At 39.7% G+C, this 913,803-nt stretch carries 871 protein-coding genes, 16 tRNA genes, 7 pseudogenes and 2 riboswitches (1 of these 896 running past the window's edge); of the genes and pseudogenes, 487 read left to right on the forward strand and 407 right to left on the reverse strand.

Annotated elements, in window-relative coordinates; translation table 11 throughout:
* On the forward strand, nt 1-317 hold the 3' end of the coding sequence (locus ACOKFD_RS14860; RefSeq protein ID WP_422858626.1) for an N-acetylmuramoyl-L-alanine amidase family protein. It extends 325 nt beyond the left edge of the window; the window shows 317 of its 642 coding nt (coding positions 326-642); the start codon falls outside the window, past its left edge; its stop codon occupies nt 315-317.
* A 94-nt stretch (nt 318-411) separates the two neighbouring features.
* On the opposite strand, the gene ACOKFD_RS14865 is transcribed toward ACOKFD_RS14860, so the two are convergent.
* The 6 genes from ACOKFD_RS14865 to ACOKFD_RS14890 form a co-directional block, all read right to left on the reverse strand.
* Nucleotides 412-1,488, reverse strand: a complete 1,077-nt coding sequence (locus ACOKFD_RS14865) for a hypothetical protein (RefSeq protein ID WP_422858627.1) — start codon at nt 1,486-1,488, stop codon at nt 412-414.
* Entirely contained in the window at nt 1,475-2,290 is an 816-nt protein-coding gene (locus ACOKFD_RS14870) for a DUF6602 domain-containing protein (RefSeq protein ID WP_422858628.1), read from the reverse strand. The genes ACOKFD_RS14865 and ACOKFD_RS14870 overlap by 14 nt, the downstream gene beginning before the upstream one ends.
* 1 nt (nt 2,291) lies before the next feature.
* On the reverse strand, nt 2,292-2,759 hold the full coding sequence (locus ACOKFD_RS14875; protein ID WP_422858629.1) for a Mov34/MPN/PAD-1 family protein: 468 nt from the start codon (nt 2,757-2,759) through the stop codon (nt 2,292-2,294).
* Nucleotides 2,756-4,423, reverse strand: coding sequence for a ThiF family adenylyltransferase (locus tag ACOKFD_RS14880; RefSeq protein WP_422858630.1), 1,668 nt, complete (start codon nt 4,421-4,423; stop codon nt 2,756-2,758). The genes ACOKFD_RS14875 and ACOKFD_RS14880 overlap by 4 nt, the downstream gene beginning before the upstream one ends.
* On the reverse strand, nt 4,423-5,385 hold the full coding sequence (locus tag ACOKFD_RS14885; RefSeq protein WP_422858631.1) for a nucleotidyltransferase: 963 nt from the start codon (nt 5,383-5,385) through the stop codon (nt 4,423-4,425). The genes ACOKFD_RS14880 and ACOKFD_RS14885 overlap by 1 nt, the downstream gene beginning before the upstream one ends.
* Nucleotides 5,386-5,498: 113 nt before the next feature.
* A complete protein-coding gene (locus tag ACOKFD_RS14890; RefSeq protein WP_422858632.1) occupies nt 5,499-5,624 on the reverse strand; it encodes a hypothetical protein in 126 nt (41 codons plus the stop codon).
* A gap of 142 nt (nt 5,625-5,766) precedes the next feature.
* On the opposite strand from ACOKFD_RS14890, the gene ACOKFD_RS14895 reads away from it, so the two are divergent.
* From ACOKFD_RS14895 to ACOKFD_RS14905, 3 genes are read left to right on the forward strand one after another with little or no spacing between them, the layout of a single operon-like run.
* On the forward strand, nt 5,767-6,453 hold the full coding sequence (locus ACOKFD_RS14895; RefSeq protein WP_422858633.1) for an RNA polymerase subunit sigma: 687 nt from the start codon (nt 5,767-5,769) through the stop codon (nt 6,451-6,453).
* Nucleotides 6,440-6,784, forward strand: a complete 345-nt coding sequence (locus ACOKFD_RS14900; RefSeq protein WP_422858634.1) for a hypothetical protein — start codon at nt 6,440-6,442, stop codon at nt 6,782-6,784. Before ACOKFD_RS14895 ends, ACOKFD_RS14900 begins: the two co-directional genes overlap by 14 nt.
* Nucleotides 6,771-7,559 carry an ImmA/IrrE family metallo-endopeptidase gene (locus ACOKFD_RS14905; protein ID WP_422858635.1) on the forward strand — a complete coding sequence of 263 codons (789 nt, stop codon included), beginning with the start codon at nt 6,771-6,773 and terminating at the stop codon, nt 7,557-7,559. The genes ACOKFD_RS14900 and ACOKFD_RS14905 overlap by 14 nt, the downstream gene beginning before the upstream one ends.
* 8 nt (nt 7,560-7,567) lie before the next feature.
* Here ACOKFD_RS14905 and ACOKFD_RS14910 read toward each other — a convergent pair whose 3' ends face one another.
* The 19 genes from ACOKFD_RS14910 to ACOKFD_RS15000 form a co-directional block, all read right to left on the reverse strand.
* Nucleotides 7,568-8,230 carry an ATPase gene (locus ACOKFD_RS14910; protein WP_422858636.1) on the reverse strand — a complete coding sequence of 221 codons (663 nt, stop codon included), beginning with the start codon at nt 8,228-8,230 and terminating at the stop codon, nt 7,568-7,570.
* Nucleotides 8,214-8,957, reverse strand: a complete 744-nt coding sequence (locus tag ACOKFD_RS14915; RefSeq protein WP_422858637.1) for a hypothetical protein — start codon at nt 8,955-8,957, stop codon at nt 8,214-8,216. Before ACOKFD_RS14915 ends, ACOKFD_RS14910 begins: the two co-directional genes overlap by 17 nt.
* Before the next feature lie 4 nt (nt 8,958-8,961).
* Nucleotides 8,962-9,246, reverse strand: coding sequence for a helix-turn-helix domain-containing protein (locus tag ACOKFD_RS14920; protein ID WP_422858638.1), 285 nt, complete (start codon nt 9,244-9,246; stop codon nt 8,962-8,964).
* Nucleotides 9,247-9,510: 264 nt separating this feature from the next.
* Nucleotides 9,511-10,380, reverse strand: a complete 870-nt coding sequence (locus ACOKFD_RS14925) for an RteC domain-containing protein (protein WP_422858639.1) — start codon at nt 10,378-10,380, stop codon at nt 9,511-9,513.
* An 84-nt stretch (nt 10,381-10,464) separates the two neighbouring features.
* Nucleotides 10,465-12,675, reverse strand: coding sequence for a DUF5916 domain-containing protein (locus ACOKFD_RS14930; RefSeq protein WP_422858640.1), 2,211 nt, complete (start codon nt 12,673-12,675; stop codon nt 10,465-10,467).
* Nucleotides 12,676-12,746: 71 nt separating this feature from the next.
* On the reverse strand, nt 12,747-13,733 hold the full coding sequence (locus tag ACOKFD_RS14935; RefSeq protein ID WP_422858641.1) for a polysaccharide deacetylase family protein: 987 nt from the start codon (nt 13,731-13,733) through the stop codon (nt 12,747-12,749).
* Between the two features lie 4 nt (nt 13,734-13,737).
* Nucleotides 13,738-14,217: a hypothetical protein gene (locus tag ACOKFD_RS14940; protein ID WP_422858642.1), complete on the reverse strand. Its 480-nt coding sequence runs from the start codon at nt 14,215-14,217 to the stop codon at nt 13,738-13,740.
* Nucleotides 14,217-14,642 carry a hypothetical protein gene (locus tag ACOKFD_RS14945; protein ID WP_422858643.1) on the reverse strand — a complete coding sequence of 142 codons (426 nt, stop codon included), beginning with the start codon at nt 14,640-14,642 and terminating at the stop codon, nt 14,217-14,219. Before ACOKFD_RS14945 ends, ACOKFD_RS14940 begins: the two co-directional genes overlap by 1 nt.
* 70 nt (nt 14,643-14,712) lie before the next feature.
* A complete protein-coding gene (locus tag ACOKFD_RS14950) occupies nt 14,713-15,558 on the reverse strand; it encodes a helix-turn-helix transcriptional regulator (protein WP_422858644.1) in 846 nt (281 codons plus the stop codon).
* Between the two features lie 21 nt (nt 15,559-15,579).
* Nucleotides 15,580-16,557, reverse strand: a complete 978-nt coding sequence (locus ACOKFD_RS14955; RefSeq protein ID WP_422858645.1) for an NAD(P)-dependent alcohol dehydrogenase — start codon at nt 16,555-16,557, stop codon at nt 15,580-15,582.
* A gap of 4 nt (nt 16,558-16,561) precedes the next feature.
* On the reverse strand, nt 16,562-16,969 hold the full coding sequence (locus ACOKFD_RS14960; RefSeq protein ID WP_422858646.1) for a DUF6326 family protein: 408 nt from the start codon (nt 16,967-16,969) through the stop codon (nt 16,562-16,564).
* Nucleotides 16,970-17,032: 63 nt separating this feature from the next.
* The gene (locus tag ACOKFD_RS14965) at nt 17,033-17,887 is read right to left on the reverse strand and encodes a helix-turn-helix transcriptional regulator (protein WP_422858647.1); all 855 of its coding nucleotides are present in this window, start codon (nt 17,885-17,887) and stop codon (nt 17,033-17,035) included.
* Between the two features lie 12 nt (nt 17,888-17,899).
* The gene (locus ACOKFD_RS14970) at nt 17,900-18,490 is read right to left on the reverse strand and encodes a dihydrofolate reductase family protein (RefSeq protein WP_422858648.1); all 591 of its coding nucleotides are present in this window, start codon (nt 18,488-18,490) and stop codon (nt 17,900-17,902) included.
* A gap of 1 nt (nt 18,491) precedes the next feature.
* On the reverse strand, nt 18,492-19,292 hold the full coding sequence (locus tag ACOKFD_RS14975; RefSeq protein ID WP_422858649.1) for a nuclear transport factor 2 family protein: 801 nt from the start codon (nt 19,290-19,292) through the stop codon (nt 18,492-18,494).
* Nucleotides 19,289-19,987 (reverse strand): hypothetical protein, encoded by a 699-nt coding sequence (locus ACOKFD_RS14980; RefSeq protein WP_422858650.1) that lies wholly within the window; start codon nt 19,985-19,987, stop codon nt 19,289-19,291. Before ACOKFD_RS14980 ends, ACOKFD_RS14975 begins: the two co-directional genes overlap by 4 nt.
* A gap of 2 nt (nt 19,988-19,989) precedes the next feature.
* A complete protein-coding gene (locus ACOKFD_RS14985) occupies nt 19,990-20,949 on the reverse strand; it encodes a DUF4892 domain-containing protein (protein WP_422858651.1) in 960 nt (319 codons plus the stop codon).
* 257 nt (nt 20,950-21,206) lie between these two features.
* Entirely contained in the window at nt 21,207-21,566 is a 360-nt protein-coding gene (locus ACOKFD_RS14990; RefSeq protein WP_422858652.1) for a YciI family protein, read from the reverse strand.
* 11 nt (nt 21,567-21,577) lie between these two features.
* Nucleotides 21,578-22,003, reverse strand: a complete 426-nt coding sequence (locus ACOKFD_RS14995) for a YciI family protein (protein WP_422858653.1) — start codon at nt 22,001-22,003, stop codon at nt 21,578-21,580.
* Between the two features lie 37 nt (nt 22,004-22,040).
* Complete coding sequence (locus tag ACOKFD_RS15000) at nt 22,041-23,303, reverse strand: RNA polymerase sigma factor (protein WP_422858654.1); 1,263 nt, start codon at nt 23,301-23,303, stop codon at nt 22,041-22,043.
* Nucleotides 23,304-23,453: 150 nt separating this feature from the next.
* Here ACOKFD_RS15000 and ACOKFD_RS15005 point away from each other — a divergent pair, with 150 nt between their 5' ends.
* The 15 genes from ACOKFD_RS15005 (at nt 23,454) to ACOKFD_RS15075 (ending at nt 34,511) form a co-directional block, all read left to right on the forward strand.
* The gene (locus tag ACOKFD_RS15005; RefSeq protein ID WP_422858655.1) at nt 23,454-23,774 is read left to right on the forward strand and encodes an ArsR/SmtB family transcription factor; all 321 of its coding nucleotides are present in this window, start codon (nt 23,454-23,456) and stop codon (nt 23,772-23,774) included.
* A 2-nt stretch (nt 23,775-23,776) separates the two neighbouring features.
* Nucleotides 23,777-24,238: an SRPBCC family protein gene (locus tag ACOKFD_RS15010; protein WP_422858656.1), complete on the forward strand. Its 462-nt coding sequence runs from the start codon at nt 23,777-23,779 to the stop codon at nt 24,236-24,238.
* A gap of 12 nt (nt 24,239-24,250) precedes the next feature.
* Nucleotides 24,251-24,631, forward strand: coding sequence for a DoxX family protein (locus ACOKFD_RS15015; protein WP_422858657.1), 381 nt, complete (start codon nt 24,251-24,253; stop codon nt 24,629-24,631).
* A gap of 108 nt (nt 24,632-24,739) precedes the next feature.
* Complete coding sequence (locus ACOKFD_RS15020; protein ID WP_422858658.1) at nt 24,740-25,180, forward strand: hypothetical protein; 441 nt, start codon at nt 24,740-24,742, stop codon at nt 25,178-25,180.
* 242 nt (nt 25,181-25,422) lie between these two features.
* Nucleotides 25,423-26,034, forward strand: a complete 612-nt coding sequence (locus ACOKFD_RS15025; RefSeq protein WP_422858659.1) for a leucine-rich repeat domain-containing protein — start codon at nt 25,423-25,425, stop codon at nt 26,032-26,034.
* Between the two features lie 38 nt (nt 26,035-26,072).
* Nucleotides 26,073-26,387 carry a DUF1905 domain-containing protein gene (locus ACOKFD_RS15030; protein ID WP_422858660.1) on the forward strand — a complete coding sequence of 105 codons (315 nt, stop codon included), beginning with the start codon at nt 26,073-26,075 and terminating at the stop codon, nt 26,385-26,387.
* Entirely contained in the window at nt 26,356-27,324 is a 969-nt protein-coding gene (locus ACOKFD_RS15035; protein WP_422858661.1) for a hypothetical protein, read from the forward strand. The genes ACOKFD_RS15030 and ACOKFD_RS15035 overlap by 32 nt, the downstream gene beginning before the upstream one ends.
* Before the next feature lie 349 nt (nt 27,325-27,673).
* Nucleotides 27,674-28,054 carry a VOC family protein gene (locus ACOKFD_RS15040; RefSeq protein ID WP_422858662.1) on the forward strand — a complete coding sequence of 127 codons (381 nt, stop codon included), beginning with the start codon at nt 27,674-27,676 and terminating at the stop codon, nt 28,052-28,054.
* A 13-nt stretch (nt 28,055-28,067) separates the two neighbouring features.
* Nucleotides 28,068-28,937, forward strand: coding sequence for a hypothetical protein (locus ACOKFD_RS15045; RefSeq protein ID WP_422858663.1), 870 nt, complete (start codon nt 28,068-28,070; stop codon nt 28,935-28,937).
* Between the two features lie 140 nt (nt 28,938-29,077).
* A complete protein-coding gene (locus ACOKFD_RS15050; RefSeq protein ID WP_422858664.1) occupies nt 29,078-30,907 on the forward strand; it encodes a serine hydrolase domain-containing protein in 1,830 nt (609 codons plus the stop codon).
* 186 nt (nt 30,908-31,093) lie between these two features.
* Complete coding sequence (locus ACOKFD_RS15055; RefSeq protein WP_422858665.1) at nt 31,094-31,531, forward strand: GyrI-like domain-containing protein; 438 nt, start codon at nt 31,094-31,096, stop codon at nt 31,529-31,531.
* A gap of 189 nt (nt 31,532-31,720) precedes the next feature.
* Nucleotides 31,721-32,035, forward strand: a complete 315-nt coding sequence (locus ACOKFD_RS15060) for a DUF1905 domain-containing protein (RefSeq protein WP_422858666.1) — start codon at nt 31,721-31,723, stop codon at nt 32,033-32,035.
* Nucleotides 32,036-32,101: 66 nt separating this feature from the next.
* Nucleotides 32,102-32,833 carry a LytTR family transcriptional regulator DNA-binding domain-containing protein gene (locus ACOKFD_RS15065; RefSeq protein ID WP_422858667.1) on the forward strand — a complete coding sequence of 244 codons (732 nt, stop codon included), beginning with the start codon at nt 32,102-32,104 and terminating at the stop codon, nt 32,831-32,833.
* A 99-nt stretch (nt 32,834-32,932) separates the two neighbouring features.
* Nucleotides 32,933-33,583 carry a hypothetical protein gene (locus tag ACOKFD_RS15070; protein WP_422858668.1) on the forward strand — a complete coding sequence of 217 codons (651 nt, stop codon included), beginning with the start codon at nt 32,933-32,935 and terminating at the stop codon, nt 33,581-33,583.
* 67 nt (nt 33,584-33,650) lie between these two features.
* Entirely contained in the window at nt 33,651-34,511 is an 861-nt protein-coding gene (locus ACOKFD_RS15075) for a helix-turn-helix transcriptional regulator (RefSeq protein ID WP_422858669.1), read from the forward strand.
* A 46-nt stretch (nt 34,512-34,557) separates the two neighbouring features.
* On the opposite strand, the gene ACOKFD_RS15080 is transcribed toward ACOKFD_RS15075, so the two are convergent.
* From ACOKFD_RS15080 to ACOKFD_RS15090, 3 genes are read right to left on the reverse strand one after another with little or no spacing between them, the layout of a single operon-like run.
* Entirely contained in the window at nt 34,558-34,980 is a 423-nt protein-coding gene (locus tag ACOKFD_RS15080) for a hypothetical protein (RefSeq protein ID WP_422858670.1), read from the reverse strand.
* A 3-nt stretch (nt 34,981-34,983) separates the two neighbouring features.
* The gene (locus ACOKFD_RS15085; RefSeq protein WP_422858671.1) at nt 34,984-35,361 is read right to left on the reverse strand and encodes a nuclear transport factor 2 family protein; all 378 of its coding nucleotides are present in this window, start codon (nt 35,359-35,361) and stop codon (nt 34,984-34,986) included.
* Nucleotides 35,362-35,399: 38 nt separating this feature from the next.
* Complete coding sequence (locus ACOKFD_RS15090; protein ID WP_422858672.1) at nt 35,400-36,224, reverse strand: RNA polymerase sigma factor; 825 nt, start codon at nt 36,222-36,224, stop codon at nt 35,400-35,402.
* A 179-nt stretch (nt 36,225-36,403) separates the two neighbouring features.
* Here ACOKFD_RS15090 and ACOKFD_RS15095 point away from each other — a divergent pair, with 179 nt between their 5' ends.
* From ACOKFD_RS15095 to ACOKFD_RS15140, 10 genes are all read left to right on the forward strand, one after another.
* Nucleotides 36,404-36,874 carry a DUF3237 domain-containing protein gene (locus ACOKFD_RS15095; protein WP_422858673.1) on the forward strand — a complete coding sequence of 157 codons (471 nt, stop codon included), beginning with the start codon at nt 36,404-36,406 and terminating at the stop codon, nt 36,872-36,874.
* 23 nt (nt 36,875-36,897) lie between these two features.
* Nucleotides 36,898-37,842 carry an SDR family NAD(P)-dependent oxidoreductase gene (locus ACOKFD_RS15100; RefSeq protein WP_422858674.1) on the forward strand — a complete coding sequence of 315 codons (945 nt, stop codon included), beginning with the start codon at nt 36,898-36,900 and terminating at the stop codon, nt 37,840-37,842.
* Between the two features lie 143 nt (nt 37,843-37,985).
* Nucleotides 37,986-38,519, forward strand: a complete 534-nt coding sequence (locus tag ACOKFD_RS15105; protein WP_422858675.1) for a GNAT family N-acetyltransferase — start codon at nt 37,986-37,988, stop codon at nt 38,517-38,519.
* A 272-nt stretch (nt 38,520-38,791) separates the two neighbouring features.
* A complete protein-coding gene (locus tag ACOKFD_RS15110) occupies nt 38,792-39,595 on the forward strand; it encodes a DJ-1/PfpI family protein (RefSeq protein WP_422858676.1) in 804 nt (267 codons plus the stop codon).
* 57 nt (nt 39,596-39,652) lie between these two features.
* On the forward strand, nt 39,653-40,570 hold the full coding sequence (locus ACOKFD_RS15115; RefSeq protein WP_422858677.1) for a hypothetical protein: 918 nt from the start codon (nt 39,653-39,655) through the stop codon (nt 40,568-40,570).
* 19 nt (nt 40,571-40,589) lie between these two features.
* Nucleotides 40,590-41,480: a hypothetical protein gene (locus tag ACOKFD_RS15120; RefSeq protein WP_422858678.1), complete on the forward strand. Its 891-nt coding sequence runs from the start codon at nt 40,590-40,592 to the stop codon at nt 41,478-41,480.
* Nucleotides 41,481-41,565: 85 nt separating this feature from the next.
* Nucleotides 41,566-43,308: a CocE/NonD family hydrolase gene (locus ACOKFD_RS15125; RefSeq protein WP_422858679.1), complete on the forward strand. Its 1,743-nt coding sequence runs from the start codon at nt 41,566-41,568 to the stop codon at nt 43,306-43,308.
* 170 nt (nt 43,309-43,478) lie between these two features.
* Complete coding sequence (locus ACOKFD_RS15130; protein ID WP_422858680.1) at nt 43,479-43,736, forward strand: hypothetical protein; 258 nt, start codon at nt 43,479-43,481, stop codon at nt 43,734-43,736.
* Nucleotides 43,737-43,965: 229 nt separating this feature from the next.
* On the forward strand, nt 43,966-44,418 hold the full coding sequence (locus ACOKFD_RS15135) for a MarR family winged helix-turn-helix transcriptional regulator (protein ID WP_422858681.1): 453 nt from the start codon (nt 43,966-43,968) through the stop codon (nt 44,416-44,418).
* A 73-nt stretch (nt 44,419-44,491) separates the two neighbouring features.
* Nucleotides 44,492-45,328 (forward strand): alpha/beta fold hydrolase, encoded by an 837-nt coding sequence (locus tag ACOKFD_RS15140; RefSeq protein WP_422858682.1) that lies wholly within the window; start codon nt 44,492-44,494, stop codon nt 45,326-45,328.
* A 71-nt stretch (nt 45,329-45,399) separates the two neighbouring features.
* On the opposite strand, the gene ACOKFD_RS15145 is transcribed toward ACOKFD_RS15140, so the two are convergent.
* Nucleotides 45,400-46,845, reverse strand: coding sequence for a PLP-dependent aminotransferase family protein (locus tag ACOKFD_RS15145; protein WP_422858683.1), 1,446 nt, complete (start codon nt 46,843-46,845; stop codon nt 45,400-45,402).
* A 131-nt stretch (nt 46,846-46,976) separates the two neighbouring features.
* On the opposite strand from ACOKFD_RS15145, the gene ACOKFD_RS15150 reads away from it, so the two are divergent.
* The 4 genes from ACOKFD_RS15150 to ACOKFD_RS15165 all read left to right on the forward strand — a co-directional run bounded on the left by ACOKFD_RS15150 (nt 46,977) and on the right by ACOKFD_RS15165 (nt 49,902).
* Nucleotides 46,977-48,383 carry a pyridoxal phosphate-dependent decarboxylase family protein gene (locus ACOKFD_RS15150; protein ID WP_422858684.1) on the forward strand — a complete coding sequence of 469 codons (1,407 nt, stop codon included), beginning with the start codon at nt 46,977-46,979 and terminating at the stop codon, nt 48,381-48,383.
* 29 nt (nt 48,384-48,412) lie between these two features.
* A complete protein-coding gene (locus ACOKFD_RS15155) occupies nt 48,413-48,850 on the forward strand; it encodes a PaaI family thioesterase (protein ID WP_422858685.1) in 438 nt (145 codons plus the stop codon).
* 235 nt (nt 48,851-49,085) lie between these two features.
* The gene (locus tag ACOKFD_RS15160; protein ID WP_422858686.1) at nt 49,086-49,445 is read left to right on the forward strand and encodes a nuclear transport factor 2 family protein; all 360 of its coding nucleotides are present in this window, start codon (nt 49,086-49,088) and stop codon (nt 49,443-49,445) included.
* Between the two features lie 22 nt (nt 49,446-49,467).
* On the forward strand, nt 49,468-49,902 hold the full coding sequence (locus ACOKFD_RS15165) for an OsmC family protein (RefSeq protein WP_422858687.1): 435 nt from the start codon (nt 49,468-49,470) through the stop codon (nt 49,900-49,902).
* Nucleotides 49,903-50,205: 303 nt separating this feature from the next.
* On the opposite strand, the gene ACOKFD_RS15170 is transcribed toward ACOKFD_RS15165, so the two are convergent.
* Nucleotides 50,206-50,793, reverse strand: coding sequence for an NAD(P)H-dependent oxidoreductase (locus tag ACOKFD_RS15170; RefSeq protein ID WP_422858688.1), 588 nt, complete (start codon nt 50,791-50,793; stop codon nt 50,206-50,208).
* Nucleotides 50,794-50,886: 93 nt separating this feature from the next.
* Between ACOKFD_RS15170 and ACOKFD_RS15175 the strand changes: the two genes are divergently transcribed.
* From ACOKFD_RS15175 to ACOKFD_RS15185, 3 genes are all read left to right on the forward strand, one after another.
* Complete coding sequence (locus ACOKFD_RS15175; RefSeq protein WP_422858689.1) at nt 50,887-51,786, forward strand: LysR family transcriptional regulator; 900 nt, start codon at nt 50,887-50,889, stop codon at nt 51,784-51,786.
* A 77-nt stretch (nt 51,787-51,863) separates the two neighbouring features.
* A complete protein-coding gene (locus ACOKFD_RS15180; RefSeq protein ID WP_422858690.1) occupies nt 51,864-52,433 on the forward strand; it encodes a Crp/Fnr family transcriptional regulator in 570 nt (189 codons plus the stop codon).
* 101 nt (nt 52,434-52,534) lie between these two features.
* Complete coding sequence (locus ACOKFD_RS15185) at nt 52,535-53,410, forward strand: alpha/beta fold hydrolase (RefSeq protein ID WP_422858691.1); 876 nt, start codon at nt 52,535-52,537, stop codon at nt 53,408-53,410.
* Nucleotides 53,411-53,691: 281 nt separating this feature from the next.
* Here ACOKFD_RS15185 and ACOKFD_RS15190 read toward each other — a convergent pair whose 3' ends face one another.
* From ACOKFD_RS15190 to ACOKFD_RS15200, 3 genes are read right to left on the reverse strand one after another with little or no spacing between them, the layout of a single operon-like run.
* Nucleotides 53,692-56,367, reverse strand: coding sequence for a M1 family aminopeptidase (locus ACOKFD_RS15190; RefSeq protein ID WP_422858692.1), 2,676 nt, complete (start codon nt 56,365-56,367; stop codon nt 53,692-53,694).
* Complete coding sequence (locus ACOKFD_RS15195) at nt 56,342-56,989, reverse strand: ABC transporter permease (protein WP_422858693.1); 648 nt, start codon at nt 56,987-56,989, stop codon at nt 56,342-56,344. Before ACOKFD_RS15195 ends, ACOKFD_RS15190 begins: the two co-directional genes overlap by 26 nt.
* Before the next feature lie 9 nt (nt 56,990-56,998).
* A complete protein-coding gene (locus ACOKFD_RS15200) occupies nt 56,999-57,865 on the reverse strand; it encodes an ABC transporter ATP-binding protein (RefSeq protein WP_422858694.1) in 867 nt (288 codons plus the stop codon).
* A gap of 247 nt (nt 57,866-58,112) precedes the next feature.
* Here ACOKFD_RS15200 and ACOKFD_RS15205 point away from each other — a divergent pair, with 247 nt between their 5' ends.
* Nucleotides 58,113-58,862 (forward strand): sensor histidine kinase, encoded by a 750-nt coding sequence (locus tag ACOKFD_RS15205; RefSeq protein WP_422858695.1) that lies wholly within the window; start codon nt 58,113-58,115, stop codon nt 58,860-58,862.
* On the forward strand, nt 58,859-59,551 hold the full coding sequence (locus ACOKFD_RS15210) for a LytR/AlgR family response regulator transcription factor (protein ID WP_422858696.1): 693 nt from the start codon (nt 58,859-58,861) through the stop codon (nt 59,549-59,551). Before ACOKFD_RS15205 ends, ACOKFD_RS15210 begins: the two co-directional genes overlap by 4 nt.
* Before the next feature lie 30 nt (nt 59,552-59,581).
* Here the strand turns inward: ACOKFD_RS15210 and ACOKFD_RS15215 are convergent, their stop codons facing one another.
* The 4 genes from ACOKFD_RS15215 to ACOKFD_RS15230 are packed head-to-tail and all read right to left on the reverse strand — an operon-like array spanning nt 59,582 to nt 61,682.
* Nucleotides 59,582-60,049 (reverse strand): SRPBCC domain-containing protein, encoded by a 468-nt coding sequence (locus tag ACOKFD_RS15215; RefSeq protein ID WP_422858697.1) that lies wholly within the window; start codon nt 60,047-60,049, stop codon nt 59,582-59,584.
* 36 nt (nt 60,050-60,085) lie between these two features.
* Nucleotides 60,086-60,385: a DUF1330 domain-containing protein gene (locus ACOKFD_RS15220; protein WP_422858698.1), complete on the reverse strand. Its 300-nt coding sequence runs from the start codon at nt 60,383-60,385 to the stop codon at nt 60,086-60,088.
* Nucleotides 60,386-60,395: 10 nt separating this feature from the next.
* Complete coding sequence (locus ACOKFD_RS15225) at nt 60,396-61,178, reverse strand: SDR family NAD(P)-dependent oxidoreductase (protein ID WP_422858699.1); 783 nt, start codon at nt 61,176-61,178, stop codon at nt 60,396-60,398.
* Nucleotides 61,179-61,193: 15 nt separating this feature from the next.
* Nucleotides 61,194-61,682: a hypothetical protein gene (locus tag ACOKFD_RS15230; RefSeq protein ID WP_106144310.1), complete on the reverse strand. Its 489-nt coding sequence runs from the start codon at nt 61,680-61,682 to the stop codon at nt 61,194-61,196.
* A 114-nt stretch (nt 61,683-61,796) separates the two neighbouring features.
* Here ACOKFD_RS15230 and ACOKFD_RS15235 point away from each other — a divergent pair, with 114 nt between their 5' ends.
* On the forward strand, nt 61,797-62,243 hold the full coding sequence (locus ACOKFD_RS15235) for a winged helix-turn-helix transcriptional regulator (protein ID WP_422858700.1): 447 nt from the start codon (nt 61,797-61,799) through the stop codon (nt 62,241-62,243).
* 58 nt (nt 62,244-62,301) lie between these two features.
* Here ACOKFD_RS15235 and ACOKFD_RS15240 read toward each other — a convergent pair whose 3' ends face one another.
* Nucleotides 62,302-62,724, reverse strand: a complete 423-nt coding sequence (locus ACOKFD_RS15240; RefSeq protein WP_422858701.1) for a winged helix-turn-helix transcriptional regulator — start codon at nt 62,722-62,724, stop codon at nt 62,302-62,304.
* A gap of 342 nt (nt 62,725-63,066) precedes the next feature.
* Between ACOKFD_RS15240 and ACOKFD_RS15245 the strand changes: the two genes are divergently transcribed.
* Together ACOKFD_RS15245 and ACOKFD_RS15250 are read left to right on the forward strand one after the other, a co-directional pair.
* Nucleotides 63,067-63,648 carry a Crp/Fnr family transcriptional regulator gene (locus ACOKFD_RS15245; protein WP_422858702.1) on the forward strand — a complete coding sequence of 194 codons (582 nt, stop codon included), beginning with the start codon at nt 63,067-63,069 and terminating at the stop codon, nt 63,646-63,648.
* Nucleotides 63,649-63,712: 64 nt separating this feature from the next.
* The gene (locus tag ACOKFD_RS15250; RefSeq protein ID WP_422858703.1) at nt 63,713-64,591 is read left to right on the forward strand and encodes an enoyl-CoA hydratase/isomerase family protein; all 879 of its coding nucleotides are present in this window, start codon (nt 63,713-63,715) and stop codon (nt 64,589-64,591) included.
* Between the two features lie 52 nt (nt 64,592-64,643).
* On the opposite strand, the gene ACOKFD_RS15255 is transcribed toward ACOKFD_RS15250, so the two are convergent.
* Nucleotides 64,644-65,846 carry an MFS transporter gene (locus tag ACOKFD_RS15255; RefSeq protein ID WP_422858704.1) on the reverse strand — a complete coding sequence of 401 codons (1,203 nt, stop codon included), beginning with the start codon at nt 65,844-65,846 and terminating at the stop codon, nt 64,644-64,646.
* Here ACOKFD_RS15255 and ACOKFD_RS15260 point away from each other — a divergent pair.
* Nucleotides 65,776-66,441, forward strand: coding sequence for a Crp/Fnr family transcriptional regulator (locus ACOKFD_RS15260; protein WP_422858705.1), 666 nt, complete (start codon nt 65,776-65,778; stop codon nt 66,439-66,441). The two genes, ACOKFD_RS15255 and ACOKFD_RS15260, sit on opposite strands and share 71 nt — an antisense overlap.
* 51 nt (nt 66,442-66,492) lie before the next feature.
* Here ACOKFD_RS15260 and ACOKFD_RS15265 read toward each other — a convergent pair whose 3' ends face one another.
* A complete protein-coding gene (locus ACOKFD_RS15265; RefSeq protein ID WP_422858706.1) occupies nt 66,493-67,119 on the reverse strand; it encodes a hypothetical protein in 627 nt (208 codons plus the stop codon).
* 115 nt (nt 67,120-67,234) lie between these two features.
* Nucleotides 67,235-68,287, reverse strand: coding sequence for a hypothetical protein (locus ACOKFD_RS15270; RefSeq protein WP_422858707.1), 1,053 nt, complete (start codon nt 68,285-68,287; stop codon nt 67,235-67,237).
* A gap of 308 nt (nt 68,288-68,595) precedes the next feature.
* Between ACOKFD_RS15270 and ACOKFD_RS15275 the strand changes: the two genes are divergently transcribed.
* Nucleotides 68,596-69,867: a serine hydrolase domain-containing protein gene (locus ACOKFD_RS15275; RefSeq protein ID WP_422858708.1), complete on the forward strand. Its 1,272-nt coding sequence runs from the start codon at nt 68,596-68,598 to the stop codon at nt 69,865-69,867.
* 109 nt (nt 69,868-69,976) lie between these two features.
* Here ACOKFD_RS15275 and ACOKFD_RS15280 read toward each other — a convergent pair whose 3' ends face one another.
* Both ACOKFD_RS15280 and ACOKFD_RS15285 read right to left on the reverse strand, forming a co-directional pair.
* Nucleotides 69,977-71,191 carry a phage integrase SAM-like domain-containing protein gene (locus ACOKFD_RS15280; protein ID WP_422858709.1) on the reverse strand — a complete coding sequence of 405 codons (1,215 nt, stop codon included), beginning with the start codon at nt 71,189-71,191 and terminating at the stop codon, nt 69,977-69,979.
* Between the two features lie 250 nt (nt 71,192-71,441).
* Nucleotides 71,442-72,290, reverse strand: a complete 849-nt coding sequence (locus tag ACOKFD_RS15285; RefSeq protein WP_422858710.1) for a hypothetical protein — start codon at nt 72,288-72,290, stop codon at nt 71,442-71,444.
* A 246-nt stretch (nt 72,291-72,536) separates the two neighbouring features.
* Between ACOKFD_RS15285 and ACOKFD_RS15290 the strand changes: the two genes are divergently transcribed.
* From ACOKFD_RS15290 to ACOKFD_RS15300, 3 genes are read left to right on the forward strand one after another with little or no spacing between them, the layout of a single operon-like run.
* Nucleotides 72,537-81,398, forward strand: a complete 8,862-nt coding sequence (locus ACOKFD_RS15290; protein ID WP_422858711.1) for a PKD domain-containing protein — start codon at nt 72,537-72,539, stop codon at nt 81,396-81,398.
* Nucleotides 81,399-81,435: 37 nt separating this feature from the next.
* Nucleotides 81,436-82,356 (forward strand): PorP/SprF family type IX secretion system membrane protein, encoded by a 921-nt coding sequence (locus ACOKFD_RS15295; protein WP_422858712.1) that lies wholly within the window; start codon nt 81,436-81,438, stop codon nt 82,354-82,356.
* Between the two features lies 1 nt (nt 82,357).
* Nucleotides 82,358-84,307 (forward strand): OmpA family protein, encoded by a 1,950-nt coding sequence (locus ACOKFD_RS15300; protein WP_422858713.1) that lies wholly within the window; start codon nt 82,358-82,360, stop codon nt 84,305-84,307.
* Between the two features lie 89 nt (nt 84,308-84,396).
* Here the strand turns inward: ACOKFD_RS15300 and ACOKFD_RS15305 are convergent, their stop codons facing one another.
* Together ACOKFD_RS15305 and ACOKFD_RS15310 are read right to left on the reverse strand one after the other, a co-directional pair.
* Complete coding sequence (locus ACOKFD_RS15305; RefSeq protein WP_422858714.1) at nt 84,397-85,245, reverse strand: DUF4249 family protein; 849 nt, start codon at nt 85,243-85,245, stop codon at nt 84,397-84,399.
* Nucleotides 85,246-85,248: 3 nt separating this feature from the next.
* On the reverse strand, nt 85,249-87,654 hold the full coding sequence (locus ACOKFD_RS15310) for a TonB-dependent receptor (protein ID WP_422858715.1): 2,406 nt from the start codon (nt 87,652-87,654) through the stop codon (nt 85,249-85,251).
* Nucleotides 87,655-87,920: 266 nt separating this feature from the next.
* Between ACOKFD_RS15310 and ACOKFD_RS15315 the strand changes: the two are divergent.
* The 8 genes and pseudogenes from ACOKFD_RS15315 to ACOKFD_RS15350 form a co-directional block, all read left to right on the forward strand.
* Nucleotides 87,921-88,373, forward strand: a pseudogene (locus tag ACOKFD_RS15315) (RNA polymerase sigma factor); the annotation flags it as partial.
* A 45-nt stretch (nt 88,374-88,418) separates the two neighbouring features.
* Entirely contained in the window at nt 88,419-88,913 is a 495-nt protein-coding gene (locus ACOKFD_RS15320) for a hypothetical protein (RefSeq protein WP_422858716.1), read from the forward strand.
* On the forward strand, nt 88,897-89,982 hold the full coding sequence (locus ACOKFD_RS15325; protein ID WP_298995111.1) for a hypothetical protein: 1,086 nt from the start codon (nt 88,897-88,899) through the stop codon (nt 89,980-89,982). The genes ACOKFD_RS15320 and ACOKFD_RS15325 overlap by 17 nt, the downstream gene beginning before the upstream one ends.
* A 73-nt stretch (nt 89,983-90,055) precedes the next feature.
* Nucleotides 90,056-90,727, forward strand: coding sequence for a hypothetical protein (locus tag ACOKFD_RS15330; RefSeq protein ID WP_422858717.1), 672 nt, complete (start codon nt 90,056-90,058; stop codon nt 90,725-90,727).
* Nucleotides 90,724-90,864 carry a hypothetical protein gene (locus ACOKFD_RS15335; protein ID WP_422858718.1) on the forward strand — a complete coding sequence of 47 codons (141 nt, stop codon included), beginning with the start codon at nt 90,724-90,726 and terminating at the stop codon, nt 90,862-90,864. Before ACOKFD_RS15330 ends, ACOKFD_RS15335 begins: the two co-directional genes overlap by 4 nt.
* Nucleotides 90,865-90,886: 22 nt before the next feature.
* The gene (locus tag ACOKFD_RS15340) at nt 90,887-91,717 is read left to right on the forward strand and encodes a GIN domain-containing protein (protein ID WP_422858719.1); all 831 of its coding nucleotides are present in this window, start codon (nt 90,887-90,889) and stop codon (nt 91,715-91,717) included.
* A gap of 44 nt (nt 91,718-91,761) precedes the next feature.
* Nucleotides 91,762-92,355, forward strand: coding sequence for a precorrin-2 dehydrogenase/sirohydrochlorin ferrochelatase family protein (locus ACOKFD_RS15345; protein WP_422858720.1), 594 nt, complete (start codon nt 91,762-91,764; stop codon nt 92,353-92,355).
* Between the two features lie 136 nt (nt 92,356-92,491).
* Nucleotides 92,492-92,956, forward strand: coding sequence for a hypothetical protein (locus ACOKFD_RS15350; protein WP_422858721.1), 465 nt, complete (start codon nt 92,492-92,494; stop codon nt 92,954-92,956).
* Between the two features lie 21 nt (nt 92,957-92,977).
* Here the strand turns inward: ACOKFD_RS15350 and ACOKFD_RS15355 are convergent, their stop codons facing one another.
* From ACOKFD_RS15355 to ACOKFD_RS15385, 7 genes are all read right to left on the reverse strand, one after another.
* A complete protein-coding gene (locus ACOKFD_RS15355; protein ID WP_422858722.1) occupies nt 92,978-93,730 on the reverse strand; it encodes a LytR/AlgR family response regulator transcription factor in 753 nt (250 codons plus the stop codon).
* Nucleotides 93,731-95,010: 1,280 nt separating this feature from the next.
* Nucleotides 95,011-95,694: a hypothetical protein gene (locus tag ACOKFD_RS15360; protein WP_422858723.1), complete on the reverse strand. Its 684-nt coding sequence runs from the start codon at nt 95,692-95,694 to the stop codon at nt 95,011-95,013.
* 235 nt (nt 95,695-95,929) lie between these two features.
* Nucleotides 95,930-96,322 carry a hypothetical protein gene (locus tag ACOKFD_RS15365; RefSeq protein WP_422858724.1) on the reverse strand — a complete coding sequence of 131 codons (393 nt, stop codon included), beginning with the start codon at nt 96,320-96,322 and terminating at the stop codon, nt 95,930-95,932.
* Between the two features lie 198 nt (nt 96,323-96,520).
* Nucleotides 96,521-97,513, reverse strand: a complete 993-nt coding sequence (locus tag ACOKFD_RS15370; protein WP_422858725.1) for a dienelactone hydrolase family protein — start codon at nt 97,511-97,513, stop codon at nt 96,521-96,523.
* A gap of 20 nt (nt 97,514-97,533) precedes the next feature.
* Nucleotides 97,534-98,478 carry a PorP/SprF family type IX secretion system membrane protein gene (locus ACOKFD_RS15375; protein WP_422858726.1) on the reverse strand — a complete coding sequence of 315 codons (945 nt, stop codon included), beginning with the start codon at nt 98,476-98,478 and terminating at the stop codon, nt 97,534-97,536.
* An 11-nt stretch (nt 98,479-98,489) separates the two neighbouring features.
* Nucleotides 98,490-105,512 (reverse strand): T9SS type B sorting domain-containing protein, encoded by a 7,023-nt coding sequence (locus ACOKFD_RS15380; RefSeq protein ID WP_422858727.1) that lies wholly within the window; start codon nt 105,510-105,512, stop codon nt 98,490-98,492.
* A 403-nt stretch (nt 105,513-105,915) separates the two neighbouring features.
* Nucleotides 105,916-108,081, reverse strand: coding sequence for a DUF5723 family protein (locus tag ACOKFD_RS15385; protein WP_422858728.1), 2,166 nt, complete (start codon nt 108,079-108,081; stop codon nt 105,916-105,918).
* Nucleotides 108,082-108,661: 580 nt separating this feature from the next.
* Between ACOKFD_RS15385 and ACOKFD_RS15390 the strand changes: the two genes are divergently transcribed.
* A complete protein-coding gene (locus tag ACOKFD_RS15390; RefSeq protein WP_422858729.1) occupies nt 108,662-110,509 on the forward strand; it encodes a CBS domain-containing protein in 1,848 nt (615 codons plus the stop codon).
* Nucleotides 110,509-111,708 (forward strand): succinylglutamate desuccinylase/aspartoacylase family protein, encoded by a 1,200-nt coding sequence (locus tag ACOKFD_RS15395; protein ID WP_422858730.1) that lies wholly within the window; start codon nt 110,509-110,511, stop codon nt 111,706-111,708. The genes ACOKFD_RS15390 and ACOKFD_RS15395 overlap by 1 nt, the downstream gene beginning before the upstream one ends.
* Before the next feature lie 6 nt (nt 111,709-111,714).
* Here ACOKFD_RS15395 and ACOKFD_RS15400 read toward each other — a convergent pair whose 3' ends face one another.
* Nucleotides 111,715-112,455, reverse strand: a complete 741-nt coding sequence (locus ACOKFD_RS15400) for an HAD family hydrolase (RefSeq protein WP_422858731.1) — start codon at nt 112,453-112,455, stop codon at nt 111,715-111,717.
* 136 nt (nt 112,456-112,591) lie between these two features.
* On the opposite strand from ACOKFD_RS15400, the gene rpiA reads away from it, so the two are divergent.
* The gene (gene rpiA, locus ACOKFD_RS15405) at nt 112,592-113,272 is read left to right on the forward strand and encodes a ribose-5-phosphate isomerase RpiA (protein WP_422858732.1); all 681 of its coding nucleotides are present in this window, start codon (nt 112,592-112,594) and stop codon (nt 113,270-113,272) included.
* Between the two features lie 13 nt (nt 113,273-113,285).
* Here the strand turns inward: rpiA and ACOKFD_RS15410 are convergent, their stop codons facing one another.
* The 3 genes from ACOKFD_RS15410 to ACOKFD_RS15420 are packed head-to-tail and all read right to left on the reverse strand — an operon-like array spanning nt 113,286 to nt 116,962.
* Nucleotides 113,286-114,149, reverse strand: coding sequence for an MORN repeat-containing protein (locus tag ACOKFD_RS15410; RefSeq protein WP_422858733.1), 864 nt, complete (start codon nt 114,147-114,149; stop codon nt 113,286-113,288).
* Between the two features lie 30 nt (nt 114,150-114,179).
* Nucleotides 114,180-115,007: a DUF2490 domain-containing protein gene (locus ACOKFD_RS15415; protein WP_422858734.1), complete on the reverse strand. Its 828-nt coding sequence runs from the start codon at nt 115,005-115,007 to the stop codon at nt 114,180-114,182.
* Nucleotides 115,004-116,962, reverse strand: coding sequence for a hypothetical protein (locus ACOKFD_RS15420; RefSeq protein WP_422858735.1), 1,959 nt, complete (start codon nt 116,960-116,962; stop codon nt 115,004-115,006). Before ACOKFD_RS15420 ends, ACOKFD_RS15415 begins: the two co-directional genes overlap by 4 nt.
* Before the next feature lie 226 nt (nt 116,963-117,188).
* Here ACOKFD_RS15420 and ggt point away from each other — a divergent pair, with 226 nt between their 5' ends.
* The 4 genes from ggt to ACOKFD_RS15440 all read left to right on the forward strand — a co-directional run bounded on the left by ggt (nt 117,189) and on the right by ACOKFD_RS15440 (nt 121,391).
* A complete protein-coding gene (gene ggt / locus ACOKFD_RS15425; protein WP_422858736.1) occupies nt 117,189-118,892 on the forward strand; it encodes a gamma-glutamyltransferase in 1,704 nt (567 codons plus the stop codon).
* Nucleotides 118,893-118,996: 104 nt separating this feature from the next.
* On the forward strand, nt 118,997-120,277 hold the full coding sequence (locus tag ACOKFD_RS15430) for a dipeptidase (protein ID WP_422858737.1): 1,281 nt from the start codon (nt 118,997-118,999) through the stop codon (nt 120,275-120,277).
* An 18-nt stretch (nt 120,278-120,295) separates the two neighbouring features.
* On the forward strand, nt 120,296-120,805 hold the full coding sequence (locus ACOKFD_RS15435; protein WP_422858738.1) for a DUF6702 family protein: 510 nt from the start codon (nt 120,296-120,298) through the stop codon (nt 120,803-120,805).
* A 1-nt stretch (nt 120,806) separates the two neighbouring features.
* Complete coding sequence (locus tag ACOKFD_RS15440; RefSeq protein ID WP_298995067.1) at nt 120,807-121,391, forward strand: HupE/UreJ family protein; 585 nt, start codon at nt 120,807-120,809, stop codon at nt 121,389-121,391.
* Nucleotides 121,392-121,454: 63 nt separating this feature from the next.
* Here ACOKFD_RS15440 and ACOKFD_RS15445 read toward each other — a convergent pair whose 3' ends face one another.
* Genes ACOKFD_RS15445 through ACOKFD_RS15470 form a run of 6 tightly spaced genes read right to left on the reverse strand, consistent with a single transcriptional unit; the run spans nt 121,455 to nt 126,548 of the window.
* Complete coding sequence (locus ACOKFD_RS15445; RefSeq protein ID WP_422858739.1) at nt 121,455-123,320, reverse strand: hypothetical protein; 1,866 nt, start codon at nt 123,318-123,320, stop codon at nt 121,455-121,457.
* A gap of 28 nt (nt 123,321-123,348) precedes the next feature.
* Nucleotides 123,349-123,753, reverse strand: a complete 405-nt coding sequence (locus tag ACOKFD_RS15450; RefSeq protein ID WP_298995063.1) for a transcriptional repressor — start codon at nt 123,751-123,753, stop codon at nt 123,349-123,351.
* Between the two features lie 10 nt (nt 123,754-123,763).
* The gene (locus tag ACOKFD_RS15455) at nt 123,764-124,153 is read right to left on the reverse strand and encodes a hypothetical protein (protein WP_422858740.1); all 390 of its coding nucleotides are present in this window, start codon (nt 124,151-124,153) and stop codon (nt 123,764-123,766) included.
* Between the two features lie 52 nt (nt 124,154-124,205).
* Nucleotides 124,206-124,646, reverse strand: coding sequence for a hypothetical protein (locus ACOKFD_RS15460; protein WP_422858741.1), 441 nt, complete (start codon nt 124,644-124,646; stop codon nt 124,206-124,208).
* Nucleotides 124,639-125,925 carry an ABC transporter permease gene (locus ACOKFD_RS15465; protein ID WP_422858742.1) on the reverse strand — a complete coding sequence of 429 codons (1,287 nt, stop codon included), beginning with the start codon at nt 125,923-125,925 and terminating at the stop codon, nt 124,639-124,641. The genes ACOKFD_RS15460 and ACOKFD_RS15465 overlap by 8 nt, the downstream gene beginning before the upstream one ends.
* Complete coding sequence (locus ACOKFD_RS15470) at nt 125,922-126,548, reverse strand: ATP-binding cassette domain-containing protein (RefSeq protein ID WP_298995049.1); 627 nt, start codon at nt 126,546-126,548, stop codon at nt 125,922-125,924. Before ACOKFD_RS15470 ends, ACOKFD_RS15465 begins: the two co-directional genes overlap by 4 nt.
* Nucleotides 126,549-126,675: 127 nt before the next feature.
* On the opposite strand from ACOKFD_RS15470, the gene ACOKFD_RS15475 reads away from it, so the two are divergent.
* Nucleotides 126,676-127,083: a MerC domain-containing protein gene (locus ACOKFD_RS15475; protein ID WP_422858743.1), complete on the forward strand. Its 408-nt coding sequence runs from the start codon at nt 126,676-126,678 to the stop codon at nt 127,081-127,083.
* A gap of 17 nt (nt 127,084-127,100) precedes the next feature.
* A complete protein-coding gene (gene folE, locus ACOKFD_RS15480; protein ID WP_422858744.1) occupies nt 127,101-127,766 on the forward strand; it encodes a GTP cyclohydrolase I FolE in 666 nt (221 codons plus the stop codon).
* 25 nt (nt 127,767-127,791) lie between these two features.
* Here folE and ACOKFD_RS15485 read toward each other — a convergent pair whose 3' ends face one another.
* Both ACOKFD_RS15485 and ACOKFD_RS15490 read right to left on the reverse strand, forming a co-directional pair.
* Nucleotides 127,792-129,135 carry an alkaline phosphatase D family protein gene (locus ACOKFD_RS15485; RefSeq protein WP_422858745.1) on the reverse strand — a complete coding sequence of 448 codons (1,344 nt, stop codon included), beginning with the start codon at nt 129,133-129,135 and terminating at the stop codon, nt 127,792-127,794.
* A gap of 164 nt (nt 129,136-129,299) precedes the next feature.
* Nucleotides 129,300-130,508, reverse strand: a complete 1,209-nt coding sequence (locus tag ACOKFD_RS15490) for an FG-GAP repeat domain-containing protein (RefSeq protein WP_422858746.1) — start codon at nt 130,506-130,508, stop codon at nt 129,300-129,302.
* Between the two features lie 471 nt (nt 130,509-130,979).
* On the opposite strand from ACOKFD_RS15490, the gene ACOKFD_RS15495 reads away from it, so the two are divergent.
* From ACOKFD_RS15495 to ACOKFD_RS15555, 13 genes are all read left to right on the forward strand, one after another.
* Complete coding sequence (locus tag ACOKFD_RS15495) at nt 130,980-131,939, forward strand: hypothetical protein (RefSeq protein WP_298995035.1); 960 nt, start codon at nt 130,980-130,982, stop codon at nt 131,937-131,939.
* Between the two features lie 25 nt (nt 131,940-131,964).
* Complete coding sequence (locus ACOKFD_RS15500; RefSeq protein WP_422858747.1) at nt 131,965-133,560, forward strand: nickel-dependent hydrogenase large subunit; 1,596 nt, start codon at nt 131,965-131,967, stop codon at nt 133,558-133,560.
* Nucleotides 133,561-133,658: 98 nt separating this feature from the next.
* Complete coding sequence (locus ACOKFD_RS15505; protein ID WP_422858748.1) at nt 133,659-134,141, forward strand: hydrogenase maturation protease; 483 nt, start codon at nt 133,659-133,661, stop codon at nt 134,139-134,141.
* Nucleotides 134,138-134,455, forward strand: a complete 318-nt coding sequence (locus ACOKFD_RS15510; protein WP_422858749.1) for a hypothetical protein — start codon at nt 134,138-134,140, stop codon at nt 134,453-134,455. Before ACOKFD_RS15505 ends, ACOKFD_RS15510 begins: the two co-directional genes overlap by 4 nt.
* Complete coding sequence (locus ACOKFD_RS15515; RefSeq protein WP_298995025.1) at nt 134,452-134,718, forward strand: hypothetical protein; 267 nt, start codon at nt 134,452-134,454, stop codon at nt 134,716-134,718. Before ACOKFD_RS15510 ends, ACOKFD_RS15515 begins: the two co-directional genes overlap by 4 nt.
* Complete coding sequence (locus tag ACOKFD_RS15520) at nt 134,693-136,168, forward strand: hypothetical protein (RefSeq protein ID WP_422858750.1); 1,476 nt, start codon at nt 134,693-134,695, stop codon at nt 136,166-136,168. The genes ACOKFD_RS15515 and ACOKFD_RS15520 overlap by 26 nt, the downstream gene beginning before the upstream one ends.
* Before the next feature lie 4 nt (nt 136,169-136,172).
* On the forward strand, nt 136,173-136,520 hold the full coding sequence (locus tag ACOKFD_RS15525) for a hydrogenase maturation nickel metallochaperone HypA (protein WP_298995019.1): 348 nt from the start codon (nt 136,173-136,175) through the stop codon (nt 136,518-136,520).
* Nucleotides 136,521-136,523: 3 nt separating this feature from the next.
* Nucleotides 136,524-137,222 carry a hydrogenase nickel incorporation protein HypB gene (hypB, locus tag ACOKFD_RS15530; protein ID WP_422858751.1) on the forward strand — a complete coding sequence of 233 codons (699 nt, stop codon included), beginning with the start codon at nt 136,524-136,526 and terminating at the stop codon, nt 137,220-137,222.
* A 5-nt stretch (nt 137,223-137,227) separates the two neighbouring features.
* A complete protein-coding gene (gene hypF, locus ACOKFD_RS15535; protein WP_422858752.1) occupies nt 137,228-139,483 on the forward strand; it encodes a carbamoyltransferase HypF in 2,256 nt (751 codons plus the stop codon).
* Nucleotides 139,484-139,486: 3 nt separating this feature from the next.
* Nucleotides 139,487-139,762: a HypC/HybG/HupF family hydrogenase formation chaperone gene (locus ACOKFD_RS15540; RefSeq protein ID WP_422858753.1), complete on the forward strand. Its 276-nt coding sequence runs from the start codon at nt 139,487-139,489 to the stop codon at nt 139,760-139,762.
* 11 nt (nt 139,763-139,773) lie between these two features.
* The gene (gene hypD / locus ACOKFD_RS15545; RefSeq protein ID WP_422858754.1) at nt 139,774-140,868 is read left to right on the forward strand and encodes a hydrogenase formation protein HypD; all 1,095 of its coding nucleotides are present in this window, start codon (nt 139,774-139,776) and stop codon (nt 140,866-140,868) included.
* 9 nt (nt 140,869-140,877) lie between these two features.
* On the forward strand, nt 140,878-141,939 hold the full coding sequence (gene hypE, locus ACOKFD_RS15550) for a hydrogenase expression/formation protein HypE (protein ID WP_422858755.1): 1,062 nt from the start codon (nt 140,878-140,880) through the stop codon (nt 141,937-141,939).
* A 1-nt stretch (nt 141,940) separates the two neighbouring features.
* Complete coding sequence (locus tag ACOKFD_RS15555) at nt 141,941-143,035, forward strand: hypothetical protein (protein ID WP_422858756.1); 1,095 nt, start codon at nt 141,941-141,943, stop codon at nt 143,033-143,035.
* Here the strand turns inward: ACOKFD_RS15555 and ACOKFD_RS15560 are convergent.
* On the reverse strand, nt 143,032-143,739 hold the full coding sequence (locus ACOKFD_RS15560) for a sulfite exporter TauE/SafE family protein (protein WP_422858757.1): 708 nt from the start codon (nt 143,737-143,739) through the stop codon (nt 143,032-143,034). The two genes, ACOKFD_RS15555 and ACOKFD_RS15560, sit on opposite strands and share 4 nt — an antisense overlap.
* 388 nt (nt 143,740-144,127) lie before the next feature.
* Between ACOKFD_RS15560 and ACOKFD_RS15565 the strand changes: the two genes are divergently transcribed.
* Together ACOKFD_RS15565 and ACOKFD_RS15570 are read left to right on the forward strand one after the other, a co-directional pair.
* Complete coding sequence (locus ACOKFD_RS15565) at nt 144,128-144,463, forward strand: hypothetical protein (protein WP_422858758.1); 336 nt, start codon at nt 144,128-144,130, stop codon at nt 144,461-144,463.
* 40 nt (nt 144,464-144,503) lie between these two features.
* Nucleotides 144,504-145,043, forward strand: a complete 540-nt coding sequence (locus ACOKFD_RS15570; protein WP_422858759.1) for a hypothetical protein — start codon at nt 144,504-144,506, stop codon at nt 145,041-145,043.
* Between the two features lie 123 nt (nt 145,044-145,166).
* On the opposite strand, the gene ACOKFD_RS15575 is transcribed toward ACOKFD_RS15570, so the two are convergent.
* The 43 genes from ACOKFD_RS15575 to ACOKFD_RS15785 form a co-directional block, all read right to left on the reverse strand.
* Nucleotides 145,167-145,490 (reverse strand): hypothetical protein, encoded by a 324-nt coding sequence (locus ACOKFD_RS15575; protein WP_422858760.1) that lies wholly within the window; start codon nt 145,488-145,490, stop codon nt 145,167-145,169.
* A complete protein-coding gene (locus ACOKFD_RS15580; protein WP_422858761.1) occupies nt 145,487-145,846 on the reverse strand; it encodes a hypothetical protein in 360 nt (119 codons plus the stop codon). The genes ACOKFD_RS15575 and ACOKFD_RS15580 overlap by 4 nt, the downstream gene beginning before the upstream one ends.
* Nucleotides 145,843-146,415 (reverse strand): hypothetical protein, encoded by a 573-nt coding sequence (locus tag ACOKFD_RS15585; protein ID WP_422858762.1) that lies wholly within the window; start codon nt 146,413-146,415, stop codon nt 145,843-145,845. Before ACOKFD_RS15585 ends, ACOKFD_RS15580 begins: the two co-directional genes overlap by 4 nt.
* Nucleotides 146,416-146,492: 77 nt before the next feature.
* Nucleotides 146,493-146,768, reverse strand: a complete 276-nt coding sequence (locus tag ACOKFD_RS15590) for a hypothetical protein (protein WP_422858763.1) — start codon at nt 146,766-146,768, stop codon at nt 146,493-146,495.
* Between the two features lies 1 nt (nt 146,769).
* Entirely contained in the window at nt 146,770-148,956 is a 2,187-nt protein-coding gene (locus ACOKFD_RS15595) for a thrombospondin type 3 repeat-containing protein (protein ID WP_422858764.1), read from the reverse strand.
* Nucleotides 148,957-150,978 (reverse strand): hypothetical protein, encoded by a 2,022-nt coding sequence (locus tag ACOKFD_RS15600; protein WP_422858765.1) that lies wholly within the window; start codon nt 150,976-150,978, stop codon nt 148,957-148,959.
* Nucleotides 150,962-151,135, reverse strand: coding sequence for a hypothetical protein (locus ACOKFD_RS15605; RefSeq protein ID WP_422858766.1), 174 nt, complete (start codon nt 151,133-151,135; stop codon nt 150,962-150,964). Before ACOKFD_RS15605 ends, ACOKFD_RS15600 begins: the two co-directional genes overlap by 17 nt.
* Nucleotides 151,132-151,458: a hypothetical protein gene (locus tag ACOKFD_RS15610; RefSeq protein WP_422858767.1), complete on the reverse strand. Its 327-nt coding sequence runs from the start codon at nt 151,456-151,458 to the stop codon at nt 151,132-151,134. The genes ACOKFD_RS15605 and ACOKFD_RS15610 overlap by 4 nt, the downstream gene beginning before the upstream one ends.
* Before the next feature lie 12 nt (nt 151,459-151,470).
* Nucleotides 151,471-151,686, reverse strand: coding sequence for a hypothetical protein (locus ACOKFD_RS15615; RefSeq protein ID WP_422858768.1), 216 nt, complete (start codon nt 151,684-151,686; stop codon nt 151,471-151,473).
* Nucleotides 151,674-154,454: a PKD domain-containing protein gene (locus tag ACOKFD_RS15620; RefSeq protein ID WP_422858769.1), complete on the reverse strand. Its 2,781-nt coding sequence runs from the start codon at nt 154,452-154,454 to the stop codon at nt 151,674-151,676. Before ACOKFD_RS15620 ends, ACOKFD_RS15615 begins: the two co-directional genes overlap by 13 nt.
* Nucleotides 154,454-156,673 carry a hypothetical protein gene (locus ACOKFD_RS15625; RefSeq protein WP_422858770.1) on the reverse strand — a complete coding sequence of 740 codons (2,220 nt, stop codon included), beginning with the start codon at nt 156,671-156,673 and terminating at the stop codon, nt 154,454-154,456. Before ACOKFD_RS15625 ends, ACOKFD_RS15620 begins: the two co-directional genes overlap by 1 nt.
* 100 nt (nt 156,674-156,773) lie before the next feature.
* Nucleotides 156,774-156,846: transfer RNA gene (locus tag ACOKFD_RS15630), tRNA-Arg, on the reverse strand.
* The gene (locus ACOKFD_RS15635; RefSeq protein ID WP_422858771.1) at nt 156,829-157,149 is read right to left on the reverse strand and encodes a hypothetical protein; all 321 of its coding nucleotides are present in this window, start codon (nt 157,147-157,149) and stop codon (nt 156,829-156,831) included. The genes ACOKFD_RS15630 and ACOKFD_RS15635 overlap by 18 nt, the downstream gene beginning before the upstream one ends.
* A 29-nt stretch (nt 157,150-157,178) precedes the next feature.
* The gene (locus ACOKFD_RS15640; RefSeq protein ID WP_422858772.1) at nt 157,179-157,589 is read right to left on the reverse strand and encodes a hypothetical protein; all 411 of its coding nucleotides are present in this window, start codon (nt 157,587-157,589) and stop codon (nt 157,179-157,181) included.
* Nucleotides 157,589-158,035, reverse strand: coding sequence for a hypothetical protein (locus tag ACOKFD_RS15645; protein ID WP_422858773.1), 447 nt, complete (start codon nt 158,033-158,035; stop codon nt 157,589-157,591). Before ACOKFD_RS15645 ends, ACOKFD_RS15640 begins: the two co-directional genes overlap by 1 nt.
* A gap of 4 nt (nt 158,036-158,039) precedes the next feature.
* Complete coding sequence (locus ACOKFD_RS15650; RefSeq protein WP_422858774.1) at nt 158,040-158,390, reverse strand: hypothetical protein; 351 nt, start codon at nt 158,388-158,390, stop codon at nt 158,040-158,042.
* Nucleotides 158,387-158,848 (reverse strand): HK97 gp10 family phage protein, encoded by a 462-nt coding sequence (locus tag ACOKFD_RS15655; protein ID WP_422858775.1) that lies wholly within the window; start codon nt 158,846-158,848, stop codon nt 158,387-158,389. Before ACOKFD_RS15655 ends, ACOKFD_RS15650 begins: the two co-directional genes overlap by 4 nt.
* A complete protein-coding gene (locus ACOKFD_RS15660; RefSeq protein ID WP_422858776.1) occupies nt 158,835-159,191 on the reverse strand; it encodes a hypothetical protein in 357 nt (118 codons plus the stop codon). Before ACOKFD_RS15660 ends, ACOKFD_RS15655 begins: the two co-directional genes overlap by 14 nt.
* Nucleotides 159,182-159,733 (reverse strand): head-tail connector protein, encoded by a 552-nt coding sequence (locus ACOKFD_RS15665; RefSeq protein ID WP_422858777.1) that lies wholly within the window; start codon nt 159,731-159,733, stop codon nt 159,182-159,184. Before ACOKFD_RS15665 ends, ACOKFD_RS15660 begins: the two co-directional genes overlap by 10 nt.
* A gap of 14 nt (nt 159,734-159,747) precedes the next feature.
* The gene (locus ACOKFD_RS15670; protein ID WP_422858778.1) at nt 159,748-160,110 is read right to left on the reverse strand and encodes a hypothetical protein; all 363 of its coding nucleotides are present in this window, start codon (nt 160,108-160,110) and stop codon (nt 159,748-159,750) included.
* A 19-nt stretch (nt 160,111-160,129) separates the two neighbouring features.
* Nucleotides 160,130-161,461 carry a phage major capsid protein gene (locus ACOKFD_RS15675; RefSeq protein ID WP_422858779.1) on the reverse strand — a complete coding sequence of 444 codons (1,332 nt, stop codon included), beginning with the start codon at nt 161,459-161,461 and terminating at the stop codon, nt 160,130-160,132.
* Nucleotide 161,462: 1 nt separating this feature from the next.
* On the reverse strand, nt 161,463-162,095 hold the full coding sequence (locus ACOKFD_RS15680; protein WP_422858780.1) for an HK97 family phage prohead protease: 633 nt from the start codon (nt 162,093-162,095) through the stop codon (nt 161,463-161,465).
* Nucleotides 162,088-163,299, reverse strand: coding sequence for a phage portal protein (locus ACOKFD_RS15685; protein WP_422858781.1), 1,212 nt, complete (start codon nt 163,297-163,299; stop codon nt 162,088-162,090). The genes ACOKFD_RS15680 and ACOKFD_RS15685 overlap by 8 nt, the downstream gene beginning before the upstream one ends.
* A 71-nt stretch (nt 163,300-163,370) precedes the next feature.
* Complete coding sequence (locus ACOKFD_RS15690; RefSeq protein WP_422858782.1) at nt 163,371-163,565, reverse strand: hypothetical protein; 195 nt, start codon at nt 163,563-163,565, stop codon at nt 163,371-163,373.
* Complete coding sequence (locus ACOKFD_RS15695; protein WP_422858783.1) at nt 163,562-163,798, reverse strand: hypothetical protein; 237 nt, start codon at nt 163,796-163,798, stop codon at nt 163,562-163,564. Before ACOKFD_RS15695 ends, ACOKFD_RS15690 begins: the two co-directional genes overlap by 4 nt.
* Nucleotides 163,791-165,521, reverse strand: a complete 1,731-nt coding sequence (locus tag ACOKFD_RS15700) for a terminase large subunit (RefSeq protein WP_422858784.1) — start codon at nt 165,519-165,521, stop codon at nt 163,791-163,793. Before ACOKFD_RS15700 ends, ACOKFD_RS15695 begins: the two co-directional genes overlap by 8 nt.
* A complete protein-coding gene (locus tag ACOKFD_RS15705; RefSeq protein ID WP_422861027.1) occupies nt 165,522-165,887 on the reverse strand; it encodes a P27 family phage terminase small subunit in 366 nt (121 codons plus the stop codon). It abuts the gene before it with no gap.
* Nucleotides 165,826-165,960: a hypothetical protein gene (locus tag ACOKFD_RS15710; protein ID WP_422858785.1), complete on the reverse strand. Its 135-nt coding sequence runs from the start codon at nt 165,958-165,960 to the stop codon at nt 165,826-165,828. The genes ACOKFD_RS15705 and ACOKFD_RS15710 overlap by 62 nt, the downstream gene beginning before the upstream one ends.
* A gap of 80 nt (nt 165,961-166,040) precedes the next feature.
* Nucleotides 166,041-166,358: a hypothetical protein gene (locus ACOKFD_RS15715; RefSeq protein WP_422858786.1), complete on the reverse strand. Its 318-nt coding sequence runs from the start codon at nt 166,356-166,358 to the stop codon at nt 166,041-166,043.
* Nucleotides 166,359-166,465: 107 nt separating this feature from the next.
* Nucleotides 166,466-166,879 carry a hypothetical protein gene (locus ACOKFD_RS15720; protein ID WP_422858787.1) on the reverse strand — a complete coding sequence of 138 codons (414 nt, stop codon included), beginning with the start codon at nt 166,877-166,879 and terminating at the stop codon, nt 166,466-166,468.
* Between the two features lies 1 nt (nt 166,880).
* Complete coding sequence (locus ACOKFD_RS15725) at nt 166,881-167,348, reverse strand: hypothetical protein (RefSeq protein ID WP_422858788.1); 468 nt, start codon at nt 167,346-167,348, stop codon at nt 166,881-166,883.
* 257 nt (nt 167,349-167,605) lie between these two features.
* On the reverse strand, nt 167,606-168,286 hold the full coding sequence (locus ACOKFD_RS15730; RefSeq protein ID WP_422858789.1) for a DNA methyltransferase: 681 nt from the start codon (nt 168,284-168,286) through the stop codon (nt 167,606-167,608).
* Nucleotides 168,287-168,289: 3 nt separating this feature from the next.
* Nucleotides 168,290-168,508, reverse strand: coding sequence for a hypothetical protein (locus ACOKFD_RS15735; protein WP_422858790.1), 219 nt, complete (start codon nt 168,506-168,508; stop codon nt 168,290-168,292).
* Nucleotides 168,505-168,837, reverse strand: coding sequence for a hypothetical protein (locus ACOKFD_RS15740; protein ID WP_422858791.1), 333 nt, complete (start codon nt 168,835-168,837; stop codon nt 168,505-168,507). The genes ACOKFD_RS15735 and ACOKFD_RS15740 overlap by 4 nt, the downstream gene beginning before the upstream one ends.
* Entirely contained in the window at nt 168,827-170,284 is a 1,458-nt protein-coding gene (locus ACOKFD_RS15745; RefSeq protein WP_422858792.1) for a replicative DNA helicase, read from the reverse strand. Before ACOKFD_RS15745 ends, ACOKFD_RS15740 begins: the two co-directional genes overlap by 11 nt.
* Nucleotides 170,281-170,688: a hypothetical protein gene (locus ACOKFD_RS15750; protein ID WP_422861043.1), complete on the reverse strand. Its 408-nt coding sequence runs from the start codon at nt 170,686-170,688 to the stop codon at nt 170,281-170,283. Before ACOKFD_RS15750 ends, ACOKFD_RS15745 begins: the two co-directional genes overlap by 4 nt.
* Nucleotides 170,588-170,950 (reverse strand): helix-turn-helix domain-containing protein, encoded by a 363-nt coding sequence (locus tag ACOKFD_RS15755; protein ID WP_422858793.1) that lies wholly within the window; start codon nt 170,948-170,950, stop codon nt 170,588-170,590. The genes ACOKFD_RS15750 and ACOKFD_RS15755 overlap by 101 nt, the downstream gene beginning before the upstream one ends.
* Complete coding sequence (locus tag ACOKFD_RS15760) at nt 170,947-171,114, reverse strand: hypothetical protein (RefSeq protein WP_422858794.1); 168 nt, start codon at nt 171,112-171,114, stop codon at nt 170,947-170,949. Before ACOKFD_RS15760 ends, ACOKFD_RS15755 begins: the two co-directional genes overlap by 4 nt.
* A 3-nt stretch (nt 171,115-171,117) precedes the next feature.
* The gene (locus ACOKFD_RS15765; protein ID WP_422858795.1) at nt 171,118-172,635 is read right to left on the reverse strand and encodes a hypothetical protein; all 1,518 of its coding nucleotides are present in this window, start codon (nt 172,633-172,635) and stop codon (nt 171,118-171,120) included.
* Between the two features lie 21 nt (nt 172,636-172,656).
* Nucleotides 172,657-173,169 carry a hypothetical protein gene (locus ACOKFD_RS15770; RefSeq protein WP_422858796.1) on the reverse strand — a complete coding sequence of 171 codons (513 nt, stop codon included), beginning with the start codon at nt 173,167-173,169 and terminating at the stop codon, nt 172,657-172,659.
* 452 nt (nt 173,170-173,621) lie between these two features.
* Nucleotides 173,622-173,864 carry a hypothetical protein gene (locus ACOKFD_RS15775; RefSeq protein ID WP_422858797.1) on the reverse strand — a complete coding sequence of 81 codons (243 nt, stop codon included), beginning with the start codon at nt 173,862-173,864 and terminating at the stop codon, nt 173,622-173,624.
* A gap of 1 nt (nt 173,865) precedes the next feature.
* Nucleotides 173,866-174,027 carry a hypothetical protein gene (locus tag ACOKFD_RS15780; protein ID WP_422858798.1) on the reverse strand — a complete coding sequence of 54 codons (162 nt, stop codon included), beginning with the start codon at nt 174,025-174,027 and terminating at the stop codon, nt 173,866-173,868.
* The gene (locus ACOKFD_RS15785; RefSeq protein WP_422858799.1) at nt 174,020-174,319 is read right to left on the reverse strand and encodes a hypothetical protein; all 300 of its coding nucleotides are present in this window, start codon (nt 174,317-174,319) and stop codon (nt 174,020-174,022) included. Before ACOKFD_RS15785 ends, ACOKFD_RS15780 begins: the two co-directional genes overlap by 8 nt.
* 123 nt (nt 174,320-174,442) lie before the next feature.
* Between ACOKFD_RS15785 and ACOKFD_RS15790 the strand changes: the two genes are divergently transcribed.
* Entirely contained in the window at nt 174,443-174,793 is a 351-nt protein-coding gene (locus ACOKFD_RS15790; protein WP_422858800.1) for a helix-turn-helix domain-containing protein, read from the forward strand.
* Here the strand turns inward: ACOKFD_RS15790 and ACOKFD_RS15795 are convergent.
* On the reverse strand, nt 174,782-174,973 hold the full coding sequence (locus ACOKFD_RS15795; protein ID WP_422858801.1) for a hypothetical protein: 192 nt from the start codon (nt 174,971-174,973) through the stop codon (nt 174,782-174,784). The genes ACOKFD_RS15790 and ACOKFD_RS15795 overlap by 12 nt on opposite strands.
* The gene (locus ACOKFD_RS15800; RefSeq protein WP_422858802.1) at nt 174,966-175,535 is read right to left on the reverse strand and encodes a hypothetical protein; all 570 of its coding nucleotides are present in this window, start codon (nt 175,533-175,535) and stop codon (nt 174,966-174,968) included. Before ACOKFD_RS15800 ends, ACOKFD_RS15795 begins: the two co-directional genes overlap by 8 nt.
* Nucleotides 175,536-175,833: 298 nt before the next feature.
* Between ACOKFD_RS15800 and ACOKFD_RS15805 the strand changes: the two genes are divergently transcribed.
* Nucleotides 175,834-176,379 (forward strand): hypothetical protein, encoded by a 546-nt coding sequence (locus tag ACOKFD_RS15805; RefSeq protein WP_422858803.1) that lies wholly within the window; start codon nt 175,834-175,836, stop codon nt 176,377-176,379.
* 6 nt (nt 176,380-176,385) lie between these two features.
* On the opposite strand, the gene ACOKFD_RS15810 is transcribed toward ACOKFD_RS15805, so the two are convergent.
* The 9 genes and pseudogenes from ACOKFD_RS15810 to ACOKFD_RS15850 all read right to left on the reverse strand — a co-directional run bounded on the left by ACOKFD_RS15810 (nt 176,386) and on the right by ACOKFD_RS15850 (nt 189,299).
* A complete protein-coding gene (locus ACOKFD_RS15810) occupies nt 176,386-176,631 on the reverse strand; it encodes a hypothetical protein (protein ID WP_422858804.1) in 246 nt (81 codons plus the stop codon).
* Nucleotides 176,632-177,004: 373 nt separating this feature from the next.
* Complete coding sequence (locus ACOKFD_RS15815; protein WP_422858805.1) at nt 177,005-178,138, reverse strand: hypothetical protein; 1,134 nt, start codon at nt 178,136-178,138, stop codon at nt 177,005-177,007.
* 131 nt (nt 178,139-178,269) lie between these two features.
* Nucleotides 178,270-178,343 (reverse strand) — tRNA-Asp (locus tag ACOKFD_RS15820).
* A 131-nt stretch (nt 178,344-178,474) separates the two neighbouring features.
* Nucleotides 178,475-179,404 carry a DUF58 domain-containing protein gene (locus tag ACOKFD_RS15825; RefSeq protein WP_422858806.1) on the reverse strand — a complete coding sequence of 310 codons (930 nt, stop codon included), beginning with the start codon at nt 179,402-179,404 and terminating at the stop codon, nt 178,475-178,477.
* A gap of 86 nt (nt 179,405-179,490) precedes the next feature.
* A complete protein-coding gene (trxA, locus tag ACOKFD_RS15830; protein WP_298994826.1) occupies nt 179,491-179,808 on the reverse strand; it encodes a thioredoxin in 318 nt (105 codons plus the stop codon).
* Nucleotides 179,809-179,923: 115 nt separating this feature from the next.
* Complete coding sequence (locus ACOKFD_RS15835; protein ID WP_422858807.1) at nt 179,924-181,129, reverse strand: multiheme c-type cytochrome; 1,206 nt, start codon at nt 181,127-181,129, stop codon at nt 179,924-179,926.
* A gap of 12 nt (nt 181,130-181,141) precedes the next feature.
* A pseudogene (dnaE, locus tag ACOKFD_RS15840) lies at nt 181,142-185,528 on the reverse strand (DNA polymerase III subunit alpha).
* A 248-nt stretch (nt 185,529-185,776) separates the two neighbouring features.
* Nucleotides 185,777-187,063 (reverse strand): HlyD family secretion protein, encoded by a 1,287-nt coding sequence (locus ACOKFD_RS15845; RefSeq protein ID WP_422858808.1) that lies wholly within the window; start codon nt 187,061-187,063, stop codon nt 185,777-185,779.
* Between the two features lie 31 nt (nt 187,064-187,094).
* Nucleotides 187,095-189,299, reverse strand: a complete 2,205-nt coding sequence (locus tag ACOKFD_RS15850; protein ID WP_422858809.1) for a peptidase domain-containing ABC transporter — start codon at nt 189,297-189,299, stop codon at nt 187,095-187,097.
* 311 nt (nt 189,300-189,610) lie between these two features.
* On the opposite strand from ACOKFD_RS15850, the gene ACOKFD_RS15855 reads away from it, so the two are divergent.
* Together ACOKFD_RS15855 and rimM are read left to right on the forward strand one after the other, a co-directional pair.
* Nucleotides 189,611-190,186 (forward strand): 30S ribosomal protein S16, encoded by a 576-nt coding sequence (locus ACOKFD_RS15855; RefSeq protein WP_422858810.1) that lies wholly within the window; start codon nt 189,611-189,613, stop codon nt 190,184-190,186.
* Between the two features lie 11 nt (nt 190,187-190,197).
* Entirely contained in the window at nt 190,198-190,722 is a 525-nt protein-coding gene (gene rimM / locus ACOKFD_RS15860; RefSeq protein ID WP_422858811.1) for a ribosome maturation factor RimM, read from the forward strand.
* 63 nt (nt 190,723-190,785) lie between these two features.
* Here rimM and ACOKFD_RS15865 read toward each other — a convergent pair whose 3' ends face one another.
* Nucleotides 190,786-191,358, reverse strand: coding sequence for a hypothetical protein (locus ACOKFD_RS15865; RefSeq protein ID WP_422858812.1), 573 nt, complete (start codon nt 191,356-191,358; stop codon nt 190,786-190,788).
* Between the two features lie 236 nt (nt 191,359-191,594).
* On the opposite strand from ACOKFD_RS15865, the gene ACOKFD_RS15870 reads away from it, so the two are divergent.
* The 3 genes from ACOKFD_RS15870 (at nt 191,595) to ACOKFD_RS15880 (ending at nt 194,847) form a co-directional block, all read left to right on the forward strand.
* Entirely contained in the window at nt 191,595-192,254 is a 660-nt protein-coding gene (locus tag ACOKFD_RS15870) for a tRNA1(Val) (adenine(37)-N6)-methyltransferase (protein ID WP_422858813.1), read from the forward strand.
* A gap of 59 nt (nt 192,255-192,313) precedes the next feature.
* The gene (locus tag ACOKFD_RS15875) at nt 192,314-193,492 is read left to right on the forward strand and encodes an acyl-CoA dehydrogenase family protein (RefSeq protein WP_422858814.1); all 1,179 of its coding nucleotides are present in this window, start codon (nt 192,314-192,316) and stop codon (nt 193,490-193,492) included.
* An 80-nt stretch (nt 193,493-193,572) separates the two neighbouring features.
* The gene (locus ACOKFD_RS15880; RefSeq protein ID WP_422858815.1) at nt 193,573-194,847 is read left to right on the forward strand and encodes an aminotransferase class V-fold PLP-dependent enzyme; all 1,275 of its coding nucleotides are present in this window, start codon (nt 193,573-193,575) and stop codon (nt 194,845-194,847) included.
* A 2-nt stretch (nt 194,848-194,849) separates the two neighbouring features.
* Here the strand turns inward: ACOKFD_RS15880 and ACOKFD_RS15885 are convergent, their stop codons facing one another.
* The 3 genes from ACOKFD_RS15885 to dinB form a co-directional block, all read right to left on the reverse strand.
* The gene (locus tag ACOKFD_RS15885; RefSeq protein ID WP_422858816.1) at nt 194,850-197,159 is read right to left on the reverse strand and encodes an FdhF/YdeP family oxidoreductase; all 2,310 of its coding nucleotides are present in this window, start codon (nt 197,157-197,159) and stop codon (nt 194,850-194,852) included.
* Between the two features lie 51 nt (nt 197,160-197,210).
* Nucleotides 197,211-200,228, reverse strand: coding sequence for a DNA polymerase III subunit alpha (locus tag ACOKFD_RS15890; RefSeq protein WP_422858817.1), 3,018 nt, complete (start codon nt 200,226-200,228; stop codon nt 197,211-197,213).
* An 80-nt stretch (nt 200,229-200,308) separates the two neighbouring features.
* Nucleotides 200,309-201,523: a DNA polymerase IV gene (gene dinB / locus ACOKFD_RS15895; RefSeq protein WP_422858818.1), complete on the reverse strand. Its 1,215-nt coding sequence runs from the start codon at nt 201,521-201,523 to the stop codon at nt 200,309-200,311.
* Between the two features lie 212 nt (nt 201,524-201,735).
* On the opposite strand from dinB, the gene ACOKFD_RS15900 reads away from it, so the two are divergent.
* On the forward strand, nt 201,736-202,293 hold the full coding sequence (locus ACOKFD_RS15900; protein WP_422858819.1) for a nitroreductase family protein: 558 nt from the start codon (nt 201,736-201,738) through the stop codon (nt 202,291-202,293).
* On the opposite strand, the gene ACOKFD_RS15905 is transcribed toward ACOKFD_RS15900, so the two are convergent.
* Nucleotides 202,290-202,802, reverse strand: a complete 513-nt coding sequence (locus tag ACOKFD_RS15905; RefSeq protein WP_422858820.1) for a DUF456 domain-containing protein — start codon at nt 202,800-202,802, stop codon at nt 202,290-202,292. The genes ACOKFD_RS15900 and ACOKFD_RS15905 overlap by 4 nt on opposite strands.
* A 96-nt stretch (nt 202,803-202,898) precedes the next feature.
* On the opposite strand from ACOKFD_RS15905, the gene ACOKFD_RS15910 reads away from it, so the two are divergent.
* From ACOKFD_RS15910 to ACOKFD_RS16070, 33 genes are all read left to right on the forward strand, one after another.
* On the forward strand, nt 202,899-203,393 hold the full coding sequence (locus tag ACOKFD_RS15910; protein WP_422858821.1) for a hypothetical protein: 495 nt from the start codon (nt 202,899-202,901) through the stop codon (nt 203,391-203,393).
* A gap of 4 nt (nt 203,394-203,397) precedes the next feature.
* Nucleotides 203,398-203,955: a crossover junction endodeoxyribonuclease RuvC gene (ruvC, locus tag ACOKFD_RS15915; RefSeq protein WP_422858822.1), complete on the forward strand. Its 558-nt coding sequence runs from the start codon at nt 203,398-203,400 to the stop codon at nt 203,953-203,955.
* Between the two features lie 49 nt (nt 203,956-204,004).
* Nucleotides 204,005-204,361: a four helix bundle protein gene (locus ACOKFD_RS15920; RefSeq protein WP_422858823.1), complete on the forward strand. Its 357-nt coding sequence runs from the start codon at nt 204,005-204,007 to the stop codon at nt 204,359-204,361.
* 49 nt (nt 204,362-204,410) lie between these two features.
* The gene (gene hemW / locus ACOKFD_RS15925) at nt 204,411-205,547 is read left to right on the forward strand and encodes a radical SAM family heme chaperone HemW (RefSeq protein WP_422858824.1); all 1,137 of its coding nucleotides are present in this window, start codon (nt 204,411-204,413) and stop codon (nt 205,545-205,547) included.
* Nucleotides 205,544-206,290 carry a cyclase family protein gene (locus ACOKFD_RS15930; protein ID WP_422858825.1) on the forward strand — a complete coding sequence of 249 codons (747 nt, stop codon included), beginning with the start codon at nt 205,544-205,546 and terminating at the stop codon, nt 206,288-206,290. The genes hemW and ACOKFD_RS15930 overlap by 4 nt, the downstream gene beginning before the upstream one ends.
* A 2-nt stretch (nt 206,291-206,292) precedes the next feature.
* Nucleotides 206,293-206,655 (forward strand): DUF4260 domain-containing protein, encoded by a 363-nt coding sequence (locus ACOKFD_RS15935; RefSeq protein WP_422858826.1) that lies wholly within the window; start codon nt 206,293-206,295, stop codon nt 206,653-206,655.
* Nucleotides 206,648-207,283, forward strand: a complete 636-nt coding sequence (locus ACOKFD_RS15940) for a DUF4230 domain-containing protein (protein WP_422858827.1) — start codon at nt 206,648-206,650, stop codon at nt 207,281-207,283. The genes ACOKFD_RS15935 and ACOKFD_RS15940 overlap by 8 nt, the downstream gene beginning before the upstream one ends.
* Nucleotides 207,280-207,681 carry a Dabb family protein gene (locus ACOKFD_RS15945; RefSeq protein ID WP_422858828.1) on the forward strand — a complete coding sequence of 134 codons (402 nt, stop codon included), beginning with the start codon at nt 207,280-207,282 and terminating at the stop codon, nt 207,679-207,681. The genes ACOKFD_RS15940 and ACOKFD_RS15945 overlap by 4 nt, the downstream gene beginning before the upstream one ends.
* Nucleotides 207,681-208,040: an MmcQ/YjbR family DNA-binding protein gene (locus ACOKFD_RS15950; RefSeq protein WP_422858829.1), complete on the forward strand. Its 360-nt coding sequence runs from the start codon at nt 207,681-207,683 to the stop codon at nt 208,038-208,040. Before ACOKFD_RS15945 ends, ACOKFD_RS15950 begins: the two co-directional genes overlap by 1 nt.
* Before the next feature lie 110 nt (nt 208,041-208,150).
* Nucleotides 208,151-208,549: a response regulator gene (locus ACOKFD_RS15955; protein WP_298994731.1), complete on the forward strand. Its 399-nt coding sequence runs from the start codon at nt 208,151-208,153 to the stop codon at nt 208,547-208,549.
* Between the two features lie 77 nt (nt 208,550-208,626).
* On the forward strand, nt 208,627-209,169 hold the full coding sequence (locus tag ACOKFD_RS15960) for a heme NO-binding domain-containing protein (RefSeq protein ID WP_422858830.1): 543 nt from the start codon (nt 208,627-208,629) through the stop codon (nt 209,167-209,169).
* A complete protein-coding gene (locus tag ACOKFD_RS15965; RefSeq protein WP_422858831.1) occupies nt 209,162-211,546 on the forward strand; it encodes a PAS domain S-box protein in 2,385 nt (794 codons plus the stop codon). Before ACOKFD_RS15960 ends, ACOKFD_RS15965 begins: the two co-directional genes overlap by 8 nt.
* On the forward strand, nt 211,543-212,670 hold the full coding sequence (locus ACOKFD_RS15970) for an FIST signal transduction protein (RefSeq protein ID WP_422858832.1): 1,128 nt from the start codon (nt 211,543-211,545) through the stop codon (nt 212,668-212,670). The genes ACOKFD_RS15965 and ACOKFD_RS15970 overlap by 4 nt, the downstream gene beginning before the upstream one ends.
* Nucleotides 212,671-213,738 (forward strand): sensor histidine kinase, encoded by a 1,068-nt coding sequence (locus ACOKFD_RS15975; RefSeq protein ID WP_422858833.1) that lies wholly within the window; start codon nt 212,671-212,673, stop codon nt 213,736-213,738.
* Nucleotides 213,719-214,039 carry an Hpt domain-containing protein gene (locus tag ACOKFD_RS15980; RefSeq protein ID WP_422858834.1) on the forward strand — a complete coding sequence of 107 codons (321 nt, stop codon included), beginning with the start codon at nt 213,719-213,721 and terminating at the stop codon, nt 214,037-214,039. Before ACOKFD_RS15975 ends, ACOKFD_RS15980 begins: the two co-directional genes overlap by 20 nt.
* 1 nt (nt 214,040) lies before the next feature.
* Nucleotides 214,041-214,742 (forward strand): LytR/AlgR family response regulator transcription factor, encoded by a 702-nt coding sequence (locus ACOKFD_RS15985; RefSeq protein ID WP_422858835.1) that lies wholly within the window; start codon nt 214,041-214,043, stop codon nt 214,740-214,742.
* A gap of 106 nt (nt 214,743-214,848) precedes the next feature.
* On the forward strand, nt 214,849-215,151 hold the full coding sequence (locus tag ACOKFD_RS15990; RefSeq protein WP_422858836.1) for an STAS domain-containing protein: 303 nt from the start codon (nt 214,849-214,851) through the stop codon (nt 215,149-215,151).
* 17 nt (nt 215,152-215,168) lie between these two features.
* Nucleotides 215,169-216,014: a glycosyltransferase family 2 protein gene (locus ACOKFD_RS15995; RefSeq protein WP_422858837.1), complete on the forward strand. Its 846-nt coding sequence runs from the start codon at nt 215,169-215,171 to the stop codon at nt 216,012-216,014.
* A gap of 254 nt (nt 216,015-216,268) precedes the next feature.
* On the forward strand, nt 216,269-216,634 hold the full coding sequence (locus tag ACOKFD_RS16000; protein WP_106144454.1) for a response regulator transcription factor: 366 nt from the start codon (nt 216,269-216,271) through the stop codon (nt 216,632-216,634).
* A 12-nt stretch (nt 216,635-216,646) separates the two neighbouring features.
* On the forward strand, nt 216,647-217,846 hold the full coding sequence (locus tag ACOKFD_RS16005; protein ID WP_422858838.1) for a sugar transferase: 1,200 nt from the start codon (nt 216,647-216,649) through the stop codon (nt 217,844-217,846).
* Nucleotides 217,846-218,583, forward strand: coding sequence for a TolC family protein (locus ACOKFD_RS16010; protein WP_422858839.1), 738 nt, complete (start codon nt 217,846-217,848; stop codon nt 218,581-218,583). Before ACOKFD_RS16005 ends, ACOKFD_RS16010 begins: the two co-directional genes overlap by 1 nt.
* Nucleotides 218,584-218,585: 2 nt before the next feature.
* The gene (locus ACOKFD_RS16015; RefSeq protein WP_422858840.1) at nt 218,586-220,817 is read left to right on the forward strand and encodes a GumC family protein; all 2,232 of its coding nucleotides are present in this window, start codon (nt 218,586-218,588) and stop codon (nt 220,815-220,817) included.
* Nucleotides 220,817-222,160, forward strand: a complete 1,344-nt coding sequence (locus ACOKFD_RS16020) for an oligosaccharide flippase family protein (protein WP_422858841.1) — start codon at nt 220,817-220,819, stop codon at nt 222,158-222,160. Before ACOKFD_RS16015 ends, ACOKFD_RS16020 begins: the two co-directional genes overlap by 1 nt.
* Entirely contained in the window at nt 222,160-223,632 is a 1,473-nt protein-coding gene (locus ACOKFD_RS16025; protein ID WP_422858842.1) for a hypothetical protein, read from the forward strand. Before ACOKFD_RS16020 ends, ACOKFD_RS16025 begins: the two co-directional genes overlap by 1 nt.
* 10 nt (nt 223,633-223,642) lie before the next feature.
* A complete protein-coding gene (locus ACOKFD_RS16030) occupies nt 223,643-224,524 on the forward strand; it encodes a glycosyltransferase family 2 protein (protein ID WP_422858843.1) in 882 nt (293 codons plus the stop codon).
* A gap of 177 nt (nt 224,525-224,701) precedes the next feature.
* Complete coding sequence (locus ACOKFD_RS16035) at nt 224,702-226,660, forward strand: LruC domain-containing protein (protein WP_422858844.1); 1,959 nt, start codon at nt 224,702-224,704, stop codon at nt 226,658-226,660.
* 37 nt (nt 226,661-226,697) lie between these two features.
* Nucleotides 226,698-228,050 (forward strand): UDP-glucose dehydrogenase family protein, encoded by a 1,353-nt coding sequence (locus tag ACOKFD_RS16040; RefSeq protein ID WP_298994664.1) that lies wholly within the window; start codon nt 226,698-226,700, stop codon nt 228,048-228,050.
* Between the two features lie 9 nt (nt 228,051-228,059).
* The gene (locus tag ACOKFD_RS16045) at nt 228,060-229,028 is read left to right on the forward strand and encodes a UDP-glucuronic acid decarboxylase family protein (protein WP_422858845.1); all 969 of its coding nucleotides are present in this window, start codon (nt 228,060-228,062) and stop codon (nt 229,026-229,028) included.
* A 13-nt stretch (nt 229,029-229,041) separates the two neighbouring features.
* Nucleotides 229,042-230,250 carry a glycosyltransferase gene (locus ACOKFD_RS16050; RefSeq protein ID WP_422858846.1) on the forward strand — a complete coding sequence of 403 codons (1,209 nt, stop codon included), beginning with the start codon at nt 229,042-229,044 and terminating at the stop codon, nt 230,248-230,250.
* A 1-nt stretch (nt 230,251) separates the two neighbouring features.
* Nucleotides 230,252-231,415, forward strand: a complete 1,164-nt coding sequence (locus tag ACOKFD_RS16055) for a glycosyltransferase family 4 protein (RefSeq protein ID WP_422858847.1) — start codon at nt 230,252-230,254, stop codon at nt 231,413-231,415.
* Nucleotides 231,412-232,605: a glycosyltransferase gene (locus ACOKFD_RS16060; protein WP_422858848.1), complete on the forward strand. Its 1,194-nt coding sequence runs from the start codon at nt 231,412-231,414 to the stop codon at nt 232,603-232,605. Before ACOKFD_RS16055 ends, ACOKFD_RS16060 begins: the two co-directional genes overlap by 4 nt.
* A gap of 11 nt (nt 232,606-232,616) precedes the next feature.
* Nucleotides 232,617-233,255, forward strand: a complete 639-nt coding sequence (locus ACOKFD_RS16065) for an acyltransferase (protein ID WP_422858849.1) — start codon at nt 232,617-232,619, stop codon at nt 233,253-233,255.
* Between the two features lie 15 nt (nt 233,256-233,270).
* Nucleotides 233,271-234,482 (forward strand): glycosyltransferase, encoded by a 1,212-nt coding sequence (locus tag ACOKFD_RS16070; protein ID WP_422858850.1) that lies wholly within the window; start codon nt 233,271-233,273, stop codon nt 234,480-234,482.
* Here ACOKFD_RS16070 and ACOKFD_RS16075 read toward each other — a convergent pair.
* A complete protein-coding gene (locus ACOKFD_RS16075; RefSeq protein WP_422858851.1) occupies nt 234,479-235,618 on the reverse strand; it encodes a hybrid sensor histidine kinase/response regulator in 1,140 nt (379 codons plus the stop codon). The genes ACOKFD_RS16070 and ACOKFD_RS16075 overlap by 4 nt on opposite strands.
* 221 nt (nt 235,619-235,839) lie before the next feature.
* Between ACOKFD_RS16075 and rfbB the strand changes: the two genes are divergently transcribed.
* From rfbB to rfbD, 4 genes are all read left to right on the forward strand, one after another.
* A complete protein-coding gene (gene rfbB, locus ACOKFD_RS16080) occupies nt 235,840-236,877 on the forward strand; it encodes a dTDP-glucose 4,6-dehydratase (RefSeq protein WP_422858852.1) in 1,038 nt (345 codons plus the stop codon).
* A gap of 27 nt (nt 236,878-236,904) precedes the next feature.
* Entirely contained in the window at nt 236,905-237,765 is an 861-nt protein-coding gene (gene rfbA / locus ACOKFD_RS16085) for a glucose-1-phosphate thymidylyltransferase RfbA (protein WP_422858853.1), read from the forward strand.
* Between the two features lie 4 nt (nt 237,766-237,769).
* Entirely contained in the window at nt 237,770-238,318 is a 549-nt protein-coding gene (gene rfbC / locus ACOKFD_RS16090) for a dTDP-4-dehydrorhamnose 3,5-epimerase (RefSeq protein ID WP_422858854.1), read from the forward strand.
* 124 nt (nt 238,319-238,442) lie between these two features.
* Nucleotides 238,443-239,309 (forward strand): dTDP-4-dehydrorhamnose reductase, encoded by an 867-nt coding sequence (gene rfbD / locus ACOKFD_RS16095; protein WP_422858855.1) that lies wholly within the window; start codon nt 238,443-238,445, stop codon nt 239,307-239,309.
* 711 nt (nt 239,310-240,020) lie between these two features.
* Here the strand turns inward: rfbD and ACOKFD_RS16100 are convergent.
* The 6 genes from ACOKFD_RS16100 to ACOKFD_RS16125 all read right to left on the reverse strand — a co-directional run bounded on the left by ACOKFD_RS16100 (nt 240,021) and on the right by ACOKFD_RS16125 (nt 247,125).
* Nucleotides 240,021-241,415, reverse strand: a complete 1,395-nt coding sequence (locus ACOKFD_RS16100; RefSeq protein ID WP_422858856.1) for a serine hydrolase domain-containing protein — start codon at nt 241,413-241,415, stop codon at nt 240,021-240,023.
* A 61-nt stretch (nt 241,416-241,476) separates the two neighbouring features.
* A complete protein-coding gene (locus ACOKFD_RS16105) occupies nt 241,477-242,268 on the reverse strand; it encodes an AraC family transcriptional regulator (protein ID WP_422858857.1) in 792 nt (263 codons plus the stop codon).
* Between the two features lie 204 nt (nt 242,269-242,472).
* A complete protein-coding gene (locus ACOKFD_RS16110; protein ID WP_422858858.1) occupies nt 242,473-243,573 on the reverse strand; it encodes a DUF4407 domain-containing protein in 1,101 nt (366 codons plus the stop codon).
* Nucleotides 243,574-243,768: 195 nt separating this feature from the next.
* Nucleotides 243,769-245,247, reverse strand: coding sequence for a M56 family metallopeptidase (locus tag ACOKFD_RS16115; RefSeq protein ID WP_422858859.1), 1,479 nt, complete (start codon nt 245,245-245,247; stop codon nt 243,769-243,771).
* A gap of 1 nt (nt 245,248) precedes the next feature.
* On the reverse strand, nt 245,249-245,617 hold the full coding sequence (locus ACOKFD_RS16120) for a BlaI/MecI/CopY family transcriptional regulator (protein ID WP_422858860.1): 369 nt from the start codon (nt 245,615-245,617) through the stop codon (nt 245,249-245,251).
* A 119-nt stretch (nt 245,618-245,736) separates the two neighbouring features.
* Nucleotides 245,737-247,125 carry a dipeptidase gene (locus ACOKFD_RS16125; protein WP_422858861.1) on the reverse strand — a complete coding sequence of 463 codons (1,389 nt, stop codon included), beginning with the start codon at nt 247,123-247,125 and terminating at the stop codon, nt 245,737-245,739.
* Nucleotides 247,126-247,295: 170 nt separating this feature from the next.
* On the opposite strand from ACOKFD_RS16125, the gene ACOKFD_RS16130 reads away from it, so the two are divergent.
* Nucleotides 247,296-247,377: transfer RNA gene (locus tag ACOKFD_RS16130), tRNA-Leu, on the forward strand.
* 299 nt (nt 247,378-247,676) lie between these two features.
* Here the strand turns inward: ACOKFD_RS16130 and ACOKFD_RS16135 are convergent.
* The 5 genes from ACOKFD_RS16135 to ACOKFD_RS16155 are packed head-to-tail and all read right to left on the reverse strand — an operon-like array spanning nt 247,677 to nt 249,618.
* On the reverse strand, nt 247,677-247,961 hold the full coding sequence (locus tag ACOKFD_RS16135; protein ID WP_422861028.1) for a zinc-binding dehydrogenase: 285 nt from the start codon (nt 247,959-247,961) through the stop codon (nt 247,677-247,679).
* On the reverse strand, nt 247,924-248,067 hold the full coding sequence (locus ACOKFD_RS16140; protein ID WP_422858862.1) for an SRPBCC family protein: 144 nt from the start codon (nt 248,065-248,067) through the stop codon (nt 247,924-247,926). The genes ACOKFD_RS16135 and ACOKFD_RS16140 overlap by 38 nt, the downstream gene beginning before the upstream one ends.
* A 52-nt stretch (nt 248,068-248,119) precedes the next feature.
* Nucleotides 248,120-248,536, reverse strand: a complete 417-nt coding sequence (locus ACOKFD_RS16145; RefSeq protein WP_422858863.1) for an SRPBCC family protein — start codon at nt 248,534-248,536, stop codon at nt 248,120-248,122.
* Nucleotides 248,537-248,594: 58 nt separating this feature from the next.
* On the reverse strand, nt 248,595-249,032 hold the full coding sequence (locus tag ACOKFD_RS16150; protein ID WP_422858864.1) for a DinB family protein: 438 nt from the start codon (nt 249,030-249,032) through the stop codon (nt 248,595-248,597).
* Between the two features lie 4 nt (nt 249,033-249,036).
* Nucleotides 249,037-249,618, reverse strand: coding sequence for a TetR/AcrR family transcriptional regulator (locus ACOKFD_RS16155; protein WP_422858865.1), 582 nt, complete (start codon nt 249,616-249,618; stop codon nt 249,037-249,039).
* Between the two features lie 85 nt (nt 249,619-249,703).
* Between ACOKFD_RS16155 and ACOKFD_RS16160 the strand changes: the two genes are divergently transcribed.
* Nucleotides 249,704-250,609 carry a helix-turn-helix domain-containing protein gene (locus tag ACOKFD_RS16160; protein WP_422858866.1) on the forward strand — a complete coding sequence of 302 codons (906 nt, stop codon included), beginning with the start codon at nt 249,704-249,706 and terminating at the stop codon, nt 250,607-250,609.
* A gap of 86 nt (nt 250,610-250,695) precedes the next feature.
* Nucleotides 250,696-251,463: an SDR family NAD(P)-dependent oxidoreductase gene (locus ACOKFD_RS16165; protein ID WP_422858867.1), complete on the forward strand. Its 768-nt coding sequence runs from the start codon at nt 250,696-250,698 to the stop codon at nt 251,461-251,463.
* Nucleotides 251,464-251,550: 87 nt separating this feature from the next.
* Here ACOKFD_RS16165 and ACOKFD_RS16170 read toward each other — a convergent pair whose 3' ends face one another.
* The 5 genes from ACOKFD_RS16170 to ACOKFD_RS16190 all read right to left on the reverse strand — a co-directional run bounded on the left by ACOKFD_RS16170 (nt 251,551) and on the right by ACOKFD_RS16190 (nt 254,669).
* A complete protein-coding gene (locus tag ACOKFD_RS16170; protein WP_422858868.1) occupies nt 251,551-251,904 on the reverse strand; it encodes a SnoaL-like domain-containing protein in 354 nt (117 codons plus the stop codon).
* A gap of 59 nt (nt 251,905-251,963) precedes the next feature.
* Nucleotides 251,964-252,584, reverse strand: coding sequence for an SRPBCC family protein (locus tag ACOKFD_RS16175; RefSeq protein WP_422858869.1), 621 nt, complete (start codon nt 252,582-252,584; stop codon nt 251,964-251,966).
* 29 nt (nt 252,585-252,613) lie between these two features.
* Nucleotides 252,614-253,117 (reverse strand): SRPBCC family protein, encoded by a 504-nt coding sequence (locus tag ACOKFD_RS16180; RefSeq protein WP_422858870.1) that lies wholly within the window; start codon nt 253,115-253,117, stop codon nt 252,614-252,616.
* Between the two features lie 152 nt (nt 253,118-253,269).
* Nucleotides 253,270-253,791, reverse strand: a complete 522-nt coding sequence (locus ACOKFD_RS16185; protein WP_422858871.1) for a DinB family protein — start codon at nt 253,789-253,791, stop codon at nt 253,270-253,272.
* Nucleotides 253,791-254,669 carry an RNA polymerase sigma factor gene (locus ACOKFD_RS16190; protein WP_422858872.1) on the reverse strand — a complete coding sequence of 293 codons (879 nt, stop codon included), beginning with the start codon at nt 254,667-254,669 and terminating at the stop codon, nt 253,791-253,793. Before ACOKFD_RS16190 ends, ACOKFD_RS16185 begins: the two co-directional genes overlap by 1 nt.
* A 133-nt stretch (nt 254,670-254,802) precedes the next feature.
* Between ACOKFD_RS16190 and ACOKFD_RS16195 the strand changes: the two genes are divergently transcribed.
* The 3 genes from ACOKFD_RS16195 to ACOKFD_RS16205 all read left to right on the forward strand — a co-directional run bounded on the left by ACOKFD_RS16195 (nt 254,803) and on the right by ACOKFD_RS16205 (nt 256,731).
* Nucleotides 254,803-255,312, forward strand: coding sequence for an SRPBCC family protein (locus ACOKFD_RS16195; protein ID WP_422858873.1), 510 nt, complete (start codon nt 254,803-254,805; stop codon nt 255,310-255,312).
* 67 nt (nt 255,313-255,379) lie between these two features.
* Nucleotides 255,380-256,108: an alpha/beta hydrolase gene (locus ACOKFD_RS16200; protein ID WP_422858874.1), complete on the forward strand. Its 729-nt coding sequence runs from the start codon at nt 255,380-255,382 to the stop codon at nt 256,106-256,108.
* A gap of 11 nt (nt 256,109-256,119) precedes the next feature.
* Nucleotides 256,120-256,731: a DinB family protein gene (locus ACOKFD_RS16205; protein WP_422858875.1), complete on the forward strand. Its 612-nt coding sequence runs from the start codon at nt 256,120-256,122 to the stop codon at nt 256,729-256,731.
* Here ACOKFD_RS16205 and ACOKFD_RS16210 read toward each other — a convergent pair.
* The 4 genes from ACOKFD_RS16210 to ACOKFD_RS16225 form a co-directional block, all read right to left on the reverse strand.
* Nucleotides 256,726-257,571, reverse strand: coding sequence for a helix-turn-helix domain-containing protein (locus ACOKFD_RS16210; protein ID WP_422858876.1), 846 nt, complete (start codon nt 257,569-257,571; stop codon nt 256,726-256,728). The genes ACOKFD_RS16205 and ACOKFD_RS16210 overlap by 6 nt on opposite strands.
* A gap of 12 nt (nt 257,572-257,583) precedes the next feature.
* Nucleotides 257,584-258,753 (reverse strand): SRPBCC family protein, encoded by a 1,170-nt coding sequence (locus ACOKFD_RS16215; protein ID WP_422858877.1) that lies wholly within the window; start codon nt 258,751-258,753, stop codon nt 257,584-257,586.
* An 18-nt stretch (nt 258,754-258,771) separates the two neighbouring features.
* Complete coding sequence (locus ACOKFD_RS16220) at nt 258,772-259,305, reverse strand: SRPBCC family protein (RefSeq protein WP_422858878.1); 534 nt, start codon at nt 259,303-259,305, stop codon at nt 258,772-258,774.
* A gap of 91 nt (nt 259,306-259,396) precedes the next feature.
* Nucleotides 259,397-260,437, reverse strand: coding sequence for a DUF2652 domain-containing protein (locus ACOKFD_RS16225; protein ID WP_422858879.1), 1,041 nt, complete (start codon nt 260,435-260,437; stop codon nt 259,397-259,399).
* A gap of 136 nt (nt 260,438-260,573) precedes the next feature.
* On the opposite strand from ACOKFD_RS16225, the gene ACOKFD_RS16230 reads away from it, so the two are divergent.
* From ACOKFD_RS16230 to ACOKFD_RS16265, 8 genes are all read left to right on the forward strand, one after another.
* Nucleotides 260,574-261,167 (forward strand): TetR/AcrR family transcriptional regulator, encoded by a 594-nt coding sequence (locus ACOKFD_RS16230; RefSeq protein WP_422858880.1) that lies wholly within the window; start codon nt 260,574-260,576, stop codon nt 261,165-261,167.
* A gap of 186 nt (nt 261,168-261,353) precedes the next feature.
* Nucleotides 261,354-263,600: an efflux RND transporter permease subunit gene (locus ACOKFD_RS16235; protein WP_422858881.1), complete on the forward strand. Its 2,247-nt coding sequence runs from the start codon at nt 261,354-261,356 to the stop codon at nt 263,598-263,600.
* Nucleotides 263,601-263,610: 10 nt separating this feature from the next.
* The gene (locus tag ACOKFD_RS16240; RefSeq protein WP_422858882.1) at nt 263,611-264,384 is read left to right on the forward strand and encodes an outer membrane lipoprotein-sorting protein; all 774 of its coding nucleotides are present in this window, start codon (nt 263,611-263,613) and stop codon (nt 264,382-264,384) included.
* A 177-nt stretch (nt 264,385-264,561) separates the two neighbouring features.
* Entirely contained in the window at nt 264,562-265,761 is a 1,200-nt protein-coding gene (locus ACOKFD_RS16245) for a hypothetical protein (protein ID WP_422858883.1), read from the forward strand.
* Nucleotides 265,762-265,780: 19 nt separating this feature from the next.
* Complete coding sequence (locus ACOKFD_RS16250; RefSeq protein WP_422858884.1) at nt 265,781-266,668, forward strand: hypothetical protein; 888 nt, start codon at nt 265,781-265,783, stop codon at nt 266,666-266,668.
* A gap of 361 nt (nt 266,669-267,029) precedes the next feature.
* Nucleotides 267,030-267,114: transfer RNA gene (locus ACOKFD_RS16255), tRNA-Leu, on the forward strand.
* A gap of 206 nt (nt 267,115-267,320) precedes the next feature.
* A complete protein-coding gene (locus ACOKFD_RS16260) occupies nt 267,321-267,929 on the forward strand; it encodes a hypothetical protein (RefSeq protein WP_422858885.1) in 609 nt (202 codons plus the stop codon).
* On the forward strand, nt 267,926-268,666 hold the full coding sequence (locus ACOKFD_RS16265; protein ID WP_422858886.1) for a hypothetical protein: 741 nt from the start codon (nt 267,926-267,928) through the stop codon (nt 268,664-268,666). The genes ACOKFD_RS16260 and ACOKFD_RS16265 overlap by 4 nt, the downstream gene beginning before the upstream one ends.
* A 48-nt stretch (nt 268,667-268,714) precedes the next feature.
* Here the strand turns inward: ACOKFD_RS16265 and ACOKFD_RS16270 are convergent, their stop codons facing one another.
* Together ACOKFD_RS16270 and ACOKFD_RS16275 are read right to left on the reverse strand one after the other, a co-directional pair.
* Complete coding sequence (locus ACOKFD_RS16270; RefSeq protein WP_422858887.1) at nt 268,715-270,394, reverse strand: hypothetical protein; 1,680 nt, start codon at nt 270,392-270,394, stop codon at nt 268,715-268,717.
* A 415-nt stretch (nt 270,395-270,809) separates the two neighbouring features.
* Nucleotides 270,810-271,400: a hypothetical protein gene (locus ACOKFD_RS16275; RefSeq protein WP_422858888.1), complete on the reverse strand. Its 591-nt coding sequence runs from the start codon at nt 271,398-271,400 to the stop codon at nt 270,810-270,812.
* Between the two features lie 193 nt (nt 271,401-271,593).
* Here ACOKFD_RS16275 and ACOKFD_RS16280 point away from each other — a divergent pair, with 193 nt between their 5' ends.
* Nucleotides 271,594-271,995 carry a hypothetical protein gene (locus ACOKFD_RS16280; RefSeq protein ID WP_422858889.1) on the forward strand — a complete coding sequence of 134 codons (402 nt, stop codon included), beginning with the start codon at nt 271,594-271,596 and terminating at the stop codon, nt 271,993-271,995.
* Between the two features lie 43 nt (nt 271,996-272,038).
* Here the strand turns inward: ACOKFD_RS16280 and ACOKFD_RS16285 are convergent, their stop codons facing one another.
* The 11 genes from ACOKFD_RS16285 to ACOKFD_RS16335 all read right to left on the reverse strand — a co-directional run bounded on the left by ACOKFD_RS16285 (nt 272,039) and on the right by ACOKFD_RS16335 (nt 278,437).
* Nucleotides 272,039-272,323: a hypothetical protein gene (locus ACOKFD_RS16285; protein WP_422858890.1), complete on the reverse strand. Its 285-nt coding sequence runs from the start codon at nt 272,321-272,323 to the stop codon at nt 272,039-272,041.
* A gap of 466 nt (nt 272,324-272,789) precedes the next feature.
* Nucleotides 272,790-273,146: a hypothetical protein gene (locus tag ACOKFD_RS16290; RefSeq protein WP_422858891.1), complete on the reverse strand. Its 357-nt coding sequence runs from the start codon at nt 273,144-273,146 to the stop codon at nt 272,790-272,792.
* Between the two features lie 62 nt (nt 273,147-273,208).
* Nucleotides 273,209-273,883, reverse strand: a complete 675-nt coding sequence (locus tag ACOKFD_RS16295) for a helix-turn-helix domain-containing protein (protein ID WP_422858892.1) — start codon at nt 273,881-273,883, stop codon at nt 273,209-273,211.
* A gap of 1 nt (nt 273,884) precedes the next feature.
* Nucleotides 273,885-274,775: a hypothetical protein gene (locus tag ACOKFD_RS16300; protein WP_422858893.1), complete on the reverse strand. Its 891-nt coding sequence runs from the start codon at nt 274,773-274,775 to the stop codon at nt 273,885-273,887.
* Nucleotides 274,776-274,930: 155 nt separating this feature from the next.
* On the reverse strand, nt 274,931-275,314 hold the full coding sequence (locus tag ACOKFD_RS16305; RefSeq protein WP_422858894.1) for a hypothetical protein: 384 nt from the start codon (nt 275,312-275,314) through the stop codon (nt 274,931-274,933).
* 4 nt (nt 275,315-275,318) lie between these two features.
* Nucleotides 275,319-275,591, reverse strand: a complete 273-nt coding sequence (locus ACOKFD_RS16310) for a helix-turn-helix domain-containing protein (RefSeq protein WP_422858895.1) — start codon at nt 275,589-275,591, stop codon at nt 275,319-275,321.
* Nucleotides 275,592-275,888: 297 nt separating this feature from the next.
* Nucleotides 275,889-276,398, reverse strand: coding sequence for a hypothetical protein (locus tag ACOKFD_RS16315; protein WP_422858896.1), 510 nt, complete (start codon nt 276,396-276,398; stop codon nt 275,889-275,891).
* A gap of 66 nt (nt 276,399-276,464) precedes the next feature.
* Nucleotides 276,465-276,746 carry a hypothetical protein gene (locus tag ACOKFD_RS16320; protein WP_422858897.1) on the reverse strand — a complete coding sequence of 94 codons (282 nt, stop codon included), beginning with the start codon at nt 276,744-276,746 and terminating at the stop codon, nt 276,465-276,467.
* Nucleotides 276,747-276,751: 5 nt separating this feature from the next.
* Nucleotides 276,752-276,970 (reverse strand): hypothetical protein, encoded by a 219-nt coding sequence (locus ACOKFD_RS16325; protein WP_422858898.1) that lies wholly within the window; start codon nt 276,968-276,970, stop codon nt 276,752-276,754.
* 4 nt (nt 276,971-276,974) lie between these two features.
* Nucleotides 276,975-277,106 (reverse strand): hypothetical protein, encoded by a 132-nt coding sequence (locus tag ACOKFD_RS16330; protein WP_422858899.1) that lies wholly within the window; start codon nt 277,104-277,106, stop codon nt 276,975-276,977.
* 11 nt (nt 277,107-277,117) lie between these two features.
* Nucleotides 277,118-278,437, reverse strand: a complete 1,320-nt coding sequence (locus ACOKFD_RS16335) for a phage integrase SAM-like domain-containing protein (protein ID WP_422858900.1) — start codon at nt 278,435-278,437, stop codon at nt 277,118-277,120.
* Nucleotides 278,438-278,841: 404 nt separating this feature from the next.
* Here ACOKFD_RS16335 and ACOKFD_RS16340 point away from each other — a divergent pair, with 404 nt between their 5' ends.
* From ACOKFD_RS16340 to ACOKFD_RS16365, 6 genes are all read left to right on the forward strand, one after another.
* Nucleotides 278,842-279,159, forward strand: coding sequence for a DUF3325 family protein (locus ACOKFD_RS16340; RefSeq protein ID WP_422858901.1), 318 nt, complete (start codon nt 278,842-278,844; stop codon nt 279,157-279,159).
* A gap of 1 nt (nt 279,160) precedes the next feature.
* The gene (locus ACOKFD_RS16345) at nt 279,161-279,442 is read left to right on the forward strand and encodes a hypothetical protein (RefSeq protein WP_422858902.1); all 282 of its coding nucleotides are present in this window, start codon (nt 279,161-279,163) and stop codon (nt 279,440-279,442) included.
* A 9-nt stretch (nt 279,443-279,451) separates the two neighbouring features.
* Complete coding sequence (locus tag ACOKFD_RS16350) at nt 279,452-281,119, forward strand: PepSY-associated TM helix domain-containing protein (RefSeq protein WP_422858903.1); 1,668 nt, start codon at nt 279,452-279,454, stop codon at nt 281,117-281,119.
* A gap of 111 nt (nt 281,120-281,230) precedes the next feature.
* Entirely contained in the window at nt 281,231-283,597 is a 2,367-nt protein-coding gene (locus ACOKFD_RS16355; protein WP_422858904.1) for a TonB-dependent receptor, read from the forward strand.
* 4 nt (nt 283,598-283,601) lie between these two features.
* On the forward strand, nt 283,602-284,969 hold the full coding sequence (locus tag ACOKFD_RS16360) for a hypothetical protein (protein WP_422858905.1): 1,368 nt from the start codon (nt 283,602-283,604) through the stop codon (nt 284,967-284,969).
* A gap of 199 nt (nt 284,970-285,168) precedes the next feature.
* Nucleotides 285,169-286,029, forward strand: coding sequence for a hypothetical protein (locus ACOKFD_RS16365; RefSeq protein ID WP_422858906.1), 861 nt, complete (start codon nt 285,169-285,171; stop codon nt 286,027-286,029).
* Nucleotides 286,030-286,052: 23 nt separating this feature from the next.
* Here the strand turns inward: ACOKFD_RS16365 and ACOKFD_RS16370 are convergent, their stop codons facing one another.
* The 4 genes from ACOKFD_RS16370 to ACOKFD_RS16385 form a co-directional block, all read right to left on the reverse strand.
* Entirely contained in the window at nt 286,053-286,988 is a 936-nt protein-coding gene (locus ACOKFD_RS16370) for a pyridoxal-phosphate dependent enzyme (protein WP_422858907.1), read from the reverse strand.
* Nucleotides 286,989-287,059: 71 nt separating this feature from the next.
* On the reverse strand, nt 287,060-287,959 hold the full coding sequence (locus ACOKFD_RS16375) for a universal stress protein (protein ID WP_422858908.1): 900 nt from the start codon (nt 287,957-287,959) through the stop codon (nt 287,060-287,062).
* Between the two features lie 75 nt (nt 287,960-288,034).
* A complete protein-coding gene (locus tag ACOKFD_RS16380; RefSeq protein ID WP_422858909.1) occupies nt 288,035-288,727 on the reverse strand; it encodes a Crp/Fnr family transcriptional regulator in 693 nt (230 codons plus the stop codon).
* Between the two features lie 68 nt (nt 288,728-288,795).
* Nucleotides 288,796-289,479 carry a Crp/Fnr family transcriptional regulator gene (locus ACOKFD_RS16385; RefSeq protein ID WP_422858910.1) on the reverse strand — a complete coding sequence of 228 codons (684 nt, stop codon included), beginning with the start codon at nt 289,477-289,479 and terminating at the stop codon, nt 288,796-288,798.
* A 99-nt stretch (nt 289,480-289,578) separates the two neighbouring features.
* On the opposite strand from ACOKFD_RS16385, the gene ACOKFD_RS16390 reads away from it, so the two are divergent.
* The 9 genes and pseudogenes from ACOKFD_RS16390 (at nt 289,579) to ACOKFD_RS16430 (ending at nt 299,490) form a co-directional block, all read left to right on the forward strand.
* Complete coding sequence (locus ACOKFD_RS16390; RefSeq protein ID WP_422858911.1) at nt 289,579-291,951, forward strand: heavy metal translocating P-type ATPase; 2,373 nt, start codon at nt 289,579-289,581, stop codon at nt 291,949-291,951.
* Between the two features lie 70 nt (nt 291,952-292,021).
* Entirely contained in the window at nt 292,022-292,234 is a 213-nt protein-coding gene (gene ccoS, locus ACOKFD_RS16395; protein ID WP_422858912.1) for a cbb3-type cytochrome oxidase assembly protein CcoS, read from the forward strand.
* A 2-nt stretch (nt 292,235-292,236) separates the two neighbouring features.
* Entirely contained in the window at nt 292,237-294,438 is a 2,202-nt protein-coding gene (gene ccoN / locus ACOKFD_RS16400; protein WP_422858913.1) for a cytochrome-c oxidase, cbb3-type subunit I, read from the forward strand.
* Nucleotides 294,439-294,440: 2 nt separating this feature from the next.
* On the forward strand, nt 294,441-294,626 hold the full coding sequence (locus ACOKFD_RS16405) for a CcoQ/FixQ family Cbb3-type cytochrome c oxidase assembly chaperone (RefSeq protein ID WP_298994597.1): 186 nt from the start codon (nt 294,441-294,443) through the stop codon (nt 294,624-294,626).
* A 4-nt stretch (nt 294,627-294,630) separates the two neighbouring features.
* Nucleotides 294,631-295,572 carry a cbb3-type cytochrome c oxidase N-terminal domain-containing protein gene (locus tag ACOKFD_RS16410; protein WP_422858914.1) on the forward strand — a complete coding sequence of 314 codons (942 nt, stop codon included), beginning with the start codon at nt 294,631-294,633 and terminating at the stop codon, nt 295,570-295,572.
* 48 nt (nt 295,573-295,620) lie between these two features.
* A pseudogene (ccoG, locus tag ACOKFD_RS16415) lies at nt 295,621-297,031 on the forward strand (cytochrome c oxidase accessory protein CcoG).
* A gap of 11 nt (nt 297,032-297,042) precedes the next feature.
* Nucleotides 297,043-297,489, forward strand: a complete 447-nt coding sequence (locus ACOKFD_RS16420; protein ID WP_422858915.1) for a FixH family protein — start codon at nt 297,043-297,045, stop codon at nt 297,487-297,489.
* 3 nt (nt 297,490-297,492) lie between these two features.
* Nucleotides 297,493-298,203, forward strand: a complete 711-nt coding sequence (locus ACOKFD_RS16425) for a sulfite exporter TauE/SafE family protein (RefSeq protein ID WP_422861029.1) — start codon at nt 297,493-297,495, stop codon at nt 298,201-298,203.
* Between the two features lie 12 nt (nt 298,204-298,215).
* Entirely contained in the window at nt 298,216-299,490 is a 1,275-nt protein-coding gene (locus tag ACOKFD_RS16430) for an acetyl-CoA hydrolase/transferase C-terminal domain-containing protein (protein WP_298994587.1), read from the forward strand.
* Nucleotides 299,491-299,575: 85 nt separating this feature from the next.
* Here the strand turns inward: ACOKFD_RS16430 and ACOKFD_RS16435 are convergent, their stop codons facing one another.
* The 4 genes from ACOKFD_RS16435 to ACOKFD_RS16450 all read right to left on the reverse strand — a co-directional run bounded on the left by ACOKFD_RS16435 (nt 299,576) and on the right by ACOKFD_RS16450 (nt 303,648).
* The gene (locus ACOKFD_RS16435) at nt 299,576-300,397 is read right to left on the reverse strand and encodes a universal stress protein (protein WP_422858916.1); all 822 of its coding nucleotides are present in this window, start codon (nt 300,395-300,397) and stop codon (nt 299,576-299,578) included.
* 17 nt (nt 300,398-300,414) lie between these two features.
* Nucleotides 300,415-301,773 carry an oxygen-independent coproporphyrinogen III oxidase gene (gene hemN, locus ACOKFD_RS16440; RefSeq protein ID WP_422858917.1) on the reverse strand — a complete coding sequence of 453 codons (1,359 nt, stop codon included), beginning with the start codon at nt 301,771-301,773 and terminating at the stop codon, nt 300,415-300,417.
* 77 nt (nt 301,774-301,850) lie between these two features.
* Nucleotides 301,851-302,576, reverse strand: a complete 726-nt coding sequence (locus ACOKFD_RS16445; RefSeq protein WP_422858918.1) for an energy transducer TonB — start codon at nt 302,574-302,576, stop codon at nt 301,851-301,853.
* Between the two features lie 112 nt (nt 302,577-302,688).
* Nucleotides 302,689-303,648, reverse strand: a complete 960-nt coding sequence (locus ACOKFD_RS16450) for an ROK family protein (protein ID WP_422858919.1) — start codon at nt 303,646-303,648, stop codon at nt 302,689-302,691.
* Nucleotides 303,649-303,834: 186 nt separating this feature from the next.
* On the opposite strand from ACOKFD_RS16450, the gene ACOKFD_RS16455 reads away from it, so the two are divergent.
* The 6 genes from ACOKFD_RS16455 (at nt 303,835) to ACOKFD_RS16480 (ending at nt 310,489) form a co-directional block, all read left to right on the forward strand.
* Nucleotides 303,835-304,626, forward strand: coding sequence for a universal stress protein (locus ACOKFD_RS16455; RefSeq protein WP_422858920.1), 792 nt, complete (start codon nt 303,835-303,837; stop codon nt 304,624-304,626).
* Nucleotides 304,627-304,645: 19 nt separating this feature from the next.
* On the forward strand, nt 304,646-306,481 hold the full coding sequence (locus ACOKFD_RS16460) for an SLC13 family permease (protein WP_422858921.1): 1,836 nt from the start codon (nt 304,646-304,648) through the stop codon (nt 306,479-306,481).
* Nucleotides 306,482-306,498: 17 nt separating this feature from the next.
* Nucleotides 306,499-308,127 (forward strand): phosphoenolpyruvate carboxykinase (ATP), encoded by a 1,629-nt coding sequence (gene pckA, locus ACOKFD_RS16465; RefSeq protein WP_422858922.1) that lies wholly within the window; start codon nt 306,499-306,501, stop codon nt 308,125-308,127.
* A 24-nt stretch (nt 308,128-308,151) separates the two neighbouring features.
* Nucleotides 308,152-309,456 (forward strand): ATP-dependent 6-phosphofructokinase, encoded by a 1,305-nt coding sequence (locus ACOKFD_RS16470; protein ID WP_422858923.1) that lies wholly within the window; start codon nt 308,152-308,154, stop codon nt 309,454-309,456.
* Between the two features lie 76 nt (nt 309,457-309,532).
* On the forward strand, nt 309,533-309,832 hold the full coding sequence (locus ACOKFD_RS16475) for an HPF/RaiA family ribosome-associated protein (protein WP_298994567.1): 300 nt from the start codon (nt 309,533-309,535) through the stop codon (nt 309,830-309,832).
* Nucleotides 309,833-309,862: 30 nt separating this feature from the next.
* The gene (locus ACOKFD_RS16480) at nt 309,863-310,489 is read left to right on the forward strand and encodes a hypothetical protein (protein WP_422858924.1); all 627 of its coding nucleotides are present in this window, start codon (nt 309,863-309,865) and stop codon (nt 310,487-310,489) included.
* A 250-nt stretch (nt 310,490-310,739) separates the two neighbouring features.
* On the opposite strand, the gene ACOKFD_RS16485 is transcribed toward ACOKFD_RS16480, so the two are convergent.
* On the reverse strand, nt 310,740-312,062 hold the full coding sequence (locus ACOKFD_RS16485) for a sugar porter family MFS transporter (RefSeq protein ID WP_422858925.1): 1,323 nt from the start codon (nt 312,060-312,062) through the stop codon (nt 310,740-310,742).
* 35 nt (nt 312,063-312,097) lie between these two features.
* Complete coding sequence (locus ACOKFD_RS16490) at nt 312,098-313,372, reverse strand: 3-deoxy-D-manno-octulosonic acid transferase (RefSeq protein ID WP_422858926.1); 1,275 nt, start codon at nt 313,370-313,372, stop codon at nt 312,098-312,100.
* Nucleotides 313,373-313,422: 50 nt separating this feature from the next.
* On the opposite strand from ACOKFD_RS16490, the gene ACOKFD_RS16495 reads away from it, so the two are divergent.
* The 8 genes from ACOKFD_RS16495 (at nt 313,423) to ACOKFD_RS16530 (ending at nt 322,121) form a co-directional block, all read left to right on the forward strand.
* On the forward strand, nt 313,423-314,577 hold the full coding sequence (locus ACOKFD_RS16495) for a DegT/DnrJ/EryC1/StrS family aminotransferase (RefSeq protein WP_422858927.1): 1,155 nt from the start codon (nt 313,423-313,425) through the stop codon (nt 314,575-314,577).
* A 2-nt stretch (nt 314,578-314,579) separates the two neighbouring features.
* Nucleotides 314,580-315,596, forward strand: coding sequence for a UDP-glucose 4-epimerase GalE (galE, locus tag ACOKFD_RS16500; protein ID WP_422858928.1), 1,017 nt, complete (start codon nt 314,580-314,582; stop codon nt 315,594-315,596).
* A 109-nt stretch (nt 315,597-315,705) separates the two neighbouring features.
* Complete coding sequence (locus ACOKFD_RS16505; protein WP_422858929.1) at nt 315,706-316,065, forward strand: hypothetical protein; 360 nt, start codon at nt 315,706-315,708, stop codon at nt 316,063-316,065.
* 93 nt (nt 316,066-316,158) lie between these two features.
* Nucleotides 316,159-318,954, forward strand: coding sequence for a 2-oxoglutarate dehydrogenase E1 component (locus tag ACOKFD_RS16510; RefSeq protein WP_422858930.1), 2,796 nt, complete (start codon nt 316,159-316,161; stop codon nt 318,952-318,954).
* Between the two features lie 25 nt (nt 318,955-318,979).
* On the forward strand, nt 318,980-320,209 hold the full coding sequence (odhB, locus tag ACOKFD_RS16515) for a 2-oxoglutarate dehydrogenase complex dihydrolipoyllysine-residue succinyltransferase (RefSeq protein WP_422858931.1): 1,230 nt from the start codon (nt 318,980-318,982) through the stop codon (nt 320,207-320,209).
* A gap of 167 nt (nt 320,210-320,376) precedes the next feature.
* Nucleotides 320,377-320,760: a DUF2846 domain-containing protein gene (locus tag ACOKFD_RS16520; RefSeq protein WP_422858932.1), complete on the forward strand. Its 384-nt coding sequence runs from the start codon at nt 320,377-320,379 to the stop codon at nt 320,758-320,760.
* Between the two features lie 54 nt (nt 320,761-320,814).
* Nucleotides 320,815-321,342, forward strand: coding sequence for an RNA polymerase sigma factor (locus ACOKFD_RS16525; protein WP_422858933.1), 528 nt, complete (start codon nt 320,815-320,817; stop codon nt 321,340-321,342).
* Nucleotides 321,330-322,121 carry a hypothetical protein gene (locus ACOKFD_RS16530; protein WP_422858934.1) on the forward strand — a complete coding sequence of 264 codons (792 nt, stop codon included), beginning with the start codon at nt 321,330-321,332 and terminating at the stop codon, nt 322,119-322,121. Before ACOKFD_RS16525 ends, ACOKFD_RS16530 begins: the two co-directional genes overlap by 13 nt.
* A 19-nt stretch (nt 322,122-322,140) precedes the next feature.
* Here ACOKFD_RS16530 and ACOKFD_RS16535 read toward each other — a convergent pair whose 3' ends face one another.
* Nucleotides 322,141-322,581, reverse strand: coding sequence for a retropepsin-like aspartic protease (locus ACOKFD_RS16535; protein ID WP_422858935.1), 441 nt, complete (start codon nt 322,579-322,581; stop codon nt 322,141-322,143).
* A 56-nt stretch (nt 322,582-322,637) separates the two neighbouring features.
* Here ACOKFD_RS16535 and ACOKFD_RS16540 point away from each other — a divergent pair, with 56 nt between their 5' ends.
* The 8 genes from ACOKFD_RS16540 to ACOKFD_RS16575 all read left to right on the forward strand — a co-directional run bounded on the left by ACOKFD_RS16540 (nt 322,638) and on the right by ACOKFD_RS16575 (nt 327,785).
* Nucleotides 322,638-323,405: a TatD family hydrolase gene (locus tag ACOKFD_RS16540; RefSeq protein ID WP_422858936.1), complete on the forward strand. Its 768-nt coding sequence runs from the start codon at nt 322,638-322,640 to the stop codon at nt 323,403-323,405.
* 4 nt (nt 323,406-323,409) lie between these two features.
* Nucleotides 323,410-324,447, forward strand: coding sequence for an asparaginase (locus ACOKFD_RS16545; RefSeq protein WP_422858937.1), 1,038 nt, complete (start codon nt 323,410-323,412; stop codon nt 324,445-324,447).
* A gap of 61 nt (nt 324,448-324,508) precedes the next feature.
* Nucleotides 324,509-324,599: transfer RNA gene (locus ACOKFD_RS16550), tRNA-Ser, on the forward strand.
* A gap of 74 nt (nt 324,600-324,673) precedes the next feature.
* Nucleotides 324,674-325,402: a MotA/TolQ/ExbB proton channel family protein gene (locus ACOKFD_RS16555; RefSeq protein ID WP_298994532.1), complete on the forward strand. Its 729-nt coding sequence runs from the start codon at nt 324,674-324,676 to the stop codon at nt 325,400-325,402.
* Nucleotides 325,403-325,429: 27 nt separating this feature from the next.
* Nucleotides 325,430-325,867, forward strand: coding sequence for a hypothetical protein (locus ACOKFD_RS16560; RefSeq protein ID WP_422858938.1), 438 nt, complete (start codon nt 325,430-325,432; stop codon nt 325,865-325,867).
* A gap of 12 nt (nt 325,868-325,879) precedes the next feature.
* Nucleotides 325,880-326,485, forward strand: a complete 606-nt coding sequence (locus tag ACOKFD_RS16565; protein ID WP_422858939.1) for an ExbD/TolR family protein — start codon at nt 325,880-325,882, stop codon at nt 326,483-326,485.
* A gap of 13 nt (nt 326,486-326,498) precedes the next feature.
* Nucleotides 326,499-326,981: an ExbD/TolR family protein gene (locus ACOKFD_RS16570; protein ID WP_298994524.1), complete on the forward strand. Its 483-nt coding sequence runs from the start codon at nt 326,499-326,501 to the stop codon at nt 326,979-326,981.
* A gap of 81 nt (nt 326,982-327,062) precedes the next feature.
* Nucleotides 327,063-327,785 (forward strand): porin family protein, encoded by a 723-nt coding sequence (locus ACOKFD_RS16575; protein WP_422858940.1) that lies wholly within the window; start codon nt 327,063-327,065, stop codon nt 327,783-327,785.
* Here ACOKFD_RS16575 and ACOKFD_RS16580 read toward each other — a convergent pair.
* The 6 genes from ACOKFD_RS16580 to pyrH form a co-directional block, all read right to left on the reverse strand.
* Nucleotides 327,780-328,385 (reverse strand): hypothetical protein, encoded by a 606-nt coding sequence (locus ACOKFD_RS16580; RefSeq protein WP_298994519.1) that lies wholly within the window; start codon nt 328,383-328,385, stop codon nt 327,780-327,782. The two genes, ACOKFD_RS16575 and ACOKFD_RS16580, sit on opposite strands and share 6 nt — an antisense overlap.
* Nucleotides 328,385-329,842 carry an RNA polymerase factor sigma-54 gene (rpoN, locus tag ACOKFD_RS16585; protein WP_422858941.1) on the reverse strand — a complete coding sequence of 486 codons (1,458 nt, stop codon included), beginning with the start codon at nt 329,840-329,842 and terminating at the stop codon, nt 328,385-328,387. The genes ACOKFD_RS16580 and rpoN overlap by 1 nt, the downstream gene beginning before the upstream one ends.
* Nucleotides 329,843-329,884: 42 nt before the next feature.
* Nucleotides 329,885-331,318, reverse strand: coding sequence for an asparagine--tRNA ligase (gene asnS, locus ACOKFD_RS16590; protein ID WP_422858942.1), 1,434 nt, complete (start codon nt 331,316-331,318; stop codon nt 329,885-329,887).
* Nucleotides 331,319-331,403: 85 nt separating this feature from the next.
* Nucleotides 331,404-333,803 carry an efflux RND transporter permease subunit gene (locus ACOKFD_RS16595; RefSeq protein WP_422858943.1) on the reverse strand — a complete coding sequence of 800 codons (2,400 nt, stop codon included), beginning with the start codon at nt 333,801-333,803 and terminating at the stop codon, nt 331,404-331,406.
* 76 nt (nt 333,804-333,879) lie between these two features.
* Nucleotides 333,880-334,434: a ribosome recycling factor gene (frr, locus tag ACOKFD_RS16600; RefSeq protein ID WP_422858944.1), complete on the reverse strand. Its 555-nt coding sequence runs from the start codon at nt 334,432-334,434 to the stop codon at nt 333,880-333,882.
* Nucleotides 334,435-334,476: 42 nt separating this feature from the next.
* The gene (pyrH, locus tag ACOKFD_RS16605) at nt 334,477-335,184 is read right to left on the reverse strand and encodes a UMP kinase (protein ID WP_298994506.1); all 708 of its coding nucleotides are present in this window, start codon (nt 335,182-335,184) and stop codon (nt 334,477-334,479) included.
* Nucleotides 335,185-335,374: 190 nt separating this feature from the next.
* Between pyrH and ACOKFD_RS16610 the strand changes: the two genes are divergently transcribed.
* The 4 genes from ACOKFD_RS16610 (at nt 335,375) to ACOKFD_RS16625 (ending at nt 338,467) form a co-directional block, all read left to right on the forward strand.
* Nucleotides 335,375-335,902 carry an RNA polymerase sigma factor gene (locus tag ACOKFD_RS16610; RefSeq protein ID WP_422858945.1) on the forward strand — a complete coding sequence of 176 codons (528 nt, stop codon included), beginning with the start codon at nt 335,375-335,377 and terminating at the stop codon, nt 335,900-335,902.
* A 2-nt stretch (nt 335,903-335,904) separates the two neighbouring features.
* Complete coding sequence (locus tag ACOKFD_RS16615; RefSeq protein WP_422858946.1) at nt 335,905-336,696, forward strand: hypothetical protein; 792 nt, start codon at nt 335,905-335,907, stop codon at nt 336,694-336,696.
* A 66-nt stretch (nt 336,697-336,762) separates the two neighbouring features.
* Nucleotides 336,763-337,629 carry a DUF4097 family beta strand repeat-containing protein gene (locus ACOKFD_RS16620; RefSeq protein ID WP_422858947.1) on the forward strand — a complete coding sequence of 289 codons (867 nt, stop codon included), beginning with the start codon at nt 336,763-336,765 and terminating at the stop codon, nt 337,627-337,629.
* Between the two features lie 4 nt (nt 337,630-337,633).
* On the forward strand, nt 337,634-338,467 hold the full coding sequence (locus ACOKFD_RS16625) for a DUF4097 family beta strand repeat-containing protein (RefSeq protein WP_422858948.1): 834 nt from the start codon (nt 337,634-337,636) through the stop codon (nt 338,465-338,467).
* 69 nt (nt 338,468-338,536) lie between these two features.
* On the opposite strand, the gene tsf is transcribed toward ACOKFD_RS16625, so the two are convergent.
* From tsf to rplM, 4 genes are all read right to left on the reverse strand, one after another.
* Nucleotides 338,537-339,361, reverse strand: a complete 825-nt coding sequence (gene tsf, locus ACOKFD_RS16630; RefSeq protein ID WP_422858949.1) for a translation elongation factor Ts — start codon at nt 339,359-339,361, stop codon at nt 338,537-338,539.
* 73 nt (nt 339,362-339,434) lie between these two features.
* A complete protein-coding gene (gene rpsB / locus ACOKFD_RS16635; protein ID WP_298994490.1) occupies nt 339,435-340,574 on the reverse strand; it encodes a 30S ribosomal protein S2 in 1,140 nt (379 codons plus the stop codon).
* A gap of 207 nt (nt 340,575-340,781) precedes the next feature.
* Nucleotides 340,782-341,168, reverse strand: a complete 387-nt coding sequence (rpsI, locus tag ACOKFD_RS16640) for a 30S ribosomal protein S9 (protein ID WP_298994487.1) — start codon at nt 341,166-341,168, stop codon at nt 340,782-340,784.
* Entirely contained in the window at nt 341,168-341,623 is a 456-nt protein-coding gene (gene rplM, locus ACOKFD_RS16645; protein WP_422858950.1) for a 50S ribosomal protein L13, read from the reverse strand. The genes rpsI and rplM overlap by 1 nt, the downstream gene beginning before the upstream one ends.
* 238 nt (nt 341,624-341,861) lie before the next feature.
* Between rplM and ACOKFD_RS16650 the strand changes: the two genes are divergently transcribed.
* A complete protein-coding gene (locus ACOKFD_RS16650; RefSeq protein ID WP_422858951.1) occupies nt 341,862-344,513 on the forward strand; it encodes a DUF5916 domain-containing protein in 2,652 nt (883 codons plus the stop codon).
* A gap of 70 nt (nt 344,514-344,583) precedes the next feature.
* Nucleotides 344,584-345,081 carry a hypothetical protein gene (locus tag ACOKFD_RS16655; protein WP_422858952.1) on the forward strand — a complete coding sequence of 166 codons (498 nt, stop codon included), beginning with the start codon at nt 344,584-344,586 and terminating at the stop codon, nt 345,079-345,081.
* A gap of 133 nt (nt 345,082-345,214) precedes the next feature.
* Here the strand turns inward: ACOKFD_RS16655 and hisC are convergent, their stop codons facing one another.
* From hisC to hppD, 5 genes are all read right to left on the reverse strand, one after another.
* Entirely contained in the window at nt 345,215-346,330 is a 1,116-nt protein-coding gene (gene hisC, locus ACOKFD_RS16660; protein ID WP_422858953.1) for a histidinol-phosphate transaminase, read from the reverse strand.
* 1 nt (nt 346,331) lies between these two features.
* Nucleotides 346,332-347,231, reverse strand: a complete 900-nt coding sequence (locus ACOKFD_RS16665) for a flavin reductase family protein (protein ID WP_422858954.1) — start codon at nt 347,229-347,231, stop codon at nt 346,332-346,334.
* 89 nt (nt 347,232-347,320) lie between these two features.
* On the reverse strand, nt 347,321-348,541 hold the full coding sequence (fahA, locus tag ACOKFD_RS16670) for a fumarylacetoacetase (RefSeq protein ID WP_422858955.1): 1,221 nt from the start codon (nt 348,539-348,541) through the stop codon (nt 347,321-347,323).
* Nucleotides 348,542-348,624: 83 nt separating this feature from the next.
* On the reverse strand, nt 348,625-349,782 hold the full coding sequence (locus tag ACOKFD_RS16675) for a homogentisate 1,2-dioxygenase (protein WP_422858956.1): 1,158 nt from the start codon (nt 349,780-349,782) through the stop codon (nt 348,625-348,627).
* A gap of 15 nt (nt 349,783-349,797) precedes the next feature.
* The gene (gene hppD / locus ACOKFD_RS16680; protein WP_422858957.1) at nt 349,798-350,931 is read right to left on the reverse strand and encodes a 4-hydroxyphenylpyruvate dioxygenase; all 1,134 of its coding nucleotides are present in this window, start codon (nt 350,929-350,931) and stop codon (nt 349,798-349,800) included.
* A 102-nt stretch (nt 350,932-351,033) separates the two neighbouring features.
* On the opposite strand from hppD, the gene ACOKFD_RS16685 reads away from it, so the two are divergent.
* Together ACOKFD_RS16685 and ACOKFD_RS16690 are read left to right on the forward strand one after the other, a co-directional pair.
* Nucleotides 351,034-351,480: a MarR family winged helix-turn-helix transcriptional regulator gene (locus ACOKFD_RS16685; protein WP_422858958.1), complete on the forward strand. Its 447-nt coding sequence runs from the start codon at nt 351,034-351,036 to the stop codon at nt 351,478-351,480.
* 154 nt (nt 351,481-351,634) lie between these two features.
* Nucleotides 351,635-351,790 (forward strand): hypothetical protein, encoded by a 156-nt coding sequence (locus ACOKFD_RS16690; protein WP_422858959.1) that lies wholly within the window; start codon nt 351,635-351,637, stop codon nt 351,788-351,790.
* 51 nt (nt 351,791-351,841) lie between these two features.
* Here ACOKFD_RS16690 and ACOKFD_RS16695 read toward each other — a convergent pair whose 3' ends face one another.
* From ACOKFD_RS16695 to ACOKFD_RS16705, 3 genes are all read right to left on the reverse strand, one after another.
* Nucleotides 351,842-352,210 (reverse strand): nuclear transport factor 2 family protein, encoded by a 369-nt coding sequence (locus tag ACOKFD_RS16695; protein ID WP_422858960.1) that lies wholly within the window; start codon nt 352,208-352,210, stop codon nt 351,842-351,844.
* A gap of 98 nt (nt 352,211-352,308) precedes the next feature.
* Nucleotides 352,309-355,155 carry a DNA polymerase I gene (polA, locus tag ACOKFD_RS16700; protein ID WP_422858961.1) on the reverse strand — a complete coding sequence of 949 codons (2,847 nt, stop codon included), beginning with the start codon at nt 355,153-355,155 and terminating at the stop codon, nt 352,309-352,311.
* 71 nt (nt 355,156-355,226) lie between these two features.
* The gene (locus ACOKFD_RS16705; protein ID WP_422858962.1) at nt 355,227-356,525 is read right to left on the reverse strand and encodes a hypothetical protein; all 1,299 of its coding nucleotides are present in this window, start codon (nt 356,523-356,525) and stop codon (nt 355,227-355,229) included.
* 346 nt (nt 356,526-356,871) lie between these two features.
* Between ACOKFD_RS16705 and ACOKFD_RS16710 the strand changes: the two genes are divergently transcribed.
* Together ACOKFD_RS16710 and ACOKFD_RS16715 are read left to right on the forward strand one after the other, a co-directional pair.
* Nucleotides 356,872-358,104 carry a metallophosphoesterase gene (locus ACOKFD_RS16710; RefSeq protein WP_422858963.1) on the forward strand — a complete coding sequence of 411 codons (1,233 nt, stop codon included), beginning with the start codon at nt 356,872-356,874 and terminating at the stop codon, nt 358,102-358,104.
* Between the two features lie 91 nt (nt 358,105-358,195).
* On the forward strand, nt 358,196-358,492 hold the full coding sequence (locus ACOKFD_RS16715; RefSeq protein WP_298994449.1) for a thioredoxin family protein: 297 nt from the start codon (nt 358,196-358,198) through the stop codon (nt 358,490-358,492).
* Nucleotides 358,493-358,544: 52 nt separating this feature from the next.
* Here ACOKFD_RS16715 and ACOKFD_RS16720 read toward each other — a convergent pair whose 3' ends face one another.
* Nucleotides 358,545-359,189, reverse strand: a complete 645-nt coding sequence (locus tag ACOKFD_RS16720) for a peroxiredoxin-like family protein (protein WP_422858964.1) — start codon at nt 359,187-359,189, stop codon at nt 358,545-358,547.
* Nucleotides 359,190-359,282: 93 nt separating this feature from the next.
* Nucleotides 359,283-362,615, reverse strand: coding sequence for a protein O-mannosyl-transferase family (locus ACOKFD_RS16725; protein ID WP_422858965.1), 3,333 nt, complete (start codon nt 362,613-362,615; stop codon nt 359,283-359,285).
* Nucleotides 362,616-362,785: 170 nt separating this feature from the next.
* Between ACOKFD_RS16725 and ACOKFD_RS16730 the strand changes: the two genes are divergently transcribed.
* The 5 genes from ACOKFD_RS16730 (at nt 362,786) to infB (ending at nt 368,607) form a co-directional block, all read left to right on the forward strand.
* Nucleotides 362,786-362,857, forward strand: a tRNA-Gln gene (locus tag ACOKFD_RS16730).
* A gap of 321 nt (nt 362,858-363,178) precedes the next feature.
* Nucleotides 363,179-364,048, forward strand: coding sequence for a M57 family metalloprotease (locus ACOKFD_RS16735; protein ID WP_422858966.1), 870 nt, complete (start codon nt 363,179-363,181; stop codon nt 364,046-364,048).
* A gap of 92 nt (nt 364,049-364,140) precedes the next feature.
* Nucleotides 364,141-364,602 (forward strand): ribosome assembly cofactor RimP, encoded by a 462-nt coding sequence (gene rimP / locus ACOKFD_RS16740; RefSeq protein WP_422858967.1) that lies wholly within the window; start codon nt 364,141-364,143, stop codon nt 364,600-364,602.
* Nucleotides 364,603-364,615: 13 nt separating this feature from the next.
* On the forward strand, nt 364,616-365,848 hold the full coding sequence (gene nusA / locus ACOKFD_RS16745) for a transcription termination factor NusA (RefSeq protein ID WP_298994437.1): 1,233 nt from the start codon (nt 364,616-364,618) through the stop codon (nt 365,846-365,848).
* 44 nt (nt 365,849-365,892) lie between these two features.
* Entirely contained in the window at nt 365,893-368,607 is a 2,715-nt protein-coding gene (infB, locus tag ACOKFD_RS16750; protein ID WP_422858968.1) for a translation initiation factor IF-2, read from the forward strand.
* Between the two features lie 33 nt (nt 368,608-368,640).
* Here infB and ACOKFD_RS16755 read toward each other — a convergent pair whose 3' ends face one another.
* Nucleotides 368,641-369,009 (reverse strand): SPOR domain-containing protein, encoded by a 369-nt coding sequence (locus ACOKFD_RS16755; RefSeq protein ID WP_422858969.1) that lies wholly within the window; start codon nt 369,007-369,009, stop codon nt 368,641-368,643.
* A 237-nt stretch (nt 369,010-369,246) separates the two neighbouring features.
* Between ACOKFD_RS16755 and ACOKFD_RS16760 the strand changes: the two genes are divergently transcribed.
* The 9 genes from ACOKFD_RS16760 (at nt 369,247) to ACOKFD_RS16800 (ending at nt 381,953) form a co-directional block, all read left to right on the forward strand.
* Entirely contained in the window at nt 369,247-370,608 is a 1,362-nt protein-coding gene (locus tag ACOKFD_RS16760) for a c-type cytochrome (protein WP_422858970.1), read from the forward strand.
* 30 nt (nt 370,609-370,638) lie between these two features.
* A complete protein-coding gene (locus ACOKFD_RS16765; RefSeq protein WP_422858971.1) occupies nt 370,639-373,767 on the forward strand; it encodes a TAT-variant-translocated molybdopterin oxidoreductase in 3,129 nt (1,042 codons plus the stop codon).
* Between the two features lie 33 nt (nt 373,768-373,800).
* Nucleotides 373,801-375,543 (forward strand): NrfD/PsrC family molybdoenzyme membrane anchor subunit, encoded by a 1,743-nt coding sequence (gene nrfD / locus ACOKFD_RS16770; protein ID WP_298994426.1) that lies wholly within the window; start codon nt 373,801-373,803, stop codon nt 375,541-375,543.
* Nucleotides 375,544-375,545: 2 nt separating this feature from the next.
* Nucleotides 375,546-376,070 carry a DUF3341 domain-containing protein gene (locus ACOKFD_RS16775; RefSeq protein ID WP_298994424.1) on the forward strand — a complete coding sequence of 175 codons (525 nt, stop codon included), beginning with the start codon at nt 375,546-375,548 and terminating at the stop codon, nt 376,068-376,070.
* Nucleotides 376,071-376,074: 4 nt separating this feature from the next.
* Complete coding sequence (locus ACOKFD_RS16780; RefSeq protein WP_422861030.1) at nt 376,075-376,647, forward strand: c-type cytochrome; 573 nt, start codon at nt 376,075-376,077, stop codon at nt 376,645-376,647.
* A gap of 14 nt (nt 376,648-376,661) precedes the next feature.
* Complete coding sequence (locus ACOKFD_RS16785) at nt 376,662-378,029, forward strand: quinol:cytochrome C oxidoreductase (RefSeq protein ID WP_298994420.1); 1,368 nt, start codon at nt 376,662-376,664, stop codon at nt 378,027-378,029.
* Nucleotides 378,030-378,056: 27 nt separating this feature from the next.
* A complete protein-coding gene (locus ACOKFD_RS16790; RefSeq protein WP_298994419.1) occupies nt 378,057-379,121 on the forward strand; it encodes a cytochrome c oxidase subunit II in 1,065 nt (354 codons plus the stop codon).
* A 52-nt stretch (nt 379,122-379,173) separates the two neighbouring features.
* Nucleotides 379,174-381,006, forward strand: coding sequence for a cbb3-type cytochrome c oxidase subunit I (locus ACOKFD_RS16795; RefSeq protein WP_298994417.1), 1,833 nt, complete (start codon nt 379,174-379,176; stop codon nt 381,004-381,006).
* Nucleotides 381,007-381,128: 122 nt separating this feature from the next.
* Nucleotides 381,129-381,953 carry a GIN domain-containing protein gene (locus ACOKFD_RS16800; RefSeq protein WP_422858972.1) on the forward strand — a complete coding sequence of 275 codons (825 nt, stop codon included), beginning with the start codon at nt 381,129-381,131 and terminating at the stop codon, nt 381,951-381,953.
* Between the two features lie 4 nt (nt 381,954-381,957).
* Here ACOKFD_RS16800 and ACOKFD_RS16805 read toward each other — a convergent pair whose 3' ends face one another.
* Nucleotides 381,958-384,222, reverse strand: a complete 2,265-nt coding sequence (locus ACOKFD_RS16805) for an acyl-CoA dehydrogenase (protein WP_422858973.1) — start codon at nt 384,220-384,222, stop codon at nt 381,958-381,960.
* A 149-nt stretch (nt 384,223-384,371) separates the two neighbouring features.
* On the opposite strand from ACOKFD_RS16805, the gene ruvB reads away from it, so the two are divergent.
* The 20 genes from ruvB to ACOKFD_RS16905 all read left to right on the forward strand — a co-directional run bounded on the left by ruvB (nt 384,372) and on the right by ACOKFD_RS16905 (nt 414,143).
* On the forward strand, nt 384,372-385,397 hold the full coding sequence (gene ruvB, locus ACOKFD_RS16810) for a Holliday junction branch migration DNA helicase RuvB (protein ID WP_422858974.1): 1,026 nt from the start codon (nt 384,372-384,374) through the stop codon (nt 385,395-385,397).
* Complete coding sequence (locus tag ACOKFD_RS16815; RefSeq protein ID WP_422858975.1) at nt 385,394-386,719, forward strand: cytochrome P450; 1,326 nt, start codon at nt 385,394-385,396, stop codon at nt 386,717-386,719. The genes ruvB and ACOKFD_RS16815 overlap by 4 nt, the downstream gene beginning before the upstream one ends.
* Nucleotides 386,720-387,637 (forward strand): tRNA epoxyqueuosine(34) reductase QueG, encoded by a 918-nt coding sequence (gene queG / locus ACOKFD_RS16820; RefSeq protein ID WP_422858976.1) that lies wholly within the window; start codon nt 386,720-386,722, stop codon nt 387,635-387,637.
* 145 nt (nt 387,638-387,782) lie between these two features.
* Nucleotides 387,783-389,096, forward strand: a complete 1,314-nt coding sequence (locus ACOKFD_RS16825; protein ID WP_298994400.1) for an MFS transporter — start codon at nt 387,783-387,785, stop codon at nt 389,094-389,096.
* A gap of 98 nt (nt 389,097-389,194) precedes the next feature.
* The gene (locus ACOKFD_RS16830; RefSeq protein ID WP_422858977.1) at nt 389,195-391,492 is read left to right on the forward strand and encodes an NADP-dependent malic enzyme; all 2,298 of its coding nucleotides are present in this window, start codon (nt 389,195-389,197) and stop codon (nt 391,490-391,492) included.
* 23 nt (nt 391,493-391,515) lie between these two features.
* On the forward strand, nt 391,516-392,097 hold the full coding sequence (gene ruvA, locus ACOKFD_RS16835) for a Holliday junction branch migration protein RuvA (protein WP_422858978.1): 582 nt from the start codon (nt 391,516-391,518) through the stop codon (nt 392,095-392,097).
* Nucleotides 392,098-392,183: 86 nt separating this feature from the next.
* The gene (gene sprA, locus ACOKFD_RS16840; protein WP_422858979.1) at nt 392,184-399,251 is read left to right on the forward strand and encodes a cell surface protein SprA; all 7,068 of its coding nucleotides are present in this window, start codon (nt 392,184-392,186) and stop codon (nt 399,249-399,251) included.
* 101 nt (nt 399,252-399,352) lie between these two features.
* Nucleotides 399,353-399,733: a glycine cleavage system protein GcvH gene (gene gcvH / locus ACOKFD_RS16845; RefSeq protein ID WP_298994384.1), complete on the forward strand. Its 381-nt coding sequence runs from the start codon at nt 399,353-399,355 to the stop codon at nt 399,731-399,733.
* On the forward strand, nt 399,726-400,127 hold the full coding sequence (locus tag ACOKFD_RS16850; protein WP_422858980.1) for a VanZ family protein: 402 nt from the start codon (nt 399,726-399,728) through the stop codon (nt 400,125-400,127). Before gcvH ends, ACOKFD_RS16850 begins: the two co-directional genes overlap by 8 nt.
* A gap of 52 nt (nt 400,128-400,179) precedes the next feature.
* Nucleotides 400,180-400,884: an energy transducer TonB gene (locus ACOKFD_RS16855; protein ID WP_422858981.1), complete on the forward strand. Its 705-nt coding sequence runs from the start codon at nt 400,180-400,182 to the stop codon at nt 400,882-400,884.
* Between the two features lie 223 nt (nt 400,885-401,107).
* Nucleotides 401,108-401,818, forward strand: coding sequence for a hypothetical protein (locus ACOKFD_RS16860; RefSeq protein WP_422858982.1), 711 nt, complete (start codon nt 401,108-401,110; stop codon nt 401,816-401,818).
* A 1-nt stretch (nt 401,819) separates the two neighbouring features.
* Complete coding sequence (locus ACOKFD_RS16865) at nt 401,820-402,749, forward strand: hypothetical protein (RefSeq protein WP_422858983.1); 930 nt, start codon at nt 401,820-401,822, stop codon at nt 402,747-402,749.
* Nucleotides 402,750-402,755: 6 nt separating this feature from the next.
* Nucleotides 402,756-403,604, forward strand: a complete 849-nt coding sequence (locus tag ACOKFD_RS16870; protein ID WP_422858984.1) for a hypothetical protein — start codon at nt 402,756-402,758, stop codon at nt 403,602-403,604.
* The gene (locus ACOKFD_RS16875) at nt 403,601-404,434 is read left to right on the forward strand and encodes a hypothetical protein (RefSeq protein ID WP_422858985.1); all 834 of its coding nucleotides are present in this window, start codon (nt 403,601-403,603) and stop codon (nt 404,432-404,434) included. Before ACOKFD_RS16870 ends, ACOKFD_RS16875 begins: the two co-directional genes overlap by 4 nt.
* A gap of 22 nt (nt 404,435-404,456) precedes the next feature.
* Nucleotides 404,457-404,681 carry a hypothetical protein gene (locus ACOKFD_RS16880; RefSeq protein ID WP_422858986.1) on the forward strand — a complete coding sequence of 75 codons (225 nt, stop codon included), beginning with the start codon at nt 404,457-404,459 and terminating at the stop codon, nt 404,679-404,681.
* Nucleotides 404,678-405,625 carry a hypothetical protein gene (locus ACOKFD_RS16885; protein ID WP_422858987.1) on the forward strand — a complete coding sequence of 316 codons (948 nt, stop codon included), beginning with the start codon at nt 404,678-404,680 and terminating at the stop codon, nt 405,623-405,625. The genes ACOKFD_RS16880 and ACOKFD_RS16885 overlap by 4 nt, the downstream gene beginning before the upstream one ends.
* Entirely contained in the window at nt 405,622-406,431 is an 810-nt protein-coding gene (locus ACOKFD_RS16890; protein ID WP_422858988.1) for a hypothetical protein, read from the forward strand. Before ACOKFD_RS16885 ends, ACOKFD_RS16890 begins: the two co-directional genes overlap by 4 nt.
* A 4-nt stretch (nt 406,432-406,435) precedes the next feature.
* Nucleotides 406,436-406,921, forward strand: coding sequence for a T9SS type A sorting domain-containing protein (locus ACOKFD_RS16895; RefSeq protein WP_422858989.1), 486 nt, complete (start codon nt 406,436-406,438; stop codon nt 406,919-406,921).
* A 3-nt stretch (nt 406,922-406,924) separates the two neighbouring features.
* Nucleotides 406,925-413,530, forward strand: coding sequence for an RHS repeat-associated core domain-containing protein (locus ACOKFD_RS16900; RefSeq protein ID WP_422858990.1), 6,606 nt, complete (start codon nt 406,925-406,927; stop codon nt 413,528-413,530).
* A gap of 7 nt (nt 413,531-413,537) precedes the next feature.
* The gene (locus ACOKFD_RS16905) at nt 413,538-414,143 is read left to right on the forward strand and encodes a hypothetical protein (RefSeq protein ID WP_422858991.1); all 606 of its coding nucleotides are present in this window, start codon (nt 413,538-413,540) and stop codon (nt 414,141-414,143) included.
* Between the two features lie 103 nt (nt 414,144-414,246).
* On the opposite strand, the gene ACOKFD_RS16910 is transcribed toward ACOKFD_RS16905, so the two are convergent.
* Nucleotides 414,247-414,663 (reverse strand): hypothetical protein, encoded by a 417-nt coding sequence (locus ACOKFD_RS16910; protein WP_422858992.1) that lies wholly within the window; start codon nt 414,661-414,663, stop codon nt 414,247-414,249.
* A gap of 152 nt (nt 414,664-414,815) precedes the next feature.
* Between ACOKFD_RS16910 and ACOKFD_RS16915 the strand changes: the two genes are divergently transcribed.
* Both ACOKFD_RS16915 and ACOKFD_RS16920 read left to right on the forward strand, forming a co-directional pair.
* Nucleotides 414,816-415,019, forward strand: coding sequence for a helix-turn-helix domain-containing protein (locus ACOKFD_RS16915; RefSeq protein WP_422858993.1), 204 nt, complete (start codon nt 414,816-414,818; stop codon nt 415,017-415,019).
* Nucleotides 415,020-415,051: 32 nt separating this feature from the next.
* Nucleotides 415,052-415,399 (forward strand): hypothetical protein, encoded by a 348-nt coding sequence (locus tag ACOKFD_RS16920; RefSeq protein WP_422858994.1) that lies wholly within the window; start codon nt 415,052-415,054, stop codon nt 415,397-415,399.
* Nucleotides 415,400-415,494: 95 nt separating this feature from the next.
* On the opposite strand, the gene ACOKFD_RS16925 is transcribed toward ACOKFD_RS16920, so the two are convergent.
* On the reverse strand, nt 415,495-415,866 hold the full coding sequence (locus ACOKFD_RS16925) for a SnoaL-like domain-containing protein (RefSeq protein ID WP_422858995.1): 372 nt from the start codon (nt 415,864-415,866) through the stop codon (nt 415,495-415,497).
* A 364-nt stretch (nt 415,867-416,230) separates the two neighbouring features.
* Here ACOKFD_RS16925 and cyoE point away from each other — a divergent pair, with 364 nt between their 5' ends.
* The 17 genes from cyoE (at nt 416,231) to tsaB (ending at nt 431,672) form a co-directional block, all read left to right on the forward strand.
* Nucleotides 416,231-417,133, forward strand: coding sequence for a heme o synthase (gene cyoE / locus ACOKFD_RS16930; RefSeq protein ID WP_422858996.1), 903 nt, complete (start codon nt 416,231-416,233; stop codon nt 417,131-417,133).
* Between the two features lie 4 nt (nt 417,134-417,137).
* Nucleotides 417,138-417,719: a cytochrome c oxidase subunit 3 gene (locus ACOKFD_RS16935; RefSeq protein ID WP_422858997.1), complete on the forward strand. Its 582-nt coding sequence runs from the start codon at nt 417,138-417,140 to the stop codon at nt 417,717-417,719.
* 92 nt (nt 417,720-417,811) lie between these two features.
* Nucleotides 417,812-418,786 carry a cytochrome c oxidase subunit 3 gene (locus ACOKFD_RS16940; RefSeq protein ID WP_422858998.1) on the forward strand — a complete coding sequence of 325 codons (975 nt, stop codon included), beginning with the start codon at nt 417,812-417,814 and terminating at the stop codon, nt 418,784-418,786.
* Nucleotides 418,787-418,827: 41 nt separating this feature from the next.
* Entirely contained in the window at nt 418,828-419,211 is a 384-nt protein-coding gene (locus ACOKFD_RS16945; protein ID WP_422858999.1) for a cytochrome C oxidase subunit IV family protein, read from the forward strand.
* 69 nt (nt 419,212-419,280) lie between these two features.
* Nucleotides 419,281-419,913: a hypothetical protein gene (locus tag ACOKFD_RS16950; protein WP_298994360.1), complete on the forward strand. Its 633-nt coding sequence runs from the start codon at nt 419,281-419,283 to the stop codon at nt 419,911-419,913.
* A complete protein-coding gene (locus tag ACOKFD_RS16955; protein ID WP_422859000.1) occupies nt 419,894-420,640 on the forward strand; it encodes an SCO family protein in 747 nt (248 codons plus the stop codon). Before ACOKFD_RS16950 ends, ACOKFD_RS16955 begins: the two co-directional genes overlap by 20 nt.
* Nucleotides 420,640-421,173, forward strand: a complete 534-nt coding sequence (locus ACOKFD_RS16960) for a DUF420 domain-containing protein (RefSeq protein ID WP_298997586.1) — start codon at nt 420,640-420,642, stop codon at nt 421,171-421,173. The genes ACOKFD_RS16955 and ACOKFD_RS16960 overlap by 1 nt, the downstream gene beginning before the upstream one ends.
* 2 nt (nt 421,174-421,175) lie before the next feature.
* Complete coding sequence (locus tag ACOKFD_RS16965) at nt 421,176-421,391, forward strand: hypothetical protein (RefSeq protein ID WP_422859001.1); 216 nt, start codon at nt 421,176-421,178, stop codon at nt 421,389-421,391.
* Nucleotides 421,392-421,505: 114 nt separating this feature from the next.
* Nucleotides 421,506-422,750: an ABC transporter permease gene (locus ACOKFD_RS16970; protein WP_298994355.1), complete on the forward strand. Its 1,245-nt coding sequence runs from the start codon at nt 421,506-421,508 to the stop codon at nt 422,748-422,750.
* A gap of 23 nt (nt 422,751-422,773) precedes the next feature.
* A complete protein-coding gene (locus ACOKFD_RS16975; protein WP_298994353.1) occupies nt 422,774-424,036 on the forward strand; it encodes an ABC transporter permease in 1,263 nt (420 codons plus the stop codon).
* A gap of 30 nt (nt 424,037-424,066) precedes the next feature.
* Nucleotides 424,067-425,179 carry an efflux RND transporter periplasmic adaptor subunit gene (locus ACOKFD_RS16980; RefSeq protein WP_422859002.1) on the forward strand — a complete coding sequence of 371 codons (1,113 nt, stop codon included), beginning with the start codon at nt 424,067-424,069 and terminating at the stop codon, nt 425,177-425,179.
* A 98-nt stretch (nt 425,180-425,277) separates the two neighbouring features.
* Nucleotides 425,278-425,979 carry an ABC transporter ATP-binding protein gene (locus ACOKFD_RS16985; protein ID WP_422859003.1) on the forward strand — a complete coding sequence of 234 codons (702 nt, stop codon included), beginning with the start codon at nt 425,278-425,280 and terminating at the stop codon, nt 425,977-425,979.
* Complete coding sequence (locus ACOKFD_RS16990; RefSeq protein WP_298994348.1) at nt 425,972-427,201, forward strand: ABC transporter permease; 1,230 nt, start codon at nt 425,972-425,974, stop codon at nt 427,199-427,201. Before ACOKFD_RS16985 ends, ACOKFD_RS16990 begins: the two co-directional genes overlap by 8 nt.
* 2 nt (nt 427,202-427,203) lie before the next feature.
* Nucleotides 427,204-428,460, forward strand: a complete 1,257-nt coding sequence (locus tag ACOKFD_RS16995) for an ABC transporter permease (RefSeq protein WP_298994346.1) — start codon at nt 427,204-427,206, stop codon at nt 428,458-428,460.
* A 28-nt stretch (nt 428,461-428,488) separates the two neighbouring features.
* A complete protein-coding gene (locus ACOKFD_RS17000; RefSeq protein WP_422859004.1) occupies nt 428,489-429,601 on the forward strand; it encodes an efflux RND transporter periplasmic adaptor subunit in 1,113 nt (370 codons plus the stop codon).
* A 40-nt stretch (nt 429,602-429,641) separates the two neighbouring features.
* A complete protein-coding gene (locus ACOKFD_RS17005; RefSeq protein WP_422859005.1) occupies nt 429,642-430,982 on the forward strand; it encodes a TolC family protein in 1,341 nt (446 codons plus the stop codon).
* A 15-nt stretch (nt 430,983-430,997) separates the two neighbouring features.
* On the forward strand, nt 430,998-431,672 hold the full coding sequence (gene tsaB, locus ACOKFD_RS17010; RefSeq protein ID WP_422859006.1) for a tRNA (adenosine(37)-N6)-threonylcarbamoyltransferase complex dimerization subunit type 1 TsaB: 675 nt from the start codon (nt 430,998-431,000) through the stop codon (nt 431,670-431,672).
* Here tsaB and ACOKFD_RS17015 read toward each other — a convergent pair.
* The 4 genes from ACOKFD_RS17015 to ACOKFD_RS17030 form a co-directional block, all read right to left on the reverse strand.
* The gene (locus tag ACOKFD_RS17015) at nt 431,669-432,496 is read right to left on the reverse strand and encodes a mechanosensitive ion channel family protein (RefSeq protein WP_422859007.1); all 828 of its coding nucleotides are present in this window, start codon (nt 432,494-432,496) and stop codon (nt 431,669-431,671) included. The genes tsaB and ACOKFD_RS17015 overlap by 4 nt on opposite strands.
* A 66-nt stretch (nt 432,497-432,562) precedes the next feature.
* Nucleotides 432,563-434,668 (reverse strand): thioredoxin domain-containing protein, encoded by a 2,106-nt coding sequence (locus ACOKFD_RS17020; protein ID WP_422859008.1) that lies wholly within the window; start codon nt 434,666-434,668, stop codon nt 432,563-432,565.
* A gap of 69 nt (nt 434,669-434,737) precedes the next feature.
* The gene (locus ACOKFD_RS17025; RefSeq protein WP_298994330.1) at nt 434,738-434,938 is read right to left on the reverse strand and encodes a dodecin family protein; all 201 of its coding nucleotides are present in this window, start codon (nt 434,936-434,938) and stop codon (nt 434,738-434,740) included.
* A 70-nt stretch (nt 434,939-435,008) separates the two neighbouring features.
* Entirely contained in the window at nt 435,009-435,905 is an 897-nt protein-coding gene (locus ACOKFD_RS17030; protein WP_422859009.1) for a NifU family protein, read from the reverse strand.
* Between the two features lie 126 nt (nt 435,906-436,031).
* Here ACOKFD_RS17030 and ACOKFD_RS17035 point away from each other — a divergent pair, with 126 nt between their 5' ends.
* Complete coding sequence (locus tag ACOKFD_RS17035) at nt 436,032-437,063, forward strand: PorP/SprF family type IX secretion system membrane protein (protein WP_298994325.1); 1,032 nt, start codon at nt 436,032-436,034, stop codon at nt 437,061-437,063.
* A 52-nt stretch (nt 437,064-437,115) separates the two neighbouring features.
* Here ACOKFD_RS17035 and ACOKFD_RS17040 read toward each other — a convergent pair whose 3' ends face one another.
* Both ACOKFD_RS17040 and ACOKFD_RS17045 read right to left on the reverse strand, forming a co-directional pair.
* A complete protein-coding gene (locus ACOKFD_RS17040; RefSeq protein WP_422859010.1) occupies nt 437,116-438,285 on the reverse strand; it encodes a VWA domain-containing protein in 1,170 nt (389 codons plus the stop codon).
* Nucleotides 438,286-438,299: 14 nt separating this feature from the next.
* Entirely contained in the window at nt 438,300-439,148 is an 849-nt protein-coding gene (locus ACOKFD_RS17045; RefSeq protein WP_422859011.1) for a DUF4349 domain-containing protein, read from the reverse strand.
* A gap of 206 nt (nt 439,149-439,354) precedes the next feature.
* Here ACOKFD_RS17045 and ACOKFD_RS17050 point away from each other — a divergent pair, with 206 nt between their 5' ends.
* The 7 genes from ACOKFD_RS17050 (at nt 439,355) to ACOKFD_RS17080 (ending at nt 450,338) form a co-directional block, all read left to right on the forward strand.
* Nucleotides 439,355-441,559: a tetratricopeptide repeat-containing sensor histidine kinase gene (locus tag ACOKFD_RS17050; RefSeq protein WP_422859012.1), complete on the forward strand. Its 2,205-nt coding sequence runs from the start codon at nt 439,355-439,357 to the stop codon at nt 441,557-441,559.
* Nucleotides 441,556-442,290, forward strand: coding sequence for a LytR/AlgR family response regulator transcription factor (locus ACOKFD_RS17055; protein WP_422859013.1), 735 nt, complete (start codon nt 441,556-441,558; stop codon nt 442,288-442,290). Before ACOKFD_RS17050 ends, ACOKFD_RS17055 begins: the two co-directional genes overlap by 4 nt.
* A 5-nt stretch (nt 442,291-442,295) precedes the next feature.
* Nucleotides 442,296-442,808, forward strand: a complete 513-nt coding sequence (locus ACOKFD_RS17060) for a gamma carbonic anhydrase family protein (RefSeq protein WP_298994312.1) — start codon at nt 442,296-442,298, stop codon at nt 442,806-442,808.
* A gap of 46 nt (nt 442,809-442,854) precedes the next feature.
* Nucleotides 442,855-443,736 carry an ACP S-malonyltransferase gene (gene fabD, locus ACOKFD_RS17065; protein ID WP_422859014.1) on the forward strand — a complete coding sequence of 294 codons (882 nt, stop codon included), beginning with the start codon at nt 442,855-442,857 and terminating at the stop codon, nt 443,734-443,736.
* A 162-nt stretch (nt 443,737-443,898) separates the two neighbouring features.
* Nucleotides 443,899-447,399 carry a Calx-beta domain-containing protein gene (locus ACOKFD_RS17070; protein ID WP_422859015.1) on the forward strand — a complete coding sequence of 1,167 codons (3,501 nt, stop codon included), beginning with the start codon at nt 443,899-443,901 and terminating at the stop codon, nt 447,397-447,399.
* A 13-nt stretch (nt 447,400-447,412) separates the two neighbouring features.
* On the forward strand, nt 447,413-448,384 hold the full coding sequence (locus ACOKFD_RS17075) for a PorP/SprF family type IX secretion system membrane protein (RefSeq protein WP_422859016.1): 972 nt from the start codon (nt 447,413-447,415) through the stop codon (nt 448,382-448,384).
* 1 nt (nt 448,385) lies between these two features.
* Complete coding sequence (locus tag ACOKFD_RS17080; protein ID WP_422859017.1) at nt 448,386-450,338, forward strand: OmpA family protein; 1,953 nt, start codon at nt 448,386-448,388, stop codon at nt 450,336-450,338.
* On the opposite strand, the gene ACOKFD_RS17085 is transcribed toward ACOKFD_RS17080, so the two are convergent.
* On the reverse strand, nt 450,339-451,592 hold the full coding sequence (locus ACOKFD_RS17085; protein WP_422861031.1) for an NRAMP family divalent metal transporter: 1,254 nt from the start codon (nt 451,590-451,592) through the stop codon (nt 450,339-450,341).
* Between the two features lie 169 nt (nt 451,593-451,761).
* On the opposite strand from ACOKFD_RS17085, the gene ACOKFD_RS17090 reads away from it, so the two are divergent.
* The gene (locus ACOKFD_RS17090; protein WP_422859018.1) at nt 451,762-452,688 is read left to right on the forward strand and encodes an alpha/beta hydrolase; all 927 of its coding nucleotides are present in this window, start codon (nt 451,762-451,764) and stop codon (nt 452,686-452,688) included.
* 57 nt (nt 452,689-452,745) lie between these two features.
* Here ACOKFD_RS17090 and ACOKFD_RS17095 read toward each other — a convergent pair whose 3' ends face one another.
* From ACOKFD_RS17095 to mutS, 7 genes are all read right to left on the reverse strand, one after another.
* Entirely contained in the window at nt 452,746-453,480 is a 735-nt protein-coding gene (locus ACOKFD_RS17095; RefSeq protein ID WP_422859019.1) for a collagen-like triple helix repeat-containing protein, read from the reverse strand.
* Between the two features lie 32 nt (nt 453,481-453,512).
* Nucleotides 453,513-454,223, reverse strand: coding sequence for a collagen-like triple helix repeat-containing protein (locus ACOKFD_RS17100; RefSeq protein ID WP_422859020.1), 711 nt, complete (start codon nt 454,221-454,223; stop codon nt 453,513-453,515).
* Nucleotides 454,224-454,787: 564 nt separating this feature from the next.
* Complete coding sequence (locus ACOKFD_RS17105; RefSeq protein ID WP_422859021.1) at nt 454,788-455,285, reverse strand: hypothetical protein; 498 nt, start codon at nt 455,283-455,285, stop codon at nt 454,788-454,790.
* 101 nt (nt 455,286-455,386) lie between these two features.
* Nucleotides 455,387-455,962: a Crp/Fnr family transcriptional regulator gene (locus ACOKFD_RS17110; protein ID WP_422859022.1), complete on the reverse strand. Its 576-nt coding sequence runs from the start codon at nt 455,960-455,962 to the stop codon at nt 455,387-455,389.
* A 228-nt stretch (nt 455,963-456,190) separates the two neighbouring features.
* A tRNA-Leu gene (locus ACOKFD_RS17115) sits at nt 456,191-456,275 on the reverse strand.
* Between the two features lie 38 nt (nt 456,276-456,313).
* Nucleotides 456,314-456,386: transfer RNA gene (locus ACOKFD_RS17120), tRNA-Gly, on the reverse strand.
* A 73-nt stretch (nt 456,387-456,459) separates the two neighbouring features.
* Entirely contained in the window at nt 456,460-459,045 is a 2,586-nt protein-coding gene (gene mutS, locus ACOKFD_RS17125; RefSeq protein WP_422859023.1) for a DNA mismatch repair protein MutS, read from the reverse strand.
* Between the two features lie 151 nt (nt 459,046-459,196).
* Between mutS and ACOKFD_RS17130 the strand changes: the two genes are divergently transcribed.
* On the forward strand, nt 459,197-459,739 hold the full coding sequence (locus ACOKFD_RS17130; RefSeq protein WP_422859024.1) for an RNA methyltransferase: 543 nt from the start codon (nt 459,197-459,199) through the stop codon (nt 459,737-459,739).
* A gap of 103 nt (nt 459,740-459,842) precedes the next feature.
* Here ACOKFD_RS17130 and folK read toward each other — a convergent pair whose 3' ends face one another.
* Nucleotides 459,843-460,988 (reverse strand): 2-amino-4-hydroxy-6-hydroxymethyldihydropteridine diphosphokinase, encoded by a 1,146-nt coding sequence (folK, locus tag ACOKFD_RS17135; protein ID WP_422859025.1) that lies wholly within the window; start codon nt 460,986-460,988, stop codon nt 459,843-459,845.
* Between the two features lie 70 nt (nt 460,989-461,058).
* Between folK and sppA the strand changes: the two genes are divergently transcribed.
* The 3 genes from sppA to ACOKFD_RS17150 are packed head-to-tail and all read left to right on the forward strand — an operon-like array spanning nt 461,059 to nt 466,238.
* The gene (sppA, locus tag ACOKFD_RS17140; RefSeq protein ID WP_422859026.1) at nt 461,059-462,819 is read left to right on the forward strand and encodes a signal peptide peptidase SppA; all 1,761 of its coding nucleotides are present in this window, start codon (nt 461,059-461,061) and stop codon (nt 462,817-462,819) included.
* A 3-nt stretch (nt 462,820-462,822) separates the two neighbouring features.
* Entirely contained in the window at nt 462,823-463,530 is a 708-nt protein-coding gene (locus tag ACOKFD_RS17145; protein WP_299000643.1) for a queuosine precursor transporter, read from the forward strand.
* A 38-nt stretch (nt 463,531-463,568) separates the two neighbouring features.
* The gene (locus ACOKFD_RS17150) at nt 463,569-466,238 is read left to right on the forward strand and encodes an AsmA-like C-terminal region-containing protein (protein ID WP_422859027.1); all 2,670 of its coding nucleotides are present in this window, start codon (nt 463,569-463,571) and stop codon (nt 466,236-466,238) included.
* Between the two features lies 1 nt (nt 466,239).
* Here ACOKFD_RS17150 and ACOKFD_RS17155 read toward each other — a convergent pair whose 3' ends face one another.
* Nucleotides 466,240-467,034 carry a DUF2797 domain-containing protein gene (locus tag ACOKFD_RS17155; RefSeq protein WP_422859028.1) on the reverse strand — a complete coding sequence of 265 codons (795 nt, stop codon included), beginning with the start codon at nt 467,032-467,034 and terminating at the stop codon, nt 466,240-466,242.
* Between the two features lie 97 nt (nt 467,035-467,131).
* Here ACOKFD_RS17155 and ACOKFD_RS17160 point away from each other — a divergent pair, with 97 nt between their 5' ends.
* Nucleotides 467,132-468,640 carry a GH3 auxin-responsive promoter family protein gene (locus ACOKFD_RS17160; RefSeq protein ID WP_422859029.1) on the forward strand — a complete coding sequence of 503 codons (1,509 nt, stop codon included), beginning with the start codon at nt 467,132-467,134 and terminating at the stop codon, nt 468,638-468,640.
* 70 nt (nt 468,641-468,710) lie between these two features.
* The gene (locus ACOKFD_RS17165; protein ID WP_422859030.1) at nt 468,711-469,253 is read left to right on the forward strand and encodes a hypothetical protein; all 543 of its coding nucleotides are present in this window, start codon (nt 468,711-468,713) and stop codon (nt 469,251-469,253) included.
* Nucleotides 469,254-469,258: 5 nt separating this feature from the next.
* Here the strand turns inward: ACOKFD_RS17165 and clpX are convergent, their stop codons facing one another.
* From clpX to ACOKFD_RS17200, 7 genes are all read right to left on the reverse strand, one after another.
* A complete protein-coding gene (clpX, locus tag ACOKFD_RS17170; protein WP_299000631.1) occupies nt 469,259-470,494 on the reverse strand; it encodes an ATP-dependent Clp protease ATP-binding subunit ClpX in 1,236 nt (411 codons plus the stop codon).
* 88 nt (nt 470,495-470,582) lie between these two features.
* Complete coding sequence (clpP, locus tag ACOKFD_RS17175) at nt 470,583-471,260, reverse strand: ATP-dependent Clp endopeptidase proteolytic subunit ClpP (protein ID WP_422859031.1); 678 nt, start codon at nt 471,258-471,260, stop codon at nt 470,583-470,585.
* Between the two features lie 91 nt (nt 471,261-471,351).
* Nucleotides 471,352-472,674: a trigger factor gene (tig, locus tag ACOKFD_RS17180; RefSeq protein WP_422859032.1), complete on the reverse strand. Its 1,323-nt coding sequence runs from the start codon at nt 472,672-472,674 to the stop codon at nt 471,352-471,354.
* A 93-nt stretch (nt 472,675-472,767) separates the two neighbouring features.
* On the reverse strand, nt 472,768-473,121 hold the full coding sequence (locus ACOKFD_RS17185) for a phage holin family protein (protein ID WP_422859033.1): 354 nt from the start codon (nt 473,119-473,121) through the stop codon (nt 472,768-472,770).
* Nucleotides 473,122-473,189: 68 nt separating this feature from the next.
* Nucleotides 473,190-474,797: an SGNH/GDSL hydrolase family protein gene (locus ACOKFD_RS17190; protein WP_422859034.1), complete on the reverse strand. Its 1,608-nt coding sequence runs from the start codon at nt 474,795-474,797 to the stop codon at nt 473,190-473,192.
* A gap of 133 nt (nt 474,798-474,930) precedes the next feature.
* Nucleotides 474,931-475,701 carry an alpha/beta fold hydrolase gene (locus ACOKFD_RS17195; protein ID WP_299000616.1) on the reverse strand — a complete coding sequence of 257 codons (771 nt, stop codon included), beginning with the start codon at nt 475,699-475,701 and terminating at the stop codon, nt 474,931-474,933.
* Nucleotides 475,701-476,417, reverse strand: a complete 717-nt coding sequence (locus tag ACOKFD_RS17200) for a pyridoxine 5'-phosphate synthase (protein WP_422859035.1) — start codon at nt 476,415-476,417, stop codon at nt 475,701-475,703. The genes ACOKFD_RS17195 and ACOKFD_RS17200 overlap by 1 nt, the downstream gene beginning before the upstream one ends.
* Before the next feature lie 85 nt (nt 476,418-476,502).
* Between ACOKFD_RS17200 and ACOKFD_RS17205 the strand changes: the two genes are divergently transcribed.
* The 8 genes from ACOKFD_RS17205 (at nt 476,503) to murI (ending at nt 484,572) form a co-directional block, all read left to right on the forward strand.
* Nucleotides 476,503-477,159, forward strand: a complete 657-nt coding sequence (locus tag ACOKFD_RS17205) for a CBS domain-containing protein (RefSeq protein ID WP_299000613.1) — start codon at nt 476,503-476,505, stop codon at nt 477,157-477,159.
* A 1-nt stretch (nt 477,160) separates the two neighbouring features.
* Nucleotides 477,161-478,042 (forward strand): NAD kinase, encoded by an 882-nt coding sequence (locus ACOKFD_RS17210; RefSeq protein ID WP_422859036.1) that lies wholly within the window; start codon nt 477,161-477,163, stop codon nt 478,040-478,042.
* A gap of 134 nt (nt 478,043-478,176) precedes the next feature.
* Nucleotides 478,177-478,836, forward strand: coding sequence for a DUF6089 family protein (locus tag ACOKFD_RS17215; protein WP_422859037.1), 660 nt, complete (start codon nt 478,177-478,179; stop codon nt 478,834-478,836).
* The gene (locus tag ACOKFD_RS17220) at nt 478,837-479,577 is read left to right on the forward strand and encodes an isoprenyl transferase (RefSeq protein ID WP_299000607.1); all 741 of its coding nucleotides are present in this window, start codon (nt 478,837-478,839) and stop codon (nt 479,575-479,577) included.
* Nucleotides 479,549-482,218 (forward strand): BamA/OMP85 family outer membrane protein, encoded by a 2,670-nt coding sequence (locus ACOKFD_RS17225; protein ID WP_422859038.1) that lies wholly within the window; start codon nt 479,549-479,551, stop codon nt 482,216-482,218. Before ACOKFD_RS17220 ends, ACOKFD_RS17225 begins: the two co-directional genes overlap by 29 nt.
* Nucleotides 482,219-482,316: 98 nt before the next feature.
* Nucleotides 482,317-483,153 carry an OmpH family outer membrane protein gene (locus tag ACOKFD_RS17230; RefSeq protein ID WP_422859039.1) on the forward strand — a complete coding sequence of 279 codons (837 nt, stop codon included), beginning with the start codon at nt 482,317-482,319 and terminating at the stop codon, nt 483,151-483,153.
* Between the two features lie 42 nt (nt 483,154-483,195).
* The gene (locus ACOKFD_RS17235) at nt 483,196-483,705 is read left to right on the forward strand and encodes an OmpH family outer membrane protein (RefSeq protein ID WP_299000602.1); all 510 of its coding nucleotides are present in this window, start codon (nt 483,196-483,198) and stop codon (nt 483,703-483,705) included.
* An 87-nt stretch (nt 483,706-483,792) separates the two neighbouring features.
* Complete coding sequence (gene murI, locus ACOKFD_RS17240) at nt 483,793-484,572, forward strand: glutamate racemase (RefSeq protein ID WP_422859040.1); 780 nt, start codon at nt 483,793-483,795, stop codon at nt 484,570-484,572.
* Nucleotide 484,573: 1 nt separating this feature from the next.
* On the opposite strand, the gene ACOKFD_RS17245 is transcribed toward murI, so the two are convergent.
* Nucleotides 484,574-485,065, reverse strand: a complete 492-nt coding sequence (locus ACOKFD_RS17245; RefSeq protein WP_422859041.1) for a dihydrofolate reductase — start codon at nt 485,063-485,065, stop codon at nt 484,574-484,576.
* Nucleotides 485,065-485,454 (reverse strand): 2TM domain-containing protein, encoded by a 390-nt coding sequence (locus ACOKFD_RS17250; protein ID WP_299000677.1) that lies wholly within the window; start codon nt 485,452-485,454, stop codon nt 485,065-485,067. Before ACOKFD_RS17250 ends, ACOKFD_RS17245 begins: the two co-directional genes overlap by 1 nt.
* A 37-nt stretch (nt 485,455-485,491) precedes the next feature.
* On the opposite strand from ACOKFD_RS17250, the gene ACOKFD_RS17255 reads away from it, so the two are divergent.
* Entirely contained in the window at nt 485,492-486,592 is a 1,101-nt protein-coding gene (locus ACOKFD_RS17255; RefSeq protein ID WP_422859042.1) for an aminotransferase class V-fold PLP-dependent enzyme, read from the forward strand.
* Between the two features lie 158 nt (nt 486,593-486,750).
* A complete protein-coding gene (locus ACOKFD_RS17260; protein WP_299000598.1) occupies nt 486,751-487,047 on the forward strand; it encodes an isoamylase early set domain-containing protein in 297 nt (98 codons plus the stop codon).
* A 26-nt stretch (nt 487,048-487,073) separates the two neighbouring features.
* Here ACOKFD_RS17260 and ACOKFD_RS17265 read toward each other — a convergent pair whose 3' ends face one another.
* Genes ACOKFD_RS17265 through ACOKFD_RS17285 form a run of 5 tightly spaced genes read right to left on the reverse strand, consistent with a single transcriptional unit; the run spans nt 487,074 to nt 491,758 of the window.
* On the reverse strand, nt 487,074-487,355 hold the full coding sequence (locus ACOKFD_RS17265; protein WP_299000597.1) for a DUF427 domain-containing protein: 282 nt from the start codon (nt 487,353-487,355) through the stop codon (nt 487,074-487,076).
* Nucleotides 487,356-487,358: 3 nt separating this feature from the next.
* A complete protein-coding gene (locus tag ACOKFD_RS17270; protein WP_422859043.1) occupies nt 487,359-488,327 on the reverse strand; it encodes an L-histidine N(alpha)-methyltransferase in 969 nt (322 codons plus the stop codon).
* 15 nt (nt 488,328-488,342) lie between these two features.
* The gene (egtB, locus tag ACOKFD_RS17275; protein ID WP_422859044.1) at nt 488,343-489,503 is read right to left on the reverse strand and encodes an ergothioneine biosynthesis protein EgtB; all 1,161 of its coding nucleotides are present in this window, start codon (nt 489,501-489,503) and stop codon (nt 488,343-488,345) included.
* A 38-nt stretch (nt 489,504-489,541) separates the two neighbouring features.
* On the reverse strand, nt 489,542-491,035 hold the full coding sequence (locus ACOKFD_RS17280; protein WP_422859045.1) for a sensor histidine kinase: 1,494 nt from the start codon (nt 491,033-491,035) through the stop codon (nt 489,542-489,544).
* 9 nt (nt 491,036-491,044) lie between these two features.
* Nucleotides 491,045-491,758 (reverse strand): response regulator transcription factor, encoded by a 714-nt coding sequence (locus ACOKFD_RS17285; RefSeq protein ID WP_422859046.1) that lies wholly within the window; start codon nt 491,756-491,758, stop codon nt 491,045-491,047.
* A gap of 227 nt (nt 491,759-491,985) precedes the next feature.
* Here ACOKFD_RS17285 and ACOKFD_RS17290 point away from each other — a divergent pair, with 227 nt between their 5' ends.
* From ACOKFD_RS17290 to ACOKFD_RS17300, 3 genes are all read left to right on the forward strand, one after another.
* Nucleotides 491,986-493,410: a hypothetical protein gene (locus ACOKFD_RS17290; RefSeq protein WP_422859047.1), complete on the forward strand. Its 1,425-nt coding sequence runs from the start codon at nt 491,986-491,988 to the stop codon at nt 493,408-493,410.
* Between the two features lie 172 nt (nt 493,411-493,582).
* Entirely contained in the window at nt 493,583-496,129 is a 2,547-nt protein-coding gene (locus tag ACOKFD_RS17295; protein WP_422859048.1) for a TonB-dependent receptor, read from the forward strand.
* 87 nt (nt 496,130-496,216) lie between these two features.
* Nucleotides 496,217-496,411: a hypothetical protein gene (locus tag ACOKFD_RS17300; protein ID WP_422859049.1), complete on the forward strand. Its 195-nt coding sequence runs from the start codon at nt 496,217-496,219 to the stop codon at nt 496,409-496,411.
* Nucleotides 496,412-496,439: 28 nt separating this feature from the next.
* Here the strand turns inward: ACOKFD_RS17300 and ACOKFD_RS17305 are convergent, their stop codons facing one another.
* The 16 genes from ACOKFD_RS17305 to ACOKFD_RS17380 all read right to left on the reverse strand — a co-directional run bounded on the left by ACOKFD_RS17305 (nt 496,440) and on the right by ACOKFD_RS17380 (nt 509,730).
* Complete coding sequence (locus tag ACOKFD_RS17305) at nt 496,440-497,072, reverse strand: hypothetical protein (protein WP_422859050.1); 633 nt, start codon at nt 497,070-497,072, stop codon at nt 496,440-496,442.
* A gap of 93 nt (nt 497,073-497,165) precedes the next feature.
* A complete protein-coding gene (locus ACOKFD_RS17310; RefSeq protein ID WP_422859051.1) occupies nt 497,166-497,816 on the reverse strand; it encodes a lysostaphin resistance A-like protein in 651 nt (216 codons plus the stop codon).
* Nucleotides 497,817-497,929: 113 nt separating this feature from the next.
* Entirely contained in the window at nt 497,930-498,757 is an 828-nt protein-coding gene (locus tag ACOKFD_RS17315) for a LytR/AlgR family response regulator transcription factor (RefSeq protein ID WP_422859052.1), read from the reverse strand.
* An 87-nt stretch (nt 498,758-498,844) separates the two neighbouring features.
* Nucleotides 498,845-499,465, reverse strand: coding sequence for a MarR family winged helix-turn-helix transcriptional regulator (locus ACOKFD_RS17320; RefSeq protein WP_422859053.1), 621 nt, complete (start codon nt 499,463-499,465; stop codon nt 498,845-498,847).
* 49 nt (nt 499,466-499,514) lie between these two features.
* Nucleotides 499,515-499,778: a DUF2024 family protein gene (locus ACOKFD_RS17325; protein ID WP_422859054.1), complete on the reverse strand. Its 264-nt coding sequence runs from the start codon at nt 499,776-499,778 to the stop codon at nt 499,515-499,517.
* A gap of 1 nt (nt 499,779) precedes the next feature.
* On the reverse strand, nt 499,780-500,505 hold the full coding sequence (locus tag ACOKFD_RS17330; RefSeq protein WP_422859055.1) for a hypothetical protein: 726 nt from the start codon (nt 500,503-500,505) through the stop codon (nt 499,780-499,782).
* A gap of 62 nt (nt 500,506-500,567) precedes the next feature.
* On the reverse strand, nt 500,568-500,801 hold the full coding sequence (locus ACOKFD_RS17335) for a thioredoxin family protein (RefSeq protein ID WP_422859056.1): 234 nt from the start codon (nt 500,799-500,801) through the stop codon (nt 500,568-500,570).
* 104 nt (nt 500,802-500,905) lie between these two features.
* Nucleotides 500,906-501,877, reverse strand: a complete 972-nt coding sequence (locus ACOKFD_RS17340; RefSeq protein ID WP_422859057.1) for an alpha/beta hydrolase — start codon at nt 501,875-501,877, stop codon at nt 500,906-500,908.
* Nucleotides 501,864-502,436, reverse strand: coding sequence for a DUF998 domain-containing protein (locus ACOKFD_RS17345; RefSeq protein ID WP_422859058.1), 573 nt, complete (start codon nt 502,434-502,436; stop codon nt 501,864-501,866). The genes ACOKFD_RS17340 and ACOKFD_RS17345 overlap by 14 nt, the downstream gene beginning before the upstream one ends.
* 6 nt (nt 502,437-502,442) lie before the next feature.
* Nucleotides 502,443-503,504 (reverse strand): serine hydrolase domain-containing protein, encoded by a 1,062-nt coding sequence (locus ACOKFD_RS17350; protein ID WP_422859059.1) that lies wholly within the window; start codon nt 503,502-503,504, stop codon nt 502,443-502,445.
* A gap of 144 nt (nt 503,505-503,648) precedes the next feature.
* Nucleotides 503,649-504,782 carry a helix-turn-helix domain-containing protein gene (locus tag ACOKFD_RS17355; protein WP_422859060.1) on the reverse strand — a complete coding sequence of 378 codons (1,134 nt, stop codon included), beginning with the start codon at nt 504,780-504,782 and terminating at the stop codon, nt 503,649-503,651.
* A gap of 39 nt (nt 504,783-504,821) precedes the next feature.
* The gene (locus tag ACOKFD_RS17360; RefSeq protein ID WP_422859061.1) at nt 504,822-505,646 is read right to left on the reverse strand and encodes a thymidylate synthase; all 825 of its coding nucleotides are present in this window, start codon (nt 505,644-505,646) and stop codon (nt 504,822-504,824) included.
* Between the two features lie 162 nt (nt 505,647-505,808).
* Nucleotides 505,809-507,272, reverse strand: a complete 1,464-nt coding sequence (locus ACOKFD_RS17365) for a NupC/NupG family nucleoside CNT transporter (RefSeq protein ID WP_422859062.1) — start codon at nt 507,270-507,272, stop codon at nt 505,809-505,811.
* A 10-nt stretch (nt 507,273-507,282) separates the two neighbouring features.
* Nucleotides 507,283-507,912 carry a bifunctional nuclease domain-containing protein gene (locus ACOKFD_RS17370; RefSeq protein WP_422859063.1) on the reverse strand — a complete coding sequence of 210 codons (630 nt, stop codon included), beginning with the start codon at nt 507,910-507,912 and terminating at the stop codon, nt 507,283-507,285.
* A gap of 90 nt (nt 507,913-508,002) precedes the next feature.
* Nucleotides 508,003-508,971 carry an electron transfer flavoprotein subunit alpha/FixB family protein gene (locus tag ACOKFD_RS17375; protein WP_422859064.1) on the reverse strand — a complete coding sequence of 323 codons (969 nt, stop codon included), beginning with the start codon at nt 508,969-508,971 and terminating at the stop codon, nt 508,003-508,005.
* A 12-nt stretch (nt 508,972-508,983) separates the two neighbouring features.
* Complete coding sequence (locus ACOKFD_RS17380; protein WP_422859065.1) at nt 508,984-509,730, reverse strand: electron transfer flavoprotein subunit beta/FixA family protein; 747 nt, start codon at nt 509,728-509,730, stop codon at nt 508,984-508,986.
* A 175-nt stretch (nt 509,731-509,905) separates the two neighbouring features.
* Here ACOKFD_RS17380 and ACOKFD_RS17385 point away from each other — a divergent pair, with 175 nt between their 5' ends.
* The 4 genes from ACOKFD_RS17385 to ACOKFD_RS17400 all read left to right on the forward strand — a co-directional run bounded on the left by ACOKFD_RS17385 (nt 509,906) and on the right by ACOKFD_RS17400 (nt 516,655).
* On the forward strand, nt 509,906-510,883 hold the full coding sequence (locus ACOKFD_RS17385) for a pyruvate dehydrogenase complex E1 component subunit beta (RefSeq protein WP_422859066.1): 978 nt from the start codon (nt 509,906-509,908) through the stop codon (nt 510,881-510,883).
* A 172-nt stretch (nt 510,884-511,055) separates the two neighbouring features.
* On the forward strand, nt 511,056-513,551 hold the full coding sequence (locus ACOKFD_RS17390) for a DUF5686 family protein (protein ID WP_422859067.1): 2,496 nt from the start codon (nt 511,056-511,058) through the stop codon (nt 513,549-513,551).
* Between the two features lie 68 nt (nt 513,552-513,619).
* A complete protein-coding gene (locus ACOKFD_RS17395) occupies nt 513,620-514,144 on the forward strand; it encodes an inorganic diphosphatase (RefSeq protein WP_299000533.1) in 525 nt (174 codons plus the stop codon).
* A 114-nt stretch (nt 514,145-514,258) separates the two neighbouring features.
* Nucleotides 514,259-516,655 (forward strand): sodium-translocating pyrophosphatase, encoded by a 2,397-nt coding sequence (locus ACOKFD_RS17400; protein WP_422859068.1) that lies wholly within the window; start codon nt 514,259-514,261, stop codon nt 516,653-516,655.
* Between the two features lie 93 nt (nt 516,656-516,748).
* On the opposite strand, the gene ACOKFD_RS17405 is transcribed toward ACOKFD_RS17400, so the two are convergent.
* The 5 genes from ACOKFD_RS17405 to ACOKFD_RS17425 form a co-directional block, all read right to left on the reverse strand.
* Nucleotides 516,749-517,453 (reverse strand): energy transducer TonB, encoded by a 705-nt coding sequence (locus tag ACOKFD_RS17405; RefSeq protein WP_422859069.1) that lies wholly within the window; start codon nt 517,451-517,453, stop codon nt 516,749-516,751.
* A 125-nt stretch (nt 517,454-517,578) separates the two neighbouring features.
* Entirely contained in the window at nt 517,579-518,010 is a 432-nt protein-coding gene (locus ACOKFD_RS17410; protein ID WP_422859070.1) for a hypothetical protein, read from the reverse strand.
* 197 nt (nt 518,011-518,207) lie between these two features.
* Nucleotides 518,208-518,822 (reverse strand): deoxynucleoside kinase, encoded by a 615-nt coding sequence (locus ACOKFD_RS17415; protein WP_299000524.1) that lies wholly within the window; start codon nt 518,820-518,822, stop codon nt 518,208-518,210.
* Nucleotides 518,823-518,920: 98 nt separating this feature from the next.
* Entirely contained in the window at nt 518,921-519,598 is a 678-nt protein-coding gene (locus ACOKFD_RS17420; protein ID WP_422859071.1) for a response regulator transcription factor, read from the reverse strand.
* The gene (locus tag ACOKFD_RS17425; RefSeq protein ID WP_422859072.1) at nt 519,595-521,052 is read right to left on the reverse strand and encodes a sensor histidine kinase; all 1,458 of its coding nucleotides are present in this window, start codon (nt 521,050-521,052) and stop codon (nt 519,595-519,597) included. Before ACOKFD_RS17425 ends, ACOKFD_RS17420 begins: the two co-directional genes overlap by 4 nt.
* Before the next feature lie 119 nt (nt 521,053-521,171).
* Between ACOKFD_RS17425 and ACOKFD_RS17430 the strand changes: the two genes are divergently transcribed.
* The 24 genes from ACOKFD_RS17430 (at nt 521,172) to ACOKFD_RS17545 (ending at nt 554,111) form a co-directional block, all read left to right on the forward strand.
* Nucleotides 521,172-522,071 (forward strand): GLPGLI family protein, encoded by a 900-nt coding sequence (locus ACOKFD_RS17430; protein ID WP_422859073.1) that lies wholly within the window; start codon nt 521,172-521,174, stop codon nt 522,069-522,071.
* A 78-nt stretch (nt 522,072-522,149) separates the two neighbouring features.
* Nucleotides 522,150-524,765, forward strand: a complete 2,616-nt coding sequence (locus ACOKFD_RS17435; protein WP_422859074.1) for a carboxypeptidase-like regulatory domain-containing protein — start codon at nt 522,150-522,152, stop codon at nt 524,763-524,765.
* Between the two features lie 171 nt (nt 524,766-524,936).
* Nucleotides 524,937-526,193 (forward strand): methionine adenosyltransferase, encoded by a 1,257-nt coding sequence (gene metK / locus ACOKFD_RS17440; RefSeq protein WP_422859075.1) that lies wholly within the window; start codon nt 524,937-524,939, stop codon nt 526,191-526,193.
* Between the two features lie 72 nt (nt 526,194-526,265).
* Nucleotides 526,266-528,197, forward strand: coding sequence for a CocE/NonD family hydrolase (locus ACOKFD_RS17445; protein ID WP_422859076.1), 1,932 nt, complete (start codon nt 526,266-526,268; stop codon nt 528,195-528,197).
* Nucleotides 528,194-528,865, forward strand: a complete 672-nt coding sequence (locus ACOKFD_RS17450) for a class I SAM-dependent methyltransferase (RefSeq protein WP_422859077.1) — start codon at nt 528,194-528,196, stop codon at nt 528,863-528,865. Before ACOKFD_RS17445 ends, ACOKFD_RS17450 begins: the two co-directional genes overlap by 4 nt.
* Nucleotides 528,866-529,027: 162 nt before the next feature.
* Nucleotides 529,028-529,148: riboswitch (SAM riboswitch) on the forward strand.
* A gap of 144 nt (nt 529,149-529,292) precedes the next feature.
* Complete coding sequence (locus tag ACOKFD_RS17455; RefSeq protein ID WP_422859078.1) at nt 529,293-530,579, forward strand: O-acetylhomoserine aminocarboxypropyltransferase/cysteine synthase family protein; 1,287 nt, start codon at nt 529,293-529,295, stop codon at nt 530,577-530,579.
* 10 nt (nt 530,580-530,589) lie between these two features.
* Nucleotides 530,590-533,976 carry a bifunctional aspartate kinase/homoserine dehydrogenase I gene (gene thrA, locus ACOKFD_RS17460; RefSeq protein WP_422859079.1) on the forward strand — a complete coding sequence of 1,129 codons (3,387 nt, stop codon included), beginning with the start codon at nt 530,590-530,592 and terminating at the stop codon, nt 533,974-533,976.
* Nucleotides 533,977-533,978: 2 nt separating this feature from the next.
* A complete protein-coding gene (locus tag ACOKFD_RS17465) occupies nt 533,979-535,145 on the forward strand; it encodes a trans-sulfuration enzyme family protein (RefSeq protein ID WP_422859080.1) in 1,167 nt (388 codons plus the stop codon).
* Between the two features lie 46 nt (nt 535,146-535,191).
* Nucleotides 535,192-535,602 carry an RrF2 family transcriptional regulator gene (locus ACOKFD_RS17470; protein ID WP_422859081.1) on the forward strand — a complete coding sequence of 137 codons (411 nt, stop codon included), beginning with the start codon at nt 535,192-535,194 and terminating at the stop codon, nt 535,600-535,602.
* 175 nt (nt 535,603-535,777) lie between these two features.
* Nucleotides 535,778-536,041, forward strand: a complete 264-nt coding sequence (locus ACOKFD_RS17475) for a DUF2061 domain-containing protein (protein WP_299000496.1) — start codon at nt 535,778-535,780, stop codon at nt 536,039-536,041.
* Nucleotides 536,042-536,052: 11 nt separating this feature from the next.
* On the forward strand, nt 536,053-536,676 hold the full coding sequence (locus tag ACOKFD_RS17480) for a phosphoadenosine phosphosulfate reductase family protein (RefSeq protein ID WP_422859082.1): 624 nt from the start codon (nt 536,053-536,055) through the stop codon (nt 536,674-536,676).
* 59 nt (nt 536,677-536,735) lie between these two features.
* Nucleotides 536,736-537,635 (forward strand): sulfate adenylyltransferase subunit CysD, encoded by a 900-nt coding sequence (gene cysD / locus ACOKFD_RS17485; RefSeq protein WP_422861032.1) that lies wholly within the window; start codon nt 536,736-536,738, stop codon nt 537,633-537,635.
* A gap of 18 nt (nt 537,636-537,653) precedes the next feature.
* A complete protein-coding gene (locus ACOKFD_RS17490; RefSeq protein WP_422859083.1) occupies nt 537,654-538,901 on the forward strand; it encodes a sulfate adenylyltransferase subunit 1 in 1,248 nt (415 codons plus the stop codon).
* Nucleotides 538,902-538,979: 78 nt separating this feature from the next.
* A complete protein-coding gene (locus ACOKFD_RS17495) occupies nt 538,980-541,070 on the forward strand; it encodes a HEPN domain-containing protein (RefSeq protein ID WP_422859084.1) in 2,091 nt (696 codons plus the stop codon).
* Between the two features lies 1 nt (nt 541,071).
* Nucleotides 541,072-541,878 carry a uroporphyrinogen-III C-methyltransferase gene (gene cobA / locus ACOKFD_RS17500; protein WP_422859085.1) on the forward strand — a complete coding sequence of 269 codons (807 nt, stop codon included), beginning with the start codon at nt 541,072-541,074 and terminating at the stop codon, nt 541,876-541,878.
* Between the two features lie 9 nt (nt 541,879-541,887).
* The gene (locus ACOKFD_RS17505) at nt 541,888-542,949 is read left to right on the forward strand and encodes an NAD(P)/FAD-dependent oxidoreductase (protein ID WP_422859086.1); all 1,062 of its coding nucleotides are present in this window, start codon (nt 541,888-541,890) and stop codon (nt 542,947-542,949) included.
* 128 nt (nt 542,950-543,077) lie between these two features.
* Nucleotides 543,078-543,182, forward strand: a riboswitch (SAM riboswitch).
* Nucleotides 543,183-543,248: 66 nt separating this feature from the next.
* Entirely contained in the window at nt 543,249-544,250 is a 1,002-nt protein-coding gene (locus tag ACOKFD_RS17510; protein ID WP_422859087.1) for a homocysteine S-methyltransferase family protein, read from the forward strand.
* An 18-nt stretch (nt 544,251-544,268) separates the two neighbouring features.
* Nucleotides 544,269-546,950 carry a methionine synthase gene (gene metH / locus ACOKFD_RS17515; RefSeq protein ID WP_422859088.1) on the forward strand — a complete coding sequence of 894 codons (2,682 nt, stop codon included), beginning with the start codon at nt 544,269-544,271 and terminating at the stop codon, nt 546,948-546,950.
* Nucleotides 546,951-546,954: 4 nt separating this feature from the next.
* Nucleotides 546,955-547,908, forward strand: coding sequence for a methylenetetrahydrofolate reductase [NAD(P)H] (gene metF / locus ACOKFD_RS17520; RefSeq protein WP_422859089.1), 954 nt, complete (start codon nt 546,955-546,957; stop codon nt 547,906-547,908).
* Nucleotides 547,909-547,927: 19 nt separating this feature from the next.
* Nucleotides 547,928-549,031: an acyloxyacyl hydrolase gene (locus ACOKFD_RS17525; protein ID WP_422859090.1), complete on the forward strand. Its 1,104-nt coding sequence runs from the start codon at nt 547,928-547,930 to the stop codon at nt 549,029-549,031.
* 27 nt (nt 549,032-549,058) lie between these two features.
* Complete coding sequence (locus ACOKFD_RS17530; RefSeq protein ID WP_422859091.1) at nt 549,059-549,859, forward strand: head GIN domain-containing protein; 801 nt, start codon at nt 549,059-549,061, stop codon at nt 549,857-549,859.
* A 5-nt stretch (nt 549,860-549,864) separates the two neighbouring features.
* On the forward strand, nt 549,865-550,947 hold the full coding sequence (locus tag ACOKFD_RS17535; protein WP_422859092.1) for a serine hydrolase domain-containing protein: 1,083 nt from the start codon (nt 549,865-549,867) through the stop codon (nt 550,945-550,947).
* A gap of 50 nt (nt 550,948-550,997) precedes the next feature.
* Nucleotides 550,998-551,717 (forward strand): response regulator transcription factor, encoded by a 720-nt coding sequence (locus ACOKFD_RS17540; protein WP_422859093.1) that lies wholly within the window; start codon nt 550,998-551,000, stop codon nt 551,715-551,717.
* Nucleotides 551,718-551,777: 60 nt separating this feature from the next.
* The gene (locus tag ACOKFD_RS17545; RefSeq protein ID WP_422859094.1) at nt 551,778-554,111 is read left to right on the forward strand and encodes a TonB-dependent receptor domain-containing protein; all 2,334 of its coding nucleotides are present in this window, start codon (nt 551,778-551,780) and stop codon (nt 554,109-554,111) included.
* A gap of 8 nt (nt 554,112-554,119) precedes the next feature.
* Here the strand turns inward: ACOKFD_RS17545 and ACOKFD_RS17550 are convergent, their stop codons facing one another.
* Both ACOKFD_RS17550 and gldA read right to left on the reverse strand, forming a co-directional pair.
* The gene (locus ACOKFD_RS17550; protein ID WP_422859095.1) at nt 554,120-555,559 is read right to left on the reverse strand and encodes a pyridoxal phosphate-dependent decarboxylase family protein; all 1,440 of its coding nucleotides are present in this window, start codon (nt 555,557-555,559) and stop codon (nt 554,120-554,122) included.
* Nucleotides 555,560-555,640: 81 nt separating this feature from the next.
* Nucleotides 555,641-556,534: a gliding motility-associated ABC transporter ATP-binding subunit GldA gene (gene gldA / locus ACOKFD_RS17555; RefSeq protein WP_422859096.1), complete on the reverse strand. Its 894-nt coding sequence runs from the start codon at nt 556,532-556,534 to the stop codon at nt 555,641-555,643.
* A 363-nt stretch (nt 556,535-556,897) separates the two neighbouring features.
* Here gldA and ACOKFD_RS17560 point away from each other — a divergent pair, with 363 nt between their 5' ends.
* The 5 genes from ACOKFD_RS17560 (at nt 556,898) to ACOKFD_RS17580 (ending at nt 561,604) form a co-directional block, all read left to right on the forward strand.
* Nucleotides 556,898-557,728: a prephenate dehydratase gene (locus tag ACOKFD_RS17560; protein ID WP_422859097.1), complete on the forward strand. Its 831-nt coding sequence runs from the start codon at nt 556,898-556,900 to the stop codon at nt 557,726-557,728.
* The gene (locus tag ACOKFD_RS17565; RefSeq protein ID WP_422859098.1) at nt 557,725-558,867 is read left to right on the forward strand and encodes a pyridoxal phosphate-dependent aminotransferase; all 1,143 of its coding nucleotides are present in this window, start codon (nt 557,725-557,727) and stop codon (nt 558,865-558,867) included. Before ACOKFD_RS17560 ends, ACOKFD_RS17565 begins: the two co-directional genes overlap by 4 nt.
* A gap of 2 nt (nt 558,868-558,869) precedes the next feature.
* Nucleotides 558,870-559,730 carry a prephenate dehydrogenase gene (locus tag ACOKFD_RS17570; RefSeq protein ID WP_422859099.1) on the forward strand — a complete coding sequence of 287 codons (861 nt, stop codon included), beginning with the start codon at nt 558,870-558,872 and terminating at the stop codon, nt 559,728-559,730.
* A gap of 8 nt (nt 559,731-559,738) precedes the next feature.
* The gene (locus ACOKFD_RS17575) at nt 559,739-560,821 is read left to right on the forward strand and encodes a chorismate mutase (protein WP_422859100.1); all 1,083 of its coding nucleotides are present in this window, start codon (nt 559,739-559,741) and stop codon (nt 560,819-560,821) included.
* A gap of 108 nt (nt 560,822-560,929) precedes the next feature.
* Nucleotides 560,930-561,604 (forward strand): head GIN domain-containing protein, encoded by a 675-nt coding sequence (locus ACOKFD_RS17580; RefSeq protein ID WP_422859101.1) that lies wholly within the window; start codon nt 560,930-560,932, stop codon nt 561,602-561,604.
* A 55-nt stretch (nt 561,605-561,659) separates the two neighbouring features.
* Here ACOKFD_RS17580 and ACOKFD_RS17585 read toward each other — a convergent pair whose 3' ends face one another.
* Complete coding sequence (locus tag ACOKFD_RS17585) at nt 561,660-562,100, reverse strand: hypothetical protein (protein WP_422859102.1); 441 nt, start codon at nt 562,098-562,100, stop codon at nt 561,660-561,662.
* 97 nt (nt 562,101-562,197) lie between these two features.
* Here ACOKFD_RS17585 and rsgA point away from each other — a divergent pair, with 97 nt between their 5' ends.
* From rsgA to rlmN, 8 genes and pseudogenes are all read left to right on the forward strand, one after another.
* Nucleotides 562,198-563,145 (forward strand): ribosome small subunit-dependent GTPase A, encoded by a 948-nt coding sequence (gene rsgA, locus ACOKFD_RS17590; protein ID WP_422859103.1) that lies wholly within the window; start codon nt 562,198-562,200, stop codon nt 563,143-563,145.
* Between the two features lie 2 nt (nt 563,146-563,147).
* Nucleotides 563,148-563,600 carry a D-aminoacyl-tRNA deacylase gene (gene dtd, locus ACOKFD_RS17595; protein WP_422859104.1) on the forward strand — a complete coding sequence of 151 codons (453 nt, stop codon included), beginning with the start codon at nt 563,148-563,150 and terminating at the stop codon, nt 563,598-563,600.
* 78 nt (nt 563,601-563,678) lie between these two features.
* Complete coding sequence (locus ACOKFD_RS17600; protein ID WP_422859105.1) at nt 563,679-565,601, forward strand: DUF3857 domain-containing protein; 1,923 nt, start codon at nt 563,679-563,681, stop codon at nt 565,599-565,601.
* A 15-nt stretch (nt 565,602-565,616) separates the two neighbouring features.
* Entirely contained in the window at nt 565,617-567,629 is a 2,013-nt protein-coding gene (locus tag ACOKFD_RS17605; RefSeq protein ID WP_422859106.1) for a DUF3858 domain-containing protein, read from the forward strand.
* 2 nt (nt 567,630-567,631) lie between these two features.
* Nucleotides 567,632-567,958, forward strand: coding sequence for a nucleotide pyrophosphohydrolase (locus ACOKFD_RS17610; protein WP_422859107.1), 327 nt, complete (start codon nt 567,632-567,634; stop codon nt 567,956-567,958).
* 66 nt (nt 567,959-568,024) lie between these two features.
* Nucleotides 568,025-569,254: a 3-phosphoshikimate 1-carboxyvinyltransferase gene (aroA, locus tag ACOKFD_RS17615; protein ID WP_422859108.1), complete on the forward strand. Its 1,230-nt coding sequence runs from the start codon at nt 568,025-568,027 to the stop codon at nt 569,252-569,254.
* A gap of 85 nt (nt 569,255-569,339) precedes the next feature.
* A pseudogene (gene queA / locus ACOKFD_RS17620) lies at nt 569,340-570,390 on the forward strand (tRNA preQ1(34) S-adenosylmethionine ribosyltransferase-isomerase QueA).
* 77 nt (nt 570,391-570,467) lie between these two features.
* Complete coding sequence (rlmN, locus tag ACOKFD_RS17625) at nt 570,468-571,508, forward strand: 23S rRNA (adenine(2503)-C(2))-methyltransferase RlmN (protein WP_422859109.1); 1,041 nt, start codon at nt 570,468-570,470, stop codon at nt 571,506-571,508.
* A 3-nt stretch (nt 571,509-571,511) separates the two neighbouring features.
* Here the strand turns inward: rlmN and ACOKFD_RS17630 are convergent, their stop codons facing one another.
* On the reverse strand, nt 571,512-572,006 hold the full coding sequence (locus ACOKFD_RS17630; protein WP_422859110.1) for a DOMON domain-containing protein: 495 nt from the start codon (nt 572,004-572,006) through the stop codon (nt 571,512-571,514).
* A 99-nt stretch (nt 572,007-572,105) separates the two neighbouring features.
* Here ACOKFD_RS17630 and ACOKFD_RS17635 point away from each other — a divergent pair, with 99 nt between their 5' ends.
* The 4 genes from ACOKFD_RS17635 to ACOKFD_RS17650 all read left to right on the forward strand — a co-directional run bounded on the left by ACOKFD_RS17635 (nt 572,106) and on the right by ACOKFD_RS17650 (nt 575,655).
* The gene (locus ACOKFD_RS17635) at nt 572,106-573,083 is read left to right on the forward strand and encodes a polyprenyl synthetase family protein (protein ID WP_422859111.1); all 978 of its coding nucleotides are present in this window, start codon (nt 572,106-572,108) and stop codon (nt 573,081-573,083) included.
* A 121-nt stretch (nt 573,084-573,204) separates the two neighbouring features.
* Nucleotides 573,205-573,765, forward strand: coding sequence for an RNA polymerase sigma factor (locus ACOKFD_RS17640; RefSeq protein WP_422861033.1), 561 nt, complete (start codon nt 573,205-573,207; stop codon nt 573,763-573,765).
* 10 nt (nt 573,766-573,775) lie between these two features.
* Nucleotides 573,776-574,507 carry a hypothetical protein gene (locus ACOKFD_RS17645; RefSeq protein WP_422859112.1) on the forward strand — a complete coding sequence of 244 codons (732 nt, stop codon included), beginning with the start codon at nt 573,776-573,778 and terminating at the stop codon, nt 574,505-574,507.
* Nucleotides 574,508-574,584: 77 nt separating this feature from the next.
* The gene (locus ACOKFD_RS17650; protein WP_422859113.1) at nt 574,585-575,655 is read left to right on the forward strand and encodes a hypothetical protein; all 1,071 of its coding nucleotides are present in this window, start codon (nt 574,585-574,587) and stop codon (nt 575,653-575,655) included.
* A 72-nt stretch (nt 575,656-575,727) separates the two neighbouring features.
* Here ACOKFD_RS17650 and ACOKFD_RS17655 read toward each other — a convergent pair whose 3' ends face one another.
* Nucleotides 575,728-575,967 carry a zinc-ribbon domain-containing protein gene (locus ACOKFD_RS17655; protein ID WP_422859114.1) on the reverse strand — a complete coding sequence of 80 codons (240 nt, stop codon included), beginning with the start codon at nt 575,965-575,967 and terminating at the stop codon, nt 575,728-575,730.
* A gap of 24 nt (nt 575,968-575,991) precedes the next feature.
* Nucleotides 575,992-576,522 (reverse strand): DUF4442 domain-containing protein, encoded by a 531-nt coding sequence (locus ACOKFD_RS17660; protein ID WP_422859115.1) that lies wholly within the window; start codon nt 576,520-576,522, stop codon nt 575,992-575,994.
* Between the two features lie 142 nt (nt 576,523-576,664).
* Between ACOKFD_RS17660 and dnaG the strand changes: the two genes are divergently transcribed.
* The gene (gene dnaG, locus ACOKFD_RS17665) at nt 576,665-578,638 is read left to right on the forward strand and encodes a DNA primase (protein ID WP_422859116.1); all 1,974 of its coding nucleotides are present in this window, start codon (nt 576,665-576,667) and stop codon (nt 578,636-578,638) included.
* 54 nt (nt 578,639-578,692) lie between these two features.
* Here dnaG and ACOKFD_RS17670 read toward each other — a convergent pair whose 3' ends face one another.
* Both ACOKFD_RS17670 and nadE read right to left on the reverse strand, forming a co-directional pair.
* On the reverse strand, nt 578,693-579,322 hold the full coding sequence (locus ACOKFD_RS17670; RefSeq protein WP_422859117.1) for a response regulator: 630 nt from the start codon (nt 579,320-579,322) through the stop codon (nt 578,693-578,695).
* Between the two features lie 162 nt (nt 579,323-579,484).
* Nucleotides 579,485-580,273, reverse strand: a complete 789-nt coding sequence (gene nadE / locus ACOKFD_RS17675; RefSeq protein ID WP_422859118.1) for an NAD(+) synthase — start codon at nt 580,271-580,273, stop codon at nt 579,485-579,487.
* A gap of 30 nt (nt 580,274-580,303) precedes the next feature.
* Here nadE and gldB point away from each other — a divergent pair, with 30 nt between their 5' ends.
* Nucleotides 580,304-581,332 (forward strand): gliding motility lipoprotein GldB, encoded by a 1,029-nt coding sequence (gldB, locus tag ACOKFD_RS17680; protein ID WP_422859119.1) that lies wholly within the window; start codon nt 580,304-580,306, stop codon nt 581,330-581,332.
* Nucleotides 581,333-581,668 carry a gliding motility protein GldC gene (gene gldC / locus ACOKFD_RS17685; protein WP_422859120.1) on the forward strand — a complete coding sequence of 112 codons (336 nt, stop codon included), beginning with the start codon at nt 581,333-581,335 and terminating at the stop codon, nt 581,666-581,668.
* Nucleotides 581,669-581,689: 21 nt separating this feature from the next.
* On the opposite strand, the gene ACOKFD_RS17690 is transcribed toward gldC, so the two are convergent.
* Together ACOKFD_RS17690 and ACOKFD_RS17695 are read right to left on the reverse strand one after the other, a co-directional pair.
* A complete protein-coding gene (locus ACOKFD_RS17690; protein ID WP_422859121.1) occupies nt 581,690-582,235 on the reverse strand; it encodes a hypothetical protein in 546 nt (181 codons plus the stop codon).
* Between the two features lie 170 nt (nt 582,236-582,405).
* On the reverse strand, nt 582,406-582,711 hold the full coding sequence (locus ACOKFD_RS17695; protein ID WP_299000412.1) for an antibiotic biosynthesis monooxygenase: 306 nt from the start codon (nt 582,709-582,711) through the stop codon (nt 582,406-582,408).
* A gap of 152 nt (nt 582,712-582,863) precedes the next feature.
* On the opposite strand from ACOKFD_RS17695, the gene ACOKFD_RS17700 reads away from it, so the two are divergent.
* Complete coding sequence (locus tag ACOKFD_RS17700) at nt 582,864-583,163, forward strand: GTPase (protein WP_422859122.1); 300 nt, start codon at nt 582,864-582,866, stop codon at nt 583,161-583,163.
* A gap of 4 nt (nt 583,164-583,167) precedes the next feature.
* Here the strand turns inward: ACOKFD_RS17700 and ACOKFD_RS17705 are convergent, their stop codons facing one another.
* The 3 genes from ACOKFD_RS17705 to ACOKFD_RS17715 form a co-directional block, all read right to left on the reverse strand.
* Nucleotides 583,168-584,601 (reverse strand): serine hydrolase, encoded by a 1,434-nt coding sequence (locus ACOKFD_RS17705; RefSeq protein WP_422859123.1) that lies wholly within the window; start codon nt 584,599-584,601, stop codon nt 583,168-583,170.
* An 85-nt stretch (nt 584,602-584,686) separates the two neighbouring features.
* The gene (yihA, locus tag ACOKFD_RS17710; RefSeq protein WP_422859124.1) at nt 584,687-585,304 is read right to left on the reverse strand and encodes a ribosome biogenesis GTP-binding protein YihA/YsxC; all 618 of its coding nucleotides are present in this window, start codon (nt 585,302-585,304) and stop codon (nt 584,687-584,689) included.
* A gap of 2 nt (nt 585,305-585,306) precedes the next feature.
* Nucleotides 585,307-586,071 (reverse strand): alpha/beta fold hydrolase, encoded by a 765-nt coding sequence (locus ACOKFD_RS17715; protein WP_422859125.1) that lies wholly within the window; start codon nt 586,069-586,071, stop codon nt 585,307-585,309.
* Between the two features lie 257 nt (nt 586,072-586,328).
* Between ACOKFD_RS17715 and ACOKFD_RS17720 the strand changes: the two genes are divergently transcribed.
* From ACOKFD_RS17720 to ACOKFD_RS17840, 25 genes are all read left to right on the forward strand, one after another.
* Nucleotides 586,329-586,784 (forward strand): division/cell wall cluster transcriptional repressor MraZ, encoded by a 456-nt coding sequence (locus tag ACOKFD_RS17720; protein ID WP_299000403.1) that lies wholly within the window; start codon nt 586,329-586,331, stop codon nt 586,782-586,784.
* A complete protein-coding gene (rsmH, locus tag ACOKFD_RS17725; protein WP_422859126.1) occupies nt 586,777-587,679 on the forward strand; it encodes a 16S rRNA (cytosine(1402)-N(4))-methyltransferase RsmH in 903 nt (300 codons plus the stop codon). The genes ACOKFD_RS17720 and rsmH overlap by 8 nt, the downstream gene beginning before the upstream one ends.
* Nucleotides 587,680-587,711: 32 nt before the next feature.
* Nucleotides 587,712-588,029, forward strand: a complete 318-nt coding sequence (locus ACOKFD_RS17730; protein WP_299000400.1) for an FtsL-like putative cell division protein — start codon at nt 587,712-587,714, stop codon at nt 588,027-588,029.
* Entirely contained in the window at nt 588,030-590,039 is a 2,010-nt protein-coding gene (locus tag ACOKFD_RS17735) for a penicillin-binding protein (RefSeq protein ID WP_422859127.1), read from the forward strand.
* Complete coding sequence (locus ACOKFD_RS17740) at nt 590,036-591,499, forward strand: UDP-N-acetylmuramoyl-L-alanyl-D-glutamate--2,6-diaminopimelate ligase (protein ID WP_422859128.1); 1,464 nt, start codon at nt 590,036-590,038, stop codon at nt 591,497-591,499. Before ACOKFD_RS17735 ends, ACOKFD_RS17740 begins: the two co-directional genes overlap by 4 nt.
* Nucleotides 591,500-591,503: 4 nt before the next feature.
* The gene (mraY, locus tag ACOKFD_RS17745) at nt 591,504-592,724 is read left to right on the forward strand and encodes a phospho-N-acetylmuramoyl-pentapeptide-transferase (RefSeq protein WP_422859129.1); all 1,221 of its coding nucleotides are present in this window, start codon (nt 591,504-591,506) and stop codon (nt 592,722-592,724) included.
* On the forward strand, nt 592,725-594,059 hold the full coding sequence (murD, locus tag ACOKFD_RS17750) for a UDP-N-acetylmuramoyl-L-alanine--D-glutamate ligase (RefSeq protein ID WP_422859130.1): 1,335 nt from the start codon (nt 592,725-592,727) through the stop codon (nt 594,057-594,059).
* Nucleotide 594,060: 1 nt separating this feature from the next.
* Nucleotides 594,061-595,266 (forward strand): FtsW/RodA/SpoVE family cell cycle protein, encoded by a 1,206-nt coding sequence (locus ACOKFD_RS17755; RefSeq protein ID WP_422859131.1) that lies wholly within the window; start codon nt 594,061-594,063, stop codon nt 595,264-595,266.
* The gene (murG, locus tag ACOKFD_RS17760) at nt 595,253-596,341 is read left to right on the forward strand and encodes an undecaprenyldiphospho-muramoylpentapeptide beta-N-acetylglucosaminyltransferase (RefSeq protein WP_422859132.1); all 1,089 of its coding nucleotides are present in this window, start codon (nt 595,253-595,255) and stop codon (nt 596,339-596,341) included. Before ACOKFD_RS17755 ends, murG begins: the two co-directional genes overlap by 14 nt.
* The gene (murC, locus tag ACOKFD_RS17765; RefSeq protein ID WP_422859133.1) at nt 596,338-597,690 is read left to right on the forward strand and encodes a UDP-N-acetylmuramate--L-alanine ligase; all 1,353 of its coding nucleotides are present in this window, start codon (nt 596,338-596,340) and stop codon (nt 597,688-597,690) included. The genes murG and murC overlap by 4 nt, the downstream gene beginning before the upstream one ends.
* Nucleotides 597,680-598,399 carry a cell division protein FtsQ/DivIB gene (locus ACOKFD_RS17770; protein WP_422859134.1) on the forward strand — a complete coding sequence of 240 codons (720 nt, stop codon included), beginning with the start codon at nt 597,680-597,682 and terminating at the stop codon, nt 598,397-598,399. The genes murC and ACOKFD_RS17770 overlap by 11 nt, the downstream gene beginning before the upstream one ends.
* 3 nt (nt 598,400-598,402) lie before the next feature.
* Nucleotides 598,403-599,728, forward strand: a complete 1,326-nt coding sequence (ftsA, locus tag ACOKFD_RS17775) for a cell division protein FtsA (RefSeq protein WP_299000385.1) — start codon at nt 598,403-598,405, stop codon at nt 599,726-599,728.
* Between the two features lie 43 nt (nt 599,729-599,771).
* Complete coding sequence (gene ftsZ, locus ACOKFD_RS17780; RefSeq protein WP_422859135.1) at nt 599,772-601,727, forward strand: cell division protein FtsZ; 1,956 nt, start codon at nt 599,772-599,774, stop codon at nt 601,725-601,727.
* Between the two features lie 102 nt (nt 601,728-601,829).
* A complete protein-coding gene (locus ACOKFD_RS17785; RefSeq protein ID WP_422859136.1) occupies nt 601,830-602,282 on the forward strand; it encodes a GatB/YqeY domain-containing protein in 453 nt (150 codons plus the stop codon).
* Between the two features lie 157 nt (nt 602,283-602,439).
* The gene (locus ACOKFD_RS17790) at nt 602,440-602,619 is read left to right on the forward strand and encodes a GIY-YIG nuclease family protein (protein WP_422861034.1); all 180 of its coding nucleotides are present in this window, start codon (nt 602,440-602,442) and stop codon (nt 602,617-602,619) included.
* A tRNA-Arg gene (locus tag ACOKFD_RS17795) sits at nt 602,597-602,670 on the forward strand. Before ACOKFD_RS17790 ends, ACOKFD_RS17795 begins: the two co-directional genes overlap by 23 nt.
* Before the next feature lie 220 nt (nt 602,671-602,890).
* Complete coding sequence (locus ACOKFD_RS17800; RefSeq protein ID WP_422859137.1) at nt 602,891-603,715, forward strand: LytTR family transcriptional regulator DNA-binding domain-containing protein; 825 nt, start codon at nt 602,891-602,893, stop codon at nt 603,713-603,715.
* 178 nt (nt 603,716-603,893) lie between these two features.
* Nucleotides 603,894-605,168, forward strand: a complete 1,275-nt coding sequence (locus tag ACOKFD_RS17805; RefSeq protein WP_422859138.1) for a M20 metallopeptidase family protein — start codon at nt 603,894-603,896, stop codon at nt 605,166-605,168.
* A 52-nt stretch (nt 605,169-605,220) separates the two neighbouring features.
* Nucleotides 605,221-606,885 carry a hypothetical protein gene (locus ACOKFD_RS17810; RefSeq protein ID WP_422859139.1) on the forward strand — a complete coding sequence of 555 codons (1,665 nt, stop codon included), beginning with the start codon at nt 605,221-605,223 and terminating at the stop codon, nt 606,883-606,885.
* 100 nt (nt 606,886-606,985) lie between these two features.
* Nucleotides 606,986-607,450, forward strand: a complete 465-nt coding sequence (locus tag ACOKFD_RS17815; RefSeq protein ID WP_422859140.1) for a VOC family protein — start codon at nt 606,986-606,988, stop codon at nt 607,448-607,450.
* Nucleotides 607,451-607,462: 12 nt separating this feature from the next.
* Nucleotides 607,463-608,044 (forward strand): GNAT family N-acetyltransferase, encoded by a 582-nt coding sequence (locus tag ACOKFD_RS17820; protein WP_422859141.1) that lies wholly within the window; start codon nt 607,463-607,465, stop codon nt 608,042-608,044.
* Between the two features lie 139 nt (nt 608,045-608,183).
* Complete coding sequence (locus ACOKFD_RS17825) at nt 608,184-609,947, forward strand: tetratricopeptide repeat protein (RefSeq protein WP_422859142.1); 1,764 nt, start codon at nt 608,184-608,186, stop codon at nt 609,945-609,947.
* 169 nt (nt 609,948-610,116) lie between these two features.
* A complete protein-coding gene (locus tag ACOKFD_RS17830; RefSeq protein WP_422859143.1) occupies nt 610,117-610,887 on the forward strand; it encodes a methyltransferase family protein in 771 nt (256 codons plus the stop codon).
* A 60-nt stretch (nt 610,888-610,947) separates the two neighbouring features.
* Nucleotides 610,948-611,088 carry a hypothetical protein gene (locus tag ACOKFD_RS17835; RefSeq protein ID WP_422859144.1) on the forward strand — a complete coding sequence of 47 codons (141 nt, stop codon included), beginning with the start codon at nt 610,948-610,950 and terminating at the stop codon, nt 611,086-611,088.
* A 266-nt stretch (nt 611,089-611,354) separates the two neighbouring features.
* Nucleotides 611,355-612,476: a glycoside hydrolase family 26 protein gene (locus ACOKFD_RS17840; protein WP_422859145.1), complete on the forward strand. Its 1,122-nt coding sequence runs from the start codon at nt 611,355-611,357 to the stop codon at nt 612,474-612,476.
* 7 nt (nt 612,477-612,483) lie between these two features.
* Here ACOKFD_RS17840 and ACOKFD_RS17845 read toward each other — a convergent pair whose 3' ends face one another.
* The 10 genes from ACOKFD_RS17845 to ACOKFD_RS17890 form a co-directional block, all read right to left on the reverse strand.
* Nucleotides 612,484-613,386 carry a DUF5777 family beta-barrel protein gene (locus ACOKFD_RS17845; protein ID WP_422859146.1) on the reverse strand — a complete coding sequence of 301 codons (903 nt, stop codon included), beginning with the start codon at nt 613,384-613,386 and terminating at the stop codon, nt 612,484-612,486.
* Nucleotides 613,376-613,927: a YceI family protein gene (locus ACOKFD_RS17850; RefSeq protein ID WP_422859147.1), complete on the reverse strand. Its 552-nt coding sequence runs from the start codon at nt 613,925-613,927 to the stop codon at nt 613,376-613,378. The genes ACOKFD_RS17845 and ACOKFD_RS17850 overlap by 11 nt, the downstream gene beginning before the upstream one ends.
* Nucleotides 613,920-614,357, reverse strand: coding sequence for an OB-fold protein (locus ACOKFD_RS17855; RefSeq protein ID WP_422859148.1), 438 nt, complete (start codon nt 614,355-614,357; stop codon nt 613,920-613,922). The genes ACOKFD_RS17850 and ACOKFD_RS17855 overlap by 8 nt, the downstream gene beginning before the upstream one ends.
* 126 nt (nt 614,358-614,483) lie before the next feature.
* Nucleotides 614,484-614,657: a hypothetical protein gene (locus ACOKFD_RS17860; RefSeq protein ID WP_422859149.1), complete on the reverse strand. Its 174-nt coding sequence runs from the start codon at nt 614,655-614,657 to the stop codon at nt 614,484-614,486.
* Between the two features lie 37 nt (nt 614,658-614,694).
* The gene (locus tag ACOKFD_RS17865) at nt 614,695-616,758 is read right to left on the reverse strand and encodes a hypothetical protein (protein ID WP_422859150.1); all 2,064 of its coding nucleotides are present in this window, start codon (nt 616,756-616,758) and stop codon (nt 614,695-614,697) included.
* 148 nt (nt 616,759-616,906) lie between these two features.
* The gene (locus ACOKFD_RS17870; RefSeq protein WP_422859151.1) at nt 616,907-617,203 is read right to left on the reverse strand and encodes a hypothetical protein; all 297 of its coding nucleotides are present in this window, start codon (nt 617,201-617,203) and stop codon (nt 616,907-616,909) included.
* 12 nt (nt 617,204-617,215) lie between these two features.
* A complete protein-coding gene (locus ACOKFD_RS17875; RefSeq protein WP_422859152.1) occupies nt 617,216-618,061 on the reverse strand; it encodes a DUF5777 family beta-barrel protein in 846 nt (281 codons plus the stop codon).
* Between the two features lie 11 nt (nt 618,062-618,072).
* Nucleotides 618,073-618,480: an OB-fold protein gene (locus ACOKFD_RS17880; RefSeq protein WP_422859153.1), complete on the reverse strand. Its 408-nt coding sequence runs from the start codon at nt 618,478-618,480 to the stop codon at nt 618,073-618,075.
* Nucleotides 618,477-619,040, reverse strand: a complete 564-nt coding sequence (locus ACOKFD_RS17885; RefSeq protein ID WP_422859154.1) for a YceI family protein — start codon at nt 619,038-619,040, stop codon at nt 618,477-618,479. The genes ACOKFD_RS17880 and ACOKFD_RS17885 overlap by 4 nt, the downstream gene beginning before the upstream one ends.
* Before the next feature lie 26 nt (nt 619,041-619,066).
* Nucleotides 619,067-619,453: a hypothetical protein gene (locus tag ACOKFD_RS17890; protein WP_299000348.1), complete on the reverse strand. Its 387-nt coding sequence runs from the start codon at nt 619,451-619,453 to the stop codon at nt 619,067-619,069.
* Nucleotides 619,454-619,655: 202 nt separating this feature from the next.
* On the opposite strand from ACOKFD_RS17890, the gene ACOKFD_RS17895 reads away from it, so the two are divergent.
* The gene (locus tag ACOKFD_RS17895; protein ID WP_422859155.1) at nt 619,656-620,771 is read left to right on the forward strand and encodes a LytR/AlgR family response regulator transcription factor; all 1,116 of its coding nucleotides are present in this window, start codon (nt 619,656-619,658) and stop codon (nt 620,769-620,771) included.
* A gap of 5 nt (nt 620,772-620,776) precedes the next feature.
* On the opposite strand, the gene ACOKFD_RS17900 is transcribed toward ACOKFD_RS17895, so the two are convergent.
* Genes ACOKFD_RS17900 through ACOKFD_RS17915 form a run of 4 tightly spaced genes read right to left on the reverse strand, consistent with a single transcriptional unit; the run spans nt 620,777 to nt 623,088 of the window.
* The gene (locus ACOKFD_RS17900; protein WP_422859156.1) at nt 620,777-621,442 is read right to left on the reverse strand and encodes an SCO family protein; all 666 of its coding nucleotides are present in this window, start codon (nt 621,440-621,442) and stop codon (nt 620,777-620,779) included.
* Complete coding sequence (locus tag ACOKFD_RS17905) at nt 621,423-622,052, reverse strand: toxin-antitoxin system YwqK family antitoxin (RefSeq protein WP_422859157.1); 630 nt, start codon at nt 622,050-622,052, stop codon at nt 621,423-621,425. The genes ACOKFD_RS17900 and ACOKFD_RS17905 overlap by 20 nt, the downstream gene beginning before the upstream one ends.
* Nucleotides 622,003-622,770 (reverse strand): YHYH protein, encoded by a 768-nt coding sequence (locus tag ACOKFD_RS17910; protein ID WP_422859158.1) that lies wholly within the window; start codon nt 622,768-622,770, stop codon nt 622,003-622,005. The genes ACOKFD_RS17905 and ACOKFD_RS17910 overlap by 50 nt, the downstream gene beginning before the upstream one ends.
* Nucleotides 622,771-622,788: 18 nt before the next feature.
* The gene (locus ACOKFD_RS17915) at nt 622,789-623,088 is read right to left on the reverse strand and encodes an EF-hand domain-containing protein (protein WP_422859159.1); all 300 of its coding nucleotides are present in this window, start codon (nt 623,086-623,088) and stop codon (nt 622,789-622,791) included.
* 93 nt (nt 623,089-623,181) lie between these two features.
* Between ACOKFD_RS17915 and ACOKFD_RS17920 the strand changes: the two genes are divergently transcribed.
* The 18 genes from ACOKFD_RS17920 to ACOKFD_RS18005 all read left to right on the forward strand — a co-directional run bounded on the left by ACOKFD_RS17920 (nt 623,182) and on the right by ACOKFD_RS18005 (nt 636,158).
* Nucleotides 623,182-623,784, forward strand: coding sequence for an RNA polymerase sigma factor (locus tag ACOKFD_RS17920; RefSeq protein WP_422859160.1), 603 nt, complete (start codon nt 623,182-623,184; stop codon nt 623,782-623,784).
* A 53-nt stretch (nt 623,785-623,837) separates the two neighbouring features.
* Entirely contained in the window at nt 623,838-624,155 is a 318-nt protein-coding gene (locus ACOKFD_RS17925) for a hypothetical protein (RefSeq protein ID WP_422859161.1), read from the forward strand.
* Between the two features lie 6 nt (nt 624,156-624,161).
* Nucleotides 624,162-624,626 carry a Spy/CpxP family protein refolding chaperone gene (locus ACOKFD_RS17930; RefSeq protein ID WP_422859162.1) on the forward strand — a complete coding sequence of 155 codons (465 nt, stop codon included), beginning with the start codon at nt 624,162-624,164 and terminating at the stop codon, nt 624,624-624,626.
* A gap of 169 nt (nt 624,627-624,795) precedes the next feature.
* Nucleotides 624,796-626,409: a glutamate synthase-related protein gene (locus ACOKFD_RS17935; protein ID WP_422859163.1), complete on the forward strand. Its 1,614-nt coding sequence runs from the start codon at nt 624,796-624,798 to the stop codon at nt 626,407-626,409.
* Between the two features lie 101 nt (nt 626,410-626,510).
* On the forward strand, nt 626,511-627,053 hold the full coding sequence (locus ACOKFD_RS17940) for an outer membrane beta-barrel protein (RefSeq protein ID WP_422859164.1): 543 nt from the start codon (nt 626,511-626,513) through the stop codon (nt 627,051-627,053).
* An 8-nt stretch (nt 627,054-627,061) separates the two neighbouring features.
* Nucleotides 627,062-629,014: a thiamine pyrophosphate-binding protein gene (locus ACOKFD_RS17945; RefSeq protein WP_422859165.1), complete on the forward strand. Its 1,953-nt coding sequence runs from the start codon at nt 627,062-627,064 to the stop codon at nt 629,012-629,014.
* Between the two features lies 1 nt (nt 629,015).
* Nucleotides 629,016-629,225 carry a hypothetical protein gene (locus ACOKFD_RS17950; protein ID WP_422859166.1) on the forward strand — a complete coding sequence of 70 codons (210 nt, stop codon included), beginning with the start codon at nt 629,016-629,018 and terminating at the stop codon, nt 629,223-629,225.
* A 3-nt stretch (nt 629,226-629,228) separates the two neighbouring features.
* Nucleotides 629,229-629,636 carry a hypothetical protein gene (locus ACOKFD_RS17955; RefSeq protein ID WP_422859167.1) on the forward strand — a complete coding sequence of 136 codons (408 nt, stop codon included), beginning with the start codon at nt 629,229-629,231 and terminating at the stop codon, nt 629,634-629,636.
* Nucleotides 629,636-630,667 carry a Rieske 2Fe-2S domain-containing protein gene (locus tag ACOKFD_RS17960; RefSeq protein ID WP_422859168.1) on the forward strand — a complete coding sequence of 344 codons (1,032 nt, stop codon included), beginning with the start codon at nt 629,636-629,638 and terminating at the stop codon, nt 630,665-630,667. The genes ACOKFD_RS17955 and ACOKFD_RS17960 overlap by 1 nt, the downstream gene beginning before the upstream one ends.
* A 1-nt stretch (nt 630,668) precedes the next feature.
* A complete protein-coding gene (locus tag ACOKFD_RS17965) occupies nt 630,669-631,067 on the forward strand; it encodes a hypothetical protein (RefSeq protein WP_422859169.1) in 399 nt (132 codons plus the stop codon).
* Nucleotides 631,030-631,461 carry a hypothetical protein gene (locus ACOKFD_RS17970; RefSeq protein WP_422859170.1) on the forward strand — a complete coding sequence of 144 codons (432 nt, stop codon included), beginning with the start codon at nt 631,030-631,032 and terminating at the stop codon, nt 631,459-631,461. The genes ACOKFD_RS17965 and ACOKFD_RS17970 overlap by 38 nt, the downstream gene beginning before the upstream one ends.
* Nucleotide 631,462: 1 nt before the next feature.
* Nucleotides 631,463-631,912, forward strand: a complete 450-nt coding sequence (locus ACOKFD_RS17975; protein ID WP_422859171.1) for a YHS domain-containing (seleno)protein — start codon at nt 631,463-631,465, stop codon at nt 631,910-631,912.
* A gap of 55 nt (nt 631,913-631,967) precedes the next feature.
* A complete protein-coding gene (locus ACOKFD_RS17980; protein WP_422859172.1) occupies nt 631,968-632,621 on the forward strand; it encodes a LysE family transporter in 654 nt (217 codons plus the stop codon).
* 6 nt (nt 632,622-632,627) lie between these two features.
* Nucleotides 632,628-633,113 carry a DinB family protein gene (locus tag ACOKFD_RS17985; protein ID WP_422859173.1) on the forward strand — a complete coding sequence of 162 codons (486 nt, stop codon included), beginning with the start codon at nt 632,628-632,630 and terminating at the stop codon, nt 633,111-633,113.
* Nucleotides 633,101-633,823 (forward strand): NRDE family protein, encoded by a 723-nt coding sequence (locus ACOKFD_RS17990; protein WP_422859174.1) that lies wholly within the window; start codon nt 633,101-633,103, stop codon nt 633,821-633,823. Before ACOKFD_RS17985 ends, ACOKFD_RS17990 begins: the two co-directional genes overlap by 13 nt.
* 1 nt (nt 633,824) lies before the next feature.
* Entirely contained in the window at nt 633,825-634,868 is a 1,044-nt protein-coding gene (locus ACOKFD_RS17995; RefSeq protein ID WP_422859175.1) for a D-alanine--D-alanine ligase, read from the forward strand.
* 1 nt (nt 634,869) lies between these two features.
* Nucleotides 634,870-635,442, forward strand: coding sequence for a hypothetical protein (locus tag ACOKFD_RS18000; protein WP_422859176.1), 573 nt, complete (start codon nt 634,870-634,872; stop codon nt 635,440-635,442).
* 11 nt (nt 635,443-635,453) lie between these two features.
* Nucleotides 635,454-636,158: a hypothetical protein gene (locus ACOKFD_RS18005; protein ID WP_422859177.1), complete on the forward strand. Its 705-nt coding sequence runs from the start codon at nt 635,454-635,456 to the stop codon at nt 636,156-636,158.
* 16 nt (nt 636,159-636,174) lie between these two features.
* On the opposite strand, the gene ACOKFD_RS18010 is transcribed toward ACOKFD_RS18005, so the two are convergent.
* The 7 genes from ACOKFD_RS18010 to ACOKFD_RS18040 all read right to left on the reverse strand — a co-directional run bounded on the left by ACOKFD_RS18010 (nt 636,175) and on the right by ACOKFD_RS18040 (nt 642,525).
* Nucleotides 636,175-636,924, reverse strand: a complete 750-nt coding sequence (locus ACOKFD_RS18010; protein ID WP_422859178.1) for a hypothetical protein — start codon at nt 636,922-636,924, stop codon at nt 636,175-636,177.
* A 58-nt stretch (nt 636,925-636,982) separates the two neighbouring features.
* Nucleotides 636,983-637,966, reverse strand: coding sequence for a YpdA family putative bacillithiol disulfide reductase (locus ACOKFD_RS18015; protein ID WP_422861035.1), 984 nt, complete (start codon nt 637,964-637,966; stop codon nt 636,983-636,985).
* Entirely contained in the window at nt 637,966-638,625 is a 660-nt protein-coding gene (gene rpe, locus ACOKFD_RS18020; protein ID WP_422859179.1) for a ribulose-phosphate 3-epimerase, read from the reverse strand. The genes ACOKFD_RS18015 and rpe overlap by 1 nt, the downstream gene beginning before the upstream one ends.
* A gap of 65 nt (nt 638,626-638,690) precedes the next feature.
* The gene (locus tag ACOKFD_RS18025) at nt 638,691-640,445 is read right to left on the reverse strand and encodes a serine hydrolase domain-containing protein (protein ID WP_422859180.1); all 1,755 of its coding nucleotides are present in this window, start codon (nt 640,443-640,445) and stop codon (nt 638,691-638,693) included.
* Entirely contained in the window at nt 640,442-640,861 is a 420-nt protein-coding gene (locus tag ACOKFD_RS18030) for a nuclear transport factor 2 family protein (protein WP_422859181.1), read from the reverse strand. Before ACOKFD_RS18030 ends, ACOKFD_RS18025 begins: the two co-directional genes overlap by 4 nt.
* Complete coding sequence (locus ACOKFD_RS18035) at nt 640,858-641,658, reverse strand: type 1 glutamine amidotransferase domain-containing protein (RefSeq protein ID WP_422859182.1); 801 nt, start codon at nt 641,656-641,658, stop codon at nt 640,858-640,860. Before ACOKFD_RS18035 ends, ACOKFD_RS18030 begins: the two co-directional genes overlap by 4 nt.
* A 96-nt stretch (nt 641,659-641,754) precedes the next feature.
* Nucleotides 641,755-642,525: a helix-turn-helix domain-containing protein gene (locus tag ACOKFD_RS18040; protein ID WP_422859183.1), complete on the reverse strand. Its 771-nt coding sequence runs from the start codon at nt 642,523-642,525 to the stop codon at nt 641,755-641,757.
* 788 nt (nt 642,526-643,313) lie between these two features.
* Between ACOKFD_RS18040 and ACOKFD_RS18045 the strand changes: the two genes are divergently transcribed.
* The 3 genes from ACOKFD_RS18045 (at nt 643,314) to ACOKFD_RS18055 (ending at nt 645,560) form a co-directional block, all read left to right on the forward strand.
* A complete protein-coding gene (locus ACOKFD_RS18045) occupies nt 643,314-643,967 on the forward strand; it encodes an SMI1/KNR4 family protein (protein ID WP_422859184.1) in 654 nt (217 codons plus the stop codon).
* Nucleotides 643,968-644,005: 38 nt separating this feature from the next.
* The gene (locus ACOKFD_RS18050) at nt 644,006-644,953 is read left to right on the forward strand and encodes a hypothetical protein (protein WP_422859185.1); all 948 of its coding nucleotides are present in this window, start codon (nt 644,006-644,008) and stop codon (nt 644,951-644,953) included.
* A gap of 109 nt (nt 644,954-645,062) precedes the next feature.
* Nucleotides 645,063-645,560 carry a conjugal transfer protein TraO gene (locus ACOKFD_RS18055; RefSeq protein ID WP_422859186.1) on the forward strand — a complete coding sequence of 166 codons (498 nt, stop codon included), beginning with the start codon at nt 645,063-645,065 and terminating at the stop codon, nt 645,558-645,560.
* 183 nt (nt 645,561-645,743) lie between these two features.
* Here ACOKFD_RS18055 and ACOKFD_RS18060 read toward each other — a convergent pair whose 3' ends face one another.
* From ACOKFD_RS18060 to rpsO, 3 genes are all read right to left on the reverse strand, one after another.
* The gene (locus tag ACOKFD_RS18060) at nt 645,744-646,607 is read right to left on the reverse strand and encodes a sigma-70 family RNA polymerase sigma factor (RefSeq protein ID WP_422859187.1); all 864 of its coding nucleotides are present in this window, start codon (nt 646,605-646,607) and stop codon (nt 645,744-645,746) included.
* 163 nt (nt 646,608-646,770) lie between these two features.
* On the reverse strand, nt 646,771-648,993 hold the full coding sequence (locus ACOKFD_RS18065) for a polyribonucleotide nucleotidyltransferase (RefSeq protein WP_422859188.1): 2,223 nt from the start codon (nt 648,991-648,993) through the stop codon (nt 646,771-646,773).
* A gap of 198 nt (nt 648,994-649,191) precedes the next feature.
* The gene (rpsO, locus tag ACOKFD_RS18070) at nt 649,192-649,461 is read right to left on the reverse strand and encodes a 30S ribosomal protein S15 (RefSeq protein ID WP_422859189.1); all 270 of its coding nucleotides are present in this window, start codon (nt 649,459-649,461) and stop codon (nt 649,192-649,194) included.
* Nucleotides 649,462-649,614: 153 nt separating this feature from the next.
* Between rpsO and ACOKFD_RS18075 the strand changes: the two genes are divergently transcribed.
* On the forward strand, nt 649,615-650,496 hold the full coding sequence (locus ACOKFD_RS18075) for a hypothetical protein (RefSeq protein ID WP_422859190.1): 882 nt from the start codon (nt 649,615-649,617) through the stop codon (nt 650,494-650,496).
* Between the two features lie 135 nt (nt 650,497-650,631).
* Nucleotides 650,632-651,384, forward strand: coding sequence for a hypothetical protein (locus tag ACOKFD_RS18080; protein ID WP_422859191.1), 753 nt, complete (start codon nt 650,632-650,634; stop codon nt 651,382-651,384).
* A 28-nt stretch (nt 651,385-651,412) separates the two neighbouring features.
* On the opposite strand, the gene ACOKFD_RS18085 is transcribed toward ACOKFD_RS18080, so the two are convergent.
* From ACOKFD_RS18085 to ACOKFD_RS18100, 4 genes are read right to left on the reverse strand one after another with little or no spacing between them, the layout of a single operon-like run.
* On the reverse strand, nt 651,413-651,910 hold the full coding sequence (locus tag ACOKFD_RS18085; protein WP_422859192.1) for a hypothetical protein: 498 nt from the start codon (nt 651,908-651,910) through the stop codon (nt 651,413-651,415).
* 4 nt (nt 651,911-651,914) lie between these two features.
* Nucleotides 651,915-652,775 (reverse strand): acetyl-CoA carboxylase, carboxyltransferase subunit beta, encoded by an 861-nt coding sequence (accD, locus tag ACOKFD_RS18090; RefSeq protein WP_299000290.1) that lies wholly within the window; start codon nt 652,773-652,775, stop codon nt 651,915-651,917.
* A gap of 31 nt (nt 652,776-652,806) precedes the next feature.
* A complete protein-coding gene (gene fbaA / locus ACOKFD_RS18095; RefSeq protein ID WP_422859193.1) occupies nt 652,807-653,874 on the reverse strand; it encodes a class II fructose-bisphosphate aldolase in 1,068 nt (355 codons plus the stop codon).
* A gap of 54 nt (nt 653,875-653,928) precedes the next feature.
* Nucleotides 653,929-656,514, reverse strand: coding sequence for a BamA/TamA family outer membrane protein (locus tag ACOKFD_RS18100; protein ID WP_422859194.1), 2,586 nt, complete (start codon nt 656,512-656,514; stop codon nt 653,929-653,931).
* A 23-nt stretch (nt 656,515-656,537) separates the two neighbouring features.
* On the opposite strand from ACOKFD_RS18100, the gene ACOKFD_RS18105 reads away from it, so the two are divergent.
* Nucleotides 656,538-657,263, forward strand: coding sequence for a TrmH family RNA methyltransferase (locus ACOKFD_RS18105; protein WP_422859195.1), 726 nt, complete (start codon nt 656,538-656,540; stop codon nt 657,261-657,263).
* Between the two features lie 15 nt (nt 657,264-657,278).
* Here the strand turns inward: ACOKFD_RS18105 and ACOKFD_RS18110 are convergent, their stop codons facing one another.
* Together ACOKFD_RS18110 and ubiE are read right to left on the reverse strand one after the other, a co-directional pair.
* Nucleotides 657,279-657,977, reverse strand: a complete 699-nt coding sequence (locus ACOKFD_RS18110) for a porin family protein (RefSeq protein ID WP_422859196.1) — start codon at nt 657,975-657,977, stop codon at nt 657,279-657,281.
* Nucleotides 657,978-657,981: 4 nt separating this feature from the next.
* Nucleotides 657,982-658,710: a bifunctional demethylmenaquinone methyltransferase/2-methoxy-6-polyprenyl-1,4-benzoquinol methylase UbiE gene (gene ubiE, locus ACOKFD_RS18115; RefSeq protein WP_422859197.1), complete on the reverse strand. Its 729-nt coding sequence runs from the start codon at nt 658,708-658,710 to the stop codon at nt 657,982-657,984.
* 192 nt (nt 658,711-658,902) lie between these two features.
* Here ubiE and trkA point away from each other — a divergent pair, with 192 nt between their 5' ends.
* Both trkA and ACOKFD_RS18125 read left to right on the forward strand, forming a co-directional pair.
* Nucleotides 658,903-660,252: a Trk system potassium transporter TrkA gene (gene trkA, locus ACOKFD_RS18120; protein ID WP_422859198.1), complete on the forward strand. Its 1,350-nt coding sequence runs from the start codon at nt 658,903-658,905 to the stop codon at nt 660,250-660,252.
* Entirely contained in the window at nt 660,252-661,742 is a 1,491-nt protein-coding gene (locus tag ACOKFD_RS18125) for a TrkH family potassium uptake protein (RefSeq protein ID WP_422859199.1), read from the forward strand. The genes trkA and ACOKFD_RS18125 overlap by 1 nt, the downstream gene beginning before the upstream one ends.
* 14 nt (nt 661,743-661,756) lie before the next feature.
* Here ACOKFD_RS18125 and ACOKFD_RS18130 read toward each other — a convergent pair whose 3' ends face one another.
* Nucleotides 661,757-662,944 (reverse strand): pyridoxal phosphate-dependent aminotransferase, encoded by a 1,188-nt coding sequence (locus tag ACOKFD_RS18130; RefSeq protein ID WP_422859200.1) that lies wholly within the window; start codon nt 662,942-662,944, stop codon nt 661,757-661,759.
* Nucleotides 662,945-662,958: 14 nt separating this feature from the next.
* Nucleotides 662,959-664,062, reverse strand: a complete 1,104-nt coding sequence (locus tag ACOKFD_RS18135; RefSeq protein ID WP_299000276.1) for an acyl-CoA desaturase — start codon at nt 664,060-664,062, stop codon at nt 662,959-662,961.
* 113 nt (nt 664,063-664,175) lie between these two features.
* Between ACOKFD_RS18135 and rsmG the strand changes: the two genes are divergently transcribed.
* Nucleotides 664,176-664,811: a 16S rRNA (guanine(527)-N(7))-methyltransferase RsmG gene (rsmG, locus tag ACOKFD_RS18140; RefSeq protein ID WP_422859201.1), complete on the forward strand. Its 636-nt coding sequence runs from the start codon at nt 664,176-664,178 to the stop codon at nt 664,809-664,811.
* Nucleotides 664,812-664,862: 51 nt separating this feature from the next.
* Here the strand turns inward: rsmG and ACOKFD_RS18145 are convergent, their stop codons facing one another.
* The 8 genes from ACOKFD_RS18145 to ACOKFD_RS18180 all read right to left on the reverse strand — a co-directional run bounded on the left by ACOKFD_RS18145 (nt 664,863) and on the right by ACOKFD_RS18180 (nt 672,853).
* The gene (locus tag ACOKFD_RS18145; RefSeq protein WP_422859202.1) at nt 664,863-665,384 is read right to left on the reverse strand and encodes a DinB family protein; all 522 of its coding nucleotides are present in this window, start codon (nt 665,382-665,384) and stop codon (nt 664,863-664,865) included.
* Between the two features lie 116 nt (nt 665,385-665,500).
* A complete protein-coding gene (locus ACOKFD_RS18150; RefSeq protein ID WP_422859203.1) occupies nt 665,501-666,139 on the reverse strand; it encodes a DUF4377 domain-containing protein in 639 nt (212 codons plus the stop codon).
* 61 nt (nt 666,140-666,200) lie between these two features.
* Nucleotides 666,201-667,238: a DJ-1/PfpI family protein gene (locus tag ACOKFD_RS18155; protein ID WP_422859204.1), complete on the reverse strand. Its 1,038-nt coding sequence runs from the start codon at nt 667,236-667,238 to the stop codon at nt 666,201-666,203.
* 78 nt (nt 667,239-667,316) lie between these two features.
* The gene (locus ACOKFD_RS18160; protein WP_422859205.1) at nt 667,317-668,267 is read right to left on the reverse strand and encodes a GlxA family transcriptional regulator; all 951 of its coding nucleotides are present in this window, start codon (nt 668,265-668,267) and stop codon (nt 667,317-667,319) included.
* Between the two features lie 12 nt (nt 668,268-668,279).
* Entirely contained in the window at nt 668,280-669,908 is a 1,629-nt protein-coding gene (gene pruA, locus ACOKFD_RS18165) for an L-glutamate gamma-semialdehyde dehydrogenase (RefSeq protein WP_422859206.1), read from the reverse strand.
* Nucleotides 669,909-669,981: 73 nt separating this feature from the next.
* Entirely contained in the window at nt 669,982-670,368 is a 387-nt protein-coding gene (gene apaG / locus ACOKFD_RS18170) for a Co2+/Mg2+ efflux protein ApaG (protein ID WP_422859207.1), read from the reverse strand.
* 8 nt (nt 670,369-670,376) lie between these two features.
* Nucleotides 670,377-671,456 carry a DUF3667 domain-containing protein gene (locus ACOKFD_RS18175; protein WP_422859208.1) on the reverse strand — a complete coding sequence of 360 codons (1,080 nt, stop codon included), beginning with the start codon at nt 671,454-671,456 and terminating at the stop codon, nt 670,377-670,379.
* A gap of 152 nt (nt 671,457-671,608) precedes the next feature.
* Entirely contained in the window at nt 671,609-672,853 is a 1,245-nt protein-coding gene (locus ACOKFD_RS18180) for a type IX secretion system plug protein domain-containing protein (protein ID WP_422859209.1), read from the reverse strand.
* A gap of 149 nt (nt 672,854-673,002) precedes the next feature.
* On the opposite strand from ACOKFD_RS18180, the gene ACOKFD_RS18185 reads away from it, so the two are divergent.
* The 7 genes from ACOKFD_RS18185 (at nt 673,003) to ACOKFD_RS18215 (ending at nt 680,026) form a co-directional block, all read left to right on the forward strand.
* Nucleotides 673,003-674,355, forward strand: coding sequence for a Na(+)-translocating NADH-quinone reductase subunit A (locus ACOKFD_RS18185; protein ID WP_422859210.1), 1,353 nt, complete (start codon nt 673,003-673,005; stop codon nt 674,353-674,355).
* 3 nt (nt 674,356-674,358) lie between these two features.
* Nucleotides 674,359-675,612 carry an NADH:ubiquinone reductase (Na(+)-transporting) subunit B gene (locus ACOKFD_RS18190; RefSeq protein ID WP_299000254.1) on the forward strand — a complete coding sequence of 418 codons (1,254 nt, stop codon included), beginning with the start codon at nt 674,359-674,361 and terminating at the stop codon, nt 675,610-675,612.
* Nucleotides 675,613-675,614: 2 nt separating this feature from the next.
* Nucleotides 675,615-676,364, forward strand: coding sequence for a Na(+)-translocating NADH-quinone reductase subunit C (locus tag ACOKFD_RS18195; protein ID WP_422859211.1), 750 nt, complete (start codon nt 675,615-675,617; stop codon nt 676,362-676,364).
* A gap of 2 nt (nt 676,365-676,366) precedes the next feature.
* Nucleotides 676,367-677,014 (forward strand): NADH:ubiquinone reductase (Na(+)-transporting) subunit D, encoded by a 648-nt coding sequence (locus ACOKFD_RS18200; protein ID WP_299000250.1) that lies wholly within the window; start codon nt 676,367-676,369, stop codon nt 677,012-677,014.
* 11 nt (nt 677,015-677,025) lie between these two features.
* The gene (nqrE, locus tag ACOKFD_RS18205) at nt 677,026-677,769 is read left to right on the forward strand and encodes an NADH:ubiquinone reductase (Na(+)-transporting) subunit E (protein ID WP_299000248.1); all 744 of its coding nucleotides are present in this window, start codon (nt 677,026-677,028) and stop codon (nt 677,767-677,769) included.
* Nucleotides 677,770-677,771: 2 nt separating this feature from the next.
* The gene (nqrF, locus tag ACOKFD_RS18210) at nt 677,772-679,079 is read left to right on the forward strand and encodes an NADH:ubiquinone reductase (Na(+)-transporting) subunit F (RefSeq protein ID WP_299000246.1); all 1,308 of its coding nucleotides are present in this window, start codon (nt 677,772-677,774) and stop codon (nt 679,077-679,079) included.
* Between the two features lie 86 nt (nt 679,080-679,165).
* Complete coding sequence (locus ACOKFD_RS18215) at nt 679,166-680,026, forward strand: DUF4846 domain-containing protein (protein ID WP_422859212.1); 861 nt, start codon at nt 679,166-679,168, stop codon at nt 680,024-680,026.
* 61 nt (nt 680,027-680,087) lie between these two features.
* Here ACOKFD_RS18215 and ACOKFD_RS18220 read toward each other — a convergent pair whose 3' ends face one another.
* Nucleotides 680,088-681,221: a S41 family peptidase gene (locus ACOKFD_RS18220; RefSeq protein WP_422859213.1), complete on the reverse strand. Its 1,134-nt coding sequence runs from the start codon at nt 681,219-681,221 to the stop codon at nt 680,088-680,090.
* Nucleotides 681,222-681,439: 218 nt separating this feature from the next.
* Between ACOKFD_RS18220 and ACOKFD_RS18225 the strand changes: the two genes are divergently transcribed.
* The 3 genes from ACOKFD_RS18225 to ACOKFD_RS18235 all read left to right on the forward strand — a co-directional run bounded on the left by ACOKFD_RS18225 (nt 681,440) and on the right by ACOKFD_RS18235 (nt 684,039).
* On the forward strand, nt 681,440-682,585 hold the full coding sequence (locus tag ACOKFD_RS18225) for a helix-turn-helix domain-containing protein (protein WP_422859214.1): 1,146 nt from the start codon (nt 681,440-681,442) through the stop codon (nt 682,583-682,585).
* 82 nt (nt 682,586-682,667) lie between these two features.
* Nucleotides 682,668-683,030 carry a Na(+)-translocating NADH-quinone reductase subunit F gene (locus tag ACOKFD_RS18230; protein ID WP_422859215.1) on the forward strand — a complete coding sequence of 121 codons (363 nt, stop codon included), beginning with the start codon at nt 682,668-682,670 and terminating at the stop codon, nt 683,028-683,030.
* 1 nt (nt 683,031) lies between these two features.
* Nucleotides 683,032-684,039: an FAD:protein FMN transferase gene (locus ACOKFD_RS18235; RefSeq protein ID WP_422859216.1), complete on the forward strand. Its 1,008-nt coding sequence runs from the start codon at nt 683,032-683,034 to the stop codon at nt 684,037-684,039.
* Here ACOKFD_RS18235 and ACOKFD_RS18240 read toward each other — a convergent pair.
* The 3 genes and pseudogenes from ACOKFD_RS18240 to gpmI form a co-directional block, all read right to left on the reverse strand.
* Nucleotides 684,032-684,808 carry a class I SAM-dependent methyltransferase gene (locus ACOKFD_RS18240; RefSeq protein ID WP_422859217.1) on the reverse strand — a complete coding sequence of 259 codons (777 nt, stop codon included), beginning with the start codon at nt 684,806-684,808 and terminating at the stop codon, nt 684,032-684,034. The genes ACOKFD_RS18235 and ACOKFD_RS18240 overlap by 8 nt on opposite strands.
* Nucleotides 684,809-684,851: 43 nt before the next feature.
* Nucleotides 684,852-685,670, reverse strand: a complete 819-nt coding sequence (map, locus tag ACOKFD_RS18245) for a type I methionyl aminopeptidase (RefSeq protein WP_422859218.1) — start codon at nt 685,668-685,670, stop codon at nt 684,852-684,854.
* Nucleotides 685,671-685,742: 72 nt separating this feature from the next.
* Nucleotides 685,743-687,264: pseudogene (gene gpmI / locus ACOKFD_RS18250) on the reverse strand (2,3-bisphosphoglycerate-independent phosphoglycerate mutase).
* A 209-nt stretch (nt 687,265-687,473) separates the two neighbouring features.
* Between gpmI and ACOKFD_RS18255 the strand changes: the two are divergent.
* Entirely contained in the window at nt 687,474-687,860 is a 387-nt protein-coding gene (locus ACOKFD_RS18255; RefSeq protein WP_422859219.1) for an ankyrin repeat domain-containing protein, read from the forward strand.
* A gap of 91 nt (nt 687,861-687,951) precedes the next feature.
* Here ACOKFD_RS18255 and ACOKFD_RS18260 read toward each other — a convergent pair whose 3' ends face one another.
* The 8 genes from ACOKFD_RS18260 to ACOKFD_RS18295 form a co-directional block, all read right to left on the reverse strand.
* Nucleotides 687,952-688,119 carry a DUF6747 family protein gene (locus ACOKFD_RS18260; protein WP_299000231.1) on the reverse strand — a complete coding sequence of 56 codons (168 nt, stop codon included), beginning with the start codon at nt 688,117-688,119 and terminating at the stop codon, nt 687,952-687,954.
* 116 nt (nt 688,120-688,235) lie between these two features.
* A complete protein-coding gene (locus ACOKFD_RS18265; RefSeq protein ID WP_299000229.1) occupies nt 688,236-689,000 on the reverse strand; it encodes a M48 family metalloprotease in 765 nt (254 codons plus the stop codon).
* Between the two features lie 40 nt (nt 689,001-689,040).
* Nucleotides 689,041-689,778: a M15 family metallopeptidase gene (locus tag ACOKFD_RS18270; protein WP_422859220.1), complete on the reverse strand. Its 738-nt coding sequence runs from the start codon at nt 689,776-689,778 to the stop codon at nt 689,041-689,043.
* Between the two features lie 72 nt (nt 689,779-689,850).
* Nucleotides 689,851-691,035: a gliding motility-associated C-terminal domain-containing protein gene (locus ACOKFD_RS18275; protein ID WP_422859221.1), complete on the reverse strand. Its 1,185-nt coding sequence runs from the start codon at nt 691,033-691,035 to the stop codon at nt 689,851-689,853.
* Complete coding sequence (locus ACOKFD_RS18280; protein ID WP_422859222.1) at nt 691,036-691,689, reverse strand: hypothetical protein; 654 nt, start codon at nt 691,687-691,689, stop codon at nt 691,036-691,038.
* A gap of 3 nt (nt 691,690-691,692) precedes the next feature.
* Nucleotides 691,693-695,184: a beta strand repeat-containing protein gene (locus ACOKFD_RS18285; protein ID WP_422859223.1), complete on the reverse strand. Its 3,492-nt coding sequence runs from the start codon at nt 695,182-695,184 to the stop codon at nt 691,693-691,695.
* Between the two features lie 175 nt (nt 695,185-695,359).
* A complete protein-coding gene (locus tag ACOKFD_RS18290; protein ID WP_422859224.1) occupies nt 695,360-696,526 on the reverse strand; it encodes a gliding motility-associated C-terminal domain-containing protein in 1,167 nt (388 codons plus the stop codon).
* On the reverse strand, nt 696,527-698,734 hold the full coding sequence (locus ACOKFD_RS18295) for a hypothetical protein (protein WP_422859225.1): 2,208 nt from the start codon (nt 698,732-698,734) through the stop codon (nt 696,527-696,529).
* A 213-nt stretch (nt 698,735-698,947) separates the two neighbouring features.
* Between ACOKFD_RS18295 and ACOKFD_RS18300 the strand changes: the two genes are divergently transcribed.
* The 7 genes from ACOKFD_RS18300 (at nt 698,948) to ACOKFD_RS18330 (ending at nt 705,137) form a co-directional block, all read left to right on the forward strand.
* Nucleotides 698,948-699,688 carry a carboxypeptidase-like regulatory domain-containing protein gene (locus ACOKFD_RS18300; RefSeq protein ID WP_422859226.1) on the forward strand — a complete coding sequence of 247 codons (741 nt, stop codon included), beginning with the start codon at nt 698,948-698,950 and terminating at the stop codon, nt 699,686-699,688.
* On the forward strand, nt 699,678-700,472 hold the full coding sequence (locus ACOKFD_RS18305) for a hypothetical protein (RefSeq protein ID WP_422859227.1): 795 nt from the start codon (nt 699,678-699,680) through the stop codon (nt 700,470-700,472). Before ACOKFD_RS18300 ends, ACOKFD_RS18305 begins: the two co-directional genes overlap by 11 nt.
* A complete protein-coding gene (locus ACOKFD_RS18310; protein ID WP_422859228.1) occupies nt 700,469-701,281 on the forward strand; it encodes a carboxypeptidase-like regulatory domain-containing protein in 813 nt (270 codons plus the stop codon). Before ACOKFD_RS18305 ends, ACOKFD_RS18310 begins: the two co-directional genes overlap by 4 nt.
* A gap of 43 nt (nt 701,282-701,324) precedes the next feature.
* The gene (locus tag ACOKFD_RS18315) at nt 701,325-701,837 is read left to right on the forward strand and encodes a DUF6702 family protein (protein ID WP_422859229.1); all 513 of its coding nucleotides are present in this window, start codon (nt 701,325-701,327) and stop codon (nt 701,835-701,837) included.
* A gap of 62 nt (nt 701,838-701,899) precedes the next feature.
* Nucleotides 701,900-704,221, forward strand: coding sequence for a M1 family metallopeptidase (locus ACOKFD_RS18320; protein ID WP_422859230.1), 2,322 nt, complete (start codon nt 701,900-701,902; stop codon nt 704,219-704,221).
* Between the two features lie 84 nt (nt 704,222-704,305).
* Nucleotides 704,306-704,578, forward strand: coding sequence for a Sec-independent protein translocase subunit TatA/TatB (locus ACOKFD_RS18325; protein ID WP_422859231.1), 273 nt, complete (start codon nt 704,306-704,308; stop codon nt 704,576-704,578).
* Nucleotides 704,579-704,582: 4 nt separating this feature from the next.
* On the forward strand, nt 704,583-705,137 hold the full coding sequence (locus ACOKFD_RS18330; protein ID WP_422859232.1) for a phosphatase PAP2 family protein: 555 nt from the start codon (nt 704,583-704,585) through the stop codon (nt 705,135-705,137).
* Here the strand turns inward: ACOKFD_RS18330 and ACOKFD_RS18335 are convergent.
* A pseudogene (locus ACOKFD_RS18335) lies at nt 705,120-705,762 on the reverse strand (O-methyltransferase). The gene ACOKFD_RS18330 and the pseudogene ACOKFD_RS18335 overlap by 18 nt on opposite strands.
* 68 nt (nt 705,763-705,830) lie before the next feature.
* Between ACOKFD_RS18335 and ACOKFD_RS18340 the strand changes: the two are divergent.
* On the forward strand, nt 705,831-706,313 hold the full coding sequence (locus ACOKFD_RS18340) for a GNAT family N-acetyltransferase (RefSeq protein WP_422859233.1): 483 nt from the start codon (nt 705,831-705,833) through the stop codon (nt 706,311-706,313).
* A 29-nt stretch (nt 706,314-706,342) separates the two neighbouring features.
* Nucleotides 706,343-707,611 (forward strand): kynureninase, encoded by a 1,269-nt coding sequence (gene kynU, locus ACOKFD_RS18345; RefSeq protein WP_422861036.1) that lies wholly within the window; start codon nt 706,343-706,345, stop codon nt 707,609-707,611.
* Here kynU and ACOKFD_RS18350 read toward each other — a convergent pair.
* Nucleotides 707,600-708,466 carry an AraC family transcriptional regulator gene (locus ACOKFD_RS18350; protein ID WP_422859234.1) on the reverse strand — a complete coding sequence of 289 codons (867 nt, stop codon included), beginning with the start codon at nt 708,464-708,466 and terminating at the stop codon, nt 707,600-707,602. The genes kynU and ACOKFD_RS18350 overlap by 12 nt on opposite strands.
* Before the next feature lie 147 nt (nt 708,467-708,613).
* On the opposite strand from ACOKFD_RS18350, the gene ACOKFD_RS18355 reads away from it, so the two are divergent.
* Nucleotides 708,614-709,435 (forward strand): aldo/keto reductase, encoded by an 822-nt coding sequence (locus ACOKFD_RS18355; RefSeq protein ID WP_422859235.1) that lies wholly within the window; start codon nt 708,614-708,616, stop codon nt 709,433-709,435.
* Nucleotides 709,436-709,440: 5 nt separating this feature from the next.
* Nucleotides 709,441-710,592 (forward strand): MFS transporter, encoded by a 1,152-nt coding sequence (locus ACOKFD_RS18360; RefSeq protein WP_422859236.1) that lies wholly within the window; start codon nt 709,441-709,443, stop codon nt 710,590-710,592.
* Here ACOKFD_RS18360 and ACOKFD_RS18365 read toward each other — a convergent pair.
* Together ACOKFD_RS18365 and ACOKFD_RS18370 are read right to left on the reverse strand one after the other, a co-directional pair.
* Nucleotides 710,589-711,758: a hypothetical protein gene (locus tag ACOKFD_RS18365; RefSeq protein WP_422859237.1), complete on the reverse strand. Its 1,170-nt coding sequence runs from the start codon at nt 711,756-711,758 to the stop codon at nt 710,589-710,591. The genes ACOKFD_RS18360 and ACOKFD_RS18365 overlap by 4 nt on opposite strands.
* Complete coding sequence (locus ACOKFD_RS18370; protein ID WP_422859238.1) at nt 711,755-712,438, reverse strand: hypothetical protein; 684 nt, start codon at nt 712,436-712,438, stop codon at nt 711,755-711,757. The genes ACOKFD_RS18365 and ACOKFD_RS18370 overlap by 4 nt, the downstream gene beginning before the upstream one ends.
* A gap of 89 nt (nt 712,439-712,527) precedes the next feature.
* Here ACOKFD_RS18370 and ACOKFD_RS18375 point away from each other — a divergent pair, with 89 nt between their 5' ends.
* From ACOKFD_RS18375 to ACOKFD_RS18390, 4 genes are all read left to right on the forward strand, one after another.
* A complete protein-coding gene (locus ACOKFD_RS18375; protein ID WP_422859239.1) occupies nt 712,528-713,157 on the forward strand; it encodes an RNA polymerase sigma factor in 630 nt (209 codons plus the stop codon).
* The gene (locus ACOKFD_RS18380) at nt 713,158-713,346 is read left to right on the forward strand and encodes a hypothetical protein (RefSeq protein WP_106147776.1); all 189 of its coding nucleotides are present in this window, start codon (nt 713,158-713,160) and stop codon (nt 713,344-713,346) included.
* Nucleotides 713,347-713,368: 22 nt separating this feature from the next.
* Complete coding sequence (locus ACOKFD_RS18385) at nt 713,369-714,196, forward strand: mechanosensitive ion channel family protein (RefSeq protein ID WP_422859240.1); 828 nt, start codon at nt 713,369-713,371, stop codon at nt 714,194-714,196.
* 83 nt (nt 714,197-714,279) lie between these two features.
* On the forward strand, nt 714,280-714,828 hold the full coding sequence (locus ACOKFD_RS18390; protein WP_299000728.1) for an ATP-dependent Clp protease proteolytic subunit: 549 nt from the start codon (nt 714,280-714,282) through the stop codon (nt 714,826-714,828).
* Nucleotides 714,829-714,966: 138 nt separating this feature from the next.
* Here ACOKFD_RS18390 and ACOKFD_RS18395 read toward each other — a convergent pair whose 3' ends face one another.
* Genes ACOKFD_RS18395 through ACOKFD_RS18410 form a run of 4 tightly spaced genes read right to left on the reverse strand, consistent with a single transcriptional unit; the run spans nt 714,967 to nt 718,569 of the window.
* Nucleotides 714,967-716,499, reverse strand: a complete 1,533-nt coding sequence (locus ACOKFD_RS18395; protein ID WP_422859241.1) for a cryptochrome/photolyase family protein — start codon at nt 716,497-716,499, stop codon at nt 714,967-714,969.
* A gap of 4 nt (nt 716,500-716,503) precedes the next feature.
* Nucleotides 716,504-717,799, reverse strand: a complete 1,296-nt coding sequence (locus ACOKFD_RS18400) for a DASH family cryptochrome (RefSeq protein ID WP_422859242.1) — start codon at nt 717,797-717,799, stop codon at nt 716,504-716,506.
* 1 nt (nt 717,800) lies between these two features.
* Nucleotides 717,801-717,935 carry a DUF2256 domain-containing protein gene (locus tag ACOKFD_RS18405; protein WP_422859243.1) on the reverse strand — a complete coding sequence of 45 codons (135 nt, stop codon included), beginning with the start codon at nt 717,933-717,935 and terminating at the stop codon, nt 717,801-717,803.
* The gene (locus ACOKFD_RS18410) at nt 717,904-718,569 is read right to left on the reverse strand and encodes a flavin reductase family protein (protein ID WP_422859244.1); all 666 of its coding nucleotides are present in this window, start codon (nt 718,567-718,569) and stop codon (nt 717,904-717,906) included. Before ACOKFD_RS18410 ends, ACOKFD_RS18405 begins: the two co-directional genes overlap by 32 nt.
* A 131-nt stretch (nt 718,570-718,700) precedes the next feature.
* Here ACOKFD_RS18410 and ACOKFD_RS18415 point away from each other — a divergent pair, with 131 nt between their 5' ends.
* A complete protein-coding gene (locus ACOKFD_RS18415; protein ID WP_422859245.1) occupies nt 718,701-720,050 on the forward strand; it encodes an FAD-dependent oxidoreductase in 1,350 nt (449 codons plus the stop codon).
* On the opposite strand, the gene ACOKFD_RS18420 is transcribed toward ACOKFD_RS18415, so the two are convergent.
* The 3 genes from ACOKFD_RS18420 to ACOKFD_RS18430 all read right to left on the reverse strand — a co-directional run bounded on the left by ACOKFD_RS18420 (nt 720,044) and on the right by ACOKFD_RS18430 (nt 722,377).
* Nucleotides 720,044-720,430: a DUF4174 domain-containing protein gene (locus ACOKFD_RS18420; protein ID WP_422859246.1), complete on the reverse strand. Its 387-nt coding sequence runs from the start codon at nt 720,428-720,430 to the stop codon at nt 720,044-720,046. The genes ACOKFD_RS18415 and ACOKFD_RS18420 overlap by 7 nt on opposite strands.
* A gap of 66 nt (nt 720,431-720,496) precedes the next feature.
* Nucleotides 720,497-721,279, reverse strand: a complete 783-nt coding sequence (locus tag ACOKFD_RS18425; RefSeq protein WP_299000746.1) for a C4-type zinc ribbon domain-containing protein — start codon at nt 721,277-721,279, stop codon at nt 720,497-720,499.
* A 3-nt stretch (nt 721,280-721,282) separates the two neighbouring features.
* Nucleotides 721,283-722,377: a Nif3-like dinuclear metal center hexameric protein gene (locus tag ACOKFD_RS18430; RefSeq protein WP_422859247.1), complete on the reverse strand. Its 1,095-nt coding sequence runs from the start codon at nt 722,375-722,377 to the stop codon at nt 721,283-721,285.
* A 14-nt stretch (nt 722,378-722,391) separates the two neighbouring features.
* Here ACOKFD_RS18430 and lpxK point away from each other — a divergent pair, with 14 nt between their 5' ends.
* Nucleotides 722,392-723,417 (forward strand): tetraacyldisaccharide 4'-kinase, encoded by a 1,026-nt coding sequence (gene lpxK / locus ACOKFD_RS18435; protein WP_422859248.1) that lies wholly within the window; start codon nt 722,392-722,394, stop codon nt 723,415-723,417.
* Here lpxK and ACOKFD_RS18440 read toward each other — a convergent pair.
* The 9 genes from ACOKFD_RS18440 to ACOKFD_RS18480 all read right to left on the reverse strand — a co-directional run bounded on the left by ACOKFD_RS18440 (nt 723,414) and on the right by ACOKFD_RS18480 (nt 732,212).
* A complete protein-coding gene (locus ACOKFD_RS18440) occupies nt 723,414-725,555 on the reverse strand; it encodes a response regulator (protein WP_422859249.1) in 2,142 nt (713 codons plus the stop codon). The genes lpxK and ACOKFD_RS18440 overlap by 4 nt on opposite strands.
* Nucleotides 725,556-725,632: 77 nt before the next feature.
* Nucleotides 725,633-726,643: a type I glyceraldehyde-3-phosphate dehydrogenase gene (gene gap / locus ACOKFD_RS18445; RefSeq protein WP_422859250.1), complete on the reverse strand. Its 1,011-nt coding sequence runs from the start codon at nt 726,641-726,643 to the stop codon at nt 725,633-725,635.
* A 24-nt stretch (nt 726,644-726,667) separates the two neighbouring features.
* Nucleotides 726,668-727,543, reverse strand: coding sequence for a lipoyl synthase (lipA, locus tag ACOKFD_RS18450; RefSeq protein ID WP_422859251.1), 876 nt, complete (start codon nt 727,541-727,543; stop codon nt 726,668-726,670).
* A gap of 62 nt (nt 727,544-727,605) precedes the next feature.
* Nucleotides 727,606-728,163: a sigma-70 family RNA polymerase sigma factor gene (locus ACOKFD_RS18455; protein WP_299000762.1), complete on the reverse strand. Its 558-nt coding sequence runs from the start codon at nt 728,161-728,163 to the stop codon at nt 727,606-727,608.
* A 38-nt stretch (nt 728,164-728,201) separates the two neighbouring features.
* The gene (locus ACOKFD_RS18460; RefSeq protein ID WP_299000763.1) at nt 728,202-728,408 is read right to left on the reverse strand and encodes a membrane or secreted protein; all 207 of its coding nucleotides are present in this window, start codon (nt 728,406-728,408) and stop codon (nt 728,202-728,204) included.
* A 76-nt stretch (nt 728,409-728,484) separates the two neighbouring features.
* Nucleotides 728,485-729,243: an anti-sigma factor gene (locus ACOKFD_RS18465; RefSeq protein WP_299000764.1), complete on the reverse strand. Its 759-nt coding sequence runs from the start codon at nt 729,241-729,243 to the stop codon at nt 728,485-728,487.
* Nucleotides 729,240-729,806 carry a sigma-70 family RNA polymerase sigma factor gene (locus ACOKFD_RS18470; protein WP_299000766.1) on the reverse strand — a complete coding sequence of 189 codons (567 nt, stop codon included), beginning with the start codon at nt 729,804-729,806 and terminating at the stop codon, nt 729,240-729,242. Before ACOKFD_RS18470 ends, ACOKFD_RS18465 begins: the two co-directional genes overlap by 4 nt.
* Before the next feature lie 199 nt (nt 729,807-730,005).
* Nucleotides 730,006-731,022 (reverse strand): UDP-N-acetylmuramate dehydrogenase, encoded by a 1,017-nt coding sequence (murB, locus tag ACOKFD_RS18475; RefSeq protein WP_422859252.1) that lies wholly within the window; start codon nt 731,020-731,022, stop codon nt 730,006-730,008.
* Nucleotides 731,019-732,212, reverse strand: coding sequence for a pyridoxal phosphate-dependent aminotransferase (locus tag ACOKFD_RS18480; RefSeq protein WP_422859253.1), 1,194 nt, complete (start codon nt 732,210-732,212; stop codon nt 731,019-731,021). Before ACOKFD_RS18480 ends, murB begins: the two co-directional genes overlap by 4 nt.
* A gap of 150 nt (nt 732,213-732,362) precedes the next feature.
* On the opposite strand from ACOKFD_RS18480, the gene ACOKFD_RS18485 reads away from it, so the two are divergent.
* Nucleotides 732,363-733,694, forward strand: a complete 1,332-nt coding sequence (locus ACOKFD_RS18485) for an aspartyl protease family protein (RefSeq protein WP_422859254.1) — start codon at nt 732,363-732,365, stop codon at nt 733,692-733,694.
* Nucleotides 733,695-733,745: 51 nt separating this feature from the next.
* Here the strand turns inward: ACOKFD_RS18485 and ACOKFD_RS18490 are convergent, their stop codons facing one another.
* The gene (locus tag ACOKFD_RS18490) at nt 733,746-734,135 is read right to left on the reverse strand and encodes a DUF1573 domain-containing protein (RefSeq protein ID WP_422859255.1); all 390 of its coding nucleotides are present in this window, start codon (nt 734,133-734,135) and stop codon (nt 733,746-733,748) included.
* 192 nt (nt 734,136-734,327) lie between these two features.
* Here ACOKFD_RS18490 and ACOKFD_RS18495 point away from each other — a divergent pair, with 192 nt between their 5' ends.
* From ACOKFD_RS18495 to ACOKFD_RS18520, 6 genes are all read left to right on the forward strand, one after another.
* Nucleotides 734,328-736,952: a valine--tRNA ligase gene (locus tag ACOKFD_RS18495; protein WP_422859256.1), complete on the forward strand. Its 2,625-nt coding sequence runs from the start codon at nt 734,328-734,330 to the stop codon at nt 736,950-736,952.
* Nucleotides 736,953-736,992: 40 nt separating this feature from the next.
* A complete protein-coding gene (locus ACOKFD_RS18500) occupies nt 736,993-738,390 on the forward strand; it encodes a Gfo/Idh/MocA family protein (protein ID WP_422859257.1) in 1,398 nt (465 codons plus the stop codon).
* Between the two features lie 17 nt (nt 738,391-738,407).
* A complete protein-coding gene (locus tag ACOKFD_RS18505; RefSeq protein ID WP_422859258.1) occupies nt 738,408-739,463 on the forward strand; it encodes a mevalonate kinase family protein in 1,056 nt (351 codons plus the stop codon).
* Nucleotides 739,464-740,309, forward strand: a complete 846-nt coding sequence (locus ACOKFD_RS18510) for a sugar phosphate nucleotidyltransferase (RefSeq protein WP_422859259.1) — start codon at nt 739,464-739,466, stop codon at nt 740,307-740,309.
* Between the two features lie 87 nt (nt 740,310-740,396).
* On the forward strand, nt 740,397-741,281 hold the full coding sequence (locus ACOKFD_RS18515; RefSeq protein WP_422859260.1) for a dienelactone hydrolase family protein: 885 nt from the start codon (nt 740,397-740,399) through the stop codon (nt 741,279-741,281).
* Between the two features lie 102 nt (nt 741,282-741,383).
* A complete protein-coding gene (locus tag ACOKFD_RS18520) occupies nt 741,384-742,655 on the forward strand; it encodes a sterol desaturase family protein (RefSeq protein ID WP_422859261.1) in 1,272 nt (423 codons plus the stop codon).
* A gap of 15 nt (nt 742,656-742,670) precedes the next feature.
* Here ACOKFD_RS18520 and ACOKFD_RS18525 read toward each other — a convergent pair whose 3' ends face one another.
* From ACOKFD_RS18525 to rsfS, 6 genes are read right to left on the reverse strand one after another with little or no spacing between them, the layout of a single operon-like run.
* On the reverse strand, nt 742,671-742,946 hold the full coding sequence (locus tag ACOKFD_RS18525; protein WP_299000926.1) for an acyl-CoA-binding domain-containing protein: 276 nt from the start codon (nt 742,944-742,946) through the stop codon (nt 742,671-742,673).
* Entirely contained in the window at nt 742,939-743,604 is a 666-nt protein-coding gene (locus ACOKFD_RS18530; RefSeq protein ID WP_299000786.1) for a phosphatidylserine decarboxylase family protein, read from the reverse strand. Before ACOKFD_RS18530 ends, ACOKFD_RS18525 begins: the two co-directional genes overlap by 8 nt.
* Nucleotides 743,594-744,397: a phosphatidate cytidylyltransferase gene (locus ACOKFD_RS18535; RefSeq protein ID WP_422859262.1), complete on the reverse strand. Its 804-nt coding sequence runs from the start codon at nt 744,395-744,397 to the stop codon at nt 743,594-743,596. Before ACOKFD_RS18535 ends, ACOKFD_RS18530 begins: the two co-directional genes overlap by 11 nt.
* Nucleotides 744,398-744,402: 5 nt before the next feature.
* Nucleotides 744,403-745,011 carry an LUD domain-containing protein gene (locus tag ACOKFD_RS18540; RefSeq protein ID WP_299000789.1) on the reverse strand — a complete coding sequence of 203 codons (609 nt, stop codon included), beginning with the start codon at nt 745,009-745,011 and terminating at the stop codon, nt 744,403-744,405.
* Nucleotides 745,012-745,064: 53 nt separating this feature from the next.
* Nucleotides 745,065-747,005 carry an ATP-dependent zinc metalloprotease FtsH gene (gene ftsH / locus ACOKFD_RS18545; protein WP_422859263.1) on the reverse strand — a complete coding sequence of 647 codons (1,941 nt, stop codon included), beginning with the start codon at nt 747,003-747,005 and terminating at the stop codon, nt 745,065-745,067.
* A gap of 4 nt (nt 747,006-747,009) precedes the next feature.
* Nucleotides 747,010-747,387 carry a ribosome silencing factor gene (gene rsfS / locus ACOKFD_RS18550; RefSeq protein ID WP_106147839.1) on the reverse strand — a complete coding sequence of 126 codons (378 nt, stop codon included), beginning with the start codon at nt 747,385-747,387 and terminating at the stop codon, nt 747,010-747,012.
* Between the two features lie 81 nt (nt 747,388-747,468).
* Here rsfS and ACOKFD_RS18555 point away from each other — a divergent pair, with 81 nt between their 5' ends.
* Nucleotides 747,469-748,212 (forward strand): biotin--[acetyl-CoA-carboxylase] ligase, encoded by a 744-nt coding sequence (locus ACOKFD_RS18555; RefSeq protein WP_422859264.1) that lies wholly within the window; start codon nt 747,469-747,471, stop codon nt 748,210-748,212.
* Here the strand turns inward: ACOKFD_RS18555 and ACOKFD_RS18560 are convergent.
* A complete protein-coding gene (locus ACOKFD_RS18560; protein ID WP_422859265.1) occupies nt 748,209-748,604 on the reverse strand; it encodes an SRPBCC family protein in 396 nt (131 codons plus the stop codon). The two genes, ACOKFD_RS18555 and ACOKFD_RS18560, sit on opposite strands and share 4 nt — an antisense overlap.
* 6 nt (nt 748,605-748,610) lie before the next feature.
* Nucleotides 748,611-749,252 (reverse strand): orotate phosphoribosyltransferase, encoded by a 642-nt coding sequence (gene pyrE, locus ACOKFD_RS18565; RefSeq protein ID WP_422859266.1) that lies wholly within the window; start codon nt 749,250-749,252, stop codon nt 748,611-748,613.
* Nucleotides 749,253-749,259: 7 nt separating this feature from the next.
* Between pyrE and ACOKFD_RS18570 the strand changes: the two genes are divergently transcribed.
* Nucleotides 749,260-749,862 carry an NUDIX domain-containing protein gene (locus ACOKFD_RS18570; RefSeq protein WP_299000801.1) on the forward strand — a complete coding sequence of 201 codons (603 nt, stop codon included), beginning with the start codon at nt 749,260-749,262 and terminating at the stop codon, nt 749,860-749,862.
* On the opposite strand, the gene ACOKFD_RS18575 is transcribed toward ACOKFD_RS18570, so the two are convergent.
* The 5 genes from ACOKFD_RS18575 to ACOKFD_RS18595 all read right to left on the reverse strand — a co-directional run bounded on the left by ACOKFD_RS18575 (nt 749,853) and on the right by ACOKFD_RS18595 (nt 755,600).
* Entirely contained in the window at nt 749,853-751,568 is a 1,716-nt protein-coding gene (locus ACOKFD_RS18575) for a M14 family metallopeptidase (RefSeq protein WP_422859267.1), read from the reverse strand. The two genes, ACOKFD_RS18570 and ACOKFD_RS18575, sit on opposite strands and share 10 nt — an antisense overlap.
* Nucleotides 751,569-751,697: 129 nt before the next feature.
* A complete protein-coding gene (locus tag ACOKFD_RS18580) occupies nt 751,698-752,111 on the reverse strand; it encodes a response regulator (protein ID WP_422859268.1) in 414 nt (137 codons plus the stop codon).
* On the reverse strand, nt 752,095-753,939 hold the full coding sequence (locus tag ACOKFD_RS18585) for a PAS domain-containing protein (RefSeq protein ID WP_422859269.1): 1,845 nt from the start codon (nt 753,937-753,939) through the stop codon (nt 752,095-752,097). Before ACOKFD_RS18585 ends, ACOKFD_RS18580 begins: the two co-directional genes overlap by 17 nt.
* A gap of 177 nt (nt 753,940-754,116) precedes the next feature.
* On the reverse strand, nt 754,117-754,575 hold the full coding sequence (gene coaD, locus ACOKFD_RS18590) for a pantetheine-phosphate adenylyltransferase (protein WP_422859270.1): 459 nt from the start codon (nt 754,573-754,575) through the stop codon (nt 754,117-754,119).
* A 29-nt stretch (nt 754,576-754,604) separates the two neighbouring features.
* Nucleotides 754,605-755,600, reverse strand: coding sequence for a D-alanine--D-alanine ligase (locus ACOKFD_RS18595; RefSeq protein ID WP_422859271.1), 996 nt, complete (start codon nt 755,598-755,600; stop codon nt 754,605-754,607).
* A gap of 78 nt (nt 755,601-755,678) precedes the next feature.
* On the opposite strand from ACOKFD_RS18595, the gene ACOKFD_RS18600 reads away from it, so the two are divergent.
* From ACOKFD_RS18600 to ACOKFD_RS18620, 5 genes are all read left to right on the forward strand, one after another.
* The gene (locus tag ACOKFD_RS18600; RefSeq protein ID WP_299000815.1) at nt 755,679-756,266 is read left to right on the forward strand and encodes a PASTA domain-containing protein; all 588 of its coding nucleotides are present in this window, start codon (nt 755,679-755,681) and stop codon (nt 756,264-756,266) included.
* 1 nt (nt 756,267) lies between these two features.
* The gene (locus ACOKFD_RS18605; protein WP_422861037.1) at nt 756,268-757,293 is read left to right on the forward strand and encodes an RluA family pseudouridine synthase; all 1,026 of its coding nucleotides are present in this window, start codon (nt 756,268-756,270) and stop codon (nt 757,291-757,293) included.
* A gap of 92 nt (nt 757,294-757,385) precedes the next feature.
* Nucleotides 757,386-758,147 (forward strand): peroxide stress protein YaaA, encoded by a 762-nt coding sequence (gene yaaA / locus ACOKFD_RS18610; protein ID WP_422859272.1) that lies wholly within the window; start codon nt 757,386-757,388, stop codon nt 758,145-758,147.
* Nucleotides 758,148-758,164: 17 nt separating this feature from the next.
* Nucleotides 758,165-758,845 (forward strand): uracil-DNA glycosylase family protein, encoded by a 681-nt coding sequence (locus tag ACOKFD_RS18615; protein WP_422859273.1) that lies wholly within the window; start codon nt 758,165-758,167, stop codon nt 758,843-758,845.
* 118 nt (nt 758,846-758,963) lie between these two features.
* A complete protein-coding gene (locus ACOKFD_RS18620; protein ID WP_422859274.1) occupies nt 758,964-761,528 on the forward strand; it encodes a phosphoenolpyruvate carboxylase in 2,565 nt (854 codons plus the stop codon).
* 13 nt (nt 761,529-761,541) lie between these two features.
* On the opposite strand, the gene ACOKFD_RS18625 is transcribed toward ACOKFD_RS18620, so the two are convergent.
* Nucleotides 761,542-763,050: a M20/M25/M40 family metallo-hydrolase gene (locus ACOKFD_RS18625; RefSeq protein WP_422859275.1), complete on the reverse strand. Its 1,509-nt coding sequence runs from the start codon at nt 763,048-763,050 to the stop codon at nt 761,542-761,544.
* A 67-nt stretch (nt 763,051-763,117) separates the two neighbouring features.
* Between ACOKFD_RS18625 and ACOKFD_RS18630 the strand changes: the two genes are divergently transcribed.
* The gene (locus ACOKFD_RS18630) at nt 763,118-764,431 is read left to right on the forward strand and encodes a sensor histidine kinase (RefSeq protein ID WP_422859276.1); all 1,314 of its coding nucleotides are present in this window, start codon (nt 763,118-763,120) and stop codon (nt 764,429-764,431) included.
* Here ACOKFD_RS18630 and trpA read toward each other — a convergent pair.
* The 12 genes from trpA to ACOKFD_RS18690 form a co-directional block, all read right to left on the reverse strand.
* Entirely contained in the window at nt 764,428-765,198 is a 771-nt protein-coding gene (trpA, locus tag ACOKFD_RS18635; protein WP_422859277.1) for a tryptophan synthase subunit alpha, read from the reverse strand. The two genes, ACOKFD_RS18630 and trpA, sit on opposite strands and share 4 nt — an antisense overlap.
* 38 nt (nt 765,199-765,236) lie before the next feature.
* A complete protein-coding gene (locus tag ACOKFD_RS18640) occupies nt 765,237-765,539 on the reverse strand; it encodes a GIY-YIG nuclease family protein (RefSeq protein ID WP_422861038.1) in 303 nt (100 codons plus the stop codon).
* A 37-nt stretch (nt 765,540-765,576) separates the two neighbouring features.
* Nucleotides 765,577-766,758, reverse strand: coding sequence for a tryptophan synthase subunit beta (trpB, locus tag ACOKFD_RS18645; RefSeq protein ID WP_422859278.1), 1,182 nt, complete (start codon nt 766,756-766,758; stop codon nt 765,577-765,579).
* On the reverse strand, nt 766,742-767,422 hold the full coding sequence (locus ACOKFD_RS18650) for a phosphoribosylanthranilate isomerase (protein WP_422859279.1): 681 nt from the start codon (nt 767,420-767,422) through the stop codon (nt 766,742-766,744). The genes trpB and ACOKFD_RS18650 overlap by 17 nt, the downstream gene beginning before the upstream one ends.
* An 84-nt stretch (nt 767,423-767,506) precedes the next feature.
* Nucleotides 767,507-768,298 (reverse strand): indole-3-glycerol phosphate synthase TrpC, encoded by a 792-nt coding sequence (trpC, locus tag ACOKFD_RS18655; RefSeq protein WP_422859280.1) that lies wholly within the window; start codon nt 768,296-768,298, stop codon nt 767,507-767,509.
* Between the two features lie 83 nt (nt 768,299-768,381).
* Entirely contained in the window at nt 768,382-769,377 is a 996-nt protein-coding gene (gene trpD, locus ACOKFD_RS18660; protein WP_422859281.1) for an anthranilate phosphoribosyltransferase, read from the reverse strand.
* A gap of 101 nt (nt 769,378-769,478) precedes the next feature.
* On the reverse strand, nt 769,479-770,045 hold the full coding sequence (locus ACOKFD_RS18665; protein ID WP_422859282.1) for an anthranilate synthase component II: 567 nt from the start codon (nt 770,043-770,045) through the stop codon (nt 769,479-769,481).
* Between the two features lie 3 nt (nt 770,046-770,048).
* A complete protein-coding gene (locus ACOKFD_RS18670) occupies nt 770,049-771,446 on the reverse strand; it encodes an anthranilate synthase component I family protein (RefSeq protein WP_422859283.1) in 1,398 nt (465 codons plus the stop codon).
* A 210-nt stretch (nt 771,447-771,656) separates the two neighbouring features.
* On the reverse strand, nt 771,657-773,471 hold the full coding sequence (locus tag ACOKFD_RS18675; RefSeq protein ID WP_422859284.1) for an Ig-like domain-containing protein: 1,815 nt from the start codon (nt 773,469-773,471) through the stop codon (nt 771,657-771,659).
* Between the two features lie 202 nt (nt 773,472-773,673).
* A complete protein-coding gene (locus ACOKFD_RS18680; protein ID WP_422859285.1) occupies nt 773,674-774,246 on the reverse strand; it encodes a YceI family protein in 573 nt (190 codons plus the stop codon).
* A gap of 25 nt (nt 774,247-774,271) precedes the next feature.
* On the reverse strand, nt 774,272-774,904 hold the full coding sequence (locus ACOKFD_RS18685; protein WP_422859286.1) for an NAD(P)H-dependent oxidoreductase: 633 nt from the start codon (nt 774,902-774,904) through the stop codon (nt 774,272-774,274).
* Nucleotides 774,905-774,906: 2 nt separating this feature from the next.
* The gene (locus tag ACOKFD_RS18690; RefSeq protein ID WP_299000859.1) at nt 774,907-775,353 is read right to left on the reverse strand and encodes a MarR family transcriptional regulator; all 447 of its coding nucleotides are present in this window, start codon (nt 775,351-775,353) and stop codon (nt 774,907-774,909) included.
* A gap of 134 nt (nt 775,354-775,487) precedes the next feature.
* Here ACOKFD_RS18690 and ACOKFD_RS18695 point away from each other — a divergent pair, with 134 nt between their 5' ends.
* The 3 genes from ACOKFD_RS18695 (at nt 775,488) to ACOKFD_RS18705 (ending at nt 777,059) form a co-directional block, all read left to right on the forward strand.
* Nucleotides 775,488-776,048 carry a TlpA disulfide reductase family protein gene (locus tag ACOKFD_RS18695; RefSeq protein WP_422859287.1) on the forward strand — a complete coding sequence of 187 codons (561 nt, stop codon included), beginning with the start codon at nt 775,488-775,490 and terminating at the stop codon, nt 776,046-776,048.
* Between the two features lie 7 nt (nt 776,049-776,055).
* Nucleotides 776,056-776,670 carry a thioredoxin family protein gene (locus ACOKFD_RS18700; protein ID WP_422859288.1) on the forward strand — a complete coding sequence of 205 codons (615 nt, stop codon included), beginning with the start codon at nt 776,056-776,058 and terminating at the stop codon, nt 776,668-776,670.
* A 74-nt stretch (nt 776,671-776,744) separates the two neighbouring features.
* Nucleotides 776,745-777,059, forward strand: a complete 315-nt coding sequence (locus ACOKFD_RS18705) for a rhodanese-like domain-containing protein (protein WP_299000865.1) — start codon at nt 776,745-776,747, stop codon at nt 777,057-777,059.
* Between the two features lie 36 nt (nt 777,060-777,095).
* Here ACOKFD_RS18705 and ACOKFD_RS18710 read toward each other — a convergent pair whose 3' ends face one another.
* From ACOKFD_RS18710 to ACOKFD_RS18730, 5 genes are all read right to left on the reverse strand, one after another.
* Nucleotides 777,096-778,610 (reverse strand): glutamate racemase, encoded by a 1,515-nt coding sequence (locus tag ACOKFD_RS18710; protein WP_422859289.1) that lies wholly within the window; start codon nt 778,608-778,610, stop codon nt 777,096-777,098.
* 45 nt (nt 778,611-778,655) lie between these two features.
* Nucleotides 778,656-780,242: an N-acyl-D-amino-acid deacylase family protein gene (locus ACOKFD_RS18715; protein ID WP_422859290.1), complete on the reverse strand. Its 1,587-nt coding sequence runs from the start codon at nt 780,240-780,242 to the stop codon at nt 778,656-778,658.
* 71 nt (nt 780,243-780,313) lie between these two features.
* The gene (locus tag ACOKFD_RS18720) at nt 780,314-781,744 is read right to left on the reverse strand and encodes a SusD/RagB family nutrient-binding outer membrane lipoprotein (RefSeq protein ID WP_422859291.1); all 1,431 of its coding nucleotides are present in this window, start codon (nt 781,742-781,744) and stop codon (nt 780,314-780,316) included.
* Between the two features lie 5 nt (nt 781,745-781,749).
* Nucleotides 781,750-784,971 (reverse strand): SusC/RagA family TonB-linked outer membrane protein, encoded by a 3,222-nt coding sequence (locus tag ACOKFD_RS18725; protein ID WP_422859292.1) that lies wholly within the window; start codon nt 784,969-784,971, stop codon nt 781,750-781,752.
* Nucleotides 784,972-785,054: 83 nt separating this feature from the next.
* Nucleotides 785,055-786,326: a M14 family metallopeptidase gene (locus tag ACOKFD_RS18730; protein WP_422859293.1), complete on the reverse strand. Its 1,272-nt coding sequence runs from the start codon at nt 786,324-786,326 to the stop codon at nt 785,055-785,057.
* A 289-nt stretch (nt 786,327-786,615) separates the two neighbouring features.
* Between ACOKFD_RS18730 and ACOKFD_RS18735 the strand changes: the two genes are divergently transcribed.
* The 24 genes from ACOKFD_RS18735 (at nt 786,616) to ACOKFD_RS18850 (ending at nt 808,466) form a co-directional block, all read left to right on the forward strand.
* Entirely contained in the window at nt 786,616-787,902 is a 1,287-nt protein-coding gene (locus tag ACOKFD_RS18735; protein WP_422859294.1) for a DUF2851 family protein, read from the forward strand.
* 2 nt (nt 787,903-787,904) lie between these two features.
* Nucleotides 787,905-788,132 carry a PspC domain-containing protein gene (locus ACOKFD_RS18740; RefSeq protein ID WP_106147895.1) on the forward strand — a complete coding sequence of 76 codons (228 nt, stop codon included), beginning with the start codon at nt 787,905-787,907 and terminating at the stop codon, nt 788,130-788,132.
* Nucleotides 788,133-788,135: 3 nt separating this feature from the next.
* Entirely contained in the window at nt 788,136-789,143 is a 1,008-nt protein-coding gene (locus tag ACOKFD_RS18745; protein ID WP_422859295.1) for a potassium channel family protein, read from the forward strand.
* An 87-nt stretch (nt 789,144-789,230) separates the two neighbouring features.
* On the forward strand, nt 789,231-790,844 hold the full coding sequence (locus ACOKFD_RS18750; protein WP_422859296.1) for an alanine/glycine:cation symporter family protein: 1,614 nt from the start codon (nt 789,231-789,233) through the stop codon (nt 790,842-790,844).
* An 11-nt stretch (nt 790,845-790,855) separates the two neighbouring features.
* On the forward strand, nt 790,856-791,746 hold the full coding sequence (locus tag ACOKFD_RS18755) for a ComEA family DNA-binding protein (protein WP_422859297.1): 891 nt from the start codon (nt 790,856-790,858) through the stop codon (nt 791,744-791,746).
* Between the two features lie 8 nt (nt 791,747-791,754).
* The gene (locus ACOKFD_RS18760; protein WP_422859298.1) at nt 791,755-792,927 is read left to right on the forward strand and encodes an acyl-CoA dehydrogenase family protein; all 1,173 of its coding nucleotides are present in this window, start codon (nt 791,755-791,757) and stop codon (nt 792,925-792,927) included.
* 82 nt (nt 792,928-793,009) lie between these two features.
* Entirely contained in the window at nt 793,010-793,204 is a 195-nt protein-coding gene (rpsU, locus tag ACOKFD_RS18765; RefSeq protein ID WP_299000894.1) for a 30S ribosomal protein S21, read from the forward strand.
* Nucleotides 793,205-793,295: 91 nt separating this feature from the next.
* Nucleotides 793,296-794,186, forward strand: coding sequence for a tyrosine-type recombinase/integrase (locus ACOKFD_RS18770; protein ID WP_422859299.1), 891 nt, complete (start codon nt 793,296-793,298; stop codon nt 794,184-794,186).
* A gap of 59 nt (nt 794,187-794,245) precedes the next feature.
* On the forward strand, nt 794,246-794,548 hold the full coding sequence (hpf, locus tag ACOKFD_RS18775; protein ID WP_106147908.1) for a ribosome hibernation-promoting factor, HPF/YfiA family: 303 nt from the start codon (nt 794,246-794,248) through the stop codon (nt 794,546-794,548).
* A 100-nt stretch (nt 794,549-794,648) separates the two neighbouring features.
* Nucleotides 794,649-794,722 (forward strand) — tRNA-Thr (locus ACOKFD_RS18780).
* A 22-nt stretch (nt 794,723-794,744) separates the two neighbouring features.
* Nucleotides 794,745-794,827, forward strand: a tRNA-Tyr gene (locus ACOKFD_RS18785).
* Between the two features lie 78 nt (nt 794,828-794,905).
* A tRNA-Gly gene (locus tag ACOKFD_RS18790) sits at nt 794,906-794,978 on the forward strand.
* A gap of 171 nt (nt 794,979-795,149) precedes the next feature.
* Nucleotides 795,150-795,221: transfer RNA gene (locus ACOKFD_RS18795), tRNA-Thr, on the forward strand.
* Between the two features lie 48 nt (nt 795,222-795,269).
* Nucleotides 795,270-796,457, forward strand: coding sequence for an elongation factor Tu (gene tuf, locus ACOKFD_RS18800; protein WP_299000900.1), 1,188 nt, complete (start codon nt 795,270-795,272; stop codon nt 796,455-796,457).
* Nucleotides 796,458-796,527: 70 nt separating this feature from the next.
* Nucleotides 796,528-796,600, forward strand: a tRNA-Trp gene (locus ACOKFD_RS18805).
* A 22-nt stretch (nt 796,601-796,622) separates the two neighbouring features.
* Nucleotides 796,623-796,811: a preprotein translocase subunit SecE gene (secE, locus tag ACOKFD_RS18810; protein ID WP_422859300.1), complete on the forward strand. Its 189-nt coding sequence runs from the start codon at nt 796,623-796,625 to the stop codon at nt 796,809-796,811.
* Nucleotides 796,812-796,817: 6 nt separating this feature from the next.
* A complete protein-coding gene (gene nusG / locus ACOKFD_RS18815; RefSeq protein ID WP_422859301.1) occupies nt 796,818-797,369 on the forward strand; it encodes a transcription termination/antitermination protein NusG in 552 nt (183 codons plus the stop codon).
* 66 nt (nt 797,370-797,435) lie between these two features.
* Complete coding sequence (gene rplK, locus ACOKFD_RS18820; RefSeq protein ID WP_073181477.1) at nt 797,436-797,873, forward strand: 50S ribosomal protein L11; 438 nt, start codon at nt 797,436-797,438, stop codon at nt 797,871-797,873.
* 18 nt (nt 797,874-797,891) lie between these two features.
* Nucleotides 797,892-798,581, forward strand: coding sequence for a 50S ribosomal protein L1 (gene rplA / locus ACOKFD_RS18825; protein WP_299000907.1), 690 nt, complete (start codon nt 797,892-797,894; stop codon nt 798,579-798,581).
* 25 nt (nt 798,582-798,606) lie between these two features.
* A complete protein-coding gene (gene rplJ / locus ACOKFD_RS18830; protein ID WP_422859302.1) occupies nt 798,607-799,122 on the forward strand; it encodes a 50S ribosomal protein L10 in 516 nt (171 codons plus the stop codon).
* 53 nt (nt 799,123-799,175) lie between these two features.
* The gene (gene rplL, locus ACOKFD_RS18835) at nt 799,176-799,559 is read left to right on the forward strand and encodes a 50S ribosomal protein L7/L12 (RefSeq protein WP_297915391.1); all 384 of its coding nucleotides are present in this window, start codon (nt 799,176-799,178) and stop codon (nt 799,557-799,559) included.
* A 127-nt stretch (nt 799,560-799,686) separates the two neighbouring features.
* The gene (rpoB, locus tag ACOKFD_RS18840) at nt 799,687-803,496 is read left to right on the forward strand and encodes a DNA-directed RNA polymerase subunit beta (protein WP_422859303.1); all 3,810 of its coding nucleotides are present in this window, start codon (nt 799,687-799,689) and stop codon (nt 803,494-803,496) included.
* Nucleotides 803,497-803,540: 44 nt separating this feature from the next.
* Nucleotides 803,541-807,839, forward strand: coding sequence for a DNA-directed RNA polymerase subunit beta' (gene rpoC, locus ACOKFD_RS18845; protein WP_422859304.1), 4,299 nt, complete (start codon nt 803,541-803,543; stop codon nt 807,837-807,839).
* 309 nt (nt 807,840-808,148) lie between these two features.
* Nucleotides 808,149-808,466, forward strand: a complete 318-nt coding sequence (locus tag ACOKFD_RS18850; RefSeq protein ID WP_422859305.1) for a DUF3467 domain-containing protein — start codon at nt 808,149-808,151, stop codon at nt 808,464-808,466.
* A 50-nt stretch (nt 808,467-808,516) separates the two neighbouring features.
* Here ACOKFD_RS18850 and ACOKFD_RS18855 read toward each other — a convergent pair whose 3' ends face one another.
* Nucleotides 808,517-808,912: a hypothetical protein gene (locus ACOKFD_RS18855; RefSeq protein WP_422859306.1), complete on the reverse strand. Its 396-nt coding sequence runs from the start codon at nt 808,910-808,912 to the stop codon at nt 808,517-808,519.
* A 129-nt stretch (nt 808,913-809,041) separates the two neighbouring features.
* On the reverse strand, nt 809,042-810,637 hold the full coding sequence (locus tag ACOKFD_RS18860; protein ID WP_422859307.1) for a peptide chain release factor 3: 1,596 nt from the start codon (nt 810,635-810,637) through the stop codon (nt 809,042-809,044).
* A gap of 388 nt (nt 810,638-811,025) precedes the next feature.
* On the opposite strand from ACOKFD_RS18860, the gene ACOKFD_RS18865 reads away from it, so the two are divergent.
* The 12 genes from ACOKFD_RS18865 to ACOKFD_RS18920 all read left to right on the forward strand — a co-directional run bounded on the left by ACOKFD_RS18865 (nt 811,026) and on the right by ACOKFD_RS18920 (nt 838,221).
* Entirely contained in the window at nt 811,026-815,441 is a 4,416-nt protein-coding gene (locus ACOKFD_RS18865) for a gliding motility-associated C-terminal domain-containing protein (RefSeq protein WP_422859308.1), read from the forward strand.
* A 15-nt stretch (nt 815,442-815,456) separates the two neighbouring features.
* Nucleotides 815,457-816,407 (forward strand): PorP/SprF family type IX secretion system membrane protein, encoded by a 951-nt coding sequence (locus ACOKFD_RS18870; protein WP_422859309.1) that lies wholly within the window; start codon nt 815,457-815,459, stop codon nt 816,405-816,407.
* A gap of 9 nt (nt 816,408-816,416) precedes the next feature.
* Nucleotides 816,417-818,369 carry an OmpA family protein gene (locus tag ACOKFD_RS18875; RefSeq protein ID WP_422859310.1) on the forward strand — a complete coding sequence of 651 codons (1,953 nt, stop codon included), beginning with the start codon at nt 816,417-816,419 and terminating at the stop codon, nt 818,367-818,369.
* 221 nt (nt 818,370-818,590) lie between these two features.
* On the forward strand, nt 818,591-820,795 hold the full coding sequence (locus ACOKFD_RS18880; RefSeq protein ID WP_422859311.1) for a proprotein convertase P-domain-containing protein: 2,205 nt from the start codon (nt 818,591-818,593) through the stop codon (nt 820,793-820,795).
* A 1,075-nt stretch (nt 820,796-821,870) separates the two neighbouring features.
* Nucleotides 821,871-824,078 (forward strand): HYR domain-containing protein, encoded by a 2,208-nt coding sequence (locus tag ACOKFD_RS18885; RefSeq protein WP_422861039.1) that lies wholly within the window; start codon nt 821,871-821,873, stop codon nt 824,076-824,078.
* A gap of 396 nt (nt 824,079-824,474) precedes the next feature.
* Nucleotides 824,475-832,946, forward strand: coding sequence for a hypothetical protein (locus ACOKFD_RS18890; RefSeq protein ID WP_422859312.1), 8,472 nt, complete (start codon nt 824,475-824,477; stop codon nt 832,944-832,946).
* Nucleotides 832,947-833,030: 84 nt separating this feature from the next.
* On the forward strand, nt 833,031-834,992 hold the full coding sequence (locus ACOKFD_RS18895) for an Ig-like domain-containing protein (RefSeq protein ID WP_422861040.1): 1,962 nt from the start codon (nt 833,031-833,033) through the stop codon (nt 834,990-834,992).
* Between the two features lie 4 nt (nt 834,993-834,996).
* On the forward strand, nt 834,997-835,950 hold the full coding sequence (locus ACOKFD_RS18900) for a PorP/SprF family type IX secretion system membrane protein (RefSeq protein WP_422859313.1): 954 nt from the start codon (nt 834,997-834,999) through the stop codon (nt 835,948-835,950).
* A gap of 69 nt (nt 835,951-836,019) precedes the next feature.
* Nucleotides 836,020-836,559 carry an isopentenyl-diphosphate Delta-isomerase gene (gene idi / locus ACOKFD_RS18905; RefSeq protein WP_422859314.1) on the forward strand — a complete coding sequence of 180 codons (540 nt, stop codon included), beginning with the start codon at nt 836,020-836,022 and terminating at the stop codon, nt 836,557-836,559.
* On the forward strand, nt 836,553-836,957 hold the full coding sequence (locus ACOKFD_RS18910; RefSeq protein WP_299000936.1) for a 6-carboxytetrahydropterin synthase: 405 nt from the start codon (nt 836,553-836,555) through the stop codon (nt 836,955-836,957). Before idi ends, ACOKFD_RS18910 begins: the two co-directional genes overlap by 7 nt.
* A gap of 4 nt (nt 836,958-836,961) precedes the next feature.
* Entirely contained in the window at nt 836,962-837,924 is a 963-nt protein-coding gene (locus ACOKFD_RS18915; protein ID WP_422861041.1) for a type I phosphomannose isomerase catalytic subunit, read from the forward strand.
* Nucleotides 837,925-837,948: 24 nt separating this feature from the next.
* A complete protein-coding gene (locus tag ACOKFD_RS18920) occupies nt 837,949-838,221 on the forward strand; it encodes a hypothetical protein (RefSeq protein WP_422859315.1) in 273 nt (90 codons plus the stop codon).
* Between the two features lies 1 nt (nt 838,222).
* Here ACOKFD_RS18920 and ACOKFD_RS18925 read toward each other — a convergent pair whose 3' ends face one another.
* The 6 genes from ACOKFD_RS18925 to ACOKFD_RS18950 all read right to left on the reverse strand — a co-directional run bounded on the left by ACOKFD_RS18925 (nt 838,223) and on the right by ACOKFD_RS18950 (nt 844,458).
* Complete coding sequence (locus ACOKFD_RS18925) at nt 838,223-838,918, reverse strand: DUF4369 domain-containing protein (protein ID WP_422859316.1); 696 nt, start codon at nt 838,916-838,918, stop codon at nt 838,223-838,225.
* A gap of 65 nt (nt 838,919-838,983) precedes the next feature.
* On the reverse strand, nt 838,984-840,246 hold the full coding sequence (locus tag ACOKFD_RS18930; RefSeq protein WP_422859317.1) for a DUF819 domain-containing protein: 1,263 nt from the start codon (nt 840,244-840,246) through the stop codon (nt 838,984-838,986).
* A 39-nt stretch (nt 840,247-840,285) separates the two neighbouring features.
* Nucleotides 840,286-842,484, reverse strand: coding sequence for a DUF5916 domain-containing protein (locus tag ACOKFD_RS18935; RefSeq protein ID WP_422859318.1), 2,199 nt, complete (start codon nt 842,482-842,484; stop codon nt 840,286-840,288).
* Between the two features lie 205 nt (nt 842,485-842,689).
* On the reverse strand, nt 842,690-842,968 hold the full coding sequence (locus tag ACOKFD_RS18940; RefSeq protein WP_299000947.1) for a TIGR03643 family protein: 279 nt from the start codon (nt 842,966-842,968) through the stop codon (nt 842,690-842,692).
* Nucleotides 842,969-842,986: 18 nt separating this feature from the next.
* Nucleotides 842,987-843,547, reverse strand: a complete 561-nt coding sequence (locus ACOKFD_RS18945; RefSeq protein WP_422859319.1) for an alpha-ketoglutarate-dependent dioxygenase AlkB family protein — start codon at nt 843,545-843,547, stop codon at nt 842,987-842,989.
* A gap of 38 nt (nt 843,548-843,585) precedes the next feature.
* Nucleotides 843,586-844,458: an AraC family transcriptional regulator gene (locus ACOKFD_RS18950; protein ID WP_422861042.1), complete on the reverse strand. Its 873-nt coding sequence runs from the start codon at nt 844,456-844,458 to the stop codon at nt 843,586-843,588.
* Between the two features lie 208 nt (nt 844,459-844,666).
* Between ACOKFD_RS18950 and ACOKFD_RS18955 the strand changes: the two genes are divergently transcribed.
* On the forward strand, nt 844,667-845,047 hold the full coding sequence (locus tag ACOKFD_RS18955; protein WP_422859320.1) for a hypothetical protein: 381 nt from the start codon (nt 844,667-844,669) through the stop codon (nt 845,045-845,047).
* Nucleotides 845,048-845,091: 44 nt separating this feature from the next.
* Here ACOKFD_RS18955 and ACOKFD_RS18960 read toward each other — a convergent pair whose 3' ends face one another.
* From ACOKFD_RS18960 to htpG, 6 genes are all read right to left on the reverse strand, one after another.
* Nucleotides 845,092-845,727, reverse strand: a complete 636-nt coding sequence (locus tag ACOKFD_RS18960; protein WP_422859321.1) for an MOSC domain-containing protein — start codon at nt 845,725-845,727, stop codon at nt 845,092-845,094.
* 41 nt (nt 845,728-845,768) lie between these two features.
* Entirely contained in the window at nt 845,769-846,179 is a 411-nt protein-coding gene (locus ACOKFD_RS18965) for a hypothetical protein (protein WP_299000965.1), read from the reverse strand.
* 2 nt (nt 846,180-846,181) lie between these two features.
* Complete coding sequence (locus tag ACOKFD_RS18970) at nt 846,182-846,370, reverse strand: hypothetical protein (RefSeq protein WP_299000968.1); 189 nt, start codon at nt 846,368-846,370, stop codon at nt 846,182-846,184.
* Between the two features lie 190 nt (nt 846,371-846,560).
* Nucleotides 846,561-847,664 (reverse strand): helix-turn-helix domain-containing protein, encoded by a 1,104-nt coding sequence (locus tag ACOKFD_RS18975; RefSeq protein ID WP_422859322.1) that lies wholly within the window; start codon nt 847,662-847,664, stop codon nt 846,561-846,563.
* 114 nt (nt 847,665-847,778) lie between these two features.
* Nucleotides 847,779-849,128 (reverse strand): hypothetical protein, encoded by a 1,350-nt coding sequence (locus tag ACOKFD_RS18980; RefSeq protein ID WP_422859323.1) that lies wholly within the window; start codon nt 849,126-849,128, stop codon nt 847,779-847,781.
* A 93-nt stretch (nt 849,129-849,221) separates the two neighbouring features.
* Nucleotides 849,222-851,108, reverse strand: coding sequence for a molecular chaperone HtpG (gene htpG / locus ACOKFD_RS18985; protein ID WP_422859324.1), 1,887 nt, complete (start codon nt 851,106-851,108; stop codon nt 849,222-849,224).
* Between the two features lie 329 nt (nt 851,109-851,437).
* Here htpG and ACOKFD_RS18990 point away from each other — a divergent pair, with 329 nt between their 5' ends.
* Nucleotides 851,438-852,094, forward strand: a complete 657-nt coding sequence (locus ACOKFD_RS18990; RefSeq protein ID WP_422859325.1) for a TetR/AcrR family transcriptional regulator — start codon at nt 851,438-851,440, stop codon at nt 852,092-852,094.
* Between the two features lie 3 nt (nt 852,095-852,097).
* Nucleotides 852,098-853,408, forward strand: a complete 1,311-nt coding sequence (locus tag ACOKFD_RS18995) for an ABC1 kinase family protein (RefSeq protein ID WP_422859326.1) — start codon at nt 852,098-852,100, stop codon at nt 853,406-853,408.
* Nucleotides 853,409-853,412: 4 nt separating this feature from the next.
* Here the strand turns inward: ACOKFD_RS18995 and ACOKFD_RS19000 are convergent, their stop codons facing one another.
* Nucleotides 853,413-855,866, reverse strand: coding sequence for a prolyl oligopeptidase family serine peptidase (locus tag ACOKFD_RS19000; RefSeq protein WP_422859327.1), 2,454 nt, complete (start codon nt 855,864-855,866; stop codon nt 853,413-853,415).
* Nucleotides 855,867-856,102: 236 nt separating this feature from the next.
* On the opposite strand from ACOKFD_RS19000, the gene ACOKFD_RS19005 reads away from it, so the two are divergent.
* Both ACOKFD_RS19005 and ACOKFD_RS19010 read left to right on the forward strand, forming a co-directional pair.
* Entirely contained in the window at nt 856,103-857,110 is a 1,008-nt protein-coding gene (locus tag ACOKFD_RS19005) for a beta-ketoacyl-ACP synthase III (protein WP_299000984.1), read from the forward strand.
* The gene (locus ACOKFD_RS19010; RefSeq protein ID WP_422859328.1) at nt 857,111-857,653 is read left to right on the forward strand and encodes a pyridoxamine 5'-phosphate oxidase family protein; all 543 of its coding nucleotides are present in this window, start codon (nt 857,111-857,113) and stop codon (nt 857,651-857,653) included. It abuts the gene before it with no gap.
* A 96-nt stretch (nt 857,654-857,749) separates the two neighbouring features.
* On the opposite strand, the gene ACOKFD_RS19015 is transcribed toward ACOKFD_RS19010, so the two are convergent.
* Nucleotides 857,750-860,209: a TonB-dependent receptor domain-containing protein gene (locus ACOKFD_RS19015; RefSeq protein WP_422859329.1), complete on the reverse strand. Its 2,460-nt coding sequence runs from the start codon at nt 860,207-860,209 to the stop codon at nt 857,750-857,752.
* A gap of 349 nt (nt 860,210-860,558) precedes the next feature.
* Here ACOKFD_RS19015 and ACOKFD_RS19020 point away from each other — a divergent pair, with 349 nt between their 5' ends.
* Complete coding sequence (locus ACOKFD_RS19020; RefSeq protein ID WP_422859330.1) at nt 860,559-860,918, forward strand: CoA-binding protein; 360 nt, start codon at nt 860,559-860,561, stop codon at nt 860,916-860,918.
* On the opposite strand, the gene ACOKFD_RS19025 is transcribed toward ACOKFD_RS19020, so the two are convergent.
* Nucleotides 860,895-862,376, reverse strand: a complete 1,482-nt coding sequence (locus ACOKFD_RS19025; protein WP_422859331.1) for a sodium:solute symporter — start codon at nt 862,374-862,376, stop codon at nt 860,895-860,897. The genes ACOKFD_RS19020 and ACOKFD_RS19025 overlap by 24 nt on opposite strands.
* 77 nt (nt 862,377-862,453) lie before the next feature.
* Here ACOKFD_RS19025 and recR point away from each other — a divergent pair, with 77 nt between their 5' ends.
* From recR to ACOKFD_RS19085, 12 genes are all read left to right on the forward strand, one after another.
* Entirely contained in the window at nt 862,454-863,074 is a 621-nt protein-coding gene (gene recR, locus ACOKFD_RS19030) for a recombination mediator RecR (protein WP_422859332.1), read from the forward strand.
* A 93-nt stretch (nt 863,075-863,167) separates the two neighbouring features.
* Complete coding sequence (locus tag ACOKFD_RS19035) at nt 863,168-864,469, forward strand: dihydrolipoamide acetyltransferase family protein (protein WP_422859333.1); 1,302 nt, start codon at nt 863,168-863,170, stop codon at nt 864,467-864,469.
* Nucleotides 864,470-864,533: 64 nt separating this feature from the next.
* Nucleotides 864,534-865,316 (forward strand): alpha/beta hydrolase-fold protein, encoded by a 783-nt coding sequence (locus ACOKFD_RS19040; RefSeq protein WP_422859334.1) that lies wholly within the window; start codon nt 864,534-864,536, stop codon nt 865,314-865,316.
* 9 nt (nt 865,317-865,325) lie between these two features.
* Nucleotides 865,326-866,102, forward strand: coding sequence for an exonuclease domain-containing protein (locus ACOKFD_RS19045; protein ID WP_422859335.1), 777 nt, complete (start codon nt 865,326-865,328; stop codon nt 866,100-866,102).
* A 17-nt stretch (nt 866,103-866,119) separates the two neighbouring features.
* On the forward strand, nt 866,120-866,731 hold the full coding sequence (locus tag ACOKFD_RS19050; RefSeq protein WP_422859336.1) for a fumarylacetoacetate hydrolase family protein: 612 nt from the start codon (nt 866,120-866,122) through the stop codon (nt 866,729-866,731).
* Complete coding sequence (locus ACOKFD_RS19055; RefSeq protein WP_299001003.1) at nt 866,731-867,069, forward strand: Hpt domain-containing protein; 339 nt, start codon at nt 866,731-866,733, stop codon at nt 867,067-867,069. The genes ACOKFD_RS19050 and ACOKFD_RS19055 overlap by 1 nt, the downstream gene beginning before the upstream one ends.
* Nucleotides 867,070-868,317 (forward strand): competence/damage-inducible protein A, encoded by a 1,248-nt coding sequence (locus tag ACOKFD_RS19060; protein WP_422859337.1) that lies wholly within the window; start codon nt 867,070-867,072, stop codon nt 868,315-868,317.
* A 74-nt stretch (nt 868,318-868,391) separates the two neighbouring features.
* Nucleotides 868,392-868,619: a 50S ribosomal protein L28 gene (gene rpmB, locus ACOKFD_RS19065; protein ID WP_106148000.1), complete on the forward strand. Its 228-nt coding sequence runs from the start codon at nt 868,392-868,394 to the stop codon at nt 868,617-868,619.
* A gap of 12 nt (nt 868,620-868,631) precedes the next feature.
* Nucleotides 868,632-868,814, forward strand: a complete 183-nt coding sequence (gene rpmG / locus ACOKFD_RS19070; protein WP_106148002.1) for a 50S ribosomal protein L33 — start codon at nt 868,632-868,634, stop codon at nt 868,812-868,814.
* 8 nt (nt 868,815-868,822) lie between these two features.
* Nucleotides 868,823-868,975, forward strand: a complete 153-nt coding sequence (locus ACOKFD_RS19075; RefSeq protein WP_090299557.1) for a DUF4295 domain-containing protein — start codon at nt 868,823-868,825, stop codon at nt 868,973-868,975.
* Nucleotides 868,976-869,119: 144 nt separating this feature from the next.
* Nucleotides 869,120-870,076 carry a signal recognition particle-docking protein FtsY gene (gene ftsY / locus ACOKFD_RS19080; protein ID WP_422859338.1) on the forward strand — a complete coding sequence of 319 codons (957 nt, stop codon included), beginning with the start codon at nt 869,120-869,122 and terminating at the stop codon, nt 870,074-870,076.
* Nucleotides 870,077-870,214: 138 nt separating this feature from the next.
* A complete protein-coding gene (locus ACOKFD_RS19085; RefSeq protein ID WP_422859339.1) occupies nt 870,215-871,915 on the forward strand; it encodes an amidase family protein in 1,701 nt (566 codons plus the stop codon).
* A 1-nt stretch (nt 871,916) separates the two neighbouring features.
* On the opposite strand, the gene ACOKFD_RS19090 is transcribed toward ACOKFD_RS19085, so the two are convergent.
* On the reverse strand, nt 871,917-873,011 hold the full coding sequence (locus tag ACOKFD_RS19090; RefSeq protein WP_422859340.1) for a serine hydrolase domain-containing protein: 1,095 nt from the start codon (nt 873,009-873,011) through the stop codon (nt 871,917-871,919).
* 122 nt (nt 873,012-873,133) lie between these two features.
* Here ACOKFD_RS19090 and rimO point away from each other — a divergent pair, with 122 nt between their 5' ends.
* The 3 genes from rimO to ACOKFD_RS19105 all read left to right on the forward strand — a co-directional run bounded on the left by rimO (nt 873,134) and on the right by ACOKFD_RS19105 (nt 876,640).
* Complete coding sequence (rimO, locus tag ACOKFD_RS19095; RefSeq protein ID WP_422859341.1) at nt 873,134-874,441, forward strand: 30S ribosomal protein S12 methylthiotransferase RimO; 1,308 nt, start codon at nt 873,134-873,136, stop codon at nt 874,439-874,441.
* Between the two features lie 98 nt (nt 874,442-874,539).
* Nucleotides 874,540-875,034 carry a DoxX family membrane protein gene (locus ACOKFD_RS19100; RefSeq protein WP_422859342.1) on the forward strand — a complete coding sequence of 165 codons (495 nt, stop codon included), beginning with the start codon at nt 874,540-874,542 and terminating at the stop codon, nt 875,032-875,034.
* Nucleotides 875,021-876,640: a Gfo/Idh/MocA family protein gene (locus ACOKFD_RS19105; RefSeq protein WP_422859343.1), complete on the forward strand. Its 1,620-nt coding sequence runs from the start codon at nt 875,021-875,023 to the stop codon at nt 876,638-876,640. Before ACOKFD_RS19100 ends, ACOKFD_RS19105 begins: the two co-directional genes overlap by 14 nt.
* A 17-nt stretch (nt 876,641-876,657) precedes the next feature.
* Here ACOKFD_RS19105 and ACOKFD_RS19110 read toward each other — a convergent pair whose 3' ends face one another.
* Nucleotides 876,658-877,410 (reverse strand): anti-sigma factor domain-containing protein, encoded by a 753-nt coding sequence (locus tag ACOKFD_RS19110; protein WP_422859344.1) that lies wholly within the window; start codon nt 877,408-877,410, stop codon nt 876,658-876,660.
* Nucleotides 877,410-877,973, reverse strand: a complete 564-nt coding sequence (locus ACOKFD_RS19115; RefSeq protein WP_422859345.1) for an RNA polymerase sigma factor — start codon at nt 877,971-877,973, stop codon at nt 877,410-877,412. The genes ACOKFD_RS19110 and ACOKFD_RS19115 overlap by 1 nt, the downstream gene beginning before the upstream one ends.
* Nucleotides 877,974-878,088: 115 nt before the next feature.
* On the opposite strand from ACOKFD_RS19115, the gene ACOKFD_RS19120 reads away from it, so the two are divergent.
* Nucleotides 878,089-878,607: a fasciclin domain-containing protein gene (locus tag ACOKFD_RS19120; RefSeq protein ID WP_422859346.1), complete on the forward strand. Its 519-nt coding sequence runs from the start codon at nt 878,089-878,091 to the stop codon at nt 878,605-878,607.
* Nucleotides 878,608-878,654: 47 nt separating this feature from the next.
* Here the strand turns inward: ACOKFD_RS19120 and ACOKFD_RS19125 are convergent, their stop codons facing one another.
* The 4 genes from ACOKFD_RS19125 to ACOKFD_RS19140 form a co-directional block, all read right to left on the reverse strand.
* Nucleotides 878,655-879,167, reverse strand: a complete 513-nt coding sequence (locus ACOKFD_RS19125) for an SRPBCC family protein (protein ID WP_422859347.1) — start codon at nt 879,165-879,167, stop codon at nt 878,655-878,657.
* A complete protein-coding gene (locus ACOKFD_RS19130; protein ID WP_422859348.1) occupies nt 879,164-880,300 on the reverse strand; it encodes a serine hydrolase in 1,137 nt (378 codons plus the stop codon). Before ACOKFD_RS19130 ends, ACOKFD_RS19125 begins: the two co-directional genes overlap by 4 nt.
* 11 nt (nt 880,301-880,311) lie before the next feature.
* The gene (locus ACOKFD_RS19135) at nt 880,312-880,569 is read right to left on the reverse strand and encodes a hypothetical protein (protein ID WP_422859349.1); all 258 of its coding nucleotides are present in this window, start codon (nt 880,567-880,569) and stop codon (nt 880,312-880,314) included.
* 62 nt (nt 880,570-880,631) lie between these two features.
* Nucleotides 880,632-881,024, reverse strand: a complete 393-nt coding sequence (locus ACOKFD_RS19140; RefSeq protein ID WP_422859350.1) for an SRPBCC family protein — start codon at nt 881,022-881,024, stop codon at nt 880,632-880,634.
* 112 nt (nt 881,025-881,136) lie between these two features.
* On the opposite strand from ACOKFD_RS19140, the gene ACOKFD_RS19145 reads away from it, so the two are divergent.
* The 7 genes from ACOKFD_RS19145 to ACOKFD_RS19175 all read left to right on the forward strand — a co-directional run bounded on the left by ACOKFD_RS19145 (nt 881,137) and on the right by ACOKFD_RS19175 (nt 888,678).
* Nucleotides 881,137-882,015 (forward strand): peptidyl-prolyl cis-trans isomerase, encoded by an 879-nt coding sequence (locus ACOKFD_RS19145; protein ID WP_299001048.1) that lies wholly within the window; start codon nt 881,137-881,139, stop codon nt 882,013-882,015.
* Nucleotides 882,002-883,408 carry a peptidylprolyl isomerase gene (locus ACOKFD_RS19150; protein WP_422859351.1) on the forward strand — a complete coding sequence of 469 codons (1,407 nt, stop codon included), beginning with the start codon at nt 882,002-882,004 and terminating at the stop codon, nt 883,406-883,408. The genes ACOKFD_RS19145 and ACOKFD_RS19150 overlap by 14 nt, the downstream gene beginning before the upstream one ends.
* 4 nt (nt 883,409-883,412) lie before the next feature.
* Nucleotides 883,413-884,366 (forward strand): AAA family ATPase, encoded by a 954-nt coding sequence (locus ACOKFD_RS19155; protein WP_422859352.1) that lies wholly within the window; start codon nt 883,413-883,415, stop codon nt 884,364-884,366.
* 103 nt (nt 884,367-884,469) lie between these two features.
* Entirely contained in the window at nt 884,470-886,740 is a 2,271-nt protein-coding gene (locus tag ACOKFD_RS19160) for an aconitate hydratase (RefSeq protein ID WP_422859353.1), read from the forward strand.
* A 77-nt stretch (nt 886,741-886,817) separates the two neighbouring features.
* Entirely contained in the window at nt 886,818-887,378 is a 561-nt protein-coding gene (locus ACOKFD_RS19165; RefSeq protein WP_422859354.1) for a TlpA family protein disulfide reductase, read from the forward strand.
* Nucleotides 887,379-887,380: 2 nt separating this feature from the next.
* Entirely contained in the window at nt 887,381-887,941 is a 561-nt protein-coding gene (locus ACOKFD_RS19170) for a TlpA family protein disulfide reductase (protein WP_422859355.1), read from the forward strand.
* A gap of 2 nt (nt 887,942-887,943) precedes the next feature.
* Entirely contained in the window at nt 887,944-888,678 is a 735-nt protein-coding gene (locus ACOKFD_RS19175) for a DUF3291 domain-containing protein (protein WP_422859356.1), read from the forward strand.
* Here ACOKFD_RS19175 and ACOKFD_RS19180 read toward each other — a convergent pair.
* The 8 genes from ACOKFD_RS19180 to ACOKFD_RS19215 form a co-directional block, all read right to left on the reverse strand.
* On the reverse strand, nt 888,640-889,278 hold the full coding sequence (locus ACOKFD_RS19180; RefSeq protein ID WP_422859357.1) for a carotenoid biosynthesis protein: 639 nt from the start codon (nt 889,276-889,278) through the stop codon (nt 888,640-888,642). The two genes, ACOKFD_RS19175 and ACOKFD_RS19180, sit on opposite strands and share 39 nt — an antisense overlap.
* Nucleotides 889,275-890,735, reverse strand: a complete 1,461-nt coding sequence (crtD, locus tag ACOKFD_RS19185; RefSeq protein ID WP_422859358.1) for a 1-hydroxycarotenoid 3,4-desaturase CrtD — start codon at nt 890,733-890,735, stop codon at nt 889,275-889,277. The genes ACOKFD_RS19180 and crtD overlap by 4 nt, the downstream gene beginning before the upstream one ends.
* Nucleotides 890,735-891,184 carry a beta-carotene hydroxylase gene (locus ACOKFD_RS19190; protein ID WP_422859359.1) on the reverse strand — a complete coding sequence of 150 codons (450 nt, stop codon included), beginning with the start codon at nt 891,182-891,184 and terminating at the stop codon, nt 890,735-890,737. The genes crtD and ACOKFD_RS19190 overlap by 1 nt, the downstream gene beginning before the upstream one ends.
* Nucleotides 891,185-892,024: a phytoene/squalene synthase family protein gene (locus ACOKFD_RS19195; protein ID WP_422859360.1), complete on the reverse strand. Its 840-nt coding sequence runs from the start codon at nt 892,022-892,024 to the stop codon at nt 891,185-891,187.
* Nucleotides 892,025-892,028: 4 nt separating this feature from the next.
* The gene (locus ACOKFD_RS19200; protein ID WP_422859361.1) at nt 892,029-893,483 is read right to left on the reverse strand and encodes a phytoene desaturase family protein; all 1,455 of its coding nucleotides are present in this window, start codon (nt 893,481-893,483) and stop codon (nt 892,029-892,031) included.
* Between the two features lie 9 nt (nt 893,484-893,492).
* Complete coding sequence (locus ACOKFD_RS19205) at nt 893,493-894,392, reverse strand: MerR family transcriptional regulator (protein WP_299001074.1); 900 nt, start codon at nt 894,390-894,392, stop codon at nt 893,493-893,495.
* 143 nt (nt 894,393-894,535) lie between these two features.
* Nucleotides 894,536-894,619 (reverse strand) — tRNA-Leu (locus tag ACOKFD_RS19210).
* A gap of 54 nt (nt 894,620-894,673) precedes the next feature.
* Nucleotides 894,674-894,746: transfer RNA gene (locus ACOKFD_RS19215), tRNA-Lys, on the reverse strand.
* Nucleotides 894,747-894,861: 115 nt separating this feature from the next.
* On the opposite strand from ACOKFD_RS19215, the gene ACOKFD_RS19220 reads away from it, so the two are divergent.
* Entirely contained in the window at nt 894,862-895,377 is a 516-nt protein-coding gene (locus ACOKFD_RS19220) for a shikimate kinase (RefSeq protein WP_422859362.1), read from the forward strand.
* Here the strand turns inward: ACOKFD_RS19220 and ACOKFD_RS19225 are convergent.
* Nucleotides 895,369-895,866, reverse strand: a complete 498-nt coding sequence (locus ACOKFD_RS19225) for a phosphoribosyltransferase family protein (RefSeq protein ID WP_299001077.1) — start codon at nt 895,864-895,866, stop codon at nt 895,369-895,371. The genes ACOKFD_RS19220 and ACOKFD_RS19225 overlap by 9 nt on opposite strands.
* 22 nt (nt 895,867-895,888) lie before the next feature.
* Nucleotides 895,889-896,272 (reverse strand): RNA-binding S4 domain-containing protein, encoded by a 384-nt coding sequence (locus ACOKFD_RS19230; RefSeq protein ID WP_422859363.1) that lies wholly within the window; start codon nt 896,270-896,272, stop codon nt 895,889-895,891.
* A 76-nt stretch (nt 896,273-896,348) separates the two neighbouring features.
* Between ACOKFD_RS19230 and ACOKFD_RS19235 the strand changes: the two genes are divergently transcribed.
* Nucleotides 896,349-897,356, forward strand: a complete 1,008-nt coding sequence (locus ACOKFD_RS19235; RefSeq protein WP_422859364.1) for an FKBP-type peptidyl-prolyl cis-trans isomerase — start codon at nt 896,349-896,351, stop codon at nt 897,354-897,356.
* Nucleotides 897,357-897,384: 28 nt separating this feature from the next.
* On the opposite strand, the gene ACOKFD_RS19240 is transcribed toward ACOKFD_RS19235, so the two are convergent.
* From ACOKFD_RS19240 to ACOKFD_RS19255, 4 genes are read right to left on the reverse strand one after another with little or no spacing between them, the layout of a single operon-like run.
* Nucleotides 897,385-898,014, reverse strand: a complete 630-nt coding sequence (locus tag ACOKFD_RS19240) for an outer membrane beta-barrel protein (protein WP_422859365.1) — start codon at nt 898,012-898,014, stop codon at nt 897,385-897,387.
* Nucleotides 898,015-898,062: 48 nt separating this feature from the next.
* Nucleotides 898,063-899,016: a transketolase family protein gene (locus tag ACOKFD_RS19245; protein WP_422859366.1), complete on the reverse strand. Its 954-nt coding sequence runs from the start codon at nt 899,014-899,016 to the stop codon at nt 898,063-898,065.
* A gap of 9 nt (nt 899,017-899,025) precedes the next feature.
* Nucleotides 899,026-899,712 (reverse strand): hypothetical protein, encoded by a 687-nt coding sequence (locus ACOKFD_RS19250; protein WP_422859367.1) that lies wholly within the window; start codon nt 899,710-899,712, stop codon nt 899,026-899,028.
* 9 nt (nt 899,713-899,721) lie between these two features.
* Entirely contained in the window at nt 899,722-900,567 is an 846-nt protein-coding gene (locus ACOKFD_RS19255) for a transketolase (RefSeq protein WP_422859368.1), read from the reverse strand.
* A 155-nt stretch (nt 900,568-900,722) separates the two neighbouring features.
* On the opposite strand from ACOKFD_RS19255, the gene tgt reads away from it, so the two are divergent.
* From tgt to ACOKFD_RS19280, 5 genes and pseudogenes are all read left to right on the forward strand, one after another.
* A complete protein-coding gene (gene tgt / locus ACOKFD_RS19260) occupies nt 900,723-901,853 on the forward strand; it encodes a tRNA guanosine(34) transglycosylase Tgt (protein ID WP_422859369.1) in 1,131 nt (376 codons plus the stop codon).
* Nucleotides 901,853-902,935: an LptF/LptG family permease gene (locus ACOKFD_RS19265; RefSeq protein WP_299001096.1), complete on the forward strand. Its 1,083-nt coding sequence runs from the start codon at nt 901,853-901,855 to the stop codon at nt 902,933-902,935. Before tgt ends, ACOKFD_RS19265 begins: the two co-directional genes overlap by 1 nt.
* 101 nt (nt 902,936-903,036) lie before the next feature.
* Nucleotides 903,037-903,990 (forward strand): acetyl-CoA carboxylase carboxyltransferase subunit alpha, encoded by a 954-nt coding sequence (locus ACOKFD_RS19270; RefSeq protein ID WP_299001098.1) that lies wholly within the window; start codon nt 903,037-903,039, stop codon nt 903,988-903,990.
* A 169-nt stretch (nt 903,991-904,159) separates the two neighbouring features.
* Entirely contained in the window at nt 904,160-905,707 is a 1,548-nt protein-coding gene (gene dnaB / locus ACOKFD_RS19275; protein WP_299001101.1) for a replicative DNA helicase, read from the forward strand.
* A gap of 97 nt (nt 905,708-905,804) precedes the next feature.
* A pseudogene (locus ACOKFD_RS19280) lies at nt 905,805-906,995 on the forward strand (asparagine synthetase B).
* A gap of 14 nt (nt 906,996-907,009) precedes the next feature.
* Here ACOKFD_RS19280 and ACOKFD_RS19285 read toward each other — a convergent pair.
* The 4 genes from ACOKFD_RS19285 to ACOKFD_RS19300 all read right to left on the reverse strand — a co-directional run bounded on the left by ACOKFD_RS19285 (nt 907,010) and on the right by ACOKFD_RS19300 (nt 909,769).
* Nucleotides 907,010-907,507: a hypothetical protein gene (locus ACOKFD_RS19285; protein ID WP_422859370.1), complete on the reverse strand. Its 498-nt coding sequence runs from the start codon at nt 907,505-907,507 to the stop codon at nt 907,010-907,012.
* Between the two features lie 182 nt (nt 907,508-907,689).
* The gene (locus tag ACOKFD_RS19290) at nt 907,690-908,376 is read right to left on the reverse strand and encodes a hypothetical protein (protein WP_422859371.1); all 687 of its coding nucleotides are present in this window, start codon (nt 908,374-908,376) and stop codon (nt 907,690-907,692) included.
* A gap of 125 nt (nt 908,377-908,501) precedes the next feature.
* Complete coding sequence (locus tag ACOKFD_RS19295) at nt 908,502-908,981, reverse strand: cupin domain-containing protein (protein WP_422859372.1); 480 nt, start codon at nt 908,979-908,981, stop codon at nt 908,502-908,504.
* Nucleotides 908,978-909,769: an HAD family hydrolase gene (locus ACOKFD_RS19300; protein ID WP_422859373.1), complete on the reverse strand. Its 792-nt coding sequence runs from the start codon at nt 909,767-909,769 to the stop codon at nt 908,978-908,980. Before ACOKFD_RS19300 ends, ACOKFD_RS19295 begins: the two co-directional genes overlap by 4 nt.
* A gap of 71 nt (nt 909,770-909,840) precedes the next feature.
* Here ACOKFD_RS19300 and ACOKFD_RS19305 point away from each other — a divergent pair, with 71 nt between their 5' ends.
* A complete protein-coding gene (locus ACOKFD_RS19305) occupies nt 909,841-910,263 on the forward strand; it encodes a secondary thiamine-phosphate synthase enzyme YjbQ (protein WP_422859374.1) in 423 nt (140 codons plus the stop codon).
* A 50-nt stretch (nt 910,264-910,313) separates the two neighbouring features.
* Here ACOKFD_RS19305 and rplT read toward each other — a convergent pair whose 3' ends face one another.
* The 4 genes from rplT to thrS form a co-directional block, all read right to left on the reverse strand.
* The gene (gene rplT, locus ACOKFD_RS19310; protein ID WP_299001118.1) at nt 910,314-910,658 is read right to left on the reverse strand and encodes a 50S ribosomal protein L20; all 345 of its coding nucleotides are present in this window, start codon (nt 910,656-910,658) and stop codon (nt 910,314-910,316) included.
* Between the two features lie 89 nt (nt 910,659-910,747).
* Nucleotides 910,748-910,945, reverse strand: coding sequence for a 50S ribosomal protein L35 (gene rpmI / locus ACOKFD_RS19315; RefSeq protein ID WP_046744547.1), 198 nt, complete (start codon nt 910,943-910,945; stop codon nt 910,748-910,750).
* Nucleotides 910,946-911,021: 76 nt separating this feature from the next.
* Nucleotides 911,022-911,570 (reverse strand): translation initiation factor IF-3, encoded by a 549-nt coding sequence (gene infC / locus ACOKFD_RS19320; RefSeq protein ID WP_299001124.1) that lies wholly within the window; start codon nt 911,568-911,570, stop codon nt 911,022-911,024.
* Nucleotides 911,571-911,607: 37 nt separating this feature from the next.
* Nucleotides 911,608-913,548 (reverse strand): threonine--tRNA ligase, encoded by a 1,941-nt coding sequence (gene thrS, locus ACOKFD_RS19325; protein ID WP_422859375.1) that lies wholly within the window; start codon nt 913,546-913,548, stop codon nt 911,608-911,610.
* Between the last annotated feature and the right edge of the window lie 255 nt (nt 913,549-913,803).

The following is a 913,803-nucleotide window of genomic DNA, read 5'->3' on the forward strand; positions in this document are numbered from 1 at the left end:
ATCATTCTAATAATTCTGATGCAAGAGGTGTGGAAGTGTTTGTGGCCCATCAAGATTCCAAGTTTTCAGATGAATCAGTTTGGCTTGCCTTTCAGTTACAATCTAATCTCAACGAGAAGTTGGGCTTTGAGAGTAGGGGCGTAAAGTTTGCCAATTTTCAAGTGCTTCGGGAAACAGTGGATTCAATGCCTTCGATGCTTTTGGAATTTGGGTTTTTGAGTAATGGGGATGAAGCTCGCCATCTTTCTGAGGAAGAAAATGTCTTAGCGATTGCGCTGTCTATTTTAAGTGGGTTAAACTCCAAAAAACTAAAGTGATGAAAAATTTTTATGTTGAGCTTATAAAAAACTTAAAGGAAATTGTAATTGCATTGTATCAGTTCATTATCAAGCTCAAATAGAGACAATATTATTACAATGACTTTTCTGGAAAATACTCAAGAACATAGTCCTTATCTTCTTGAATTAAAACAAGTACTTTATCAAGTGCTTTATAAATTCTCTCTTTTTCTTGAGCCGTAATTGTATCCGAAAGAGAAACCCACGGGTTGTCAGGTGATTTTAGTTTGATAGTTTTTATATTATCTCTTATATATTTTAGAGTCATTATTAACTTATCGTTCAATCCTCTTGGGATATTACCTCTATCGAATGCCTTTTTTGTTAGCTCTTTTATTAAAAATGATTTCAGAGGTAATTCTTCTTTAGCTCTTAAAACTTTAATTAGTCCTATGACATCTTTTTTGTGTTCTTCATAATTGCCGAAGTCTCTCTGTTTATAGGGGTTCATTTTTATTTTTTTACTACCATCAACGAGTTTAGGATTCTTGAATAAATTATAATCATTCTTACCACGAATAAAATCAGTTCTCAATGCAGGTACAATGTCTATCGTTTCTCTGTATCCATCAATGTTAAAAGTCAAACCGATTGATACCTTCTGTTCACGGACTTTTAACAAATCATCATCTTTGAACTCATATTTGAAAAAATCATGGATTGCATCGAACATTTCACGTTCGTTGTGAAAACTTGTCTTTTTGAATTTTACAAGAATATCCAAATCTGACAACCCGCTTAATGCCGTGCCTTGCTCTACAGAGCCTTGATAGCTGGCTCTTCCCAACAAATCTGAATCAAACTTTCGATTTATTGCATTTCTAATTTTCTTTCCTTTTAATAGTACAAGAGAATCTATTTCATCCGGTTGATAAGACTTTAAAACTGACCCCAGATAACTTATTTCATCGGCATTATTTAAAATCTCTTTTTTGGTACGAAAAACTGTAGAAAAGAATTTAATTAATTTAAAACTCGCGATTCCAATAATGGCGCCTATGGCACCAGCTATTACTAAAGATTGAAAATCGAAGTTCTTATTGGGATTGAGCTGTTTTCCCTTGTTTTGCTCAGAAATATTGATAATCATTCCTAAAATACCACCAACTAGAGCACCTGTTTCGATTGTTTCTTTATCAGATTTCTTCATCTAATTTTTCTCCTATTTTATTCAAATAAACTTTTAAATCAATTGCGGGTACAGTTCCAATTGCTTGCTGTAGATATCTAGTTAGCTGTAAAAAAAATGTAATCAAGGAATTTTCTGATTTGCTAAAACGAATTTCCTTGACACTTCTGTTTTCATAGTATTCTACAAATTTGTCGTTGCCTAGCTCTTTAATCTCTTTATTGGGTTCATAGTCAACGACAAAAGAGCCATAATCTGCTATACACCCCAAGTCAATACCTTTTAAGCCTGTATGCTTTCTAAGATGAGATTTTATTGTGGTATTATTGGAATGGGTAAATGTATTTGTGCTTGCTAGAATACCTCCCACAATTTTTGTCAATGGTCGCGGGTCATACCTTCTTCCAGAATTAATCATATTAGTGCTAGTTCTTTTTAGCTTTCTCACACTTTCGATTTTTTCTGCTGCGTATTCAATGTAAGTTTTCTCTGCAACGTTTCCTTGAATATCTGGCTTTACCTCAAAGACTGCATAAACACCTTCGGCTGGTATATAATGAAATCCGTTTTGTGAAAAAATAAAAGGTGTGTACCAATTATCATAGATTACGATATCCATTTGATGACTTGTGTATCCATCAGAATCAATAACTATGGCTTTATCTACACTATACCTATTCGGCAGGTACTTTTGCAACCACTCTATCCAAGCATTTTCCAATGCGTCTCCTTTCGAACCTGGATGCAAAATAAAGTCTCTATTCGTATTCAGTTGGGTTGTCATTTGATTCTGAAGACCAGAAAACAATGACTTTAGGTCCATTTTATTCATATTTTAGAAGTTTTTTATTGTCATATAGGTACAGGGTGAAATCTTCCACTTTTGACTGATTAACGCTCAAAATTAGTAGCACAGGGTTTTTGATATTAACGGTTCTGCAATCAACAATCTCTATCATTGAATTCAAATCTGTATTGCTGTAATGAGTTGAGCCGTCAGGATGAGTGTGCCACTCACCAACATAATATTGACTGGGGTTTGAGTGGTAGATTCTTTTGAGATATTCAACCAAGCCCGTTATACTTCTTTCAAAACTATTTCGTTCGCCTTTGTACTTTTTGGGCAGGATTGTATCTCTTACATTTAATGTCTTAAAATCTTCTGTGTATTCTCCAATTAAAATTCCTCCAAATTCTTTGGGGTATGATTTGGTTCCATAAACTCCAATTTCCTGAAGTAGGTGGTCCGGAAACACCACTTTTACATTTTTATGTTGGTTGAAAAATATCAATATTGCTTTAGTTTTAATTGATAGCCGTCTTCAATATCGCTAGATATTACAAAGTTGTTCCTCTTCGATTTTTCTTCGAAAATTAGGTTTATCTGTTTTAAGGCATATTGAACTAGAGAGCTGATGTCATTATATGACGCTTTAAATGTAGGGCTCCAGCAACCTGTGGGATTGTACAAATCTTTAATATCATTTTCTAGTACTTTCGAAAACTGATTTGTTACAAAGTTGTAAATGTTAGGATAAAATGCACATACCAAATCCTTAGAGTGGTTTGTGACAGAAAGATTTATCAATTCATTATTCAAAGACAGAGAATTTAAAATGTACATTAAATCGTTATCCGTTGAACAATCAAAAATGATATCATATGAATTCAAGAAGTCCTCCAGCTCTTTTTTTGCTTTTGGCTCATCAAATAAAGCTTTTGAGACTATTTCAAAATATGTTTGATTAATGTGGTTTATGTGAACAAATGGTGAAACGTGATAAAGATGATTGCTTAGCTCTTCGACTTTATGTGATACTCCTGGCAAAAACTCATATTCTGAGCGACATATATTTTCAGGTTCTTTTCTATCATAATCCGTTAAATCAATTTTCTTGCACCCACATCTTACTAATGTTTTAGCAACAATACTCCCAATTGCACCTAATCCAATTATTAAAATCTTTTTATCAGCTATTGCATCGGTAAACTTACCTCTCCCAAAAAAATATTTATAAGATGCATTTCTAGTAAGCGCCCACTTGGCTTCTTGCTCTAATAAACAACTGTACCATTTTTGATTTTCCTTGACTCCAGCGATTGGGAAGTTTCCGATTTCAATCATCGCTGCTTGCCAATGAATTTCGGTGTCTGAAATTTTATACCCCAAGTAAAGTGGTATATATTGTCCTTTTCTCTTCTTCTTGAGATATTCTTTCTCGCAATTATGAAGAAACTTTAAAAATTCATCGCTTAGTAATTCTGAAAAGTCTAGCCAGTCTGTGAGTATAAATCTTTTGTGCTTTGCAGGCGCTTCTTCCAAGAAGACGAAAATTCCGTGACTGTAATTTTCACTTTTTTTATAAGCCTCATTCCATTTACAGAAGGCAAGGTTGTCTCCAAAAGCATTTACAAAACCTTGGGTTATGTAGTTGTTTATTTTTGTTTCGCGGTACTTTCCCGTTGATAGGAATGTTAAGTTTACAAAGCCATATTCCCCTTTTGAAAATTTGTAGTCAACTTCAGTAAATGAAAATGCATATATTTCATTGTTAACAGTAGATTCTGGAACTATCAGATGTTCATAATGGTTGTCATTATCTTTATTCAGATAATATTTTATAATCCAGTTTTTAAGGGACTCAAAATCTATTAGTAACTTCTTCTCAATAATAGGACTACTTGATGTATGAATGCATATCACTCCATCTCCCATAACGTGATTATACTCCAATAAATCAGCATTGAAGAATTTTATCGTTTCTGATTCGTGACTTTTAAAAGGGTACTGTGGGTAAATTGCAACATTGAATTCTAGTGGTGAATCTAGACCTTCAAGGTTTATAGATATAACACCTTCGATATTAGTGTCATTTTCAGAAAATGCCTCCACAATTGAAACATACGGAATGGTCTCAATGGTTTTTTCAACTCTTTTGATTCTGCTTTGTTTCATTAACCAAATCGCTGATTTTGAGTTGGAATCGAAAAGGTACTAGCTCCTTCTTTTACACCATAACCACCTTTATTCTCGTCTTCTTCCTCTTCAAAGGCCTCATTGATCGGAAAATATACTTTTAAGTTATCTTCATTCTCGTCGATTCTATCAAGCATATTATTCATTTTGTTGGATAGATTTTCCTTTTGCCAAGACTCAAGCGTATCGGCAACATCATTGCCACTATTTCCTGGGTCCTTAAGCGAAAAATCATCTTTGGTTATGTTATCCCTTATGTATTTCATTACAGCTTTTAATTTTTCCCATAGATTTCCGATGATGTTTTCTTTTTCAAAAGCCTTAATGGTGATAAGTTCAAACAGAAAAGATTTATAATCCTCATTATTTGAAGACTTCCATATTTTTAAGAGCCTTATTATTTTCCTTTCATTTTCCTTATTTTTAATATGGTCTATTTGGGCCTTGATATTGGTTTGGAGGTAAGTCTTTTCAGAAATAAGACCATATTTAGAATTTACATATAGATTCAGTTTATAGTCGTCATAATACTGGTCTTTGTTTAATTCTCGCCCAGGTACAATATCGACACTTACAACATCGCCATCTTCATCGGCAAAAAACTCAATACCAATTGATACCTTTTGTTTTCTGACGGTAGCTTCAGAAGAATATTTTTCGTACAGAAAATCAAAAATATCCTCGAACATTTCTTCGAGGGTAGAAAAAGAATCTTTTTTAAAAGGAATTGCGACGTCCAAATCGAACTTTGTATTTATCGCCGTATGCTTGGCGTAAGAACCAGAGTTTAACGGGCTATATATGTCAATTCCATACTTGCCTTCAATTGCTTCCTTTATCTCTTTTCTTTTTTCTCTATACTTATCCAGTAGAGATGAAATATGTGACATTTTGTGGGTGTCTAATACTTCGGCCAGGTAATTACTTTTATCCAAACTCATAATTTTTTAACATTTTATTTGCAATTATTGCACCAATCAGATTTGAGCATATATTATGACAAATTGACTGACTTTTTAAATTCTCTCCATTCAGAGCTGTGGAGTTCCGCTCGTTACTTTCCTTTACTGTCTTTGCGATTGCTTCTGATGTGCTCTTTGACAGTAATGGTCTTGCCACCTACTTTTCTCTTGTGTTCAGGAATTCTGTTGAATTTTTTACCTGATACATCTTTTGCCACAGTATTTAATTTTAGTAGGGATTTTCTTTATATTTGGCAATCCCTTGGTTATTAATCCCCAATTTTTTAATGTTAATATTTAGGTTGTGGTGGGTGCCTCACACTCATATACCTTATAGGATATATCCGTTTTGGTATATAAATGAAAACAGAAACTAATAAAGACATAGATTTTGAAAATTTGCCGAGCGATGAACTGCTCGATTATATTTCTTTTAAGGATGAATATCCTAAAGAGGCACAGGAAGCTTTCGTACAATTCTGTTTTAGATTTGAGAAAGATTTGAAGCGTAAGTCTGAGATTTATTGCAACAAGTATGGGTATAATGAGGTGGTGGCTCTTGAGATAGCGCATTGTACATTTGCCAGGGTTTGGAAGTATCCCACTTTTGATAAGAACAAATCCAAGGCAAAAGATTTGGATAAGGGCATACTCATTTGGATGTATCCAATTTTATACACCCAAATAATAAAATATGGCGAGCGGAACACTTGTGCAGAACCTATTGAAGAAGAAGATTTAAGTCTAGTTACAAATGCTGACGAATTATTAGCAAAGTTTGAAATGCCTGACGATGCTGAGGCAAAAAGAGTGGTTGTTGCGAAACTTAAAACCATAGAAAGGGCACTTACACAATTATCTGAAAAACATCGAATCATTTATTTTACGTACCGAGCTTATCGGAAGCAAGGCAAAAAAGTACCCAGAACCATTACGAAGCTACTTAGGGAAAAGCTCTCGTTGACCCAAAAATCCGTGAATACTTATTACGGAGATGCACATAAACACGTTACGAACTATTTAGATATTTTGAATGGCCAAGCCTAAGAAAATAGAACTTATAGAAATTGAACAGTTGGATAGTTGGTTAAGTTCAACCGGGTTTCTTTATCCTGGAAATGAAATTGAACTGGACAGGTTTAACAAGTTATACGAAGATTACGATTATAAATTGGATGATAAATCCATCAATCCAATTGCCATCATCAACAATACGTTCTATAGAGAGCCAAAAGTTATTACAATGTTTGAAGAAGATGTAGTTGGGGAAGTTGAAAGCCTTAAGATGGTTGCACGAAAGGGTAAAGAAGATTTGCCTCCGCATATCATTGATAAAATGCGAAGAAAACACAACCAAGACTCAAGTGATTCAGAATAGACCAAGCATAAAGGAACTTGCAGAAAGTATTGCTTTGGAATATAAAGAAAAAATTACTCCACTTAACAGCATATTGGATGATGAAGGATTAGCCGTGTTTTATGACAGCTATGGGAAGAATACCTTCGATGGAATGACTTTCTATGATAACGGGAAATTTTTTATTCACTTAAATACTGATTTAGGAAACAGGCCAGATTCCGCAAGGGGAAGGTTTACCTTGGCCCACGAGCTTGGACATTATTACATAGATTCTCATAGAATTGGTTTGAAAAAAGGACTTTTAGAACCACATCCATCTAGAACCAACCAAAAGCAATTTAATCAAATTGAAAGGGAAGCAGATTTTTTTGCTTCCTGTTTATTGATGCCAGAAGAAAGGTTCTTGAAAGATATTTATCGCAAACCCTTCAGTATTGGGCTAATAGATTATTTAAAGGATGAGTATAAAGTTAGCCGGACTGCCTGCGCATTTAGGTTTGCTGATATTGGAAATCACGATATTATGATTGTCTATGGTGAAAATGGTCAGGTCAAGTGGAAACATTGTAGTGAATATTTTCCCTATAAATATCTGCTTTATGAGAACAAGGTGGCACCAAATAGTGTTATGGGCGAGTATTTTGAAAATATAACAGATAGTCTTTTCAAAAAGGAAGAAATTTGGGCCGTTGATATTTTCAACTACGTTAAAGATGATGATGTTCAAAGAAAGTTTTTTGAACATTGTATTACTTATAAAGGAAAAGCCCTAAGCATTATTTGGGAAGAATAGTTAATCTTTTACTTCCTCTTATCCCCAGCCCGCTTATCAAAGGCCACCAGATTGAATAGTTCTCGCATACGGCTACGAACACGGTTGCCATATCGTTCTTCCAGTTCTGCAGCATTAAGATTGGTGGTGGCGTGGGTCTTGATTTTACGTTTGGTATTTAGGTAGAGCTCGTAGCGAGATAATAGCACTTCACCCATTACGTTTAAGTCCTTTCCGTAAAAACGGCCTGCGGGTTCGACGCCCAAGTCATCAAAACAATAAAACTTGGTGTTACCATATTCCTCAACTGTTTTAAATCCTAAGTGGTTAAAACTAAAGGTCACGTTCCGGCATGGAATCATTTCATATGGTCTTTGTAAAGGGACGATATAGCGCAATAACTTCATCAAACTGGTCTTACCACAACCCACGGGTCCCGAAAGTAAAATGCCTTTGTCTATGTCAATTTCATATTTCTCACAGTTTTCCTTATCACGAATAAAGTAGGAACAAAGTTTGAGCAGAATATCCTTGTCTTCATCATAAATCCTAAACTTTTTGCCAAACAACAGCTTGCCTTTGGCATTCAGATAAATCAAGATTTTAGGGAAATCGTAAACAATATTTTTTCCATCAAACTTGCCCAGTGAATATTCCACGCCGCCTTCGGTGATTTTAGAGGGGTTGTCCATAGTCTTTGCTTTTAGTGGTTCGCAAGTTGTCCTTGATTTGGGACGATTCATTTTTGTTTTCTTTCTCAAACAATTCAGTTCTATCTATCCAGTTGATGGCCACAGCACGCCAATCTCGAATTGGTTCGGCATCACCTGTTTGCCAATTTCGGTCGGCATAGTGCTGGTAGAACTTTTCAGCTTCAGCATTATCAAAATTCTTTTCCTCAAAAAAATCAATAACAGCCTGACAGTCCTTTGGCTGTTTTATAAAGTTTTCCTGTTTGGTATTGTTTGTATTAGATACCAATGCTTGTCCATTGGTGGGACGGTGCTGGTACACAGCCTGTCCGTTTTTGGGATGGTGGTGTCCCTCAAGCGGTACACCTCTGGGATAGTGCTGTTCCGCAAGCTGTTCCAATACGGGATTGTAGTGTCCCGTAGCTGGTTCATCACTTGTACCAATAATGGACATCTTAATTTTACTGCCTTTATACGGATTATTGGATGGAAAGTAGGATAGGTACAGCCACGAATCTAAATCAACAATGCACCGATGATAAGTAGATTTAGAACCAATCTTCGCCACGCGCATCAGCTCCCGGCGGTTGACATAGAATTCATCTGCAAAGCGGCTACTGTTCCATTCCTGAAACAGCGCCATATACAAACTGATATGGGTAGGATTTAGGCGGTCATCAAAATAGAACGTTTCAAAAGCCGCATTAAGTAGCTTTATGTAGTTCATCTTTTCAGGAATTTAGACCATGGTGTACACGGTTGGCTTCCATTACTTTTTGAATTTCCTCGGCATCGTAGTAGATGATTCCACCTACTTTGGTGTAGGGCAAAGTACCATTGATACGAAGGTTTTGAAGTGTACCTGGACTTACTTGAAGCAAATCCATCACTTCAGAAGATTTTAGATATTTCTTCAACCTTCCTTTGGATTGTTTGGCAAGCAGATTTTTGATATCATCGAGCAATTCCATTTTGAATTCCCGAAGGTCATCTGTAGTGATAATTGATGTCGGCATAATAGAACGATTTAAAAGATAGGGACTATCGCCTTGCTTTCAAAGAATTCTGATAGCCCCTGACCTGATTTGACTTTCGTTCTACAAATTTGAAGTCGATTACTGGGTTTTGTTCACAAGACGCACCCAAGCTGGGTGAGTTTTAACATTCATAATTATCATAATAGTTTGAATTGATTTGTTCGGTATTTGGAGGCGAAGTACTTTAAAATTTGTAATAATTTGAGTCCTCAAGTATGACACCCAACTTGGGGACATCTTGGGTTATTTTTCTCCCTCCTGAATCCTACTTTCCAAGGAGTTTTTTAGAACATCAATAAATTTGGTTTGGCCTGTTTTTCGAGACTTTAGCTCAAGAAAAGTTCTATAATAGTCCCCTAGTTCGACATTGAAAATTTTTTCAAATGTGAGCGCAATTTCTTTTAGGTCTGCTGTTCCGCTATTTATTGCACCACAACTTTGCAAAGCATAGATCAGTTCGATTAAATCGGTCTTACTACTAGTCCAGAATAGCTTTGTATTTAGATTTGTGTAAAGGGAGGTATTGTTTTCCATATATTGGTTGTTCTCAATTTTGTCTATTTCTTTTTTTAAATGGACGATTAACATATCATAAGCCATAATGGTGGCTACAACACTATCATGGCTGGTCGAAAATTCCTCATCGGTGAAGAAGTGATAAGAATCTATGGCCAATCTTATATCTGCCATACCCCGCACGAAATACTGCTTGTCAAAAGCTGTGGAGTTTCTTCTGTAATAATGATAGAACTCTAGGTTGTCATTGAAAAATAGTTGCAATCGGCTAATATGTTCGTTAAGGTATTTCACCTGGGATTTTCTACTTCCTCTGGGTTTCTTGCTCTCTACATTAAAAAGTTTTACATAGTATATCAGCTTACTATAAACCTGTGGTTTGATGTGTTTAAAAAATTGAATCTCTTCTTTTTCATCTATGAAACCTTTTTGCAAAATCTCGGTTCTTAAATCATGCAAGGCTTGTTTTACCACTCGGATTGCATTTTCAGAAATCAACAATTCATCTTTGTTGTCTACTTCCAAATGCTCAAGTTGTTTTTCAAGCTCATTCAATATGTTTTCAAACCTTTGCAAAACCAATCCATTGATGTACATTAATTTCAGGAATTTATCGGTCTATGGCTTGTTGTATTGGCTCTTGAACTTAACTGAAAAGCTCATTTAAATCATCTTCGATAATTAAAATTGCTTTAGAAAAGTAATCTTGCTGATAAACTGCGTATTCCTCTGCATCGGGTCGAAAATATCTGTTTGGGTATCATTAAAGACCAAGTAAATAAAGGACAGTGGCATGTACTCCCAACTGAACCTTACATTCCATCTGCCCTGTTCGTTAAAACTATTGTATTGGTAAAATGTGGATAGCTGAACCCTTGGGTTAAGTGCCAGGCGCATACTTCCCGTATATAAATCTGCATCTAAATTTTCATTGTCAATTCCAATCCCATTGAGATTATTCCTTTCATAATCCGCGGTAAAAGAAATATGCGGTAAGGGTGCGTACCTTAGGCCCAAATTCAAGGTGTTTCGGGTTCCGTTATAAAAGTCTCCGAATTCAAAACGTGCAGAGCCCGACAATTTCTTTGATTGGTCAGAGTTGTAACGCACCAAATAACGCGTGTAGCTATAATTATCTTGCTCAATTTGTAACCCTAATGGAGCAAAATCAAAATTGATATTCTGCCATGTAGGGGTAAACGAAATCTCTAAAAAACTGTTATCTCTAAACCAAGTGTACACGGGAAAGATATAAAGACTGGACTGTTGGAAATTACCAAAATCTTCAAAGTCATGATAGTAGTAAAAGTATGCACCAGGATCCCAACGACGAATAAAAGGGAGCCACTTTGGACGTAGAATAGCATAGGCCCCAGGAGTATGGTACATTACGTCTTTTTGAAATACAAAACCCATGTCTGGCGTGTAATTCTGGCTTACAAAGGCATTGGTGTATCGCAGAAAATATTTATTGGTCCTTTTGCTTATTCCGATACGTCCGGCAAATCCAGTTTGGGATACTTCACTATCCAATGATGTTGACAATAGGTAGGAGAAGGTTGTTTCACTTTTTGGTCGAATAAGTCCGTCAATGGAAATGGTGGTGTTGTTTCGGTTGCCGATGGCCAAATCTGTGGAAGAATCATCCAAACGATAGGTCACCATGGCCCCAATATTGTTCTCTTTACCATAATTTTGAGTATATCTAGCCACCCCAAAGGTGCTTCCCGGGCTATTATCGGTTTCTCTCTGCCGAACGGCCAATGCCGCAATCGTTCGATTTTCATTTCTATCTGTGTAACGTGCTCCTGCATCCAGAGGAGCTGGAGCTGCATTAAAGGTGTTTTCCAAGCCAATGGTACGGCTAAAAAATGGTCTTACTTGGGAGTTGCCCGAACCTGCCCAAATACCGGAATTTTCCAAAAAGAACTGCCTACGTTCAGGGAAGAATATGTTGAAACGCTCTAAGTTGTTTACGGCTCTGTCCACATCGGCCTGGGCAAAATCAGTATTAATGGTCAGGTCTAAAACAGCGTTGGGGTTCATGGCCCACTTTACATCGCCACCTATCTTGGGTTCATTAAGTTTAGTGGTAAGCATATCGCCTGTTCTGTTTTCATCGTACTGATATAAGGCGTAGGGCTCGATTCTGATATTTGCTGATGGTGGAGGCACTTCCAACCCTATAAGTTTGGCGGCATATACCATCCTATTTTCTGAAAAGGACTGGGGAATTGCCGGAAATACTATTTTTTCAAAGTCCTTTCGGGCCAAACGATAAAAGGTAATACCCCATTCTACTTCCTTTCCTGCAATGGGTTTGTCGTAACGAATAGACTTAAATGGAATGGCAAATTCGGCGTAGTAACCTTCTTTGGTACGGTTGGTTCTTACACTCCATAAAGCATTCCAATCCGTATCGGTACTATTTCCATTGAAATTTTGTAGATCCAATTGGTTTCCATGTGGTGTTGTCTGAAAGGATGCTGCATACTGCTTGGTGTTTTGGGCATCAATTTGAATTCCAAAGACGTCGTTTTCCGTTCTATTGAAATCACGTCTGAGGTCCTGCATTCGTACACCTTTTTTGCCCATAGTGTCTGTGGCAAAAACTCCAAAATATAGGTTCTTATCATCAAAAAGTACCTTGACTGTGGTTTTGTTTTTAATCAGCCCACCTTGAACAGGTTCAACCCTAAAAAAGTCTGTGATAGCTTCTGCTTTTTGCCAATCCTCTTCATTTAACTTGCCATCTACATTTATTTTAGTTGAAGTTCTGAAAGCTTTTATTTCAACTGGATTTTCTGGTGGTGGAAAGTTGTCCGTTATTTTCTCCTGCGCTACTGAAACTGTTTGAGCAGTTAGAAAAATAATTAATATGCATATTCTCATGTAAGTTTTAAACTGGCATTTCAATTAAACTGCCATCTTGTATTTTTTGGTTAAACATTCAATCTTTTGAGTTAAAGCCCTAGTTTCCCCATTTTTGGTTTTTCATAGCGACTATCCTCTGCGGGATACCTTAATTTTTCTTCATAGATGCCCGTTTCTTTGGCCATGGCCCAAATCAAACTTTCCCCGGCTGGGGTTATGTCAGGAACATAATTGTATACTTCATCCGTAAAAGCTCTTCTACTATCAACCAGTTCCCATCCCTCATCTTTGAACCTTTGAATTAGATCCGGGAGAAAAAGCGCACTGGTAAGGTTGTGGTGGAGTAACAAGGTATGGTCAATATGCCTCCCAGTTAGCTCAAAAGAAAGTTGTTCGTAATAGGTTGCGCGCTCTAAAATATGCTGCAAATAGAATTCCTTGTACTTAGCAGTTTTAGGGCTGTTGATTCCTTCTTCATCAATACACTTTATCAACTCCGAATTCACATACCAATCTGACGCATCTATGGTAACATGACCGTTTTTATATCCGTGTTTCTTTAGAATTTCTCGAAATCCCAAAACCTTTTCTTCGGTACTGCCCTCTTTCAGGTAAGGGAATCGGAATAGCTTTGAAAAAGTACTGTACTTTGAGATTACAGAGTCGGTTTTTAAAAGTTCTTCTTCGAAATCGGCAACTGTTTTCTTGTCACTATTGAAATAGGGATGCGTAAATGTATGGTTGGCTATTTGGTGCCCTTTGTTTGACCAACTCTCCAACAAAGAGATTCCCTTTTCATCAAGTTTGTTTGAACCAGTAGCAAAGAAGGTCGAATTGAGTTCAGCCTCATCTAAGGCATCCAAGATCATTTGATTCCACTCTTCAAACTCAAAAGTGGCAAGGTCGGTGGTAATGCCATCGTCAAAAGTGAAACTCACTTTCGGTTTGCTTTTTGGGTTGTTGATTTTATCTGTAGTCCCATTTGTAGTTGCGACGGTTTCTTTGGAATCATGCTTCATAGTTTGATTGCAACTTGCCAAAAGCATTGACGAGACCATTAACAATTTTATCTTCATAGTGCTACTTTTTGACAAACCATTTAATAGGATAACCGAAAAGTTGGGGTTCGTAATTAATAACGGTGTCATTTACCTTGTTCGCCATCATGCTGCTCCGCAAGCCATTGGTGCTCAATATCCAATGGGTTTCATTGGCTATAGGTATGATGGACAGTGTATCGCTCTTAAGGTTGGGTCGTTGTGCCCAAAAGGGCTCTAACATTGCAAACACTTCGGTTTCATTGGCTACGGTCAAAAACCGGACGTCAATCGTATGTTCAACTGAGGTTTTGCCCATACTTTCCCAACCTATTCGAACAGGATACCCCTTTCTTACCAATTCAATGAGATTATCTTTTGAGCCATAGGAAATCTGACCATTCTTATCGGTTTCAAAAATCAATTGCCATTCGTCATTTCGTTTTTGGGAGCAGCCTATTTGGATAATGATAAAAACTGCAAGAATTGACTTTATGTAGCTATTGCTTGTACTAAGACGCATTAAGTATCAGGATTAAACCTAAACAGATTCTTTAGAAAAGTATGGTAGACGTACTTCCAAGGAATGATAAGCACATCGAGGATAATGGCCGTAATACAAACTGTTAAAAAACCTTCAGCAGATTCTGTGACCAATTCATTCCTTTCCATCGGTAGATAAACTCCCAATATCCATACTGCCTTGTAAAACAACTGTAACAAGAGTAATGGAACCATTTTTAAGGGATAACGTAATCCTAATGCCATTAACGTAGCGTAAGCCACCCAAAAGCTGTAGACAATTCCATCAATCGTTTCTAAAGGGGTTTCTGGAGCAATTACTTCTGCCCAAGCTTGATACCCGACACCAATAAATGTCAGGAGGTACAATCCTTTCATTAAGTACTTCCGGATTTTGGAAACATTTTCTTTTTGTGCTTTTCCCATCGAGATAGTTTAAGCTTTCAAGATGCAAAACAGCACAACAACTCACTTGTCAAATTGGGTCAAACAATTGCTATGAACCAAAAAGTTCGATTTGGGCATTTTCATAGGTATCGCTTGGGTTGTACCCAAACTTCTTTTTGAATTCTTTACTGAAATGGGCCAAATCCTCAAACCCCAATTCTAAATACATCTCAGCAGCCTTTTTTTGGCGAAACTGCATTTCGCATCTAGCATAATGTAATCGTTGGTCCTTTATCCATTGATGTGGTGAAAGCCCCATTTCTTTAACAAGGGTTCTGTAGAACCCCGATGTACTCACCCCATATTTTTGTGCCAACTCTTCAAGCGTAATATTTGTCGTAAGGTTCCTGAAAAGAAAGGATGCAAGGCGATGTTTTGAACTAGAAAAGTAATCTCTGATGAATTTTTCATGATTCATTTGTACGTTACTAAGTACTACTTTCCTTAGGGCATCGACTTTTTGAGTATCAACCTTCTTGCCCTTGGAGAATTCATTTGAAAGTTTTTCAAAGAGTTCACTTAAAGACTTGGTCTTAAACTTAAGTGGGGCAGTTTCCTTAAATGGTGCGGAGTCCTTTTCCGGTTTAAAGCGATCTGTACCCAGTTCAGGAAAAACAAAAGCAAGTGCCTCGAAAATATCGGAGTTTCTATCGAGAATACGTTTGGCTTTGAAATCGGAATATTGCAACAATAAAATACACTCGCCAGTATGGTAGGTTTGTGATATGCTGCCATTATCCAACTTTAATTGGCCTTGTCGGACAAAGAGTAATATACTGGTCTCATTCAACGTTGAGTAAGGTTCCGTATTCACGGTCAGGAAACGCGCTGCAACAGGAATTCCTGAATATCGTATCAATTGAAATAGTCTTGGTTTGCTTTCTTTTACGGACACTTTTTGCTTAATTTAACAAGGCTAGAAGTTATGTATTTTCACAACTACATTACCTTTTTTTTGCCCTTTGTCCACATATTGATGTGCCTTCACAATATCATCTAGCGGAAAGATCCTATCAATCACCACGTTCAATTGTTCACTTTTCACCAATTCGACCAAATATTTCAAATCTTCATTTGATTGGGAGAAGTCTTTTGCCATGATGAGATTCATCTTCTTTTTGAGTTTTGACACCATCATTCCCAAACTTGCTATGGGTTTTGATATGTTGATATAAGTACCTCCTTGTTTTATGGTGTTTTCTGCAATCGAAAATGAACATTTGTCCACGGCCTGAAAGAATAGATCATAGCTCTGCAGGTCCTCATGCCAGTTTTTGGTTGTATAGTCAATGGCAAAATCAGCACCCAAATCATGGGTCATTTTAAAGTTTTTTGCGCTGCAAACTGCTGTAACTTCAAGCCCTTTAAGCTTTGCTAGTTGAATGGCATATACGCCCACGCTTCCCGAGGCTCCATAAATCAAAATCTTTTGACCAGGTTCAACTTGAGCTAAATCTAAATAATATAAGGCTGTTTTAGCACCGATTGGAATTGCGGCTGCTTCTAACCAACTGATGTTTGAAGGTTTTTTTACAATTGGGCCGTTTTCATTGACACATAGGTATTCACCATATCCGCCAAATTTTGGCAATGAGGCACCTAGCACTTCGTCGCCAGGCTTAAAACGACTTCCTCTTTTTCCACAAGCAGTCACTACACCAGCAAATTCGGCTCCTAATATTTGCTGCTTTGGTTTTGTGATTCCCATCATCAATCGGGCCGGTAACCACATAAGCATAGGCACCTTAAAACTCCTAACCCTGTAATCGGCGGCAGCTACCGTACTGGTCATTACCTCGACCAAAATTTCCTCTTCATTGGGGACAGGTGCCGCCACTTCTTGAATCTTCAAGACTTCTGGTGGACCATATTTTGAGCAAATTGCTGCTTTCATTTGATTAATTCGGATAGGGGTAGGCTTTGTTAGATTCCCATTTAAAAGCTGTCCAAATTATAAAGATTGAGGCAGCGATTTCAAAGAAGAGAAAAAAGAAATCATCCGTATCAGCAGTTTGAATATTGAATATCAAAAATGCCAAGATGATAATACCAGATACCAGATTGAAAATACGGTTGAGTTTTTTCTTCAACACCAAGGAAAGGACTACCATTGCTATAGGGATTTCTGCCAGCACACCGCCAAATAGCATAAGGCCCTCTGTTATTTTCACCCCATTGACATGACCGGTCAATGCTTCTTCCAAAAAATCCTTTGAAGCGAATTCGTGCAGATCACGAAAAATCAGGTTCATTAAAATAAAAATCCAAAGTACGGACAGTTTGGTTCTAATATCAATTGAATTCATGTTGTCACTTCTTTTTACAACAAAGATCAAGCAATTAAGGTGTGCTAATCTATTTCAGAAGCCCTATTGTTTGACTGTAAGGTCCAATCTGAACTTGGAAGGTGGCACCCCATATTTGGATTTGAAGCTTCTTGAAAGGTGTTCCAAACTACTAAATCCACAATCGTAACCTATATTGGTGATTGAATCGTCTGATGAGGAAAGTAATTGAGCGACGCGCTCCAATCTTTTATCTATAATATAAGCACCTGGAGTTGTTCTATAAACTCTTTTAAACTCTCGTTTGAATGAGGATAGGCTTTTATTGGTCAAAACCGCAAGGCTTTGGATGGAAAGGGGGGTAAAGAGATAGGCATCTACCGTTTCCTTAAAAGTGAAAATACGGTCCGAGAACAGACTGTTGATTATCAATTGTATTTCTGGCGAACTTTCCGATTGAAGCAACAGCAATATCAACTCCTGAACTTTAAGGCATAAAATATCTTCAGTTATAGCCTCTTGGTTTTTAAAGATATTTCCGATGCCTTCAAAAAATCCTACGATTAGATTGGTGGCCGCTTGTTGAACAGTAAATTTCGTAACAGGTTGTTCCAACTCGTTCCATAGTTTTGGTTTGGAGTTTTTGTAAATCTTTTGAAGTTGTTCTTGATGAAAATGAGCAATGATAGCACTCATTTTACCGGGCTCTTGTTTCGCTATCATGTGTCCAACTGTTCTACCACACACTGAAACGATAACGTTGCCAGGTGTTGCGTCCACACCCTCTTGAACGAAAAGACTTTGCCCATTACCTTCTGAGATATAGGCAACGCATGCTTCGGAAGGTAGGGGCACATCTGTTTCGTTGGGCGTGGTTAAAACCACCCATGAAAAAATAGGCTTTCCGAATAATTCAATGTCTTTATGTTCTAGAATCATACTTGTCTAGCTTCACACTTGGCGTTTAGATTTATAAATATTCATTACTACACCATTCCCACATTTTTCTGATTTGATTAACTCTAAATTCAGCGGTAATGGATTATTATTGAAAAGACGTTTGCCCTTACCTAGAACCACAGGAAACGTCCAAATCCTGAACTCGTCAATTAGATTTTGCTTTAATAGTTCTTGGATTAATTCCCAGCTTCCGTGAACTTGAAGAAGAGGTCCTTCATCTTCTTTAAGTTTTTTAAGTTCTTCTTTGATATTACCTTTTAGGTAGATTGTGTTCTTCCACAATGGCTTATCCAATGTAGAACTGACCACGTATTTTGAGGCATTGTTGAGTTTTTTAGCAACCGGATTTTCTTCTGCGGTATTTGGAAAGTGAGAAGCAAAAATATCATAGGTCTTTCGGCCTAACAATAAATCATAAGGCTCTGCCATTGCCTCTTTCATCACTTGTCGCATCACTTCATCCCAATATGGATTCGCCCAACCACCCTTTGTAAAATCATTGGATTTATCTTCCTCGGGACTACTTGGAGCTTGCATTACCCCATCTAGGGATTGAAATGTCAAAATGGCTAATTTTCTCATATCAGTAATTGTTGGTTGTAAAGGATTTATGGATGATACGCCATTCACCCTTTATCTTCAATAGAAGAAGGTAGTCCATAACCCTTCGATTACGTTCAGGCATCCTAACTTCTACTTTCGCGTATGCGGCCGTATCTTCAAAATCTATCCCAACGACTTTTCCAATTCGATTGTTTTTTTTGCCTTCAGTGAAGTTTTTTAGGTAGTTTTCACCAGTCAGGATTGTTATTTTGTCATCCTTGATATAATATAGATGGAAGCCCTCTTTAAATGCACTCTCAATTCTTGAGATATCACCTTTTGCAGTACCTTCGATATAGCTCAGCAAGGTTTCATTAAGTTTCGGTAAATTATTTATTTCATCGTCGGGTAACTCCTCATCAATATCAATGGACTTTAAATCGATGATTTTATGGACTATTTTCCAGCCTTCATTTTCCTTCAGAAGTAAGAGATAGTCCGTTGCCACTTGCTTGCTGTCTGGAAAGTACACTTCGATTTTTCCAATTGCGGTGTCATGCTCTTGGTCTATACTGATGATTTTGGCTATTCTGTTATACGTCTTTCCGTTTTCTACACGAGCTATATAATCACTACCCTTAATAGTTCGTAACGTATCTGCCGCAATCAAAAAAAGGTTGAAGTCATCGTGAAAAGTCTTTCTTAGCAAATCTTGGTTGCCAATCGCTGTACCTTCTATGTATTGATTTAAGGTTGATTTTATAGATTCGATTTCTGACTGGCCATTTAGACGCACGACCAAAAGACTGAATAGAATTATGAACGCTAGATGGTTTTTCATAGGCTCTTTTTTATTTGGACAATTGATAAAATGTGCAGAAAGACAGCGACTGGCATCAAAAATCCAGCAATAAGGACATAAGGGTATGTCAACATATCCATTGGTAGCATGGGTTCGGATTTACCCCAAAGCTCTGGCTTGTATATCGAAGTCATGAACAAGAAGATAATACTGGCTATTATGGCCAACCCTAAATAATTCCACAGAAGAACGGTCTTTCTTGGGAGTATTTTCTTGGTATATACCAAGAAAGCGATAATGGGTGCGGTAGCCGCAAAAACCATATCTACATTGTATCCTTCTATGGTGACCAAAGGATGAAGGATACCTTTTGCAACGGAGAGTACAAACAATGTTTCTACCAAGACCCTAAATGTTTGGAAATAGATTATCCGGCTTGGGGGTATGGCTTGAATCCAATCTTTGTTTTTATTTCGATGGAGAAATACCCCAATGAAAATAAATGATGGTAGAATAAAGAACATGGCAAATCTAGGCGGAAAATCGTAAGACTTTAAGATGCCTGAGGAGGCTACAAGAAAAATAAAGGCTTGCCAAAAAAACAACGCTGTTACAAGTAAGGTCATATCCTTACTCTTGTTCAGACTGGTGCGCTGAATAGCTGTCTTTCCTATCCAAATCAAAAAGATAACTGTTGCTATTGTTAGTCCTATATATCCAAGTTTTAGTCCCATAGTTATTTCAATACAATTTCAACACGACGATTTAGTTTTCTGCCTTCATCATTAGCATTTGTGGCGACAGGTGAAAGCATAGCTACTCCTTTCGCTTCCAAACGACTTTTTGAAATGCCATGTTTTTTAATTAATTCTTGCATTACTGTCTCGGCCCGACCTTCAGAAAGTGCCAAGTTGTTCTGAAAACTGCCCACATTATCTGTATGCCCAACGATATATATAGAAACTTTGGAATGCTGATTTAAGTAATTGGCAATTATGCCAATGGCTTCAGATGATTCTGGTAGTAAAGTTGTCTTGTTGAAGCCAAAGAGAATATTGTAAAAGACAACACTGCCTTTTTCTTTAAATCTATTCTCCATGTCTTTTATGGTAATCAATCCTTGCGCCATTTTTTTAGATTCGATGATGTCCAATCGATATGTGCTGGCATAATCTGTAAACCCACTCATCACGACTACAGTAGTTGTTTGATTTGACACTTCTTTTTCCGCAATCAAATAGGTGGCGCCATTTTTTCGATAGGTATTCCCGCTTTTCGCCAATTTTGGAAGTTTTTTGGCTTGATACAGTGAGTAGACAACAGAGGAGAAAGAGCCTGGCGTGGGATTGCAATTTGCTTGATAACAGGAGTACAGTATATTGAACCCTTTTCCTTTTAGGGCGTCTTCGTAATTTTTATGGAGTTCTAACTGTGATTTTCCTTTTGGTAATTCATAGTCAATTGAAGTAATGGCGCCTTCAATATTTTTTGATTTTCCTTTAGGAAAGGTGTTATCGAGAGCAATAGTATAGCGGTCATATTCTTTTTCCGCAAACCCAATTATCCAAGAATCCGGAAAGCGGGAAATTAACTCTGAGTCCTTTGAATTAGGGATATCTTTTTGGGCGATTGTTGGATTTAAAAAACCAATCGCGAAGAAGAAGTAGATAATTTTTTTAAGATACTTTGATTGCATAGTAGGATTTGTTTTCTGTTTTTATGATTTTACAATAAAGTGATTGTAAATTACAACTGGTTGCAATAATAAATAATTTATTCATGCAGTACAAATTTTGAATTGACTATTCCAATCGGCAAAAGGAAATCAAATTCTTTTTTAGGCTGTGCGTTATATTGATTTAAATGCATAAAGAGCAGGTGTTTAATCAAGCCTGTTAATACTAAGCCCAAAAAACTTGTGGGTTTCGATTAGTGTTAACAGGCCCTATGTAACTAGTTTATTCCTTGGACCTTCATTATTGGTCTTACTTCAATTTTCCAATTTCCATCTTCAAATCTAGGGTCAGCTTTTGCAATGCGGATGGCTTCCTGTAAATCGTCAGCCATCAAATGATAATACCCTGAAATGACTTCTTTTGTTTCATTGTATGGACCATCTACAATGCTCCCATTTTTTAGTGAAACAACAGCTCCCTTATTTTCCAAAGGTTGTGCACTTTTCATTTTACCACTCTTCATCAATTCTTGAATGTAAGCGCCTACTTTTTCTACATGTTTTTGTTGTTCTTCAGGAGAAAGATTAGCAATAGGGTTGTCTTCCTCGCTTCTAATAAATAACATAAATTCCTTCATAACTGTTTTTTTTAATTGATTCCACTTACTTGTTTAATTGGGCGCACCTCTAGTTTCCACCCATTTTCTTCGAACCTTGGGTCAGCTTTTGCAATGGCAATCGCTTCTTCCAAGTTTTTGGCTTTAACCACATAATAGCCTGCTATTGCTTGATTGGCTATAGTGAGTTTTTTTTGATTGACCTTTCCATCTTTTGCACTAATAAGTTCACCTTCCATTGCCAATGGCTGGGCATCAATAAGTTTCCCAGACTTTGCCAGGTCGCCTATGTACGCTCCCACTTTTTGAATGTGTTCTTTTTGATGTTGAGCGCTCATCTCGGTCATTTGATTCTTATCCGAATGGACGAGGAACATAAACTTGGCACTTTCCGTTTCTTGCGCCATGCTGGTCAGTGTTCCAGCTAATAGGCACATTAGTAATACTGTTTTTCTCATAATTGTTTTATGTAATGATTCTATACTCATACAACCATTAAGAATTCGAAATCAGGACGAGTGTTTCCCATTTTTTTTTGAGAAATTCTTTATCTATTTCATTAGATGCCAAGGCTATGGCTTCTTTATAATGCTTTATTGCTTTTTTTTCATCTTTTTCATCCCCATAGAGCGCGGCTAGCGTGGCATGGTAAAGGTGATTTCTATAGGAAAGAAAATTATCTTTAAGTAACTCAAGCTCAAAAAGGGCTTGCTGATTTCCATGTACATTTGACACTGCGATAGCACGATTTAGTCGGACAATGGGGGAATCTTCAAGTTCTAAAAGCGTATCATACAGTCTTAAGATTTCCTTCCAATTGGTTTTGTTGTACGAAGGTGCCACACAATGGTTCGCAGAAATGGTAGCCAAAATGAGGTATTTCGATACTTTTTTATACTTAATTGACCAATCGAGGTATTGTAATCCTTTATATCGCATGGACTTATCCCATAGATTACGGTCTTGTTGCGATAGTTCGATGATAGTATTTTCGGAATTCATACGAGCTTGGAAACGGCTCGCGTTTAAAAACATTAGGGCCAGTAGCGCATAGATCTCAGTCTTATTTTCAATGGACTTGGAATTTGCCAAAAGCTCACAGAGGCGCACCGCTTCAAGACATAAATCATACCGTATTTGCATGTTTTTTTGGGAAGATTTATAGCCTTCATTAAACAGAAGGTAAATAGCTTGTAGAATAGTGTCTATGTACTTTTCCAATTCATCCAAGTTGTCTAGGTCCAAGCTAGACTCCCTAATTTTTTTTCGACCTCTAACAAGTCTTTTATTAATGGTTTCGGTATTGGTGAAAAAAGCATTTGCAATTTCCTTGACACTAAAACCGCACAAGATTTTCAATATCAAGGCCAGTCTGTTGTCCTCTGAAAGTTCAGCGTGACAGCAGGCCATCATCATTTTTAGTTGGCTATCATTTATTTCGCCTTCGGAAAAATCAATGCTATCTGTTTTTCTGACATCTCCCATTTCCAGCTCTATCCTAGATTTGATTTTTTGTAGGTTATTGGAACGTGCGACAGTGTTGATTGCTAGATTTTTTGCTGTTGTATACAACCATGCCTCAGGGTTGTTGGGAATTCCATCAAAAGTCCAATGTTGTAGTGCTCGGTAAAGTGTCTCTTGCACAATATCTTCCGCAGTATGGACTTTTTCAATACCAAGATAACCAGTGATTACGGAAATCATTTTTCCATATTCATTTCTAAAGCAGTGTGCTATGAGTTGGTTCGGTTTCTTCATGCTACTCGTTAAAGTTAAATTTCAAGTTGCTTAATCACTTGTCAATTTCGGTCAGCAAGTTGACTGAAAGGTCCAATATTCAAAATTGCTAAAAAAAAATTGCGCAACCAAACGATTTCATATATATTTGCTATCAAACGGTTGCGTATTATGAGAAGAGATGTTTTTCAAGCGATTGCAGACCCAGTACGTCGGGAAATTATAACCTTGCTTGCCAAAGAGGAGTTGACGGTCAATGCTGTTTCCGACAAGTTTGACGTAAGTAGACAAGCGATATCAAAACACATAAAAATCCTGAAGGAATGCGGAATAATTTCAATAAGTCAGAAAGGGAGAAACCGCTATTGCCTCATCAAACCTAAAAGTCTTATACCTGCATTTATGTGGATTGAACAATACAGAAAACTATGGGAGGAAAAATTGGATTCCTTCGAGAATTACCTAAACGAATTACAATCTAAAAAACAATAATAATGAACAATTCAAATGATTTAACCAATCGAACACTAACCCTAGAAAGAATCTTTAATGCACCAATTGATTTGGTCTGGGAAGCTTGGACTCAACCTGAACATGTCGCTAAATGGTGGGCTCCTCAGGGTATGGACCTCGAAGTGATTGAACATGATTTTTCAGTAGGTGGAAAGTGGAAATACGCCATGCCAATGCCTGATGGCAATAAATTTATATCAGAAGGAGTCTATTCCGAGATAGTTCCACAAAAAAAGATAGTCACTACCGCAGATTTTAAGCCCATGACGGAAGGTGTTGAATTGCATATCCAATTCGAAAAGGACGGTAATCAAACCAAGTTTACCTTTAGTGTAATTCATGAGACCGAGGAATATTGCAAGCAACAGGAAGAGATGGGTTTCTATAATGGCTGGGGTTCGGCTTTTGAAAGGCTTGACAAAATGCTCAATGACTTAACTTAAAAGTTGATTGTTATGAAAAAAAGAATTCCCTTCTACATGGTTACAGGATTGTTGACTTTAATGGTCTTGGCAACCATTGCCAATAGCTTTTTTAATCCAGAATTTGCTAATCGGTTTTCCGATATTGGTTATCCAACCTATTTAATTATCCCCCTAATGGTTACCAAGGCCATAGGTTTATTAGCACTTTGGCTCAGTAAGAATGCTCGAATTCTTGAATGGACGTATTCTGGTTTTTGCTTTCTCTTTCTTTTGGCTTTTTTGGCAGAGGTGAATGCTTCGAGTCCAGATTATTTTTCGCCGGTGATTGCTTTGCTGCTGCTTATTTTATCCTATCGTTTTAAACAACAAAGGAATGGTAAACGTGAAATTACCCTTGAGAGCAACTCTTGAACGTAGACCATAAATTATTGAACTTTTTTATCAAGCTTTTAAAGATTGGTTTAATGAAATTGCCAAAAATTAAATTGTGAAGTTTCATTAATCTAAAAACAAAAAGCTATGATAAAGTATTTTAAAGTAACCTCGATTTTTTTACTGGGTGTTTTTTCAATTCTTCTGATATCATGTAACAATAATGATGATGACCTTGACCCTGATGCTAGTTGTGAAGATGTCATATGCACGCTAGAATTGAGAAGAATGACCGTGACCGTTCGAGATGAAAACGAGAATCCCGTGGCTTTGGATTCATTTGAAGTGGTCAATATTAAAGATGGTTCAAATATAACAATAGCCGTAAGCCCGTCTGAGTTTGAAGGAGCGCGAGAGTTTGGGCAGTATCCTTTGATAGAAGATGGGGTTTTAGGTAAAAACCAAGTCGAGCAAATACAATTTAGGGGTTTTATTGATGGCCAAGAAGTCGTTAGCAGTGATTATGAGGTCAGTACCGACTGTTGTCATATTGGTTTAGTTCTTGGGAGTTTGCTGATTACGCTTTGATTTTCAATTCAATCATTAAAGGACTATTGCTGGAATCCAATTTTCTCACTTTCGGGTTGTTTATCATATTATGTAGGTAAAACGGTCTCCAAGTAGAAATCGCACGAATAATTGCAATCAATAGCAGCTATTTTGAAAAGCAACCTGATGTAATAAGCCGATGATATAATTACTAGAAAGTGAAGTAACAATATGTTACACGAAAGATAAACCAACTATGTGTGTAACAAACATTAAAATTTATGAATCACAAAGAGTATGCTTCCATTAACGAGGCTTTAAAATATAAAGACGAAGTCAATGTATTAAGTTTGGCCAATCAAAATTTAAGTGCAATACCAGAAGAAGTAAGGAAATTACGCAATTTGGAATATCTTGATTTAAATGACAATCATATTGAAGAAATTCCTGACTGGATAAACGATTTAACCAATTTGGGTACTTTGTATTTGAGAAATAATAAGCTCAATAGTTTACCTGAGTCCTTGGAAGGTTTAAAAGAATTAGGCATTCTTGATTTATCACGAAACAATTTAACGCAATTACCAGATTCCTTGAGAAGTCTTGAAAAACTCTTTGAGCTACACCTAAATCACAACAAGATAACAGCATTGCCTGACAGTATGGGGCAACTCATTAATCTTGATAAAATGGACCTTTCAGAAAACCAAATCACCCACATTCCAGAGTCTTGGAGAAACCTTCAAATGAATTACTTAGACCTTTATAATAATAACATTCCAAAAGATATATGGTTTGATATTGAAGATATATTACGAGCATGTGATGTAAATTTTGATGAGGAAAAAAACTTTTACGATTCTGACTTTGATTTGGATGATGACGGCGAATAAATTGGAAGATAAATGATTCGTGTATCTGATAAATGGTAATGGAAAAAAGCGATTTGAAAGGAAGGATAAAGTACCATTTTTCGGGAAAATTATGGAAAGATGGTCAGGGGGGAGGTTGGTGCTTTGTGACCGTGCCAAGAGATATATCAGAAGAAATAAGGGAAAATTTCCAATGGCAAGAAGAAGGGTGGGGTCGAATGAAGGCAGTGGTCCTCGTTGATGGATTTCAATGGAACACATCAATTTGGTTTGATAAAAAGAAAAATAGATACCTACTTCCCATGAAGGCGGATATCAGAAAATCGGCCCATCTTAAACCAGATGATACAATTAATGTGGATTTTTTTATATAATCAGTTGGCCGTAATTAAGACGAATAGAACATTGAAAAAACAAATACTTAAATTCACTATTCTGGTATTTGCCATATCTATCAGTAATTGCAAAACGGATAAATCGAACACAAAAGAAAATTTATATTTTGGACAAAAACCACCGAGTTTAATCCCTGAAATTTTTGCTCCTGGCATTATTTCAATAAATGGAAGATATGAACATGGTATTTCATTTTCTCCAGATTTAGAAGAATTATATTTTGGAGCTAATTATGAAGACCAAGATCCTAGTATATATTTCTCAAAACTCGAAGGGAAAAAATGGACCCATCCTAAAAAAGCAAACTTTACGAAGGGTGAAAAAGTGGGTGAAATGCATCCATTTGTAAATCCTAATGGTACAATAATTCATTTTGCCGCTCATGACGCCTTTACACTACCTCACCATAAAGAATCAGTTAAAACTTGGTATGTAAAACGATTAGGGAATTCTTGGAGCGAAGCAAAACAACTAGATTCACCTATAAATGACGATTTTGTTTTTTATTCTAATGAGGCAAAAAACGGAGACCTTTATTATACGAATTTGTCAAAACGGAAAATGTATTATGCACCTAAAATAAATGACAAATATCCAGAAGTACATGAAGTTGGAACTGGAGGTTCCCACGGTTATATTTCTCCTTCTCAAGATTACTTAGTGGTAAATGCCCGAAATAAAGAGGATGACCAAAGAAAGAGTGATATATATGTCTATTTTAAGAAAAAAAAAGGTGGATGGTCAAAAGCAATTAACCTTGGAAGTGAAGTAAATTCTAATTTCGCCGAAACATGCCCTAGTATCACTCCAGATGGTAAATATTTATTTTTTGGCAGATATAACGAAAAACGAGAGTTGTCAAACCTTTATTGGGTGAGTACAGAGATTATAGAAAAACTACGACCAAACCAATAAAATACAACTACCGCCAACACGGTGTATAAAACATAGCTAAAAAGCGCTAAACCTAAAGGTTTGTGATTATTTACGAAGACCGCCAAATTTAAAAATTTGGCTTTTAGAATAGAAAAATTAAAAACAAAACATAAAAATTCGGCTTTGTGTTAACCCGAAAAGTTAGTGTCTTTTTGTACGCTACGTTCCATACACAAGACCGTTAGCGGTTATTTAAGAGGAGTCTCATAAACGAATACTTAGACAAGAATGAACCAAACCAAAACCATATTTAGGGTAATTACTTTTGGACTTTTGATTCAACCACTTACTTCTTGTGAAAACAATCCAAAAACAACAATCAAACAAGATGACAAAAAAATCAAACCCTGTTGTATATTTTGAAATTCCAGTGACTGAATTAGATAGAGCAGTAAAATTTTATAGGGCAGTCTTCGACTTTAATTTTACGAAGGAGGTAATTGACCATAATGAAATGGCTCTGTTTCCTTTTTTTGAAATTGGTTCGGGAATTTCTGGTGCATTGGCAAAAGGCGAAACCTATAAACCAACGAAAGACGGAGTGGTTATCTACTTCAATACGATGGATATTGATAGTACCCTACGTCTTATCATTGACAATGGAGGGAAAATATTATATCAGAAAACCTCAATTGGAGAATTGGGAACTGTTGCAGAATTTAAAGATAGTGAGGGAAATAGAATCGCTCTACATCAACAGAATGAATAAAAAACACTGAAGATTGAAAAAAAACGCACTTAAAATTTCTTTACTGCTATTTGTACTATTTTTAAGTAATTGCAAGGAGGATAAATCGAACACAAAAAAGAATGATTCATCTAACGAAGAAAAGGTATATCTAGGTCTAAAACCTCCAGGTTTGACTCCCAAGCTTTTTGCACCTGACATTGTCTCAACGGAAGCGCACCTTGAAAGTGTTGTTATGTTTTCACCCGATATGAAAGAGCTCACTTTCACAAGACAAGGTGGAGAATATAAAAAGACCGAATTGTTTGCTATGCAATACCAAAACAACCACTGGAGCAAGCCAACTATCTTAGCTGTCGATGATATCAATGCCCATCGAGAGCGATTCAAGCCCAGTTTGTTAGAGATAAAAAGTCAAGAACCCTTTAAAGGCATTCCCATTATTGGCTTTACAGTCTCATCTTCAGGAACTATTTATTTTTATGTTTTGGACTTTAATGATGGTAGTGGCCATATGGGTTATTCCCGTTTCATAAACGGGAAATACAAAACCCCTCAAAAAATGAATGAGAGTATTAATTCGTCAGGAAAATATATTGCCCATCCCTTTGTTTCACCAGACGAATCGTACATATTATGGGATGCTGAGCAAGAGGGTGAAACGACTCCCGATATTTTTATCAGTTTTCGTCAGCCTGATGGTTCTTGGGGACCTGCAATTGATTTGGGAAATCAGATTAATACCCCTGCCTATGAGCAGTACGTAAAAGTGACACCTGATGGGAAATACCTATTTTTTTGGAGGGGAGATAGAAAGGTCAATGAAAATGGAAGTGTCCATTGGGAGGGAAATCCATACTGGGTGGATGCCAAAATTATTGAGGAACTCAGACTTCAACAATAATCTTATAAGGAATTGAAAGCTAGAAAACAACTACCGTCAACATTGGTTATAAATAATTACTATTTCCGCTTCTCGTTTGCAAAAGTCCTTGTTAACACAAGCAACTGTCGATAGCCGAGACCGTTATCTAATATGCTTACATGAAAATTCAATTGCTGATATGTACTTTTATTCTCACATCTTTTTTGACCTATTCACAGGAAACGGAATGCCATTGTAAAGAACAAGAAAGAACTTCTTTGGAAGAAGAATTGAAAAAGGCCGCTGCAAGCGAAAATTTGATTGGTGCTGTATGGTCAACTATTAATGGTGATAGTGTTACCACTGGAGCAATAGGCTTAAAGAATGCAGCTACAAAAGAAATATTAGAAAAGAAAGACAGAGTATTAATTGGCTCAATTACCAAAACCTTAATTGCAACAGGGGTTCTTCGTTTAACAAGTCAAGGAAAGTTAGACATTGACGCTCCTGTACACAAAATTTTACCCAATGTTCTTTTTGATAACCCTTGGAGAGAAAATAATCCAGTTACTACAAGGGATTTATTAAATCACACATCTGGAATTGAGGATGCCAGATTTTGGCAAGTATTTAGCACTAAGCCTATAGCTACCACGCCATTAGAATATATTTTTTCTAAAAACCGCTCTGTATTAAAAGTGAGAACCATCCCTGGAACTCGATTTTCGTATTCCAATATGGGGTATACCCTTTTAGGTCTAATTATTAAAAAAATCACTAAAGAACCATACGAAACCTATTTGGACAAAAACCTTCTTGTTCCTTTGGGTATGAACAACAGTACTTTTCAATTTACGACCCAAAAAGGAGAGAATGCTGACAAACAATTGGCAATGGGGCATTTTGATGATGGAACAACAAAAGAAAACATTCCAATGTTTTTACGTCCAGCTGGGCAATTTACAACAACCTCAAAGGACATGGCACTACTTGCAAAATTCCTAATGAGCGATGGTGCTATTAATGAAAAACCTTTTATTGATAAAGAACTTTTAAATCAAATGGGAAATCCTGTATCAACGGAATCCAATAAAAATGGCTTGACTACAGGATATCAATTTGGACTTAGCTACAGAGACAGATATGGTGTTGTAGGGAAGTTTCACCGCGGAAATACAATTGGTCATAGAGCAACATTTTATTTGTTTCCTGAGCAAAAAAAAGGATTTTTTATCAGTTTTAATACCGATAGCGAAACAGCAAATTACGAAAAGTTTAATTCGATTTTTATTGATCACTTAGGAATCGAGAAACCTCAAAAGCTAAAAATAAAAAACAACTTGCCCTCAAATATCGATGGGTTTAGTGGCTATTATAAAATGAATCCCGTTCGATTCGAAATGTTTGCCTACTTAGATTTACTTTTCAGTTCAATAAAATTGAATCAAGAGAATGATAAGTTGATTGTTCAATCTATTCAAAATGAAACTTACACCCTGTTACCTGTTGGGGGTTATCTATTCAGAAAAGAAGATAGAGTGAATCCCTCTCATGTTTTGTTCAAAAACGGAAATATAACAGCTGTGAGCGATGGTCTTGTAACCTACGAAAAGATTAACCCATTCTATTTATACGCAATGTGGTTAAATCTTATTCTTGGACTGTGCGGTTTGGTTATTATTTTAATCCGAGGGTGCTATCTGTTTTTTCAAAAGAAACTTTTTAATCGCGATCAGGTTGCAACTTTACCGTTCTTATCTGTTTTAGGACTTTTAATTCCTATACCTTTTCTTTTAAATCAATCATTCCTAAACTTGGGAGATGTAACCTTTGCAAATGTTTTGTTAGCTATCATGACTGGTTTTTTGCCTTTGGCTATGATTATCAGCATAAGAAAAATATTGAGAAATAAAACTTTGACAATAGATGCAATTGGAATTTTATTTACACTTCAATGGACAATTGTCTTATTCTACTGGAATTTAATACCTTTTAGATTATGGTCTTAGAAAAGGCAGTTTGTAGCAATGTGTATAAGCAATAGCGGTTTAAGTGATGAAACGAAAGTATAAATATAGTACAAAGGTCAGTGCAAAACCGAAAGACTTGTGGGTAGAAACCCCCTAACCCATACACTAGACCATTGTACGTCCGCGTAAACTAAGGTTCCGAATAAATTAAACTAAGAACAAAATATGAATGATTTTAAAATTATAGGTATCTCAACGGAAACAACAAATGAGTCAATGGCTGATATTGAAAGACTTTGGGGAAAGTTTTGGGGAGAAAATGTTACAGACAAAATCTCAAACAAAACAAGTAACGAATTTTATGCTGTTTATACCGACTATGAAAGTGATTATACAGGCAAATATACCTTAATCATTGGGTTTCCTGTTACTACATTAGAAAATGTTCCCGATGGTTTTTTAGGAAGGGAAATTTCCGTTGGCAGAAGTATAAAATACACTTCAAAAGGAAAAATGCCCGACGCTATAATGAAAACTTGGAAAGAAATATGGCAAGATACCCAATTGAAGAGAGCATATCGCGCAGATGTAACTGTTCATGGAAAAAAATACTTTGATGGAGACAATGCAGAAGTAGAAACCTATATCTCAATTTCTGAATGATTAAAAATATTAGAATGTCCTTGTACTTCAAAACGGAAAACAATACAATTACGGGAATGGATTTCAGGGATAAATTTTTAAAAAGGATAGAGTAACCTTTGTATTGTGTAATTTTCCTTCATTCTTATTTAACGGAATATTTAGTGAATAAATCAAAAAATACATGATTAATGTATCTAATACATGTAAATGGAAAAGAGCGAATTGAAAGGAAAAATAAAGTACCATTTTTCGGGAAAATTATGGAAAGATGGTCAAGGGGGAGGTTGGTGCTTTGTGACCGTGCCGGAAAACATGTCAAAAGAAATAAGGGAAAATTTCCAATGGCAAGAAGAAGGATGGGGACGTATGAAGACGGTGGCCCTCGTTAATGGAATTCAATGGAACACATCAATTTGGTTTGATAAAAAGAAAAATAGATATCTACTTCCTATGAGGGCGGATATCAGAAAATCGGCTCATCTTAAACTGGATGATACTATTAACGTGGATCTTTTTATATAATGATTAGGTTTGGGATATGTGGTATGCCATTAAGAAACTAACAAGTTAGGAACGTACTAAAACAAAATGAACAAACTAAATCCTTCGATTAAATATCACTTAGGTATAGGAGCTTTTGTTAGCCTCTGGATTTTTGTTTTTTGCTTTTTCATAAGACCATTTGATGATGGAACGGTTTTTCAATGGGGTCAGATAAGTTTTTGTTTTGGTCTTATTGTCTTTTTGTGCTATGCTATAGTAGCAATACTGCAAAAAGCCATTTATCAAAAAAAAGTACAATGGACAGTGGGTTATGAACTATTGATTTTGTTTCTATTTAATCTACTATACTCAATATTTTCCTATGTTTTTTATAAAGGCCCTGTTCTCAATGGAACGTATAATTTTATAGAATTCTCAACTAAAATTATTCTTAAATCTTCATTAATACTGACGCCGATAATCATATTGGCTAGAACATTTTTGATAAAGCTAATACCAGATAAAGAAGATACTATTATAATCAAAGGAGAAAGTAAACTAGATACTTTGAAAATTCACAAATCTGATCTAATCTGCATAAAAAGTTCGCAAAACTATGTTGAAATTTTTTTTCTAATGGACGATCAACTTAATTTAAAAGTTATCCGCGCTTCCCTTAAAAAAATTCAAAAGGATTTCGAATTTTTAGTTCAAGTACACCGCTCATATTTAATCAATCCAACACATTTTAAATTCTGGAAAAATCAAAATACTGTTGCGCTTACCCAAATTGAAGTTCCAGTTTCCAAAAGTTACAGAAATAAATTTTTTCTTTAGTGATTTTCGTCCCAAAAAAGCGGTGTCTTATACCAAAAAGCTTTTCTCCTTCCTTATAGTTGTCTATAGGTTTAATTTCGGCACATAAATGATAAAACCATGAATTACAAACGAAGTTTAAGAGTGCATAATAAACGGTTAACAGGATTTTTTCTCCCTATATTTTATGTACTATTTATATCCTGCGGAGAAAATTCTAAAAATCCACCAAGTGAATTGATTAAAAAAATCAATGCTGTTCAACAACAGGTGATGGCACAGGGAAACATTACAGAAGAAGAGGAACTAGCAATGTCAAATTTATGTAGTATTATGTCACAAGATGACGGTTTGGCAAATTTTAATTCGGATGATAGAATCATATTGGATGATGCAGAAATTGCACCTGTTTATAAGGGCTGTGAGAATCTTTCAAAAGACGGAATAAGAGAGTGTTTTAATACTAAAGTGGTAACATATATAAAGGGTGAATTTAACTTGAATGTATCCAAAGATTTGAATCTTTCAGAACCGAAGCAGGTTGAGGCTTTTTTCATAATCAATGAAGATGGAAATTCAACTGGTATAAAAGTCAGGGATTCAGAGCTAACCGTTCAGGCAGAAATCTTAAGAGTTCTCAGAAAGATGCCTATAATGAAACCTGCCATTCAGAATGGAAAAAGTGTTTCTGTGTTATGTTCCATACTAGTGAAATATGGAAATGATATCGAAGTTGATGTCGTTTACATCCCTGAAATACCAAATGATTAAAAGTTGAATTACTAAAAACAACCACATATAAAAGTCAAAGTATTTATAACGCTAACTTTAGTTGAGAATGAACATTATCAATCTACCTGACATCATCCTAGACGATAACAATACCAAGGAAAACTCGGTATTCTTTTATTACCATATAGGGCATCAAGAGTTTTTCAAATCAAAGATTTCGTTTCGTCAACATTGCATCGCTTTTTTACTGTCAGGTAAAAAAAGAGTACTACATCAAGACCAAGAGCTTGTTTATGATAATAGTTCTTTTTTGTTGTTTAAAAGAGGGAACTACGTGTCCAATGAAATCGCCACCGACGGTAATCCATATCACAGCATTCTATTGTTTTTTGATGATGCCGCACTTCGAAAGTTTCGCTTTAGACATCAAGATTTGGTCTTCAAAAATCAAGTCGATTTTCCTAAAGGAGATATAGCGTTGCCAAAGACATCCTATATCAAGAATTATCTAGAAAGCCTGAAGCAACTGTTGTTTTCTGAGCGGTTCTCAGATACCATGAATCACTTAAAATTTGAAGAGGTAATGCTCCATCTTTCGGAGCTGTATGGTTGGGATTTCATAGAGTTCTTTATCTCTGATTTAGCTCCCTCGCGAGACTCATCATTTCGCAAAATCATTGAGGCCAATGTTCGACGAAACACCTCAATTGAAGAGTTGGCCTTTCTTTGTCACATGAGCCAGTCAACCTTTAAGCGGTATTTCCGTAAGATTTATAATGCCACACCCGGTACCTGGCTTCAAGAAAGAAGGTTGGATTATGCGGCCTATTTGCTAAAAGTCAAAGGTAGGGCTGCCTCCGAAATCTTTGAGGATGTTGGCTATTCAAGTCTCTCTAGTTTTATGCATTCCTTCAAACGAAAATTTGGGGTGACACCGCGGCACTATCAAACCCACAACACCGATTAAATTACTTGTTTTCTTCCTAGCCAAAAGGGTCAATAGAGATGGGATTTTAGCTTATAGGATTGTGGTGCCTAAATCTACTGTACATAGTTCCTAATAGAATACCAAAAAGACAGAATTGAATTAATCCTACGGTCCCCTCTACGGCAATCCAACTAACAATATCAGGCACTTTATATTTTCCCGCTTCGGTAAATGCCGGATAGCTTACGAAAAGTAAAGCCATTAAAAAACCATAGGTCAACCCATTCTTCCAACTTGGATGTTCTTTACAAAAGAATGTGTACATATAGGTTAAAACACCGCCCTGCAAAATCATGGTCAAAAAACCGAGGGGGAAAATAACTTCGTCATTAGGCCGCATATGGGGAACCCGGGCATAGTGCTCGGTGTTGATTACAAAATGGGAAAGGGCCTGTACTGCAAAACTGATAATGATAAATACGATTGTTCCAGAAATAATTCTTTTCATAGCCTATTGATTTGCAGACATTTCTTTTCTGAACTCCTCTGCATCATAAAACACTTTTACGGATTGTATTTTTCCATCAGCAATACGATACCACTCGCTCATATCTAATGTTATCACTTTTCCAGAGGGCATAGATACATTAAACTCAACTTGGGTAATGACCCAATCTTCATTGGAAACAATTTCTTTCAATGTGCTGCCTTTTATCATAGGCGCAAAAGACATGTTTAGCTCAATAAAGTCTTTTTTGCCTTTTACTTGAGCTGCTGGGCCAATAAATTGAACATCGTTAGATATAACCTCTTGCCAAGAGTCTGTACCTGATTTTAAACCTTCATCAAATTTTTTGAATACTTCTAATGTTGTAGCTGAATTTGCCATTTTTACTTGTTTTAATGGATAACTACGCTTTAGACAAATTAGAAGACCTTTTCGGACGGGTTTTTTAAAATATTTTTCTTTTTGCCTTCGGCTGTCCAAGTTTCCAGTGATTTCAACATAAACATATTCATTAAGGTATTGGGTGAATTCAGCGGATCTATGCTCTGGGTCAGTTTCATTCGAACATTGAGAAGATGTTCTTGGTTGTTGGACTCCTCATACTTTAAATACTTATTTCTGGCTTTTTCAATATGTTCTTTTTGCTTATGGTTCAATATACTCGTGAGCGTAGTGCATTGGGTGCAATGTCCTTTTTTATTGACCAAGGCGCATCTTTCATCGAATATCCTGTTCATATGTTTTCTGGCATTGGCGATGGCATGTTTCACCTTACCTTCCGTAAGTTGGGTGATTTCCAGAATCTCAGAAATTTTAAATTGATATACCTCTTTCAGCCATAGGCAAACTTGTTGCTCTAGAACAAGCGTTTTTACAATACAGTTAAAACAATAGGCAATGTGTTCCTTGGTCTCATACTGTTTGTCTGGAGTGGTCTGAAATACCTGTTCGAATTTATCCCAATACTCACTTGGTGGACGATTGATTTCTGCACCGTAGTCTTGTGCACGTTCATCCCATCTTTTTTGCCTCGCTAAATGATTTTTCGCGGTATTGTAGGCAATGCTAAATACCCAAGTTTTAAAGGACGAATCTTTTTTAAATGAATCTATGTTGTCATGTACCTTTAAATAAGTGGTTTGCATGACATCCTCCACGTCCTGAAGACTGGTAAGTAAACGAAACAAAAATGACCTTAATTGGTCTCTGAACAGCAAAAATTCTGATAGGTGATCTTCACTCATTTAAGTCTTATTTTAAAATTTAAAGGCAATTTTTAATCAATAAAGATTTAGGGCAAGCTAACAATGAATGGCAACATTCTAGAAAATTGCACCATTATCGACAGTCTATGGACGTATGGTTCAACTTGACGGCACCTACAATATTGAAATTTGTAGTCAAGATAAAAATTTCAAGTGTTATGCGTTCACTCTACGTTCTTCTTTTCATGGTAAGCCTTCAAATGGTAGCATCACAAGAATTAAATTATGAATTGCTGTTTGAAGTAGAGGCCCAGTTGAAAACACCTATAGAGATAGGCAAGTTGCCAATGGGAGAGCGTACCATATTCCCATTTGATAAGGGAACGTTCAAAGGGCCAAAAATGAAAGGCACTATCGGTGCAAGTGGTGCAGATTGGTCGTTAAAAATAAACGAGACTACTTCTATTTTAGACATTAGGGGACTTTACACTTTGGATAGCGGGGAGCATATCTACGTTCAGGCCAAAGGCTATTTACATTTCAATCAGGATGGCACTTATTACTTACGCTCGACCCCTATCTTCGAAACAACGGCTAAAGGTTTTGAATGGCTAAATCACATAGTGTCTGTTGGAGTGGGCGAACTCTCAAAGACAGGTGTAAAGTTTCGAATTTATGCAATTAAATAACTCTTTAACATCACTATAAAATCATGGGAAAGAAAAGTGTTTCAAGAAGAAAAATGATAAAGACTGCAGGGCTTTCTTTTGGGGCACTGTCCCTAAGTGGTTTTTCAAAGACCATACCTACACTAGAAAGTAATTTGATAAACGATGGGAGCATGAAAGGTAAAGTAGCTTTTATTACCGGTGGTGCCAGGGGTATTGGGTTGGCCATTGCCAAAGAACTGGCTGGTCAAGGGGTACATTGTGCGCTTTACGATATTGCTGAAAACATTTCAAGTGTAAGATATGATTTGGCTACGGAAACAGATTTGAAGGAGGCCAAGAAAACCATCGAAGGGTACGGTGTTAAGTGCCTCTCCTTTAAAGGTGATGTTAGGAATTTTGAGAGCTTGCAGAAAGCCATCAGTTCCACCATAGCAGAATTAGGGGGTCTACATTTTGTAATAGCCAATGCAGGGGTAACCCGAAATGGAAATTTGGCTTCGCATACCATCTCAGATGTTAAAGACCTTTTAGAAGTGAATATTGCTGGAATTATTAATACCATAAATGCTACCTCACAGCAATTGATTGACCAAAAATTTGGTCGAATCGTTTCTTTAAGTTCCATCGCAGGCAAACGTGGTTATGCCTCATTTCCGGTCTACGGTGCTACTAAATGGGCTGTTATTGGTTTGACCAAGAGTATGGCTGCAGAAATGGGGCAATACGGAATAACTTCTAATAGTATTTGTCCGGGGTTTGTGGATACCGCATTATTGCGTAATGAGCATATGCTGAGTATGTTTGGCGATACGGATAACATGGTCAATGAACAGCGGTTCAGAGGGTTTGCCAAAAGCACCAATAAGTTGCCATTGGATTTTCTTCAACCAGCCGAGATTGCCCGAATGGTGTCTTTTCTTTGTAGTGAGAATGCCAATCATATTACCGGTGAAACCTTTGTGGTCGATGCAGGTAACACGCTATAATTTCGACTCTTCAAAATAGTATAAAGCAACTTGGACTTATGTATCAAGTTAATGATGGATGCCTTCCCTAATTTTCGGACATCATCAATGCTCGTAAACTGTTTCAGTATAAATAACAAAATGGTTGCTCTAAGATTAAACTGATGAAGGAGGAACACACTAAATATAAAATTCGAAAAGCAAGAAGCGAGGAGTTTAATGTAATTGGTGCACTTCTAGTCGAAGTATATTCTAATTTAAGTGGTTTTCCCAAGCTTGAAGAACAGCCAGAGTATTACAAGATGCTTGAAAATGTTGGTGCGTTAACCAAAAACCCGAACATCAAGATATTTGTTGCAGTTTCCGAACAAAATAAAATTGGCGGAGCAGTTGTCTATTTCCATGATATGAAAGACTACGGTTCTGGAGGAACCGCTACTAAAGAAAAAAATGCTTGCGGTTTTAGACTGTTGGGTGTTGACGTAAGTGTAAGGGGCTTGGGTTTAGGTAAAAAACTAACTGAATTTTGTATCAACAAAGGGAAAGTCGACAATCGTGAAACAATGGTTATCCATTCTACCCAATCTATGGAATTGGCATGGGGCATGTATGAAAGATTAGGTTTTCAAAGAGCTCCTGATTTAGATTTTATGCAGGAAGACCTACCAGTTTATGGTTTTAGATTAAAACTTAAATAAAAACTGACTAAAATTGTTATGTACACATTCGTTGAGATATGTGCAAACCATTTCACTTCTGGAACCATCGTGGTCGATGCGGTAAACACCCTATAATTTCAATTCTTCAAAATAGCATAAAGCAACTTGAACTTATCAATCAAGTCAATTGCTTGTGGTATTCATACTTTTCTAAAATAATAAGGATATGGTGAATATGCTTTATGGCGTGTTCTGCAACATTTGACTATTCAATAAGTCATTGAAATACTTAAAATTTATCAATCTAAAAAATGAAAACAAAATCAATCTCATTATTCAGGTTTCTTGTGATTTTATGCTCGGCAATCGCTTTCACAAGCAATGTAACAGCACAAGTAGATACCCCTACTGTATATCAATGTGCACCATGCGGTTGTGATTCAGATGGCAAACACTTTTCTGAGCCTGGTAATTGTAAAAGCTGTGGTATGAGGTTAGAAAAAGTGACAGAACTTAGAAAAGCCTTAGAAAAATTGGATGAGCCTCTTAATGTGGCCATTTTGATTTATCATCATGCACAAGTATTGGATTATACTGCACCTTATGATATATTTTTTGCAGGTGGCGAAAATTTTAATGTCTACACAGTCGCTGAAACCTCAGAAAAGGTCATTACAATGCCAAATTTTAGTGTCAATCCAGAGTATACTGTTGACAATGCCCCAAAACCTGACATCTTAGTCATTCCAGGGGGGATGTGGAACGTATTAGGAAATAAAACTAAAGAATGGATTAAACAAAGTGCCAAAGATGCAGAATATGTTTTGTCTGTCTGTACAGGTGCTTTTATTCTTGCCGATTTAGGAATGCTGGATAATTTGGAGGCAACAACGCATAGTGCGGGAGTAGATTTATTGGAAAAAAATTACCCCAACATAAAAAAAGTGCAACGTGACGTGCGATTTGTTGATAATGGTAAAATCATTACATCTGCAGGGGTAACCGCGGGAATGGATGCCTCTTTACATCTTATATCAAAAGTACTTGGGAATGATTGGGTGGATGCAATTGAGAGAAATTTAGAGTATGATTTTTTAAATGCTGAACGAAAATAAGTTTATTGCCAATCGTCATCTTTCAAAGCATAAAACGATGTAGTCAATTTTGATAATATGAAGTATATAACCACACTATCTATTTTAACTTTTCTATTGGTCTCTTGCCAAAGTGGCAAAACATCCAATCTTACACTATTGAGTGAACGCATCCCTGCGGATGAACCCTTGGTTTTTGGGGAAGGAATTGTTTCAACCGATAATAAAGAGTTCTCGATTACCTTCAATCCTCAGATGGATGAAATGTTCTTTACCCGTAGAAGACCCGAAGCAAAAAATGAGATTTACACCATGAAATTGGTCAACGGGAAGTGGTCGGCACCGGAATTGGCATTTTTTGCTACAAATACAGGATGGGATTTTGAGCCCCATATCAACCCTAAAGGAGACAAGCTCTATTTTGGAAGCACAAGACCTCTTAACGATACCATCAAAGCATCAGGAATGCATCAGTGGGTTAGTGAGAAAAACGGAAATGGCTGGGGCCAACCTAAACCGTTGGGAGCGCCATTCGTAAATAGGTTTGTCATGTATCCTTCAGCAACGGATAATGAAACGCTATATTTTACCTCAAGGGAAGAGGGTGTTGACCGTGAAGATTCCAGTATTTTCTTTTCGATAAAAGAAGGAGATGAGTATGCCTCCGTTAAAAACATGGCCGAGATGATGACCCTTCCCGGGAAGTGGATTGCGCACCCGTACATAGCACCTGATGAAAGTTATTTGATATTTGATAGCCAAAAAGATTCGGAATCCGATGACTGCGACCTATACATTGCATTCAATGAAAGTGGTACATGGACAGAACCTTATAATTTGGGTCCTAAAATTAATACGGATCAATGTGAGATGTGTGCCAGCGTTTCACCGGATGGAAATTATCTGTTCTTTCACAGAGGGGGCCAGGGAACCGGGGATATGTATTGGGTCGATTTTCTTCAACTAAAAAAGGAAGTAAAAAAGAGTGGGAAGTAGCTCGTACATAATTGGATTCATGAAAATTGTAACAATCAAAAAAATATATTTTGCTTCCTTGTTTTTAGGGGCCTTGTTTCTTACATCTTGCCAGACCAAAAAACGGAATGCAACAAGTGAGGACTCATCCAGTATCAATAGCCCGTATCTTGGTCAAAAGCCACCTGGTCTAAACCCAGAAGTTTTCGCTCCGGGTCTAGTTTCAACCGAACACCGTGACCTCAGTGGTTTCTTCACCCCCGATATGCGAGAATTCTATTTTACCAGAAAAGACCTTGAGAATGGAAAATGGTCGTTAATCGTTTTCAAATATGAAAATAAGCAATGGCATGAATCTGTTGTAGGCCCCAGAGTGGGGAGACCCATCATTGCACCAGATGGCAAGACCATCCATTTGGGGAAAGATTATATGGAGCGTACTGCTACGAGTTGGTCTGAGGTAAAAAGCCTTGGCCCTATGTTTGACCGCGAAGACTGGGGTATTATGCGTTTATCTTCATCGTTCGATGGCACCTATGTTTTTGACGATTATAAAAACAACGATGTCATTCGTATATCGGCTCTCAAAGATGGCAAGCGCGAACAACCAAGACTTCTTGGAAAAGAAATCAACGCTGGAAAATATACTGCTCACCCCTTTATCGCACCAGATGGGTCCTATTTAATTTGGGATAGTGAAAGAGAAGGTGGCTATGGTGACTCAGACCTGTATATCAGTTTTAGAAGGGCTGACGGTTCATGGGGTACTGCCATTAATCTAGGAGATAAAATAAATACCGGCTTTGGAGAGAGTGGAGGGTATGTAACACCAGACGGAAAGTATTTTTTTTATAATTCAGGAAGCATAGAAAACAAGAATATATTTTGGGTGGATGCTGAGGTTATTGAAAAGCTAAGGTCCCAGAAATAAAGAAAAATCGCTTTGCAATGCTGCAATGTGTAAACTCAAAATGCAACATCTAGATAAATTAAGGGTCTTTGCAAGAAACAAACAGATGAAAATTCTACTGAATTTATGCATCATTTTGCTTTTAGGATGCAACTCATCAAATAAAAGTAAAAACAATGTTCAAGAAACGGTTTTAAATAATGGCTACCTAATAGAGGATGTTTTAATAGAAACCAGGGATGGAGGAAAAATATCTGCCATTATATGTAGAAAGAAAGAAATCACTGAACCCCAAACCGTGATTCTACAAAGTACTATTTATGTAAGGGACACAGGTCGTGATCTGAAAACCATCAAAGAATCTGTAGACAGGGGTTATATAGGAGTTATTGCCTATGCAAGAGGGAAACGTTTAAGCCCCAATGAAATATGGCCTTATGAAAATGATGCTAACGACACATTTGACGTTATTCACTGGATTAACGAACAAGAATGGTGTGATGGTCGTGTTGGTATGTTTGGGGGCAGTTATAATGGATTTACCCAATGGGCTTCACTAAAGAACCCTCATCCTGCTCTGAAAACAATTGTCCCCTATGTGGCAAGCCGACCTGGTATGGGTTTACCTATGGAAAACAATATTTTCATTAATCCGAATTATGAGTGGGCATTTTATGTGGGGAACAACAAATATCTGGATACCGTAGCAGGAAATGACAGACAACGTTATAGAAATCTTATGTTTAAATGGTGGGAATCTGGCGCGGCCTATAAGCAAATGGATAGCTTGGACGGCATTCCCAACAAATGGTTTCAACGTTGGGTAAGTCATCCATCCTTTGATGAATATTGGCAAAAAATGGCCCCATACAAAGAGGATTTTTCCAGAATTGACATACCCATACTTTCAATTGATGGGTACTACAATGATTCACAAAATTCGGGACTTTACTATTTGAGAGAGCATTACAAATACAATCCCAATGCCGAACACTATTTAGTAATAGGACCATACAGCCATTTTGGGGCACAACGAACCGGTGCAGAAGAAATAAATGGCTACCAAGTAGATGGAGACGCATTGATAAATACTAACGAAATCACTTATCAATGGTTTGATTACATATTTAAAAATGGTGAAAAACCGGAAAAGTTAAAGGACAAGATAAACTATCAAGTAATGGGTGCAAATGAATGGAGGAGTGCATCTTCAATTGCCCATATGAGCAACAGAAACTTGAAATTTTATTTAACTGATCAAAGGCAAAAGGATATCTATACTATGAGTAGGGAGAAACCCTCAGTAAGTGGCTTTTTATCCCAAACAGTAGATTTTGCTGATAGAGAGATTGGAAATAACGACTATTATCCAAACCCCATTATCAGGGAAGAAATGGATTTGAGCAATGGCTTTAACTTTATTAGTGAGCCTTTAGAAAGTTCAGTTATGGTCAATGGTTCATTTTTGGGCGAATTGGATGTTAGCATTAATAAAAAGGACTTTGATTTTGGAGTTACACTATATGAGGTAATGCCAGATGGAAGACTTTTCCATTTATCTTATATCGTTGGAAGGGCAAGTTATGCCCATGACATTACCACTAGAGAATTACTTGAGCCTGGGCAAAGGGAGAAAATTCCTTTTTCCAATACGCATTTGGTCAGTAAAAAAATAAGCAAGGGTAGCCGTCTGCTCATCTATGTCAATGTCAATAAAAATGCATTTTCTGAACTTAATTATGGAACAGGAAAGACCATAAGTGAAGAAAGTATAAATGACGTTGATGGCCCGTTGAAGATAAAATGGTACAATGATAGTTTTGTGGAAATACCTATCTGGAAAAATTAAATTAACTTCCAGATATGAAACTGCGCTTTAAAAAATTGGAGGAAAATTATGGAATAAAACCAATACAATACCTAAGGGTTTTGTGCGGTAGCCCCAGCGACTACACATACCAGTTAAATCAATTAAGCTTAGAATCTTATATTTTACATATAAATAGATATAAATTTTAAATGATTGACTTAAAGACCTTCCTAAACCAAATACATCAAGTAGATGACGACATTCTTGATAAATACTTAGAGCACTGGCAAGAATACCACTTGCCCAAAAAGACGACAATGACGGCCCCTGGAGAAAGTGAAGAAAGTTTTAGAAATGAATTAATCAAAGTTGACAACTATTGGCCACTAAGTCTTTGGATATCAACTACTCGACAAAACCCATTCAAGGACATTTTTAAGATGTCTTTACCCATATTGGGCAAATAGCAAGGCTTCAAAGGTTTGTTGAAAACCCAATACCTAGGGAAGACTATTCACGAAGTAATATACAAACTGAACTAAATGAGTAAGACTATTTACAGTAAGGTATCAAGTAAAATTCTGGTCTCACTCTTCTAGTCAGTCAATTATTTTGGAAAATTCCCTTTCTACTTGGTTTTAATGAGCATTAATGTAAATTAATTTGCATATACATATATATTTGTATCTTTGGGCAATGGCAGAAAGAAAGACCCCCTTGTTCGATGAAATTAGTCCTAAGCATTGCCTGAACTCCAAATTTCGGAGGTTACACAAAATCGTGGACGGGATATATCAGAGAGAATTATCAGAGTTTGGACTCAAGGGCAGTATGTTGGATATTCTTTTCATTATTGGTAAGAGCTCTAAGTTTAATCAAAAAGATATCGCACGGCTATTGGTTATAGACCAGTCCACCGCGAGTAGGGATATTAGGAAGCTAGAGGAAAAGGGTTGGTTGACAGTAAGACCAAGTGATGTAGATTCGAGAACCAAAGATATTCTAATAACACAAGAAGGATTGAATATACTTGAAAAAATTGCCCCGATATGGGAGGATGTACAAAACAAAATGATGGAACACTTGGGAAATTTCAACATCCAGACGATAGATTCTACATTGAACGCAGTTCAAAACTTTAAAGAATAGTTTTTTTAATTAAATACATGTATATACATATAAATACATATAAATACATATAAATACATATAAATTATCTGATATGAGACAAGTAGCAATTAGTCAAGTAAAGTTTATTGAAGTCAATGGTTATCAAATTGCACACCGAATTATTGGAAAGGGAACCCCCCCCCTTATTCTATTTAACCGCTTTCGAGGAACCATTAACGACTGGGATCCAAGCTTCATCTCTGTACTCTCAAAAAAGAACAAAGTAATCGTCTTTGATAATCTTGGAGTAGGAAGTACAATAGGTCAAAGTTCGAACACCATTGAAGGAATGGCGGAGGTAGCTAAGGGCTTTATTGACAAGTTGGGCCTGAAAAGTGTCAATGTGCTCGGATGGAGCATGGGAGGACTTGTCGCCCAAGTATTTTTGCTGCACTATCCTGATTTGGTAAAGAAAGCCATTTTGATAGGTACGGGTCCAGGTGGCAGCGATAAAACCGAATATCCTACCGAAAAGTTTCTAAATGTCGCGACAAAAGTCTACGATATGAAACCAGAAGATCATCAGACAGTATTTTTTACGGATGATTCAAGTGGATATGACCATACCCTAAAATCCCTTTCCAGAATTGAAAAATATAAAGACCAAGTACCGCTTACGAAGCCTGAAACATGGGTCCCCCAAGGCGAAGCCACCAAGGGTTTCTTTTTAAGCGACAAGGACTATTTCAACAAAATAAAAGAAATTAACCAACCGGTATTGGTTGCAGGCGCAAAGGAAGATATATCGTTTTCGGACAATAACTCTTTCCTACTTTTCAAACAGATTCCCAACAGCCAATTGGTTTTGTATTCAAATGCCGCACATGCTTTTCATCATCAAATGCCAAATCAGTTTGGTCAGGTAGTTGTAGATTTTTTAAAAGATTAATCGCAAACAAGCTTTCTTGTCATTTCTGTACATGGGCTAACTAAAATTAATCGCCCATTTAAGTTGACACCCTAAGATGGTGCTAAGGGTGTCAACTTTTCCTTATACATCTTTGTCACTATTTTACCTATTGTAATTAAGGATTTTTGCACCTCAGGGGTCCAGTTCAACCCATAGGAAATTCTAAAGCAATTACGATATTGGTTTCTTAAGGAGAAAAGTCGGCCAGGTGCTATTCTAATCCCATGGCCTAAACACTTCTGAAATAAGACATTGGTATCAATGCCTTCTTTTAGCTCAATCCATAGTACAAACCCACCTTTAGGAGCTGAGACTTTAATATCTCGTGGAAAGTGTTTTTTGATATACTCAAGATATCCCAGAAGATTTTTTTCCAAAGATTTTCTCAGATAATTTAAGTATCTGTCATATCTTCCAGTTTCGAGTATTCTGGCGACAATCTTATGTGTTAAACTGTTCGAGGTAATGTTGTGGTATGCTTTGAGTCTAGCTATTTCTTTTGTATACCTTGCCCCTACTACATAACCCACTCTGTATCCAGGTGCTAGGGTTTTGGAGAAGGAGCTGCACAAGATTACACGATTTTCCGTATCGTAAGATTTGCATGTCTTTGGCCGATTTTTTTCAAAAAATACATCTCCATACAAATCCTGTTCAACTAAAATGATGTCATACTCATTGGCCAATTTCACCAACTTTTTTTTATTCTGATCAGGCATACAGAAACCCAAGGGAGCACCGAAATTACTTACGGTTATTATTGCTGTTACATTTTGGTCGTGTAAAATATTTTCTAAGTCTGATAGAATTAGGCCATGTGAACTATGGGTGTTGGCTTCAATCACATTTAACCCCAAACTACTCAATAATTGAAGTACCCCAAAAAACATGGGGCTTTCTACGATTACCGTATCCCCAGGTTTAGAAATTGCCATGAGACTGAAGGTTAGAGCGTTCATACATCCACTAGTGGTAATGATTTCATCCAAATTGAAATTACTTCCAGCGAGCAGGGATCTCTGGGCAATTAATCTTCTTAAATCGGGATTTCCATAAATCGGTTCATACTTGGTTTCTGCATCAGCACTTTGGTGCATTACTTCAATTACGGCCTTTTTGATTTTATTTATAGGCAGCAGTTCCTTTGCGGGTACGCCAATAGAAAAATCAATTTCATTAGGCGATAAGGTTGGAGTCAAATATACCTGATCGATTAGGTTCTCAACCTCTTCAAGGTCAATCTTGCCAACGGGCTTGGTTATTATAGGAGTTTGGTCAAAAAGGGTATGGTCGTAAGTAACATAATATCCACTTTTCTCTTTGCTCTTAATCAAGCCCTTTGCTATCAAGTAATCCATTGATTTTAAAATGGTGCTGATACTCAGTCCACTTGATTTATGTAGTTCACGTAGCGAGGGTAATTTCTCTCCGGTGTTTAGAATCTTTTCCTTTATTTGAGATTCTAGAACATTGGCAAACTCCGTGTATTTTGTCATGATAATAGCAATCTGTATATATATTTATTACAAATATATGAACTGTTATGTATTTTATTGATTGTTCTGTATCTATTTTGAGTATGTGTTATAGTTAATTTTACTTTTAATCTATATCACAAGCACAACTAATGGGAAATGACACCACAACCCTACAGCAAACCATGTTCGCTGAAATTTCTGAAGAACAAATATTCAAACAAGCTTATGCCTATTCCCTAGATTATCTCAAGGATGTGTTTGAAAGACATGTGTTTCCAAAAGAGGACGCATTAAATCTTCTGGACAATTTTAGGGAGCCGATGCCAAAAGATGGTGTCAGTGCAGCTGAGACAATCTTCACAATCCATCAGTATGGAAATCCAAATACGGTTTCCCAATTAGGAGGAAGATATTTTGGTTATGTCAATGGAGGTGCGTTGCCTGTTACCCTTGCAGCCAAGCAGCTTGCTACATTCTATGACCAGAATAGTGCCATGAAGGTAATGTCTCCATTTGCTGCAACCTTAGAAGAAGTTGTAACAGAATGGTTAATTGAACTTTTTAATCTACCTAGAAATACGGTTGCCGGATTTATAAGTGGCACTGCTACGGCTAATTTATGCGGACTTGCGGCTGCGCGGCACCGAATACTGACGAATTTGGGGTGGGACTTGAGGAAAAAAGGCCTAAATGGAGCTCCTAGGCTTCGTGTTGTCACCGGAAAAGAAATTCATGCGGCGGTTCTAAAGGCGTTAAGTATTTTGGGCATAGGTTTGAATACAATAGAATGGGTGCCAGTTGATTCCCAAGGTCGCATCAGGATCGAGGACATGCCAGAGATTGACAGTTCTACAATTATCATTCTTCAAGCGGGAAACGTGAACAGTGGTTCTTTCGATGATTTTGATAAAGTATGTGATATCGCCAGAGGCAAGGATGCCTGGGTACATATTGACGGTGCTTTTGGGTTATGGGCGAAAGCAACAACAAAACTGAAAGATTTGGCCAAGGGAATGGAAAAGGCAAATTCATGGTCCGTTGACGCACATAAGACCCTAAACGTTCCCTATGATTCTGGAATAACATTGTGCAGTGATCCCGAGGCGCTAGGTTCAGCACTAACCATGTTAGGGGCATACATCTCTAGTGGAAATGAAAGAGAGGGACTATACTTCACCCCGGAAATGTCAAGAAGAGCACGCATTATAGAACTCTGGGCCGCATTAAAATATTTAGGGAAAACCGGTGTTGAAAATCTTGTTACTGGCCTAAACGAAAGAGCTTTACAATTTAGTCATGAGATTGCAGAGATTGATGGTTTTCATGTGCTCAATGAGGTGTTTTTCAATCAAGTAATTGTTTGCGGAGAGACTGATGTCATTACTGAGAAGGTATTGGCAAAAGTTCAGGAATCAAGAGAATGTTGGGCCGGTAGTTCTATATGGAAAGGAAGAAAAGTGATTAGGGTCAGTGTTTGTTCATGGGCAACCACAGGCAAGGATATCACGTTGAGCGTTCAATCTTTCAAAAAGGCTTTGCACGCTGTTACAATGTAACCCGCTTCTTTCAATAATCAATTATAATTATGTCCGATCAGCATTACAAAAAGTTAGAAAGAATGTATCTCAAGGCTAAAATCAACACTAGTCTCTATGATACGACTACAATTAATATTTCCGAGGGAAAATCAAGGATTACCCTTCACATTTCTGAAAAGTACTATCATGCCCTTGATGCTGTTCATGGAAGTGTGTATTTTAAGCTTCTGGATGACGCGGCATTTTTTGCTGTCAATTCGATGGTAACAGATAATTTTGTCTTGACCACTTCATTCAATTTAAATCTCATACGGCCAGTGCAAGTAGGGAAGCTCACTTGTGAAGGAAAGATAAAATATCAATCCAAAAATACTTTTGTAGCAGAATCAATACTGTACAATTCTTTCGGTAAAGAAGTAGGCTTTGGAACAGGAAACTTTGTCAAGAGCAAAATGGCCTTGAGTCCAGAAATAGGCTACCTCTAGAAAGGGACACTTTCATATTTGAAAGTTGAGTGTTCCGACTTGAAAATCAAAAGTTAGTCTTTTCATTTTCCCAATATACCTCTATTGTAATATTTTAATTTCTATATCTGTTATGCGCTAATTATAAATAATTGTATTTGTTATTATTTATCGATGGCCCTAGGTTTACAAAGGCATAAATAGATAAACTCTCAATGTTGCCAAGAGTAAATATTAATTTTTTAAAACCTTAATTATGGGACAGTTGATTGACAAAGACCAATTTGCAGTAGAATGGGTCGAAGCATGGAATTCTCACGATCTTGATAGAATTCTTTCACATTATAGTGATGACATAGAGATTACTACGCCAATGATCAGACTTGCGGGTGGAGGAAAATCAGATTCTTTAAAGGGCAAGGAGGTCGTAAGAGCATATTGGGCCAAAGCTCTTGAAAAGATTCCTGATTTGAAGTTCGAGTTAATTGATTCTACACTTGGCGTTGATTCTATTGGGCTCTATTATCACTCTGTAATGAACAAAAGGGCGATAGAAGTGATGTCTATAAACGAAGAAGGCCTTATCGAAAAAATGTCAGCACTATATACTGATTAAGAACAAAATACCTAGACATATTATGAAGAGAATCGGAACAGCACTATGGAAAAAGGATGGTTTGACAGGATCAGGGAAGTTAAATACTAAAAGTGGGGCTTTAAAGGATATCCCTTATTCCTTTAAAACTAGATTTGAAAACCCAGATGGTTTGATTGGAACAAACCCAGAAGAACTTTTGGCTGCTGCCCATGCAGGCTGCTTTACAATGGCTTTGAGTTTTATTTTGGGGGAGCATGGTCATACCCCAGATGAGTTATTTACAGAGGTCACAGTCCAATTGGACAATGTCAATGGTAATTTTGAAGTAACCTCTATTTTGATGAATCTAACGGCTCAGATAGAAGGTGTTTCGAAGAGTGAATTTGACGATTTAGCTAATGTTGCCAAAGAGAATTGTCCAATATCGAAACTTATATCAGCGGACAAGGTCAAGTTAAGTGCAAAGCTATTCTAGCTTTCCTTGTAAGTTGATATCAGGGCATTCGAGTATAAAGAATCTTGTATATAACTTGCTTGTTCTAATGAAATAATAACATAGAAGAATCGAAGTTTTTACAAGCATTTTTCTTGGCTACATACCCCTTAAGAGTCTTGCAAGCGGGTTCTTAAGGGTGTTTCCGTACCAATTCAAAACCACCCCAGAAATCAAAACAATTTCGTATAATCAATAATTTTTAAAACCTTAGAAGTAACAAGTTTTGTTGGTTTGAGCTTTACATAATTGGTAAGGATGTTTCCATATAATAAAGAATATCCCCTAAAAATTTTGGCTCAAAAAAAGTTGGTATTCTTCCAACATCGCTTTCGTATCGGCATTTTTTTCAACGTCATGAAAATGAAGTGAACTGTGCATATTCATTCCTAAATATCTGTTCATGGCATGAAATCCCGACATTGGACCATCGTCAACACCAGTTTCATTGAAGAATTCGTTTGGGAGGCTAAATGCACCTTGAGGGGCGTTCCAACTAGTAGTTAGAATGTAGTGCTTATTCTGCAACAATCCTCCAGTACCATAATTCATTTCTGGATTATCATGACTTCTTCCATCGCTAGTCCAAATACCATTTGCATGACCAGCAGTCAAGACTTCATCCAAGTACTTCTTAAAATTAAAAGGTAGTGAAAACCACCAAATTGGAGTGTGATAAATGATAATATCAGACGCTACAAACTTTTTTACTTCCGCTTTAATATTGTAATTAAGGTTGATTTCTGTGGTATGTACTCGATACTTATCTGTGTCGATAAAATAGCTTTTGGAAATACTGAATAGTGATTTATTGAAAGTTCCTTTTGCAGTTGGGAATTGGTGCCATCCGTTTATGATAAATACATTCTTCATTTGTAATGGAATAATTTTGGTACCAAAATTATATTTCAAAATACTATTATTAAAATAATGAATACTATACTCTAATATCAGTATATTTATTATATGATAAATTTTGAATGGTATAGAACTTTCAAAACAGTATATGAGGAAGGAAACTTGACAAGAGCTTCAGAAGTCTTGTTTTCATCCCAACCTGGGGTAAGCTTACACATAAGCAATTTAGAAGGGTATGTCGGGTATAAATTGTTCGAGAGAACATCTCGAAAAATGGTTCCTACGGATCGTGCCACCATATTGTATAATTATATCATCGACGCCATTAAAAAGTTGGAACACACGGAACGTCATTTTAGAATTAGCAGAACCAATAAGCGGAAAACACTAAGTATAGGAATGTGTTCGGAGGTTTTTCAATTCTTTTTTGAACCGCAAATTGGTACTCTCGATTTTGACATAATCGCCCATTTTGGGGAATATCCAAAAATGATAAAGGAGCTGGGCGATGGTATCTTGGATTTGGTCATAACGCCTGAAAAAGTGGAAAGCCCTTATATTTCCTATACTCCGCTTTTTAAGGAAGAAATCTTACTGGTTGCTAGCAATATGACCGATACAACGTTGCTCGAACAATATATTGAAGACAATGATTGGCAATCTTTTGAGCAAGAGCTTAAAAATCAAATATGGTATGGCTCGAATAACGTTTTGGGGTACTCAAAAAAGTTCTGGTATCAGAATTTCAAAAAGAAACAATTTTACAAGCCGAACTACCTAGTGCCCAATATAATTTCTATCATTCGCTGTTTGAAGGGAAATGAAGGAATTGCACTGGTTCCAGATTTTTTGTCTGCTGAAGCATTGCAAAAAGAAGAACTGAAAATGCTTTGGGAAGGTAAGCAACCGCTTCACAACAAATTTTATTTTGCCACTAAAGAGCCTACTGACCTTAACAAACAAATAAATCAGATAAAAACGATTGCCATAGCGAATTATGCTTTATAACCGTATAGTTTTGGACAAACATGACAATAACTGACTAACTCGACACTTTATATTACCACACCAGATTTTACGTAAATATGATTGACTTAAAGACTTTCTTGAATCAAATACATCAAGTAGATGATGACATTCTTGATAAATACTTAGAGCATTGGCAAGAATACCACTTGCCCAAAAAGACGACAATGACAGCTCCTGGAGAAACAGAGAAGTATTGGTATTTTGTCACCAAAGGCGTTCAAAAATCGTTTTACTTAACAGGTGACAAAACGCATGTTATCGCTTTTACCTATAATCCATCATTTAGCGGTATTCCAGAATCTTTCTTTCAGCAAATGCCTTCAAAGTACTATTTGGAAACGATAACCGATAGTAGTTTTTTACGTATTCCATTCCAAAAGCATCAAGAACTAATGCAGGAATACAGACCGATTGAAACCCTTTTTCGAGTCGCCATTGAAAAGATTCTTTTCGGCTTGCTTGATAGGTATTATGAGCTGATGGCGCTCGATATCGAAACACGATTTAAGAACTTTACCGCAAGAAGCCCACATCTGCTGCAAATGGTAGCTCAAAAAGATTTGGCTTCATACTTACGGATTGACCCTACCAACTTCAGTAAATTGATGAATTCTGTGCGAATATGATTCTTGGTAAGTACCAAGAATTACGTGAATAGGTTTGTTGAATTTTGTTTCATCAGTAATAAAATTCTAAGATGAAATATTTAATTCTAAACCTATTTTTCATGAGTACATTGAGCATATCTGCGCAAAATTGGGTCGACACCGAACTTTATCCATTTCAAAGTAAACACGTTCAACTTCCTTCGGGAAAGATGCACTATATAGATGAAGGAAAAGGGGATGTGCTGTTATTTGTTCACGGAACCCCGACCTGGTCTTTTTTATATAGGGATTTTGTTAAGGAGCTATCAAAATCTTATCGCTGTATTGCGATTGACCATTTGGGTTTTGGTTTATCAGAGAAACCTGTTGGGTTTGAAGGAACACCTCAAAACCACTCTAAAAATTTAACCGCATTTATCACGGAACTTAATCTTAAGAATATCACTTTGGTTGTACACGATTTTGGTGGTTCAATAGGCTTAGGGGCAGCGTTGCAACAGCCTGACCGCATCAAGAATGTGGTTCTTTTTAATAGCTGGTTATGGTCCACAAAAGAAGACCCAATGGCCAAGGAAATAGACGGTCTTTTAAATAGTGAAGCTGGAAAGCAGTATTACCTTGAACAAAATTACTCGGTACAGGTCTTGCTTAAACAAGCATTCATTGACCAATCAAAATTGACTGATGAGGTACACCAACAGTATTTAAATCCTTTCCCGGATAGTGAATCAAGAAAGGCTTTGCTAACCATTGGAAAAGGATTTGTGGGAGCTTCGGATTGGTATCAAAGCCTTTGGGAAAAGTTGGACATTCTTGAAGATAAGAAATGGCTTATCTTATGGGGAACAAAAGACCCATTTTTGAATACAAGTTATCTTGATAAATGGAAATCGAAATTACCCAGCGCAAAAATCAAAGAGTTTGACAGTGGCCATTTTGTACAAGAAGAGAAAACGGCAGAAGCAATTGTGGCAATGAAACATTTTCTTGACTAGTTGATTTCTGACGTAAAAAAGAGCCCCACTTCGGGGCTTTTCTCTTCACTTTTGATGCTCCACTAGATTCGGTGCTCCTTTTTCCAGTTTCCAAATATTGTTAAAGACTATTGATAACGAAAAAGTCCATTTTGTATCATAAATTTCATGATAGTCGATTTTTGAGATCAATCCTTAAATTCAAATTTCACCTCACTTTTCACGTACCCTTCTTTTATTCCCAAGTAAAAATGGTTTGAATGAATATATTTCCGTTGGGTATTTACAAAACTTAGCCAAATCTAATTTTCATCCCATTTCATATCGTTTGTTGTTTCAAAAATTTGGTAAATTACCTTATGTATATCTTTTGGGCTATCTTCCTTTAAATAATCCAGTAAATCTTTTGAAGTAGTATAACGGTCTGTTACTGTTTTCAATTTGCCATCATGACTGCGCCAATCTTCTACAAATCGCTTTAAAGCCTGGTTTACCTTCTCCTCGCCAATCAATTCTTGCAAGGTGTACATGGCAATGGCCCCTTTATTGTAATACACAAAGTCTTCATTTTCTACAAGGGCCAAGGAGGGTTCTGAAGTCGCTTTTTTTCTATTATCCCGGTACAGCTCTTCTTGCAATTCCAAAAATTGCTCAACCTTGTCATCAGGGTAATTTTCTTTCAATACCATAAGTGCCCCGTATTGGGCCAAGGATTCCAAAACAAAGTTCTGTCCCTGAACATTGGCGGCTTCCACCTGCATGCCAAACCATTGGTGTGCCACTTCATGGGCGGTGATATAAAACGCCATATCCACATCGGTTTCATCGTCCACATTCAAAACAAAGCCCAAAGCTTCAGAAAAGGGAATGGTATTGGGAAGCGACTGTGCAAAGTCCGCATATCGTGGAAACTCCATGATTCGCAATTGTGGATAGGGGTAGGGCCCAAAATATCGGCTGTAATAATCTAAAGACGCCTTCATCCCATGCATCATTCGGTCTAAATTATAGGCATGTTCCCTGTGATGGTAAATCTCCAAATCCACAGCTTTCGCTCCTATTTTTTTTGAGGCCGTCCAAGTATCTTTTTCCACCTCATATATAGCTGACACCACGGGATAAAAATTAATGATGGGTTGATCGCTAACGTACTGAAAATAATTGCGGTTGTTTTTTGACCATTTCGCCCTTAATTCACCTGCCGTTATTGCGGTTTGATTTTGGGTGGTGCCAATAGTGACCTCCAAGGTAACCCCATGGGAGTCACTCCCAGAGCGTGCATTGACCAATTCCCTGGGATCCTCAATCTTAGCCTTGCTTGGTCTTGGTGGCAGCCCAAAGTCCCTACGTTCATCCGCGGTACTCAACTCATACTTTTTATTATAGCCCAAAGTTGGGAATAGGGTATTATCAAAAAATGTACCATTGTGCACCAAATCGGTATCCGAACCCCCTTCTTCAAAACCTTTTGGCAAGAAGGATTGTTGAAACTCCATGGTTAGGGTAGCTTGGGGTGCCAGGGGTTGGGATAGATGGTATATCAAATAATCGAACTCCTTGTACCTATCGTCCCGTTTTACCCCACCTTCAAATACAACATCTTTTAGCACCACATGGGAAGCTATTCGTTTTTGAACATGAATTTCATGTATGGGAGCATCCGTTGTGTTTTCCAACACATACGAGCCATGCACTTCATAGCTTCTTGTTTCGGGATAAAGCTCAATGTTCAGCTTAACATCTGTAATCTTAGGTTGTGAAAAATACTCCAAAGGTTTTAGTGTTTTTTCATAAGCTGCCCTAAATGATTGCTCTTGAGATGCCGTCCAGTAGGTATTCAACACATTGGTATTGTAAAAAATATAGCCGCCCATCGCTATGAAAACCAAAAGCAACGAAAGTCCCAGGTATACCTTTTGTGGTGTCATTTGATATCCTACCTGTTTTAGGCGTTTCTTTAAGGAACTGTCCATACCCCTTCTCAGTAACGAAGCGGTTAGTAATAAAAGGAGTACCCCAAACACCAACCAGTATCCTTTAATCCATAGATAGGGCTCTAAAAAGTGCCCATACCCATTCATTTCTGAATAGGTCCCCAATGGTTTCCCGCCAAACTTGTAAAGGCTATGGTTGAATCCAAAAAATTCCGAACCGGTATTGATGATAAAGAAACCTAGGGTACAAATAATACCCATGAACTTGTTCTTACTAACGGATTGAAAGAAAAAGGCAACAAAGGTGTACAGCATTAAGAAGGGTAGTATTTCTAGAAAGAACCCTGCAAAATATATTTCGAAATCAAATTGATAATACCCCTTGGCGATTTGGAAAAATACTCCGGCCACAATTAAGCTTAGCATTAAGACTACATAAATGCCCACAAGTGCCACGTACTTACTAGCTATCGTAACAAAGCTGCTAATTGGCGTGGCATCACTTAGCACGTACTGCTTGATGTCGCGCTCTTTCCAAATTAATTCCCCGGAATAGAAAAGTAGAATAATCATAAAAAAATAAAGGGACATCTCTTGCAGTTCTGCAATGATAAAATATGTGGCAGGGTAGCTATCCACCCGATATACCGTGCCTAAGTTGACAGAATTGATGGTAATAATGACCATTCCACAAATCACAATTGCCCAAAACGAAGTTTCCTTTAAAAGGGAAAGTCCATAAAACCTTGAAAGTTCAACAAGCTGTAAGCATTTGGACTTAAAGCCGTTGCCTTTGGCTACCTTGGGAATGGAGACATCACTGGGTTGGGGTTCAACCGCAACTGCTGTTTGATCGTTCCGTTTCCTTTTGGATTTTTTGGCCAGGGTACTGAAGGAGAATTTATGATATCCAAAGACCAGCATGACCACTCCCAATACTACCCAAAAGAGTTTATTATGCAGCAGAATCCCACTTAAGGTAATTCCTAAACTGTTGCGATCCAAAAGCGTCCAGTCCTTAGTAAACTGGGTTAGCGTAGTCAATGAAAAAGATATCTAAAATCCCTTGCACATATTCATTGGTAATGGCCTTTGTAAGCAAGAAAAGGACAAATAGTACAATTCCCTGGGTGTAGACCACCAATAATTTTTTACTCAACATTCCCGTCACAAAAAAGGCGCAAGCACCAAAAAATAGGGACGGTAACACCACAACAAAAAACGTTTGAAGGTAGGTAAACACACTAAAAGCCAATAGCTGCTCTTCTTTGTGCCAGGGCATCTGTTCTCCCAACATCATCCCCAAAGGCAAACCACTAAAAATGAAAATCAAAATTGTAAAAGACCCTAAAAACCTACCCCATATATACGCTTGTTTTGTAATGGGATTTACAAACAACAAGGGTTCGGTGCCATATTGATAATCTCGCAAAACGGGAACCCCCATAATCATTGAAGCCATAATCATAAAAATGCCGGTAATGGCCCCCATGGTTTTTGCAATAACCAAAGGCGCATTCTTTTTCATGAGTCCAATTTCCACACCTTGAAAAATAAAATCGACCCCAACGATGGAGAACAGCAATAAAAACCCAAAAAACACATAGGTTTCCAGGCGTCCTACCCTATACTTAAGCTCAAATTTGAATATCTGAAACCACATCATGCTATAATTTTAAAGGTTAACCTTAGAGAAATACACATCTTCTAAACTTGCATCCACAGAGGTAAATCCATCCCTTGGAGGAATATCGCTCACAATATGGATCATGGGTTTGCCCAAAAATCTTTTTTCATGGATCACATCATATTCTGCCCTGTACTCAGAAAGCTCCAATCGATTTATCGTTTTTTGGTAAATCTTTCCCTTCAATCCGTCAATAAGTTGCAAGGGGTTTCCTTTTAACACCACTTCCCCTTTATTGATTATGGCCATTTGGGTACATAACTCCTTTACATCATCAACAATATGCGTTGATAGCACCACAATGGTGTTTTCGGCGGTTTCACTTAAAAGGTTGTAGAACCGATTACGTTCTTTGGGATCCAAACCCGCTGTGGGTTCATCCACAATCAACAATTTTGGATCGTTAAGCAAAGCTTGAGCGATACCAAAACGTTGTTTCATTCCCCCAGAAAACCCACCTAGGTGTTGTTTTCGCACCTCGTATAAGTTGGTTTTGTGAAGTAGGACACTGACGATATCCCTCCGTTCAGATTTAATGGTAATGCCCTTTAAAACAGCCAGATGGTTCAGCAAGACCTCAGCGGACATTCTAGGATACACCCCAAACTCTTGTGGCAAATACCCCAGCACCCCTCGGATCGCATGTTTGTCGGTCCGGATATTTAAATCCCCCAATCTTACCTCCCCGTGGTCTGGATCCTGCAAGGTGGCCACAGTTCGCATTAATGTGGATTTTCCGGCTCCATTGGGTCCCAAAAGCCCGTACATTCCCTTTGGTATTTCTAGAGAAACATCGCGTAGGGCCCTAACACCGTTATCATACGTTTTGCCCAAATGCTCAATGACAAGTTTCATAACTGTTCGTTTAATGATTGTTGGTCCAAACCTACATATGGACCTCCATCGCCAAAAACAAATGGGGTGTATGTGATGAAAGCCGTGACGTTCGCCTTTTAAAGCGTGACAAAAAATGTTTGCCCCTGTTTTAGAGGCGTTCCCATACCGTTTTGGGCCGTTTGTCAAGGAATTTGTCCGTAGCCCCAAATTCCAGTATTATTGGGAGATGTATTTTAAAATACCATACCATAAAACCCTCTTTTCCATGCGTACTCTACGAATCGTACTGGTAGTGTTAGGACTAATCATCGTCTTATTCAATGACACCTTAGGGAAACTGGAAGGATTTCTGGAATTTCTTTTGCTATACTTCATCGCGGTATGCATTGCCATTTTTCATTGGGTATTTGTCAATATCAAATTGATCATTACCTTAAAAAAGGAAAAGGCCAAAACAGAGTTGATGCATTTGCAATCCCAAGTTAATCCGCACTTCTTCTTTAATATGCTGAACAACCTTTATGGGTTGGTAGACCAAGACAGTGAAAAGGCCAAAAGGCTTATTTTAAAACTGTCCGATATGATGCGTTACAGCATTTACGAGGGACAAAAATTATACGTGACCTTAGGAGAAGAAATCGACTTTATCCAAAATTATATTGAACTGCATAAAATGCGTTACCACAAGGAAATTGCCATTCATACGGATATCAAAGTGGAAAATGAAGATGTAAAAATTGCCCCTCTTCTTTTTATTATTTTGGTCGAAAATACCTTTAAGCATGGTGTGGAAAAGTTACGTAACCATGCCTTTGTGAATATTGCGATAACATCGGAACAAAATGAGGTTGTCCTAAAAATTGAAAACAATTTTGAAGAGGAAGAAAAAAGCGAAAACGGTATTGGTTTAAATAACCTAAAAAGAAGATTGGAGTTGGTATATCCTAACAACCATGAGTTAATATTTTCGGTACAAAAGGATACCTATACTGCCAAACTGAAATTAGACGTATGAGGATTAACTATATCATAGTGGATGATGAGTCCATAGCAAACGACATTGTAAAGGGATATTGCGATGCCCTACCCAATCTTAACCTTGTACAACAGTGTTACGATGCCATAGAGGCCATGGAATGCTTACGGACCCAAAAAGTTGACCTTATGTTCTTGGACCTCAATATGCCCAAACTTAAAGGGTTTGAATTTTTGAAAACCCTTCAAAATCCACCCAAAATAATCGTGACCACGGCGTACCAAGAACATGCCTTGGAGGGATACGAACTTAACATTGTGGACTATTTGTTGAAACCCTTCAGCTTTGAGCGCTTTGTAAAAGCCATGAACAAAATTGGGGATAAGGAAGAAACCACCACAACAGCATCTATTAAAGTTAAAGAGGACAGTCTCTTTTTACGTTCCAACAAAAAAATCGTCCAAATAAAAACGGGGAGTATCCTATTTGTAGAGGCGATCGGAAATTACGTCAAGGTAGTTACGAGGGACAAGGAAATCCAGGTCCGGGAAAAAATATCCCACATTCTAAAGACACTTCCGGAAAATGAGTTTATGCAGGTTCATAAATCCTTCGTTGTTTCCAAAAAGCATATTGATGAAATTGAAGGAAACCGAATCATGATAGGGGATTTTATCATCCCTGTTGGAAAAACGTACAAGATTAATATCAATAAACTATTCCCCTGATTGACGTTTCATTCGCGAAAATAAAATAGTCTAACTCTTGCCTTGACGCTCCACTAGATTCGGAGCTCCTTTTCCAGTTTCCAAATATTGCTTCAAACTGTTGGCAAAGAAATGAGTCCACCCAGCATCGCACATCTGGTAGCAATTGAGCTCTGGTGTCAAGCCTTTATGCTTAAGGAATAGCTCGACTTCATCATTTCCTAAATCCTTGAACTCAAATATGACTTCACTGTTTAACCACTCATCGTTTATTCCGTTCAAGTCCCTACTGGTATGGTTTGCATAGATGCATTTCCAATGTACCTCGTTGAACTTATTTAACTTGGTTATGGTGAATCGCCATTTTGTATTATTTTCAAAATAGATTGAAAATTTATTGCCAATCTGGTTAGCTTGATCTGTATCTACATTTCCCCACCATTGGTTGATTTCTTGGGTGACGGCCGTAAAGGCTTTTTCTTTTGTTGTTTTTACTTTGATTGTTTTTTGATAGTCCATTAGTAATAATTTTTGATTTTAATTGATTTATCATTTCTAACGGGTTGCCTTGTATTCCAGGGCACAGAGAACCCAACCTTGTGTTGTTCTTTCATAAAGTTCCCTATATTCAGCGTAGTCTTTTGAATTAAAGAAATCCAAAGCATTTTGATTGGAACTAAATTCTATTACCACTATCACCTCTAAAGGTTTTCCGTGTAAAGTTTGTGCTTTTGGTGTAGCCACTAAAAATTTGCCATTATGTTTCTCTAAGATTTCATTGATTACCTTCACTGGCGGTATATAGTTCTCCTTATCCGTGACTTCGTAATTTTCTATTAGGTATCCTTTTTCCATGGTTTCATTTTTATTCCAGAATATGTCCGCCAGAATGGTTGAGCATGGTACCGGTCATATACCCTGCAAGGTCTGAAGCTGCAAGAACGATGACTTCTGCTGTTTCCATAGTGGTTGGCAAACGCTTTAAAGCGGTCTTTTGCTGTTCGATGAATCCTTGCATTTCATCCCGACCCATACCCATATTGGCACCCATAGTGGTATAGGTGTAATCAATGGTCGGCGAATCGGGCATGGCTTCGGAGCGTACTCCAATGACACGAACACCTTCTGCGCCCCATTCGGTTGCAAGGCTCTTTACCAAACCTTCAGTTGCTGCGTGTGAAGCGGTGAGCGCAGCACTCCAAGGGGAACCAACTTTTGCCAAAGTTGAAGTGATAAAAATGATGACACCACTTTTTTGTTTTGCCATCAATGGATGTGCTGCTTTTGCCGTTACAAATTGATTGGCTGTAGTCGTTTTTAAAGGAATCAAAAATTGTTCTAGAGAAACGTCCATTGCAGGTTTGCCGTGGTTGTATTCCGCTGGGTTGGAAGCACTTAGATTGATAACAATGTCAACATAAATATTTTCCTGGTTGAACCATGAAAAATAAGCTTTGACTTCCTCTTCGTTTAAGGTATCCACCTTTCTGATTTCACCCAGGTCAGATAATTCAATACCTTCAACATTGATATCTGAGAGATATAAGTTTGCCCCGCTTTCTTTGAAAGCTTTTGCTACCTGTTTCCCCAAAGCACCCTTCGCTCCAAATATGAGTGCATTTTTATCTTGTAATAATTGATTTTTCATTTTTAGTCCTTTGTTTTAATTATACTGCATGGCCTCATAGCCAAAGATTTTTCTTAGTAGTCCCATTTGACCTATTGAATACGATTCCCTATGGATTATAAAAGTGATGGTATTTAGCAGATTTGATTTACCAAGTAAGGGTGTATCAAAGGGCTGGTCGCTCAGAAGGTCTTCTTTGGTTAAAGACAGCAACTTTTCCCTTAAAATTGGGGTTATGCGAAGCCATTCTTCTCTTATTGGCACCAAATCAGGGTAGGTAATGTGATTTTGAATAGGTCTTTGGTTTTTAAAGATCTCATCAAATTTGCTCTGTTCTCTAAGCCCAATGCTCTTCCCAAGCTGGTATCTAACAGAAACGAGATTTCCTGCCAACCAGGCAATGTGGTTTGTATCCAAGGTTACTCTTCTTTGCGCATCACTCGGTCTGATGTCTTCTAAACAATTTTGATAAAGTTTAGTGTGAAAATCATATTGCTCCAATAAGCGCACAATTGATAAGTCCATTCTCAAATTTTTAATCCTCGGATAAATTTGTATTTTTGACTGGTTGCAAAAAGCAACTGGACAAATATATAAAACCAATTTTGTTTTGCAACTACTTTTGAAAAAAAATTAGATATGCGGGAATGTAAATCCTTTTGTCCCATTACCCAGGCACTTGAGGTCTTTGGTGATAGATGGACGCTTATTGTTGTGAGGGATATAATGTTTGTGGGAAAGCGTTATTTCAGGGAATTGTTGGATTCAAATGAGAAAATAGCCAGTAACATTCTAGCGGATAGATTAAGTAAATTAGAGGAATTCGGAATCTTATTTAAAACAAATGACGAGAGTCATAAGCAAAAGCTCCTGTATACCTTGACACCAAAAGGCATAGATTTGATGCCCACCATGCTAACAATTACCGAATGGAGTTTCAAATACCGCAAGGTGACCGAGGATGAAAGTGACTATGTTCGCTATTTGATTGAGGGTGGTAAGGAATTACAGATAAAAATGCAAAAGGAACTTTTGAACGAGTACAATAGAGTTAGAAAATTTGACAACGAATTAACTGAATTATGATTTTACTATTGGCCTTTTGAGTGATAAGTATTGAAGTGACTAGTATATAGTTTTTGCGCTAATCCAAATGCTCATGTCGAAGTTGTTCCATTATCTGTTCAATTGCCTTTTGCCCTCCATCTAGAATTGCTTGTGCCTTGGCCCTGTCAATATCCTCAACAGGTTTATACTTCAAGCTCCATCGCGCGTTTTCCATAAGAATGGGGAATAGGTCAATCCCTCTTTCCGTAAGTAAATAAATGATTTTCTGTTTGTGATCGGGATCCTGCTTTTTGTGAATGATGCCCTCTTCCTCAAGCATCTGAAGTCTATTGGTGAGAATATTGGATGCAATCTTTTCTTTGGACTGTAGAAATTCGCGGAAGTACTTCTTACCACTAATCATCATGTCCCGAATGATGAGGAGGGTCCATTTATCCCCGAATACCTCCAAAGCCAGATATTGAGGACAGTTTGACTTGTATTTCTTCTCTTTTGCCAATTGAAAAGCTAGTTCAAAATTTGCATAACAAAAATAAATAAATATTATTGCAACTAGTTGTGTTTGGCAATTACTTTATTAAGCAATAATGAATATAGAAAATAAAACGTCATCGGGTTACAGCAAGAATAACCTAGGAACGTATCCACATCTATCCGTTTATTGATGAATTTTATGGCATCGAAAAGGAAGGAGAATCGCACTACAATTTAATGAGGGCCGAACTAAAGAAGTTTTAAATTGAGTGAAGAAATGTCTCAATTTAGATGCTATTTTAAATAACAGCACCTTTGTAGACCATAATTTAAACAATATTGTTTTTAAAAAAGTTCAATAACCTTCATGACCATACCTCCATCAAAAAACAACACTAAGAAGTACCAAAGTGCTTCAGAAATACTAAAAGCAAAGGTTGAGGAGCACATATTGAGTTCTGGGCTTACCCCTATTGAGCTAAAGCGGAATGACTTTCTGATTAAAAAGGGACAAATAGCCTGGGATATGCACATAGTCAAATCTGGAGCTTTAAAGATTTTTGTAAGCACTAGAAAAGATGATATCATACTGCGTCTGGGATATAATGGTTCATGGATGACATCTTTTCCATCCTTCTTAACAGGCGAGCCATCCAAGTTTAATATTCAGGCCATTAAAAGGACATCGCTACTACGGATAAGCAGGATGGATTTTTTTGATTTTATTAATTCCTCTGAGGAAACCAAAAATCTGTGGTTGAAGATGTTGGAAGAATTTGCCGTTCAACAATTGGATCGGGAGATAGACGTCCTCACCCGATCTCCATATGAGCGATATAAAAGGCTTCTTGAAAGGAGTCCACATATATTTCAGGAAATCCCCAACAAGTACCTTGCATCTTACCTTCGAATGTCTCCTGAAACTCTAAGTAGATTAAAAAAACGTTGACTTCAATCAATCTTTTTGACATTGAAAGTTGAGAGTTTTGTAAACTCATAAAAACATAACTTCAATGCAAAACACAAAAAATAATAATCAAGATTCTTCAGTACTATTAAACACTGAATTCAAAAGTTTAAAGGTCGAAATAAACAAAGGCGTTGCATTTGTAACTTTTCATCATGGCGAAATCAATGTTTTAGATATGGTTTCGGTAATGGAACTTGTTCAACTAGCACAACTTCTTGAAGAAGATCCCAATATTAAGGTAATCGTATTTCAAAGTAGTAACCCCGATTATTTTCTTTCTCATGCAGATTTTAAACTTTTACAGGAATTTAGAGACCAAGGTGCTTATGATACTGATGAAATGCCTTTATATTCTGGATTATTGGAAAAATTTAGAACGATGCCAAAAGCGACAATTGCCAAAATTCAAGGACGAGCCAGAGGAGGTGGAGCAGAATTTGCGATGGCCATGGATATGAGTTTTGGAGAAATCGGGAAGGCATTTTTATCCCAAATGGAGGTGATTATAGGCATTCTGCCAGGAGGTGGTTCGGCACAATATTTAGCTAGAAAGATAGGACGTTCCCGAGCTATGGAAATTTGCTTGGGTGGTGGAGATTTTTCGGCTTTGGAAGCTGAAAAGTATGGATATATCAATAGAGCATTGCCTTCAACTGAAATTGACTCTTTCGTGGATGAATTAGCTTACAGAATAGCTTCATATCCGGCGCAAGCTATAGCCTTGAACAAAGCAGCGGTAAATCTTTTTGAAGAAGGGCGGTCCAATGAATTTATTACTTCCAACGCATGGTTTGCCGAATTGGTAAAAGCCAAGGATTTCGATAAAAGGGTTAAGAGCTTTTTTACACAGGGCGGACAAACTAGAAATGGTGAAATGGAAAACTGGAGTGAATGGGCGCCTAAGTTGACGGACAAAAATTAGCTAAATAAAATCTTCTAGTATCAAATTTTGATAGGAACAAAGCCTGCCTTTACTAGATAGATTTTAGGGTATTTCTTAACCATGCGCAGTAGGCTATTGTGAAGAGGGCCAGTATGGCACTCCAGATGAAAATTATTGGGATGTTTTTAATTTCATCATGAAAATACCAACCTGAAACTAGTGCACCAAGACCTATACCGACCTCTAATGCTATAAACATGGTTGAAATTGCTCTGCCCTTAGCATCGGGAGAGCTTAAATCTATGGTCCATGCACTTAAGGATGGTGTAAGAGTTCCCATGGCGGCACCGTATATGAGTGCTCCAATAAATAAACCATAAGCTGTGTGGAAAAAACCTATGATGGACATAGCGATAGCTAAAAGTATCAGACCCCAATTCAGAACTTTTAATCGTCCATGAATATCGGATAGTTTTCCGGAGAATAAACGAATTATTATTGATGATAAGGTAAAGAAAATAAAAAAAGCTCCCTTGTTGCCAATAGATAAATAATCGCTCCAGTCGGGCACGATGGTAAGAACGACACCAAATTGCATGTAAACTAAAAAAGTAACCATTGCGGGCTTAAATACCCTTATGTCAAAGATATCTTTCGGTTTTAGGTAAAGGCTCTTAAATTTAAAAGAATTTGAAATACTCTTTGTTTCTCGAATTCCTAGAATATGAATTATTGAAAGTAGTGCCATTGTTACAGATGAATAGAACAACAGATTATAACTACTATTCAGCTTTATAAAACTTCCAAGGGCCGGTCCGAGGGCAAGGCCGGTGACAAAAAATATACTTTGAATTCCCATGGCTTCACCCATTCTTTCCTTAGGACTTATATCAGAAACGTAAGCAGCATATCCTGTTGGGCTAAATCCAGTTGAAAAGCCATGGAAAAAACGTAAAACAAAGAAGCTCAATACTGTTCCCATAATTGGGTATAGCAGCCCACAAATGATACAGACCATTGCACCAATGAAAATTACAGGCTTTCGGCCAATGGTGTCGGTCAGCCTGCCGCTAAAAGGTCTTGAGACACCAGCAGTAAGAGTAAACAATGAGATTATAAGACCCTTGTATTCAGCACCCCCAAGTTCACTTAAATAGGAAGGAAGTTCAGAAATCAACATGTTATAGCTTGCTGAAAAAAAAAGCGAGCTGAAACAAATAAGAATGAACTCAGTTTTGAAAATGGTTGATGACATCACTCTAAATATTAACTTTATGCAAAGAAATGATGGCATTAATTTCAAAGCTAGGACATATGTCCCGTATCCAATGATCAGAACAAATATTGAACTTAAAGAGTATATAATTGATGTAACAAAGGACAAGAATTCAGACTTTGTAAGAATTGGTTATACAGCCTCGGATAAAGTCATTGAACAAGGTTCTAGAGTGAAAAACATTTATATCATGATTGAAGGATTGATAAAGTGTTTTTTAATAGAAGAGAGTGGAAAGGAATTTGTGCAAGAGTTTTTCGGTACTGGTGAGCTCTTCGGTGAGCTAGAAATCGTTAATGGTAGCACTAGTCTTTGTGCGGTGGAAGCCATCACAGATATTGAGGTTTTTAAAATTAAACACGAAAAGTTTTTAAAATTGATAGAAAAGGATAAGAAGCTAAACAGGCTTTATATAAATGCATTGACTTCTAAGATTTATTATAAAGGGACTCGGCATTCTTACAATCAACTGCATACACTCGAGGAGAAATTAAGTAGTTTGTCTCAATTTGATGAAAATGCAAGGTCCAAAATACATAAGCAAGACCTTGCCAGCTACTTCGGAGTTTCCATAAGAAGCTTAAATCGGGCACTTAGGAAATTAAATGGGTAAGTAGATAGCACGTGTAGCCAATAAATACTTTTTTCATATGATTGCTTCATGTTATTGTTTGAAGGATTCATTTAGTATCTCAAATTCATCATATGAGGCTTTAGCAGTGTTGAGAAATTCCATTACTTTTTTTGATGCAAAAGCTCTTAATTTCCTTGTGTTTCTTTTTTTAGTGTAGAGTTTGATTTTTATAGCTTTTCTATCTTGGTATTTGAAGGAAGAAGGCTCGGGCAGATAAATATCAGGCCTGTAATAATTCCATGTCGCATAAACCTTGGAAATTACACTTAATGGAATTCTTTGGCCAGATTTGCTGGCTACCCACGCTTGACTTATTTCTTCAATTGATTTTTCCCGAATTGAATCAATTTTTTTATCAACTGCTTCTATCGCTAGGTCATAGCGAGTGATAGCCATGGTGTCTATTTGGAAAGTTAAATATGATTTTTTTATAGGCCTACCTACGATTTGCAGGTTATCAACCAAGTCTGATTTCAGAAATTCCGTGGTTATCGAATCATAGTTTTTTTGAGAATAAAAGAAGTCACTATAAACAATGACATTAACCTCTTTTGCGATTTTTTGTGTACCGCATGCATTGAGAATTGTTGCGGCAAGTACCAGCCGCACAATTCGGATCAAGGGACCTGTCGATAATCCATAGAAAATACAGTTCACAACAATTCAATTAGTAAATGCTATCAGTTGGCCAAACTAGTCAGAATAACGACGCTTTCTTGGATATCTAAAATCGTTTAAAAAAACGCCATCGACTTGTCAAATAAGGTCAATATCATTGATTGAGCCCAATGATATCTAGAGGTATTTCCATTATCATGAACGGAAGAGAAGGAGGCTTACCTGAAAAAAATCTGTTTGCTTGAGAATTTGTGGTATATAATTTACCGTCAAAAAGTGCAACGGTAGATGGCTCCAATAGTATAGATTCTGCCTTGGTTCCGGTACTGATGACCTGAATGGTAGCTTTTGTTAGATTATTGGACATGGAGATTCTGAGTAATTTTCCATTTCCGCTAACCCCTACGAGTGTACTATCATTCACAAAGGCAAGCCCGTCGATTCCATTTATTTTAAAATCTTCAACACTGTCGTTACAATCAATTTCTGATATATCACCGTTTTTTGTATTCACCTTAAACAATGTTGCCAAGGCACCCTCATAACCGGTCTTGTACGTCGCAACAATAAGATTTTCCCCATTAGCACTAACGTCAAGCCCATTCAGGATGTAAAATTTTCCATCCGGTGCCTTCGGGAAATCCTCCCATACCTCTATTTCTGAGAAGTCATCTGATACTTTTATTATTGCAGTACTGGCTAAGTTGGTAACATAGGCATTTCCCTTCGAATCCGTAACCACATCACCAAACAGAGGATTGAAATCTGGGCTGAAATCTTTCTTCTCAATACTACGTATCAATTTGCCCGAATCTGTATTCAATATGCTTAGTTTCGGTTCTCCAGATTGATTTTGAAAAAAAGCCCCAAGATTATTGCTACATACCCATAGCCTATTGTTCGGGTCATCTACCGCCATCCCCAAAATATTGTCAGACACAACTGAGTTACTTGGCTTTAATAAATACTTAGTGTTTCCATGAAGGGTTTTCTGAATACCCTTTCCATTGATGCTTCCTGTATAAATAGTGCCATTTTCCGTATCGATACAGATACCTTCTGGATATATGTCATTTCCCAACAATTCAAAAGACTTTATTCCTTGCAAAGATTTTTGAGCGGTAATTATTGAAGGTTTACAACTTACTATCACTATGGTCAGGAGAACACTTATGGCTCTTATCTTGTCTTTATAGTTGATTCTCATTGGTTTTCTGGATTAATTAACTACTCAATATTAGATGTTCCGCACCCCAATAAGAGGTTATGAAAGGTCAATAACTGTAGAAATTCGTTCAAAGTGTATTAAATCTTACGGTCAAGTATTGTAGTTAGTACAGAATATCTGATTTTGGGAAAGTGAAAAGTGGTGTGGAAGACGAACGGTCAAGGATAAACCAATGACCGTTTCTGAGTACCTATTATAGTGGATTTCCGTTGGGGTTTTTGCCTTAATAAGGGAATCCTTTAGGAACAAGGTAGTAACTATATAAATCAATGAAATAACTTCAAACTATGAAAAGTAAAGAGAAAAAAGTATCAGAAAAGAATTTCATTCCAAGGGTTTTAAGCCTTTTGGTTTTTGTCCTTTCATTTATCTCTGGTTATTGCCAATCGGGCAATATTGAGCTTTCAGGCGATTCTCAGATTGGGGTTTCAACAGAAAGGTTTAAGCGATATGACCGTTTCCTAAAAGATGAAATATCGAATGGGAGAATACCTGGAGCTGTTTCCTTTGTGATGAGAAAAGATGAAATCATTCACAATGAGGCTTTTGGTTTCAGTGATATCTCCAATAAATCCCCAATGGATATTGATAATATTTTTTTCATACAGTCCATGACCAAACCCATCATTTCTGCGGGTATAATGATGCTCTATGAAGAAGGCCACTTTCTATTGACTGACCCTGTATCGAAATACCTTGAAGGTTTTAAAGCCCTTCGGGTGATTAAAGATATGGAAGAAGGCATTGACGGCGAATCCGAACCTTGGGAAGGAGAAATCACTATTGCACAATTGCTTACCCATACTGCTGGCTTTTCCCATGGTTTAGGTGCCAGTAAGTATGACCAACAGCTTAGGGCTGAGCTTTTTGAAAAAGAATATGCCAACATAGAAGAAAAAGTTTCCCATTTTTTGACCATTCCTTTGGCCAATGAACCGGCAACCCAATGGCGCTATAGTGCTGCAACTGATGTGTTATCAGTTCTTATCGAAAAGTTTTCGGGAATGAGTACAGAGCGATTCTTGACTGAACGGATATTCGTTCCCTTGGGGATGGACGATACGGGCTATAACCTACCAAAATCCAAATTCAAACGGATTGTTCAATTGCATACGTATAATCAAGAAAATAAGCTAACTAAATCAGATTTTCAGCCCAGCCCAAATGATAATAAGGTGTTCACAGGGGTAAATGGTCTTTTTTCCACAACCAGTGACTACATGAAGTTCTGTCAGATGCTTTTCAATGGGGGTGAGTTTCAAGGGAAACGATTACTAAGCGGAAAAACAGTGGAACTGATGGCCATGAATCATCTGCGGAATATGGAAATTGCACCAGGTAGAGGATTTGGCCTTGGCTTTGGAGTTGTGGAAGATGTGACCCAGAGCGGGATAGTAGGGTTAAAAGGTCAATTTTATTGGGGAGGCGCATTTTGCACCTACTTTCTTATTGACCCGGAAGAGGAGTTAATTTCTATTTTGATGACCCAGGTTTGGCCGTATAGCGAATATTATGCAAATAAAATGAGGCAATTTGTATATCAAGCAATTGATGATTGACTTAATTATCGATAGATTTATTTCTGAGGTTATGGATACAAATCATGTTATGATTTTAAACAGTATAGAACATTGACTTTACTGTGGTCTTAATGCAATTAGCTTAAGGTTAAAAATTAACCACGTTTTCCAATGCCTCATCCGTGTCCTTATGAATAAAGTTGGCTTGATAATTTATGGTTGTTGTTATTGACGAATGCCTATAAAGCTTTTGAAGCATTTTAATGGGAATTTTATCTTCAGAAATGTTTCCGAAACTATGGCGAGCAATATGCATAGTTACCTTTTTTGTAATCTCAGCTTTTTCAGCTACTTGTTCTAAGTATTTGTTGAATTTTTTAGTGGCTGTCTTTACTTTGTTATAAACGTCTTTGGGGTTTTTGAAATCAGCTTTTTTCATTTCGGGAAAGACAAAATCATCATCATGATTCTTGCTTTTTGAGTATTGGTCCAAAATGCTATACGCTTTATTTGGAATTTTTAAAGAAAGAAGTTTTGAGTTTTTATCCATTCTGTAATGAAGTCTACCATCATAAATATCGCTCCACCTAATCTTTAATACATCAGCCACCCTTATACCGGCAAAGTAGAAGCTGAAAAGCCAGACATTTCTGGAGTGAACCTGATTTTCGTTAAGTTCCTCAACTGTTTCTAGGGCAATTACCTCTTCCTTTTCCAGACCGACCTTTTCAGCTTCCGGAAATTTAATTCGAATTTTATCAGAACCAAAGGGATATAACTTCTTGTCTACAATACCCAATTTTATAGCTCTGTTGTAAAGAGTTCTGACTACCACAAAGTTATTGATAACAGACCTTTCGGATACGTTTCTTTTATTTCTGAGATAACTCCTAAATCTTCTAAGAAACTGTTCATCAATTTCTTGAAAAGTAAGCTGTTTATTCTTTGAAAAACTCAAGACATGGTTAACACGAGCTTTATCCGCAGATAGACGAGCTATTTTATTGTCGGCTTCCAATTCGTTTAAAAATTCCTCAGCCACTTCAAAAAAAGAAGTTGATAGTGAAGATTTATAGAGCTTCTGTTTAATTTGAGTAGCGGATAAGTCTTTCTTGTCGGATTGTAAATCTATAAGTGCTTTGTTGGCTTCAGAGAGCTTTGTTGCTAGCAAACTATTCAGTCTTTTATGATTTGGATGAGATTTTCTTACCCTAATATTTTTTTCATCCCAATCCTTCAGTTCTATATAGTGACCTATATAATGATAATTGGAACGACGATTTTTTGTTATCCTTATAGCAAGTGGATATAGCCCTTCTTTATTCGATTTTTTTCTGAGAACTATTTTCGCGTTTGAGGCCATATGCAGATATTTTTACAATATAAAATTAATCAATTTAGGTACAACATAGGTACAACAAATTTAAATTTTAAAGCATATCAAATAACATCTTAAATCATTAAACAATTTATAAACAGTTAATTATAAATGAAGTTAGTGGTTTTTAGGTATAAATTCACTGGATTCAAAATCCAGTTCTTTCGAGAGTGTGGGTTCGATTCCCACCCAAGGTACAAAAAGCCTCAACTTTCATCAAAGTGATTGTTGAGGTTTATTTTTTTACACTGATCAAAACTGCCTCACAACTTCTTAAGTAGGAATTCAAGGTCATAGTTTCTGATTTTTTATCACTCGTTATCTCTACAGAAACGGTATTGGGAGATACTTCTCCTAAGTTATGGGCATATAATAAAAAGTCATTTGGTTTTTCTGAATTCAACTCAATATCAAATTCTTGATGGTCATTGGTCAACAGATGTTTGGATAGCACAAGATCTCCATTAAGGTATATGGAAACAATGTCACCATCCTCTTCCTGGTGGTCCCACACTTTAACCTTTAAGCGTTCACTGTCAAAGGTGAGGTTTTTTACATAAGAGATTCGCCGACCTTCAAACTCTTTCGGAAGTGGAGGATTAGAAATAGGTTGCTTTCGTGTGTTCCTCTTTTGAGGCTTGGCAGGAGTTGAGTTGCTTTTGGCCAATTCAAACTGTTTTTTCCGCAAATCGGACTCCTTATTCCTTATTGAAAAAAATGGACTGGCGTATTTTGCGATTTGTTCTTTATTGTTTGGAAACAGTTCAATGGCCATTACCTGATAATTGTCACCAGAACCCACATTTTTGGCAAGCTTGATTCCTTGGGCACCACCGCTATTTTTGAACCTACCCAATTCTTGGACCACGGTTTTATTTCGTAACAAAAAGAAACGAATGGATTTGGAAGTATCTATGTTTTGAGTCTTCCATTGTAATTCGGCTGGCTCCTTGGTTTCCCAAACAGTGGAACTTATTGGAAAAGTTATGGTAATCGCAGATTTGTCCTGGGCATAACTTGCTACGAAACCAAGGACGAAAACAAACCAGGAAATTCTAATAGTTGATTTACCAAATGCTTTCATTTTAACCCATTTAATATTGCTTAAAGACTGTATTCAAGTGCCATAATATGAATTTTTTTTAAGAAATATACGGTTTATGACGGTTCTTGTTGATTATTTCTTCCACATAGTTTTATCAAACATACCCATCGATTAATCGACCATTCACAACAAATGATCGATGAAATACAACATATATTCTAATTAGTTAATATTTCCTACTACGTTAGATTATTCTTACATTTAAGGAACCTCATCTTTTTGAACATGAACATATTGCTGACCAACCTTAAAAAGGGAAGTGTTTCATTTCTTTTAAGCACCTCCTTTTTCCTCCTTTTTTGCCAAAGTTCATATGCCCAAAACTGTTCAGTAAATGCCGGTATTCCGGAGACAATTTGCGAAAACATCGGCACGTTCAATCTGTCAGGTTCTGTTGCAGGTTTGGTTCAAAGTGGACCTGTATGGTCTCAAGTAGGTGGCCCTTCGGTAATTATTGATGACCCTTCTAATGTCAATACATCAGTTTCAGGTTTGGTGGGAGGCAATACGTATATTTTTCGATTGAGCACCGTATGTACAGACAATTCTACACAATTTCAAGATGTAGAAATTACAGTTCAGCCGATTACCGCGGCAGATGCGGGAGATAATATCGAATCTTGTCCAGACAGCTCAGGAACACTTACCACAAATGCCAACACTCCACTCAATGCAGGTGAGACCGCCCAGTGGAGCATCATAGGTCCCAACAATGCTGGAGTTTCCATAGCTACACCAAACAATCCCAATACCGCTTTGACCTTATCAGAAACCAATGCGGGTGTAACAACTTTACAATGGACCATTACAGGACCGGATTATGCACCCGGAGAATTTTGTGAATCGATTTCAACCATTACTGTTACAAATTATGGAGGAGAAGCGGTCGTAGATGCCGGCCCCACTCAAAATCTGGATAATTGTTACACGGTGACCCAATCAACAAGTCTGGCGGGTAGTTTTGGCGGAAACAATATCAATGGACAAGTGGGCACATGGTCGTTTGTAAGCGGACCAAGTACTCCAATTATTGCTAATGTAAATAGCAACAACACCAATATCTCCAATCTTATTGAGGGATCTTATGTTTTTAGATGGTCAGTTGCCGGGCCATGTGTCAATGGAAGTGATACGGTTACCATTAATGTTGATCCGGCAACCCAGGATATTTCCACAGCAAGCATTCAAGAAGATAACATTAGATTTTGTGATTCTGGAATAACTACTGCTACTTTAATAGGATCACAACCCCAATTTACTGGTGAAACGGTTCAGTGGATACAAACTGAAGGACCGGTAGCCAGTATTTTGAATCCGAACAGTAGTACTACCCAGATAACAGGTCTGGATGGAAGCAGTACATATCGGTTTTCTTATACCATTACAAATGCAATAACCGGATGCGATGACACAGATACCGCTGTTGTTAGGTATTCTACCAATCCCGTTTCGATAACGGCAAACGGCGGAACTGACATAATAGCTGCCTGCGGATTAACCAGTGTGGATATCCCTTTTACAACTACAGGTAACGGCACCAATACTTTTAGTATAGTTAGCGGACCTTCGGGTTCTACATTGGTTGACCCCAATACGTTTAGCGGGACTGGCAGTTCTCCAGTGAATATAAATTTCGATGTTGAGGGAACCTATACAGTGCTTTTTAGAAGAGCTTTGAACGGCACGATTCAAACGGGTTGCGATGTGGCCACGGATGCCATCAACGTGACAATATCTCTTAATCCTACTGCTGCTAATGCAGGAACAAATCAAACTTTGTTCTGTGATATTACCACTACAGATATTACTGGTAATGCTGTTACTACTGGAAGTTCTTTATGGTCTCAGGTAAGTGGCCCAAATCAAGCTACGGTAGCAGATCCTTTTGCTCAAACAACCAACATTTCAAATTTAATACCAGGGACCTATGTTTTTCAATATGCAGTGACAGGAGGTAACAGCTGTGCACCAGCTGCCGAAGCGACGGTTGAGATTGCGGTTTCCTCAAACACCCCGATTGCAGCCAATGCAGGTTTGGACCAAACCATATGTTTTGGTGCGCCAACAGTATTGAATGCCGATGATCCTCCAACTACTAACTTAGTAGGTACTTGGAGCGTTGATACGGCGCCAGCCGGAGCAACTATTCTTTTTGATGATGTCAATGACCCCAATACTATAGTCTCAGGATTTGACGACCCTAATGAAACCTATATTTTGCGCTGGACAATTGAGAACCCAGGTGATAACACATGCCCTCCCCCTGGCTCAAGCACGGTAACGATTACTACAAATGCTACAGCTGGGCCTACACTTGCTGATGCCGGACCTGACCAATGTTTGTCTACGGGAACAGGAGTTGTCACGTTGGCTGCAAATCAACCCGCTGCGGATGAAATTGGAACATGGACTTCAAATCCTGCTACAGGAATCACTTTTGATGACCCCAATCAATTCGATACTGATGTGACCATTAATACGGAACAAAGTTATATTCTTACATGGACGATTTCGAAAATTGCTCCAGGATGTCAATCCACAACGGATGACGTAGAGATTACTGTGGGCCCAGATGCAGTTGCCAATGCAGGCCCAGATCAAGCAGATTGTAACGATACGTTCAACATGGATGCCTCTGCCTCTGTTGGTAGCAGTGGTTCTTGGGCTCAAATTTCAGGCCCCGGAGGTGTAACAATTAATGATATTTCAAACCCTACCACACAGATCACATTTACGTTTTCAGGGCAATATATTTTTGAATGGACAGCAACCAACGGTTCCTGTTCGTCAGACACCGATACGGTTATTTTAGATGTTGGAATTCCTCCAACTACATCCACAGTGACTAGTCCTACGGAAACCATTTGCTCTGCGACTTCAGTCACTTTGGACGGTAATCCTTTTGATAGCAATGTGGAAACAGGCTTTTGGACGTTGCTCTCTGGAGCTCCAAACACTCCTACTTTTTCCAATGTAAATGCGCCTAATGCGACTGTATCAGGTCTTGTTTCAGGCACTTATGTATTCAGATGGACCATAGCCGGGGATATTAACTGTCCTGTGACGTTTGCAGATAAAACAGTAGACGTTTTCGTGCCTGCGGATGCGGGACCGGATTTAGACCTTTGTGAGGTAAGTAACTTTCTGTTGGAGGCTACTTTTGGCTCTACGGGAACATGGACCCAAATTTCAACTACTGGACCCAATGCCGTAATTACACAAAACCCTGTGGATAGTAATGTCGCGGAAGTAAGCATTACTCCAGGAAACACCTATGTTTTTCGATTTACAACAAATTATCCTGGAGCTTCAGGATGTGGCAATACTTTTGACGAAGTAACAGTAACCTCAAGTACGGCTCCCTCTGTTCCTCCAGATGCTGGTCTAAATCAAATTTTATGTCGAGGAGATTTAGTGGTTGCAGACCAAACCACTTTGGCAGGTAATGCCCCTCCAGTAGATGTGGATACGGCAGAATGGAGAATATCGGAACAACCTGCGGGAAGTGTAGCGGTAATAGATAGCCCAAATGATCCAGCCAGCACACTTTCTGGATTATCGGTTGCCGGGGTGTATATCTTAGAATGGAATTTTGCTTCTGGCAACTGTTCTACCACATCAGATGTAGTAAGGATTGAGGTTTTTGATATCCCATCGACTGCAGATGCTGGGTCAGACCAAACCAATGCATGTCAACTAGAAGCTCAATTGGATGCAGTTGTTCCAACATCTGGAATTGGGACTTGGACGCTGACCAATACCCCAGTAGGTGAAACTTTGACTATTGACAATCCAAATTCACCCACCTCAACAATTTCAGGTGTGACCGCTCCGGGAACCTATGAATTGACATGGACTGTAGGGTATGATGCAGTGACTTTCCCCAATGCCCCTTCTGCTTGTGACCCAACCTTAGACACCGTTGAAGTAACGTTTACGGCAATCCCTCCATCTGCTGCGGATGCTGGGCCAGACCAAGAACTATGTGCGGCTACACAAGTAACTATGAATGCAGCTGTTATTGCTATTGGAACAGGAACATGGACTCAGACTGCTGGTCCAGGTTTTGGTGGAGCGCCTGGTGTAGCACCTAATATTGTGGATGACTCCAACCCAGCAACCGTAATTGACGGCTTACAGGCCGGAACTTATGAATTTACATGGACTGTTGTCAATGGAGGATGTTCATTAGAGGATACGATTGAAGTAATAAATTATGAAGACCCTGGAGCTGCAGATGCCGGTCCAGACCAAACCTTGAATCAATTTACTTCGGTGATTCTAGACGCAGTTCCTCCAGCGGCCGGGATAGGAACTTGGACACAAGTTTCAGGTCCAACAACTGTTGGTTTTGTTGATGAAAACAATCCAAATACCGAAGTTTTCGGAGCGACTTCAGGAACCTATGAATTTCAATGGGAGGTTTCCAACGGAATATGCCCAGTAGATAATGATATTGTACAAGTATCACTATTGGGTGTAGATTTAGAGTTGACGAAAACCGTTACACCGACCTCCGCAAACCCAGGAGATACGGTAACATTCACCATTGATGTGTTTAATAATGATGCTTCTACCGCTTCCGATGCAACGGGGGTTACGGTTAGGGACGTTATTCCCTCCGGCTTTTCTCTAGTTCCGGGAACGGTCAACAACGGCGGTGTTTTCAATTTGGGGGATTTATCTCTGACATGGTCAAATCTATCAATAACCAATGGCTCTACTTTAAGCCTTACGTTTGACGCTACCGTTAATCCCACTGGGAATTATAACAATACCGCTGAAATCACAGCCAACGATATTTTTGACATAGACTCTACGGTTGACAATGGATTGGAAGCAGAAGATGACCAAGATTCGGCTCAGCTTACTTTAAATTCAGCAGACTTAAGCCTATCAAAAGATTTAGGCACTGGTTCAAGTACCACTCCTAATGTTGGGGATATTCTGACTTTTGAGTTAACAGTAAATAATACCGGTCCCGATTCAGCAACAAACATTACAATTCAAGATATAGTCCCTTCTGGTTTTAACATTGGAGCTATCAATAATGGAGGAATTGCTACTGGAAATACCATAAATTGGAATATTGCAAACTTGGCTGTGGGTTCAATAACAGTTTCTTATCAGGTTATCGTAAATGAGCCTACAGGTACTGTGAATGAATACCGAAATACTTCTCAAATAACAGCGGTTGATCAATTGGACCCCAATAGTAGTCCGGCAAACGATGATGGAGACCAAGATGAGGATGATGAAGATTTCTTTGAAATTAACCCCCAAGTTGTCGATTTAGAGTTGGAATTGATAGCAAGCAATCCGAATCCAGATGTTGGGGACGTGGTAACATTTAGCATAAACCTTAGCAACTTGGGTGCGGATGATGCTTCTGGAGTTTCCGTCGCAGATTTGGTTCCTCCGGGGTATGGAAGTATTACAGGTATAAGCAATGGCGGTACTTTCAGCTTTGCTACTAACACCATTTCTTGGACGAATCTTAATGTGCCAGTTGGTACAAACACAACTACACTCACTTTTAATGCTACTGTTTTGACCCCTACCGGAGCTGCAAACGAATTCACTCACATAGCTCAAGTAACTGCATCTGACCAATTTGATAGTGACAGTAGTCCAAATAATGATGATGGTGATCAAAGCGAGGATGATGAGGATGTCATCACCGCAGCGCCTCAGCAGTCGGACTTGTCTTTGACCAAAATTGTGGTGGACAATGATCTTACCCCTAACGTGGGCGAAGAAATCAGTTTTGAAATAACAGTAACCAATAGTGGTCCGGACGATGCTACCAATGTTCAGGTGGTTGACCAACTGCTTTCAGGGTTTGATTTTGTACTCTACAGCGCTACAGCAGGTGTGTATGATGAAACAACTGGAATTTGGCAGGTAGGCACAGTGGCCAACGGAACTTCAGAAACTTTGATTATTGATGTATTGGTCAATGCTTCTGGCCTTTATACGAATACCTCGCAGGTTATCGCTTCAGATGGTTTCGATATCGATTCGACACCAAGTAATGGTGTGTCCTCAGAGGATGATCAAGACGATATAGTTGTAAACCCAGTTTCGGTTGTTGACCTTTCATTAACGAAAACGGTTGATGATATTAATCCTAATGTGAACACCAATGTGGTTTTCACAATCACTGTTACCAATGATGGCCCAAGTGATGCAACCAACGTTTTGGTAACTGATCAATTACCCTCTGGATTTACCTATGTTTCAGACGATGGCGCAGGCACCTATATAAACACAACCGGAGTCTGGACTGTTGGAAACCTTGCTAGCGGTACCAGCACTTTACTGAATATCACAGCAACCGTAAATACTACAGGTGTGTACACCAATATCGCTGAAATTACGGCGCAAGATCAGGTCGATTCCGATTCTACGCCTAATAATGGAATCTTAATGGAGGATGATCAGGATGAAAGTACAGTGAATCCAGTTCAGATAGTAGATGTGTCGGTGACCAAAACTGCAGATGATTTGACTCCCAATGTGGGTGATCCAATTGTTTTTACAGTATCGGTGACCAATGATGGCCCAAGTGATGCAACCAATGTTGTAGTTACTGATTTCTTAGCCTCTGGGTACGATTTTGTAAGTGCTGTGCCAACCATAGGAGTTTATGAACCGTTGAATGGTTCTTGGACGGTGGGTAATCTTGCCGATGGAGTAACGGAAACTATTGTCATTACTGCCAATGTGCTCACTAGTGGAGATTATACCAATACCGCTGAGTTGACAGATTTAAACGAAATGGATATTGATTCGCAGCCCGCGAACAACGATGACACAGAAGATGATCAACAAACCATAAATCCTGTTCCCGTTTTGGTATCTGATTTGGTATTGCGAAAATCTGTGGATAATCTAAGCCCCTTTGTGGGTGAAGAGGTGGTCTTCAACATTAGTATCAGCAATGATGGACCAAGCGACGTAAGTGGAGTTGAGGTTCTAGATCTTCTTCCTTCAGGATACACCTATGTTTCCAACTCAAGAACTGCTGGGGTGTACAATCCCGTAAGCGGTATTTGGGAACTGAATGGAGGTATTCCGAATGGAACTACCGAGACTTTAAATATTACGGCCTTGGTAAATCCAACAGGAGACTATTTTAACGTTGCTGAGGTTTTTGCTTCTGATAATCTTGATCCTAACTCTACACCGAACAACAACGTAATTGGTGAAGATGACCAAGATATTGCAGGAACAACTCCCTTGCCTTCAGCAGATTTAAGTTTACAAAAAACTGTAGACAATGAGTTTCCTGATGTTTTGGAGAATATAGTTTTTACTTTGACCCTTACCAATGATGGACCAAGTGATGCCACGGGTGTACAAGTTTCAGATGTATTGCCCTCTGGATATACTTATGTCTCGGATGATTCAGGAGGGAGCTATAACTCCACCACAGGTGAATGGAATATCGGAACCGTAATCGGTGGTGGTATATCCATCTTGAACATAACTGCTCAGGTAAACCCCACAGGGAACTATTTAAACGTTGCAGAAGTAGTTTCAGTAATTGAACGAGATCCAGATTCTTTTCCAGGAAACAATGTACTTTCTGAAGATGATCAAGATGAGCAATCAACCTCTCCGCGAATATTGACCGATGTTTCTGTTTCAAAAACGGTCAATGACCTAACACCCTCTGTGGGTGATCAGATAGTATTTACAATTACCGTAAACAATGCAGGTCCCAATGATGCCACTAATTTGGTTATTGAAGATATTTTAGCTTCTGGGTATGCATTTGTGTCGGCGACTCCATCCGTAGGAAGTTACGATAATCTTACAGGGGCATGGGCTTTGGCCAGTTTAACAAATGGTACTAGTGAGACCCTGCAGATAACAGCAACGGTACTACAAAGTGGTGATTATGCAAACACTGCCGAGCTTATTGCTATGGATACGTTTGATCCCGATTCCACTCCAGATAACAATCTAGTCTCAGAAGATGATCAAGATACTGTTGTTCCCATACCTAATGGACAGGCAGATCTATCGCTTACCAAAGATGTCAATAACCAAACACCCAATGTTGGGGATGTGGTTGAATTTACATTGAATTTAACCAACAGTGGAGCAAGTGATGCCTCTGGAGTAGTTGTAACGGACTTACTTGCCGAAGGATTTACCTATCAATCTGCAGTGGCAACAGCTGGTATTTATCAACCTTCTTCAGGATTATGGTCTATTAATGGATCAATACCCAATGGTACTACGGAGACGCTAATAATCTTTGCGGTTGTCAACTCGCCTACAGGAAATACTGGAGAATATTTGAACGTGGCCGAAATCACTTCAAGTGATTTTGCTGACCCAGATAGTAATCCAAATACTAGCTTGGACCAGGACGATTTGAATGATGGCATTCCAGATGATGATGAAGATACTGTTCAGGTGACTCCACAAACTGTAGATATTGCGCTCTCTAAAACCGTGGACAATGGAACACCAACGATTGGAGATGAAGTTACGTTTACAATTACTTTAGTAAACCAAGGAAACTCTACGGCAACCAATATTGGCATTGAAGAAGCACTTCCTTTAGGGTATCAATTGATTTCTTCACAAGCGGGAGTTGGAATTTATGATGAATCTTCCGGATTTTGGGAGATTCCTCAGCTGGCCCCATCCGAAGTGGTGAACCTAGTTTTGACTGTGGAAGTCTTGGATGAGGATGACTATCTCAACGTTGTAAGCTTATCATTTGTGGATCAATTCGATATAGATGAAGGAAACAATAGGGCCGAGGCCTTTGTTGAGCCTTCTTGCTTGACAGTATACAATGAGTTTTCACCCAATGGCGATGGTGTCAACGAGACTTTTACCATAGACTGTATCTCTAGATATCCAAACAATGTGCTTAAAGTATATAACCGATGGGGCAACATTGTATTTGAACAGCGTTCCTATAATAATGATTGGGATGGTACGTCCAATGGTCGGGCCACGGTCCAAAAAGGCCAGCAACTACCTGTGGGAACATATTACTACATACTTGATTTAGGAAATGGTTCGGCACCAAGAACCGATTGGTTATACATAAATAGATGATGCAATGGGTTTCGGAAAAATGTACAACAAGCAAAAAATGACAAAGAGTTTTCAAAATATATGCCTTTTCCTACTCACTCTTGGTACTTTGGGAGTGTACGCTCAGCAAGACCCTCAGTTTACGCAATATATGTACAATACATTAAGTGTAAACCCAGCTTACGCGGGGTCAAGGGGTCATTTAACGGCACTTTTGATGCATCGTTCGCAATGGGTTGGCATAAATGGGGCTCCTACTACTCAGGTATTGGCTGTTGATGGACCAATGGGAAACAATGTAGGTTTGGGATTGGTACTTTCGCATGATGCTTTGGGTCCATCTTCAGAAGCTTTTGTAGATGGAAACTTCTCCTATACCATCAGGTTGGATGATGACAATCGTAAGTTATCGTTTGGACTGAAAGCAGGAGGAAGACTTTTCAATGTGGATTTTAATGAAGGAACCATTCAGAATCCTGATGTGGCCTTTCAAAACAATATTGAAAACAAGTTTTTTCCAACAGTGGGAGCAGGGGTATATTATCATACAACATCATCCTATTTGGGACTCGCCGTTCCCAACTTTTTTTCTGAAGAACATTATGATGGTGCGGAGCAAGAAATTGCAACGGAAAGACTGCACTATTTTTTAATTGGAGGAAAAATTATTGATTTAACTCCTGACATTAAGTTTAAACCTGCCTTTTTTGTGAAGTGGGTTCCAGGAGCACCAGTTATTGCTGATATTTCAGCCAATGCCTTGCTTAAGGAGACTTTTAACTTGGGTGTTGCCTACAGATGGGATGATTCTTTCTCAGCACTGTTGGGAGTTCAGATTTCACCAGATTTAAGTCTGGGTTATGCGTATGACTTAACTACTTCGGATTTGGGTGACTTCACAAGTGGAACACACGAAGTTTTTCTTCGATATGAGTTCAAGACTGTGGAAAAGCGACTTAAATCTCCAAGATTCTATTAATATGAAAGTATCTAAAGACATACTGTTTCTTACGTGTATTTTGATGGTTCTTGGTGCCAAGGGCCAGCTGAAGTATAATGATGCGGACACTAATTTTGAAAATCTTCTTTATGTGAGGGCAGCAAAACAATATGAAAGTTTGGCAAGCAAAGGAGATGATTCGCAACATGTGCTGCAACGACTTGCGGATTCCTATTATTTCAACACCGACATGGAAAATGCAGTAAAATGGTACGGGCTTTTATTTTCCAAATATGAAAATGTGCTGGAACCGAAATATGCATTTCGCTATGTACACGCACTGAAAGGAGTAGGAAATTACAGATTGGCCAAAGCCATAATGAAGATTTATACCAAAAAACTGGATACTTCTGAATTCACAGTAGAGCAATTAAAAGACAATGATGAGAAATTGGATGAATTGCTTAATCGACAACCGCAGTTTTATATTTCAAATCTGGCTATAAATACTCCAGTAGCAGATTTCGGTCCCGCTTACTATAAGGATAAGATTGTGTTTTCATCAAGTAGGGATTCATTAAGATACGAAACCCGTGTTTATGAATGGAACCAACAACCCTATCTAGATTTCTTTATGGCAGATACGGTCGATTTAGGTTCGGATTTGGCAGAGGTAATTCCATTTTCTCCAATCTTGAACACACGATACCACGAAGCTGTCGCCAGTTTTATCCCCGAGGGAAACATCTTGTATTTTACCAGAAACAATTATACGCAAAGTGAATTGGGTAGGGACGAAGAAGGAACCAATCACCTAAAAATGTATAAGTCCGAGCTCAGAGGGGGGGAATGGACGGAAGCAGAAGAAGTACCTTTCAACAGCGAAAACTATTCAGTGGGGCAACCCGCTTTAAGCCCAGATGGACGCTTTCTATACTTTGTTTCTGACATGCCCGGAAGTATTGGGGGGACAGATATTTTTGTGGTCGAAATTGATAGGGATGGCAATTACTCAAAACCCAAAAATTTAGGGCCAACAATCAACACCAGCGGACGGGAGATGTTCCCTTTCGTTACTGAAGAAAAAATCTATTTTGCATCTGATGGCCATCTAGGACTGGGAGGACTTGATGTATTTGAAAGTGAATTGGAAAATGAAACTTTTCAGAATCCCAAGAATTTAGGGCAGCCTATAAATAGCAATCGGGATGATTTTGGCTTCATTGTACGAGAGGAAACCAACAGAGGGTATTTTTCATCGAATCGTGAAGGAGGAAAAGGTGATGACGATATTTATTCATTTCAACGTTTGGAAGAAATCTGTGTTCAAACGGTAAAAGGCAGTGTGGTACGTAAATCCAATGCGCAACCAGTGGTAAATACTCAAGTGGAGCTTTTTGCGTTGGACGGAACCTCTTTAGCGAAGACAACAACAGACCCGTATGGCGCTTTTGGTTTTGATGTGATTTTGGATTGTGAAATTAGCTACACCTTAAAAATCAGCAAAGAAGGGTTTATCCCAAACGAGGAGAACTTCAGTACTACCAGCGAAACGGATTATGTCAATACCGTTCCTATGGAAATAGAAAAGGAGCTTAATAAATTGATCGTCAATGAAAATGGCGTTCTAAAAATCAAGATTGACAATATTTATTTTGATTTGAACAAAGCCGATATTCGACCCGATGCCGCTCAAGAGTTGAACAAGATTGTTGAGGTAATGAAGGAATATCCTAAAATGGTCATCAAGATAGAGGCTCACACAGATTCAAGAGGAAGTGATAGGTACAACGAGAAACTATCTGACCGAAGAGCTAAATCTACCGGCAATTACATTATCTCCCAGGGAATTGAGGCGAACCGTATTGAAAGTGCCATTGGTTATGGAGAAAAACTACTCTTAAATGGCTGCGGTAATGGGGTAAGATGTTCAAATGAAGAACATGATGTGAATAGAAGGTCTGAGTTTATTATTATCAAGCTAGATTAGTTGCCAGAATTTACCACTACTTTTTATACTAATAGAAATGCCGAGTCCCATGGGAACCCGGCATCTCACAAGCAAAAAACCAACCTAAACTAGTCTTCAACAAAAGTGTAACTGGTTTTGTCCACCTCGGTTAAACGGAAATATCCAAATGCGTAATTCTCAGGATTTGTTTCATTAATACAATTCCCTCTTACAGCAACGGGAGTTGCCTCAAACAGGCCTACACCACCTAACTGTGAAATAAGAATTTTGATGTAATCATAGTAATCCCTTGAGATACCATACATCTCTATGTCAACAATATCGCCGGGCATAAATGGTAGAATGTTTTGGTCCTCGTCTTCATCGATTTCGTACCACCAGTCAATCTCATTGCCATTAACAAATTCGTCTTCGGCCACCTCCAATTCTGGTAATAAATCTCCACGGCGCTGGAATCTAAATAGATAGTTATTGCCCTCCTCCATGGGATCCGTGAATACAACATGCACTTCCAATTCCTCATCATCAAACCCATCAATACGATCTTGGAAGACACGGGTGATTTCTGTTACCGGGGTCATGGTTTCTGTGGCACGATATATTTCTCCGTTATATTCAATTTGTAATGTATAGGATTGTCCCAAAACAGGTACGAAACTTGTGGTCTGGTATTCCCCATTGTTCTGATCTTCAAAAACAAATTCTTCGTTGCTGGAATCGTTTGTAACCGTTACCGAAGCACCAACTACATCTGTTGTGGAGGTGGTATCAAAGAAAGGAGTGGAAGTTCGTAGTCTAATGCTCTGAACATTTCCCGTGGTGCCTTTTTCCCAATCCAAAGAGGCTTCCACTACCAATCGGATAGGTCCATCCTGAACTTCTACATCCACTACATCTGTACAAGAACAGGACATTGCTATAATAACTATTGAAATGATTTTTAGTATGGTTTTCATGTGTTAGAATTTAAAGTTGTAGGTAATTGATGGTACTATGCCGAAAATTGCAGTCCGGGTTGCTTCATTGGCACCTGTTTCCAAATTTTGGCCAAATGAAATGGCAGCTGCATTTCTTCGGTTATATAAGTTATAGACGCTTAGAACCCATTCCCCTTTAAAGCGTTTGCTTCTATATTTTTTTGGAACGTAATTGACCGATACATCCATTCGATGGTACGCAGGTAAGCGGTCTGAATTTCTGGCAGCGTAACTGGCAATTGACAGGTCTTCGTACTGATACTGTCCATTGGGATAGGTTACAGGTCTGCCGGTTTGAAATACCAAGTTTGTCCCAAAACTCCATGAATCATTTAATCGGTACGCCCCGGATATGGAGATATCATGTGTCCTGTCAAAAAACGTGTTGTACCAATCACCATTATTGATTCCAGGTCCCCCTGCAATTCCTCCTGGGGTGCGCTGCTCCGATTTTGAGAGCGTATAGGCTATCCACCCGGTAAAATCACCTTCGTTCTTTCGTAATAAAACCTCTAGTCCATAGGCCCGCATTTCCCCATTTAAGATTTCAGTTTCTATGGTATTCTGACCAATAAGCTCTGACCCATCAATGTAATCAATGCGATTATCCACTGTTTTGTAGTATGTCTCTACTTCCAAAGAGTAGCGCTTATCCATAAAATTTCGGAAGTAGCCTAAAGCATACTGATTGGATAACTGGGGTTCTATAAAAGGGCCACTGGGTGTCCATACATCCAATGGGGTAACGGATGACGTATTGCTCAATAGATGAATGTATTGTGCTGCCCTTGAAAATCCTGCTTTTAGGGAAGAGTCTTCATCAAGTAAATACGCCAATGATACTCTAGGTTCAAAGTTGCCAAAGCTCTTTATGGTTTCGCTTTTGGAGAAATCAGTTTCCCCAATGGCCACTCCACGCTGATAAATGCCCAAAGTGGGATTATAAACAACGGGCTGTCCGTTGGCATACTGAGTTATAGGCTGCCCGCCCAATCTGGAAAAAGCACTATACCTAAGACCATATTGTGCGGTCAACTTATCCGTGAGTTTATGTTCCGCACTTACATAAACCCCACTTTCAAATGCCCTTTTTTGGTCTAAAGTAAGGGGGTTTACTGGCGAAGTTGGCGCTGTTGGCTGCACCTGTCCCGGGTCAAAATCATAATAAATTCCATTTACACCAAAATCCAACGAAAAGCGATCACTTAAATAATATTTAAGATCGTATTTCAGATTATAATTGGTTATAGAGGAAACCCACTCAAATTCATCTTGGTCAAAGTTTAGATCATAGTCATACCTACTGGCAATAAGAGATAAATTCGAAAATAACTTATCATTGAAAATATGGTTCCACCGTAAGTTTCCGGAAGCATTGCCATAGCTGTTTTCAAAGTTGTTGCTGAAATTAAAGGCATCACGACCAAAGTACCCCGATAGGAACAATTTATTGTTTCGATTGATGCTATAATTCGTTTTTAAGTTCAAGTCGTAGAACGAAACACTATTGTCCTCGCCAGCGGCCTTCAAAATCAAATCGACATAAGACCTTCTTCCTGCTACCAAGAAAGAACCTCTATCCCCAAAAATGGGTCCTTCTGCAGTAAGTCTACTGGAGATTAATCCAATTCCCCCCGTAAGTGCGAAGTTTTTACTGTTTCCGTCTTTTTGACGAATATCCAGTACCGAGGATACTCGACCCCCAAAGCGTGCTGGAATCCCCCCTTTATACAGTTTCATGTCTTTAATTGCGTCTGCATTGAAGACCGAAAAGAAACCGAACATGTGGGAAGTATTATAGATGATTGCTTCGTCCAACAAGACCAAATTTTGATCCTGAGCTCCTCCACGCACATGAAAACCACCGGTTCCTTCACCATTATTGGTTACCCCTGGTAGCATCTGTAACGATTTGAGGATGTCTATTTCACCCAGTACAACGGGCATCTTTTTTACGGTACCCACATTCATTTTTACCACGCTCATTTCTGGCTTACGAAGGATAGCCCTTTCGGGTTCTTCGGCCGTCACCACTACTTCATCCAGTTCTGTGGAAAACTCTACTATTTCCACATCTTGATTAATGTCCTGGTTTAAGTTGATGGTAATGTTTACATCAGTATACCCTATGTAGGAAATATTCAAAACGTATTCGCCTTCAGGAGCAGTGATGGAATAGAATCCGTACTCATTGGTTATTCCTCCGATTGTTGTACCGGTAAGAAACACCGAAGCACCAAATAGGGTTTCCCCGTTGCTTCCGTCGGTAATTGTGCCACTAATTGTATGGCTGGTTTGGGCGGTTGCCAGTGCACAACCCATAAAGTAGATCCACAAAAGCCAAACTATGGTTTTGCTAATCGGGTCTAAAGATTTTTTGCTGTTCATTTTTTTTGATGATTTATGGTTGCAAATAATTTTCACAGCTAGAGACAGAAGAGAAAAGTGAGGGTTGCATCGTTTAGAATTCTTTTTTGAAAAATCATTTTTTTGAAAATTATATTCAATAGAATGCAACCCTTTACTTTTGATATTGTCTTTAACACAGCAAGCATCAACCTAAACTTTTGGAAACCGACGTCCGTTTTACACATCAAAACTTGGTAGAAGAATGCAAGAAGGGCATTCCCGGTTCGCAGTATGAGCTCTATTCGCTTTATGTGGATGCCATGTACAATGTGGGATATCGTTTTTTAGGAAACAAGGAGGATGCAGAGGATATCATTCAAGACAGTTTTGTTGATGCATTTAGAAACCTTGAAAGGTTTAAGTACGAAAGCAGTTTTGGGGCGTGGCTCAAACGCATCGTAATCAATAAGAGTATTAACCATCTAAGGGCAAAAAGAATTGCTGTGGTGCCTATGGAAGTGCATGAGTTTCATTTGGCAGAGGATGAACCAGTTGAAGTTGATAAAATGGATATCCAAAAGGTAAAAAAGGGTATTGCCAAACTACCTGATGGTTATAAACAAATCATTAACCTTTATTTAATAGAAGGGTATGACCATGTGGAGATTGGAGAGATTTTGAATATATCGACAAGTACATCAAAATCCCAATATCATAGGGCGAAGAAAAAATTAGTTGAAATCATAAGCGAATTGTAATGGACAATTTTGAAAAACATATACGAGACAATGCAGGCCAGTTTGATGAGCACAAAGCAGATCGATGCGAAACTCTGGGCCAATATCTCGACAGAGCTCCAGAAAGAGGAACCAAAGGTAATTCCGCTCTGGAGAAGACCGGCTTTCCGAGTTGCTGCAAGCGTAGTTCTTTTATTTGGTCTTGCTGGAATAATCTTTTTGTCTTCATTAGGAGTGAACTCCAATGAAACCCAATACGTTTCCAAAGAGTTGATGGATATTGATATGCACTATCAAAATCTGGTGTCCTATCAGGTGGAATTGGTCCGAAAGAACCCTAACCTTACCGAAGAGGATAAAGTTGAGTTTTTGTCTTTCATGGATGAGTTGGATTTGGAATACGAGGCACTTCGCGAAGAGATGGGAAGCAACTTGGACAACGAACAGGTATTGGAAGCCATAGTTGCCAACTATAAAAAGCGAATAGAGCTTATTGAAAATTTATTGAGACAGATTAACGATTCTAAAAAAGTGGATAAAGAGTATGGATACACATTATAAAATAGCATTTTGGATGGTTTTCATGCTGTTTTCAGCATACTTGGGAACTGCGCAGGAAAGGGTATCCAAAACCGTAGAAAGGAGTTTTGAACTTTCCAATGCCGGAGAACTTCAGATAGAGAACAAATATGGAAACATAGATGTTACTGGATGGGAACAGGATAAGGTGGCCATTAAGGTCTCCATACGTGTGAACCATAGAAAAAAGGATAATGCCCAAAGTCTACTAAGTCGAATCAATCCCGAGTTTAAATCAGGTTCCAATTATGTGGGCGTGGTTTCCAAGATTAGAAAAAAGAACACGGGCTGGTTTGCCGATTTTTTTAATAAGACAAACCCAGTGGATTTTGACCGCAGCCATGTGCAGATAGATTATGAAGTATTTATGCCTTCCAAAGCAGAACTCCGCGTAACCAATAGATTTGGTGATGTTATAATAGAAGGATGGAGTGGACCTCTGAATGCCTTAGTGGAACACGGGGATTTGTGGGTAACGGAAAACCTCAATAAGGCGGATGTGATCTTAAAATTTGGAAAAGTCCGAACGCAAGATTTGGAATATGCTAGTTTGTATCTTAAAAATGGAGAGTTGGAAATGGAAAACTCCAATAGTCTTCGCCTGAATAGTAGTGGAACCGATATGGACATTACTTCAGTGAAGACCCTGGAAATCTATTCAAACAAAGATGACATTGCCATAGCTGAGATTGGTTCAGTATACGGTACCCTAAAGTTCAGTACCCTAAATATTCAACGTTTGATGAAGGAAGTTAATTTGGATACCAAGATTGCTGATTTTCGGATAACCCAGTTCATTGAACCCCAATCAGAGATATCATTTGAGCAAGAATCTTCCGAAATAACCTTAAATGTATCTGGCTTTTCCCATCGGTTTAGAGCTACTTTGGAGCAAGGTGTAGTTCGTTTACCCAAAAGTTTTGAGAATGTAAACTCTAAAGTATTAGACAAGGGTAGAAGACTTCGAGAAATTGAGGCAACCTATGGCGAAGATAATGCAGGACTCATATCTATAAATGGAATCAAAGGAATTGTAACAATAAATGATTAAAAGAGTCAAAAGAAATGCAACCTTTTAAAAGTTGGGTTGTCTTTAGAAAAAATCAATCAATACACTAAGCAAAATGAACAATCAAAAAACAACAATTCCACTTTTAATCTTTCTGCTTTTTGGGCTTTTTACAAAGGCTCAAGACGATGATGAGAAATATATCACTTTTAATGACCGAAGGAATGTGGTGCATGGTGTTTATCTGGGTATTGCCATGGGGTATGGTGAAATTGAAGGAGAAGATACCTACGTGGGCAGCTTTAAGATAGCCTATGTGGCCAACCGGCAATTTGAAGTAGGGTTTTTGGCAAAGGGATTGTACTCCCGTCAAGATATCTTCAATCCACGGTCCGGAGAAAACGATGATTTGGTAGGAGGCTATGCCGGTTTTCACTTGGAACCCATTCTTTTTGGAAGATCCAGGGTGAGTCTATCATTTCCACTTTTTATTGGAGGTGGGGCCGTGGGGTATGTAAGTCGTGATGATATTGACAATGATGTAGACATTGATATTGATGACGATGATGTTGATGCTGTGTTTGTGTTGGAACCGGGGGTAAGTGCACTCTTTAATATATCAAGATTTGTACAGATTGAAGCTGGTGTAAAATACCGTTTCTCTAGTGAAATCGAGTTAACGGACAGTCCTATTGACCGCATAAATGGATTTACCAGTCAGGTGGGTATCAAGTTGGGAATCTTCAATATGGGAAGAAACCGATATAAGAAAACTTTGGACCAATGAAAGAGGAAAGAAGTTTGGGAAGTATCCCAATTGTTGCCATACGGGTATTTTCTGAAAACAATCAAGTATTTAAACAACAAGGTGCCGGAGATTGGCAGGTTGTTCCATTTGAATGGACTTCGGTAATCTTCAGATAAACAATCCTAAAAACAAAACAAGATGAAATTAATTAAAACCAATTGGATTTGGGTAGTAGCCCTTTTGGCTATATCCTGCTCCACAGAAACTGTAAGGGTCTCGGATGAGGTATCTACCCGTAACTATGATTTTAACGAAATTACCGCTTTAGAGGTAGCCACGGACTTTAAGGCATACATTAACTTTTCGGATGCAGAACAGAGCATCCGTATAGAAGCAAATAGCAATCTGTTTGATAAGATAGATGTCTTTGAACGGAATGGAAAGTTAACGGTTAAAGTAAAGAACAATGTGAATATCAAAGGAAAAGAAACCTTGAATCTATTTATCAATGCAAAGAGCATAACTGAGTTTAAAGCTTCTTCTGACGCTTCAATTTTTCTGGATGCTCCTTTAAACGCATCTTCAACATCAATTCAACTCAGTTCTGACGCCTATTTTGATGGGGATGTGACCACAGATGATTTTGAACTGAGTGCTTCATCAGATAGTAAAGCTACCCTCTATCTTGACGCTAAAAATGCTCGTATGGATTTTTCCTCTGGCGCTCAATTGGATGGTGAGGTTGCAATTGATGAAGTTAATGTCAAGTTATCTTCTGATAGTGAAATGGATGTAATGGGCACTATCACAAAATTAGATGCAACGCTTTCATCGGATAGTAGAATGGAAAATTATGCTTTGCAGGTAGAAAATTTAAAAATCATACTTACCTCAGATAGTGAAGCGTACCTTACGGTTTCAAACACCATAGATGTAACAGCAAATTCTGACAGCAAACTTTTCTATAAGGGAGAGGCTGAGATAATCAGACAAGATTTGTCGAGTGATGGGAAGGTTATAAAAAAATAGCATTTCTTTCTATCTTGGCATGGCTTAAGAAAAGTAAGGATGATATGGAAGAACGAAATGAGTTATATCCGGTTTTTTTGAAAGTTTCCAACCTGAACGTACTCATTGTAGGTGGAGGTAATGTGGGTTTGGAAAAACTATCTTTCTTATTAAAATCAAGCCCTGGGGCGAAAGTGCAAATGATTGCGCCTGAATATTTGGAAGCTACTCTTAATTTGGCTAAAAACCATCAGGTGGAAATTACTCATGATGTATATAACAAGAGTTATTTAGAAGGCAAGCATATGGTACTAGCCTGTACGGACAAAGTAGAAGTAAACGAAGAAGTATATCGTGATTGCAGGGAACGAAGTTTACTGGTCAATGTGGCGGACAACCCACCGTTTTGTGACTTTTATATGGGAGGTATAGTTACCAAGGGCAATGTGAAGATTGCTATATCTACAAACGGTAAATCACCAACCACCGCCAAACGGTTGAGGCAATTTTTTGAAGATGTGCTGCCGGAACGAATAGACGATTTAGTTAAAAACCTTAATGAGTACCGTAAAACCCTCAAGGGAGATTTTGAAGAAAAAGTTGAAGCCCTAAATGAGTTTACTAAAGGACTTGTTGAGAAGAAAGACGGCCGGGAATAGCGCTGCCCTTGTTGCGTTAAAAAAGTTATAAAGTAGTTTGTAGAACAGATTCCAATTTCAAAAAGGTATATTTTTAGTTTTACCATAAGTTTCCCCTTTGTATTTATTATTTAATTTCAATTCAAAACAATTTGTGATGAAATCTGTTGTTATAAAAATGTTTTTGGGGATATTGTTTTTTCCATCTTTTTTACTGGCTCAATCAGTAGATAATCTTATGAGGTTGAAGGAATATATTGACAATGGTCAGTTAGTGATTTATACAGAGTCGTCCGTGGCGCTTGATTCAAGTTCCAGTGCTATCACTTATGTAGATTTTTGTGAAGATGGTACGTACTATTATGATTACGAAGGGTCTTTTAATGTAAAGGGAACCCAAAATACAAGTAATAGAAATAATCGGGCCAGCGGTGCTGGGGTGGCCAAAAACTCTGGAAGTTGGCAGGTCTTGGAGTATCAGAATGCTTTTTATCTAGAGGTAACAGATGCTTTTGGCCAGAAAACGTATTATCCAATAAACATTCAAAATTTAGCTGCAGGTAAATGGAAACAGGGAAACACAACCTATGTTTTTGCCCCAAAGAAGGGGAGGTGTTTGTAGGCCTAAAAGTTTATAACTACGTTAAAGTCTTTTCATTGAATCCAAGAGGTCCTCTTTCTTTCTCGGGGAGATACTTACATGCATGTCATTGCTCATTATTATGTAGCCTCCATCTGATTTAATATATTTTTTTACCTCTTTTAGATTTATCAAGTAACTGTTGTGAACCCGCATAAATTGATGGTCGGATAAGAGATTTTCATACTCTTTGAGGTGTTTGCTTACCAAAAGACTGCTTCCATCTTTTAGGGTAAATGAAGTATATGAACCGTCTGCCTTACATAAGATAATATCTCGAATGAGGATGAACTCCATACCTGCAGTTGTGGCTAAACATATCTTTTCCTGTTTTTGCGCCCCTTCTCCTAGATTAAGCATTAGGGTTTCAATCTGTTGTCTGTAAATGCTGGTATCCATTCTACTCCTTGCTTTGTCCACAGCTTCTTTTAACTCTTCCAGGTCAATGGGCTTCAAGAGATAATCCAATGAACTAAACTTGATTGCCTTTAGCGCATATTTTTCAAAAGCTGTCGTAAAAATCACTTCAAAGTCTGGATGTTCAATCTGATTGAGAATATCAAAACCTTCGCCAGGTTGCAGCTCAATATCTAGAAAAACTACATCGGGACTAAATATAGAAAGTACCTTGACCGCTTCAGGCACAGAAGCAGCTGTTGCAAGTACTTTTACATCTTCACAGAATTCCTCCAAAAGTGTTTTTAAAGTTTCCCTACTGTGTTTTTCATCTTCTACTATTATTACTTTTAATACCATGGTGTGATGTTATGCTGCTAATGTTTTAATGCTTGTCTTGGTTTTATGGCATTTCTTTTATTTACTGAAATCCTGATATGTTTATTTATGGCTTAAGAACAGCTTGGTTTCTGGAGGCTCTAGCAAACAAAACAAATGGTTAAGAGTTTTATTCCTAGTACTTAAAAAGATACAACTTTTAGATTGACTTGGGTATTTATGATTAAATCATTTTTTTAACAATACTAAATGAAAAAAATATAAACTAGGTCTTTAAAACGTTTTGTCAAATCCTAAAATGGGTTATTTCTATAGTTTTTTGTGGATTTTCTTGAAAGAACATAATAAAGTATGCACTGACATCTAACTTCTGAAGAAAGGCTTATACTTTTAAAAAGAAACCTACCGCTTTTTTCTTTTGTATATGGGCCTTACGCAGCATAACCCCATACTCGTCTTAGGCTCGGTCCAAAAGTGTTTGCGGTAGGTATTTTATATGTTAATGGATTTGGTAATCAAGTCCAACCTTTTATCTTACTCTTTATTGTAATATTGAATTCTGATTATACTTTTTTAAGTATTCCTAGAGTGTCATTTATTGACCGTTTGTTAAAAATTAGCCTTTTGCTAGTACTTTTTCTTCTCCGATTGATAGTTCATGAAATTCCATTCTAAAAAGACTTTTAGGTTTACGTTTCAAAAGTAGACACTCTCTGTTCATTGTTTTGGTAAGAGTTGACGGTTTACCGTTTCCATTTGATGAATACAGGGTTAGAATTCATGACTTATAAATTGATTGGGGAGTGTTTAAGTTAGATGATACAAGCAGACTAAAAAAAAGGCCACTGCTATCTCCATTGACACCACACCAAGAAACGGGACAGGAGAAAAATACAGCGGCCCAACCTATACTTATTAAGTTCTTAATTGGAACTATCTTCATTCTATTGTTTAGGGAGGTCGATTAGCCTAGATGACCTCAGATTGTGACTTATTGTTTAAAAAAGTCAGTGCTAATTTCTTTTTTTCTTTAGACTAATGAGGTTGAAATTGACGGTTGTATGTTTTCAATTGATGAATGACATTTAACAATCCAAAATGACAGATTTTTATAATACTATCTTCTATTTCTCATGTAGTATAAAAGATTTTGGGTTCGGTAGTTCTAAGTTTTCAAACGCAACAATCATTTTATTAACCTGTTGTTGAAGGGTTGAAATAACCCATGCGAATACATGAAAAAAACGGAATCCAAAAATAGGATTCCGTCTTTGGAGGAAAATTTGAAACATGAAAGTTTTCTATATTATCAAAGCTGAATATTTGGGATTTTCTTTAGAAGTTCCGAGTTCCGAAGAAGTATCTAGTACCGGTTGATTTTTGGGTAATGGAGATATTCGATTTCTATGATAACCCTTAAAATCAATTTCACAGAAATTACTCAAATATTCCAAAGTTTCTTCATAATCGTGAATGTTTATCCCTTTGGTTTTTAAAATGTAATGAAGGGGATACTTTTTCTGACTATAAATCGAGTTGCTTTTAAGATGAAAGTTATCAGATTTAACAATCAGCATTTTCAATGATTTAAGGTGGCACATAGGAGCGTTATAATTGGACACGCCATCTTTAATACATTTAAATGTTAGATATACTTTTCCTATGTTTTTGAAGACATTGGCTGTGTATCCCAATGTTTCATTGTTTACAGGAAGTTTAAGGCATGTTTCTTCCGTTTCTAGATAAAACAAAACTGTAGTGTCATATAAAACATCTTGAGTCAATTCAGGAATTTCAAGAGTGCAAGACCATCCCAAAGGTCTGTCTCTTAAATCGAAAGTGAAAAGTTTGATATGCTCTAACATTAAGCGTTTATCGTCTTTTTTGGAGTAGCGAATACTGGAGGATCTATTGTAAAGGAAAATAGGATAAGCTATTATTATCGTAGCACAAATAAGGGTCCATATTATTATTGTAAGTTGCATTTTTCTTTATTTTAGAGTGGTAAAGCATCTTTAATTCCAAATAAAGTAACCTATAATTGTTGGTTCCCTACTATGGAAATGTGTGGAACAGCCTTCTTAATTGATGAATAAAGTATTTAGGATGAAATGCATTTTTTTTCGATGAATCACGTACCCTTTTAACACTAGTTTCGCTCTTTATACTGATGATGCAAATAACATAAGACATATAGCTATGTTTATTAGCGTTGGGTTTCTAATCCGGGATTCCCATTTTTTTAATTTCCTCTAAATGATTCAACTGACCGATTACGTTTTTCACATCGTAGTCAACTATTTTTCTAGTACTGTAACTTCTTTTTATATGGTCTATATAAGTATGAATCTCCAAAGTATAGTACTTTTCCATTTTAAAAATAGGATCATTCAAGATCTCATTTTGTCCTATATGGTTTTTCTCTCCGAATGCTCTTGCCCTATAAACAGTCTTGCATTCAACATTTTCTCCGTTTATCCATTCAACCGTCACTTCAACAAAATCATCTTTTTGTTCTTTGAATTTGTAGGTTGCGTTTTTGGAAATATTGCCTACCTCGTATTCAGATTTTACTAAATCTAAAATCCATTTTTCTAAAAAATTATTTTTCATAGTGGTTCCGTATTAAATATTTAGTTGAGACCAAATTCCTGGTCTCAGTTTTGATTCAAATTCTTGAGATTGATTTGTTCCTTCCTGGATTTGAAGGTTGATAATATGGAACATTGCCCTTGTGGAGGATGATGTGCGAAGACAGCTTTGTAAAGGGCTTTTAGCCGTCCTTGTTATTTCTTTTGGTCATAAGATTACTTAGTTTGACCATAGTTCTTTAAACCATTCAATTGTTCTTTTTCTGGCCAAAATACTTTCAGGAAGACCATCAAAATCAAATCCATGATCAACACCTTCGTAATAATATGATTCTACGGGGGCTCCTTTTGTTTTTAGCATATCCACAAAGCAGAGAGTATTTTCGGTTAAAGGATCATTGGATGGAATTTGAAATAGCATTGGAGCATAGGGATAGAATACATTTCCATCGGTATTTGAACCACAAGGATGTTTGCCAAAATAGTTATAGCCAACAGAGCCGCCATAGTAGAAAACAGCTCCTGAAAATCCATTTTTTGGTTTTTTTTGGGGAGGTAACACCCCATTGGATAAGGTATATTCTTTTCCATTTTGACTTTGTGTCCACTCAAAATCAACAGGAACCCTATCTGTGTCCAGCATTGAAGCTGCAACAGCACTACCTCCATCAGAAAAGCCTAAAAGAGCAATTTTCTCAGGAGTTACCACCGGACTTCCATCATCATAATTCAAGTTTTGAAGCAAGGATAACACTGCATTTGCATCCTTGGGTCTTTCAAATTGGGCGCTTATCTTAAAATTATCAGGAAGCTCTCTCCATTTTCCAGTTCTGGTAGTAACACCTCTTCCTGAATAACTATCAACAAAGGCACCAACTATACAATTTTCAGCTAGAATGTTTTGCCATTCTTTAAATTGTCCAGACATGGTTTCAGAATTTGGGTCTCTATTGGTCCACATACCATCAGAACCATGCATTACGACAACAGCAGGCATAACCTGGCCTTGGCACCCTTCTGGGATTGATAAATAAACCGGAATTTCGTAGTTGTCGATTTGTATTCTAAGTATGGTTTCGGAAGTATTGGCAGAAACAATTTGGGTTTCTTCTGAAGAACCCAAATCATTTTTGGTATCGTCACTACAGCCAAGAAATCCAAGAACTGTTGTAAGTGTTAATCTGAAAGCTATTTTTTTGCAAGCTATATTCATATCTAATTTGTGTTTATTTTTTAATAAGTACATGTACAATTTGATATACCTTGAAATAGGTCTATACCCAAGGTAACTACGTGCGTCCCACTTGAATATCCGAGCAACTCATTGAGAATTACTTGATAGGAGTATCCAAAGTAGAAGCTTCCTTTTTTAAGTCCAAGAATTGGTGCTACATAAAGAGGTTGTGCCACTTGGTCATTTAAAAAGCGATAAGTTATTCCGGCGTAGTAATAATCTATGAAGTCATATAGACGAAACTTCATATTTAGGTCAGTTACCGAACGGCCATCACTTTCAAAGTATTGGAAAAAAACAGAGGGTTCCATTTCAAAATCTGAACGCCTTGTTTTTCTGATTTTATAACCGGAGTACAGAAAATAGTTTCTTAAAATATTAGGTTCAAAAAGAAAATTAAACTTTTCAAAATCCTTATTCAGAATATTCGCTACGTTTAAACTTAGATAAAAGTTTCCCTTTCTATAAAGGGTACCCAAATCAAAATTCGGATTACTGGATGCCCTATCGTCGGTTATTGCTAAATCATTGTTTTCTTGAAAATTTTCAATGTCAATTCTAAATTGATTCAAATTGAAAGAAAGGGCCATTGAGAAATAATGATTATCGTATTGATCGATGGTCAAATGATGGGCAAATGAAATCCTGCTTCCTCTCTGTTTGGTTTCACCATTTGAATCATTATATAGCAAGAGTCCTATTCCAGACCGATTTCCCAAACGTACATCTGCAGAAAATGATTGGGTGTCAGGTGCATCTGGAATACCAATCCATTGACTCAATCCATTCATACGTACTTTTACGTAATTCCCAATTCCAGCATAGGCAGGTGACATTAGAAAAGGATTATCAGAAAGATATTGCGATAATTGGGGTATTGTCAATTCTTGACCTTTTAAGGTTATACTGCAAAAAATGGTTAGTAAGAACACTATTTTTTTCATTGTCTCTTGGATTATCTGTATAGGGTAAAATGTCCTACAAATTCACGTCCACTACCATCATTCAATTGTATTACATACCAGTAATCTCCAGAGGGTAGCGGTTTTGACTCATACATTCCATCCCAACCTTCGTTTAATGCTCCCATTATCTTTATTTTTCTGCCATACCTATCAAAAATGAATGTTTCAATATCTGGATAGGGAAAAATATTTCGTGGTCTCCAAAAATCGTTTTGACCATCATTGTTTGGCGTGAAGAAGTTGGGTATTTCGATATCGGTAAAATTCAAAGTGATGGTTTCTATAGTTTCACAACCATTTCCATCCAACACACGAACTACAAATGTTCCACTCCTATCAATAGAAAACACATTGTTGGAAGTTCCGGATTGGTTTTCAAAGAAGTAAGTATAAGGTGGAGCCCCACCAGAAACATTGGCAGTTATTTCATTCATATTTGAATTGATTAAATTGAGTTCAACTGGAGTTGTTTCTACAATCGTAAAAGGAATGATTGTTAAACAACCATTGGTATGTAAAATTGATAAGAAATGATTTCCAACAGTAATATTCTCAAACTCAGGAGTAAGCACAAAATCATTCAATTCAGTTGAATCAAGTGCATATAAAACATTTGGACTTATTGATGGATTAGCAAGACTGACCATGATGGAATTATTGAGAAATCCTGATTCACAAGAGTATACAGGCTCTATTAAGGCGTCAAGATTAGGTCCCCCAGGAAGAATGTCAAATTCTGTCATAGTTTGACATCCATTGCTGTCAATAATACTGAATGAATAATTTCCTGGGTCTAATTCATTAATTGTAAAAGTTTCATTTTGAAATATCTCAACTTGCCCAGAACTCATTTGAATATTGTATGGTCCTACACCATTTTCTACTGTTATTTCAACAAACCCATCTCCGCTTTCCCAACAGGATTCATGGCTTATATCAAGTGATATGGACAATGAGTTTATGGTGATGTCAAAGCTGTTGTCCACGGCCGGGCAGGACCCGTTTGCAGGACTGAAGACGTAGAGGGTGGTGGATGCGTTTATGATGTCGCCCGGCGAGAGCGCGCTTCCCCCTCCGTTGGGGGCATTGAAATAATTGCCTTCGGAAAGGGGGGGCAGTTGGTAGGGTCCACAGTTGACCACATTCGCCAGAGCGTCAGCCAGGGGCTGGTCGGTGACGGTAACCGTGACGGTTGCCTGTGCTGCTGCGCATGGCGCTACGGCAGCGAATGAGTATGTGAAATCGTAGGTTCCCGGAGCGAGCCCGGACAGGTCCACGTTGGCGGGGTCTGTCAGGTCAGCTCCCGTTGCGTCGTCATCGGCCCAGTTGCCCCCGGAGTCGGGTGTTCCGTTGAGTGCGGCCTGGAGGTCGGTCGCCGCGCCGCCCGTTGTACAGATGGCTATGGCCCCGTCGCTCCCTGCATCGGGCTGGTCGGTGACGGTAACCGTGACGGTTGCCTGTGCTGCTGCGCATGGCGCTACGGCAGCGAATGAGTATGTGAAATCGTAGGTTCCCGGAGCGAGCCCGGACAGGTCCACGTTGGCGGGGTCTGTCAGGTCAGCTCCCGTTGCGTCGTCATCGGCCCAGTTGCCCCCGGAGTCGGGTGTTCCGTTGAGTGCGGCCTGGAGGTCGGTCGCCGCGCCGCCCGTTGTACAGATGGCTATGGCCCCGTCGCTCCCTGCATCGGGCTGGTCGGTGACGGTAACCGTGACGGTTGCCTGTGCTGCTGCGCATGGCGCTACGGCAGCGAATGAGTATGTGAAATCGTAGGTTCCCGGAGCGAGCCCGGACAGGTCCACGTTGGCGGGGTCTGTCAGGTCAGCTCCCGTTGCGTCGTCATCGGCCCAGTTGCCCCCGGAGTCGGGTGTTCCGTTGAGTGCGGCCTGGAGGTCGGTCGCCGCGCCGCCCGTTGTACAGATGGCTATGGCCCCGTCGCTCCCTGCATCGGGCTGGTCGGTGACGGTAACCGTGACGGTTGCCTGTGCTGCTGCGCATGGCGCTACGGCAGCGAATGAGTATGTGAAATCGTAGGTTCCCGGAGCGAGCCCGGACAGGTCCACGTTGGCGGGGTCTGTCAGGTCAGCTCCCGTTGCGTCGTCATCGGCCCAGTTGCCCCCGGAGTCGGGTGTTCCGTTGAGTGCGGCCTGGAGGTCGGTCGCCGCGCCGCCCGTTGTACAGATGGCTATGGCCCCGTCGCTCCCTGCATCGGGCTGGTCGGTGACGGTAACCGTGACGGTTGCCTGTGCTGCTGCGCATGGCGCTACGGCAGCGAATGAGTATGTGAAATCGTAGGTTCCCGGAGCGAGCCCGGACAGGTCCACGTTGGCGGGGTCTGTCAGGTCAGCTCCCGTTGCGTCGTCATCGGCCCAGTTGCCCCCGGAGTCGGGTGTTCCGTTGAGTGCGGCCTGGAGGTCGGTCGCCGCGCCGCCCGTTGTACAGATGGCTATGGCCCCGTCGCTCCCTGCATCGGGCTGGTCGGTGACGGTAACCGTGACGGTTGCCTGTGCTGCTGCGCATGGCGCTACGGCAGCGAATGAGTATGTGAAATCGTAGGTTCCCGGAGCGAGCCCGGACAGGTCCACGTTGGCGGGGTCTGTCAGGTCAGCTCCCGTTGCGTCGTCATCGGCCCAGTTGCCCCCGGAGTCGGGTGTTCCGTTGAGTGCGGCCTGGAGGTCGGTCGCCGCGCCGCCCGTTGTACAGATGGCTATGGCCCCGTCGCTCCCTGCATCGGGCTGGTCGGTGACGGTAACCGTGACGGTTGCCTGTGCTGCTGCGCATGGCGCTACGGCAGCGAATGAGTATGTGAAATCGTAGGTTCCCGGAGCGAGCCCGGACAGGTCCACGTTGGCGGGGTCTGTCAGGTCAGCTCCCGTTGCGTCGTCATCGGCCCAGTTGCCCCCGGAGTCGGGTGTTCCGTTGAGTGCGGCCTGGAGGTCGGTCGCCGCGCCGCCCGTTGTACAGATGGCTATGGCCCCGTCGCTCCCTGCATCGGGCTGGTCGGTGACGGTAACCGTGACGGTTGCCTGTGCTGCTGCGCATGGCGCTACGGCAGCGAATGAGTATGTGAAATCGTAGGTTCCCGGAGCGAGCCCGGACAGGTCCACGTTGGCGGGGTCTGTCAGGTCAGCTCCCGTTGCGTCGTCATCGGCCCAGTTGCCCCCGGAGTCGGGTGTTCCGTTGAGTGCGGCCTGGAGGTCGGTCGCCGCGCCGCCCGTTGTACAGATGGCTATGGCCCCGTCGCTCCCTGCATCGGGCTGGTCGGTGACGGTAACCGTGACGGTTGCCTGTGCTGCTGCGCATGGCGCTACGGCAGCGAATGAGTATGTGAAATCGTAGGTTCCCGGAGCGAGCCCGGACAGGTCCACGTTGGCGGGGTCTGTCAGGTCAGCTCCCGTTGCGTCGTCATCGGCCCAGTTGCCCCCGGAGTCGGGTGTTCCGTTGAGTGCGGCCTGGAGGTCGGTCGCCGCGCCGCCCGTTGTACAGATGGCTATGGCCCCGTCGCTCCCTGCATCGGGCTGGTCGGTGACGGTAACCGTGACGGTTGCCTGTGCTGCTGCGCATGGCGCTACGGCAGCGAATGAGTATGTGAAATCGTAGGTTCCCGGAGCGAGCCCGGACAGGTCCACGTTGGCGGGGTCTGTCAGGTCAGCTCCCGTTGCGTCGTCATCGGCCCAGTTGCCCCCGGAGTCGGGTGTTCCGTTGAGTGCGGCCTGGAGGTCGGTCGCCGCGCCGCCCGTTGTACAGATGGCTATGGCCCCGTCGCTCCCTGCATCGGGCTGGTCGGTGACGGTAACCGTGACGGTTGCCTGTGCTGCTGCGCATGGCGCTACGGCAGCGAATGAGTATGTGAAATCGTAGGTTCCCGGAGCGAGCCCGGACAGGTCCACGTTGGCGGGGTCTGTCAGGTCAGCTCCCGTTGCGTCGTCATCGGCCCAGTTGCCCCCGGAGTCGGGTGTTCCGTTGAGTGCGGCCTGGAGGTCGGTCGCCGCGCCGCCCGTTGTACAGATGGCTATGGCCCCGTCGCTCCCTGCATCGGGCTGGTCGGTGACGGTAACCGTGACGGTTGCCTGTGCTGCTGCGCATGGCGCTACGGCAGCGAATGAGTATGTGAAATCGTAGGTTCCCGGAGCGAGCCCGGACAGGTCCACGTTGGCGGGGTCTGTCAGGTCAGCTCCCGTTGCGTCGTCATCGGCCCAGTTGCCCCCGGAGTCGGGTGTTCCGTTGAGTGCGGCCTGGAGGTCGGTCGCCGCGCCGCCCGTTGTACAGATGGCTATGGCCCCGTCGCTCCCTGCATCGGGCTGGTCGGTGACGGTAACCGTGACGGTTGCCTGTGCTGCTGCGCATGGCGCTACGGCAGCGAATGAGTATGTGAAATCGTAGGTTCCCGGAGCGAGCCCGGACAGGTCCACGTTGGCGGGGTCTGTCAGGTCAGCTCCCGTTGCGTCGTCATCGGCCCAGTTGCCCCCGGAGTCGGGTGTTCCGTTGAGTGCGGCCTGGAGGTCGGTCGCCGCGCCGCCCGTTGTACAGATGGCTATGGCCCCGTCGCTCCCTGCATCGGGCTGGTCGGTGACGGTAACCGTGACGGTTGCCTGTGCTGCTGCGCATGGCGCTACGGCAGCGAATGAGTATGTGAAATCGTAGGTTCCCGGAGCGAGCCCGGACAGGTCCACGTTGGCGGGGTCTGTCAGGTCAGCTCCCGTTGCGTCGTCATCGGCCCAGTTGCCCCCGGAGTCGGGTGTTCCGTTGAGTGCGGCCTGGAGGTCGGTCGCCGCGCCGCCCGTTGTACAGATGGCTATGGCCCCGTCGCTCCCTGCATCGGGCTGGTCGGTGACGGTAACCGTGACGGTTGCCTGTGCTGCTGCGCATGGCGCTACGGCAGCGAATGAGTATGTGAAATCGTAGGTTCCCGGAGCGAGCCCGGACAGGTCCACGTTGGCGGGGTCTGTCAGGTCAGCTCCCGTTGCGTCGTCATCGGCCCAGTTGCCCCCGGAGTCGGGTGTTCCGTTGAGTGCGGCCTGGAGGTCGGTCGCCGCGCCGCCCGTTGTACAGATGGCTATGGCCCCGTCGCTCCCTGCATCGGGCTGTGGATAGACATTTATTGTTTGAGTGACATCCGTACTATTGCCTGAAGTATCAGTGATTCTGTAAGTACGTGCAATTATTTCAGGATTTGTTCCTCCCAATGAAAAATCGCCTACATGTACTACAGATAGAACTGCACAATTGTCATCTTCATCAGTCACTACTAAGGGATCAGGTGCAGGTAAAGTTCCGCAAACATCTATTGTTGGAGGATTACTTGCAGTTGGTGTTTCAAAGTCTCCAAAACCAATGGTGAAAACATCCAAATGTTCTAGATCAACATTATCAAAAAAGGCATCTGACCCTGCTACGCTTGAGGCTGTTACATAGTCAATCATTCCTGTAGTAAAATCTCCATCTCCATCTCGATCTATCATCAGTTGGATGCCACATGCATCATTAGTTAGAATGTCGGAACCTGAAAGATCTACCCGTATGCTTACTCCTGAAATAGGTGTGACTCCTGTAGAAACTGTTTTTTGAACTTTCCATTCTCGTGAAATTCTTAAGGTAATATCACCTGAGGGAGGTAGTTCTACATTCGTGGAACTTAAACTTGCACGATTATTGCCCCAGATTAGGTAATTATGACGGTAAGAGAAAAGTGATATACCAAAGGTTGCATTTTCAATTTCAGGTCTTGTTTGATTTAAATTGTCAACTGAGAAGTTAGAATCGGTGGACATGGAGACAATAGCCTCATCATTTTCGCTTTTGGCAATACGTTGATGTAGATTGTATCTTAGGTCAGGAGAAGCACCATTGTTATCTCGATATCTATCTCTTGCCAGTCCTGCAATATCAAATCGGTATGCAGGATTTATAGCAGGGTCCCAGATTAGCGTTCCGTCGGCAGCAAGATATTGGTATCCTTGGTTGCCCACAATACTTCCCAATGAACCTGCACTATTAAGAGTTATACCATATTTAATAGCCAAGTAACTTTCAGCACGCTGTATTGAATTTGTATCTAATGGACCATCAGCAACTAAAACCTCTGCGATAAAACCAGTCAAATTCCTATTGGAATCGTTACTATTAAAGTGTTTTCCTAAGCGGTTGAACAAATAAAGGTCATTTTCCGCTAGACCATGATTTCTTATTTCAAAGATGTCCGGTAGACCGTTTACTCTTGTTGCCAGGATTTCTTCTTCTGTACCCAAGGGTTCTACAACATCTCTGGTAAAAACACCAACTGTTGGACGATTCATAAGATTTATTCCACCACTCTCAAAAAAGTCACCCCCATTCCAAGTCCTGCCTACTGAAAACCGATCACCAGTTGCAATTCCCAATGAAAGATTGGTTGTAGTGCTATGATGGGTATCTATATCTCCTCCGTAGAGAAGCCGTTGGGTTTCTGCTGAGCTACCTAAACCACGAGCTCTAAACACAACGAAAATGGTTAACTCTCCCCTAGAGATAGGACGGGTATGCAGGGCTTCTCCGTCTCCACTTCCATCAAATTCCAAGGCAGGATTAAAATTCATATTATTTCTGCGCAAAGTAGGTATACCCGGTACGGTACCAATTGGGTTGAGAAAGGGTGGAGCTCCAAAGGAATGTTGAAAACCTGGATTAATGGCAGCGTTCCAAGGATTTGGATAATGCGCTGGGTCTGAAGGATGCTGGACTGCATCTTGTTTATTTGTTGGTCCTGGAAAATCAACAAGGTCGTACCAAGTCGTTACAGGGGTTCCATCTGCTGGGGCAAATGGTGTGTATAATTGTAGTTGACCATCTGGTGAAGGAGTATTTATGGCCCTATCTGCACTATACCAAGTATCTACCTCAATCTGCCCAAAGGATTGTTGGTTGACCAGTAGAAGTAGGATAGCCAGTAAGGGTTGGTAAAAACGAATGAATTTGTTAACTAAAAATTCTTTTTCAGCTTTAGGTTTAGTGAATAGGAAAAGTAAAAGTTTGGTCATAGGCTAAAGATTTGGGGTTTGGATATTACTCTTCTAAAGAGATATCCATTATAAAAGAAGGAAAAGAGTTTCGGATATTGTTTTATGAATTCATCAATAGCTGTTGAGAATTGACGAATGCATTGGCTGAGGCAATAAAGAATTTTATACTTCCTTCAACTACAATATTTTAACAGGAATATTAGCTCAAAACCATAAGAGAGACAAAATCTAAAAAACCATCAAGTATTTTGCTCGATGGTTTATGTTGTGATCGAAACCCAGATAAAACAGTTTGCTAATGACCACATTTGATGTTTGGTTGATTTAGATTAAACTGCCTAAGCATTGCTTAGGCAGTTTTGCTAAAAGTCTCATGAAGAATGTTGGTAGCTAATCCAATTAAAGCAATGAGAACAGATAGCTATTTTGTCAAGTTGATTTCTACTCTTCGATTTTGTTTTCTTCCACTACGTGTTGAATTACTGGCAATAGGTTTTTCCTCCCCAAAACCAATTGCTTTTAGTCTATTGCTAGCGATACCTTTATCAATTAAGAAAGTACGAACGGAATTAGCTCTTGCTTCAGACAGTTTTTGATTACTGGAACTACTTCCTACACTATCTGTATGGCCTTCTACTGTAAAAATAGCCGATGGATACTCGTTTAGTATTTGTATGATATCCACTATAGTGGCAACGGACTCTGTCCTGATAGTTGCTTTTCCAGTATCAAAAAGAATGGTTCTGGCATAATCGTTCAACTGCTTTTGAACTTCTTCTGTGACTTCTGGACATCCATTGTTTTTTTTTGTTCCAAAAACTGTTGGGCATTTATCATCTAAGTCAACTAGTGAATCCCCATCAGTATCTGGACACCCTTTGTTCTCTATTTTACCTGCAATTTCGGGACATCTATCTTCTCGATTCCTAATCCCATCATTATCTTTATCTGGACATCCATAGAGTTCTGGTTTGCCAAATACATTTGGACAATCATCGTCTTTATCCAAGACACCATCTTTGTCTGTATCTTTCCAAGGACAACCATTGTTTTCTTCTGGACCTTTGGTGTCTGGGCAGTCATCGTCTTTATCTAACACACCGTCTTCGTCCCTATCTTCCCAAGGGCATCCATTATTTTCTATTGGCCCTGCTATTTTGGGGCAGTTATCTGACTTATCTTCAATTCCATCATTGTCTTTATCTCTTAGTGCTTTCTGATATATCGGAACTTTAAGACCTGCATATAAGTCAAGAGATTTTGTATCATTTCCGATTAAAGAGCTAAGTATTGACCCTGAGCCTATGTATAGGGGTCCGGCCCTTAGGCCAGCTCCCCATAAAAAACCTATATCTTCAACTATGCGTAAAGGAGAATAAACGCTTATCCATTTGCTTTCTAAGCGAGGGGAGAGGGATACTTCATTTAAGATACGGTTTGAGTTAAGCTTATTTGCTTTGATCAGAGACAAATCTGTATTAAGGTTTAAGTAAAACAATGAATTGATGTTCCAGTCAACATTTGCATGAAGCGCAGAAGGTAAATTGGAATCCACAGGGCTGTTTTGTGAACTAATCAAGTCGAAATTGTTTCTGATAGCCTCTTCTAAATCCTGTCCATCAAAATTATCGATGCTTTGGGTCGTATTCAAATCGTATACTTCATTAAAACCGTCACGATTATTGATTTTTGATATGTCTGTCACTGATGCCCCGAACTTCAATTTGTATTTATTAACCCCTCTATTGGCAACGGATTTTCCATTTCTTATCAATTTATCGGTATTTTCGTTTTCTGGTCTCCATTCATAGACCAAACCTAAATCAAACCCGAAGCCATTTGCATTACCTGATTCGAGAAAATTATCAAAGTCAACACCGGTGTTGAAATCATATTCTCCATAGGTCAACTGGCCAGAAGTGGTAATTGAACGGGTATTGGCATCATAGTCCAGTGTTATATCTTGTCCTTGTATGTATGCATTTTGTACGCCCACGAGATATTTTAGGGTGATTCCCCCTTTTAAAAAGTGTTCTTCTTTATCAAGTAAGGTTCTAGCGTATGTGAATCCGAACTCAGTCCAAACATTTATTGCACCCGAAATATCTCCTTCATTAATAAAGAAGTTTTCGTCTTCATTAAAGCCACCTTCCTTATCTATAATTTCTCCGTTCACATCGTATAAATTGAAAAATGTGCGAGCTCTCGAATATAAGGCTATAGAGTTTTTTTCATTTAAACTTAACATGAAGGAGGGGCCTAGTATATCAAGGTTATTTGCTAAAAAATTGTTTTGATTGGGTGTTTTATTGGCTTCATCAAAGACGACATCAATATCATCAAATGCATCACTTAGATTTACCCCTATATAATCATTTCCGAAGAAAGCACTGATTCCTATAAGATTAATGTCCAACTTCATTCTTGAGTCAGCAATGTTTGCTGGATTGGAAAGTACTCCATGGACTCCATTGTAATTGTCCGTTAAGTACCCAACATAGGATTGGGAATTGGCAATGCCACAATACAAAAGAATAATGTGGAGAAGCAATTTTTTAAAATTCGTAGTTCTTGGTTTAAAAATCATGATCCTTGGTTTAAGATTGTTTATTGATATAGTCTTGACAGACTTAAAAACGTAGCAAATAGAAGACAAATAGGGTTTGCTGGATGGGTCAAATCCATGTAACAAGGTTTTCAATTGATGGATTGGTTGTTTGGCTTAACCGTGTGGTTTTGAAATTGAGAAATCGAGCAGTAACTCTAGTTGGTTTTTTTTAGTTTGATAGGACTCTAAACAAAAAACCATTGTCACCAAGGAATTTTTATTCCTTGGTGCAATGGAAACCTCAACTAAACTAAACACTTTTTTGACCAAACAATCCAAAAGTGCATTACTAACTACTAGTCTTTTAATTGATTGACAAAAACCAAAATCGAGACGTAATTGCTGTACAAATGTAAAACGACGACTTGCTTAATTTTGATTCAAATTAACGGATGCAGGTTTTCACTTTACGGATACAGGAGATGAACTAGTGGCTAGATAAATTACCTGTATCATTGGTATTAGAAAGTACTTGGCTAAGTTCCAACCACTGGGGCTGATAATTGTCATGTTTTCATCAGTATTGGATGGTTAGCTTTGTTTGTCAAGTAGTTATACCATGGGTGAAATGATAAAACAGCGCTCTCAGAATACCACGGAGCGAATGGCTTTTGCGCAACACCTTATCGATGACATAAAGGCTCTGGGGTTGCTCTTAGAAAATGGAAGTTTTGAAGATAATGTAGTACGTATAGGGGCCGAACAGGAGCTTTGTCTTATTGATGAGGAATATAGGCCATATGGTGTGAATCTAAAATTACTTGACGCTATTGATGATGACCATTTTACCACAGAATTGGCTAATTATAATATTGAAATAAATCTGGACCCTTTTGAACTCAAAGGGAACTGTTTTAGCTTGGTAGAGGACCAGCTGCGAAATTTGTTGCAAAAAGCTGCTGAAAAGGCGGATGGTATGGGAGCCAATCTGCTATTGGCAGGCATTTTACCAACCATTGGAAAAAAAGAGGTAGGGTTGGACTACCTAACTCCAATACCCAGATATTTTGCCTTGAACGATATGCTCAAAGCGTATAAGGGAGGGGATTTCAACTTGAAGATTCGAGGGGTGGACGAGTTGTTTTTAAAACATGATTCGGTAATGTTTGAAGCCTGCAATACAAGCTTTCAACTCCATCTGCAAATACCCACACACGATTTTATCTCGAGCTATAATTGGGCCCAGGCCATTGCCGGCCCGGTACTTTCGGTATGTTGTAATTCGCCCATGCTCATGGGCCGGGAACTTTGGAAAGAAACCCGTATTGCTCTTTTTCAGCAGAGTCTGGATACCCGAAAAACAGCGTATGCCCTTAAAAATCAGACACCCAGAGTAGGATTTGGTGATGACTGGGAAACCGGTAGCGTTGCGGAGATTTTCAAGAAAGATATTTCTAAACATAGAATTCTATTGACGAAACATATTGAGGAAAATTCCTTGGATATAGTTAAAAGTGGAGGAGTTCCTAAGCTGCCAGCCCTATGCTTGCACAATGGTACAGTCTACCGATGGAACAGACCTTGTTATGGTGTAGGAGGTGGAAAGCCACATCTTCGAATAGAGAATCGATATATACCTTCAGGCCCATCGGTATTGGATGAAATGGCAAACTTTGCATTTTGGGTGGGATTGATGAAAGGGAGGCCAAAGTCCTTTGACGATATGCCTTCCCAGATGGATTTTAAATCAGCCAAGACCAATTTTATAAAGGCGGCCCGTACAGGTAAGGAAACACTTTTTTCTTGGTGTGGAGAAGCTTACAGTGCCAAAAAATTGGTTTTGAACAAATTACTTCCCATAGCGTACAAAGGATTGCATAGATGTGGGATTGATGATCAGGATGTCGAACGGCTTTTGGGCATAATTGAAGCCAGAACCAACGGAAGGACTGGCGAACAATGGCAAGTGACCAATATAAGAGAACTGAAAAAAAGATACAGAACAGATAAGTCTTTGGTTTTGTTGACAAAGCATATGGTGGAGAACCAATCGAAAAACCTTCCTATTCACCTTTGGAAAGATATTGACTTGCAAGAAATCAAGAGAAAACCAAAACTGGTCAAAGAAATCATGACCTCTCATGTGCTAAAACTCTATGAGGATGATTATGTAAGTATGGCCATGGCCATTATGGAATGGAATCAAATCCATCACATTCCAGTTGAAAATGATCAAGGCGAATTGGTTGGACTTCTTACATGGAGTTATCTGGAATCTTTGGACAAATCAATTGATTTCGAAAAAACAACCGTTGCAGATGTTATGATAACTAAGATAGTATCAGTAGCTCCGGATGAAAAGATTGAAAGTGCCAGCGCTATCCTAGAAAAGCATGAAATAGGTTGCCTTCCCATTGTTCTAGATAAAACTATCGTTGGAATTCTAAGTAAATCTGATTTAGTTTGATGACCCAGCATTCCAATTCTTATACTTCCATCACAGAAAATGTACATCGTGTTATTGGCCATTTAAAGGGAGCCAAAGATGGTCCAACGGTCGTGTTTTTTGGAGGAATCCATGGAAATGAACCTGCCGGAGTAATTGCTTTAAGACAGGTGTTTGAAAAACTGCAAGGAAGCAAGGAATCTCTTTCCGGTGAATTTATTGGAGTAACAGGGAATCTAAAAGCCCTGAAAGAAGGCGTTCGTTTTATTGATGAGGATCTGAATAGAATTTGGCTTCCAAATCAATTGGGGGCACAAAAAGAAACTTCTAGAACCTTAAACGCCGAAGAGGAAGAAATGGTCGAACTTCATTCCCTTATTGAGCAAATTATTAATGGGTTGAGCCCACCCTTTTATTTTATTGATTTGCATACAACTTCTGGGGAAACGGAACCTTTTATAGTGATGAACGATAGCTTGCTAAACCGAAGTTTTACCTCAAATTACCCTTTGCCTGTAATATTGGGTATTGAAGAATACCTTACTGGTGCTTTGTTAAGTCATATAAACGAAATGGGACATGTTGCCTTCGGTTTTGAAAGTGGACAACACTCTGATGAAAAGGCCATTGTGAGCGCTTTTCACTTTATTGAATATACACTTGGGCTTGTAGGTTTTACTCCTATGGAGAAAGTTGAACTTAAAGGAATAAAAGCAAAGCTTCAACAGTATACTGAAGCGCCCCAACGCTTTTTTGAGATTTATTATCAGCACTTAATCCAAAAGGGAGCCTCTTTCAAAATGCTTCCCGGGTTTGTTAATTTTCAATCTGTACCCAAAGGCATGTCAATTGCAATGAACGGAAATGGACTAATAAAAACGGATAAAAGAAGACAGATTTTTATGCCCCTATATCAAGACAAGGGATATGAGGGCTTCTATTTTATAAGAAGAATCCCTCTGTTTTATCTTTGGCTGTCCAAATACCTGAGGAAACTTAAAGTTGACGGATGGTTATCCCACTTACCTGGGGTGCGTTGGGCTTCATCAAAGAAGGAAACTTTGGTTTTGGATAAAAGAATCGCCCGTTTTTTTGCGAAGTCTTTCTTCCATTTATTGGGGTACAGGGCTCGGGAAATGGATGAAACTCATCTACTGCTTAAAAATAGGGAGCGAAATTCCAAGACTGCTTTTTACAAGAATGCGCCTTGGCGCAAGTAAAACATCTTAATCTTCCATACGAAGACTCCTAATAAAACTAAATACTCTAGATTCCAATTCTTGAAGCTCATCCACGATGAACTTGGGTTCCAAAAGATTACAATCATGAACCGACTTTCTGGTAATATCATTGGTAACTGCAAAAACGGACATGTCAGCATTTTGGGCAGCCTTTATGCCATTGGCCGAATCTTCAATTACCAGACATTCTTCGGATTTTAATCCTAGAATATTTTTTGCTTTGTTATAAATGTCGGGTTCTGGTTTTCCTTGTTCGACATCATCTCGAGTGAGCACTAAATTGAATTTGTCAAAAATACCCATGGTTTGGGTGACTTTTTTGGCTTCCGGAAGATGGGACATTGTTGCGAGGACTAGGGTATATTCTTCGGCATACAATCTATGGAACAAACCAAGGGTAAATGAACAGAAATGATTGGACAAGAGTTCAGTGTCATCAAGGATTTTCCTGTATATCTTCAATCTTCTTTCAATCAGTTTTTCGTGAACAATCGAAAGGTTTTTTGTCTCTAGGTGATTGGTCAATTCATTACGGTAATGGTTTGTTAGCCCACTGACTACCTCTAGTCGTGATAAACCTACAAATTGGTAGAAAACATCCAAAACGTGTTCTTTTTCCACTTCGTTTTGAGTCAGTTCATTAATCGCTATGGCATACGAACTAGCTTTTAATACCTCTGTCTGGATTAGGGTTCCATCCAAATCAAAAATTACTGCCTTGATCATATCAGCATTGGCTTTTATAGGATTAGAAGCAAGCTAAGGGTTTCAAGTGGGAAAAAGAAACAGAGGGCAACTTCATAACAAAATGATAAGCTCCGGATACCATATTTCAATACTTTTAGAAAAAGAAAGATTTTGTATGCAAAAAAATGAAAAGCAATTAGCTGCTGAAGCATCGATCGAATTTGTGAAAGATGGAATGGTTGTTGGGCTGGGAACCGGCTCCACGGCAGAGTTCATGATTCGTCAGCTTGGTGAAAAAGTTGCGAATGGTCTTTCAGTTATTGGCGTGCCATCTTCAGAAAGGACGGCAAATATGGCTCAAGTACTGGGCATTCCTTTGACCACATTGGATAAAGTAGATAAGCTTGATATTTATATTGATGGTGCAGACGAGATAGATACCCAATTCAACATGATAAAAGGAGGAGGGGGAGCTTTACTACGTGAAAAAATCTTGGCCTACAATTCAAAATTCAATGTAATCATCGTTGATTCCAGTAAAAAAGTTGATAGTTTAGGGAAGTTCAGATTGCCTTTGGAAGTAATTCCTTTGGCTCAAAAAAAGATTATAGAGCAGTTAAAACAACTTGGACTTAACCCAGTTTTAAGAAAAGAGAACAATTTGGAATATAGAACAGATGAGAACAATTTCATTTTAGATTTGGATATATCTGGCTATCACAATCTTAAAGAATTAAATTCAAAACTTTTGGAAATACCCGGTGTGGTTGAAACTGGGCTTTTTATCAATTTTGTAAATGTATTGGTGTTAGGAAAGGATGGAGGGGTTGAGGTGACCCATGTAGATAGAAACTGAAATAAAAACAGTTCTATTTACGACGCCTATTGGGCTCTTGAACAAGCTCATCATCTTCCCAAATCCCACTGGCTACTATGTCTCCTTTTTTGCCATAGAAAACGCCTTCTCCGAAGCGTTCATCAGCTTTCCAATGGCCTACATATTTTTCTCCATTTGGCCAGTAGTAGGTACCTTGCCCATCCCGTTTGTCATTAATGTAGGTTCCTTCATAGGATTGCCCATCAGGCCAATAAAACGTGCCCTCTCCATGTCTTTGGTTATTTTTCCATTGCCCCTCATAACGACTTCCGGTGCTAAGCAGCGCTACTCCCATACCATTGGCCTTTTTGTCTTTCACGTCTCCAACATAGTGAACAACACTGCCTTTGCTGGTTACGAAGGTTAAGTACTGTCCGTTGGCCTTTTTTCTCAATTGCTTTTTAAGTCTGGATACTTGTGCACGCATTTTTTCAACAGCAAATGTCAAGGAGTCAATCGAGTTGATTTCATTGGAACTTAGTTCCTTGACCATAATAGAGGTGGTATCCAATACAGCTATACTATTGGAATCAGTCTCATTTTTTTGAGTTTGAAGGGCCAAAAAAGTCTTGGCAAAAGCCATTCGCATTTCTAAAGCTGCCCCATCACTCTCTGTTCTAGGTTCTTGTCCTTCACTATAAGATTCAATTGCGTCGTTGTAATTTCCTCGAATCAATAAAGAATCACCTTGAAGCAGTGCCTCGTGCATGGCCAAACGTGAAAATAGATCTTGTTTGGTTTGTTGATTGGCCTCAAGTTCTTGTTTTAATGTTCTGGAGTTGGACCAAAAATATAGTGCCAACGCTGCAAAAAAGAGCGCTAAAGCGTAGGTTAGTAGAGGGCGTATTTTTTTCATGATATCTATCAACTATATTGATGTACGAGATTAATCATCAAAATGGATGGATGGTAGCTTATTTTTAACTTTTCTGAAATCTGGAGAGAAATACAGATGAATGCGAAATGTCCAATTCTGCTTGTAAATTCCGCCGTTTTCCAAAGTCTGTCCAGTTGAATACATTAAACCGGCGGCAACTGTCAATCTGGGTTGAATAATGTACCCCAGAGTGGTGGTCAATCGTAAATCTTCCATGGGGCTTGCCACAACTGCCTTTCCACTTTGCATGATAAGCTCTGCCTCTGGAGAAACATAGAAAGTACCGGGTTCAAACTTATAGTTGTTCAATGGCACTTTGGCCCTGAGCATATACCGCCATCGATTTCGGAAAATATATTCACTGTTCTCAGCAAAACCTTGAGTCCATCTATGCTCTATCCGTATCCTATGATAAAACATGGTACTTCCCAATGGCATGGCATACTGATATTGGTGCCAAATACGCCACTCCGGAACCACACTCCGGTCCTCAGAAGATTCATCAGTATTGAAATTAACACGTAAGACACCACCAAGACTTACATTAAAACTTTTTGAATAAATGTAGCCAATAGCGTGTCTATTGTAAATCTGACCAATTTGTCCAATGTAAGGGGTGTTTTCAGTTTCTTCAAACCGAAAATGGGTCTGGGCATCCCAGAAAAGTCTTTTCGAAATCCGAATGTTACCATAGGTATTGAACCATACCCTGCCAACAGGTTCTTTGAATTCTGCTTCCTCCGGAAGTATATTTTCCTCTTGTGCGTGTCCTACAGATAAACCAAACAGCAGAAATATACATGCTGTAACACTGCCAAATACAATATGCTTTTTCAACGTTCGGCAGTTTTAATGTTGGACATTATTCCCAATAACTCCAAAACGGATTCTGGGTCTTGCTCTTTTCTAAGTTTCCGTTCCAATTTCTTGGTAGGCTCATCACGAAGTTCAAGAAGACGTGTTTGGATATCATTGATTAATTGGAGTATGTTGGGAGCCTCTTCGCACACCGTAGGGGAGTCTACAAGGTCTAGGACATAGGGAATGAGTATGTTTTTGTGAGCGGCCGTAATTCGTTTTTTAACGTCTTCGTCCATTATTGTGGCGGTAAAAGGATTCCAGAATGCATCCTGATATGCTTCTTTGATAATACGCTCCTGCTCTGGTAATTTTGATACTGCTGATGCCAATTCACCTAGATTTTGAAGGCAGGTCAATACATTTTGACCATAATCCAATTTTTCATCAGACTCTGGCATTTCAGCATAAGTTTTCAAAGTAGTTTCTTTTGTTGCCAAAATTCCATTCAAAGCTCTTTGTATACCCAGTCTATCCGTAGCCAACAAAGTGTCAATATTGTTTTCCAAAAGCTGAGTTTCCTTAACAAGCAGTTCGTCAAGAGTTAAAAATTGCTGTTGTTTCTTTGCCTTTTTAAGCCACTCGGACATGCTCTCCGAAATACTGTCAAGACTACTTTCTACATACTTGGCCATGTTTTGAACATTGGCCATGTTCATTGCCTGAGCTTCATACTCTGGAAAAGACTCCAAGTCCCAAAAAGCGTTCGAACCCGCTTGGTTGGACATTTGTATCTTTTTTTTGGGTAACCCATTAGGCCAGATTTGACGGGTTAAGGTTGTTCTAGGTAAAAACTCAATGGTCTGTTGGTCATAATAGGAAATGAAAGCCCCCAGAGGCTCCAAGAAATTACTTTGCAATCTTTTTACCACATTGTAATAGTAGTTTGCTTCGGTATTGGAACGAACCAAAAGTTCCAACTGGGGATTGCCCAGAAGGGTTTTGCTTGTTTTTGAAGCGGAACGATAAGTTTCAACTATTTCCCTTATTTGTTTCGTTTCCAAACTATCTAAAGAATAGAAGGGCAAACGGACTTTAAAGCTGGGCATGAATTGAGATTTTCCCAAATCATTGAAAAAGGCATTAATGCTTTGATAGTGCTGAGCATTTTGGCGCAAAAGCCGGTACATGCCCATGTTTTCTGAATTTAAATCGGCTTGTTGCTCTTTGATGTACCACTTTACGATTTTTAAATACCGTTCATCAAGTACTTCCGATTTATAGGATTGGGCAGATGTATCAAAAATCTCCAAAGTCATATTTCCGTTTGGAGAGATTTTTTCAATTTTTTCCAAAAGTCCATTATCAAAATGCCAGTTTTCAGAAGATTCGCTGGAAACATCAGAATATACTGCCCAGAGGTCGTGGGCAAAACCGTCACGAAGAAAACGCCCGACCAGGGTAATTGAATCATTTTCAATTTGAAAGCTTTTTTGAGGAACTCCCTGCTCAAAAGTTATTTTGCTTTTGAAAAGCTCTTCACTGACCTCTGAATTTTCAACTCTTGAAATTTTATAAACCCAATCCCCATCTGGTTTGCCAGCGGTAAGATTACCTAAAGCGTCATGTTGAATACCGCTTGCATTCACCCGGTATTGGTATCCTACTACTTGACTGGATCGGTTTGAAATGAACTCACCAAACTGAAACTTCCAAAAACCCTCTGGATATCCCTCGTTAAAGGCTCCAGAGATGGAAAAAAAACTGTCTTTTTCCTGTAAAAGGGCATTTAGATTGGCTTTGTACATGAGAAAGCTTCCTACGGGAATTGAATCGCCTTCGACTACCTCAAACGGATACTCAGCGGTTCCTGTAAAACGTCCTGCACTCAATTCTCCAGAAAAGAGTTGGGTTTGCGATTCTCCGTTGATGGAGTAAAAGAAAAATAAAATACCGAGAATTATGTGCCTAATTCCTTGGTTGAAATATTTCATGTGTTCTATACTTTTTTCCTTCCAAACTCCGAGTAGGCAGGATTGAAAAACATACGTCTTACATACGTGCAAAAAGGCACTTCGGCCTATGTCCAATAAAAAAATATTGGTTTTTTATCATAAGGGGAATATATGTACTATACCTCTCAACCAGCCAAGTAGATGGGAGATACTTTTTTTGGGTTGAGGTTTCTAACTGATTTTCGTACTTTACGGAGCCTAAAAAATGATGATGAAAAACCTTTTCTACTACCTGTTTTCCTTTTTTCTTTTCATTCAGTATTCCATAGCGCAAGACCGCATTACCGGTGAACCTTTTGCTACTCGTTCCGAAGTTTTAGGACAGAATGGAATGGTGGCAACAAGTCATCCACTGGCAACCCAGATTGGGCTCGATGTTCTCAAAGATGGCGGTAATGCTATTGATGCCGCAATTGCTGCAAATGCTGCTTTAGGACTTATGGAACCTACGGGATGTGGCATAGGGGGAGATTTATTTGCCATTGTTTGGGATGGGAAAACGAAAAAGTTGTATGGTCTCAACGCTAGTGGGCGGTCACCACAGAAACTCACTTTAGAGTATTTTGAAAAAGAGGGAATGACCAAGATTCCATCACACGGCCCCCTACCAGTTAGTGTACCGGGTGCAGTAGATGGATGGTTTGAACTCCACGGAAAGTTTGGGTCAAAACCTATGTCAGAGATTCTCGCTCCAGCCATAGATTATGCCGAAAAGGGCTTTCCTTTGACCGAACTTATTGCTTGGTACATGCAACGTACCATTCCTTTTTTTGAATCTAAAGACTTTCCAAATATTAAGGACACTTACAAGTCCCAAAACGGAGGTAAACTCCCAAATGAAGGGGAAATCTATAAAAATCCCTATTTGGCAAGTACCTATCGAAAAATTGCCGAAGGCGGCCGAGATGCTTTTTATAAAGGCGATATTGCCAAAACCATTGGTAAGTTTATTAAAGAACAGGGAGGCTTTTTGTCTGCTAAAGACCTTGCGGCGCATAAATCGGAATGGGTAGAACCCGTTTCTGTAAATTACAGAGGTTACGATGTTTGGGAACTTCCTCCAAACGGCCAAGGAATTGCTGCACTACAGATGCTTCAAATATTGGAAGGTTACGATTTTTCCAACATTGATTTCGGGAGCACAGAACATCTTCATTTATTTACTGAATCCAAGAAATTGGCTTTTGAAGATAGAGCAAAATACTACGCAGATATGGATTTCTTTGACGTACCCGTAGAGGAATTGCTATCAGATAACTATGCCGAAAACAGAAGGGGAAAAATTGGTGAACGTGCAGGAACTTATTCGGCAGGAGAAATCTCCGCGGGGGAAACTATCTATATGACCGTGGCGGACAATGAGGGTACCATGATATCATTGATTCAAAGTAACTATCGTGGAATGGGTTCTGGTATGGCACCTCCCAAACTAGGTTTCATGCTACAGGATAGAGGTGAATTGTTCAGTCTTAAACGTGGACAAGCCAATACCTTCGAACCTGGAAAACGACCCTTTCACACTATTATTCCAGCGTTTATGACGAAGGATGGTAAACCGTTTGTGAGCTTTGGGGTAATGGGAGGAGATTTTCAACCCATGGGTCATACCCAAATTGTGATGAATCTCATTGATTTTGGTATGAACCTGCAGGAGGCGGGTGATGCCCCGCGTTGGGATCATACTGGAGGCGCCAGTCCTATGGGCAGCACTATGGAAGATACAGGACTTATACGAACTGAATCTGGAATTCCTTATTCAACCATTAGGGGATTGATGGATAAAGGCCATCGTATGGGAACAGCGAGAGGGATATATGGAGGGTACCAGGCCATTCTTTGGGATGACGAAAACAAGGTGTATCATGGAGCTTCAGAAAGCCGGAAGGATGGGCAAGCCGCAGGATATTAATCGTTAACTAGTTTAGAATACCTCAAAGAATCAAGGGGAAACCGTTTTTCTTAGTATGTTTATAGTATCTTATTCAATTATACCAAATAGTTAAATTTCAAATCATGTTTACAAAACACCAAACCTTCTTTACATTATTCACAATTGCTTTATTAATTTTTAGTTGTAAACAGAAACCTGCCGAGGAAGCTACTGGAACTGATACGGAAGAAGAGTTGGTTGCTAGAGCACTTGATATCCATAAACGAGTGCTTACGTTGGACACTCATGCAGATACGCCTCTACGTATGATTGAACCGGGCTTTGATATGGCTGAAAGACACGACCCAAATGAAACGGGTTCAAAGGTCGATTATCCAAGGATGAAGGAAGGGGATTTGGACGCTATTTTCTTTGCTGCCTTTGTAGCCCAGGATATCCGTGATGATGATGGTAACACAAGGGCAAAGGCACTGTGCCTGCAAATGATTGATTCAGTTGTGGCTTCCACGGAAAGAAACTCAGATGTAGTGGGCTTGGCTTTAAATCCTGATGATGCCTACGCTTTGGAAAAAGAAGGAAAGAGGGCCATTTATATTGGTATTGAAAATGGCTATCCCATAGGAAATGATATTTCCAATGTGGAAGAATACTTTAACAAAGGAGTACGATATATCACCTTGGTACATTCCTCAAACAACGATTTGGCCGATTCGGCAACGGATCCCGAGGGAACGGAGTATGGAGGTATAAGTGAATTTGGCTCCAAAGTGGTGGATGAGATGAACAGATTAGGCATTATGGTAGACGTTTCCCATGGTAACGATAGTGTTTTTTATGATGCGATTAAGATGTCCAAAGCACCTATAATCGCAAGTCATTCCAACGCCAGAGCAGTAACAAATCACAGACGGAATATGACCGATGAAATGTTGAAGTTAATGGCAGAAAATGGAGGTGTTGTACAATTGACCATGTTGGCGGATTACCTTAGGGAAGCTCCTCCAAATGTTGAAAGAGACTCGGCAGTTGCTGCTTTACGAGCTAGTATGAAGCCTATTAGCGAAATGGCTCAAGATGAACGAAAAGCTATGCGCAAATCTTTTCAGGAACTTAACGAGAAATTTCCAAATCCTCCAGCAACGGTAAAACATGTTGCTGACCACATAGACCACATTATCAAAGTGGCAGGAATTGATCATGTCGGTATTGGATGTGATTTTGATGGCGGTGGGGGAATTGAGGGAGTCTTCGATGCCAGTGAGGTAATGAATATTACCATAGAATTGGTTAGACGTGGATATACCGAAGAACAGATTGCAAAGATTTGGGGAGGAAACCTGATTCGTGTATTCAAAGAGGTCCAAGCGGTTGCCGAACAGATACAGGCTGGAGAATCATCTTAAACCAAAGGTTGTCCAATAGTGTTTAGACTGTTCTTTCTTTTTATTGCGCTGGGGGCCTCTATTCAAACAGTTGCACATCCTTTACGACTATCTTTGTGCGAGATAGAATATGCTTCCAATAAGCAACTTTTGACCATTAACTTGAAGCTATTTCTGACCGATGTCAATGAAGCCCTTGTTTTTGACCCCAATAGTAAAGAATTGGCTTTTTGTCAACCCAATGAATCCGATAAGGCGAACAAGCTTTTGCTGGACTATTTAAATCAGTTTTTTTACGTTAAGGCAAATAGGGAGGTAGTAGATTTAAAAATTAAGCGCAAAAAACTTAGTGGAGAAGGGGAGAATACCGCACTTTGGGTTTATTTTGAAATCAAACAATCCTCACTCTTGAAAACTTTGGAAGTCAAAAATGCTGTTTTTACGGATTTGTTTTTTGATCAGAACAATATAGTTTATGTTCATGTTAATGGAGAATCCAAAAGCATGATGCTGAATAAAAAAACACCGGTTCATCAATTGAAATACTGATATGCATCCATTTGAATTTTACTTGAAATTGGGTTTTGAGCATATCGCCGACCTTGCCGGTTATGATCATATACTTTTCTTGGTGGTGCTCTGTGCTGTTTATCGCATTGAACAGTGGCGTAAAATCCTCATTTTGGTGACTGCCTTCACTATTGGACATAGTGTAACTTTGGTTTTGGTCTCTTTAGATATATTTTCCATTCCTTCTAAGTTCATCAAATTCCTTATCCCGCTGACCATTTTTTTGACTGCACTTCATAACGTACTCGGAGGGAACCAAATGGAAAAGTCGTTAAAAATGAAACGAAATTATGCTATGGCCTTGTTCTTTGGCTTAATTCATGGTATGGACTTTTCCAATTATTTTAAAGCACTTATTATGGACCCTTCGGACATAGTAATCCCGCTATTGGGCTTTAATATTGGAATAGAATTGGGGCAATTGTTGATTGTCTTTTTTATAGTAGGTATCGCCTTTTTATTCCTTAACATTTTAAGAGTGAAACATAGGGAGTGGAATCTTTTTATTTCCGGAGCTGCTGCAGGATTGTCTCTGATATCTATGCTGGACAATAAGTTTTGGTAGACATGCCATTATAATCCAATACCTATAGGGTAACGATAAGAGTTTCTTTATAATACCTATCAATTAACGTAGTACAATTTCATCAATAAGATTCAAGGTATCTGGATTCACCACCTTCATTTTTACCGTTTTACCATCTACATAAAACAGACATACCGCATTTTCTACACTAAAAGCTTTGGTGTGTTCGCTCCAGGGTAATACTTCTTGTGCATAATACGGTGCTCCTGCAGCCCCATTGTTAATTTGGTAGATGGATCTAGACACGTTCAATTTTTCATGAGGATAATCCTCGGGGTAAATTGTAACCTCCTCAGTTAACTTCAACCTATTGTAATTGTGTTCATCTCCGGTTAAAATAGCAAGTACCTTTTTGCTTTTGTTTATTAGGATGTTGAGGTATTGGTCGCGTCTTTCAATAATTCCTTTTTCCAACGGTTTCCCTGCTACAAAAGGTCTTTTTTCGTTATTGCCACTATACCACATATCATCTCGACTATGGCCTCCATTGGGAAAAGCAGGTGTATGTTGGGTCACGAAAATATGGTCAATGGTATCATCCTTTTCTAGAGAAAGAATGGTATTTTCCAACCACTCCAGTTGATTATCCATAATATAACCATGTAGACCCCCTGAAGTAATAGTATTTCTTGAAAGACTTGGCGCATACCAGTAATCACTGTTCAATACCACTATGGCCACATTGTCGTATCTGTAATGGAAAACATTTTCAGAGTATGAAGGGAAATCAATGGTTTGTGGAGACGGGTCATATGTACTTCCATCTTCACTTTTTAAGGTGGATATAGGGTTTACGAAAGCTTGGGCAAAAGAAGCTTCGGCAGATTCTGTATCGTAGGGAAATTTGTCAACAAAACCTTTACTTCTTCCTGTACTATCTCGGAATATATGTCCCAAGGCTTCATGATTTCCCATACCTACTTGAAATGGCATATAATGCCAAAAAGGCTCCACAGCTTTCTTCCAATTGGTATACTGCACCTGGGTTTCAGCATTGGTTTGCAGGTATCCGTTAATCAAATCTCCGCTAAATTGCATGAAAGCAGCATCATTCGCATATGCAACTGCGGCAATTTTCTTCATTATGTAGGCATTGGCTCCATAAATCTTGCGCTCACCTCCCCCTGAAGCATGCCTGCTATCGCTTGTGTAGGCAAATACGAATGGAGTTTTGCTTCCTGGTTTTGGGGCCGTTTTTAAATGGTACTGCTGCGTGAAGTTTTCGTATTTGATTGAGTACTCATATTGAGTGTTGGGTTTAAGTTTGGATACTGCAATCTCATGATGTGTTGCAGAGGGACTGGTAATGGATTCTTCGTTGATCTTTAAGGTTACTTCTATAGGCTGTGTGGTGTTGAACCAAATAGTGGCGCTGGTATCAGTCAACATATTAATAAAGGGACCTTCATAGATGGAAGGGGCCAGTGAAAAGGGCCCTGCGCCAGTAAGGGAAACCTCCCCGTCATACACCACCATTCCTTTTTCATCTGCAAGGCGATAACCTATAGAAAGTATCTGATTCTCCTGCCAGTCAACAAAATCATAGGGATAACGAAAATCCCGTTTAATATTGATATCGGCCTTACCAGATTCCAATGTTTTTACAAATCGGAAAACTGGTAGTGGGTGCGGTGCTTTTCCATATGGGATAAGCCCATAGGTAATGGTGCCTTCAAAATTCCCAAAATCCATGGTAACCCCTTCTTCGGTTCCTTTAAGATTCCCAAACAATTGCTCAAGACTGTAACGTGCTTTACCTTTTGATGCATAGTACTTCTCACCGTTATCTTCTAGGAAGAGTCCATTTTCATCATTCTTGATATTGCTATGACTCTTTGGTACTACAATGTTTTGGGCAAAAATCATATTCGTCAATACCAGCGCAAGGAAATTGATGTATTTCTTCATAGTTTGTTTTAATCGTTTTGTGTGGTTGTTAGCATTTTGAGCAAACGCCTTTTATTATCGTTTGGATGTTTTTGGTTTTAAATCCTTTTGGCACGTTTAATTGAGGAGGAGCGGATACCTCCATACAATACACCGTTTCACAAGTCTCACAGACAAAATGGGCATGGTCTTGACCTTCCTTGGGCAATTCTCCAAACGCGTATTTGGATATTCCTGAATGGTCATTTATTCTATGAATAATACCTGCTTGTTCAAAAGAAGTCAAGTTACGATACAGTGTGGATTTATCAATTTCACTTTTTAAGGCTAGTTGTAAATCGCTATAGGATTGTGCATGTTTCAACTGCAAAAAGTGATGGAGCAAGGCCATCCGGACTTTTGTTTTTTTCAAGCCCTTTTCTTTCAAAATCTGTCCGAAGTTGCTGTTTTCCATTAACAAATCCTTATTTGAAACTTACCGCATTCGCATTTTCAATACGATAGTAGGCAGTATTTGGGTCATTCCCGTTCAAGTTAAATGTTCCCTCAACCGAAATCAGTGCATCCATAGAGAAAGAAATCTTTTTGTCGAACTGTAAATCTACAATAGACTCTGGTCCTCCATTTCCGCAAAAGAAACAAGATGCCATTGGGTTTTTGGATAATAGGTATATAGACTGTTTTCCATCCAAAACCAGTAAGTATCCTGTTATGCTAACCTTTTTTCCTTCCAAAGCTCTGAGTTTTGCTGAAAACGTTGCTTTTTCAAAACCTGGGATGAGCGCGTTGGGGGAGTGCGATTCCCAGAAAATACCATCAGATAGGTCGTCCCATGTCAAAATAGCTTGGGACATACCCTCTGCCATTGATAGAAAGAACAATATGTACAAAAAAAGGCGCATCATTTTAATTTGCCAAACGGCCCGTCGCTTCAGTTAAAATATAGTTGCAATGGTCTACATCGTTGGCATTTAGTTCAAGAGTTCCTGTAACAATGACGATTTGGTCTGTTCTAAAAGGGGGTTTTTCCTTAAAACTAACTTCAATTATGGTTTCCGGACCCGAACCTCCACAAAAGAAGCAGGAGGCCATTGGATTTTGAGATATCAGAAATATGTCTCCACTACCTGAAATATCTAAAAAATAGCCTTTGATACTGACCTGTTTACCCTTGTAAGACATTATTTTTTCACCAAATGTGGGCATCAAAAAATGAACCCCATACTTTTCGTTGAACTGTGATTGAAAATTCACATCGGCAAAATCTGTCCAGGTAAGTTGTTTCTGTGCCATACCGGAAAAACCGATGAAAATCAGCATAAAGAAAAACAAGAGGTATTTATTCATTAGATAAAGTTTTTGCTACGTTTAATTTAAAAATTGAAATGGAAGCCATTAAAGCGGCAATGATTGCCAGTACCAAAATAGTAACCATTAGTAAAATCTCAATCATTTCTGGACGGTTTATTTGAAATGTGTACCCATATGTGGCACTCATGTATCCGGATAAAATCCAGATGCCCAGGCGTCCTAAAATCCATCCAGCCACAAATCCAATAAGTGCCAAAAATACACCTTCCAATAGAGCCAATCCAAGGAGTTGTCTTGTATGGAAACCGTATGTCCTTAAAAGTGCAAGCTCTTGCCTTCTTTCCCGAATGGTCTTTAAAAGGCTTATAAAGATACTCAATCCTGAAACCAATAAAATGGCCAGGGCAATTCCATTTATTGTAGTGGCCCCTGAACCCAACAATCCCATTAGGCGTTGTATTTCAAAACCGGGAAGCGCAGCTTGCACGGAAGTGTTCTCGTTGATGAATCTGGGGAGCTGGACCATTCCCAGAGGGCTTTTAAATTTAACCAAGAGAGAGGTTATCTCTAAATTTTTATCTTCTTCATGCTTATCCTCTTCGCCATCTTCATGTTCGTGTTCGTGCCCATTTTGGTCTCCATGTTCCTCATGGGAATCATCATGATGTTCCTCGCTAGACTCATCATGCTCTGCATCTTCATGACTGTGGGCCTCCCAAACACTTTCCAAATTTGAAATCAATAGTTGATCAACAACCGATCCGGTGGGCTTGAGAATTCCAATTACTTCGTAAGGATGATCATCATGTCCGTCTCCGCCACCCACTAAACCATGTGAACTGGTAAAAGTGTCTCCTAGTTTCAGATTTAACCTGGTACTTACTCCGTGGCCTGCAACCACTTCAAAGGATTTTTGGAAAAGTCGTCCTTCTTGTAGTTCTGCGTTGTACCTCTCAAGGTATTCCAATTCTGTGCCCAGTAATCTGTATCCTTTGTAGTTGTCTCCATAAGAAACCGGGATGGTTTTTTCTACAAAAGGATGCTTGCGCAGCATGTCAATGTCCTTTAGTTTTATATTTCCAGTAGGTACATCTATGTGAAGTACGGATGACAAGACTAGCTGTAAAGGGCTTCCTTTGGCTCCTACTACCATATCGAAGGGAGCAATGTTCTTGTTCAATTGACCGCTCAATTGCTTGTTTAATTGTAGAACAAAGGTTACCAAAGATACGCTCAATGATAGGAGCAATAGGCTCAATAACAAATTGAGCGGTTTGGAAATCATGTTTCTATATGCCAAATACCCTAGATTCATAGCTCAACTCGATTTTGAAAGTGAGACATTACACGGAGATCGTGTGTGATGATTACCAAACTACTTTTGCAAATCTCAGCTTCTTCCTTGAGTAGGTTGATAACCTTGACACAGTTCACGTCATCTAGATTAGAAGTGGGTTCATCTGCCAATATTATTTTAGGTCTGTGGATTAAACCAAGTGCAATGGAGAGACGTTGCTGTTGTCCTTGGCTCAATTCAGTGACCTTTTTGTTGAGATGTTCGGAAAGTCCTAGTCTTTCGGTGAGCTTATGTCTTCTATCTTTGTCAATGGGGTTTTTGAGAATACTCTGTCGAAGGACAAGATTGTCCTGCACATTAAGGGATTTAATAAAATGATATTGTTGGAAGATAAGCCCAATTTGTTCACCCCTGAATTTGTCCAGTTCTCTTCGTGACAATGAGTCCAGTTCTTTTCCAGCGATGGCTACGTTACCTTTCACGGGAGGCAATAGTCCGGCCATTAAGTATAAAAGTGTGGTCTTGCCTATGCCTGAAGGGCCTATTATGAGCAAATGTTGCCCTAGGGGAAGGTCGATATCTGGAAAAACCATTTCTTGTTCATCCCCATAGGCATATGTGAGACTTGATGTTTTAACCATTAGTTCGTTTTGACAAAAATAAACATAAATGCAACTTGGTTGCATTTGAAAATAAGCACTAACTTTGCCAAAAATCTGATTTTGTTTTTGTATGCTCTAAAAGAGCATGTTAAAAATGTTATAATTAATGACGTTAGCACAAGTATCACTTAAATCTGATTGGATTGGAATTCTTGCCAGCGGGCTTTGTTTGGCTCATTGTTTGGCAACTCCTTTCCTTTTTATGGCGCATGCAAGTATAGGCGTTCACGGGGAGGCGCATCCATCTTGGTGGGGCACTTTGGATATCGTTTTCTTAGTTCTTTCTTTTTTTGCGGTGTATTGGTCCATCCGTAAAACCAGTCAAAGCTGGATAAAGTTTGGCTTTGGTATTATTTGGATGCTCTTGGCGCTAATTGTGCTGAATGAGAAATTTGAGATACTTCATTTGCCCGAGGCGGTCATTTATCCACCTACCGTAGGATTAATATTCCTTCATTTCTATAATCGTCGGTATTGTCAGTGCAAAGACGAGACTTGTTGCGCTGACAGTTAAACTTCAACTTTATATTTATGGAAAAATCCCAAATAGAACTCTTAGGAGACAACCATATCGCCACATCTGTAAAAACCCCTATGCGGGCGGACGCCTTTGAACGTTCGGATGAGGAAAAAATAGAGAATATTCAATCTCATTTTTACAAAATCATGGAAGAGTTGGGTCTCAACCTTACTGACGAAAGTTTATCCGGTACTCCCTATCGATTTGCAAAGATGTACGTAAAGGAATTGTTCTATGGGTTAAATCCCATAAACAAGCCAAAAATATCCACGTTTTCCAATACCTACGGTTATCAACGTATGCTCGTGGAACAGGATATTACCATAGATTCTTCATGTGAACATCATTTTTTGCCCATAGTAGGGAAAGCACATATTGCCTATATTCCAAAAGACAAAGTGGTGGGTCTGTCCAAAATCAATCGTTTGGTGGACTATTACTCGCATCGCCCACAAGTGCAGGAACGACTTTGTCTTCAAATTCTAATCGACCTACAGGATACGCTTGAGACCGAAGATGTGATAGTGATGGTTCATGCAAAGCATCTCTGTGTTTCTTCACGAGGAATAAAGGATAAGGAGAGCTTTACCACAACTCTTGAGTATGGCGGGAAGTTCAAGGATGACAAACTTCGGCACGAATTCTACGGGCTTTTAGAAAACAACTTCAAAGAGTAAAACTTTCATCAGATAAAAAATGCATTTATCTGCCTTTTGATTTATATTTTAAATCTTGGGCTTTGATGTCTTTGACCCATAGTTCTTTGCCATCTTTATCCAATATTTTAATGGTAAGAACCCGATTAGTGCGAGGACCACTGACATTAAGAATTCCGAAGTTATGTTGCCCTACTACGGTTCCTTCCAACTTGTATTTATTCAGTTCTTCTTTATTATTATTGGAGCCTGCCGTCAAAGAGGAACAGGTCAAATCGTAAATGGGATAGACCTCCGCACTTTCCTGCATTTTGCTCAAAACGGTATGGTGTCTGTCTCCATCCAGAAAAACAACTCCTTCAATTTTGGCCTCCCTTATCTTATCGAGTAGATATCTTCTTTCCTTTGGAAAAGTGGCGTAGTTCTCGTAATCAGCTTCGGTACTAAGCACCTGCCCGCCAATGGCAACAAACTTAAAAGGAGCATTACTGGAGGCCAAGGCGTTGATTAGCCAGTCAATCTGTGCTTTGCCCAGGATTTCACGCTCTCCGGTAAAATTGTTATTTGATGTTCTGTAGTAACGGTTATCTAACAAGAAGAATTGTAAATCCGCCCATTGGAAAGTACCAGTTATTCCTCCTTTGTCAATGGCGTCATAATTAGGATTGCCCCAAAAGAGCTTAAAGATTTCTGCTGTTGTTTTCTTTTCCCAAAAACTACTGTCCGCATTGTTTGGCCCAAAATCATGGTCGTCCCAAATGGCATAATGGTGTGTTGAAGCAAGAAGCGCTTGGAGTTGTGGTAATGAACGGGTATGGGTGTACCGATGCAAGATTCCCGTTCTTGAATTCCAATCAGGTTCTCTTAAATAGGTATTATCTCCCAACCAGAGCATAAAGTCGGGCCTCTTCTGATGAATGGACTCAAATATTTCAAACTCGCTACCATAAGGTTTACCGGGCCTATCAAAATATTCATCATTCACATAGTTGCAACTTCCAATGGCAAAACTCACTTCGGGCGGGTCTGTTCTCCACTGCCACAGTGTTTGTGATTGGAATTCCATAGGGTAATCCTTTTGAATCTTATTACCATTCACAAATAACTCATAGTTGTATTTTTTTCCGGGCATAATTTGATTTGCCACCAACTTGGCAACAAAACCATTTTTAGATTCGGTTGTTTGTGTTTCGGTCTTGAAACGTTCACTAGGGTTTGTCTTCTCAAAATATTCAAAATGCACTTGGGCAGATGAGGTTGTTTGAACCCAAAGAAGTGCTTCGCGCATGGTGGAGTATCCTACCATAGGACCAGATTGAACCAAGTCTTGTGCAAGAATGAAATGAATATTGGTCAGTAGTAATAGAATAAAAAGCAATCTGTTTTTCATTACAAAAGAATTTTTGCAGTTGGTAAAATGATAAGGAAAACAAAAATAAAGGTATTCTGCCACTCAATGTTTTGATAAGTTGAAGAAAGTATTAGTATTTGATTTGTTGAAATCAACTTTCATGAAGAATTGTGCTTAAGCTGCTTCGATTTATAATTAATATTTCATCGCTTCTTACCGAAAAGCAGAAAGTCTTGTGAACCGCGATTACTTAGAAAAAGGTCTTTTACTCCGTCCCCATTAAAATCCACATAATCGATATCAAAACCTCTTCCTCCAATTCCTTCAGGGATAATTGTCGCCGTAGCATCTGTAAACAAGCCTTTGCCATTGTTCAAATAAACACTAAAGGGCGTGATGCCGCCAAATCGAGGTCCGTTGGTGTTGCCGGTCATAATATCTTCATCGCCGTCATTGTCAATGTCCAAAAATGCAACACCAAAACAGCGGTTGTCATCTTTGGGCAGATGGGTTTTAGTGATATCTGAAAAAAAGCCTTTGCCATCGTTCAGAAGTAATCTGTTTTGTCGTAAGGCATTCTCAACAAAGGCCTGTACATTACCATATAAAATATCCAAGTCCCCATCTCCGTCAATATCCGCAACGTCCACTTCACGAGTTTCTTCGGGCTCTGTTCGGTATGGCAATCTATCCAAAGACTGGTCTTTAAAAAAGCCTTTCCCAGTATTAATCATTATACGATTCGCGCCTTCGTTCCCTACCAATAAATCTTTATCACCATCATTATCAATATCGGCCAAGGTAAGGTCTTGGGTTACATCTATAAATTCATCAAATCTCTGTGAGGTTTCATCTTTAAAATATCCTTTTCCATCATTGATTAAAACATTGTTTTGCCCATTGTTGCCAATCAGCACATCTATATGGCCATCGCTATTGATGTCAAAAACGATAACTGAATTGGATGTCCCTGCTACAGGAATTCTGCTGCCTTCATCAGAAAAAGTACCATCTCCATTGTTCAAATAAAACTCATTGGTTTTATCATCCTCACTTACCACTATAATGTCCAAATCCCCATCTGAATCAAAATCCGCGATGTCAATATCCTCACTGTCATGATCTACCTGTGGTATGCGAAGCGTACTTTCATTTGTAAACTTTCCCTTTCCATCATTTATGAGTAGGATATTGGGCCTATGTTCATTGGCAATTAAAATGTCCAAATCCCCGTCCGAGTCCAAATCTGCAATTCCTGCATCCATTGAAAGTAATTGCAAATCCTCATAGGGCAAATGTGTCTGGGTTGCATCTACATACCTATAAGTTGATGGATTGGAATTGACCTTGTTTTGACCAAAGTTGATTTGCGAACTCCCTATTAGGAGATATAGTAAGATTATCTTTTTCATGTATTGATTTTATAGGTGCTTAAGCATTTCATTGGCCGAGAGGGTTTATTGAGTACGAAATAGATCTTATATATCCAGCTAGATTACTGAAAACGCTTTACGAGCATACTAGTATTCAAATTTATACTATAAAATCAGTTTTTGGATTTGTAAAACATAGATACATTTTTAGAAAAGAGGATATTTTAAGGCAAAGGACTGTTTTGTGGGGTGTCGAATTGGAATAACATTGCTGATATATAGTCAACTTAAACTTAAAAAAGTCAGCATTTCAGAAACTGTTCAATAGAACATTAAATTGACTGATTCTAAATAACTTTCAACTCTTTGAATTCTCTTAGTTATTTGCCATATTACTAATAAATTAACAAAATTTGACTTTCTGTGTAATGGAAATTCAAAAAATATTAAACAAAATTCAATTTTGTTTAAGAATTTCCGAAGGTCGCCAAACATCTTAACTAATACATTATGGCAAACGTTTTATGGTTACAAGGGGGTGCATGTAGTGGCAACACCATGTCCTTTTTGAATGCCGAAGAACCTACCGTGGTAGAATTGATTACCGATTTCGGACTCAATATTCTTTGGCATCCAACAACTGGTCTCCAAATAGGGGATCAAGTGCAAGACTTATTAAAGGATATCTTGGATGGTAAAGTCCAGATGGATATTCTTGTCTATGAAGGTTCTTTGATCCAAGGACCTAACGGTACAGGAACTATGAACTTTTTTGCAGACCGACCCATGATGGATTGGATTAAGGAACTCTCTGAAGTGGCAGGCTATGTGGTCGCCATTGGAGATTGTGCCACTTGGGGAGGTATCCCTGCGGTACCCCCAAATCCAAGTGAATCCACAGGGTTGCAATTCCATAAAAAAGCCAAAGGTGGTTTTTTGGGGGCAGATTACGTTTCCAAAGGTGGATTGCCTGTCATTAACGTTCCTGGATGCCCTGCACACCCAGACTGGATTACCCAGATTTTGGTGGCCATAGCCGTAGGAAGAATTGGAGATGTGTTGATTGATGAATATCATAGACCAAAAACCTTCTTTACGAACTTTGTGCAAGACGGTTGTACCAATGTGACCAATTTTGCCCAAAAGGTTGACGGTGGATTCGGTAGGCGAGGTGGATGCCTCTTTTATGAAGTAGGTTGTAGAGGACCAATGACTCGAGCAAGTTGTAACAACATTTTATGGAATAGACAATCCAGTAAAACACGCGCCAACCATCCCTGTTTGGGTTGCACCGAACCTGGTTTTCCGCATAATGACCTTCAAAAAGGAAGTGTTTTTAAAACCATGAAGTATTTAGGTTTCTTGCCTAAGGAAGTTCCAACAGGGAGAACAAAATTGGCCTATTATATGGAAGCAGGATTCCAAAAAGTAATGCCGAAGAACAATCGGATAATGGAGACCTCAAAATAATTGACAACTAACTAGAAAAGATAAAATGGCTGTTAAAGAATTGAATATATCTCCCGTAGGTAGAGTAGAGGGAGATTTGGATGTAAAAGTGTACATCGATGAAGGAAAAGTGACCAAAGCCCATACCCAGGCGGCTATGTTCCGTGGGTTTGAAAAAATTATGGCTGGGAAAGACCCACAGTCTGGATTGATAGTAACACCTAGAATTTGTGGTATCTGTGGTGGTTCTCACTTATATTGTGCCTCTTCTGCCTTGGATACGGCCTGGGGAACACAACTTTCTCCCAATGCTTTATTGCTGAGAGCGATTGGACAGGCAACCGAAACCATTCAAAGTATTCCTAGATGGTTTTATGCCATTTTCGCTACCGATATGGCGAATAAAAAGTTTGCAAACAAACCCTTATATAAAGAAGTGGTTAAACGCTGGTCTGCCTATGTGGGCGAGACTTTTCAAACTGGATTGACCGCGAGTGGACTTCCCGTTCAGGTGTATGCACTTTTTGGAGGACAGTGGCCTCATTCCAGCTATATGGTACCTGGAGGTGTGATGTGTGCGCCTACACTTAAGGATATTACCAGGGCCTATGCCATAATGACCCAATTCAAAAACGATTGGTTAGAGCCTGTTTGGTTGGGTTGTACCATAGAAAGATATATGGAAATCAAGTCGTGGGAGGATATGCTGGCTTGGTTAGAAGAAAGTGATTCCCATAAGAATAGTGACTTGGGATTATATATAAGAGCGGGACTCGAGTTCGGTTTGGATAAGTTTGGTAAAGGTGTTGAGAAATTTTTGGCCTTTGGAACCTATCTGCACAAAGACATGTACAACAATCCTACGATTGAAGGACGAAATAAGGCTTTGATTAGCCCAAGTGGATTCTTCGATGGGGAGAATTGGCATGAGTTTGACCACATGAAGGTCAGCGAGCATGTGAAGCACTCTTGGTTCGGTGACCAAGAAGATGGATTACACCCTTGGGATGAACCGATTCCAACGCCTGTTAAGTCCCAGCCTTTGCATCATTCTGATTTTGATGGAAAATATAGTTGGTCAAAAGCACCGCGATACGATGGCTATGCCGCTGAAGCTGGCCCTATGGCGCGCTGCATTATGGCGGGTAACCCAGCGAATCATGAACATCAAATTAGAGACCCATTCTTTATTGATGCCTATCGAAAGCTAGGCGGGGCAAGTGTCTTCACGCGAGTTTTAGCTCGAGTTCATGAGGCACCACGTATTTATCAATTGATAAATGAATGGCTAGGCCAAATTGATTTGGATGGTGAATTCTATAACAAACCCATTGAGAAAGATGGTAAAGGATTCGGTGCTACGGAGGCTGCAAGAGGTGCTCTAGCGCATTGGATAGAGGTCAAAGATGGCGTCATCAAAAACTATCAAGTAATGGCACCTACCACATGGAACGTAGGTCCAAATGACGGAAATGATAACCCGGGACCGATTGAAGCTGCTTTAGAAGGAACAGATATTGAAGACGTGAAAGATCCAGTGGAGGTAGGCATGGTGGCCCGCTCCTTTGATTCCTGCTTGGTGTGTACCGTACACGCCCATGATGAAAAAAGCGGCGTTGAACTTTCAAAATTCAAGATTTAGAAAAAGAGAAGTTAAACAAAACAACAATAATTTGAGACCTGTTGGGCCTTTAGCTGTCCGGCAGGTCTCACTTTTCAAAAACCAAAAAGAAGAAGGAAATGATGAAAACGGCCATAATGGGTTTTGGAAATCCGGTTAGAAGTGATGATGCTATCGGTATCTATGTGATTGAAGAACTTCGTAAAAGCATTGAAAACACTGAAGAAGTAAGCCTTTTTGATATGGGTACCGCAGCTTTCGAGGTGCTTTTTGGTTTAAAGGGTCATGATAAAATCATTTTGGTAGATGCGGTAATCAACACCAATGAGCCCATAGGTACTTTGTTTAAGGTTCCTGCAGAAGAAGTGTTGCGAGCTCCGGAGGAAGATCCCATGGTATTTTTACATGGGATGAAATGGGATCAGGCACTTTCATATGCCAAAAAAATTATGGGTGAGGCCTATCCCGAGGACATTAGTGTGTATCTCATCGCCATAGACAATACCAAATTGGAAGTAGACCTTAGTCGTACAGTAAAAGAAGCTGGCGACAAAGTAGTCAATCATATTTTGGAGGAACTCAAAGCAGTAAACGTATTATGAATTCTGATGTCGTTTTACGATCATCCCATGTGCTTTTACGTGCACAACTGGTCCAAAAGGTTTTCCAGCAAATTCACTATGCATATGTGACCTACGTGGTTGAAAAGAAACATTTACTGGTCACTCCAGTCAGTAGTCAGTGGTTTGTGAAAATGTACGAGCCTACCCAGTTTCTACTAAAAGATAGAAACTTAAAAGGCGACAAGGTTTTGGCAGTGCGTGAAATATTTATTGATAATGACTTGGATAGTTCTGACCGGGAGTTGGACTACGAATGGATTGAAAAAACCAATCTTTTGAAAATTTCGGTATGAAGAATGCCAAAAAAGATGATGATGCTTGGTTGCAAGATGCCGAAGTGCAGACACGAATTGTGGAAGAAAGAGGAAGATGGGTGGTATCCTTGGTTTTTATTGATACCAAAAACCCTTCAAGAGTTTTGGTCAATGAGATTGCAGATTACCGGTCAAAACGGCTGGCAGAAATCCATGCCTTGAATATGCAGCAAACGGCAGCAAAAGATTCAAGGGGAACACAAAGAGTAAATAAAGATGATTACAATATTAACAACAACTGAACACGAATTCCTCATTAAGGAAATCATTAATTCGGTCGACCGTTTAAACGAATTGGTTCAGGTCTCGGTTGGGGATGCTCCATTACAAAAAGGCGATAAACTTATCCATATTAAGGGGACCAAAATATATTTAACCATTGATTGGTTCGATACCGAGCCACCCTATCTTTTTCCATTGGTGGATTTGAACGAGAATAATTTACTTGCCTTACTATTTTATAAAATTGGAAACGAGCAACAAGCCTTTCAGTACATTTCTGAATCAAATACCTTATACAAACATTTGTTGTTGACCACCAAACTCAAGTTTGGTTATGAAATCGAATTAGAAGAGCTATCTGATTTGAGTGCGCATAACAAAGCTATTCTTCATCATTACGGAAACCTTTCTCCAAGAATCAGTTTTAATGAGCTGCGAGAACTTTACGCAAGTGCTCTGCAACAGGCGAGTAGCAAGGATGTAAAAAGCTATACGGCCAAACACTACCTTAATCTATTGTTGGATGCCCAAATGTTCGAAGATGCCATAGATGCTAGCAAAACCTTTCTTGAGGAATCGGAATCCAAGGCTGCAAAAATAGCTTTAAGCATTCAATGGTGCACTGCTAACTATAAAAGCTTGCAATTGCCTTATAATTCAGATTCGCTTAAAACCATCTTGGCAAAACAAGAAGATTGCATCCAATATCTGCTGTCTCAAACATTGGATTTGAATGCGGCCTTATTGGCGATGGAAGCCTGTGATATAGCTAATTTCCTGGGAGATTTCCCTTTGGCTAAAGAACACATCAACACGGCGATTAAAACCTTCAAAAATGAAGAGGCTACTGAATTTCTCGGTGAAGCAGGCCTAAAAAAAGCACACTTACTCTACCATTGGTCAAAAAACGGAAGTCCACAATATTATAAAGCCGCAATCAATGCTTTTCAAGATACCTTGAAAGTATTTAAAAAAGATACGTATCCAGATTACTTCGCGGAAATTCAGCATTCCCTTGCATTAATTTATTCTGAGATTCCTGCACCACCAGATGAAAAACCAATGTGGACTGCTTTCTGTGCTTCAGCTTTTAAGGAAGCCTTGGAGTTTTATGGTAAGCAAACACATCCCTATGAGCATGCCATGGTTTGTCACAATTATGCTACGGCCTTAATGGATTTTCCACCTGCAAAACTTCACAACAACCATGATAAAGCCTATGACCTTTTTGAAGAAGCCTTGCAAATCAGAACAGCAGAGAAGTATCCCATGGAACGTGCCTTGACCCTGTTAAATCAATTGGAACTAGGGTGGTTAATGCACAATCAAGATGAAAAGCAAGAGGAAAAAAGACTTGAATCGATGAGAAATAAGGCTAAAGAAATTGAATATTTAGTGAAAGATAAGAACCTCTTAAACAGAGCGAAGGAACAACTGGAAAAATTGGAACAATTAAAGACGATAATTTAAGTGTATGCACGAGACATCTATAGTAAATAGCATTATGAAAACCTTGGAAATGGAGTTTGAAAAGGAGAAATTGGATAAGATGAAGTCCATTCACCTAAAGGTGGGTATTCTTTCAAATATTGAACCGAGATTGCTTCATAATGCCTATAGCGCGTATCACATGTCCCATCCAGAATACAGTGGTGTTGCACTAAATATTGAATCCACTGAACTCAAGATTCAGTGTGAAGTTTGTAATCATATCACCCAGGTGAAAAACTACAGGTTTCTGTGTGAAAACTGCGAACGACCGAGTAAAAATGTCATCCAGGGCGAGGAATTGTTAATACATAAAGTAGAATTTGAAGATTAAATCATGATAGAAAAGTCACCAAAAACCGCTAGAGGTTCCGTACAGTGTGAAAACACCAACATACATTTATTAAAAGCCAATGATTTTGTGGCGGATATAATCCGCAAAGAAGTCGCAAAAACCAAAACTCTTTTGATTAACGTGACCTCTTCCCCAGGAAGTGGTAAGACTACTTTGATGCAGAAGACTGCTGAAAAGTTGAAAGATAAAATCAACATGGCCGTGATGGTTGGAGACTTGGAAACCGAGCGTGATGCTGAACGCATTCGAGAGACGGGAATTCACGCCCTTCAAATCGTTACAGGTGGAATATGTCATTTGGAAGCCCAGATGGTGCATCAAGTACTGGATAAGTTTGATTTGGAAAACTTGGACCTATTATTCATTGAGAATGTTGGGAATTTGGTTTGCCCAGCATCCTTCGACTTGGGTGAAGATTACCGAGTGACCTTATTGGCTACTACTGAAGGTGATGACAAACCTAAAAAGTATCCCAAAATGTTCTTGACCACGGATTTGATGCTGGTCTCCAAGTCAGATTTGTTGCCTTATCTGCCCTTTACATTGGAAGCGGTAACAAAAGATGCTCTAGAAGTAAATCATGAACTGGAAGTTATTCAGATTTCTTCTTTGACCGATGAAGGCATTGATGAATGGTGTGATTGGTTATTGGAAAAAATAAACGATAAGAAAGGCTTTTAAGCCGAATGCTTAAAACCTTCAAAATACAGGTAGGAGGCCAAGTTCAAGGAGTCGGGTTTCGCCCCTTTGTATTTAAATTGGCCATAAAGCACCAATTGAAAGGCACGGTAAGTAATAACGCCAAAGGCGTGTTGATTTATGTAAATGGAACGAGCTCAGCGCTAATGAATTTTATGGAGGACATTTTAGAAAAAGCACCGGATGCTGCCATCATCCAAGGTCATTCTATGGATGAAATCGAACCCATGGAATTTGAGAACTTTTCTATTGTTCTCTCTCAAAGTACCACTAAAATAGGGATACCCCTTACTGCAGACTTTGCCATTTGTAATTCGTGTAAAAGCGAAATTCAAGACCCTGGCAATCGAAGATATTGGTATGCCTTTACTACCTGCACCCAATGTGGTCCGAGGTATGCTATTACACAAAAATTTCCTTTTGAAAGGGCGCATACCGCAATGAGCCAGTTCACCATGTGTGAAAGCTGTGTAACCGAATATGAAAACCCTAAGGATTCCAGATTTCATTCCCAAACCAATAGTTGTCCTGATTGTGGGATTATGTTACATCTGGTAAGGAACTCTGGAGAACAGATAGTTGTAGAAGAAGGGAAAACGATACTCGGTAAAGCAGCAGACTTTCTTAAAGAAGGCGCCATTGTTGCTCTAAAGAATACTAGTGGTTATTTGTTATGTGTGGATGCTGCGAACAATGAAGCGGTCAAACGGTTACGACAACGAAAACAACGCCCGACAAAACCATTTGCCTTGCTGTATCCTACCATGGAAAAAATCCATGAGGACTTTGAGGTATCCAGCCATGAACAAAAAGCTTTGGAATCAAGAGTCTGTCCTATTGTGCTTCTGGATAGCAAGAAACACGTAAAAGAGAACCTTGCCGAAGCTATAGCACCGGGATTAAATCGCTTTGGAGTGATGTTGCCATCGAGTGCCTTGTTGACATTATTGTCGGCAGAAGCGGAAATCTCCTTGGTAGCTACCAGCGGTAACATTCATGGTTCACCTATACTTTCCTCGGAAAAAGAGGCTAAAGAAAAGTTAAGTTCTGTAGCAGACTACTTCTTGAACCATAACTTGGAAATTGTTTTTCCTCAAGATGATTCGGTATTGCATTTCGTTGATAAGCAGCGAATTTTGTTACGCCGTTCTAGGGGATTAGCTCCCAATCTGATGGGTTATACTCCAAAAACAAATAAGAAGGTATTGGCTATGGGAGCACATTTAAAAAGCACCTTGGCCTTTACTCCTAATGGACATACTTACGTAAGTCCCTATTTTGGAAATTTAGATTCTTACAAGGTGCTCCAAAGATATGCCGATACCCTTCAACGGTATACCCAGCTATTTGAAGAATTACCGGAAGTTGTCTTGGTAGATAAACATCCCTCATACCAAAGCACAATTTTAGGAAACGAATTGGCTAAGAATTGGAAGGTTCCCGTGGTTGAGGTGCAACACCATAAAGCGCATTTTGCAAGTGTTTTGGCAGAGCATGATTTATTTGAAAACAAAAAATCTGTTCTTGGAGTAATCTGGGATGGGACCGGTCTCGGTGACGACGATATGATTTGGGGTGGAGAGTTTTTTGTGTATCAGAATCGTCAAATGGAACGGAAGGCGCATTTTGAATACTTTGATTCGTTAGCTGGGGATAAAATGGCCAAGGAACCCCGACTATCATTGTTTAGTTTGGTTAATTCGGAAGCTGAGGTGGAAGACAAGTTTTCAAAAGCTGAAATTAAGATTTACCAAAAACTGAAGGAGAACTCAAAACTCAAAACATCATCTGTTGGCAGATTTTTTGATGCGGTTGCTTCTTTGTTGGATGTATTGGATGTTTCTACCTATGAAGGCGAAGCTGCTTTAAGGCTAGAGAATTTAGCCCGGCAGTATAAAGGGGAATGTATCGATTTGCTAAAGAACCAATCCTTTGAAAAGGTTCCTTCAAAAATGATTTTGGAACATTTGATAGCACTAAAAACAGAAGGAGAATCTAAAGCTAAGTTAGCTGCTAGTTTTATGTATACGCTGGCAAGGGTCGTGATTAAAATGGCGAAGACTCTTGAAATATCTACAATTGCCTGTAGCGGAGGGGTATTTCAAAATAGGTTTTTAGTAAAGGCCTTGCGGGATATGGCAAGAAATAACGGTTTTACGCTTTACTTCAATCAAGAGGTATCTAGCAATGATGAAAATATAGCATTGGGCCAATTGGCCTATTATCAAAACATAAAAGAATAAGTTATGTGTTTAGCGATTCCAGGAAAAATAAAAAGTATTGAGACCATACATAACGGTCTGGTACGCATGGCGAAGGTTTCCTTTGGGGGAATTACCAAAGAGGCCAGTTTAGAGATGCTCCCAGATGCCCAAGTGGACGATTACGTGTTGGTTCACGTAGGAGTGGCCATAAGTAAAGTAGACGAAGAGGAAGCCAAAAAAACCTTCAGCTATTTGGAAGAAATAGGAGAGCTGGGTGAATTGGAAGATGTGGACGAGTATTTACCCACTAAAGAATAAAACCAACAGTTATGAAGTATCTATCAGAATATAGGGACCCTGAGCTTGCAAAAAAATATTTGGAGGAAATCAAGAATACGGTTTCTAGACCTTGGTCCATTATGGAAGTTTGTGGGGGGCAAACCCATAGTTTGGTTAAAAACGGAATCATTGAAATGTTACCTAAGGAGGTTACCATGATTCACGGTCCGGGTTGCCCTGTTTGTGTTACCCCTTTAAACCTAATTGATAAAGCGGTTCATTTGGCACTGGAAAAAGGGGTTATTCTCTGCTCATTTGGTGACATGCTTCGCGTGCCCGGTTCCGAGAAAAGCCTGTTGGAGGCAAAAGCGGAAGGTGCAGATATTCGTATCCTGTATTCACCTTTGGAAGCTGTAAAAATCGCAGAAGACCATCCGGAAAAGGAGGTCGTATTTTTTGCCGTGGGTTTTGAAACTACAGCTCCCGCCAATGCACTTTCTGTCATTCATGCCCATCGTAAAGGGCTGAAAAACTATTCCATATTAGCTTCACATGTGCTTGTTCCACCCGCAATTAAAGCAGTCATTGATGACGAAGAAAGTCGAATCGATGGATTTTTGGCTGCAGGTCATGTATGTACCATTATGGGGAATGCGGAATATCATCCGCTTTCCGCAAAATATAAGGTTCCCATTGTGGTAACCGGTTTTGAACCCTTGGATGTGCTTCAGGGTATTTTAATGGTGATTCGCCAATTGGAACAAAGCCAATCGGAAGTAGAGAATCAGTACGCACGTATTGTTCGTGAAGAAGGCAATGTTGAGGCACAAAAAGTGATTCATGAAGTGTTTGAAATACAAAACCAAATGTGGCGCGGAATAGGGGAGATTCCTAGGAGTGGTTATGGTGTGAAAGAAAAGTATGCAACTTTTGATGCCACTAAAAAATATGAAGTTAATATTGAAGAGGCTCCAGAAAATCCAGAATGCATATCGGGTCAAATTATGAAGGGTATCAAGAAACCTTTTGAGTGTGCCCAATTTGGTAAAAAATGTAAACCTTCCAATCCGTTGGGTGCTCCCATGGTAAGCAGTGAGGGTGCTTGTGCCGCATATTATCATTTTTCGGGGATGGTCGAAGCTTAACGATATTGAATGTCAAAAGAGAAAAAAATACGCATGCAGTTGCAATGTCCTATGCTCAAATTGGATTTTGATGTCATCACCTTAGGCCATGGCAGTGGAGGGTTACTCACCAATAAATTGTTGGATAGTGGAGTGTTTGACCTATTATCAAATCCCATTTTAGACGCTCGTCATGATGGTGCATTTCTAGAGCTTGAGGGTAAGACCGCATTTTCTACGGATAGTTTTTTGGTATCTCCTATCTTCTTTCCAGGAGGTAATATTGGTGAATTGGCGGTAAACGGTACGGTGAACGATTTAGCAATGTGTGGGGCGATTCCAAAATATCTGTCTCTGAGTTTTATTATTGAAGAAGGACTAAAGGTCTCAGAATTTTGGGAAGTTTTGGTAGCCATAAAGTTCGCTTGCGAAAAAGCAGGAGTAGATGTGGTAACCGGAGATACCAAAGTGGTTGAAAAAGGGAAGGGAGATAAAATCTTTATCAATACCTCCGGTATTGGGAAAGTTCATGCCAAAGCAAATATCTCGGCTAGTAATATCAAAAAAGGAGATAAAATCATTATAAGTGGACAAGTGGCTACCCACGGTATGGCGATTATGTCCGTTCGGGAAGGACTTGAATTCGATTCTGAAATACAGAGTGATACGGCCAATTTAAATCATACCATAATTAGTCTGTTGGACCAATTTGAGGAGAGCATTCATCTGCTAACAGACCCGACTCGCGGAGGTGTGGCCACCGTGTTAAAGGAAACAGCGCAATCCACTGATTTGGGTATTGATATTTTCCAAAAGGATATCCCCATCGATGATCAGGTGGCCAGTGCTTGCGAATTATTGGGGCTTGACCCACTTTATGTGGCCAATGAAGGTCTTTTCATTGCTTTTGTGGCAGAAGAAGTTGCAGAGGACTTCTTGTCAGAATTGCAAGAAGACGGGAATGGATTGCACGCAAAAATAATAGGCACGGTTACAGAAGAACATCCTAGACAGGTCATTTTGGAAAGCGCCATTGGTGGAAAACGGGTGGTCAGTATGCTGCCTGGGGAACAATTACCACGAATCTGTTAGTATGGATTTTTCTACACTTGGCACTCAGGTATCCAATCCTTATATTTTCAAAGGCTCTGAACAAAAACCTTTTTTGGCACCTAGAGGGGTGCACTTGGTCAATAATATGCTCTTTGTTTCTGATACTGGCCAAAATCGTGTATTTATTTGGAAAAAATTACCGGACACATTACATCAAGAACCCAATGTGGTTTTAGGGCAACAAGATGTGAAAGGTTCTGGAAGAAATGCAGGAGGTGCTGTAACAGCTCAAAGTTTACATTATCCTTCTGGAATTTGGAGTGATGGACAATGCCTAATTGTCGCAGATGCGTGGAATCATCGAGTTTTGATTTGGCATCAACTGCCCACCAAGCATGGACAAGCCGCAGATGTGGTTTTAGGGCAACCCAATTTTGACTCAAATGAGGTAAACGTCAAAGGTATTTCAAAAAACCCTATATCAAAAAGCTTGCATTGGCCTTACGGTGTTTTTTCGGATGGGAAACAACTCTGGGTGGCTGATACGGGAAATCGGAGAATCCTCTATTATAAAACCATTCCTTTAGAAAATTATGCTGCCGCTGACAAGGTTATCGGAAAACCTGATTTTTCCACTCGAGATTATGAAAACAACCAGCCTATCTGGCCGTATTCTATTAAAATCAATGCTGATGGTGTTTTGGCTGTGGCAGATACACAGTTTTATAGAACATTGATATGGAGCAATTGGGAAAAAGCGTTCAATACGTCAGCGGATATCATTATTGGCCAACCTGACTTTGACGCATGTGGGCAAAATCAATTTGGACTTTTTCCCGATGCCCATACTTTAAATTGGACCTACGATGTCTGCTTTTATAAAAAAGGGTTATTGGTCAACGATACTGGAAATAGCAGGCTTCTCTATTTTGAAAAAATCCCTGAAACAAACAATAAAACCGCGGATGCTGTTATCGGTAAGCGTGATTTTAAAACCGGAAGCGAAAACAAGGATACCATTGTAGGTACTAATAGTTCATTGTACTGGCCTTTTTCCATTTGTACTCAAGATGATAAACTGGTCATTGGTGATACGGGAAATCATCGTTTGGCGATTATGGACCTGTTGCTTTAAAGACTCAAATAGAGCCAATATACACCTACGATTATAGCAAATAATCCTCCAGCAATTCGAATACTCTGGAATGTATTTGGGCTTTGTAGTTTTTTTGAGCTATTCGATATTGTTCCTAGGATGTAAGCATAAACCACCATGGCCAATACGGTTCCCAAGGCGAATCCAAGAATATAGAGTATTCCTTCAAATTGATTTTCAAAACCTAATACGGGGAGCAATAGTAAAAAGTGCGCTATCCCTGCCAACCCATGTAAAACCCCAATGACAAATGAAGACCAGCTATTTTGTTCTAATGATTTGGAGTGTATATGCTCATGTTCTAGGGTATTATCATCATGATTATGATCATGCACATGGATATACGGTTTTTCACCACCGTGGATATGCGGGTGTTTATGGCCTTTTCCTTTGAAGAAAATTCTAAAAATAGCCCATATTCCAACTCCAATAAGCACAACGCCTACAAGTTGTTCGCTATACTCGGATATCAATTCTACCGGAATAACTTCTTTAAAGGCTAAAAATAGCAGTCCGATGACCAACATTCCAGTTAGATGTCCAAAGCCCCAAAACAAACCAATGCGCCATACCCTTTTTCGGGTTTCGATGGCCAAAGGGGTAATTGCAGCGAGATGGTCTGGTCCGGATACCACATGAAGCACTGAGGCTAAAATTCCAGCAAAAAGGGATTGCACAATCATTGTTACAATATATCAACAATCAATGACATATTCTGCATTCACTGCACTGGTTTCTAATGCTCTTTGTATAATGTGTTTACTAGGTTTTGATTGGTTCCGGACGGTTAACACAACGTAGATAATTTTGGTAGCATAATTATTGGAAACATATATGGAGACAGGCATTATTAGAAATAAAAAAAGCTCCGAAATTTCGGAGCTTTCTGCGGTCTGGACGGGACTCGAACCCGCGACCCCCTGCGTGACAGGCAAATTAAAAATCACTATAAAATATTGATAGTCAGTTATTTACAATGAAATTAAACAAATTGTGCATTAATGGTGCCTAATATTTGTTTAATAAAACACATCTTGAGTTTTGAATTCTCAAAATACTTAATTTTAACCCATGTTCAAAAAAGACCCAAGAGAATTCGACATCCAAGGCCGGCAAATCATCAGGGGAATGGCCATCAATGAGTATGTTCCCAATAAAGTATTGCCCTATTTAAGAAAAGGTGCCCAAGACCAAGGATTGGTCTGGCAAAAGGTGATTCAGGATTGTGTTCTGTACATAGATGACAAAAAAGGCTGCAGCATAATGCACAACGTTGAAAAGTGGCCATTCTCGGGGACTTTGCTACTTACCTATAATCTCTGTCCAAATTGTGGTCACCGCACATCTTATCCTAAGAAGTGGTTGAACCTAGAGCATACCCTTGGCGATATGAAATATTGTCATTGATTTTTCCTACATTTAAGATTCGGTTCAAATATTCTCAAATATGGATTTAAATGCCCTTTTCATAGGTATTGTAGCTTCAATTTTAGCATTACTGATTGTAGAATTTTTTAAAAAGTATGTAGGGTTTAAGATAAGAGCTTGGTATATTCCACTTGCTCTGTTGTTAGGTTTTGTTTCTCGACCAATTTTATTGGGCTTACTTAAAAATAAGGGTCGTGAGTCCGTATCATTTCAGCATTTTGAATACAACACAATTGAAATGGACGGCAAGGATTTCAATACATGTACTTTTTTAAACTGTAAAATGATTGTTAGAGGGGAAGAGGAATTCTCACTAATTAACAATACGTTCGATGGTGAAAACTTTTTTTATTACAAAGATGCCGCAAGCAGAACCCTTGGATCAATTAAATATTTATGGGCTTCAGGTAATACAGGGTTTAGATATCAAGCTCTTGGAGTCATGCATCTACTCGCCAACCGTGATAGAGTTTTCGTAATAACAAAAAAAGGTGATACAATAACCTTGGAGAAATTAAGAGCGCAAATAGAAAGACTACAGCCAGACCAATCCCTATAAACAAAGAAACAGGATCCAATTCATTTAATAGGCATAATCCAAAAATGCATGTAGCAAGAAGCAACCAGGCAATCAAGTATTCTAGTTTGAAAAAAGGGTTGGGTTTCATCTTTTGAAGTTTTTTCATTTTAGCCATCTTTTCAGTCTTTTACGTTGATTCTCAGTTAACTTTGAAAGGTCAATCCCCAAACATGTGTCCCTTACCATCACCTGCTTATTGTTGGGGTCCATCACTATCCTGATACTATCGGACTTTTTGATTTTGTCAATCTTGATTTCGTTGGTAATCTCATTGGTGGCCTTTTCAATAGCCTTGTCCAATGTAGGCTTCATCTGTTCCAAATTGCTTTTATTGGTGTTAAGGGTAAGTAAATGTCCCATGTAACCTCCGGCAAAGGAACTTACCACGGCAATTATCAATCCAAGCGCAAACAATCTCCAGTTCATTTTTTTTTCATTTCAAAGTGAGGTGTATCCACAAATCCATCTTCCTTATCATTACCATTAAAATCCCCTCCCCATCGATTGTCCGTGTGAAGGCTTTCCCAATAATCTCCCAAAGGTTTAATTGTGTCAAAATCATACGTCAATTGGCCATCTACAAAGAAGTTGAAGTCAACCGCCAATCTGTCCAAATGCCTACTGTTAAGTGTTTGGCTAAGACCTTCGGATTTCAAACGTCTCTGCTCTTCCAATGACCTCCAAGCGTGGCCAAAAGTTAAGCCTATGCCTATGCTTTCAGCATGTAGGATAAGGCAACCAATGTTCTTTGTAAATATTCTTTGTCTTTCGCTTAATCTCATAGTTCCAATTGTATTCCATAGATATAAGTACCGGAAGGTTTGTCAACACGCCATTTAGCATATTTACCCACCTTTTTGTTTCCATCTCTATCTATATAGTTTTCAAAAAATTCCTCTACCTTGCCTGATTCAAATACTTTCCTGTCATTCAACTGATATTGCTCTCCGATATCCCCGATTACCTCATTATCATTTTTGGTAAAATATCCAGAAGGTTCCATACCGTAAATTTCCTCATAAGCCCTATTGAACTTTACCATTCTAAAATCATCCGTATGGGCATCATAGATTTTATACCAAAACGGTAATCTTATATCATCCATCTGATAATTGTCCATGGACAATCTTAATAGAACATTATTGTATGTTTCGTTCAACTTGGTTACAGTCATGCTTTTTTCGTCCAAACCTTTGTGAAGTAGGTCTTTTTGTTCCTCTGCCACCAAATAGCGCTGTCTATAATCAAATGCTTTATAAGTGGTAAGTCCAAAACTGATACCCAACCCTATCTTTCTTATATTCTTATGAATAAACAGAATCCATTTTGGAATTTTGGGCAACATCGTCATCAAGCATCGGTTTTAAGGAAAATAAAAAACATGAACAATGCTATGGAAATGATTAATAAGGCCATATGGTTATTTTATTAATTAAGTCCAACTTTTTTAAGCATCCATGCGCCTATTTTGTTTGCTATTATCCCAAAATATTGACTTCCCCAAACCAGAAAAAAGCCAATGCCTATCATTTGCCAATCCGCACTGTCTAACCCCAGCTTGTCAATGTCTGTATTGATATAACTAATTGTTATTGGGATAAATGGCAAAAAGAAAATTAAAACTCCAGGTGTCCTGAAAAGAAGTATCCAAATCCTTTCCGACCTGGTCTTTTTCTCTTCAAATGCTTTTTCAAGTTGTGTCATACTATTCAATTATTTTAATAAGGTTCGACTTCAATCTTTTGGGTTGCACAACCACCGGAGCAGCATTTACCGTAACGTTCATGTCATCGGTAAAGCTTCCGTCATTCGTTGTTATCGTAAGTGTCGCTGTTCCAGTTCCCACAATACCTCCAGAATTATTTACAACTGAAGTATTGGAAGACGTTAGCGTAAATGTTTTATCGCTTGGGTTTATTGGCTGGAATGTATATTGAAGGTCAAGGAAACCGCCTACATTGACGGTTTGGTTATCATTGTTCCAAACAATTCCCGTGACAGGAATCGATGAACCGTTAGGGCCAGAAGTCAATAAATCCACACCGTTAGCAAAATCTTCAATATTGGGATACCCGTTTCCATCAATGTCGCTGTCATGGTCCATAACATTGGGGTCGGTTCCATTAGCAATCTCCCAATCATTGGGCAGTCCGTCGCCATCAGTATCATAACCAGGAGGACGCTCTTCGTAGGTATACGTGATTTCTACTCTTTCTGATATGGGAGGGTTCGGTATGTCCAAATCCAGTTCAATCCCGTTTACCCATTCCTCATGCTTATAATGTTGGCGATAGAATGCGGAACCATCCGAGTTAAGCCCTTTGGAGTTTCCGACATTCCTGTTTACAATTAAATCGGTATAAGCATCTTGAGCGGATTGAATTGTAATTGGCGCGCCCAATAGCTGAGGAGCCGTTGTCAATTTGTAGTCCAAGGGATAAGGATCATTTTTTAACCTGTCAGAATAAATTCCGGTCCCATCCCTGAACCATTGGTGCATCAATGAAAACTGGTCCGGTGTCGATGGGGTGATATAACCATTTGACATCTCATTCCCTTCGAAATAAACAAAAGGCAGCCTGTCAATATCCGGTTGGATACGGTTAAGCCTTTCCTCTATTGGATAGAACTGGAGCCAAAAACGGGTTCCATGACCTAGCTTGTAGTAATTGTTCTGAACGTTATTGATTCCCCCATAGGTGTAGTTGTTCAAACGCCAGAACCAGTCATACACAATATTCATGATAATCTCATAAATAGCATCACCAATTGTATTTGGAAATCGGTTATCTATTCCGTTTGTCGCATTTTTTGACCAAGTGAAGTTTAAAAGGTTTGCATTGATTTTATTATACCTGCCGCCTGTGCCGCCCAAATGGCTACCCGTCGAGTGTCCAGGATCGCCAAAGGCCATAAAGTTATAGGTGATATTGGAACGTCCATTGAGCATATCGCCGACCTGTGCCTGTGGAGAAATGGTCTCATCATTGCCCCAATACATATTGATATGGTCAATGATATAACTATGGGAGTCAAAAAGGGAAATAACGTCAACGCTCCCAGGAGCTACAGGATTGCCCTGTGAATCAGTCTGTCCACCGATAAAGTCCAAGTATCTGAAGATGAAATTTCTGGCAACATTAAATTGACTGGTCCCATCTATGAACATCGTAGCCCCTACAATTTGCTCGGCCGAAACACAGAACCCATCACCTGGGGCCGTCTGCCCCAAAACGGTGATATTGGAAACATTGCCCCCCCAAATAATTGGACTCTCAAGTACACATTTACCGGCCACATCAAAAACAACATACCTCTCTATTGGGTCATTTACCGGACCATTCCGAGAAAAGGCGGCCCTATATGAACCTGGACCGGAATCATTTGTATTGGTAACGTGAACTACTTCGGAACCGACAGCCCTTCCGCCTGTGATATATGCAGCGGTGCCAAAAGCCGTAGGGTAGGCCCTTAAAGGTTCGGTGTCATGGATATATCCCGTCGCTGTGGGATAAAGAGGGTCGATATCATAATCCGAAGTATCATTTATGGTAATGATTATCTGCTCATCACCAGTGGGAGCGGTCGCAAAGGTTAGCGGTATGGTCACATTGGCGTAGTGCTGTTTAATTATAGCCGTTCCGGTAAAACTTGAACTTCCACCGGTTTCAATCAGATTGTCGGCACCTGGACCCGAAATGGTATAGCTAACAGGTAAATCAATATCATAATCTTGCCCGTCAGCTGGATCTGTGGAAGGAATGTCAACGAACAATCTGAACGCTCCAGACTTCCCGCTAAATATTACATCTTCGGGAAAGTTCACCCCCACCAACTTCTGTGAAGCCAATGTAAGGGGCAGTAAAAACAATATGAAAAGTAATCTCTTCATTTATCTTGCCTTGATTTCGTTGGATATATTGGTCATTTCAGTAGGTGTCAATGCCTTGCCCCAAAAACCATAGACCTTTGTAGTAAAATCTCCCAAAAACCCTGTAAGCGTATTGCTTGAGGTTCCCCTTCTAGCTCCTAAAAGGACATCCACATTTTCAGTATTTGTCCCAACTGTAGTGGAACTGATAAGACTACCGTCCACGTAAAGTTCCTGCGCGGTTGTGGTCACTCTCAAAAAGACTACTTCGTCCTCTGGGAATGTTGAATCTGTATTATCATGGTCAAAGCCTATGTCACCTACGTTGGTGAAGTAATCATCACTTCCCACTCCTGTATGACCGTAAAAGCCATATTGGGCATTACTGGGCGCAAGTTTCGCGATATAGTAACCTTGTGTACCTGCATTTTCACCAAGAACTACCATCAATGTAAATTCGTCCGTTCCGGGAGTGTAATCAAGCTCCGTAGGCCGTCCAAGGTTGATGAAAGCCCCAGAAGCCGTAAAATCAAATTCTGGGTCGCCGTTTGCATTGACATTGACAGTCATGTTTGTCGGAACTATACCGGTTACGGTTCCTGTTTCATCCACAACGGTGGTTATTGCAGTCCCGTCCGAATCCCCATCGTATTGCAAGGCATCTATCCAAGCATCTAGTTCAGCTATATCGGCGCTTGGTACTATATCCGAAACAGGTGGAACATAGGCCACAAGATTAGAAGGTTTTAAAAGGTCAGCTTCGGTAGCTGAGTAAACTCTTAGTGTTGCTGACTCTCCCCTCCCTGAGTTTGTTTGGTAGCTTCCCCCAGTAGTGGTAATGGCTGACATATCAAAGGCAACCGAGCCGCTTCCTTGGACAATGAAACTAACAAAATCAAATACCGTCAAATCGCTGGGAACGGTGCATATAATTTGGGAGTCACTGACTATGTTTATTATCCCAGCTTGTATATCAGCATCAGAAAGGGTAAAATTTGCGGTTTTGTTGATTCCGCTGGTAGAGACTGTTATGGCATCAAGCTGGCCCTTGTTGACGGCATCACTGGGAGCGACACCATCAGCTAAGTTTGATATGTTCAGCCCATTGGCATCATTTCCTTCAGCAAGCACTGCAGATAAAGGGTCTGGAAAACCACTACCTGCCAATTCATCTTCAAAGGCCAAAGCTCTAAAAGATGTGCCGTCATGGTACTTTAACCTGTTTTCGGATTCATCGGCATAAAATCTTCCTTCAATAGCTGGAATATCAAAATCAGTAGGTTGTAAACTAAAAAAAGCAGTATTTCCAGAAGTGCTTACACTGGATAGCCCAAACATACTGTTGTTATTACTGTTTATCTGGACCCCGGAAAACTTAAGGAGTTTTCCCGTTGATCCATCAAAAAGGGCAATTTGATTGCTGGTTGAACTTGCCGGCCCAACCACATCACCGCCCCCAGAACCGATCGCTGTCGAGTTAATTACATAAGGGTCCCCACTGGTTCCAGTTCCAGATACGGTAATATTCGTTCCAGCATTGACAATGGTTTCATCACCGTCCTGCAGATAATTTTCGTCCGCATAGAATTTTGGAAAAAGTGCATTGGGTCCGATTGCATCGATTTCGGCGGATGTTAAGCCAAAAAGCGTTGCACTGTTGTCCGTAAGGGCTATGGACACGGTATTACTTGGCGTACCTCCCGAAATAGCTATATGGGGCGTGGGAATTCCTACACTGCTATTGGCCACCCTCAGAAAAGTGGAGGCATTGTTCTCCGCCAAAATCTGGAAGGAGTTTGTGGCAAAGGCCCCGTCAAATAAAGAACCGTTGACCACTTGCTGTAGATTGTCCCACGCACCGTTCCGTCTAATGTACAGGTTCTGGTCTGTCCCAAAGTACATGGAACCATTGGTCCAAGTGGAACCGGTAGGGGCAGAGGCCCGTTCCCTTAACTGCAGTACATTGAACTTTTCACCGCTCTGTCCGTATGAGGCCGCCGAGAACAGTATCAGGGCCGTTAAAATTCTAATCGTTGCTTTCATCTCGTATTATTCCCGTTTTGATTATTCCTTTTCTGTCCTTCAAAAGCACCTGGGTGCCGTTGCGCTCGCTCGTGACCATGTTCTTGGTCCTTTTGATCAAGTATAGGTTGAGCCCTAAACTGATAGCGAGTCCGATTGAAATGATAGTGTCCATCATCGGTTTCTGTCTTTTGTTATAAAAAATTTTGTTTCATCGTCTATATCGGTCGGCCAAGTAAAACCGCCCAACAGTACAATTCCCTCTACCCATCGGGTCTTTGTGCCGATGTTCTCCCATCCCTTTACCTCGTCGTCCACACGGTACTCATCAAAACCAAGGTTCAAGGGATCATAGGACCTTCTGGATACCATCGTGTCGTTAAGGACAAAGTTTCTACTGAAGACCTCCTTCATATTTTCGTTGGTCTTTCCGGCCCAGGTACGGGCATCGTCACCGTTTCCATCGTTTGGTTGACTTCTGTCTATCTCTCTATATCCCATATCTGTCCTATTTTAAAGTATTGTACTATCCGCCGTAAAGACCGTACTGTCCGCAGTAAAGGTCTCACGCGCGCCATCTGCTCTGTATCGTGTGCTATCCGCAGTGACATTTGTCATGTCCGCGGTCATTATCATGGTGCCGTCCGTCACATCACCCTTGTTGATGTTGTTCCCGCCCTTGGCCTTGAATATGTTGCCCAAATTGAGCCTGTGCCTTATGCTTGCCATGATGGATAATCGTAATGCGCTTCCCTACCAACAGGGTAGCCGTTGAACACTCCGGCCCCGTTCTGGACCTCTATATTTGTTATCTCGTACTCTGCCTTAAAATCCAGTTGGTTGTTCACCAGTGCGTTCAAAGTGGCAAAGGCCGTTATCTCGAACCGTACATCGTCGTCCCTAAAAAATCCAAACTCAAAATCACCCTCCAACTTTTTAATGGCTCTGTTTTCGGACACCACATTTTGCAAGAATTTTACCCCGTTTTTAAAGACCGAAAAAACACAGGTTATGGTATAGGCCGCTCCGGGAGGTATCTGCAAAATCTCCACATTGAAATCCCCCTTTACGGTTATGGCCAGGTCATCTGCCAGGGCAGGGGAGAAGGAAAGGTCGGATTGGGTGAACCCGAAAGCCTCACCGTTCACTGGATTGTCCCTGGTATTGAGCGTATCCGTAAGCACTAGGTTATAGGATTGCTCTTCTAGGATGGTCACTTCATCTGAAGCGGTAGCACCGTCATCATCGGTGACCGTTACACGTAAGGTGACAGGAAGCTCTGAAAGGTTGGTCAATCCTGATGTCTGTGGAAATATGGTAGGCTTTAGGGTATCCCCATTGGTTATGATGACACCGGAACCGGAAACCAGTTCCCATTGTACAGCCGCTATAAAACCGTCAGGGTCAAAAGCTATGGCTTCCAATTGTACACCTGCAAGACCGATAAAATCTACTTTTACGTCATCACCGGCGTTTACTATTGGAATTTTGTTCCCGGTACCAATGGTGGTTATTTCGTTTTCATAGACTGCACGCACCATGGAACCTGTACTTTTTCCTGTATCAAGGCTCCATTCGACATTTGTGAGAAAATAGAACTGGGCAAGGACATAACTGAACGATATAAGGTCGTTTAGCTTGTAAGCCGATTCAGAGGTAAAATCGATTCTTTCAAATGGAACCTCGAACATTCTTCTAAGCACTTTTGCAGCTGCAACACCATATCTGTCCCTTTCCACTTGGTACACGGTATCGGACCATTCTTCCCAATAATCCCTGTCCTCCGTCACATCATCGACCTTGAACCTTCTTACCTCCAAGCTTCCATCTGTTATGCCCGAAGGTGCCTCCACGGCCATTTCCTCACCTTCAAATAGATTGTAGTGTACCTTGAGCCCGTCGACTTTTTGCCCACCGTCGTAGACCGAACCAATGTTATCGGCAATAAGATTTGCATCAAACAAAGAGAATACCAGATAATTTACCCCTTGGAAAACCCTACTATATAGAATGTTTACATCAATGGAATTAAAATCAGCTCCCTTTTCATTAAGTTTCTGTAAACGGAACGCTTTACTGAAGCCGGTCGCATCATCAGATATAGTGAGTTCAAGTTCCTTCTCCGTGCTGTATTCTTCATTGATTATGTTCTCAAAGATTTCCTGCTCTTGAAAACCAATTCTTTCCAATCGTATTTCCTCAAGGGTAATGAATTGTGGGAAGGTTCCATCTTCCAGGGTGCCATCAAAAAAGGGCCTGGCCACAAAAAGGTCCAAAAGCCCGTTATTGGGAATGTTAAGATCAAAACTGAACTCCAATGTATCGTCATCAAAGTTTCTTACGGTACTGTAAAGGGTCTCCCCATTAAGGTCAAATGTTAGCTTAAAACCATTGGGAACGATGTTCCCATCATCCAACCTAGCGGAAACGGGAGATTTCAATGATATTGAAAACAACATCTTATCACCTTGCTTTACATACACTTTTCTCAATAGTGATGCAAACTGTGGGCTGTTAAAATTGACCCCTGCCAAGACCGGAAATGTCACTTTATAGTTCGGGGCCAATGCTTTTGGATAATACACGTTGTTGCCGTACCAATGCGTTGGAAAAATATCTCCCTCTACACCCTGGCCAATGGACCAACCATCGTTCTTTTCATCACCAATGGTATCGGGAAGAGCCTGTTTTTCCCTTTTGTGCAGTGCGCGCACTGTTTTATATGGAGCGATAGTGGAAACAAACGGGGTTCCCTGAGGGTTGAATCTTTTTATCAACCTGGGCTTTTTAACCCTTTCCTCGAACACGCCCAAATAGGTGAACCTATCATAGGCCACAGATGATTGGTGCAACTGGTTCAATCCTTCTATATACCAGAAATTATCACATTGGAATATTCGGCAAAGCATATCGTTGCCAAGTGTGTCCAATATTTCGTAGGCACTGAGGATTTCGTCATTGTCCGTGAAGTAATTTCCTGGAATGTATATATCGGAGTAATTGTCCCTTCTAATGTTCTTTATTGCCGGCGACATCATCATAGAGAGTTCAAGACCGGTCAACCTCAGACATTTTGAAAAGATTTCCACAACGGAAAACTCCGTCTCCGAATAAAATGTATCCTCAAGATATTTGCCCTTTAACCTGCCCAAGGCATCGGTGGCCTCTAGGTCAACATAGAAAGTGTTGTTCGTGTAAGGCTCTCCGTAACTCTCGGGCAAAAGAAAACCTGTCCATATTGTAACATCTGTATCCGTCTCGGAAAGCCTGACCTTATAACGTGTCTCACCCGATGTAAAAAGATGGGAGAACATGGAATCCTTGTACTTAGATATATGGGCCTCAAGGGTAAAGAAGAAACTACTACCGATTATTACACGGTCATCCTTTGAATCACTACCGTTCCATTTCAATCTTATGGACGAGTATCGGGCCCTTTCAAGCTCCACGATATGGTCGTCCACCCAGGTATCTATTATGTCGACCGTGTAACCCATTATGTACGCCTATCGATTTTTTTACCGTTACGCTCCAACATCAACCGAACCGTGTCGCCCTCAAGGACAAAATCACCACCGATTATTACCGGTTCGTTCACCAGGGCGTTTGCAAGGTTTCTCTGTTGCGCGATATTTAGGATAAGCTCTCCGGAGTTTACACCGGCAACCAACCTGTCACCAAAAAATGAATTGCCCGGAACTATGCCCCCGTCCGCAAACTTTGGAATGGCCGCAAAGGCCGAAAGCACGCCACTTACAGCGGTGGCAATGAATGCAGGTTGCGAAAAAATGGCTCCAGGTCCGGTGGCAAGCGCGGATTGGGTCGCACCTGAAATGGCGTTTGCTATTGAGTTGCTCAAAAGAATGCTAATCAATTGGGCAACTGTCTGTGCCAAGTTTTTGACAAATCCCTCAAACCCAGATTCGGCCAGACCAAGACTGCCCACTAGATTGGCCGAAAAGTCCTGAAAGACACCTGATATCGATCTGGCGACCTCAAAGGATACCTCCCTGATATTTTCCAATCTTTGCAGAAAGGAGTCTACATCTTCATCAGAAATACCAAACACGGATTCGTTATCAGTACCCTCCAAGGATATACCATCCAGCTTTATCTGAAACGAACGTACGGCCGCATCTTCCAAGGCCCTGTCAACGTTTCCTCCAAGCTCGGCTATCAATGCATCAATTTCCGCAGGGTCGAACACTTCTATATCTTCCAGGGATATGCCCAATGGGTTTACAGGATCATCTGTGGTTCTTTTTTTCTCTTGGTCAAGGATTGTGTCTGAATTGGCAATGATATCAAGGAGCAATTGCTTTTCTTCCTCTAACCTTTCCAGTTTTTTATCGGAAAGAAAATTTCCGACTTCCAGCGCATTGTTTGCCGCCTGTACGGCCTCGGTGTAGCTTTTTCCGCGTTCCTGTTGTATCTGTATAAATTCAGCCCTTCGCCTTTCCGCTTCCCCAATTTCTCTGGCACGTCCAAGCTGTTCCTCTATAATTTTTGTCTGGATTTCCTCAAGCTTGGACTGGGCCGCTTTTACGGTTGCATTTTCAAGTATAACCTTGGTGTACTCTTCAACCGATTCCCTTGCCTTATCAGTGTTTATGGTTTCCAAGGTAAGGTTCCCAAGGTATTCCGGTGAAATTTTATTGAGTTCACGAATTGCCTTTAATCGTTCTTCCTTGGAAACACGTTCAGATTTGGCTATGGATACCAATGATTGTACCTGTCCTATTTCTTTGGCAGTGTTCTTTTCCGCTATCTTGTTTACATCATTTAGGTCTTCGGTTATTTGCTGGGTTTCCTTTAGAATTTTGTTATAAATTCCAAACCCAACAGCTGCAGCTGCCACAGCGGTCGCTATTGCTCCAAAAGGATTTGATGCTACGGCCAGTGTAAGGGCACGAATTGCACCTGTAATGGCAGCAATAGATGTTGTAAGACTACCGGCCAACAAAATCAATGGACCGATTGATGCGGCAAAGCCGGCAAACGCTAAAATCTGTGCTTTGGTCTCCGGACTGAGTTCCCTGAAAACCTTGATAAGTTGGTTGCCCCTATCTATCAATGGTCTTAGCCCCTCAATTATTATCTCACCGAAATCCGCCAATAAAAGTTTGAGGTTATCACGGATAGTACTGAGCGCACCCCTAAAGGTCTGGGCCTGTTTTTCTATACTGCCCGCAAATGTTGTGTTGCCTATTTGTTGTAGAAACTCTTGGATTTCCTCGGCATTTTTTCGAACGGTGGTGGTTATTCCCTGAAAAGTGAACCTTACATTTTCACCTTCCTGTCTGGATTTTATGCCAAATTCCTTTAACCTCTCAAATTCGTTTACGGAGGCATCGGCAACCGCTTCAATGAACTGGTTCAAATCCTTACCAAGTGCCGCCGCGGTGTTTCCATAGGATTCTAGGGAGGCTATACTCGGATCAAGGCCAAGGTTCTTCAGTTTTACAAAACCATCGGCAACCTGTTCCAATTGAAAAGGAGTGTTCGAGGTAAATTCAATGATTTCGGAAAAAGCGGATTTTGCGGCCGCCTCATTGCCCTGGAAAACGGTCAATAGTTTGGCATCCAACACCTCTAAGTCAGAAGCGGATTTTACAGCTTGGGCGGCTACACCCGCCAAAGGGGCGGTTACGGATAGGGTCAGGTTCTTACCTACCTTTTCAACATTCTTGCCCAACTTGCTGAGCCTTCTCTCCACATTTTGCATCTGTGATGAGAATGGTTTCAAATCGGTACCAAACCGTATGGTTATGTCAGCAAATGTGGCCCTTCAGCAATTATTTTAAATTTAACTTAAGTAGCGATGGCAGGACTCGAACCTGCGACCTCTAGAAAAGGATTCTAGCGGGCTGCCTACTGCCCCACATCGCGATTTTTCTGTGCATCTATTTTTGCCCAAATTTTATTTGCTTCTTCATGTTTTCTTTTTTTATCCTCCTTACTTAGTTTCGTGAGCTCCCCGTCCCATGGAAACTTTAGCAGTTCACGCGGGCTAATGGGCTTTTTCTTATCCATGTAGGGCATGATTCCGATATGCGCGTGTATTCGCATCCGTTCCCATTTTTGGTTTTCTTGGAACATGAACCCATTGATTTTGTTAAAGAGCGTTCGCGGTCGCATTTCGTAGAGCTCATTTTCACCCATCATCATACGTCCAAGGGCAAGCTCTTCCATATCGTCCCAATCTAAGGTTTTGCCTGTGCCTATTTCCGGGTCTTTGGGGCCACCTGCTTTCCCTGGCTACCTTCTGTCCCTTTGATATCCTTGGGAGGCCTGGGCATATCCTCCATGAACTGGATAAAAACGGTCTTTAGGATTTCCACATCTTCAAGCATTGCTTGACCCACATCATCTTTATCCAATTCAACATCTGGGTTTTTGCTGTACACCCCTGCAATGATGACATTGATTAGACCATCACTGATTTCCCAAGGAATATCTTCATTACCTTTCTTTTCGGCTTTTTGAAGCTCAACCAGGTACCCGGAGACAATCCTTACCGTATCATCATATCCCTTTGTCCCAAGAATCCCACTTAAAAAGCGAACTGCACCATATTTGTACCCAATGGGATACTCAACCCCATTGAGCGTTATCTTCCTTGATTTTTCCATTAGCTGGCCGGCGGAGTTGTTGATATAGCGGTTTTGGCAAGTCCACCGGAACCGGTAATGCTCAATGAAAGTGTCCCGTCCTCATCAACGGCCCAAGCTGAATCCATTTGCGTTATGATGCTTTCGCCCTTTAGATAAAACTCGGCATCCCCTTCATCTGGCACGAACTCGGTTTCCACCAGGGTGTCGGAATCATCATCGTATAGGTCGTACAGGTCCCAATAACTCAATTTGTCCGCTTCGTCACCCGCATAGGTCATCAAGGAATTCAGGGAGGCGGTCCATCCCTTTTCTCCTTTGGTAAATTCCCCCGCAGGTTGATCTTTGTTTGCCGCTCTTTGGTTTGTTGCCCTTGTCAAGGAAAGGGAACAATCAATAGCGGTGAATATTTTGCCATTTCCCAACGTCAACCTAAGGTTGCCGCTCATTACCACTGGTGTAGCCATCTTTTTAGTTTTTTATGTTAAACGTTCTTATTATTACGGCCTTTCGGCTTTCCTCATCGGTATATCCAGATGCTGCACGAATGCTTTTGACCCTTCTTCCTTGATACATTGCGGTCTTTACAAATCCATCCACATCAGAGGCCTCTTCAAGGGAATTACCGTAGCTATGGACGCGCACATCGTAATCAGCGGGCAAATCCTTGCTCCTGGGTGAATTCTCAGTTATGGAAAAGGTCACGAACGGAAGGGATGCTTCTTCATCTTCCAATTCCCACGCCTGTTGTCCACCTATCAAATTCTGTAAATCTGAATTTGAGTTCAAAAGACTGTTTACTCTTTGCGCTATGGATTTCATCTGCTCAGTTTTTCAATTTGTTTTTGGACATAGGCCGACACCTTTTCCTCACTCTGTTTTACGACTCCGCTTTCCACTTGTGAAAGAGTCCTATCCCTTGCTTCAGGGACAACACTGTTGAGACCTTTTCGACTTCCCCTTTGTCGGCTACCGGGTCTTGAACCCTTTGGGATTACCATAAACCTGTAATAGGCATCGTTCCTCCCACGCTTACCCGGCACGACATTAATTACAGGGTTGCCGCCGGACCTTCTTACCGAAACGGTCTTTATGGCCACTGATCTTGAAAGGGTCCCAATGTTCACTGGAAGGTTTCTTTCATAGGCCTTTTGAATAGGCTTGGCCAATTGCCTCTGAATCTTCAAAAGCTCGGTCCTTTTTACTCTATCCGGCAACAACTTGATTTTCTTGTTCAAGTCCTCAAAACCATCAACCTTAAAAAAATCAAGACTCGCCATATTTTGTACATTTCATTCTAATCTGTCTGCCTCTTGAATCCACTAGTTCAAATGGAGCGGATACCTCCCATTCGCCATCGTAGTCACGAATTATCAAACGACTTGATTTCCCCAAAAACATGGTATCGTTTCTAAAGGTGAAAACACTTATTCCAACTCCTATCAACTGCCCTTCGATTTCTTGGGAACCCATGCCATCGTTTCTATGGGCATATCGAAACCCCAAACTTGTTGGAGCCCCCTTTTTTTTCTCTCCACTGGTGGATGTAATGGTGTTCTTTTCCAATATCTCTACTCTTCGGTTAAAGTCACCTGCTTTTAACAAAGCCCCTTTCACCCCCATACTTTTAAAGTTTTTAAAGCGTTATAAAAGGTCCTCATGTAACTGTTTGGAATGTCCTCGCGGTACATTTCCTTAAAAGAGAACATCAAGAGCACGGCACTTTTTGCAACATCCGGCATCTCTGCGTTTTTGTAACCTGCAGTACACTCCAAGGTTATCGGAAATGCATTGTTGGGTTCCAATTCTGGATACTCGTCAAGTTTGAACAAAAGTTGCCCTGTGTTCTTATCGAACCTATATGATGAACTTGGGAGGGTCTGTTCCGAACCAAGCTCATCATAGTATTTGACATCCGTAAACTCTTGGATTGGACCTATCGGAATGATGATCATATCCTGCCAACCCGAGTAGGATATAAGGGCCTGTTTTTCCAGTAATGGCGAATCAATGTACCTTTCCGCCTCCATTATGGAAGCATCCAAAAAGACCTGCAACAAGGAATCCTCGTCCCCGGATTCGATTTTGCTGTTCTGTTTGGCCAGTGCCAGGCTTACCACCTCTGCACCGTTGACTTTTGGTCCATATGAAATATTGTACGCCATATCTTGGTCAGCCCTTAAACCTCTTTCCCGTAACCGTCCTCACAGATTTCTTCGGCCTGTTTCCCCTCCAAATTGACGTACTCGCCAACTGTATGGCTCAAAAGGTATTTACCGGCAAGGGACTTCAGGACCTTAATGGTCTTTTGCCCTTGTTTTTTCTTTTTCTTTACGGCTGCGATCACCTTTTTTTCCTCCGCTTCTACCTTTTCCTGTGCAATTTCCTCCGCAGATTTCTCTTTCTTTTTGGAACTTGCCTCCTCGGCCTTTTCAATGGCTGCTTTTAATTCCTCTACAGTAAGCTCCTTTCCGTCCTTTTGGATTTCAATCTTCAGCCCTTTGGCCTTTTCCTGTAACTCTTTTAAATTTTCAGTACTCATGTTTTCTAAGGATTAAAGATTATGCAATTGTAATTTTCTTATTGACCGCGAATGCTTTTGGATTGCTCGCCATGATATCACGGTGAACGTTGACGATCAATCGAACCTCATTGCTGTCCGCACGGGTGTTTTCATCCGCCTTTATGTTGATACCTCCCCAAAAACCGGCTTCCACGGATTTAAAATCACCATAGATATACGGATACTCCGTATCGGAATTCAACACGGGCATTAATGTTGTCTTTTTTGTGGGCATTCCATACAGCTGGTTTTGCTTGTCCATCAAGAAAAGTCCACTACCACTATCGATCGGAATTGATTTGGCGATTGCCGCAGCTTTTTTGTGGACCAACCACATCAACCCGTCCTCGGTCGCATTTTCCTCATCTACCTCGCCTTCTATCTGTAATACCTTTGCCAGGGTCAAAGCTCCGGCGGTACCAGGGAAATCAAATGCCAATGCATCGTTCAACAGCCCCAATGTGTTCGGAGCCACACCATCCCCGTTGATAAGGTCGCTCATAAGTCTACGGCTAAGGGCTTCGTTTGTTCTACGCCCAAGAACACCCATGATATTGATGCTGGACTGCGCCAACAATTGGTTGGAGATATACACCATCATCCCTGTACGTTTGGGCTTGAGTACCCTTTTGGACATTTGGGCCTTTTGTGCCGTAAGGCCTTGTGTTTCTGTTACGTTTTCAAAGGCAAAATCAGCCACGGAATGTAGTGGATAGTCCCCTACAAGATCATACATGGGAACAATCCCAAGTTCCTCAATGGAAAGTCTGTCCACGAAAGCGGGAAGTACACGGCCGGCATCCTCCTGGACTGTGGAGCCCCCAAAGTTTCCACTATCCTCGGTAACGGTCTGGGCATCTGCACGGTTGACCCCTTTAGCACCCTTGAACGCCATACGTGCCGGAATATTGAAGCCTTTTCTGCTTACGTTTGTGATACCTGAGTTTCTAAGTTCTTCGAGCCCAATATCATTGACCTCTCTTTCGGCACCGTCCATAGGGCTCCGCTCCACAAGGTTCTCCAACATGCGCTTTACATCAAATCGCTCTTGGATTTCTTCTTTTTCCCTTTCTTCTCCATTGCCAAGTTGGGTTTCGACGGGAGTTGCCTCAGCAGCTGCCGCCTGTCGTAGGTTTTCCTCATAGGCCTTGGCATCTTCAAGATCGGACCTTAACTGTTCAATCTCGGATTGGAGCGTTCGGAATTTTTCGGTCTCGTCCTCGTTAAGTGCACGTTTGACACCTTTGTCGTCTTTTGCACCTTCAACAATTGCCCTTTGAGCTTTGATTTTGGCTTGAAGGTCCCTTTGGATTTCAATTGATTTTCTCATTTTAAATCGAATTTTCGTTAATAATTAATTGAGCTTCAAACCTGCTCATAGGTTCTATTTTAGAGTCATCATCGACTTCTACGGCACGTTGGCCGGTATCTTCTTTTTGTTCCTTCTTTGGAACTGCGGTACGGAGTTCAACCAATGATTTTTCGTTTCTTGCAACGGTGTCCGGATTACTGGGAACCGTCACTATGGACCAGGCCAATAAATCCATTCTGGTGAAGTATAGTACCTCTGGATTTTCCCCATCATCAAAGTTGCCCCAGTGATATTCATGGACATCAGCACGAATCGAAGCACCTCTAAGTATGTTGTTCTTTACCTTTCTAAAGACTTTTTCGGCCACTTCGTTGTCCTCTGCATCCTCAAACCTGATGGTGGCAATGAGTTGGTCATTTTCGACACGGACCTCGGAGATTCCTATCACCATATCAGGGTCCTCGCTCCAATCACGGTGCTGATAGGTGACCACGGGATTTTTCGCATATCTTCCCAGGTCCCATCCATCCGCTTTGAACACTGTGCCATAGGTATCCTCCTTTTCAGTGCTTATCACAAATTCAGCGGTACGGTTCTCTTCATTGAAACTGTCGGCCCTGAACTGACCGAACCTTATCTGTTGTTTATCCATCACTCAGTTCTTTTTGGATTTGTTTTTCGTTCAACATATTGGACATTTGAAGGAATTCGTCACCGCCTTTGTATGGGTTCAATCCTTCTTTTTTACGGACCTCATTTGGAGACATGGCTTTTATGTACACCATATCCTTATAGTATTGTGCCCTTGCCTTTGGGTCGGCCTGAAGTATGTATTGGTAATCCGCGTTGCTTCGGATCCCATTTGATTTTTCTTTGTTAGCGAAAAGCTTGTTGTCAATTTCCTCCATGATGGGCTGGGCCAAGGGCATGATACAGGACATCAGGTATTCAATGGACATCTGTACTAGGAAATTGTATCCTCCCTCACCTTTTTTGTGGAGCTTGTGCAGCGGAATGTTGAGCCATCGGGCAATATCATCCACACCTTCGGCCTTGGTTTCGATAAATTGGGTCTCTTGTGGGGAAAGGGCTATTCTCTTATAGCTCATCCCTTCATCAAAAACAGCCAAACGGTGTTTGTCCGCTGAGTTCAATCGTTGGTTGAATATTTTGGCAATATTGTCCTTTCCCTTTTTGTTAAGGCTTTTTTCAGTCTCCAAAACCCCATAGGATAGACCCCTATCACCAAAGGCATTTGATCCAAATTGGTCGGCACTGAGCGAAATGGCCATATTATCGGCCGCAAACTGAATGACACCTATTCCGGTTATACCGTTCCAACTGAATCCCGGCACATGGAATATCTCGTCCGAAAAATACATGTTCTTTTCACCTGATATTTGGTACCACAATTGGTTGTTCAAACGGTACACTGTCACATCCTCTGGATGTAGCAGTTGAAGTTCACGTACATTACCGGCACCGTCCCGTATGATTTTGGCATATCCGTTGCCCTTTATCAATTGTGATACGGCGAGCGTTTTCCAAAAATTGAACGCGGACATACATTGATTGGGCCTTCTAAATATGACCTGGTTGACCGGATGGTCCTTCAAGTAACTAACACCTTTGTCGGTTTCCTCGAATACCTGGAGAGGTAAATAGCCAATGGTGTCGGATATGTTCTTTATTCCGCACCAGAAACCGGATACCTTTAAGCTGGAATTATGGTTTATCTTCTTTCCGGCAGCCGTTGCCGCGCCCCCTCCAAATAGGGAGAACAAAGGCCATGTGTTAGAACTGACCGAGCGGGTCTGGTTTACCAAAGAAGCTATTGATGTGTCGAAAAGATTCACCCCAATTGATTTGTTTGGGGTAAAACTAAAACAGCTGAAAAGTTAAATTATGTAAGAAAGATACATTTCTTCTATTGGGACTGTTTTTTTGCAAAGGTCCAGAAGATGGTTCCTCCAAGTCCCAAGGTCATGAAAATGACAACAAGCACCAAAAACTGTCTGACCCAATGGGCCATGAACCAAGGAATGGTAAGCAGTGAGCTCTGCAAAAAACATAGAAAAAATGTTCCCAAAATAATGGATAGGTATGATAATGTGGTCTTCATTGATTTATTTCTTGTTTGTTGAGTTGGTACCTAAAGCTGTTGTAACTACTATATCTAAATTCACCCACTAAGTCAAAGTATCTGTCATTAAGGGCATTGAAACATTCAATATTGGTCCTGTGATAGGGTAAGGACTTAAAATACAGTTCAAAGAAACCTTTACGGGTAACGGCCTTTAGGAGAAAACGGTAGTTTTCGGATTGCTCCTGAATCTGTTTTTGGTATTCATTCATTTTCTGTAGGTTCAAGATATTCCTCGATATCCATGTCATTGTATTTGCTCTCATTGGTTTCTTCTCCTGTCAGACTGCCGCCCAGGGCCATGATGGATCCCACGATACCGTCAACACGTTTGTTCCCCATATGGCTACGCCCTTTGTGTACCTTGATGTTCTCATTTGCATCCTCATAGATAACACAACCGGAGAGCATCCATTTAAGAATTATATTTCCATCATGTTTTATCTTGCCATCATAGACCAGTTTTTCAAATTGTTTCGTAGGAAAACTGATGTTGGCAATACTCTGTGAAAATTCACTTACCTCAAACCCCTTTTCCATTAGGTTGTTCATTACCTGGCTTGCATTCCATTTGTCAAATTCGATACATAAGGTTGAAAGCTCGTGGTAGTTTTTCGCCAGATTGTCCTCTAGCACATCATAATCAACAGTGTCACCGGGAGTCGCTATCAAGAGACCTTTATCCATCCATGCGCGGTATGGCACCCGGTCCTCTTTACTTCGCCTTTCAATGGTTGCCAATGGACAGAAGAAAAACGGCAAAAGATAACGGTTGCCCTTATCATCGGGCTCGCTCAGATGTATCTCTGCAGTGAGATCGGTCGTACTGCTCAAATCCACGGCCGCATAGCTGCCATACTTTTTGAACTTTTCAATGGGAATTGAATCGACCTTATTTTTGTCCCATATTTCTTGCGGTATCCAGATTGTGGGCGCATCGACCCATTTGTTCAAGTGCTTGGTCTTAAAATTTGGTGCTTTGCTCGGTTGGTTCTGTGCTTTGATAAACTCCTTCCTCAGGGACTCTATATCAAGTCCCTGGCCCAATAACGGATTTGCTTTGTACCAATTGCTTTCATCCTCCCAATCATCATCATTGTCCAGGTCGTGGATCATTATCCATAGGTGGTCATCTTTTTTGATACCGTCCAAAACCTCGATACAGGTATCTTCATAGGCCTTACATACACTTGCAATATTGGTCCCGGCCGTGGTGATGTGCCAGGTTATCGGTTGGACCCTTTGTACACTGGATGACTCTAAGTTTTCTTTCACACCATCGGTGGCGTGGGCATGGTATTCGTCGATAATGCTAAGATAACTATTGATACCGTCCTGTGTCTTGGAATCCCCGCCCAAAGGCTTTAGAACGCTATTTGTATTTGTGTTCAAAATTTCCTTCTGTTTGCAATAAAACCTCAGTTTTTTCATAGCTGGATTTGCATGTGGACTTTCGATGAAGCTCTTTGCTGCGTTCCAACAAATTTTTGCCTGTTCCTCCTTTGTCGCCCCAACATAGACCTCGGCTTCCGGTTCCATTTCAAAACTCATCATGAAAAGTGAGAGGCCGGCCATCTCAGCGGATTTACCGTTTTTTTTTGCCCGTTTATCATAAACTGTACTTATCCTTCTTTTTCCATCCTTATCAACCCAACCAAATACGTTGTACAGGGTGAATTGTTGGAAAGGCGCCAAGTGAAAGGGTTGCCCGGCAAGTTTGCCCTTGGTGTGGTTCAACAGTAAAGGAAAAAAACGGATTATGGCCATTCCTTTTTGATGGTCTATAGAATAGCCGTCCTCTTTAGCGGTATCGATCCATTTAAAAAATCGTTCACAGGCCTGGACGACCCTTTTTCCCGCAGGAACCGTTCCATCCAATACACTATGTGCATATTGAAAGGGAACGGATGACCTCATTTCCTGCGTTATATCCATTTAAGCGCCCTTTAGTTTGTTTGCAAGTTCATTGAACAATTTGGTCTGGTTTGAATCTCCGGTGTTCTTTAGGTTTTTATCAGCTGAAGGTTCAAGCCCAAATTGCTTGAAACAATCGAAAAGCCTTTTTATCGCGGCGTTCTGTTGGTTGAGCCAAGTACTGTTTTGGGTTACGTTGTTGCTAAAAGTCTGAAAGTATCCCGAACCCTCTTCATTGCGGTCCGCCTCTCTGATTTTTCTACAGGTGAATTCCCATAGTGCCATGGATTCCGCATAGACCTCAAGGGCTGGGAGATAGGTGCCTTTAAGACGTTTGATTTTGATTAAGATCCCGGGCCATTGATTTATAATGTTCCTTGGCCCTATCGGTAAGGTACACAGGGGGTTTGGGAACTTCGCTCAAACACTCACTTGCCTTATTGATTCCTACAATTTCCATAACCTATTGTTTTACTTTACCCCCCCCCCTCAAAAAATACCCCTGAGTAAAAATCTGATTGGGTGGCGATGTTTATATGTTTAAATCTCAGGTGTTTTCACCCCATACCCCTCCGGAAATGTTCCGTTTATATAATAATGCGCCTGGGACAGAATTACATCTCTATAATTATCTGCCAAGTAAAACTCATCAGCCCCTAGTCGTTTCAATTCCCTAATAGCCCTGTCTCTTGTTCGTGTTGATGAAAACGATAGCATTCCGCTATCAGCTTTTATGTAATTTTCAATCTCCATATAGCTAACATCATACTTGTTTACAATCTGTCTTTCATGCCAATTGTTCCAGATGAGTTTCAATTCAGCACCTATCGATTTAACATTTAATAATTCATGCAACATATTCGGTATATGAGCTCTACAACGATAGTGGGTCGTGCATTCCCATTTTAAATTTTCAACTGTTCTGTGAGTATAAACGATATAACATTTTGGTTTAAATCTTCCCATTATTTCGAGGTTAATAGTTTAATCCAATTCTTCAATTCATTAAGACCACTTACCTCGTGCCTGGCAATGATGCGACCTTCATCAGCATTCATTCTAATTTCAACCTTATGAGTTTCACAATCCCAAACAGCCGATATCTTTTTGTAAAGCTTCTTCTCACACCAAAACCAATCATATCCGTACTCAGAAATGAATACATTATCATTGCTGTTTTTGCGGATAAATCCCAAGTCGATGACATCCTTGTATCTAATCTCGGATTCTTCCTTCTTCTTACCATTCACTGTTTCATACTCGGTTAGCAATTGGGTGAGCTCCACTTCTTTCGTACCATCCATCCAATTGATGTAGAACTTTTCGTATCCTTCTTTAATGATACCTTTTGATTTAAGAAAATCTTTTGCTTTTTCCATTTTATTTTTGTCTACCAATAATTACATCCTTTATAAAGTCATACTCCAAGGCAAGGCCAAGACCGAGATAACTTTCGGTCCTTTTTCTTCCACCCATCCTGAAACTATTATCAAAGTCCAATATCAAATCGAGACCGTCACTTATGTTGATTCCATTTCTAAAGTGGACTACAGGATAGGAGTCCTTTTCCTCTTGGTTGAATGCCCAGCCCGTTCCCAGAACCATTTTAAAATCACCATCAATTATCCTATGGGTCACCCTGAACTCCCAACTTCTGAAATTTCTTGCCAAGACCTTGGTCGCCCTGTAGTTGAACCCAACCCCAAACTTTCCAACTTCTTGGTTATAGCCTACGTTCCAGTAATAGGGCATTGTCCCATCCTCTCTTTGGGAAATTTCCGTGATACCCACCCCTAAATGAATCTGGGCGGTTGCCATAATCGGTAGTATGTATATTAGTATTTTCATCTTTTTGTTTTTACTATTTCAATAATTTTTTGCCTTGATTCCCCGTTGGTTATAATAGTGATATCAGAGGTCTCGAAAACATCTTTAATTCTTCCATCAGACAGGTAAATCACTACTTTGAACTTTTTGTTCATAGTTCAAGCTTCAACTGCTCGACCGGTTTGGAATGAACATGTTTCCAACCGCATTTTTTACATAGGTACCAATGGCCCAGTATTAATTTTGTCCTATCGGGTTTACAACAGTTATGGTTCATCCTATAGGCTTTCATTGAGCATTATTTTAGTTTGGCTCATGTAAAGCCCTAGTTTCTTTATTCCGGATTCATAATAATGCGGTTCTAGTTCACAACCGGTTAACTCCAGGCTCCATCCATTGATTCTGTTTATATGATCAACAGCTAGAGCAATGCTCATGCTTCCCAAATTCGTATCAAGAATCTTATCTTCCCGGGAGCAATATTCACTTATCACCCATTCATATAAGGACCATGGTTTTTGATGTGGATGCCATTTGCTTACCTTTTCACATTTTTTGCAACCATCCCAAAGAAAATCAGCAATACGCATCACTTTTTTGTATGAGGTCCAAGCCAGTTCAGCTTCACTCATAAAGGTTTTTGCAGCCTTTCTTTTTTTGTTCCAAACAATCCACGAATTAGTTGGTTCCAGAAACTCTGTGAAGTAGTTTCCTCCCCAAATGATTTGGTTCTTGCTGACCCTTTTTAGTTCTTCAAAGAATTCAAAGGAAGGTGCCTCTGTATTTTGATAAGTGTGCAACTTTCCATTTTGGAAGAACCGATCTTTTCTATTTTTACTCCAAGAATCCCCAATACCATATGGAGGGTCTACAATGGCAACATCAAAATGGTTGTCCTGGTATCTTGACATCAGTGCCATGTTGTCCTCGTTGCTGATATGTAGAAAATCAGGTAGCATTTTTCAGTTTATATATCCGGTAACTTTCAAGTTCTCGGGACGGCACAATAATTTCTTATCTCCACAATAAACCCTTACCTTTCCATTCACTAATCCTTCATTGGAGAATGTGCGCCCAACAAGACCATTTTTGGTAACAACCAAAGTGCCCGCGTTCCTGTCAAAGCCTCCCATTAATCTCTGGGCGCATTCAAATTCCCAAGCAATTGCTTCTTCTGTCATTTCTTCTTTGTTTTGTTCCAATGTGCCTGTTTGCCCGACTTAACGTTATGGCATTTGTGGCACATCGATTCAAGTTCATTATCAGCATAAGGGTCCATTCCATTGTCCAATAGATATTGGAGGCCCTTAACATGGTCCACCACTTCAGCGGGACCCACCCTGTTCTGTCTTTCACACTCTTTGCAGAACGGGTTCTTTTCCCGAAAGAGCTTTGATTTCTTCCTCCACCGTGTGGAGTTGTAGAAATCGTAGTTATCGTTGTTCCTGCGCGCAAAGGGTTTCCTTTCCTCTCGCCAGGGCCTTTTCTTCTGTTTCGGTCTATTCGGCATCGAACACGGTTTTATCATCATTGCCAAATGCTTCATCGACACCCATTTTCGGGATATCGAACCCATCGTTTTCCGGTTCGCCGGTCCATTCTCCAGGATTCACATATTTTGTCTTGTTGGCAATGTACTTGAGGGGAATATTGCCCAATCCACCGTTCCTGTTCTTTGCCACGATAAGCACCGCGTTCTCATCGTTCTCAAGCTGCAGGTCGTTCCATAGGTCGGGAGCGGAATCCCTGTTGTGCCCATAATACTCGGGGCGGTACAATAGCCCGATCACATCGGCGGCCTCTTCCACGCCGCTCGAATTCTTCAAATGGTGCTTTGACGGAACGCTGTACCTTGCCTTTTTGACCTCACGGTTCAATTGGCTCAGAGCAATGACAGGGATGTCGAGTTCCTTCGCAAGGTTCTTCAGTTCCCTGGCCGCCATCCCGGTCAGCTTAAAATCGTCCTCGTCACCTGCGAACATCTGTATGAAGTCAGCTATGAATAGCTTGATGTCGTGCCTTCGTTTCATCTGCCTTGCCTTGCGCTTCATTTCTGCAACGGTAAGGCTGGGACGGTCGTCTATGTATATCGGAAGGTTCCTCATACGGTCCACCACCTTGCTGAGCCTTACAAAATATTCGTCCTTCTCAAATCCGGTCTGGGTAAGCTGTCTCATGTGGAACTGGCTCTCCACGGCCACGCCCCTGATGGCAAGCTGCATGGTGCTCATCTCCATGGAGGCCATTCCGACCGCATTGCCCTCTTTGGCCGATGCAAGGATGTGGGTCATTGCAAGTGCAGTTTTTCCCATGCCACTGTCCGCACCGATGATGATAAGGTCAGTTGGCTGCCACCCGTTGAAATGCTTGTTGATGTTGGTAAGGCCCGTGTCCACACCGGTCAGTTCGCCCTGGTTGTTGGTGAGCCTTTCGACCCGCCTCGGTACTTCCTCGATGGCCATGTTCCAGTCGATGGAGCTTCCGCCACGCTCATAGATACCGCTCAGGGAATCGAAGAGCACGGTCACCTCGTCAAGGGCCTCGAAAACATCCTTTCCCTCTTCGTAGCCTTTTTCAATGGCCTCGTTACCGATGCTTATCAGTTGCCTCTTGATGAACTTTTGCAACAGCACATAGGAATGGTACTCGATATGGGCGGAACCCGCTACTTTTTGGGTCAGTTCTACGAGGGCAAAATCACCGCCGACCGCTTCCAGTTTGCCGTTTGCCCTCAATGTCTGTGAGACCGTCAAAAGGTCCACTGGGGAGTTTTCACTGTCCAGTTGTTGGATGGCAATGAACACCTGTCGGTGTTTTTCACTATAGAACACCTCTGGGCTCTTTATCACCTCAAGACATCCGTCCACCCCTTTTTGGTCCAACATCATGGCACCCAGTACGGCCTTTTCAAGGTCAATGGCCTGTGGTGGTATCTTTCCTCTTTCCGTTCCGCTCATGCCAATCGTTTTCCGACCTTTTGCGAAACGCTCTGTTCCAAGGGTCCGTTATCCTTCTTTTTCCTGTTCTGGAAATCCAGCCAGTTACGTGTCCACTTTCTCAGGCGCGCAAAGAGCTTTCTTCCGAACTTTATCTCTTCGAGTTCCACGGTGTCGTCAAAATCCGCAAAGAACTTTTCGGGGTTTTCGACCATGTTGCCGTTCTGCATCCAGAACGCCTCAAGTTCACTTTGATAGTTTTGGAAAAGGAACCAGCTTGCGCGCGTGTCTCTCTCCTGTCTATCTAAATGTCTATCTAATACCTTATATAGGGGGGTTCGGTATACCGAAGGGGGGGTTCGGTATACCGAAGGGTCCGTTCGCTCCACCGAAGGGGGGTTCGCTATACCGAAGGGGGTAATCATGGTTATGACACGCTGTGGGGCACCGTCCCTTTTTTCCGTGCTTACCTCGATTCAGTCCCCTGCTTTTCAGGTCGTTTATCAGTTCGCTCACATAGCTCTTGCTTATACCGAACATTTCCGAAAAATGTTGGTTGTTGGCAAAGCACCCAAGGTTGCCGTCAAGGCTGTTTATCTCCATCAGGATGAGCTTTGCATTGCCCTTTATTTCCTTGTTCAGCCAAATCTCGCGAGGGATGAAGACCCCTTTGAAGTCCCGTTTCATATATCGCTCTGGTTTAAGTTGACCCCCAAGGAGTTGAGGGTCTGTTCAAGCTCCATTTTTTCGGTCGCTATGATGGCGAACGCGTCCAGGATATCGGACTTGCTCATCTTCATCTTTTCGGCCTTCCATTCAGGCCCGAACAAGGGGTGTTTGTTGTCCATCATGTTCTATATTTCTGATTTGGTATTGACGATCGGTTTCAACAACATTTCCTGCCATTTGAGGGCGTTGAGAAAATCGTTGTGTATCCGTTCATATTCCTTGGGATACAGCTTTGGATCGGTCGAAATGTAATCCCTGTTTTCAAAGAAGGATTTCCACAGTTCAGGGGTCTTAATCTCACATCCGATCTTTATCCGCTTTTCGGAAATCCCGACTTTCCATTGAGAATCGTGGTCAATGTAGATGAACTGGCCCACCGAGAGGTTTTCGGGCAGCTGTGTAATCTGTGTCCCGCGAAGGTCCAGGTCGCCGCCCACCGATAGGTTTTCGGGCAGCTGTGTAATCTGTGTCCCGCGAAGGTACAGGTAGCCGCCCACCGAGAGGTTTTCGGGCAGCTGTGTAATCTGTGTCCCGCGAAGGTACAGGTAGCCGCCCACCGAGAGGTTTTCGGGCAGCTGTGTAATCTGTGTCCCGCGAAGGTCCAGGTCGCCGCCCACCGATAGGTTTTCGGGCAGCTGTGTAATCTGTGTCCCGCGAAGGTACAGGTAGCCGCCCACCGAGAGGTTTTCGGGCAGCTGTGTTATGGGTGTCCCCTCAAGGTCCAGGTCGCCGCCCACCGATAGGTTTTCGGGCAGCTGTGTAATCTGTGTCCCGCGAAGGTACAGGGAGCCGCCCACCGAGAGGTTTTCGGGCAGCTGTGTTATGGGTGTCCCCTCAAGGTCCAGGGAGCCGCCCACCGAGAGGTTTTCGGGCAGCTGTGTAATCTGTGTCCCGCGAAGGTACAGGGAGCCGCCCACCGAGAGGTTTTCGGGCAGCTGTGTAATCGGTGTCCCGCGAAGGTACAGGGAGCCGCCCACCGAGAGGTTTTCGGGCAGCTGTGTTATGGGTGTCCCGCGAAGGTACAGGGAGCCGCCCACCGATAGGTTTTCGGGCAGCTGTGTTATGGGTGTCCCCTCAAGGTCCAGGGAGCCGCCCACCGATAGGTTTTCGGGCAGCTGTGTTATGGGTGTCCCCTCAAGGTCCAGGGAGCCGCCCACCGATAGGTTTTCGGGCAGTTGAGTTATCCCGGTCCCGCGAAGGTACAGGTCGCCGCCCACCGATAGGTTTTCGGGCAGCTGTGTTATGGGTGTCCCCTCAAGGTCCAGGGAGCCGCCCACCGATAGGTTTTCGGGCAGCTGTGTAATCGGTGTCCCGCGAAGGTCCAGGTAGCCGCCCACCGATAGGTTTTCGGGCAGTTGAGTTATGGGTGTCCCCTCAAGGTACAGGTCGCCGCCCACCGATAGGTTTTCGGGCAGCTGTGTAATCTGTGTCCCGCGAAGGTACAGGTCGCCGCCCACCGATAGGTTTTCGGGCAGCTGTGTTATGGGTGTCCCCTCAAGGTCCAGGGAGCCGCCCACCGATAGGTTTTCGGGCAGCTGTGTAATCGGTGTCCCGCGAAGGTCCAGGTAGCCGCCCACCGATAGGATACCGTCTTTTTCGGAATGTTCCATTCCAATTTCTTCCAAATACTTTTTTAGTTCCATAAGTACAGTGTTTTGCAGTTATCAATATTTAAAATGTGTCCAGTGTATTATTCTTCCCTTATAGCGTTCAGGAAACCATTTAAGGAAACTGTATACATCCGGAAAACCATCGTTCTCGGCCAATTTTTCCATTTCGGCTAACCCTAGAATCCGGCCATCCACGCGGAAATAAGGTTCACAACATGCCACCTCACAACCAAGTTCATCATTACATATCTCAAATTCCTGGACCGAGATACAGGGCACCGGCGGTGCCACTTCCATCATGTTGGGCTTTCGGGTGTTGACGTAAAAGTGAACGGTCGTTCCGGATTTCCATCTCTTGTGCCTGTCCTCCCTTATCGAATGGATCTTAGGTCTACATGAATCAGGGATGGGACGTAGTGAGAAGAAATCCTCTATGTATCCACGTCCTTCCCAGTCCCACCAATAGCCCATCGGTATCGATTTGGCTATCTTATGTATAAACTTTGTTTCAGACCCTCCCAGTTTTGGTATACAAGGAGGCCAATGCAATTTGAATCCCAGTATCATAATCTTTAAAATGTCTTTCCACAGATGCCGCACTTCACGGCAGGATTTCCCAAAACCGCGCGCTCGTCACAAGGGGTATGGACACAGTAGTGTTTCAGGTTTTCCGATATCACCTTGTCCTGGTCGTCCCTTGTCTTTCCGATCTTGCAGAATTGTCTCAAATCCATTTTTCGCGCTTTAAAAAAGGGGCGGCCCATGGCGGTACCGCCCCTTCCAACCTAAACAACTAACTAAACACTTCCGTTTGTACGGAATTACCATCAAGCTCATTTCTGACCTCGAGGACACTTGAAAGTTCCATTTCGAGGTTCCTTACCTTTTTTCTCCGGTAGGTGAACCGGTGCTTGTTCATGCACACCCAGGGCACAGTGCGCTCGCAGATGGCCGCCACCTTTTTGGTGGGGAGCCATATATCGGCGTTGCGCAATATGTACATGGGTGTCGCCAATTCGTTATGCCCTTAGGTTTTGTACCAGTTCGTCCGCCCATAGGGAGAACTGCGGTGTAAAGTATTTTGCGGGGTAGTAGATCGGCTCTTCCTGCTCCATGAAGCTCAACAGCTGGTGCCCGTCCTTCATCACAATGTCCTGCACGGTCACTATGTCGTTCTTTTTTGGCGGGTCGAAATTGTCTATCCCGTTTCCGTTCAACCATTTTTCCCTGGTACACTGAAGTTTTTGTCCCACTTTGTACATATCATTGTTGTTTTGGTTTTCTTAGATTGTTTCCGAACACCAGCAGCCACATAAACATGGAGATGGCAAATACCGCCATGGAGTAATATGCATCCCCCAAGTGCCTTAGGTAGAATGCGAAAAGGATTCCCAGTGCCGGCTGTATGTAGTCCGGTCTATTCATGTTTGAGCTTTTCGATTACCGTTTCCACATCACAGTTGATGTCCTTCAATTGATCAAGAACAAACTCGGCATCTACGTTGATTTGAAGGTCCTTGGTCCGGATGTTCCACCAGGCCAATAGCTTTTTCTTCCCCTGCTCATCGTTGTACTTTTCAAGGTATTGGCGCATGATACTTGAGAAAGCACCGAACGTCTCAAAGCCCGTTTTGATGAACTTGCTCTTTAGGTCCAATGCAACGGCCATAAGCCATATATCATGGTTTTCCGTCCGTATTGTTACCTCTTTTTTCATATATTTACCTCGGTATGACAAATGGTTTGTCATGAACATTTGAATCAAAAATATGTCAAATATTTTACATTTACGTAAAATATTATACCAAAATAGAAAAAATTAACAATATCACGACCAATATTGGACGCAAAAGAATTTAACGAGTTGTTAAGTAAATCTCAATTGGGCAAGCAAGAAGCGGCCACTTTATTGGGCGTTAGTAGAGCTACTATAAATAATTGGGAAAACGGTAAGGATATACCAAGTACGAAAATTGACTTTATAAGGAAGAATTTGTCAAAAGACCCAAGAATTATTAGGTTGTGGTTATCGAAGTCAGAGGGTTTATCAGTAGATTTTTTACTAGATTTTGTAGTCAGGAATTTCGATGAGTTTTTAGAGAAACAAGACTTTAGAGATAAAGTCTACAGTCAAGCATATACAATGGCCACAGAGATAATAAACAAGAAAATAAAAGAATCAGAAAAATGATCGGATTCCCGATTCAAGGGCACGGGCAAAAGCCAACTCAAATTCGAGTTTTTTAGATTTTAACTCCTTTTTATTTTTCTCAATTAGTAAATCATATAGCTCTTTATCCAGTTCCCTTAAGGCTTCCTCAGATAAAAATCCCTTTTCAAAAAGTTCCTTATTTCTTTCTTTTTTACTCATTCAATTTATCCAAGGTAGGTTCAACCACATCATTGCTCCACTTATCAGTGTCTTTTACATAATTTGGAGCTTTAAGAATTAAAACATTTGCTAACATTCGAATTTTAGCAATGTTTTTATTTCTTGAAGTTTTAATGAAATTTGATAGCTTGTAAACAACAAATATTGCTACCCCAGAAGTAACAATACTAAAAAGTAATTCCTGGATTTTATTTGCCTTAGTAGGCGCTAAGAAAACCCAAGAAACAAAGAAAAATCCGACAAATGCAATAGCATAACTTAACAGCAAGAAATATCGCTTCGCAGGTTCATACATATAATTTGTAGCGTAGGCTAAAATGATTGAAAAAGAAAGGTAGCTTAACTCTACACCCATAGCATAAAGAAAAGAGGACAAAAATGGGAAACCCACAAAATTGCCCTCCATATCATTTTCACCAGCAAAAGGTATATACAAAAACCTACTCAGGAGAATAAAGCCGGCAAAAATACTAACCGTTGCCGTTGCCCCCAGGCGGTATAATTTTGTCCTTGTCCGGCGAAAAAACTTCAATTTCTTCATCTACTGTTTCAGTTTCACAACTTACAAATGTTGCAGCAGCAATAAGCATTATCACTGACAAAAAAAACTTTTTCATAATTTAAAGGATTTAAGATTAATACTACATTAATCTACCTCTAAATCATACATTTAAACTGCTTGGGGAGAACAACTTATCCAATAGTTATTAAACTTAATTGGACCTGAAATATAAGTTGTTTTTGAGACTTCTCATTATAGTAAAACCTTAAAAAAACTATGGTTTTTCCGTAATTTTAAAAATCTTAAAAAACCTTAATTTTAAGATAAACAATAACTTATGAAAAAACCAATAGCGCGACTATTATTCGTAACAGTATTGCTACTATCTAATTTTGTTCTTTCACAAGAACACTCTTTCTTAATTAAAGATGGAGGCTTAACCTGGCAAAAGATTTACAAACAAAACCTTTCAGTTCAACAGATTGAAAAAGCAATTCGTCTTAGCGGCAAGTTTGAAGATTTAGCTACATCAGAGAATCAAATCATCTGTTCTTTAAAACCATTAAATTTGGATTTTAAGTCCTTGGGTAAAAGTTCTGCGTTTACTTCGATATATGTCCAACAAATGTTTTTAACAGCACTATTGGTTGTTGATATTAAAGAAGGTAGACATAGAGTTACATTTAAGAATCTTGAAATGACCCCAAAGGAAGATACGGCTTTATGGTCCACCAGCGATATTGAACCATTAAGTTTCTACGCCCTACGCAAGCAAAGAACTGAATACAAAAAATATTTTCTTAAAAATGATGTTTCTATATTCGAGTATAATTTTACCATACTAACCAATTTTAAACCTACTGATTCAGATGATGATTGGTAGTAGTGCTCATGGGCGTATGGTAACATCTAAATTAACCCCAATTATGTAAAGTGTGCTCAATATTGATACTACCACAGATACCACTAAAATCCATACAATCTTGTTAAGATTGGAATTGCTTTGCTTTACCGATTTTAGTATTTGCTTTTGAAAAAGTAGGTTTTCAATTGCTAACTCCTTTTCAGATAGCTTTTGATGCTTTTTGTAGCCGTTAGCCATACCTGAATCCTTATCCTTTGAATTATCCTCCATTTTGTTGAAATTGATTCACACTAAATTATCGATTACTTTTTAAAGTTCTACTATTTAGGACTTTTTTTAGACATGGATAAATTTACTTCTTACCAAAAAAAAAGCCCCTCGGGCAAAGGGGCTTAGGTGTTTGAATGCGGTTAGCCAAAAAGTTACACAAGCCATTGGACTAATTCGCAAAATTTGGTATAAAACAGGTTTTGTTTATACATATTTTTCCAGGAACGGAAACGACATAAACACAATACAAAAGTAATGTTTTTAGGATGTTCTTTAACGATTGGCTAAGTAGTTATTAAAAAAGTTAATAACAAAAAATAAATATAAAAACCAATGTATCAATAAGTTATGTTGAATTTTGTACAATAACATTTTACAGGCCTACTATTATTCTATGTGCTTTGTCCTGTACATCCAAAGGAAAATCATTCGTATAGAGACTTGTTACCGTCCTTCTTTTATGGCCAACAATCTGGGCCGTTATCCTTTCATCGATAAGTTCCTGTTGCGCTGTATCAATGAAAGTATACCTGGCACTTTTGGGGTGCATCACGGAACCAAGCTCCAGCTGCTCACTTATTTTAATAAGCCCCCTTCTAAAGTTCCGGATAAAGCTATCATAGTTTCCGGTTTTATGGATAGGTACCAGGTAGGGTTTGCAATCGAACATTTCCAAAATCTCCAATGCCTGGGGAACAATAATGTTGTTACACGACATCTTTGAACCTCCCTTGTTCCTATTGAAGATTACCCTTCCGTTCTGGATATTTTCATCATACCGGAGCTTCGCCAAAACCTCCGGGTCAATTCCGCCGAAATAGAACATCAAAAGCCAATAGTATCTTATTTTGGAAAAGCTCGCTATCTCACCTTTATCGCTCAATTCTGCAGAGGCAAATTTTCTAAGGTCCTCCTTTGTCGATATCCTTTTGATTTTTGCAGGGATGGATATCCTATGTCCCTTGAACGGGTTCTTTTCATCACTGTTCTTGTTCCAAAGTGCGCGGAGGCTCCGGATATAGCTGTCCACTCCCGATGGGTCCCTGGGCTTGGCCAGTTCCGATTTGATATACCTGGCAACTTTATCGAATGTAATTTCACTGAAAGTTGCTTTTGGATAATATTTATCAAAGCTCCGGAGCGCACTGAGCTTTGTTCCCTCGTAACCTTCAGGGAATTGGCTTTTGCAGGATTCAAGAAAAATAGGGGAGGTGCCGCTATTGAAAAGTTTTTCCTTGAAGTTCTCAACGGTAAGGCCATTTTTCAAACGGTTGGCCAATAGCTCGTTCATCCTTATCTTTAGGTCGAGAAGAAAATCATTGAGTTGATAATATTGGGGATGGTTGCTCTTTGGTGCGGACCGGCTCATGTTCCATTCGGACGGTCTTGAATGGTAGCCGATACGTATCCGCTTCTGTTTATAGTTGCCGGTAACCTCCAGGACGATGGGAAAACCATTCTTGGTCTCACTGCTCTTACGCTCGTCCAAATGAATCCTGGCCCTCATAAAAATGCATTTATTCTGCCTAAATAATTTAATAAAAGATAGGCATTTAATTAAATATGCTCCAAATGACGGTAAAAAGTAAAGGGTATAAAAACAAGAAAACCCCAGTGTTTACCGGGGTTTAAAGGGAGCGGTCTGGACGGGACTCGAACCCGCGACCCCCTGCGTGACAGGCAGGTATTCTAACCAACTGAACTACCAGACCAATGATTTTATCTTCTACAGACTCTGACAACAGTCAGATTCAAATCTTGTTCAAATGCCTTTTGCAAAGCGAGTGCAAATATACACTCTCATTCGTATCCAACAAAAAAAACTTTCAAAATTAGGAAAACACTATGCAAACTTTTGTCGCTCAATCATAAACGTATTGAGAACTTGGGAAAACTCTGCATTAACATCTACACCTACATATTTTATTTTGTATTGGGCACATTTAAGCTTAAGCTCGTTTTGGTATTCCATTATTTTTTTCTGATATCCTGTTTTAATGTTATCAGCATATAAATCAATATGTTGTCCACTCTCTACATCCACATAGCGTTTTGGTGTGTTTTCAAAATTGAAGTCAACCTCATGTATATGGTCCAAAAGATGAAAAAGCACTACTGCATGCTTATTGTATTTTAAATGTCGAAGCGCTTCAAACAGTTGGTCTTGTTCTGTTTCATTTTGAAACATATCCGAGAACAGAAAAATTAAGCTCCTTCGGTGGATTTTTTCTGCAATCTGATGCAGGTAAGAATAGGTTTTAGTGGTTTTGGAACCACTATTTTGTTTGACCACAGCATTCAGTTGAGAGTAAAGCATCTGAAAATGTCGCTCGCTACTTTTCTCCGATGCATGGAAGCTATATGTGTCTGAGTAAATACTGAGTCCTACCGCATCTCGTTGCCGTTTTAGCAATTGCATTAAAGCTGCAATGGCCAATACTCCAAAACCAATTTTGTTTAAATTTTCAACTCCTAGTTTTTTTACTTCTGGATAATACATGGATGCCGAATTATCCAAAATCATATGGCATCTTAGGTTAGTCTCATCTTCGTAACGTTTGGAGAAGAGTTTATCTGTTTTGGCAAAGAGTTTCCAATCTACATGTTTTGTACTCTCCCCTGGATTATAAATTTTATGTTCGGCAAATTCTGCAGAAAAACCGTGAAAAGGACTTTTATGGATACCGCTTATAAATCCCTCCACAATCTGGTTGGCCAGAAGCTCCAGATTCTGGAATAATTGTGCTTTAGAAAGTTCAGACCTTACATCCATAGTATAATAATTAGACCCAATATAAAACAAAAAAAGGCTTGGCATTCGCCAAACCTTTCATAAAATAATATTATTGAATCTAAAGACTAAAGAACTGCTTCAATAGCGTCAGTATATGCTTTTTTAGGTGATACACCTACTTGTCTGTTTACAATTTCCCCATCTTTAAAGACAAGAACGGTAGGAATGTTTCTTACACCATATTTTGCTGCAAATTGTTGATTGGCGTCAACATCAACCTTACCAACAACTGCCTTACCTTCGTATTCGTTGCTTACTTCGTCAATAATTGGACCTACCATTCTACATGGACCGCACCATGCTGCCCAAAAATCCACTACTACTGGTTTATTGCTTTTAAGTACTACGTCTTCAAAAGTTGCATCTGTTATTTCTAGTGCCATTGTGTTTTATTTAATATTCGCAAAGTTAGTCAAATAATGCCCATATTCCTTACTTGGACAATATTCCTTTTGCCTATACCACCATTGTCTGGTTCTATAGTTTATGTTTTGATTCTTAGGGGTATATGTCAATCAAATGTGTTCTAACCTGCACCGCGGTTTTAAAACTGTCCAGCTGCATAACCATAGTGGATGAGGGGAACAAAGGCATGTGGCAGGAAATGCAGTTGTCTCTTTGTAAGTTCATAGTTACTTCTTCTGCCTTGCATATAATTTTTGGCGAAGTATGGCACCCAATACATTTTTGATTGAAGGATTTTGTATTTCCCCTTTCATTTTTATGAGGATTGTGGCAGGTAACGCAGTCCATCGTTCCATTTTTTTGGAAACAAGTGCTACGGGTCAATAATTCGTACTGGTTTCCATGTACGTCCAATGGAGTGTTGGAATCATTTTTTTCAGGGGTTGAAAATTCAATAAGGTTATCTCCAACCAAAAAGCTAAATGGAGGTTGAATGGGCTTCCTTCCACCTGAATGACATAGCGCGCAGGCATCCAAACGCTGTTGTTTGGATAGTGACGCATGCTTTACCATATATTTGGAAGCTTTGCTGTCCGGATTTTTTTGATGATACCCTACGTGCTTTGCAGATGGTCCGTGGCAACGTTCGCAATCAATTCCATATATTTTTTGATTTTTGTCAAATTGATTTCCAAATCCATCGGTACTTGTGGTTTTTGCGTAGGTGGCATGACATTCGATACATCTGGCAATTGCAGGTCTGGGAGACCGTATTTCTTCCAATCCAGGACTTCGGGTCCAACTATTGGTAGGAGTGAAGTACGAACTGTGTATTTGAAAAAGCTCATCATCTTCCCAGCTTAAAAAGGATTGTCCTTTAGTACCAGAGCCAATTACCACATCCATTTTTAGATTGAAGAGTTCAAGTTGATTATGGACAAAGTTCGCTTTTTGATAGAATCCAGAATCGGTCTCTATCATTGTGAATTGAACACGATTGTTAATGATGTGTGTATTGTGGCCTACTTCAAAACTTCCTTTTATCGTTGTGGAATCAGCTAAAGCTGAAGTATTGAAATGAGCAGTTTTTATATGGCTGCCATAAATATCTGAATGGCACGGAATACAGGAAGTGGAGCCTGCAAAAGCTTTTCCATTTTTATGTATGGCAACGGGTTCAATATCATAATAATCCGAAGCTAGGTTAGGATTCTTGCATTGGTGAGTCAAAAAGAAAATCAGAAGCAATAGTGCACCGGCAACGTATTTTTTTAATGGAAATGCTCGATGCGAAATCACACAAATTAAAATTTAATTCAACTTGTAATGTACTTCCTGTTCTTCTAAGACATTCAACAGCTCACTTGAAATCTGTACGGTCTGTTTTCTGCTGGATAAATTCAATTTTATTTCTTCCTGCATTTCATATATGACAAAGTTCAATGGCTGTTTCCCTTTGTAGGATATAAGGGTATCCTTCAATTCTTTGATACGCTTTTCTTGAAGCCGGTCTATGTCGAGTTTTATGGTCAGCTTTTTTGCATACGCCTCCATAACATCTTGAAGCTGTTTAAAATCATTGAACTGCATTCGTGGGTCACCTTTTTTTCCGGTTTCTCGATTCACCCAGCCTTCTCGAATAAAGATTTTGAGATGAACGAAGGAGTTAATCATCAGAAAGTGTCTGAATTTTAAATACTCCTCCCCAAAAATTCTAAATTCGAAAGATTCTGTATAATCTTCGAGGGTGAAAGCAGCCCAGCCTTTTCCATTTTTGGAAATCCTGTGTTGTACATCAGTAATGACCCCAGCTACGCTCAATTCACGGTTCACATAATCTTCCAGTTGATTGAAGGCAGAGACCGCACTATTGCAAAAAGCGGTAATCTCTTTTTTGAAATCATCCAAAGGATGTCCCGAAATGTAAATACCAACTACTTCTTTTTCCCTTCGGAGCTTTTCCATAGTGCCCCAATCATCGCAGGGAGGGACTACAGGTTCTGGAATTTGCACTTCACTAGCTTCTCCAAATAAGCTTACCTGTGATGAATTCTGGTTCTCTTGATACTTTGCCCCATACTTTACAGCTTTTTCCAAAAAAGATATGCCATCTCCATCATGATGAAAGTATTGCGCACGGTGGGTATCTCCAAAAGAATCAAACCCTCCTGCCAAAGCTAAATTTTCAAAAGACTTTTTGTTGGCTGCGCGAAGGTCCACCCGCTTGGCTAAATCAAATACGGAACGGAAGGGTCCATTCTCTTTGCGGTCTTCCACAATGGTCTCCACAGCAGACCGTCCAACCCCTTTAATGGCACCCATTCCAAATCGAATGGCGTTGTTTCTGTTTACAGCAAACTTGTAATAAGATTCGTTGACATCAGGTCCCAGCACTTCCAATCCCATCCGTTTGCATTCTTCCATAAAGAAAGTGACTTGCTTGATGTCGTTCATGTTGTTTGAAAGCACGGCTGCCATATATTCAGCAGGGTAGTGGGCTTTTAAATATGCGGTTTGATAGGCGATAAAGGCATAGCAGGTGGAATGACTTTTATTGAATGCATAGGAAGCAAAGGCTTCCCAATCCTTCCAAATTTTTTCCAAAACATCTCTGGGATGACCATTCTTTTCACCACCATCTAAAAATTGAGGCTTCAATTTTTGGAGTAAGGCAAAAATCTTTTTCCCCATGGCTTTTCTGAGTACGTCCGCATCACCTTTGGAAAAACCTGCAATTTTTTGGGATAAACGCATTACCTGCTCTTGATACACGGTGATACCATAGGTGTCCTTAAGGTACTCTTCCATCTCCGGGAGGTCATAGGTAATCTCTTCCTCTCCATGTTTTCTTGCAATAAAACTTGGAATGTATTCCATGGGTCCAGGGCGGTATAATGCATTCATGGCAATGAGGTCGTCAAAAACCGTAGGTTTCAGGTTTTTCATGTGCTTCTGCATCCCGGGGGATTCGTATTGGAATATACCTACAGTATCTCCCCGTTGGAAAAGCTCATAGGTTTTTTCGTCATCCAAAGGAAAATCATCTGGAATAAGTTCTACTCCAGTTCTTGCCTTGACAATTTTGACAGTATCCTTAATAAGAGTTAAGGTTTTCAGACCCAAAAAGTCCATTTTTAACAGACCGGCATCTTCAACAACTGAGTTGTCAAACTGGGTGACATATAAATCCGAATCCTTGGCGGTGGCTACCGGTACGAAGTTGGTAATATCATCCGGAGTAATAATCACTCCACAGGCATGGATTCCTGTATTTCGTAGTGAACCTTCAAGAACACGTGCCATGTTTACTGTTTGCCCCTCTAAGATAATCTTGCTCGGAAATGTTCAAGAGTTCATGCACTTTATCCAACTCATCCGAACGGAATTTCTTTTTGAGGTCGGACTCCTCCATGCCAAAAATTTTATGGAGTTTCCCCATGGTCGGAATCAATTTGGCAATACGGTCCGCATCGTTCAGTGGCAGGTCCAAAACACGTGCCGTATCCCGGATTGAAGATTTGGCGGCCATAGTTCCGTATGTAATTATTTGTGCTACTTGATTGGCACCGTACTTATCGATAACATAGTCCATTACTTTCCCACGCCCTTCGTCATCAAAATCAATATCAATATCAGGCATGGACACCCTGTCAGGGTTTAGGAATCGCTCAAAAAGGAGATCATATTTAAGAGGGTCTATGTTGGTGATACCAAGACAATAGGCAACCACGGAACCTGCTGCTGAACCTCTTCCCGGTCCAACGGAAACGCCCATATTTCGAGCTTCTCTAATAAAGTCCTCAACAATTAGAAAGTAACCTGGATACCCAGAATTTTCTATAGTCTGCAATTCAAAATCAATACGCTCTGTAATTTCATCTGTGATTTCACCATATCGATTTTCAGCACCTTGATATGTGATATGTCTCAAATACGCATTTTCACCACGCTTTCCGCCATCAGTCTTGTCTTCTTCAACTTTGAATTTCTCTGGAATGTCAAACTTTGGAAGCAATACATCCCGGGCCAACTCAAAGGGCTCTATTTTATCAATGATTTCTTGAATGTTGAGAATAGCATCCGGTAAATCATTGAAGAGCGTTTTCATCTCTTCTGAAGATTTGAAATAATATTCTTGATTGGGCAATCCATAGCGATATCCACGGCCTCGCCCGATGGGAGTAGCCTGTTTTTCCCCGTCTTTTACACATAATAAAATATCATGCGCTTCAGCATCCTTTTTATCGCAATAGTAAGTATTGTTGGACGCAATCATTTTCACGCCGTGTTTTCTGGACAATTGAACCAAACTTTGATTCACACGGTCTTCATCCTCTTGGTTATGACGCATAACCTCAATGTATAGGTCATCTCCAAATTGGGATTTCCACCAAAGTAATGCTTCCTCTGCTTGTTTTTCGCCAACGTTCAAAAGTTTGTTAGGTACTTCACCATATAAGTTCCCGGTTAGGGCAATTATATCTTCTTTGTATTGCTCAATGATTTTTCTGTCAATTCTTGGAACGTAGTAGAATCCATCTGTGTAGGCAATGGAGGACATTTTGGCCAAATTATGATACCCTTTTTTGTTTTTGGCCAAGAGTACAATTTGATATCCGTAGTCCTTAACGTTTTTATTGGTATGGTCTTCACACACAAAGAACTCGCAACCCAGTATTGGGGTGATTTCTTGTTTACTTGGTATTTCGCCTTGCTCTTCTAGCTGCTTATTTTCTTCTTTAACTGCTTTGTTGTGATTTTTCACCTCTTTCACAAAGTGAAAAGCGCCCATCATATTGGCATGGTCAGTCAGGGCCACAGCAGGCATCCCATGGTTTGCTGCGGCCTTGACCAGACCCTTAATATTCATTGTGGATTGAAGTACCGAAAACTGTGAGTGATTATGAAGGTGTGCAAAGGGAGCATCCGCCAAACTCTCCGCATTGGTAGTAATTTCTTCTTCGGATATTTCGCCGGTGGCTTTGTCCCAAAGTGCATCTGCAATCTTTTTGGAAGCTGCCTTAAGGTTGATGTGTTTGAGCCCGATAAGCTCAATCTCCTTTGGATTTGTCTCGGAGAATTGTTCAAAATAGTTGGGCTGAACATCCAGTTCTTTGATGGAATAGTGTTGTTTTCGAACCAGTTCCAAGAAACATCGGGTAGTAGCTTCAACATCTGCAGTAGCATTATGCGCTTCCGCAAAAGGCTCGCCAAAAAGGAACTCGTGAAGTTCTGTCAAGGTAGGCAGCTTGAACTTTCCACCTCTACCTCCAGGAATCTTACAGAGTTCTGCGGTAGCCTCCGTACAGGTATCCAATACCGGTAAGTCCATTAGATTATTTGAAATACCTAGCCTATGAAATTCGCATCCCATGATGTTGATATCGAAATCTACATTTTGTCCGACAACAAATTTTGCCTTCGAAAGTGCTTCACTAAATAGCTCTAAAGCCTCACTTAAGGTAATACCGTCTTGTTCCGCCAATGCCGTGGAAATACCATGAATTTGTTCTGCCTCATAGGGAATATTGAAACCATCGGGACGTACCAACATGTCTTTATGTTCCACCAAGTTGCCCATGTCATCATGCAATTGCCAAGCGACCTGAATGCAACGTGGCCAATTGTCTGTGTTGGTAATGGGTGCATCCCAACGTTTGGGAAGTCCTGTGGTTTCGGTATCAAAGATTAGGTACATATAGTCTTTTCTTGTCAGTTATAGTGCAGTTGAGTTCTGCGCTAAGGCAATAGATAAAATTAGACAAGATGTATGATTTTAGAAAATAGAGTTTTGAAGAGTTATGAACGAAAAAAGTCAGGCTTTGTTTGACTTTTGAATCTTTAAAAAGAGGCCCTCATTTAAATGCTAATCTAATGCTCTACAACTTCTTTAATTGTATGGAACCTAAAATGCTTCAATTGCTAAAATCTAATGACATTAACATGCTATCTAACAAAGATTTCACGCAATTTGTAGAATATGCGCTCTAAAACAGATAATTCTTCTACCACTATTTCCGCAGTACCCTGCATTTCTTGTTTAAAACTGATTTTTTTATCAGAAGATGTGGTTAAGCCGTTAATGTTAATGTAGAGTGTGTAGAGAGTCTGTTCCCCTTGTTTGGGTACTTCGGAAATGCTAAAAATTTCACCCGTTAAACTACCCCATTCTTCAAAAGGGTAGTTATCCAATTTCACTATCACTTTTTGCCCTGTTTTAACCTTTCCGGAGTTTCTTACAGGCAATGTAACCCTTCCAATAATACCTTCGGTTTCTTTAGGGACCACGGTGAACAATACTTCCCCAATCTCCACATTCTGGTATTGGTCCCAGATATCAAATACGGTCACAACACCATCAATGGGGCTAGTAATTAAATATTGTTGTTCCCAAGAATCTAAGGTTGTTATCAAATTCTGTTTAGCATTCTCTAACTCTTGGGTATTGGTATTTTCAAATTCTGTGCCTTGTATATTGGTTTTTGTCAATAAGTTATTGAAGTTGGCAATGGCAATCTGCGTATTGGAAATATTGGTTAAAAAACCTTCGTATTGTTGTTGATCTGCAAGATAGGCCCTTGAGGCCTCTTCGTATTCTGCTTTTGAAATAACTCCTTTATCAAATAGTTCTTTGTTTCTTTCAAAATTGTTCTTGGATAAGGCTAAATCTTGTTCAAATAAGTTTAACTGTCTTCTTTGATTATATAGAAACTGTTGTTGCTCACGGAGCTGTTTTCTTATTAAGGCAGATTCCTTACTGTTTGGTGCAAGTGTATTGTACAAAATGAAACTCTGATAGGCAGTAAGAAAGTTTCCGTAAGCAATTTGTATTTCACCAAGGTTAAGAGAAGAAGGAAACACTTTTTTTAAACTGTCTAGTGTTAGGAAGACATTTTTGTGCCTATTCAAATGTCTTTTAAGGTAAATTACGTCATCAAAACGGGCAGTATTTTCAATCTCTGCTAAAACATGCCCTTTGCTTACTAGTTGATTCGCATTTACCAACACTTTTGTTAACCTTCCTGAAGCTCTTGCTTTTAAGTAAACCGGAGGGTTCTTGCTTGTAATTACAATATTTGCCGGAATAATGTCATTATAACTTATAACAGCTGACCCAACCAACAATAGAAGTATGATGACAAAAACCAACGAGGTGCCCCATTGTATCATCCAACCTGGAGTTTTCCCAAGAACTTCTTTTACTTGATCTGATCGTAGATCTAGTAAATCCATTTCACGATTTTTGGGGCTGCGTTTTTTCATTTTATTGCCCTAGTTCCAATTGGTTTTTTACCAGTGAGTAATACAATCCTTTTTTTGAGGTCAATTCTCTGTGATTTCCTTGCTCAACAATTTTGCCCCGTTCCAAAACTATTATTTGATCCGCATTTTTTACGGTACTCAAACGGTGTGCAACTACAACCACAGTTTTTCCTTTATAAAAGGATTCCAGTTTTTCCATGATCTCTTTCTCATTATTGGCATCCAAGGCACTGGTGGCTTCATCAAAAAAGATATAATTTGGATTTTTATATACGGCTCGTGCAATCAAAATGCGTTGTTTTTGACCTCCACTTATGTTGATGCCTGAACCCCCAATTTTTGTATTGAACCCAGATGGAAGTTGTTCAATGAATTCTGAAATGTTGGCTACGTCAACCGCATGCAAAAGTCTTTTACGATCTATAATACCCTCCGAATCAGACTCTGTAATATTTCTCGCAATAGTATCCCCAAACAAAAAGCCATCCTGCATGACAGAACCACAGTTTTTTCGCCAGAATGTAGTCCCCAGATTTTTCAAGTTTATGTTTCCCACTTGTATTGTTCCAGAAGCGGGCTCGTAGAACTTCAATAATAGTTTTATCAAAGTAGTTTTTCCGCTTCCGCTTGCCCCAACTATTGCTGTAATTTTGCCTTGTGGAATCTTGATGGAAATATCGTTCAACACTTTTGGAGAGTCCCTGCCACCATACTGGAAGGTCAAATTGTTCAAGAAGACACTTCGATTTTCAGGAAGTTCCTTAATGGGTTCCAAACTTTCATCTTCCTCATCATCTTTTCCATGTATTTCGGCAAGTCTTTCTAAGCTTATTTTGGCATCTTGTCCGGTTTGTATGAAGGTGATAAAGTTGTTAATAGGTAAGTTCAATTGTCCAATGATATACTGCACTGAGAGCATCATGCCCAAAGTGAGGCTCCCATCAATTACCGCTTTTGCAGCAACAAAAGTGATTAAGATGTTTTTTAACTCATTGAAAAATCGACCACCTACATTTTGGGTTTGGGTCAAGGCTAGACTTTTTAAGGATACTTTAAAGAGTTTAACCTGTATGGCTTCCCATTCCCATCGTCTTCGTCTCTCGGAGCCATTTAGTTTAATCTCTTGCATTCCTGAAATAAGTTGATATATGCTGCTCTGGTTATCTGCTGCTTGATCGAATCTTTTATAATCCAATTCCGCACGTTTTTTCAAGAACAGAACTGTCCAGCCTATATAGATTGTGGAGCCAATAAAAAAAATGCCGAAAATCGCCCAATCATAATAAGCCAGTACTACACCAAAAACAAGAATGTTGAACGCCGAAAAAATAGTATCCAATGTTGTGCCTGATAAAAACTGTTGTATTCTTTCATGGTCATATATTCTTTGTATAATATCTCCTGTATTCTTGGAGTCAAAAAAAGCAATGGGCAAACGCATCAATTTTATTAGAAAATCAGAAAGAAGGTTAATGTTGATACGACTTGTGATGTGCAATAGAATCCAACTTCGGATTACTTCCACGGAGGTCTGCGATACGAATAAGGTGAGTTGGGCAATCAAAATCAAATAAATAAAATTGATATTCTGATAATTGATTCCATAGTCAACAATGGATTGCGTCAAAAATGGAAAAATCAATTGTAGAATGCTTCCCGCAAAAAGTCCCAAGAAAAGTTGAATGATGTATTTTTTATATGGTTTGAAATACCACGAAAGAAACTTAAACCCATATTTTTTGGTCTCTTCTTCCCCAAATTCATAAAACCTAGGGGTTGTTTCAAAAAGCAATAAATACCCTTCCGAACTTTCATCCGCCCCATTGCCTATCCATGCTTGGATAAACTCGTCTTTGGAATAATCAACAAGACCATGAGCGGGATCTGCTACAAATACACGATCTTTTATGATTTTATATATGATTACAAAATGTCGCTGCCTCCAATGGGCAATACATGGGAGCGGAACCTCTTCGTAAAGCGTTTTGAAATCGACACTAACCGCCAATGTATGAAAGCCAATGCTTTCAGCAGCTTCTGCTATTCCACCAATGGATACTCCCTCACGGGTAATGTTTGATTTTTTTCTTAAAAAATCTACAGAGTAGGATCGTCCGTAATGTTTCGAAATCATTCGCAGACAGGTAGGACCACAGTCCATTTGATCAAGTTGTTTGTAAAAAGGAAATGACCCTACACGAAACATAATGGAAAATACGATTTGGAAAGTATAATATTACATTTAATATAGAATTTTACTGATTTTTTAACAGTATTAATCCAGCTATTTTTGTTTTGTAGTACTTTTTAAGGGTTAAGAGGAATTTTATTTCGGGTTTTCTATATGGGTTTTATTGACTTTTCTTGGCATGGGAAGTTTTTTCAACAGATTGTATTTCTTTAAGTTATAGATATAGGTAGATTCTATTAAAAAAACTATATTTGCACCCGCTTTAAAGAAAAGCGATTTTGAAAGAATTAATAATCGGGGTCGGGCACCCTACAAATTAATGTGATATGCCAGTAAAGATTAGACTTCAAAGACACGGTAAAAAAGGTAAACCATTCTATTGGGTAGTTGCCGCCGATTCAAGATCAAAAAGAGACGGTAAATTTTTGGAAAAGTTGGGAACGTATAATCCCAATACCAATCCTGCAACCATCAATTTGGATGTTGATAGCTCGGTAAAATGGTTGCAAAACGGTGCACAACCAACAGATACAGCGCGTGCCATTCTTTCCTATAAAGGAGTAATGTTGAAAAACCACTTGTTAGGTGGTGTGCGTAAAGGTGCATTGACCGAGGAGCAAGTTGAAGAAAAGTTCAACGCTTGGTTGGAAGAGAAGGAAAAAGGTATTCAAGCCAAAGTAGATGGTTTGGACAAGGCTAAATTTGATGCCAAAGCCAAAGCTTTGGAAGCAGAAAAAGAATTTAGTGATAAAAGGGCTGCAGCGGCATTACCAGAAGTAGAGGAAGAGGTTGTTGAAGAGGTTGCAGAGGAAGCTGAAGCTGCCAAAGCTGAGGCTGTCGTTGAGGAAACTGCTCCTGCTGAGGAAGCTCCAGCTACTGAAGCGTCTGCCGAAGAAGAATAAAAAAGATACTGATGCGCAAGGAGGATTGTTTCTACCTGGGCAAAATTGTATCAAAATATAGTTTTAAGGGTGAGGTATTGGTCAAATTAGATACTGATGAACCTGAAATCTACGAAAACATGGAATCAGTCTTTGTTTCATTGGGAAACAATCTGGTTCCATTTTTTATTGACCGATGCCGACTGCACAAATCCACCTTGCTTCGGATTGATTTTGAGGAAGTAAAAGATGAGTCAGCTGCGGATAAAATATTGGGTTCAGAGCTATTTCTCCCTTTACAAGTGCTCCCACCTCTTTCTGGGAATAAATTCTACTTTCATGAGGTAATTGGTTTTCGTTTAATGGATGAGGAGCATGGAGATATTGGTGTCATTAAAGCGGTAAATGATAGTGCTTCCCAAGAGCTTTTTGAAGTGGAGAAAGATGGAAAAGAGCTTTTAATTCCCATAAATGATGACATCATCACAAAAGTGGACAGGGAATCAAAGGTCATTCATGTCAAAACTCCTGAGGGTTTGGTGGATTTATATCTTTAGGAATAAAAAAAGGGAAACCAATTTGGTTTCCCCTGTTCGCTTATTATATTTTGAATTGTGGAATTATTTCTTCCATTTTCCTCCACCTACGTAAAATCCTAAAGAGATTCCAAAGTAGGAGTTTTTCGATTTTAAGCCTTCGCCGAACTCAGTTTTACCTATCAAGTTATAAGTTGCTGCAACCCTAAACTTGCCAACTTCAAAACCAGCTCTCACAAGTCCTCCAAATTTACCGTCAACTTCAAACTCTATACTAGCCTCTTGATCACTTATTTCAGAATTGGCCAAGGAATGATACCCAGCGCCTGCGCCCAAAAAAGGTGCAAAAGAAGAGTTTCCATTGTTAAAGTAATAATCAAAAGTGGCAGAATAGGATGAGTTGGTTCCAATTTCGGCTTCAGCAGAGATACCATCAGCAGATAAGTTTTTAGCCATGGCTGCACCTTCAAACCGAATACCGATACTCATATTGTCTGCAATATTATATTTGGGTTCAAGAGCAATAAGTACTCCTCCACCTCCGTCAGGAATGGCGTATCCCAAATCAAGGCCTACTCTAAATTTGTTTTGCTCTTGGGCATGAGTGAACTGCACAATTCCCATGACGGCAATTGCCATAAAAAAGATTTTCTTCATAATAAATGTTTAAAATTTGGTTTTGTAAATGACTTACAAGCTATGAGTGGCGAAAGTATGGAGCGCCATAAGTTTAAGATTGTATTATCTTATCAATAGGTCATATGAATTGATGAAACGAGGAATTGAATTGACCGATTCTTTTATTGATAAACTCCTTTAAGTTTCGGTAGTATCTTTGTCCTATGGAACCATTCAAATTCAAACAATTTACCGTTAACCAAGATAAATGCGCCATGAAGGTAGGAACGGATGGTGTGCTATTGGGCGCATGGACTTCTTTAGAAGATCCTCCCAATAGTATATTGGATATTGGTGCAGGTACGGGAGTAGTTGCCCTGCAAATGGCGCAGCGCTCAGCAGCTGAGTTGGTTGACGCCATTGAATTGGATGAGAACGCCTATGAGCAGTGTGTAGAGAATTTTGAGCAATCTCCTTGGTCAGATAGATTGTTTTGTTATCACGCTGGCTTGGACGAGTTTGTGGACGAGATGGACGAAAAGTATGATTTAATCATTTCCAATCCGCCTTTTTATGAAGAACAGGTTTCCAGTGGGGATGTTTCGAGAGATGCTGCTCGTCAAAATCAATCCTTACCTTTTGAAGAATTATTGGAAGCCGTTAGCCAATTACTGGAAAATAATGGCTCATTTTCGGTAATAGTACCTTTTAAGGCTGAAGCTTCATTTATTGATTTGGCTTTCAGTTTTGGTCTTTTTCCACATCGCATAACAAGAGTTCGTGGAAATACATCAAGTGAGATTAAGCGTAGTATGATACAACTTGGATTTGCCCAGGTGACTCCAAAAGAAACTGAATTGGTGATTGAGAAATCTCGACATCAATACACTCAGGACTATGTTGAGTTGACCAAAGACTTCTATCTAAAAATGTAATTGACACATCTTGTAGTATAGTATTTCCTTCCTACCTTTGGTCAAAACAGATTTTTTGCATGAAGCCGGATTTATTTGAAGCCCCCGATTACTATAATCTAGACGATTTACTTTCCGAAGAACACAAACTGGTTCGCGATGCTGCTAGGCAGTGGGTGAAGCGAGATGTTTCGCCCATTATTGAAGAGTACGCCCAAAAAGCGGAATTTCCCAAACAGATTATTGGTGGGCTTGCAGAAATCGGAGCTTTTGGACCTTATATTCCGTCAGCGTATGGCGGGGCAGGACTGGACCAAATCAGCTATGGGTTGATTATGCAAGAAATTGAAAGAGGCGATAGTGGAGTGCGCTCTACGGCATCTGTACAATCTTCTTTGGTCATGTATCCTATTTTTGCCTACGGAACCGAAGAACAACGCAAAAAATATTTGCCCAAGTTGGCTTCTGGAGAGTGGATGGGCTGTTTTGGATTAACTGAACCCAATCATGGTTCCAATCCTGGAGGCATGGAAACCAAATACAAGGATATGGGTGACCATTACCTGCTGAACGGCGCCAAACTCTGGATTTCAAATTCCCCCTTTGCTGATGTTGCCGTAGTTTGGGCCAAAAACGAAGAAGGTCGTATCCATGGACTGATTGTGGAACGTGGTATGGAAGGTTTTTCCACACCGGAAACCCATAATAAATGGTCCTTACGTGCTTCGGCAACCGGAGAACTGATTTTTGACAATGTAAAGGTTCCGAAAGAAAATCTACTTCCGAATAAAACAGGGCTTGGAGCTCCATTAGGTTGTTTGGATTCTGCCCGCTATGGAATTGCTTGGGGAGCTATTGGGGCTGCTATGGATTGTTATGACACCGCATTGCGCTATGCAAAAGAGCGAATCCAATTTGGGAAGCCTATTGCAGCGACACAATTGCAGCAGAAAAAATTGGCTGAAATGATTACTGAAATCACTAAAGCGCAATTATTGGCATTTCGTTTGGGACAATTGAAGAATGAGGGCAGGGCAACTACGGCACAAATTTCTATGGCCAAACGAAACAATGTAGATATGGCCATAAAAATTGCTCGAGAAGCTCGCCAAGTATTGGGCGGAATGGGAATTACTGGAGAGTATAGCATTATGCGCCACATGATGAACCTCGAGAGTGTGATTACCTATGAAGGTACCCATGACATCCACCTTTTGATAACCGGAGCCGATATTACGGGTCACCCTGCGTTTAAGTAGTTGATTGTTTTTGGAAACCATAGTGCTATAGAATTGTCACTTTTGTTTTCTATGCATATCTTCCCTAATAAATTCAATACATGGACGCCAATTCTAGGAGAAAATTCCTAAAACGAATGGGACAAGGGGCTTTGGGCTCTTTTACGTTACCTGCCTTTGGAAACACACTGCAAACCCATTGGGAAACTATTGGTCTTCATGAAGGCTCAAAAGATTCTGAGGAGTTCTGGCAGTTGGTAAAATCACAGTTCAATTTGGCAGAGGGGCTCCATTATTTTAATAATGCATCACTAGGCGCATCGTCAACCCATATACAACAGGCAACCCATCATTTTAGAAGTCTTTTGGATGGTTTTCCCTCTAGATACATGTGGGGTGGTTGGGAAGACGAAAAAGAGGAAGTTCGAAAAAAAGTAGCTGATTTGTTTTCTGTTTCTTCCGAAGAAATCGCCTTGATTCACAACACTACGGAGGGTATGAACTTAATTGCCCGTAGTTTTGACCTTAAGCCAGGTGACGAGGTGATATTGGCCAATCATGAACATGCTAGTGGTACTATTCCGTGGGAGGTATGGCAAGAAACGAAAGGCATTAAACTGATACGACCAGAACTTCCCATCCTACCTCGATCCGTATCAGATGTAGTAAAAGTCTATCAAAATTCCATCACACCAAGGACCAAAATAATTTCCATGTGTCATATTGTAAACACCAATGGAATGATTTTGCCAGTCAAAGAAGTTTCAAAAATAGCTCGTGAAAAAGGTATTTTGGTGGGTGTGGATGGGGCACAATCTGCGGGGATGTTTACTATTGATTTAAAGGAATTGGATTGTGATTTCTACACGGCGAGCTCTCATAAATGGTTGTTCTCACCAAAAGGAGTTGGGATTTTTTACGCCAAAAAAGAAAGTCAAGAATATCTAAAACCTTTGATGGTGGCCCGAGGGCATAAAGACAAAAGCATACGCAGATTGGAGAACTACAATACTCGAAATCTTGCAGAGGTTTTAGGACTGGGAGCATCGATAGACTTTCATAACACCATCGGTGCAACGCGAATTCATGAGCGTACATATGAGTTAAAAAAATACTTTCGTTCAAAAATCGAGAAAGATGAGAGATTCTCTATAAAAAGTCCAGCTTTAGACGAACTTTCAGCAGCAATCCAAGTCGTTGAGGTCAATGGGAAAGATGTAAAAACCGTGAAGGAAGAACTTTGGAGCAAACATGGTATTGATTGCCGTCCCATGTCAAGCCATAATTTAAATGCGCTACGTCTCTCCTTTGCCATTTACATAACCAAAAAAGATATTGATTATCTTGTGGATGCACTGCAAGAATTGGCTGGATGACCTCAAACTAGCGCCTTTTCAATAGTAACTTTTATCGATTTGCTTATAGGTGTCTGACTCCTATTTGCAAAGTGATTGTGTGGAACTAGCAGATTGGTTTCAGGGTAATAAGCGGCTAAATTCCCTTTGGGAATATCATAAGGAATTACTTTAAAATAGGTTGCTTTTCGTTCCTTCCCATCATAAGTACTTTTAAGATGAACCACATCGTGCTTTTGCAGTCCTTTGGATTTCATGTCGGATTCGTTCATGAACAATACTCTACGTTCATTGTAAACTCCACGATACCGATCATCCATTCCATAAATGGTCGTGTTGAATTGGTCATGGGAACGAATGGTCATCAACATCAGTTCATTGGATTCTATATCATGCTTAGGCAGCTGGTTGATGGTAAGTTGAGCCCTTCCATTGGGTAGATGACTAAAATCCAATTCCCTAACATTATTGGGCAGATAATATCCAGAACCTTTGGATTTGTTCTCAGTATCATCAAATCCCTTGGCGATTTTGTCAATGTACTCTCGAATCAATGCATAATCATTCCCCAATTCCTTCCAAGGAACTGAATGCGAACCCTTGAAATAAGTATCAGCTATCTCTGCAATAATCTTTGGCTCACTTTGGATATTTCCTTTAGTAGGTTCAAAAAGTCCTTTAGACCAACGCACTTTTCCCATACTGTTTTCGGTGGTGATGAACTGCTCTTTGCCTTTTTGTTCGTCTTTTTCCGAGCGTCCCAAAGTGGGTAGAATCAATGCAGTTTTTCCAGTGACCAAATGAGAACGATTTAATTTGGTGCTAATCTGAACGGTTAATTCACAGTTTTGGATGGCTTCAGCGGTGTATTGGGTATCTGAAGCGGCCATCAAGAAGTTACCGCCTAAGCAAACGAAAACCCTTGCCTTTTCCTCATGCATGGCCTGTATGGTCTCAACCGTATTGTAACCAACCTTAGTTGGTGCTTTAAAACCGAAGTGTTTTTCAATCCGCTCATTCAAAGTAGGATTTACATAATGATGAATACCTACACTTCTATCACCTTGAACATTACTGTGCCCACGAACAGGGCAAGTTCCTGCATTGGGTTTTCCAATGGCTCCTTTTAGAAGAAGTAGGTTCACAAACTCCCGAATGTTTTCCACTCCGTTCTTATGTTGGGTCAGACCCATGGCCCAGCACACAATGATTTTCGATTTTTTGGACAATAGCTCTACTGTAGAATTGATTAATTGTTCATCCACTCCACATTGTTCCAAAAGTAGGTTTTCATCATAGTTGTTGAGGTCGGCAATAAGATTCTCAAAGCCCTCCGTGTACTTTTCTACAAATGCATGGTCAAAAATTTGCCCTTGATTTTCTAAATCTAGATGAAGTAATTTCTTTAGCAATAGCTTAATCAAAGCAATGTCTTGGTTGATATTTACCTGCAAATGGATATCAGCCAAAGCTACTCCGTTGCCCAACCAGCCTTTTATTTTTTGTGGATTTTTGAAATTGACCAATCCAGCTTCCTTCAACGGATTTATGCTGATGATTTTTCCTCCATTTTTCTTGCAGGTTTCTAGAGCAGATAACATTCTCGGGTGGTTTGTACCCGGATTTTGCCCAGCAACAATGACTACTTCAGCATGATAAAAGTCTTCCAATTTTACTGACCCTTTTCCTATGCCCAGGGTTTCACTTAGCGCCACGCCACTGCTTTCATGGCACATATTGGAACAATCGGGCATATTATTGGTGCCCAATGCACGGGCAAACATACCATATAGAAAGGCAGCTTCATTGCTCGAACGCCCGGAGGTATAAAATATAGCTTCGTCAGGAGATTTCATGTTATGAAATTCATTGGCCATCAATTGATAGGCTTCTTCCCATGAAATAGGTTCGTAATGTAGGTTGTTCGGGCGGAGGACCAAGGGTTCAGTAAGTCTTCCGTGCTTATTTAATTCAAAATCTGATAACAAGGAAAGTTTTTCAACCGAGTATTTTTGAAAGAAGTCGGCTCCAACGTTTTGGTGGGTCACTTCATCCGCCAATGCCTTGGCGCCGTTTTCACAGTATTCTACACCAGCTTTTGGTTTTTCTGGGTCGGGCCATGCACAACTAGGGCAATCAAACCCGTTTTTTTGATTCATTTTCAAGAGTCCCCTTAACCCTTTTGAAACTCCCATTTCTTTGAAGGTGTGTTGCAAGGCATGTTGCACTGAGGGGGAACCTCCCGCATACCCTAAGGGTTCTTTGAATTCTCCTTTTTCAGAAAATGATAGAGGGCCTGTTAATGAAACATTGCGACGGAACTTGGATGACATGTTCGAATTTTCTAATGAAATATGATATAGTGAAAATACGCATTATCGATATCATTCCTTAAGCTCGCTGTTTGATTTTGTGTTAAACAGCTTTTTGCTGGTCTTCATATCGGCATAGCGGGGGTCTGGTATATAATCCTCTTTCTTCATTTTTATTACTTCAATGCTCAGAAATCCAAACTCTTCCACGACTTTACCATAAAAACGATAGATTCCCTTCCCCCTGAAATAATATTTGGCTGCCACAGGAGGGAAGAGTACAGTATCAAATACTTCCCCATGCTGATCTACCAGAGTAGCAAAGTGCATCCGCTTTCCAGTGTGCGTGCTTGTATTTTTTACAGTCACCAAATAGCCGTAAATGTCGATGTGTTTGTTCAGATAGTGTTGCAAATCACGTTGCCCGTTGGAGTTTTTAGGAGGCTGTGCCAACAAATCGAAAGGACTGCACAAACAAAACCCCAAAAGCTCCAATTGCTCAAAAGCGGTTTCCAAACTCGTTGTATTCAGTTGGGGAATCTGAAATTTTCGATGCTTAGGTGGAAATAATTTAGGATGCTCCAGACGGTCATTTTTGGATAGCATCAAATGGGTTTTCCACAGCAGTTCATGTTTGTTGACACCTGTAAATCGAAAAGCATCAATGCGAATCAGAATGGAAAGTTGTTCCACAGAAATAAAAACCCGGTCCAAAAAATCTTCCAGTGAACCGAAGTTCCCATTATGGAATCGTTCAAGGATGATGCGTTCCATGACCCGTTTTTCCAAATCACGCAGATACATCATGCCCAAATAAATATGCTTCCCTTCAATCCGATTTATAGCCATACTATTATTGATACAAGGGGGATGTATTGTAGCTCCCAACATTCGGGCATCATGGATATAGAATTCGGAGCGATAAAAACCACCACCGTTGTTGAGCACGGCCACCATATATTCCAAGGGGAAGTAGGCTCTGAGAAACAAGCTCTGATAGCTTTCCACAGCATAGGAGGCCGAATGGCCCTTAGCAAAAGCATAGCCTGCAAAACTGGCCACTTGGTTCCAAATCTCAAAAATCAAGGTGTCGGGATACTCTTTTTTTCTGCAGTTGGAAATGAATTTGTCCTTTACCTTCTGGAATTCTTCACGGGAACGAAATTTTCCGCTCATCCCCCGACGTAGCACATCGGCTTCCCCTAAATCTAAATCAGCAAAATGGTGGGCTACTTTGATGACATCTTCTTGATACACCATTACGCCATAGGTGTCGGGCATAATATCCAACATCACAGGATGTGCTTTTTCTTCGGCACGACCTTCGTTTCGATGTCTTAAAATGTATTCCCGCATCATGCCACTTTTGGCGACCCCCGGACGAATGATGGAACTCGCCGCAACCAATCCGAGGTAATTGTCGACTTCCAATTTTTTGAGTAACATCCGCATTGCAGGGGATTCCACATAAAAACATCCCATGCACTGTGCCGTTTTGATGAGATTGTTAATTAATATGTCCCTTTTAAAGCCCTTGATGTTATGGATATCAATCTGTTCAAATTTTTCAGGTTGATTGTAGGCGACTATCTCTAAAGCTTCTTTGATTTTACCCAATCCTCTTTGTCCCAAAATGTCAAATTTGTATAGCCCCACATCTTCAGCAATCACCATGTCGTACTGTGTGGTAGGGAATCCTTTTGGGGGAAGATGTGTGGCAGAAAACCAATGCAATGGTTTTTCACTGATGAGAATACCACCTGCATGAATGCTTAAATAATTGGGTTTTCCTTTGAGGAGTCTACCATATTTAAGAACAAGTTTGGAGACCTCATCCAGTTTTGAAGGGTTGTAGCGTCCCTCAATCAAAACATCAATTTCTTGTGGAGGAAGTCCAAATACCTTTCCCAATTCACGGATAACACCTCGCTCTTTAAAAGTGACATAGGTGCCCAAAAGTGCTACATGATTAAATCGGTCAAAAATATATTGGGTCATGGTAGGACGGTCTTTCCAAGAAAAATCAATATCAAAATCGGGGGGATTGGCACGATATAGATTAATGAAGCGCTCAAAATAGAGGTCCAACTCCATGGGGTCTACGTCGGTAATTCGCAGCAAGTAGGCCACAATACTGTTGGCGCCGCTCCCTCTACCGATATAATAAAAACCCCTGCGGTGCGCTTCTGAAACAATGTCCCAGTTGATTAGGAAATAGGAAACGAATCCCATTTTTTTGATGAGTTCCAGCTCTTTTTTTAAGCGGCTCTTTATGGGAGGACTCATTTTTTCGTAGCGATAGGGAAGTCCTTCGTAGCATAGTTTTTCTATCAATTTTTCATCTTCTTCAATACTGCCTGTGTAGCTTTTCAAGTTCTGGGGCTTTCGTCCTTTTGAAAAGTCAAAATGGATGCTGCATTGATTCAATAGGCGTTCTGTATTTTCCAAAATGAAGGGGTATTCGGAAAAAGCAGTTGCCAAATTTTGAATGGGATACATTTTTTCATCTTCCTCTGCTTCCTCTTCTTTTGCAAGTTTGCTCAACAGTACGTTGTTGTCAATGGCTCGCAACAAGCGATGGGCATTGAAATCTTGTTTGTTTCTAAAGGTAACTGGTTGTTGTACCACCAGCTTATCCTTGAACTCCATCAATCCAGAGAAAGGAAGTTTTCGAAGATTGTTTAGGGAAATACCGATGAATTCATTGTCCTCAAAATCTTGAAATTCATTCAAAAGGACTTGTTCAAAAGGATATATCACAAAGGCTTCTTTGAAAATGGGGGCTTTTGTAGGAATCTTTAATTCATGGTGGAGGTGATGGGATAAAAAATCATTGAGTTCCAAATAGCCTTTGTTATTTTTGGCGATTCCCACAAAACAGGGTTGTACACCATTCCTAAAATCGATACCAAGTATGGGGCAAACGTTAAATTCGGGAGCCTTTCGAACAAAATTCAGACAAGCGGAGGTGTTATTGATATCCGTAAGCACCAATTGGGTCACATGGTTTTGTTGGGCCAATTGTAACAATTCAATTTCGGAGAAAGTTCCGAAACGCATGCTGTAATATGTGTGACAGTTTAGATACAATGATTAATTGCCAATTATCAGTTTTCAATTAGTTTTATTCATTGCCCATTGCCCATTGCCCATTGCCCATTGCCCATTGCTCATTGTTTACGGTGTGCCAAAACCACCGGGGGCAACCCATTAAAAGGATTGTGCATTCTGCCAATGGTTTTTGCTCCCATAGTCGATGCCCTAAAAACACTTCGGTCGCCAAAACGCTTTCGCACATAATCCATGGCTTGGTAAAGATTCAGGGTTTCTTCGGTATCCTCGAATAGGTTGATTTGATAATTTCCCGATACAAGGTGGCTAAACCGAATACCGACCAAGCGCACCAACATTCTTTTATTGTACAGACTTTGAAACAATTCCAGAATCTTGGAGATAAGTACATGGTCTGCACTGGTATAGGGAATTCGTAATTGCTTGGAATAGGTATTGAAATCCGAATACCTAATCTTCACTGCAATGCAAGCGGTGAGCTTATCACCTCGACGAAGCTGGTAGGCCAAGTTCTCTGTCATTGCAATCAATATGCCTTTGAGTTTGTTTACATCAATGGTATCCCTATCAAAAGTACGTTCGGTGGATATGGACTTACGGTCGTGGAAGGGAATGACCGGAGTATGGTCTATGCCATTGGCACGTTTCCATATTACAGCTCCGTTGGCCCCTAAAACCCTTTGCATGATATCCATGGGCATTTCTTGTATGGTTTGCACCTTGCGTATGCCCAAGTTTCTGAGTGTTTGATAGGTTTTATCCCCCACCATGGGAATTTTTTTAATGGATAGTGGGGCTAGAAAAGGTTTTTCGCGGCCAAAATCTATCTTGAGCTGGTTATTGGGTTTGGCCTCATTGGTCGCGACTTTGGACACCACTTTATTGACAGATAGTCCAAATGAGATGGGCAGTCCGGTTTCATGAATGATTCTTTTTCGCATTTCCGAAGCATATCGATAGCACCCAAAAAAGCGGTCCATTCCGGATAAATCAGCATAAAACTCATCAATACTCGATTTTTCAAAAAGCGGAACATGCTCTTTGATGATTTCAGTCACCACATCGGAATACTTACTATAAGTACCTGCGTTACCACGTATGACTACGGCCTCTGGACAAAGTTCTTTGGCCATTTTCATGGGCATTCCAGAGTGTATGCCAAACCCCCGTGTTTCGTAACTACAGGCAGCCACTACGCCGCGGTCGCTAGTGCCGCCCACCAATAGGGGCTTATTTTTAAGCTCCGTATTGATAATACGTTCCACGGACACATAAAATGTATCCAAATCCAAATGTAGAATGGTCTTTTTCATTGTTTAGTTGAAGGGAAGCAATATAGGAATTATTCCATAATTATGGATATAATCCATTAAATATAAAACGGATTTACGGTGAAGCGTCGTTTTTCAAAAAACCTTTATATCTTTGAACCGTTGTGTTGTGATGCATCTATTGATGCAGATCATTGAAAGGCTTTCCTTATGGGAGGCTTTTTTTGTTAGTACCTTTGTGTAAAAGATTATCCATGGACATTTTTGAACTCATCCAGAAGCGAAGAAGCATATTTCCAGTTCAGTATAACGATACACCAATTGAAAAAGAAACCATAGCCAAGATTTTAGAAGCTGCCAATTGGGCACCTACCCACAGAAAGACCGAACCTTGGAGGTTTAAGGTACTGCAAGGTGAGAAAAAGAAAGCTTTGGGTGTTTTTCTTTCCGAAAAATATCAAGAGGTCGATTCTAAACCCAAGCAAATAAAAATAAAAAAGCTTCAAGAGAATCCAGCTCGCTCCGCAGCGGTAATTGCTATTTGTATGCAGCGAGACCCGGACGAGAGCCTGCCAGAATGGGAAGAATTGGCAGCTACGGCCATGGCAGTACAAAATATGTGGTTATGCTGCACGGAATTGGGGATTGGATCCTATTGGAGTTCCCCTAGCTTGATTAAGTACATGGGGGAGTTTTTTAATTTGAACGAAGGTGAAAGATGTCTCGGATTTTTCTATATGGGCCACTATGATGAAACAATTGATTCATCACCTAGGAAGCCAATTGAAGAAAAAGTGGAGTGGTTCGACTAGGAGAAGGTAAAAATCTCTCCGGAATATTCAACCGCTTTCCAGATAAAGAGTCCAAAATAAATTACCGCAATCAGGAACTTTAGAAAAGTGCCGGTCAAAAACCCAATAAAAGAACCAAACGCCGCTTTTAAAGCTGTTTTGTTATCAGATTTGTTGGAAAGTTCGCCTACAAGGGCCCCAACAAAAGGCCAAATGATAATCCCAAAAGGCCCTAGGATTGGAAAAAATATAGCTATAAGTAATCCAATAATACTGCCCCACATTCCAGCTTTGCTGCCTCCAAATTTTTTGGTGCCTGCCGCTGGAATGACATAGTCCAAAACGGTTACCGTTAATGCTATTACTAGAGTGATGCTTAGTAACCACCAATCGTCAGGAACTGCCTTGGTAAGATACAAAAGCAAAAGCCCTACCCAACTCAACGGCGGGCCTGGAAGAACAGGCAAAAAGCTGCCGAGAATTCCAATCAGCATCAAAACAAAACCAAGAACCAGTAAAACAATATCCATCTTTAGGGTTTATTGGATAAGACAAAGTTAGGGTCAAAATGTTACATTAACTATCAATACTAAATTGTAGAATAAATATTTAAAATTGTAATTTCGATGAAATTTGAAAGGCACATGCGGAAGTTGATATGGATATCATTTTTGGGGTTGTTTGCTGCCTGCGAACTGTTTGTTTCCAAAGAGGAAGCCACCCAAAAGTTGGTTCAAGAAGAGCTTTTGCAAATAGATTGGGACGATGTAGATCAATATCCCCTTTTCGATGCCTGTAGAGAGGACCTTTCCAAACCCGAACAACGCGCCTGTTTTGAGGATACGATGATAACCCAATTGGGCAAAGCTTTGGAAGATTTAGAGTTTGAAGTTGAAAATGATTTAAACGATACGGTATTAATTGACTTTCTGATTGATGAACATGGATTCATCACCATTCAAAATGTAGAGGAAAAAGCTAGTGTTCTGAATGAAATCGAAAATTTTAACTCGGAAGTTACCCAAAGATTAAATGATTTGACAACAGTAGCTCCAGCTATAAAAAGAGGCATCCCGGTCAGCGTACGTTTTAGGTTGCCAATTGTACTTAACACCCAATGAACCATTGAGCAAGGAAAAAATCATTTTGGGGATTGACCCTGGTACTACGGTCATGGGGTTTGGCATTATCAAGGTCATCAACAAACAAATGCATTTTGTGCAGATGAACGAGTTGATGCTGAGGAAGTACGATGACCCATACATAAAGCTGAAGCTAATTTTTGAGAGAACCATAGAGTTAATAGATACGTTCCATCCTGATGAGATTGCCATTGAAGCCCCTTTTTATGGGAAAAATGTACAATCCATGCTAAAGTTAGGAAGGGCCCAAGGCGTAGCTATGGCTGCTGGTCTCTCTAGACAGATTCCCATTACCGAATACATGCCCAAAAAAATAAAAATGGCTATCACTGGAAATGGAAACGCCAGTAAGGAGCAGGTAGCCAAAATGCTCCAGGGACTTTTGAAGCTAAAAACCTTGCCTAAAAATTTGGACAGTACTGATGGATTGGCCGCTGCAGTTTGTCATTTTTACAATGAGGGAAGGGTTGAGGTTGGAAAACACTATACGGGATGGGCCGCTTTTGTGAAGCAAAACGAAAATAAGATCAATAAACAGTAAGCAATAAATGTATAACGATTAGTCCTAAATCAAATCTAACCTACTTAAAATGAATAAAGACAATCCTCTTTTGTGCAAATCTTATGACTTTGCACTAAAAATTATTCAACTCTACAAAAAGCTTAATAAAGAAAAAAGAGAATATATTTTATCTAAACAATTGTTACGTTCAGGTACTTCTATAGGCGCAAATATTTCAGAAGCTAATGGGGCTATTTCTAAAGCAGATTTTTCGGCGAAGATTTCAATTTCTTATAAAGAAAGTTTGGAAACAAAATATTGGCTCTCTCTTTTAAAAGATAGCAATTATCTAGATTTTGAAGAAGCTAATCGGCTAATTGAAAATGCAGATGAACTTTCAAAAATTATGTTTTCTATTCTAAAGACCACTCGAATAGGAAAATAACTAGTATTAATTCTTAATTGTACATTGCATATTGCTAATTGACCATTGAGTGAGCGGTATCTATATCCATATTCCCTTTTGTAAGCAAGCATGCCACTATTGTGATTTTCATTTTTCCACACAATTGAAAGTAAAGGAAAATATGCTGAATGCTCTTGCTCGTGAGTTGGAATTACGAAAGGAGGAATTGGGTGAAGAAACAATCGAGACAATTTATTTTGGCGGAGGAACACCTTCACTCTTGTCCGCCGACAAACTTAATGACTTAATACATTCTGTTTATAAGCATTTCGAAGTGATAGATAATCCTGAAATCACTTTGGAGGCCAATCCAGATGATTTATCAAAATCAGTTTTGAAGGATTTGGCAGAAAGTCCGATTAATCGCTTAAGTATAGGAATCCAATCTTTTTTTGAGGAAGATTTAAAGCTGATGAACAGAGCTCACAATGCCACACAAGCTATCGAATGCCTTGTGGAGGCAAAGAAATATTTCAACAATATGTCCATTGACTTGATTTATGGAATTCCAGGAATGGACGATAAGCGTTGGAAGGAAAACATTCAAAAAGCTTTGGATTTGGAATTACCACATATATCATCTTATGCTTTGACTGTTGAGCCCAAAACAGCTTTAAAGAAATTCATAGAAAAGGGGTTGGTTCCTAATGTGGACGATGAACAGGCAGAAGAACAATTTCATATTCTTTTAGAAACATTGGAGGGCGAAGGTTATGTCAATTATGAAATATCCAACTTTGGCAAGCTGGATTATTTCTCCAAAAACAATTCTTCCTATTGGCAGGGAAAATCGTATTTGGGAATTGGGCCCTCGGCTCATTCCTTTAATGGGACCACACGAAGCTGGAACATTAGAAACAATATCAAGTACATTAAAGCCATCGAAGAAAACAAATTGCCCATTGAAAGAGAAGAACTTTCGGTAACGGACCAATACAATGAATATGTAATGACGGGTCTGAGAACTATATGGGGTGTTTCTCTTGAAAAAGTTGAACGTGATTTTGGAAAACAACACTTGGAATACCTTCAGATGCAGTCTGATAAATATATTAATGAGCACTTTTTATATCTAGATGGAGAAAGGATGTTGGTTACCAAAAAAGGGAAGTTTTTGGCCGATGGAATTGCTTCGGACCTATTTATGGTTAATTTGGTAACATGATTGCCACAATTACACAAGGCTCTACCCAGTATCAAATCGATTTAGCAAATCCTATTGACATTTCCATTCCGCTTGTTGGCGGTAAGGACAATGTAAATGCATGGTATTTGGAACCACCAGTGATTGAACCGGTCAAAACTGAGGGATTCATTGGAAAAGTTGCTGAAGGTGGGAATGTCAACTTCAATATGGTATATTTTAATCCGCATTCGCATGTGACCCATACCGAGTGTTCGGGTCATATTACCAAAGAGGTGTATTCCGTGAACCAGCAATTGAACAAATACTTTTTTTTCGCCAAGTTGATAACTGTGGCTCCTGAAAAAAGGGGAGACGATTTTGTGATTTCCGAAAAGCAATTGGAATATGCCTTGAGCCATGGTAAAACTGAAGCCTTGGCCATTAGAACTATTCCAAATATGACATCCAAAAAAGCCAAGGATTATTCCGATACAAATCCACCGTATTTCTCTGAAAAGGCTATCCGTTTTTTGGTAAATCATGGAGTAAAACACCTTCTGGTGGACCTTCCTTCGGTGGATAAAGAGAGGGATGGAGGACAGCTTGCATCACACAAGGCATTTTGGAACATCGGAACGAAGGAACGTTCAGATGCTACAATAACCGAGTTGATTTATGTACCAAATACTGTTAAAGATGGAATGTATGCGCTTAATTTACAAGTAGCACCTTTTGAGAATGATGCAGCTCCGAGTAGGCCTGTTCTATATAAAATTTTGTAGACATGAAAATTGTATTGAAACTAGAAGAGTTTATGATGTTCCTTCTCGGGTTCTTTCTTTTCATGCAAATGGATTTGCCTTGGTGGTGGTTCTTTGCTTTGTTATTGGCACCAGATATTGGAATGCTTGGTTATATTTTTGGAATTAAAGTAGGCGCGTTTACCTATAACATTTTTCATCATAGAGGATTGGCCATACTTCTATATTTTATTGGAGTGAGCTATTTATACGTTCCAGAAACGGAACTCGTGGGAATTATTTTATTTTCACATATCGCAATGGACAGGATGTTCGGTTATGGCCTTAAGTATGAAAAAGGATTTAAGTTTACCCATCTTGGGGAAATAGGAAAAAAGCATGGATAGTCTTTTTGATTCAATTTTAGGATTAATTCTTGGGGGTGTCTTGGTGTACTGGTTGTTTTCTTTGTTCCGAAAAAAACAGAACAAGGAGCTTACTGAAAAGCAATCCACAGTTTTGTTGGATAAGATTAAAAGTGTTTGCAAATTGGTTTCTGTAGAAGGTGATTTTGCTGAAATCTATCATTACGAAAATACCAAGGAAGGGTTTATGAGTTTGCTCAGCAGTAAGAAAAAAGCGCTTGTTGTTGTAAAGGCAAAAGCTCATATAGGCTACGACCTCAAAAAGTTGAAACTATCCGCCAACAATGAGAAGAAGAAAATTATATTGAACGATTTTCCAGAACCCGAAGTATTGTCGATAGAACCAGACCTTCAATTCTACGATATTAAAAATGGACTCTTTAATAGCTTTTCACCAGATGACCTTACCAAGCTGAATGTGGAGGCGAAAGAGCATATTAAACAAAAGATACCGGATAGCGGTTTAATGGACACTGCTAAGAAAGAAGTCTTGCAAGCCGTGCTTGTGGTGGAGAAAATTGTGGAGACTATAGGTTGGACATTGGATTATTCGGCATTGGAAATTACAACTGATGATATACAACTATTAAAAGAACAAGAGACACCATGAAGACAAGAATCATTATACTCCTTTTTCTGGGCTTTCTTTGCAATGAGACTTTTTCTCAAAACAAAGAGGATTTGAAAACCTTTGACCCCGCATTTGCCCATACCGTATATTTTTGGTTTAAAAACCCAGATGACGCCGATGGGAGGACTAAATTTGAAGCTTCCTTGAAGAAATTTTTAAGAGATTCTAAATTTGCAAAAACCAATTTTATAGGTGTGCCTCCAAAATCCACTAGGGAAGTAGTGGATGATTCGTTTACGTATTCACTTATTGTAACGTTTGATTCTGCAGAATCTCAAGAAGGATATCAGAAGGAAGATGCGCACTTGCTATTCATTGAAGAATGCAAGGATTTATGGGACAAAGTTGTGGTCTATGATTCATATGGTCTCAAGTAATGAATGTAGAATTGTTTAGAAGCTATTGTTTAAATAAAAAGGGAGTTACAGAAGAGTTTCCTTTTGATGAATCTACTTTGGTCTTTAAAGTGATGGGCAAGATGTTTGCCTTGGTTGCTTTGGAAAGGCTTCCGCCCCAATGCAACTTAAAATGCGACCCAGATAGGGCCTTGGAATTACGAGAGGAATATGATGGGTTTATTATTCCAGGGTATCACATGAGCAAAAAACATTGGAATACTTTATTGCTGGATAGTCTTCCTCCAAATTTAATTATTGAACTTATAGACCATTCTTATGACCTTGTGGTTTCCAAACTTCCCAAAACAATTCGGGAACAAATGCAGAACCTGACCTAATAACTCATCGAAGGGTTTCTACCATTCGTCGATAGTTTTATTTGGGTTAACCTTTTTGTAGTCTTTTTCTTAACTTTATTTCAAACATTTGTAACCTAAAGAAAAGTACCATGAATGTTCTGTTCATAGAAGACGACATGATCGAGACCATGAAAATGCAAAGGGCTATCTCTAAGTTTCAATCCAAGCATAAGATAATTGAAGCTAAAAATGGCGAAGAAGCCCTGGATATTTTAAAGCAAGGTAATATCCCAGATATTATTTTGTTGGATTTGAACATGCCACGTATGAGCGGAATTGAATTCCTTTCTATTTTAAAAGCGGATGAAAAGTTGAAATACTTGCCCACTATAATATTAAGCACGTCCGAAAATCGGGTCGATTTATTAAAATGCTTCGAGATTGGTATAGCAGGCTACATAATCAAGCCACTGAAATATGAAGACTACGAAGCAAAACTAAAACGTGTTTTTGAGTACTGGGAAATCAGTGAATTGATCAAAGCCTAACAAAAAACCGCATTTCACAACATTCTTTTTAGACTAAGTAGTCCAATTCCTACTTTTAAATCATAATATTCTTTATTATGAAAGGAATTGTATTTACCGAGTTTTTGGAAATGGTGGAATCCACTTTTGGTTTACATGTAGTGGATACCATTATAGAAAACAGTGACCTTCCCTCAAGTGGGGCCTATACCTCGGTGGGCACTTATGATTTTAATGAGATGGTGGCCTTGCTGACAGAATTGAGCAAAGAGACCGATATTTCAATAAACGATTTATTGTATTCTTTTGGGCATTATCTCTTTACAGGTTTGGCTCAAGCCCACCCTGAAGTGGTTTCCAGTTACAAAACCCCACTGGCCCTTCTTTGCTGTATTGAGGACCACATCCATATTCATGTTAAAAAACTGTATCCAGATGCGGAGTTGCCTCAGTTCAAAATCCTTTCCAAAACAGATAGCACGCTAGAAATGATTTACAGTTCTTCACGAGGACTTTATGCCCTTGCACATGGACTCATTGTGAAGACTTTTGAACACTTTGAAAAAATGGTAAAAGTAGAATACAAATTACTTAATGAAAACGGAACAGAGGTCAAATTTGCAATTGTCCAAAATGGATAGAAACGAAGCTTCCATGCTTAAAAGGGCTGTTGAAAGAGAGAGAAAAGCTCGTAAGGCAGCAGAAAACCTTTTGGAACAAAAAGCAAAGGAACTCTATGATGCCTCCCTTCATTTAAGGGAAGCCAATGGGCGCTTGGAAACATTATTAAATAAGCAACAGGGCAATTCCATAAACAGTGATTTTATAAACATCATTGACCCTTATGTGGTTATGGGATTGGACACCAAGGTCATTAATATGAATACTTCTGCCAAGGAGTTTCTAGGTTTTGATCATACAGAGAAGGAGGCCTATCTTTCAGGTTTGGTGCACAAAGACTACTTGGAATATACCGCAGAATCTTTTCAAACCCTACTTCAAGTTGGGGTTTTAAAGAACTACTCCGCAAGAATTTCTGTAAAAGATGGCAAAGAGAAACATGTAACAATCAATGCCAGTCTCATTTATGATAAAGAAGGAAAACCAATAGCTGCCCAAGGAGTAATAAGGGACATTACTCAAGAAATGGAGATAAAAAAAATGCTTCATCAGCAAAAAAAGCAGCAAGATATTATTGTTGAAAATTCACCCTTAGGCATCTTGCTTATAGTCAAAAACAAAATTGTAAAAGCAAACCGCTCTTTCATTGAGCTTTTGGAATATTCCGAGAAAGAGTTAATCAACAAGACTTTAGACCAAATTTCCTCATTGGAGGATAGTAATCTGTATGAGAATCTTACCCAGAACAATAATGGCGAAGACCTAAAGAAATTTGCTATCATCCGAAAGTTCTCTAAGAAAAGTGGAGGAAAACTATTTGGTAAAACCTCAATAAGTTCTATTGTCGATGAAAATGGAGAGGTTACCTATAGCGTAGCCATGATTGAGGATATTACCCAAGAAAAGAAATCGGAGCAGAAACTAAAGGCCTCGGAAGAAAGATTGGCCATACTAATAAAGAATTTACAAACAGGAATCTTGTTAGAGGATGAGAATCGAAAGATTGTTTTGGCCAATCAAAAATTCTGTGATCTTTTTGGAATTCCCGTAGCCCCTGAAAAATTAAAAGGGGTGGACAGCAAAAAATCAATTCATAAATACAAGCATCTGTTTTCAGAATCTGAAATGGCAATCCGACGTATTGACTATGTTTTGGACAAGAAGGAAGTGGTCACTTCGGATGAGATGGAACTTTTGGATGGAAGGACCTTTGAACGAGACTTCATTCCTCTGTTTAGTAATGGTGAATATCAAGGTCATCTTTGGAGTTATCACGATGTTACCCTACGAAAAAATTATCGAAAAAATCTCGAAGCCCAAAAGGAAAAGTATGGTAGCATAATTGCCAACATGAACCTAGGACTCATAGAAGTAGATGATGATGATAATATTTTGATGGCGAATCAAAGTTTCTGCGACATGGTAGGATACACGCCCATGGAACTCATGGGTAAAAATGCGGTTGAAGTGGTGAACATGGTTGAAGAAGACCGTGAAAAACTGAAGATTCATAATAGAAAAAGGAAGCAAGGTATATCGGACTCTTACGAAGTAGGAGTGCTGACCAAGACCGGAGAGAAACGTTTTTGGTTGATAAGCGGCGCGCCAAAGTATGATGACTTTGGTAATGTGATTGGGTCTATTGGGATTCACTTGGACATCACCGAACAAAAAAACCTCGAGCTTCAAAAAGAAAGCCTTTTGGAAGAATTGGAAGCCAGTAATAAAGGACTTCAAGAATATGCACATATTGTCTCCCATGACCTAAAATCTCCCTTGCGTAGCGTAAGCGCCCTGGCAACTTGGCTTTATGAAGATTATAAGGACAAATTGGATGAAACTGGCAGCTATAATCTAAAAATGATGCAGGAGAAAATAGAGGGTATGGATAAGCTGATTACTGGGATTCTTAAATATTCTACGGTCAATAATGATGTGTTTGACAATACTGACGTGGATGTCAATGAGGTCATCAAAGAAATATCTGAGATAATCTATATTCCTGAAAACGTCACCATCAATATTGCCCAAAAATTACCCATAATCAAGGCTGACAGAACCAAAGTTCACCAGTTGTTTCAAAACTTTTTGAGCAACGCAGCAGTAAACATAGACAAACCGAAAGGCATCATCGAGATTGATTGTAAAGAGACGGATACACACTGGGAATTTAGTGTAAAGGATAATGGTGTGGGTATTCCTGAAGAATATCATGAGAAAATATTCCAGATTTTCCAATCCATAGGAAATCATGAACGCTCTACGGGCATTGGTCTTTCCATAGTTAAAAAAATAATAGATAGGTATGATGGTAAAGTGTGGCTCGATAGTGAGATTGGAAAGGGAACCACATTCTACTTCACCTTGGCAAAAAATCCAAAAAATCACAAAAAATGAAAATACAACAGGCCATAAAAACAGCTGATTCCGGTTGGCGTTTTACCCAAAAAGAGGAGGTCAATTCTCCTTTGGTTCTGATATTTGGCGACCGTAGCATGTTGGAAGATGAAAATATATATGAAGAGGTGAGGCAAATGTACCCCAACGGAAATTTAGTATTTGGATCCACCTCTGGTGAGATTCTTTCTACTAACGTTTATGAAAATAGCATAACCCTAACGGCCATTGAATTTGAGAAGACAACCTTTGAAGTGGTCAATAAGAATGTTTCGGATTATACCGGCATTCAAGAGATGGGAGAATCAATAACTGAGCAATTTGACAAAGAAAAACTTCAACACATGTTTGTGGTTTCAGATGGAAGTTTTGTCAATGGAAGTGGACTGATCAAGGGATTGGAAAATTCAAAAGACTTTCAAGCTTCAATTACTGGAGGACTTTGTGGAGACGGTGCACGTTTTGAAAAAACTTTGGCTTCATACAATGAAAATCCAAAACAAGGAGAAGTTATTGCCGTCGGCTTTTATGGTTCGGATTTAGAAGTTTCCTATGCCAACTATGGAGGGTGGACCCCTTTTGGTCCAGAACGGATAATCACAAAATCTGAAGGGAATATACTTTATGAGATTGATGGCAAACCTGCACTGGATTTATACAAAAAATATCTAGGTGATAAGGCCGAACAATTGCCACAAGCAGCGCTTCTGTATCCATTGACCGTGCAGGATAAACCAGGTTCAGAACCTTTGGTACGGACAATACTCACCATAGATGAAGAAAAAAATTCCATGGTTTTGGCGGGAGATGTTCCGGTAAATTCAAAGGTTCAGCTCATGATGTCCACTGTAGATGACATAGCACAAGGTGCAGCAAAAGCAGCATGTATGGCCATGAAGCAACGAAAAAAAGAACCCGAGTTGGCGCTTTTGGTCAGTTGCGTGGGAAGAAAGTTGGTAATGGACCAGCGAACCGAAGAGGAAATTGAAGAAGTCGCTGAGGTAATCGGACCGGACGCTAAGATTGCCGGATTTTATTCATATGGAGAAATGGCACCCTTTACCGGAAGCAACCAATGCCAGTTGCACAACCAAACCATGACGTTAACATTATTGAGCGAATAAATGCACTCTTTGTTAAAAAGACAAATACGAAAACACCTACCTGAGGATTTAAAGGAGAATCCTGCCTTGGATGCACTTTTCAATGCAATTAGCAATTCGTATTCCAATTTTGACGAAAAAATTACCATGATTCAACGGGCTACTTCGTTGAGCTCACTTGAGCTTTTTGAAGCAAACGAACGGTTGAACAAAGAAGCGGAAACCCAAAGAAAAGTATTAAAATCATTGAGCAAGGCCGTTGCAGATGTACAACACCAAAATGGTAGCGACAGTGCTACGAGTTTTGACCCGTTAAAGCTAGTTGAGGATATAGAGGAACAAGCACAAAAGCTGGTTACTATTACTGCGGAAAAAGATGTGTTACTGCAAAATCTGGAGCAGCAAAATGAATCGCTGAACAACTATGCCCATATGGTATCCCACGATTTAAAATCACCTATCCGTAATGTACATTCATTGGTGAGTTGGGTTTTTGAAGAAGGCAAAGAGCAGTTCAATACACAGAGTCATGCCAATGTGGATCTCATATTTCAGAACCTAACCAAAATGGATAGCCTCATTGACGGTATTCTTAAACATTCAACCATTGATTCCCTCCAAGAACAACCAGTCTTGGTGGATTTATATGAGCTGGTCGAAGAAATTGAGGATACCATTTATGTTCCGGCATCCGTGCACATCAAGAAGAGCAGAATGCTTCCCAGACTTTACACGGGGAAGTACCGAATGGAACAACTGTTCAAAAATGTAATTACAAATGCGGTGGCCGCGGTAGAAGAAAACAAGTCGGGTCTTATTGTTGTTGATGTGAAGGAAGAAAAGGGAAAATGGATGTTCAGCATTACGGATAACGGTAAAGGAATACCGGAACACCTGCAGGCAGGGATTTTTGACATGTTCCGAAAATTGGAAAATAACTCTGATGCTACGGGTATAGGGTTGGCTTTGGTAAAGAAAATCATTAACTATTATAAAGGAGATATATGGTTGTCCTCTGAAGAAGGCAGTGGAACAACATTTTTCTTCACAATCAATAAAGACTTAGACTATGGAACACCCAAATCTTGATTATATCAAAGAAATTTCTGGAGGGAACGAAGAGTTTGAAAAAAAGTTCTTGAACATCATTCAGACAGAATTCCCAAAAGAAAGAGATGAGTACATGGAGAACTTAGAATCACAAAACCTGGACGAGTCTGCGAAAATTGTGCATAAAATAAAGCACAAACTTGGAATTTTAGGACTTCAAGAAGGGTATAGACTGGCAATAAAATATGAGGAAGACCTAAAGTATGGGGATACCAAATTACAAGGCCAATTCCATGAGATTTTAAATACAGTAGAACAATTTGTATCAAAAATTGCATAAGATGAGAAGCATAATTGTTGATGACGAAGCAAGTGCCAGAGCCATTGTCAAAGAGCTTTGCAAAACCATACCGGAAATGGAGGTAAGGGCGGAGTTTCCCAATGCGGTGGAGGCCCTAAAGTTTCTTAAGGACAATCAAGTGGATTTGATTTTTTTGGATATTCATATGCCAAAACTAACAGGCATTGATTTTATAGAAACACTTCAAAATCCACCAAAGATTGTCTTGACAACCTCGGATAAAGACTTTGCCATAGAAGCATATGAATATCCTTTTATAGTGGACTACTTGGTGAAGCCTATAAGCCCAGAACGGTTTCAAAAATGTGCCGTCAAATTGAATTCTGCTTTCAATGGGGGTGCTTCAAATTTGTTGAAAGAAGAGGATGTCGAAGATGACCTTTACATAAATATTGACCGAAGGTTGATCAAGCTAAAATTCAGTGATATTCTTTTGATTGAGGCAAAAGGAGATTATATTGAGATTCAAACCTTGGGGAAACGATATAGGGTGCATTCCACTTTAAAGAAAATCAAGGATAAACTTCCAGAATCTCGATTTCTTCAAATTCATCGTTCGTTCATCATCAACTTTACTCAAATAATTGATATACAAGATAATAGTGTGTTAATTGAAAAGAGTGTAATTCCCATTAGCCGATCTAATCGCCCAGAATTGATGCAACGTTTGAATTTGTTATAAAAAGAAAGAAAAATACTACAATATATATAAATGTATACGTTAGTATAGTTAGACACATCATGAAAATGTTAAAACAGGATTCGTAACCATTTAATTGTTTTGACATATGCCATTGGAAATAAAGGAAAATCGAGGAGTTTATAAGATTTTAGGAGAAGTTACCGCTCAGCACGTTGGTACTTTGCAAGCTTATTTTGATTCCATTTTGGAAACTAATGATAGCTTCATGGTAAATCTGGAAAACGTGACCGTATTGGATTCTTCTGCGGCTCATTTTTTTGAAAAACTCTATCGAAAATCCGCGGAATTGAACAAAGTAGTTGCCTTAATTGGAAGACAGAACGAAAATGTTCTGGAAACCATGAATACTACAAAGACCAATTACATTTTGAGCCCGGACAGGGTGTAACCAAATTTTCCTTGGCCATGAAGGTTACTGATTACCAACCCTATTTTGAAACTACACCAAAACAACTTAGCGATATTGATTTTGAGCGGTTAACTACATATTTTCAGCTTTTGGATAAAGTCGAAAAACCAGTTGTGAGTTTATTGGTGCCAATCTACAGGGCTAAGGAAACCCTTTTGGGGCACATAATGTCCCTTTCCAATCTAAAGACCATTATTCCTTACGAGGTGGTTTTTGTTGAAAACAATGCCGACGAGGTTTCTTTGCAAATCTTGAGGGAATTGGGAGCGAAAATAGTGAGTCAGCCACAACAAGGAATAACCCATGCCCGGCAAAAAGGTTTAGAAGAAGCCCGTGGTCAGATTGTATGCAGCATGGATCCCGATACCATTTATGATCCCTACTACATTGACAAAATGGTTTTGCCTTTTTTTCAAGAGAAGGAATTGGTATTATGTTATTCGGTATCCAAAAGTTATGAAAACGATTTCCAGCTTTCCACTCGGATGAAGATTCGTAATCGTCTTAAAGTGATTTACTTCAGATGGAAGATTTCACGAGGGTTCATTCATAAAATCAAACATATACGTGCAGTCGGGATGGCAATTAAAAAAGAAGCTATAGCTGGCATCGGTTACGATACCGACTTAAGGGCTGTTTCGGGTTGCGATGATGGCATGTTGGCTATACATCTTTATACCAAAGGGACATTTAAGTATGTTCCAATTGATATTTATACGGCACTACCACCTAAAAGGGAACCTGGGAAACCTTTCCCATTTTGTAATGAAAGGTTTTATGACTTCAACAGACCCATACACGAAACTTTTCAAGAGCTGGAGATTTCAGATTCCACACTTTAAGTTATAGTTAAAAAACATACTTTCTTTCCTTATTTATAAGGCTCAGATTCTATTGAATATGAACTGATCTTCTAAGGCAAAGCAGCTGTTTGCTTGCATGTGTTATTGACCGATTAGCATGCAAATACCAACACCTCCGATATATTGCCACTTACAACATGCTCGCTTGATTTGACAACATTGAATTATTATAAAGTAATATTTATCCTACTTTCACACGTATTAAAGACTACGTAATTAAAATAGTAGGAATCATGAAAATTTTAGTAGTAGACGATAAGCAATCACTGAGTGAATTGGTATCACAATTTTTGGGACAATCCTATAATGTAACCACCACGGAAGATGGCTTGGCTGCATTGAGCTGGATGCAAGATGGTAATATTCCGGATTTGATAATAACCGACTTGGAAATGCCAAACATGGATGGTTTTGAACTCATCAGAAAGGTAAAGGAAAGCGGATATTTTTCCAATATTCCCATAATCGTTTTGAGCTGTAGAGACAGTAGCTCTGATCGTATTCAGTGTTTAAAATTAGGTGCCGACGATTACTTGGTCAAACCCTTCAATCCAGAAGAACTCTTGATTAGGGTAGAGAAGTTGTTGGTAAGAACATAAGAACAGAATACCATGGAAATTGTATCCGATAAAAAAGTCCAACTTCTGTATGTCGGCAATAATGTCAATATGGCCAATCAATTTTCGGCCTATACCCAAAAAGTGGATTTTCATGTTGTTGATAATGCATTACAAGCCGTGAAATGGCTGGAAGAAAATCAGGGTGTGGATGCCATTCTTTGTGAAAAGTACATACCAGGTCAGACGGGAATTGAGTTTCACAAAACCCTTAGAAAACGCTTTGCAAACAATACATCCATTCCGTTTATTTTGGTCGCCAAGGAAAGGGGCAAAGAAGACTTATCGGAAGCTGTAAAAAATGGGATAGATGACTTTTATGTGCAACCCATTTCTGTTGAAAACATAATCGATAGGGTTCAATTTCTAAAGGAACTCAAAGCCAATTTAAAGCGAGAAAAAATTGCTCCTTCCAAAGGAAATCTTGAAGAATATAAAATAGGTTTTTGGAAACGGACATTTGATATTCTGGTTGCTGGGACTGTATTGCTAATAGCTTCCCCATTTCTCATTTTAGTGATATTGGCGATTCGATTGGAATCCAAAGGAAAGGTCTACTACATATCAAAGAGAGTAGGTACCGGCTATAAAATATTTGACTTTTACAAGCTTCGTTCCATGTATCCGGATGCGGATAAAAGACTCAAGGAATTTGAACATCTTAACCAATATGTTCACGATGAAGAGGAGGAACATTTGGATGCAGCTCCCGAACCAATTGAGCAAAGCTCTGTATCTGGAACAATGCTCATTGGTGACGATACTGAAGTAGAGGAAGTACAGCACAATACTAAAAAAAGGGAAAATGCAAAGAGCGCTTTTGTAAAATTTGACAACGATCCGAGAATAACTAAAGTGGGGCATATTATTAGAAAATTGAGCATTGACGAACTACCTCAATTGATTAATGTATTAAAAGGGGATATGTCCATTGTTGGCAATCGGCCCTTACCGCTTTATGAGGCCGAAATGTTGACTACTGATGAGTGGACGGATAGATTCAACGGCCCTGCGGGGATAACCGGTCTTTGGCAGGTTGAAGCTAGGGGCAGAAGCTCAAAAATGTCCCCAGAGGAAAGAAAACAGTTGGATATAAAATATGTAGAATACGCAAACAGCAAGTACGCCTTCATACTGGATATGTGGATAGTACTACGAACGTTTAAGGCTGTTTTTCAAAAAGAAAACGTGTAATGCGAAAGATTTGGGGCGTTTTACTGTGTTTTTTGATGGTTTCTACTGCGGAAGCACAGGCAATTAATGAGTTTATAGAGAAGGGTCTGGAGGAAAACGACATTAGCAAAAAACTACCTCCTTTGGATACCTTAATTGCTATGGCAAGGGATTATTCCCCCTTCATCAAGGTTACAGAATCTGAACAACAATATCGTGATGGTGTGGTATCTGCAGAGCAAAGAGCCTGGTTGGACTACATCAACCTAGAGGCAGGATACAACTACGGAATCTTTGATAACCTGAGCAATTCACAGATTGCTGGTGACCCCCAAAGTCAAGCCTTGTTTTCAACAGAGCAAAGCCGATATAATGTGGGAGTCTCTTTACGTCTCCCGCTTTCCGCAATAATCAATAGAAGAGCCAATATTTTAAGTGCCAAAGGCGAAGCTGAAAAAGCTCGTTTTGAAACCCAAGTGGCTGAAGTGGAACTTGAACAGAAGGTAGCGGAATTGTATAACGACCTTATAAAACATCATCGCATGTTCTTTATATCTGGGAACATTGTGGACAATTTCAGGGTACAATCCATAAGAGCCGAGAAGGATTTTGCCAATGGAGTTATCAATGTTACCGAATACACAAGACTCCAGCAAATGATGAATCAAGCCACTATGAACTTTGAACTCCAGCGTTCTGAATTTGTGGGTTCGGTAATGGCCTTGCAAAACATTATTGGAGCAGAATTGAATATTTAAGAATGAAGTTTAACCTGTTATTTTTTGTCCGTTTACTGCTTCGGCACATAGGCTTGCTTATTGCGGTGCCTATACTTTTGGCTTCCATGGTTTTTTATCTTACCAGAGATGAGCCCAAAGTGTTTAATTCCAAAGCTCGGATATATACAGGAATAGCTACGGGTTCCAATATAGAATTGGAGAATACCAAAATAGACTTTAGAGCCACAAACACGGCTTACGATAACCTTTTGAATCTCATAAAGGCCAGGACTACAATTGAAATTGTCGGGTTGAAATTGTTCACCCAGCACATGACCTTGGACAGTGCGGATGTAAAAATCATTTCCAGGAAAAAGTATCAGGACTTGATGAGTATTGTTCCGAATGAGGTAAAAGAGTTGGTAGTTAAGGGGGATGCTGCAAAGACTTATGAGAATTTTTTAGAGCTAAAGGAATCCGACCATACCAACTTTATCTATAAGCTTATCAATCTAGATCATCCTGATTATAGTATAGAAAAAATCTTGGGGCGTATTGGCCTTCGGCGTATATCCAACAGTGATTTTGTGGATATCGATTTTGAATCGGAAGATCCGGCCATTTGTCAAAACACCCTTTTGATTCTTTGTGAAACATTTGTAAGGCTCAATGCAGATATCAAAGCCAATCAATCAGATGCCGTGGTTCGTTATTTTGAGGGACAGTTGAACAACTCCACTTCAAGCTTAAGAGGCGCAGAGGACGAATTGCTCAATTTTAATCGCACTCATAACATCATCAACTACTACGAACAGACCAAACATATTGCTGCGGAGAAGGAGGAATTTGAAATCAAGTATTTTGAAGTACTTCGAAAATATCATGCATCTAAAGCAGTGCTGGAAACATTGGAATCCAAATTGGAGACCCATGAGCTTCGAAGATTATCCAGTCAAAGTATTATGAAACTCCGCAAGGAGCTCTCCAATTTAAACTTTGACGTTTCCATGAAGACTCTCGGATTGGAAAAGGATTCTGTTCAAATCGAAAAAGATGCCAAAGAAGTCTCCCAAAAAATGCAGCGAATCAAAGAATTGGAGCAAAAATTAGCTTCTAACATCGATACGCTTTATAAAACAGATTATGATACAAAGAGTATTGCCTCAACAAGCATCCTTTCAGATTGGTTACAAAACACCATTGATTATGAAGGTTACGATGCACAGTTAAAGGTGATGGAGCAAAAAAGAGAGGAATTTGTAAAGTTGTACCAGAAATTCTCTCCCTTGGGTGCCACAATGAAACGACTCGAACGTAAAATTGATATTGCGGAAAGAGAATATTTGAGTTTGCTTCACAGTCTGGGGCTTGCCAAATTGAGACAACAAAATGTGGAATTGAAATCAAATATTAAACTTACAGAAGTTCCATTTTATCCTATTAGCCCTAAACCCAGTAAACGGATGCTCTTGGTTATCGTAGCGGGGTTGGCAGGTTTTATTTTAGTGGCGGCAACCATTCTGGTTTTGGAGTTGCTGGATGGCAATATTAACACAGCAACAAGGGCAGAGGATAAAATTGGTTTGAAAGTATCCTCCATTTTTCCGGTAATTGGAAAATCAAGCTCAAAAATAGACTACGGATACCTAAAGAATAAGGCAGTAAACGCAATTTCTAGAAACATTATCCTAAATCGTTTTAAGAAAGACAAAGAAAGTGAACCTGTTGTCAACATGCTCTTTTCAACCCAAGAAACCGAAGGAAAAACCTTTATCTGTAAGCACTTGCTGGATAAATTATCTGAGCTGGATTATAAAGTACTGCACATCACTTATGACGATGAAGATTTGGAACTGCAATCGAATAATTATCAAAAATTGGTATATCCAATTAGTGACCAGTTGTACAAAATTTCAAACGTAAGAGAGTTCGATATATCGGGAAGAATTGAAGATTTCAGTGTTTTCGATTTTATCCTGCTAGAGATTCCAGGAATAATCAGAAACCCATTTCCGGTGAAATTGGCCTCTACAATGGATTATACTTTTTTGGTCACAAGAGCCAACAGAGCTTGGAGCGAGGCAGATATCAATGCATTGGAATTGTTCAATGAAGCCACAACCGGTCCAGAACCAACTATTATCCTAAATGGGGTGAAAGTACTCGAGATGGAAACCGTAGTTGGGGACTTGCCAAAGAAAAGAACCTTGATCCGAAGATGGATTAAGAAAGCGGTACAGTTTAGATTTTTCACTAAAACCTCGGTTGCCTAATGTTGCAGAAAATTAAACATATAGGTAAGGAGAAGAATTTGTCCTCATTAATGGCCAATGTAAGCGTGGCTTTTTTAGGATTGCTGAGCTTTATGTTGTTAACGCGCCAACTTCCCAAAGAGCTTTTTGGAGAATGGGTATTGTTTATCACTTTGGCCACTTTTGTGGATTTACTAAGATTTGGACTTACCCGTACTTCATCGGTTAGATTACTTTCTGGAGCCAACGGGAACCAAAAGAAAACCATTTTAGGGTCATCCTTTAAGATTAATCTCATATTGCTAGGTGCACTTACGTTACTCTGTTGGTTATTGTACGGACTAGTCATACTAACCAATCTTCAAATCAATAATGGCTACGAGCTGTTTTTAATATACTATCCATTTTTGGCCCTATCCAACTTAAGCTGGAACAATGCCATGTCACTATTCCAAGCAGAGCAAAACTTCAAAAGGATGATGTGGGTTCGATTATCCAACGTGGGATTGTTTTGTTTGTTTTTGGTGCTGAACCAATGGTGGCTGGCATGGGGACTGGAAGCCATTATTTGGATAAATATTGCGGTAAACGCCTTTTCCGGAATTTGGTGCTCCTTAAAAAACTGGGACGGTTTGACCTATTTGGTCAATGCCAAAAGAAAGATTGAAAAAGAGCTTGTAAATTTTGGAAAGTACTCTATGGGTACCTTAATAAGTTCAAGCTTGTTAAAGAGCTCGGATACTTTCATTATTGGTATGAGCCCCATATTGGGTTCAGCAGGTATAGCCATGTATGCCATTCCATTAAAATTGACAGATTTACTGGGGATACCGCTTCATAGTTTCACAATGACCGCTTATCCTAGAATGGCAAAAAAAGCGGTTGAGAACGATGTGCTAGGAGCCAAAAAAATCTTCTATTCCTATGTGGGCATTGTTACACTTTTGTTTTTTCCAGTAGCATTAATTGGTTTTGTTTTCGCAGAACAAATGGTTCTATTCCTTGGAGGGAAAGAATACTTAGATGCACTGCCCTTACTGACATTGGTTTTTAGGGTGTTTACGGTTTATATTATGCTGCTGCCCATAGATAGATTTACGGGAGTGTTATTGGACAGCATCAATAAACCCAAACTGAACCTGTACAAGGTACTGGTGATGACTTTTTCTAATATCCTATTGAACATATTGGCTGTTTTTGTATTTGAAAGCCTCGTAGCGGTTGCAGTTGGGACTGTGCTTTTCACAATTATGGGTATGATTATGGGCTTCTACTATTTAAAAAAAGAAATTCAGGTTGAAAGCCGTCAAATTTTTTCTGAGAGCCTGGTGTTTTTGAAGAACCTTAAAACACATTTGGGCTAATGAATCCATTTGAAAAGACACATGGTTCTGATTACCTGAGAAAACCTCTACCTATTCTATTGATTTTGTCCATTGCCATTACAGCAGGACATTTAACGGCTACAAAAGGTCTAGTTGCTGGCTTAGCCATTATTGTACTGCCTTTTGCGGCTCTTTACATGGGTGCACTTTTTGTAAACCCTCGTATCGGAATCATCACCATCTTGATTTTCAACTTTTTTGTGTTGGGAATCGGGCGGTACATTCCTATGACCTGGGGCCTTTTAATGGACGGACTCATGGTATTGATGTACCTAGCTTTGTTCTTTAAAGCATTTCGGATAAAAGTTCCCTGGCAAAAAGCAAATTCGCAGTTGACCCTTTTGGTTACGATTTGGTTTGGGTATGCTGTTCTACAAATTGTTAATCCTGAAGCCGTTAGTGTTGCAGCTTGGTTTTATGCCATGCGAGGTTTAGCCCTATATCAATGGTTATTCGTTCCCTTGGTTTTTATCCTGTTCAACAAAGAAAAAGACCTACACCTATTCTTTGTCATTTGGGGAGTACTATCCGTTTTGGCAACCATGAAGGGGATGCAACAATTGATTTTCGGGGTAGACTCCTATGAACAAGCATGGTTGGATGCTGGAGGTGATGTTACTCATATCCTTTTTGGAAAGCTTCGTATTTTTTCATTTTATTCCGATGCCGGTCAATTTGGAGCCTCCCAGGGACATACCGGTGTGGTTTTCGGGGTCTTGGCCCTGTTTGCCAAAAACCGAAAATTTCAAATCTTTTGTGGGATTGTGGCCATGGCCGGTTTGTTGGGAATGATGATTTCCGGAACCCGAGGAGCTATAGCCGTTCCTGCCATGGGAGGTGTTATGTTCATTTTGGTGAGAAAGCATATCCCAAGTATAATATTAGGTGTAGTTGCCGGGATAAGTGTTTTCGTCTTTTTCAAATACACGACCATTGGTAACGATAATGACCAAATCCGTAGAATGCGAACTGCGTTTGATTCCAACGATGCTTCATTGGAGATGCGGCGAATCAATCAGGCAAAGCTTAAGGGGTATTTGGCAACTAGACCTCTGGGGGGAGGAATTGGTTCCACAGGAAACTGGGGAAAACGCTTTTCTCCGAATACATTTTTGGCCAATACTGCTACGGACAGTTGGTTCGTGGCAGTCTGGGCAGATACAGGAATTGTGGGTCTTTATTTACATCTTTTCATTCTTTTCTTTATTCTGATAACCGGAGCATACAATTGTATGTTCAAAATACGGGATGATTGGTTGAAAGGAAGAATCACGGCACTTGTCTGTGGTATGGCCGGCATCATGTTGGCTTCTTACGGAAATGGAGTCTTTGGACAATTCCCCACCTGTATTCTAATGTACACAGGAATGGTGTTCATTTTCATTTCACCAAAATTGGATAAGAAAATCAGGGAAGAAAAAGAAGCTCAATTAGAGTTGCAGGCGGCGTAAAACTTAACTTATGGAACCATTAGTATCAATTATCACTATAAATTACAATGAATCTGATGTAACCTTGGATTTATTAGAATCGGCAAGAAATCTGACGTATCCCAACTACGAAATAATTGTAGTTGACAATGCATCCCCCAATGATAATCCAGATATTATTAAGGAAAAGTATCCTGAAATCAGACTTATAAAAAGCCCAGAAAATCTTGGCTTTGCAGGAGGTAACAATTTAGGTGTAAAGGAGGCTAAAGGAGAGTATTTGTTGTTTATTAATAATGATACCATTGTACCTCCGGATTTCATTCAGCCTTTGGTGGAAACCCTTCAAAGTGACGAAAAAATTGGGATGGTGAGTCCAAAAATAAAATTCCATTGGGACCCCACCTTGATTCAATATGCAGGGTATACCCCCATGAACAAGTGGACTATCCGAAACAATAGTATTGGCTACCATCAAAAAGATAATGGAGATTTTGATGAACCTAAAGAAACCCAATCCATTCACGGAGCGGCTATGATGGTTCCAAAAAAAGTTGTGGATGAAGTAGGGATGATGACGGAAATTTACTTTTTATATTATGAAGAACATGATTGGGCTGAAATGGTAAAAAGAGCCGGCTACAAAATCTACTACCAACCAAAAACCCACATTCTGCATAAGGAATCTGTGTCCACAGGAAAATTCAGTCCGTTGAAGACCTATTACATTTCCCGAAATCGGATTCTTTTTGCTAGACGAAACTTTAAACCCTTGTCTTTGGGGGTAAGTCTACTTTTCCAATGTCTTGTCTCTATTCCCAAAAACACACTTCAGTTTTTGATCAAACGGGAATTTGCTCATTTAAACGCTTTTTGGAGGGCTATTACCTGGAATTTGAGGAATAAAGCTTAGATTTAAAGTCCAATTGAATGACTTCGTTTTCCCGATAAAATGTATCTTTATTTGGATGAATATGCAATTTGTCCGTTGCTAAGTGGCTTTTTTACAACAGCATATATCCACTTTACAACAATTACTTTTCTTATATAAAATGTAGGATAATATTTACAAAAATATTAAACCTACAAAATGTTTCAACCCCTTAGAATAGCACTGATTTTTGTTCTGGTGCTTACATTTTTTAGCTGTGTCAGCGAAAACGACCTAGACCCTCCTATTGATGATCCGGTCACTGTTGACCCAAATGGACCACTAGCTGGATTAAATGTTTCTGCAAGTTTTGACTACACCACTAGTGATGAGATAAATGTCTCACTTGATGTTCCCGAGTTTTTGAGCAAAGCCGTTTTCACCCTTTACAGTAAAACAGCTACACAAGATAGTATCCCTTTTGGTCGTGCTACTTTTGATTCTGAAGGACATTTTGAACAAGATTTTGTATTGACCGCTCAAGCGGATAGTGTTATCCTGGTTTCTGATTATATAGGATTGACCAAGGATATTCACTTGGCCATTCAGAACAATGCAGTTTCTTTTGACTATAGACCCCTATACGATAGAAGTGGAGCAGCAAGTAAAGTGGCACATACAACCTTCGCTGCAAGCAAAGGAAAACGTAGCCTAACTTCTAAGGTTGACTATACGTATTTAAGTAGTTACAATGGCTTGGGAGTTCCAGATGATATGGAGCTGCCCGATGTGATCCAACAAAACCTATTGGATGATGTAAATGCCTCATTGCCGGAACGAAGTAGGGTCCCTATTGCCAATCCACAATTCTTAGCTAATGAAAGTGAGACCAGTATGGTGTTGACAGATTTAGCCGATGTTTGGGTGACCTTCGTTTCTGAAGGAGCTGGATTTAGAAATGCCATAGGCTACTATTCGTATCCCATTGGTCAAAAACCGGCTACGGTAGATGATATCGCCGCCCATAATATAATTTTCCCCAACGTATCGATGGTGGGTTCATCGGGAGGGTTGGTCCCTGGAGATAGAGTCTATCTCGGTAGATTTCCTCCTAATACTGTGGTCTCTTGGTTTATTGTGGCCAATGGATGGAATGGGTCCGATGTGGGTGATGGAAGAAACATCTTTTACTCTGACCCGAGCTTTAATCCTGAAAATGGCAGTTTGAGCAATCACATGGTGCAACTCTATGACAGTGCTCGTGAAATCAACTTTTTGGCTTTTGAGGATTTGCGAAGAGATGCAGGCTCAGATGACAATTTCAATGATGCGGTCTTCTATGCTAGGGCTAACCCTGTAGAATCCATTGAGTTGACCAATGTAGTTGCATTGATTCCTGCAAATGATTCAGATGGAGATGGCGTTAATGACGAATTGGATGATTTTCCATTTGATGTCAACCAGGCCTTCAACAACTTTTCACCTAGTGAAAACTTAACTGGAGTTTTGGCCTATGAGGATCTGTGGCCCAGCCAAGGGGATTATGACTTTAATGACTTGGTGGTTTCGTACTTCTATAATTTGATTACCAATGCTTCAAACGAAATAACCCGAATTGAAGGAACCTATACAGTTGACAATATTGGTGGAGCCCAACCTAACGGTTTTGCGCTATTCCTTCCCATTGACCCCAGTTTGGTAAACGATGTGCAAGGTCAAGTAATCAATGCGGATTACATCAACTTAAATGCCAACGGAACGGAGTCTGGCACTGCCTCCGATGAGACGGTCATTTTCATAGCGGGAAATACAATTGAGATGCAAGGAAGTACCATCAATATTGGTATTGATTTCAACACACCCGTAAGCTATACAGACTTGGGCTTGGTTCCTTTCAATCCATTTTTAATCTCTAATGGTGATAGGTCTAGGGAAATTCACTTGCCTGATTTTCCACCCACCAGCAAAGCCGCTTTGTTGAGCAGCTCGGACGATGATAGCGACCCTAGCAGCGAACGATATTATAAAACCGCGACCAATTTACCTTGGGCACTGAACATCTTTGATGAATTTGTAGCTCCAGCTGAATCAATTCCCATAACCATTGAATATCCAAGATTTGTGAATTGGGCAAATTCTGGCGGCACCCAAGATTTAGATTGGTACTCAAGACAATAAAATAATCAACTATTAAACACAAAATTAAATCTATATCATGAACATTACAGTAGTAGGAACAGGCTATGTTGGATTGGTAACAGGAACTTGTTTCGCCGAGACCGGAATCAATGTCACTTGTGTGGATATTGACAAAAAGAAAATTGAAAAGTTGAGAAGGGGCGAAGTCCCAATTTATGAACCTGGTCTGGATGTTCTTTTGGAACGAAATATTGACAAAGGGAGAATCTCTTTCACTACCAGTCTGCAAAAAGGCATTCAAGAATGTGACGCTGTTTTTATTGCTGTGGGAACACCTCCAGATGAAGATGGAAGCGCAGATTTAAAATATGTATTGGGCGTGGCTCGAGAAATCGGTCAGCACATGGAAGATTACAAAGTGGTAATTACCAAAAGCACGGTTCCAGTAGGTACTTCTTTTAAGGTAAAAGCCGCAGTAGAGGAAGAATTGCAGGCCAGAAATGTGCGCATTCCTTTTGATGTAGCCTCAAATCCAGAATTCCTTAAGGAAGGAAGTGCAGTGGATGATTTTCTAAAACCAGATAGAATTGTTGTTGGAGTAGAGAGTAAAAGAGCAGAAAAAGTAATGAAACGCTTATACAAGCCATTCTTGATGAACGGGCATCCGCTTTTGTTCATGGACATTTTCTCTTCGGAGATGACCAAGTACGCCGCGAACTCCATGCTGGCGACCAAAATCAGTTTTATGAACGATATCGCCAATTTATGCGAATTGGTAGGTGCCAATGTGGATTTGGTTCGAAAGGGAATTGGTTCTGACACCAGAATTGGAAATAAGTTCATTTATCCGGGCACTGGATACGGTGGGAGTTGTTTTCCAAAAGATGTGCAGGCTTTGGTTCGCACAGCAGATGAATATGGGCACTCTCTAGAAGTGTTAAAGGCGGTTGAAGCAGTGAATTACAGACAAAAAACCACCTTGGTGGAAAAGATAAAACGTCACTTTGGTAATGACCTCAAAGGAAAGCAGTTCGGAATGTGGGGACTCTCGTTTAAACCAAAAACGGATGATATGCGTGAAGCTCCATCTCTGGTCATCATTGAAGAACTTAAAGCGTTAGGTGCCACCATACGAGCTTATGACCCAGTTGCGATGGAAGAAGCAGAAAGAATTCTGGGAGATAAGATTGAATATGCCAAAGATGAGTACGATGCCATTATTGATGCAGATGCTTTGATTTTGGTTACTGAGTGGTCCGAGTTCCGTATGCCCAACTTCAGGATTTTAGAAAAACTGATGAACCAAAAAATCATTTTTGATGGAAGAAATGTGTATGACCCTGAAGAAATGGAAGAATTGGAATTTACATACTATAGTATTGGAAGAGAACCAGTGCAAAGTAGTGAAAAACAAACCGTAGACCTTTAAATCAAAAAAATGAAAAGAATATTAGTTACCGGGGGTGCCGGTTTTGTAGGATCTCATTTATGCGAGCGTTTGCTTAACGAAGGAAACGAAGTCATTAGCATGGACAATTACTTTACCGGAAGGAAAAGTAAAATAGTTCATTTGATGGACAATCCTTACTTTGAAATCATAAGGCATGATGTGACCCTTCCCTACTTTTTAGAAGTAGATGAGATATACAATCTGGCCTGTCCAGCTTCTCCGGTGCATTACCAACATAATCCTATAAAAACTGTCAAAACATCGGTTTTGGGAGCCATTAATATGTTGGGATTGGCCAAAAGGATAAAAGCAAAAATCCTACAGGCTTCTACAAGCGAAGTATACGGAGACCCAGAAATACATCCACAACCTGAAGACTATTGGGGGCATGTGAATCCCATTGGGATACGCTCCTGTTATGACGAAGGGAAACGATGTGCGGAATCCTTGTTCGTCAACTATCACACATCCAATAACGTGCTGGTAAAAATTGTTCGAATTTTCAACACCTATGGTCCACGGATGGAACCAGATGATGGACGGGTAGTGTCTAATTTCATCATGCAGGCACTTCAAGGCAAGGATATCACGGTTTTTGGTGATGGAACTCAGACCCGGAGTTTTCAATATGTAGACGACCTTGTGGATGGTATGATTAAAATGATGGGCACCGAAGATGATTTCATTGGTCCGGTTAACATAGGAAACCCGGGGGAATTCACGATGTTGGAATTGGCACAGAATATTATTGACTTGACAAATTCAAAATCAAGGATTATCTATTTGCCTTTACCTTCGGATGATCCCATGCAGCGCAAGCCTGATATCTCATTGGCACAGGAAAAACTGGAAGGTTGGGAACCACGTGTGGATTTGCGCACTGGGCTCACCAAAACCATAGCATATTTCGACAACCTGCTTCAGGAAAAATCCATAAAGGAACTACTTGAAAGTTAAGCTTAGAAAATAAATGGAAGTAATCAAACTTATCGTTAATGGAATTGAAATCCTGCTGATTGGGTATTTTGGTTTTGCTTCCATTTATGTTTTTGTCTTTGGTTTTGCAGGACTTTTTAAGCCCAAGGAAAAAGAGACTATTTTTCAGAAACAACGAAAATTTGCAGTGCTCATTCCCGGATATAAGGAAGACGCTGTCATTGTTGATGTGGCAGAACAAGCCCTCAAACAAACCTACCCGACTGACTTATATGAAGTCATCATCATAGCAGATTCTTTTCAAGAATCTACCTTGTCCGAACTTAGGAAATTGCCTTTACGAGTCGTTGAGGTTTCTTTTGAAAAGAGTACCAAATCCAAGGCATTGAACAAGGCCATGGAGGTTATAGGCGATGATTACGATGTAGCTTTGATTTTGGATGCAGACAACATTATGAAACGAGAGTTTCTTGTAAAAATCAATGAATCTTTCAATCAGGGGTACAAAGTAGTTCAAGGACATCGCATAGCAAAAAATACCAATACCTCATTCGCCATTTTGGATGCGGTAAGTGAAGAGGTCAACAACCATATTTTTAGAAAAGGACATCGAGTCTTGGGCTTTTCCTCAGCACTGATTGGTTCAGGAATGGCCTTTGACTATTTTTTCTTCAAGAAAATGATGGCCCAAGTGAAAGCCGTTGGCGGTTTTGATAAGGAATTGGAGCTTGAGCTGTTGAAAAAGCGAATCAAAATCGAATATCTTCATGAAGCTTTGGTGCTGGATGAAAAAGTCCAGAAATCAGAGGTCTTCGCCAACCAAAGAAAACGGTGGCTTTCGGCACAATTCATCTATTTCCGAAGATATGTGTGGGATGGTCTTAAAGAACTTATTGTCAAAGGCAATCTAGATTTCTTGGATAAAGTATATCAGATGGTGTCACCACCACGGGTGTTATTGCTCGGGTTAGTGGTTGTTTTTTCACTGCTCTACTTACTTCATAGTTTATGGCCTGATTCTTCTGTTTTGATGATTTCCCCATTTTTGTGGTACGGTACTTTGTTGCTTACCATTTTCGCTTTTGCCTTTTCAGTTCCAAAAAAATACTATAACGGAAAGACCCTTCAAGCAATTTTGACATTACCGAAGGCATTTTTTCTCATGTTCCTTTCCTTGTTCAAATTGAAAGGAGCCAATAAAAAATTCATCCATACAGAACATGGAACCATCAACACCCCATAAAATGAAAATTGGTATTGAAGGACAGCGATTATATCGCAAGAAAAAACACGGGATGGACATGGTGGCTTTGGAGCTTATCAAAAGTCTTCAAAGGATAGATACGCATAATGACTATGTCATTTTCGTCCGCCCTGATTTTGATAACACCTGTATTCCAAAAGCTCCCAATTTTAAAATCGTGGAGTTGGATTCTAAGTTTGGCTACCCCGGATGGGAACAAATTGCTTTACCCAAAGCTGCCTATGCAGAAGGGTGTGACGTTCTGCATTGCACCAGTAATACGGGCCCTCTTTTTTCCAAAGTTCCTTTAATAACTACCCTACATGATATTATTTATTTGGAGAGCATAAGTCTTTTCAAAAAAGAAGGGACATGGTACCAAAAACTGGGGAATATGTACAGAAGGTATTGTGTGCCCCCAGTTATAAAAAGAAGTAAGAAGGTCATTACAGTTTCCAATTATGAAAAGGAACGGATAAACAATCATTTTGGCTTTACGGATGATAGGTTGACAGCAATATATAATGGAGTTGGAGGTCATTTTAAAAAAGTGACGGATGTATCCAAGCTAAATACCATTAAAGAAAAATATCAGCTACCAGAAAAGTTCTTTTTCTTTTTAGGGAATACAGACCCAAAAAAGAATACCAAAGGGGTTTTAAAAGCTTTCGCTGACTTTAATAGGCAATATCCTAGCCAATACAAGTTGGTAATGTTGGATTATGATGAAGTAGAGTTTGATAAATTGCTCCACGCCTTGAATGTAAGTGAAATAAAGGATTTGGTTAATTTAACAGGCTATGTTCAAAACATGGATTTACCTGCAATTATTAGCCAATCTACTGCCTTCCTGTATCCTTCACTCCGTGAAAGTTTTGGCATACCAATTTTGGAAGGAATGGCATGTGGGGTTCCAGTGATCACATCAAATACATCCTCAATGCCCGAAGTAGCTGGAGAGGATGCTGCATTGATTGTAGACCCCTTTGATTCGAAACAAATAACAGGGGCTCTTGTCACTTTGGTCGAAGACAATGCCTTAGCTCATCTTTTGGCTGAAAAAGGAATTGAACGTGCGAAAAACTTCTCTTGGGAAGCAATGGCCAAAAACGTATTAGAGCTCTACAGAGATGTACACAAAGAACTTAAACATGAACTAGTATGATCAAGGGCAGAGATATTGTAGTTGTTGGGATTCAGGCCTGGGATATTGAAATTGGTAGTAACTGTAAGAACATTGCACTCGAGTTTGCAAAGCACAATCGCGTGTTGTATGTAAATCCGCCTTTGGATAGGGCAACACTTAAAAGAGAAAGAGAATCGGATAAAATCCAAAAAAGACTCCGCATAAAAAATGGAGAGGAAAAGGGTTTGGTTGAGATTGAGGACAGCCTTTGGAACTTATATCCAAAATCCATGACTGAATCCATCAATTGGATACCCTTTCATGGATTGTTCAAAATACTGAACAGGAGAAATTCCAAAATTTTTGCCAGGGATATAAAGGAAGCCATGCAAGAACTTGAGTTCAAGGATATCCTCATATTTAACGACAGCTCCATGTTTCTGGGATTGCATCTTCAGGAGTTTTTGAACCCGGAAAGTTATACCTATTACATGAGGGATTACCTAATTAAAGTACCCTATTGGCAGAAGCATGGTGAGCGCATCGAACCTCAAATCATAAAAAAAGCGGATGCTGTAGTCAACAACTCAACCCTCTACACGGAGTATGGGCTAGAACATAATAGGAATAGCTATATGGTAGGACAAGGTTGCGATGTTTCCTTGTTCAATGATGAAGAAAATGAAATTGAAATCCCACAGGAATTTGTTGGAATTCCGCGACCTATTTTAGGGTACATAGGATATTTAACCAGCATGCGGCTTGATTTAGATTTATTGGAACACATTGCCCACGCTAAAAAGGAATGGAGCATAGTGCTGGTTGGCCCAGAGGATGATGACTTTAGAAATTCCAAACTCCATGAATTGGACAATGTTTTCTTTTTGGGCAGGAAAGATGCTTCTCAATTACCCGCTTACGTGAAAGGATTTGATGTTGCGATGAACCCTCAAGTGGTCAACGATTGGACCATTGGAAACTATCCAAGAAAAATCGATGAATACCTGGCGATGGGGAAACCCACCTTGGCTACCAAGACCAAGGCGATGGAGATGTTTGAAGAACATGTTTACCTAGGGGAAACTAAGGAGGATTATTTGGAATTGGCGCAAAAAGCGTTGAATGAAAACTCTAAAGAACGAATTCAAGCACGAATCACTTTTGCGAAGAGCCATACATGGGAGAATAACGTGAAGGCCATCTACGAGGCCATTAAGAAATCAGCCTAAAACCAAAACATATGGGATTGGTCAATAAAATTAAGGAGAATCAAAAGATTAAGTCATTTACCTATTGGCTTATTGTACCTAAAAATCAAGCAAGACCCCGAAGATGGGTCAAGTGGTTTCTGAATCCATTTTATCACAAAAAAGGAAGAGGAGCTACCATCTGTCGCCGAACCCGAATGGATGTTTTGCCATGGAGCACCTTTGAACTTGGAACAGACTCTACCATAGAGGATTTTGCCACCATAAATAATGGGGTGGGAGCTGTGAAAATTGGGGATAGAACCAGAATAGGGTTGGGAAATACATTGATTGGACCAGTTACCATAGGTAATGATGTGCGTTTGGCGCAAAATATTGTTCTATCTGGATTGAATCATGATTATGAGGATGTATCCAAGCCCATTCACGCCCAAGGCGTATCTACTGCACCTATTTTTGTGGAAGATGAAACGTGGATTGGTGCCAATACCGTAGTGGTAGCTGGGGTAACTATTGGCAAGCACAGCATTGTTGCAGGAGGAAGTGTGGTTACCAAGGATGTGCCACCCTATTCCGTAGTGGTCGGAAATCCGGCACACGTGGTAAAAACCTATAATCCCGATTCCGGTGAATGGGAAAGAGTGATCAAAAAGAATTTAGTGGCCGTTTAGGATAATTAATTTTACATGGAGTTTTTAGCATACTTTTTTTGGATTGCCCTATTTATAATTTTCTATTCGTATTTGGGCTATGGTATTTTACTATTTGGTATTATAAAACTAAGAAGGTTACTAGGTCTTGGTAAACCCTTCACTGGAAATGAAGCGTATGAACCCGAAGTGACACTATTTGTAAGTGCCTATAATGAAAAGGATTTTTTGGAGCGAAAGGTTCAAAATTCAAGAAGTTTGGATTATCCTGAAGACAAAGTGACTCAAATTTGGGTGACGGATGGCTCTAATGATGGTACTCCAGATTTATTAAGAAAATATGCAGGCGTACAGGTGTATCATTCTGATGAGCGTGCAGGAAAAATAGCAGCAATGAATAGAGGGATGACTTTTGTGAACACCCCGATTGTCATTTTTTCAGATGCAAATACCGATTTAGGTAAAAATTCTATTCAGGAAATTGTTAAACTGTTCAGAAATCCAAAGGTAGGATGTGTTTCCGGTGAAAAACGCATTTATTCCAAAGATGTAGACAGTGCTGCCGGTGCAGGTGAAGGTTTATATTGGAAATATGAGTCCCAACTTAAAAAATGGGATGCTGAACTATATTCGGTTGTGGGCGCAGCTGGTGAACTTTTTGCTATAAGAACCAAACTTTGGCAGGAAGTGGAACGGGATACATTGTTAGATGATTTTATGATTTCTCTTCGAGTCGCCATGAAAGGACATACCATTCAATACAATCCAGAAGCCTATGCAATCGAATCAGCTTCGGCCGATGTGAAGGAAGAATTGAAACGAAAAATTCGGATTTCTGCAGGTGGAATCCAATCGGTAATTAGATTGAGGTCCCTTTTGAACTTCTTCAAATATGGCACGCTATCGTTTCAGTATATTTCACATCGTGTGTTACGATGGACATTGACACCTCTGCTTCTTTTATTAATAATTCCTGCCAATTTCGTTTTGGCAAAAAATGAAGGCCTTTTTGACTTTGGAATCTACAGTTTTCTATTTTGGTGCCAAGTGGCTTTCTATATTGCGGCCTTGGTAGGCTGGTTTTTGGAAAATAGACAGATTCGATTGAAGGTTTTATTTATTCCTTACTATTTTTTCATCATGAACCTATCCGTTTACTTAGGTTTTGGAAGATATATAAAGGGAAACCAATCTGTGAATTGGGAAAGGGCCAAAAGGGGAGGAGTAAACCCACAAGCTACAAGTTAGGCCATCTCCGTTTCGGTATAAAGTGGGATATCAAAATAAAAGGTACTTCCCTTGCCCACATCACTTTTGATTTTTAAATCACCTCCATTTTTATGGACAAAGCTCTGACATAGCACCAACCCCAAACCTGTACCAGGTTCCTTTTCGGTACCTAATTTGCTAAAGTGTTCGTTAGGGTTTAGAATCTTTTGAATGTCCTCTTTGGAAATCCCATTACCGTTGTCTTGAACTTCTAAGACCACACTATCGTTTTCCAATCTTGAATTGATACGGATAGCTCCTTCAACCGGAGTAAATTTAATAGCATTGGATAATAGGTTGCGCAAAACCGTTTTTATCATATTGTTGTCAGCAAAGGCAAAAGTGCCTTCTGGAACATTATTGGAAAGCTCTATTTTCTTGTGTTCGCTGCCTAGTTTTAAAAGCCTAAGTGTTTGTTCCACCAAATCATGCACATCAAGTTTCTCTGGAATCATTTGAATTTGATCACTTTCAGATTTGGCCCAGCCCAATAAATTTTGGAGAAGATTGAGGGCTTCGTCCATGGTTTTTAAAAGCCCAAAAACGGTTTCATCCAAAAAAGCATCGCCTTTTGGGTCAATAATTCCTCGCATAATGAAATCCATCTTAAGCTTAGCTGCACTCAATGGAGAACGTAGATCATGCCCAATAATGGAAAACATTCGGTCCTTTAGTTCATTGGATTGCTGGAGATTTTGGGCCTGCTCCTCAATTTTTTTCCGAGCCCGCATTAATTCAATATGTGTTCGTATACGGGCAATGAGCTCCTGCTCGTTAAAAGGTTTGGTCACATAATCTACGCCTCCTACTTCAAAACCTTTCACCTTGTCTTTTACGTTAACCTTACCTGTAAGGAAAATAATCGGGATGTTACGGTATTCTCTAAATTCCTTGATTTTTTCGCATAACTCAAAACCTTCAATTCTGGGCATAATGACATCCAATAAAATAAGGTCAGGCTTACGTTCCTTTAGAAGTTCAAAAAAGTAATCATCATCGCTGGTTCCTACAAACTCATATTGATTTCGTTCCAGTATGAACCTGAGCAATTCTAAGTTGAGCTGTTCATCATCTACGGCTAGGATATAGGGTTTTTTGGGATTTTCAGAATCCATATAACTACTAAAGGTGCTACACTAAATTAGGAAAAAGTTTTCTTTTACATAAGAATTAACCTTTACTCTGATGTTGGAAAGGTTAATAAAGTTGGCGGGTTTACCCATTAAACCTATCTTCAAGGTGTTCTACCAACAAAAAACAGGCATTCACAACAATAATTGAGTGACAATAAAAAGTAGGATTATATTTACGAATAAAGTAATATAAAGTCTAAAGAATGACAAATATTTTGGTAACGGGAGGAGCTGGTTTTATAGGTTCCAATTTTGTTCCCTACTATTTGAATACACGGCCCGATGATCACATCATAAATATAGATGCGCTCACCTATGCCGGAAATCTTGAAAACCTTAAGGAAATTGAAGGGCACTCCCGATATACCTTTATTAAAGGTGATATTTGTGATAGAAAATTGGTGGAGAAACTATTTGAACGGTATAATATCAAGGCCGTCATTCACTTCGCCGCAGAATCTCATGTAGATAACTCTATTACGAATCCTGACGCTTTTATGCAGACCAACATCATTGGTACATTCAATTTGATTGATGTTGCCAAAAAGCATTGGATGGTTGGTCCAGGAGTTTACAAGGAAGCTTACAAGAATTCGAGATTCCATCATGTTTCTACGGATGAAGTCTATGGGACTTTGGGTAAAGAAGGTTTGTTCCATGAGACTACACCTTATGCACCGAACAGCCCCTATAGCGCTTCAAAAGCTTCATCAGATTTTATTGTGCGCAGTTACCATCATACTTATGGTATGAATGTAGTGACCACCAATTGTTCCAACAATTATGGTCCAAAACAGCATGATGAAAAATTGATACCCACCATTATCAGAAAGGCACTGGCCGGAGAATCTATCCCAATTTATGGAGATGGTTCCAATATTCGCGACTGGCTTTACGTTCTAGACCATTGTAAGGGCATTGCTTTGGCCTATGAAAAAGGAGTTTCTGGAGAGACCTATAACATTGGCGGAAGGAATGAGCGAAACAATGTTTATATAGCTCAAACAGTCTGTGAGATTTTGGATAAGAAACACCCAAAGGCCAATGGTTCTTCATATAAGGAATCAATTTCCTTTGTAAAGGATAGAGCAGGGCATGATTTCAGATATGCCATTGATGCCTCAAAAATTGAGGATGAATTGGAATGGGAAGCAGACGAGAATTTTGAAACAGGAATAGAGAAAACCATAGATTGGTACTTGGAAAGGTTCATCAAAAAAGACACAAAAAGTTTGGCTTAAAAACCATAACAAAGAAATAAGCAAAAAATGAAAGGAATAATATTGGCTGGAGGTTCGGGAACCAGATTGCACCCCATTACTTTGGCGGTAAGCAAGCAGTTGGTCCCTGTGTACGACAAACCCATGATCTATTACCCATTGTCTACATTGATAGAATCCGGGATATGGGAAATATTGATTATATCAACTCCACACGACTTGCCTCTTTTTGAACGCTTGTTAGGTGATGGAAGAAAATATGGATGTCGATTTGAGTATGCGGTTCAAGAAGAACCCAACGGATTGGCCGAAGCTTTTCTCATTGGAGAGGAGTTTATTGGAGATGATAAAGTTGCCTTGATTTTGGGAGATAACATCTTTTATGGAACAGGATTGGAAACCTTGTTGCAATCCAATAACAATCCCGACGGAGGAATTGTTTATGCGTATCATGTAAATGATCCGGAGCGGTATGGAGTGGTAGATTTTGATGATGAGGGGAATGTTATTTCCATTGAGGAAAAACCAAAGCAGCCTAAATCAAATTATGCTGTTCCAGGTATTTATTTTTACGACAATGATGTAGTGGAAATTGCTAAGAATATTAAACCCAGCGCACGAGGGGAATTGGAGATTACCGATGTGAACAGGGAGTACCTTAAGCGAGGAAAACTTAAAGTAAGTATAATGGATAGGGGAACCGCGTGGTTGGATACGGGTACGTTTCAATCCCTAATGCAAGCATCCCAATTTGTACAGGTCATTGAAGAACGACAAGGGCTTAAAATAGGAGCCATTGAATCTTCAGCCTATAAAATGGGATTCATCACCAAAAACCAGTTTAAAGCATTAACGGAGCCTTTCCTCAAAAGCGGATACAGTACCCGCCTTTTGGAAGTTTTGACCTAATACTATGCAAGTACAGAAGACAGAAATAGGGGGATGTTATATTATAGAACCCAAAATATTTGAGGATAAAAGGGGATACTTTTTCGAAAGCTTCAGCCAAAGCAAGTTTGAACAACTTACGGGAATAACATCTCAATTTGTACAGGACAATGAGTCCTTTTCAACAAAAGGGGTGCTGCGTGGATTGCACTTTCAAAAAGGAGAATATGCCCAAGCAAAATTGGTTCGCGTAGTGGATGGCGAAGTTTTGGATGTCGCGGTGGATATTCGCCCGGAGTCTAAAACCTTTGGCAAGGTAGTTACCACACTACTTTCTTCAAAAAACAAAAAACAGATGTATGTTCCAAGGGGTTGTGCCCACGGATTTGTAACTTTGAGTGATACAGCTACTTTTTTCTATAAGTGCGACAACTATTATAATGCAGCTTCCGAAGGAGGTATTTTATACAACGATCCTATATTTAATATTGATTGGATTTTGGATGAAGAGGATTTGATCATTTCAGAAAAAGACAAGCTTTTACCTGTTTTTAAAGAAGCAGTTCCCCGTTAATAAGGATTGATTAAAATTGACGTCAAAGTCACCCTGAATTCATTTCAGGGTCTCATTTGAATTTTATGGGATACTGAAACAAGTTCAGCATGACAAAAAAAGTGTGTTTGATTAAACTAAGAACATGAAAATATTGGTTACCGGAGCTTCCGGTCAGTTAGGTAGCACTTTGAAGGCCATGGCCTCCAAAAAACATACTGAAGGGTTAAATTTTACATTTAAATCTTCTTCTGAGTTGGACATTACTGATTTTGAAGCAGTTCGTGAGGAATTGCTTTCTTCCAACTATGCGTATTGCATCAATTGTGCGGCCTATACCCATGTGGACAAGGCGGAATCTGAAAAAGACTTGGCGTATCAAATCAATGTAAGTGGTGCACGAACTCTGGCCTTGAATTGCAATGAGAGCAAAACCGTACTTATTCATATTTCCACGGATTTTGTCTTTGATGGTTTTTTAAACACACCTTATGTAGAGGAAGACATTGCCAGACCTATTGGGTTCTATGGGGATACCAAGTTCAAAGGAGAACGAGCTATTATCAACAATCTAGATGAATACTTCATTATACGAACCTCATGGTTGTATTCCGAATTTGGGCATAACTTCATGAAGACCATGCTCCGATTGGGAAATGAAAAAAAAGAGCTGTCCGTAGTATATGATCAAATAGGCACACCCACCTACGCCCGTGATTTGGCAAATGTACTGCTGAAAATAATCAAGGCACATAGCATTGACTATGGGGTGTATCATTACAGCAATGAAGGTGTTGCCAGTTGGTATGATTTTGCCAAGGCCATTTTTGATTTTGAAAAAGTTTCGATAAAGTTATCTCCCATTCGTTCCGAAGAATATCCTACACCCGCTGAACGACCAAAGTTCAGTGTAATGGATAAGGGAAAAATCAAGAAAACCTTCAATTTGGAAATTCCTCACTGGAAGGACAGTTTAAAAGTCGCTTTAACCGAAAAATCTAAGGTAAACTAACGATAAACGGTAAAAACTTCTATTTTCAAGCCATTATCTTTCGGTTCATTGAACGAACAAGACCGTATTTCCGTCTACACTTAAAAGGTTTTTGTCCACTTTTAGAATTCTTCTTTTCAAGTTGATCCTACTTTTGATTCACCATCAAACCTATGATTAACTACTTAATTAAAAGAAATGAAGAAAAAGAAGAAAGTATATTTCGGTTTTGCATTGCTCGACAAACAAAACACATCGTATCAATTTTGCGATATTATTATGGATAGGGAGGAGATGATAATCAATCTCCATACCCCCATAATATTGCAATAACAAAAGTTAGATAGTGTTGCCTTAAACTTTAGGGAAACCCTATAATCCCTTTATCAGGAATTTAAGGAATCATTTTACTATTCCCACTGGAAAGATAGTCTAGAAGTTGCTTTAAAGGTTCATACGAAATTGATATTTGACGTATTGTTTCCTTTAAGGACCCTCAAAAGGTTTTAGACTTTTTGGATATCTATACTATTTGGTTGTGGTTAGATATAAACTCTTAAAAAAGGGCTAGCACTTATCGATCTTGTATATGAAATGTAGTGCAGTAAATAAATACTTAATCTTCGGATAAACAAAAGCCAAATTTAAAAATTTAGCGGACTTGCAAATATTTCTTAGCTTACAGTAATTAACTATTTGAAAATGAGTTATATGCCTTATTGTCAGCACTTTTTATTCCACTTTCTCAAACGCATTTACATTCCCTAAAGACATATATTTAATTTCTCCGTTTCCGTTTTGTAAAAATCCCATAATCCTTTTTCCATCGTAACTTTTGAACAATAATGTTTCTACTTGATAAAATTTTCTACCAAAGCCCGAAAGCGTATTGTCATCATTTGCTGTAAGTTCATAAATCGGTTGTTGGTCACTATCTGGACAAATATAGCAGAAGGACATCCATTTATAATTTCCTGTAAATTTAGATATATCACTATTCATCCTTTTAGGATTGGAATCGACATCAGCCTTATTGCCAAAATGATCTAAAACTTGAGATACAACTTTACCTCTCAAATTTGTATTCTCGTGATGATGAACGACGAAAATACCTAGATTAATTTCGGGTACTAAAGTTATAAATGAGCTATATCCTAACATATCTCCTCCGTGATTATATGCTTTAAGTCCAAATTGATTTTTTTCATAAAAACCGTTCGCAAAGCCGTGAACTGCGGGATTTACAGAGAGTTGTTGAGTTTGCATCGACAAAGCTGTTTCTGTGTTCAGAATTTTGACTTCGTTTAATTTGCCGAGATTAAGATGCATTTGCAAATACTTTCCCATATCTGCGGTAGTACTATTAATTGAGGAAGCAGGATAAGTATGATACCATTCCCAAGGTTGAGGAACGTTGATACCATTTTCATATTCATAACCTATTGATAAATTGTTGTCCCGATTCTTAGGCAATTCTATGCTCGTCAATGACATACCGAGCGGTTCCCAAATGTTCTTTTTCATATAGTCCTCAAGGGTAAGTCCGCTAATATCCTCTACCAACAATCCAGCGAGTGCAATTCCGAAAGTAGAGTATGCCGAAACAATTCCGGGTTTCCTCAATCTTATCAATTTACCGTCAAGAAAAGCTTCCAACGGCATATGTTGGGCTTGTTTAAAAACTCTTCTTCCTTTTAATTCATCAAATCCAGCACTATGTGTCAATAGATGAGATGCAGTAATAGGTTCGTTATCCTTAGCTGGAACTTTTACTGATTTTAAATACAGGTTGACATCTTGATGTATGTCAATCAGGTTTTTATCTTTGAGTTGAAGTAAAGCCGTTGCGGTGAACGTTTTTGTTATTGAGCCAATTCTGAAAATGGTAGAATCAGGATTGACAGATTTAGCATTTTTGCCTAAAGTTGCATATCCGTATCCTTTTTTTAGTAAGGTTTTTCCATCTTTTACGATGATAAACGATGCTCCTGGAATATGCTCCGACTCCATTGTATTTAAAATCAAAGAATCGAGTTTGCTCTCCAAAAAACTAATATCATATTCTTTTTTTTGTGAGAATGCAATGGTAGTTATCAGTGCTAAAAGTATTGAAAGATAAATTTTCATATGCTCGGTTTTAAAAACAAAGATGAAGATTTATAGTTCGTATCTATTGTAAAATATTGCACTAAACTGAGAAGAAGGCATTTTGGTACTCTAATGGATTAACTCCAATGAATCGCTTAAAGTTTTTATAGAAATGTGAGTTGTCGTAAAACCCACAGTCGATAGCAACATTGAATATTGGTTTTCCATTTTTCAACATCTCTTTGCTTTGCTCAATTTTTTTTAGAAGGATGAAGTTATTAGGGGTTAATCCTGTTTCTTGCTTAAACAGTCGAATGAATTTATACTTATTTATTCCAAATTGTGATGCCGTTTTGCCCAACGAAAAAGTATCAAAAGATGTGTTGTTGATAAAACTTTGAAAAAGTTGTTTTGTGCCATAATTAATTTCTTTTTGGTATGAATATTTTGAAATTATCGAGGTCAACGCTGATTTAAGTTTCTTTTCAAGCTGAACATAGCTGTTATTGAAGTTGTGTGATAAAAAATAAAGTTTACTAAATATGTTTTGGTCATAGATGATGTTGTCCTTGAAAAACACATCTTGACCGTTGTTTAGTTTCTTAACTACGTCTGGCGAGATGTAGAATGTGAAAAATGAATTCCCAATAATGTTGTCGCAAGGTGTAGCGTGAACCTCTTTGGAATTAGTAATACAAATTGTTCCAACAGGTGCTTTTAAATGTTTATCGGCAAGTTTCGTATTAAAAGTATTTTTTAAAATTAGTGAAATGTTGAATGTGTCGTGAGCGTGAAATGGGAAATCAAATGTATAAGACTTTGCATTTAGCAATTCCAGTCCGTCAAGAACGGGAAGTCGATGGTATTCATTTATATCAGTTTCAGTTTTCAATTTTTACTATTAGGCGTAATGTCGATTTAAATTGCTGGTAACAATTAGGATATGCTTCGTTTTAATGAGCTATATCGTACGATACGTGAAGTTCGGGAATTTCAGTGAAAAATGCCAACCCAAGTTCAAGGGAACAAGTTTTGGATTGACCGTTAAGTTAAGAATATATTGATTTGTGAAATTAGTAGGTAAATCCAGAGGACATTAAAGCCCCTTTATCTGAACTTTATGGAATGAATCGGCCTGCAAACGCAATAACTCTTCGGCTTTCTCTTTTTTGTAGCGGTAGAGCTCCTCTTCATTTTTGATATCCTCATAAATCTTTTGGTTGAGTTCACCATCTGTTGAGAACAATAATTTGCGCTGTGCTACCTTTTGGGTAACCCATGTAGCGACCACACTTTCTTGTTCTTCAAATTTGTAATCGTATTCCCCTTTTGGTGCCAACAATTTTGCAATGATGGGAGCCGTTTCTATGGCTAAGAACAACAAGAAAATAAAGAAGGAGGGTAGCCAAGGTAATTTGTTCAGTGCATTGATACGGGCCATTAGACCGTCAAATCCATCAATTACGGGTTGGGAGTCTGCAACTGCAGTAGTGTAATCAGTACCTAAGGCTGCTATTTGGGCCTCTATGTTTTCAATCTTAGCCCTATTGGATTCCTTAAGTTGCCTCAATTCGGCCAAATAAGCATCATGTTTCTCCCTTTTTTCCTTGTAGACAGGACCTTTTCCCAAAAGTCCGGTCCCAGCAGTCCCTTCAGCTTCGGAAATATAGGTATCGTACAACTCATTGGTTTCTGCTTCCTTGGATGCAATCTCAGCTTTTAAATTGGATATTTCTTGGTTTAAGCCTTCAATCGTGGGAGTGTATTGCAAAGCCAATTGTTCTTTGTTGGCCAAGGTCATTGCATTTTTTTCTTCCAACAGCACCTGATTGATTTCTTTTTCAAAGATTTTCATTTCCAAGGGTTTTGAAATCACAACAGCGATAATAATGGCCAAAACAATTCTGGGAGCTGCTTGAAGCAATTCACTTTTGATATTGTCCCTTTTTTTGATTGTCGATACAATGTATCGGTCTAGATTGAAAATCAAAAGGCCCCAAATCAATCCAAAGAAAACAGCGGTGTATACATTGTCAAAGACGGTGTAAAGTGCATACCCACTGGCAATAAAGGCCATCACCGCGGTAAAGAAAACGGTAGCGCCTATTCCAGCATATTTATTGCGTTCCCCATTGGAACAAGTTTCTAAAATTTGGGTGTCTGCTCCTGAGCAGAAAATGAAAAAGCGTTGCAACATGATAGTGTTCGTTTGGTTCTGACCCTTCGACAGGCTCAGGATAAATTTCCTTATTAGAACGTGGTTTTCATGAATTTGTTACAAAAAAAGCCTTCATATTGAAGGCTTTAACAGCTTTGTAACAGAAAAGAATCATTTTTTGATTCAATCTTTATTCAAAAAAAACTTTGTGAGCCTTACCTCAATTATTTGCTCCTATTTTTTTGATGTTTTTGAAATTGTAATTGGGTTCTTGGATATTTTCACTTGAGGTTTTGACGAATTGTGTCTTTTGGTTTGAATGTTTAAGCTTTCATTACCTTTTAATAGCTCAATGGCCTTATCCGAAGAAATTTTCTGGTTTTCATAATAAAAATCAGCTCCTTTTTTTGCCATGGCAATTATATGTTCTAAAGGGGATTCGGGTTCCGGAGGAGAAGGAGGTGTATCTAAACCTATTTCGGCTTCACCTGCTTTTATTGGGGTAGGAGGAGAGGGAGGAGCCAGGGGCTTAGGCGGAATTATGCTCATGCCACCTTTTGCTTTGGATAGATGGGTCTTTTTAAACTCTTTGTCTATTTGGAGCCTACGCGCTTGACTTGTATTCTGTATGTGAATGTCTGGTTGGAAGGAAGTATAATCCGTTTCTTCCCATTCTTTGGTCATAGCATCAAGAGTTTTTGCAAAATCCTTCAATGCGACCTCTTTTCCGTTAACTTCTATTCGTCCTTCATTAATTTTAATGTAAATACTTTCTTGTTGAATATCATTGGATAGGTTCAACGAAGTTTCAGGAAGTATAGGAACATATTGTGTTTCGCTGAAACTCCATAAAAGCATACTAACCAAAGGTAGAATGAGCAGCACTCTAATCAATTTTGCTCTGTTTGATGTTTGTTTTTTCATGATTGTGAATCGTTTTTTGATTGATGAATAATGGATGGAACTGGCCATCTTGACTGACTGATATTTTAGTTGACTTTCTACGGATAGATAGGACAACAAGGTGTTTTGATATTTTTTAGGGGAATCCAGCTTACGTAGAACTGCATCATCAGCAAGAAACTCGTGGTTCAATTTGATACTGTTTTTGAAAAGATAAATCAGCGGATTGAACCAAAAAAGTACCTGCAATAATTCCACAAACAATATATCATAGGTATGACCCTGTTTTGCATGGGTTTCTTCGTGCAATAACACTTCAGGGGCAAAGGAATTGGACTTGAATTTTTCGCTCTCAAGAAAAACATACCTAAGAAAAGTATGGGGTGGAAGTTTCTCATCGATAAGGACTTTGATATGGGAAACTTCCTTTATTTTTTGATTTCTTCGGATTCTGAGAACGATATCCGTAAGGTTTTTCACAAAACGAATGCTAAAGAGGAATACTCCCATACTATATAGCGACCAAGCTAAAAGTGAAAAATTTAGGGTATCCCAATCGCTTATGGTTTTCTGAGGATTCGAGATTGAAGAAATAGATTCGGAAGAAGAGATTGGTGTTTGAATGATTTCGACCGCAGGTGCATCCACATACTGAACAAAGACTATGCCTGGGATTACAAAAGATAAAACCAGGGAGCCTAAAAGATAAAATCTTTTTAATCGATGCATTTGGACATTTTCCAGCAGTCCTTTGTAGAAAAGAAAGAAGAGGGTTAAACAAGCCGCAGATTTCAATAGATATAAAACCATCTTACTTTCTTTTGATTTCTTGGTCTATTAATTTTTTGAGTTCCTCTAGTTCCGATTTGCTTAAATCGGTCTCTTGGGTAAAGAAGGAAGCAAACTGGCTTGCGCTGCCATTGAAAAAACTCTTTATTAGTCCGTTCATTTGTTTAGCGAAATAATCCTTTTTTTTGACCAAGGGATAATACTCTCTCGAACGTCCCACATTACTATAGTTAACAAACCCTTTATCTGTCATGCGTTTTAACAATGTGGCGACCGTTGTGGTTGCCGGCTTTGGCTCCGGATAACTATCAAGTAAGTCCTTCATAAAGGCCTTTTTTCGTTTCCAAAGCATATTCATCAATTCTTCCTCTGATTTTGACAATTGTGGCATATGAATAATATACTTGTTCTACAAACATAGAATAAAAAGTTTAATTCTACAAGTGTAGAGTAAAAAATCTAAATCGAGACAAGCAAATAAAGCCTCTTACGCCTCAAAAACAAGGAAATTTAAGTAGACAACTCCGTGTAGTATTTATAAAAATAGGGAATGGTCTCAATGCCCTTAAGAAAGTTCCATACTCCAAAATGTTCATTAGGGGAGTGAATGGCATCGCTATCCAATCCAAATCCCATTAGAATAGTCTTGCTTTTCAAAACTTCCTCAAACAAAGCCACGATGGGAATACTTCCTCCGGTTCGCTCCGGGACAGGTTTTTTGCCAAAAGTGGTTTCATAGGCCTTTGCGGCTGCTTGGTATCCAATACTATTGGTTTTGGTAACATAAGGTAGCCCGCCATGATGCGGAGTCACTTTTACTTTAACTCCTTTTGGAGCAATGGCTTCAAAATGTTTAATGAAGAGTTCCGTAATTTCATCAGGGTCTTGATCAGGGACCAAACGCATGGAGATTTTGGCAAAGGCTTTGCTGGCGATTACTGTTTTTGCGCCTTCACCTGTGTATCCGCCCCAAATACCATTGACATCCAAGGTGGGTCGAATGGAATAACGTTCTGGTGTTCGATACCCTTTTTCGCCATATACGTCATCTATGTCCAAAGCCTTTTTGTAGGCTTCTAAATCAAAAGGCGCTTCGGCCATTTCGGCTCTCTCTGCTTCAGTAAGCTCTTCTACTTTATCGTAAAACCCGGGAATGGTGATATGTCCATTCTCATCATGTAAAGAGGCAATCATTTTACTAAGTATGTTGATTGGATTGGGAACTGCGCCTCCATAAATACCCGAATGCAGGTCACGGTTGGGACCGGTAACCTCAATTTCAACATAACTAAGACCACGAAGCCCTGTGGTAATGGACGGGATATCATTGGCAATCATTCCAGTGTCTGAAATTAGAATGATATCATTGGCCAGTTTGTCTTTATGGTCCTCCAAAAATTCCGCAAGGCTATCACTGCCCACTTCTTCTTCCCCTTCAATCATAAACTTTACATTACAGGGAAGCTGATTGTTTTTAATCATGAATTCGGCAGCCTTAACGTGCATGAACATTTGCCCTTTATCGTCACACGCACCTCGCGCAAAAATGGCACCCTCAGGATGCAAATCTGTTTTTTTGATAACTGGCTCAAAAGGAGGTGAAGTCCATAAATCCATGGGGTCTGGGGGTTGTACGTCATAATGCCCATATACCAGAATGGTAGGGAGATTGGTATCTACCATTTTCTCCCCATATACTACGGGGTATCCCTTGGTCTCACAGATTTCCGTATGGTCGCATCCAGCATCCTTAAGAGATTGTTCCACTACTTTGGCAGTTTCCAGAACATCTTGTGAGAATGCAGTATCTGCGCTAATGGATGGTATCTTTAAAAGATCAATAAGTTTGTTGATGAATCGGTCTTTGTGGGTGTTGATGTAGTCGTTGATTTGTTCCATGAAATAGTTAAAAAGGACTCTAAAAGTACAAAAAACAAGTTTTTAAAGACAGCCGATTTGCAAATCGGAAAATTGAATTATATTTGCACTCCTTCTGCGGATGTGGTGGAATTGGTAGACACGCTAGACTTAGGATTTAAACAAGAAAAGTTCATTAAAATTTTGAAATTGCGGCTGTGATGGAATTGGTAGACATGCTTGACTTAGGATCAAGTGCCGCGAGGCGTGGGGGTTCGACTCCCTTCAGCCGCACTATTTCAAGATTTTTTTAGATAGAAAAAGGCTCTCAAATTTGAGAGCCTTTTTTGTTTGGGTACAACATAGGTACAACATTTTGATGTTTTCTTTAACTACATTGAGATTCGTATGGTTTGATATTAAATAAGATTGAACACTATTTTTTATTCTACCACGTCATAAAATTTGCGTTTATTAATCCCATTCAGCATATTCCCTTTCTCTTCATTTCCGGGAAAGAGCTTCACTACGAGAATCTTAGACACAACCCACAATTTCAGCTTTTCGTTCCGTTATGTGAACCTTTTCCGATTTCATCCTAAGCTGATAACTACCTTACCTTTTGTTCTACCAGAAGCGATATGTTGATGTGCTTTTTCCATTTCACCAAACTGATATACCTTGTCTATGTGTGGGACGATAACTTCAGTACCTAACAAATTTGCTATTCGTTGCATATCAGCATCGCTTGATTCTAAAAGAATAAAGAAGGCTTCTATATTCTTGTTCTTTGCCTTTTTAACAATTGCATCATCGATTGGACCAGGAAGACTGATTATTTTACCACCTTCTTCTGTCCGAAGATGTACCGTGAGAATCCTTTAAACAGGGATTCCATTTGTGAATGTTGTCGAAATCATCCAAAACGCTCCATACCTCTTCTTTGGAAAAGTGCATTGTGCGCTTAGCTGTTATTTGTTCCATATATTTTTGTTAAATACCACTCACTTTTAGATGGACGGTATGATGTTAAGGCTCAGGCCTTAGCAAATTCAGCCAAACTTGCGGCCGCTGCTTGGTAAATACCCTCGATGTTTTGCTTGATTTCAGGAAAAGCCGGCTCGTTTTCCTCGGTGATATCAAAGGTCACGTCCCAATGCATCGTTGTGTTATCGCCATTGGGTTCTAATTTGATGACCCCTTCGATATCGCTTATGGGCATAAAGTCCTGCTTGTCGATAGTGTACTTAAAGACTTTGTTTTCTCCGTCGGAATGGATGGTCTCATAGAGCGTAGCTCCTTCTGGTGTGGTACACACGCGCTTGTTGCCATCTACCGAGCAAGTAGCGATAATGGGCATCCACTTGTCCATATTAGTACCTGGTCCTACTTTCGCCCATACTTTATCGATTGGCGCATTTACGGTGTTTGTTGTTTTGATTTCTTTTTTCATTTTTAAACGATTTATGTTAATTAAATAGATATGTCTGTCTAATGATTAGACAAATTTTTTACCACCCGATATATGAAGGTGGTTTAATATTTTTATGACGCAGATAAACGACCATCTGCCCTCGGTGGTGCGAGAGGTGGTTATCCATTACGTTTGCTATTTGATATTTTTTGCTCTTGCCGTACCACACATCAACTACCTCGTGCAGTTGGTCATCGTTCATCGCTTCGAGGTGCTCTATAAAAGTGTCGAAGAATTCTTCCAGTGCGTTTTGAACCAATTCTTTTGAGGTCATCTTTACCTTTGGAAACTCTTGGTCGGTGACAAATCGACTGTGGGTACGTAGCCAACTGGTTATGTGGCTCAATTGGGATTTATAGGCCTTCATTCCATCCACGGGTTTGAAATCCAAATCCTCTTCGGGCATCAGGTCCACGAATTTGAGAGTGTACCTTTTATTACCCTTCCATTTTTTGATGAGTTCTTCCTTTTTCAATTTGCTATGGATTTAAAATCAGTTTCAGTTGTACCAAAAAGGCATCAAGGGGTTCGTGGTGCATTCCGGATTTCATCAATACTAAAGCACCATTGTACATAGAAAGCATTGTGAGTGTCAACGCGCGTGCCTGCATACGGTTGGCAATGGTGCCATGGTTTTGTCCTTCTTCTATGCAAGCCTGAAAAATGTCTACAAAACTTTCGAAATTGCGATTGCAGGCCTCGGTAAAAGTGGGATTGACTTGACCAAGTTCCTGAGTCATTCCCACCAGCAGACAACCCCATTTATAGTTCTCTTTTTTATAGCCCTCAACAAATAGCTCGAATAAATGCAATAATCGTTGTTTTGGATTCAAGGAAGTATCGGTAAGCATTTGCTCCATATAATCTGTGGACCAAACACCGTAAAAGTCCAATACTTGTGTCCCAAAGTCGTCTTTGTCCTTGAAGAAATTGTAAAAGGACCCACGGGAAATACCTGCCTCTTTCAGGATTTCGTTTGTACCGGTGTTGTGATAACCGTTCAAACGGAAGAGCTCCATCCCTTTTCTCAATACATCTTCTTTATTATGCTTGATATTCATAATCACGTCAATTAGACCAATCAATCTAGTTGCAAATATGCGCACATTTTTTTAATTAGACAAATCAATCTAATTATATTTGTATATGGCGAAAATTAATTCTTATGACTCCCTTTCTGCACTTTATGAAGATAATGAAGTAGCCAAGCCTATTACCCAAGAAATCGATTTTACCATCCATAGAATGCAAGATGTGCATTCCAAGCCAGTGGAATCACCCGTGTTTAGGGCAAATTATTTTTCCTTCCTTGTTGTTGAATATGGTAAAAGTTTCTACACTATAGACAGCCATCGCTTTGATGTTGGGCCTAACACCTTATACTTTACCAATCCTGGCCATTTAAAATCTTTTGGAATAGAGGAAGTGGTCAGCGGTTTCATCATTACCACCACCGAGAGATTTTTAAAGGAAAACTTGAATAACGACGTTTTTAGCGAATTTGAATTTCTGCTTTCGGAAACCGTTCCGCCTACTACTTTGACTTCTGCCCAGACCCAACAGCTATTGAATTTTTGCGAGGAGATAGAATCGGCCTATAAGAGCAACTCGCAACTTCAAAAGAAAATTTTAAGTTCGCTGTTCGTGGTGTTTTTGCTGAACATCAAAGAAATTCTGATGGCTAATAAACGATTTGTCCTTGAGCTTGACCGTGACAGCGAAATCGTTCATCAATTCAAAAAAAATATAGAAAGAGCTTTTAGGTTGGGAATCAAAAACCAAGATAAAATCAAGGTTGCCGCTTTCGCAGAAGCGCAATCGCTGCATCCAGCTTATTTTTCCACGGTCATAAAAACTAAAACTGGGCAAACGGCAAGCCATTGGATTCAAAAGAAACTTTTGGAAGAGTCCAAAGCACTCTTGATGAATACATCCCAACCCATAAAAAGCATTGCCTATAAGTTGGGTTATAGTGAGCCCACACACTTCACAAAATTCTTTAAAAAGGCTACTCAAATGACTCCAAGGCAGTACAAAAAAGCCAATTCTTAAAACTGCGCCAGTTTTACTAAAATCTGCACCTTTTGTGAGGCTGTTTCTGTTTGCACCTTTGTATCGAACAAAAAACAAATAGCATTATGGAAACTTCAAAAAACAAAATTGCATTGATAACCGGCGGAAGCCGAGGATTAGGAAAAGATATGGCACTAAGTATCGCTGAGCGTGGAAATGACGTTATCATTACCTACAACTCAAATAAAGAAGCTTCGGAACAGGTCGTTACTTCCATTCAGGAAAAAGGACAAAAGGCAGTCGCGCTTCAATTGTCGGTAGAGGATAGCGGTTCTTTCAACAATTTTAAAGCTACTGTTGAAACTGCACTTCAAGATACCTTTGGCGCTTCAACGTTTGATTATCTGGTCAATAATGCTGGAATAGGCATACACGCAATGGTTGCGGAAACTTCAATGGAACAGTTTAACCAATTGTTCAATATCCATTTAAAAGGACCTTTCTTTTTAACACAAACGCTATTGCCACTTATTTCCGATGGTGGTGGCATTGTAAATGTTTCTACGGGATTGGCACGTTTTGCTCTGCCAGGATACGGTGCTTATGCTTCTATGAAAGGCGGTATGGAAGTATTTACTAAATACTTGGCCAAAGAGCTTGGTAACCGTGGCATCAATGCCAATATCATCGCACCAGGTGCCATAGCCACGGATTTTGGTGGCGGTGTTGTGCGGGATAACGAAGAAGTCAATAACCATATTAGCTCTACCATAGCGTTGGGTCGTGTGGGCGAGGCCAATGATATCGGTAGCGTGGTTGCTTTTCTCTGTAGCGAGGATGCCAATTGGGTCAACGCGCAACGTATAGAAATCTCTGGTGGGCAGAATATTTGATTCCGAAATAAACTTTTGTTGCACCAATTGAAAAAGCCCTTGACGATTTTAGTATCAAGGGCTTTGCTATTAATCAATTGTTAAATTCTAATAAAAAAACTGCTCACTAAAAATCTTCCCATCTTCCACTTTGTAAACAATAATCTCGTCCAATGGCCATTTGTTACCATCTTTCAGTTCAACGGTCATTTTGTAGGAAATGGCGATATAGTCCTTGGCCACAATGGCATCACCTACTTCCATACCATCGACACCAGCAATGTTTTCTTGCATTGCGACATCCTTGGCCTTTATGGCTTCGACACCCTTTACGTGCGCAAAGTGCTCGCTCTGGGGTTCGATATGCTCTGCATCAGGATGAAAGAGTTCATCATAAACATCGTTTAATTTGCCTTCTCGTAGAAGGCTTACCAATTTGTTTGCTACTTCTTGATTTGTCATTGTACGCTTGTTTTTAATTTTAGATAAATGCAATTGCCGTATGTTATAGCAACCACACATTACTTACTTTCGATAACTTTTGGTTCTGGATATTTATCCTTTATTTCATCGTACTTGCCATTGCCACCACGAACGATTTCACCAGTTTCAACATAATGTTTAAGCCCGATGAGAGTACCCTTCAATTGTTTTTTGAACTGTCCCTTGGCAATAAAGCCTATAAACGCGGGCTTGGTACGGAACTGGAATTCATACTCTGCGGTCGATGTGCCGTTGCCATTGTCCTTTACACGGTAAAAGGCTTGGGAATTGTCAAGGTTTAATGGTAGCTTTTTCCCATCGACGATAGTATTGCGCATTACCATATTTTCCTTATCGATATCGGCAATCTTCTCGTGCGACCATTGGGTACCCTTCTCATTAAAAAGGCATTTACGCTCTGCACCCTCAACGCCTTTTAATGAACCGTTTTCATAATTTGAGGTGTAGATGTAAGGCGAGAAATTCGAGATTTTGCCGTAGTCCTCGACCATTGCTTCCCATACCAGCTCGGCAGGGGCATCTATCTTTAGCGAGACGCGAACGGTCTTATAGTTCTTTTCCATTGATTGGGCAAACACATTGGTGCCCAATAGCCCTATCAGGACTGTTGCTGTTATTGTTTTAATCGCTTTTTTCATTTTTATATTTTTTAATTGTACTCTATTCTTTATGCGGCTTTTTTGCCTTTCTTTTTGAAATATTTTTGGTCGGATTTGATTTTTGCCTCGGACTGTTTACCAGTTTCGATATAGTATTTTAAATCTTCCATCGTAGTATAAATGTCCTTGCGCATTTTGGGCTTTATCATCCAGCCCATCAAAAGGCCTGGTAGAGTCGCAAGGGTCACATCCAAGTCCATCGTGACGGAGGACGTGTTGATGCTCAGCGGCTTCACTTTCCAATTTGCGGTAGCGGCTTTCATTATGAAAGGGGTATCATCCAGATGGTACTGCAATTCCATCTTATCGGCATCCGCACGGTCTATGATTTCGCTCACGTCGCCGAACACGGTCGAGCAGGTCCTGCCCACGTAATCGCTGCCCACAACCTCGCGTTCCTTGGATTCGTTTACGGTACTTGCCCATTGACAAGCATCGCCATAGTTGGTGTATAGCACGTCCCAGACTTTTTGGGCAGGTTCGTTAATCTGAAGGGTCTTATTGATTTTCATATCTAAATAACTTTTTGCGCTTTCGTAAAGTGAAACTTTCACAAAAGCATTTACCACTTAGATTCAAGAATGGCAAGCCTGTGACAACTTCCATTAAAAAATCCCAAACTTTCGTTTAGGATTCTTCGCTATAAATACATTAAGAATGGGAATTACCAAGCAATAAACTCTGGTGGCTTTTTACCTTTTATCCGTAAGTGTACAATTGCCTGCGCCCTATGATGGGCTGTATGGGCAAAGACAATTTCCAGAATGTTTCGACGTGTCATTCTGCCCGCCCAAAAAGAGGTGGTTTCCTCAAAATATGTGGCTTCCTTGGCGGTCATTGCATCGCGTAAAGAATGAAATTGGGCAGTCAGATAAGCGATTACCGCTGCTTTATCATTTTCATTTTTGGGTGGTTTGATTTTATCAAATTTTATGGCAGACTTACCAATATAGGCCATTGCCTCACCGATGTGAACGAGCTGTTTCCCAAAAGTTCTAACACCAGTTGCGGGTTGAAAACTGAAATCTTCCGTTGGCATAGCTTCGGCCACCTTTATGGAATACTCAAGACTATTTTCCAATTTTTTGAGGTATTCTTCTTTAAAAATGCTTTGTTGTGCGGTCATAGTCGTGCAGGATGAGAGCAAAAGCGTTGCAATTGCAGAGAGTAATTTTAAGATTTTCATCAGTTGAGCTTCATCAGGTTTTTGATATGGTCGTTATTTATAATGTCTTCCAGAAAAGTACGCCTGTCAAAATCCTTTTTGTAAGGAAGGTTACCATATAGCTCTGCATACTTCTCATCTATAATGTCCATCATCTCATCGGCATCCCCTTTTATTTCTTTTTTGAAATTGGAATACTCGCTTCGGTTGAACAATAGGTTCTTGCTGTCAATGATTTTATTGTTCAAGGCAAACGTGACCTTTTTATGACAGCGACAGGGATTGGCCTTGTTGACCAATCCACATTTATCATTCATAAAATTGAAGATATCCTTTCGTGCACGAGATAGCCGTTGCCTGAAGTTATCTTTGGAAATCTCAAGAATTTCAGAACCCAGTGTATGGTCTGCATTGAACATTTCGCCCAAGATGTACACCAACCGTTGGTCTCGGGTAAGGCATAGCAACATACCGCTCATACAGCTGTAGTTCATTTCCTTGATGAACTCCTTATTTTCTTTCTGTTCCATTTCGGTAAGCGGATGGTCTGGTGTCATCTCAAGTCCTTGGGCCATCTTGTCAAAACTTTCGAACACCGATTCATTAGGCCTGCGTTTGGATACCAGAAAATGGTTCACCACGATTCGGTACGCCCAGGTGCGGAAGGAACTTTTGCCTTCAAACTTAGATAAATGGGTTACGATTTTGATAGTTGCCTCTTGGGTTAAATCTTCAGCATCAGAAGGATGGCGAACCATTTTCCACGCGATATTGTAGATATATGGTTGGTGTTTTAATATAAGGTCTTCCAAAGACTTTTTGTCACCAGCTTGCGCTTCTTTAACCAATCTGGTATCGGTTTTATCGCTTTTATATTCTTTAAGGAATGGATTGTCCATAGTCATTTTTTTCTACTTAGATGCACCATCTTTCAATGTGTGACAACTTTGATATAATATATTCTTTTTTGATAAAGTTGTCACACCTGTCTTTTTGATGAATCTAAAGGGTATAATCATTAATAACATAAAAATGAGAACTTTAAAAAATGTAATTGTAATCGCGCTTGTAGTATTTGGCTTTAGCCAAACCAACGCACAAAACCCTGATGCAAATATCATACTTACCAAAGTGGTAGAAGCTTCGGCTGATGATGTTTGGGATGAACTACGAAAATTGGACAACATCGATGAAATTTCAAGCTTTGTTGCCAAAGTGGACTTTACAGGTCCGAAGGGAGCAGGTGGCACAAGAGTCTGCACCGCACCTGATGGACAGGGTAAGTTCAAGGAAAACATCCTTGCCTTTGACGATGCGAACAGAAGCTACACCTACGCGGTGGTAGAGGGTGTTCCCGCAGCCGGAATGGTCAATAACTTTAAGGTCGTGGACCTTGGCTATAAAAAGTCTATGATTGTCTGGACATCTGCCTACGATAAGTTTATGGATAACCCACAGATGACAGAAGAGCAATTCAACGGCTTCTTGAACCAGGCCAGCACGGAAATGATGGCCAACGTTGCCAAGGCGGCTTCCAAGTAATTCGCTTAGGATTTTGAATAGTTGAAGAGGTCGCCATCATAGCGGCCTCTTTTAAATTAGGGTCATTATGAAAAAGAACTTTTTCCTCGTCTTTGCTTTCATCGGTCTTGCTGGGTACGCGCAGAAGTACACTGATACAGATACGATTTCCGTAAAAAGCAACATCCTAGATGAAGACATTACAGTTATAACCTACAATGCCAATATCTCGATAAATAACACACCGTTCATTTACATTACCGACGGCCAAAAGATGATAGAAAACGGTACTCTGAGTACAATTAAATCGCTTGGGCAAGCTGGCAAAACTAAAGAAGCGATGTACATCTTCATCAGCACCATTGATCAAAAGACACAAGAAGACCGGCGCGACACCTATTTCTTTTGTAATGAAGATTACGTTCGGTTTTTTGAGGAGGAGTTAGTACCAAGAGTGGAAGGCTCAATGAACCGAAAAATTGTTCCGGCGCAACGCAGTTTGGTAGGCATCTCTTTTGGCGGATTGAACGCCGCCTATTTTTCGGGAAAGACGGATTTGTTTGGAAACTATGCCCTGCTATCTCCCATTACCTATCCCTGCCAGGATTTTATGAAGGGAATCGCCTTTTCAGAAAACAAGGATTTACGCATACTCCTCACCTCAGGCACAAACGATGCCGAAAATTATATGGCACCTCTACTAAATATGTATAAAGGAAAGGGATACGAAGTAGAAAGTTTTACAACCGAAGGCGCGCACGATTTCGGGAACTGGAACGGGCAGCTGGAACGGGTACTCACTTTTTTGTTGAACTAAAAAACACCGTTATGAACCTATCGCGCTATTTTATTGCCCTTGCCGGGTGCTTGTTTTTTCAAGCCTGTGTTTCCCAAGAGAACAAATCCAAAATCGAAAACCATAAGCTGCACAAAAAAATCCCAAAATCGGAATACAGTCCGCAAGTCACACTGTATTCATCTAAGGCCGTAAATGGAAAGACGGCTCTTGAAGTCCTTGAAAATTCCAGGGACATAATGATACGATTTATCGATTCCATCCCAAACGAGAAAATCCCCTACAAATATGGTGGCAACAAGTGGACGGTGGCCCAGGTATTGCAGCACATCATCTACTACGAAGAGATTATGTACGAAAAAATGCTCATCGCGCTCGGAAGACCACCTGCACAACTGAACTACCAATATTATACCCAAGCGGGCACCGCTGCTGCAGGGTCGGGAAAAAGTAAGGACGTTCTTCTGGCAGAGTTCATTGATGTAAGGGACAGGATGATTGAGCTGATATCGAGTTTGGATGGAGAAGAACTAAAAACAATGGGCACGATGGACGGTTTCAAACTTTCCATCAGGGTCTTTACCCTTTGCGCCTCTGGGCACCAGCAGCATCATTTTGACGTGATTCGTAATAGGTATTTATGACTTTGATGGTATGGATTCTCTATACCGCGTAGGAGGAACATCGAAATGTTTTTTGAACAACTTGGAAAAATAGCCGGGGTCGTTGAAGCCACAATCATAGGCAATCTCTGATACTGGGGCATTGGAATTGTGGAGCAGTTTATTGGCTTTTTGCAATCGTTTTCCTACTACATATTTGGAAAAAGTGGTGTTGAATTCTGCCTTGAATTTCCTTTTAAAGGTGGACGGGCTCATATTGGCGATGGCCGCCATTTCGCTTAAAGAAACATCCTCGAACAAATTGGCGTTGACAATTTTTCGTAAGCTAAGTTCTTCCCGATAGAAAAGCGATGAGAGTAGTTCAAGGATAGGGTTTGCATTTTGGCTGTTGATGAGCAACAAGGTAAGTTCCTTGATTTTTAAAGTAACCAACTCTTCCGTTGCCAAATTTTTGTTCTCAAAATAAAAAAAGAGGCTTTCCAGATATTTCTCAAGCAATACGTCCAAATCCACGACAGCGTTCATTCTAGATGATTCAGTAGGTAGGTCGAGTTGTGATAATGTGGAAGCGTCTATTACCGAGGTCATCACTTCTGGGTGCAATCGCAGGATGACCACTTCGGCAACAATATCTTCTTGGATATTGTGCCACTTGTTGACATACGTGCCACATTTCATTAGCACACCCTGCTTTTCCGCTACGCTGGTCTTGCCATCGGCGCGATACAGATGGCCTTTGGTGTGGATAGGAAAGATAAAGCAGGCGGTGTTGTCCAAATCGGCTGCGGCCACCAATGGCGGTGAAAAGGTAAAATGGCTGATGACCGCTTTCCCGTTGAGTTCAAGATGTTGTTGTGTCAAAATCACGACTTCTTACTTATATAAGTGCTTTATTTCTTCCCATTTTTCTTCAGTGACTATCGCTCCAGTTTCGGCATGGTAATCAATGCCATAAGCGTATTTTTGAAATCCCTTGCGCATACTTCCTTTCGCCAGTCCTTTGAAAAGTCTTGGCTTTGTAAGATAATTAAATCGAATTTTAAGCAACGATTTGTTATCTGAAATTCGGGTCACGTCCATATTTACCCAAGTATATTCAATGTTGAGCATCCCAAAACCCTCTTCATTGGCAATCTCGATGGTGATGTGCCTATTTTCAGGGTCAAACTTTGCAATTTCGTCCACAAAATATTTGTCATCACGCTTTTCGGTCATATACATAATGCGTTTGGCACCAACCTCCGCCGTGTCGAATCCGTCGGCCCATTCAGAATATGGGCAATCTGGATTACTGTCCGAGATTTTCTCAAAATCCTCTCCGATAATTTTCCAAACCTTATCCGCCGAAGCATCAATCTCTTGTTCTACCTCGACCGACACCACTTTCTTGCGAAGCTTTGCATCTTTTTTGGCAACTTTTGCGTTCGACTCAATTTTGTCCGGATGCAGTTCTCCCGTTTCTACATAATATTTCAATTCCCTTGCCATACTTTCCAATGTCTTTCTGGTGGCACCTTTCATCATTCCTTTCATCATAAAGCCCATTACTCCAGTAGCACGCATTGTGGTCTTTCCCTTGATGAGCGTACCTCCCGGCGTTTCTTCCAGCGTCCAGACATTGATAGCATCCTTAACGAATCCCGGTAGGCCATCGGCCAGTTGGTATGTAATCAAATAATCATCTCCATCATATTCCAGAATTTCTTCCTTCGTATCATCGAAACCGGCAGCGGTTATCTCACAGGCGCGAACGCTGTATTCCGACCCTCCGATGGGCGCACCAAATCCTTGGGAATGCGATACGCCAGACGACCATTTTCCGATGGCAGCCCAATCTTCGGCAAGTACGGCCCAAACTTCGTCAATAGGGGCATTGATTATCGTTTCCGCGGTGGCGACAACATTGGGTTCTTTTTCGTTATTATCCGCCACTTCGAACGTAATTAGTAAGGGTTTCGCGAAACCTGTGCCGAGCGAAGCCGAGGTGGCGGAACTACATACCATTAACAATAGTATGAAGCTATAATTCATTACATATTTCATATCTCCACATTTTAGGGGTTAAGATTTCTTCTTTTTTCGATTGTATCTGGCCATTGCCTTTTTCTTGTCAGGATGCGGTTCACCGGTCTCCGCGTAGTGTTTGAGTTCGCGGCACATCGCATCCAGCACCTTTTGGGTGCTTTGGGCCATAAAACCTTTCATCATCCAACCCATTAGTCCGGTGGCTCTCATCTCGGTAGCGGCAATGACTTGGGTAATGTCTTCTTTAGGGATAAGGTGCCAGCTGTTATAAGCGTCCTTCACGAAGCCGGGCAGCCCGTGGAAAAGTGCATATTTAAGGATGTAATTCTCGCTATCGAAATCAACGATGCGTTCTTTGGTATCGCTAAACCCGGTAGCGGCTATTTTGCAGGCACGCCCTGAACAGTGGCCTCCTTCTAGGGAAGGATTTGAACCCTCGCTGGCATTTACTCCAGAAGCCCACTTATGGATACCACCAAAATCTTCGGCAAGAATATTCCATATAGTATTGGCAGGGGCAGCTATGTCTACCTCGGAAGCAGCGTTAACGTTGGGTGTCGATGTACTCATTTATTGAAATTTGAGTACAAAGCTACCGTGATGAAGTGTGTTGGAGTTGGATTAAGGGATCAATCGATTGGACAATTAGACCATAGATAGGCTAGGAAGTGGTAAGATTTTGCTGCTGTAAATACCGCTCAAGGTTGTCCATTGCAGAAGCAATTCCCTTGATAAACTGCCTCTTACCGATAAAAGCCATCAACAATTTTTGAAAAAGGTTCTTGGTTACCCAATACTGCTCCACTCTTAGATGGCAGGTGGTTTCATCAATGGGTTCGATAATATAAAACTGGTATAGCTTTTCCACAGGGGGTGGGTCCGTGGTTAGTTCCCCGTATACAAGTTGGTGCACGGGAACATCCTTGACTACCGTGGTAAAGTTGAGATGTTTTCCATTAATGACACAGACGTGTTCCGTGCCCGCCCTTGTGACTTCGTTTTCATTGAAGACGAACTCGTCGACACCGTCTACCCATAGATGCCGATAGCGATAATTCGTGATTAGCTCAAAAAGTTCGTAGGTATCAATACTAAATTGACGTTCCATAGAAAAATTCGGGGGCCTATTGGTCAACACGGTTTCCGGTGGCTCGAAGCCGTACAATTTTAGTTTTGAAGCATCTATTTCCGCATACAGAAATGAAACTTGTACACCATCATAGGTTTCTTGGCTTTCGCGAAAGCGAAACAACATACTTTCGTATTGTAGAGAGAGTCCAATTTCATCGGCCAAGTCATTGCTCAACAGCACATAGTTATCATTGTCAATCGAATTTTTAAGTAGGCGGTGCGCCTGTATTACCGCTTCACCGAAGGGCTTCCGGTTGCCCTGTACCGTGATGAATTGCAGCTCTGCGCAATGCAGTACGATTTTTAACTGTAGGTCGGGAGCTGCCGCACAGGCTCTACAAGGGCAGATGCGATTGGTCTCCATCATCTTCAGGTGGCTGTAGAAGGCGGCGTACATTGATTCTACCTGGGCGAGCAGCTTTTCCTGGGAGGGAATCTCCCCTTCCTTATAAAAAAAGAGGGCATCGCCCTCGACTTCGGCCAAGCGCATATTCTGCGTATTGGCCGCAATCAGTACTTCCAAAAGTTCGGCAATGACGTGCTCGCTGTGCTGTACCTCGGTGGTCTGCACAAAATGGGTAAAGCCGGAAATATCTGGCAGGAAGAGTAATGATTTTGCCATTCAACATCATAATTTTAACAAAAATACAAATTTACTAGACGACTGGTCAATTTTTTATTTTATATTTGTTTCGAAATTTCACAATATGTCCAAAACAGAGAAGCACGAAGCTAAAGCCGACCACCTTATTGAAAAGGGGATGATACTCCTTTGGAGCAAGGGCTATAATGCAACAAGTGTCAAGGATATTGTAGATGCGGCCCAAGTACCCAAAGGGTCGTTCTATTTTTATTTTGATAGTAAAGAAGACTTCGCGGTCAAGGCCATCGATATGTATTTCAACCAAATGTTTCCGCCTGCGTTGGAGCAATTGACAAATACATCGGTAGGTCCCAAACAACGCATCATCAATTTATACGAATATCGTGCGCATATTATCAAAGAAGAATTTGACTGTAAGATGGGTTGTATGGGCTGTAATCTGGCCAATGAGATGGGCGAGCACAGCGAAGCTATACGAAAAGCCATAGAACAAAAGACAGATATGGTAAAAGCCCATATCGCCGAAGTGGTGGAAGAAGGACAGGAATACGGAGAGATAGATGACGGTGTCAAGGCGATTGATTTTGTGAATTTTTTGGAAGATGCCGGTCGCGGTGCAATGGTGAGTATGAAGGAGTTGAACAGCTGTTATCCCATTGATAATTTTGTGATGATGGTGAAACGAATATTGAACTAAATTTTTTTACCTATATAATAGACGACTGGTCAACTATTTTTAACCTAAACCAATATTTATATGAATGCAATTAAAAAAGCTGGAAATACTTTCGCTACAAAATGGGCGAAGTTTGTAATCCGCTACAAATGGTTAGTACTTGTAGCGTGTATTTTTTTGGCGGTGGGTCTTGGTTCGCAGGGCAAAATGCAATTTGACGGTGATTATCACGTCTTCTTTTCAGAAAGCAATCCCGAACTTGAAGCCTTTGATGCGCTACAGGACAAATACACCAAGGATGACAATATTGTCATTGTGCTTGCGCCTAAGAACAAAAACGTTTTTACTAAGGATAACCTCGTTGCTATTGAGGAATTGACCGCCGAGGCTTGGAATACACCTTTCTCTTCGCGTGTCGATGCCGTAACCAACTTTCAGCACACCCGTGCCGAAGGCGATGACCTGTACGTGGATGACCTATCCTATGAATCGGCAAATAAGAGTGATGCCGAAATTAAAGAAATTCGGGAAATCGCCTTAAAAGAGCCGTTGCTCATCCATCGTCTCATCAACGAAGACGGAAGCGTTACGGCCATCAACGTAACTGTTAGATTACCAGGAGAGGACAGTGCCGTTGAAATCCCTAAAGTAACACAGGCAGCCCGTGAGATGATTGCTAACTTCAAAGAAAGGCATCCCGAATTTGATGTCTATACCACTGGTCTTGTACCGCTCAACACTGCGTTTTTTGAACATTCTGAATCTGATTTTGCTCGGGTCGGTTTAATGATACTCATCGTGATGGTGCTGACCTTGGTGCTTACACGCAACATCTTTGCGATGTTCTCTACATTGCTCGTATTTATGTTTTCGTTTATGAGTGCCTTTGGCTTTATAGGATTATTGGGTATAAAATTGACACCGCCATCCGCAGTTTTCCCTACGATGATATTAACACTTGCGGTAGCAGATAGTATCCATATTCTTATTACCTATCTGCAAAAAGTACGTAAAGAAGGGTATGAGAAAAAAGATGCACTCGTGGAGAGTATGCGCCTCAATTTTATGCCAGTTTTCATTACCAGTATCACAACCGTGATTGGTTTCTTGACCTTCAATTTTGGAGACGTTCCGCCATTCTGGGACTTGGGCAATATTGTGGCTTTCGGGATGACAATGGCATTCCTCTATTCCACAACCTTGTTGCCCGCACTAATGGCCATTTTCCCACTTTGGAAAAAGAAACGTATCGAGAAGAAAGAAGAAAAATTGGGATGGTACACCAATCTTGGGTTATGGGTGGTTGGTAAGCCCAAAAGAATTACCGCAATTTCCTTAGTGATTATTGCCGGACTGGCATATCTCGGCTCTCTGAACGTTTTTAATGATGAGTTTGTAGAGTACTTTGACACCTCGGTACAGTTTAGAAAGGATAGTGACTTCATCAACGAAAACCTCACCGGATTTTATAACGTCGAATTCTCTGTAGGCTCAGGCGAAAGCGGTGGTATCAACAATCCACAATATTTGCAAAAACTGAATGCATTTGAAAATTGGCTCGAAGACCAACCCGAAGTAGTACACGTCAATGCCTTTAGTGAAGTCGCCAGAAGAGTTAACCGCTCGATGCACGGTGATGACCAGGCCTATTATAAAGTACCGAATAATCGTGAGGAAGCTGCCCAATATCTTTTGCTTTACGAGCTTTCACTTCCATTCGGCCTTGATTTAAACAATCAAATCAATGTGGATAAATCAGAAACTCGGGTAACCGCGACGCTTGCAAATAACAGTAGCGTAGAAATGATTGCTTTTGCAGAACGAGCCGAAAAGTGGTTGCAGGACAACACACCCGAAGCTATGCATTCTATTGGTGTAAGTCCCACCTTGATGTTTTCAAAACTGGGCTTCCGTCAGGCCGATAGTATGTTCAACGGAAATATCATCGCGCTCATCCTCATTTCATTGGTCTTAATGCTGGCATTGCGCAATTTCAAATTAGGGTTGCTGAGTATTATTCCAAATGTAGCACCAGTACTGGTAGGCTTTGGGTTATGGTGGCTCTATAAAGGGACTATTAATACGGGAATGGTGATTGTTTTCGGAATGACCTTGGGTATCATAGTGGACGATACCGTACACTTTATGAGCAAGTTCCTCAGGGCAAGACGGGAGTTAAGCTACAGTTCCCGCGCCGCCGTGGTCTATGCTTTCGAGACCGTGGGTCGTGCGTTGGTCACTACAACCATAGTACTTGTTGCCGGTTTTACAGTACTGTCCTCATCGCCTTTCGCCCTTAACAGTTATATGGCCAGGATTACGGTCATCATTATTACCGCAGCATTGATAATCGATTTCTTGCTCTTACCCGCACTTCTAATTCTGGTGAGTAAGGATGAAAAAGAAAATGTTTCAGTCAAGGAACTCAAACCACAGTTTAACTCAAATAATTAAAATACGTACAATGAAACAAATAGTAATAAGTATAGCATTAGTTTTCACTTTCGTGAAAACGTATTCACAAAGTGCCGAAGCCAAAGGTTTGGAAGTCGCTAAAGCAGCCGAACAGGCAGATTTAGGCTTCGGAAGCTCAACTGTACAGTTGAAGATGACCCTAAAAAACAAAAACGGTCAGACCTCGGAACGTTACCTCGAAACCAAGACTTTGGAATTGACCGAAGATGGCGATAAATCGCTCATCGTGTTCAACAGTCCCAAGGATGTTAAGGGAACGGCTACACTGACCTTTACCCATAAAGTGGGCAGTGATGACCAATGGTTGTACCTACCATCAATTGCAAGGGTAAAGCGCATATCGTCAAACAACAAGTCAGGACCGTTTGTGGGAAGTGAATTTGCCTATGAGGATTTGTCCTCACAGGAAGTTGAAAAATATGAATACAAATTTCTAAAGGAGAATGGAGCGATGTTAGATGTCGAGCAAGACCCGGTGGACCCGAAATCCGGCTACACTCGGCGTATCGCTACCTATAATAAGGACAAGGGATATCGCTTGGAAAAAATAGAATTCTACGACCGGAAGAACGCCTTGCTAAAGACATTGACCTATTCGGATTACAAGCTTTACAAAGATAAATTCTGGCGAGCCGGAACACTTACTATGGTTAATCACCAGAGCAATAAGGAGACCACCTTGGAATTCAGCGATTACAATTTTGATGTAGGGCTACAAGATGAGGATTTTTCGCAAGTGGCACTTAAACGTGCAGGAAGTTAAACGTAACTGATTGGTAGTTGGTTGGTTGCTACTGGGCGTTGAAGGAAATTCACTTTCCCGTCAATATTGGAACGCCCAGTGGTTTTTACTGAAGTCCAAAGGCCATAGCTGTTGAGTGAAACAAGATGGAGTTGTATCCCCCTTCAATACTATGGCTCTTTGGCACTAAAACATTTTATGAAGAATAGTATCATATATCTTATTGTAATCCTACTGCCGCTGATGGGATTTGCCCAAGAACCGGACAAAAAAGTCTCCCACGATGTGGAGCTAAAGGTCGAGGGCGAATACCGCTATTTCTATGACGATGCCCAATTCGATGGACAGGAAGACCATTATCCTTCCATCGCCTTTCGTCCAGAGTATTCGGCAGATTGGAACAAGGGCTATGAAAGCATAAATTTTAAGGGATTCTTTCGATGGGATAGGGACGACGAGCGTACCCATTGGGACATACGCCAGCTCTACTACCAAAAAGCCAAAAACAATTGGGAGCTGAGCGTTGGTCTTAAAAAAATCTTTTGGGGCGTAATCGAAAGCAACCATTTGGTCGATATCATCAACCAGACCGATGCCGTCGAAACCTTTGATGGAGAGGAAAAACTGGGGCAACCTATGGTGCAGTTCAGCTTGATTACCAATAAAGTGGGCACCTTCAATTTTTTCTACCTGCCGTATCACCGCGAACGCACGTTTGCAGGTGCAGAAGGTCGCTTACGTTTTGGCAGCGTGATAGACCAAGACGATTTGGGGTATGAGAGCGGTGCGGAAGAATGGCGGCAGGATTTCGCCGTACGATGGAAATATTACATCGGAGCTTTTGATATTGGCTTGTCCCATTTCTACGGAAATGGCCGTGAACCTTTGTTCATTTTTACGCCTACGGGAGATATTGATGCTTTTTATCCGGTCATTCATCAAACAGGCCTCGATTTACAGGTAACACACAATGCCTTTCTCTGGAAACTGGAATCTATCTATCGCCACGCCGATGCACAGAATTTTTTCGCACTTGCAGCTGGACTCGAATACACCTTTAGCAACATTGACGGCAACGGATTGGACATCGGTATTCTTGGGGAATATCTCTACGATGAACGGGACGAACTGGCATTGACCACGCTGCAGAACGATGTGTTCTTCGGAATCCGAATCGCCTTCAATGATATACAGGACACATCAATTCTTTTTGGTGGCATCAAGGATTTGGAGCAGAGCAGTACAATTTTCAGCTTGGAAGCATCCAGAAGGTTTGGAAGCAATTGGACTGCTGAAGTTGAGGCACGTATTTTTTCGAATATCGATGACACAGAACTGATACTGTCCAATTTCCAACAGGACAGCTTTCTTAGGATAGCCATTTCAAGATTTTTTTAAAACCTAAAACAGAACCACTATGAAAAACTACATTTTATTATCGCTATTGGCCCTGGCTTTGTTTAGCCAGTCCTGCAAATCGGTCGATTTACGTACTGATTATTTGCAGAATAATACCACAGCTAATCTTGAAGAACAAGGACGCAACTTACTGCGCAATGCAAAAACAGCAATGGGATATGATAAACTTGCGACAACAGAAGTTTACGAAGCCAATGCGCTTTTTAATTGGAAAGGGATTTGGCTATTAATGCCTATGAACGCTTTCCCTGGAAACAACAACAACGACTTGAAACTTCGCTTTGCGACCAACAGCTTTGACGGACAGGTGGAATATCTTGAAGGGCGAAAGGAAGGAACGATTATGGGCCTACAATCTTGGGAAGGCTATGAGCGAGAAAATGGTAGCGATTATTTGAGACGGCACGAACACGATAGATATCTGTGGGGATTGGCCACTTATCATTATTTATTAGAAGCACCTTTACATCTTCCAGAAGCCGAAATCGTAAAATATGCAGGAACAAAAGAACTCGATGGCATTCAATACGAAACGGTTTATGTAACCTGGGGCAGGGAAGAACCCAACAAGCAATATGACAGGATGCTGGTGTATATCAATCCTTCTAACAACTTCATTGACCTATTAGAAGTTACTATCAATGATTTTTTCCTGCCGATGCCCAAGGGAATGCAGCATGCTACGGCCAGATATGAAAGAAAAGAAACTTCGGTAGGGACTTACTTGCCCAGTAAGGTCACCATCCAATTGAAAAGCCCAAAGAAGAAAGAGAATAAGGTGTACAGTTTTGAACTTACAGAATACAGATTCGACTCCTTTCCCAAAGAACGACTGTATCCCATTGAAGGGTTGGAATATTATGGATTTTCAAAGCCAACCAAATAATAAGAATCTATAACACAAATAGATTTTAATTACAGTATATTTCCTAAAATTCCCAGTGCCAAGAAACGGCCATTTTTTGAGACGAGCTGAATAAAATGCAATTTCTGTTACTCAAGTGTCCCATTCATGGTCTTTTTTAGTGGTTTCGGTAATTAACCTTTTCTGGTAATCTTTTGAAACCATTGATTACCATTGCAGGTACAACATAGGTCCAACAATAGTTGAAAAAGCACCAAATTCATTCAAAACATATCATTTGTTTAAAATCTATACTACTGATTTTTAGATTTTTATAAAAACACGCTAGATTTCTTCTAGACTTAGGATTTAAACAAGAAAAGTTCATTAAAATTTTGAAATTGCGGCTGTGATGGAATTGGTAGACATGCTTGACTTAGGATCAAGTGCCGCGAGGCGTGGGGGTTCGACTCCCTTCAGCCGCACCATTAAGCAAGCCTTAACTTTTGATTATCAATAGTTAAGGTTTTTTTATTGTTTTAAACTGTCAACTAGTTGGCAACTATTTCCTGATAATTTCGAAAAAGGAAATAAAGAGGTCTCTTGACTCAAGTTGAGCAATTAAAAATTTGCAAGCGGTCTTCTGAGTTTAAACTTTTAGTACTTTAGATTAAAACGGTATAATAAAGTTTAAATGCTAACGAAAGAGATTTTGAATTCTTTATTGGTTCAGTTTGGTGTTTCTGCTTTGGTCTTTGGAATAGGTGTATTCATTTTGAAAAAGGTAGTCACTAATCTCATTAAGCTCAAAGTAGACGAAACATTTGAGAGAAAGAAACTGTTATTGGAAGTCAATAAGGAAAGACAACTAAACAAATTCAAAAAAACGGACGAAATTTATCCGAAAGTCCTAGAGACCACGTATCGATTAAGAAACCAGGTTAGGAGAGTAGTTGAACAAGTAGTGGCAGAAAAAATTGAGAATTATGATTCAAAGTACACCGAAACCTCCTTTTGGGGAGTCGATATGACCACAATGACGCAACAGGTAATAAACCTTGAAGAGCATTTATATGTCTACAAGGCGTTCCTTGATAAATCAACGTTTTACAAACTTCATGATTTTAAAAACCTTGTCTATCAAGTTGAAGATCAGGTTAACGAGTTGAAACTTTTAGTAAACTCAAATGCTACTGATTTATTGACAATAAACCCAAAAATAGAAGAGTTAAATAAAGCCTTTAAAAAAGCAAATAACTTTTTTCTAGCAATTGACAATCAAATCATCAATCGAGTGTCTTGACATATCCCAGAGAGTTTAAAAATAAAGTTTTGGAATTTGATGAGCTTATAAAAGCCACATTGGTCCCTATTACCATAAAATTTAGAGATGGAATTAAAATTCTAAAGGCACAAGAAGAAAGTCCTTATCCCAATTTTGACAATTGGCATTATGAACTATATTTCCAATTGCATTATTTGGAAAGGTCCTATTATGATTGGGATAAACATGAATTCATTGACCGGGGTTATTTTAAGAATAGATTTTTCCATAAAGCCAAACCTTCAGTCGATTACTATGAGCACCTACTTGGTGAGGGACTTGATCCGGAATATGAGGGAGGTATGTACGACAGTGACCCTGAAATAATTACTGTAGCATTTGAAGTATTCATAGAAGAATTTTTGCCGGAAATCAATGACGCAGTTGAAACCACACTTGCGGACATAGATAAAATTATATCTTTCAACAGATCCTTCCCCAATAAAATCCATAGAGTAAAAGATGCTAAGATTAAGAATAAAAAAGAGGAAAAGGTCAGGTATGCTTTGAGAAGGGTTCCAAGAGGTGAAGAAGTTTGGAAGACAATTGAGCGTACATATGTAATTGTCAAAACTGAACCAGAGGCCTTGACTATTTTAGTTTGGTTGAACAAAGTGAAAAAAGTAAATAATTTCCGCATTGAGAAAGAAGTTTACTCACTCATCGATGGGTGGATTATCGACCAGGATTATTTATTGAACAAAGCGAAAACATGATGATATTTTCTTGGTCTAAGCCTTATCTACATATTTGAAAAAACTTGATTAATCAATAAGAAGTTGTTTAGTATCAATATTTGAGGACTTTGCCCCCACATTACAACATTGTTGCACACCCGATTCTCTAGTAGTGATTGGAGGATTGATTTCCGTAACCCTTGTACCACCAGCAAGGCCATTACCAAAAGTAATGTTCCAACTATAAGTGCCATATTCCACCTCTACAGTTACGCGCCCTCCCGGAGGAATCAATTCAGTTACCTGTCCATTTACGATAAAAGATGTAGACCAACCATTTGGATTACAGGTTCCAGAACCACAATTACTAAAAGAGGTATTTGTGTTATTAATAAATGTAACAAGAGCAAACTTTGAAAACAAGAACCCGCCAAGATCGTATTCAAATCTAAAGACACTATCATTAAAAATGACAACAGGATTTATCTGTGTAGGTTCAAAATACGCAGACCCATTGTCAAGAGTAATGCTTAACATATTATTTTGACCATTTATCGCGGACGATATACCGTTTCCGGTATTTGAAACTGTAAAAGACTCAATTGGCAAATCTACATCTACTAAAGACCTCTCGGTAGGGAGAAAGACAGGGTCGAATGTACGATTCTCGCTTAAACCAGGTTCGGAACCAAATAAAGAAGTAAACGCATCCATTTGAGAGTTAATTTGAAAATGAACAAATTTCGCTCTACCAATAGAGATTGCGGCAGACGAAACTAAATCACTGGGGTGATTCACATCATCCTGTACAAGTCTTCTTCCCCTTGTCCTTATATTGAAGGTTTTTGGCCTTCCCGAAATAAAGAATACATTGTCTTTTTTGTTTTGCTTTCCTTTATTGGCATTTCCTTCATCTAAGAAAGATTCTATTGGTATGAAAATAGCATCAATTAATTCTTCTTCAATCTTCAGCAATTCGATTAAATTATAAACCAAACTAACTGCCAAACCTGCAGCAAGTGCCTTTGAAACGGTAACATCCGGAATAATCAGGGAAACTCCTAGCGCTCCTATCAATGTTGCCATTACTCCTTGCTTAGATAGAAGCCTTCCAGAAAGTCTTCTAACTAATTCGTAATTATTGGTTTTCAAAGAAATCGTTGACTCACCCAAATCAAGACCAATGTCATTTACAGAAATGTAATTTGCTAGTTCTTGAAGTTCCTGAGGACTTAGATTTTGCACCTCCTGTTCAAAGAATGCAAGCAATGTCTCCGCATATTCATTTCGTATGTACTCTTCACTTTCAGTATCGAGGTTTGAATCGATACTAAAAGATTGGAAAGTATCGATAAAACTAGATACTTGAATTTCAGGGTCAGGGATGTCTTGGAATTCAGTTAATGATATTGTTCTAGAATCACTATACAGTGAGTTGTTGCTAGTTATCTCTAAAACATAACTACCTGAATTCAGGTTGGGTACAAAGAAAGAGTAGTTACCTGCAGGGTTTCTATTAATTATGACTTCTTGCCCATCAAAAAACCCTCCAATTTCTAATCCGTCTAGTGAAACATTGGTATCAATGTCAAAATTGATTACTTCGTAAGGTGAATAGGAATTCTTTTGGAGTACTACATTAAAACTGACAGTATTGTTAGTATCCCCGTCATTAAGAGTTTCGCCGGTATTGATGCTATCTACTTTATCTTCACTGGAACAAGAAAACAACAACAGGGAAAAAAGAAAAGCGAATTTTTTTCTCATGGTCTGGTTATTTTTTGGTTAATATATTAATGTGGGGGAAGGTTTAAAAAGGTAAGAAAAAAATTACAAATTGTAACACTATTTTTAATTCAATTTCACAAACTATAAAATTTAATGGTAATTAGACTGAAGAATATTCCTGATTTTGATTTCAAAATCAATAATTATTTTTCTAACCATCTCCTTTTTATCGGTTTGAAAAACATAATTTCAAACTAAAAAACCTCCCTTTTACAGGAGGCTTTAGTCATATCTTTTCATCTTAAAAAAGATGTTCAGTTCAATTTGGCTAGAGTGTAGGTTCTCTTTTTATCGCCTAGAATCTTCCATAGTGGTATAAGTTTTATTATTCAAACGTAAGATAATTTATGTTATTATCAAAATCAATGTAACAGTCGCATTATTCGTTCAAATGTTATACTTCTCTGGTATCCAAACTCTTGCCAAAGATGAATTCATGGCCCTTTTTAACACAACTTTTTGACTCAAAACGCTTGTAAGCTATGGAGGTCATGTTACTCAGTCCATGCTTTGCTATAACTGTCAGTTCATAGTCAAGATTGGCCGTATTTATGTCGGTCATGATGTCATGTTTCGTACCAACTATGATAGCATGTTCTGCAAATCCTTTAGCCCTTCTGTACCTGGGAATGTAAGGTAGATAGTCCTCTCGCATTTCAATTGGAAGGATATTATGGTTCACTTTATTCGAATTTACGATGAACGGCACTCTAAGGTTTAAACTGAACCTCACGTCATAGGCATTGTAAAGGGACCTGTTGACCACTTTGAACTCGTACCAAACTGTATTTTTTTTAACTGGTTTACCATTTTCATCCTTTTCTTCTTTCTCTTCTTCATAAATACACACCCACTCGGATATTTTCAATTTTGGCTTAAGTGCAATGAACAAGATGTACAAAAAGACTGCAGAGGCCAATAGTCCACAGATGATTTTTATAACCATTGATCCGTAATCAATTTGACTGAATAGGGTAAAATCCATTGATTGGTAGTTTTTTCGGTTGGTTATTTGCTAGCATTTTAACGATATAATAATAGTGAGTTAATCGATAAAGTATTGAAAAACATAGGAGTAATAGACGAAAGGTGAAAAAATATCGACGTACGAACATTGTACGAATGGTACTATAAGGAATGTAAAGATTAGATTTATGAGATGATTAAAACCAAACCAAATGGGAAAACACTTTATGACATTAATAACCATTTTATGTACAATCAAATCATTTGGCCAAGACGGAAATGATTGCGCCAACAATTTCAGCATTCATTTTTATAATAGGCCACAGGCAGAATACGCCAAGGATAGGAACATATCGCCAAATGATAATGAGATAAACATAATTGTTGAAGATACGGGATACTATGTGTACGGAACGGAATTTAGTGAACCTGAAGATGTAATATCAAAATTATTGGAAGTGCATAGCACAAAGAACAACGTTGTCGATTATTACCATTCCATAGGAATCCAAAGGGATGCTCCTATGTACGCGTTAACACAACTTTTATGCGAACTGTATGAGTATAATTCTCAACTTGAGGCAAACGACATAGTCAGATTGTACACATTTTAAATAAAACCGAAAAGAAAATATTATGGCCCCAAAAAGTCCATGATTATTCAATTTCAAAAAATTCTTTTATGTTGGTAATCCGATAGGCGTGGTACTTGCCCATCCTCACCTCAACGTCAAAACCTAGTTGCACCAATAGGTTTAAGTATCTCTGGACACTCTTTTCATGGATCTCAAGGTGGTTTTTTATCTCCCTGATGGTTTTGAACCCAGAGAGGAACTTGATGAGTTTGAGCACCCTTTCCACACGTCTGGTGTTCTTTATCGGCTTTCCATTGAACTCCCTTTTCCTGATGTTGAGGTGTTTTGGTCTTGCGTAAGATTCCATTGCTTTTTTATGGGTAGGTAAAGGTGTTCATTCTGTTACTCTGAGGTTTTTGATTTCAGGTTCAGGAGGTTTTCTTACTATACCTTAAAAACGCTCTTCCATTTTGAAATAGAAGAATGGAAAAAGTCCAACCAATAGTTTGCATGAACCAATCTTCATACAGCCCATGTTTCACAAACGGTGCGCCAGGCTCCAGTAACAAAAAGGCTGACTTTTTAATTAATGGCAATAAATCTGGGATAAGGAAAACCCCTATTACAATCCCTACAAGAATTTGTAAAACCCCAAATGTTCTATCAAAAATTTTACACTTATCAGGCATTAGTTTTAAAAAATCCTTTATCAATCGTTCGAAAAAACTTCTTCGGTGCCTGTCCCAGATTATCTATAGTTACCTTGTAATTACTTTCTCGCATACTAAGTTTTACTGAGTTTTTCTAATTCCAAATGTCAAGTTTTGACAAGTTCATTTTCTATTTTCTAACCTCCGTTTTCTCGAATTCAGTTCAAATAGTTTATCCTCGTTTTTTCTTTTAAATTGATAAAAGGTATAGATATAGACACCCAAAAAAATCAAAATACAGAACAACACTCCTTCTAAATAACCTATACTTTCAATAAGAGGTCTTCCCCCAAACTTTCCTCGGAAGTATGGCAATACCAAACATATCAATATTATGGTAGGGACGACCCAGTATAAACTCTTCTGGAAGTTCTGTATTTCACTCTCAGCCTTTTTGATTTCCGTTTCTATTTCTTTCAAGGAATTCAGTTCACGAATACGTCTTTTCTCGTGTTCTTCTGACCAATTCTCGTTTAGCACAAAATCACTTTTTGATTACTTTGGTTATTGTTCCATTCAGGAATATCGGGAATTATTCACTTCTATTTTCCTTTTTCCTTTTTAGTAATGAATGTGCTAGAAATAATGTTCTCTATTTCCCCAATAACCTCATCCGGCAACTGTTCAAATTCCTCTTTTGTGAGTTTAAGGTTGTTTATCTGGATGTAGTTGTTTACCTGTTTTACTCCATTGGTTCCATTGACCATTTCTATGAAGGTCTTCAACGCTGCATGGTTTCTTTCCTCAACGCCTATCTTGTATAGTTGTTCCAAAGCCATTGTTGCCATAACCTCAAACTTTCCCTTAATCAGTTTATCGGCCGGAGCATAGTCATCAAGTTTCAGATGCCTGTAAATGGTGGTGCGGCTTAAGCCAGTTTTCTTTTTAATCGCTGTTACCTGAGGGAAGCATCCATTGTTTCTAACATAATTGTGAATACAGGCGCTTATCATCTGTTGGTTTACCTCATAAGTTAGATTTCTAATATTATCCGCTTTCTCTTGAGTCTGGTGAGTCTTGTTGAAATTTTCAACTAATATATCATGATAAACTGATTCGTCCATATCATCTTCCATATAGGCCTTGCTCATTTGGTCATGGATATAGTCCATTAAATCTTTTGATGGGCCGTTGTTCTTCAAATACTCATCATACGTCTCCCTATCGACTATTTGCTCCAATTCTGTAACCTTTTGTAACCCTTTTTCTTCTTCCATATCACGCTTTTAATTGTTCTTTGGTCATTCTAATCACATTCAATTCCGTACCCTGAGGAGCCTTTACCATTGGAAGGAATTCATCAATCTTATCGTAGTAGTGTTTGGGTCTTGACGTATGGCTCCTTATAAATGCCTTTATAGCCGTTAAATCACCGTTATAACGTTCGTTGAGGTCTTTAGCCATTGTATAGTGTTTGTACTCCGTAAGGCTCTTAAATCTGCTCAAATCGGTCTTGTTTATCTGAGTTGGCTGGTTCTTCAAAATGTTGTTCATGGCTATGTAGTTTATGTTGTTCTGTTTTAAGATATATTCCAAATTCCTGGTATTGAACCTAGTCTTGACTGTCCTCCAATCATCGAACTTGGTCTCTATCCTCGTTACTCCACGAAATTCCCCGAAATCAATTCCAAGTCCCTTGTAATCCTCTGAAAACCTCATCATATGGACAAGTTTCCCATAAACCGTTGTTGTCATCTTATCACCTTTGGTCAAATACTCATAGGATACCGAGTTCTCCCTTCTTACCCTTTGGTATCTAGACCAATGTCCAACCAACATTAGTTCGTCCATCAATCTATCCGGCCGTACATCCACATCGTCCTTCACATGTATTTTGCTCACTTTGGAATACTTCACAAAATCAGGGCTTATTTTCATTCCACATTTGATGTTCAGGTTGTCCAAAAGTTGGTCAAGTGTGTCCAGACCTATCCCTTTTTTATAGTCCCTGTCCAATATCCTTGCGTTCACTTCCAATCTCAAAATGTGGTTCTTTGTAAAGAGTTTTTTCAGTCCCTTTGGCTTGCATTGGTTCTTTATCTTCAGTTCTCCTTCATCCACAAAATTCCCCTTCTTGTAATCCAGAATGAACTCCGTTGGAATCGTCATTGATATGTTATCTGAACAAAGGATGAAAGTGATAATTATTTGTCATTATTTACCCTATACTATACTAGGGGTAGAAAATGGTATTTTTACCATGTTATCGTTGCCGATACATTTGAACAAAATTGAGGGGTGTTATGCGCACCCCTTTCTTCTTTTCAATAGTTCTCCTTGAACACTTTTAGAAACTCCGTCAAACGTCTTGTATAGAAGTTTTGGAAGAAGTACAACCTTAACTTTTTCTGACCGTTCATGAACCTTACAATTACAAGATTTCTTTTGCTTCTGGTATCACCATAGAATATCTCTGGGTCATGTGTTGGGAATAGTCCTGTAATCTGTGAGGACCATTTGTTCCCCTGCCAAATCTTAAGGGAATAATCATAGTTTGCCCTCGAAAATCCTCGATTTATCCCAATGTTCAATCTATTTGAGAAAAGTTGAGGGCCATCTGTCAAATTGAAGTGCTTAACCTCTTTGTACAATCTGTTTGTGTCCAGGTCATATTCCATGATCTCTGGTACTGGTACTACCGCTGCCATAGGTTTACAGTTCAATCAATGAGGATTCGACCTCGCTGCGCTTGAAGTAGACCTTGCCACCGAGTCCATAAGGTTGGAGTTTACCTTTTTTTGTCCAGTTGTGGATAGTGCTAAGGTCTACTTTAAGAAGGTCTGCCGTTTCTCGCCTTGTCAGGTATTCCGTAGGCGTTTTGGGTTCAAAGTTCTTTTTGAGTTCCTCCAATTGGGTCTTTACGTCATTGGAGATTGCATCTTGTAGTTGTTGAGGTGAGATGCCCACCATTTGAATTTGTTGCATTTTTCTTACTTAAAATAATTTAACCGATGGCTTATTACTACCGCAAGAAAAATTTGATTTACCTTTGAATTCCTACATTGCAAAGGGCTTTAGATTTTACTACGGTAAGTCTTTAGCCTTTTTTTATTGGTATAAAATTAAAAGAATGGAATCCTACAGAATTACCTTTACTAAAATTCATTTTTTTGATATAACAATCTAATAATCAGGTATATGAAATAATTGAATAATAATAGTAATTGTATTGTGTTTGGATTAAATCATTGATTTTCAAAATTTTATGATTAAAAAGTCCATTCAGGCCATTTTAGACAAATACTGTTCTATTGTACTTAACTTCTTTTCAGTTTTAAATACAAAGTGAATAGCGTAAGAAAGTTCCTTGTCCGTGGTTTTGAGATATTTTTTTAATTTTTTGAAGTCCGCTATAAAATCTAAGAAATCTTCATCCTTTTTTAACTTAATAGGTTTATGATTTTCAAAACCATATCTATAGTTTAAATCATAATCATGGACTTCGTTGATTTTTGTAACAAATTTTTCAAATCCCTTTATGGATTTAATTCTATGAGCGTATTCTCTTTCAAAAGATTTCATCATATATCTAGCCCACCATCTTATATTTTGGTCTTCAAATTCCTTAAATAGTCTTGTTGACCAATTTCCGTTAGAGGTTTTAAATGATTTCTGCATAACCGAGAATATTTCTCTCAACTCTATTGGTTTGCACTTTCTAAAAGGAATTCTGCTTCTGTAATTGAAGTGCTTATCGATTAATATATTTAGTTCATTTAGATTAGAATTCATTTGAACAAACTTTATGTGTCACTTTCCTAAAATAAGAAAGGCTGCGGTTAGGCAGCCTATCATTTGTCAATTTAAAAATATCTTTCTTTCCAGAACTTCTTTAAAATTCAACTCTACCGAATCTTTGAGAACCTTCTCCAGTTTGCTGAGATAAATGTTTCTTTCAAGCGCATCAAAAAATTGTTGCCTTAGTCCCTCATTAACTCTTTTGGTTTCAATGTGTCTTTTGTGTATCAAATAGAGTGTCTCTATGTAGAAGTCACTGACTTCACCATTAACGTATTGGCGCCATTCCTTTGGGCAATTTTCAAATATGAATTTTTTTATTTCCTTGGATAGTGGGGCCATCTAAATCAATTTAAGTTTATTCTTTTATTTACTCCATGAACATTCAATTCCATAGACTTGACAAGAACTTCTTCTGCCTTTTGTCTTCTCACATAATCCTCCAATGCTTTCCAAAATTCTTTTTCCAGTTCTTTGCCTACCCTTTCCTGCTCTGTTACTCGTTTATCAAGTTCTTCCCAAGCATCTGCAGACCAATTAGGCATGGTTTTATAATTTAATCCCATATTTCTATAATTTATATCCTATCGCTGTAAGTTTCTTTCTTATTTCCAATTTAATGGCCCGAAGTTCATTTTCCTTCCTTTCATAGATTTCTGTAACGTCCTTTTCCAAAATGCGGGTTGAAGCGTTTTGATTCATTTCTCTTCTATTTAGTTAGACTTTGATTTTACTATTTCCAGTTGGGGTTCTTTTTTGTTCTTTGCCTTCTCTAGTTCTATGAACCTCATCCATTCATCACGGTAATCCGTACCCTTTTTACCGATATAAGTGAGGAAACTGCGTTCTGAACTGTGTCCGGTTACCTGCATTATTATAGGTGTTGGCATCTTTCCATACATGTTGGAGCAATATGAACGTCTACAGACATGGCTTGCCAATAGTTCATATTTGGGATATGTTCCCAGTTCCTTGCGGTTTGTTTCCTTGTTGTTCTTTATTCCTTTGGTCATTTCCGTAACCCCTGCAATCCTGGCTATCGTTTTGATATGTTCGTTGAACTTTACCAGTGAGATTTTCCTGGGCCATCCGCTATGAATCACCTCTTCCACCTCTGGAAGTATCGGGACGGTTACAACTTTGTCGGTTTTCTGCTGTTTGAGTTCGATATATCTGAATCCGTCCTTTTCCTTTAGGTTTTCTTCCGTCAAGTTCAAAAGGTCGTTTCCCCTTTGGCCTATCCAGCATCCCAAAAGCAACCACTTACGGGCATTTTGCTGTCCTTCGTGCAAAAGGTTGGCCCTTTTTATCAAATCAAGTTCTTCAGGTTTAAGGAAGATGATATGGTCGTTCTTTATCTGGCGGGAATTTATCTTCTTGAGTTGCGATGAGGTCCGTATCCCATTGAGTTGGGCATCATAGCATACCGTCTTTAGGTTTCCCATCATCCTTTGTGCGTACCCCTTGGAGTACTTTTTCTTTTTGAGCATAAAGGAAAGGAACTTCTTTCCCATAGGGACGTTGACCTCCTTGACCTTGATAGGTGAGTGGCCCTCAAACTCGGACCATATCCTTTTAAGAGCGATATAGTCGTTCCTTCTGCTCTTGGAAAGCCCAATCCCTCCCTTTTGGTTCTCACGGACATCCGCATTGTCCAATACGCCCTGAATGGCATCGGTCACGCTTTCGCTGTCGCCCGAATCCGATGTCCTTTCAAAACACACCCCGATCTTGTTCTTGAGCCAATCGTTGTTGACCTTGTTCCCTTCCGCCTGGGCCTCATTGTAAGAATCCAAGATGTACCTTTCCAGTTTGATGAGGTCGTTCTTTATCTTTTTGGTCTTGGCATCTATGGTGTTCTTGAAATGGCCGTTGTTCACCTCCTTGCCATTTTTTCTAGTAAATGACCAAAACTCTTTTCTGGTGTAAAAACCTGTGGAAGCCTTTAAGGTGGTCCCCCGTCCAGCGGAGAGGGAAATCCTAATGGATGCGTTTTCGGGTCTTCCGGAAAGTGAATATTTGACGGTTGCCATTTTAGATGCATTTGAACACGCACAAGTTAATCAATATTCTTCTATTGTCAACGATTTGTCAACCGTTTTTATATTCCTTTCTACTTTATTCAATCAATTTAAATTCTTTTAAAGTATTGAATGCAATGAATAAAGCAGAATACTTGATGGTTGCAATGAGAAAATGTAGGGGTGGGAATATAATCAATATTGAGGGGTTTATGCTCCCTTCATCCGCACAAAAGCTCTCAAACATGAGAGCTTTTTCTTTTTTACAGCTCATCTACAAAACTTATAAGTGATTTCTCTTTTTTTCAGGACAGTTCTTGATAACACTAGCTTAATATAAATTTATTTAGATTGAATAAAAATAATGATTAAGTTTGTTTGGTGGTTTATGTCGCACCTAACCTCTACAACAAATCATGGGAATACTATTGACTTTTTTTGGCTGTTTTTTTCTGTATTCAAAATCAAAACATTTTCCTGTCCAATTTTCTGAGATAGCGGCTAAGACACAAGGGAGAGAAAAGCAACTTAGAATCGGTGCGTATGGCTTGTTTATTTTGGCCAATACGATTTTGGTGTATCAGTTTGGGTGGGCAACTGGGCTTATCATTTTTTTTATGGTGTTGATGTTTGGATTGAGTGTCATTATCATTTTACTTCCGTTGCATAAAAAATTCGCATATCTCTTGATTGGGTTAAGTCTACTGTCAATACTAATAGAAAACATCTTGTAAAATGCCAGCTAATACTAAGTATCTATCATCTGGGGGGCAACGGTTTTTGAAAATTACTGCTGGAATTTTGGGTGGTTTTTTGGTGACTATTCTCTTTCACAACGCTATTGGTTCAATGTTGGAATCGAAAGGAGCTTTGGTCATAACCACAGGATATACCTCATTTATTCTATGGGCTGCTCTTTTGGTGATTGCCTTTATGATAAAAAATGGATGGAAAACTTGGGGTCTATATCTATTGCTAAGTCTTTTGTTTGGAGCGATAATCTACCTTAATCAATAACCGATAAACATGAAGCTGAAAGCACTTAAACCAAGATTACATAATGTGATGTTCCATACCCATACCGTTTCTGGTATTGTAATCAGTTTTGCCCTTTTCGTTTGTTTTTATGCAGGTGCGGTTGCCTTGTTCATGGACGAACTCTATCAATGGGAAAATCCGGAAGCTAGAATTGATGCTATTGAACCAGAAAAGGTTGATTATGATAAGGTATACGAAGTGGTCTCGCGTGATATTAAAAATTTTGATACCGATGCTACCTTTGGAATGGTACCTCCAAATGATAAAAACCCTCTAATTGAATTTTATGGAGGTACAAAAGATGCCGATGGAAACACCCAACGTTTCCATTCTGCAGTAAACCCTAGAACATATGAAGTTCTTTCGGATGGTACGGAAGAAAAAACCCATATGGCCCGTACCATATATGAACTGCACTATTTCCATCAAATACCAGTAGTGGGGATTTATTTGTCAGGGTTGGTCGCCTTCTTTTTTCTTTTTGCCATTTTCACGGGACTTCTTACCCATTGGAAAAACATAGTGAACAAGTTCTATGCTTTTTCTACAAAAGGAAAGTGGAAACAGATATGGACCAACGGTCATATCTCACTTGGGGTAATCACCTTACCTTTTCAATTGATATATGCAATAACCGGAGCTTTGTTGGGGCTCTCTATTCTACTGTTGGCTCCAAGTGCTTTTTTAATGTTTAATGGAGATACTTCCCAGGTTATTGAGGCAGTAAGACCTGGAGCTGGAATGAAGTACGACGAAAACGCTTTGGTAATAAATGATGGGAGTACTTTCAACAAAATTTACAAAGAAGTAAATGAAGCGTATCCCGATGCAGAAGTTACCTATTTATACACTAACAATTTCGGAAAGGAAGATGGGACCATAGGAGTGCGGGTTGATGACCATACTGGTATTGGAGGAGACGGAATATTTATTTACAGCTATAAAAATGGTCAGTTGTTGGATGCCACTGAACCTATCACAAGATCTTATGCCAAAGGTACATTGGCAGTGTTGATCAAACTGCACTATGCCACCTATGGTGGTATTTTTCTAAAAATCATCTACTTCATATTGGCCATGATTACCTGCTACATTATCATAAGTGGTGTAATGATTTGGCGCACTGCAAGGGATAAACCAACATATACAGATAAGCAACGCAGGTTCCATCATAGAGTAACCAAGATGTATTTGGCGATTTGCCTTTCTATGTTTCCTGCACTGGCTATGATTTTTATAGGCAATAAATTGGTTCCTATAGACATGTCCGGCCGGGTATTTTATGTTAATTCCATATTCTTTACAAGTTGGTTGGTGTTTACGGTAATCGGTCTTTTTTGGAATGATTATCGCCAATTAAATAGAAGCTATATCATAATGGGAAGTATTCTTGGTCTTTGTATTCCTTTGGCCAATGGTCTTGTTACCGGGGATTGGTTCTGGGTTTCGCTTTTAAATCAAAACTATTATGTCTTTAGTGTTGATGTAACTTGGATTATCATCGGTGTATTTGGTTTGCTTGTTTCCCAATATTATCTCAAAAGAAAGAAAGGAACTATGCAAATTGTAAATAAGAAAGAAAAGCAATATGCAACCATAGGCAAACCTGAAGAGCAATCTGAGCCAGTCTTACAAAGTTTTTCAAAACCTGAATAATTAATAACCAAATAGAGTACAGAAGGGTATTCCCAATATTATTATTTTTATTTATTCTAAATAAAAATAAAGTAATAGATTTACTCCTCAAAATGTAGAACCGACCTTAAAATGAAAAAACTCTTCTTTTTATTGCTACTTGTTCCAGTAACAATTTTTGCTCAAAATAGAGTTGCTATTACTGGTGCAGTGAAAGCGGAAAGCGGCGAACCTATAGCTTTTGCCAATGTCCTATTGGATAAGAACAATAAATATGCTGTAGCTGACGAAAATGGCAGGTATCTCATAGATAATGTCAGAAGAGGCAAATATGTAGTTACAGTTTCATCATTAGGGTATGAGACCATTACACAAACCGTAGAGGTTACTTCAGATATTGAGTTGAACTTTACTCTGGTAGAAAATGTACAGGCTTTGGATGCAGTAATAGTTCAAGGAGATAAAGCTTCAACCCAGCAGGAACAAAAAGCCATAACCATTGGTAGTTTTGAACTTGCTGATGTAGTTTCCCAGACCAACATTCTTGCAGATGCGGTGGATAAAATTTCTGGGGTTCGAATTCGAAGATCGGGTTCTTTGGGTGATGCCGCGGATGTATCCATAAATGGATTAAATGGAACCGCAATACGCACTTTTGTAGATGGAGTACCTATTGAGTTTTTGTTTCCGGGAACGGATATAGCCACACTACCTTTAACAGGGCTGCGTCGAGTAGATGTCTATAAAGGCGTTTTGCCAGTAGATATCGCATCAGATGCGCTAGGTGGGGGAATCAATATTTTAACGGAAGAGAATACGGTAAATAGAATTCGAGCGTCTTACAGTGTTGGTTCCTTTAATACGCATCTGGGAGATTTAAGTGTTACCCTAACAGATGGGAACGAAAGCTTTGTAAAAATTAGTACTGGAGCCAATTATTCGGATAACGACTACACATTTGAAGCTCCATTGCTTGTTCAGAATCCTACCAATGGACAATTGGTCGATGCTGGTACTGGAAACATAAGAAGATTTCATGACCTCTACCGTCTTCAGTATAGCACGGCAACTTTGGGTACATACAACAAAAAATGGACGGACCATGCCGAAATAGCATTCAACTATTTTGATACGTTCCGTGAATTTCAAAACAACTTGCAGATATCCAATATTGCCATTGGTGAAGCGGAGGGGGAACGTGAAAATGTCGCCATTGTAGCTAAATATGACAAGACCTTAATCAAGGATAAATTGAAATTAAAAACAATTTCAAATTATAGTGACCTGTTTGTAAGGTTTGTGGATACCACAGCAAACCAATATAACTGGTTGGGAGATGTCATAGCAGTTTCAGAAGCCAGTCGAGGAGAATTTTTAAATGGAACACCGGTATTGTCAGAAACAACTACCAAAAGCTATGTCAACCGAACCACCTTAGAACTTAAGCTGCCAAGAAGCAGTAGTCTTACTTTGAGTAATCTATTGGCTTTTCAGGATAGGGAGCTTAAGGATTTTGATATTGATAACCCCACTGAGTTTGGCGTTGCTCCAGAGCAAAAAATTACTAAAAACATTACAGGTCTTCAATATGATAATACGGTTTTCAATGAATCTGTAGAGTTCTCAGCAGCTTTAAAGTACTATACGTATAAACTTGTTGGCTTTAGTAATTTGAATCGAGTGCCCATTGAAGATACAGAAGGTTTTCTAGGATGGAATGCAGGATTGAAATATCAAATCTTTGATGAATTTTCAATACGAGGTTCATATGAACGTGGTTTTCTAATTCCTGAAATTGTTCAATTTGCAGGTGATGGTCTCAATGTTGCTCCGAATGGAGAATTACAACCTGAGGAAAGTGATAACTACAATTTGGGTTTTCGCTTCAATACGCGTTTTAATGATGAGTATGCGTTGACATTGACCGCCAATGGATTTTTAAGACAACAGCGCAACTTCATTTTTATTGATGCAAATGCAGCAAGGCAACAAAATGCCAATATTGGAGATATTGACTCACAAGGGGTAGAAGGAGAACTCAAGGTCAATTTTTTAAGAAATTTCAATTGGAATACTAATGTAAGTTTTGTGGATAAGACTATTGAAGCTTTTGCCTTGGATACAGCCACGGACGATTTAATAGGTTCTCAACTTCCCAATACACCCAGATTTTTTTACAACACTGAACTTTCATGGCAAACCGATGATTTTTTCAATACGGGAATTGGGGTAAGGTTGTTTGGTCTTTATACCCATGTTGATGTTTTCAACATTAGACCTGTTGCAGATAGCGATACCATTGAGAATACACCAGATGCATTTGTTCCTGAACAAGACCGACTGGATTTTGGTGTGGCACTAAATCTATTCGACCGAAAAGTTACCGCGGCCTTTAATGTGGTGAACATAACCGACGAAGACCTATTTGACAATTTTAGTATACCTAGACCAGGTCGCAATTTCAACTTTAAACTCATTTATGAAATTTCAAATTTTTAATGCGATGAAAAGCAATAGCAAAAACATATTCGCCCTTTTTACCATGTCTCTGGTCTTTTTGGCATGTGAACCTGAAGAAGTAATAACAGAGGTAACCGTGAACACGATTGAAGGCCCGGGTCAGACTATTTCCGATTTGCCTTTCCAAAAAACGGGATTTGTGGCAGCCTCCATTTTGAGCACCCCAACGTCTTTCTCCTACTTTACCAATTATAGCGAACAAATGCCATCCGGCGCCATAGATTTAACTTCTGGGAATTCAGCCTCATTCGGCAACTATTTTCCACAAACCATCTATAAGTTTTTAGGTTTTGGAGGTTCATTGGACACGGAAAATTTGGAATTGAATCGCTATGCGGTAGACCCAGATACAAATCAAATTACACGAGCTGGAGCCATTCCTTTGTCAGCAAATCTTAGTCAGGTGCTTATCATAAATGATGACCTTGGCGTTTATACCATTTTTGATACGCCCAGCCTGTTTCTGTTCAATCCAACCACCATGCAGTTTATCCAAGAAATACCAATGCCACAGGCTACACGAATTGATACTCTTCCAAATCAAGTAAATTCCTATTTCCATATCATTCACAGGCCACAGGATAATAGGGTCTTTCTGCCCTTGACCACCAATTCTGATGCCTCACCACAATTTTACGATGCCGAAGATATTTATGTGGAAGTAGTGAACTTGAACACCTTGGCATGGGAAAAAACGGCAACATTTAGCCAGGCAACCTATCCCTTGACCCGTGGAATGGAGAATCCTATGGTGGACGAAGACGGTAATATTTACTTATTGACTCAAGGACAGTATAGTCTTGATTTTCAATTTGGACCTACTGCACCCCCAAGATCTCGACCCCAAATTTTGAAGATACCGGCCAATTCCACTGATTTTGACCCTGATTATGCGTTTAATCCTGTCGACTTTATAGGTTTTCAAAACTCTGTGGCACAACTATGTACAGGAGCTATTTATGGGGAAAACGGTATTGCATATGCGGTCATGACCGCAGAAGCCGATGTTCCCAGGGTAAATGAGCTACTTGCGCTATTAGCAATGGGAACTATTACTGATGCTGAGTTTAATGAATTGGTAGGTCTGGTGACCAATAGCCCTAACATGAAATGGACAAGAATGGACCTCAATGCCCAAACTGCCGAGGTGATACCCGGTATACCTTCATCTGCTGGTTTCGTATATCCTTTTTCCTATAAGTATGATGGCAAACATTACTTTCAGGTGTTTAACCCTGACCAAGGGGCCAATGGATACTATGAATATGACCCGGCAACCAATTCGAGTTCCAATGTTTTCAATATAGCTGCAGGTGGAGTGGCAACACAATTCTTTATTTTACAGGAGTAATTCTAAGTTTGAGTTAGTTAGGATTCTTTTAAAGCCCCTATTTCTGGTAGGGGCTTTTTCATTTTAATCAATGGAAAGCCTTGGAAATTGTCGTTTTGAATCCTAAAAATCGATTATTCGATGTAACGCACGGCTTTTTAGGGAAGAATTGATACTAAGTACCTTGTTTTTTCCGTTTGCATAAGACCCTAAATACACTATGATGACCTCACTAAAAACACTATGGATTCGAAGTCCTTTCATGTTGCTTCTCTTTTCTTCAATAATTTTTGCAATTTCTTGCTCAAGTGACTCCGAAATGCTTGTAGAGGAAATTCTCCAAGAAGATTCTACAATGGATCAAAATGAAGATTCAGCGGATGATACCTCCGGTGAGGATACTTCTGGTGAGGATACATCTGGCGGAGACGGAACGGTTTCAAATAACTGTCCCGATGGGGGTACTACATTCTTCTCTGAGAGCAATGGGTTAATCTCAGTAGAGTTTGAAAACAGCTCATTTAATGGAGATTGGGAACTAAGAAATGATGTTGATGATGTGTCGGGAGACGGGTACATGGTATGGACAGGGCAACAACGATTGAACCAGCCCGGTGAAGGCAAAGCAACTTTCCTAATAGAAATTAAAACTACAGGAACCTATCAGTTTTTATGGAAATCTGCATTTCGCATGGGAGATAATGGAACAGAGCATAATGACTCTTGGCTTCGGTTTCCAGATGCGGATGATTTTTTTGGTGAAAAGGGGAATGGCAGCATAGTTTATCCAAAAGGTACAGGCAAAGAACCAAATCCTGAAGGTTCTTCGTCAGACGGATGGTTTAAAATTTATCGTAGTGGAAACAATGCTTCATTTGTATGGCAGGCTAGAACGTCAGACAATGATGCCCATGATATTTTTGTAACCTTCTCTGAAGAAGGTATCTATACCATGGAGGTTTCTGCGCGTTCCTCCTTTCATGGAATCGACCGCTTTTTATTGTTTAACAAAGATTCATTCACAAGACAAGAGGCCCTAGGGATGGCCGACAGCTTTAGTGCGCAGAGCGATTGTAATTGAATTGGATTGAAAAAGAACTCAGCTTAGAAAGGTAAATTATCCAAATCTACATTTCCTCCGGAAATAATGATGCCCACTTTTTGATTTTCAAATTGGTTTTTCTCTTTAAGAACTGCAGCAAACGCAACCGCACAGGATGGCTCGCAAACTATCTTTAAGCGTTCCCAAATCAGCCGCATAGCTTGTATGATTTCTTTTTCGGTTACCCGAATAATCCGCTTCACATGTTTTTGAATGACAGGAAAGTTTTTGTCGCCCAATTGGGTTTTAAGACCATCAGCAATGGTATTTATAGTAGTATTGGTTTCAATCTGACCACTTATCAAGGAACGATAAGCATCATCGACTTCAAAAGGCTCTCCTCCAAACACTGTGCAATTCGTTCCGAAATAGTATGCTGATAGGGCAGTTCCCGCAATAAGACCTCCACCTCCAACAGGTGCAAAAACGGCATTTAAATCTGGATGATCTTCCAAGAGTTCCTTGCAGGCCGTTCCTTGACCCAAAATCACTTCGTTGTCGTTGGAAGGATGTAAAAAAGTTGCTCCCTTTTCTTGTTGAATCTTTTCTGATTCCGTTTCGCGTGCTTCCAGAGTAGGTTCACATTCAATGACCTTTCCACCATATCCTTTTACAGCTTCTTTTTTAACTTTTGGCGCACTTGAAGGCATTACAATGTAAGCGGGGACGCCTAAACTTTGGGCGGCCAAAGAAAGAGCCTGGGCAAAATTTCCAGAAGAATGTGTAACTACTCCTTTTTTTCTGACCTCATCGGACAATTGGAGAATGGCATTGGCAGCACCCCGCATTTTAAAGGCACCCATACGCTGAAAGTTTTCACATTTAAAAAAGAGCTGCGCTCCCACCATTTGGTCCAGAAGTCTGGAGGTGAGAATAGGCGTATTATGGATGAAGGGTTTAATGCGCTCGTGGCAATCTATCAGTTGTTGTTTGTCCATCCGAGGAAGCTTTAATTTTCCTCTAAAGATAGAAAAGCGACATGAACATCTCTATTCTGGGTCCAAACCTTTTAATTGTACACTGCATTTTCTTCTTCTATTGGAGAAGCTATGCCGTTCATGCCCAATTCTGGAATTACAAACAACGGTATTTGGGTATGGAAAGCGGTTCGCTTTACAATAGGCTCACGGGTCATTTTTTCCATGTAGCTGTGCTGATAATTGAGCATGGCCAGCAAGTGGATGTCCAATTCTTCCGAGAACATTTCTAGGGTATGCGAAACGGAATTGAGTTCGGATACCGTATGAACATAGTGTTCTGTATCTTTCATATAACGTCTCAGCATGTTCAAGTTGAACTGTTGTAATTCTGAGAGCGCCTTTAATTTATATTGAACATGAACAATCCGAATCGTAGCCTTGAACATATCGGCTAAATCCAATAAAGGCTGCAACTCCGAACTGCTGTAGAAACGGTTGAAATCTGTGGCAAACGCAATTTCAGAAGGTGTTATAAAATCAAAATGTTGTGGAATGGCCAAAACAGGACATCGCTTGGTGTTCTTGATTATTCGCACCGTATTGCTTCCCATAAACACCTCGTCAATTCCAGAGGCACCTTTGGTTCCTGTAATCACAAGATGAATTCCAAGTTCTTCTACAATATCTTTTACCTCTTCCACCAATAAGTTGAAAGAAGAAATGGTCTCAAAACTATGGTTAGAATTGTTAAACTCTTTTGTGACACGCTCAACGGTTTGTTGTAGGCCTTTTTCGGAAGCATCTCTGACGGCATCCACAATCCGGACACCATCCACCATATTGGCCATAAATCGGCTACTGGGAATCACCGGGGTATATGTGTTCAAAAAATAAAATGTACACTTCCGGTTGGAGAACAAGTGCATAGCATACGATATGGCATTCCATGCATTTTCTGAAAAATCTGTTGGGATAAGAATCTTTTGCATTGTTCTATTACTAAAAACAATGTAAAAGTAGAATAGTCCCTAGGGGAGAACTATGACATTTGTCACCTTCTTGGATTAGAAGCCATCCACAAGTTCTTGAAGCTTCTTCTCATTACGAATTCCAATCTTTTTTCCCGAGGTATGTATAAGACCTTTTTTCTTGAATTCGGATATGATTCGTATGGCAGATTCTGTTGCGGTACCTACTACGTTGGAGATGTCTTCACGAGACAAAGTCAATATCAAAAAACCATCTTGATCTTCTCCAAAGTTATTTTTCAAATAGAGAAAAGCCTCTGCAACTCGCTGTTTTACCGTTTTTTGAGACATATTCACAATGACATCATCTGCTTCTTTAAGATCATGAGCCATGTGCCGTAATACTTCCAAAGTGAAATTGGGATTACTCTGAAGCGTTGTATTGATACTTTCTTTGGGGATAAAACATAGCTCCATATCGGAAACTGCCATGGCCGAAAGGTTGGCGGATTCTTCCGCAATTACTGAGCGCTGACCAATAACTTCACCCTTGGTTGCCAGTTTTACAATTTGATCTTTTCCGTTTGCACTGAGCTTGGATAGTTTGGATACTCCATTGCGCACGCAAAAAACACCATTGAGTTTTTCACCTTCTTCAAAAAGGAGCTCCCCTTTTTTGATGGTTTTAGTGGTTTTGGAATCTGATACCTTTTTGAGCTCTTCCTTGCTCATGGCTCGTAAGGAGTTAAATTGCCTTACGATACAATTTTCACACCTGCTATTTTCCATAATTTAGTTTTACCTGACCTTTAAAATTACGTTTTCTTTGGGAGATGAAACCTGTAATTTTTTAGGAATTATAATGCCATAAGCTCCAGCCCTGACTTGGACAAAACGTATAATTCCCTTTTTTTGATGTCGATTAGCTTTAAACCCTTGAAATTCTTGAGCAAATTGATTATGTATTCTGGTGATGTTCCTAGGACCATGGCCATATCATCTCGCTTTAACTTTATGTTAAGTTTGCCCTTTTCATTGGCTCCAAACTTCTTGAAAAGATACAACAGAAGTTTAGCCAGTCTAGATTTTATTCCTTTTGAGGAATTGAATAATATTCGCGCCGATTCATTAATGTCTACATCTTGAATCAAAGAATCCAAAAAAACCTGACAAAACTTTGGATTTTCTTCCAAATTTCTCTGTATTTCCGATTTATCCAAACAGCATAGTTCCGTTTCGGTCAAGGCAACTGCACTTACTCGCGCTCCCAGATTGGTTGCTACCGACCTCTTGCCCATAACTTCACCTTCTCCTAAAAAACGCAGAATGTGCTCTTGTCCTGAACTATCCATTTTACTGAACTTACATGCTCCTTTTTTTATGCAGAAAAGTTTGTTCAATGATTGATTTTCTTCAAATATCAAACTGCCCTTCGGAAGTTTTATGGTTTCTGAAGTTTGCAACAGTCGTTCCCGTGCACTAGAAGATAGTGTATCAAAATCCTGTAGTTGCTTATTCCTTATTTTGGTACAGTTCACCATAGGGCAAAGATAGTTTGGCGTAATTCTGTAAAAGCTGACATAAATCATGTTTTACATGGCACACATATATCACTTTTGTAGCAGGTAAAGCAAAAGTGTATGTTGGACGATACGTGCTATCATTGTGGGGATTCCTGCGAGAGCAATCCAGTCCATTTTGATGAAAAGGTTTTTTGTTGCCACGGTTGTAAAACAGTGTATGAAATCTTTTCCGATAATGGTCTTTCCTATTTTTATGAATTGGAGGCAAAAGCGGGATCTACTCCTAACCCCATTCAGAAAAAATATGATTTCCTAGACAATCCTGAAATCGTTTCCCAATTGGTGGAATTTGATGAGGAAGGCGTTCAGGTAATCAATCTTAGCATTCCTAACATCCATTGCAGTTCCTGTATTTGGCTTTTGGAAAACTTAAACAAGTTGCACAGGGCAATTTCAATATCACAGGTCAACTTTCCAGAGAAAACCATTCGAGTTACCTATAAAAAAGATGGATTTTCACTAAAGGCTTTGGTGCTTTTGTTGGCAAGTATAGGATACGAACCCTATCTCTCTCTAGAAGATTACGCCAAAAAAGATAAAAAAGTAGATAGGTCACTCTTATATAAATTGGGTGTGGCTGGATTTGCCTTTGGTAATGTGATGCTGCTTTCCTTTCCAGAGTATTTTGAAGTTGAAGAATTTTGGTTGGAACAGTATAAGGTGGTATTCCGATGGTTGATGTTTGCCTTCTCCATTCCTGTGGTTTTCTATGCGGCACAGGACTATTTTAAATCCGCAATTAAAGGACTACAATCCAAAATGCTCAACATAGATGTACCCATCGCCTTGGGAGTATTGGTTCTCTTTTTGAGAAGTTCTGTCGACATTATTTGGGATTTGGGCTCTGGATTTTTCGATAGTCTTACTGGATTGGTGTTTTTCTTATTGCTGGGCAAGTTCTTTCAGCAAAAAACCTATGCATTTTTATCGTTTGAGCGAGATTATAAATCCTATTTTCCTATGGCAGTCACTCGTTTAGGGGCTGAAAACGAAGAGGAAAACATTCAAATATATAAGATAAGAAAAGGAGACCGCTTACTGATTCGTAATCAAGAAATTCTGCCTGTAGATTGTGTTCTTATTAAAGGTACGGCCGAAATTGATTACAGTTTTGTTACCGGAGAATCTAAACCGGTGATTAAAGAAAAAGGAGAACGACTGTTCGCTGGGGGGAAACAGCTTTCCGGAGTTTTGGAGGTTGAGGTGCAAAAATCGGTTTCACAAAGTTATCTAACTCAATTATGGGGCAATTCTGTCTTTTCAAAAGACAAAGCCAGCAATTTTCAAACCCTTACGGATGGTATAGGCAGAAGATTTACCTTAGCGGTACTTTCTATCGCCGTTTTATCATCGGTCTACTGGTTGGTTTTTGAGCCAAGCTTGGTTATGAACGTTTTTACAGCTGTGCTCATCATTGCCTGTCCTTGTGCAATAGCTCTGGCGGCACCATTTACTTTGGGCAATATGCTTCGCATTTTCGGGAAACACAAATTGTATCTCAAAAACACCAATGTTATTGAGCGATTGGCAAAAATTGACTCGGCTATTTTTGACAAGACCGGAACAATTACCACCGCGCAACAAGATGCCGTGCTTTATGAAGGTGTGGAACTTACGGATGCTGAGAAAAACATGCTCAAAACCACTTTGCGAGCCTCCAGCCATCCATTGAGTCGTTCGCTCTATTCCATTTTAAAATCCAATGACATAGTTACTTTGGATGAATTTCAGGAGTATGAAGGAAAAGGATTAGAAGCAAGGGTAAATGAACGTACTATAAAAGTGGGCTCCGCTTCTTATGTAGGTCAAGAACAAAAATCAAAAGCATTGAACACCTCCGTGTATGTCAGCACAGATGAGGAAGTAAAAGGAAGATTCGTGTTTAAGAATCATTATCGGGAAGGCGTAGATGAAATGTTCAAGGAGCTACAGCAATCCATTGAGCTGGGAATACTTTCTGGTGACAACGATGGTGAGAAACTTAGACTTCAAAAAATCTTGCCCGCGAATGCAAAGATTGCGTTCAACCAAAAACCCGAAGACAAACTAAAATTTATCAAAGATCTTCAGCAATCCCATATAGTTTTGATGGTAGGTGATGGACTTAATGATGCAGGAGCATTGGCTCAGAGTGATGTTGGTATTGCTGTTTCAGAAAATATTAATGTATTCTCTCCGGCTTGTGATGGTATTTTGGATGCTGAAGCCCTAGATAGATTGCCATTGTTCATAGAATTATCCAGAAAGTCAATTAGAATAATCAAGATAAGTTTCCTTCTGTCCCTTTGCTACAATCTGGTTGGATTGTATTTCGCTGTAACCGGACAGTTACAACCCGTTATTGCAGCTATTCTTATGCCTTTAAGTTCCATAAGTGTGGTGGCCTTTACAACCTTGTGTGTCAATTTATTGGGAAGGAAATTAAAATAATATGAAAGCTGATATTTGTCATTTTTTGACCCGCTAAGCCAATGTAGTTTTACACCAAATTCAGGTAGGTATGAGTGTTATTTATGTATTGCTGGCCATTAGTATATGTGTGGCACTAGTGTTTTTTATAGCCTTTATCCGCTCAGTAAAAGCAGGTCAATACGATGATTCATATACCCCCTCGGTTCGTATGCTTTTTGAAGATGAGTTGGTGTCCACTGAAGGTGCTGTTACGACAAAAAAGTCCGAAAAAATAAATCAAATTCAAGATACTAATCAATAAATATGGAAATAGAACAGTTTAGGTACGATAACAAAATCGTTCAAAAGTTTTTGTACGCCACTATGCTTTGGGGTGTGGTTGGCATGTTGGTAGGTCTTCTGTTGGCCTTTATGTTTTTGTTCCCTAACATCACGGATGGGATATCATGGCTAAGTTTTGGTCGTCTACGCCCATTGCACACTAATGCCGTAATTTTTGCCTTTGTGGGGAATGCCATTTTTGCGGGAGTATACTATTCGCTGCAGCGGTTACTTAAAGCAAGGATGTTCAGTGACGCGCTGAGCAATATTAATTTTTGGGGATGGCAGTTAATCATTGTGGCAGCAGCACTAACGCTTCCGCTAGGGTACACGACATCAAAAGAGTATGCTGAACTGGAATGGCCTATAGATTTGGCCATAGCCGTGGTATGGGTGGTATTTGGATGGAACATGATTGGAACCATCCTGAAGCGTAGACAACGTCACCTTTACGTCGCAGTTTGGTTTTATCTAGCCACTTTTGTTACAGTCGCGGTACTGCACATTTTCAACAGTTTGGAGTTGCCTGTAGCGGCTTTAAAAAGTTATTCGGTATATGCAGGTGTACAAGATGCCTTGGTACAATGGTGGTATGGTCATAATGCTGTGGCTTTTTTCTTGACCACCCCGTTCCTTGGGTTGATGTACTATTTTGTGCCAAAAGCAGCCAATAGACCTGTATATTCCTATAGACTGTCCATTGTACACTTCTGGTCTTTGATTTTTATTTATATCTGGGCTGGCCCTCACCACTTGCTTTATTCGGCATTACCAGATTGGGCACAGAACTTAGGTGTTGTCTTTTCCGTAATGTTGATTGCTCCTTCTTGGGGTGGTATGATTAACGGTTTATTGACGCTACGTGGTGTATGGGATAAAGTAAGAAGTGATGCTACCTTGAAGTTTATGGTTGTCGCCATTACGGGTTATGGTATGGCCACTTTTGAAGGCCCTATGCTTTCTCTTAAAAATGTAAATGCCATTGCGCACTTTAGTGACTGGATTATTGCCCACGTGCACGTAGGAGCTTTGGCATGGAACGGTTTCCTAACCTTTGGTATGATTTATTGGCTGGTGCCAAAAATGTTCAAAACCACATTGCACTCCAAGGGGTTGGCCAATTTCCACTTTTGGATTGGTACGCTGGGAATCATTCTTTATGCACTGCCCATGTATGTCGCAGGCTTTACCCAAGCTCTAATGTGGAAAGATTTTAACCCTGATGGAAGTTTGGTCTACGGTAACTTTTTGGAAACCGTTACTCAAATCATACCCATGTATTGGATGAGAGCTATTGGAGGTAGCCTTTACCTAGTAGGTATGCTAATTATGGTGTACAATGTTGTAGTGACCATAAGAAAAGGAAGTAATGTAGAGGATGAGTTGGCCGAAGCCGCTCCACTGACACGAGTCTCCAAAAAGAGATTGGCAGGAGAAACCTTTCATAACTGGTTGGAAAGAAAGCCTGTACAGTTGACCGTTTTGGCTACTATAGCCATTCTAATAGGAGGAATCATTCAAATAGTGCCTACAATATTGGTAAAATCCAATATTCCAACCATTACCAGTGTCAAACCCTATACGCCCCTTGAGTTAGAGGGTCGGGACCTTTACATACGTGAAGGATGTGTGGGCTGTCACTCACAAATGATACGACCCTTTAGAAGTGAAGTGGAACGCTATGGAGAATACGCCAAAGCTGGGGAATTCGTTTATGACCACCCATTCCTTTGGGGAAGTAAGCGAACCGGACCGGATTTGCTCCGTGTGGGAGGAAAGTACTCGGACAACTGGCACTTAAACCATATGTATGATCCTCAAAGTACATCTGCAGGGTCTATTATGCCGGCCTACCAGTGGTTGGTAACTAGCGCGCATGATAGGAGTGCCGTTCAAGCCAAAATGAGGGCAATGGTTAAGCTGGGTGTTCCTTATACCGATGATGACATTGAAACAGCACAGGAATCCATGGCGGAACAAGCATTACAGATTGAAAAGAATCTCTACGCGGATCCTGAATTTGTAAGGACCTATGAAGCGGATAAGAAGTACGCACAAGAAAACGGAGAAGAGTTTATTGAAATGAGGGATAGGGAAATAGTGTCCTTGATAGCATATTTGCAACGTCTAGGTACCGATATCAAGATAAAAGATAACGATGGACTAATCTCTCAAAACAAATAGTCATGCTGAAATACGTAAAAAATCATATGGATAGTATCGAGGGAATCGCTAATTACCCTATGGTATCCTTGCTTATATTCTTCATCTTCTTTGTTCTATTGTTCTGGTGGGTAGCAACTGCATCAAAAGAGCATATTAAAGAAATGGGAGAATTGCCATTAGATAACGATTACAACAACAAACCATAAAACTATGAGTACTAGAACACCTTGGTGGATTCGCATTCCGGTCTTATTCTTTTTGATTTTCGGATTGATGGAGTATTTCATCGACTCCGGAGATAAACCGGCCATTATAGAATATCCCATTACCCAGTTTTTTATGCTGATGGTATTAATGATTCTTATTGCCATCGAACTTATTTTGAAGTCTATAGAGAATGTAATGTTCCAAACCCTTTCTGAAGAAGCAAAGGAACGTTACCTTCTTTCAAAAAATAAGAAAAGGGAATGGACATGGGCTAATAAAATATATAAAAGATTGACGCGTAGCCGTGCCATTGAAAGAGAGCAAGAAATCATCATGGACCATAACTACGATGGTATTCGGGAATTGGACAATGTACTCCCGCCGTGGTGGGTATATATGTTCTACGCAACAATCATCTTTGGGGTCATTTACCTTATCAGGTTCCATATTGCCGGGGATTATGACCAAGCCTTGGAATATGAGCAGGAGGTAGCTGCTGCAAAAATTGAAATTGAAGAATACAAAAAGACAGCCAAAAATCTGGTGGATGTAAATACGGTTGAATTTTTAGCAGATGCATCCGATTTAAATGCGGGAGAGAAAATATTCACAACCAATTGTGTAGTCTGCCACATGGCTGATGGTGGTGGTGGAATTGGCCCCAACCTTACAGACCAAAATTGGATATTGGGTGGAGGAATTAAAAATGTCTTCAACACGATTTCCGAAGGAGGTAGAGACGGTAAAGGAATGGTAGCCTGGAAACAAAGTCTAAAACCCGTAGAAATGGCTCAGGTAGCCAGTTACATTTTAACATTAGGTGGTACTACACCCGCCAATCCAAAAGCACCAGAGGGAGACATATGGGTAGACCCAGATGCAGAAGAAACAGAAACAGAGTTACCAGAACAAGTGGTTGATTCTGTGGATGTGAGTTTGGAGTAGGAAAGCTTTAAGTACGATTTATCCAATTGCTGGAAATAGAAATAAGAAATGGAAGAAAACTTTAGGGATTCCATAGGAACGATTACGGAAGAAGGGAAGAGGGCATGGATATATCCTAAAAAGCCTAAAGGGAGGTTTTATGATTATAGAAAATATGTAAGCTACACCCTACTGTTCTTCCTTTTTGCCGCTCCTTTTATCAAAATAAATGGACATCAGTTTTTGATGTTCAATGTACTCGAAAGGCGATTCAATATTTTTGGCTTTCCTTTCTGGCCACAAGACTTTCATTTGGTGGTAATCTCAATGATTGCGGGAGTGATTTTTGTGGCTCTCTTTACAGTAGCTTACGGTCGTATTTTCTGCGGATGGATGTGTCCTCAAACCATTTTTATGGAAATGGTCTTCCGTAGGATTGAATATTGGATAGACGGGGATAGAGGTGCCCAAATGCGTTTAGCTAAATCGCCTTGGAACGGAAAAAAAATTAGAAAAAGAGTGCTGAAATGGAGCGTCTTTTTCATCATTTCTTTCCTGATTGCCAATATTTTCCTGGCCTATTTAATTGGAAGTGATAGACTTATTCAATATGTCACAGATGGTCCAATGGCTCATTTGAGCACCATGGTTCCACTCTTGATTTTTACCGGGGTCTTTTACTTTGTGTTTGCTTGGTTTAGAGAGCAGGTCTGCATTATTGCATGCCCTTATGGGAGACTTCAAGGAGTCCTTTTGGATGATAAATCCATAGTTGTAGCCTATGACCATGAAAGAGGCGAAGCTGAAAATGGGCGTAAAAAATTCAGAAAAAATGAAGACCGCGATGCCTTGGGGTATGGGGACTGCATAGACTGTTTCCAATGTGTAAATGTGTGCCCGACCGGAATTGATATTCGAAATGGAACCCAGTTGGAGTGCGTGAATTGTACTGCATGTATCGAACGAGTGTGATCATATTATGGATAGCATCAGTAAACCTAGAGGACTTATCCGATATGCCAGTGAAAATGAAATAACCAAAAAAGAGAAGTTCAGATTCACTCCAAGAATGAAAGGCTATACAGCTGTACTTGGAATTTTGATATCTGTACTAATAGGAATGCTTTTCCTTAGAAATGAACTCGAGGCCAACATTTTGAGACTTCCAGGGCAGTTGTACGAAAGAAAAGCAGATAACATCATCAGCAATGTATATACCTATAAGTTAGTGAACAAGACCACCAAGGATATTGCCGATGTTAGTTTTAAACTATTGTCCCATAAGGGAACAATCAAAATGGTATCTCAAGACAGCTTTAAAGTGCCTGCTGAAGAATTGGCTGAAGGCACACTTTTTATAGAAATTAATAATTCAGCATTAAATGGCGACAAGGACCGATTGAAAATTGGGGTGTACAGTGGTGAAGAACTCATTGAGACAACAATTACCCAATTTCTGGCACCTAGGAGCTATAATTAAAATATATGGGTATGAAAATAAACTGGGGAACAGGAATAGTCATCGCTTTTATCGCATTCATTGGGTTCATCCTCTATTTTGTGATAAGGATGAGCATGGATGATCAGGCCAATCACGACTTGGTTACAAAAGACTATTACAAAAGAGAATTGGCGTATCAAAAGGAGATTGACGCCGCAAATTCGGCTTTAAATAACGAGGCAAAACTAAAGGTCAAAAAAACCAATGAAGGTTTGATCGTTGAGTTTCCAAAGCAGTTTGACTTCAAAAACATATCAGGTAAAGTGTCCCTATATAGACCGTCTAACAAGCACTTGGATTTTGACTTTCCCATAAGTTTATCCAATACACATTTGCTCATACCTGACAATCGCTTGGTGGACGGTCGCTGGGACATTACTGTATCTTGGAACTACAAGAAACAGGTTTTTTTACATAAAGAAAAACTCACGTATTAAATGTTGATTCTTACCGCCTTTGTCTTTGGTTTTTTGGGAAGCCTGCACTGTTTGGGCATGTGCGGACCAATAGCCTTTTTACTTCCGGTGGATAAAGAAAACAATCTGCGTAAAGCGGGCCAACTTACCCTTTACCATGGGGGAAGGCTCTTGGCATATGGCATTATTGGATTACTTTTTGGTTTTTTGGGGAAAGGTTTAGCCCTTTTTGGAATCCAGCAAAAGTTATCCATTATAGTCGGCGCCATTATGGTAATCTTGGTATTATGGCCAAGGAGTGGTGCCAAAGCAAATAGATTGGCGGCACCCATTTACCGACTCATAGGGAAAGTAAAATCCAAATTGGGAGCGGAACTTAAGAAAAAATCGACAGATACTTTTTTAACAATAGGCTTTTTAAACGGATTTCTACCTTGCGGTCTGGTCTATATGGCCACTCTTGGAGCAGTTGCCATGGGGAACGAGCTTCAAGCGGGCCTCTACATGGTTCTGTTTGGTGCAGGGACCATTCCATTGATGACAATGGTGGTTTTTTCCAGCAGGTGGTTAAAAGGACCTATCAAGGCAAAAGTTAAAAAAGCCATCCCTATTTTTGTGGTACTAGTTGGTGTGTTGTTTATAGTTCGAGGTTTGGGATTGGGTATACCTTATCTATCCCCAAAAGTTTCTCAAAATAACATGGCAACTGCAAAAATCGAATGTCATCAACCATAAACGAATTTAACTATGAAAATTACTTCAGTAGAAGAAGTGGTAAAAGAGGTGAAATCAGGAGACCGCGTATTCCTACAAGGTGCAGCCATGACCCCAAATGAACTTATTGACGGACTTTGTGAAAGGTACAACGAACTAAAAAATGTAGAGCTTATCTCAATACATACCGAGGGCTCTGCCAAATACGTAGAGGAACCGTATTGCAATGCTTTCACATTAAACTCATGTTTTGTGGGAGGTAATGTCCGAAAAGCAGTGAACACTCCAAGTGCCGGTTATATACCTATTTTTTTGAGTGAGATACCTTGGCTTTTCAAGAACAATATTTTGCCTTTAGATGTAGCCATTGTTCAGGTTTCTAGTCCTGATAAACATGGGTTTTGCTCTCTGGGTGTTTCCGTGGATGTTGCTTTGCCGGCTATAAGAACCGCTAAAAAGATAATAGCACAAATTAATCCTCAGGTCCCTCGAACCCATGGTACGGGAATTATTCATGTTGACGAAATTGCTGCTGCGACTGAAGTTGACAGACCTATTCATCAACATGAAACAGGAGAACTATCTGAAATCGAAAATAAGATTGGACTGAATGTGGCTTCATTAATCGAAGATGGTGCAACCTTGCAGATGGGCATTGGAAATATTCCCAACGCTGTACTTTCCAATCTAGGAAATCACAAGAATTTAGGGATTCACACAGAAATGTTTTCGGACGGTGTATTGCCCCTGATTGAGAGCGGAGTAATCAACGGTGCTGAGAAAAAGATAAAAATGGGTAAAATTGTAAGTTGCTTTGCGGTGGGTTCACAGAGATTATATGATTTTATTGATGACAATCCCATTTGTGATTTCAGGGATTCAGGCTATACAAATGATACCGCCCGAATTCGAAGAAATCCTAAAGTAACAGCAATCAACAGCGCTATTGAAATCGATTTGACAGGTCAAGTTTGTGCGGATACCATAGGTGGTAAACAGTTTTCTGGAGTAGGGGGGCAAATGGATTTCATCCGTGGTGCTTCTTTATCAATAGGGGGGAAACCCATTTTTGCCATGCCATCGACCACCAATAAGGGAGTTTCCAAAATAGTTCCTTTTTTAAAGGAAGGTGCCGGAGTGACAACAACAAGGGCACACGTTCATTATGTAGCTACGGAGTATGGCGTGGTCAATTTATACGGAATGAATCTCATGCAACGAGCTAAAGCCCTGATTTCTATAGCACATCCAGATTTTAGACAAGAACTTGAAGAGGCCGCTTACCAACGTTTTAATAATGGAGGGTAAAATGTAAAAGGGAGGCAATTGCCCCCCTTTTTTGTTGAACTACTACTTAAATATTAAACTAACCAACCAAAAAAAAGTCCAACCATTAGATTTTGAATGTGATAACTGGGATATTGGAGTGGTTGGCCACATCTTCCCCAATGCTTCCCATGAAGAAGTGGGTAAGACCTCTTCTTCCATGTGTGGGTATGCCAATTAAATCGGCACCAACAGTTTCACTAAAGTTCAATATGCCTTTTTCAACAGAATAGTCGTTATAAATTTCTACTTCGAGGCCTTCCTTGGCGAGGTTCAAGAACTTGGAAATTCGGTTGTATATATCTTCCGTGCTCAAGAATTCGTCTCCAGGCGTATTTATGTATATCAACTTCAATTCAGCATCGAAAAGCTCTGCCATTTGTTTGGCTTTTTTTAATGCCGGGATACTTTCTTCCTTGAAATCGCAAGCAAAAACAAAATTGTTCAGCTCAAAATGCTTTATTTCGCCCTTAACCACTAAGACTGGGATATCCGAAGTTCTTACCACACGTTCTGTGTTGGAGCCAATGAATATTTCTTTTAAGCCATCGGTTCCGTGTGACCCCATTACAATTAAATCTATATCATGTTTTTCAGCGATTTCGCTCACCTCTTGGAATACCTTGTAGTGTTTGATTATTGGAACGATTTTGATACCTTTTAAATAGGGTTTGTCCAAGAAATCATTGAATCGTTTTTCGCCAATTTTAATTAGATGTACCACTTGCTCTTGTGCTATGTATCCGGACTCACTCATAATGGACGGAGAGAGTTCCAACATATGAAGCACATAAAGTTCGGCATCATGTTTTTGGGCCAAAGAAGCAGCTACTTGTAGTGCATTTTCGGATTGTTCTGAAAAATCGACTGGGACAATTATACCTTTCATTTTTATGGTTTTTTAAATTAAACGGTCATCGAAAACAATCGTGTTTCCGGTTTTTTTCTGTATAGTTTTAGGTCAAATGCCATACAAATATTTCTTATGTAAGGCCTTCCCTTTTCGGTTACTTTTATTGTATTGGATTGCACATCCACCAAACCATCATTAATCATTTCGGTCAGGTTTTGTTTGATTTGGTCATAAGCTTCCAAAGTATTTTCATGGGGATTTAAACTAGTTTCATACCTACACATTAAATCGAGAATGTGTTTTCGTATGATTTCATCTTCAGTATTAAGTATATGACCCCTAAAAATGGGTAAAAGTCCATGTGATGTTAAATTTTGATATTCTTCCAAACTCTTCACATTTTGTGCAAAACCATACCAGCTATCGCTGATACTAGAAACTCCCAAGCCAATCATCAGGTTGGTTTTGGAGGGAGTATAGCCCATAAAGTTTCTGTGCAGTTTTCCTTGAACCATAGCCTGGTGAAGGTTATCTGTAGGTAAGGCAAAATGATCCATCCCCACATCACTATACCCAAAATCAGTGAGCATTTTTTTGCCCATTTCATATTGGGCTCTTTTTTCTCGGCCACTGGGAAGATCTTCATCTTTATAGCCTCGTTGCCCATTTCCTTTCATCCAAGGAACATGGGCATAACTATAGAAGGCAATTCTGTCAGGCTTCAACTCTTGGGTTTTCAAAACGGTTTGTTCCACATCTTCCAAAGTTTGAAAAGGAAGTCCGTAGATAATATCATGACCAACCGAAGTATATCCTATTTCCCTGGCCCATTCCGTTACTCTTTTCACATGCTCAAAGGGCTGAACTCTATTGATGGCTTTCTGAACGGTTTCATTACAATCTTGCACGCCAAAACAGACTCTTTTGAACCCCACGTTGAAAAGAGCCTGTAGGTGCGCTTTGGTAGTGTTGTTTGGATGTCCTTCAAAGCTAAACTCAGCATCTTGGGCTTTTTTTCCTTTTCTGAGAATTCCTAAAATCAATGTTTTAAGATTCTCAGGAGAGAAAAATGTGGGTGTTCCTCCACCCAGATGTAGTTCTTTAATTTTTGGTCGCTCCCCCAAAAGATTTACATAAAGCTCCCATTCTCTGAGTACGGCTTTTATGTATGGCAATTCTAGATCATGCCTTTTGGTGATTCTTTTATGGCAACCACAAAAAGTACACATACTTTCACAAAATGGGAGATGTATGTATAGACTTATACCTTCATCTTTATTCTCCTCGTATACCTTGGTCACAGTAGATTTCCAAAGTTTCCCAGAAAAACTTTCCAAGTCCCAATAAGGTACTGTGGGGTAACTGGTATACCTAGGCCCGGGTACGTTGTATTTTTGAATTAGATTGCACATAAATTTTAATTTCTTGGGCTAAAATAGTCCTGTGTGGTTTTAGAAAACATGACAATTATCAGTAGGCCTTCCAACAACTACTTTATCATAAAGTTTATAGGTATGGCATAAGAGATTTTAGTAGCCTTTCCTCTTTGCATTCCCGGTTTCATGGTGGGCAAAGCGGCGATAAGACGTACCGCTTCATCTTCCAATAAACGGTCAGGACCTCTTTTTTGGATATTGGTTACCCTTCCCTTTGAGTCAATATCAAATTTTATGAACACACGACCTGATATCCTCATTTCTAGTGCTGAAACTGGATATTTTAGGTTCTTTTTGATGTGTTCCTGAATTTTCTGATTAAAACATTCCCTTCGTTCTTGTTCAGTTGGACAAGTATCACAGCCAGGATATACAGGAGCATTTTCAATAATGGCAAAAGGAATGGATATTTCTTCTTCCTCTTCTCCCACCTCAACATCGTCAACTTTTACTATGGCATCTTCAATGTAAAGGTCTTGACTACTTTCCGTACTTTCTATAATGGTTTCCTCAACATCTTCCATATCCTCAACAATTTCTATAACGTCTGGGGCGGAAGGTGGAGGTGGAGGAGGGGCGGTGATGACATTTTTGGTCACAGGAACTTCTTCATCAAGATTGTCCATAACCTCAACAACATCTAGGACTTCGGTTTCCTTATCATATACTTTTACTTCAAGTGCTTGCCAAGTAACGAACAAAATTGAAGTTAGGCCTATCATGAAATAGAGACTGCTATTTCTGCCAATTTCTGCATTGGGATTCTTTTTTGGTTTCATGACGTTTACTATTTAATTGAGATAAATTTAGAGACGCCGAATGGAAAAAAATATGATAACTGTCAGGTATTCAAAGAGATGGTATATCTATCTTTTTTCAGATAAAGGGTATTTAATGTATTTGATTTTCCCAGATAAGGGCCGCAGCGCCACAAATTGCAGCGGTTTTACCTTGCATGCCGGAATGCATTAGTTTTACCTTTCCTTTATATACATCCAAAAGGAATTCATTGAAATATCGCTCCAAAGGTTCCATTATCCATTTACCGCTATTGGTAAGTCCACCCATTAGAATAAATGCTTCCGGTTGTGTGAATGCGGTAAAATTGGCAAGAGCTTGTGCCATTATTTTGGCGGTGTAGTCAAAGGCCATTAAAGCAATCTCATCTCCTTCTTCTGCAGCTTTGGTAATATCCTCTCCATGAAGGTCATTAAACGCAATGCTTCTAAACCTGCTATCTACAAGATATTTGGCCTGCATATGTAGAATGGTTCTTTTCAATCCTGTGGCTGAAACATAGGCTTCCAACCCTCCTTTTACACCAAGTCCTGTTAATCTTCCATCTCCCATGGTCATATCCACATGGCCCAATTCTCCAGCAAAACCATCAAAACCATCAATCAATTTTCCATTGGCCACAATACCTGCGCCGAAACCAGTACCCAAAGTAATGGCTATAAAGTCTGTCATGTCTTTTGCGCTGCCAAAAAGCATTTCACCCAAAGCGGCCGCACTGGCATCGTTCATAATACGCATGGGCATGGGCATTTTTTCTTGGAATTTTTCAAGAAAGGGAACACTGCCTTTCCAAAGAAGATTACTTGCACTTTCTATCGTACCATTTTTACTTGAAGCATTCGGGGCGCCAATACCACATCCCAAAAGGTTCAATGGTATATTGATACCTTCTAAAAGATTTTCTGAAGTCTCTTTTAGTTTGTTGAGGTAGTCATCCAAATTTGGGTACTCTCTGGTACGGAAAAAGGTTTTTTCAAGGCATTCCCCTTCTTTATTTACCAAACCTATTTTGGTTTTGGTGCCTCCTATATCAATGCCAATAACGATGTCCATGGTACAAAGTTGTAGATTGTTTATGTCTTAAAGGTAGCCAATATTAGGATTAAAAAAATGACATAACGAATAGAAAATCGCTAAAAAATGGCTTACCTTATAAGGGATAAACCTAAACCTGATTTCTGTCATATTTTAGGTCGAAGGGCAATTCTACATTTGATGTGATAATTAAAACTATTAGGTATGAGTGCTATTAATAAAATTCTGATTCCCTTTGATTTCTCTGAAGCTTCTGTGAATGCCCTGGAGTATACCATGAACTTTGTAGGTCCCAATAGGGATACCGATATCATTGCTCTTTATGTTGGGGTAATTCCTTCGACGGAAAGCGAAGAAAAAGAGTTAAAAGAGAATTTCAGGAAAGTCTTGGGTTCATTTAATGTGAAGACCAAAAAAGAACCTGTCTTTAACAGCGTTTCAGGAAATGTCATTGAAACCATATTAATCACCCAAATCAATCAAAAAGCCGACTTGATTATTATGGGTACGATGGGGGATAAAACCACAGATGAGGCCATTACCCATACCTCACGGCTTGTTTTAGAAGCCAACTGCCCGGTAATATCCGTTCCTTACGGGTGTGAAATCAAACAACCCAAACAAATGGCATTGGTTATGGGCAAAGACGAAATAGAAGACAAAGAGGTTCTAAACATGCTATTGACAATAGCAAGGACTTTCAATTCTAAAGTTCATGTACTTACCATTTATAAAGAATCGGTTTATGCAGAAGAAGCCATAGTGGATAGGAACGAGAATCTTTTGGAGTATTATTTGGAGCACTTTTATACCGAGCATTCATTCAGTAAGAATGAAGATATAGAACAAGGAATATTAAACTATATCAATGTTAAGGATATAGATTTGTTGGCCATTTTACCAAGAAATCACTCTGTGGCCGGGACACCCTCTGAAGGTCGTTTGACCAAGTTGCTCACGCTTCATTCAGAGATACCGGTGCTGGCTTTGGACTGATTTTATTCAATCTTGAGCTATGTACACACTGCTAGTAATACTGAGTATTACGATTTTACTTTTCATTTGGGGTAAATTCCCGCCTGATGTGGTAGCATTGATGTCCATGATTTCGTTATTTCTTTTCGGAATTCTGGATATTAAAGAAACCCTATCCGGCTTTAGCAATACAACGGTTATTATGATTGCTGCTCTTTTCATCATAGGGGAAGGATTGGCAAGGACAGGTTGGACAGCGGTTTCGGGACGTTACTTTGTAAAATGGGCTGAGAAAAATGTTCCCAGACTTTTGGTAATCATCACAACCGGTTCCAGTCTGTTATCCGGATTTGTAAGTAATACGGGTACGGTTGCAGCTTTACTTCCTGTGACCGTTGCTGCTGCATGGAGTGCTGGGAGTTTACCTTCAAAATTGCTAATGCCGGTAGCATTCGGTTCTAATACGGGAGGGCTTTTGACCCTAACAGGCACACCTCCAAACATTATTGTGAGTAACTCATTGGTAGAGAATGGCTTTCAAGGATTTTCCTTTTTTGAGTTTAGTTTAATTGGTCTTCCCTTGTTGATTATCTCAATACTGTATTTCAGATATGTCGGGTACAAGCTTTTGCCAAGTCACACTACTGAAAACAAACCGGTGGCGATTGACGAAGAGATGCATAAATGGATAGAAAATTACAGTATTGCTGACAGTATTTATCGCCTAAGAATCCGTTCCATGTCCAACCTAATAGGCACTCAGATAAAGGATTGGGATTTTGAAGGCACTTATGATGTGTCATTGATGCGATTAAAAAGAAGGCACCCCAAACCACTAAGAGGAATACCAGAGTTTGTGGAAATGCCTGGTCCGGAAACTGAGATGCGCTATCATGATATTATCACTGTCAAAGGGGATGCAGCAGCAATTGACAGATTGATGCAGACCTTTCAGTTAGGGATTATCCCACTTAAACCAGAGATGGATACACTTAAAAAAGAATTCATAAACCAAGAAGTGGGTATGGCAGAAATGATCATTACCCCAAAATCGATTTTAGTTGGCAAAACCATTGGCCTTGGTTACTACCTTAATCAAATGGAAGTGCAACTTCTGGCAGCATCAAGAAATAATAAACCCCTAAAAGGAAGAATTAAAATTGAAGCAGGGGATGCCTTTATTATTCGAGGACAATGGAAAAAGATTGAAAACTTGAAATCCCTATATGAAAATGTTGTGATTTCGGGAAGTCCAGAGGCACTTTCAAAGAATGTGGATACACTTACATTCCGAAGTTACATTGCCTTGGGTACTTTAATTCTGATGGTTTTGCTTTTGGTGTTGAATATCCTTCCTGGCGCTATAGCCGCCTTAATTTGTGCAGGAATTATGATGCTTACCGGTTGTGTTCCTATTTCAAAGGCTTACAAGGGAATCAGTTGGACCAGTGTGGTCATGATTGCGGCTATGATTCCTATGGGGTTGGCCCTTCAAAAAACAGGGTTGGCCCAAATAGCGGCCACTAGTTTGGTAGATACACTGGGAGCTCTGAGTCCGGTAGCTTTATTGGCAGGAATTTTCCTGTTGACCACCATGTTCAGTCAAACCATAAACAACTCGGCAACAGCGGTATTAATGGCACCGATAGCCATAATGGCATCCACAACATTAGGGGTGTCTCCAGAGCCTTTTATGATAGCTGTGGCAGTAAGTGCTTCCACTGCTTTTTTAACCCCGGTAGGTACAACCACCAATGCGATGGTAATGACTGCTGGTGGATATCAATTTATGGATTATGTAAAAGTAGGTGGTCCGTTGCTGCTCCTATTTTTTATTGCAACAATAGTTTTGGTTCCATGGATATGGAGCTTCTAATTTTTAATACAATAGTTATGAGTCAAGTTATGGAAAAAACAAAGGATTTAACCAAGTATGGTTTAGAAAATGTAGTGGCGCATTGGAATCTAGATGCCGAGACCCTTCAAAAAATCACCCTAGAAAAAGGAATGGGTGTGGAAAGTGATAACGGAACATTAAGTATTAACACTGGTAAATTTACAGGGAGGTCGCCAAAAGACCGTTTTTTGGTGAAGGATGATTACACGAAAGACAGAATCTGGTGGGGACGCATCAACAAACCCATTTCTCCTGAAAACTTTGACAAGCTTTATAACGAGGTGGTGAAATACCTATCCGGGAAGGAAATCTATGTTAGGGATGCAGCGGTATGCGCCGACCCTGAATATAGAACCAATGTACGTACAATTACGGAGTACCCTTGGTCCAATTACTTTATAAAAAACATGTTTTTAAGACTTCCTGAAGAAGAATTAAAAGATTTTGATGAGGATTGGCTGGTTCTTTGTGCACCTGGTTATGAGTGCCCAAATCCTTCTGAATTTGGAATCATTGCAGGCAACTTCTCTATTTTGAACTACACACGAAAGATAGCGCTAGTGGGGGGGTCCGAATATCCTGGAGAGATGAAGAAAGGGGTCTTTACCGCTTTAAATTTAATTCTGCCCGTAGATAGGAACGTACTTCCCATGCACTGTTCTGCCAACGTAGGAAAAGATGGGGATACCGCCATTTATTTCGGACTTTCGGGAACTGGTAAGACTACCCTTTCTGCGGATCCGGATAGAAAACTGATTGGAGATGATGAGCATGGATGGACTGCTGACAATACCATCTTTAACTTTGAAGGAGGTTGTTATGCAAAAGTAATCGACTTGACCGAAGAAAAAGAACCAGATATTTATCGTGCCATTCGTCCTGGAGCACTACTGGAAAATGTGGTTTTCAAAGAAGGAACCAAAGAAGTGGACTATTTTGATAGCTCTATCACTCAAAACACTCGTGTTAGCTATCCAATTGATCATATCGATAACATCCAGACCCCTTCCTATGCGTCCAATCCAAAAAATATCTTTTTCTTAACCTGTGACGCGTTTGGTGTTTTACCTCCGGTATCCAAATTGACACCAGGTCAGGCTGCTTATCACTTTATTTCTGGATATACGGCTAAAGTTGCAGGTACTGAAGCGGGCATCAATGAACCTGTGCCCTCATTCTCAGCTTGTTTTGGTGAACCATTTATGCCTTTGCATCCCGCGGTGTACGCCGAAATGTTGAGTAAGAAAATGACTGAGGCTGGGGTTAATGTTTGGTTGATAAACACTGGATGGAGTGGTGGTCCCTACGGAGTAGGTTCGAGAATCAAATTGAAGTATACGCGAGCCATGATTTCCGCTATTTTGGAAGGACATCTGGATGCAGTGGAATATGAAGCACACCCAATCTTTGGGTTGTATATGCCGAAATATTGCCCAGGGGTTCCAACGGAAATGTTGGATCCAATGAATACTTGGTTACAAAAAGGGGCATATGTAAGTAAAGCCATTCAGTTAGCACATTCGTTCCACATAAATTTTGATAAATTCGCAAGTGAGTCTTCTGAAGAAATTCTTAATGGTGGACCTCTGATTGACTCGCATCATAATTTGAACGAAGTTTTTTAATCTAAAAATCACTTGAAAGGGAAAATGGAATTTCAAAATAGAAATTTAGGTGTCCCAAAATTTAAATCTCCCCTACAGCTCAGCACTGTTAGGGGAGATAATATTTTCAATTTTGTGGGAGAAGAGGAGAAATTTGTTTTCAATCTTTCAAATGATAATTACACCCAATGCCTTAAAAAAGGTGTAGAGCCACTTTGTTTAGAGAAAGCAGGGCCAAGACAGGATTTGTTTTTTGACCCTTCAAATACCACTGCGGCAATTGTTACTTGTGGCGGTTTGTGTCCTGGAATCAATAATGTGATTCGGGGTGTGGTAATGGCCTTGCATTATTTTTACGGTATCAAGAAAATTCTGGGTGTTCCTTATGGCTATGAGGGTCTAAATCCCAATATGGGCCATGGTTTTGTAGATTTAACTCCTGATAAGGTAAAGGACATTCATCTATTTGGAGGAACGTTTTTGGAATCTTCCAGAGGTGCTCAAGATGTATCATTAATGGTAAATACCTTAGCTGAAAACAAGATAGATATCTTATTTGCCATTGGGGGAGATGGAACTTTAAAAGGAGTTGATGCCCTTGGTGAAGAAATTGCAAAACAAGGTTTGGATATTGGTGTTGTAGGAATTCCCAAAACCATTGATAATGACATCGATATTATAGATAAATCTTTTGGGTTTGAAACATCTTTTGATGTGGCAGGATCCATTTTACGTGATGCGCATAATGAGGCCGCTGGCGCCTACAATGGTATCTCCATTATCAAGCTAATGGGCAGGGACAGTGGTTTTATTGCTGCATCTGCTGCATTGGCCATGCCGGTGGTTAATCTCGTGTTGATTCCTGAGATGGATTTTCAGTTGGAAGGACCTAATGGTTTTTTTGAAGTGCTGCGGCAACGTCTTTTAAGAAAGAAGCATGCAGTAATAGTCGTTGCCGAAGGTGCAGGACAACATTTGTTCGAAAAGAAGGATGTGGTCAAAGACGCTTCAGGAAATGTACAACATCAAGATATTGGTCTTTTCTTGAAAGAAAAGATAAAAGAGCATTTTAGTGAAACTCCGCTGACCATTAAATACATTGACCCTAGCTATATTATAAGGAGTGCTCCCGCCAATTCTGGAGATAGTGTGTATTGTAGCCGGTTGGCCTATCATGCGGTGCATGGAGCAATGGCTGGCAAGACACGTTTTGTGGTTAGCAAGGTCAATAACCAGTATGTGTATGTGCCCATTTCCCAAGTGACGCAAAAAAGAAAAAAAATAGACCTAGAAAGTGAATTTTGGTTCTCCGTGTTACAAAGCACAGGTCAACCTTTCCATCTTGGCTAATCACATAAACTGACAATTGTCATTTCTTTTAGGTTGTTTCCCACGTAGTTTTGAGTGTATTTAAAATCAATAACAAATGGTAGTCAATATTCAATATCAAAAAATGAGTACAAGTGAATCCCTCAGTAAACTTCTTTTAAAGAAACTGGATAGACTTGGAACAAAATACCAATGGGTAATAAAGGCAAATGTGCTGTTTAAAGAAGAAAATGATAGAACTGGGGAAGGCAAGGTATGTGAAATTGAACTAAGTGCTCCTGGGCCGCGTTTGTTTGCTAAAGCTAATACGGATAATTTTGAGAAATCCATGGCCGAAACTATCAATGATCTTAAAAGACAACTTGAGAAAAGACAAGGTGTGTTCGTAAAACATTAATACATTTAAAAGAATCAAAACAATCCTGAAATGAAATATTTTGTCATAACCATAGTAGCAGTTCTTTTTGCAGGTTGCGCTTCACCAAAACTGGTAAGCTCTTGGAAAAGCCCAGATGCGGATTCCTATGCGGTCTACAAGGTGTTGGTAGTGGGTATGACTCAGGATGAAGAAGTAAGGACAGTTTTTGAAACCAGACTCCGGGATGCCTTGAGGGCCAAAGGTTTTGAAGCAGAAAGAAGTATGGAATTGTTCGACAAGGAATTCACGACTTCCCAAAAAACGGAAGCTGACTTGAATGAAGTAGAGCAGCGCTTGTTGGCTGAAGGTTTCGATGCTATTCTTTTGACCAAAGTGATCGGTTCGGAGAATAGGGAAACCTTCAGACGACGTATTGGGAATATAGATAATCTGTACAATCAATTCAGCAATGATTATCTAGATAACCAGAGCGTTTATTATGACACTAATTATTACGATACCTTTAAAATATATACTGCAGAAACTTCTCTTTATTGTATTTGTTTGGAAAGGGAACGGGCTTTGGTATGGAGAGGCAATATTAACGTGGCCGAGCCTGTGAAACTTGAAAAAACCATTGATTCTTACATAAAGGTCATTGAAGACGCTATGCAGAAAGAGGCTATTCTATTTTAGTTATACCTTAAAACTATAGAAGTCCAATAAAATCAAGCAGAATACAAACGGGGATTGCCACAAGTATTACAACAAGAACAAAAACCATAAGGCGCAAAAATCCCACTAGCAACTTGTTGCCAAAAGAAATTCCATCATTCATAATAGTGTAATTTTCATCAATTTACGGAATTATTCAATTACGGATTGTGGTGTAGGCAACCTAATTCGACCAACGGTCTTGTTTTGCGTTTGTAGTGTAAAAATTGGATTAGGTTTGCTTTCGACTTAAGCTTTTTCCTAGTTCTTCAAGACTGATACCTTTGGTTTCTGGCATCATAAAGAAGACCCAAAGTAATTGTAAGACCATCATAAAGGCAAAAAATCCAAATACAATTCCAGGACCAATCTTACCAAATAGAAAAGGAACGAAAGAGGGAATCAACGCAGCCAATACCCAATGCGTTGAACAACCAAAAGCTTGACCTGAGCCTCTAAGATGGTTTGGGAATATTTCCGAAATAAACACCCAAATAACAGCTCCTTGCCCAATAGCGTGCGAAGCAATAAAAACAAATAGAAAAATGGGCACGGCCATACCTGTCCAGTTGAAAAAGAAGGCCGCAGAAACCAAGGCTAAGGAAATGATATAGCCAACAGACCCAAAATACATCAACTGCTTTCTTCCTAATCTATCAATCAGATAAATTCCTATTAAAGTAAATACAAGATTGGTAACCCCTATACCTATACTGCTTAGCAACGCAGTGCTTTCGCCTAAACCGGCAAGCTCAAAAATCCTTGGGGCATAATATAGGAAAGCGTTTATTCCTGACCATTGATTGAAAAAGGCAATCAAGAAAGCCAAAATCAAAGGCAACCGATATTTTGTCATAAAAATGGTTTCGCTACTACCAGAAGAAACCATATTGATGACATCTTCTTTAAGTTCATCCAAGCTAAGGTCCAATTGTAGGGATTGAATGACCTGGTTAGCTTCATCAAATTTGTTCTGTACCACTAACCAGCGAGGACTTTTAGGTACCTTAAAAACCAAAATGGTATATATAATTGCGGGAATTGCTTCAGCGCCTATCATAAATCGCCAGTCTTGGTCACTAATTCCACTTAAAAGGTAGTTGGATAAGTAGGCTACTAAAATGCCAAACACAATGTTGAATTGGTACATGCCAACCAGCTTGCCTCTGTTCTTGGCAGGGGCAATTTCAGAAATGTAGGATGGAGCGGCAATTGTAGAAGCTCCAACACCCAAACCTCCAATAAATCGGAAGACTGCGAAACTAATTGGGTCGTTTGCTAAAGCGGAACCAAGCGCGGAAATGGAATACAGAATGCCAATCCATACCAAGGTTTTCTTTCTGCCCAGTTTATTTGTGGGAATAGCACCAAATAGAGCCCCGATAACCGTCCCCCACAACGCCATGCCCATAACTACCACGCCATGAAATGTGTCTGAAGAGTTCCAAAGTACTTGAAGTTTTTTATCAGCTCCAGAGATGACTACGGTGTCAAAGCCAAAAAGAAATCCGGCAAGAGCCACAATAATGGCAATCCATAAAATTTTGCGTTCCATAATGGGATGGTTGATTTTTTTAAAGCTAAGGAAAATTATAGAATCGAATGGATATGCTCCATTATCTGTTTTGAAGCACCCTGTTTGGTTTTAATATATGAAGTGTTTATTTGTCCAGTTTTTGCGAGAAAGGAAGGTTCGTTTAGAAATCGTGACAAGATTTTATCAAATGAATCACTATTGTCTATTGGATGAATTCCTTTTTCTTCAACCAATTCCTTTGCCTCTTTGAATCCCTGGTATTGTGGACCGATTATAACCGGAATACCAAAAACTGCAGGTTCCAAGGTATTGTGAAGTCCCGTGGCAAAGCCACCACCTACATAGGCGATATCTGCATAGCTATACACTTTAGTAAGCAGCCCTATTGTGTCTATGATTAAAACATCAACCTTAGAAACATCCAGTGTCCCCAACTCAGAGTATTTCATCACAGGTTTGGAAATACTTTGAACCAATTTGTCCAATTGTGTAGTTTTCATGGTGTGCGGTGCTAGCACAAATTTGATGGTTTCCGTACAAGAGTTAATGAACGCTATCAAAATTTTTTCGTCCTCTGGCCATGTGCTGCCTGCAACAAAACAGGTTTTGTTCTGCTTGAACATATCCATAAAATCCAACCGATTGTCTCTATTCAAAATTTCAGATACCCTATCAAAACGGGTATCACCACTTACGGTCACATTTTTTAAATCAATCGACGCAAGAAGTTTTTTGGAGTTTTCATCCTGGACGAAGAAATGATTGAAAGTTTTAAGGGATTTGCGCATAAACCCACCATAAGACTTGAAAAAAATCTGCCTTTTAGAAAACAAAGCGGAAATCAATAACACCGGAATCTTTCTTTTTTCAAGTTCTTTTAATTGATTGGGCCAGATTTCATACTTAATGAAAATGGCTATGGAAGGATGTGCCAAATCAAGAAAACGCTTCGCGTTTGAATGGGAATCCATTGGGAGGTAAGCCACCACATCTGCCGGGGTACTGTTTTTCTTTATCTCATAACCTGAGGGAGAAAAGAAGGTCAATAAAATCTTATGGTTGGGATAATCAGTTTTTAGATTTTCCAGTACAGGAAGTCCCTGTTCGTATTCTCCCAAAGAAGCTGCATGAATCCAAATGACTTGGTCACCTTTCGCAATCTTCTCCTGTAGCACGGATAAAGCCTCTTTTCTTCCGGACACGAACAATCGAATCTTTTCACTGAATAAGGAAACTAAATGAAGCGCAAACCAAACTACGGAAACAAGAAGATTATAAATCAATCGCACGCAAGGGTATTTTCTGCTAAAATACATTCTTTCAGACATAGGTTATTACAGCATCTTTATTTCTTAATTTTGAGGCACAATCCGTTTTCATGAAAAAAATACAGATGGTTGACCTAAAAGGTCAATATGAAGAGATTAAGGAAGAAGTGAATTCCTCAATTTCCGAAGTTTTGGATTCCTCGGCCTTTATCAACGGCCCTAAAGTCCATGAGTTTCAAAAAAATTTGGAAGAATACTTGGACGTAAAGCATGTAATTCCCTGCGCAAATGGTACCGATGCACTTCAGATTTGCATGATGGGTTTGGGTTTGAAGCCAGGTGATGAGGTAATCACGGCTGATTTTACATTTGCTGCAACTGTAGAAGTGATAGCATTGCTTAATTTGACACCTGTTTTGGTTGATGTTGACAGGGACACCTTCAACATTGATGTAAAAGCCATTGAAAAAGCGATTACTCCAAAAACCAAGGCAATTGTTCCCGTACATCTTTTTGGTCAATGTGCAGATATGGATGCCATTTTGAAATTGGCGGAAAAGCACAATTTGTATGTAATTGAAGACAATGCCCAAGGTATTGGCGCTGTCCACACTTCAAAAGACGGCACCAAGAAAAAGGCAGGAACCTTAGGGCATGTGGCTTCTACTTCTTTTTTTCCATCTAAAAATCTAGGATGCTATGGAGATGGAGGAGCTATTTTTACAAATGATGATGATTTGGCTCATATCATACGCGGAATGGTCAATCATGGGATGTATAAGCGCTATCATCATGATGTAATCGGCGTGAATTCCAGATTGGATTCTATTCAAGCTGCGGTTCTGAATACAAAATTGCCCAAGCTTGATGAATATAACAACAAGCGAAGGGAAGCTGCTCGAAAGTATTCAAAAGCACTATCTGTGCAAGAACATATCATTCTTCCTAAAACTGTGAATGGGTGCGAAGGTATTTGTGATATATGTGATTGTCATGTATTTCATCAGTATACTGTACGAATTTTAAACGGGAAAAGAGATGGTTTAGCACAACATCTTTCTGAAAACAACGTTCCTTGTGGAGTATATTATCCAATTCCGTTACATAAGCAAAAAGCCTACGTAGATGAGCGTTATGACGAAGCTGATTTTCGAGTGACCAATCAACTGGTCAAAGAGGTTATTTCGTTACCTATGCACACCGAACTGGATGATGAACAAATAGAGTTCATAACCAAGTTGGTTATCAACTTCGTAAATTCATAACTATGAAAATATTGGTAACTGGTGGTTTGGGATTTATAGGTTCCCATACCGTAGTTGAACTTCAGAACAAGGGTTTTGAAGTGGTCATTGTAGATAATCTTTCTAATTCTTCGGAAAACGTATTGGATGGTATTGTGGCCATTAGCGGCAAGAAACCATTTTTTGAAAAGATGGACCTTAGAGATAAATCCGCAGTTCAACATTTTTTCACTAAACACGGAGATATTGAAGGTGTCATCCATTTTGCGGCTTCTAAAGCTGTAGGTGAAAGTGTGGAAAACCCGTTATTATATTATGAAAACAATTTGGGTGTTTTGGTTTATCTGCTTCAAGAATTGACCAAAAAAGAGGGAGCAAGATTTATTTTTAGTTCCTCATGCACGGTTTACGGACAGGCAGATGAAATGCCCATTACAGAAAATGCACCTGTCAAACCCGCTGAATCCCCTTATGGAAACACCAAGCAGGTTGGAGAGGAAATCATTAAGGATACGTGTAAGGTCAATCCATCCTTGTCGGCTATAGCCTTGCGTTATTTTAATCCCATTGGAGCCCATCCTACTGTTGAAATCGGGGAACTGCCTATTGGGGTACCTCAAAATTTGGTGCCATACATTACTCAAACAGGTGTTGGTTTAAGAGAACAACTTTCTGTTTTTGGGGATGACTATCCAACTGAAGACGGAACGTGTATCCGAGACTATATTCACGTTGTGGATGTCGCCAAAGCTCATGTTGTTGCATTGCAAAGGTTGCTTGAAAACAAAAACGACCAGAATTATGAAGTTTTTAATTTAGGTACAGGCAAGGGAAGTTCTGTTTTGGAAGTGATTCATAGCTTTGAACATGTTTCAGGTAAAAAATTAAATTACAAAATTACGGATAGAAGGCCTGGAGATGTTATTCAAGCATATGCAGATACGCAAAAGGCAAACAAGGTTCTAGGTTGGGAAGCACAATCCTCTTTGGATGAGGCCATGAAATCCGCTTGGGATTGGGAACAAAAAATAAGGGCATAGTACCAATTTGAAAACTCGCTATTTAGCGAGTTTTTTTTATACTTTTTACATGTTTCCGACCTATCTTAGTGATATGGATTAACCCAATTTGGTTTTAATTGTTGCTCAAATGGCTAGCTCTCCAAATGAAGATAGCATACAGGTTCTTGAAGAAGCAAAACGTTCAGAACTATATGAAAAGCTGGTGGCCCAGTTGAAAAAAGATTTTGAATTGGCCAATATCCGTTTGAATATTTCAGACAATCCATCCCCAGAAAAGCTTAAAACCGAACTTCACGAAAAGGTGTATCGTCTTATTTTGGAACAGTTTCCAGAGTATTTAAATCTACTCTACATCGTGGATGTGTCGGAGGATAAGGTGAGGGAGATTGAAACGACTGATGTGGTCGATATGGCGGAGGCGGTTTCTTTTCTAATTTTGAAAAGGGAGTGGATGAAGGTTAGTTTAAGACGACGGTTTGAAACCTAAAGTTTTATTTGTCTCTAAGTTTGTTCAATAACCATGGGGATTTATTGTATTTTTGTGTTAATTTTTTAGATTGATTTTAGTTAAAGGCGGTCAATGGATAAATATTCCTTTTTAAACGCTGCGCACACCTCTTTTTTTGCAGAGCTGTATGACAGATACCTAACAAGTCCGGATAGTATTGAGCCCAGTTGGAGGGCTTTTTTTCAGGGATTTGATTTTGGACTTGAAAGCTCCTTGGATGAGTTGGATTTTACTTCTTCTAATGGAACTTTGGCACTTTCCAATGGACAACAACTAGAGGTTCCACAATCCCTTCAAAAAGAATTTCAGGTTATCAAGCTTATAGATGGTTATCGTTCCAGAGGACATCTGTTCACCCAGACCAATCCAGTTAGGGAACGAAGAAAATACGAACCTACTTTGGAGCTATCCAATTTTGGACTTTCTGAAGCTGATTTGGAAACCACTTTTGATGCCGGAAAGATATTAGGAATTGGCCCAAGTCCACTTAAGAATATCATCGGCCATTTGGAACGTATTTATTGCGATGCCATTGGGGTAGAGTACATGTATATACGTACCCCAGAGCGTATTCAGTGGATTCAAGAGTGGCTTAATGTGAATGACAATCATCCCAGTTTCTCTGCGGATGAGAAAAAGAATATACTAAGAAAATTGAATGAAGCTGTATCCTTTGAGAGCTTCCTTCATACAAAATATGTAGGTCAAAAACGATTTTCACTGGAAGGTGGGGAAACTTTGATTCCTGCTTTGGATGTTATCATTGAAAAAGCAGCTGATGCCGGTGTAAAGCAATTCGTAATGGGAATGGCTCACAGGGGTCGGTTGAATGTGTTGACCAATATTTTTGGAAAATCCCCAAAAGACATTTTCAGCGAATTTGATGGAAAAGATTACGAAGAAACCATCTTTGATGGAGACGTAAAATATCACTTAGGATGGACGTCAAGACGAGAGACGGATTCAGGAAAAATTGTCAATATGAACATCGCGCCCAATCCTTCTCACTTAGAAACCGTAAACTCCATTGTTGAAGGTATTACCAGGGCCAAACAAGACCGGGACCATCAGGAAAATGTATCAGAAGTACTCCCCATTTTGGTTCACGGTGATGCGGCTTTTGCGGGTCAGGGTGTGGTTTATGAAGTTGTTCAGATGGCCCGATTAGATGGATATCAGACCGGAGGCACCATTCACATTGTGGTCAACAATCAGATTGGATTTACCACCAATTATTTGGATGCTAGATCATCCACCTATTGCACAGATGTAGGCAAAGTGACTTTGTCACCCGTACTCCATGTGAATGCTGATGATGCTGAGGCTGTGGTCCATGCAGCAACTTTTGCTTTGGAGTATCGGATGCGATACAAGCGAGACGTTTTCTTGGATTTATTGGGGTATAGAAAATATGGACATAATGAAGGAGATGAACCCAAGTTCACACAACCTCTATTATATAAATCAATTTCCAAGCACAAGAACCCTAGAGATATTTATGCTGAGAGATTATTGGCCGAAGGAATCATTGATGCCGACTATGTAAAAAGTCTTGAGGTAGAGTATAAAAAGAATCTGGAAGAAGACTTGCTCGACTCCCGAAAAATTGAAAAAACGGTCATTACGCCTTTCATGCAAGACGAGTGGGAAGGTTTTGGACAAGTAGTGGAAGATACGATGCTGGCTCCAATGGATACTTCCTATGATTTGAAAAAGTTGGATGAGGTGGCTAAAAGTATCACGGTGCTTCCTGAAGAAAAAAAATTCCTTAGAAAATTGGAACGTTTGGTACAAGGGCGTCACAAAATGTATTTTGAGTCCAATCAACTGGACTGGGCCATGGGAGAATTATTGGCTTATGGTTCTCTGATTGAAGAAGGATTTGATGTTCGAATGACAGGACAGGATGTGGAGCGAGGAACATTTTCACATCGTCATGCCGTGATCAAAACAGAAATGCATGAAGAAGAAGTGACCTTATTAAATGAGTTGGGGAAAAACCAAAACGGTAAGTTCCATATCTACAACTCGTTGCTTTCAGAATATGCCGTTATGGGCTTTGATTATGGCTATGCCATGGCAAGTCCAAAGACCTTGACCATTTGGGAAGCGCAGTTTGGGGATTTTAGCAATGGAGCGCAAATTATAATAGACCAATATTTATCGTCAGCAGAAGACAAGTGGAAACTACAGAACGGATTGGTGTTGTTGTTGCCACACGGCTATGAAGGTCAAGGAGCAGAACACTCTTCGGCCCGAATGGAAAGATATCTTCAGCTTTGTGCCAAGGACAATATGTTTGTGGCCGATGTTACTACCCCGGCAAATATGTTTCATTTGTTACGTAGGCAAATGAAGGCGCAGTTTAGAAAACCGCTGGTTGTATTTACACCCAAGAGTCTGTTGCGTCATCCAAAGGTGCTTTCAACCAAAGAAGAAATGGCCAATGGAAGTTTTCAAATGGTAATAGATGATACCAATGCAACTGCTGCCAAAACTAAGACCTTGGTGTTCTGTACTGGTAAATTCTATTATGATTTGTTGGATAAAAAAGAAAAGTTGAAAAGGGAAGACGTGGCTTTGGTTCGTGTTGAGCAGTTGTTCCCGTTGCCTGCTGATGAAATTAGAAAGCTCATTAAAAAATATAAAAAAGCAGATGATATTGTTTGGGCTCAGGAAGAACCGCGTAACATGGGGGCTTGGGGTCATTTGTTGATGCATTTGGATGAAGCCAAACAGTTTAGGGTGGCTTCACGAAGATTTTATGGAGCACCCGCAGCTGGAAGTGCGGTTCGTTCCCAAAGACGTCACGCCCAGGTATTGGAGTACGTTTTTGATAAGAGTAAGGACAATATGTTAATTCAATAATATAAAAGCATAAACACATATAGGAATGGTTTTAGAAATGAAAGTCCCTTCACCGGGAGAATCCATAACCGAGGTTGAAATTGCAGAGTGGTTGGTACAAGATGGTGATTACGTAGAAAAAGATCAGGCGATTGCTGAGGTCGATTCGGATAAAGCAACATTGGAACTTCCTGCGGAAGAAAGTGGGATTATTACTCTAAAGGCCGAAGAAGGAGATGCTGTAGCCGTTGGGGAGGTGGTTTGCCTTATTGATACCAGTGCTGCAAAGCCGGAGGGAGGAGATTCACCTAAAACTGAAGAAAAAGAAGCGCCTAAAGAAGAACCCAAGGTGGTTGAAGCCCCCAAACCTGTTGAAACGAAAACGGAAACCTATGCTTCTGGAACTCCATCTCCAGCGGCTAAGAAAATTTTGGACGAAAAAGGTATTGAGCCAGCATCCGTTAGCGGTACTGGAAGAGATGGTCGCATTACGAAGGAAGATGCTGTGCAAGCAGAAGCAGTGCCCTCCATGGGTACACCCACCGGAGGAAGTAGGGGAGAATCCCGATCCAAACTATCCATGCTTCGTAGAAAAGTTGCTGAGCGATTGGTGTCTGCTAAGAATGAGACTGCAATGTTGACCACATTTAATGAAGTGGATATGTCTCCAATTTTTGCATTGCGCAAACAGTACAAGGAACAGTTCAAAGAAAAGCACGGTGTTGGTTTAGGGTTTATGTCCTTTTTTACCAAAGCTGTGATTCGTGGGCTACAGATGTACCCTGCTGTAAATTCCATGATAGATGGAAAGGAGATGATTACCTATGATTTCTGTGATATCAGTATTGCCGTGTCCGGCCCAAAAGGACTTATGGTTCCTGTTATCCGAAATGCAGAAAACTTAACCTTCCGTGGAGTTGAAGCTGAAGTAAAACGTTTGGCAATTCGTGCAAGGGATGGTCAGATAACCGTTGATGAAATGACAGGTGGAACCTTTACAATTTCTAATGGTGGGGTGTTTGGTTCCATGCTTTCAACACCTATTATTAACCCTCCTCAAAGTGGAATCTTGGGAATGCACAATATTGTAGAGCGACCCATTGCCAAAGACGGTCAAGTGGTTATTGCTCCTATTATGTATGTAGCTCTTTCTTATGATCACAGAATTATTGATGGTCGAGAATCCGTTGGTTTCTTGGTGGCTGTGAAAGAGGCATTGGAAAATCCAGAGGAGTTACTGATGGATAATAATATTAAAAAGGCGCTCGAGCTATAGACATTCTAAATTACCATTACAGGTAGTTTATACTTTTTAGGAATTCATTTTTCCATCCTAATTTTACCTAAGTGGTCAAAAATTTTTTCTGACTTAGGCAGCGTTTCATGTTGTTTTTGCATTAAAGTAATAAAGGCCTAGCCTTACTTTAAACAAAAATGAAAATCATGAAAACTCTAAGAAACAGCATTTTTGTCGTACTCTTTATTTTATTCCAGCCGATTTTATTGGGTTCAGAATCAATCCCAACCGGGAAAGAAACCGTTACGGTTCATGTATACCGCCCTAAAAAACTAATAGGTTTTGCATGGGTATTCAACCTAAAACTAGATGGCGAAAAATGTGGTCGTATTAAAAATGGAGATCATCTGGTATTTGAATTAGAGCCTGGGAAAGCGACTTTTAGCATAAAGAAAAAGAAAGTAGAGCTGAATCTAGAGAAAGGAAAGACTTATTATCTCCGTTCATTTATCTCAGCAGGAGTGTATATAGGTAGTCTAGACTTGGTGGAGGTCACCGAGTCCTTCGCTTTACGAGAATTGGAGGAATAGTGTTTTTTGAAATTAGAAGCTGTGTCTTTGAAAATATCCCTTTAAAACCCTTCCTTGATAGATAAAGAACTGATAGAAAGCTGTTTAAAGGACGACAAAATCGCGCAGAAGAAATTTTATGTGTTTTTTGCCAAGCAGATGTTTATTCATTGCTATAGATACGTAAAGAACAAAGAAGATGCAGAGGAAATCGTTTCGGAAGGCTTTATAAAAGTATTTCAAAGTCTTCCAAGATTTGAGTATCGGGATGTAAAAAGTACGGCGGCTTGGGTAAAACGAATCATGATCAACGAAAGCCTTATGTTCTTAAGAAAAAATCATAAGCTAGTTGGAAATCCTTCTCTAGAACCTATGGCAACTGATGAAACGGGAACCGAAATGGATATGGACGCCAGTGACATTTACGCTCTGATTCTACATCTACCATTAGGATACCGAACAGTCTTTAATCTATATGCTATTGAAGGATATACCCATAAGGAGATTGCCGAAAAGCTAAGTATTGGTGAAAGTACCTCAAGATCTCAATTGGCAAAAGCAAGAGCTATGCTCAAAAAAAATGTTAAGGTATGGAATCAATAAACCACGATTTTGACCAATGGGTGAAATCACAAATGGACAAAATTCATGAGGTGCCCGACGTTCAGTTTTCGGAAGATGAGGTCTGGAACAAAGTGAATAAAGGTTTATCCTTGAAGGGTGGTTTGGGTAGCACGATTTCCTTCAGTTTGTTAATTTTAGGAGCACTTGGTCTATTTCTTTGGAACTCTTATGGAGACCTGCATGAAGAATCAGTGGCAAAAAGAATCAATAATACGGAAAGAAAATTGTACCTAATCCCCAAAGGGATTCAACCGAATACCGAAAAGCTAATTCTTCAAGGGACACTTCCATATAAAAGAGCTACGACTTTTTCAAAAAGAATGATGCACATTACTGAAGAGCAGAAGGTGCCTTTACAATCTCTAGGTCCAATTTCCATAACGGATATTCAAACCAACACCACAAATCAAACACTGATTCACACCGAAGAGTTTGTGAGGAACATAGAATTGCCTGTATCCGTGAATATTTACCGACCCGGTAGATATGTTGGTTCTGCATTAGTCTTTAAATTAGAGGCCAACGGTGTGATGATTAGTAAAATAAAAAATAAGAGTATTTCCAAAGTGGTACTTCCTGTAGGGAAAACATACTTTAATGTAGGCAAACAAAATCTTGAAATTGACCTGGAGTCAGGAAAGAATTATTACTTAAGGGTAACTTATAAAGGGTTTCCTATTGGTAAGCTTCACTTGGATTGGATAGAGGAATCCAAGGCTAAAGCTGAATTACTAATGCATAATATTAACATGAAGTGACGGTTGGATTAGGACATTGTCACTTTTTTAAAAACAAACACTGCTTATCATAATCAATAACGGCCTTTCCTTTCTTTAAGATATCAGCGCCAATGATTCCATCTACCGGAAGTGTATTATGGGAAGTCAAAGCTTGGTTTACATGAACCAAATCGAACAGTACAATTTTTTGTTTTTTCTTGGCCCAACTCCCAATCTGAATACGATTTTTGTCAGAAATCAAGGTCTCCATCTCAATGGCTCCCGCTCCCGCTGCTTTAATATCTGAAGTTTTGGAAACCATATTAAAGAATTCCACTTTTTCCATATCAACGCAGGTGTTGGAAGCGCCTGTGTCCAAGATAAACCTACCGGGCACCCCATTGATACGCGCATTGATTTCAAAGTGATTGGTTTCTGTCAATGTCAATGAAATTCTAACGTAGTTTTTGGATTTCAAGAATTTTTTAAGTGATTTCATGGAGTGGAATTGATAAACTACGGTCTAAAAAACGAAGATAAGTCTATTTTTGTTGCATGTTAATCACAGATACCCATACCCATTTATATAGTGAAGCTTTTGATGAAGATAGAGATGCCATGATGTCCAGAGCAATGGAGTCTGGCGTGAAGCGTTTTTTCATTCCTGCAATAGATTCCACCTATACCCAACGTATGCTTGATTTGGAAGCGTCTTATCCAGAGCATGTTTTTTTGATGATGGGGCTTCATCCAACCCATGTGAAGGAAAACTATAAGGAAGAATTGAATCATGTAGAGGAAATGCTGGCCAAGCGAAAGTTTTATGCGGTTGGTGAAATCGGCATTGACCTGTATTGGGACAAAACCTTTTTGATCCAACAGCAAGACGCTTTCAAATATCAAATTGGGCTTGCCAAAAAATACAAACTTCCCATTGTAATTCATTCTAGGGAATCTTTTGATGAGATTTTCGAAGTTTTGGAAGAAGTAAAGGGAGAAGATTTGTATGGAATTTTCCATTGTTTTACCGGAACACTAGAACAAGCTCATAGGGCCATTTCCTTTAATATGAAGTTGGGCATTGGCGGAGTGGCAACATTCAAGAATGGAAAAATTGATAAATTTCTAAATCAGATTCCGTTGGAACACATTGTTCTTGAAACGGATTCGCCTTACCTTGCTCCAGTACCATATCGCGGAAAGCGAAATGAGAGTTCGTATATAATTAAGGTTTTGGAGAAATTGGAAATCATCTATGGGATGGACAAAGAACGCATCATTGATACAACTACAGAGAATTCCAAAACCATTTTCGGTATATAACTAAATGGGTAAAAAGACCAACATACTTTTGATTTATACCGGTGGTACTATCGGTATGGTCAAGGATTTTAAGACAGGGTCTCTAAAGGCCTTCAACTTTAAGGAGCTAATAAAAAACCTTCCGGAGTTGAATCATTTGGATTGTGAGCTAAAAGGAATTTCGTTTGAAAAGCCTATTGATTCTTCCAACATGAACCCAGGGCACTGGATGACCATAGCTAAAATCATCCAAGATCATTACGAGCATTATGATGGGTTTGTGGTGCTGCATGGAAGTGATACCATGAGCTATTCGGCCTCGGCATTGAGTTTTATGTTGGAGAATTTAGCCAAACCGGTAATCTTTACTGGTTCGCAATTGCCCATAGGAGATTTACGAACGGATGCTAAGGAAAACTTGATTACATCTATTCAAATTGCATCCCTTTATGAAGATGACAAACCCGTTGTGCAAGAAGTGGGGTTGTACTTTGAATATAAACTGTATCGAGGCAATCGGACAACAAAAATTAGTGCGGAGCAGTTCGAGGCTTTTACCTCGTTGAATTATCCTGCCCTAATAGAATCTGGCGTTCACTTAAATGTGAACTACCCGAGCTTACTTGAATATAAGAAGAAGGGCAATGCGCTAAAGGTACATATGAACATGGATGTTAACGTGGCCATTTTGAAGCTATTTCCTGGTTTAAACCGTTCTGTTTTGGAATGTATGTTAAACACAAATGGGCTCAGAGCGTTGGTTTTGGAAACATACGGCGCAGGAAATGCCCCAATGGACCAATGGTTTTTGGATGCGCTTCAAAAAGCAATTAACCGAGGTCTACATATCATTAATGTAACCCAGTGCTCTGGAGGTAGTGTGGTGCTGGGTCAGTACGAGACCAGTGAAAGGCTTGGATCTATGCAAATGATTAATGGTAAGGACATTACCACCGAAGCTGCTATTACCAAGGCGATGTACCTTTTGGGAAGGCCTGATACCAAAGGTAGATTCAAGGAATTGTTTGAGACTTCCCTACGTGGCGAAATGCATCAAAATTAACGCCTCAAATTTCCTTAAATAATTATTTTTTCGTTTATTGGTCGGCTCATTATTAAAAATTAGAGAGGTGGCCGAGTGGTCGAAGGCGCACGCCTGGAAAGTGTGTATACACCAAAAGTGTATCGAGGGTTCGAATCCCTTCCTCTCTGCCAAGTAATTGCTTTTTCAATTATAAAATTTTTATATCTTTAACATTATTAACTAACTAAATTTAAGTTTGAACAAAATGAAAAAAATATCCTTTACTCTGGCTACTGCCGGAATGTTTGTTTTGGGAACTACATCGGCATCTGCTGCAATGTTGCAAGAAGGCGGTGAGGCCAGCAAAGGTTTTACCCAAGTACTAAAAGAACAGTTCATTCAGGGTGGACCAGCCTTTATGGGAATTGTACTTCTTTGTTTGATTTTGGGATTGGCCGTTGCCATTGAAAGAATCATCTATTTGAATTTGGCAAGCACAAATTCAGCTAAGTTAAAGCAACAAGTTGAAGATGCTTTAGCCTCTGGAGGAGTTGAAGCTGCTAAAGAAATATGCCGAAATACAAAAGGCCCAGTTGCTTCAATCTTCTATCAAGGTTTGGATAGAGCTGGAGAAGGATTGGAATCTGCCGAGAAAGCTGTTGTGGCTTACGGAGGTGTGCAAATGGGACAATTGGAGAAAAACGTTTCCTGGCTATCCCTTTTCATCGCTATTGCTCCGATGCTTGGATTCATGGGTACGGTAATCGGTATGATTGCGGCTTTCCAGAAAATTGCTGCGGTTGGTAACTTGAGTGCATCCTTGATTGCTGGAGATATCCAGGTGGCACTTTTGACAACTGTATTCGGTTTGATTACAGCGATTATTCTTCAAATTTTCTACAATTACATTATTGCAAAAATCGATAGTATCGTAAATGACATGGAAGACTCCTCCATATCCTTGATTGATATGTTGGCAGCTCACAAGAAATAATTACGAAATTAAAATCTATCGAGAATCATGAATAAAGTAATTAAAATAGCTCTTATAGCCATCGGATTGATAGCGGCCGTGCTTTGGTTCTCGCTACCCTCTGGTGACGATCCGGATGCCATTAATAGTGGCTCTATGAACTTCATGTTCATTATTATGTACATACTTTTATTGGTAGCTGCAGTATCCGCCATTGTATTTGGATTAAAAAAACTGCTTACTACCAAAGGAAGTATTAAAAAGGCTCTGTTTGCCATAGGAGGATTGGCTATAATCGTAGCGGTATCCTATGGTTTATCCTCGGACAATGCAGCCGTTGTTGAAACTATGGCGCAAAGAGGTGTGGAAACAACTGAGGGCACTGTAAAGAACGTTGGAATGGGATTGAATGTTTTCTTTATCCTTTCAGCAGTTGCAGTAGTGCTTATGGTTTTCCCTGGACTGAAGAAATTATTTGTTAAGTAAAAAAGGGAGATTATGCCTAGAAGAAAAGGTGCACCGGAAGTAAATGCCGGGTCCATGGCGGACATTGCTTTCCTTCTGCTTATCTTTTTCTTGGTAACCACTACCATAGAAACGGATGCAGGTTTGGATCGTATGTTGCCGCCCATTGAACCGCCAGATACAGATGTAATTATCAGACAGAAGAACATATTCACTGTAAATATCAATAAGAACGGTCAACTTTTGGTTGAAGACCAATTAATGGACTTGAAAGATTTACGGGAAGCTGCAATAGCATTTTTGGAAAATGGAGCGGATGGAAGCTGCAATTATTGCAAGGGTAGAAGAGATGTTTCTTCTTCAGACAACCCGACCAAGGCCATTATTTCTCTCAAAAATGACAGAGAAACAAAGTATAGTACCTATATAACGGTTCAAAATGAGTTGGTGGGTGCTTACAATGATTTGAGAAACAGGGAGTCTAAACGTCTTTTCAACAGAGATTTTACAGATATGGAATCTGAATACTTGAATCCTGAAACACCGTCCAGTATTAGGGATGATTTGAAAGATAAGGTGAAGAGAATTCAAGATATGTTCCCGCAGAAGTTATCTGAAGCAGAGACAACAAGTAATTAATAGTATTTAGATTATGGCAAAATTTGCAAAAAAGAAAGATGGTGATTTACCAGCGGTTTCTACTGCCTCGTTGCCTGATATTGTTTTCATGTTGTTGTTTTTCTTTATGACGGTAACAACTATGAAAGACAGTTCGTTATTGGTGGAAAATACACTTCCTAATGCCTCTGAGATTAAGAAATTAGAGAAAAAGGATAGGGTGATCTACATTTATGTAGGTAAGCCAACTAGAGAATATCAGAAAGTTTTTGGTACTGAACCCAAAATACAACTTAATGATAAGTTCGCCAGTATTGGCGAAGTAGGTTCTTATATTTTGGCAGAACGAGCCAAGAAACCACAGGAACTTCAAAATGTATTGACCACTGCACTTAAAGTGGATAAGGACGCTAATATGGGACTAATTGCTGATATTAAGCAGGAATTGAGAAAAGTAAATGCCCTCAAAGTAAATTATACTACTTATGAAGGAAACGCTTTTAACAATCTGCAGTAGGCAATAACTTAGATTTAGTGAAAAACGCTCCAGAATTTTCTGGAGCGTTTTTTTATTTTTGAACAAAATGGAGTAAACTTTATGTTAGGGTCGTCAAGGATTTTAAGGGTTGTTGTTTTTTTCAGTGCTGCTTTTGCTTCTTATGCACAATTTGGGGAAAGTGATGAGAGTAGTTTACGGTATTTTGAAGATCAATTTTATATAGGAACAGGCATTAATTTTTTGACCGAAAGACCTGAGAATGTGGTACAAAATAGCTTGTCCTATAATCTTCAGTTGGGTTTTATCAAAGATATACCCATTAATAGAGCCAGAAATTTTGGCTTAGGCCTTGGTTTGGGTTACGCTATCAATTCGTACTACAGCAATATAAGAGCAGATAACTCTGGGGCAGAAATAGCATATTCTATTCTGGATTCGGAAGATGATTTTAGACGAAACAAGTTGGCAACACATGCCATAGAAATGCCGTTGGAATTGAGATGGCGAACATCAACGGCTACGGATTATAAGTTTTGGAGAATTTACGGAGGTCTGCGATTTGCCTATGTTTTTTCAGGAAGTTCCAAATTGGTTTTGGAAGAGGGAAATTCATTGAACATTGAAGATGATGTAATCCGTTTTTCAAACAGTGATATACGGGACTTTCAATATGGCCTAACCTTGAGTTTTGGATATAATACCTTCAATATCCATTCGTATTACAGCTTAAATCCCCTCCTTAACGATGGAATAGTTTTGGATAACGGGGAAACAATAGATGCAAGGGTCTTCAGAATAGGTATTATTTTTTACATTCTATAGCCAGTACTTCAGAATTAACATCTGGGATAGAACACCAATAAAAAAACCTACCAACAGCTCCATTTTGCTATGCGCGTTTAAGTACAATCGAGAAGTGGCCACAAGACCCGTTAGTAAAGTAAACAAACTAATGGCCAAGGTTATGTTTATTTCAAAGTGTATGCTCAAACCAATCATGAACATCAGTATACTTCCCATTCCCAAAAGGTGGATACTGGTCTTGATTCTCAAAAAGAGTAAAATCAACGTTGCCCCTATTGCCATCAAAAGGCCAACAAAGAAATAGAAAAGCTCAGGAACATAATTATTAGGTATTACTTTGTACAAAATCATGAATAGAATAATGGCATTGATGTACAAGGGATACTTACGTTCTTTAAGTGTAGGTAAAAAAATAGAACTAATGATTCCTAAATTCTTTAGAATTAAAAAAAAGATAATTGGAATAATCACCGTAAGAATAAAAATGGGCAATATGTTCCCACTTTGAATTTCCAGTGAAGTATATTTTGGGGTAATCAGAAAGTAAATTAACGTGCCTCCAATCGGAACGAACAATGGGTGAAAAACATAGGAAACAATGTTCAGAAAATGACGCATCAGATTTGTTTTCTGAGCCTGGCCACTGGAATGCCCAATTGCTCCCGGTATTTGGCTACGGTTCTTCTGGCAATGGGATAGCCACGTTCCTTCAGAATTTTGGCCAATTTATCGTCGGTCAAAGGCTTTTTCTTCTCCTCATCGCCAATTACCGTTTCCAGTATCTTCTTGATTTCTCGCGTCGATACATCTTCACCTTGCTCATTTTTCATGGCTTCAGAGAAAAACTCTTTAATGAGCTTGGTACCATAGGGAGTATCTACATACTTGCTATTGGCAACTCTGGAAACTGTAGAAACATCCATTCCAATTTGGTCAGCAATGTCCTTTAAGATCATGGGCCGGAGTTTGCGCTCATCCCCAGTTAAAAAGTACTCCTTTTGGTAGTTCATTATGGTACTCATAGTCACAAAAAGAGTTTGTTGCCGTTGCTTTATGGCATCAATAAACCATTTGGCGGCATCAAGTTTTTGTTTGATGAACATAACCGTATCCTTTTGGGACTTCGATTTTTCTTTGGCATTCTTGTATCCTGCAAGCATGTTGCTATATTCTCTGGATACATGAAGTTCGGGAGCATTGCGCCCATTTAAGCTTAGTTCAAGTTCACCATCCACAATTTTTATAGAAAAATCAGGGACAATGTGTTCAATGATTCGGGTGCTACCGGCGTATGAACCCCCTGGTTTTGGGTTCAGTTTTTCAATTTCCGAAATGGCATCTTTCAAAGCTTCCTCGTCCACCTGATGTTTTTGAAGGAGTTTGGAATAATGCTTTTTGGTGAATTGCTCAAAAGACCTTTCCAAAATATTAATGGCCAGTCCGTTTGAGGGTGTATTCTCTTTTCGCCTGAGTTGAAGGATAAGACATTCATCCAAAGATCGGGCAGCAACCCCAGGAGGGTCTAATTGCTGGACTATTTTGAGTACGGCTTCTATTTTGTCCTCCTCTGTATAAATGTTTTGAGTGAAGGCTAAATCATCCATAATGTCGCTAAGAGGGCGACGGATATATCCACTCTCATCAATGCTTCCCACCAAAAATTCTGCAATGGCCCATTCTTGGTCATCCAGGTGAACCGTGTTAAGCTGATTAATCAAATATTGGTTGAACGAGATGCCTGAAGCATAGGGAATGCTCTTTTCATCATCATCAGCACTATAGTTGCTTACTTGAGTTCGATAATCAGGTACTTCATCATCACTTAAATAATCATCAATGTTGATGTCATCTGCTGAGATGGATTCACTGTCCCCAGATTCTTCATGGGAATTATCGTAGGAATCATCCAAAGAATCGTTCTCGGCCTTGCCACTCTCAAGCGCGGGATTCTCCTCCAATTCTTGTTTCAAACGTTGTTCAAATGCCTGGGTGGGCAGTTGAATCAATTTCATCAACTGAATTTGCTGAGGAGACAGCTTTTGGGAAAGTTTAAACTGGAGATGTTGTTTTAACATGGAGCTATGAGTCTTCCTTTCCTATAAATTTAAGCAATCGAATTAAAATTCTGCGTTTTGGGGTGTCCTTGGGTAAGGAATTACATCACGAATATTACCCATACCGGTAGCGAAGAGCACCAAACGTTCAAAACCAAGTCCGAAACCACTATGAACCGCTGTTCCGAATCGTCTTAGGTCTAGATACCACCAAAGCTCTTTTTCATCAATACCCAGTTCTTCAATTTTTTGTTGGAGTACTTCCAAACGCTCCTCACGTTGTGAACCTCCGGCTATCTCTCCTATATCTGGAAAAAGAACATCCATGGCTCGGACTGTTTTTCCATCTTCATTCAATCGCATATAGAAAGCCTTGATTTTTGCTGGGTAGTCAAATAAAATCACGGGACACTTAAAATGCTTTTCAACCAAAAAGCGTTCATGTTCACTTTGCAAGTCAGCCCCCCATTCATCAATTGGGTACTTGAACTTCTTCTTTTTGTTCGGCTTACTGTTCCTTAAAATATCAATCGCCTCGGTATAGGTAACTCTTTTGAAATTGTTGTTTACAACAAATTTTAGCTTTTCAATAAGGGTCATTTCACTGCGTTCGTTTTGGGGTTTGGTTTTTTCCTCATCCAAAAGACGCTTTTCCAAAAAGGTCAAATCATCCATACAATGATTCAAAACATATCGGATAGTGTATTTAATAAAATCTTCGGCCAAATCCATATTGGCATCAAGTTCATAAAAGGCCATTTCAGGTTCAATCATCCAAAACTCAGCAAGGTGCCGCGAAGTATTGGAATTTTCAGCTCTAAAGGCCGGTCCAAAGGTGTATACTTTTCCCAATCCCATGGCGTAAGTCTCAGCTTCCAACTGACCAGAGACAGTAAGATTGGCTTCTTTACCAAAAAAATCATCCTCATAGTTTACCTCGCCTTCCTCTGTTAATGGAGGGTTTTTGGGGTCTAATGTGCTTACACGGAACATTTCTCCTGCTCCCTCAGCGTCAGAACCTGTAACAATGGGTGTATTCATATAGTAGAACCCGTTTTCTTGAAAGTAACTGTGAATGGCAAATGATAAGGCTGAACGAACCCGCATTACAGCAGAAAATGTATTGGTGCGAACTCTTAGATGCGCCTTTTCACGAAGGAATTCAAGTGAATGTTTTTTAGGTTGAATCGGATATGTCTCAGGGTCAGCTGTTCCGTGTACAAAGACATCTTTTACCTGAATTTCCAGACTTTGACCTTTTCCTTGGCTTTCCACTAGTTCTCCCTTTATCTTTAAAGCTGAACCAACGGTAATCTGTTTAAGTAGGGACTCATCAAAATTCTCAAAATCAATCACGCATTGCAGGTTATGAATAATGGAACCGTCATTTATAGCTATGAATCTGTTGCTTCTAAAGGCTCTTACCCAACCTTCAATCTGTACGGTATCTCCAATCGGCTGTTTTTCAAGCAATGATTTTATGGAATGCGATATCATTTTTTGGCTTCACTAAAATTAAGCCGTAAAGATAGTTTTTTGGTTAAAAAAGTGGACTATACCCTTAGGTTTTATGAAGAAATATCTAGTTGTCTTTTGTTTCCCCTACTTCTTCCTTGGGTAAAATGTCAATTTGAGGTTTTTTAAGTACTTGCTTATTGGCAATGCTTCTTTCCAATGACAGCAAAAGGGAAGGCAATAAAATCAAGTTGGCCAACATGGCAAATAGGAGCGTGGCAGAAACCAATCCTCCCAGCGCTTTGGTGCCGCCAAAATCAGAAATGATAAACACCGAAAAGCCAAAGAACAATACGATTGAGGTATAGAACATGCTTACTCCGGTCTCTCGTAAAGCCGCATATACCGACTTTTTTATATGCCATCTATGGGTAGTGAGCTCTTGCCTGTATTTTGCCAAGAAGTGTATGGTATCATCCACAGAAATTCCAAATGCAATACTAAAAACCAAAATGGTCGAGGGTTTTATAGGAATGCCTAAATATCCCATAAGGCCCGCAGTAATGACCAGAGGGAGTAAGTTTGGCACCAGGGAAATGATAATCATCCGGAAGGAGCGAAACAAATAGGCCATAAACAACGAAATAAGGCCTATGGCCAATGCTAAAGAAATCAATAGATTTTTGACCAGATATCGGGTCCCTTTAAGGAACAGTAGGGCTTTCCCGGTCATAAAAACATTGTAGCGCTCCTCAGGAAAGAATTTGGTAATGGCCTTTTGAACATCCATTTCAATCTCTTCCATCCGGTCAATTTTGACATCTCTTAGAAACGTGGTCAAACGAGCAGTTTGTCCAGTACTGTCCATAAAACTTTCCAATAAATCGCCATCTGCAGAGGACTTTCGTACCATATCCATGATAAAAGTATTCTCTTGCGATGTGGGAAGCTGATAGTATTTAGGGATGCCATTGTAAAACGCCTGTTTGGAATACTTCACCAAGTCTACCACTGAAACGGGGCGAGATAATTCAGGTGTTTCTTGAATAACCTCTCCCAATTGATTCATGCGGCGTAGGGTTGCAGGTTTGAACGCTCCATTTTTTCGTTTGGTATCCACTACGATTTCCATGGGCATAATACCATCAAACTCTTCTTCAAAAAAACGAATGTCCTTAAAATAGTGCGTGTTCTTAGGCAAATCCTCAATACGGCTTCCCGTGATCTCAATTTGATAGATTCCGATAATGCTCAATACTAAAATGGTTACCGAAGAAATATAAACTCCAATTCTATGGTCCCGTACCATTCGCTCCATCCAATTCACAAAGAAGTCTATCCATCTTTTGTTGAGATGCTTCAAATGTTTGGTCTTTGGTAAGGCCATAAAACTGTATACAATAGGAATGATCAAAAGGGAAAGCACGAAAATCCCGATAATGTTTATGGATGCCACAATACCAAATTCCTTGAGCAAGTCGCTATCCAGAATAATGAAAGTTGCAAAACCAGATGCCGTTGTTATGTTAGTCATCAAGGTGGCATTTCCAATTTTGGAAATTACCCGTTGTAGGGAGAGTGCTTGATTACCATGTTTTTTTACCTCCTGCTGATATTTATTGATTAGGAAAATACAGTTTGGAATCCCAATCACGATAATGAGAGGTGGAATTAAGGCGGTGAGAATGGTAATCTCGTATTGAAGCAAACCCAAAATGCCAAAGGCCCACATTACCCCAATAATAACCACGCACATTGAAATGAATGTGGCGCGAAAACTGCGGAAGAAGAAAAAGAAAATCAAAGAGGTAATCAGAAGTGCGGCTCCAATAAAAATGCCAATTTCATCTACAACGGATTTAGTGTTCCAAGTTCGTATATAGGGCATACCTGAAACATGTATATCCAATTGAGTTTCTTCTTCAAAATTTTTGACCAAATCCTGAAGGTCATTTAAAATGAACTGGTTTCGGACAGATGTATTAACAATATCTTTGTCCAAATAGGCGATGGTTTGAATGGTCTCACTTTCTGGATTATAAATCAGCCCATTATAAAAAGGGAGCTCGGTTATAAGATGTTCTTTTAACTGATCGACCTCTTTAGAAGAAGTGGGGTCTTCCTGAATAAAATCCTCAATCACAAACTCTTGTTTCTCATTGTCCTTGACCAATACCTGTAGATTGTCCGTGGAAACTACAAAATCTACCTCTGGGAAAGCTTCAAGTTGTTTGCTGAACTTATTCCAGCGATTAAAATTCTTTGGGTTGAACAGTCGAGGATTCCGAACTGCAAAAACGATAGCGTTTCCTTCTTCTCCAAAGAGATTCGTGAAAATGTTGTAATTAATACTAGCTGGATGGTCATCTGGCAGGATATTGACCTCAGTATTGGACATTTGGATGTTTTTCCATTGTAATGCTAGAAAAACAGTAGCGGCCGCTACCAGAAACAGAATAACAATACGGTTTCTAAGTATTATTCGGGCCACTGCAGGCCAGAATCCTCGGGTTAGCTTTGCTACCATAAATGTTTTGTTAGGGGCAAAGTTAGAAAATGATTGGTTGTACTCCTAGAAGATGACTTATGGAAAATCAATAGAATCAGACCTTCATGATTTCAGCTTCCTTAATGGTAAGGATGGCATCTACTTTTTGGATGTAAGAATCTGTTAGTTCTTGTACGTCCACTTCGGCATTACTTTTTAAATCCTCAGAAATATCAAGCTTCTTAAGCTCCTTGTTGGCATCTTGCCTTGCATTTCTAATACTCACCTTGGCATCTTCGGCCTCGCCCTTTGCTTGTTTTACCAATTGTATTCTTCGCTCTTCGGTCAAGGGCGGTACATTGATGATAACCATTTCTCCATTGTTCATGGGATTGAAACCTAGATTGGCATTCATAATGGCTGTTTCAATTTCACCTAAGATACTTTTTTCCCATGGTTGAACGGATATGGTTCTAGCATCTGGAGTGTTGATGTTGGATACTTGGGAGAGGGGAGTGGGAGAGCCATAATACTCCACCATTACGGTCGATAACATAACTGGACTTGCTTTGCCCGCTCGAATTTTCACCAAGGCTTTTTCTAAATGGGAAATGCCTCCATCCATGCTCTCTTTAGTAGCATCAAGTATAAATGTTACTTCTTCGTTCATACGTTTAGGTTTTTAAGGTCTAGCTACAAAAGCTCTGCCAAATTACACATTGACAACTGTGCCTATGCGCTCTCCTTGAACTATTTTCATGAGATTTCCTCTAGTGTTCATGTCAAAAACAACTATTGGAAGTTCATTTTCTTGACTTAGCGTAAAGGCCGTTGTGTCCATTACCTTAAGTCCTTTTGAAATTACATCGTTAAATGAAATATTATCAAACTTGGTTGCAGTTTTATCCTTCTCTGGGTCCGAAGTGTAAATGCCATCAACTCTGGTACCTTTCAAGATTACGTCTGCTTTGATTTCAATAGCACGAAGAACCGCAGCGGAATCTGTTGTAAAATATGGGTTTCCAGTTCCTCCGCCAAAAATAACTACCCTTCCCTTTTCTAAGTGACGCATGGCTCTTCTGCGAATAAAAGGTTCAGCAACTTCATTGATTTTAATGGCAGATTGCAACCTGGTCTCAACACCATGTTGTTCTAGGGCACTTTGTAAAGCCAATCCATTTATTACCGTGGCCAACATACCCATATGGTCTCCTTGCACACGGTCCATACCCTGGCTCGCTCCAGACAAACCTCGAAAAATATTGCCGCCACCAATAACAATAGCTACTTCTATGCCTTTTTCAACAACAGCTTTGATGTCTTCAGCATACTCCGCCAAGCGCTTTCCATCAATTCCGTACTGTTGTTCGCCCATCAAGGCTTCTCCACTGAGTTTTAAAAGAATTCTTTTGTATTGCATGTAGGCTGAGTTGAAATCCGGACAAAAATAATCAAAAAAATTTACCGTATGAGCTTAGAAAACCCAAGGATTTCATAATAAAATCAATAAAAAAGAATACTTTTTGTAACCTTTTCAATTTAGTACAGTATACCCTTAAACAAACCTAAAAAGAACTAAAAGCTTGCACGATCTTACAGACAACGCTCTTATGCTAAAAGTCAAAAAAGGAGACCTTGACAAATTGGGACTATTGTATGAACGGCACAAAAAGAAACTTTTTGGCTTCTTCTATAATTTGGGAAACAATCCATCATTGAGTGAGGACTTGGTTCAAAATGTATTTGTGAGGATGCTGCAGTATAGAAGTTCTTTCTCGGGAGACGGCACTTTTGGCGCTTGGATGTTTCGAATGGCCAGAAATGTGAATTATGATCATCATAAAAAGGCTTCCAAAAACGAATTGTCAAGTAGTTCTTCGAACATAGAAATAAGAGACCCAATGGGGGATGAGTTAAACGAAGGTATTGAAGCGGAAGGGAACAAAGCGCTTTTGAAAAGAGCAATGGCAAAGTTACCTGAAGAAAAAAGACAACTTTTGGTGCTGACAAAATATAAAGGGCTTAAGTTTTCTGAGTTAGCAGAGATAATGGGTTGTTCGGAAGGCGCAGCAAAAGTTAGAGTACATAGGGCTCTTAAAGAATTGAGAAGTATTTTTTTGGAATTGGAAATAGGTTGAACATGAATAAGGAAACATTTGAAATAAAGGCTATGGATTATTTGGCCGGAGAAATGAAACGGGCTGATAGGGAGATGTTTGATAAGCTATTGGAGGAAAATCCGGAATATAAAAAAGCCTATAAGGAATTGGAAGCTTCCTGGAATTCGATGCAAAGTATGGATGCTCCTGAACCTTCAAATGGAATGGATGATGTTTTTTTCAACATGCTTGATAAAGAGATGGCAAAGAGTGAGAAAAAGGTTTCAAAAAATGTGTTTGACGGATGGCGTGGATGGTTTAGACCCCAACTAGTACTAGGTACTTTTTTGCTAGTTCTTGGTCTTGGCTTAGGCTATTTTTTGGCACCCAATGAAGAAATACCGTCATCCAAAAATACCGTTGCTGAGAAGGAAACCGAAGAGGTGAGGCAAAAATTGGTTTTAACGCTTTTGGAGCAACCATCTGCCAATCAAAGATTGCAGGGTGTGGGAGAAGCCAATAAAATTGAAAATGTAGATGAAATCGTAATCAGGGCCCTACTGAAAACATTGAACAGCGATGCCAATGTAAATGTGAGACTCGCAGCAGTGGAATCTTTGACCAATTATGTAGATAATCCCTTGGTGCGTCAAGGCTTGATACAGGCTATTCCCAATCAGGAATCCCCAATCATGCAGATAACTTTGGCAAATCTTATGGTGGCCTTGCAGGAAAAAGCATCCATTGAGCCTTTCAAACAATTGTTGAAGAAACAGGAGCTGGATACTACGGTTAAAAAGAAAATCAAGAATTCTATTGAGTCTATCATATAGGAGTTTATTTATCAATCAGCCTTTTTTGGGCAAAATCAAATTACGAACAGTTAAAATGTATTTAAAATGAGAAAACAGTTAGTTGTAATGCTGTTATTGAGTGTGGGACTGGGCGTCCAGCACATTACGGCGCAAAAGAAAGAATTTACCGAGGTAATCAAAAAAGAGATGGAAGTAAGCAATGCTTTGGAAAGTGACTTAGTGGTCAAGAATGTTTTCGGTTCTATTGCTGTAGAAGGTTATTCTGGAAGAACCGTTCAGGTTGAAGTTGAGCGAACCATTAGAGCAGAAAACCCATCTGATTTGGATTTAGGGAAGTCTGAGCTGCAGGTAAAAATCACGCAACTCCCCAACAGGATTATTGTTCGACCTGATGCGCCCTACATTGAATTTGATGAAGAGAAGCTCAGATATAAGTGGTGCGATAATTCTTTTGAACTAAGCTATGAACATAACCTAAACATAAAAGTAAAGGTTCCTAATTCCATGATTGTTGATGTTAGTACGGTTAATAATGGAGAGGTTTTAGTTGAAGATACCCGAGGCAAATATTTAAAGGCGGAAAATATTAATGGAGGGATTACCCTTACCAATATTACCGGGAAGACCAAGGTAAATTGCATAAATGGACAAGTCACCATTTCTTATGCTGACAATCCCAAAGAAGCCTCTGAATATTATTCACTCAACGGGGATATTAATATTTCTTATCAAAAAGCCCTCTCCGCCAATATTTCTTTTAAAAGTATGAATGGAGAAATGTTCACCGATTTTGACATCAACAAACAATTTACAAGAACAAATAGGTCTAGTGGAAATGGCAACAAACCAAAGTTCAAGATTGAAGCGCAACCTGTTGTTCAAATTGGCAATGGCTCTGTAGAGTTTGATTTTGAAACTTTAAATGGAAATGTATACATCAAAAAAATATAGTAGGATGAAAAAGACAAAACATATAATAGTGCTTATTGCTTTTTTGGCAGTAAACGGGCTTTTTGCCCAAGAGGAAAGTATCGATTTATTTTCGGTTCCTTTAAGTGAACCTTCTAAACCTGGGAAGTTAGTGGTGAATCAACTGACAGGTTCCATTAAGGTTGAAGCTTATGAAGGAAAAGAAGTCGTGATTAAAGCATCGTTGGGGTCAAAAACGGACTGTTGTGGTGGTAAAAACAAGGATAAGGATAAAGGGAAAGCCAATGGTATGAAGCGTATTGGTAACACCTCACTAAATATAAGTGCCGAAGAAAAGAATAATGTGGTGCAAATTGTTAATGAGCAATGGAATAGGGCAACCAATTTGGAAATAAAAGTTCCTAAAAACTTTTCATTGAAACTTGGAACTGTAAATGAAGGCGATATTTGGGTTAAGGGGGTAAATGGAGATATGGAAGTAAGCAATGTTAATGGGGCCATAACCTTGGAATCTGTCAGTGGTTCAGCGTCAACCGATACGGTAAATGGGGATATTGATGTTACTTTTAACAGTATTTCATCCAATTCCAACATGGCTTTTAGTAGTTTGAATGGAGATTTAAATATAACATTTCCCAGTTCTTTGAAAGCAGATGTAAAGGCAAAGTCGGATATGGGGGAGATTTATACCGATTTTGATATGGCTGTTTCTGCAAACCGACCAGAAGTGAACAAGAATAATTCATCCGGAACCTACAAGGTGAAAATAGAACAATGGGTACGAGGTAAAATTAATGGGGGAGGACCTGAAATGCTATTCAAGACTTTCAATGGAGATGTGTATATCAAGTCAAAATGATTAGACAATACTAGGGAAAACAAAAAGGCCGCTTTTAAAGCGGCCTTTTTTATTGAGAAAACGTGTTTCTTATCCTAATGCTACTCTTTGGAATCCTGTAATTTCCAAACCGGAATCTACAGATTTTACATATTGAGCAACACTTTGCTTGCTATCTTTAATGAAAGCTTGGTTAATCAAGGTGTTGTCCTTGAAGAAACGCTTCAATTTACCTTTGGCAATGTTTTCCAACATAGCTTCTGGCTTTCCTTCTTGACGCAACTGATCTTTGGCAATCTCAATTTCCTTGTCAATAGTGGCCTGATCAACACCTTCCTCGTTCAAAGCAACGGGATTCATTGCAGCAGCTTGCATAGCTACGTCTTTTGCAGCTTGTGCAGCACCATCAACAGGGGCCGAAAGTCCTACTAAAGTAGCAATCTTGTTTCCAGCGTGGATATAAGACCCAACGAATGGAGCATCTAACTTGGCAAAACTTCCAATTTCAATTTTCTCTCCGATTACACCAGTTTGCTCAGTAAGTTTTTCTGCAACGGTCATGTCGTTGTATGAAGCACTTAAAAAAGCATCTTTGTTATCAAAGCCCAATGCCAATTCTGCTAATTCATTGGCTAAAGTTACAAAGGTGTCGTTCTTGGCGACGAAGTCAGTCTCACAATTTAAAGAGATGATAACCCCACTTGATTGACTTCCATTGACCTTTGCAATGGCAGCACCTTCTGAAGAATCACGATCTGCTCTCTTTGCAGCTACTTTTTGACCTTTCTTTCTAAGGATTTCAATTGCTTTTTCAAAATCACCATCAGCTTCGACTAGGGCCTTTTTACAGTCCATCATTCCAGCTCCGGTCATTTTTCTAAGTTTATTTACATCTGCGGCGGTAATTTTTGCCATCTTTTTATTTGTTTAAAATTTGTATAATGTAAAACAGTGTTGTGGTAATTCGCTTGAAGACAATTAAGATAGATTACTCTACTCCTCCCTTGGCATTATCTTGCCATTCTTTAAGCTCGTCCCATTTGCCATCAGCAGCCATTTGGGCTTGCTTACCCCAACTTGTTGGGTCCAAATGTGCCATTCTTGAGCTAGCCTCGGTTAAAATCTCCTTGACTTTTTCCGCATCTGTCTTAGCTAAATCTGCATAGGTATTGATTCCTTTATTATTAAGCGCCTCAGCTGCTTTTGGTCCAATCCCTTCAATTTTAGTAAGATCTTCAACTTCGGTTTTGGCTGTTGCTGGAGCTTTTTTTGGTTCCTCAACTACTTCTGCCGGAGTCTCTTCTGCAACTGCCTCTACTTTTGGCGCAGGTGTTTCTTCTTTAACAGGAGTCTCTTTTACAGCTGCTGTTTCTTCTTTTGGAGCTTCAGCGGTTTCTTTTTCTTTGGCTTCTGCTGCTTTTTCTTCTTGCTTGTCGTTTTTACGATCAGCAAGTCCTTCAGCAACGGCATTGGTCACCTCTCCTAAAATTGCTTCGATTGATTTACCTGCATCATCATTTGCTGGAATTACATAATCGATTGGCCTTGGGTCGGAATTGGTATCCACCATAGCGAAAATAGGAATGTTCAATTTTTGAGCTTCCTTTACCGCAATGTGCTCTCTCATGGTATCTACAATGAAAATCGCACCTGGAAGACGTGTCATGTCTGCTATGGAACCTAAGTTTTTCTCCAACTTAGCCCTTAAGCGGTCTACTTGCAATCTTTCTTTTTTGGAAAGGGTGTTAAAAGTTCCATCTTTTTTCATCCTATCAATCGCAGCCATTTTCTTAACCGCTTTTCGGATGGTTACAAAGTTGGTCAACATTCCCCCTGGCCATCTTTCTGTGATGTACGGCATGTTGACTTTGGATACCTTATCGGCAACAATGTCTTTTGCTTGTTTTTTTGTAGCAACAAAAAGGATTTTTCTGCCTGAAGAAGCTATTTTTTTCAATGCTTCTTTGGCTTCATCCAATTTTGCTACGGTCTTGTAAAGATTAATTACGTGAATTCCGTTTCGCTCCATGTAGATATATGGGGCCATGTTGGGATTCCACTTTCTTGTTAGGTGTCCGAAGTGTACACCTGCTTCCAATAAGTCTTTAACTTCTGGTTTGCTTGCCATCTTTTGTACTTAGTTTACGTTCCGTTGTATTAGCAATGGAAGGGTGGTCACCTTTGGTTCGCCCCTTTCATTTAGATGCTAAACTAGTATCCAAAAAGTTGATGTTTGCTCTTTGGAACAACGACAACTTGATTAAAAATATAACCCTGAATGGTTTTTAGGGTTTTCAATGAACTTATAATTGTGGACAAAAACTGTCCGGTATTCTTAACGTTTGGAGAATTGGAATTTCTTTCTCGCTTTCTTTTGTCCAAACTTCTTGCGTTCCACCATTCTGGGGTCTCTTGTCAATAGACCTTCTGGTTTAAGAACAGTTCGGTTTTCTTCATTTATTTCGCACATAGCCCTTGAAAGAGCCAAGCGAATAGCTTCTGCCTGACCTGTAATTCCACCACCATATACATTTACTTTTACATCGTAAGTGTCTTCAGCGCCAGTCAAAGCAAATGCTTGTTGAATTTTGTATTGCAAAGGAGCAGTTCCAAAATAATCTTTGTAATCTCTTTTGTTTACTGTGATGTTTCCTTTTCCTTCAGAAAGATAAACCCTTGCTACTGCTGTTTTTCTTCTACCTATTTTGTGAACAACTTCCATTATTTGTAGTCGTTTAAGTTTATTGTTCGTGGTTTTTGTGCCTCGTGGCCGTGCTCTGTCCCTGCGTACACCTTTAAGTTTCTAAAAAGATCGGCACCCAATCTGTTTTTTGGAAGCATTCCTTTTACAGACTTTTCAACAATACGCTCAGGATGTTTGTCCAACATTTCAGTAGCAGTCGTTTCACGCTGACCTCCAGGATAACCCGTATATCTTTGGTACGTTTTTTCCGCCCATTTGTTTCCAGACAAATTTACTTTTTCTGCGTTGATGATAACTACGTTGTCACCGCAATCCACATGGGGAGTAAAATTAGGCTTGTGCTTTCCTCTTAGTAATTTAGCTACTTTGGAAGCTAATCTACCCAATGTTTGTCCTTCTGCATCAACCAACAACCATTCTTTTGAAACCGTTGATTTATTTGCGGAAATTGTCTTGTAACTTAATGTATCCACTGTGAGAATATTAATCTTTTAATAACCTATCCGTTTTTAACGGGCTGCAAATGTACAATTATTAGATTGAATTACAAATGGTTGTTATTGATTATTTTTTAATTTTTGAAGGTGTTTCGGGTTACCTCAAAGTTTTGGTCTAAGATATGTTAAAGTCTAAATTAAAATTGAGTCAAACTGTAACTGATTCAATTTTTATAGGTCTTTAGTTTAATTATCAAATCAAAAAACGGAAACAGTGAGAAAACCAACCCTTTTGCTGGCCCTGCTTTTTCTTTCCATTTGGGCAAGCGCACAAGACTCAATAGAAGTAGTCCCTAAAAAGATTTATGTCACCAAGGCTATTGAGCAAAATCAACCACCTTCCATTGATGGACTACTTAATGATCAAGTTTGGAATACCGTAGAATGGACAGGAGATTACGTAGAGTTGCAGCCCGATGAGAATACACCGCCTAGTTATCAAACTAAATTTAAAATAGTATACGATAGCAAGTTCTTATATATAGGTGTACGATGTTATGATGCTGAACCCGATAAAATTGTAAAAAGATTGTCTCGTAGAGATGGATTTGATGGAGATTGGGTAGAATTCAACATTGACAGTTACCATGATAAACGCACTGCTTTTTCATTTACGGTTACAGCTGCCGGGGTAAAAGGGGACGAATTTGTTTCAAACAATGGGAGTAATTGGGATGGAAGTTGGAACCCCATCTGGTATACCAAAACCAATGTGGACGAAGAAGGTTGGACTGCTGAACTTAAAATTCCACTTAGTCAATTGAAATTCAGTGGAGCAGATGACCAAGTATGGGGACTTCAGTCAACCAGAAGGTTTTTTAGGGCCGAAGAACGTTCCTTATGGCAGAGAAAACCAATAGACCAACCTGGATGGGTAAGTGAGTTTGGTGAACTACATGGACTGAAGAATATAGAGCCACAAAAACAGTTGGAGATACAACCGTATACAGTAACAAGTGGAGAAACTTATGAAGCTGAGGAAGGGAATCCTTTTAGGGACGGAAACGATAATGATGTAACTGTAGGATTGGATGCAAAGATTGGTATTACCAACGATTTGACTTTGGATTTGACAGTAAATCCAGATTTTGGTCAGGTTGAAGCTGACCCGTCTGCCATTGCTCTCGATGGTTTCCAGATTTTCTTTCGAGAACAACGCCCTTTCTTCGTAGAAAACAAGAATATATTTGATTTTAATGTATCACAATCTGAAGCTGGAAATACCTTTGGATTTGATAATGTTTTTTATTCCCGTAGAATAGGAAGAAGTCCTCAAGGGTCTCCCGATACTTCGGATAATGAATTCGTAGACCAACCCGCCAACACTCCCATTATTGGTGCTGCGAAGTTTAGTGGCAAAACCAAGGATGGATGGGCCATAGGGGTCTTGGAAAGTGTTACAGCACGTCGCTACGCTTCAATCGTGAATGAAGAAGGGGACGGAAGAAGGGAAATGGTGGAGCCATTGACCAACTATTTTGTAGGAAGGCTTCAAAAGGATTTTAATGATAGGAATTCCTATATAGGTGGAATTTTTACGGCCACCAATAGAGACAATCTAACGGAGCAACTGGACTTTTTACATCGCTCCGCTTACTCCGGTGGGGTAGATTTTAAACATCAATGGCACAACAGGGATTGGTATGTGGAAGGAAATTTTATTCTAAGTCATGTACAAGGAAGTGAAGAGGCAATCCAAAACACCCAAGAATCCATTACACATTTATTCCAAAGAGTGGATGCTAGCCATCTTTCAGTAGACCCAAATAGAACTTCTTTGACAGGGAGTGCAGGGAATCTTCAAATAGGTAAAATTGGTAGTGGACATTGGCGATTTGAGACAGGAGGTACATGGAGATCTCCAGAATTGGAACTGAACGATATTGGATTTCAAAGACAATCTGATGATATTCGACATTATACTTGGGTAGGGTATCAAACTTTAAAACCAGATAAAACTTTTAGAAGAGTAGGAATCAATTACAATCATTGGAGTGCTTGGGATTTTAACGGTAATAACAACATTCTACGGTTCAATACCAACAGCTGGCAAAATTGGCAGAACAACTGGTTCAGTAATTTTGGGTTCAATTATGGACCAAGACGGTACGACAATTTTGCTTTACGTGGTGGACCCAGGTTAAAACGCTCCCCAGACATAAGTTTTTGGAACTCAATACGGACGGACAACAGGAAAAAGCTACGTTTCAATTTCTTCCATCGCGGGCAAAAGGCCGTTGATGACTCCTACAGATCTTATTTTATTGAGGCCGGATTGGTCTATCAGCCGGTAAATGCCATCCGTGTTTCCGCTTTTCCGTCCTTGAGCATAAATAATGACCAATTACAGTTTATAGAAAATTTTGATGATGTAAATGGTACTCCAAGGTACCTAAATGGTGAAATTCAGCAGAGAACCCTTAGTATGTCATTTCGATTTAACTATACCATCAATCCCAATTTGACCATTCAATATTGGGGGCAGCCATTTATTTCGCGCGGACGCTACTCTAATTTCAAACATGTTACAGATGCTACCGCCCAGCGTTTTGAAAATCGTTTTTTGGCCTATTCCGACAATGAGGTTACTCTTGAAGATGGTACGTATTCGGTGGATGAAAATCTAACAGGTGTAACAGATTTTAGCTTTGACGACCCGGATTTCTCGTTTGTGCAGTTTCGTTCCAATTTGGTGATTCGATGGGAGTATATTCCGGGTTCGGAAATCTTTTTGGTATGGTCTCAGGATATTTCACAAGATGGTGACCCATCACAAGGTCTCTTGGATGGATTGAGTGATAATATTTTTGGACAACAGCCTCAAAACATATTTCTTTTAAAGGCTACCTACCGTTTTGTGCTCTAGTTTTGAGCGTATTGCGATACTTTTTTTATGGTTTTTGCGTTATTTCCGAAATAACCTCACAAACAAAATCATGAAAAAGATAGTATTGTTTCTTGCTGTTGTTGCCTTATCGTTTTCTTGTTCCAATGATGCGGATGGCAATGATGCAATGAATTCAGAAAACCTTTTGGTTGGTACTTGGGTACTAACTGACCTACGCATTGATAGTGGAGTAGACGATGATGACCTTGACTTTGGCAAAGAAATCATAGCATTCCTTCAGGGAATTGACTGTGACCTAATCACATTCACTTTTAATGAAGATGGTACGGTTACATCTGTGGATAGAGCCAGTTTTATTTCCATTAATGTTGGAATGAACGGATTGGATATCCCATGTCCCACAGAAAGCGATACGGAAAATTCAGTTTGGTCCTTGGAAGGGAATCAACTTACCTTCATCAACGAAAATTTGGAAGAAGAGACCATAACCATCGCCTTGGAAGGAGATAACACTCTAATCATTGCAGGTGAGGACATCGATGCTCAGAATTTCACTGGGGCCGATGCAGTATTCACCAGACAATAAATAGAGCTAAAGTTCATAAGAAAGAGGCTGTCTAAAAAGTATGGTTTCGTCAACCTGAACTTGTTTCAGGTTCCATTTAAATATTTGTACTTCAAAATATTGAGATTCTGAAATGAATTCAGAATGACGACTTTTACTCTTTTTTAGACAGCCCCTTTATTTTTTCCAAAGCTTTCACTAAGGCTTCATTTGCTTCTTGAGTGCCTATAGTAATACGTACTTTTCCTGGAGCTCCAAACTGTGAAACAGGACGAACCATTACACCCTCGTTCATCAGAAAATCGGTAAATTCAAATTCCGGTATGGGAGGGTCTATTATGAAGAAGTTCCCTTGTGTGGGCCAATATGTAATTCCAAGTCTTTGGAATTTATTTTCCAAGAACCCTCTTCCTTCTAGAACGGTTTTAACCGTTTCAGCAACGAATTCTGAATCATGTAAAGCACCTATGGCCGCTTCCAAGGATGTTAACGGTAAAAGAAAAGGTTTATGGATTTGACGAATGTAGTTGGCTATTTTAGAAGTGGTATAGCAATACCCCACTCGTAAACCGGCCAAACCATAGGTTTTGGAAAAACTATTAATGGCAATAACATTATGGCCTGCTTTTACATAGGGTAGGGCTGAGGTGTAATCTTCGGCATTCGCAAAATGTCTGTATACCTCATCAAAAACAATGATGATGTTCTTTGGAGTTCGATTTAGGAAATCTTCAAGTACGTTTTTTGGAATATAGGTTCCCGTAGGATTGTTGGGACTGGTCAAAAAGATTACTTTGGTCTTAGGGGTGATAGCGTTCAAGATACCTTCAACATCTAAGGAGTAATTGGAATTTTTAAGAGGAATATCTATCAATTTAGCCCCATACCATCTTGAAAAAACTGAATAGGGCAAGAAACAGGGATTGGAGTAAATTACCTCATCCCCTTCATTGATGAAGGCCCGCAACAACATATCAATGATTTCAGAACCACTGTTTCCGCAGATAAATTGGTCCACCTTTAACTGTTGGTCAAAGTCAGCTACCAGTGCCTCTCGTAATCGAATATCTGTTTGGTCTGGATAGATAGCAACATTGGTAGCTGCTTTTATAAGAGCTTCAGTGGCTTTTGGGGACTGTCCCAATGGATTCTCGTTTGAGGAAAGCTTGTATATCTTTTTGTTGGATTCCTTTGGGGGGTTTTTACCTCCTTTGTACACTTCTTTCGGCTCTAAGTGCGGTTTGAAAATGGATTCGATTCCTTTTTCCATGTTATAGGGTTTCAGCATACATTAGCAAGGCCATGGCCTTGGTAGTTTCTCCTTCCTCTAAAATTCGCTGTGCCAACCAATGCAGTTGGCTTTTTAGTTTTTCTAATGTTCCTCCCAACTTTTTAATCATCATTTGTACTTCGTCATCTTTTTGAATGGAATTCAAATCATCCTGGCTGGGTAAAGTTTCAAGGTTGCCAAGACGCCCCAGATTATTTCCGGTTAAAACTTCACTTTCACGAATCCCTTTGGGCAATGCGTCAACTCCGATACCTTTGGTTCGAATAGGTTTGGGAATTTCAAAGAGCGCTTCTCCCGAAGCTTTAACGTACCAACTACCTCCCATTCTTCCCACTAAATCCAGTTTTTTAGTGTCTAACAGGCCATCAGTTAGATAATCCTCGTTAATATGGATGCGTTCGACTTTGGCAATGATTAGGTTTCCAGCACCTGGTTCTTCTGCAAGCTCAATGGTTTGCTGCACTTTGCACTCAAAGGAAACAGGAGCCTCTCCAACTCTTGGGGGTTTTACTGTTTCACTCGGGATTTGGGTAAGTCCTGCTTTTTCGAATTCATTTACCCCCCGTTCATATGCGGTGCTTGCAAGGGACATTTGTTCTACAATGGGGTGATTAACAATATTGATGACTACCTCTGGAACTTCCTTTACATTTAAATAGGAATGCTTATGGGTGTTATCCCGCCCACTTCGAGCTGGTGAAAAAATGAGTACTGGCGGATTGGAACTGAAAACGTTGAAATAGCTGAACGGGCTCAAATTTACATTTCCAGAAGCATCGATGGTGCTTGCAAAGCAAATGGGGCGGGGCGCCACGGCTGTGAGCAAGATACCATGAAGGTCCTGTTGTGAAATTGAAGTTGGGTCTATGGTTTTTGTCATATTAGTCCTTTATATGTCATTTCGAACGAATGTGGGAAATCTATTGTAGATTCCTCGTCACTTCGCTCCTTCGGAATGACATTTCACTTTTATTTTGCGGGTAGAACTTTTGAAGAAACTTCACCAAATCCAACACGAATATCGCTTTTTTGCGCATAACCACGCATGGTCACCGTATCTCCGTCGTTAATGAACTTTCGTTCTGAGCCATCTTTCATTTTGAGCGGTTTGGTTCCCATCCAAGCCAATTCCAACATAGATCCATAAGAATCTTCACTTTTACCTGAAATGGTACCAGAAGCCATCATATCCCCAACATTAATATTACAACCATTCACCGTATGATGGGCTAATTGTTGAGCCATGTTCCAGTACATATATTGGAAATTGCTCTTACAAATAATGGTTTCTTCACTGTTTTCAGGTGCGATACCTACTTCTAAGTTAATTTCGTAATTCTTGTCTCCTTCATATTCCAAATACGATAAAACCTTGGGTTCTTGCTTTGGTCCAGAAACACGAAAAGGCTCCAATGCTTCCAAGGTCACTATCCATGGCGAAATGGAAGAAGCAAAATTCTTGGCCAGGAATGGCCCCAATGGCACATACTCCCATTTTTGGATATCACGTGCGGACCAGTCATTGAATAAAACCAGTCCGAAAATATAATCCTCAGCATCCGAAGTGGAAACCGATTCTCCCATTTGCGTGTTTTTTCCACAGACGAATCCCATTTCCAATTCAAAGTCCAAACGTTGTGAAGGACCAAAAACTGGCGTGCTTGAATCTTTGGGTAGGGTCTGTCCCTTAGGGCGATGGATGGGTTCGCCACTTACCACAATGGAACTTGCTCTACCATGATAGCCCACAGGAATGTGTTTCCAGTTAGGTAATAGGGCATTTGCCGGGTCACGGAACATTTTGCCCACATTTGTGGCATGCTCAATACTAGAATAAAAGTCTGTGTAATCGCCAACATGTACAGGCATATGCATTTGAGCATCCTTTTGTAAGACAAAAAGTTCAGGTTTTCCAGCCAGAACTGATTCATCATCTTTGAGCCAATATTGAATATCTTTTCTTACCCTGGAAGTGATTTCCTTTCCCAAGGAGATAAAATCGTTCAATACGTCTTTCTCAAAAACGGCTGTGTTGAAATCAAAAACATTGAGTTCAGCCAGAGCTGCTAAATCTAAAATGTACTCTCCAATAGCTACTCCAGCTCGTGGGCTTCTATCTTGGGTTGAAAATATTCCGAAAGGAATGTTATGGATTGAAAAATCTGAGTTTTCAGGTATGTTTATGATCATGTTTTTGGTGTGTCATTCCTGCGAAAGCAGGAACCTGTTTTTAAATGGATTCCCGCCTGCGCGGGAATGACAAATTGATTTAATTAATCCAACCAAGATTGATAATATTCACCATCATCAATCTTCATGGCATTTTCGGTAACTTGTAAAGGTTTGAAGGTGTCTATCATTACTGCTAGTTCTTCTGTGCCCTTTTTGCCAATGCTTCCTTCATACGTTCCTGGATGTGGACCGTGGGGAATTCCAGCGGGATGCAATGAAATGTAACCGGGGCCAATGCCTTTCCTGCTCATAAAATCCCCATCCACATAATACAAGACTTCATCAGAATCTATGTTGGAATGGTTATAAGGCGCAGGAATGGCCTTTGGATGGTAATCATACAAACGAGGGCAGAACGAACAGATTACAAATGCACCGGTCTCAAAAGTCTGGTGCACAGGTGGCGGTTGATGTACCCGACCTGTGATGGGTTCAAAATTGTGAATTGAGAAGCCGTAAGGATAATTATAGCCATCCCATCCCACAACATCAAACGGATGTGTTGCGTACACCAAGCTGTGTAGCATGCCTTGTTTTTTTATTTTCATTAGAAACTCTCCCGTCTCATCATGACTCACCAAATTCTGGGGTAATTTGTAATCCCTCTCACAAAAGGGGGAATGCTCCAAAAGTTGGCCAAACCAATTTCGGTATCGTTTTGGGGTGTAAATGGGATGGAAAGACTCAGCATATAAAATGCGGTTATCCTCTGTATCAAATTCAATTTGGTAAATCATTCCCCTTGGAATGATGAGATAATCCCCATATTCAAAAGGAATGTCCCCTACAAAAGTTTTTAGGGTTCCAGAGCCTTTGTGAATAAAAAGCATTTCATCCGCATCTGCATTCTTATAAAAATAGGATGTCAATGATTTTCTGGGAGCCGCAAGGCCAACGTGTACGTCACTATTGACCAAAAGGGGTTCTCTTGCATCCAAAAAATCGTCTTGTGGTTTTACATCAAAACCAATCAGCTTACGTGAGGTAATGTTTTTCTCCACAGCAATTTTTGGACTCACATCTATGGGTTCACCTACTTTTTTTACCTGAGTGGGTCGATGGATATGATATAGCAGCGAGGACATTCCGTCAAAACCAATGGTACCAAACAGTTGTTCATAATACAAACTACCGTCTGGTTTTTCAAATTGGGTATGTCGCTTTTGCGGAATTTTCCCGAGTTGGTGATAAATCGGCATAAGATCCTATTTTAATTAATGCAAAGTACCTCTAAGTTCCTGCTCTCGCTCAATAGCTTCGAACAATGCCTTAAAGTTACCTTTTCCAAAGGATTGTGCACCTTTTCTCTGGATGATTTCAAAAAACATGGTTGGTCTAGGTTCAACCGGACGGGTAAAGATTTGTAACAAATACCCTTCGTCATCTCGGTCTACCAAGATGCCCAACTCTTTCAAGGGAGCAATGTCTTCATCAATTTTACCCACTCTGTCAGTTACGGCTTCATAATAAGTGTCAGGTACCCTTAAGAATTCCACACCACGGCTCCTCAACTCTTTTACGGTCTTGATAATGTCATCAGTGGCAACGGCAATGTGCTGTACCCCTTCACCTTCATAGAAATCCAAATATTCTTCAACCTGTGATTTCTTTTTACCCTCTGCAGGTTCGTTGATTGGAAATTTGATGCGTCCGTTACCGTTGCTCATCACCTTGCTCATCAAAGCAGTATAATCCGTAGAGATATCATTGTCATCAAATGAAAGTATGTTTACAAAGCCCATAACTTTTTCGTAAAACTCTACCCAATGGTTCATTTTGTTCCATCCTACATTTCCAACCATATGGTCTACAAACTTTAAACCTACGGGAGCTGGATTGTAGTACGGTGTTTCCCATTTAACGAAACCAGGAAGAAAAGTGCCGTTGTAATCCTTACGTTCCACAAAAATATGTACTGTCTCACCATACGTATAAATACCCGCTCTAACTACCTTGCCGTCCTTATCTTCTTCAATAACGGGTTCCATATATGATTTTGCGCCTCGAGCCATTGCAGTTTCGTAAGCATAGGTTGCATCATCCACCCAAAGAGCAACTACTTTTACACCATCGCCGTGAGTGTCAATATGTTTTCCTATTTCGGTACCACTTTTTAGAGGAGATGTCAATATCAAACGAATCTTATCCTGTATTACCACGTAGCTTTCTCGGTCTTTCAATCCAGTCTCTAGTCCAGCATAGGCATAGGATTGAAAACCAAATGCCGTTTTGTAGAAGTGTGCGGCTTGCTTTGAATTACCCACATATAGTTCGATGTAATCCGTGCCATTTATAGGCATAAAGTCTTTGGCTTCATCGTGAATTTTAGGGATTGTAGAAATTTCCATAGTGTGCGTTTTATTATTGAGATATAATTATTGTTGTTAGTGCAACAAAAATACATATTTTTGTATTACCAAAGAGTCTTTAGGACTAAAAATTCAGTTAAAATGCTCAATCAAATAGACAAAATATCAGGAATTGGACTGCACCTGGATTTGGTGTTGCGGAAAATCCAAGATGCCTATCTACGCACCTTTGAAGAATTAGGGGTGGATATGACGATTGAGCAGTGGGTAGTTCTGCATCGTATTTATGAATTGGGGGATGAAGCCTCACAGAGGGAAATCGTACGGACCAATTTCCGCAATCGGGCAACCACCTCTCGAATTATTGGTCGGTTGGAAGGTAAGGATTGGATTTCCAAAACGCGATTTGAGGGTGACCAAAAGCGGTTTAAGCTGGAGCTTACCCTAAAGGGTAAAGAAATCATCGACCTGGTATTGCCCTATGCTGTAAATCTTCGTAAGCAGGCTATAGAAAATCTGGATGTGATAGAATTTGAGACCTTCTTAAAGGTTTTAGACCAGATTGGGGAAAATTATAATTCCAAATAGGCTGTTCTTTTATTGTTTCTGTGTCATTTTATCTGAACAAATTCTTAAAATCTATATTTTCGGGTAATTTAGCATAGAAATAGGATAATATTGTTGTTTTGGTAGGGTAAGCATTTGGGGAATTTTGCGACTCATTTATCTTAAAACAAGAAGCATGAAAAAGTTGAAACATTATCCTAGCGTATGGCAGGCTTATCCGTTTTCAATGGAAATGTTTGCCCACTTTGAAGAAGATGCCCGTGAAGGAGCAAATGAAAGAGAAGTGAAGAAAGCACAAAAGTCAAAATTAAAACTGGCTTTTGGCTGGTAAGTAAAATGTAATACACTTGAAAAAGGTGCCCAAAGGGCGCCTTTTTTATTTCTACTTTATTTTTCCATCATGGAAACCGGCTCTCTTCCAAGTACCATTTTCGTACACCCAAAGATTGGTAATGCGATATTGGTTTTCTTTTGAGCCAAGACTATCCTTAACCTTCACGGTAACCTTGCCAGTCACAATAGCTGAATTACCGTGATACTCAACCTTGGTTTCATCCAATTTATAGTCCAAAACTTCTATTTCCCCAGATTGTAGACGCTTACTTCTTTTTTCCAAATAGTTGAACCAGTCCTTTTTTCCAATAACCTCGGAGCTGCTGTTGGTGTGCAGATAATTTGCTGTGGTCATGGAATCGAGAACGTTCAAATCGCCTTCGGAAAAAGCTTTATTGAATTTTTCAATTGATGCCATTAGTGCATCTTGGTTAACGAAATTTTTAGGTTCACAACCTAGAAGGTAGATACCAATTAAAACTAAAATTGATTGATGAATTCTCATAACTATTGATTTTAATGGGCCTCGAGCCAATTCTCTCCAATGCCTACTTCCACATCTAAGGGTACGGCAAGTTCGTAGGCCTTTTCCATTTCTGTTTTTATGAGTGTCTTCATTTCTTCCAATTCAGGTTTGTAGCAGTCAAAAACCAGTTCATCATGTACTTGAAGCAACATTTTAGTTTTGTAGTTTCCTTCGGAAAGTTTTTTATGGATATTTATCATCGCGATTTTGATAATATCCGCGGCACTTCCCTGAATTGGAGCATTAACGGCATTTCTTTCAGCTGCCCCACGTACCACCTGATTCCCTGCATTAATATCTTTAAGATACCGTCTCCTTCCTAAAACAGTCTGCACGTAGCCATTATCGCGTGCAAAGTCCACTTGTTCGCTCATATAATTGCGAAGCTTTGGATATGTCTTGTAATAGGTATCTATGAGTTCTTTGGCCTCAGAACGACTTAAATCGGTTTGATTGCTCAATCCAAATGCAGAAACCCCATAAATGATTCCAAAGTTCACGGTTTTTGCATTGCTTCGTTGTTCACGGGTTACCTCATCAATAGGAACGTTGAAAACTCTTGAAGCTGTTGAAGCATGAATATCCTCTCCGTTTTTAAAGGCCGAAATCATGGTGTCTTCTTCACTTAAGGCCGCAATGATTCGCAATTCAATTTGGGAATAATCCGCGGCCAACAAAACGTAGTTCTCATCCCTGGGTACAAAGGCTTTCCGCACTTGACGTCCCCGTTCGGTTCTAATGGGAATATTTTGCAGATTAGGATTGTTGCTACTCAGTCTCCCTGTTGCTGCAACAGTTTGCATGTAGTCTGTATGAACTCGACCACTGTGTTTTTGTACCTCATTGGGCAGAGCATCCACATAGGTGCTTTTTAGTTTGGAGAGTCCCCTAAAGTCCAACACGTTTTGAATGATTTCATGGTCCTTTGCCAGATAGGACAACACTTCTTCCGATGTGGAAAATTGACCTGTTTTTGTTTTCTTGGGCTTGTCCACCAATTTCATTTTGCCAAAAAGTATTTCTCCCAATTGTTTGGGAGAGGCAATATTGAACTGCTCCCCGGCTTGTTCGTAGATTTTGCTTTCCAAGGTTTTGATGTCGGCATCCAATTCAGTGGAAAGGCCATTAAGGTAATCTTCATCCAAATTTATGCCTTCACTTTCCATGTCCGCCAATACGCGCAGCAAGGGGACTTCAATCTCTTCGAAAAGTTTATCGGTTTTAGCTTCGGAGAGCTCTGGTCTGAAATGTTGCGCCAATTGGTATGTGATATCTGCATCTTCGGTAGCATATTCAGTTTGTTTATCTAGAGGAACCTGACGCATACTTAATTGATTCTTTCCCTTTTTTCCGATGAGCTCAGTTATAGAAACAGGGGTGTAGTTCAGATAAGTTTCAGAAAGCACGTCCATATTGTGCCTCATATCTGGGTTGATAAGGTAGTGGGCCAACATGGTATCAAAAAGCTTTCCTTTCACTTCAACATCATAGTTCTGCATCACTTTGATGTCGTATTTTAAGTTCTGCCCCACTTTTTCAATGGCTTCTGATTCAAAAAAGGGTCGCAATTGTTCCACGATTTCCTGTGCAGCCCCTTTATCTTCTGGAACGGGTACATAAAAACCTTTACCTGCTTCCCAGCTGAAAGCAATACCTACCAATTCGGCTTCCAACGGATTAAGGGATGTAGTTTCCGTATCAAAACAAACCGAAGTTTGTGCCATCAACTTTTGAAGAAATAGTTCCATTCCCAATCCCTTTTCTATGGTTTGGTAGAAATGTTGAACATCCTTTACGTTTTTTCTGCTATTTTCATCCTTTACGGTTGCGGCCGCTTCTGAAGGATCACCTCCAAAAAGTGTAAATTGTCCGCTTCCGGCTATTTTTGCCTCACCTTGAGGTAATGCTGCAGAAGCTTTTGCACCACTTGCCTTTATCTCTGCCTCGGCTTCACCCGAAAAGATTTTGATAAATTGTTCCTTCAATCTTCGGAACTCCAATTCCTCGAAAATTTCCTGGACTTTAGGACTGTCAGGTGGGCACATTTCAAAATCCTTCGCGTCAAAAGTAACATCGCAATCTATTTTGATTTCTGCCAGTTTTCTAGAAAGACGACCCAGTTCAGCATTGTCTTCCACCTTTTCTTTCATTTTACCTTTTAGTTGGTCGGTATTGGCCAAAAGTTCTTCCATAGAACCAAAATCGGCAAGAAATTTTTTTGCAGTTTTATCTCCAACACCCGGTAATCCTGGAATATTGTCACTGGCATCACCCATCATGCCCAAGTAATCTATGACCTGTTCTGGACGTTCCACACCGAAACGTTTCTGCACCTCGGGAATACCCCAAATCTCAATACCATTGCCCATCCTGGCCGGGCGGTACATAAAGATATTTTCGGAGACTAACTGCCCAAAATCTTTATCTGGAGTGACCATAAAGGTTTTAAATCCTTCCTTTTCAGCTTGTTTGGCCAAAGTGCCAATAAGGTCGTCCGCTTCATAGCCTTCCAATTCCACAACTGGAATTTTCATGGCATTTAAAATGGATTGGATGTAGGGAACTGCAATTTTTATAGCTTCTGGGGTTTCATCCCTGTTAGCTTTGTATTCCTCGAACATTTCTGTTCGTTCTACACTACCACCCTTATCAAATGCTACGGCCAAATGATCTGGTCTTTCGCGTTTGATTACATCGAAAAGGGAATTCATAAATCCCATAATGGCACTGGTGTCCATTCCCTTGGAGTTGATTCTTGGATTTTTTATCAAGGCATAATATCCTCTAAAAATCAAGGCGTAAGCATCCAGTAAAAAAAGTCGTTTTTGGTCAGACATACTATATTTAATCGTCAGTTTATAATTATCAGATGGCAGTCTTTAAAAGTAGGGAAAATGTGGAAAAGGAACTATTTTGTTTCGACAATGAAAAATGGGATTTTCCATATTAACTTTTTCGTATCAGATAGTGTTTTCTCTATCTGGAGCATGTGCATTCCTTTTTTAATATCAGCTGTATTCATGTAAGTTATTATGCCAAATTGCTGTGTTACAGGATGGTCTGCTTTTATGAATTCTGTAGGTATAACTTTTTCGTCGATTCTGATTATATGTTTTTTTTGATAGCAATCAAGGTATTCCTGTCTTTTTTGTTGACGTTCGTTATCAGGTAATTTTTTAAATCTTGGATACTCTTTTAAGTCACAAGCCTGTGAAAGATTTCTAATTTCATGCTCCATAATGGGAACGAACAACTTTATGCCTTTTGAATCAATAATGTCCGATTGAATTTCTGGAGTTAGAAGAAAGTCAGAAGTATTCGTAGTGGCATAATAAGAATTCTCGATTCTTGTAGTATCCGTGTTTTCTAGCCCCACAATTAGATATCCGTAATTTGATTGCCCCATACGAATTCCACCAAAACATACTCCTGCCAAAGACATCACAATGACCAAGCGAACCAAACTCTTTTTCCTCTTAAAGTTAGACCCGAAGATCATGAATATCTGCATGATGTTTTTATACAAAGGGCCATATAATAGTTTGTTTCCAAAGCTGGAATACACAAAGAAAACATGTTGTAATCTTTTTTTTTGGTGATTCCTTTTCATGTTCGCTGGGATACTAATTAGAACACCAATTATAAATATCAATCCGATAATGTAAGCTGGAATTAGCAAAATCCAATAAGGGACAAGGTCTTTGAGCAGATTGAAAATAATCAAGTAGAGTGTGGCTACCAATGTGAAGTAGAGATAAATCATCATTAAGGAAAATGCGGCTGAAAAAATCACACTGCACAATTCATCCACCTTGGCTATGGTCTTTGGAAGCTTTGGAAGAATTTGAAGCAGCTTTTCGGTATAAATAGATGAATAAACACTGTCCTTCAGACTATAGTCTGGAAAGACCGAGTTCAAGCCCACCAGTCCTATCCAATACGCTCTTAATGCAAAATGGATAATAAACATGCATGCAAGAACACCTACAGCCAAATAACCGCAGACTACCACTGCATAGCCAATCAAATATTGTGAGGGGTCTAGATTATCTATGAATTCGATGACCAGCCAGTCGATAGCTCCAAAACTCTTCAAAATAGCAAAGATGGCAACTGCAGAAACCAATAGTTCAGCTTCCCAGCTTTCTTCCTTTAAACGGTTTAACCAACTTTTCTCTTGGGATTTGGTTTCAATTTGTTCAGACATAGTTTTTTTACTCTGTTTATTGATAATCAAATGAACGTAGGCTATTTGTTTTAAACCCGACTAAATATAGCAATATGTTGGTAGAAGTATGTGTCAATTCATTCTTGGCAGCAAGAGGCGATTGCCCATAGGGTTTTGAGTTGACCAAAAGTAAAATGTAAGAAATACTACTCCCAATGCTCCCTTTTTTTAACTTGCCTCTAAGATATCTTGGAACCTCCAATTGGAATATGCACAGCAGTAACAAAAGCTTTGATCTTTCGTCTAATTCTTACGGTAGGTTAAAAACTTCTAAAGAATACAAGTAGAACAACCTTAAAAAAATACCTTTGCAAAAAAAATTGGCATGCCACGCTTTTTTATTGTTCTTTCCATTTTTTACATTTTTTCGGCCTTTTATGGATTCCAGGCCTTTAGAACCTTGTTCAAAAATCCGTGGGCTCAATGGGGCTACGGTATTTTGTTTTTAGGTGCTTGGGTATATTTTATAGTTAAGCTTAATTCCTACCAACCCGGCTCGGCCATGAGTCCATCTACCGCAATTGCTGGAGGGATTTTTATGTCATTCTTTGCTTTGGGATTGGTGCTCGGGTCTTTTATGATTTTGGAAGATATCGTCCGATTATTTGTAGGGGGATATCGAAGAATAAGTGGCATTTCTGAAAACCAAACATATCTTCCTTCAAGAAGAGCATTTGTAAGCACTTTGGCTTTAGGTTTGGGAGCACTCCCTTTTGGAGCTTTGCTCTATGGCATGTACAAAGGAAAGTACAATTATAAGGTGTTGAAATATGCATTGGAGTTTGATGATTTGCCCGATGCATTTGATGGATATCAGATAACCCAAATTTCTGATGTGCACAGCGGTAGTTTTGATGATTATAATAAGGTGGCCTATGGAATTGATTTAATCAATCAACAAAAAAGTGATGTAATCCTTTTTACAGGGGATATGGTCAACAATAAGGCTGAAGAAATGGAGCCTTGGACGGAACTTTTTGGAACACTCAAGGCGAAAGACGGTAAATATTCGATTTTGGGTAATCATGATTATGGTGATTATGCGGCATGGCCCTCTCCAGAGGCTAAAGCCCAAAACCTTCAGGATTTAAAAGATCTGCAAAAGGGTATGGGGTTTGAATTATTGTTGAACGAACATCGCTATTTGGAAAAAGATGGGAACAAGATTGCCTTGGTTGGGGTTGAAAACTGGGGCGCAGGGGGGTTCAAAAAAGCAGGCGACCTAAAAAAAGCGGTCGAAGGAATAGATGGCAAGGACTTTAAAATTCTAATGAGCCATGACCCATCCCATTGGGAACAGCAAGTTATTCAAGATGATTACCACTATCACTTAACGTTAAGTGGTCATACCCATGGCATGCAATTTGGAATTGAAATTCCAGGTTGGGTCAAATGGAGTCCGGTAAAATGGCGCTACAAGTACTGGGCTGGAATTTATGAAGAGTTGGGACAGTTTATTAATGTGAATAGAGGTTTTGGATTTATTGGATACCCAGGAAGGTTTGGGATTTGGCCTGAGATTTCTGTCATCACCCTTAGAAAGAAATCTTTAACTTGAATTTAACGTAGCTGAAGCCCTTGTATAGCTTGCGTTCAAGTTAATTTTAACAAAATTTCTTACTTTTGAGTTACAAACCCAACGTACGCTTATGTCCAAATTTGGTGAACTTATCGATTTGAATGTGCCCGTTTTGCTGGATTTTTATGCAGAATGGAACGAGCCCTCGACCTCCATGCATCCGGTTCTTCGTGATGTTGCCGCAGCATTGGGAGACAAAGGCAAGGTGATTAAAATTGATGTTGACAAGAACAAAGAACTTTCGCAAGCACTCCGCATTAAGGGACTTCCTACGCTTATGATTTATAAAAGAGGTGAAATGGTCTGGCGGCAGAGTGGCGAACAAGATGCCAACACGCTTATTGGCATTTTAAACGAATACACCTAAAATAACAGACCTGCACATTGCTAAGCAGGCCCTTATTCAATTTTTTTAATACTTAACGACCTTTCAGAAATTCCAAAATTTCCTTTGGGTCAAGTCTTTGTGTATAATCCTCTGGAACAAAATCATAAATCACGTTTTTGTTTTTGTCAATAATGTAAGTTGCCGGCATGGGTAGCTCGTAATTACTGTTTCCATTGTGTTCATCTACATGCAGTCCAAAAGAATGATAAACGTCTTTTAAGTCTTCGGGCATTTGAAAAGCAAGATTCAATTCCTTGGCATATTGATTGTCAATATCACTTAGTATTTTGAATTGGAGTTCATTTTTTTCTGAAGTGGTCAACGAGTTATCTGGAGTTTCAGGGGAAATGGCTACAAGGTTGGCACCGAAGTTTTTAAAGTCTTCAGAAAACTGCTGCAAAGCACGGAGTTCCATGTTACAGTATGGGCACCAACCCCCTCGGTAAAAAGATATAATCAAATAGTCTTGTTGAAGGATTTGATTTAAGGTGATTTCATTGCCGCTTTCATCCGGAAGCATGAAGTTTGGTAGTGTATCTCCAGTTTTAACTGCACGGGCGGAAAGCTTTGCATCCAATAGCTTTTGGGTGCTCTGTTGCATCACCTGGTATTTATCTTGTGGGATAGCCTTAGCCGAGTTCTCCCGTCTTTGTGTAAGTTCTTTTGTAAGTGTCATCACTAAATTTCATTTTATTATTGTGATGTAGTCGAACAAAATAGCTTAAGCTTTCCTTGGGAACGAAGGAAAATAAACTGGTGAAAAAATGGGTTACTGCATGGAGTCTGGAATAGTGTCCACGGTGATTATACTGTCCAATGGAACGGAATCCAGCATATCAGGGTCTGGGGTTGGCTCTTCAAAGAAATCATCTTCTTCATCACCCACAAATTGTGAGAACTTATCAATAAAAGTGTTGAAGGTTATGGTTTCTTTTTCGGCGTAGTCCCTGTCGTCGTTTTCAATAAGAATATCAATATTACGTCGATATGCCTGCATGTCCGACAGGATATCATCAATCTTTTCATATTGTTCGTCCAGTGGTGTGGCAGCATAATAATCCAACCGTTCTTGATACACTTTTCTGAGCTTTTCATACAGTTCCCTGGCTTTTTCAGTTTCCCCTACCTTGAAATACCCATCTACAAAAGGTTCAACAAAGGCATAAAAACCAAAGTACTCAAAAGGCAAGTTGGTCATGGCAATGTTAATGACATCTTTAGCTTTCTCTATTTCATTTTGAGCAATCAAAGTTTCCGTTAGGCGGGCTAGATTACTTCTAAAGGAAAGCCCTTGAGAACGTGTTTGGGGGTCATGGTAAATATCGGTACTACCTGAGTTGCCCCATTCCCAATTCTTAACAATATTGTACATCAAGTCGCTATCTATCCTTCCCATTTCAAAACTGTTTCGATTCTCGGTGCGAATAGGAACGAGCTTGTAAACAAGACCATCCAATTGAAGATAATCTTTCATCCATATGTATTCGGCCTTATCAAAACTTCCTCCTGAGAAATAAATGGGCCTTTTCCAATCATTGTTGGCGATTAGGTCCAGCATCAAAATCCTATTCTTGGGAAGTGCACTTTGCGGAAGGTCAATGTCGATATAATCCACAATTAAATCAGCATCTTTTTGCTTGACCAAACCACTTTCCAGAACGTTTTGCTTGTTCACTGGAATTCTGACTTTATTGGTGGGATAGTAGACGATATCTAAAGTACCTTCGGAATACTGACTCAAGTCAGCTCCCTGTTTTTCAAAAAGATATTTTAATTTGGTTTGGGGTTTATCGCTCCCCACCCAATTTATAAAATCTTTAATGCTCCAACGGTTGTCGGTAATAGGTTGATGGTATATGGCATCTCGGGCTCCATAATGGTATTTGTCGTGTGTTAGCTGAGATGGAATCGGCTCGCTTTCATATGCCTTGCGTTTCATTTGGTCAATGTACCAATCCGTTGCAAAGAGACTGGTGTTCACAATCCGAACATCTGTCCGATATCCTTCGATTTCCTGTGCATACCATAAAGGAAAAGTGTCATTGTCGCCTATAGTGAAAAGGATAGCGCCTGCATCTTCTTGGCAAGAATCCAAATACGCTTTTGCGGCAGATTGCGCTGTATATCTTCCAGAACGATCATGGTCATCCCAATTCTGAAAGCCCATAAGAAGAGGAACGGCAAGTAAACATATCGCGGTTATCGCGGGAGCTGCAATCTTTGCGGAAAGGAGTTTTCTAAATTCATCAAACAATCCATATACACCCAGACCAATCCAAATACAGAATATAAAGAAAGAACCTACCAGGGAATAATCTCTTTCCCTAGGTTGGAAAATATAGGGGTTAGTATAAAATTGTATAGCAATCCCCGTGAACATAAAAAACACAAACAAGACCCAAAACTGTTTTGAATTCCGTGAAATTTGAAACACAATCCCTATGATGCCCAGAATAAGCGGGAGGAAAAAATAGGTGTTTCTAGCTTTGTTGTTTTCCCAATCGCTTGGTAAATTCTTCTGACTGCCCAAACGAAGGCTGTCCACAAAACCAATGCCGCTCAACCAATTTCCGTTGCCATCGTAGCGGCCTTGTACATCATTTTGCCGTCCAACAAAGTTCCACATAAAGTAACGCGTATACATATACCCAAACTGGAACTCGAAAAGATATTTAATGTTCTGCCAAAGGGAAGGAGGTTCTACTTCAATATATTCGCTGAAGTCCCGTAAAAAGCGAATGTATTGATCTGTATCCAATTCGCCTTGCGCATGCGCTGCTTTGAACTGCGCCACAGCTTCTCTCAGCTCATTATTTGAAATGTAATCGGATTTTATCCTAAAGTCCAAGGTGCCAAAATACCGCATATAGTTTTCGGCATGTTGATCACTCCATAATCTGGGCAAAATACCTACGTGCTTAGCGTTTGGCCCCTGAAGAGCGTTCTTATAGTTGTTTACGATTACGTACTTGCCCAGCTTTTCATCTTTCTCGTACTTAGGTCTGTCATCAATATCATCTCCTGCTGGTGCAAAGGTGTCTGAATAGTATGCTCCATAGAATGGACTTTCCACACCAGGATATTGTTCCCTGTTATAGTAGGCTAAAAGGGAACGCGCGTCCGAGGGGTCGTTTTCGTTTACTACTGTTTTGGCATTGGCTCGAATAGGAAGCATCAACCAAGAAGAGAATCCCAAAATCAAGAACATCAGGCAAAGTACAACGGTATTACCTGTGTAAAATTGATTTTTTCTAGTGTATCGCAATCCAAAATAAAAGGCGGCGATAAAAAGAAGCCCCATAATTATGGTGCCCGAATTAAAAGGTAATCCTATGGTATTGATAAAGAAAACTTCACTCCAACCAAATAGTTTGAGAACATAGGTTAGGGAGAATTTATAAACCAAAATCAAAAATGTAATTACCACAATATTGGCCAAAAGGAAGTTTTTGACAGTTGTGGTCTGATATTTTTTAAAGTAGTAGAGCAATCCAATTGAAGGAATGGCCAAAAAGCCCATAAATTGTATCCCGAAGGTGAAACCTACCAAAAAGCAGATGAGCAGAAGCCATCTATTACCCCTGTTTTCCTCGAGGCTGTCTGTCCATTTTAATCCCAGCCATAGCAATAGGGCCATGATGAAACTGGCCATGGCATATACTTCAGTTTCCACAGCATTGAACCAAAAACTGTCTGAAAAAGTAAAAGTAAGTGCGCCGACCAAACCACTTCCCAGTACTGCAATAGCTTTGCTATTGGTAAGAGGCTTTTTCTTCACGACCATTTTACGGGTCATGTTGGTAATGATCCAAAAAGTGAACAAAACAGCAAAAGCACTCGAAACTATGGAGACGGAGTTCACCATTAGAGCCACTTTAGAAGTATCGCCAAAAGCGAACATGGCAAAAAATGCACCTATCATTTGCAATAAGGGAGCCCCGGGAGGGTGCCCCACTTGTAATTTGGCTGAGGTGCTTATGTATTCACCAGCATCCCAAAAACTTCCAGTAGGTTCTATGGTAAGGGCATAAACAATAAAGGCTATAGCGAAGGAAACCCAACCTAGGAGGGTATCCCATTTTTTGAAGTCTTTTGCAAACATATAATTGGTGTTTACCAAGTTGGGGCGAATTTAGTAAATCTCACACAGACCCATGCCCCTTTTTGCAAAAGGTTTAACACAGGGGTGACGCAAGAATTATAACCGATTCTTCTTAAAATATTTGCCTAAAAAAAAGTTTGTCTTAAATTTGCACGCTCAAAAGTTAGTACTGGCCTATGGTGTAATTGGTAACACAGCTGATTTTGGTTCAGTCGTTCAAGGTTCGAGTCCTTGTAGGCCAACAACTTTTCCTTAAAACTCCCTAATCGGGGAGTTTTTTTTATGGATTTTTTCAAAATCCCATTAATCTGCCATAACCTTTTCGCTTCTTGCGTTTCAATTCTAACATGCTATCAGGATAAACAGTTATGGGAATAATGATTGTAACCTAAAAATCACTTTGCTTAGTCGTCATCTTAAATTTTTATCCAAAAAAGCTGCGCTTAAACCTTGAGTTTTGTAGAATCAACATTACAAGTTGTTAACAAAATATTAAATTAAACAAAAATTGTAGTAAATTACTGATGAATTTTAACCTATTTATTAACGTAATTCTACATTTTATGAGACGAATTAAATTGGTATCCGGAGCTTTAATCATGCTTTTTGCCCTAAACGCATGTGACAAAGACTCCGTTGATACGCAGCAAACCCCGCAGACTACTATTGACGAGAACGTCGAAGTTTCAGAAGCCCCAAAACTAGTGGTGACGGAAGAAGTTACAGATGTATTTAAGAGCAACTTTTTTAATGTTGGAGAAATCAAAGTTGTTGATTTTCATTTACCTGATGGTACAGTGGAGCAACGTTATGGAATTGAAGATGATATTGCCATTTCCAAAGAGCAATTTGATTACATCGCCTCCTTGGACCGTTCAGTAGGTCAATATCACACCAACAACTTGGTAAGTCCCAGAACGCTAACCATTATAGGTTATACGGGCAGCCCTTTTGCACTGTCCAATAAAGAACGTACTGCTTTACAGTGGGCGGTGAACAACTACAATCGTTTGAACTTAAGTATAACACTTGATTTGACCTTTGGGACCGACTTTGGAGACAAGGATATGGTAGTGTACAACAACACTATAAACAACCCTGGTGTAAGTGGCGGTGTAGCTGGTTTTCCAAGTGGAGGCAATCCTAATAAATTTATACAAATTTATGGGTTGAGCGGATTTTCAACGAATGTCAATGAGCATGTAATTACACATGAAATTGGACATTCTGTTGGCTTTAGACACACGGATTGGTTCAGCAGACAAAGCTGCGGTGAAAACATCAATGAGGGTGTGGCCCCTTTTGGAGCCAATCCAATTCCTGGAACACCCACAGGGTTCGACCCCACATCTCTAATGCTAGCCTGTTTTAACAGTGGTGTGGATGGTGAATTCAATAGCAATGATATTACTGCTTTGAACTTTTTGTACTAAGACGTTTTATTATTATATTTGCACCACTGAACGGATAATAGTATTCATGAGGGGACTTCTAGTCCCCTCTTTTATTACTTATACTTGATTCTATGTTGAAGGAGAAAGTGACCACATTATTGAATGAAGCCTTAGAAGAACATCCATCCTTGTTCTTAATAGACTATACCGTGGGAGGCGATAACACGATTAAAGTGGTTATCGACGGAGATGAAGGAGTAAATTTGAAGGATTGTATGAATATTAGCCGTGCTATTGAGCATAACTTGGATAGGGAAGAAGAGGATTTTTCTTTGGAAGTGACCTCTGCAGGAGCCACTTCGCCACTTCACCTACCGAGACAATATAAAAAAAACCTGGGTCGAAAATTAAAGGTTAGAACCACAAGCGGAGAGTTTGAGGGGAATCTGGCCCAAGTGGCCGAAGCGCACATTACCCTTGAATGGAAAGCTAGAGAAGCTAAGCCTGTGGGTAAGGGAAAAGTTACGGTTCAGAAAAAACAGGATATTGTGTTTTCTGACATAGAAGAAGCGAAAGTTGTATTAAAATTTTAATTGTAGTTCAAAAATGGAAAACCTAGCGCTCATCGAATCCTTTTCGGAATTTAAGGACGATAAGTTTATTGATAGGGTTACCCTAATGGCAATTTTGGAAGAAGTTTTCCGAAGCGCCCTAAAACGGAAATTTGGTTCTGATGAGAATTTCGATATCATTATCAACCCTGATAAAGGGGATTTGGAAATTTGGAGGAATAGAATTGTTGTCGAAGATGGAGCTGTTGAAGAACCCAATGAGGAAATCTCGTTGACAGAGGCAAGAAAAATTGAACCTGATTTTGAAGTGGGGGAAGATGTGTCCGAGGAAGTAAAGTTGATGGATTTGGGACGTCGTTCTATTTTGGCCCTTCGTCAAAATCTTATTTCCAAGATTCATGAGCACGATAATACCACTATATATAAACAATTTAAAGACCTTGAAGGGGAAATTTACACCGCAGAGGTACACCATATTCGTCATAAGGCCATTATTTTATTGGATGACGAGGGGAATGAAATCATTCTTCCCAAGGAAAAACAGATTCCATCTGACTTTTTTAGAAAAGGAGATAATGTACGAGGGGTGATTGAGAGCGTTGAATTAAAAGGAAACAAACCGGCGATTATTATGTCACGGACATCTCCTTTATTCTTGGAGCAATTGTTCTTCCAAGAAATCCCTGAAGTTTTTGATGGCTTGATAACAATCAAAAAAGCGGTTCGTATCCCCGGGGAAAAAGCTAAAGTTGCTGTAGATTCTTATGATGATAGAATTGACCCGGTTGGTGCCTGTGTGGGAATGAAAGGTTCAAGAATCCATGGAATTGTTCGTGAATTGGGGAATGAAAACATAGATGTTATTAACTGGACCAACAATTCGCAGTTAATGGTAACACGAGCTCTAAGTCCAGCACGAGTGTCATCTGTAAAACTGAACGATGAAAAGAAAACAGCTCAGGTCTACTTGAAGCCAGAAGAAGTTTCTAAAGCTATCGGTAGGGGAGGTCATAACATTAGATTGGCAGGTCAATTAACGGGTTATGAAATTGATGTATTCCGTGAAGGTGTTGAAGAAGATGTGGAGTTGACCGAATTCTCAGATGAGATAGAAGGCTGGGTAATTGAAGAGTTCAAAAAGATTGGACTGGATACAGCAAGAAGTGTATTGGAGCAAGATGTTGAGGATTTGATAAAACGAACTGATTTGGAAGATGAAACAGTATATGATGTAGTTCGTATCCTTAAAGAAGAGTTTGAAGATTAAACTAGTATATTAGCACCGAATTTTAAGGGCAGGAAAAAGTATTTATGGCAGGAAACCCAACAATACGACTTAATAAAGTTCTAAGAGAACTGAACATTTCATTGGATAGGGCCGTGGACCATCTAGCGTCACAAGGATATGATATTGAGGCACGTCCCACCACCAAAATCAGTGATGAGGTGTATCAGGTCTTGTTGGATGAATTCCAAACGGATAAGAGTAAAAAGGTCGCCTCCAAAGAAGTAGGAGAGGAAAAGCGAAAGGAGAAAGAGGCTCTTCGTATCCAAATGGAACAGGAACAGGAAGAACGCCGTATAGCGCGGGAACGTAGAAACGCCGAGAGTCAGGTTATTAAGGCTAAGGCGGAGCTTTCTGGACCAAAAACTGTGGGTAAGATTGATTTGGAAAACAAATCTTCAAAGACCCAAGAAAAAGAAAAGGTTGAGGAACCAAAACAAGAGGAAAAGGTCAAAGTAGAGGAAAATGTTGTTCAAGAGGTCGAGCAGCCAGTAGTTGAAAAGAAAGCCCCGAAAGAGGAAGTTAAAACTGAAGAAAAGGCTAAGGAGGAAGAGCCCCAAGGCGAACCTGAGACGATTCAGACACAGTACAAAAAACTTTCTGGGCCTAAAATTACTGGGGATAAAATTGACCTGTCCAAGTTTGAAAGGCCTAAAAAGAAGAAAGAAGAGAATAAAGACAATGCTTCTTCTGGCAACTCGGCAACAGACCGGAAAAAGCGAAGAAAGCGTATTGTCAGTAAAACAGGCCCTCAATCTGGGAACCGTAACGGTAATCGTGGCAACAACGGACAGAATAGAAGGGGAGGACAAAGAAGCAATGCTCCAAAAGTTGAGCCTACTGAAGAAGAAGTACAAAAACAGGTTCGTGAGACCTTAGAGAAACTTCAAGGTAAGACCAGTAAAGGAAAAGGAGCAAAATACCGAAGGGAGAAAAGAGATCAGCATAGGCAACAGACCGAGAAAGACCTCGAGTTGCAGGAACTTGAAAGCAAAACACTCAAGGTAACCGAGTTTGTTACCGTTAACGAAGTGGCTACGATGATGAATGTTTCCACGACCGATATTATTTCGGCCTGTATGTCTTTGGGAATCATGATGACCATGAACCAAAGGTTGGACGCAGAAACACTCTCCATAGTGGCAGATGAGTTTGGTTATCAGGTAGAGTTTGTTACCGCTGAAATTGAGGAGTCCATTGAGGAAGTAGAAGATACTCCCGAAGATTTGAAACCAAGGGCACCTATCGTAACTGTAATGGGTCACGTAGACCACGGTAAGACATCCTTATTGGATTATATCCGAGAGGAAAACGTAATTGCAGGCGAAAGTGGTGGTATTACACAGCATATTGGAGCTTATGGGGTTATGTTGGAAGATGGTCAGAAAATCACGTTCTTGGATACTCCAGGTCACGAGGCGTTTACCGCGATGCGTGCACGTGGGGCTCAAGTAACAGATATTGCCATAATCGTGGTTGCTGCAGATGATGACATAATGCCGCAGACCAAAGAAGCAATTAGCCATGCACAGGCTGCGGGTGTTCCTATTGTATTTGCCATAAATAAGATTGATAAGCCTACGGCTAATCCAGATAAGATAAAAGAAGGCCTTGCTGCCATGAACCTTTTGGTTGAAGATTGGGGAGGAAAAATACAGTCCCATGACATATCTGCAAAAACTGGACAAGGAGTGAAAGAACTCTTGGAAAAGGTATTGTTGGAGGCCGAACTGTTGGAGCTCAAAGCCAATCCTGATAGGTTGGCCTCTGGTACCGTGGTGGAAGCCTTTTTGGATAAGGGTAGGGGATATGTATCCACAGTCTTGGTTCAATCTGGAACCATTCAAATAGGAGATTATGTTCTAGCAGGTACCTGTAGTGGAAAAGTAAAAGCCATGCAGGATGAACGTGGTAAGAACATTAAAAAGGTAGGTCCGGCTACTCCGGTATCTATTCTGGGTCTGGACGGTGCGCCTCAAGCCGGCGATAGGTTCAATGTGCTTGATGATGAGCGGGAAGCGAAACAAATTGCAGCTAAACGTTCACAATTGCAAAGAGAACAATCCGTTCGTACGCAACGTCATATTACCTTGGATGAGATTGGACGAAGAATTGCTTTAGGTGACTTTAAAGAACTGAACATCATTCTTAAAGGTGATGTGGATGGTTCTGTTGAGGCATTGACAGATTCATTCCAGAAATTGTCTACAGACGAGATACAAGTAAATATTATCCATAAGGCAGTTGGAGCAATTACTGAATCAGATGTACTGTTGGCAAGTGCTTCGGATGCAATTATCATAGGATTTAATGTAAGGCCTATGGGCAATGCAAGAGCCGTTGCTGACCGTGAGGAAATAGACGTACGAATGTACTCCATCATCTATGATGCAATCAATGATTTGAAAGATGCCATGGAAGGAATGTTGTCTCCTGAAATCAAAGAAGAGATTACAGGTAATGCGGAAATTCGTGAAACTTTCAAGATTTCAAAGATTGGAACCATTGCAGGATGTATGGTAACCAGTGGGAAGATTTTCAGAAATTCCCAAATTCGACTAATTCGAGATGGAGTTGTCATTCTAACAGGAGAATTGGCGTCTCTGAAACGATTCAAAGATGATGTGAAGGAAGTTTCCAAAGGATACGATTGTGGACTTCAAATCAAAAACTATAATGATATAAGAGAAGGAGATATTGTTGAAGCCTTCCAAGAAGTAGCAGTAAAGAAAACATTGTAAAAAGAAAACCCGCAACTGCGGGTTTTTTTATTTTCATTCCTTTTTTTCTGGTTTTAAAAGCATGGCGTCCGGATACTTTTTTCGGACTTCTAAGTATTTTCTTTCCGCTTCCAATTGGGTTCTGAATTTGCCCAACCTTACCCTATAAGTAGGGGATTCAAACTCAATTTTCGAGTACCAATCCGGGAAATCCTGTTCAACTTGTGTCTTTAGGTTTTGAGCCTTCTGATAGCTTCCAAATCCAACCTGAATTTGATAGAATTCGGCTTTCGAATTGACAGTGGCATACGCTTTTAACAACTGATCTATTTTTGGGTCTTGTTCAATAGTGATACTACCATTTTGGGCGCAGACAGTAGCACTGAAAACCATTGCAAACCCTAAAAACACTAGACTTTTCATAAAATGAATTTTTGTTAAAATTTAGAACGCTTACAAATGTAAATTTTTAATACTTAAACAAGTAGCGACCATATTATTTAGAATAATTATAAATTAGTGTTTATAAATCCCTTAACATTTCAAAAAATCGCGCTATGTCTTACTTTTGTGTCCAATTTTTAATACGGAGAAACTCTCTCTTTATTGCCGTAAAGTAGAAAAAACCGTACCAAAAATTTCGACAGAAATTACGTAAGTATGAAAAAGGTTTTATACCGCCAACTATTAGTAAAAGCTTTAGGTCTTTCTTTCCTACTTTTTTCAACTTCATTTTATGCACAAGAGGAAGCTGCGGCAGAAGAAACTGCTGTGGAAGAATCCAGTGCCGCTGGAGGTGATGCCGCCAAAGGGAAACAGCTGTTCAATCAGAATTGTGCAGCTTGTCACGCTTTGAATCGAAAAATGACAGGGCCTGCATTGGCAAATGTGGAAACAAGGCTCTACGAGGAAGAAGGGTTGGACAAGGAATGGTTGTATGCTTGGATTAAGAACAGTGCTGGAATGATTGCTTCTGGTGATGCTTATGCCAACAAGATTTATGCAGAGTATAACCAAGCTGCCATGACGGCGTTTCCTACGCTTAGCAACCAAGATATAGATGATATTCTGGCCTATACTGCCGCCCCGCCCCCTGCGCCCGCAGCAACTGCTGTTGCAGCAACTGAAGGTGGTGGTGCCGAAAGTTCAGGAGGTATATCCAATGAGATAATTCTTGGTGCTCTAGCCTTGGTATTTGGTCTCTTGGTTATCATGTTGATATTGGTCAACAATACATTGAGAAGAATCGCAGAGGCCAATGGCGTAGTTTTAGAAAAAGCTAAAGCAGAAAAAAGCTTGCCGCTTTGGAAGGCTTTTGCGCAAAATCAATTTTTGGTTTTGGTAAGTGTCATCTTCTTGCTTTTGGGTAGTGCTTACTTTGCGTATGGTTGGATGATGCAAGTAGGGGTAGACCAGGGATACGCACCTATTCAACCTATCCATTATTCTCACAAAATACACGCTGGCGATAACAAGATTGAATGTAAGTATTGTCACTCATCAGCTAGAGTATCCAAGCATTCAGGTATACCATCTTTAAATGTGTGTATGAACTGTCATAAATCTATTTATGAATACACCGGAAATCCAGAAGGACCAAGTGCTGAAGATTTGGCCAACGGATATACCAACGAGTTTTACACAGGAGAAATCAAAAAATTATACAAAGCCGTTGGGTGGGATGAAGAAAACCAGAGATACACTGGTGAGTCCCAACCTGTGGAATGGGTAAGAATTCATAACCTACCTGATTTTGCCTATTTCAATCACTCTCAGCACGTATCTGTTGCTGGAATTGAATGTCAGACATGTCACGGTCCTGTAGAGGAAATGGAAATTATGTATCAGTACTCACCACTTACCATGGGATGGTGTATCAACTGTCACAGAGAAACTAATGTAAAGGTAGAGGGTAACGAATATTACGAGGCTATCCACGCCGAGCTTTCCAAGAAGTATGGAGTTGAGGAATTGACCGCTGCTATGATGGGTGGTCTGGAATGTGGAAAGTGTCACTATTAAAAATAAGAAGATAAATCTCAGAGATATCGTATGGCATCAAACAAGAAATATTGGAAGAGCGAAGCGGAACTAAATCCGAACGATTCCATTGTTGAGACGCTAAGACAAAACGAATTCACGGAACATATACCGGTTGATGAGTTTTTGGGAGACAAAGAAAATTTGTCCACTTCAACAACAAACCGTAGGGACTTTTTGAAATATGTTGGTTTTAGCACGGCTGCAGCAGCAGTTGCTGCTTGTGAAGGACCTGTGCATAAATCAATTCCTTATGTTTTTCAACCCAATAATATAATTCCTGGAGTAGCTAATTACTATGCCACTACTATCGCAGATGGATATGATTTTGCGAGTATACTCATAAAGACTAGAGAAGGTAGGCCCATTAAAGTTGAAAATAATGTGGATGCCAAGGTCAATGGAGGTGCTAATGCCAGAGTTCAGGCATCTGTATTGACATTGTATGATAGCACTAGGGTACAGGGTCCAACAGCAAACGGTGAGCCGGTGGAATGGAAGGTCTTGGATGCTACTGTGCGTGCTAAACTGGGAAGTTTGGCCAATTCCAACAAGCAAATTGCTTTGCTGACCCAGACTTATGCCAGTCCTTCTACAGCTCGATTGATTGCTGAATTCAAAGAAAAATATCCAAATACCAATCATGTAGTTTATGATGCCATTTCGGAAGATGCCGCTTTGAACGCATTCAATGCCATGTATGGTGAGAGGGCTTTGGCTGACTACGATTTTGAGAAGGCTGAGCTTATTGTCTCTTTTGGTGCCGACTTTTTGGGAGATTGGCAAGGAGGAGGCTATGATAGTGGTTATGCAAAGGGTAGGGTTCCAAAGAATGGAAAAATGTCCAAGCATATTCAGTTAGAGGGCAATATGTCCTTGACCGGTGCAAATGCTGATAAAAGGTATCCAATGACTTCTGCCAAACAAAAGATTGCTCTGGCCAAGTTGTATGGCAAACTAAATGGAAGCAATGTTGGCGGTGGCACTTCAGATGTTGATGGTGCAGTTGACAGTATAGTTGCTCAAATTCGTAAGGCGGGTAGTAAAGCGGTTGTAGTAACTGGTTTAAACGATATCAATGCCCAAACCGTTGTGCTGGCAATCAATAAAATGCTTGCAAGCGAGGCCTCTGATGTTGAAAATCCAAAATATATTCGTCAGGGTGATACCGCCAAAGTAGCCAAGTTGGTGGCCGATATGAACGCTGGCCGTGTTGGTGCTTTGATTATGGATGGCGTTAATCCTGCATACACGCTTCCAAATGCAGAAGAATTTGTCGCTGGATTGGATAAAGTGGACGTTTCTGTGAGTTTCTCATTTAACAACGATGAAACTGCGCAAGCTTCAAAATATGTGGCTGCTGCTTCTCATTATTTGGAATCTTGGGGGGATGTTCAACCAAAAAAAGGACATTACAGTCTTATCCAACCTGCCATCCGAGAGCTTTTTGATACAAGACAATTTCAGACTGCCCTATTAACTTGGATGGGCAGCGAAAAAACATACTACGATTATATTCGTGAGATTTGGGATACAGAGATTCTGCAAGGAGGAAGCTGGAACAACGCACTTCAAGATGGTGTTTTTTCAGCCACATCAATTCCTGCTTTAGTAGAAGATGAGGTTACTCCATCTACATCAACTGAAGAAACAGAAGAAGTAGAGTCAACTGTGGCACCTATTGCTGCAGCAGTACGTTCTCTAGTGAATGCTACCAGTGACGATATAGAACTTATATTATATTCCAAAGTTGGAATGGGTGATGGAAGACAGGCTTCCAATCCATGGTTGCAAGAGTTTCCAGACCCAATTTCAAGAGTTTCTTGGGATAATTATATTACGGTTTCCAAAGCTGATGCCAATAATTGGGACCTTATCAACGAAAATGTAGCCAATGGAGGCTTGGACGGTAGCTATGTGAAGCTAACTGTTGATGGTACTGTTCTTGAAAACGTTCCTGTAATTATTCAGCCGGGTCAGGCACAAGGTACAGTTGGTCTTGCTTTTGGATACGGTAGAAAAGCTGGGATGAAAACTGAAATGGCCACGGGTGTCAACGCATTTTCATTATACAAAAACTTTACTGAAACCCAATCTGTAAGTATTGAAAAGTCTTCAGGAATGCATGAGTTTGCATGTGTTCAGTTGCACAAGACCATGATGGGGCGCGGGGATATTATTAAGGAAACCACCCTTGAAATCTTCAACACAAAAGATAAGCACGAGTGGAACTATATGCCTCAAGTGACTTTGAACCATCAGGAAATCCCAGTGACTTCTCCAGATGCAGATTTATGGCAGGAATTTGACCGTACCATTGGGCATCACTTTAATATGTCCATTGATTTGAATGCCTGTACAGGTTGTGGCGCATGTGTAATCGCATGTCATGCCGAAAACAATGTTCCTGTTGTAGGTAAGGAAGAGGTTCGTCGTTCAAGAGATATGCACTGGTTACGAATAGATAGATACTATTCCTCAGAGGAAACTTTTGAACAGGATAATGAAAAGAAAGATGGATTGGAAGGACTCTGGGGTGATAATGGTGCCCTAGGTGGTTTTGGTGAAATGGAAAATCCATCAACCAATCCTCAAGTGGCTTTTCAGCCTGTAATGTGCCAGCACTGTAACCATGCACCTTGTGAAACGGTTTGTCCGGTTGCGGCAACAGCTCATAGTAGACAAGGTCAAAACCATATGGCGTATAACCGTTGTGTGGGAACAAGATATTGTGCCAATAACTGCCCGTACAAAGTACGTCGTTTCAATTGGTTCCTATATAGTGATAATGATGAGTTTGACTTCAACATGAACAACGATTTGGGCAAAATGGTAATTAACCCAGATGTCAACGTGCGTTCCAGAGGAGTTATGGAAAAATGCTCATTGTGTATTCAAATGACACAAAAAACAATTTTGGATGCCAAGCGTGAAGGTCGAGTGATTAAGGATGGAGAGTTCCAAACAGCATGCTCCTCTGCATGTAGTTCAGGTGCCATCATCTTTGGAGATGTGAACGATGAGGAAAGCAAGGTGGCAGAATTGAAGGAAGATGATAGAATGTACCACTTATTGGAACACGTAGGAACCAAACCAAACGTATTTTATCACGTGAAAGTGAGGAATACAAACGAGGCATAATCAATAAATAAGAAAGTAACTAGAAAATAAATTATGGCGTCGCATTACGAAGCACCTATTCGAAAGCCCCTAGTACTGGGAGATAAGGGATACCATGATGTAACCGTGGACATTGCCCGTCCTGTTGAAGGAAAGGCCAATAAACACTGGTGGATTGTATTCAGTATCGCCTTAGTAGCCTTTTTATGGGGTCTAGGTTGTATCATTTACACGGTTTCAACCGGAATCGGGGTTTGGGGTCTCAACAAAACAGTAAACTGGGCTTGGGATATTACCAACTTCGTATGGTGGGTAGGTATTGGTCACGCAGGTACCTTGATTTCCGCTGTACTTCTTTTATTTAGACAAAAGTGGAGAATGGCGATTAACCGTTCTGCAGAGGCAATGACAATTTTCTCAGTGATTCAAGCTGGATTGTTCCCTATCATCCACATGGGTCGTCCCTGGTTGGCGTATTGGGTATTGCCTATTCCAAACCAATTTGGTTCTCTTTGGGTGAATTTTAATTCTCCCTTGCTTTGGGATGTATTTGCGATTTCCACATATCTATCGGTTTCTTTAGTGTTCTGGTGGACAGGATTATTGCCTGACTTTGCCATGATTCGTGACAGAGCCGTAAAACCGTTTCAAAAGAAGATTTATAGCCTGTTAAGTTTTGGGTGGACAGGTAGAGCTAAAGATTGGCAGCGTTTTGAGGAAGTATCCTTGGTTTTGGCCGGTTTGGCTACACCGCTTGTACTTTCTGTACATACCATTGTATCCTTTGACTTTGCGACATCGGTAATTCCTGGATGGCATACTACCATTTTTCCACCTTACTTTGTTGCAGGGGCCATTTTCTCTGGGTTTGCCATGGTGAATACGCTGCTCATAATTATGAGAAAAGTGTGTAGCCTTGAAGCATACATAACTGTACAGCATATTGAGTTGATGAACATTGTAATCATGATTACAGGTTCCATTGTAGGGTGTGCCTATATCACTGAGTTGTTCATTGCATGGTACTCTGGAGTGGAGTATGAGCAGTACGCCTTCTTGAACAGGGCAACAGGACCTTATGCTTGGGCGTATTGGTGTATGATGACATGTAATGTCTTCTCTCCTCAGTTCATGTGGTCCAAGAAATTGCGGACGAGTATCATGTTCTCATTCTTTATCTCCATTGTGGTGAATATTGGAATGTGGTTTGAGCGTTTTGTGATTATCGTTACCTCATTGCATAGAGATTATTTGCCATCATCATGGACAATGTTCTCGCCAACCTTTGTAGATATTGGAATTTTCATTGGAACCATTGGATTCTTTTTTGTACTATTCCTGCTATATTCCAGAACATTCCCTGTAATAGCGCAAGCCGAAGTAAAGTCTATTATGAAAGCTTCCGGAGAACGCTTTAAGAAGCTTCGCGAAGAAGGAAAACCACTTTACACGAAACCTACCAATGGAGTAATCATTGAGGTTGATGTAGAAGAAACTCAAGAAGAAACAGAAGCTGCAGGAGGCTTTTCAGGAGCGCCTGTAATGCAATTGTTGAGCTCAATAGGAAGTTTTGACGCGAGTACCCAAAGTCCTGACGATTTGAAAAAAGTAAAAGGTATTGGTCCCTTAATGGAAAAAACCTTGAACCAAATTGGAATTTTTTCTTTTCTTCAGGTAAGTAAGATGACTGAAAGCGAATATAATCTATTGGATTCCATAACCGGATCATTCCCTGGAAGAGCACAGCGTGATGATTGGGCAGGACAAGCAAAAGGATTAATCAATTTAGATAAGTAATCATGGCGGCAACAACATTCAAAGCGATATACAACGACGATGACGTGTTAATGAACGCTGTCAAGAAGATTCGTTCCGAAAAGTATCATATTGAAGAGGTGTATACTCCTTTTCCGGTTCACGGCTTGGATAAGGCAATGGGATTGGCAGATACGCGGATTGCCATTACTTCTTTTATGTATGGATGTTTGGGATTGGCGGTGGCCATAGTCATGATGAACTATATCATGATTGCAGATTGGCCTCAGGATATTGGAGGTAAGCCAAGTTTCACCTATTTGGAGAATATGCCTGCATTTGTTCCTATCATGTTTGAGATGACTGTATTTTTCGCGGCACACCTTATGGTGATTACTTTTTACTTGAGAAGTAGAATGTGGCCATTCAAAAAAGCGGAGAATCCTGATGTAAGAACTACGGATGACCACTTTTTGGTTGAGGTTGAAGTAGGTGATGATGAGGAAGCATTAAAAAGTTTATTGTTGGAAACTGGAGCCGTTGAGGTTCATGTTCCCAAAAAAAAATAATATGATGATTAAAACTTTTGGTAAAGTACTTTTTGTTCTGGCTTTTGTTCTTGTATTGAGCTCATGTTTCAATAAGAACAGTCCAAATTACCAATATATGCCAAACATGTACGAATCTGTTGGGTATGAAACTTATGAGGGAGTAGATAACGGTCTCTTTCCACAAGGAACCGAGGCTATGCTTCCACCTGAGAATACCATTTCTCGTGAAACGCTACCTTACGAATTCGATAACAGTATTGAAGGAAAAGAATTGGCAAGATTACAACCTAGTCCTTTGGATTCTCTTCAAAAGGAAGCAAACCTTACTAAGGGTAAAGAGCTCTATGATGTTTATTGTGCCATTTGTCACGGAAATAAAGGTGCCGGTCAAGGTACATTGGTAAAGCGTGAAAAAATATTGGGTGTGCCTAGTTATGACGATGTTGCGCGTAACATAACTGTAGGTAGCACGTACCACACTATGTATTACGGACTGAATTCCATGGGTTCCTATGCTTCGCAGATGGAAAATGAAACGGAATTATGGCAAGTTGCCGAATACGTGATGAAATTAAAGGAAGACCTAACAAAATAATTGGATAGCAGACTATGTACACGTTTTCAAATAGATTAAAACTAGGTTCTTACATTGCTATGGCAGTCGGGTTGATTTGTCTTGCAACAGGTTTTTTTACAGCACCTAGCAACGTGGAAGAAGCAAAAGCGATGGTTGCTTCGGCTCATGGTGATGGACATGGTGGAGGTCACGGGGCAGAAGCCGGTCATCATGGTACAGAAGGTGAGAAAGAATACATGGATAAATCCGGACATGGAACCGAAGGTCATGGTGATGCTCATGCTCATGATGCTTCCCATCATGATGAACATCTATTGCATCAATTGCAAAATAGACCTTGGGCAGCATTATATGTTGCAGCTTTCTTTTTCTTTATGATTGCTTTGGGCGTTTTGGCTTTTTATGCCATTCAGCGAGCTGCTCAAGCAGGTTGGTCGCCCTTACTTTTCCGGGTAATGGAAGGTATTACAGCTTACTTGGTGCCTGGAGGAATTATTGTATTTGTCATTTTGGTGTTGTCCGTTCTACATATGAACCATATGTTCGTATGGATGGATGCCGATACTGTGGCACACGATAAATTATTGCAAGGGAAAGCAGGATACTTGAATCCTACATTCTTTTTGATTAGAGCTGCTATTTTCTTGGGAGGATGGATTTTTTATAGAGAGTACTCCAGAAAGTTATCCTTGGCACAGGATGAATCTGACGACAACTCCAATTTTGTTAAGAATTTTAGATGGTCTGCGGCCTTCTTGGTATTTTATTTGGTTACAGAATCCATGATGTCATGGGATTGGATTATGAGCTTGGACCCGCACTGGTTCAGTACCTTATTTGGATGGTATGTGTTTGCAAGCATGTTCGTGTCTGGAATTACAACTATTGCAATTATCACGATTTACTTAAAATCCAAAGGCTATTTGGAGCAAGTAAATGATAGCCACATTCACGATTTAGCAAAATTCATGTTCGGGATAAGTATTTTCTGGACATATTTATGGTTTGCCCAATTTATGCTGATTTGGTACGCGAACATTCCTGAAGAAGTAACCTATTTTGTAGCACGTTTCCAGGATTATCAGCTACCTTTCCTTGGCATGGTCGCATTGAACTTTGTTTTCCCATTATTGGTATTGATGAACAGCGATTACAAACGAGTAAATTGGTTCGTCATTATGACGGGAATCGTTGTGCTATTTGGCCACTATTTGGATGTTTTTGTCATGGTGATGCCGGCAACAGTTGGAGACCAATGGTATATTGGGCTGCCAGAAATCGGAGGAATCCTATTTTTTGGAGGTTTGTTTACCTTTTGGGTATTCAATACCCTTACCAAAGTACCTTTGCAACCAAAACGCAATCCATTTGTTGAGGAAAGTAGACAATTTCATTATTAATACGATTAAGTTTCTAGATAGATAACAATGACTGCATTATTAACATTGACCGTTTTAGTCCTGGTAGCCATTGCCATTTGGCAGATGACCAAGATTTTTGAATTGTCCCAACTCAAAACAGAACAGGCTACGGCGGAAATTGCTACAGATTCTGATAATAAATACAATGGTTATTTATTGTTTGGTTTCCTAATCTTCATATACGGAATCACAATTTTTAGTTTTGCCAAGTACACCAAAGTACTTCTTCCAGAGGCATCTTCAGCTCATGGTGGGGAGTACGATCAATTAATGTGGGTGTCTTTTGCCATTATCTTTTTCGTACAGACCATTACGCAAGCCTTGCTGCACTATTTTGGGTATAAGTATAGAGGAGAAAAAGGGAAGAAGGCTCTTTTCTTTGCGGACAATGACCGTTTAGAATTCATTTGGACCATAATCCCAGTAATTGTTTTAGCAGGATTAATCCTTTGGGGGCTTTACACTTGGACCAATATCATGGATGTGAATGATGAGGACGATCCATTAATTGTGGAACTATATGCCCAGCAATTTAACTGGACTGCACGATATGGTGGAGAGGATAATGTTTTAGGAGATGCAAGTGTACGACTGATTGATATTGATAGGGCCAATGTTTTGGGATTGGATGAATCTGACCCTAATGCTTCGGATGATGTCATTGTGAAGGAATTGCATCTTCCGGTAGGGCGAAAAGTAAACTTCATGATGCGCTCACAAGACGTTCTACATTCTGCATATATGCCACATTTTAGAGCTCAAATGAACTGTGTGCCAGGCATGATTACCCAGTTTTCCTTTACCCCAACGGTGACCACTGCGGAAATTCGATTAAACCCAGATGTAGTGGATAAGGTAAAACGAACCAATGCTCTTAGAGCAAAATGGGCTGCGGAAGGAAGACCGGATTCAGACCCTTGGGAGTTTGATTACGTATTGTTATGCAATAAGATTTGCGGAAAATCTCATTACAACATGCAAATGAAGATTATAGTTGAGACAGAAGAGGAATTTAATAAATGGTTGTCCGAACAATCCACATTTAAGGAAACAGTTTCCGTAAATCCTTAATATCTTTAATAGAAAGCTAGAAAAAGAAAATAATAAATTAAAAAATTAGGTTATGTCCGTAACAGCACATGCACCAGCCCACGTAGATGATCATGCTCATGATGACCATGGCCATCACCATAAAGAAACCTTTGTAACTAAATATATATTTAGTCAAGACCATAAGATGATTGCCAAGCAATATCTTATCACCGGTCTAATCATGGGTTTCATTGGAATTGCCATGTCTCTATTGTTTAGAATGCAGTTGGCTTGGCCAGGAGAGTCTTTTCCAATCTTTGAAACTTTATTGGGCAAATGGGCACCTGATGGAGTAATGGATGCGGACATTTATTTGGCCTTGGTTACCATTCACGGTACCATTATGGTATTCTTTGTTTTAACGGCTGGTTTGAGTGGTACCTTTAGTAACCTTCTAATTCCATTGCAGATTGGAGCGAGGGACATGGCGTCAGGATTTCTGAACATGTTGTCCTATTGGATGTTCTTCCTTTCTTCAGTGATTATGGTCATTTCCTTATTTGTGGAAGCTGGACCAGCAGCTGCGGGATGGACCATTTATCCACCTTTGAGCGCATTACCTATGGCACAGCCTGGTTCTGGAGCAGGGATGACCCTTTGGTTAGTTTCTATGGCCATCTTTATAGCATCCTCTTTGTTGGGGTCATTGAACTATATCGTGACGGTTCTTAATTTAAGAACAAAGGGAATGTCCATGACGCGTTTGCCATTGACTATCTGGGCATTTTTCGTAACTGCCATTATCGGTGTTATTTCTTTCCCAGTATTGTTATCAGCAGCCTTGTTGCTTATCATGGATAGAAGCTTTGGCACATCGTTCTTTTTATCAGATATTTTTATTCAAGGGGAAGTATTGCACTATCAAGGGGGTTCACCTGTATTGTATGAACACTTGTTCTGGTTCTTGGGTCACCCTGAAGTATATATTGTATTGCTACCTGCGCTTGGTATTACTTCCGAAGTAATGTCTACCAATGCTAGAAAGCCTATTTTCGGATACCGCGCTATGGTGGCATCTATATTGGCGATTGCATTCCTTTCTACCATAGTATGGGGACACCACATGTTCATCTCAGGGATGAATCCATTCCTTGGTTCGGTATTTACCTTTACTACCTTGTTGATTGCAATTCCATCGGCCGTAAAAGCATTTAACTATATAACCACCCTATGGAAAGGAAATCTGCAATTGAATCCAGCTATGCTGTTCTCAATTGGTTTGGTTTCCACATTCATAACAGGAGGTCTAACCGGAATAATTCTGGGGGATAGTACTTTGGATATAAATGTTCACGATACTTATTTTGTAGTGGCTCACTTCCACTTGGTAATGGGGATATCTGCTCTTTATGGATTATTTGCTGGAGTCTATCATTGGTTCCCAAAGATGTTCCAAGGACGCATGATGAACAAGAACTTAGGGTATGTACATTTCTGGATAACCGCCATCTGTGCCTATGGGGTATTCTTCCCGATGCACTTTGTGGGAATGGCAGGAGTGCCACGTAGATATTATCAAAACACGGCTTTCCCAATGTTTGATGAATTGACCAACGTTCAGGTGCTGATGACCGTATTCGCTATCATAGCAGGTTTGGCCCAATTGGTTTTTGTATACAACTTTGTAAGAAGCATATTCTACGGAAAAAGAGGTCCTCAAAACCCTTGGGGGTCCAATACATTGGAGTGGACTGCGCCTCAAAAGCACATTCACGGAAACTGGCCAGGGAAAATTCCACATGTACACCGTTGGGCTTACGATTATAGCAAGACCTATGAAAACGGAGAGTACATAATTCCGGGACAGGATTTTGTGCCTCAGGATACGCCTCTTCAGGAAAATGAAGAAGAATTGAACCATTAAGTTCAATCTATAATAGTTTACAAAGCCCATCCTTAAGGATGGGTTTTTTGTTTTAGCACTTTGGTATAGCTATTGTTGCATCAAATTATAATACCTTTAAGTGCCTATCTAAAAGAACATCTATGAAAAAACTAGTTTTTTGTAGCCTGATTTTAATTCCAATATTGGCTTTATCACAACGTAAACCAAAAATCAAGGGAAGTAGGATTGTTGCCGAAGTGAATGAAGAACTGCCCCCTTTCAATGCGATACAGCTCAATGATAATTTAGATATTGTTCTAAAAAAATCTTTTGGACCCGGATATGAAATTGTTGCAGATGATAACCTGATTGATATTTTAAAATTCAAGGTTGAAGATAGTACGTTGGTCATCACTTCCTTTTATACGGTCTCTTCCAAGAAACAATTCGATATTACGGTAAACTACACAGACCTCAAAGCAATTACCGCAAAAGAAGGTAGTGTAGTTTCCAAAGAAATGATAAATAGTGATGAGCTTTTTGTGGATGGTTTTGCCAATACAAAGCTTACTCTACAAGCTAGCGCATCAGTAATGGACATTAACTTAGAGGATACCAGTAAATCTGAATTTAACTTGGATGTGGATTCCCTAAATGTGACTATGAACAAAAGGGCTGAAACCTATATCTACGCGGTTACTGATGCAAGCACGGTGAACTTGGAAGAAAATGCCTCTTTTACTTTTGAAGGAACTGCGGACAGAATGCAACTGGAAGTTATTGGGAACGCCAAGTATAAAGGAGAGCGAATGGAGGCAGGTTCGGTAAAAGCCAACCTGGAGGGTGCTGCCAATGTTAGAGTCAATTCCTATCGGGATTTGGAACTATCCTCAAAAGGAAATGCCAGAACACAGCTTTATGGAAATCCAAAAATCACAATTCTTGAGTTTTTGGATACCTCGCAATTGATTAAGAAAACGGAATGAACATTTACTGGGCTATGGGAGCGCTCATGCAATGCTTGGGTATTCCAAAACCATCCACCAATACTTCAATATGAGGCCTTAGTTCAGTACAAAGACGTTCAACTCGCTGTCTGATTGCTCTGGACTTTGTACCTCCAATATAACCCTGCTCCAAATACCATCGCGCTTCTCTATTAATTTCGTCAAGAGCATATAATGTTCCCAGTTTTTCAAGAAGAGATTTATATTCCTCGTCCTGAATCGACTCACAAAAATTGGAATATGTGTTATATGCCAACTCCACACTATAAGCCTTCCCAAGTGCAATCAAATGGGTTTGCACCTTTAAAAAAGCTTGATACGCTGGAATTCCTTTTTTAATGTAATTACGTATCCGCATAGCCAGAGTATAGGTCAATCTTCGAGTTCTGTACTGGAAAGCATGTTTATGAAATTTGGGATTGTACAGGTGATCTGCGTCCACTTTATTGGCATATACGGGGTTCAAAGTATTCCATCGGTCTGATAGTTGGGTGCGAAGCAGTTTAAGAACCGAAGCAAAACCAGCGCTGTTGAATTCTGCCTTAAAATCGGATAGGACCCCTTTTGCTGCAAGCTGCAATAATACCGTGTTGTCACCCTCAAAAGTGGTAAAGATGTCCACATCGCCTTTGGCATCACCAATTAGGTTTTCTAACAAATACCCCTTTCCGCCACAAGCTTCCCTGCATTCTTGAATAGTGGAATTACCGAACCAAGTGATAATTGATTTTAAACCTGCCACCTGAGTCTCGATTTCCCGCTTATCTGTTTGTGATTCGTCACTATAGGATTGCATCATCTCTTCTAGTGTGACATGATATATATAGGCACTTGCAATGGCAGTGGTCAAGCGTACCTGATGTGTTGGATAATCCATGATCAAGTCCTCTTGAATTTTGACATTATCATTGAATTGTCGTCGATTCAGTGCATGTTTTACAGCTATGGCCAAAGCCATTTTGGCCCCTCCCAGCGCACCACGCGCCACACAGATTCTACCTCCGACCAAAGTGCCCAACATGGTGAAAAAACGTTTGTTCGGATTTTTAATGGGGGAGGTGTATGCGCCTTTATTGGTTATGCTACCATACTTATCCAAAAGGTTAGCTCGCGGCACTCGCACTTGGTTGAACCATATTTTTCCATTATCAACACCATTGAGTCCTATTTTGTATCCATTGTCTTCAATAGTGATTCCACTGAAAACTTCATGCTTTTCATTCCGAAGTGGAACAAGAATGGCATGTACTCCTTCATTTTTTCCATCAACAATCAGTTGTGCAAAAACGGTAGCTATCTTAGAATGGAGAGCATTTCCAATATATTCTTTGTTGTCATTTTTTCCAGGCGTATGAATTACGATTTCATCCGTTTCACTATCATAGGTAGCGGTGGTTCGTATACCGCGTACATTGGAACCATGACCGGTTTCCGTCATGGCAAAACAACCCAACAATTTGGCAGTCCCGGCATCCTCTAAATAAAGGTCGTGATGGCGTTTGGTCCCCAGCTTTTGAATGCTACCACCGAAAAGTCCAAATTGCACCCCAAACTTTACCGCGAGACTTCCATCTACAAACATCAAATGCTCAAAAATGGCACCATAGGCAGGCATGTTGCCCTTACCTCCATATTCTGGAGGGTAGGCATAGGCACCATAACCATTTTTGCCCAATAGCTTTACTTGTTCGAGTACTCTTGCACGATAGTCTTCTTTATTTCGTAGCACTTGCCTATCAAAGATTTTCTGATCTAGGAACTCTCTAAAACCATCAATCGAAGAAGCGTGCTCAGCTTTGAGTATGGCATCCAAAACACGGGCATCATATTGTTTCGAAGTTTTCTCATGTACGACTTCTACATCAAACAAATGATTATAATGATTGGGTTGAATACCAAGGTTGAGTTCAATGTTTTTTAAATAATCATTGAATTCACATTCACCACAATACGTACTTCCCAGCCTTTGACTCAAAGAAGTAAGCGGATAGGTATCACTTTCAATAAGTTTTATGCCGGAATTGGAAATGGTTTGCTTCCAGTTTTTGAATTCATCTTCAGGAGGCGGATTATTGCGGTCTAACCATTCTAACAACTGTTCCTTCTCGTTTTTCGAAAGGTGTGTGTCATCGTGAATTGTTTTTTGAATTACCGAGATTTCGGAGGCAGAAAGTAAATCGTCCGACCAAATGACATAAAAAAATGGGATATACTGTAAAATTCCTGGAGAGTAATCTACTACTATCATAAAGTTTAGAATGAAGCTGAAAGTATCAGACTTTTAATGTATCTAAGTTAAGTCTTAGATTTTGAAAAAGGAATCAATTGTTGATGTGTTCTTAGATTTGCTTAAAACAGTTTTAGGCGCACTTCGTTTTCAACTATATTTGTTTGAAGATGAATGAGAATTTAGACCCGACATCCGAAAGCTTTTCCCAAGAAGAACTTGATATTGAAAGAGCACTGCGCCCCATCACTTTTGATGATTTTACGGGACAAGAGCAGGTTTTGGAGAATTTGAAGGTTTTTGTACAGGCAGCCAACCTTAGAGGAGAGGCTTTGGACCATACCTTGTTCCACGGTCCACCAGGACTGGGAAAAACTACCTTGGCCCATATTTTAGCCAATGAGTTGGGGGTTGGAATCAAGATTACTTCGGGCCCTGTGCTGGATAAGCCCGGTGATTTGGCAGGACTGCTTACCAATTTGGAAGAAAGGGATGTCCTTTTTATTGATGAAATCCACAGATTGAGTCCCATTGTTGAAGAGTATCTCTATTCTGCAATGGAGGATTATAAAATTGATATCATGATTGAGACTGGCCCTAATGCCCGTACCGTTCAAATCAATTTGAGTCCTTTTACCCTCGTAGGTGCTACCACACGTTCTGGTTTGCTAACTGCACCCATGCGTGCGCGTTTCGGGATTCAGAGTCGGTTACAATACTACCACACAGAGCTGTTATCAACCATAGTGGAACGTAGTGCAGATATTTTGAAGGTACCCATAACCAATGAGGCAGCCATAGAAATTGCAGGAAGAAGTCGGGGAACACCCCGTATCTGTAATGCGTTACTTCGTCGCGTTCGGGATTTTGCACAGATTAAGGGAGACGGAAATATTGATTTGGATATTTCCAAATTTGGTTTGAAAGCACTGAACGTAGATGCCCATGGATTGGATGAGATGGACAACAAGATTTTAAGCACCATTATTGATAAGTTTAAAGGCGGACCGGTTGGAATCACCACATTGGCCACGGCGGTATCCGAGAGTGCAGAGACCATTGAAGAGGTATATGAACCCTTTTTAATTCAACAAGGCTTTATTATGCGGACCCCTCGTGGTAGGGAGGTAACGGAATTGGCTTATAAACATCTGGGTCGAATAAAAGGAGGGACGCAAGAAGGACTGTTTGGATGAAAAAGCTACCTCATGTTTCTGCGCTGAAAGTACTAAAGAACAGCAGACAAATTCTTAAGAACCCACTTCCCTTTCATTATGAGAATTTTGAAAAACTAGGTGATACCTTCAGGATTTCAATTCCGGGAGAAGGGAAGGTCATATTTTCTAGGGACCCGGAATGGGTAAAACAAGTGCTTCAGAAAAAGCACCGATCATATTCCAAATCCAAGCTTCAAACCAAAGATTTGGCAAAATATATTGGGTATGGTCTCTTAACTTCCGAAGGAGAGCACTGGCGCACACACCGTAGAATGATTCAACCTGCTTTTCATCGTCAAAAGTTGAAAGGCCTACTGAGCATTATGCACAAAGCCATTGTTGATGAGTTGGAACGCATTGTGCCAAATACGGACGAAGATGTTTTCGACAAAATGGGTGATTTGGCTTTTCAAGTAGTGGCAAAATCCCTTTTTAGCAGTAATGATATCCGTGAATCCATGTCAGAGCTCAAATCCATTACCGAGGAGAACCAAAGGATGTTGATAAAGGAAATGCGAAGACCCTATCTTAAGACGTGGTTCGGGTGGTCGGGTGAAATAAAGAAACATTTGGATGAGGCAAAGCGCGGTAGGGATTTGCTCAATGATTTGATTGAAGAAAGACTAAATGAAGAGGATCGTAATGGCTTTGATTTATTGGACATGTTGTTGGAAGCTACCTATGAGGATGGAACAAAAATGTCAAGAAAACAATTGATAGATGAAGTGCTGATACTCTTTACCGCGGGACACGAGACTACGGCTAACGCACTTTCGTTCCTGTTGTATTTTTTGGCAAAGGATAAAAACCTTCAGGAGTCCCTGCATCAAGAGGTTACTTCCCATACATCGAATACATTCTCTTTTGAGGACATGCCTAAGTTTCCTTTGGCACAATCTTGCATTAAGGAAACCATGCGGATTTACCCTCCTGCATATTTTATAGATCGGGTAGCAATTGAGGAAACCGAAATAGGCTCATTCAGCCTAAAGAAAGGAACATTGGTGTTGCTTTCCATCTATGAATTACATCGACACAAATCCTTTTGGAAGAATGCCGAGCACTTCGTTGCTGACCGTTTTGTTGATTTGGATATGAAACAAGCTTCGGATTATTATTATCCATTTGGTGCTGGCCCAAGAATGTGCATTGGAAATGCTTTTGCCGACTACGAAATGCTGATGGTATTGATTGAAATTGTGAAGAAATATCACATCAACACAAAGATGGATACTGTGGAAATCAATCCTATGATTTCGCTTAAACCCAAAGAAGTGGTCTTGAATTTTACACCAAGATAGATGTCAAAATCCCATTATACAAAACTGATTAAGGACGAAGCGAAGCGTCTCGGTTTTTTATCTTGTGGGATTTCCAAGGCTGAGTTTTTGGAGGAGGAAGCTCCACAACTTGAAAAGTGGCTCAATGCTAACATGCATGGCGAAATGGCCTATATGGAGAATCATTTTGACAAGCGCCTGAACCCTACCAAATTGGTTGAAGGTTCTAAATCAGTTATCTCTTTATTATTGAATTACTTTCCTTCAGAGAAACAAAATCCTGACGCGTATAAAATCTCAAAGTATGCGTATGGAACCGATTATCACTTTGTGATAAAGGACAAGCTAAAACAGTTGCTTCATTTCATTCAAGAAGAAATTGGAGAAGTGAATGGAAGGGCTTTTGTGGATTCTGCCCCAGTTATGGACAAGGCATGGGCCGCCAAAAGTGGTCTGGGATGGATAGGGAAGCACAGTAATTTGCTAACTCAGCAAGTAGGGTCATTTTATTTTATAGCTGAATTAATTGTTGATTTAGATTTGGAATACGACAATCCCGTAACAGATCATTGTGGAACTTGTACGGCTTGTATTGATGCTTGCCCTACGGAAGCCATTGTGGAACCTTATGTGGTGGATGGCAGTAAGTGCATCTCTTATTTTACAATTGAACTAAAAAATGAGATTCCCAGTGAGTTTCAAGATACCTTTGACGATTGGATGTTTGGATGTGATGTTTGCCAAGACGTATGTCCTTGGAATCGATTTTCTAAACCCCATAATGAACCCTTGTTCAATCCCAATCCAGAACTGCTCTCTTTTTCAAAAAAAGATTGGGATGAAATTACCGAGGACGTTTTCAAAAAAATCTTTAAGAAGTCACCCGTAAAAAGAACAAAATTCTCAGGATTGAAAAGAAACATCGATTTTATCAAATAGGATTTTCACAAAATTCAAACGTTTTCGTTTAGAATAATTTAATTTTTATGCGGTACTTTTTAAAGAACACTCAAGAAAATACTATATTGAAACGATGAAGGGCCAATTTTGAAAGGCCAAATACCACTAAACTAACTCAAGAAGAATGAAAATCAAGAAGCCTAAATTAAGTTTCTGGCAAATCTGGAACATGAATGTTGGATTTCTAGGAATACAGTATAGCTTTGGATTGCAGCAAAGTGCCATTAACCCAATTTTTCTTTTTTTAGGGGCTGCAGAAGAGATTTTGCCAATTCTGAACATTGCTGGCCCTATTACCGGACTCATAGTACAGCCGATTATTGGTGCAGTTTCTGATAAAACCTGGTCACCAAAATGGGGTAGAAGAAAACCCTTTTTCTTGATTGGAGCAGTTTTAGGTAGTTTATGTCTTTTTGCGTTTCCGCTCAGTCCAGCCTTGTGGTTCGCTGTGGGCTTACTTTGGGTTTTGGACGTAGGTAACAATATGGCGATGGAGCCGTATCGAGCTTTTGTTGGAGATAAACTTCCGGACAGCCAGTTAAGTATTGGTTATCAAATGCAAAGTCTTTTTGTCGGAGCTGGTATTCTTTTGGCTAATGCGTCCATTTTTCTTTTTCAAGATTGGTTTGGTGGAGGAGAAGAAGTAGCGGGCCAAATCCCCAAATGGTTGTACTACTCATTTTTTATTGGCTCGTTCTTATCCATAGCCACCATTTTATGGTCGGTTTTTAAAACACCTGAAATACCACCGAGCGATGAAGAACTGGCTGAAATCAATAGGCACAAGACCCTTCCTTTTATCGAACGATTTAAACTGCCATTCATAGAAATTAAACATGCGGTTAAGGACATGCCGAAATTTATGTGGAAACTCTCTGCGGTATACCTTTTTCAGTGGTATGCGCTTTTTGTGTATTGGCAATTTATAACGCCATTGTTCAGGACCACAATGGGATACGATACTTCACAAGCCGCAGCTCAAGCAGCTAAGATGAGCACAACATACAATATTGTTACTGCCGTGGTAGCGCTAATTTTAGTTCCGTTGACCATCCGGTTTGGAGGAAAAAAAATCTACGCATTAAGTCTTTTTGGTACTGCCTTGGCCTTGTTTGCTATTCCCAACATTTCAGACCCTGTTTATGTCTTGTTCCCAATGGTGTTGTTTGGTATTGGATGGGCTGCAATGATGGGTATTCCGTACAGTATGGTTTCTAAAATTGTTCCCCAAGAAAGAAGGGGAGTATATATGGGAATCTTGAATATGATGATTGTAATTCCAATGGGAATCCAAACCCTTTCATTCGGTCCAATCTTTAAAAACCTGTTGGGGGCAAATGCAGCTAATGCCATGCTTTTTGCAGGTGCGTGTTTTGTTTTAGCATCCATTTTGGCGATGCGGTTAAATGTGAGTAAAGAGAGTCCTGTTGAATCGTAATGTAATCCTATCCTAAATTTTAACTGGAAACAAATATGAAGGGTATTCACTAATTCGGGAATACCCTTACCTTTATCCATTATTTCAGAACTATCTATATGAGCAAAGAAAAACAACGTAGGGAGGCCTTGTTGTATCATGCCAAACCACAACCTGGAAAAATAAAAGTGGTTCCCACCAAACCATACGCTACTCAAAGAGACTTGGCTTTGGCCTATTCTCCTGGTGTTGCGGAGCCTTGTTTGGAGATAGAAAAAAACAAGGACGATGTTTATAAGTATACCGCCAAAGGAAACATTGTAGCAGTGATTTCCAATGGAACAGCGGTTTTGGGTTTGGGGAATATTGGGCCCGAAGCTTCCAAGCCGGTTATGGAAGGAAAAAGCCTTTTGTTCAAAATTTTTGCTGATATCGATGGAATGGACATAGAACTGGATACTACGGATGTAGAGAAGTTCATCGAAACTGTGAAAATCATTGCACCCACTTTTGGGGGAATCAACCTGGAAGATATTAAAGCCCCTGAAGCTTTTGAAATAGAAAGAAGATTAAAGGAGGAGCTTGATATCCCAGTAATGCATGACGACCAACACGGCACGGCAATCATTTCTGCCGCAGCTTTGCTGAATGCACTTGAGTTGACGGGCAAGAAAATGGAGGAAGTAAAAATTGTGGTCAGTGGAGCAGGAGCAGCAGCTGTTTCTTGTACACGCTTGTACAAAGCTTTTGGTGCTAAAGCAGAAAATATTGTGATGCTGGATAGTAAGGGGGTAATCCGAAAGGATAGAGAAAATTTGACCACCGAGAAGCTGGAGTTTGCCACAGATAGAAAAATCGATACCCTAGAGGAAGCTATGACAGATTCGGATGTGTTCATTGGTTTGTCTAAAGCAGACCTATTGACCCCCGAAATGTTGAAATCCATGGCGAAAGACCCCATAGTTTTTGCAATGGCCAATCCTGACCCTGAGATTGAATATAATCTAGCCTGTGAGACTCGAGAAGATATCATTATGGCTACTGGACGTTCTGATCATCCTAATCAAGTGAACAATGTCTTGGGCTTTCCCTTTATATTTAGAGGGGCACTTGACGTTCGGGCCACTAAGATCAATGAAGAAATGAAAATGGCCGCAGTTCTTGCATTAGCTGATTTAACTAGGGAGCCTGTGCCCGAACAAGTGAACATTGCTTACGATACCACTAGGTTGACATTCGGAAGAAAATATATCATACCCAAACCCTTTGATCCACGACTGATAACAAAGATTCCACCAGCTGTAGCCAAAGCTGCTATGGAATCTGGTGTAGCCAAAGCGCCTATAAAAGATTGGAAAAAGTATGAGGAAGAGCTGTACTTAAGGTCAGGTAATGATAACAAAGTAGTTCGCTTATTGCACAATCGTGCCAAGGTTAACCCAAAGCGTATTGTATTTGCCGAAGCGGAGCTATTGGATGTTCTGAAAGCTGCACAGATTGTGCATGATGAGGGCATAGCCCAACCTATTCTATTGGGGAATAGGGAGACCATAGAGAAGCTTAAGGAAGAACTGGAATTTGATGCCGATGTGCCTATCGTAGATCCTCGTGCCGACGAATCCAAAGCGATTCGAACCAAGTATGCTCATAAGTTGTGGGAGTCAAGAAAACGAAAAGGAGAGACCGAATATAGTGCCCGAATCAATATGGGTAAGCGGAACTATTTTGGAGCTATGATGCTTCTGGAAGGTGATGCTGATGGTATGATTTCAGGGTATTCCAGAGCATATCCGAAGGTGTTAAGACCTGTTTTTGAGGTAATCGGCAGGTCAAAAGGGGTGAAGAATGCCTCTACAGTAAATATTATGATAACCGAAAGGGGACCCTTGTTTTTGGCTGATACTTCGATTAATGTTGACCCTAGCGCTGAGGAACTGGCAGAGATTGCTTTAATGACAGCCAAAGTGGCCTCTACATTCGGGTTTAACCCCGTTATGGCTCTTTTGTCCTATGCCAATTTTGGATCATCCAGTCATCCGAATGCCCAGAAGGTGAGAGAAGCTGTTCGAATTTTACATGAAAGAAATCCAGATTTGGTTGTGGACGGAGAGATTCAAACAGATTTTGCTTTGAGTCAGGAGCTTTGTCACAATAACTTTCCATTTTCCAAATTGGCGGGTAAAAAAGTGAACACTTTCATATTCCCTAATTTAGAATCGGCCAATATTACCTACAAGCTTTTAAAAGGCTTGAACAAAGCCGATTCCATCGGTCCGATAATGGTTGGTTTAAGACGCTCTGCCCACATTTTGCAACTGGGCGCAAGTGTAGACGAAATGGTAAATATGGCAGCGGTAGCCGTTATCGATGCTCAAGAGCGTGAAAAACGTAAAAAAGCCAAAATGGGAGAAGAATAACAACCAAAACCCCAATTGAACCAATGATAAACCATTTAAAAGGAAAATTAGTAGAAAAAAATCCTACCTACGTAGTTGTAGAATGCAATGGAGTAGGTTACTTCTTGAACATTTCATTACACACATTTTCGTTGATTAAAGACGAAGAAAGCATTCATCTTTTTACACATCTTCAAGTAAAGGAAGATTCTCACACGCTTTTTGGATTTACAGAAAAATCTGAGAGGGAAATTTTTAGACTCTTGATTTCGGTATCGGGAATTGGTTCCAGTACCGCTCGAACCATGCTGTCCTCACTTTCACCCCAACAAATAAAGGAAGCTATTGCCAATGGAGACGTCCCTTCCATACAGGCAATCAAGGGAATAGGAAGCAAAACGGCGCAGCGTGTTATTTTGGATCTTAAGGATAAGATTTTGAAAGTGTACGAAATGGATGAAGTTTCCCACATTTCAAACAATACTGGCAAAGAAGAAGCGTTATCTGCTTTAGAGGTTCTCGGTTTCACCAGGAGACAATCTGAAAAGGTAGTTGATAAGATTGTAGCTGAGAATGCATCGCTAAGCGTAGAGGACATTATTAAACAGGCGCTTAAAAATTTGTAACTAGTTTGAAAAGAGGGGCAAAACCAATACTTAAACCAACGGGATTTAAGTACATTTTCTTTTGTATTTGTTTTTTGTTCGTTTCCATGGCATCTTCCCAGGAAACCGACGAACAGGCTCAAGACTCTACCAAAACCGGGGTGTCCCTTGGCCGACTCAAATTGGAGAACCCACAAAGCATTGTTTCTAAATACACTTACGACCCTACCCTAGACCGATATATTTACTCTGAAACTATCGGAGAATTTGATATTTCATACCCTATAATCCTAACTCCGGAACAGTTCTTTGAATTGGTACGAAGAGAGGGCATGAAATCCTATTTTAAGGATAAAATAGATGCATTTACAGGTAAAAAGGAAGGAAGCGAGGAGGCGCGTAAAAATCTTTTGCCTAATTTTTATGTGAACAGTAGCTTTTTTGAATCCATTTTTGGAGGAAATACCATTGAGGTAATCCCCCAAGGTTCGGTTGCCATGGATTTGGGAGTTCTTTGGCAAAAGAACGACAATCCGGCACTTTCACCTAGAAACAGAACCAATCTTTCCTTTGATTTTGACCAGCGTATCAGCTTGAGTCTCTTGGGTAAGGTGGGCGAAAGACTTCAAGTAACCGCGAACTATGACACAGAAGCCACCTTTGATTTTCAGAATCTGGTGAAGTTGGATTATACACCAACAGAAGATGATATTCTTCAAAAAATTGAGATAGGTAACGTGAATATGCCCTTGAACAGTTCACTGATTACCGGGGCACAGAGTTTATTTGGGGTAAAAACGCAACTGCAATTTGGTAGAACCACAGTTACTGCGGTTTTCTCGGAACAACGTTCTCAAAACAATACCGTCGTTGCGCAAGGCGGAGGAACGGTTAATGAATTTGCATTGACTGCATTGGATTATGATGAAGACCGACACTTTTTCTTATCCCAGTTTTTTAGGGACAGCTATGACGAAGCCCTACAAAACTATCCTTTCATACGAAGTCAAATCCAGATTACCCGTCTGGAGGTTTGGGTGACCAATAGAAACCAGCAAACCTTAAACGTAAGAAACGTGGTTGCGATTCAAGATTTAGGTGAAGCCGAGTTGGGAAGAAACGGTGACGAAAAAACTCGAGTTGGAATTGCAGGAGGAGACCCAGCTGGATTCTTCAACATAACGGGAACCAATGTTTTTCCACAGAATAATGTAAACGACTATGACCCAGCACTTATTGGGAACGGTGGTGTTCTTACCGAGGCTGTCCGCGATATAGCTACTGTGGATTCAGGCTTCAACTTTTCAACGGGCTACTCTGCAAATCAAGGGTTTGATTATGCTATTTTAGAAAATGCCAGAAAGCTGGAAGAAGGCAGGGATTACCAACTAAATACCCAATTGGGATATATTTCCTTAAATCAACGCTTAAGTAACGATGAGGTTTTGGGTGTTGCCTATCAGTACACCAATACATTGACCGGTGAGGTGTTTCAAGTAGGGGAGTTTGCCAATGGTGGAATAGATGCTACAACCGTCTCTGGTGGAGTCAATCCCATTGTTGAAAACAACACTTTGATTCTTAAATTACTGAAAAGCAACATCACCAATGTGGAAGATCCTATTTGGGATTTGATGATGAAGAATATCTACGCCACGGGAGCTTTTCAATTGACTCAGGAAGATTTTAGATTAAACATTCTATATTCTGACCCCACACCCAGAAACTATATTACACCTGTGGTTGATTTTCCAGATCCCGAGGCTGGACAAAAACCGTTAGAGGAAAGAATCTTATTGGAAGTGTTCAATTTGGACCGTTTGAATGTATACAACGATGTCCAGTCAGGTGGAGATGGATTTTTCGATTATGTCCCTGGAATAACTATAGACACCCAAGCTGGTAACATCATCTTTACTAAGGTTGAACCATTCGGAGAGTTCCTTTTTGAAGAATTACGGAGCAGTGCCACAGAGATTTATGATGTAGAAAATGACGTAGGCTATAACCCTAATCAAGAACGTTACGTGTTCCGAAACATGTATGCGCTGACCAAGGCAGCGTCACTCCAAGATGCAGAGAAGAATCGTTTCCAATTGAAAGGCCGATACAAGTCTCAGGGGAATAATGGAATTCCGATTGGTGCATTCAACGTGCCTCAAGGCTCAGTAAGGGTTACGGCAGGGGGTAGACAACTACAGGAAGGAATAGATTTCACGGTAAACTATCAAGCTGGAACCGTTCAAATTTTGGACCCTAGCCTTCAAGCTTCTAACACACCTATCAACATTTCTGTAGAAAATAATGCGGTATTCGGACAGCAGACTAGGAGATTTACAGGAATCAACGTTGAACATCAATTCAATGAGAATTTCTTATTGGGTGGTACACTTTTGAATTTGAATGAAAGACCACTCACTCAAAAATCCAATTTTGGGGTAGAACCTGTAAACAATACCATCTTTGGTTTAAATGGAAACTTTAGTACTGAGGTCCCATTTTTGACCCGTTTGGCAAATAAACTACCGAATATTGATACAGATGTGCCTTCTAATCTTTCGGTTCGTGGAGAAGTGGCATTTTTGCAGCCCAACTCACCAAAAAATGCGGATTTTCAAGGAGAGACGACTACCTATTTGGATGATTTTGAAGGGGCGCAGGCACTGATTGATATTCGCTCTTCACTTGGTTGGACTTTGGCGAGTCCTCCGGTAGAATTTATTCAAGACCGTACAGATATTGACGTTGGTTTTGAGCGTGCAAAGATGTCTTGGTATACCATCGACCCTATTTTCTATACCAATCAAAGACCTACTGGATTAAGTGATAACGACATTTCATTAAACTCTACGCGAAGGGTTTTTATTGATGAGGTATTTACCGAAACAGATATAGCCCAAGGTCAGACACAGGTACAAGGCACCTTGGATGTGGTGTACTATCCAAACGATAAAGGCCCCTATAATGCCAATCCCACTTTTGAAACCGAAACCTCCAATGAGAAATGGGCAGGGATAATGAGACCTTTGAGCAGCACCAATTTTGAGCAGTCCAATGTGGAATTTGTTCAATTTTGGGTATTGGATCCTTATATTGACGGAGAAACGAATGGTGGCAATGTTGGGGAATTGGTATTAAACTTAGGTAACATTTCCGAAGATATTTTAAAGGACGGAAGAAAACAGTACGAGAATGGACTTCCTGCAAGTACCAATAATGAAATTCCCAGACCAACCATTTGGGGGCAAGTGCCATCTACACAGTCTTTAGTGTATGCATTTGATGCGGATGAAACCAATAGAACCCAACAAGATGTAGGTTTTGATGGATTGAATGATGCAGAAGAACAGGCAATCTATAATGGACCTGCCGAAGACCCTGCTTTGGACAACTTTGTTTACTATTTGAACAGGGAAGGGAGCATCTTAGAAAGATATTTTGATTTCAACAACCCTGAAGGAAACTCTCCGGTTGAAGTAACTAATACCAATAGAGGATCTACCACTTTGCCCGATGTTGAGGATATAGACCGGGATTTGACCATGAATACCGTGGATAGTTACTACGAGTATCGAATTCAAATACGGCCGAATACCACAATAGATGATCAATACGTGACAGATATTCGAGAAGGTGAAACCCCTCAATTACCTAATGGAACCACTTTAAACAGGCGATGGATCCAGTATAAAATTCCTTTGAGTGATTTTACTGAAGCGGTAGGAGGAATTACCGATTTCCGTTCCATTAGCTTTATGCGGATGTATATGACCGGGTTCTCGGATGACATCGTACTTCGTTTTGCTACTTTGGATTTGGTACGGGGAGATTGGCGGACTTTTACCAATTCCTTGCAACCAGAGGTGGACAATGACCCTTCAGATGACGGGACAGTAACTGATGTAAACGCTGTGAATATTGAAGAAAACTTTGCCCGTCAACCCATACCTTATGTATTACCTCCAGGGGTGATTCGGGAGCAATTGAACAATAACAATACGATTATACGTCAGAACGAACAGTCCCTATCTTTTGTGGTGGAGAATTTAGAATCTGAAGATTCTAGGGGAGTTTTCAAAAATGTGAATATCGATATGCGACAATACGAACGCATAAAAATGTTCATGCACGCAGAGAAAATATTGAATGGGGATTATTCGGATGACGATACCCCTTTGGTAGGATTTCTAAGGATTGGTACAGACTTCTCGGAAAACTTCTACCAAATTGAACTTCCACTTCAATTTACCCCTTTTGGTTCGGCTACTCCGGAAGATATTTGGCCAGATGTGAATGAAATTGATATTGCTCTTTCCGATTTGAATAGGGTTAAATCAGCAGGTATTGCAAGTCAGACTTTAAATCAAGTAGTTTTTTATGAAGTCGTGGATGGCGAAGTAATTCAAGTAGATGAATTTGCGCCAAGAACTTTGGGGAGATTGAGAATTGGGATACGAGGTAATCCTTCATTAGGAAGCATACGCTCCATGATGGTGGGTATTAAAAATATTGATGATCTTCCTGCTAGAGGTGAAGTTTGGTTCAACGAACTTCGTTTGGCTGGGTTAGACAATAATGGAGGTTGGGCCGCAGTGGCTGCTTTAGATGCGAATATGGCCGATTTTGCCAATGTTACGGCAACTGGAAGCCGAAGCACCTCAGGTTTTGGTTCCATAGATCAAAAACCAAATGAACGTTCTCGGGAAGATGCCATTTCGTATGATGTAGTGACCAATGTGAATGTGGGACAACTATTCCCAAAAAAATGGGGACTTCAGATACCTTTCAATTATGGAATTTCTGAAACCCTCATTACTCCAGAATTTGACCCTGTTTTTGACGACCTTAAACTGGAGGATCGTATTGATGCAGCAGAAACCCCAGAGGATGCTGAAACTATTCGAGAACAAGCTGAAGACTATACGAAAAGAACCAGCATCAATCTAATAGGTGTTCGTAAGAATAGAGGAGAGGAAGCCAAAGAAAATTTCTTCGATATTGAAAACTTTACTTTCAACTATTCTTATAATGAGACAGACCATAGGGACTTTCAGGTAGCTGAGCTCAGGGATCAAAATGTGAACACAGGATTTGTGTACAATCACAATTTCAAGCCTGCTCCGGTGGCTCCTTTCGCGAAGAAAGACTCATTGTTCACGGGAAAATATTGGCAATGGTTGAAAGACATGAACATAAACCTTCTTCCAACCAGTCTATCGTTGAACGCCAATTACAACAGAACATTTAACCAGCAACGGTTTAGAGATGTATTGGAGCCAGGGGTGGAAGCATTGGATTTGCCTTTGTTGCAACAGCGAAACTATCTTTTTAACTGGCAATATGCCCTAAATTACAGTATTACAAAATCACTTCGGGTCAATTTAACCTCTTCAAATAACAACATAGTCCGTAATTTCTTCAATGAGGAAGGCAATCGGGATTCAGGAATCAATGAAACCTTGGATCTATGGGATGGCTTCTTTGATGTGGGTGAGCCTAATAGGCATTCACAGCAAATGCAGTTAAATTATGAGCTACCCTTTAACAAGTTCCCTTTCTTGAACTTTATTAACGCTCAATATACCTATACCAGTAATTTTGATTGGCAACGCGGAGGAGATGCATTGAACGAGGTTGTTCAAGAAGAAAACCCAGGAGAGCAAATCAATACCGTTCAAAACGCGAATACCCACAATATTACGGCCAATCTAACCATGCAAAGGTTCTATGATTTTCTCGGCCTGAAAAAACGAGACGGAAAAGTAACAGTCAACCAACAACCCAGAACGGATAAAGACGGCAATCCAGTTGATGAAAAACCGGTCAAAAAAACAAGTAAGACTTTCAACACTCTAGTGGATTTTTTCACCATGGTGAAGCGTGTCAATGTAAACTACAGTGAAAATAACGGTACGGTATTACCAGGATATACCCAATCCATAGGATTTTTGGGAACTACCCGGCCCACATTGGGCTTTGTGTTTGGAAGTCAGTCAGATATTCGATTTGAGGCAGCAAGAAACGGATGGCTAACGGATTTTTCTGGGTTCAACTCCCAGTTTTCAAAAGTCACTAACAAGCAATTAAATATCACGGCTACGGCTCAACCTACGCAAGATTTGACGATAGACTTGATAGCTGACAGACAGTTTTCAGAGAATTTTCAGGAAAACTTTAGGATAGAGGATAGTGAATATGTGCCATTGGCCCCAAACACGTTTGGCAACTTTACCATATCTACATTGATGATATCAACGGTTTTCTCCAAAAGTGATGAATTTGATTCAGCAACTTTTGATGAATTTAGGAACAACAGATTGATTATCGCTAATCGATTGGTTTCAGACAGGGGAGAAAATCCTGGAACTTTGGATGACGATGGATTCCCGGAACGGTATGGCAAAACCCAACAGGATGTGCTATTACCAGCGTTCTTTGCAGCATATACCGGGCAGGATGCAGAGCGGGTGAATTTGGATGCCTTTCGTCAGATTCCTATCCCCAATTGGAATATCAAGTATACCGGTTTAATGAAAAACCGTTGGTTTAAAAAGAAGTTCAAGCGTTTTTCCTTGAGTCATGGCTACCGCGCAGCTTACAGTGTTAACTCGTTTCAAACTAACTTGGAACGTCAAAATTCAGATGTTAACCCGGAGAATGGCGACTTGCTTCCAGAAAATATTATCAATAGCGTTGTATTGACCGATCAGTTCAATCCATTGGCTCGGGTTGATTTTGAGATGAAGAATTCCTTTAGCTTTTTGGCCGAAGTGCGAAGGGATAGAACGTTGTCCTTAAGTTTTGACAATAGCCTATTGACGGAAATTAACGGACAGGAATACACCGTCGGATTGGGATATCGTTTTAAAGATGTAAAGTTTGTGACCAATATTGGTGGCGAGCGTACAAGACTTAAAGGAGACTTAAATTTGAAGGCGGACTTTTCATTGCGCGACAACATTACCATTATCCGTAATTTGGATATAGACAATAACCAAATCACTTCCGGGCAGCAGCTTATTTCGTTCAAATTCACAGCAGACTACGCATTGAGCAGAAATTTCAATGCCTTGTTTTTCTACGATCATAACTTTTCTCAATTTGCCGTTTCCACAGCTTTTCCACAGACTACGGTCAACGCTGGATTTACATTGCGATACAATTTTGGCAACTGATTCTCTTTCCATTTTTTCATGGTGATTTTGTTTAAGAAAAATCTTGAAAAGCTATATCCAATCCGTTACATTTGTGACAGGACTAAAACTTTTTGAAACAAATGAACATACCAGCAGAATTAAAGTACACCAAAGACCATGAGTGGGTTAAAATAGATGGCGATGTAGCCACGGTTGGAATTACCGATTTTGCCCAAAGCGAGTTAGGGGATATTGTCTATGTTGAAGTAGAAACTTTGGATGAGACCTTGGACCAAGAGGAGGTTTTTGGAACAGTGGAAGCTGTAAAGACTGTTTCCGATTTGTTTTTGCCTTTGAGCGGTGAGATAATTGAGTTCAATGAATCTTTGGAAGATGAGCCTGAAAAGGTCAACTCCGACCCATATGGAGATGGCTGGATGATTAAGATTAAAATGACTAATCCATCAGAGGCGGATGGATTAATGAGTGATACGGAATACAAGGCCTTAATTGGTGCTTAGAAAATACGCGTTTACCATATTGTTTATAGGCTGGTTGATTGTAATTACATCACTCAGCCTATTTTCTTTTTCAGGTTTGGATACAGGCTCGGTATCCATACCATATGCAGATAAAATAACCCATTTTGGCTTTTATTCAGGTTTTGTAGTGTTAGGTTGTCTTAGTATATGGGAAAGGAAACGAGAAAGAGCGACCTTAAAAAAAACACTCATAATTATAGTTTTTGCTGCTACATTTTATGGCATGGGAATTGAGGCACTACAATATAGTTTAACGGAAAATCGCATGGCAGAATGGGGCGATGTATTGGCCAACACTTTGGGAGCATTCATAGGAGGACTTGCCATTTGGTGGTATTTTACTAAGAAAGAGCCGTTAAAATGGAAATTTTAATTGCCAGTTAAACAAAAAAAATTTTAAATTAGCGAATACTAAACTCAAAAAAATGGAATTAAAAAAGAATCCGAAAGCTGATGTGGGAAAAAACAGTACCCTCTATTTTGTAATAGGGTTAGCTGCTGTTTTAGGATTGGTCTATGGGGCCATGGAATGGAAAAAGTATGATAAAGCGAATGATTATGACATTTCTTTGAATGTTGAAGATCAGTTGGATGAAGAGGTGCCGATGACCGAGCAAATCAAAACTCCACCACCGCCACCACCTCCTGCAGCTCCGGAAGTAATTGAAGTTGTTGAAGATGAGGAAGAAGTTGAGGAGACTGTAATTGAATCGACGGAGACTAGTCAAGAAGAAGAAGTGATGGAAGTTGAGGAAGTTGAAGTTGATGAGGTCGACGAAGACATTTCAGTTCCATTTGCTGTAATTGAAGACGTACCGGTTTTCCCAGGTTGTGAAAAGGCAAGTAATAAAAAACAGTGCTTCCAAGAGATGATGCAAAAGCACATCCGTAAGAATTTCCGTTATCCAGAGATTGCTCAAGAAATGGGAGTTCAAGGAAGGGTAAACGTAATTTTCGTAATCCAAAAGGATGGAAGTATCGGAAACATAAGAATGCGTGGACCGGATAAAAACTTGGAGAAGGAAGCCTTGAGAATTATCAACAAGTTACCAAAAATGACACCTGGTAAGCAAAGAGGTAGAGCGGTAAAAGTTCCATTTAGTATTCCAATTACCTTTAAGTTACAGTAGAAAGTTTCAAATTAAATATATTGAAGCCCTGACAATTTTGTCAGGGCTTTTTTTTTGACTTAAAACAAGGTCGTTTTTTTATTAGTAAAAAATTAATTTACAGTAATTTACAAGGAAATTCCATAATTATATAAGATTAGGACTACATTAAATAAAGGTTAATTCTGTTTTTTTAGTTAAAAAAACCTTAACTTAATGGGACAATAATCAACCTAATCTTGTAATGACGAATTCTAAATTCGGTAAGTCCGTTTTTTGGGCCATACTACCTATCTCTTTATTTAGTTCTACTCTTTTCGCGCAGACCAACATTTTTCCTTCATCTGGTAATGTAGGAATTGGTACAACTGTACCTTCAGAAAAATTAGATATAGATGGTAACATTAAAATTTTGTCTGCGCACAACCGGGGTGTAATATTTCAAAGATACAGTGACAAATTGCCTTCTTCGATAAAGGGTTTGCCAGGTGAATATTCGACCAGACAAGGCATTAGCTTTAATACTTCTTCAATAGATGGTGCTATGAGCATTCTTTGGAATGGGAATGTTGGCATAGGCACCACTGTTCCTGATACCAAACTCACCGTAAAAGGCAACATCCATGCAGAAGAGGTAAAGGTGGATCTTTCCGTTCCTGGACCGGACTATGTCTTTAAAGAGGACTACGAGCTAACATCCTTGGAAGAAGTCCAAAACTACATTAAAGAAAAAGGCCACTTGCCTAATATCCCATCCGCAAAGGAAATGGAAGAGAATGGTATTCAATTGGGTGAATTGAACATGAAGTTATTGGAAAAGATTGAGGAGTTGACACTTTATATTTTAGAACAAGAAGAAAAATTAAAAAAAGTGGATGAACTAAAAATTAGAATTCTTCACATGGAAAGACTTGTGAAGAAACTGGTAAAAAATCAATCAGGAAAAAATCACTGAAATGGAATTGAGAAATAAAATTACAGGCATTACTTTTTTTCTTTTTATAATTTGTTATTATTCAAGAGCACAAGATTGGCCATATACAAGCGGTTATGTCTATTTTGGGGCCAGTACACTGGATCAAAGTCAGGTAGGTAATTATGCATTATTACAACACAAGACTAACGGCACTACTTTCTTAAATTCCCCGCAAGAACTCCATTTAAGGATTGGAAACCATAACAAATTAAATATATCCGGCAGCGGCAACATTGGAACAGGTTCAGAGACCAATCCAAAATCACAGTTTGTTGTTGCTAGTAATTTTGGGGCCAATATATCCGGTTCAACAGGAGGTAATTCTATCTTTGGCTCCAACTTAGCGGTGATTCAGGGAGGGACTAATCATAACAAACTATTTACCCCTTCCAATCATTCCAATAACTATGGTTTTTCTGGTATGCGTGCCAGTTGGGGGAAATTATATTTCTATACCAAGTATGGCAATACTTCGCAAGGCGCAATTGTTACTGATGCTCCGAAAATGTATATAGGGCATACTGGAAAAGTAGGAATAGGAACCACATCACCAGACTCCAAACTCACCGTAAAAGGGAATATTCACGCCGAGGAGGTCAAAGTAGATCTTTCTGTTCCCGGACCTGACTATGTTTTTAAAGAGGGTTATGATCTTAAATCCTTAGAAGAGGTTCAAAACTACATTAAAGAAAAAGGACACTTGCCTAATATCCCATCCGCAAAGGAAATGGAGGAAAATGGTATCCAGTTGGGTGAAATGAACATGAAGTTATTGGAAAAGATAGAGGAGTTGACCTTGTACATTTTAGATTTAAAGGAAGAAAACGAAAAAATTAAGAAAGAGTTGCGGTCCAAAGGCGATTTAGAAAATCGTATTCAACAAATAGAGAGAGAATTAAAATTTAGATAGTTTTCTATGAATCAAAATTACATTTTAAAAGTATTGATTTTATGCTTTAGCCTTTCAACAAAGGCACAAAACCCTACTGGGTATACGGCCGAGAAATCTGATAATACTTCGGCATCTTTTAATTTAAAAAACCCTTTAGGGTTTTGGCATCTAAGCGGACCAAGATCCTATGAAAATGGAAGTAATTTTTCAATCTTTTGGAATGATGGAATTTACAAAAGGTATTTTACCATTTTGGATAATGGTAAAGTAGGAATAGGTAATTCTAATCCTGACTACAACCTGGATGTTTACGGAAATTCCAATCCCCGGGTTAGGATTAAACATCTTAACGAGAACGCCACTTGGGGCTTGCATATAGGTCAGAATGATGATTTAACCGGGTTAATAGAAATGGCAGGAAGGGATTTAGTGGTATCCCCTGGCTGGACCAACAAACTTTTCTTAGGAGTTCCTCAATTTGATCAAAATGGTGGTAAAGTCATTATAAGGGGATTGGTCGGAATTGGAACTGAAATTCCAGACTCCAAACTCACTGTAAAAGGGAAGATTCATGCAGAAGAAGTAAAGGTTGACCTTTCTGTGCCAGGTCCGGACTATGTTTTTAAAGAGGATTATGACCTTAAACCTTTGGAAGAGGTACAAAACTATATTAAAGAGAACGGCCACTTGCCCAATATCCCATCCGCAAAGGAAATGGAGGAAAACGGTATCCAGCTGGGGGATATGAATATGAAGTTATTGGAGAAGATAGAGGAGTTAACACTTTACACTTTAGAACAAGAAAAGAAACTAGTTCAACAAGAAACCCGTCTTCGACAACTTGAGCAACTACTAAACACCAATCAAAAATGAAAAAAACATTACTCATTTTAATACTTTTTGGAGTTATAGGGAATTTGGGTGCTCAAACCTTAGTGGCAAACCCTCAAGACAATCAATATGAGGGTGGAGAGCTACTATTGGAGCGCAGTAATTCCAATTTTAATGTATGGAGTATTGATAATTATCAAGGATATCTTCGATTTCACCACGATGGTAGTTCATACTTCAGTATGGATCCAAGCGGAAATTCCAAATTGACGAATAACTTTTCTATAAATAGCCTTTTTATAGCATCTGAAAGTACATTGCCCTCTGAGGGCGCTATTGGAGAAGGGGATTGGGGGAATTATATTCTGACGAATAATACAATTACTAGGGCTTTAAGACTTGGGGTTTCCAATGATAGCTATACAAGAGCCGAAATAGAAATTGAGAATAACAACGCTCCATCGGGTAACATATTCTTTAAAACTTCAAATGCTAATGGAGGTGCTAGCGTTCGAATGAAAATTGCTAGCAACGGAAATGTTGGAATTGGCACAACAAGCCCATCAAGTGTTTTTGAAGTTAAGAGTACAAATAACAATGGAGTAAGGTTCAATAATAATGATACACCTTCCCTTAGTTTTCTTCCCAATGATGGAGACTCCCATTTTCATATTTCACATACGCTGGATAATCGACTTACCATTTCGCATGGATTGAATGTGGGTGGCTCCAAACTTTTCACCATTGTAAATACAGGCAATGTGGGTATTGGAACCACATCCCCCGACTCCAAACTCACCGTTAAAGGGAACATCCACGCCGAAGAGGTAAAAGTGGATCTCTTCCGTTCCCGGACCGGACTATGTCTTTAAAGAGGACTACAAGCTAAAATCCTTGGAAGAAGTCCAAAACTACATTAAAGAAAAAGGACACTTGCCTAATATCCCATCCGCAAAGGAAATGGAGGAAAATGGTATCCAGTTGGGTGAAATGAACATGAAGTTATTGGAGAAGATAGAGGAGCTGACATTATACATTATTGATTTGAAGAATACCAGTGGAAGGGAAATCAATATGTTGAAAGAAGAGATACAACAACTTAAAAAAAAGAATAAATGAAAAATGTATTGTTTTTTACGCTAGTCTTATTGGGCTTAGGGCAAGTGGCAAGTCAAACCAATATATTTCCTACATCAGGAAATGCAGGTGTTGGTACAACTTCACCACAGGCCAAATTACAAGTTCAGGGAAGTGGTACCATAGGCGGATTTTGGAATCCTGGAAACAGTTTTTTTACCGTTTCTGATGGTTCCAATTCCATGATTATGGATTCCAATGAAATCTACGGTTCTAATGTACTCTATATTGGTGCCAAGGGAAGCGATATAGTTAAGTTCCGTTCAGTTTCAGACTCTGGGTCTGCTGTTGATAGAATGGTCATTAGAAGTAATGGTTCAATAGGTGTTGGCACTACTTATCCCGTAGCTAGACTTCATGTCTCATCTGCAACTTCAGGAGATGCTGTTTTTAGATTGGAAGCTGATACGGATAACAATAATGAATCAGACAATCCTATCATACAGTTTAGGCAGGACGGTGATATCATTGGCGCTAATGTTGGGTTTTCAGAGAGTTTTGGGGATAATCGCTTTGGAATAGGGACATGGCATTCAACAGGTGGAGGCAGTAGTTGGGAAACCTTTGTGATTGACATTGTTACTGGAAATATTGGCATTGGAACTAATAACATATCTACAAACTGGAAACTAGCTGTTAAAGGAAAAATCCGCGCAGAAGAAATCAAAGTGGAAACAGGCTGGGCGGATTATGTCTTTAAGGAGGACTATGAACTTCCTTCTCTGGAGGAAGTAGAAAATCATATCAAAGAAAAGGGACATCTCATAAACATTCCCTCAGCGGCAGAGGTCAAGGAAAACGGAATTCAATTGGGAGAGATGAACAAGCTGCTTCTGGAGAAGATTGAGGAACTGACACTTTATGTAATAGCATTGAAAAAAGAAAACGAACAGATTAAGGAAACTATCAAAAACTTACAAAAATGAGGCTATCTATTATAATAAGTATTCTTATACCTATATGGGCCTTATCCCAAACCCCATCATATTCTTTAGGAGTAAATAGTAAATATCATGACTTCAAAAGAAACTGGGTAACGGATGATTTTAGAGGAACCCAAATCCGCGTGGGCTCCTATCTAACACTAGGAAACTTTGGATTATACAATAGCAGCTGGATAGGCAGTAATGCCATTCTCGATTATAGCAGCCATGGAAATATTGGGAGTTTAGGAAATAAAAATATGTTCATTCCTAACTGGAATCCAGGAACGGCACTGGTGATGGAGTTGGATTTTGTAGGCGGAAAGTTGAAAGGATTCAACCATACTTGGAACAATTCTTCAAACCGAGTAGATTTTCTAGACTTTGAACAAATTTGGGAACTTGGAAAAGACAACTCATTTTTCTTGTCCAATCTGGGCATTGGCACAACAAATCCCGGTTCGTATAAACTAGCTGTCAAAGGAAAAATTCGAGCTGAGGAGATTAAAGTAGAAACGGGCTGGGCCGACTATGTTTTTAAAGAGGGTTATGACCTCCCCACGCTGGAGGAGGTAGAAAATCATATTCAAGAAAAAGGACATCTTATCAATATTCCTTCGGCGAAGGAAGTGGAAGAAAACGGTATCCAGCTAGGTGAAATGAACAAACTGCTCTTGGAAAAAATAGAGGAGTTGACGCTCTACACCTTACAACAGCAACACCAAATAAAGGATTACGAAAAAACCATAAACCAACTCTTAGAACGGGTTGAAGTACTAGAAAGAAATACCAATAACCTAAAACAATAAAGCCTTGAAACGAAAATTACTTTTATGCAGCTTGTGCCTTTTACTGGGAAGTGTTACTTGGGCGCAAAACCAATATGCAATTCAATTCAGCTATGACAGTGCAGGCAATCAGACCCTACGCGATAGGGTATGCATCAACTGCGGCACCTCTAAGGAAGCTTTGGACTCCATCCCTACCAAAGATATTGCTATCCAAGAAGACCTTTTGGAAGATTTGTCAGGTGTTGAGGGTCCAGAAGATATCTCAAACATTGCTGCCTATCCAAACCCAGTCACCGATTTATTGACCCTGGAATGGCAGGATAACGAACGCCAAGTGACCAAAATAATCTTGTTCTCAGGTATTGGGCGACAGTTGTATGAAAAAACCATAAGCAGTAGGCAAGGCAATACCCAACTGGATTTTGGCATATATCCCACGGGGCATTACATTCTCTCAGTTTACTACACAGACTCTACCCGAAAAACCTTCCATATCCTCAAAAAATAACCTATGAAAAACCTAACTATTTTACTTGGAATAATTTTTATGCTATTATCCTTTGCAAGGGATGAAAGTACAATAACTTATAAAGCAACTGATGTTAAAGTAACCACTATTAATGGTAATGATATAGTGGATAAAGAAGCTTCTTCGGAAATGGAGGTTGTGAATTTAAGTGGTTCTGAAGGGAGTATAACATCTGATATATTCGTGAATTCATCAGGTGGGTTGAATTATTCAATTCCAATTAATGTGCCTCCGGGACTGAATGGAGTTGTTCCTGAAATTTCATTAGATTTTGATAGTCATAATGGAAGGGGCATGGCTGGTTGGGGCTGGAACGTATCGGGAGTTTCTGTAATTACAAGAATTCCTTCCACCTTGTTTCATGACAATCAAATTGATCCCGTAGATTTTGATTCTGGTGATCGTTTTGCCTTGGATGGGCAACGTCTAGTGTTAAAAACCGGGACTTACGGAGGAAGCGGTAGCACCTATCAAACGGAAAATTACTCCAACCTAAAAATCATTGGTGAGGGAAACAACCCTTTGTCTTTTGGTCCAGCAAATTTTAAAGTAATATACCCAGATGGTTCTATAGCTTTTTATGGTTCTACTTCAGGCTCAAGAACCCCTATGGATTATGCCATTTCGTATTGGGAGAATCCTCAAGGAGTCCGTATATCTTATGAGTACTCAGGAAAGTATATTAGTAGAATAAAATACGGTAGTAAAGGCAATGACCCCGCTATAAATGAAGTAAGATTTACTTATTTATCCGGTAGTATCGGTAAACATAAAGAATCTGCCTACGTAGGTGGAGGGCACTTTCAAAATTCCACAACTCTTGATAAGATAGAAGTATATGGTAATTCTAATACTTTATACAGAAAGTATGAATTGGTGTATGATAAAACAATAGTAAACTATCAACGTCTAATTGAAGTAAAGGAATATCCCAATTCTGGTTCCAATCGAAGTGTGACTTTTGAGTATGGCGATACCAGCTATAATTTTGTTGAAGTTAGCGGAACGGCAACAAACCTAAGTGTATCCAATATTAATAGGAATAATTCTAAAATGATTCCAGGTGATTTCAGCGGGAACGGCAAAATGGATTTCGTTATTTACCCGACCACTGGACCGGATACGAAGAAAAAGTTTTGGATTTTTGACGATATCCAAAACAGTAATGGATTCAATTACGCCAATGGAGTAAACATTGGTTCTTTTCAAGAATTGTTCTCAGCAACTTGGTTAAACAGCCAGAGCAATTTGATGCCAGGACAAGGTCTGGTTGCAGTTCAAAACACTGGAGTTAAAGATGTAAAGTTCACCATTATGGCCAAGGAGGATGGAGGCCCCTTGTCCACCAAGTATACCAAAACTTGGAATGCTCCAGGAGTATCCTATCAACTGGAAAGTTGTAGCTCAACATACCAAAGAATACAACGAAACTACTATTCTGGAGATTTTGATGGAGACGGCTTGACTGATGTAATTGCTTTGTCTAAAGGTTTAAATGATTCCCGAATCTGTTATCCGGATGGTGGTGGATCTCCAGGAAATGAGTGTAACAATTGTAGTACGCAAGTAGTATATCCAAGAGATGCTCATTTAATCAAATTAGATCGTAGGTTAACTTCAAGCAACGATTTTTCCTCTTCTTTAGGGCAGTTTCCACAAACGATCGGTATAGATGACCAAATTTTCACTGTTGATGTAACAGGAGATGGACGTACTAACATTGTCATTTTTAAGGGAATTACCGCCGTTGTATATGGATTAAACGAAACCAATAGTAGTTTGGTAGAGCTTTGGCGTAGAACGGTTACTGAAGCTTTTAATTATGATTTTCAATTTATTCCGGGTGATTTCAATGGGGATGGAAAGACTGATTTTTTACTTCCTCAGGAAGATAATAGTCCGATATTTAGAATGTTATCATCGGAAGGAAATGCTTTTGATATAAGTCAAGGAGAAACGTACACCTTTTTTAATAAAACGGATGTTAGCTTTGGTACACCAAAGTATACTTACGATTTATTACCAGTTGATATCAATGGCGATGGCAAAACAGATATCCTTGAGTATAGTACGGTTACCTATGGTAACGGAACGGGTACACAGTATATCACTCCCCATTTAATTACCTCGCCTAAAGAGTTTTTGAAATTGGGTACGGAAACGGTTTTTGGTACATTGAATCACTACCCTGTACCAGTTTTCTTGCCATCTAGTATGCCTAATAATAATTTAGATTTTGGAGTAATTAGCAACAAATTTATACGTTCATTCAGTTTTGGGTTGGATCATAGAGAAGATATGATGCTGGAAAAAATCAATAACAATGGAGTTTCGACAACTATTACATATGATCCCGTTGACCCAAATTATGAGGGGGGGGATAGTCCACCTCCCCAAGGTTATATCAACTCATATTTTCCCAAAACTGGACAAGTCTATCCTTTCGTTAATGTCAATGTAGCTCCGAGCTTTAAAGTGGTTAGGCGTCTAGACCAAACGGCCTCAGGAGTTAACCGAACGAAGTTGTTCTATTACGAAGGTGCGGTGTCCCATGCAACTGGATTAGGGTTTCAAGGTTTTGAAATTGTAAAACGTAGTGGTTGGTACGGAGACAACGTCATTCCACTTTGGACCATCACCAAGCGAAATCCACTTTTGAGAGGAGTGATCACAGAACAAGTAACTGCTATCTCATCGGACTCCGATCCATCCGATTTTCAACGAAAGGTTAATTACTTCTATGATTATCAGTTGATTGCCAATCCTGGATCACCCATTGCACCGCAATATACAGAGAACATCAATCGAAACTCTAGTTTGCCCGGTGCAGAGACGGATGAAGCAGAAATATCGATTAATCTTCTTCCGGGATTCCATGCCATTGGTTCCAATGGGGCCTATTGGGGTTTCATTACACCTCCCAATGAACAACCTGGTGACGATGGTTATGCAGGTGCAGTGGATGTTCGTTTAAATAGAACAGAGACCAATAATGGTCTTACCGGAGTGGTCACCACAGAAACCTACAGCTACGATGAGTTTAACAATCCGCTAATCACCAATACATCCTTTCCTGGAGGTAGCCGTGTGCTTACGTATCAATACTCAAACAATGCTAGCGCTACCAATAATACCTACCATATTGGTAAACCTTTAAAAATGACGGAACGACTGACCTTGAATGGAAGCTCATTTACTACGGAGGAAGAGTATGAGTACAATAACAATTTGGTAGAAACCATTCGAAGAAAGGGCAATGGTACGGATTGGATAACCCAAGATATAGAATATAACCTGCAAACGGGAAATATTATTACCAAAACCTTGAGTGCGGGTAGTTTAACTCCAAGAATCCAAAGATTTGAGTATGGAGCTGACGACCGTTTTCTGACGAAGTATACCGATATTGACGGCCAAGTGACCACTTTTACTTATGAAGCTTCAACAGGCCTGCTAAAAAGCACTACGGATAGTTATGGATTGACCACACAATACGGTCATGACATATGGGGTCGTGTGACTTCGGAAACCGATTATTTGAACCAAACAACCCAATACGGTACCCAATACCAGCCGGATGGAGGAACCAAAACAACTATAGACTACCCACAAGGCAGTAAGGAAGAAAGTACTTATAATGCTTTCGGTTGGGAAACAAGGACCGGTCAACTAAGTCTCAATAACGAATGGTCTTATGTTAGTTTTGAATACGATGCCAGTGGTAGATTGATTCGGGAAAGTGAACCTCACAACGGTTCTCCAAGCCAATGGAATGTTACCAATTTTAATGAATACAGTCAGATAACATCGCAGGTGCTGTATACAGGAAGAACGATAACCGCCACATACAATGGACTGTCCACCACCGTAAATGATGGGGCAAAAACAGTTGAGACTACTTTGGATGCCTTGGGCAATACCGTAAGAGTAACTGACCCAGGTGGTACCATTGATTATACCTACCATGCTAGCGGACAACTAAAGTCCGCCGATTACGGCGGACACTTGGTAACTGTAGGTGTTGACGGTTGGGGCCGGAAAACCAGCCTCACAGACCCTTCGACTGGCACCTATACCTATAAATATAATGACTATGGTGAGCTTTTGGAACAAGTTTCTCCTAAAGGTGTTACGGAGTATAAGTACGATGACGAAGGAAAGTTGAAAAAGAAAATAATTACGGGAGAGTTTACAGATTGGCTCATTGAGTATAAGTATGACGAGGCCGATACAAAACAGATAGAAAAAATTACGGGTACGGATAACTTAAACTCGGGGAGAAGTTATGTGTACGATTATGTGTATGATAACTACGAGCGGCTTGAAAGTATAACCGAGAACACCGGCTTAGCAAGTTTCGCCTATGAGATAGATTATGATCCCACCTACGGTCGTGTTTGGAAAGAAACCCAAACAGCAACCTTAGCAGGGGGTATCTCAAAATCGATTACTACTCGAAACGAATATGATACTTCGGGCATCTTAACCGAGATTTGGAACGATGGTACTCCAGATAAGCTCTGGGAACTCAGTGAAATTAACGCACGTGGGCAGGAACTTACGGTAAACTTGGGCAATGGTATGACGCAGACCAAGCTGTACGATTCTTTTGGGTACTTAGAAAAGATTGAGGACAAAGAAACGGGAACCAACCCAACTACCGCTTTGCGTATGGAGTATAACTTTAATGCGCAACGCGGAACTCTGAGCGACCGGGAAAATTTTGGGTTTAGCTGGCAAGAGACTTTTCAATACGATAGCCAAGATCGCTTACTAAGCATTACTGGTGATGTCTCCCATTCAAGGACTTACATGGATAATGGAAATGTTAGCAATAACGGAGATTTAGGAGATTATTTGTATGGAGATTCTAACAAAAAATACCGTTTAACGGAGATTGACCCCAATGCTGCTGGAGAAACCTATTTTCAGCAACACCCTACCCAACAAATTAGTTACAATGTATTTAAAAAACCTGTGGACATTCACCAAACCGGACATGGGCGGGTAAGTTTTGATTATGGTCCTTTAATGAACCGAAGCACGGCCTATTATGGTGGGGAGCAGGAGGACCGCACCCAACGAAGGTACAAAAAGCATTACTCGGCCATAACATCTGCCGAAATTGTGCAAGACACCCAGACAGGGACCAACAAGATTATCACCTATGTGGGGGGAGATGCCTATACCGCCCCAGTAGTTCATATAAAAGAAGATGGAGGAGGTAGTACATTGGATGAATACCACTACCTGCACCGAGATTATTTAGGCAGTATTTTAGCCATTACCGATGCAGATGGAGATGTAAAAGAAGAACGCCAGTTTGGGGCCTGGGGTGTAGTAGATCAATTCTTGGACAGTAGTGGGGGAACCACCTTTGACCATGCAGCGCTATTGGGTAGGGGGTATACCGGGCATGAACACTTTTTTGAGGTGGGCCTAATCCATATGAACGGCCGTATGTACGATGCCCAATTAGGCCGCTTTTTAAGTCCGGACAACTATGTGCAAGAGCCCTTTAACACCCAAAGTTATAACCGCTATGGGTACGCCTTTAATAATCCCTTGTCCTATACGGACCCGAGTGGGGAATTCCTATTGGAGGCATTGACTTTTGCCAAAATAATTACTGCTGTAGTTAAAGGGATATTTTATGTGAGTGCAGCCATTGGTGCATATGCTATTCTTAAGAATCATGGTCTTTTAGGAGGAGGGAATAGTTCTTCCCAAACATCTGCCTCTTCACCGGGGAATACAGGAAACAACACCCAGGCCGCCTCGAGTAGGTCGTCTTCTGGTAGGCGGTCTGCCTTTAATGATGGCGGGTTGGTAGCCCTCAATCTCCCAGCTGTAGATACAGGTGGAGTCAGCAATCTCACCATTGGAGAGAACCTGTCGTATACAAATCCATTCCCTACAGGGATTTCCACGGTGGGCCGTGCAGACCCATTGCAGGGTGTGCCCAAGCCCGAAGGTTGGGAGTTTAACCCAGAGGCCAACGCACGCCAGTTTGCCGAACCGGAAAGCCAAGGGTTTAACATAACTGCCGAAGATGTAATTGATACAACATTGGATTTTATACCCATAGTAGGTGGTGCAAAAGACATTTATAAGGGTATACGAGATGGTAACGGTTGGCAGGTAGCTTTAGGGGTAGGTTCATTAGCTTTAGATATATTTACATTAGGAAGTGCGTCTGTAGTTAAAGGTGCGGTAAAAACCGGAATAAAAGCTGGAGGAAAATCTCTAGCCAAAAAAGGTGGCAAAAACTTAGTAAAGAAAGTGCCAAATCCATATGGTAGACGCGGAAGTCCTGCTCATGTCGAAAGGGTGTTGGAGGCTGAAAGGCGTTTGACCCCAAAGGGTTCTGGTTGGAGGACAATATCTGGGGGAAGTCTGCCAGAGGCCAGAAGCTTGAGTGGAAGATATGCTGATTTAGTAATTCAGAAAAAGGATAAAATAATTGCAATTCAAGTAGGTAGGGCTACAAAGAGAACCAGATTGCCTATTGCAAGAGAAAGAAGAGCAATTAAGGATTTGCGTGATTCTGGCGAGTTTGATCATGTATTCTTTTTAGAGTATAAATAGTATTAGAATGATAAATCTTAATGAAATAGATGAGTTTCATAGAAAAGGAAGAGGTAAAGTTTTCCAATTTTATATTACTGATGATGAATTGAAGGAGGTTTTGGATAGAATCAACAAAAAGAGATATGGAATTCTGAGTTTAATAGTCATTATAGAAAACGAGAGTTGTGATTATAACTATTTGGAGTATCCTTTGGAATATTTTTGGAAAGATAAACCCCAAAATGTTAATACTTTTTTCATAAGGGACAAAAAATTAACACCGAATATCGATTTGCCAAAAGACAGTGAAGATTTAAGCAAGTATTACATGTATAATGGATTGATAAGAATATCACACGGTGGTCAACGTAAAGGTTACCAACAACAATCGAATATTATGTTTGTTGATTCTTATTTTAGGATTGTTAATCCAACTGAGGTTTATGAAAATAAAGAGTATTCACGATTATTTGGGACTTTAAAAAAAGAAATAAATTTTTTTTTAAAATTTAAAGGAAATCATATTGGTAAAAGCGGTAAAATATATGAAAGTAAAACAAAAAATGTATCCGAGGGGTTTGCACTAAATCTTTCAAAGGGATTGTTAAAGGCTCCAATTCAAATTGAATAAAAAGCAATTATTAAATGCTCAGGGTTTTAGATTAGTTATTACTGATATATGATAATTAGATTGAAAAAACCACGACGGAGGTGTCGTGGTTTTTCTTTGAAATCTAACCCACCCTTTCCGCAAACCAAAGTGCACCATACTCATATCGCATACAAAGCGCTTTTTCTTTTTCCTCAATAACAAAGGTTAGAGAGAGTTGGTCAGGAGTAATGTTCAAAATACCGCAGGAGAACAGTTTCTCTAGATTTTTCATAGGGATAAAATAGCAACCTGTCCCTTTGGGTTGTTCCCATGAAAAGGTAAAAGAAAACATGATATGGTCCATGACTTCCATTTGGGCAATTTTGGAATTAGGTTGGGTATGGAGCAACAAATTGCCACTGGGGCGATGCCCGCAATGGTACTCGCGGCCTTCATAGTGTGCAGAAATTTCCAGGGCATCAAAGCTCAACTCCCAAGTAGCGGGCTTTTGGTATTCAAAGATTTTATGGATTTCAGGTAAAATAGGCAATACGGTCATAACCCAGGTTTTGGGGTGAAGGGGTTATGCAGAAAACTTTCTAAAGATAAAAAATGAATCTATAAAAGCACAACGATGTAACCAAAAGTTTCATGAAAACATATGATTTTGGCTGAATGTATCGAGAATATCTGCCAAAAGACTTGGAGGTCATGAAAAAAGTAGGGGAAAGGGTTCGTTTCCTTCGAGAAGAAAAAGAAATGTCCCAACAAGACTTGGCGTTGGAGGCAGATATCCCAAAAACTCAAGTAGGGCGTGTTGAAAGAGCAGAGAACAACACAAGTCTGGTTACTTTGAATCGAATTGCCGATGCCCTTGAGGTTCCTTTGTCTCATTTGTTTTTGTTTGGGGAGTAGTAGACTATAAATTTAAAATCTTGTAAATAAAAATGGTGCTTAAAAAGACACCCATCTTGGTTTTACTCTCCCTCTTAATTTTTGCCTGTAGTTCTGAAGGGTTAAGTTTAAATGGCAATACTAAATCTGTTATTAACGGTGGGCCATTGTCTAATGTCAAGGTATACATTTTTAAGAAAAAAAGCTCCATATATGGTATGTTTAGATATCCTATGGTTGATTCATCAATTACAAACAATAAGGGAATATTCAAATTTAAAATTAAGGGCCAAGGAAAATATGTCTTTGATTTTTATGAAGACCGTATTCTGCAACACCACAGTGAGGCTATAGAAATAAAAGAACCTAAAGACAGTTTAAAGCTTGAATTCAGTTGGTAGAGTTTTCTTGCTCTAAATGAAATCTACCCTTCCTTTAAACAAAAAAGCCCTGATTTTTAATCAAGGCTTTTTTAGTACATCATGTGGTTTTGTGCTTAAGCGTGATAATACCGCTCATTTACAATTTTTCCATCTTTCCATTGGGTACGCACTACTTGCTCAAATCGATGTTGGGTGCCATCATTGGTATCAAATTCCATTACGGCTTCGTAAAAGGTAGTGTCGCCTTTAACAGCAGGTCCGCTGGTTACGGTATAACCATGAAAGGCAGTTACGGTATCCAATAATTTTTGTTCTTCGGCCAAAGAAAAAGCCTTACCTACTTTGGCAGGGTTGTTTCCTTCAAAAAGTTGCACGTCGTCCGCCAAATAATTTTCCATAGCTTCAATGAATTTTCCTTCAGCCAATAAATTCACAACTTCATTTGCTTTGGTCAATAATTTTTGTTCTTGTACTGTAGTTTCCATATCTAGTTATTTTTAAATGTTTGTTTATGGGAACAAAGGTAATGGTGAAGCAAGCCTTTTTCTTTGCTGATATTTCCCGAGTACTGATATAGATTTCCCGACTTTGGAAATGGCTAGGTCATTTCGAAGGACAGCCGTCGTTCAGAGCCTTTGGCGTCGAACGAGTGAAACGACTGAGAAATCTAAACGAAAAAAGAGATTTCTCCCTTCCACTTGGTTCCAAGTCGAAATGACAATCGTATTCTTTTTCATGATTTTGGTGGATAAACAGTTCAACAAAAAAACCAAAAAGTAAACAAACCCACCTAAGCGGTTGGAAAAGAAGCTTTCCACCGTTATCTTTGCAGGCCAATAAAAGTTGTAGATGAAGTCGGCCGTAGGTTCCTTAAAAAGTACATCACTTGCTCTGTTCTATTCTGATTTTAAGGAAATCACGAAAGCTAGGTTGGCGGTCAGCGTTGTTTTCTCATCCATTGCTGGTTATTTTTTGGGAGCTTACCAGATAGACCTTTGGTCTATTTTGCTATTGGCCTTTGGTGGCTATTGTATGGTTGGGGCTTCCAATGCATACAATCAGGTGATTGAACGTGACCTGGACGCCCTAATGAAGCGTACGCGTAACCGTCCCATTCCTTCGGGGCGCATGACGATAAACATGGCAATGACCATTGCTATAACATTAACCCTGCTGGGCGTGTTGGCGTTATATGCATTGAGTCCTAAAACCGCTCTTTTCGGAGCCATTTCTATTTTTTTATACACAAGCGTTTACACACCGCTAAAGACCAAAACTCCACTTGCTGTTTTTGTGGGAGCATTTCCTGGGGCCATCCCTTTTATGTTGGGTTGGGTGGCTGCTACCAATGATTTTGGTATTGAGCCAGGAACCCTGTTTATGATTCAGTTTTTTTGGCAGTTCCCTCATTTTTGGGCTTTGGGATGGATGCTGGATGATGACTACAAACGAGGTGGCTTTAAAATGTTGCCCACCGGAAAAAAAGATAGAAGCACGGCTTTGCAGATTATTCTCTACACATTTTGGATGATTGTTATCTCGGTGATGCCCGCTTTTGGATTTACGGGCAGGTTGCATTTAAGTATTCCAGCAGCTATTTTGGTATTGCTCTGCGGATTGGTCATGCTGCTTTTTGCCTTTAACCTTTACATTAAAAAGGATAACCCCTCCGCTAGAAAATTGATGTTGGCCAGTGTGACCTACATTTCATTGATTCAGATAATATTTGTTGCAGATAAATTGATTAGTTGATAGTATGGATTTAACCCAAGGAAGCGAGAGACAGAAAAATAGTCGGGCCAAAAAGATGATGCTTTGGTTTGGCATTGTGAGTTTGATAATGGGATTCGCCGGTTGGACCAGTGCCTATATTGTAAGTAGCAAACGAACAGATTGGATAAGTGATTTAGATTTGCCGCAGGCCTTTCTGTGGAGCACGGCCACCATCGTTTTGAGTAGCCTTACCTATATTTTGGCTAAAAATTCGGTAAGAAAAAATAACCAAAGGTTAGGAACTCTTTTTCTCTTGGCAACATTGGCACTCGGAGGAATATTTATAGGGCTTCAGTTTGTCGGTTTTTCCCAAATGTTGGAAAACGGTTATTATTTCACCGGCCCCACAAGTAACATAAAAATGTCCTATGTGTTTTTGATTGCCGCAGTGCATATTGTACACGTGGTGGCAGGGCTTATTTCATTATTGGTAGTGCTTGTACAACAGCTACGTTCAAAATATACTCCCGAGAATATGTTAGGTCTGGAATTGGGTGCTACGTTTTGGCATTTTTTAGATATTTTGTGGGTGTATTTGATACTTTTTATGTATTTCGTAAAATAATTTTTTTGAAGGGGAGTTTTCATTCCACTTTGCCTTTTGGAATACAGTAAAAGGTGTATTTTTGCTAAAGTTTTATTAAAACGAACATATTTATGGATTCTACGGTTACAACCGGTACTGAAGATAACGTTTGGGGGGGCGGCAACCGTCCACTAGGCGCCAGCTACGGAAAATTGATGATGTGGTTCTTTATCGTCTCGGATGCTTTGACCTTTTCAGGTTTCTTGGTGTCCTATGGCTTTTCAAGGTTCAAGTTTATAGAAACTTGGCCTATTGCTGATGAGGTGTTTACCCACGTTCCTTTCTTCCATGGTAATTATCCAATGTACTATGTGGCCTTCATGACCTTTATACTTATCATGTCTTCCGTGACTATGGTGCTGGCTGTGGATGCCGGACACCGTATGATGAAGAACAGAGTAATCTGGTATATGTTCCTTACCATTATAGGAGGGGCAATTTTCGTAGGCTCACAGGCTTGGGAATGGGCTACTTTTATTAAAGGAGACTTTGGAGCTTTGGAGACCAAAGGAGGTAGAATTCTTCAATTTGTAAATGCAGAGACCGGAGAGCGTGCTGCCTTGGCAGATTTCTCCAAAACATTGCCCGAAGAGCGTGTAAAGCATGAAGGCTCCAACGGGATTTGGTATCAAAAAGAAGAATACAAAACATCATATTCTTTAAATGAGGTAGTTGAAGGTTTTAAGGCAAGTCCTAATATCCTGATTCGTACCGAAACCATTAACGAAGAGGGTGAGAAAACACTACTGACCCGCCAAGAATCTTTGGCAAAACTAAAAGATGCCAAATTGGTGGTAGAAGGGGCCAACCTAATACGAAATGAATATGGTAGTCGCCTATTTGCTGACTTCTTCTTTTTCATTACAGGATTCCACGGTTTCCACGTATTCTCAGGTGTGGTTATCAATGTGATCATTTTTTTCAACGTAATTCTTGGAACCTATGAGCGAAGAGGCCATTACGAAATGGTAGAGAAAGTTGGACTATACTGGCACTTTGTAGATTTGGTATGGGTTTTTGTATTCACATTCTTTTATTTGGTATAATCTGTTTTCCGAAATATCGGATATAAACAATAGTATTTTATATGGCACACGAACATAAGTTGGAAATTTTTAGAGGACTCTTGAAATTCAAGTCCAATACCCAAAAAATATGGGGTGTATTGGCATTTCTTACTCTTGTGACAGCGATCGAGGTAGGTTTGGGTATTGCAAAACCGGAACTGTTTACCAAAAATTATTTTTTGGGTATGAAGCTCCTAAATTGGATTTTCATTATCCTTACTTTGGTGAAAGCCTATTATATTGCTTGGGATTTCATGCACCTAAGGGATGAAAAAAGCGCTTTACGCAGAGCTATAGTTTGGACGCCCATTTTCTTGGTCAGTTATCTGATTTTCATTTTGCTGTTTGAAGCGGATTACATCTATAACGTGTTCAAAGATGGCTTCCTCTCTTGGGACTTCTAAGAAAGTATTAACATATGTAAAAGACGGTTTCATGACCGTCTTTTTTATTTTTGTAAGAGTATTGATTTCATGAAAAAAACTTTTGTTTTAGTTGTTCTTTTCATCTTTCCCCTAGTGGCCTATCTCTTCTTTGCCTCGGGAGTCAACAACTTTGGAAAGCTACCTGTTTTAACTGAAAATATCCCAGAACCCACTAAGTTTTCAGGAGATAACCAATTAGCGGATAAAATCACCATTCTTGGTTTTTTAGGAAACAATATTGGCAAAAAGAAAGGCAACGCTTTTAATCTCAATCAAAAAATTTATAAACGCTTCAGCGAGTTCAATGATTTTCAAATGTTGATGATAGTTCCAAAGGGACATGAGAATGAAGTGACCGCTTTGAAAGATGAGTTGGGTGCGCTGTCCGAAGTAGAAAAATGGAATTTTGCCTTTGGGGAAGAAAGTGATATTGAAAACTTCTTTCAACGTTTGGATACCGATTTGGAATTGGGACAGGATTATAGTACTCCCTATGTCTTTATTATCGATAAAGACAGAAATTTAAGGGGCAGAAATGATGATGAGGATGAAGGGGTGAAGTTTGGTTTTAATACTACTTCTGTGGCCGAGCTCAACAACAAGATGGAGGATGATGTGAAAATCATTTTGGCAGAATACAGATTAGCTTTAAAAAAGAATAATGCCAACAGGAGCAAATAGCAAAAAAAAGTACACTTACGTTTGGGTTTCCGCAATCATTCTGATTTTTGGGACTTTTGCCGTCTATGAAATTTCCAAAAGACTAAAGGAAGGGACCGTAGTTGAAAATGATAGGATGAGTATTCCCAACCTTGGAAAGGAAGTGGGTTTTGTAGTGAATGAAGGTAAAAAGCGGAAGGTGCCTCCATTTTCTTTTAGAAATCAGGACAGTGTTCTAATATCACATAGAGATTATTTGGGAAAGGTGTATGTGGTTGAATTCTTTTTTTCTACCTGCCCGACCATCTGCCCTATAATGACCAAGAATTTGGTGGAACTACAAGATACTTTTAAGGAGTATGAAGATTTTGGAGTAGCTTCATTTACCATCAACCCTAGATATGATACACCTTCTGTTCTAAAGGCTTATACGAAAAAGTACGGTATAACGGATAAAGATTGGCACTTGCTAACAGGAGATAGGGATTCCATCTATAGTTTGGCGCAAGAAGGCTTTTACCTTTCCGCAACAGAAGATTCCAGCGCCCCCGGTGGGTTTGAACACTCTGGCATGTTGGCCTTGATTGACAAGAAAGGAAATATTAGAAGTAGGGAAGACAATTTTGGAAATCCCATTATATATTATCGTGGAACCGTCACCGAAGAACAAGGTGTCAACGACGAAGGAGAGCCTCAACAAATAACCATGTTAAAAGAAGACATTAAAAAATTATTACTTGAGGAATGATGCAAGAAATTTCACTAAAACAGAAAAGATACAACCGTTGGATTACAATTGTTTCTATTGTGATTCCCGTAGTGGTGGCCCTATTGTTCGGTTATAAGATTCCGAATGCGGAACCCCTATCATTTTTACCTCCAATTTATGCCACAACCAATGGTATTACAGCAGTACTTTTGGTAATGGCGGTTATCGCTATTAAAAATGGCAAAAGAAAACAACACCAAAACTTAATGACTACTTGCATAGTCCTTTCTGCCTTGTTTTTGGTGATGTATGTTGCCTATCATATGACTTCGGAAAGTACAAAATATGGAGGGGAAGGATTTTTACGATATGCCTATTTCTTTATCTTGATTACCCATATTGTATTATCCATAATTATTATACCATTGGTTTTGATCACGTATTCCAAAGCCTATTTAAAGGATTTTAAGGCCCATCGCAAATGGGCGAAATATACTTTTCCTATTTGGTTGTATGTTGCGGTAACCGGTGTTATTGTATATCTGATGATTTCACCATATTACGTTCTCTGATTATGAAAATCAAACTGTCTATACTGCTTCTTTTTCTAATATTTCTATCTCCTCAATTGTTAGAGGCCCAATGCGCTATGTGCCGTGCGGTAGTGGAAAGCGAAGGTGACCCAGAATCTGCAGAAGCACTCAATGATGGTATCGTGTATTTGATGGCCATTCCGTACATTTTGGTAGCGGGACTCTTCTTTTTTATCTACCGAAAGATGCGTAATTAAAGGGTTTTTAAAAAAATTAACATTTTTTTTACGTTTTCAGTGTAACAATACGCTTTACTTACAGTCATATTAAGGTACGCTTGCGTATTTCATCAATCACCAAACACCAACCACATGTTCGATTTAGAAAGGTGGCAAGAAATATTTGACACCATCCGAAAGAACAAATTACGTACTTTCCTTACCGGGCTATCCGTAGCTTCGGGTATTTTCATATTGGTTATTTTATTAGGATTTGGTCAAGGCATGCAGAACGGCATTGAACGGGAGTTCAAGCAAGATGCATCAACGAGTGTTTGGGCTTGGCCGGGAGTTACTTCCAAAGAGTTCAAAGGACTAAATCCGGGAAGAAGAATTCAATTCATCAACGACAATTTCGAAACCGTGAGTTCTATGTACCAAGACGACATAGAATATGAATCTGCACGTATTTTTGTTAGGGATATCACAGTGAATTATGGAAAGGAAGCACTAGTGTATAGCGTGCAGGGAGTAGCCTCTGACTTTCAATTCATAGAGAACACCGGAATGATTGAAGGGCGTTTTGTCAATTACCAAGATGAAATGGCGATGGGAAAAGTAGCCATTATTGGAAAAAAGATAAGAGATGATGTTTTTAATAAGATAGATTCTCCACTTGGTGAATACATTGATATTTCCGGAATTCCTTTTAAGATCATTGGTGTTTTCAAAGAGCTTAATGAACGTGAAGAAGAGCGAATTTATATTCCAATAACTACGGCACAACGCGTTTTCAACGGGGGCAATAGAGTAAATAATTTATCATACACCCTTCCTCCAGTTGAGAATTTTGACCAAGCGGTTGCCCAAGCTGTGGAGTTTAAGGAGAACTTGCAAAGCTATTTGCAACAAGCGCATACCGTAGCACCGGACGATAATGGCGCCATGGAAGTATGGAGTGCTATGGAAGAAGCAAAGCGGTATTATGGACTTACTAATAACATTAAGATTTTTTTCTGGTTTGTGGGGGTTTGTACCATAGTTGCCGGAGTGGTGGGAGTGAGTAATATTATGCTGATTGTGGTTCGGGAAAGAACTAGAGAAATCGGGATTCGAAAGGCATTGGGAGCAAAACCTTGGTCCATTGTGGGAATGATCTTGCACGAATCCATTTTTGTAACAGCCATTTCTGGTTTCGCAGGACTTATTTTCAGTATGGCCTTGCTCGAAATAGTGGGACCCCATGTGGAAGTGGATTATGTGGTTAACCCCTCCGTGAATTTCAATGTGGCCTTTACAACAGTCCTGGTACTCATATTGGCAGGGACCCTAGCCGGATTTGTCCCAGCATGGAGAGCGGCAAAAGTACAGGTTATAGAATCACTGCGAGAAGAATAAAAGAATAAAGACAAAGCAAAAAAATGTTCAACAAAGACCGATGGAAGGAAATACTTGAGGTATTGACAAGCAATGTCTGGAGGACTGTTTTCACTGCCTTTGGGGTGTGTTGGGGAATCTTTATACTTATTGTGTTATTAGCGGCTGGCAAGGGTTTGGAAAATGGAATCAAAAAGGATTTCGGGGACATAGCCACGAACACCATGTTCATGTGGACCCGAAGTACCACAAAAGCCTATGAGGGCCTTCCAAAGGGTCGAAGTTTTGAATTTAGAACAAGCGATGTACAGGCTATTCAGGATAATGTTCCTAATCTTCGCTTTATTTCTCCCCGTAATCAGTTGAGTGGTTTTAGGAGTGGAGGAAACAATGTGGTGCGCGGTATACGCACCGGTTCCTACAATATATATGGTGATTATCCTGAAATCATCAATCAAGACCCCATGACCGTTACCTCTGGGAGGTTTATTAACTACAATGATATTAACGAAAAAAGGAAAGTTGCGGTCATTGGGAGAGGTGTAAAAAGCGACCTCTACGAAAAAGGTGAAGAAGTTCTTGGAACATATATTAAAGTTCAAGGAGTGAATTTTATGGTGATAGGCACCTACAAAAAGAACAGCAACGATGGAGATGGGGAGGAAGCCCAAAAAGAAATATTTGTTCCCTTTACATCTTTTTCCCAGGCATTCAATAGAGGTGAAGAAGTAGGCTGGATGGCAATTACCGCTCATGATGGCCATTCAATTTCGGTTTTGAAGGAAGACATTGTGAATGAGATGAAAAAAAGGCACAAGGTACACCCGGAAGATAAGCGGGCCATAGGCTATTTTGACCTTTACGAGCAATATAACCGTGTAGAGAGTTTGTTCGGAGCCTTAAAGGCAGTAGCCTACATTGTGGGTATTATGGTATTGCTATCTGGAATAATTGGGGTAAGCAATATTATGCTGATTGTAGTCAAGGAACGTACTAAAGAAATTGGAATACGAAGGGCGTTGGGTGAGTCCCCTTGGTCCATAAAACTACAAATCTTGATGGAATCCATTTTCTTGACAATAATCTCCGGTATGGCAGGAATCATTTTGGGTTCCTTGGTCATTTATGGAATCAATTCTTTGTTGGACAGCGTGGGTCCGGTGGATATGTTTTTAAATCCCAGTGTAAGTGTAGGAGTAGTTAGTGGAGCTTTAATGATTCTAATGATATCAGGACTATTGGCAGGATTTATTCCTGCAAACAGTGCCATACGGGTGCGACCTATTGAAGCTTTAAGAACTGAATAAAAAATCAATCAAATCAAACTATAAAAGAACATGAAAAAATCAGTAACCATTGTCATTCTGGTCTTAATTCTAGTAATATTTGGAGGGTCAATGTATTATCTGTACCAAAAAAATGCAGAAAATCCAGTAGTCTATAAAACGGAACAACTGTCCAAACAAAGTATTGTGAAAAAGGCTGTTGCAACGGGTAGTATTCTTCCTTTGGAAGAAGTATTGATAAAACCGAACATTTCGGGAGTCATTGACGAGATTTATGTTGAAGGTGGCGACTACGTGAAATCCGGCGATTTATTGGCCAAAATTAAGGTGGTTCCCAATCTGACGGCCTTAAACGATGCAAGAAATGCCATCAACGAAGCCAAAATCAATCTAGAGGATCAAAAAAGAAATTATGATCGCCAATTGACCATTTTCAACAAAGGGGTCATCCCACAGGCCGATTTGGAAAGAGCCCAGGTTGCTTATGATCAAGCCAAACAATCTTTTAGGGCGGCAAACGAAAGGTTCGATATCGTAAAAACCGGTACGACCCGAGGTTTAAGCAGTGCTGCCAATACCTTGATACGTGCCACGGTAAGTGGTATGGTGCTGGAAGTACCTGTGGAGGTAGGAAACCAGGTAATTGAAAGCAATAACTTCAATGAAGGAACCACTATTGCAGCCATTGCAGATGTGGAAAAGATGATATTCGAAGGTAAAGTTGATGAATCAGAGGTTGGAAAAATTAAGGAAGACTTACCTTTGGAGATTACAGTAGGCGCTATAGAAAATCGAATTTTTGATGCTGTTTTAGATTATATCGCTCCAAAGGGAAAAGAAGAAAATGGAGCCATCCAGTTTGAGATTAAAGGGACTTTGACCAAGGAAGACACAACATTTATTAGGGCTGGATTAAGCGCTAATGCTTCTATTATTTTGGCTAGAGCCGATAGCGTTTTGGCGTTGAAAGAAGCTTTGGTTCAGTTTGATGACGAAACCAAAGAACCCTTTGTGGAAATTGAAACTTCTGACCAGAAATTTGAGCGCAGGGACATCGAGCTAGGTGTAAGTGATGGTATATTTGTTGAAGTGAAATCTGGACTTGAAGAGGCTGATAAAATAAAGGTCTGGAATAGTGTGGAAGAAGAAGAAAATACGAACTAGACCACTCCGCGAAAAAAAGTAACCTATTCTTGTAACAAAATATCAAATTATAAGTCCTATAACGGGAGTTGTAATCCTGATAGCTAATAACATCAATCATGATAGAAATCAAAGACCTTCATAAATCCTATAGAATGGGAAGTAACTCACTCCATGTTCTTAAGGGTATCAACTTTTCTGCGGAAGCAGGGGAACTAGTTGCCATTATGGGTTCGTCAGGTTCTGGTAAATCCACACTCCTCAATATTTTAGGTATGTTGGATGGTGCTGATAGTGGGGAGTATGTTTTGGACGGTGTTCCAATCAAAGATTTAACAGAGACCAAAGCGGCACAATACCGCAACAAGTTTTTAGGATTTATTTTCCAGTCTTTCAACCTTATCAACTACAAGTCTGCTCTAGAAAATGTGGCGTTGCCGCTGTACTATCAAAAGGTGGGTAGAAAAGAACGTCAAGAGAAGGCATTGAATTATCTGGAAAGAGTTGGCTTAAAAGAGTGGGCCACTCACTTGCCAAGCGAACTTTCGGGAGGTCAAAAACAGCGTGTTGCCATTGCTAGAGCTATGGCGGCAGAACCCAAAGTACTTTTGGCAGATGAGCCAACAGGTGCTTTGGATAGTAAAACTTCATATGAAGTAATGGATTTGATTCAAAAGATTAATGATGAGGGAAATACCATTCTAGTGGTGACGCATGAGGAAGATATTGCCCATATGTGTAAACGTATTGTGCATTTGAAGGATGGCGTAATTGTGGAAGATAAAAAAGTAAACCAAGTTAGAGCTGAACAGTATGTTTGATCGCGATATCTGGCAGGAAATATTTCACACGCTTAAAAATAATAAGCTAAGAACCTTTTTGACAGGATTTTCTGTTGGATGGGCCATCTTTATTCTTGTAATGCTATTGGCTTCCGTTAATGGGATGCAAAATGGGTTTACCAATCAGTTTAATGACGATGCAACGAACACCATTTTTGTAAGACCAGGTACTACTTCCAAAGCCTACGCTGGTTTTGAGAAAGATCGTCGCATTCAATTTGAAAATGATGACTACGAATATATCAAGCAAAGCTTTCCCAAGGATATTGAACAAATAAGCGCGAGATATTTCGCAAACACTACAGCCAGATATAAAAGCGAGACAGGGGCCTACCCACTACAAGGGGTGCATTCTGACTTTCAAGTTATCGAAAAGACGATTATTACAAAAGGTAGATATTTCAACAGCGTTGATGTACTGAACAAGTCAAAAGTGGCCATTATAGGAAGGAAGGTAAAAGAAGACCTTTTTGATAAGGAAGATGCCATTGGAAAGTTTGTAGAGTTCAATGGGCTTCCCTTCCGGATTATTGGAATATTCATTGATGAAGGAGATGATAATGCCGAACGCCGAATTTATGCTCCCATTACCACACTACAACGTAATTACGGAAATACCAATAATATCAGCCAGATAGCATTGACCTACAATACCTCTTATGACCTGACCGAAGCTCTGGAGTTTTCACAACGCCTAGAAGATATTATGAAAAGAAGGCATAAAATCTCTCCAGATGACCAAGCTGGAATAAACGTATGGAACTATGCAGAAGCGTTTGATGATATCAGTAGCTTTTCAACCGTGTTGAGCGCAATTAGTATCGGGGTTGGATTTTTAATATTGATTGCGGGTATAGTAGGTATTGGGAATATCATGGTTTTTACAATCAAGGAAAGAACCAAGGAAATTGGAATTAGAAAAGCTTTGGGAGCTATGCCCAAACAAATTATAAACCTCGTGCTTTTGGAGTCTACTTTTATTACGGCTCTATCTGGGTTTATAGGTTTAATTTTCGCATGGATTATTTTGTCCCTGATAGGTCCCAATATAGACGCTCCAGCATTTAGTAATCCCTCAGTTAATTTGTCTACTGTGGTTACGGCTACAATTATATTGATTGTCGCCGGAGTATTGGCAGGATTGATTCCAGCCATAAAGGCAGCAAATGTTAAACCTATTGTAGCATTAAGTGATAAATAGATATGTGGTTATTTGATAAAGATTTATGGTCAGAGGTTTTCCACACATTGGGAAAAAACTTGTTTCGCACATTTTTGACCATGCTTGGGGTAATTTTTGCCATGATTATTTTGATTTTACTCTTGGGTTCCGCCAATGGGATGAGCAACGGTTTTGATAAGGTTTTTGCAGGCACGGCATCAAACAGCTTGTTCGTCTGGGGACAATCTACTTCTGAACCTTACAAAGGCTTTGAAAGAGGTAGGCGAATTCGCTATAAAATAGAAGATGCGGATATCCTAAAAAGACAAATCCCTGAAATTGAAATCTTGGCACCAAGAATTGAGTTAGGAAGTCACAGGGAGACAGTCTCGGTCTATCGCGAAGGGAGAACAAGTGGTTCTTCGGTTTATGGGGATTACCCAGAAATAGATAATATCACAAAAAAGAAATTGGTTGAGGGGCGGTTTTTAAACAAAACCGATATAGATGAATCGAAGAAGATATGTGTCATAGGGGAAGAAACATATAAGCTTCTATTTGATAAAGGGGAAAACGCCATAGGTCAAGATATTCGAATCAATGGTGTATTTTTTACCGTAGTTGGTATTTACAAACCCAATAACAATATAAATATTGATGGAGAAAACGCGGTATTTATCCCATTTACCACCTTTCAAAAGTCATTTAATACAGGAGACCGCATGGGTTGGATGGCTATAGCAGTGGAACCCAATACCAAAGTACCGGTTGTTGAAAAGCAAATCAAGGAGATTCTTAAGACAAAATATGATATCCACCCTGATGACAAAAGGGCGATTGGTAGCTTCGACATGTCAGAAATCTTCAATAACATTAGCTCGTTTACCAATGTTTTGAAGGGATTTTCATTTTTCGTTGGAATTTTCACCCTTTTGGCCGGTGTAATTGCAATTAGCAATATTCTTTTGATTACCGTTAAGGAACGAACAAAAGAAATCGGTGTGCGTAGAGCATTGGGTGCAACACCCAAAGTGGTGAGAAGACAAATTATAGTTGAGGCCATAGTGCTTACAGCTTTTGCTGGGCTTATTGGCTTTGCAATATCCGTGGGCATACTGGCTATGTTAAATGCCCAATGGGGAAGTGGAGAGGATTTTCCATTTGTGAATCCTATGATCAGTATCCCTCAATTTGGTATCTCTTTCCTACTAATGGTAAGCCTTAGTGTTCTAATAGGATTGATACCCGCAAACAAAGCAGTTAAGGTAAGGCCAATAGAAGCCTTACGTGAAGAATAAAAATTAAATAACAATCAAATAGACAGTGATGAACAAGTATGTGAAATACGGGATAATAGGAATTCTTACCCTGGGGATATTATACGCAATGGTACATTTTCTCAAAAAGAACAGTACCCCCACTGAACTGTATAAAACAGAGTCTTTGGAAAAAAAGGATATAGTGAACAAGGTAATTGTGACAGGTAAGGTTATCCCCGAGGATGAAATCAATATAAAGCCCCAAATCACAGGTATCATAGATAGAATTCTTATGGATGAAGGAACCAAGGTCAATGCAGGGGATTTAATCGCGGTCATTAAAGTTGTACCTAATGAGCAAGCCTTGTATCAGGCAAAAGGTCGCGTAAGCAATGCTGAGTTGGCTCTGAACAATGCCAAAATCGAATACGATAGGAACAAAACTTTATATGATAAAGGAGTAGTCTCCAACCAAGATTTTATAAATCAAAAGCTGACGTTTGAACAAGCCGAGCAAGAATTAAAAAATGCAAGGGCAGATTATCAAATTATCCGTAAAGGATCTATTGGGGGTTCCACTGCAGCCAATACAGATATCCGTGCAACCGTGTCCGGTACTATTCTGGAGATTCCCGTAAAAGAGGGTGATCAAGTGATTCAAAGTAATAATTTCAATGATGGAACCACTATCGCTACCATCGCCGATATGACCAAAATGATTTTTGAAGGTGAAGTTGACGAGGCTGAGGTGGGTAAATTGAATGTAGGCATGCCATTATCAATCAGTTTGGGAGCATTGGAAAAAAATAAATTTGACGCCAAACTGAAGTTTATTGCACCCAAAGGAACTGAAACTGAAGGAGCCGTGCAATTTAAAATAGAAGGCGATTTGGTAGTAAACGACAGTACATATGTAAGAGCTGGTTACAGTGCAAATGCGTCTATTGTTCTTGAAGAGAAAAAAGATGTACTTACGTTAAAAGAAGCTTTGTTGCAATTTGATAAGGATACTGAAAAACCTTTTGTGGAGATTGAGGTAGCTGAAAACGAATTTGAGCGTAGAGATTTGGAATTGGGTGTAAGTGATGGAATAGATGTTGAAGTAGTTTCAGGTCTTGAAGAAGATGCCAAAATAAAGGTGTGGAACAAGCTTGAAAAGAAAGATGAAAGTGAAGACTAATACATCAACCAACAATATCAATCAAAAAATCAAAATACGAATGAAAAGTAAGCTAATCATCATCATAGCGCTATTTAGCATATCCATATCCCAGGCGCAACTAAAAAAATGGACCTTACAGGAATGCGTGGAATATGCAGTTGAAAATAACCTAAGCGTAGCACAGTTCGAACTCGATTTTGAGAATGCAAAAATTGATAAGTCGGATGCGCTTGGAGCCCTATTGCCAAATTTAACTGGGGATGCCACCATTAGTGAAGATTTGGGACTTTCTTTTAATCCAACAACCCAAGAACCCATAAACTCGCAGCTCACCTTTACTGGAAACGTTAATTCTTCGGCTACCCTTTTCAACGGTCTCCGTAACTATAGAAGGATAAACCGGGCAAAATTAAACGCCATATCCAACCAATATCGGCTGGAAGACCTTAAAGACGATATACGGGTCAATGTTGCGCAGTCCTACTTAGATGTCCTTTCCAACAAGGAACAGTTAAAAGTTTCACAAGCTCAGTACGCAGTTACAGAGCAGGATATGAAACGTACTAAAGAGTTGGTGGAGTCAGGGGTGGTTCCACGGGGGGATCTTTTGGAAATTGAGGCCACAGCTGCAACCCAAGAACAGCAAATAGTTAATAACGAGGCGTTGGTTACTATTTCCAAGATCACGCTCGCACAATTGTTGCAAATCACGGATTATGAAAACTTTGATATTGCAGATGATACCTACGAAATACCACCGTCTGATATCTTGAGTAACTCCGCAAAAAGTATTTTTGCAAAGGCTCTTGAATTTAGAAACGATATAAAATTAGCAGAAACTAATATAGAACTGGCAGAGGAGGATGTGAAGATATCTAAAGGTGCTTATTACCCTACCTTAAGTACTTTCATTAACTACAATTCGCGATTTTCGGACCAGAACTTGGTATCTGTCGCGGATCCAAGTGTAATACCTTTTATAGACCAGCTATATCTTTTTGATGGCCTTCGCTATGGTTTCCGACTGGATGTGCCTTTTTTTAATGGGTGGAACACCAGAAATTCTGTAAAGAGAGCAAAGATAGATTTGGAGCGAGCCAGACTTTCGATGGAACAAACCAAACTGGAGTTGGAAACTTCCATAAACCAGGCTTATGTAGATGTTAATACAACACTAAAATCCTATGAGGCGGCCGAGAAAACCCTAGAGGCTAGAAGAACGGCTTACCAATACTCAAAAGATCGTTTTGAAGTAGGGCTTATGAATTCATTTGAATTTAGTCAAGCACAAGCAAGGTTGGATAATGCGGAGGCAGAAGTTATACGCACTAAATATAACCACATCTTTAGGTTAAAGATTTTAGAATTCTTCTATGGCATTCCCATTAGCCTAAACTAGTATCTTTGTGGCCCTATGGCCAGAATATTGAATTTAGAAACCGCTACTACCAATTGTTCGGTTAGTATATCGGAAGACGGTAAGACCATTTTATTAAAAGAAAACAATGCAGTTGAATATTCCCACTCGGAACAACTGCATGTTTTTATTAAGGAAGTTTTGGAAGAAGCTTCCCTTTCTTTTTCAGACTTGGATGCTGTATCCGTTAGCAAAGGTCCAGGGTCCTATACTGGTTTACGAATTGGGGTTTCTGCAGCTAAGGGACTATGCTTTTCTTTGGATATACCACTGATTTCAGTTCCCACATTACAAAGCATGGCACGGCAGGTCAAATTGGAAAAGAATGAGGTTGTGATTCCGGTTCTGGATGCCCGCCGTATGGAAGTGTATTCTGCGGTTTATGATGAAGCCAACAAAGAAATTCGCAAAACAAAGGCAGAAATCATTGATGCATCTTCTTTTGAAGAGTTCTCAGAACATCAAAAAATCTATGTAGTTGGAAGTGGTGCGACCAAGTGCAGTGAAACTTTTAACTACTCCAATTTTGTGTTTGATGATTCCCTTATGCCTTCAGCTAATGAAATGGCCGTTATTGCACATCAAAAATTTGAACAAAAGCTATTTGAAGATGTAGCTTATTTCGAGCCCTATTATCTTAAAGACTTTGTCTTGCAGGGCAAGAAAACCTAATCCGTAGCAGCTTCGTGAACCACACGTTGTGGGAATGGAATTTCAATTCCTGCTTCATCAAATCTTAACTTGGATTGCTCTATTACATTAAAACGGGCGGGCCAAAAGACATTGTTGGGTGCCCAAAAGCGGAGAGTAAGATTTACGGAACTATCTCCGAGGCTGTCCACATACACTTCCGGGGCAGGGTCTTTAAGGATGCGTTCATCTTCTTCACAAATGGCCAATAATATGTCTTTGGCAGTTTTTATATTGGAGTCATAACTTATTCCAACCTTGTAGTTCTCCCTTCGATTAGCTTCACCGTCATAATTAACAATACTCCCATTGGATAGCTGACCATTTGGAATAATGGCAATCTGATTTCCAAAAGTATTGAGTTTGGTACTGAAAATGGTAATTTGCTTAACACTACCATCCAGCCCTTGGGCAGAAATCCAATCCCCAACCTTAAAAGGCTTGAATATTAATATAAGTACACCTCCAGCAAAATTAGCCAACGACCCTTGCAGGGCTAATCCAATGGCAAGTCCAGCAGCTCCTATCATTGCCACTAAGGATGAGGACTTTACTCCCAATTGGGTAACTACAACTACAAACAAAAGCACCTTTAGGGAAACATTTATAAAACTCTGGATAAAGCTTTCCAATGTAGGTTCGTAGTCTTTTTTATCAAAAAATTTACCAACCATCTTGTTAATGAACCTAACCATCCACCAACCAACAACTAAAATAATAATGGCCAGGATGAGATTGGGAATAATATCCCAAAACCATTCAATGGCGTTTTCTAGATGCTTCTCAAGATTTTTTAATTCTTCCATAACCTGACTATGTATTGTGAAACAAAATTAAACACTTGGCCCAATAATTCGTAGGGGTTTGTTTTATTAATTTTTAAGTTGTTCAAATACCGCTTTGGATGAATTGACAGGCAGCTTACAGGCTCCTTCAATACATACGTAGATAAGAGTCTGCCCTTCGTTGTAGCGGTTTTGCAACAAATCCAATTTCCCTTCTTTTTTTGATCCTACCAAAATACTGTTGGGTAGGTATTTTTTTGCTATTTCCATACCCACCTTTTTGTAGTCTTCCCCCACAATCGCTATTTCGTGAAAATTTTGCTGTTCATAGAGTATCAAATGAAGCCAATTGGCATATCCTTGTGCACTCCTTTCAAAATCAGATTGAACATTTTGCAACATTTCTTGGGCCAAATCACCATATCCTTCATCTGGGAAAAGCTTGTGAAACTTCAAAAGGTTTTTGGCCATTATTGAATTTGAGGCTGAAATAACGTTGTCATTGGTCTCAATACTTCTTCGTATAAGGGATTGGTCTTCATCCGAAGTGAAATAGAACATTTTGGAACTTTCATCCAAAAAATGCTTTTGAGAATAATCAAGGAGATTTTTGGCATGGTCCAACCATTTATCTTCAAAAGTTACTTGGTATAGATTTAGAAAGGCCTCAATTACGGTAGCATAATCTTCCAAAAAAGCGTTGATATTACTTTTTCCGTTTTTATGATTCCGGAACAAGGAATAATCCTGCTTCATCATATTTTCTTCAATGAACTTGGCATTTTCCAAGGCCAAATTTAAATACTGCTCATTTCCAAGATATCGGTAGGCATCTACTAGTCCATTTAACATCAATCCATTCCAGGAAGTAAGGATTTTGTCATCCAACCTTGGTTTTTCACGTTTGGAGCGCTCTTCTTTTAGAAGAGAAAGCGCATGATTCATCTTATCATTAAGTTCGGCAACACTAATGTCTTTCGCCTCAGCTATTTCAGTATCTGATTTATCACGAATCAACACATAGTTTCCTTCTTCCCAATGACCGTATGAATTGATATTGTAATATTCCTTGAATAACGAAAAGTCATCGCCCAAGATGCTTTTAAGTTCTTCTTCATTCCAAACGTAATAAGCTCCTTCTTCCAAATGTCCATTTTCGTCCAAGCTATCAGCATCCAAAGAAGAATAAAACCCTCCGTTTTCATCTTTAAGTTCCTCCAGTACAAAATCGATGGTTTTCTCCACCACTTCCTTGTACAAGTTATTTTGAGTACTGGCGTAGGCTTTCGAATACAGACTGACCAATTGCCCATTGTCATAGAGCATTTTTTCAAAGTGGGGAACATGCCATTTGGTGTCCACAGCGTATCTTGAAAATCCTCCCCCAACATGGTCAAAGATCCCCCCATACGCCATTCGGGTTAGGGTAGTGTCCACATATTCCATCAATTCAGGCTCTATGGAGCTCGCATAATGCAACAAAAACTCCCAATTATTGGGCATCATGAATTTTGGAGCTCTTTTGTAGCCACCTAAATAGGTGTCAAAAGATTGGGACCATTTTTTGACCGAAGTATCCAATTGCTCTAAACTGTAAAGTGATGTATTTTCTTGAGTTTCAACCAAGTTGATGGCAGTTATTCCTTGAGAGAGGCTATTTGCGTATTCCTCTACTCTAGGACGCTCATTCTTAAATAGGTCTGAAAGTTGTTGTAATGATTTTATCCAGTTCTCTTTGGGAACATAGGTGGCACCCCAGAAAGGCTTGCCATTGGGAAGCGCCACAATGTTCAGGGGCCATCCCCCTTGCCCGGACATTAATTGGATGGCGTCCATATAGATTTGGTCAACATCGGGTCTTTCTTCACGGTCAATCTTTATGTTGATGAATTTGTCATTCATGATTTGGGCCACTTCTTCATTTTCAAAACATTCATGTTCCATTACATGGCACCAGTGACATGCGGCATACCCAATACTAATAATCAATAATTTGTCCTCTTTTTGGGCACGCTCTAAAACCTCAGGTTTCCATGCTTCCCAATTCACAGGATTATTAGCATGTTGCAATAAATAGGGACTTGTTTCGTGAATAAGGTCGTTCGTGTATTTGTGGGTCACTTCTTTTGGTTTTTGGGTGCAGCCAAGTAGAATAAAAAACAGAAATTGAGTAAATATGAATCTTGAATTCATCAATATTTCTTAATTGAGAGTAAAAAAAGCGCCAATAAGGCGCTTTAGTGTATTGGCATCCCCTTGAAACTATTTTACTTCAAAGGTAATCTTGACGTTTACCCGATAATCATCAATTTTTCCATCCTTTACGGAGGCACTTTGTTCATTAATATACACTGAGCGTATATTGTTTACGGATTTTGAGGCTTGTTCCAGTGCATTTTTAGCTGCTTGTTCCCAGCTTTCATCTGAATTTGCCAATACTTCAATTACTTTTAAAACTGCCATGGTCAATGTTTTTAAAATTTATTGAAGTTAGCAAAAATTGAGCAGTTGAGCTCACCCAAAACACGAGTAATTACCCATTTATGGCTACTACTTCATTCACCTTGTCGCCCATCATATTTTTTAACATGGTCTCAATACCATTTTTTAGCGTAAAGGTAGAAGACGGGCAACCACTACAGGCACCTTGCAGTATTACATTGACAGTTTTACTGTCCTCTTCATAGGATTGAAAAAGAATATTGCCTCCATCGCTCGCTACGGCCGGTTTTACATATTCTTCCAAAATATCAATAATTTGAAGAGAAGTGTCATCGTAATCCGTATCCAATGCTGCGGTATTGGATGCATTTTTGGTGACCTCCATGGCTTTTTCGGATACCACTTCTTTTCCATCTGCAAGGAAGTTTCTTATAAACTCACGTAGTTCCAAGGTTACATCTTCCCATTCTGCCATATCGTATTTGGAGACTGAAACGTAGTTTTGGTCAAAAAACACCTCTTTTACAAAAGGAAAGTGGAATAACTCTTGAGCCAATTTAGAGTCTTTGGCCTCATCAATATTCTTGAATTCGTAGATGGTAGGAACAATTTTTTTGTTGGCCACAAACTTCATTACAGCTGGATTGGGAGTCACTTCTGCATATACGGTAATAGCTTCTTTTTTGTTGGTGGTTTCCTCATTCACCACAACCTGTCCAGCATTCAAGTATTCAACCAGTTGTTGGGCCACTTCATCCTTAACGTCTTCCCATTCCACAATGTCAAAACGCTCCAAGGCAACAAAATTCCCTGAAACATAAACGGTTTTTATAAATGGAAGGTAGAATAATTGCTGAGCCAAGGGTGATTCTTGGGTATCATCTATGTTTTTGAACTCATAATTGCCCTTTACCAGGAAGTGATTTGCCTCAAACTTTAGTATTTTGGGGTTGTTGGTTTGTATAACTGTTATATTGTATTCTTTCATAGCTGAGAATTTATACAAAAATACCAAAGTAAAAGATGAAGGGCAAGCTGCATAATAATGTATCACATATACCGTTATAGAAATGTTTGATTGCCTATATACATCAACCATAGCCCCAATCCGTTCATGAGACGCTGTTTAATACTATCAACCTTCGTCCTCTTCTGTTGTGTCTTTACATCAAAAGCTCAAGAAGGTATTCCCGTTTATTTTGATTATCTCGCTGATAACTACTATTTGGTTTATCCTTCCATGGCCGGTATTAGTGAAGGTACCAAAATTCGTCTCACGGCAAGGAAGCAGTGGTTTGATGTGGAAGATGCGCCAAATCTTCAAACGTTGAACATCAATTCCAGGATAGGTGAAAAAAGCGGTATAGGTGGTATCGTATTCAACGATGCCAATGGTTTTCATTCTCAAACGGGCTTCAAATTCACTTATGCACACCATCTACAGTTGGCAGGTGATTTCAGAACCTTAAACCAACTTTCTTTTGGATTGAGCGCTACAGCATTGCTTAGCAGTGTAGATGAGACAGAGTTTAGATCTGTTGCTTTTGACCCCGCTATTGCTGGTTCAAAAATTACAAGTTCTTACTTCAATTTTGACCTAGGTGTTTCTTATAATTACCGTGAATTTTATTCACATTTTACCGTATTGAATGTTTTGGCTTCGGCTAGGGAAATATATCGTATAGGTAGGGCAGACGACCCGGACAATCTTGTAGTGCCTAGGGTGGACAACCTAAGAAGGTACTTGATTTCTGCGGGCTATGTTTTTGGAAGAAAAACTCGGATTGAACCTTCGGTACTTTTACAATTGACCGAGTTTACTGAGGAAGCCACTGTGGATTTCAATGCAAAGGTCTATCGCGATGTTCAGTTCGGTACCATTTGGGGCGGACTTTCTTACCGCAGAAGTTTTGATGGAGCACAGTTTCAGCAAGATGGTAGTTTTGGAGAGCAACGTTTGCAGCTTTTTACACCAATAGTTGGGGTGAACTACAAGAATTTCCTAGTTTCTTACAACTACTCTTATCAATCTGGGGATATCCGATTTGACAACGGAGGTTTCCATCAAATTACTTTGGGTTACGATTTTGGTCAGAACGACCAGGAAAAACGATACGATTGTTATTGCCCCGCTGCCAATAATTAAAATGGCCCGTTGTTACCAACGGACCATTCTCTCAGCAGCTAAAACCATTCAATCAATCCCACGTATAATCCTTCTTAGCTGCTTGATTCTTGATTGCGTTCAATAACGCATTTTCCAATTCTCCCTTTTCCTGTTTTTGGTTTTTGGCAATGTAGGCTTCCCGCTTAACATTCAAATCCTGTATTTCCTTCTGGATGCGCTTGCGTTCTTCCTTTTTGTTTTCAATATATTCCTTCATTTCCTTTTCTGATTTTCCGCGGAGTTCCTTTGGCAAATCTTCTTCTTTGATTTCATCCAATTCGACCTCGGCCTCTTCCACGGCATCCACTAAATCCCATTTTGAATTTTTATAAAGTCTAGAACTTTTACTCACAGAGCGCTTTACAGCAACACCTTTGTTTACCTTATATGCTTCAGAGTCTTGAGTAGCTTGGGATGCTTCTTTTGCAGCTCCCAAAGAACCATATGAGATATACGTATTGTTCAACTGAGTATTCAATTTAATGATTACATCATCGTACGGTGTATCAATATGAACCACCTGCCGATTATGATCAATGGCCATGTACTCTCCACTTGTTATTGTAGCTCCATTTTTCCATTTTGTAGAGATGCCTTGCTCGTAATTTCCACAGAATATGGTATTTACAATAACGTCCTTCTCTTTGGCATTTAGAGCTGCATCCTTATAATTTAGCTTTCCTTGCGTAAATGGTTCGTTTCCGGCTATAAAAATCATTTTTAAATCGTCCGCATTCTTTCCCCAATCCAATTGCTTCAAAGAAGTATGAATAACTTCTCCACAATACTCCTCACCACCATTAGTAGTAAGGGAAAATAGTTTTTCCGAGATTTCATCCAAATCACTGCTAAAGCCCAAAACCTGTCTAATATATCCTTCGCGCGAAGAGAGATTATCATTTCCGTATTCGTAAAGTGCTATCTTAAGTTCAGGTCGCACCTCATTTCCACAACGGGCATAGGTGAACTCATTTACAATGTCCCAAAGTTGTGACTTTGCCTGATTAATAAGTCCGTCCATGCTATTACTGGTATCCAACAGCAAAGCTAATTTCACATATTGTTTGGATGGTTTTTCGTCCACGTATTTTGTGGTGAGCGCAATTCTTTTTGGTTTTTCTGATTTGATGTTACAGCTATACACATCCCCAAAAGTGAATGCAAATAGTGCTATTCCCAATACATATTTTATTCGTTTCATAATTCGATGATTTATTAATTATTTGTTTTTATTTTTTCTATAATATTCAAGGCTAAATACCCGAATAGGGACATTAAAACCCCTAGGGCCAGTAGTTTCATATAAAATATCACGGTCCATTCCAAGGCATTCATCATATGATCGATGAACCCTATTTGAATAATCGCTCTCTCGGTTAGGGTGAAGTTTATGGTGCAGAATTCATTTTCAGCATCAAAACTTCCCAAACTGACACCTAATTCCTGTAATTGTTGCTCAATGTCCAAGATTCGATTTTCCAAAAGCATGAATTCATTGATTTTTCCACCTTTTGATTTTAGGTCGATAAGAGACGCCCTGGTTTTTTCAAGGGATAGTTTTTTCGCATTTAACTCCCTGTATTCATTTGTTTTGTCCTTCTTGGTAATCTCTTTGGATTGAACATTCCCAATCTTGACTAGATTTTGGAACAGACCATCAAAACTCTCAGGGGGAACACCAATAACAACTTCCAAACGTCTATGGCCTTCATTGCCGTTCTTGTTTTCAAACTGAATCAATCCCTTGAGTTTTTTTATTTCATCCCTAACCTGTGCTTCATCTCTATCAAACTGATTGGAAATGGCATCAATGTTGGCAATCTTCTCATATTTCTGATCGAGGTTCGAGGAAGATTGGTCAGGTCCTTGGTATTTAATTGATGCGTAATTCCTTCTATCTTCCAATGCAAAGGACTTTTCCAGTAAAATCATTGGGTTACCTATTGGTGTATGTTCTGAGGGATTGGTGTGATTATAAATGACCCGGAAAATAAATACGCTCAAGAAACCTATTGCTAGGATTGTCATAAACTTCCAAAATCGTTTTTGTGTTGCTTTTTTCATGCTTTTGATTGAATTATGATGTGTTAAAAGTATTTCCATCTTTTTGGTCTAAAAATCAGTAATGAGGGAATCGGCTCTTTCGGTGAGTGAATGGGTTTTCTTGCTTCGTAAGGCCTGAAATTTTAGTGTATACCCACGGGTTTGACACCTCTTGTCATTTTTTAAACCCAGCAATATGAACTAAGTTTACAGGGTATTCTCTTAGAATGAAACAGAAAGTTTACATAGTATTAATGGTACTGTTGGCATGTACTTCGGGATGGGGTCAGGTTGATTCCAACAGGGCTACCATTGTCATAGAGGGTTCGGTAAAGGGAAGAGAAAACTATGCTGCAATAAGTGGAGTTGAAGTATCTACGGATAAAGGGGAATACACACTCACTAATGCCTTGGGTGAATTTAGAATCAGAGCGGCCATTGGAGATATAATTATTTTCCAAAGTCCCGAGTTTGAAACTGTTGAACACCGTATCACTTCCGGCGAGGATGTTGATGTTTTGGTTGAGGGGTATGCCGAAGCAAGGGAAAGCTCGGTTTATAAAAGAAAAGCTTCCAGAGGTGCTTTGAATCATAAGAGGTATCTGGATTCCGCGTTGCATTATAAGACAGCAGACTTAGAAAAAAGTATTGATTTCATAGCAAAGTCCATAGGGGATTTAGGAAAAAGAGGCAATAAAAATGAACTTTCTGAATCACTTACTGCTTTAGGGGAAATCTATTCCTATCACCTGCAATATGACCTGGCCATTGCTAACTTTAAAGATGCCCTTTCGGCAAAAAAAACTTCAAAAACTACTTTACTATTGGCAAAGGCGTATTTGGATAATAAAGACTTTGGAAAAGTTGAAGCTGAATTGACCCCTTTGATTAAAACTAAGAACCTAACTGCAAGCCAGCGCGTGGAACTCTTCGAAACTTTAGGGGATGCGTTCAATGGACTGTCGGATTTTGCAAAAGCAGAAGACTTTTACCGAGAAGGCCTGAAGATTGCTGAAAAGAATCAACTGTCATCAAAAATAATCGACCTGAACTCAAAAATAGGAGACAGTTTTGCGAATCAGGACAAGGTTCTGGAAGCGGAAGGATTTTATACCAATTCATTGAACCTATCTAGAAGCTCGGCGCCAGAAAGGGTGGTCAAGGAGAATGAAAAGGTCGCCGATTTTTATAACGATAAAAATAGATTTGACGAGGAGATTCAACTAAGAAAACAAAGCTTGGACGAGTTGGAACAGTTGCCCAAGGAAGCCAACAAAGGACTTGTTTCAGAGGGTGGTAGGGATTCAATTACTGCTCAACGCATCAATTATAAGATTGGCAATGCATACATCGCTCAAAACAAGTTGGATGAGGCCATACCCTATTTGCAAAAAAGTATTGTTGAAGCCGATACGGAAAACGATTTGGTCGTAAAAAAGGATGCTACTCGGAAACTATCTGAAGTATATCGATATAAGGGTGACTTTACCAAAGCCTTGGAATCCTATCAAAATTACGTGGCTGTGGTAGATAGTTTGTATATCCGTAAGGAACAGGAAATATCTAGAGCAGCTCGTTTTAATAGAGAGATAGCCACAAGTCAAAATAGAATATCAAGCCTGGAACAAGAACGGCAATTGTCCCAAAGCAAATATGATCTTGCTTTAACTGAACAACAGTTGTTTGAGGAAAACAGTAAGCGTCAAAAATGGATTATTTACACGCTTCTTATGGGAATCCTATTATTGGCTTCCACGGCTTTTTTCTTTTACCGAAGCAACAAACAGCAGAAACTGGCCAATAACCTTTTGGCTTTGAAGTCACTTCGTACACAAATGAATCCGCATTTTATTTTCAATGCATTGAATTCCGTGAACAATTTTATCGCGAAGAGTGATGAGCGAAGTGCCAATCGTTTTTTAAGTGAGTTTTCGGTTTTAATGCGTAGCGTGCTGGAAAACTCGGAAGAAGATTTTATTTCCTTGTCCAAAGAACTGGAATTGCTTGAACTGTATGTGAAGTTGGAACATTCCAGATTTGAGGATAAGTTTGATTATAAAATTGATATTGACCCATCCATAGATATAGAAGCTTTTAAAATACCCCCAATGTTATTACAGCCCTATATCGAAAATGCGATATGGCATGGACTTCGGTATAAGGAAGAAAAGGGTATGCTTCATATTCGTATGGATTCCGTGGATATTGATACTTTGAAAATTGAAATCTCTGACGATGGAATAGGAAGGAAAAAGTCGGCAAAACTCAAAACGCAACATCAGAAAAAACAGAAGTCCAAAGGAATGGGTAACATCAAAAGGCGCTTGGATATATTGAATGGAATGCATGGTAACCAAATTGAGGTGGAAGTGAGTGATTTAAAACAAGATAGTTCAGGCACAAAAGTTACCCTAAAATTGAAGAAAAGATGACCGAACTACGCACTATAATAGTGGAAGACGAAGCCACCAGTAGGGAAATCCTTAAGAATTATTTGGTGAAATATTGTCCAAAAGTGCAGGTTTTGGGAGAAGCTTCCAATATAACAGAGGGTCTGGAACTAATTAAGACGCACAGTCCTGATTTGGTTTTTTTAGACGTTGAAATGCCATTTGGCAATGCATTTGATTTATTGGATAAGGTTCCTAATCGCACTTTTGAGACCGTTTTCGTTACCGCTTACAATCAATATGCGATGGATGCCCTGAACAACCATGCTGCATATTATTTGATGAAACCCATAAATATTGATGAGTTGGTTAAAGCAGTTGATTACGTTGTGGATATCAAACAAAAGGAAAATGCATTGGAAGGTCAGGTACTAAAAGCAAAATCCAGCAAAGCCGAAGGTAAGATTACGGTGCCTCAGCAAGATGGTTTTCAGGTACTGGATGTTGCCGAGATTTTCTTTTGCAAAGCCGATGATAATTACACGGAGATCTACTTGGAGAACAAAAAAATATTGGTGAGCAAAACCTTAAAATATTTTGAAGATGCGTTATCTGAGTACTTTTTTGCACGTATTCATAAATCGTACTTGGTGAATGTTGGGGAAGTGGTACGATACAGAAAGGGCAAAGGAGGCAGTGTAGTTTTGTCCAATGGTAAAGAACTTTCGGTTTCAGCTTCAAAAAAATCTACATTATTGGCTTATTTTCAATAAAGACTATGATTATAAAATCAGTTAGGGGAAAAACCCCAAAAATGGGTGAAGATTGTTTCATCGCGGAAAACGCGGTGATTGTAGGCGATGTTTCCATGGGAGATGAATGCAGTATTTGGTACAGCGCCGTGTTGAGAGGTGATGTACATTACATTAAAATGGGTAATAAAGTGAATGTTCAGGATGGAGCTGTGATTCATTGTACCTATAAAAAATCGCCCACTGATATCGGAAACAATGTTTCCATTGGTCACAATGCTATAGTGCATGGTTGTACGGTTAAGGATAATGTTTTGATAGGAATGGGTAGTATTATTATGGATGATTGTGTAGTTGAAAGCAATTCCATAATTGCAGCAGGAGCAGTAGTAACCATGGGGACACATGTTGAGGCAGGGAGCATTTATGCGGGAATTCCTGCAAAGAAAATAAAGGATGTTAGTCAGGAACTGATTTCAGGTGAGATTGATAGAATTGCTGATGCTTACGTAAAATATGCAGGGTGGTTTAAAGAATAATCGAGCTAAAATATCCCTACTTTTGCAACCAACTAAATAAACACGAATGAAGGCATATGTTTTTCCCGGACAAGGGGCTCAATTTGTAGGAATGGGCTTGGATTTATACGAAAACCATCCTTTGGCACAAGAATTTTTTGAGCAAGCAAATGATATTTTAGGGTTTTCGATTACAGACATCATGTTCGAAGGCACGGTTGAAGAGCTTAAGCAGACCAAAGTAACACAACCCGCCATATTTCTTCACTCCGTAATATTGAGCAAAGTTTTAGGAGATGCCTTTACGCCAGATATGGTTGCAGGACATTCTTTGGGTGAATTTTCTGCACTGGTGGCCAACAATACCTTAAATTTTGAAGATGCCCTGAAATTGGTTTCCCAAAGAGCAATGGCCATGCAAAAAGCATGTGAGTTGCAACCAAGTACCATGGCTGCCGTATTGGGATTGGATGATGATGTTGTGGAAAAAATATGCAAGGAAACGACCGGAATCGTTGTGGCTGCAAATTATAACTGCCCTGGACAATTGGTTATTTCAGGGGAGGTGAACGCAGTAAATACAGCCTGCGAAAGTTTTAAGGAAGCAGGGGCACGTAGGGCCTTATTGTTACCCGTTGGGGGAGCTTTTCATTCTCCGCTTATGGAACCAGCTCGGGAGGAACTAGCGGCTGCTATTGAAGCCACAGCATTCAATGTTCCTAAATGTCCAATCTATCAGAATGTGACTACATCGGCAGTGAATGACCCAGAGGAAATCAAGGCCAACCTCATAGCACAATTGACAGCTCCGGTAAAATGGACCCAAAGTGTACAAAACATGGTAAAAGATGGTGCTACATCTTTTGTTGAGGTAGGACCAGGCAAGGTTTTGCAAGGTTTGGTGAGAAAAATTGATTCCGGAATGGAAACTGCTTCCGCATCGGTATGATTCTCTAGGATTCTTAGGATAAAAGTAGTTTATCCCAGAAACGTAGATTTAAACTACAAAGTTGGGTCAATCTTCCTTTTTTTAGTAATATTGATTCCCTCCCAAATTTTTAATAATTACTTATGCTGGCCCTGTTAAAAATATAAGGACTAGGTCTCATTTATGCTAAATAAAACCTCAAATTCAAATCGTTCTAATTGTGATCGAAAGCTACTTTTTGCACTTCCTTTTTTTCTTTTTATTTGGATAAATGGGTTTGGGCAAACTGTAACCATTGACAATACGAATGGCGATGAAGACGGAGGCGCAATTCAAGTAACGTTGACTTTGGATGCTGCGGTGCCGGGAGGTTTTTCCTTGGAGGTTTCTACTATTGATGGTTCTGCAACACTCTCGGATGGTGATTATGCGCAGGTGAGTAGCCTTACTATTGATTTTGATGGAACAATAGGTGAGACCGAAACTTTCGATTTAGATCCTTCTAGCGATACAGTTGTTGAATTGGATGAAACCGTGACTATCGCAATGGATAACCTTACGGGTACAGCTGTGGCAGTTGACATATCAGATACTGCAGTTGTTATCATTAATAATGATGATATAGGACTAATCACAATTTCTGCGACTGATAATAGCGCTTCGGAAAGCGGGCTTGACACAGGTGAATACACTATCGATTTAGGGGCGGTTAACGGAACAGGTTCAGCGATAACAATTGTTTACGCTATTGGAGGTGCTTCTACGGCTACTTCTGGTTTGGATTTCGTTGCGCTACCCTTATCAATCTCCATACCTAACAATTCGCAAACAGGAACAATTACCCTAACACCCATAGATGACACCAATATAGAAGGGCAAGAAACAGTTAGGGTTAGAATAGATAATTCAAGTAATGCTACTCTTTTTCCTATATCAGGATTGGTGACTGAGGATAGAGCCGATGTATTTATCGAAGATGACGATCCGATTGCCACGATATTGGCCAATGTCGACACGGCTACCGAGGTGGGCCCTACCAACGGGCAGTATACGGTGAGCCTCAATACGGTTAATACTGGCGGTACAATCACGGTGGATTATACGGTAAGCGGTACGGCTACCTCTGGAAGTGATTTTGTTGTGCTGTCGGGCAGTATTGATATTGTCAACGGGCAGCAGTCGGCCACGATAATCCTTACCCCAATCGACGACGGTGACATTGAGGGCAACGAGACCGTGGTCGTGACCCTTGACGCGGGCACGGGCTACACGGTCGGTGCCGCTCCCGACGACTCGGCGACGGTTACCATTGAAAATGATGACGTTTTCGTTGCCACCATAACAGCTAATGATAATACTGCTGTGGAAGCAGGTATAGATACGGGCCAGTACACAGTAAGTTTGGATGCGGTGAACAACGCGGGCAGTGCGATAACCGTGAATTACAACGTAGGTGGTACGGCGATCTCGGGCAGCGACTTTGATGCACTATCAGGCAGTGTGGACATTGCCAACGGCCAGCAGGATGCTACGATAACGCTTACCCCAGTTGATGATAGTAATGTAGAGCCCGATGAGACAGTAATCGTGACCCTTGACGCAGGCACAGGCTATACAGTGGGTGCTGCGCCAGACAACTCCGCGACAGTGACCATTGAAAGTGACGATATTGCAGCAATTAGTATAAGCGATGTCACCTTATCAGAAGGTAATGCAGGGACTACTGCTTTTGATTTTATAGTCAGCGTAGATGGCGGAGGTAATGCACTAGGTGATATTGACTTTACGGTGAATACCAATGATGGGTCAGCGCAAGCCGGTACAGACTACACCGCGATAGTAAACAGTCCTGGAACAATAACAAACGGCAACCCTAACACTACGGTGACAGTTACAGTCAACGGGGATGCAGATATAGAAGGAAACGAAGATTTTACGGTTGTTCTTAGTGCTCCTTCCGTTAATGCCACTATAAATAACGACACTGGAACTGGGACAATTGTTAACGATGACTTCGCAGGTCCATGCAACGCAGGAAGCACTGCTCCTAGTTTGGACCCATCCCAACCCTTGGAATTTTGTGATGTAGTAATCGCCGATCTAAATGACTACGTTACCAATACGGCTCCACCAGGGACTGTGCTTACATGGAGTTTGGATTCTGATATAACCAATACAGCTGCTTTTTTTGATGGTAATGTCTTAGCAGCATCATCCTATTTTGGTTTTTTCTATGATGAAGTCAATTTATGTGCAAGTCCGATTTTAACGGTTACCTTGAGTAGAACGATTACACCATCTGTGCTGACGACAACGCCTGGTTCCCGCTGCGGTGTTGGTACTGTCACATTGAATGCTACTTCCGATGATGGCACATTAGCTTGGTATGCAAATGCAACTGGCGGTGCAATTTTGGGCACAGGGCCTTCTTTTGAAACCCCAAGCCTTACAACAACTACCTCTTTCTTTGTGGAAGCAACCTTGAATGACTGTGCCTCACCAAGAACGGAAGTGGTAGCTACCATCAACGATAATCCTTCTCCCGGAACTCCAGAGAATACCTCTGCTTGTAATGTTGCAGGTAATGGAGGTCCTACGGTAATTGATTTAGATGATACGCTAACAGGTGCTGAACCGGGGGTTTGGGCCTTGATATCACAACCAACCGGTGGTACTGTGGTTATTGGTACTGGAAATAGTACGGATTTTGAAGGACAACCTGGTGGAGATTACATATTTGAGTACACTACAAACAATGCCATACCACCTTGTGTTGATACCTCCGTTCAAGTGACCATTTCTGTAAGTGCTTGTATTGTGGATAGTGATGGGGATGGACTTAGGGATTCTGAGGAGCTGAGTCTTGAAACTAACCCGAACAATCCAGATACAGATGGGGATGGATTAACGGACGGTGAAGAGGTATTGGTGAGGGATGACCCCAGCACAACGGCTGTACCTGAAGTGGCCACAGACCCATTGGATGCATGTGACCCGTTCTTGATTCCTTCCTGTAATCCAATGCCTATTGATTTGGCCATTACCAAAGAAGTGGTGGGTGGAAATTTAACGCCTTTATTGGGTACAGAAGTTACATTTAGAATTACTCTTGAAAATATAATGTCAGATAGGATTTTGAATATTGTGGCCAATGACCCAATTCAGCTAAATGCTGGATTCGAATATGTATCAGATATAGCTTCAGTTGGAAGTTTTGATAATTCCTCTGGCCTGTGGACCGTTCCAGAGCTTTCTGGTGATGAGGAAGCAGTGACTTTGGAAATTACGGTTAGGGTACTAGCAATCGGACAATTATCCAATACGGTTACCATCGATTCATCCTTCCCCATTGATAATAACGCTGCTAATAACACAGCGACAGCTACTATAAATGTAACCCAAAGTCCGTGTTCGGAACCCGGTACCTTGTGTAATATATTCTCTCCCAATGGCGATGGAATAAATGATACGCTGAGATTTGTTGACCCCAACAACGAGTTTTCAAATAATAGATTGGAAGTATTCGACCGATATGGCAATAGCGTATTTGAAGCAAATGGGTACGATGGTTCATGGGATGGAACCGGGAGTAACGGAAATTTACCAAAAGGTACTTACTTCTATGTTTTGGATTTGGGTAATGGAACTGAACCGCAAAAAGGATGGATTCAAATAATTCGATAAGATGATGTGGAGGATGAATATAGTACGAAGCACTTTTGTCGCATTTTTGGTTTCCTTAAGCGTTTGTTTCGCTCAGCAAGAGCCTCAATACACACAATATATGTACAATGTGGGTAGTTTTAATCCGGCCTATGTGGGTACAGTGGAAAACTTGGATATTTCAGGTTTGTACAGAGCGCAATGGATAGATGTTCCTGGGGCACCTACTACACTTAGATTCGGTATAAATGCTCCGCTTAACAATGAAAGAATGGGTTTGGGACTCAATGTTATAAATGATGCCCTTGGACCCTCGGACCAAACGTTTATTACAGTTTCATATTCCTATCAAATAAACTTATCCGATGAAACCAAATTGTCCTTTGGACTTTCTGGAGGTGGTTCCTTGCTTAATTTGGACTTTTCTGAAGGGACTTTCAATGACCCCAATGATCCCGTAACAACCGGTGAGCCTTTGAATAGTTTTTATCCCATTGTTGGAGCAGGTGTGTTTTTGTATGAAGATAACTGGTATACCGGAGTTTCGGCACCAAACTTTTTGACCAATGGTCTGTATAATGATGAAGTAGCTACGGTGGTTGAAGACAATTTACAATTTACTCTTATTGGGGGTTATGTTTTTGATATTTCGGATAGGACCAAGTTTAAACCCGCACTTTTGGTAAATTATATGGAAGGAGCACCAGTAACGGTTAACCTCTCTGCTAATTTTCAGTTTTTGGACGCTTTTACCATTGGAGGGGCGTATCGTTTTGACAATGCGGTCAGTGGTTTAGTAGGTTTTCAGGTGTCCAATGGTATTTTTCTAGGATATGCGTATGATTATAATACAAATGGATTGGGAGAGTTTAGCGGAGGCTCGCACGAAGCCATTATGAAATTTTACTTGGGTCGGGGAGGTTCCAATTCAAGAAATAAATCTGGGAACAAGGATAAATCAAAGAAGGGCAAACCAAAACAAATAGATTCACCAAGATTCTTCTAATATGACTTTACAACGAAATATATACTTGTTCGTGGTCCTTGGTTTGACAGGAGTATCACTATTTGGTCAAGGAAAAAGGTTAAAAGGTGATGATTACTTTTTTCAATATTCATACAATCAGGCGATAACTGCATATGAAAGTGAACAAGCCAAAGGAACTTTATTAAGCGACAAGCAGGTTTTGAACCTAGCGGATTCGTATTATAAGGTTGGAAAATTCGATAAAGCATCAAAGGTCTACGCAAAAGTGTATGAGAAGGATACTTCGCTATTAAGTAGCCTTCAGTTTAATATGATGTTGCAAAGTCTTTCCGCAACTTCAGATTTTACTAAAGTTGATTCTCTGTTAAACGAAAAATCAGCTTCATTCTCCGGAGAGTTGCTGGAAAATGCAGAATTCAATGTGTCGCTTTTAAGGCAACAAGATCAGGGGGAACGTTTGGACTATCGAATATTTAATGCGAGGGTCAACAGCCCTCAATCTGATTTTTCCCCAACTTTTTTTGAGGATGAAATTCTTTTTTCAAGTGATAGAAATCAAGAGGTGAAGAAAAAAAATGCTTCTGGGGTGGCATTTCTTAAGATTTTTAGGGCAGATATCTTTGATGATGGTCAAGTGGACAATCTAAGAGTTTTTTCGGACATACCAACTTCCAACTATCACAAGGCAACACCGTATTATTCAAAGGATTTAAAGACGGTTTTTTATGTAGCCTCCAATACGAAGAATGGAAATTTGGTATTTGATGAAAATGGAAAAAACGCGCTTTCTATTGCTAAAATACCCCTTGAAGGAACACCACAGCTCTTATTCAGAGACCTAAGTACTTCGTTCTATTATCCATTTTATGAAGAGGCTACGGGAAGGCTCTATTTTGCGGCTGATTTTGAAGATGGTTATGGAGGCACAGATTTGTACTATGTGGCTACCAATAATGGTCAAATCATGTCATCTCCGGTCAATTTGGGCCCTCGCATAAATTCTCCAGGCAATGAAATTTCCCCGTTCATATTTGAAAACAGTTTTTACTTTGCTTCGGATGTTTTTTATGGCCTAGGTGGAATGGACATTTACCAAAGCACCATTGAAGATGGAGATAGTTTTAGCATACCTGTTAATTTAGGTTCAGGAATCAATTCCATAGAAGATGATTTTGGCATGGTCATTCGAAACGAAGGAGCTGGACTTTTGGGATATTTTGCTTCAAACCGAAAAGGAGGTAAAGGCGGTGACGATATATATGGTTTCCGTGTTGCGGAGAAACCGGGGTTAAAAACAATTACGGTAAAAGGTAGGGTGGTAAAAGCATACGATTCCAAAGAAAATGTGGGTACTGCGTCTATTCAGTTATTGGGGGCAAATGGGGATGTGCTCAAGCAGACCGTCTCCGATGAAGATGGGAACTACCGGCTTGAAATTCCATGGCAAGACGAGATTACTATAAGGTCGACCAAACATCGTTTTTCCAACTTTGTTAAGAACCTGAAGAAGGAAGAAATTGAAACACTACTACAAAAGGATTATGACATAGGTTTATCCTTGTATGATGATTTGGTTGAGGAAAAGGAGGGGCAAAAAGTAGTCAAGTTTCAAAAGTTTTTCTTTGGTAGAGGGAGAACCAATTTGGATTCTAGCATTACCGATGAATTGGACAAAGTAGTTGAATTTATAAATTCTTTTCCCACGGCCCAACTTCGGATTGAGACATATACCGATAGCAGAGGGGGGAACAGTACCAATTTTAAACTTACCCAAGCTAGATCGGATGCAATAAAAAAGTATTTGATTAATAAAGGAGTACCAACTTCCAATATTTTGTACAGTATTGGCTATGGGGAACAGAAAATCCTTAACAATTGCACGAATGGAGTATATTGTTTGGAAGTGCTGCACAGAAAAAATCAAAGAACTTTGATAGTTGTCCTGAATGACAACCTCCTCTTCAATGAGTGATTAACTCACAAGCATCCAACAATAGTAAAGCGCAAATAAGGAGAGAAAAAGAATTCCAGAATATGTAAGGACTTTCAACCCTGTTTTAGGATGATGTTCTTTGGGCACTTCTTTGCTTTTTACGGCTTTTAGGTTCATCCATCCTACAATGGGGGCCATAACAAAAGAGACAAAAGTGGCCAAGGCCACTAAATCTCCCATATTGGCACCAAAAGCAATGATGACTATCCAGTTAACAAAGGCCAAAAGTAGAATGCCAATGACAAAAGTGTTCTTGCCTCTAAAAGATTTCATGTTCGGGGATAATTTCTTCAATACATCTATACTGACCCGCGTAACCGCATCGTGGGCCGTCATACAGGTGCTGAACATGGTAGCGAACGCGGCAATGGCAATGAGACTATAGGTCCAACCTCCAATATGAGAAGTGAAAAGGGTAATCACTTGGTCTGCAAAAACAACCGCACTTCCGCTAAGTTCTGTTCCTGTGCCGTATAAGGTTAACCATCCAATAATTAAAAAGAAAATAGCTAAGACACCCGTCAAAATATATCCCAAGTTGAATTCTTGTAATGCAATTTTTAAAGAAGGTTTATCCTTTTGGGTATTTTGATTTTCAATGCTCCAAAGACTTACCCACCCTGAAGCTTCAACCGCAGTAGGCATCCACCCCATTAAGCTAATAAGAAAAAGAATACCTACTTCATTGAATATTTCAGGAGCTTGATAATTGGATACCGGAGCTACGGGGCCTTTTTGAATGACCAAAAAAGTGGTAACCAACAAAGCAATAAAAAGTATGGTAATAACGGCTTTTAGGGAATTCTCTAAAAATTTGTAGCGTCCTACAATCAGAATTCCGCTAATAAATGCAAACAATCCTAAGGAAACCCAACCAACATCCAATGTATTTAATTGAAACAGATTCATCAAGAGCCCAGTGGTAACAATATAAAGTGCGGCCAAAATGGTAAATGTAGAAATCAGGGTAACGAAGGCGTACACCCATAGATATCCCCTTCCCAAATTTAAATAACCCTCAATAAGGCTTTTTTGAGTGACCGTTGTGTATCGTATGCCAAATTCGAAAAAGGGATACTTGAGTACGTTTGCCAATACTATGGGAATTATCATGATCCATCCATATTGGGCTCCAGCTTTGGTAGATAACACAAGGTGTGAGGTTCCAATGGCCATAGACGCGAAAAGTAGGCCAGGTCCAAGGTATTTGAGTAGCGTTTTGATTTTTGTCATCAAGAAGATAAAAGTACGTTTTACTAAAGTAGTATATTTAAGGAATCGCCAAAACGGTAATTGAAACACGACTTGCTAAACCGGTTTTTATGAAGTTATTGAAAAACCTTTTTAAAGGAATATTATTGTTGATGGTGCTTTTGGTGGCTCTCTTTTTTTAGGCCCAAAAGTGGAAAAACCTGACTTGGATACGACTTTACCGAATGTGCCAACGGATTTAAAAGTGCTTGAGAAAATGGTTTTGGCAAGGGAAGAAGGAACGTCAAATATTAAGACGGATAATGAATCCAGAATTATTTGGTATGATAGTATACCTCAAAAAACGGAATATAGTATTGTTTATTTACACGGTTGGTCTGCAAGTCAGGCAGAGGGAGCGCCTTTGCACATACAAACAGCCAAGAGATATGGTTGTAATTTATATCTTCCCCGTTTGGCAGGACATGGTTTGACTGAGAAGGAACCTATGTTGAATTTAACGGCCAATGAACTTATTGCATCAGCAAAAGAAGCCATTGCGGTTGGGAAAAAGCTGGGCGAAAAAGTGATTCTTATGGCAACTTCCACAGGGGGTACTTTGGCATTGCATTTAGCTGGTGGTGATGAAGATATTGCTGGATTGATTCTCTATTCTCCCAACATTGAGATTTATGATCAAAATGCCAAAGTATTGGCGGGGCCATGGGGCCTTCAATTAGCTAAATGGGTCAAGCAGGGGGATTATCACGAATTTGAGGCGAATGCGATAAAAAAGAACTATTGGACCACAAAATATCGGGTGGAAGCCTTAACCCATCTTCAGACATTGGTAGACAATACGATGAAACCCAAAACATTCCAAAAAGTGACCCAACCGGTTTTTGTGGGCTATTTTTTTAAAAACGATTCCATTCAGGATAAGGTAGTCTCGGTTCCGGCTATGCTAAAAATGTACGACCAATTGGGAACTCCACAATCACTAAAGCGAAGAGTAGCCTTTCCTGAAGTTGGAGACCATGTTATTGCCTCAAGCATTACTTCCAAAGATTTAGATGCGGTTGAAAAAGAGACCAATGGGTTCATAACCGAGATTCTTGGTATACGACCTAAAAAATAAAGGACAAAACGACTATGTTCTGCCCTTTGATTTTCTCATAAACAAGGAAGAGTGATTTTACGGAACCTTCAAAGTTTCCAAAACAATAACATTTGCGATTCCTGAAATGTTCAGTGAATTCCCGGTTGGGTTGCCAAAACTATCTTCTGCCACAGTCAAGCTGTACGAAAAGGTCAATCGGTTGGTTTCGGAATCAAAGGTAACATCGGTAAAGCTAAAATCACTGACCGTATTATCAAGTGGAGCAAACCCACCGCTCATGGTAAAGTATTTGTTATCCTCTCCAATAACGGCATAGTTCTCAATGGTAAAAAATGTAAAATTTTCCAACACCTCTTCACTTTCTTCACCAAGATCCTCTATTCTTAAATCAAAGCGAACATAAGAGTCTTGGAGTTCGTCGTCCGGATTACTGAAAAAACGCTGAAACCCTAAATCGTAAATCATGGTATCATCCACTTCACTGATGGTTAAATCATTGAAAAGTTCCAAATCAGTTGCTTCTACAGGAGTAAATCTAAAGGAAGTGGAATCCCTAAAGGCCACATTGTCCGCGCGGGTACCTTCTAGGACCATGGTGATATATCCGTATTGGGCTAGCCCGTTGTACCCAAAACCGTTCTGACCATTTGTGCCATCTGCACCTGGTTCTCCAGCATCTCCAGGGTCTCCATCTGGCCCTTGCTCTCCTACAGGTCCCATTTCACCCCGATTGCCATCTTCGCCATCAGAGCATGAGCCCATCAGCAGGGTCATGGCAATACACAGCATATATAAAATACTATTTCTCATAATTACTTAAATTGAGTGAATATCCACTTTTCTTAGAGGCTCTGCACAGGTTGCAACACGGTAACATCCACGGTTCCGGAAACAGTTAGGGTATTTCCTGAAGTATTACCTTCGCCTTGTACTACAAAATGGTAGGCAAATGTTAGGTTGTTGGTCTCTGGGTCAAATGTGAGATTGGTGAATTCAAATTCGGACGTTTCATTACCGCCCGAAGTAAAGGAATTATTGAGGGTAAAATACTTATTGTCTTCCCCAACCACAGCATAGTTTACAATAGCAAAACTCGCAAACGAGACTGTCTCATTCTCCCCGCCAAGATCAGTGATGGTTAAATTAAAATCGGCATAAGACTCCTGAAAAAAATCATCCGGTGCACTTAAAAAGCGTCGGATATCGAACTCAAACTCGTTCCCGGTGATATCCAGTTGATTGTTAAACGGGATTTCTGTTGCTTCTACCGGAACAAATTTAAAGGCAGTAGAATCCCTAAATGCCTGAAAATCGGGTCTGTTTCCTTCCAAAACCATGGTAATGGTACCAAACCGGGTAAGTTCATCAAAGCCCACACCGTCTGTTCCATCGACTCCTGCGTCTCCGGGAGTACCTGTATCACCTTTCTCACCTTGTGGACCTGTCTCTCCCTGTAGGCCCATCGGCCCATCCATTCCATCCTCTCCTGAGCAGGAAACCAATGCCAAGGCGAGCACCAAGCTGAATACATAAAGTAAATTGAATTTTTTCATAATTTATTGTTTGATATTTTGGGCGAAACTACCAAAAGGGAAAGGGGTTGTGGGGCGTGGTTTGATGGATGCTTCGTTTGAACTAACGGATGTAGGATTCAATTTGATATTAATTTCCGATAGGGTTACCACAATTTGCCTTTGTGAGGGTTTGTAGGCCTAGGCGAAGTAGGAGAGGAGTTTTTTTGGTATTGGTAGAGTATCTTAAAAAAACGACCTAAATACGCGGATTTAGGTTTTAGGCTTACCGTGTGGTAGGTCATTGATACCAAGGAAAAGCCGTTTGCCGTTTTCTACCGTTTTTGGGTTTAAACGGCTCAGGATTTTTTTGTGAACTCAGATGAACTATTTGGGTGGGAAAGAGACCATAGGTTTTGCAAAAAGGGCGTAGCGTATAAAAAAGAGGCTGTCTAGAAAGTGTGGTTTCGTCAACCTGAACTTGTTTCAGGTTCTCTTAAATATTTGTATTCCAGAATATTGAGATTTTGAAATGAATTCAGAATGACAACTTTTATTATTTTTTAGACGACCTTTTTTGTGTAAGATAATAAGGTTAAACAGAACTTATTTTCCATTACCACGCTGGTCTTCCATATAGTTTTTAAACCCTTCTAGTTTTTGCTTTATAGATTCTTCATAATTTTCACCCTTGTACCGTTCAAATGTCTTTTGGGAAATGCCTCGGTACCATACTGTTTCAGTAAGCTCAAGTGGAGTTTTCAAGCTTAGTTCGCGTTGCATGTAAAGTGTTCCTGTAGGCAAGTCGTAGCGTAAGGTATACGATTCGTTTTCAACGATTTCAAATATCTCAACATCATAAATCTGACCCGATTCTGAAATAACCTGACAGCTTTGTCTCTTTTTCAGTTCCTCTGGACAACGGACATCCACGATATTATTATCCCATAATTTAAAACTGGAATAGTCCATAAGGGCATTCCAAACATTTTCTGGGGTATTGTTGATTTCAACAGTGTACGTAAATTGTTTCTTTTGGGCAACTGCTTGATGAATTGTGAAGAAAGAGAGCATAATGAATAGTATAAATGCGTGTTTTTTCATGACCAGTGTATTTAGACGTTCTTGTTTTGAGTTTTACTCTAAAATTCGAATCTAAATCATGAAAAGGCTGTGTCATTTGACACATTAACATTTTTTGAAACCTATGCGGCAGCGAGTTTTCGGCGAATACGGTGTAAGGTTTCTCGGGAAGTGCCAATGAGGGAGGCGAGAATTTGAACGGGAACTTCTTGAACCATTTTGGTATGGTTTTCAAGTAAATCCAGATATCGTTGTTCAATGGTCATTCTCGATTTTTTGTTCGTTTCAATCACCTTGGCGGATAAAATCTGTTCTACAATGCTTTGAATGAAATTGCTGAGTTCCTTGTTTCTAGACTTAATGGCAAGATAACTGTCTCTTTTCAGCTCACAGAATCGAACAGGACTTAGGGCCACGCAATAATCGCTACTGGGAACCTGATTCACAAAGCTATCCATCATAGTCCAACAATAATTGGCTTCCACTATTTTTAAGGTAATCCGCTCTCCAAAATCCGAATAGGTATAATAATGCAGAAAACCTTCTTCAAGAAAATAAACCGCATCCACATCTTGATTGGGTTTAATCAATTCAGTGCCTTTGGGGACTTCAAGGCTTTTACAATGGCTCAGTAAGTAGTCCATATTTTCAGATGAAATAGTACCGAATCCGTTAAAGTATTCCCTTAGCCTTTGCATGTATTAAAGGTACTTATTTTTATAATTATATCTACTTTGTTCTTTAGTGAATCCAAGCAATTGAAGGTGGTTCAGGAAGTGTAGAAATAAAAAAGCCTGAAGTTTCGTTCAGGTTTTAACGTACTCGAGGCGGTCACCGGCATTTGCCGGCAGTAAACACAAGTCCCTTTTGTATGTTCATTTTGTTGCATAAAAAAAGCCCTTACTTCGTAAGAGCTTCTCTCGTTGTACTCGAGGCGGGACTTGAACCCGCACGGCCACAATGGCCATTGGATTTTAAGTCCAACGTGTCTACCAATTCCACCACTCGAGCCAGACTTAAATAAAAAAACGCTGCAAGCAGCGTTTTTGAGCGAAAAACGGGATTCGAACCCGCGACCTCCACCTTGGCAAGGTGATGCTCTACCAACTGAGCTATTTTCGCATTTTAAAGAACATGCACCCTTTTCAAAGATGCGGATGCAAATTTAATACATTTCTGTAAATACAAAAGCATTTTAAGAGGAAGCTTTCTTCTTTTTAGTAAGAAGGCGCTTAATTTCGTTGAGTTTCATAAGAGCTTCCACTGGAGTTAAAGTATCAATGTCCAGATGCAATATCTCATCTTTAATTTCTTCTAAAAGTGGATCATCCAGGTTAAAAAAGCTTAGCTGCATTTCATTAGCCGAAGCTTGTTCGAGTTTATCCGTAATCTCCTCACTGGAATGGGATTTTTCCAATTTCTTTAGAATCTTTCCTGCTTTTTGGACCACTTGTTGGGGCATTCCGGCCATTTTGGCCACGTGGATTCCAAAACTGTGTTCACTTCCACCCGGAACCAGTTTGCGTAAGAAAAACACATTATTTTTTACTTCCTTGACCGAAACACTATAGTTTTTGATTCGGGAAAAAGTCTTGGTCATCTCATTAAGCTCATGATAATGGGTAGCAAAGAGGGTTTTTGCTTTGGCAGGATGTTCATGCAAATATTCTGATATGGCCCAGGCGATGGAAATACCATCATAAGTACTGGTGCCCCGACCAATTTCATCCAACAATACCAAGCTTCTTTCTGAAAGGTTGTTCAAAATGCTGGCGGTCTCGTTCATTTCTACCATGAAGGTCGATTCGCCCAACGAAATATTGTCACTCGCGCCTACGCGAGTAAAAATTTTATCGACTATCCCAATGTTGGCTGAGGAAGCTGGAACAAAACTTCCCATTTGTGCTAGTAAGGTAATTAAAGCGGTTTGACGGAGTATGGCCGACTTACCACTCATATTTGGTCCAGTTACCATAATGATTTGCTGTTCATCCCTATTCAAAATAACGTCGTTGGAAACATAACTCTCCCCTGGAGGAAGTTGCTTCTCAATTACAGGATGACGCCCATCCCTGATTTCCAACGTTGTGGAATCATTCATTTCAGGCAAACTATAGTTGTTGTCTTGGGCTAAACAAGCAAAGCCGCAAAGGCAATCCAACTGGGCCACTAATTGTGCATTTTTCTGCACAGGAGCAATGTATTCCTGCATCCATACCAGCAGTTGCTCAAAAAGTTGTTGTTCCAAGCTATGGATGCGCTCTTCGGCTCCCAATATTTTGGCCTCGTATTCCTTGAGTTCTTCGGTAATATAGCGTTCTGCGTTGACTAGAGTCTGTTTGCGAATCCAAGATCCCGGTACTTTGTCCTTATGTGTATTGCGCACTTCAATATAATATCCAAACACATTGTTGGAGGCAATCTTTAAGGATGTGATGCCCGTTTCTTCCATCTCTCGGGCCAGCATCTTGTCCAAGTAATCCTTACCGGAGAATGCAAGATTTCTTAGCTCGTCTAATTCTTCAGAATATCCTTGGGCGATAACATTACCTTTGGCAATTTGAATGGGAGCCTCCTCATTCAATATCTCTTTTATTTTGGTACGCAAAGCATCACAGGAGTCCATTGCTTTTCCCAATTGTGATAACGCTTCATTATCACTTTCCACCGCAATTTGTCTCATGGGAATTAAAGCTTCCAAACTGTTCTTCAGCTGAATCACCTCTTTTGGGTTGATTTTTCCCGTTGCCAATTTGGAAATTAAGCGCTCCAAATCTCCCATGCCGGAAATCCAATGTCGAATTCTTTCCAGTGAGGTTTCGGCTTCTTTCAAATACGAAACAATCTGATGTCGCTCTCGAATCGTGTCTATATTTTTTAAGGGTAGCGCCAACCATCGTTTCAAAAGTCTTCCGCCCATCGGCGATAAAGTTTTGTCTATGACATCAATGAGTGTTATGGCATTGAGGTTATGTGAATGGTATAATTCCAAGTTGCGAATGGTAAATCGGTCCATCCAAACATAATCTTCCTCAACAATTCGCTGAATTTTGTTGATGTGCTGCAGACGGGTATGCTGTGTTTCAGAGAGGTAATGCAAGACAGCTCCGGAGGCTACTATGCCATCTTTTAAATGGTCAACTCCAAAACCTTGTAAAGAGCGTGTTTTGAAATGTTGGGTAAGACGCTCATTGGCAAAATCATCCTGAAAAATCCAATCTTCCAAAAAGAAAGTATGGTATGTGGAACCAAAATGCTCGGCAAACTCACTTTTATGGCTTTTGGAAATCAGGACTTCATTTGGGGAAAAGTTCTGGAGCAATTTATCCACTTGTTCCAGTGAACCTTGGGAGGTCAAAAACTCTCCTGTGGAAATGTCCAAGAACGCAATACCGAATTTTTTGGGTCCATAGTGGAGGGCACATAAAAAATTATTGCTCTTGGAACTGAGAATGTCATCATTCAAGGCCACTCCCGGGGTAACCAACTCGGTCACTCCACGTTTCACAATGCTTTTGGTTTGTTTTGGGTCTTCCAGTTGGTCGCAAATGGCAACTCGTTGTCCCGCCTTCACTAATTTGGGCAAATAAGTATTCAAAGAGTGATGGGGAAAACCAGCAAGTTCAGTTTTGTCACCCCCATTATTTCTATGGGTAAGTATGATGCCCAAAATCTTAGCGGCTTTGATGGCATCTTCTCCAAAGGTTTCATAGAAATCACCCACTCGAAAAAGCAATAAGGCATCAGGATGCTTCATCTTAATGGCATTGTACTGCTGCATTAAGGGTGTAACTTTTTTGGATGGTTTTTTGGTTGCCAAGGCGAGGGTATTCGTTTAATTTTGTCCAAAATCGGTACAAACGAAAATACCGTTTTCCCCAGACCTCAAAAATTTTTGTTGATATTTTGAATCCTAAAGTTGAAAAGTAAATATGCGCAAACTGCAGAACAGTGAATTGGATAGGTTGAATGTGGAAGAATTCAAACAAGCGGCAAAAATGCCCATGATTGTGATTTTGGACAATATTCGAAGTTTGAACAATATCGGTTCAGTTTTTAGAACTGCTGATGCCTTCCTTGTAGAAAAAGTAGTCTTATGCGGAATTACGGCCACACCACCACATAAGGATATTCGAAAAACTGCATTGGGCGCCACGCAAAGTGTGGAATGGGAATACAGGGAAAGTACTCTGCAAGTAGTTGAAGAATTAAAAAGCAAAGGAGTGCAGACTATTGCCATTGAACAAGCTGAAAAAGCAACCTATCTTCAAGATTTTATTCCGAAAAAACAAGAACGAATTGCATTGATTTTTGGAAACGAGGTAAAGGGAGTTTCCCAGGAAGTGGTCTCCGCCTGTGACCTAGTTTTGGAGATTCCACAATTCGGCACCAAACATTCCTTAAACATCTCGGTAAGCGCTGGGGTAGTGGTTTGGGATATCTGGACGAAATTCAATGCACAAAAAAAGCCCTGAAAACAGGGCTTCAACATATAGTTCGAGTTAGTTAGTTTCTCTTAAAGAGATGGCTAATAAAATAAAACCATTCGTTATATCCAAACATTTTCCAAAAATTCTCTTAAAAACGGGTTAAAAGAATCTTGTTTTCCAGTTGTTCCAAGATGGACTCGTAATCGGATGGTCTGGATACGAAATCCATATCACTTAAATCCAGTATAATGCTGTTTTGCTGGGGATGCCCCTTGATGAAATCCATATAGCCCCGGTTTATTTTTTCCAAATAATCAAAAGGAATGTTCTTTTCATAAGACCTTCCCCTTTTTTTGATGTTTTCCAACAATCGCTCCGTATTTTGATGGAGATAAAGATAGATGTCCGGCTTTTTTACCTCCTTATACATAAAATTGAAAACCTTCCGGTATAGATTAAATTCATCCTCCTGTAAGGTAATTTTGGCAAAAATCAAAGACTTAAAAATATCATAGTCACTCACCATAAAATTTTTGAAGAGGTCAAATTGGGTGGTGTCATCCGTAAATTGTTGATACCTGTCTGCCAAAAAAGACATTTCCAAAGGAAAAGCATAACGAGCTTGGTCTTCATAGAATTTGGGTAGGAATGGATTGTCTGCAAAACGCTCCAATACCAATTTGGCATTGAATTCTTTGGCTATCATTTTGGATAAGGTAGTCTTTCCAGCTCCTATATTTCCTTCAATGGCCAAAAAATGGAGTTGCGCAAACAGCGAACTACGGTCCTTGAAAAACTTTAATGGACTTTTATCCGGCTTTTCACGACCCTTGGTCTGCTGCAGTAGATTTCGAATGTCTTTGTTCTCAATGGGATGGTAATATTGTGGGGCGATATCTGCCAAAGGTTTCAAGACAAAGGCCCTTTTATGCATTTTGGGATGAGGAACCACTAAAGTATCTGTATGGATTACTTCATTGTTGTAAAGCAGTAAATCAATATCCAGTGTTCTGGACTCGTAACCCTCACTCTGTTTGCGCTCCCTTCCAAAAGAACGTTCTATGGAAAGTATTGTCTCTAGCAAACTTAAAGGTTCTAGTTCTGTCTGGATAAGTACGCAAGCGTTTAAAAAATCTTCTCCTTCAAAGCCGTCAGCCGGGGTTTCGTAAATGGAAGAAATCTTTATAACCTTTCCACCTCTACGGTTGATTTCAAAGATGGCTTTTTGGAGCGTGTAAAAACGATTTCCCAAATTACTGCCCAACGATAAATATGCTCTGTGTTCCTTACTCATAATCAGCTTAGCAAAATAAGTAAAACAATACAACATTAGTTATCTTTGACATCGATTAAAATGTTAGGGAATGAAGTTTTTGAGGAATCTTTTAGCGTCTATTTTGGGAACACTATTGGCATTTGGTATTTTGTTTGTCATGTTCTTCATTTTCACGCTGTTGATAGGAGGGGCTGATAATGGTGTTGTGGTGAAAAAGAATTCGGTACTTGAGCTTAGTTTTGTTGAACCCATTGAAGATTATGTAGGGCGTGATCAAGAAGATCCATTTGGCGGTTTATGGGAAGAAGGTATTGGATTGGATGTAATTCTTCATGCTATTGAAGAAGCCGGCAAAGATGAAAACATTAAAGGAATAAGTTTGACCACTAGCTTTCTTCAAGCCGGATTGGCGCAGACTCAAGAAATACGCAAAGCTTTATTGGATTTTAAGTTGTCTGGGAAATTTATTTTTGCCCATTCAGACTTCTTCACTCAAAAGGATTATTATCTAGCGAGTGTGGCCAATAAGGTGTATCTGAATCCAGTTGGAGCTATGGATTTTAAGGGATTGGCCTCCGAAGTGCTCTATTTTAAAGAATTACAGGAAAAGTCGGGAGTGAAAATGGAGGTTATTCGCCATGGTAAGTATAAAAGTGCTGTGGAACCTTATTTGTCTGATGAGATGAGTGAAGAAAATAGAACACAAATCCGCGAGTTGATTTCTTCGATTTGGAATACCATGATAAACGATATTTCCAACTCAAGAAGTATTAATCAGTCCAATTTGAACACTATAGCCGATACCCTAGGAGCTCGAACTCCGAAGTATGCCGTAGAATCAGGATTGATTGATGATGTATTGTACCACGACGAATATGAAGAAATTTTAAAATCTGAATTGGGACTTGAGGAAGATGACAAGCCCAATTATGTTGATTTCTATGACTATATGGATAAGGTGCGGAATAGAAATTTAAAATCTGGCAAAGACAAAGTAGCTGTGATTTATGCCCAAGGTGAGATTTTATATGGGGAAGGAGATAAAGACATTATTGGACAGGGATTAATCAACAAGTCACTGGAGAGAGCTGTAAAAGATGATGATGTAAAAGCGATTGTACTTAGAATTAATTCTCCAGGCGGAAGTGCTTTGGTGTCGGATATTATCTGGCGACAAGTAGAGGTCTCTAAACAGAGTAAACCCGTAATCGTTTCCTTTGGAAACGTGGCGGCATCCGGAGGCTATTATATAGGCGCTGGTGCGGATAAGATTTTTGCGGAACCTACTACCATTACCGGCTCCATAGGTGTTTTTGGAACGGTGCCCAACATAAACGAATTGGCGGATAAAGTAGGGATTAACGCAGAACAGGTGGGAACCAACGAAAACTCGGTGGATTATTCGTTTTTTGAACCCATGACAGATAGTTTTAAGGATGTTTTAAAAGAAGGTATAGAAGAAACTTACGATACCTTTTTAGAAAGGGTTTCCTCGGGTAGAAACATGACGGTTGAAGAAGTAGATGCTGTGGCTCAAGGACGGGTTTGGAGTGGAGTTGAAGCTCAAAAGTTAGGTTTGGTGGATGAACTGGGAGGTTTGGACGACGCCATTGATGCCGCCGCCCAAATGGCAAATTTGGACTATTACGGAATTCGTAAATATCCAAGGTACAAATCAGGTTTTGAAAAGTTTATGGAAGATTTCAGTAGCACAAAGGCTAAAATTGGTGCTTCTGTAATTGAAGAAGAAATAGGCACTGAGGCCTACGCAATTTTAAAAGAATTCAAACAGTTTTCAGAAAAACAGGGCATACAGGCCAAAATGCCCTTTAGATTAAACATCAGATAGGGAATGACGCAAAAAGACAAACGAGTTGCCTTTTCCATCTATTTATATTTAGGCGCTTTGTTCATCACTTCACTGGTGGTGTCCAATCTTATTTTTCAAAAGTTTTTTTATTGGAAACCCTTTGGCGACATCACCATTTTTGGTGCCCCATTGTTTGAAGTATCTGTAGGTATTTTGCCCTATCCACTTACCTTTTTAATTACAGATTTAATTTCTGAGATCTTTGGAAAGAAAAAGGCTAATCAGGTCGTGGTGGCGGGTATTTTTGCCTCTTTTTTTTCATTGGGAATTGTCTATACATCGTCCGCAGTCTCTGCAACAGATTGGTCTCCGGTCTCAGATGCTATGTTCAAAGATGTGTTCGGGAATACCATTGTGGCGGTCTTTGCCTCCATGATGGCTTATTTACTGGCTCAGTTTGTGGATATTCAGATTTATCATTTTTGGAAACGAGTCACTAAGGGCAAATATTTATGGTTGAGGAACAATTTTTCAACCTTTTCATCACAGTTCATTGATACGTTTACAGTAGTATTGTTACTATGCTCCTTTGGTGAAATTCCATGGAGTCTTTTTTATGGATTGGTGATAAGCGGATTTGCTTTTAAGGTTTTTATTGCCTTCTTGGACACCCCTTTGCTCTATTTCTTCGTATATCTAATACGTAGAAGATTTAACTTAAAAATAGGGGAAGAGATACCGCTGGATTAATCCCTTCTCTTTTACTTTGTTATCTCAAATCTTAAAGCATGAAAAAAAAGCTCCTTAAAATCACGGGAATTACTTTGGTGGTTCTTATCGCTTTGGTAGTTGCCCTTCCCTTTTTCCTTCAAGGTAAGATTTCCGACATCCTTAAAAATAAAGTCAATAATAGTATTAATGCCACTTTGGATTTTGAAGAGGCCAATTTGAGTCTTGTCAAAAGCTTCCCCAATGCCCATGTATCGCTTAAGGGGATTGCGTTGACAAACCACGCCCCTTTTGAAGGGGATACCCTTTTTGCATCCGGGGAGGTGGAACTTAAAATGGCCATAAGTGAACTTTTTAAAGGCACTGAGGACCCCATTTCCATTAAAGCTCTAAATATTTCAGATGCACAATTGTCCATCAAAGTAGATGAAGCGGAAAACGCCAACTACGATGTATCCAAAGATACTGGAGGTACAGTTGAAGAATCGGATTCTTCAGAAGGCTTCACATTGGCTCTGGAATCATACAGCATCATCAATACCGGCATTAGTTATGATGATTTTGCGAGTGGGATGCATTTGGAGATTACTGAAATGAATCATGCTGGGTCTGGAGACTTGTCGCTGGAAACCTCTGAGCTGAAAACGACAACGGATGCTTTGGTCTCTTTTGAATTGGACAGTACACGCTACTTGAATAAGAATAAACTCTTTTTGGATGCTTTAATAGGTATCGATTTAGCGAATAATAAATACACGTTTCTGGAAAATAAAGCTTTGGTCAACCAACTGCCACTAGTTTTTGATGGTTTTGTTCAGGTGAACGAAGACAATCAGGAAGTAGACATTAGCTTTGCTACGCCCTCTTCCGATTTTAAGAACTTTCTGGCCGTGATTCCTGAAGCGTACTCAAAGAACATTGAAAATGTCCAGACTACAGGTGAATTCAAGGTAAATGGTGAATTCAAGGGTATTGTGGATGAAGAGCATATACCAAAGTTTTCCATTCAGATGAATTCCAACAATGCATCTTTCAAATATCCTGATTTACCACAAACCGTAAGGAACATAATGATTGATGCCGTGGTTGAAAACAAGACTGGAATTACGGAAGATACCTTTGTGGACATCAAAAAACTTTCCTTTGCCATTGGTCAAGATAGGTTTAATCTGAGGTCAAGAATTACGGATTTGTTGGGGAATACCAAGGTGAATGCTCATGCGGATGGTAAAATGAATTTGGCAAATTTAGCGCAAGCCTATCCCGTGCCTGAAGATTATAATCTAAAGGGACTTTTAAACGCTGATGTTACTACAGCTTTTGATATGGCTTCAGTAGAGAACAAACGCTATGAGAATACTAAGACCTCTGGGAATTTGGAGCTAAATGGTTTTGAATATGATAGCGAAGAATTGAATAATCCAATAGCTATAAACCAAGCTTCATTGACTTTTAATCCTGAAACTGTTTCTCTCAACTCCTTTGACGGTAAAACGGGTCAGTCCGACTTTAAGGCTTCCGGTACTTTGACCAATTTATTGGGGTATCTTTTCAATAAAGAGTCCATTGAGGGCAATTTTGATTTGACTTCCAACACATTTGCTGTGAATGATTTTATGGTAGATGGTGATGAAGAGGAAAGTACTGGAAATACAACAGAAGGTGAAGCAGTAATGAAAATACCTTCCTTTTTGGATTGTACCATTAATGCCAAAGCAAATACGGTACTATATGATAACCTGAGTTTAAGGAACGTTCAGGGAACTTTATTTATAAAAGACCAAAAGGCCACATTGCAGAATCTACAATCCAATCTTTTTGGAGGAATTCTCGAACTACAGGGTGCCGTTTCAACAAGAGAAGAAAACCCTTCATTTGATATGATTTTAGGAATGGATGGCTTTAATATTGGAGAATCTTTCCAAGCGTTGGAGTTATTCAAAGCAGTTGCTCCAATAGCTAGTGCCTTACAAGGAAAATTAAATTCAGATATCAAGATTTCCGGTTACCTTAAAAAAGACATGACTCCCAATTTAGCTTCCCTTTCAGGGGATATCTTAGCAGAACTTATGGCAACTCAGGTAAATACCGAAAAAGCTCCATTATTATCTGCGTTTAGTGGACAATTAGATTTTCTTGACATTAAAGACTTGAATTTGGATAATCTGAAAACAGCGCTAAGTTTTGATAATGGTGAAGTGCAGGTCAAACCTTTCACAGTGAACTATAAAGATATTGCTGTGAACGTTTCTGGAAGTCATAACCTTCAAAAAGAATTGCAGTACCAAGCCACTTTAGACGTACCTGCCAAATATTTAGGGAGTCAAGTAAACAATCTCATTGCCCAACTGGATGAATCGGATACGGAAAACCTGACCATTCCGGTTGTGGCCAATATTGGAGGGAGTTATGCCAACCCAACTGTTAAAACCGATTTAACTTCAGGGGTGAGTAAGTTGACAAACCAACTGGTAGAGATTCAAAAACAAAAATTGCTCAATAAAGGAAAGGATTCTGCCAAGGATTTGCTGTCCAATGTTTTGAGTAAAGAGAATGATTCAACAGGAACAAAAAAATCAACAACAGGAGAAGTGCTGGGCAGTTTGCTGGGAGGGTCTGACAAAAACAAGGATTCAACAAAAACTGAAGAAGATCCTGTAAAAAATACAGCTAAGTCGCTTTTGGGAGGACTATTAGGTAAAAAGAAGAAAAAGGATTCGGTCAAATAATTTAGTTAATGTCGATACCTACATAGTATCCTTCATGAGCCCGAACATTGAAGACGGTAGAATCTTCAAAAATCAGATATTGCCCCTTAATTCCTTTTAGTGTCCCAGAAAAGGATGGAATTTTTTCTAGGTTGACACTTTTTACTTTCTCAGGATATTGTAAAACGGGAAACTCCAAATGGGTTTCGCCATTTGATTCGATAAAATAATCTGCCACTTCCTCTGGAATGTACGACTTCAATTTTTGTCGCCATTCAATTAAATCAACATCCTCGAGGTCATTTTTCAGCATTTTCTGCCAGCTGGTCTTGTCGCTCACATGGGCTTTAAGCGCTACTTCTGTAATTCCTGCCAAATATCGATTGGGTGTTTCGACTATTTCAATGGCTTCATGAGCACCCTGATCTATCCATCGGGTTGGAACCTGACTTTTACGAGTAACGCCTACTTTTACATTGCTTGAATTGGCCAAATAGACAATATGTGGCTGCAGTTGCACGCGCTTCTCATAATCCAAATCTCGATCTTCTATGTTTAAGTGTGCTTTGCTGAGTTCGGGCTTCATTATCCAATCACCTGCCGCAGCAGATTCAAAGAAATATGATTTGCAAAATCCTTGGCGGTAGATGGGTTCGTTTTTGCCAGTGCCAAGGCATTGGTATTTGATGAACTCTATTTTGAGCTTTTGATTCAAGGCTTGGTTTATGTTGATAAAATCGTTCTCAAAAACCAAAAAGTATTGGATGGGACTTCCTAATTCAGTTCGCATTTTACGCAAAACACCTTCGTACAGCATAGAGAAATTTAATTGTTTTAGTTGATTTGATAATGAGATTAGGATACGCTATTTTAGCTATTGGACCTATAATCCATGTAGGTCAAATATACCTAAAATGCCAATACCATTATTCAATAGCATTGCTTCCTGGTTATTGAAAAAGCGCTATCATCAAATAGAACTTTTTTTAAAGTATCCTTTGGATGTGCAAAACGAAGTATTGCACCAGCTCATGGATTTTTCCAAGGATACGGTATTGGGTAAGCAATATGGGTTTTCAGGAGATTTGAAGTATGATGAGTTCAGGGAACGGGTGCCGTTGGTGAATTATGAAGATATTGCCCCGTTGATTGAAAGATCCCGAAGAGGAGAACAAAATCTATTTTGGCCCACACCCATTAAATGGTTTGCAAAAAGCAGTGGAACCACCAATGCAAAAAGCAAATTCATACCTGTAAGTTCCGAAGCGCTTGAGGATTGCCATTTTAAATCGAGTAAAGATTTGTTGTGCCTTTATTTGAATAACAATGAAAACTCCCAACTCTTTTTGGGAAAGAGTTTAAGACTGGGAGGGAGCAAAGAACTGTATGAGGACAATGGCACTTTTTTTGGCGATTTATCGGCAATTTTAATTGATAATATGCCTTTATGGGCGGAATACAGCAGTACTCCAAGCAGTAAAGTTTCCTTGATGGGTGAATGGGACACAAAGTTAGAGGCCATTATCAAGGAAAGCATAAACGAGAATGTTACCAGTTTGGCCGGAGTTCCTTCGTGGATGCTTGTTTTGTTGAATGATGTATTGGAACGTACCCAAAAAACACACCTATTTGAGGTTTGGGAGAATTTGGAAGTTTATTTTCATGGAGGGGTAAGTTTTACTCCGTATAAAGATCAGTTTAGAAAATTATTGCCGAGAAAAAGTTTTAACTATTACGAAACTTACAATGCGTCGGAGGGCTTTTTTGCCATACAGGACCGCAACAGCTCTGAAGATTTATTGCTAATGTTGGATTACGGCATATTTTACGAGTTTATCCCAGTAAATCATCCAGGTGAGGAGTATGCCATCCCTCTTTGGGAAGTTGAGGTAGGGGTAAATTATGCTGTGGTAATCACCACCAATGCGGGATTATGGCGTTATAAAATAGGAGATACCATTCGCTTTACTTCCAAAAACCCCTATAGAATTCGAATTACTGGGCGAACAAAGCATCATATCAATGTTTTTGGCGAGGAGCTCATCATTGAAAACGCGGAGGAAGCCTTAAAGCAAATATGTATTAAGACTGATGCGGAGATTATGGACTACACCGCTGCACCCATTTTTATGAATGGCTCGGAAAAGGGGGGGCATGAGTGGCTCATTGAGTTTAGAAAGGCTCCTTTGGATGTCGCCTATTTCACAGAATTTTTGGACAATGCTCTTAAGTCCCTGAACTCAGATTATGAGGCAAAACGCTACAATAACATGACTTTGACAATGCCCAAAGTACATTTGGCCCGTAAGAATTTATTTCACGATTGGCTTAAATCAAAAAACAAATTAGGAGGTCAACACAAGATTCCTAGACTTTCCAATGAACGTACTTACATCGAAGAATTACTTCAAATGAACAATTAATTGTGTTTTTTCCGTTGTTTATAGGGAACTTACCTAAGCTAATTTAATCAGGTAATCAAATAAACTAATAATGGCAGAAAAACTTGTTGTAATTTCTGATATGTGGGGGGTAAAGAAAGGGATGTGGATTACATCTTACTTTGGGTACCTCCAGCAATATTTTGATATTGTTTTCTATGATGCACAACAGCTTGGAAACTTGGATGTTACCGTTTCCACTGAAGAAAATATACACGAGGCTTTTGTAAATGGAGGTATTGATGCTGCTGTCGCCCATTTACTAAAAAAGGAAAAAGAGCCTAGTCATTATTTAGCTTTTAGCACTGGTGGAACCATTGCATGGAAAGCGGCACTTAAAGGTCTTCCCATGAAATCACTTACTACTGTTTCTTCCACACGCGTTCGCTATGAGGAAAAGAAACCAAACCTTCCCATGCGATTAATTTTTGGGGAGTGCGATGCCTTCAAACCTGGAATGAATTGGGCGAATCAGGTCAATGCAAAGTTGGAAATAGTTCCCGGATTTGGGCACAATCTTTATTCTGATGAAAAAATAATTTCAGATGTGAGCTTGGGTCTTTTGCAAAAGATAACCAGTTCAATAAGCAAATAGAATTCTTAAGAGACAGCCTTTAATTTCTTTATTGTCTCATGCGAAAGTTTTTCTTCAGCATATGCTTTGGAAACCTTGAATTCATTTTCTTCGCTACTAGGCAAAGTGAACATAGCGTCTGTAAACACAGCTTCACAAAGTGAACGCAATCCTCTTGCTCCCAATTTATACTCCACGGCTTTCTCCACAATGTAGTTTAATGCTTGTTCTGTAATGCTGAAGGTAATATTGTCCATAGCAAACAACTTTTCGTATTGTTTGATGATGGCATTCTTAGGTTCGGTAAGAATGGCACGCAAAGTTTTGGCGTCCAAAGGATTCATATGGGTCAAGACTGGAAGTCTACCAATGATTTCCGGAATCAATCCAAACTCTTTTAAATCCTTTGGGATTATATATTGAAGAATGTTCTTGCTGTCAAGGCTATCTTCTGCCTTAGATGCACTATACCCAACAGCTTGCATGTTTAAGCGTTTGTTGATGATTCGTTCAATACCATCAAAAGCACCACCGGCTACGAATAGAATGTTTTCAGTATTGACCTCGATGAACTTTTGGTCCGGATGTTTTCTTCCACCTTTTGGTGGAACATTGACAACGGTACCTTCTAAAAGCTTGAGCAAACCTTGCTGTACGCCTTCACCTGAAACGTCTCGTGTAATGGAGGGATTATCACTTTTACGTGCTATTTTATCAATCTCGTCAATGAAAACGATACCTCTTTCAGCTTTTTCCAAATTGTAATCTGCAGCCTGTAATAATCGGGTCAAGATACTTTCCACATCTTCACCCACGTAACCAGCTTCAGTAAGTACGGTGGCATCCACAATAGCTAACGGAACATTGAGCATTCTTGCAATGGTCTTGGCAATAAGGGTTTTCCCAGTTCCTGTTTGTCCAACCATTACAATGTTACTCTTCTGGATTTCTACATCGTCATCATTGCCTTTGGGTTGTAATAATCTTTTGTAGTGATTGTATACCGCTACGGACATCACCTTTTTGGTGCGTTCTTGTCCAATAACGAAAGTGTCCAGAAAATCCTTGATTTCCATAGGCTTCTTCAGAATCAATTCTGAAGAAAGATCCTGGTTGTTGGATTGTTTGGATTCTTCTGCAACAATACTATGGGCTTGTTCAATACACCTGTCGCAAATATGGGCATCCAAACCAGCAATCAAGAGATTGGTCTCTGGTTTTTTTCTCCCACAAAAAGAACATTCTAAATTTTCTTTTGCCATATAACCTTGAGGTTCAACACACAATAACGCAAAAAAAGGTGAAAATAATACGTTTTTACGTTGTTTTTAGCTTTTAATTGGTAAAGATCTATTTTTCTCTGGCCAAAACTTCATCAATCATACCGTATTTTTTGGCTTCTTCTGCTTTCATCCAAAAGTCTCGGTCGCTGTCTTCATAGACTTTATCAAAAGTCTGCCCAGAATGGTTTGCGATGATTTGATAGAGTTCATCCTTTATTTTAAGTACCTCTTTTGCGGCAATTTCAATATCACTGGCCTGTCCTTGGGCTCCTGAAAGCGGCTGATGAATCATCACTCTTGAGTGGGTAAGCCCGCTTCGTTTTCCTTTTTCTCCTGCGCATAAAATGATGGCTGCCATAGAGGCGGCAATTCCTGTGCAGATTGTGGCCACATCCGGTTTAATGAACTGCATGGTATCATAAATTCCAAGACCGGCATAGACGCTTCCACCTGGTGAGTTTATATAGATTTGAATATCTTTTGAAGCATCGGCACTTTCAAGAAACAATAATTGAGCTTGAACAATATTGGCCACTTGGTCGTTGATGCCTGTTCCCATAAAGATGATTCTGTCCATCATCAATCGAGAGAAAACATCCATCGCAATAGCGTTCAATTGTCTTTCCTCAATAATATTAGGTGTCATATTCACGGGATACATGCTACTAATGATTTTGTCATAGTACATGCTATTTACTCCGTAGTGTTTGGTGGCGTATTTCTGAAATTCATTAGCGTAATCCATAGAATATCGTTCAATTTAGCTTTAAAAAAAAGGTGCCGAAAAGGTCAACTTTCGGCACCATAAAGATACTTAAATTTCCTTTAGTTGAAGTTTAGCCGTAAACCTCTTTTACAAAGTTGTCATAAGAAACTTCCTTTACCTTCAAATTGGCCTTTTCTTTGAACAACTCCAGAAGTTTTTGACTCATCATTTGCTCCGAAAGTCGTTTTACTTCGTCTTGATTGCCCAAGACTCGATTAGCCACATTTTCAAGCTCTTCTTCTTTTGGGTCTAAATGCCCATATTGAGCCATTTGAGATTTAATGAACCCTTTAGCAAATTCCTTTAGTTCATCGAATTGAACCTGAAGGTCATTCTCCTTAATGATTTTACCTTCAATCAATTGGTATCTTAATCCTTTTTCAGACTTCTCGTACTCTTCCTTGGCTTGGTCATCTGTTAATGAATTTTCACCACTTACCTGAATCCATTTGGTCAAAAATTCTGCAGGAAGTTCAAATTTGGTGTCTTCAATAAGTTTTTCAGTTACATCATTTAAAAGCTTCTGGTCCGCTTGTTGTTCAAATTGCTTTTCAGAATCCTCTTTGATTTTTTCCTTTAACTCCTTTTCAGATGTAACATTGTCCTTTCCAAAAAGCTTATCAAAAAGCTCTTGATTCAATTCTGCAGGTTGTCTCTCATTGATTTCCTCAACGGTAAAACTTACATCAATATTGAGTTTTTCCGCCTTTTCCCTATCAATGCCCAAAGCGCTGGACAACAAATAATCTTCCTTGAACAACCCTTTGGTGCTCAAAGTGATGGTTTCTCCAGTCTTTTTTCCAACTAAGGCGTTAGTTGCTTTCTTGCTTTTTATCTTGTCAAGCTCAATGGTGGTTTTGTTTTCAATTTCTTCTTCTTCATTTTTGAAAACCCCGGTTACTTCATCTTTGGCTCCTATTTCGGTTTTGGAAACCAATTTCCCATATTGCTTTTGAATGCGCTCTACTTGCTCGTCAATCATTTTTTTATCAGCAACAATCTTGTATTGGGTGATAGCTTTCTTGCTTTTCAATTTAACATCGAAATCGGGAGCAAGCCCTAATTCAAATTCAAAATCCAATACTTCACTGTCCCAATCAAAATTATCCATTTGCTTTGGTAGTGGATTTCCCAAAACATCCAACTTTTCTTCAGTAAGATATTTATTAAGGTTGTCTTGTAACAATTTATTGACTTCATCAACCAAAACCGCTTTCCCATATTGCTTTTTAATTAAACCAATAGGAACTTGGCCTTTTCTAAACCCAGGAATATTAGCTTGTTTCCTGTAGTCTTTTAGGATGTTGTTTACCTTTTCTTGGTAATCTTCCTTGCTAATGGCAACTTTTACAACTGCATTAAGCTCATCAATCTGCTGTTTTATAATATTCATCTGCTACCTAAATAATTTCTGTTGAAAAATGGGTGGCAAAAGTACGGTATTTTCCGTATCACAACAACTTTTTAAGTTATTGAACACCAAAGTCTATGATTTCTTTTTATCGTCCTTTAGGAGGGAATGTAGAATGGATTGAAGGATAGACAGTAAAATACTGAATATTATGGCCCACAATACCCCATTGACTTGGAATCCGGAGATGAAATTCGCTGCAATTAGGATGATTATTGCGTTGATAATCAATAAAAATAGCCCCAAGGTTATAATGGTTATGGGTAATGTGAGAATGACCAGAAGTGGTTTTACCAAAAAGTTGAGTATACCTAATACTAACGCAACTATCAATGCAGTTACAAATGAATCAACACCAACACCGGGTAGGGCATAGGCAAGTATTATGACGGCCAAGGCATTGAGCAGTAGTCTGAGAATAAGGTTCATAACGATGAATTTGGTTAATAAAAAAGCACCACATTATGTGGTGCTTTTAATATAAGTCTTTTTTGTATTTAGTCGATATACAATCCGGTAAAATCCAAAGGATTTACACCTGGAAGATTGGAACCGTAAGTTTCGTTTATCGCTTCAATAAAGGCATTGGCCAAAATAGCATATCCTCTTGGTGCTGGATGAACTCCATCTAGAGAGAAAGCACCACCAGTAGCAAATGTTGAGGTTACCACACTACCATCTGCTTGAGGTAGCCCATTGGCATTGAGGTTGGCCAATATGGCATTGGCATCAACAAAAGCCAACCCAAATTGATTCGCAAGCGTCTCTATGGTTTGGTTATATGCTGCTAAAGCGTTTGCCACAACTTCCTGCTCTTCAGGAGTCAATACCCATTGGTCTTCCAAAGGAAAAGTGATTCCATTCACTGCCAGTTGGCCTGCGGTTTCAGGAGGTAGCATAAAAGTACCAGTGAGCAACGCAAAAGCCTCTTCATTAAGCTCACCAATTTCAGTGCGACTGGTCAATACCAATAAATCGTCTTCGTTTGCGGGTCTTGCTTGGCCATACAAGAAACCTGTAAGTTGGGCAGTTCCAGCATCCACACCGTTCATCATTAAGGCACCGGTTATCTGTGCCGATAAATCCGTTAAATCTTCATCTTTTATAATCACGGGACTGGCTTCTGTTTCAGAAAAAACAAATTGTCTTTCTGGTACATCTAAAGCTTGGAAAACGAGGTTCAATCCTGCAAATTGAGCATTCAAAGCTGGAATTTGTGGACCAAAAGTTTCGCTTGTTGGGTCTAACGGAGCAAAAGGGACTGTGGTGAAAAATGGAATATCCGTCACGTCTGGTAGATTTGCAATAACCCCACCAGCTCCATTTGCCGTCATGGTTTGTAGAATTCCTCCAATAGCATTGCCTAAAAGCCCCGGGTCTGTTATGTCATTTCGGTTATATTCCATAGCGTTGTCGTTACCAGTACGGTCAACTCCAGTACCTCCACTGGTCGCATATAATAATATGTCATTGGAACCGGCCCATAGAGAAAAGAATGTAGCGCCCTGTGCTGCAGCATCTCCAAGTACCGAAGCACTTTCAGATGAAGAAAAACGCACAAAGTAAGGATTGGCAGTGCCCGCTGCAAGTCCAGCAACACTTCCATAGCCCTCTGCCAACAATTCATAGCTCTTTGCTCCTGGAATACCCATATTGTTGAAGGTTCCAGATAATTTTTGAGTGATTTCAGTTGTTCCTTGCCCTGGAACTCTAGTTGGAGTAGGACCGTCAGGAGTAAAGGCCAAGAAAAGACGATTTGCTATATCTGGATTTCCATCCATATCTAAATCAGTGAAGCCATTTATGGTAGCACCACCCAAGTTATCCGCCATAAATGGAATATTAAAAGTGCCACCACCAGCCAAAGCAAAATTTGAAGCTAACATATTGGGTAAAGAGGCTTCTTGCCCAGCAATGAAAAGTGCGTTATCCGAAAATCCTGCGGTAAGGGAATTCCCTATAGAAACATAATTTGAAAAATCAGCCGTTCCTGATGTAAATACAATAGGGTCCGGGTCGGGAGTAGTGGTTTGAGCATCATCATCATCCGAGCATGCTATCAACAATAACCCTAACAAGGGGAATAGGGCATAGAATTTTTTCATAAGTAATTTAATTAGAGTTAGTTTAAGTTAACCTTACAGTTAAATCAGAATTAACCAAATCTATATGAAATTTGTTATACAGACAATTAAATGGGCAAAAAAATTATGCATGCATAATAAAAAGGGGTGAATTTTAAGAATTCAGAAAGTTTGCCGCCTTTTCAAAAAATTGCTTAGGATTCTCTGCATGAAGCCAATGTCCTGCTTTGTCAATTGTTTTAATATCTGCCTGGGGAAAGTGTTTCTGTATTTCTGAATAATCATTGGGCAAGATATATTCAGACCGGTCACCTCTTAAAAACAATGTGGGCCCTTCAAAAGTAGAAGTGGCAGGTATGCTTTCACCTATTTCTTCCATTCTGTCCTTGAGAATGTCTAGATTAAAACGAAGACCGAGTTTGCCTTGTTCTACCCAATATAGATTTTTCAATAAAAACTGACGTATTCCAAAATCCGAAAGATGTTGGGATAAGACTTCATCTGCTTGTTTTCTGCTTTCAATACTACTGAAATCCAAATTAGACAAGGCATCAATAATGTATTGGTGATGCGGTGGATAATATTTTGGAGAAATATCGGCTACAACCAATTTAGCAACTTGGGTTGGATGGGAAATAGAGAATTGCATGGCGGTTTTTCCTCCCATGGAATGACCAATTATATTAGCTTTGGAAACTTGGTAATGTTCTATATAGTTCGACAGGTCATCACTCAAGATTTCATAGTCGAACTCATTAGAGTGGAAACTCTTTCCATGGTTTCTTTGATCTATAAGGTGAACCTGGAAACCATCTTTGGCAAATTGATTGCCCAAAGTTTTCCAGTTATCCGACATACCTAAAAAGCCATGAAGAATCAAAAGAGGTTTTCCTTCTCCTAAAATCCTAGAGTGAAGTAATTCCATTATTTCAATCGATTTAGATACATATTGACCACATTTTCAAGCCCTAGATAGAGGGATTCGCAAATAAGTGCATGTCCAATGGATACCTCAAGAAGGTTGGGGACGTTCTCTTTGAAAAATTTAATATTATCCAAACTTAAATCATGCCCTGCATTTAATCCCAAACCAGATTTTTGTGCTGCAAAGGCAGCATTCGTGAATGGTTTTACCGCCTCTTCTTTTTTACCCATAACGAACTTTTGGGCATAGCTTTCAGTGTATAATTCAATTCGGTCGGTTCCAGTTTTAGCCGCTCCTTCTACCATTTCTATAATAGGGTCTACAAAAATAGAGGTCCGAATACCCTCGTTTTTAAAGGTTTTGATGACATCGACCAGAAAATCCTTATGTTTCAAAGTGTCCCATCCGGCATTGGAAGTGATGGCATCCTCCGCATCTGGAACCAGGGTTACCTGTGTTGGCCTCACTTTTAGGACCAAATCAATAAACTTAGGAATAGGATTGCCTTCAATGTTGTACTCTGTGGTAACAACTTGTTTTAAATCAAGGGCATCTTGATATTTTATATGACGTTCATCCGGTCTCGGATGTACTGTAATGCCTTGCGCACCAAAGGATTCAATATCTTGGGCGGACTTTAATAAATCCGGAACATTTCCCCCTCTGGAGTTTCTTAATGTGGCTAGTTTGTTAATATTGACACTTAGCTTTGTCATGTATTCATATTTAAGGAATCAAAATTAAACAATAGGCATGCCTTTTGCTATTTAAAATTAGTATTTTGCGCTTAAGAGTTTTGCTATGCAAATTCAAGATAAAATCATATCATCAATTCCTGTTTTTGAGGTTTCGGAAACCTTAAAAGATGTAATACTGTTCTTTGAGGAATCTGCGTTTTCACATGTTGCAGTTACCGAAAATGGCGAATATCTAGGTGTTCTATCAGAAAATGACCTTCCGTGTTTTGAGCCTGATGAGACCATAGGTAAGTTTAGGTTTGAAATGGAGCGGTTTCATGTAAAAAAAGAAACTATGTGGATGGATGTTTTGGAGACATTTTCCAGAAATGAAGCCAATGTAATCCCTGTTATTGATGATAATGAAATGGTTGCTGGATATTATAACCTTGAAGAAGTTGTAGACTACTTCATTGATACTCCATTTTTTAGAGAGGCTGGTAGTATCTTGGTAGTTTCAATAGGAAGTAAAGATTATTCTTTTAGTGAAATTGCCCAAATTGTGGAAAGTAACAATGCTAGGCTGTTGGGGGCATTTATTTCTGAATCCTTGAACGATATCCTTTATATTACCCTAAAAATTGCTTCAGAAAACTTGAATGAGGTGGCACAGACCTTTAGAAGGTATAATTATACTATCGAGTTTGGGAATAGTGATGATAAGTTCATTGAAGACCTGAAAGAACGTTCTGATTACCTAGAAAAATATCTCAATATATAATATGAAGGTTGCCATCTATGGCCAAAATATTGTGGAGCAGGACAGAATCTTCGTTCTGGAACTTCTAGCTGAACTTAAATCCGTTGGGGCTAAGACCTATATTGAATCAGGTTTCCAAAGGATGCTAGAGAGTTTAGGAGTTGCCACCGATCAAGAAGAATTCACCCAGTCTTCAGGTCTTGACAATACTTTTGATCTATTTGTCAGCTTTGGAGGCGACGGTACCATGCTCCGGGCCGTTACCTATATTAAGGACTTAGGTATACCAATTGTTGGTGTAAATACGGGCAGGTTGGGTTTTTTATCCACGTTTAAAAAAGAAGATGTTCGCAAAGTAGTAACTGAATTTATGTCGGGAGCATACACGATAGAAGGACGTTCTTTGGTAGAGGTCTCATTAAGTTCCGAACAAAAGGAATTCAACGGATTGAACTTCGCTTTGAATGAGATTACTGTTAGCCGAAAGGATACAACTTCCATGATTACCGTGGAAACCTATTTGAATGATGAGTATTTGACTTCATATTGGGCAGATGGGCTTATAGTATCAACACCGACTGGTTCAACAGGATATTCTTTGAGCTGCGGTGGACCTGTTATTGCACCATCCACTAAGTCTCTAGTGCTTACACCTATTGCGCCACATAATTTAAATGCAAGACCTTTTGTGATTTCTGATGATACGGAGATACGCTTAAAGGTGTCCGGTAGGGAAGAGAATCATTTGATTTCGCTGGATTCCCGAATTGAGAGCATTCCCAACGGGCAAGAAATTAGAATAAAAAAGTCTGACTTTACTATTAACATGATTGAATATAAATCTGAAAGCTTTTTAAAAACACTTCGCAATAAACTTCTTTGGGGCGAGGACAAACGCAATTGATGTATTTTGAAACAATAAAAACAGCTAAAAACTGTTTAACAAAGGAGAACATATTAACCCAGATTTATATAGACTTTCCTTTACTTCTTTTAGGTTAACATTATATATGGTATGCGAATAGTTTTTGCTGTTTTTTGTGTGCAGTGCTTGGAGCGAATGCCCAAACCTATGAAGTGGGGCTCTTTGCTGGTGGCGCAAATGTTATTGGTGATGTAGGTAGAACCAATTATATATTGCCATCCGGGCCAGCTTTTGGAGGTCTTTTTAAGTGGAACAAAAGTAAAAGATATGCATGGCGCGCCAGTGTAATCTATGGAAGTTTTACAGCTGATGACACAAAGTCCTCCAAATCTTCACGTGAGCAAAGAGGTTTTGTAATCGATAACTCGGTCCTGGAAGGCTCTGTAGGGCTTGAATTTAACTTTGTGGAATACAATCTTCATAAGCTCGGGCCAGCCTTTACCCCCTATCTCTACACGGGTTTAACCTATTTTAGGTATGATTTTAATTATTTTGATGCACAACAAGTGCAGGATATTAACCAAAAAGAAGGTAGTTTTGCAATTCCAATGACGGTAGGGGCCAAGTATCGTTTGAATCAGTTTCTTATTCTTGGGGCTGAGATTGGGGCAAGATATACCTTTACGGATAATCTAGATGGGAGTAATCCCGAAGGTTCCAATTTTGAGCAATTTAGATTCGGAAACATTCTAAGTGATGACTGGTACGTTTTCTCTGGTATAACTTTAACCTATACCTTTGGACGTAAACCTTGCCAGGATTGCTTTGAGTAAATGCTAACACTAGAGGACGTTAACAAGAATAGATTGCCAAAACACGTTGCCATCATTATGGACGGTAACGGAAGATGGGCAAAACAGCGTGGAAGACTGAGGGTTTTCGGCCATGAAAATGGCGTTGATGCTGTTAGGAACACAGTAGAGTCCTGTGCAAAGCTTGGAATAGACTTTCTTACCCTTTATGCATTTTCAACAGAAAATTGGAATCGACCAAAGTTGGAAGTGGAAACCTTAATGAAGCTTTTGGTTTCATCACTCCGTAAAGAATTAGATACCCTGAATAAGAACAATATCCGATTAAGGGCTATTGGAAATATAAATACTTTACCATCCAAAGCACAAAAAGAACTATCAGAAGTAATTGCGAAAACTGAAAAAAATTCGGGAATGACCTTGACCTTGGCATTGAGCTATGGTTCTAGAGAGGAGCTGAAGACCGCAATAAAAGAGATAAGTTCCAAAGTTAAAAATAATATAATTTCACTTGAAAATATTGACGAAACCGTTATAAATACTCATCTTTACACGCACTTCATGCCAGATGTAGACTTGCTTATTCGCACCAGTGGAGAGTGCAGAATAAGCAATTTTTTACTTTGGCAGATAGCATATGCCGAATTATATTTTATTGACGTATTTTGGCCTGATTTTAGTGAGCATCATTTGGTAGAAGCAATATTAAGTTACCAAAATAGAGAAAGACGATTTGGAAAGACTAGCGAACAACTCAGTTAAAGGGACCACCAAAACTTTACAACCTTACCTAACATTACTCCTTCTTCTCCTTTACTTCAGCCCGAGCTTAGCCCAGGACACTTCCTTTGAAAATGGCAAGACTTACATTTTAGGGGGTTTGTCGGTAACGGGGCTGCAAAGTTACAATGAGCAGACCGTAAAAACGTACACAGGCCTTCGTGTGGGTCAACGTATTACCGTACCTGGAGATGAAATCAGTGCTGTAATTAAGAAATTATGGAGCCTGGAGCTGTTCAGTGATGTTAGTATGTACTACACCAAAATAGAAGATGATAAGATTTTCTTGGAGCTTAACATTTTGGAAAGACCAACCTTATCAAAAGTGACCATTTTTGGGGTTAAAAAACGAAAAGTTGATGATATTATTAACGACACTGACCTTAAAAAAGGAAAGAAGATAACCGAAAGTTTGATAGCCAACACCAAAAACTATCTTCAAAATAAATATAAGAAGCAAGGTTATTTAAATGCAAAAGTAAACATTGCAACCGCTAAAGATACTTCCGATACCAATTCGCAAAGTATGGTTATCAATGTGAACAAAGGGGATAAGGTAAAAATTAGGAGTATTGTTTTTGAAGGAAATGAAAAGTTATCTAAAAAACGCCTTCAAAAGGCTTTAAAAAATACAAAGAAGAAAAAGCTATATCGTTTCTGGAAAAAATCAAAATATATAGAAGCTGATTTTGAAGAAGACCTTACCAGCCTGGTTGATGCTTATGCAGAAAGAGGTTATCGTGATGCCCGAGTCCTATCAGATACCTTTATTAAGGTAAATGAAAACAACATTGATTTAAAAATAAAGGTAGAAGAAGGGAACAAGTACTATTTTGGAGATATCAATTTTGTAGGTAATTCTGTTTATACAGATAGACAGTTGAGCCAGGTTTTGGGTATTCGGAAAGGAGAAACATATAATGGGGTTTTACTCAAAAAAAGAATTGCTGATGATACCAAACCAGATGCAGTTGATTTAACCAACCTTTATCAGAATAATGGCTATCTCTTTTCCAGCATAAATCCAGTGGAGGTTTCAGCGGTCAATGACACCATAGATTTTGAAATTCGAATCATTGAAGGTAAAGAAACCTTCCTAAATCATGTTACGGTAGTAGGCAACGACAAAACCAACGACCACGTGATTTTCAGGGAACTTCGCACAAGACCAGGTCAAAAGTATAGCAAAGACAATATTGTAAGAAGTATTCGAGAACTTGGACAACTTGGTTTTTTCGATGCGGAACAAATTGCACCAGACATACAGAACCCCGACCCGAATGCAGGAACAGTGGATATCAAGTATAGTTTGGTTGAATCCGGTTCAAGTCAAATAGAACTACAAGGAGGATTTGGTGGTGGAGGATTTATTGGAACGCTTGGACTTTCCTTCAATAACTTCTCGTTGAGTAATATATTTAACGGAAAAGCCTATAAGCCAGTTCCTATGGGAGATGGACAAACATTTGCCTTGCGATTGCAGGCAAGTAGGTCTTTTAGGGTATACAGTTTAAATTTTGCAGAACCTTGGCTTGGAGGTAAAAAGCCAGTACGTTTTAACTTATCATTATCCAGAACTCAACAATTCGCCACAAACTTTGACAATAGAGGTAGAATAGATGTAGATAGAGACAGAGGGTTTGCAATTACTGGTGTTTCTCTCGGATTGGCAAAAAGGGTTCAATGGCCAGACGACTTTTTTACAGTTTCCCATGCCTTGAGCTATCAGTTGTACGATTTCAATGATTTCAACAACGGACTTTTCAATTTTGGAAATGGTAGTTCCAATTCTTTGAATTATACGTTTGGAATTTCAAGAAGTTCTCAAGGTCCAAGTAGAATTTTCCCTTTGACTGGTTCCAACTTTGAGTTTACCGCCAAATTTACCCCTCCATATTCTTTGTTTTCAGGGAAAGATTTTAAAGGGATACGATCAAGGATAGACGAAATAACCCAAGATCTTTTTGATATAGGGCCAAACCCGGGGTCAGTTGAAGAACAACTAGAGTTTGAAGAGTTAAGTGACGAATTGGAAAGATTGGAAGAGGAACGCTTTAAGCTTTTGGAGTTTTACAAAATAAAATTTAGAGGAGATTGGTATACTCAGTTAGTTGATAAGTTGGTATTGAGAACCAATGCCGAATTTGGTTTCTTAGGAAGTTACAACAATGATATAGGAGATGTTCCATTTGAACGTTTTTTCGTAGGAGGAGATGGTCTAGGAAACTTTACTCTTGATGGTAGGGAGATTGTTCAGCTTAGAGGATATGAGAACAGTTCCTTGACACCTTTCATAATAAACCCAATTACTGGGAGACAAGAGCAGGATGGGGGAACCATCTATAATAAATTCTCTTTGGAACTACGTTATCCGTTAACTCTAAAGCCAGCAGCTTCAATCTATGCACTTTCGTTTTTAGAAGCTGGTAATGCCTTCAACAATTTTAGTGAATTTAATCCGTTTGAATTAAAAAGATCTGCCGGAGTGGGGCTTCGTATTTTTATGCCGGCATTTGGTCTATTGGGAATTGACTTTGGTTATGGCTTCGATACAGATGCCAGACCAGGTTCAGTAGGACCCAGTGGCTGGCAAACACACTTCATTATCGGGCAGCAGTTTTAATCATGTGGAAATACGAGCAATATCAAACATCTAAACACTTCATTTTGAGGAGTTTTGGTTTTTTGGCACGATATTTTCTATTAAAAAGCGGAACAAGAATGAACAACAAAGTTCTTTTAACATTATTGACTTTAATGGTTTCTGCCCAAATGTTTTCTCAGAGGGGAGTAAGGATAGGATATGTTGATATGGAGTATATCCTTGAAAATGTGGAAGAATATAGGGAAGCTAGCACTCAGTTAGAAGCAAAGGCGCAAAAATGGAAGCAGGAAATAGAGCTGAAACGTAGCGTTGTAGAACAAATGAAGAAAGATTTAATGGCTGAAAAAGTTCTTTTAACGGATGAGTTAATTGTCGAGCGGGAAGAGGAAATTCAGGTGCTTGAATCGGAAATGATAGAATATCAACAGGATCGTTTTGGCCCTCAAGGAGATTTGGTTTTACAGAAAAGATTATTGATTCAGCCCATTCAAGACCAAGTTTTCAGCGAAGTACAAAAAATAGGAGGTAATAAAAGATACGATTTTATTTTCGATAAATCGGCAGATGTCGTAATGTTGTACTCCGAAAAAAGACATGACATTAGTGACTTGGTCCTTAGGGAAATAGCTCGCACAAGAAAAGTGAGCAAATCCAATAAAAAGCAACAAGAAAAAAGCAGACTGGACAAGTTCAAGGATGAAGAAGCAGAAGCTGATAAAGAAATAAGTGAGGCTCTAAAACAAAGGCAAGAAAACGCAGCAAAGTCTAGAGATGAAAAGGCAAAGGCTGCTGATGACAGAAGAGCAGAGCAATTGCGATTAAGAGAAGAACGCAAAAAAGCATACGAAGCAAGAAGAAAAAAGTTGTTGGATGAACGCGAGGCCAGAAGGAAAGCTAAATTGGAAGAACGTAAAAAAGCCCAAGAGCAACCGAAAGACTCCATCCAGCAGTAAAATAAAAACACTAAAATTAACATTCAAATAGTAACTCAGATTATGAAAAATGTAAAGAAGATGGCTGTAGCCCTGGTTTTGTTTGTAGCGGCTACAGGTTTTATTAACGCTCAAAGCAATACAGCCCACATCAATGTGCAGCAATTATTGTCTGAAATGCCGGAGATGAAAGCGGCTCAAGCAGAGCTTAAAAAACTTCAAGAAACGTATAGGGCAGATATAGAAAGTTCAATGACAGAACTTAAAAATAAGTACACCCAGTATTCCAACGAGGCTACTTCAAAGTCTAAAGAGGAAAACGAGAAAAGAGCACAAGAGCTTCAGGGGTTTGAGAAAAACATTCAAGAAGCCGAACAGGCCGCGGTTCAAGAAATGCAAAAAAAGCAACAAGAATTGTTTGCACCCATTTCGGATAAGGCCAAAAGTGCCATTGAAAAAGTAGCTGCCGCAGAAGGTATCGATTATGTAATGGATGCAAGTCCTGGACTTGGTCTCATTGTAGCCAAAGGAAAGGATTTATTGCCTGCTGTTAAAAGAGAGTTAGGCTTCTAAAAATCTTTACTTTAAACAAAACAAAAAACCGTACTTCTTTTTTGAACGTACGGTTTTTTGTTTTCCACAATCTAGCTACTTTTAAAAATGCGTAAACCCATAGGGATTTTTGATTCTGGTGTAGGAGGTACTTCCATTTGGAAGGAAATCCGAAAAAAACTCCCATTTGAGGATACCCTATATTTAGCGGATAGTAAGAATGCGCCGTATGGCACCAAATCAGAGACTGAAATTCTGGAGCTAAGTAAAAAGAACACAGACTTTTTGCTTTCAAAACATTGCAAACTTATAGTAGTTGCTTGTAATACTGCCACCACTAATGCCATTAGTTACCTGCGAAAAAACTATCCTATTCCTTTTATAGGAATAGAACCGGCCATTAAACCGGCCGCATTGCATACTAAAACCAAAAAGGTTGGGGTATTGGCAACAAAAGGTACTTTGTCCAGTAATCTGTTTCATAGTACTTCAAGGCTTTACGCCGAAGGAATTACGGTTATTGAACAAGAGGGTAAAGGTTTGGTAGAGTTAATTGAAGCAGGCAAGGAAAATGACAAAGAAACAGAAGCATTGCTGAGGTCCTATTTAGAGCCTATGACACAGGCTCAAATGGATTGTCTTGTTCTTGGCTGTACCCATTATCCCTATCTCATACCCTTGTTAAAGAAAATACTACCAAAGCATGTTCAAATTATAGATTCCGGTGAAGCCGTCGCGAGGCAAACGGAAGCCATACTTGAGCAGGAAAGTCTTTTGACAATGTCAACCAAAAAAGGAAAATCTACTTTTTATTCCAATATTGAAACCGAAGTACTTCAAAGCTTTGTAAACGATTACGATGCTTTAGTCGAATACAAGGATTTCTAGACTATTTTCTTTTAAAGGTCTGATAGGTAAAATCAAATTTATGACGATCATCCTTTGGATGGAATTCTTCATGTATCAACTCCCAATCAGCAGTACCTATTTCAGGAAAAAAAGTATCTGCTTTAAAAGTGCTGTGTATTCGAGTAAGTTCTATTGAAGTTGCAATTGCCATGGACTGTTTGTAGATTTCACCGCCACCTATAATGAAGGCCCGCTCATTTTCTCCAATTAATGCAATTGCATCTTCAAGGGAATGGGTTACCAAACTAGGAAATTTTGGGGTATAGGTGGTATCTCGGGTAATAACAATATGCTCTCGGTTAGGCAAGGCTTTTGGAAAGCTTTCCAGTGTTTTTCGACCCATGATAATTTTATTCCCCGAGGTCAAGGCTTTAAAACGTTTAAAATCATCTGGGAGATGCCAAGGTAAATCGTTGTTTATACCCAAGGCGTTGTTTTCCCCGGCAGCGGCTATAATAATAAGTTCCTGCACTAGTCTTTTTTTTTATTGATGGAAGATAACGGAAAGTCGGTTTCAATTTCCTTTTGTATCTCAGCAATACGTTTTTTCTGTTTGGCCACAAGAATTTCCCTTTGCTTACGCTCCCAATCTTGTCCCATAAATTTATGGGTCACAAAAACGTTAAAGGCATGTAGTACAAACAGGAAAGCCCAAAGGAGTATTGCCCAAACGAACCAATCGTATTGTTCCCCGTACTTTAGTATTTTGTTGATCAATACCAAGAATACGCTGCCAATCAGAAAGATTACAAAATGGGAGAAGAGACGTTTTTTTTGCGTTACCCGCTTTTGCGCATATTCCAAAAGTTCATGCTGTTCATGGTCAACCGGATTGGATTTCTTTTTTCGAAAGGAGAGCATGGGAATGGCTATCTTTAGCAACAAAGATAATTGAATTGTGAGCAATACTTCTGAAATTGAAAAGCTAAGGAAAAAATTTCCTGTGCTTCAAGAATGCATTTATGCCAACACAGCTGCCACTGGACTTCTTAGTACGGATTTGTTTGAATGGCGAAGGGCGCATGATCAAGAGTACCTGCTGGGGGGGAGCCACATGAAACAAAAAAGTTTTGAAAATACACATTACATAAATCAAACTGTTGGGGATTTTTTTGGATGTAAAAAGGAAAACGTAGCGTTGATTCCCAACTTTTCCATTGCGTTGAACTTGCTTCTTGAGGGATTGCCGAAAAATCAGAATGTGTTGCTTTTAAAGGATGACTACCCATCTTTGAATTGGGTCTTTGAAACAAGAAACTATAAAAGGATATATCTAAATATTGACGAAAAACTTGAGGAAAAAATATATGAAACTATAAAAGGAAATGACATTGATATCTTGGCGCTAAGCGTGATTCAATGGATAAACGGAATAAAAGTAGATTTAGATTTTCTTAAACGACTTAAAAACGAGTTTCCAGACCTTATGATAATAGCTGATGGAACCCAATTCTGCGGCACACAAGAATTTGACTTTGAAAATTCAGGAATTGATGTTTTAGGAGCCAGCACTTATAAATGGTTACTATCCGGTTATGGCAATGCCTTTGTTTTGGTAAAAGACCAAATCAAGAAAAGGTTTAATCTCAAGTCCATTGGCAATGGTTCCGTAGATAGGGATATTACCAAAAGAAATTCCATTCCATTTTGCAAACATCTTGAACCTGGTCACTTAGATTCGCTTAATTTTGGAAGTCTGCAGTTTTCTTTGAAGTTTCTTCAGGGTGTTGGATTGGATAAAATAGAAGAACATCTAAAAATATTATCTCAAAAGACCCATACCGAGTTTTCCAGATTAGGGCTTTTGGAGGACTCCGTTCAGTATAGAAAGGAGCATAGTACTATTTTCAATATTAAAGGAAATCAAGAGCTTTTTAACACTTTACAATCAAACGGTGTGGTCTGTGCGCTGCGAGGGGCAGGTATACGCCTAAGTTTTCATTTCTATAATACGGAAGATGAAGTAGATGCCATTGTGGATATTCTTCGGTCCAACTGACGAGAATCATATTTTCCAAAAAATAAATCGGCTATTTTGCCAAAATAAGGCAATTGTAAAGTTCATTTTATCAATATGATAAATCGACCTTAACTTATTGTAAATAAGAGGTTTTATATTTTGCTTTGCTGAATATTTTAAAAACAAAATTTAGTACCATGGCAATAAAGAAACAATACCTAAAAAGTAAGCCGATTTGTAAAGTAACTTTTACTGTTCCAGCTGAAGAAGCTAAGAAAGTAGCTGTAGTTGGAGACTTCAACAAGTGGAACCCAAAAGGAAGCACGTTGAAAAAACTAAAGAATGGAACCTTTAAGGGAACCTTTGATCTACCTAAAGAAAATTCCTTTGAGTTCCGTTATATCGTTGATGGAAACTATGTGAACGATGAGGCGGCAGATCGTTACCAATGGAACGATTTTGCTGGTACGGAAAATGCAGTGATTGAACTGTAACCAAAAATTTTGGTCACCATTGGGGACTATTCCTCAATGGTGACTCCTTTCCAAAAAGCTACTCTTCCTTTAATTCCCTTGGCTAACTCACTGGTCTCAGGATAGTACCAAGCGGCATCCGCATTTTGTTTGCCGTCCACATCCAGGGTGTAATAGGAGGCTACACCCTTCCAAGGACAAGTGGAATGCGTTTCACTAGATTTAAAGAATTCCTTTTTTAAACTTTCGGGAGGAAAATAGTGGTTGTTTTCTATAACCACAGTGTCATCGCTCTCGGCAATAACCGTATTGTTCCAAATGGCTTTCATGGTCTATTTTTTAAATACATAGTTTTTATAATTCTCTTCAGAATCAGAGAAGGAGGTGACAACGTTAAGGCCTGATTTTTCGGCCAACCATTCCACAACTTCATCATCATACTTTTGGGAAATTTCGGTATGTATGGTTTCCCACCGTTTCAGTCGAATATTGAGCTCCAAACTTTCAATATTGACTTCTTGAGCTTCTTTGGATACCAAATAGCTTTTAGCTGTTCCACTTTCAGGGTCATATACCTCCCAATGCAGAAAATTGTCCGTATTGAAGTTGCCGCCCATTTCCTTGTTTATTCGAGTAAGGACATTTTTATTGAAAGCCTCGGTAATTCCAGTCTTATCGTTGTAGGCATCCAAAATGACTTGGGGATGTTTTTTTTGGTCAAAGCCCATAAAAATAAGATCACCTTCGTTTATGGAGTCCCGCATGTTCTGAAGAAATTCAATGGCCATCGGATGTAATAGATTGCCAATATTGGAGCCTAAAAACAAAATCACCTTTCTTTTGCCATTGGTGTTTTCAATATCCCGAAGCGTTTCAAAATAAGTGCCTTGCAACGTATTGATGGTAATCTCTGGAATCTCTTTAATTATGGAGCCCTCCAATTGATCCAGCACATTTTGACTAATGTCAATAGGACGATAATCAAAATCGGCCTTTAAGTCAACCAACTGTTTCAATAAGACTTTGGTCTTTTTTCCATCACCAGCTCCTAACTCGAACAAACTAAAGGGAGAACCATCTTTTATAAAATGTTGAACAATCGCTTTTTTGTGTTCTTCAAAGATGTTGAACTCACAATTGGTAAGATAATACTCGGGCATGGCCATAATGTCCTGAAAAAGCTTATCCCCAATTTCATCATAAAAATATTTTGAAGATAAATATTTAGGATAGGTCGTTAGACCTTCATAGACTTCTTGCTCAAAAACTGAGGCAAAAGTTGGTATTTCCTTGTTTTGCATGTTTGTGTTTAGGATTTATCGAGCCAACCGGATTCCGGTAAACTGCCATCTCAAATTGGGGTGGAAAAAGTTTCGATACGTAAATCTTGTATGTTTCTCGGGTGTAGCAACAGAACCGCCACGGAGTACTTTTTGGCTGACCATAAACTTACCATTGTATTCGCCAAGAGCACCATCGGCCTTTTGATAATTGGGGTAGGGCAAGTAGGCACTTTCTGTCCATTCCCATCGCTTGCCCCAGGGATAAAAAGACTGTGCCGCCTCCCATTCAAACTCGGTAGGCAATCGCAAACCTTTCCATTGGGCGTAGGCAAAGGCTTCAAAATAAGAGACATGGGTTACAGGAGCATGTGCATTCACTTTTTCAAGACCTTTTGCTGTATAATGATGCCATTCACCATCAACTTTGTGCCAATATAAGGGAGCTTGTATCTGATTTTGTTGAACCCAATCCCAACCTTCTGCATGCCATAAATCAAAACGTTCATACCCACCAGCCTCTATAAATTGGATATATTCTTCGTTGGTTACCAGTTTATTCGATATTTCATAATCATGGAGGTAGACTTTATGCCTTCCCAGCTCATTGTCATAACAAAACTCCTCAGAATCATGTCCTATTTCATAAATTCCAGCCTGCATCTCAACCCAATATTGTTGATGGGTTTCTACCGGATGTTCCTGAAAAGTATTGGAATAGGGAGGTAACAATGGATTATTGCCCAAAATATATTTGATATCTGTGAGTAACAACTCTTGGTGCTGCTTTTCGTGATGTATCCCAATTTCAAGCAGAGTATTTAGATTTTTATCCTGATTCTGGGAAAAAAGCTTTTTGATTCCAGTTGTAACATAAGCCCGATATTCGTAAACCTTCTTTACGGATGGTCTGGAAAGATTCCCTCGGTCTGAACGAATTACTCTCTTTCCCACAGTCTCATAGTAGCTATTGAAGACAAAGGAAAAATCCTCATCAAATTGGACATAATCTGGACTATGGGGTTTAAGGATAAACTCCTCAAAAAACCAGGTTGTATGCCCCAAATGCCACTTAGGAGGACTTACATCGACCACAGGTTGGACTACGTAATCTTCGATTTCCAAGGGTTCACAAATGGTTTCAGAATGTTTACGGGTTTCCAAAAAGAAATCCAGTAAAGAATCGGTCAGAATCATAAACAGATTTTACTCTTTAAAGATACGGAATATTCGTATTAGCCTATAGTGTAAACGGGAAGACTAAAACTAAAAGCGGTACCCTCATTGGGTTTACTAAACACTTTAATCCTAGAGTTGTGAATTTCTATGATTTTACGAACAATGGCCAATCCAAGTCCAATACCCTCTTTTTGTTCCCCGGTTTTGGTTTGTCGGTATCTTTCAAAAATCAAGCTTTGATTTTCTTTTTTGATACCTGGGCCTGAATCTTGGATGATCACTTCCACATTTTGCCCCTCTACTTCAATGCTTACTGTGACTTTACCACCTTCTGGGGTAAATTTTAAAGCATTGTCCATTAAGTTCTGTATAGCACGTTCCACCAGAGAAATATCGGCAAAGACAAGCGGAATGTTCTCTTTCATGGAAAGTTTAAGTTCTATGTTCTTTTGCAGTGCCAGAATCATATAGTTCCTGTGAATATCATTCGCCAGTTCACTAATCAAGAAGGGTTCTTTTTCGGGTTCTATTTGGTTGGCTTCCAACTTGGAATACTCAAAAAGCTGTGCAACCAGCTTGGAAAGCCGCTCGCTACTCTTGGCCACGCGCTGCAAATACTCGTTTCGTTCTTCTTTGGAAAGCTCAGCATCTTTCATGTGTAAGGTTTCGATATACCCTTGGATTATGGCAAGCGGAGTGCGTAAATCGTGGGAAATATTGGCAATCAGGTCGCGACGTAATTGCTCTACTGATTTCAATTTTTCGATATCCGAAAGTATGGTATCCGCCATGTGATTGTATGTTGTAGCCACGTTGGCCAAGTCTGTTTGCTCTGCATTTTCAATACGATATTGTAAATCCCCCTGTTGGAATCTTTTGGCAGCATAAATAATTTTACGCAAACTTCGGGTCAAGTACCAGATGGCCAAAACACCAAGTAGTGTGGCGAAAACGAGAGTTAACAAAGAGCCTCCAAGACCCAAACGCATAAAATAGCTATTGAACAAATCACTTCTTGTAGCCAAAAAATCTTCACCGGCCAAAACAATATATACGTAGCCTTCACGGCCCTCCGAATTGAACTTCGCTGCTGAAAAAATGGTTTGTTGACTCAGGTCCTTGGGGTCATCACCCAATGTGTACGATGCACCATCTTCTGCGATAAACCTTTGAATGGGTTCAAGGCTCACCTTTTTTTGTTGGGTTTCCGGAGCATCATGGTCTAAGACTACTGAATACTGTACATTTCCCTGTACATCCAATAGATAGACTTCAATGGCTCGGTTTACGGCCATCATATCGTGCATAATATCTCCAAAAAGTGCTTTGTTCACTTCGCCCGACTCCATAAAGGGGCGATTATTTTTAAATTTCTCTTCAATAAGATCTTTAGCTAGATTGGCATGGAGGCGTTGGGTGGTCTCGTAAAAGTATTTGTTGGATAAATAAATGGAAGTAATGGTATAACCGATTCCAGCCAGTAAAAGAATGGCCAAAAATGAAAGCGATAATTTGATGACAAATCGAGTGGTAAGAATATTGTTCTTCATATGCTATTTTTAGCTTCCCACAAGATCTTCGTTGAATTTATATCCAACGCCCCATGTGGTAAGTATAAACTTGGGATTGCTCATATCGGGTTCTATTTTGGACCTGAGCCGATTTATATGGGAATTCACCGTATGTTCGTATCCCTTAAAATCATACCCCCAAATCATATTTAGTAACTGGGTACGATCATAACTTTTGCCGGGATTGGATGATAGAAGTACCAATAATTCGAATTCCTTGGGGGAGAGTTCAATCTTTTTACCATCCAGAAGCACTTTTCGCATTTCAATGTTAATGGACAACATATCGAACTCGATCAATTTTGGATCTTGGTTCTTAGCGGGTATACTGTCATCCATCTTTTGTCTCCTAAAAATGGCCTTTACCCTTGCTATAAATTCTCGAACACTGAATGGCTTGGTCAAGTAGTCATCGGCACCAACTTCTAATCCCAAGACCTTATCAATCTCTTCAGAACGGGCTGTAAGCATCATAATGGGAGAGGTAATATTGTTTGCCCTAACTTTTTGGCACACTTCGATGCCATCTATCTCGGGCAACATCACATCCAAAATAATCAAATCCGGATTTTCATTAATGGCTTTCCTCAGCCCTTCAGCACCATTGGAGCTGGTCAAGACCTTGCAGCCTAAATCCTTTAAGTGAATTTCTAAAAGATGAATGATTTCGGCATCATCCTCAACAATCAATACCTTTTTCATGACATAACGAATTAAGTGGTAAAGTATCACGAAATGTTCACCGATGTTTCGGGATTTTGAACAGGATACTTCTATAAAAGTCCATTTTTATTGAAAATCTTTACAAATACAAGCTGTTTTTATGGTAACCTATTGAAAATGAAAGAGTAATGAATGTTGATTTTTATGTGATACTTCTGCAATGAATCGCATATTTCTTTGTGATTCTAACTAAAAGAACACATACAATGAACCACTTAAAATCTTTTTTATCCTTGTTGGGTCTTGGGATTATCCTGACCTCATGTAATAAAGGGGAAACAGACGACACCCCTGTAGAACTGAATGCAGGTACCCTATCAGGGGGACCTTATACTTTTGTTGTAGATGGAATTCCCGATATGGTAACTACAATTTCATTGGATGCCAGTAATCTACTTGGTAGTAATAGGACCTATGTAATTACGGATAATTCCAATAACATTTTAGGCATTCCTCCAACTTTGGATGCCGTTAGGGGTGTTGATTTTGACGAGGCAGGAGCTGGTACTTGCTACATTTATCATTTAATATATGAGAATGGATTGACAGGTCTCGAAGCAGGTGCAAACTTAGATGATTTAGAAGGCCTGTTTGACCTTTCCAATTTTGTAATCGTACAGCGTGATGGTCTTAATGCTGGCACACTTTCTGGCGGCCCTTATGAGTTTGTAGTTGATGGGATTCCTGATATGGTAAGTACTATCGCTTTGGATGATTCGACTCTTATAGGTGACGCTCAGACCTATGTTATCACAGACGATTCCAAGAATATTCTGGGCATACCGCCAACTTTGGAAGCAGTAATGGGCGTTGATTTTGATGCAGCAGGTGTGGGATCTTGCTATATCTTTCATTTAACATATTCTGGTGAACTTTCTGGCTTGGAAGGCGGGCAGAACTTGAATGACCTTAGTGGTAATTTCGCTTTATCCAATTTTGTGGTAGTGAACCGAAATCCTTTGAATGCGGGAGCACTCTCTGGAGGTCCTTATAATTTTGTTGTGGATGGCACTCCAGATATGGTAAATACCATCGCTTTGGACGATTCAGAATTGAACGGAGCCAAACAAACCTATGTAATTACAGATGATTCAAAGAACATATTGGGTATTCCTCCAACCTTGGAAGCCGTGATGGGTGTCGATTTTGATGATGCGGGAGTTGGCTCATGTTATATTTTCCATGTAACCTTTACTGGAGAACTCTCTGGATTGACAGGTGGTGAAAATCTCAATAACCTGTCTGGTAATTTTGCCTTGTCAAACTTTGTGGTGGTAAACCGAAATCCTTTGCATGCCGGAAAAATAAGTGGCGGTCCGTTTACTTTTAAGGTAGATGGAAAACCAGATATGGTAAGTGGAATTCGTTTGGATAACTCAAAACTGAACGGAAGTATCCAAAGATGGGTTATTACAGATGATCAAAACAATATATTGGGCTTACCGCCAACGCTTGAAGCAGTGGAAGGTGTGGATTTTGACGAAGCGGGCGTTGGGGTATGCCTTATCTGGCACATTACTTACGAAGAAGGACTACAAGGTCTTACACAAGGTAACAATCTTTTATCTGGATTGGAAGGTTTTTATGCGGTCTCCAATTCCATTCGGGTAACGCGTGAAGCACCACATTAATAAACATGAAAAAGAGAATTTTTGAATTAGTTCATTTGACCGACTCAAGAAAATAGCCCGGACGGACGTCCGGGCTATTTTTTTAACTTTTTTGATTTTTGACATCTCAATGATTAGCTTTTTTTGAGTATAATTCTTAAATTCTTGCATCTAAATTTTCACTGCTAGACTCATGAAAAAGCCGCTCCTACTTTCACTATTGGTGATTCCCTTATTTGTCCAGACCTTGATTTCCCAGAACGGAGAGACTCCGGCCCGGGCCATTTCAAAAGGGCTCAGTGCATACAAGACCATATTGTCCCCCGAGAAGATTTTCATCAATACGGATAAATCCCACTATTCCCAAGACGAGACCATTTGGACAAGTGTCTATCTAGTGGACGGTATTGGCCATACCAAGAGTCCGAAGAGTAAAGTAGTCTATCTTGAAGTGGTTGACGAGAACGGAAACGTGATGTCAAAGAAAAAGGGCTTTGCGGAACAGCTGATATGTTCGATGAGCTTCCATATCCATAGAAACACACCGGATGGGGTATACACAATTCGGGCCTATACGAAGTATATGCAGAAGGATTTGGAATCCTTTGGTTATGAGCGGAAGATATATATTGGAGATGTGGATTTGCCTTTAGATGCAGCTTCCAGTGGGCAGAAAGAGGAACATCAGGATGAGGACAGGGATGTGGAACTGTCCTTTTATCCAGAGGGAGGCCAATTGGTATATGGAATTCTGGGCGAGGTTGTGATCAAATCCTTGGATGCTGCAGGAAAACCGACGGAGGTCAAGGGCGAGGTGGTCAACAATCTTGGGAATGTGGTCACCACTTTCGATACCGGAAAATACGGACTTGCCAAATGTGCCTTTACCCCTGAGACCGGAAATACATATTTTGCCAGATTTAATAGGCAAGACAACACTTGGGAGCAAAGTCTTCCATCCATCGCTAGAGATGGACATACGCTCAGTTTGGAGAATATGGGTGGGGACTTGGTCATTAAGGCCGAGACGACAGTGCCCGAAGGTTTGGACGGAACCACTATGGTGGGCCATGTGAGGGGCGATAGTTTTCTTTGGTTTCAGGGTGATGAGACCCACGGTTCCAAGTATGTCGTTCGTGTCCCCACGGATCAAATGCAGGACGGTATTGCCCATGTCACTTTGTTTGACGGCAAGGGACAGGCGGTTTGCGAACGTTTGGCATATGTCCAGAACCCGGTGAACACAACCAAGCTTTCATTTTCCAGCACGAAAAAAGGTTCGGACGGAGAATGGTCGCTGGACTTTGAGCTTACCGATGAAAAGGGGATACCTTCAAAGGGTAACTTTTCCATCAGTGTTTTGGAGACCAACGCCAATGGTAACAAAAGGACTGACGACAACAATATTGAAAATTGGCTTGAGCTGTATTCGGACTATGGCATGTCGCATCAAGTTAATGAGGTGCTGAAGGAAGAGGATGCCGTCCGGCGCAGAAACATCTTGGATGCCTTGATGATAAGCAGTGACTGGAAAAGGTTCTCTTGGGATGATATTTCCCAAAAAACAGCGATTGAAGAATATCTGACACCGGAGAAGGGTATTTTTATCAGTGGGAGAACGGAATCCTTGGGCAAGAAAAGGAAAGGAGTTCCCTCCATGGTGTCTCTGGAATTTTTGGGCGGAGAAATATTCCAAACTAAAGGGCAGACCGATGAAGAGGGCAGGTTCGTCTTTGGTCCATTTGACTTCAAGGACAGTATTTCCATGGTGCTCAAGGCCTCCCGTCTCAAAGGACGCAGTCAATTTGCAAAACAGCAGGTGGTCATTGTTCTGGAAGAGGAACCAGAGTTCTCATGGCCAAATGAAAAGGAAGAACTGGATGATGAAAGTACAGAAAAACGAAAAGCGGACAAAGCGCAGGATCAGGTCCGTACGGCCCAGTCCGATCCATCACCCGTGGATGCCTATGATTTTGAGACGGGCAAAAAGATAACCCTGCTCAATGAGGTGGTGGTCACACAGAAAAAAAAGGCCAAAAATGAACTGATAGCGGAGCAGATTAAAAAGCTGACACCCATATATAGCACTCCTACCAGTAGGATATTTGCGGATTCCCTCCCGCAGAACGGGATAAACACGGTAATAAATATTTTGAGATTTATGCCAGGTGTTCAAGTGAGAAGAGGACGAGATGGTCAAGACTTGGTACAAATACGAGGTCTAAACAGCTTTAGATCATCTAATTCTCCACTTTTCTTGATTGATGGCATTAGGGTGGATTTACAGGCAATTGCAAGTATGCCTATCTGGGATATCTTGATGGTAGATGTGCTTAGTGGAGCGAATGCCAGCGCTTATGGAACTAGGGGCACCAATGGTGTAGTAGCTGTATATACACGCCGTGGGTCCGGATTCAATTACGAAGGAGGTGTCAAACCTGTCGGTGCTGATGGACGCCGGTCGCCCCATATTCTTACCCTGACCAAAAAAGGGTTTGACACCTCGGAACCTTTTGAAAGGGAAGAATGTGACCCTCCGGTTTTGGGGAAAGTGCCCTCTCCCTTGCCCAAAACAGTTCTGTGGGAACCTGATATTGAAATCTTTGGGAAAAAGCACAAGACACTGAACTTTTGTCCAGACGACTTGGCCGAAGGAAATTATGTTGTCCGGATTGTGGGGATTTCGGAGGATGGAAATCCCATCAGTGAAGAGTTTGTTTTGCCCAAAGCTGAATTCTAATATAACATCGGAATCTTTCTATGAAAAAGCTGTTCTGGTCCGATAGATAGGGCCACAAAATCCAAAAATTAGAATGAAATTTGGGGTATGGTCTCCAAGAAACAATTGGATAGTTTGACTCATTTAATTGAAGACATTTACGGCACGCCCGAAGTTCTAGCCCAGAAACTGGATTTGACGGTGGAAATGTTATTTTACTTGGAGGACAATGCGTTTACCAAAAGGGAGGTGCAAAACGTGGTGGCCGCGCTACGGGATGTAGTTGGGGTGTTGCGGAGATAATAGCTATTAGTTAGGTTACGAACTGAAGCTATTTTTCGCATGGTTTTTCATTCAACTTTATCCGACGAGCTAAATTCACAAGCTTCCTTCTGTATTTATTTTCTAAAGACAAGTCAATCATTGGAATACTAAGAGTCAACACTTGATTAAAACAAATAGTAGAAAGATGAATTTGTCCTTTTACCGTTTCTCCATCGTTGATATTCATGTTGTCAGTTAATTTATATTTCCAAAGAAGATATTTTCTAGAAGAAAAATTACCTGGCATCATTAGAACATCAGAAATGTTTACTTTCAATTCGTTTTTTATAAAGTCTAATTCATAGTTTAAGTACGCGTCTAAAATTTTTTCTGGTTCTGTAGAATCTATTTTTCTTAAATGCTTTGGTATTGGAATACTAATAGTTTGGATTATTATCCCATCTATGGATATGAAATGTTGGTTTTTTTGAACCCTTTGACTCCCTTCTATTTCTACTTCTTGAATTGTATTACCGACAAGTTTCAAAGTAAAGTGATTTTTATCGTCACAATAAAACAGCTCTCCATATCTATCATTCAAGATAAATCTTGAGAAAAAGCTATCTGATTCAATTTTCTGTCCAAAAGAAAATATGCAGAGAAAATAGAGAGATATAAGTATTGTCTTTTTTAGTATCATCTTCAACTTCAAGGAAAAAAGCAATTTGATAGAATAAATATAAAACCCATTTACATACTTCTAATCTATAATTAAACAAGAATTTGTAAATGACTAAATCCCATAATACATAAATACCAAGGCAATCGTATCAAAAAAACCGTGCAAAGCAATACAGAACCAGAGGTCGTACTTGCGGAAATAGAAGATGGTGGCCATGGTGACACCAATAATGCCTGTTATAATCTGGCCGGTAATACCTTGGTAGGCGTGTATCCAACCGAAGAGTGCTCCCAATAATACAATGTTCAAGACAATAACAACTCTGCTATCTCCAAAGAATTTGATAAACTGCCGCATTAGATACCCCCTAAACAAGATTTCTTCTCCAAATGCGGCAGAGGCCCAAACATAAACGAAAAGACCTAAAATAGCGGGCAGATTGCCTTTGTAGACTTCGAACTCAGAGAAATCTATGGGCTGGCCAGTTAGATAGGTAACCCCAGGTATTAGTACGTACAAGTATATTACAAACATTACTCCCGCAACCAGAGGGGCCACAACAAGAAGGTTTACGGCTTTTAATCTATGACGTTGGAACCCCAGAGAGGCAAATAATTCTTTTCCATATTCTATACGGCTAGCTATAATTACAATAAGCACTGCAAACAGTATTTGAAAATAGCCCAATACATATAGTGCGCAACATAAAAGAATAGCCACTACGGGCGTAAGTATGGATTTTAAAACGTTTGTTTTCATCATTTTTTGATTTTAGATTTTGAACAAAGAAATGATGGAGAAGCTAGCTTAGCATAAGAGAATCAACGCTTTTTGCCTGAATGGTATCAAAGAAATAGCTGAATGGTCAGCCTATTTCACAGTTTCTTTTCAAACCAATTCAAGAATTCCTGCTTTTTATAGCGGCTTATATTTATGTGTTGTGCTCTTTCCTGAGAAAGGTCAGACTTGAGTCGCACAGCGAGCTTACCGTTTTCTATAGCCTGTACTTGCTCAATAGCGGAGGCATGAAGTATGGTTTGTCTATTGGCTCTATAAAAACTATGGGCATTGATTTTGTCTTCAATTTCATTTAAAGTGAAATCTGTGAATACCGAACTGCCATCGGTTTTTACAATGTAGGCTATTTTGTTTTCTGTATAGACAAAGGCAATTTCATCATAATTGACCATCGTAATTTTACCGCCGTATTCCACTTTGAGTTTGCCTTCTATAGATGAGAATCGATACAGTTGGTACAGTTCTTTTGCGAATAAAATCGCAATGGAGATAACACTAATCAGCAGGGTTACACTGAGCCCTATGAGGAAGTAGTACAAACTATACCCATTAACGCTATCAACAATTCCAACAACAACCAAGTAAAACAGTCCGTAAAAAATGGATAAAAACCCTAGGGTAGACAACAAAAAACGTAAAAGTAGAGGTGTATTTATTTCTTGAACAAAATACCTTCTTTTAAAATAGTCAAAGTTCAATTTGGCAATGCAAATGATTGCAGCACCTAGAACTATTGAAATAAGAATGGAAAGCCAAGGAAATTTGTAAGACTCATTAAAGGGGAAGCTCTCCGGTTGGCCCAGATGGTTTGCTATGACAGCGATTACAACCAGGGCAATGCCGTTACTGACCCAAAAATTGGATAAGTTGAACTTTTTCGAGAGAAAGTCAATCAATGAACGCATTAACGGGTTGAATCTAAGTTTGCGGGAATATAAAGTACCCTTGCCCTAAAATACTAAAAAGCGATAATTTAAATCACTTCGATTCTTTTATGCGGTATGGGATGCAGGTTTCTCCTCAAACTCTGGGCAATCCAGTCGTATTTGGGTGGTGGTTAGCTTTTTTTGGAGCAGTTTGCAGTAATCGGTGTCCTTGTTTTTTTGGTAGAAGGTACATCCAAAGCACATGCGCTGTACGGTCAGAATACCAGTTCGGTTTAGTTTATAGATAAGCTCATTGATAGTGGTAGATAGGCTTTTCAATTGCTCTTGGTTAAAAGAGTCCAGCTGTTTTTTGAGAGGTGTTGCAAAATCGTGGGTTGTGGCCACCAGTTCTCGGCCTAAATCGGTCAAGAGAAGTGAATAGCTGCGGTTATCCGAAGAAGAGAAGTCTTTGGAGACCATCCCCTTTTTATCCAAGACACGAATGGCATCACTTATGGTAGGTTTGGTTACATTAAATTCCTTAGCCAGATGGCTCACATTGCACAAGTCCTGTTTGTGAAACGCAATGAAAATCAACATTTGAATTTGGATAGGACTTAAGCCTACCAATTTGGCTTTTTCCCACAAGAGCACCTTGAACACTTCTGAAATACGCTCAAGACCGGCCACAATCTTGCTTGAAATATCCTTTTCTTGTTGTTTCGGGTTAAATGTGCTGTTATCCATAAAAAAGGTCCCGTTGATGGACGGGACCAAGTTAGTAATCCTAATTAAATTATTGGCAATTCTCCATTTCTATTATAGTAAAGCCTTCGTTCTCAATTGAAGTGACCATTTCTTCCGTAGCATGCTCAATATGGCAGAACCTGCATTTCTTGGCAGAGAGTTCTCCTGTGGAAAATGGTTTGGTATCAAGGTACTTTTTTCCGAATCTGAAAATAGTCTCTTCTTCAGTAACGGTAATAGGTACGAGGATATCAAAATGCATGACTATACCATCGTTTCGGTTTACATAGGTGTCCCAAACGGATACTTTCATCTTATTGTTTTTTTACGGTATAGGGCAAGGATAGGTCACCACTTGCTATGCTATATACATCATAAACCCCCAGCATGGGTAAATCTTCCTTACTGGTGTTCACCTTCATGAATGCCGTAACACCGTCGTACTTAAAATCCGATTTGTTGTTCATTCTATAGTTGGGCACAACCACTTTCATGGTTTGCTGATGGGTGGTAACCGGATACCCTGGTGAATCCATATACATGGGCATTCCTGGATTGGTTGGGGGTAATACCACGGTTTCGTCCGCTTTTTTGAATTGTTTTACGGAAAGTCCACCGTCGACCCTATCGTCTTGGATCAATACCACCCAGTGTGGATGCCAAACTAGGCCGTCATTATCGAAAACGCTATCATTGTTTTCATCCCAAAGTGGTGTGTCGTCAAAATCAGGATGCGAAGTAAGCGCCAGAGCAACAATGCCCTCTGTTTCTCCAAAGCCTACATCAGTAGATTGTAGACTGGTAGGGAAAACATAGCCCAAAACGGGTGCGCCATCCAGTTGCCCCATTTTAGTAGGTGTGGTTTTTCCGGCGGTACCAAGAACTTCAATTTCCCAAACCGTAATGCCTAAATTGGTTTTACTGGTAACGCGGACATCCTTTATGGAGAAGTCGTCATTGTTGTATGGACTTTGTTGGGCACACGAGATTGTTGTGCCTAAAAGCATCGCTGCTGAAAGTAGTTGTAGTACTGATTTCATTGTTTTTGTTTTTAAATTCAATTTTAGATAATTAGGAATCCTAACTATAAGAATTAAAAAAATTAAGCTTTTATATCATCCATGGATGCACCAAAGTTGATGTGAAGGGGATTTCCGTTTGGAGTTACCAAAGCTGGTACAGATTTCACACCTGCATTTTCCGCTTCAGGGATTCTTGATTTGATTTCACCTATGTTCACAATTTCTACGTTTTCTGTTCCAATTAGGTTTACGATGTCTTGTTCTGCGCTGACACAGACCGGACAGCCTGCATGATAAAAAATTGATTTGTTCATTTTTAAATGTTTTTATGAATTAAAGATGAAACAAATATAGTAAGGAATCCTAACTAAATAATTGTTTTAAATAAATTTTAACGAGATAGCTGCCAAATATCTTTTTATCTGTTATAAATAAACCGAAGTCCATTAGTGAAGCCTACTCCAAAAATGGTACGATGGGTTTCGTTTTTGATTACCTCAGATTTGATGGCCAATTTGGATAAATTCTTGGCTTTTAGGAAATCTACAAATTCTTCTTGAAAATCATTTATGCGTAAATCAAACTCTCCTGAGGCCATGTAAAGTTTAGTTTCTAGGTCAAACCCCAAACTCATGGACTGTACTTGTTTTATCAAAAGTTTGTCTTTGAACCATAGAGAAGGGCCTAACAAAAGATATCGGTTAAAAAGATGAGGTTTTTCTAATAGGGCATAGGAACCGTAGAGCCCTCCATAAGAATGTCCATAAATTGCACGGTCCTTTTTCTTTGTTCTGAATTCCTTTTCAATAAAAGGGAAAAGTTCAAATTCCATAAAGTCACTGAATTGGGGCGCGCCTCCTGTGGGATCAACAGAATTTTTTCCCATGCGTAAATCTTTGTCCTCAACTGGGGTCAGGTCCCTGCTTCTTAGTCTGTAGAAGTTTTTATAATTGGTATTGTACGCTATGCCCACTACCAATATTTCAGGAATCAATTTGTCCTTAATAAGTCGTTGAACGATATAACTGACACCTCCAAAATTTGTTTCTGCATCAATCACATACATAACGGGATACTTCCGCTCCTTGTTGGTAAAATAACTTTTGGGATATGAAATCTTAATCTGATAGGTCTGATCGTTGAATTTTGAGGTTAACTCCTTAACATCTGTATTGGCTATGGTGACCTTCGTGGTATTCCTTATCTCCTCATTTATCTGAATTTCAGCTTCAAGTTCAGCAATTTTACTTTTTAAACTGTCATTCTCTGTCTGTAACTGAACTGATTGAGATGTTTTTTCACTACATGCAGACAGTAGTAGAAATATGGTAAGTACCAAGAAGCTGATTTTTAATGGATGCTGTAGGTTTAGGGTTTTATTCAGGGTCACGACGTTTTTTGTTTAATTCGAATGCAAAATACGCTATCCATCCGAATATGAAAATACTGGCAACACGCTGGGTTAAACCTCTATAATTTGCCGGGTCCAATCCAATCAGCATAGACCAGAAGTAGATGAAAATAATTAATCCAGCAATCAATGATATGCGAAAGAATCGCTGACTCACGCCTTCATTTTTTAGTTCGTAACAAGCTACAAACGGAAGTAACATGAGTGATAGGCCTATGCCATAAAAACCATGCATTAGTGTTCCCATGGGATATAATCCATTGGAAATCATGGAGATTCCAAAAATGGTCAAGATGATACTGGATAGGTAATATTTTTTGAAGATAAACCTTATGCCAATTGCTAGGGATATGCAAGATAGTCCGGTTGCAATTGCTCCACCGTTGAGAAATAATTTGGCCATTGCAAAATCCGTTACGGTGATTTCACTGCCATGTTGCTCAATAAAACTATAGTTGTCCGTTAAGAACCCAGCAATGGTAGTGGGGACAAAAAAGATAGCGGGAAGTAAAATGGCTTGTCGTATTAAATGTCTCATGGTTTCTTATAGTTTTTTTAAGGCCACTTCATAAATGACGTTCAACAATTCTTGTCTCATGGGAGAATTTCTATGGTTTAATAGGATAACAATACCCCAGTCGTCTGCTCGGTTGTAGCATAGCATAGAAGACTGTCCCATGGAGTCCCCAGATTTGAGGTAGAGGGTGTTGTCCCCGTCTTTAATGATATTGAGTCCCAATCCCATACTGCGATTTTCATCAGCATAGACTATGGTTTCAGTCAAAAAAGCAGCTTTAGAACGTACAGTTTTCGTGTTCAACAAGGCTTTTAGGTAGGTCACCATATCCGAAGCGCTGGATTTTAGCAGACCAGCAGGAGCTGTAATGTTCCAATTAAAGAATTCTTGTTCTCCACCTTCAGGATTGTACCCGTTAGTTCGGTTATATACCTGAAATTCTTTGGTGAAGGTGTTGGTAAGCTGTAAAGGTTGGACGATTTTTTCGCGCACTAAAGTATCATAAGTTTTTCCATAGATGGGTTCCAATATTTGCCCTAACAAAGTATATCCTAGGGTAGAATATCGATATGTACCGTAATCGATTAGTGTTTCACAAGAATTTACCATTTCTGTGAGTATTTTTTGCGTAACACTACTGACAGGCTGCTGTGGATTTAATTCAATCAACTTCCTAAAATCAAGGTCGGGCAAACCAGATTGATGCGAGGCCAAATCTGATATTTTGATTTTGTTTTTAAGGTCATCGTGCAATGTATATACTTCAGGAAGGTAGCTATCGATATAATCATTCAGCTTTAGTTTACCTTCCAGTTCGGCTTGGGCAATTAGTGTAGCAGTGATAATCTTGGTGATGGAAGCAATTTCAAAAACTGAATTTTTATTAATTGAAATATTACTTTCCTTACTCAAAGTACCATAGGCTGAGTAACACTCTTGATTGTCTTGGATAAACCCAATGCTTATACCAATACCACTCTGCTCGTAATAGCTTTTTGCAACGGAATCTATTTTTTGGGAGATGCTTTGACCAAAGGAAAGCTGACCTGCTAGTAAAAGTAAGAATAAGAGTTTACCTAAATGCTTCATCGTTTTATGTTTTAAAGATTCATGACAAATCTGAAAAACATGCCTCTACTGTGCGACCGACTACATGAAGTCGAACCATTTTTTGGAAGAAAAAAGTCGAACTGCCCTTTTGTAAAAAGGAATACTTTAATGGTAAATAACTGGTTATGAATTTTTCAAACGATAAGAGGTGGGTGTAGAACCCGTATGTTTTTTAAAAGCTGTATTGAAAGAAGATTTCGAGTTGAAACCCACTTCATAAAGAATTTCGAGAATGGTAACCTTCTTTTTTGAAGGGTCCTTTAGAATATCCACTGCACTTTGGATGCGGTACGAATTGATAAAGTCAAAGAAATGTTGTCCCATCTTGTGGTTTATCAGAATGGATAGTTCCCTAGCTGGAATTCCAATCTCATCAGATAAGGTTTGAATGGTCAAAGCAGGATTAAGGAACGGTTTTTCCTCGGACATATATTTTTTAAGCCGCAATAATTCATCCTGTCCTTTGGATTGATTATCATCTTCCTTTTTTTGTTCTGAAAGTAGAACTTCTACTAATTGCAATCTAGAATTTAGGTTTCGAAAAAGGTCCGGGTGGTTTAGCGCTTTGAAAAGATACCAACATATAATGATAAATTGTAGCACAAAAAGCCCTATTCGAATCCCTTCAGAAAAAGTATCAAAAACCGAAAACTTAAAAACATTTTTAGCAAGGGCTAGGGCGTAAAAAACAGAAATTGCAATGGTTAACTGAAACAACCAATAGTAGGATTTAATGTTAGCTCCGGCATAATTTTCCAGATATAAGCGTTTCACTTTTTTCAATACTAAAAAACAGGCGACAAGGTATGCTGTAACTTGAATATGGAAAAAAATATGGTTGAACTGTATTTCGAAAGTACTCCTGAAGTCTTGCAAAAAAAGGAGTTTTTCTTCTTGACTTTGTAAATAGAATCTTGGAAAAAATACAAGATTGACCAAGATAAAAGGAACAAGATGCAAAGCATGCTTGGGTTGTAGTTTAAAATCTACAAAACATGCCGAAAGGATATAGAGATATAATGTTGGGGGTTGAAGAAAAACAGCGAGATTTCTTAGCAAACCTAAATTCGAAACAGATTCGCTTTGGGAACCAAATAAGAAGCTACTCAAATCAATTACAATTAAAACCAAGAAGAAAGCAAAAAGACGATTGCTCAATCGGTTTTTCGTCTTAACCGTGACGAGAAAGAAAGCCAAAAACAAGGAAATAAAAGTAGTAATACCAACTATGGCAGATATAAAGCTCTCTTCAGACATTCGTTTTTTGGCAAGATATGGAAACCTAGCTTCACGTTTCTATACAGCTACAACTCCCTTAATGTGCGGATATGGGTCATAGTTAAGTAGCTCAAAATCATCAAAAGTAAAGTCAAAAATATTTTTTACTTCAGGATTAAGTCGCATAGTAGGCAGAGGTCGAGGTTCTCGGCTCAATTGTAATTCTACCTGTTCCATATGGTTGTTATAAATATGGGCATCACCAAAGGTGTGGATAAATTCTCCAGGTTGGTAACCACATACTTGGGCCATCATTAAAGTAAATAGCGCATAAGATGCAATGTTGAATGGAACACCCAGAAAGATATCCGCACTGCGTTGGTATAATTGACAAGAAAGTTTACCATCTGCCACATAAAACTGGAAAAAAGCATGGCAGGGGGGGAGGGCAGCCTTCCCGTTTGCTACATTCTCGGAAAACGACACAGAAGTGTCTGGCAATACACTGGGATTCCAGGCAGAAATCAACATGCGTCGGCTATTTGGATTATGTTTTAAAGTATGAATGACCTCCTTGATCTGATCAATCTCTTCGGAATTCCAATTGCGCCACTGGTGGCCATAAACTGGACCTAAATCTCCATTTTCGTCCGCCCACTCGTTCCAGATACGAACACCATTGTCCTGTAGGTACTTTACATTGGTGTCTCCATTTAAAAACCATAACAATTCGTGAACAATGGACTTAAGGTGTAGTTTTTTAGTAGTCACCATTGGAAAACCTTCGGCAAGGTCAAACCGCATTTGATAGCCGAAAACGCTTAAAGTTCCAGTTCCGGTTCGGTCACCCTTTTGGTTGCCTTGTTCCAATACATGCTTAAGTAAATCGTGGTATTGTTTCATTCTTGTATCCTAATTCTCAGTGTCATTTAGAAAGAGCATAGCGAGGAGAAATTTGAAAAGATATCTTGACTGCGCTCGATGTGACAAAAAATAAATCCGTCTAAAATAATCTAAAGTTGATGAAAAATTGAAGCGAAAGAAGGTGTACTTATGAAGAATTTATCAACCGAGAATCATCCCAGCAATAGTAGCAGAAAGTAAAGATGCAAGTGACCCACCTAGCACGGCCTTCATGCCAAATTCGGAAAGCGTTTTACGCTGACCTGGCGCCAACGAACCAATACCACCAATCTGTATACCAATGGAAGCAAAGTTGGCAAAACCGCAAAGCATATAGGTGGCCATAATTACCGATTTATTATAGGTTAGATGGGAAGATTTGGTCACATCTTTTAAAACAGCAAGTTGTTCATAAGCGATAAACTCACTAGCTGCTAATTTGATTCCCAACAACTGTCCCATGAACATTAAATCTTCATTGGCGACTCCTATCAACCACATTATAGGTGCAAAAATGGTTCCCAGTATCGCTTCTAGAGAAAATGATTTATAAGGCGTATTAGCTTGGACCCATGAATTAAGGTTTGTCCACTCCCCAAACCAGTCAAATCCTCCATTGAGCATCGCTATAAAAGCCATAAAAACTAAAAGCATCGCTCCAACATTAACTGCCAGTTTTAAGCCTTCGGTAGTTCCATTTGCGATGGCATCCAAGATATTTGACCCAATTTTTTCGTTGGAGACCTTAACATCCGTGTTGATTTTTTCTGTCTGGGGATATAGAATTTTTGAAACCACAATAGCCCCGGGAGCTGCCATAACCGAAGCAGCCAGTAAATGCTTGGCAAAAAGTAGCTCTAGTATGGGGTCTTGATTCCCAAGGAATCCGATGTAGGCAGCTAACACAGCGCCAGCAACAGTGGCCATTCCTCCAATCATAACTAGAAGGATTTCTGACCGGTTCATTTTTTCTAAATAAGCTTTGATGAGCAAGGGGGCCTCTGTTTGTCCTAAAAAGATATTTCCGGCTATTGAGAGACTTTCCGCTCCGGAAATTCCTAAAGATTTGGTGAGCAACCAGGCTAGAGCTTTCACAACTTTCTGAATAATTCCCAAGTAAAACAGTACAGAGGTGAGAGCGGAGAAGAAGACAATCGTGGGTAATACCTGAAATGCAAAAATATATCCAAAGGTGTCTGTGTCTACCACAAGTCCTTCAAATAAAAACTTACTTCCAGATCGGGTAAAATCTAGTATACTGATAAATAATTTACCAATGTTTTCAAAAACAAGCTTTACAAAAGGAACCTTGAGGACTCCTATTGCAATCAACAATTGAATACCGAGACCTATAGAGACGGTTTTCCAGTTGATTGCCCTTCGATTTGAGCTGAATAAAAAAGAAATAAGCACCAAAACTGCCATTCCTAATGCACCCCGCCACAGGCTATTCATGGAAAATCCTTGGTTAGGTACCAATTCCGGAGTTTTGGTAACGGTTAAATCATCTATGATGGTAGTGTCGACTGCTAGGTTCAGCGAGTCTGCGGGAAGGGAATTTTGTCCAAAAGTATGGGCACATATCAAAATTAGGAGTAAAAGAAAACCTTTTTGGTATTTACCCATATGTACAAGTTTATTTGCGCTTGGAGATTTCGTCCCGAATTTTTGCCGCCTTTTCGTAGTCTTCGTTGGCTACGGCTTTGTCCAATTCTTTATGTAATTCTTCCAAAGTAAGTTCCCGATAGCCTTGGGAAGCAGCTCCTGATTCTATTTCAACAGTCTCACCTTCCTGAAGAATCTCATCTACAACAATGCTATCATCATCATTTTCCTCGTCGTCCTTGTTGGAAAACTTCAGAAAAATTCCAGCCTTGTCCAAGATGTTTTTGTAGGTAAAGATAGGAGCATCAAAACGCAAGGCCAAAGCAATGGCATCACTGGTTCTGGCATCTATAATTTCCTCAACCTTATCTCGTTCACAAATGATACTTGAATAAAAAACTCCATCAACCAATTTGTGAATGATAACTTGCTTAATGAAAATCTGAAAGCGATCTGAGAAGTTTTTAAAAAGATCGTGAGTAAGCGGTCTTGGAGGTTTGATTTCTTTTTCCAAAGCGATGGCGATGGACTGCGCTTCAAACGCTCCGATTACTATGGGTAGTTTTCTATCCCCGTCTACTTCATTCAAAATAAGGGCATACGCGCCATTTTGGGTTTGGCTGTATGATATCCCCTTTATTTTTAACCGTACTAAGCTCATAATCTCCTCCTAAAACCAAAAAAGGCCGTTCAAATAAGTGGCGGAACCAGTTATCTGAACAGCCCCTTAAAGTGGGCAAATTAACAAAATTTAAGCGTTCTGGGCTTTAAATTCCTTTAATTTTTCGATGAGTTTGGGTACTACTTCAAAAGCATCGCCCACAATACCATAATCAGCTGCCTTAAAGAAAGGAGCTTCGGGGTCATTATTAATGACCACTTTGGTTTTTGAAGCACTAACCCCAGCCAAATGTTGAATGGCTCCAGAGATACCAATGGCAATGTATAAGTTACTAGCTACTGGTTTTCCAGTTTGACCCACGTGCTCCCCATGAGAACGCCATCCTAAGTCGGAAACAGGCTTGGAACAAGCTGTTGCCGCACCCAGTACATCAGCCAATTCTTCAATCATGCCCCAGTTTTCTGGTCCTTTTAAGCCTCGACCTCCTGATACAACCACATCAGCATCTGCAATGGTTGCTTTTCCAACTACTTTATCTACTTCAATGGATTTTGTTGTAAAATCTGCATCACCTAGCGATGGGCTAAATGCTTCAACAGATGCGGAAGTGCTATTCTCAACGGTTCCAAATGCGTTATTGGATACCCCAATGATCTTGGTTTCTGATTCAATAGCGGTAAAGGCAAAACCTTTGTTGCTAAATGCAGTTCTTTTCACTATAAATGGTGAAGCGCTTTCTGGCGCTGATACCACGTTGGGTACATAACCGGCATTCAATTTGGCAGTGACAATAGGGGCCAAAAATTTGGTATCTGCGCTTGAGCTCAATATCACCATTTTGGCGCCTTCAGCTTCAGCGGCTTGAGCCAAAACGTTGGCATATGCTTTAGCGTTAAATGTGTCCAAGTCGGAGTTGGATACATTAAGGACCTTTGAAACTCCATAAGTTCCCAATGAGTCAGCGTGCTCCGCATTTATGGAAACGGCGGTAACGGTTTCTCCCATTAGTTGTGCAACGGCATAGGCATATGATGCCACTTCAAAAGCACTTTTTTTGAATTTTCCCTTGTCGGATTCTGTATATACGAGTACTGACATAATTTTTTTGGATTAAATAACTTTTGCTTCGTTATGTAATAAATTGACCAATTCTTCCACATTTTCGGCATCCACCAATTTCACGGGCCCTTTGGCTGCAGGCTTTTCAAATTTTTGGTCTTGCGTAGGGGATGGACCATCTACAGGCTCTACTACATTAAGGGCTTTTTTACGGGCCATCATAATACCTCTCATATTTGGTATACGAAGATCACTTTCCTCAACTAAACCTTTTTGACCTCCGATAACCAAGGGTAGGGAAGTACTTATTTTTTCCTTTCCACCATCAATTTCACGCATGGCGGTGGCATTGCTTCCCTCAATTTCTAGACCTATACAGGTATTTACAAAGTTCATGTCCAAAAGGGTTGCCAGGATACCTGGAACCATTCCACCATTATAATCAATGGACTCCCTTCCGGCAATTACGAGGTCATATCCCCCATTCTTAACCACTTCGGCCAACTGTCTGGCTACGTAGAAACCATCTATGGGTTCTGCATTGATTCGTATGGCCTCGTCTGCACCTATTGCCAGGGCTTTGCGAATTGTGGGCTCGGTTTGAGGTCCTCCAACTGTGGCTACGTGAACCGCTGCCCCTTGCTTTTCTTTAAACCACATAGCTCTCGTAAGGCCGAACTCGTCATTGGGGTTGATGACAAACTGTACTCCATTGGTATCAAATTTGGTATCCCCATCCGTGAAGTTAATTTTGGATGTGGTGTCCGGTACATTGCTAATGCAAACTAAAATCTTCATATATTTTACATTTTGACCTTCCAAAGATAGCTATAAAATCCGAAATTTATTATGCATGCATAATAAATTTTGTTCTTTTTTTTGCTTTTTGAGAGAGTGATTCTTCTTGTTTAATTTCCTATTTTTGCTTGCCTTTTTTAGTAGAACAGAATAATTAAACCTTTCAAACTACTCAATGAAAACATTACAGTTCAGAGAAGCCATAGCGGAGGCCATGTCCGAGGAGATGCGAAAAGATGATACCATTTATCTAATGGGGGAAGAAGTTGCGGAGTATAACGGAGCATACAAGGCTTCCAAAGGAATGTTGGATGAATTTGGCCCAGAAAGGGTGGTGGATACACCTATATCTGAATTGGGTTTTGCTGGTATCGGCGTTGGTTCGGCTATGATTGGAAACCGACCCATTATAGAGTTCATGACTTTCAACTTTTCATTGGTAGGTATTGATCAAATTATAAATAACGCAGCCAAAATAAGACAAATGTCCGCTGGGCAGTTCCCTTGTCCTATTGTTTTTAGGGGCCCAACGGCCTCTGCGGGTCAATTGGCAGCAACCCACTCCCAAGCTTTTGAAAGTTGGTATGCCAACTGTCCTGGATTGAAGGTGGTTGTTCCATCAAACCCTGCTGATGCGAAAGGACTTTTAAAATCGGCCATTCGTGATGATGATCCCGTAATTTTTATGGAATCGGAGCAGATGTATGGTGATAAAGGCGAAGTGCCCGAAGGAGAATATACCATTCCTTTAGGGGTAGCAGACATCAAAAGAAAAGGAACTGATGTGACCATTGTTTCCTTTGGAAAAATAATCAAGGAGGCCTACAAAGCTGCCGACGAATTGGAGAAAGAGGGTATCAGTTGTGAAATTATAGATTTGCGTACTGTGCGTCCTATGGATCATGATGCCATTCTTAATTCCGTCAAGAAGACCAATCGAATGGTAATTTTGGAAGAGGCATGGCCGTTTGGAAATGTGGCAACCGAAATTATTTACCATGTACAAGATAAGGCATTTGATTATTTAGATGCCCCGATAGTAAAATTGAACACTGCAGATACTCCAGCACCTTACTCACCTGTATTGTTAGCAGAATGGTTACCCAATGCCCAAGATGTGATAAAGGCTGTTAAGAAAGTGTTATATAAGTAATCCGGACAAAAACTAACGTATATTTGTAAAAGGTATATTAGCCTCATCAACCTTTAGGTTGATGAGGCTTTTTTAAAGGAATGGTTTTTGATAAGAAATTACCTTAATTCTAAAATGACCAAGAAAAACTGAAATTTCAATATGATTTTTCAGTTGACCTAACTATCAAAACATGAAAAAGTTCCTTTTCTTCTTTTTCCTGATTTCTTCAAGTGCTATTTTTTCGCAAACCAAGGTTGGGGGAATTGTTGTGGATGATTTTGGTTCGCCAATTGCTTTTGCCAATCTTGTTTTTAAAAACTCGTCCGAAGGAACCATTACCAATGATAATGGTAGATTTTACATGGAATCGAATAATACGTATTCCACTTTGTTGGTTTCTTTTATAGGATATGAAACACTGGAAATAGATTTATCGCAAAAGATAAATTACAACATGCGGATTGAACTTACCGAGTCCACCGAACAGCTCCAAGAAGTAGTGGTTTACACGGGAAAGCAATCCAAAAAGAACAATCCCGCAATAGACATCCTAAAAAGGATATGGGCCAAAAAGCGGGAAAATGGCATTCGCAAGTTCAAACAGTACAAGTATGATAAATACGAAAAAATAGAGTTTGACTTGAATACAATAGATAGTAATCTAATCAAGAGTAAACTCTTTAAAGGGTTAGAGTTTGTTTTTGATGATTTGGATACCTCTAGAATCACAGGAAAAACGTATCTGCCTTTATTTTTAAATGAGAATTTCTCCAAAGTTTACGGAGACAATATCCTGAAAAAAGAAAAAGAGGACGTTTTAGGAAACAAAAATTCAGGATTTCAAGGAAATCAGGCCATCACAGCATTTGTGGAGGATCTTTATTCTGATTATGATATCTATGACAATTACCTGAAATTTTTCGATAAAAGCTTTACCAGTCCACTGTCCAAAACAGGAGTGGATACCTATAATTATGTCCTTTCGGATAGCACCTTCATTGACAACAAATGGTGTTACAACATCATTTACTATCCAAGACGGAAGAACGAACTCACTTTTAAAGGGGATTTTTGGGTAAATGATACCACCTTCGCCATAAAAAAGATTAACCTTCAGGTAACAAAAAGTGCCAATATCAACTGGGTTAAGGAGATTTATATTGAGCAGGATTTTGATGTGGTAAACGATTCTATTTTTCTGCTAAAGCGGGATTACATGCTAAGCGATTTCAGTTTTTCAAAGAAGGAAAAATCAAGAGGGGTTTACGGAAAGCGCACTACAGTGTATGACAATTATGAATTTGACGTACCCCGTGGCGAAGTCTTTTATAAATCAGTGGCAGACCCTTACGACCCAAGGGTCTTTAACCGAGACAGTGTATTTTGGAAAAATGCCCGTTTGGAAAAACTCAATGAAGACGAATCAGGTATTTTTAAGCTATTGGATACGCTCAAAACGGTTCCCAAATTCAAAACCTACTATAATATAGTAAGTGTTTTGGGCTCTGGTTACATTGAAGTGGACAAATGGAATCTGGATATTGGTAATATCTACAGCACTTTTGGTTTTAATGATGCCGAAGGTTATCGGGTGCGGGCCGGGGCACGCACATATTTTGGACAAAATGATACCTGGCGTTTGGAAGGCTATATGGCGTATGGTTTCACTGATAGAAAATTCAAACACGGGCTGTCTGGAAAGTTTTTATTGGACAGAAAGACCCGACTCATTCTCTCGGGAGGAAATAGAAGGGATATAGAACAATTGGGGCTGAGTCTTACCAGTACCAATGATGTCCTTGGACGTAGTATTGCATCCTCAGCCTTAGTAACTGTAGGGGCCAATGATAGATTGACAAACATCAACCTTTCTACGGTCAATTTTGAAATTGAACCTGTTACCAATCTTAGATTTCGGTTAGGTGGCTCTTTCAGAACGTTGAGTTCGGCTTTGCCAGAGGCGTTCAATTTGGATTATTTGGACCCAACTTCTCCTACGGGTATTTCATCAGAGGTAAAGCAGTTTGATATCAATTCCACATTAATATATACTCCGGGTAAGAGAACTATCGGGTATGGCGTGGAACGGGTAAATATAAATGATAATCATAGTATACTACTTTTAAATTACACTAAGGGCGTAGAGGGTTTTTTGGAAAGTGATTTTGACTATGAGCGCTTACAGTTTTCATATACACAACCTTGGCAAGTGGGCGGTTTTGGTAGATTGACCAGTACCATTGAATTGGGAAAAACCTTTGGGGAAGTCCCCTTGAGTTTGTTAAGCGTAGTTCCTGGAAACCAGACGTTGTTTTCCATTTATAACACCTTTCCCAATTTGGATTTTTATGAATTTGTCACGGATACCTACGCCACTGTGCATTTAGAACATAACTTTAATGGGAGGTTGTTTTCCAGAATTCCTTTGTTGAGAAAACTAAATTTAAGAGAAATTATCGGTCTTCGTGGAGCGTGGGGGCAGCTGTCCGATGAGAATATCGCTCTTAACTCACCTTCCAATATTCCTCTCATAGCTCCAGATGAGCAAATCTATTGGGAGTATTCATTTGGTATTGGCAATATATTTAAAATCTTAAGGATAGACTTTAACTTTAGGGGCAACTACTTAGATAATCCCGATGCACGACCTTTTGGAGTAACTGGTTCCTTTGGATTTAAATTTTAGTTAACAATCATCCTCAAAAATTTGACTGAAATCTCAGTAAACTGGCTACTTTTGCAAAAAATAAAAGTATGGCCAAGAAGCAAGTAACTTTTGATGTGCTCATAGAAATCCCCAAGGGAAGTCGCAATAAATATGAATATGATTTTGTCCTGAACAAAATTCGTTTTGATAGAACGCTCTTTTCATCAATGATGTATCCGGGAGATTATGGTTTTGTTCCAGAAACCTTGGCATTGGATAAAGACCCATTGGATGTCCTTGTTATGGGAACCGAACCTACCTATCCCATGGTGGTGATGGAAGTTAAACCTATTGGAGTTTTCCATATGACGGATGAGAAAGGGCCGGATGAAAAAATTATTTGTGTGCCCGTAAACGATCCCATTTGGAGCAAGAGAAATGATATCAGTGACCTAAATCCTCATCGATTAAAGGAAATAGAACACTTCTTTCAAGTGTATAAAGATTTGGAAGAAAAGAAAGTAGATACTGGCGGTTGGGGCAATGTGGAAGAAGCTGTTAAAATATATCATCAATGTGTGAAGCGATATGAAGAAAGCGACCATAAAAAGAACCGAACATTTACGATATAGACAAAATTAATAGACTAAAAATGCGCTTTTGAAACCCAAAAGCGCATTTTTTTTATTAGTGGGTATTTTACTACTTTTGCCACCATTAAAAAATTCTTAAATAACTAATTAACTATGGATTTATTGATACAGTTTCTGCCCGTATTTGGTGTTTTGGCACTGCTGTACGTTTTTGTTAAAAATGTATGGGTTTCAAAACAAGAGGTCGGTGATGAAAAAATGGCTCGAATAGCCAAAAACATTGCCGATGGAGCCATGTCTTTCCTTAAGGCAGAATACAAAATACTGAGCATCTTTGTTGTGGCTGTGGCCATTTTGCTCTTCTTTAAAGGAACCAACGAAGAAGGATCTAATGGAATGGTCGCTGTTTCTTTTATTGTAGGAGCCATTTGTTCTGCTTTGGCCGGATTTATTGGAATGAAAGTGGCTACCAAAGCCAATGTAAGAACCACTAATGCAGCCAGAACTTCCTTAGGGAAAGCGTTGGAAGTAGCTTTTGCAGGTGGAGCTGTAATGGGACTTGGAGTCGTTGGTCTTGGAGTTTTAGGTCTTAGCGGACTTTTTATGATTTATAGTGGTCAGGGATGGGCACTTGGAGAAGTTTTGAATGTACTTTCAGGTTTTTCTCTTGGAGCTTCATCTATTGCCCTTTTTGCCCGTGTGGGTGGTGGTATCTATACGAAAGCTGCTGATGTTGGTGCTGATTTGGTTGGTAAAGTAGAAGCGGGTATTCCTGAAGATCATCCGTTGAACCCTGCTACAATTGCAGATAACGTTGGAGATAATGTTGGAGACGTTGCCGGTATGGGAGCTGACCTTTTTGAATCTTATGTAGGTTCTATTATTGGTACTATGGTATTAGGAGCTGTATTTGTAACACTACCTGAATTTCAGGCTGCTTTTGATGGTTTGGGTGCAGTATACTTGCCTTTGGCTTTGGCAGCTGTTGGAATTGTGATGTCCATTATCGGAACTTTCTTTGTTCGTGTTAAGGACGGAGGAAATCCACAGACCGCATTGAATATTGGAGAATTTGGTTCTGCTGGTTTGATGTTAGTGGCTTCCTACTTCATAATTAATGGAATGTTACCTGAAGCATGGGTTGAAGGTGGAAAAGAATATTCTGCTATGGGTGTGTTTTGGGCAACCATTGCAGGTCTTGTTGCAGGTCTTGCGGTAGGAAAGGTGACCGAGTATTACACAGGAACAGGAACTAAACCAGTTAACTCCATTGTAAGACAGTCCGAAACAGGAGCTGCCACGAACATTATCGCAGGTCTAGGTGTTGGAATGATGTCTACAATGATACCTATTATATTAATTGCAGCTGCAATCTTAGTTTCTCATCACTTTGCAGGTCTTTATGGAATTGCTATTGCTGCTGTAGGTATGTTGGCAAACACAGGTATTCAATTAGCTGTTGACGCGTATGGGCCTATTTCAGATAATGCGGGTGGTATTGCTGAGATGGCTGAATTACCAAGTGAAGTCCGCGAACGTACAGATAAGTTGGATGCTGTAGGAAACACTACTGCAGCAATTGGTAAAGGATTTGCCATTGCATCAGCAGCGTTGACGGCTTTAGCATTGTTCGCTGCTTTTATGAAAACTGCTGGAGTTACTTCAATTGATGTTTCCCAACCGGATATTATGGCTGGTTTGCTGATAGGAGGTATGCTGCCTTTTGTTTTCTCTGCGCTTTCCATGAATGCGGTAGGTAGAGCTGCAATGGCCATGATCGAAGAAGTGCGTCGTCAGTTTAGAGATATTCCTCAGTTGAAAGCTGCTCTTGAAGTAATGCGTGCCGTTGATTCAGACATGTCTAAAGCAACAGAGGCACAAAGAGCAACGTTCGACGCTGCTGATGGTGTTGCCGAATATGACAAATGTGTGGCGATTTCTACAAAAGCATCCATTAAAGAAATGGTATTGCCAGGCCTTTTGGCAATCGCTGTTCCCGTAGCAGTAGGATTTATTGGAGGTGCTGAAATGTTGGGTGGTCTTCTTGCAGGTGTTACTACTTGTGGTGTTTTGATGGCCATTTTCCAATCCAATGCTGGTGGTGCATGGGACAACGCCAAGAAAACCATTGAAAGTGATGGTCGTAAAGGTTCGGATGCACACAAAGCTGCAGTTGTTGGTGACACGGTAGGTGATCCTTTTAAAGATACTTCAGGACCTTCTTTGAATATCCTATTGAAATTGATGTCCGTAGTAGCTTTGGTAATTGCACCTAGTTTGGTGAGTCTTTCTCCAGCGGATGAGGTTAGTATGATGAAAGCAGATGGTACTACCATTTCAATTACTACGGATGGTATGAAGGAATCAAAGCAGATTGAAAAACAGTTGAAAGTTGAAATCAGCAATACAGTTGATGGTTCTTTTAAGGCCGTGATAACTTCTACTTCTGAAGTTGGAGAAGAGGTTGAAAAAGAGGTAAAAGAATTTACTGCTGCTACCAAAGAAGAGCTTGAAAAGTTGGTTGACGAATATAAGAGTTCGAAGAACTAGGAAAGTATTTCTTTTATAAGTAAAACTGAAAACCACGCTTTAAGCGTGGTTTTTTTATGGATTGCATTGTCATATCGAGCGTAGTAGAGATATTTATTGCAACTTAAAAGTGATTGGAATGGCAAAAGGAACCTTAACAGGGGTTCCTCTTTGTTTCCCAGGTGTCATTTGAGGTAATTTAGAAATGATCCGTTCCGCCTCTCCCTCTAAAAGTTGATGAGGTCCTCGCATGCGTACGTTTCCAATACTACCGTCTTTTTGAATGGTAAAGACGACATTTACTCTTCCTTGCAGCCCCATTTCCTGGGCCAGCTCTGGATATCTAAAATTCTTGCGAATGTGTTTTTGCATCATTTCCTGAAAACAGGCTCTTTGATTTTCAGCATCTTCACAACCAGGAAATACCGGAACATTTTCGATGCTAACCCAGGGCACTTCATCCGGAATGTCTTCTTCAATAACTGGAATATCTTCGATAGGAACAATCTCCTGAGTTTGGTCTGTCTCTGTTGAAGCGATTACCGAATCTTCAATCTCTGAATCATCAGGGGCAATCTCAATTACCGGAGGGGTTTGAATTTTAGGAGGCGGCGGAGGCGGCAAATTCTGAATAGTAATAGGCACTTCTTCAATCAATTCATCAGTAATCTCTAGCTGTGCAAAGTCACCATAGGAAGGATGATACGTTTTCCATTCTAAAGCTAAATAAATCAAGGCAAGAATAGCTGACATACCAATAGCGAAGTACAAGTTGGAATTTTTTTCCAACTGGAGTTCACGGTTCTTTTTTGTTTCCATAATACATCATTTTGTTGTTAACATATGATGAACTTATTGGAAATATGAAGTGAATAAAAGCTAGAATTAGGGAAACAGCGCTTTGAGCTAGCCAATAAACCTTTATTGAGATGTGTCCATTTATTTTAGGCACTGATTTTTTGTGTATAATCTTGGGAACAGCCTTTGGCTTTCGCCCAAACTATAGCATTTTCTATATCATGGAACGTTTTAAGTTTCTTACCCATAAATAAACGTTCAAGCAGCGAATTCTTTACTTGGGCGACAACAACATAAGATTTTAAGTTGTAGTTGTGTCTAAAAAACTTTATCCAATCGCTGGGAACAACAGCGTAATTGTGAATTCGGTTCGAAATATATATTAAATCGGTACCGTCGTTTTCATAAAGATTAGAAATATCATTTACTACCTGTTTTGCATGATGCTCCCAGGTAAAGACTACATCTTCTTTTATTTCTGATATTATAAAATGATCAAAGAGGTAAAAATCGCCGAAAGGATAGTTCAGTTCTTGGAACGCCTCCCGATAAAAGGGAGTATCGATTACGTTTTTCATAAGCAGTTAAAGGTTATTCAAGTTTGGGATTCCAAAACTGCTCATATTTAGAGAATTAGGGAATTTTAGTTGTTAAAATGTTTTTTTAAACGTTAAAATGTTTGTTTCACACCCGTAATTTAAAGTTTGAAACATTTGGAAAGTGTGGAAATTTGGTTATTCTCTTGAGAAGGGTTTGGAAGTATACAATGAATCACTTAAAACAAGCCGTGTAGTTCGGCATCAATCCTGTTGATGACCTCCCCTAAATCCTCAGGGTCGTCCACAAAATTTAAACTGTCAACGTTGAATACCAAAAGCTTGCCTTTTTCATAGGTGTCCACCCAAGCTTCATAACGTTCGTTCAAACGGCTTAGGTAGTCAATAGAGATAGTATTTTCATATTCCCTGCCACGTTTATGAATTTGATTTACCAAATTGGGAATTGAACTTCTCAAATATATGAGAAGATCTGGGGGCTGGACCAAGGTTTCCATCAACTCAAAAAGACTTTTGTAGTTTTCAAAGTCTCGATTGGTCATTAAACCCATGGCGTGCAGGTTAGGGGCAAAGATATGGGCATCCTCGTAAATGGTACGATCTTGAATTACATCTTTACCACTTTCCCTAATTTTTAAAATCTGGCGATACCGACTATTCAAAAAATAGATTTGAAGATTAAAACTCCAACGTTCCATTTGGGTGTAAAAATCATCCAAATACGGATTATCCACTACATCTTCAAAGTGTGCATCCCATTTATAATGCTTGGATAATAAATTGGTTAACGTGGTTTTTCCTGCTCCAATATTTCCGGCAACGGCAATGTGCATCCTGGGTTGGGTTTAAAAGTTTTTTAAAAAGGTCGGAGCTCGCAATATACAAAGTATATTGGGTTGGAAGAAAGATTTTAGTTGAAATGAAGGTTAGCTTAGCAAATCAATTTATAGCCCAATCCCCGTACGTTGATTATCTGTATGTTTTGGTCTTTTTTCAATTTTTTTCTTAGCTTGGTAATAAAAACATCCATGCTTCTGGCATTGAAAAAATCATCATCTCCCCATAGCTTTTTCAGAATTTCCGAACGGTCCAAAACCTCATTTTGCTTTTGAATGAGGTGGTATAACAATTCTGCTTCTCTATGGGTCAAACTTTGTTCCTCTTCCTCATCTATTAGAAGTTGTTTAGTATAATTAAAAGTGAATTTTCCAAGCGTAATGCTATCCTTTTGCTGTTTTTGTGACCTGTTGAGCAATGCATGGATGCGAACTATAAGCTCTTCCATGCTGAAGGGCTTTTTAAGGTAGTCATTGCCCCCCAATTGGAAACCATTTACAACATCTTTGATTTGTGATTTGGCCGTTAAAAAGATAATGGGGATGTCTGTATCTTTCCTTCTGACCTCTTCGGCCAATGTGAAACCGTCCTTTTTGGGCATCATTACATCCAAAACCAAAAGTTCCGGTTTATTTTTGAGATAACTTTCATAGGCCTCTGTTCCATCTTCGCAGAGAATCACCTCAAAATTCCGAGTTTCAAGGCTTTCTTTTACAATTTGTCCTAATGCTGGTTCATCTTCGGCCAATAGTATTTTTACAGGATTGCTCATAACACGATTTTAAAAATGGTGAATGAATTATCTGGGAGTAGGGTAAGGCTTCCGCCATGCTTTTCTATTATCTTTTTGGAGTAGAAAAGACCAATTCCAAATCCCTTGACATCATGGCGATTTCCTGTGGGAACACGATAGAATTTATCGAATATCTTGTCCCTTTGTAGTTTTGGAATTCCTTTGCCATTGTCCAAGACAGTGATTTCAGTTCTGTCTATAGTGGAGTTTAGAGATAGTTCAATACGATTTCCTCCGTACTTAACCGCATTGTCCAATAGGTTGGAAATGACATTTTCAAAATGAAAAGCATCAATTTCTTTGATGAGTTTGTTAGAGTTAGTCTTGAAAACAAGCTCTTTGTCGGTGATTAGCTTGAGTCTATGTAAAGTTTTGTCCAACAAAGCGACTAAATCTTGTGGTTCTTTTTCCAGCTCCAGACGGTCGTTGTCCAGGGTGGCAGTTTCCAGTAGCTTTTCAACCATGGAATTGAGTTTTTTTAACTGCTCTTGGGAAATGTCAAGATACTTTTCTGTTTTTTGGGTATCCTTTAGGACGTTGAAATTTTTTATCCCTTCAATAGCAGTTGAAACCGTTGCTATGGGAGTTTTAAACTCATGGGTAATGTTGCTGATTAAGTCGTTCTTTATCTCAGATAGCTGTTTTTGTTTTCTAATGGTCTTTAAAAGATAGAATAAACTGTAAACAATACACCCTGAAAGAAGTAAAGACAGTACAATACCTGTTAGACTCTTTTTCAATACAACAAGGACAGGATTATTGTGTTTTAATTCGAGTTTTTGATAATCAAGTAAATAGTTGGATTTTGAAACAGCGGTAAAAGCATACTCACTAGTTTTTCCTCTTGAAAGCGTATTCAAAAGAGAGTCGTCTTCAAAATGGTTCAATTGATAGGTCAAATCAATTTCCTTTTGCTTTAAATCTTGGTTCAACAAGCTGTCCAACTTCCCAAGGTCTAGATTTTGAATTGAGGCTGAAGTAATCAATCGATTGAACAATCTTCTAAAAGAACCAGAGCTGTCTCTCATCTTTTTTCTAAAAAAATGCATTTTAGAAAATCGCCCCGGTGGTCTTCGAGGTCGTATTCTAATTTTTGCACTATCCATTCTTTCCAACATCTTCCCAATGGCTGCTTCACTATCCTTTTGGGGAACGTCAATATTGATTATGCTATCATTTTGTATAATGCTCACAAAACCACCTCTATTTTTAATGTTTATGGTATCGGTGTCCAAAAAGGCAAAAAAGTCAGACTTGGCCAAATTAGCGTAGTAGGTCTCAACACTTGAGTCAAAACTGTTTTGAACTTCATTAATGAGAGCCAGTTTATTGGTTTTGTAATTACCTATGTTCCAATACACCTGAATTGTTATGGTTGCCAAAATGGTGAACGTAATTAGGTATAGGATATAAGTGAATTTTTTGGTTTCCATACTTCAAATCTATTAATATGAATTGAGGTTTGTAACCGGTTAACACTCGTTAACACATGTTAACCAAGCGTCTAGGGATTACATGTCATATTTGTGAGGAGTTCAATCAAAAAAACAAAATGATGAAAACTAAAAGACTCGTTATCAGCTTTGTTCTAATGAATTGTCTTGTGTGCGCTGCCATAGGTCAGGATTTTCAGGGGAAGGCTTTTTACAAAACAAAAACCAATGTTGAAATAAACTTGGATGACCGTGAAATTCCTGAAGCGATGAAACAACGTATTAGGGAACGCGTGAAAAGTAGAACAGAACAGAGTTTTGAACTTGTGTTTGATAGGACAACATCGGTATATGCCCAGGAAGAAAAACTGGAGACTCTAGGAGTCCAATCTGGCCCTAGAATGGCTTTTGCCGGCGCGGGTAATGGAGAGTATTTTAAGAATATCCAAAATCAAGAATATGTTAACCAGACTGAAATGTTCGGAAAAATGTTCTTAATAAAGGATAGTTTGAATACTTGGGAGTGGAAATTGGGCACGGAAACAAAGCAAATTGGAAATTACACATGTTACAAAGCTACGGCCACTAGGCAAGTGAATGAAGAAATGATGACCCGAATGCGCAATGCTTTTGATAGGAACAGAGATTCAAACAAAGAAGAGGCCAAAGATTCTACCGAACAGGGCAATGGTAATTCCATTTTAGCCAGAATTGAAGAACCGGAAAATGTGGAAGTGGTTGCTTGGTATACTCCAGAAATATCGGTTAGCCAAGGCCCTGGACCTTACTGGGGTTTGCCTGGATTAATTTTAGAGGTAAATGATGGTAGAACCGCAATATTGTGTTCAAAATTGGTGCTGAATTCTAAAGAGAAACTAAAAATAGAAGCGCCTAAAAAAGGTAAAGAGGTATCCCAAGAAGAGTATGATAGTATTCTGGCTGAGAAAATGGAGGAAATGTCCGAGCAATTTCGTTCAAGGGGCCGTGGAAATGGCGCGCGAATCATGATTAGGGGGTAAGTATTTCAAATGAATTTGAAGCATATTTTTTTGCCAATTTGTTTGGCCTGGTCGTCTATTGTTTTTAGTCAAGGTTTGATGATTTCTGGAAAAGTTACCGATAGCTTGCAAAATCCTTTGGATGTAGCCAACGTAGTGGCCATTAACAAGAACACAAAGACTCTTGAGGGTTTTGGAATAACAACGCCAGAAGGAAAATTCAAAATAAATGTAAAGAAGAATACAGCCTATATCATCAAAATAAGCTACTTGGGCTTTGAGACCAAGGAAATATCAATTGAAACGAAGGAGGAAGATATCTTTTTAGATGTGTTGATGTTTCCGCAGCCTGAAAACTTGGATGAGGTTGAATTGGTTTATGAAATTCCAATTACTATACAGGGAGATACTATAGTGTACAATACCGATTCTTTTGTGTCGGGTACAGAAAAAAAACTGGCTGATGTCCTCAAAACACTTCCTGGAATTGAGGTAAATGATGATGGGGAAATTGAAGTAGAGGGAAAGGCAGTGACCAAAGTAATGGTGGAGGGCGACAATTTTTTTGATGGAGATTCAAAATTGGCATCCAAGAATATTCCGGCCAATGCATTGGATAAAGTGGAAGTGCTTCGCAATTACAATGAAGTTTCACAATTAAGCGGTCTTACAAATAACCAAGACAATGTAGCGTTGAACATCAAATTAAAAGAAGGCAAGAAAAAGTTCTGGTTTGGTGAAGTTACAGGTGGATTAGGACCAGATGAGCGGTATGTAGCCCATCCGAAATTGTTCTATTACAGTCCCAAGTTCAGTTTAAACGTTCTAACTGACTTAAATAACGTTGGGGAAGTTCCTTTTTCATTGCGAGATTATTGGAATTTTACAGGGGGAGCAAGAGGTAATGTGCGTCCAAATACAGGTACTTTATTCAATACAACTACTTCCGGACTTGGTTTGAGCACTACCCAAAACAATAGGGCGAGTTCTATAGATAGTAGATTTGGAGCGGTCAACTTTAGCTATAAGCCATCCAGTTCTTGGCGAGTGTCTGGTTATGGAATATTCTCTAACACCAATACATTGTTAGAAACTGCGGCAACACGAACGTTTATATCAACTAATGAGATTGAAAATACGCAGACCATAGCAGACCAAAGTACAAGTTTGGGATTGGCAAAATTTACTTCGAACTATAAGCCTTCGGACAAGTTGCAATGGGATTATGAGGTGCTTGTACGAACTGTTGATGAGAATGAAGATACCAATACACTCTCTGTAGCTGATGTTACCGATACAATTTTTGAAAGTCAGGAACAAAATCCTATAACAGTTACTCAAAACTCAAATCTGTATTACACCCTGAATGATAAGAACATTTTTGCCTTGGAGGCACAATATGAATATTCAGATGAAGACCCTTTCTATAATGCCATCCGTGATCAGCAGCCTTTTGTGGGAATTGTTCCTGTTAACATGGAACAGACCAATTTCAACATTGGACAAAGACAATACACCCAAACCAATCGGGTTGATGCAAAGCTGGATTATTTTTGGGTATTGGGTCGAAAAAGTAATTTGAATTTTACTTTGGGAACAATTCAAAGCAGTCAACGCTTCAATTCCTCCATCTTTCAGATTTTGGATTCTGGTGACCAAAACACCTTTGGGGATGAAGATTTAGGAAATTCGGTGAGCTATAGTTTTTCCGATAATTACTTTGGGCTTCACTACAAAATCATATCAGGCAAGTTCACTTTTAACCCAGGATTTCATATTCATGACTACAGAGCCAAAAATGAACAGCTGGGTAGTGAGGTTACGGATACCATGTTCAATATTGTACCTGATTTATTTGTAAATCTACAGCTAAAACAATCAGAAAGCCTTCGATTCACCTATACCGTTCAACGGCAGTTTTCAGATATCAATCAATTTGCCAGAGGATATGTCTTTACGAATTACAATGCCTTGTATCGGGGAAATAGGGATTTGGAAAGTGCTTTGTTTCATACGGCACAGCTAAACTTTTTCAGCTTCAGTATGTTCAATCAGCAGAATATTTTCGCGAATTTGGTTTACTCCAAACGAATGGACGCATTTAAGACCAATACGGGTATTGTAGGCATCAATCAGGTGAATACAACGATTAATTCAAATTTGAATGATGAAACCTTAAGTGGAACGGGAAACTACCAAAGAGCATTTGGTAGAATAAGAGTAAGCGGCAGAAGCACTGTTACTTACTCGAATACCTTTAACATTGTAAATGATATACCGCAAAATTCAAAGTCATTCACACAAGATTATGAGTTGTCTTTAGGAAGTAGTTTTCAGAAAGCTCCAAATCTGGAATTGGGATATAGGTACACCGTAAACAACTACAACACCGGGGGTATTAAAACCACTTTTTTTACAGATAGGCCATTTGCCCGTTTAGACGCATCATTCTTGAAAGGATTTATCCTTTTAGCTGATTATGAATATTACTTTTATCGCGATAGGAATCAAACTATTGAAAACAAATTTGGCTTCTTAAATGCCTCCTTATCCTATCAAAAGCCAGAAAGTAAATGGGAGTTTAGCATAAATGCGACAAATTTGACCAACAATCAAGATTTAAATCAAGATACATTTAACGATCTCTTTTTTAGGACTTCACAATATTCGGTTCAGCCTAGATATATCTTGTTTAAGGTAAAGTATGATTTGTGATGGTTGTATTTTAGAAATGGATTTTTTTGCAGAGTTTAGGTTTTGCCATATTTTTGCCACGCAAAATGAGGAAAGATTTGACTGATTGCAACCTCGAAAAAAAATGCTAAAAAGTGAAGTAAACTTTCTTCAGGGCATTCGTCAAATCTTTTTTGTAAAAACAAATTCTGAATGCCATATTTATTTACATCCGAATCCGTAAGCGAAGGACACCCTGACAAAATTGCTGATCAAATCAGTGACTCACTTTTAGATAATTTTCTGGCCTTTGACCCAGAAAGCAAAGTGGCCTGTGAGACTTTGGTAACCACAGGACAAGTTGTTTTAGCAGGAGAAGTGAAGAGCAATACGTATTTAGATGTTCAGCAAATTGCTCGCGAGGTTATCAATCAGATTGGGTACACTAAAGGGGAATATCAATTTAGTGGAGATTCTTGTGGAGTAATTTCGTTGATTCATGAGCAATCGCAAGACATTAACCAAGGTGTAGATAGAGGTAATAAGGAAGAACAAGGGGCCGGTGATCAAGGAATGATGTTTGGATATGCCACCAAGGAAACAGAGAACTACATGCCTTTGGCCTTGGATATCTCACATAAGATTTTACAAGTATTGGCAGACATGCGTAAAGATGGAAAGGAAATTTCTTATCTCCGGCCTGATGCCAAAGCTCAAGTTACCATTGAGTATTCGGACGATAACGTACCACAAAGAATCGATACTATTGTAGTTTCCACGCAACATGATGAGTTTGATTCTGATGACCAAATGTTGGAGCAAATCAAAAAAGATGTCATCGAGGTGGTTATCCCTAAGGTGAAAGCACTTCTTCCTTCAGAAATTCAAGATTTGTTTACGGATGGAATTATCTATCACATCAATCCAACAGGAAAGTTTGTTATTGGAGGCCCTCATGGCGATGCAGGACTAACAGGACGTAAAATTATTGTGGATACCTATGGAGGAAAGGGTGCTCATGGTGGTGGGGCTTTTAGCGGAAAGGATCCAAGTAAAGTAGACCGAAGTGCCGCCTATGCAGCGCGACACGTTGCCAAAAACTTGGTTGCTGCAGGGGTGGCCAATGAAATATTGGTGCAAGTAAGCTATGCCATTGGAGTAGTAGAACCTACATCAATCTTTGTGGATACCTATGGTACGGCCAATGTGAATATGAACGATGGTGAGATTGCCAGAAAAGCCTCAGAATTGTTTGATATGCGCCCATTTGCCATAGAGGAAAGATTAAAACTTAGAAACCCCATGTATTTGGAAACTGCAGCGTATGGTCATATGGGCAAAACACCAAGAACCGTAACGAAAGTTTTCGAATCGCCTTACAATGGTAAAGTGGAAAAAGAAATAGAACTCTTTACCTGGGAAAAATTAGATATGATTCAAGAAGTAAAAGCTGCTTTTGATTTATCCTAGAAACGCTTTTTTCGGTCTAACTAAAATTATATTTCTTCGTAGCTTTAGGCAACTCAAAAATTCAATTTGAACATGAAGTTTACTTTCCGCTTTTTCCTTACATTATTTTTGTTTTCGGCTGTTGTTTCTTCCTGTAAGAAAACAATCCAAAAAGAGGTTGTTGAAGAGAATTATGTTGCCCAAAATTACACGAAGAAAGAAGTCGATATAGAAATGCGGGACGGTGTGAAATTGCACACTACCATCTATTCTCCCAAGGATGCCTCCAAAGAGTATCCAATTTTGATGCAGCGAACTCCTTATAGTTCAAGACCTTATGGCAAGGATGAGTTCAGGAAACAAATTGGTCCTAATATTCATTTAATGCAAGAAGGAAATATCATCGTGTATCAAGATGTGCGTGGTCGATGGATGAGTGAAGGACATTACGATAACATGCGAGCGTACATTCCCAATAAGCAATCCAATGAGGATGTGGATGAAAGTTCAGATACCTATGATACCATTGAGTGGCTAGTGAACAATGTGGAAAACAACAATGGAAAAGTAGGGGTTTGGGGTATTTCATACCCTGGTTTTTACGCCACGTATGCCACCGTGGATGCGCATCCTGCCTTAAAAGCGGCTTCACCCCAAGCATGTATTGGAGATTTCTTTTTTGATGATTTTCATCACAATGGAGCCTATTTGTTGAGTTATTTTAGAGCAACATCGCTCTTCGGAACTCCAAGGCCGAACAACGACAGTCCTATTGACACAGCTTGGTATACCCTACCAGATATCGGTACGGAAGACCAATATCAGTTTTTCTTGGATTCAGGATCCTTGGAGAACCTGAATTCCTTTTTTGAATACGAAACTGCCGATACGCCAAAAATTAGACCTGAAGGTTTGACAGACGATTTTTTCTGGAATGAATTGAAAGAGCATCCCAATTATGATGAAGTATGGCAAAGCAAAGGACTTATTCAGCATTTAAAGAACGTTAAGAGTCATGTAGCGACCATGGTAGTTGGAGGATGGTTTGATGCAGAAGATTTGTACGGTCCATTGGAAACCTACAAGAACATTGAAAAATACAACGAAGGAAATTACAATACCATGGTTTTTGGACCTTGGGACCATGGTGCTTGGGCCAGAAGAAAAGGCAGAAATGCTGTTGGAAACTATTATTTTGGGGATTCAATTTCGGAGTTTTTTCAAGAAAAAATTGAAACCAAGTTTTTCAATCATTTTTTAAAAGGTGAGGGGGATGGAAATACAGGTCTTCCTGAAGCCTATGTTTTTGATTCAGGTAGTAAAGAATGGGCTGCTTTAGACACCTGGCCTCCAAAACAACGCACTAAAAAAACCTTTTTCCTTTCCGAGAATCAAGAATTGACGGAAGAACATAAAGGTACTTCTGAGATAAAATTCATTAGTGACGTGAAAAAACCTGTGCCTTATTCTGAGGATATCAAGACGGTTTTCACTCCAAGAAAATATATGACGGATGACCAAAGGTTTGCCGCACGTCGTTCCGATGTGCTGGTTTTTGAAACTGAGGTTATGGAAGAAGACTTCACATTGGCGGGAGACATTATGGCCAAATTGAATGTGGCCACTACCGGTACAGCAGCGGATTGGATTGTTAAAGTAATAGATGTGCATCCTGATGATGTTGAAACCAATGAAGAAATGCAGGACCATTTAAAGCTATCTAATTACCACCTTATGGTCCGCAGTGAAGTAATGCGAGGTCGTTTCCGCAACAGCTTTTCAGAACCTGAGCCTTTTCAACCGAACCAAAAAACCTCTGTAAACATCAAACTACAAGATGTTTTTCATACCATAAAAAAAGGACATAAACTTCAAATTCAAATACAGAGTACTTGGTTCCCATTGATAGATTTAAATCCGCAGACCTATGTGGATAATATCTTTAAGGCCAAGGAAGAGGATTTCAAAACACAAACCCACACGGTTTTCACCGATTCCAGTATTGAGTTTTCTGTTTTGGAATGAAAACTGACGTCATCAAGAAGGTAAAAAAACCGTGGCCTACAAAAGCGGTAATGGAGCAAATCTATAAGGCCAAACTCTGGGGTGACAATGAAGAAGGTTTCTATTCCGGTGAAGGGTCTCACCTTCCAGGATTGGTCAAGCCCTATGTGGATAGCATTCAATCGCTTTTAAAGTCTTTTGAAAGGCCATTGACCGTAATTGATATGGGTTGTGGAGATTTTAACGTAGGTTGGCAACTGGTAAACTTTACGAAGAAGTATATTGCCATAGATATTGTCAGTGACCTGATTGAATTCAACCGAAACAAATACCAATATCCAAATTTAGAATTCTACTGTTTGGATATAGTTAATGACAATCTTCCAACTGCCGATTGTATTATCCTAAGACAAGTATTGCAACATTTATCCAATTCGGAAATAAAAAGTATAGTAGCTAAACTTTATGATTATCAATACATAGTTTTAACCGAACATCTACCCTCTGAAAAATTTACTCCCAACATTGATATCATCTCTGGGCAGGGTACTAGATTACGAAAACAAAGTGGTGTGAATTTGTGCAAAGCTCCCTTCTATTTAAAAGTAAAGGAGTCAAAGCAGCTACTATGTTTAAATTCACCAAATTATGGAGGACAGTTAGTAACGACTATGTTTAAAATGTTCTAATTGGGGAAGGTACCATTACAAATACTAACAGTTTAACTCATCTTTCTTTTTGTATCGGGAGATGAAGTAAAGACTTGCGGTTCTACAAAATTTCCCCAAAACATTAGGATTTTAGAAAAATCTAACTTAATCTTTGTATCACAAGTTCAAACACGTATTGAATAGTTATCAAGAAAGGTGGAGGGAATAGACCCTACGAAGCCTTAGCAACCCTTGCTACTTTGCAAGAAGGTGCTAAATTCTATCCTTGTCCTGAACTTGTTTCAGGACCTCAAGACGGCAAAGACCGAAACTGAAATAGGAATAGATAACAACAATCGATATTTTCGATTCACTTTCTTATAACTTTTTGATTTTACTTTTCTACTTCGTTTGTAGAGAAGGTTTGGCTTTTTTAATCGATGGAATTAATTAAAAAACTAAAATCATGAGTGAACACAAATTAGCGACCAACGCATTACATGCAGGTCACGACACAAACCACACGCAAGGCACAAGAGCGGTACCTATTTATCAATCCACCTCCTATGTCTTTAATGACACGGATCATGCGGCTAACTTATTTTCGTTGGCCGAACTGGGTTTCATTTACACAAGACTAAATAACCCTACAAATCAAGTTTTACAGGAAAGATTAGCTGCAATTGAAGGAGGTATAGGGGCCGTAGTTTTTGCATCTGGAACAGCTGCGATTTCCACAGGATTAATGACGCTTTTAAAAGCTGGTGATCATATTGTGGCATCAAGCAGTCTGTATGGGGGAACATTCAACTTATTGAACGTAACCTTACCTAGGTTGGGCATCACTACCACTTTTGTAGACCCAGCTGACCCTTCAAATTTTGGAAAGGCAGTGCAAGACAATACCAGGGCCTTTTTTGTGGAATCCCTGGGTAATCCAAAATTGGACGTGCTGGATTTAAAAGGAATTTCCAAAGAAGCTAAAGCGGCCCAGGTACCTTTTATTGTGGACAATACTGTTGCTACCCCCGGTTTATTGAATCCCATTGAACATGGGGCAAACCTGGTAATTCATTCACTCACAAAGTATATCAACGGTAACGGTACAGCCTTAGGAGGTGCCATTATAGATGCTGGTACCTTTGATTGGACCAATGGGAAGTTTCCTGAGTTTACAGAGCCTTCATCAGGATACCACGGTCTAGTATATAGTGAGGCGCTGGGTGCTGCGGCATTTACCTTTAAGTTGATTTTGGAGGGGCTACGTGATTTTGGGGGTGCTCTGAGTCCTACCAATGCATTTCAGATTATTCAGGGATTGGAAACCCTGCCCGTCCGAATCAAACAGCATAGTGAAAGTGCCTTGGCTTTGGCAGAATGGTTGCAGGATAGGGATGAGGTAGCTTGGGTAAATTACCCTGGACTTAAAGGAAACGAATACTACGAATTGGCTCAAGAATATTTGCCCAATGGACAGAGTGGCTTGGTGACCTTTGGTGTAAAAGGAGGTTTTGAGGCTGCCAAAAGATTGACTGATGCCACAAAAATATTTTCCCTATTGGCCAATATCGGAGATACCAAATCCTTGATTATCCATCCAGCGAGCACAACGCACCAACAATTGGCCGAAGAAGAACAGGCAAGTGCAGGGGTCACGCAGGACTTGATTCGTTTGTCCGTTGGACTGGAAAATCTGGATGACCTAAAGGCTGATTTGAAACAAGCCTTTGAAGCTATAAAAACTACTGAATAAATAAAGCTGCATGCTGCATCATTTGGATATAAAGAACTTTGTCACCCATTCGGGAAGTGAACAGGACATAAAGCTGTCTTATGAGGTCTTTGGCTTGCCACTGTACTGTGCTTCCATAGTACTCGTAAATCATGCGCTGACGGGAAACTCCAATGTTACAGGGGATACCGGTTGGTGGTCTGATTTGATTGGGGAAGGCAAGTGTATTGATACCCTAAAATATACAGTTCTTGCTTTTAACATTCCTGGTAATGGCTACGATGGTTTTGTGATTGAAAATTATAAAGACTTTGTTGCCGGGGATATTGCAAGAATCTTCCTTCTTGGGCTGGAACAGCTTAAAATTGAACGTCTTTTTGCAATAATTGGAGGTTCTTTGGGAGGAGGTCTGGCATGGGAAATGGCCACACTGAATCCAGAAATTACCGAGCATTTGATACCAGTCGCTTCAGATTGGAAATCTACAGATTGGTTGATAGCTAATTGCCAAATTCAGGAGCAAATTCTAATAAATTCCAAAGAACCTGTCCATGACGCCCGAATGCATGCTATGCTATGTTATCGAACACCAGCATCTTTCAAAGAGCGTTTTAAAAGAACCACTAACGAAGAACTTCAGGTGTTCAATGTAGAAAGCTGGTTAATGCATCATGGAAAGAAATTGCAGGAGAGATTTCAGCTATCTGCTTATAAGTTGATGAATCAACTGCTCAAAACCATTGACATAACCAGAAACGGAGAAGAGGCTTTTGAAAAGTTGGAAAATAGCAATACACAAATCCATATCATAGGGGTAAATTCAGACTTGTTTTTCACAGCGGAAGAGAATAAGGAGACTTACAGGAAATTGGCATTGGCGAACACTAATGTCACTTATGGCGAGGTTCAATCTTTGCATGGTCATGATGCTTTTTTGATGGAGTTTCAACAATTGGAAAAACTTTTAGAGCCCGTTTTCAATCAAAACAAAAAAACAGAGCGCCCTAAAATTTTGAAATTTGGTGGCAAATCATTGGCGAATGGAAAGGGATTGGAACATGTTCTGGACATTGTGAAAAATAGGGCAAATGGCAAGGAGAACATAGTAGTTGTGCTTTCTGCAAGAGGAAAGGCAACAGACGAACTGGAGAAAATGTTGAAGAACGCTTCAAAAGGTAAGGACTATGAAGAAGATTTCTCCAATTTTTCTAGTTATCAGCAAAATGGTTTAGATAATATTGATATTACTGCAGAGTTTAAGGCAATCAAAAGGATTTTGGATGGTGTTTCGCTCACAGCAGATTACAGCCCCAAGACCAAAGATGAGCTTTTGTCGTATGGTGAGTTGATTTCTGGAAAAGTAGTGACTAGCTTGCTTGTTTCACAAGGGGTTAACGCACAATTGTTGGATTCAAGGGAGTTGATAAAAACAGATGATGCTTTTACCAATGCAAAGGTCAATCAGCATCAATCCAAAGAGAATACGATTCGAGTCTTCAAAAATCTGAAGCAAGATGTGCTACCTGTTGTTACGGGCTTTATCGCCTCCAATAGCAATGGAGTGACCACCACATTGGGGCGAAATGGCACCAATTACACCGCAGCCTTGTTGGCCAATTTTTTAGATGCTCAGGAGCTTGTGAATTATACTCATGTTGATGGAATATTTACAGCCAATCCCGATTTGGTACCAGAAGCTAAGCTTATCGATTCCATTTCGTATGAGGAGGCCAATGAGCTCGCAAATTTTGGTGCTACCATTCTCCATGCAAAGACTATCGTTCCTTTAATTGAGAAAAACATTCCGTTGACCATTAAGAATACCTTCAACTCGGATAGTCCAGGTACTCGGATTGAAGCGAACCCCAGTGATGAAGGTATCAAATCGCTTTCCATACAAGAGGACATGTCGTTGGTCTATTTGGAAGGTAGGGGACTATTGGGAAAAGTTGGTGTGGACGCTCGAATTTTTAAAACCTTGGGACGGAATAATATTAATGTCGGAATAATTTCGCAAGGTTCTTCGGAACGGGGAATCGGTTTGGTAGTGGATGCTTCAAAGGCTCAAAAAGCAAAAAAAGTTCTTGATGAGGAATTTGAAACGGATTACAGTTTTCAGGATGTCAGCCAAATTTCTGTAAATAAGGATGTTTCGGTCATCTCCATAATAGGAATGGATTTAGGAAACTTTCATAAACCTTTTAATGCTTTAATAAAAAATCAAATAACCCCGCTGCTTTTCAATAATACTGTTACCGGTAGGAATGTGAGCTTAGTGGTGGAAAAGTCGGATTTGCATAAAGCATTAAATGTAATCCATGGACAAATTTTTGGCGTATCTAAACGAATGAATCTGGCCGTTTTTGGACATGGTAATGTGGGTGGAACGTTAATAGACCAAATATTAAATTCGGAAGAAAAGATAGAATCAAGAAAAGGAATTGACCTAAGAGTGTTTGCAGTAGCGAATTCCAAGAAAGTACTTTTGGATTCCAAAGGGATAAACGAACAATGGAAAGAAAAACTAAAGCAACAAGGTGAAGCATACACAATTGAAAATGTGATTGAATATGCTGAACAGAATCATTTGGAAAATTTGATTGCTGTCGACAATACAGCTAGTGAGACTTTTGTTTCCCAGTACGAAAAGCTTATCGAACATGGATTTGATTTGGTATCCTCCAACAAAATTGCCAATACCTTAGATTTTGGTTTTTACAAAGCTATTCGAAGCAATCTTAGCGAAAATAAAAAACAATATTTGTATGAAACCAATGTAGGAGCAGGTTTACCACTAATTGATACAATTAAGTTACTTCACCTTTCCGGAGAGAACATTACCAGAATCAAAGGAGTGTTTTCCGGGTCTTTGAGCTATATTTTCAATACATTTTCAGAGACGGATGTCTCTTTTTCCCAAGTAGTGCTCGAAGCAAAAGAAAAAGGATATACCGAACCTGACCCGCGTGAGGATTTATCTGGAAACGATGTGGGCAGAAAATTATTGATTTTAGCTAGGGAGTTGGACCTTCAAAATGAGTTTAGAGATATCGCAATAGATAATCTTATCCCAAAACAGTTGCAAGCAATTACTTTAAATGACTTTTTGGACAACGTAACGGTTATGGATGAAAAGTATGATCAGCTCAAGGAAAATCAGAAATCTGGTTACGTACTGCGATATATAGGAGACTTACATGGTGATTTGCAGCAGGAGAAAGGGGTTCTGGAAGCAAAATTAGTATCGGTTCCTAAAGAAAGTGCTTTGGGCCAAGTTAAAGGCTCAGATTCAATTATAAAGATTTACACAGAATCCTACGGAGAAAATCCTTTGGTAATACAAGGTGCGGGAGCAGGGGCTGCTGTAACTGCCAGAGGAGTTTTTGGCGATATTTTACGAATTGCTGAAAAAGCGTAATCATGAAGAACAATAAATTCGAAACGGAAGCAATACGAACACAGTTGGAACGGACCCAATTCTTAGAACACTCTGTGCCTATGTATCTTACTTCCAGTTTTGTGTTTGAAGATGCGGAGGATATGAGGGCATCCTTTGCGGAGGAAAAAAATCGGAATATTTACTCAAGATATTCTAACCCAAATTCTTCGGAATTCATCGAAAAGGTCTGTAAAATGGAAGGCGCAGAGAGTGGTTTTGCCTTTGCTTCGGGAATGGCTGCGGTATTCTCAACCTTTGCCGCCTTGTTGAATAGTGGTGACCATATCATTTCGGCAAAAAGCATTTTTGGTTCTACACATAGTTTATTCACCCAGTTTTTCCCAAAATGGAATATTTCTACCAGCTATTTTGACATAAACGATTTAGATAGTGTTGGTAATCTCTTTCAATCCAATACCAAGGTCATTTATGCCGAGTCACCTACGAATCCCGGAGTAGATATCTTGGATTTGGAAGCCCTGGCAGCTATTGCTAGAAAACATAATTTAATTTTGATTATCGATAACTGTTTTGCCTCTCCTTATCTACAACAACCTATAAAATTTGGCGCAGATTTAATAATCCATTCAGGAACCAAATTAATGGATGGTCAAGGAAGGGTACTTGCGGGAATCACTGTTGGAAGCTCCGAACTCATTGATAAGATTTATCGTTTTTCCAGAATCACAGGCCCAGCCCTTTCTCCATTCAATGCATGGGTCTTATCCAAAAGTCTGGAAACCCTGGCACTTCGTGTGGATAGACATTGTTCCAATGCCTTGCAATTGGCTACTTTTTTGGAAGACCATTCCAAGGTTAACTGGGTTAAATATCCGTTTCTTAAATCTCATCCTAAATATAATCTTGCCAAAAAGCAAATGAAAGCGGGTGGGTGTGTTGTAGCTTTTGAAGTAAAAGGAGGATTGGAAGCCGGGAAAAAGTTTTTTGATGGAATACAGCTTTTATCACTGTCCGCGAATTTGGGAGATTCCCGAAGCATAGTGACCCATCCGGCATCCACAACACATAGCAAGTTGAGTCCTGAAGAAAGGCAATCCGTAGGTATTACTGATGGGATGGTACGTGTTTCCGTTGGACTGGAACATATTGATGATATTATTTCGGATATCGAACATGCGCTAGGATAGCTATCCATGAAATAGGGTACTAGCTAATTTTCCCTATATTCGTGAGATGCTCTCCAAGAAGACAAAATATGGTCTTAAAGCCCTAACATATCTAGCTTCAATAGATAGCAAAACTCCGGTGCAAATCGCCGAGATTGCAAAACACGAAAACATTTCACAGAAGTTCTTGGAGAGTATTTTACTTACGCTACGTCGCAATGGGTTTCTTGGCTCAAAAAAAGGCAAAGGAGGCGGTTATTACTTAATCAAAGACCCCAAAGACATTCCCATGACTTCAGTAATGCGTGTGCTTGAGGGACCTATTGCCATGATTCCTTGTGTAAGCCTTAACTTCTATGAAAAATGTGATGATTGTCCGGATGAAAATAAATGTTCCGTGAATAAATTAATGCTCCAAGTTAGGGATAGTGCACTGGAAGTATACAGAAATAATACCCTTGCCGACTTGATTTCTTGAGAGAATTTTTCTTAAAAGCTGATTGGGATAAGAATTTGATAAACTTTTCAATATTTATTTAATAATCTACTAAAACTATAGGATAATTATAATTTTATCTATGTTTTAACGATTTGCTTTAATAAATACTTCTATTTTTGATTAACCTATTAAATCCATAGGAAATTAGAAAAACATGATTGCAGACCAACTTTTAGTCAATAATAACGAAGCTAAGGCTACTTATAGCAAAGACAAAACCTCCGAAAAACCAAAACGTAGTATTGCCAAATCCGTTAGTTGGAGAATTGTAGGTACGCTGGATACCATATTGATTTCATGGATAATCACTGGAACACTTTCGTTGGCTTTTTCGATAGGTATGGTGGAGTTGGTAACCAAAATGGTGCTCTACTTTTTTCATGAAAGAATTTGGAATCGAATCAATTGGGGAAGATAAAGAATGAGCTTATGGCAATAACTGAGAAGGAAATAATTGAATTAAATCAAAAGTTTAGGAAATCTGACCCCCAAACTATTGTTGAGTGGGCCCTACAATACGCAAAGTCTCCAGTGGTGACTACCAATTTTAGACCTTATGAAGTAGCAATTTTAAACGCAGTTACTTATGCCGATATAGATATACCGGTCATTTGGTGCGATACAGGATACAATACACCAAACACCTATAGACATGCAGAGGATTTGATTACTCGCTTTGGATTGAATATCAAATTATACGTTCCCAAACAAAGTGCGGCGCATCGGGATGCAATAATGGGCATACCTCAAATTGATGATCCAAAACATGCTGTTTTTACAGAGCAAGTAAAATTGGAACCATTCAAACGGGCCATGCAAGAACACAAACCAGATGTTTGGTTCACAAATCTTCGCAATGGGCAAACAGCACATCGAGACTCATTGGACATATTGAGCCTTAGTAAGGATGGCGTGCTAAAAGTTAGCCCTTTTTACTATTGGAGCGATACACAATTGGATGCCTACTTGGAGCAACTCGGATTGCCCAATGAACATAAATATTTTGACCCGACTAAGGTTTTGGAAAATAGAGAATGCGGGTTACACACCTAAATCAATACAAAGTGAACACAGTTTTAGAAAAAATAAAAGAACCCAAGGTTGCCAAATTAGTGGATAGACCAAATGCTAATGCTTTAGAGCATGAAGCCATTTATATAATTAGAGAAGTAGCGGCCCAGTTTGAAAAACCCGTGTTGCTCTTTTCGGGAGGTAAGGATTCCATCACCTTGGTCCGTTTAGCGCAAAAAGCCTTCTGGCCAGCTAAAATTCCTTTTCCGTTGATGCATATCGACACGGGACATAACTTCCCTGAAACCATAGAGTTTCGTGATAAATTGGTTGAAGAATTAGGTGTGGAATTGATTGTAAGAAATGTACAGGATTCCATTGATGAAGGAAAAGTAATTGAAGAAACGGGTAAATATGCCAGTCGTAATATGCTTCAGACAACTACACTCCTAGATGCCATTGAGGAATTCAAATTCGATGCCTGTATTGGCGGTGCCCGAAGAGATGAGGAAAAAGCAAGAGCCAAGGAACGGATTTTCTCAGTTCGTGATGATTTTGGGCAGTGGGATGAAAAAAACCAACGCCCTGAACTTTTCGACATGTTGAACGGGCAAATTGAAATAGGCCAGAACGTACGTGTGTTTCCAATCAGCAATTGGACTGAGTTGGATGTATGGAGCTACATTGAAAAAGAAAATATTGAAATACCATCGATCTATTTTGCTCACAAAAGAAAAACGTTCTTGCGAGATGGGTTGATTTGGTCAGCAGAGGATGATATAGTCTTTCGCTCAGAGGACGAAGAAGTGGAAGAAAGAATGGTAAGGTTCAGAACGGTAGGGGATATGTCGTGTACGGCTGCAGTGGAATCTCATGCCAATACGATTCAAAAGGTCGTTTCAGAGATACGAGACTCAAAAATCTCGGAACGTGGTGCTCGAATAGATGATAAACGCTCCGAGGCAGCCATGGAAAAAAGAAAACAACAAGGGTACTTCTAATAAATCAATCAAAACAAAATGGAAGTTTTAAAAATAGCAACGGCAGGAAGTGTGGACGATGGTAAAAGCACCTTAATTGGCAGGTTGCTCTATGATACAAAATCATTGACCGATGATAAACTAGAAGCCATAGAGAAAACCAGTAAGCAAAAAGGGTATGATTATCTTGATTTTTCTTTGGCTACCGATGGACTAGTGGCTGAAAGAGAACAAGGAATCACCATAGATGTGGCGCATATTTATTTTTCCACATCCAACAAGAGTTACATCATTGCGGATACCCCGGGCCATGTGGAATATACCAGAAACATGGTTACGGGTGCTTCAACATCACAAGCCGCCATCATTTTGATTGACGCTCGAAAAGGCGTAATAGAACAGACAAACCGTCACTTTTTCATCAATAATCTGCTTCGGGTGAAAGAAGTGATTGTTGCCATCAATAAAATGGATTTAGTGGATTTTTCTGAAGAAAGATACAATGCCATTAAATTCGATTTTGAACAATTGATGGACAAGCGGGATTATGTAGACCAAAAAATCACCTTTGTGCCTATTAGCGCCCTAAAAGGAGACAATGTGGTCTCCAAATCCCAAAATACACCCTGGTATTCAGGAGAAACCATACTGGAACATTTGGAAGGGTTGGATTTGGCTGCAGTATCCAATGTTGGGACGCCAAGATTTCCAGTACAGTATGTGATTCGTCCAAAAACGGAAGAATTCCATGATTTTCGTGGATTTGCGGGTAAAGTATATGGAGGCGAGTTGAATGTAGGGGATGAAGTAGTAGTATTGCCATCTATGACCCAGAGTCGAATCAAAAACATTTATTTCCATGACCAAGAATATCGGACCGCCCCAAGGCGTTCCTCGGTGACCATTACTTTGGAAGATGAGGTGAATGTAAGTAGGGGCGATATGTTGGTAAAAGCAGGTGATCTGCCAACCGTTGAAAAACAGTTGACCGCTACGGTATCATGGATGGATTCCAACAGTCTTGTTACAGGAGGAAAATATGTGGTGCAACATGGGGTGAACAAAGTATTGGCAAAGGTCGATGCTATTGAACATAAAATACATCCCGATTATTCAGGCATAGAGGAAAACATAAATGCTCTTCAAATTAATGATATCGCCAAAGTGCATTTACGATTGAACAAACCCATTTTCTACGATCGTTTCAAAGATCATCGTACCAATGGTTCATTTATTATTTTAGACAGTCGCACAAATAATACGGCTGGGGTAGGATTTATAAATTAATCCACTTTCATTGTAATTAATGTTACAGAATACAGACAGAATAAAAACCTATTAAACAGATAGGAAAAAAAGAGTAATATGCAGAGCTTCAGAACAGAAATTGAAAACCCAATAGTAGAGAAGGATATTATTGAGTTGGAGAAAAAAATACGCCAGTTCAAGGAAGGTAATATTGACGAAGAGAAGTTTAGAAGTCTTCGCTTAGCCCGTGGTGTTTATGGTCAAAGACAACCTGGTGTGCAGATGATACGGATTAAATTGCCTTATGGCAAGGTTACTTCGAATCAGTTGGAGCGAATTTCCGATGTGGCCGACGAGTATTCTACAGGCAGATTACATATCACCACAAGACAGGATATTCAAATCCATTATGTTGATTTAGATAGAACTCCAGAATTATGGGCGCAATTAGAAAAAGATAAAGTAACGCTTCGTGAAGCTTGCGGAAACACAGTTCGAAATGTAACGGCCAGTGAAACTGCTGGCATAGACCTTGACGAACCCTTCGATGTATCTCCATACGCACAAGCTGTTTTTGAATACTTTTTGAGAAACCCTATAGGTCAAGAGATGGGACGGAAATTCAAGGTTTCTTTCTCCGCCACTGATGCTGACACGGGTCTTTCTTATATGCATGATTTGGGCTTTATCGCCAAAATCAGAAATGGAGAAAGAGGCTTTAAAATAATGTTGGGTGGAGGATTGGGCTCGCAACCTCGTCACGCTGATGTTTTGTATGATTTTCTTCCTTCGGAAAAGATAGTTCCATTAATGGAAGGGGTAATCCGGGTTTTTGATAGGTATGGAGAGCGAAAAAGCCGCGCTAAAGCTCGGATGAAGTTCTTGCTCAAAGACATTGGATTGGAAGGTTTCAAGGTCTTATTGGAAGAAGAAAGACTGGCAGTACCTATTCAATCGTACCCAATTGATGTTGAAAACTATCCAAAGCCAAAATTGGCAAACACCGCTACCGCTTTTGTAGAAACCATTGAAGATGAAAATTTTGAAGCTTGGAAATCAACGAATATAATTCCCCAAAAACAAGAGGGATATGTAGCCATAGGGATTAAAGTACTGTTGGGCGATTTTTACACAGATAAAGCGAGGGAATTGGCCAAACTGGTGCGTGACTATGCTGCAGGGGAAATCCGCTTGTCTTTAAGACAAAACATTCTTATTCCATATGTAAAAGAAGAACTTATACCCTTTTTCTACACAGAATTGAAAAAACTGGGCTTCACGGAAGCGGGTTATAACAAAGCGCTGGACATCACAGCCTGTCCAGGAACGGATACTTGTAATTTGGGTATTGCCAGCAGCACAGGAATTGCCGCTGAGCTTGAAAGAGTGATAAAGGCAGAATACCCGCAGTACATCAGCAACCCAGATGTTGTCATTAAAATAAGTGGTTGTATGAATGCCTGTGGTCAACACAATATGGCCAATATTGGCTTTCAAGGAATGTCCATTAGAACCAAGGATAAACTAGTGGCACCTGCTTTACAAGTTCTGTTGGGAGGAGGAAACTTTGGAAATGGAAACGGAAGATTTGCAGATAAAGTAGTCAAAATACCAAGTAAACGCGGCCCTCAGGCACTTCGGTTAATTTTGGATGACTTTAACGCCAACGGAAATGGACTGTCCTTTGCGGATTATTATGCAGATAGAGGAGAAACGTATTTCTATGATTTCCTAAAACACTTATCCAGTGTGGACAATTTGACTGCTGAAGATTTCATCGATTGGGGAAATGCGGATAAGTACAAAAAAGAAATAGGTATTGGAGAATGCGCAGGTGTAATTGTTGATTTAGTAGCAACTCTCTTTTTTGAAAGCGAAGAAAAAATAGCCAATGCTGAGGAAGCTCTGCATGCAGGAAAATGGGCTGCAAGTATCTATTATTCATACCAATCTATGGTGAATTCGGCAAAAGCATTGCTTACAGCTGAAAAAACCAAGACTAACACCCACTCAAGTATAATCAGGGATTTTGATAAACTTTTTGTGGATACTGATAAAGTAGTCCTAGAAGGTAGTTTTGAAGACATGGTGTTGCAAATGAACAAGACAGCTCCTTCTGAAGATTTTGCAAAGTCCTATTTAAACACTTCAAAAGAGGTTTTGAGAAAATTCGAAGCCTATAGACAATTTGAACTTCAAGAAGCATAATATGGAATCCTTGAACAATTTACACGCCTTTGAAGGAGGAAAAACTGGAAAGCTTACCGTGGTTGGAGCTGGGCCTGGAGATGTTGATTTAATAACATTGAAAGGAGTCAAGGCTCTTCAAAGCGCTGATGTGGTTTTATATGATGCCTTGATTGATACCGAATTACTTGAGTATTCACCAAACGCTGAAAAGATTTTTGTTGGAAAAAGGAAAGGCTGTTACAGATACCAGCAAGAGCAAATCAATGAATTGATTGTTCAAAGAGCACTGCAAGGATTACATGTGGTCCGGCTTAAAGGAGGAGACCCTTTTGTATTTGGTAGAGGTGCTGAAGAAATGGAGTATGCGGCAGCTTTCGGTTTGGATGTCGCAGTTGTACCCGGACTATCTTCTTCAGTTTCAGTTCCGGCCATGCAAAATATTCCTGTAACCAAGCGCGGGTCTTCAGAAAGCTTTTGGGTGATCACAGGGACTACCAAAGAACATAAGCTCAGCAGTGATGTGGCTTTGGCGGCAAAATCAAGTGCAACCGTTGTCATTCTAATGGGTATGTCCAAATTAGGTGAGATTATGGAATTGTTCCAACAAGAGAATAAACAAGACATTCCTGTGGCCATTATTCAAAATGGAACCACAGAAAACGAAAAAATAGGAATTGGTACTGTTGCTTCAATTGAGGACAAGGCAAAGGAGCAGCAGTTATCCAATCCTGCAATAATTGTTATTGGTGAAGTAGTTGCGCACCGAGAAAAAATATTGGAAATCCAAAAAGAGTACAATCACAACGAATTAGTGTTTTCAGAATAAAGCAATACAATGATTAAAACAGATATACTTATTATCGGAGCTGGGCCAACAGGATTATTTACTGTTTTTGAAGCTGGCCTACTCAAATTGAAATGCCATTTGATTGATGCCCTTCCACAACCAGGAGGTCAGTGTTCAGAAATCTATCCAAAGAAACCTATCTACGATATACCTGCCTATCCTGAGATTTTAGCTGGAGATTTGGTTGATAGACTTATGGAACAAATCAAACCATTTGAACCGGGCTTTACGTTGGGAGAACGTGCTGAAAAATTGGATAAACAAGAAGATGGTTCTTTTATAGTGACCACAAATAAAGGGACACAACATCATGCCCCTGTGGTAGTGATTGCTGGTGGTTTAGGTTCTTTTGAACCCAGAAAACCACAAATTGAAAACATTGCTCAGTACGAAGATAATGGGGTGGCTTACATGATCAAAGACCCTGAAGTGTATCGCGACAAGAAAGTGGTGATTGCCGGCGGAGGGGATTCTGCGTTGGATTGGGCCATTTATTTAGCAGATGTGGCCTCCGAAGTTTCCCTGGTACACCGAAGAAATGAATTCCGAGGAGCTTTGGATTCCGTGGAAAAAGCCTCTGAATTGGCCAAATTGGGAAAAATTCAGCTCTATACCGAGGCAGAGGTGAAAGGATTGCATGGTGAAAACGAACTAAAGTCGGTAGTGATAAAGCATAAGGATGTTTCCAAAGGCGAAACCTATGTGGAAACCGATTATTTCATACCCTTATTTGGTCTTTCTCCAAAACTAGGTCCTATTGGAGATTGGGGATTGGAAATTGAAAAAAATGCCATCAAAGTAAATAATGCCAAGGATTATCAAACCAATATCCCAGGAGTTTTTGCCATAGGTGATGTAAACACCTATGAGGGAAAGCTGAAATTGATACTTTCTGGTTTCCATGAAGCTGCAGTGATGTGTCAATATGCATATCAACTTATTAACCCAGGAAAGCGATTTGTAATGAAATATACCACTGTTGGTGGTGTAGAAGGATTTGACGGAACAAAAAAAGAAGCAAAAAAAGAAGTTGTGCAAAGTATTTTGTAACAATGAAAATTATTTGTTTTAGCTAGTAGCCTCCCAAATCTTGGGAGGCTTTCTATTTTGAAGGCAATTGATTTGTTTTTGATAATTCTGTACCTTTACTTTGCACAATAGTTCATGTTTAAATTGAAATGTTATCAAGAAAGGTGGAGGGAATAGACCCTTTGAAACCTTAGCAACCCTCGTCTTCGAGAAGGTGCTACGTTCTATTTCGCTTATGTGGAAAAAGATGACAAAAAGAAAACATCCCTGTTCTTTTTTGATAGCATTTAAATAAAGTCACGTTTTGACAAAACCATAGTATGTCTAAAATTGAAGAATTATTAAAAGAACGAATATTGGTTTTGGATGGGGCCATGGGTACCATGTTACAGGGATACCAGTTCGAAGAAGAAGATTTTCGTGGAGAAAGATTCAAGGATTGGGAGCATCCTTTAAAAGGAAACAACGATTTGTTGTCATTGACACAACCCAAAGCTATTGCAGAGGTGCACCGCAAGTACTATGCTGCCGGAGCAGATATTGTAGAAACCAACACCTTTTCTGGGACCACTGTGGCCATGGCTGATTACCATATGGAGGATTTGGTTTATGATCTAAATTATGAGTCGGCACGCATTGCAAAAGAAGTTGCCAATGAATTTACAGAGCTTGAACCCCATAAACCCCGATTTGTAGCTGGTAGCATGGGTCCTACCAACAAAACTGCGAGTATGTCCCCTGATGTGAATGACCCTGGATTTAGAGCTATTTCGTTTGATGAACTTCGAATTGCATATAAACAACAGGCTAAAGCTTTAATTGATGGAGGTGCCGATATTCTTTTGGTAGAAACCATTTTTGATACCCTGAACGCTAAGGCAGCACTTTTTGCTATAGAAGAAGTCAAAGATGAACGTGGAATAGAAATTCCCATAATGGTTAGCGGTACCATTACCGATGCTTCAGGAAGAACTCTTTCTGGGCAAACGGCCCAAGCTTTTTTAATTTCCATTTCGCATATTCCCATTCTTTCCGTAGGTTTTAATTGTGCCTTGGGTGCTAAACAATTAGTACCCCATTTGGAGGTCATTTCAGCCAAATCTGACTTTGCCGTTTCTGCACATCCTAACGCTGGACTTCCCAACGCTTTTGGAGAATATGATGAGACACCAGAACAAATGCGCGATCAGATTGAGGAGTATTTGGAAAAAGGATTGGTAAATATTGTTGGAGGATGTTGCGGCACAACACCGGACCACATCAAAGCAATTGCTGACCTTGTCACAAAATATGAACCCAGAAAACTTGTTGTTCCTGCCTAAAAAGGAATCCTTCGGATAATGGAGAGCACCCAAAAATACTTAAGACTAAGTGGACTGGAGCCCTTGGTCATCACACCAGAAAGCAACTTCATAAATGTTGGCGAACGGACCAATGTTGCGGGTTCCAAAAAGTTCCTAAGATTAATCAAAGAAGAAAAGTTTGAGGAGGCTATCGAAGTTGCACGCCATCAGGTGGAGGGTGGCGCTCAAATCATCGACATAAACATGGATGATGGCTTGATTGATGGCAAAGAGGCTATGGTCAGGTTTTTAAACCTTATTGTTGCCGAACCCGACATTGCTAGGGTACCCATCATGATTGATAGCTCAAAATGGGATATTATTGAAGCTGGACTTCAGGTGGTGCAAGGTAAATGCGTGGTCAATTCCATTAGTTTAAAGGAGGGTGAGGAAGAATTCGTCCGCCAGGCTAAACTGATAAAACGCTATGGCGCTGCTGTTATCGTTATGGCTTTTGATGAAGTGGGGCAGGCAGATAATCTAGAACGTCGGATAGAAATTGCAGAAAGATCATACAGAATTCTAGTGGATCAAGTGAATTTCGCTCCTGAGGACATCATTTTTGATTTAAATATTTTTCCTGTGGGTACAGGAATGGATGAGCATAAATTGAATGCCCTAGATTTTATTGAAGGGACACGTTGGGTTCGCCAAAACCTTCCGCATTGTAGCGTTAGTGGTGGAGTAAGTAATGTTTCATTCTCATTTCGAGGGAACAATACGGTTCGTGAGGCTATGCATTCAGCATTTCTCTACCATGCCATAAAAGCCGGAATGAATATGGGCATCGTTAATCCAGCCTTGCTTGAGGTCTACGATGATATTCCTAAAGATTTATTGAATCATGTAGAAGACGTTCTGCTTAATCGAAGAGAGGACGCTACAGAAAGACTACTTGAGTTTGCCGAAACGGTTGTTGGTAAATCCAAAGAAAGCAAAGTGGATTTATCTTGGCGCGAAGAGCCCCTTCAAGACCGAATAACAAGAGCTTTGGTTAAGGGAATCGACCAATTTATTGTGGAAGATGTGGAAGAGGCTAGACTACAAGCTTCAAAACCTTTGGAAGTCATTGAAGGCAATTTGATGACAGGAATGAATGTGGTTGGTGATTTATTTGGTAGCGGAAAAATGTTTTTACCTCAAGTGGTTAAATCGGCCCGTGTGATGAAAAAAGCTGTGGCTCATTTGACTCCATTTATTGAAGAATCTAAAGATTCAATCACCAGTTCTGCGGGAAAAATTTTGATGGCAACTGTTAAGGGTGATGTTCATGATATTGGAAAAAACATTGTGAGTGTTGTTTTGGCTTGTAACAATTATGAGATTGTAGACTTGGGGGTTATGGTCCCACCAGAGCTAATCATTCAAAAAGCGAAAGAGGAGCAAGTTGATATTATCGGTTTAAGCGGTTTGATTACCCCATCTTTAGATGAAATGGTATTCTTGGCCAAGGAAATGGAACGTCAAGAGTTTCGGGTGCCGTTGCTTATTGGTGGTGCCACTACCAGTAAAGCACATACTGCTGTAAAAATCGATCCGGTTTACAGTCATTCCGTGGTTCATGTGAACGATGCTTCAAGGGCAGTTACGGTAGTGGGAGACCTTTTACAAAAGGAAACATCTCATACCTATAAGAAATCGGTAAAACTGGATTACGAAAGTTTCCGGGAAAAGTTTTTGAACCGAACCAAGCAAAAGGAATATTTGAGTTTGGACGAAGCACGAAAGAACAAACTCCAAATAGAATGGAAATCTACAGATGTTGTCGAACCCAACCAATTGGGAATTCAGGTTTGGGAGGAATTTGATTTGAAAAAGTTGGAAGACTTTATAGACTGGACTCCTTTTTTCAGAAGTTGGGATTTGCATGGAAAATACCCGAATATTCTAGAAGACGACATTGTAGGGGAACAGGCTTCAGAACTATTTCAGGATGCACAAAAGATGCTCAAGAAGGTAATGGATGAGAGGCTTTTGAAAGGAAAAGCGATTTTTGGTCTCTTTCCAGCCAACCAAATAGATGAAGATGACATTCTTGTTAGTTCCGGCTCAGCTGAAAATAACAATATCATTTTTAGAACCCTTCGTCAACAAATAAAGAAAAGGGATGGAGTCCCCAATATTGCTTTAGCAGATTTTATAGCACCCAAAGAATCTGGGATTCAAGATTACATAGGCTGCTTTTGTGTTACAACTGGATTCGGAACCAAAGAATTGGCTGAAGAATTTGAGAAAAATCACGATGATTATAACGCAATCATGATAAAAGCGCTTGCCGATCGATTGGCAGAAGCGTTTGCGGAGTATTTGCATAAGGAAATACGGTTAAAGCATTGGGGATACGCAAAATCCGAAAGTCTATCAAATGAAGATTTGATTGATGAAAAATACAGAGGCATTCGACCTGCACCTGGATATCCAGCTTGCCCTGACCATTTGGAAAAGTTGACCATTTGGAAACTTTTAGGTGTAGAGGATAAGATAGGTGTTGAGCTTACTGAGAGTTTGGCCATGTGGCCCGCAGCTAGTGTTAGTGGGTATTATTTTGCGAACCCAGATGCCAAGTATTTTGGTTTGGGAAAAATAAAGCAAGACCAAGTAGAGGATTTTGCAAACAGAAAACAAATTTCGTTGAAGGAGGCCCAGAAGTGGTTAGCTCCCAACATCGTTGAAGTATAATTTTATGAAGGTTACCGATCATATAAAAAATGCAAAAGGAGAAACGCTCTTTAGTTTTGAAATTATCCCTCCAGTAAAGGGAAGAAGTATAAAAGAGCTATATAATAATATCGACCCTTTGATGGAGTTCAAACCTCCTTTTATTGATGTAACCACTTCGAGGGAAGAGTATGTGTACATTGATAGGGATGGTCTTCTGGATAAAAAATTGACCCGTATGCGGCCGGGAACCTTAGGTATTTGTGCCTCAATCACCCATAAATATAATGTAGATACAGTTCCGCATGTTCTTTGTGGAGGATTCACCAAAGAGGAAACCGAATACCTTTTGGTGGATTGTCACTATCTGGGTATCGATAATGTTATGGCGCTTCGTGGAGATGCCATGAAAGAGGAAAAATATTTTGAACCTACCCAAGGAGGACACAGATTTGCATCTGATTTGGTGAAACAGGTGAAGGAACTTAATTGTGGAAATTATCTTCACGAAGTAATTGAAACAGATAACTGCCCAGATTTCTGCATTGGAGTAGCAGGATATCCTGAAAAGCATATGGAGGCCCCCTCACTCAAATCGGATATTAAACGCCTGAAGGAAAAAATTGCCTTGGGCGCCGATTATGTAGTGACCCAAATGTTCTTTGACAATCAAAAGTATTTTGAATTTGTGGATGCTGCACGCGAAGCAGGAATAGAAGTACCCATTATTCCTGGAATTAAGCCCATTGCCGTAAAACGGCATTTACAATTATTACCACAAGTATTCCGAGTAGATATTCCTGAAGATTTGATTGACGCCGTGGAGAATTGTAAGACCAATAAAGAAGTACGTGAAGTAGGAGTGGAGTGGTGTATTCAACAATCCAAAGAACTAAAGGAAGAAGGTGTTCCGGTATTGCACTATTATTCCATGGGAAAATCAGATAACATCAAGGCAATCGCCAAAGAGGTATTTTAATTTTCTACTTTTGCGCCTCATGAAGCGCCTACTTTTTTTAACCACATTGCTGTGCTCTATCTTGGGAACTTCCCAAGAAAATAAAACGCCCAGAAAATATGTGCTGGATGCCAATCAGTTCTATGGTTCCATATTGCTTCACAATCCGGATATTTCCCATCTTATTTCGGAACATCCTAGCGGATTTGTTTTAGGATATAGTAGGAAGCGATACGGCGAAAATGAATGGGAATCCGAATATGGATACCCAGATACCGGTTTTTCATTTGTTTATCAAAATATGAACAATCGCACTTTAGGAGAGCACTATGGATTGTTTGCCCATTATAATTTCTACTTTTTCAAAAGAAATCTACAGTTCCGCATAGGCCAGGGAATTTCTTATAATACCAATCCTTACGACAAAAACAGGAATTTTAGAAACAATGCCTACGGAAGTTATTTTTTGAGTTCCACCATGGCCATGTTCAATTATCATAAAGAAAATCTATTTGAAGGGTTTGGTGTGAAAGCTGGATTGACTCTTGTGCATTATTCCAATGGAAATTTTAGGGCCCCCAATACCTCTACCAATACTCTTGCTTTTAATGTGGGACTTACATATGATTTGGATGGAGGAAAAAATACAATCGCCTTTAAAAAACCGGAGGAGAAGAAAAAAATTACAGAACCTATACGATATAATCTGGTTTTAAGAGGAGGTTTGAATGAAAGTGACGTAATTGGCTTGGGGCAATATGGTTTTTGGATTTTTTCTGCCTACGCCGACAAGCGTTTGGGTAGGAAAAGTGCCATTCAATTTGGTGCAGATATCTTTTTTTCTAACTTTTTACAGGAGTTGATACGTTTTCAATCCACTTCATTCCCTGAATTGAATGTAGATGAAGATACTGATTTCAAACGTGCTGGTCTTTTTTTAGGGCATGAATTGTTCGTCAACAAAATGAGCGTAATTACACAATTGGGGTATTATGTGTATTATCCTTTTGAATTTGAAAGTCGGGTGTATAATCGAATTGGGTTAAAGCGCTATTTTGGGAAGAAAATGTTTGGGGCCATCACCTTAAAATCACATGGGGCCTCGGCAGAAGCCATTGAATTTGGAGTGGGGGTTAGGTTATAGATAATCAGATATTTGACTATAGAAGAGATGTTAGATTATAGAAGACTTTTACTTAATTGCAAAGTCATTTCGAGCGCAGTCGAGAAATCTATCTTATTTCTTTTTGTACTTTTTATTTCTTGCAATTCTGAAAATGCACCGGATTGTTTTCAGAACGCTGGTGATTTGGTCCGTGTTGAGGTGGAATTGCCTGATTTTACAACAATTACAGTTTTTGAAAAGCTCAATTTAGTCTTAAGACAAGGGGAGGAACAGCGTGTCGAGATTGAATCTGGCGAGCTTTTGATCAATGAAATTTCTGCAGAGGTTGAAAATGGCAGGCTGGTAGTCAGAAATGATAATGGATGTAATTTTGTTCGTGATTTTGGAATTTCAACCATTTACGTCACATCTCCAAACATTACTGAAATTCGTAGTAGTACGGGACTTTTAATTTCTAGCGATGGTGTATTAAGTTATCCTAGCCTCACCCTTCTAGCTGAAAGTTTTGTGAATACGGAATCAGAGACTACAGATGGTTCATTTGACCTTACATTGGATGTTGAACAGATTTCCGTTGTGGTAAACGGCATTGCTTTTTTTCAATTGAACGGTATAGCTGAAAACTTCAATGTAACGGTTGCAGCAGGCGATTCTCGTATTGAGGCAGAAGCATTAGTTGCCCAGAACGTAATCCTTAATCATAGGGGTTCCAATGATGTTTTCGTAAATCCACAAGAAAGTATTTCGGGCGTTATTCGGGGCACGGGCGATGTAATTAGTGTCAATAGGCCCACGACTATCGATATTGAAGAAATTTTTAACGGTCGGTTGATTTTTAGGGATTGATAATTATGAGTGGCTGGTTCAATTTTCTTAAACATCTTTTTTCGGAGAAGATTGGTAAACCAAAGGGAACAGGCACATCTCAATTGGATTTTGTAATTCAAAATCTGGTCAGGGCGAAGCAAATACCTGGGGTTGCCGTTTCCATTTGGAAAGGTGGTGAAAGAATCCTAGAAAAAGGATATGGTTTTGAAAGTTTGGAAACCAAAAAATCAATAGACCCTAGGCGTTCCGTTTTCAGAATTGCCAGTATTTCAAAATGTATTACAGGGTTGGCCTTGGGAAAAATGATGGAGGAGGGTTTGATGCATTGGGATGCCTCTTTTTATGAGTATGTTCCGGACTATCCTCAAAAAAAGTATGATTTTACTATCCGGCAATTGGCATCACATACAGCTGGGATTAGAGCATATAGAGGAAAAGAGTTTGCTTTAAATGAACCGTACAGTATTGAGCAAAGCATAGAGATTTTCAAAAACGACCCCTTGCTTTTTGAACCTGGAAAAGGGTATCTATACAATAGTTTTGATTTTGTACTCCTGTCATTGGCCATGCAAGAAGCGAGCGGAATTCCTTTTGAACAGTATGTAAGGGAAAAGATATTGTATCCTTTGGAGATGAACAATACTCTGGCGAGGGAAAAAGAAGAGCTGTCATTTCGAGCAGAGCGAGAAATCTCCATTTCGGAATTTTACACAAGAACTTCTACCGGATTCAGAAAAGCAGTTGATGTCAATAATTTCTACAAACTGGCGGGTGGTGGCTATCTTTCCACCAGTGATGATATTGCAAAATTAGGACAAGCCATTTTGAAAGGTAGTCTGCTTAGTGAAGGAACTTATAAAGAGCTTTTTACAGCACAAAAGGTCGATTCAGAATCCACATATTATGGCCTGGGATTCCAAGTAAGCCAAGATGTTGCAGGCAGGCACTATATTGGTCATGTAGGAAACAGTGTAGGGGCATATACCAATTTCTTTGTATATCCGGGTGAGAAAATGATAATCTCCATTTTAATCAATTGTACTAATCCAAAGATTCAAATGGATTTGGACAACGGCATTCAGAAATTGTTTATGAATTTTACTTAGGTATTTGGAGTAAACTGAGAATTTATGGAACTTTATAAAAACCCATAGTAATGAAGGTAATTAAATACTTACTTATAGGCACTTTTCTATTGGTTTCGGCATCTTCTTTGGGACAAGAAAAAGATGGTTCCCTAATGCTAAAAGTTGAGCAAACTAAAAAATACGAGGATCTGTCCTTGATTGAGTGGAAAAAGTTTAAGCGTTTTGAGACTAAGCTAAAACTAAGTAATTCCTCTTCTTCCAATTCGGATTATCAGCTACGTTCCTATGCCAGGGATTCCATTCAAATTTTAGGCGTGAAGCTAATGGCGATTAAGCTTTTGAACGAAAAAAAATTGCTAAACCGCGATATCAGTGAAAATAAGGCATATTACACTGCCCTTTTAAATGAACTTAAGGAAAGTCAAATCCCACCTTCCGAATATCTGTTCTTAGAGGAAAAAATGGCTTTTATCAATCAAGAGAGTTTGGAAAACGAACTTGCTAGGAGTTACTGGTTCAATTTAGGGCTTATTATTTTGTGTGGAATAGTGATAGTCTCTTTTTTCTGGTTTAGGGCAAAAAGAAAGCCTTTGGAACCCTCTGTACTGAGTAGACAGGAGACTACGGTGCGCAACCTTATTCTACAAGGTAAGACCAATAAAGAGATAGCAAACGAACTCTTTATAAGTCTAAGTACGGTCAAAACACATATCACCCATATTTACAATAAGTTGGATGTAGCCAATAGGCAGGAACTCTTTCAAAAAAGTACGGGTACTAGTACCTAAATCAGACCCATTTTTCTTCATCATAGCGATTAGTCCCTCTTAATTTGGTTTCAAAACCAGATGGTGAAACCTCTTTTCTTTTTTATTATTATAGGATTTTTTCAAATGACTTTGTATTCTCAGGTTGGATACACGATTCGAGGTCAAGTTACAGACGAAGTAGGTGTGCCTATACCTATTGCCGATGTCCTATTATATGATGTGAAACGGGATAATATTGTGCAATATGCAATCCTTTCTGAAGGTATTTTTGAAATGGTGGTAAAAAGTGATGAAGCCTATATTCTTGAGATTTCTGCACTTGGGTATAAAACCTATTCTGAAAATGTCCAAGTACATGGGGCTTTGGAACTTGCCATTCAACTGAAGGAAAATACAGAAAGCTTGGAAGAGGTAGAAGTGGTCGCTGCCAAAAACCCGATTGAGTATAAGGCAGGGAACCTAAAAGTGGATGTTCAAAATCCCTATTTCTCATCAATCCCAGACCCTATGGATTTGCTTTCGAGGTTACCAAATATTCAGATTTCGGCAGATAGAGAATCCATTTCTGTTTTGGGAAAGGGGAGTCCCTTGTTGTATTTGGGAAATCAACGAATTTCGATTGAAGAATTTAGCGCTTTGCCTATAGATGGTATTGAATCTTTGGAACTGATTAATAATCCCTCAGCCAAATATGAGGCTGAAGGCCGAGCGGTTATCGTTGTTCAATTAAAAAGAGGATTGGATACTGGTTTTCAGGGAAGCATTCAAGAAACCGCTTCCCAAAAGCGCAATTTCAACAATTATCTGGCATTCAATTCAAATTTCACTTCAAAAAACTTAACTATTCGCGGAAATTTGGGATATAATCAAATATTCCAATGGGAAAGTAACAGTTTTTTATTTGAAATACCCGAGCGAGAAGTTTTGGTAGATTATTTGGTGCTGATTCCAAGGAATGTTAGAGTACAACTGAATCCTAGTTTTGGGGTGTATCACGGTTGGAACGATACGGATTATGTAAGCCTAAATGCATCCGTACGATTGCAAACAGATGATGCCGATTTTATTGGAGACACCTTTATTGTTGATAGAATGGTTGAAAGTAGCATTCGTAGTGAATCAGAAAATGATAGTAGGAAGGATTATTATAGCGCTTCTTTCAATTTCAATAAAAAACTGACCAATTCATGGAACTTGTTTACGGGAATCCAATATTCAGGATTTCGACAGACATTGGCTTCTGAAATAAACAACAGTGAAAATGATGCTGATTTTGTTTTAGACCAGACAAGAGAACAGGAGTATAGTATTAATTCCTTTGCGTCTAGAGCTGATTTGGAAACAAGGGTGTCAAAAGACCTAAAATTAGAATTGGGCGTGAATATTAGCCTGGCCAGAGCCGATGCGTTTACAGCAATTCAGGAAGTTCCGCAAAATGAAACCACGCAGATTGACTTTTCCTATGAAGAGAGTCTGTTTGCAGGCTACAGTTCAATTTCAGGTAAACTAAATAAAAAAACCAACTTTGAAGTAGGCGCGCGCCTTGAACATAACGAGGTTGACGGAGAAGTGCTTACCGAAGAGGCTCCTGTAATCTCAAGAAGTATTACCAGCTTATTTCCCAAAGCCAATGTTTCAATACCCTTGGATAGTACCAAAACTCTTAGTATAAACTATGCCAGAAACATAGACCGACCTGATTTTTCTAGGGCAAGTTCCATAACGGCATTTGTGAATCCTTTCTTGGAAGCTTCGGGAAATGTGAACCTAAGACCAACGTTTACCAATGAGATATCCGCCAACTATCAAAAAGGAAATACTTCGTTTTTTGCTGCCTATTATCAAAGTACAAACCCCACCAATTTTACAATTTCATATGATGAGACAGTGGACCGGGCTGTGTTGTCTTTGGTAAATCTTGAAAAAGAAATCGGTTTTTATGCAGGAGTTACCTTTCCCTATACCAAAGGTATATATACCTCAAATAACACATTGACCCTATACTATAACCAATTGAAAGATAGCACAGCAACAATTATTCAGGCAAGGCCCTACTTTTATGGATATACCAATCACCAATTTAAAATAGCAAAGGATACTACCCTAGTTTTCGGAGGCTTTGTTTTGAGCAAACGCCAAGAGGGCATATTTAGTCGTAATGCGTTGTTCGCTCTGGAAGCTTCTGTGTCAAAAACCTTCTTTAAGAATTGGGATTGTACCTTGCGATTCAACGATATTACTCGAGGAACAAACTTTCAAGAAAGCTATGCACTGGATGGGGTCATTGCTGACGGTACATACTTTACCGATTTGAGAGAGGTTGCATTATCATTAAAGTATCGATTTGGAAGGAAGGATAAAGTGAACTTTAAAAACCGTGATGTTGACTCGAACATCGATAGAATCAAATAGAAATGGCGTTAAAATGTGCTTTCAAACTCTTTGGCAAAACGTTCGCAAAGCTGGATGGTTTCCTTTATATCTTTTAATGTGGTTCTAGGGTTGATAAGGCACATTCGTAAAACAACTTGTTTGTTCAATAAGGTAGTGACCAAAAGAGCGTGCCTAGATTCCACTACTTTTTCAGAAATGTATTGATTGATTTTATCCAGTTCTTCAGCATTGTACTGTTTTTCTATTGGGTGATACCTAAAGTTGATTATAGCTAAAGTGGCGGGATGAACAACCTCCCATTTTGCACTTCCCCGCAATAGCTCTTCAGTCTGGTCCGCAAGCCTAATGTTATAATCCACAGCTTTTCTAAAAGCATCCAAACCAAAGGTTTTGATGCTCATATAAAATTTTAAGGCTCGAAATCTTCGAGTCAATTGAATCCCAAGATCGTAGAAATTGATTTCGGAGGTGTTTCCCTCAATATCTCTTAAATACTCGGGTTTTTCTGTGAATGTATGACTCAAATGTCTATGGTTCCTTATCAAAAGGCAACCCATTTCATAGGGTTGGAACAACCACTTATGAGGGTCAATGGTCAATGAGTCCGCTTTTTCAATGCCTTTTAGCGCCTTTTTCCCCTTTGAGGAAAGAATGGCTGCTGCGCCATAAGCTCCATCAATGTGGAACCATAAATCTTCTTTTTTACAGATTTTTGCCAAGGCAGGCAAAGGATCCACCGTGCCCGTATTGGTGGTTCCCGCTGAAGCCAAGACGCAAAAAGGATGGTAACCTTGAAGTCGGTCTTTGGCAATACAGTTCTTCAATTTGTTAAGCGAGAAATTGAATTCAATGTCCGTTGGAATAATCCGCACTTGTTCCTCGCTAAAACCCAATACACGAATTGCTTTTATATTGCTTGAGTGAGCTTGGTCTGATAAATAAATGACCGCTTTGGAAAAGTCCTTCCCACATTTGATGTTTCGAGCTGTGGCCAATGCCGTAAGATTGGCCATTGACCCTCCACTGGTAAATATGCCACCACCATTTTTGGGAGGGAATTCAAATATCTTTAGAAGCCATTGAATAGTTATGATTTCCAATTCAGCTGCAGCTGGAGATGCTACCCATCCACCTGAAAAAACATTAAAGCCAGTTGCCAGTGCATCTGCCATAACGCTTACATAATTACTAGGTCCTGGGACAAAAGAATACGATTTTGGGTGTGTCAACAAAGTAGAATTAGACATTACGTTTTGCAACACGAAGTCTAAAACGGCCTTGGGGTCAGAACCCATTTCTGGGGCTTCCTCTAAAAAAATCGAATCCATCTGTTCTCTAGAACCTACGGATACCGGTAATTTGTCATTTAACGTATGATAATGCTCAAGAATGGCATCTACTGTGGCATAACCCAATTCCCTCATTTTTTCCTTGGAGAGCTCAAGTTTAGCTTCTTTGTTCTGCATAATTTGCTTTAGGCACGTTAATCCGCAAAGATAAAGCGGGAGTAGATTTTAAGTTGCTGATTTATGTCAGGTCAGCTATTATTAAGAGGTCAGTTCAGTAAACAAGCCTTCAAGATTTTTGTTCTTTCTGCTCAATTGAAGGGTTTTCAATTGATTGTCGTGAGCAAAATCAAAGACAGCAGGACGCATATCTTTTGAAGTGTCAAAACTTATTTCATAAACAAACCCGCCAGTATTCTTAACTTTAGAAACATGCGGTAGTTGGTTGAGAAGTACTTCTTCAACCCTATAATCAAATTCTACCTCAATGATTTGTTCTTCCGCTGCTCTAAGTTCCTCAAGGGGTTTATCGGCTACAAGTTCACCCTTGTTGATTATGATGACTCGGTCACATACAGCCTCAACCTCTTTCATAATGTGTGTGGACAAAAGAATGGTCTTTTCCTTTCCAATTTCCCGTATCAATTTCCGAATTTCAATAAGCTGATTGGGATCTAGCCCAGTTGTAGGTTCATCCAAAATAAGAACTTCGGGGTCGTGCAGCAATGCAGTGGCCAACCCTACACGTTGTCTATATCCCTTTGATAATTGCCCTATTTTTTTATTTGCTTCCGGTGTTAATCCAGTTAGTTCTATGACCTCAATGATTCGAGATTTAGATACTTTGTATACACTGGCATTATATTCCAAGTATTCCTTGACATACATTTCCAAATACAAGGGATTATGTTCTGGCAAATATCCAATGCTTTTTTGCACATCCCTTGCTGAGGTCAATACATTATGTCCGTTCACCAACGCTTCGCCTTCATCAGCTTTATAATAGGTGGTCAATATGCGCATCATGGTGGACTTTCCAGCACCATTTGGTCCCAAAAAACCAACAATTTCTCCTTTGTTGACAGAAAAGGATATTTGATTTAGTGCTTTTTGGTTGCCAAAAGATTTTGTGATATTGGTAACTGTAATGGACATATCTATTTTAACTATCCTCAAAAGTAACACTTAGATTTCTGATAAGTGCAAAGGCAAATTGATAAATCTAACCTCGAATATGAACGTAGGATTTTCAGGAATTCCTAAAATAGTCACCCATTGATAAAAAAATTCACAAAGAAAAAATAGAATTTGAGAGGGAACTGAAAAAATTTGGGACAACCCTTTGTTTTTTAAAAGGAAAGAATAATATTAGCTTCATAATTAGAACAATGACTAACACGTATTTCTGGAACGGTTTTTATTTCTACTTCTTTTTTGAAAGAAGAGAGGGACTGTTGTAGAATACGATACGTATAAAAAGCACATAAAGTCCCGACCTAATCGGGGCTTTTTTATTGCATGAAACTTAAGGTAGCCATACAAGGAATACAAGGAAGTAACCATCATCAAGTGGCCCATGATTTTTTTGGTGACGATATTGATTTGGTAGAGTGTTTGTCCTTTGACGCCATGATAGACCATCTGTTGACTGGCAATGCGGATAAAGGGGTAATGGCCATTGAAAACTCCATTGCAGGCTCCATTATTCCAAATTACAATCTGGTTTACCACAACAACATCCATATTATAGGAGAATATTACTTAAGTATACACCACAACCTTATGGTATTAAAGGGAGGGGATATAAAGGATGTAAAAGAGGTGCATTCCCATCCCATGGCCTTGTTGCAATGCAAGGAGTTTTTTAAGAAATATCCACATATAAAATTGGTTGAAGACGTGGATACGGCGGAAACGGCAAAGCGAATTCAGGAGCAGAAACTGAACCATATTGCGGCTATTGCTCCAAAAGTGGCCGCAAAATTATACGATTTGGATGTGATAGCTTCAGATATTCAGACCATAAAAAACAATGCAACACGCTTTATTGTTCTCAAAAAGATAAACAAGGTTTTGCCAAAGGATGAAATCAACAAAGCGTCCCTACGATTTATTACTGACCATAAGAGAGGAAGTTTGGCCACCGTGCTGAACGTAATGAGTGATTGTAATATGAATTTGACCAAAATCCAATCCCTACCTGTTATCGAGACTCCTTGGAAGTACGCTTTTTTTGTGGATGTCACCTTTGAAGAGTACGCCCACTTTGCGAAGGCCAAATCACTTTTGGAGATTATGTCAGAAGATTTTAGAGTATTGGGTGAATATAAAAACGCATTGCTGTCATGATTGTTGCGGATAGACTCCATACGGTGAAGGAATATTACTTTTCTAAAAAGTTGCGGGAAGTGAGGCAGTTGGTTGCCGAAGGAAGACCTATTATCAATATGGGGATTGGTAGTCCAGATTTACCTCCACCTCCTGAAGCGGTTGAAGAACTCAAAAATGTCTTGCTACAACCTAGTGCGCACCAATACCAAAGCTATCAAGGGCTTCCGGAGCTTAGGGAAGCGATGACTTCATTCTACACAGAGCGATTTGGGGTGAAATTGGATGCGCAAACGGAGATTTTGCCTCTGATTGGCTCCAAGGAAGGTATCATGCACATTAGTTTAGCTTTTTTAAACGTTGGAGATGCCGTTCTTATTCCCAACCCTGGCTATCCAACCTATACTTCGGTCACAAAATTGGTAGGTGCGGAACCCATCATGTACAATTTGACTGAGCAAAACAGTTGGCTTCCCAATCTTTCAGAACTTGAACAGATGGATTTGTCAAAAGTAAAATTGATGTGGCTCAGTTATCCCAATATGCCCACAGGTGCTACTATCACAAAGAAAGCTATGGAAGATTTGGTTGCATTTGCCAAAGCCCATGATATTTTGTTGGTCAATGACAACCCATATAGCTTTGTGCTGAACGATAATCCAACCAGTATACTTCAGGTAACAAGTTCCAAAGAGGTGGCTCTCGAACTAAACTCTTTGAGCAAAACCTTTAATATGGCAGGTTGGCGCGTGGGGATGGTTATGGGCAGTGCCAAGCATGTCCAGGCCGTTCTTAAAGTAAAGAGCAACATGGATTCTGGAATGTTCTACGGTATTCAAAAAGGAGCTGTTACTGCTTTAAACAGTGGCAAAGCCTGGTTCGACCAGTTGGATGAAATCTATGCAAAAAGAAGAAATCTCATGTTTCAGTTGGTTGACAAGTTGGGGTGCACCTATGACCGGAATGCTGCGGGAATGTTTGTTTGGGCAAAATTACCTGTCGGTTCAAAGCCTTCGGAAGAATTTATAGATGAAGTTTTATACGATAAGGATATTTTCATTGCCCCTGGTACCATTTTTGGGTCTAATGGAGAAGGATACATTCGATTTTCGCTCTGTGTTGAAAAGCAAAAAATTGAAGAAGCACTAAAAAGATTTTGAGGATGAAGGTAGCTATAGTAGGTGTTGGTTTAATTGGGGGCTCTTTTGCAAAAGATATTCAAAAGCTTTGGCCAGAAGTAGATATTCACGGAATTGATTCCAATGAAATGCATCTTCAAGAAGCATTGGATTTGGGAATAATCCATGAAAAATCGGATTATGACGGGCTGTCTCAAATGGACATGGTTTTGGTCACTATACCCGTTAATGCCTTGGTTGAAGAATTGCCAAAAATCTTGGATGCTTCAGGAGAGGAGACCGTGGTGATAGATGCAGGTTCTACAAAAAGCTTGATTTGTGAAACGGTTGAAGACCATCCGAAAAGAAGAAATTTCTTGGCATGCCATCCTATAGCCGGAACTGAATTCTCTGGACCATCCGCAGCTATAAATGGTCTTTACAAAGACAAAACCAATATCATCTGCGAAGTTGAGAAAACAGCATTCAAACTTCAGGAAAAAGCGTTGGAATTGTTTCAGGGTATGGGTATGCGTATTCGGTATATGAACCCTGTGGCCCACGACAAACACATTGCCTACGTATCGCATTTGTCCCATATTAGTTCATTTATGTTGGGGAAAACGGTAATCGAGAAGGAAAAAAATGAGCGAGACATATTTGATATGGCTGGTAGTGGTTTTGAAAGCACCGTACGTTTGGCGAAAAGCTCGCCCGATATGTGGACGCCAATTTTTGAGCAAAACAAAGACAATGTCATTGAGACCTTAGAGGAATACATTCAAAATCTGGAACAATTCAAGCAATTGCTTTTGGATGGTGATTTTGAGAATGTTTACAACGAAATGAACAATACAAATAGAATAAAACAAATACTAAAAGGAATACCACTTACAAAACTATAAGTTATACCATGGAGAACAGTAAAGAAATGCGAAAATGGTTGGATGATATGGCTTTGCCACATCCGTTGGTCATTGCAGGCCCATGCAGCGCGGAAACCGAGGAACAGGTGTTGAAAATAGCCCATGAGCTCAAAGATTCAGATGTAAATTATTACCGCGCTGGTATCTGGAAACCCAGAACACGTCCCGGAAATTTTGAAGGAGTGGGAGCCATTGGGTTAAAGTGGTTGCAAAAAGTAAAAGAGGAAACTGGGCTTAAAACAGCTACCGAAGTTGCCAACAGGGCGCATGTAGACCTTGCTTTGGAACATGATATTGATATGCTTTGGATAGGCGCACGTTCAACCGTAAGTCCTTTTATCGTGCAAGATATTGCGGACGCTTTAGAGGGAACTGATAAAGTGGTATTGATAAAGAACCCAGTAAATCCTGACCTTTCTCTTTGGTTGGGAGCTGTGGAGAGGTTGCACTCAGCCAATATCAAAAAACTTGGAGTTATCCATAGAGGATTCTCCAGTTACGAAAAGACAAAATATAGGAACATACCGGAATGGCAATTGGCCATTGAGTTACAGACCCGCTTTCCTGATTTGCCATTGATCAATGACCCAAGTCACATCACAGGAAAGAGAGATATGGTATTCGATGTTTCGCAAACTGCATTGGACTTGAATTTTGATGGACTGATGATTGAAACCCATTTTGACCCGGACAATGCTTGGAGCGACGCGGCCCAACAGGTGACCCCGGATACATTGAAACAGATGTTCATTGATTTAAAAATGAGAAAGGAAACAGATTTAGAGGCCGAGTACAACAGCAAGTTGAGCAATCTTAGAGCTCAGATTGATGTGATTGACAATCAATTGATAGACACACTTGGAAAGCGTATGAAGGTTTCTGATGAAATTGGAAAACTGAAAAGGCAGAAAAACGTAGCGGTTTTACAAACAAATCGATGGAACGCTATCTTGGGCAATATGATTCTGGAGGGCGAAGAACGTGGGCTTAGTGAAGAATTTGTGCTTCGTATGTTCAAGGCCATTCACCAAGAATCTATAAACCATCAAGAAAAAATTATCAACGCATAGTTTTCGAAAATATGGAATAACAATGCTGCTCAGATATAAGGGCGGCATTTTTTTTGTGCTAAGTGTAACAAATGATTTTAGGGTTTATCTTTAGACAAAACAGAAAACATGAAAGCACTAAGTACTCTATTCATATTGGCATTTACCATATCAAGTTTTGGGCAAAGAACAATTGACACCGAGGTTGGAGATTTTGATAAAATCAAGGTTTTTGACCTTATCGAGGTAAATCTGATTCAATCCGATGAGAATCGTATCATGATTAAAGGCAGAAATGTAGATGACATAGTGTGGATGAATAAGGATGGGGTTTTGAAATTGAGAATGCAATTGGATAAAAAGTTTACAGGTGAATACACTTTTATCGAGGTATACTATACAGACCTAAAGGTTATTGATGGTAACGAAGGTGCCGAAATTACCTGTAACGAAATGGTCAGCCAACATGAGATAGAGCTTAAGGCGCAGGAAGGGGCAAAAATCAAAATTGGCATGGATGTGAGCCACACAAACATTAGGGCAGTAACCGGTGGTATAGTTGAGGCTTCAGGTTTGGCCAAAAGTCAAAGCATTGTCTTGAATACTGGAGGTATTTTCGAAGGAAGAGAGCTTCGCACCTCTTCGGCCAAAGTAAAGATATCCGCTGGTGGCGAAGCGGAGGTCTTTGCCATGGAAGAAATAGATATCAACATTAAGGCAGGAGGTGATGTGGATGTATATGGCCAGCCCAAAAAGGTAAACAAGAACACCTTTGTAGGCGGAAGGGTTCGCATAGTGGATTAAATAAAAAAAGGCTCTGAATATCAGAGCCTTTTAATTTTTCACTTCGGTAAAGAATCTACTTTTTGAAGATGTATCTGGTAATGAAAATTCCTTTTCCATCTCCTTTACCTCCTTCACTTTCCACAGCACTGGTAACAAATGCAAGTTCCCAACCATTGGCAACCATGTCATTGATCATAGAAGTTAATAGAGCATCATTGGCAGCAATATTCTGAAAACGGATACCACCAATATTGTAGAAGTTCAACAATTTGGTTTCCTCAAAATTCTTAACACGGATTTCTCCACGCTTTGATTTGTTTCTTGTGTTGTCGTCTTCGGTTTGTACACTTGTGTATTCTCTGTAATCCTTGTCTTCAAGGGCGTTAACGATACGGGACCTACCCAAACCATTTGGGACAATAGACTCCACACTGGTAACTACCTTAAACTGTTGTGCACTGACGGAAAATGTCGATACAAGTGCGATTGCCGCTACAAATAAAATTTTTTTCATAATAGATTAGATATGATTGATTATTAATATGTTAAGATAGATATACGTTCATAATCCAGTATTATTGTTTCTTTGCAAAGAAAATTATAAACATTAGGTGCTAGGAACTGTTTACAAATCCACGGGTAGTTGGTACTCTGTAAAAACAGGGGAAGGGGAATTTTACAACTGCCGAATAAAGGGAAAGTTCCGCATACAGGGTATTAAAAGTACCAACCCAATTGCGGTTGGAGATGAAGTAAAGTTTCAACTGGAAGAAATAGGCGATGAAACCGTTGGGGTCATTTCCCATATTGAAGAACGTAAGAATTACATCATTCGAAAATCGGTCAACCTTTCCAAGCAAACACATATAATTGCTGCTAATCTTGATCAAGTTTTCTTGTTGATTACGTTAAACAACCCCATGACTTTTACAAGTTTTATTGATCGTTTTTTGGTGACTTGTGAAGCATATGACATTCCTGTGGTACTATTGTTCAATAAAATGGATGTGTATAGTGATGAGGAACAAGAAGAGGTGAACCACCTTATAAAGCTTTATGAAAAAATAGGGTACCCTTGTATTGAAATTGCCGCCAAGGAAGGACTGAATGTGGACAAAGTAAAAGAATGCATGATCGGTAAAACAAGTATGTTCGCCGGTCACTCAGGTGTTGGCAAGTCAACTTTGGTGAATGCGCTAGAACCGGGATTACAATTGAAGACAGCAGAAATATCCGAGCAACACCTTCAAGGTCAACACACCACTACCTTTGCTGAAATGTACGACCTCAGTTTTGATGCAAGAATCGTTGATACCCCTGGAATAAAAGGTTTTGGTATTGTGGACATGGAAAAAGATGAAATCGGGGATTATTTTCCGGAGTTTTTTGAATTGAAATCAGAATGCAAATTTAATAACTGCTTGCATTTGGATGAACCCAAATGCGCCATAAAACAAGCTTTGGAAGAAGGTAATGTTACTTGGAGCAGGTATCGTAGTTATGTTCAGATGGTGACGGGAGAAGAAGAGAGTTATCGTATGGATATTCATAAAGGATAAGAATGCGGGCAGTAGTTCAAAGAGTCTCCAGAGTAAGTGTTACCGTTGAAGGTAGGGTAGTTTCAAAAATAGAAAGTGGTTTACTTGTGCTTTTAGGTATTGAAGACCAAGATACCGAGGAAGATATCAAATGGCTATCCAAAAAAATAATCAACCTGCGCATTTTCAATGATGATGATGGTATCATGAATCAATCACTTGTTCAGCAAGATGGAGATGTTATTGTTGTTAGTCAATTTACGCTTCATGCCCAAACCAAGAAGGGAAATAGACCTTCGTATATAAAAGCATCCAAGCCGGATATTGCCATTCCTTTGTACGAGAGATTCCTTGCTCAAATGGAACAGGACCTGGGCAAAAAAGTAGGCTCTGGCGTATTTGGCGCAGACATGAAAGTAGAACTATTAAATGATGGCCCTGTAACTATCTGGATAGATACAAAAAACAAGGAATAGAGCATTTTTATCGAATAAGTTTTTCTTTTTTGTAGGAATTTTGGCATATTAGAGTATAAAATTAACCAACCAATCTTAATGCCAAATTTCTGTCCTCCCAGATATGTCATTTCCTTTTTTCTTTTTCTTCTTCTTTTAGCTAAAGGTTATGGAGGCACAATTGAAACTTCTGAAAGTCTTTATAAAGGAGTTAATGCCATTGTAAGACTTGATGAAATGAAGATTAATGTTCTTTCCGTAGATAAGATGACTTATACTGTTAAGATTGTTACTACGGTCCTTAATGAATATGGAGATTCATACGCTCGCAGCTCCGTGTCTTTTGATAAAGAAAAACAGGTAAAAGGTATTTATGTCAAAATCTACGATAATGATGGGGGAGAGATTGAACATATAAAACGGAAAGAATTTCAAAATGTAAGTGCTACGGATGGTTTTTCGCTTTATAGAGATGATAGGGTATTAACCTATAGATATGTTCCGATTAGCTATCCATACACTATGGAATTCTATTATGAGGTAGAAACTTCGGACACAGGATTTTTCCCACAATGGTATTTTTTGTCCGGATATGCTGTGAGTGTTGAAAAGAGTATTTATTCCATTACATATGCCTCTCAAGAATTAAAGCCGATTATTAAAGAACGCAACTTAAAAGGTTTTAATATCAACAGCTTAGAAGACAGCAATAACATCACTTACACAGGTAAGAGTATTGCAGCTCTGTACAGGGAGGAATTGAGTCCAAATTTCAACAAAATTGTCCCTAGACTATCAGTGAGATTGCCTAAATACGCTTTTAAAGGTATAAATGCGGAAATTAATACATGGCAAGATTTAGGGAGTTGGATGAACAAAAACCTTCTGGATGGGAGACAAGAATTGCCGATGGAAACCAAACAGGAAGTTATAGAGTTGGTTGATGGAATAGAAGATAAACTTGAAAAAGCCAAAAAAGTATACGAATACGTTCAGAACAATACCCGTTACATTAGTGTTCAAGTTGGGATAGGTGGATTCCAGCCCATTTCGGCTATTGAAGTGGACAATGTGAAGTACGGGGATTGTAAAGGGCTTTCCAATTACACAAGAGCACTCTTAAAACAAGTTGGCGTTGAGTCATTTTACGTTCATGTAGAAGCTGGAAGGGAGCGAATTGATTTTGATGAAGATTTTCCAGATTTACTTCAGGGCAACCATGCGATTTTAGTTATCCCTTATAACAATGAATATTATTGGATTGATTGTACATCCCAGCTACTTCCATTTGGATTTATAGGGGGTTTTACAGATGGGAGAAAAGTTTTTGTTGCAAAACCTGATGGCGGTGAGATAGTAGAAACAAAATCTTATTTGGATGATGATAATCTAAAAGATATTCGAGGCAAAATGAAAATGAATCGGGACGGAAACCTATTTGGGGAAATCGAATTAACAACAAAGGGTATAATGTATAATAGGCATTTTCATTATCTAAATAACATTTCAAAGCAGGATGTATCAAAATACTATAGAACCTATTGGTCTTCATTGAACGGATTGGATATTTTGGATTATAAGTTTTTAAATGATAAAGAAAATGTTGCGTTTACTGAAAAAGTGGAGTTGTCCTTGAAAAACTATGGGGTTTCAAGTGGTAATCTTCTGTTGGTTCCTTTAAATGTATTCAATAACAGATTGGAGGTTCCTAATAGATATTCGGATAGAAAATATCCCGTAAAAATATCTAGAGGCTATCTAGATAAGGACGAATATAAAATTGAGCTTCCTCCAAACTTCCGAATTGAAGCAATTCCAGATAAGAAAAAAATTGTATCGGATTTTGGTGAGTATTCAATGTCAGTGGAAAAACTTGATGAATCAAATACGATCTTGTTTAAAAGAAGTCTGTTGATTAAGTCGGGACTATATCCCAAAGAAAAATACATAGAATATCGAGCTTTTATAAAGGCTGTAATCAATGCGGACAATTCCAAGATGGTTTTAAATAACAAGACATAATCTAAATCACAATAAATGAAACCTTTACTTGCTTTAATAGCCCTATTTTTTTTGTATTCAAGTTTTGCCCAAGAGGTAAAATTTGGTAAAGTATCCAAATCAGAACTCCAAGAAACTGTATATGAAAAGGATTCTTCAGCCGCGGCAGCAATATTATATCGTAAAGTAAACATTTTCTTCAGGTATCAGCAGGATTTGGGATTCAGCATTATTAGAAGTGTTCATGAAAGGGTCAAGGTCTATAACAAAGATGGGTTTAAATACGCTACTGTAGCGGAGAACTTATATAAAGATGGTGGCAAGAGAGAGACCATGGGAAGTCTTAAAGGTTTTACCTATAACCTGGAAGGAAGTCAAATAGTGAAGAGTAAGGTTAAATCATCTGAAACTTTTAAAACCAACCTAAACAAATATAGGGATGAAGAAAAGTTTACTATGCCTAGCGTAAAAGAAGGGAGTGTAATAGAATATGAGTATAACGTGACTTCGCCATTTTTTTGGTACATAGACGAAATACCATTCCAATATGATATTCCGATTAAATTTGAAGAGGTTACCTTAGCAATACCTGAATATTACAATTTTAAGACCGCTGTTAGAGGTTATCTCCCCTTAAACCCTGAATTTTCTACACAATCAAAATCTATAAATGTTACAACAAAGGCAGACCGCCAAGGTGGAATATTGCAAAAAGCAGTAGCCGACTACAATCAAGGTTCCATCAAGTATAAAGAAAACAAAACTCTTTTCAATCTTGTTAATGTTCCTGCTCTAAAGTCTGAAAGTCATTCTGGAAATATCAATAACTATAGATCTGCAATTAAATACGAACTGCAATATGTGAAGTTCCCCAATTCTCCTTTGGATACCTATTCCACTACTTGGGAAAAAGTGGCTAAAAATATTTTTGAAAGCGAAAGCTTCGGCGGGCAATTGAACGGTACTAAATATTTTAATGATGATCTTGGAGCATTAATTTCTGGTCTCACAAGTGATAAAGAAAAGGCATTTAAAATCTTTGATTTTGTGCAAAATAGAATGACTTGGAACGGCCTTTATGGAAAATATTCGGACTTAGGAACTAAGAAAGCCTACAATGAAAGAAAAGGTAATGTAGCTGATATCAATTTAATTCTGGTCTCCATGTTGAAGGAAGCAGGATTAAAAGCTTATCCAGTATTGATAAGTACACGTGGACATGGTATACCTTTGTTTCCAACAAGAGAAGGATTTGATTATGTGGTGAGTTCCGTTGAATTAGACGGAGAAAAAATCTTAATGGATGCCTGCAGTAAATTTACAGCTCCTGATTTATTACCTGTTGATGCATTAAATTGGAATGGTAGACTAATCAAAGAAGGAGGTATTTCTGAAGAGATTTCCCTTTATCCAAAACAATTCGGTAAAGAGGCAGTTAGGATGATGGTGAGCTTAACTCCAGATGGGGATGTAAAAGGAAAATTAAGGAACAGTTTTACAGGTCATGAAGCATTTCTTTATAGGGATAAATACGCTAACGTTCATAAAGAAGACTATCGGGAAAAACTCGAAAATGCTTTTGGTAACCTTGAAATAACAAATCTGGATGTAAAAAATGAGAATGATTGTTATAAACCTTTATTGGAAAGTTATGAGTTTGTAGTAAATGGACAATGTGATGTTATCGGAGATAAAATATACTTTTCGCCCATGTTGTTTGAGGTTGCCAAAGAAAACCCATTTAAATCAGACATAAGGAACTATCCTATAGATTTTGCCTACCCAAGACATAAGAGCTACATAATAAACATTACCATTCCAGAGGGATATGAAGTAAATTCGTTGCCAGAGAACACAAGTGTGAACTTGCTTGAAAATGCTGGAAATTTCAATTATAGTCTGGGGAAGCGTGGAAATACATTGCAATTAAAATGTGATTTAAAAATAAATTCTACGATTATCCTACCTTCAGAGTATGAAGCAGTCCGGGATTTTTATGCCGAGATTATCAGAAAAGAAGCAGAACAAGTAGTACTTTCTAAAGTTTAATTATGAACATCCAAAATGCCCAAAAAGCGGTTGACGATTGGATTCAAGAACATGGAGTCCGGTATTTTAATGAATTGACCAATATGGCACAGCTTACGGAAGAAGTGGGCGAGGTAGCCCGTATTATAGCTAGGCGATATGGAGAACAGAGTGAAAAAGAATCGGATAAGGCTAAAGATTTAGGCGAAGAGCTGGCCGATGTGGTCTTTGTAGTGCTCTGTCTGGCCAATCAAACCGGCATAGACTTGCAAGAGGCATTTGACCGTAAATTGGATTTGAAAACCAAAAGAGATCACGACCGTCACCAAAACAACAAAAAACTGAAATAAAGTGATTTCCCCAAAGGGACATTAAGTTCGTTTTTTCTAGCTTTGACTCTCTTAAAGAATAGCCTTTTGAAACTTAAGCTGAACCAACTACAAGACCCTTTTATTAAAGCCTCAATACGGATTACAGGCTCCAAAAGTGAGACAAATCGACTTTTATTGCTTAAAGCACTTTTTCCAAACATCGAAATAGAAAATCTTTCCAATTCCGATGATGGACAGGTTATGCAAAAAGGGCTCCAAAAAAAACAGGGTGAAGTGGATATTCACCATGCAGGAACTGCCATGAGATTTCTTACCGGGTATTTTGCTTCCCAAAAAGGCAAAGAGGTTGTGCTGACGGGTTCCGCGCGGATGAAAGAACGACCGATACAAGTCTTGGTGGACGCACTTAGCGAACTTGGTGCCGAAATAGAATATACCAATACTAAGGGATGCCCGCCAATACGGATTTCAGGTAAAAAGTTGACCAAAAGCAAAGTGGCACTTCCGGCCAATGTAAGTAGCCAATACATTTCTTCATTGCTTTTAATTGCTCCAAGCCTTGAAAATGGATTAGAACTTGAGCTTATAGGAAAAGTTACTTCGGTCCCTTACATAAAAATGACCTTGAGCTTATTGGACGAATTGGGAATTTCGAACTCATTTGAGGGAAACAAAATTATTGTTCACCCTAGAAAAGATGTTGCATCAAAGACCATGGTAGTTGAATCTGATTGGAGTTCGGCAAGTTACTTTTACAGTATTGTCGCTATGTGCAAAGTGGGTTCTCAAATAAAGCTTTCCGCCTACAAGAAAAATTCCTTGCAAGGTGATAGTGTACTTCAAGAAATCTACACCCAATTCGGTGTGGAAAGCTCTTTTTCGGATACCGAGGTTACTCTAGAGAAGGTAAGCGAGCATCATACAGATTTCTTTGAATATGACCTTTCCAATGCCCCTGATTTGGCCCAGACCATATCAGTAACCTGCTTAGGATTGGGAATGGGGTGTCGTTTAACGGGTTTGCATACGCTTCCCATTAAGGAGACGGACCGTTTGTCGGCTCTTCAAACGGAGCTGACCAAATTGGGAGCACAAGTGGAAACTGATACAGAGAGTTTGATTTTAAAGCCAAATTCTTCAATCAACAAAGGGATTTCCATAGATACCTATCATGACCATCGTATGGCTATGGCGTTCGCTCCTTTAGCACTAAGAACCCATCTGTTTGTTAATGATGCAGGGGTTGTTTCCAAATCCTATCCTGATTTCTGGGAAGATCTCAAGACGATTGGTCTTCAAATAGCTGAGGTATAACTGCATTTAATTATCAAATTACTTGACATCCCCTATATCAGGATTGTATATTTGCCATCCTTTATAAAAATCTAAAAAAGTCTAGATGAAATTATCAAACTTCAACTTTGAATTACCTAAAGAATTATTGGCCGAATACCCTGCTGAAAATAGGGACGAGTCCAAGTTGATGGTAATCCATAGGGAAACTGGAAAAATTGAACATAAAATGTTCAAAGACCTCATTAACTACTTTGATGAAGGTGATGTAATGGTGCTTAACAATACCAAAGTTTTTCCTGCTAGACTTTACGGAAACAAAGAAAAGACTGGTGCTAGAATCGAGGTCTTTTTACTTAGGGAATTGAACCAAGAACAACGCTTATGGGATGTTCTTGTAGTATCCTGCAAGAAAAATCAGGATTGGAAACAAGCTCTATTTTGGAGAAGATGAAAGTTTGGTGGCAGAAGTAATAGACAACACTACTTCAAGAGGAAGAACCTTGAGATTCTTATATGATGGTTCTTACACGGATTTTAGAAGAAAGCTTCGTGAGTTGGGTGAAACTCCGCTTCCCAAATACATCAAAAGAGATGTTGAGCCAGAAGATGAGGAACGTTACCAAACCATATACGCTAAGCACGAAGGAGCTGTGGCGGCACCAACGGCTGGACTACATTTTTCTAAACACCTTTTGAAACGTTTGGAGATTAAAGGTGTTGATTTTGCAGAAGTGACATTGCACGTAGGACTAGGTACATTTAATCCAGTTGAGGTTGAGGATTTATCCAAACACAAAATGGATAGCGAGGAATTGGTGATAGATGAAAAGGCCACTGAAGTTGTAAATAGAGCCAAACAGAATAAGAAAAAGGTTTGTGCAGTAGGTACTACCGTAATGCGTGGTTTGGAAAGTGCAGTATCGTCAGAACATACGTTGAATACTTTTGAAGGTTGGACCAACAAGTTTATTTTTCCTCCTTATGATTTCAGTATTGCGAACTGCATGGTGACCAATTTTCACCTGCCTAAATCAACACTTCTGATGATGATTTCTGCTTTTGTAGGACATGATTTGATGAAAAAAGCTTACAAGCAAGCGATTTTGGAGCAATATAGATTCTATTCCTATGGTGATGCCATGTTGATTATTTAATCAATTGAAACAATATTTGAGTCCCGTTGAGAGCCAACAGCATCCCAGCGGGATTTTTTGTAGCTATATTTACCCTAGTGGAAGTTAAAAAGAAAGACATAAGAGCCCTTACAAAAGACCAATTGCGCAACTTTTTTGTAGAGCAAGGGGATAAAGCCTTTCGTGGTAACCAAGTATATGAATGGCTATGGAAGAAATCAGCCTATTCCTTTGATGCCATGACCAATATTTCCAAGGAAACACGGAGTATGCTGGAGGAATCTTTTGTCATCAACCACATTCAGGTAGATCAGATGCAAAGAAGTTCCGACGGTACCATTAAAAATGCGGTTAAACTCCATGATGAACTCATTGTGGAATCAGTTTTGATTCCTACCGAAACACGAACAACTGCTTGCGTTTCGAGTCAAGTGGGATGCAGTTTGGATTGCAGGTTTTGTGCTACCGCCCGCCTAAAAAGGATGCGTAACCTAAATCCAGATGAAATCTATGATCAAGTGGTTGCCATTGATAACCAAAGTAGGCTTTACTTTGACAGGCCTTTGAGCAATATTGTCTTTATGGGAATGGGTGAGCCCTTAATGAATTACAATAATGTTTTAAAAGCGATTGACAAAATCACCTCACCTGAAGGTCTGGGAATGTCCCCTAAAAGAATCACAGTATCCACATCGGGAGTTCCTAAAATGATAAAGAAAATGGCAGATGAGGAGGTCAAGTTCAACTTGGCGGTTTCCCTTCACTCTGCAATTGACGAAGTAAGGACATCAATAATGCCATTCAATGCCACTTTTCCACTCAAGGATTTAAGGGAAGCTTTGGAATATTGGTATTCCAAAACCAAAAACCGCATAACCTACGAATATGTAGTGTGGAAAGGAATCAATGACACCCAAAGCGATGTGGATGCCTTGGTAAAGTTTTGTCAATTTGCACCTTCGAAGGTTAATCTTATTGAATACAATCCAATTGACGACGGCGAGTTCCAGCAGGCCCCAGACTCTGCACTACAAATGTATCAAGATACACTTCAAAAAAATGACATTATCGTAACGGTACGAAGGTCGCGAGGTAAAGATATTGACGCGGCTTGCGGACAACTGGCCAATAAATCTTAAGCGCTACAGCCTAACTTCCACATGTTTTCGCATTCTTGAATGATGGTCAAACTCATCTTCCATGCTAAAGGCACAAATGAGCCAAATCGAATTGCCTTTTTTTAAATCCATGTGATATTTGTCAATGGCGGTAGTAGGAAGGGAAAAGCTTACCCACGTTTTTCCCGAAGATTCCCTGCCACTTACCGCTATTACTTGAGATTGAGAGCCTAATTTAGCTACTGGCTTGGGGTTCCCAACACCAACAACAAAAAAGTCCTCTGCTTTTACCTTTCCGTCAATCACATTCACCATAATCAAATTACTTCCAACAATATCATTTTTAGTATTAAATCCAAGGGCTATCCAGCCGTCATCTGGAGCAGATGCCGAAAAAGTGATGGTATTGTCATTAAAATCCCAAGAAACATTCATCTCATTTACTTTCACCTGCTGCGAGAAGCAAATGGAACAAAATAAAACAACAAGAGATGTGGAAACGAAACTTTTGCAATTCATTTTCTGATTTTTTGATTGATGTTCATAAAGCTAAGACTAGAAATAATAATTAGCTCCTAACGACTAGTTAAAAAAATCCTGACGTATCTTTGCTTTTGGATGAAAATAGTCTCGCAGATTAAGGAACCCATCGAGAATGAGATGGAGCTTTTTGAAGAAAAGTTTCATGAATCCATGTCTTCCAAAGTTGCGCTTTTCAATAGGATTACCTATTACATAGTAAATAGAAAAGGGAAGCAAATGCGACCCATGTTCGTTTTTCTTACGGCCAAATTATTGAATGGGGGTTCTGTAAACGATAGAACCTATTGCGGTGCATCCATAATAGAACTTATACACACGGCAAGTTTGGTCCATGATGATGTGGTGGACGAAAGCCATAAGCGAAGAGGTTTCTTTTCGATCAATGCACTTTGGAAAAACAAAATTGCGGTTTTAGTAGGTGATTTTCTTTTTTCACGTGGGGTCTTGGTAGCTTTGGACAATAAAAACTACGATCTTCTTCATATTATCTCCAACGCGGTGCGGGATATGAGCGAAGGAGAATTGCTTCAAATTGAAAAGGCTCGACTTTTAGATATCACCGAAGACGTCTACTACGATATCATCCGCCAAAAAACAGCCACATTGATTGCAGCATGTTGCAGTATGGGAGCATGTTCCGTAAAGCCCGATTCAGAACATGTGGAAACCTTCCGGAAATTTGGAGAACTGTGTGGTATGGCATTTCAAATAAAGGATGACCTTTTTGACTATGGTGCAGAAAAAATAGGGAAACCAACGGGTATCGACATCAAAGAGCAAAAAATGACCCTACCTCTTATTTATGCCTTGAATCATAGCGATGCGGAAAAACGAAGATGGCTGATAAACTCCGTTAAAAATCACAACAAGAATAAGAAAAGAGTCCGTGAGGTTATCGCCTATGTCAAAGAAAGAGGAGGGTTGGAATATGCGATTGCCAAAATGCTGGAATTCAAGGATGAAGCATTATCCCTCTTAGAAAAATATCCAGATTCCCAATATAAAGATTCCCTTATTTTAATGGTCAACTATGTGGTTGACCGAGAAAAGTAATGGTGTAAAAAACGGATATTCAGCGTATTGAAATTTTTTTAAGAGAAAAGTTAATACCTCGGGCAACGTTTTCTACTTCAATCACGTCTACTTAATATAGAACACAAACTTGAAACCGCTCTTGAAAATCATAGCGTTCAGCAACAACGAGAAAATCTGGATTAAAAAGGCAGCGTCTGGCGATTCTAAAGCGCAGCGAATGCTTTATGAAAGATATGCCGGAAAAATGTTGAGCATATGTAGACAGTACATTAAAGATGTTCAATTTGCCGAAGATGTAATGGTTCATGCCTTTGTTAAGGTATTCAAGAATCTGGACAGTTTTGAACATCGAGGAAGTTTTGAAGGATGGGTTCGCAAAATCATGGTCAGGGAAAGTATTTCTTATTTAAGAAAAAGACAGTTTGTGGTTTACGATGATGAAGTTTTGGAAAATCAGGAACAATCCATGGATTCATCGTATAGTGCTTTTGACATGGCCTACATACAAAATGAGATAGACAGGCTTCCTGAAGGATATAAGATGGTGTTTTTGTTATACGCGGTTGAAGGATATAAGCATCATGAGATAGCGGAGATGTTACAAATATCAGAGGGAACGTCAAAGTCACAATTGTTCAAGGCTAGAAAATTGTTGCAGGAGAATTTAAAGTGGATGGTAAAAAGTACAGGTTGGAATTAATGAAATGGATATGGAAAAGTTTGAAAAACATATTAAGGAAAAATTAGAAACGAGGAAAATAAATCCTTCGGCCAATGCATGGGAAAAAATATCTCATGAACTATCCACGATTCAAAAACCAAAAAGAAAAAGAAAGTATGGATACGCTATTGCAGCAGGCTTTATTGGATTGTTGATAGCGTTTGGAATTCTCCTTTTTAATAATGAACCAAATCAAAATACGCTTCCGCTTGTAGAAGAAGACAGCTTGCCAAAAGAACAATTAAAAAAAGAGAAATCTCCTGAATTTAAGGCCCAGCAAACGGAAGTGGCCAAGTCTCCGGAAGAAACCCTGAAAGAATCTAAATACAATACTGTTTCAGAAAAAACCTTGATTAATCCAGTGGTAATTGAAATACAAGAAACTGAACAAATCAATAGAATGCCTTTGAAAGATTCAGCAGTAGCTATTTCAGAGGATGTTATCAATACTAAAGTAAACGAAGTCATGAATCAAGTTACATTGCTTGAGGATATGGCCAATGCAGAAATTACGGATGCTGAGGTGGATTCATTGCTCCGAGCTGCTCAGCGAGAAATATTGACGGACGGATTACTCAATCCGGAAGGGAAAGTGGATGCCATGGCCCTACTGACCGAGGTTGAAGACGAGTTGGACGAATCTTTCCGGGACCAAATATTCGAAGCACTCAAACAAGGTTACCTAAAGGTAAGAACAGCAGTGGCTGATAGAAATAATTAATCATCAATCAAAAAGCCTTTGTTTTCTCCTCCCCATTTTTGGGGAGGCAGGAACTGAAGGTTCCAAAATCAATCAAAATGAGACACGTTACCCTGTATGTAGCAGCATTAATTCTTTTTGTTGTAAGTCAAAATCTAAATGCCCAAAAACGGTATGAGCGTAAAATAGAGGTTCTTGAGGAGCAAAAAGAAAAAATTACCAAGCAGGAAAAAGAAGCTTTAAAGCTCGAAGTTAAGGACATAAACAAACGTTTAGACAGAGGCGCTATTACTTTAGAAAAGGCAGAAGAACTTAAGACGGAAGCTGCAAGAAAGCGGGCACTTAACATAGAGAATAGAGTAGCCATTCTTCAAAACCAAATAGAACTCTTAAAACGAAATGAAGGAAAGACTTTGGTAATGCTTGAGCTGGACACCATTGCAGAAAAAGGAGTTCGTCTAGGTGTTGATGTTAATGGAAAACCTACTTTTTTGTTTAGGGGAAAGGATTGGAGAAACAAAGTAAAATATGATAGAAGAACCTATTCGGATTTTGTCTTTGCGATAGGATTGAACAATGCAATAATTGAAGGTCAATCTTTGGATGACTCTCCGTATAAGATAGGAGGTAGTCGTTTTTTTGAAATGGGTTGGCAATGGCGTACTCGAGTTTTTAGAAATACTAATTTCTTACGTTTCCATTATGGCTTTTCATTTCAATTCAATGGACTTAAACCAGACGATAATCAATACTTCGTGCAAGATGGAGACCAAACCAGCCTGGAAGAGTTTGATGTTGAATTGGACAAAGCAAAGTTGAGAATGGACAATCTGGTCTTTCCCGTTCATTTAGAGTTTGGGCCTTCAAAGTTTCGGGAGACCGAAAAGAGTATTCGGTATTCCCTCCAAAATCAATTACGGATTGGAATAGGTGGATACGGAGGATTCAATCTAGGAACACGTCAGAAACTAAAATACAATCAGGGTGGTGAACGTATTAAAGAAAAACTAAAACGCGATTATAACACCAGTGACCTAATTTATGGTATAAGCGGTTATATAGGATTTGACGGAATTCTGCTATATGCCAAATACGATTTGAACCCTATATTCAAAGATGCGTTGGTAGAACAAAACAATATCTCCTTGGGCCTAAGGTTTGATTTATAAACCAAATTAAACATTTGAAGTAAGTCAGATTTGGCGGAGTCGGAAGAAGTATCATTTCTAATTCCGCTTAATCTATTTAAGGGCTCTCTCCATCTCAGCAGAAAACTCTTTTTTGTAATAAACTCGTTTGCAATGCGAACATTCTGCATAACGCGATGTGTTTATGGTCCAAATCGGAATCCAAAAAAGATGTAGGTAATTGGGTTGGGAATATGCTGTTAGTGTGCTCAATTGTTGGCAATGTGGGCAGGTGATGTCTGAAAGTGTCTTTGTAGTCGCTTTACCTGGACGTGTTCCGAAAAAAAGTATCATGTTTTAAAGATAGTTCAAGATATTCTAGGATTTGCTTTTTGTTTTGGAACGTTTCTTTTTATAAAAGGGTTTATTAGCGACATAAATGGTTTTGTTCACCACGCAAAACACTTTGGATTTATCTTTATCCATAAGTTGAGTTTCCTTTATTATGGTAATCTCATTTTCTGAAGCAACCCGTTGTTTAATTTTTTCTATTTCATCATGGGAATACCTAAAATCTGCGAATAGAGTTTCTCGAGCGGGACGTTTAAACAAAATTTCTGCAGATTTATCCCAAACCACATAATCCTCACCTAAAATATTCATTAACTGAACCATGGGAATTGGGTCTACCGCTGAGAACATGCTCCCGCCAAAGATGGAATTGACATAATTCCTGTTTTTATAATTAATGGGAAGCCGAACACTAATATCCATCAAATCCTTAGATACTGAGATAATTCGCCCTGTACTTCTCCGATACATGGGCGATAGGTTAAAACCATGCTTAAAAAGTAAATCTTTTCCAAAAAATTTGGAACCTATCTTGGTAAGTTTTTGGTAAATGGACATAAACTGCAAATTACGCTTTGGGGTTAAAACTAAGATAATGAATCTCCTTATAAATAGGTTTAAGGATTAAAGAATGCTAGGGTGAAAGGTGCTGGGAATTTTGATTTTTATGTACCTTTAAAAGCTATTTTTATTCGCAGATTTGATATCAAAAGCTACCATAGACCAAGTATATGAAACCGCTAGGGTGGAGGAGGTAATTGGAGATTTTGTCCAGTTAAAAAAAGCGGGCTCCAATTTTAAGGGTCTCAGTCCATTTAGTGATGAGCGCACACCAAGTTTTATGGTATCTCCGGTCAAACAAATTTGGAAAGATTTCAGTAGTGGCAAAGGGGGCAATGTGGTGGCATTTTTGATGGAGCATGAACACTTTACCTATCCAGAGGCTATCAGGTACTTGGCCAAGAAGTATAATATTGAAATTGAGGAGACAGAACGTACCGATGAAGAAAAGGAAGAGGCTAATGCCCGAGAAAGCATGTATCTGGTATCCGAGTTTGCCCAAAAGTATTTTTCGGATACCATGTGGGAAACAGAACCTGGTAAAGCCATAGGACATTCCTATTTTAAAGAAAGGGGTTTTTTAGATAGCACTATCAAGAAGTTTGGATTAGGGTATAGCTTGAATGAATGGGAAGCTTTTACAAAAACCGCTTTGGAAAAATCCTACCAGTTGGAATTCTTGGAGAAAACCGGACTTACCATTGTGAAAGAGCAAACGGATGGTACCAGTAGAAAGTTTGATAGGTTTAAAGGAAGGGTAATGTTCCCTATCCATTCCATGAGTGGTCGCGTGTTGGGTTTTGGTGGTAGAATCTTGACCAATGATAAGAAAGCGGCCAAGTATCTCAATTCTCCAGAAAGTGATATATACCACAAGAGCAAGGTGCTGTATGGTATTTATTTTGCCAAACAAGCTATTGCCAAGGAAGACAATTGCTATTTGGTGGAAGGGTATACGGATGTGATTCAAATGCATCAAAGGGGTATTGAAAATGTGGTGGCTTCCAGCGGAACAGCGTTGACACCCGAACAAATTCGACTTATAAATAGGCTGACCAAGAATATTACCGTGCTTTTTGATGGAGATGCTGCTGGACTTCGAGCTTCCTTACGGGGAATCGATTTGATTTTGGAGCAGGGTATGAATGTGAAGGTCTGTTCTTTCCCAGAAGGGGAGGATCCGGATAGTTTTGCCAAAAACAACACGTATGAAGATGTTGTGCTGTATTTGGAAGAAAATGCCAAGGATTTCATCCAGTTCAAGACTTCCATGTTAACACGGGAAGCTTCTGATGACCCTATAAAACGAGCTGATACGGTTCGGGATATTGTCAACAGTATCAGCAAGATTCCAGACCAGATAAAAAAAGAAATCTATATCCAGGAATGTGCCAAGATAATGCAGATTTCTGAAGAGGTTTTGTACAACACGCTTGCCCAAATCAATAAAAAAGAAAGGGGAGAGGCCAGTAAGAAGATAAAGCAAGAACAGAAGGCCTTTGAAGTGGTGAAGCATGACCAGGTTGTTGAAAAAGTGGATGTGCTTTATGAGTTGGAACGGAAAATTATCGAAATGCTCTTGCTTTATGGAAATCGCAAAGAGGAATTTGAAGATTTGGTACTAAAAGAAAACGAAGAGGGTGAGTTGATGTTGGAACCTGAAGTGGTTGAAGCCAAAGTGTACGAGAAAGTATATCTGGACCTTCAAGAAGATGAGATTGAACTGACCAACGAACAATTTAAGAACATTTATTATCGCCTTATTGGCAATTTGAATGAAAGAGAAGAGTTTACTATTAACGGTTTTCTTGCAGGACTGGAACAAGGTCTAGTAGAAGAGGTTTCCTCTATTCTTATGGAAGAAGAACGATATACCTTGCACGATTGGGAAAGGAAAGATATTTATCCAAAGGATAAAGAAACAGGAGTGGCTCAATTGGTAGGTGAAACCATTCTTACGTTACGATGTAATTTAATCAAGGCTAGAATTAATGAATTGCAGACAAATACAGAGGATAATCATGAGGATAACTCCGAGACCTTGGAGGAAATTATGAACTATCTTCAGTTGAACAAATTACTCAACGCCAAATTGAATAGGGTTTTGTCATAAAAAATCCCGAAACAACATTTTGTCCGGGATTTTTAATTTGGTATTGGTTTATGTTTAGTACAGCTCCAATGCTTTGGCTTGCTGTAGTAAATCCACAAGATTATCCACGTTCAATTTTTTCATCAAACGGGCTTTGTAGGTACTAACGGTTTTTTCATTTAAGTTAAGACCTTCGGCAACTTCTTTGTTTCGTTTGCCACTGGCCAGAAGCTTAAGCACTTCAACCTCTCTAGAGGAAAGCTTTCTGAAAAACCGTCTTGGTTTTTGTGTGCCTTCATCAAAAGCCAATCTTTGGGCCAGTTCATTGGTAATAAACATGTTTCCTTCACTTACTTTTCTAACTGCGGAAATAATGTAATCCAAATCAGCAGTTTTGGAAAGATAACCAAAAGCCCCCGCACGGATGGTGCTCAGTGCATACACATCTTCTGATTGCCCACTGTACATCAATGCCTTAACGTTGGGAAATTCTTGTTTCATTTTGCGCAAGGTGGCAATTCCGTTAATTTCTGGAATGTCCATTTCCAACATAACAACATCAGGGGTAACCTTTTCTAATACTTCAAAAAGCTCGCCTGTGGTCGCAACATCAGCAATGACTTCCATATCGTTGCCAGATTCAATGACCTGCTTAATGCCTAGACGAACTATGGGATGGTTGTCCGCTATTAATACTTTTATCATTCGGTTTGGGTTTAAGAAATTATAAGTTGATTAGTAATTATTTACTTACACGGCGTGCCGGCAAGTTAACCAATTGAGGATATAAAAGTGTGATTTTTTTCTTAAAACCTTAAAATTTCTGGGGTTTTTTTCGTCTTAAGCTGGGTTTTTTCGGACAAGTCGCTATTTTATGCTATCAGGAATTTCGCAAATAGGTATAGGAATCATCTTATGTTTGTTGGCAGAATTGAACTTTTTGTAAATTGAAAAGACTTCTTTTTCCCTGCCTGTAAAATTGGATTCTGTTTTACCTTCATCATCCATTTTCATAGCCCATTCAAGTTCTGGATAGGATGCTCCTATTTGGTCTTCATCTGTTCTGTGATCACCCCAAAGACCATCTGTTGGCGCTGCATCCATAATATCCTGGTTTACGCCCAGCTCACTGCCTAGAGCATATACTTCAGTCTTTAACAAGTCTGCAATAGGGCTAAGGTCTACCCCGCCATCTCCATATTTGGTGTAAAATCCGATACCAAAATCTTCAACTTTATTACCTGTTCCCGCAACCAGATAACCCTTTAGCGCTGCGAAATAGTATAAGGTGGTCATTCTTAGCCGTGCACGGGTATTGGCCAGCGACATAAAACGTTCCTCTTCATCTTCAACTTTAGGGAGTGCTTCGACCAAACTATCAAATACAGTGGTAAGATTTACCGGTTGTCGTTTTACATTTTCAAAATTGGCCATTAGCCAATTAATATGGCCATCAGCTCTTGTGACTTGATTTTCCCCTTGATGAATTGGCATTTCGACACATAGAAGGTCTAGCCCAGTTTTTGCGCATAAAGTTGAGGTGACAGCTGAGTCAATTCCACCTGATACTCCAATCACAAACCCTTTCACTTTGGCATTGTTAGCATAATCTTTTAACCAGTCTACAATATGTGTTATTACCTTTTCAGTTTGCATAGCTTACTTTTTAGATTCAAAAAATTACCTTTGTGCCCTGTAAAAATAAACGCTGGCTTTATAATAATGAAGGGGTTGTCCAAATACTTTGAATATCAAATATCTACCTTTTTGGTTTTTGTCATTTTTTTATCGGTCGTAGGATGTAAAAAAGAGGATGAAACCGAAAAAAAGATAGCCCAGTTAGAACTAGACGTAAAGGTGCATCGCTTTGACCGTGAATTTGCTACCGCTCAACCTACCGATATACCACATTTAAAATCCAAATACCCCTACTTATTTCCAATACAGTTTCCAGATAGTATTTGGGAGGCAAAGCTTATAGATACACTTCAGGTAGAATTATCGGATGAGGTCAATAATGCTTTTGGCGATTTTTTAAAGGAGACCGAAGAACTGGAATTATTGTTCAAGCACATTTCATATTACTTCCCAAAAACATCACCACCTAAGGTCATTACATTAATATCCGATGTGCGCTATGAAGATCGTATTATTCTGACAGATTCACTGCTGTTAATAGGACTAGATAATTATTTAGGTCAAGAACATCGCTTTTACCAAAGTATTCCACGTTATGTGGCCCAAGGTTTGGATAAAAAATATTTAGCTTCTGATATAGCTAGTGCCTTTACCAAGAAGGTCTTAAAATTTCCAAGAAATAGAACATTTCTTTCTAGAATGGTCTATTATGGCAAGGAACTCTATTTAAAGGATAAGCTTTTGCCTTACAATTCAGATGCACAAATAATAAACTACACTGAGGAACAAATAGAATGGGCCCAAAACAATGAAGAACAAGTTTGGCGCTATTTTGTGGAACGCGAACTCTTATACAGTACTGAGTCCAGTTTAGATAGGCGTTTTTTAGACCCAGCTCCATTTTCAAAGTTTCAATTAGCACTGGATAATGAATCTCCTGGAAGATTAGGAAGATATATGGGTTGGCAAATTGTAAGAACTTTTATGGAAAAGAATCCAAAGGTTCAATTAATCGAGTTATTGGATTTGCCTGCTGACGAATTATTCAAAAAATCAAACTACAAACCAAAAAGATAGATGGCCGTAACACATACTTCAGAAATTACACTAAAAGTTGGTCTAGATGAGAATCGAGTACCGGAAGAACTAAATTGGTCTGCAGAAGATGGAGGCATAAAAAATGAAGAGGCCAAAGCCATGATGCTATCGGTTTGGGATAGTAAGAACCAAGAGTCTTTGAAAATTGACCTTTGGACCAAGGATATGCCAGTGGATGAGATGAAGGTCTTTTTTCATCAAACTTTGGTTACTATGGCGGATACCTTCATGAAAGCAACCCAAGACGAGAAAATGACCGCCACGATGAAGGATTTCTGCGACTATTTTGCAGAGAAACTAGAATTGAAGAAGTAAATCTGGCCTTCTAGAAAAACGCTAATGAATTTCAATAAAACCTTGGTCCACTAGAGTAAACCGTTTATGGTTTCGGGATTTTTTGGATTTTACCGCATAGTCCTGTTTGTGGAGTTCATAAGTATCCATATAGTTTGGTGTGACAACTTTTGCAGAAAAGCCATCTGTGTTTTCCAAAATCTCCAAACGGTAGTCTTTAGGGAAAAGTAATTCTTTAGTGACTTCCGCATAAGAGGCTATACTGGATATAACTTTTTCAGAAATTTTGGTCTTCTCAGGTGTAGTTTTGTAAAACTTCCACAGATCAGATGGATCTGCTTCTTCACTATTGCTGTAGGAGCCATAACTCTTAGACTCGCTGTTAATCTCCACTACAGCGCTGTGATAGTAATAATCACCTTTTTGGGCTAGGTGTATAGGTACATAGAAAATAACAACAATTTCATTATCTAAATGGTAAGCGCGATTCTCGAAGAAATCGGGAACGTATTCTCCAAGATCTTCCTTGATAATATCCTGAGCTTTTTGAACTATTTGTTTCTTGTTAAGCTGAATAGGGAAATTCATGGATTCTGTAGTATTTTTTTGGGACTTGCATGAAAAAAATGATAATAGTAGGAGTAGTGGAACTACAGTTTTGATGTTGTAGGTCATGGTAGAAATATTCATTGGTAATTTGGGATTACAATAATAGGAATAAAACCTTTTGGTACGAGACTCGACTAGAAGAAGTAAAGCTAGTATTCCTGAAACACTTCAAAATGAGTTACTTTTTCTGGGAATTCCAATAAAAAGTCTTGGTCCTCAGGATAATACTTGGCTTTTTCATAATCTTCACCTGCAAAGTTTTTGATGACCTCTAAATTGTCCCAAAAAGTAATCAGTTCAAAGTGGGCAAATTGTTCGTCGATTCTTTTCAGAAAAAGCAATTTTACAAAACCTTTGGTGTTTGAGTAATCCGGTACCGCTCTTTCATTCATGAACTCTTCATAAGCTTCTGCATGCGCTATTTTTGTTTTGCCTTTCCAGATTCTTGCTATCATTTTCCAGTTTTTTGAATAATTAAAATACACTTAAATCAAATCTTAACCATTAAAATGCATTGTATTTTTGAAACATAGAAAAGAAAATTCATGAAAAACTGATATTCGTTTACAATGCCAACTCCGGACGAAGGAATGCTATTTTGGATAGTATGCACAAAGTATTTAGTCCGTCCACTTATGATTGCAACCTATGTGATATTACCTATGGAATTGTTGGGGAAAATAAAATTTGGAAGCAATTTCGTAAAGAAGGCGGGCATGATATAATCTTCTTACACCGGGATGAATTCGCGAAGAAGTATGCATCCAAGTTTGGAGCTAAATTTACATTTCCTATTGTATTGGTCGAAGGAACTAACGGTCTGGAGGTGTTCATTGGTACTGACGCGCTAAATGGACTAAAATCGTCTCAAGAATTGATTCAGCTCATAGGGGAACGATTGAAATAGCTTCCTATTTGTTTTCTTCAAGCCATTCTTTGGCTACACTGGTATACCAAAAAGGAGAATAGTTTTCCGCATCCGCTATAGTTTGGAAGTGTATCCTGGCTTTTTCAATCTCACCTTTTCCATCATAGAAATCTCCCATATAAACATTAGCGTAGGGGTTTTTAGGGTCATTTTTGAGCAATCTAGCTCCAATGGCTTCAATTTTATCATCAAACGTATTGAATACTCCAAATCCTTTATGAAAAGCAACAGTTTTCAGGAACATTAGATTATGTAGAAGATTAAGATGTGCATATTCCAAATAATTTGGATAGGTTTCAAAAATTGCATCCAATAACTGTATGCTCTTTTTCCACTCTGTGTCATCAAATCTACTCATAAATGAGGCGGCCAAAGCTTGGGCCAACATCTTTTGGCGATTGAGCTTCGAGATTGGCAAGTTGGCCTCACCGTAGATATAACTCTGTAAATAACTCAGGGCAAAAAGCGAGCTGGTTACATCACCATAAATCAGTCTGGCAGGGTCACTCATAAAATTGTTATTGGCCAAAAGTATCAGGGTGGAGTTTTTTGCTGGAACTTTCAAAAATAAACTGGAGTAAGAATCATATTGGCCATATCCCCAAATAAGTTGAATCCCATCCAAAGATTGTACAAAAATTCCATGGCCATAGGGCAAATCTTCTTTAGGAACAGATAACATGAAGTCCCTTGTAGTATTGGAAATTAGGGATTGGTCATCCAAAGCGCGACTAAATTTCAACAAATCATGCGCAGTTGAGACAAGTCCTGATGAAGTGGATACGCCATATTCAATTGGGCCGGACTTGGCTTTCCCATCAAAAAGGTAAGGTTTCGCGAAAGTCGTATCATGTTTTTTTACGTCAACGGAATCATTCAAAAACCATGAATCATCCATCTTTAGTGGTGTTAAAATCTCTGAAGATACCATTTCGTGAAACTTATTTTCAGATGCTTTTTCGATAACCGGTGTCAAAGCCCCAAAACGATAGCTGTAATAAAAATTCTCCCCTAAATTACCTTGCGAGGTATGGGTCAGGATATGTTTTACCAACACAGAATCTCCTAATTTACTTTGTTTTAGAAATTCATTTATGGGAGTGTCCAACGATAATTTCCCCTGTTCCTTCAACTTCATCAATAAGACTCCCGAAAAAATCTTGGTCAACGAAGCGATTGGAAAAGAAGTATTCTTATTTACCTTAATGGAATCTTCAATATTGGCAAAGCCAAAATATTCTTCATAGATGATTTTGCCTTCTTTCTCAACCAATGCTGCTATACCTGGAATATGAAAGTATTCTTTTAATTGGGCTAGGTCTTCGGTAAATTGTTGATTTGCATTTTCTTGGGCTTTTGTGGAGAGGGGTAGACCAGAGAGCGCCAAAGTAAGAGTACAGAGAAAGACAATTTTCATTTTTTTGATTTTGATTGATACCCAAATATAATCTTTAGATTATCGAACAGGAAATCAAGGTTGCCTTATAGGGTTGGCAAAAAGATTAGAATTTCTTCGAGGAAAGAAACTCTTTATTGATACCATCAATAAATTCTAGAACTTCATCTCGGCCCATTCGTTTGCTTGATGAAGTTATAAAGTATGAAGGAGCTTCTTCCCAAACACCATCCAAAAGCTTTTGAAGATAAGACCGAACTTGTTTTTCAATTACGGCTGGCTTTAATTTGTCTGCCTTAGTGAAAATAATGGCAAAAGGAATACCGTTAGAACCCAACCATTCCATAAAATCTAGGTCAATAGGTTGTGGATCATGTCGAATGTCAACCAAAACAAAACCGCAAACCAATTGCTTACGCTTTTCAAAGTATTCTGTAATGTATTTTTGAAAGGTTTTTTTGTCCTTTTTGGATACTCGAGCATAACCATATCCAGGTAAATCTACCAGAAACCAATTATTGTTGATTTTAAAATGGTTGATAAGTTGAGTCTTTCCTGGTCTACCGGATGTTTTTGCCAAGTGTTTACGCTCGGTGAGCATATTTATTAAAGAGGACTTTCCAACGTTGGACCTCCCAATAAAAGCATATTCTGGAATGGGATCTTTAGGGCATTGGGCCACATTTGAATTCGACATCACAAATTCGGCCGAGATGATTTTCATGGTTAGAAATTACGGTTATCCAACCAGGTTTCTAGAATGGTATTGAACTCTTCCGGATGTTCCATCATGGGGGCGTGACCGCATTTCTCAATCCAGAACAAATCAGAATCTGGTAATAACTCATGAAATTCTTTGGCAACTTCAGGAGGGGTTACGGTATCATTTTCACCCCAAATAATACAGGTAGGGGTTTTCATGTGAGGCAAGTCCTTGGACATATTATGTCGGATAGCACTTTTGGCAATGGCCAAAGTTTTTACCAATTTCATTCGGTCATTTACCGTGGCAAACACTTCATCCACAATTTCCTTTGTAGCAACTTCCGGGTCATAAAAGACATCTTGGGCTTTTTGCTTTATAAAGTCATAATCACCCCTTCTGGGATAACCATCGCCCATCGCTTTTTCATAAAGTCCAGAGCTGCCAGTAATGACCAAGGCCTTAACCACTTCAGGAAATAATTTCGTGTGAAGCAATCCTATGTGGCCTCCTAATGAATTTCCCAATAGGATAACATCCTTCAACCCCTTAAATTCAATGAATTCCTCTAAAAATTTAGCAAAGTTTTTTACCGTGGTTTTCAACATGGGCATGTCGTAAATGGGCAGTTCAGGAATCAAAACTTGATATCCTTTCGATGGAAAATGTTCGGAAACACCTTGAAAATTACTTAGCCCGCCCATGAGTCCATGCAGGATGATTATGGGCTTCCCTTCACCTTGTTCAATGTAGTTGAATTTGCCTTCTCGAATGATTTGGTTTTCCATCTAAAGTTAGTTGGTACTGGGAGGGCAAATATAGGCAATTCATATAACAAAGATTTTTCCTATGAATCTGTAAAAAGCCCCCTTTTTATCAGTTGAGTTTGAAAATAGCGAACCACCTGATTTTTCGGTTTTAACACGAAAAACCTACCATTCATCTATAAATGTGGTGAATTTATTAACAAATGTGGAGTTAAGTGGAGAAATGTGGAAATAAAATCTATATATTTGAGTTGTTATTACTAACCAATTGATTTCTAGTGACCCATATAATTGGACAACATGATTGTAAAGCTGATACCAAAGGTAGGGTGATATTGCCTATTTCCTTAAAGAATCAGTTGTTGCCTGTTTTGCAGGATGGGTTTGTTATTAAGAGGTCGGTATTTCAACAGTGCTTGGAATTGTATCCAAAGAACGAATTTGATGCATTGATGCAAAAGGTGATGAAGAAAAGCAAGATCAACAGGAAGTATGATGCTTTTGTGAGAAACTTCGTGGCAGGTATGAAAGAGGTGGCTATAGATGGAGATTCTGGAAGGCTTCAAATACCTAAGAACCTTGTAGATTTTGCAGGAATAGGCAAAGAGGTGGTCTTGAATGCTGTTTTTGATAAAATAGAGATTTGGGACAAAGCGAAGTACGAGAAAGTTTTGGAAGAAGGAGAGAAAGACTACGCAGATTTGGCGGAAGAGATTTTTGCTGACGATGACTAGCGAGTACCATAATCCAGTTCTTCTGAAAGAGTCAGTAGACGGATTGGCAATAAAAGATAGTGGAGTGTATGTAGATGTCACTTTTGGCGGTGGCGGACACTCAAGGGAAATATTGAAAAGGTTGGGTGAAAATGGAAAATTGTTCGCCTTTGATCAAGATAAGGATGCGTTGGCGAATACAATTGAAGATTCCAGGTTTCAATTGATTAATCAGAATTTTCGGTTTCTCAATCAATTTTTAAAGTTCTATGGCATTCGGGAGGTTGATGGAATTTTGGCGGATTTTGGAGTTTCTTCCCATCAATTTGATAAAGCGGACCGTGGTTTTTCCATTCGATTCAATGCGGATTTAGACATGAGGATGAACCAAGAAGATCAGTTGTCAGCTTTTAAGGTGGTGAACTCATACTCACAAGAAAAGTTGGCTTCAATTCTGTTGGGTTATGGAGAATTGCGAAATGGAAAAGCAATAGCTAGAACCATTGTTGAGTCTAGAACGGTTTCTCCAATCAAAACCACAGAGGAGTTGAAAATGGTTTTACAACCTTTTCTGCCCAAGGCAAAGGAAAACAAAATCCTGGCCCAAATTTATCAAGCCATTCGTATTGAAGTGAATCAGGAGATAGAGGTGCTCAAAGAGTTTCTCCTTCAAGTTCCCAATATTTTAAAACCTGGTGGACGATTAAGCCTAATCAGCTATCACTCCCTGGAGGACAGGTTGGTGAAAAGGTTTATAAGAGATGGAAAATTTGAAGGGGAAGCAGAAAAGGATTTTTATGGAAATATAAATGTTCCGCTAAAAAAAGTAGGAGGACTAATTGTTCCATCGGCAGAAGAAATAGCTGCGAATAACAGAGCAAGAAGTGCAAAGCTGCGAATTGCGGTAAGAGTTTAAAACAAGGAACATCATTAATTGAAGAATAGGGAATGAAAAAAGGATTATTGGACATTTTAAAAGGAAAGTTTTTGGTAAGCGGTGATGCCCCCAAAAACTGGCTTTTTCTACTATTTGCCTCCTTTTTGGCAGCCTTGATGATTTCCAGTAGTCATAGGGCTGATAAAAAAGTCCATGAAATAGCGGCATTAAATGAAGAGGTGCGCAAGCTGCGAAGCGAGTTTGTTGAAGGTAGGTCTGCAGTACAGCAAATGCGTCTAGAATCTTCCATTCGTCAATCTATGGCCGAGGCCGGATTGGAACCCTCAAAAAATCCACCAAAAAAAATAAAAGTAAAGTCTGAAGATTAAATGGCCATTACTGATAAAAACATCATGAATCGACTGTACCTGACCGCAGGTGCACTGTTCGTTTTTTCAATGGGCATTGTGTTCAAGTTGGTGGATATTCAAATGGTCAAGGGTGATGATTATAAACAATTGGCCCTGAACAAGACCGAAAAGATGTTTACCATTGAGCCCAATCGGGGTAATCTTTATTCCCATGATGGAAGCTTGTTGGCGGCCTCAGTGCCCAAATATGAAATACGTTTTGACGCAAAGACCGTTTCTCAAGAAAATTTTCAGAAGTATGTGCCGGCATTATCTGATTCATTGGCAAAACTTTTCAGAAAACCTTCCTCGTATTATCGTCAGCTGTTTCGGAAGGCAAGAGCCAACGGGAATCGATATAAACTAGTAGCCCGTAATGTGGATTATTTGGATTACGTAAAAATCAAGCAATTTCCATTGTTTGACCTGGGTCCCTATAAAGGGGGGTTTATTGAGACCCACAAAGTGGTTCGCGAGTATCCATTGGGCAAAATGGCGGCTCGTAGTATTGGCTATGAAAGGGTAGATGAAAACGGGTATTATACTCGAGTTGGTATGGATGGTGCTTTCGGGGAGCTTTATTTAAGAGGGAAAGAAGGGAAACGTCTGAAACAAAAGATAGCAAAGGGTCAATGGAAGCCCGTCGGGTTAGACAATATTGTGGAACCACAGGACGGACGTGATGTGGTTTCCACTATCGATATAAATATCCAAGATATCGCGCACTACGCTTTGTTGGAGCAACTTGAAAAGTATAAAGCAGATCATGGCAGTGTGGTCGTAATGGAAACCAAAACAGGTGAGATTAAGGCGATTTCCAATTTAGGGAGAACGTCAGAAGGGAAGTATTATGAGAAGCTAAATTATGCCGTAGGAGAATCCCATGAGCCCGGTTCCACATTTAAACTAATGTCCTTGATTGCAGCTTTGGAAGATAAAGTAGTAGATACCAGTAGTGTATTTGATACCGAAAAAGGTAGATATAAAGTATATGATAGGGTAGTAAAAGATTCACGTTGGGGTGGCTACGGAAAAATTTCTCTAGCGAAAGCCTTTGCGCTCTCTTCGAACACGGTTTTTGCCAAGTTGATCAACGAGAATTATAAGGAAAAGCCAGAACGATTTGTCAATCGTTTGATGAACATGGATTTGCACAATGAGCTGGGATTGCCCATTGTTGGCGAAGGGAAACCAGTTATTCGGTATCCTGGCGATAAAGGATGGTCGGGTATATCATTGGCATGGATGTCTCATGGGTATGAAGTGTCCATGACTCCTCTACAGACCTTGGCATTTTACAATGCCATAGCCAATGATGGAATGTTTATTAAGCCCAAATTGATTAAATCCGTCAAGGAGGGAAATAAAGTAGTTAAGGCATTTGATAAAGAGGTAATTAACCCTTCAATCTGTTCTAAAGAGACTGTAAAAAAGGTACAACAGCTGCTAAAAGATGTAGTTGAAAAAGAATATGGAACTGGCCATGACCTGTATTCACCAGAATTCAGCATGGCGGGAAAAACAGGAACATGTCAAAAAAATTATGTTGCTAAAGACCCAGATAAGCTTGCTTACATTTCCTCTTTTGTTGGATATTTTCCTGCAGACAATCCAAAATATTCCTGTATCGTCGTGATTCATGAGCCTGATAAAGGTGTAGGGTATTATGGAGCGGATGTGTCTGGGCCAGTATTCAAGTCTATGGCGCAAAAAATACATACCATCTCACCTATCATTGATGAGGTAGATGAGAATATACCCGAATCTGAAGAATTGGATGATGACTACCAAAAGTATTTTGCCAAAGTGCAACAACAACACAGTACCGTCCCTAATGTTCAAGGGATGTGTGGCATGGATGCTATTTCCTTGTTAGAAAATCTTGGGCTTCAAGTAGAGATACGGGGTAATGGGAAAGTATCAAATCAATCGGTAAAACACGGAACTGCTTTGAGTGGTGTCACTAAAATTGTTTTGGAACTATCATGATGCTGTTAAAAGACATATTATATGGTGTAAGTCTTTCTGCGGTGAGTGGAAATACCAATATCATGGTGAATCAAGTTCATTTTGACTCACGTAAAGTGGAAATGGACGATGTCTTTGTTGCAGTTCGTGGAACCCTAACCGATGGGCACGAATACATTTCCAAAGCTTTGGAATCGGGAGCTATCGCGGTAGTGTGCGAAGAGCTTCCGAAACTATTGGTCAACGGAGTTACATACCTAAAAGTAAATAATAGCAATAGTGCTTTGGCGGTAATTGCTAGTAATTTTTATGGAAATCCATCCAAGAATTTAAAATTAGTTGGAGTTACTGGAACTAATGGTAAAACCACAGTCACCACTCTGCTATATGATTTGTTTACAAAGGCAGGCTACAAAGTGGGTCTACTTTCTACAATACGTGTAATGATTCACAATAAAGAATATCCGGCAACCCATACCACTCCGGATGTGCTTACCATTAACAAATATTTGTCCAAGATGAACGAAGAAGGGGTGGAGTTTTGTTTTATGGAAGTGAGCTCGCATGGAATTCATCAAAAACGAACCGAGGGATTGCATTTCTCGGGTGCAATTTTTACCAATCTTTCCCATGATCATTTAGACTATCATAAAACGTTTGCAGAATATCGAGACACTAAGAAAAAGTTGTTTGATGACCTCCCTAAATCTGCTTTTTGTCTTAGCAATACGGATGACAAAAATGGGTTGGTGATGTTACAGAACACCAAATCAAAAAAGTTGACCTATGCCTTGAAATCATACGCGGATTATAGAGGTCAGATTTTGGAAAAGCAGTTTGATGGCCAGCTTCTAAAATTGGATGACAACGAAATATGGACCAAACTTATCGGAGATTTCAATGCCTATAACTTATTGGCCATATATGCCACGGCATGTGAGTTGGGGTTGGATAAAATCGAAATTCTACGCCTTATCAGCGAACTGGAAACCGTAGATGGACGATTCCAATATTTTATTTCAAAAGACAAAATTAAGGCTATTGTCGATTATGCCCATACGCCGGATGCGTTGAAAAATGTATTGATAACCATCAATGCATTGAGGACTGGAAATGAAAACGTCATCACCGTTGTGGGGTGTGGTGGTGACCGTGATAAGTCGAAGCGTCCGGTTATGGGTCATATCGCCTCAGAAATGAGCGATCAGGCCATTTTTACTTCAGATAATCCAAGAAGCGAGCCCCCTATGGAGATTATCAAGGAGATGGAAAATGGAGTGGAGCCACAGAACACCAAAAAAATACTGTCTATTGAAGATAGGGGGCAGGCCATTAAGGCGGCATGCAAACTGGCCGCTACAAATGATATCATTCTAGTGGCTGGAAAGGGGCACGAGACCTACCAAGAAACTAAAGGAGTGAGAACAGATTTTGACGATTACAAAGAATTGCAAAAAGCTTTGGAAAGCTTGAATAAATAACAGGATGCTATACTATTTGTTTGAATATTTAGAAAAGCAATATCAACTGCCGGGAGCGGGATTGTTTCAGTTTTTGACCTTTCGTTCTGCCATGGCTGTTCTGTTGTCGCTTTTAATAGCTATGATCTATGGAAAACGTATTATTCTTTTCCTTCAGGCAAAACAAATTGGTGAAAGTATTCGTGACTTAGGACTGGAAGGTCAGCAACAAAAAGCAGGTACACCCACCATGGGAGGTCTTATCATCATTATGTCCACCTTGCTTCCCGTCATATTGTTTGCTGATATCAAAAACATATATGTAATCCTGCTGATTATAACCACAGTCTGGATGGGTGTCATTGGATTTATCGATGATTACATCAAAATCTTCAGGAAGAATAAAAAGGGGCTAAAAGGTAGATTCAAAGTGATGGGTCAAGTGGGTTTGGGTCTCATTGTTGGCGCTGTACTCTATTTCCATCCTGAGGTGACTTTAAAGGAAAAAGATACCACTCGTATAACCGAGAACTTCAAAGTTGAACAAGTTTACGGTGAAGAAATAAAAGCGGTTAGGACCAATGTACCTTTCTTCAAAAACAACGAGCTGGACTATTCTGAGATAATTTCTTGGATGGGTGAAGGTTTCGAAGACTATGCTTGGCTGATTTTCATTCCGATTGTAATCATTATTGTAACCGCGGTTTCCAATGGAGCTAACCTTACTGATGGTATTGATGGTCTTGCTGCGGGTTCCTCCGCAATCATTGTACTTACCCTTGGAATTTTTACTTGGGTATCTGGGAATATTGAATTTTCAGATTATCTGGACATTTTCTATCTGCCCAGAGTGGGTGAATTGGTGGTTTTTATTGCTGCTTTTGCAGGCGCCTTAGTTGGATTTTTATGGTACAATGCCTACCCAGCCCAAGTATTTATGGGGGATACAGGAAGTCTCACCATAGGCGGAGTAATAGCGGTAATTGCCATCATCATAAGAAAAGAGTTGTTGATACCCCTGCTATGTGGAATTTTCTTTGCAGAAACAGTTTCGGTCATGTTGCAGGTGAGCTATTTCAAAAGAACAAAAAAGAAATATGGTGAAGGAAAAAGGTTGTTCTTGATGGCTCCATTGCATCATCATTATCAAAAAAAATTATACCATGAGAGTAAAATAGTCACACGGTTTTGGATTGTGGGAATTCTATTGGCCATCATCAGTATTGTGACTTTAAAAGTGCGGTAGATGAAGCGTTTGGTGGTTCTTGGTGGTGGAGAAAGTGGTGTGGGAACTGCCATTTTAGGAAAAAAAGAAGGATATCAAGTTTTTGTCTCGGACAAAGGTGAGATACAACCAAAATATAAAGAAGTTCTTGAACATTTTGAGATTGAATGGGAGTCAGGAAAACATTCTGATGAAAAGATTCTACAGGCCGATGTTGTGATGAAAAGTCCTGGGATTCCAGATAAAGTGCCCTTAGTGCAGCAAATATTGGCACAAGGGATTCCGGTGATTTCAGAGATGGAGTTTGCTTCAAAATTTTCCAATGCCACGGTTATTGGAATAACAGGAAGCAATGGCAAGACCACAACAACTATGTTAACTCATCATTTGCTTAAAAATGGAGGGTTGAATGCTGGATTGGCCGGTAATATTGGTGATAGCTATGCTAAAATGGTTGCTGAACAGGATTTTGACATGTACGCCCTGGAAATAAGTAGTTTTCAACTGGACGGCATTCAGGATTTTAGACCGCATATTGCCGTCTTGACCAATATTACACCTGATCATTTGGATAGATATGACAATCAATTTGAAAATTATATCGCTTCCAAATTTCGGATAATAATGAATCAAACCGAAGATGATTTTTTCATCTATGATGCCGATGATCCAGTAATACGAGATGGACTCAAAAAATTCCCAATTCAATCCAAATTAGTGCCTTTCTCCTTAAAGGAAAAATTGGAGACAGGAGCTTGGTTGGAGGATAACATAATAAAAATGACTATTGAACATAAAACCTTGGAAATGAGCACAGATATTTTGGCCTTAGAAGGTCAACACAATGTAAAGAACACCATGGCGGCCAGTCTCGCTGCGCTTTTGGTTAATGTAAGGAAAGAAACTATTCGTCAGAGTATTGAGACGTTCCAAGGGGTGTCTCACCGTTTGGAAAAGGTGTTGAAAATTAACCATGTCGAATATATCAATGACTCCAAAGCTACCAATGTGAATGCTACGTATTATGCTCTGGATGGCATCAAAAAACCTATTGTCTGGATTGTTGGCGGTGTGGACAAAGGAAATGACTATTCCGAATTGATGCCTTTAGTACGTGAAAAAGTAAAAGCCATTGTTTGCTTAGGTGCTGATAATTCCAGAATAAAAGAGGCTTTTGGCAATGTGATTGAACTAATGGTGGAGACCTATTCCATGCAAGAGGCCGTAAAGGTGGCCTATAAAATTGCAGAACGAGGAGATAATGTTCTGCTCTCCCCTGCTTGTGCGAGTTTTGATCTATTCGAAAACTATGAAGACAGAGGAAATCAATTTAAAAGGGAAATAAAAAGATTATAGGATGTTGGCATTACTGAAAAATTTGAAAGGAGATAAAGCGATTTGGGCAGTTGTTGCCCTTTTGGCACTCTTCTCATTTTTGCCGGTTTATAGTGCCAGTACCAACTTGGTGTATGTGAACGATGATGGTACTACCCTGGGACACTTGGTAAAGCACGGTGTGCTTTTGTTCCTTGGTTTTGGAATCATCTACGCAGTACATCGCATTCCAACCCATTACTTTAAAGGACTTTCCATAATCGCCTTGCCCATTGTGTTGATATTATTGGCATATACCCTAACGGTGGAGACAAGAATAGGGGGTGTTACTGCAAATAGATGGATTAAGATTCCGTTTGTAGGTGTCAATTTCCAGACTTCTACGCTGGCCTCTGTGGTTTTAATGATATGGATAGCGAGGTATTTGACCAAGATAAAAGACGTACAAATCACTTTTAAGGAAAGTATATTGCCCTTATGGCTTCCAACGGCTTTGGTGGTACTATTGATATTGCCCGAGAACTTTTCTACAGCAGCCATTATTAGCTTTCTGGTATTGGTGTTATGCTTTCTTGGAGGATATCCTTTAAAATATCTGTTCTCTATGATGGGGGTGGGATTGGTACTTGCTGGAATGTTCCTTTTTGTGCTTTTCAAGGCGCCAGATATGTTACCGCAACGCGCAGGCACTTGGAAATCAAGAATAGAAACCTTTTGGAGTCCAGAAAAAGCGGATAGTGACGATTTGCATCAACTCACCTTAGCAAAGATTGCCGTCGCAGAAGGTGGATTGGTAGGAAAGGGAGCAGGAAAAAGTGTGATTAAGAATATGCTGTCCCAAAGTACTTCAGATTTCATCTTCGCCATTATTATAGAAGAATATGGTCTTTTAGGAGGAGGAGCGTTGATGTTTTTCTATCTGTTGTTATTGTTTAGGATAGTGGTGGTGGCCAATTCGGCCAAGACCATTTTTTCTAAACTTTTGGTCATTGGAGTTGGTTTGCCCATAGTGTTTCAAGCATTTATCAATATGGCTGTAGTGGTCCAATTATTTCCAGTAACGGGACAACCCCTTCCATTAATAAGTATGGGAGGTACATCCATTTGGATGACCTGTATGGCCATTGGAATTGTGTTGAGTGCTAGCAACAAAAAAGAAAATTTAGAGGAGGAATCCTATGATATGGATGAAAGTAACCCTTTGGAAGTATTAAGTGGACAACTATAGATTCATACTTTCCGGAGGAGGTACAGGAGGGCATATTTATCCAGCCATCGCCATCGCCAATGAGCTAAAGCGAAGGTATCCCCAAGCAGAATTTCTGTTTGTGGGGGCAAAGGATAAGATGGAGATGGAAAAAGTGCCAAAGGCAGGCTACAAAATAGAAGGCCTTTGGATAAGTGGATTGCAAAGAAAACTAACGTGGAAAAATCTAATGTTTCCACTAAAGCTAATAACAAGTTTGATTAGGGCCGGTAAAATAATCAAGAAGTTTAATCCCGATGTTGCCATTGGTACGGGAGGCTTTGCGAGTGGCCCACTTTTAAAGAAAGCAGCTCATAGAAATATTCCTTATGTGCTTCAAGAACAGAACTCGTATGCTGGCATTACCAACAAACTGTTGGCTGCTAAAGCGGACCGCATTTGTGTGGCCTACGATAATATGGAGCGATTCTTTCCAAAGGAAAAGATTGTGAAGACAGGAAATCCGGTTCGTGCGGATTTAGTCAGTATAAAAACAGATAAAGCTGAAGCCCTTTCATTTTTTGGCCTTGATGCAACTAAGAAAACAGTTTTGATTTTAGGAGGTAGTCTGGGAGCACGCAGGGTAAATCAATTGATAGAAAGTAAGCTTGGATATTTTGAATCCCAAGGAGTTCAACTACTGTGGCAATGTGGTAAGCTTTACCTGGAAGACTATGAAAAACATGATTCCAAAAATGTCAAAGTAAAAGCCTTTGTAAATAGAATGGATTTGGCCTATGCTGCTGCAGATTTCATTATTTCTAGAGCTGGTGCAGGTTCGGTCTCTGAACTGTGTTTAGTGGGAAAGCCGGTTTTGTTTATTCCTTCCCCCAATGTGGCAGAAGACCATCAAACCAAAAATGCAAAGGCATTGGAAGTTGAGAATGCGGCAGTGGTCCTAAAGGAAAACAAACTCGATGAAAAATTTGAATCTATTTTCTCCGAACTCTTGACTTCAGAAGAAGAACAGGAAAAACTAGGCGTAAACATTAAAAAAATGGCCTTGCCAAGCGCAACGGAACATATTGTGGATGAAATTGAAAAACTGCTAAAATGAAGCTGAAAGATATCCATAACGTCTTTTTTGTAGGTATCGGAGGCATTGGTATGTCTGCTTTGGCGAGATATTTCAATTATTTGGGTAAGCAGGTCGTAGGATATGACCGTGTGGAATCCCCAATTACCAAAGAGCTTCAAGCGCATGGAGTTGCAGTACATTTTCAAGATGATTTGGAATTGATTCCAGAGTCCTTTAAATCAAAAAATGAAACCTTAGTGGTTTATACTCCGGCGGTTCCCGATACCCACTCTCAGCTTCAATATTTCAGGAAAAATGGATTTGAGATTAAAAAGCGTGCAGAGGTATTGGGTATAATAACCAGAGATACATTCTGTTTTGCCGTAGCTGGAACCCATGGAAAAACGACGACATCCTGCATTTTGGCACATCTACTTAAGGAATGCGGAATACCTATTACTGCATTTTTAGGTGGAATTTCAGAGAATTTTAATAGCAATTTTTTGTTGGAGGGAACAGAGTATTCGGTTGTTGAGGCTGATGAATTTGACCGTTCCTTTTTACAACTTTCTCCAGATGTTGCCTGTATTACCTCAATGGATGCGGACCATTTGGACATTTACGGAAATCCCAAAGAATTGACGAAAGCCTTTGAGGATTTCTCAAAAAAGATAAAACCAGAGGGTACCCTTTTTGTAAAAAATGGGTTGCCTTTAGAAGGAATTACTTTCGGAATTGAAGATGACTCCCAATACCGAATAGAAAATATCACAATTGAACATGGAACCTACATTTTTGATTTGATCTCGCCCAAGGGAAGATTGGAAAAAACCCGATTCAATCAACCTGGACGGCACAATTTGCTCAATGGATTAGTTGCCTTCGCAATGGCGGTGCATGCGGGTTGCCCGCTGCACCGTTTAGCTGGGGCTATGGAAACGTTTAAAGGAGTACAGCGCAGGTTTTCCTATCAAATCAAGGAAGAAGATTTGGTGTTCATAGACGATTATGCGCACCATCCCACCGAAATCAACGCAGTTTTTGATGCTGTGAGCGAAATGTATCCTAGTGATGAAGTCACTGCAGTTTTTCAACCGCATTTGTTTTCCAGAACTAAGGATTTTGCAGATGATTTTGCACGTAGTCTGGAAAAATTCACTGTGGTATTGCTGTTGGATATTTACCCGGCCAGGGAAGAACCCATAGATGGGGTGACTTCAGAATGGCTATTGAAAAAGATTAATAACCCGAATAAAAAATTAGTGGATAAATCCAATCTAATTCAGGAATTGAAGAAGATAGATACCAAGATACTGGTCACCATGGGAGCTGGTGATATCGGTTTGGAAGTATCCAAAATAAAAGAAGAATTAGCGTATGCGAGTTAATTGGGACATACTAAAACTATCTGTATTAATCATAACGGCCATTGGTCTATATGGCTTTTCAGATTATAGGAGCAACAAAAGAGAAGTAGAACAAATTTCAATCAACTTCTTGGGAGACAATGACTTATTTATTGATGAGGCCTCAGTTAATAAATTGTTAATACAAAATTACGGCAGCGTCAAAAATAGGACAAAAGAACAATTAGTTTTGAATACCATAGAGAAGGTAATTCAGTCCAACGATATGGTAAAAAAAGCCCAAATCTATTTGACGGTAGACGGCAAGCTTATTTCTAAGATTGTTCAGCGAAAACCCATTGGAAGAATAGAAGGCGCATCAAAGTTTTACTTGGATGACGTTGGAAAACGTATGCCATTGTCCAAACATCATTCCGCACGTGTTCCCATTATCACGGGAAAAATTACGGGAAAGACTTTAGAGGATGCGTATACAATTCTTAACTATATCAACGAGGATGACTTTCTTAGAAAAAACGTGATTGGCATCCATGTTGAAGAAGAAGGTAATTATCAACTGCGGTTCAGAATGGAGAATTTTGTAGTTAATCTGGGCGGAGTGGATAATCTTAATGAAAAATTTAAAAATTTCATGGCTTTCTATGCAAAGGCTACCAAAGACAATTCTTTGGAAAAGTATGCGGTAGTGAGCCTCGAGTTCAACAATCAAGTGGTTTGCACCAAAATTTAAAGTATGGAACAGGGTAATTATTCAGTTGGATTGGACATTGGAACTACCAAAATTGTAGCAATTATTGGTAAGGAAAATGAGTACGGCAAAATCGAAGTTCTGGGAACAGGAAAATCTAAGAGTTTGGGGGTTCACCGTGGAGTGGTGAACAACATCACCCAAACCATTTCCTCTATACAACAGGCGGTGGAGCAGGCAGAGCTTAATGCAGGTCTAAAAATTGGGTCGGTCGTAGTAGGTATTGCAGGACAACATATCCGCAGTCTTCAGCATAGCGATTACATTACACGTTCTAATTCTGAAGAAGTTATTTGCGATGATGATTTGGACAAGCTATGCAATCAGGTTTACAAATTGGTTATGCTACCTGGTGAAGAAATCATCCATGTACTTCCACAGGAATATAAAGTGGATGGGCAATCTGAAATCAAGGAGCCAAAAGGAATGTATGGAGGCAGATTGGAAGCCAATTTCCACGTAGTGGTTGGGCAGGTTTCATCCATAAAAAACATTGGTAGATGCATTAAAAGTGCGGGATTGGACCTTGGAAATATCACTTTGGAGCCTTTGGCATCTTCTGATGCCGTTTTAAGCCAAGAGGAAAAAGAAGCTGGAGTTGCACTCATAGATATAGGAGGCGGAACCACAGATTTGGCCATTTTCAAAGATGGGATTATCAGACATACTGCAGTAATTCCTTTTGGTGGAAATGTGATTACTGAAGACATTAAGGAAGGCTGTTCTATTATTGAAAAACAAGCTGAGCTATTGAAGATGAAGTTTGGTTCGGCATGGCCTGGTGAAAACAAGGATAATGAAATTGTTTCTATCCCAGGTTTAAGAGGAAGGGAACCCAAAGAAATCACCTTAAAAAACCTTTCTAAAATAATCCATGCTAGAGTAGTAGAGATTATTGAACAAGTATATGTTGAAATCAAAAACTACGGCCACGAAGAGCAAAAGAAAAAACTGATTGCCGGCATCGTATTGACCGGTGGTGGAAGTCAGTTAAAACACCTAAAACAATTGGTGGAATATATAACGGGTATGGATACACGGATAGGATACCCAAATGAACATCTCGCTGGAGATTCCGATGAAGAAATTGCCAGTCCACTATATGCCACGGCAGTGGGATTGTTGATGAATGCCATTGAGAGCCAGAAGAAGAACATGGATATTACAGAGGAATCCATGGACGAAGAACGTGTATTGGTAGAGCAAGAAGTTTCTGAAGCATATACTTCTGGCACCTACACTAAAGAGCGCAAATCTATTTTCGATAAATGGTCTGAAAAGTTGAAGGACTTTTTGGACAATGCGGAATGATAACCCCATTGAGCAACAAAAAATAAACAATACAAAGAACGACATGAGTAAGAGCACCGAATTTGACAACATAGCTTTTGATTTACCTAAGAACAAAAGCAACGTTATAAAAGTAATTGGAGTGGGAGGCGGTGGTAGCAATGCCATCAATCACATGTTCCAAGCGGGCATTAATGGTGTGGATTTTGTTATCTGCAACACAGATGCACAAGCATTGCAAAACAGTTCTGTCCCCAATAAAATTCAGTTGGGTGTGTCTCTAACAGAAGGATTAGGTGCTGGAGCCAATCCTGAAGTTGGTGAACAGGCGGCTTTGGAAAGCATGGAAGATATCAAGGCCATGTTGGAAAGTACTACAAAAATGACTTTTATAACCGCCGGTATGGGTGGCGGTACAGGTACTGGTGCAGCTCCCGTAATCGCCAAACTGGCCAGGGAGATGGATATCTTGACTGTTGGTATTGTTACTATTCCATTTCAATTTGAAGGTGCCATGCGAAACAAACAGGCACAATTGGGAATAGAAAAATTACGAGCCAATGTAGATTCTTTGATTGTTATCAACAATAATAAGCTAAGGGAAGTATATGGAAATCTTGGGTTCAAAGCAGGCTTCTCCAAGGCTGATGAAGTTTTAGCCACTGCAGCTCGGGGTATTGCCGAAGTAATTACCCATCACTATACCCAAAATATTGACTTACGGGATGCCAAAACAGTTTTATCCGATAGTGGAACCGCAATAATGGGGTCTGCAATGGCTTCCGGTTCGGCAAGAGCCGGTGAAGCCATCATGAAAGCATTGGACTCTCCATTATTGAACGATAACAAAATAAATGGGGCTAAAAACGTATTGTTACTCATAGTCTCTGGTACGCAGGAAATTACTATCGATGAAATTGGAGAAATTAATGACTATATCCAGATAGAGGCAGGTCATGGCGCTAACATCATTATGGGTGTTGGTGAAGATAACGATTTGGGAGATGCGATAGCCGTAACGGTTATAGCCACAGGTTTTCATGCGGATCAGCAGGATGAAATTGTGAATACCGAAACAAAGAAAGTATTCTATACTCTGGAAGATGAGCAAACTGCGGAGCAAGAACTTACCACACAAGCCACTTCGATACAAGAAATACAAGTAGAGGCTGAAGTTGTTGAGCCCACGCCAGTTGTGAGGCATACGCTTGAGATGGAAGATGAAGCCGAAAATCAGACTATGGAAAAGAATAATGCCATGGACTTGATTTCTACTACCAAGTACCTTAGAAATTTCAACGTGTTCTATGAGGAAGTCGTACCTGAGAATGTAGAGGATGATTTTGTCATTATTGAAGCCAAGAAAATCTTGAATAATATAGAAGTAGTGGACCCTGAGGTTGTTTCTCCAGAGAAAGAAGAAGATCAGTTTGCCCTTACATTCGATATGCCAATCAACGAACCTGGGAAAGGAGAGTCCAAAAACACTATAGTTTTTGACCTGGACAGTGATGTTAAAGATGTTGAGGTTAACGAGTACGTAGAGGTGAGTCCGGTTTTGGAATTCAAAAAAGAAGGAGAAACACGGTACAACCTTGAAGAGTACATGGAATTGGAAACCCAATTGACAGGAGCAAAATCTGTAGCTGAGACCCATGAACCTAAGCTGGTGGAAAGCGAGCTAGTTTTTGAAAAAAAGACGCTTGAAGCTGAAGGAAAGTCAGAGCCGGAAAATACTCCTCAAAACAGTAAGGACCCCATGAACACTTCTATTAATGATTTGTTGAAGGAGCGAGCCGACGAGCGAAGAAAAAAGCTGAAGAACTTTAACTATAAGTTCCAAAACAATAGAAACAGTATTGATGAAATTGAAAAACAACCCGCTTACAAAAGACAAGGGGTTGATTTAAATGACACATCTACGGAGCAAAAAGTCTCCAGGACCACGTTGAGTGAGGATAGCAATGATGAAATGCAATTGCGTTCCAATAACTCATTCTTGCACGATAATGTTGATTAGTAGTGTTTAAAAAGCATCCATTTAATATGGAAAGCTTAAGCCCGGAAGTTGTGAAACTTTCGGGTTTATTTTTTTATCTTCGCAGCCCAAAAAGGAATAAAAATGGGTTTGCAGGAACAAGTAATGACGGAGATGAAAGCCGCAATGAAGGCCAAGAATACGGTTGCTTTGGAGGCGTTACGTGCTATCAAGTCAGCGTTATTGTTGGCCAGTACAGAAAAAGGAGCTTCACAAGGGTTGTCCGAAGCAGATGAAATTAAGTTGGTGCAAAAACTGGTAAAGCAACGAAAAGATAGTGCCACCATATTCACCGAGCAGGGAAGGGAAGATTTAGCAGAACCAGAATTGGCCCAAGCCGCAATTATTGAGAAGTTTTTACCGGAACAATTAAGCGAAGCGGATATAGAAAAAGTTGTCGTAAAAGCTATAGATTCCATTGGTGCGACAGGAATGCAAGACATGGGTAAGGTAATGGGATTGGTTTCCAAAGAATTGGCCGGACAAGCTGATGGGAAAACAATTTCCACTATCGTGAAAGCAAAACTAAGTTCATAAATAAAATAAGGCCGCGTAGTTCAACCTGCCTCGACTTGCGTCAGGCAAGGCGGGCTGGATAGAATAACGTAGTTATATGTATTTCGTAAATATCCTATATAGTTCTAAGTTTGACAAAACGTATGTAGGATTGACAGAAGATGTTTAAAAAAGAATAATAGAGCATAATAACAAAAAATCGAGCTATACATCAAAATACATACCTTGGAAGGTGATTCATGTTGAGTCATTTAGCACTAGAATAGAAGCTAGGAAAAGAGAAAAATATTTCAAATCAGGTGCTGGAAGGAGATGGATGAAAGCAAACATAAATTGGCCGCGTAGTTCAACTGGATAGAATATCAGATTTCGGCTCTGAGGGTTGGGGGTTCGAATCCTCCCGCGGTCACAAATACATAGTTCGAAAAGAAAAAACGCCAAGCTTGCTTGAGCGTTTTTTTGTTTGACCCATTATCCAAACGAAGTATTGTGAGAATATCCAATTCTCCACGGATTGCGAATTAATTGTTTACCCAAACATCTCTTTTTTACCATTTTTCGATAAAAGATTATATTCATCATGTCATAAAATGGATTGTGTATCTACAAACAGCGGTTTAGCATAGTTAATGATAAAATTTTTAGACAAAGCGATTCCTTTTAATTCTAGCTACAAAAATCAACTACTGATTGCCCTTGTTCTAGGCTGCATACTGGCACTTATCATGATTTTTTTGGGACCTTTTGATACGGATCGCTTTGAATCAAGTTACAAGTATCCGATTTTGGCAGGCTTTGGAGTTCTATTATCCCTATTTTATTTAATCCATTCGCGGTTGGAAACGTGGTGGTATCGTCACTTGAATACTAGGTGGACAATCAAGCATGAAATGGCTGCTTTCATTTCTTTTGTGATTACGGTTAGCATTCCCATTCATTTTTACAATCAGGTTTTTCTCAATGATTTCTTTATTCAGGATTATGGAGTGAATGAATACATTGAGCATGGACTTTGGTTTTTCCGTAGCTCCATAATTCCCATAATGTTGGTTATGCTTCCCTTTTTTATTTATTTCAGGAACAAGTTCGGAAAATTACATGTTCCGGAGTCTTTAAAGGAAATCGAGTTAGTTGGTGCGAATAGGGGTGAGAGAATCAAAATTCAAAAACATAAGCTATTGTTTGTTAAATCATCAGAGAATTACGTCGAGATTTTTTATGAAGAAGACAACAGCGTACAACATACCATTTTCAGAAATACCTTAACTGCAATTAACGAACAAGTTCCGTTTTTAAGGCATTGCCATAGGTCTTACCTCGTAAACACTTCTAGCATAAAACAGATAAAAGGGAATTCACAGAATGCTAAAATTAATTTTGGGTATGATTTAGAGATTCCCTTATCCAATACGTACTACAAGAACGTAAAATCCTCTTTATTGGTTCAGCCCTAAAATCTACGATTTGGGCCCACTTCATATTTCTTCATCAACAAGAATACCTATTCGTCACTCTTTTTCGCGATGTTTTGATTTTTGAATTCTCTTTGGAAGGTAATTTCAAAACACAGGCATTCTTGGCCGATTCTTAGCAGAGCAAAAAAACTGTCAACCGCTTATTAAATCAGTAACGATGAAACTTAAACTTATCATTATTTTATGTTTACTTCTATCCCTTGTTCCAAATTTTCCAACGGAACATAGCTTGGATAAAGAGGACATGATTTGTCTCTCGGATACGATTTTTGATGAACTCATTGCCATACGAAATGATTTGCACGACCATCCAGAGCTTTCAGGAAAAGAAAAGAGAACGTCCAAAATAGTGGAGGACTATTTATTGGACTTAGGCTTAGAAGTCAAAACAGGTTTTGGGGGGTATGGCGTGGTTGGAATTTTGAAAGGGACCAAAGAAGGCAAGAAAATTGCATGGCGTGCCGATATGGATGCTGCCCTTCATGTATTCCACAATAAACTAAACTTTAAACCTCAGGTGGCCCACATTTGCGGACATGACGTGCATACCACTATAGGTCTGGGCATTGCCAATGTACTTTCCAAACGTAAGGACAATATCCAAGGTACCGTATACTTCATTTTCCAACCTGCTGAAGAATCGTTCAAAGGGGCAAAAGCAATGATTGAAAATGGGCTATTTGAAGAAATCCAGCCAGATGAGATTTTTGGTCTTCATGTTTTTCCTACAGAAATCGGCACCATCAGTTCTAAACCCAATGAACTGTTCGCGTATCAGAGAAGAATCAAGCTGACATTTGACCATGCTATTGACGAAGAAGGCTTCAAGGATTTCTTCCAAGACATAATACAGCGATTTGTTCGTCACAAAACCAACAGTGAACCTTGGTCTCTAGAGTATTTGACCCATCCTGAATTTGGATTGATGAACCCAAACACGATATATGATGATTATTTCATTTTAGAATCAAATACCATTTCCTACACGGAAAATGAAACTACCTCATTCGAATGTACCTATTATGAAACGGACTCGGCAAGATTGGATTCGATTTCAAAAGAGATTACGGATTACGTCCTGGATTCTGAATATGGAAAGCATTATATCAAGACATCATTTACAGCAGAGAGACCAACCGTTATTAATGAACCAAAGTTGACTGGAGAAAGCTTGTCCATATTGAAAGATTTGTATGGTGGAAAAAATATTAAACACTTCTATGGTCAGGTACCGTATTCCAATGAAGACTTTATTTACTATCAATATGAAGTGCCAGGGGTTATGTTTCTTTTGGGAGCTTCAAATAAAGAAAAAGGAATCCATGCTTTGCCCCATACTTCGGAATTCAAAGTGGATGAAGAGGCCATAAAGTATGGGGTAAACTATTTTTCATCTTTTTTAAAAAACAGGGTCAATCAAAAAAAGGATTGAATCGCAACGCAATCCAAAACAAAAATCAATTAAGAATAAAACTGAACGAATCATGAAACATCTAAGCATCCTATTTTTTACGCTACTATTCGTGGCATTAACGGCTCAAGAAATGCCAACCGCTAAAGATTGGCAAAATGACCTTAGGTTTTTGCAAAAAACAGTACTCAAGGATTACCCTTTCTTATTTGTAAAAACAACAAGAACAGCTTTTGATGCTGAGGTTGAAAAGTTGTACAATACTATCCCCTCTTTGGAGAATCACGAAATAATAGTTGGGTTTTCTCGAATCATAGGACTGTTTAAGTACGGTCACATGGCCGTTGGATTTAATACAGAACCCTTCATGTTTCACCATTTACCCTTGAACCTATATCAGTTTTCCGATGGGATTTACTTGCAAGGTGTACATAAGGAATATCAAGATGTTGTTGGAGCAAAAGTTGTTGAAATCAATGGTATACCAATAACCGAAGCCTTGGAAAAGGTTTTTCCTGTGGTTAGTGCAGAGAATATGCAATTCTTCAAAAGTAGAGGTATAAATTTTCTAACGGTGATGGAAGTTCTTCACGCCCAAAAAATCACTAAAAACCTTAAAAGTTCAGTGGAGTTCACTCTTGAAAAGGATGGAAAAATCATAAGAAAAGCATTTGAGGCGATGTCGGCGGGCCAACAGGTACCTCGCAACTATGGTTATGTGTTTCAAGATGAGAATTGGTCAGAAGCGAGAGCTCAAAACATCACTCCTTTGTATTTAACACAACTGGATAAGATGTATTTTTTTGAATACTTGTCTAAGGAAAAAGCAGTATTCGTTAGGCTTAGCCAAATTGAGGACGATCCGAATGAGAGTATGGAGTCTTTTTATTCCCGCTTATTTGATTTTATTGAGAAAGAAGATGTTGAAAAATTGATTATTGATGTTCGATTAAATGGAGGTGGGAACAACTTTAAGAACAGGTCGCTTATCACAAAAATCATCGAGAATAAGAAAATAAATGCAGTTGGAAGCCTTTTTGTTATCATTGGTAGAAGAACATTTTCTGCCTGCCAAAATCTGGTAAATGAACTGGATAACTATACTAACGTCATATTCTTGGGAGAGCCAACCGCAGAGAATGTTAATTTTTATGGAGATAGTCGACCTGTAATTTTGCCGAATACCAATCTGCCTGTTTATTTATCATTTGCTTGGTGGCAAGATAAGCCCGCATGGCAAAATACGGAATGGTTGGTACCAGCTATTCCAATTGACATGAGTTTTGAGGAATATTCGACAAATAGAGACCCCATCCTTGATGCGGCTCTAGCTTTTTCCGATACCAACTTTAAACCAAACCCTATGAGATTTATTACCGATTTGTTTGTTAGGGGAGAAATACAAAGGTTGGATGAAGAAGTTCCTGAAATGATAAAAGATCCGCGATATGATTTTTTTGATTTTGAAACTGAAATTAGTAAAGCAGGTCTACATTTGGTGGGTAGCGGTAGAATGCCTGCAATTCAGGCTGGAATAGGTGTTTTTTCCTTTGTCACTCGATTGTTTCCGACTTCTGCAAATGCATGGAAAAACTTGGCGGATGCTTATTTGAAAGCAGGAGATATGCAAAAGACAAAGGAATCCCTGCGTAAAAGTATCACTCTAGATACTAACGGGGAAGTGGGCAAAAAGGCCAAAATGCTATTGGAAGAACTTGATAGTTCTTCTAAAAATTAAAATGCGTTTTCACGGGCCAAACTAAATCTGAATTTATTCCGAATATTGTGTAAAGTTGATTTTAAAAACGAAATGGCTCTTAGCTTCTAAAGAAATTTGAATGGAAATGATAAGATACGCCCATACAAATATTGTCAGTACAGATTGGAAAAGACTAACGGACTTTTATATAAAAACATTTAAGTGCCGTCTGGTACCTCCTATCCGAAAGCAATCCGGTAAGTGGCTCGAGAAGGGAACAGGATTAAAAGATGCTCAGTTGGAAGGGGCTCATTTGCTACTTCCAGGGCATGGAGAAAACGGTCCTACTTTGGAGATTTATCAATACAAAACCATTGGAAATCAAAAAGCAATTTTACCCAATACAAGGGGATTTGGACATATTGCCTTTGAGGTGGGTGATGTGCAACAGGTTCTTGAAGACGTTGTGAAACATGGAGGGCAATCTTTTGGAGAAATAACGAAGAAAAAAGTGGATGGTATGGGCGAAATAACTTTTGTCTACGCCAGAGACCCTGAAGGAAATCTAATTGAATTACAACATTGGAATTTGGCAACTCCCTAAATTTAGTAAGAAGTGAATGCTGAAATCTTAAAGGCCCAAATAGAACTGGAAAATGATAGGGTCAAGCTTGTACCTTTCAATCATCCAAGGAACCAGGAACTTAAAGAAATCATTTTTGATAACGAAATTTGGCGATACATGGGCATGTTCATTAGAACATTATCTGATTTTGAAGCATATCTGCAAAGTACCCTAAAGCAAAAAAAGGAAGGTATATGTTATCCTTTTTTAGTCATAGATAAAATGAGCGACCGAGTTGCTGGGAGTACGCGATATGGATACTTGAATATTCCCAGTCAAAAATGTGAAATTGGTTGGACATGGTATGGAAAAGAATTTCAAGGTACCGGATTGAATAAGGCATGTAAGCATGCACTCCTAAAATTTGGTTTCGAAAACATTGGGTTTAGAAGGATTCAATTTAGTGCGGACCAAGAGAATATTCGTTCGCAAAGGGCCATCGAAAAGCTTGGTGCATCAAAAGAAGGCATCTTCAGGAACAACTATGTGGACTCGGAAGGAAAAAGTAGGAATGATGTGTACTATAGTATAATTAAAGAAGACTGGGATTCTATTGAAAAAGAGTTGTTTTAAACTCCACCATACAAAAATGAAGTGCCCACAACTTTATACATTCCTGTTTGCATATTTGTAATCTACCTTATTTGTTTTTAAGCACTTAGGTCAGTCTTTTGTAATTTTTTTTACATTTAATAGGAAAACTGACCACCAAATGAACCGACATATTGCCGTAGGGCTGCTTTTTTTTGGTTTGGCACTTGCTTCCAACGGCCAAGAGAAACAAATAGATAGTCTAAAAACTGTTTTCGAAGATTTCAAAAAATCCGACTCTCTTCGTTTTGAAGCTGGCTATGCTTTACTGCGGATGCAATTACCCATAAGCATGGATAGTGCACGTCAAACGGGAAAAGGTGTGTTGGCCTTAGCAAAAAAAAGTGAGGATAAGAATTGGGAAGCATTGGCCAATAAATGGATTGGCATAACACATGCCGAAAAGGGCCAGTTTGCTCAAGCCCGAGAATACTTTTTTGAGAGTCATGAGCTGTTGTTGGAATTGGATGATGAAACCGGAATTGCAACCTCATTGGGCAATATTGGTACGGTGTTTTACGAAATGGGAGACTATCTCCGAGCTCAGGATTATCTTTTAAGGTCCCTAAAACTTTCTGAAAAAGTGCAGGATAGTGGAGCTATATCCAGAGCATTGAACAATTTGGGAAATGTGCACAATGATTTAAAAAACCCATCCGAAGCCTTGGATTACTATCATCGTAGTCTGGATATAAAGGAAGAACTGGGTCAAAGAAACCTCCTACCCGCAGCTTATAATAATATTGGTCTGGTATATTCACTTATGGGAAACTCTAAGTTGGCCATTCAAAATTTAGATAAAAGTGTGGCGATAAGTGAAGAGCTTGGAGATAAACGTTCTCTTTCAAGGGCTTATGCCAATCTGGGCATAGAGTATTCAAAACTAAAGGAGTATGATAAGGCTTTAAATCTTTTCAACGATGGGGTTCGAATTAAAAAAGAAATTCAAGATGATGATGGACTAGCGACCACTTTGATATACCGTGGTATAAACTACTGGGAAATGAAGAAGTTCTCTCTTGCCAAAGAAGATTGTTCGCTCGGGCTTCAAATGGCAGAAACTTCAGGGGCCTTAATTTATCAAAGTTTAGCTTGTGATTGTTTAAGTAAAATCCATGAGGCAATGGCAAACTACAAAAAAGCCCTAGATTTCAATCAAAGATTGACCGTACTTAAGGATTCATTGCTGAATGATGAAAAGGCACAGGAAATCACCAAGGCAGAGATGAATTATCAGTTTGAAAAGAAGCAACTAGCGGATAGCATCAAATATCACAAACTCCAAACAGAACAACAAGTTGCATACGAACGGAATTTGAACAAACAAAGCACAAAGTTTTACTATACCCTGCTAATAAGTTTGGGAATCATTTCATTTTTGGGATTTCTCTATTGGAAACACCGGCAAAACCTAAAGTTGAAGAAGGTAGAGAACGAATTGTTGAATTCCGAAATAGAATTCAAGAAAAAGGACTTGACCAGGTTTGCCGTAAACATTTCGAACAACCAAGAGTGGGCTGAATCCTTGGCCGTAAGATTAGACTCCTTAAAGGCAGCCACCGGAAGAAAAAGGTTGAAGGAGCTCCAACTTCTTGAAGAAGAAATAAAGAATAAGATATGGGTGAATAAGAACAGTGATGACTTTTATCAAAAAGTGGATGCACTGAGCAGTTCTTTTTATAATAGACTTCACAAAAAGTTTGAAGGCTTGACCAAAACCGAAGTACGTTTGTGTTCTTTTATTAAGCTGGAGTTGAACACCAAGCAGATTGCCACACTCCAAAACATCAACCCGGCTTCCGTAAAAATGAGTCGAAATAGGCTTAGAAAAAAGCTTGGTCTATCTCCTGAGGATGATTTATCGGAATTTTTACGTGCATTTTAAATATTGTTGTAAATAATTGATTTTGAATTACTTAATAATGTTTTTATCACTTTTGTAACCCATTTGTAATCCCAATAAGAGGACTGTGTAACCCTTTTGTAACCATTCATTTTTCTTTTGTAGAGCCTTACCATGACTAGGTTTGCCCCGAATTAAAAATCTAATAGTCATGAAAAAAATAAGCATGTTTTTGTATTCAGTAATCGCCTATGCGATTGCCTTCGCATCCATTTTATTCTGGATTGCATCCGTGGGTAACCTAATTCCTGGACTAGGAATTGACCGGGGACCCCAAATGTCACCTCTATTTGCCATTCTATACAATTTGATGTTAATATCTCTTTTTGGGGTGCAGCATAGCATTATGGCCAGAAAATGGTTTAAGGAGTTGTTTGCAAAATATTTCCCCAGACCCATTGAGCGTAGCACCTTTGTATTGTTTTCGGGATTGTTGCTCTTCAATTTAGTGTATAACTGGCAGCCCTTGGGCGGTACTATTTGGGAAATAGGTCCGGACAGTATGGGGTACTATGTACTATATGCACTGTTCTTTATGGGTTGGGCTATTCTGTTCATCAGTTCGTTCTTAATCAATCATTTTGATTTGTTTGGACTAAGGCAAACGTTTTTAGAGTTGCGGAACAAGCCTTATACGCAATTGAATTTCAAAATTATTTCATTATACAAGTATGTTCGTCACCCTCTGTACTTCGGAATGCTATTGGGTATGTGGGCCACACCACTCATGTCCATAACCCATCTAACCTTTGCCATAGCCATTACTTTTTATGTGGTCATTGGTACCAGCTATGAAGAAAAGGATTTGGTCAATGAATTTGGCGATACGTATAGAGCTTACCAGGCCAAAAAACCAATGCTCATTCCATTCACAAAGCGGGCTAAAAAAGGCGTAAAGTCTTCAATACCAAAAAATGCATAGTTCAAACCATCATCAATCATAAAAATAAATCAACACAGTAACCCAATCAATAAACACAGAATGAAAACAAAATCAAGCTATAAAATGCCCATGTTCTTTGGATTTTATTCCGGTACTGGAATAAAGCTGGGCCAAGGCACAAACTATCGAAGGATAGATAAACGGACAGCTTCCAAACCGGACTCAATTTTTTGGGACTAGACAAATTCAATTTTGCTGAAGAATACCATATTCGCAAATGAGGGATATAAGTCGGACAGATTCAATCTGTCCGATTTTATCATTTTTGAATCAATCAATTGAAAAAGGCTATGCTATCAAAAGGGTTTCTACGATATTAAATTTTGTATATAGGATTCTTCTGGATTTGCTTTGCTGGTCGCTTTTGTTGGCGAATATGGGTTGTCAAGGCAATCAAGTTTTCATTTTGTCTTCTACAATTCATAACTTGAAGAACCGATATTCTTATGATGAAACAAGCTTTTCATGTACTCTTTTTGGTTTCCTTCACATGTTTCTGTCAAAATACTGAGGTTAAAGAACTTAGTTCAATAAAAGACTCAAGGACAATTGCAAAGTTTGAACCCAAAGAAGGAGTTTTGTTGTTTGTTGGCCAGGAACTTGAAGCAGTTGGTGGGTTGGAAGAGTATGGTAATGGGTATTTGAATCATTTTCCAAAACCAGCAGGATGGACCACATATACCAATATAAGTCCTGGAGAGTATTCTTTTGGACTGCGACTTGAAGGATTGGATGGACTTTGGGAGAATGCAGATTGGGGTGATAATGATTATAATGCCCATATTCAGCACTTGGATTCAGATTATTCCGATATGATTATGGCAATCGGGTTGAGTTTTGTCAACCATGAAGAAAAAATCGCGGACGGGACCCATGATAAATACATAGACCGGTTGGGGAACTTTTTGCTATCCATAAACAATCGCCCTGTATTCTTGAGAATTGCCTATGAGTTTGATGGCGACCCATGGAATCATTATGATAGAAAGGCCACAATCCAAGCCTATAAGCGAATTGTGGACAAACTTCGGGCAAGAGGTGTGGACAATGTGGCTTATGTTTGGCAATCCACAGGTTATTTTTCCAACCAAGAGCAACTGGAAGAATGGTACCCCGGGGATGACTACGTGGATTGGTGTGGTGTGTCCTTCTTCAATAGGTGGGAGGAAATTGAAATGTTTGAATTTGCAAGAAGAAAAGGGAAGCCGGTGTTTATCGCAGAAGCCACCCCAACCATTTCAGGTAGTGGGGAACCCTTGGGAGTTACCAAAGAAACTCAGTTAAGTAATCCAAAACAAGCTGAAGAAGCTTGGCAAGAATGGTTCTTACCCTTTTTCAATACAATTGAGGAAAATGCAGACGTGATCAAGGCGGTACATTACATAAATTGTCATTGGGACTCTCATCCCATGTGGAAAGAAAATCCGACCTTTAGGGGAATTGATGCCCGCTTGCATCTTAGTGATAGTATCAGCAAAAGATGGTTGAAATGCACTTCGCGAGCACCTTTTATTCTTTCCTCAGAAAATCTATATCAACAGATAGGAGCAAAGGCAGATAAAAACTAGCTCTTTTTTATTTCACTCCTTTTACCTTATTCTGCTTTAGGTGTAAAAGAATTGTGGCACTGAACCCAAAGAAAAAATTGCCATCACGCGTGTTGAAATTATTCTGTGTTTGCGTGATAAATACATCATCAGCAATATTGTGGGAATTGGTCATGTAGAACTGGAGCATCAAATCTGTGAGCTCCCAATTCACACCCAAAGAAAATGCATCAAACGTATTTGAAGATTCAATGGGATTGGCCAAATAGTAATACTCTGAAGTCACGGAAACATGTCCTCCAATCCTATACCTGCCTCCAAAACCCAGTGCAAAATGATTGGTTGGGTCTTCTGGACTCAAAGCTGAATTTCTATGAATGAAAGTTGGAGAAAGCTGTAAGGAAAAATTCCTTGTGAATTTCCTTGCCAACAATACCTGTGTTCCAAAAGAAAGCTTTTCAGAAAAGGAATCTGTTTGATTTATTGACCTTCCAGGATTGGTTTTTAAGCTGGCATTCTGAAAAAGTGTAATGGAAATGGGAGAGCCTTTTCCGGTTTTCTGATAAACCAACCTATACTTTCCAAAAGCATCAAAAATACCATCAAAAGTAGTGACCCCAGCTCCTAGGGTGAATCTATCCGTGAAAGCATATGAGGCACCAAACCGTGAGGTGACCCTATCGGCAACAAAGGCCTCTGTATCTTCTGGGATATTCCAAAATCGTGTGTTGGCAGAGATTTCTAGACCACCTTGGTTTCGGGTTTCTACAGATTGCCCCAATCCAATTCGTGTAGCTTTGAAAGTTGCTCGCACAGGAAAACTGGCTTCTTCATGCTCCTTCTCTAAGGATTCCAATAAACTCTGGGAATGGCCTAAATTGAATAGTACCAAAGAAAACAACAGGACCAATGGATGTATCTTAATTTTCATAGGGCAGATATTCTTCAAAACTAAAATTAACTTCTATGGTCTTTGAAATATTTCCTGCAACGATGGGAGGAATTTTGATTCTGAAATCGGCTACCGTTAAATTGAAGGTCCCAGAAAAACTGATTTTATCTTGGTTGTTTTCAATTTTTGTCTTTATCTCCAATTCTTTGGAAACCCCGTGAATGGTAATATTGCCTTTGATGAGTTTGGTTTGTTCTTGAGGTAATGGCCGTTCCAGATCAAGAATTTTACCCTCAAAGGAGCATTTCGGATAAATATCAGATTCAATATAACTTTCGTTAAAGTGTTCCTGCATGAGTGCCTTTTTAAAGACAAAAGCTCGCATAAGCATGCTTATGGCTACTTGTTGTGAAGAAAAATCAACAATACTCAGTACCTGATTGTTTGTAGCTTCAATATCTTCCACAGAAGTGTGTGAAAAAAAGCTCACCTGACCCTGTTTGGTGATGAGTCGTTCCCCAGACTGTCCTAGACAGAGTTGGCATAGGGATAAGGTTAAAAGTAAAAGAAATCTATTCATTTGTTTTTTTTACCAATACGCAATTCAATAAAATAGCATCCATTAAAAAACCTTTGCAAATACCTTTGAGAACAACAGAATCACCTCTGGACAGTGTTTGCGCCTGTACCACCTGATCTTCTTTCATATCGCACATAATGCACATGTATTCTCCACTGCCTTGCAATAATACAGTATATCTATTGTTCAAAAAAGTAACTTCCTTTACAATGCCTTCTACCTCTATAGTTTTTTCAACATACATAGCATTGGCCTGTTCTTCGTTGGATAGAAAGGAAGCCACTAAATCTGCGGATGTGACGTATAGTTCAGCCTCGGTGGAAATGTCATTTTCATTGGACTCTTTTTGTATGGTATCATTTAGATAGCGCAACAAAAACAAACCCACTATTAGAATTATAAAAAATATGAGGCTTTTTCTTAACGTCATTCTACTTCATCAATGGTTTGCAAAATGCTTTTAGAACATTAGCTGTACAAAAATAGCCCACAGAAGCGACATCTCTAAGGATATATACTCCTGTGGGCAGTAAACAACTAAACTGGAAAACTAATTTTAAACATAGCAATTCATTTCCCTTTCGTAATGAACCAAGCCCTCTTGGGGTGTTGACTCGTCAATATTCTCATAATCGTCATCATAGTCGTCATCGCATGAGAATACGAAAGTCAGTAACACTAAGGCCATGGTCTTTAACAGAATAGTTGCTGTGAACTTTACTTTTTTCATGATGTACTGTTTTTTTGGTATGGATATTTATTAAGGATTATCGCTTAACTATAAGTTCATTTGAAAATCCAAGTGTTGGAGTGATGTCTTGATTCCAATCGTCGGAAGTGAATCCCTCACCATCATAAGCTATGCTTGAACCAGCTTCCACTCTGGGTACAAATCCACCGGCATTCCAGATACCAGCTTCTACAGCAACAGACTCTCTTGCATTGCCAGCAGCGCCCCATTGCACAAAGCTTCGGATGTTAGCCGCATTTCCAAAGCCATCATTGTTTGCATAGAGACCAAGACCGCCGGCATCATCGGGAGCGGAAAGAACCACTGGAGATATGACCAAAAACTCACCCGGATTCAAGCTTATGTTACCACTTACAATATCTGTAGCAGCAGCATCACCGATTCTGAAATACATACCTGGGCCAAGGCACATCCAATAGTTGGAAAGATCTACAGCTATGTTACCGTTGTTGTATAGTTCGATCTCGTCATCTATTAGGTATTCCACCTCGTTAATGATTACTGATCGTTTTACCGCTGGTTCTCTGAATATATTGGCATTTCCAAAAGTTTGGGTAGAAGTCCCTTCCCAATCATTAGATGTAAAGCCTTCACCATCATAGGCTATACTTGAACCAAAGGGAACATTGGGCACAAATCCATCAGCATTCCAAATACCTGCTTCTACTGCAACAGATTCACGTGCGTTTCCAGCAGCACCCCATTGCACAAAGCTTCGGATGTTGGCCGCATTTCCAAACCCATCATTGTTGGCATACAGACCAAGTCCACCTGCCTCATTTGATACTTCAAGAGTAACGGGAGAGATAACCAAGAACTCACCGGGTGCCAGGTTTACGTTACCACTTACAATTTCCGTAGTACTTGCATCTCCAACTCTAAAGTATTGACCAGGACCAAGGCACATCCAATAGTTGGATAGATCAACCGTTTCTGTTCCGTTGTTATAAAGCTCTATAAGATCATCGACTAAGTATTCCAACTCATTGATTACAATAGATCTTACTGCAACAGCTGCAAAAATATTGGCAGCACCAAAGGTAGTTTCGGAGGTCTCTGACCAATCTGAAGCGCTAAAACCTTCACCATCGTAGGCAATGCTATTGTCCTCGTTACCTACAACTTCTACGTACTCTCCTTCTGTCCAGATATTGGCGGCTACAGCAACATTTTCCCTAGGACTTCCAGCAGCACCCCATTGTACAAAGCTTCGGATATTGGCAGCGTCTCCAAACCCATCATTGTTTGCATATAGACCTATGCCACCTTCGGCATTGGGCATTTCATAAGCGATGCTCAAGAAAGAACCTGGTGTCATGTTAACATCACCTTCTGTTTGAAGATCTCCAATTCTTCTGTAGGTCCCTGGGCCAAGACATAGGAAGTAATCGCTTACATCTACGTCGATGTCCCCATTATTGTATAGTTCGATGTAGTTTCCTAAATAAGCAACCTCGTTCAAAATTATTGAGGCACTCTGAACGGGAGCGTTGAACTCATTTTCAGCTCCTAACGTAGTAGTCGTGGTTTCTGACCAATCTGTAGCACTGATTCCTTCTCCGTCATAAGCTATACTGTTATCAGGATCTTCAACAACTTCTATATATTCTCCCTCTGTCCAGAGATTGGCTTCAACAGCCACGTTTTCCCTAGGACTTCCAGCAGCTCCCCATTGCACAAAGCTTCGGATGTTGGCAGCGTCTCCGAAACCATCATTGTTGGCATAGAGACCTATTCCACCTTCGGTATTGGGCATATCATAACCAATTACCAAGTATTCTCCAGGACCTAAATCGACATTTCCTTCGGTTTCCAAATCACCAATTCTTCGGTAAGTTCCAGGTCCTAGGCAAAGAAAATAATCGTTCAAATCGACATTAATATCCCCGTTGTTAAAGAGTTCAACGGAACCTTCCAGATAAGCTACTTCGTTAATTACTACCGAAGCACTTCCTGCTGGATCTGGGGTTGGGGGAGTTGGATTATCCACCACAGGATCGTCTATTATTATTTCAGTGTCATCTTCGGAGCAACTCCATGCCATGACGAGCAATGCGGCAATACATACATACTTTTTCATTTTGATTGTTTTTAAGGTTTAATGAATTACGGCTACAAAGCAACCACCACAGGGGCTTTATAGTATTATAAATGTTGGTGAAAGGGAATATTTGGCTTTAAAAGGGAATACCATTATGGTAATCTTTCAATAACCATTCATCTTTCGGCTAATGTTTTGTTATATGATTTTGATTCTGAACCTGAACTCTCTCGCAGTTGCAAAACGTGACGTTCAAATCGTCTGTAACTTTCTCACCTTCTTCGGGGCAACCCAATTCTGTGAGTACATTAAGGGCTTTTGAAATCTCATTGGCCCGAATGAAATTGAATACAATCAACGATTCCATGGGATATAGGTTTACATTCGTGATGTCCTTTATGTTTAGTAGAGCGTCTTTTATTTTAATGGAGCATCGATTACAGAATGTTCTTTGTACTGGTATTCTCGCAATATTAGTCTTCATATCTCTCGTCTTTTAGAATACTCTTGAAAGATTGAATCCAAAGAAAATGTCTCCTTCCGACCAATTGCCCGTTGCCTGTCCAAGAAAACCATTGGTATTCATTGGTTGAGCATTTGTAAAATGCAATTGGAAAACATGACCTCCCGTTTCAATATCAAAACCTACTGAAAGCGGATTGTTAAAAGGAGAGTTTGAGGCTCTATTTAAATGCAGTCCATAGTCAATATTAAGTGAGACCCTTTTGGAGATTTTATGTCTACCACCAAATCCAATGGCATATTGGGAGTTCTCTTGCTCATCCAATTGGACCAAGTTGTCATGGAAAAAAGTAGGAATCAGCTCCAGAGAGAAGTTTTTACTGAACTTTTTTGCTATTAGGAGCTGTGCGGTGTACCCCAAACGATTTTTAAACTCAAGACCGGGCAAGTTGGCATCATCCAACGCGCCATTTATCAACAGGGTTCCAAACCCCACAACCGTAAATGGAGAGCCTTTCTTCTTTTGCCGTATCAACCTAAGTTTTAGGGAGCTCTCATAGGTTTTTAGAAAAGAACTACGGGAAATGCCAATGTTTATGGCATCAGAAATACCGTAGATAAAATTGAGTCGTGTAACTGCTTGGTCCAACCCAAAGAAATCTTCAAAGCCAGGTTTAATGGAACCAAATCTATGGGAAACCACAAAGTATAGTTCCTTTTTTGACACCATTTTGGTGGACTCAAAGTTTACAATTTTAAGCCCCTTAAATGCTGCGCTTTCATAATCGTTGACCTCTTTATTGTCTATTTCAGACAGAAGGTCGTCTTGTGTAAATCCTAATAAGGGTATTAGGAATATGATGATATAAATAATTTTCATTTTGTTTGTTTTTATTGGTTGATAAGGATGGCCTGATCTATTTTGACTATTTCAAGCAGATCGTCAAATCCTACACAGCGACCTTTTATGGTGATGTTGGACCCATTGTCAAATACCCCTTTCACTTGCTGAAGCGTATCAAAGTCTACCTGTACTTTGTTATCAATGAATATGGTGTGTGTCTGTTCTATTTCGGTTATGGACCCATTCACTTCCACTATCTTATCTGCTAGGTTTTCTAGAGAAGTATTTGGATTAGCAAACTTTTCATGAATTTCCATGGCAGATAAGGAGCTAACAACACTTTCTTGGGCAATGTTTCTGTGAGGTTTGTACATGTAGTTGAGAGCTAAAAAAGCAAACACCACAACCAAAAGAACCCCTGATAAAATGATGGCAATACGTTTCTTCGCTTTCATTTTTTGATGAGGTTAAAGTTGATCTGTACCAATACTTCTTTGGCTATTTTGTTTCTTACAATCTTTGGGATATTGATATCAAAGTCTTCGGGTTTGACTTTGAAGCCTCCTTCCATCACAATGGAACCGTCCTTTTTATAAATCGATAAATCTGTACGAATGGTCTTTTCCTTTCCATGCAATTTCATTTTCCCATCCACTGATACTTGTGAAGGCGTTTCTGAAAGCTTTGAGGCATCAAAATCTATCAGTTTACCTTTGAAAGTAGCCTTTGGATAGGTGTCGGATTCGATATAGTTCTCATTGAAATGCTCTTGCATCAATGAATTTTTAAATCGAAATCCCTTTACCAAGGCCAATGAGGCAATTTGATTGGTTTGAGAATCAAATATTGCGGTAGCAGATTCAGTTTGCGCCTTTACTTCTTCAAAGAGTTTCTCTGAAGCTTCAAATGCAATTTTCGCTTTTTTGTCAATGTATTTGCTTTGAGCATTAACTGAATAACAGCCAAGCATTGAAATTGCAAATACTAGAAATAGTGTGTTTTTAAGATTTTTCATTGGTGTTTAATTTTGGATTAAGCTTTTTACTCTATCAATCCGTCCTCAATCCATTGATTGATCAGGTCGATTGATGCTTGAGGGATTCTCCCTGCGGGTGGCATAGCATCTGGTTGCCCAGTCTGCAATGAAACTGTACGTAGTACGCCACCATTTCTGGAACTCACTTGTTGAAAGGTGACTAGAGGGAAAGGAGCACCGTTTCTAGGTGGACTTGAATGGCATCCTTGACAATTGTTGACAATAATGGGTTGGATGTCCGTAGTGAATGTGACCGCGTCAACGATTTCATCATCATTGACATCATCCACACTTTCTGGAATAGGGTCCAGCAAATCACTTTCACTGTCGTTTGCGCAGCTAAATACTAGAAGTGATACCAGAGGTAAAAAGAATTTAATTACGTTTTTCATCTGTTGGAATTTAGAATTGGACTTAAGTTTTTTGTTTGCCCAAAACAATTCCATATCAAGGGGTTTAGAGAACAAAATGTTGGTGAGAGGGAAAATTTGGATTTAAAAAGGAATAAAAGGGAACTTATTTGGCTAAATATATTGTGAGGTTTATGAGAAACTTATCTCTTATCTTAGTCGCTTAAAATTTTCTACCTCAAACATGCGTAAAGACCGACTTTATTTTTTTACGTTTTTGGCCATCACGGCTATTTTTATACTAATCGCTGGAGTATCCGTCCAGTCTTTTATCAAAGTAAGTGCAAGTCAACTTCTTGAGGCCCAATTGGAGGCCAGTAAGAGGGAGGCGAACGAAGTGGCAAAATTGATTGGTTTTCAATTGGAAAATGGAGTGGATAAAGAAACCATAATAGAAAACGTTCAGGAAAGTATAGAAAATACGAATACCGAGAATGGTTTTATCTGCATGTTCGATTGGTCAGGAAGAGAGGTTTGCCATCCAGATATTACACAGGTGGGACAACAAGTAAACCCCGACCAGTCTTCCATTTCTTCAGTTAATGGGGAAATGAGTCCAGAAGACTTGTATGATTTGCTTACCAGTAAAAGAACCTTCGGAGGTATTCGAAGTTTTGAAGATGGAAATGAACTGCAATCAGAAATCATTTATCTGAATCCAGTTCCAAATTCTGATTGGATTATTGCGGCGCATGCCAATACCGATAAAATAACGGAGCAGATAGATAGTCTCCGCAATAAGTTCTATACCATATTTAGTATTATGGGTTTCTCCATTGTCCTGTGTTCGGTGATAATGGTACGATTGATAGGTAGCTCTTACGAGAAAAAGTTAGAGGCCAAGAACCAAAAACTGGAAGATGAGGTGGTAAACCTTGCCAAACTGAATAAGGACTTGGATAATTATCAACAAAGAGTAATTGAGACCGCTCCAGAAGCGCAAAACACCCAAACAGATAAAGGGAAGAAGCGTATTTTAACCTATGTTCGAAATGAACTACGTCCGGTTTCCACAGATGATATTGCTTACATTTTTATGGAAAGTACAATTACCTATGTAGTTTGTTTTGATGGAAGTCAGTCTACATCCAACTCTAGTTTGGATGACCTTTTCTCCAATTTGGATGAGACGCACTTTTATAGAGCCAATCGACAGTTTATAGTTGCCATTTCGGCAATCAGTAAGATTATAAAATATGGGAACAACCAACTAAAGATTTTGGTAGACCCTAACTCAGAAGTTGATATTATAATAAGCAAAAACCGAGCTGCTGAGTTTAAACAATGGCTTAATTCCTAAAGCCGTTATTCTTCCTTTTTTAATGTTTTGATATCTGCAATCAGTTGGGCAATAGCTGTTTTGTTCAGACCATTATAAATACCTCGAATATGCTTGTTCCTATCTACCAAAATGAAGTTTTCAGTATGTAAAAAATCATCCTCCCCTTTGGGCACACCTAAATCCTCCTCCACAAAATATCCATTGCGCCCAAGGTTGTATATATCCTTTCGTTTCCCAGTCACTAGGTGCCACTTGTTTGGAATTACACCTTTTGTGTCTGCATAGTGCTTAAGAATAGGAACGGAATCGTAATCGGGAGTAACCGAATGTGACAGCAATAATACTTCTTCATCTGCTTCAAATTCTTTTTGAACCAATAACATGTTATTGGTCATTTTCGGACAAATTCCAGGGCAGGATGTAAAAAAGAAATCAGTCACGTAAATTTTATCTTCAAAGGTCCTTTCATCAATACTATCCCCCAATTGATTGATTAATTCAAAAGAAGGTACTTGGTGTATTTTGAGGGTATCCAAACTTTTTGGGTTTATCCATTTTGGTGTAAATGATGCATCTACGTAATAAGGTAAAGTTGCTACCCTACTAACTTTCTCTTTTTTTCTAGGCTGGGTGCAAGCCAGAAAAGCAAACAATCCGATAAAACCCAAACTACTTCTGTACCACTTCATTTTTTAATTGATAACATAGATTAGAACGTCTTAGGCCAAAAAATCTTCCGTTTTTGGCTTCATAATTAGCATATAGTTTACCAGTCTGCAACCAAGCTTGTTGCAATCCTTCTTCCTTGCCCTTATTAAATTGGGTTATTCCAGCCAGCTGTCCATTGGGATACCATTTGATTTGTTTACCGTGTCTTTGCCTATTTCTATAATTGGATTCAGTACTCTGTTGTCCATTGGGCCACCAGGTTTTGGAAGTTCCCTCAAGCCCATTATTGTTATAGTTCTTTTGACTGTATAGCATGCCATCCTCATACCATTTTAAAGATGGTCCCTGCCTTTTTCCATAAATGAAACCAGTTTTTTCGGCAATTTGTCCATTTTTATGAGTCTTGACCGAGTAACCGTTAAAAGGAGCCCCCTCATGATACCACCTACCTTCAAACCTATTTAATTGTAGGAGCTCCTTTTCAACCTCAACATTTTTAATTATTCTAGCATCTGGGACGGTATTTTTTGTATTTCCAACCAGCAGAAAAACAAATAGCAACAAAAATGCTGGAATCCATTTAATTGATACTATTCGGTGTTCCTTGATAGTCTCCTGGAAAAATGACATAATATTGATTTAAATACAACTCGTTCTCAATATGGTAGTGATATACTGGCTCAGATGAATGTTGTGTTATGCCCACATGACCGCCAGAAGCATCTAGATCAGTTGGGTAATCTCCTGTGGAATTACATTTTCTTCCATAGATGAAAAAACCGTCAGCTAGAATTCCAATTAAGGAATCGTCATCATCAGACCACGCTTTGGGCTCTAGGTGATAATGGTATACCGACGGACCAATATGGCCTCCAGTCCAATCCAAACTAGCCGCAGCAGCACTTAGCGGTCCGTTACCTTCTTGATCATTAAAAATGGCCGCCCCGCTTACCGCAATACCAATGGCCCCCAAACTTGTGGAAGTACTGCTTGAAGCCAACTCTGGGTTTGCAGAAACTACCAAGGTGGCAGAGCCATCAAAGTTGGGGATAATACTCGGTGTTAGTTCAACTTCTGGTTCTTCCAGGTACATATCGCTTGCTTCACCCCAATACACCGTCTCATGGTTTGGGAACCCAGTTGTTTCAATGACAACGTTACTACCATCCAAATAAATAGTGGTTTCATTGGAGTCGAATTCGGTAAAAGCTGCACTCAGACTTACATCGCCATAGTCATCTTCACCAAAGGTTTCATCCTCAAAGGTTTCTGAATCGGTATCGGAACTACATGCAATAATCATCAGAACAATCAATCCAGAAATAATCAAAATTGGATTTCTTTTCATAACATTCATTTTAATGGTTTAATTGTCTCTATTTCTATTGCCCCTTCTTTCAGGTTTTGGAGCTTTTTCCATCTCTTCTCGGGTCAAAAAACCGTCTTCATTCAAGTTGATCTCATCGAAATGATCCTTTAATGGACCTTTTACTTCTTCTTTTGATAGTTTTCCATCTTCATCTGCATCCAAATCTTTGAAAAGTTGGTCAATACTCGGAGGTTCTCTTCTTTGCCTTTGATTATTGTTAGATTGCGCTTTCATCTGGCATGAGACCATTGCGATAGCGGTAAGTCCAAGGAAAAAAAATTGCTTGTTTGTTTTCATTGTTTATCGATTTCTGTTTGAAGGTTTAGATGTGAATTCCAAAAAAAACTTGTGCAGGACACCAACTTTTTTTGAATTGCCCTTATTTTGTGATTGACTTTCTCACGTATTCTTTTGGACGAAAAACAGTTTTTAGAAGATTTAAAGGCCCAAAAACAACAAGCCTATTCCAAACTTTTGGATGAATACCAAAAGCTGGTTTTCAATACTTGCTTGTCCTTTGTTCCTAATGCGGAAGATGCAGAAGATATTGCACAAGAGGTTTTTATTGAAGTGTATAAGTCTGTTTCCAAGTTCAAGGGGAATTCTAAACTAACTACTTGGATTTATCGAATTGCTGTAAATAAAAGCTTGGAGTTTATCCGTAAAAGGAACACAAAAAAAGGGTTTGGGTTTATGCAATTACTTAGTGGTAATTCAATGCCAATGGATAAAACGGCATATTTCACGGAGTTTAACCACCCAGGTGTTCAACTGGAACGAAAAGAACAGCAAGAAACCCTTTTCAAGGCCATAGATCAGTTGCCAGAGGCACAAAAGGTGGTTTTTACCCTTCATAAAATTGATGGCCTCAGCTATAAGGAAGTGAGCGAGATTACCCAAAAAAGTATATCCTCAATTGAGTCATTACTTTTTAGGGCCAAGAAAAACTTAAAACAAATTTTAACAACATATTATAAAAAAGAGGGTGGGTAGCACAAGTTTTGGCAAAAAAGAACATCTAATTCTCTACACCACCATGATTAGTTATGAATGAAAAAAAAAATACTTTGAAACATCTGGATGATTTAATAGAATCAGTTTCAGATATTGAATCTGTCGGTGCTCCTCCTTTTTTTAAGAACAAGGTGCTGAGCAAGCTTGGTAAGCTTGATGACCAAGAAAATGTACTAACCGTGTTGAACTGGTTTAACCCAAAACTTCAAATTGCAGCTTTACTGGCCTTTGTTTTTCTTAATCTAGGGGTTTTGTACTACTACAACAGTTCGTACCAAAAGGAAAAAATGCAGACTTTTGCTGAAGCCTATGGGCTTTCGTCAACCCAGGAAGATTCTATTTTAAATTAGGAGACGATGAAGAAGAATATCTTATTGATTATTTTTTTGGTTTTTTTGATGGTCATGAACGGTGTATTACTGTTTTTAGTGATAAAGAAGCCAAGCCAAAGGCAAAGACCTCCAAGAGAATTTATTTCTGAACAATTGAATTTTAATGAAACCCAAACTGCTAGTTTTTTGGAGTTTGATAGAGAGCACCATCGAAGAATGAGAGAAATTAACTTTGAATTAAATGATTTAAAGCAAATGCTTTTTTCAGAACTTGGGAATAGCAGCCTTGGCGATGAACAATTGGATTCTATTACCGAAGAGATTGGTACATTGACAAAAGCAAGAGAGATTGAAGTATTCCGATATTTTAGTGAGGTTGAAAAAATCTGTAATGATAAACAGAAACAAAAGTTAAAACGTATAGTGTCTGGAGCCCTTCGACATGGGCCACCGGGAGACCGCCCGCCCGGAGGACCTCCGCCAAGATAAATCTACCGCCTTACGCAATATGGTAAAGTTAATTTAGGTCCACTAGCATACGCTTTTGGACTTTTTTAATTAAAGTGATGCCACTAAACAATTTTTAACATAACTTAAGGCGTAATGTTAAAAAGTGGAGTTCGACTGAACTCTTAACAACCTGACAACAAACTTTATAATGCAAAACAACCTTATTGAAATCGCCAAGATTTCAGAGCTAAAGGAAAAACAACCTTTTTACGCCTTAGTCAAAAACACTGATTTAGTAATCATCAAACACGAAACTGGAATTTCAGTTTTGTATGGACGTTGTCACCATAGAGGGGCATTGCTTGCCGATGGCCATATTGATGGAAAGAATTTGATATGTGGTGTCCATGGCTGGGATTATCGCTATGATACTGGAATTAGTGAGTATAATAATGAAGAACAACTTCATAAGTTTCAAGAATTCGTTGAAGATGACTCCTTAAAAATTGATGAAAATGAGATTGAAGCTTTCGAACTAGAACACCCTCAGCCTTTTGACCGTGATGCTTATTTGGGAACCTACGCGGACACCCATCCTGAGGATACGGAGCCATATTCCGGTTATATTAAGGAATTGGCTAGAAACGGTCTCAAGAATCTAGGGCACCACGGTTTTTCCGCCTCTATGGGAGTGGACAGAAATACATTGCCTAAATGGAGTGACATACAGTTTTTACCAGCTCAATTGGCTACCCGTCCTTTATTGGACCATGAAGAAGTAGCTACCAAAGTGGTTATTGGGCCAAAAGCTAAAAGGCCTCTGGTTTTGGATATCCCGCTTTTTGTAAGCGATATGAGTTTTGGTGCGCTGTCGCGGGAGGCTAAAATTGCGCTCTCCAAAGGAGCGGAAATGTCTGGGACAGGTATTTGTTCGGGAGAAGGCGGGATGTTACCCGATGAACAAAAGAACAACTCCAAATATTTTTACGAATTGGCTTCGGCTCAATTCGGGTTTTCATGGGATAAGCTGGATAACGTTCAAGCATTTCATTTCAAAGGCGGACAAGGCGCAAAAACCGGAACTGGAGGCCATCTTCCTGGAAATAAAGTAAGTAAGGAAATTGCTGAGGTAAGAGGGTTGGAAGAAGGTCAAACGGCTATTAGTCCAGCCACATTCCCTGATTTTCATGGAGTAAAGGATTTCAAAGCATTCGCTGATGAAGTCCGGGAACGTACTGGTGGTATACCCATAGGATTTAAGATTGCGGCAAGTCACATAGAAAAGGATATCCAATTTGCTTTGGATGTAGGCGTCGACTATATCATTTTGGATGGTCGAGGAGGGGGGACCGGTTCTGCGCCTACCATCCTACGGGATAATATAAATGTACCAACCATACCTGCTTTGGCCCGTGCTCGAAAGTATTTGGATAAAATTGGGGTTACGGATGTGTCTTTGATCATTACCGGAGGTCTTCGAATAGCCGAAGATTTCGCCAAAGCCATGATGATGGGAGCGGACGCCATTGCTGTATCCAATGCTGCAATTCAAGCCATAGGGTGTCTGGGTATGAGGGCTTGCGGCAGCAACAATTGCCCGGTTGGTATAGCCACTCAAAAAGAACATCTACGAAGCAGGTTGATTATAGACGCTTCGGCCAAACAACTCCACAACTATTTTACAGCGACCAATGATTTAATCAAGGTTGTAGCACGTTCTTGTGGTTATGACGATGTAACCAAGTTTAACCATAATGATTTATCCACCTTTAACAAAGAAATGCATGAGTTGACAGGAATCAAATATGCAGGGGTTCTTTAATAAATCCAAACAATATTATTTGCCCCTTATGCCATGGTCGTACTCTCTAACCCTAGTTGGAGAATTGAATGCTTGTTAGAGAACTTTTAAAATAGAATTAAATGCAAAGATTTGTCTTTTTTATTGTGGTTTTTGTTCTGTCAAGTTTTCATTTACAAGCTCAAGTAGAACCTCCTACAATAATGCCCGGACTTTCAGGGGTCTATTCTTCTGAATTGGAGACTCTAGGCTGGAATGCAAGATTGTACTATGCCACAGACCATCACTTTTGTTTCGGTCCGGAAGTATCATTTTTCAAAAGAGATATTGAAGAGGGTGAAATCACTTTTTTTGAAGCGAATGCAAACCTTCATTATATTTTAGATTTAGGTGGAGGTTTAGGATTCTATCCTCTATCGGGATTAAACTATTCGGAAGAAAGGGAAACGGAAAATAACACCTCATTTCAAGAAGAGCATGTTGAAAGAGCTTTTGGGTTGAATGTTGGAGCGGGATTTCACTATGCCAAAGGAAAACTCCTCTTTTTCACCGAATACAAATACGTGATTAGTGAGTTGGACGATCACTTTTTTACCCTTGGGTGTTTGATTAACTTTTCCTTATCCAACAAAAACAAAAATATACAACACCATCAATCGAAATAAACCTTACTATGGACGAAAAAAAACGTATCTGGTACAAAGTGCTCGACAACAAAAAAGAGCTTCCCGAAGGTCGGGTGAAAACCGTAACTGCTGCACATAAAGGTATTTGCTTAACTCATTTTGAAGGTAAGTTTTCTGCCCTGGACAATAGATGTCCGCATCAAGGTGGTCCTTTGGGAGAGGGATCTATTGAAAATGGTATGCTACGTTGCCCATGGCATGGTTGGGATTTCCATCCATGTACGGGACTACCTCCAGGAGGCTATGATGATGGCATTGAAACATTTGCGGTAAAAGAAGAAGGAGAAGCCATCTTTGTTGGAGTACCTGAAGAAGCCGAACATGAAACTACAGTTTCAGATATTATGGCGGAAACCATGGTAAACTGGGGCGTGACAAAGGTGTTCGGTATGGTAGGACATTCCAATCTGGGTTTTGCGGATGCTATGAAACGTCAAGAACAAAAGGGGAAACTCAACTTCTATGGAATCCGTCACGAAGGAGCGGCCGCTTTTGCAGCTTCAGCCTATGGAAAGTTAACTGGAAAACCAGCAGCTTGTTTCTCTATAGCGGGCCCCGGGGCAACCAATATGTTCACTGGTATGTGGGATGCCAAGGTGGATAGAGCTCCCTTATTGGCCTTGACCGGTCAAGTGGCCACTCAAGTAGTGGGTACAGGTAATTTTCAGGAAGTGGACTTGGTTCAGGCTTTTGGTAGTGTGGCTGAATTTAATCACCAGGTACAGAGTGATTCCAAACACGGGGAATTGATGTCACTTGCCATTAAACATGCGATTTTGAAACGTGATGTATCACATCTTACCTTTCCGGATGAGGTCCAAGAGCGAAAAGCCAAGCCTAATGCAAAACCACAAACCCCTGAAAAAAGAATAACTACTCTGGAAATTGCACCTCCAAAGGAATCCGTGAAGGATGCTGTAAACCTTATAAGACAATCAAAATGGCCCGTAATAATAATGGGTCATGGAGCTAGGGCACACAAAAAGGCCATTATAAGATTTGCAGAAAGTTTAAATTCTCCCGTGGTTACTACGTTCAAAGGGAAAGGATTGATTCCGGATAACCATCCTTTGGGTGGAGGAGTTTTGGGTAGAAGTGGCACTCCCATTGCTTCTTGGTTTATGAATGAATCAGATGTTTTGATTGTTTTTGGGGCTTCGTTTTCCAATCATACCGGTATAACTCCAAAAAAGCCCATAATCCAAGTTGATTTTGACCCCCTGGCCCTGAGTAAGTTCCATCAGGTAGAAGTAGCCGTTTGGGGAGAAATTTCAAGAACCCTGGAAATATTCGATTCGGAATTGGAAGATGCTATCGATACCATTGACCAAACCGACGAAATTGCTGAACGCTGGAAGATTTGGCGAAGCGAAAAGGCGAAGCGATTATTGGAAACATCGGATAATGGAGTTAGTTCCATAGCTGTTTTTGATGCCATGAACCAGCTTACCCCGGAAGATGCGGTAATGTGTGTGGATGTGGGCAACAATGCCTACTCTTTCGGTAGGTATTTTGAATCGAAAGAACACGATTTTCTAATGTCTGGCTATTTGGGCTCCATAGGTTTCGCACTTCCCGCTTCAATTGGAGCATGGACCGCTGTTGGGAGTTCCAGACCGGTGGTGGCGGTTGCAGGTGATGGAGGGCTATGTCAATACCTGGCTGAAATCAACACTTTGGTAAAGTATAACATGGCAGTGAAGCTTATAGTTCTGAACAATCATGAGTTGGGTAAAATTTCCAAAGAGCAAAGGGCTGGGGAGTTTGATGTATGGAAAACTTCACTTTCCAACCCAAACTTTGCTGACTTTGCAGTATCCTGTGGCGCTTGGGGAAAACGTGTGGAGAAACAAGAAGATCTTATGAAGACAATGAAATCACTTTTTGAACAACCCGGACCTGCCGTTTTGGAAGTTATCACAGATGTAAATCTGATTTAATATGGAGACAGCAATATTTACATTTTTGATTATTCTCCAGATTTACTTTTTGGCAGGATTTCTATTTGGACTCTACTTCATTTTTTTCGCAAAACGAATCGACCCCATAATGGGAAATAGTAAAAAGGTTGTCAGACTATTGCTTTTTCCTGGTGTAGTGGCCACATGGCCCTTTCTCATAAAGCGTCTGTTCCAAAATATAAAAGAATAAGAAATGGATTATCGATTACGAACAAGACATAAATGGATGTGGATGATTTTGACCCCCACATTGGCGATTCTCCTATTTCTTTCTGGAAAGAACCTTGACTTTTTCTCTTCATCAGAAAATCTTTACATGGCTGAGGTTAAAGGAAATGTGGTTGAGGAAATTGAGAATGCCGAAATAAAGGTCGTACTATCCAATACATCTGAGCAGTATTTACTCAACATTTGGCTTAAGTCCCCTTTAAGAGCTACATCTTCGGTGGTATACGAAATTAATGGGAAGGGAGAAAAAGGTGCGGTGCTTGGCCAATTACAGGGAATAGGCAATTACTCATTTCCCAGTACAGGAATTATCAAAGGTTTTATTGTGATGGACGAAATAAAGAACCAACAAATTCTAAAATTGGAATTCTAATGGGACTGGACTATAAATTGGTGCTTTGGAACAAGCATAAGAAAAAGTATGACAAGGTTTTTGCCTTGTCCATGATATTGTATTTGGTGTTGTTCATAGCACTCACCTTACTACTGAACCCCGAAGGAACAGCGGAAACTTTAATAATACGGGCTTTTGGCTCTTTGGCAGTCCTGATGTTGCACATCATTTTGATTATAGGCCCCCTCAGCCGTTTAAATCCACAATTTCTTCCTATTCTATATAATAGAAGGCACTTGGGAGTAAGCATGTTCTTAGCCGCTTTGATTCATGGAACCTTTGCCATTATTCAGTTTCATACTTTGGGAAATACAAATCCAATCATTTCTGTTTTTACTTCAAACATGGATTATGGCTCCTTGACCAATTTTCCTTTTCAGGTTTTGGGATTTTTGGCATTGCTGATTTTGTTCTTCATGGCCTCTACGAGTCATGACTTCTTTTTGAAAAACCTATCACCGAAGATTTGGAAAGGCCTTCATATGATGGTCTACGTGGCCTATGCCTTAATTCTGCTCCATGTTTTTTTAGGGGCTTTTCAGCAAGAACCATCCCTACCAACCATTGGAATAATGTTGGCAGGATTTATTCTGGTTTCAGGACTTCATATTACAGCCGCTTTTAAGGAAGCCAAAATGGATAATGAAAACGGAAAGGTCGATAATGAAGGCTGGCTGAAGGTCTGCGAAATAAATGAGATTCGGGAAAACCGCGCTAAAATATTTACAGTAGATAAGGAACGTGTGGCAATTTTCAAATATCAAGGTAAACTATCGGCCATCCACAATGTATGCAAACACCAAGGAGGTCCTTTGGGAGAGGGTAAGATTGTGGATGGATGCGTTACCTGTCCTTGGCATGGATACCAGTATTTGCCTCAAAATGGTCAGTCACCACCTCCCTTTACCGAAAAAGTGGCGACTTATCAGCTTAGAGTGCAAAATGGATGGGTTTTTATCAACCCTGAAGCTTTGCCAGAAGGAACAGAAGTGAAACCTGCAAAAATCTAAAATGAAACAAAAAGACGAGTTTTATATCGGGTATGTGGAACATTCTGTGGGAACTCTAACCAAGAAAAGCCTGAAGAACTTTGTTCTATTCGGAATAGGGTTTCTGATTTTGGGGGCTCTGTTGTTTGGTATTTTTCAGAATACGGCCAGTAACAGTTCTTTTGATTTTGATTCTGCTACCAAGGTTTCAGGAGTTTATCATGAAATGCCCTATCCCATGCTTCAGGTAGAATTGACTGAGGGGACCTACAAAAATGTGGTGCTTTTGGGCTTTGGCAAATTTGGACCAAACCCTTATTTGAAGGATATCCGTAATCAAGAAGGAGTATCTGGAAGGCAAACATCTTACCATAGAAGGAAATTTGATTTATTACAATGGCAAGACTCTTTTACAAATTGATGATAGCCAGAAAGTAAGTCTTACCGATTCCAAACCCACGAAGTCTATTTCTACAGAATCATTGGGTGCCATTAGTGTTGAAGGAGAGATAGTTGACCCCAAGTGTTATTTTGGAGTTATGAAGCCTGGATACGGTAAAATTCACAGGAGTTGTGCTGCACTTTGTATTTCTGGTGGTATCCCTCCAGTGCTGGTTTCAGATGACCCAAATGCAATATCGGATTATTTTTTATTGACTGATTTGAAAGGAAATCCTATTCACAAAGACATACTACCATATATAGGCCAACCTTCAATCTTAAATGGATTGGCTGAACAACTGGGAGATTGGCACATTTTACGTGTTGACGTTTCCCAAATTAAAAAGTTGAATAAAGAATCATCAATTTACTGATATGAAAAATATTATTTCGTTCGCGTTTTTAGTTATGGGACTGATTGTTTCCGCTCAATCCATAGATTACAATACAAAAAAAGGCTATGCAGCCAACGGTTACGATGTGGTTTCCTATTTTGACAATCAAGCTATAGAAGGTAAAACAGAGTTTAGCACAAAGTTTGATGAGGTAAGCTATAAGTTTTCATCTCAAAGTAATTTGGATAAATTCACAGCAAATCCTGAAAAGTATGTGCCTCAATACGGAGGGTATTGTGCCTATGCAGTAGCTGTTTCTGGTAAAAAGGTGAGCGTGAATCCCGAGACCTACGAGATACGAGATAATAAATTGTACTTATTTTACAACAAGGGAAAAACGAACACCTTGGAACTTTGGGAAAAAGAGTCGCCAGATAAGCTTCAGGCCAAAGCTGATGTAAATTGGGAAAAAATTAAAAGTAAAAAGTAGTACAAGCGGAAGATTAGTTCTTAATTTCTCCATGTTTAGTCAAGAAGGGTATTAGATGCGAAAAAGTCTAAAGGTTTTATTTTCAGGTTTTTCAATAAGTTTTTTGGGAGCTTTACCCTTGGGGACTTTAAACTTGACTGCATTTGATATAGCTGCATCACAAAGTGTTGTTTCAGCTATTTGGTTCGCCATTGCCGTGGTCTTGGTGGAACTTGTAGTGGTACGCTTAGCAATTTATGGAAATGAAAGGCTTACATTGACTGATAGAATCAGCAACTATCTCTTCCCTTTGGGAATTATATTGCTTCTGTATTTGGCGATTCTCAGTTTTATAGATGCTGGTCAAGTTTCTGAAACGGGACCGCAATTTACGGCGCTACCTGAAATAGGTTCTTCATTTGTCTTGGGATTGTTATTGAGCGCCCTTAACCCCTTGCATTTTCCTTTTTGGATGACATGGACCAAGGTTTTGTCTACCAAAGGAATTTTGGAACGCTCTGGTAAATCGTATTCATTTTATATGTGGGGTATTGGGGTAGGTTCCATTATTGCACTTCTGATTTTTATTTTTCTGGGTAAATATGTATTCAGCAATTATCAAGACTATAGCAAAGTGACCAATCTTTTTATGGGACTGTTATATCTGGGATTTTCACTTTATCTTACGTTCTTGTTGATTAAAAAACGCCTTAACCTTAAATTACAATAAACCTCCATGTTCATTTCATCATTAAACACTTTAGAACAATTCAAACATATATTGCAACAACTCCCAGCGGATTGTTATAATTCTCCTTGTTCAACACTCTCCAATTCCAGTATAGGACAACATACACGACATGTTATTGAGCTCTATTTATGCCTTATCAACGGCTATGAAACCGAGGATGTTTCGTATGATAGAAGGGAGCGTAATCCAAGAATTGAAAATGAGGTTGTATTTGCCATAGAGCAACTGGAAATCATTCAAGAACAGTTGGAAAAACCAAATAGACCTTTAAAGGTTACTTACGAATTGGGTGGTGAAGAAAACACTTTGGATTCCAACTATTATCGCGAAGTGATGTATAATTTGGAACATGCCATTCATCACCATGCTCTTATAAAGGTTGGAATTCAACACTTTACGGAGTTGGATTTGCCCGAATCATTTGGTGTGGCACCATCAACTATGCAATATAGAAAGGTATGTGCACAGTAAGCTTCATAGCAAATAAGGGAAATTATTATATCACTTCCAATAGGGACGAACACATTTCGCGCCCCACCGCTTTTGAGCCAAAACGGGAGATTGTTAATGGGATTGACCTTTTGTTTCCAAAAGACCCCAAAGCGGGAGGAACTTGGTTTGCCATTAATGAAATGGGTCATGTTGGGGTGTTGTTAAATGGAGCTTTCAAGAGACATAAATCATTGGGGAACTATAGAAAAAGTAGAGGCTTGGTTCTTTTGGACATCATGTCAAAGGAATCACCGGAAAAATACCTTGATGAAATTGATTTGGAAGGGATAGAACCATTTACCGTAGTGCTGTTCCAACAAGGACGATTATTGGAGATGCGTTGGGATGAAACTAAACGACATAGAAAACCTTTAAGTAATTCGGAAAACTATATTTGGTCTTCGGCGACCCTTTATGATAAAGAAGTGATACGACACCGAGAATCGCTTTTTTCCAATTTTATGGGGAATGTTTTAGATGTTAATCCAGAAGATGTGGTCGATTTCCATTCCAACAATCATTCAGATTTTGAAAATGGCTTTATCATAGACCGTAAGACCGGCTTGAAAACGTTCAGTGTGACCCAAGCCGTTTTGAAAGAAGATGATATTTCCTTGGGGCATTTTGACCTTTTGAATGACAAGAAATCAGTTATATCATTTAATACAGACCAGTTAACCCTCCATTAAAATGAAAAACTGGCAGCTAAAATTGTATAAATGGACGCATTGGGAGTATTGGCCTTTCCCCTTGGTCTATTATCCTATGTTTCCAGTTTGGCTATACTTCTCTTTGAGGGCACGTTCCTTTTTCTTTTTCAATGCCGCGAACCCGACCATGAAAAATGGAGGAATGGCCATGGAATCCAAAATGCAGATTTACGATTTGATTCCACCGGGCAACTACCCAAATACGGTATACATTTCAAAACAAGAGAATTTGGAAAATGCTTTGAACAAAGTGTTTTCGTCACGCATTTCATATCCCTTTATCGTAAAACCGGATATCGGAATGAAATCCTTTGGTGTGGACAAAATCAAGAACAAAGAAGAATTTCGAAATTACTTCTTGCGAATGCACGATGATTTCTTGGTGCAAGAATTGATTCCCTACCAAAACGAATTGGGCATTTTTTATGTAAGAAAACCGGGAGAAGAAAAGGGAAGGATAACCGGTATGGTATCCAAGAAGTTTTTATCGGTCGTTGGTGACGGAAAAAGCTCAATTTTACAGTTAATAAAACAAAACCCGCGTAGTCATTTTCAGCTAAAAACACTACAAAAAAAATATGGTTTCAAACTGAATGTGGTTTTAGACCCTGGGAAAGAATTCATTTTGGTTCCCTTCGGGAGCCATACCCGAGGTGCAGAATTTAGGGATGTTACCTACTTGCTCAATGACGAACTTTTGGAAACCATAGATGAAGTTTGTTCCAAAGTGGAAGGCTTTCATTATGGACGTTTGGATGTACTATATAATTCATTTGAAGAATTGAGCAGGGGCGAAAAATTCAGCATTATAGAAATTAATGGAGCAGGAGGGGAGCCAACTCATATTTATGACCCAAAACATTCGGTTTTCTTTGCATGGAGGGAAATTTTCAGGCATTGGAAAATGATGAATGATATCAGTATCATGAATCACAAAAAAGGATACACCTATCTTAGTTTCAAAGACGGCAGGGCTATGCTGAAGGATAGCAATATTGTAGAACAACAAATAAAGGCTATTTAAGATGAAAGTGAAGTTTGTTTTTTTATTTTCCTTCTTCATTTTAACTGCGATTTCAGTATCTGCCCAGAAAACACCAGTAAATGAGGGAACATATCTCGGGTTATCTGTGCAAGCCTATCCTGCCGGAATTATTCCCACTGTAAATCTGGAGACATATTTAAATGAAAAATCTTCACTCTTGTTTAGGTTGGGAGCCAATTTTACTGATAGACAAGACTTCAGCGATGTAAACCTGACCGAAGAAGGAGAGGGTTTTGGAGGCTCCATAGGGTTTAGAAAGCATTTTCCATTAAAAACTGGAAAGATTGTGGCGGGACTGATTACGGATTTATGGAGTTTGGAAATTGATTGGACCGATGTTGGACCAGCAGACAACCCAATTTCTGGTACGACGGACATTCTGGTATTGCAACCCTATTTGGAAGGGGGTTACTTTCTCCCCATAAAAAATTCTTCCTCGCAAATTGGTCTCACCCTTGGATTTGGGCGTGAAATCAATATTGTTACGAATGGTGATGAGGTGGCACAGGACTTTATCGCAAGCATTGCCCTTCAGTTTATGTTTGGTCTTTAGGTTTTGATTTCATGAAAAGGAATTTGAAATTTTTGTTTCTGATTCTTTTTATGGGCTTAAGCAGTTCAGCTTTTACCCAAACTCCAAAAGTGAAGTTTCTTCCAAAAGATTTTCGAGCATCCGATTACAAGAAATATTCCTTGAAGAAAAAATTTCCAAAAGAAATAGGGACTCAGGTATTAACCGCTCTGTCTTTTTATCCACAATTGCTGGATACTCGAATTAAGTTTCGATTCAAGAAGAGAAAGACTCCATTGACCTCAAGGCCCAGAATAATGCATGTCTTTTTGCCTAAAAAATGGAGGACTTATGTCATTACGATTAGCTCGGAGACTATAGAGAGTTTTACTCCAATTTTGTTTTCTAATCTGCCGTATAATGCGCAAATAGGAGTTTTGGGACACGAGATTGCACATATCTTAGAGTATAGATCACAAACCAGTTTTCAATTGATAGGACTTGGATTCAAACTTGGAAAGCCCTCTTTTGTTGACAGATTTGAGTTTGAAACCGATAAGCGAGCCGTTACCCAAGGATTGGGATATCAATTATTGGATTGGAGTAGTTTTGTTCGCAAAGCACTGGGAATTATTGAATGGAAGGGTGCTACGCAGGCCTTGGAAATGGGGAATGTCCCTGAAACGAATCAACGTTACATGAATCCGGAGACCATAAAAAAATATATGGATGAAAATCCAATATATAACATCAACTAACCAAACATTATAAAAATTACAGCTTATATGCTTGAATAGCTTGATTGAAAAATGTTACGGCATCTTCTTTGGTACAATCCGAAACGGGTAATACAGCTCCTTTAAAACCATCATTCAACCACTGTCCTTTGGTCAAGGGTTTGTAGTTAGAGGTATCCAAACTTGTGTGACCCTGATATCCGCTGATATAAAAATAATAATCATCCATGAGTGAATCAGGAATGGTGAGTCCCATTCCCACTGCTGTTTCTGAATCCTCGTCCAAAGATGAGAAAGCTCCGGTATCAAAATGATGTGGCCAAATTCGAATGTCAGAACTCAATTGATTTTCTTTTAAGACCTCGGCAAGGACCGTATTGCCCATTATTCTTAATTGAACCAGCTCTTCCACTTTTTCAGGATTGTTATGCTGGAATGTTTCATCCGTACCTATTTGATAGGGAAGATCATAATGAAGCTTGTATTCATAGGTTTTTGAAGAATCCAAATGGGCTGAGACTTCTTTTAACCAATTGACCACCTCTTCATGTGATTTTCCAAGAAGTGCGAATGTTTTTGGTTCACCAGACACCCACTTCAAGGAAAAACTGGGATAGTCCAAACAAAGCTTGGTCCCTTTCTGGTCCAAAGGCCATGTTTCAAGACTCTTTTCCGTGTTGGAAAAGGCCAAGTTGGTGTGACTGTCATCCTCTTTTTCATCCAAAAAACTGATTGCTGTTGTGGCAAGGTACTGTGCTGCCAAATGCAGCTGCATGGCCATGTCCATACTAATGGTTTAAGGTTGTCCTCTAAAAATACGGATTTATGGTCTTACTTTTTCAGAGTCAAACCCTTGGAACCAATTGCATTTTTTCCAAAATCGATTGTATGATGATTTTGGCATGGATTCTTGAATTCTCAATAAACCATTTATGGGTTTCCATACCTCCACATATGACACCTGCCAAATAAAGCCCCTCAACATTTGTTTCCATAGTATCTGGATTGTATTGAGGCAGTCTTTTTTCATCATTGGAAAGTTGGATGCCAAGCTGTTCCAAAAACTCAAAATTGGGCATATACCCGGTCAAGGCGAGAACAAAATCGTTTGGTAAACTGATTACTCCCTCCGGGGTATCCAAAATAAGCTCCCCATCAAGAATTTCTTTTACTGTGGAATTGTAATAGGCCTTGATACTTCCCTCTTCTATGCGGTTGATGATATCCGGTCTAACCCAATACTTTACTCGCTGACCAACTTCGGGACCTCGAATAATCAGCGTTACATCGGCTCCCTTCCTATAACATTCAAGCGCTGCATCAATAGCTGAATTGCTTGCTCCTACCACTGCCAACTTTTGACTTGCATAAAAATGTGGGTCTTTGTAGTAATGCGAAACTTTGGGCAAATCTTCTCCGGGCACATTGATTTTATTCGGCAAATCATAAAATCCCGTGGCTACAATGATGTTTTTGCTTCTATAGCTGTTTTTGGATGTATGTATTGCAAAAGAATCATCATATTTCTCTACCTCATTAACAATCTCAAACAAATGAATATTGAGTTGGTTAGAAGTGACGATTCTACGATAATACTCCAGAGCCTCATTCCGTTTAGGCTTGGCCTCTTTACTAATGAAAGGAATGTCATCAATTTCCAGCTTTTCGGAGGAAGAGAAAAACTGCATATTAATAGGGTAATTGAAAAGGGAATTGACAATAGTGCCTTTTTCAATAATAATGTAAGAGAGCCCCTTTTTTTTGGCCTCCAAACCACATGCAATACCTATGGGCCCTCCACCTATTATAGCCAAGTCATAATCCTGCATCATGAAATTTCGTCTTTAAGGGCCGATATGGTAGCTGCGGGGTCTTCACTTCCAAAAACAAAACTACCAGCAACCAATACATCAGCTCCTGCATTCACTAATCTTTTGGCATTTGTCGTAGTTACCCCACCATCAATTTCAATAAGTGTGTTTGAATTTTTCTTTTCAATCAGATTTTTTAGATCACTGACCTTATTATATGTGTTTTCAATGAAGGATTGTCCTCCAAAACCAGGATTAACACTCATCACGCAAACCAAATCAACGTCTTGGATAATGTCTTCCAATAGATTAATGGAAGTATGTGGGTTTAGAGCAACCCCTGCTTTCATACCTTCTTGTTGAATAGCATGTACCGTGCGATGTAGGTGATTGCAGGCTTCAATGTGTACCGTAAGATTATCACTTCCCAGTTCGGCAAAGGTTTTAATATACCTGTCGGGGTCAATTATCATTAAATGTACATCCAGTATTTTTTGGGTATGCTTGGCCATAGCTTTAATGACTGGCATCCCAAAGGAGATGTTAGACACAAAAACGCCATCCATTACATCCAAATGAAACCAATCTGCCCTACTTTGGTTAACCATTTCGATGTCTTGCCTCATATTGGCAAAATCGGCTGCAAGTAAAGAAGGGGCTACCAAACGGTCACTCATTGTACTTTTTGTTTTGAGGTACAAAAGTAGCGAAATGAATCGGTTTGCCTTAAAAGACCAAACGTTTAGGGAAGTCTGTTTTTCGAGGTATCAAAGATGCTTGACATTTTGGTGAACTTTAAATTTTGGATACCATCCGTAAAAATGGCAAACCCACTTATTTTTTCACTGGCATCTCTTTCAAAACGAATACTGCCAAATTCGGGAGCATCGCTTCGGAACGTATCTTTCATAACCGAATAAAAAACAACTACTCTGCCGTTTGGACCTCTTGCGATAAGTTGTTGTTCGTCAATTTCAAAATCATATATAACTTTCAGGTTTTTACTATAAAAAGTGCCACAGTATTCGTTGCGAATTTCTGGAGTTTCTGTAGTTGGAGTGTACTCAATATAGGTATATGGACTGCTCTCACCTAAGGTGATATCATACGCTTTTGAACCATTACTGTTTTTAAAGGAAAAGACTATTTTTTCATCTCCCTCAACTACCAATTGAAATGTTTCTGATGTTGCCAATGGAACCATGGGCGCTCCTTCGTCTTGGTCTAAACGCTTGTAAAAAAGTGTATCGTTCTCTACCTCTAATTTTCGAGCTATGCCTCGTTTTGAGTCCCAATATAGCCCCTCATAGTTCTTTAAGGCTGAAGTTGATAATTTCTTGGTTTTTAATAAACTTGGGTCTATATCACTAGGTTTGGTGTATTTATCTTCTATATAGTGATTAGCATGTAGCATGGCCGGCATACCATTGTATGCATTGTTGTTGCCCATAACGAATGAGGTCAGATTCTGCTCTGGAAAACGAAAAACATTTGAAGCATAGCCGCCAATGCGACCAAATTGCCAATAGGCCGGTAAACCTCTTTCTAAATGATAGAATGATCTTCCCAAAGTCAATTTGCCCCACCAAGAATTAAATTCATTCCCATTTTCAAGGTTAACTGGGCTATCTAGTTTTTGGAAGATAGGTGTTAGGTTCGATTTTGATTTTCCCGTAAGAGCACTGTACCATATCAACATATCTTCTGCAGAAGTGTAAAACACATTTTCATGGTTAACCTTACTGAACTTTAGCGTATCTCCTTGATTCTGATAGGATATCGCCTGATTGTGGACAATACTGTTATAATCTTTCGAAAAACTGGTGTTTTTCATACCCAAGGGATTGAAAATATGTTCAGTCATAAAATTGGTAATTGATTGACTGGAAGCTTTCTTGATGAGTTCCAACATTAGGGTGATTTCAGTTTTGGAGGTCATATGCGAAAAGTCGGTTCCAGGAACATAGTTCAGTTTATTTTGACTTTTAATCAGGTTCAAAGCTTCTTCATGTGTGTGGGTATCATTGTTTTTTACGCCAATTATCCTTCTTAACATAGTATGATTGTCCAGACCGCTACTATGGTTTACCAAATGCGAAATCTTAAGTTCATGTTCGAATTTGGGAAAATCTGTTACATACTTTTGGATAGGATCGTTCAAGGATAACTTACTTTGATTTTCGAGTACAAGAATTCCAAAAACCACAAATTGTCGGGACAAATACCCAATTTGAAATTGGGTGTTTACCGTATTCTTCTCTTGGTTTTTTACATCTGCATAGCCATAGACTTTGCTATATTCAAGATTATCACCATAAATAAGCCCTGCTACAACTCCTGGAACTTGTTTTTTCTGCCATTGACTGAAAATACTATCAATTGCTTTTTCTGAGTCCCTAGCGGACTGCGGATAAACTGATATTCCAGCAAGTAATAGAAGGATTAAAAAAACACTAAGAGAACCTATATTCCCTTTCTTTTTTCCTAAAAGTTTCATTTTGGATAGTTTTTAAAAGTGAATGTTTTGTGGATGATTTTCCATTTTTGGTCAACTTTCAATAGTAAGAAGTAGTCGGTGTAAATCCTCTTTAGACCCGGCATCAGTATTTCAACCTTTGCACTAGCGGCATCTCCTTCAAAATCTATGGAAAGTACCCTGCCAATACGATTACTTTTTTGTCCTGGTTTTACATTGTTTATATAATTTTTTCCAGGCCACTTCTGTAATGAATCGTTTCTCACAAAGTATAAATTGAAATCTTCGTCAAATGCCTCTCTAAGCCTTTCAGGTTCACCATTGGCAGTACCTTCAATGTAGTCATAGAGTACTTTGTTAATACTTTCCAATTCAGTTTGGGCATACGTGAAGGAAGCACTTGCAAAAAGTAAGAGCACTAAGGTCATATTCTTCATTTAGTTTGGCTTTTTAAGGTTTTAACTACATTTTCGGCTACGGATGCAGCAGCTGTTGGGTCTTGCCCAGTAATCAGACGTCCATCCAAGACAAAGTAGTTATCCCAACCCTCTTCAGAAAAGCTAAAATCCCCTCCTCTGTTTTGAATGGTCTGTTCTATAGAAAAAGGAAATTCTTGGTAATAGGCAGCTTCCATATTTTCAAATAAATTGGGGAAGCCATTCACTTTTTTTCCTTGATAAAGGAATTTTCCATCCTTGGTTTTTAGATGCACTATTCCGGCGGTTCCGTGACAAATGGCGGATATTATACCATTATTTTCTTCGTAAATGGCCATTGCAATTTTTTGAATCGCCTTGTTCTCAGGCACTCCATACATGGCAGCTCCACCACCTCCATAGTAAACAGCTTTGTATTTAGATGGGTCAATTTGTTGAGGCGTGAAGGTGTTTTTAAGTTGTCCCATGAATTCAAAATCATAGAGGTATTGTTTTTCCAATGCATCGGATGTGTTTAAATATCCAATGGGTATGGCTCCTCCCTTGGGGCTTACAAAATCAATAGCATAACCCGCTTTAATAAATACATCATAGGCAAATACAATTTCAGCAAAGTGGTTGGCTGCGTTTATAGTGGATTTTCCATAGGTATGTTGGTTTGAGACTATAAAAAGTATTCGGTTATCTTTCTCTTCTGGTGAAACAGAAGAAATAGGAGTCTCTTGTGTTGTTTGTTCGGTAGAATTTTTACACCCCAAAAGACCGAAGACCAGCAACAGAAGATAGATATGTTTCATTTGTCCTGAATTTTTGGACAAATTGCTTCTTTTGGTAAAGTCTCAAATTACAAGTTATAAATTTGGAGTTCGGATTTATAAATATGAACTCTTGTACTACCTGTTGTACTGGGATGGGGTAACTCCGGTAATTTTCTTAAACGTAGTGTAAAAGGTGGATTTAGAGTTGAATCCACACTCGTAACCAATAGCTTCCAATGTTAGTGGAGTATTGGACTTTATGATGGTACATGCCTTAGCTATACGGTATTCGTTAACGAACAAAGGAAAACTTTTTCCAAGATTTTCATTCAACAGTTGTGATAACTGATGGACCGTTATGTTTACTTTTTTGGCAATATCAGAGGATTTAAGATTGGCATTGGTATAGGGCTCTTCCTGGGTCATTAACTCTTGTAGTCTCTCCAACAAGGTATTGGCTTGTGTAGGCTGTATTTTTTTAGCGCTGTATTTATGATCGGCTATGAATATGTTTTGTTTGTTCTTTTTCCCCAAGAATACCAATAGGGCCAAAAGGTAAAAAAGAAAGGAAAAGGTAAGTGCCCCAACCAGATAATATGTGATATTGGTGAAGAAATAAGCGGCCCAAATCACAAGGTTACCCAGAAAAACACTCAAAATCCAAACATTCTGGGCGTCAAATTTTTGAGGTGAGGAAAACAGTGCATTCAGTTTAAAGCGTAAAATCCATCCAGAAGCCAAAATGTAGAAGAACCATTGGAGATAGATGCTATAGATTATATAAGGTCTCCAAAGTTTAATATGGTTTTCAAATGGGTATAGAAACCCAACAAGCACAATCAATGGAAGTAAAACAGCTATATGATACTTCCATGTTGTTTGAATTTTACTTTTGGGTTCTATCATGGACCGGATGTAGAAATAAAGGAACGGACCAATAAAAAAGCAAGCGGATAACCCAATTTGAAGATATATAAAAGCCAAATCGGGATTGAAATAAAAAACAACGGATTTACCTATTCGGACACTCAACATGAGCAAAAAGAACCCCAAAAACTTATTGGAAATGTGGTTGGGCCTAGCAAACAATAAAAAATATAGAGCGAGGCACAGCCCATTAAAGGCACCGAGTGCACTAAAAAAGAAAAGTAAGGTTTGATTAAATTCCATAAGGAAAACTATGCCGACTCTTACACACTAAAAATAATCAAATTATAAGGATAACCTTATTTCTATAATGTATGCGTGGTTGTCAGACTGATTTTCAATAATATTTATTGGAAAATCAGGTGCATAAGCTTTTTCCATATCGAAGATTTGTGTGAACGCCTTCTACTGGAGTTGTGTGATTCAACCGTCTCTGTATACGGGTTTGATTCAATTTCCAAGCTTTTGGAAGGGATAACCAATTTTATCAAACGATACCAGATATAAAGTAAAGCCAGTGCTGCTAAAATAATTATTGTCCAAAAAGCAATCATGGCGTAAACCTACCACTTTGGTTCTTGCAATAACTTGCTCGATTGATGAAAACAGCATGGAATTTGACGGAATCATAATTTGATTTCACAAATACAAAAAGACCAATCACTTCATAAAACCCCACTCGTCAATCCAAAAGCTGCAACCATCAATTCAAGGATATAGGCCCAGATGATTTTAATACTTTGAAGATTAAATCAAGTATTCACCCTGTGGCATCACCTTTTCACTTTCAAATCGGAAAAATCGTAGAAAAGCTAGCTAAGGCAAAGGAGAGTGATAGTGATTTAAGGGTTTTTGGATCAGGGAGCCATAAATATCACCTTAATAAACCAGCAGATAGCGAAAGAATAAAAAATTTTGAATTGGAATACTCAGTGAGTTTACCAGAATGTTACAGAGCGTTCTTGAAACATGTGGGCAATGGTGGAAATGGGTATAGAAACTCTGGAGCAGGTCCATTTTATGGTCTATTCCCCTTAGGAATCGGTGTTGAAGAACTCCTTTATTCCAATCCCGAAGAGCATTTAGGGAAGGAATGTATTCTAACACCGGAAATGGACCAAGAGACTTGGCATCGCTTAACGGATTTACTTGGACAGGAAGACATTTCCGATCATGATTATCATCGGGAAATAAACAAATTGTATGCAGGGGTTCTGCCTATTGGATTTCAGGGATGTTCCTATCTGCACGGAATTGTCTTAAATGGAACACATAAAGGAAGGGTGGTTAACCTGAGCATGGACTTAGGAATGCCAAAGTTTGCAAAAGGAGATAATTTTTTGGATTGGTATGAAAAATGGCTTGATGAAATAATAGATGGGACTTTGATAAAAAGCACTCCTTCCTGGTTTGGATATTGATTAATCCAGGAAAGAATTAATAACAAATAACCATAGTTATGAAGAGACGTGGATTTATTTTTTTGACTTTGGCATCTAGTATATGGTTTTCTTGTTCTTCGGATTTAGAGAACAACACGGATGATGCAATGGATTCCAGCAATTTCATGTTGAACATCACTTTTATCATGGACACCAATGCAGATAGATTGGATAATTTGGGCAACCCAGTTGACATCCCAGAAGGAAACGCAGCTCAAAATCCAGATTTTGAAGTATTGGGACTACATTTTATCGGATTGTACCCCAATAAATTTACTCCTTTTGAAAATGGAGCAACCGTTTTTTCTTCCCCAACTACAGACCAAGGAGGTACTTCCGCCATTGATTTTGAGCACGAATTGTTTTTAACGGAAAGCGACAATACAATCAGTATTCCGCTCAACTCCATTGCATCTGGAACGTATGAATACTTTAGGAGCTCAATAGGGTTTCAACAATACAAAATCACCTATAACCTTAGTGGTATTTCCAATTTGGATAATTCTTGGCCCACAGGGATTAACGATGATATAGATGTTAGTGGAACTGTGGCTTCTTTTTTAGGATTCAATACGTTTATCGATTCCTATATGATAGAAAAACAGACAGTAACCGTAAATGGGAACAAATTGCAGGGGTATTTTGGTTTGGAAACAACAGGTGATATTCAAGGTTTCCCTTTCAACTACTTATCTGAAGAGGATGCACCTGAAACGACGGTGCCTAATCCAATTAGCGATACATCTCCGGTACCTGAAGGTTCATGTGTGGTTACAGGCATATTTCTTTCCCCTCTTATCATTCCCGAAAGCCCTAAGGAAGATGTGAATATTCAAATGGTTATCTCAATAAACAACAGTTTTGAATGGAAAGACCCTAATGGTAATGGAAAATATGAACCTTTACTGGGGGAGCAGGTTGTGGATATGGGAACCAGGGGTGTTTTCCCTACCATTTTAAACTGATGAAATGATTTCTTCTCTCCCAATCTTATCGAAACAAGAGTATAGTTTTAGCGAAGTGAAAAAAAGTAGCATTTCTTGCTTATTTCCTTTGATTTTTTTGATGATCTCAATGCAGCAAAGCATAGCTCAAAGAAGTAACTTCTCCTTAGGAATTGCACCCAACTATAAAGTAAACGGATATGGTATAAGTGGTAACTTAAACTATTACCATAACACAACGGATTATTTTCAACTATCCATTGTTGCCGCATTTTCTGAAGAACAACCCAATTCTGCCGTAGAATTTCCTTTTGAAGATTACTTGGTAAATGTTGGCTATTTCACCACAGTTTTGACCTCACCACGTCGGGGCACTTCCATTTTTTTTGGAGGTGGCCCTTCCGTTGGATACGAAATTATAAATGATAATGTAGTGGAGGTTTCTTTTGGAGTTCCCATTCCGGAAAGCACATTTGTGTATGGTGTCTATGCCTCTTTTGAAATGAACTTTTACCTAACAGATTCTCTGTCTCTTATAGTACCGATTACTGGAATTTATCACCATAATAGCGAGGTTGAGGAGATTAAGACACTTCTAGGGTTGGGTATTCGTTTTTATTTGAATTGATTCACGGTTTTATAAATCAAAGGTTCATAAATGAAAAAACTCCGGTAATCAGCCGGAGTTTATTCATCAATCAAAAAACGAACAGTCATGATAAACTGTTATATGGTTACAAATTACAACTTTCTTGCCAAAAAACCAATTTAAGGTTTGTTTAACTGTAATTTGTGTGGATAATCTTAAAAATTATCCCAAATAAGTCTTTAAAATTTTACTTCTAGAGGTATGTTTCAACCTACGAATCGCTTTTTCCTTAATCTGGCGAACACGTTCTCTAGTCAAGTCAAAAGTCTCTCCTATTTCCTCTAAAGTCATCGAGTGCTGACCTGCTAAACCAAAGTATAGCCTTATTACATCAGCTTCTCTTGGGGTCAACGTTTCTAGGGCACGTTCAATTTCGGTGCGCAAAGATTCGTGCAATAATTCCTTGTCAGGGTTTGGAGATTCTCCACTACGTAATACATCGTATAAGTTAGAATCTTCACCATCAATTAAAGGAGCGTCCATGGATACATGTCGTCCAGAGTTTTTCAAAGATTGTTTAACATCTTCAACGGTCATGTCCAATTCTTTGGCAATTTCCTCTGCAGAAGGCACACGCTCATGTGCTTGCTCCAAAAAGGCAAAAGTTTTGTTGATTTTGTTAATAGAACCAATCTTGTTCAAAGGCAAACGCACAATACGGGATTGTTCGGCCAAAGCTTGAAGAATGGACTGACGAATCCACCATACGGCATAGGAAATGAACTTAAATCCACGAGTTTCGTCAAAACGTTGTGCAGCTTTTATCAATCCAAGGTTTCCTTCATTAATCAAATCGGGAAGCGTCAATCCTTGATTTTGGTATTGCTTTGCAACAGAAACTACGAATCTGAGGTTGGCTTTAGTTAATTTTTCCAAAGCCATCTGGTCTCCCGCTTTGATTCGCTGTGCCAATTCTACTTCTTCATCGGCAGTGATCAAATCAACCTTGCCAATTTCCTGTAAATACTTGTCCAGCGATGCGGTTTCCCTATTGGTAACCTGTTTTGTAATCTTTAACTGTCTCATCTAAATTTCCCTTCAAATTAAGTTTGTGAGCCGAGGCTCATTAGTTTATACGTAGGAAAACATGAAAAGTTACAATTTGGTAATACTTATTTCGATATTTTTCAGTAAAACGAAAAAACCCTGGAAAATTTCCAGGGTTTCAATCATTCATTAAAAGAAGAAATTAATCTCTATTTGGTTTTCTGTCACGGTTACCACTTCTGCGGTCACCGCCATTCCTGCGATCACCTTTATCACGTCTCGGAGGTCTTTCTACATAACCTTCCGGTTTTGGCAATAAGGCTTTTCTAGATACTTTTTCCTTTCGGGTTCTTGGATCAAGTCCAAAATACTTCACATCCAAGGTATCTCCAAGGTTAACTATGTCGGTTACCTTATCGGTGCGTTCCCAAGCTAATTCGGATACGTGCAGTAACACTTCGTTTCCGGGTGCTTCCAGGTATTCCACAACAGCTCCAAAGTCCAGAAGTTTGATTACTTTGACCTCATATATGCTACCAACCTCAGGTTTGAACATTAAGGCATCAATTTTAGCGATTACAGCATCGATACCGTCCTGGCCTGTGCCCAAAATCTCCACAATACCTTCTTCGGTATCAGGATCTTCGTTGATAACTATAGTAGTATTGGTTTCTTTTTGCAGCTCTTGAATGACTTTTCCACCAGAACCAATAACGGCACCAATATATTCTCCAGGAATAATTTTGGTAACGATTTTTGGAGCATAGGATTTAACCTCTGGCTTAGGCTCAGCAATCGTGTCGGTTAATTTAGTTAAGATATGAAGTCTTCCATCTTTGGCTTGCATCAATGCTTTTACCAAGATTTCATAGGACAGTCCTTTAACTTTTATGTCCATTTGGCAAGCAGTAATACCATCTGCAGTACCGGTTACTTTAAAGTCCATATCTCCCAAGTGATCCTCATCACCCAAGATATCAGAAAGAACGGCATATTTTCCGGTTTCCGTATCTGTGATCAATCCCATTGCAATTCCTGAAACCGGTTTCTTCAATTGAACCCCAGCATCCATCAAAGCCATAGTACCAGAGCAAACCGTGGCCATGGAAGAAGAACCATTGGATTCCAATACTTCAGAAACTACCCTCACTGTATAAGGACAATCTTCGGGAACCATGCCTTTTAACGCGCGTTGTGCCAAATTACCATGACCTACTTCTCTTCTTGAAGTACCACGAATAGGTCTTGCCTCTCCTGTTGAAAAAGGAGGGAAGTTATAGTGCAAATAGAAAGTTTCCTCACCCTCATAAGATGGCATGTCTATCTGATTCGCTTCTCTTGATGTACCTAGAGTCACAGTGGCCAAAGCCTGAGTTTCACCTCTAGTGAAAATTGAGGAACCGTGAACAGATGGTAAATAGTCGATTTCACACCAGATAGGTCTGATTTCGTCTGTTTTACGTCCATCCAAACGTAAACCTTCTTCTAACGTAAGGTTACGAACGGCTTCTTTTTCGGCCTTGTAAAAGTATTTGGATACCAAACCTCCAATTTCTTCCAATTCTTCTTCAGAAAATGTAGCTTTTACTTCTTCTTTAATGGCTTCAAAAGCTGCGCTTCGCTCATGCTTGGCTGAACCAGCTTTGGCAATGGCATATACCTTGTCATACGTAAGTTCGTGAACTTTCTTTTCAAGTTCTGCGTCTTCAACCTCAGGTTCGTATTCACGAGTTTCTTTCTTCCCGAAAGCTTCCGCTAATTTAAGTTGCGCTTCACACTGTACTTTAATGGCTTCGTGGGCAAACTTAATGGCTTCTACCATTTCCTCTTCGGAAATCTCGTCCATTTCACCTTCAACCATCATTACAGAATCTGCAGAAGCACCGATAACCATATCAATGTCTGACTCTTTAAGTTGTGCACGTGTCGGGTTGATGATTAATTCACCATTGACCCTACCTACGCGAACTTCTGAAATAGCACATTCAAACGGAAAATCTGAAAGTTGGATGGCAGCAGAAGCAGCAAGTCCAGCCATGGCATCGGGCATAACGTTCTCATCATGGGACATCAACTGAATCATTACCTGAGTCTCAGCATGATAATCTTTAGGGAATAAAGGTCGTAGTACCCTATCCACCAAACGCATGGTCAATACTTCACCATCGCTGGGTCTGGCTTCACGCTTGAAGAAACCTCCGGGATAGCGCCCGGCAGCAGCAAATTTTTCGCGATAATCTACCGTAAGTGGCAGAAAATCAACATCACTTTGTTTGTAGTTTGAGACAACCGTACACAATAGCATACACTTGCCAGATTGAACCACAACAGAACCATGGGCCTGTTTGGCCAATTTTCCAGTTTCGATAGAGATTTCCCTACCGTCACCAAGGTCAATGACCTCTTTAAAAGTTTTTGGAATCATAAAATAAATCTTACCCACTAAAATTTAGGTGGGTCGTTAAACATTTGGTCTACCGCCTTCCGGACGGTCGGGTTGTGTTGTTGTGTTGACCAATTGAAAAACTGAATGCAGCTTTTTAAGTATGTTCTGGATTTGACCAGAAACCGTTGCCCATAGAGGGCCAAAATAAAAGGGAGGCCAAGAACCTCCCTATATTTTTTATTTTCTAATACCTAATTCCTTAATAAGGGTACGGTATTTTGCAATATCCTTTTTCTTTAGGTAATCCAAAAGGCTTCTCCTTTTACCTACCAATTTCACCAAAGAACGCTCGGTAGCATAATCTTTGTGGTTCTTTTTAAGGTGTTGTGTCAAGTGGTTGATACGGTAGGTGAACAGTGCAATCTGCCCTTCCGTAGAACCGGTGTTTTGCTCGGAGCCTCCATGTTTTTTGAAGATATCCGATTTTACTTCTTTAGATAAATACATTCCAATATTAGTTTAATGATTTTTATGTATTTGATTGTCTTTCAATCAGCGTGCAAAGATAGTTCTTTTTTTAGATTGAAAAATTTTTTCATTATGAATTAAACCTTTTTGAAAAGTTCTGGTCATAGAGACAAATCCTAAAATTCAATCATTATGAAAAAGAGTCTCAATCCAATGAACTTTATGAAAATTGCCCCATTTGCCTTGGCGCTATCACTTTTTGTGCTCGCCTCCTGTACTAATGAAACGGAAGAGCCCATTGTTGAAGCTTCCAGTGATGAACTGATCACTGTGGCGGAGCTACAGGCCAGTGATGAAACTGAAATGATTTCTGAAGAAGTTTCAACCATTGCCGAAGATGTGTATGCTGCAGATGAAATCTCCCTGACCGCTAAAAGCGATTATACTTCTGACTATTTACCGGATTGCGTGACGATAACTACCGTGGTGACGGATACTACCCGAGAAAAGACCATTAATTTTGGTGACGGTTGTGAACTGCCCAATGGAAATATCTTAAGTGGTATCATCAATTTGAGTTACGCGAAGGACATGGAAGCTGCTTCAAAATCTATAGTCTTAACCCTAGAGAGCTTTACTTTTAATGGTGTAGCGGTGGAAGGTTCTGCAGATATTTTAAGGGTGCGTTCAAATGATAATGGAAATCCCCAAGGGACGGTAAATGTTACTTTTGAAGCAACATGGCCCAATGGTGATTCAGCTTCTTTTACAGGCACAAGAACCCGTGAATGGATAGAAGGCTTTGGTTCTGGTTTTTGGGGTGATAATGTATTTCTTATCACAGGTAAAAGAACCTATATAGGAAGACTTGGAAACGTGTACATGAAGGAGGTGATTAGTCCTCTACGCAGAGAACTGGCTTGTAGGTTTATCGTAAGCGGTGTTTTGGAGATATCTAGAAACGATAATACCGCCAGTCTTGATTTTGGTGATGGAAGTTGTGATGCGAAAGGTGTCTTGACCCAGCCAGATGGTACTGAAACGGAAGTTTTCTTGAGGAGGTTTCTAAAGTAGAACAGACTTTGTATCTCAGTTTGATAAGGCGTGTTCATTGGAATACGCCTTTTTTATTGAAACAGTTACCCTAAAACCGATTCTTAGGAGCAATTTGAAACCAAATATGTCGTTTTTAGAACAAACCAAATCTTTATGCGACTGCGACTAGGTTCCTATTCCTTGAAAATAAAATCGTATACGGCCCAAGAGTTAGGCTTAAGGGATATTTCTGAAAACTTGATTTTTACCATCTATCAAAAGGTTTTTCATCTTTGGTACATTCCGATATTTCCGGTAGAGAAACACTGGAAAGTACTTGATGGGGCTACGAAAAAAGAAGTTACGGATACCAATCCAGCGATGCGTTCCGCCCTTGATTTGAAGACTCTAAAAAAGCGTAGTCCATTTTGGAGCTACACTGGATTGATTGTCGTAGCACTTCCCGTTCTTTTTCTTTTAGGCTATGTGATATATGGCACTATTGATGTTTCTTCAGATGGTATTAATAAAGCTTTGGCAAAGAATACCCGGATTTCTGAAAAGAAAGAATTGGCTCAAACACCAGAAATTGGAGATATGTATACTTTTAAAATTTTGAATGTTGAAAGAATCACGGATATGAATGGGCAATCAGCTGGCTATAAACCTTCATATTTTTCTTCCCCCTATGATGTAGATTTTTTAGTGAATTATATTTCAAAAGATTCTGTTGGTTTTGATCATAACCATGTTGAAGGACGCACGAATTATACGTTTGGACTTAGACCTCAGTTCAAACTGTCTAAGTCGGAGGTTTTACTAGCGGCTGAAAACTACCAAGACTTACAGGTTTTGGAACGTCCCAATGAGGACGGGGCGAAAACCAAAAACGTAGTGGGCATATTCCAAATACAAAGAAATCAGTAAGTGGATAAGTTGAAAAAAGTGCGACTTATCAAAATGCGCAACCATTGGGTAAAGATTGTTCACTTTCTAGACTTTTAGCAAAATCACTCGAAAGTTCAAAAGCGTTAAAGCCGTTGGAAACACTGCCGCGAAAGGCATTTGGTCCATAGCCAGAGTTATTCATATGGGCCCTTACATAGACTTCAGTGTCTTCAGAAATGCGTACTTGGCCACCACTTCTTGTAAACGGTTGTTCTTTAACGTGGCTGTGGGCTAGGATTCTTCTATAAATTAAGTTTCCCTCCATATCAATTACCTCCCACCAATCTGCATACTGATTGCAGCCTAAATCTGGACTTGAGATAGTAACACTAAAGGTATAAGCGTTTTCATTTCCAGAAACCGAAACTGCAGTTATATCAGCTGTTTCAGTTGACTCGGAAGTTATTCCGGGTTCTTCCCTGCTATTGTTTTCAGTATCATCTGTTGAGCCGAACGAAAAAAGAAAACTCAGAAGAATCCAATGAAGGGAAAGCAATTTAATCATTCCCTTAGTTTCGAACCGGCTGGTTGGTAATCAAATCTATATATAGATTGATTTTGTTCTTTAGGTCCCTGCGATGGGAAATAAAATCTAAAAACCCATGTTCCTTTACAAATTCAGAAGTCTGGAAACCTTCTGGTAAATCTTTACCCACGGTATCTTTTACTACTCGTGGACCAGCAAAACCTATAAGCGCTCCGGGTTCAGAAATATTAATATCACCCAGCATGGCATAAGATGCCGTTGTACCTCCTGTTGTTGGGTCGGTGCATAGGGAAATATATGGGATTTTGGCTTCTGCCAATTGAGCCAATTTGGCTGAGGTTTTGGCCAATTGCATAAGAGAGAGCGCTGCTTCCATCATTCGGGCTCCACCCGATTTAGAGATCATCACAAACGGAATTTTACGTCTTTTGGCCACATCTATAGCACGAGCAATTTTCTCACCAACTACACTCCCCATGGAACCACCAATAAAACTGAAGTCCATACAGGCAATTACCAATTCCTTACCCATAGATTTACCTACAGCTGTACGAACGGCGTCTTTTAATCCGGTTTTCTTTTCAGCTGCCTTCAAGCGCTCGGAATACTTTTTGGTATCTACAAATTTGAGGGGATCCTTTGAGGAAAGCTTAGTGTCAAGCTCCCTAAATTTATTGTCATCGAAAAGGATTTCAAAATACTCTTTGCTTCCTATGCGAACGTGGTAATCATCCTCTGGACTTACGTAAAAGTTTTTGGCAAGCTCTTCTGACTCGACTATTTTACCAGTAGGTGACTTATACCACAATCCTTTTGGGGTGTCTTTTTTTTCCTCCGTAGCAGTTTGAATTCCCTTTTCCTTTCTTTTGAACCAAGACGACATGTAATCAGAATTAAGTTAAACAGATTCCCATTTATAGGGTATTGATGTTGTTAAGGTCTTCAAAAGCCTTTTTCAAACGCTCGACAAAGGATTTTTCTCCTTCCCTTAACCAAACTCTAGGGTCATAGAACTTTTTATTGGGATTTTCATCTCCTTCGGGATTACCAATTTGGGATTGAAGATATGCAGACTTTCCTTCAACATAATTCCTGACACCCTCCATAAAGGCGTACTGTAAGTCGGTATCAATATTCATTTTTATTACACCATATCCGATGGCTTCCCTAATTTCTTCCACTGTGGAACCAGAACCTCCATGGAACACAAAGTCAATGTGGTTATGTTCCACACCATATTTCTCAGAGATAAATTCTTGGGAATTTTTTAGAATTTTTGGAGTTAAGGTGACATTGCCAGGCTTATATACTCCATGAACGTTTCCGAAAGCTGCAGCAACGGTAAATCTAGGACTTACTTTAGATAACTCTTCGTAAGCATAGGCTACTTCCTCAGGCTGGGTATAGAGTTTTGAACTGTCCACATCTGTATTGTCCACTCCATCTTCTTCGCCACCAGTAACGCCTAGCTCAATTTCCAAGGTCATGTCCATTTTGCTCATGCGCTCCAAATACTTTTTACATATTTCTATGTTTTCTTCCAAAGGCTCCTCGGATAAATCTATCATATGGGAACTGAAAAGAGATTTTCCAGTTGCTTTATAATGTTCTTCACTGGCATCCAATAGACCATCTATCCATGGTAATAGCTTCTTTGCACAATGATCCGTATGTAAGATTACGGTTGCTCCATATGCCTCGGCCATTTCATGAACGTGTTTTGCTCCGGCCACTGCACCTAGTATAGCTGCTCGTTGGTTGTCATTTGATAAACCTTTCCCTGCGTTGAACTGCGCTCCACCGTTGGAAAACTGTATAATTACTGGCGAATTTAGAACTGCTGCGGTTTCCAATACTGAATTAATGGTGTTGGAACCAATTACATTTACCGCAGGAAGTGCATATCCATTGGCCTTGGCGTGGTCAAAAATTGCTTTTACCTCATCGCCAGTGGCAACGCCTGGTTTTATATTGTGGGACATAATTTGAGTTAGTAAGGGTTAAAATTAGGCAACAAAAGTAATAAAATATTTCTGCTAGAATGGGTAATTGATACCAACATTGAGGACGGAGTTTCTGAAATTATATTCGGAAAACCACCTTCTGGATTGTTCAAGAGCGGGATTGTAGGTCTTAAAACCGACATCTAACCTAAAAACGAAATAGCTAAAATCATAGCGCAAGCCCATTCCACTTCCCAAAGCAATATCTGTCAAAGAATCGAAACCGCTAAAAATAGCATCGGGATTGTCTTCATTGTCAAAAACGTTCCAAATGTTACCAGCATCTGCGAACAGAGCTCCTTTTAAATCTCCGGCAAGAGGGAAACGATACTCAAAATTTAATGCGATTTTAAGATTGGCCTCATTAAAGTCATTTACATTATCTGTGCTTCCCGGGCCAAGCTCATAAGCGTTCCACGCTCTATTATCATTTGACCCGCCAGCAAAATAACTTCGTACAAATGGAATGCTTTCCGCATTTCCATAGGGAATGGCCAAACCAAAAAAGGAACGAAATGCAAATACTTCTGAACCTCCCAAATCCCAATGCTTTATGTAATCAAGTTCTGTTTTGATATATTGTGAGAACGGTACTCCAAAGACCAACAACTGTCCATTATCGTTCTCATTGAACGGTATAATACTTGAAGAAAGTGATAAGGCATTTCCCGCACTTTCAATTTTGCCCCTAAGTTGGTAGAAGCTATTATCGTTTAAATCGACCCTGCTGTTTTTGGTAAAGGTGTAGCTACTGGTAAAAATGAGGTTGTTTTCGGTAAGGCGTTGCTGACGTTCGGCTATACTATTTACTTGGCTTAATTGATCCGCGTTAACCGGAACAAAATTGGTTCTTACAGAATCAATGAATGCATTGGCGCCATCGGGAATTCTAAGTCTAGGATCTTCTGGATTACTCTCTGTTTCGAAAAATGAAGAAAATTGCGGGTCATCATCAAAATCATCAGCAATTTCATCCAGATTGTTGAAAGTGTTTTGATAGATGTTGAAGAAGCGTTCTGTATTCCTATTGAGAACGAACTCAACGTTCATTAACTCAAGATTGTTTTTCAAGCTTAGGCTAGGGGACCAGTTATAGGATAATATGGTATTTAAAGTTTGCCTATCCAGTCCTATATTCTGTTGAAAATTAGTACCTGCCAAGAGTCGGGTTTGCGGTAGCATGTAATAAGGAATTACTTTTTTTGTATCGATTGGGAACCATATTCTTGGAAAGGTTATGTTGATGTCTCCACCTATTTCGGAGGTGAAGGTTTCCCCTGTAAATGCAGCAACTTCACTTAACAATCCAATAGCACCTCTCGCAGAAATATTCAAGGTTTCCGCTCCTCCAAAAACATTTCTGGTAATCACTGAGGCGCTAAGGGCCGTTCCCAACTGTTGGATATTGGAATGGGTAACATCAAAATCAAGATTTAAAGAAAATTTGGGCCGCGGTGCCAAATAAATATTGGTGTTCAATTGAGTGTCCGTTGAATCTGCTATAAATTCAATATTGGGATACTTAAAGGTGTTCAGGTTTGTGATTTGCCGATAGGTGCGTATTCTGTCCAAATCTCTATAAATGCTATCATTTTCAAAAAAAATGGCATCTGCCAAAGCCTTTGGCTTATACTTTAATTTATCATTATAGAAAATAGTGTAGTCTTCATATGTAATGGACTTTAAGGAATCTGATGCACTTCCTATAAGATAGTCGCTATAAATGTTTATGTTATTGAATCTATGAACTTTATAGGTGTTCGTGGAATCGGGAGCACTTGTTCCTGCAGGATTTTGAATATTAAGCTGGACTTCCATAAGCTGATCGTCAGAAGCTTTTATAGTGTCTCTTGAAATATCATAATTAATGGAACTTTCTTGAAAATTATACACCCCTGTGTTTCGAAACAACGTGGTTAGCCGTTCTCTTTCTTGATTAAATTGGGCCAAATCGAACTGGTCGCCTTTCTTAATCAAGGATAAATCAAGAGTGCTTTTATATATTGAATCCAAATCTGGAGATAGGATGTTTAGATACACTGTGTCCAATACATAAGGTTTTCCCAGATTGATTCTGTAGGCCATCTGTGCTCTTTTCTTTCTTTTGGATTTTTCAATCTCATAAGAGCCGGTGTTATTAAAATATCCTTTGCTGTTGTAGTACGCCTTGATTCTATCAACCGATTTTTGGGACAGACTAGTATCAATGACCACTGGGGCTTCTCCAATACGTTTTAAGAATTCACTCGCTCCTTTAACCACAAATGATTCTTGTAAGCGAACTACTTGCTTTTTGGATAACAGTCTATTTAATCTTTTCTCCCTTTTTTCTTTACGGTACAACCAGCTTTGAAAGGAAGAATCTGGATTTTCTTTGGCCAGGTTGTATAGGTTCAGGCGTAGGGGGTATCCCAATAAACTACTGTTCGGTTTTTGTACAATAAGACTCCTAACGGTTTCATCCCCAACCTTTTCATCATCTGCAAAGACCGAGTTTTTAGTGAGCAGAAGTTCATCATCACCCACCCTTTTTAGGGTATTACATCCCATAAAGGTAGCTATGAGCAACAATAACCCTATTTTTGCTTTGTTACCCATTCCATGGACAAGAACCTTCATAGGCGCCAAAATTAACGATTTAGATGGTTACCAAAAACCAAATTAAACTAGTTAGAAGCTTACAGCAAAAAAAGTACCGAAATCAACAAGGATTATTTGTAGTTGAAGGCTTAAAGACTGTTCGTGAAATATTGAAATCGGAATTGAAGACCTTTGGAATCTTTGTAGATAAAGAAAGTTATAAAACCGATTTGGGAGATTTAGCTGTTTTGGTTTCCTCTAAAGTTATTGCCCAGATGAGTGGTCAAGCAAACCCAAGTGGAGTTATTGGTGTTTTTCATATACCAGAATTGATGGATTTTTCCTTGGAAGGTTGGGTAGTTGCCTTGGATGCGATTCGTGATCCAGGGAACTTAGGTACAATAATAAGATTGTGCGACTGGTTCGATATAAAACATATAATTTGTTCTAAGGATACCGTGGACTGTTATAATCCTAAAGTACTTCAGGCCACGATGGGGTCTATTGCTAGGGTGGATATCCGCTATTTGGATTTGGTGGATTTTTTCGAAAAGCATCCCTTAACTCCTATAGTTGGAGCGTTTATGAATGGAAATTCTTTATACAAAGCGTCTTTTTCAGGAAGTGGTATTCTAATAATGGGGAACGAGGCGAATGGGATATCAAAAGCCATAGAGGACAAAGTTACACATCGTATAGGTATTCCTCAGTTTGGAGAAACCACAACAGAAAGCTTGAATGTTGCTTCGGCAACTGCTATTTTGCTTAGCGAAATTAAAAGAGGTTGAGTCTTTAGAAAATCTCTACTCAAAAGTAAAATTAATGAAGATGCCTCGGGTACGCATGGCATTGATATTCCCCGTCCATGGACTATTGGGGTCATTGTCTGGGATAAGTTCATCGGTCAAAGCAAACACACCTCTAATGGAAGGTGAAAATTTGAAGTATTCCGTATAAAAGTCAATACCGAATCCCAGTTCATAGCCATATACATTTTGCTTCATGCGGAATTCCCCACTGCTGTTATCGTCCAAGCTATCTTCTTTAGCACCAAGATTTAAAGATGTATATAACCCTCCAACAACAAATGGTTTAAAATTATTGAATCGTTTTGTACTGACTTTAAGTAATAAGGGAAACCGTATATATGTAGACCTAACCTCCCGCAGAGCATCCTGTTCAGACGTGAATCCAGGAAATCCAAGTATCCTTTGTGTGTACAAAAGTCCAGGTTCAAAACGGACATCCAAGAACTCATTAATTCTTAGTTCACCTATAACACCTACATTGAACCCAAAACTGGTATCCACCAAAACGTCCTGTCCTATATCATTTTCATACTCAAACTGAAAGTCATATTGATTGAAGCCAAGGTAATATCCAAAGTTTAAAGGTTTCAAATCTTCATTTTGAATGTTTAGCACTGGGTCTTTTGCGAATTGAGCCAACGCTCCCGTGCTCAAGAAGAGACAGAGGAAAAGAGGAGATACGATTTTTTTCATTCAATTATTTTGTCGCCACATAAATGGATGCCACCCCAAATGTTTGGGGCATGTTCTCTACTCCTATAAACCCAATTTTGGCCAAAATATTGTTGAAAGCGAGCCCATGAGGAAAAACAGAGGCAGATTCGCTAAGGTATTTGTATGCAGAGCGGTCTTTTGAGAATAACTTCCCTATACTGGGCAGAATATATTTTGTGTAAAAAGAATATCCTTGTTTAAATGGGAATTTAGTGGGTACTGATGTTTCCAAAACAACCAATTGTCCCCCAGGCCTCAATACTCTGCGTATTTCGTGAAGGCCTTTTTCAAGGTTATCAAAATTTCTTACCCCAAAAGCTACGGTTATTGCATCAAATGTATTGTCTTCAAAGGCTAAATTTTCACTATCGCCAATAACCATATCAATAGTGCTGTCCAGATTCTTTTTAGAAACTTTTTTCTTTCCTACCTCAAGCATGCCGGGAGAAATATCCAAACCAACAACTTTTTCTGCTCCTGTTTTAGCCAATGCAATGGCTAAATCACCTGTTCCTGTTGCTATGTCCATTACGGTTTTTGGAGATTTGTTTCCAACCAGTTTTACTACTTTTTTTCTCCATTTTACATCTATTCCAAAAGAAATGACTCGATTAAGTCCATCATAACTCCCGGAAATGGTGTCGAACATTTGTCGAACCTGTTCTTTTTTTCCGAGCTCGGAATCTTTGTAAGGGTTGACTTTCTTTGGCATAACAGCAATTTGCGCGCAAATATACAACTTCGGAATATGGAAGGAGTATAAAATATTTGTGTAATTTTAACCCGGAAATAAGGAAATCCTTCCATCACATGCGAGGTACTAACCCTTTGGATTGTAGACTATACAGTTTTTACAGCATAGCGAACAATAGAATCTATTTAGAAAAACAGTTTTTTCCAACCGATGAAGATTATTATTGCGGGAGCCGGTGAGGTTGGCTTTCATTTGGCAAAACTATTGTCTTATGAAGCTCAGGATATCACTTTGATTGATACGGACAAAGAAAGTTTGGCGTATGCTGATAATCATTTGGATATTCGGGTACTTCGAGGTGATGCCACGTCAATTGAAGTACTTAAGGAAGCCTGGGTGGAAAGTTCAAATTTGGTAATTGGTGTCACCGCCTCTGAGACTACGAATTTGACACTTTGTCTTTTGGCAAAACAACTGGGTTGTGAGCGAACCATAGCGCGTATTTCAAATACGGAATTCGTTGACAACAAAGATTTAATCAAATTTGATGAGTTGGGGATTGATGAATTGATATCCCCCGAAGAATTGGCAGCAACAGAAATCCAATTACTTCTTAATCAATCTGCGTTTAATGATACCTACGAATTTGAAGAAGGTCTGTTAACCATGATTGGGGTCTTTCTTCCCAAATCTGCCCCATTTGTTGGAAAAATGGTAAAAGAGGCGGCCACAATTTTCCCGGAACTGCATTTCATGCCCATTGCTTTACAACGAATGGGAACTCAGTTCACAGTAATTCCTAGAGGAGATACCGTATTTAAGGAAGGGGATCAGGTCTATTTTATCACTTCCGCAGGAGGTGTTGATGAGCTCTATAAGCTCACCGGTATGCAGAAGCGAGATATAAAAAACGTGATGATACTTGGCGGTAGCAAGGTTGGATATAAAACAGCACGAGACCTCTGCGCCAATAAATTCAATGTAAAACTTATTGAAAAGGATAAGGAGAAAGCCTATGACATTGCAGATGATATCCCTCATGCGCTGGTAATAAATGGAGATGGAAGAAACGTGGAACTTTTGGAAGAGGAAAGTCTGGAATCTATGGATGCATTTATTGCTGTAACGGGAAATTCAGAAACCAACATCATGTCCTGCTTGGTGGCCAAATCCAAGAATATAAAGAAAACCATTGCTTTGGTTGAAAATATGGACTACTTCCAACTTTCACATTCTATTGGAGTGGATACCTTAATAAATAAAAAACTATTGGCTGCCAACAATATATTTAGGTATATCCGTAGGGGTGAGGTTCTTGCAGTGACTCGTTTGAATAATTTGACTGCGGAAATTCTTGAATTTGAAGTAAAAGCAAATTCATTGGTCAATGGAGAGATAATTCGTGAGCTTAACTTTCCAAGAGAGGCTATTATTGGAGGTGTCATTCGCGATGGTAAGGGCATCATTGCTTTGGGAGATTTTAGAATAATGGAAGGCGACCGTGTAGTAGTGTGTTCAAAACCCAAGGCTATCTCCCGCATTGAAAAGCTGTTCCTGTAATGGGTCTCAATACTAGAATCATTGTACATATCATGGGTCTTTTGCTTTTATGCAATGGCTCCTTTATGCTTCTGGCGGCTTTTGCCAGTGGTATATATAAGGATGGAGCTACTCTTGATATTACTTTGGCTGCCATTGTAACCATGCTTTTTGGAGTTATGGCCATGTTCTATACGCGTGGACATAAGAAAGAGGTAAAGCGAAAGGAAGGATATATAGTCGTGACCTTGGGATGGATTGTGATGTCTCTTTCAGGGTCTTTGCCCTATATTTTTTCTGGAGCCATACCCACAGTTACCAATGCATTTTTTGAAACTATTTCTGGATATACCACAACTGGCGCTTCTATTTTAGATAATATTGAGTCTTTACCTAAAGGTATACTACTCTGGCGTAGCCTTACCCATTGGATTGGTGGAATGGGAATTATTGTCCTGGCCATAGCCATTTTGCCATTGTTGGGAATAGGTGGAATGCAATTATTTGCGGCTGAGGCTCCTGGCCCCGGCGGAGATAAACTTCATCCGAGAATTACAGATACGGCGAAAAGATTGTGGCTTATTTACGTAGGGTATACCGCAGCAGAAACCATTTTGTTGAAACTTGCGGGGATGTCCTTTTTTGATGCTATTAACCATAGTTTGGCCACCTTGTCCACGGGAGGTTTTTCCACTAAAAATGCGAGTGTGGCTTTTTGGAACCATGAACCGTTGATTCAGTATATCATTATTCTTTTTATGTTCTTGGCGGGGAGCAATTTTGTTCTGAGTTATTTTGCCTTTACCGGAAAAGTGCAACGTATTCTTAAGGATGAGGAGTTCAAATATTACAGCAGTTTTGTAGTTCTATTTACTTTGATAGTGGGCTTAGTAGTTTATTTCAAAGCAAATGTTCCTGTTTCAGATTTTCATCCCATGGTTTGGGGCGAAGCGGAAAGTGCCTTTAGGCACGGATTATTTCAAGTGATTGCAGTAGTAACTACAACTGGGTTTGTTACTGCCGATTTTACAAGTTGGACACCATTTTTGACGGTTTTTTTCTTTGGAATTATGTTTTTGGGGGGCTCTGCGGGTTCAACAGCAGGAGGTATTAAGGTAATGCGTCACTTGCTGATCATTAAAAATGGTCTTCTCGAATTTAAGCGTACTTTACATACCAATGCCATCATTCCTGTTCGGTATAATAATAAAACAGTTACCGAACACATAGTTTACAATATCATTGCCTTTTTCGTACTCTACATGCTTCTTTTTATTGTAGGTTCTTTGGTGCTGGGATTTTTAGGATTAGATTTTGTTTCGGCCATAGGAGGTTCCGCTTCATCACTTGGTAACGTTGGTCCTGCTCTCGGAAGCCTTAATCCCGTTAGTAATTACAATAGTTTGCCCAACGCAGGAAAATGGTGGTGTGCTTTTTTAATGCTTTTAGGAAGATTGGAGCTTTTCACTGTACTGATACTCCTAACTCCCTATTTTTGGAAAAAAACGTAGGAAAATCGAATGCACTAGACTACCGCGGCTATTCTTGAAATAGCTTCCTTTATTTCATCCACACTGGCGGCATAAGAAATCCGTATAGAGTTTCCATTTCCGAAGGCATCACCGGTTACGGTCGCAACATTGGCCTCTTCGAGTAAATACATGGCAAAGTCAGAAGCATTGTTGATTTGTCTTCCATTTAAAGTTTTACCAAAGAATGAGCTGACATCGGGATATACATAGAATGCACCTTGAGGTTCATTGCAATGGAAGCCGGGAATGTCATTAAGTAATTCTAGAATCAGTTTTCTTCGATTCTTAAACTCGTCCACCATGTATTGTACGCGGGTAGGGGACTCTAATAGTGCTGTAATCACAGCTCTTTGAGCTATACAATTTGCTCCACTGGTTACCTGTCCTTGAAGTTTGTTGCAAGCTCGTGCAATGTATTTAGGCGCACCAATATATCCAATTCGCCAACCAGTCATGGCAAAAGCTTTTGCCACACCATTTACAGTGACCGTTCTATCGTACATATCTTCAAAAGCCCCCATGGAAGCGTGCGCTGTTACGCCATAGTTTATATGCTCATAAATTTCATCACTTACAACTACAATTTGTGGATGCTTTTGAAGCACGTCAGCCAAAGCCCTCAATTCTTCTTTACTGTAAATTGAACCACTTGGATTGCACGGAGAGCTATACCAAAGCATTTTGGTTTTTGGCGTTATAGCAGCTTCTAACTGAGCAGGTGTCATTTTAAAATCATTTTCAATTGAGGTTTTTACCTCAACAGGAACTCCATCTGCCAATTTTACAATATCACTATAACTTACCCAATAAGGGCAGGGTAGAATAACCTCATCACCTTTGTTTAAACAAGCTTGAGCAACGTTGTAAAGTGCTTGTTTGGCCCCGGTTGAAACCACAATTTGTGAACGGTCGTAGGCAATACCATTGTCCCTTTTGAACTTAGTTATGATAGCGTCTTTTAACTCAACATATCCATCTACAGGAGTGTACGAATTATAGCCATCATTGACAGCCTGTATTGCCGCTTCTCTTATATAATCTGGGGTTTTAAAATCGGGTTCACCTAAACTTAGTCCAATGATGTCTTTGCCTTCAGCTCTAAGTTCTCTAGCTTTTGCCGCCATTTCCAAAGTCGCGGATGGAACTAGGCTGTTGATTCTATCCGAAAGTTGGTCACTCATAAAATCGCTTTATTTTATTGGTACTGCAGTGCTGGATTTCTTCCCAGCTCCTTCAAGTGTTTGAAGTGCGAAATTATAGCTTTTCTAGTAGTTTTATATTCGTTGTAAGGCAAATTGAATTCTTTGGCCGTCTGTTTCACAATTTTTGAAATTTTTGTGTAGTGAACATGGCTTATGTTGGGAAATATATGGTGCTCAACCTGGTGATTTAAGCCTCCGGTAAACCAGTTTATGATTTTGTTTCGGGTTCCAAAATTTACCGTAGTAAAAAGTTGGTGGATAGCCCATGTATTTTTCATGTTTCCAGTTTCATCTGGTAGTGGAGTCTCAGCATCCTCAACAATATGTGCCAACTGGAAAATCACGCTCAAAATAACTCCGGCTACATAATGCATAATGAAAAACCCTAAAAGCACCTGCCACCAAGCGATTTCTGCAAAAATCAAGGGTAAAACAATCCATATGGTCAAGTAAAGGGCTTTTGTAATGACCAACGTACTCCAATTTGCAACAGGGTTTGGAAGCTTTCCATAAGATAACTTCCGTTTCATGTATCGATACATTTGCTGAAAATCTGTAGTTATCGCCCAATTAAAGGTCAGTAGTCCGTACAGGAAAATGGAATAGTAATGCTGGAAGCGGTGATGCTTTTGCCATTCCGCGTGTTTGGAGAAACGAAGTACTCTTCCAGCCTCCATATCTTCATCATGCTCGTGAATATTGGTATATGTGTGGTGAAGCACATTGTGCTGTACCTGCCAGTTGTATACGTTGCCCGCCAAAATATAGATGGACCCTCCCATGAGTTTGTTTACCCATTTTTTATTGGAATAGGAGCCATGATTACCATCATGCATTACATTCATGCCTACTCCGGCCATTCCCACTCCCATAGTTATGGACAAAAGCAAATATGCCCAGAATGGTAGGTTTAAAGTAAGTACTAAAAAATAGGGTGTTAAGAAAAGAGCAAACATAATCACCGTCTTGAGGTGTAATTTCCAGTTCCCTGTCTTCTTTATATTATTGTCGTTGAAGTATTGATTAACTCTTTTGTTAAGTGTTCTGAAAAATTGAGCAGAATCTTTTCTTGAAAACCGTACGGTATTCTTTTCCATAAAAAGGTTTTTTACAAATGTAATGAAAATGCCCTCTTCGGACTATCTCTATTTGGAAAACGAGCATGCGAGAGCAAAAGTATTATTTTAGCCAAAATTAACATGTACAACAAATGACTGCAGACTTGATATACCAACATTTTGATATGCTGGACGATACACAAAAAAGTCGTTTTGAGGCATTGGAAGCTTTGTATCAAGATTGGAATGCCAAAATCAACGTGGTTTCTCGAAAAGATATTGATGAACTATACCTGAGACATGTTCTACACTCATTGGGGATTGCTAAAATCCAAACCTTTAATGAAGGAGCAGAAATTTTGGACGTAGGTACTGGAGGTGGATTTCCTGGTATTCCCTTGGCTATTTTATTTCCAGAAACCCAATTTACTTTGGTGGATGCCATTGGGAAAAAGATTAAAGTTGTTCAAGAAGTTATTGATGGTCTGCAATTGGAAAATGTAAAGGCGGTCCATAGCCGTGTTGAAGATATAAAAGGGCAATATGATTTTATTGTAAGCAGGGCAGTGGCTGCTATGCCAACTTTTGTGCACTGGACCAAAGGTAAAATCAAGAAAAATTCGACCCATGAACGCAGAAATGGAATACTTTATTTAAAGGGAGGAGACCTGTCAGAGGAGCTGAAAGACTATACTACGGCTCAGATTTTTGATTTGAAGGAATATTTTTCAGAAGATTTTTTTGAAACCAAAAAGGTGGTGTATCTACCGCAGAAGTTTAAAGGCTGATTTTTGAAGAAACTTATTAAAAAAAAGCCCCAATTTTGGGGCTTTTCAATTTTATTGTGGTTGACTCCAGGGAGGAGTAACTTCATTTGAACGCGCATAGGCAATTAATTGCCCCTTGTGCTCTCCATTATGTTCCATAATAACGAGGAGGCCGGAAAGTGTATTCAGTTTTGCAAAACCGAAATCTACTTCATCACCAAATTTGGAAGATTCCACTTGGGTGATTTTGTCCAGAACAAACTCATTCGATTTCTTTAAGGCTGCAATGATGTTTTCTTTTCCGGTAATCTTACCCAAGTTCATCATGTCTACATCTTCAGGAGGTGGAAACCCTAACTTTGAAGCTAGGAAGTAATTCCCTCCTGCGACATGCAACAAGGCTTCTCCCACAGAATTTACTCCTTCCATAGGCCTCCAATCATATTGTTCTTCGGAAAAAGCTTCAGCAAGCTGGATTACTTGGCCTTGGTTTTGGGTCAAGATTCCTTTAATGGTCTGCTGTACCAGTTTGTCTTCTTGAGCCATGGCGGAAAAACAAACCATTCCTAGGAATAGAATTAGAATTTTTTTCATAGTGATAGTGAATTAATGGTTGAGTGCTACCTGATTTTCAGGAACTTCTAAAGATAATCAATAAAAAAGTTCCAATGATTGGATATTCCTAAAGCGCTATGAAAAGATGAACAAGTCTAATTTTGAGTGACAAAGCAAGCAAAATCATCAGGCTGCCAAATTATTTTAAGGTTGGACAACTCATTTTGGTCAATTCCATCACCTCCCAAAAAACCGATGTATTCCCCCAAGCAATCAAAAACTGGAATTACTTTGTTGATTACTGGGTTGCAGTCATAATATAGGAAGACAGGTTCTCCTTCATACTCTGCTTGTGAAATGTAGCAGTATTTGGTTTGTTCATTGATATTCAATTCCCTTCTTTCAATTTCTATTCGAAGCCATTCCAGGTCTGTTGCTGGTTCTTCAAATGCACAACTGACCTCTGTTCTGGAAACAATCTGGATAAGTTGATACCTGAACGAAGAGCCATCGGGTGGAGGATTGTCAACTCTAGTCCTCTCAACCCGTAAATCGTAGATGAAACCGGGCTCAAAGTCAAAATTCTCAATGGGGTCAAAGAAATTGAACCAACTATCCCCACCAATCTGATCACCTTCCTGAACTTGCAAGCATTGGGTCGGAAAAGCTCCCTCACAGTCCAGCGTAAAATAGTTTACCCGAAGGTTTATTAGTCCCTCTTCGGAATCGTCAGAGGAACACGCCAGAAAACACAGGGAAACGAATAGTAGGGTAAAATAAAAAAGCTTATTCATTGTTTTTGGTTTCTTTTAAGATGTTATATAAAAACAATGGTTGCCTAGCTTTTTTTATTATTTATCTCTTTTCAAAGATCTCCCCGTCCTTACTTCTGGAGTAGCCAATGATTTCTCCAGAATCATTTCGTTTAAAGTAAACGGGACTGTTGGTCTCATCTGAAAAAATATCTCCATTTTCATGATATAGGGGATGAGCCAATTGGTCAAAAATTGCATAAAGAGTACTATCTTGAGGATTCACTGTGACTTCAATCTCACTATTTCCGGTAAATTCATATGAGCCAGTATAGGTCTCTAAATCGGAAATTGATATCTGATTTTGGTATGGATTGTCATCAGATAGTATAAGACCATCTCCAGGTTTCCAGTTGTCATACTCCATGTAGTATGCTGTTCTTTTGGCAGCATTCAAACCTTGAAGCTTGGCAACAAGATGTAAAGCCCCATCAATTCCGGCGGAGATGCCAGCCGTTGTTATAACCTCGCCATTGTCCACAAATCGAACATTTTTTCGGACATCTACATTGGGATATGAGCTTTCTAGGTTATCTAAGGCATTATGAAAAGTGGTAGCGGTTTTTCCGTCCAAAATGCCCGCTTCCGCTAAAATGAAAGCCCCGGTACAAACGGAAAAATGATACTGTACATTCTTCTGGCTTTTAACCCACTGTATTACATTTGGGTTATTGGCTGCCGCATTCGAATTGCCGCCAAAAAAAGCCAGAATGTCTGCTTTAGGTGCATCTTTAATACTGTAATCAGGAACCACTTTTAAGATACCTTGTGAGGTGATGGGGGTTTTGGTGGCGGAGACAGTGAATACTTTGTATCCAGCATAGGCAAATACTTCCATAGGTCCAGCAAAATCAAGTACTTCCACACCATCCTGAAGGTAAAATGCTATGGTTTTTGAGTCACTTTTTTTAATCAAGACCATATTACAATGCTCGCATACCCCGGGTTTGTCATATTCAGCTTGGTCACATGAATTGTTGCATGGAGGGCAAATATATTTCGAGGCAGGGACAACACTGTTCTGGGACATAATGGAAAGCGTTGATAGGAAGAAAATGGATATTTGAATGATTCTGTTCATTTTTGATGATTTTGAACTACAAACATATAATCCAAAAGATTGATAGTAAAGGACAATCAACCGCAGAATAAGGACATGTTACAGGGCCAATTCCGAGGGTAGGGAATCGATGTGTTTTTTAAGAAGTGTTCGTAACTGATTTGCACTTTTCAAGCCACAGGCGTTTGAAACAGCACTTACCTTTTCACCTTTTGATAACAATTGTATGGCTTTTTCAACCCGTAGCTTTTCCAAATAGTGCCCAATAGTGGTGCCTGTTGTTTTTTTGAAAAGTCGTGTGAGATTTCTAGGACTCATATGAACTTTCTCAGCCAAATCCTCTATTGCTGACCTATCTTCCAAGTTTTGAGCTAGAATATCTTGAACTTGATGGATTCGCGTTTCAATATGATTGCGATATTGTAAAAACACACTTAATTGTGGGTCGCTTGGCGAACGCCTTAAATAAATAACTACTTCCTTAGCGATTTTGGAGGCAAACACAGAACCAAACAATTCTTCCAAAATAAACAGGGAAAGGTCAATTCCGGATGCTACTCCCGCGCTTGAGTAGATATTTTCATCTCTTATCAGTAACCGGTCTTGTAAAAGCTTCGCTTTGGGAAAACGCATTTGAAAATCTTCAAAATACTTCCAGTGTGTGGTGCATTCCTTGTCATTCAATAGCCCTGCATGCCCTAAAATATAAGCTCCCGTACAGACAGAACAGGTTTTCGCTCCATTTTTAAATTGCTCTTTCAACCATTCAAAAAAAGAAGCATACCTTTCTGTAAAACCGGGTGCAAAAAAAAGATGGGATTCCAATCCTGGTATAAAAATCAAATCATGATTGGTGAGGGTAAAATCTGAAAAAGGTTTTAATTGTCCCAAAACCAAACCTGCACTGGATTTCTCTTCTGCAGAATTATCCATCGTCAAGTATTGCGTTTCAATATTGGCGCCATATTCCTTTGCTTCATAAAACAAATGGGCAGGCCCCGTTATATCCAATAATTGAACCTCTGGAGGAATAAGGAAAAAAGCACGCATTCCAATTAAGTTTTACCCCAAAAAAGGATATCTATAATCCTCAGGGGTAACAAAAGTCTCTTTAATCAACCTCGGAGATACCCAGCGCAAAAGGTTTTGCGCCGAACCTGCCTTATCGTTCGTTCCTGACGCCCTTGCACCTCCAAAAGGTTGCTGACCTACCACAGCGCCGGTCGGTTTGTCATTGATGTAAAAGTTACCTGCGGCATTCTGTAAAATGTGTGTGGCTTGTTCAATGGCATAGCGGTCTTGGCTCATCACTGCACCGGTTAAAGCATATTCCGAAGTGGAGTCCACCAATTGAAGGGTTTCTTCCCACTTATCGTCTTCATAGACATAAACAGTGACCACAGGTCCGAACAGTTCGGTTTCCATCGTAGTATATTTTGGGTCAGTCGTCAATATTACGGTTGGGTCTATAAAATATCCAACTGATTTGTCATAATTACCACCAGCAATGATTTCTGCATTTGCATCTGCTTTAGCTTGGTCAATGTACTTGGCCAACTTGTCAAAAGAACCTTCATGGATTACGGCAGTTATAAAATTGGACATGTCTTCTGGAGAGCCTGGTTTGTTAAAAGACGCGATATCTTTTTTTACCGATGCCAGAATCTCATCAGCAGTAGATTTTGGTAAATAAACTCTTGATGCGGCACTACATTTTTGACCTTGGAACTCAAATCCACCTCGTGTTATGGCTGTGGCCACTTGTTGAGGTTTAGCTGTAGGGTGTGCAACTATAAAATCCTTTCCCCCAGTTTCTCCAACAATTCTCGGGTAAGTTTTATAGGTATGAATGTTGGTTCCAATTTGTTTCCATAGTTCTTTAAACACAAAGGTTGAGCCTGTAAAATGTAAACCAGAAAAATCAGGACTGGAAAGTACAGTTTCGGTAATCATCACAGGGTCACCCATCACCATATTGATTACTCCTCCGGGCAAACCAGCTTCTTGGAATACATCCATGATGACCTTTGCAGAATACACTTGGCTGTCACTGGGCTTCCACAGAACCACATTGCCCATCATTGCGGCACTTGCAGGTAGATTTCCAGAAATGGCCGTAAAGTTGAAGGGGGTAATAGCATAAACGAATCCTTCCAGTGGGCGATATTCCACACGGTTCCAAATACCATCTGACGAGTCTGGTTGTTCCGCATATATTTGAGACATGTATTCTACATTGAACCTTAAAAAATCAATGAGCTCACAGGCAGCATCAATCTCAGCTTGATGAATGGTTTTGGATTGTGCCATCATTGTAGCGGTATTGATTTTTGCGCGATATGGTCCGGCAATCAACTCTGCTGCTTTAAGGAAAATAGCAGCGCGCTGTTCCCATTTTAAATTGGCCCATTTTTCTCGTGACTCCAACCCATTGGCAATGGCTTCCTCAATGTGTTTTTTCTCAGCAATATGGTAATGTCCTACCTCATGTTGATGTTCATGGGGAGGTGATATGGGTTTTGTGTTCCCAGTTTTAATTTCTTTAGAACCAATGTATAGTGGGACTTCTACCTTGGAATTATAGTAATCCTTGTATTGTTGAAGCACGCTTTTACGCTCTGGAGTACCAGGAGCGTAGCTTTTTACGGGTTCATTAAATGCAGTTGGAACTTGAAAGAAACCTTTTCCCATGGTGGTGAAATTTTAATTTTAAAAATGTCACCAAATGTACTAAAAGCAAAAGCGATTCTAAAACGAAAAAGAACTAGTTTATGGCAAAAGGTGCAGCAAACTTGAAAAGTGGAATCTCTACTTCGAAATCTTCAGAATTACCCAAATTCACCATATGATAATAGCCCATCATGGCCCCAATGGGAGAGGCAAGTAGACAACCCGAACTGTAGGTGTGCGATTTGCCAGGCTGTATAACCGGTTTTCTGCCAATTACACCTTCGCCATCCACAGTTTCCATTTCTTTTAGGGTGTCAAAAATATCCCAGTGTCGCGCTAAAAGCTGCACGGGATATTTGCTCTGGTTTTCAATGGTTACCGTATAACCGAATGCATAGTGTACTTTGTAATTTTTGAAAAAAGTTCCCTCAAAATTAGTCTTTACGGAGACCTTTATTCCTTTGGTAATTTGGGTAAACATAGGCTTGGTCAATAAACAAAAGCGCTTCCTGCAAACAACAAAATTGCTGTGAAAAATGCCAAAAAGACAAAAATCGTATTCAGAAAGATGTATTTAACAATCGTTTTAAATCTTCCTTGCCCATAAAATTTTCGCATGGCTTTGTACAGGTAAATTCCAAAAATCAACAAAAACCAACCTGCACTTGCGGTACCAAAAATGGTATCTATTATTAGGCTAAGGATGAGCAAGATAAATAATAAGGATTGGTTGTGGAAGCTAAAAATGAGATGATCGGTGTAGGTATATTTTTTTCTGATGTACACCAACCAAATGAATGCCGTGAAGATGGGAAGGAAGAAAAATATCACAAAAGGTAGCTTTCCAATAGTAGCGTTGATAAAGCTACCTGGAGCCTGAATTACCCGAAGCAAACTGGCTGCTGCATTAAAGGGCATTCGATTGCTTCGTCTATTTTCGATTTGATATTTTGCAATAGCGTCATTGAAAGAATAAATAGAATCTTTTCGAATAACAACAGTGAAAAAATCCATTTTCTTCATGGTTCTGCCCATCGTGGAATTTTCCTTTTGAAGGGATTTGAAATACTTGGCAGGATCGGATAAAATTAAGGAGTCATTGTTTTCCTTGAATTTCTTTGGGTCGAAGTTTGTAATCGAATCCAAACCTTGTAAAGTCTCAGTTATTTTGAGTTCGTTCTTATCCAACGAATCCAATTGTTCCAAAGCCTCTTGTGCATTTTCGTTCAGGACTATGGAGTCATTAAAAACGTTAGTTGAGTCAAGTGCATAGGAAAGTGGCCGTACCTGATTTATTATTTTCTCATCAAAACCGCTAAACTGCCTGTCAAAGTCAGAAAACGTAGAATTGTAGGTAAACATCAAAAAGTACAGAAAAGCCAAGCTCAAAAGAAAGCGAAAAGGATTGGTGTAAGAAATCCGTTTGCCTTTAATGTAGTCCTTAGTGATAGTTCCTGGTCTGATTAAAAGTACAGAAAGTGTTTTGAGCAACTTGGAATCATAGTTCACTAAACTGGAGAAAAACTCGTCGAAAAAGTCCTTTAAGGTTACCTTTTTTGTACTGTTCATTTGCGAACAGTTTGGGCAGAATTTATCGCTGACATCCAATTCATGTCCACAATTAAGACATTCCACGCCGCGGTACTTTAGCTCAAAGCGCCCTTTTTTGATTAAGCTTGGTTTGTTATCCACTGCGCTGCAATGTTTAAGGCTAAGATAGTTTAATTGGTAATATTTCTTGAATTGACTGAACCTATGCCTATAATGCTGTCGAAAAATTCTCCAAAATCACGATAGTATACTAAAACAAGATAGTTGTTTTCGGTAAAGTGAAAATTTCCGCTTACGGTGTTAAGGTCAATACTGCCATCTTCGCGTTCAATAACATATTTGTAATTATAAAAGCCCTGTTTTATGGGTAACTCAAGTTCCATTCTCCCTTCCTCCTCATTGAATATCATTTTATTTTCGTCCTCAATGGTGTAGTTGTTGAATTTTCCAATGACGTACACATTGTCCAAACCAATTTCATTGGTATAGGGGAGGCTAAAATGAACCTTGGTGTATTCCGCTTCTCTAGATACATCATCGCCTTGAAGAGTTCGCACCACAAAATCACCATTGATGTCAGGGAAAAAAGTATACTCCTGATCGTTCCTGAATATATTTTCAAAAAGATAGTGGTGGTATAAATCCGTTAATTCAATCCGTGATATGGCAAAATTAGTGGTCCTTAAATCTTTCGTGTCAAAATTCAAAAACTCATTACCCCCAAAAAAGCTTGTTTCTTTATCATATCGATATATCAATTCCTGGCCCAAGGTAAATTGAGGAGCTATGTTATATAGCGCGGTTGGCCAAAAATGATTTTGAATAATGGCGACCTTGATTTCCTTTTTTGGATTCACCACAGGAAAGCCTGCGGTATTGATTGAAAATTGGACTACCTGTTTTTCGTTCAAAAAATTAAAATCCCTAGAACGACGCACTACTCCGCCAACTTGAACTAAATCCTTATAGACTACAAACCTCCTTGAAAATTGCAAATCTCCACCCATATTATAAATCTCCAATACGTAATTCCCAGTTACCCGAAGTCTAATATTTTCATTCGGGATAGTAAGTCTGTAATTGGAATAGGGCTGAAGGGTCGTATAGCTGTTTTCGTAATCTATAATGCGTTGGTTGTCCATTCCCGCCAGATACTGTGATTTAAGTAATTGAGATGGTGTCCAATCATAGTCACAATGGATAATTTTATAATAGTAATCCTGCTCGTTTGCAGTCAAGTCATCAAACTCCAAGGTTATGCGTTCCCCTAGCTTGACTACGGGAAATTGATCCTCCGTAGGACCCTTGAAAATAATAGTTTTTATGTTTGATGGGGGATTAACTTCTTCTTGAACCTGAGCCGAAACTGAACATACCAGAAAAAACAATGCAATCTGTTTAAGCCTATTACCCATTTATCGCTTCATTTTTGGGTAAAGGTAAACAAAAAGTATGCCTATTGAATTTAGCTCGTTGTAATCCCATTTTTCTGGATATTTATTATGAAAACAATGCTTTTAATACTAAATTTGCGTTCAATTTTTTAATAAAAGGTCTACAACATATGTCTAGAGACATCCGGATTAAAAAAGGGTTGAACATCAACCTTGTCGGGGCAGCTGAAAAGACTCTTTCCAAAGCCGTTTCAAGTAACGTGTATGCTCTCAACTTAGATGATTTTCATGGTATTACCCCAAAAATGCTGGTGAAGCAGGGGGCCGAAATCAAAGCAGGAGAGCCACTTTTTTACAACAAATCCAATGAAAACATGCTTTTTGTTTCTCCAGTAAGTGGAGAGTTGGTGGAAATTGTAAGAGGAGCGCGAAGAAGGATTCTTACCCTAAAGATTCTTGCAGATAAAAATCAAGAATACACAGAAAATCAAATATTGGATTTAAATGCGGTAGATGGCGGGGCAGTGCGCGATTTCTTGTTGAAATCTGGGGCGTGGCCTTTTATAAAGCAAAGACCTTACGACATTATAGCGAACCCTGAGTCTAATCCCAAAGCTATTTTTATATCAGCTTATGCTACAGCTCCTTTGGCCGCTGATGCCGATTTTGCACTGCAGGGCAAGGAAGTAGAGTTGCAGGCCGCCATTACGGCGTTGGGAAAGCTAACTCCTGGAAAAATTCACGTTTCGGTGGGTAAGTCAAGTAATTCACCTTTTGCCAACATAGAAGGCATTACTTTGCACAAAGTAAGCGGTCCTCATCCGTCTGGTTTGGTAGGAACCCAAATCAATAAAATAGATCCTGTTAATAAGGGAGAGGTAGTTTGGACTCTTTCTCCTCAAGACTTGGTCATTATTGGTGAACTTTTGCTTACAGGAAAGTTCAATGCAGAAAGAACAATAGCTTTAGCAGGCTCTGTGGTGAAATCACCAAAATACTATACTACAAAAATTGGAGCTGAGATTTCCACTTTTTTGTATGCCAGTGGAGTAAACCATGAGAAGTTCAGATTAATAAATGGAGATGTATTGACGGGTAGCAAAACACATCCTGAAGGATATCTTGGATTCTACAACAATACGGTAACTGCCATACCCGAAGGAGATGATTACGAATTCTTTGGATGGAACAAACCCGTATTCAATAAAATATCTTCTACCCGGGCACTTACATTCTCTTGGATGCAGCCTAATAAAAAGTACGATTTGGATACCAATACAAATGGTGAACACCGTGCTTTTGTGGTAACAGGTCGTTATGAGGAAGTATTTCCTTTGGATATATATCCTTTACAATTGTTGAAGGCATGCATGGTAAAGGATTTGGATGAAATGGAGCTTTTGGGTCTTTATGAAGTAGCTCCTGAAGATTTCTCGTTAACAGAATTCATTTGTACTTCTAAACAGCCACACCAACAAATAATTAGGGAAGGATTGGATTTATTACATCAAGAAATTGGATAAAACATGGGATTGAAAGAAACATTACATCAAACCAAGCTCAAGTATCAGGGGAAAAAGATGGCCCCTGCATTCAATGCTTTACACACCTTTTTGTATTCACCAAATGAAACCACCCATTCGGGAGGACATGTTCGTGCGGTAGATGACCTAAAGAGGACTATGAATACGGTAATCTTGGCCTTGGTGCCTTGTTTACTTTTCGGTATGTTCAATGCAGGTTATCAACATTATTCAGCCATTAATGGTTTTCCGGAGAATTTCTCGGTAATGGAGCACTTCATTACATGGGATAACTTTTGGTTGGGAGCAATTACCATCTTGCCATTGGTAATCGTTTCATACGGTGTAGGATTGGCTATTGAATTTGTATTCGCGGTAATCAAAGGCCACGAAGTGGAAGAAGGGTACTTGGTCACGGGAATGCTCGTTCCATTAATTGTTCCAGTTGATACTCCACTTTGGATGTTGGCAATTGCAGTGGCTTTTGGCGTTGTAATTGGTAAAGAAGTATTTGGCGGTACAGGAATGAATATCCTAAACCCCGCTTTAACCATTCGTGCTTTCTTATTCTTTGCTTATCCCACATGGATGAGTGGAGACAAGGTATGGGTGCATGGTGCTGTTGATCGTGCAGGCACGGCTGATGCCATTTCAGGAGAAACCATTTTAGGGTATTTGGCACAAGGAAATTCTGATTTTTCATATTCCCTTTCAGATATGTTCTTCGGTTTCATTCCGGGCTCGGTAGGTGAAACGTCTACTTTTTTGATTCTTCTTGGAGGTTTGTTCCTTATTTTCTCCAAGATTGCTTCATGGCGAATTATGTTGAGCGCAGTTTTGGGCTCTCTAGCCATGGGGTTGATTTTCAATGGCGTTGTGCAAGCAGGATGGATACCGGAATATAGCAAGTTTTATGGGTTAATGAGTTTTGAATTCTGGCAACACCTTTTAGTCGGTGGATTGGCATTTGGAATTGTATATATGGCAACAGACCCTGTAACTGGTTCCCAAACGAATAAAGGAAAATGGATTTATGGATTCTTGATTGGTTTCATGTCCGTAATGATTCGGGTTTTCAATCCAGGATATCCAGAAGGTGTTTTCTTAGCAATTCTCTTATTGAATGTATTCGCACCAACTATAGACCATTATGTGGTTAGAGGAAATGTGAAAAGAAGAATGAAGCGACTGAAGAATGCCACAATACTGCCAAAAGTATCAGGCGAAGTTGAAGAACTTAAAACCGAAACCGTTTAATCATGGCATTGAATACAGATAAAAATAGTTATACCGTATTGTTTGCGGTGATTATGGTAGCTGTTGTAGGCTCGCTATTGGCCTTTCTTGCATCTAGCCTTAGCGGAAAGATTAAGGAAAATGAACGTTTTGAAAGACAACAGAACATATTGTACGCCATGGGAATCAATGAAAATACCCCAGATAGTGGTGTTAATTTCATACCCACGGATGTAGTAGAGCAAAGATTCACTGAAAAAGTAAAGCATCAATATGTTTGGGTAAATGGAGAAATTCAAGAGGATGACCAAGCATTTCTTATTGATGTGAAGAAACAGCTAGCAGCTTTAAAAGAAGGTGGTGATGCCCGTCTTCCCATATTTGTTGGGGAAAAGGAGGGGGAAGAACTCTATGTGTTGCCCATGTACGGCAAAGGACTATGGGATGCTATTTGGGGGTTTATGTCCGTAAATAAAGATATGGTAGTACAAGGAGTGTATTTTGATCATAAGGGTGAAACAGCAGGACTAGGTGCTAATATTAAACTTAGGTTTTTTATGGACGACTTCATTGGCGAGTCTCTGATGGAAGGAAAAAGCTATTCTGGAATCGAGGTGTCAAAAACCAACAATGATCCTGTTAACAACGATAAAGAAGATAATGAGGTAGATGCCATAGCAGGGGCAACGATAACAGGGAATGGTGTTTCGGCAATGATTAAAGAAACCCTGAAAGCTTACAGACCTTATTTGGAAACAATTAGAAACAATTAGAAATGGCATTACTCTCAAAAAAAGATGCAAATCTTATACTAGACCCTCTAGCAGATAACAATCCAATTACTATTCAAGTATTGGGAATATGTTCTGCTTTGGCGATTACGGCCGAACTAAAGGCTTCTTTAGTAATGGCTATTTCTGTAATCTTCGTGATGGGAATTGGAAATATCGTTATTTCCTTGCTCAGAAATGTAATCCCTTCTAAGATTAGGATTATTGCACAGCTAATAGTGGTTGCTACTCTAGTGATTGTAGTGGACCAGGTTTTAAAGGCTTTTGCCTACGAATTGAGCAAAACACTATCTGTATTTGTCGGATTGATTATTACAAATTGTATTATCATGGGACGCTTTGAAGCGTTTGCCCTTGGTAATGGGGTATGGAGATCATTTTTAGATGGTATCGGTAATGCTCTTGGTTACGGTGTAATTTTGGTAATCATTGGATTTTTTAGAGAATTATTAGGTTCAGGAACTTTGTTCGGTATTCCGGTTTTAGGAGACCCCATTGCCAAAACGGGATTGTATTCCATCGGTTATGAGAACAATGGATTTATGATTATTCCTCCAGCAGCATTAATTGTGGTTGGAATTATCATCTGGGTACAACGTTCCAGAAACAAGGCATTAATTGAAGAAGCATAAAGTAAGGAAGCATGTTAGAGCATTTAGAGTTATTTTTCAAGTCCATCTTCATAGACAATATGGTTTTTGCGGTCTTTTTGGGAATGTGTTCCTATTTGGCCGTATCCAAAAAAGTATCAACGGCCGTAGGATTGGGAGCTGCGGTAATCTTCGTATTGGCCGTAACTGTTCCTCTTAACTGGCTTTTAGACCAATATCTTTTACAAGATGGTGCTTTGGCTTGGTTAGGACCTGAGTATGCAGATTATAATTTGAGTTTCCTTTCATTTATTATGTTTATTGCAACGATTGCAACCATGGTGCAATTGGTGGAGATTGTAGTAGAGAAGTTTTCTCCGGCCCTTTACAATTCTTTGGGTATTTTCTTGCCATTGATAGCGGTTAACTGTGCTATCCTGGGAGGTTCCTTGTTCATGCAAGCCAGAGAAATACCTAGTTTGGGCTTGGCACTTAATTACGGAATTAGTTCTGGAATAGGTTGGTTTTTAGCCATTTTGGCCATTGCAGCTATCCGAGAAAAAATCAGATATTCCAATGTGCCACCACCGTTAAGAGGGTTGGGTATTACTTTTATTATCACAGGATTGATGGGTATTGGTTTTCAAAGTTTTGGAGGTATGCTAACTGGCGATAATGAACCACCCGAAGGCACAGACAATACTACAGTTGAAAAAAGTAAAGAGGAAAAAGAAATAAACGAGGAAATTGATAGCGATGATAAAGCAGTTTCCTATAACGAAGTTTTAAACAAATAAATATGATTTTAGCTACGAGTACCGGAGGTACAATTTTAATCACCGTTGTTGCTTTTCTTATTTTATTGTTACTCTTGGTGGCCCTATTGTTATTTACCAAGGAAAAATTATCTCCATCAGGTCCCGTTACTTTGACCATCAATGGAGAAAAGAAAATTGAAGTTGCTTCCGGGGGTACCTTGTTATCCACTTTGGGTAATCAAAAAGTATTCTTGCCTTCTGCCTGTGGAGGTGGTGGAACATGCATCCAATGTGAATGTCACGTGCTTTCTGGAGGGGGAGAGGCCCTTCCAACCGAAACTCCACATTTTTCAAGAAAAGAATTACAGCACGGAGCAAGATTGGCATGTCAGGTAAAAGTAAAGCAGGATATGGAAATTACCATTCCTGAAGAAGTCTTTGGCATCAAAAAATGGGATGCCAAGGTAGTGCGTAACTACAATGTGGCCTCTTTTATTAAGGAATTCGTGGTAGAAATTCCGGAAGAAATGAATTACAAGGCCGGAGGTTATATTCAAATTGAGATTCCTCCGTGCGAAGTAAAATATTCAGATATGGATATTACAGCCCACCCCGAAGAGCACGAAACTCCAGATAAGTTCCAAGCGGAGTGGGATAAATTCGGACTTTGGCCCTTAGTAATGAAGAATCCAGAAACGGTGGAGCGTGCTTATTCCATGGCTTCTTACCCAGCAGAGGGTCGAGAAATCATGTTGAACGTTCGTATTGCCACACCGCCATGGGATCGTTCCAAGAACGGATGGATGGACGTTAACCCAGGTGTTGCATCCTCCTATATCTTCGGATTAAAACCTGGAGACCCAGTGACTATTTCTGGGCCATTTGGTGAATTCTTCATTAATGAATCAGAATCTGAAATGTTGTATGTGGGTGGTGGAGCAGGTATGGCACCGATGCGATCGCACTTATATCACCTGTTCAAGACTTTAAAAACTAACAGAAAGGTAACCTATTGGTACGGAGGTCGTTCTAAAAGAGAGCTTTTCTACATTGAGCATTTCAAAGAGTTGGAGAGAAGCTTCCCTAACTTTAAGTTTTATATGGCGCTTTCTGAACCTTTGGAAGAAGACAATTGGAAAGTAAAAGAAGATATAGATGCTGAAGGAGATGGTTTTGTTGGATTTATCCATAACTGTGTTATCGATAATTATTTGAACCATCATGAGGCACCTGAAGATATTGAACTCTATTTCTGTGGACCTCCATTAATGAACAAAGCTGTCCAAAAGATGGGTGAGGACTTTGGTATTCCAGATGAGAACATCCGCTTCGATGATTTTGGTGGATAGAAGTTAGAATGTAATCTCGAGTGTAATCGAGAGGTACAAAATAAACCAAACCGATGCGAAAGTATCGGTTTTTTTATTCGGTGAATATGAAAAAACTACTGTTGATAGTCCTAGGCATTTCATTGCTTTGCCTTGTTCTTTACAAAGTAAAGCCTGTAAAGCATACGGTAACAGCTCTTGTAACAGAACCAAGCTTAATTAATGAAGATAGCCTCACGATTATATCTCGGGTAAACGTACCTATCGGTTATGAACGTGTTGAGTATCCAAGGGGTTCATTCGAAGACTATTTAAGAAATTATAAGTTAAAACCCTACGGAAGCAAAATTATCAATTACGATGGTACGGAGTATTTTTGGCAATATGGCCATATTGGAATTCTTGAGATTCCTGTCCCAGAGAATGGTCTTCAGCAATGTGCAGATGCCCTTATTCGAATCCGAAGTGAATATTTATGGGATACCAATAGAAAAGAAGAGATTGGCTTTAACTTCACTAGCGGACACCATTGTACATGGAAGAAATATGCTCAAGGTTATAGACCCAAAATAGACGGGAACAAGGTTAGTTTCCATAAAACAGCGGTACCCGATGATTCCAAGGCTAATTTTTACAGATATCTGGACCTTATCTATACCTATGCCGGAACTCTTTCACTGTATCACGAACTACCTAGGGTTGAAGATGCCGGGGATTTAAAATTGGGTGATGTGCTGATAAAAGGAGGAAGTCCGGGACATATAGTAATGATTTGTGATGAAGCGGTTAATTCAGAAGGAGAAAAGGTGTATTTGTTATTTCAAGGAAACACTCCGGCCCAAAACGTACATTTGGTAAAAAACCTTGAAAATACGACCATGTCTCCGTGGTATACCTTGGAAAAAGATGCGGTTATTCCAGTATCCAACTACACCTTTCAAAGCTCAAAGTTTGTGCGTTTTAAATGACTTTTAAAATCAAAAAACTAGGTTTTTTCGATTACGCTAGTTATTGAGCTTTAAGTTGTATTCAATTCTTAGAATTATTGACTTCCTTCTTCAAAGTACTGTACTTTTCTTTGAGCTTATCATATTCTGTGTTAACTAGAAGTTTATCCAAAGCTGCCAAATAAGCTACCTTTAAAGCTTCATCCACTTTTGCGTTTCGGTGGGGTATTACACCAATTCCTTCCCAATCTGTCTTAGTTACAGGATGTATATGTTTTACTATTGGAAGTTGAATGGCAAAATTGTCATTTATTTCAATAAAATCAATGGCATGAGCGGCACCAGCAGTATTTTGTCCAACTATTATTGCTTTCTTAAAATGCTTCATGCTGTATGCAAATTGCTCTGCTAAAGAAAAGGTTTCTTCACTGACCAAAATAAAAATAGGCTTGTTTAAATACCTATTTCCCCCAATTTCCTGAAATGTAAAAACATCTGTAGTTTCTCCTAAAGGCCTATTAAAGCTTGATGTCCATTTTATTGGATTTTCTTCAAAAAAGTAACTGCCCAAGTAGCTATCCGAAGGACTATAGCCGCCTTGATTCTCTGTTAAGTCGATAATCAATGCATCGGTATTGGCCACAAAGCCCATTGTAGCATCCATGGTTGCTCTCACCCAGTCTAGAGGTTGCCAAAAGGTAAGTTTAACATAGCCTATGTTCCCATCGAGTATTTCTACTTTTTCAAATCCGAAATTCTCCTTTTCTGCATACCAAAAATTCCAATCAATGTACTCCTCGTCAGACTCATTTTCTTGTTCTCCCTCAATATCTGGGTCATCTTCTTCTAGTTGTTCTTGCTGTCTTTGGAACCATTCTCGTCTTGACTGTATTAACTCTGGGTTGTATTGTACTTTAAAATGTTTATCCTTGCTTATTTTCACTAAATCTTCAGTCAAAGTCTTTGCAAAATCTTCTTGTTTTGATATTGAACTGTACTTCCCGGAACCATAGATACTGTCTAACGAATGATTTATAGTTTCAATTAGATTGACCATAACATAGTTTGAATCAATCAATTCTTTGACACTCGTAATTACAGTCTTTTTTTCATTTTTTGGCAATGATTCTTGGGTATAAGTTGAAAGCGGAAGTAGGATTACTACAATGAGTAAAGAGAATCTAAATCTCTGCAGGGTTGTTTTTTTAGATTTCATTCTGGTGATAAATTTTAAATTTCAATACCGAGTAAAGAACGTACTTATTAGGTGTTTAGAGTTCCAAAATTGGTTCTCTGCTAGTCCTAAATTATAGGATGGGACTACTTTTCATTTCAATCTTTTTTGAACAAACCCTAAATCGAAAATCTAAGTTTATTTTTATTTTAGATTGAGTTAAAAATATGCTTCAACGCAAAAGCCGAAATTTTAAATAGATGAGCATATCCCCTTATGAACTTTTTCTTGTTTTAGTGATAGGCCACTGTATTTCCCTAATTTTCGCTATTCAGTTTATCCCCAAAAAACACACAGAAGCAAATAGGGTTATGCAGTATTTGCTAATTATTTATAGTGTTTTTCTGTTTGAAAGGGTTATAATCTCAGAACTGGAAACGGATTTCTACTATACATACCGTTATCTGACCAATGTGCTGTATCTTCTTCTAGGCCCCTTTACCTATACCTATATTAGAAGATTACTGTTTTATAAAAACGGAAACTACACTTTAAAATACGTTCATTATTTACCGGCTGCGCTATACTTTATCTATTGCCTTTTTCATATCTACAACTATAATTTCATAAAAGATATTAGTAGTTACGCTTTTAAGTTTTTGTTTTTTAACGACCTTGTATTCTTCGTCTCTATTTCTGCGTATTTAATTAAGTCTTACGCTTTACTGAATTTTTATGATAAAAATGAAAAACAGGAACTCTCCTTTAATCAACCTATCATAAAATTTATCAAGGTGATGCTTATTTGCCTGTCTGTTTATATGGTATTTTGGGTTTTAGGTATTCTAGAACGATTTGTAATTGACTTATGGATTGATATTGCATTGATTTATGACATATCGTGTTTAATACTTGGTATTCAGATTTATGTTGTAGGTTTCTATAGCCTAAAACATCCTGGAATATTTAAAATTCAGTTTCCTACAAATCCGGAGGATAAGCCTGAAAAAAGGATTAGACTTGACGAAAATGAAATAAGCAAGATTCAAAGTCTAGTAAATACCTTTTTTGAAGAAAATAAAGGATATCGCCGCCCTGAATTAAGTTTATCGATTTTAGCGAATGAAATTGATACTACAACTAACAAGTTGTCGTGGGTGCTCAATAATTCTTATAAAAAGTCTTTTTATGAACTGGTTAATGGATATCGAGTAAAAGATTTCATAGACAGAATAACTGAAAATGAGCACAAAGAATTTACGCTTATTTCCATAGCGTTTGATGTTGGGTTTAACTCAAGATCTACTTTCTACAAGGTATTTAAGGAGATGACAGAATTTACTCCTACTGAGTACATTAAAAATATAGAGAATGGGTTCAAGGATAAAAATATCACCATGAATTAGTCCTATCAGTTTTTCTTGACCAGCATAATTTAGTTGAATGGAGTTTACCATTCAAATGACTTTTAAGCCCTAATTTTGCATCATGGGAAAACCACTTACAGAGCAAGAACTCCATAATCTGGCCATGAACATTGTGGGTAGACAGTTGGAAGCTGACGGGTTTGAATTTATGGCTATAAACAGTAAGCTTCAAAAGAACCCGCAATACGTATGTTTGAAAGAAAAGATATTGCATTTCATTGTCGTTAGGAACATTAGCTATCCTGAAAATCCAATGGTGTATGACAAAGGTTTGATGGAAAAGATGAAAAATCATGCAGACAAATTTGAGGCTAAAACCTACTTTGCGGGAGTTGGTCTTTCCAATGCTTCGGACCAAAACCTTCCAGTGTATTTAAATGAAGAATATGTTGTGGAATATCAAGGATTAATCGAAATTGAATAAGATGCGAAAAGTTTTAGGGATACTATGCCTGATATCTTTTTTTGGATGTAAAAAGGGTCCGGTAAAAAATCAAAACGTTGGCAATGCACTAGGGACCACTTATTCCATACTTTATATAACGGATGAGGAAGTTGATCTACAAAAAGAAATCGATTCTGTTTTTCAGGTGGTTAACCAATCGATGTCGACATACATTCCGGATTCGGATATTTCTAAAATAAATCAAGGAGATTCAACCCTAGTAGTGGACCATATGTTTCAAGAAGTTTTTGAACTCTCTAAACGAATCCATGATGTTTCCAATGGTTTTTTTGACCCAACAGTGGGGGTTTTGGTAAACGCGTGGGGTTTTGGTCCAGGAAAACCGATCGAGTTGGATAGTACCCGTGTAGATAGTCTTTTGCAATATGTGGGATTTGATAAGGTAGAGTTGACCAGTTCAAATACGATACGCAAGAAAAGGAAGGAGATCTATTTTGATTTCAATGCTGTAGCAAAGGGATATACCATAGATAGATTAGGAGCATTTCTCGATTCAAAAGGAATCGAAGATTATCTTGTAGAACTTGGAGGTGAGGTGTTGACCCGTGGGACTAATGTGATTTCAAAAAAAGAGTGGACAGTGGGTATAGATGACCCTCAGGCAGAGAATGAAAGAAAATTGAAACGCATTGTCCGTTTAAAAGATAGGGCTATGGCCTCATCAGGTAATTATAGAAAATTTCGTGTTGATTCTGAAACGGGTGAGAAATATGTCCATACCATCAATCCAAAAACTGGCTTCACTAAAAATTCCAAGGTTTTGGCCACCAGTGTAATTGCTAACTCTTGTGCAGAGGCAGATGCATTTGCCACGGCCTTTATGGCCATGGATTTGGACGACACCAAAAAGCTACTTTTGATATCTAATATTTTGGGAGGTCCGGAAGTGTATGTTGTTTATTTGGATAGTGAAGGAAACACCAAGGAATACATGACCCCAGGGTTTGAGAACCTGGTAGTTAACTGACCAAAGTTTTCTTGACAAGCGGAATTATTTCTCCTTTGGCCAGCCGATATTTTTCCACTTCGTTTTCGGAAAGATGAGCTGTGTAATCTACTTCTTCCACGATAAACCCAATACTTCTTAATTTGTTGAAATAATCCCTGCCATATATGCGAACATGGTCATATTGGCCAAAGATTCGAGCACGCTCCTTTTTATCGGTGATGCTATCATCTTCAAAAGTGGTTTCCCGTTTTAAATCTTGTGGAATTTGAAAAATGCCCCAACCTTCCGGTTTCATAACTCGATACAGTTCTTGCATAGCCTTGGTGTCATTTGGGATATGCTCCAGTACGTGATTACATAAAATTACATCATAACTATCGGAGTCAAAGGGAAGCTTACAAATGTCCGCTTTCACTTCGGCTAAGGGAGAGTTTAAATCAGTAGTTGTGTATTTAATGTTCTTAAGCTTTTTAAAACGCTCATGAAATGCCTGTTCTGGAGCGAAATGTAATACCTCTAAGTTCTCTTTGAAAAAATTGGTTTCTCTCTGCAGATAAACCCATAGTAAACGATGACGTTCGAGGGAGAGGGTAGAGGGGGAGAGCACGTTTTCTCTTGGGTTTTCATAACCATATGGCAAAAAGCGTCGAAAAGACTTTCCGTCGATGGGGTCCATGTATTTTGAACCTTTCATTGAGAAAGCAATCAGAGGTCTTACCCAGTAACTTAATTTAATAAGCCAAGGTCTTGGAATCAGGTTCAGAAAAAACTTAAAGATTTTTGACACGAATTACGCCAATTTTAATGATGCTCTTGAATTTTAGGATTTATTATAAGATAATCGGTGATTTTCTGAATTCTTCCTCTTCGTTAGTTTCTATGCCTAAAGCTTCATTGATATACTGGAAGGTGGATAGCAGTTCTGGTTTTCCATCAACAATGGCCACATCGTGCTCAAAATGGGCACTGGGTTTTCCATCTGCCGTAAGAATGGTCCATCCATCATTTAATTGCTTTATTCTTCGTGTCCCCATATTTATCATAGGTTCAATGGCCACTACCATACCTTCAACAAATTTTTTACCACGACCCCGTTTTCCATAATTTGGCATTTGAGGGTCCTCGTGTAAATCGGTACCTAAACCATGACCCACCAATTCTCTGACCACACCATAGCCGTGAGCCTCACAATGGTTTTGTATGGCAAATGCAACATCTCCTACTCGGTTACCAACTTTAAATTCTCGAATTCCAACGTATAGTGATTCTTTGGTGATTTTGAGCAGTTTTCTGGTTTCCTCAGCAACTTCTCCTACTTCAAAAGTGTAGGCGTGATCTCCATAAAATCCATTTTTTAGGGCTCCACAATCTACAGAAATTATATCCCCATCATTTAAAACATCATTATTGGGAATGCCATGAACAACTTGGGCATTTGGACTCCAGTTTAGGGTGTTTGGAAAATCGTACATGCCTAAAAATCCGGGTTCCGCACCCTGTTCTCGAATGAATTCCTCAGCGAGTTTGTCCAACTTTAACGGATTTGCCCCAGGCTTTATTTCGGAAGCAATCATCCCAAGAGTTCTGGATACAACGAGGGCACTTTCCCGCATTAATTCAATCTGCTCTGAAGTTTTGATTTTTATCATGCCTGCAAAGATAGGATGAAATCAATTAACTACTAAGCTAGGTTGAATAGACTAAATACTGGGCAAGATTTATTAAACCAATGATTCTTGGGTCATAAGAGCTGGTTTCTCAACACCTAAAAGTGAAAGGATTGTGGGGGCAATATCACCTAGGACTCCATCTTTAACCGACTTGATGTCGTGGTCAACTATAATCAATGGTACTGGATTGGTTGTATGAGCGGTGTTTGGACTGCCATCAGGATTCACCATAGTATCACAATTACCATGATCCGCAATTACAATGGTGGTATATCCATTTTCCAATCCAGCTGAAATTACATCTTTGGCGCAAGTGTCTACGGTTTCACAAGCTTTTACTGCGGCTTCCATTATCCCGGTATGCCCAACCATATCTGGATTTGCAAAGTTTAAGCATACAAAATCGGCTTCTCTTTTCTCAAGTTCGAGAACAATGGCATCGCGAATATCAAATGCACTCATTTCTGGTTTTAAGTCATAGGTAGCCACCTTTGGAGAGGGGCATAAAATTCTACTTTCTCCTTCAAATGGCTCTTCGCGACCACCATTAAAGAAGAAGGTTACGTGCGGATATTTTTCCGTTTCTGCTATCCGAATTTGTTTTTTGTTGGCCCTGGCTAAAACCTCTCCTAAGGTCTCACGTATGTTTTCTTTGTCGTAAATCGCATGAATGCCTTCAAAGGAATCGTCATAGTTGGTCATGGTAACATAATAGAGATTTAATTTTTGCATGTCATAATCAGCAAAATCTTCTTGGCTCAACACTTGGGTAAGTTCTCTTCCTCTATCTGTTCTAAAATTGAAAAAGATGACCACGTCACCTTCGTCTATTTTTGCTATAGGTTGCCCAGCTTCATCTACGGCGTATATAGGCTCGATAAATTCATCGGTAATTCCACGGTCATAGCTCTCTTGCATACTTTGAACAATATTGGAACTAAGCTTTCCTTCTCCTTTAACAACCAAATCATAGGCTTTTTTGACTCTTTCCCAGCGTTTGTCCCTATCCATGGCATAATATCTGCCTATAACAGAAGCTACGCTAGTTTTTTTATCATTACAGAAGTTAATCAAATCCTCCAAAAATGCTTTCCCACTTTTTGGGTCAACATCCCTGCCATCCGTAAAAGCGTGCACAAAGGCATTTCCCGAACCCTGAACTCCTTCAAAAGCGGAAATCAAAGCCTTTATATGATCAATATGACTATGTACTCCACCGTTGCTAACAAGACCTAAAAAATGAACATTCTTGTTGTTTTTCTCGGCATAAGTAAAAGCATCTGTCAAAACACCTTCGTCCTTAATAGTATTTTCTTTGACTGCTTTATTGATTTTAGCAAGGTCTTGATAGACGATTCTTCCTGCACCTAGATTCATATGACCTACTTCGCTGTTTCCCATTTGTCCTTCAGGAAGTCCAACGTTCATGCCATCCGTGAGAAGGTTGGCATTGGGATACTTTTGATAAAGAGAATCTATAAAAGGGGTGTTGGCTTGTTCAATGGCTGATATCTTCGGATTCCGGAGATTTTCCCCACCCATCCAAAATCATGAGAATGACTTTCTTATCCATAGTGAAAGATTGAAATTCAAAAATAGGATGAATTGATTGGATGCCCTAGCGTTTCAGGTGGTTTTCCTTTTGAGAATCTCACATTTTTTCCGGCAAAAACCTGAGACTTTGTTAAAGTTAAGTTATATAAGTGTTAATCGTGTAACATTTGGAGATAGAACGAGTCTATCATGTTATAAAACTTATTTATAATCAAAAATTTATTCATCATGAAAAAAACAATCCTAACAGTTACAGCGGCATGCCTTTTATTGGTAGCTGGCGTAAGCGCAAACGAAACTTCTTCTCCAGCAGTAGAAGTGGAAACTACAATCTCTTATGAGATTAACTCTTTTTGTATGGCTATCGTTAAAGGAGATATCGACACTGTTAAAAAACTAATTAGCTTGGGAGAAGATGTAAACAGAAAATCTTTGGGTATGACCCCACTGCACTATGCGGCCCGTTACAACCGTGCTGAAATTGCAGAAGTTCTTTTGGCAAATGGAGCAAATGTCAAGAAGAAATGTGATAAAGGATATACGGCACAAAAATATGCCAAACTTTCCGGAGCCATGGAGGCTTTGGAAGTAATAAATTCTGCTGTGAAAAAATAGAAAGGAGTTTATTCATCCAAAAAAAGCCCCTGCAGTCTGCAGGGGCTTTTTTCTTTCAAATGTGTAGTGTCCTTGTAAAAGAGTAATTCTCTTAAAACTCAAAGCCAGTAAAGGCCCTGTACAAAAAGGCATATAATGCCATAGCCAATAAAATGGCACAAAAAATTGAGTATGCCTTTAAAAACAATACCAAATAACTTGGTTTGCAATCGTCAAAGGCTTCTCGGTAAAGCGACTTAAAATGCAATAGTGTTCCCATTTGTTCTCATATTAGGGTAGCACAAAGGGGTCGTAGAAACTAGTAATTGATTTGGGGTCACTCAAAGGTAATGAAAACTAAACAATCCTATTTTTTAATCGATGAATGTGCAAATTCTATCGACCTGAATATTTTTTAATAGCGTCCCTTATTTTTTCAATCCTATTTTCTGGGTCGGGATGGGTGCTCTGAAATTCTGGAACCCTATTAGGACCAGCAGCGGCTTTTAGAATTTGCATCACCTTGATCATTTCATTTGGGTCGTATCCCGACTGAATCATTAAAAGCACTCCAAGTTCATCACTCTCCAGTTCATCACCTCTTCCATTTTTGAGCAAGGTATTTTGTCCTATTCCACTTACCAATCCACCCATGTCACCACCAACATTGGCTCCCATGGTCAAAGTTTGCCAGAAACTACTTTCTGCAATACGTTCAGCAGAATGTCTTCCGATTACATGACCAATTTCATGACCCAAAACTCCTGCCAGTTGTGATTCATTCAATTGGGAAAAAAGCGCATAGGTAATAAAACATTGTCCTCCCGGAAGTGCAAAGGCATTGATGGTTCTATTATCTGCAAGCAAATGAAAATCAAAGTCATAAGGAGTCTCACGAGCTATGCTATTTTGGACTAGACGATTGCCAACAGCATCAACCAAAGCTTGCATACGCTCATCGGGGTAAAGGCCTCCATGCTGCTGGGCCATTTCAGGGGCACTTTGAAGACCTATTGCAATCTCCTGTTCAGCAGTCATGTTGATATTTTGGACCCTGCCTGTATATGGGTTTTCTTCCTGATTACTGCAGCGCTGTATAAAAGCAAAGACCACAATGGCCAATCCAATAAGTATACGGATTTTCCAACTTCCTCTTCTCATGGTGTTAGTGTTATAGTAGTTGGAAGATACAAAAAATGGGCTACAACAATTTGGGGTTAATATCTAAAATGTTATCCCTGATATAAGATTTTAGGAAACCCAAAGTAAAGTATTCGGAACCAATAAACTCTTCATACTGAAGTAATTTCACAATATTTTTCTTTCTAAAGGCGGTCAACATAGGAATTGAAATGGGCGCGTAGCTGTAGTGCCAAGGTTCATATTTAAATCCCCTTCGTTTAGGTTCATTTGTATAGACCAAATAGAAACCAAAACTTTCAGAATGCTCATCAAGCCACTTTTTGAAACCCTCAAATGGTCCTCCGCTTTCAAATTTTTCCGGGACTAAAACACCCCCTGTTGTTTTAGGATATCCATCAATAATATCGATGTCCGTTCCCCAATGGTGCCTGCTAGTCCCCGGGATGGTAGAATATTCAATGATTTTGTCAATGGCATCCAGCGGTTGTATACCATCATCTTCTGTATACCTCAGATATTTTCTTTCCCATATACTTTCTTGACGATAGAAATCTCGGAAACTGGAAACCATTTTTATGTCAAACCCATCTTGATAAGCGGCTTTTTTCATTTTAACGTAGGCGTCATGTGCTTCCTCTCTTAGATTGATGCCTTCACCAAATAATGGAATTTCCTCTTTTCCCATCAACTCCAAAGTAGAGTATTCGGAACTTTTTTGGTTGGCGGGGAGAACAAAAGGGAAGGAAAGTGCGGCACCAGCAGCAGCGGTTCTTTTAACAAATGACCTTCTTTTCATAAATGATTGACGAGTTTTTAGCAAGTTAAGAAGTATTTTTAAGTCCTTGCTTCAACTCCTGAATTTTATAGTCTATTGTGTGTCCGATATATAGAGATATCCTTGGAATTTTTCACGGGTATCACTCACGGTAAGCACATAAAAATATATACCTGCCGAAAGTCCTGAGTTTCTGCTGAGAACTGAGTCCCTATTGGAGATTCCATCAAACTCATTGGCATAATTCAACTTGGAATATACCAGTATACCATATCTGTTGTAAATATTTAAAATATTGTTGGGTACGATTTCTATACCATCTATAATTAAGCGGTCATTGACCCCATCACCGTTGGGTGTCAAAAAATAATTGTCCAACTCCAAAACAGAAAAAGGCTCCAAGAGTTCATCCGTTCCACCAAGTGTAATTACTTCATAATCGCTTGGTAAAAAAGTTTCGGATGTAACGCTTCCATTGTCTAGATTACCACTTACACCGGTATTTCCAAGACTTTCCCACTGATTGGATGCTCTGCTCCAACCCACTACCAATACATTTTCGGTACTCTCTGCTAGTAACGAAATATTACTTTGCGTATCCCAGGTTAGCGTAACCACAGATGATTCACTGCCATCCAATCGCCAAAATTCAAAGTTGCTAATTTGAAAATCATCGGTTGCAACGGCATCTGTACTGAAGTTTTCACTTAACGAAGTTGGAGCACTAGGGTCTTCAAAAAAATAGGCACAACGAGTCAGGCTATTAATTTGATTGGATGTTAGGGTAAGTTGCCGAATCCTGGTTCCATCGCCAACCGGAAATGTAATCATCGATTTATTGCTTGCACCTGCATACCCATCAACATGATTCTCATTTCCAGTGCCTGTAAAGAAGGCATCATTGATAAAATTTAGATAGCTATCCAATGTGTTTTTTGACGTCAAGACATTACCGGAAATAAAATTGGCATTATTGGTGACTCCTACCCAAGTGTCCAATTGTAATCCATTATCTGCAAATATTTCCAGGTCATTGAATATGGGATTTGAACTTCCAGAGATTGTTAATTGGTCATCACTATAAAAGCCGGTTAGTCCTCTATTGTTGAAAAAAAAGCCATCATCTATCAAATCTAGATGAAAACCTACCGATGCATCAGAATGAAATTGTAGCGAACCATAATTATGGAAGGCCTGCTGCGAATGCCCAGACATACCCAAAAGGAACATCATGGTTAAAACCGAAGCACTGTGCGATATGTACTCTTTCAAACTCATTTACCTATATGCCTGATAAATTACAACGATTCCATCTGCGAAACTATCCGTATTTAGAGTGAAACCATCTGAATTAAAGTTTGTGACCGTGGCCGAAGTAATCCCTAAATTATTTCCGTTTTGATTCCCATAACGCAATCCAATACAATGTGAATTAGAGGCAAAACGCGAAATATCATTGATGGAATTTCCACTACCTCCAACATAAATCACCTGTTCCGAAACACTGTTGCCCTCATTACGCGCAAACCCGGTCATGGAACCAAATGAATTAGCAATACCAGAGTTGTTATTGCCCACTTGGTTATCTGCGTTTAGGTTAAACTGCTCAACATTGGCATAAGCTGAAAAGGTAACGTAGCTTGGTTCGAACGGAATTCCAGTAATGTTTTGATTTCCTGCACCCGTAATTTGAAACGCGCCAACATAGCTATTTGAAATATTGGGAACTTCTACCCATGCGGAATTACTATAAAAATGAATACTGCTGGTGGTTGTATTGTAAACCAAAGAACCTTCTATAGGATTGGCAATGTTATTCATTTCCACAGCGGTTACGTTATGTATGCCCACTAAATCACCTGCTGTTACCTGAGCTGTCAAGAAAGATACCGAGAACAATAAGATACCAAAAAGAGTTTTTCTAAAAAGCATAGGCTATAGGTCAATTACTGTAAACATGAATTCCGAGTCGAAACGGTTTCGGTCACTACCCCCATTATCATTATCCCCAATGATTACCTCGAAACCATTTACATTTTGATTTCTGTAAGATATGCCAGGGTCGTCATTGCCTGCTCCGTCTCTACTAGGCTGCGAAAGTTGTATAATGTAGTTTCCATCCCCTACAGCACCAACAGGAAGATTCACTCTATAGTAGCCATTACCCCCTAGTTTGGTAACGGAAACTCCAGCCGTCGCTTTGGTAACACTTCCATCGGAAGCAATTTTACCAAAAGCTCTAATTGGACTTGCATAGAAAGCACCTCCATTGGCTCCTACTGTGATACTATTATTGGCCTCGGCACCAACGACATTGGCAGTTTGGTCCGTTATATCCTCATTGGTATATGTGATTACGCCTGTAGAGGTATCTTGACTCAAATTGGTCACGGTATTATCATCACCATCAGCTAAACCAGCCGGCACATCGGTAAGGTCGTTGAAGCTACCGGAGAAATCATCGGTCACATCGGTATCAAGGTTCGGGAACTCGTTGTTGACGGCCGTGGCGACCTGTGCATCTGTGAGCTGTGTATCGTTGTCTATATCATCGGCGAAGCCAGCCGGTACGCTGTTCAATGATGACCACTCCCCGTCAAAATCGTCGGAAGCGTCCGTGTCCAGATTGGCGGGCACATCGGTAAGGTCGTTGAAGCTACCGGAGAAATCATCGGTCACGTCGGTATCAAGGTTGGGGAACTCGTTGTTGACCGCCGTTGCGACCTGTGCATCTGTGAGCTGTGTATCGTTGTCTATGTCATCGGTGAAGCCTGCCGGTACGTTGTTGAGCGAGGACCACTCCCCGTCAAAATCGTCGGAAGCGTCCGTGTCCAGATTGGCGGGCACATCGGTAAGGTCGTTGAAGCTACCGGAGAAATCATCGGTCACATCGGTATCAAGGTTCGGGAACTCGTTGTTGACGGCCGTGGCGACCTGCGCATCGGTGAGCTGTGTATCGTCGTCTATGTCATCTGCGAAGCCAGCGGGCACATTGTTCAGTGAGGACCACTCCCCGTCAAAATCATCAGAAGCGTCCGTGTCCAGATTGGCGGGCACATCGGTAAGGTCGTTGAAGCTTCCCGAGAAATCATCGGTCACATCGGTATCGAGGTTCGGGAACTCGTTGTTGACGGCCGTTGCTACCTGCGCATCGGTGAGCTGTGTATCGTTGTCTATGTCATCGGCGAATCCTGCCGGTACGTTGTTGAGCGAGGACCACTCCCCGTCAAAATCGTCGGAAGCGTCTGTGTCAAGATTGGCGGGCACATCGGTAAGGTCGTTGAAGCTACCGGAGAAATCATCGGTCACATCGGTATCGAGGTTGGGGAACTCGTTGTTGACGGCCGTGGCGACCTGCGCATCGGTGAGCTGTGTGTCGTTGTCTATGTCATCGGCGAATCCTGCCGGCACGTTGTTCAATGATGACCACTCCCCGTCAAAATCGTCGGAAGCGTCCGTGTCCAGGTTGGCCGGCACATCGGTAAGGTCGTTGAAGCTACCGGAGAAATCATCGGTCACATCGGTATCGAGATTGGGGAACTCGTTGTTGACGGCCGTTGCTACCTGCGCATCGGTGAGCTGTGTATCGTTGTCTATGTCATCGGCAAAGCCAGCGGGCACGTTGTTCAATGATGACCACTCCCCATCGAAATCGTCGGAAGCGTCCGTGTCCAGATTGGCGGGCACATCGGTAAGGTCGTTGAAGCTACCGGAGAAATCATCGGTCACATCGGTATCAAGGTTGGGGAACTCGTTGTTGACGGCCGTTGCTACCTGCGCATCGGTGAGCTGTGTATCGTTGTCTATGTCATCGGCAAAGCCAGCGGGCACGTTGTTCAATGATGACCACTCCCCATCGAAATCGCCGGAAGCGTCCGTGTCCAGGTTGGCCGGCACATCGGTAAGGTCGTTGAAGCTACCGGAGAAATCATCGGTCACATCGGTATCGAGGTTGGGGAACTCGTTGTTGACGGCCGTTGCTACCTGTGCATCGGTGAGCTGTGTATCGTTGTCTATGTCATCGGCGAAGCCAGCGGGCACGTTGTTCAATGATGACCACTCCCCGTCAAAATCGTCGGAAGCGTCCGTGTCCAGATTGGCCGGCACATCGGTAAGGTCGTTGAAGCTACCGGAGAAATCATCGGTCACATCGGTATCGAGGTTGGGGAACTCGTTGTTGACGGCCGTTGCTACCTGCGCATCGGTGAGCTGTGTGTCGTTGTCTATGTCATCGGCAAAGCCAGCGGGCACGTTGTTCAATGATGACCACTCCCCGTCAAAATCGTCCGAGGAATCCGTGTCCAGATTGGCCGGCACATCGGTAAGGTCGTTGAAGCTACCGGAGAAATCATCGGTCACATCGGTATCGAGATTGGGGAACTCGTTGTTGACGGCCGTTGCTACCTGCGCATCGGTGAGCTGTGTGTCGTTGTCTATGTCATCGGCAAAGCCAGCGGGCACGTTGTTCAATGATGACCACTCCCCATCGAAATCGTCGGAAGCGTCCGTGTCCAGGTTGGCCGGCACATCGGTAAGGTCGTTGAAGCTACCGGAGAAGTCATCGGTCACATCGGTGTCGAGGTTGGGGAACTCGTTGTTGACGGCCGTGGCGACCTGTGCATCGGTGAGCTGTGTATCGTTGTCTATGTCATCTGCGAAGCCAGCGGGCACGTTGTTGAGCGATGACCACTCCCCATCGAAATCGTCGGAAGCGTCCGTGTCCAGGTTGGCCGGCACATCGGTAAGGTCGTTGAAGCTACCGGAGAAATCATCGGTCACATCGGTGTCATAATTGCTTAAGTCAATATTCGTTGCATCTGGGTCATTACTAAGTGTGATAACCCCAGCAGCAAATTCTAGGTTTTGAATTTCATTTTGGTCGTCAGAATCTGCATCATTCACGTTCAAATCAATTGTGTTACCATTGGAGATTGAAATGTTTCCTGCGTTTCCATCGGTGCTTAAAGTCTGACTATCAGTTCCATTGGTATCAATAATGGTTAAAGCCCCGGATTCACTTGTATATGTGTAAGTGCCATCAAAATTATCAATCAGCGTGGTGACCGTTTCAGGCGCACCATTAAACACCAAGTCGGTACCCTGCCCATCCGATAGTGTTATGGTTCCATCACCGTTATCCGTAAAACTAAATCCTCCAGAATTGGAAGCGTCACATAGATTTATCCATTGTCCTCCATTAAAATAATGCACGCAGTTGGTATCGGTATTGTAGATGACCGCCCCATTCAACGGGGTAATACTTTGCATTTGTGCCGAGGTTAACCGTGTAAGTACCAACGCTTTGTTGTTACTTTCCAGTTCAAGAATGGATGAGGGATTAATTACGTTGGGATTGTCGCCAACTTTAACCTGCGAAAATATAAGCACAGGAAAAAGCAGGGCAAGCAGAGACAGCCTTTTTTTCATGATAACATTAAGATTTGTGGCAAAACAAATTTAACGTAAAAATCGAGCTAAACAATTAATCAAGAAAAGTATTGTTGTGTAGAAGGAAAATAGTGTGGTAAAATAGGTCAGTTTTTTCAATCATCTAGGAATTAAATGATTACATCGATACTTTAACATGAAAAAACCTTCATAACTACCGGTCCAAGTACAAAAAACCTTGGTATTCCAGCTCCAAATCATTTAGGGTTACCAGATAGTAGTAGAAGCCCTCAGGAAGCCCAATATCTTGGCTAAGTACAAAACTTCCCGTGTTGGAAACCCCTGTAAACTCATCAACATAGTTGATTTTTTCAAACACTTTCTGCCCAAACCTGTTAAAAATTTGTAGGATGTTATTGGGGGATTCCGATAGTTCTTCAATAACTAAAGCATCGTTTACATTGTCGCCATTTGGACTTAAAAAGTAGTTGCCCAATGTAGGGTTGTTTACAGCAAACGTATCCGTGGGTAGAGGAATGGTTCCGAATGTGATTGCAGAAAAATCGTTGGGCACAAAGGGCTCCGATGTAACAAACCCTTGGTTTAGGTCTCCACTTTGTGCCGAGTTCCCGATTACTATCCATTGGTTGGACTGTTTGCTCCATCCTACTACGATGATTCCTTCGGGTTGAAGGTTGGGAATGGCCACAAGATTACTTCGTGGGTTCCAGCTAATGGTCACGGTTGCTTGGACATCACTCTGAACTATCCAAAACTCACGGTCAGAAACCGTTCCTATGCTTCTTACTTTTTCTTCTACATCAAAAGTCTCCGTTATGGAGGATGGATTTGATGGATTTTCAAAAAAGTAAGCGCAAACGGCCAAATCGGTATTCCCTTCAGAATCTAACATTAAAGGTCTCAGCAGTTCCGAATCTCCAACTGGAAATGAGAAAAAGTCACGATTTGTTATAGCCGCAAACCCGGTTACTTTGGATGCGTCGTTTTCACCTGTAAAAAAACCATTGTTTTGAAAATTGAGAAAAATGGTTTGGTCGTTTAATGGTGTTAAAATGTCACCATCTATAAAATTGGTATTGTTGAGTACATTGATGGAGTTTCTTAGAAAAATGTTGTTCGCTACCAAAAATTCCACATCAGTAAAGGTTGGAGCAATACTACCCTGAACCTGCAAAGGAATATTTCCATAAAAGCCTGCTAACCCCTGGTTATTGTCAAAAGGCACTTCATTAATCAAATCCGCATGAAAACCTAAAGCGCCATTGGGGTGTATCCGTAAGTTGCCACTATTGTATAGGGCATTTTGGGCTTGGGTAAAGCTAAAAGAAAATAATAAAAGAACGATTGCGTTTTTTCTCATTTAGGGGGCTATTACAGTATAGTTCCAATTCGCATTGATTGCAGTTGGTACACCTCCAATAAACTCGTAAATCTGGACTGAAAAAGTTGTAGCAGCTTGATTGGTTAACTGAATCATTATAGGATTTCCAGGAGTATTTTCTTGCACGGTTAGTTGGATGATTGATGTAGCAGTAATTAAAGGATTATTAATCGTATAAGCGCCTGCAGTTCCTCCTCCTGCGGTTTGTTGACCAGAAAATAAGATTTGTTGAGCAAGTTCCCAATTAGTGCCATTCCATTGAATTAATTCACCTGTAGCTGTCCCGTCCGCTAGTTTTGGCAGTGTGACGTTTGCATCGAGTATTTTGTCTGTTGTGACGGCGTCCGTTGCGAGTTCGTCAGCTGCGATTCCTCCATCGGTCACATCAAGGGTGAAGGGGTCAGCGTTGGACCCTGTTCCGGACCTTGTCAATGACCCTCCTGCAGTTGCGTTTAGCACCTCGTTTCCTACGACTCCGTCCACTTCGGCTGCTGGTGCGGCCTCTTCCCATTGTGATGCGGCAGCGTTCCATTGGATGATGTTGTCGTCCACGGTTCCGTCGGCGATTTTGGCAAGGGTCACATTGGCATCGAGTATTTTGTCGGTTGTGACGGCATCCGTTGCGAGTTCGTCAGCTGCGATTCCTCCATCGGTCACATCAAGGGTGAAGGGGTCAGCGTTGGACCCTGTTCCGGACCTTGTCAATGACCCTCCTGCAGTTGCGTTTAGCACCTCGTTTCCTACGACTCCGTCCACTTCGGCTGCTGGTGCGACCTCTTCCCATTGTGATGCGGCAGCGTTCCATTGGATGATGTTGTCGTCCACGGTTCCGTCGGCGATTTTGGCAAGGGTCACATTGGCATCGAGTATTTTGTCGGTTGTGACGGCATCCGTTGCGAGTTCGTCAGCTGCGATTCCTCCATCGGTCACATCAAGGGTGAAGGGGTCAGCGTTGGACCCTGTTCCGGACCTTGTCAATGACCCTCCTGCAGTTGCGTTTAGCACCTCGTTTCCTACGACTCCGTCCACTTCGGCTGCTGGTGCGGCCTCTTCCCATTGTGATGCGGCAGCGTTCCATTGGATGATGTTGTCGTCCACGGTTCCGTCGGCGATTTTGGCAAGGGTCACATTGGCATCGAGTATTTTGTCGGTTGTGACGGCATCCGTTGCGAGTTCGTCAGCTGCGATTCCTCCATCGGTCACATCAAGGGTGAAGGGGTCAGCGTTGGACCCTGTTCCGGACCTTGTCAATGACCCTCCTGCAGTTGCGTTTAGCACCTCGTTTCCTACGACTCCGTCCACTTCGGCTGCTGGTGCGGCCTCTTCCCATTGTGATGCGGCAGCGTTCCATTGGATGATGTTGTCGTCCACGGTTCCGTCGGCGATTTTGGCAAGGGTAACTGCGTTGTCAATGATTTCATCAGTTCCTACTGCGTCATCATCCAGCTTTATATTGGTGATGCCGTTATCTCGTATCTGAAGCCCGTTGGTGGCATCTACTTCAATGGTGGTTCCGTCCACATTTACCTCAAGGTCCATTGGGACCAAGGAAGCTCCAGCTTGAGTTCCCGTTATAGAGTTGTTTGTAGATGTAACGTCCTCTCCAAGATTTGCTAGAAAAGTTGTATCCTCAACTAGTTCCCATTCCGTGCCGTTCCATTGAATAAGCTGTCCATTGATAAGCCCATCTGCCAATTTATCTAAGGTTACGGAGTCATTTCCAAGCTGTAGACTTGTTATGGAATTTGGTGTAATATGGAAATCCCCTATAATGGTGGAAGGAGCAATATTTCGTACTCCATTAATGACCCCTACCTCAAAATTAAAGTTGGTATTGGTAGGGTTGTTGGTAACGGTTTCTGTAAGGATTATGGTAGGGTCAGGATTTACATTGGCATCTGCAGAAAAGGTCTGTCCTTCCGTAGCGCATGGATTGAACCATTCCGTTCCCGTGTAAAAATGAACACATTGGGTGTCGGTATTGTATACCATGGCACCGCGGAGTGGAGTAATGCTCAGCATTTGGGCATCGGTTACACGGGTGATGACCAAAACACGATTACTGCTTTCCAATTCCAACACAGAAGATGCATCCAAATTTTGCGGGTTTTCACCAATCTTTATCTGACTGTATAGGGATGCACCTAAAAGCAGGCAAAGAATCAAAGGGAGAACAGTTTTTTTCACAGGAATGCGGTTTGAGGTTTACTTTTTGTAAACCGCAAAACTACCTTTCTCTAATCATAATTCTAATTATTACCGTTAAAATGTGCACCTTCAAAGTTGAATGAACCTTAGGAAGGGAGCTTAAATTTTTGCGGAATTAACAAAAGTTTAGAATGTTTTTATTTTTTTTACGGTGCCCATGGGCTTTCTTTAGCTGATACTAAACACCTTTTTATGAAAAAAACAATCCTTTTCATTCTCTGTTCTTTTTTCTTCGGATTATCCATTGCGCAAGATGGAAGACAGTTGTTGCGAGGAAAGGTATTGTACCGTGGCGGTAATGTTCCCAATGAAAATGTAATCAATGCTACGGCAGAAACTGCAACCATAACCAACGATGATGGTCAGTTTGTAATTGCTGTAAAAGAGGGTGACCAACTGGTATTTACCGCGGTAAACTATCAATTGGAGGTAATCAATATCACTTCTGAGATTTTACGTAACAACCGATTGGTTGTAGAAGTGACAGAGAAAATCACTGAGTTAGACGAAGTGATTGTGAGTCCGGAAAATCAAAAAAAGTTTTTAGAGGTAAAGAATGAAGATTTCAAAGGTTTTGAATACGAAATAGACCGTGGAACCGAAGTGCAAAACGTGGCGGAATCCCAAACCGTACGAGGTATGCAAGACGGGCTCAATTTCACCAATATTTTTAAAGCACTCTTTAAATCTCGTGACCAAGGGGGCGAGGAACGTGCACCACTTAAGGTCAGTGAAGTATTGCGGCAGGTATATGACGATGAGTTTTTTGTAGTAGACCTTAAACTACCTCAAGACCAGATAGATGCTTTTCTCTTGTACTGTGACAATAAGGTGCCTTCCCAAACCTTGCTTCGGAAGGAAAATGAATTCCAGTTGATTGATTTTTTGGTAACCCAGAGCAAAACGTATTTGGCAGAATTGAATGAAGAGTAGATTCTTTTTGGGATGTGCGCTGATTTTGACTTTAATCCATACCCGCGCTCAAGAGAATAAATTATTGCAGGGTCGGGTAGAGGCACCCGGAAAGGATGTGGTAGGAGTAGTCGTTCAGAATATTACTTCAAAAAATGCCATAATCACCAGTTTTGATGGACAGTTTGCTATACAAGTGCAGGTAGGGGATACCTTGGTATTTTCTGCAGTTCAGTTCAGAAGAAAGACGCTGCCAATAAACAGTGTTATTTTCAATACTAGTTTTGTCACTGTTCCTTTGGAGGAATTCGTAAACGAATTGAAGGAAGTTGTGGTTAGACCCTACAACCTGTCTGGTAACCTTAATGAGGATTTAGGGGGACTTCAATTGGAAAAAGATGTAAGCGCCGAAGCCTTAGGATTACCCAATGCTGGAGTCCGTATCAAAACACAAAGTGAGCGAAAACTACAAGAAGCAGCTGGTCCCAAGTTTAACGCAGGTATGATTTTAAGCCCTCCCTTAAATCCAATCATCAATGCTATTACTGGACGAACCAAAATGCTTAAGAATCGTGTAAAGTTGGATAATACCTATGCCCGTACCCAAAGAGTGCAGGATTTTTATGTAGATTCTCTTTTTGTTGGCCTGTTCAAAATACCAAAAGGGAAAATTAATGACTTTATGTACTATTGTGAGGTTGATCAAGAATTTCAAGATGTAGTGGATTCAGGAGATAAGCTCCGTATTTTGGATTTCATGATTGCGAAGAGCAGGGCGTATAGAAAAGACAACAATTTGGAATGAAAGCTCAGATGGGTTCCAAATTTCTAACGTATTTCTTTTTCCTTTTCATTTCTTATGGTGGGATTTCGCAGAATACAAAGCTTTTAAAGGGCAAAGTGGTTTCAATAAATAAGGATGTGCAGGATGTTACCGTTCAGAACCTAAACTCGGGTAAGGCAACGATTACCAGGAAAGATGGGAGCTTTTCAATTTTGGTAAACCTAAACGATACACTGGTGTTTTCTGCAGTTCAACTCAAGAGGAAAGAAATTCCAGTTTCGAAGGATATTTACAATTCAAACTTTGTACGAATTAACATGGAGGAATTTGTGAATGAATTGGATGAAGTCGTTGTTCAACCCTATAATCTTACGGGTGATTTGAATAAGGATTTAGGAGGGCTTCAATTGGAGAAGGATGTAAGCGCTGAAGCCTTAAGACTGCCCAATGCAGAAGTAAGGATTATTTCACAAAGCAAGAACAAGTTAAATGATGCTGATAACGGTAAATTTTTATATATCGTCCCAATGGGTATAGCTCTCAATATTAACAAAACTCTTAATAGGCTTAGCGGTAGGACTAAAATGTTGAAAAATAGGGTCAAACTAGATGGGGAGTATAAAAGCATACAACAAATAGAGAATCGATATCTTGATTCGGTTTTGGTATTACATTTAAAAATACCAAGTGATAAGTTTTACGATTTCTTCTATTATTGCCAAATGGACGAGGAGTTTAAGAAGATCCGTCAGACACCAGATGAGTTAATACTTTGGGAGTTTTTACTTCAGAAGAGCAAAACCTACAGGAAGAACAATAAATTAGACTAGTTTTGGCACACGGTTTGCCTTTTAAATGAAAACCATAACTTCGATGAAAGCACGAATCAAATACTTTTTTTTCACTCTGGCCATTATTGGTTTTCTCTCTTTTTCAGTAGCACACAAGTTTTATGTAAGTGTTACCAATGTAAAGTATTCAGAAAAAGACGCTGCTTTTCAGATTACAAGTCGGGTGTTTATTGATGACATGGAAGATTTGCTGTCTGAACGATTTGGGATAACTGCCAAGTTGGCTACCAATGATGAATTGGATGATGCCAATACCTACATCCAAAGATATTTTCTGCAAAAATTTGTGGTTGAAATAAATGGGAAAAAGGTAGACTATGAATTTTTGGGTAAAACATATGACAATGATGTGGTTATTCTCTATCTGGAGATTCCTAACATTCAACTTTCCGAAACTAAATCCATTGCCATTCAAAACGAAATCCTTACCAATCTCTTTGATGAACAACAGAACATTGTCCATTTTAAATGTAAAGGACAAAAGAAAAGTTTCGTTCTGATTAGGGAGAATAATAAAGGAATGTTAAACTTGTGACCTGCTCTTAAGAAATGGTTAAAAAAAGAGTTATTTTTCCGCGATTAAAAACTAAAGAAAAGATGAACAAAATCAAGTATTGTTTTGCTTCCCTTCTGTTTCTTTTTGGAGCACTAGCCTTTGCCCAAGAAGAAGAAGCAAAAGAAGAACGTAAACCAGGCCATTATAACCAAAGCAAGTTCAAGCAACTGTACGAAGAATTTTCTACACCGAATACCTACCGTTCCGCTTCTGGAGCCCCAGGCCCTGATTACTACCAACAACAGGCCGATTATAAGATGGACATCACCTTAGATGATAAAAATGCAAAGATTTATGGCGAGGAAACTATAACATATTATAACAACTCTCCAGACGATTTAGAATTCTTATGGGTGCAATTGGACCAAAATGTAAGGGCCAAAGATTCAAAGTCTCCGTTGCGCAACGGAAATGGGGTTAATTTTGCCTACACAGCAGGCAATTTCGCAAAAACCTATGTTGCAGAACCTTTCGATGGTGGTTTCAATATTGATTTTGTGAAAGATGCCAATGGGAATGCATTATCCTATACCATCAATCAAACTATGATGCGGGTAAATATCCCTCAGCCTCTTAAAGCTGGAGCTAGCATATCTTTTTCCATTAAGTGGTGGTATAATATCAACGATCACGTAAATGATAGAGGTCGTTCAGGGTTCGAGTTTTTCCCAGAAGATGGAAACAGAAACTACATTATAGCGCAGTTTTTCCCTCGTATGGCGCATTACAGCGATGTTGAAGGCTGGCAAAACCATCAATTCTGGGGGAATGGCGAGTTTGCATTGCCCTTTGGAAACTACGAGGTAAACATTACGGTTCCTTCAGATCACGTTTTAGATGCTACCGGAGTACTTCAGAATAGAAAGGAAGTATTCTCTAGGGATATGATGAAACGTTACAACCAAGCAAAAAAGTCATATGACAAACCCGTTGTTATTGTAACCCAGGAAGAAGCAACTGCCAAAGAAAGCGGTTTCGCAAACGACACCAAAACGTGGAGATTCAAAACGGAACCAGGAATTTTGGTGCGTGATTTTGCTTTTGCAACTTCAAGAAAATATATCATGGATGCCCAAGCAGTGAAATTGGGTGGTAAAGAGGTAATGGCCGTTTCCTTATATCCTAAAGAAGGTAACCCACTTTGGGAGGAGCAATCCACTAAAGCTGTGGTTCAAACTTTGGAAACATACTCAAAATTCACTTTTGATTATCCTTATCACAAAGCGATTTCAGTTCATGCGGCGCAGATTGGTATGGAGTACCCTATGATTTGTTTCAATTTTGGGCGCCCTAATCCTGATGGAACGTATTCTGATCGCACAAAATTTGGGATGATCAGTGTGATTATACACGAAGTGGGACACAACTACTTCCCAATGATCGTAAATTCTGATGAACGCCAGTGGGGTTGGATGGATGAAGGTTTGGATACTTTTATGCAGTATTTGACTGAGCAAGAATTCGGAGAAAATTATCCGGATGTAATTGCACCGAATGACAAATATCCTTCCAGAAGAGGAGAACCTTCTAAGATTGTGCCTTACATGAGCGGTGATCAAGATTTTATTGCGCCAATCATGTCAAATCCAGAGAATGTGTATAGCCTAGGTCCAAATGCCTACGGTAAGCCGGCTACGGCCCTTAACATTCTTCGTGAAACGGTAATGGGCAAGGAACTGTTTGACCACGCTTTTAAAACCTACGCGCAACGTTGGATGTTTAAACACCCTACACCTGAAGACTTTTTTCGTACTATGGAGGATGCCTCTGCTGTGGATTTAGATTGGTACTGGAGAGGATGGTTCTACACTACAGATTATGTGGATATAGGTGTTAAAGGCGTTAAAAAGTACTATGTAACTTCCAAGCCTACTAAGGAAATGGAGAAGTATATGGCAGATAGAAACCTTACGGAGGCCGATTTACCTCCATTGGTATATCTTGCTGCTGAAGACAGTGAAGATTACAGCGAGGATTTGAAAGGAAAGGCTCCAACTGAAGTGTCTCAAAACTTGAAAGAATTTATGATGGACAATATGAGTGCAGAAGAAAGAGCTGAGGTAAAAGAACCTAAGTTTTTCTACGAAGTTACTTATGATAAGCCAGGTGGAATTCCAATGCCTTTGATTGTTGAATATACCTATGCAGACGGCACGAAGGAAAACATAACATATCCTGCTGAAATTTGGAGAAAGAATGATGCTGAGGTAAAGCGTGTTGTAGCCACTGAGAAGGAGATAGTTGGTATTGTGGTGGATCCTAAATTGGAAACTGCAGATATCGATACTACCAACAATGCTTGGCCTAAGAAAGAAGAGAAATCAGACTTTGATAAGTTCAAAGAAAATATCAAAGGAAAATAGTCAATAGACATAAAATCGTTAAAAGGCCCTGTGATTTAGCAGGGCTTTTTTATTTTCCAATCAAGTTCTCATTATATTTGTTTCATGTATTTCCTATTTATAAGTGGCGCTGAGATTTTTTTCATTCTATTTATCGTGGTAATGGTATTTGGCGCAGATAAGATTCCCGGTATTGCCAAAGGATTGGGTAAGGGAATGCGCCAGTTGCGTGATGCTACGGATGACATTAAAAGGGAAATCCAAAAAACCGCGGAAAAACAAGGAATAGATACCGACTTCACCAAAGAAATTCGAGAAGAGCTAAATGAAGTGAAAAAGAACGTGGATGAGGTAACGGGAACTATAAAAAGAAAATAGTCCCATGTTGGACCAATTGCTTTTGTGGGATCAACAACTACTGCTCTATCTTAACAATTTAGGTTCACCAGCTTTTGATTCTTTTTGGTTTTTAGTTACCCGTATTAGCTCATGGATTCCATTCTTCATTCTTTTCATTGTATTGTTTTTGACTAGATATCCATGGAAACAAGCACTGCAAAAAATTGTCGTAGTAGTCTTACTTGCTTTTGCAGTAACTGGTTTGTGTAATTATGTAAAAAGTACGGTAGGACGTTTAAGACCGTGCAATGATGATGCTATAAACGGGTTCATGCGAATATTGCATACGCCCAGCGATTTCAGCTTCTTCTCAGGACACGCTTCCAGTTCCTTTGGAGTCACGTTTTTGGTCTTTTTGCTATTGAGGAAAAAAGTAAAATGGGCAGGTATTTTCTTTTTGTGGCCATTGCTGTTTTCGTACAGCCGGTTATATCTTGGAGTACATTACCCTCTGGATATCTTAGTTGGAGCATTAATAGGAATAGCGCTAGCTTGGTTGTTTTTTTGGGGATATCAACGCCTATCTCACTCTGCATAAAGTAAGCCCATCACGAATGGGCAATAGTACGGTTTCGACCCTAGAATCATTTTTAAGTTTTTCATTGTATTCCAAAAGGGCGGCTGTGGTATAATCTGTCTTTTCCAAAGATTCTACTACTTTACCTGACCAAAGCACATTATCAGACAAAATGATACTACCAGGTCTGGTTTTCTTCAGTATACTTTCAAAGTAGGCGTCATACTCTAGTTTATGCGCATCAATATAAACCAAGTCAAAAATGATATCTAACTTCGGAATGATATCCAATGCATCACCAACATGTTGCACAATTTGATTGCGGAACCCACTTTTTTCAAAATATTTATTCTGGATATCAAATAGTTCTTCATTCACTTCAATAGTATGCAATGTGCCTCCTTTTTGCATCCCTTCAGCCAAACATAGGGCAGAATAGCCGGTATACGTACCTATTTCCAATATGCACTTAGGGGCAATAATTTTAGAAAGAATACTTAGTACCCTACCTTGAAAATGCCCGGTCAGCATTCTTCGGGCGCACCACCTTAAGGTGGGTCTCTCGAGTCAATTCCCTTAATAGGGAAGGTTCCTCTTCAGAACTGTTTGCAATGTAAGATTCCAAAATGGGCGAAAGAAAATGCATACGTAACCTTTTCGTAAAAATAGCGAAAACACTACTTTAGAATTCTGGTAAATACCAAAAAATAAGCCATGAAAGAATTCAACGGCACTATACGAAATGCCACCCTGAAGGACTTGCCAATTCTTCTGGAATTTGAGCAGGGAATAATTCTAGCGGAGCGACCTTTTGACCCTACTTTGGATAAGGACCCGATTAGTTATTATGACATTAAGGAAATGATATTGGATGATAAAACGTGTGTTATTGTAGCTGAAGTTGATGGAATACTTGTGGGTTCGGGATATGCCATTTCCAAAAAAGCCAGACATTACCTGGATCATGAGCACTATGCTTACCTGGGCTTTATGTTTACACATCCAGACTATAGAGGTATGGGAATAAATGCTTTGATAGTAGATGAGTTGGTGAGCTGGTCAAAATCTCAGGGATTTATTGAAATCCGACTTACCGTTTACCAAGACAATCTGCCAGCCATAAAAGCGTATGAAAAAGTAGGTTTTGAAAAGCATCTGGTTGAAATGCGTATGCCCAGAACATCTGAAAATCAATAAGCAAGTCGTATTTTTGGCACATGGATATTTTGACCTTTCAGAACACCTTGGAATTTGCCAGACAGTTGGATGCTGAAGACCCCTTAGCAACATATCGTAATGAGTTTCACTTTCCTCAAGTAAATGGAAAAGATGTAGTTTACTTTACAGGAAATTCACTTGGGCTTCAACCCAAAAGAACCAAGCGGTTTGTAGATGAGGTTATGGACGACTGGAAGAATTTGGCAGTGGAAGGTCATTTTTATGCAGACAAACCGTGGTGGGAATACCATGAAAGATTGACAGATGGCTTATCTAGAGTAGTAGGTGGGAAGCCCGAAGAAATATCGGTAATGAACACCCTGACAGTTAATCTCCATTTATTGATGGTTTCCTTCTATCGCCCCACAAAAAAACGTTTTAAAATTCTGTGTGAGGAAAAAGCATTTCCATCAGACCAGTATATGCTTCAAAGCCAAGTGCGATTTCATGGTTTCAATCCTGATGACGCTATTATTGAAGTCAAAAAAAGAGAAGGAGAGCATTCTTGGAGAACTGAAGATGTTCTCAAAGCTATTCAAGAGAATAGTGAGGAGATTGCATTGGTCTTGATTGGTGGGGTAAACTATTACAATGGACAGGTATTTGACATGAAAGCAATAACATCTGCTGGAAAATCCATTGGAGCTATGGTAGGTTGGGATTTGGCCCATGCCGTTGGCAATGTTCAACTGGAACTACATAACTGGGGTGCCGATTTTGCCGCTTGGTGTAGTTATAAATATATGAACAGTGGCCCTGGGAATGCATCTGGTGTTTTTATCCATGAAAGTCATTTGGGAAAACAAGATATCCCACGTTTTGAAGGCTGGTGGGGCACAAAAAAGGAAACCCGGTTTTTAATGCAACCTCAATTTGACCCCATTGAAACAGCAGATGCATGGCAGTTGAGCAATCCGCCCATCCTTTCTTTAGCACCATATTTGGCTTCGCTTCAACTTTTTGAGGAAGTGGGAATGGACAAACTCATAGAAAAGAGAGAAAAAATTGTCTCTTATTTGGAGTTTGTTTTGGGCGAAATAGACAAAGAAGTAGAGAGCTCATTTGAAATCATTACACCCTCTGACCGGGGCTGCCAGCTTTCCGTATTCCTGCACGGCGAAGGAAGAGAGTTGTTTGATTACTTAATGAAGAATGGAGTGATAACTGATTGGCGCGAACCCAATGTAATTCGTTTGGCGCCAGCCCCTTTTTATTGCTCTTTTGAAGATATGTATCGTTTTGGGCAAATACTTAAAAAGGGCATACTAAAAAACTGATTGGGAATATCTGGCTTTTACATATTCCGAAGGTGTGGTTCCTTGGTATTTTTTGAATTGTTTGGAGAAGTACGAAGCATCGTTGAACCCAGACCGAAACATTACATCACTTATAGAGGAGTTAGCTTCGTTGAATAATTCAATTGCTTTTTGTGTCCTAAATTCATTGACGAATCCAATAAAACGCTTGTTGGTCATTTTTTTAAAAAACCTACAAAATGAATTTGGAGTATACCCCAATTGCTTAGAAATTTCTTCTACTGATACATTCTGGGAATACTGATTGTTTACATATTCAAAGGCTTGTTCCAAACGCAGTATGTCGTCTCTTTTAAAACTTTCCAAAGGAAAGCTTTGGCGTAGCCTCTGATATGAAGTTTCTTGGGATAGGTTATGCAGAATGCTGAGCAGATTGATTAATTTTCCTTGGTTATCCAGATTTCTAAACTTTTTAAATTTCTTTTCAAGCCTCTTCTTTACGCATTGGTCAAAAATCAAAATATGTTTTGATTTTTCAACTAGTTTTTTGATGGCCCGAAGCTCAGGAAAAACCTTCAACTTTTCATCTAAAAACTCTTGTTTGAATTGGATAACAATTTCTACGTTATCTGCGTTTTCACGATTTCCAAAATCAGCATGGGGAATATCACCAGCAAGAAAAACAAGAGTACCATCGTTATAAGACGTCTTTGTGGAGTCAATATGGAGAAGTCCCTTACCATTTTTCACAAATACCAATTCGTATTCAGGATGAATATGCCAACCGGCCATGGCACAATTATCGGCACTTCTATAGGTCTCTACCTTAAATGAAGCATCAGAAGTAACATTAATGGTCTCTAACATCGGTTTCATAAGTTAAAACTACCAAATGATTTCAAAAAATGACCCAATTAAGAATAAAATGAATCATAAGTTGAATAATTCATTCTAAAAAAAGCGCCAAAATCGGAGTTACTTTGTTATCAGTTCAATTAAATGAATCAATAACCGTCTGTGTTTATGGAAAGAGGTGAATACTTTCAACTTAACAATCAACTAAGAATGCCCAAAATTGGGTTGGGTGTTCTTTTTGCCAAAAATGACCAAGAAGTTGAAAACGCTGTTGTTTCTGCCTTGGAATCTGGATACAGAAAAATTGATACCGCCTCTGCTTATGAAAACGAAGAAGGGGTTGGAAAAGCAATTCAAAGGAGTGGAATTGCCAGGGGAGATATTTTCTTGGGAACCAAGGTGTGGAATACCGAACAGGGATATGATACTACCCTTGAAGCTTTTGAGCGAAGTTTGAACCGATTACAAACAGATTATGTGGATTTATACCTGATTCATTGGCCTGTAAAGTCAAAATACAAGGAAACGTACCATGCCATGGAGGAGATTTACAAAAAAGGTCTCGCAAAAGCCATAGGCGTTTGCAACTTTAGCATGGACCAGTTACAAGATTTGATGGAACATTCAGAAATTGTTCCCGCTGTAAATCAAGTGGAAATCCATCCGCACCACAGTCAACCTGAGTTGTTGGATTTCGCCCACGAACATGAAATCCAACTTGAGGCATGGCGTCCCATAATGATGGGTGAGGTTTTAAAAATTCCCGAGCTTGTGGAAATCGGAAACAAGTATAATAAATCTCCCGTTCAGGTTTCATTGCGATGGTTGGTGCAAAGGGGAGTAGCCGTTATCCCCAAATCGGTGACCTCAAAACGAATTGAGGAAAACATCAACATTTTTGATTTTGAGCTGTCAAAGACGGAGATGGATGTCATTGAAGGATTGAACCAAAATAGAAACTTAGGAGAAGATTTGTCCCATATCTTTTAATTCGTATGAAATCATTACAACTTATTTTTTCCAACCCAAGATATTTTGGTCCGGCTTGGGTTTTTGCCAGTTTAAATATCTGGTTTGGAACTTGGGCCATATACATTCCTTCAGTAAAAGAAAAGCTGGACATCAGCAAAGCTGATTTGGGAATTGCATTGTTCTGTCTTTCTTTGGGCGTATTTGTCATATTTCCTCTGGCTTCCACAATCATCAATCGATTGGGAGTTGGTAAAGCAACTTGGTACGGGGTTTTTTTAAGCAGTATAGCAGCACTTTTTCCATTATTGGCTCCAAACTATTATGTTTTGATGGTCTCTTTGTTTCTTTTTGGGGCTACTAATGGGTTAACTGATATTGCCATGAACACTTTGGTCACCGAAATTGAAAAAGAGGACAAGCAAAATTTTATGTCAGCTGCACACGGCTTTTTCAGTTTGGGAGGGGTTATAGCCGGTTTGGGCAGTTTTTTAATTCCATGGATAAACAACCCTTTCCTTCATATGATAATCATGGTGGTTCTGGTTTTTTCTGTCAATCTATACTTCAAGCGAAACTATTTTTCCATTCAAGCCGCCCCAATAGAAAAAGAACCTTTCAGCCTTAAGCTATTCAAGCCTTTACTGCTTTTAGGGATTATTGGATTTGTGTCTATGGGTAGCGAAGGAGCGATTGTGGACTGGAGCGGACTTTATTTGAAGGAAGTCGTCTTGGCGCCCGAGCTATTTATTGGTTCAGGATTCTTGGCTTTTTCCATAGCAATGACCTTGGGAAGGTTTTTGGGAGATGGAATAAGTGCAAGAATTGGTTCGATCAAAATTGTTGCCCTGGGCACGTGTATTGCAATTCTTGGATACGTTTTGGTACTGACCGGGTCTATATTTTGGGCTGTAACGGGTTTTACTTTTACTGGACTTGGTTTCTCTGTTATTGTTCCAGAGTTGTTCAGGATTGGCGGAAATATCAAAGGAGTGGATTCTGCTCAAGGCGTATCTTTTATTGCAGGAACTGGTTATGCAGGGTTTTTGCTCGGACCGGTAATTCTTGGCTTTATCGCTGAAAACAGCGGGCTGAAATATACTTTTTCCGTTTTGTTGGGCATTGCCATATTAGTACTTGTAGTGTCACAAGCACTTGCTCGAAAAAAAGGAAGTTAGTTTTTCTTTTTTCGTCTTGTTCTGAATGGATTCTTTTTAGAATCAAAAGAGTTGATAAAATCTTGCATCTCGTTCGTTAACAATAATCTGTTTTGATTCTCCCAAAACTCGGGGTTATAATCAAATTTTAACTTAAAAATATCCTTTTCTGCATTGGTGTTGCTACTAAAAGAAAAGGAACCGTTATTATCGAAAGTCTGCAAAATGTATTCGCAGGTATACAAATCTTTAAATGTTTTTTTGGTATGGGTGATTTCCACAGAATACAAGATTTTGGCTGAGGTGATAAAATATTTATCCCATTTAGAGGACCTTGTAAAATTTACCGTTTGGTCTACCCCAACCGTACGAGAGCGCACAGGTCCGTTCTTAAAGTATTTATCCCTATCTATTTGGCTTTGCATTACAAAGGCTTCTATAGCCTTGGATTGATTGTTTATCATATAATGGCCCGATGTGTTCAATCCAACTAAGTCGGGGTCACTTTGAAACAATACTTTGGACTTACTTTCATTTTCAAATTCCTTTTCCGTAAGACTAAAACCATCCCCTGTGGCATTAAGACGAATGGTTTCGAACAGGAGTTCCGAAAGTGAAAAGAAGCTGAAGTATACTTTGTTCTCATCCTTATCCGCACCTATTTTTCGCATATTGGATATTTCAAAAGAAAAGTCTTTTTTGGAAGATTCCATTCCTTTACGGTAAATCAAGGTCTTACGTTGCAATTTTCCTTCAATATCCTGTATTCGGATAATTTTCCCATTCTTGCGGAGCAAACACCTCAAAAAGAAACGCTCTTTAAAAGGGGTGAACATATAATGTTTCGGAATAGAATCACGCACTTTGTCCCAGAGGGTCTTCGTGTTTGTCAATATGATTTCGTTGAGCTTAAAGGCACTGGGTTTTAAATACAAGGTGTCTCTCAGTGCATCAAACGTAGTTCGCAATTCTTCATATCCTACTTTATAGGCTACGATTGAATCCAGTTCACTCATAAAAAAGAATGCCCCATCCGAATTGGTGGAAGTATGGTCCTTTTTATTGTAAATATCTACAAATTCCAAGGGTTCCTTGCTTTCAGCATCAAGAACCACAGCCAACTTTTGGTTTTGTGCCAAACCAAAAGTGATGGAAAAGATAAGTAGCGGAAGAATCTTCAACCTCATTCGGTAACGACCTTCAAGTTGGTAAAGTTCAAATTAAAAACCCCTTCAAGTTTTTTATGGTCTTGCGCTAGATGAAAACCTTCAATCTCAATATAATTCTCCCAAGTCGTTGTCATGGAAGGTTCTTCTTGGTTTCCTTTTCTGAAAACCCATTCCCTAAGAATAAAATCATCGCCAAAATAGAAATCATAGGCATCCCCGGGAGTATAACCACCTTCATTGGAATAGACAATAGTTAACTTTTGCATCAACTTATTGCTAATTGGAGCAATTTTTTCTTTAGAATGCTCATATTCAAACCCGTTTTGGTCCCAAACCAAGTTAAAAGGAGCTATAATCCAATATCTGTCGTTGATAAAACCTCCATTGGTTTTGTAGGCAACACTATCCATTTCTTTTCTGAAATAAGTAAGTGTGTCGTTTGAGCTCATAGCGGTAACCTGATTGGTCTTGGGCTTCCAAATCCATGAACGTTCAAAGTGCGTGCTATCTCTATCTACATTGAATGTAAAGTGAAACTCTTTTACAGTATTCCAATTATCGTACCCATGGGCCGAGGCAATCTTCTCAAGAACAGATTTAGAGGGCTCCGGTTCAGCAACCACAGACTTTTTAGGCTCGGCCTTGCAAGCCAAGAGCGAAATAGATAAGCAGATAAAAAGAAAAAGCGTTGACTTCATAACTTAATTTATTATTCAAAGATACCGTCTTTTTAAGTTATCTTGTTCATTGATTTAATCAAGAGTTTTCTTCTACAAACCCCATGCGAGTGACTTTTATTAAAAGGCTGTTTCTAACTCTTATAAGTAACCTTGATAATAGATCATTGCAAGAAAATGATCCGTATGCCCATCTTTCGGATGAAGAATTGGTAGAACGGATTGTAGCCAATAACAACCCCATGCTTTTTGGAAAATTGTACGACCGTTATGCAAAAATGGTATACAATAAGTGCTATGGTTTTGCCAAATCGCAAGATGAGGCTGAAGACCTGACACAGGATGTTTTTCTTCAACTGTTCATCAAGTTGAAGATGTTCAAGGGGAAGTCTAAGTTTTCAACTTGGCTCTATTCCTTTACCTATAACTTTTGTGTCAACTACGTAAACCGGAACAAACAGCGCAAGATGAGTGATAAATCGGTTCCTGTGGAGGATTCCGAGTATAAACTTTCGGCGGAGATTCCTGATGAGAATCTTTTTGAAATGAAATCGAAAAAACTCAAAAAGGCCTTGGAATTGATTTCGGCAGAAGAAAAATCCTTGTTATTGCTCAAATATCAGGATGGGGCTAGTATCAAGGAGTTGACCGAATTATTGGAACTGGGTGAAAGTGCCGTGAAAATGCGCTTGAAGCGGGCAAAAGAACGATTAATGGAAACCTATAATACCTTGGCATAAATGGCGAAAAAACGAAAAAATCCTTTTAAGGAATTGGAGGCCTCGTTACGTGAGGTGCCCCCTGGTATGAAGAAAAAGGTGATGAACGATATTGCGGCGGCAAAGCTCATTATGGATATGGGCTCGCTTTTCTCATTTAATATTGGTTCAGCATTAAGAAGACTTTTTAAAACTTTTGGTAATAATTGATAAGAATACTAAAATAATACAGATGGAAACAATAAACGAATGGAAAGACCTGACCTTTAATTCCCTGATAACTATGGGAAGGGATATTGCTTCGGCATTGCCAAAAATAATTGGGGCAATCATTATTTTGTTGATTGGATGGATTGTAACGAAAATTATCCTGTTTATACTTGGTAAAATTCTAAAATTGGCCAAGGTGGATACACTGAGCGAAAAAATCAATGAGATGGATTTGTTCGGGAAAGGTGATTTTAAGTTTGACATAGCCAAAATCATCCTGGGTTTTGTAAAATGGCTATTGCTATTGGTCTTCCTTATTGTCGCTGCGGATATTTTGAGTTGGGAGATTATTTCCACTGAAATTGGAAACCTACTTCGTTACCTTCCTAGATTGTTCAGTGCGCTGGCCTTGATGATGATTGGACTATACGTAGGGAATTTTGTAAAAACTACGGTAAAAAAGCTGTTCGATAGTTTGGAATTCTCTGGGTCCAATGTGGTGAGCAACTTGCTGTTTTACATTATTGTAATTTTTATTTCCATTACGGCTTTGAATCAAGCAGGGATTGATACTACCATAATTACCAACAACATCACCATGATTTTGGGTGCCTTTCTTTTAGCTTTTGCCCTAGGATTGGGATTGGGTTCTCGGGATATCATCACAGATTTACTTCGTTCTTTCTATACCAGAAGAACCTATGCCGTTGGGGATAAGATTGTTATAGGAGAACATTCCGGTACTGTAGAAGCCATAGAAAATAATACTCTTACGCTGGTGACCAAGTCTGGAAAATATGTCATACCCATTAAAGATGTGGCATCTTCCAAAGTGGAAATAAAGGGATAGGGCAAAATGATATAACAAGTCGTTAATAGGGGATGTTACTTCCTTGGAATTTGATTAATTTTGAAACTTTCAACACGTAAAAGATGAGTTCAAAAAAAGGAAAGGTCAGTGAATTGATCCAAGAAAAATTACTGGAAGAGCGAAAAGTGTTTCTGTGGGGAATGGTAGATGATGATTCTGCGAAACATGTGGTCGACCGATTGCTATACCTGGATTTACAAAGTCATGACGAAATTCAATTGATTATCAATAGCCCTGGAGGTTACGTTACCTCCGGCTTTACCATGTACGATACCATTAAGCAAATTAAGAGCCCTGTTTCTACAGTGTGTTCTGGGCTTGCAGCTTCTATGGGTTCCATTTTACTTTCTGTAGGGGAGAAGGGAAGACGTTTTATCCAGCCTCATGCTCGGGTAATGATTCACCAGCCTAGCGGAGGAGCTCAGGGTCAGGCATCCAATATTGAAATCCAAGCGAGGGAAATCATAAAAACCAAAGAAATCGGTGCTCGAATTTTAGCAGAGAATTGTGGGCAGGATTTTGAGAAGGTAATGAAAGATTTTGACCGGGACTATTGGATGGATGCAGAAGAGTCCGTGGCATACGGTATAGTAGACGGCATCTTAGAATAAAATTGTTTTTATAAAAGGGAAAAAGTCCTTCGTAGTGTTTACGAAGGACTTTCTGCATATATATGGACGCCGAAGCGGAATATTTATTATATCTACGTCAATAACAATGCCGAAAGATTTTAAGGTTCTGTTAAAATGTCAAAATCTTTCCGGATGCGCTATGATTTCTTTAGCTCTTTCTTTTAGTACCGCCATTTCTTTAGGGTCTTTTTTCTTCAAAAGGTTTAGCATCATCGACATTCGCTGATTGTTCTCAAAGTATTCTTTCTTTTCATCCAAAAAATTCCAATACAGAGCATTAAAAGGGCATGCATTGTCCCCTGTTTTCTCAGTAGGCTTATAATGGCAACCCTTACAGTAATTACCCATTTTGTTGATGTAGTTGGCGCTGCTCACATAGGGTTTTGTTGCTACGATGCCTCCGTCCGCAAATTGGCTCATCCCACGGGTATTGGTAATCTCCACCCATTCAATGGCATCAATGTATACGCCAAGATACCACCGGTCCACTTCATCAGGATGGGTTTGGGTGAGCAAGGCATAGTTGCCAATAATCATTAACCGCTGAATGTGATGCGCATAGGCATCATCCAGGCTTTGGGTTATCGACTGTTTTAGGCAATTCATTTTGGTTTCACCTGTCCAAAAAAACTCTGGTAAAGGATTGTGATTGTTCAATTCGTTTAAATTGGAATACTCTGGCATTTTCATCCAATATATACCTCGCATATATTCCCGCCAGCCCAGAATTTGACGTACAAAACCTTCTACCTGGGAAATATGTATGTTTGATTGGTTTTCGTAAAAGTATTCCAATACCCGTTCAATCACTTTTTTAGGAGAAAGTATCTTACTGTTCATGGCGAACGACAAGCGCGAATGAAAAAGAAACTTTTCCTCGGTATGGAAAGCATCTTGGTAATCGCCAAAATACTTAAGCAAGTTCTCGCAGAAGTATTCTAAAAGTTCTTCACATTCAGCTTCAGAAGTTGGCCAATTAAAACTTTCAGTGTCAATATTTCCGAAGGTCTGAATTTCAGCCTCATTTATTTCATCCAAAAGTGAATTCACATTTTTCTCAAAGTTGAGTTCTTTAGGAATAAGAGGAGAACCGTTCCATTTTTTACGATTGCTGTGGTCAAAGTTCCACTTTCCACCATCCGGTTGACCATTTACCATCATAATATCATGCTTTTTTCGCATCATGCGGTAAAAGCTCTCCATGATCAATTGCTTTTTCCCTTGGAAGAAATCTCGGAGTTCATAACGGCTGGTATAGAAATGCTCCGTGCCATAGGCTTCGGTATTAATACCCAGTGATTCGCAGATATCAGAAAGTTGCTTTTCTAAACGGTATTCATCCGGATATTGATGTTCGAATTTCTCAACACCTAGTTTTGTGATATAGTGCTGAATAATTTTCTCCAAATCTTGATGATTTTCGGAATCGTTTATATTCAAGTAAATGACATGATGCCCTTTCTTTTTTAAAGCCTCTGAGAAGTTTCGCATGGCCATAAAAAATCCTACCACTTTTTGAATATGGTGTTTTACATAGTCAGTCTCTTGACGCATTTCGGCCATCAGATAAACAACATTATCATCTGTTTGTTTGAACCAACTATGTTGTAGGTTCAATTGGTCACCGAGAACTAGGCGCAATGTTTTCATACCGTTAGAATAAAGTATTCTGTAACCATAGATTTTGAAATTTTCCCTTTGAATCGTACATCTCGGCCTGTCTTTTTATGTTGAATTTTCGGTCTCTTGGGTCGTTGCCCACACCACTATTGTACATCCAATTGCCCCAATTGCTGTGAACATCATAATCCATGAGCATCGCTTCAAAGTAGGCTGCCCCAATACGCCAATCCTGTTCAAGTTCCTTACTCCAAAAACTGGCAACATTTTGTCGCCCTCTATTGCTCATCCAACCTGTTTTAGCCAACTCTTTCATATTGGCATTCACAAAAGGCTCCTTTGTTGTCCCATCCATCCATGATTTCAAATGGCTTTTGTCTGATTTCCATTTATAGGATTTTTGAAGGATTCCACCCAAATGGAAAATACGATTACCGTATTTAAGAGAAACGTACTTGAAATAATCCCGCCATATCAACTCGAAGATGAGCCAATAGGTATCCTGATTTTTTTTGATTTCTTTCTCAAATTTTTTAACCTCCCAATATATGGTTCGCGCAGATATGCTTCCGTTGGCCAACCAAGGAGAAAACTTGGAGCTGTAGTCCGTTCCAACCAACCCGTTTCTAGTTTTCTTATAGTATGCCAGTTTTTTGGAATCCCAGAAGTAATATTGCATTCGTTTTAAGGCTTCTTTTTCTCCACCTTTAAATGGAAATGCGCTTTTCGGTTCTCTTTCGAAGCCTTCAAAACCCAGTTCCTGAAGTGTAGGGATTTTAGTCGTGTTTTCTATCAAGTTGTCTTTTGATAGTGTAGAAAGTTTTTCCAATGTGAGTCTTACACTTACTTCTTTTTCACACTTTTTCCTGAATTGTGTAAAGATGTTCGGTATGCTTTGAAAAGATGGATAGGTAAGGTCATCTGGATGGAACAAAAATTGGTCAAAATGCTCAATGATTTCAATATCATCTGACAATTTGGATTTTACAGCTTGCAGTACTTCAACCTCTTCTGATGTCCATTCTTTTTGCTTATGAATTTGGTGAATACCATGTTTTTTCACCAAATCAGGCAAAATATCTTCAGGTTTTGCATGAAAAACCAATAAACTGATGTTTACCGCTTCAAGATTTTGTTTGAGCTCCCGTATCGTTTCGATGAGAAATTGTGTTCTAAACCGTTCTGTTTTTTTGAATCCATACTTGGTCATTTCAAAAAAGCGTGGGTCAAAAAAGTAGGTAGCTATAACTTTATCCCCTTTGGCTGCTTGCGTGAGACTTTGATTGTCAATCGTACGTAAGTCATTTCCAAACCATACCAATGTGTTCATCTTACTTCAATTTTTTGCAACGTTGACTGCAATATTTTACAGCTTCCCAATCCTTTTCCCATTTTTTTCGCCAAGTAAAAGGTTTGCCGCACACAGCACAGCTTTTAGTGGGAAGATTCACTTTCTTGTGCGCCATGAATAAGGGATTCTAAAGTTTCGTCCGGCTTGGCATATGAAAGTCGGTCCGTTATTTTAGGTTTGGCGTACCCATCCAGCCCCACGATGGATACCAAATTGACTTCATCAAGCTTGGCCCAATAATCATCTAACAGAACAGATTCTTGTATATAAATATCTTCAATGGCACCTACCATAAGAATGCATCCATTTTCCTGTATTTCATATTCATTGACATAAGAGCACCCAATTTGGATAGGGCTTTCTTCCACAAAAGGAGAAGGAAAGTCGCCTTGGTAGCTTTCGGTCAGTCCTGTTTTGGCAAATTCCGACTCTTCTTTTTTGTATTTAGCCGAGGTAGCGTGGGCCCTTTTGTAAATTTCTTCAGTTACAGCGTTTATAGTATAAGTTGAAGTGGCTTTAATGTTGTCGTACGTATGGCGTTCCACAGTTAGAGGTCGAAGTACAAAACCCAGAAGTGCAGGATTACTTCCTAAGTGAATAACCGAATTGAAAACGGCCACATTGGTTGCCCCTTCCTTGGATTGAGAGGCTATAAGATTAGCAGATTTATACCCAGATATAGTGTTAATCAGGTTAGCCTTATGTCGCGAAGGCAAAGTTCTAACTGCTTTTTTTGAAAGGTGTATCATAGTTTGTTTAACAAAAATACAAAAATGATAAACAAAAATAAAAGAAGTTTGTAGATGATTCGCTTAACGGTTAGATACGGGTCAAATTCCTTATTTTAGTGGTTCAACAAAATTTCACCTCAAGTCACCTAATGGTACAGACTCCGAAAAACATCGCCATCATCGGTTCAGGATTGGTGGGTTCCCTTTTAGCTATTTACTTAAGAAAACACGGACATTCCATTACAGTTTTTGACCGTAGACCAGATATTAGGACCATTGAATTCTCTGGTCGTTCCATCAATCTGGCCATGAGCAATAGAGGATGGAGGTCGTTAAAACAAGTAGGGTTGGAAGATATCATTAAGGAGATTGCCATTCCTATGGATAAGCGTGCCCTGCATGTTGTGGACAAACCCATGTATTTTCAGCCGTATGGTAAAGAAGGGGAGGCAATTTGGTCTATTTCCCGTGGTATTTTGAACCGGAAAATGATTGATTTGGCTGAGAAAGCGGGCACCGTTTTTCAGTTCAATGAAAAAGTATGGGATGTCAATCTACCAGAAGCAAAAATCTACACGGGGGAATCTGAAAAAAGTGAATGGAAGGAGTATGAATTTGACATGATTTTTGGTTGTGATGGTGCTTTTTCCCGAGTACGTCACAAAATGCAACGTAGAAGTAGGTTTGATTATTCCCAGGATTTTATTGATGTGGGCTATAAGGAATTGACCATTCCGCCCAATTTGGATGGTACTCACAAACTGGACAAGAATTCATTTCATATTTGGCCAAGAGGAAAATTTATGCTTATTGCCTTGCCCAACTTGGATGGGAGTTTTACGTGTACCTTATTTTTACCTTTTGAAGGAGAGGTGTCTTTTGAAAATATCACTACTGAAAAAGATGCCAAACGGTTCTTTAAAACCTATTTTCCCAATGTGCGTAAGGAAATTGAAAATTTGACAGAGGATTTCTTTAAAAACCCAACTAGTGCCATGGTAACGATGAAGTGTTATCCTTGGACGTATTGGAACAAGGTGGCTTTGGTAGGGGATTCGGCCCATGCTATTGTACCTTTTTATGGACAGGGCATGAATGCCGGATTTGAAGATATTTTTGTGTTGAACGAACAGATTGAAAAGTTTGGGGATGACTGGGACTCGATTTTTGAACACTATCAAAAACTGCGAAAACCCAACGCTGATGCTATAGCCGAGTTAAGCTACAGAAACTTTATAGAGATGAGTAGTAAAACTGCTGACCCCAAGTTTCTTTTGCAGAAAAAAATAGAAAAATGGTTTGCAGACAAGCATCCGGATAAGTGGATACCTGTGTATAGTAGAGTTACCTTCTCAGACCGGCCTTATGCCGAGGCACTTCAAATAGGGGATAGGCAAGAGGAAATCATGCAAGAAGTAATGAAAATGTCCGAAATTGAGACCGAATGGACTTCTAAGGAAGTAGAACAAAAAATGTTAGAACTGGTATCTGCTCAATAGCCATTATTACGTCGTATTTCCGCTCGCCGCATGGGCATGGAATCTACTAAATCAAAAATATTGTTTGGGGTTACTATAAATGGTTTTTTTAGTTTTAACCCACCATCTTTTCCGATTAGCAGTACCCCTCGAAAATCTTGGTCAATTGAGAACGTGGATAAATCTTGGGAATGAGGATGCTTTTGAAGTACGATGATATCCCGGTTTTGCAGTTTCACACTACTTTCCTTTAGGATTTTTAGCTGTTGCTTTACCTCAGATGTATTTGTTTCTTCGCTTACAAGAACAATCAGTCTTTTTTTCCATTGATAATCTCCCAATTGTTGTCCAAAGCAACCAAGAGTGAACAAGAAACATGGTATGATCAACAAAGTTTTCATAGGGTAAAATACTAAAAAAAGCCACTCAAAGAGTGGCTTTTTTGTCCAAAGGAAAAAAGGATTCCTTTATATTTTTGCAAAAAGCTGTTGCATTTTGCCTTGTTCTTCTTCCGCTAGTAAAGGATCTACTAGAATTCTTCCACTATGTTCATCGGTGATGATTTTTTTGCGGGAAGCAATCTCTGCTTGTACCTGAGGAGGAATAGTAAAGAAAGAACCTCCAGAAGCTCCACGTTCAACTGGTACTACTGCCAATCCGTTCTTTACATTATGACGAATACGCTTATAGGCTTGCACCAAACGCTCTTCTATCTTTTCTTCAAACTCTTCAGACTTTTTAAGCAAAGCCTTTTCTTCTTTCTCAGTTTCGGCCAAGATAGCGTCTAGCTCCCCTTTTTTATGTTTTAGGTGATTTTCACGCTCAGTCAGTTTCTCTTTGGTTTCTGAAACAACTTCTTTCTTTTGTTCAATTTGTGCCTTGAATTCCTTGATGTTCTTTTCTGCCAACTGAATTTCCAACTCTTGGAACTCAATTTCCTTGCTCAATGAATTGAATTCACGGCTGTTTCGAACATTCTTTTGTTGCTCAGCATATTTTTTCATCAAGGTTTTGGACTCCTCGATAAGGTTTTTCTTGGCCGCTATTTCAAAATTGATGGTTTCCAAATCGGTTTTCAACTTGTCCATACGTGTCTTAAGGCCCAATACTTCATCTTCCAAATCTTGTACCTCCAAAGGGAGTTCACCTCTAACATTACGTATTTCGTCCACTCTGGAGTCAATCAACTGAAGATCATAAAGCGCTCTTAGCTTCTCCTCAACAGTGATGCTTTCATTTTTTTTCGCCATATATTATAAATACTTGATGGGATTTGTTATACTTTCCGATAACGCGACTGCAAAATTAGGAATTTTTTTCGTAAGATAATCAACCAATAAATCTTTTGTAAACTGCTCAGACTCAAAGTGTCCAATATCTGCCAAAACAATCTGGTTTTCGGCTTCGAAGAATTGATGGTATTTAAGGTCTGCGGTTAAAAAAATATCAGCTTTAGCTCGTTTTGCAGCGCCAATGGCAAAAGCACCACTTCCACCGAGTACAGCCACTTTTTTAATCTTTTTACCCAATAATTTGGAGTGACGGATGCTAGGAACCTTCATCTTTTGCTTGACCTCTTTTAAAAAGTCCTCTTCTTTTATACTTTCTTCTAAAGTACCCAGCATGCCCATCCCCAAGTAGGAATTTGTGTTGTCCATGGAATAGATTTCATAGGCCACTTCTTCATATGGGTGATTTTCCTTTAGCACTTTAGTTATTGCTTTTTCTTTTTCAAAAGAAAAGACAACATTGACCTGAATCTCTTTTTCAAAATGGGTTTCTCCTACCATTCCCAAAGTGGGATTGGCTCCTTCCTCTGCTTGGAAGCTTCCCAACCCTTCTGAGCTAAAACTGCAATGACTATATTTTCCTATACTACCTGCTCCTGCATGGAACAGAGCATGTTTAAGCGATTCAGCTTCCTTTTGGGGCACATATGTGGTTAATTTTTTTAGGGTTTTGTCTTTAGGAATAAGTATTTCGGGGTTTTTAATGCCCAAAACTTCACAAATTTTTCGGTTTACCCCAAACTGGTTATTGTCTAGGGCAGTATGTATGCTGTAAATGGCAATCTGGTTTGTAATTGCTTTTATCACGGCACGTTCTACATAATTAGCACCTGTTAATCGCTTAAGCCCTTTGAATATAATTGGGTGAAAACTAACTATGAGGTTATGGCCTCTCTCAATGGCTTCATCCACTACGTTTTCCAAAGTATCCAGAGTGACTAATATTCCAGTGACTTCATTCTCGGGGTTTCCAACGAGAAGCCCTACATTATCAAAATCTTCTGCATGTGCCAACGGGGCCAACTCTTCCAATATTTGTGCTACATCCTTTACTCTCATGGGAAAAATTAAATATGGCTAAAGATAAAATATTATATTTTCGCTCCATGTGGCGTGTTCTAAGAATCATAGCTTTCCCAGTCTCACTTATTTATGCTCTTGTAGTCTATCTAAGAAACCGATGTTATGATTGGGGATGGTTCTCATCAAAAAAGTACGATGTTCTCACTATTTGCATAGGTAATCTGAGTGTTGGGGGTACAGGTAAAACGCCTATGATTGAATATTTGATAAGACTCTTAAATCAGAAAAAATTGGCTGTATTGAGTAGAGGGTATAAGCGTAAATCAAAAGGATTTGTTCTAGCTGACTCCAATACCACGGTTACGGAATTGGGTGATGAGCCTTTTCAAATCTATACTAAGTTTTCCGAGCTTCAAGTTGCGGTGGATGCCGATAGGCAAAACGGTATTGAAAAATTGATAGATTCGGTGAATCCAGATTTGATTCTTCTGGATGATGCGTTTCAGCATAGAAAAGTAACCCCTTCTTTTTCCATTCTTCTTACTACTTACGAAAATTTGTATGTGGATGATTGGTATCTGCCAACAGGTGATTTAAGAGATAGTAAAATAGAGTCTCGCAGGGCAGATATTATTATCGTTACCAAATGTCCAAAGGAAATTTCAGAAAGAGAACAAATTGTGAATAAATTAAAGCCTAAAAAACATCAAAGAGTTCTATTTAGTTGGTTTGCCTATGCTGAATCTGCCAAGAATGGTTCCGGACAATCCATGGAATGGAATGAGTTCAAGGATAAATCGGTAGCAGTGGTCACCGGGATTGCATTACCAGAACCTTTCGTTGCCTTTTTAAAATCTAAAGGAATACTATTTGAACATCTGAAATTTGGTGACCATCATTTTTTTACCAAAACTGAGATTGATTTGTTCAATACCTTTGATGTGGTTCTGACCACCGAAAAAGATTATGTGCGTTTGGAAGGCAAGGTACCCGAGCTTTTTTATGTGGAAATATCCCATCGGTTTTCGCGGCATGATGAAGATTTTCTCAAAAACAGATTAGAGGATATTAACTAAACAACTCCGTCTGTTTTCTTTCTAAAGATATTCTCTCCAATTTTTTGATAGAAAACCTCTGGTTTAAAAGGTTTTGTGACAACATCGTTACAACCGGCTTGGTAAAAACTTTCCAAGCTATCATCCAAAGAAATTGCGGTAAGGGCGATTATGGGAATTTCCATATCAAACTTTCGAATCTGTCTGGTAGCCTCTTCACCACTGATACCTGGCATATGTATATCCATTAAAATAGCATCATACGTATTGGCTTTGGCCAAATCTATGGCCTCATTACCGTTGTTTGCAATATCGCAGCTAATCTCTTTTTTGCTCAACATTTTCTTAGTAATGACTTGATTGATTTTGTTATCCTCCACCACTAGAACATGCAGACCTTTAAAGTTGAACTCTTCTGGACTTAGTTCGAAAGCAATTTCTTCCATGGCGTTGGTGTCCAGCATCAGGTTCATTTCAAAAAAGAAGGAACTACCATGCCCCACTTCACTTTCCAAATGAATTTTACTGTCAAACAATCCCAAAAGACTTTTTACAATAGTAAGACCAAGACCAGTGCCTCCATATTCCCTATTGATTTGTACCGAACCTTGTTCGAAGCTATCAAATATGTGCATTTGTTGTTCTTCAGAAATACCAATGCCATTATCCTTCACCTCAAAATACAAGGTAGCCTGCTCTTCTTCTTTTCTAAGTAGTTTGGCAATGACCTCTACTTTTCCATCTTTGGTGAACTTGAGTGCATTTCCTACCAGATTCATAAAAATCTGGGATAGTTTCAATGGGTCTCCCAACAATTGCTTAGGAATATTGGCATCGTAGTCCAATATTAGTTTTGTATTGTTCTCGTTTGCATTTTGTTGCAGAGAGTCGACCACATCAGCGAGAACTTTTTCCAATTTGAACTCAATGTTCAAAGGTTCTAGTTTATCAGCATCAATCTTATTGATTTGAAGAATATCGTTGATAAAGTTTAATAAATAATCCCCAGAGAATTTTAGTGATTTTAAATGCTCTTTTTGATGTTCTGCTGGATTTTCATCCAAGAGTAAATGTGTAAGACCTGTAACAGCGTACAATGGAGTTCTTAACTCATGGGTCACAGTAGAAAGGAAATTTGTTTTAGCTTCCATAGCTGAAACCGCAGCATCTCTTGCCAGCTCAAGTTCTTTGTTCTTTGTATAGAGCAGATCATTGGTCTTGAGCTTTATCTGGTTATTTCTAAACAGGGATACGGCCAACAATGAAATAATAGTCAAAAAAGCAGAGGTAAGAATCGCTGTAATCTCTGAACGATTCTTAGATTCGCTTAGCTCCTCGTTTTTTGCCGTCAACTTATTGATTTCATTCATTTGATGGTCGAACCGAATTTTATCAGCGGTTTTTGCTTCAAGTTTTACTTTGTCAATATTGAACAGGGAGTCTTTGATTTGCTCTAAATTTTTTCGGTAAAGAAGTGACTTTTCGTAATCTGCTGTTTTTTCATAAATATCCGAAAGTAGCTGATTAGAGGCTTTTATTTCTTTGTAATAGCCATACTTTTGTGATAACTCCAAAGCCGCGCTAGAGTGCATAATGCCATCTTCCAAATCATCTTGTACCCTACTTATTTTTGCTAGTTGTATGTTGGCTTTGGTGGCTAAATAGGGTCTTTCCTTGTCATCAGAATTGACAATTAGAGCATTTAAATTGGTTTTTGCTTCCTCGTATTTTTCAATATTGGAATAGATATACCCTTCCAATAAAAGAATATTATTTCCCAAATTCCTATTGTTGCTAAGTGTTCTGGAATCTTGAAGAAGTTTTAATGCTTGGAAATTGTTTCCTTCATCAAACCGAATACAGGCTTCCAAGTATTTATGGAAGGCATCCCCAAATGGATAGGATAAATCTTTGAGCAGAATACCGGCTCTATCCCAATAAAAGAGAGCAGTTTCGCGATCACCTTCTTCTAGATATATACGCGAGTATTGATGATAGGTATCAAGTAATAACTTGGCATCTTCGTTGTTTTCAGCTATTTCTGAGGCTTCATTTAAGCTTTCAAGAGCCTTTTCCATTCTATTTTGATGGCGATACTTGAGAAAATCATCAAAAATGGCCTGAACTTGTGTAGTAGAACTTATGTCGTTTTGGGCCATTCCCAGTTGGGTGCATAAGATTATGCACAGCAAAATAAGGATTTTACCGCTTAAGCGATTGTGGGTTGAGCTCAAAATCAAACGTAATTCTTCCTAATAAACAAATCGATTACATCAATTATTCTGGAACAATATCCAGTTTCATTATCGTACCATCCTATTATTTTGACCATTTTGCCAATAACAGAGGTCATCAAAGAATCAAACGTACAAGAATAGCAACTATTGTTTATATCAATAGAAACTATAGGGTCTTCCGTATATTTCAACACGTTTTTTAAATCTTGGTTTGCGCGGAGTTCAAAAGCCTGGTTTACCTCTTGTATGGATGTCTCTCGTTTTACGTTGAACGTAATGTCCGTTAACGACCCATTGGGCACAGGCACACGTATACCACAGCCTCCAATAACATCTGACAAATTAGGGAAAATTTTGGTAAGGGCTTTTGCCGCTCCCGTGGTTGTAGGAATTATGGACTGTGAAGCCGCTCGGGAACGTCTCAAATCCCGATGAGGTCTATCGTGAAGGCTTTGGTCTGAGGTGTATGAGTGAATTGTGGTTATATAAGCTTGGTCAATACCGCAAAGTTCATTGATGACTTTGATCATTGGCGCGGCATTATTGGTAGTGCAGGATGCATTGGAAACAATGTTATCGTTTTGGCCAAGAATTTCTTCATTTACGCCCATCACTATCATTTTGATGGAATCTTCTTGAGGTGGAACGGAGAGTATCACCTTTTTGGCTCCGTTTTCAATATGCTTTTGAAGTGCCTCCCTAGTTTTAAACTTACCCGTTGCTTCTATTACTATATCCACATTATAATCGCCCCATGGGATGTCACTGGGATTTTGGTGATTCAATATTTGTAAGGAATGGTTATTTACATGAATCTGGTTCCCATCAGATGAAATATCGGCCGTAAAGCTGCCATGAATACTGTCGTACTTCAATAAATGGGCAAGGGTAGGGGCATCAGCAAGGTTGTTGATAACAGAAACTTGGATGTCCTGCCGATTTTCCAAAAGCCGGAAAAGTGTGCGACCAATACGACCAAAACCGTTTATTCCAATAGTAATGCGTTTCATAAAAAGAGAAAAACAAAAAGAGGGTTAGTCAATGTGTTTATGTGCCTTGTAGGATGATCTTACCAAAGCACCGCTTTCTACATGCCTAAATCCAAGTTCCAGACCAATTTCTTCGTACTTTTTAAATTGTTCGGGTAGTATGAATTCTTTTACAGGCAAATGTTTTTTGGAAGGTTGTAGATACTGTCCAATGGTTACCACATCTACGTCGGCAGCACGTAAGTCCTTTAAGGTTTGTATAACCTCTTCTTCCATTTCTCCCAATCCTAGCATGATGCCGGATTTGGTCCTTCTTGCACCGTTTTTCTTTAAATAGTCTAAAACCCCTAGACTTCGGTCATATTTGGCCTGAATCCTAACCTCACGGGTTAGCCTTCTCACAGTTTCCATATTATGCGAGATTACTTCTGGAGCTACTTCTAAAATTCTATCCAAATGCGTTTCAATACCTTGAAAATCTGGAATAAGGGTCTCCAAGGTTGTATTTGGGTTCATTCGGCGTATGGCCTTAACGGTTTCTGCCCAGATAATAGAACCCATGTCCTTAAGGTCATCACGGTCCACAGAGGTGACTACGGCATGTTTTATACCCATTATTTTGATGGAACGTGCTACTTTTTCTGGTTCTGCCCAGTCAACACTTTCCGGTCTTCCCGTCTTTACACCACAAAAACCACAAGATCGTGTACAGATATTGCCCAGAATCATAAAGGTGGCAGTACCCTCGCCCCAGCACTCACCCATATTTGGGCAACTTCCGGAGGTACAGATGGTATGTAAATCGTACTTATCAACCAACCCTCTTAACTGGGTATATTTTTTACCCGTTGGGAGTTTGACACGAAGCCATTTGGGTTTTCCTTTGGGGGGTGCAACGCTTTCAATCGTTGTGGTGCTCATATCAACTTTTTTGAATTACAAAGATACGAAACTGAGGTAGCATGATAAACTCAGATTGTAGTCTACTTCTTTTTAATGATTTCAGCCAACAATTTCTTGGCTCTCAATAATTTAACTTTGATATTGTTGACCGGTTCGTCGAGTTCTCTAGCTATGTCAGCATAGCTCAATTCGTTAAAGTATCTAAGGTTGATTACTTTTTGGTAATGGGGTTTTAGTTTTTTGATGTCCTGAAGCAGAGTGGCCAAATTTTGTTCTGTGATCAATTGGTCTTCTACTGTAGGAGTTTCATCTAGAACCCTTTGGACTGCATCCCCATGAGTGTCCATTTCTTCCAAAAGATTCTTTTTTCTTTTCCGGATTAAATCAACATGTAGATTTTTGGAAATAGTAATCAACCACGTACGAAATTCGAAGTCTTCGTTATAGGTTTCAATTTTATCAAAAGCATTGGAAAAAGTGCGTATGGTAATGTCTTCAGCGTCATTTTCGTTTTTGGTCCTTAACAACTGAAAACCATATACGTCGTTCCAAAAAGTATCCAAAAGAAAACTAAAGGCTATCTGATTTCCCTTTTTTGCCTTTTGGATGTTTTCCTTAATGGAATCGATTTTGTTCAAAGTGTGTATTTGCTACAAATGAGCCTTTTAGGTGGTGTTTACACCTCTACTACGGAATCTTTCTTGCAATCCTGCTCACTGGGAAGTTTACCACAATAACCGCAGGCTTCTCCTTCCTTGTTAAGAAACGGGCTTTGGCTAGCACAGGTCCCTGCAAACTTTCCATCTTTTTTAGACCATATTTTGATAGTTATTCCTGCGAGTGCTATCCCAAGAAGACCTATTGTAAGAAATACTAATTCCATAGTCGAAATTTTAAGCAAAATTACGAAATACAGAACTATTTGGAATGCTGTTTAAGGGAACTTTAGAAAAGTTTGCTTAATACATGATGTTCGCCACTATATTTTCTACGGAAGGGGTGGTGTTTCCTCCTTCAGGCTCAATAGTTATATAGCCTATGGCATTATCACCATAAGGAATGGCAAAGAGTTTGTCCTTGTCATCAAGATTTTTGATCACACCAAGGTTTACAAGCTCGCCATTTACTTCGGCCCACATCTGAAAACATTTGTTTTCAGGAAGTTGAGGTACATTACTGACGTTTATATATGAAAGCTTTTTTACAGGATTGATGTATGCAACAGCTTTAAGTTCTTTCCCTTCTTTTTTTCCTTTAACAGAATATTTTTTGGTATCCGGATTGTTAAGAACAATAAATTGGTTGCGCACGTCTTCCAATTGATTCTTCATATTCTCTTCCAGATACTTAATCTTATTGTTGACCAATGTATTTTCCTGTTGTAGGCTTTTATTTTGGTTCCAGAAAAATAAAGAAGACCCTGCAAAGACCAAAATAGCAACGCTGGCAGCTACTGCATATCTCAATAAACGAATATTGGAAGACTTTTGTTTTTTGGCACTATGAAGGATTATTTCCTTAAGCCCCTCTGGAGTTTTGCGCGAATAAAGCTTAGCATAAGCCTCTAAGTTATCCTGAAGTTCATTGTAAGTATTACGAACTTCTGGATACATGGCAATGTAACGTTCTGCTTGGGAAGACTCCTCTTTGGTGGCATCACCTATGAGATACTTTTCCAAAACATCTGACTCTAAGAATGATAGTATTTTTTCTTTCATGGCAAAACATTTAATAAAAGGAGTAGTATTGTCGGTACTTTATACAATTTACCAAGTTCACGTAATCCTATTTTTAGTCGAGATTTTATGGTTCCCAAAGGGATATCCAGTTCTTCACTAGCTTCTTGTTGGGTCATTCCCTCAAAAAATAGAGCTTCTAGAACTATTTGATATTTAGGCTCAATTTTTTCGAGATTATCCTGCATGTCCAAGACATCAGGCCTAATACCTTCCACTCCAACATTATATACGTCCGAAACATCGATTTGGACTTCCTTGTCCATTTTATTATTAATACTTCTCAGTTTATCAATTGAGGTATTCCTTGTGATTCGAAAAAGCCATGTAAAAAGCTTGGCTTTAGAAGCATCATAGGTATCTGCCTTTTTCCAAATCTTAATAAAGCTTTCCTGTAGAATGTCTTGGGCTAAGTCGTCGTCTTTCACCACTTTGTAGGCGACACCATAGAGCGTGTCTCCATAATGTTCATACAATAATGATATAGCCTTGTCATCTTTTTCAGCTAGAAGACTAACAATATGTTTTTCGATTAGTGAACTCATATGAGGTTGCTAAAGTAAAATTTATTGAGGGCGAAATCTAAAAATACGTTTTAGTCCGTATATAAAACAACGCTAAAATATAAAAAGCAATATAGTTAGGCGTTTACTTTGAAGATACAGTGCATTATAGCACATATTATATTAAGTTTTTGGTTAGTTTGGTTTGGTATAACCCCTGTAATTCATAGCAATGCAGGGGTTATCTTATTATGTTCACCTCTGGTGTTATTTCTATATTGAATTTTTTCTTGACCGTTTTTTGAATGTCCGTGGCCAGATCCATAATATCCTGTCCGCTAGCATTTCCATAATTTACGAGTACTAGAGCTTGTTTTTCATGAACTCCTGCATCTCCAATCCGCTTACCTTTAAAACCACATTGTTCAATAAGCCATCCCGCAGGTATTTTGATTTCGGATTTTGAAATCTGATACGAGGGAACCTCTGGATATGTTTTTTTTAATTTTTCAAAGACTTTTCCGGACACGATTGGATTTTTAAAAAAACTACCGCTGTTACCAATCTCATCAGGATCAGGTAGTTTACTTCTTCGAATAGCAATAACAGCCTTAGAAACATCATGGATAGTAGGATATACTATTCCTTGTTTTTTTAACTCATTCTCAATAGCACCATAATTCGTGTTGAGTTGATGATTTTCTTTGGTCAGCCGAAGGTTTACAGAGGTTATGATAAATTTTCCCTTCGCTTTGTTCTTGAAAATTGAATCCCGATAACCAAATTGACAGCTGTCTTGGTCAAATTCAACTAATTCACCTGTCGCTATTTCCATAGCCGTACAACTTTCAAAAATATCTTTTAACTCAACCCCATAGGCACCAATATTCTGTATTGGAGCCGTACCTGTGTTACCCGGAATTAATGAAAGATTCTCTAGACCTCCGTATCCATTGTCCAAACTCCAAAGTACAAGATTATGCCAGTTTTCGCCTGCCATAACTTTGAGTACTACCTCTGAATCTGATTCTTCCTCAATTGAAATTCCTTTTAGATTGATGTGAATGACAAGTGCATCAATATCTTGGGTTAACAAGACATTACTGCCACCACTAAGGATAAATTTTTTGGGATATGCTTTTAGTTCCAGAACTTTCTGAAGCTGAAGTAAGCTAGAGATTGCAACAAAGAATCTAGCCGTAACATCTATACCAAATGTATTGTACTCCTTGAGTGATATATTTTCCTGAATCTTCACTTGTTTGAATACTTTTTCAAGGCTTCTTTTAAGATTGATACTGCCTTTACAAGCTGCTCTTTTTCTAGAACGTATGCAATTCGAATTTGATTTTTACCAAGTCCTTCCGTTGCATAAAATCCGGCGGCTGGTGCTACCATTACCGTTTTTCCATCCATTTCAAAACTTTCCAAAATCCATTGGGCAAAATCATCAGCATCAGTAATTGGAAGTTCAGCAACACAGTAAAAAGCACCTTTTGGTATAGCCACTTTTACCCCTTCTATTTTTTGAAGCTCCGAAACTAAAATATTTCGCCTTTCTACGTATTCCTCAATGACATTGTCAAAATACTCTTGAGGTGTATCCAATGCCGCCTCGCTGGCAATTTGTGCAAAAGTAGGAGGTGATAATCTAGCTTGGGCAAACTTTAGGGCGCTATCCATTACGGCTTTGTTCTTGGAAACTAGACAACCAATTCGGGCGCCACACATACTATATCGTTTGGATACCGAATCGACAACTATGGCATGCTCCTCCATATCTGGCAATTGAAGAATGGAATAGTGCTTTGTACCATCATAAGTAAATTCACGATACACCTCATCAGCAACCAGAAAAAGGTTATGTTTTTTTACCAATTGCGCCAATTGTTGAATTTCTTCTTGGGTATAAAGGTACCCTGTTGGGTTTCCAGGGTTGCAAATTAGAATGGCTTTGGTTTTTGAAGTGATACGCTTTTCAAATTCATCAATAGGAGGCAGAGAAAAGTTATTTTCCAATTTGGAGACTATAGGAACTACCTTTACTCCAGATGCGGTGGCAAATCCATTATAATTCGCATAAAAAGGTTCTGGGATAATAATTTCGTCCTCTGGGTCCATTATGGTACCCATAGCAAAGAATAATGCCTCTGACCCACCTGTGGTTACAATAATGTCCTCATGTGAAACCGAAATTTCATTTTTTTTGTAGTAGTTGGCAATCTTTTTTCGATACGTTTCAGAACCTTCGGTCATGCTGTAGGCCAATACTTCAATAGTATTGTTCTTTATCGCATCCAATGCTACCTGGGGAGTTTTAATATCAGGTTGTCCTATATTTAGATGGATAACATGAGTTCCTCGCTTTTTTGCCAATTCGGCATAAGGAACCAACTTACGAATGGGTGAAGCGGGCATCTTTTTACCCTTTTCGGAAATCGTGGGCATTTGAAAAATTTTAGACAAAAATGGTGAAACCATGCCATGGAAACAACCAAATCTCCAAATATTTAAGCGGTTATAGTAATGTTAAATTAAAGTTATAATTACACGTTTTTTCCTATTTTTAAGAGAGATAATGTTTTAGAAGTAAACAATTTGAAACGGTTTATACCTTTTTTCGCCATTCTTTTTAGCTGTCTTCCGTTATGGATTTCTGCACAGGGATTCAAATTACCTGCCGAACAGAAAGTTCAGAAGATTAGATTTGAATTGGTCAATAATTTAATGTTGATTCCTATTGAAATCAATGGTTCGGACTTAACTTTTGTGCTGGACTCTGGGGTTAGTAAGCCCATTCTTTTCAATTTGGCAGAGCAAGATTCTGTACAGATTAATAATGTTTCTGAAGTCACTATTCGAGGATTAGGGGATGGAGAACCTTTAAAAGCTCTAAGTTCCAAGGGAAATGCATTTAAACTTGGGAAAGCCAAGAACTACAACCAGGACATGTATGTGGTTTTAGATAAAGAAATCAATTTCTCTACATCATTGGGTGTACCTGTCCATGGAATTATGGGGTATGACTTGTTTCGAGATTTTATTGTGGAAATCAATTACTCTTCAAAGAACATCAAACTACACAATCCTGAGTTGTATGAAGAAAAGTTGGACAAGAAGGCTCAAGTACTTCCGTTAACGGTAGAATCCAGAAAAGCCTACGTGCAAGCCACTGTTCTTTCAGAGGATTCGTCAGATATACCTGTAAAACTCCTGGTGGATACGGGTAGTAGTGATGCGCTTTGGCTTTTCCACCGTCCCGAAAAAGGCTTGGAAGTACCAGAGAAGCATTATGAAGACTATTTGGGCAGAGGACTTAGTGGTGATATTTTTGGGAAACGCTCTAAAGTTAACGGCATCCGTATTGGAGATTTTGAGTTAAAGGATGCCAAAGCGGCTTTTCCATATCGAGAATCTATTGGGTTTTTAAAGAATTTTGGAGATCGTAGTGGAAGTTTAGGCGGTGAAATCCTGAGAAGGTTTAATATGGTTTTTGATTACTCTCGGGGTACATTGAAACTCAAGAAAAACGGAAACTTCAAGGCACCTTTTCAATATAATCTTGCAGGTATCGAATTGCAGCACAACGGGTTGCGATACATTGCAGAAAGTATAGCCAACGCCAATGGCGTTGTTCAACAAAAGAGTGGTTCGTTTGGGAATGTTCAGATATTGTTGGAAAACAAAACGCGCCTCAGTTTGGTTCCCGAAATTGTGGTTTCTTCTATTAGAGTTGGAAGTCCTGCTGAGGAGGCCGGCCTTAAAGAAGGCGATGTTATACTAGCAGTGAATGGTAAAAAAATCCATAAGTACAAGCTTCAGGAGATATTGAAAATGCTCAACGAAAAAGAAGGAAAACGCATTCGAGTACTTATTGAACGCTATAATAGAGACTTGCTCTTCACCTTTGTATTGAAAAAAGTATTCTAAATAAAAAAGCCCCCGGTTTCGGAGGCTTTTCTTTCTTTTGATAGAATTTTTCTATTTCGCACCTTCCGCTTTAACGTTCCCTTTTATTTTAAGAACCTTAGTGGGTGTATCTGCGTTGGAAGTAACGGTAATGGCTTTTCTGATGGGCCCTACACGCTTTGTATCATACTTTACTTGGATTTCACCAGTTTTACCAGGCATAATCGGGTCTTCTGGTTTTTTTGGAATGGTACATCCGCAGCTGGACTTAACATCACTTATTACCAAAGGAGCTGTTCCTGTATTGGTAAATTCAAAAACTCGAATACCATCGCTACCTTTTGCGATTTCACCATAATCGATAGTCTCGCTCTTAAACTCGATTTTAGCAGTTGTATCCTGAGCATAAATGCTTAAGGACAACAACCCTACAAATAACATGAGTACAGTTTTTTTCATCATTTCTAGTTTTGGGTGAATTTCAAATGTAAATGTTTTCTACCTGCATCCAAAATTCTTTTGTTATGTTATAACGTTACTTATTTTTGTTTCGTATTTCCGGATGGGCTTTCAGCCGAAGTATAGCACAAATTTAATAATGCGACTCCTTCCAAACCTCTATCCGGGGCAAATAAGACAAAAATTATACCGAAAATGGAGATTCCTTCAAAATATGAACCTCAAAAGGTTGAGGAGCACTGGTATCAATACTGGATGAAGCACGACTTTTTTAGCTCAACGCCAGACGAAAGAGAACCATATACCATTGTAATTCCTCCCCCAAACGTTACTGGAGTATTGCACATGGGGCATATGCTCAATAATACAATTCAAGATGTGCTTATTCGTAGAGCACGACTCATGGGAAAGAATGCCTGCTGGGTCCCGGGAGCAGATCATGCTGCAATAGCGACCGAAGCCAAGGTAGTTGCCAAATTAAAGGCAGAGGGTATAGAAAAATCCGATTTAACCCGTGAACAGTTTTTAGAGCATGTTTGGGCATGGACGGACCAATATGGAGGAGTGATATTTGAACAACTTAAAAAGTTGGGCTGCTCGTTGGATTGGAAACGCAAGAAATTCACTATGGATGACGATATGTCAGCCTCTGTGATAAAAGTTTTTGTGGATTTATATGAAAAAGGCCTCATTTACAGAGGGTATCGAATGGTAAATTGGGATTCAGAGGCCAAAACCACACTTTCTGATGAAGAGGTAATCTACGAAGAACGGCAGGGACTATTGTATTATTTATCCTATGCTATTGAAGGTTCTGATGAAAAAGTAACCATTGCAACCACTAGGCCTGAAACGATTTTGGGAGATACTGCCATCTGTATCAATCCCAACGATGAAAGATACACTCATTTGCGAGGGAAAAAGGCCATCGTGCCCATTTGTAACAGAATAATACCCATTATTGAAGATGAGTATGTTGATATTGAGTTTGGTACAGGATGCCTAAAAGTAACTCCTGCCCACGATGAAAACGATAAAAACCTTGGGGATAAGCACAACTTGGAAGTTGTTGATATCTTTAATGAAGATGCGACACTAAATTCCTATGGACTTCATTACAAGGGCAAAGACCGTTTTATAGTACGGAAGGAAATTACCAAAGAACTTGAAGAAAAAGGATTTTTAATAAAGACCGAGCAACATACCAATAAAGTGGGTACTTCGGAGCGGACCAAGGCAGTAATTGAACCTCGGTTGTCTGACCAATGGTTCCTGAAAATGGAAGGTTTGGCCAAACCAGCCCTTGAAGGGGTATTGAAGACAGGTGATGTGAAACTGCACCCTAAAAAATTCGAGAATACCTACCGCCACTGGATGGAGAATATCCGAGATTGGAATATTTCCAGACAATTGTGGTGGGGCCAACAAATACCGGCCTATTACTATGGAGATGGTAAGGAAGATTTCGTTGTAGCCGAAACAAAAGAAGCTGCCTTGGAAAAAGCTAAATCCAAGAATCCAAATATCCAAGAATCAGACCTGAAACAAGACCCAGATGCTCTGGACACTTGGTTTTCTTCCTGGCTTTGGCCCATAAGCGTTTTTGGAGGAATTTTGGACCCCGATAACGAAGAGGTCAATTATTACTATCCAACCAGTGATTTAATAACGGCCCCAGATATCTTGTTTTTCTGGGTAGCGCGAATGATTATCTCAGGATATAAATATCGTGGTAAAAGGCCCTTTGAAAACGTGTATCTTACAGGCTTGGTAAGGGATAAACAACGACGAAAAATGTCCAAATCCCTGGGTAATTCTCCGGATGCCCTTAAACTTATGGGCGATTTTGGTGCCGATGGGGTTCGTGTGGGCTTATTGCTGAGTTCTCCTGCGGGTAATGATTTGTTGTTTGACGAAGCCTTGTGTCAGCAAGGGAAAAACTTTGCCAATAAAATCTGGAATGCATTCCGTTTGATAAAGGGATGGGAAGTGGTTGATATGGAACAACCCAAATCGGCCAAAGTTGGAATTGATTGGTATGCGGCTAAATTTAACCAGACCTTGGCGGAGGTAGACGACCATTTTTCCAAATACCGAATTTCGGATGCACTCATGGCCATCTACAAATTGGTATGGGACGATTTTTGTTCATGGTTGCTGGAAATCGTTAAGCCTGCGTATCAGAAACCGATTGATAAAACAACGTATGATGCAGTGATTCATTGGTTTGAAGAAAATTTAAAGTTACTTCATCCCTTCATGCCTTTTTTAACGGAAGAAGTATGGCAGCATATTGCAAAGCGAACACCACAGGAAGCATTGATTGTTTCCAATTGGCCTAAAGTAGGTCCGCAAAAAACGGAACTGATTGAGGACTTTGGTTTTGCTTCTGAAGTCATTTCTGGTATTAGAACCATTCGTAAAGAAAAAAATATCCCACAGAAGGAAAGTTTAGAACTTTCCATTTTGAACAGCGAAGGAATTGGAAATACCATGGATGCCATTATTTTGAAACTGGGCAATATTTCAGCGATGGAATTTGTTGATTCTGGTTTGGATGGAGCTCTTAGTTTTAGAGTAAAAAGCAACGAATATTTTATTCCAATTGGAGGTTCCATTGATGTTGAAGCTGAAATCAAAAAAATTACCGAGGAATTGAATTACACAAAAGGCTTTTTACAGTCCGTACAGAAAAAGTTGAGCAATGAACGCTTTGTGAACAATGCCCCTGAAAAAGTAGTGGCTGTTGAACGGAAGAAAGCCGCCGATGCCGAAGCTAAAATTGAAACCTTGGAAAAAAGTTTGGCAAGTTTGGGATAAAGTAAACCAACGTGTATTCACGTAATAAAAGACCACTCCAATGAAGAAAATCGACAGAAGAAGTTTTGTTAAAAAAACTACACTCTCATCCGCAGCCATTGGAGCTTGGTCTATAATTCCAGAATACGTTAGAGCTTCTGAAAGTAGGCCCGTTCAATCCAAATATATGGGAGGTTTTGCCGCCCCAAAATTGGAAAAGGTCAGGGCCGCATTTATTGGAGTAGGAGCAAGAGGAGGTACCCACGTCAAGTTTTTTGCATCCTTACCAGGTACCGAAGTCGTGGCTATTTGCGATGTTTATGAAGATTTGGTGAAAGAAAAAACCTCATGGGTTGAAGAGGTTACAGATAAAAAAACGGCAAACAAAGTTGCACAGTATTGGGGTGACGAAGACAAATGGCGGTTAATGCTCAAAGAAGTGCGATCAGATGTAGTCTTTATTGCTACCAATTGGTCTAACCATGCTCCTATGGCCATAGAAGCTATGAAGCAAGGTGCCCATGCCCTTGTTGAAGTTCCAATTGCAGTAACCCTGACTGAAATGTGGGACATTGTGGATACCGCAGAGCGCACCCAAAAACACTGCATGATGTTGGAAAATGTCAATTACGGTCGGGAAGAACTCATGTTCTTGAATATGTGTAGACAAGGAGTGATTGGCGAGATTCTTCATGGCGAGGCGGCTTATATTCACGAATTACGTTGGCAAATGGCTGAAGAGCAAAGGGGAACCGGCTCTTGGCGTACACATCACTACGCCAAAAGAAATGGAAACCTCTATCCCACACATGGGTTAGGACCAGTGGCCCAATACATGAATTTGGGACGTAAAGATGATACGTTTGGAAGTATAGTCTCATTCTCGACACCGTCCATTGGACGAAAATCATACGCTGAAAAAAACTATGCTGTAGATCATAAATGGAATAAGCTAGATTACAAAGGAGGTGACATGAATACTTCCATCATCAAGACCCATTTGGGAAGAACCATCATGGTGCAATGGGACGAAACCAGCCCCAGACCTTATAGCCGATTGAATCTAATTCAAGGGACCAAAGGGGCTTTGGCCGATTTTCCAACCCGAATAGCTTTGGAGGGTGGAGTGGAAGGTATTACAAAAGACCATCATACATGGGTAGAAGGAGATGAATTGGATGCTATTTATGAAAAATATGACCATCCACTCTACAAACGACTGAATAATGCCACAAAAGATAGTGGCCATGGTGGGATGGATGGTATAATGGTGTATCGTATCGTGGAATGTCTTCAAAAAGGACTTCCTTTAGACCAAAATGTATACGAAGGCTGTTTTTGGAGTGCCGTGGCCCCTTTGAGTGAGCGTTCTGTCGCCAGTGGTGGAACTTCTCAACCTTTTCCAGATTTCACCCGTGGAGAATGGATAAATACCAATCCTTTGGATATCGTTACATAATCATTTTCTGATACTCCATGATTAACATTGCTGTACCTGCCCGAATCTGCTTTTATGGCGACCATCAAGACTATTTGGGACTGCCCGTAATTGCCGGAGCCATTGATAGATATATAAATATATCCGCAGTTCCCGATAACTCCAATCACTTTGAAATTCGGCTAAAAGATATAGGGGAACACCGTACTATTGATTTAAATGATTCATTGGAACATGTTGAACAAGGAGACTATTTTCTGTCAGCCATTGCAGTCCTTAAAAAATACGGATTACATCTAAATCAAGGATATACTATTGAAATTCATGGAAATATTCCCGTAAACGCAGGTTTGTCCAGTTCATCCGCTCTAACTGTAGCTTGGATTCGCTTTTTGCTTGCTAGCCAGGAATTCCAGAAGGAATGGAGCAACCAACAAGTAGGCTACTGGGCATATGAGGCTGAGGTACTTTTTTTTAATCAACCTGGAGGACTAATGGACCAGTATACCATTGCTCAAGGTGGACTTATTTTTATTGATACAGAAAAAGGGGAGAGCACAAAGTTAAATTCAAATCTGGGCACATTGGTAGTAGCCGAGTCGGGATTATCTAAAAAGACCTTGACTGTCTTGAAAAATGGACGGATATATGCTCAAAATGCCATTAAAGCTGTAAAAACACAATATCCTAATTTTAATATCAAGGATGCTGAGGAAAAAGATTATGAAAAATATAAATATTGCGTTCCAAAAGAATATTTAGCCCATTGGTATGCAGCAATTCATAACTATCAGATAACTAAGGATGCCAAAAAAGAACTTTTAAAGGAAAACCCTAACCCAATTTTGCTAGGGGAATTAATGAATGAGCATCAAATGATATTGCAGAATCAAATCCAAAATACACCTGAACCTATGATGGGTACGATGGATGCTGCAAGAAAAGCAGGAGCTTTGGGAACCAAGATTATTGGCTCTGGAGGAGGGGGGTGTATGGTGGCCTTGGCAACCGAAGAAACCAAGAAGGATGTTATTGAGGCCTTTTTAAGTCAAGGGGCAAAAGATGCCTATGAGGTAAATCTAACCCAAGTATAAATGAATAACGATAACTTGGTCATTATGGTAGGCGGTGCTTCATCTCGAATGAAAAAAAGTCTAGAGACCGTTAATTTGGATGATGCTACAAAAAATGCAGCACTACAACTCCACAAAAGCCTTATTCCTCTTGGTGAATCAAGGAAGCCTTTGCTTTACTATTTGATTAAGAACGCAGCTAAAGCGGGGTATACAAAAGTGTATTTGATTACTTCCAAAGAAAATAAAGGGTTCAAAAATGTGATTGGGAATAAGGATAGTAACAACAAGTATCAAGGTGTTTTTGTGCATTTTGCCATTCAACATATTCCAGTAGGTCTTGAGAAACCCTTGGGCACCGCTGATGCGCTTGAGCAATGTCTAGACCAATATCCAGAATTAAAGAATACCTATTTTACGGTGTGTAACGGGGATAATTTGTATTCCAGTGGTGCTTTGATGGATTTGCGAAAAGAAAGGGATGAGCCCAATGCGCTAATTAGCTACGCAAGCTCTGGACTTCAATTTTCAGAAGGACGTTTGGCCAAATTTGCTTTGATGGATATTGCCTCAGAAGGGTATTTAAAGGGTATCGTTGAAAAGCCCGAAATGTCTAAAATGGACGAATATCGCGATACATTGGGCGAGTTACGTGTCAGTATGAACATTTTTAGCTTTTCTGGCAAAGACATCTATCCTTATCTAAAAAACTGTCCCATTCATCCAGTTCGTAACGAAAAAGAACTACCTGAAGCAGTTCGGAACATGGTTACCGATAATCCAAAAAGTATGCTCTGTTATCCTCGGTCAGAGCGTATTCCAGATTTGACCAATGCGGAAGATATCAGGCGCTTTAAAGTTGAATAATGGTTTTTCATAATCCAAAAAGAAAGTTGTTATCTTTAGGAGTGACTCTAGCAAAACCGTATTCGTAACTTCCAAACACACTACATCATGAAAAAGCTCAAAAAAGAAGACATTAAACAAGAGGTCTTTGATTTATACGATGATTACGCCCATAACAAATTACAACGACGTGAGTTTATGGAAAAACTTTCCTTATACGCAGTTGGGGGAATCACATTACCATCGTTGATGAGTTTTCTGATGCCCAATTATTCGGATACTTTGTTGGTAAACCCAAAGGATCCCAAGTTAAATTCGGATTATGTTACTTACGACTCCCCTAAAGGAGGCGGTCCAATCAAAGGGTTGCTGTCCATGCCAAAAGACACCAAAAACAAACTGGGAGGAATTGTTATCGTGCATGAAAATAGAGGATTGAATCCTTACATTGAAGATACCGCTCGAAGAGCTGCTCTGGATGGGTTCATTACCTTGGCACCAGATGCTCTTTCACCTTTGGGAGGATATCCTGGGAACGATGATGAGGGTAGAACCATGCAGCGCCAACGCGATAGAGGAGAAATGTTGGAAGATTTCATAGCAGCTTATGACTACTTAATGAATCATGATTTGTGCAATGGAAAAGTAGGCGTGGTAGGTTTTTGTTTTGGAGGATGGATTTCAAACATGATGGCTGTGCGTTTACCTGAATTGGCTGCAGCTGTTCCTTTTTATGGAAGACAACCACAAACGGATATTTATAAGATAAATGCACCTTTAATGTTGCAGTATGCAGGTCTGGATACTCGAGTGAATGAAGGATGGCCAGAGTATGAGAAAGAACTAAAACGACTTAGTAAGGATTACGTTGCCTATATGTATCCTGATGTAAACCATGGTTTTCATAACACCAGTACTCCAAGATATGATAAACCTGCTGCAGAACTTGCTTGGCAACGTACTATGGATTTTTTCAAAGAAAAACTGCGCTGATAAATCAAAACACGGGTTTTCAAGAAGTTCACATATCAATTCGGATAGGCTCTTGGTTAAGTCTACCTTCAATTTTAACTGGTTTTTTATATATTTAGTTGTATGGAAACCTACGCCACGGCACTTTTATATGCGATACCTTTTTTTGTAGGATTGGTTCTCGTTGAAATCCTTTATGGGCACTTCGTAAAGAGGCAAATGCACAATGTAATGGATACCGTGAGCAGTTTGAGCTCAGGACTTACCAATATTGTTAAAGATTCCCTTGGTATAGGTGTAATTATAGTTAGCTATCCATTTTTGTTGGAACATTTGGCCTTGATGGAAATTAAAGAAACATGGCTGGTCTGGATTATAGCCTTTATCGCCTTGGATTTTGCAGGATATTGGAACCATAGGCTGAGCCATCAGATTAATTTTTTTTGGAACCAGCATGTTATCCATCATAGTAGTGAAGAATTCAATCTGGCCTGTGCGTTGCGTCAATCCATATCTAACCTGTTGGGATACTTTCCACTTTTACTTATTCCCGCAGCTCTTTTGGGGGTACCTCACAAAGTAATAGCCATTTTGGCACCCATTCATCTCTTTGCCCAGTTTTGGTACCATACCCGGCATATTGGTAAATTAGGTTGGTTGGAGTACCTTATCATTACCCCTTCACAACATCGTGTGCACCATGCTATAAATCCGGAGTACATTGACAAGAATTTAGGACAGATTTTTAGTGTTTGGGACAGAATGTTTGGAACTTTCCAGGAGGAATTGGATGATGTTCCACCACAATATGGAGTTTTAAAACCGGCTAACACCTGGAATCCAATCCATATCAATTTTCAGCATATATGGAGGTTGGTGCAAGATGCATGGCGTACAAACAACTATTGGGATAAGTTAAGAATATGGTTCATGCCTACAGGTTGGAGGCCATCTGACGTTAACAATAAATATCCAGTAGCTATCATTGAAGACGTCTACAACTTCAAAAAGTACAGAACTGATGCTTCTTTGGTTTTTAAGGGATATGTTATTTTTCAACTACTGGCTACCACTGCAATGATGATGTTTATGTTCTACAACTATTCCAATATTGGATTCACTGGTCTTCTATGGTTTGGAGCTTATGTTTTTGTGGGCATTTACGGATATACAACCCTAATGGACCGAGTTTCCTATGCGGTATGGATTGAAGTGTTTCGAGGTATAGCGGGGCTCGTGCTGATTCTTTTAACTGGCAATTGGTTTGGAATGAATGCTTACTTTGGTTTTGGTTCTTATATGATGGCACTGTATTTTACCATTACCATTTTTGGAGGGATTTACTTCACTTATCAAGAAAAGGATATGGCAGTGGATGGGATAGAATTAAACTGACTTTACCAAAAACCCTTAATTGTCTTTCTTATCCTTGAGACGGAGCTTATCTGTTAAAGCAATGTAGTTTTTCATGGCTTCTTCCATGCTGATGTTTTGAGCCTGTATCAATGCATTTGCTTTAAAGGCATTGATTAGTGGGGTTTTGCTCCCAGGGTGGTTAAAGTTCTTATTTGCTATTTTGTAATAGGCATATAGTTTAAGGAGGGTGTCAGCAGGTAGTGGCTTGGTGTAGGAGTTCAGGTAAGCCACAGCCTCATCAAATTTTTTATGTAAGCTATCATCACTCATCTTTCTTTCTGAAAGCTGCAATACAGGTTTTGGCACCTACTACTTTTTGATTGATTGTCACTGCTATATCACAGTCCAAAGGCAACAATAAGTCTACTCTAGAGCCAAACTTAATGAATCCGGCATCTTGTCCTTGGGTCACTTGCTCTCCTTCTTCCGCATAGTTGACAATTCTCCGCGCTAATGCTCCCGCAATTTGGCGATACCCAATTTCACCGAACTTCGGTGTGTGCATAATCACGGTGGTTCTTTCATTTTCCGTGCTTGATTTTGGATGCCAAGCTACAAGGTATTTGCCAGGGTGGTATTTGGAATAAGTGATGGTTCCGCTGGCAGCATAACGTGTAACATGGACATTCAACGGCGACATGAAAATAGAAACCTGTCTTCTCTGTTCTTTAAAATATTCAGATTCATATACTTCCTCAATGGCAACCACTTTTCCATCTACTGGAGCCAAAATCTCATCAAAATCTGGAGTAACAGACCTTCTGGGGTTCCTAAAAAATTGAAGGACAAGAATTAGAAAAACCAGTGCCAATGATTGAATTCCGATTCTTAACCATTCAATATCCACATAATAATGGGACAAAAGGATTAAGGCTACCGCTATAAAAAATGTTGTAATAATTATTTTCTGCCCCTCTCTATGAAACATAGGAAAAAATGTTTAGTGTCAAATATGCAAATGGAGCGGCAAATATAAGACTGTCCAAACGATCCCAAATACCTCCATGGCCAGGTAAAATGGCACCACTGTCCTTCACCTTTGCCAAGCGTTTAAACTTAGATTCCAATAAGTCGCCCAGATTACCGGCTATCACCAAAATAATAGCCAAAAGTATCCATTGGATTAGGGTTATGCTGGTTTCGTAACCAGCCATTATATATGCTGCTATACATGCAAAAATAAGACCTCCCAGTGAACCTTCAACAGTTTTTTTTGGAGAAACTGATGGATATAATTTTGTTCGACCTATGGATTTGCCCACCAAATAAGCGAATGTGTCGTTGACCCAGATTAGAATAAAGAGACCCATAATTAAAAATTTGGCGAATCCATTCTCCTTGTACGGAATCATGGTCAAAAAAATACATCCACCTCCAATATACAATACGGCAATACCAAACTTTTGGACCTTAGTAAACCTAGTTTTTTTCTTGGAAAAGAGAAATGCCATTAAACTTAGATTCGTAATCAAGGTGGAAACCAGTAAAATGGTGATAGGTAAGGGGTGTTGGGTAATGTAAATGAAGACCCACCAGATTGCCAAATAAGCAATGAAAATGTGGTATCCTTTTATTCGTACAATCCTTTTAAACTCGTATAAACAGCCTAGACCGAATACCATGAAAAGAAAATCAAAAGCGTCAGAACTTAAAAAAACCGCCCCAAGCAGCAATACCACGTAAATCACACCGGTTAAAGCGCGTCTTAGTATTTCCTTCATTATTGTTAGTAATCTTCCAAAAGCAAAAGATATACATTTTTTGAGGCACTACCGTAGGAAAGAAAATCATTTTTGTTCTCGGGTGTGGGCTCAAAGTGCTTTAGGGTAGTGATATTATTGGGAATATTCTTGCGATATTTCTCTTTTATGATTTTGAGACCTTCACTTATGGAATCTACCAACTGGCTTGTGGTGGCATAAACTATTAGGTTGGAAGGTAGTTCGGATAGTTTCTTTTCCTTGATTTGATTGGAGCAAACAAGAATAGACCCGTTATGTGCAATAAGATGCTCACAGGTGGTGAAGAAAATCTCACTTTCGTTACGTACTTTGGTAAATTTGAGCTTGTCTTGCTTGAATCTACTTTCAAGCCTATCGTCCATCACATAAAATAGATGGCTCTGCCAATCATTCTCTGAGATAATGTTCTGTAAAGCTTCGGTTACTTCTGCATCATCTTCACAATAGATAAACTTACCGCCATTTTTTTTAAAGTAGATTGTGAATTTTTCATCCACTGGGATTTTCAAATCAGGCATATGGGCTCCACGGGTTTCCAAAGTTTCTTTGGACACCTTTTTTCCTCCACCAAAAAGTTTATCAAATACTCCCACTTCCTTTTGAGGCTACTTGTTTACCTTTTTATCTTCAGCAAAATGCCAAATAACTATTCCGCGGTCTCTAGCTCTTCTTTCTCAAATGGCCTTTTTCCAAAGATTTTCTCTAAATCGTCTTTGAAAATTACCTCTTTGTCCAAAAGACGATCCGCCAGTTCGGTCAATTTATCTTTATTCTCTTTCAATAAATCGATGGCTCGTTGATACTGTTTCTCAATGATTTTAGAGATTTCTTCATCTATCTTTTGAGCAGTTTCTTCACTGTAAGGCTTGCTGAAGCCATATTCATTTTGCCCAGAAGAATCATAATAGGTAACATTACCCAATTCTTCGTTCAATCCATAGATGGTAACCATGGCTCTGGCCTGTTTGGTCACTTTTTCCAAATCGCTAAGTGCACCTGTTGAGATTTTATTGAAAATCACTTTTTCAGCTGCTCTACCACCCATTGTTGCACACATTTCATCAAGCATCTGTTCTGGTCTAACAATCAGCCTTTCTTCAGGTAAGTACCAAGCTGCACCTAGAGACTGTCCCCTTGGAACTATGGTAACCTTTACAAGAGGTGCGGCATGTTCCAGCATCCAGCTCACCGTAGCATGTCCCGCTTCGTGAAAAGCAATGGTTTTCTTCTCTTCTGGGGTGATAATTTTATTTTTCTTTTCAAGACCACCAATAATTCGGTCAACCGCGTCCAAGAAATCCTGTTTTGTAACGGCTTTTTTCTCTTTTCTTGCCGCAATTAAAGCGGCTTCGTTACAAACGTTAGCAATATCCGCTCCTGAGAATCCAGGTGTTTGTTTGGCCAAAAAGTCCAAATCCAAGGTTTCCGCTGTTTTAATGGGCCTAAGGTGAACTTCAAAAATCTCTTTTCGTTCCCTTAAATCAGGTAAATCCACATAAATCTGTCTGTCAAAACGACCAGCACGCATTAAAGCTTTATCCAGTACATCGGCACGGTTAGTTGCCGCCAAAACAATGACATTGGTATTGGTGCCAAAACCATCCATCTCAGTTAATAACTGGTTGAGTGTATTTTCACGTTCATCATTAGAACCTGTGAAGTTATTTTTTCCTCTAGCGCGACCAATTGCATCAATCTCATCAATAAAAATGATGGCAGGAGATTTTTCTTTCGCTTGTTTGAACAAGTCACGTACTCTTGAAGCACCAACTCCCACGAACATTTCAACGAAGTCCGAACCAGAAAGCGAGAAGAAAGGAACCTTAGCTTCTCCAGCAACGGCTTTTGCTAAGAGTGTTTTTCCTGTTCCAGGAGGGCCAACCAACAGCGCTCCTTTTGGAATTTTACCCCCAAGTGAGGTATACTTGTCAGGATTCTTTAGGAATTCTACTATTTCTTGCACTTCCTCTTTGGCGCCTTCCAATCCAGCTACATCCTTAAAGGAAGTTCTGGTATCTGTTTTTTCGTCAAAAAGTTTGGCCTTCGATTTTCCAATGTTGAAAATCTGACCACCAGCACCTCCGCCAGCACCTCCAGACATTCTTCGCATCAGATAAATCCAGATACCTATAATAAGGGCGAATGGAAGTAAGGAAAGCAACAATTCTCCCAATACATTGGATTCCGTGTCGAAATCCACAATGGTGTCCAGATTATTTTCTTTTTTGATGCTTTTAATTTCATCCTCGAAGTTTTGAAGATCTCCGTAATCCAGAACATATTGTGGCATTTTGCCCGCGGAAAAGTTGAAAGGTCTATCCGCCACATTGCGGTGGACATCCTTTTGTAAAGCTTCTTCGGTCAAAAAGACTTTAGCCTGTCTGGTATTTGTGATGATAAGAATTTCAGAGATATCACCGTTTCTGAGATATTCTTGTAATTCAGACGTAGTTGTCTTTTCTGTACTTGAAAAAGCACTTCCGCCAAAAAATTGGAAACCTATGATCAATGCGATTACCACACCATAAATCCACCATGAACTGAACCTTGGTTTCTTGGGGGTATTGGGATTATTTTCTTTTGCCATTTTTTTAAGAATTGTAACTGCTCTCCACCATGGTGACTTTGGCATCTCCCCAAAGTCCTTCAATATCGTAGAATTCTCTTATATGTTTTTGAAATACATGTACTACCACGTTTACATAGTCCATTAAAACCCACTCCGCATTATCGGAACCTTCTACATGCCAAGGTTTGTCCTGTATTGCTTTGCTCACGGTTTTTTGGATGGAAGAAACTATTGCATTTACATGCGTGTTGGAAGTACCATTGCAGATAATAAAGTAGTCGCAAACTGTATTTTCAATTTCCCTAAGATCTAAAAGATTAATGTCAACACCTTTAACTTCTTCTATTCCATGTAGTATTAAGGCAATTAGTTCATCTGCGCTCGCTTTCGTTTTCTGCATTCAAAAATTTTAGTTTCTACAAAGTTATGTTTTTTTTGTTTTCTTAGTCCTAGATTTTAATATATCCTTGGACGCACCACTTTGGGAGAACTATCACAAATAATCAAACTTGATGCCACGGACTCCACGAATCTTTATTTAAAGAGTTTGGCGATGTCCAATGCCTTGAAGGATTATACCACAGTGGTAACCAAAGTACAGAAAAAGGGTAGGGGACAAATGGGAACTGTATGGAAATCTGAAGCAGGTAAAAATCTGACGTTTAGTGTATTGAAGCATTTTAACACTCTCAATGTTGACCATCAATTTCATTTGAATATTGCGGTTTCCCTTGCCTTGCATACCGTTTTGACTGACTTGAATATTCCAAACGTTAAAGTTAAATGGCCTAACGACATTATGTCAGGTTCAAAAAAGATTTGTGGTATTCTCATTGAGAATGTCTTAAATGGCAGTTTGGTAAAAAAGTCTGTCATTGGTATTGGGCTCAATGTAAATCAGGCTTCATTCAATAATCTTGACAAAGCGTCTTCTTTATCCCTCCTTTCAGGACGTACTTTTGACTTAGATTATGTCTTAAAGCTTATTCTTGAAAAAATAAAGGCTTTCTTGGACACATTGGAGCAGATTTCAGCATTTGACATGAAAACAAATTACGAATCTCTTTTGTTCCGTAAGGATCAAGTATCCACCTTTAAAAAACAGGATGGCGAACTTGTTCCTGGCATAATTCGAGGTGTTTCTGAAGAAGGAAAGCTAATTGTGGAACTAGAAGATGAAATTTTTACTCAATATTCCTTTAAAGAGGTATCCCTACAGTTCTAAACAGCTGTAGCCATATTGTTGGACAAAGTTTCCATGAAATTGGTTATGGGGCTTTTTATCATCATGGCCATCATGGCATTAAACTCTCCCTGAAAACTCAAAGTAACCTCACTTTCTGTCTCCTCTACGCTATTAATAAGAGCTGTCAATGTAAAGGGTAGCTTATCGCTGGCAGCACCAAGAACTACTTTTTCGTAAGGAACTTGTTCCTTTCTTCGCAGAACGATTTCTGGCATGCCTTTTAGGGCAAACTTGAAAGTATCGTCATCCAACACCTCGAATTTATCAATGTTTTCTGGCATTAATTTTTCAAAGTTTTTGATGTCGGTCAAAAATTCAAATACTTCCTGTTGACTTCTAGCTAGCTTTTGAATTGGAGTCTCAATATGCATATTGGGTTATTGTTTCCATTGCTGTGGATTTGATTTCCACTGCAATAGGGTTTGTAATTGTGATTCTTTGATATAGTTAGTTTCAGAGGCCTGCTGAATCAAATGGTCGTAATCTGATAAAGTATGAAGTGAAACATTCTCTTCATTAAAATTGGACGAAGCAATTTCAAAACCGTAAGTAAAAATGGCTATCATCCCTTTTAGCTCAACATTTTTACTTTTCAATGCTCTTACTGCATTTAAGCTGCTTTTTCCAGTACTTATTAGGTCTTCAATTACTACAACAGTCTGTCCTTCTTCAATTTGTCCTTCAATTTGATTTTGTCTCCCGTGGGATTTAGGTTCCGGTCTCACATAAACAAAGGGTAGGTCTAAAACCTCAGCAACCAAAAGGCCTATTCCAATGGCACCAGTTGCCACTCCTGCGACCACATCGGGTTTTCCATACAATTGTTCCACTTGTTTGGCCATTTGTTGGCCAACAAAACGTCTTACCTTTGGAAAGGAAAGCATAATACGATTATCACAATAAATAGGGGATTTCCAGCCAGAAGCCCATGTAAATGGATTTTCAGGATCCAACTTTATTGCATTAATTTGTAGCAATAGCTCAGCTGTTTTTTTCGCTACATCCTTGTCTAAAACCATTGCGCAAATGTATAAAGTTTTTGTTAATGAGTCCCCACTGATTTTAACAAACAAACGGCCAAAAGACGTGAATGGAAACTTGTTTTCCATGGAAAGTGAATCGGTTCTTGAAGCCATCAATCTATTGGCTAAGGGAAAAAGTGATATTGCGTATCTATATCATCCGGATGAATCTAAACTTTTGGAGGTTTTTAAGCACAAAATACCTGTGGTTGTGGCTGCCGGAGGATTTGTGACCAACCCCAAAGGCAAAGTTTTATTTATCTATCGCAATGAAAAATGGGACTTACCAAAAGGTAAAGTGGATAAAGGGGAATCCATTGAAAAAGCTGCGGTACGCGAGGTAGAGGAGGAGACCGGAGTAACTGACCTTACTATTGATAAATTTATGCGAACTACCTATCACATTTTTAAAAGAAATGGGGAATACACTTTAAAGGTGGTCCATTGGTTTGCCATGTCAACTCCATTTAAAGGAGAACTTAAAGGTCAATTGGAAGAGGGAATTATGAAAGTGAAATGGAAGGGTCCCAAAAAAGCCAAAAAAGCTCTGGAGAAATCTTATTTCAACATCAAAGTATTGTTTGAGGATTGGCCTACTCAGGATTGACGATGGGAAGCGGCTTTACTGTTCTTAGCAATGCGGTAGATGGGGTACCTTAAATAAGCGGATTCAGAATAAGGCGAATGTTGATAAATCCAATCCAGTTGTGCATACCAATTTTCAGCAAAATCTGGCTCAGTTTGCTTCTTGATTAAGAAGGTCTCCCGTAAAACAGAATCTTTTTGAAGTACAGCCAATGCCAAATCTTCAAAAACGTAGGGCGAAAAACCCTCTTTTTGTTGTAAAATGGTATCAAAAAAGTTCCAATTAAAGAAAGAATCCACTCCTTGGGGCTCTAAGGTTTCCATTATATATCGAATTCCTTCTTGTTTTGTGGGAACTATATAATCTCCTTCAGAAAAATTAACCTTTTTTACACTTTTCTCTATTTGGGTGTTGTAATGCAGGTAGTGGCCTTCATAAGGATTCTTTCTTGTGCTGAAATCAACGATTTTGTATGTTTCAACGAGTAGTACGGTATCCTTTTCCAATGGGAAGTAAGAGATGTTGTTCACATCAAATCTATCCAATACTTTTTGATGTCCTTTTTTTACAAGATACGCTGCCGGAATTGGGACTGTATCTTGTGGATAAAAGGAATTTTGATAAGTTACTTCTTTGGTAAAGGGTCGGTCTTTGTGATATTTAAGTCTGGTAAGTCCGGTAACCTCACTATCTATTACCTCAGCTTCGTATCCTTTAAATTGTAGTGTAGATGTTTGCGTGGTATCCACCTGCCAATTGAAATAGTAATTACCATGATTCATGTTTTTTTCAAAACTATCAGCTCTTAGTTTTTTTATGTTTTGGTATTCATTTTCAACCACGCCAATTGTAGTTTTCATAATTTCAAGAGTACCCTCAACCCTTTGTGCATAAGGTTTAAGCATATGGGTCTCCACCATAAAACCCAGGGTGTTCCAAAGTGTTGTGTACCCCGTGGAATATCTGGGATGATCCATGAACTGGCCAAAGCCTAGTTCGGGTGGTCTATTGAACACATTAACATATGGAGTAATATCCCAATCTTTTTCCAAAAGCCCTTTTTCAATCTCTGGCATAAAACTTTCGTTGAGGAAAGAACCAAGTTCACCTCCCATTTTGTTGTGTTGGGTGAACAAATGAGTAAGGGTATATTGATAATCGGCCCCATTGCTTACATGGTTGTCAATAAAAACATCAGGTTTTACCAAATGGAAAATTTGGGCAAAGGTTTTAGTGTTTTTGGTATCGGTTTTAATGAAGTCCCTATTTAAATCATAGTTTAGGGCATTACCTCTAAATCCATACTCTTTAGGCCCATTTTGGTTAACACGAGTGGTGGAATTCCTATTTAGTGCGCCACCAATATTATATATGGGAATGGTAACCAGAACGGTGTTTTGAGGTGCTTTTAGTTTTTCTATCGCCAAATCTCTGTATAGTAACATAGTGGCATCAATGCCATCACTTTCTCCAGGGTGTATTCCGTTGTTAATAAGAAGAATGGCTTTTTCTTTTCGCACATTATCAAAGTTAAAGTCCCCATCAGGATTGAAAGTAACCATGTGAAGAGGAAAACCACTGTCAGTTTCTCCAATAGTTTGGATATTGATTTCCGGGAACTCTTTGGCCAAACGGATATAGAAAGATATGGTTTCTTCGTACGTAGCCGTTTCTTGCCCCTTGGTAGATTCAAATATGGTCTTATAGGTCTCTACTTCGTCTTCCAAAGGTTTTTTACAGGAAGAAAAGAATAGAAACGGAACTAACAATAAAAAGTAAGGCCTCAACTTTTAGACAATTGGTGTTAAGTGGAAAAATGCTTTCCAGTAAGCTTCAAAAATAGGGATAATTATGGATTAAGAAGCTAGGTTGATCCTACTTAGATCTGTAGTCTCTATTTTGAAGATGGGTTTGTTCTTGAAATTTAGGTAATGAAAACATTTCAATCTAAATTCATTCCATTTGTGGTAGTCTGAAGGGTCTATTGAAGAGGTAATAACATTTATAATAATCCTATCTTCGATGGGCAGCTTTAAGAATTCTTCGAGAAACTCCCACCCATCCATAATGGGCATATTGATATCCAAAAAGATTACCTCGGGCAAGGGAATACTGTTTTCAATGTCCTGTCTAAGTTGGTCAATAGCCAGCTTGCCATTGTGAAAAGCAAGTATGTTTTCACATGCCACTGATGCTTTCAACATTTTTTGTATGCCAAAAACAGTGATAGGATCATCATCAACAATAAAAATGCTATTCATTTTCTTCATAAAAAAATACTTTGAAAACGCTCCCTTTGTTTACGGAACTGTCTACGGTGATATACCCATCCATTGCTTCAATTTGGTTTTTTATAATATAAAGACCCAAACCTCTAGCATCTTTGTTATTGTGGAAGGTCTTGTACATTCCGAAGATTTTGTCGCCATAACGGTCAAGGTCGATACCCAATCCGTTATCCGTTATTGAAAAAGCAATTCCCTTAGGTTCTTTTGATGCCTCCAACGTAATCTCGGGAGCTCTCATGGGATGACGGTACTTTACCGCGTTTGTCATTAAATTTAGAATTATGCTTTCCAAATAAGCTGGCACACTTTTTACTTGTAAGCTATCATCAATGGTATTTGTTATCTGTACCTTGTTTTTTTCCAGAAAAGCCGATAGGTTCTGTTGTACTCTCTCAATGCTTTTATTTAAACCGACAGATTTTTTATCGAGATTCACATTTGTGCTGATATCGACTACTTCATTAAGATTTTCAAGGGTATCCAAAAGATTGTCTGAAGCGGATGATAACATCCCCAAAATTCTTTCTTTTTCTTCGGGTTCTTTCTCTTTTATCAAAAAATCCAAGAGCATGGAAAAGTTGGCACTGTGAGACCTTAGGTTATGTGATACAATATGGGCAAAGTTAATGAGCTTTTTATTTTGAATGGCTGTTACATTGATGAGGTTTCTTAGTTGTTCCTCCTTTTGCTTAAGATTCGTAATATCCATGCTCATGCCGATAAGTCCGTAGGCTTTGCCGTCCAAATCGAGTAGTGGGATTTTTGAAGTGAGAAAATGAGTAATGCTGCCATCTTTGCGTACGCTAATGGTTTCTTCGCCCAACATGGGTGTTAAAGAGCGCATTACCTCTAAATCCTCATCCCTAGAGGTTTTGGCTATGTCATTATCGTACAGGTCAAAATCTGTTTTACCTATTAATTCATTCGGGCTTGTATCTAAATAGGTGCATTCTGCCTTATTGACCAGTATTTTTCTTGAATCCTTATCCTTAATAAATACATTGATGGGGAGGTTGTCTATCAATGTCGTCAGTAGACGCTCACTTTCTTTGGTCCTTTTTTCAGCAATTACCTGTTGGTTGATATCTTGAAAGGTCCCAAAAATCTTTAAGGTCTTACCCTCTTTTTTTATTGCTTTTCCCCCGGCTGCCACCCATTTTTCTTCACCTTTTTGGGTAACAATTTGAAGCCTTTCATTAAACGATGTGCCTTCTTGGAGTATTTTATGAAACAGCATGGAAATTTTGTTTCTACTATATCCTTGCTTGTAAAACTCGATGGCTTCGGACACATTTGGTTCATAATCTTCAGGAACCTCATGGATTTGTTTGGTCATTTTGCACCAAGAGAGTTTTTCGGTCTCAATATTATACTCCCAACTACCTATATTATTGATTTCGGTGGTAGCTTGAAAAAGCTCTTTGGTCTGCTCAAGCTCAATATCTTTTTGTGTTTGCCTGCCAATATCGATGGTCTGGATAATGGTTCCCTGAATATTTTTGTCATCATCAAACCATGGAGCAAATGTACTTTCTAACCAGGATATACCTTCCTTGTTTGATACTTTGTGGCGAATGGTGCGAATATCATTCCCAATTAAGTATTGCTCTAGTAGTTCCGGAGTACATCCTTCATGACCTTCAAAGAATTTGAAGACTTTTTTAGGATTGTTAACATCAGGGGTAGCTTGAAAAAGCTGATGCCAAGTATGCGAGACATCTATAAGGTTGAAGGACGAGTTGACCAGTGCAGTAGCAAAGGGCAATTGATGTAAAATAGAATTATTGAGGTCAGTTTGAGTTGATTTCAAAGTAAAAATGCTAAGATTGGGAATTAAGAAATTTCCTACTAAAGTAGTAGTATTACTGTTATGGCTATTTTTAATGTTGTGAATGACCCAAAAGCTGTTGTTTTATCGATTATCGGCAAGTTTTTGAAGTTTCTTGCCTTTTAAGTATCGATAAAATGCAATGCTTGAGTTGAAACTTTAGGATTTTACCTTGACGGTATTTGGCACCAATCCCGTATAATCTCCTCCATTTCTGATAACGTCCCTAACTATTGAGGAACTTATATAGGATTTTCCAGATGAGGTCAAAAGAAATACGGTTTCAATTTCTGATAGTTTTCTGTTGGTATGTGCAATCGCCTTTTCAAATTCAAAGTCTGCTGGGTTACGAAGGCCACGTAAAATAAAGTTTGCGCCTACTTCCTTGCAGAAATCCACAGTAAGACCGGTATAGGTAAGAACTTTTATTTTGGGTTCTTCTTTAAACGCTTCTTTGATGAAATGTGTTCTTTCCTCTAGACTGAACATGTACTTTTTATCCGCATTTATTCCGATGGCAATGATGAGTTCATCAAACAATGTAATTCCCCTGGAGATGATATCATAATGTCCTAAAGTAAGGGGGTCAAATGAACCTGGGAAAATGGCACGTCTCATTTTGGAAAGTTTTTCTAAAAATAGGTATTCTAACGTAAAGCTTCGTCTATGGCGCTTTCAAATAATTCAGACAATTTGATTCCCGCCTCTTTTGCTTGTTGGGGTAGAATACTTTCCTCCGTCAGTCCTGGGGTGGTATTTACTTCCAATAAATAAGGTTCATCCCCAACAAAAATAAATTCACTCCGGGTGTACCCCTTTAGCCCTAGAATCTGATAAATATCCTTTGCGAGCTTGGATACTTTCTCCTTTTGGTCTTTGGTTATTCTAGCAGGTGTTATTTCTTGCGATTTCCCTTCATACTTGGCTTCATAATCAAAAAAATCGTTTTCCGAAACAATCTCGGTAATAGGTAGAACGGTTACCTTGCCTTTATAGGTAATTACTCCAACCGAAACTTCCGTGCCGTCCAAGAAGGACTCAATGATTAATTGGTTGTCTTCCTTAAAAGAATTCTCTACGGCTATTGTTAGTTCTTCCTCTCTGTAGACTTTTGATATGCCATAGCTACTCCCTGCGCGATTTGCTTTTACAAAACAAGGCAAACCCACTTTTTCCACAATTTCTTTTTCATGGATTAAATCTCCAGCATTCAAATAATACGAAGTGGCACATTTGACCCCAAAAGGTTTTAAAGTACTTAACAAATCACGCTTATTAAAAGTGAGGGCAGCTTGATAATGATCACAAGAACTTTGGGGAATTCCTAAAAGCTCGAAATAGGCTTGTAAAAGACCATCTTCACCGGGTGTTCCATGAATAGCGTTAAAAACACAATCGAAATTCACTTTTCTCCCATCCATTGTAATGCTAAAGTCTGATTTATCTACTTCAAATTCCTCATCATTTTCATTTAGGTAAACCCAGGTTCCCACGGTCAAACTTCCATTTTTCCGATAGATATGAATTCGGTAGAGATTGAATTTTTCGGTATCTAAATGCGTATGGACAACTGTTCCACTTTTTAGGGAGATATCGTGTTCACTGGAATATCCTCCCATCACAATCGCAATGTTCTTTTTCATCCGGTCGTCGAATATGGCTGGTTCAAAGTAAAGAAAAAAGCATTGGCTTTCCTATATTTGTCCAGTTACCCATTTAAAATGAGACATTTTTTTAGCTTTTTGAAAAGCAAGACTTTATTGATTCAGTTGGGACTGGCGGTAGTGGCAGTGATACTCATCGGTTTTGGAGTTTTAAGATGGTTGAAAAGTTCGACCAATCATGGCGAGTTTGTTGAAGTACCGGATTTTTCGAAAATGTCCGTATCCGATATGAGAAAGGCGGTAGAGGATTCAGGTTTACGATATCAGGTACTGGATTCTTCTAATTACAATCCAGATTATCCCCGTTTTTCCATTTTGGAACAGGACCCACCAGCTGGAAATAAAGTAAAGTCTAATCGAAAAATATATTTTACCGTAAACCCATCGGGATATAAAAAAGTAACGGTTCCAGATATCATTCAAGTGACCCAAAGAAATGCTACATCCATGTTACGGGCCGTTGGTTTAGATGTACAACGTGTTACCTATATTGATGAATTGGGCAAGGATATGGTCTACCAAATGAAGCACAAGGGCAAGTATCTTAAACCGGGGGATAAAATCCCAAAGACTTCCAAGATTGAGCTTATCTGCGGTAATGGAACAGTACCTGATAAAGCTCGCATTCAGGCAGACTCCCAATAATATGGAAAGTTCCGCAAATTCTGAGGTTAATCCAGATGAACTTTTTGAGCATTTTCGGTTTTCTGCGGCCAAAGGTCAAGAACCCCTTCGCGTAGATAAGTTTCTGATGAATTTTATTGAGAATGCAACCCGTAATAAAATCCAACAGGCCGCCAAACAAGGACATATTTGGGTGAATGATGCGGTGGTAAAGCAAAACTATAAAGTAAAGGCTGGGGATGAGGTCAAAGTACTGTTCGAACATCCTCCCTATGAATTTTTATTGACCCCAGAGGACATTCCCTTGGATATCGTTTATGAGGATGATACGCTTTTAGTGGTCAACAAACCCGCCGGTATGGTAGTACATCCTGGACATGGAAATTATTCAGGCACCTTGATAAATGCTTTGGTCCACCATTTTGAAAACCTGCCTAAGAACAGTTCAAATAGGCCGGGATTGGTACACCGAATAGACAAAGATACTTCTGGACTTTTGGTAATTGCCAAAACGGAAGAGGCTATGACCCATTTGGCCAAACAGTTTTTTGAAAAAAGTAGTGAACGGGAGTATGTTGCTTTGGTCTGGGGCAATGTGGAGGAAGATGAGGGAACTGTTGAAGGGCATATTGGTAGAAATCCAAAGAACAGATTACAGATGACTGTTTTTCCAGAGGGTGATACTGGTAAGGAAGCTGTTACCCACTACAAGGTATTGGAACGTTTTGGGTATGTAACTTTGGTGTCTTGCAAATTGGAAACGGGAAGAACGCACCAAATACGCGTTCACATGAAGTATTTGGGACATACCCTTTTCAATGATGAACGCTATGGCGGAAACAAAATCCTCAAGGGTACCACCTTTACCAAATACAAGCAATTTGTTGAAAACACCTTTAAGATATTACCAAGACAGGCCTTGCACGCTAAAACTTTGGGATTTGAACACCCAGATACAGGGGAATTCATGAAATTTGATTCAGAAATTCCTGAAGATATGAGGAACGGGATTGAGAAATGGAGTAATTATGCCAAGCACAATAGCTAATAAGTTTTTTCAATCTGTCCATTGTAAAACATCATCATGGGGTTCTGCTTTAAATCGACTTTCCTTCTTATTTTTACTGAAAATCACTGAAAATGAAAATTGTTATCTCTCCAGCGAAATCCCTTGATTTTGAAACGACTTTGCCCACCACAAGGTTCAGTGAGCCTCTGTTTTTGGAACAATCCACAAAATTGAACTCAGTCTTGGCCAAAAAAAAGCCTAAGGCTTTGGCAAAGCTTATGTCCATTTCAGACAATTTAGCTGAACTGAACTGGGAACGAAACCAACAATTTTCAACGCCCTTCACCCCTGAAAACGCTAGACCTGCTGTATTTGCCTTTAATGGGGATGTATATCAAGGATTGGATGCTTACAGCATTCCCGAGGACAAACTTGATAAACTTCAAGACACGCTTCGGATTCTTTCTGGACTTTATGGCATTTTAAGACCATTGGATTTGATGCAACCCTATAGATTGGAAATGGGAACCCAATTGAAGGTGGCTCGAAAAAAGAATCTCTATGAGTTTTGGAAAAAGCAGCTTACCCAACATATAAATGAAGAGCTGGAAGAAGGTGAGCTCTTTGTGAATTTGGCCAGCAACGAATATTTTGGCGCTCTGGATGAAAAGCTCTTGAAAACTGAGGTTATTACCCCAATCTTTAAAGATTGGAAAAATGATAATCTTAAAGTCATCAGTTTCTTTGCCAAAAAAGCAAGAGGCTCCATGGTACGTTATATTTTAGATTCTGACGCCAAAACCATGGATGATATTAAAGGATTTAACTACGATGGTTATTTGTTCAGTCAAGAACATACATTGAAACCCAATCAGCCGGTTTTTGTCCGATAAATATATTTGAAGACCTATTGTTTTTTCACTCGCATCCGTACGAACCATTTTTGTTTCCCGAAGCGGAAAAACTTATTGTTGGGACACTACCACCACCTAGATTTACCACAGGAGCTTTAAAAGCTGACGATGTCGATTTTTGTTATGGAAGTAGAAATGGTATGCTCTGGCCCATTTTGGATAAGATTTTTGATTTAGGATTAAAATACGAAACTACCCAAGAGGCCACTATGCAGCGAAAACAATTTTTGTTGAATCATAGAATAGCTGTTTGTGATATTGTGGAAAGTGCTGAACGGGAAAAAGTGGATGCTTCGGACTTGGGAATGCAAAATGTAAAGCTCAGAAACATTTTGGGATATCTTCAGGAATACCGGAATATAGACACAGTACTTTTCATGGGTGGAAACAGCAAGAATGGTCCTGAGTATTTTTTCAGAAAACTGATAAAAGCACAAAACATTCATTTAGAAGTTGTTTCTTCCCAAGTACCTAGAATACATGAATTTAAATTACCTGAAGAAGGGAGAATAGTCAAAACCGTTTCCTTTACAGCTCCATCAGGTGCCGCCAATAGAGCTGTGGGAAGTCTTCAAAAATTCAAGGACAAAAAACAAGAAAACCCTCAATACACCACATTCGATTTTCGAGTAGATCAATATCGTCCATTCTTCATGGGGACTTCCAATTTAAGCTAAAATCCTTTTTTACTTGTTATTTTTTGTTTCTCTAGCTTAACAAATTGTTATTTGAGAAAACAAAATGTGGTAATCTGTCTTTTATCCCGATATTTAAAGATTCAAAGCTGCTTATATCATGTCACTACATACCAATACACATCAAGTTCAAAGACTTAAGGAGTTCAAGAAGTCCGTGGTCAACAAGTTTACCATTTACAATAGCCTTTTCTTGAGCTTACCATATCGCAATATTGAAAATGTAGGGATTTTAATTCCCATACTTTTTGATCAATGTGTAAAGGGGTTGAATGCTGGCAAAAAACCTCAGGAAATACTTGACAATTTCTTTGACAACTTCACTGACATTGATTCCGAACGCAAAAGATTGGATTTTATGTTCAACATTATCCAATATGTGGAAAGACAGGTGGTTTTATATGATAGTGTTGAAGATTCTGCTTTTCCAAAGCTTCAAAAGTATACCAATTCACTCTCCATAAAGGACTATTTTAAATTGGTGGACCAGGACAAGAGTTGGGACAAGATTTCCAAAAAACTATCTACGTTCAGCGCTCGTATTGTACTAACCGCTCATCCTACGCAGTTTTATACTCCTGCGGTACTTGACATTATTTCGGAGCTTGGGCAATTAATTCAGGAAAACAAGGTCAACGACATTGATGTCACGTTACAGCAATTGGGTCTGACGTCTTTGGTGAATGCAAAGAAACCAACTCCACTGGATGAGGCGAAAAATATTATCCATATACTTCGCCATACATATTATGACGCGGTAGGAGAATTGTTTTCCTATGTGAAACGCAACGTTCGAAATAAGGATTTTTCCAATTTCGATATCATTAAATTAGGTTTCTGGCCTGGCGGAGATCGTGATGGTAATCCTTTTGTCACCGCTAAAATCACCAATCAGGTCGCAGACGAGTTACGCACAACTTTGATGAAGTGTTACTACAATGAGTTGAAGGTCATTCGTAAAAAACTCACTTTTAAATCATTGCAAAATGAGTTGAGTACGCTAAGCGATTCATTGTACCAAGCGATGTTCAATGTGGACTATATTATAAGTTATGAGGAGATTTTGGGAAAACTTATCGAAATCCGAGAAACACTTGTAGAAGACTATCACGGTCTTTATTTGGGAGAATTGGATGATTTAATCAATAAGGTTCAGATTTTTAAATCACATTTTGCTTCGCTTGATATTCGCCAAGATCATAGTAAGCATTATTTAGCCGTTGAAACCATTCTCAAAGAAGAGGGCGCAATCAAAGAAAGCTTGGACGAACTTTCAGAAAAGCAATTGATAGATTGGTTGCTGAAAAAAAATCCAAAGATTACTCCTCAAAAGTACAAGGAAGATATTGTCAAGGACACTATTGCCAACATTGCCCAATTGAAGTCCATTCAGGCCAAAAACGGTGAGGAGGGCTGTAACCGTTACATCATAAGCAATTCTGAAGACATTTTTTCAGTTCTTTTTGTTTTCGGACTGTTCCGTTGGTGTGGATGGGATGCCAAAGAAATTACATTTGATATCATTCCACTATTTGAGACCATGAAAGGAATGGAAGCTTCAGAAAATGTAATGCAAACCCTTTTTGATACCAAAATGTATCGTGACCATCTTATAAAAAGAAAAGATACCCATACCATTATGTTGGGCTTTTCGGACGGTACCAAAGATGGGGGATATCTTAAAGCCAACTGGTCCATATTAAAAACGAAAGAGACCTTGAGCAAGGTTTGTAAAAAGAACGGTATCAAGGCTCTGTTTTTTGATGGTAGGGGAGGCCCGCCTGCGCGTGGTGGTGGCAAAACCCATAGATTTTATGCTGCCCAAACCAAAGATGTAGCCAACCATGGAATTCAATTGACCATTCAAGGGCAAACTATTACCAGTACCTATGGCACCAAGGACCAGTTTATCCATAATGCAGAACAGCTATTGACCGCTGGCCTCAGCAACAATCTTTTTGGGAAAGAGATAGGGATAAGCTCAGAACAACGAAAATTGATTGAAGAGCTTTCTGAATTGAGTTTTGCCAAATACGATGCTTTAAAACAGCATGAAAAGTTTATTTCTTATTTGGAGAACAGAAGCACATTGAAATACTACTCCAATGCCAATATAGGAAGTCGGCCAGGGAAAAGAGGGAACAAAAAACAACTGACCTTATCCGATTTAAGAGCTATATCCTTTGTAGGTTCGTGGAGCCAGTTGAAACAAAACGTACCGGGATACTTTGGTTTGGGAACTGCAATTCAGAAATTTAAAGACGAGGGTCGTTTAAATGAAGTAAAAAAACTTTACAAGGAAGTTCCTTTTTTCCGTGCACTGATGCACAACAGTATGATGTCTCTGGCTAAGACCAATTTCAATTTGACCAGTTATATGAAGGAAGATGCGGAATATGGTGAATTCTGGAATATCCTGTATTCTGAATATCAACTTTCAAACAAAATGCTGCTTCAGATTTCGGGATCTAAAATCTTGATGGAAGATGAAGCTATTTCGCGGGAGTCTGTGAATATTCGTGAAAGCATTGTATTGCCCTTGTTGGTTATTCAACAAAACGCATTGTACCATATTTCACAGAATTCTGAATTTAAGGAACTCTACGAAAAAATCGTGACTCGTTCGCTTTATGGGAATATTAATGCCAGTCGGAATTCGGCATAGTAATTAGGGTCTTTTACGGTCGACTTAAGTCACTAGATAAAATCGTATAAAACGCCTGAATACCATAGGCCAATTGCCCAATCTTCAGATTTTCATTGGGACTATGTTGATTATTATCGGCGTTTACCATGGGTACAACAAAAGCCGGAATTTTCAATTCGTTGATAAATGGTGCAATAGGTACGGTTCCCCCCATGATGCGAATCTGTACGACCTTTTCACCAAAGCTAGACTCTAAAGTTTTTTTCAAAAAAGTCCCATAGGAGTTATTGAGGTCAGTCCTAAAAGCGTCGGTTACAGTCCCTTCCTTTATGGTAATTATTTTGTCATGGGACATACGTTCTTCTTTGCTTGGAATTTTGTCCATCACATAAAAACCTTGCTTTTTGATGTGGTCTTTGACTAGCTTCTTTAGGCGATTTCCATCTGTTTCAGGGACCAACCGTAAATCCAATTCCGCAGTAGCACTTTTTGGAACTATGGTTCTTGCTTTGTCTCCTATCCAGCCCGAGCCCATCCCTCGAATGTTCAAGCTTGGATATTGCAGAGATTCTTGATAAAATGAACCTACTTTTTCTGCCGTTTTAAATTGTAGTTTTTCAGAAATCGCTCTGGCATCATCTGGAACACTTTTTAAAATAGACTTCGTGTTTTCGTCTATGGAGATGCCATCATAATATCCTGGAATCAAAACTCTACCTTCGCCGTCTTTCATTGTTGCTAACAATTGGGCCAATTGAAAACCTGGATTTGGTGCATAATTACCATAATGCCCGCTATGTTGAGGTTTGTAAGGGCCATGCGTGGTTAGTGTCAAGGAAGTGATTCCTCTGCATCCAAAAATTAGGGTAGGTTTTCCCGATGGGTGCATGGGGCCATCGTTAATTATTAGAAAGTCCGCTTCCAACAGTTCACGATACTGTTTTACTGCTTTTGGCAATGGTTTGCTACCTCTTTCCTCTTCGCCATCCAAAATGACCTTAATATTAAAAGGCATTTCACTTCCGTTCTCTTTCAAAAGGTCCATTGCATGAAGAAACATTACAATTGGCCCTTTATCATCCGCGGTTGCCCTGCCGAACAAGCGCCAATCATAATTGATATCGTCTTCGAGTTCCTCAAATGGAATGGTTTCAAAACCTCCATCTGTAGGCTTTTTCAACACAGTTTTATAAGGACTGGGCTGGTCCCACTTGCTAGGGTCTACGGATTGCCCATCAAAATGCATATAAACAAGAATAGTTGGTTTAGCGTCATTTAAAGGAAGTGCTGCAAAAAATAAGGGATGGTTGTCGGTGTCCAACTCGGTGGTATTGAATCCTCTCTCGCCAAATTGTTTTTTTAACCAAAACAAATTGTCTTGTATGTCACTTGCATTTAGTGCATCACTAGGTATTGCTACAAAGTCCCTTAAATCCTTAATGGCAGAAGCCACACTGGATTTTATGGTAATACTATCCAAGTTTTGGCTGTAACCTGATGCTACAATCAATAAAAAAAGGAGAAAGAAGTTGCGTTTCATCTAAAAATATGTCATAAAAGTAAGAAAATACATCAAAAAGCGTTCAGATATCAATATTGTGTCAATTTTGGAAACTACATTGAGTACGTTTTATAAAGATAAACAAGTGCTTGTTGCTATTAACCGCAACAGCATAATTTTTCATGTCCTTATTATTTTGGTGTTGGCTGGATTGGCCACCAATTTTTTTACCGAATATCAGTTGGGTGGACTGAATAAGTATGCTGTAAAACACCTTGTGGTTTTTTCCATTATCCTGATTTCTTCAGTCACTTGGAAACTCAAATGGATGACGACCAGCTTGTTGTTCATCATTATGGTGTACATTAATATCCTTTCATCCACAATTTATTTGCCCTTTCGGCTAGAAGATGCCAATCTGAATTTTGAAGCTTATTTCTCCAGGGTCGAGATGATTGTGTTTGTAATGGGTCTTTTGTTGGCGGTATTTGAAAAACCTTGGCATCAATTTGTTGTGATTGGCTATAACACTGCTTTTATTATAGCTTGCGCAATGCTTTATCCCGAATTGCCCCTTGGAAAATATATCCTTGCTTTTATTATGATTTCTTCGGTAGGCGCGGTAAGCTTTTTTATTTTTAATCGGGTTATTCGATTACAAAACGAACTTCAGGAACAACATCAGGTGGTCAGTGTTCAAAATGAGGAATTGATGGAACTCACCACATTTCGTAAGGATATTATGAAAATAATTGCACATGATTTGAGGACTCCAATTCATCAAATTTCGATGTTGACGACCATCACCCGTAATTCAAAATCCAAATCGGATAGAAACGAGTACCTGGGTTTACTTCAACAATCAATTGATAAGACCTATGGGATGTTGGATAATCTTTTGAATTGGGCCATGCAAAACGATGAAACCCTTAAATCGTATATGGACATCAACCTATATGAACTTGTTGAGGGCTTAAAGAATCAGTATTCGCAGAATCTAAGTGAAAAGAATCTGAGTTTGGTGAACGCGGTTGACAAAGAATTCAATTTATTTTATTCCAAAGAGGTTTTCCAAACGGTGATTCGAAATTTGCTTACAAATGCCATAAAGTTTTCACCCCAAAACCAACGTATTTTGGTGGATAACATAGAAAATGAAAACCATTTCAGCCTACGAGTGCATAACATGGCTGAACAAGTGGATGAAGAAAAACTTGGAAAAATAAATACGGGGCAAATAGTAACAAGTTCTTTAGGCACGAACCAGGAGAAAGGGTCGGGCAAAGGGCTTTTCATATGCAAGAGGATGCTTAAGAAAAACAATGGAGGATTAAAGCTTTCTAAAAACCAAAAAGGAGTAACCGCTGAAATCCAGATTTATAAATCCATTCCCTTAGAGCATAACTTAGGTCTAGCCTAGTTTCGAATACCCTCTACAAATCCTTGAATTTCGCTTGTTCCATTTTGGGTAAGATGTTTAATGAATGCCGACCCAATGATAGCTCCTTTTGCCTTCTCAGTTGCCGCTTGAAAAGTTTTTGAATTACTTATTCCAAAGCCAACAATCTGCGGATTTTTAAGGTTTAATGAGGCGATTCGGTTAAAATAGGCTTTTTGTTCATCTCCAAAACCTGATTTTGCTCCAGTGGTACTGGCCGAACTTACCATATAAATGAATCCATCTGAAGCATTATCTATGGCCCGAATTCGTTCCTCGCCGGTTTGTGGCGTGATTAAGAAGACATTGATTAACCTATATTTTTTATAAATGGCTTCATATTCTTCTTGATAGACATCCAACGGGAGGTCTGGCATGATAATGCCATCAATACCGATTTCATGACATTTTTTACAGAACGCCTCAACACCATATTGAAGCATTGGGTTGAAATACCCCATAACAATCAAAGGAATATTTACGGTCTTCCGAATATCTTTTAATTGTTCAAAGAGCAGTTCGGTATGCATGCCATTATGAAGTGCGGCTGTAGAGCTTTCCTGAATAGTTGGTCCATCTGCCAGGGGGTCGCTGAAAGGGAGTCCAACCTCAATCATGTCTACTCCAGCCTCCTCAAGCGATTCAATAATGGAAACCGTATCGTTTATGTCTGGGTATCCAGCTGTAAAATATATGGAAAGGAGTTTTTTGTCCTCGTTTAGTTTTTCTTGAATTCTGTTTTTTTTCATAGTGTTGTTTTGTCATTCCGCACTTGATGCGGAATCCATTAATCAAACCAATTAAGTCCTAAATCGTTCCAGTTTCTGTTTTCTTCCTCTATCAAATCAATCTTCCATTGTCTTTTCCATTTTTTAATCCTCTTTTCTCTCAAAATGGCATCATTAACATACTGATATGCTTCAAAATATACCAGTTTATTCAATCCGTACTTTTTAGTAAATCCATCTACTAATTTGCTTTTATGTTCCAAAATCCTTCGTTCCAAGTCATTGGTCATACCGATGTATAAAGTACCGTTCTTTTTGTTGGTGAGGATATACACATAATATTGATGGACATTTTTAATCATTTTTATGGATTCCTGCTTTTGCAGGAATGACAAAGGATTACAGTTTAAAATAATCAATATACGTTTGTAAATCTTTGTCTCCTCTGCCCGATAGATTGAAGACTACAACATCCTCTTTTTCGAATTTTTTGTAATCAAAAATGGCAAAGGCATGACTGGTTTCTATTGCAGGTATAATGCCCTCCAATTGAGAAACTTCAAGCCCAGCTGTCATTGCCTCATCATCAGTTATCGAAATAAATTCGCCTCGACCACTACGAAACAAATGAGCATGCATTGGCCCAACTCCAGGATAATCCAAACCTGCAGAAATAGAATAGGGTTCCGTGATTTGTCCATCTGGTGTTTGCATCAACAAAGTTTTGCTTCCATGAATGATTCCAACTTTACCTAAGGCTGATGTTGCTGCACTCTCACCAGTATCTATTCCTTTTCCAGCAGCTTCAACTGCGATAATGCCCACTTTGGGTTCATCCAGATAATGAAAATAAGCTCCAGCAGCATTACTTCCGCCGCCCACACAGGCCACTACGTAATCAGGGTTTTCTCTACCCTCTTTTTCCTTTAATTGCCACTTGATTTCTTCAGATATTACAGATTGAAATCGCGCTACCATGTCTGGATAGGGATGGGGTCCAACCACAGAACCAATAATATAATGGGTGTCAACAGGATTGTTTATCCAATCCCGGATGGCTTCATTGGTTGCATCCTTCAAGGTTCTACTGCCGGACTTAGCCGCTCTTACTTCAGCCCCCAGCATTTTCATTCGGGCAACATTGGGAGCCTGGCGGGCGATATCAATTTCACCCATATACACTACACATTCAATTCCCATTAGTGCGCAAACCGTGGCGGTTGCCACGCCATGTTGACCTGCACCGGTTTCTGCAATGATTCGATTCTTACCTAATTTCTTTGCCATCAAGATTTGTCCAATGGTGTTGTTTACCTTGTGGGCCCCAGTATGACATAAATCCTCTCTTTTGAGATAAATTTTGGTTTGATACTTTTCGGAAAGTCGCTCGGCGAAGTAGAGTGGGGTGGGCCTACCCACATAGTCTTTGAGCAATTGATGGAATTCCTCCTTAAAAGAAGGCTCTGCCATTATTCTTAAATAATTTTGGCGAAGTTCTTCGCAATTGGGATAGAGCATTTCAGGGATAAACGCCCCACCAAATTCGCCATAATATCCTTTTTCATTAGCGTGATAACTCATGGTGCAATATTTTTTTGAATTCTTCTAGTTTTTCTATGTTTTTAAGCCCGGGTTCTGTTTCAAATCTACTATTGATGTCAATGGCATGACAGTATTTTGCAGAATCGGTTTGTAAAAATGATTGGATATCTTCTGCGTTTTCCAATCCAATACCGCCACTCAAAAAATAAGGTTTGGTTGAGGGATAATTTTCAAGGATTTTCCAGTTGAAGGTGTATCCGTTTCCGCCAGGCAACTTTCCTTTGGTATCAAATAAGAAGTAGTCACATACCTCTTCATACGATTCGAGTATCGAAAAATCAAACTCGTCTTTGATGGAAAAAACTTTTATGATTTTTAAGCCGTCACCCTGAACTTGTTTCAGGGTCTTCTTCGGATGGGATTCTGAAACAATTTCGGAATGACGTAACTGTTCACAATACTCTGGACTCTCATTTCCGTGTAACTGAACCCCATCCAATTGATAGTTCTCAATTTTTTCCAATACTTCATCAATTGGCGCATCCACAAAAACCCCTACTTTTTCGATTCCTTCGGGTAATTTGGGTATGTCTCCTTCAAAAGAACGGGCGGACGGTTCCCAGAAAATAAAGCCCAAATAGTCTGGTTGCAGTTCTGCAACTTCACCTACATTATATTTTTGACCGCAAACTTTTAGTTTCATTTTCTTTATGTCATTCCGAAATGAGTGAAGCGATTGAGGAATCTCAAAAAATAATGAGATGTCTCACATTCGTTCGACATGACTTCACGTATTTTTTTTCAAACCTTCAATAAATTGCTTAGCACTAAGGCCAGGATTCTCCGTTTTCATAAAATTCTCCCCAATCAAAAAGCCCTTATATCCAAACTTCCTCAATTCCGTGATGGCTTCAATGGAGCTAATTCCACTTTCTGAAACTTTGACAAAGTCATCCGGAATCAGTTTGGATAAATTTTTGCTGGTATTCAAACTGACCTCAAAGGTTTTCAAGTTTCTATTGTTTACCCCTAGCATATCCAAACTGGGCATAATTGACTTGTCCAATTCTTCTTGGTTATGAACCTCCAACAAAACATCCATACCCAAACTTTTAGCTAATTCAGATAAGGTTTTGATATCTTCCCGAGTAAGGACCGCAGCGATAAGGAGAATAACATCTGCTCCGTGGGCTTTGGCCTCGATTACTTGGTACTCATCTATCATGAATTCCTTGCGAAGCAAGGGCATGGTAACTGATGCTCGAGCTAAAAGCAAGTCTTCCAGCGAACCTCCAAAATACTTGATGTCCGTAAGCACGCTCATTCCACAAACCCCTGCCTTTTCATATCCTTTTGCCACAACTCCAACATTTGTGTTTTGATTTATGGTTTGTTTGGAAGGGGAACGGCGTTTGTGCTCTGCTATAACTCCTGTATTGGAATTACACAACGCTTGGGCCAATGAAACACAGTTTCTTTCAAAAAGTACTGAAGCTTCCAATTGACTTGTTGGAATTAACCCCTTTTTGAGGGATACTTCTTTGCGTTTGTCTGCTACTATTTTATCTAGAATGTTCATCTTAATTACATCTTGTCATTTCGAAATGAGCAAAGCGATTGAGAAATCTTGATTTAGATGTCTCACTTGCGTTCGACATGACATCAATTTTTACTTAATTCTTGAACTTTTTTCAGCGTTCTTAGTCCCGTGCCTCCCAACAGTGATTCTTTTGCTTTTTCAAAACCTTCTTTTGGGCTTACTCCTTCCACCGTAGCTATAGCCACTCCAGCGTTGGCACAAACCACATTGTTTTGGGCTTCGGTTCCTTTACCTTGAAGAATGTTCATGAAGATTTGTGCTGAATCCGAAACGTCGTCTCCACCAACAATGGCTTCTGCATTTACCTTAGAGATTCCAAAATCAGAAGGAGAAAGCATACCCTCTGAACCATTTGAAATGGTTTTGGTAGCCCCGGTTAAACTAATTTCATCGTACCCATCCAAAGCGTGGAGGACGGTAAAGTTTTTATCTGTGTTTTGATATAGGTAACCATACATTCGGGCCAACTCCAAATTGAAAACCCCTACCATTTGATTCTTTGGAAAGGCTGGATTTACCATAGGCCCCAGCATATTAAAAAAGGTCTTTACCGCCAATTCCCGTCGAATAGGTGCTACATTTTTCATGGCAGGATGAAACAAAGGTGCATGGAGGACACATATTCCAGCTTCTTCTATGGATTTCTTCAAAAAATCTGCTTCGTTGCTGAACTTGATGCCCAAAAACTCCATGACGTTGCTGCTACCGCATTTTGAGGAAACACCATAGTTTCCATGTTTAGTTACTTTGATTCCAGCTCCGGCAGTAACAAATGAAGCCAGTGTAGAGATATTGAAGGTATCCTTGCCATCTCCTCCGGTTCCACACAAATCAATTGGGTTGTAATCACTTAAATCCACAGCAAGACAAAGTTCCAACAATGCATCACGGAAACCTTCCAATTCTTCAATGGTAATGCTTCTCATCATGTAAACCGTCAAAAAAGCAGCTATTTGGCTTGTGTTGTAGTCTCCTTTGGCAATATTGACCAAGATTTGCTTGGCGTCTTCCTTAGAGAGTATCTCGTGATTGATAAGTCTATTTAGTGTTTCTTTCATTTTATCTTTTTTGTCATGCCGCATTTGATGCGGAATCTATTTGTTTGGATTCCTGGCTCCTTCGACTGCGCTCAGGATGACAGCAGGAATGACATCTAAAGTTAATTATCAAGCCAATTTTTTAGCATCTGTTTTCCCTGGGGTGTTAAAACTGATTCTGGGTGAAATTGCACGGCAATCACATCCAAGGTTTTATGTCTTAAGGACATTACTTGACCGTTTTCATCCACAGAAGTAGCTTCCAATTCTTCTGGCAAGTCTGGGTGAACCACCCAAGAATGGTATCTGCCTACTTCAATTTTCTTAGGCATATCCTTATAAATGATATCCTCTTCTACAATTTGAATGGTAGTGGCAATTCCATGGTATACTTGGTCCATGTTTACCAAGCTTCCTCCAAAAACTTCGCCAATGGCTTGTTGACCTAAGCATACCCCGAAAATACGTTTGGTAGGGGCATAGGTTTCAATTATGGATTTTAAGAGTCCGGCTTCATCTGGGATTCCTGGTCCGGGAGAAAGAACAATCTCTTCAAAAGGTTCCACTTCTTCCAGTGTTAACTGGTCATTCCGTTTGACGGTTACGTCACAATCCAAATCCTCAAGATAGTGTACCAAATTGTACGTGAAACTATCGTAGTTATCTATCATCAATATCTTTCTTCCCATGGCTTAGATAGTTTCGGCTATTTTGAGGGCATTTGTGAGTGCGCCCAGTTTATTGAAGGTCTCTTGCAATTCGGTCTCTGGGTCTGAGGCTGCAACCAATCCGGCCCCCGCCTGATAGTGCAGCTTGTGGTTCTTGCTTAAAAAAGTCCGAATCATAATGGCATGGTTGAAATTACCGCTAAAATCCATGAAACCTATGGCACCTCCATAGTATGACCTTCCTGTTTTTTCATATTTTTCAATAAGTTGCATGGCCATATGTTTCGGCGCTCCGCTTAAAGTTCCAGCTGGGAAGGTATCCGCAACCACTTTCATTGTTGGAATGTCCTCTTTTTTTATCCCTGTCACTTTTGATACCAAATGAATCACATGTGAAAAATACTGTACCTCACGATAGGTCTCAACTTTGACCGTGTTTCCATTTCGACTTAAGTCATTGCGTGCCAAGTCTACTAACATCACGTGCTCACTATTTTCCTTCTCGTCTTGTGCAAGTTGTTTGGCGAGTTTGGCATCCTGCTCATCACTACCTGTCCTTTTATAGGTTCCGGCAATAGGGTGGATTTCAGCTTTCCCTTCTTTTACAATTAACTGGGCTTCTGGTGAGCTACCAAAAATCTTAAAATCACCATAGTCAAAATAAAAAAGATAAGGGGATGGATTTATGGAACGCAAAGCACGATATACATTGAACTCATCACCTTTAAAGGTTTGGCTAAAACGTCTGGAAAGTACCAACTGGAAAACATCTCCGCGCTGACAATGTTTTTTGGCCAATGCCACATGCTCTTTGTATTCCTCGTCCTTCAAGTTAGATTTCGCACCACCTTCCAAAGAAAAATTATAAGAAGCAAAGCTTCTTACGTTAAGCAGTTGTTCTATCTCTGTTACATTGCTTTCGCAGTCATAGCAATGCGCAAAAAGATAGGCTTCGTTTTTAAAATGGTTTATGGCTATTACGTTTTTATAAACCGCATAGTAGATATCCGGAATTTGGATAGAATTTGGTTTGGTGGAGATTTCTACGTCTTCAAAATAGCGCACTGCATCATAGGCCATGTATCCAAAAAGACCATTATTTATGAATTTGAACCCATTGTTTTCCACTGAAAATTTCTGAGCAAACTCATGAATGGTTTGCGTGACATCAGTCGTTTTAGTTATGGGTATGCTTTCTATTTCACCATCAGGCAACATCTTGGTTATGCTTTCATTTTCAATTTTGATGGAAGCAATAGGGTTGCAGCAGATATATGAAAAACTATTATCGTTAGCGTGGTAATCACTACTTTCAAGAAGGATACTATTCGGAAACTTATCCCGTATTTTTAAGTAGACACTAACAGGGGTGATGGTGTCAGCCAAGATTTTTTTATAATGTGTTTTTAATTTATAGGTCATTGTAAAGCGCTAAAATTTTAAACTAAAAAAGGCTTGTCGTGATGACAAGCCTCGTATATGGTTATAATGGGGACTAGCTCACGATATCTGTCGTAAGTTCTTCCACCACCAAGTATTTACACTATTTAATTTCATTGCTTCAAATATAGAAAGGAAAATTAATTCTCGCTAATTTTTTATTTCATAAAAGTAGCTAATACTAATCCATCCTTATTTGACAACAATGGATAGCCCACGGGCATCATTAGTACCATCACTTAGTGTTAGGTGCACTTCCCCGTTTTTCCATACCGTGGTCACTTCATCTCCTTCTACATCTTCCTGGTAACCTGAAACATACACATCCCCATTGTCTGTGATATATACTGAGTGCGCTCTTGCTTGGTCTACGCCTTCAGCATTTAAACTATAAATTATGTTTCCGTTTTCATCCCAAATTACTGCAGTTCTATCACCGTTTATAAATTCATATCCCGCTATATAAACATTGCCATTATGAATGACTATGGAATATGCTATGGAACTACCGCCATCTGAAAGATTTGTAACACTAAAATTATCTTCGTTGCTATTTTTCTTCCAAAGAACTGATGTTAATGTACCACCCTGTCTATCGTAACCCACGGCATATATATCACCGTTCAATTCTGCCATGGAATAAGCAATTCCATCGGCATTATTGTGAGGAAGCACTATTTCTTGATTAATATTATCATTTCTCATCCATACTTTAGGAATTAAATCGCTACTGGTATTAGTAGTAGCCTTCTCATATCCTGCAACATAAAATACTCCTGAATCAACAAAAAAGGAGTAAGCATTGGCATCTTTAGTTCCATCGGTAAGCTCATACTCAGGTTCAAGGGCGCCACTTTTCCATATTTTGGCAATTCTTCTGACAGAACCATTCGTTTCAACATCTTCATATCCTAAAACATAGATTTCATTATTGTGTATTAGGATGTTTTTACCTCTTGCATCTTCGGTTCCATCTGTAAAAGTATCTTGCTCTTGACTATCATTCCATAGTTTTACAGATCTAGTGCCGGATTCACCTACATGTCCTGTCGTATATGGATCTTCCCCATCTGCTACATATACAAATTCTGCTTCACTTTCATTTTCACTGCCGTCAGTTACATAGGTGGCTTCATCGTTCTTCCATAATACTGCTCTATCATTATCATACCCCGCAACATAAACAATTGCTGGAGTAACCGTAACAGTGGCTTCAACCGTTAGATTGTCAACGGTTACAGATATGGTAACATCGCCTTTCACACCATAACTGGTAAGTTGACCTTCATCATCTACACTTACTATATCTGGATTACTACTCTCCCACGTCGGCGTTCCTATTTCATCTAATTCAGACGCTATGTTCTCAATAGATAATTGGTCTGTCTGAAAGGTTTTCATGATGACCTGAGTTTTGTCTAGTTCGATGAGGGCTACCGGGCCTTCCACAACTTCTACAAGGCATTCCGTAAAGAACTCATCAAACCCAGCAATAATCGTGGTTTCTCCCAGTGCATTTGGAGTAACCAATCCGTTTTCATCCACAACAGCGACTTCTGGATTCGTGCTTTCCCATGTAATATTGTTGCCCTCAACGTCTGTAAGTACTTCTAAAGTCTCTGCATATTTGGGGTCGGGAAAGAGTCTAAGATTGCTATTGTTCAACTCTAAATCAAATGTTTTTTTGGATATGACCACAGTACAAATGGCCTTGGCATTTCCTGATTCTGATGTTATAATTGCGGTTCCCTCAGAAATCCCAGTTACCAGACCTTCTGAATTTACTGTAGCGATATCCGATTTATTACTACTCCATTTAATACTACTTTCAGTATCGGAGGTAGTGGTGAGCACAAACGTTTCTCCAATGAAAATTCCTAAAACAGATTTGTTCAGTTTGATTTCTGAAAAGGTAGCCTCGTTATTTTCTTCATTGTTGCAACTGACCAGAAGTGATGCCGCCACAATGATAGAATAGGCCAAGTAGTTCCTTGCTATTCGTTTCATGGTAAAATTTTAAATAGGATATTTTTGGGGCGGAAAATATTCTAGCATTAATAGGTACTGTGAAGATACAGATTTTGCTAAAATAAACAAGGAAATTCCATGAAATCAGTAGGATACATTTTTTGAAACAATACACTATAAATCGAAAATCCCGCCTTGCTGCAATGCAGAGCGGGATTTCCAAACACTAAACTTAGGTCAATTACATCTGAAGGTCAACTACCAAGTCAAACTCGTCATAAATAAGTTTGTCTTTTGCCGTACCAATAATTCCTGACCCATATTTTACGTCGAAATTAGTTCTATCAACTTTCAAAGTAGCCGTTGCTTTTGTTCCATATACAGAAAGGTCAAAGGAAATGGGCTTTGTAATTCCTTTAATATTCAAGTCTCCAGTAACGCTGTACGCGTTCTTTCCGGTTTGCTTCACACCAGTAAAGACTAAAGAAGATGTTGGATTTGAAGCTGTTGAAAAGAAATCGTCAGAATTCAAGTGACCGTCCAATTTGTTTTTATAGTCGCCAGTCAAATCTGTGGTGTTGATAGTGGACATATCAACCACAAATTCACCTCCTACCAGAGTTTCGCCTTCAAATTCCAATGAACCTGACTTTAATGCAATGGTGCCCACATGGGAACCTCCTACTTTATAGGCTTTCCAGGTTACTGTACTTTCTTCAACCTTAACGGCCTTTTTTTCTCCATCAATTGGGTTGGCCAATACAGCTCCGCCAAAAACTAGGGTCAATGCTAATGATAAAATGCTTGTTTTCATGTTTAAAATTTAAGAGTGTATGAATTTATATGTGTGTAAATAATTCTTCATTGTTTTTACGGACTTTAGGGTAATTCTGGGTATCGTCTTCTTCGGAACGATAGCCAATAGTAAGTACCATAACGCTGGTAAGTCCCTTATCCTTTAAGCCCAAAATATCGTCATACTTGGCTGGTTCAAAACCTTCCATGGGACAAGTATCAATTTTTAACTCGGCCGCTGCTACCATAGCGCTTTGTGCTGCTATGTAAGTCTGTCTGGAAGTCCATGCGGCTTTTACTTCATTTGGTAAATCCAGAAGTTTGGACTTCATGAAATCTCCATAACCTTTCAAATTCTCTGGATCAACTCCTCTTGTGTTGCTTACATTTTCCAGATAGTCATCAACTAGTTCATCGCCAAATCCGGATTTGGCCGCGAAAACCAACATGTGAGAGGCATCTACGATTTGAGATTGATTCCAGGAGGCAGGTTGAAGTTCTTTTCTAAGTGCCTCATCTGTTACTACAAGAATATGATAAGGTTGTAATCCGTAAGAGGAGGGGCTTAGTTGAATTGCTTTCAAAATTGTTTCCAAATCTTTTTCGGATACTTTTTTGGTTGCATCGAATTTTTTGGTGGCATATCGCCAGTTTAGGTTTTCTAGTGTTGTGCTCATTTTTAAAATTTATCTAATAATGTGTTCAATGTTTCAAGTTCTTTTTTGGATAAATTGGATACTGCTTGTTTTTCAACTAAATCAACCGCTTTGTCCATTTTGGCAAGAGCTTTCATGCCAAGGTCTGTTATTAAGATTTCTACCTTGCGTCTATTGGTCTCACAAACCGCCCGATTTACATAACCTTTGGTTAATAGCTTGTCCACAAGTCGAGTAGTATTGCTCATTTTCGTGACCATGCGCTCATTCAATGTGGAGAGGTTGGCAGGTTTTCCTTTTTGTCCTCTAAGTATACGTAGCACATTAAACTGTTGTAGGGAAACCTCGAAAGGTTTTAGGACAGCATTCATTCGCTCATTGATTTGGTTGTGCACCAAAGTCATGTGAATTAAAGTTCTGCTCTCTAATGGAATCTTTCTTGTGGTTTTTATAATTTCCTCTACATTCATGTACTTACAATATTTGTATATACAAATGTATTATGATTTGTCTGATAGAAAAATATTTGTGACGATAAAGTTTTGTTAAAAAAAAGAAAGAGGGGTAAAGCAATAGTTAATTTTAATCATCCGAATATTTAATAATGAGATATTTACTGCTAGTAGTTTTTTTAGCTATATTGAGTTTGATTGGTTGTGGAGAAAAAGCCAAACAAAATAATAATAATACTAGTGAACAAGTAGCAGCCAGTGTTGCTGTTGATGAGAGTGGAAAAAATGATGAGGTTAAGTTCCCTGTTTACAATTTTGATTCTTTTGAACCTTTGTTGCATAAAGAAGACGATATTACTTATGTGGTGAATTTTTGGGCAACATGGTGCAAACCTTGTATTGAAGAGCTGCCATACTTTGAAAAAGTAAATGCTGAATTTAAAGATGACAATGTCAAAGTAGTTTTGGTCAGTCTGGATATGCCTAGTATGTGGAAATCTCGTTTAGAACCTTTTGTGGAAAAAAAAGGATTGAAATCTGAAGTTGTAATTCTTGATGACCCAAAACAAAATACTTGGATTCCCAAAGTTTCTGATGAGTGGGGTGGAGGTATTCCCGCTACTCTTATATATAACAAAGACAATCGCCTTTTCTATGAAAAAGGATTTACTTACGAAGAACTTACTAATGAATTAAAACAATTCATAAATTAAAATAGAAATGAAAACCTTTAAAATTTTGGGCGCCTTGATACTTTTGATTTCAATGGCCTCCTTTGTTGGAAACACTACTACTGAAAAGGGCTATGCTATTGGCGATACTGCTGCTGATTTTTCATTGAAGAATATTGACGGAAAAATGATATCACTTTCAAATTATTCTGATGCTAAAGGATTTTTGGTGATTTTCACATGCAATACCTGTCCTTACGCAGTGGCGTATGAAGACCGTATTATTGCTTTGGATGCGAAATACAAATCCAAAGGTGTACCTGTAATTGCCATCAACCCAAACAATCCTTCGGCCAAACCCGGAGACAGTTTTGATAAAATGAAAGTAAGAGCCAAAGAAAAAGGTTTCACCTTTCCATATCTATTGGATGAAGGTCAGAAAGTGTATCCTCAGTATGGGGCAACCAGAACACCCCATGTCTATTTACTTGAAAAGACTGGCGATGGAAACGTAGTAAAATACATCGGCGCAATAGATGATAACTACCAAGATGCGTCCAAGGTTGATGAAAAATACGTTGAAGATGCTGTTGATGCCATGTTGGCTGGAAAGGAGATTAAAGTGACCTCTACGAAGGCCATTGGATGCACCATAAAAGTATAATCCGTAGAATTAAGAGATTCAAATCCGGGGTTATGCTCCGGATTTTTATTTTTGCTAAACTTAAATTGATAAAAATGTCAGACCTATCACAAGAAGAATGGGAAAACCAGTTAGAGAATGATGATAACGCCTTTATTTTGGACGTACGTACTCCAGAAGAAGTAGAGGAGGGGTATATTCCCGGTGCAACCAATATAGATATTTATTTAGGACAGGATTTTTTGAACGAAATTGAAAAATTGGATAAGTCCAAAAACTACTATGTGTACTGTCGCTCTGGGAACAGAAGTGGTCAGGCGTGTGCTATTATGAACAGCGTTGGCATTGAAAATGCCTACAATCTTGAGGGCGGTTTTATGAATTGGGAAGGTGAAGTAACGGAATCTTAGTTATTAAGGTATACTACTTACCATCTTGGTATAAAACTACTGTATTCTGGCTTTTGGTGGAAGACCCTTGGTTTTTTCGTTTTTTTCATGGAAAGCTTGAATCAATCCATAGACATACGGAATCTGTTTTTGAAAACGAATCAGGATATCGTCTGAAATATTATCCTTGCTAAAAGGCACTACCTTCACATACTCTTGGGATTGGTTGGCGTTTCGCCCATATTTATAGTCATAGGGAAAGCGACCATTTTCATCAATTCTATTATTTGGATTGTCTTTATTGGGCACACTAATATAAAACTCGCTATTCTGAATACTCCCTTTTGGATTGAATAATCGCTCTTGTTTCAAATATTCGTGAAGCTCTTTTGCTGTACCTATGGCAGGGTCGATTAGTTTTATGTTCTCTGCCATAAAGTTTCGGTATAACAGTTTACCATCTTTGTCTTTGTAGTTGTACAACTCTTTTAAGACCGTCAATATTTCATCAGTCATGTAGGGATAATGTGTACATCCCAAAATAATGGATTTCAGTGTATTGTTGGATTTTGACAATCGTATCTTTTCCATAAGCGTCACCAAATGATAACGTACATAGTTTTCGGCATCATTGATTTGAAGTACCGAGCAATCATCCGTTTTTTCCGAATCGCATAACATTTTGCTATTTGTGAAGTCAAAATTGTATATGTCTAACAGTGTATGGTCAATTTTGGAATCACTATCCAAACTTGGGCCTTTGTAATTGTTTCTTGGTTTTTTTAGATTTTTGTCAAAATACTCTGGGTCATTATCAATAGCTTCGGCAATACCCAGACCACCTTGTGAAAATATCTTGATCTCTCCACTGTATCCCTCTCCTTCTTTCATTTTTAGAATAGTGTTGCGGTATCCCTTAGAAGAAACCGTTCCTATCGTTGCCAATACGCCTATTATGGCATTTTCATCCTTCTCTATTGTTGCTAGGGCCCCACGTACCCCAGCATCTATAACACCAATAATCTTTATGTCCACATTGACTTTCTTTACATATTCTTCAAGGGATTCCTTGCCATAAGCCGTTGCCGTGTTGCAGGCTATCACTATTGCTTTAACGGGTTGTTTGTCCGTATTTATGGAAGTATCGTTTTTGTCTGAGTAATATTCTTGGCCCATCAAAAACTGTGCATCCTTTATGATATGCTCTCTTAGAAGGTCGGTTTTGCCTTCTTTTGCATAATTACCATAGGGCATATTAGCTTGGTCGGCCAAATAAATGAACGATTCCTTTTCAAAATCCCGTTTTCCGTCGCTACCTTGTTCAAGAGAAGCATTATTGTTTTCGTCGTATGCCACAATGGCTTTTAATACCGTGAGTCCGCCAGTTCCAGAATCAAATACACCTATGGGCAATGAGCTGTCCGCCAGAGGGTAATTCTCAAAATCTATATTGTAAAAACCATCACCTTTTTTGGATGGGATCTCGACGGTATCTTCACTTTTGGGGTTCTTCTTTTTACATGATACTACAAATAGCATCATGGATGCGATGAGCAAAATGATTTTTTTCATAAGTAGGAATTTGGTTTTTATGGGATGTAATCGAATCTTTCAATCCTATTGGGGAGGCTGTTTTTCCAATACTCTTCCGTTTAGTTCATTGTTGTATGTTCCATTTTCAATTGTGGGCTTTCCGTTCACGAAACTATATACCAACCCTTCCGATAGCTGAAATGCATCGGTATAATCTGCTTTGTCCTTAAAGCTTTTAGGGTCAAAAATGATGATGTCCGCATAGTACCCTTCTTTTAGCTTACCTCTCTTTTCAAGTTTGAAAATCTCTGCGGTTTTAGAAGTACTATTATTAATGAATTGGGCCGTATCAATTATTTTTTCTTGTGTAACGTACTTATGGAATTTTCTAGGAAAAGAACCATATTTTCGAGGATGCCCTGTATTGCCATCGGACCCGGTAACGACCCAATCCTGTTTCATGAACGTCTGAATATCTTCTTTTGTCATATTAAAGGATGCCACGCGAACGTATCCATACTTCAAGATTTCCATTACTGCAACTTCTGGAACTACATCCAATATTTTGGATAGCTCCAATACATTTTTTCCTATAAACTCTTCATTATCGGACTTGACAATCAATAGTTTTTCTGCCCCACCTCTTCGGGCTAAGTTTTTTTTGATTCCTGTTAAGATTTTATCCGTCAATTCTGGGTTTTCGTAACGAATGAACAAGGAGTCTTTTCCACCACTTTCCGCCCAACGCGGTATGACCGCTGCTAAGAGTCCAGTAGCAGATGCGTTGTACGGGTATTGGTTCGCTGTAATATCCAAACCCTCTTTTCGTGCCTCTTCTATCATTTCAACGATTTTTTGACTCTCGTTCCAAACGTCGACACCTAAGCACTTGATATGAGAAATGTGAACTGGAATCTTTGCTTCCCTGCCAATTTGTATGGCTTCTTCAATGGCAGACAGAAGCCCCACGGTATATGAGCTTTCGTCTCGCAGATGTGTATCGTAAATACCATTATTTTCGGCTGCTGTCTTGGCAAGTGCAATGACTTCTTCAGTGTTGGAATAGCTCCCTGGTGCATAAAACAGACCTGTGGAAAGCCCAAATGCTCCCGATTTTATTTCTTCTTGAACAACATACTGCATTTTTTCGATTTCTTCTTTGGTTGCCTTTTCATCACTTTTTCCCATAATCAATTTCCTGACCGTTCCGTGGCCTATCAATGGAATCACGTTTGTTCCTATTCCTTGTGTCTCATATAAGGTTTTGAATGTATCTAAAGGGAAAAAGCTGTTGCCGTCGTTGCCTACGACCACCGTGGTCACTCCTTGAAACAAAAAGGGTTTGTTGTGGGATGTTTCCTTTTTGTTTAAATCTCGGTCGGCATGGGTGTGTGGGTCGATAAAACCAGGTGATACTATAAACCCAGTGGCGTCTATAACTTTGGACGTTATAATTTCAACACCTTCTTTGTCGCCAATATAAATGATGGTATCATCTTTTATAGCAATGCTGTTTTTTGAAGGGTTATTGGAAGTTCCATTGTAAACGGTTCCATTTTCTATGAGAATATCAGCTTCTATTATTTTTTTTTCGGCGCAGGATTGTATAAAAAGTGATGTGAAATACATTACTATGCCAAACTTTAGGAAAGTCTTTGATGGTTTTTTCATGTTTTACGTATTCAAAGCGAATTCAATGTATTCTTTTTTATTGAACTCTTTTAATTCGTTTTGATTTACCACTATTCAAAAATGGGTATTGGGTCAAAAATGGATAACCCTGTGGGTGCATTTGAATTGGAATTCAGTTCGTTTTGTGATATCACCAAGCGTTGAGGATGTATTTGAATACCTTCTCTATTGAAGGGTACGGGCACTTGGATATCAGGCTCTTTTTGTAAACGTCTTAAATCATTCCATGGGATGAACGTACCGAAACCAGATACATAGCGTTCTTCAATGATTTCCCTGAGCAAGGCTCTTGTTTTATCGATTCCGTCCTCATTTTCCATTCCACCGATTTCAAAGTCCTCTTCTACATAAGGTTCATATATTTTATCATCATCATCTGAAGAAAACCGTAGTTCAAATGAATCTTCAGATTCCAAAAATTCCCGTACAAGGTTTAATTGGTTCAGTCCCTCTTCAAAAGAGACGGTTCGGGTGCTGGTTTCGGCCAATATCAAAAGATTTTCTTGATAGGTAACAAGGTTCATTGGCGTAAACTCTCCATTGATGATATTGGATCTTTCAAAACCTGAAGAGCCGCCTGCGTTTAAATGGTTCCTTCTTGCTTTCTCGTCAGTTTTATTGTTTCTTCGATTGCCTTCGTCCACGCTCAATAAGTTTCTGCAAAATGTATCTTGGGCACTCATAAAATCCAGCCGAGTTCGCATAAAACGGTATAGTAGGTTTTCTGTTCCAAAGGTTCCAGACGGCAAAGGTGTAAACCGCATGCTTTCGGAGGCTTCCATGATTCCATTTTGTGCCATTTCATAGGCTTCTTCGTAGGCTTTGTTTTGGAGATAGTATCTGGCTTTTAAGGTATAGGCGGTTCTAAGCCATTTTTCTTTGTCTCCCTCAAAGAAAATATCTTCATCGAGCCCACTGATAGTGTCTGGACTTTCCAATAGAATTATCGCTTCGTCTAGCAAAGCTTGCAGTGATTCATAAATCTCTTGTTGGGAATCGAACTTTGGGTCTTCAACATCCTTTAAATCTATTTCCGAATAGGGAATGTCTCCCCAAAGCATTGTGGCAGTACCCATGGCATGGGCTTCTATTACCCGAGTTATTGCAGTGATGAGTATGCCTTCTCGGTCCATTCCATTCACATTATAGTATTTGGCAATTTCCCGGTTCTGTTTGAGTATGCCATTGTAAACGTAGCCCCATGCACTATTGGATTCCTCAGATGTAATGTCATAATTGTACAAACCTAGATAAAGAGCTATTTCACCGCGATATTGCCCTGACCACATGCCAGATATGCGTTGCAGATGACCAACATTCAAAGAAATGTTGGCCAACATTGTTCCTTTGATCAGTAAGCTAGGATGCAATAATTCATCCGTAGTAATGGCATTTGGATTACGGTTCAACTCTTCGAAGGATTCAGTACAGGACAGCATCAGAAAAATAAAGCCGATAATGATATGGATTTTTGATTTCATAATTGTCAGTATTTGATTTCCATTTTAAGTGAATATGTTTTTGACGCCGGGTTGGTGAAGTAGTCCACTCCAAAGCCGTTATCTACCCCAGTTTGGTTGGTCTGGGGGTCAACCCCAAGAATGTCTGTCCAAAGAGCAAGATTTCTTCCACTTAAGGCAAAGGATATGGATGCCAGTTTGGTTTTTTTCCTAAAGCTCTCTGAGTTGATGGTGTACCCTATTGTCACTTCGCTCAAACGGGTCCATGATGCATCTTGGTTAATGGCGAACTCATTAATGACAGAAGAGCCAAACCCTCCTCCAATGGTGGTGTAATAGGCCTCATTCAAAAGAACAGGGCCTGCTCCAAAATCTCTTAAGTTACCGCGAACAGGAACTCCAGCAGGATGAACAACACCTGCTCGGTCCACAACATCTTGGATTGGAGTGACCGTGTTGCCAACATCCGCATGGGTGCCAAAGTTACGCATGATAAAACGCGTTCTTTCGGCAAATACGCCTCCTTGCGAGTGCTCCACCAATGAATTGAAGAAAAAGCTTCGATAATTTAAGCGTAATCCCAAGGCGCCTCTCCATTCAGGATTTGGATCGCCAAGTACGCCCTGTTCTGGATCTATCTGTGGGAATCCGTTTTCATCCAATAAGAAAGAACCATCGGGGTTACGCAACGCTTTTGAGCCCCAGAGGGTTCCCATGGGATATCCTACGATTGCCCTTGAGCTTATAGAGTTGTTGGTAAGAGGTATAGTATTCGCCCCTAAAATTGAAAGAACTTTATTTCTGTTGTTATTGAAGTTACCGTATATCGTGGCTTTTAATCCTTTGTTGTTTTTGAGAAAATCGTACTCAACGTCCAATTCCACACCTCTGTTTTCAAGGCTTGCTCCATTGGCATAAATATTGTCTGCCCCGGTACTTGGCGATGTAGGTAGCGATATTAAAATATCTTTCACCGTATTGTAATAATAGGTACCGCTTAGGGACAGGCGATTGTCAAACATTTTCAAGTCCATGCCCACTTCGTACTCTGTCTTTATCTCAGGTTTTAGGTTTGCATTGCCCAAGTTGTTGTTAAATCGGAAACCACCACCAAAATCCTCCAATTGGAGGGGGTCAGAATAGTCGGAATAGGTTGGGGTCTCATACGTAGTCTGTGCTCTGTGTGCTCTGGGTTCAACGCCTACTTGACCGACACCAGCCCTTAATTTTCCATGGGTCAACACCAAATTGTCTCTTAAGAAGTTCAGTTTGGTGAATATCCAGGACATATCTACCGAGGGATAGAAAAATGCACCATTTATGGTCGAAGCTTGTTCCATGGCACCAGAAGTGTTGAGGTACACTTGTTTTTTAAAATTGATGCCTCCAGAATAATACAGCCTGTATTTTCGTCTTTGCGTTATAAAGTGTCGGGTAGTCTCGATTTCGGTGGAATTGGAGAATACTTGTACATCGGTATCCGCCAAAAAGTTTGCTCCTTGATTGTATACGGATTTCCTTAGCCGGTCATTAAAGTTATACCCCACCAGGACGTTCCCCTTAAAACCACCACCAATTTTCATGGTCTTGGTCCGGGCAATGAAATCGAAATTGCTGATTCTATTGTTAATGTTATCCAGATCAAAACGACCACCAACCCTGCCTGCACTATTTCTTGGAAAGAAATACCGCCTTTCGTCAAAATACATATCGTAACTACCCCTCAATTTAAAACGGAGCCAAGAATTGAATCGGTAGTCAAAATCTGCAGAGGCAATGACACGATCAACCTGATTGGGGCTTTCTTGACGGTATAAGGTCCACAAGGGATTGTTGTACACAGGATTTGTTGAAGCACCTATCGGATTAATGTAGGATCGCTGTCTGTTTTCATTAGGGTCTCCATCCGAATCAAAATAGGTTCCCCTATATCCTGAGATATCAAAATCAGGCGCACCTCTTAATAAGCCAAGCAGTAGGCCGGCCACATTTGAATTCTGCTGAATGCGTTGCGATTTAGTATTGGTATAGCGAAAACGGGAACGTACACTCAGTTTGTCATTGAATTCGTATTTTCCACTGAACGAGGCATTGATTCGCTGGTAATCACTTCGTCGGATTACTCCTTCTTGGTTCAGGGCGCCAATACTGAAACGATATCTTCCCTTGTCATTGGCATTGTTAATGCTCAAATAATGTTTTTGGGAAAAAGCCTCTTGAAAAACCTGATCAAAGTTGCTTTTAACAAAGGTTTCCCTTGAATTTTTTGTTTGGACCAATTGCCATTCCCGATTGTTTTGATCTACAAAATAACCAGCTTCATTTTTAGGAAACAAAACATCAGCTTGACCAGAACGGCCAGCTATTCGGTCGCCCCAAGATTGTATGCTCCCTGTGTTGTTAAAAACACCATTGTTACCCTGACCGTAATTGGTTTGAACTGGATGCAAGTTGATTACTTGATCGACATAAATTGTGGTTCGGTATTCTACATTCAGTTTTCCTGTATCCCTTCCTCGCTTGGTTGTGATGACAACAACCCCGTTTGCAGCCTCTGAACCCCAGATTGCAGCTGCAGAAGCTCCCTTTAAGATATCAATTGATTCCACATCATCTTCGTTGATATCATTCAAACGAGATTGCTGTGAGGTACCCCCATCCACATTGCTACTGCCTGCTAGATTGTCATTGCTTATGGGAACACCATCTAAAATGATTAAAGGCTGTGTGCTTCCGGATATGGTGTTGGCCCCACGAATTTGAATTATAGCGCCCGCACCGGGGTCACCATTGGAGCGTGCAATTCTAACGCCAGATGCCTTTGCTTGTAATGCGTTAATAATATTCACTTCTCCTGATGTGGCCAACTGGTCCGCCTTTACCTGAGAGACTGTTGCACCAAAGGTTTTCTTATCTACTTCAATCCCCAATGCGTTAACGACCACTTCATCCAGCGCTTGTGCATCTTCCTTTAATGTTACGTTTATGAGAACTTTGTCGCCCACGATAACTTCTTGATTAACATATCCCAAAAAACTGAATACCAATACTGCATCATTATTTGGTACTTCTATGGAATATTTACCATCAAAATCGGAAACAACCCCAGTGGTCGTTCCCTTTATCAATATTGTTGCTCCTGGCAGGGTATCAAAATCATCGGTTACAGTACCGGTTACTGTTTTTTGTGCACAAATAGTAGTTGATACCAATAGTACTACTAGGAAGGATAATTTTTTGATTAACATAATTATTGTGTAGGTTTTGGTTAGATATTGGGGTCATGGGTTTGTTGTTCAGTGAATTATTGTTGTGGTTAATTGAAGATTCATTATTCGATACGTTCCATTAAAATTCGCATCATTTGTTTGGCAGAAACTGTTCCAACCAGCTCTATTTTTTCCTTGGGCGTGGAATCCCCTATTTCATAGGTAATTCCAACAGCATCGTGTCCATACAGAAACCATCCTTTTGAATTGGGCGTTCTGCTATCGTTACTTTTTTCGTTTACTTTATAATTGGGTATATGTTCTTCCAACGCCTTGAACCAGTCTCCCACAAAATTGGGCATAGTTGTCCTAGACCTTGTTTTATTTGTATAGAAAACATCCTTATATGTGGAATGGAAATCGAGTCCCAGTACGATTTTTCCACCACTTTCATTAGCTGCTTTAGTAATAAAGTTTGATACGTTTCTGGTTTCCGGTTGGTTGTACATAGACCAATCCCTATTCAGGTCTACACCTCCGCCATTATGTCTCCAGTTTCCCATGTCCACCCCATCTGGATTTACAATAGGAAATGCCAATACCCTATAATTTTCCAAAAACTCGTTGGAGAGCTCTGATTCGCTCAATATGGTTTCCATGAAAAATTGATATGCAAAAAAACCGGTTACTTCTGGTGGATGCTGACGCGTCATTAATACAACTATCGGTTTTTCATCTTTTTCTCCCTTATAAATATCCAATACGGGGATATTCCTTCTAAACTTGGATCTCCCTGCAGATAACAGGCGTGCATATTCTTTGCCTTCAATAAGGGATGCTATCCATTTCTCCGTATCTTTTGAGGTAATGAGCTCTTGAGCCGATATCAACATGGGAGTTTTGTCAATATCCAGTCGGACCAGGGCACCATTGCCCTTTTTTACGACATCCTTTTTCTTCAATTTCGTCCAACCACCGCTCACGGTCTTAATTTTTGGGCGATACCTATGCTTATATCCCAAAGGGTATTCAAACTTCAGATAGATTTCCTTCTTTTCATCCGCCCAGATTACGAAAGCATAAAAAGCACTATTGTTGATAGGTGTATTTTCTGGATTGATAGTGACGGATATTGTACTATCGTTAAGTTTTTCAAAACCATTTAAACGTGCCCCTTGAAATTCATTGCTTGCAAATACGCCTATATCCTCTAGTTTGAATGTTTGTTTCTCTTGAAAGTTTATGGTTACGGAGGTCGTATTCAGTACCCATGGAAAATATACTTTCTTTGATTCCGACTGTGCAACTATTTCTGATGGATAGCAGAATACCAAAAACTGCAAAAAGAGTAAAGAAACTATTCTTTTAACGTAATGAACGATTGGGAAATTCATTGTTCTGCTTTATTGGCTGTTTGGTTCTAAGCTGAAACTGCATCCTATATACAGTGTCATTTTAAAGCTGAACATTGACTGCATTTCTGTGTGAAGAGGTTGTACTCGAAATGCTAAAACGTTAGTATGGGAAAAGCTAAACTACGAAAAAAAAACTTTCTTTTTGGAAATGTAATCCGCAACAAGTAATTTTCCACGTGTTGAAAAATATCAATTTCAACTTTACCCATGTAACTCGCCCCATCTTACGTGGAATATCAATTTATTATTTTGCACAATACCCAAATCGATGCGAGAAGACCTACTATATTTTATTTGGAGGAATAATAAACTCCAAACCAAAAATTTACTTACAACTGATAACCAAACACTTAAAATCCAAGGTGTGGGTATTTTAAACAGGCTTTCAGGTCCTGACTTTTTCAACGCCAAAATTTACATTGAGAACCAACTTTGGGCTGGAAATGTGGAAATGCATGTTAAATCTTCAGATTGGTATACGCATCATCACGAAACTGATTCGAATTACGACAATGTCATACTTCATGTGGTTTGGGAGGATGATGTTGTTGTTTACAGGAAAGATGGTTCCAAAATTCCAACGTTGGAATTAAAAAACCTTATTCCCGAGGAACTCCTAGTATCATATCGAACATTGATGGATACTTCGAAGATCAAGTTCATCAATTGTGAGAGAAGTATCGCAACTATAGCTCCTATCATTTGGAAAAGTTGGGAGGAACGGCTTTACTTTGAACGCCTTGAGCAAAAATCAAAACAAATTGGAGCCCTTTTACAAAAGTCCAACAACAACTGGGAGGCTGTTTTATTCTCACTTCTTTGTAAAAGTTTTGGAACAAAAATCAATGGCTCATTCCTTTTGAATCGCGCTTTAAAATTGGATTTTTCAATTGTACGTAAAACCAGCGCAAATCTTATTCAATTGGAAAGTCTTCTTTTTGGCCATTTTGGGCTTTTGGAGGTTGAAGATTGCATGGATAGGTATTACCTCGAATTGAAAAAGGAGTATGGTTATCTAACTCAAAAGTTTGAATTGGAAGTTCCAGAAGAAAAACCTGCTTTTTTTGGTATGCGCCCAATTAATTTTCCTACCCTCAGAATTTCTCAACTGGCAAACCTTTACCATAATAACACAAATATATTTCAAGCATTGATGGCAATTGAATGCTTGGAGGATTATTATAAAATGTTTCAAGTATTCACAAGTCCATATTGGCAAGATCATTTCACATTTGGAAAGTGTAGCAAGAAAAGCAAGAAACAATTGTCCAAAGCCTTTATAGACTTACTACTCATCAATACTGTGATTCCATTAAAATTTAGTTATGCCCAAAGTATGGGAAACCAATGGAATGAGGAGTTGGTAGATTTGATTTCAAAGATTAAAAGTGAATCAAACACAATAGTTGAAGGTTTTAATAATCTAAAAGTCCAATCGGAAAATGCGTTGGAAAGTCAGTCCAAAATACAATTGTATACCGCATATTGCTCTCAAAAAAAGTGTTTGCATTGTGCCGTTGGAGTAAATTTATTGAACAGAAATGTATACTTTTAGCCATGTCTTTTTTTTACAACCTTTTGTATTACTTTCAAAAAAGAGGCTTTGAGGTATGCCGTCGGATCGCAGAGCGAATTGGCATTCGGGCCCGAGTGGTGCGAATTACTTTCATCTATTTAACTTTTGCGACTTTGGGGTTTGGTTTTGCCTTGTATCTTTTCATGGCATTTTGGTTAAAAATCAAAGACCTCGTGTATACCAAAAGAACATCAGTTTTTGATTTATAGTGTATGGTAAGATTGTTCCGTTCCAAAATTGTGTTGGCTCTTTTCCTAATGATTCTTGTTTTGGTTATTGGAGTCGTTGGGTACAAGTTGTTTTCGGATTTTACATGGATTGAAGCTATCTATATGACCATTATAACCGTCACCACGGTTGGTTTTTCTGAAGTGCGACCTTTGGACGAAGAAGCGAAGATTTTTACAGTATTTTTAATCGTTACCAGTGTTTTTATTTTCGGATATGCCATATCGGTGGTGACCGAATACTTATTGGGTAGAAACTCACTTCAAATATTAAAAAAGAAAAAAGTGAAAAAAAAGATTGAAGCCCTTTCGGACCATATTGTGGTTTGCGGATTTGGAAGGAACGGAATGCAGGCCGCCGATAGGTTGAAGGCCTACAAAAAACCCTTTGTGGTAATCGAAAAGAACAGAGAGATCATAGAACGGCATGAAGACGAAATTCTTTTTATAGAGGGAGATGCCAATGAAGATGAGGTTCTAATGAATGCTGGTATTGATAGAGCTCAATATCTAATTACTACTTTGCCCGATGACGCAGAGAATTTATTCATAGTCCTCTCCGCAAGACAGCTTAACAAAGATTTGTTTATTATAAGTAGGGCTTCTCAGGTGACTTCTTTGACCAAATTACAGCTTGCCGGAGCAGATAAGGTAATCATGCCCGATAAAATAGGAGGGGATCATATGGCTTCCTTGGTAGTCATGCCCGACCTTATTACATTTATCAATCAACTGTCCATAGAAGGGGAGAATACCACTAACTTGGAAGAGGTTGAAATAGAAGATTTGACCACTCAAGTAGACTGTAACTCCATTAAGGATTTGGATTTAAGGAGGAAAACAGGTTGTACTATTATTGGGTACATTGATCCTAAGGGAAATTACATCATTAATCCAGAGGCGGATTTAGTTTTGGAACCCAAGGGAAAGGTCATTGTTTTGGGTAGGGCAGAGCAAATAAAAAAGCTCAACCAAATGTTCAGCATAGGCTAGTTTAACAACCCCATTATTTGATTCCGAAGTTTTTTTTTAGGATATTGCCCACTTTACATCAATTTAACATACCAAACTTTTCAAATTATGAAGTATAGACTTCTAACGATTTTCACCCTATTGCTACCCGTATTAACATTTGCCCAAGAAAAGGGACTGGATGAAAGAGTCAATGACGCTTTTATGCCCTTCGCATCTTGGTGGGAAGGTTTTGTCTTGACCTCTATCCCAATAGGGGAATATAATATGCCCATAGTTCTAATTTTACTTATCCTTGGGGCTACTTTTTTTACAATAGCTTTTAAATTTCCAAACATTACAAAGTTTCCCCTCGCTATTAATACCGTAAGAGGGAAGTATGATGAATTGGACCATCACAGTGTTGAAAAAACAGAGCTCAACGTTGTTGATGGGGATTTGCCTCATACCATTAAGGATGAGAGTAAGGAAGGAGAGGTTAGTCACTTTCAAGCATTGGCCACGGCGGTCTCAGGTACTGTAGGACTGGGAAATATTGCAGGTGTTGCCGTAGCAATTGCACTGGGGGGACCTGGAGCTACTTTTTGGATGATAGTTTGTGGGCTTATAGGTATGTCCACCAAATTTGTGGAATGTACCCTTGGTGTAAAGTATAGAGATGTGGGCGAGGACGGGACAGTGTATGGAGGTCCTATGTATTACCTTTCCAAGGGACTTAAAGAGCAAGGTGCAAAGGGTCTTGGAAAAGTTCTCGCAGTCATTTTCGCTATACTTTGTGTAGGAGCATCATTTGGTGGTGGAAATGCCTTCCAATCCAATCAAGCAGCAGTTCAACTTTCCACCATGTTGAGCCTTGAAGGAGGTGCTACAGGTGTAGTTATAGGAATTGTTCTAGCCATCCTTGTAGGTATTGTGATTATTGGAGGAATAAAGAAAATTGCCAGCGTCACCGAAAAGATAGTTCCATTTATGGCCGGGGTTTATGTACTGGCTTCTTTGATAATTATTTTCTCGAACATACAATACATCGGTGATGCCTTTGGGATGATTTTTGCTGGAGCCTTTACTCCTGCTGCGGGCTTAGGAGGTGTATTGGGTGTAATAATTGTAGGTTTCCAGCGTGCAGCATTTTCTAATGAGGCCGGTGCAGGTTCTGCTGCTATTGCTCATTCAGCTGTTAAAACTAAATATCCCGCGAGTGAGGGTGTTGTTGCCCTTTTAGAGCCTTTTATAGATACCGTAGTCATTTGTACCATGACGGCTTTGGTCATTATTTTCTTCAATATGGATGCCGGAGCTTTTGATTATGGAAATGCCGTTGGTAGTACAGTATTGCTTAACGAATCAGGAGCATATGTAGGGGGAGTGGATTTGACTTCCATGGCTTACGATTCCGTAATACCTGGATTTAGATATGTATTGACCATTGCGATTATCCTCTTTGCATTTTCCACAATGATTTCTTGGTCCTACTATGGATTGCAGTCTTGGAAATTCCTTTTTGGTAGAGGAAAAACAGCAGATATTGTTTATAAGGTACTTTTCTTACTGTTTGTGGTTATAGGTGCCGCAGCCACTTTAGATGCGGTTATTAAGTTCTCTGATGCTATGATTTTGGCATTGGTATTCCCTAATATGATTGGTTTGTTGTTCTTGTTCCCAAAAGTTCGCGAAGAAATGAACAAGTATGTTTCCGATATTAAAAAGTTTGTAAAAAGCTAACACTCTTTTTTTTGAAAAGTTTTAAATCCCATTTCCGGTTCACCAAGCAAGAACGAAATGGGATTTTCTTTTTGGTACTGTTAATCGTACTTCTTCAGATGTCTTATTTTTTGATAAGTACGCATACACCTAATAAGGGTGAAGAGGTTATCGTTGATGTTATGGCACAACAACAGATAGATAGCTTGAAGCAAATAGCTTTAGCTGATGAAGGTCCAGAAATATATCCTTTCAATCCAAATTTCATTACTGATTATAAAGGGTACACGCTGGGAATGTCGCCCAAGGAAATTGACCGATTGATAATTTTTAGGGAAACAGGAAAATATGTGAATTCTGTTTCAGAGTTTCAACAGGTAACCCAAATCTCAGACTCATTACTCTCTTCTATTTCTCCTTATTTCAAGTTTCCAGAATGGACTCAAAAGAGAAGTAAAGCAAATGTATCGGGAGTTAGTGATTCAAATCAAAAAAACCAACCCATTGCCACAAAAAAAATCATTGATTTGAACAAAGCAACATCGGAAGAACTAACAAGGATTTACGGAATAGGGGAAAAGCTTTCTGCAAGGATTGTAAAATTCCGGGATAGGTTAGGGGGTTTTTTGGTAAATGAACAGTTGTACGATGTGTATGGATTGGAAATTAAAATAGCTGATAAGACCTTGAAACAGTTTCAAGTATTAAGCCCACCAAGCATAACAAAGCTCAAGGTAAACTCAGCTTCCGTCGATGAACTGGCTAGTTTGGTTTATATCTCAAAAAAGCTGGCTAATCAAATAGTGGCATACCGAAATGAAAATGGACCGTTTGAAACCCTACAAGACTTGGGTTCGGTTCCTGATTTTCCTATCACAAAGATTGATAGAATTGGGCTATATTTGTCCTTGTCAAATGACTAGATTTTGCTATGAATAACACGTATTATAATGAAGAGCATAAGCTGTTTCGCGATAGCTTAAGGGATTTTTTGCAAAAGGAGGTAGTTCCCCATGTAGATGATTGGGAGCAAACAGGAGTAATAGACCGTTCTATCTGGAAAAAGTTTGGGGATATGGGTTATTTGGGACTCAAATATCCGGAAACATATGGAGGCCTAGACTTAGATTTCTTTTACACAGTTATTTTGCTTGAAGAGTTGCAAAGGGTAAATTCAGGCGGCTTTGCAGCTGCTATCTGGGCCCACATGTATTTGGCCATGACCCACTTGAATGCCGAAGGGGATGAGCGTATCAAAAATGAATATTTGGCGCCGAGCATTATGGGCGATAAAATAGGATGTCTTTGTATTACCGAACCTTTTGGGGGGTCCGATGTGGCTGGTATGCGTTCCACTGCCGTAAAAAAGAATGACCATTACGTGTTAAATGGATCCAAGACATTCATCACCAATGGTTTCTATAGTGATTATTTAGTGGTTTCCGCCAAAACACAGCCAGAATTAGGCAATAAGGGCATAAGTATCTTTTTGGTAGATCGTGATGCGCCGGGTGTTTCCGCCACCAAGCTTGATAAGCTAGGATGGAGAGCTTCGGATACGGCAGAAATCGCATTTGATAATGTTAAACTACCGTTGGAAAATTTGATGGGAGAAGAGAACAAAGGGTTTTCCTATCTAATGCAGCATTTAGATTTAGAACGTTTGGTAATGGGCATCAATGCTCATGCTAGGGCAGAATTTGCAATTGACTATACTATGGAATACATGAAAGAGCGTACCGCTTTCGGAAAATCTTTAGACACGTTTCAAGCGCTTAGGCATACCATGGTTGAACTGACTTCTGAAATGGAGATGTGCAAAAGCTACAATTACATGGTAGCCAATCAATTGAACCAAGGTATTTATTCTGTCAAAGAAGCAACAATTTCAAAACTTATGTCCACCAAGATGGCGGACAAGGTCATTGATGGATGTCTTCAAATGTTGGGAGGGTATGGTTATATGGAAGAGTATCCTTTGGCAAGAATGCTTCGTGATAGCCGATTGGGTCGCATAGGCGGAGGTACTTCAGAAATACTAAAGGAGATATTGGCCAAAATTATGCTAGACAAGAAAAGCTTTGCTCCCGTACCGCAGAGTTAAATTTTAGGCATAGAATACTTCATAATTCAAATTAAGTCCTATCTTTGCCGTCCAAAATACAAAAGAAAGGAGGTTGTAGCCCATGTTGATAATACCAGTAAAAGAAGGAGAAAATATAGATAGAGCTTTAAAACGCTTCAAACGAAAGTTTGACAAGACAGGCACCATGCGCCAGTTGCGTACAAGACAACAATATACCAAGCCTTCTGTGAAGCGAAGAGCTGAGGTGCAAAAAGCACAGTATATTCAAGGCCTTAGAGATAGCGAAGAGATTTAAAGCTATATCTAACAATATATATCACATCCCTTGCAGAAGTTCTGCAGGGGATGTTTTTTTAGGGCATACTCTAATTTGATACCTTTGGAATATGTCTGTCAAAGCATTCATTGACTATTTAAAACTGGAGAAGAACTATTCCAAGCATACCTTGGTTGCTTATGAAAAGGATTTGGAAACATTCAGCCATTTCTGTTCAAATGAGTTTGAGGTCAATGACATTAATGAGATTCCTTATTCTTTTATTCGGAATTGGATTGTAAAATTGGCCGATAGTGGTGTGACCAATAGAAGTATCAATCGCAAAGTTTCTTCCCTAAATGCGTATTACAAGTTTCTTCAAAAAACTGGTCAGATTATATCCTCACCTCTAGTCAAGCACAAAGCCTTAAAGACCAAAAAGAAAGTGGAAGTGCCTTTTTCAGAAATTGAGATGGATAAAGTATTGACATTAATTCCTTTCACAGATAATTTTGAGGGTCTAAGAGATAGGTTAATGATAGAAATGCTATACGCCACAGGGATTAGAAGAGTTGAACTGGTGAATCTTAAACTCAGTGATATTGATTGGGCCAAAAAAACCATAAAAGTATTGGGCAAGAGGAATAAAGAACGTATCCTGCCCCTATTGCCAGGCTTAATTTCTCTAATGCAGCATTATATTGAAGAGCGTTCCAAACGTGAAAACATTCATGATAAAGCTTATCTGTTTTTGACACAGGGAGGACTTAAAATTTATGAAACACTTGTTTATCGCACTATAAATAAGTATTTTAGTTTGGTATCTCCTAAAGTAAAAAGAAGTCCGCATGTCTTAAGACATACCTTCGCAACACATTTACTGAATCAAGGAGCAGATTTGAATGCTGTGAAAGAGTTATTGGGCCATGCAAGCTTGGCGTCCACACAAGTGTACACCCATAATAGCATAGCTGAGCTAAAAAAGGCACACCTCAAGGCCCATCCCAGGAACAAGAAGTAAAAATCTTGTTGAAGTTTAACCTGTCTACCTCTATTGGTGGTCCTAAAAACAAAAACCATATGAAAGTAAATGCACAATCTGTAAATTTTGTGGCTGATGGAAAACTGATTGACTTCGTTCAAAAAAGAATGGATAAGTTAGATCAGTTTTATGATAAAGTGATTAGTTCTGATGTCTATTTGAAGGTGGATAACACCAGTGCAAAGGAGAATAAGATTGTGGAAATTAAATTGTTAGTGCCCAGAGATAAATTCATTGTAAAAAAACAATGTAAATCCTTTGAAGAAGCAGTTGATTCAGCCTGTAGTTCTTTGGAAAGACAACTAGTAAAAAAGAAGGAAAAATTAAGGGCCAAAGCGTGATTAAAATTTTTGAAAATTTATTTTGATTAAAAAAATAAATCTATACATTTGCAGTCCGTTAGAAATAGCGGACTTTTTTTATGGAAAAAAGGCTATAAATGCCGATGTAGCTCAGCTGGCTAGAGCAGCTGATTTGTAATCAGCAGGTCGTGGGTTCGAGTCCCTCCATCGGCTCGTAAGTTACTGAAAATAAGGCGGGGAGATACTCAAGCGGCCAACGAGGACAGACTGTAAATCTGTTGGTTTTCACCTTCGCAGGTTCGAATCCTGCTCTCCCCACAAGAAGTTGTTAATGAAACAACTTGAATGGAGAAGTTTTTTGAAATGTTGGAATTATTTTGGACAAGTTCCAAAAATGCGGGAGTAGCTCAGTTGGTAGAGCGTCAGCCTTCCAAGCTGAATGTCGCCGGTTCGAACCCGGTCTCCCGCTCTAAAGATGAATTTCAAACTCTGAATAGTAGAGTGAAAAATTTGTTCAGGGCAAAGTCAAGGGAAGCCTTGTCTCAAGCTCTTTAATAAGAGAATATTGTCATTCCTGTGAAGGCAGGAATCTCTTCCTTTTAAATAAGGAACTTTAAAGGTGGTTGATTCAACACTTTACGCCGGTGTAGCTCAGGGGTAGAGCGTTTCCTTGGTAAGGAAGAGGTCACGGGTTCAAATCCCGTCATTGGCTCGAAAACGATTTGTACACTAATATAAACTAAGATTAAAATTATTTAAAATGGCAAAGGAAACTTTTGATCGTTCCAAACCGCACTTAAATATTGGTACTATTGGACACGTAGATCATGGTAAAACAACATTGACTGCTGCTATTACCACTGTTTTGGCTAATGCTGGTTTGTCTGAACTTCGTAGCTTCGATTCTATTGATAATGCTCCGGAGGAAAAAGAAAGAGGTATTACTATTAATACATCTCACGTAGAATACCAGACTCAGAACCGTCACTATGCGCACGTTGACTGTCCTGGTCACGCGGATTACGTAAAAAACATGGTTACTGGTGCTGCTCAAATGGACGGTGCTATTTTGGTTGTTGCTGCAACTGATGGTCCTATGCCACAAACTCGCGAGCACATCCTTTTGGGTCGTCAGGTAGGTATTCCTCGTATCGTTGTTTTCTTGAACAAAGTGGATATGGTGGATGACGAAGAGCTATTAGAGCTTGTTGAAATGGAAGTAAGAGAATTGCTTTCTTTCTACGAGTATGATGGTGATAACGGTCCTGTTATATCTGGTTCTGCTTTAGGTGCCTTGAATGGTGAGCAAAAGTGGGTTGATACCGTAATGGAATTAATGGCTGCTGTGGATGAGTGGATTGAATTGCCAGAAAGAGACGTTGAGAAAGATTTCTTGATGCCTGTTGAGGATGTATTCACTATCACAGGTCGTGGAACAGTTGCAACTGGTCGTATCGAAACTGGTGTTGCCAACACAGGTGATGCGGTAGATATTATTGGTATGGGTGCTGAGAAATTAGCTTCTACAATTACTGGTGTTGAGATGTTCCGTAAGATTTTGGATAGAGGTGAAGCTGGAGATAACGTAGGTATCCTTTTGAGAGGTATTGAAAAATCCGATATCAAAAGAGGTATGGTAATCTGTAAGCCAGGTTCTGTTAAGCCCCACGCTAAATTCAAAGCTGAGGTTTATATCCTTAAAAAAGAAGAAGGTGGACGTCACACTCCATTCCATAACAACTACCGTCCTCAGTTCTACGTTCGTACAACTGACGTAACAGGAAACATTAACCTTCCTGATGGAGTTGAAATGGTTATGCCTGGTGATAACTTGACCATTACAGTTGATTTGATTCAGCCAATCGCATTGAGCGTTGGACTACGTTTTGCTATCCGTGAAGGTGGTAGAACTGTAGGAGCTGGTCAGGTTACTGAAATCCTAGATTAATTATAGTATAAAGTATATTGCACTAAAGGGTGTCCGTCTAAATGGCGGATACCTTTCAGTGTAAATATAAACGGGTGTAGCTCAGTTGGTAGAGCACTGGTCTCCAAAACCAGGTGTCGGGAGTTCGAGTCTCTCCTCCCGTGCTGAAAAAATACATTTTTTGTTATGTTGACATATGTAAGGGAATCTTTTGAGGAATTGAAAAATAACGTAACCTGGTTAAACAGGGAAAAAGCATCTAACCTAATGGTTGTTGTTGCTGTTTTTTCCATTCTTTTTGCTCTTGCAACATGGGGAGTGGATTCTTTGTTCAGCAAATTGATAACACTGTATTTTGATAAAGTAATAGGATAGTTCGTTATGTCAGAAGTTCTTGAGAAAAAATGGTATGTGGTACGAGCTGTCAGTGGCCAAGAGAATAAAATCAAAGGTTACATTGAGAGTGAAGTAGAGCGAAATGGTTTTGGTGATTACCTAGAGGATGTTTTAGTTCCTACTGAAAAAGTGATTCAAATCCGAAATGGAAAGAAAATCAATAAAGAAAGAGTTTACTTTCCTGGGTATATCATGATTAAAGCCAATCTTGGTGGTGAAATGGTTCATATCATTAAATCCATTACCAATGTAATAGGGTTTTTAGGAGAAACCAAAGGTGGTGATCCTGTACCATTGCGTAAATCTGAAGTGAATCGAATGCTAGGTAAGGTGGATGAGTTGGCTGTGAATACCGACAATGTGGCGATTCCATTCATTCTTGGCGAAACTGTAAAGGTTATTGATGGTCCTTTCAATGGCTTTAATGGAACTGTTGAGAAAATCAATGAAGAAAAGCGTAAGCTTGAGGTTATGGTAAAGATTTTCGGAAGAAAGACACCATTGGAACTCAGCTATATGCAAGTAGAAAAAATTTAATAGAGCTGTTACATATAAAAAGTTGTGTTGCTTCCAATTGACACACTTTCATTTTAATTAAAAACAATGGCAAAAGAAGTAGATAAGGTAGTTAAATTACAAGTTAGGGGAGGTGCTGCGAATCCATCGCCACCGGTTGGACCCGCCTTAGGTGCTGCTGGTGTTAACATTATGGAGTTCTGTAAGCAGTTTAATGCGCGTACACAGGACAAACCTGGTAAAGTTTTACCAGTTGTTATCACCGTTTACAAAGACAAATCTTTCGAGTTTGTTGTAAAAACACCACCCGCGGCAGTTCAATTGTTGGAAGCGGCTAAGATTAAAAAAGGATCTGGCGAACCTAACAGGGTTAAATCAGGTAGTGTATCCTGGGATCAGGTAAAAGCAATTGCTGAGGACAAAATGGTCGATTTAAATGCTTTTACAGTGGAATCTGCAATGAGTATGGTTGCAGGTACTGCTAGATCAATGGGACTTAAAGTAGCTGGTAAAAGACCTTTTTAAAATCTAAAGCAATTTATAATGGCAAGATTGACTAAAAAGCAAAAAGAAGCCCATGCCAAGATAGAGAAGAACAAACTCTATTCTTTGGAAGAGGCATCAGCTTTAATAAAAGAAATTACCAATGTAAAATTTGACGCTTCTGTTGATTTGGCGGTTCGTTTGGGTGTAGATCCAAGAAAAGCCAATCAAATGGTACGTGGTGTTGTAACACTTCCCCACGGAACAGGTAAGGAAGTTAAGGTTTTAGCTTTGGTGACCCCAGATAAAGAAGCAGAAGCTAAAGAGGCTGGCGCTGATTTTGTAGGGTTGGACGAATATTTGGATAAAATAAAAGGCGGATGGACCGATGTGGATGTTATCATCACCATGCCTAGTGTAATGGGTAAACTTGGACCCTTAGGTAGAATCTTGGGACCTAGAGGGTTGATGCCCAATCCAAAAACCGGAACTGTGACAATGGATGTAGCTAAAGCTGTAACCGATGTCAAAGGAGGTAAAATCGATTTTAAAGTGGATAAAACTGGAATTGTACACGCAGCTATAGGTAAATCATCTTTCTCCGCAGATAAAATTGCTGGAAACGCTAAAGAATTGATAGATACTTTGGTGAAGTTGAAGCCAGCTGCTGCTAAAGGGATTTATATGAAAAGTATTTACCTCTCTAGTACAATGAGTCCCAGTGTTCAATTAGATCCAAAAGCAGTTTAATAACTGGTAGCTCAATAATTTAATTATGACAAGAGAAGAAAAAGCAATCGTAATAGAGGACTTGACTGCACAGTTGGCCGATAATGCCAATATTTACTTGGCGGATATATCCGGTTTGGACGCCGTTGACACTTCTAACCTTAGAAGGGCATGTTTCAAGGCGAACATTAAGCTTGCAGTAGTGAAGAATACCTTGCTTGCAAAAGCAATGGAAGCTTCAGATAAGGAGTTTGGTGAACTTCCCGAAGTATTGAAGGGTAATACATCTTTGATGTTATCCGAAACTGGGAATGCACCGGCGAAACTTATCAAAAACTTTAGAAAGAAATCCGATAGACCTGTACTTAAAGGAGCCTTTATAGAAGAGGCTGTTTACGTAGGGGACGAAAACCTGGATGCACTTGTAAATATCAAGTCCAAAGAGGAAGTTATCGGGGATATCATAGGATTGTTACAATCCCCAGCCAAAAACGTTATTTCTGGTCTTAAGTCCGGAGGAGGTAAATTGGCAGGTATCCTTAAAACCCTTTCTGAAAAATAATTCGCGCACAATAACTAAGTATATTTTACAAATTTGATTAAACGATAGAAAAAATGGCAGATTTAAAAGATTTTGCAGAACAGTTGGTTAACCTAACCGTAAAAGAGGTAAACGAGTTGGCTGACATATTAAAAGAAGAGTACGGTATCGAGCCTGCTGCTGCTGCAGTTGCAGTTGCTGGAGGTGGTGCTGCCGCTGGTGGTGGTGAAGAAGCCGCTGAAGAAAAGTCAGAATTTGACGTAATCCTTAAGGCTCCAGGAGGTTCTAAACTAGCTGTAGTTAAGTTGGTTAAAGAACTTACAGGTCTTGGATTGAAAGATGCTAAAGAAATCGTTGACAGTGCTCCTAAAGCAGTGAAAGAAGGAGTTGCTAAAGACGAAGCAGAAGGTATCAAAAAATCTTTGGAAGAAGCAGGAGCAGAAGTTGAGCTTAAATAATAGCTTTTACCATATAAATTGGGTTAAGGTCTTTCCATAAAATGGTCAGACCTTAGCCTGTTTTTATAGCGATGTGTGATGGCACACATGACCCAATAGAGAATTCACTATCAAAATTTGTCCATTGATGTTCACAAATCATACTGAAAGAGTAAATTTCGCATCCGCTAAGAACATACCGAATTATCCGGATTTCTTGGACATTCAGATTAAGTCATTTCAAGACTTTTTTCAACTTGAGACCAAATCTGACGAGAGGGGAAATGAAGGGCTCTACAACACCTTCATGGAAAATTTTCCAATCACCGATACCAGAAACCAGTTTGTACTGGAATTCTTGGATTATTTCATAGATCCACCTAGATACTCCATCCAAGAATGTATCGAAAGAGGACTTACCTATAGCGTTCCTTTAAAGGCGCGTCTAAAATTGTATTGTACCGATCCGGAGCATGAGGATTTTGAAACTATAGTACAAGACGTTTACTTGGGTACAATACCTTATATGACACCTAGTGGCACCTTTGTTATCAATGGAGCTGAACGTGTTGTGGTCTCTCAGTTACACAGGTCTCCAGGGGTATTCTTCGGACAATCGTTCCATGCCAATGGAACTAAATTGTATTCAGCTAGGGTAATTCCTTTCAAAGGGTCTTGGATTGAATTTGCTACAGATATCAATGGAGTTATGTATGCCTACATTGATAGAAAGAAAAAATTACCTGTAACCACACTTTTCCGTGCTATTGGATTTGAACGTGACAAGGACATTTTGGAGATTTTTGACCTTTCTGAAGAAATCAAAGTATCCAAAGCAGGACTTAAAAAGGTGTTGGGCCGTAAATTGGCAGCAAGGGTATTGAACACATGGCACGAGGATTTTGTGGATGAAGATACAGGAGAAGTGGTTTCCATTGAAAGAAACGAAATCATCCTTGATCGTGATACTATTCTTGAGAAAGAGCATGTGGATGAAATTTTGGATGCTGACGTAAAGACTATTCTTCTACATAAAGAAAATAGTTCCCAGTCGGATTACGCCATTATTTATAACACGCTACAAAAAGACCCTACCAACTCTGAAAAAGAAGCCGTAGAGCACATATACAGACAATTGCGTAACGCAGAACCGCCTGATGAAGAAACCGCTCGCGGTATCATCGATAAGTTGTTCTTTTCGGACCAACGATACAATTTAGGTGAGGTAGGTCGTTACCGAATGAATAAGAAGTTACAATTGGATATTGGAATGGACAAGCAGGTCTTGACCAAAGAAGATATCATTACCATTATTAAATATTTGATTGAGTTGATCAACTCCAAAGCGGAGATTGATGATATCGATCACTTGTCAAACCGTCGCGTAAGAACCGTTGGAGAACAATTGTCTTCTCAGTTTGGAGTAGGTTTGGCACGTATGGCACGTACCATTCGTGAGCGTATGAATGTTCGTGATAATGAGGTCTTTACCCCAATTGATTTGATCAACGCGAAGACCTTGTCTTCGGTAATCAACTCATTCTTTGGTACCAATCAGTTGTCTCAGTTTATGGATCAAACCAATCCATTGGCAGAGATTACACATAAAAGAAGACTATCCGCTCTTGGACCTGGAGGTCTTTCCCGTGAAAGAGCAGGTTTTGAGGTTCGTGATGTACACTACACACACTACGGAAGACTTTGTCCAATTGAAACTCCTGAAGGACCAAACATTGGATTGATATCTTCCTTGGGTGTATTTGCCAAGGTGAACCCAATGGGCTTCTTGGAAACACCCTATAGAAAAGTAGATGACGGAAAGGTAAATACCAAAGAATTTACCTACTTGAGTGCAGAGGAAGAAGAAGGAATGAAAATAGCTCAGGCTAACATTCCAATGAAAGAGGACGGAACCATTGATTCAGAAAAAGTAATTGCTCGTGAAGAAGGTGATTTCCCAGTGGTTGATCCAAGTGAAGTAAATTATACGGACGTTGCGCCAAATCAAATTGCTTCCATTTCAGCTTCTTTAATTCCTTTCTTGGAACATGATGATGCGAACCGTGCTTTGATGGGGTCAAACATGATGCGTCAAGCGGTACCATTATTACGCCCTGATTCTCCAATTGTAGGTACTGGATTGGAAAGACAGGTTGCTACAGACTCTAGGGTTTTGATTAATGCTGAAGGTGACGGTGTAGTAGAATATGTCGATGCTCAGAAAATCACAATCAAATACTCAAGAAGCGAGCAGGAAAAACTGGTGAGTTTTGAAGAAGATTCCAAGACGTATAACTTGGTTAAATTCCGAAAAACAAATCAAGGTACCTCCATCAACTTGAAGCCTATCGTAAGAAAAGGGGACAAAGTGAAAAAAGGAGAGGTGCTTTGTGAAGGATATGCTACGCAAGCCGGAGAATTGGCTTTGGGTCGAAACATGAAGGTGGCCTTTATGCCTTGGAAGGGGTATAACTTTGAGGATGCCATCGTGATTTCTGAAAAAGTAGTTCGTGAAGATATCTTTACATCTATTCACATTGATGAATATGCATTGGAGGTTAGAGATACTAAACTAGGTGCTGAAGAATTGACCAATGATATTCCTAATGTATCCGAAGAGGCTACAAAAGACTTGGATGAATATGGTATGATTCGTATTGGTGCAGAAGTGAAGCCTGGAGATATTCTTATCGGTAAGATTACTCCAAAAGGTGAATCTGACCCAACTCCGGAAGAAAAATTACTTCGTGCCATATTTGGAGATAAAGCAGGAGATGTAAAAGATGCTTCCTTGAAAGCTTCACCATCATTACGTGGTGTGGTTATCGATAAGAAGTTGTTCTCTCGTTCCATTAAAGATAAGCGCAAGCGTTCTGAAGATAAAGAAGCCATTTCCCGATTGGAAATGGATTACGAAGTGAAATTCCAACAATTGAAAGATGTTTTGGTAGAAAAACTCTTTGGATTGATCAGCGGAAAAACTTCGCAAGGTGTAATGAACGATTTGGGAGAAGAAGTACTTCCAAAAGGAAAGAAATACACCATCAAAATGCTAAACTCTGTTGACGATTTTGCGCACTTGGTTAGCGGTAGTTGGACTACGGATGATGCTACAAATACTTTGGTGGCAGACTTGTTGCACAACTACAAAATCAAATTGAACGACATTCAAGGAAACTTGAGAAGGGACAAATTCACCATTTCAGTGGGGGATGAACTTCCAGCAGGAATCATGAAGTTGGCCAAGGTATATATCGCTAAAAAGCGTAAGCTTAAAGTAGGGGATAAGATGGCCGGTCGTCACGGTAATAAAGGTATCGTAGCCCGTATTGTACGTCAAGAAGATATGCCTTTCTTGGAAGACGGAACACCCGTGGATATCGTATTGAATCCACTTGGGGTACCTTCTCGTATGAACATTGGTCAAATTTACGAAACTGTATTGGGTTGGGCTGGCTTAAAGCTAGGTAGAAAGTATGGTACACCAATTTTTGATGGAGCCACACTTGACCAAATCAATGCATTGACCGACGAGGCAGGTGTACCACGTTTTGGACACACCCATCTCTATGACGGTGGAACAGGACAACGTTTTGATCAAGCAGCAACTGTAGGAGTTATCTACATGTTGAAACTAGGTCACATGGTAGACGATAAAATGCACGCCAGGTCTATAGGACCATACTCATTGATTACGCAACAACCTTTGGGTGGTAAAGCCCAGTTTGGTGGTCAGCGATTTGGTGAGATGGAGGTATGGGCATTGGAAGCCTATGGTGCTTCTTCCACATTGCGTGAAATCCTTACTGTAAAGTCGGATGACGTTATCGGAAGAGCCAAGACCTATGAGTCCATCGTAAAAGGTGAGACTATGCCAGAACCTGGATTGCCAGAATCTTTCAACGTATTGATGCACGAACTTAAAGGTTTGGGCTTGGATATCCGTTTGGAAGAGTAGAATTAACAAAATAGCATTTTAATCATAATTATCGCAATAGCATTATGGCTAGATTAAAAGATAACAACGCACCAAAAAGGTTTGATAAAATTTCCATCGGATTGGCTTCTCCAGAGTCAATTTTGGCAGAATCCCGGGGGGAAGTATTAAAACCTGAGACCATTAACTATAGAACGCACAAGCCAGAGCGTGATGGATTGTTCTGTGAGCGTATTTTTGGTCCTGTAAAGGATTACGAATGTGCCTGTGGAAAGTATAAAAGAATCCGTTACCGTGGTATTGTTTGTGACCGTTGTGGTGTTGAAGTAACCGAGAAAAAGGTGCGTAGGGACCGTGTTGGGCATATCAACCTTGTGGTGCCTGTGGCGCACATCTGGTATTTCCGTTCGCTTCCCAACAAAATAGGATACCTTTTAGGTTTACCTTCCAAGAAGTTGGATATGATCATATACTACGAAAGATATGTGGTCATCCAGCCGGGTATTGCCAAAGGTCCAGAAGGTGAGGAAATCAATAAAATGGATTTCTTGACCGAAGAAGAGTACTTAAATATCTTGGAATCCATTCCAACCGAAAATCAATATTTAGAGGACACTGACCCTAACAAATTCATTGCGAAAATGGGTGCTGAGTGTTTGATTGATTTGTTGGGTAGAATTGATTTGGAGCAACTGTCATACGAGTTGAGGCACAAGGCCAACACAGAAACTTCCAAGCAACGTAAAACTGAGGCATTAAAGCGTCTGCAGGTTGTGGAAGCCTTCCGTGAGTCCCAAGGAAACCGTGAGAATCTTCCAGAGTGGATGATCATGAAGGTGGTTCCGGTTATTCCACCGGAATTACGTCCATTGGTTCCTTTGGATGGTGGTCGTTTTGCCACTTCGGATTTGAACGATTTATACCGTAGGGTAATTATTCGTAACAACCGTTTGAAGCGATTGATGGAAATCAAAGCTCCAGAAGTAATCCTTCGTAACGAAAAAAGGATGCTTCAAGAAGCTGTGGATTCCCTTTTCGACAATACAAGAAAAGCATCTGCGGTAAAAACAGAATCGAATAGACCATTAAAATCCCTTTCGGATTCCTTGAAAGGTAAACAAGGTCGTTTCCGTCAAAACTTGCTCGGTAAGCGTGTGGATTATTCAGCACGTTCCGTAATTGTTGTTGGACCGGAAATGAAATTGTACGAATGTGGTCTTCCTAAAGATATGGCTGCCGAACTGTACAAGCCTTTTGTTATCCGTAAGTTGATAGAAAGAGGAATCGTAAAGACGGTAAAATCAGCCAAAAAGATAATAGATAAGAAAGAGCCCGTAGTTTGGGATATCTTGGAAAATGTGCTTAAAGGACACCCAGTTCTATTGAACCGGGCCCCCACATTGCACCGTTTGGGAATCCAGGCATTCCAACCTAAACTTATTGAAGGTAAAGCAATTCGTTTGCACCCATTGGCATGTACCGCATTTAACGCGGATTTCGATGGGGATCAAATGGCAGTTCACCTTCCATTGGGACCAGAGGCTATTTTGGAAGCACAACTATTGATGTTGGCATCCCAGAATATCTTGAACCCGGCTAACGGTTCACCGATTACCGTTCCATCACAGGATATGGTATTGGGTCTGTACTATATGACCAAAGAAAGAAAGTCTACACCTGAGGTACCTATCAAAGGTGAAGGATTGACTTTTTATTCTGATGAAGAGGTGGTTATTGCCTTCAATGAAGGTAAAGTGGACTTGAACGCAAGTATCAAGGTACGGGTTAAGGATTTCAATGCTGAAGGAGAGTTGGTTCCTCAAATTATTGAGACTACAACAGGTAGAGTATTGTTCAACAGTGTTGTTCCAGAACAAGCTGGATACATTAACCAAGTTCTTAATAAGAAAGCCCTTCGAAATATTATTGGTGATATTTTGGCGGTAACAGATGTTCCGGCTACTGCTGATTTCTTGGATAAAATAAAGACTATGGGATATGAATTCGCCTTCAAAGGTGGATTGTCCTTCAGTTTAGGAGATATTATTATTCCAGCAGAGAAGCATGAAATGATCGCTGATGCCAACGGACAAGTCGATGGTATCATGATGAACTATAACATGGGTCTTATCACCAACAACGAACGTTACAATCAGGTGATTGATGTTTGGACTTCAACCAATGCTATGTTAACCGAATTGGCCATGAAGCGAATTCGTGAAGATCAGCAAGGATTCAACTCGGTATATATGATGTTGGATTCTGGTGCAAGGGGTTCCAAAGAGCAGATTCGTCAGCTGACCGGTATGCGTGGATTGATGGCAAAACCGAAAAAATCAACTGCTGGTGGTGGTGAGATTATTGAAAACCCGATTCTTTCCAACTTTAAGGAAGGACTATCGATTTTGGAATACTTTATCTCTACCCACGGTGCACGTAAAGGTTTGGCGGATACCGCTTTGAAAACTGCGGATGCGGGATACTTGACACGTCGTTTGGTAGATGTTTCACAAGACGTTATCATCAACATTGAAGATTGTGGTACGCTACGTGGTATTGAGGTTGAGGCCTTAAAGAAGAATGAAGAAGTAGTGGAAACTCTAGGTGAGAGAATCCTAGGTCGAGTTTCCCTACACGATGTATACAATCCGTTGACTGAAGAATTATTACTTTCTGCGGGTCAAGAGATTTCAGAAGCCGATGTTAAGCGGGTAAATGCCGCTCCAATTGAGAAAATTGAAGTACGTTCTGCATTGACTTGTGAGGCTCCAAAAGGAATTTGTGCCAAATGTTACGGTAGAAACCTAGCGACCAATAAAATGGTGCAGCGAGGTGAAGCTGTTGGTGTGGTAGCAGCCCAATCCATTGGGGAACCTGGAACACAGTTGACCTTGAGAACGTTCCACGTTGGAGGTATTGCAGGTAACATCTCTGAGGATAACAAATTGGAAGCTAAGTTTGAAGGTGTTGCTGAAATTGAAGATTTGAGAACTGTTGTTGGTGAAAACAGCGATGGAGAAAAGGCCAATATCGTTATTTCCCGTACATCAGAAATCAAAATAGTGGATACCAACACGGGCATTACTTTGAGTACGAATAACATACCTTATGGTTCCCAGTTGTTCGTTAAGAACGGGGCTAAGATTAAAAGTGGTGATGTTATTTGTCAATGGGATCCATATAATGGTGTTATCGTATCTGAGTTTACAGGACAAATTGCTTACGAAAATATTGAGCAAGGCGTTACGTATCAGGTAGAGATAGATGAGCAGACTGGTTTCCAGGAAAAAGTAATTTCTGAATCTAGGAACAAGAAATTGATTCCAACCCTTTTGATTAAAGACGGTAAAGGAGAAACATTACGTTCCTACAACTTACCCGTTGGATCGCATATCATGGTGAATGACGGGGATAAAATCAAAGAAGGAAAGATTCTTGTGAAGATTCCACGTAAATCTGCCAAGGCAGGGGACATTACAGGTGGTCTTCCAAGGGTGACCGAGCTTTTCGAAGCACGTAACCCTTCAAACCCAGCTGTAGTTTCTGAGATTGATGGTGTGGTTTCCTTCGGAAAAATCAAAAGAGGTAATCGTGAGATTATCATCGAATCTAAAACAGGCGAAATCAAAAAGTACTTGGTTAAGCTTTCCAACCAGATTTTGGTTCAGGAGAATGACTATGTACGTGCTGGTATGCCATTGTCTGACGGATCTATTACTCCGGAGGATATTTTGGCTATCAAAGGACCATCTGCGGTACAGCAGTACTTGGTGAACGAAGTACAGGAAGTATATCGTTTACAAGGTGTGAAAATCAATGACAAGCACTTTGAAGTAGTAGTACGTCAAATGATGCGTAAAGTACGAATTGAAGATTCAGGAGATACTACTTTCTTGGAGAACCAATTGGTACACAAAGACGATTTCATTCGTGAAAACGATGAGATATTCGGTAAGAAAGTCATTGAAGATGCAGGAGAATCCGAAAACTTAAAAGCAGGTCAAATTGTTACTGCTCGTGAATTAAGAGATGAAAATTCCATTTTACGAAGAGAGGACAAAAACTTGGTTACAGCCCGGGATGCAGTAGCAGCTACAGCAACTCCTATATTACAAGGAATCACGCGTGCTTCATTGCAGACCAAGTCCTTTATCTCTGCAGCTTCTTTCCAAGAAACAACCAAAGTGTTGAACGAAGCTGCCGTTAATGGTAAAGTGGATTCTTTGGAAGGATTGAAAGAGAATGTAATTGTTGGACATAAAATTCCAGCAGGTACCGGTATGAGGGATTATGATAGCATCATTGTTGGCTCTAAAGAAGAGTACGATGAAATCATGGCCCGCAAAGAGGAATTCAAATTCTAAATCTATACAAACCCTGGCCAATCGGTCAGGGTTTTCTTTTTATAGTATAGCTAGTTAAAAAAAAAGATGAGGACTTCATAGAAATAGCTGTAAATCAAGAGAAAGTGCGTTTTGCAAAGCAAAAAAGAGCATGAAATGTATGATTTATCAGTGATTTTGTGATGTAATCACAAAAATTTCCTTGAAGGTCTCTTGAATTTTTGGTTCGTTTTGTTTCAAGACAAAATGAACAAACTATCTTAAAAGTGTAAGAGTATTTACGTGACTTCTTATAAATGAGAATCACACTAATATCAAATTAAATAAGCAATGGCTGATAACAATCAGAATCAAAATCAAAAACAAATCAATATAGAGTTGGATGAAAAAATGGCGGAAGGAATCTACTCCAACTTAGCTATTATCAATCACTCCGTCTCAGAGTTTGTGGTTGATTTTATAAGCATGATGCCTGGGGCTCCCAAAGCAAAGGTTAAAAGCAGAATTGTACTGACACCGCAGCATGCCAAAAAGTTTTTAAAAGCCTTGAATGATAATGTAGCCCGTTTTGAAAAGGCACATGGAGCTATAAAAGATTATGAGCAACCTCCCATTCCATTGAATTTTGGTCCTACGGGGGAAGCATAAAAAAAGCCTGAACAATTGTTCAGGCTTTTTTTTACTGTTTTAATTTTGGTTTAACCCAGCCAACCTTTCTGAATTCCTTTTTTGGAGAACAGAATAAGGTAAATTCCTAGTATAACTACGATAATTGGCATAAAATAAGCTGATGGACCAAAGGCTTCAGTAGCCTTTGAGATAAATAACCAACTTATAAATTGTGCGACAGCTGCAATCAAGGATAATGTAAAAAGAGGTTTTGCCCATTTTTTACGAAGAAGTAAACCTAATGATCCGAGAATCCCTGAAAAAACGGCAATTGCAAAAGCCGCGGTAGCCCATGTTGGAATGCTTTCAAAAGCTTCACGCTGTACCTGGTTTAACGGTTCCAGCATAGCTTCTTTATTGTAAGCTTGGTTCAAGTAGTTAAAGACCCCCATTGCATTCCATAAAAAGGCGATAATACTTACCACCCAAAACCATATGGGTGGCTTTGCAGAGTTTGTCATAATACTGATTTTTATTGGTTTATGCTGAGGAAGTTACAAAAAATGTAACATCTCAAGTTTGAACCAAAAAGGAATCGGAGCTTGAAGAAGGATTTAGTTGGATTCTTTCTCCGAAGTAAAACGAAGTCGCACAGTGGGATATTTTTGTTGTGTCATCTGCAACGAAAACTGAGAATCAGCTAAAAAAACAAGTTGTCCACGCTTATCCTTAGCCAAAAATTTTTGTTTGATTCGTTTAAATTCCTTGAATTCCTCATTTGATTCATCCTCTGGATCTACCCAACACGCCTTATATACGGGGAAGTTCTCATAGGAACACTTGGCTCCATACTCATGCTCCAACCGATACTGGATGACCTCATATTGTAATGCACCTACAGTTCCAATAATTTTTCTTCCGTTTAATTCCAGCGTAAACAATTGCGCAACCCCTTCATCCATCAACTGGTCAATACCCTTGTTGAGTTGCTTGGCTTTCATAGGGTCGGCATTGTTGATATAGCGAAAGTGTTCTGGTGAAAAACTAGGTATGCCCTTATAATTAAGCTTTTCCCCGCTGGTCAAGGTATCACCAATTTTAAAATTCCCTGTATCGTGCAATCCTACAATGTCTCCTGGGAAAGAGACATCAACAATTTCTTTTTTCTCGGCAAAAAAAGCATTGGGGCTGGAGAATTTTAGTTTCTTGTCATGACGTACGTGTAAATAGGGTTTGTTCCTTTCAAAAGTACCAGAAACTATTTTGATAAAGGCCAGCCTGTCCCTATGCTTGGGGTCCATATTGGCATGTATTTTAAATACAAAACCAGAGAAGTCTTTTTCCGAAGCGTCTACCAAGCGCTCCTCTGCCATTTTTGCCCTAGGAGACGGAGCTATTTGAATAAAGCAATCCAGCAATTCCCGTACACCAAAATTATTCAAGGCAGAGCCGAAGAAAACGGGTTGTTGCTCACCCTTCAAATAGGCTTCTTGGTCAAACGCAGGATATACGCCACTAACCAATTCAAGATTGTCCCGAAGTTCACTAGCGGCAGATTCACCAATAATAGTTTCAAGTTCGGAGCTTTCTAAATCATCAAATGCAATGGTTTCTTCAATATTCTGCTTACTGTTTCCACTAAATAGGTTGATGTTCTTTTCAAAGATGTTGTATATACCTTTAAAATCATACCCCATCCCAATGGGAAAACTTAAAGGTGTCACAGAAAGGCCTAATTTTTGCTCTACTTCGTCCAACAAGTCAAATGCATCTTTTCCCTCACGGTCTAGCTTATTTATAAAAACAATCATGGGAATACTGCGCATTCTGCATACCTGAACCAATTTTTCAGTTTGTTCCTCAACACCTTTGGCCACATCAATGACCACAATTACGCTGTCCACCGCGGTCAAGGTCCTAAAGGTATCTTCTGCAAAATCTTTGTGCCCTGGAGTGTCCAGTATATTGATTTTCTTGTCTCTGTAAATAAAAGCGAGCACGGAAGTAGCTACGGAAATACCTCGCTGCCGTTCTATCTCCATAAAATCACTGGTGGCAGATTTCTTGATTTTGTTATTCTTCACCGCACCTGCTTCTTGGATGGCCCCACCAAACAATAGTAATTTTTCGGTTAAGGTAGTTTTACCAGCATCAGGGTGCGATATAATTCCAAAAGTCCTTCTACGTTCTATTTCAGTGCTAAAATCCATGCAAAAAAATTTCGGCAAAAATAAGATAAATGTAGCTATTGCCTCATAAAAATCAGTGATTGGAAAACTGTTGAAAGAATGAAGAAAAAAAACAATCCAAAACCTTTTTTTTAAGAAAAAGTGGGGTACTTTTCCATATCGTAAACAAGCTCTTTTTCGATTCTAAAAATCCAAAATTAGATTGAGTACGTATCCATATATGTGGTAGCTAATATTGTGTAAATGACACTTTATCGATTAAAGTAGGTGAAAACTCTCAAATGCTTTAATTATGTCATTCGGTTTAAACCGATCAATAGAATATCACGACATAGGAGTGGAATGCCCCAGTTCTTATTCCAATATTTAACCTCAAGCCATGGTGATTAGTTGACCAAAACTGTCATTTATGGAAAAAATTACTTTCTTAAGATTTAAGAAAAGAGGCATACGCATCCTACTTTTATCGGTTAGCCTTCTCACATATTTTTCGGTTACTTCCTTTAAAGCACACAGTTCTTCCATTATAAATTCGGGTTCACTTTCATTTGTTGATACGGATGGGGATGGAGTTCCAGACAGCCATGATATGGATGATGATGGTGACGGAATTTTGGATATTGTTGAAAAGGGGAAAGATACGGATGGTGATGGTATCCCTGATAAAAGGGATATTGATTCCGATAATGATGGTATTTTGGACAATGTAGAGGCACAATCTTCTAAGGACTATATACCACCTTCAGGTTATGATATAGATGGAAATGGATTAGATGATGCCTATGAGGTTACTCCAGGAAGTTGCAATGGTCTTACCCCGGTTGATACTGATTATGACCATGTGCCTGACTATTTGGACATTGATTCAGATAACGATGGAATTCTGGATAATGTAGAAGCACAAACCACAAAAGACTTTCAAGCACCTTGTGGAACTGATAGTGACGGAAATGGATTGGACGACCACTACGAAAGCTGCCCAGGCGGTGGAGAAGGTATTACACCTGTAGATACGGATAGTGATCATCATCCTGATTTCAGGGATATTGATTCTGACAATGATGGGATATTGGATAATGTAGAAGCTCAAAAGGTAAAGAAGTTTAAACCTCCTTGTGGGATTGATAGTGATGGAAATGGATTAGACGACCATTACGAATCGCATCCCGGTGCTGGGGAAGGATTGACACCCATTAATAGTGATACGGATCATCAACCAAACTTTAGAGACATCGACAGCGACGATGACGGTATCCCTGACAACGTTGAGGCGCAGCCCACCAGCGGCTATGTGCCCCCTAGCGGCCAGGACGATGACAATGACGGTCTGGACAATGCCTACGAGGGCAGTGGGGACGAGGGGCTCACCCCTGAGAACACCGATGGGGAGGACGAGCCGGACTATCTGGACGATGACTCGGACAACGATTTTGTTGCGGACAACAACGAGGGCAACGACTTCAATTTTGACGGGATCCCGGACCAGCAGTTCACGGGCACCGATACGGACAACGACGGTCTTGACGACGGCTACGAGGGCAGCGATGTCAATGACGGCTACGACGTTAACGACGAGATAGACGATCCAGCGAACGACCTGCCGGACACTGATGGTACGGAGGACGTTAACTACCGGGATTTTGATGATGACGGAGATGGTCTGGACACCCCCGATGAGGACGTTGACCAGGACGGCGACCCTACCGACGACGATACGGACAATGACGGCACGCCCGACTACCTTGATCCCGACAACGGTCCCGACACGGACGGCGACGGTGTTCCCGATGTGGTTGACATCGACGATGACAACGACGGTATACTGGACACTGTGGAGGACCCGAACCTTGATAACGACAACGACCCTTTGACCAACCCATTGGACAGTGATGGCGATGGCCGTCCCGACCACTTGGACATCGACAGCGACGATGACGGTATCCCTGACAACGTTGAGGCGCAGCCCACCAGCGGCTATGTGCCCCCTAGCGGCCAGGACGACGACAATGACGGTCTGGACAATGCCTACGAGGGCAGTGGGGACGAGGGGCTCACCCCTGAGAACACCGATGGGGAGGACGAGCCGGACTATCTGGACGATGACTCGGACAACGATCTTGTTGCGGACAACAACGAGGGCAACGACTTCAATTTTGACGGGATCCCGGACCAGCAGTTCACGGGCACCGATACGGACAACGACGGTCTTGACGACGGCTACGAGGGCAGCGATGTCAATGACGGCTACGACGTTAACGACGAGATAGACGATCCAGCGAACGACCTGCCGGACACTGATGGTACGGAGGACGTTAACTACCGGGATTTTGATGATGACGGAGATGGTCTGGACACCCCCGATGAGGACGTTGACCAGGACGGCGACCCTACCGACGACGACACGGACAATGACGGCACGCCCGACTACCTTGATCCCGACAACGGTCCCGACACGGACGGCGACGGTGTTCCCGATGTGGTTGACATCGACGATGACAACGACGGTATACTGGACACTGTGGAGGACCCGAACCTTGATAACGACAACGACCCTTTGACCAACCCATTGGACAGTGACGGCGATGGCCGTCCGGACCACTTGGACATCGACAGCGACGATGACGGTATCCCTGACAACGTTGAGGCGCAGCCCACCAGCGGCTATGTGCCCCCTAGCGGCCAGGACGACGACAATGACGGTCTGGACAATGCCTACGAGGGCAGTGGGGACGAGGGGCTCACCCCTGAGAACACCGATGGGGAGGACGAGCCGGACTATCTGGACGATGACTCGGACAACGATCTTGTTGCGGACAACAACGAGGGCAACGACTTCAATTTTGACGGGATCCCGGACCAGCAGTTCACGGGCACCGATACGGACAACGACGGTCTTGACGACGGCTACGAGGGCAGCGATGTCAATGACGGCTACGACGTTAACGACGAGATAGACGATCCAGCGAACGACCTGCCGGACACTGATGGTACGGAGGACGTTAACTACCGGGATTTTGATGATGACGGAGATGGTCTGGACACCCCCGATGAGGACGTTGACCAGGACGGCGACCCTACCGACGACGATACGGACAATGACGGCACGCCCGACTACCTTGATCCCGACAACGGTCCCGACACGGACGGCGACGGTGTTCCCGATGTGGTTGACATCGACGATGACAACGACGGTATACTGGACACTGTGGAGGACCCGAACCTTGATAACGACAACGACCCTTTGACCAACCCATTGGACAGTGATGGCGATGGCCGTCCCGACCACTTGGACATCGACAGCGACGATGACGGTATCCCTGACAACGTTGAGGCGCAGCCCACCAGCGGCTATGTGCCCCCTAGCGGCCAGGACGACGACAATGACGGTCTGGACAATGCCTACGAGGGCAGTGGGGACGAGGGGCTCACCCCTGAGAACACCGATGGGGAGGACGAGCCGGACTATCTGGACGATGACTCGGACAACGATCTTGTTGCGGACAACAACGAGGGCAACGACTTCAATTTTGACGGGATCCCGGACCAGCAGTTCACGGGCACCGATACGGACAACGACGGTCTTGACGACGGCTACGAGGGCAGCGATGTCAATGACGGCTACGACGTTAACGACGAGATAGACGATCCAGCGAACGACCTGCCGGACACTGATGGTACGGAGGACGTTAACTACCGGGATTTTGATGATGACGGAGATGGTCTGGACACCCCCGATGAGGACGTTGACCAGGACGGCGACCCTACCGACGACGATACGGACAATGACGGCACGCCCGACTACCTTGACCCCGACAACGGTCCCGACACGGACGGCGACGGTGTTCCCGATGTGGTTGACATCGACGATGACAACGACGGTATACTGGACACTGTGGAGGACCCGAACCTTGATAACGACAACGACCCTTTGACCAACCCATTGGACAGTGATGGCGATGGCCGTCCCGACCACTTGGACATCGACAGCGACGATGACGGTATCCCTGACAACGTTGAGGCGCAGCCCACCAGCGGCTATGTGCCCCCTAGCGGCCAGGACGACGACAATGACGGTCTGGACAATGCCTACGAGGGCAGTGGGGACGAGGGGCTCACCCCTGAGAACACCGATGGGGAGGACGAGCCGGACTATCTGGACGATGACTCGGACAACGATCTTGTTGCGGACAACAACGAGGGCAACGACTTCAATTTTGACGGGATCCCGGACCAGCAGTTCACGGGCACCGATACGGACAACGACGGTCTTGACGACGGCTACGAGGGCAGCGATGTCAATGACGGCTACGACGTTAACGACGAGATAGACGATCCAGCGAACGACCTGCCGGACACTGATGGTACGGAGGACGTTAACTACCGGGATTTTGATGATGACGGAGATGGTCTGGACACCCCCGATGAGGACGTTGACCAGGACGGCGACCCTACCGACGACGACACGGACGGCGACGGTGTTCCGGACTACCTGGACCCCGACAACGGTCCTATACCTCCTACAGAAGACGTGGAGGTAAACCAGTTAGTGACTCCAAACGGTGACGGAAGAAATGATTTCTTGTTTATTCGTGGATTGGAATTAGTTCGCAGCAGTACGCTGCAAATCTTCAACAGATGGGGAGTGAAAGTCTATGATGGTGAAAATTACAACAACGTAAACAATGTATTCGATGGACGTTCTAGGGGAAGGTCTACGTTGAGTGTAAACGATTTTCTGCCTTCGGGGGTATATTTTTATATCTTTGAGTACGAAACCGATGAAGGTAAATTCACAGACTCCGAATTCTTATACATAAGCCAATAACTTACTTTAAACAGTATGGATAGAAGATATTTTTGGATAGTTCTCTTGTTTATTGCTTTAACCGTAAGCCCGGTTTTTGGACAACAAGATGCCCAATACACACAATACATGTTTAACACAATTAGTGTTAATCCTGCATATGCGGGGTCAAGAGGGCAGTTAAGTTTTGCAGGCCTATACCGTTCGCAGTGGGTGGGGTTAGAAGGAGCTCCTGAGACGTTTACCCTAAACCTTCATTCTCCCATTAGAAATAGTAGATTGGGTTATGGGATTTCCATTGTAAATGATAACATTGGGGATGGAGTGGTACAAGAAACCTATTTGGATGCCGTGTTATCCTATACTATTGATGTTTCTTTAGATGCTAAACTTTCCTTTGGGCTAAAAGCTGGAGGAAATATGCTCAGCTTGGACTTCAATGGTCTACGTAATTTTGATCAAGAAGTGGTGAGCCAAGAAAATATTGACAATCAGTTCTCTCCAAACTTTGGTCTAGGAGTTTATTATCATACAGATAAGTTTTACGCAGGCTTATCAGCTCCAAACATTTTGGAAACCGAGTTTTTCGACAACAGTGGAGGAGATTCAAATTCAGTGAATTTTTTGGCTACGGAACGGATAAACTTCTATTTTATAACGGGTTATGTGTTTGACTTGAATAGTCAATTGAAATTTAAACCAGCCTTACTGACCAAAGCTGTAGGTGGTGCACCTTTACAGGTTGATGTATCGGCGAATTTCTTATTTGCAGATCGTTTTAGTTTTGGGGCAGCGTACCGATGGGATGCTGCGGTCAGTGCTCTGGCCGGATTCCAAATTACGGACCAGATTATGTTGGGACTTGCCTATGATAGGGAAACGACCGAGCTGGGAGGAACACAGTTCAACGATGGGTCGTTTGAAGTGTTTTTACGATTGGAACTGCTGAAAGCATTCCAAAGAACAGTTTCTCCAAGATTCTTTTAAAACCGGGATATGATAAAAAGAGTACTCCTAATTCTTTTTGTATTGATTGGCAGTTCAGTACATCTTACTGCGCAAGAAGAGGAAATTGAAGATAAGTTGCAAGCTCGGGTAAAGGCAAAGGCTGATGAGCGTTATGACGAATATTCCTTTAGTCCAGCGATTGATATCTATAAAAAAGTTTTGGACAAAGGTTATTCCTCTCCTGACTTATTGAAACGTCTGGCTAATTCCTATTATTTCAATGCGAAATATGAAGAAGCGGCAACTATCTATAAAAAACTTATAGAAACATTTCCAGATGATACCGAAGCGGATTACTTTTTTAGGTATGCACAATCGTTGAAAACCTTGGGTGATTATGACGAATCCGCGAAAGTAATGACCAAATTCAAACAAATGGCATCCTCCTTAGTGGTAGATTTTGATGAGGACTATTTGGAAAAGATTGAGGCCAATTCTGGAAGATATGATGTTGAACCTTTCAAATACAATAGTAAGTATTCTGATTTTGCTGCTTCGTATTATGATAAAGGACTAATTTTTTCTTCTGATAGGGATACGGGAAATTTAGCAAGGTACAGACATACTTGGAATTCTAGAGACTTTTTGGATTTATACAAGGTCAATGCTGACAGCATCTCTAATGACAATGTGGTTAAACTTGAAGGTGATGTCAATACTAGATTACATGAATCCACCTCAGTGGTTACCAAAGATGGAACCATCATGTACTTTACAAGAAACAACTTCTTGGATGGAAAAAAGTACAAAGATGAAAAAGGGGTTATCCGACTCAAAATATATAGTGCGGAACATATTGAAGGTGAATGGACCAACATCATTGAACTTCCCTTTAACAGTGATTCATATTCAGTGGCGCATCCTGTATTGAGCCCTGATGAAAAGAGATTGTATTTTGTTTCTGATATGCCAGGTTCTTATGGGGAATCAGACATTTTCATGACAGAGATAATAGGTGATGGAACTTTTGGCCCGATTGTGAATTTGGGGAAAACAATCAATACAGGAGCCCGTGAAACCTTTCCTTTCATCACTAAAGATGGTGTGCTATACTTTTCTTCAGACGGACATTCTGGATTGGGGGGATTGGATGTTTTTGCTACTAAAATTGCTTTCAACGAATATGATCAACCCATTGTAAACGTGGGGAGACCCATAAATGGCCCTAAAGACGATTTTGCATTTATCATTAACAACGAAGAAAAAGAAGGATATTTCTCATCCAACAGAGAAGGAGGCATGGGTGAAGACGATATTTATCACTTTTTTGAAACCGAACCTCTTGTGCTTGATTGTCTACAAGATGTTACTGGAACAGTTCGAGACCGCATTTCAAATGAGGTGTTGGCAGGAGCAACGGTAAAACTAATTGATGAAGAAAACAGAGAATTAACCTCCACCATTACGGATTCCAAAGGAAATTATGTACTGCAATTGGATTGCTCTAAAGGAAACTTTGTCAGAGCTTCCCGGGATGGTTATGTCCCAGCAGAGGAGTATCTAACCAAATCTTACGGGAAACCCCGTATAATCGATTTCTATCTAGAACGCGATGTTGTGACCGGAGGTTTTGGAGACGACTTGGCTAAACTCTTGCAGTTAAGTACCATTTATTTTGATTTAAACAAGTTTGATATTAGACCGGATGCAGAGATTGAGATTCAGAAAGTAATCGTGGCAATGGAAAAGTATCCGAGTCTTAAAATTCAAGTGAACTCTCATACAGATAGTAGGGGCAACGATGCGTACAACCTTTGGTTGTCCAAAAAACGAGCTGAATCTACGGTAGACTATATGATTTCCAAAGGCATATCACCGGATAGGTTGGAAGGTGTAGGATATGGAGAAACCAGACTGGTCAATGAATGTGAGAATAGAGTACAGTGTTCTAGAGATAAGCATCAATTGAACAGACGTTCGGAGTTCATAATTTTTGAGTGACAGTTGGTCTATTACGTCCAATAAAATGGCAGCTTCATCGATAAACGGAGCGTGAATTTCCGGTCTTTTATCTTTAACTTACTTCGATTTTAGCAGGCTACATATTCCAAATTGGGGCTTATACAACATTTTTTGGGCTGCACCCTAGTACCATTCTATTTTTAGCATCCAGAAGAAGACTTTCGTTGCTATGGAGGAAGTTTTCGTGCTAAAATCCATAGATGAATTCACCAAGCAAAAGAAACCTTTTAGTACTATTCCTTTTTTTTGGCACTTTGTTAGGCTCTGGTCAGACGACCATTTGGTTGGAAAACTTTGAAGATAACAGCAATGGGGATCAAACAGGGTCAGGAGAGGGAATTAGCACGGCTACTTGGTCTACCAATGATGGAGACGTTGATGTTCGTACATCTGGGGGTACGAGAGTGCTAAGAGGACAGAATACAGACAATACTACCGCGCGATGGACTACAAATACTATCAACATAGCAGGTTATTCCAATGTTTCCTTCAGTTTGGATGTAGATCAAGGAGGTACTTTGGATTTTGGTCAAGATGTATTTCAAATAGAGTACAGGATTGATGGCGGTAGCTATGTGGAGATTGAAAACGCTTCAGGGGATAATTCTCCCTCCGATCCAATCCAATCTTCTTATAGCGTTACTGGGTTATCTGGAAATACCCTGGAATTTAGGATAACGTTTTACAATACCGGAGGAACAGAACTATATGAAATAGACAATATTAGGGTCCAAGGAGACCCTTTGAATACTACCTGTAACACAATCACATCTTCCCCAGGATCTGCGATAAATGATTTTGCAACTCTAAATTCTAATTTAAGTGGTTTTGGAGCGGGAACGATTACGGACGTATATGTCACTTTGGACATCACCCATACTTGGGTTTCTGATATGGATATCAGTTTGACAAGCCCCGATGGAATAACTGTTTTGCTGTCCAGCGATAACGGAGGGAATGGTGACAATTATACAAATACAATTTTTGATGATGCTGGTGCAATTGCAATAACTGCGGGATCAGCTCCTTTTGATGGCATCTATAGTCCCGAAGGTAATCTTTCGAGTTTTGATGGTGAAAATCCGAATGGTACATGGACTCTCTCCATAACAGATAATTTTAGTGGCGATACCGGAACGCTGAACAGTTTTTCAATTAGTGTATGTACATCAGCTGGTACCGATTTAGCCGTTACTAAGATAGTTGATGATAGTACGCCCAAGGAAGGCGCTGACATTGTTTATACACTGTCAGTAACCAACAATGGTCCGGGAAACGCAACTAACCTAAGTATTACCGATGTTTTACCCTCAGGAATTACGTACGTTAGCGATGATGGCTCTTATGATTCAGGAACTGGTGTTTGGACAATAGGAAATCTAAACAATGGTTCTACGGCCACACTGAACATCACAGCAAATGTAAATTGGGGCACAAATGGTTCTACCATAACAAATACAATTACAGCGGTAAACGCAGACCAAATCGACAGCAATATTACTGCAGATGATTTAAGCGAATCCATCGTACCAACTTTGGATCAGCCTCCAGTCTTAACGTTAACGGGGAATCAAGTGTATTGCCCGGGTGGTTCTTTGGCAATTGCTGAAACCGTGAGTCTCACAGATTCAGATGACACTACTCTGGATGCCATATACATTCAGATTTCTTCTGGATATGTAAACGGAGAAGATTTACTAACTTTAACTGGAACTCATCCAAATATAACGGGTACTTGGGATGCCACAGAAGGTGAGCTCACCTTACAAGGACCGGCTACTTTTGCTGAATTTGAAGCGGCTATTCTTGGGGTTGAGTTTTCTAGTAGTAATCCATCACCAACGGGAACCCGACAGTTTTCCATAACCCCAGGCACAGCAAACTATCTTCCACCAACAGCACACTATTACGAATTTATACCTGATCCGGGAATTTCATGGACAGACGCGAGGGATGCTGCTGCCTTGAGGACTTATTTTGGTTTACAAGGATACCTTGCAACTTTGACCACACAGGCGGAGGCAGACTTTTCGGGTTCGCAGACCCAAGGAGTAGGTTGGATTGGAGCGAGCGATGCGGCTACTGAAGGAGATTGGAGATGGGTAACAGGACCTGAAGCAGGAACAGCTTTCTGGAGTGGCGGTGTTGGGGGTACCACAACGGCACCATTTAACTTTGCTTATTGGAATGGAGGCGAGCCGAACAATTCAGGTGATGAAGATTATGCCCACATTACCGACCCATCAGTTGTACGAGGTACCGGTGGACCTGGCTCATGGAATGATTTGCCCAACGCTGGAGGTGGAGGGGCATACGCGCCCCAAGGGTATGTTGTGGAATACGGGGGTAGTGTGGGAGAATCCTGTCTTGAGCATTACTGGGGTAACTACGGTTACGGTAGATAATATCGCGCCTACAGCAAGTAACCCTTCGCCAGTAACCGTTTTCTGTTCTGCGGATGTTCCCGCTTCGGATATAACGGTTGTTACAGATGAGGCAGATAACTGTACAACTAATCCGGCCGTGACATTCATTGGTGATGTTAGTGATGGGGGTACAAATCCAGAAATAATTACGAGAACCTATAGAATCACTGATGACGCAGGAAACACAGCGGATGTCACGCAAACCATTACCATAACGCCTATAACAATCAATACGCAACCTTCCGACCAAACGGTGAGTTTAGGAAACAATGCAACTTTTACAACGAGTTCTAGTAATGCCGATACCTATCAATGGCAAGTAAGTACAAATGGAGGAGGGAGCTTTTCTGATGTAAGTGATGGTGCTGAATACTCAGGAACCACGACTCAGGTATTGACAGTATTGAGTGTTGATTTAACAAAAGACAATTACATTTTCAGAATTTTAGTATCCAATTCTTCAGGTTCTTGTCCCTCAGTTACCTCAAATGAGGCTACACTACTTATTTCTGTCGATACAGATGGAGATGGCATTGTGGATTCAGCAGATTTGGATGATGATAATGACGGTATATTGGATTCTGTAGAATGCCCCAATGCACTAACCGTACTTTGGGTAACTGATGGAACACCTGGAACGGAGGAGCAAAATACAATTAATAAACTAACGGCTTTAGGCTATACAGTCACTGTAGTGGATGATAATGTGGGTGGCAACGCAAACAACTTTGCCGTCACTTTCGTTTATGAAGATGTCTTTAGCAGTGATGCCTTCGCTAACGTTGCAAATATGACCACTACTTCCAATGGAGTTATAACAAGCGAACCTGCATTGCATGATGAGATACTAGGTGCATCAACTGGAGGAAATGGAACCTCCACGGAAGTAGAGATAGTAGATAACTCTCATCCGATAACTAGGGGACTCCCTCTAGGGAACTATAATATTGGAGATGCGCAATACTTTGGTAATGGATTGTCTACCGGAACGGTTTTGGGAAGAGATCCTAACAGTCTTGAAGGGTCTATTGTAGTTTGGGATTTAGGAGATGCCATGGAAACGGGCACTGCACCGGGTAAAAGAGCTATAGTACCTCACTCCAATGGAGGCGGAGGATTCAATGCGGCCGGTGAGGACTTATTGGTTAACACAATCATTTGGGCATCTCAAAAGGATACAGATGGAGATGGACTACAGGACTGTGTGGATACCGATAGTGATGGCGATGGATGTGGTGACGCTGATGAAGCCTACGGAGATGCAGATACTGATTTAGATGATAACGGGAGATATGGTTCTGGTTCACCTGCAATTAATGGAGATGGAACAGTGACAGCTGCCTCATATGCAGCTCCTGTTGATGGAGACAGTAATACCCTATTGGATTTTTTAGAAGCCGGCACGGCGGTTTCCATAACGACACAACCAACGGATAGTGCAATTTGCCCATCAGGAAACACCTCTTTTGCGGTTGCGGCTTCAAATGCAGATGCCTATCAATGGCAATTATTTGATGGTTCTACTTGGAATGATTTGACCGATACAGGTATTCATGGAGGTACTACAACTACAACGCTTACCATAACTGGGGCAAATGTATCAGATAACAATAACCAATATAGGGTTGTGGTTTCAAATTCAGGCTTTGTCTGCGGAACACAAACCTCAAATACAGTAACGCTAACAGTGGAAGATACAACGGCGCCTGTAATTTCTGGATGTCCCACGAACATTACAGTCAACGTAGATAGTGGAACTTGTGGAGCAATAGTCACGTGGACCCCTCCCACGGCAATAGACAATTGTGGGGGTGTTACGCTTACGAACAATAACTATAATCCGGGAGATAGTTTTCTGCCTGGAGTAACTACGGTAGTTTACACAGCTACTGACGATTCTGGAAATTCATCCACTTGTAGCTTTACTGTAACTGTTAATGACAATGAAGCTCCAGTAATAAATGGACCTTCGGATATTACGGTTTCAGCAGATTCTGGGGTATGCGAGGCGGTTGTAAACTATACATTACCCACAGTAAGTGATAATTGTGCGATGGGAGATGGAATCTTCCCTGTTTTTGAGGATTTTGAAGTCCCGAATAGAAATGCCCTAATAAATGAATGTTGGCAATTTACGGGCTCAACCGTATCCACAAACAATTCACTTTCTGGAAGTACCAGCATGAGAACAAGTAATTTGATTTCCACAGCATCTAGAAGATTGATAAGTCCATTAGTATACTTAAATGGAAATGGGCAAATCACTTTTACGCACAGAATAGACCGAGCTAGGAATAATAATAGAATAACAGTCTCTTTGGTCGACGAAGCGAATGTATCAACCGTAATTTTTAATGAAACGTATGCCAACAATAGCGTACAGGCCGAGGTTATCGATGTTAGTGTGACAGGAAATTATAGAGTAAGGTTCGATTTTGAAACAGATAACAACGCAACTGATAGGGCCCGATTGGATGACCTCACGATTCCTGGGCTTAAAATAGCGGATACATCAGGCTCTGGAGCTTGTCCAGCAGCTATACTTCAACCCGTACAGACGGCAGGTTTTGCGACAGGAGACCCATTTCCTGTAGGAACTACCACAAATACGTATGAGGTTACTGATGCATTTGGAAATACTTCAACCTATAGTTTTGATGTTACAGTAACTGATGATGAAGCCCCTACAGCAAGTAACCCTGCACCAATTGTGGTATTTTGTGCTTCAGATGTCCCACTAGCAGACCCATTGGTCGTTACTGATGAAGCTGATAATTGTACTGTAAATCCAACAGTAACATTTATAGGTGATGTAAGCGACGGTGGAACCAATCCCGAAACAATTACAAGGACTTATAGAGTGGAAGATGCTGCAGGTAATACAACAGATGTAACGCAAACTATTACAGTTTCTCAATTTTTAATAAACACACAACCTGCAAATCAAACCGTCATTGCTGGCAATAATGGTACTTTTTCAGTTATCGCCGTAAATGTGGATACTTACCAATGGCAAGTTAGTACTAACGGAGGTGTTAGTTATTCTGACATTTCAGATGGAACAGAATATACGGGAACCCAAACAGCTACATTGACAGTAAATACTCCAGATGTGGATAAAAATGGATATCTCTTTAGGGTAGTCTTGTCAAATTCTACAAGTAGTTGTCCAGATTTAGTATCGAATTCTGCAATACTTACGTTGAGGGTAGCTAGAGTGATTACCAATCGTCGAATCACATACAGAGTCAATAAAAATTAGAATAAAAACAGGTATTTCTTTCACAGTATTCTTTACATTTTTTTGACTCCTTTCTTTGAAAAGAAATCAATTTTAATTAGATGATTTTCCTAATCCGAACTCATTCATTTAGTATTTAAATACCTCTTCGGTCGAAAAATGCATACTCACTTAACCCTTGATTTTGGTGCTTTTATCGACCAAAAGCATGGGAGAAAAGAATACATGCAGAGAGAGATGACCTCAAAATTTCCTTACTAGACAGTAGGATTTCGGATGTACACAACAAATATTTTCACCCCCTAAGGGTATAGGTAATTTTGTTAAAAGATGTAGTGTGCCTAGTTATGGCAACACCCAACTAAACGAAAAATATACCAAATATCTCAACATACGATGTTGCTAAACAATAGCCCCATGAAGAAGTGCATCATATTTCTCATTTTTGTTTTATTCTCTGTACTAACGTTCTCACAGACCACGGTCACTTTGCAAGACCAATGTAATTGTGAAGTACTAAAGGGAACCGCAGTAAATACTCCAGGAGTAACTACACCCTCTGGAGCTGATGCTGGAGATATCTATGTCAATACTACAACTGGAACAATTTTCTTCTGGGATGGGGACTCTTGGGAGTTAACATCGGATGATAATCAGCAATTGCAGAGTTTTACATTGGATGGGCTAACCAATGAACTAACATTGACTTTGGAAGATGGAGGTAGTGTAAATGTTGATTTGAGTAGTTTGAGTGATACATTAACAGATACAAATACAACAGTTGTATCGTTTGAAATTGATGCGACCAACACAAATCTGGTAATTACAGATTCTGATACCAATACATTTTCAGTCGCATTAGTTGATTTAGCAAACTTAATCAATACCGACACCCAGTATACGGCCGGCAACGGACTTAACCTAGACGGCAGCAACGAGTTCACCGCTGTTGCGAGCCCTGATGCGAACAACGCACTGGACGTACGTGCCAACGGGATCTACGCGACCGACACGGATGACCAGAACGCCGGAGAGGTAGGCTTCGACGACACGACGGCCACCTTGGGCGAGACGGATGTACAGGGGGCGATAGAGGCACTGGCCGGAAGGACGGACAACGACACCCAATATACGGCCGGCAACGGACTGAACCTTGACGGCAGCAACGAGTTCACGGCAGTGGCCAGCCCTGATGCGAACAACGCTTTGGACGTACGTGCCAACGGGATCTACGCGACCGACACCGATGACCAGAACGCTGGCGAGGTAGGCTTTGACGACACGACGGCCACCTTGGGCGAGACGGATGTACAGGGGGCGATAGAGGCACTGGCCGGAAGGACGGACAACGACACCCAATATACGGCCGGCAACGGACTGAACCTTGACGGCAGCAACGAGTTCACCGCTGTTGCGAGCCCTGATGCGAACAACGCTTTGGACGTACGTGCCAACGGGATCTACGCCACCGACACGGATGACCAGAACGCCGGCGAGGTAGGCTTTGACGACACGACGGCCACCTTGGGCGAGACCGATGTACAGGGGGCGATAGAGGCACTGGCCGGAAGGACGGACAACGACACGCAGTACACAGCTGGTGGCGGTCTTGACCTTACGGGTACAGTTTTCTCTGCGGATGTGAGCAGTACGGCGGGCAACGCCTTGACGATAGATGCGAACGGTCTTTACGTTCCTGATACGGACAACGATACACAATATACGGCCGGCAACGGACTGAACCTTGATGGCAGCAACGAGTTCACGGCGGTTGCCAGCCCTGATGCGAACAACGCACTGGACGTGCGCGCCAACGGGATCTACGCTACCGACACCGATGACCAGAACGCTGGCGAGGTAAGCTTCGACGACACGACGGCCACCTTGGGCGAGACGGATGTACAGGGGGCGATAGAGGCATTGGCCGGTAGAACGGACAACGACACCCAATATACGGCCGGTAACGGACTTAACCTAGACGGCAGCAACGAGTTCACCGCTGTTGCGAGCCCTGATGCGAACAACGCACTGGACGTACGTGCCAACGGGATCTACGCGACCGACACGGATGACCAGAACGCCGGAGAGGTAGGCTTCGACGACACCACCGCCACCTTGGGCGAGACGGATGTACAGGGGGCGATAGAGGCATTGGCCGGAAGAGCCGACAACGACACACAATATACAGCGGGTAACGGACTGAACCTTGACGGCAGCAACGAGTTCACGGCAGTGGCCAGCCCTGATGCGAACAACGCTTTGGACGTACGTGCCAACGGGATCTACGCGACCGACACCGATGACCAGAACGCTGGCGAGGTAGGCTTCGACGACACGACGGCCACCTTGGGCGAGACGGATGTACAGGGGGCGATAGAGGCATTGGCCGGTAGGACGGACAACGACACCCAATATACGGCCGGTAACGGACTGAACCTAGACGGCAGCAACGAGTTCACCGCTGTTGCGAGCCCTGATGCGAACAACGCTTTGGACGTACGTGCCAACGGGATCTACGCCACTGATGACCAGAACGCTGGCGAGGTAGGCTTTGACGACACGACGGCCACCTTGGGCGAGACGGATGTACAGGGCGCGATAGAGGCACTGGCCGGCAGGACGGACAACGACACCCAATATACGGCCGGCAACGGACTGAACCTAGACGGCAGCAACGAGTTCACCGCTGTTGCGAGCCCTGATGCGAACAACGCACTGGACGTGCGCGCCAACGGGATCTACGTCACCGATGACCAGAATGCCGAGGAGGTGGACATTCTGGATACAGGTGGGAACTTTACAAGTGACAATGTAGAAGATGTGCTCGAAGAAATAGATAGCAGGATAGATGCGCTTGTACTCGCAGGTGGTTCCGATGGGAATGATTTCGTAACAGGTGGTTCTTTATCAGGGACCAACCTTACATTAAACATTCCAAATCAGATAGACCCTATAATTAACCTTTCAGCCCTACAAGATGGTACGGGAACCGACAATCAGACTGCCGGAGAGGTAGGCTTCGACGACACCACCGCCACCTTGGGCGAGACGGATGTACAGGGGGCGATAGAGGCATTGGCCGGTAGAGCGGACAACGACACGCAGTACACAGCTGGTGGCGGTCTTGACCTTACGGGTACAGTTTTCTCTGCGGATGTGAGCAGTACGGCGGGCAACGCCTTGACGATAGATGCGAACGGTCTTTACGTTCCTGATACGGACAACGACACCCAATATACGGCCGGCAACGGACTGAACCTAGACGGCAGCAACGAGTTCACCGCTGTTGCGAGCCCTGATGCGAACAACGCTTTGGACGTACGTGCCAACGGGATCTACGCCACCGACACGGATGACCAGAACGCCGGCGAGGTGAGCTTCGACGACACCACTGCTGCATTGGGCGAGACCGATGTACAGGGGGCGATAGAGGCATTGGCCGGTAGGACGGACAACGACACCCAGTATACGGCCGGCAACGGACTGAACCTAGACGGCAGCAACGAGTTCACCGCTGTTGCGAGCCCTGATGCGAACAACGCACTGGACGTGCGCGCCAACGGGATCTACGCTACCGACACCGATGACCAGAACGCTGGCGAGGTAAGCTTCGACGACACGACGGCCACCTTGGGCGAGACGGATGTACAGGGGGCGATAGAGGCACTGGCCGGAAGGACGGACAACGACACCCAATATACGGCCGGCAACGGACTGAACCTAGACGGCAGCAACGAGTTCACGGCGGTTGCGAGCCCTGATGCGAACAACGCTTTGGACGTGCGCGCCAACGGGATCTACGCTACCGACACCGATGACCAGAACGCTGGCGAGGTAAGCTTCGACGACACGACGGCCACCTTGGGCGAGACGGATGTACAGGGGGCGATAGAGGCATTGGCCGGTAGAACGGACAACGACACCCAATATACGGCCGGTAACGGACTGAACCTTGATGGCAGCAACGAGTTCACCGCTGTTGCGAGCCCTGATGCGAACAACGCACTGGACGTACGTGCCAACGGGATCTACGCGACCGACACGGATGACCAGAACGCCGGAGAGGTAGGCTTCGACGACACCACCGCCACCTTGGGCGAGACGGATGTACAGGGGGCGATAGAGGCATTGGCCGGTAGGACGGACAACGACACCCAGTATACGGCCGGCAACGGACTGAACCTAGACGGCAGCAACGAGTTCACCGCTGTTGCGAGCCCTGATGCGAACAACGCTTTGGACGTACGTGCCAACGGGATCTACGCGACCGACACGGATGACCAGAACGCCGGCGAGGTAGGCTTTGACGACACGACGGCCACCTTGGGCGAGACCGATGTACAGGGGGCGATAGAGGCATTGGCCGGAAGGACGGACAACGACACCCAGTATACGGCCGGCAACGGACTGAACCTTGATGGCAGCAACGAGTTCACGGCGGTTGCGAGCCCTGATGCGAACAACGCTTTGGACGTACGTGCCAACGGGATCTACGCCACCGATGACCAGAACGCTGGCGAGGTAGGCTTTGACGACACGACGGCCACCTTGGGCGAGACGGATGTACAGGGGGCGATAGAGGCACTGGCCGGAAGGACGGACAACGACACCCAATATACGGCCGGCAACGGACTGAACCTTGATGGCAGCAACGAGTTCACGGCGGTTGCGAGCCCTGATGCGAACAACGCACTGGACGTGCGCGCCAACGGGATCTACGCCACCGACACGGATGACCAGAACGCCGGCGAGGTAGGCTTTGACGACACGACGGCCACCTTGGGCGAGACCGATGTACAGGGGGCGATAGAGGCACTGGCCGGAAGGACGGACAACGACACGCAGTACACAGCTGGTGGCGGTCTTGACCTTACGGGTACAGTTTTCTCTGCGGATGTGAGCAGTACGGCGGGCAACGCCTTGACGATAGATGCGAACGGTCTTTACGTTCCTGATACGGACAACGACACCCAATATACGGCCGGCAACGGACTGAACCTAGACGGCAGCAACGAGTTCACCGCTGTTGCGAGCCCTGATGCGAACAACGCTTTGGACGTACGTGCCAACGGGATCTACGCCACCGACACGGATGACCAGAACGCCGGCGAGGTGAGCTTCGACGACACCACTGCTGCATTGGGCGAGACCGATGTACAGGGGGCGATAGAGGCACTGGCCGGAAGGACGGACAACGACACCCAATATACGGCCGGCAACGGACTGAACCTTGACGGCAGCAACGAGTTCACGGCAGTGGCCAGCCCTGATGCGAACAACGCTTTGGACGTACGTGCCAACGGGATCTACGCGACCGACACCGATGACCAGAACGCTGGAGAGGTAGGCTTCGACGACACCACGGCCACCTTGGGCGAGACGGATGTACAGGGGGCGATAGAGGCATTGGCCGGTAGGACGGACAACGACACCCAATATACGGCCGGCAACGGACTGAACCTAGACGGCAGCAACGAGTTCACCGCTGTTGCGAGCCCTGATGCGAACAACGCTTTGGACGTACGTGCCAACGGGATCTACGCCACCGACACGGATGACCAGAACGCCGGCGAGGTAGGCTTCGACGACACGACGGCCACCTTGGGCGAGACGGATGTACAGGGGGCGATAGAGGCACTGGCCGGAAGGACGGACAACGACACCCAATATACGGCCGGCAACGGACTGAACCTTGACGGCAGCAACGAGTTCACGGCAGTGGCCAGCCCTGATGCGAACAACGCTTTGGACGTACGTGCCAACGGGATCTACGCGACCGACACCGATGACCAGAACGCTGGCGAGGTAGGCTTCGACGACACGACGGCCACCTTGGGCGAGACGGATGTACAGGGGGCGATAGAGGCATTGGCCGGTAGGACGGACAACGACACCCAGTATACGGCCGGCAACGGACTGAACCTTGACGGCAGCAACGAGTTCACGGCAGTGGCCAGCCCTGATGCGAACAACGCACTGGACGTACGTGCCAACGGGATCTACGCGACCGACACGGATGACCAGAACGCCGGAGAGGTAGGCTTCGACGACACCACCGCCACCTTGGGCGAGACGGATGTACAGGGGGCGATAGAGGCATTGGCCGGTAGAGCGGACAACGACACGCAGTACACAGCTGGTGGCGGTCTTGACCTTACGGGTACAGTTTTCTCTGCGGATGTGAGCAGTACGGCGGGCAACGCCTTGACGATAGATGCGAACGGTCTTTACGTTCCTGATACGGACAACGACACCCAATATACGGCCGGCAACGGACTGAACCTAGACGGCAGCAACGAGTTCACCGCTGTTGCGAGCCCTGATGCGAACAACGCTTTGGACGTACGTGCCAACGGGATCTACGCCACCGACACGGATGACCAGAACGCCGGCGAGGTAGGCTTTGACGACACGACGGCCACCTTGGGCGAGACCGATGTACAGGGGGCGATAGAGGCACTGGCCGGAAGGACGGACAACGACACGCAGTACACAGCTGGTGGCGGTCTTGACCTTACGGGTACAGTTTTCTCTGCGGATGTGAGCAGTACGGCGGGCAACGCCTTGACGATAGATGCGAACGGTCTTTACGTTCCTGATACGGACAACGATACACAATATACGGCCGGCAACGGACTGAACCTTGATGGCAGCAACGAGTTCACGGCGGTTGCCAGCCCTGATGCGAACAACGCACTGGACGTGCGCGCCAACGGGATCTACGCTACCGACACCGATGACCAGAACGCTGGCGAGGTAAGCTTCGACGACACGACGGCCACCTTGGGCGAGACGGATGTACAGGGGGCGATAGAGGCATTGGCCGGTAGAACGGACAACGACACCCAATATACGGCCGGCAACGGACTGAACCTAGACGGCAGCAACGAGTTCACCGCTGTTGCGAGCCCTGATGCGAACAACGCTTTGGACGTACGTGCCAATGGGATCTACGCCACCGATGACCAGAACGCCGGCGAGGTGAGCTTCGACGACACCACCGCCACCTTGGGCGAGACGGATGTACAGGGGGCGATAGAGGCATTGGCCGGTAGGACGGACAACGACACCCAATATACGGCCGGTAACGGACTGAACCTAGACGGCAGCAACGAGTTCACCGCTGTTGCGAGCCCTGATGCGAACAACGCACTGGACGTACGTGCCAACGGGATCTACGCGACCGACACGGATGACCAGAACGCCGGAGAGGTAGGCTTCGACGACACCACCGCCACCTTGGGCGAGACGGATGTACAGGGGGCGATAGAGGCATTGGCCGGTAGAGCGGACAACGACACGCAGTACACAGCTGGTGGCGGTCTTGACCTTACGGGTACAGTTTTCTCTGCGGATGTGAGCAGTACGGCGGGCAACGCCTTGACGATAGATGCGAACGGTCTTTACGTTCCTGATACGGACAACGACACCCAATATACGGCCGGCAACGGACTGAACCTAGACGGCAGCAACGAGTTCACCGCTGTTGCGAGCCCTGATGCGAACAACGCTTTGGACGTACGTGCCAACGGGATCTACGCCACCGACACGGATGACCAGAACGCCGGCGAGGTAGGCTTTGACGACACGACGGCCACCTTGGGCGAGACCGATGTACAGGGGGCGATAGAGGCACTGGCCGGAAGGACGGACAACGACACGCAGTACACAGCTGGTGGCGGTCTTGACCTTACGGGTACAGTTTTCTCTGCGGATGTGAGCAGTACGGCGGGCAACGCCTTGACGATAGATGCGAACGGTCTTTACGTTCCTGATACGGACAACGATACACAATATACGGCCGGCAACGGACTGAACCTTGATGGCAGCAACGAGTTCACGGCGGTTGCCAGCCCTGATGCGAACAACGCACTGGACGTGCGCGCCAACGGGATCTACGCTACCGACACCGATGACCAGAACGCTGGCGAGGTAAGCTTCGACGACACGACGGCCACCTTGGGCGAGACGGATGTACAGGGGGCGATAGAGGCATTGGCCGGTAGAACGGACAACGACACCCAATATACGGCCGGCAACGGTCTGAACCTTGACGGCAGCAACGAGTTCACGGCGGTTGCCAGCCCTGATGCGAACAACGCACTGGACGTGCGCGCCAACGGAATCTACGCTACTGACACCGATGACCAGAACGCCGGCGAGGTAGGCTTTGACGACACGACGGCCACCTTGGGCGAGACCGATGTACAGGGGGCGATAGAGGCATTGGCCGGTAGAACGGACAACGACACCCAGTATACGGCCGGCAACGGACTGAACCTTGACGGCAGCAACGAGTTCACGGCCGATATAAGTACAAATTCAGGTAACGCATTGTTTTTTGATGGAGACGGGCTTTTTTCGACAGATAATCAAACTGCTACAGAAGTAAATTTGGATTCGCCTATTAATGTAGATGGAGATGGACTAATTGTAAATGATGGTTCAGTTTTAGGGACTCCATATGAGGTGAATCAAACAGGGATTAGTCCAACCGACCCTTCCACTGATACTACTTTAGAACGAACCGTTGAAGAAGCCATACAGGCTATGGCTCCAATTACTTCAAAAGCAGCGAGGGTGTTTTATCCACCCTCTATTGCTGTAGATGCTTCGGTTAACGGAACATTCTCCATAAACCTGTATGATGAGTACATCACCCAATTTGCAACACCAACGGTAGCTAGTTCAGGTGCTCCTTCAGCTATACCAAACTATCAACCAAGCGAATTGTATTACTATGTCACTTTCGCTGATCCTAATGTATTCGGGGATGGAACAACTGTGCAGAATATGTCAATTGATGCAAATGGAGTGCTATCCTATCAGGTATTTAACCAGCCAGCGGATTATAATGCACTTATCAATGTAGTGTTTGTAGTAAAATAACAACAGATAAGGACTAAAAGGATTTTGAATTCAAATAACATATACAAGTCTTTACTCATCGGATTGTTTATCCTGTTTTTTGGGATGAACTCCTCCAACGCACAATTTTTACTTCAAGCACCTTCCAGTGGTGATGAAAGTAACTATCAGTGGTTTGAAGCTTCAGATTTGGGTACAGTTTTGAGTACAAACTCATTTTATGAAGCTACACAACCTGGTGTCTATTTCGCCACCTATGATGGTACACTTTGCGGGTCAAATGCTACGGGATATTTTATTCTTACGGATTGTAGGGCTCCTGATAATCAGGTTACCTTGGATATTTCAGCTAGTGTTCCTTCTGGAGCTACGATTACCTGGAATCCTACAGTGAGCGGAGATCAAACACAACCTACGGTAACAAGTACAACCTCTGTTGAACGCTACGTGGCGACCATTTCAAAAGCCGGAAATAACAGCAATTTACCACGTTTTACAGTGGTGTGCATGAGTCAAGCTGCCACATTGGTGGATGATTTTGTAACCGTGGATGAAGACAGTATGGTGGATGTACCTATTTTCGCCAATGATTCTGATTTGCCTTCCACAGGTACCTTAACGGCAACCACTCCAACTAATGGAACAGTCAATATAAATGATAATGGAACCATCAATGACCCAACAGATGACGTAGTAACTTACATACCAAACCCTGATTTCAACGGTTCGGATTCCTTTGATTATACCGTTTGTAATTCATCAGGCGATTGTAGCACAGCTACTGTTACTGTGGATGTTTTACCTATTGTTGATGCTTTTGATGATTCTGTAACAGTATTACAAGATACTTCCATTGAAATTGACATATTGGCGAACGATAACGATATACATTCATCAGGATCTCTCACAGTTACTATTCCAGCGAACGGAACAGCCAATCTAAATACAAACGGAACTCCATCAGACCCATCAGATGATACAGTCACCTACGTACCCAATACAAGGTTTGTTGGGATGGATACCTTTCAATACACCATCTGTGATTTAAATGGAAACTGTAGTACGGCTACTGTGACAGTAACGGTAACCCCTCCTGGTGCTAATTTGGACACAGACGGAGACGGTATACTCAACAGCTTTGAAGATTTAAATGCAGATTTGGACAATGATCCTTCTACTGACCCTACTGATTCTGACAGTGATGGTATACCGGATTATCTGGATATTGATAGTGACAACGATGGTATTCCAGATAATGTGGAGGCACAAAGCACTGAAGGATACATTCCTCCGAGTTTGGTGGATGCCAACTCAAATGGAGTTGACGATGCCTATGAAAATGGACCGAACATAGGTCTGATTCCTGTGGATACAGATATTGATGGCCTACCGGACTATGTAGATGAGGACAGTGATGGTGATAACATACCTGATAACATAGAAGGAAATGATTTTAACCAGGATGGTACACCAGACGTAAGCTTTGTGGGTACTGATACCGATGGAGATGGTTTGGATGATGGATATGAAGGAGGTAGACTGGATGATTCTGATATCAATGATGAAATCAACGATCCTTTAAATGACTTACCAGATACTGATTCTGATGGAGAAGTGGATTTTAGAGATATGGATGATGATGATGATGGAATTGCCACTACTGATGAAGATTTGAACTTGGACGGTAACTATGTGAATGATGATTCTGATAATGACGGGATACCTAACTATCTAGATCCAGACTTAGGACCTACTGAAGAAGAAATACCAGATGTAATTAATGTAATAACTCCAAATGGGGATACGGTTCATGATGTCTTGACTATTAGAGGGATTGAAAATTTCCCAAACAATACTGTTAAAGTTTACAATAGATGGGGTGTTCTAGTATTCCAGACGCGGGGATACGATAATAATACAAATACCTTCGATGGTACTTCCACGGGGAGAGTAACTGTTGACAAAGACAACAAATTACCAGTGGGAACCTATTTCTACATTGTGGATTATGAAGACCAAAACGGAAGTATGAAACAACTCTCAGGTTACTTATACATTAACCGTTAAAGAAATGATGATAGTAGAGAAAAAAAGAGGAAAGTTAATTCTTGGATTGTTTCTGAGTTGTTTTTTTGCAGCAACCACCCATGTGTCTGCACAACAGGATGCCCAATATACCCAATACATGTACAATACCGTTAGCGTGAATCCAGCGTATGCGGGTTCCCGTGGGCATTTGAGTATTGCCGCGCTGTATAGAAATCAATGGGTTGGTTTAGATGGGGCTCCAGAAACCCAGACCCTCAATTTGCACACTCCAATGGGGTATAGAGGAGTAGGTTTAGGAGTATCCATAGTAAATGACAAAATAGGACCAACCTCGGAGACCTACTTTGACGTTGATTTTTCATACACCATTCAAACATCCTATAGTTCAAAGCTTAGTTTTGGATTAAAGGCAAGTGCCCATATGCTTGATATTCGTTTTTCTGAATTGGATGAATTTGAAATTGACCCCCAACTTCAGGCACAACAAGATATTCAAAATCAGTTTTCACCCAATATTGGTGCTGGGGTATATTACCACACGGACAGATTCTACGCTGGTTTTTCTGCTCCTAGAATTCTGGAGACCACCCACTTTGATGAATCTTCTATTTCAACTGCAAAAGAACAGATTAATTGGTATCTTATTACAGGGTATGTTTATGATATAAACCCATTCTTGAAATTTAAACCAACTCTGTTAACGAAGTTGGTACAGGGAGCACCCTTACAAGTGGACGTTTCGGCCAATTTTATGTTCAACGAAAAGTTTATCGGAGGTATTGCTTACAGATGGGATGCCGCTTTCAGTGGCCTTTTTGGATTTCGTATTTCTGATGAGATGCTCATAGGTGTAGCTTATGATAGAGAAATTACAGATTTGGGTGCTACCTCTTTCAATGATGGTTCATTTGAGATTATTGTTCGATACGATTTCATTCGTAACATAGGGAACTTAAAGTCTCCACGTTTCTTCTAACAACAATTTTTGTACAATATTTAGGTTGGTTGACAGGAACAATTCCTGTAAACGCCCTATTTTTACCCTATGAAAGAAGAAAATGTGATATTGGTCAACGAAGACGACCAACCCATAGGTTTAATGCCTAAAATGGAAGCCCACGAAAAAGCTGTACTACATAGGGCTTTTTCGGTTTTTATAGTGAACAAGTCTGGAGAGATAATGCTTCAACAAAGAGCGGAGGACAAATACCATTCTCCACTTTTATGGACCAACACTTGTTGTAGTCATCAAAGGGAAGGTGAAACCAACATTGAGGCCGGAAAACGAAGATTACAAGAAGAAATGGGATTTGAGGTAGAGCTCAAGGAACTTTTTTCATTCATCTACAAAGCACCTTTTGATAATGGACTAACAGAACACGAACTTGACCATGTTATGATTGGGTATTACAACGATGTTCCAGATATCAATCCTGAAGAAGTGGCCAGTTGGAAATGGATGCATCCCTCAAATATAAAACAGGATATCTCAGACAATCCCCAAGAGTATACAGCATGGTTCAAGATTATTTTTGAGCGCTTTTATGATTATCTTGTTGAACATAGTGAAAAGTCCTCATGGTAAAAGTTAGTAGAAAAGCACATTTTAACGCTGCCCATCGCTTGTATAATCCAGAATGGAGCTTCGAAAAAAATGAAGCGGTTTTCGGAAAATGCAACAACCCAAGATATCACGGACATAATTACGATTTAATTGTCAGTGTAGAAGGAGAGATTGACCCTGTCACCGGTTATGTTATGGATATGAAGTTATTAAAGGACTTGATAAAGGAGTATGTGGAAGACCAGTTTGACCATAAAAATTTAAATGAAGATGTTCCAGATTTTAAAAACTTGAATCCCACAGCAGAAAATATTGCTGTGGTCATATGGAATAAACTAAGACCTCATATAGACAACGCCAAAAATTTAGAAGTGGTTTTGTACGAAACACCACGGAACTTCGTAACCTATTCTGGCTAATATGTTGTATCCATTAAAATTTAAACCTATTCTTAAGGAGAGACTTTGGGGCGGAACCAAGTTAAAAGATGTTTTGGGAAAACCCATAAAAAGTGAAATCACCGGAGAAAGCTGGGAACTTTCAGGGGTGGATGGAGATATTTCAATAGTTGCGGAAGGACCATTGAAAGGAGTTTCACTAAGTGAGCTTATCGATAAAGAAAGGGAGAAACTTTTAGGAAAAAGTGTGGTAGAACGTTTTGGTATGGATTTTCCGATTTTGATAAAATTTATTGATGCAAAAAAGGACCTTTCCATCCAGTTGCACCCAAATGATGCCTTGGCAAAGGAGAGGCACAACTCATTTGGTAAAACCGAAATGTGGTACATTATGGATGCCGATCCAGGTGCCCAACTTATTGTAGGCTTCAATAAAACAGTGGAAAAGGCGGAATACGTAAAAAGCTTGGAGGAAAACACTCTTTTGGATTTGATGAATTACGAAAACGTAAAAGAAGGGGATACTTTTTTCATAAATACCGGTAAGATTCATGCCATTGGTGCAGGCGTCATGTTGGCCGAGATTCAGCAGACCTCGGATGTAACGTACAGAGTGTTCGATTTCAATAGAAAAGATAAAAACGGAAATCTAAGAGAGCTTCACACCGAACAGGCATTGGACGCAATGGATTATGAGAAAAAGGATGATTTTAAGGTAATGTATTCGAATCAGAAAAATACACCTAACTGCATGGTAGATTCGCCTTATTTTAAAACTAATTATTTAAACATTGACCGGACCATGGAAGTTGATTTATCATCTAGGGACTCTTTTACAATCTACATGTGTGTTGGCGGTGAAGTTAACGTTGCTAATGCAGCTGGGAGTGCAACCCTATATAAAGGAGAGACCATATTGGTCCCAGCATGTAGTAATTCAATTAATCTCAAGACGGATAAGGCAACACTTTTAGAAGTTAGCATTTAATATTACCTTTGAAAAAAACGAGGCATGGCTAGTATTCGTGACTTAAAGAAAGATGTAAATTTTGTATTGGGCGATATTATAGAGGCTGTCTATATTTGGGAAGCGGGCTCCGACAAAAAAAATTCAGAAGAAGGCAGTGTTATTATTGATAAGGCCATCATGGCTTTTGACGAATTAATGTCCAAAATTCATCAAAAGGAGGTGGATGATAAAAAAATCCATTTCAAAGACATAAGGTCGCAATTGGAAGTTAAAGCTACCCAATTAGTAGAAGAGTTGAACAAACTCGCTGACTAATCTATTCTTTCTTCAAGAACTCTTTGAACTCTTTACCGTATTTTGATCCCAAAACCTCTGGTGTCAACTGGCTGTAGATGGAATCCAAGTATTTTGGATTGGCCTCAGCAGCTTCGGTCATCATGATGTAGGGTGTTGCATAGGAGTCGGCATTGTTCAACCCAAAATTAAGAGCATAGCGGTATCGACTGATTATATTTCCACGAATCAGTTGTTGAATTGAATCTACTGCTAAAGAATCTTCCCGTATTTCTTCGGAACTGAATTTTTGAGTGAGTTCCAATTCCTTTATGTTGAATTGGGAAATCATTTCGTTGAATTCTTCCATTTTGTCATGGCTTTTGGATCCTGAAATCTCAGGACTCAAATCAAAAGTCTTCCATGAAGTGTTTATCACAATTTCTCCAGGCTCTCCAAAAAATATAATACGGTCGTTAATATCGTTATTGTCCTCTTTTTCAAGGTACAGATACAATACTTCAGGGCTTTCCAAATAATGGGAAAAGGAAAAGGTACCATCTCCCTTGATTTCCAAAGAATCCAAATTGACCACTGAAGAATCCTTGAATTGCTGAAAGAACAGTTTGCCTTTTTTCAAGCCTTTAATATTGCCCGAGACGGTCATATTATACTTCTTTTCGGTACTACAAGACCAAATCAGCAAACTTAAAATGGAGAACAATAGAATTCGTTTCATGAAAACACTTTTTGCGGGGCAAATATGCATATAATTCCTGAATTTTTATGTTTTAGAGAGGTGTATTACATCTGGGAGGCCACTTCCATGAGCAGCGCACAAATATAGGCTCCTGCTGTTCCCACCACATAACCAAATACAGCAAGTAAAATGCCCACAGAGGTTAAAGAAGGATGAAATTCTGCCGCCACAACAGGTGCTGATGCCGCCCCACCTACATTTGCTTGACTTCCTACAGCCATAAAAAAGTAAGGCGCTTTGATAAGTTTAGCCACCAGAATTAATAACAGCGCGTGGATAGAAATCCAAATAAAACCAACCGCAAGCAACCCTGGATTTTCTAAAACCCTGCTCAAATCCATTTTCATCCCAATAGTGGCGACAAGTATATAAATAAACGTACCACCAATTTTACTTGCGCCGGCTCCTTCATAATTTTTGGCCTTAGTGAATGAAAGACCAATCCCTATTACCGTAGCAAAAACTACCATCCATAAAAACTTGGAACCTAAAGATGACAGGATTTTTTCTTTGTTTCTAACTACTTCGAATGTATTTTCTAAAAATTCAGCAAAGTGATGTCCTAAAAAATGAGCTAAACCTACACCAACAAAAGCATAAAACAGCATCATAAGAAAGTCGTGCAGAGAAGTTACCCTTGCAATTTTTGCAGTATGCTCTGAGACTTTCACCTTAAGGGCCTCGATGGATGAAGTATCAGCTTTTAACCAAGAATCTATCTTCTTGGTCTTACCTATACCAAGCAATAGAATGGCCATCCATAAATTGGCCATGACAATATCAACCAGCACCATTTTAGAGAATTCCTTGGGATTGTATTGAAAAACTTCTAGCATGGCTGCTTGGTTTGCACCTCCACCTATCCAGCTACCAGCAATGGTGGACAAACCTCTCCATACTGCATCAAAATCTGCTCCCCCGACTGTTTCCGGAGAAAAAATAGATACCAATAGAATGGCTATAGGCCCACCTATGACAATACCTAGAGTTCCTGTAAAAAACATAATGAGTGCCTTTGGTCCTAGACCAAATATGGCCTTAAGGTCAATACTTAGGGTCATCAAAATCAATGCAGCAGGCAGTAAATATCTACTGGCAACATAGTACGTATTTGAAGCTTCTTCCTTTATAAGTCCGGTGCTTGCCATTATTGCAGGTAATAGATAGCACATCAAAACCGTGGGTACAATCGAATAGAATTTTTTCCAGAATCCTTTTTTTATTGAGGAAGTATAGAAGACAAATCCTAGGCAGAGACAAAGGAGTCCGAAGATAATGGTGTCTTCGGTAAAGGGTAGTTCATTCATTCCTTGTTGGTTTCTTCAAATATAGAAAAATCAACGCGTCTAAATATTCAACCAATAGGTTAGCCGTAGATTTATAGAACGGTTTCTTGGCATAAAATCTTCAACAAAGTAGTTGTCATTATAAACAATGAACAAATCGGACAATGGCGCAAAACGCCATTGTAGTCTTGAGTTGATACCGAGATTATCTTGTTGATTACTATATTGAATGGTGTTCGACCAAAAGATGGACTTGCTAAAGGTAATGTTGATTTGCGGACTCACTAACCAGAGATCCGCATCAGGGAAGGGGTCTGGAAGCTCAATACGGTCGTAATTTAAATTAAGAGATAGAAAAAACTTAGGTTGCAACCTGAGGTTGAAAGAGCTTTCAAGTGAAAATCGAGTACCATTAAAAAAATCTCCATAACCCGGTTCAATAGAGTAGGAAAAAACCCTTCTGGGGTCAGAATCAAAGTTAAACTCAAAACTTGTGTAGTAATAACCCACATCAGCAGGTAATTCAGCTGCACCGTCGGTACCTGTAGGGTCAAAGGGCTCGTCCAAAAAAGTAAACCTATTGAACATTCTAACGCCAAACTGTGACTGGTTTTTGAACTCTGCTCCCCATCTACTGAAAATGGTGTAATCTGTATTTTGGTAATCGAACGTTGGTCTCCAGATAAAGTTTGGAGAAAAACGAAAGCCGTGGGTGTTTATTTTACCCTTTTTAGGCCAAAAGTTATACTCTATAAAAGGTCTGGAAATAATTACATCGGTTCGTCTTATGAACCCTAGGTCTGAGCGAAAATCGTTACCCACATAAGAGTTTCTAAGACCAAAATTTATATGTCTGGAATTATAGAAAAGATCGGCGCCTGCAGAGCTGCTTTCATTTCCGATTTCTGGAGCAAACGATTGGTGATAAAAGAATTTACCCACCCATGTATTGTCAGATGAGGCCAGATTGTAGTCCAAGCCTAAAACCCTATTATAGCGATCGGTATCCTCTAAGAATTCGTAATCACCAAAAGTTTGTCTGTTTACAAATATGAAACTGAGGTTGGAGCGGGAAAACATTTTCTTTTGTAGGGCAAAGACTGTATTGTTGTTACTCGCTATTTCATTGGCCACATCTTCTTCCGTTTGAAGATTTAAAAAACCCAATCGCCAATCCTCATCCAATTTTCCACTAAGTCGAACACCTCCTATGATACCATTTTCTACCGATTCTCCATCCAAATTTTCAGCAATTCCAATACGTCTGGAGAAAAAGGGATTTGCATCCCTTTCGCTACCAAATGTTCCGAAAAGGTCGTTATTGTCTATAAAAAATTGCCGTCTTTCAGGCAGGGATATTTCAAATCGGGTAAGGTTGGTAAAAATATCGTCTACCTGAACATTGGAAAAATCAGGATTTACGGTGATATCTAGATTAAGACCATTCCCAATAGCTACCTTGGCATCACCACCAATGGCCACATTGTTTAGATTTTCATCAGCTTCAAAATCCTTTTGCGAGAGTCCGTTAATGTAAGGTATCAGGGCCAATGGAGTGCGAGATTTGCCCAAGGGTTTTTCAAAGACCATATCTCCCATAAAAGCGAGATTGAATATAAACTGATTCTGGGGTATCTCTGCCCATGTACTGGTTTCATTGGTCTGCATGTCAAATCGGTAGCTATTGAAACGCCATTTGGTCTCACCTTGCTTAAACTTAAAAGAAGTAAGGGGGATAGCCATTTCACACACATAGCCTTCATCAGTGATCTTTGCTTCGCCACGCCACTTAATGTCCCATGAGGTAGTAAACCCACTTAACGAAGTCCCTCCATTGGAAATAAGAGCCTCTCTTCGTACCCCGTAAGGGTTCATACCAAATAAAAAGGCATTCGTGCCATCGTTGAATGTGTCGAACAACAGGCTGATATTGTCATTGCCACCCGCTCTGTAGTCACGTTCCAAAGAGGGGATTATATAGTCATCACCTTCAGCACGAAGTGTTATACCAATATATAAAGTGGTACTGCTGTACAGCATTTTGATATCGGTCTGCTGAATCGCTAAGATGGAATCGGTAGGAAAATATTGTTGAAAATTATGGGCACTTTCAGCAGTTTCCCAAATGGATTCGTCCAGAATTCCATCAATTTGAATGGGTTGATTAATGAACTTGACAATAAATTCTTTGGAAGATTCTTGGGAGGATAGCAGAAAAGGTGAGGCAAGCGCAAGTAATATCAAAAAATATTTTGACATGGATTAGTTTGAATTAGCTGGGCAAATTTAAGGGGAAGCTTAGTTAAAAAAATCCCAAATGTTTTGAACTCTCCGCTAGAATTTAAGATTCTTTTAAAATGGAGGATAAGTTGTTGGCATCATTGTGGTTGAATACTTACAGAGCTAGAAAAGAATGAATTTAGAATAAATAAAGAATTAAAAGATTTACTCGGAGCTAACTAGGCTATCTTTTTGAAATTTTATTTCCAGTGATTTGCCGTTGCATTTTACATTTAAAACGATTGACATCATCATTTCTCAGTTTGGCGTGCTTTGTACTTCGCCCTTGAACCCGTTTTCTCCACATTTTAAAACTACTACGCTTCATTTCTTTACGCATAAGCTCAATAGTTTCTTGTTCGGAAATTCCAAATTGATAGGTTATGGCCTCAAAGGGGGTTCTGTCTTCCCAGGCCATTTCAATGATACGGTCAACATCCCGTTCGGAAAAATTCTTTTTCATGCATTGCAAAAATACACTTTACTTAATAATCCGAAACGTTAAGTTGATTCGCTCTTCCACTTTTTTTGCGGTTTTGGCAATTTGATGTTGCCAAAAATGTTGGGTTTGCCCCCGCATTAATAACAGGCTACCATGCTCTAATAGTATTTTGTGTTTTAAGCTCTTATCAGACTTGTGCCGCAAGTGAAAAAACCGTTCCGCACCCAAGGATATTGAGGCAATGATAGGATTTTTTCCAAGTTCTTTTTCATCATCAGAATGCCAGCCGTTGCTATCTTTTCCATTTCGATATAAATTCAATAGACAAGTGGTGAATTCAGTATTCGCTTCATGGTCAACCAAGTTTTTAAGCTGTTGCAATTTATCGGTAAATGCAAGGGATTCCATGGTAATATTGGAATAGGAATAGTTCTTTCCATTGTTGGAATAAAGTGCCGTCAACCTAGGCTGTGCATATACTTTACCAAATACCTTGATATCATCTTGTCGCCAAGGTGTCTCCTTTCGAAGGATATTGAAATAGTCATCCGCTTGCTTTTCACTCAGAAAATTGGGATGGTACCAAATTTCACTATCCATTAATCCCAAGTTTCGCTTCTCACTAAAGAGCTGCATAGCTATTGAAGTACTGCCTTTAGTTGGTTTCTGTATTCAGATGGATTCTGCCCTGTAAACGCCTTGAAGGATTTATTGAAATGGGAAAAATTGTTGAAACCACTTTCATAGCAAACCTGGGTAATGCTTATAGGTTGTTCGGCCAATAGTTTGGATGCATGCACCAATCGATACTCATTTACAAATTGGGTAAAGGTCTTATTGGTTATTTTTTTAAAATATCTGCAGAACGAAGGAACTGTCATACTAACAATATCGGCAATTTCATCTAATGTAATTTCTTCCTTAAAATGTGCTTTCACATGGTTGAACACTAAGTTGATACGGTCATTGTCCTTTATTTCGGTTTCCATAGAAAAACCTTCGGCGTTCAGTACTCGCATATCATCAGAAGTTGCCAGTAGATTTAGAATGTTCAAAATGGATAGCAGACGTTGAAAATCGGTCTGATATTCCAATATTTCCATTTTTTCTCCAACCTTCATCTTTGTCTTACCATGAAAAGCTATACCTCCCTTGGCCACTTCAAACAGCTTTTGAATGTTTTTCATTTCTGGAATATCAAAAAAATCACTTCCCAGGAAATCATATTTCATTTGAACGAGGGTTTCACTCTTATTTCCCGTCAATTTATCCGTAAATCCACAATGTGGTAGGTTTGAACCTATCAAAATAAGGTCCCCTTCCCTAAAATAGGAAACGTGACTCCCTATTTGCCTTTTTCCGGACCCACCGTTAATATATACCAATTCCAACTCTGGATGATAGTGCCACCCATTGTTCTTATTTTCCTTATTGGCGCTAAACTTTTGATATGTAAAAGAGTGCCCAAAACTTGGTGCAATTGCTTCAAAAGCAGGCTTTTGTAATACCATCCCCATTTTTCCTTTCATAGTATAAAAGTATATGTTGGTTGAATAGATAATCTATGCAAAATTACCAAAAAACTATGCTATTTTATCATTAATACTTTGTTAACACATCAACTAGGTTAAAATTGCATAGATATTTGAAAAGATGGTTGTGTTTTTGTACGGAGTTCCAAGGTAGTTTTGTCTTGTAATCTTAAAAAAGCGAAACGTTATGAAATCAATTCTTAAATCGTTTACAGTAGCTGGAATCTTAATAATCTCTGTAATGGGGTTTGCAAATGGACCAGCATTGAAATTTGGTAAAAAAGGAACAGCAAAGGCAGAAGTTGAGAAAAGCTTGATTGAAGTTACGTTGGATCCTGTTTTTGTAAAAAAGGGAGACAAGTTAATGTTGAACTTGTTGAACTTGACCCAAGGTATTGTACTACTAGAGGTATATGATAGTGAAAACCGCTTGGTTTACAGTGAGAAAATTGAAGGAGAAGTTGTTGTTGAAAAGGCCTTTAATTTTGAAAAAGCTTATGAAGATGAGTACACTGTAGTTGTGGTGGACAAATTGGGTACGTATAAAGAAACTATGAATATAAAATAGTTGTTTAGTTAATTTCAGTTTGAGAAGCCCCGTTTGGGGCTTTTCTATTTTAGAAACTTTTTTAATTTTTCTCTTTTTCTCAACGGGAGGGCATCATTTTCAACAGCTAGTCGTAGTAACTCCTTATCTTTTTGTCGCGAAAAGAGCAAATTATAAAATTGTTTTATAGTCAAAGGGCTTTCTGATTCTTCAAAAAGCTCCAATGTGTCACCTTTCTCTACTTGACCGGTTTCAAGTACACGAACATATGTGCCAGGACAAGCATGTTCAATAAATTGGCCTAAAATATCTTGATTGCCAAATCGATACCCTAATTTATAGCATGGTTCCCGGGGTTGGGTTATTTGGAGAAGGGCTGAGCCCAACCTGTATTTGCTTCCTATTTTTAACTGGGCTTCATCCAGACCTTCAACTGTTAAATTTTCTCCGAACATGCCCCATTTCCAATCCAAATTTGGATATTTTTCTTTCCAATACGGGTAGTTGTTGGAAGAAAACAAATAGCATGCCTTAAAGATACCCCCGTGAACTCTTCGGTCGGCAATGGTATCATCTTCAACAATTTCTTGCTGCAAGGTTAGTGCTTGGTCAACGGGATATTTGAAAATACCTGTGGAATGTGTCTCGCCGTTCCATTCAAAGAAAACGGGCTTGGCCAAATTGGTACTGATAACTTTCATGCCTTGAAGTTACTAAACTGGCATGTAGTTTTTCATAAATTCTAATGATTTAATTGGATTTTCACTTCTGATTGATACCTAAATTCTAGAATGTATAATTTTAGAATTGAATCTCCGATGTTTTCTAAGTCATGAATATAGTTTGCCTGATCGGGTTCCATGTATTCAGTGTCCCCTTTCTCAATTTGAATTAACTGTATTTTTCCACTTTTACAACGGGATATAGCTAAACCAGAGGTGAGACATACAAAGCTACAGGGAAAATGATGTTTTCGAAAAGGGATTCGCTGTTTGGGCCATAATGTGATGTCCCAAAGTCGCGAAGTCCCATTTTCATAAAGGAGTTTTTGCCCTAAAGAATCTCCAATATCATTTTCATCATTCAACTCCCTTATTTTCTCAATGTCCCATTGGTCAAAGTTACCTTCGGGATTTAATTGCACATATTTCATTTTCACTTTTTTAAAGTGACGTAGATAACATAGAAAGACACCACCACGAGCAGTGGTAAAAGCATCAAATCATATCGCACCACTAGGGAAGGATTGATTTGTAACCAACTTTGGATTTGGATTTCCCACATCACAAAACAGCCCCATATTACGGCCAAACACAACCAGCTAATATATTTTGATAAATCCATTTTTAGTTTTGAGGCGACAAAGGTTCAACAATAGCTGGGAATGGCAAGGAATATCTGCTGGTTTTAAGTTCGGAATGCAGACTTACGGACAACATAATTTAAACACGACTTCCTTTTTCTTAAGGAAAAAGAAGAGAAATCTATAAATGAACTCAACATTACCTATACAGGACACGGTGCTCGACGAAATTTATGATGCCAGTTTTTCTTTGTATCTGCTGGGTGTAGTGCCGGTGATTTTTTTAAAAGCCGTATAAAATGCACTTTTGCTCTGAAAGCCTACTTCGGTTCCAATACCTTCTATACTTAGGTTATCGAGGCTTCTATCTGAAAGCATCTCCCCGGCCTTTTCTATTCTATACCGGTTGATATAACTATTGAAGTTTTCGCCATTCACCTTGTTGATTGCCTGTGAGATTCGTTTTGGATGCACTTTTAAAGGCTCAGAGATGGCAACTATGGTCAGGTTTTTATCCATAAAGACTTCTGATTCCTGTAGGTATTTGTCAACCATCTGTACCAACTTTCTTTGTTCATTGGTTGCTGGTAAAGAAACCGTTTTTGTTTCGTCAGAGTACGTTTCTGAATCATCTTCGGATATGAGAGAAACCACATCTTGTTGCATTATACCATGAACGGAGGCCCAATACAATATAAAGACATTGTAGCCTGCGTAAAAAATCCGGTAAGGCGGGGAGTTTTCCACAAAATATCTAACAAAATGAAGTGCAAACAATATGAAACCAAAAAATACAAAACGCTTTACCCACAAGAATTCCTTTTGCTCAATTTGGGAGAATTGGTTTTTCACTTCTTCAGAATGCCTGTTAATCAAGCGCCACATATAGACCAACACAGCAGTGGAATACAATAGACCTATCAAAAAAATAGGCCGGTACCAAGCGGCTTGAACAATTTCCAGTTTGGTTTCTACGGGTAGAAGAAAAACAACGATTTGAAAAAGTAAAACCGCTAAACCGGGATAGATGTGCCAATAGCGATTACCGTTACTTGAAAAAATGGAGACTTTTTGAATGTACACCAGAAAAAGGGAGGCCAGAAGCCATTCACCAGGTCTTGGCAATACACTCAATTTGGGGTAGTATTCCAAGATATTCATATCGTTTAGGATGATAGGAACAAAACAGTAGGCGTAGGTCAGCACAAAAAGACCCAGAAAAAGTGTAGAGCGGTCTTTCCTCTTATTGGTATAAACCAAAATGGAACCGAGTATTACACCTTGCAGGCAACCAAAAATATCGATGATGGAAACGATATTGTAGTTAATCTTCATTTCATCCTTTTACCTTAAAAGATAAGGATTTGTCGGGAAAAAACTGTAGTGCAAAACTTACTTTTTAAAGAATCGAGAAAAAAGCAACTATAAAATTGAATGCTACATGCGAAATCAATTGGAATTTTGGTCCCTGTAGTAAAAGAATGGAACTGTGCGCACCATAAGCTTTGTAGTATCGCCTTCATCTTCTATTTTTTTACGAACGAGCTTCAGAACATGCTTTCCTTCGGAGATACTATCCAATCTAAGATAGGTCTCAAAGCCAAGGTTTTTCTTTTTATCTGTAGTCAGCAAAAAATCACCATCAATATCTAAACTATCTATTTTAAAAGAATAAATGAAATTGAAAGTTTCCATGTACTTTTTCCGAATACTATCCTTTTGTTTTCTGGAAGTGATTTTATCACTCCAGTCTGTGTTGAATACTATGCTGGTTTTCAAACCCCGACGGTCGTTTTCGGGTTTTAAAGATTCCTCAAAAGAAAAAACCCGTTCTTCAAACTTCCCTGTAAAAGGCATAAAGACTTGTAAATATCTTTTGGTAATAACTTTGGATGGTATTACAATATCTCCAGGGTAGTCTTCGTCCTCATCTAGCATATCCATATAATTCTCGCGATTTGCGAAAATCTCTGATGAGTTTCTTTCCTTGTCCCAAAAGTTTGAATTTCTGTATTCAATAGATGTCAAAAAAAAAATAAGTAGATAGATTGGGGTTAAAAGTAAAATTAATCGCTTCCCAAACTTATGGTCTAAGAAATTATATACCAAGGGTCTATAGAGAAAGGATAAGGTAAGAAAACTGAATACCCAATAGATAGGAAAGTAGACTTTAGCTACCCATTTGTTTCTTTTTAAAAGTCCTTGGGTGATAAAATCAAAAAATGTCAGCAACATTCCAAGCACCAAAAATATCATCAATGCGCTGCCAACTCCTTTGGAAATCCAACTGGGCAAATAATCATTGTCAATAATAAAATTGGCCACCAGAACCATTGACACGATTACGCAAGTAATAGCAAGAACATAAAAAATCAGTAAAAAGGATATGGCAAAAAGGACACTGCAATAATTTTCCAGACTCGCTATATAGCGGTCAAAAGAAACGATTCTCTTTTTTAGATATGCCTTAAATCTTTCATTGTACTTTAACTCATCAAAATCAATATCACCAGAAACATACCGAAGACCAAGTGCACCAATCCATAAACCTCTGAGTATAACATGTAGCAATAAATTGAAGAGTAGGATTGAACAGGCGATCAAGGTTACATTGTGAATTACGAAACTATAGATTTGCTCCTCGTTCCGCGCATTGATCATGGACGTCATTATGGGGTCGTAAGCAGTAAAAAGACCAAAAATGGCGAACCCCGAAATAATGAGTTCCAACTCCCAACTTTGTTGTTGTAGAGAATCGAGCAGCTTCTTAAAAGAGGGACTTTTGTAATCGGTACTCATTTTTGGTGGTTTTGGTTTCTGAAAAATAAGGTTTTTAACAAAAAAAACCGCCCTTTATTAAAGAACGGTTTTGTAATCTATTGAGAGTATAGATTATTTTATCATCTCATAACTGCGTGAAATGAAATTGGTAAGTTCTTCTCCTTTGAGCAAACCTTTGGAAAGCCTAGCCAAATCTAAAGACTGGTTTATTAAACGTTCTCTTTTCTTAGCCGTCTTGGTATTCAAGATTTCACCCACCAATTCGTGATTGGTATTAACAATCAAATTGTACATTTCTGGCATATTGCCCATGCCAAACATACCCCCGCCACCGGTCTGTTGCATTTCCTTCATTCTCCGCATAAACTCGGGTTCTGTAATTATGAAAGGTGAAGATGAGCTATCCATGGCCTCCATTTGGATGGTATATCCTTTTTCAGAAATCACTTTTTCCAGTTCTTCTTTGAACTTATCCTTTTCCTCATCAGAAAGTTTGGAAATGGCCGTATCTTCCTTTTTGATAAGATTGTCAATATGGTTGGCATCTACTCTGGCGAAAGACAACTTTTCCTTGGAGGTCTCTAATTTTTGCATCAGATGTGATACGATAGGCGAATCCAATAAAAGAACTTCATATCCCTTGGCCTTTGCAGCCTCAATATAACTGTGCTGAGCTTCTTTGTCCGAGGCATAGAGTACTACCAATTTGTCATCCTTATCTGTTTGATTGTCCTTAATAGTGTTTTCCAACTCCTCATAGGTGTAAAACTTACCATCTACAGTAGGATAAAGCGCAAATTTGTCTGCTTTTTCGAAAAACTTATCCTCAGAAAGCATACCGTACTCAATAACCACTTTAATATCGTTCCACTTTTGCTCAAAATCCTTGCGGTTGTTTTTGAAAAGGGATGTTAATTTATCCGCTACCTTTCTGGTGATGTATGAAGATATTTTTTTGACCGCTCCATCTGCTTGCAAATAAGAACGCGACACATTCAAAGGAATATCCGGTGAATCTATAACACCTCTTAACATAGTTAAGAATTCAGGAACTATTCCTTCTACATTATCGGTTACAAAAACCTGATTTTGGTATAGTTGAATCCTATCCTTCTGAACGTTGAGGTCATTGGTCAGTTTTGGAAAATATAGAATACCTGTCAAGTTGAAAGGATAGTCTACATTTAAATGTATGTTGAACAAAGGCTCCTCAAATTGCATGGGATACAGTTCTCTATAGAAGGATTTGTAGTCTTCATCATTTAAATCATTGGGCTGTTTTGTCCATGCTGGGGTAGGATTGTTGATAATGTTGTCTACCTCCTGTGTTGGTGCCGGATCTTCCTCTTTTGCATCTTCTGGTTTGGGCAGAGTTTCTGTTTTAGTTCCAAACTTTATAGGAATCGGCATAAACTTGTTATACTTGGTAAGTAGCCCCTGTATCTTGGAGTCTTCCAAAAATTCTGTGGAATCTTCAGCCACATGCAGAATAATCTCCGTTCCTCTTTCTGCCTTTTCCGTTGGTTCCAATGAAAACTCTGGAGAACCATCACAAACCCAATGTACCGCCGGTTCGTCCTTAAAACTTTTGGTAACGATTTCTACTTTGTCCGCTACCATAAATGCTGAATAGAAACCAAGTCCAAAATGACCAATGATTCCTGCATCTTTTCCTGCATCCTTATACTTGTCCAAAAACTCTTCAGCACCTGAGAAAGCAACCTCGTTGATGTATTTTTTTACTTCATCCTCGGTCATACCAAGTCCTTGGTCAATAATATGAATACGTTTATTATCCTTATCAACCTTAACTTCAATCATAGGGTTTCCATATTCCACTTTGGCCTCACCAATGGAAGTAAGGTGTTTTAGTTTAAGGGTAGCATCCGTAGCATTGGATATTAGCTCCCTTAGAAAAATTTCGTGATCACTATAAAGAAACTTCTTGATTAGAGGGAAAATGTTTTCTACCGAAACATTTATTTTACCTGTTGCCATTCTATAAATTATTTACTTTTTGACTTTTCTATGGACAAAAAAAATACCATTCACGCTAATATGACAAACTGGCACTTTATGGAATTTAACAGGTATTTGTAAAATTTAACATCATTTTGTTTATTGATTATTTTGAAAAGCTAAACAAATAGTTATATTTGTAGTGTTATAGAAAATTGCTATGAACTAGTATACTATAACGAGTTTGTTTATTTATTGGTTAGGTTGTTGAGAACGCACTTTCGCCCGAAAGTGCGTTTTCTTTTTCTTAAATCCCTATTGAATCTGTTCCAATAATTGTATTTTTGTTTAAACATAAATCTGAGACTATGGCAAGTGGAACATCAAATAAATTAAGTGAAGAGAAGATTATAGGTTGGTTTACGGATACGGTGTTGGAACATGAGGTGGTACCTAAATCAATTTATAAGTTTTGTAAAGCAAACAAGATTAAGGAGGAAGAGTTCTATCATTTTTTTGGCTCCTTTGAGGGATTGCAACAAGCGATTTGGGAACGTTTTTATGAAAGTACCGTTAGTGTAATGCAGAAAAATGAGCAGTATGATGCTATGACCAACGAAGAAAAGATGCTGACTTTTCTCTTTACTTTTTTCGAAAACCTTACTCTTAATAGGAGTTACGTGCTTTTTGTGTTGAAGCATTATAAGAATGCAATGGAAAATCTCGCTCAATTAAAAGGCCTACGAAGAAACATAAAGGATTTTGCCACTGGACTAATAGATGAACGCAATAGTGAAAAGAGTTTAAAGATTTTAAAGCAGAGTCCACAGCTGTTTTCAGAAGGGGCATGGATTCAGTTTTTGTTTTTATTGAAGTTTTGGATGGATGATACTTCTGTTGACTTTGAAAAAACCGATATCGCCATAGAAAAATCGGTAACTACCATCTTTCAGGTGTTTGATAATAATTCCCTTGAAAAAATAATAGACTTTGGGAAATTCCTTTACAAAGAAAATTTTGCCTAGCCTATGAAGACATTGGATAGTATACCCACCAGTAAAATTGAAAGAGCTGGTAAGTTGGTGAAAACAGGAGTGAAGATAGGGGGGAACTATGTCAAATATTACGGCAAAAAGCTTGTAAACCCTGAGGTTACTAAGGAAGAACTTAACGAGAATAATGCAGAGGATATTTATGATGGCCTAAAAAGTCTAAAAGGGAGTGCCCTGAAGGTAGCTCAGATGTTGAGCATGGAAAAAAACCTTTTGCCCCGCGCCTATGTGGAAAAGTTTTCACTCTCCCAGTTTTCTGTACCCCCATTGTCAGCTCCCCTAGTACGAAAAACCTTTAAAAAATACTTGGGTAAATACCCAGAAGACATCTTTGATTCTTTTGAAAAAGATTCTATCAACGCGGCAAGTATAGGTCAAGTTCATAAGGCCAAGAAAAATGGTAAGGATTTGGCGGTCAAGATTCAATATCCCGGCGTTGCCGAGAGCATAAGCAGCGATTTAGCTTTGGTAAAACCAATTGCCACTAGGATGTTTAATCTTAAGGGTAAAGATTCTGAAAAGTATTTCAAGGAGGTTGAAAACAAATTGGTCGAAGAGACCAATTATATTTTGGAATTAGAGCAAAGCGAGGAAATTACCCAAGCCTGTTGCATTATTCCGAATATTGAATTTCCAAAATATTACGAAAATCTCTCCAGTGAACGTATCCTTACTATGGACTGGATGAAAGGAAAGCATCTGAGTGAGTTTGCCAAAACTGATTTTGATGTTAGCACAGGAAACTCATTGGGTCAAGCCCTTTGGGATTTTTATATGTTCCAAATCCATAAGTTGCGGAAAGTTCACGCAGACCCGCATCCGGGTAATTTCTTAGTGAGTTCAAACAATACCTTAATTGCTATAGATTTTGGGTGTATCAAAGAAATTCCAAATGAGTTTTATGAACCTTATTTTGAATTAGCCAAGGAGGAGAACATAAGCAATGATGCCATATTTATGGAGAAATTGTATGAATTGGAGATTTTAACGCCAACCGATTCCAAAGAAGAGCTTGAATTTTTCAAAGCGTTGTTTAAGGAAATGCTCACTTTGTTCACTTCGCCCTTCAATAAAAAAGAGTTTGATTTTGGCGCTGATGACTTTTGGAACAGGATTGCCGATTTGAGCGAAAGATATTCCAAGGACGAACAGATACGAAAAATGAATGGAAATAGAGGTTCCAAACACTTCTTGTATATGAACCGTACTTTTTTTGGGCTCTACAATTTACTGCATGACCTCAAAGCGGTGGTACAAGTAAATGATTTCCGGAAATTTTTAAACTGACATCTTACCTGTCCTTACCCAAGGTTTTTTTGGGTAGTAAGGGTTTATCAGTTTTTTGTTTTACATATTTCTCAAGCCATTGGTCTTGCTCCCATAGCAAGTGAAGAATACTTTCTTTTGCTCTATAACCATGACTTTCTTTAGGTAAAATGACTAGTCTTACTGTTGCGCCAAGTCCTTTAAGGGCGTTGAAATAACGCTCACTCTGCATGGGATAGGTGCCAGAGTTATTGTCTGCTTCACCATGGACCAAAAGTAAGGGTGTTTTCATTTTATCGGCATGCATAAACGGAGACATGGTATAATAAACTTCTGGAGCTTCCCAATAGTTTCGTTCTTCGCTCTGGAAACCGAAAGGTGTCAACGTTCTGTTATAGGCACCACTTCTAGCGATTCCGGCCGCAAACAAATCAGAGTGTGAGAGCAAGTTGGCTACCATAAACGCGCCATAACTGTGACCGCCAACAGCAACTCTGTTTCTATCTATATACCCCATTTCATCCACAGCATCAATCGCTGCTTTGGCATTGGCCACTAGTTGCTTTCTAAACGTATCATTGGGTTGCTCATCTCCTTCACCAATGATTGGGAAAGCAGCATCGTCCAATACCGCATATCCTTTGGTGACCCAATAAATTGGTGAGCCCCAAAATGGATACGTAAACTCATTTGGGTTTTGGGTATTTTGAGAGGCACTGTTCTTGTCCTTAAACTCTCTTGGGTATGCCCAAAGAATCATGGGTACCTTTTCCTTGGATTCCTTGTTATATCCAACTGGTAAATAAAGGGTGCCGTTCAGTTCCAACCCATCGTCCCTTTTGTAGGTAATCACTTCTTTATGTACATCTTGCAGGCTTTTGAACGGGTTTTCAAAATTGGTCAACTGCACTGGACCTTTTCGTTTGATCAAACTCTTGTAATAGTAGTTTGGATATTCGTTGGAAGACTCAATTCGAACCAGCAATTCATCTTTCTCGGTATTATAATCCACCAGGTCTTCCTTTTTACCTTCTAGTTTTGAAGTGTATAATCGGGTTTTTTCCAAGGTGGAAAGGTCCATTTTATCAACAAAAGGAAACTGGCCTTCTTTGGTAAAACCATCTCCTAACAAATAGACACTGTTGCCATCCATAGCCAGAACATCGGTACCATACTTGTTGCGTTTGGTGACAAAAGAACCAGGGTCGCTATATACATCTTGATAGTTTCTGTCCTCTATAATCTGTGGCTCTTTGGAAGCATTTGATGGATTAAAAAGATAGCCTTTAAGATTTCTGGTATTCCACCAATAATCATAGGCAATTGCCATATTTTCATTGCCCCATTCAATCTGATAATACCTATTCTTTAATTTAAGAAGGCTTTTACCTTGGTCATTGAATGGTGCCTCAAGCTGAAATACTTCATCCCGATATTCCACTTCATTTTCTGGGTCACCTCCATCCAAGGCCTGCACATAAATAAGAGATGCTGCTTTGTCATCACGCCAAGAAACGGAACGCATCCCCATACGAACTGCCATAAATCCTTTGGGCAAATCTTCAATTAGTGGTACTTCCAATAAGTTGGATACCAAGGTGCCATCCGAGTTGTATATGTTGGTTTTGGAGGGGAAGCGATAGTAGGGTACCAAATAGGAGAAAGGTTTGTCCACATGGGTAACCATCACATAGTTGCCATCTGGCGAAAAACTGATGTTGCTATACATGGCCGCCTCTTTCCATTTGGTCATACTCCCATCCAATCCAACTTTGAAGAGTTCGGAACGTGCCAATTGTTCAAAATTGAATTCGTCATTGGGGTTTTTCAATAAATCTTGATACGTTCTATTCTGTGCTTTTTTTCCATCATTGGAAGAAATGGTAGGACCGTTGGGTACGGCTTCCGACACATTAACCAATTCTTGTCGGTCATTGGGCAGCATTTTTACTAAAATAGACTTTCCATCCTTAAACCAATTGATTACGTCTCTCATATTGGCATTTACATTGGCGTTGGTCAATCGGGTAACTTCAGCTTTTTTCAAATCCAATACCCAGATTTCAACTCCTTTGGAAGTCGTATTCGTTACTGCTATCATAGATTGGTCTGGCGACCAATTAAAGTTGGCCAAACGTGAATTTTCTGGGAGGTTCTTTACCTGAATCACTTCATCACCGCCAATTTCCTGTATTTTGATGTTGTTGTAATAATTGGTTCGACTGCCAATATTGGTTTTTGGATTTATCCGTAGGCCTGCCAAACGCAGTTCTTTTTCCGAAAGCTCGGCTATACTCTTGTAGTAATCCCTGTATAACAAAACCATATACTTGCCATCATCACTAATACGAACCGAAGGAGCCAAAGGAGCATCTACAAGCTCTAAAATTTCTTTTGAGGGCTTCTGGTAGGTGAGCTTTTCTTGTGAAAAACCAATCGTGCCTATTAAAAAAAGCAATAATAGTCCTGTATGTTTCATGATGTTCATTTTAGCGTTCTGCATTGAGAATAGTTACCTTTAAAAGTACAATAAATCCTTCATTTTAATGATCGTTTATGGTTTATGAGCTGCTAAAAAAAGTATGAAGCCTCCAATATGTTGTGGATTTGAAAATTGTTTTTGGTTTTTTTCAGGAATCTGCAAAGAATATTAGTTAATTTACCCAATATTGAGAACTATAGAACCAAAATTGTAATACAATAAAGGAAGAGATTATGTACAATTCAAAAATAGCTGGACTCGGATACTATGTACCCGAAAACGTGGTGACGAATGACGATCTTTCCAAAGTAATGGATACCAACGATGAGTGGATTCAAGAACGGACGGGGATCAAAGAAAGAAGACATGTGGTTCGAGGTACGGATACGACCACATCCATGGGAGTTAAAGCCGCAAAAATAGCTATCGAGCGCGCTGGGATTGATAAGGATGAAATTGATTTTATAGTATTTGCTACGTTAAGTCCGGACTATTATTTTCCCGGACCTGGTGTTTTGGTGCAGCGAGATTTAGGAATTAAAACGGTTGGAGCTCTAGATGTTCGGAATCAGTGTTCTGGATTTGTTTATGCTGTTTCCGTAGCAGACCAGTATATAAAAAGTGGTATGTACAAGAATATCTTGGTCATTGGCTCTGAACTACATTCCCATGGTTTGGATATGACTACGCGAGGTAGGGGGGTTTCGGTGATTTTTGGTGATGGTGCAGGTGCTGCTGTTTTAACACGTGAAGAAAATACCAGTAAAGGGGTACTTTCCTCACACCTACATTCAGAAGGTCAACATGCAGAGGAACTTTCATTAATAGCTCCCGGAATGGGGAAACGATGGGTCACTGATATCTTGGAGGAAGAAGACCCAGAAGATGTTTCTTATTTTCCTTATATGAATGGCCAGTTCGTTTTTAAGAATGCGGTGGTTCGCTTTAGTGAAGTAATCATGGAAGGTCTACAAAAGAACAATTTGGGGCCTGGTGATATCGATATGCTAATTCCTCATCAAGCCAATCTGCGTATTTCTCAGTTTGTTCAGAAAAAGTTTGGTCTTTCAAATGATCAAGTATTCAATAATATCATGAAGTATGGTAATACCACTGCGGCCTCAATTCCTATTGCATTGACTGAAGCTTGGGAAGCGGGTAAAATAAAAGAAGGGGATTTGGTTGTATTGGCTGCCTTTGGTAGTGGATTTACTTGGGGCAGTGTTATTATTCGTTGGTAAATGGGAAGGCAACTTAATCAATTAACTCAACCTTTAATTGATTTTATCCAGAACCAAAAGCTTTTCTTCGTCGCTACCGCCATGGAAGGAGGACGTGTCAACGTTTCTCCAAAAGGATTGGATTCACTCAGGGTCATTGATGAAAAAAGGGTGATTTGGCTTAATCTTACGGGCAGTGGCAATGAAACGGTCATCCATTTAAACAATAAGAACAGAATTACCCTGATGTTCTGTGCTTTTGAAGGCGACCCTATTATTCTAAGACTATACGGAACAGCAACGTCTTTTAAAAAGGAAACAGACTTTTGGAAAAAAAATATCTCTCTCTTTCCAAAAATACCAGGAAGCAGACAGTTGATTGATGTTGAAATAGACAAAGTACAGGTCTCTTGTGGTATGGGTGTTCCCTTAATGGAATACAAAAAACAACGCCAATCTTTGGTCGATTGGGCCGAGAATCAAGGTGATGAAGGCCTCAAAAAATATTGGCAAAAGAAAAATACAACTAGTATTGACGGATTTACGGATTCGTTTGAACCATAAAATAAACCCCGCCTGATTCATCCGTCAGAACGGGGTTTTTATGATAAACCTTGAGTGACTTACCAACCAACACTCAAACAAGGAATATCACTTTTCTTATAGAATACCTCCGCTGGACTTTTTGGTATTGCTATCTCTTCTCTTACGTTGCTTGGCACGATTCTTTCCACTACCAAATCTATATGAAAGACCTACATACAGGGTTTGGCTTTCCCAGTTGAATTGCCCATTTTGGATATAAGGGCGTTGGCCTTCAAACTCGAATCGCATGGTATTGAAAACATCATTGAAGTTTGCACTCAACGTTCCCTTACCTTTGGCAAAACTGTACCGTGCTCCAAAATTTACAAAGTACATGGGCTGCATCTCAAATTGAATGTTTTGATTTTGACCACGATAGAATCCAAAGAGCTGCAAAGTCAACTTTTTGTTTACAGTAAAGCTATTGTTCATCCGAAGATTCCATGCCGTGTTATCTACTTCAACATTTTCCGTAACGATATCATCTTCTGAAGCATTACTTGGGTCACCTCCGGCTAAACGTTCAGTAATACCCCGCTGGGTTTGACTGAACATATCAAAACTTCCGTTAATGCTCCACCATTTTGTTGGTTTGTAGTTTGTTGAGATCTCTACTCCATAGGCTGAGGTATTATTGAAGTTGTCAAAAGTTAAAATCAACTTGTTAAAGTCCAACCGGTCCACAAAAACCGCCCTATTGATTTCATCCTCAATGGTTCTATAGAAAACACCTGCTGTAAGACTTCCTTTTTTCAACCGTTTGGTAAAATTAAGCTCGTAAGAGTTTGTGAATTGAGGAACCAAGCTAGGATTCCCGAAAGAAGAAATCAAAGGTGTTGCAAACTCCCTTATTGGGTTTACCTGTTGTAGCCCAGGACGATCTACCCTTCGACTAAAACTTGCTTGCAGTTGGTCTTTTTCATTCACATTGTAAGTCAAAAAGGCAGAGGGATAAATTTGGGTATAATCATCCGTAAAAGCTCTTACCTGATTGGTGTCGGCGATTACCTGCACATCTTCTAAACGAGCCCCCACTTGATACGACCACTTTTTATAGCGTTGAGAAAAAGTGACATATCCTGAATAGATGTCCATGCCATACACAAAATTAGTAGAGGGTGTTGGCACCAAATCTCCATTGGAGTTAAAAGAAAGACCCGTAGAAGAATAGTCCACATCCGTTTCAAAGTAACGGGCTTCTACTCCCACCTCTAACTTAGAAATGGAATCCAAGGGATTTACATAATCTAAATTGATAAATGTTTGGTCTCGTTTGGTGTCCACAAAATCCATATAATCCGGAAATAGGGTCGCTCCTGTCGATGCAAAGTCGGCATCTTCATCATCTTCAAACCGATTATGGTCTATTTCCAATTCAATATTATGTCCCTCTTTGGCAAAGTCCAGCTTATAATCAAAATTGTATTGCTGGCTAAGGTTGTCATTGGTATTATTGAAGAATTGGATTAAATCCCGGGTTGGGTCTAAATTATAGGTAACGTCTGTGATGCCAAGTCCTTCTCCATTGAAATAGTTTTGATTTGTGAATACGGAAAGCGTATTCTTTTCATTGATGTAAAAATCTACTCCTATTTTATATAGATGCGATTCATTGTCGTTGAAGAAGTTAAAATCCTGTAGGGAGTTTTCATCTTCCCTAAAAATGAAACCATCATTGAAATAATCACCAATATTGGTTCCATAATTACCATAAAAATTGAATTTTCCCACCTTATAGTTTAAATCCAACGAGGCGTTATATTTTGGGCGAATTCCTTGGGTGTACCCCAAATTTATATTTCCATTAAAGCCCATGTTGGCATTTTTGTGCAAAACAATATTGATGATGCCGCTCATGCCCTCAGGATTGTATTTTGCAGATGGATTGGTAATCAACTCAATGGATTTAATGGAAGTTGATGGAATTTGTCTTAATAACTGGGCTACAGGTACGTTGGAGAGTTTTCCATCTACCATGACTCGAACATTGGAGTTGCCTCGTAATGAAAGCTCACCTGTTTGTGCGTCAACATTTACAGATGGGATATTGTTCATGATTTCTGAGGCAGTGGCACCAGCGGTTGTCAGATCTTTGCCCACATTGATAACTTTTCTATCCACCCGCTGCTCAATAGTGGTGCGCTCGGCAACCACTTCAACTTCTTCTAGTTCTTGTGTACTTTCCATCAAAGTGATGGTGCCCAAGTCTACTTTCTTGTTTTTCTTTGAGATTTCAAGTTTTTGAATGTGTGTCTCGTACCCTATAAATTGAACCTCTAGGGTAAAAGAGCCTTCCGGTAATTTTTTTATTTCAAATTTCCCGTCTTCCGTCGTTATTCCACCAGTAATTGTTTCTGTACCATCTTCAGACTTGATTACAATTGCAGCATAGGCTACCGGCTGTTTTTGCGCGTTGTCAATCACGGTGCCTGTTATAGAACCTATTTTGAGGTCAGTGTCGTTTTCAGTCGTTAGGGGATAGGTGTAAAATGTACTGCAAAAAAGCAGCACAAAAAGAAATACATTTCTTCTCATGAGTTTGTTCGTTTTTTGGATTGATTATCCGATGATTGATGATACCTACTAGACGATTAATTCAGAACGATGTTACGAGATGTATTTCTTTTAACATTTTTTAACAAAGACGAACAGTCTAAGATTTTGTAAGTAAAGTGATTGGTAGTGGACAAAGGACTGGAAAAAAGAAACCCCAGCTACCATGAAGAATGGTCCGCTGGGGTCTGTTCATTGATAAGCTATACTAAACACTAACCATTAACTATAAAAAATACAGTCTTACCAATGATTCATTTCTAGGTTAAATAGACGAGTTTTTTTTTGATTAGTTACAGCTATTGATTTAGTTTAACATATAAATTAACAAATGGTTAAGACACTTGTTTTTGGGGCATCACCAAACCCTAGTCGTTACAGTAATATTGCAATTCATCGTTTGGTCGAAAATGAAATTGAAACTGAAGCCTTTGGAATCCGGTCCGGTGTGGTGGCTGGAATTCAAATATCAGATAGGTTAGAAGGTTTTCACAATGTAGACACTATCAGTCTCTATCTTAATCCAAAGAGACAGCAAGAGTACTATCAGACCATCATCAATATGAAACCAAGAAGGGTCATTTTCAATCCAGGTACGGAAAACACTGATTTTCAGAATATCTTGAAAGAAAATAATATTAAGGTGGAGATAGCTTGTACCTTGGTTTTACTTGCTACTGGCCAATACTGATGTTTTTTTTCTAAGTAATAGAAGGCCAAGAAAAGTCAATAGACCATTCAATGGTAAAAGTTCATAGCCAATTACGTAACCTCCTAGATAATTCGGGTCCAAACTTCCCAAAATGGCTATGATGCCAACAGACAGCAAACAGACTATCCATACATATCGGTCTTTGATTTGAAACTTGGTGAAAATACCAAAAGCGAATAGTCCCAAAAGCGGTCCGTAGGTATACCCGGCTACAATCAATAAACTATCTATTACATTCCTGCTTAAAATATATTTGAAAGCTATAATAACCAGAACCAAAAGTATGCTCATCCCAATGTGTGTCCTTTTTCTCAATTTTTTTTGTTGGGGTTCGTCGTGTTTTTCAATTTCTAAAAAATCCACACAAAATGAGGTGGTCAATGATGTAAGGGCACTATCTGCACTACTGTACGCTGCAGCAATGAGTCCCAACATAAAGGTAACCGCCAAGGCAAGACCCAACCCACCGTTTAAAGCTATCTCTGGAAAAAGGAGGTCAGACTTAGGTTCACCATCCATCAACGGTACGGAAATTCCATTTTTTCCTGCATATATGTATAACAAGGCACCTAACAACATAAAAAGGAAAGTAGCACCGACCAAAACAAAACTGAAAGAGACCATGTTCTTTTGGGCATCTTTCAAGGTTTTACAAGTAAGGTTTTTTTGCATCATATCCTGGTCCAGTCCAGTCATGCAGATGGTAACAAACATTCCACCAACAAAAGACTTCACAAAATGGGTGCGTTCCAAAAAACTGTCCACAAATATGAACCTATTATAAGATTTGAGTTCTGATGAAGCCAAAAAATCACCAAAGCTCCAATCCAATTCTTGGTTGATCAGTATAATGGATAATACTACCGCCAACAACATGAAAAGGGTTTGTAATGTATCCGTCCATACTATGGTTTTAATGCCACCTCGGTTGGTATAGACCCAAATCAACAAAATTGAAAGTACTACGGTCAATTCAAAGGGAACACCCAAGTCATCAAAAACAAATTGTTGCAACACAATGGCCACCAAAAACAACCGAAACGAAGCTCCAAGAACCCTGGATATAAAAAAGAAAAAAGCACCCGTCTTGTGGCTTACAACTCCAAAACGTTCCAGTAAGTATTCATAAATGGAAGTCAGGTTGAATTTATAATAGATAGGTAATAGAACATAGGCCACAACAAAGTAGCCTACCAAATAACCTAACACCACTTGCATATAGCTAAACTGTGAGGCTTCCACCCATCCAGGAACCGATATGAAAGTAACTCCAGACAAAGAGGCGCCTACCATTCCAAAAGCCACAACATACCATGGGGATTGCCTACCTGCCTTAAAAAAATCAGTGTTTGAATCATTTTTGCCTGTGAAGTAAGAAATAATCATCAATACCGCGAAATAAGCACCGATGAGCAGTAGAATTTGTATTGCGGACATTAGTTTGGTTTACAATGCAAAGTACAAAAGTAAATCGGTAAACCTAAAATTGTAATTTTGCTACTTTGTTTACAGATATGGAATTCTCATCAAAGCTTTTGGAAAATGCAGTATATGAAATGTCTCAGCTTCCTGGAATTGGAAAGCGTACTGCCCTGAGGCTTGTTCTGCACTTGCTCAATCAGCCTGAAGAACAGACCCAAAATCTTTCTAGAGCACTACTTCAACTAAAGGAAGATGTAAATTTCTGTAAAAGCTGCCATAATATTTCCGATACGGAGATTTGCGAGATTTGCGCGAATCCCAAAAGAGATAGATCCTTGGTTTGTGTAGTGGAGGATATTAGGGACGTCATGGCCATTGAAAACACATCGCAATACCAAGGGCTGTACCATGTTTTAGGTGGGAAGATATCCCCAATGGAAGGAGTGGGTCCGCAAGACCTCAATATAATTCCTTTGGTGAATAGAGTGAAAAATGGTGACGTTAAAGAGCTTATTTTTGCCTTGAGCTCCACGATGGAGGGCGATACGACCAATTTTTATATTTATAAACAGTTGGAAGGCCTCAATGTGGTTACCTCTACAATTGCAAGAGGTATTTCAGTAGGGGATGAGCTAGAATATACCGACGAAGTTACTTTGGGAAGGAGTATCCTGAACAGGGTTCCTTTTGAAAATTCGATAAAAGCAGGTTGATTTAACGACCAATTAATAAATAAAACATAATAAAAAGTCAATTTCTTTAGTATTTTTGCAAAATAGAAATCAGCCTTAGTACGTTAGATAGTTATGTCAAAGTTTGAGTTAAAGTTACCGCAAATGGGAGAAAGTGTTGCCGAGGCAACATTAACAACTTGGTTGAAGGAAGTAGGTGATGTCATTGAAATGGACGAAGCTGTTTTTGAGATAGCTACGGACAAAGTAGATTCTGAGGTCCCTAGTGAAGTTGAAGGGGTGCTACTTGAAAAAAAATTCAATGTTGACGACGTTATAAAAGTAGGCGAAGTTGTTGCGGTAATCCAGTTGGATGGTGATGCACCCGTAGTATCGGAAGAGCCAATTGAAGAAGAAATTAATCAAATTCAAGAGAGTGTTGCGACCACCACTCAAGATTTTGCATCTTCAGAACGGTTTTATTCCCCGTTGGTTAAAAACATAGCCAAGGAAGAAGGTGTTTCCATGGAAGAGCTGGAAGCTATTGTAGGCACTGGAAAAGAAGGAAGGGTAACCAAGAATGATATTAAAGCCTATTTGGAAAGTCGGTCTTCCAATGGAAGTACCCAACCCATACCAAAAGAGACTGAAATCAAGACGGCTCCTGAAGTCAAAGAGCCCAAAAAGCAAAAGGTTCAAACTGAAGCACCAAAACCACTTGTTGCTGGTGGAGACGAGCTTATTCCATTATCAAGAATGGGCAAGCTCATTGCCAAACATATGGTAGACAGTATAACAACCTCTGCCCATGTTCAAAGTTTTGTAGAGGTGGATGTGACCAATCTGGTAACTTGGAGAAACAAGGTTAAAAAAGAATTTGAGGCCAGAGAAGGCGAGAAACTTACATTTACTCCCATTTTTATGGAAGCAGTTGCGATGGCCATAAAAAAATATCCCTTGATCAATATCTCTTTGGAAGGTGACAATGTCATCAAAAAGAAGAATATTAATTTAGGTATGGCAGCGGCATTGCCTGACGGAAATCTTATTGTACCCGTTGTTAAAAATGCAGACCAGTTAAATTTAGTTGGTATGGCAAAAACGGTAAATGACTTAGCGAATAGAGCACGAAACAACCAGTTAAAACCGGATGAAATCCAAGACGGAACCTATACAGTAACTAATGTGGGTACTTTTGGAAGTGTTTTTGGAACCCCAATAATAAATCAACCACAGGTAGGTATTTTGGCTTTGGGTGCTATTCGAAAAACACCATCCGTCATTGAAACGGACCAGGGTGAGTACATAGGAATCCGAAGTAAAATGTTCCTTTCTCACAGCTATGACCATAGAGTTGTGAATGGTGCTTTGGGTGGAATGTTCGTAAAAACAGTTGCCGATTACTTGGAAGCATGGGATATTAACAGGGAAATCTAGCCTCAAATACCTCTTTCAATCTCAAGACTTTCTTAACTTAGGGGACAGAAATAAATCATCAATCATGAAGTTTATCGTTCCTTTTCTTTTAGTGGCCTTTCTGCTACTAAACTTCAATACTATGACCCAGGAAACATCAGCGTATAAAAAAAAGACATTTGAAAAAGATGGCAAGGTGATGCCGTATCGAATTCTGCTTCCTGTGGACTTCAATCCAAAAAACAAATATCCGCTTGTTCTTGTTCTTCATGGCTCCGGAGAACGGGGTAATGATAATGAAGCCCAATTGGTGCACGGTTCCGGGCTTTTTTTGAATGATGATTTACGAAGTAGGTTCCCCAGTATAGTGGTATTTCCCCAGTGTGCTGCAGAAAGTTCTTGGTCTAAGATAAATGTAGAGGGAGACTTTCCAAATAGAGAGTTTACATTCTATGAAGATGGAGAACCCACAGATGACATGCTTCTTTTGGAAGGGTTGCTAAAGCAACTGAAAAAGGAATATAAAATTGATAAGACCCGAATGTATGTGGGAGGATTGTCCATGGGTGGTATGGGGACTTTTGAACTGGTACGAAGAAACCCAAAAATGTTTGCAGCGGCATTTCCTATTTGTGGTGGGGGCAATCCGTTAATAAGTAAAAAGCTTAAAAGATTGGATTGGTGGGTATTTCATGGCGATGCTGACAATGTGGTTCCCGAAAAGTATTCTGCGGAAATGGTGAAAGCCATGGAATTGGAAGGAATTTCAGTAATATACTCGGTTTACAAGGGAGTGGGTCATAACAGCTGGGACAACGCCTTTGCAGAGCCTAATTTAATACCTTGGCTATTTTCTAAGTCCCGATAAATCTATACTATGGAACTACAGCTTACCAAACCCATATGTTTTTTTGATTTGGAGACCACAGGAACTAATGTTGCCTCCGATAGAATTGTTGAAATATCCATCTTGAAAATATTCCCAAATGGGAATAAGGAAAGTAAAACTTGGTTAGTAAACCCCGAAATGCCCATTCCCCCGGAAGTGATTGAAGTACACGGAATTTCCAATGAAAAAGTGGCGAATGAACCTACTTTTAAACAACTATCCAAAGAGATTTATAAAATGATTAAGGATAGTGACTTGGCAGGGTTTAATTCTGATCGCTTTGATATTCCACTTTTGGCTGAAGAAATGTTACGTGCCGAGGTGGATTTTGATATGAAGCATATGGTTTCTGTTGATGTCCAGACTATTTTTCATAAAATGGAGAAAAGAACCCTAGGTGCTGCCTATAAGTTTTACTGTGATAAAGAACTGACAGATGCTCATAGCGCCGCAGCGGATACAGAAGCTACTTATGAGGTCCTAAAGGCGCAATTGGAAAGGTATCCTGAGCTTGAAAATAATGTGAAAAAGTTATCTGAGTTTGCCACGCGCAAGCAATCTTTGGACTTTGCAGGTTTTATAGGAGTGAACAAACAGAAAGAGCCTATTTTTACTTTTGGTAAGCATAAAGGAAAAAAGGTAGATGAGGTTTTGAGTTCGGAGCCCGGATATTTCGGATGGATTTTAAATGCCGATTTCCCATTGTACACCAAAAAAGTGCTTACCCAAATCAAACTTAGTAAGTTGAACAATAAACTTTCCTAATTCTATTTTTCTATAGTATGAAGTTAATTTGCATTGGCAGGAATTATGCTGCCCATATTGATGAATTGCAGAATGAAAGACCATCGAAGCCCGTGGTTTTCATAAAACCAGATTCTGCAATTCTACCCAAGGAACAAGATTTCTATATACCGGAATTTTCCAAGGATGTACATTATGAAGTAGAAGTTTTAGTGAAGATAAAAAAGGTAGGAAAACACATCTCCAAAAAGTTTGCCCATACCTATTATGATGAAGTTGGTTTGGGAATAGATTTCACGGCAAGGGACTTGCAATCTCAACTAAAGCAGAAGGGATTGCCCTGGGAAAAAGCTAAGGGTTTTGACGGTGCAGCCGTGATAGGTAAGTGGATACCAAAAGAAAAGTACGAAAGCATGGACAAACTACGATTTTCCTTGTTAAAAAATGGGGAAAGTGTGCAAAATGGCGATACCTCCTTGATGTTGTGGAAGATAGATGAACTTATCTCCTATGTATCCACCTATTTTATGCTAAAAAAAGGGGATATTTTGTTTACGGGCACTCCTGCGGGGGTTGGTAAAGTAAGTCCAAATGATTACCTTTCTGGTACCCTTGAAGGCGAAGAAATGTTCGCTCTAAACGTAAAATAATGATTTACAGCCTCGATAAAATCAATGAAATGGCAGAAGGTGACCAAGACTTTGTTGTTTCTGTGGTTTCCGTTTTCTTGGATGAAGTTCCTACCGATCTGGAAGGATTGGAGAATGCAATTGGTAGCAAAGAATATGAGAGCATTTACAAGTTGGCCCATAAAATTAAACCTAATGTAGATTTGTTGGGAATGGAACACGCTAGGGCAACCGCACTTGAGATAGAGACGCTAGGAAAAAATTCCGGGAGTATGGTACAGATTGAGGAGAAATTCCCATTCTTGAAAAAAGATATACTTCAAGTAATCTCTGAGCTTAAAAAAGACTTCGATTTATAGATGCAAGCAGAAATTATTACCATTGGGGATGAGATTCTCATTGGTCAAATAGTGGATTCCAATTCTGCTTTTATTGCAAAGGAACTCGACAAAATTGGAGTTTCGGTATATCAAATAAGCTCTATACAAGACGATAGGGAACATATACTTCAATCACTTCGTCAAGCTTCTCAACGGTCATCTTTGGTGATAATTACCGGGGGTCTTGGCCCTACCAAAGACGATGTTACCAAACAGACATTATGTGAGTTTTTTGAAGATGACCTTATGCAGGATGAAGGTGTTTTGGAACATATCGAATACTTGTTTGAAAAGTATATCTCCACACCAATTTCTGATTTGAATAGGAATCAAGCACTAGTTCCTTCCAAAGCCACCATACTCCATAATGCGTATGGTACCGCACCGGGATTATGGATAAAAAAAGGAGAAACTGCCTTTGTTTCTCTTCCGGGAGTTCCTTTTGAAATGAAACGTCTTATCTCTGAGCAGGTCCTTCCAAGGGTTATGGAGACGTACAATAGACCTTATATTGTTCACACAACATTACTTACTTACGGTTTAGGTGAAAGTGCAATTGCTCAGCGTATTGAGGAATGGGAAGATAACCTTCCTCATCACATAAAACTAGCGTATCTGCCGAATTTAGGTAGGGTTCGACTTCGATTAACAGCCAAAGGGAACGAAAAGGAAAAATTAGAAAAAGAGATAAAAGAAAAAATTAATGAGGTATACCCTTTAATAGAAGATATTTATTATGGCATACAAAAAGAAGGGGCCATTGAAGAACAGGTGGCGAACTTATTGACCGAAAAAGGGATGACTTTAGCTACTGCTGAGAGTTTTACTGGAGGTAAAATTGCAGAAGAACTTACTTCTATCCCAGGCGCATCTTCTTATTTTAAAGGTACAATTGTGAGTTATGCCACAGAAACCAAGATAAATTTGTTGGGAGTTCCAGCTGAAATTATCGAAAAGCACTCTGTTGTCAGTGAGGAGGTGGCCTTGATTATGGCAAGAAATGCGAAAAGTATTTTAGATACAGATTTTGCCATTGCTACTACAGGAAATGCGGGACCCAGTAAAGGAGATTCTGATGAAGATATTGGGACGGTATTCTTAGCAATTAGCACTCCAAAAGGTACATATGCGGAAAAATTCATAATGGGAAACCACAGGGAACGCATAGTGAAAAAGTCCGTGAATAAGGCATTTGAAATGCTTTGGAAGGAAATTTTAAAATTCTGAAAAAGAATTTTGCCCATACCAGTAAAATGCTATAAATTTGCAGCCTCAATAAAATCACTGAAAAGTTTAGGGAGATGTCTAAAGTTTGTGAAGTAACAGGAAAAAAGGTGATGTTCGGGAACAATGTGTCCTTTTCCATCAATAAGACAAAGAGGAGATTCGATGTAAACATTTCTAAAAAGAAATTTTACATTCCTGAAGAAGACCGTTGGGTTACTCTAAACGTATCTTCCAGAGGGTTGAAAATCATCAACAAGAAAGGAATCTCAGCCGTTCTTAAGGATATAAATTCCAAAAAGTAATACCAAGTAAAAATGGCAAAGAAAGGAAATAGAATTCAGGTTATTTTGGAATGTACGGAGCATAAGAATTCAGGTATGCCAGGTACTTCAAGGTACATTACCACAAAGAACAAGAAGAATACGCCGGATAGAATGGAAATCAAAAAATTCAATCCTATCCTTAAGCGCATGACCATTCATAAAGAAATTAAATAAACTAAGCCATGGCAAAGAAAACGGTAGCAACACTACAATCATCATCAAAAAGATTGACCAAAGCCATAAAAATGGTAAAGTCTCCTAAAACCGGAGCTTATACCTTTGTTGAGTCTGTTATGGCGCCAGAAATGGTAAACGACTGGTTGAACAAAAAATAGTTCAACATTTCCTTGTACGAAACAAAAGCTGCCTATGGGCGGCTTTTTTTATGAAGTTTACCAAAAAATATATGAATCTGAAAGTAATAGTTTTAACAAAACTCCCCTTACTTTCCTATATTTGAGACCTGTAGAGAAATAGATATGAGTTTGTTTAAAAACATCTTCTCAAAAGATAAAAAAGATACTTTGGACAAGGGTTTGGAGAAGTCCAAAACCACTTTTTTCGGTAAACTTAGTAAGGCTGTTGCAGGTAAATCCAAAGTTGATGATGAGGTCTTGGATAATCTTGAAGAAGTTTTGGTAACCTCTGATGTCGGAGTAAACACCACTTTAAAAATTATTGAGCGTATAGAGGAGCGTGTAGCGAGAGATAAGTACATGGGAACCGAGGAACTCAATAGCATATTGCGTGAGGAAATAGCTGGCTTGTTATCGGAAACCCATATTGGAGAAGAAACCCAATTCACAATTCCAGAAGATAAAAAACCATATGTAATCATGGTTGTTGGCGTAAATGGCGTAGGCAAAACCACAACCATTGGAAAATTAGCACATCAATTCAAGAATAAAGGATTAAAAGTAGTTTTAGGTGCAGGAGATACCTTTAGAGCCGCAGCAATTGACCAACTTCAAGTATGGGCCGATAGGGTGGATGTACCAATCGTAAAACAAAAAATGGGTAGCGATCCCGCTTCTGTTGTATTTGATACGCTGAATTCTGCGGTAGCGGAAAATGCAGATGTGGTTTTGATAGATACCGCTGGTCGCCTTCATAATAAGGTCAATCTGATGAACGAGCTCTCCAAAGTGAAGCGGGTCATGCAAAAAGTGGTCCCTAATGCGCCTCATGACGTTCTTTTGGTTCTTGACGGTTCAACAGGGCAAAACGCCTTTGAGCAGGCCAAACAATTCACCAAAGCAACAGAAGTGACCAGTTTAGCAGTTACCAAATTGGATGGAACCGCTAAAGGTGGAGTGGTTATAGGTATTTCAGACCAATTTCAAATCCCGGTTAAATATATAGGCGTAGGCGAAGGTATTGAAGATCTACAGGTCTTTAATAAGTATGAGTTTGTGGATTCATTCTTTAAAGTCTGATATGGGAAATCTTCTGGGTCTAATACAATGTCCGCTATTATTTTATCACGTAAAAAGTCCGATGTAAGTCGAGCACGGAATTAGAAATAAGCTGGATAAGGACGAATTCGTCTGAATTAACCAAAAGAATATACAACTATGGAAGACCGCATTAAAAAATCAGTATTACGATTAAAATTCGTATTAATTGCTCTCTTGGTTTTCGTTTCTTGCAAACAAGAAACTACAGAAAAAGCTAAGAGCAAAGAAGAAATAGTTTTATGGGAACCTTATAATGATTCTGTTGAAGTTGCCGCCAATGCAGAGCATGAGGTGGAACGAATGCGCTATAAACTCATTCAATCCAAGGTCTGGAATAAAAATGACGCTTTTTTGCCTATGTACGAAGAAGTTTCTAAAATGGATAGCGCTACCTATGCGGACTTAAGGCCCTTGATTTTGGAGCAAAGTATTCCAACAATTCAAGAACATATCTCAAAAGGGAAGTTATCATATGAGCAATTGGTTTTGTTTTATCTACACCGAATTTATAAGTACGAACTTGATAATGGGACCACATTAAATACGGTAATCGCTATTAATCCTAAAGTTTTAGATGAGGCTAAAGCGTTGGATGACAATTCCGAAGGACACCACCCCATCTATGGTATGCCCATTCTGCTAAAGGATAATATTGGGACGGATGTAATGAAGACCACAGCAGGTGCTATCGCCTTAAAGGATAACCTGGCCGATGATGCTTTTGTAGTGGACCGTCTAAAAGAAAAAGGAGCTCTGATTCTAGGTAAAGTAAACTTAAGTGAATGGGCCTATTTCTTGTGCGATGGTTGTCCTGTGGGCTATAGTGCGCTTTGGGGACAAACCCTTAATCCTTATGGGCGTAAAGTGTTTGAGTCTGGAGGCTCGAGCTCTGGTAGTGGTACTTCAGTAGCTGCAAACTACGCGGTTGCCGCAGTAGGTACTGAAACTTCTGGGTCTATTCTATCGCCTTCAAGCCAGAATTCCGTGGTTGGTCTGAAACCGACCATTGGTCTTTTGAGTAGAACCGGGATAGTCCCTATTTCCAGCACTTTGGATACCCCAGGACCTATGACCAAAAATGTGGTTGACAATGCCATTCTTCTGGACGCGATGATGGGTTACGATAAAGTTGATGATGCTTCAGTATTGACAGGATGGGAAAAAAACTGGTACCAAACCGAAGAAACTTCTACATTGAAAGGAAAGCGTTTTGGTGTATTTAAGAATCTCATGGGAAGAGATTCAATTTATAAAGCAACTATAGACAAGATGAAAGGAGCGGGAGCCACCATTGTGGAGTTTGAGCCCCCCCAAGTTGAAATGGATGGTTTTTTAAGTATTCTCAATATTGATATGAAGAATGACTTACCTAAATACATCCAAAATCATGTGAAGGATGCCCAATTAGTTTCAGTTAAAGATGTAGCGGATGTGGTTGCATTTAACAACCTAGATAGTTTAGTCAGGGTTCCCTACGGACAGGCGCGATTAGACGGGATTTTAGCGGATTCCACTTCGACCGAAGGTCTGGCTGAAATCAAAAAGAGGCTACAGGCAAACGGTAGGAAATATTTCAATGAAGCTATGGAAGCCCATGATTTGGATGCCATTTTATCCATCAATAATTATCATGCTGGGTTTGCAGCTGTTGCTAAATATCCAGCTTTGACCATTCCCATGGGATATAAGCCTTCGGGAGAACCCATCAGTCTGACCTTTATTGCAAAGCAGTTTCAAGAAGCAAAACTTTACGATTTTGGAAGGGCCTATGAGAGTGTCTTCAAAGTTCGAAAAACACCAAGCGGTTATACCGAATAGCCTAGTTTATATAAGCATTCAGGTACTCCCATAATTCATTATCAAAGCTGGAAGGACCCAGTAGGGCCTCTCCAGTATCTTCTCCCATTCGTACAATCACCAATTCCATACTGGGAACAACATAGAGTTTCTGGTCGTCTCTACCCAAACCGGCAAAGGTATCCACCGGAGCATTGGGAATCAGCTCACCTGAAAATTCAGTTTGAAGGGCAGGTATGCGATAACTATTCTTTCCATTCAACCACCACAAATAACCATAAGACTGGTTAAGGTCTTGTGAGGTGTTTATCATATCGCTCTTAAAAACAGTATCGCCCAATAATACCTCTCCATCCCAAACACCATTATTTAAGTTTAGGATACCAAATCGGGCCATACTTCTGGCCGTACTGAAATATACATTGTTGAGATTATTTGTGGACAACCAAAATCCGTCCATTCCAATTTTATCTCGGAGTCTAGAATTAAAATATTCGGACCATTCCATTTCTGAAGCATTGGAAACCACACTTTGCAATAAAGTATATGGCCCATTATGATAGGCCCATCGGGTTCCAGCATCGGCAACAAAGGTTAAACAATCTGGTGTGACGCAATCAAATTGAAGAGCATTCATGCCACTGGTCATAGTAAGCTGGTGCCATACCGTAATCAAGTCTTCTTTTTCCGTGGGAGTTGAAGTCCATCCTTCTCCCAGATAGTCTGAAGATTTGTTGTCAATATCCAGGAGTCCTTCCTCTTGGGCAAGACCAACGGTAAAAGCTGTTAGCGTCTTTCCAGCAGATGCCCAATACCAGCTCGTATTCTGGGTATGCGTATCAAAATACCATTCTACAACAATTCTTCCACCTTTGGTAATGATAAAGGCCTTAGTGTTCTTTTCATCCAAAAAATCCCGTAAGTTGCCTTCACTTTCAGTATTCCACCCTAATTGTGCTGCAGAAACGGTTTCCCAATCTATGGATTGAGATGGTGGAAAATAAAGGTTCGTTAAATCAGGAAGTTCATTCTTCGGGGTGTCCGTACTATTTGAATCTGATGAACAGGAAACTATCAGCAAACATATAGCAATCAATGGTATCAGTGTAGGTTTCATAGTTGATTTTTAACTTGGACTCGAGAGCGTTTAAAAAGTTTAACGTGTCAAATTGAAAAATATGCAAGCAAATCGATGTAATGCCCACCCATATCGTATTTTTGCAAACCATTTGAAACCGTATGCGAACGAAATCACGTAAAAAGAACAAAATCAATGTAGTAACTCTTGGGTGCAGCAAGAACGTTTACGATTCTGAAGTGCTAATGGGACAGCTTCGAGCCAATAACAAAGAAGTGGTACATGAAGAAGAGGGAAATGTGGTTGTTATCAATACCTGTGGCTTTATTGCCAATGCCAAGGAAGAAAGTGTAAATACCATTCTTGAATATGTAAATCGTAAAGAGCAAGGAGATGTTGATAAGGTTTTTGTTACGGGATGCTTAAGCGAACGCTACAAACCGGATTTGGAAAAGGAAATTCCCAACGTAGATGAATATTTTGGCACTAGCGATTTACCTAATTTATTGAAAGCCTTGGGGGCTGACTATAAGCATGAATTGATTGGTGAACGATTGACCACCACCCCAAAAAATTATGCATACCTAAAAATTGCAGAAGGGTGCGATAGGCCTTGTTCGTTTTGCGCCATTCCTCTCATGAGGGGCAAACATAAAAGCAAACCCATTGAAGAATTGGTTACTGAAGCCGAAAAGTTGGCAGCCGATGGTGTCAAGGAACTCATCTTAATTGCCCAAGATCTGACTTATTATGGCTTGGACTTATACAAAAAGCGGAATCTTGCAGAACTTCTTGAAAACCTGGTTCAAGTAGAAGGCATTGAATGGATTCGGCTGCACTATGCATTCCCCACAGGTTTTCCCATGGATGTGTTGCAAGTGATGCGAAGAGAACCCAAGATTTGCAATTATATCGATATTCCGCTTCAACACATAGCAGACCCCATTCTAAAAAGTATGCGTAGGGGAACTACAAAGGCAAAAACTACACAGCTCCTCAAGGACTTTAGGTCCGTGGTGCCAGAAATGGCAATCCGAACCACACTAATTGTAGGTTATCCGGGAGAAACGGAAGAGGATTTCCAAACGCTTAAAGAATGGGTCAAAGAAATGCGTTTTGAGCGTTTGGGCTGTTTTACCTATAGCCATGAAGAAAACACGCATGCCTATTCTTTGGTTGATGATGTTCCGGAAGAGGTCAAACAACAAAGGGCCAATGAAATTATGGAAGTTCAGTCCCAAATCTCATGGGAATTGAATCAAGAAAAGATAGGAAAGGAGTTTAGATGCATCATCGATAGAAAAGAGGGGACCCACTTTGTTGGGCGTACCGAGCTTGATTCTCCCGATGTGGACAACGAAGTTTTAATCGATGCAACGAAACACTATGTGAAAACTGGGGATTTCGTCAATGTCAAAATTACTGAGGCTGCTGATTTTGATTTATACGGGATGCCAATTCCAAGCTAATTCAGAAGTTACCAATCGGTGACGAATATCATGGTTCTTTATTTTGTTGGGTTGTAGTTTTGGTTGATTGTTTTCGAATCAACTAATTCTATACATCCATGAAAACTATAAATGAAAATGGGGTAAAAATCAGCATTACCCTATTGCGAATTTTTGTGGGTTGGCATTTTCTATATGAAGGTGTTATAAAACTGTACAACCCAGAATGGACCTCCTCTGGCTATTTGGCTTCTTCGCAAGGACCATTAAAGCCATTGTTTGCACTATTGACCCAGCCAGGCATAATAGATTGGGTCGATATGTTGAATATCACAGCCCTCCTCCTTGTGGGAATCACATTTACACTTGGTGTTTTTGAACGAAAGGGTGCTATTGTTGGCATAGGGCTTTTGGCACTTTATTATTTGGCTCATCCTTCATTTCCTTGGTTGCCGCAGATGAATGTTGAGGGCAGCTATTGGTTTGTGAATAAAAATCTGATTGAGCTGATTGCTTGTCTTGTTATTTACAACTATCCTACGGGGCATTTTTTTGGCCTGAATTACTTTATAAAAAGAAAACCATCAAAAGTTAAGAGCTATGAAATGGACTAGAAGAGATTTACTTAAAGGACTTGGGGGACTTCCTATCTTAGGGGCGGTTTGGTGGGCAGGTGCTGCAAGTGCTGCCTATAAAAGAAACGAAAGGTCCGAAGTTTTAAACCAACTGGGTATCAGTCCATCTTTACCACCTTCGGTTCCAAATATAGATGGGGAACCAGTTCGGATTGGAATCATCGGTTTTGGAATTCGTGGTGAACAGTTATGTAGGAGTCTGGGGTTTGCTACCAAGGAATGGTACGAAGAGATGAAAATTGAAATGGAGGAGAATCCGGACAACAAGGCAGTGGAAGATTTTGAAAGACAGGAGAAGTTGAATGTAAAACTGGTGGGGGTATGCAACATTTTTGATGTAAGGGCGGAAAGAGCACTGAATTCCTTCAATACTTCGGAAAACAAAATAAAAAGGTATTCTACATATCAAGAAATGATTCATAGCGGCGATGTGGAAGCAATTGTTATAGCTACACCTGACCACTGGCATGCTCCAATGGCTATTGAGGCTTTGAAAAACAATATACATGTGTATGTTGAAAAACCTATGACCCATACCATTACCGAGACCTATGAACTACAAACTGCCGTAGAGGAATCTGAAGCTGTTTTTGCTGTGGGTCACCAACACCGACAAACGCTGAGTTTCAAAACTGCGAGAGACATTGTCGAGAAAGGTACCTTGGGGCATGTTTCGTTGATTCAGACCAATACAAACCGAAACGATGATAACGGAGCATGGAACTATGATATTCATGAAAAAGCCAGTGCGCAAACCATTGATTGGCAACAGTTCTTGGGAACTGCTCCACAAGTACCATTCAATAAGAATCATTTTTTTAGATGGCGAAAATGGTGGGCCTATGGTTCAGGGTTATCTGGGGATTTGTTGACTCATGATTATGACCGCCTAAATTGTGTTCTCAACATGGGAATTCCTGATTCAATTATCGCCTCTGGTGGAGTTTATACCCACAATGATGGTCGTAATGTACCTGACGTACTTCAGGTAAATATGGAGTTTCCTCGATTCAGCGCAGGTAGTAGCCAAGTCAAAGGCAAAGAACAGGGTATGACGTTTTGCTATAGCGCTACCTTAGGCAATGGGTTTAATCGACCGACCATCCTGATGGGACATGATGCCACCATGGAATTGGGCAATAAACTCACGGTATGGCCAGATGGGGCCTCAACGCGTTATGCACCCATGTTGGAAGAGGGAAAAATATACCCACACACACCAATCTATCAATATAATCCCGCAGCCAACGTTCCAGATGCCATTTCTTCGGCTACTTCGCAATACTTTGCTGATAAGGGTTTGATGTGGACCTATATTGATGGTGTTCGGGTAGACTCCACCTTTTTACACATGCGAGAATGGTTAAGTGCCATTAAAAACGGTACTAAGGTCAGTTGTGGAATACAGGAAGGGTTTGATGAAGCAATTACTGCTCATATGGCAGGGCTTTCCTGGAAACTAGGTAGAAGAATAGAATGGGACCATGAAAAAGGCGAACTAGTACCCATTGAAGGAATCAATTTTGATGAGGTCTTGCTCGCAGGTGAATGGAAAATTGAGTCGCGTGAACTGGAAAAAGTGTAAGGCTTTTTCTGAAAAAGCTATATGACCACATTGGAAATCAGTTCCTCAACGGTGGGATGGTCATTTCCGCCTGCGGGTTCAATGGTGATGTTGAGTGATTCGGCTTTTTCAATATACTTTAATGGAATCAATTCCTCTTTTGGGGATAAAGTTCCCATGTTTATCATTTCCCCCTCCACATCGCTCCACATTTGATAGGTCTTTGAAGCGGGTAGGGGAGGCAAACCTTGAGAATTTACTATGACCATTTTACGGTTATGATCTACATAAGCCACAAGTTTTGCACCAGGTGATTTTTGATTTCCAAATAATACCAAAGGTATTACATTGGGGCCGTTGATGTCTTTAAGTTGTGAAGACGTGAGAATATAATCGCTTTCAAGAGCATCCATGCGTTGTTGCAGATTTACCGTTTGCTCTTGAAGTGATTTTAGGCTACGTTCCGCATTTTGCCATTGGCCGTACATCCAAAAAGCAGCCACGCCGAAAAGCAAAGCAAACCCTGCTGCGACCCAAAGAGGCCCCCATTGAACTTGCTTGGCTGGAGATTTTTCCAATTTGTGCACCAGAGCGGCTTTTACCCCAATCGGGGGTGCAATGGCCTGCTCGAAAGCCATTTTTTCAAAATCGGCCTCCAATTGGTCAAAGTGTTTTTTTAAGCTTTCATCTTCATTTAGGGCTTTTTCCACCATTGATTGGTGCTCTATTGACAGTTCTCCTGTGAGATACTGTTCCAAAAGTCCTTCTTCCAATATCCTTTTCTTTTCCATTACGCCATTGTTTCAAAAATGAACCAAAGCCAAACCATTTCATTGGCATAGGTTTTTCGTAACTGTTTCAATGCCTGTCTAACGTAGGACTTAAAGGTTCCAAGGGGGACCCCCATAACTTCATGTGCTTCTTGGTGGGTGTATCCTTGATAGTAGATCAGGGCAATTGCTTTTTGATGATGAGGTTCCAATTTTTTAAGGGAACCCTTAAGCAACGTATCTTCTAGCTTGTTTTCTTCTTCAACCTTTGTATCATATACACCTAAATCATCGTTTTGGATGAGGTCATTTTTACTTCGTAGTGAATTTAAGGTAGTGTTTCGTGCAATTCGATAGGCCCAAGTATAAAATCGACCTTTTGAAGCATCATATTTGGAGATATTCGTCCAAATCTTAATGAATGTCTCTTGCAACAGGTCTTGGGCTTCAGTCTCATTCTGACACATTCTCAGGATTACCCCGTACAAGGCCCCAGAATATTTATCATACAACTGGTAAAGCGAAGCTTTGTCTCCATTGGATAAGCGTTCAATAAGCTGTATGTCTCTAAAATCTGCTCCCATAGGGTTTGTTAAAGATATGATAAAAATGGACTGACTTCATCCATTTGGAAAATGCCTGTGTAAATAGATGTGAAAGCGCGCCAAAAAAATTAATAACAGTTAAAGCAATTTAAAAATGAAAAAAGCGATTTTTATTATCTCAACACTAGCACTATTTCTGTTTGTACAGCAAACTACAGCTCAAGCGTCCAAAGATATTGTGGACACAGCAGCTTCTGTAGATGACTTTTCTACCTTGGTTACCGCCGTTAAAGCGGCCGATTTGGTCGGAGCCTTAAAGGGAGATGGACCATTTACAGTATTTGCTCCCGTTAACGCTGGCTTCGCCAAGATTGATTCAAATACTTTGAACTCATTATTGGAGCCTGCGAACAAAGAAAAACTATCTGCTATTTTGACCTACCATGTGGTTTCTGGAAGTCTTATGGCCACTGATGTTGTAAAAGCTCTTGAAAAAGGGAAAGGCAAAGTTGAATTGACCACTTTAAACGGAGGGAAATTAACTGCTATGAATAGAAACGGTGGCATTTATTTGAAAGATGCCAACGGGAATTATAGTAAGATAGCCAAAACAGACGTAGTTGCATCAAATGGCGTGATTCATGTAATTGAGGATGTAGTGATGCCTAACTAAGTGTTTTTTGTTTTGATGAAGAGCACCGCTTTTGCGGTGCTTTTTTTTTACATATTGACAAATTCAAAACCCGCCAGTGGAATATTTGTTAGGTCAATCTCGGTTTCGTTAAGAAGAATACCGTGTTCAACAAACGCCTTTAAGTTGGTCAACCAAAATGTCCAACCATTGCTGCACCCATAATGTACGTTTAGCTTGCTTTCATCGTCAGTTGGAATGTTGTACTGTCTTAAGACTACCAAAACCCCTCTTTTTTGAGTTTCAAGTGTTATAGAAACTATATTGTTTTCAAAGGTGATAACCAGTTCGTCCGTTCCATTCGCTTCCAAAACCTCCCCGGTGGCCTGTGCATCCCAATTGTGCCATTCCCAAACATATTTATCTCCTTTTTGAATCTTTTCCAAGGGTTCTCGTTTACTTCCGTCTGTCATGGAGTATTCCGCATTTCTAAGAAACCACGAACATATTCCCTGGGAGGTGGCCCAGCATTCATATAGCTTCTCAATTGGAGCATTTACATATATCTTTTTTGTGAATTCGTCAAAGGCTAGTTTTTTCATCTTTTTCTATTTAGCTCAATGTTGTACAGTTCCCTTCCTAATTGCGCTAAAAAGGGAATGCCAATTTCATCATATTCATAGGCATCGTCATTGAAAATACCATCCTTATTTACCAAAATTGTAGCGGTGACCATAAACTCTATATCATTTTTAACATCATGGATGTATGCGCAATCCGTGAGTGTTCCATAAGCATAGCCCACTTTATTGTAAATTTTGATATAGTCCGGCATAGGTTGGGTAATATCCCCGAACATTAAAAACTTAACATAGCTATCATAATATTCTTCGGTATCGTAACCCAGTTCTCCAGGTAAGGTATGCATGGCTTCCCTTAAGGTTCCTAATTGTGATGGACTCAAATTGAACCGCTCTTCAGGGGCAAAGGATTCTGGAAAAATGATTCGTTTTAAGACATTGTGCTGACTAGAAATCGGATAGTAATTTTTAAGGGAGAAATCAAATGGTTCCTCGAATAGGGAATCTGAAGCATAAAAACCTTTTCCTTTTTCAATACCATTAAGCACTAGCGGAGTAAGAGGGGTGTTGATGATTGGTTTGCTACTCGCTGTGGTGGAATCGTTTAAATAGATGACCAAAGGTTTGGTCACAAGTTCATCGGCATTTGTGGTTGAAAGTCTATGGGCTATCCTGATGGGACCAATACCTATATCCTTTATTCTTTTGTTCAGGTCATCCTGCCCTAAAAATTCAACAAGTCGATTATTTGCAGCATTGTCTGAAACTGCAAAAATTTCGGAAATGGCCTTGGCAAAGGTAGTTTCTACCGAATCTCCTTCAATATAAAACCGGGTTTGGATGGTAAGGGAATCAATTGCATTGATTTTTTCCAAAGCGGCGACTGCAGCTGGAAACTTAACTGTGCTCGCAGGGTAGAAATATTGATTTTCATCTACTTGAAAATCAAAATCGGTAAAAGTGACTTCCTCTCCTTTGCGGTCTATCTGGGTAAACCGTATTTGAACCTCATACCGGTTCAAGCTATCCATCACGTTTTTTATTTTAAAGTTTTCGGACGATAGAGCTTTTTGTATCGGGTTTTTGTCCTTAACCTTAGAACAGGCCGATAACAAGAGAAAAATGCCAAAAACCACAATACTTTGTCTAAACATATCTATTTCATTTAGATGTCTTCATCATAAATCTCTCCTCTATTAGGTCTCAACATCTCACGGATGTCTTTCATTTCAAATTCTGCAACAACCAGATAGGCTATACTGTGCATATCCGAAAAGTGTTGGAATCCGGTGATATCATATTTTAATTCTTCCAAAACCACAAATTCTGACAAGTGCTTTTGATAGTGTTCTGCCGTTCGTTCCGCTGCCGGACCTCGAAAGTCCCAAATCAGCTTTATTTTTTTATCCAAAATATTTTGCATGTCTATTGGTCTAAAACGGATTTATCTTCTTCGGCGAAAGCCTTAAAGTCTTCAAGATATTTCTAGGTCTGCTTTTTGAACAAACCGGGCATCAAAAATCCCATGAGTTTCATTCCAATTCCAGAAAACTGAAATTCATTTTCGGAAACCCACTTGGTCTTACCTTCCTCTTCAAGAAAGCGGTTTTTTTGGATGTTGGTAACTCCATTAGTCTCATAAGTGGTATGCATAGAGTCTGGTAGATTTCTCGAAATAATGGTTTCAACCATTTCAAGGTCCCTTTTCCCCATTTTATAATTCAAACGCATTTGGCTACCTTCCTTATGGGGATTTTCGGAAAGTAGTTCATATGAAATGAGTCCTTTTTGCCAATGCTTCATATTTTCCGGATTATCCAGTTTCTCGATAAACTTTTCTCGCGGCAGATTTACTGTGACTTCAGAAGTATATTTCATTAGGTTGGTTTTACACGAATGTACTAAAATATTGGAATTCAAATGTCTGCAGTTTTTGTTAATCAAAATACAACCCATTTGTGCAGTATGGCGTAATTCTTATTTTTGCCAAATGCTTTGTCTCCAAAGAAATAAGACCTATTTAATAAGTCTTCTGTTATTGGCCTTATTTAGCTCATGTGACGCTATCTTCAATAAAAAGGAAGAAAAAGAACCTCTCGCCCGCGTAGGTGATGTGTATTTATACAAAGAAGATGTTGCAACGCTTTTGGATAATACCATTTCTGAGCAGGATAGCGCCATTTTCGTCTCCAACTATATCAACAATTGGGCATCCAAACAACTTTTGTTGTCCAAATCCAAAATAAACCTGCCCGAGGAGAAATTATCGGAGTTTGATAGATTGGTAGACGATTATAAGTCGGATTTATACACTCGGGCCTATGTTGAAGCTTTGGTGTTTAATGCTCAGGATACTTCAATTTCGAGAAGTCAACTCAGAAGTTACTACGAAAAGGAAAAGGAAAATTTTAAGCTGAGCGAGAAATTAGTACAACTTCGGTTTGTGGAAATACCTACTCAATTTTTGGACAAAGAGGGAGTTAAGCGACGTATGGACAATTGGTCGTCCTCGGATAAGGAATACCTGGATTCCATCGCGGTACAGTTCAATAAAATTCATTTTAATGATTCAGTTTGGGTAAGTGTTTCCCGGGTGACCGAGGAAATCCCGCCTTTAGCTTTACTTAATGAAAATGACTACTTAAAAAAATCACAATTTTTTGAATTGCAGGATTCCTTAGAGGTATATTTGGGCAAGGTGACGGATGTTTTGGAGGTCAATGACGTAGCACCTTTTGAGTATATTTTACCAGAAATACGGCAGTTAATCATCAATCGAAGAAGATTGGATTACGTGAAAAAATTGAAAACAGAAATTATTGATGAAGCTATCAAGAAAAAAGAATTTGAGATATATGATAAGAATTAATGTATGCTTGTTGTTGATGCTGTTTGGCTCAACTACAATAATGAGTGCTCAAGATCAAGATTTGGCTGTCGCTAATGAAACAGATTCCGTAACTCCGCCAACCCAAAGAATTAGACTGGATGGAATTTCTGCGGTTATTGGAGATTATGTGATTTTGGAATCGGACATAGAGAAAACCCTTATTGATTTAAAAAGTCAAGGAGCTTCCACACAGGATATTACGAGATGTGGTCTTTTGGGAAAGTTGATGGAGGACCGATTGTACGCGCATCAGGCCGTACAGGATAGTTTGTTGGTCTCGGACGATCAGGTGAATGCACAAAGTGATAGACAGATTCAACAGTTGGTGGCCCAAGTTGGTTCCATGGAAAAAGTGCTTAAGTTCTACAAAAAGCCGGATATTGAAAGTTTCAGAAAAGAACTATTCGAAATCAACAAGCTTCGAATGCTTTCTGAAAAAATGCAGGGTAAAATTGTGGAAAGCGTTGAGGTCACGCCAGAAGAGGTGCGTCAGTTTTTCAATAGGATACCTGAAGATGAACGTCCAGTGTTTGGGGCTGAACTAGAGATTGCCCAAATTGTGAAACAGCCTACGGCACCTGAGGAAGAAAAACAGAAGGTAATCAACAGATTAAAAACTATTAAGCAAGATGTAGAGGAGAACGATGCTAGTTTCAATGTAAAAGCTATTTTGTATTCTCAAGACCCAGGTTCTAAATCCAAGGGAGGGTTCTACAGTATGACCCGCGAAACTCCTTTTGTGAAAGAATTCAAAGATGTGGCCTTTAGCCTGCAAGAAGGAGAGATTTCTGAACCCTTTGAAACGGATTTTGGGTATCACATCATTTATATTGAAAAAATAAGAGGTCAAGAATTAGATTTGCGCCACATCTTGCTCATCCCTGAAATTCCACAAAGTGCCATGGATGCCGCTGTAAAGGAATTGGATAGTATTCGTCAGCATATTTTGGATGGTAAGTACACTTTTGCCGAAGCTGCTCTGAATTTTTCGGATGAAAAAGAAACCAAAAATGATGGAGGTCTGTTACGCAATCCCATTAATTTTGACTCCAAATTCGAACTTACCAAAATGGACCCGGCCTTATACAACCAAGTCAGGAATTTAAAGGATAATGAAATTTGTAAACCTCTAAAGGAAGATGATCCAAGAGGAGGGGCGCCAAAATTCAAAATAATGCAGATTACCAATCGGTATGACGAACATAAGGCGGATTTTGCAAAAGATTATCTGAAGATTCAAGAACTGGCGTTACGGGAAAAACAATTTAAATCCATCAAAAAATGGATGGATGAGCATATTGATGATACCTATATCCATATAGATGAAGATAGTAGGGATTGTGATTTTGCAAACAATTGGGTAAAGGAGTAAATACATGTCAGACGTAACTGCGGTTGAGAACCTAGTAAAAAAACATCAAGACTTAAAAGCTGAGATTGCCAAGATCATTGTTGGTCAGGAACAGGTGATTGAACAAATTTTACTTTCCATTTATACGGGGGGGCATTCCCTTCTAATAGGTGTACCTGGATTGGCAAAGACCTTAATGGTGAATACTATCGCCAAGACTCTTGGGTTGGACTTTAAGAGAATTCAATTTACCCCAGATTTGATGCCCAGTGATATTCTGGGCAGCGAAGTTTTGGACCAAAATCGCAATTTTAAATTTGTAAAGGGACCTATTTTTGCCAATATAATTTTGGCGGATGAAATCAATAGAACACCGCCCAAAACTCAAGCTGCTTTGCTGGAAGCCATGCAAGAACGTGCGGTCACAATAGCTGGTCATCAGTTTAAACTGGATTTGCCCTACTTCGTATTGGCAACCCAAAATCCCATTGAGCAAGAGGGTACGTACCCACTTCCTGAAGCACAACTGGACCGTTTTATGTTTGCCATAGAATTAAAATACCCTTCCATTGAAGAAGAAATTCAGGTAGTAAAATCTACCACCAATGATGAAGAGGTGGAGGTACAAACCTTATTCAATGCAGAGGAGATTATTGCCGTTCAACATTTGATCCGAAGGATACCGGTTCCTGACAACGTAATTGATTATGCGGTACGGCTTGTGAACAAGACTCGTCCTGGAGTAAACGGAGCTTCGGACTTTGTAAACAACTTTATCGATTGGGGTGCAGGACCCCGAGCTTCACAAAATTTGGTTTTGGGAGCAAAAGCCCATGCAGCGGTTCATGGTAAGTTTTCCCCAGACATAGAAGATGTTAGAGCTGTTGCTACAGGAATCTTAAGACATCGTATCCTTAAAAACTACAAAGCCGAGGCCGAAGGCATTTCAGAAGAAAGGATTATTTCAGAATTGTTGTAACAATTGTAAGATTATCCTCTTATTTAGTACTATTCTAATTCCGAAATCCTTGGTATTTTACTAAATTTACGGAATTACAAAATTCTTAAAATCCAATTCTATAATGGCATTTGACATTGAGATGATAAAGGCTGTTTACGCATCCATGGGAGAGCGTATAGAGAAAGCCAGAGAACTTGAAGGTAGACCCCTCACATTAGCTGAAAAAATATTGTATTCGCACCTTTGGGATGGAACTCCAAACCAAACATTCCAGCGTGGAAAGGATTATGTGGATTTTGCACCAGATAGAGTGGCTTGTCAAGATGCAACGGCTCAAATGGCCCTTTTGCAATTCATGCATGCGGGTAAACCCAAAGTGGCTGTTCCCACTACGGTGCATTGTGACCACCTTATCCAAGCGAAAGTAGGGGCAGATGCCGATTTAAAGAGGGCAAACGAGACTAGCAACGAGGTTTTTGACTTTTTGGAGTCCGTTTCCAACAAGTATGGTATTGGATTTTGGAAGCCTGGGGCAGGTATTATTCACCAAGTAGTTTTGGAGAATTATGCTTTTCCAGGAGGAATGATGATTGGAACTGATTCACATACGGTAAATGCCGGTGGATTGGGAATGGTGGCCATTGGTGTTGGCGGTGCTGATGCTGTTGATGTTATGGCCGGTATGGCTTGGGAATTAAAATTTCCAAAATTGATTGGGGTCAAGTTGAAAGGGAAACTCTCTGGTTGGACCGCTCCAAAAGATGTCATTCTAAAAGTAGCGGATATTCTTACGGTTAAAGGAGGTACTGGAGCCATTATCGAATACTTTGGAGAAGGTGCTACATCCATGTCTTGTACTGGAAAAGGAACCATTTGTAATATGGGTGCCGAGGTTGGTGCAACGACTTCAACTTTTGGCTATGACGAATCCATGGACCGCTATTTAAGGGCAACGGGTAGGGAAGATGTTGCTGATGCCGCTTTTGCGGTTAAAGAACATTTAACTGCGGATTCAGAAGTCTACGCAGATCCGGAGAAATACTTTGACCAAGTTATTGAGATTGATTTGAATACTTTGGAGCCTCATTTGAATGGTCCGTTCACCCCAGATTTGGCAACACCAATCTCAAAAATGAGTGAAGCAGCCAAAACCAATGATTGGCCTTTAAATGTTGAGGTAGGATTAATCGGTTCTTGTACCAACTCTTCGTACGAAGATATATCTAGAGCTGCTTCGTTGGCAAAACAAGTGGCCGATAAGAATTTAAAGACCAAATCCAAATTTACCATCACACCTGGTTCAGAACAGGTACGTTATACGATTGAAAGAGACGGCTTTATAAATACCTTCAATAATATTGGAGCAACCGTTTTTGCCAATGCATGTGGACCATGTATCGGAATGTGGGACCGTTATGGAGACAAAGCAGCAGATGGACCGCGAAACACCATAGTTCATTCATTCAACAGAAACTTTGCTAAAAGAGCTGACGGTAATCCAAACACACTTGCATTTGTAGGTTCTCCAGAATTGGTAACGGCAATTGCAATTTCTGGAAGATTGGATTTTAACCCTGTAACTGACAAGTTGATTAATGAAGATGGGGAAGAAGTCATGTTGGACGAACCAAGAGGGTATGAACTTCCACCAGAAGGCTTTGCGGTTGAAGATGCTGGTTTTATCGCTCCAGAAGAAGATGGTAGTGGAGTTCAAGTTGTGGTTTCCCCAACTTCAGAACGTTTGCAGTTATTGGAACCTTTTGTTCCCATTGCGCCAGAAAGCCTTCAAGGGGTTAAGTTACTAATCAAAGCCTTTGGAAAATGTACCACGGACCATATTTCCATGGCAGGACCATGGTTGCGTTATCGCGGGCACTTGGACAATATTGCCAACAATACTTTGATTGGAGCTGTAAATGCATACAATAAGCAAACCAATTTTGTAAAAAATCAGTTGACTGGCGAATATGGAGCAGTTCCTGATACCCAACGAGCTTATAAAAAAGAAGGAATCAGAAGTATTGTGGTAGGTGATCACAATTATGGAGAAGGTTCTTCACGTGAGCATGCCGCCATGCAACCGAGACACTTGGGTGTTGCAGCAGTTCTGGTGAAATCCTTCGCAAGAATTCATGAGACCAATCTGAAAAAGCAAGGTATGTTGGGCTTAACATTTGCGAACGAAAGTGATTATGACTTGATTCAGGAGGATGATACATTCAATTTCGTAGACATTGAAGAATTTGCTCCAGGCAAACCGCTAACATTGGAAGTAGTTCATGCAGATGGCAGCACAGATACCATTATAGCCAATCACACCTATAATGCCTCTCAAATTGAGTGGTTCCATGAAGGTTCGGCACTTAACATGATCAAAAAACAGAATGCTTAAAATGCAACTGTAATCAATAAAGGAACTCTTGGTATTTGAATATCAAGAGTTCTTTGTTTTTGACCAAAACACTTTAGATGAAAATCAATAAGAAGACTGTTCTTAACATTGCACTTATTTTGTTTGTCTTTTCCTTTTTTGTTACCCCTTTAGGGCATTACGGAAAAATTCTTTTGAATCGGATTTTTTCATTTTCACCTCAGGTGATTGAAGCTTCTCAAAGAGAAAAAATAACAGATTATGATTGGAAGTTGAAGGATGCTGAATGGAACTTTTTCAATTTTGAAAAATCAAAAGGACGTGTGGTTTTCATCAATCTTTGGGCTTCCTGGAAATTGCCTTCTGAAGCAGAATTGGCAAGTATTCAAAAAATGTACGATAAGTATAAGGGGAAGATGGATTTCTACATCATAACTAATGAGAATAGACCCCCAGTTGAAGAGTTTATGGAAAAGCAGGGATTCACTTTCCCGGTAACCTATTTAATCATTGGAGAAAAGATGCCCATTGATTCAAGCGAAGTCCCTTCTTCATATTTAATTGATAAATCAGGAAACGTAGTGGTTTATAAAAAGAAAATAGCCGATTGGGCCACATCAGAAGTTTATGACCTTTTGGATAGTTTGATTGCAGAATGAAAATGAAATTGTCAAAAGAACAGATAGGCAACCTAATATGGATATTGGCCATTCTGCTGATTTTGTTCACTCCTGTAGGGTTTCATGCTAGAGTTTTAGTAGGAAAGGTATTTGCCTTCAATGCAGATGTTATCAAAGAAGAAGAAAGAGAAAAGCTTAACGATTACCGATGGTCCTTATTGGATATCGATGGCAACCCCATAAACCTTAATTCCTCTAGGAACAAAGTTGTTATTGTAAACCTTTGGGCTACATGGTGCCCACCCTGTGTAGCTGAAATGCCCAGTTTTGCAAAACTGTATTGGGATTATGGTGATAAAGTTGATTTTTTCTTTGTAGCCAATGACAAAAAAGATAAGGTCACTGCATTTTTAGATAAAAAAGGATATAAGTTTCCTGTTTATTTTGAAGCGTCTCGCTCACCCCAAATGCTGACATCAAAAAGTATTCCTGCAACGTTTATTCTTAACAAGTCTGGTGAAATTGTTGTGGATGAACGTGGGGTTGCAGATTGGAATTCCCAAAGTACCCGAGAATTATTGGACGTTCTTTTAGCCGAGTAACTATGTCTCAAATTACAACCATAACACTTTTTAGGTACAAAGGATTTTGGGATAAGGTTTGGGCTTTCGGGATGATGCAATTTGCCCATAGGCATCTAAAAGATGTAAGCGGATTACAATTTTATAAGCTTTGGGGTAGTGGAAAAGAGAACTTTGACCCAAGGCCAGATTGGAGCGTTTATGCGTTGTTACAGGTTTGGGAAGATGAACACAGCGCTTCTTCATTTTTAGAAACCTCGGCCCTGATGGTGAAGTATAATCAACATACAATAGAGAATTGGACGCTTTATTTAAAAAACATCATCAGTAGAGGGGAATGGTCTGGTGGCAACCCTTTTCAAAAGAGTATTTCCTTGGATAAGGAAAATCCTAAAATTGTTGCAATTACGCGAGCTACCATTAAAACTAGACTGTTGTTCACCTTTTGGAAGTATGTCCCTAAATCCCAAGGACATTTATACGAAAATGATGGTTTAATTTATACCAAAGGTTTTGGAGAGGTTCCCATTAAACAAATGGCCACTTTTAGTGTGTGGAAGGATAAGAAGTACTTGGATAGGTTTGCTTATCAAAACAAACCCCATGTTGGGGCTATCAAGAATACCAGAAGCCTAAAATGGTACAAAGAAGAATTGTTTTCCAGATTTCAACCGTATAAATCATCAGGAATTTGGGGAGGGAAAAATCCCTTGCAAGAATTAGACACTGACCAAAACAAAATATCCAAAGAAGGTTAATTGCGCAAAATATAAATGGAATGAAATGGTTCTATTCCCTTCCAATCTGAAAGCAAGTATTAGGAGTTGCATCAGTAAGGCCAAAACAAACCAAGTGATATAATTTTGTAAAGGTACATGCCCTTCAAATTCCCAGAAATCAAAGTTTGGGGCATTTTGCTCCATAAAAAAGTCTAAAATCACCATTAAACCGCCCGCTAAGATTGCCTTTCCCCAGTTGGGTAAGTTGATATTGGAAACCATTGAAGAAGTTATGCATGCCAATAGTGCCCAAAAGCATCCAATCAACCAAGGTACTCCATCCAACTTTGGGCCAAAGTTTTCACCATAACTATAATCACCAAATAAGATACCATAATTGACTCCAAGCCATTCGGCGAACATTCCCATGGCAAAGAACAACAGAAATAGACCAGCTTTTTTTAAAGTGTTTATGGGAAACACAAGAACAAAGAGTAACAAACAGATGGACAGATTCAAAGGGGTCTTGGTCAAAAACCAATCCTTAAAACCAAGGGTAATTCCAATAATCCCTGAGATATGAAAGAGCCAGATTATACCAACGGCTATAGTGGTCTTATGTTGTTTTATGAATGTCATGAAACCAAATCACTGACAATTTTAGCTGACAACAAACACAAGGGAATTCCACCCCCTGGATGCACGGAACCTCCGCAAAAGTATAATCCCTTAATGTTGTTACTAAAGTTGGGATGTCTCAAAAAAGCGGCAAACTTTGAATTGCTTGCTGCGCCATATAAGGCTCCTTTATAGGAGCTTGTGCTGGTCTCTATGCCTTTTGGGTCCAGAACAAATTCCGATACAATGTGTTTTTCAATATCTGTTTTTAAACAAGCATTTATTTTTTTGATAATATTCTTTCTGCTTTCCTGCTTGAGTTTTTCCCAATCTTGGCCATGATTTCCTGGAGCATTTATCATAACAAACCAGTTTTCATGTCCTTTTGGAGCGTCGTTCGGCTCTTCTTTACTAGTTATGTTGATGTAAACAGTTAGGTCATTATGAAGGCCTTTTTTCTCAAAAATGTGTTTAAATTCGTTTTCATAGTCATTACTGAACAGGATATTATGCAAATCCAATTCAGGAAATGACTTTGAAATGCCCCAATAAAAAATCAATGCTGAGCTTGAACGCTCTTGTTGCAATACTTTTTCAGGTTGTTTTTCCTTTTTGAGAAGTTTTCTGAAGGTTGGAAAAATATCCATGTTGGATACAACAAGGTCAGCTACATACTCATCTTTTTTAGTTCGAATTCCTTTGGCAGCCCCGCGTTCCACCAAAATCTCGTTTACTTCTTCATTAAATCTGAACTTAACCCCTATTTCATGGGCCAACTTATATAGCGATAGTGTAATTTGATGCATACCACCTTTAGGAAAAAAAGTGCCAAATCCCATTTCCAAATGAGGAATCATGGACATTATTCCTGGGGTCAAATAAGGTGAAGAGCCATTATATGTTGCATATCTATTGAACAATTGAACCAGTTTTGGATTGGAAAAAGTTTTTTGGTTGGTTTGGTACAAAGTGGAGTTGACTCCTAGTTGTCCTAATTGAAGAATAGCTTTTAATGTGTTTTTGGACAAATAAGTTTCTACTTTATGTAATGATTTTTCCAAAAACAAAGGAGCCGTTAAGTCATACTTCTTTTTACTGTTCTCTAGGTACTTTTCAATAGTATTCTCAGGTTCCTCGAAAACTTCGGATGCTTCTCGTGCAAATACTTCTTTATTGGCCTTTGCTGAAAACTTTTTGCCATCATCCCAAAAATAATTACAGATTACGTTTTTTCGTTTGTAGTTGAAATAGTCTTTTGGGTCTTTATCATGTAAATGGAACAACTCGTCCACAAAATGGGGCATGGTGAAAAGAGAGGGACCCAAGTCGAAACGAAAGCCATCAACAGTTTTTGCATGTAGTTTTCCTCCGGGGTAATCGTTGGCTTCAAAAACCTCCACATCATGGTGCTTGGACTTAAGCCGAATTGCCGTAGCCAAACCACCAATGCCTGCGCCAATCACTATGGCTTTGGCCATTATTTTTTAAAATATTTGAAAGGAACAAAGAGCATCCCGAAGCATTCACCATCTTGTTTCCCCAGATGCTTATGGTGCATCTTGTGAGCTCTTCTTACCCCTCGGGCATACCAATTGTTGGCATTTCTAAAGATTTTGAAACGTTGGTGAATAAAAATGTCATGTACTAAGAAATAGGTAATTCCATATGCCAATATGCCAAAACCTAGAGGCCAACCGTACCAGAAAGAAGTATTGTCAGCAATCATTAAAAAAGACATGCTTACCACGGCGTAAAAAATGAAAAAAGCATCATTCCTTTCAAACCACGAATCATGGTCTTTTCTATGATGGTCTTTATGAAGACTCCATAAAAAACCATGCATGATATACTTATGGGTAAACCAGGCCATAAATTCCATAAAACAAAAGGTTCCCAAAAAAATAGAAATCCAAAGGGCAATTTTCATTTAAACGAGCTGTAGTTTGTAGTTGACATATGATTGTGCCAAAAGTCCGAATTTTTGATAATTTGGAACACGAATTCGGGTATTTTTTATTTCCAAAGGAGGAGTGCCCTGAAGTTTTTGTAGCAGTTTATAGTAATATTTATAAGCTGTGTAAACTCCAAATTTAGCCTCATCAGGAAGTCGGACTATACCTGAATAACCCAAGGCAAAGTCAGCCTTGATTTCATCAACAATTCGTCGCTTTGAAGCTTCATCCAATTCCATGAGATTGGTGTTTGGAAAATAAGTGCGTTCCAATTGTTCAAAATCAGCTTTTAAATCTCTTAAGAAATTTACTTTTTGAAAAGCGGAGCCCAAAGCCATGGCTGATTCTTTCAAGTCTTCATATTTTTCCTTGTCCCCTTTCACAAAAACACAAAGGCACATCAAACCAACAACATCTGCTGAACCATAAATATATTCCTTGTATTCAGCGTGGGTGGTATATTTTTTCTTGGAAAGGTCCATCCGCATACTTTTCATAAAAGAATCCACTAAATGCTTGGGGATATCGTAGGTATGGAATGTATGTTGAAACGAGTTTAGGATAGGGTTAAGGCTAATTTTGTTTTTAAGGGCATCTTCGAGCGATTTTTCAAAATTCTCAAAAAGCTCTTTTTTATTAAAATCATGGAAGGTGTCCACAATTTCGTCAGCAAACCGCACAAAACCATAAATATTATAAATGTCCGACCGTATGGAGGTGTCCAACATTTTCGTGGCCAGTGCAAAAGAAGTGCTATAGGATTGGGTCACAATCTTACTGCAGGTATACGATACATTGTCGAAAATGGTTTTCATGGTGTTACGCGTTTTTTAGAATGAGGTCGGATACTAGTTTTCCGGATATCAAGGATGGAGGTACTCCAGGCCCTGGAACGGTAAGCTGCCCTGTAAAATACAAATTTTTTACTTTGTTACTTTTCAGGTTAGGTCTCAAAAATGCAGTCTGTCTCAAAGTATTGGCCATACCGTAGGCATTGCCCTTATATGAATTGTACTGCTCTATAAAATCATTGACACAAAAACTCTCTTTAAAAAGTATGTGTTCTTTAGCATTTTGCCCGGTACGTTTTTCAAATCTATCAATGATAATATCAAAATACTGGTCTCTAAGCTCTACGGTATCTTCAAGTCCAGGTGCTATTGGAACCAAAAAGAAACCCGCTTCATGGTCTTTTGGAGCCATTGAAGCATCGGTCACAGAAGGAAAATTCACATAAAATAAGGGTTCACTTGGCCATTGGGGCTCATCATATATTTCTTCTGCATGACGTTCAAAATTGGTATCAAAGAACAAATTGTGATGTTCTATGTTTTCCATTTTTTTTGTGAAACCTACATAAAAGAGTAGGGAAGAAGGGGCATAGGTTCTATTTTCCCAATAAGACTCGGAATACTGTCTGTACTTTTTGTCCAATAAGGTCTCGGAGTGATGGTAGTCTGCTCCACTGATAACATAATCTGAATCGTGCATAATACCGTTAGCTTTTATGCCCTTTATAATACCATCATCTACGACTACCTCTTCGACGGCACTTTTCAAGTTGAATTTAACTCCAAGTTCTTCGGCTAATGCTTTCATAGCCTTGATGATTTCATACATTCCCCCTTTGGGATGCCAAGTACCCAATCCAAAATCGGCAAAGTTCATAAAACTATAAAAGGAAGGGGTCTTGCTCGGTTTTGCTCCAAGAAAAAGAACAGGGAACTCTAGCGTGGAAATCAGTTTTGGGTTCTTGAATTTTTTGCGCACTTCCTGACTAATGCTTTTGAAGAATTGGTCTACCCGGAGTACAGTTTCTTTGGTCACCAATTCAATAGGGGAAAGACCAGGTCTAAGGACAACCTTATTGATGGCAATATCGTAGTTTTTTTGGGCTTTGCCTATAAACTGTTTCAAGTGGGTACTGCTTCCCTCTTCAATACGTTCAAATTCTTCGCATATTTTTTCCATGCAATCACCAATGGTAATCACATCATCTTTAAAAAAAATTTTATAGGCAGGGTCTAACTTGTCAAGTTGGTAGTAATCAGAAGTTTTTTTTCCAAAGTCAGCGAAGAACTTATCGAAAATATCGGGCATCCAATACCAACTAGGTCCAATATCAAAGGTGAACCCATCTTTAATCAACTGTCTTGCCCTACCACCAACAGTTTCGTTTTTTTCAAAAACGGACACATCATACCCTGCTTTTGCTAGATAGCACGAAGCTGAAAGTGAGGAAAAACCGGAACCTATGATAGCAATCTTTTTCATTGAATATTGTTACAAGATTGATATCAAATGTTCCATTGAATTGAACGTCTGAACTGAAGATGGCAACTTACTTTCTGAAATATATTGAATTTGATGACCAAGCACCCATAATTTGGAGCTACCTGAAAGGTTTAGGGTTTTCGAAAATTTACTGAAATAGGCATCGAGTTCGTCCTTGGTGGGAGAAACAGTGAAATAAGAAACAAAATGGATGTTATCGTAGTACTTAAGAAGGTCAACCAAGCTTTCTATTGGCATGGTTTGGCCTAAGTAAATAGATTTATAGCCCCTAAGTGTAATTTCATAATTAAGATAGAGCAGACCAATTTCATGAATCTCATTTTCTGGAAGAAATAAGGCAAATACCTTATCTTTCTTTATCGGCTCTACCAATTGCAGCTTCTCTGTATTTATATATATTTTTTGTTTAATTAAATGGGTGATAAAATGCTCATGGGAAGGACTTATAGTGTCCGTCTGCCATAAAAGTCCGAGTTCATTCAGCAAAGGAATGAAGACCTCATTGAAAATATCTCGGAAAGACCTTTCGGAAAGAAGGCTACTGTAAGTATTCAAAAAAAGTGTTTGATCAAAGTTGATCATGGCCAACTTGAACGCATTTATCGCATGATTTTTTTCACTGTTGTTGGCCACTATTTCCCTGACAATGATGGGAATATGTGTTTCATCCAACTTGGCTATCTTGGAAATTTTATATCCATTATTATATAGAAGAGTGACATTCAGGAGCTTTTGTAGACTTTGAAGACTATAATACCGAATGTTTGTACTTGTGCGCTCTGGCGAAAATAAATTATACCTTTTTTCCCAAATGCGAATCGTATGGGCCTTGATACCGGAGAGGTTCTCCATATCTCTAATACTAAAAGACTTCTTTACATTGTTCATCCTTTCAATATAAACGTTAAACAAAGTTACAATTAATCTTTGCTTGACCTAATATGAAGTCTTAAAATTTGGTTATTCTTTTGATTTTTAGGCTAAGAGTTGAAAAGAAAGCAAAAAAAAAACCGCAATTTATGCGGTTTTTGTGCCCACGACTGGAGTCGAACCAGCACGTCCGTAAGGACACTACCCCCTCAAGGTAGCGTGTCTACCAATTCCACCACGTGGGCTCTTATTGGGATGAAATTAAATAAAAAAAGTTAAGCCGGGGACTTAACTTTTTGTGACCTGACTGGGGCTCGAACCCAGGACCCTCTCCTTAAAAGGGAGATGCTCTACCAACTGAGCTATCAGGTCTTATTGCTTACATAATTGCTCTAAGCGGGTGCAAATATAAGCCCAATAATTTATTAGGCAAATCTAAATAATAATAAATTTGTCATTTTGTTAGCAACACTTTTTAGAGATACTTATGAAAGTAGTTTTGGTCGGATACATGGCAAGTGGAAAATCCACAGTAGGAAAAGCTTTAGCAACTGAGATGAATCTGGATTTTGCGGATTTGGACAATCTCATCGAGGAAGAGGTAGGAATTCCAATTCAGCAGATTTTTTCTCAAAAAGGTGAACTTTTCTTCAGGAAAAAAGAATTTGAGGTTCTACAAAAAACACTGGAGCGTAAAAACAACATAGTACTTGCGACCGGTGGTGGCACTCCTTGTTATGGCAACAACATGCAAACCATTTTGACCCAAAGTAATATTTCAATATATCTTCAGCTATCCATTCCCAGTTTGGTTGATAGAATCAGTCAGGAAAAAGACTCAAGACCCTTGGTAAAAACCATTAAAGATGAAGATTTACCCGAGTTTATTGGTAAACATCTTTTCGAAAGAAGAAACTTCTATATGCAAGCAGAGGCAGCCGTAGTATGCGATGAGAAAGGCATTGAAGAAATCGTGGAAGAGATAAAACCATTCCTAATCTAATCGTACGGAATAATTTTTGGGATTAAATTCCACGTGGACGTGCTCATGTAGTGATGTTGAAAGAGAAATACCTTTGTAGTCTGCTTTTACAGGATATTTTTTATGGTTTCTATTTACTAAAACAGCAGTCTTTAATTGTTTGATAGGAGTTTTCAAAAAGTGATGCACACCATAAATAAGGGTAGTTCCAGAGTTCAAAACATCATCTATAAGGACTATTGATTTATTTCTATAATCTGTCTCGGGCATGGAAGTGTTCACACCACTTTCCAAAGGATTTTTCTTATCCATTTTAACCTTGCAAAGTGATATTTTGGCTTCCGTGATTTTTTTGAGTAGCGTAACAATTTTATTGGCTAGTTTCAACCCTCCGCCCTCAATACCGGCAATAATAATTTCATCCTCATCTACATTGGCTTCGTAGATTTGATAAGCAATTCTTTTGATTTTATGTTGAATCTGGTTGTGGTTCAAAATTAGATTTTCCATCATGGTAAAATTGAATCTAAAATTAAGAAAGTTCTTGATCGGAATCTTCTAAATATCCGTCAATATCTCTTCTATCTTTTTTTGTCGGCCGGCCTAACCCTTTTTTACGGTAGTGGTCTTTGGCGAATTTTAGAAGTTCGTTATGCTCAAAAGCATCTTTGGGGGTCATATCCTTTCTGTATAAATCCACCAACTTGGCTCCAACTCTACTTTCTGGAATATCCAAAACAGACAACTTATAATCTATCTGATTTTTTCGAACAACGATATTGTCAAGCGGGTATACTTCTCTTGAAGGTTTTATTGCATCACCATTTATTCTCACATGTCCTTTTTTTACAGCTTCTGTAGCTATGCTTCGGGTTTTGTAGTATCGAATGCACCAAAGAAATTTATCAATTCGCATATGTGGCTCAAATCTTTGTTAATGGGATAATCAAAAATAGTGGAAAATTGTATCTTGCGTGGCTAAAAAGGATTCAATGAAGAAAGGAATTATAGCTCTTTCGATATTTGCTGCTATTTTAAGTTCTTGCGGTGATGATGATGGACCAGACATCGACATTCAACCGCCAAGGTTATTGGCCGAGGTCGCTCCTGAAAATGATGCTGAAATTCAAGAGTTTTTACAAACGCATTTTTACAATTATGAAGAATTTGCTTCACCTCCTCCGGGATTTGACTTTAGGATAGTAATAGATACGATTGCAGGAGAGAACGCAGATAGGAGACCGCTTAGTCAAGATGTAGCTTTTATTGATATTCCTGTATCTTCTTTTGAATTGATTTTACCGGAAGAAGAGAATGATGTTCCCCATAGACTGTATTATCTGTCCACTAGACCTACAAATGACGAAGTTGCTGCGCTTAAACTATCAGGTGACTGTCCAGAGTGTTTCCCTACCGTAGCGGATTCCGTATTTGTCCGTTATGAAGGTAAATTGTTGGATGGAAGTGTTTTTGATAGTGCCTTAAATAACCCCATATGGTTTGATTTGGCCAGACTGCAAGATCTTACTCAAGGATTCAGGGGGTTTACGGAAGGTATGCCCTTCATCCAGAGAGGAGAGAATATCGTAGAAAATGGAGATGGTACTGTCACTGTTGAAAATTTTGGGGTAGGAATGATTATTTTTCCTTCAGGACTGGGTAGTTTTAATCGATTAAATCCTGGAATTCCTCAATATAGCCCACTAATCTTTACAATAGACTTGTTTACCTTGAATAATACGGACCATGACGGTGATGGTATTCCTTCAATCCAAGAAGACTTGGATGGTGATGGCTATTTATACAATGATAATACTGATATAGATTCAGAATTTGTTCCATTCGCTAATTTTCAAGATGCGGATGATGATGGGGATGGTGTGTCAACTCGGGAGGAAATTAGTGATGCTCAGGGTAATATAATTATACCGTTTCCAGATTCTAATGGAGATAATATTCCGGATTATTTAGATCCGAACGTAGAAAGAAGGCCCGAATAAAATCCGGGCTTTTCCTTTTTGATTTTCCTTAGGGTCTTCTGCCTTGACTAAGCTTGTACGAAAGGCTAAAAATGACTTGTGCAGGCCTAGAATCCACTCTACCTTGAATATTGGTTATGTTATCGGATATAAATTCTGCTTCATTTTCAGAAAAACCACGTTCGTATCGAACATCCAATCCAAGTCTACCCAAATTTACTCCAGCTCCAATGTTTAGCCCAAGTGTAAAATCATTCTCTACGTCTTGAATATTTACTCCATCCAAATCATTACTTAAGGTATACTGAAATGCTGGACCAGCAAAAATATGCAAGGGACCAATGATTTTATATCCCAGCAACACCGGTAAATCCAATTTTGATAAGCTGTAATCTGTAGAAGAACCGTCCAAGGTATATGAACTCTGGGTTCGGGTAAATACCAGTTCAGGTCTAATGTAAAGTTTAGGAAAATCTAGTTTTCCCCAAAAGCCAAAGTGAAATCCTGCCTTTCCTTCGGCTCCATCAATGATATTCTGTCCCGCATCGCCTACCGAACTGATTAAATCACCATTTTCGTTGTAGCTGAGTCCGGCTTTAATACCAAATCCCGTTCCTGTTTGTGCAAATGTGAAAGTGCATGCCATAAAAATGGCACCAATTAGAAGTGTTTGTTTCATAAGTGTTTCGTTTAGATAAATTGAAACGAAACAAAAATGTTGCCAAATCTACTTCCGTTTCAATACCCTTACAACGGCTTCTTCAATAGCTTTATTGTTCAATCCGTATTTTTCCATTAACTGATCGGGAGTTCCACTTTCCCCAAAGGTATCCTGTGTCGCCACAAACTCCTGAGGTGTTGGATAATGCAAGGCCAAAACCCGGGAAACGCTTTCACCAAGGCCTCCTAAATAATTGTGTTCCTCTGCCGTCACCACGCACCCCGTTTTTCTTACGGATTTAAGAATGGCTTCATCATCTAAAGGTTTAATGGTATGGATATTAATGACTTCTGCAGAAATTCCTTGGTTTTCCAAATTTTCAGCGGCTATCAAAGATTGCCAAACCAAGTGTCCTGTCGCAATTATTGTAACATCGGAACCTTCATTGAGCATCAAGGCTTTTCCAATTTCAAAGGTTTGATCTACTGGTGTAAAGTTGGCAACCTTCGGTCTTCCGAAACGGAGATAGACCGGACCTTGATACTCAGCAATAGCCATTGTTGCCGCTTTGGTCTGATTAAAATCACATGGATTTATGACTGTCATGCCTGGAAGCATCTTCATCATACCAATATCTTCTAGAATCTGATGCGTTGCCCCATCCTCTCCCAAGGTAAGTCCAGCATGTGAAGCACATATTTTCACATTCTTTCCTGAATACGCAATGGATTGCCGTATTTGGTCGTAAACCCTGCCTGTGGCAAAATTTGCAAAAGTGGAGGCAAATGGAATTTTACCACCAATGGTTAATCCGGCTGCAATTCCCATCATATTGGCCTCGGCGATGCCTACCTGAAAAAAGCGTTCTGGATTTTCTTTGATAAAAGTGTCAATTTTTAGAGAACCTATCAAATCCGCACAGAGCGAAACCACATTAGGATTTGATCTTCCCAACTCGGTCATCCCTGCTCCGTAACCACTTCTTGTATCTTGTTTTCCTTGGTCTGTATATTTTGTCATAAGTACTTGCTATTCTATATTCAACTGTATATTGGCAGAACCTTTCTGTTTTTTCTTTTTGATGGAAAGTAATTCCAAAATTATTTCCCCTTTGCTATCCTCTACGTGAACAAGTATTCCAGAGGGAATATTAATAGAGAACAACTCACCGGTGGCTGATGACATTAGCTTAGAAAAATAGGTGCCATAATCTACTGGATACCTTTCATCAAAGGCCATATAGATTAAATCATCTGGCTTATTATCAGGAGCTACTCCATAAAGCTTGTATTTTTTGCCGTTATTTTCAACCTTCAATGCTGTAGGCGTAGCATTCAAATTTCTTACGGTAGCACTATCAATTGATTTCCCCTTTTCCATGAACTGGTTTAAATCAACATTGGCCAATACGGTGTTTTGACCAATTTTGACCTCCATCAACATAAAAATGGTTTTTAAATCAAATAGAAGCTTCAAATCTGCGTCTTCTTTTGCTCCCGCTGGCTGAAATCTTCGAGTAATGCTACCAAAAGACTTGGCTACCTGTTTTGAGTCGGTGAAAATATACCTTCCCTTGTTGCCAATACTTACTTTTATGGTATCATTGGATTTAGGAGCCCAATACACAGCAGAGAAATCAATTTCAAAATTGATATCCTGAGAAAAACTACTTAAAGGTAGTGATAGCAATAGAAGAATAAGCAATCCTCTTTTCATGTATGGTTTTTAATAATCCCCTAAAGTTTCAGGGTTTTGGGCCAATGCTGTTTCCAATTGCTCGTCACTAGGTGCTTTACCATGCCATGCGTGGGTGTGCATCATGAAATCTACGCCATTACCCATCTCTGTGGTCATGACAATGCATACTGGTTTTCCCTTGCCGGTTCTGGATTTTGCTTCGTTCAATCCGTTGATTACTTGCTCTAAGTCATTACCATTTTCAATTTCTAAAACGTCCCAACCGAATACCCGGAATTTTTCTGCTACATCGCCCAAGGGAAGTACATCTTCCGTAGCACCATCAATTTGCTGACCATTTCGGTCTATGGTAGAAATCAAATTATCAACCTTATTGCCCGCTGCATACATAATAGCCTCCCAGTTTTGGCCTTCTTGAAGTTCGCCATCCCCATGAAGACTAAAAACCAGATGCTCGTCACCATTAATTTTCTTTGCCAAGGCAGCCCCTATGGCCACGGACATTCCTTGACCTAAGGAACCTGAAGCAACTCGAACCCCTGGGAGCCCTTCATGCGTAGTAGGATGCCCTTGAAGTCGGGAATCAATGAGTCTGAAAGTATTTAATTCATCAATGGGAAAGTATCCTTTTCTTGCTAGAACACTGTAAAAAACCGGAGAAATATGGCCGTTGGATAAAAAGAAAAGGTCTTCACCTATTCCATCCATATCAAATCCATCCTTTAACTCCATAATTTCGTTGTAAAGCGCCACAAAGAATTCTGTACATCCCAAGGAACCTCCAGGGTGTCCAGAATTTACCTTGTGCACCATACGAAGGATGTCACGTCTTACTTGGGTAACTAGCTGCTGTAATTCGTCGTAGTTGGGCATGGTATATTTTTTAACTTTTCCAAATGTAACCGCATTCCACCGCCTAAGCAAGAACTCGAGACTTAATTTATGAACGGTATAGTGGGTAAAGTTTCTTTTTTTGTTAAGAATTGGCAAAATGGAGATACCTATCTTTGCCCACCAAAATATTTGGTTTGAAGTTTAATCTTGAAAAGAAGGACAAAGCCACCAAGGCGAGAGCTGCGACCTTGGAAACCGACCATGGTGTAATACAGACCCCAATATTTATGCCTGTGGGCACTGTTGCCTCCGTTAAGGCGGTCCACCAAAGAGAATTAAGGGAGGACATTAACCCTGATATTATTCTAGGTAATACGTATCACTTGTATTTACGTCCTGGCTTGGATGTGCTCGAAAAGGCTGGTGGATTGCATCAGTTTATGGGATGGGATAGAAACATACTGACAGATAGTGGCGGCTATCAGGTTTACTCTCTATCTGATAATAGAAAAATAAAAGAAGAAGGGGTTACTTTCAAATCCCATATTGATGGCAGCAAGCACTTTTTTAGTCCTGAGAGTGCTATGGATATCCAGAGGACTATTGGCGCGGATATAATCATGGCATTTGATGAATGCACTCCTTATCCATGTGATTACGATTATGCAAAGAAATCTATGCATATGACCCATAGATGGTTGGATAGGTGTATTGCCCATTTCAATAATACTCCGGCCAAATATGGGTATGAGCAAACCTTATTCCCAATAGTCCAAGGGTCTACCTACAAAGATTTGAGAAAACAATCAGCTGAATATATTGCTTCGGTGGAAGCCGAAGGAAATGCAATTGGCGGATTGTCGGTTGGGGAACCTGCTGAGGAGATGTATGAAATGTCAGAGATTGTCTGCGATATATTGCCTGAAGATAAGCCCAGATACCTTATGGGTGTGGGTACTCCAATAAACATTTTGGAAAACATAGCGCTAGGTGTAGATATGTTCGACTGTGTAATGCCCACCCGTAATGCGCGAAACGGAATGCTCTTTACAGCACATGGAACCATAAATATCAAAAACAAAAAATGGGAAGCTGATTTTTCTCCAGTAGATGAAATGGGCATCACCTTTGTGGATACAGAATATTCCAAAGCCTACCTTAGACATCTTTTTGCTGCAAATGAATTTTTGGGAAAGCAAATTGCAACCATACATAACTTAGGTTTTTACCTGTGGTTGGTTCGTACGGCAAGAGAACGTATTTTAGCGGGCGACTTTCTGGAATGGAAAACAACAATGGTCCAACAAATGGATAAAAGGCTATAATGCTCACCATACTTGATAGATACATACTCAAACGATATTTGGTCACCTTTTTGGGTATGCTATTGTTGTTTGTGCCTATTGGGATTATGGCCAATTTAGCAGAGAAAATTGGAAAGATAATTGATAATGAAGCTCCTCTCATGGAAGTTATCCAGTTCTATGGGAACTTCACTTTGGTGATTGGAAACCTGCTTTTGCCTATCTTTCTGTTCTTATCCATTATATTTTTTACCTCAAAGCTTGCCAGTAATACTGAAATAGTGGCAATCTTGAGTTCAGGTGTGTCCTATGCAAGGTTTTTAAGACCCTACTTGATAGGAGCAACCTTGGTAGCCATATTGATTTTTATGATGGGAATGTTCATTGTTCCCAATGCTAGCATAGGATTCAACGAGTTTGAATACAAATATTTTAAACGGGGTAGACAAGATAGGGTGACCAGTAACATTTTTAACCAACTCAACGAGAACGACTACATTTATGTAAGCAGCTTTGACCCGAATCGAAAAATAGGGTACAACTTCACGTATGAGCATTTTGATTCGATAAAAAAGTTGGACTATAAAATATCTGCTACCAACATTCGATGGGTTGAAAAGGACAGTACGTATAGATTAACAAACTATGTTAAAAGAAAACTGCGTAACGACGTTGAACTTATACAAACACAAAGGCGCCTGGATACCCTTTTCACTTTCAAGATTGAAGATTTGACCCCGGTCTCCTACGTTGCCGAAACCAAAAACCTTTTTGAATTAAATGAATTTATTAAGGACCAACAACAAAAAGGGGCTTCAAACGTAAATGCTTATGTTTTGGTAAAGTATAAAAGATGGGCCTTGCCCATAGCTGCTTTTATTCTTACCATCATCGCAGTTGCAGTTTCATCCGTAAAACGGAGAGGAGGTATGGGATTAAACCTTGCTTTTGGAATAGGAGTAGCTTTTATCTACATCTTTTTTGATAAGGTTTTCGGTACCCTCGCAGAACAATCAGGCTTTTCCCCTTTGTTAGCAGTGGTTATCCCAAACTTGATTTTTGGAATTTTTGCTGTATATATGTTGATGAAAGCCAAACGATAACAACTTTTTGGGTAAGAAGATTACGTTAATTGACCGACGAGTTTAGATGAGGTTTTGCCTAAAGTTTTATATTTGCTCCACTATTTTAGATATCAGCTTCAATGGAATATTTAGATTTTGAACTCCCTATAAAAGAATTGGAAGACCAATTGCAAAAATGCATGGTCATTGGTGAAGAAAGTGACGTGGATGTCAGCGAGACCTGCCAACAAATTGAGAAAAAACTAGTAGAAACCCGAACAGATATCTACAAAAATTTGACGGCTTGGCAACGTGTTCAGTTGTCAAGACACCCCAATCGCCCGTATACCATGGATTATATCACTGCCATTTGCGGGGATACCTTTCTAGAACTTCATGGCGATAGAAATGTAAAGGATGATAAGGCAATGATTGGTGGCCTTGGAAAGATTGGAGACCAAAGTTATATGTTCATTGGTCAACAAAAAGGATACAATACCAAGACTAGGCAATATCGAAATTTTGGTATGGCAAATCCTGAGGGGTATAGAAAGGCCCTTAGGTTGATGAAGTCTGCAGAAAAGTTTGGGATACCCGTGGTTTGTTTTATAGATACTCCAGGGGCATATCCGGGAATTGAGGCAGAGGAGCGTGGACAAGGAGAGGCCATTGCCAGAAATATTTTGGAGATGACCCGATTGAAAGTGCCGATTATTGTTGTGATTATTGGCGAAGGAGCTTCAGGTGGAGCCTTGGGCATAGGCGTTGGCGATAAGGTCTTAATGTTGGAAAATACCTGGTATTCCGTAATTTCTCCTGAATCTTGTTCTTCCATACTTTGGAGAAGTTGGGAATATAAGGAACAAGCTGCTGAGGCGCTTAAGCTTACAGCTACGGATATGAAAAAACTAAAGCTTGTGGACGAGATTGTAAAGGAACCTTTAGGAGGTGCCCATACCAATAGAGAAAAAACTTTCGACACGGTTAGGAATAAAATTTCAACCCATTTTGAAGCACTTAAAAAGTTATCACCAAAAGAATTGGTGAAAACTCGAATGGAAAAGTACGCTTCTATGGGTGTGTTTAACGATTAATTCCCTGTATCTAGAGCTCGCTTTATATTTCTCTATATTTCTTTTAAAGATTTTATGGGATATCAACATTTAAAGCTAACTTATCAACAACCGATTTGTTAATGACCTGTGGAAAGGGCAGGTTTAAAAACCAAGGTTAAGTAAAGGTTAATTAGCTACATTCGCACTCATGGAGAAACCTAACCCTATTATTGGTCATAGAGTTGATAAATCAACCCTGATAAACTTGGAGCGTGGCAAAATACCGCCTCAAGCTGTTGATTTAGAGGAAGTTGTATTGGGTGCAATGATGATTGACAAAAAGGGTGTAGATGAGGTAATTGATATTCTTCACCCTGACGTATTTTACAAGGATGCCCACAAATACGTCTATGAAGCCATCTTCAAACTGTTTGAATCTTCAGAACCTGTAGATTTATTAACCGTTTCAGCCCAATTAAAGAAAGATGGGAAGCTGGAAGCTATCGGCGGTGATTTTTATCTAATAAAACTTACTCAAAAAGTGGCTTCCTCAGCACACATTGAGTTTCACGCCCGTATCATTCTCCAAAAATATATTCAGCGTAGCCTTATCAAAATTTCCAACGAAATTATCGAAGATGCGTATAATGAGTCTACTGATGTGTTTGACTTATTGGATAGTGCAGAGGCAAAATTGTACGAGGTGACCCAAGGTAATCTGAAACGATCTGCAGAAACTGCCTTGGATTTGGTCATTCAGGCCAAAAAGAAAATTGAGGAGATTTCCAATAAAGAAGGAACTAGTGGAATACCCTCTGGATTTGATAAATTGGATAGACTTACCTCCGGATGGCAACCAAGTGATTTAATCATCGTTGCAGCTAGACCGGGTATGGGTAAAACAGCCTTGACACTTTCCATGGCCAGAAATATTGCGGTGAATTCAGATATTCCCGTAGCATTCTTTTCTTTGGAAATGTCTTCTGTACAGTTGATTACAAGGCTTATATCTTCAGAAACAGGACTTTCTTCGGAGAAATTACGTACGGGTAGACTAGAAAGTCATGAGTGGGAACAATTGAATATAAAGGTTAAGGCTTTGGAAAAGGCTCCTTTATTTATTGACGACACTCCTTCACTATCCATTTTTGACCTTAGGGCCAAAGCGAGAAGATTGGCATCTCAGCATGGTATAAAGTTGATAATAATTGATTATCTACAATTGATGACCGCGGGCGGAAGTCAAAAAGGTGGTAACCGAGAGCAGGAGATTTCTACCATCTCCAGAAATTTAAAAGCGTTGGCCAAGGAATTAAACGTCCCAGTAATAGCGTTGTCCCAATTATCCCGTGCGGTAGAGACTAGGGGAGGGAGCAAACGCCCAATCCTTTCTGACCTTAGGGAATCTGGAGCTATTGAGCAGGATGCGGATATTGTTTCCTTCATATATCGACCTGAATACTACAAAATTGATGAGTGGGATGATGAAGAAAGAACACCTACTCAGGGTCAGGCCGAGTTTATCGTAGCCAAACATCGTAACGGTGGATTGGATAATATTAGGTTAAAATTTGTGGGTGCCTTAGGTAAATTTGATAACTTGGATGACTTTGATTCCCCTTTTGAGTTCCAATCCAAGATGAATTCGGACGGTGAGAATCCATTTGCAACGCCAAATTTACCAAATGCAGATGAGGCATTTGGTAGTGCGATGAACAGCGATGATGACCCGGATGATAATGATATACCTTTTTAAAAGAACCACACTCTCGTTTCAAGCGAAAGTGCAAAATCTAAGCCTTTTATTTTTCTTCTTTGTTTTTTTTGTAAAAGCTTCGGTAATTCTCATTCCAATGGATGCCGATGGGCAGGAAAATCATTTAAAAGCCTACGGAATAACCTATTGGGTATTGAACAAACAACAAAAGGTACAATGGCTTCTCAATTATCGCGGCGGGTCTTTTTTGTTGCCTGATGGCGAAGCCATCCGAAAAGAGTGTCAGATTAGAGGGGTTTCTTTTGAAGTTCTATCAGATGCAAAAGCAGAAGAAATACTTGATGATATCAGTAGTCCATCCCAAAATCAAGAAGCCGTAATATTGGAGAAAGCACCTAAGATAGCAGTATATACACCTAAAGGAAATCAGCCATGGGACGATGCCGTTACCATGGTACTTACCTATGCAGAAATTCCCTATGTAACCATTTATGATGAAGAAGTTTTAGATGATAAATTGGCCTTGTATGATTGGTTGCATTTACATCATGAAGACTTTACGGGTCAATATGGGAAGTTTTACGGAGCTTACAGAGCCGCACCGTGGTACATTGAAGCCAAAAAAGAAGCAGAAGCATTGGCCAGTAAGCTTGGTTTTTCCAAAGTTTCTGAACAAAAAAAGGCGGTGGCTCTCAAAATCCGTAATTATGTTATTGGAGGAGGGTTTATGTTTGCGATGTGCTCCGCTACGGATAGTTTTGATATTGCCTTAGCGGCAGAAGATACAGATATCTGCGAAGCTATGTTTGACGGAGGATCCTTCCGATGCCAATTATCAAAGCAAGCTTGACTTTAAAAATACCTTTGCCTTTTCAAACTTCATTTTGGAACGAAACCCATTGCGATATGAGTTTTCATCCATTGATATGACCAACAAGCGCAGAAATGTACCGAGAGAGTCTGATTATTTCTCTTTAATGCAGTTTTCTGCAAAATGGGACCCAGTCCCTACTATGCTTACCCAAAATCATACAAGCTTGGTTAAGGGTTTTATGGGGCAGACCACAGCATTCACCAGAGAATCAGATAAAGTCTACTGTGATGGTGTTGGGAGAGAACAAAATCAATAGTGAAGCTCGATATATTCATGGAATCAAGGGAAAGGGCTTTTTTACATTTTATGGCGGGCATGATCACTGAAGATTACCAACACAGGGTAGGAGACCCCAAAACAGAACTGGAGTTACATCCTAACTCCCCAGGGTATCGGCTTATTTTAAACAATGTTCTTTTCCCTGCAGCTAGGAAAAAGAAGCAGAAAACTTAAAATTTCGACCTTTTTTAAAACCGTATTCTACTTGAAAATGCGCTCATCACCGGCATGGCGAAAGCGGGCTCTCCGAAAGCCCCTAGTGTACCTCCGTTGATGGCAAAATTTATACCTGCCTCCAAACTAATTTTTTCATTGATTTGATATCCTGCTCCACTACCAACACTAACGCGCGGTTTTTGACAACTTGGACCACCAATTTTATCCTGGGAAAATTCTATTTCCGACCCTGAAAAAACGTAAAGCTTAGAACCAAAAAACTTTTTGATTCTTAAAGCTACCCTTGTTCTATTATTCGTAAGATACGTATCATAAAATGTTTGTAGTTCCGTATGGAACTTATCAGAAACCTCATAATTTAGTTGAAACATGGCATGTTGTTCATTAAAAGAACTAACTGGATACCCAAAACTTTCAAGGTGAAGTTTTTCTGGTGTTTCTATTGGGCTGTGCTGAGCAGATATACCAAGGGAAAGAAGTACAAACAAAAGAAAATAAATACGTTTCATGATTGATGATTTTATTCTTCAAATTAACCAAATGAGAAAGTCGCACCTGTTAAGGGAATACTAATTTTGGAATCCGAACGCTTTTCTTTTAGAGTTTAGTGATTGTTCAAGCCCTCTATTAGGTCGGTAAATAATGTTTACAGATTTAGAATGGAGGCAGAAAACCTAATGGAATGGGATATTCAAAGCTGTGTTATCCCAATATTCACAAAAACAGCATCCAAGGCGTTACCGTTGTTGTTAATCACATATCTAAATCGAACTTCATCATTGGCTTGTAAGGGATAGATTATAGTTCCAGAAGTGCCCCACCAATCTTGATTGGGGAGAGAAGCAAATCCTCTGGTAAGATAACCGCGCAAAGTTCCATTTATGAAAAGCCCGATGATATATTTGGTATCCCCTGATGGCATATCGCGTACCGAAAAGGCCGCACTCATAAAATAGGTGCCAGTTTCAGTTACTCGTATTCTGCCATTGCCCAAGGTTTGGTAAATTCCACCTGTATTGCTAAGTTCATTTGTAGCGTTGACCGGAAAATCGTAATAGGTGTTGGTGCTGTTTACGATAAGATTATTGTTTCCGTTGCTGGCTCTATTAAGAACTACAGTTTTGCTTTCATTAGAGGGTGCTACCCAGCTGGAACCTTCAAAGAAATTGATTTCTTTTGTATCCTCATTATAAATGAGCATACCATCTTCAGCGTTTGAAATGCTATTGATCTCCGTTTGATTGGCTTTGTGTACTTTAACCAAATCACCTGCGGAAGGAGCTTGACTCCAAGAAAATGCCAATCCTCCCAGAAGTAAAAAGAATAGAGAAACCAACACATTTTGCCCTACTAGTTTGAGGGTTAGAAATTGGAGCATACTTTAGCGCGTTTGGTATAAAGCTAAAAGTAGAGTCTTAGAGGTGCAATAAATTGTTGTAAACTCACTGATTAGCAATGTAATTACATAGGAAAGAATAACTTAAGAGCGTGTGAGTCCTTTAATTATTGCTTCATGCTGTGGGAACTTTTCCAAAAGTTCTGCTTGACTGGGAAGGACAAATCTTCAAAATCAAATCCTGGGGACACCGTGCAGCCCACAAAAGAATAACTGTCAGATTCCAAGGTTTTGGCGCCGAACCAGTATCCGCCAGGGACAACAAATTGAGGGAATTGACCAGATTTAAAATCGGCTCCAATGATCTTTTCCGAATAATCACCCTCATCGGAAATCATGAAAAGTTTTAATGGTGACCCGGCGTAAAAATGCCAAATCTCGTCTTGCTTTATTTTATGAAAGGCCGAAAAGGTATCTGAGGTAAGCAAAAAATAGATACAAGTCGAGTAGTTCCGCTTTCCATTATAAATGGTTGGCAATGAATTCTCTTCAATGGCCCCAACGCTTCTGTATGTTTCCTTGAAATAACCACCTTCAAGATGAGGTTGTAGATTGAATTTTTTAATAAGAAAGTCAATATCCTTCATAAGAGCTTTTCTAGAATTCTCTCTACTCCAAATTCATTATTGCTTAAAGTCTCAAAATTGGCTACTTTTTTCACATTGGGATGGGCATTGGCCATGGCAAAACTATACTCCGCCAAGGATAACATTTCCAAATCATTATTGTAATCTCCAAAAATCAAAACCTCATTAGAGCGTATTCCAAAATTATCCATAACCTTTTGCAAGGCATTTCCTTTATGGGCCTCAATATGGTTTAAATCTACCCAATTTTGTCCGGATACCTTGACTTTGACCTGCTCATCAAGGTGTTTTGTTTTTGGGTAGATGTATTCCTCTGCACTTACGCCATGGTAGACCGCAATTTTTACAATCTCATCGGTTACTGTTGCATAGTCATCTACAACTTCATAATGGGAATAGTATTCTTTAAGCTGCTCTAGGAAAGACATAGATCTACCATCAAAATAGGATGTATACTTTCCACATAACATGGCATAAGCTCCATCAATCGAATCAACGATTTCCAAAAGCTCTTGGGCCAAGCTTTGATTTATTGGGGTTACGGATAATTCTTCCTCCCTTTGTTTTACAAAAGCCCCATTTTCAGAAATAAAAATAATATCATTCTTGATTGCATGGAGTTTCTCAGCCATGCTATGATATTGACGACCACTAGCCGCAACAAATTGTATGTTTCGTTTTTTTAGTTCTTGAAATTGCTCCAAAAAAAGAGAACTGACTTCATGCTTCGAATTTAACAGGGTCCCGTCCATATCTGACACGACCATTTTTATTCTCGATAAATCCATAGAAGAATTTTAAAACTGTAAAGGTAGCTGTTGTTTCTTCAATGATGTAAAGTTTGTATTAATTTCCCAGTATGAAATACTATCAGACGGAAATACAGTTAAAACCTAAGCGAAGAGGGTTTCATCTAATCACTGAAATAATAAAGCAGGCAATTCCTGAAATTGCGCATATTGAAAAAGGGTTTTTGAATGTGTTCATCAAGCACACATCTGCCTCTTTAACCATTAATGAAAATGCAGACCCTACGGTGCGTATCGATTTTGAAAGCCATTTTAATGAAATGGTACCGGAAAATGCTCCCTACTATATACATATCTATGAGGGGCCAGATGACATGCCAGCTCACATTAAGGCTTCGTTGCTGGGGAGTTCCGTCCAGATTCCGATTACAAGGGGAAGTATGAACTTAGGTATTTGGCAGGGAATATATGTATGTGAACATAGGGATAATGCAAGTGGAAGAAATCTTGTGTTGACGGCCCATGGCTCTTAAACAAAAAATCCCGCTCATATGAGCGGGATTTTTAAGCGGGAAAATAGTTTTTATTTTACTTTTTCGACGATGGCTTTGAACGCATCAGGATGGTTCATGGCCAAATCTGCAAGCACTTTTCTGTTAAGCTCAATTCCTTGAGCTTTTACCTTGCCCATAAATTGGGAATATGACATACCATGCAATCTTGCTCCTGCATTGATACGGGTTATCCAAAGGGCGCGGAAAGTTCTTTTTTTGTTTCTTCTGTCACGGTAAGCATAAAGCATTGCTTTTTCTACCGCATTTTTGGCTACTGTCCAAACGTTCTTACGTCTTCCAAAGTAACCTTTTGCTTGCTTCATTACTTTTTTTCTTCTAGATCTTGAAGCAACTGAATTAACTGATCTTGGCATAATGTTTCATTTTTTTGTAGCAGGCGCCCTATTTAAGGAACTTTGATGGCCCGACTCCATGGTTAATAATTAATGTACCGACTCAACAATTATTTTAAACGTAATTGTTCTTTAATGCTATTGACATCCGACTCATGTACCAATGTAGAGTGGGTCAATTTGAGCTTACGCTTTTTAGATTTTTTAGTCAAAATATGACTTTTAAAAGCGTGCTTTCTTTTGATTTTACCAGTACCTGTAAGCTTAAACCGCTTTTTAGCACTGGATTTTGTTTTCATCTTAGGCATTTTCTCCTTTTTATAATTTAACATCGAGTATTGCTCGATGTCCCGCTTTATATATGCTGAACCTTAGTTCGGATATTTACTTTTTTGCTTTGGGGGCTATGAACATGGTCATACGCTTTCCCTCTAGTTTTGGCATTTGCTCTACCTTGCCAAGCTCTTCCAGCTCTTGGGCCAATCGGAGCAAAAGAATTTCGCCTTGGTCTTTGTAAACAATGGAACGACCTTTAAAAAACACATAGGCCTTTAATTTGGCTCCATCCTTCAAAAACTTTTCAGCATGCCTTTTCTTAAACTCGTAATCATGGTCATCTGTTTGAGGCCCAAATCTAATTTCCTTCACGATAACTTTGGTCGCTTTGGCTTTCAGTGCCTTGTCTCGTTTCTTTTGTTCATAAAGAAACTTTTTGTAATCCATGATTTTACAAACCGGAGGCGCTGCCTTAGGTGAAATTTCAACTAAGTCCAACTCCAGTTCTTGCGCTTTGGCCAAAGCCTTAGCTGTTGGGTAAACACCCATTTCCACGTTGTCCCCTACCAATCTTACCTGTGGGGCAGTGATTTTTTCATTGATATTGTGAGGGTTCTTGTTTTCCCTCCTTGGTTGGGGTCTAGATCTTCTTCGTATTGCTATGACGTATACTTTTTAATTAAACTTAAATTTCTTAGAACGACTTTAAGGTACTATTTATTTCAGTAGTCACCAAGTCTTCAAATGCTTCAACACTTATACTTCCCAAGTCTTCTCCTCCATGCCTTCTTACAGATATGGTATTGGAGCTTTCTTCCTGTTCGCCCACTATCAACATAAAAGGAACTTTTTTTAATTCTGCTTCACGAATCTTCTTTCCAACAGTCTCGTTCCTATTATCAATGAGCGCGCGAATTTCGTTATTTTCTAAAGAATTTAAAACTTTTTCAGCATATTTTTCATGTTTCTCACTGACAGGCAATACCATAGCTTGGTTTGGAATCAACCATAAAGGGAAGTTTCCGCCGGTATGCTCTAATAGGATAGCCACAAAACGTTCCAAACTTCCAAAGGGAGCCCTGTGAATCATAATGGGTCTATGTAGCTCATTATCACTTCCTTTATAGGTAAGATCAAAGCGTTCTGGTAAATTATAGTCCACCTGTATGGTACCCAACTGCCAGCTTCTTCCCAAAGCATCTTTGACCATAAAATCCAATTTAGGTCCATAGAAAGCAGCTTCTCCTGATTCTACAACAAAATCCAATCCCTTTTCTTTAGCTGCATTTATGATTGCATTTTCCGCCTTGTCCCAGTTTTCAACATCTCCAATATATTTATCTGGATTGTCTAAGTCCCGAACAGAGACTTGGGCAGTGAAGTTATTAAAACCTAGAGACCTCAAAACATATAGCGACAGGTCGATGACGTTTTTAAACTCTTCATTGAGCTGGTCTGGTGTGCAGAAAATATGGGCGTCATCCTGAGTGAAACCACGAACTCTAGTTAGCCCATGTAATTCGCCGCTTTGTTCGTATCGATATACAGTTCCAAATTCAGCATATCGCTTTGGTAAATCCTTGTAGCTAAAATGAAAACTATTATAGATTTCGCAATGATGAGGACAATTCATCGGTTTCAAAAGGAATTCTTCCTCTTCCTTTGGCGTGTGAATAGGTTGAAAACTATCCTCTCCGTATTTGGCATAATGACCAGATGTAACATAAAGTTCTTTCTGGCCAATATGAGGAGAAACAACCATCTCATATCCTGCTTTTTTTTGTGCCTTTTTCAAAAACTGCTCTAATCTTTCTCTTAGAGCTGCACCATTTGGCAACCATAAAGGGAGACCTTGTCCTACCTTTTGGGAGAAGGTGAAAAGTCCCAATTCCTTGCCGAGCTTTCTATGATCTCTTTTTTTTGCTTCTTCCAAGAGCTCGAGATATTCGGTAAGCTCCTTTTGCTTAGGAAAGGAAATACCATAAACGCGAGTTAACTGTTTGTTGTTTTCATCTCCACGCCAATAAGCTCCTGCAGTACTCAGAACTTTAAATGCTTTAATAATTCCTGTATTCGGAATATGACCTCCTCTACATAAGTCAGTGAATGTACTATGATCACAAAAGGTTATGGTGCCGTCGTCCAAATTTTCAATCAACTCTACCTTATATGAGTTGTTTCTTTCCTTGTAAAAATGCAATGCATCACTTTTAGAAACCTCCCTCATTTTGAAATCATGCTTTCCTCGAGCTATTTCAAGAGCTCTTTTCTCGATTTGCGGGAAGTCCTTTTCAGAAAAAGAATGCTCGCCAAAATCCACATCATAATAGAAGCCATTTTCTATAGCAGGTCCAATGGTCAACTTCACTCCAGGATACAATTCTTCTATAGCTTGTGCCAAAATATGAGAAGATGAATGCCAGAACGCAGTCTTGCCCTCATAATCTTTCCAAGTATATAATGTTAAAGTGCCATTGGTGGTTAAAGGGGTTGATGTTTCAATAATATCATCATTGAACTTGGCTGAAATGACATTTCTGGCCAAGCCCTCACTAATACTTTTGGCAACATCCATTGGACTAGTTCCTTTGGAAACCTCTTTGATTGCTCCATCTGGCAACGTTATTTGTATCATTTTCACCTTCTGTTTGTGGGGCGCAAAGATAGTATCTTGTATTTAGTGATACAACAGTATTATATTTTGATGAATAACTGAGAAACTATCTATTGAACTACGAATCAAAAGTTTATGGATGTTATTGGAGATTAACTAAAAGTTTTTTGAATTTAAGTTACAGAATATTTGTATTTAAAAATCTGATAATCAATTATTTGTATTTTTTTTGATTTTTTTTTGAAAATAGTTTGGTGGTATTAAATAAAGCTATCT

The sequence above is a fragment of the Flagellimonas ulvae genome, from assembly GCF_049333175.1.
Taxonomy (GTDB): Bacteria; Bacteroidota; Bacteroidia; order Flavobacteriales; family Flavobacteriaceae; genus Flagellimonas.

What these genes read in the sequence shown, in the direction of transcription:
- ACOKFD_RS14865 (WP_422858627.1), bottom strand. Translation starts at nt 1,488, where the DNA reads ATGAAGAAATCTGATAAAGAAACAATCGAAACAGGTGCTCTAGTTGGT.
- ACOKFD_RS14870 (WP_422858628.1), bottom strand. Translation starts at nt 2,290, where the DNA reads ATGGACCTAAAGTCATTGTTTTCTGGTCTTCAGAATCAAATGACAACC.
- ACOKFD_RS14880 (WP_422858630.1), bottom strand. Translation starts at nt 4,423, where the DNA reads ATGAAACAAAGCAGAATCAAAAGAGTTGAAAAAACCATTGAGACCATT.
- ACOKFD_RS14885 (WP_422858631.1), bottom strand. Translation starts at nt 5,385, where the DNA reads ATGAGTTTGGATAAAAGTAATTACCTGGCCGAAGTATTAGACACCCAC.
- ACOKFD_RS14895 (WP_422858633.1), top strand. Translation starts at nt 5,767, where the DNA reads ATGAAAACAGAAACTAATAAAGACATAGATTTTGAAAATTTGCCGAGC.
- ACOKFD_RS14900 (WP_422858634.1), top strand. Translation starts at nt 6,440, where the DNA reads ATGGCCAAGCCTAAGAAAATAGAACTTATAGAAATTGAACAGTTGGAT.
- ACOKFD_RS14910 (WP_422858636.1), bottom strand. Translation starts at nt 8,230, where the DNA reads ATGGACAACCCCTCTAAAATCACCGAAGGCGGCGTGGAATATTCACTG.
- ACOKFD_RS14915 (WP_422858637.1), bottom strand. Translation starts at nt 8,957, where the DNA reads ATGAACTACATAAAGCTACTTAATGCGGCTTTTGAAACGTTCTATTTT.
- ACOKFD_RS14920 (WP_422858638.1), bottom strand. Translation starts at nt 9,246, where the DNA reads ATGCCGACATCAATTATCACTACAGATGACCTTCGGGAATTCAAAATG.
- ACOKFD_RS14925 (WP_422858639.1), bottom strand. Translation starts at nt 10,380, where the DNA reads ATGTACATCAATGGATTGGTTTTGCAAAGGTTTGAAAACATATTGAAT.
- ACOKFD_RS14930 (WP_422858640.1), bottom strand. Translation starts at nt 12,675, where the DNA reads ATGAGAATATGCATATTAATTATTTTTCTAACTGCTCAAACAGTTTCA.
- ACOKFD_RS14935 (WP_422858641.1), bottom strand. Translation starts at nt 13,733, where the DNA reads ATGAAGATAAAATTGTTAATGGTCTCGTCAATGCTTTTGGCAAGTTGC.
- ACOKFD_RS14940 (WP_422858642.1), bottom strand. Translation starts at nt 14,217, where the DNA reads ATGCGTCTTAGTACAAGCAATAGCTACATAAAGTCAATTCTTGCAGTT.
- ACOKFD_RS14945 (WP_422858643.1), bottom strand. Translation starts at nt 14,642, where the DNA reads ATGGGAAAAGCACAAAAAGAAAATGTTTCCAAAATCCGGAAGTACTTA.
- ACOKFD_RS14955 (WP_422858645.1), bottom strand. Translation starts at nt 16,557, where the DNA reads ATGAAAGCAGCAATTTGCTCAAAATATGGTCCACCAGAAGTCTTGAAG.
- ACOKFD_RS14960 (WP_422858646.1), bottom strand. Translation starts at nt 16,969, where the DNA reads ATGAATTCAATTGATATTAGAACCAAACTGTCCGTACTTTGGATTTTT.
- ACOKFD_RS14965 (WP_422858647.1), bottom strand. Translation starts at nt 17,887, where the DNA reads ATGATTCTAGAACATAAAGACATTGAATTATTCGGAAAGCCTATTTTT.
- ACOKFD_RS14970 (WP_422858648.1), bottom strand. Translation starts at nt 18,490, where the DNA reads ATGAGAAAATTAGCCATTTTGACATTTCAATCCCTAGATGGGGTAATG.
- ACOKFD_RS14975 (WP_422858649.1), bottom strand. Translation starts at nt 19,292, where the DNA reads ATGAAAAACCATCTAGCGTTCATAATTCTATTCAGTCTTTTGGTCGTG.
- ACOKFD_RS14980 (WP_422858650.1), bottom strand. Translation starts at nt 19,987, where the DNA reads ATGGGACTAAAACTTGGATATATAGGACTAACAATAGCAACAGTTATC.
- ACOKFD_RS14985 (WP_422858651.1), bottom strand. Translation starts at nt 20,949, where the DNA reads ATGCAATCAAAGTATCTTAAAAAAATTATCTACTTCTTCTTCGCGATT.
- ACOKFD_RS14990 (WP_422858652.1), bottom strand. Translation starts at nt 21,566, where the DNA reads ATGAAGGAATTTATGTTATTTATTAGAAGCGAGGAAGACAACCCTATT.
- ACOKFD_RS14995 (WP_422858653.1), bottom strand. Translation starts at nt 22,003, where the DNA reads ATGAGAAAAACAGTATTACTAATGTGCCTATTAGCTGGAACACTGACC.
- ACOKFD_RS15000 (WP_422858654.1), bottom strand. Translation starts at nt 23,303, where the DNA reads ATGAAGAAACCGAACCAACTCATAGCACACTGCTTTAGAAATGAATAT.
- ACOKFD_RS15005 (WP_422858655.1), top strand. Translation starts at nt 23,454, where the DNA reads ATGAGAAGAGATGTTTTTCAAGCGATTGCAGACCCAGTACGTCGGGAA.
- ACOKFD_RS15010 (WP_422858656.1), top strand. Translation starts at nt 23,777, where the DNA reads ATGAACAATTCAAATGATTTAACCAATCGAACACTAACCCTAGAAAGA.
- ACOKFD_RS15015 (WP_422858657.1), top strand. Translation starts at nt 24,251, where the DNA reads ATGAAAAAAAGAATTCCCTTCTACATGGTTACAGGATTGTTGACTTTA.
- ACOKFD_RS15020 (WP_422858658.1), top strand. Translation starts at nt 24,740, where the DNA reads ATGATAAAGTATTTTAAAGTAACCTCGATTTTTTTACTGGGTGTTTTT.
- ACOKFD_RS15025 (WP_422858659.1), top strand. Translation starts at nt 25,423, where the DNA reads ATGAATCACAAAGAGTATGCTTCCATTAACGAGGCTTTAAAATATAAA.
- ACOKFD_RS15030 (WP_422858660.1), top strand. Translation starts at nt 26,073, where the DNA reads ATGGAAAAAAGCGATTTGAAAGGAAGGATAAAGTACCATTTTTCGGGA.
- ACOKFD_RS15035 (WP_422858661.1), top strand. Translation starts at nt 26,356, where the DNA reads ATGATACAATTAATGTGGATTTTTTTATATAATCAGTTGGCCGTAATT.
- ACOKFD_RS15040 (WP_422858662.1), top strand. Translation starts at nt 27,674, where the DNA reads ATGACAAAAAAATCAAACCCTGTTGTATATTTTGAAATTCCAGTGACT.
- ACOKFD_RS15050 (WP_422858664.1), top strand. Translation starts at nt 29,078, where the DNA reads ATGAAAATTCAATTGCTGATATGTACTTTTATTCTCACATCTTTTTTG.
- ACOKFD_RS15055 (WP_422858665.1), top strand. Translation starts at nt 31,094, where the DNA reads ATGAATGATTTTAAAATTATAGGTATCTCAACGGAAACAACAAATGAG.
- ACOKFD_RS15060 (WP_422858666.1), top strand. Translation starts at nt 31,721, where the DNA reads ATGGAAAAGAGCGAATTGAAAGGAAAAATAAAGTACCATTTTTCGGGA.
- ACOKFD_RS15065 (WP_422858667.1), top strand. Translation starts at nt 32,102, where the DNA reads ATGAACAAACTAAATCCTTCGATTAAATATCACTTAGGTATAGGAGCT.
- ACOKFD_RS15070 (WP_422858668.1), top strand. Translation starts at nt 32,933, where the DNA reads ATGAATTACAAACGAAGTTTAAGAGTGCATAATAAACGGTTAACAGGA.
- ACOKFD_RS15075 (WP_422858669.1), top strand. Translation starts at nt 33,651, where the DNA reads ATGAACATTATCAATCTACCTGACATCATCCTAGACGATAACAATACC.
- ACOKFD_RS15080 (WP_422858670.1), bottom strand. Translation starts at nt 34,980, where the DNA reads ATGAAAAGAATTATTTCTGGAACAATCGTATTTATCATTATCAGTTTT.
- ACOKFD_RS15085 (WP_422858671.1), bottom strand. Translation starts at nt 35,361, where the DNA reads ATGGCAAATTCAGCTACAACATTAGAAGTATTCAAAAAATTTGATGAA.
- ACOKFD_RS15090 (WP_422858672.1), bottom strand. Translation starts at nt 36,224, where the DNA reads ATGAGTGAAGATCACCTATCAGAATTTTTGCTGTTCAGAGACCAATTA.
- ACOKFD_RS15095 (WP_422858673.1), top strand. Translation starts at nt 36,404, where the DNA reads ATGCGTTCACTCTACGTTCTTCTTTTCATGGTAAGCCTTCAAATGGTA.
- ACOKFD_RS15100 (WP_422858674.1), top strand. Translation starts at nt 36,898, where the DNA reads ATGGGAAAGAAAAGTGTTTCAAGAAGAAAAATGATAAAGACTGCAGGG.
- ACOKFD_RS15105 (WP_422858675.1), top strand. Translation starts at nt 37,986, where the DNA reads ATGAAGGAGGAACACACTAAATATAAAATTCGAAAAGCAAGAAGCGAG.
- ACOKFD_RS15110 (WP_422858676.1), top strand. Translation starts at nt 38,792, where the DNA reads ATGAAAACAAAATCAATCTCATTATTCAGGTTTCTTGTGATTTTATGC.
- ACOKFD_RS15115 (WP_422858677.1), top strand. Translation starts at nt 39,653, where the DNA reads ATGAAGTATATAACCACACTATCTATTTTAACTTTTCTATTGGTCTCT.
- ACOKFD_RS15120 (WP_422858678.1), top strand. Translation starts at nt 40,590, where the DNA reads ATGAAAATTGTAACAATCAAAAAAATATATTTTGCTTCCTTGTTTTTA.
- ACOKFD_RS15125 (WP_422858679.1), top strand. Translation starts at nt 41,566, where the DNA reads ATGAAAATTCTACTGAATTTATGCATCATTTTGCTTTTAGGATGCAAC.
- ACOKFD_RS15130 (WP_422858680.1), top strand. Translation starts at nt 43,479, where the DNA reads ATGATTGACTTAAAGACCTTCCTAAACCAAATACATCAAGTAGATGAC.
- ACOKFD_RS15135 (WP_422858681.1), top strand. Translation starts at nt 43,966, where the DNA reads ATGGCAGAAAGAAAGACCCCCTTGTTCGATGAAATTAGTCCTAAGCAT.
- ACOKFD_RS15140 (WP_422858682.1), top strand. Translation starts at nt 44,492, where the DNA reads ATGAGACAAGTAGCAATTAGTCAAGTAAAGTTTATTGAAGTCAATGGT.
- ACOKFD_RS15145 (WP_422858683.1), bottom strand. Translation starts at nt 46,845, where the DNA reads ATGACAAAATACACGGAGTTTGCCAATGTTCTAGAATCTCAAATAAAG.
- ACOKFD_RS15150 (WP_422858684.1), top strand. Translation starts at nt 46,977, where the DNA reads ATGGGAAATGACACCACAACCCTACAGCAAACCATGTTCGCTGAAATT.
- ACOKFD_RS15155 (WP_422858685.1), top strand. Translation starts at nt 48,413, where the DNA reads ATGTCCGATCAGCATTACAAAAAGTTAGAAAGAATGTATCTCAAGGCT.
- ACOKFD_RS15160 (WP_422858686.1), top strand. Translation starts at nt 49,086, where the DNA reads ATGGGACAGTTGATTGACAAAGACCAATTTGCAGTAGAATGGGTCGAA.
- ACOKFD_RS15165 (WP_422858687.1), top strand. Translation starts at nt 49,468, where the DNA reads ATGAAGAGAATCGGAACAGCACTATGGAAAAAGGATGGTTTGACAGGA.
- ACOKFD_RS15170 (WP_422858688.1), bottom strand. Translation starts at nt 50,793, where the DNA reads ATGAAGAATGTATTTATCATAAACGGATGGCACCAATTCCCAACTGCA.
- ACOKFD_RS15175 (WP_422858689.1), top strand. Translation starts at nt 50,887, where the DNA reads ATGATAAATTTTGAATGGTATAGAACTTTCAAAACAGTATATGAGGAA.
- ACOKFD_RS15180 (WP_422858690.1), top strand. Translation starts at nt 51,864, where the DNA reads ATGATTGACTTAAAGACTTTCTTGAATCAAATACATCAAGTAGATGAT.
- ACOKFD_RS15185 (WP_422858691.1), top strand. Translation starts at nt 52,535, where the DNA reads ATGAGTACATTGAGCATATCTGCGCAAAATTGGGTCGACACCGAACTT.
- ACOKFD_RS15195 (WP_422858693.1), bottom strand. Translation starts at nt 56,989, where the DNA reads ATGATGTGGTTTCAGATATTCAAATTTGAGCTTAAGTATAGGGTAGGA.
- ACOKFD_RS15200 (WP_422858694.1), bottom strand. Translation starts at nt 57,865, where the DNA reads ATGAAACTTGTCATTGAGCATTTGGGCAAAACGTATGATAACGGTGTT.
- ACOKFD_RS15205 (WP_422858695.1), top strand. Translation starts at nt 58,113, where the DNA reads ATGCGTACTCTACGAATCGTACTGGTAGTGTTAGGACTAATCATCGTC.
- ACOKFD_RS15210 (WP_422858696.1), top strand. Translation starts at nt 58,859, where the DNA reads ATGAGGATTAACTATATCATAGTGGATGATGAGTCCATAGCAAACGAC.
- ACOKFD_RS15215 (WP_422858697.1), bottom strand. Translation starts at nt 60,049, where the DNA reads ATGGACTATCAAAAAACAATCAAAGTAAAAACAACAAAAGAAAAAGCC.
- ACOKFD_RS15220 (WP_422858698.1), bottom strand. Translation starts at nt 60,385, where the DNA reads ATGGAAAAAGGATACCTAATAGAAAATTACGAAGTCACGGATAAGGAG.
- ACOKFD_RS15225 (WP_422858699.1), bottom strand. Translation starts at nt 61,178, where the DNA reads ATGAAAAATCAATTATTACAAGATAAAAATGCACTCATATTTGGAGCG.
- ACOKFD_RS15230 (WP_106144310.1), bottom strand. Translation starts at nt 61,682, where the DNA reads ATGGACTTATCAATTGTGCGCTTATTGGAGCAATATGATTTTCACACT.
- ACOKFD_RS15235 (WP_422858700.1), top strand. Translation starts at nt 61,797, where the DNA reads ATGCGGGAATGTAAATCCTTTTGTCCCATTACCCAGGCACTTGAGGTC.
- ACOKFD_RS15245 (WP_422858702.1), top strand. Translation starts at nt 63,067, where the DNA reads ATGACCATACCTCCATCAAAAAACAACACTAAGAAGTACCAAAGTGCT.
- ACOKFD_RS15250 (WP_422858703.1), top strand. Translation starts at nt 63,713, where the DNA reads ATGCAAAACACAAAAAATAATAATCAAGATTCTTCAGTACTATTAAAC.
- ACOKFD_RS15260 (WP_422858705.1), top strand. Translation starts at nt 65,776, where the DNA reads ATGAACTCAGTTTTGAAAATGGTTGATGACATCACTCTAAATATTAAC.
- ACOKFD_RS15255 (WP_422858704.1), bottom strand. Translation starts at nt 65,846, where the DNA reads ATGCCATCATTTCTTTGCATAAAGTTAATATTTAGAGTGATGTCATCA.
- ACOKFD_RS15270 (WP_422858707.1), bottom strand. Translation starts at nt 68,287, where the DNA reads ATGAGAATCAACTATAAAGACAAGATAAGAGCCATAAGTGTTCTCCTG.
- ACOKFD_RS15275 (WP_422858708.1), top strand. Translation starts at nt 68,596, where the DNA reads ATGAAAAGTAAAGAGAAAAAAGTATCAGAAAAGAATTTCATTCCAAGG.
- ACOKFD_RS15280 (WP_422858709.1), bottom strand. Translation starts at nt 71,191, where the DNA reads ATGGCCTCAAACGCGAAAATAGTTCTCAGAAAAAAATCGAATAAAGAA.
- ACOKFD_RS15285 (WP_422858710.1), bottom strand. Translation starts at nt 72,290, where the DNA reads ATGAAAGCATTTGGTAAATCAACTATTAGAATTTCCTGGTTTGTTTTC.
- ACOKFD_RS15290 (WP_422858711.1), top strand. Translation starts at nt 72,537, where the DNA reads ATGAACATATTGCTGACCAACCTTAAAAAGGGAAGTGTTTCATTTCTT.
- ACOKFD_RS15295 (WP_422858712.1), top strand. Translation starts at nt 81,436, where the DNA reads ATGACAAAGAGTTTTCAAAATATATGCCTTTTCCTACTCACTCTTGGT.
- ACOKFD_RS15300 (WP_422858713.1), top strand. Translation starts at nt 82,358, where the DNA reads ATGAAAGTATCTAAAGACATACTGTTTCTTACGTGTATTTTGATGGTT.
- ACOKFD_RS15305 (WP_422858714.1), bottom strand. Translation starts at nt 85,245, where the DNA reads ATGAAAACCATACTAAAAATCATTTCAATAGTTATTATAGCAATGTCC.
- ACOKFD_RS15310 (WP_422858715.1), bottom strand. Translation starts at nt 87,654, where the DNA reads ATGAACAGCAAAAAATCTTTAGACCCGATTAGCAAAACCATAGTTTGG.
- ACOKFD_RS15320 (WP_422858716.1), top strand. Translation starts at nt 88,419, where the DNA reads ATGAGCACAAAGCAGATCGATGCGAAACTCTGGGCCAATATCTCGACA.
- ACOKFD_RS15325 (WP_298995111.1), top strand. Translation starts at nt 88,897, where the DNA reads ATGGATACACATTATAAAATAGCATTTTGGATGGTTTTCATGCTGTTT.
- ACOKFD_RS15330 (WP_422858717.1), top strand. Translation starts at nt 90,056, where the DNA reads ATGAACAATCAAAAAACAACAATTCCACTTTTAATCTTTCTGCTTTTT.
- ACOKFD_RS15335 (WP_422858718.1), top strand. Translation starts at nt 90,724, where the DNA reads ATGAAAGAGGAAAGAAGTTTGGGAAGTATCCCAATTGTTGCCATACGG.
- ACOKFD_RS15340 (WP_422858719.1), top strand. Translation starts at nt 90,887, where the DNA reads ATGAAATTAATTAAAACCAATTGGATTTGGGTAGTAGCCCTTTTGGCT.
- ACOKFD_RS15345 (WP_422858720.1), top strand. Translation starts at nt 91,762, where the DNA reads ATGGAAGAACGAAATGAGTTATATCCGGTTTTTTTGAAAGTTTCCAAC.
- ACOKFD_RS15350 (WP_422858721.1), top strand. Translation starts at nt 92,492, where the DNA reads ATGAAATCTGTTGTTATAAAAATGTTTTTGGGGATATTGTTTTTTCCA.
- ACOKFD_RS15355 (WP_422858722.1), bottom strand. Translation starts at nt 93,730, where the DNA reads ATGGTATTAAAAGTAATAATAGTAGAAGATGAAAAACACAGTAGGGAA.
- ACOKFD_RS15360 (WP_422858723.1), bottom strand. Translation starts at nt 95,694, where the DNA reads ATGCAACTTACAATAATAATATGGACCCTTATTTGTGCTACGATAATA.
- ACOKFD_RS15365 (WP_422858724.1), bottom strand. Translation starts at nt 96,322, where the DNA reads ATGAAAAATAATTTTTTAGAAAAATGGATTTTAGATTTAGTAAAATCT.
- ACOKFD_RS15370 (WP_422858725.1), bottom strand. Translation starts at nt 97,513, where the DNA reads ATGAATATAGCTTGCAAAAAAATAGCTTTCAGATTAACACTTACAACA.
- ACOKFD_RS15375 (WP_422858726.1), bottom strand. Translation starts at nt 98,478, where the DNA reads ATGAAAAAAATAGTGTTCTTACTAACCATTTTTTGCAGTATAACCTTA.
- ACOKFD_RS15380 (WP_422858727.1), bottom strand. Translation starts at nt 105,512, where the DNA reads ATGACCAAACTTTTACTTTTCCTATTCACTAAACCTAAAGCTGAAAAA.
- ACOKFD_RS15385 (WP_422858728.1), bottom strand. Translation starts at nt 108,081, where the DNA reads ATGATTTTTAAACCAAGAACTACGAATTTTAAAAAATTGCTTCTCCAC.
- ACOKFD_RS15390 (WP_422858729.1), top strand. Translation starts at nt 108,662, where the DNA reads ATGGGTGAAATGATAAAACAGCGCTCTCAGAATACCACGGAGCGAATG.
- ACOKFD_RS15395 (WP_422858730.1), top strand. Translation starts at nt 110,509, where the DNA reads ATGACCCAGCATTCCAATTCTTATACTTCCATCACAGAAAATGTACAT.
- ACOKFD_RS15400 (WP_422858731.1), bottom strand. Translation starts at nt 112,455, where the DNA reads ATGATCAAGGCAGTAATTTTTGATTTGGATGGAACCCTAATCCAGACA.
- rpiA (WP_422858732.1), top strand. Translation starts at nt 112,592, where the DNA reads ATGCAAAAAAATGAAAAGCAATTAGCTGCTGAAGCATCGATCGAATTT.
- ACOKFD_RS15410 (WP_422858733.1), bottom strand. Translation starts at nt 114,149, where the DNA reads ATGAAAAAAATACGCCCTCTACTAACCTACGCTTTAGCGCTCTTTTTT.
- ACOKFD_RS15420 (WP_422858735.1), bottom strand. Translation starts at nt 116,962, where the DNA reads ATGAAATATTTCAACCAAGGAATTAGGCACATAATTCTCGGTATTTTA.
- ggt (WP_422858736.1), top strand. Translation starts at nt 117,189, where the DNA reads ATGATGATGAAAAACCTTTTCTACTACCTGTTTTCCTTTTTTCTTTTC.
- ACOKFD_RS15430 (WP_422858737.1), top strand. Translation starts at nt 118,997, where the DNA reads ATGTTTACAAAACACCAAACCTTCTTTACATTATTCACAATTGCTTTA.
- ACOKFD_RS15440 (WP_298995067.1), top strand. Translation starts at nt 120,807, where the DNA reads ATGCATCCATTTGAATTTTACTTGAAATTGGGTTTTGAGCATATCGCC.
- ACOKFD_RS15445 (WP_422858739.1), bottom strand. Translation starts at nt 123,320, where the DNA reads ATGAAGAAATACATCAATTTCCTTGCGCTGGTATTGACGAATATGATT.
- ACOKFD_RS15450 (WP_298995063.1), bottom strand. Translation starts at nt 123,753, where the DNA reads ATGGAAAACAGCAACTTCGGACAGATTTTGAAAGAAAAGGGCTTGAAA.
- ACOKFD_RS15455 (WP_422858740.1), bottom strand. Translation starts at nt 124,153, where the DNA reads ATGTCCCAAGCTATTTTGACATGGGACGACCTATCTGATGGTATTTTC.
- ACOKFD_RS15460 (WP_422858741.1), bottom strand. Translation starts at nt 124,646, where the DNA reads ATGAATAAATACCTCTTGTTTTTCTTTATGCTGATTTTCATCGGTTTT.
- ACOKFD_RS15465 (WP_422858742.1), bottom strand. Translation starts at nt 125,925, where the DNA reads ATGAATCTAGGGTATTTGGCATATAGAAACATGATTTCCAAACCGCTC.
- ACOKFD_RS15470 (WP_298995049.1), bottom strand. Translation starts at nt 126,548, where the DNA reads ATGGTTAAAACATCAAGTCTCACATATGCCTATGGGGATGAACAAGAA.
- ACOKFD_RS15475 (WP_422858743.1), top strand. Translation starts at nt 126,676, where the DNA reads ATGACGTTAGCACAAGTATCACTTAAATCTGATTGGATTGGAATTCTT.
- folE (WP_422858744.1), top strand. Translation starts at nt 127,101, where the DNA reads ATGGAAAAATCCCAAATAGAACTCTTAGGAGACAACCATATCGCCACA.
- ACOKFD_RS15485 (WP_422858745.1), bottom strand. Translation starts at nt 129,135, where the DNA reads ATGAAAAACAGATTGCTTTTTATTCTATTACTACTGACCAATATTCAT.
- ACOKFD_RS15490 (WP_422858746.1), bottom strand. Translation starts at nt 130,508, where the DNA reads ATGAAAAAGATAATCTTACTATATCTCCTAATAGGGAGTTCGCAAATC.
- ACOKFD_RS15495 (WP_298995035.1), top strand. Translation starts at nt 130,980, where the DNA reads ATGGCAAACGTTTTATGGTTACAAGGGGGTGCATGTAGTGGCAACACC.
- ACOKFD_RS15500 (WP_422858747.1), top strand. Translation starts at nt 131,965, where the DNA reads ATGGCTGTTAAAGAATTGAATATATCTCCCGTAGGTAGAGTAGAGGGA.
- ACOKFD_RS15505 (WP_422858748.1), top strand. Translation starts at nt 133,659, where the DNA reads ATGATGAAAACGGCCATAATGGGTTTTGGAAATCCGGTTAGAAGTGAT.
- ACOKFD_RS15510 (WP_422858749.1), top strand. Translation starts at nt 134,138, where the DNA reads ATGAATTCTGATGTCGTTTTACGATCATCCCATGTGCTTTTACGTGCA.
- ACOKFD_RS15515 (WP_298995025.1), top strand. Translation starts at nt 134,452, where the DNA reads ATGAAGAATGCCAAAAAAGATGATGATGCTTGGTTGCAAGATGCCGAA.
- ACOKFD_RS15520 (WP_422858750.1), top strand. Translation starts at nt 134,693, where the DNA reads ATGATTACAATATTAACAACAACTGAACACGAATTCCTCATTAAGGAA.
- ACOKFD_RS15525 (WP_298995019.1), top strand. Translation starts at nt 136,173, where the DNA reads ATGCACGAGACATCTATAGTAAATAGCATTATGAAAACCTTGGAAATG.
- hypB (WP_422858751.1), top strand. Translation starts at nt 136,524, where the DNA reads ATGATAGAAAAGTCACCAAAAACCGCTAGAGGTTCCGTACAGTGTGAA.
- hypF (WP_422858752.1), top strand. Translation starts at nt 137,228, where the DNA reads ATGCTTAAAACCTTCAAAATACAGGTAGGAGGCCAAGTTCAAGGAGTC.
- ACOKFD_RS15540 (WP_422858753.1), top strand. Translation starts at nt 139,487, where the DNA reads ATGTGTTTAGCGATTCCAGGAAAAATAAAAAGTATTGAGACCATACAT.
- hypD (WP_422858754.1), top strand. Translation starts at nt 139,774, where the DNA reads ATGAAGTATCTATCAGAATATAGGGACCCTGAGCTTGCAAAAAAATAT.
- hypE (WP_422858755.1), top strand. Translation starts at nt 140,878, where the DNA reads ATGTCAAAAGAGAAAAAAATACGCATGCAGTTGCAATGTCCTATGCTC.
- ACOKFD_RS15555 (WP_422858756.1), top strand. Translation starts at nt 141,941, where the DNA reads ATGGATTTTTCTACACTTGGCACTCAGGTATCCAATCCTTATATTTTC.
- ACOKFD_RS15560 (WP_422858757.1), bottom strand. Translation starts at nt 143,739, where the DNA reads ATGATTGTGCAATCCCTTTTTGCTGGAATTTTAGCCTCAGTGCTTCAT.
- ACOKFD_RS15565 (WP_422858758.1), top strand. Translation starts at nt 144,128, where the DNA reads ATGTTCAAAAAAGACCCAAGAGAATTCGACATCCAAGGCCGGCAAATC.
- ACOKFD_RS15570 (WP_422858759.1), top strand. Translation starts at nt 144,504, where the DNA reads ATGGATTTAAATGCCCTTTTCATAGGTATTGTAGCTTCAATTTTAGCA.
- ACOKFD_RS15575 (WP_422858760.1), bottom strand. Translation starts at nt 145,490, where the DNA reads ATGAACTGGAGATTGTTTGCGCTTGGATTGATAATTGCCGTGGTAAGT.
- ACOKFD_RS15580 (WP_422858761.1), bottom strand. Translation starts at nt 145,846, where the DNA reads ATGAGATTAAGCGAAAGACAAAGAATATTTACAAAGAACATTGGTTGC.
- ACOKFD_RS15585 (WP_422858762.1), bottom strand. Translation starts at nt 146,415, where the DNA reads ATGACGATGTTGCCCAAAATTCCAAAATGGATTCTGTTTATTCATAAG.
- ACOKFD_RS15590 (WP_422858763.1), bottom strand. Translation starts at nt 146,768, where the DNA reads ATGACACAACTTGAAAAAGCATTTGAAGAGAAAAAGACCAGGTCGGAA.
- ACOKFD_RS15595 (WP_422858764.1), bottom strand. Translation starts at nt 148,956, where the DNA reads ATGAAGAGATTACTTTTCATATTGTTTTTACTGCCCCTTACATTGGCT.
- ACOKFD_RS15600 (WP_422858765.1), bottom strand. Translation starts at nt 150,978, where the DNA reads ATGAAAGCAACGATTAGAATTTTAACGGCCCTGATACTGTTCTCGGCG.
- ACOKFD_RS15605 (WP_422858766.1), bottom strand. Translation starts at nt 151,135, where the DNA reads ATGATGGACACTATCATTTCAATCGGACTCGCTATCAGTTTAGGGCTC.
- ACOKFD_RS15610 (WP_422858767.1), bottom strand. Translation starts at nt 151,458, where the DNA reads ATGGGATATAGAGAGATAGACAGAAGTCAACCAAACGATGGAAACGGT.
- ACOKFD_RS15615 (WP_422858768.1), bottom strand. Translation starts at nt 151,686, where the DNA reads ATGGCAAGCATAAGGCACAGGCTCAATTTGGGCAACATATTCAAGGCC.
- ACOKFD_RS15620 (WP_422858769.1), bottom strand. Translation starts at nt 154,454, where the DNA reads ATGGGTTACACGGTCGACATAATAGATACCTGGGTGGACGACCATATC.
- ACOKFD_RS15635 (WP_422858771.1), bottom strand. Translation starts at nt 157,149, where the DNA reads ATGGAAGAGCTTGCCCTTGGACGTATGATGATGGGTGAAAATGAGCTC.
- ACOKFD_RS15640 (WP_422858772.1), bottom strand. Translation starts at nt 157,589, where the DNA reads ATGGAAAAATCAAGGAAGATAACGCTCAATGGGGTTGAGTATCCCATT.
- ACOKFD_RS15645 (WP_422858773.1), bottom strand. Translation starts at nt 158,035, where the DNA reads ATGGCTACACCAGTGGTAATGAGCGGCAACCTTAGGTTGACGTTGGGA.
- ACOKFD_RS15650 (WP_422858774.1), bottom strand. Translation starts at nt 158,390, where the DNA reads ATGAAATCCATAGCGCAAAGAGTAAACAGTCTTTTGAACTCAAATTCA.
- ACOKFD_RS15655 (WP_422858775.1), bottom strand. Translation starts at nt 158,848, where the DNA reads ATGGCGAGTCTTGATTTTTTTAAGGTTGATGGTTTTGAGGACTTGAAC.
- ACOKFD_RS15660 (WP_422858776.1), bottom strand. Translation starts at nt 159,191, where the DNA reads ATGGGGGTGAAAGGGGCTTTGTTAAAAGCAGGTGACTTTAACCGAAGA.
- ACOKFD_RS15665 (WP_422858777.1), bottom strand. Translation starts at nt 159,733, where the DNA reads ATGGCGTACAATATTTCATATGGACCAAAAGTCAACGGTGCAGAGGTG.
- ACOKFD_RS15670 (WP_422858778.1), bottom strand. Translation starts at nt 160,110, where the DNA reads ATGAGTACTGAAAATTTAAAAGAGTTACAGGAAAAGGCCAAAGGGCTG.
- ACOKFD_RS15675 (WP_422858779.1), bottom strand. Translation starts at nt 161,461, where the DNA reads ATGAGAAAATCAATTGAAATCCAAAGGGACCTTCAAGCCAAAATCAAA.
- ACOKFD_RS15680 (WP_422858780.1), bottom strand. Translation starts at nt 162,095, where the DNA reads ATGGATAAACAACAGATAAGGTTCGGTCAGTTCAGGGCCGACAGTTTC.
- ACOKFD_RS15690 (WP_422858782.1), bottom strand. Translation starts at nt 163,565, where the DNA reads ATGAAGACCACATTATCATACCTATCCATTATTTTGGGAACATTTTTT.
- ACOKFD_RS15695 (WP_422858783.1), bottom strand. Translation starts at nt 163,798, where the DNA reads ATGAATGAATACCAAAAACAGATTCAGGAGCAATCCGAAAACTACCGT.
- ACOKFD_RS15700 (WP_422858784.1), bottom strand. Translation starts at nt 165,521, where the DNA reads ATGGATATAACGCAGGAAATGAGGTCATCCGTTCCCTTTCAATATGCA.
- ACOKFD_RS15710 (WP_422858785.1), bottom strand. Translation starts at nt 165,960, where the DNA reads ATGGAAATTGTAGGAATCAATAAGGCAAGTGAGTGTTTGAGCGAAGTT.
- ACOKFD_RS15715 (WP_422858786.1), bottom strand. Translation starts at nt 166,358, where the DNA reads ATGTTGCATGAATTATTAAATGTTAAATCGATAGGTGCTGAATTGAAA.
- ACOKFD_RS15720 (WP_422858787.1), bottom strand. Translation starts at nt 166,879, where the DNA reads ATGGAAAAAGCAAAAGATTTTCTTAAATCAAAAGGTATCATTAAAGAA.
- ACOKFD_RS15725 (WP_422858788.1), bottom strand. Translation starts at nt 167,348, where the DNA reads ATGAAAATACTAATATACATACTACCGATTATGGCAACCGCCCAGATT.
- ACOKFD_RS15730 (WP_422858789.1), bottom strand. Translation starts at nt 168,286, where the DNA reads ATGCTACCTGATTTTCTACATATCAGCAACGAGGACAACATGGCACTG.
- ACOKFD_RS15735 (WP_422858790.1), bottom strand. Translation starts at nt 168,508, where the DNA reads ATGACAGAAGAAGCAATTGCTTGGGAATTTGAATGCGCCCAGAGATTA.
- ACOKFD_RS15740 (WP_422858791.1), bottom strand. Translation starts at nt 168,837, where the DNA reads ATGCCGAATAGACCGAAACAGAAGAAAAGGCCCTGGCGAGAGGAAAGG.
- ACOKFD_RS15745 (WP_422858792.1), bottom strand. Translation starts at nt 170,284, where the DNA reads ATGAGCGGAACGGAAAGAGGAAAGATACCACCACAGGCCATTGACCTT.
- ACOKFD_RS15750 (WP_422861043.1), bottom strand. Translation starts at nt 170,688, where the DNA reads ATGATTACCCCCTTCGGTATAGCGAACCCCCCTTCGGTGGAGCGAACG.
- ACOKFD_RS15755 (WP_422858793.1), bottom strand. Translation starts at nt 170,950, where the DNA reads ATGAAACGGGACTTCAAAGGGGTCTTCATCCCTCGCGAGATTTGGCTG.
- ACOKFD_RS15760 (WP_422858794.1), bottom strand. Translation starts at nt 171,114, where the DNA reads ATGATGGACAACAAACACCCCTTGTTCGGGCCTGAATGGAAGGCCGAA.
- ACOKFD_RS15765 (WP_422858795.1), bottom strand. Translation starts at nt 172,635, where the DNA reads ATGGAACTAAAAAAGTATTTGGAAGAAATTGGAATGGAACATTCCGAA.
- ACOKFD_RS15770 (WP_422858796.1), bottom strand. Translation starts at nt 173,169, where the DNA reads ATGATACTGGGATTCAAATTGCATTGGCCTCCTTGTATACCAAAACTG.
- ACOKFD_RS15775 (WP_422858797.1), bottom strand. Translation starts at nt 173,864, where the DNA reads ATGTACAAAGTGGGACAAAAACTTCAGTGTACCAGGGAAAAATGGTTG.
- ACOKFD_RS15780 (WP_422858798.1), bottom strand. Translation starts at nt 174,027, where the DNA reads ATGAATAGACCGGACTACATACAGCCGGCACTGGGAATCCTTTTCGCA.
- ACOKFD_RS15785 (WP_422858799.1), bottom strand. Translation starts at nt 174,319, where the DNA reads ATGAAAAAAGAGGTAACAATACGGACGGAAAACCATGATATATGGCTT.
- ACOKFD_RS15795 (WP_422858801.1), bottom strand. Translation starts at nt 174,973, where the DNA reads ATGAGTAAAAAAGAAAGAAATAAGGAACTTTTTGAAAAGGGATTTTTA.
- ACOKFD_RS15800 (WP_422858802.1), bottom strand. Translation starts at nt 175,535, where the DNA reads ATGAAGAAATTGAAGTTTTTTCGCCGGACAAGGACAAAATTATACCGC.
- ACOKFD_RS15805 (WP_422858803.1), top strand. Translation starts at nt 175,834, where the DNA reads ATGAAAAAACCAATAGCGCGACTATTATTCGTAACAGTATTGCTACTA.
- ACOKFD_RS15810 (WP_422858804.1), bottom strand. Translation starts at nt 176,631, where the DNA reads ATGGAGGATAATTCAAAGGATAAGGATTCAGGTATGGCTAACGGCTAC.
- ACOKFD_RS15815 (WP_422858805.1), bottom strand. Translation starts at nt 178,138, where the DNA reads ATGAGGGCCAGGATTCATTTGGACGAGCGTAAGAGCAGTGAGACCAAG.
- ACOKFD_RS15825 (WP_422858806.1), bottom strand. Translation starts at nt 179,404, where the DNA reads ATGGATGTAAGGTCTGAACTTTCTAAAGCACAATTATTCCAGAATCTG.
- trxA (WP_298994826.1), bottom strand. Translation starts at nt 179,808, where the DNA reads ATGGCACTAGAAATAACAGATGCAACTTTTGAAGACGTAGTACTTAAA.
- ACOKFD_RS15845 (WP_422858808.1), bottom strand. Translation starts at nt 187,063, where the DNA reads ATGGATTTACTAGATCTACGATCAGATCAAGTAAAAGAAGTTCTTGGG.
- ACOKFD_RS15850 (WP_422858809.1), bottom strand. Translation starts at nt 189,299, where the DNA reads ATGTTTCGTGTAGGGTCATTTCCTTTTTACAAACAACTTGATCAAATG.
- ACOKFD_RS15855 (WP_422858810.1), top strand. Translation starts at nt 189,611, where the DNA reads ATGCCAGTAAAGATTAGACTTCAAAGACACGGTAAAAAAGGTAAACCA.
- rimM (WP_422858811.1), top strand. Translation starts at nt 190,198, where the DNA reads ATGCGCAAGGAGGATTGTTTCTACCTGGGCAAAATTGTATCAAAATAT.
- ACOKFD_RS15865 (WP_422858812.1), bottom strand. Translation starts at nt 191,358, where the DNA reads ATGAAGAAAATCTTTTTTATGGCAATTGCCGTCATGGGAATTGTGCAG.
- ACOKFD_RS15870 (WP_422858813.1), top strand. Translation starts at nt 191,595, where the DNA reads ATGAAGGTAGGAACGGATGGTGTGCTATTGGGCGCATGGACTTCTTTA.
- ACOKFD_RS15875 (WP_422858814.1), top strand. Translation starts at nt 192,314, where the DNA reads ATGAAGCCGGATTTATTTGAAGCCCCCGATTACTATAATCTAGACGAT.
- ACOKFD_RS15880 (WP_422858815.1), top strand. Translation starts at nt 193,573, where the DNA reads ATGGACGCCAATTCTAGGAGAAAATTCCTAAAACGAATGGGACAAGGG.
- ACOKFD_RS15885 (WP_422858816.1), bottom strand. Translation starts at nt 197,159, where the DNA reads ATGTCATCCAAGTTCCGTCGCAATGTTTCATTAACAGGCCCTCTATCA.
- dinB (WP_422858818.1), bottom strand. Translation starts at nt 201,523, where the DNA reads ATGAAAAAGACCATTCTACATTTGGATTTGGATACATTTTATGTGTCC.
- ACOKFD_RS15900 (WP_422858819.1), top strand. Translation starts at nt 201,736, where the DNA reads ATGGACATTTTTGAACTCATCCAGAAGCGAAGAAGCATATTTCCAGTT.
- ACOKFD_RS15905 (WP_422858820.1), bottom strand. Translation starts at nt 202,802, where the DNA reads ATGGATATTGTTTTACTGGTTCTTGGTTTTGTTTTGATGCTGATTGGA.
- ACOKFD_RS15910 (WP_422858821.1), top strand. Translation starts at nt 202,899, where the DNA reads ATGAAATTTGAAAGGCACATGCGGAAGTTGATATGGATATCATTTTTG.
- ACOKFD_RS15920 (WP_422858823.1), top strand. Translation starts at nt 204,005, where the DNA reads ATGAATAAAGACAATCCTCTTTTGTGCAAATCTTATGACTTTGCACTA.
- ACOKFD_RS15930 (WP_422858825.1), top strand. Translation starts at nt 205,544, where the DNA reads ATGATTGCCACAATTACACAAGGCTCTACCCAGTATCAAATCGATTTA.
- ACOKFD_RS15935 (WP_422858826.1), top strand. Translation starts at nt 206,293, where the DNA reads ATGAAAATTGTATTGAAACTAGAAGAGTTTATGATGTTCCTTCTCGGG.
- ACOKFD_RS15940 (WP_422858827.1), top strand. Translation starts at nt 206,648, where the DNA reads ATGGATAGTCTTTTTGATTCAATTTTAGGATTAATTCTTGGGGGTGTC.
- ACOKFD_RS15945 (WP_422858828.1), top strand. Translation starts at nt 207,280, where the DNA reads ATGAAGACAAGAATCATTATACTCCTTTTTCTGGGCTTTCTTTGCAAT.
- ACOKFD_RS15950 (WP_422858829.1), top strand. Translation starts at nt 207,681, where the DNA reads ATGAATGTAGAATTGTTTAGAAGCTATTGTTTAAATAAAAAGGGAGTT.
- ACOKFD_RS15955 (WP_298994731.1), top strand. Translation starts at nt 208,151, where the DNA reads ATGAATGTTCTGTTCATAGAAGACGACATGATCGAGACCATGAAAATG.
- ACOKFD_RS15960 (WP_422858830.1), top strand. Translation starts at nt 208,627, where the DNA reads ATGAAAGGAATTGTATTTACCGAGTTTTTGGAAATGGTGGAATCCACT.
- ACOKFD_RS15965 (WP_422858831.1), top strand. Translation starts at nt 209,162, where the DNA reads ATGGATAGAAACGAAGCTTCCATGCTTAAAAGGGCTGTTGAAAGAGAG.
- ACOKFD_RS15970 (WP_422858832.1), top strand. Translation starts at nt 211,543, where the DNA reads ATGAAAATACAACAGGCCATAAAAACAGCTGATTCCGGTTGGCGTTTT.
- ACOKFD_RS15975 (WP_422858833.1), top strand. Translation starts at nt 212,671, where the DNA reads ATGCACTCTTTGTTAAAAAGACAAATACGAAAACACCTACCTGAGGAT.
- ACOKFD_RS15980 (WP_422858834.1), top strand. Translation starts at nt 213,719, where the DNA reads ATGGAACACCCAAATCTTGATTATATCAAAGAAATTTCTGGAGGGAAC.
- ACOKFD_RS15985 (WP_422858835.1), top strand. Translation starts at nt 214,041, where the DNA reads ATGAGAAGCATAATTGTTGATGACGAAGCAAGTGCCAGAGCCATTGTC.
- ACOKFD_RS15990 (WP_422858836.1), top strand. Translation starts at nt 214,849, where the DNA reads ATGCCATTGGAAATAAAGGAAAATCGAGGAGTTTATAAGATTTTAGGA.
- ACOKFD_RS15995 (WP_422858837.1), top strand. Translation starts at nt 215,169, where the DNA reads ATGAAGGTTACTGATTACCAACCCTATTTTGAAACTACACCAAAACAA.
- ACOKFD_RS16000 (WP_106144454.1), top strand. Translation starts at nt 216,269, where the DNA reads ATGAAAATTTTAGTAGTAGACGATAAGCAATCACTGAGTGAATTGGTA.
- ACOKFD_RS16005 (WP_422858838.1), top strand. Translation starts at nt 216,647, where the DNA reads ATGGAAATTGTATCCGATAAAAAAGTCCAACTTCTGTATGTCGGCAAT.
- ACOKFD_RS16010 (WP_422858839.1), top strand. Translation starts at nt 217,846, where the DNA reads ATGCGAAAGATTTGGGGCGTTTTACTGTGTTTTTTGATGGTTTCTACT.
- ACOKFD_RS16015 (WP_422858840.1), top strand. Translation starts at nt 218,586, where the DNA reads ATGAAGTTTAACCTGTTATTTTTTGTCCGTTTACTGCTTCGGCACATA.
- ACOKFD_RS16020 (WP_422858841.1), top strand. Translation starts at nt 220,817, where the DNA reads ATGTTGCAGAAAATTAAACATATAGGTAAGGAGAAGAATTTGTCCTCA.
- ACOKFD_RS16025 (WP_422858842.1), top strand. Translation starts at nt 222,160, where the DNA reads ATGAATCCATTTGAAAAGACACATGGTTCTGATTACCTGAGAAAACCT.
- ACOKFD_RS16030 (WP_422858843.1), top strand. Translation starts at nt 223,643, where the DNA reads ATGGAACCATTAGTATCAATTATCACTATAAATTACAATGAATCTGAT.
- ACOKFD_RS16035 (WP_422858844.1), top strand. Translation starts at nt 224,702, where the DNA reads ATGTTTCAACCCCTTAGAATAGCACTGATTTTTGTTCTGGTGCTTACA.
- ACOKFD_RS16040 (WP_298994664.1), top strand. Translation starts at nt 226,698, where the DNA reads ATGAACATTACAGTAGTAGGAACAGGCTATGTTGGATTGGTAACAGGA.
- ACOKFD_RS16045 (WP_422858845.1), top strand. Translation starts at nt 228,060, where the DNA reads ATGAAAAGAATATTAGTTACCGGGGGTGCCGGTTTTGTAGGATCTCAT.
- ACOKFD_RS16050 (WP_422858846.1), top strand. Translation starts at nt 229,042, where the DNA reads ATGGAAGTAATCAAACTTATCGTTAATGGAATTGAAATCCTGCTGATT.
- ACOKFD_RS16055 (WP_422858847.1), top strand. Translation starts at nt 230,252, where the DNA reads ATGAAAATTGGTATTGAAGGACAGCGATTATATCGCAAGAAAAAACAC.
- ACOKFD_RS16060 (WP_422858848.1), top strand. Translation starts at nt 231,412, where the DNA reads ATGATCAAGGGCAGAGATATTGTAGTTGTTGGGATTCAGGCCTGGGAT.
- ACOKFD_RS16065 (WP_422858849.1), top strand. Translation starts at nt 232,617, where the DNA reads ATGGGATTGGTCAATAAAATTAAGGAGAATCAAAAGATTAAGTCATTT.
- ACOKFD_RS16070 (WP_422858850.1), top strand. Translation starts at nt 233,271, where the DNA reads ATGGAGTTTTTAGCATACTTTTTTTGGATTGCCCTATTTATAATTTTC.
- ACOKFD_RS16075 (WP_422858851.1), bottom strand. Translation starts at nt 235,618, where the DNA reads ATGGATTCTGAAAATCCCAAAAAACCCTATATCCTAGCCGTAGATGAT.
- rfbB (WP_422858852.1), top strand. Translation starts at nt 235,840, where the DNA reads ATGACAAATATTTTGGTAACGGGAGGAGCTGGTTTTATAGGTTCCAAT.
- rfbA (WP_422858853.1), top strand. Translation starts at nt 236,905, where the DNA reads ATGAAAGGAATAATATTGGCTGGAGGTTCGGGAACCAGATTGCACCCC.
- rfbC (WP_422858854.1), top strand. Translation starts at nt 237,770, where the DNA reads ATGCAAGTACAGAAGACAGAAATAGGGGGATGTTATATTATAGAACCC.
- rfbD (WP_422858855.1), top strand. Translation starts at nt 238,443, where the DNA reads ATGAAAATATTGGTTACCGGAGCTTCCGGTCAGTTAGGTAGCACTTTG.
- ACOKFD_RS16100 (WP_422858856.1), bottom strand. Translation starts at nt 241,415, where the DNA reads ATGAAAATTTATCTTTCAATACTTTTAGCACTGATAACTACCATTGCA.
- ACOKFD_RS16110 (WP_422858858.1), bottom strand. Translation starts at nt 243,573, where the DNA reads ATGTTGCAACGCTTTTTCATTTTCTGCTCAGGAGCAGACACCCAAATT.
- ACOKFD_RS16115 (WP_422858859.1), bottom strand. Translation starts at nt 245,247, where the DNA reads ATGGTTTTATATCTATTGAAATCTGCGGCTTGTTTAACCCTCTTCTTT.
- ACOKFD_RS16120 (WP_422858860.1), bottom strand. Translation starts at nt 245,617, where the DNA reads ATGCCACAATTGTCAAAATCAGAGGAAGAATTGATGAATATGCTTTGG.
- ACOKFD_RS16125 (WP_422858861.1), bottom strand. Translation starts at nt 247,125, where the DNA reads ATGGAACAAATCAACGACTACATCAACACCCACAAAGACCGATTCATC.
- ACOKFD_RS16140 (WP_422858862.1), bottom strand. Translation starts at nt 248,067, where the DNA reads ATGGAACAAATAACAGCTAAGCGCACAATGCACTTTTCCAAAGAAGAG.
- ACOKFD_RS16145 (WP_422858863.1), bottom strand. Translation starts at nt 248,536, where the DNA reads ATGAAAAAAGAAATCAAAACAACAAACACCGTAAATGCGCCAATCGAT.
- ACOKFD_RS16155 (WP_422858865.1), bottom strand. Translation starts at nt 249,618, where the DNA reads ATGAATATCAAGCATAATAAAGAAGATGTATTGAGAAAAGGGATGGAG.
- ACOKFD_RS16160 (WP_422858866.1), top strand. Translation starts at nt 249,704, where the DNA reads ATGGCGAAAATTAATTCTTATGACTCCCTTTCTGCACTTTATGAAGAT.
- ACOKFD_RS16165 (WP_422858867.1), top strand. Translation starts at nt 250,696, where the DNA reads ATGGAAACTTCAAAAAACAAAATTGCATTGATAACCGGCGGAAGCCGA.
- ACOKFD_RS16170 (WP_422858868.1), bottom strand. Translation starts at nt 251,904, where the DNA reads ATGACAAATCAAGAAGTAGCAAACAAATTGGTAAGCCTTCTACGAGAA.
- ACOKFD_RS16175 (WP_422858869.1), bottom strand. Translation starts at nt 252,584, where the DNA reads ATGAAAAAAGCGATTAAAACAATAACAGCAACAGTCCTGATAGGGCTA.
- ACOKFD_RS16180 (WP_422858870.1), bottom strand. Translation starts at nt 253,117, where the DNA reads ATGAAAATCAATAAGACCCTTCAGATTAACGAACCTGCCCAAAAAGTC.
- ACOKFD_RS16185 (WP_422858871.1), bottom strand. Translation starts at nt 253,791, where the DNA reads ATGAAAATCTTAAAATTACTCTCTGCAATTGCAACGCTTTTGCTCTCA.
- ACOKFD_RS16190 (WP_422858872.1), bottom strand. Translation starts at nt 254,669, where the DNA reads ATGGACAATCCATTCCTTAAAGAATATAAAAGCGATAAAACCGATACC.
- ACOKFD_RS16195 (WP_422858873.1), top strand. Translation starts at nt 254,803, where the DNA reads ATGAGAACTTTAAAAAATGTAATTGTAATCGCGCTTGTAGTATTTGGC.
- ACOKFD_RS16200 (WP_422858874.1), top strand. Translation starts at nt 255,380, where the DNA reads ATGAAAAAGAACTTTTTCCTCGTCTTTGCTTTCATCGGTCTTGCTGGG.
- ACOKFD_RS16205 (WP_422858875.1), top strand. Translation starts at nt 256,120, where the DNA reads ATGAACCTATCGCGCTATTTTATTGCCCTTGCCGGGTGCTTGTTTTTT.
- ACOKFD_RS16215 (WP_422858877.1), bottom strand. Translation starts at nt 258,753, where the DNA reads ATGAAATATGTAATGAATTATAGCTTCATACTATTGTTAATGGTATGT.
- ACOKFD_RS16220 (WP_422858878.1), bottom strand. Translation starts at nt 259,305, where the DNA reads ATGAGTACATCGACACCCAACGTTAACGCTGCTTCCGAGGTAGACATA.
- ACOKFD_RS16230 (WP_422858880.1), top strand. Translation starts at nt 260,574, where the DNA reads ATGTCCAAAACAGAGAAGCACGAAGCTAAAGCCGACCACCTTATTGAA.
- ACOKFD_RS16235 (WP_422858881.1), top strand. Translation starts at nt 261,354, where the DNA reads ATGCAATTTGACGGTGATTATCACGTCTTCTTTTCAGAAAGCAATCCC.
- ACOKFD_RS16240 (WP_422858882.1), top strand. Translation starts at nt 263,611, where the DNA reads ATGAAACAAATAGTAATAAGTATAGCATTAGTTTTCACTTTCGTGAAA.
- ACOKFD_RS16245 (WP_422858883.1), top strand. Translation starts at nt 264,562, where the DNA reads ATGAAGAATAGTATCATATATCTTATTGTAATCCTACTGCCGCTGATG.
- ACOKFD_RS16250 (WP_422858884.1), top strand. Translation starts at nt 265,781, where the DNA reads ATGAAAAACTACATTTTATTATCGCTATTGGCCCTGGCTTTGTTTAGC.
- ACOKFD_RS16260 (WP_422858885.1), top strand. Translation starts at nt 267,321, where the DNA reads ATGCTAACGAAAGAGATTTTGAATTCTTTATTGGTTCAGTTTGGTGTT.
- ACOKFD_RS16270 (WP_422858887.1), bottom strand. Translation starts at nt 270,394, where the DNA reads ATGAGAAAAAAATTCGCTTTTCTTTTTTCCCTGTTGTTGTTTTCTTGT.
- ACOKFD_RS16275 (WP_422858888.1), bottom strand. Translation starts at nt 271,400, where the DNA reads ATGGATTTTACCCTATTCAGTCAAATTGATTACGGATCAATGGTTATA.
- ACOKFD_RS16280 (WP_422858889.1), top strand. Translation starts at nt 271,594, where the DNA reads ATGGGAAAACACTTTATGACATTAATAACCATTTTATGTACAATCAAA.
- ACOKFD_RS16285 (WP_422858890.1), bottom strand. Translation starts at nt 272,323, where the DNA reads ATGGAATCTTACGCAAGACCAAAACACCTCAACATCAGGAAAAGGGAG.
- ACOKFD_RS16295 (WP_422858892.1), bottom strand. Translation starts at nt 273,883, where the DNA reads ATGGAAGAAGAAAAAGGGTTACAAAAGGTTACAGAATTGGAGCAAATA.
- ACOKFD_RS16300 (WP_422858893.1), bottom strand. Translation starts at nt 274,775, where the DNA reads ATGACGATTCCAACGGAGTTCATTCTGGATTACAAGAAGGGGAATTTT.
- ACOKFD_RS16305 (WP_422858894.1), bottom strand. Translation starts at nt 275,314, where the DNA reads ATGGCAGCGGTAGTACCAGTACCAGAGATCATGGAATATGACCTGGAC.
- ACOKFD_RS16310 (WP_422858895.1), bottom strand. Translation starts at nt 275,591, where the DNA reads ATGCAACAAATTCAAATGGTGGGCATCTCACCTCAACAACTACAAGAT.
- ACOKFD_RS16315 (WP_422858896.1), bottom strand. Translation starts at nt 276,398, where the DNA reads ATGAATTCTAATCTAAATGAACTAAATATATTAATCGATAAGCACTTC.
- ACOKFD_RS16320 (WP_422858897.1), bottom strand. Translation starts at nt 276,746, where the DNA reads ATGGCCCCACTATCCAAGGAAATAAAAAAATTCATATTTGAAAATTGC.
- ACOKFD_RS16325 (WP_422858898.1), bottom strand. Translation starts at nt 276,970, where the DNA reads ATGGGATTAAATTATAAAACCATGCCTAATTGGTCTGCAGATGCTTGG.
- ACOKFD_RS16330 (WP_422858899.1), bottom strand. Translation starts at nt 277,106, where the DNA reads ATGAATCAAAACGCTTCAACCCGCATTTTGGAAAAGGACGTTACAGAA.
- ACOKFD_RS16335 (WP_422858900.1), bottom strand. Translation starts at nt 278,437, where the DNA reads ATGGCAACCGTCAAATATTCACTTTCCGGAAGACCCGAAAACGCATCC.
- ACOKFD_RS16340 (WP_422858901.1), top strand. Translation starts at nt 278,842, where the DNA reads ATGGGAATACTATTGACTTTTTTTGGCTGTTTTTTTCTGTATTCAAAA.
- ACOKFD_RS16345 (WP_422858902.1), top strand. Translation starts at nt 279,161, where the DNA reads ATGCCAGCTAATACTAAGTATCTATCATCTGGGGGGCAACGGTTTTTG.
- ACOKFD_RS16350 (WP_422858903.1), top strand. Translation starts at nt 279,452, where the DNA reads ATGAAGCTGAAAGCACTTAAACCAAGATTACATAATGTGATGTTCCAT.
- ACOKFD_RS16355 (WP_422858904.1), top strand. Translation starts at nt 281,231, where the DNA reads ATGAAAAAACTCTTCTTTTTATTGCTACTTGTTCCAGTAACAATTTTT.
- ACOKFD_RS16360 (WP_422858905.1), top strand. Translation starts at nt 283,602, where the DNA reads ATGAAAAGCAATAGCAAAAACATATTCGCCCTTTTTACCATGTCTCTG.
- ACOKFD_RS16365 (WP_422858906.1), top strand. Translation starts at nt 285,169, where the DNA reads ATGATGACCTCACTAAAAACACTATGGATTCGAAGTCCTTTCATGTTG.
- ACOKFD_RS16370 (WP_422858907.1), bottom strand. Translation starts at nt 286,988, where the DNA reads ATGGACAAACAACAACTGATAGATTGCCACGAGCGCATTAAACCCTTC.
- ACOKFD_RS16375 (WP_422858908.1), bottom strand. Translation starts at nt 287,959, where the DNA reads ATGCAAAAGATTCTTATCCCAACAGATTTTTCAGAAAATGCATGGAAT.
- ACOKFD_RS16380 (WP_422858909.1), bottom strand. Translation starts at nt 288,727, where the DNA reads ATGGAAAATAGCAGGTGTGAAAATTGTATCGTAAGGCAATTTAACTCC.
- ACOKFD_RS16385 (WP_422858910.1), bottom strand. Translation starts at nt 289,479, where the DNA reads ATGGTGAACTGTACCAAAATAAGGAATAAGCAACTACAGGATTTTGAT.
- ACOKFD_RS16390 (WP_422858911.1), top strand. Translation starts at nt 289,579, where the DNA reads ATGTTGGACGATACGTGCTATCATTGTGGGGATTCCTGCGAGAGCAAT.
- ccoS (WP_422858912.1), top strand. Translation starts at nt 292,022, where the DNA reads ATGAGTGTTATTTATGTATTGCTGGCCATTAGTATATGTGTGGCACTA.
- ccoN (WP_422858913.1), top strand. Translation starts at nt 292,237, where the DNA reads ATGGAAATAGAACAGTTTAGGTACGATAACAAAATCGTTCAAAAGTTT.
- ACOKFD_RS16405 (WP_298994597.1), top strand. Translation starts at nt 294,441, where the DNA reads ATGCTGAAATACGTAAAAAATCATATGGATAGTATCGAGGGAATCGCT.
- ACOKFD_RS16410 (WP_422858914.1), top strand. Translation starts at nt 294,631, where the DNA reads ATGAGTACTAGAACACCTTGGTGGATTCGCATTCCGGTCTTATTCTTT.
- ACOKFD_RS16420 (WP_422858915.1), top strand. Translation starts at nt 297,043, where the DNA reads ATGAAAATAAACTGGGGAACAGGAATAGTCATCGCTTTTATCGCATTC.
- ACOKFD_RS16430 (WP_298994587.1), top strand. Translation starts at nt 298,216, where the DNA reads ATGAAAATTACTTCAGTAGAAGAAGTGGTAAAAGAGGTGAAATCAGGA.
- ACOKFD_RS16435 (WP_422858916.1), bottom strand. Translation starts at nt 300,397, where the DNA reads ATGAAAGGTATAATTGTCCCAGTCGATTTTTCAGAACAATCCGAAAAT.
- hemN (WP_422858917.1), bottom strand. Translation starts at nt 301,773, where the DNA reads ATGTGCAATCTAATTCAAAAATACAACGTACCCGGGCCTAGGTATACC.
- ACOKFD_RS16445 (WP_422858918.1), bottom strand. Translation starts at nt 302,576, where the DNA reads ATGAAACCAAAAAAGAATCCCAATGCAGAAATTGGCAGAAATAGCAGT.
- ACOKFD_RS16450 (WP_422858919.1), bottom strand. Translation starts at nt 303,648, where the DNA reads ATGGACATCGTTATTGGCATTGATATAGGAGGCACCAAAACCAAAATA.
- ACOKFD_RS16455 (WP_422858920.1), top strand. Translation starts at nt 303,835, where the DNA reads ATGAGTGCTATTAATAAAATTCTGATTCCCTTTGATTTCTCTGAAGCT.
- ACOKFD_RS16460 (WP_422858921.1), top strand. Translation starts at nt 304,646, where the DNA reads ATGTACACACTGCTAGTAATACTGAGTATTACGATTTTACTTTTCATT.
- pckA (WP_422858922.1), top strand. Translation starts at nt 306,499, where the DNA reads ATGAGTCAAGTTATGGAAAAAACAAAGGATTTAACCAAGTATGGTTTA.
- ACOKFD_RS16470 (WP_422858923.1), top strand. Translation starts at nt 308,152, where the DNA reads ATGGAATTTCAAAATAGAAATTTAGGTGTCCCAAAATTTAAATCTCCC.
- ACOKFD_RS16475 (WP_298994567.1), top strand. Translation starts at nt 309,533, where the DNA reads ATGGTAGTCAATATTCAATATCAAAAAATGAGTACAAGTGAATCCCTC.
- ACOKFD_RS16480 (WP_422858924.1), top strand. Translation starts at nt 309,863, where the DNA reads ATGAAATATTTTGTCATAACCATAGTAGCAGTTCTTTTTGCAGGTTGC.
- ACOKFD_RS16485 (WP_422858925.1), bottom strand. Translation starts at nt 312,062, where the DNA reads ATGGAACGCAAAATTTTATGGATTGCCATTATTGTGGCTCTTGCCGGA.
- ACOKFD_RS16490 (WP_422858926.1), bottom strand. Translation starts at nt 313,372, where the DNA reads ATGTCTGAAAGAATGTATTTTAGCAGAAAATACCCTTGCGTGCGATTG.
- ACOKFD_RS16495 (WP_422858927.1), top strand. Translation starts at nt 313,423, where the DNA reads ATGAAAAAAATACAGATGGTTGACCTAAAAGGTCAATATGAAGAGATT.
- galE (WP_422858928.1), top strand. Translation starts at nt 314,580, where the DNA reads ATGAAAATATTGGTAACTGGTGGTTTGGGATTTATAGGTTCCCATACC.
- ACOKFD_RS16505 (WP_422858929.1), top strand. Translation starts at nt 315,706, where the DNA reads ATGGCTAGCTCTCCAAATGAAGATAGCATACAGGTTCTTGAAGAAGCA.
- ACOKFD_RS16510 (WP_422858930.1), top strand. Translation starts at nt 316,159, where the DNA reads ATGGATAAATATTCCTTTTTAAACGCTGCGCACACCTCTTTTTTTGCA.
- odhB (WP_422858931.1), top strand. Translation starts at nt 318,980, where the DNA reads ATGGTTTTAGAAATGAAAGTCCCTTCACCGGGAGAATCCATAACCGAG.
- ACOKFD_RS16520 (WP_422858932.1), top strand. Translation starts at nt 320,377, where the DNA reads ATGAAAACTCTAAGAAACAGCATTTTTGTCGTACTCTTTATTTTATTC.
- ACOKFD_RS16530 (WP_422858934.1), top strand. Translation starts at nt 321,330, where the DNA reads ATGGAATCAATAAACCACGATTTTGACCAATGGGTGAAATCACAAATG.
- ACOKFD_RS16535 (WP_422858935.1), bottom strand. Translation starts at nt 322,581, where the DNA reads ATGAAATCACTTAAAAAATTCTTGAAATCCAAAAACTACGTTAGAATT.
- ACOKFD_RS16540 (WP_422858936.1), top strand. Translation starts at nt 322,638, where the DNA reads ATGTTAATCACAGATACCCATACCCATTTATATAGTGAAGCTTTTGAT.
- ACOKFD_RS16545 (WP_422858937.1), top strand. Translation starts at nt 323,410, where the DNA reads ATGGGTAAAAAGACCAACATACTTTTGATTTATACCGGTGGTACTATC.
- ACOKFD_RS16555 (WP_298994532.1), top strand. Translation starts at nt 324,674, where the DNA reads ATGAAAAAAATATCCTTTACTCTGGCTACTGCCGGAATGTTTGTTTTG.
- ACOKFD_RS16560 (WP_422858938.1), top strand. Translation starts at nt 325,430, where the DNA reads ATGAATAAAGTAATTAAAATAGCTCTTATAGCCATCGGATTGATAGCG.
- ACOKFD_RS16565 (WP_422858939.1), top strand. Translation starts at nt 325,880, where the DNA reads ATGCCTAGAAGAAAAGGTGCACCGGAAGTAAATGCCGGGTCCATGGCG.
- ACOKFD_RS16570 (WP_298994524.1), top strand. Translation starts at nt 326,499, where the DNA reads ATGGCAAAATTTGCAAAAAAGAAAGATGGTGATTTACCAGCGGTTTCT.
- ACOKFD_RS16575 (WP_422858940.1), top strand. Translation starts at nt 327,063, where the DNA reads ATGTTAGGGTCGTCAAGGATTTTAAGGGTTGTTGTTTTTTTCAGTGCT.
- ACOKFD_RS16580 (WP_298994519.1), bottom strand. Translation starts at nt 328,385, where the DNA reads ATGCGTCATTTTCTGAACATTGTTTCCTATGTTTTTCACCCATTGTTC.
- rpoN (WP_422858941.1), bottom strand. Translation starts at nt 329,842, where the DNA reads ATGTTAAAACAACATCTCCAGTTTAAACTTTCCCAAAAGCTGTCTCCT.
- asnS (WP_422858942.1), bottom strand. Translation starts at nt 331,318, where the DNA reads ATGATATCGCATTCCATAAAATCATTGCTTGAAAAACAGCCGATTGGA.
- ACOKFD_RS16595 (WP_422858943.1), bottom strand. Translation starts at nt 333,803, where the DNA reads ATGGTAGCAAAGCTAACCCGAGGATTCTGGCCTGCAGTGGCCCGAATA.
- frr (WP_422858944.1), bottom strand. Translation starts at nt 334,434, where the DNA reads ATGAACGAAGAAGTAACATTTATACTTGATGCTACTAAAGAGAGCATG.
- pyrH (WP_298994506.1), bottom strand. Translation starts at nt 335,184, where the DNA reads ATGCAATACAAAAGAATTCTTTTAAAACTCAGTGGAGAAGCCTTGATG.
- ACOKFD_RS16610 (WP_422858945.1), top strand. Translation starts at nt 335,375, where the DNA reads ATGCTAAAAGTCAAAAAAGGAGACCTTGACAAATTGGGACTATTGTAT.
- ACOKFD_RS16615 (WP_422858946.1), top strand. Translation starts at nt 335,905, where the DNA reads ATGAATAAGGAAACATTTGAAATAAAGGCTATGGATTATTTGGCCGGA.
- ACOKFD_RS16620 (WP_422858947.1), top strand. Translation starts at nt 336,763, where the DNA reads ATGAGAAAACAGTTAGTTGTAATGCTGTTATTGAGTGTGGGACTGGGC.
- ACOKFD_RS16625 (WP_422858948.1), top strand. Translation starts at nt 337,634, where the DNA reads ATGAAAAAGACAAAACATATAATAGTGCTTATTGCTTTTTTGGCAGTA.
- tsf (WP_422858949.1), bottom strand. Translation starts at nt 339,361, where the DNA reads ATGGCAAAAATTACCGCCGCAGATGTAAATAAACTTAGAAAAATGACC.
- rpsB (WP_298994490.1), bottom strand. Translation starts at nt 340,574, where the DNA reads ATGGCAAGCAAACCAGAAGTTAAAGACTTATTGGAAGCAGGTGTACAC.
- rpsI (WP_298994487.1), bottom strand. Translation starts at nt 341,168, where the DNA reads ATGGAAGTTGTTCACAAAATAGGTAGAAGAAAAACAGCAGTAGCAAGG.
- ACOKFD_RS16655 (WP_422858952.1), top strand. Translation starts at nt 344,584, where the DNA reads ATGAAAAAGATAGTATTGTTTCTTGCTGTTGTTGCCTTATCGTTTTCT.
- hisC (WP_422858953.1), bottom strand. Translation starts at nt 346,330, where the DNA reads ATGGAAAAAGGAATCGAATCCATTTTCAAACCGCACTTAGAGCCGAAA.
- ACOKFD_RS16665 (WP_422858954.1), bottom strand. Translation starts at nt 347,231, where the DNA reads ATGACAAAAACCATAGACCCAACTTCAATTTCACAACAGGACCTTCAT.
- fahA (WP_422858955.1), bottom strand. Translation starts at nt 348,541, where the DNA reads ATGATCATAAACATACCTGAAAACTCAGATTTTTCAATCCATAACATT.
- ACOKFD_RS16675 (WP_422858956.1), bottom strand. Translation starts at nt 349,782, where the DNA reads ATGCCGATTTATCACCAACTCGGGAAAATTCCGCAAAAGCGACATACC.
- hppD (WP_422858957.1), bottom strand. Translation starts at nt 350,931, where the DNA reads ATGGAAATTTCTACAATCCCTAAAATTCACGATGAAGCCAAAGACTTT.
- ACOKFD_RS16685 (WP_422858958.1), top strand. Translation starts at nt 351,034, where the DNA reads ATGCTCAATCAAATAGACAAAATATCAGGAATTGGACTGCACCTGGAT.
- ACOKFD_RS16690 (WP_422858959.1), top strand. Translation starts at nt 351,635, where the DNA reads ATGAAAAAGTTGAAACATTATCCTAGCGTATGGCAGGCTTATCCGTTT.
- ACOKFD_RS16695 (WP_422858960.1), bottom strand. Translation starts at nt 352,210, where the DNA reads ATGGCATCAATTGAAAAATTCAATAAAGCTTTTTCCGAAGGCGATTTG.
- polA (WP_422858961.1), bottom strand. Translation starts at nt 355,155, where the DNA reads ATGTCTGACCAAAAACGACTTTTTTTACTGGATGCTTACGCCTTGATT.
- ACOKFD_RS16705 (WP_422858962.1), bottom strand. Translation starts at nt 356,525, where the DNA reads ATGTCTGAACAAATTGAAACCAAATCCCAAGAGAAAAGTTGGTTAAAC.
- ACOKFD_RS16710 (WP_422858963.1), top strand. Translation starts at nt 356,872, where the DNA reads ATGCCACGCTTTTTTATTGTTCTTTCCATTTTTTACATTTTTTCGGCC.
- ACOKFD_RS16715 (WP_298994449.1), top strand. Translation starts at nt 358,196, where the DNA reads ATGTCCAAATTTGGTGAACTTATCGATTTGAATGTGCCCGTTTTGCTG.
- ACOKFD_RS16720 (WP_422858964.1), bottom strand. Translation starts at nt 359,189, where the DNA reads ATGACACTTACAAAAGAACTTACACAAAGACGGGAGAACTCGGCTAAG.
- ACOKFD_RS16725 (WP_422858965.1), bottom strand. Translation starts at nt 362,615, where the DNA reads ATGTTTGCAAAAGACTTCAAAAAATGGGATACCCTCCTAGGTTGGGTT.
- ACOKFD_RS16735 (WP_422858966.1), top strand. Translation starts at nt 363,179, where the DNA reads ATGAGACGAATTAAATTGGTATCCGGAGCTTTAATCATGCTTTTTGCC.
- rimP (WP_422858967.1), top strand. Translation starts at nt 364,141, where the DNA reads ATGTTGAAGGAGAAAGTGACCACATTATTGAATGAAGCCTTAGAAGAA.
- nusA (WP_298994437.1), top strand. Translation starts at nt 364,616, where the DNA reads ATGGAAAACCTAGCGCTCATCGAATCCTTTTCGGAATTTAAGGACGAT.
- infB (WP_422858968.1), top strand. Translation starts at nt 365,893, where the DNA reads ATGGCAGGAAACCCAACAATACGACTTAATAAAGTTCTAAGAGAACTG.
- ACOKFD_RS16755 (WP_422858969.1), bottom strand. Translation starts at nt 369,009, where the DNA reads ATGAAAAGTCTAGTGTTTTTAGGGTTTGCAATGGTTTTCAGTGCTACT.
- ACOKFD_RS16760 (WP_422858970.1), top strand. Translation starts at nt 369,247, where the DNA reads ATGAAAAAGGTTTTATACCGCCAACTATTAGTAAAAGCTTTAGGTCTT.
- ACOKFD_RS16765 (WP_422858971.1), top strand. Translation starts at nt 370,639, where the DNA reads ATGGCATCAAACAAGAAATATTGGAAGAGCGAAGCGGAACTAAATCCG.
- nrfD (WP_298994426.1), top strand. Translation starts at nt 373,801, where the DNA reads ATGGCGTCGCATTACGAAGCACCTATTCGAAAGCCCCTAGTACTGGGA.
- ACOKFD_RS16775 (WP_298994424.1), top strand. Translation starts at nt 375,546, where the DNA reads ATGGCGGCAACAACATTCAAAGCGATATACAACGACGATGACGTGTTA.
- ACOKFD_RS16780 (WP_422861030.1), top strand. Translation starts at nt 376,075, where the DNA reads ATGATTAAAACTTTTGGTAAAGTACTTTTTGTTCTGGCTTTTGTTCTT.
- ACOKFD_RS16785 (WP_298994420.1), top strand. Translation starts at nt 376,662, where the DNA reads ATGTACACGTTTTCAAATAGATTAAAACTAGGTTCTTACATTGCTATG.
- ACOKFD_RS16790 (WP_298994419.1), top strand. Translation starts at nt 378,057, where the DNA reads ATGACTGCATTATTAACATTGACCGTTTTAGTCCTGGTAGCCATTGCC.
- ACOKFD_RS16795 (WP_298994417.1), top strand. Translation starts at nt 379,174, where the DNA reads ATGTCCGTAACAGCACATGCACCAGCCCACGTAGATGATCATGCTCAT.
- ACOKFD_RS16800 (WP_422858972.1), top strand. Translation starts at nt 381,129, where the DNA reads ATGAAAAAACTAGTTTTTTGTAGCCTGATTTTAATTCCAATATTGGCT.
- ACOKFD_RS16805 (WP_422858973.1), bottom strand. Translation starts at nt 384,222, where the DNA reads ATGATAGTAGTAGATTACTCTCCAGGAATTTTACAGTATATCCCATTT.
- ruvB (WP_422858974.1), top strand. Translation starts at nt 384,372, where the DNA reads ATGAATGAGAATTTAGACCCGACATCCGAAAGCTTTTCCCAAGAAGAA.
- ACOKFD_RS16815 (WP_422858975.1), top strand. Translation starts at nt 385,394, where the DNA reads ATGAAAAAGCTACCTCATGTTTCTGCGCTGAAAGTACTAAAGAACAGC.
- queG (WP_422858976.1), top strand. Translation starts at nt 386,720, where the DNA reads ATGTCAAAATCCCATTATACAAAACTGATTAAGGACGAAGCGAAGCGT.
- ACOKFD_RS16825 (WP_298994400.1), top strand. Translation starts at nt 387,783, where the DNA reads ATGAAAATCAAGAAGCCTAAATTAAGTTTCTGGCAAATCTGGAACATG.
- ACOKFD_RS16830 (WP_422858977.1), top strand. Translation starts at nt 389,195, where the DNA reads ATGAGCAAAGAAAAACAACGTAGGGAGGCCTTGTTGTATCATGCCAAA.
- ruvA (WP_422858978.1), top strand. Translation starts at nt 391,516, where the DNA reads ATGATAAACCATTTAAAAGGAAAATTAGTAGAAAAAAATCCTACCTAC.
- sprA (WP_422858979.1), top strand. Translation starts at nt 392,184, where the DNA reads ATGGCATCTTCCCAGGAAACCGACGAACAGGCTCAAGACTCTACCAAA.
- gcvH (WP_298994384.1), top strand. Translation starts at nt 399,353, where the DNA reads ATGAACATACCAGCAGAATTAAAGTACACCAAAGACCATGAGTGGGTT.
- ACOKFD_RS16855 (WP_422858981.1), top strand. Translation starts at nt 400,180, where the DNA reads ATGGAATTAAAAAAGAATCCGAAAGCTGATGTGGGAAAAAACAGTACC.
- ACOKFD_RS16860 (WP_422858982.1), top strand. Translation starts at nt 401,108, where the DNA reads ATGACGAATTCTAAATTCGGTAAGTCCGTTTTTTGGGCCATACTACCT.
- ACOKFD_RS16865 (WP_422858983.1), top strand. Translation starts at nt 401,820, where the DNA reads ATGGAATTGAGAAATAAAATTACAGGCATTACTTTTTTTCTTTTTATA.
- ACOKFD_RS16870 (WP_422858984.1), top strand. Translation starts at nt 402,756, where the DNA reads ATGAATCAAAATTACATTTTAAAAGTATTGATTTTATGCTTTAGCCTT.
- ACOKFD_RS16875 (WP_422858985.1), top strand. Translation starts at nt 403,601, where the DNA reads ATGAAAAAAACATTACTCATTTTAATACTTTTTGGAGTTATAGGGAAT.
- ACOKFD_RS16885 (WP_422858987.1), top strand. Translation starts at nt 404,678, where the DNA reads ATGAAAAATGTATTGTTTTTTACGCTAGTCTTATTGGGCTTAGGGCAA.
- ACOKFD_RS16890 (WP_422858988.1), top strand. Translation starts at nt 405,622, where the DNA reads ATGAGGCTATCTATTATAATAAGTATTCTTATACCTATATGGGCCTTA.
- ACOKFD_RS16900 (WP_422858990.1), top strand. Translation starts at nt 406,925, where the DNA reads ATGAAAAACCTAACTATTTTACTTGGAATAATTTTTATGCTATTATCC.
- ACOKFD_RS16905 (WP_422858991.1), top strand. Translation starts at nt 413,538, where the DNA reads ATGATAAATCTTAATGAAATAGATGAGTTTCATAGAAAAGGAAGAGGT.
- ACOKFD_RS16910 (WP_422858992.1), bottom strand. Translation starts at nt 414,663, where the DNA reads ATGACCGTATTGCCTATTTTACCTGAAATCCATAAAATCTTTGAATAC.
- ACOKFD_RS16915 (WP_422858993.1), top strand. Translation starts at nt 414,816, where the DNA reads ATGAAAAAAGTAGGGGAAAGGGTTCGTTTCCTTCGAGAAGAAAAAGAA.
- ACOKFD_RS16920 (WP_422858994.1), top strand. Translation starts at nt 415,052, where the DNA reads ATGGTGCTTAAAAAGACACCCATCTTGGTTTTACTCTCCCTCTTAATT.
- ACOKFD_RS16925 (WP_422858995.1), bottom strand. Translation starts at nt 415,866, where the DNA reads ATGGAAACTACAGTACAAGAACAAAAATTATTGACCAAAGCAAATGAA.
- cyoE (WP_422858996.1), top strand. Translation starts at nt 416,231, where the DNA reads ATGAAGTCGGCCGTAGGTTCCTTAAAAAGTACATCACTTGCTCTGTTC.
- ACOKFD_RS16935 (WP_422858997.1), top strand. Translation starts at nt 417,138, where the DNA reads ATGGATTTAACCCAAGGAAGCGAGAGACAGAAAAATAGTCGGGCCAAA.
- ACOKFD_RS16940 (WP_422858998.1), top strand. Translation starts at nt 417,812, where the DNA reads ATGGATTCTACGGTTACAACCGGTACTGAAGATAACGTTTGGGGGGGC.
- ACOKFD_RS16945 (WP_422858999.1), top strand. Translation starts at nt 418,828, where the DNA reads ATGGCACACGAACATAAGTTGGAAATTTTTAGAGGACTCTTGAAATTC.
- ACOKFD_RS16950 (WP_298994360.1), top strand. Translation starts at nt 419,281, where the DNA reads ATGAAAAAAACTTTTGTTTTAGTTGTTCTTTTCATCTTTCCCCTAGTG.
- ACOKFD_RS16955 (WP_422859000.1), top strand. Translation starts at nt 419,894, where the DNA reads ATGCCAACAGGAGCAAATAGCAAAAAAAAGTACACTTACGTTTGGGTT.
- ACOKFD_RS16960 (WP_298997586.1), top strand. Translation starts at nt 420,640, where the DNA reads ATGCAAGAAATTTCACTAAAACAGAAAAGATACAACCGTTGGATTACA.
- ACOKFD_RS16965 (WP_422859001.1), top strand. Translation starts at nt 421,176, where the DNA reads ATGAAAATCAAACTGTCTATACTGCTTCTTTTTCTAATATTTCTATCT.
- ACOKFD_RS16970 (WP_298994355.1), top strand. Translation starts at nt 421,506, where the DNA reads ATGTTCGATTTAGAAAGGTGGCAAGAAATATTTGACACCATCCGAAAG.
- ACOKFD_RS16975 (WP_298994353.1), top strand. Translation starts at nt 422,774, where the DNA reads ATGTTCAACAAAGACCGATGGAAGGAAATACTTGAGGTATTGACAAGC.
- ACOKFD_RS16980 (WP_422859002.1), top strand. Translation starts at nt 424,067, where the DNA reads ATGAAAAAATCAGTAACCATTGTCATTCTGGTCTTAATTCTAGTAATA.
- ACOKFD_RS16985 (WP_422859003.1), top strand. Translation starts at nt 425,278, where the DNA reads ATGATAGAAATCAAAGACCTTCATAAATCCTATAGAATGGGAAGTAAC.
- ACOKFD_RS16990 (WP_298994348.1), top strand. Translation starts at nt 425,972, where the DNA reads ATGTTTGATCGCGATATCTGGCAGGAAATATTTCACACGCTTAAAAAT.
- ACOKFD_RS16995 (WP_298994346.1), top strand. Translation starts at nt 427,204, where the DNA reads ATGTGGTTATTTGATAAAGATTTATGGTCAGAGGTTTTCCACACATTG.
- ACOKFD_RS17000 (WP_422859004.1), top strand. Translation starts at nt 428,489, where the DNA reads ATGAACAAGTATGTGAAATACGGGATAATAGGAATTCTTACCCTGGGG.
- ACOKFD_RS17005 (WP_422859005.1), top strand. Translation starts at nt 429,642, where the DNA reads ATGAAAAGTAAGCTAATCATCATCATAGCGCTATTTAGCATATCCATA.
- tsaB (WP_422859006.1), top strand. Translation starts at nt 430,998, where the DNA reads ATGGCCAGAATATTGAATTTAGAAACCGCTACTACCAATTGTTCGGTT.
- ACOKFD_RS17015 (WP_422859007.1), bottom strand. Translation starts at nt 432,496, where the DNA reads ATGGAAGAATTAAAAAATCTTGAGAAGCATCTAGAAAACGCCATTGAA.
- ACOKFD_RS17020 (WP_422859008.1), bottom strand. Translation starts at nt 434,668, where the DNA reads ATGAATTCAAGATTCATATTTACTCAATTTCTGTTTTTTATTCTACTT.
- ACOKFD_RS17025 (WP_298994330.1), bottom strand. Translation starts at nt 434,938, where the DNA reads ATGGCAGTTTTAAAAGTAATTGAAGTATTGGCAAATTCAGATGAAAGC.
- ACOKFD_RS17030 (WP_422859009.1), bottom strand. Translation starts at nt 435,905, where the DNA reads ATGAAAGAATACAATATAACAGTTATACAAACCAACAACCCCAAAATA.
- ACOKFD_RS17035 (WP_298994325.1), top strand. Translation starts at nt 436,032, where the DNA reads ATGAGACGCTGTTTAATACTATCAACCTTCGTCCTCTTCTGTTGTGTC.
- ACOKFD_RS17040 (WP_422859010.1), bottom strand. Translation starts at nt 438,285, where the DNA reads ATGAAACGAATAAAATATGTATTGGGAATAGCACTATTTGCATTCACT.
- ACOKFD_RS17045 (WP_422859011.1), bottom strand. Translation starts at nt 439,148, where the DNA reads ATGAAAAAAGCAACACAAAAACGATTTTGGAAGTTTATGACAATCCTA.
- ACOKFD_RS17050 (WP_422859012.1), top strand. Translation starts at nt 439,355, where the DNA reads ATGAAACAGAAAGTTTACATAGTATTAATGGTACTGTTGGCATGTACT.
- ACOKFD_RS17055 (WP_422859013.1), top strand. Translation starts at nt 441,556, where the DNA reads ATGACCGAACTACGCACTATAATAGTGGAAGACGAAGCCACCAGTAGG.
- ACOKFD_RS17060 (WP_298994312.1), top strand. Translation starts at nt 442,296, where the DNA reads ATGATTATAAAATCAGTTAGGGGAAAAACCCCAAAAATGGGTGAAGAT.
- fabD (WP_422859014.1), top strand. Translation starts at nt 442,855, where the DNA reads ATGAAGGCATATGTTTTTCCCGGACAAGGGGCTCAATTTGTAGGAATG.
- ACOKFD_RS17070 (WP_422859015.1), top strand. Translation starts at nt 443,899, where the DNA reads ATGCTAAATAAAACCTCAAATTCAAATCGTTCTAATTGTGATCGAAAG.
- ACOKFD_RS17075 (WP_422859016.1), top strand. Translation starts at nt 447,413, where the DNA reads ATGAATATAGTACGAAGCACTTTTGTCGCATTTTTGGTTTCCTTAAGC.
- ACOKFD_RS17080 (WP_422859017.1), top strand. Translation starts at nt 448,386, where the DNA reads ATGACTTTACAACGAAATATATACTTGTTCGTGGTCCTTGGTTTGACA.
- ACOKFD_RS17085 (WP_422861031.1), bottom strand. Translation starts at nt 451,592, where the DNA reads ATGACAAAAATCAAAACGCTACTCAAATACCTTGGACCTGGCCTACTT.
- ACOKFD_RS17095 (WP_422859019.1), bottom strand. Translation starts at nt 453,480, where the DNA reads ATGAGAAATAGTATTTTATATATGCTGTGTATTGCCATGACCCTGCTG.
- ACOKFD_RS17100 (WP_422859020.1), bottom strand. Translation starts at nt 454,223, where the DNA reads ATGAAAAAATTCAATTTACTTTATGTATTCAGCTTGGTGCTCGCCTTG.
- ACOKFD_RS17105 (WP_422859021.1), bottom strand. Translation starts at nt 455,285, where the DNA reads ATGAAAAAACACGCATTTATACTATTCATTATGCTCTCTTTCTTCACA.
- ACOKFD_RS17110 (WP_422859022.1), bottom strand. Translation starts at nt 455,962, where the DNA reads ATGCAAAGGCTAAGGGAATACTTTAACGGATTCGGTACTATTTCATCT.
- mutS (WP_422859023.1), bottom strand. Translation starts at nt 459,045, where the DNA reads ATGCAGCAGTACAATGCCATTAAGATGAAGCATCCTGATGCCTTATTG.
- ACOKFD_RS17130 (WP_422859024.1), top strand. Translation starts at nt 459,197, where the DNA reads ATGCGCAAACTGCAGAACAGTGAATTGGATAGGTTGAATGTGGAAGAA.
- folK (WP_422859025.1), bottom strand. Translation starts at nt 460,988, where the DNA reads ATGAGTAAGGAACACAGAGCATATTTATCGTTGGGCAGTAATTTGGGA.
- sppA (WP_422859026.1), top strand. Translation starts at nt 461,059, where the DNA reads ATGAAGTTTTTGAGGAATCTTTTAGCGTCTATTTTGGGAACACTATTG.
- ACOKFD_RS17145 (WP_299000643.1), top strand. Translation starts at nt 462,823, where the DNA reads ATGACGCAAAAAGACAAACGAGTTGCCTTTTCCATCTATTTATATTTA.
- ACOKFD_RS17150 (WP_422859027.1), top strand. Translation starts at nt 463,569, where the DNA reads ATGAAAAAAAAGCTCCTTAAAATCACGGGAATTACTTTGGTGGTTCTT.
- ACOKFD_RS17155 (WP_422859028.1), bottom strand. Translation starts at nt 467,034, where the DNA reads ATGCTGTACGAAGGTGTTTTGCGTAAAATGCGAACTGAATTAGGAAGT.
- ACOKFD_RS17160 (WP_422859029.1), top strand. Translation starts at nt 467,132, where the DNA reads ATGCCAATACCATTATTCAATAGCATTGCTTCCTGGTTATTGAAAAAG.
- ACOKFD_RS17165 (WP_422859030.1), top strand. Translation starts at nt 468,711, where the DNA reads ATGGCAGAAAAACTTGTTGTAATTTCTGATATGTGGGGGGTAAAGAAA.
- clpX (WP_299000631.1), bottom strand. Translation starts at nt 470,494, where the DNA reads ATGGCAAAAGAAAATTTAGAATGTTCTTTTTGTGGGAGAAAAAAACCA.
- clpP (WP_422859031.1), bottom strand. Translation starts at nt 471,260, where the DNA reads ATGGATTACGCTAATGAATTTCAGAAATACGCCACCAAACACTACGGA.
- tig (WP_422859032.1), bottom strand. Translation starts at nt 472,674, where the DNA reads ATGAATATTATAAAACAGCAGATTGATGAGCTTAATGCAGTTGTAAAA.
- ACOKFD_RS17185 (WP_422859033.1), bottom strand. Translation starts at nt 473,121, where the DNA reads ATGAACCTTATTCTCAGACTACTGCTCAATGCCTTGGCCGTCATAATA.
- ACOKFD_RS17190 (WP_422859034.1), bottom strand. Translation starts at nt 474,797, where the DNA reads ATGAAAAAATTCTATGCCCTATTCCCCTTGTTAGGGTTATTGTTGATA.
- ACOKFD_RS17195 (WP_299000616.1), bottom strand. Translation starts at nt 475,701, where the DNA reads ATGGAATTACTTCACTCTAGGATTTTAGGAGAAGGAAAACCTCTTTTG.
- ACOKFD_RS17200 (WP_422859035.1), bottom strand. Translation starts at nt 476,417, where the DNA reads ATGACAAAGCTAAGTGTCAATATTAACAAACTAGCCACATTAAGAAAC.
- ACOKFD_RS17205 (WP_299000613.1), top strand. Translation starts at nt 476,503, where the DNA reads ATGCAAATTCAAGATAAAATCATATCATCAATTCCTGTTTTTGAGGTT.
- ACOKFD_RS17210 (WP_422859036.1), top strand. Translation starts at nt 477,161, where the DNA reads ATGAAGGTTGCCATCTATGGCCAAAATATTGTGGAGCAGGACAGAATC.
- ACOKFD_RS17220 (WP_299000607.1), top strand. Translation starts at nt 478,837, where the DNA reads ATGCTAACACTAGAGGACGTTAACAAGAATAGATTGCCAAAACACGTT.
- ACOKFD_RS17230 (WP_422859039.1), top strand. Translation starts at nt 482,317, where the DNA reads ATGAACAACAAAGTTCTTTTAACATTATTGACTTTAATGGTTTCTGCC.
- ACOKFD_RS17235 (WP_299000602.1), top strand. Translation starts at nt 483,196, where the DNA reads ATGAAAAATGTAAAGAAGATGGCTGTAGCCCTGGTTTTGTTTGTAGCG.
- murI (WP_422859040.1), top strand. Translation starts at nt 483,793, where the DNA reads ATGCGTAAACCCATAGGGATTTTTGATTCTGGTGTAGGAGGTACTTCC.
- ACOKFD_RS17250 (WP_299000677.1), bottom strand. Translation starts at nt 485,454, where the DNA reads ATGCTCTCCTTTCGAAAAAAGAAATCCAATCCGGTTGACCATGAACAG.
- ACOKFD_RS17260 (WP_299000598.1), top strand. Translation starts at nt 486,751, where the DNA reads ATGGCAATAAAGAAACAATACCTAAAAAGTAAGCCGATTTGTAAAGTA.
- ACOKFD_RS17265 (WP_299000597.1), bottom strand. Translation starts at nt 487,355, where the DNA reads ATGAAAGCCATTTGGAACAATACGGTTATTGCCGAGAGCGATGACACT.
- ACOKFD_RS17270 (WP_422859043.1), bottom strand. Translation starts at nt 488,327, where the DNA reads ATGCAAAACAAGGAAATACCAACTTTTGCCTCAGTTTTTGAGCAAGAA.
- egtB (WP_422859044.1), bottom strand. Translation starts at nt 489,503, where the DNA reads ATGATTCTGACCGATTCTTTACTGGATTTCTTTTTGGAAACCCGTAAA.
- ACOKFD_RS17280 (WP_422859045.1), bottom strand. Translation starts at nt 491,035, where the DNA reads ATGAAGAACAATATTCTTACCACTCGATTTGTCATCAAATTATCGCTT.
- ACOKFD_RS17285 (WP_422859046.1), bottom strand. Translation starts at nt 491,758, where the DNA reads ATGAAAAAGGTATTGATTGTTGAGGATGATGCCGAAATCATTCATCTT.
- ACOKFD_RS17290 (WP_422859047.1), top strand. Translation starts at nt 491,986, where the DNA reads ATGAACCACTTAAAATCTTTTTTATCCTTGTTGGGTCTTGGGATTATC.
- ACOKFD_RS17295 (WP_422859048.1), top strand. Translation starts at nt 493,583, where the DNA reads ATGAAAAAGCCGCTCCTACTTTCACTATTGGTGATTCCCTTATTTGTC.
- ACOKFD_RS17300 (WP_422859049.1), top strand. Translation starts at nt 496,217, where the DNA reads ATGGTCTCCAAGAAACAATTGGATAGTTTGACTCATTTAATTGAAGAC.
- ACOKFD_RS17305 (WP_422859050.1), bottom strand. Translation starts at nt 497,072, where the DNA reads ATGATACTAAAAAAGACAATACTTATATCTCTCTATTTTCTCTGCATA.
- ACOKFD_RS17310 (WP_422859051.1), bottom strand. Translation starts at nt 497,816, where the DNA reads ATGATGAAAACAAACGTTTTAAAATCCATACTTACGCCCGTAGTGGCT.
- ACOKFD_RS17315 (WP_422859052.1), bottom strand. Translation starts at nt 498,757, where the DNA reads ATGCGTTCATTGATTGACTTTCTCTCGAAAAAGTTCAACTTATCCAAT.
- ACOKFD_RS17320 (WP_422859053.1), bottom strand. Translation starts at nt 499,465, where the DNA reads ATGGATAACAGCACATTTAACCCGAAACAACAAGAAAAGGATATTTCA.
- ACOKFD_RS17325 (WP_422859054.1), bottom strand. Translation starts at nt 499,778, where the DNA reads ATGAAAGTATCCGTTTGGGACACCTATGTAAACCGAAACGATGGTATA.
- ACOKFD_RS17330 (WP_422859055.1), bottom strand. Translation starts at nt 500,505, where the DNA reads ATGAAATCAGTACTACAACTACTTTCAGCAGCGATGCTTTTAGGCACA.
- ACOKFD_RS17335 (WP_422859056.1), bottom strand. Translation starts at nt 500,801, where the DNA reads ATGAACAAATCAATTTTTTATCATGCAGGCTGTCCGGTCTGTGTCAGC.
- ACOKFD_RS17345 (WP_422859058.1), bottom strand. Translation starts at nt 502,436, where the DNA reads ATGAGACATTTAATACGACAAGCCATTTTACTTCCCGCTATCTTTTTT.
- ACOKFD_RS17350 (WP_422859059.1), bottom strand. Translation starts at nt 503,504, where the DNA reads ATGAAGCATTTAGGTAAACTCTTATTCTTACTTTTACTAGCAGGTCAG.
- ACOKFD_RS17355 (WP_422859060.1), bottom strand. Translation starts at nt 504,782, where the DNA reads ATGTCTGAAGAGAGCTTTATATCTGCCATAGTTGGTATTACTACTTTT.
- ACOKFD_RS17360 (WP_422859061.1), bottom strand. Translation starts at nt 505,646, where the DNA reads ATGAAACAATACCACGATTTACTTAAGCATGTATTGGAACAAGGCAAC.
- ACOKFD_RS17365 (WP_422859062.1), bottom strand. Translation starts at nt 507,272, where the DNA reads ATGGGTAAATACCAAAAAGGTTTTCTTTTACTCCTAATTTTGATATGT.
- ACOKFD_RS17370 (WP_422859063.1), bottom strand. Translation starts at nt 507,912, where the DNA reads ATGAGCTTAGTACGGTTAAAAATAAAGGGGATATCATACAGCCAAACC.
- ACOKFD_RS17375 (WP_422859064.1), bottom strand. Translation starts at nt 508,971, where the DNA reads ATGTCAGTACTCGTATATACAGAATCCGACAAGGGAAAATTCAAAAAA.
- ACOKFD_RS17380 (WP_422859065.1), bottom strand. Translation starts at nt 509,730, where the DNA reads ATGAAGATTTTAGTTTGCATTAGCAATGTACCGGACACCACATCCAAA.
- ACOKFD_RS17385 (WP_422859066.1), top strand. Translation starts at nt 509,906, where the DNA reads ATGAAAACATTACAGTTCAGAGAAGCCATAGCGGAGGCCATGTCCGAG.
- ACOKFD_RS17390 (WP_422859067.1), top strand. Translation starts at nt 511,056, where the DNA reads ATGAAAAAGTTCCTTTTCTTCTTTTTCCTGATTTCTTCAAGTGCTATT.
- ACOKFD_RS17395 (WP_299000533.1), top strand. Translation starts at nt 513,620, where the DNA reads ATGGCCAAGAAGCAAGTAACTTTTGATGTGCTCATAGAAATCCCCAAG.
- ACOKFD_RS17400 (WP_422859068.1), top strand. Translation starts at nt 514,259, where the DNA reads ATGGATTTATTGATACAGTTTCTGCCCGTATTTGGTGTTTTGGCACTG.
- ACOKFD_RS17405 (WP_422859069.1), bottom strand. Translation starts at nt 517,453, where the DNA reads ATGGAAACAAAAAAGAACCGTGAACTCCAGTTGGAAAAAAATTCCAAC.
- ACOKFD_RS17410 (WP_422859070.1), bottom strand. Translation starts at nt 518,010, where the DNA reads ATGAAAAACGTAATCGATACTCCCTTTTATCGGGAGGCGTTCCAAGAA.
- ACOKFD_RS17415 (WP_299000524.1), bottom strand. Translation starts at nt 518,822, where the DNA reads ATGCACATTGCCGTTGCCGGAAATATTGGAGCAGGAAAAACCACGTTA.
- ACOKFD_RS17420 (WP_422859071.1), bottom strand. Translation starts at nt 519,598, where the DNA reads ATGAGCAATCCTGTAAAAATACTATTGGCCGAAGATGAACCAGCATTA.
- ACOKFD_RS17425 (WP_422859072.1), bottom strand. Translation starts at nt 521,052, where the DNA reads ATGGAAACCAAAAAATTCACTTATATCCTATACCTAATTACGTTCACC.
- ACOKFD_RS17430 (WP_422859073.1), top strand. Translation starts at nt 521,172, where the DNA reads ATGATGAAAACTAAAAGACTCGTTATCAGCTTTGTTCTAATGAATTGT.
- ACOKFD_RS17435 (WP_422859074.1), top strand. Translation starts at nt 522,150, where the DNA reads ATGATTTCTGGAAAAGTTACCGATAGCTTGCAAAATCCTTTGGATGTA.
- metK (WP_422859075.1), top strand. Translation starts at nt 524,937, where the DNA reads ATGCCATATTTATTTACATCCGAATCCGTAAGCGAAGGACACCCTGAC.
- ACOKFD_RS17445 (WP_422859076.1), top strand. Translation starts at nt 526,266, where the DNA reads ATGAAGTTTACTTTCCGCTTTTTCCTTACATTATTTTTGTTTTCGGCT.
- ACOKFD_RS17450 (WP_422859077.1), top strand. Translation starts at nt 528,194, where the DNA reads ATGAAAACTGACGTCATCAAGAAGGTAAAAAAACCGTGGCCTACAAAA.
- ACOKFD_RS17455 (WP_422859078.1), top strand. Translation starts at nt 529,293, where the DNA reads ATGAGTGAACACAAATTAGCGACCAACGCATTACATGCAGGTCACGAC.
- thrA (WP_422859079.1), top strand. Translation starts at nt 530,590, where the DNA reads ATGCTGCATCATTTGGATATAAAGAACTTTGTCACCCATTCGGGAAGT.
- ACOKFD_RS17465 (WP_422859080.1), top strand. Translation starts at nt 533,979, where the DNA reads ATGAAGAACAATAAATTCGAAACGGAAGCAATACGAACACAGTTGGAA.
- ACOKFD_RS17470 (WP_422859081.1), top strand. Translation starts at nt 535,192, where the DNA reads ATGCTCTCCAAGAAGACAAAATATGGTCTTAAAGCCCTAACATATCTA.
- ACOKFD_RS17475 (WP_299000496.1), top strand. Translation starts at nt 535,778, where the DNA reads ATGATTGCAGACCAACTTTTAGTCAATAATAACGAAGCTAAGGCTACT.
- ACOKFD_RS17480 (WP_422859082.1), top strand. Translation starts at nt 536,053, where the DNA reads ATGGCAATAACTGAGAAGGAAATAATTGAATTAAATCAAAAGTTTAGG.
- ACOKFD_RS17490 (WP_422859083.1), top strand. Translation starts at nt 537,654, where the DNA reads ATGGAAGTTTTAAAAATAGCAACGGCAGGAAGTGTGGACGATGGTAAA.
- ACOKFD_RS17495 (WP_422859084.1), top strand. Translation starts at nt 538,980, where the DNA reads ATGCAGAGCTTCAGAACAGAAATTGAAAACCCAATAGTAGAGAAGGAT.
- cobA (WP_422859085.1), top strand. Translation starts at nt 541,072, where the DNA reads ATGGAATCCTTGAACAATTTACACGCCTTTGAAGGAGGAAAAACTGGA.
- ACOKFD_RS17505 (WP_422859086.1), top strand. Translation starts at nt 541,888, where the DNA reads ATGATTAAAACAGATATACTTATTATCGGAGCTGGGCCAACAGGATTA.
- ACOKFD_RS17510 (WP_422859087.1), top strand. Translation starts at nt 543,249, where the DNA reads ATGTCTAAAATTGAAGAATTATTAAAAGAACGAATATTGGTTTTGGAT.
- metH (WP_422859088.1), top strand. Translation starts at nt 544,269, where the DNA reads ATGGAGAGCACCCAAAAATACTTAAGACTAAGTGGACTGGAGCCCTTG.
- metF (WP_422859089.1), top strand. Translation starts at nt 546,955, where the DNA reads ATGAAGGTTACCGATCATATAAAAAATGCAAAAGGAGAAACGCTCTTT.
- ACOKFD_RS17525 (WP_422859090.1), top strand. Translation starts at nt 547,928, where the DNA reads ATGAAGCGCCTACTTTTTTTAACCACATTGCTGTGCTCTATCTTGGGA.
- ACOKFD_RS17530 (WP_422859091.1), top strand. Translation starts at nt 549,059, where the DNA reads ATGTTAGATTATAGAAGACTTTTACTTAATTGCAAAGTCATTTCGAGC.
- ACOKFD_RS17535 (WP_422859092.1), top strand. Translation starts at nt 549,865, where the DNA reads ATGAGTGGCTGGTTCAATTTTCTTAAACATCTTTTTTCGGAGAAGATT.
- ACOKFD_RS17540 (WP_422859093.1), top strand. Translation starts at nt 550,998, where the DNA reads ATGAAGGTAATTAAATACTTACTTATAGGCACTTTTCTATTGGTTTCG.
- ACOKFD_RS17545 (WP_422859094.1), top strand. Translation starts at nt 551,778, where the DNA reads ATGGTGAAACCTCTTTTCTTTTTTATTATTATAGGATTTTTTCAAATG.
- ACOKFD_RS17550 (WP_422859095.1), bottom strand. Translation starts at nt 555,559, where the DNA reads ATGCAGAACAAAGAAGCTAAACTTGAGCTCTCCAAGGAAAAAATGAGG.
- gldA (WP_422859096.1), bottom strand. Translation starts at nt 556,534, where the DNA reads ATGTCCATTACAGTTACCAATATCACAAAATCTTTTGGCAACCAAAAA.
- ACOKFD_RS17560 (WP_422859097.1), top strand. Translation starts at nt 556,898, where the DNA reads ATGAAACTTAAGGTAGCCATACAAGGAATACAAGGAAGTAACCATCAT.
- ACOKFD_RS17565 (WP_422859098.1), top strand. Translation starts at nt 557,725, where the DNA reads ATGATTGTTGCGGATAGACTCCATACGGTGAAGGAATATTACTTTTCT.
- ACOKFD_RS17570 (WP_422859099.1), top strand. Translation starts at nt 558,870, where the DNA reads ATGAAGGTAGCTATAGTAGGTGTTGGTTTAATTGGGGGCTCTTTTGCA.
- ACOKFD_RS17575 (WP_422859100.1), top strand. Translation starts at nt 559,739, where the DNA reads ATGGAGAACAGTAAAGAAATGCGAAAATGGTTGGATGATATGGCTTTG.
- ACOKFD_RS17580 (WP_422859101.1), top strand. Translation starts at nt 560,930, where the DNA reads ATGAAAGCACTAAGTACTCTATTCATATTGGCATTTACCATATCAAGT.
- ACOKFD_RS17585 (WP_422859102.1), bottom strand. Translation starts at nt 562,100, where the DNA reads ATGAAAAAAATTTTATTTGTAGCGGCAATCGCACTTGTATCGACATTT.
- dtd (WP_422859104.1), top strand. Translation starts at nt 563,148, where the DNA reads ATGCGGGCAGTAGTTCAAAGAGTCTCCAGAGTAAGTGTTACCGTTGAA.
- ACOKFD_RS17600 (WP_422859105.1), top strand. Translation starts at nt 563,679, where the DNA reads ATGCCAAATTTCTGTCCTCCCAGATATGTCATTTCCTTTTTTCTTTTT.
- ACOKFD_RS17605 (WP_422859106.1), top strand. Translation starts at nt 565,617, where the DNA reads ATGAAACCTTTACTTGCTTTAATAGCCCTATTTTTTTTGTATTCAAGT.
- ACOKFD_RS17610 (WP_422859107.1), top strand. Translation starts at nt 567,632, where the DNA reads ATGAACATCCAAAATGCCCAAAAAGCGGTTGACGATTGGATTCAAGAA.
- ACOKFD_RS17630 (WP_422859110.1), bottom strand. Translation starts at nt 572,006, where the DNA reads ATGAATTGCAAAAGTTTCGTTTCCACATCTCTTGTTGTTTTATTTTGT.
- ACOKFD_RS17635 (WP_422859111.1), top strand. Translation starts at nt 572,106, where the DNA reads ATGAAAATAGTCTCGCAGATTAAGGAACCCATCGAGAATGAGATGGAG.
- ACOKFD_RS17645 (WP_422859112.1), top strand. Translation starts at nt 573,776, where the DNA reads ATGGAAAAGTTTGAAAAACATATTAAGGAAAAATTAGAAACGAGGAAA.
- ACOKFD_RS17650 (WP_422859113.1), top strand. Translation starts at nt 574,585, where the DNA reads ATGAGACACGTTACCCTGTATGTAGCAGCATTAATTCTTTTTGTTGTA.
- ACOKFD_RS17655 (WP_422859114.1), bottom strand. Translation starts at nt 575,967, where the DNA reads ATGATACTTTTTTTCGGAACACGTCCAGGTAAAGCGACTACAAAGACA.
- ACOKFD_RS17660 (WP_422859115.1), bottom strand. Translation starts at nt 576,522, where the DNA reads ATGTCCATTTACCAAAAACTTACCAAGATAGGTTCCAAATTTTTTGGA.
- ACOKFD_RS17670 (WP_422859117.1), bottom strand. Translation starts at nt 579,322, where the DNA reads ATGATAAAAGTATTAATAGCGGACAACCATCCCATAGTTCGTCTAGGC.
- nadE (WP_422859118.1), bottom strand. Translation starts at nt 580,273, where the DNA reads ATGCAAACTGAAAAGGTAATAACACATATTGTAGACTGGTTAAAAGAT.
- gldC (WP_422859120.1), top strand. Translation starts at nt 581,333, where the DNA reads ATGGCCGTAACACATACTTCAGAAATTACACTAAAAGTTGGTCTAGAT.
- ACOKFD_RS17690 (WP_422859121.1), bottom strand. Translation starts at nt 582,235, where the DNA reads ATGAATTTCCCTATTCAGCTTAACAAGAAACAAATAGTTCAAAAAGCT.
- ACOKFD_RS17695 (WP_299000412.1), bottom strand. Translation starts at nt 582,711, where the DNA reads ATGATAGCAAGAATCTGGAAAGGCAAAACAAAAATAGCGCATGCAGAA.
- ACOKFD_RS17700 (WP_422859122.1), top strand. Translation starts at nt 582,864, where the DNA reads ATGCACAAAGTATTTAGTCCGTCCACTTATGATTGCAACCTATGTGAT.
- ACOKFD_RS17705 (WP_422859123.1), bottom strand. Translation starts at nt 584,601, where the DNA reads ATGAAAATTGTCTTTCTCTGTACTCTTACTTTGGCGCTCTCTGGTCTA.
- yihA (WP_422859124.1), bottom strand. Translation starts at nt 585,304, where the DNA reads ATGAAAATCATCTCGGCCGAATTTGTGATGTCGAATTCAAATGTGGCC.
- ACOKFD_RS17715 (WP_422859125.1), bottom strand. Translation starts at nt 586,071, where the DNA reads ATGGAAAACCAAATCATTCGAGAAGGCAAATTCAACTACATTGAACAA.
- rsmH (WP_422859126.1), top strand. Translation starts at nt 586,777, where the DNA reads ATGACTAGCGAGTACCATAATCCAGTTCTTCTGAAAGAGTCAGTAGAC.
- ACOKFD_RS17730 (WP_299000400.1), top strand. Translation starts at nt 587,712, where the DNA reads ATGAAAAAAGGATTATTGGACATTTTAAAAGGAAAGTTTTTGGTAAGC.
- ACOKFD_RS17735 (WP_422859127.1), top strand. Translation starts at nt 588,030, where the DNA reads ATGGCCATTACTGATAAAAACATCATGAATCGACTGTACCTGACCGCA.
- ACOKFD_RS17740 (WP_422859128.1), top strand. Translation starts at nt 590,036, where the DNA reads ATGATGCTGTTAAAAGACATATTATATGGTGTAAGTCTTTCTGCGGTG.
- mraY (WP_422859129.1), top strand. Translation starts at nt 591,504, where the DNA reads ATGCTATACTATTTGTTTGAATATTTAGAAAAGCAATATCAACTGCCG.
- murD (WP_422859130.1), top strand. Translation starts at nt 592,725, where the DNA reads ATGAAGCGTTTGGTGGTTCTTGGTGGTGGAGAAAGTGGTGTGGGAACT.
- ACOKFD_RS17755 (WP_422859131.1), top strand. Translation starts at nt 594,061, where the DNA reads ATGTTGGCATTACTGAAAAATTTGAAAGGAGATAAAGCGATTTGGGCA.
- murC (WP_422859133.1), top strand. Translation starts at nt 596,338, where the DNA reads ATGAAGCTGAAAGATATCCATAACGTCTTTTTTGTAGGTATCGGAGGC.
- ACOKFD_RS17770 (WP_422859134.1), top strand. Translation starts at nt 597,680, where the DNA reads ATGCGAGTTAATTGGGACATACTAAAACTATCTGTATTAATCATAACG.
- ftsA (WP_299000385.1), top strand. Translation starts at nt 598,403, where the DNA reads ATGGAACAGGGTAATTATTCAGTTGGATTGGACATTGGAACTACCAAA.
- ftsZ (WP_422859135.1), top strand. Translation starts at nt 599,772, where the DNA reads ATGAGTAAGAGCACCGAATTTGACAACATAGCTTTTGATTTACCTAAG.
- ACOKFD_RS17785 (WP_422859136.1), top strand. Translation starts at nt 601,830, where the DNA reads ATGGGTTTGCAGGAACAAGTAATGACGGAGATGAAAGCCGCAATGAAG.
- ACOKFD_RS17800 (WP_422859137.1), top strand. Translation starts at nt 602,891, where the DNA reads ATGATAAAATTTTTAGACAAAGCGATTCCTTTTAATTCTAGCTACAAA.
- ACOKFD_RS17805 (WP_422859138.1), top strand. Translation starts at nt 603,894, where the DNA reads ATGAAACTTAAACTTATCATTATTTTATGTTTACTTCTATCCCTTGTT.
- ACOKFD_RS17810 (WP_422859139.1), top strand. Translation starts at nt 605,221, where the DNA reads ATGAAACATCTAAGCATCCTATTTTTTACGCTACTATTCGTGGCATTA.
- ACOKFD_RS17815 (WP_422859140.1), top strand. Translation starts at nt 606,986, where the DNA reads ATGGAAATGATAAGATACGCCCATACAAATATTGTCAGTACAGATTGG.
- ACOKFD_RS17825 (WP_422859142.1), top strand. Translation starts at nt 608,184, where the DNA reads ATGAACCGACATATTGCCGTAGGGCTGCTTTTTTTTGGTTTGGCACTT.
- ACOKFD_RS17830 (WP_422859143.1), top strand. Translation starts at nt 610,117, where the DNA reads ATGAAAAAAATAAGCATGTTTTTGTATTCAGTAATCGCCTATGCGATT.
- ACOKFD_RS17835 (WP_422859144.1), top strand. Translation starts at nt 610,948, where the DNA reads ATGAAAACAAAATCAAGCTATAAAATGCCCATGTTCTTTGGATTTTAT.
- ACOKFD_RS17840 (WP_422859145.1), top strand. Translation starts at nt 611,355, where the DNA reads ATGATGAAACAAGCTTTTCATGTACTCTTTTTGGTTTCCTTCACATGT.
- ACOKFD_RS17845 (WP_422859146.1), bottom strand. Translation starts at nt 613,386, where the DNA reads ATGAAAATTAAGATACATCCATTGGTCCTGTTGTTTTCTTTGGTACTA.
- ACOKFD_RS17850 (WP_422859147.1), bottom strand. Translation starts at nt 613,927, where the DNA reads ATGAATAGATTTCTTTTACTTTTAACCTTATCCCTATGCCAACTCTGT.
- ACOKFD_RS17855 (WP_422859148.1), bottom strand. Translation starts at nt 614,357, where the DNA reads ATGACGTTAAGAAAAAGCCTCATATTTTTTATAATTCTAATAGTGGGT.
- ACOKFD_RS17860 (WP_422859149.1), bottom strand. Translation starts at nt 614,657, where the DNA reads ATGAAAAAAGTAAAGTTCACAGCAACTATTCTGTTAAAGACCATGGCC.
- ACOKFD_RS17865 (WP_422859150.1), bottom strand. Translation starts at nt 616,758, where the DNA reads ATGAAAAAGTATGTATGTATTGCCGCATTGCTCGTCATGGCATGGAGT.
- ACOKFD_RS17870 (WP_422859151.1), bottom strand. Translation starts at nt 617,203, where the DNA reads ATGAAGACTAATATTGCGAGAATACCAGTACAAAGAACATTCTGTAAT.
- ACOKFD_RS17875 (WP_422859152.1), bottom strand. Translation starts at nt 618,061, where the DNA reads ATGAAAATTATTTATATCATCATATTCCTAATACCCTTATTAGGATTT.
- ACOKFD_RS17880 (WP_422859153.1), bottom strand. Translation starts at nt 618,480, where the DNA reads ATGAAAGCGAAGAAACGTATTGCCATCATTTTATCAGGGGTTCTTTTG.
- ACOKFD_RS17885 (WP_422859154.1), bottom strand. Translation starts at nt 619,040, where the DNA reads ATGAAAAATCTTAAAAACACACTATTTCTAGTATTTGCAATTTCAATG.
- ACOKFD_RS17890 (WP_299000348.1), bottom strand. Translation starts at nt 619,453, where the DNA reads ATGAAAAACGTAATTAAATTCTTTTTACCTCTGGTATCACTTCTAGTA.
- ACOKFD_RS17895 (WP_422859155.1), top strand. Translation starts at nt 619,656, where the DNA reads ATGCGTAAAGACCGACTTTATTTTTTTACGTTTTTGGCCATCACGGCT.
- ACOKFD_RS17900 (WP_422859156.1), bottom strand. Translation starts at nt 621,442, where the DNA reads ATGAAGTGGTACAGAAGTAGTTTGGGTTTTATCGGATTGTTTGCTTTT.
- ACOKFD_RS17905 (WP_422859157.1), bottom strand. Translation starts at nt 622,052, where the DNA reads ATGTCATTTTTCCAGGAGACTATCAAGGAACACCGAATAGTATCAATT.
- ACOKFD_RS17910 (WP_422859158.1), bottom strand. Translation starts at nt 622,770, where the DNA reads ATGAAAAGAAATCCAATTTTGATTATTTCTGGATTGATTGTTCTGATG.
- ACOKFD_RS17915 (WP_422859159.1), bottom strand. Translation starts at nt 623,088, where the DNA reads ATGAAAACAAACAAGCAATTTTTTTTCCTTGGACTTACCGCTATCGCA.
- ACOKFD_RS17925 (WP_422859161.1), top strand. Translation starts at nt 623,838, where the DNA reads ATGAATGAAAAAAAAAATACTTTGAAACATCTGGATGATTTAATAGAA.
- ACOKFD_RS17930 (WP_422859162.1), top strand. Translation starts at nt 624,162, where the DNA reads ATGAAGAAGAATATCTTATTGATTATTTTTTTGGTTTTTTTGATGGTC.
- ACOKFD_RS17935 (WP_422859163.1), top strand. Translation starts at nt 624,796, where the DNA reads ATGCAAAACAACCTTATTGAAATCGCCAAGATTTCAGAGCTAAAGGAA.
- ACOKFD_RS17940 (WP_422859164.1), top strand. Translation starts at nt 626,511, where the DNA reads ATGCAAAGATTTGTCTTTTTTATTGTGGTTTTTGTTCTGTCAAGTTTT.
- ACOKFD_RS17945 (WP_422859165.1), top strand. Translation starts at nt 627,062, where the DNA reads ATGGACGAAAAAAAACGTATCTGGTACAAAGTGCTCGACAACAAAAAA.
- ACOKFD_RS17950 (WP_422859166.1), top strand. Translation starts at nt 629,016, where the DNA reads ATGGAGACAGCAATATTTACATTTTTGATTATTCTCCAGATTTACTTT.
- ACOKFD_RS17955 (WP_422859167.1), top strand. Translation starts at nt 629,229, where the DNA reads ATGGATTATCGATTACGAACAAGACATAAATGGATGTGGATGATTTTG.
- ACOKFD_RS17960 (WP_422859168.1), top strand. Translation starts at nt 629,636, where the DNA reads ATGGGACTGGACTATAAATTGGTGCTTTGGAACAAGCATAAGAAAAAG.
- ACOKFD_RS17965 (WP_422859169.1), top strand. Translation starts at nt 630,669, where the DNA reads ATGAAACAAAAAGACGAGTTTTATATCGGGTATGTGGAACATTCTGTG.
- ACOKFD_RS17975 (WP_422859171.1), top strand. Translation starts at nt 631,463, where the DNA reads ATGAAAAATATTATTTCGTTCGCGTTTTTAGTTATGGGACTGATTGTT.
- ACOKFD_RS17980 (WP_422859172.1), top strand. Translation starts at nt 631,968, where the DNA reads ATGCGAAAAAGTCTAAAGGTTTTATTTTCAGGTTTTTCAATAAGTTTT.
- ACOKFD_RS17985 (WP_422859173.1), top strand. Translation starts at nt 632,628, where the DNA reads ATGTTCATTTCATCATTAAACACTTTAGAACAATTCAAACATATATTG.
- ACOKFD_RS17990 (WP_422859174.1), top strand. Translation starts at nt 633,101, where the DNA reads ATGTGCACAGTAAGCTTCATAGCAAATAAGGGAAATTATTATATCACT.
- ACOKFD_RS17995 (WP_422859175.1), top strand. Translation starts at nt 633,825, where the DNA reads ATGAAAAACTGGCAGCTAAAATTGTATAAATGGACGCATTGGGAGTAT.
- ACOKFD_RS18000 (WP_422859176.1), top strand. Translation starts at nt 634,870, where the DNA reads ATGAAAGTGAAGTTTGTTTTTTTATTTTCCTTCTTCATTTTAACTGCG.
- ACOKFD_RS18005 (WP_422859177.1), top strand. Translation starts at nt 635,454, where the DNA reads ATGAAAAGGAATTTGAAATTTTTGTTTCTGATTCTTTTTATGGGCTTA.
- ACOKFD_RS18010 (WP_422859178.1), bottom strand. Translation starts at nt 636,924, where the DNA reads ATGGACATGGCCATGCAGCTGCATTTGGCAGCACAGTACCTTGCCACA.
- ACOKFD_RS18015 (WP_422861035.1), bottom strand. Translation starts at nt 637,966, where the DNA reads ATGCAGGATTATGACTTGGCTATAATAGGTGGAGGGCCCATAGGTATT.
- rpe (WP_422859179.1), bottom strand. Translation starts at nt 638,625, where the DNA reads ATGAGTGACCGTTTGGTAGCCCCTTCTTTACTTGCAGCCGATTTTGCC.
- ACOKFD_RS18025 (WP_422859180.1), bottom strand. Translation starts at nt 640,445, where the DNA reads ATGAAACTTTTAGGAAAAAAGAAAGGGAATATAGGTTCTCTTAGTGTT.
- ACOKFD_RS18030 (WP_422859181.1), bottom strand. Translation starts at nt 640,861, where the DNA reads ATGAAGAATATGACCTTAGTGCTCTTACTTTTTGCAAGTGCTTCCTTC.
- ACOKFD_RS18035 (WP_422859182.1), bottom strand. Translation starts at nt 641,658, where the DNA reads ATGAAACATATCTATCTTCTGTTGCTGGTCTTCGGTCTTTTGGGGTGT.
- ACOKFD_RS18040 (WP_422859183.1), bottom strand. Translation starts at nt 642,525, where the DNA reads ATGATAGAACCCAAAAGTAAAATTCAAACAACATGGAAGTATCATATA.
- ACOKFD_RS18050 (WP_422859185.1), top strand. Translation starts at nt 644,006, where the DNA reads ATGAAGAGACGTGGATTTATTTTTTTGACTTTGGCATCTAGTATATGG.
- ACOKFD_RS18055 (WP_422859186.1), top strand. Translation starts at nt 645,063, where the DNA reads ATGCAGCAAAGCATAGCTCAAAGAAGTAACTTCTCCTTAGGAATTGCA.
- ACOKFD_RS18060 (WP_422859187.1), bottom strand. Translation starts at nt 646,607, where the DNA reads ATGAGACAGTTAAAGATTACAAAACAGGTTACCAATAGGGAAACCGCA.
- ACOKFD_RS18065 (WP_422859188.1), bottom strand. Translation starts at nt 648,993, where the DNA reads ATGATTCCAAAAACTTTTAAAGAGGTCATTGACCTTGGTGACGGTAGG.
- rpsO (WP_422859189.1), bottom strand. Translation starts at nt 649,461, where the DNA reads ATGTATTTATCTAAAGAAGTAAAATCGGATATCTTCAAAAAACATGGA.
- ACOKFD_RS18075 (WP_422859190.1), top strand. Translation starts at nt 649,615, where the DNA reads ATGAAAAAGAGTCTCAATCCAATGAACTTTATGAAAATTGCCCCATTT.
- ACOKFD_RS18080 (WP_422859191.1), top strand. Translation starts at nt 650,632, where the DNA reads ATGCGACTGCGACTAGGTTCCTATTCCTTGAAAATAAAATCGTATACG.
- ACOKFD_RS18085 (WP_422859192.1), bottom strand. Translation starts at nt 651,910, where the DNA reads ATGATTAAATTGCTTTCCCTTCATTGGATTCTTCTGAGTTTTCTTTTT.
- accD (WP_299000290.1), bottom strand. Translation starts at nt 652,775, where the DNA reads ATGTCGTCTTGGTTCAAAAGAAAGGAAAAGGGAATTCAAACTGCTACG.
- fbaA (WP_422859193.1), bottom strand. Translation starts at nt 653,874, where the DNA reads ATGTCCCACAATATAAAACCAGGCGTTGCCACTGGCGATGAGGTAAAA.
- ACOKFD_RS18100 (WP_422859194.1), bottom strand. Translation starts at nt 656,514, where the DNA reads ATGAAGGTTCTTGTCCATGGAATGGGTAACAAAGCAAAAATAGGGTTA.
- ACOKFD_RS18105 (WP_422859195.1), top strand. Translation starts at nt 656,538, where the DNA reads ATGGTTACCAAAAACCAAATTAAACTAGTTAGAAGCTTACAGCAAAAA.
- ACOKFD_RS18110 (WP_422859196.1), bottom strand. Translation starts at nt 657,977, where the DNA reads ATGAAAAAAATCGTATCTCCTCTTTTCCTCTGTCTCTTCTTGAGCACG.
- ubiE (WP_422859197.1), bottom strand. Translation starts at nt 658,710, where the DNA reads ATGCCAAAGAAAGTCAACCCTTACAAAGATTCCGAGCTCGGAAAAAAA.
- trkA (WP_422859198.1), top strand. Translation starts at nt 658,903, where the DNA reads ATGAAGATTATTATTGCGGGAGCCGGTGAGGTTGGCTTTCATTTGGCA.
- ACOKFD_RS18125 (WP_422859199.1), top strand. Translation starts at nt 660,252, where the DNA reads ATGGGTCTCAATACTAGAATCATTGTACATATCATGGGTCTTTTGCTT.
- ACOKFD_RS18130 (WP_422859200.1), bottom strand. Translation starts at nt 662,944, where the DNA reads ATGAGTGACCAACTTTCGGATAGAATCAACAGCCTAGTTCCATCCGCG.
- ACOKFD_RS18135 (WP_299000276.1), bottom strand. Translation starts at nt 664,062, where the DNA reads ATGGAAAAGAATACCGTACGGTTTTCAAGAAAAGATTCTGCTCAATTT.
- rsmG (WP_422859201.1), top strand. Translation starts at nt 664,176, where the DNA reads ATGACTGCAGACTTGATATACCAACATTTTGATATGCTGGACGATACA.
- ACOKFD_RS18145 (WP_422859202.1), bottom strand. Translation starts at nt 665,384, where the DNA reads ATGAAAAAAATTCTAATTCTATTCCTAGGAATGGTTTGTTTTTCCGCC.
- ACOKFD_RS18150 (WP_422859203.1), bottom strand. Translation starts at nt 666,139, where the DNA reads ATGAATAAGCTTTTTTATTTTACCCTACTATTCGTTTCCCTGTGTTTT.
- ACOKFD_RS18155 (WP_422859204.1), bottom strand. Translation starts at nt 667,238, where the DNA reads ATGAACAGAATCATTCAAATATCCATTTTCTTCCTATCAACGCTTTCC.
- ACOKFD_RS18160 (WP_422859205.1), bottom strand. Translation starts at nt 668,267, where the DNA reads ATGCGTGCTTTTTTCCTTATTCCTCCAGAGGTTCAATTATTGGATATA.
- pruA (WP_422859206.1), bottom strand. Translation starts at nt 669,908, where the DNA reads ATGGGAAAAGGTTTCTTTCAAGTTCCAACTGCATTTAATGAACCCGTA.
- apaG (WP_422859207.1), bottom strand. Translation starts at nt 670,368, where the DNA reads ATGTTTACCCAAATTACCAAAGGAATAAAGGTCTCCGTAAAGACTAAT.
- ACOKFD_RS18175 (WP_422859208.1), bottom strand. Translation starts at nt 671,456, where the DNA reads ATGAACAGTACAAAAAAGGTAACCTTAAAGGACTTTTTCGACGAGTTT.
- ACOKFD_RS18180 (WP_422859209.1), bottom strand. Translation starts at nt 672,853, where the DNA reads ATGGGTAATAGGCTTAAACAGATTGCATTGTTTTTTCTGGTATGTTCA.
- ACOKFD_RS18185 (WP_422859210.1), top strand. Translation starts at nt 673,003, where the DNA reads ATGTCTAGAGACATCCGGATTAAAAAAGGGTTGAACATCAACCTTGTC.
- ACOKFD_RS18190 (WP_299000254.1), top strand. Translation starts at nt 674,359, where the DNA reads ATGGGATTGAAAGAAACATTACATCAAACCAAGCTCAAGTATCAGGGG.
- ACOKFD_RS18195 (WP_422859211.1), top strand. Translation starts at nt 675,615, where the DNA reads ATGGCATTGAATACAGATAAAAATAGTTATACCGTATTGTTTGCGGTG.
- ACOKFD_RS18200 (WP_299000250.1), top strand. Translation starts at nt 676,367, where the DNA reads ATGGCATTACTCTCAAAAAAAGATGCAAATCTTATACTAGACCCTCTA.
- nqrE (WP_299000248.1), top strand. Translation starts at nt 677,026, where the DNA reads ATGTTAGAGCATTTAGAGTTATTTTTCAAGTCCATCTTCATAGACAAT.
- nqrF (WP_299000246.1), top strand. Translation starts at nt 677,772, where the DNA reads ATGATTTTAGCTACGAGTACCGGAGGTACAATTTTAATCACCGTTGTT.
- ACOKFD_RS18215 (WP_422859212.1), top strand. Translation starts at nt 679,166, where the DNA reads ATGAAAAAACTACTGTTGATAGTCCTAGGCATTTCATTGCTTTGCCTT.
- ACOKFD_RS18220 (WP_422859213.1), bottom strand. Translation starts at nt 681,221, where the DNA reads ATGAAATCTAAAAAAACAACCCTGCAGAGATTTAGATTCTCTTTACTC.
- ACOKFD_RS18225 (WP_422859214.1), top strand. Translation starts at nt 681,440, where the DNA reads ATGAGCATATCCCCTTATGAACTTTTTCTTGTTTTAGTGATAGGCCAC.
- ACOKFD_RS18230 (WP_422859215.1), top strand. Translation starts at nt 682,668, where the DNA reads ATGGGAAAACCACTTACAGAGCAAGAACTCCATAATCTGGCCATGAAC.
- ACOKFD_RS18235 (WP_422859216.1), top strand. Translation starts at nt 683,032, where the DNA reads ATGCGAAAAGTTTTAGGGATACTATGCCTGATATCTTTTTTTGGATGT.
- map (WP_422859218.1), bottom strand. Translation starts at nt 685,670, where the DNA reads ATGATAAAAATCAAAACTTCAGAGCAGATTGAATTAATGCGGGAAAGT.
- ACOKFD_RS18255 (WP_422859219.1), top strand. Translation starts at nt 687,474, where the DNA reads ATGAAAAAAACAATCCTAACAGTTACAGCGGCATGCCTTTTATTGGTA.
- ACOKFD_RS18260 (WP_299000231.1), bottom strand. Translation starts at nt 688,119, where the DNA reads ATGGGAACACTATTGCATTTTAAGTCGCTTTACCGAGAAGCCTTTGAC.
- ACOKFD_RS18265 (WP_299000229.1), bottom strand. Translation starts at nt 689,000, where the DNA reads ATGAGAAGAGGAAGTTGGAAAATCCGTATACTTATTGGATTGGCCATT.
- ACOKFD_RS18270 (WP_422859220.1), bottom strand. Translation starts at nt 689,778, where the DNA reads ATGAAAAGAAGGTCATTTGTTAAAAGAACCGCTGCTGCTGGTGCCGCA.
- ACOKFD_RS18275 (WP_422859221.1), bottom strand. Translation starts at nt 691,035, where the DNA reads ATGAGTTTGAAAGAGTACATATCGCACAGTGCTTCGGTTTTAACCATG.
- ACOKFD_RS18280 (WP_422859222.1), bottom strand. Translation starts at nt 691,689, where the DNA reads ATGCTTTTTAGAAAAACTCTTTTTGGTATCTTATTGTTCTCGGTATCT.
- ACOKFD_RS18285 (WP_422859223.1), bottom strand. Translation starts at nt 695,184, where the DNA reads ATGAAAAAAAGGCTGTCTCTGCTTGCCCTGCTTTTTCCTGTGCTTATA.
- ACOKFD_RS18290 (WP_422859224.1), bottom strand. Translation starts at nt 696,526, where the DNA reads ATGAGAAAAAACGCAATCGTTCTTTTATTATTTTCTTTTAGCTTTACC.
- ACOKFD_RS18300 (WP_422859226.1), top strand. Translation starts at nt 698,948, where the DNA reads ATGAAAAAAACAATCCTTTTCATTCTCTGTTCTTTTTTCTTCGGATTA.
- ACOKFD_RS18305 (WP_422859227.1), top strand. Translation starts at nt 699,678, where the DNA reads ATGAAGAGTAGATTCTTTTTGGGATGTGCGCTGATTTTGACTTTAATC.
- ACOKFD_RS18310 (WP_422859228.1), top strand. Translation starts at nt 700,469, where the DNA reads ATGAAAGCTCAGATGGGTTCCAAATTTCTAACGTATTTCTTTTTCCTT.
- ACOKFD_RS18315 (WP_422859229.1), top strand. Translation starts at nt 701,325, where the DNA reads ATGAAAGCACGAATCAAATACTTTTTTTTCACTCTGGCCATTATTGGT.
- ACOKFD_RS18320 (WP_422859230.1), top strand. Translation starts at nt 701,900, where the DNA reads ATGAACAAAATCAAGTATTGTTTTGCTTCCCTTCTGTTTCTTTTTGGA.
- ACOKFD_RS18325 (WP_422859231.1), top strand. Translation starts at nt 704,306, where the DNA reads ATGTATTTCCTATTTATAAGTGGCGCTGAGATTTTTTTCATTCTATTT.
- ACOKFD_RS18330 (WP_422859232.1), top strand. Translation starts at nt 704,583, where the DNA reads ATGTTGGACCAATTGCTTTTGTGGGATCAACAACTACTGCTCTATCTT.
- ACOKFD_RS18340 (WP_422859233.1), top strand. Translation starts at nt 705,831, where the DNA reads ATGAAAGAATTCAACGGCACTATACGAAATGCCACCCTGAAGGACTTG.
- ACOKFD_RS18350 (WP_422859234.1), bottom strand. Translation starts at nt 708,466, where the DNA reads ATGAAACCGATGTTAGAGACCATTAATGTTACTTCTGATGCTTCATTT.
- ACOKFD_RS18355 (WP_422859235.1), top strand. Translation starts at nt 708,614, where the DNA reads ATGGAAAGAGGTGAATACTTTCAACTTAACAATCAACTAAGAATGCCC.
- ACOKFD_RS18360 (WP_422859236.1), top strand. Translation starts at nt 709,441, where the DNA reads ATGAAATCATTACAACTTATTTTTTCCAACCCAAGATATTTTGGTCCG.
- ACOKFD_RS18365 (WP_422859237.1), bottom strand. Translation starts at nt 711,758, where the DNA reads ATGAGGTTGAAGATTCTTCCGCTACTTATCTTTTCCATCACTTTTGGT.
- ACOKFD_RS18370 (WP_422859238.1), bottom strand. Translation starts at nt 712,438, where the DNA reads ATGAAGTCAACGCTTTTTCTTTTTATCTGCTTATCTATTTCGCTCTTG.
- ACOKFD_RS18380 (WP_106147776.1), top strand. Translation starts at nt 713,158, where the DNA reads ATGGCGAAAAAACGAAAAAATCCTTTTAAGGAATTGGAGGCCTCGTTA.
- ACOKFD_RS18385 (WP_422859240.1), top strand. Translation starts at nt 713,369, where the DNA reads ATGGAAACAATAAACGAATGGAAAGACCTGACCTTTAATTCCCTGATA.
- ACOKFD_RS18390 (WP_299000728.1), top strand. Translation starts at nt 714,280, where the DNA reads ATGAGTTCAAAAAAAGGAAAGGTCAGTGAATTGATCCAAGAAAAATTA.
- ACOKFD_RS18395 (WP_422859241.1), bottom strand. Translation starts at nt 716,499, where the DNA reads ATGAAAACATTGCGCCTAGTTCTCGGTGACCAATTGAACCTACAACAT.
- ACOKFD_RS18400 (WP_422859242.1), bottom strand. Translation starts at nt 717,799, where the DNA reads ATGAACACATTGGTATGGTTTGGAAATGACTTACGTACGATTGACAAT.
- ACOKFD_RS18405 (WP_422859243.1), bottom strand. Translation starts at nt 717,935, where the DNA reads ATGGCGCACAAGAAAGTGAATCTTCCCACTAAAAGCTGTGCTGTGTGC.
- ACOKFD_RS18410 (WP_422859244.1), bottom strand. Translation starts at nt 718,569, where the DNA reads ATGATACACCTTTCAAAAAAAGCAGTTAGAACTTTGCCTTCGCGACAT.
- ACOKFD_RS18415 (WP_422859245.1), top strand. Translation starts at nt 718,701, where the DNA reads ATGGTACAGACTCCGAAAAACATCGCCATCATCGGTTCAGGATTGGTG.
- ACOKFD_RS18420 (WP_422859246.1), bottom strand. Translation starts at nt 720,430, where the DNA reads ATGAAAACTTTGTTGATCATACCATGTTTCTTGTTCACTCTTGGTTGC.
- ACOKFD_RS18425 (WP_299000746.1), bottom strand. Translation starts at nt 721,279, where the DNA reads ATGGCGAAAAAAAATGAAAGCATCACTGTTGAGGAGAAGCTAAGAGCG.
- ACOKFD_RS18430 (WP_422859247.1), bottom strand. Translation starts at nt 722,377, where the DNA reads ATGAGAGTAAAGGATGTAGCACAAATATTGGAAGAGTTGGCCCCGTTG.
- lpxK (WP_422859248.1), top strand. Translation starts at nt 722,392, where the DNA reads ATGGCTAAAGATAAAATATTATATTTTCGCTCCATGTGGCGTGTTCTA.
- ACOKFD_RS18440 (WP_422859249.1), bottom strand. Translation starts at nt 725,555, where the DNA reads ATGGCCCAAAACGACATAAGTTCTACTACACAAGTTCAGGCCATTTTT.
- gap (WP_422859250.1), bottom strand. Translation starts at nt 726,643, where the DNA reads ATGAAACGCATTACTATTGGAATAAACGGTTTTGGTCGTATTGGTCGC.
- lipA (WP_422859251.1), bottom strand. Translation starts at nt 727,543, where the DNA reads ATGAGCACCACAACGATTGAAAGCGTTGCACCCCCCAAAGGAAAACCC.
- ACOKFD_RS18460 (WP_299000763.1), bottom strand. Translation starts at nt 728,408, where the DNA reads ATGGAATTAGTATTTCTTACAATAGGTCTTCTTGGGATAGCACTCGCA.
- ACOKFD_RS18465 (WP_299000764.1), bottom strand. Translation starts at nt 729,243, where the DNA reads ATGAAAGAAAAAATACTATCATTCTTAGAGTCAGATGTTTTGGAAAAG.
- ACOKFD_RS18470 (WP_299000766.1), bottom strand. Translation starts at nt 729,806, where the DNA reads ATGAGTTCACTAATCGAAAAACATATTGTTAGTCTTCTAGCTGAAAAA.
- ACOKFD_RS18480 (WP_422859253.1), bottom strand. Translation starts at nt 732,212, where the DNA reads ATGCCCACGATTTCCGAAAAGGGTAAAAAGATGCCCGCTTCACCCATT.
- ACOKFD_RS18490 (WP_422859255.1), bottom strand. Translation starts at nt 734,135, where the DNA reads ATGATGAAAAAAACTGTACTCATGTTATTTGTAGGGTTGTTGTCCTTA.
- ACOKFD_RS18495 (WP_422859256.1), top strand. Translation starts at nt 734,328, where the DNA reads ATGGAGATTCCTTCAAAATATGAACCTCAAAAGGTTGAGGAGCACTGG.
- ACOKFD_RS18500 (WP_422859257.1), top strand. Translation starts at nt 736,993, where the DNA reads ATGAAGAAAATCGACAGAAGAAGTTTTGTTAAAAAAACTACACTCTCA.
- ACOKFD_RS18505 (WP_422859258.1), top strand. Translation starts at nt 738,408, where the DNA reads ATGATTAACATTGCTGTACCTGCCCGAATCTGCTTTTATGGCGACCAT.
- ACOKFD_RS18510 (WP_422859259.1), top strand. Translation starts at nt 739,464, where the DNA reads ATGAATAACGATAACTTGGTCATTATGGTAGGCGGTGCTTCATCTCGA.
- ACOKFD_RS18515 (WP_422859260.1), top strand. Translation starts at nt 740,397, where the DNA reads ATGAAAAAGCTCAAAAAAGAAGACATTAAACAAGAGGTCTTTGATTTA.
- ACOKFD_RS18520 (WP_422859261.1), top strand. Translation starts at nt 741,384, where the DNA reads ATGGAAACCTACGCCACGGCACTTTTATATGCGATACCTTTTTTTGTA.
- ACOKFD_RS18525 (WP_299000926.1), bottom strand. Translation starts at nt 742,946, where the DNA reads ATGAGTGATGATAGCTTACATAAAAAATTTGATGAGGCTGTGGCTTAC.
- ACOKFD_RS18530 (WP_299000786.1), bottom strand. Translation starts at nt 743,604, where the DNA reads ATGTTTCATAGAGAGGGGCAGAAAATAATTATTACAACATTTTTTATA.
- ACOKFD_RS18535 (WP_422859262.1), bottom strand. Translation starts at nt 744,397, where the DNA reads ATGAAGGAAATACTAAGACGCGCTTTAACCGGTGTGATTTACGTGGTA.
- ftsH (WP_422859263.1), bottom strand. Translation starts at nt 747,005, where the DNA reads ATGGCAAAAGAAAATAATCCCAATACCCCCAAGAAACCAAGGTTCAGT.
- rsfS (WP_106147839.1), bottom strand. Translation starts at nt 747,387, where the DNA reads ATGCAGAAAACGAAAGCGAGCGCAGATGAACTAATTGCCTTAATACTA.
- ACOKFD_RS18560 (WP_422859265.1), bottom strand. Translation starts at nt 748,604, where the DNA reads ATGCATATTGAGACTCCAATTCAAAAGCTAGCTAGAAGTCAACAGGAA.
- pyrE (WP_422859266.1), bottom strand. Translation starts at nt 749,252, where the DNA reads ATGGTTTTAGACAAGGATGTAGCGAAAAAAACAGCTGAGCTATTGCTA.
- ACOKFD_RS18570 (WP_299000801.1), top strand. Translation starts at nt 749,260, where the DNA reads ATGTATAAAGTTTTTGTTAATGAGTCCCCACTGATTTTAACAAACAAA.
- ACOKFD_RS18580 (WP_422859268.1), bottom strand. Translation starts at nt 752,111, where the DNA reads ATGAAGAAAATGAATAGCATTTTTATTGTTGATGATGATCCTATCACT.
- coaD (WP_422859270.1), bottom strand. Translation starts at nt 754,575, where the DNA reads ATGAGACGTGCCATTTTCCCAGGTTCATTTGACCCCCTTACTTTAGGA.
- ACOKFD_RS18595 (WP_422859271.1), bottom strand. Translation starts at nt 755,600, where the DNA reads ATGAAAAAGAACATTGCGATTGTGATGGGAGGATATTCCAGTGAACAC.
- ACOKFD_RS18600 (WP_299000815.1), top strand. Translation starts at nt 755,679, where the DNA reads ATGAGACATTTTTTTAGCTTTTTGAAAAGCAAGACTTTATTGATTCAG.
- ACOKFD_RS18605 (WP_422861037.1), top strand. Translation starts at nt 756,268, where the DNA reads ATGGAAAGTTCCGCAAATTCTGAGGTTAATCCAGATGAACTTTTTGAG.
- yaaA (WP_422859272.1), top strand. Translation starts at nt 757,386, where the DNA reads ATGAAAATTGTTATCTCTCCAGCGAAATCCCTTGATTTTGAAACGACT.
- ACOKFD_RS18620 (WP_422859274.1), top strand. Translation starts at nt 758,964, where the DNA reads ATGTCACTACATACCAATACACATCAAGTTCAAAGACTTAAGGAGTTC.
- ACOKFD_RS18625 (WP_422859275.1), bottom strand. Translation starts at nt 763,050, where the DNA reads ATGAAACGCAACTTCTTTCTCCTTTTTTTATTGATTGTAGCATCAGGT.
- trpA (WP_422859277.1), bottom strand. Translation starts at nt 765,198, where the DNA reads ATGAAAAAAAACAGAATTCAAGAAAAACTAAACGAGGACAAAAAACTC.
- ACOKFD_RS18640 (WP_422861038.1), bottom strand. Translation starts at nt 765,539, where the DNA reads ATGATTAAAAATGTCCATCAATATTATGTGTATATCCTCACCAACAAA.
- trpB (WP_422859278.1), bottom strand. Translation starts at nt 766,758, where the DNA reads ATGAGTTATCACGCTAATGAAAAAGGATATTATGGCGAATTTGGTGGG.
- ACOKFD_RS18650 (WP_422859279.1), bottom strand. Translation starts at nt 767,422, where the DNA reads ATGAAACTAAAAGTTTGCGGTCAAAAATATAATGTAGGTGAAGTTGCA.
- trpC (WP_422859280.1), bottom strand. Translation starts at nt 768,298, where the DNA reads ATGAACATTCTAGATAAAATAGTAGCAGACAAACGCAAAGAAGTATCC.
- trpD (WP_422859281.1), bottom strand. Translation starts at nt 769,377, where the DNA reads ATGAAAGAAACACTAAATAGACTTATCAATCACGAGATACTCTCTAAG.
- ACOKFD_RS18665 (WP_422859282.1), bottom strand. Translation starts at nt 770,045, where the DNA reads ATGGGAAGAAAGATATTGATGATAGATAACTACGATAGTTTCACGTAC.
- ACOKFD_RS18670 (WP_422859283.1), bottom strand. Translation starts at nt 771,446, where the DNA reads ATGACCTATAAATTAAAAACACATTATAAAAAAATCTTGGCTGACACC.
- ACOKFD_RS18675 (WP_422859284.1), bottom strand. Translation starts at nt 773,471, where the DNA reads ATGAAACGAATAGCAAGGAACTACTTGGCCTATTCTATCATTGTGGCG.
- ACOKFD_RS18680 (WP_422859285.1), bottom strand. Translation starts at nt 774,246, where the DNA reads ATGAAAACAAGCATTTTATCATTAGCATTGACCCTAGTTTTTGGCGGA.
- ACOKFD_RS18685 (WP_422859286.1), bottom strand. Translation starts at nt 774,904, where the DNA reads ATGAGCACAACACTAGAAAACCTAAACTGGCGATATGCCACCAAAAAA.
- ACOKFD_RS18690 (WP_299000859.1), bottom strand. Translation starts at nt 775,353, where the DNA reads ATGAATGTAGAGGAAATTATAAAAACCACAAGAAAGATTCCATTAGAG.
- ACOKFD_RS18695 (WP_422859287.1), top strand. Translation starts at nt 775,488, where the DNA reads ATGAGATATTTACTGCTAGTAGTTTTTTTAGCTATATTGAGTTTGATT.
- ACOKFD_RS18700 (WP_422859288.1), top strand. Translation starts at nt 776,056, where the DNA reads ATGAAAACCTTTAAAATTTTGGGCGCCTTGATACTTTTGATTTCAATG.
- ACOKFD_RS18705 (WP_299000865.1), top strand. Translation starts at nt 776,745, where the DNA reads ATGTCAGACCTATCACAAGAAGAATGGGAAAACCAGTTAGAGAATGAT.
- ACOKFD_RS18710 (WP_422859289.1), bottom strand. Translation starts at nt 778,610, where the DNA reads ATGAAAAAAATCATTTTGCTCATCGCATCCATGATGCTATTTGTAGTA.
- ACOKFD_RS18715 (WP_422859290.1), bottom strand. Translation starts at nt 780,242, where the DNA reads ATGAAAAAACCATCAAAGACTTTCCTAAAGTTTGGCATAGTAATGTAT.
- ACOKFD_RS18720 (WP_422859291.1), bottom strand. Translation starts at nt 781,744, where the DNA reads ATGAAATCAAAAATCCATATCATTATCGGCTTTATTTTTCTGATGCTG.
- ACOKFD_RS18725 (WP_422859292.1), bottom strand. Translation starts at nt 784,971, where the DNA reads ATGTTAATCAAAAAATTATCCTTCCTAGTAGTACTATTGGTATCAACT.
- ACOKFD_RS18730 (WP_422859293.1), bottom strand. Translation starts at nt 786,326, where the DNA reads ATGAATTTCCCAATCGTTCATTACGTTAAAAGAATAGTTTCTTTACTC.
- ACOKFD_RS18735 (WP_422859294.1), top strand. Translation starts at nt 786,616, where the DNA reads ATGCGAGAAGACCTACTATATTTTATTTGGAGGAATAATAAACTCCAA.
- ACOKFD_RS18740 (WP_106147895.1), top strand. Translation starts at nt 787,905, where the DNA reads ATGTCTTTTTTTTACAACCTTTTGTATTACTTTCAAAAAAGAGGCTTT.
- ACOKFD_RS18745 (WP_422859295.1), top strand. Translation starts at nt 788,136, where the DNA reads ATGGTAAGATTGTTCCGTTCCAAAATTGTGTTGGCTCTTTTCCTAATG.
- ACOKFD_RS18750 (WP_422859296.1), top strand. Translation starts at nt 789,231, where the DNA reads ATGAAGTATAGACTTCTAACGATTTTCACCCTATTGCTACCCGTATTA.
- ACOKFD_RS18760 (WP_422859298.1), top strand. Translation starts at nt 791,755, where the DNA reads ATGAATAACACGTATTATAATGAAGAGCATAAGCTGTTTCGCGATAGC.
- rpsU (WP_299000894.1), top strand. Translation starts at nt 793,010, where the DNA reads ATGTTGATAATACCAGTAAAAGAAGGAGAAAATATAGATAGAGCTTTA.
- ACOKFD_RS18770 (WP_422859299.1), top strand. Translation starts at nt 793,296, where the DNA reads ATGTCTGTCAAAGCATTCATTGACTATTTAAAACTGGAGAAGAACTAT.
- hpf (WP_106147908.1), top strand. Translation starts at nt 794,246, where the DNA reads ATGAAAGTAAATGCACAATCTGTAAATTTTGTGGCTGATGGAAAACTG.
- tuf (WP_299000900.1), top strand. Translation starts at nt 795,270, where the DNA reads ATGGCAAAGGAAACTTTTGATCGTTCCAAACCGCACTTAAATATTGGT.
- secE (WP_422859300.1), top strand. Translation starts at nt 796,623, where the DNA reads ATGTTGACATATGTAAGGGAATCTTTTGAGGAATTGAAAAATAACGTA.
- nusG (WP_422859301.1), top strand. Translation starts at nt 796,818, where the DNA reads ATGTCAGAAGTTCTTGAGAAAAAATGGTATGTGGTACGAGCTGTCAGT.
- rplK (WP_073181477.1), top strand. Translation starts at nt 797,436, where the DNA reads ATGGCAAAAGAAGTAGATAAGGTAGTTAAATTACAAGTTAGGGGAGGT.
- rplA (WP_299000907.1), top strand. Translation starts at nt 797,892, where the DNA reads ATGGCAAGATTGACTAAAAAGCAAAAAGAAGCCCATGCCAAGATAGAG.
- rplJ (WP_422859302.1), top strand. Translation starts at nt 798,607, where the DNA reads ATGACAAGAGAAGAAAAAGCAATCGTAATAGAGGACTTGACTGCACAG.
- rplL (WP_297915391.1), top strand. Translation starts at nt 799,176, where the DNA reads ATGGCAGATTTAAAAGATTTTGCAGAACAGTTGGTTAACCTAACCGTA.
- rpoB (WP_422859303.1), top strand. Translation starts at nt 799,687, where the DNA reads ATGTTCACAAATCATACTGAAAGAGTAAATTTCGCATCCGCTAAGAAC.
- rpoC (WP_422859304.1), top strand. Translation starts at nt 803,541, where the DNA reads ATGGCTAGATTAAAAGATAACAACGCACCAAAAAGGTTTGATAAAATT.
- ACOKFD_RS18850 (WP_422859305.1), top strand. Translation starts at nt 808,149, where the DNA reads ATGGCTGATAACAATCAGAATCAAAATCAAAAACAAATCAATATAGAG.
- ACOKFD_RS18860 (WP_422859307.1), bottom strand. Translation starts at nt 810,637, where the DNA reads ATGGATTTTAGCACTGAAATAGAACGTAGAAGGACTTTTGGAATTATA.
- ACOKFD_RS18865 (WP_422859308.1), top strand. Translation starts at nt 811,026, where the DNA reads ATGGAAAAAATTACTTTCTTAAGATTTAAGAAAAGAGGCATACGCATC.
- ACOKFD_RS18870 (WP_422859309.1), top strand. Translation starts at nt 815,457, where the DNA reads ATGGATAGAAGATATTTTTGGATAGTTCTCTTGTTTATTGCTTTAACC.
- ACOKFD_RS18875 (WP_422859310.1), top strand. Translation starts at nt 816,417, where the DNA reads ATGATAAAAAGAGTACTCCTAATTCTTTTTGTATTGATTGGCAGTTCA.
- ACOKFD_RS18880 (WP_422859311.1), top strand. Translation starts at nt 818,591, where the DNA reads ATGAATTCACCAAGCAAAAGAAACCTTTTAGTACTATTCCTTTTTTTT.
- ACOKFD_RS18885 (WP_422861039.1), top strand. Translation starts at nt 821,871, where the DNA reads ATGGAAACGGGCACTGCACCGGGTAAAAGAGCTATAGTACCTCACTCC.
- ACOKFD_RS18890 (WP_422859312.1), top strand. Translation starts at nt 824,475, where the DNA reads ATGAAGAAGTGCATCATATTTCTCATTTTTGTTTTATTCTCTGTACTA.
- ACOKFD_RS18895 (WP_422861040.1), top strand. Translation starts at nt 833,031, where the DNA reads ATGAACTCCTCCAACGCACAATTTTTACTTCAAGCACCTTCCAGTGGT.
- ACOKFD_RS18900 (WP_422859313.1), top strand. Translation starts at nt 834,997, where the DNA reads ATGATGATAGTAGAGAAAAAAAGAGGAAAGTTAATTCTTGGATTGTTT.
- idi (WP_422859314.1), top strand. Translation starts at nt 836,020, where the DNA reads ATGAAAGAAGAAAATGTGATATTGGTCAACGAAGACGACCAACCCATA.
- ACOKFD_RS18910 (WP_299000936.1), top strand. Translation starts at nt 836,553, where the DNA reads ATGGTAAAAGTTAGTAGAAAAGCACATTTTAACGCTGCCCATCGCTTG.
- ACOKFD_RS18920 (WP_422859315.1), top strand. Translation starts at nt 837,949, where the DNA reads ATGGCTAGTATTCGTGACTTAAAGAAAGATGTAAATTTTGTATTGGGC.
- ACOKFD_RS18925 (WP_422859316.1), bottom strand. Translation starts at nt 838,918, where the DNA reads ATGAAACGAATTCTATTGTTCTCCATTTTAAGTTTGCTGATTTGGTCT.
- ACOKFD_RS18930 (WP_422859317.1), bottom strand. Translation starts at nt 840,246, where the DNA reads ATGAATGAACTACCCTTTACCGAAGACACCATTATCTTCGGACTCCTT.
- ACOKFD_RS18935 (WP_422859318.1), bottom strand. Translation starts at nt 842,484, where the DNA reads ATGTCAAAATATTTTTTGATATTACTTGCGCTTGCCTCACCTTTTCTG.
- ACOKFD_RS18940 (WP_299000947.1), bottom strand. Translation starts at nt 842,968, where the DNA reads ATGAAAAAGAATTTTTCCGAACGGGATGTTGACCGTATCATTGAAATG.
- ACOKFD_RS18945 (WP_422859319.1), bottom strand. Translation starts at nt 843,547, where the DNA reads ATGGATAGTGAAATTTGGTACCATCCCAATTTTCTGAGTGAAAAGCAA.
- ACOKFD_RS18950 (WP_422861042.1), bottom strand. Translation starts at nt 844,458, where the DNA reads ATGGTATTACAAAAGCCTGCTTTTGAAGCAATTGCACCAAGTTTTGGG.
- ACOKFD_RS18955 (WP_422859320.1), top strand. Translation starts at nt 844,667, where the DNA reads ATGAAATCAATTCTTAAATCGTTTACAGTAGCTGGAATCTTAATAATC.
- ACOKFD_RS18960 (WP_422859321.1), bottom strand. Translation starts at nt 845,727, where the DNA reads ATGAAAGTTATCAGTACCAATTTGGCCAAGCCCGTTTTCTTTGAATGG.
- ACOKFD_RS18965 (WP_299000965.1), bottom strand. Translation starts at nt 846,179, where the DNA reads ATGAAATATGTGCAATTAAATCCCGAAGGTAACTTTGACCAATGGGAC.
- ACOKFD_RS18970 (WP_299000968.1), bottom strand. Translation starts at nt 846,370, where the DNA reads ATGGATTTATCAAAATATATTAGCTGGTTGTGTTTGGCCGTAATATGG.
- ACOKFD_RS18975 (WP_422859322.1), bottom strand. Translation starts at nt 847,664, where the DNA reads ATGAAGATTAACTACAATATCGTTTCCATCATCGATATTTTTGGTTGC.
- ACOKFD_RS18980 (WP_422859323.1), bottom strand. Translation starts at nt 849,128, where the DNA reads ATGAGTACCGATTACAAAAGTCCCTCTTTTAAGAAGCTGCTCGATTCT.
- htpG (WP_422859324.1), bottom strand. Translation starts at nt 851,108, where the DNA reads ATGGCAACAGGTAAAATAAATGTTTCGGTAGAAAACATTTTCCCTCTA.
- ACOKFD_RS18990 (WP_422859325.1), top strand. Translation starts at nt 851,438, where the DNA reads ATGGCAAGTGGAACATCAAATAAATTAAGTGAAGAGAAGATTATAGGT.
- ACOKFD_RS18995 (WP_422859326.1), top strand. Translation starts at nt 852,098, where the DNA reads ATGAAGACATTGGATAGTATACCCACCAGTAAAATTGAAAGAGCTGGT.
- ACOKFD_RS19000 (WP_422859327.1), bottom strand. Translation starts at nt 855,866, where the DNA reads ATGAAACATACAGGACTATTATTGCTTTTTTTAATAGGCACGATTGGT.
- ACOKFD_RS19005 (WP_299000984.1), top strand. Translation starts at nt 856,103, where the DNA reads ATGTACAATTCAAAAATAGCTGGACTCGGATACTATGTACCCGAAAAC.
- ACOKFD_RS19010 (WP_422859328.1), top strand. Translation starts at nt 857,111, where the DNA reads ATGGGAAGGCAACTTAATCAATTAACTCAACCTTTAATTGATTTTATC.
- ACOKFD_RS19015 (WP_422859329.1), bottom strand. Translation starts at nt 860,209, where the DNA reads ATGAGAAGAAATGTATTTCTTTTTGTGCTGCTTTTTTGCAGTACATTT.
- ACOKFD_RS19020 (WP_422859330.1), top strand. Translation starts at nt 860,559, where the DNA reads ATGGTTAAGACACTTGTTTTTGGGGCATCACCAAACCCTAGTCGTTAC.
- ACOKFD_RS19025 (WP_422859331.1), bottom strand. Translation starts at nt 862,376, where the DNA reads ATGTCCGCAATACAAATTCTACTGCTCATCGGTGCTTATTTCGCGGTA.
- recR (WP_422859332.1), top strand. Translation starts at nt 862,454, where the DNA reads ATGGAATTCTCATCAAAGCTTTTGGAAAATGCAGTATATGAAATGTCT.
- ACOKFD_RS19035 (WP_422859333.1), top strand. Translation starts at nt 863,168, where the DNA reads ATGTCAAAGTTTGAGTTAAAGTTACCGCAAATGGGAGAAAGTGTTGCC.
- ACOKFD_RS19040 (WP_422859334.1), top strand. Translation starts at nt 864,534, where the DNA reads ATGAAGTTTATCGTTCCTTTTCTTTTAGTGGCCTTTCTGCTACTAAAC.
- ACOKFD_RS19045 (WP_422859335.1), top strand. Translation starts at nt 865,326, where the DNA reads ATGGAACTACAGCTTACCAAACCCATATGTTTTTTTGATTTGGAGACC.
- ACOKFD_RS19050 (WP_422859336.1), top strand. Translation starts at nt 866,120, where the DNA reads ATGAAGTTAATTTGCATTGGCAGGAATTATGCTGCCCATATTGATGAA.
- ACOKFD_RS19055 (WP_299001003.1), top strand. Translation starts at nt 866,731, where the DNA reads ATGATTTACAGCCTCGATAAAATCAATGAAATGGCAGAAGGTGACCAA.
- ACOKFD_RS19060 (WP_422859337.1), top strand. Translation starts at nt 867,070, where the DNA reads ATGCAAGCAGAAATTATTACCATTGGGGATGAGATTCTCATTGGTCAA.
- rpmB (WP_106148000.1), top strand. Translation starts at nt 868,392, where the DNA reads ATGTCTAAAGTTTGTGAAGTAACAGGAAAAAAGGTGATGTTCGGGAAC.
- rpmG (WP_106148002.1), top strand. Translation starts at nt 868,632, where the DNA reads ATGGCAAAGAAAGGAAATAGAATTCAGGTTATTTTGGAATGTACGGAG.
- ACOKFD_RS19075 (WP_090299557.1), top strand. Translation starts at nt 868,823, where the DNA reads ATGGCAAAGAAAACGGTAGCAACACTACAATCATCATCAAAAAGATTG.
- ftsY (WP_422859338.1), top strand. Translation starts at nt 869,120, where the DNA reads ATGAGTTTGTTTAAAAACATCTTCTCAAAAGATAAAAAAGATACTTTG.
- ACOKFD_RS19085 (WP_422859339.1), top strand. Translation starts at nt 870,215, where the DNA reads ATGGAAGACCGCATTAAAAAATCAGTATTACGATTAAAATTCGTATTA.
- ACOKFD_RS19090 (WP_422859340.1), bottom strand. Translation starts at nt 873,011, where the DNA reads ATGAAACCTACACTGATACCATTGATTGCTATATGTTTGCTGATAGTT.
- rimO (WP_422859341.1), top strand. Translation starts at nt 873,134, where the DNA reads ATGCGAACGAAATCACGTAAAAAGAACAAAATCAATGTAGTAACTCTT.
- ACOKFD_RS19100 (WP_422859342.1), top strand. Translation starts at nt 874,540, where the DNA reads ATGAAAACTATAAATGAAAATGGGGTAAAAATCAGCATTACCCTATTG.
- ACOKFD_RS19105 (WP_422859343.1), top strand. Translation starts at nt 875,021, where the DNA reads ATGAAATGGACTAGAAGAGATTTACTTAAAGGACTTGGGGGACTTCCT.
- ACOKFD_RS19110 (WP_422859344.1), bottom strand. Translation starts at nt 877,410, where the DNA reads ATGGAAAAGAAAAGGATATTGGAAGAAGGACTTTTGGAACAGTATCTC.
- ACOKFD_RS19115 (WP_422859345.1), bottom strand. Translation starts at nt 877,973, where the DNA reads ATGGGAGCAGATTTTAGAGACATACAGCTTATTGAACGCTTATCCAAT.
- ACOKFD_RS19120 (WP_422859346.1), top strand. Translation starts at nt 878,089, where the DNA reads ATGAAAAAAGCGATTTTTATTATCTCAACACTAGCACTATTTCTGTTT.
- ACOKFD_RS19125 (WP_422859347.1), bottom strand. Translation starts at nt 879,167, where the DNA reads ATGAAAAAACTAGCCTTTGACGAATTCACAAAAAAGATATATGTAAAT.
- ACOKFD_RS19130 (WP_422859348.1), bottom strand. Translation starts at nt 880,300, where the DNA reads ATGTTTAGACAAAGTATTGTGGTTTTTGGCATTTTTCTCTTGTTATCG.
- ACOKFD_RS19135 (WP_422859349.1), bottom strand. Translation starts at nt 880,569, where the DNA reads ATGCAAAATATTTTGGATAAAAAAATAAAGCTGATTTGGGACTTTCGA.
- ACOKFD_RS19140 (WP_422859350.1), bottom strand. Translation starts at nt 881,024, where the DNA reads ATGAAATATACTTCTGAAGTCACAGTAAATCTGCCGCGAGAAAAGTTT.
- ACOKFD_RS19145 (WP_299001048.1), top strand. Translation starts at nt 881,137, where the DNA reads ATGCTTTGTCTCCAAAGAAATAAGACCTATTTAATAAGTCTTCTGTTA.
- ACOKFD_RS19150 (WP_422859351.1), top strand. Translation starts at nt 882,002, where the DNA reads ATGATAAGAATTAATGTATGCTTGTTGTTGATGCTGTTTGGCTCAACT.
- ACOKFD_RS19155 (WP_422859352.1), top strand. Translation starts at nt 883,413, where the DNA reads ATGTCAGACGTAACTGCGGTTGAGAACCTAGTAAAAAAACATCAAGAC.
- ACOKFD_RS19160 (WP_422859353.1), top strand. Translation starts at nt 884,470, where the DNA reads ATGGCATTTGACATTGAGATGATAAAGGCTGTTTACGCATCCATGGGA.
- ACOKFD_RS19165 (WP_422859354.1), top strand. Translation starts at nt 886,818, where the DNA reads ATGAAAATCAATAAGAAGACTGTTCTTAACATTGCACTTATTTTGTTT.
- ACOKFD_RS19170 (WP_422859355.1), top strand. Translation starts at nt 887,381, where the DNA reads ATGAAATTGTCAAAAGAACAGATAGGCAACCTAATATGGATATTGGCC.
- ACOKFD_RS19175 (WP_422859356.1), top strand. Translation starts at nt 887,944, where the DNA reads ATGTCTCAAATTACAACCATAACACTTTTTAGGTACAAAGGATTTTGG.
- ACOKFD_RS19180 (WP_422859357.1), bottom strand. Translation starts at nt 889,278, where the DNA reads ATGACATTCATAAAACAACATAAGACCACTATAGCCGTTGGTATAATC.
- crtD (WP_422859358.1), bottom strand. Translation starts at nt 890,735, where the DNA reads ATGGCCAAAGCCATAGTGATTGGCGCAGGCATTGGTGGTTTGGCTACG.
- ACOKFD_RS19190 (WP_422859359.1), bottom strand. Translation starts at nt 891,184, where the DNA reads ATGAAAATTGCCCTTTGGATTTCTATTTTTTTGGGAACCTTTTGTTTT.
- ACOKFD_RS19195 (WP_422859360.1), bottom strand. Translation starts at nt 892,024, where the DNA reads ATGAAAACCATTTTCGACAATGTATCGTATACCTGCAGTAAGATTGTG.
- ACOKFD_RS19200 (WP_422859361.1), bottom strand. Translation starts at nt 893,483, where the DNA reads ATGAAAAAGATTGCTATCATAGGTTCCGGTTTTTCCTCACTTTCAGCT.
- ACOKFD_RS19205 (WP_299001074.1), bottom strand. Translation starts at nt 894,392, where the DNA reads ATGAACAATGTAAAGAAGTCTTTTAGTATTAGAGATATGGAGAACCTC.
- ACOKFD_RS19220 (WP_422859362.1), top strand. Translation starts at nt 894,862, where the DNA reads ATGAAAGTAGTTTTGGTCGGATACATGGCAAGTGGAAAATCCACAGTA.
- ACOKFD_RS19225 (WP_299001077.1), bottom strand. Translation starts at nt 895,866, where the DNA reads ATGGAAAATCTAATTTTGAACCACAACCAGATTCAACATAAAATCAAA.
- ACOKFD_RS19230 (WP_422859363.1), bottom strand. Translation starts at nt 896,272, where the DNA reads ATGCGAATTGATAAATTTCTTTGGTGCATTCGATACTACAAAACCCGA.
- ACOKFD_RS19235 (WP_422859364.1), top strand. Translation starts at nt 896,349, where the DNA reads ATGAAGAAAGGAATTATAGCTCTTTCGATATTTGCTGCTATTTTAAGT.
- ACOKFD_RS19240 (WP_422859365.1), bottom strand. Translation starts at nt 898,014, where the DNA reads ATGAAACAAACACTTCTAATTGGTGCCATTTTTATGGCATGCACTTTC.
- ACOKFD_RS19245 (WP_422859366.1), bottom strand. Translation starts at nt 899,016, where the DNA reads ATGACAAAATATACAGACCAAGGAAAACAAGATACAAGAAGTGGTTAC.
- ACOKFD_RS19250 (WP_422859367.1), bottom strand. Translation starts at nt 899,712, where the DNA reads ATGAAAAGAGGATTGCTTATTCTTCTATTGCTATCACTACCTTTAAGT.
- ACOKFD_RS19255 (WP_422859368.1), bottom strand. Translation starts at nt 900,567, where the DNA reads ATGCCCAACTACGACGAATTACAGCAGCTAGTTACCCAAGTAAGACGT.
- ACOKFD_RS19265 (WP_299001096.1), top strand. Translation starts at nt 901,853, where the DNA reads ATGCTCACCATACTTGATAGATACATACTCAAACGATATTTGGTCACC.
- ACOKFD_RS19270 (WP_299001098.1), top strand. Translation starts at nt 903,037, where the DNA reads ATGGAATATTTAGATTTTGAACTCCCTATAAAAGAATTGGAAGACCAA.
- dnaB (WP_299001101.1), top strand. Translation starts at nt 904,160, where the DNA reads ATGGAGAAACCTAACCCTATTATTGGTCATAGAGTTGATAAATCAACC.
- ACOKFD_RS19285 (WP_422859370.1), bottom strand. Translation starts at nt 907,507, where the DNA reads ATGAAACGTATTTATTTTCTTTTGTTTGTACTTCTTTCCCTTGGTATA.
- ACOKFD_RS19290 (WP_422859371.1), bottom strand. Translation starts at nt 908,376, where the DNA reads ATGCTCCAATTTCTAACCCTCAAACTAGTAGGGCAAAATGTGTTGGTT.
- ACOKFD_RS19295 (WP_422859372.1), bottom strand. Translation starts at nt 908,981, where the DNA reads ATGAAGGATATTGACTTTCTTATTAAAAAATTCAATCTACAACCTCAT.
- ACOKFD_RS19300 (WP_422859373.1), bottom strand. Translation starts at nt 909,769, where the DNA reads ATGGATTTATCGAGAATAAAAATGGTCGTGTCAGATATGGACGGGACC.
- ACOKFD_RS19305 (WP_422859374.1), top strand. Translation starts at nt 909,841, where the DNA reads ATGAAATACTATCAGACGGAAATACAGTTAAAACCTAAGCGAAGAGGG.
- rplT (WP_299001118.1), bottom strand. Translation starts at nt 910,658, where the DNA reads ATGCCAAGATCAGTTAATTCAGTTGCTTCAAGATCTAGAAGAAAAAAA.
- rpmI (WP_046744547.1), bottom strand. Translation starts at nt 910,945, where the DNA reads ATGCCTAAGATGAAAACAAAATCCAGTGCTAAAAAGCGGTTTAAGCTT.
- thrS (WP_422859375.1), bottom strand. Translation starts at nt 913,548, where the DNA reads ATGATACAAATAACGTTGCCAGATGGAGCAATCAAAGAGGTTTCCAAA.